This is a genomic window from Pyxidicoccus sp. M15, assembly GCF_056858435.1.
In genome coordinates this window covers 2,850,301-3,773,046 of sequence record NZ_CM166495.1, presented here as the reverse complement: position 1 = coordinate 3,773,046, position 922,746 = coordinate 2,850,301, and the positions used below count along the sequence as shown (strand labels likewise).

521 protein-coding genes and 4 pseudogenes (2 of these 525 cut by a window edge) are annotated in these 922,746 nt (G+C 70.6%); 264 read left to right on the top strand and 261 right to left on the bottom strand.

The window, feature by feature from the left end:
• The 3 genes from ACX9TP_RS14210 to ACX9TP_RS14200 form a co-directional block, all read left to right on the top strand.
• Positions 1-676: the end of a sigma 54-interacting transcriptional regulator gene (locus ACX9TP_RS14210; RefSeq protein WP_482980263.1), read on the top strand. Its footprint begins 965 nt before the window's first position; 676 of the gene's 1,641 nt are visible here — the last part of the coding sequence; its start codon lies off the left edge, out of view; its stop codon occupies positions 674-676.
• Positions 677-841: 165 nt separating this feature from the next.
• Positions 842-1,351 (top strand): RNA polymerase sigma factor, encoded by a 510-nt coding sequence (locus ACX9TP_RS14205; protein WP_482980262.1) that lies wholly within the window; start codon positions 842-844, stop codon positions 1,349-1,351.
• A gap of 135 nt (positions 1,352-1,486) precedes the next feature.
• Positions 1,487-2,269, top strand: coding sequence for a DUF6209 family protein (locus ACX9TP_RS14200; protein ID WP_482980261.1), 783 nt, complete (start codon positions 1,487-1,489; stop codon positions 2,267-2,269).
• Positions 2,270-2,320: 51 nt separating this feature from the next.
• Here the strand turns inward: ACX9TP_RS14200 and ACX9TP_RS14195 are convergent, their stop codons facing one another.
• Positions 2,321-2,980, bottom strand: coding sequence for a hypothetical protein (locus ACX9TP_RS14195; RefSeq protein ID WP_482980260.1), 660 nt, complete (start codon positions 2,978-2,980; stop codon positions 2,321-2,323).
• On the bottom strand, positions 2,980-5,157 hold the full coding sequence (locus tag ACX9TP_RS14190) for a S46 family peptidase (RefSeq protein ID WP_482980259.1): 2,178 nt from the start codon (positions 5,155-5,157) through the stop codon (positions 2,980-2,982). The genes ACX9TP_RS14195 and ACX9TP_RS14190 overlap by 1 nt, the downstream gene beginning before the upstream one ends.
• A 129-nt stretch (positions 5,158-5,286) precedes the next feature.
• Here ACX9TP_RS14190 and ACX9TP_RS14185 point away from each other — a divergent pair, with 129 nt between their 5' ends.
• The gene (locus ACX9TP_RS14185; RefSeq protein WP_482980258.1) at positions 5,287-6,024 is read left to right on the top strand and encodes a M50 family metallopeptidase; all 738 of its coding nucleotides are present in this window, start codon (positions 5,287-5,289) and stop codon (positions 6,022-6,024) included.
• An 86-nt stretch (positions 6,025-6,110) separates the two neighbouring features.
• On the opposite strand, the gene ACX9TP_RS14180 is transcribed toward ACX9TP_RS14185, so the two are convergent.
• Both ACX9TP_RS14180 and ACX9TP_RS14175 read right to left on the bottom strand, forming a co-directional pair.
• The gene (locus tag ACX9TP_RS14180) at positions 6,111-6,320 is read right to left on the bottom strand and encodes a hypothetical protein (protein ID WP_482980257.1); all 210 of its coding nucleotides are present in this window, start codon (positions 6,318-6,320) and stop codon (positions 6,111-6,113) included.
• A gap of 162 nt (positions 6,321-6,482) precedes the next feature.
• Positions 6,483-7,967, bottom strand: a complete 1,485-nt coding sequence (locus ACX9TP_RS14175; RefSeq protein WP_482980256.1) for a glycosyltransferase — start codon at positions 7,965-7,967, stop codon at positions 6,483-6,485.
• A gap of 451 nt (positions 7,968-8,418) precedes the next feature.
• On the opposite strand from ACX9TP_RS14175, the gene cysK reads away from it, so the two are divergent.
• Positions 8,419-9,333: a cysteine synthase A gene (gene cysK, locus ACX9TP_RS14170; RefSeq protein WP_482980255.1), complete on the top strand. Its 915-nt coding sequence runs from the start codon at positions 8,419-8,421 to the stop codon at positions 9,331-9,333.
• A 48-nt stretch (positions 9,334-9,381) separates the two neighbouring features.
• Here cysK and ACX9TP_RS14165 read toward each other — a convergent pair whose 3' ends face one another.
• Entirely contained in the window at positions 9,382-10,038 is a 657-nt protein-coding gene (locus ACX9TP_RS14165) for an MBL fold metallo-hydrolase (protein ID WP_482980254.1), read from the bottom strand.
• Positions 10,039-10,137: 99 nt separating this feature from the next.
• Here ACX9TP_RS14165 and ACX9TP_RS14160 point away from each other — a divergent pair, with 99 nt between their 5' ends.
• From ACX9TP_RS14160 to ACX9TP_RS14100, 13 genes are all read left to right on the top strand, one after another.
• Positions 10,138-10,848: a hypothetical protein gene (locus tag ACX9TP_RS14160; RefSeq protein WP_482980253.1), complete on the top strand. Its 711-nt coding sequence runs from the start codon at positions 10,138-10,140 to the stop codon at positions 10,846-10,848.
• A 334-nt stretch (positions 10,849-11,182) separates the two neighbouring features.
• On the top strand, positions 11,183-13,564 hold the full coding sequence (locus tag ACX9TP_RS14155; protein ID WP_482980252.1) for a DNA gyrase/topoisomerase IV subunit A: 2,382 nt from the start codon (positions 11,183-11,185) through the stop codon (positions 13,562-13,564).
• A 12-nt stretch (positions 13,565-13,576) separates the two neighbouring features.
• Positions 13,577-15,508 carry a DNA gyrase/topoisomerase IV subunit B gene (locus tag ACX9TP_RS14150; protein WP_482980251.1) on the top strand — a complete coding sequence of 644 codons (1,932 nt, stop codon included), beginning with the start codon at positions 13,577-13,579 and terminating at the stop codon, positions 15,506-15,508.
• Positions 15,509-15,633: 125 nt separating this feature from the next.
• Complete coding sequence (locus tag ACX9TP_RS14145) at positions 15,634-17,148, top strand: PEGA domain-containing protein (protein ID WP_482980250.1); 1,515 nt, start codon at positions 15,634-15,636, stop codon at positions 17,146-17,148.
• Positions 17,149-17,205: 57 nt separating this feature from the next.
• Positions 17,206-18,402 (top strand): PEGA domain-containing protein, encoded by a 1,197-nt coding sequence (locus ACX9TP_RS14140; RefSeq protein ID WP_482980249.1) that lies wholly within the window; start codon positions 17,206-17,208, stop codon positions 18,400-18,402.
• A gap of 48 nt (positions 18,403-18,450) precedes the next feature.
• Positions 18,451-20,928: a signal peptide peptidase SppA gene (gene sppA / locus ACX9TP_RS14135; protein WP_482980248.1), complete on the top strand. Its 2,478-nt coding sequence runs from the start codon at positions 18,451-18,453 to the stop codon at positions 20,926-20,928.
• Between the two features lie 244 nt (positions 20,929-21,172).
• Positions 21,173-22,747 carry a transcription termination factor Rho gene (rho, locus tag ACX9TP_RS14130; protein WP_482980247.1) on the top strand — a complete coding sequence of 525 codons (1,575 nt, stop codon included), beginning with the start codon at positions 21,173-21,175 and terminating at the stop codon, positions 22,745-22,747.
• 52 nt (positions 22,748-22,799) lie between these two features.
• Positions 22,800-23,069 carry a hypothetical protein gene (locus ACX9TP_RS14125; protein WP_482980246.1) on the top strand — a complete coding sequence of 90 codons (270 nt, stop codon included), beginning with the start codon at positions 22,800-22,802 and terminating at the stop codon, positions 23,067-23,069.
• A 3-nt stretch (positions 23,070-23,072) separates the two neighbouring features.
• Entirely contained in the window at positions 23,073-24,965 is a 1,893-nt protein-coding gene (locus tag ACX9TP_RS14120) for a DUF4129 domain-containing protein (protein ID WP_482980245.1), read from the top strand.
• Positions 24,958-26,238, top strand: a complete 1,281-nt coding sequence (locus tag ACX9TP_RS14115) for a DUF4350 domain-containing protein (RefSeq protein WP_482980244.1) — start codon at positions 24,958-24,960, stop codon at positions 26,236-26,238. Before ACX9TP_RS14120 ends, ACX9TP_RS14115 begins: the two co-directional genes overlap by 8 nt.
• The gene (locus tag ACX9TP_RS14110; protein ID WP_482980243.1) at positions 26,235-27,233 is read left to right on the top strand and encodes an AAA family ATPase; all 999 of its coding nucleotides are present in this window, start codon (positions 26,235-26,237) and stop codon (positions 27,231-27,233) included. Before ACX9TP_RS14115 ends, ACX9TP_RS14110 begins: the two co-directional genes overlap by 4 nt.
• A complete protein-coding gene (locus tag ACX9TP_RS14105; RefSeq protein WP_482980242.1) occupies positions 27,230-28,537 on the top strand; it encodes a DUF58 domain-containing protein in 1,308 nt (435 codons plus the stop codon). Before ACX9TP_RS14110 ends, ACX9TP_RS14105 begins: the two co-directional genes overlap by 4 nt.
• A 10-nt stretch (positions 28,538-28,547) precedes the next feature.
• A complete protein-coding gene (locus tag ACX9TP_RS14100) occupies positions 28,548-29,069 on the top strand; it encodes a GNAT family N-acetyltransferase (protein ID WP_482980241.1) in 522 nt (173 codons plus the stop codon).
• Between the two features lie 9 nt (positions 29,070-29,078).
• Here ACX9TP_RS14100 and ACX9TP_RS14095 read toward each other — a convergent pair whose 3' ends face one another.
• Entirely contained in the window at positions 29,079-29,540 is a 462-nt protein-coding gene (locus ACX9TP_RS14095; RefSeq protein WP_482980240.1) for an inorganic diphosphatase, read from the bottom strand.
• Positions 29,541-29,552: 12 nt separating this feature from the next.
• Complete coding sequence (locus ACX9TP_RS14090; RefSeq protein WP_482980239.1) at positions 29,553-30,575, bottom strand: stage II sporulation protein M; 1,023 nt, start codon at positions 30,573-30,575, stop codon at positions 29,553-29,555.
• Between the two features lie 85 nt (positions 30,576-30,660).
• Between ACX9TP_RS14090 and ACX9TP_RS14085 the strand changes: the two genes are divergently transcribed.
• Positions 30,661-32,193 (top strand): tetratricopeptide repeat protein, encoded by a 1,533-nt coding sequence (locus tag ACX9TP_RS14085; RefSeq protein WP_482980238.1) that lies wholly within the window; start codon positions 30,661-30,663, stop codon positions 32,191-32,193.
• A gap of 70 nt (positions 32,194-32,263) precedes the next feature.
• Here the strand turns inward: ACX9TP_RS14085 and ACX9TP_RS14080 are convergent, their stop codons facing one another.
• On the bottom strand, positions 32,264-33,862 hold the full coding sequence (locus tag ACX9TP_RS14080) for a bifunctional metallophosphatase/5'-nucleotidase (RefSeq protein WP_482980237.1): 1,599 nt from the start codon (positions 33,860-33,862) through the stop codon (positions 32,264-32,266).
• Between the two features lie 15 nt (positions 33,863-33,877).
• Here ACX9TP_RS14080 and ACX9TP_RS14075 point away from each other — a divergent pair, with 15 nt between their 5' ends.
• Entirely contained in the window at positions 33,878-35,905 is a 2,028-nt protein-coding gene (locus tag ACX9TP_RS14075; protein WP_482980236.1) for a hypothetical protein, read from the top strand.
• A 12-nt stretch (positions 35,906-35,917) separates the two neighbouring features.
• Here ACX9TP_RS14075 and ACX9TP_RS14070 read toward each other — a convergent pair whose 3' ends face one another.
• Positions 35,918-39,067: a cyclic nucleotide-binding domain-containing protein gene (locus ACX9TP_RS14070; protein ID WP_482980235.1), complete on the bottom strand. Its 3,150-nt coding sequence runs from the start codon at positions 39,065-39,067 to the stop codon at positions 35,918-35,920.
• 184 nt (positions 39,068-39,251) lie between these two features.
• On the opposite strand from ACX9TP_RS14070, the gene ACX9TP_RS14065 reads away from it, so the two are divergent.
• A complete protein-coding gene (locus tag ACX9TP_RS14065) occupies positions 39,252-40,079 on the top strand; it encodes an RDD family protein (protein ID WP_482980234.1) in 828 nt (275 codons plus the stop codon).
• Here ACX9TP_RS14065 and ACX9TP_RS14060 read toward each other — a convergent pair.
• A complete protein-coding gene (locus ACX9TP_RS14060; protein WP_482980233.1) occupies positions 40,021-40,539 on the bottom strand; it encodes an outer membrane beta-barrel protein in 519 nt (172 codons plus the stop codon). The two genes, ACX9TP_RS14065 and ACX9TP_RS14060, sit on opposite strands and share 59 nt — an antisense overlap.
• A gap of 100 nt (positions 40,540-40,639) precedes the next feature.
• Between ACX9TP_RS14060 and ACX9TP_RS14055 the strand changes: the two genes are divergently transcribed.
• Positions 40,640-41,701 (top strand): tetratricopeptide repeat protein, encoded by a 1,062-nt coding sequence (locus ACX9TP_RS14055; protein WP_482980232.1) that lies wholly within the window; start codon positions 40,640-40,642, stop codon positions 41,699-41,701.
• A gap of 34 nt (positions 41,702-41,735) precedes the next feature.
• The gene (locus ACX9TP_RS14050; RefSeq protein ID WP_482980231.1) at positions 41,736-42,827 is read left to right on the top strand and encodes an FHA domain-containing protein; all 1,092 of its coding nucleotides are present in this window, start codon (positions 41,736-41,738) and stop codon (positions 42,825-42,827) included.
• A 159-nt stretch (positions 42,828-42,986) separates the two neighbouring features.
• Here the strand turns inward: ACX9TP_RS14050 and sctV are convergent, their stop codons facing one another.
• The gene (gene sctV / locus ACX9TP_RS14045) at positions 42,987-45,110 is read right to left on the bottom strand and encodes a type III secretion system export apparatus subunit SctV (RefSeq protein ID WP_482980230.1); all 2,124 of its coding nucleotides are present in this window, start codon (positions 45,108-45,110) and stop codon (positions 42,987-42,989) included.
• A gap of 229 nt (positions 45,111-45,339) precedes the next feature.
• Between sctV and ACX9TP_RS14040 the strand changes: the two genes are divergently transcribed.
• Complete coding sequence (locus ACX9TP_RS14040; RefSeq protein WP_482980229.1) at positions 45,340-46,146, top strand: carboxypeptidase-like regulatory domain-containing protein; 807 nt, start codon at positions 45,340-45,342, stop codon at positions 46,144-46,146.
• A gap of 34 nt (positions 46,147-46,180) precedes the next feature.
• Here the strand turns inward: ACX9TP_RS14040 and ACX9TP_RS14035 are convergent, their stop codons facing one another.
• The gene (locus ACX9TP_RS14035; RefSeq protein ID WP_482980228.1) at positions 46,181-46,651 is read right to left on the bottom strand and encodes a tetratricopeptide repeat protein; all 471 of its coding nucleotides are present in this window, start codon (positions 46,649-46,651) and stop codon (positions 46,181-46,183) included.
• Between the two features lie 255 nt (positions 46,652-46,906).
• On the opposite strand from ACX9TP_RS14035, the gene ACX9TP_RS14030 reads away from it, so the two are divergent.
• Positions 46,907-47,137 carry a hypothetical protein gene (locus tag ACX9TP_RS14030; protein ID WP_206720255.1) on the top strand — a complete coding sequence of 77 codons (231 nt, stop codon included), beginning with the start codon at positions 46,907-46,909 and terminating at the stop codon, positions 47,135-47,137.
• A gap of 240 nt (positions 47,138-47,377) precedes the next feature.
• Here the strand turns inward: ACX9TP_RS14030 and ACX9TP_RS14025 are convergent, their stop codons facing one another.
• A complete protein-coding gene (locus ACX9TP_RS14025; RefSeq protein ID WP_482980227.1) occupies positions 47,378-47,884 on the bottom strand; it encodes a tetratricopeptide repeat protein in 507 nt (168 codons plus the stop codon).
• A gap of 59 nt (positions 47,885-47,943) precedes the next feature.
• Positions 47,944-49,026, bottom strand: coding sequence for a DUF1521 domain-containing protein (locus ACX9TP_RS14020; protein WP_482980226.1), 1,083 nt, complete (start codon positions 49,024-49,026; stop codon positions 47,944-47,946).
• A gap of 324 nt (positions 49,027-49,350) precedes the next feature.
• On the opposite strand from ACX9TP_RS14020, the gene ACX9TP_RS14015 reads away from it, so the two are divergent.
• Positions 49,351-49,581, top strand: a complete 231-nt coding sequence (locus tag ACX9TP_RS14015) for a hypothetical protein (protein WP_206720255.1) — start codon at positions 49,351-49,353, stop codon at positions 49,579-49,581.
• 258 nt (positions 49,582-49,839) lie between these two features.
• Here ACX9TP_RS14015 and ACX9TP_RS14010 read toward each other — a convergent pair whose 3' ends face one another.
• From ACX9TP_RS14010 to ACX9TP_RS13900, 23 genes are all read right to left on the bottom strand, one after another.
• Positions 49,840-50,226, bottom strand: a complete 387-nt coding sequence (locus tag ACX9TP_RS14010) for a hypothetical protein (RefSeq protein ID WP_482980225.1) — start codon at positions 50,224-50,226, stop codon at positions 49,840-49,842.
• Between the two features lie 94 nt (positions 50,227-50,320).
• Positions 50,321-50,899 carry a hypothetical protein gene (locus ACX9TP_RS14005; RefSeq protein WP_482980224.1) on the bottom strand — a complete coding sequence of 193 codons (579 nt, stop codon included), beginning with the start codon at positions 50,897-50,899 and terminating at the stop codon, positions 50,321-50,323.
• Between the two features lie 97 nt (positions 50,900-50,996).
• A complete protein-coding gene (locus ACX9TP_RS14000) occupies positions 50,997-51,473 on the bottom strand; it encodes a SycD/LcrH family type III secretion system chaperone (RefSeq protein ID WP_482980223.1) in 477 nt (158 codons plus the stop codon).
• Positions 51,474-51,477: 4 nt separating this feature from the next.
• Positions 51,478-51,957, bottom strand: coding sequence for a hypothetical protein (locus ACX9TP_RS13995; protein ID WP_482980222.1), 480 nt, complete (start codon positions 51,955-51,957; stop codon positions 51,478-51,480).
• A gap of 47 nt (positions 51,958-52,004) precedes the next feature.
• Positions 52,005-52,292 (bottom strand): EscU/YscU/HrcU family type III secretion system export apparatus switch protein, encoded by a 288-nt coding sequence (locus ACX9TP_RS13990; protein ID WP_482980221.1) that lies wholly within the window; start codon positions 52,290-52,292, stop codon positions 52,005-52,007.
• Positions 52,293-52,334: 42 nt separating this feature from the next.
• Positions 52,335-53,429 carry a type III secretion system export apparatus subunit SctU gene (gene sctU, locus ACX9TP_RS13985; protein ID WP_482980220.1) on the bottom strand — a complete coding sequence of 365 codons (1,095 nt, stop codon included), beginning with the start codon at positions 53,427-53,429 and terminating at the stop codon, positions 52,335-52,337.
• 24 nt (positions 53,430-53,453) lie between these two features.
• Positions 53,454-54,272, bottom strand: a complete 819-nt coding sequence (locus tag ACX9TP_RS13980) for a flagellar biosynthetic protein FliR (RefSeq protein ID WP_482980219.1) — start codon at positions 54,270-54,272, stop codon at positions 53,454-53,456.
• Entirely contained in the window at positions 54,269-54,532 is a 264-nt protein-coding gene (fliQ, locus tag ACX9TP_RS13975; RefSeq protein WP_206720262.1) for a flagellar biosynthesis protein FliQ, read from the bottom strand. Before fliQ ends, ACX9TP_RS13980 begins: the two co-directional genes overlap by 4 nt.
• A gap of 12 nt (positions 54,533-54,544) precedes the next feature.
• A complete protein-coding gene (gene sctR / locus ACX9TP_RS13970) occupies positions 54,545-55,372 on the bottom strand; it encodes a type III secretion system export apparatus subunit SctR (RefSeq protein ID WP_482980218.1) in 828 nt (275 codons plus the stop codon).
• A gap of 10 nt (positions 55,373-55,382) precedes the next feature.
• Positions 55,383-56,150, bottom strand: a complete 768-nt coding sequence (locus ACX9TP_RS13965) for a FliO/MopB family protein (RefSeq protein ID WP_482980217.1) — start codon at positions 56,148-56,150, stop codon at positions 55,383-55,385.
• An 87-nt stretch (positions 56,151-56,237) separates the two neighbouring features.
• Entirely contained in the window at positions 56,238-57,782 is a 1,545-nt protein-coding gene (sctQ, locus tag ACX9TP_RS13960) for a type III secretion system cytoplasmic ring protein SctQ (protein WP_482980216.1), read from the bottom strand.
• Positions 57,779-58,666 carry a flagellar hook-length control protein FliK gene (locus tag ACX9TP_RS13955; protein WP_482980215.1) on the bottom strand — a complete coding sequence of 296 codons (888 nt, stop codon included), beginning with the start codon at positions 58,664-58,666 and terminating at the stop codon, positions 57,779-57,781. Before ACX9TP_RS13955 ends, sctQ begins: the two co-directional genes overlap by 4 nt.
• A gap of 33 nt (positions 58,667-58,699) precedes the next feature.
• On the bottom strand, positions 58,700-59,188 hold the full coding sequence (locus ACX9TP_RS13950; RefSeq protein WP_267855247.1) for a flagellar assembly protein FliH: 489 nt from the start codon (positions 59,186-59,188) through the stop codon (positions 58,700-58,702).
• Between the two features lie 62 nt (positions 59,189-59,250).
• Positions 59,251-60,564, bottom strand: coding sequence for a type III secretion system ATPase SctN (gene sctN, locus ACX9TP_RS13945; RefSeq protein WP_482980214.1), 1,314 nt, complete (start codon positions 60,562-60,564; stop codon positions 59,251-59,253).
• A gap of 16 nt (positions 60,565-60,580) precedes the next feature.
• Entirely contained in the window at positions 60,581-61,255 is a 675-nt protein-coding gene (locus ACX9TP_RS13940) for a FliH/SctL family protein (RefSeq protein ID WP_482980213.1), read from the bottom strand.
• Between the two features lie 24 nt (positions 61,256-61,279).
• Entirely contained in the window at positions 61,280-63,109 is a 1,830-nt protein-coding gene (locus ACX9TP_RS13935; RefSeq protein WP_482980212.1) for a hypothetical protein, read from the bottom strand.
• A 70-nt stretch (positions 63,110-63,179) separates the two neighbouring features.
• A complete protein-coding gene (locus tag ACX9TP_RS13930; RefSeq protein ID WP_482980211.1) occupies positions 63,180-63,995 on the bottom strand; it encodes a type III secretion protein in 816 nt (271 codons plus the stop codon).
• Between the two features lie 103 nt (positions 63,996-64,098).
• On the bottom strand, positions 64,099-64,623 hold the full coding sequence (locus tag ACX9TP_RS13925) for an ATP-dependent helicase HrpB (RefSeq protein ID WP_482980210.1): 525 nt from the start codon (positions 64,621-64,623) through the stop codon (positions 64,099-64,101).
• Positions 64,541-65,377 (bottom strand): sigma-70 family RNA polymerase sigma factor, encoded by an 837-nt coding sequence (locus tag ACX9TP_RS13920; RefSeq protein WP_482980209.1) that lies wholly within the window; start codon positions 65,375-65,377, stop codon positions 64,541-64,543. The genes ACX9TP_RS13925 and ACX9TP_RS13920 overlap by 83 nt, the downstream gene beginning before the upstream one ends.
• 7 nt (positions 65,378-65,384) lie before the next feature.
• Positions 65,385-65,780: a hypothetical protein gene (locus tag ACX9TP_RS13915; protein ID WP_482980208.1), complete on the bottom strand. Its 396-nt coding sequence runs from the start codon at positions 65,778-65,780 to the stop codon at positions 65,385-65,387.
• Between the two features lie 19 nt (positions 65,781-65,799).
• Positions 65,800-66,231 carry a tetratricopeptide repeat protein gene (locus tag ACX9TP_RS13910; RefSeq protein WP_482980207.1) on the bottom strand — a complete coding sequence of 144 codons (432 nt, stop codon included), beginning with the start codon at positions 66,229-66,231 and terminating at the stop codon, positions 65,800-65,802.
• An 82-nt stretch (positions 66,232-66,313) separates the two neighbouring features.
• Positions 66,314-66,886 carry a hypothetical protein gene (locus ACX9TP_RS13905; RefSeq protein WP_482980206.1) on the bottom strand — a complete coding sequence of 191 codons (573 nt, stop codon included), beginning with the start codon at positions 66,884-66,886 and terminating at the stop codon, positions 66,314-66,316.
• A 151-nt stretch (positions 66,887-67,037) separates the two neighbouring features.
• The gene (locus ACX9TP_RS13900; protein WP_482980205.1) at positions 67,038-67,319 is read right to left on the bottom strand and encodes a hypothetical protein; all 282 of its coding nucleotides are present in this window, start codon (positions 67,317-67,319) and stop codon (positions 67,038-67,040) included.
• A 262-nt stretch (positions 67,320-67,581) separates the two neighbouring features.
• Here ACX9TP_RS13900 and ACX9TP_RS13895 point away from each other — a divergent pair, with 262 nt between their 5' ends.
• From ACX9TP_RS13895 to ACX9TP_RS13855, 9 genes are all read left to right on the top strand, one after another.
• Positions 67,582-68,238 carry a hypothetical protein gene (locus ACX9TP_RS13895; RefSeq protein WP_482980204.1) on the top strand — a complete coding sequence of 219 codons (657 nt, stop codon included), beginning with the start codon at positions 67,582-67,584 and terminating at the stop codon, positions 68,236-68,238.
• 267 nt (positions 68,239-68,505) lie between these two features.
• Positions 68,506-69,006, top strand: a complete 501-nt coding sequence (locus tag ACX9TP_RS13890; RefSeq protein WP_482980203.1) for a GbsR/MarR family transcriptional regulator — start codon at positions 68,506-68,508, stop codon at positions 69,004-69,006.
• Positions 69,003-69,743 (top strand): ABC transporter ATP-binding protein, encoded by a 741-nt coding sequence (locus ACX9TP_RS13885; RefSeq protein WP_482980202.1) that lies wholly within the window; start codon positions 69,003-69,005, stop codon positions 69,741-69,743. The genes ACX9TP_RS13890 and ACX9TP_RS13885 overlap by 4 nt, the downstream gene beginning before the upstream one ends.
• A 1-nt stretch (position 69,744) precedes the next feature.
• Positions 69,745-71,856, top strand: a complete 2,112-nt coding sequence (locus ACX9TP_RS13880; RefSeq protein ID WP_482980201.1) for an ABC transporter permease — start codon at positions 69,745-69,747, stop codon at positions 71,854-71,856.
• A gap of 4 nt (positions 71,857-71,860) precedes the next feature.
• The gene (locus ACX9TP_RS13875) at positions 71,861-73,162 is read left to right on the top strand and encodes an ABC transporter permease (protein WP_482980200.1); all 1,302 of its coding nucleotides are present in this window, start codon (positions 71,861-71,863) and stop codon (positions 73,160-73,162) included.
• 7 nt (positions 73,163-73,169) lie between these two features.
• Positions 73,170-73,952, top strand: a complete 783-nt coding sequence (locus tag ACX9TP_RS13870; protein WP_482980199.1) for an outer membrane lipoprotein-sorting protein — start codon at positions 73,170-73,172, stop codon at positions 73,950-73,952.
• The gene (locus ACX9TP_RS13865; RefSeq protein WP_482980198.1) at positions 73,949-75,589 is read left to right on the top strand and encodes a hypothetical protein; all 1,641 of its coding nucleotides are present in this window, start codon (positions 73,949-73,951) and stop codon (positions 75,587-75,589) included. The genes ACX9TP_RS13870 and ACX9TP_RS13865 overlap by 4 nt, the downstream gene beginning before the upstream one ends.
• A 145-nt stretch (positions 75,590-75,734) precedes the next feature.
• Complete coding sequence (locus ACX9TP_RS13860) at positions 75,735-77,060, top strand: flavin monoamine oxidase family protein (RefSeq protein WP_482980197.1); 1,326 nt, start codon at positions 75,735-75,737, stop codon at positions 77,058-77,060.
• 229 nt (positions 77,061-77,289) lie between these two features.
• Positions 77,290-79,437: an autotransporter outer membrane beta-barrel domain-containing protein gene (locus ACX9TP_RS13855; protein WP_482980196.1), complete on the top strand. Its 2,148-nt coding sequence runs from the start codon at positions 77,290-77,292 to the stop codon at positions 79,435-79,437.
• A gap of 160 nt (positions 79,438-79,597) precedes the next feature.
• On the opposite strand, the gene ACX9TP_RS13850 is transcribed toward ACX9TP_RS13855, so the two are convergent.
• Positions 79,598-81,043, bottom strand: coding sequence for an LVIVD repeat-containing protein (locus ACX9TP_RS13850; protein ID WP_482980195.1), 1,446 nt, complete (start codon positions 81,041-81,043; stop codon positions 79,598-79,600).
• Positions 81,044-81,238: 195 nt separating this feature from the next.
• Between ACX9TP_RS13850 and ACX9TP_RS13845 the strand changes: the two genes are divergently transcribed.
• Positions 81,239-84,775, top strand: a complete 3,537-nt coding sequence (locus ACX9TP_RS13845; protein WP_482980194.1) for a tolB protein precursor protein — start codon at positions 81,239-81,241, stop codon at positions 84,773-84,775.
• A 61-nt stretch (positions 84,776-84,836) separates the two neighbouring features.
• On the opposite strand, the gene ACX9TP_RS13840 is transcribed toward ACX9TP_RS13845, so the two are convergent.
• Entirely contained in the window at positions 84,837-85,307 is a 471-nt protein-coding gene (locus ACX9TP_RS13840) for a YgaP family membrane protein (RefSeq protein ID WP_482980193.1), read from the bottom strand.
• A gap of 307 nt (positions 85,308-85,614) precedes the next feature.
• Between ACX9TP_RS13840 and ACX9TP_RS13835 the strand changes: the two genes are divergently transcribed.
• From ACX9TP_RS13835 to ACX9TP_RS13820, 4 genes are read left to right on the top strand one after another with little or no spacing between them, the layout of a single operon-like run.
• Positions 85,615-87,435 (top strand): CotH kinase family protein, encoded by a 1,821-nt coding sequence (locus ACX9TP_RS13835; RefSeq protein ID WP_482980192.1) that lies wholly within the window; start codon positions 85,615-85,617, stop codon positions 87,433-87,435.
• 40 nt (positions 87,436-87,475) lie between these two features.
• Positions 87,476-88,030, top strand: a complete 555-nt coding sequence (locus ACX9TP_RS13830) for a GNAT family N-acetyltransferase (protein ID WP_482980191.1) — start codon at positions 87,476-87,478, stop codon at positions 88,028-88,030.
• A 40-nt stretch (positions 88,031-88,070) separates the two neighbouring features.
• A complete protein-coding gene (locus ACX9TP_RS13825; RefSeq protein WP_482980190.1) occupies positions 88,071-89,102 on the top strand; it encodes an NAD(P)/FAD-dependent oxidoreductase in 1,032 nt (343 codons plus the stop codon).
• Between the two features lie 51 nt (positions 89,103-89,153).
• On the top strand, positions 89,154-89,567 hold the full coding sequence (locus ACX9TP_RS13820) for a thiol-disulfide oxidoreductase DCC family protein (protein ID WP_482980189.1): 414 nt from the start codon (positions 89,154-89,156) through the stop codon (positions 89,565-89,567).
• 67 nt (positions 89,568-89,634) lie between these two features.
• Here ACX9TP_RS13820 and pbpC (ACX9TP_RS13815) read toward each other — a convergent pair whose 3' ends face one another.
• Positions 89,635-92,076, bottom strand: a complete 2,442-nt coding sequence (pbpC, locus tag ACX9TP_RS13815; protein WP_482980188.1) for a penicillin-binding protein 1C — start codon at positions 92,074-92,076, stop codon at positions 89,635-89,637.
• An 83-nt stretch (positions 92,077-92,159) separates the two neighbouring features.
• Between pbpC (ACX9TP_RS13815) and ACX9TP_RS13810 the strand changes: the two genes are divergently transcribed.
• Positions 92,160-92,843, top strand: coding sequence for a phospholipase D-like domain-containing protein (locus tag ACX9TP_RS13810; RefSeq protein WP_482980187.1), 684 nt, complete (start codon positions 92,160-92,162; stop codon positions 92,841-92,843).
• Here ACX9TP_RS13810 and ACX9TP_RS13805 read toward each other — a convergent pair.
• Complete coding sequence (locus ACX9TP_RS13805) at positions 92,840-98,584, bottom strand: alpha-2-macroglobulin family protein (protein WP_482980186.1); 5,745 nt, start codon at positions 98,582-98,584, stop codon at positions 92,840-92,842. The two genes, ACX9TP_RS13810 and ACX9TP_RS13805, sit on opposite strands and share 4 nt — an antisense overlap.
• 262 nt (positions 98,585-98,846) lie before the next feature.
• On the opposite strand from ACX9TP_RS13805, the gene ACX9TP_RS13800 reads away from it, so the two are divergent.
• Positions 98,847-99,572, top strand: a complete 726-nt coding sequence (locus ACX9TP_RS13800; RefSeq protein ID WP_482980185.1) for an RNA methyltransferase — start codon at positions 98,847-98,849, stop codon at positions 99,570-99,572.
• 89 nt (positions 99,573-99,661) lie between these two features.
• Here the strand turns inward: ACX9TP_RS13800 and ACX9TP_RS13795 are convergent, their stop codons facing one another.
• The 3 genes from ACX9TP_RS13795 to ACX9TP_RS13785 all read right to left on the bottom strand — a co-directional run bounded on the left by ACX9TP_RS13795 (position 99,662) and on the right by ACX9TP_RS13785 (position 102,650).
• A complete protein-coding gene (locus ACX9TP_RS13795) occupies positions 99,662-101,155 on the bottom strand; it encodes a P-loop ATPase, Sll1717 family (RefSeq protein WP_482980184.1) in 1,494 nt (497 codons plus the stop codon).
• Positions 101,156-101,280: 125 nt separating this feature from the next.
• Positions 101,281-101,532 (bottom strand): hypothetical protein, encoded by a 252-nt coding sequence (locus tag ACX9TP_RS13790; RefSeq protein ID WP_482980183.1) that lies wholly within the window; start codon positions 101,530-101,532, stop codon positions 101,281-101,283.
• Positions 101,533-101,657: 125 nt separating this feature from the next.
• Complete coding sequence (locus ACX9TP_RS13785) at positions 101,658-102,650, bottom strand: DUF1028 domain-containing protein (RefSeq protein WP_482980182.1); 993 nt, start codon at positions 102,648-102,650, stop codon at positions 101,658-101,660.
• A gap of 141 nt (positions 102,651-102,791) precedes the next feature.
• On the opposite strand from ACX9TP_RS13785, the gene ACX9TP_RS13780 reads away from it, so the two are divergent.
• The 4 genes from ACX9TP_RS13780 (at position 102,792) to sthA (ending at position 107,177) form a co-directional block, all read left to right on the top strand.
• Positions 102,792-103,007: a hypothetical protein gene (locus tag ACX9TP_RS13780; RefSeq protein ID WP_482980181.1), complete on the top strand. Its 216-nt coding sequence runs from the start codon at positions 102,792-102,794 to the stop codon at positions 103,005-103,007.
• Between the two features lie 40 nt (positions 103,008-103,047).
• Positions 103,048-103,851: a pseudouridine synthase gene (locus tag ACX9TP_RS13775; protein ID WP_482980180.1), complete on the top strand. Its 804-nt coding sequence runs from the start codon at positions 103,048-103,050 to the stop codon at positions 103,849-103,851.
• An 87-nt stretch (positions 103,852-103,938) separates the two neighbouring features.
• On the top strand, positions 103,939-105,732 hold the full coding sequence (locus ACX9TP_RS13770; protein WP_482980179.1) for an alpha/beta hydrolase family protein: 1,794 nt from the start codon (positions 103,939-103,941) through the stop codon (positions 105,730-105,732).
• Positions 105,733-105,770: 38 nt separating this feature from the next.
• Positions 105,771-107,177: a Si-specific NAD(P)(+) transhydrogenase gene (sthA, locus tag ACX9TP_RS13765; protein ID WP_482980178.1), complete on the top strand. Its 1,407-nt coding sequence runs from the start codon at positions 105,771-105,773 to the stop codon at positions 107,175-107,177.
• Between the two features lie 4 nt (positions 107,178-107,181).
• Here the strand turns inward: sthA and ACX9TP_RS13760 are convergent, their stop codons facing one another.
• Together ACX9TP_RS13760 and ACX9TP_RS13755 are read right to left on the bottom strand one after the other, a co-directional pair.
• Positions 107,182-107,451, bottom strand: coding sequence for a hypothetical protein (locus tag ACX9TP_RS13760; protein ID WP_482982166.1), 270 nt, complete (start codon positions 107,449-107,451; stop codon positions 107,182-107,184).
• Between the two features lie 133 nt (positions 107,452-107,584).
• Positions 107,585-107,947: a nuclear transport factor 2 family protein gene (locus ACX9TP_RS13755; protein ID WP_482980177.1), complete on the bottom strand. Its 363-nt coding sequence runs from the start codon at positions 107,945-107,947 to the stop codon at positions 107,585-107,587.
• A 213-nt stretch (positions 107,948-108,160) separates the two neighbouring features.
• On the opposite strand from ACX9TP_RS13755, the gene fusA reads away from it, so the two are divergent.
• Both fusA and ACX9TP_RS13745 read left to right on the top strand, forming a co-directional pair.
• Positions 108,161-110,275 (top strand): elongation factor G, encoded by a 2,115-nt coding sequence (gene fusA, locus ACX9TP_RS13750; RefSeq protein ID WP_482980176.1) that lies wholly within the window; start codon positions 108,161-108,163, stop codon positions 110,273-110,275.
• An 86-nt stretch (positions 110,276-110,361) separates the two neighbouring features.
• On the top strand, positions 110,362-112,284 hold the full coding sequence (locus ACX9TP_RS13745) for an ABC-F family ATP-binding cassette domain-containing protein (protein ID WP_482980175.1): 1,923 nt from the start codon (positions 110,362-110,364) through the stop codon (positions 112,282-112,284).
• Between the two features lie 45 nt (positions 112,285-112,329).
• On the opposite strand, the gene ACX9TP_RS13740 is transcribed toward ACX9TP_RS13745, so the two are convergent.
• Entirely contained in the window at positions 112,330-114,804 is a 2,475-nt protein-coding gene (locus ACX9TP_RS13740) for an ABC transporter permease (RefSeq protein WP_482980174.1), read from the bottom strand.
• A gap of 343 nt (positions 114,805-115,147) precedes the next feature.
• Between ACX9TP_RS13740 and ACX9TP_RS13735 the strand changes: the two genes are divergently transcribed.
• The gene (locus ACX9TP_RS13735) at positions 115,148-116,062 is read left to right on the top strand and encodes a flagellar motor protein MotB (protein WP_482980173.1); all 915 of its coding nucleotides are present in this window, start codon (positions 115,148-115,150) and stop codon (positions 116,060-116,062) included.
• Positions 116,063-116,064: 2 nt separating this feature from the next.
• Here the strand turns inward: ACX9TP_RS13735 and ACX9TP_RS13730 are convergent, their stop codons facing one another.
• The 3 genes from ACX9TP_RS13730 to ACX9TP_RS13720 form a co-directional block, all read right to left on the bottom strand.
• Positions 116,065-117,960, bottom strand: a complete 1,896-nt coding sequence (locus ACX9TP_RS13730; protein WP_482980172.1) for an OPT family oligopeptide transporter — start codon at positions 117,958-117,960, stop codon at positions 116,065-116,067.
• A 112-nt stretch (positions 117,961-118,072) separates the two neighbouring features.
• Positions 118,073-118,558: an FKBP-type peptidyl-prolyl cis-trans isomerase gene (locus ACX9TP_RS13725; protein WP_482980171.1), complete on the bottom strand. Its 486-nt coding sequence runs from the start codon at positions 118,556-118,558 to the stop codon at positions 118,073-118,075.
• A gap of 66 nt (positions 118,559-118,624) precedes the next feature.
• A complete protein-coding gene (locus ACX9TP_RS13720) occupies positions 118,625-119,965 on the bottom strand; it encodes a dicarboxylate/amino acid:cation symporter (protein WP_482980170.1) in 1,341 nt (446 codons plus the stop codon).
• Positions 119,966-120,069: 104 nt separating this feature from the next.
• On the opposite strand from ACX9TP_RS13720, the gene ACX9TP_RS13715 reads away from it, so the two are divergent.
• Positions 120,070-120,708 carry a hypothetical protein gene (locus ACX9TP_RS13715; RefSeq protein ID WP_482980169.1) on the top strand — a complete coding sequence of 213 codons (639 nt, stop codon included), beginning with the start codon at positions 120,070-120,072 and terminating at the stop codon, positions 120,706-120,708.
• A gap of 30 nt (positions 120,709-120,738) precedes the next feature.
• On the opposite strand, the gene ACX9TP_RS13710 is transcribed toward ACX9TP_RS13715, so the two are convergent.
• Positions 120,739-121,521: a DNA-methyltransferase gene (locus ACX9TP_RS13710; protein ID WP_482980168.1), complete on the bottom strand. Its 783-nt coding sequence runs from the start codon at positions 121,519-121,521 to the stop codon at positions 120,739-120,741.
• 37 nt (positions 121,522-121,558) lie between these two features.
• Positions 121,559-121,786 carry a hypothetical protein gene (locus ACX9TP_RS13705; protein ID WP_482980167.1) on the bottom strand — a complete coding sequence of 76 codons (228 nt, stop codon included), beginning with the start codon at positions 121,784-121,786 and terminating at the stop codon, positions 121,559-121,561.
• Positions 121,787-122,002: 216 nt separating this feature from the next.
• Here ACX9TP_RS13705 and ACX9TP_RS13700 point away from each other — a divergent pair, with 216 nt between their 5' ends.
• Both ACX9TP_RS13700 and ACX9TP_RS13695 read left to right on the top strand, forming a co-directional pair.
• Positions 122,003-122,695, top strand: coding sequence for a hypothetical protein (locus ACX9TP_RS13700; protein ID WP_482980166.1), 693 nt, complete (start codon positions 122,003-122,005; stop codon positions 122,693-122,695).
• Positions 122,692-123,606: a type VI immunity family protein gene (locus tag ACX9TP_RS13695; RefSeq protein ID WP_482980165.1), complete on the top strand. Its 915-nt coding sequence runs from the start codon at positions 122,692-122,694 to the stop codon at positions 123,604-123,606. The genes ACX9TP_RS13700 and ACX9TP_RS13695 overlap by 4 nt, the downstream gene beginning before the upstream one ends.
• 9 nt (positions 123,607-123,615) lie before the next feature.
• Here ACX9TP_RS13695 and ACX9TP_RS13690 read toward each other — a convergent pair whose 3' ends face one another.
• The 6 genes from ACX9TP_RS13690 to ACX9TP_RS13665 form a co-directional block, all read right to left on the bottom strand.
• Entirely contained in the window at positions 123,616-124,530 is a 915-nt protein-coding gene (locus ACX9TP_RS13690) for a DUF2381 family protein (RefSeq protein ID WP_482980164.1), read from the bottom strand.
• Between the two features lie 55 nt (positions 124,531-124,585).
• Positions 124,586-126,613 carry a serine/threonine protein kinase gene (locus ACX9TP_RS13685; RefSeq protein ID WP_482980163.1) on the bottom strand — a complete coding sequence of 676 codons (2,028 nt, stop codon included), beginning with the start codon at positions 126,611-126,613 and terminating at the stop codon, positions 124,586-124,588.
• A 222-nt stretch (positions 126,614-126,835) separates the two neighbouring features.
• The gene (locus ACX9TP_RS13680) at positions 126,836-128,017 is read right to left on the bottom strand and encodes a TfuA-like protein (protein WP_482980162.1); all 1,182 of its coding nucleotides are present in this window, start codon (positions 128,015-128,017) and stop codon (positions 126,836-126,838) included.
• The gene (locus ACX9TP_RS13675) at positions 128,014-129,123 is read right to left on the bottom strand and encodes a YcaO-like family protein (protein ID WP_482982165.1); all 1,110 of its coding nucleotides are present in this window, start codon (positions 129,121-129,123) and stop codon (positions 128,014-128,016) included. Before ACX9TP_RS13675 ends, ACX9TP_RS13680 begins: the two co-directional genes overlap by 4 nt.
• Before the next feature lie 104 nt (positions 129,124-129,227).
• Positions 129,228-130,481, bottom strand: coding sequence for an imm11 family protein (locus ACX9TP_RS13670; protein WP_482980161.1), 1,254 nt, complete (start codon positions 130,479-130,481; stop codon positions 129,228-129,230).
• A 14-nt stretch (positions 130,482-130,495) separates the two neighbouring features.
• A complete protein-coding gene (locus ACX9TP_RS13665) occupies positions 130,496-131,839 on the bottom strand; it encodes an AHH domain-containing protein (RefSeq protein WP_482980160.1) in 1,344 nt (447 codons plus the stop codon).
• 162 nt (positions 131,840-132,001) lie between these two features.
• Here ACX9TP_RS13665 and ACX9TP_RS13660 point away from each other — a divergent pair, with 162 nt between their 5' ends.
• Positions 132,002-132,466: a peroxiredoxin gene (locus tag ACX9TP_RS13660; protein WP_482980159.1), complete on the top strand. Its 465-nt coding sequence runs from the start codon at positions 132,002-132,004 to the stop codon at positions 132,464-132,466.
• Positions 132,467-132,484: 18 nt separating this feature from the next.
• Here the strand turns inward: ACX9TP_RS13660 and ACX9TP_RS13655 are convergent, their stop codons facing one another.
• The gene (locus ACX9TP_RS13655; RefSeq protein ID WP_482980158.1) at positions 132,485-133,063 is read right to left on the bottom strand and encodes a TIGR02265 family protein; all 579 of its coding nucleotides are present in this window, start codon (positions 133,061-133,063) and stop codon (positions 132,485-132,487) included.
• 172 nt (positions 133,064-133,235) lie between these two features.
• On the opposite strand from ACX9TP_RS13655, the gene ACX9TP_RS13650 reads away from it, so the two are divergent.
• From ACX9TP_RS13650 to ACX9TP_RS13640, 3 genes are read left to right on the top strand one after another with little or no spacing between them, the layout of a single operon-like run.
• Entirely contained in the window at positions 133,236-133,877 is a 642-nt protein-coding gene (locus ACX9TP_RS13650) for an RNA polymerase sigma factor (protein WP_482980157.1), read from the top strand.
• Complete coding sequence (locus ACX9TP_RS13645) at positions 133,877-134,407, top strand: zf-HC2 domain-containing protein (RefSeq protein ID WP_482980156.1); 531 nt, start codon at positions 133,877-133,879, stop codon at positions 134,405-134,407. The genes ACX9TP_RS13650 and ACX9TP_RS13645 overlap by 1 nt, the downstream gene beginning before the upstream one ends.
• Positions 134,404-134,934, top strand: coding sequence for a hypothetical protein (locus ACX9TP_RS13640; RefSeq protein ID WP_482980155.1), 531 nt, complete (start codon positions 134,404-134,406; stop codon positions 134,932-134,934). The genes ACX9TP_RS13645 and ACX9TP_RS13640 overlap by 4 nt, the downstream gene beginning before the upstream one ends.
• A gap of 8 nt (positions 134,935-134,942) precedes the next feature.
• On the opposite strand, the gene ACX9TP_RS13635 is transcribed toward ACX9TP_RS13640, so the two are convergent.
• The 3 genes from ACX9TP_RS13635 to uvrA form a co-directional block, all read right to left on the bottom strand.
• Positions 134,943-135,920, bottom strand: coding sequence for a DUF5996 family protein (locus ACX9TP_RS13635; RefSeq protein ID WP_482980154.1), 978 nt, complete (start codon positions 135,918-135,920; stop codon positions 134,943-134,945).
• Positions 135,921-136,105: 185 nt separating this feature from the next.
• The gene (locus ACX9TP_RS13630) at positions 136,106-136,711 is read right to left on the bottom strand and encodes a glutathione peroxidase (protein ID WP_482980153.1); all 606 of its coding nucleotides are present in this window, start codon (positions 136,709-136,711) and stop codon (positions 136,106-136,108) included.
• 34 nt (positions 136,712-136,745) lie between these two features.
• Entirely contained in the window at positions 136,746-142,046 is a 5,301-nt protein-coding gene (gene uvrA / locus ACX9TP_RS13625) for an excinuclease ABC subunit UvrA (protein ID WP_482980152.1), read from the bottom strand.
• A 136-nt stretch (positions 142,047-142,182) separates the two neighbouring features.
• Here uvrA and ACX9TP_RS13620 point away from each other — a divergent pair, with 136 nt between their 5' ends.
• Positions 142,183-143,181 carry a S1 family peptidase gene (locus tag ACX9TP_RS13620; protein WP_482980151.1) on the top strand — a complete coding sequence of 333 codons (999 nt, stop codon included), beginning with the start codon at positions 142,183-142,185 and terminating at the stop codon, positions 143,179-143,181.
• On the opposite strand, the gene ACX9TP_RS13615 is transcribed toward ACX9TP_RS13620, so the two are convergent.
• Positions 143,174-147,655: a Kelch repeat-containing protein gene (locus ACX9TP_RS13615; protein WP_482980150.1), complete on the bottom strand. Its 4,482-nt coding sequence runs from the start codon at positions 147,653-147,655 to the stop codon at positions 143,174-143,176. The genes ACX9TP_RS13620 and ACX9TP_RS13615 overlap by 8 nt on opposite strands.
• A 135-nt stretch (positions 147,656-147,790) precedes the next feature.
• Positions 147,791-148,378: a DUF2378 family protein gene (locus ACX9TP_RS13610; protein WP_482980149.1), complete on the bottom strand. Its 588-nt coding sequence runs from the start codon at positions 148,376-148,378 to the stop codon at positions 147,791-147,793.
• Positions 148,379-148,538: 160 nt separating this feature from the next.
• Here ACX9TP_RS13610 and ACX9TP_RS13605 point away from each other — a divergent pair, with 160 nt between their 5' ends.
• The 4 genes from ACX9TP_RS13605 to mdoH all read left to right on the top strand — a co-directional run bounded on the left by ACX9TP_RS13605 (position 148,539) and on the right by mdoH (position 155,249).
• Positions 148,539-150,833, top strand: a complete 2,295-nt coding sequence (locus ACX9TP_RS13605) for a PAS domain S-box protein (protein ID WP_482980148.1) — start codon at positions 148,539-148,541, stop codon at positions 150,831-150,833.
• Between the two features lie 392 nt (positions 150,834-151,225).
• A complete protein-coding gene (locus tag ACX9TP_RS13600; protein ID WP_482982164.1) occupies positions 151,226-152,716 on the top strand; it encodes an OpgD/OpgG family glucan biosynthesis protein in 1,491 nt (496 codons plus the stop codon).
• On the top strand, positions 152,713-153,204 hold the full coding sequence (locus ACX9TP_RS13595) for a hypothetical protein (RefSeq protein WP_482980147.1): 492 nt from the start codon (positions 152,713-152,715) through the stop codon (positions 153,202-153,204). The genes ACX9TP_RS13600 and ACX9TP_RS13595 overlap by 4 nt, the downstream gene beginning before the upstream one ends.
• 26 nt (positions 153,205-153,230) lie before the next feature.
• A complete protein-coding gene (gene mdoH / locus ACX9TP_RS13590; protein WP_482980146.1) occupies positions 153,231-155,249 on the top strand; it encodes a glucans biosynthesis glucosyltransferase MdoH in 2,019 nt (672 codons plus the stop codon).
• Here the strand turns inward: mdoH and ACX9TP_RS13585 are convergent, their stop codons facing one another.
• A complete protein-coding gene (locus tag ACX9TP_RS13585) occupies positions 155,250-155,729 on the bottom strand; it encodes a hypothetical protein (RefSeq protein WP_482980145.1) in 480 nt (159 codons plus the stop codon).
• 505 nt (positions 155,730-156,234) lie between these two features.
• On the opposite strand from ACX9TP_RS13585, the gene ACX9TP_RS13580 reads away from it, so the two are divergent.
• Positions 156,235-158,355: a phosphatase PAP2 family protein gene (locus tag ACX9TP_RS13580; protein WP_482980144.1), complete on the top strand. Its 2,121-nt coding sequence runs from the start codon at positions 156,235-156,237 to the stop codon at positions 158,353-158,355.
• Between the two features lie 59 nt (positions 158,356-158,414).
• Here the strand turns inward: ACX9TP_RS13580 and ACX9TP_RS13575 are convergent, their stop codons facing one another.
• A complete protein-coding gene (locus ACX9TP_RS13575) occupies positions 158,415-159,725 on the bottom strand; it encodes a M18 family aminopeptidase (RefSeq protein WP_482980143.1) in 1,311 nt (436 codons plus the stop codon).
• Between the two features lie 13 nt (positions 159,726-159,738).
• Positions 159,739-160,581: a hypothetical protein gene (locus tag ACX9TP_RS13570; RefSeq protein ID WP_482980142.1), complete on the bottom strand. Its 843-nt coding sequence runs from the start codon at positions 160,579-160,581 to the stop codon at positions 159,739-159,741.
• A 118-nt stretch (positions 160,582-160,699) separates the two neighbouring features.
• On the opposite strand from ACX9TP_RS13570, the gene ACX9TP_RS13565 reads away from it, so the two are divergent.
• Positions 160,700-161,410, top strand: coding sequence for a hypothetical protein (locus ACX9TP_RS13565; RefSeq protein ID WP_482980141.1), 711 nt, complete (start codon positions 160,700-160,702; stop codon positions 161,408-161,410).
• A gap of 163 nt (positions 161,411-161,573) precedes the next feature.
• Here the strand turns inward: ACX9TP_RS13565 and ACX9TP_RS13560 are convergent, their stop codons facing one another.
• The 3 genes from ACX9TP_RS13560 to ACX9TP_RS13550 all read right to left on the bottom strand — a co-directional run bounded on the left by ACX9TP_RS13560 (position 161,574) and on the right by ACX9TP_RS13550 (position 163,578).
• Positions 161,574-162,515 (bottom strand): acyl-CoA dehydrogenase family protein, encoded by a 942-nt coding sequence (locus ACX9TP_RS13560; RefSeq protein ID WP_482980140.1) that lies wholly within the window; start codon positions 162,513-162,515, stop codon positions 161,574-161,576.
• Positions 162,516-162,555: 40 nt separating this feature from the next.
• Positions 162,556-162,864: a hypothetical protein gene (locus ACX9TP_RS13555; RefSeq protein ID WP_482980139.1), complete on the bottom strand. Its 309-nt coding sequence runs from the start codon at positions 162,862-162,864 to the stop codon at positions 162,556-162,558.
• 69 nt (positions 162,865-162,933) lie between these two features.
• Entirely contained in the window at positions 162,934-163,578 is a 645-nt protein-coding gene (locus ACX9TP_RS13550; RefSeq protein WP_482980138.1) for an SET domain-containing protein, read from the bottom strand.
• A 96-nt stretch (positions 163,579-163,674) separates the two neighbouring features.
• Between ACX9TP_RS13550 and ACX9TP_RS13545 the strand changes: the two genes are divergently transcribed.
• Positions 163,675-164,049 carry a DUF423 domain-containing protein gene (locus ACX9TP_RS13545; RefSeq protein ID WP_482980137.1) on the top strand — a complete coding sequence of 125 codons (375 nt, stop codon included), beginning with the start codon at positions 163,675-163,677 and terminating at the stop codon, positions 164,047-164,049.
• 19 nt (positions 164,050-164,068) lie between these two features.
• Here the strand turns inward: ACX9TP_RS13545 and ACX9TP_RS13540 are convergent, their stop codons facing one another.
• Positions 164,069-164,377 (bottom strand): hypothetical protein, encoded by a 309-nt coding sequence (locus ACX9TP_RS13540; RefSeq protein WP_482980136.1) that lies wholly within the window; start codon positions 164,375-164,377, stop codon positions 164,069-164,071.
• 116 nt (positions 164,378-164,493) lie between these two features.
• Here ACX9TP_RS13540 and ACX9TP_RS13535 point away from each other — a divergent pair, with 116 nt between their 5' ends.
• Positions 164,494-165,780: a metal-dependent hydrolase family protein gene (locus ACX9TP_RS13535; RefSeq protein WP_482980135.1), complete on the top strand. Its 1,287-nt coding sequence runs from the start codon at positions 164,494-164,496 to the stop codon at positions 165,778-165,780.
• A gap of 151 nt (positions 165,781-165,931) precedes the next feature.
• Here the strand turns inward: ACX9TP_RS13535 and ACX9TP_RS13530 are convergent, their stop codons facing one another.
• On the bottom strand, positions 165,932-167,185 hold the full coding sequence (locus tag ACX9TP_RS13530) for a glycosyltransferase 87 family protein (protein ID WP_482980134.1): 1,254 nt from the start codon (positions 167,183-167,185) through the stop codon (positions 165,932-165,934).
• A gap of 22 nt (positions 167,186-167,207) precedes the next feature.
• On the bottom strand, positions 167,208-168,155 hold the full coding sequence (locus tag ACX9TP_RS13525; protein ID WP_482980133.1) for a 1-phosphofructokinase family hexose kinase: 948 nt from the start codon (positions 168,153-168,155) through the stop codon (positions 167,208-167,210).
• 254 nt (positions 168,156-168,409) lie between these two features.
• On the opposite strand from ACX9TP_RS13525, the gene mug reads away from it, so the two are divergent.
• Positions 168,410-168,910 carry a G/U mismatch-specific DNA glycosylase gene (gene mug / locus ACX9TP_RS13520; RefSeq protein WP_482982163.1) on the top strand — a complete coding sequence of 167 codons (501 nt, stop codon included), beginning with the start codon at positions 168,410-168,412 and terminating at the stop codon, positions 168,908-168,910.
• A gap of 80 nt (positions 168,911-168,990) precedes the next feature.
• Here the strand turns inward: mug and ACX9TP_RS13515 are convergent, their stop codons facing one another.
• Positions 168,991-169,821, bottom strand: a complete 831-nt coding sequence (locus ACX9TP_RS13515) for a 3'(2'),5'-bisphosphate nucleotidase CysQ family protein (protein WP_482980132.1) — start codon at positions 169,819-169,821, stop codon at positions 168,991-168,993.
• A 225-nt stretch (positions 169,822-170,046) separates the two neighbouring features.
• Between ACX9TP_RS13515 and ACX9TP_RS13510 the strand changes: the two genes are divergently transcribed.
• Entirely contained in the window at positions 170,047-170,544 is a 498-nt protein-coding gene (locus tag ACX9TP_RS13510; RefSeq protein ID WP_482980131.1) for a DUF3592 domain-containing protein, read from the top strand.
• Between the two features lie 54 nt (positions 170,545-170,598).
• On the opposite strand, the gene ACX9TP_RS13505 is transcribed toward ACX9TP_RS13510, so the two are convergent.
• From ACX9TP_RS13505 to ACX9TP_RS13490, 4 genes are all read right to left on the bottom strand, one after another.
• On the bottom strand, positions 170,599-171,003 hold the full coding sequence (locus ACX9TP_RS13505) for a DUF4275 family protein (RefSeq protein ID WP_482980130.1): 405 nt from the start codon (positions 171,001-171,003) through the stop codon (positions 170,599-170,601).
• 54 nt (positions 171,004-171,057) lie between these two features.
• The gene (locus ACX9TP_RS13500; protein ID WP_482980129.1) at positions 171,058-171,312 is read right to left on the bottom strand and encodes a hypothetical protein; all 255 of its coding nucleotides are present in this window, start codon (positions 171,310-171,312) and stop codon (positions 171,058-171,060) included.
• 76 nt (positions 171,313-171,388) lie between these two features.
• Positions 171,389-177,643: an RHS repeat-associated core domain-containing protein gene (locus tag ACX9TP_RS13495; protein WP_482980128.1), complete on the bottom strand. Its 6,255-nt coding sequence runs from the start codon at positions 177,641-177,643 to the stop codon at positions 171,389-171,391.
• Positions 177,644-177,840: 197 nt separating this feature from the next.
• The gene (locus ACX9TP_RS13490) at positions 177,841-178,407 is read right to left on the bottom strand and encodes a hypothetical protein (protein WP_482980127.1); all 567 of its coding nucleotides are present in this window, start codon (positions 178,405-178,407) and stop codon (positions 177,841-177,843) included.
• A gap of 725 nt (positions 178,408-179,132) precedes the next feature.
• On the opposite strand from ACX9TP_RS13490, the gene ACX9TP_RS13485 reads away from it, so the two are divergent.
• Entirely contained in the window at positions 179,133-179,630 is a 498-nt protein-coding gene (locus ACX9TP_RS13485; protein WP_482980126.1) for a GNAT family N-acetyltransferase, read from the top strand.
• Here ACX9TP_RS13485 and ACX9TP_RS13480 read toward each other — a convergent pair.
• Positions 179,625-180,794: a hypothetical protein gene (locus ACX9TP_RS13480; RefSeq protein ID WP_482980125.1), complete on the bottom strand. Its 1,170-nt coding sequence runs from the start codon at positions 180,792-180,794 to the stop codon at positions 179,625-179,627. The two genes, ACX9TP_RS13485 and ACX9TP_RS13480, sit on opposite strands and share 6 nt — an antisense overlap.
• A gap of 164 nt (positions 180,795-180,958) precedes the next feature.
• Here ACX9TP_RS13480 and ACX9TP_RS13475 point away from each other — a divergent pair, with 164 nt between their 5' ends.
• Both ACX9TP_RS13475 and ACX9TP_RS13470 read left to right on the top strand, forming a co-directional pair.
• A complete protein-coding gene (locus ACX9TP_RS13475; RefSeq protein WP_482980124.1) occupies positions 180,959-181,177 on the top strand; it encodes a hypothetical protein in 219 nt (72 codons plus the stop codon).
• 9 nt (positions 181,178-181,186) lie between these two features.
• Positions 181,187-181,348: a hypothetical protein gene (locus ACX9TP_RS13470; protein ID WP_482980123.1), complete on the top strand. Its 162-nt coding sequence runs from the start codon at positions 181,187-181,189 to the stop codon at positions 181,346-181,348.
• A gap of 10 nt (positions 181,349-181,358) precedes the next feature.
• Here the strand turns inward: ACX9TP_RS13470 and ACX9TP_RS13465 are convergent, their stop codons facing one another.
• Positions 181,359-183,047 (bottom strand): glutamine--tRNA ligase/YqeY domain fusion protein, encoded by a 1,689-nt coding sequence (locus ACX9TP_RS13465; RefSeq protein ID WP_482980122.1) that lies wholly within the window; start codon positions 183,045-183,047, stop codon positions 181,359-181,361.
• Positions 183,048-183,154: 107 nt separating this feature from the next.
• Positions 183,155-184,318, bottom strand: coding sequence for a glycosyltransferase (locus ACX9TP_RS13460; protein ID WP_482980121.1), 1,164 nt, complete (start codon positions 184,316-184,318; stop codon positions 183,155-183,157).
• A gap of 161 nt (positions 184,319-184,479) precedes the next feature.
• Here ACX9TP_RS13460 and ACX9TP_RS13455 point away from each other — a divergent pair, with 161 nt between their 5' ends.
• Positions 184,480-185,379, top strand: a complete 900-nt coding sequence (locus tag ACX9TP_RS13455; protein ID WP_482980120.1) for an alpha/beta hydrolase — start codon at positions 184,480-184,482, stop codon at positions 185,377-185,379.
• Positions 185,380-185,382: 3 nt separating this feature from the next.
• On the opposite strand, the gene ACX9TP_RS13450 is transcribed toward ACX9TP_RS13455, so the two are convergent.
• The gene (locus tag ACX9TP_RS13450; protein WP_482980119.1) at positions 185,383-186,141 is read right to left on the bottom strand and encodes an arginyltransferase; all 759 of its coding nucleotides are present in this window, start codon (positions 186,139-186,141) and stop codon (positions 185,383-185,385) included.
• A gap of 202 nt (positions 186,142-186,343) precedes the next feature.
• Between ACX9TP_RS13450 and ACX9TP_RS13445 the strand changes: the two genes are divergently transcribed.
• The 3 genes from ACX9TP_RS13445 to ACX9TP_RS13435 all read left to right on the top strand — a co-directional run bounded on the left by ACX9TP_RS13445 (position 186,344) and on the right by ACX9TP_RS13435 (position 189,115).
• Positions 186,344-186,595: a hypothetical protein gene (locus tag ACX9TP_RS13445; protein WP_482980118.1), complete on the top strand. Its 252-nt coding sequence runs from the start codon at positions 186,344-186,346 to the stop codon at positions 186,593-186,595.
• A 226-nt stretch (positions 186,596-186,821) separates the two neighbouring features.
• Complete coding sequence (locus ACX9TP_RS13440) at positions 186,822-187,673, top strand: glycosyltransferase family 2 protein (RefSeq protein WP_482980117.1); 852 nt, start codon at positions 186,822-186,824, stop codon at positions 187,671-187,673.
• Positions 187,670-189,115 (top strand): type III PLP-dependent enzyme domain-containing protein, encoded by a 1,446-nt coding sequence (locus ACX9TP_RS13435; RefSeq protein ID WP_482980116.1) that lies wholly within the window; start codon positions 187,670-187,672, stop codon positions 189,113-189,115. The genes ACX9TP_RS13440 and ACX9TP_RS13435 overlap by 4 nt, the downstream gene beginning before the upstream one ends.
• Here the strand turns inward: ACX9TP_RS13435 and ACX9TP_RS13430 are convergent.
• Entirely contained in the window at positions 189,105-190,595 is a 1,491-nt protein-coding gene (locus tag ACX9TP_RS13430; protein WP_482980115.1) for a carboxylate--amine ligase, read from the bottom strand. The two genes, ACX9TP_RS13435 and ACX9TP_RS13430, sit on opposite strands and share 11 nt — an antisense overlap.
• A gap of 175 nt (positions 190,596-190,770) precedes the next feature.
• Entirely contained in the window at positions 190,771-191,586 is an 816-nt protein-coding gene (locus tag ACX9TP_RS13425; protein WP_482980114.1) for a methylase, read from the bottom strand.
• Positions 191,587-191,839: 253 nt separating this feature from the next.
• On the opposite strand from ACX9TP_RS13425, the gene ACX9TP_RS13420 reads away from it, so the two are divergent.
• The gene (locus tag ACX9TP_RS13420) at positions 191,840-192,862 is read left to right on the top strand and encodes a hypothetical protein (protein WP_482980113.1); all 1,023 of its coding nucleotides are present in this window, start codon (positions 191,840-191,842) and stop codon (positions 192,860-192,862) included.
• Between the two features lie 109 nt (positions 192,863-192,971).
• Here ACX9TP_RS13420 and ACX9TP_RS13415 read toward each other — a convergent pair whose 3' ends face one another.
• Positions 192,972-194,510, bottom strand: coding sequence for an MBL fold metallo-hydrolase (locus ACX9TP_RS13415; protein ID WP_482980112.1), 1,539 nt, complete (start codon positions 194,508-194,510; stop codon positions 192,972-192,974).
• Positions 194,511-194,619: 109 nt separating this feature from the next.
• On the opposite strand from ACX9TP_RS13415, the gene ACX9TP_RS13410 reads away from it, so the two are divergent.
• Complete coding sequence (locus ACX9TP_RS13410) at positions 194,620-196,488, top strand: OPT/YSL family transporter (RefSeq protein WP_482980111.1); 1,869 nt, start codon at positions 194,620-194,622, stop codon at positions 196,486-196,488.
• Between the two features lie 3 nt (positions 196,489-196,491).
• Here ACX9TP_RS13410 and ACX9TP_RS13405 read toward each other — a convergent pair whose 3' ends face one another.
• The gene (locus ACX9TP_RS13405; RefSeq protein ID WP_482980110.1) at positions 196,492-197,349 is read right to left on the bottom strand and encodes an NmrA family NAD(P)-binding protein; all 858 of its coding nucleotides are present in this window, start codon (positions 197,347-197,349) and stop codon (positions 196,492-196,494) included.
• Positions 197,350-197,373: 24 nt separating this feature from the next.
• On the opposite strand from ACX9TP_RS13405, the gene ACX9TP_RS13400 reads away from it, so the two are divergent.
• Together ACX9TP_RS13400 and thrS are read left to right on the top strand one after the other, a co-directional pair.
• A complete protein-coding gene (locus tag ACX9TP_RS13400) occupies positions 197,374-197,610 on the top strand; it encodes a hypothetical protein (RefSeq protein WP_482980109.1) in 237 nt (78 codons plus the stop codon).
• Positions 197,611-197,721: 111 nt separating this feature from the next.
• A complete protein-coding gene (gene thrS / locus ACX9TP_RS13395) occupies positions 197,722-198,924 on the top strand; it encodes a threonine--tRNA ligase (RefSeq protein ID WP_482980108.1) in 1,203 nt (400 codons plus the stop codon).
• A gap of 51 nt (positions 198,925-198,975) precedes the next feature.
• On the opposite strand, the gene ACX9TP_RS13390 is transcribed toward thrS, so the two are convergent.
• Positions 198,976-199,275 carry a hypothetical protein gene (locus tag ACX9TP_RS13390; RefSeq protein ID WP_482980107.1) on the bottom strand — a complete coding sequence of 100 codons (300 nt, stop codon included), beginning with the start codon at positions 199,273-199,275 and terminating at the stop codon, positions 198,976-198,978.
• Positions 199,276-199,395: 120 nt separating this feature from the next.
• Entirely contained in the window at positions 199,396-200,766 is a 1,371-nt protein-coding gene (locus tag ACX9TP_RS13385; protein ID WP_482980106.1) for a DUF7151 family protein, read from the bottom strand.
• A gap of 546 nt (positions 200,767-201,312) precedes the next feature.
• Between ACX9TP_RS13385 and ACX9TP_RS13380 the strand changes: the two genes are divergently transcribed.
• The gene (locus tag ACX9TP_RS13380) at positions 201,313-202,626 is read left to right on the top strand and encodes a DUF763 domain-containing protein (RefSeq protein WP_482980105.1); all 1,314 of its coding nucleotides are present in this window, start codon (positions 201,313-201,315) and stop codon (positions 202,624-202,626) included.
• Between the two features lie 3 nt (positions 202,627-202,629).
• Here ACX9TP_RS13380 and ACX9TP_RS13375 read toward each other — a convergent pair whose 3' ends face one another.
• Entirely contained in the window at positions 202,630-203,046 is a 417-nt protein-coding gene (locus ACX9TP_RS13375) for a CBS domain-containing protein (RefSeq protein ID WP_482980104.1), read from the bottom strand.
• A gap of 210 nt (positions 203,047-203,256) precedes the next feature.
• On the opposite strand from ACX9TP_RS13375, the gene msrB reads away from it, so the two are divergent.
• On the top strand, positions 203,257-203,679 hold the full coding sequence (gene msrB / locus ACX9TP_RS13370) for a peptide-methionine (R)-S-oxide reductase MsrB (protein WP_482980103.1): 423 nt from the start codon (positions 203,257-203,259) through the stop codon (positions 203,677-203,679).
• 69 nt (positions 203,680-203,748) lie between these two features.
• Here the strand turns inward: msrB and purL are convergent, their stop codons facing one another.
• From purL to ACX9TP_RS13335, 7 genes are all read right to left on the bottom strand, one after another.
• Complete coding sequence (gene purL / locus ACX9TP_RS13365; RefSeq protein WP_482980102.1) at positions 203,749-207,654, bottom strand: phosphoribosylformylglycinamidine synthase; 3,906 nt, start codon at positions 207,652-207,654, stop codon at positions 203,749-203,751.
• A gap of 232 nt (positions 207,655-207,886) precedes the next feature.
• Positions 207,887-209,098: an NAD-dependent epimerase/dehydratase family protein gene (locus ACX9TP_RS13360; RefSeq protein WP_482980101.1), complete on the bottom strand. Its 1,212-nt coding sequence runs from the start codon at positions 209,096-209,098 to the stop codon at positions 207,887-207,889.
• Positions 209,099-209,193: 95 nt separating this feature from the next.
• Positions 209,194-210,492: a phospholipase C/P1 nuclease family protein gene (locus tag ACX9TP_RS13355; RefSeq protein WP_482980100.1), complete on the bottom strand. Its 1,299-nt coding sequence runs from the start codon at positions 210,490-210,492 to the stop codon at positions 209,194-209,196.
• 86 nt (positions 210,493-210,578) lie between these two features.
• Positions 210,579-211,418 (bottom strand): metal-dependent hydrolase, encoded by an 840-nt coding sequence (locus ACX9TP_RS13350; RefSeq protein WP_482980099.1) that lies wholly within the window; start codon positions 211,416-211,418, stop codon positions 210,579-210,581.
• Between the two features lie 32 nt (positions 211,419-211,450).
• Positions 211,451-212,965, bottom strand: coding sequence for a hypothetical protein (locus ACX9TP_RS13345; protein WP_482980098.1), 1,515 nt, complete (start codon positions 212,963-212,965; stop codon positions 211,451-211,453).
• 102 nt (positions 212,966-213,067) lie between these two features.
• Positions 213,068-214,444, bottom strand: a complete 1,377-nt coding sequence (locus ACX9TP_RS13340) for a DUF2079 domain-containing protein (RefSeq protein ID WP_482980097.1) — start codon at positions 214,442-214,444, stop codon at positions 213,068-213,070.
• Positions 214,445-214,589: 145 nt separating this feature from the next.
• Positions 214,590-215,162 (bottom strand): hypothetical protein, encoded by a 573-nt coding sequence (locus ACX9TP_RS13335; RefSeq protein WP_482980096.1) that lies wholly within the window; start codon positions 215,160-215,162, stop codon positions 214,590-214,592.
• A gap of 180 nt (positions 215,163-215,342) precedes the next feature.
• On the opposite strand from ACX9TP_RS13335, the gene ACX9TP_RS13330 reads away from it, so the two are divergent.
• The 4 genes from ACX9TP_RS13330 to ACX9TP_RS13315 all read left to right on the top strand — a co-directional run bounded on the left by ACX9TP_RS13330 (position 215,343) and on the right by ACX9TP_RS13315 (position 218,411).
• The gene (locus tag ACX9TP_RS13330) at positions 215,343-216,083 is read left to right on the top strand and encodes a hypothetical protein (protein WP_482980095.1); all 741 of its coding nucleotides are present in this window, start codon (positions 215,343-215,345) and stop codon (positions 216,081-216,083) included.
• Positions 216,084-216,121: 38 nt separating this feature from the next.
• Positions 216,122-216,637: a hypothetical protein gene (locus tag ACX9TP_RS13325; RefSeq protein WP_482980094.1), complete on the top strand. Its 516-nt coding sequence runs from the start codon at positions 216,122-216,124 to the stop codon at positions 216,635-216,637.
• Between the two features lie 89 nt (positions 216,638-216,726).
• Positions 216,727-217,287 carry a DUF2378 family protein gene (locus tag ACX9TP_RS13320; protein ID WP_482980093.1) on the top strand — a complete coding sequence of 187 codons (561 nt, stop codon included), beginning with the start codon at positions 216,727-216,729 and terminating at the stop codon, positions 217,285-217,287.
• A gap of 29 nt (positions 217,288-217,316) precedes the next feature.
• Positions 217,317-218,411, top strand: coding sequence for a hypothetical protein (locus tag ACX9TP_RS13315; RefSeq protein ID WP_482980092.1), 1,095 nt, complete (start codon positions 217,317-217,319; stop codon positions 218,409-218,411).
• A gap of 12 nt (positions 218,412-218,423) precedes the next feature.
• On the opposite strand, the gene ACX9TP_RS13310 is transcribed toward ACX9TP_RS13315, so the two are convergent.
• Together ACX9TP_RS13310 and ACX9TP_RS13305 are read right to left on the bottom strand one after the other, a co-directional pair.
• The gene (locus ACX9TP_RS13310; protein ID WP_482980091.1) at positions 218,424-219,254 is read right to left on the bottom strand and encodes a hypothetical protein; all 831 of its coding nucleotides are present in this window, start codon (positions 219,252-219,254) and stop codon (positions 218,424-218,426) included.
• A 260-nt stretch (positions 219,255-219,514) separates the two neighbouring features.
• The gene (locus ACX9TP_RS13305) at positions 219,515-219,952 is read right to left on the bottom strand and encodes a DUF2383 domain-containing protein (RefSeq protein ID WP_482980090.1); all 438 of its coding nucleotides are present in this window, start codon (positions 219,950-219,952) and stop codon (positions 219,515-219,517) included.
• A 489-nt stretch (positions 219,953-220,441) separates the two neighbouring features.
• Between ACX9TP_RS13305 and ACX9TP_RS13300 the strand changes: the two genes are divergently transcribed.
• The 17 genes from ACX9TP_RS13300 to ACX9TP_RS13220 all read left to right on the top strand — a co-directional run bounded on the left by ACX9TP_RS13300 (position 220,442) and on the right by ACX9TP_RS13220 (position 487,739).
• The gene (locus ACX9TP_RS13300) at positions 220,442-225,913 is read left to right on the top strand and encodes an amino acid adenylation domain-containing protein (protein WP_482980089.1); all 5,472 of its coding nucleotides are present in this window, start codon (positions 220,442-220,444) and stop codon (positions 225,911-225,913) included.
• A gap of 53 nt (positions 225,914-225,966) precedes the next feature.
• Complete coding sequence (locus tag ACX9TP_RS13295) at positions 225,967-230,667, top strand: type I polyketide synthase (RefSeq protein ID WP_482980088.1); 4,701 nt, start codon at positions 225,967-225,969, stop codon at positions 230,665-230,667.
• Positions 230,668-230,711: 44 nt separating this feature from the next.
• A complete protein-coding gene (locus ACX9TP_RS13290; protein ID WP_482980087.1) occupies positions 230,712-235,358 on the top strand; it encodes a type I polyketide synthase in 4,647 nt (1,548 codons plus the stop codon).
• A 45-nt stretch (positions 235,359-235,403) separates the two neighbouring features.
• A complete protein-coding gene (locus tag ACX9TP_RS13285; protein ID WP_482980086.1) occupies positions 235,404-241,334 on the top strand; it encodes an SDR family oxidoreductase in 5,931 nt (1,976 codons plus the stop codon).
• Positions 241,335-241,336: 2 nt separating this feature from the next.
• A complete protein-coding gene (locus tag ACX9TP_RS13280; protein ID WP_482980085.1) occupies positions 241,337-256,528 on the top strand; it encodes a non-ribosomal peptide synthetase in 15,192 nt (5,063 codons plus the stop codon).
• Positions 256,529-256,702: 174 nt separating this feature from the next.
• The gene (locus ACX9TP_RS13275) at positions 256,703-279,814 is read left to right on the top strand and encodes a non-ribosomal peptide synthetase (RefSeq protein ID WP_482980084.1); all 23,112 of its coding nucleotides are present in this window, start codon (positions 256,703-256,705) and stop codon (positions 279,812-279,814) included.
• Positions 279,815-280,086: 272 nt separating this feature from the next.
• A complete protein-coding gene (locus ACX9TP_RS13270) occupies positions 280,087-313,047 on the top strand; it encodes a non-ribosomal peptide synthase/polyketide synthase (RefSeq protein WP_482980083.1) in 32,961 nt (10,986 codons plus the stop codon).
• Positions 313,048-313,534: 487 nt separating this feature from the next.
• Positions 313,535-352,873, top strand: coding sequence for a non-ribosomal peptide synthase/polyketide synthase (locus tag ACX9TP_RS13265; RefSeq protein WP_482980082.1), 39,339 nt, complete (start codon positions 313,535-313,537; stop codon positions 352,871-352,873).
• 482 nt (positions 352,874-353,355) lie between these two features.
• Positions 353,356-386,283, top strand: coding sequence for a non-ribosomal peptide synthase/polyketide synthase (locus tag ACX9TP_RS13260; RefSeq protein WP_482980081.1), 32,928 nt, complete (start codon positions 353,356-353,358; stop codon positions 386,281-386,283).
• Positions 386,284-386,657: 374 nt separating this feature from the next.
• Positions 386,658-429,686, top strand: a complete 43,029-nt coding sequence (locus tag ACX9TP_RS13255) for a non-ribosomal peptide synthase/polyketide synthase (protein WP_482980080.1) — start codon at positions 386,658-386,660, stop codon at positions 429,684-429,686.
• Entirely contained in the window at positions 429,683-431,116 is a 1,434-nt protein-coding gene (locus ACX9TP_RS13250) for an MFS transporter (RefSeq protein ID WP_482980079.1), read from the top strand. The genes ACX9TP_RS13255 and ACX9TP_RS13250 overlap by 4 nt, the downstream gene beginning before the upstream one ends.
• Positions 431,113-433,548 (top strand): penicillin acylase family protein, encoded by a 2,436-nt coding sequence (locus ACX9TP_RS13245; protein WP_482980078.1) that lies wholly within the window; start codon positions 431,113-431,115, stop codon positions 433,546-433,548. Before ACX9TP_RS13250 ends, ACX9TP_RS13245 begins: the two co-directional genes overlap by 4 nt.
• A gap of 143 nt (positions 433,549-433,691) precedes the next feature.
• Positions 433,692-465,143, top strand: a complete 31,452-nt coding sequence (locus ACX9TP_RS13240; RefSeq protein ID WP_482980077.1) for a non-ribosomal peptide synthase/polyketide synthase — start codon at positions 433,692-433,694, stop codon at positions 465,141-465,143.
• Positions 465,144-465,304: 161 nt separating this feature from the next.
• On the top strand, positions 465,305-485,215 hold the full coding sequence (locus tag ACX9TP_RS13235) for a non-ribosomal peptide synthase/polyketide synthase (protein WP_482980076.1): 19,911 nt from the start codon (positions 465,305-465,307) through the stop codon (positions 485,213-485,215).
• A 112-nt stretch (positions 485,216-485,327) separates the two neighbouring features.
• Positions 485,328-486,551, top strand: a complete 1,224-nt coding sequence (locus tag ACX9TP_RS13230; protein WP_482980075.1) for an alpha-hydroxy acid oxidase — start codon at positions 485,328-485,330, stop codon at positions 486,549-486,551.
• A 132-nt stretch (positions 486,552-486,683) separates the two neighbouring features.
• Positions 486,684-487,238, top strand: a complete 555-nt coding sequence (locus tag ACX9TP_RS13225) for a Uma2 family endonuclease (RefSeq protein ID WP_482980074.1) — start codon at positions 486,684-486,686, stop codon at positions 487,236-487,238.
• Between the two features lie 36 nt (positions 487,239-487,274).
• On the top strand, positions 487,275-487,739 hold the full coding sequence (locus ACX9TP_RS13220) for an SRPBCC family protein (protein ID WP_482980073.1): 465 nt from the start codon (positions 487,275-487,277) through the stop codon (positions 487,737-487,739).
• Positions 487,740-487,765: 26 nt separating this feature from the next.
• On the opposite strand, the gene ACX9TP_RS13215 is transcribed toward ACX9TP_RS13220, so the two are convergent.
• Positions 487,766-488,527, bottom strand: a complete 762-nt coding sequence (locus ACX9TP_RS13215; RefSeq protein ID WP_482980072.1) for an SMI1/KNR4 family protein — start codon at positions 488,525-488,527, stop codon at positions 487,766-487,768.
• Between the two features lie 221 nt (positions 488,528-488,748).
• On the opposite strand from ACX9TP_RS13215, the gene ACX9TP_RS13210 reads away from it, so the two are divergent.
• The 8 genes from ACX9TP_RS13210 (at position 488,749) to cysI (ending at position 498,317) form a co-directional block, all read left to right on the top strand.
• Entirely contained in the window at positions 488,749-489,303 is a 555-nt protein-coding gene (locus ACX9TP_RS13210) for a Uma2 family endonuclease (RefSeq protein WP_482980071.1), read from the top strand.
• Positions 489,304-489,853: 550 nt separating this feature from the next.
• Positions 489,854-490,597 carry a phosphoadenylyl-sulfate reductase gene (locus tag ACX9TP_RS13205; protein WP_482980070.1) on the top strand — a complete coding sequence of 248 codons (744 nt, stop codon included), beginning with the start codon at positions 489,854-489,856 and terminating at the stop codon, positions 490,595-490,597.
• Between the two features lie 57 nt (positions 490,598-490,654).
• Positions 490,655-491,305: a precorrin-2 dehydrogenase/sirohydrochlorin ferrochelatase family protein gene (locus ACX9TP_RS13200; RefSeq protein ID WP_482980069.1), complete on the top strand. Its 651-nt coding sequence runs from the start codon at positions 490,655-490,657 to the stop codon at positions 491,303-491,305.
• Positions 491,302-492,102 (top strand): uroporphyrinogen-III C-methyltransferase, encoded by an 801-nt coding sequence (cobA, locus tag ACX9TP_RS13195; protein WP_482980068.1) that lies wholly within the window; start codon positions 491,302-491,304, stop codon positions 492,100-492,102. The genes ACX9TP_RS13200 and cobA overlap by 4 nt, the downstream gene beginning before the upstream one ends.
• On the top strand, positions 492,095-493,012 hold the full coding sequence (gene cysD, locus ACX9TP_RS13190) for a sulfate adenylyltransferase subunit CysD (RefSeq protein ID WP_482980067.1): 918 nt from the start codon (positions 492,095-492,097) through the stop codon (positions 493,010-493,012). Before cobA ends, cysD begins: the two co-directional genes overlap by 8 nt.
• Positions 493,012-494,748, top strand: coding sequence for a GTP-binding protein (locus ACX9TP_RS13185; RefSeq protein WP_482980066.1), 1,737 nt, complete (start codon positions 493,012-493,014; stop codon positions 494,746-494,748). Before cysD ends, ACX9TP_RS13185 begins: the two co-directional genes overlap by 1 nt.
• Entirely contained in the window at positions 494,745-496,595 is a 1,851-nt protein-coding gene (locus ACX9TP_RS13180; RefSeq protein ID WP_482980065.1) for an assimilatory sulfite reductase (NADPH) flavoprotein subunit, read from the top strand. Before ACX9TP_RS13185 ends, ACX9TP_RS13180 begins: the two co-directional genes overlap by 4 nt.
• A gap of 24 nt (positions 496,596-496,619) precedes the next feature.
• Positions 496,620-498,317 (top strand): assimilatory sulfite reductase (NADPH) hemoprotein subunit, encoded by a 1,698-nt coding sequence (gene cysI / locus ACX9TP_RS13175; RefSeq protein ID WP_482980064.1) that lies wholly within the window; start codon positions 496,620-496,622, stop codon positions 498,315-498,317.
• 123 nt (positions 498,318-498,440) lie between these two features.
• Here the strand turns inward: cysI and ACX9TP_RS13170 are convergent, their stop codons facing one another.
• Entirely contained in the window at positions 498,441-499,427 is a 987-nt protein-coding gene (locus ACX9TP_RS13170) for a class I SAM-dependent methyltransferase (protein ID WP_482980063.1), read from the bottom strand.
• Between the two features lie 220 nt (positions 499,428-499,647).
• On the opposite strand from ACX9TP_RS13170, the gene ACX9TP_RS13165 reads away from it, so the two are divergent.
• Both ACX9TP_RS13165 and ACX9TP_RS13160 read left to right on the top strand, forming a co-directional pair.
• Entirely contained in the window at positions 499,648-500,010 is a 363-nt protein-coding gene (locus ACX9TP_RS13165; protein ID WP_482980062.1) for an ArsR/SmtB family transcription factor, read from the top strand.
• Complete coding sequence (locus ACX9TP_RS13160) at positions 500,007-500,504, top strand: SRPBCC family protein (protein ID WP_482980061.1); 498 nt, start codon at positions 500,007-500,009, stop codon at positions 500,502-500,504. Before ACX9TP_RS13165 ends, ACX9TP_RS13160 begins: the two co-directional genes overlap by 4 nt.
• Positions 500,505-500,669: 165 nt before the next feature.
• Here ACX9TP_RS13160 and ACX9TP_RS13155 read toward each other — a convergent pair whose 3' ends face one another.
• Complete coding sequence (locus ACX9TP_RS13155; RefSeq protein ID WP_482980060.1) at positions 500,670-502,394, bottom strand: hypothetical protein; 1,725 nt, start codon at positions 502,392-502,394, stop codon at positions 500,670-500,672.
• 189 nt (positions 502,395-502,583) lie between these two features.
• Here ACX9TP_RS13155 and ACX9TP_RS13150 point away from each other — a divergent pair, with 189 nt between their 5' ends.
• Positions 502,584-503,969 (top strand): aldehyde dehydrogenase family protein, encoded by a 1,386-nt coding sequence (locus ACX9TP_RS13150; RefSeq protein ID WP_482980059.1) that lies wholly within the window; start codon positions 502,584-502,586, stop codon positions 503,967-503,969.
• A 63-nt stretch (positions 503,970-504,032) separates the two neighbouring features.
• Here the strand turns inward: ACX9TP_RS13150 and ACX9TP_RS13145 are convergent, their stop codons facing one another.
• Positions 504,033-504,896, bottom strand: coding sequence for an NAD-dependent protein deacetylase (locus tag ACX9TP_RS13145; RefSeq protein ID WP_482980058.1), 864 nt, complete (start codon positions 504,894-504,896; stop codon positions 504,033-504,035).
• A gap of 107 nt (positions 504,897-505,003) precedes the next feature.
• Between ACX9TP_RS13145 and ACX9TP_RS13140 the strand changes: the two genes are divergently transcribed.
• The 4 genes from ACX9TP_RS13140 (at position 505,004) to ACX9TP_RS13125 (ending at position 512,464) form a co-directional block, all read left to right on the top strand.
• Positions 505,004-505,471 carry a GNAT family N-acetyltransferase gene (locus ACX9TP_RS13140; protein ID WP_482980057.1) on the top strand — a complete coding sequence of 156 codons (468 nt, stop codon included), beginning with the start codon at positions 505,004-505,006 and terminating at the stop codon, positions 505,469-505,471.
• A gap of 155 nt (positions 505,472-505,626) precedes the next feature.
• Positions 505,627-507,219 (top strand): tetratricopeptide repeat protein, encoded by a 1,593-nt coding sequence (locus ACX9TP_RS13135; protein ID WP_482980056.1) that lies wholly within the window; start codon positions 505,627-505,629, stop codon positions 507,217-507,219.
• A gap of 136 nt (positions 507,220-507,355) precedes the next feature.
• Complete coding sequence (locus ACX9TP_RS13130) at positions 507,356-509,863, top strand: hypothetical protein (protein ID WP_482980055.1); 2,508 nt, start codon at positions 507,356-507,358, stop codon at positions 509,861-509,863.
• Between the two features lie 15 nt (positions 509,864-509,878).
• Positions 509,879-512,464, top strand: coding sequence for a hypothetical protein (locus ACX9TP_RS13125; protein WP_482980054.1), 2,586 nt, complete (start codon positions 509,879-509,881; stop codon positions 512,462-512,464).
• 11 nt (positions 512,465-512,475) lie between these two features.
• Here ACX9TP_RS13125 and coaA read toward each other — a convergent pair whose 3' ends face one another.
• Together coaA and ACX9TP_RS13115 are read right to left on the bottom strand one after the other, a co-directional pair.
• The gene (gene coaA, locus ACX9TP_RS13120; RefSeq protein WP_482982162.1) at positions 512,476-513,429 is read right to left on the bottom strand and encodes a type I pantothenate kinase; all 954 of its coding nucleotides are present in this window, start codon (positions 513,427-513,429) and stop codon (positions 512,476-512,478) included.
• Positions 513,430-513,506: 77 nt separating this feature from the next.
• On the bottom strand, positions 513,507-514,238 hold the full coding sequence (locus tag ACX9TP_RS13115) for a M90 family metallopeptidase (protein ID WP_482980053.1): 732 nt from the start codon (positions 514,236-514,238) through the stop codon (positions 513,507-513,509).
• Between the two features lie 17 nt (positions 514,239-514,255).
• Between ACX9TP_RS13115 and ACX9TP_RS13110 the strand changes: the two genes are divergently transcribed.
• From ACX9TP_RS13110 to ACX9TP_RS13100, 3 genes are all read left to right on the top strand, one after another.
• Positions 514,256-515,677: a BamA/TamA family outer membrane protein gene (locus ACX9TP_RS13110; protein WP_482980052.1), complete on the top strand. Its 1,422-nt coding sequence runs from the start codon at positions 514,256-514,258 to the stop codon at positions 515,675-515,677.
• A 49-nt stretch (positions 515,678-515,726) separates the two neighbouring features.
• Positions 515,727-517,037, top strand: coding sequence for a hypothetical protein (locus tag ACX9TP_RS13105; protein WP_482980051.1), 1,311 nt, complete (start codon positions 515,727-515,729; stop codon positions 517,035-517,037).
• Between the two features lie 122 nt (positions 517,038-517,159).
• Positions 517,160-520,306, top strand: a complete 3,147-nt coding sequence (locus ACX9TP_RS13100; RefSeq protein ID WP_482980050.1) for a poly(A) polymerase — start codon at positions 517,160-517,162, stop codon at positions 520,304-520,306.
• A gap of 18 nt (positions 520,307-520,324) precedes the next feature.
• Here ACX9TP_RS13100 and ACX9TP_RS13095 read toward each other — a convergent pair whose 3' ends face one another.
• Positions 520,325-521,509: a hypothetical protein gene (locus ACX9TP_RS13095; RefSeq protein WP_482980049.1), complete on the bottom strand. Its 1,185-nt coding sequence runs from the start codon at positions 521,507-521,509 to the stop codon at positions 520,325-520,327.
• 250 nt (positions 521,510-521,759) lie between these two features.
• Here ACX9TP_RS13095 and ACX9TP_RS13090 point away from each other — a divergent pair, with 250 nt between their 5' ends.
• Both ACX9TP_RS13090 and ACX9TP_RS13085 read left to right on the top strand, forming a co-directional pair.
• Entirely contained in the window at positions 521,760-522,680 is a 921-nt protein-coding gene (locus ACX9TP_RS13090) for a hypothetical protein (protein ID WP_482980048.1), read from the top strand.
• Positions 522,681-522,761: 81 nt separating this feature from the next.
• Positions 522,762-524,069 carry a chitosanase gene (locus ACX9TP_RS13085; RefSeq protein WP_482980047.1) on the top strand — a complete coding sequence of 436 codons (1,308 nt, stop codon included), beginning with the start codon at positions 522,762-522,764 and terminating at the stop codon, positions 524,067-524,069.
• A gap of 61 nt (positions 524,070-524,130) precedes the next feature.
• Here ACX9TP_RS13085 and ACX9TP_RS13080 read toward each other — a convergent pair whose 3' ends face one another.
• The 5 genes from ACX9TP_RS13080 to ACX9TP_RS13060 all read right to left on the bottom strand — a co-directional run bounded on the left by ACX9TP_RS13080 (position 524,131) and on the right by ACX9TP_RS13060 (position 530,962).
• A complete protein-coding gene (locus ACX9TP_RS13080; RefSeq protein ID WP_482980046.1) occupies positions 524,131-524,919 on the bottom strand; it encodes a nucleotidyltransferase domain-containing protein in 789 nt (262 codons plus the stop codon).
• Positions 524,916-526,211: a DNA polymerase beta superfamily protein gene (locus tag ACX9TP_RS13075; protein ID WP_482980045.1), complete on the bottom strand. Its 1,296-nt coding sequence runs from the start codon at positions 526,209-526,211 to the stop codon at positions 524,916-524,918. Before ACX9TP_RS13075 ends, ACX9TP_RS13080 begins: the two co-directional genes overlap by 4 nt.
• A 110-nt stretch (positions 526,212-526,321) precedes the next feature.
• On the bottom strand, positions 526,322-526,588 hold the full coding sequence (locus ACX9TP_RS13070; protein ID WP_482980044.1) for a Tsi2 family anti-toxin: 267 nt from the start codon (positions 526,586-526,588) through the stop codon (positions 526,322-526,324).
• Between the two features lie 40 nt (positions 526,589-526,628).
• Positions 526,629-528,047 (bottom strand): glutathione-disulfide reductase, encoded by a 1,419-nt coding sequence (gene gor / locus ACX9TP_RS13065; RefSeq protein WP_482980043.1) that lies wholly within the window; start codon positions 528,045-528,047, stop codon positions 526,629-526,631.
• A gap of 119 nt (positions 528,048-528,166) precedes the next feature.
• Complete coding sequence (locus tag ACX9TP_RS13060; RefSeq protein ID WP_482980042.1) at positions 528,167-530,962, bottom strand: response regulator; 2,796 nt, start codon at positions 530,960-530,962, stop codon at positions 528,167-528,169.
• A 263-nt stretch (positions 530,963-531,225) separates the two neighbouring features.
• On the opposite strand from ACX9TP_RS13060, the gene ACX9TP_RS13055 reads away from it, so the two are divergent.
• The gene (locus tag ACX9TP_RS13055; RefSeq protein ID WP_482980041.1) at positions 531,226-532,407 is read left to right on the top strand and encodes a hypothetical protein; all 1,182 of its coding nucleotides are present in this window, start codon (positions 531,226-531,228) and stop codon (positions 532,405-532,407) included.
• Here the strand turns inward: ACX9TP_RS13055 and ACX9TP_RS13050 are convergent.
• Positions 532,404-533,225 (bottom strand): EF-hand domain-containing protein, encoded by an 822-nt coding sequence (locus ACX9TP_RS13050; protein WP_482980040.1) that lies wholly within the window; start codon positions 533,223-533,225, stop codon positions 532,404-532,406. The two genes, ACX9TP_RS13055 and ACX9TP_RS13050, sit on opposite strands and share 4 nt — an antisense overlap.
• 338 nt (positions 533,226-533,563) lie before the next feature.
• Here ACX9TP_RS13050 and ACX9TP_RS13045 point away from each other — a divergent pair, with 338 nt between their 5' ends.
• Together ACX9TP_RS13045 and ACX9TP_RS13040 are read left to right on the top strand one after the other, a co-directional pair.
• The gene (locus ACX9TP_RS13045; protein WP_482980039.1) at positions 533,564-534,136 is read left to right on the top strand and encodes a DUF4833 domain-containing protein; all 573 of its coding nucleotides are present in this window, start codon (positions 533,564-533,566) and stop codon (positions 534,134-534,136) included.
• 278 nt (positions 534,137-534,414) lie between these two features.
• Positions 534,415-536,469: an RIO1 family regulatory kinase/ATPase domain-containing protein gene (locus ACX9TP_RS13040; RefSeq protein ID WP_482980038.1), complete on the top strand. Its 2,055-nt coding sequence runs from the start codon at positions 534,415-534,417 to the stop codon at positions 536,467-536,469.
• A gap of 27 nt (positions 536,470-536,496) precedes the next feature.
• On the opposite strand, the gene ACX9TP_RS13035 is transcribed toward ACX9TP_RS13040, so the two are convergent.
• The 3 genes and pseudogenes from ACX9TP_RS13035 to ACX9TP_RS13025 form a co-directional block, all read right to left on the bottom strand.
• On the bottom strand, positions 536,497-537,543 hold the full coding sequence (locus tag ACX9TP_RS13035) for a hypothetical protein (RefSeq protein ID WP_482982376.1): 1,047 nt from the start codon (positions 537,541-537,543) through the stop codon (positions 536,497-536,499).
• A gap of 27 nt (positions 537,544-537,570) precedes the next feature.
• Positions 537,571-538,002 (bottom strand): annotated as a pseudogene (locus ACX9TP_RS13030) (AAA family ATPase); the annotation flags it as partial.
• Between the two features lie 139 nt (positions 538,003-538,141).
• Positions 538,142-539,155, bottom strand: a complete 1,014-nt coding sequence (locus ACX9TP_RS13025; RefSeq protein ID WP_482980037.1) for a zinc-dependent alcohol dehydrogenase family protein — start codon at positions 539,153-539,155, stop codon at positions 538,142-538,144.
• A 76-nt stretch (positions 539,156-539,231) separates the two neighbouring features.
• On the opposite strand from ACX9TP_RS13025, the gene ACX9TP_RS13020 reads away from it, so the two are divergent.
• Positions 539,232-540,230, top strand: coding sequence for a multiheme c-type cytochrome (locus ACX9TP_RS13020; protein ID WP_482980036.1), 999 nt, complete (start codon positions 539,232-539,234; stop codon positions 540,228-540,230).
• A complete protein-coding gene (locus ACX9TP_RS13015; protein WP_482980035.1) occupies positions 540,227-541,762 on the top strand; it encodes an NADase-type glycan-binding domain-containing protein in 1,536 nt (511 codons plus the stop codon). Before ACX9TP_RS13020 ends, ACX9TP_RS13015 begins: the two co-directional genes overlap by 4 nt.
• Here ACX9TP_RS13015 and ACX9TP_RS13010 read toward each other — a convergent pair.
• Positions 541,738-542,196, bottom strand: coding sequence for a putative toxin-antitoxin system toxin component, PIN family (locus ACX9TP_RS13010; protein WP_482980034.1), 459 nt, complete (start codon positions 542,194-542,196; stop codon positions 541,738-541,740). The genes ACX9TP_RS13015 and ACX9TP_RS13010 overlap by 25 nt on opposite strands.
• A 53-nt stretch (positions 542,197-542,249) precedes the next feature.
• Here ACX9TP_RS13010 and ACX9TP_RS13005 point away from each other — a divergent pair, with 53 nt between their 5' ends.
• From ACX9TP_RS13005 to ACX9TP_RS12980, 6 genes are all read left to right on the top strand, one after another.
• On the top strand, positions 542,250-543,272 hold the full coding sequence (locus ACX9TP_RS13005) for a protein kinase family protein (protein ID WP_482980033.1): 1,023 nt from the start codon (positions 542,250-542,252) through the stop codon (positions 543,270-543,272).
• A complete protein-coding gene (locus tag ACX9TP_RS13000) occupies positions 543,272-544,249 on the top strand; it encodes a VWA domain-containing protein (RefSeq protein WP_482980032.1) in 978 nt (325 codons plus the stop codon). Before ACX9TP_RS13005 ends, ACX9TP_RS13000 begins: the two co-directional genes overlap by 1 nt.
• 271 nt (positions 544,250-544,520) lie before the next feature.
• Entirely contained in the window at positions 544,521-545,603 is a 1,083-nt protein-coding gene (locus tag ACX9TP_RS12995; RefSeq protein WP_482980031.1) for a hypothetical protein, read from the top strand.
• Between the two features lie 146 nt (positions 545,604-545,749).
• On the top strand, positions 545,750-547,150 hold the full coding sequence (locus tag ACX9TP_RS12990) for an adenylosuccinate synthetase (protein WP_482980030.1): 1,401 nt from the start codon (positions 545,750-545,752) through the stop codon (positions 547,148-547,150).
• Positions 547,151-547,180: 30 nt separating this feature from the next.
• Positions 547,181-548,083, top strand: a complete 903-nt coding sequence (locus ACX9TP_RS12985; protein WP_482980029.1) for a vWA domain-containing protein — start codon at positions 547,181-547,183, stop codon at positions 548,081-548,083.
• Between the two features lie 56 nt (positions 548,084-548,139).
• Positions 548,140-549,396 carry a DEAD/DEAH box helicase gene (locus ACX9TP_RS12980; RefSeq protein WP_482980028.1) on the top strand — a complete coding sequence of 419 codons (1,257 nt, stop codon included), beginning with the start codon at positions 548,140-548,142 and terminating at the stop codon, positions 549,394-549,396.
• Between the two features lie 107 nt (positions 549,397-549,503).
• On the opposite strand, the gene ACX9TP_RS12975 is transcribed toward ACX9TP_RS12980, so the two are convergent.
• The 4 genes from ACX9TP_RS12975 to ACX9TP_RS12960 form a co-directional block, all read right to left on the bottom strand.
• Positions 549,504-550,382 carry an alpha-ketoglutarate-dependent dioxygenase AlkB gene (locus tag ACX9TP_RS12975; protein ID WP_482980027.1) on the bottom strand — a complete coding sequence of 293 codons (879 nt, stop codon included), beginning with the start codon at positions 550,380-550,382 and terminating at the stop codon, positions 549,504-549,506.
• Between the two features lie 7 nt (positions 550,383-550,389).
• The gene (locus ACX9TP_RS12970) at positions 550,390-551,775 is read right to left on the bottom strand and encodes a LysM peptidoglycan-binding domain-containing protein (RefSeq protein ID WP_482980026.1); all 1,386 of its coding nucleotides are present in this window, start codon (positions 551,773-551,775) and stop codon (positions 550,390-550,392) included.
• A gap of 284 nt (positions 551,776-552,059) precedes the next feature.
• Positions 552,060-552,803 (bottom strand): purine-nucleoside phosphorylase, encoded by a 744-nt coding sequence (gene deoD / locus ACX9TP_RS12965; RefSeq protein WP_482980025.1) that lies wholly within the window; start codon positions 552,801-552,803, stop codon positions 552,060-552,062.
• 16 nt (positions 552,804-552,819) lie between these two features.
• Entirely contained in the window at positions 552,820-553,227 is a 408-nt protein-coding gene (locus ACX9TP_RS12960; RefSeq protein ID WP_482980024.1) for a TonB family protein, read from the bottom strand.
• Between the two features lie 108 nt (positions 553,228-553,335).
• On the opposite strand from ACX9TP_RS12960, the gene ACX9TP_RS12955 reads away from it, so the two are divergent.
• Positions 553,336-554,715: a cytochrome P450 gene (locus ACX9TP_RS12955; protein WP_482980023.1), complete on the top strand. Its 1,380-nt coding sequence runs from the start codon at positions 553,336-553,338 to the stop codon at positions 554,713-554,715.
• Positions 554,716-554,742: 27 nt separating this feature from the next.
• On the opposite strand, the gene ACX9TP_RS12950 is transcribed toward ACX9TP_RS12955, so the two are convergent.
• The gene (locus ACX9TP_RS12950; RefSeq protein WP_482980022.1) at positions 554,743-555,816 is read right to left on the bottom strand and encodes an alkene reductase; all 1,074 of its coding nucleotides are present in this window, start codon (positions 555,814-555,816) and stop codon (positions 554,743-554,745) included.
• 94 nt (positions 555,817-555,910) lie between these two features.
• Positions 555,911-556,207 carry an ArsR/SmtB family transcription factor gene (locus ACX9TP_RS12945; protein WP_482980021.1) on the bottom strand — a complete coding sequence of 99 codons (297 nt, stop codon included), beginning with the start codon at positions 556,205-556,207 and terminating at the stop codon, positions 555,911-555,913.
• Positions 556,208-556,411: 204 nt separating this feature from the next.
• Between ACX9TP_RS12945 and ACX9TP_RS12940 the strand changes: the two genes are divergently transcribed.
• Positions 556,412-557,119, top strand: a complete 708-nt coding sequence (locus ACX9TP_RS12940; RefSeq protein WP_482980020.1) for an abortive infection system antitoxin AbiGi family protein — start codon at positions 556,412-556,414, stop codon at positions 557,117-557,119.
• A gap of 5 nt (positions 557,120-557,124) precedes the next feature.
• Here the strand turns inward: ACX9TP_RS12940 and ACX9TP_RS12935 are convergent, their stop codons facing one another.
• A complete protein-coding gene (locus ACX9TP_RS12935) occupies positions 557,125-558,423 on the bottom strand; it encodes a hypothetical protein (RefSeq protein WP_482980019.1) in 1,299 nt (432 codons plus the stop codon).
• A 1-nt stretch (position 558,424) separates the two neighbouring features.
• Complete coding sequence (locus tag ACX9TP_RS12930; protein WP_482980018.1) at positions 558,425-561,181, bottom strand: TonB-dependent receptor domain-containing protein; 2,757 nt, start codon at positions 561,179-561,181, stop codon at positions 558,425-558,427.
• Positions 561,182-561,390: 209 nt separating this feature from the next.
• Between ACX9TP_RS12930 and ACX9TP_RS12925 the strand changes: the two genes are divergently transcribed.
• The 4 genes from ACX9TP_RS12925 (at position 561,391) to ACX9TP_RS12910 (ending at position 564,905) form a co-directional block, all read left to right on the top strand.
• On the top strand, positions 561,391-561,840 hold the full coding sequence (locus ACX9TP_RS12925) for a hypothetical protein (protein ID WP_482980017.1): 450 nt from the start codon (positions 561,391-561,393) through the stop codon (positions 561,838-561,840).
• Positions 561,809-562,267: a heavy metal-responsive transcriptional regulator gene (locus tag ACX9TP_RS12920; protein ID WP_482980016.1), complete on the top strand. Its 459-nt coding sequence runs from the start codon at positions 561,809-561,811 to the stop codon at positions 562,265-562,267. Before ACX9TP_RS12925 ends, ACX9TP_RS12920 begins: the two co-directional genes overlap by 32 nt.
• Before the next feature lie 104 nt (positions 562,268-562,371).
• Positions 562,372-562,998, top strand: coding sequence for a LysE family translocator (locus ACX9TP_RS12915; protein ID WP_482980015.1), 627 nt, complete (start codon positions 562,372-562,374; stop codon positions 562,996-562,998).
• A 179-nt stretch (positions 562,999-563,177) separates the two neighbouring features.
• Complete coding sequence (locus ACX9TP_RS12910; protein WP_482982161.1) at positions 563,178-564,905, top strand: CotH kinase family protein; 1,728 nt, start codon at positions 563,178-563,180, stop codon at positions 564,903-564,905.
• Positions 564,906-564,974: 69 nt separating this feature from the next.
• Here ACX9TP_RS12910 and ACX9TP_RS12905 read toward each other — a convergent pair whose 3' ends face one another.
• A complete protein-coding gene (locus ACX9TP_RS12905; RefSeq protein WP_482980014.1) occupies positions 564,975-565,877 on the bottom strand; it encodes a LysR family transcriptional regulator in 903 nt (300 codons plus the stop codon).
• 80 nt (positions 565,878-565,957) lie between these two features.
• Between ACX9TP_RS12905 and ACX9TP_RS12900 the strand changes: the two genes are divergently transcribed.
• Positions 565,958-566,269, top strand: a complete 312-nt coding sequence (locus ACX9TP_RS12900; protein WP_482980013.1) for a nuclear transport factor 2 family protein — start codon at positions 565,958-565,960, stop codon at positions 566,267-566,269.
• 81 nt (positions 566,270-566,350) lie between these two features.
• Here the strand turns inward: ACX9TP_RS12900 and ACX9TP_RS12895 are convergent, their stop codons facing one another.
• Entirely contained in the window at positions 566,351-567,391 is a 1,041-nt protein-coding gene (locus ACX9TP_RS12895; protein ID WP_482979987.1) for an IS630 family transposase, read from the bottom strand.
• Between the two features lie 264 nt (positions 567,392-567,655).
• Here ACX9TP_RS12895 and ACX9TP_RS12890 point away from each other — a divergent pair.
• From ACX9TP_RS12890 to ACX9TP_RS12870, 5 genes and pseudogenes are all read left to right on the top strand, one after another.
• Positions 567,656-567,772, top strand: a pseudogene (locus tag ACX9TP_RS12890) (hypothetical protein); the annotation flags it as partial.
• A 96-nt stretch (positions 567,773-567,868) separates the two neighbouring features.
• Positions 567,869-568,087 carry a winged helix-turn-helix domain-containing protein gene (locus tag ACX9TP_RS12885; protein WP_482982373.1) on the top strand — a complete coding sequence of 73 codons (219 nt, stop codon included), beginning with the start codon at positions 567,869-567,871 and terminating at the stop codon, positions 568,085-568,087.
• The gene (locus tag ACX9TP_RS12880) at positions 568,033-568,614 is read left to right on the top strand and encodes an IS630 family transposase (protein WP_482982160.1); all 582 of its coding nucleotides are present in this window, start codon (positions 568,033-568,035) and stop codon (positions 568,612-568,614) included. Before ACX9TP_RS12885 ends, ACX9TP_RS12880 begins: the two co-directional genes overlap by 55 nt.
• Positions 568,615-568,643: 29 nt before the next feature.
• On the top strand, positions 568,644-569,360 hold the full coding sequence (locus ACX9TP_RS12875; protein ID WP_482980012.1) for an SDR family oxidoreductase: 717 nt from the start codon (positions 568,644-568,646) through the stop codon (positions 569,358-569,360).
• Between the two features lie 495 nt (positions 569,361-569,855).
• A complete protein-coding gene (locus ACX9TP_RS12870) occupies positions 569,856-570,512 on the top strand; it encodes a transposase (RefSeq protein ID WP_482980011.1) in 657 nt (218 codons plus the stop codon).
• On the opposite strand, the gene asnS is transcribed toward ACX9TP_RS12870, so the two are convergent.
• The gene (asnS, locus tag ACX9TP_RS12865) at positions 570,509-571,909 is read right to left on the bottom strand and encodes an asparagine--tRNA ligase (RefSeq protein WP_482980010.1); all 1,401 of its coding nucleotides are present in this window, start codon (positions 571,907-571,909) and stop codon (positions 570,509-570,511) included. The genes ACX9TP_RS12870 and asnS overlap by 4 nt on opposite strands.
• Before the next feature lie 380 nt (positions 571,910-572,289).
• Here asnS and ACX9TP_RS12860 point away from each other — a divergent pair, with 380 nt between their 5' ends.
• Both ACX9TP_RS12860 and ACX9TP_RS12855 read left to right on the top strand, forming a co-directional pair.
• The gene (locus ACX9TP_RS12860; protein ID WP_482980009.1) at positions 572,290-573,318 is read left to right on the top strand and encodes a kinetoplast-associated protein; all 1,029 of its coding nucleotides are present in this window, start codon (positions 572,290-572,292) and stop codon (positions 573,316-573,318) included.
• 267 nt (positions 573,319-573,585) lie between these two features.
• Complete coding sequence (locus ACX9TP_RS12855; protein WP_482980008.1) at positions 573,586-575,703, top strand: S28 family serine protease; 2,118 nt, start codon at positions 573,586-573,588, stop codon at positions 575,701-575,703.
• A 55-nt stretch (positions 575,704-575,758) separates the two neighbouring features.
• Here the strand turns inward: ACX9TP_RS12855 and ACX9TP_RS12850 are convergent, their stop codons facing one another.
• From ACX9TP_RS12850 to ACX9TP_RS12815, 8 genes are all read right to left on the bottom strand, one after another.
• A complete protein-coding gene (locus ACX9TP_RS12850; RefSeq protein WP_482980007.1) occupies positions 575,759-577,369 on the bottom strand; it encodes a flavin monoamine oxidase family protein in 1,611 nt (536 codons plus the stop codon).
• A 97-nt stretch (positions 577,370-577,466) separates the two neighbouring features.
• The gene (locus ACX9TP_RS12845; RefSeq protein WP_482980006.1) at positions 577,467-578,138 is read right to left on the bottom strand and encodes a hypothetical protein; all 672 of its coding nucleotides are present in this window, start codon (positions 578,136-578,138) and stop codon (positions 577,467-577,469) included.
• A 189-nt stretch (positions 578,139-578,327) separates the two neighbouring features.
• A complete protein-coding gene (gabT, locus tag ACX9TP_RS12840) occupies positions 578,328-579,596 on the bottom strand; it encodes a 4-aminobutyrate--2-oxoglutarate transaminase (RefSeq protein ID WP_482980005.1) in 1,269 nt (422 codons plus the stop codon).
• A gap of 17 nt (positions 579,597-579,613) precedes the next feature.
• Positions 579,614-581,038, bottom strand: coding sequence for a gamma-aminobutyraldehyde dehydrogenase (locus ACX9TP_RS12835; RefSeq protein WP_482980004.1), 1,425 nt, complete (start codon positions 581,036-581,038; stop codon positions 579,614-579,616).
• A 44-nt stretch (positions 581,039-581,082) separates the two neighbouring features.
• On the bottom strand, positions 581,083-581,910 hold the full coding sequence (locus ACX9TP_RS12830; protein WP_482980003.1) for an ABC transporter permease: 828 nt from the start codon (positions 581,908-581,910) through the stop codon (positions 581,083-581,085).
• A complete protein-coding gene (locus ACX9TP_RS12825; RefSeq protein WP_482980002.1) occupies positions 581,900-582,859 on the bottom strand; it encodes an ABC transporter permease in 960 nt (319 codons plus the stop codon). Before ACX9TP_RS12825 ends, ACX9TP_RS12830 begins: the two co-directional genes overlap by 11 nt.
• A gap of 2 nt (positions 582,860-582,861) precedes the next feature.
• A complete protein-coding gene (locus ACX9TP_RS12820) occupies positions 582,862-583,887 on the bottom strand; it encodes an ABC transporter ATP-binding protein (RefSeq protein ID WP_482980001.1) in 1,026 nt (341 codons plus the stop codon).
• A 21-nt stretch (positions 583,888-583,908) separates the two neighbouring features.
• Positions 583,909-585,021 (bottom strand): ABC transporter substrate-binding protein, encoded by a 1,113-nt coding sequence (locus ACX9TP_RS12815; protein ID WP_482980000.1) that lies wholly within the window; start codon positions 585,019-585,021, stop codon positions 583,909-583,911.
• A 352-nt stretch (positions 585,022-585,373) separates the two neighbouring features.
• Here ACX9TP_RS12815 and ACX9TP_RS12810 point away from each other — a divergent pair, with 352 nt between their 5' ends.
• The 5 genes from ACX9TP_RS12810 to ACX9TP_RS12790 all read left to right on the top strand — a co-directional run bounded on the left by ACX9TP_RS12810 (position 585,374) and on the right by ACX9TP_RS12790 (position 596,264).
• Complete coding sequence (locus ACX9TP_RS12810; protein ID WP_482979999.1) at positions 585,374-591,112, top strand: alpha-2-macroglobulin family protein; 5,739 nt, start codon at positions 585,374-585,376, stop codon at positions 591,110-591,112.
• The gene (gene pbpC / locus ACX9TP_RS12805) at positions 591,109-593,745 is read left to right on the top strand and encodes a penicillin-binding protein 1C (protein ID WP_482979998.1); all 2,637 of its coding nucleotides are present in this window, start codon (positions 591,109-591,111) and stop codon (positions 593,743-593,745) included. Before ACX9TP_RS12810 ends, pbpC (ACX9TP_RS12805) begins: the two co-directional genes overlap by 4 nt.
• Positions 593,746-593,805: 60 nt before the next feature.
• Positions 593,806-594,615: an SAM-dependent methyltransferase gene (locus ACX9TP_RS12800; RefSeq protein WP_482979997.1), complete on the top strand. Its 810-nt coding sequence runs from the start codon at positions 593,806-593,808 to the stop codon at positions 594,613-594,615.
• 141 nt (positions 594,616-594,756) lie between these two features.
• Complete coding sequence (locus ACX9TP_RS12795) at positions 594,757-595,464, top strand: hypothetical protein (protein WP_482979996.1); 708 nt, start codon at positions 594,757-594,759, stop codon at positions 595,462-595,464.
• Positions 595,465-595,625: 161 nt separating this feature from the next.
• A complete protein-coding gene (locus ACX9TP_RS12790; protein ID WP_482979995.1) occupies positions 595,626-596,264 on the top strand; it encodes a carbonic anhydrase in 639 nt (212 codons plus the stop codon).
• A gap of 36 nt (positions 596,265-596,300) precedes the next feature.
• Here ACX9TP_RS12790 and ACX9TP_RS12785 read toward each other — a convergent pair whose 3' ends face one another.
• From ACX9TP_RS12785 to ACX9TP_RS12775, 3 genes are all read right to left on the bottom strand, one after another.
• The gene (locus ACX9TP_RS12785) at positions 596,301-597,755 is read right to left on the bottom strand and encodes a hypothetical protein (protein ID WP_482979994.1); all 1,455 of its coding nucleotides are present in this window, start codon (positions 597,753-597,755) and stop codon (positions 596,301-596,303) included.
• A 93-nt stretch (positions 597,756-597,848) separates the two neighbouring features.
• On the bottom strand, positions 597,849-599,594 hold the full coding sequence (locus tag ACX9TP_RS12780; RefSeq protein WP_482979993.1) for a DUF4215 domain-containing protein: 1,746 nt from the start codon (positions 599,592-599,594) through the stop codon (positions 597,849-597,851).
• 235 nt (positions 599,595-599,829) lie between these two features.
• Positions 599,830-601,290, bottom strand: a complete 1,461-nt coding sequence (locus ACX9TP_RS12775) for a M20 family peptidase (RefSeq protein WP_482979992.1) — start codon at positions 601,288-601,290, stop codon at positions 599,830-599,832.
• Positions 601,291-601,486: 196 nt separating this feature from the next.
• On the opposite strand from ACX9TP_RS12775, the gene ACX9TP_RS12770 reads away from it, so the two are divergent.
• Positions 601,487-603,271: a glycosyl hydrolase family 18 protein gene (locus ACX9TP_RS12770; RefSeq protein WP_482979991.1), complete on the top strand. Its 1,785-nt coding sequence runs from the start codon at positions 601,487-601,489 to the stop codon at positions 603,269-603,271.
• A 13-nt stretch (positions 603,272-603,284) separates the two neighbouring features.
• On the opposite strand, the gene ACX9TP_RS12765 is transcribed toward ACX9TP_RS12770, so the two are convergent.
• On the bottom strand, positions 603,285-603,773 hold the full coding sequence (locus ACX9TP_RS12765; protein ID WP_482979990.1) for a hypothetical protein: 489 nt from the start codon (positions 603,771-603,773) through the stop codon (positions 603,285-603,287).
• Positions 603,774-603,961: 188 nt separating this feature from the next.
• Here ACX9TP_RS12765 and thiD point away from each other — a divergent pair, with 188 nt between their 5' ends.
• Positions 603,962-604,768: a bifunctional hydroxymethylpyrimidine kinase/phosphomethylpyrimidine kinase gene (gene thiD, locus ACX9TP_RS12760; RefSeq protein WP_482979989.1), complete on the top strand. Its 807-nt coding sequence runs from the start codon at positions 603,962-603,964 to the stop codon at positions 604,766-604,768.
• Between the two features lie 61 nt (positions 604,769-604,829).
• Here thiD and ACX9TP_RS12755 read toward each other — a convergent pair whose 3' ends face one another.
• From ACX9TP_RS12755 to ACX9TP_RS12740, 4 genes and pseudogenes are all read right to left on the bottom strand, one after another.
• Entirely contained in the window at positions 604,830-607,058 is a 2,229-nt protein-coding gene (locus ACX9TP_RS12755; protein ID WP_482979988.1) for a M3 family metallopeptidase, read from the bottom strand.
• A 207-nt stretch (positions 607,059-607,265) separates the two neighbouring features.
• Positions 607,266-607,796 (bottom strand): IS630 family transposase, encoded by a 531-nt coding sequence (locus ACX9TP_RS12750; protein WP_482982159.1) that lies wholly within the window; start codon positions 607,794-607,796, stop codon positions 607,266-607,268.
• Positions 607,793-608,011, bottom strand: coding sequence for a winged helix-turn-helix domain-containing protein (locus ACX9TP_RS12745; RefSeq protein WP_482982373.1), 219 nt, complete (start codon positions 608,009-608,011; stop codon positions 607,793-607,795). Before ACX9TP_RS12745 ends, ACX9TP_RS12750 begins: the two co-directional genes overlap by 4 nt.
• Positions 608,012-608,107: 96 nt before the next feature.
• A pseudogene (locus ACX9TP_RS12740) lies at positions 608,108-608,206 on the bottom strand (hypothetical protein); the annotation flags it as partial.
• A gap of 282 nt (positions 608,207-608,488) precedes the next feature.
• Here ACX9TP_RS12740 and ACX9TP_RS12735 point away from each other — a divergent pair.
• From ACX9TP_RS12735 to ACX9TP_RS12725, 3 genes are all read left to right on the top strand, one after another.
• Positions 608,489-609,529, top strand: a complete 1,041-nt coding sequence (locus tag ACX9TP_RS12735; RefSeq protein ID WP_482979987.1) for an IS630 family transposase — start codon at positions 608,489-608,491, stop codon at positions 609,527-609,529.
• A 137-nt stretch (positions 609,530-609,666) separates the two neighbouring features.
• Positions 609,667-611,196 carry an acetyl-CoA hydrolase/transferase C-terminal domain-containing protein gene (locus ACX9TP_RS12730; protein WP_482979986.1) on the top strand — a complete coding sequence of 510 codons (1,530 nt, stop codon included), beginning with the start codon at positions 609,667-609,669 and terminating at the stop codon, positions 611,194-611,196.
• Entirely contained in the window at positions 611,169-611,921 is a 753-nt protein-coding gene (locus tag ACX9TP_RS12725) for a tetratricopeptide repeat protein (RefSeq protein WP_482979985.1), read from the top strand. Before ACX9TP_RS12730 ends, ACX9TP_RS12725 begins: the two co-directional genes overlap by 28 nt.
• Before the next feature lie 902 nt (positions 611,922-612,823).
• Here the strand turns inward: ACX9TP_RS12725 and ACX9TP_RS12720 are convergent.
• A pseudogene (locus tag ACX9TP_RS12720) lies at positions 612,824-612,901 on the bottom strand (hypothetical protein); the annotation flags it as partial.
• A 214-nt stretch (positions 612,902-613,115) separates the two neighbouring features.
• Between ACX9TP_RS12720 and ACX9TP_RS12715 the strand changes: the two are divergent.
• Positions 613,116-613,868, top strand: coding sequence for a CGNR zinc finger domain-containing protein (locus ACX9TP_RS12715; RefSeq protein ID WP_482982158.1), 753 nt, complete (start codon positions 613,116-613,118; stop codon positions 613,866-613,868).
• A gap of 31 nt (positions 613,869-613,899) precedes the next feature.
• Here ACX9TP_RS12715 and dusA read toward each other — a convergent pair whose 3' ends face one another.
• Complete coding sequence (gene dusA / locus ACX9TP_RS12710; RefSeq protein WP_482979984.1) at positions 613,900-614,898, bottom strand: tRNA dihydrouridine(20/20a) synthase DusA; 999 nt, start codon at positions 614,896-614,898, stop codon at positions 613,900-613,902.
• Between the two features lie 188 nt (positions 614,899-615,086).
• On the opposite strand from dusA, the gene ACX9TP_RS12705 reads away from it, so the two are divergent.
• From ACX9TP_RS12705 to ACX9TP_RS12695, 3 genes are all read left to right on the top strand, one after another.
• A complete protein-coding gene (locus ACX9TP_RS12705; RefSeq protein WP_482979983.1) occupies positions 615,087-615,971 on the top strand; it encodes a LysR family transcriptional regulator in 885 nt (294 codons plus the stop codon).
• A 129-nt stretch (positions 615,972-616,100) separates the two neighbouring features.
• Positions 616,101-616,454 carry a thioredoxin gene (gene trxA / locus ACX9TP_RS12700; RefSeq protein ID WP_482979982.1) on the top strand — a complete coding sequence of 118 codons (354 nt, stop codon included), beginning with the start codon at positions 616,101-616,103 and terminating at the stop codon, positions 616,452-616,454.
• A gap of 58 nt (positions 616,455-616,512) precedes the next feature.
• Positions 616,513-617,523 (top strand): zinc-dependent alcohol dehydrogenase family protein, encoded by a 1,011-nt coding sequence (locus ACX9TP_RS12695; RefSeq protein ID WP_482979981.1) that lies wholly within the window; start codon positions 616,513-616,515, stop codon positions 617,521-617,523.
• 56 nt (positions 617,524-617,579) lie between these two features.
• Here ACX9TP_RS12695 and ACX9TP_RS12690 read toward each other — a convergent pair whose 3' ends face one another.
• The 3 genes from ACX9TP_RS12690 to ACX9TP_RS12680 form a co-directional block, all read right to left on the bottom strand.
• Positions 617,580-618,494, bottom strand: coding sequence for a pyridoxamine 5'-phosphate oxidase family protein (locus tag ACX9TP_RS12690; RefSeq protein ID WP_482979980.1), 915 nt, complete (start codon positions 618,492-618,494; stop codon positions 617,580-617,582).
• 131 nt (positions 618,495-618,625) lie between these two features.
• Entirely contained in the window at positions 618,626-619,093 is a 468-nt protein-coding gene (locus ACX9TP_RS12685; RefSeq protein WP_482979979.1) for a VOC family protein, read from the bottom strand.
• A 194-nt stretch (positions 619,094-619,287) separates the two neighbouring features.
• Complete coding sequence (locus ACX9TP_RS12680; RefSeq protein ID WP_482979978.1) at positions 619,288-620,883, bottom strand: sigma-54-dependent Fis family transcriptional regulator; 1,596 nt, start codon at positions 620,881-620,883, stop codon at positions 619,288-619,290.
• Between the two features lie 141 nt (positions 620,884-621,024).
• Here ACX9TP_RS12680 and ACX9TP_RS12675 point away from each other — a divergent pair, with 141 nt between their 5' ends.
• From ACX9TP_RS12675 to ACX9TP_RS12665, 3 genes are all read left to right on the top strand, one after another.
• A complete protein-coding gene (locus tag ACX9TP_RS12675; RefSeq protein ID WP_482979977.1) occupies positions 621,025-621,435 on the top strand; it encodes a nuclear transport factor 2 family protein in 411 nt (136 codons plus the stop codon).
• 176 nt (positions 621,436-621,611) lie between these two features.
• Complete coding sequence (locus ACX9TP_RS12670; RefSeq protein ID WP_482979976.1) at positions 621,612-622,238, top strand: DUF47 domain-containing protein; 627 nt, start codon at positions 621,612-621,614, stop codon at positions 622,236-622,238.
• A 1-nt stretch (position 622,239) separates the two neighbouring features.
• Positions 622,240-623,265 carry an inorganic phosphate transporter gene (locus ACX9TP_RS12665; protein ID WP_482979975.1) on the top strand — a complete coding sequence of 342 codons (1,026 nt, stop codon included), beginning with the start codon at positions 622,240-622,242 and terminating at the stop codon, positions 623,263-623,265.
• Positions 623,266-623,344: 79 nt separating this feature from the next.
• Here ACX9TP_RS12665 and ACX9TP_RS12660 read toward each other — a convergent pair whose 3' ends face one another.
• On the bottom strand, positions 623,345-625,681 hold the full coding sequence (locus tag ACX9TP_RS12660) for a sensor histidine kinase (protein WP_482979974.1): 2,337 nt from the start codon (positions 625,679-625,681) through the stop codon (positions 623,345-623,347).
• A 285-nt stretch (positions 625,682-625,966) separates the two neighbouring features.
• Between ACX9TP_RS12660 and ACX9TP_RS12655 the strand changes: the two genes are divergently transcribed.
• Complete coding sequence (locus tag ACX9TP_RS12655) at positions 625,967-627,973, top strand: protein kinase domain-containing protein (protein ID WP_482979973.1); 2,007 nt, start codon at positions 625,967-625,969, stop codon at positions 627,971-627,973.
• A 387-nt stretch (positions 627,974-628,360) separates the two neighbouring features.
• Positions 628,361-630,808: a bifunctional aspartate kinase/homoserine dehydrogenase I gene (gene thrA / locus ACX9TP_RS12650; RefSeq protein WP_482982157.1), complete on the top strand. Its 2,448-nt coding sequence runs from the start codon at positions 628,361-628,363 to the stop codon at positions 630,806-630,808.
• A gap of 37 nt (positions 630,809-630,845) precedes the next feature.
• Here thrA and ACX9TP_RS12645 read toward each other — a convergent pair whose 3' ends face one another.
• The gene (locus ACX9TP_RS12645) at positions 630,846-632,249 is read right to left on the bottom strand and encodes a hypothetical protein (protein WP_482979972.1); all 1,404 of its coding nucleotides are present in this window, start codon (positions 632,247-632,249) and stop codon (positions 630,846-630,848) included.
• Positions 632,250-632,402: 153 nt separating this feature from the next.
• On the bottom strand, positions 632,403-634,760 hold the full coding sequence (locus tag ACX9TP_RS12640) for a PAS domain-containing sensor histidine kinase (RefSeq protein ID WP_482979971.1): 2,358 nt from the start codon (positions 634,758-634,760) through the stop codon (positions 632,403-632,405).
• A gap of 141 nt (positions 634,761-634,901) precedes the next feature.
• Between ACX9TP_RS12640 and ACX9TP_RS12635 the strand changes: the two genes are divergently transcribed.
• Together ACX9TP_RS12635 and ACX9TP_RS12630 are read left to right on the top strand one after the other, a co-directional pair.
• Complete coding sequence (locus ACX9TP_RS12635) at positions 634,902-636,527, top strand: hypothetical protein (protein ID WP_482979970.1); 1,626 nt, start codon at positions 634,902-634,904, stop codon at positions 636,525-636,527.
• Positions 636,528-636,540: 13 nt separating this feature from the next.
• Positions 636,541-637,035 carry a hypothetical protein gene (locus ACX9TP_RS12630; RefSeq protein ID WP_482979969.1) on the top strand — a complete coding sequence of 165 codons (495 nt, stop codon included), beginning with the start codon at positions 636,541-636,543 and terminating at the stop codon, positions 637,033-637,035.
• A gap of 539 nt (positions 637,036-637,574) precedes the next feature.
• Here ACX9TP_RS12630 and ACX9TP_RS12625 read toward each other — a convergent pair.
• Positions 637,575-638,936, bottom strand: coding sequence for a TAXI family TRAP transporter solute-binding subunit (locus ACX9TP_RS12625; protein WP_482979968.1), 1,362 nt, complete (start codon positions 638,934-638,936; stop codon positions 637,575-637,577).
• A 148-nt stretch (positions 638,937-639,084) separates the two neighbouring features.
• Entirely contained in the window at positions 639,085-640,176 is a 1,092-nt protein-coding gene (rsgA, locus tag ACX9TP_RS12620) for a ribosome small subunit-dependent GTPase A (protein WP_482979967.1), read from the bottom strand.
• Positions 640,177-640,592: 416 nt separating this feature from the next.
• Between rsgA and ACX9TP_RS12615 the strand changes: the two genes are divergently transcribed.
• Both ACX9TP_RS12615 and ACX9TP_RS12610 read left to right on the top strand, forming a co-directional pair.
• Entirely contained in the window at positions 640,593-642,767 is a 2,175-nt protein-coding gene (locus ACX9TP_RS12615; RefSeq protein ID WP_482979966.1) for a hybrid sensor histidine kinase/response regulator, read from the top strand.
• A gap of 88 nt (positions 642,768-642,855) precedes the next feature.
• Positions 642,856-644,130: an APC family permease gene (locus ACX9TP_RS12610; protein WP_482979965.1), complete on the top strand. Its 1,275-nt coding sequence runs from the start codon at positions 642,856-642,858 to the stop codon at positions 644,128-644,130.
• Between the two features lie 13 nt (positions 644,131-644,143).
• Here ACX9TP_RS12610 and ACX9TP_RS12605 read toward each other — a convergent pair whose 3' ends face one another.
• Genes ACX9TP_RS12605 through ACX9TP_RS12595 form a run of 3 tightly spaced genes read right to left on the bottom strand, consistent with a single transcriptional unit; the run spans position 644,144 to position 647,258 of the window.
• Positions 644,144-644,848 (bottom strand): QsdR family transcriptional regulator, encoded by a 705-nt coding sequence (locus ACX9TP_RS12605; RefSeq protein ID WP_482979964.1) that lies wholly within the window; start codon positions 644,846-644,848, stop codon positions 644,144-644,146.
• Positions 644,845-645,690, bottom strand: coding sequence for an SDR family NAD(P)-dependent oxidoreductase (locus tag ACX9TP_RS12600; protein ID WP_482979963.1), 846 nt, complete (start codon positions 645,688-645,690; stop codon positions 644,845-644,847). Before ACX9TP_RS12600 ends, ACX9TP_RS12605 begins: the two co-directional genes overlap by 4 nt.
• The gene (locus tag ACX9TP_RS12595) at positions 645,687-647,258 is read right to left on the bottom strand and encodes a flavin-containing monooxygenase (protein ID WP_482979962.1); all 1,572 of its coding nucleotides are present in this window, start codon (positions 647,256-647,258) and stop codon (positions 645,687-645,689) included. The genes ACX9TP_RS12600 and ACX9TP_RS12595 overlap by 4 nt, the downstream gene beginning before the upstream one ends.
• Before the next feature lie 195 nt (positions 647,259-647,453).
• On the opposite strand from ACX9TP_RS12595, the gene ACX9TP_RS12590 reads away from it, so the two are divergent.
• The 4 genes from ACX9TP_RS12590 to ACX9TP_RS12575 all read left to right on the top strand — a co-directional run bounded on the left by ACX9TP_RS12590 (position 647,454) and on the right by ACX9TP_RS12575 (position 649,783).
• Positions 647,454-647,930, top strand: a complete 477-nt coding sequence (locus ACX9TP_RS12590) for an FBP domain-containing protein (RefSeq protein ID WP_482979961.1) — start codon at positions 647,454-647,456, stop codon at positions 647,928-647,930.
• A gap of 346 nt (positions 647,931-648,276) precedes the next feature.
• Positions 648,277-649,170: a hypothetical protein gene (locus ACX9TP_RS12585; protein ID WP_482979960.1), complete on the top strand. Its 894-nt coding sequence runs from the start codon at positions 648,277-648,279 to the stop codon at positions 649,168-649,170.
• Positions 649,171-649,178: 8 nt separating this feature from the next.
• Positions 649,179-649,415 (top strand): hypothetical protein, encoded by a 237-nt coding sequence (locus ACX9TP_RS12580; RefSeq protein WP_482979959.1) that lies wholly within the window; start codon positions 649,179-649,181, stop codon positions 649,413-649,415.
• Positions 649,412-649,783, top strand: a complete 372-nt coding sequence (locus ACX9TP_RS12575; protein WP_482979958.1) for a hypothetical protein — start codon at positions 649,412-649,414, stop codon at positions 649,781-649,783. Before ACX9TP_RS12580 ends, ACX9TP_RS12575 begins: the two co-directional genes overlap by 4 nt.
• A gap of 732 nt (positions 649,784-650,515) precedes the next feature.
• Here the strand turns inward: ACX9TP_RS12575 and ACX9TP_RS12570 are convergent.
• From ACX9TP_RS12570 to ACX9TP_RS12545, 6 genes are all read right to left on the bottom strand, one after another.
• Complete coding sequence (locus ACX9TP_RS12570) at positions 650,516-651,106, bottom strand: DUF6714 family protein (RefSeq protein WP_482979957.1); 591 nt, start codon at positions 651,104-651,106, stop codon at positions 650,516-650,518.
• Positions 651,106-654,321, bottom strand: coding sequence for a transglutaminase domain-containing protein (locus tag ACX9TP_RS12565; protein WP_482979956.1), 3,216 nt, complete (start codon positions 654,319-654,321; stop codon positions 651,106-651,108). Before ACX9TP_RS12565 ends, ACX9TP_RS12570 begins: the two co-directional genes overlap by 1 nt.
• A gap of 88 nt (positions 654,322-654,409) precedes the next feature.
• A complete protein-coding gene (locus ACX9TP_RS12560) occupies positions 654,410-661,681 on the bottom strand; it encodes a carboxypeptidase regulatory-like domain-containing protein (protein ID WP_482979955.1) in 7,272 nt (2,423 codons plus the stop codon).
• A gap of 102 nt (positions 661,682-661,783) precedes the next feature.
• Positions 661,784-665,968 (bottom strand): hypothetical protein, encoded by a 4,185-nt coding sequence (locus tag ACX9TP_RS12555; protein ID WP_482979954.1) that lies wholly within the window; start codon positions 665,966-665,968, stop codon positions 661,784-661,786.
• A 92-nt stretch (positions 665,969-666,060) separates the two neighbouring features.
• Positions 666,061-671,067: a hypothetical protein gene (locus ACX9TP_RS12550; protein ID WP_482979953.1), complete on the bottom strand. Its 5,007-nt coding sequence runs from the start codon at positions 671,065-671,067 to the stop codon at positions 666,061-666,063.
• Positions 671,068-671,194: 127 nt separating this feature from the next.
• Positions 671,195-672,457 carry a saccharopine dehydrogenase family protein gene (locus tag ACX9TP_RS12545; RefSeq protein ID WP_482979952.1) on the bottom strand — a complete coding sequence of 421 codons (1,263 nt, stop codon included), beginning with the start codon at positions 672,455-672,457 and terminating at the stop codon, positions 671,195-671,197.
• Positions 672,458-672,726: 269 nt separating this feature from the next.
• Between ACX9TP_RS12545 and ACX9TP_RS12540 the strand changes: the two genes are divergently transcribed.
• Both ACX9TP_RS12540 and ACX9TP_RS12535 read left to right on the top strand, forming a co-directional pair.
• On the top strand, positions 672,727-673,323 hold the full coding sequence (locus ACX9TP_RS12540; protein WP_482979951.1) for a hypothetical protein: 597 nt from the start codon (positions 672,727-672,729) through the stop codon (positions 673,321-673,323).
• Positions 673,324-673,821, top strand: coding sequence for a hypothetical protein (locus ACX9TP_RS12535; protein ID WP_482979950.1), 498 nt, complete (start codon positions 673,324-673,326; stop codon positions 673,819-673,821).
• A gap of 156 nt (positions 673,822-673,977) precedes the next feature.
• Here ACX9TP_RS12535 and ACX9TP_RS12530 read toward each other — a convergent pair whose 3' ends face one another.
• The 3 genes from ACX9TP_RS12530 to ACX9TP_RS12520 are packed head-to-tail and all read right to left on the bottom strand — an operon-like array spanning position 673,978 to position 685,717.
• Positions 673,978-678,657, bottom strand: coding sequence for a MupA/Atu3671 family FMN-dependent luciferase-like monooxygenase (locus ACX9TP_RS12530; protein WP_482979949.1), 4,680 nt, complete (start codon positions 678,655-678,657; stop codon positions 673,978-673,980).
• Entirely contained in the window at positions 678,654-679,472 is an 819-nt protein-coding gene (locus tag ACX9TP_RS12525; protein WP_482979948.1) for an alpha/beta hydrolase, read from the bottom strand. Before ACX9TP_RS12525 ends, ACX9TP_RS12530 begins: the two co-directional genes overlap by 4 nt.
• Entirely contained in the window at positions 679,469-685,717 is a 6,249-nt protein-coding gene (locus ACX9TP_RS12520) for an SDR family oxidoreductase (protein WP_482979947.1), read from the bottom strand. The genes ACX9TP_RS12525 and ACX9TP_RS12520 overlap by 4 nt, the downstream gene beginning before the upstream one ends.
• A 315-nt stretch (positions 685,718-686,032) precedes the next feature.
• Here ACX9TP_RS12520 and ACX9TP_RS12515 point away from each other — a divergent pair, with 315 nt between their 5' ends.
• Positions 686,033-686,671: a LemA family protein gene (locus ACX9TP_RS12515; protein WP_482979946.1), complete on the top strand. Its 639-nt coding sequence runs from the start codon at positions 686,033-686,035 to the stop codon at positions 686,669-686,671.
• Positions 686,672-686,677: 6 nt separating this feature from the next.
• Here the strand turns inward: ACX9TP_RS12515 and ACX9TP_RS12510 are convergent, their stop codons facing one another.
• From ACX9TP_RS12510 to ACX9TP_RS12500, 3 genes are all read right to left on the bottom strand, one after another.
• A complete protein-coding gene (locus ACX9TP_RS12510; RefSeq protein WP_482979945.1) occupies positions 686,678-688,300 on the bottom strand; it encodes a hypothetical protein in 1,623 nt (540 codons plus the stop codon).
• A 127-nt stretch (positions 688,301-688,427) separates the two neighbouring features.
• The gene (locus ACX9TP_RS12505) at positions 688,428-689,330 is read right to left on the bottom strand and encodes a transporter (RefSeq protein ID WP_482979944.1); all 903 of its coding nucleotides are present in this window, start codon (positions 689,328-689,330) and stop codon (positions 688,428-688,430) included.
• Between the two features lie 160 nt (positions 689,331-689,490).
• Positions 689,491-690,492 carry an aldo/keto reductase gene (locus tag ACX9TP_RS12500; protein WP_482979943.1) on the bottom strand — a complete coding sequence of 334 codons (1,002 nt, stop codon included), beginning with the start codon at positions 690,490-690,492 and terminating at the stop codon, positions 689,491-689,493.
• 74 nt (positions 690,493-690,566) lie between these two features.
• Between ACX9TP_RS12500 and ACX9TP_RS12495 the strand changes: the two genes are divergently transcribed.
• A complete protein-coding gene (locus ACX9TP_RS12495) occupies positions 690,567-691,487 on the top strand; it encodes a LysR family transcriptional regulator (protein ID WP_482979942.1) in 921 nt (306 codons plus the stop codon).
• A 126-nt stretch (positions 691,488-691,613) separates the two neighbouring features.
• Entirely contained in the window at positions 691,614-692,906 is a 1,293-nt protein-coding gene (locus ACX9TP_RS12490; protein ID WP_482982156.1) for a sigma 54-interacting transcriptional regulator, read from the top strand.
• 1 nt (position 692,907) lies between these two features.
• Here ACX9TP_RS12490 and ACX9TP_RS12485 read toward each other — a convergent pair whose 3' ends face one another.
• A complete protein-coding gene (locus tag ACX9TP_RS12485) occupies positions 692,908-695,493 on the bottom strand; it encodes a serine/threonine-protein kinase (RefSeq protein WP_482979941.1) in 2,586 nt (861 codons plus the stop codon).
• Between the two features lie 368 nt (positions 695,494-695,861).
• On the opposite strand from ACX9TP_RS12485, the gene ACX9TP_RS12480 reads away from it, so the two are divergent.
• Entirely contained in the window at positions 695,862-696,752 is an 891-nt protein-coding gene (locus ACX9TP_RS12480) for a hypothetical protein (RefSeq protein ID WP_482979940.1), read from the top strand.
• Between the two features lie 37 nt (positions 696,753-696,789).
• Here the strand turns inward: ACX9TP_RS12480 and ACX9TP_RS12475 are convergent, their stop codons facing one another.
• Positions 696,790-697,713: a diiron oxygenase gene (locus ACX9TP_RS12475; protein ID WP_482979939.1), complete on the bottom strand. Its 924-nt coding sequence runs from the start codon at positions 697,711-697,713 to the stop codon at positions 696,790-696,792.
• 228 nt (positions 697,714-697,941) lie between these two features.
• Here ACX9TP_RS12475 and ACX9TP_RS12470 point away from each other — a divergent pair, with 228 nt between their 5' ends.
• The gene (locus tag ACX9TP_RS12470; protein WP_482979938.1) at positions 697,942-698,376 is read left to right on the top strand and encodes a DoxX family protein; all 435 of its coding nucleotides are present in this window, start codon (positions 697,942-697,944) and stop codon (positions 698,374-698,376) included.
• Positions 698,377-698,450: 74 nt separating this feature from the next.
• Here the strand turns inward: ACX9TP_RS12470 and ACX9TP_RS12465 are convergent, their stop codons facing one another.
• Entirely contained in the window at positions 698,451-699,332 is an 882-nt protein-coding gene (locus tag ACX9TP_RS12465; protein ID WP_482979937.1) for a hypothetical protein, read from the bottom strand.
• Positions 699,329-699,553, bottom strand: coding sequence for a hypothetical protein (locus tag ACX9TP_RS12460; RefSeq protein WP_163998960.1), 225 nt, complete (start codon positions 699,551-699,553; stop codon positions 699,329-699,331). Before ACX9TP_RS12460 ends, ACX9TP_RS12465 begins: the two co-directional genes overlap by 4 nt.
• Positions 699,554-699,894: 341 nt before the next feature.
• Between ACX9TP_RS12460 and ACX9TP_RS12455 the strand changes: the two genes are divergently transcribed.
• Entirely contained in the window at positions 699,895-701,334 is a 1,440-nt protein-coding gene (locus ACX9TP_RS12455; protein WP_482979936.1) for a golvesin C-terminal-like domain-containing protein, read from the top strand.
• A 66-nt stretch (positions 701,335-701,400) separates the two neighbouring features.
• Here the strand turns inward: ACX9TP_RS12455 and ACX9TP_RS12450 are convergent, their stop codons facing one another.
• The 5 genes from ACX9TP_RS12450 to ACX9TP_RS12430 form a co-directional block, all read right to left on the bottom strand.
• Positions 701,401-702,048 (bottom strand): VTT domain-containing protein, encoded by a 648-nt coding sequence (locus tag ACX9TP_RS12450; RefSeq protein WP_482979935.1) that lies wholly within the window; start codon positions 702,046-702,048, stop codon positions 701,401-701,403.
• Between the two features lie 259 nt (positions 702,049-702,307).
• Positions 702,308-702,511, bottom strand: coding sequence for a YbdD/YjiX family protein (locus tag ACX9TP_RS12445; RefSeq protein ID WP_482979934.1), 204 nt, complete (start codon positions 702,509-702,511; stop codon positions 702,308-702,310).
• A 1-nt stretch (position 702,512) separates the two neighbouring features.
• Positions 702,513-704,576 (bottom strand): carbon starvation CstA family protein, encoded by a 2,064-nt coding sequence (locus ACX9TP_RS12440; protein WP_482979933.1) that lies wholly within the window; start codon positions 704,574-704,576, stop codon positions 702,513-702,515.
• A 308-nt stretch (positions 704,577-704,884) separates the two neighbouring features.
• Positions 704,885-705,688, bottom strand: a complete 804-nt coding sequence (locus ACX9TP_RS12435; RefSeq protein ID WP_482979932.1) for a TPM domain-containing protein — start codon at positions 705,686-705,688, stop codon at positions 704,885-704,887.
• Positions 705,688-706,287: a LemA family protein gene (locus ACX9TP_RS12430; protein ID WP_482979931.1), complete on the bottom strand. Its 600-nt coding sequence runs from the start codon at positions 706,285-706,287 to the stop codon at positions 705,688-705,690. Before ACX9TP_RS12430 ends, ACX9TP_RS12435 begins: the two co-directional genes overlap by 1 nt.
• A 158-nt stretch (positions 706,288-706,445) precedes the next feature.
• On the opposite strand from ACX9TP_RS12430, the gene ACX9TP_RS12425 reads away from it, so the two are divergent.
• A complete protein-coding gene (locus ACX9TP_RS12425) occupies positions 706,446-706,736 on the top strand; it encodes a hypothetical protein (RefSeq protein ID WP_482979930.1) in 291 nt (96 codons plus the stop codon).
• Between the two features lie 7 nt (positions 706,737-706,743).
• On the opposite strand, the gene ACX9TP_RS12420 is transcribed toward ACX9TP_RS12425, so the two are convergent.
• The 3 genes from ACX9TP_RS12420 to ACX9TP_RS12410 all read right to left on the bottom strand — a co-directional run bounded on the left by ACX9TP_RS12420 (position 706,744) and on the right by ACX9TP_RS12410 (position 709,737).
• A complete protein-coding gene (locus ACX9TP_RS12420; protein WP_482979929.1) occupies positions 706,744-707,076 on the bottom strand; it encodes a MazG nucleotide pyrophosphohydrolase domain-containing protein in 333 nt (110 codons plus the stop codon).
• 54 nt (positions 707,077-707,130) lie between these two features.
• The gene (locus ACX9TP_RS12415) at positions 707,131-708,306 is read right to left on the bottom strand and encodes an SGNH/GDSL hydrolase family protein (RefSeq protein ID WP_482979928.1); all 1,176 of its coding nucleotides are present in this window, start codon (positions 708,304-708,306) and stop codon (positions 707,131-707,133) included.
• 189 nt (positions 708,307-708,495) lie between these two features.
• The gene (locus ACX9TP_RS12410) at positions 708,496-709,737 is read right to left on the bottom strand and encodes a hypothetical protein (protein WP_482979927.1); all 1,242 of its coding nucleotides are present in this window, start codon (positions 709,735-709,737) and stop codon (positions 708,496-708,498) included.
• A 516-nt stretch (positions 709,738-710,253) separates the two neighbouring features.
• Here ACX9TP_RS12410 and ACX9TP_RS12405 point away from each other — a divergent pair.
• Positions 710,254-711,489, top strand: a complete 1,236-nt coding sequence (locus ACX9TP_RS12405) for a hypothetical protein (RefSeq protein WP_482979926.1) — start codon at positions 710,254-710,256, stop codon at positions 711,487-711,489.
• Between the two features lie 225 nt (positions 711,490-711,714).
• Here the strand turns inward: ACX9TP_RS12405 and ACX9TP_RS12400 are convergent, their stop codons facing one another.
• A complete protein-coding gene (locus ACX9TP_RS12400; RefSeq protein WP_482979925.1) occupies positions 711,715-712,617 on the bottom strand; it encodes a CPBP family intramembrane glutamic endopeptidase in 903 nt (300 codons plus the stop codon).
• A 474-nt stretch (positions 712,618-713,091) separates the two neighbouring features.
• Between ACX9TP_RS12400 and ACX9TP_RS12395 the strand changes: the two genes are divergently transcribed.
• From ACX9TP_RS12395 to ACX9TP_RS12385, 3 genes are all read left to right on the top strand, one after another.
• Complete coding sequence (locus ACX9TP_RS12395; protein ID WP_482979924.1) at positions 713,092-714,384, top strand: porin; 1,293 nt, start codon at positions 713,092-713,094, stop codon at positions 714,382-714,384.
• A gap of 156 nt (positions 714,385-714,540) precedes the next feature.
• A complete protein-coding gene (locus ACX9TP_RS12390; protein WP_482979923.1) occupies positions 714,541-715,251 on the top strand; it encodes a hypothetical protein in 711 nt (236 codons plus the stop codon).
• Between the two features lie 98 nt (positions 715,252-715,349).
• A complete protein-coding gene (locus ACX9TP_RS12385) occupies positions 715,350-716,009 on the top strand; it encodes a hypothetical protein (RefSeq protein WP_482979922.1) in 660 nt (219 codons plus the stop codon).
• A 210-nt stretch (positions 716,010-716,219) separates the two neighbouring features.
• Here ACX9TP_RS12385 and ACX9TP_RS12380 read toward each other — a convergent pair whose 3' ends face one another.
• Positions 716,220-717,995, bottom strand: a complete 1,776-nt coding sequence (locus tag ACX9TP_RS12380) for a serine hydrolase domain-containing protein (RefSeq protein ID WP_482979921.1) — start codon at positions 717,993-717,995, stop codon at positions 716,220-716,222.
• A 142-nt stretch (positions 717,996-718,137) separates the two neighbouring features.
• A complete protein-coding gene (locus tag ACX9TP_RS12375; RefSeq protein ID WP_482979920.1) occupies positions 718,138-718,893 on the bottom strand; it encodes a hypothetical protein in 756 nt (251 codons plus the stop codon).
• A 97-nt stretch (positions 718,894-718,990) separates the two neighbouring features.
• On the opposite strand from ACX9TP_RS12375, the gene ACX9TP_RS12370 reads away from it, so the two are divergent.
• Together ACX9TP_RS12370 and ACX9TP_RS12365 are read left to right on the top strand one after the other, a co-directional pair.
• Entirely contained in the window at positions 718,991-719,581 is a 591-nt protein-coding gene (locus ACX9TP_RS12370; RefSeq protein WP_482979919.1) for a TetR/AcrR family transcriptional regulator, read from the top strand.
• Positions 719,578-720,855 carry a glycosyltransferase gene (locus ACX9TP_RS12365; RefSeq protein ID WP_482979918.1) on the top strand — a complete coding sequence of 426 codons (1,278 nt, stop codon included), beginning with the start codon at positions 719,578-719,580 and terminating at the stop codon, positions 720,853-720,855. Before ACX9TP_RS12370 ends, ACX9TP_RS12365 begins: the two co-directional genes overlap by 4 nt.
• A gap of 25 nt (positions 720,856-720,880) precedes the next feature.
• Here ACX9TP_RS12365 and ACX9TP_RS12360 read toward each other — a convergent pair whose 3' ends face one another.
• Positions 720,881-721,147: a hypothetical protein gene (locus tag ACX9TP_RS12360; RefSeq protein ID WP_482979917.1), complete on the bottom strand. Its 267-nt coding sequence runs from the start codon at positions 721,145-721,147 to the stop codon at positions 720,881-720,883.
• A 627-nt stretch (positions 721,148-721,774) separates the two neighbouring features.
• On the opposite strand from ACX9TP_RS12360, the gene ACX9TP_RS12355 reads away from it, so the two are divergent.
• Positions 721,775-722,560, top strand: a complete 786-nt coding sequence (locus ACX9TP_RS12355; protein ID WP_482979916.1) for an alpha/beta fold hydrolase — start codon at positions 721,775-721,777, stop codon at positions 722,558-722,560.
• A 54-nt stretch (positions 722,561-722,614) separates the two neighbouring features.
• Here ACX9TP_RS12355 and ACX9TP_RS12350 read toward each other — a convergent pair whose 3' ends face one another.
• Positions 722,615-723,151 carry a hypothetical protein gene (locus ACX9TP_RS12350; RefSeq protein WP_482979915.1) on the bottom strand — a complete coding sequence of 179 codons (537 nt, stop codon included), beginning with the start codon at positions 723,149-723,151 and terminating at the stop codon, positions 722,615-722,617.
• A gap of 413 nt (positions 723,152-723,564) precedes the next feature.
• Here ACX9TP_RS12350 and ACX9TP_RS12345 point away from each other — a divergent pair, with 413 nt between their 5' ends.
• Complete coding sequence (locus ACX9TP_RS12345) at positions 723,565-724,962, top strand: DUF2254 domain-containing protein (protein WP_482979914.1); 1,398 nt, start codon at positions 723,565-723,567, stop codon at positions 724,960-724,962.
• Positions 724,963-724,981: 19 nt separating this feature from the next.
• Here ACX9TP_RS12345 and ACX9TP_RS12340 read toward each other — a convergent pair whose 3' ends face one another.
• Positions 724,982-725,386 (bottom strand): DUF1622 domain-containing protein, encoded by a 405-nt coding sequence (locus ACX9TP_RS12340; protein WP_482979913.1) that lies wholly within the window; start codon positions 725,384-725,386, stop codon positions 724,982-724,984.
• A 220-nt stretch (positions 725,387-725,606) separates the two neighbouring features.
• Entirely contained in the window at positions 725,607-726,194 is a 588-nt protein-coding gene (locus ACX9TP_RS12335) for a Crp/Fnr family transcriptional regulator (RefSeq protein ID WP_482979912.1), read from the bottom strand.
• 66 nt (positions 726,195-726,260) lie between these two features.
• Between ACX9TP_RS12335 and ACX9TP_RS12330 the strand changes: the two genes are divergently transcribed.
• Complete coding sequence (locus tag ACX9TP_RS12330; RefSeq protein ID WP_482979911.1) at positions 726,261-727,508, top strand: sterol desaturase family protein; 1,248 nt, start codon at positions 726,261-726,263, stop codon at positions 727,506-727,508.
• 60 nt (positions 727,509-727,568) lie between these two features.
• Here ACX9TP_RS12330 and ACX9TP_RS12325 read toward each other — a convergent pair whose 3' ends face one another.
• Both ACX9TP_RS12325 and ACX9TP_RS12320 read right to left on the bottom strand, forming a co-directional pair.
• Positions 727,569-729,437, bottom strand: a complete 1,869-nt coding sequence (locus ACX9TP_RS12325) for a rhomboid family intramembrane serine protease (RefSeq protein WP_482979910.1) — start codon at positions 729,435-729,437, stop codon at positions 727,569-727,571.
• Positions 729,438-729,535: 98 nt separating this feature from the next.
• Positions 729,536-730,375 carry a tetratricopeptide repeat protein gene (locus ACX9TP_RS12320; protein WP_482979909.1) on the bottom strand — a complete coding sequence of 280 codons (840 nt, stop codon included), beginning with the start codon at positions 730,373-730,375 and terminating at the stop codon, positions 729,536-729,538.
• Positions 730,376-730,509: 134 nt separating this feature from the next.
• On the opposite strand from ACX9TP_RS12320, the gene ACX9TP_RS12315 reads away from it, so the two are divergent.
• From ACX9TP_RS12315 to ACX9TP_RS12300, 4 genes are all read left to right on the top strand, one after another.
• Positions 730,510-731,535 carry a hypothetical protein gene (locus ACX9TP_RS12315; protein ID WP_482979908.1) on the top strand — a complete coding sequence of 342 codons (1,026 nt, stop codon included), beginning with the start codon at positions 730,510-730,512 and terminating at the stop codon, positions 731,533-731,535.
• Between the two features lie 251 nt (positions 731,536-731,786).
• Positions 731,787-732,671, top strand: coding sequence for a hypothetical protein (locus tag ACX9TP_RS12310; protein WP_482979907.1), 885 nt, complete (start codon positions 731,787-731,789; stop codon positions 732,669-732,671).
• 39 nt (positions 732,672-732,710) lie between these two features.
• The gene (locus ACX9TP_RS12305; protein WP_482979906.1) at positions 732,711-733,574 is read left to right on the top strand and encodes a hypothetical protein; all 864 of its coding nucleotides are present in this window, start codon (positions 732,711-732,713) and stop codon (positions 733,572-733,574) included.
• 15 nt (positions 733,575-733,589) lie between these two features.
• Positions 733,590-734,819: a Kelch repeat-containing protein gene (locus ACX9TP_RS12300; RefSeq protein WP_482979905.1), complete on the top strand. Its 1,230-nt coding sequence runs from the start codon at positions 733,590-733,592 to the stop codon at positions 734,817-734,819.
• Between the two features lie 79 nt (positions 734,820-734,898).
• Here the strand turns inward: ACX9TP_RS12300 and ACX9TP_RS12295 are convergent, their stop codons facing one another.
• The 3 genes from ACX9TP_RS12295 to ACX9TP_RS12285 all read right to left on the bottom strand — a co-directional run bounded on the left by ACX9TP_RS12295 (position 734,899) and on the right by ACX9TP_RS12285 (position 738,239).
• Complete coding sequence (locus ACX9TP_RS12295; RefSeq protein WP_482979904.1) at positions 734,899-736,836, bottom strand: FG-GAP-like repeat-containing protein; 1,938 nt, start codon at positions 736,834-736,836, stop codon at positions 734,899-734,901.
• A 113-nt stretch (positions 736,837-736,949) separates the two neighbouring features.
• Positions 736,950-737,984, bottom strand: coding sequence for a hypothetical protein (locus ACX9TP_RS12290; RefSeq protein ID WP_482979903.1), 1,035 nt, complete (start codon positions 737,982-737,984; stop codon positions 736,950-736,952).
• A gap of 132 nt (positions 737,985-738,116) precedes the next feature.
• A complete protein-coding gene (locus ACX9TP_RS12285) occupies positions 738,117-738,239 on the bottom strand; it encodes a hypothetical protein (protein ID WP_482979902.1) in 123 nt (40 codons plus the stop codon).
• A gap of 357 nt (positions 738,240-738,596) precedes the next feature.
• On the opposite strand from ACX9TP_RS12285, the gene ACX9TP_RS12280 reads away from it, so the two are divergent.
• The 4 genes from ACX9TP_RS12280 (at position 738,597) to ACX9TP_RS12265 (ending at position 743,993) form a co-directional block, all read left to right on the top strand.
• Positions 738,597-740,582, top strand: coding sequence for a PAS domain-containing sensor histidine kinase (locus ACX9TP_RS12280; RefSeq protein ID WP_482979901.1), 1,986 nt, complete (start codon positions 738,597-738,599; stop codon positions 740,580-740,582).
• 173 nt (positions 740,583-740,755) lie between these two features.
• The gene (locus ACX9TP_RS12275; RefSeq protein ID WP_482979900.1) at positions 740,756-741,733 is read left to right on the top strand and encodes a right-handed parallel beta-helix repeat-containing protein; all 978 of its coding nucleotides are present in this window, start codon (positions 740,756-740,758) and stop codon (positions 741,731-741,733) included.
• A gap of 104 nt (positions 741,734-741,837) precedes the next feature.
• Positions 741,838-742,881, top strand: coding sequence for a hypothetical protein (locus ACX9TP_RS12270; RefSeq protein WP_482979899.1), 1,044 nt, complete (start codon positions 741,838-741,840; stop codon positions 742,879-742,881).
• Positions 742,882-742,964: 83 nt separating this feature from the next.
• Entirely contained in the window at positions 742,965-743,993 is a 1,029-nt protein-coding gene (locus ACX9TP_RS12265; RefSeq protein WP_482979898.1) for a hypothetical protein, read from the top strand.
• A gap of 87 nt (positions 743,994-744,080) precedes the next feature.
• Here the strand turns inward: ACX9TP_RS12265 and ACX9TP_RS12260 are convergent, their stop codons facing one another.
• The 5 genes from ACX9TP_RS12260 to ACX9TP_RS12240 all read right to left on the bottom strand — a co-directional run bounded on the left by ACX9TP_RS12260 (position 744,081) and on the right by ACX9TP_RS12240 (position 751,630).
• Positions 744,081-745,826 carry a bifunctional metallophosphatase/5'-nucleotidase gene (locus tag ACX9TP_RS12260; protein ID WP_482979897.1) on the bottom strand — a complete coding sequence of 582 codons (1,746 nt, stop codon included), beginning with the start codon at positions 745,824-745,826 and terminating at the stop codon, positions 744,081-744,083.
• A 152-nt stretch (positions 745,827-745,978) separates the two neighbouring features.
• Complete coding sequence (locus ACX9TP_RS12255) at positions 745,979-747,121, bottom strand: acyl-CoA dehydrogenase family protein (protein ID WP_482979896.1); 1,143 nt, start codon at positions 747,119-747,121, stop codon at positions 745,979-745,981.
• Between the two features lie 12 nt (positions 747,122-747,133).
• Positions 747,134-748,339 (bottom strand): acyl-CoA dehydrogenase family protein, encoded by a 1,206-nt coding sequence (locus tag ACX9TP_RS12250; RefSeq protein WP_482979895.1) that lies wholly within the window; start codon positions 748,337-748,339, stop codon positions 747,134-747,136.
• Between the two features lie 2 nt (positions 748,340-748,341).
• Positions 748,342-749,520 (bottom strand): acetyl-CoA C-acyltransferase, encoded by a 1,179-nt coding sequence (locus ACX9TP_RS12245; protein WP_482979894.1) that lies wholly within the window; start codon positions 749,518-749,520, stop codon positions 748,342-748,344.
• 19 nt (positions 749,521-749,539) lie between these two features.
• Positions 749,540-751,630, bottom strand: coding sequence for a 3-hydroxyacyl-CoA dehydrogenase NAD-binding domain-containing protein (locus tag ACX9TP_RS12240; protein WP_482979893.1), 2,091 nt, complete (start codon positions 751,628-751,630; stop codon positions 749,540-749,542).
• Positions 751,631-751,781: 151 nt separating this feature from the next.
• On the opposite strand from ACX9TP_RS12240, the gene ACX9TP_RS12235 reads away from it, so the two are divergent.
• The 7 genes from ACX9TP_RS12235 to ACX9TP_RS12205 all read left to right on the top strand — a co-directional run bounded on the left by ACX9TP_RS12235 (position 751,782) and on the right by ACX9TP_RS12205 (position 760,629).
• Positions 751,782-752,393 (top strand): QsdR family transcriptional regulator, encoded by a 612-nt coding sequence (locus ACX9TP_RS12235; protein WP_482979892.1) that lies wholly within the window; start codon positions 751,782-751,784, stop codon positions 752,391-752,393.
• 139 nt (positions 752,394-752,532) lie between these two features.
• Positions 752,533-754,140, top strand: coding sequence for a patatin-like phospholipase family protein (locus ACX9TP_RS12230; RefSeq protein ID WP_482979891.1), 1,608 nt, complete (start codon positions 752,533-752,535; stop codon positions 754,138-754,140).
• Between the two features lie 138 nt (positions 754,141-754,278).
• Complete coding sequence (locus tag ACX9TP_RS12225; protein WP_482979890.1) at positions 754,279-756,294, top strand: right-handed parallel beta-helix repeat-containing protein; 2,016 nt, start codon at positions 754,279-754,281, stop codon at positions 756,292-756,294.
• A gap of 94 nt (positions 756,295-756,388) precedes the next feature.
• Positions 756,389-756,895 carry an SgcJ/EcaC family oxidoreductase gene (locus ACX9TP_RS12220; protein WP_482979889.1) on the top strand — a complete coding sequence of 169 codons (507 nt, stop codon included), beginning with the start codon at positions 756,389-756,391 and terminating at the stop codon, positions 756,893-756,895.
• A 141-nt stretch (positions 756,896-757,036) separates the two neighbouring features.
• On the top strand, positions 757,037-758,461 hold the full coding sequence (locus ACX9TP_RS12215) for a lipase maturation factor family protein (protein ID WP_482979888.1): 1,425 nt from the start codon (positions 757,037-757,039) through the stop codon (positions 758,459-758,461).
• A 263-nt stretch (positions 758,462-758,724) separates the two neighbouring features.
• Positions 758,725-759,870 carry a hypothetical protein gene (locus ACX9TP_RS12210; protein WP_482979887.1) on the top strand — a complete coding sequence of 382 codons (1,146 nt, stop codon included), beginning with the start codon at positions 758,725-758,727 and terminating at the stop codon, positions 759,868-759,870.
• A gap of 363 nt (positions 759,871-760,233) precedes the next feature.
• Positions 760,234-760,629 (top strand): hypothetical protein, encoded by a 396-nt coding sequence (locus ACX9TP_RS12205; RefSeq protein WP_482979886.1) that lies wholly within the window; start codon positions 760,234-760,236, stop codon positions 760,627-760,629.
• 138 nt (positions 760,630-760,767) lie between these two features.
• Here ACX9TP_RS12205 and ACX9TP_RS12200 read toward each other — a convergent pair whose 3' ends face one another.
• The 5 genes from ACX9TP_RS12200 to ACX9TP_RS12180 form a co-directional block, all read right to left on the bottom strand.
• Entirely contained in the window at positions 760,768-762,348 is a 1,581-nt protein-coding gene (locus ACX9TP_RS12200) for a hypothetical protein (RefSeq protein ID WP_482979885.1), read from the bottom strand.
• A 366-nt stretch (positions 762,349-762,714) separates the two neighbouring features.
• Positions 762,715-763,188, bottom strand: a complete 474-nt coding sequence (locus tag ACX9TP_RS12195; RefSeq protein WP_482979884.1) for a TetR-type transcription factor C-terminal domain-containing protein — start codon at positions 763,186-763,188, stop codon at positions 762,715-762,717.
• Between the two features lie 284 nt (positions 763,189-763,472).
• Positions 763,473-764,132 (bottom strand): LysM peptidoglycan-binding domain-containing protein, encoded by a 660-nt coding sequence (locus ACX9TP_RS12190; protein ID WP_482979883.1) that lies wholly within the window; start codon positions 764,130-764,132, stop codon positions 763,473-763,475.
• A 169-nt stretch (positions 764,133-764,301) separates the two neighbouring features.
• Positions 764,302-764,559 (bottom strand): MoaD/ThiS family protein, encoded by a 258-nt coding sequence (locus ACX9TP_RS12185; RefSeq protein WP_482979882.1) that lies wholly within the window; start codon positions 764,557-764,559, stop codon positions 764,302-764,304.
• 18 nt (positions 764,560-764,577) lie between these two features.
• Positions 764,578-765,771, bottom strand: coding sequence for an exo-alpha-sialidase (locus ACX9TP_RS12180; protein WP_482979881.1), 1,194 nt, complete (start codon positions 765,769-765,771; stop codon positions 764,578-764,580).
• 144 nt (positions 765,772-765,915) lie between these two features.
• On the opposite strand from ACX9TP_RS12180, the gene ACX9TP_RS12175 reads away from it, so the two are divergent.
• Positions 765,916-766,407, top strand: coding sequence for a hypothetical protein (locus ACX9TP_RS12175; protein ID WP_482979880.1), 492 nt, complete (start codon positions 765,916-765,918; stop codon positions 766,405-766,407).
• Between the two features lie 4 nt (positions 766,408-766,411).
• Here ACX9TP_RS12175 and ACX9TP_RS12170 read toward each other — a convergent pair whose 3' ends face one another.
• Entirely contained in the window at positions 766,412-766,792 is a 381-nt protein-coding gene (locus ACX9TP_RS12170) for a GFA family protein (protein WP_482979879.1), read from the bottom strand.
• 39 nt (positions 766,793-766,831) lie between these two features.
• Positions 766,832-767,149, bottom strand: a complete 318-nt coding sequence (locus ACX9TP_RS12165) for a hypothetical protein (RefSeq protein WP_482979878.1) — start codon at positions 767,147-767,149, stop codon at positions 766,832-766,834.
• 205 nt (positions 767,150-767,354) lie between these two features.
• Here ACX9TP_RS12165 and ACX9TP_RS12160 point away from each other — a divergent pair, with 205 nt between their 5' ends.
• Entirely contained in the window at positions 767,355-767,624 is a 270-nt protein-coding gene (locus ACX9TP_RS12160; protein WP_482979877.1) for a GlsB/YeaQ/YmgE family stress response membrane protein, read from the top strand.
• Positions 767,625-767,712: 88 nt separating this feature from the next.
• Here ACX9TP_RS12160 and ACX9TP_RS12155 read toward each other — a convergent pair whose 3' ends face one another.
• Positions 767,713-768,795: a glycoside hydrolase family 43 protein gene (locus ACX9TP_RS12155; RefSeq protein WP_482979876.1), complete on the bottom strand. Its 1,083-nt coding sequence runs from the start codon at positions 768,793-768,795 to the stop codon at positions 767,713-767,715.
• Between the two features lie 202 nt (positions 768,796-768,997).
• On the opposite strand from ACX9TP_RS12155, the gene ACX9TP_RS12150 reads away from it, so the two are divergent.
• Entirely contained in the window at positions 768,998-769,891 is an 894-nt protein-coding gene (locus tag ACX9TP_RS12150) for an efflux RND transporter periplasmic adaptor subunit (protein ID WP_482979875.1), read from the top strand.
• A 19-nt stretch (positions 769,892-769,910) separates the two neighbouring features.
• Here the strand turns inward: ACX9TP_RS12150 and ACX9TP_RS12145 are convergent, their stop codons facing one another.
• The 9 genes from ACX9TP_RS12145 to ACX9TP_RS12105 all read right to left on the bottom strand — a co-directional run bounded on the left by ACX9TP_RS12145 (position 769,911) and on the right by ACX9TP_RS12105 (position 785,299).
• Positions 769,911-771,305 (bottom strand): MBL fold metallo-hydrolase, encoded by a 1,395-nt coding sequence (locus ACX9TP_RS12145; RefSeq protein ID WP_482979874.1) that lies wholly within the window; start codon positions 771,303-771,305, stop codon positions 769,911-769,913.
• Positions 771,306-771,309: 4 nt separating this feature from the next.
• Positions 771,310-773,529 carry a peptidase domain-containing ABC transporter gene (locus ACX9TP_RS12140; RefSeq protein WP_482979873.1) on the bottom strand — a complete coding sequence of 740 codons (2,220 nt, stop codon included), beginning with the start codon at positions 773,527-773,529 and terminating at the stop codon, positions 771,310-771,312.
• Positions 773,522-774,475 (bottom strand): efflux RND transporter periplasmic adaptor subunit, encoded by a 954-nt coding sequence (locus ACX9TP_RS12135; RefSeq protein ID WP_482979872.1) that lies wholly within the window; start codon positions 774,473-774,475, stop codon positions 773,522-773,524. Before ACX9TP_RS12135 ends, ACX9TP_RS12140 begins: the two co-directional genes overlap by 8 nt.
• Positions 774,472-777,720, bottom strand: coding sequence for a lantibiotic dehydratase (locus ACX9TP_RS12130; RefSeq protein ID WP_482979871.1), 3,249 nt, complete (start codon positions 777,718-777,720; stop codon positions 774,472-774,474). The genes ACX9TP_RS12135 and ACX9TP_RS12130 overlap by 4 nt, the downstream gene beginning before the upstream one ends.
• A gap of 335 nt (positions 777,721-778,055) precedes the next feature.
• Positions 778,056-778,241 (bottom strand): hypothetical protein, encoded by a 186-nt coding sequence (locus tag ACX9TP_RS12125; protein ID WP_482979870.1) that lies wholly within the window; start codon positions 778,239-778,241, stop codon positions 778,056-778,058.
• Between the two features lie 135 nt (positions 778,242-778,376).
• Positions 778,377-778,868, bottom strand: a complete 492-nt coding sequence (locus ACX9TP_RS12120) for a tetratricopeptide repeat protein (RefSeq protein WP_482979869.1) — start codon at positions 778,866-778,868, stop codon at positions 778,377-778,379.
• Between the two features lie 8 nt (positions 778,869-778,876).
• Positions 778,877-779,506 carry a hypothetical protein gene (locus tag ACX9TP_RS12115; protein WP_482979868.1) on the bottom strand — a complete coding sequence of 210 codons (630 nt, stop codon included), beginning with the start codon at positions 779,504-779,506 and terminating at the stop codon, positions 778,877-778,879.
• A gap of 1 nt (position 779,507) precedes the next feature.
• Positions 779,508-783,272, bottom strand: a complete 3,765-nt coding sequence (locus tag ACX9TP_RS12110) for a polymorphic toxin type 15 domain-containing protein (protein WP_482979867.1) — start codon at positions 783,270-783,272, stop codon at positions 779,508-779,510.
• A complete protein-coding gene (locus tag ACX9TP_RS12105) occupies positions 783,272-785,299 on the bottom strand; it encodes an ATP-binding protein (RefSeq protein WP_482979866.1) in 2,028 nt (675 codons plus the stop codon). Before ACX9TP_RS12105 ends, ACX9TP_RS12110 begins: the two co-directional genes overlap by 1 nt.
• A gap of 341 nt (positions 785,300-785,640) precedes the next feature.
• Between ACX9TP_RS12105 and ACX9TP_RS12100 the strand changes: the two genes are divergently transcribed.
• Entirely contained in the window at positions 785,641-787,893 is a 2,253-nt protein-coding gene (locus tag ACX9TP_RS12100; protein WP_482979865.1) for a hypothetical protein, read from the top strand.
• On the opposite strand, the gene ACX9TP_RS12095 is transcribed toward ACX9TP_RS12100, so the two are convergent.
• From ACX9TP_RS12095 to ACX9TP_RS12085, 3 genes are all read right to left on the bottom strand, one after another.
• Entirely contained in the window at positions 787,890-788,693 is an 804-nt protein-coding gene (locus tag ACX9TP_RS12095) for a L,D-transpeptidase family protein (protein WP_482979864.1), read from the bottom strand. The two genes, ACX9TP_RS12100 and ACX9TP_RS12095, sit on opposite strands and share 4 nt — an antisense overlap.
• A gap of 44 nt (positions 788,694-788,737) precedes the next feature.
• Positions 788,738-789,385, bottom strand: coding sequence for a polysaccharide deacetylase family protein (locus ACX9TP_RS12090; RefSeq protein WP_482979863.1), 648 nt, complete (start codon positions 789,383-789,385; stop codon positions 788,738-788,740).
• Between the two features lie 263 nt (positions 789,386-789,648).
• Complete coding sequence (locus ACX9TP_RS12085; RefSeq protein ID WP_482979862.1) at positions 789,649-790,248, bottom strand: M57 family metalloprotease; 600 nt, start codon at positions 790,246-790,248, stop codon at positions 789,649-789,651.
• A 413-nt stretch (positions 790,249-790,661) separates the two neighbouring features.
• On the opposite strand from ACX9TP_RS12085, the gene ACX9TP_RS12080 reads away from it, so the two are divergent.
• The 4 genes from ACX9TP_RS12080 to ACX9TP_RS12065 all read left to right on the top strand — a co-directional run bounded on the left by ACX9TP_RS12080 (position 790,662) and on the right by ACX9TP_RS12065 (position 795,922).
• Complete coding sequence (locus ACX9TP_RS12080) at positions 790,662-791,081, top strand: TonB family protein (RefSeq protein ID WP_482979861.1); 420 nt, start codon at positions 790,662-790,664, stop codon at positions 791,079-791,081.
• Positions 791,082-791,176: 95 nt separating this feature from the next.
• The gene (locus tag ACX9TP_RS12075; RefSeq protein WP_482979860.1) at positions 791,177-792,994 is read left to right on the top strand and encodes a DEAD/DEAH box helicase; all 1,818 of its coding nucleotides are present in this window, start codon (positions 791,177-791,179) and stop codon (positions 792,992-792,994) included.
• Between the two features lie 103 nt (positions 792,995-793,097).
• On the top strand, positions 793,098-794,639 hold the full coding sequence (locus ACX9TP_RS12070; protein WP_482979859.1) for a hypothetical protein: 1,542 nt from the start codon (positions 793,098-793,100) through the stop codon (positions 794,637-794,639).
• A gap of 86 nt (positions 794,640-794,725) precedes the next feature.
• Positions 794,726-795,922 (top strand): acyltransferase family protein, encoded by a 1,197-nt coding sequence (locus ACX9TP_RS12065; protein WP_482979858.1) that lies wholly within the window; start codon positions 794,726-794,728, stop codon positions 795,920-795,922.
• A 9-nt stretch (positions 795,923-795,931) separates the two neighbouring features.
• On the opposite strand, the gene ACX9TP_RS12060 is transcribed toward ACX9TP_RS12065, so the two are convergent.
• Positions 795,932-796,609: an RNA 2'-phosphotransferase gene (locus ACX9TP_RS12060; RefSeq protein ID WP_482979857.1), complete on the bottom strand. Its 678-nt coding sequence runs from the start codon at positions 796,607-796,609 to the stop codon at positions 795,932-795,934.
• A gap of 103 nt (positions 796,610-796,712) precedes the next feature.
• Here ACX9TP_RS12060 and ACX9TP_RS12055 point away from each other — a divergent pair, with 103 nt between their 5' ends.
• Positions 796,713-797,567, top strand: coding sequence for a LysR family transcriptional regulator (locus tag ACX9TP_RS12055; RefSeq protein ID WP_482979856.1), 855 nt, complete (start codon positions 796,713-796,715; stop codon positions 797,565-797,567).
• A gap of 72 nt (positions 797,568-797,639) precedes the next feature.
• On the opposite strand, the gene ACX9TP_RS12050 is transcribed toward ACX9TP_RS12055, so the two are convergent.
• The 5 genes from ACX9TP_RS12050 to ACX9TP_RS12030 all read right to left on the bottom strand — a co-directional run bounded on the left by ACX9TP_RS12050 (position 797,640) and on the right by ACX9TP_RS12030 (position 805,102).
• On the bottom strand, positions 797,640-798,383 hold the full coding sequence (locus ACX9TP_RS12050) for a hypothetical protein (protein ID WP_482979855.1): 744 nt from the start codon (positions 798,381-798,383) through the stop codon (positions 797,640-797,642).
• 142 nt (positions 798,384-798,525) lie between these two features.
• On the bottom strand, positions 798,526-799,650 hold the full coding sequence (locus ACX9TP_RS12045; RefSeq protein ID WP_482979854.1) for an ABC transporter permease: 1,125 nt from the start codon (positions 799,648-799,650) through the stop codon (positions 798,526-798,528).
• 2 nt (positions 799,651-799,652) lie between these two features.
• Complete coding sequence (rbbA, locus tag ACX9TP_RS12040; protein ID WP_482979853.1) at positions 799,653-802,463, bottom strand: ribosome-associated ATPase/putative transporter RbbA; 2,811 nt, start codon at positions 802,461-802,463, stop codon at positions 799,653-799,655.
• A gap of 25 nt (positions 802,464-802,488) precedes the next feature.
• Positions 802,489-803,499 (bottom strand): HlyD family secretion protein, encoded by a 1,011-nt coding sequence (locus ACX9TP_RS12035; RefSeq protein WP_482979852.1) that lies wholly within the window; start codon positions 803,497-803,499, stop codon positions 802,489-802,491.
• A gap of 10 nt (positions 803,500-803,509) precedes the next feature.
• Positions 803,510-805,102 (bottom strand): efflux transporter outer membrane subunit, encoded by a 1,593-nt coding sequence (locus ACX9TP_RS12030; RefSeq protein ID WP_482979851.1) that lies wholly within the window; start codon positions 805,100-805,102, stop codon positions 803,510-803,512.
• 250 nt (positions 805,103-805,352) lie between these two features.
• On the opposite strand from ACX9TP_RS12030, the gene ppk2 reads away from it, so the two are divergent.
• Positions 805,353-806,153 (top strand): polyphosphate kinase 2, encoded by an 801-nt coding sequence (ppk2, locus tag ACX9TP_RS12025; protein ID WP_482979850.1) that lies wholly within the window; start codon positions 805,353-805,355, stop codon positions 806,151-806,153.
• A gap of 31 nt (positions 806,154-806,184) precedes the next feature.
• Here ppk2 and ACX9TP_RS12020 read toward each other — a convergent pair whose 3' ends face one another.
• Positions 806,185-807,723 carry a Cof-type HAD-IIB family hydrolase gene (locus ACX9TP_RS12020; protein WP_482979849.1) on the bottom strand — a complete coding sequence of 513 codons (1,539 nt, stop codon included), beginning with the start codon at positions 807,721-807,723 and terminating at the stop codon, positions 806,185-806,187.
• 209 nt (positions 807,724-807,932) lie between these two features.
• Between ACX9TP_RS12020 and ACX9TP_RS12015 the strand changes: the two genes are divergently transcribed.
• Genes ACX9TP_RS12015 through ACX9TP_RS12005 form a run of 3 tightly spaced genes read left to right on the top strand, consistent with a single transcriptional unit; the run spans position 807,933 to position 812,774 of the window.
• A complete protein-coding gene (locus tag ACX9TP_RS12015) occupies positions 807,933-808,991 on the top strand; it encodes a class I fructose-bisphosphate aldolase (RefSeq protein WP_482979848.1) in 1,059 nt (352 codons plus the stop codon).
• 49 nt (positions 808,992-809,040) lie between these two features.
• A complete protein-coding gene (locus ACX9TP_RS12010) occupies positions 809,041-811,509 on the top strand; it encodes a phosphoketolase family protein (RefSeq protein ID WP_482979847.1) in 2,469 nt (822 codons plus the stop codon).
• Between the two features lie 17 nt (positions 811,510-811,526).
• Positions 811,527-812,774, top strand: a complete 1,248-nt coding sequence (locus ACX9TP_RS12005) for an acetate/propionate family kinase (protein WP_482979846.1) — start codon at positions 811,527-811,529, stop codon at positions 812,772-812,774.
• Positions 812,775-812,822: 48 nt separating this feature from the next.
• On the opposite strand, the gene ACX9TP_RS12000 is transcribed toward ACX9TP_RS12005, so the two are convergent.
• The 3 genes from ACX9TP_RS12000 to ACX9TP_RS11990 form a co-directional block, all read right to left on the bottom strand.
• Positions 812,823-813,167: a hypothetical protein gene (locus ACX9TP_RS12000; protein WP_482979845.1), complete on the bottom strand. Its 345-nt coding sequence runs from the start codon at positions 813,165-813,167 to the stop codon at positions 812,823-812,825.
• The gene (locus ACX9TP_RS11995; RefSeq protein WP_482979844.1) at positions 813,164-813,925 is read right to left on the bottom strand and encodes a DUF2092 domain-containing protein; all 762 of its coding nucleotides are present in this window, start codon (positions 813,923-813,925) and stop codon (positions 813,164-813,166) included. Before ACX9TP_RS11995 ends, ACX9TP_RS12000 begins: the two co-directional genes overlap by 4 nt.
• A gap of 244 nt (positions 813,926-814,169) precedes the next feature.
• Entirely contained in the window at positions 814,170-816,059 is a 1,890-nt protein-coding gene (locus tag ACX9TP_RS11990) for a glycoside hydrolase family 15 protein (RefSeq protein WP_482979843.1), read from the bottom strand.
• A 410-nt stretch (positions 816,060-816,469) separates the two neighbouring features.
• Here ACX9TP_RS11990 and ACX9TP_RS11985 point away from each other — a divergent pair, with 410 nt between their 5' ends.
• The 4 genes from ACX9TP_RS11985 to ACX9TP_RS11970 all read left to right on the top strand — a co-directional run bounded on the left by ACX9TP_RS11985 (position 816,470) and on the right by ACX9TP_RS11970 (position 819,445).
• Entirely contained in the window at positions 816,470-817,045 is a 576-nt protein-coding gene (locus ACX9TP_RS11985) for a DUF4136 domain-containing protein (protein WP_482979842.1), read from the top strand.
• 218 nt (positions 817,046-817,263) lie between these two features.
• Positions 817,264-817,986: an outer membrane beta-barrel protein gene (locus ACX9TP_RS11980; RefSeq protein WP_482979841.1), complete on the top strand. Its 723-nt coding sequence runs from the start codon at positions 817,264-817,266 to the stop codon at positions 817,984-817,986.
• A gap of 296 nt (positions 817,987-818,282) precedes the next feature.
• On the top strand, positions 818,283-819,236 hold the full coding sequence (locus ACX9TP_RS11975; RefSeq protein WP_482979840.1) for a VOC family protein: 954 nt from the start codon (positions 818,283-818,285) through the stop codon (positions 819,234-819,236).
• Between the two features lie 23 nt (positions 819,237-819,259).
• Positions 819,260-819,445 carry a hypothetical protein gene (locus ACX9TP_RS11970; RefSeq protein ID WP_482979839.1) on the top strand — a complete coding sequence of 62 codons (186 nt, stop codon included), beginning with the start codon at positions 819,260-819,262 and terminating at the stop codon, positions 819,443-819,445.
• Positions 819,446-819,459: 14 nt separating this feature from the next.
• On the opposite strand, the gene ACX9TP_RS11965 is transcribed toward ACX9TP_RS11970, so the two are convergent.
• Positions 819,460-821,349, bottom strand: a complete 1,890-nt coding sequence (locus ACX9TP_RS11965) for a pyruvate kinase (RefSeq protein WP_482979838.1) — start codon at positions 821,347-821,349, stop codon at positions 819,460-819,462.
• A 310-nt stretch (positions 821,350-821,659) separates the two neighbouring features.
• On the opposite strand from ACX9TP_RS11965, the gene ACX9TP_RS11960 reads away from it, so the two are divergent.
• From ACX9TP_RS11960 to ACX9TP_RS11950, 3 genes are all read left to right on the top strand, one after another.
• Positions 821,660-822,646, top strand: coding sequence for a M91 family zinc metallopeptidase (locus ACX9TP_RS11960; protein ID WP_482979837.1), 987 nt, complete (start codon positions 821,660-821,662; stop codon positions 822,644-822,646).
• A 64-nt stretch (positions 822,647-822,710) separates the two neighbouring features.
• Positions 822,711-823,649: a LysR family transcriptional regulator gene (locus ACX9TP_RS11955; protein WP_482979836.1), complete on the top strand. Its 939-nt coding sequence runs from the start codon at positions 822,711-822,713 to the stop codon at positions 823,647-823,649.
• Between the two features lie 179 nt (positions 823,650-823,828).
• The gene (locus ACX9TP_RS11950; protein WP_482979835.1) at positions 823,829-824,659 is read left to right on the top strand and encodes a pirin family protein; all 831 of its coding nucleotides are present in this window, start codon (positions 823,829-823,831) and stop codon (positions 824,657-824,659) included.
• A 12-nt stretch (positions 824,660-824,671) separates the two neighbouring features.
• On the opposite strand, the gene ACX9TP_RS11945 is transcribed toward ACX9TP_RS11950, so the two are convergent.
• Positions 824,672-825,919: an MFS transporter gene (locus ACX9TP_RS11945; protein ID WP_482979834.1), complete on the bottom strand. Its 1,248-nt coding sequence runs from the start codon at positions 825,917-825,919 to the stop codon at positions 824,672-824,674.
• Between the two features lie 53 nt (positions 825,920-825,972).
• On the bottom strand, positions 825,973-827,283 hold the full coding sequence (locus tag ACX9TP_RS11940) for a hypothetical protein (RefSeq protein WP_482979833.1): 1,311 nt from the start codon (positions 827,281-827,283) through the stop codon (positions 825,973-825,975).
• Between the two features lie 228 nt (positions 827,284-827,511).
• Between ACX9TP_RS11940 and ACX9TP_RS11935 the strand changes: the two genes are divergently transcribed.
• A complete protein-coding gene (locus ACX9TP_RS11935) occupies positions 827,512-827,850 on the top strand; it encodes a hypothetical protein (RefSeq protein WP_482979832.1) in 339 nt (112 codons plus the stop codon).
• Positions 827,851-827,862: 12 nt separating this feature from the next.
• Here ACX9TP_RS11935 and ACX9TP_RS11930 read toward each other — a convergent pair whose 3' ends face one another.
• Together ACX9TP_RS11930 and ACX9TP_RS11925 are read right to left on the bottom strand one after the other, a co-directional pair.
• Positions 827,863-828,948 (bottom strand): trigger factor, encoded by a 1,086-nt coding sequence (locus ACX9TP_RS11930; RefSeq protein ID WP_482979831.1) that lies wholly within the window; start codon positions 828,946-828,948, stop codon positions 827,863-827,865.
• A 125-nt stretch (positions 828,949-829,073) separates the two neighbouring features.
• The gene (locus ACX9TP_RS11925; RefSeq protein ID WP_482979830.1) at positions 829,074-830,120 is read right to left on the bottom strand and encodes a hypothetical protein; all 1,047 of its coding nucleotides are present in this window, start codon (positions 830,118-830,120) and stop codon (positions 829,074-829,076) included.
• A gap of 416 nt (positions 830,121-830,536) precedes the next feature.
• Here ACX9TP_RS11925 and ACX9TP_RS11920 point away from each other — a divergent pair, with 416 nt between their 5' ends.
• Together ACX9TP_RS11920 and ACX9TP_RS11915 are read left to right on the top strand one after the other, a co-directional pair.
• A complete protein-coding gene (locus tag ACX9TP_RS11920; protein ID WP_482979829.1) occupies positions 830,537-832,399 on the top strand; it encodes a hypothetical protein in 1,863 nt (620 codons plus the stop codon).
• A gap of 16 nt (positions 832,400-832,415) precedes the next feature.
• Positions 832,416-833,147 carry an alpha/beta hydrolase gene (locus tag ACX9TP_RS11915; RefSeq protein WP_482979828.1) on the top strand — a complete coding sequence of 244 codons (732 nt, stop codon included), beginning with the start codon at positions 832,416-832,418 and terminating at the stop codon, positions 833,145-833,147.
• 83 nt (positions 833,148-833,230) lie between these two features.
• Here ACX9TP_RS11915 and ACX9TP_RS11910 read toward each other — a convergent pair whose 3' ends face one another.
• Positions 833,231-835,381, bottom strand: a complete 2,151-nt coding sequence (locus ACX9TP_RS11910; RefSeq protein WP_482979827.1) for a Kelch repeat-containing protein — start codon at positions 835,379-835,381, stop codon at positions 833,231-833,233.
• A gap of 108 nt (positions 835,382-835,489) precedes the next feature.
• Between ACX9TP_RS11910 and ACX9TP_RS11905 the strand changes: the two genes are divergently transcribed.
• Positions 835,490-837,904 carry a GH25 family lysozyme gene (locus ACX9TP_RS11905; RefSeq protein WP_482979826.1) on the top strand — a complete coding sequence of 805 codons (2,415 nt, stop codon included), beginning with the start codon at positions 835,490-835,492 and terminating at the stop codon, positions 837,902-837,904.
• 169 nt (positions 837,905-838,073) lie between these two features.
• Here ACX9TP_RS11905 and ACX9TP_RS11900 read toward each other — a convergent pair whose 3' ends face one another.
• The 7 genes from ACX9TP_RS11900 to ACX9TP_RS11870 all read right to left on the bottom strand — a co-directional run bounded on the left by ACX9TP_RS11900 (position 838,074) and on the right by ACX9TP_RS11870 (position 844,831).
• Positions 838,074-838,613, bottom strand: a complete 540-nt coding sequence (locus ACX9TP_RS11900; protein WP_482979825.1) for a hypothetical protein — start codon at positions 838,611-838,613, stop codon at positions 838,074-838,076.
• Positions 838,614-838,672: 59 nt separating this feature from the next.
• On the bottom strand, positions 838,673-839,086 hold the full coding sequence (locus ACX9TP_RS11895; protein WP_482979824.1) for a hypothetical protein: 414 nt from the start codon (positions 839,084-839,086) through the stop codon (positions 838,673-838,675).
• Between the two features lie 96 nt (positions 839,087-839,182).
• Positions 839,183-840,814 (bottom strand): LVIVD repeat-containing protein, encoded by a 1,632-nt coding sequence (locus ACX9TP_RS11890; RefSeq protein WP_482982155.1) that lies wholly within the window; start codon positions 840,812-840,814, stop codon positions 839,183-839,185.
• A gap of 318 nt (positions 840,815-841,132) precedes the next feature.
• Entirely contained in the window at positions 841,133-841,891 is a 759-nt protein-coding gene (locus tag ACX9TP_RS11885) for an iron ABC transporter ATP-binding protein (protein ID WP_482979823.1), read from the bottom strand.
• The gene (locus ACX9TP_RS11880; protein ID WP_482979822.1) at positions 841,888-842,862 is read right to left on the bottom strand and encodes an iron chelate uptake ABC transporter family permease subunit; all 975 of its coding nucleotides are present in this window, start codon (positions 842,860-842,862) and stop codon (positions 841,888-841,890) included. Before ACX9TP_RS11880 ends, ACX9TP_RS11885 begins: the two co-directional genes overlap by 4 nt.
• Positions 842,852-843,811 (bottom strand): ABC transporter permease, encoded by a 960-nt coding sequence (locus ACX9TP_RS11875; RefSeq protein ID WP_482979821.1) that lies wholly within the window; start codon positions 843,809-843,811, stop codon positions 842,852-842,854. Before ACX9TP_RS11875 ends, ACX9TP_RS11880 begins: the two co-directional genes overlap by 11 nt.
• Before the next feature lie 15 nt (positions 843,812-843,826).
• Positions 843,827-844,831, bottom strand: a complete 1,005-nt coding sequence (locus ACX9TP_RS11870) for a siderophore ABC transporter substrate-binding protein (RefSeq protein ID WP_482979820.1) — start codon at positions 844,829-844,831, stop codon at positions 843,827-843,829.
• 698 nt (positions 844,832-845,529) lie between these two features.
• Here ACX9TP_RS11870 and ACX9TP_RS11865 point away from each other — a divergent pair.
• The 3 genes from ACX9TP_RS11865 to ACX9TP_RS11855 all read left to right on the top strand — a co-directional run bounded on the left by ACX9TP_RS11865 (position 845,530) and on the right by ACX9TP_RS11855 (position 848,406).
• The gene (locus ACX9TP_RS11865) at positions 845,530-845,811 is read left to right on the top strand and encodes a hypothetical protein (RefSeq protein WP_482979819.1); all 282 of its coding nucleotides are present in this window, start codon (positions 845,530-845,532) and stop codon (positions 845,809-845,811) included.
• Between the two features lie 328 nt (positions 845,812-846,139).
• On the top strand, positions 846,140-846,985 hold the full coding sequence (locus tag ACX9TP_RS11860) for a hypothetical protein (RefSeq protein ID WP_482979818.1): 846 nt from the start codon (positions 846,140-846,142) through the stop codon (positions 846,983-846,985).
• Positions 846,986-847,194: 209 nt separating this feature from the next.
• Positions 847,195-848,406, top strand: coding sequence for a hypothetical protein (locus tag ACX9TP_RS11855; RefSeq protein ID WP_482979817.1), 1,212 nt, complete (start codon positions 847,195-847,197; stop codon positions 848,404-848,406).
• Between the two features lie 101 nt (positions 848,407-848,507).
• Here ACX9TP_RS11855 and ACX9TP_RS11850 read toward each other — a convergent pair whose 3' ends face one another.
• Positions 848,508-849,497: an alpha/beta hydrolase gene (locus ACX9TP_RS11850; RefSeq protein ID WP_482979816.1), complete on the bottom strand. Its 990-nt coding sequence runs from the start codon at positions 849,495-849,497 to the stop codon at positions 848,508-848,510.
• Positions 849,498-849,836: 339 nt separating this feature from the next.
• On the opposite strand from ACX9TP_RS11850, the gene ACX9TP_RS11845 reads away from it, so the two are divergent.
• From ACX9TP_RS11845 to ACX9TP_RS11825, 5 genes are all read left to right on the top strand, one after another.
• Entirely contained in the window at positions 849,837-850,601 is a 765-nt protein-coding gene (locus ACX9TP_RS11845; RefSeq protein ID WP_482979815.1) for a ferritin-like domain-containing protein, read from the top strand.
• 247 nt (positions 850,602-850,848) lie between these two features.
• Positions 850,849-852,726, top strand: coding sequence for a RiPP maturation radical SAM C-methyltransferase (locus ACX9TP_RS11840; protein ID WP_482979814.1), 1,878 nt, complete (start codon positions 850,849-850,851; stop codon positions 852,724-852,726).
• On the top strand, positions 852,723-853,475 hold the full coding sequence (locus tag ACX9TP_RS11835; protein ID WP_482979813.1) for a DUF5825 family protein: 753 nt from the start codon (positions 852,723-852,725) through the stop codon (positions 853,473-853,475). The genes ACX9TP_RS11840 and ACX9TP_RS11835 overlap by 4 nt, the downstream gene beginning before the upstream one ends.
• Positions 853,476-853,484: 9 nt before the next feature.
• Positions 853,485-854,222: an SDR family oxidoreductase gene (locus ACX9TP_RS11830; RefSeq protein WP_482979812.1), complete on the top strand. Its 738-nt coding sequence runs from the start codon at positions 853,485-853,487 to the stop codon at positions 854,220-854,222.
• A complete protein-coding gene (locus ACX9TP_RS11825; protein ID WP_482979811.1) occupies positions 854,215-855,459 on the top strand; it encodes an MFS transporter in 1,245 nt (414 codons plus the stop codon). The genes ACX9TP_RS11830 and ACX9TP_RS11825 overlap by 8 nt, the downstream gene beginning before the upstream one ends.
• Positions 855,460-855,636: 177 nt before the next feature.
• Here the strand turns inward: ACX9TP_RS11825 and ACX9TP_RS11820 are convergent, their stop codons facing one another.
• Together ACX9TP_RS11820 and ACX9TP_RS11815 are read right to left on the bottom strand one after the other, a co-directional pair.
• Positions 855,637-857,769 carry a M36 family metallopeptidase gene (locus tag ACX9TP_RS11820; protein WP_482979810.1) on the bottom strand — a complete coding sequence of 711 codons (2,133 nt, stop codon included), beginning with the start codon at positions 857,767-857,769 and terminating at the stop codon, positions 855,637-855,639.
• Positions 857,770-858,058: 289 nt separating this feature from the next.
• Complete coding sequence (locus ACX9TP_RS11815; RefSeq protein WP_482979809.1) at positions 858,059-858,751, bottom strand: DUF2490 domain-containing protein; 693 nt, start codon at positions 858,749-858,751, stop codon at positions 858,059-858,061.
• A gap of 363 nt (positions 858,752-859,114) precedes the next feature.
• Between ACX9TP_RS11815 and ACX9TP_RS11810 the strand changes: the two genes are divergently transcribed.
• The 4 genes from ACX9TP_RS11810 (at position 859,115) to ACX9TP_RS11795 (ending at position 865,789) form a co-directional block, all read left to right on the top strand.
• A complete protein-coding gene (locus ACX9TP_RS11810) occupies positions 859,115-859,666 on the top strand; it encodes a hypothetical protein (protein WP_482979808.1) in 552 nt (183 codons plus the stop codon).
• Positions 859,667-859,792: 126 nt separating this feature from the next.
• On the top strand, positions 859,793-861,559 hold the full coding sequence (locus ACX9TP_RS11805) for an O-antigen ligase family protein (RefSeq protein WP_482979807.1): 1,767 nt from the start codon (positions 859,793-859,795) through the stop codon (positions 861,557-861,559).
• A 164-nt stretch (positions 861,560-861,723) separates the two neighbouring features.
• Positions 861,724-863,406 (top strand): prolyl oligopeptidase family serine peptidase, encoded by a 1,683-nt coding sequence (locus ACX9TP_RS11800; RefSeq protein ID WP_482979806.1) that lies wholly within the window; start codon positions 861,724-861,726, stop codon positions 863,404-863,406.
• A 217-nt stretch (positions 863,407-863,623) separates the two neighbouring features.
• Positions 863,624-865,789 carry an RCC1-like domain-containing protein gene (locus tag ACX9TP_RS11795; RefSeq protein ID WP_482982154.1) on the top strand — a complete coding sequence of 722 codons (2,166 nt, stop codon included), beginning with the start codon at positions 863,624-863,626 and terminating at the stop codon, positions 865,787-865,789.
• A gap of 380 nt (positions 865,790-866,169) precedes the next feature.
• Here the strand turns inward: ACX9TP_RS11795 and ACX9TP_RS11790 are convergent, their stop codons facing one another.
• Positions 866,170-867,057, bottom strand: coding sequence for an NAD(P)-dependent oxidoreductase (locus tag ACX9TP_RS11790; protein WP_482979805.1), 888 nt, complete (start codon positions 867,055-867,057; stop codon positions 866,170-866,172).
• A 328-nt stretch (positions 867,058-867,385) separates the two neighbouring features.
• Between ACX9TP_RS11790 and ACX9TP_RS11785 the strand changes: the two genes are divergently transcribed.
• A complete protein-coding gene (locus ACX9TP_RS11785; protein WP_482979804.1) occupies positions 867,386-868,756 on the top strand; it encodes a WGR domain-containing protein in 1,371 nt (456 codons plus the stop codon).
• Between the two features lie 172 nt (positions 868,757-868,928).
• On the opposite strand, the gene ACX9TP_RS11780 is transcribed toward ACX9TP_RS11785, so the two are convergent.
• Positions 868,929-872,045, bottom strand: coding sequence for an MSCRAMM family protein (locus ACX9TP_RS11780; RefSeq protein ID WP_482979803.1), 3,117 nt, complete (start codon positions 872,043-872,045; stop codon positions 868,929-868,931).
• Positions 872,046-872,854: 809 nt separating this feature from the next.
• Here ACX9TP_RS11780 and ACX9TP_RS11775 point away from each other — a divergent pair.
• The 3 genes from ACX9TP_RS11775 to ACX9TP_RS11765 all read left to right on the top strand — a co-directional run bounded on the left by ACX9TP_RS11775 (position 872,855) and on the right by ACX9TP_RS11765 (position 876,463).
• The gene (locus ACX9TP_RS11775; protein ID WP_482979802.1) at positions 872,855-874,078 is read left to right on the top strand and encodes a hypothetical protein; all 1,224 of its coding nucleotides are present in this window, start codon (positions 872,855-872,857) and stop codon (positions 874,076-874,078) included.
• 139 nt (positions 874,079-874,217) lie between these two features.
• Positions 874,218-875,843, top strand: coding sequence for a DUF4214 domain-containing protein (locus ACX9TP_RS11770; RefSeq protein WP_482979801.1), 1,626 nt, complete (start codon positions 874,218-874,220; stop codon positions 875,841-875,843).
• A 194-nt stretch (positions 875,844-876,037) separates the two neighbouring features.
• A complete protein-coding gene (locus ACX9TP_RS11765; protein WP_482979800.1) occupies positions 876,038-876,463 on the top strand; it encodes an ester cyclase in 426 nt (141 codons plus the stop codon).
• 243 nt (positions 876,464-876,706) lie between these two features.
• Here ACX9TP_RS11765 and ACX9TP_RS11760 read toward each other — a convergent pair whose 3' ends face one another.
• On the bottom strand, positions 876,707-877,699 hold the full coding sequence (locus ACX9TP_RS11760; protein WP_482979799.1) for a DUF642 domain-containing protein: 993 nt from the start codon (positions 877,697-877,699) through the stop codon (positions 876,707-876,709).
• Between the two features lie 369 nt (positions 877,700-878,068).
• Between ACX9TP_RS11760 and ACX9TP_RS11755 the strand changes: the two genes are divergently transcribed.
• Positions 878,069-878,905, top strand: a complete 837-nt coding sequence (locus tag ACX9TP_RS11755) for a hypothetical protein (protein WP_482979798.1) — start codon at positions 878,069-878,071, stop codon at positions 878,903-878,905.
• A 148-nt stretch (positions 878,906-879,053) separates the two neighbouring features.
• On the opposite strand, the gene ACX9TP_RS11750 is transcribed toward ACX9TP_RS11755, so the two are convergent.
• Positions 879,054-879,422, bottom strand: coding sequence for a hypothetical protein (locus ACX9TP_RS11750; protein WP_482979797.1), 369 nt, complete (start codon positions 879,420-879,422; stop codon positions 879,054-879,056).
• 185 nt (positions 879,423-879,607) lie between these two features.
• Between ACX9TP_RS11750 and ACX9TP_RS11745 the strand changes: the two genes are divergently transcribed.
• From ACX9TP_RS11745 to ACX9TP_RS11730, 4 genes are all read left to right on the top strand, one after another.
• Positions 879,608-880,864, top strand: coding sequence for a hypothetical protein (locus ACX9TP_RS11745; RefSeq protein WP_482979796.1), 1,257 nt, complete (start codon positions 879,608-879,610; stop codon positions 880,862-880,864).
• 232 nt (positions 880,865-881,096) lie between these two features.
• Positions 881,097-884,063, top strand: coding sequence for a CHAT domain-containing protein (locus tag ACX9TP_RS11740; protein ID WP_482979795.1), 2,967 nt, complete (start codon positions 881,097-881,099; stop codon positions 884,061-884,063).
• A 152-nt stretch (positions 884,064-884,215) separates the two neighbouring features.
• A complete protein-coding gene (locus ACX9TP_RS11735) occupies positions 884,216-885,811 on the top strand; it encodes a S8 family serine peptidase (RefSeq protein WP_482979794.1) in 1,596 nt (531 codons plus the stop codon).
• A 219-nt stretch (positions 885,812-886,030) separates the two neighbouring features.
• Positions 886,031-886,318: a hypothetical protein gene (locus ACX9TP_RS11730; RefSeq protein ID WP_482979793.1), complete on the top strand. Its 288-nt coding sequence runs from the start codon at positions 886,031-886,033 to the stop codon at positions 886,316-886,318.
• A gap of 56 nt (positions 886,319-886,374) precedes the next feature.
• Here ACX9TP_RS11730 and ACX9TP_RS11725 read toward each other — a convergent pair whose 3' ends face one another.
• From ACX9TP_RS11725 to ACX9TP_RS11700, 6 genes are all read right to left on the bottom strand, one after another.
• The gene (locus tag ACX9TP_RS11725) at positions 886,375-886,650 is read right to left on the bottom strand and encodes a hypothetical protein (protein WP_482979792.1); all 276 of its coding nucleotides are present in this window, start codon (positions 886,648-886,650) and stop codon (positions 886,375-886,377) included.
• A 121-nt stretch (positions 886,651-886,771) separates the two neighbouring features.
• Positions 886,772-887,146, bottom strand: a complete 375-nt coding sequence (locus tag ACX9TP_RS11720; protein ID WP_482979791.1) for an aldo/keto reductase — start codon at positions 887,144-887,146, stop codon at positions 886,772-886,774.
• Positions 887,147-887,261: 115 nt separating this feature from the next.
• The gene (locus tag ACX9TP_RS11715) at positions 887,262-887,492 is read right to left on the bottom strand and encodes a hypothetical protein (protein ID WP_482979790.1); all 231 of its coding nucleotides are present in this window, start codon (positions 887,490-887,492) and stop codon (positions 887,262-887,264) included.
• A 204-nt stretch (positions 887,493-887,696) separates the two neighbouring features.
• Positions 887,697-888,089 (bottom strand): hypothetical protein, encoded by a 393-nt coding sequence (locus ACX9TP_RS11710; RefSeq protein WP_482979789.1) that lies wholly within the window; start codon positions 888,087-888,089, stop codon positions 887,697-887,699.
• Positions 888,090-888,134: 45 nt separating this feature from the next.
• Entirely contained in the window at positions 888,135-889,403 is a 1,269-nt protein-coding gene (locus ACX9TP_RS11705; RefSeq protein WP_482979788.1) for a M48 family metalloprotease, read from the bottom strand.
• Between the two features lie 11 nt (positions 889,404-889,414).
• A complete protein-coding gene (locus ACX9TP_RS11700) occupies positions 889,415-890,416 on the bottom strand; it encodes a hypothetical protein (RefSeq protein WP_482979787.1) in 1,002 nt (333 codons plus the stop codon).
• A 65-nt stretch (positions 890,417-890,481) separates the two neighbouring features.
• On the opposite strand from ACX9TP_RS11700, the gene ACX9TP_RS11695 reads away from it, so the two are divergent.
• Positions 890,482-891,483, top strand: coding sequence for a GlxA family transcriptional regulator (locus ACX9TP_RS11695; RefSeq protein WP_482979786.1), 1,002 nt, complete (start codon positions 890,482-890,484; stop codon positions 891,481-891,483).
• On the opposite strand, the gene ACX9TP_RS11690 is transcribed toward ACX9TP_RS11695, so the two are convergent.
• Positions 891,417-892,052 carry an HD domain-containing protein gene (locus ACX9TP_RS11690; RefSeq protein WP_482979785.1) on the bottom strand — a complete coding sequence of 212 codons (636 nt, stop codon included), beginning with the start codon at positions 892,050-892,052 and terminating at the stop codon, positions 891,417-891,419. The genes ACX9TP_RS11695 and ACX9TP_RS11690 overlap by 67 nt on opposite strands.
• Before the next feature lie 439 nt (positions 892,053-892,491).
• Between ACX9TP_RS11690 and ACX9TP_RS11685 the strand changes: the two genes are divergently transcribed.
• The 3 genes from ACX9TP_RS11685 to ACX9TP_RS11675 all read left to right on the top strand — a co-directional run bounded on the left by ACX9TP_RS11685 (position 892,492) and on the right by ACX9TP_RS11675 (position 899,318).
• Entirely contained in the window at positions 892,492-895,911 is a 3,420-nt protein-coding gene (locus ACX9TP_RS11685) for a peptidoglycan-binding protein (RefSeq protein ID WP_482979784.1), read from the top strand.
• Between the two features lie 416 nt (positions 895,912-896,327).
• Complete coding sequence (locus tag ACX9TP_RS11680) at positions 896,328-897,167, top strand: hypothetical protein (RefSeq protein ID WP_482979783.1); 840 nt, start codon at positions 896,328-896,330, stop codon at positions 897,165-897,167.
• Positions 897,168-897,809: 642 nt separating this feature from the next.
• The gene (locus ACX9TP_RS11675) at positions 897,810-899,318 is read left to right on the top strand and encodes a DUF8189 domain-containing protein (protein ID WP_482979782.1); all 1,509 of its coding nucleotides are present in this window, start codon (positions 897,810-897,812) and stop codon (positions 899,316-899,318) included.
• 66 nt (positions 899,319-899,384) lie between these two features.
• Here ACX9TP_RS11675 and ACX9TP_RS11670 read toward each other — a convergent pair whose 3' ends face one another.
• The gene (locus ACX9TP_RS11670; protein ID WP_482979781.1) at positions 899,385-899,972 is read right to left on the bottom strand and encodes a TetR/AcrR family transcriptional regulator; all 588 of its coding nucleotides are present in this window, start codon (positions 899,970-899,972) and stop codon (positions 899,385-899,387) included.
• Between the two features lie 142 nt (positions 899,973-900,114).
• On the opposite strand from ACX9TP_RS11670, the gene ACX9TP_RS11665 reads away from it, so the two are divergent.
• Complete coding sequence (locus ACX9TP_RS11665) at positions 900,115-900,978, top strand: SDR family NAD(P)-dependent oxidoreductase (RefSeq protein WP_482979780.1); 864 nt, start codon at positions 900,115-900,117, stop codon at positions 900,976-900,978.
• Positions 900,979-901,332: 354 nt separating this feature from the next.
• Positions 901,333-902,070: a Crp/Fnr family transcriptional regulator gene (locus ACX9TP_RS11660; protein WP_482979779.1), complete on the top strand. Its 738-nt coding sequence runs from the start codon at positions 901,333-901,335 to the stop codon at positions 902,068-902,070.
• Positions 902,071-902,231: 161 nt separating this feature from the next.
• Here ACX9TP_RS11660 and ACX9TP_RS11655 read toward each other — a convergent pair whose 3' ends face one another.
• The 3 genes from ACX9TP_RS11655 to ACX9TP_RS11645 all read right to left on the bottom strand — a co-directional run bounded on the left by ACX9TP_RS11655 (position 902,232) and on the right by ACX9TP_RS11645 (position 904,464).
• Positions 902,232-902,777 (bottom strand): CHAP domain-containing protein, encoded by a 546-nt coding sequence (locus tag ACX9TP_RS11655; RefSeq protein ID WP_482979778.1) that lies wholly within the window; start codon positions 902,775-902,777, stop codon positions 902,232-902,234.
• A 74-nt stretch (positions 902,778-902,851) separates the two neighbouring features.
• Positions 902,852-903,631, bottom strand: a complete 780-nt coding sequence (locus tag ACX9TP_RS11650; RefSeq protein WP_482979777.1) for an endonuclease/exonuclease/phosphatase family protein — start codon at positions 903,629-903,631, stop codon at positions 902,852-902,854.
• A 302-nt stretch (positions 903,632-903,933) separates the two neighbouring features.
• Entirely contained in the window at positions 903,934-904,464 is a 531-nt protein-coding gene (locus ACX9TP_RS11645) for a dihydrofolate reductase family protein (RefSeq protein ID WP_482979776.1), read from the bottom strand.
• A 108-nt stretch (positions 904,465-904,572) separates the two neighbouring features.
• On the opposite strand from ACX9TP_RS11645, the gene ACX9TP_RS11640 reads away from it, so the two are divergent.
• Positions 904,573-904,761, top strand: coding sequence for a hypothetical protein (locus tag ACX9TP_RS11640; protein WP_482979775.1), 189 nt, complete (start codon positions 904,573-904,575; stop codon positions 904,759-904,761).
• A gap of 9 nt (positions 904,762-904,770) precedes the next feature.
• Here the strand turns inward: ACX9TP_RS11640 and ACX9TP_RS11635 are convergent, their stop codons facing one another.
• Positions 904,771-908,073 (bottom strand): hypothetical protein, encoded by a 3,303-nt coding sequence (locus tag ACX9TP_RS11635; protein ID WP_482979774.1) that lies wholly within the window; start codon positions 908,071-908,073, stop codon positions 904,771-904,773.
• A gap of 1,061 nt (positions 908,074-909,134) precedes the next feature.
• Here ACX9TP_RS11635 and ACX9TP_RS11630 point away from each other — a divergent pair.
• Both ACX9TP_RS11630 and ACX9TP_RS11625 read left to right on the top strand, forming a co-directional pair.
• A complete protein-coding gene (locus ACX9TP_RS11630; protein WP_482979773.1) occupies positions 909,135-909,830 on the top strand; it encodes a hypothetical protein in 696 nt (231 codons plus the stop codon).
• 24 nt (positions 909,831-909,854) lie between these two features.
• The gene (locus ACX9TP_RS11625; protein ID WP_482979772.1) at positions 909,855-913,166 is read left to right on the top strand and encodes a CHAT domain-containing protein; all 3,312 of its coding nucleotides are present in this window, start codon (positions 909,855-909,857) and stop codon (positions 913,164-913,166) included.
• A 145-nt stretch (positions 913,167-913,311) separates the two neighbouring features.
• Here the strand turns inward: ACX9TP_RS11625 and ACX9TP_RS11620 are convergent, their stop codons facing one another.
• The 3 genes from ACX9TP_RS11620 to ACX9TP_RS11610 form a co-directional block, all read right to left on the bottom strand.
• The gene (locus ACX9TP_RS11620; protein WP_482979771.1) at positions 913,312-914,601 is read right to left on the bottom strand and encodes a serine/threonine protein kinase; all 1,290 of its coding nucleotides are present in this window, start codon (positions 914,599-914,601) and stop codon (positions 913,312-913,314) included.
• Positions 914,602-914,779: 178 nt separating this feature from the next.
• Complete coding sequence (locus ACX9TP_RS11615) at positions 914,780-916,612, bottom strand: serine/threonine protein kinase (protein WP_482979770.1); 1,833 nt, start codon at positions 916,610-916,612, stop codon at positions 914,780-914,782.
• Between the two features lie 11 nt (positions 916,613-916,623).
• A complete protein-coding gene (locus ACX9TP_RS11610; RefSeq protein WP_482979769.1) occupies positions 916,624-917,478 on the bottom strand; it encodes a DUF2381 family protein in 855 nt (284 codons plus the stop codon).
• Positions 917,479-917,921: 443 nt separating this feature from the next.
• Between ACX9TP_RS11610 and ACX9TP_RS11605 the strand changes: the two genes are divergently transcribed.
• The 4 genes from ACX9TP_RS11605 to ACX9TP_RS11590 all read left to right on the top strand — a co-directional run.
• Complete coding sequence (locus ACX9TP_RS11605; RefSeq protein ID WP_482979768.1) at positions 917,922-918,149, top strand: hypothetical protein; 228 nt, start codon at positions 917,922-917,924, stop codon at positions 918,147-918,149.
• A gap of 461 nt (positions 918,150-918,610) precedes the next feature.
• Entirely contained in the window at positions 918,611-921,337 is a 2,727-nt protein-coding gene (locus ACX9TP_RS11600; protein ID WP_482979767.1) for a bifunctional DNA primase/polymerase, read from the top strand.
• Positions 921,334-921,585 carry a helix-turn-helix domain-containing protein gene (locus tag ACX9TP_RS11595; RefSeq protein WP_482979766.1) on the top strand — a complete coding sequence of 84 codons (252 nt, stop codon included), beginning with the start codon at positions 921,334-921,336 and terminating at the stop codon, positions 921,583-921,585. Before ACX9TP_RS11600 ends, ACX9TP_RS11595 begins: the two co-directional genes overlap by 4 nt.
• On the top strand, positions 921,582-922,746 hold the 5' portion of the coding sequence (locus tag ACX9TP_RS11590; RefSeq protein ID WP_482979765.1) for a tyrosine-type recombinase/integrase. It continues 47 nt past the right edge of the window; the window shows 1,165 of its 1,212 coding nt (coding positions 1-1,165); its start codon is at positions 921,582-921,584; its stop codon lies off the right edge, out of view. The genes ACX9TP_RS11595 and ACX9TP_RS11590 overlap by 4 nt, the downstream gene beginning before the upstream one ends.

The following is a 922,746-nucleotide window of genomic DNA, read 5'->3' as shown; positions in this document are numbered from 1 at the left end:
GGACGGGGGCACGCTCTTCCTCGACGAGATTGGCGAGCTGCCGCTGGACTTGCAGGCCAAGCTGCTGCGCGCGCTGGAGGGCGGGGAAATCAAGCGCGTGGGCGCCAGCCGCCCGCTGCAGGTGGACGTGCGGGTGGTGGCGGCCACCAACCGGGATTTGCTCGCGGCCGCGCGCGAGGGCCGCTTCCGTGAGGACTTGTACTACCGGCTCTGCGTCATTCCCCTGCACCTGCCGCCGCTGCGCAGCCGCAAGGGCGACCTGCCCATGCTGGCCGAGCACTTCCTGCGCACCTATGCGCCGCGCGGGCAGGCCCTGCGCTTCACCCCGGCGGCCCTGGAGCGGCTGCAGCAGCACGCGTGGCCGGGCAACATCCGCGAGCTGCGCAACGTGGTGCACCGCGCGCTGCTGCTGCGCAAGGGGCCCGTCATCGACGCGAGCGACGTGTCCTTCGACCAGGAGCTGAACCGCGACACGGGCATCTCCGTGCCGGAGATTCCGCCCGGCATGACGCTGGAGCAGATGCTGGAGAAGCTGGAGCGGCAGATTGTTGAAGCCGCGCTGAAGCGCTGCAACAACAACCGCGAGCGCGTGGCGCGCGAGCTGGGCGTGGCGCGCTCCACCCTCTTCAAGCGGCTGAAGGACTGGGGCCTGACGAAGCAGGACGAGCAGGAGTAGCCCTGCGGGGAGGCGCGTGTCGCGCCCCAGGGAGGTGTGCGTGTCGGCCTTCCGACACGCGGGGTGAAGAAGCCCTTTTCCGGCGGGGCGATAGACCTTTCTGGCGGCTGGTGCGTTCCCACTCCTGGCAGTCCCCACCCGGGGTGTTCCAGGAGACCACCCGTCATGCACGCCGCCTTCATCTCGCTCCCTCCTCTCTCGCAGCTCTACCTGGAGCACCGTCCCCGCGCGCTGGCCATTGCCCGGCGCATCGTCGGCGACACCGACGACGCCGAGGACGTGGTGCAGGACGTCTTCGCCCGGCTGGCCCGCAGGGCCCCGGGCTTCGGTGGCCGGGCCGCGTGGACCACGTGGCTGCACAGGGTCATGGTGAACAGCAGCATCAACTGGCTGCGCGCGCGCAAGCGCCGCGAGCGGCTGAGCCATGAGCCCCAGGAGCCGCTGTCCCCCGAGCTGCTCGCGGTGGGCGCGGAGATGGAGCGCCACTTCGGCGAGGCCCTGGACGACATCAACGAGCAGCAGCGCCAGGTGCTCTACCTGCGCGAGGTGCGCGGCCTGAGCTACCCGGAGATTGCGCGCCTCCTGCGCATCCCCGAGGGCACGGTGAAGAGCACCCTGCACCGCGCCCGGCAGCGCGCGCTGACGCTCATGGAGGCCCGGGGCCAGCAGCCCTGACGCCACGTGAAGTGGGCCCCTCCTGCTAAGCAAGGAGCCGGAGGGCCCGCAGTGGGAAGCCGGGCCTTCCCGCCCTCCCGGCCCGGGGGGCTCCCGGACGGGCCCGCACCCCTGCTTCCCCAGGAGTCTCGCTTCATGCGTCGCACCTCCCTGTACCTGCTCCCGCTGCTGCTCCTCGGCACGGCGGCGGTGGCCCAGACGTCCATCCCCACCCTCACCTTCAACGACGGCGCGCTCAACTGGAGCGTCGTCCAGTCCGCGCCGCTGGTGCCCGGCGGGCAGGTGAAGATTGTCTATGACACGGACCGGCTGCCGGACTGCCGCGGCAACGCCAACGACGGCGGCCCGGGCTGGGCCGTCACCGGCTACTACCAGCTCAACGACGGCACGGTGGGCAGCTTCTTCGCCGGCGGGCGGCCGTCGTTCCCCGGCCAGTCACCGGAGGCCGTGCTGGACCTGCCCGAGGACGGCAGCCTGGCGCTGTGGTTCCAGATTTCCAGCATGTGGGGCTGCAGTGCGTGGGACTCGAACTACGGCAACAACTTCCGCTTCGACGTGGGCAGCCCGCGCATCGTCTTCAGCGGCACCTGGACGACCACCGTCTACGGGACGCTGAAGAAGGGCGGCAACGTGGTGGTGGACTACGACATCACCCGGCTGCCCTCGTGCCGCCAGACGTACAACGGCGCCCAGACGTGGGGCGTGGAGGCGCAGTACCGCTTCGACGGGGGCAGCGTGCAGGCGGCGCCGCTGACGCAGGTGGTGGGCAGCTTCGGCCGCGAGCAGGTGCCGGCCGTCATCGCCGCGCCGGCCACCGCGAACCACCTGGAATTGTGGTTCCGCAACTGGGACCGCACCTCGTGCGTGACGTGGGACTCGGCGTACGGGCAGAACTACCACTTCAACCTGGTGCCCTGAGGCACCGGTCCGGGCCGCGGGAAGCGCCTTCCGCGGCCCGGCCGGGCGTGGCTACTCGTCGCCCTTGGCGCCGACGAACTGGTCCGACTTGTCCTTGAAGAGGACGTTGAAGCTGGTGAGCGAGCCGTAGACGCGGGTGATGTAGCTCTGCATCTCCACCTTCTCCGCGTCCGACAGCTTGGGGTGCGCGTTGAGCTTCTGCTCCAGCACCCGCAGCCTGTCTCGCACCATGACGACCTTGTGGAACAGGTTGTCGATGGGCAGGTCCCGGGCCTGGAGCTCCGGGTTGCCGGGGACGAGCCGCAGCGTGCCGCCCTCCCACTTGTTGGCCAGGGGCGGCGCCTCACCCATGCCGGACGCCTCCCGGAAGATTTCCATCAGCTCTTCACGCGTCATGCTCAGCCCTTCCAGGTCCACTTCTTCTTGAGGGTCCACGCGGCGCCGCACCACCACCGGCGCCACGCTGCGCACGGAGCGCTCGCGCGAGGAGACCGCCGTCGGCAGGGGCGCGGCGCTCCCCTTGGGCACGTACTTGTCGCAGATGGGAGCGGAGGGCGGAAACATGCCGCGCCACGAGTGCAGGCGGCACGTCCCCACCCAGCCCCGCCGCTCCTCGACGGAGTGCGGGCTGAACAGCTTGCAGTTGGCGCACACCCGCTCGTCCGGCTTGAAGACGGGCAGGGGCAGCGAGCCGCTCTCCGCGTCCGCCATCAGCGCGACTCCCGCACCACGGGCGGGCCCTTGCGCACGCCCAGCTCGCGCAGCAGCGCGTCCGCGTCCTCCACCTGGTCCAGCGTCCAGAGGATGTAGCGCACGTCCACGCTGACGTTGCGGGCCACGTCCGGGTTGTAGCCGAAGTCGTTGGCCACGTTCTCCCAGACGCGGTCGAAATTCACACCGACGAGCTGGCCCTTGCCATTCACGGTGGGGCTGCCCGAGTTGCCGCCCGTGGTGTCCGCGTCCGACAGGAAGTCCACCGGCACGTCCTTCAGGCGCGGGTCCATCCAGTTGCCGTAGCGCTTCGCCTCGGCCGTCTTGGAGAACTTCTCCGGCACGTCGAAGGGCTCCTCGCCGGTGTGCTTGGCCAGCATGCCCGACAGCGTCGTCTGCGGCGTGTACACGGCGCCGTCGCGCGGCGAGTAGCCCTGCACCTTCGCGAAGGACACGCGCAGGGTGCCGTTGGCGTCCGGGGCCACCGGCTTGCCCGCGTGGGCCAGCACGGCCTTGCGCCACTCCGGCCGCAGGCGCAGCGTGGCGCCCTCGCGGCGGTCCTCCACCTCGTCCAGCGCGGTCAGCTCCTTCGCCAGGTCCAGGCCGAAGGCGAGCAGCGGGTCCTTGCGGCCCTGGAGCTGCGCCACCGTCTCGCCCGCCATCTTCATGCGCTCCGCGAGCGTCAGCACCTTGGTGCCGGCGTACATGGCATCAATCTTCGCGGCGGCGTCCTTCTCGGAGAACGTCTTGCCGAAGTGCGCGTCCACGGCGGCGATGCGCTCGTCCGGGCCCAGCGCCTGCGCGCGCCGGACGAAGGCCAGCAGCAGGCGCTTGTCCGCGGTGGGGAAGAGGTTCTTCTGCTCGCGCTCCAGCCGGTCCTTGAGGCGCGGCAGCTCGCGGTCCATGTACTCCGGACGGCGCTCCAGGTCCGGCTTCGCGTGCTCCGCGGCGAGGCGGGACAGCGTGACCGCCAGCGCCGGGCCGCGCGCCAGGCGCATCATGGAGCCCAGGAGGAACTCGCGCTCGAACACCTTCGCGTTGGCGGCCTCCTCGGCCAGCAGCGCGTCGCGCGCCTTGAGCGCCTCCGCCCACTTCGCGCCGCCCTTCTTCGCCCAGGCGGCCACCGCGGCCTCCGCCGCGTGCTGCTTCTCCACGATGCGGCCGCGCTTGAGCCCCTCGAGCTGGCCGCCCGCGTTCTTGTAGACGTTGTGCAGGCTCTTGAGCTGCGAGGCGACGGCAATCTTCCCGGCGGCGTCCTTCGCGCCCTCCTCCTCGAGGATACGGATGGCCTCGCCGAACACGTCGCGCATGCGCGGGTAGACGCGCGACTGGCGCGACGCCATCTCCTCGGCGAGCAGCGCGCGGTAGGTGCGGCCCGGGTAGCCCAGCACCATGACGAAGTCGTTGGGCTTCACGCCCTCGGTGGCCAGGGGGAAGAAGAACTCCGCCTTGTAGGGGACGTTCTTGTCGCTGTAGGGGGCGGACGTCCCGTCCGGCGCGGTGTACGCGCGGAGGATGGCGAAGTCACCGGTGTGGCGCGGCCACATCCAGTTGTCCTCCTCGCCGCCGTACTCACCCACCGCGCGGGGCGGGGCGTAGACGAGCCGCACGTCGGACAGCTCCACCGCGTCCACCAGCGTGTAGTTGAGGCCGCCGTCGAACGTCGCCACCTGGCAGCGGGTGGCGGGGCGCTTCTCGCACTCGGCGACCAGCTCCTTCTGCTTGCGCTCGATGGCGTTGTAGCGCGCGAGGTCGTCCGCGCCGGCGGGCACCGCGGCGAGCACGTCCTTCGTGACGTCCTTGAAGCTGCGCGGCACCTGCACGCGAGAGCCCTTGCCGGGCAGCTCGTCCTCGCGCTTGGACGCGAGGAAGCCGTCGGTGATGAGGTCGCGCTTCGGGGTGCTGTGCTCCTGGATGACGCCGAAGGCACAGTGGTGGTTGGTGATGACGAGGCCGGAGGAGGCAATGAAGGCGCCGGTGCAGCCCCCGACGTTGACCGCGCCCGCGAGCAGGCCGGTACCACGCTGGGGGTCCCATAGCTTCTTGGGAGGCACCTGGAGACCCTGGGCGCGAAGCCACGCGGGGTCCAGCTCCAGGACCTGCTGGGGAGTCCACTTGCCTTCACCGGCCAGGGCCGGGGCAGCCACGAGCGACAGGAGGAGAAGCGTCTTCTTCATGGTGCCTCTTCCCTACCCCGTCCGGCGCCCGCACGCGACCCCCCTTTCTTCAACGCCTTGCGGCAGGGATTTTCCAGGAACAGGGACCGGGCTTATGTGTTGGGGTGTCCCACGGGAGGGGTGCGCGCAATGAGGACCGCCAGCGGAGCACAGCTTGATTTCGGCCGGTTGGCCCTCCTCGTCCTGATGCTGGGGGTGGGATGGTACTTCTGGTACTCGCCCGTCTTCTGGCCGCTGAAGGTGCTGGTGGTGATGATGCACGAGAGCGGGCATGCGCTGGCCACGCTGCTCGTGGGGGGCTCGGTGGACCGCATCCACCTGGCGGCCAACGAGTCCGGCTCCTGCCTGTCCCGCCTGCCTCCGGGCTTCCTGGCGAAGGTGGCCGTCTACTCGGGCGGCTACCTGGGCAGCGCGGTGGCGGGCGCGGGGCTGCTGCTGGCCACGTTCCGCTTCCAGCTGCGGCGCTGGGTGCTGGGCGCGGCGTGCGTCTGGCTCACTTTGATGGGCGTGTTCTACGCGGGGGACGGCTTCACGCTGGCGTTCTGCCTGGGCACGGCGCTGGCAATGGGACTGGGCGCGAAGTTCCTGCCCGACGGCGCGGTGGACGTGCTGAACCTGTTCATCGCGGCGTTCACCGCGCTCTACGCCGTGTTCGACCTGCGGGATGACCTGTGGAACAGCGCGGTGCGCTCGCAGAGCGATGCGGCGCTGCTGGCGGACCTGACGTGGGTGCCCGCGCTGGTGTGGGCCGTGCTGTGGACCTTGCTGGCCGTGGGACTGCTGGGCGTGGCCGCCTACTGGTCCATGCACGCGAAGCCCAGGGGCCTGCAGATGCCGTCCGTGGGCGCGCGGGCGCGGCGGGTGTAGCCGAAGTCGTCGAAGGGCGCGTCCGCGGCACGGACGACGCACCCACCCGCGGATATGAATCCGCGGGCGGGCGCGGCGACAGGGACTCAGAAATCCGCGCAGATGTTCCGCACGCAGCAATTCCAACACACGGTGTGGGAACCGCCAGCGGCCTCACAGTCAGAGACACACCGGGCCATTTCCTCCGTGATGCCAGGAGTGGCAGTTACCGAAGCAACGCTGGACGCAGCGGCCGCCGCGCCTCCGATTCCCAGACCGAACAGAAACACGCTCGCGGCGATCAGGTTCTTCTTCATCTCGGACTCCTCCGGGCAGTGCACCCCACCGTGGGGCACCTGAGAAGCATACCTCGCCAAACAAGCCCCCCGAGCAACCCACAACAGACGTGCACAATTACAGAACCGAGTGAGGCTTTTTCCAACAGCCCTGCGCAAATGCCAGCTCAGACGGCATGGACCTCAATGCGTCAGGGAGGCAACACCGGCGCTCTCGGGGTGCACGTCCAGCCGCTCCAGGAGGCGTGAGAGGTCGGTGAGGTGACGGGGGCCCGTGTACTGGGCGAGCACGTCCTGATGGGCCCGTGTTCCCAGGCGCGCCGCCAGCTCGCCGTCACACAGCAGCCTGCGCACCGCGCCGGCGAACCCCGACAAGTCACCCGCGTCCTGCACCAGCAGGCCATTCACCCCGTCGACGACCTGGTCCTGGATGCCGCCCACCGCGCTGGCCACCACGGGGCGCTCCTTCCACATCGCCTCGGTGACGGTGAGCCCGAAGCCCTCCTGCAGGCTCTTCTGCACCACCACCGCCGCGTGGCGCTGGAGCGCGTTGACGATGGCGGCGTTCTCCTCCAAATCCCGCATGGGCAGACACGCCAGGTGCACGCGCTGGCGGACCGAGTGCGGCTGCTGCCGCCACAGCGCGATGACGTCGTTGAGCGTGGACGCCGCCTCGGGGTCATCCGCGACGGACGTCACCGCGGGGCCGGCGAGGACCAGGTCCGCGCGCAGGCCCGGAGCGGCGCGCGCGAGCAGCGCGAAGCCCCGCAGCACGCCCGCGGGGTCCTTCAGCGGGTCCCACCGCCCCACCTGCACCACCAGCGGCGTGTCCCCCGCCGGCGCGCAGCCCAGCCGCACGATGTCCGCCCCGCGCGCCACCCGGGCCGGCAGCCCGTCGCCCCGGGTGAAGAGGGGCTCGGGCGCGCCGGGCTCCTCCCGCAGCAGCCCCGCATGGGCGAGGATGGCGCGCGCGACGTCCGGCGCCAGGGGCTGGTTCTTCACCGCGAAGATGTCGATGGAGGGCCGGACGATGAGCGCGCGGTCCGCGCACTGCGGCGGCACGTAGGACGCGCGGGAGAAGATGGCGAGCCGCGCGGCGGAGAGCCCCGGGGCGAGGAACTCCCAGGCGCGCGCCACCTCCTCGTTGGGCGTGTCGCAGCCCACGTGGCAGCGCCACACCACGTGGGCCCCCACCGCCGCGCACGCGGGCGCGAGGCCCGCGGTCTGCGGGTCGTGCAGCAGCACCACGTCCCCGGGCCGCACCAGCGCGAGCAACTCCTCCGCGTTGTCGCGCAGCACCTCGTCGTAGAGGGCGCGCTCGACGGCCCCCAGCGACGAGCCGTCCCCGCGAGAGCCGTGCAGCGCGTGGTGCAGCCGCTTCGTCACCCGGAAGAAGTCCGGCGTGCCCTCCAGCACCATCCACCGCGCGTCCACGCCCGCCCCGCGCGCGTAGGCGAGCAGCCGGGGGAGCATCTCCGCCACGCCCCCGCCCCGGGCGGTGGAGTTCACGTTCCAGAGGGTGCGGCCCGCCATGCGGGCCCGGGCCTGCTCGACGCGCGTTTGAAGCAACTGCCAGCCCACCTCGCCGAGCAGCGGCGCGAAGCACGTCAGGGGCTCGGCACGGATGTGCACCTCGGTGGGCGCCAACATGCCGGTCGGCGTCAACATGGCGGCGAATCCCTTCCTGGCGACCACGGTGCAGGTGGAACGGAGCTTCCATTCCGCCGCACCCGCGCGCCCGAGCACCGGGGCCTCCCCAGGGGGCCCCGTGAGGGGAAGGTGGGCGCGAGAGGCGGGGCGCGGCACTGCGCCCGGAATCAGGCACCGGGAGGGCGGATTGACTGGCCCCTTCCCGGCGGAACGGATTGACGGCCGGCAGCCCGGGCGCCCATAGTTCCAGGTGAATGTCGCTCCCGCTCCCCACGACTGGCGCTCAGTGCTGCTGCTGCTGCCGCGTGGCGTGTGCCTGCTGCTGTCTGGCGGGCCCCGAGCACTGGGAGAGCGCGTAGAGCGTTCCTGAAATCTCTCCCGTCGCTCGCGCGGCCCGCCCTCCAAAGAGGTGTCGGGCCGCTTCCATTTTCACGTCCCCGTTGTCCCTTCCCACCTGGAGGCAGACCCCATGAAGGCAGCCAACATCCTGCAGACCATCGGCAACACCCCGCACGTGCGGCTCAACCGCCTCTTCTCCCCGCGCGTGGAGGTGTGGGTGAAGCTGGAGCGCGCCAACCCGGGCGGCAGCATCAAGGACCGCATCGCCCTGTCGATGATTGAGGACGCCGAGTCCCGCGGCGTGCTCACGAAGGAGAGCGTCATCATCGAGCCGACCTCCGGCAACACGGGCATCGGCCTGGCCGTGGTCGCCGCGGTGAAGGGCTATCCGCTCACCCTCGTCATGCCCGAGTCGATGAGCATCGAGCGGCGCCGGCTCATGGCGGCCTACGGCGCCAAGCTGGAGCTCACCCCGCGCGCGCAGGGCATGAAGGGCGCGATTGCCAGGGCGCAGGAATTGGTGGCGCAGACGCCCCACGCGTGGATGCCGCAGCAGTTCGAGAACGCCGCCAACGTGGAGGTGCACAAGCGCACCACCGCGCGCGAAATCCTCCAGGACTTCCCCGAGGGCCTCGACTACCTGATTACGGGCGTGGGCACGGGCGGCCACATCACCGGCGTGGCCGAGGTGCTCAAGGACCGCTTCCCGAAGCTGAAGGTCTTCGCCGTGGAGCCGGTGAAGTCCCCGGTGCTCAGCGGCGGCCAGCCGGGCCCGCACCCCATCCAGGGCATCGGCGCGGGCTTCATCCCGAAAATCCTCCGCACCGAGGTGCTCGACGGCATCATCCAGATTCCCGAGGAGGAGGCCTTCGACTACGCGCGGCGGGCCGCGAAGGAGGAGGGCATCTTCCTCGGCATCTCCTCGGGCGCGTCGCTCGCGGCCGTGCAGCGCAAGCTGGCGGAGGTGCCGGACGGCAGCCGCGTGCTGACGTTCAACTACGACACCGGCGAGCGCTACCTCTCCATCGAGAACCTGTTCGCCTGACGTCGCGAAGGCCCCACGCGCCCGGGGAGTCCCCCCGGGCGCCGGGCGCTACTTCCTCGGCCGCATCCGGAACGCCACGAACGACGCCACGTCGTCGAAAGCGAAGTACGGGTTCTTCTTGCGCACCTCGGCCATGGACGTCACCGGCACGTCCGCGTAGTCGTGCCCCGGCCACAGCTTCGCGGTGTCCGGCACCTTCAGGAGCACCTGGGACAGCGAGCGGTACATCTCCTCCGGGTTGCCGCCGCTCATGTCGCACCGGCCGCAGCCGTTGATGAACACCGTGTCCCCGGACACCAGCGCGTCCCCCGCCAGCAGGCAGTGCGAGCCCGGCGTGTGCCCCGGCGTGTGCAGCGCCTGGAAGTCCTCCGGCCCCACCTTCACCACGTCCCCCGGCCCCACCGGACGCAGCGCGTCACCCAGCTCACGCAGCTCGGCGGAGAACTCCAGCTCCTCGCGCTGCGCGTACACGGGCACGTCATGCCGCGTCAGCAAATCTGGCAGCCCGTTGATGTGGTCGAAGTGACAGTGCGAGACGAAGGCGCCGACGAGCCGCTTCCCCTCCTCCTGCACCACCCGTTCAATCGCCTCCACGTCCCACGCCGGGTCCACCACCAGCACCTCGTTCGAGTGGGCCGGCCCCACCAGGTACACGAAGTTGTCCATGGGCCCGAGCTTGAGCTGCCGCACATACGGATTGCGCATCGCGTTCCTCCTCCACCCGCCCACTCTAACGTCGGGACTTGATGCCGCGGTCCCCTTCCCACTTGAATACGCCCCCCGGCTCCCGAGGAGGTCCCCCCCGTGAAGCGCCCGCTGCCGCTGCTCGTCTGCACCCTGCTCGCCAGCACCAGCGTCGCGGCGAAGGAGAAGCCGACCTTCCGCTACACCGCCCCGCCGGATGGCGAGCGGCCCGTCATCGTCGACGCCACCGTCGGCCCCCAGGGCAGCGACTTCGCCATGCGCCTGCGCTTCGACCGCGAGCCCTGGGGCGAGGCCTGCAAGAACCGCTGCGCCAACGCCACCCTCCTGCTGGACACGGACTCCAGCAAGCAGACGGGCCTGCAACTGACGCAACCCGGCCCCGCCAACGGCGCCGACGTGGCCATCGTCATCCAGGGCGTCCGCGAGGCCGCGGACGAGGACGGCACCCCGCCGGAGACCTGGCTGCGCGTGAAGGTCCGCCTGCTCGCCAACGACGCGCGCTCCGCGGATGACGGCGAATTGCTCGCCGAGCTCAACCACCGCCAGGACACCGAGCGGCTCCACGTGGACGACAAGACGGTCTACCTCCTCATGGACGCCACCAGCCCCGCGATTCCGTCCGCCCGCAAGGTGCGCGTCGTGTACCAGCCGCCGGGGGCCAAGGCCGTCCAGGCCACCATCCCCGGGATGATCGGCGGCGGGGGCAGCCGCGGCGTCCGCATCTTCAAGGACGGAAGCTGGGGCCGGGCCCGCGACGCGGACCCCCGCAAGCCCAAGCCGCCCGCCTCCCCTACCGGCGACAACGGCTAGCTCGCCGTCCGGACGCCCCCGGCCAGGTCGCCTTCGGGCGGCCACGCCGGGTCCGGTACTCCCCACACCCACCGTCCCGTCCCCACAGCGACCAGTCAGGCCCACAACCTCGGAATTTCGCGGGGTTGGCGGTGGGTTCTACTGGAGCGCAGGACTATACGGACGTATAGGTGGGCGTACCCTGAGCGTGCGCAACCCCCCGAATTCGTTCCCAATGTCAGGGGGCCATGGTAGTCCCGCCGCCCTGTTACATACCTTCCGGACCCGGAAGTGAGGAGTGCGCGGGCCGCGCGCCGCGTTCGGGTACGAGGCGTTCTCACCTGGATTGATGACCATGCTCGCAGAAGCCGAAACGAAGACGCGAAAGAAGCAGGGGGCCGGGGGTGGCGGCGGCGGTGGCGGTGGCTCCGCGGCCGGTGGCGGCGGTGGGGAGAACTCCGTCCCGGCCTCGCTGGCTGACGAGGCGCGTCGCCGGTACATCAACTACGCCCTCTCCGTCATCACCTCGCGCGCCCTGCCGGACGTGCGGGACGGCCTCAAGCCGGTGCAGCGCCGCATCCTCTTCGGCATGTACCACGACCACCACCTCACCCATGACGCGAAGTACCAGAAGTCCGCCAAGGTGGTGGGCAGCGTCATGGGCCAGTACCACCCGCACGGCGACGCCTCCATCTACGAGGCCCTCGTGCGCATGGCGCAGGACTTCTCCCTGCGCTACCCGCTGGTGGACGGCCACGGCAACTTCGGCTCCATGGACGGCGATGGCGCCGCGGCCATGCGCTACACCGAGTGCCGCCTGGCGACCCTGGCCAGCGAGCTGCTCAAGGAGCTGGGCCGCAAGACGGTGGCCTTCCGGCCCACCTATGACGGCTCGCTGCAGGAGCCCGTCGTCATCCCCGCCCGCGTGCCGCAGCTGCTCATGAACGGCACCACCGGCATCGCCGTGGGCATGGCCACCAACATCCCGCCCCACCACCTGGGCGAGCTGGTGGACGCGCTGGTGGCGCTGATCGAGGACCCGAAGCTCGTCACCAAGGACCTGATGAAGTGGGTCAAGGGGCCGGACTTCCCCACGGGCGCGCAGGTGCTCAACAGCAAGCCCGAGCTGCGGGAAATCTACGAGACGGGCCAGGGCAGCATCCGCATCCGCGGCGAGTACAAGCTGGAGGACCTGAAGCGCGGCGGCCAGCAGATCATCGTCACCTCCATCCCCTACACGGTGAACAAGTCCACCCTCGTGGCCAAGATTGGCGAGCTGGTGCGCGAGCGGAAGATGCCGCTCATCACCGACGTGCGCGACGAGTCCACCAAGGACGTGCGCATCGTCCTGGAGCTGAAGAAGGACGCCAACGCCGAGCTGGTGATGGCGTACCTCTACAAGCAGACGGCGCTGCAGACGAACTTCGGCGTCAACATGACGTGCCTCGTCCCCAACAAGGACAACCCCGAGGTCTGCACCCCGGAGCGGCTGGACCTCAAGTCCATCCTCCAGTACTTCCTCGACTTCCGCTTCGACGTCGTGACGAAGCGCTTCCAGCACGAGCTGGGGGAGCTGCAGCGGCGCGTCCACATCCTCGAGGGCTTCGAGAAGGTCTACGACGCGCTCGACGAGATGATTCGCATCATCCGCGCGTCCGAGGGCAAGCAGGACGCGGCGAAGAAGCTCATCGCCCGCTTCAAGCTGGACGAGCTCCAGGTGGACGCCATCCTGGAGATGAAGCTCTACAAGCTGGCCCGCCTGGAAATCCTCGTCGTGGAGAAGGAGCTCAAGGAGAAGCGCGCGGAGATCAAGCGCATCGAGGCCATCCTCCGGGACAAGAAGAAGGTCTGGGGCACCGTCAAGGACGAGCTGACGGAGCTCAAGACGCAGTACAACGACAAGCGCCGCACCCGCATCGGCGGCGCGGGCTCCGAGGAGATTGAGTTCAGCGAGGAGGCCCTCATCGCCGACGAGGACGCCCACGTGGTCCTCACCCGCGATGGCTGGGTCAAGCGCATGCGCGAGGTGAAGGACCCGTCCTCCACCCGCCTGCGCGAGGGCGACGCCGTCATGGCGGTGCTCGCCGGCAGCCTCAAGGCCAACCTGGTGCTGTTCAGCAACTTCGGCACCGCGTACGTCACCCGCTTCAACGACGTGCCCGCCTCCTCGGGCTACGGCGAGCCGGTGCAGAAGTTCTTCAAGTTCGACGACGGCGAGCGCGTCGTGGCCGCCCTGTCACTGGACGCGCGGCTGCCCCGCACGGAGAAGCTCATCGGCGTGACGAAGCACGGCCTGGGCATGCGCTTCCTGCTGGAGCCGCACCTGGAGGTGTCCACGCGCGCCGGCCGCCGCTACGCGAAGACGGGCGAGGGCGACGAAATCATCGGCGTGCAGCCGGTGGGTGAGAAGGACCTGCTGGCGGTGCTCACGCGCAAGACGAATGCGCTGGTGTGCAAGGTGGCCGAGGTGAACGAGCTGGCGGGGCCCGGCAAGGGCGTCACCGTCATCAAGGTGGACGATTCCGACGGCGTGGTGGACTTCCTCGTCGCCCCGCCGAGCCAGAAGGACGCGAAGCTCGAGTTCGAGACGCAGAAGGGCCGCCAGCTGCACCTGTCCCCGGCGAAGTACGAGGTGACGGGCCGCGGCGGCAAGGGCCACGAGATGTCGCGGAAGGACGCGGTGGAGAAGGTGGCGAAGCCCATCGCCTTCATCCAACTGCCCGAGAAGAAGGACTAGCCAGAGGAAGCCATGGCGACGAAGAAGGAAAGCTACACAGGCGCGGACATCCAGGTCCTCGAGGGCCTGGAGCCCGTGCGCAAGCGCCCCGCGATGTACATCGGCGGCACCGACAGCACCGGCTATCACCACCTGCTGTGGGAAATCCTCGACAACTCGGTGGACGAGGTCATCAACGGCTTCGCGACCACCGTGGAAGTGACGCTCCACAAGGACGGGCGCAGCATCACCGTGGTGGACAACGGGCGCGGCATCCCCGTGGACATCATGCCCAAGCACAAGAAGCCGGCCGTGGAGGTCATCCTCACGACGCTCCACGCGGGCGGCAAGTTCGAGCAGGGCAACTACATCCACTCGGGCGGTCTGCACGGCGTGGGCAGCTCGGTGGTGAACGCGCTCGCGCGCAAGCTCGTCGTGGAGATCAAGCGCGACGGCAAGAAGCACGTGCAGAACTACGCGCGCGGCCGGGCCACCACCCCGCTGAAGGTGGAGGGCCCCTGCCGCGGCACGGGCACGTCCGTCACCTTCGAGCCGGACCCGGAGATTTTCGGCGAGAAGCTGAAGTTCGACGCGGAGACGGTGCGCGAGCGGCTGGAGGCCAAGAGCTACCTGCACAAGGGCATGACCGTCATCTGGCGGGACGACACGGCCCACCCGCACACGCACGTGACGTACAAGCACGACGGCGGCATCGCCGAGTACCTCACGAAGGTGGTGGCGGAGCGGCAGAAGCCGCTGGTGCCTCCGGGCAGCGCGACGTTCTACCACTCGCGTGACAACGGGGTGCGGCTGGAGGCCTCGCTGGCGTGGACGGAGGCCACGGACGAGCACATCCGCTCGTACGTCAACGGCATCCCCACCAACCTGGGCGGCACGCACGAAGGCGGCCTGCGCGCCGCCGTCGTCAAGGCGGTGCGCAACTACATCGAGACGCACAACCTGACGCCCAAGGGCGTGACACTCACCGCGGAGGACATCCGCGAGGGCATGGTGGCCATTCTGTCCACCTACGTGGTGGAGCCCCAGTTCCAGGGCCAGACGAAGGGCCGCCTCAACAACCCCGAAGTCACCGCCCAGGTGGACGGCGTGCTGCGTCCGGCGCTGGAGAAGTGGCTCAACGACAACAAGTCCATCGCCGAGGCGGTGGTGGCCCGCATCATCCTCGCCGCCCGCGCGCGCGAGGCCAGCCGCGCCGCGTCCCAGGCCATCAGCCGCAAGACGGCCGTCAGCCACCGGCTCAACCTGCCGGGCAAGCTGGCGGACTGCTCCTCGACCGACCCGGGCCTGAGCGAGCTGTTCATCGTGGAAGGTGACTCCGCAGGCGGCTCCGCGAAGCAGGGCCGCGACAGGCGCACCCAGGCCATCCTCCCGCTGCGCGGAAAGGTGCTCAACGCGGAGCAGGCGTCCACGGACAAGGTGACGACGAACAAGGAGCTGCAGGACATCGTCTCCGCGCTGGGCTGCGGCATCGGCTCGGACTTCGACGTCACCAAGCTGCGCTACGGGCGCGTCTTCCTGCTCATGGACGCGGACAGCGACGGCCACCACATCGCCACGCTGCTGCTCACCTTCTTCTACCGGCACCTGCGCCCGCTGATTGAAGGCGGCACCATCCACATCGCCCAGCCGCCCCTGTACCGGGTGGACATCGGCAAGGAGACGTACTGGGCGCTGGACGAGGCCGACCGGGACCGCATCATCCGGGAGAAGACCAAGGGCAACGCGAAGCCGAACATCATGCGCTTCAAGGGCCTGGGTGAGATGACGCCGGACGAGCTGAAGGAGACGACGCTCGACCCCAAGAATCGGATGAGCCTGCGCGTCACCATCGACAACCCGCTCGACACGGACCGCCTCATCAACGACCTGATGGGTAAGGACGTGAGCGCCCGCTTCAAGTTCATCATGGAGCGCGCCAGCGAGGTCCAGGACCTGGACGTCTAGGCCCCTTCGGGCCCGGCAGGACGGCCCGCGCCCAAGGGGTGCGGGTCGTTCTCCACCCCGGGAGGGTCCCCAAGACGGGCCGGGACTTGTGAGGAAGCCCCCCTGCTCGGCTAGGCTCCGGCGCCGTGAACACGTTCCGCCGATTCGCCCTGCTCCTCGCGCTGCTCCTGGCCGTCCTCCCCGCGCATGCCCAGACCACCCGGAAGAAGGCCAGCAAGAAGAGGCCGGCCGTCACCAAGTCGGTGAAGAAGAAGGCACCGCCCAAGAAGAAGAAGGTGCCGGTCACCGAGGAGACCAACACGGCGGACACCGGGGACGTGACGCCGACGGAGCCCATGGTCTTCGGCGAGCCCGACGCGAAGCCCGCGGAGAACGAGACGCCGGTGACGCCGCTGGAGAAGCCGGCGACGCCCGCCGTGGCCACCCCGGTGGTGCCGGAGCCCGCGCCCGCCGTGGCGAAGCCCGTCCTGGAGAAGCCGGCCCTGCTGACGGCCTCCGGCACGGTGGCGCTGTTCGCCGTGGCGCGCACGCCCGCGGCGGAGGACGCGGCGGTGAAGCTGGAGGGTGAGCTGCTGCGCCACCTGGGCACCGGCGTGGAGCTGGTGGACCTGGGGGCGGCCTTCCCGCCGCCGTCGCCCGTGCCGCTGACGAAGGCGGACACCCTCTTCGAGGAGGGCCGCACCGCCTACGACAACCTGGACCCCGAGGCCGCGGAGGCGAAGTTCAAGGCGGCGGCGGAGGCCTACACCCAGGCCCCGGCGGAGCTGAGCACGGAGCGGCTGGCGCAGGCCTACATCTTCCTGGGCGCCTCGCGGCAGCTCAACGGGGACATGATGGGCGCCAAGGAGGCCTTCACCCACGCCGCGGTGGCCGAGCCCTCCGCCCGTCCGGACAGCGCCCTCTTCAGCCAGGAGGTGCAGAAGGCCTACGACGAGGCTCGCACCGCCGTGAGGGGACTGCCCGCGGGCACGCTGGCGGTGGAGTCGCAGCCGGCTGGCGCCGAGGTGCGGGTGCGCGGCCAGAAGCTGGGCGTCACGCCCCTGAGGGCGGTGGAGGTGCCCGCCGGCCAGCACCCGGTGATGGTGCAGCTGCCCGGCTATGCGCCGTACGCCACCTACGCGGAGGTGAAGTCCTCCGCCCCCACCCAGCTGAAGGCGAAGCTGGAGCCCGCGCCGGGCCTGTCCGCCGTGCGTGACGCCGCCGCCAAGGCGGCGACCGAGCGCGCCTTCGACCAGGACGTCGTCCCCGCCGAGGCGCGCGCGATTGGCGAGCGGCTGGGCGCCCGCTACGTGGTGCTGGCCGCGGTGTCCCGCGACAAGAAGGGCCGCGCCGAGGCGGAGCTGCAGGCGTGGGACCTGAAGTCCAAGGCGCGGCTGCGCGGCGTGGAAATCGAGCTGGCGTCGCGCGACGCGAAGCAAGGCACGGCCGCCGCGGCGGACCAGGTGCGCGACTTCGTCACCGGCTCCACGGCGCCCCGCGTCTCGGAGCGCGGCGGCAGCTCGGGCAACTCGCTGCTGAAGCGGCCCGCCTTCTGGGCCGTGGTGGGCGGCGTGGCCGCGGTGACGGCGGGCGCGGTGTTCGTGGCCACCCAGGACAAGGGCCGCGGCTGGCACCCCGTGAGTGGCGGCGTCGGCTTCTAGAGGCGCAGGGATTGAATGAATGGCGGGCGGCTCGCGTCGCCCGTGTCGAGGTACCCCATGAAAGCCCTTCTCCTCGCCCTCCTCCCGACGCTGGCCCTGGCCGCCCCGCCTTCCGCGCCGCGCATCTCCAGCCTCGTCGTGCCCATGGACCCGGCCTCCGAGTCCGCGAGCGTGCAGATGGAGGGCTACATGAATGACGCCCTCGGCAACTTCGCCGGCTTCACCGTGCGCAAGCCCGAGGCGCTGTTCGGCATGCCGGAGGACACGGCGGCCAAGGCGGCCCTGGACAAGGCGCGCAAGGGCCTGTCGGAGAGCGTCGCCGCCTTCGACAAGAAGGAGTACGAGGACGCGGAGAAGAAGGTCCGCGCCACCCTCAAGACGCTGGACGCCGCGGCGGGCGCCATGCGCGGCTGCTCGCCCTTGTGTGAGTCGCTGGCCCTCTACGGCGCGCTGCTGCAACTGCGCGGCGACGTGGAGGAGGCGAAGCTGGTGCTGATTGACCTGATTGCCCTCAACCCCAACTTCGAGCTGAACCCCAAGCGCTTCGGCCGCGACTACCTCGCCCTGCGCGTGCAGGTGGCCACCGGCCGCACCTCGCAGCTGCGCGGCGGCGCCACGGTGAAGTCGCGGCCCGCGGGCGCGCGGGTGTACCTGGACGGCGAGCTGGTGGGCCACACCCCGGTGACGCTGTCCACGCTGCCCATCGGCAAGCACCTCTTGCGGCTGGAGCGCCCCGGCTTCCGCCAGCACGGGCAGCTCCTGGAGGTGACGCCGGACGACGTGGAGGTGAGCGCGGACCTGGTGCCCACGCCCGAGTACAAGGCCTATGACGTGCAGCTGGACCGCGTGGCCGGCGAGGTGATTCGCGGCGCGGCGAAGGCCTCCGGGGTGACGGCCATGGGCCAGTCGCTGGGGCTGGAGCGCGCCATGGTGGGCACGCTGAAGGCGCTGGAGGACGGCTCGGAGCTGTCCCTGGGCTACTACGACGTCAAGAGCGGCAAGCGGATTGGCGGCCGGCGCGTGGTGCTCCAGGGTGATGAGTTCGGCCAGCTGAAGAACGAGCTGGAGCGCATGGTGAATCAGCTGGTGAACACGACCGGCGAGAAGGTGTCGCGCAGCTCGGACCCCCTGGACAACCGCGGCGGCACCGAGGACTGGAGCGCCGAGGACCGCGGCGGCAAGACGAAGGCCTCGGAGAAGAAGAAGAAAGGCGACGACCCGCTGGACGGGGTGTCCGGAACCGAGGATTGGTGACGCGCGGCGCTTGTCCCGGGGCGCTCGGCGCCTAGAGTCCCGGGGCGTATGCGCCTGCTCGCCCTCCTGCTGCTCCCCTCCCTCGCGGCCGCCCAGACGGGCGCCATCGACAGCGCCCCCCTCCCCTCCCGGGGCGTGACGCTGCCGCCCACCGGCGCGGCGCTGGTGGACGAGGCCACCGCCCTCTCCCTCAACCCGGCGGGCCTCGGCTTCGTCGGGGGCAGCCAGCTGTTCTACCTGCACGAGCGCAACCTCGTCCGGGACGGCGTGGGCGACGGCGTCTTCCTGGCCTCGCGCTTCCTGGGGCTGGGCGCGGGCCTCTCCATGGAGTGGGTGCGCGGCCGCGCGGAGCCGGACTACCGCAAGACGTCGCTGGGCCTGTCCGTGGGCACGCGCACGCTGCAGCTGGGCGGCTCGTGGCACACCTTCAGCTCGGACGACGGCGACCTCGATGATTTGTCCGGCTTCGACCTGGGCCTCACCGCGCGGCCGGCGCGCGCGCTGTCGCTGGCGGCGGTGGTGAAGGACCTCAACGCCCCCGAGGAGGGCCGCTTCGAGGTGAAGCGCCAGTACAACCTGGGCCTGGGGGTGCGGCCGCTGGACGAGCGCTACACCCTGGGCGTGGACTGGCTCTTCTCCGAGGGGGCCTTCCGGCAGGGGCAGGCCACGTACACGCTGAACGCGGAGGTGATTCCGGGCCTGCGCCTGGGCGCGGGCGTGTCCCACGGCTTCGTCAGCGGCGTGCCGCTGGCGCTCCAGGTGGCGGCCACGGTGGACACGTCCGGCATCGGTCTCACGTATGCGGCGGGCGGCACGGAGGACGGGACGGACCACGTGGTGGCGCTGCGCCTGTCCAGCGAGAGCTACCGCTCGCTGCGTCCGCCCGGCGGCGTGGTGGCCATGCTGGACCTCAACGACGAGCTGGCCGGCGGCACCAACCCGCTGCTCGCGATGCTGGGGGCGAGCGGCACGGACCCCTACCTGAAGCTGACGCGGTGGCTGGACCTGGCGGCGAAGGACGAGCGGCTGACGGGCGTGGTGCTGAAGATGGAGGGGCTGCCCGGCGTCAACTGGGGCAAGGCGGAGGAGCTGCGCCAGGCGGTGCTGCGGCTGCGCGCGTCGGGCAAGCGGGTGATGGCGGTGCTGCTGTCGGCGGACGACGAGGGGTACTTCGTGGCCTCGGCGGCGGACCGCGTCTACGCGGTGCCGGAGGCGATGCTGCCCATCAACGGGCTGGTGGCGCACCTGAACACCGTCGGCGGGACGTTCCAGAAGCTGGGCGTGCACTGGGACGTGGCGCGCGTGGGCAAGTACAAGTCGGCCACGGAGCAGATTGCCAACACGGAGCCCAGCGACGCGTGGCGCGAGACGGTGAACGCGTACCTGGACACGCAGACGGCCTGGTACGAGAAGGGCGTGGCGGAGTCGCGCAAGCAGCCGCCCGGGCGGCTCAAGGAGCTGTGGGCCACGGGGCTCGCCACGGCGAAGAAGGCCCACGAGCTGGGCTTCCTCGACGGCGTCATCCTCCCCACCGAGCTGGACGCGAAGGTGAAGGAGCTGGTGCCGGGCGGCCGCTTCAGCACCACCTACGCGCCCAGGGACGAGCGCGAGGGCCGCTGGGGCCAGCGGCGCCGCATCGCCGTGGTGCCGGTGCTGGGCACCATCTCCGGAGGCCGCAGCCGCGAGGACCCGCTGGGCTTCAGCCAGATTGCCGGCGCGGAGACCGTGATTCGCGCGCTGGAGCGCGCGCAGGCGGATGCGTCCGTGGCGGCCATCGTCGTGCGCGTGGACTCGGGCGGCGGGGACGTGCTGGCCTCGCACCTGATGTACCAGGCGGTGGTGGAGGCGGCGAAGCACAAGCCCGTCATCGCCTCCATGGGCGACGTCGCCGGCTCGGGCGGCTACTACGCGGCCATGGGCGCCCACGAGGTGCTCGCCCTCGCCCCCACCATCACCGGCAGCATCGGCGTCTACTACGTCAAGCCCGCCTTCCAGGGGCTGCTGGGCGGAGTGCTCGGCGTCAGCCAGGAGAGCATCACCCGCGCGCCGCTCGCGGACATGTTCGACACGTGGAGGCCGTGGACGCCGGAGGAGCAGACGGCGGCACAGGCGTGGGTGGATGCCTCGTACGACATCTTCATCACCGAGGTGGCCCTGCGGCGGAAGCTGGACAAGGCGAAGGTGGACGAGCTGGCGCGGGGCCGCGTGTGGAGCGGGCAGGACGCGCTGGCGCGCGGACTGGTGGACCGGCTGGGCGGCCTGCCCGAGGCGGTGGAGTCCGCGCGCAAGCGGGCCGGTGTGCCCGTGGACGAGGACCTGGACGTGGTCGTCATGGGCGAGGCGCGGGGCTTCTTCTCCGGGCTGGGCGGGGAGCCGGGCGTGCGCGCGGCGCTCGCCCTCCTGCCCGAGCCGCCTCCGGCCATTCCCGAGCCCCTCCGGATGCTGGCGCGCTCCGCGGGGCTCGACCTGGAGCTGCTCCAGCCGGGGATGAAGGCGATGATGCCCTTCACCCTCACGGTGGAGTGAGGTCGGCCGCAGAACACCGGAGTGGAATGGGGGTGAAAAAAGCGGCGGCGCCGCCCCCGGCCTCTGTTAGTGTTACCCATGCACCCCGGACGGCCTCGGGCCGCCAGGGTGCTTCAGGGACCGGCGGTTCGGCCTGCTCGTCTCAAGGCCCCGCGTCCGGCTCCCTGTCCCACAGCCTGAGTCACCCTGCGTCTCCGCCTCCTCCGGGATGGCCAGCATGGGACGCGCGCCGTCTGGAAACCCCATGAGCGAAAACCCCGATAACAGCGACCCCCGAGATGCCTCCCCGATGCCCGTGGCCGCCCGCCCGGCACCCCCGCCCGAAGCGGATGACGACGGCGGCGACGACGGGGACGACGAGGGTCCCGACGACGGCGATGCCGCGGGCGCGGGTGGCCCGTCCCAGGGAGGCGCCCCCGGGCAGCCCGGCCAGGCAGGCGGCCGCCGCCGCCGCCGTCGCCGCCGCCGTCGTGGCGCGCAGGTCCTCTTCACCCCGGACGGCCAGGCCTACCGGATGCAGCCCGGCGCGGACGGGCAGCAGGTCCAGGTCTTCCTGACGCCGCAGGAACTGGAGCAGTACCGCCAGCGCCAGGCGCAGCAGCAGCAACAGCAGCAGGGCCAGGGCGGCCCGCAGGCCCAGCAGCAGCAGCAACACCAGCACCACCACCCGCAGCGGCAGCAGCACGGCGGCGGTCAGCAGCGCGAGGCCGCGCAGCAGCCCAACCTGGCGCCGGTGGAAGGCGTGCTGGACACGGAGGCCAAGGGCCCCAACGCCTTCTTGCGGCAGCTCAAGCGCAACCTGCTGGCGGCGCCGGACGACCCGGAGCTGCCGAAGAACCTGGTGCAGAAGCTGAAGCTGCGCAACGGCCAGTACCTCACGGCCTTCGCGCAGATGCGCGGCAACAAGGGCATCATCCAGAAGGTGGACACCGTGGACGGCCGGCCGCTGGAAGGCGCGCCCAGGCTGCCGCACTTCGCGGACCTGACGTCGGTGGACCCCACCGAGCGGCTCAAGCTGGAGAACGGCCACAAGGAGCTGGTGACGCGGGTGCTGGACCTGATTGCCCCCATCGGCAAGGGCCAGCGCGCGCTCATCGTCGCCCCGCCGAAGACGGGTAAGACCATCATGCTCCAGCGCATCGCCCAGGCGGTGCTCTCCAACCACCCCGAGTGTCACGTGATGGTGGTGCTCATCGACGAGCGTCCCGAGGAAGTCACGGACATGCGTCGGAGCATCAAGGCCGAGGTGCTGGCGTCCAGCTCGGACCGGCCCACGGTGGACCACCTCAAGGTGGCGGAGCTGGCGCTGGAGCGCGCCCGCCGGCTGGTGGAGAACGGCAAGGACGTGGTCATCCTGCTCGACTCGATTACCCGCCTGGCGCGCGCCTTCAACAAGGAGATCGACAACTCCGGCCGCACCATGTCCGGCGGCGTGGACAGCCGCGCGCTGGAGCGCCCCAAGCGCATCTTCGGCGCCGCGCGTGCGACGGAGGAGGCCGGCTCGCTGACCATCATCGGCACCGCCCTCATCGACACCGGCAGCCGCATGGACGAGGTCATCTTCGAGGAGTTCAAGGGCACCGGTAACTCGGAAGTCACCCTGGACCGCCTGCTCGCGGAGAAGCGCGTCTTCCCGGCCGTCAACATCGCCCAGTCCGGCACGCGCAAGGAGGAGAAGCTCTTCACCCTGCGCGAGTACGAGAAGGTGAAGAAGCTGCGGCAGATGCTCCACTCGGTGAAGCCGGTGGAGGCCATGGAGGCGCTCGTCAAGCGGCTGTCGCGCTACACGTACAACGACGAGTTCCTCGACGAGCTCTAGTCGTCCTCTCAGGGGGTGGTGTGGCGGGCCCGGGTTTGCGTAAGGTGGCGGCATGATTCAGGGCTCGGGCCGCTGCCACTACCACCCGGAGCGCGCCGGCCTCGGCGTCTGCGTGGAGTGCCGGCGCGTCATCTGCCGGGAATGCACCACGCAGTTCGAGGGCATCAACCGCTGCGCGAGCTGCCTGGAGAAGCGCCTCAAGGCGCTGGAAGGCCCGGGCGAGCGGCGCGAGTGGACCGCGGGCAACGTGGTGCTGGGACTGGTGGGGGTGGCGCTCGTCTGGGGCGCCATCCTGCTGGTGGCCCAGGCGGTGGCGAGCTAACGCATGGCCGTTTCGGCACTCGAGCTGCGCCCCCGAGGCGCGGTGGCCTTGATGGACGCCGCGCTGCGGCTGTGCGCGCGCAACACGGGCGTCTGGGCCCTCACCCTGCCCGGCGGCGCGGCCGTCGTCGCCGCGGTGCTGTACCTGGCCGAGGCGGTGCGCATGGGCCGGCCGCTCGCCCTGCCCTCGCTGGCGCTCACCCTGGCGTGGTTCCTGCGCGGCCTGTGCCAGGGCGCGGCCTGCCACTACACGCAGGAGGTGCTGCTGGGCACGAAGGCCGAGCCCTCCGCGTGGGCCTCGATGCGCGCCGCGCTGGGCCGCGCGCCCGGCCTGTTCATCGCCGTGGCGTACCTCTTCGTCTTCAACACCCTGGTGATGACGCTGACTTTGGGCATCGGCTTCTTCGTGCTGGCCGCGCAGAGCGTGGGCTACGCGACGATGATGCAGGGCAGGGGCAGCCCGCTGAAGCTGTACGGCCTGTGCTCGCGGCTGCTCGGCCCGGCGCGCGGCACCGCCGTGGTGGTGCGCATCCTCATGGGCGTGCAGCTGCTCGCCTTCTTCAACCTGCACATCGCCGCCAACTTCGCGCTGTTCCTCGGCCGCAAGCTGGTGGGCATCGACCTGACGTTCGCCGAGCGCTTCGCCTCGCTGGACACGCCGCCGTGGCTGCTGTTCCTGGCGGCCACGACGTTCGCCCTCTTCGAGCCGGTGCGCGCCGCCGCGGCCACGCTGCTGCTGGTGGACGGGCGCGTGCGGCAGGAGGGGTTGGACCTGCTCGCCGCCGTGCAGCAACTCCCCGCGAGGAACACGGGCCGGGCCCTGGGCCCCCGGAGCGCGGCGGTGCTGGCGGCGGTGCTCGGCGCGGGGCTGTTGCTGACGGGAAGCCCGGCCTGGGCGGAGACGGCTCCCGAGCGCCCCGTCACCTCCGCCCGTGACGCCGTGACGCGGCTGGGCGCCGTGGCCGAGGCCTGCGAGGCCAGCGGCCCCGCGGAGGACGCGCGCTTCGAGTCGCTGGGCGCGCTGGGCCCCGCCGAGACGGGCAAGCTGGAGCGGCTGGTGCGCACCGTGGAGCGCCAGGCCTGGGACGAGGAGGACTGCGACACCGCCATGGCCTCGCTGGAGCGGGGGCTCGCGCAGGCCTCCGGGACGCTCGAAGCCCAGACGCGCGCGGATGCGCGGGTGGCCTCGGCGCGGGCGAAGGACATCCTCGCGCGGCCGGAGTTCGCGGTGGCGCCGCCGAAGGCGGAGAAGGACGCCGCCGAGGAAGCGGTGCCCCCGGAAGCGCCGGGCTGGTGGCGGCGGTTCATCGACTGGCTGGGGGAGTTCCTCAAGAAGCTCTTCGAGCGGGAGCCGGCGCCGCCGCCGAGGCAGGCCTCGCAGCTGGTCAGCGGCGCCACCGTGGCCAACGTGCTCGTCGTGGTGCTGGTGGCGGTGACGGTGGTGGTGCTGGCCGGGCTGCTCATCATGTTCCTGAACAAGGGGAAGAAGCACGCGGACGGGGCCGGGCTGGAGGTGTCCACGGTGGACGCCGCGGCGCTGGCGGGTGACCCGGCGCATGCGCTGTCCCGTCCGCCCGAGGGCTGGGCGCACCTGGCCGACGAACTGGCCGCCCGGGGCGAGTACCGCGAGGCGGTGCGCAGCCTCTACCTGGCGCTGCTGTCCCGGCTGCACCGCGACGGGGCCATCCTCTACGACGTGACGCTGAGCAACTGGGACTACCTGCGCCAGTTCCGGGGCCGCTCGGAGTGGAAGCCGCCCTTCCGCGAGCTGACGCGCCGCTTCGACTTCGCCTGGTACGGCAACGTGCCGGTGGGCGCGGAGGGCTACCGCGAGTTCCGCGCCCTCACCCAGCCGCTGCTGGCCGCGCCCGCGCCGACGGAGGCCGCCGGTGCGTGACCGCTTCCCGCTGATGGTGGTGGGTGGCCTCGTGCTCACCGTCGTGCTCGGCGCCTTCCTCGTGAAGAGCGCCCAGCGCGGCGAGTTCGCCGACACGCTGTCCACCTTCCGCGCCCAGGAGGACGGCGCGCGCGCCCTCTTCCTGCTCGCCCAGGAGAGCGGCCTGCCCGTGGTCCGCCGCATGTCGGACCTGCGCGTCGTCACCGGGCCGCTGACGCCCGTGCTGCTGGCGGTGGAGGTGGAGGGCGCCTACGAGGAGGACCCGGACCAGACGCGGCTCGCCGCCGAGCCCGACGCCGGCCTCGCCGACGAGGACGTCCCCCGCACCGGCTTCAACGCCTTCCGCGCCGCCGCGCTGGACGACACCGAGTACGAGAAGCTGCTGGAGCACGTGAAGGAGGGCGGCACGCTGGTGTACGTGCCCTGGGGCTCGCGGGAGAACCCGCTGCTGGACGCGCTGTCGGTGAAGCTCACCAAGGCGGACACGACGCTGCCCATGCGCACGCTGGTGCCGCCGCTGCCCACGCCGTACACGCTGGGCGTGGAGCGCGTGGAGGCGAAGGTGCAGGCCTACCTGACGCTGCCGGAGGGCGCGGTGCCGGTGCTGGAGGACGACCGGCTGGGCCAGGTGGTGGCCGCGGTGGTGCCGCACGGCCAGGGCCGGGTGCTGGTGGTGGGCGCGCCGGAACTGGCCATGAACCGGGCCCTGGCGCGCGCGGACAACGCGCAGTTCTGGCTGAGCGCGCTGGCGGGCCTGGGCCCCGGCCCCTACGAGTTCGACGAGTTCCACCACGGCTTCACCAACGAGCGCTCGGTGGTGGACTTCGCGCGGCGCTACGGCCTGCACTTCGCGGTGGTGCAATTGCTGCTCGGCGTGGCGCTGTGGTCCGTGTCCCTGCGCCGCTTCGGCCGGCCGCACCCGCCGCCCGAGGCCGCCCGCGTGGGCGCCACCGACGCCCTCTTCGCCATGGGCCGGCTGTACCGCGAGGGCCGACACCACGGCTTCGCTGCCGGCCTCATCGCCAGGGGACTCACCCAGGAATTGGCCCTGCATGCGGGCCTGCCCGCGCACTCGCCCGCCGCCTCGGTGGCGCAGGGGCTGCGCGAGCGCGGCCGTGATGATCTGGCCAAGGGACTCCAGGCCGTGGCCGCCGAGGCGGACACGGTGGGCAGCGACGCCGACCTCCAGCAGCTCGCGGCCCATGCGGCCAGGCTGCGTCAACGACTCCACACCGCCGGCACGGGCCGGCGCAGCACTCCCGGAACGACATGAACGTCACCGATACCGCCCCCACCCTCGCCTCCAACGGCGCCGCCGTGCAGGCCGCCCACGCCATCCGCGAGGGCGTGCTGTACGAGGTGCGCAAGGCCGTGGTCGGCCAGGACGAGGCGCTCGAGCTGATGCTGTGCGGCCTCATCGCCGGCGGCCACGTGCTGCTGGAGGGCGTGCCCGGCGTGGCGAAGACGCTGATGGCCAAGGCGCTGTCGCGCAGCATCGGCGCGGACTTCAAGCGCATCCAGTTCACCCCGGACCTGATGCCCGCGGACATCCTGGGCACCAGCGTCTTCGACCTGAAGTCCCAGTCCTTCGTGCTGGTGAAGGGCCCCATCTTCACGGACCTGCTGCTGGCGGACGAAATCAACCGCGCCCCCGCCAAGACGCAGTCCGCGCTGCTGGAGGCCATGCAGGAGCGCGGCGTGTCGCTGGAGGGCCGCAACCTGGTGCTCTCGCCCCTCTTCACGGTGTTCGCCACGCAGAACCCGGTGGAGTCCGAGGGCACGTACCCGCTGCCCGAGGCGCAGCTGGACCGCTTCCTGCTGAAGATTGAGGTGGGCTACCCGGCGCCGGAGGAGGAGGACGCGATTCTGGCCGCGGTGCACCGCGGCTTCGACTCGGGCGACCTCACGCGCGCGGGCGTCAACGCGGCGGTGGCGAAGGACGGCCTGCTGGCGGCGCGGGCGGCGCTCAACGAGGTGACGGTGGAGCCGCCGGTGCTCGCGTACGTCCGCAAGCTGGTGGCGGCCACGCGCACGTCCAGCCGCATCCGCCTGGGAGCGGGCCCGCGCGCGGGCGTGCACCTGCTGCTGGCGTCCAAGGCGCTGGCGGCGCTGCGGGGGCGCGGCTTCGTCACGCCGGACGACGTGCGCTTCCTGGCCGGCCCGGTGCTGAAGCACCGCCTGCTGCTGTCGCCGGACGCGGAGCTGGACGGGGCCACGCCCTCGGACGTGCTGCGCGAGGTGGTGCAGGGGGTGGAGGTCCCGCGTTGATTCCCACCCCGCGCCTCTGGGTGCTGCTGGCGCTGCTGGCGCTGCCGATGATGGCCGCGGGGTTCTTTCCCGGCCTCGGCGGCGCCGTGCTGGTGCTGGACGCGCTGGCGCTGGTGCTGGCCGGAGTGGACCTGCTCGCCGCGCGGCGGGTGCGGCTGGAGGTGCGCCGCGTGCTGCCGCAGCGGCTCAACGTCGGCGTGCCCAACAAGGTGGAGCTGCGGCTGGTGCACCGGGGCGCGGGCACGGTGGACGCGCGCGTGAAGGACGACGTGCCGGAGTCCTTCACCGCCACGCCCGACGAGGCACCGCTCGCCCTGCCGCCGGACAGCGAGGCGCGCTGGGTGTACCGGGTGACGCCCGCGAAGCGCGGCCGCTTCGAGTTCGGCGACGTGCACGTGCGGGTGCGAGGGCCGCTGGGGCTCGTCTTCCACGAGAGGGCGTATCCCTCCGCGACGTCCATCTCCGTGTATCCGGACCTGCGCGGGGCCAGCCGGCTGCTGCTGTCCGGCGCGGCGCTGGACCTGGTGAATCTGGGCCTGCGCAAGCTCCGGCGGGACGGGCGTGGCAGCGAGTTCGCCCGGCTGCGTGACTACGCGCAGGGCGACAGCGTGCGGGACGTGGACTGGAAGGCCACCGCGCGGCGCGGCCGGCCGGTGACGCGCGTGCTGGAGTCGGAGCGCTCGCAGTCCATCCTCATCTGCGTGGACGCGGGCCGCTCCATGGCGGCGCACGTGGATGGCCTCACCAAGCTGGACCATGCCGTCAATGCGGCCCTCTTCCTCGCCTTCGTGGCGGTGCGCAATGGGGACAGGGTGGGGCTGGCCGTCTTCGCGGACGGGGTGAAGGCGTACCTGCCGCCGGCGGCCGGGCGCGGGCAGTACCGGAAGATGGTGGACGCGCTCTACTCCACGACGCCGAGCCTCACGTACGTGGACTACCTGGCCCTCTTCAAGGAGCTGAACGTCCGCCTCACGCGCCGCAGCCTGCTGTGCGTCTTCACGGACTTCCTCGACGAGGAGCAGGCCTCCACCATGGTGGCTCCGCTGCACCGGCTGGCGCGGCGGCACGTGCCCCTCTGCCTGTCGGTGAAGGACACCGCGCTGCAGAAGCTCTTGCGCACGCCGCCGCCGGGGCCGGAGGAGGCGTTCCAGCAGGCGGTGGCCTCGGAGCTGCTCACGGACCGCGAGGTACTGAAGGCCCGGGTGAGCCAGGGCGGCGTGCAGATGATGGACGTACAGCCGGATGAATTGAGCCTCGCGGCCGTCAACCGCTACCTGGACATCAAGGCGCGCGGAGTGCTGTAGCGACCACGACATGGCCCCGCTCTTCCAGGCCGCCGACCTCACCGCCGAGCATGTGGCCGACGCGGACGTCGACGTGTTCCAGCCGCTGCTGGAGCGCTGCGAGGACTTCTACCAGCGCTGCTACGGAAGGCCCGCGCGGCCCGATGAGGCGAAGCAGATGCCCGGGGAGCGCCCTCCGGGGCTGGGCCCGGAGCGGGGGCACCTCGTGGCGCTGCGGGACGCGGGCGGCGCGCTGGTGGGCATCCTCGAGTCCGTGAGCGACTTCCCCTCACCGGGGGAGTGGTACCTGGGACTGATGCTGCTGGCGCCGGAGGTGCGCGGACACGGGCGCGGCGAGGCCGTCATCCGCGCGTATGAGGACTGGCTGCGAGGCCGGGGCGTCCAACTGCTGCGGCTCGGGGTGGCCGAGCCCAACCCCGCGGCCCTGCGCTTCTGGACGCGCATGGGCTTCCGCGAGGAGAAGTGGGTGGGGCCGCTGGAGCAGGGCCTGCTCACGTACCGCGTGCTGCGGATGTCGAAGCCGCTGACGTAACCCGCCCCTTCAGCGGGCCCCGGTGTCTCCGGCCCCGGCACCGAGCGTCGGCAGCCAGCCCACGAAGCGCGTGTCCGGCACGTTGCCGCGCACCCGGTGCAGGCCGCGCTTGAAGAAGGCGTAGATGCGGAAGAAGTGCTCCAGCCCGGCGCGCTCGAAGGCGCTCAAGGGGCGGGCGCTGCACACCACCTTCGGGTCGCCCTTCCCCTCGTCGATGAAGCCGAGCACCGCCACCACGGGCACGCGCACCCGCTGCCCGCGTGGAAGCCGCGCCCCCATCACCACCGCGTCGAGCGGGTCCCCATCATCGGACATCAGGCCGGGGATGCTGCCGTAGTTGTACGGGCACGGCAGCGGCGACACGAAGTCCACCGTCCCGTCCGCGCGCCGCTTCACGAAGGAGAAGCGCGGGCACTCGATGAGGACCTCCGGCTCGGGCGGCAGCGGAGGCAGGGCGAGGCGGTCAGTCACGCGGGCGGTGTATCACGGCGTCGCGACGGGCTCGCGGGCGCCGTCCTCGGTGCCCGCCTTCCCGCCCCGCAGCCAGTCCGACAGGAGGTACGCGTACACGCCCGCGCCCACGGTGAGCGCGAAGGACACCTTGAAGGCCACCGACAGCTTCGGCGGGTGGATTTGGGAAATCGTCCCCTCGATGAAGCCCGCCAGCACGAACAGCGCGAGCGTGCCGAACAGCAGCTTCACCGCCGTCACCGCCTCCTGGCGCAGCGCCTGTCCCCGGCGCAGGCCGCGCGGCGCCACCATCCCGCGCGCAATCACCAGGCCCGCCGCGCCCGCGATGCAGATGGCCGTTATCTCCGGGATGCCATGCGGAAGAATCCACGCCCAGAACCAGCCCGCCATGCCCTTCGCCGTGTACACCTGCGCCAGCGCGCCCAGGAACAGGCCGTTGCTGAAGAGCATCACCGCCGTGCCCAGCCCCATCGTGATTCCCAGCGCGAAGGCCAGGAAGGCCACCTGGATGTTGTGGGTGAAGAGGAAGGTGGTGAACTGGGCCTGCTGCCCCGCCGTCATCCCCTCCCCCGCCGCCTCGTCCGCGGCGCGCTTCACCGGGTCCAGGTCCAGGTGCTCGGCGGGCACCAGGTAGTGCGCGGCGTCCGGGTCCACCAGCATCCCCAGGTAGCCGAAGCCCGTGCCCGCCAGCAGCAGCAGCGCGGAGGCGACGTACATGCGCCACTCCCGGCGCATCAGCGCGGGGAAGCCCCGCGCCACGAAGCCCCACACGTCCGCGAAGCGCGGGCGGCGCCCCGGGTACGTCAGCGCGTAGGCCCGCCCCACCAGGTCGTTGAGATAGGCGCTCACGTCCGCCGAGCCGCTGCGCGCACGCACCCACAGCAAGTCACTGGAGACGGCCCGGTACAGCTTGCCCAGCGAGCGGGCCTCCTCCAGGCTCAGCCCGCGAAGGCCGTGGGACTCGGACCTGTCCAGCAGCGCCTCGAGCTGCTCCCAGCGCGGCCGGCGCGATTCGATGAACTCCGCCATCTCCATGGCTGGACACTCTAGCCCAGGCGTCGGGGCCCCTCCCTGCCCTCGCGGCGCGGGTTGTGGGAAAACTCGGGGCATGACGTGTCGGATGTCGGTCCCTGTCCTGGGCCTGGTGCTGACCCTGCTCTCGGGGTGCACCACCTTGCGTGCCGTGTGCCCCGCCGAGGGCGGGCGCCCCTGGGTCGAGGTGCGCAGCCCCCACTTCAGCGTCCGCACCCACCTGGACGCGGAGACCGCGCAGGAGGCCACGCGGGAGCTGGAATTGCTCCGGCAGGGCCTGCTCCAGGCCTGGGCCGGCACCTTCGACCCGCCGGGCACGGTGGAGGTCATCGTCCTCGCCAACCACACCACGCTGGAGGAGTTCACCAACGTCCGCATCGAGGGCTTCTCCGCCACCACCTCGGACGGCCCGGTGCTGGTGCTGGCCGGCAACGCGTACGCCCTCAGCGAAGCCCCCGCCGACGTGGGCACCCAGGCCCACGAGCTGACGCACTACCTCTCCGAGTTCGCCCTGGTGCGCCAGCCGCGCTGGCTGTCCGAGGGGCTCGCCGCCTACCTGGAGTCCATCATCCTGCGCCCGGAGCGAAACGAGGTCATCCTCGGGGGCCTGCACTCCGCCTTCCTCAACCACGTGCAGCGCAGCGGCTGGCGCACACTGGACGAGCTGTGGGAGTGGGACGGAAAGGGCCTGCTCGGCACCGCCGAGTCGCGCAACTACTACGCGTCCTCCTGGCTGTGGGTGCACTTCTTCATCAGCCGGCACCCCGCGCGCTTCGACGAATTCCAGACGCGGCTCATGAGCGGCGAGGAGCCCCGCCACGCCTGGGAGGAGTCCTTCCGCGGCGAGAAGGACCTCGCCGGGCAGCTGCACGCCTATGTCCACGGCGGCCGCCACGTCACCTACCCCACCGTCACCGCCCCGCTGCCGCCGGTGAAGAGTCCCCTCCAGATGCGCGCGCTGGAGCCCGCGGAGGTGCACGCCATCCGCGCCCAGCTCTTCCTCATGACGCCCGGCGCGGCGTCCCCGGAGGAGCGCCTCCATCGCGCGGAGCAGGAGATGGCGCAGGCCCTGAAGGAGGACCCGGGCAACGTCGCCGCCACCCTGCTGCGCATCCGCTCCACGGTGGACCCGTCCCGCCGGCTGGAGCTCGCGCGGCAACTGGTGGAGCGGCACCCGGACAGCGGGCAGGCCTGGGACGCGCTGGCCCAGGCGCTGGACGCGGCGGGCAACACCTCCGAGGAGCAGGAGGCCGCGCGGCTGCGCGCCGTGGAGCTGCTGCCCGACAGCGTGAGCGCGCAGAACGGACTGGCGGGCTTCTACGCGCGCACGTCGCAGCCGGAGAAGGGCCTGACGGCGGCCCGGCGCGCCGTGGCGCTGTCGCCCGGCAACGCGGCGGTGCTCGACACCTGGTCGACGATTCTCTTCCAGCTCGGCCGCTGCCCGGAGGCCCTCTCCGCGCAGCAGCTCGCGGCGGACATGCTCCACGAGAGCACCCCGGAGCGGCTGCGGCGCACGGTGCACGACACCCTGGCCCGCTACGAGGCCGTGTGCGGCGCGGCCTCGGCCACCCCGACGGCGGCGCCCGGCGTCCCGACGGCGCCGGGCCCCTCGGGGCTCTGAAACGGCGAAGCGCCGGGGGACTCATGCGAGTCCCTCCGGCGCCTCGGGTGAAGCGAAGGAAGCGGGCGGCCTACTTGACCAGCTTCTCCAGCGGCTTCTTCTCGCTGGACTCCTTGCCCTTCGTCCAGTCCACCACCGGCGTCTGCCAGGCCATGCCCGTCTCGGTGGGCTCGGGGGCGAACTTCTCGAACTCGAAGCCGTCACCGCCGAAGTAGAGGTACTCGATGGTGGCCACCGAGTACTCCTTCTTCGGGTCCAGCGCCTTGCCCTTGGCGTCCTTGAACTTGCCCTTCCCGGCGGAGGTGAAGCCGGCGATGAGCGCGTTGGGGTTGGCCAGCTGCTTCGCCAGGTCCTCGCCCTTGAGCTTCACCACCAGGAGGGTGTTCTCGAAGGGCATCACCGTGTAGATGCTGCCGCGGGTAATCGCGCCGGCCGGAAGGTCGCCGCGGATGCCGCCCTTGTTGAGGATGGCGCCGTCCGTGGTGAGCACCTCGCGCACCGCGCCCCCCACCCACTTCGCCATCTGCGGCGAGTTCTGGGGGATGCCCGCCTTGGTGAAGCCAATCTGCTGGCCCAGCACCTCGTCGAGCTGCGCCTTCCACTTGGTGATGAGCTGCGCCGTCTCGGTGTCCGGGGTGCCGCCCGCCACGTCGACGAGCTTCGTGTCCATGGCCGTCACCTTCTCGCCCGCCGGCTTCGACGGGTCGAACTTCAGGTGCGCGCGCAGGTACTTGTTGAAGCCGCGGTCCAGCGACACGAAGGTGGTGTTGCCCTCCTTGGTGTCCACCGGCTGCGGGCAGCGGCCACCGGCCACCAGCGCCAGCTTCCAGTCGGCGTGCTTGGCGACGACGGGCTGCAGCTCGGTGACGCAGGTGTCGGCGACCACCACCACCACGTCCGCGCCGGCCTTGCGGGCCTCGGGGACGGCGACGCTGAGCGCGTCCTCGTAGCCCGTCACCTCCAGGCCCTCCGCGCGGCCGGACATGGCCGTGCGCACCGTCTTCTCCGAGGCCAGGCCCACCACGCCAATCTTGAGGCCGCGGCGCTCGAACACCTGGAACGCGGGCAGGGACAGGTCGCCCGCGAGCGCGGGGTCTTTCACCTTGAGGTTGGCGGCGAGGAACGGGAAGCCACCCGCGGCGCGGTTCTTGAGGAAGGCCTCCTTGCCGAAGGCCAGCTCGTGGTTGCCCATGGCGGAGGCCGCGTAGCCCATGCGGCCCATGACCTCGGCGGTGGGCGTGCCCAGGAAGAAGGAGGAGATGGCCGGGCCGTTCCAGTGGTCACCGGTGGCGAGCGCCAGCGTGCCGGAGTCGGGGCAGGAGGCCTGGCCCTCCTTCACGGGGCCTGGGCAGTGCTTCTCCTCGGCCACCCAGCGGCCGAGCAGCTCCGCCGCGCCGCCCTTGCCCTCGACGGGCTGCAATTGGCCGAAGGCGCCGCCCGTAACCAGCAGCGTGACTTCATGGGGAACGGCGGGAGCCGCGGGGGCCTGGGCCGCCGCGGGCGGCTCCGCCGGCGCGGGCGGAGGCGTGGGGTTGCTCTTCTCGCAGCCGGCGAGGGCGCCAAGCGCGAGGACCAGCACGCCGGACAGCCGCGGCTGGCGGAGGAAACTCGGACGGAAGGCAGGAGGGGTCGGTCTCACAACCGGCGCCTTTAGCACAACTCGGCGCATGCTACGGTGGAACGCGTGTCGGACCACAAGGGTCAACAGGGCCCGCCTTCACCGGAAGACCCGGGGAATAACCCCGAGGCCCCGGAAATCAACGGCCAGGGTGAAGCGCTGAGCCGGAAGCTCTGGGAAGAGGTGCGAGGGGGTGTGGAGCACTTCCACCTCCAGGGGCGTCCGCGTCCCAAGGGGCCGCTGCGGCAGTTCTTCTACGGAATGAGCCTGCCGTTCCACCTGGCCCGGGCGCTGCTGAAGGACCCGCCTGCGCGGCGGACGTACCTGCGCGTGGGGCTGCTGCAGACGGTGGCGGCGCTGGCGCTGGCGGTGACCTGCATCGTCCCCGGCAAGCAGGCCGCGGAGAACGCGAGCCGGCAGGAGACCCGCGAGGAGGCCGAGGCCCAGGCGAAGGCCGTCCGGAAGGTGGCCGCGGAGCTGGCGGACCGGCATCTGCGGGAGGCCGACGCCAAGGCCGCCAGGCGCATCCTCGAAGGAGGCGGCCCGGCGTCGCGGCAGCGGAACAGGGATTCCCGCCGGGAGGACGCCGCTGCCCGCGAGCAGGTCCCGGAAGCGTCCGCTTCCGGACGAACCGATGCGCGGGCCGCACCCACGCTCCAGGACGCGGAGGGCGACGCGGGTTCATCCCCCTCTTCGAGCAGGACCGCCGCGGCCGCGGCCACCGAAGGCGCGGACGCGAACGAGAAGGCTTCCCAGGACGCCGAGGACGGCCTTGCCCGGCAGGCCACTGCCGGGGACGCGACTGGCGCCGGAAACCAGAAGGCAGAGGACGGCCCTGGCCGGCAAGCCGCTGCCGGGAACGCGCCCGGCACCGGAAACCAGAAGACAGAGGACGGCCCTGCCCGGCAGGCCACTGCCGGGGACGCGCCCGGCACCGGAAGCCAGAAGGCAGAGGACGGCCCTGCCCGGCAGGCCACTGCCGGGGATGCGCCCGATGCGGGCACCCAGCGGCCCCGCTCGCGCGAGGAGCGCCGGGCCGAGGCGCAGGAGCGCCTCCAGCAGCGGGTCCGGGACGTCGAAGCAGCGGCGCAGGGGCGCGATGCCGGCACCTCCCTCGTCGGGGCCATCACCGCCCTGGCGCTCGAGGCGGCGCGCACGTCGGAGACCGAAGCGGACGAAGCCTCCTCCGCCGGTGACGAGGACGAAGAAGAAGCCACCGACGAAGAAGCCACCGACGCGAGCCAGGCCGAGCCCGAATCCGGGGACGGCGACACGGTCGTGGCCGCCCAGGGAAGCCTGCCCCCGAAGGGCGAAGGGGCCCCACGGGGCCGCATCCGCGTGAAGGTCGACGGCGAGGACTCCTGGTGGTCGGTGCGAGGCCTCTCCCTCTGGGACCTGGCCTTCTGGGCGGCACTGTTCGCGGCGCTGAACCTGACCCAGTGGGTGGTCATCGCGCTGTCGCGGGACTACCACGACGTCATCTCCCGCGACGCCAGCCTCCTCACCGGCGTGAAGCCGGAGGACGACGAGATTACGCCGCGCGTGCGCCTCGACGTGCAGTGGCTCCGCAAGAAGGTGCGGCGGCGCTGGCGGGCGGCGCTGCTGTTCGCGGTGGGCGTGCCGGCCCTGTGGGTGCTCACGGTGCCCTTCCTGTGCTTCAGCACCACCGTCTTCACCGTGCTCAGCACGGCCTGGGGCGCGTGGTGGCTGGTGGTGTTCACCGCCGCCAAGAGCGAGCACGCCTGGGTGCCCAACGCGGAGGCTCGCGCCCCCTGGTTCCTGCGCGCCTGGACCTGGCTCACCACGCGGGTGCCCGGGCTGCGCTGGGGCATGCTCCAGCGCTACGGCGCGTTCTGGACGCGCAGGACACAGGAGGTGTTCGCCCCGGTGTCGACGGTGGAGCGCCACCCCTGGGCCTTCGCGGGGCTGGCGCTGGTGCGCTTCGTCTGCGCCCTCCCGCCGCTGAAGTTCTTCTGCCGGCCGCTCATCCCCGTCGCCTCGGCGCACCTGCTCGCGGAGGAAGCCGCCGCGCGCGCCGCGGCCGTCCCTCCCCCGCCCAGCCCCACGATTCCAGCGGGCGAGACGGGCGCCTGACGGGGACGGCCGTCACCGCTCGTCGCGCCTGCGCTCCTCCTCCTCCTCGCCGGAGGACATGATGACCTCGTTGCGCCCGGAGGGCTCCGGGGCCGGGCCGGTGGGCAGCGGCGGCACCTCCAGCGGCTGCGGGCCGGTCAGCTCCAGGCGCTGGCCCGCCTCGCGCGAGTCGGGCAGACCCATGAGCTTCTGGAGCTGCAGGCCCACCGCCCGGAAGAAGCCGGTGAGCAGCTCCGGACGGTCCGCGAGCAGGTCGAGGAAGTCGCGCCGGTCGATGATGAGCAAGCGCGTGTCCACCGCGGCCACCATGTCCGTGGGGCGGGGCGCGCCGTCCAGGAGGCTGATTTCGCCGAAGGCCTGCTTGCCCTGGAAGCGCAGCACGTGCTCGCCGTCGTGGAAGGCATCCACCGCGCCCTCGACGATGACGTAGAGCGCGTCGCCCGGGTCGCCCTGCGCGTAGATGCGCTCACCGGCCTTGAAGGAGGCCTCGCGGGCCACGGCGGCGATGGCCGCCAGGTCATCCACGTCACTCTGGGAGAAGACGCTCACGCCCTCCAGCGCGAACATCCGTTGGACAGTGCGGTCGCTCAAGTCACCCTCCTGCGGGAGCACGTTCAGCCCGTTCACCCGCGCCACGTGGCGGGCGCACGCGCGCAGCACCACGTCCTCGCTCTGCACCAGCGCGGCCAGCCGCCGCCACAGGCGGCCGGGCGCCCCCGGGGGCAGCTCGCGGTGGTGGGCCTCCACCTGCTCCGTCACCAGCTCCCGGTCCTCTTCTGAGACCAGGTTCTCCAGCAGCTCCAGCGCCAGCGCCCGGCGCCGCGCGTCCTGCCCCACCAGGTTGTAGTGGATGCCGCGCATCACCTGCGACGGGTGCAGGAGGCCCAGCAGGAAGAAGGACAGCTCCAGCGCCTGGTCCAGCCGGTCTCCCACCGCGCGGGTGAGCAGCGAGCCGTCCCCCAGCGCCGCGCGCACGTCGCGGAAGGCGCCCACCAGCGCGCGGTACACGTCCCGCCGCCGTCCCAGGGCCTCGCGCACGCGCTCCGCGTCCACCGGGTGCTCGGGGTGCTCGTCGCGCAGGCGCGTCAGCTGCGCGCCGATGCGGAAGTGCAGTGACGCGTCGTCCTTCACGTTGGAGAACAGCAGCGCGTCCAGCGCCGCGGGCGTGCCGATGCCGCGCAGCACGCGGGGCAGCTGCAGCCGCATGGCCAGGGGCGCGCCCTTGTTGTTGAGCTGCTCCTCCACCAGCGGCGTCACCGCGTCGCCGAGCGCCACCAGCGCCTCGCGCGCCGTCTTGCGCTCCTCGCGCCAGGTGAGGAAGGGCAACAGGCGCGGGGCCAATTCCACGTAGCCGCCCTCGCCCACCGCGGCCAGCGCCACGCGCCGCACCGTGGGGTCCGTGTCCTCCAGGTAGCGCGCCAGCGCCCCGGCGAAGCGCGTGTCCTGGAGCCGGCCCAACAGCCGCGCCACCTCGCGCCGCTCGGGCTCCTGCGCGGCGTCGCCCCGGGCCAGCAACTCCTGGAGCGAGGACAGCGCCACCGAGTTCCCCGTGGACTTGAGCAGCGCGCCAATGGCCGCGCAGCGCAGCCCGATGTCCGGGTGGTTGAGCAGCGCGGGCAGCAGCCGCTCCGCGCGCTCCGGCGACAGGCGCGCCAGCGCCCACACGGCCTGGTCCCTGGGACGCCGGGGCCCCTCTTCCACCAGTCGCTCCAGCACGGGCGCCAATTCGTGCGCCTCCAGCGTCAGCGCCAGGGACACGCCTCGCTCCAGCACGCGCTCGTTCGGGTGGCGCAGGAGCGCGGCCAGGTGCGGCCGCAGCGGCACCTCCGCCTGCTCCATCATGTCCACCGCGCGCAGCACCCGCTCCGGCGAGGGCGCCGCCAGCGCCTCGGCCAGCAGCCGCTGCTCCTCCTCCCCCTCCAGCTCCACCTCCTCCTCTTCGGGCGCGCCCACCTGCTCGCCCAGCGCCGCTACGTACGCGGGCTTGAGGCGCACCAGCAGCACGCCCAGCGCGGCGCACATGCCCACCACCGCCACCGCCATGGTGTCGCCCGTGGCGCCGCGTCCCGCGCCGATGAGCAGCAGGCCCGCCAGCACCACGCCGCCCTTGCGCAGCAGGCCCTCCACCATCGCGCGCAGTCCCTCGCGCTGGTCGTCCGGCACCGCCGCGTACAGGAGCTGGATGCCCACCGGGAGGATGGAGTAGCTCACCGCCGTCTCCACCAGCCGCAGCAGGTGCACCGGCCACATCACCGGCGTGACGAGCGCCGCGCCCGCCAGGGGCGCCAGCACCAGCGGCACCATCGCCACGTAGCGCAGCAGGCCCAGCCGCTTCAGCAGCCGCTGCGCCACGAGCAGCTGGAAGGCCACGCAGAACAGGCCAATCCACAGCTGCAGCGAGCCGAAGAGCTCCGCGAGGGCGTCCTCGCTCATGGTGCCTTCCAGCCGCAGCCGGAAGAAGTAGTCCACGAAGGAGGACAGCACCGCGAAGGCGATGCCCAGCGCCGCCAGCACCTGCGCGTAGGGGCTCTCCGCCAGGTAGCTCCACCCCATCCACGACGCGGCGGCGGGCCGGCTGCTCGGCGGAGGCGCCGGGGCGCCCTTGTAGAGGTGATGAAAAATCGCGCCCGCGGCCAGCAGGCTCAGCGCGCCGCTCACCACCATGGCCGGCGTGCCCAGCCGGACGGCGAAGCCCTGCACCAGCAGTCCGCCGGCGATGCCTCCGCCCATGGCGAAGCCGTTGAGGAAGGTGAAGGCCCGCCGCGCCTCGCGCGCGTCGAACGCCGACGCCATCCGCCCCCAGAAGCGGAAGGACACGAACGTGGAGAAGGTGTCCGCGAAGAGGTACAGCGCCAGCGCCGGCATCCGCTGCCCCGCCGACAGCGCGCCCGCCAGCCCCAGCGCCACCACGCCGCCCAGCCCCGTCAGCACGCTGGGCGACTCCAGCGGCGAGCCCCGGCGGCCCCGGGGCAGCACCGTCAGCGCCGCCGTCATCAGCGCGCCCAGCAGGTACAGGTACGGCAGCGCCTGCGACTCGAAGCGCGACAGCACGAGCGCGTTCGCCGTCGTCTTCAGCTGCGTCACCCCGGCGATGAGCGCGAACTGGAAGGCGGCCGCCGGCCACAGTCGGCGGTTCCAGGATGAGGAGTCGGAGGCGGCCACGGTGAAAGAGCGCCGGAGATTAACCCAGGCCCAGGACAACCACGAATAACCCCGCGAGCCCCCGGCCTCCCGCCTGCCAGGCGGCCGGCGCCGCCCACGCTCCGTCACACCCCTGCTCCACTTCCGCCACCGCCGGTGGAATCCACGGGCGCCCGCCCGCCTCCCGAGGGGCTAGACTGGCCACGTGACGACCGCCTCCGACACGCTGCTGGACGGCACCCACACGGTGCTCACCCCCGAGTACGTGGAGTTCCGCTTCACGCTCGCGGGCCTCTACTCACGCTTCCTGGCGTGGCTGGTGGATGGGCTCATCGTCGCCGCGCTCACCGTGAGCATCATGCTCGCGCTCAGCGTGGTGATGATGGCCTTCCCCGGCTTCGGAAGCGCGCTCCTGGCCGTCGTCTTCTTCCTCGTGGAGTGGGGCTACTCCATCTTCCTGGAGACGGTGTGGAGCGGCCGCACGGTGGGAAAGCGGGTGCTCTCCCTGCGCGTCATCCAGGAGAGCGGCGTGCGCATCGGCTTCTACCACGCGGCGCTGCGCAACCTGACGCGACCGGTGGACCGGCTCCCCCTCTTCTACCTGGTGGGTGGGGTGACGGCGCTCGTCTCCGGCTCCCACCAGCGGCTGGGGGATTTGCTGGCCGGCACCATCGTCGTGCGGGAGCGCCGCCTCAAGGTGCCGTCCGCCCTGGGCGCCAGCGGCGAGGAGGGCCTGCTGGCGGACCCGCTCTTCGTGTCGCGGGTGAAGCGGCTGTCCACCGAGGAGCGGGAGCTGGTGCTGTCCGCCGCCCTGCGCCGCGAGGAATTGCGGCTGGAGGCGCGGCTGCGGCTGTTCTCCGCCCTGGGGGCCCGGCTGCAGGACGCGCTGGCCATGGAGAAGCCGGCCCACCTCTCCGACGAGAAGTGGACCCTGCTGGTGGCCGCCGCCCTGCTGCCGTCCAACGAGGGCGCGTCTAGAAGTAGGCCGCCGCGCCGGCCGACAGCGTCAGCGACGTCTGCGTCTTCTCGTTGAGCGCGATGTAGAAGTTGTACTGGCCGCGCAGTCCCACGCTCACCGAGTCCGACACGAAGAAGTCGATGCCCACGTTGGGGCCGATGCCCACGAAGTTGCTGACGCTCTCCTTGAAGATGATGAGGTAGCTCACGTCCGTGCCGAGGTACGGGCGGATGGACTCCTCGGAGAACAGGTAGCGCAGGCCCAGCGAGGGGGCGAGCCCCACCACCCGCTTCTCGTCCGGGTCCGTGGTGTCCTTGGGGAAGGCAATCTTCGACAGGGAGACCACCTCGAAGCCGTTCTCGATGTAGAGGCTGGCGTCGACGCCCAGGAAGAACGCGTCGTCCAGGCCTTTGGTCTTGTTGAAGTCCATGTACCCCAGCGACAGGCCCAGGCTGCGGTTGGCGAACTGGGCATGCGCGGGAGCGGCCCCGAGGAGGGCCAGGGCGAATCCGAGGGAGCAGAGCAGGGTACGCATGGGCCGCCACTCTAACGGCGCAACCTGCGGAAAACAGCCCGGATTCGGCCCCTCCGGGGCGTTGATTCGGACGCGGCCGCTCTCCTACACTCGGCGGGCCATGCGTCTGAGCCGACTCGTTACCGCGTTGTCCCTGGTCTCCACCCTCCCCCTCGCCGCCTGCGTCAGCACCCCGGCGCCCCACGAGCGCGCCCTCATCAACAATGAGCTGTGCGTGCAGGAGATCAACAAGGGGGACCTGGTCCGCGCGGACGTCTACTGCGACCTCGGCCTGGAGTTCTCTCCCCAGTACGCCGACCTGTGGGCGAACAAGGGCATCATCGCCATGGGCAACGGCCGGAAGGACGAGGCCAAGAAGCACTTCATCAAGGCCCTGCGCTTCAACCAGGAGCACCTCCAGGCGTACCAGAACCTCGGCATCATCTACCTGGAGGAAGGCGCGTACGGGAAGGCGCACGACAACTTCCGCCGGGCCCTGAAGGTGAACCCGGACAACCTCGAGACGCGCTACAACCTCTCCCTCACCCTGATGAAGATGAAGAAGATGGAGGAGGCGAAGAAGGAGCTGCGCACGCTGCTCGCGGTGAACCCCGGCCTGTCGGACGCGCACCACACCCTGGGTGTCATCGCCTACGCGGAGAACGAGTTCGACGAGGCGGTGGACCACATCTCCCAGTCGGTCCAGCTCACCCCGGACGCCCCCCAGAAGTGGCATGACCTGGGCACCGCCCTGATGGAGGTCAGCCGCTTCCCCGAGGCGCGCGAGGCCTTCGCCAACTGCGCCCAGCTGGACCCGCAGAACAGCAGCTGCATCAACAACCTGTCGCTGGCCCAGCGCAAGGCGGCCCTCACCGACGCCGCCTTCAAGGAGCTGAAGGACACCCAGCAGGCGGAGAACTCCGCCCCCGCCCTCTACATGCTCGCCCGCCAGTACCGCGAGAAGGGCCTGCTCGCCGAGGAGGAGTCCACGTACCGCAAGTGCGTGAAGCTCGACGCGAAGTTCGCCCCCTGCCACTTCGGCCTCTTCCAGCTCTTCTCCGACGCGCGCAAGCAGGAGCATGCCCAGGTGGCATGCAAGAACTTCTTGAAGTATGGGACGTCCGAGGAATTCCCTACCGAGTACCAGACGTGCGAGAAGTTCATCAGCGACGCCACCTTCTGAACTCCTGCATCCCTCCGTACGTGCACCCTCCGCGATGAGCGTCCGTCTCACCGTCACGCAGCGCAGCGAGGCCGGCGCTGCCCCGAGCACCGAGGTCGTCCTCGACGACGCGGTCATCACCCTGGGTCGGGACAAGTCCTGTCAGGTGGTGCTCCCCCAGCAGGCCGTGTCGCGCAGCCACGCGCGCATCTGCCAGGAGGGCACCCTCTTCTTCCTGGAGGACCTGGGCAGTGCCTACGGCACCCAGGTCAACGGCAAGCCGCTGCCCAAGGGCGAGAAGCGGCTCATGCGCAACGGCGACGTCATCGCCATTGCCCAGTACGACGTGCGCTTCGAGCGGATGACGGAGCTCAACGCGGACGTCAACTCGGAGAAGACGTCCTTCATCGCCCGCGGCATGGTGAAGGACGCCATGCGCGGGCTCGCCTCCGGCGAGGAGCGCTACCTGCGCTTCATGAACGGCCCGCGCGAGGGCCAGCGCATCGAGATTGGCGACGCGCAGGAGGTCGTCTTCGGCCGTGACGAGAAGGAGGTGGACGTCGTCCTCAAGGATGACCTCGTCTCCCGCAAGCACGCCAAGATTCGCCGCGACTGGTCCGGCACCCACGTCGAGGACCTGGGAAGCCGCAATGGCATCAAGGTCAACAAGAAGCGGGTGAACCGCAAGGCGCTCAAGGACAGCGACGAGCTGGAGGTGGGCGCCACCCGCTTCCTCTACGTGGACCCCTCCGAGCCGGCCGAGGAGCCCGTCCAGCTCTCCACGGACGTGAAGGCTCCGCCGCCCTCGCCGCAGCGCCCGGGCCCCTCCCGCCAGATGAAGGCCGTGGAGGAGCCGGCCGAGGAGCCCGCGCCGCCAGTCGAGGAGCCCGCCGCCGAGCCCGCGGAAGCCGCCGCATCCCCGGACGCCGCGTCCTCGGAAGAGGCCGGCGCGAGCTCGGAGTCCGCGTCCGCCGAGGAGCCCGCCTCCCTGTCCTCGGAGATGCCCGTCCCGGACGAGTCCCGCGACGAGGCTGGCGCCTCCATGTCCTCCTTCAAGGACAAGCAGAAGCTCGTCCCGCTCGTGGTGATGGGCGTGGTGGGGCTGCTCATCCTAGTGTTGATGATTGCCATGCTCGCCGGCGCCTGAGCGGGCGTCACGGCCACGGCGCCCGCTCCAGCAGGACGCCGGCCTGGGGCGGCTCCGGGTGAAGGGTGAGGGCCCGGCCTGCTTCCGGCGCCACCGGGCACCGCCCGAAGGAGCTCCCGGGGCGACGGGCCCCGAGGGGAGCCCGCCCCGCCGCCGGCGCTACCGCGTGGAGATGCGGGCCACGGGCTGGATGTTCAGCTCGGGCGACAGCTCCTGGTAGCTGAGCACGGAGAACGAGGGGTTGAACTCGTACTCCAGCAGCTTGCGCACGTAGCGGCGGATGTCCATGGCGGTGAGGATGACGGGGCGCTGCGCGCTGGGCGGCAGGTGGCCGCACTCCGAGCGCACGGCCTGGACGATTTCCTGCGCCAGCTCCGGCTCCAGCGCCAGGTGCGCGCCCGCCGAGGTCCGCTTCACGGAGCCGCGGATGGCCTCCTCGATGTTCGGGTCCAGCAGGTACACCACGAGGGTGCCGGTGCCGCGCGCGTACTTGTGCGAGATGTAGCGGCGCTGGGCGGCGCGCACGTGCTCGGTGAGCATGACGTTGTCCGCCTCCACCTGCCCGTACTCGGCCAGGGCCTGGAGGATGCCGCGCAGGTCACGCACGGAGATTTCCTCCTCCACGAGGCGCTGCAGGATGTCCGTCAGCTTCAGCACGTTGACGACCTTCGGCACCACCTCCTTGACGATGGCGGGGAAGGCCTTCTCCAGCTGCTCCAGCATCGTCTGCGTCTCCTGCACGCCGACGAACTCACGGGCGTTGCGCCGCAGCACCGCGGCCGTGTGCAGGATGATGTAGCCGGGCACGTCCCAGGTGGTGAGGCCCGCGGCCTCCAGCGTGTCGCGGTGCTGCTCGGGCACCCACGCGGCCGGCTGGCGGGTGGCGGGGTTGATGGCCTCGAAGCCCTGGATGTTCATCAGCTTGAGGCGGTCCACCGTGTCGTTGACGAGGATGTGCCCCAGCGTGGCCTGGCCGGTGACGACGGGCACCTCGTTGATTTGAATCTGGTACGCGCCCGGCGGCAGGGACGCGTTGCCGCGGGCGCGCACGCCCGGGAAGCGCACGCCCAGCTCCACGAAGAGGCCGTCGCGCATGAAGGGGATGAGCTCGAAGAGGAACTTCCCGTTGTCCTGGCGCGAGTCCACGTAGGGCACCAGCGCGTCGGAGACCTCCAGGACGATGGGCGTGACGACGGGGATGAAGAGCTCGGAGTCCGGGTTCATCGGCTCCTTGGGCGCGGGCTCGGTCGCCATGGGCGTGCCGTTCTCCGTCTCCAGGGCCGGGCCCGACTCCTCCACCACCTCCGCCATCTTCTGCTTCTTGAGCATCGTATAGGCGCCGAAGCCGGCGCCCGCGCCCAGGAGGAAGAAGGGAATCTTCGGCAGGCCGGGGACCAGGCCGAGCACGATGAGCATGCCCGCGGCGATGGCGATGGCCTTCGGGTAGGCGGTGAGCTGGGTGCCCACGTCGATGCCGAGGTGGGCGCCCTCCTCCTCGCCGCCCACGCGCGTCACGATGATGCCGGCGCAGGTGGAGATGAGGATGGCGGGAATCATGCTCACCAGGCCGTCACCGATGGTGAGCAGCGTGTACTTCTGCGCCGCGTCGGCCGCGGACATCCCCTTCTGCGTCACGCCGATGATGAGGCCACCGACGATGTTCACCACGGTGATGATGATGCTGGCGATGGCGTCGCCCTTCACGAACTTCATGGCGCCGTCCATGGCGCCGAACAGCTGGCTCTCACGCTCCAAATCACGGCGCTTCTTCTTGCCCTGGTCCTGGTCGATAGAGCCCGCGCGCAGGTCCGCGTCGATGGACATCTGCTTGCCCGGCATCGCGTCCAGGGTGAAGCGCGCGGCCACTTCCGCGACGCGCTCCGAGCCCTTGGAGATGACGATGAAGTTCACGATGACGAGGATGACGAAGAGGATGGCGCCGACGACGAAGTTGCCCTGCACCACGAAGTTGCCGAACGCGATGACAACCTCACCCGGGTCACCCGTCAGCAGGATGAGTCGCGTGGTGGAGATGGTCAGCGACAGCCGGAACATCGTGGTGATGAGCAGCAGTGTCGGGAACACCGTGAGGTGCAGCGCCGCTGGCACGTAGAGCGACACCAGCAGCAACACCACCGAGATGCTGATGTTCAGCGTCAGCAGCACGTCCAGCAGCAGCGTGGGCAGCGGGACGATCATCATCCCGACGATGCACACGACCACCAACGCCAGGACGATGTCGGAGTACTTCGAGAGGAAGCTGTTCGGATTGGAGGCGGCCATCAGCGGTCAGGCATCCTAGGCCAACCTGGGTCGGTTCTGTCAGGGGGGCCCCCCCCGCCCTGCAACTTTCCCGTGCCACCGCGCCCTCCTCCAGAGGGAAGCAAGCAGCCAGCCGACCTTCGCGAGCAATACTGCTTGCGCGGCGTCGGGCCTCGCGGATTCATGACCCCTTGACGTGCCCTGTCACCCCCGGGCCGGGACAGGGTGTCTGGACGCGAGGAGAGACACGATGCGACTGAAGGGTGCCGTGAGCCGGAGTCTGCCGCTGTTGCTGCTGGGTTCGACCCTTGCCTGCTCAGCCTGCTCGAGCAACGGGGGCGACAAGGAGGACGCCGGACAGAACACGCCCCCGGGCCAGGTGGAGACCAACATCGTGAAGGGCAAGGTGGTGGACACCGCGGGCAAGCCGCTCGCCGGGGCCGAGGTCGTCGCCGACAACGAGTTCCTCTACGACTCCAACGTGGTGGGCACGACGGGCGCGGACGGCACCTACCGCCTGCCGCTGGGCAGTGCGGCCAGCACGTGGAATGCCACCGCCCAGGTCAAGCGGCAGTACAACGGCAAGTCGTACACGTTCAACCTGCACCCCGCCAACCCGGCCTCCTTCGCCACGAACACCGGCGCCATCCGCGACTTCTCGTGGAAGCTCACCGGCGAGAAGCCGGGAGGGGGCCAATACGGCGGCAACGTCCTCTTCAACATGGTTGCGTACGAGGACCCGCAGGACCCGGACGCGCCGCTCGACCACCTCAATGTCGAGCTGACGCTGACGCCGGACGGTCCGCTGGTGGATGGCAGCACGGGCGCTCCCGTGACGGCGCGCGCCACCCGCGACGGCAATGGCACCGGCCTGCATGACATCGCCGTGGGCCGCTACACCATCACCGCGCGCTATGCGCCGGCGGGAAGGACGGCCCAACCGCTGCTCGTCCGGGTGAACAACACGGGGAGCTACGCCAGCTCGGTGACCACGGACTTCCAGACTGTCACCGACACGGTGCACCGCATCGACCTGGACCTGGACTTCCCCAAGTGAAGCGGGCGTGAGCGCCCGGGCCCGGAGAGCGTGACTACACGGGGTTCTCGCTCCCCGGCCCGGAGTGCTGGGCGTCCTCCACGCTCTCCAGCGCCGCCGCGGCGAGCATCCGTGCCCGGGCGCTGAGCGGATCCTGCCCTTGCGGATCCAGGCTCACGGCGTGGTTGAAGTCGCGAGCGGCCTCCATGACCTTGCCCAGGCGCAGGTGCACCTCGCCCCGGTTGACGAACGGGGTGAGGTCCGTGGGGTCCAGCTCGATGGCGCGGTTGAAGTAGGACTCCGCGACGTCCAGGTCCTCGAGGGCCAGGTGGCAGGCGCCCAGGGCCGTCTGGAAGTACGGCTCCGAGGGGTCCCTGGCGGCCAGGGCCTCGAAGATGGCCAGCGACTCGCGGAAGCGCCCGTCCTGGAACAGGGTGAAGCCTTCGGTGGCCCGCTCGAGCATCTCCGGGCCGGAGAGCGGCTTCGCGTCGTTCTTGGACACCGTGGCCTTGGATTCGGTCGTCATCTGCACACATCCCTTATGAGGGCGGGAGGACGGCCCCGGGTACCGGCAAGGGCAGTCGGTACCGGGCGCCGGGAGCTTAGACTGTTATCGGGGCATCCAACAACGCGGTGCACTCCCAAGAGCACGCGCGCGCCGCCGGGCGGAGAAAAATGGATCAGAAAATCCCGAGGAAACTTTCGCCCCCCTCCGACCCATAATCCTTTTGTAAGCAGCGCCGCAGCAAACCACCTGCTCCCAACCTCACTGGAGAACGCCATGTCCATCAACGCCACCAACACTGCCGCCCAGGTCACCACCGCCCTCAACCAGAGCCAGGGCCTCAGCGACCTCGAGAACCAGTCCCTGGCCGGCCTGAAGGGCCCGGACCTGGAGCGCGCCAAGGCGCAGCTGATGCTCCAGAAGCAGCAGGAGGCCACCGCGTTCGCCTCCAACATCATCAAGAAGCTCAACGAGATCGCGATGTCCGTCATCGGCAACATGAAGTAATTCCGGACCGCTTTCGCAATCTCCAGGAGCCGGCTTCCCTTTCGGGAGGCCGGCTTTTTGCTTTTCTGGCGCCCGCGCGTCCCGACGCACGCCGCGGGCGGCCTTCCGGGGCCAGCGCGCCCCCTTCTCCGGCCAGGCCGCGAGCTCGCGGCCCGCCCCGCTCACGCCCAAAAGGAAGGGGCCCGGTGCCGCGCGTTGTCCGCGCCGCCCGGGCCCCGAGGAGACACCTGTGGAAAGCCGCTACTTGGCCTTGTTCGCCTGCTCCGCCTGCTGCTTCAGCGCGAGCAGCGTCCCGTGGGCGCGCTGCGTCGTCCGGCGCGAGAGGGACGGATCCTTCTGGATGGCGGCGCTGAGGTCGGCGAGCGCCTCGGGCACCAGCCCGCGGCGCAGGTAGATCTCTCCGCGCCCCGCGAGCGCATCCACGTGGCCCTTGTTGTACTTGAGGGCCTCGTTGAACTCGTCGAAGGCTTCGTCGAAGCGCTCCAGCGTCATGAACGTCGCCGCGAGCTGCGCATGGAACACCGCGTCCATGGGCGAAGCGGCCACCAGGCCCTGGAAGATGGTCAGTGCCTGCTGGGTGCTGCCCGCCTGCAGGAGCTGGTGCGCGGTGTTCGCCCAGCGGTAGAGGTCCTCGTTGGTGGCCCCCACGAACCGCGCGAGCGACATCTCACCACGAATCACCGCCTCGGCGACGGGCTCCGGGACGGTGGCCTTCTTCTTCTCTCCAGCAGGGGGCGTGTCACTCACGACGACCTCGAGGAGGGCCAGGCGGGTCCCCGCCTGGCCCGATGGGATGGTTCCAGCGCTCAGAACATCTGGGTGCCGCGGAAGCGCACCATATCATTGAGCTTGGAGACCTGCTCCAGGGCCCGGAACATGTCGCCCATCGCCTTGAAGGCCTGGGTCATCCCGCTGCGGTGCTGGTTCTTGTCGTAGCGGCCGAAGATGTCGTCCGTCTTGCGGAACGGGTTGAAGCCGTTCGAGCGGGTGTTCTTCAGCTGGTCGAACATCTTGGTGAGGGCGTCGAAGCGCTCACCCAGCTTGCCCAGGTCCGCCCAGGCCGGCTGCTTCTTCACGCTGGGGAGGTTCTGCGAGTTGCCCGTGGGGATGCTCGACTTGAACTTGTAGTCCTCGTCCTTCGTCTTGATCTTGTCGCCGCCGCCCTCGGAGCCGATGACCTCGCTGCCGTTGTAGACCCAGTCGTCCGACTCGTTGCCCATCTGGAAGTTGTCGATGTTGCCCTGCGCGGCGAACTTGACGGCCGCACCGAAGCCATCGTTCGTGGGCTGGCCGACCTTGCCCTTGCCCTTGTCGATGTCCGTCACCTTCACGTGGCTGTCGCCGGAGATGATGTCCAGCTCGCCCGTCACCGTCATGCCGTTGCCCCACGGCTTGGTGGTGACGTTGATCATCGTTCCGTCGCCCAGGGTGAAGGTCGAGTTCTTCTTGAAGTCGAACTTGCCACCGTCGCTCTCATCCACGTGCGGGTCGCCCCAGACGCGGGTGCTCTTGCCGTCCGGACCGGTCACCGTCCACTCGAACTGGCCCTTCTGCTCGATCTTGTAGCCGCCCGGGGTGGTGATCACGCCGTTGTTGTCCACCTTCAGGGCGTCCCGCTCACCCACGGCGTCCACGGGGTTCGGCTTCTCGGAGGGGAAGCACCCGCCCGGACCCGCCGCGATGCCCGGGCCCTTGGTGTCGATGGCCTTGGACATCTGGTCCACGACCTTGTTGGCCAGGTCCAGCGTCTTCTGCACCAGGCTCAGCGTGGACTCGATGAGCTGCGCGTTGCGCGCGATCGTCTTGGGGTTGACGCCCCCGAAGGACATGAGCGCCGCGGGGTTGTTGAGCTGCCGGTTGCCACCGATGCCACCGATGTTGTTCGACATGATTGGGTACCCCCAGAATTCGAAATAAATGGGTGAGCTGTGCCGCTACACATTTATTTTCGGAGATGACGGGCCGGAGTTTCGCGCCAATTCGCCATCTTTCCAAAGGGGCCGGACTTCCCCCCTTTCATAGGGGCCAGGCGGCCTCCCTCCATATAGGGGCCAGGCCTCCCCCTCTATATAGGGGCCGGGCTTCCCCCCCTTGCCAGGGCGGGAAAAAGAATCGGAAAATCCCGAGGAAACTTTCGCCCCCCTCCGACCCATAATCCTTTTGTAAGCAGCGCCGCAGCAAACCACCTGCTCCCAACCTCACTGGAGAACGCCATGTCCATCAACGCCACCAACACTGCCGCCCAGGTCACCACCGCCCTCAACCAGAGCCAGGGCCTCAGCGACCTCGAGAACCAGTCCCTGGCCGGCCTGAAGGGCCCGGACCTGGAGCGCGCCAAGGCGCAGCTGATGCTCCAGAAGCAGCAGGAGGCCACCGCGTTCGCCTCCAACATCATCAAGAAGCTCAACGAGATCGCGATGTCCGTCATCGGCAACATGAAGTAATTCCGGACCGCTTTCGCAATCTCCAGGAGCCGGCTTCCCTTTCGGGAGGCCGGCTTTTTGCTTTTCTGGCGCCCGCGCGTCCCGACGCACGCCGCGGGCGGCCTTCCGGGGCAGCGCGCCCCCTTCCCCGTCCGGGACGCGAGCTCCCGACGGCTGCGCCTGGCCCCAAAAAGGAAACCGCCCGGTTCCGTCCTCTTTCGAGGGGAGCCGGGCGGCGGGGTGCAGCCAGAAGAAGTGCGTGGGTTGCCGGAAGCCGGCTCAGCCCCACATGTCCTTGAGCAGCTCCTTGCGGCGGTCCATCAGCTTCTTGAAGAAGTTGTCGTCCCGCATCTTCTCGAGGACGCCGTTCGTCTGGTGCTTGGACGTGACCTCCTCCGCCTTCTCCTTGATCTCCTCGGGAGTGGCGTTCGGGTTGGCACGGATGAAGGCCTCCATCTCCTCCTTCACCTGATCCTTCATCTTGTCGATGCGGCCGTCGCCCAGGTGGCTCAGGGAGCCAACGAGGTCCGGAGCGTTCAGGCGGTTGACGGCGCCGTCCAGCACGCCCTGCCAGGCCTGGGTCTTCTCGGCGGCGGTGGCCTGGTTGTTGCTGGTGCGCGCGGCGCCAGTCGTCGCGGCGGGCTTGTTCGCAATGGTGTTGCCCATGAGGAATGCTCCTTGGGAAGTCAGTCTCGAAGGAGTTATCGCGGACAGGGCGCGGAAGTTGCGTTCCGCGCCCCCGCCCCGGGACGGAAAAAACCTAGCCCTTGAGCTTGCCCAGGCTGGGGTTCTTCATCCAGGCCTTGAAGGACTCCAGCTCCTTCTGCTCCTTCTGGACGTCGAGCGGCGCCGCGGGCGGCGGAGGCACGTCGCCGGTGAGGGCCGCGTGCTTCTTGCTGCTGGTCTCGAAGGCATCCTTCGGGCCCGACGCGGCGGGAGCCTTGCCGGCGGGAGCCTTCGCGGGAGCGGCGGCCGGCGTCGCCGTGGACGCGCTCTCGGGGGAGAAGCCGCGGGCGTTGAGGTACGCCTGCATCCACTCGACGGACTCCACCAGGATGGGAGGCATGGCCGCGAGGGCCGGGTTCTTCTCCGCCTCGGACAGGTGGCGCGAGAAGGCGTCCTTCACGTCCTGGTAGAGCCGGCCATCCAGCGCCGCGCCCGGCTTGGTGTTGCTGATCAGCGCGCCCATCTTCCGCATGACCTGCTGGAGCGTGCCCGTCGCGGACTTCGCCTGCTTCTCGAGCTCGGGGATGATGCGGTCGCGCTTGGCAACCAGGTCCGCCGGCGCATCCGGCGGCATCTCAGCGGGGGCTCGCGGATCAGGATTCGGGTTCGACATGTCGACGACCTCCATGACGACGAAAAAGGGAACGTCCGTCAGCCTAGCAGACTCCCGGTATTTCTCTTCATTCCGGAAGTATTCGTTGACTCTCCCGTCACCTGCGCCCGAGCGCCGTGAGCATGGCTCCGGCCTTGCGGACGACGGGGTCATCCTCGGGCGTCATCGCCGCGGCGCGGCGCAGGTCCTCCACCGCCTGGGGCTTCTGGCCGAGCGCGAGCTTCACCTCGGCGCGGCCGACATAGACGGACGGGTCCTGAGGGGACAGCTTGGCGGCCACGTCGAAGGCGGCGAGTGCGCCCTGCCCGTTGCCGGCGGCCATCTCCACCACGCCCAGCGCCTTGGCGAAGTACCCATCCGTGGGGTTCACCGCGTACAGCCCCTGGAAGAGGGTGCGCGCCTCGCTGATCCGGCCCTGGTAGAAGAAGAAGTAGGCCGTCTTGGCAATCGCGTACAGCTCGTCGTCCGAGTAGCCGCGCACGTCCTTCAGCGTGGCCTTGCCCTCCGCCCAGCGCTGCAGCGTGGCCGCGAGCTTCGCCTCGTCCTGCGGGTCCTCCGGGTCCAGCACGGCCATGGCGCTAGATGCCCTCGTCCTTCTGCGCCGCCCACATCTGGCGGATGATTTCCTTCGTCTCCTCGTTGACCTGGTCGACGAGCGTCAACATGGCGGACTCGCGCGAGAGCAACGCCTTGAGGCGCTCCAGCCGCTCCGGGGGCGCATTCACCCGGGCCAGGCCACGCTCCAGCATGCGGCGCTGATCCTCGTCCCCGCGGCCGGCGACACTGGCCAGGTGGGGCCTGTCACTGAAGCCCTCGAGGTCCGCGTCGTGCCCGCCGGGGTGCGGGGGCAGCGGCAGGCGCAGCTCCTCCGAGGAGTGCGCCGGACCGATGAAGTCCAGCAGCGCGGACGAGGCGAGCGCCGGGTTCTTCGGGTTGCCCGTCTTGCGGAGCTTCTTGCGGTCGACCTGGGACGGGTCGACGAGCCGCTCACGGACGCTTCGGGGTCCCCCCCAGGGCCATACGGGCGTCTTGGGGGGCTGGTTGTTGATTCTGGCCATCGTGATTCCGAACCTCACTCCAGGTGGGTGGGGGCCGTCCAGCCCCCCTAGCGCTTACCGTTGGCGGCTGCCTGCTCGCGCTGCAGCTCGTAGATGAAGTTGAGGACCTCGGCGACCGCGTCGTACAGCTCCTCTGGAACCTCCTGCCCCACCTCGACGCGGTACAGCGCGTTGGCCAGGTTGACGTTCCGCATGAAGGGGATGCCGTGCTCCTTCGCGATGGCGCGAATCTTCTCCGCCTTGAGCCGCATGCCCTTGGCCACCACGCGCGGCGCGCCGTCCTTCTCCTTGTCGTACTTCAGCGCGATGGCGATTTCGGCTTCGTCGTCACTCATGGCAGCTCCGCGATGTCCTCATCATAGCCGCTCCCCTGCCCCTCAGGCGCGCGCCCCCCGGCTTCCGGGCGCGGGGGCGGCCTGGGCGGCCTTCAGGCCGTAGACGAAGTTGAGGACCTCGGCGACGGCGTCGAAGAGCTCCTCGGGCACCTCGTTGCCCACCTCCACGCGCAGGAGCGCGTGGGCCAGGGGCACGTTGCGCAGCGTGGGCACGTCCGTTTCGCGGGCAATGGCCTTGATGCGCTCGGCCTTGTGGTCGATGCCGCGGGCCAGCACGCGGGGCGCGCCGTCCTTCTCGCGGTCGTACTTCAGCGCCACGGCCACGTGGTCCGGGTTGGTGACGATGACGTCCGCCTCGCGCACGGCCTCCATCTGCGCACCCTCCATGATTTCGTGGTGGAGTTCCTTGCGCTTGGCCTTGTGGTGGGGGTCGCCCTCGCTCTCCTTGTACTCCTTCTTCACCTCCTCCTTCGTCATCATCATGTCCTTCATGAAGGACTTGCGCTGCCACCACACGTCGAAGATGGCGAAGAGGACGAAGAGGAGCGCGACGCGGGTGGCCACGCGCGTCACCAGCTCGCCCATGATGATCATGATGCCGCGCGTGTCCTGGCGCACCGTCTCCGCGACCAGGGGCATGGCGTCGCGCACCACGCCGTAGACGACGTAGGCGGTGACGGAAATCTTGATGAGGTTCTTGAGCAGCTCGACGAACGCCTTCTTGGTGAACAGGTTCTTCAACCCGGCAATCGGGTTGAGCTTGTCGAGCTTGGGAATCAGCGGGTCGATGGTGAAGAGCGAGCCGACCTGGACGTACTCCAGCAGGGCGCCCATCAGCGCGCCGCCGGCCAGCACCGGCAGCGACACCAGCAGCATGGTCTTCAGGGCGATGTAGAGCGCCTGCCCGGTGACGACGTCCAGGTTGTCCGGGTGCGCCACGTGGTCGAAGGTGAACCGGAACAGCGTGGAGATTTCGTGCTCCAGCGAGTCCCAGGTGCCCTTCACGGCGCCCAGGCCCACCATCAGCACGCCCATGCCGCTCAGGTCCTTGCTCTTCCAGACCTGGCCCTTCTTGCGAGAGTCATCCAGCTTCTTCTGTGATGGCTCTTCTGTTTTTTCTCCGCTCTCGTCCGACATGGCGTGCGTCCGGGGGGAAGGAGGTCAGGTCAGGAACCGCAGGGCGCTGTTGATCATCACCAGCATCGCCCGCAGCTCGTCCTGCATGCGCGTCAGCAGCGCGCCGAGGACGAGGAAGGCCATCAGCACGCTCACCAGCGGCTTGATGGCCATGGAGATGAAGAAGACCTGGATCTGCGGGGCCACGCGGTTGATGGCGCCCATGGCCACGTCCGTGAGGAAGGTGGCCAGCATGGCGGGCGCGGCCAGCGCCAGGCTGATGCGCAGCATGTCCGCGAAGACGCGGATGAGCAGGTCGAAGAACGGCCACGGCCCCTGGCTGAAGCTGGGGAAGGCGTCCAGCGGGACGAAGACGAGGCTGTCGGCCAGGGCCTGGATGATGATGTGGTGCCCGTCCAGCGTGAGGAACAGCACCACCACGAGCTGCACCTTGAGGTTGGAGAAGAGGGACACCTGCTGTCCCAGCTGCGGCACGTAGAGCTGGGCGTTGTTGCTGCCCGCCATGGTGTCCACCAGCGTGCCGGCCACACGCGCCGCCTCGAAGACGGAGCTGACGATGAAGGCCAGCGAGAAGCCGATGAAGACCTCCTTGGCCATCAGCGCGATGTAGGGCAGCGCGCTCAGCGGAATCGTCTTCACGGAGCCTTCGATGACCGGGAACAGCACGATGGACAGCGTCAGGCCGACGCCCATCTTCAGCTCGGTGGGCACGACCTCGCCGCCGAGGAACGGGCTGAAGATGAGCACGGGCATCACCCGGCACATCAGCAGCGCCACCGTGAAGATGACGGCGGAGAAATTGGCCCGTGCGGCCAGCTCCGAGACGAGGTCCGCGACGTTCATCGAATCAGCGCGGGGAACCTGTCGAAGACGTGGAAGGTGAAGCGCAGCAGCTGGCTGCCAATCCACGGCCCTGTCAGGGCCAGCACGCCGAAGACGATGACGACCTTGGGCGCGAAGGTGAGCGTCTGCTCCTGGATCTGCGTGGTGGCCTGGAACAGGGAGATGAGGAAACCCACCAGGAGGCTCGTGAGGACCGGCGGCGCCGACACGACGAGCACCAGGAACAGGGCCTCCTGGGTGATGAACGTGAGCTGATTCATGGGGGCGCCTTCCTACAGGTAGCCGACGACCAGGCCCTTGGCGATGAGGTACCAGCCGTCCACGAGCACGAAGAGGAGCAGCTTGAAGGGCATGGAGATGGTGGTGGGCGACAGCATGTGCATGCCGAGCGCCAGCAGGATGTTGGCCACCACCATGTCGATGACGATGAACGGGACGAAGAGGAGGAAGCCTATTTGAAAGGCCTCCTTCAATTCGGACACCACGAACGCCGGGACGATGACCATGAAGTCATCGTTCTGCACCGCGTCGCGGTCCTCGCCCTTGCGCATCTTCTTGGCGAGGTTGAAGAAGAGCGAGCGGTCCTTGGTGGTGACCTTCTTCATCAGCCACGCGCGCAGGGGCTCCTTGGACTTGCCGGCCGCGCCGAGCATCGTCCCCACCGTCTCCGAGGAGAACACGCCGGGCCCCTTGGACCAGATGTCCACGCCCGCCGCCCGGTACATCTCCTGGCCCACGGGGGCCATGATGTAGACGGTGAGGATGACCGCCAGGCCCGTAATCACCTGGGTGGGCGGAATCTGCTGGGTGCCCAGCGCCGAGCGGACGATGGAGAGCACCACCGAAATCTTCACGAAGCTCGTCACCATCATCAGCGCGAAGGGCACCAGGCCCATGGCGGCGAGCGCGAGGATGAGGATGAGCGGGCGCGAGGTGAACGAGTCGCTGTTCACCGCCTCGTTGGCCACGGCGTCGGGAAGGGCGGCGCCGCCCTTCTTCGGCGCGGCGAGCGCGACGAGGGGATTGAGCGAGACCGCGGCCGCGAACAGCCAGGGCGGGATGCGCGGAAGGAGGGGGCGGGCGGAGAGCGGGGTGTGCACGGGAAGGTCTTCAGGCGCCGGGGGGCTGGGAGGGCGAACCGCCGGAGCGGCGGGAGAGGAGCTTCTGGAGGAAGGGGCTCATGGGGACCACGTTCGTCTGCGGGCGCTGCGCACGGATGCGCTCCACCGCTTCCGCATCCAGCTTCGACAGCAACTGCAGGCCGGCCTCGCCGCCACCCACCAGGAGATACTCGTCCGCGGCCTTCACCACGAAGAGGCTGCGGCGCTGGTCCAACGGCAGCCGCTCCACCACGGAGACCAGCGGCTGACGGCCCGCGGCCACCGCCTGCAGCCCCATCAACCGGCGCAGGCCCACGTTCAGCGTGAGGTAGATGGACGCCACCACCGCGCCCAGCACCAGCAACGTCCGGATGAGCGTCCAGCCCAGGCTCTCCGGCTCCTCCCCTGCCCCTTCCGGCGCGTCGATGGACGGGTCGTCCCACACGTCGGCGGGCTCGGCCTTCGCGGCCTGCGCCTCCGGGGTGGGCGCGCCCGTCACGGCGGCGGGCGCGGCCTTCACGGGCTCGGAGGTGGCAGGCACCGCCCCCGCGGAGGGAGCCGTCGCGGCAGCGGGCTGCGCGGACGGCGCCGTCGCGGCGGGCGTGGCCTTCTCGGCAGGGGACGCTACGACGGGCGCCGCCTTCGCGGACTCCGCGACGGGCGCGTTGCCACCGGGCGGCACGGGCGCGGACGGAGCCTGCGCCAGGACGGCGGGCGCCGTGAGAACCAGCGCGGCACCGAGCAGCAGGCGCATGAGAGGGGGGCGGAGGACTGCCATGGTTGGGAGCGAGGCTAGTTCATCGGCCGGAGGACCGCCACGGGCCCCGCCCGACTGCCTGCCTGCTCTCTCCGAGGAAGGGGCGCGTCACCCGGCCAGGGCGATGATGCGCACGCCGAGCTGGCCTTCCACTTCCACCAGCTCGCCCCGGGCCACCACCTTGCCGTTGACGGACAGCTCCACCGGCTCACCCGGGCCGCGGTTCAGCTCGAGCACCTGGCCCGTCCGCATCCCTACCACCTGCTGCGCCGTGACGGGCACGCGCGCCAGCTCCACGGCAATCTGCAGGGGCACGTCGCCGAGCAGGTCGCTTCCGTCCGGCTTGTTCAACTCGTCCAAGGCCGCCCCTTCCAGTTCCGGAGGCATGTCCAGCTCCGGGTTGGTGAAGTCCTCTGGTTCTTCCGCCGCACCCTCTTCCCCCGCCGAGCGCGGGTGGCCCGGCTCCCCGGCGACGAGCTCGGTGATGCGCGCCCGGTAGCGTCCATTCTCGATGAACACCTCCGCGTCCGCGCGGCCCGCCCGCCCCGAGCCCACCCGGAGCTGCGCCGTGCCAGGCTCGCCCCGGTCGGGCCGCGCCGACAGCGCGTCCACCAGCAGCACGTCCTTCACGCGCAGGCTCGACAGGTCCTGCGCTGAAATCTCCGCCGAGCCAATCTCCGCCCGCAGCCAGCTGCGCACCGCGGACAGTCGGCTGGCATTCGCCTCCAGGTCCGCCTGCAGCCGGGCGCGCCGCTGGGCGCTCTCCACCACCGGCTCGGCCGCCTCCAGCACCGCCGCGGGCACCACCAGCCGCACCATGCCGCCATGCGGACCCAGCGTGGCGTGCAGGTGCACCGCCAGCATGGGCCCGTCGTCGCCCAGGCGCGCGGACACCTCGTCCACGCCTCGCGCCACGCCGTCCAGCCGGGGCCGGGGCACCGCCTGCTGCAGCGTGGGCACCAGCACCTTGAGGGCCTCGAGGACGACGTAGCCCATCACGCCCTCCTCGATGTCCGTCAGCGGCCTCAGGCCCACCATCTCACCCGCGCCGCCCAGCAGCATGTCCACCGCCGCGTGCGCGAGCGCCAGCTCCACCTCCAGCACCGCCCGCCCCTGGAGCGCGCCCGGCGCCAGCACCGCCAGGAACGTGGGGTCGCCCAGGAAGCGCCGCAGCTCAGCCATGGGCCGCACCTGGACGGACTCCAGCCTCAGGCCGACCGGAGCGTCGAAGAGCTCCTTGAGCCGCGTGGCCACCCCGGAGAGCGCCCCCTGCTCCGGCGTCAGCCAGCGCAGCCGCTCCGCGAGCATGCCCTGGGCCCGGGAGACCTTCTCCAGGTTGCGGAACGTGAACGGACGCCAGGGCCGCTCCGGCTTCGGGGGCCGCTCCGGCAGCTGGCGCTCGTACCGCGACGGCTCGCGCTCGTACCGGGAAGGCTCCCGCTCGTACCGCGACGGCTCGCGCTCCTGACGCTCGGGCACGCGCTCGTACCGCGAGGGCTCGCGCTCCTGACGCTCGGGTGCGCGCTCCGGACGCTCCGGCGCGCGCTCCGGACGCTCGGGGGGACGCTCCGGGCGGATCCGCAGCTCGCGGACGTCCACCAGCATCGTCCGCTCGTGCGGTGCGGGCCCGTCGTCGTCGGGCTCCATGCTCATGTCTTCGCCTCGAACTTCAGGTCCTCCAACCGCAGGCCGCGGCCGCCCAGGGCGGTGCGCAGGCCGTCACTGTGCTCCTCCAGCTGCTTGAGCACCTCGCGGTTGGAGCCGCTGAAGGTGGCGGAAATCTTCCCGTTCCTCGCGCTGACCTTGATGGACATCCCGCCCATGACGTCGCCGCGCAGGTCGATCTGGAACTCCGCGTTGCCGGCGGCGTTGGTGCCCACCCGGATGCGGTCGACAATCTTCTGCGCAATCTCGCTGGCCAGGGCGCGCAGCCGCTCGGAGCCCGCCATGTCCTTGGGCTTGGCCACCGGCACCGGCGCCATCAGCGCGGGGTTGAAGCGGAAGCCGGGGCCCATCTCCGTCCCCCCGCCCTCCTTCTTGTCCTTCCCGCCCCCGCCGCCGCTGCCCTTGCCACCGCCCGCGTCGGCGTCCGCCCGGATGGCGGCGCCCCGCTCCGAGTTGACCTGCCCCAGGGCGGACTCCGCGCTGCTCAGGTCCTTGTCGCGAAGCTCCGAGGAGCGCTTGGTCTCCTTCGCGTCCGACGCGCGCGAGCCGGAGCGGGCCTCCGTCGCGCCCGCGTCCGCGCGCCGGCCCGCCTGGCCCGCCGCCTCACCGCCCGTGGACGGCTGCTGCAGCTTCTCGCCGAAGGTCTTCCCCTGCTGCATCGCCTTGGCCAGCACGGAGCGGCCCAGGTTGCCCTGGGGCTGCGCGGGCGTCTGGGGCCCCGCGGGCGTCTGCGCCTGCGGCTGCTGCATCAGCTTCTGGAAGGCGGTGGCACCCTCCTGACGCTTCTTCGCCTGGCCCTCGGCGAGCTTCTTCTCCTGCATGATGCGCTCGGCCAGGCGCGCTGCTTCGCGGTCGTCGTCGACTCGGCTCATGACGTCTTTCCCGAGGGGTGGGGTGGCGGCAGGTTACTTGCGCTGCCGAGCCAGGAACAAGGCGTTGCCAATCTCCTCCTGGTTCAGCTCCTCGCGCTGTTGGCGCTCGTACTTCACCTGCTTCTGCCAGTTCTCCTTGTGCTTCTCGATGGCCTTGAGCTCCATGGCCGCGTCCGCCATCTCCTGGCGCCGCTTCTCCACCAGCTTCTCGGCCACCTTCACCGACTCCTTCTGGCGCTCCACCTCCAGGGCCACCTGCGCCTCCTCGTCCTTCAGGCGCTCCTCGAAGCGGCTCATCATGTTCATGCCGTTGATGCCGGCGCCCTTGGCCATGACCTCCTTGAGGTAGGCGGCCACCTTCGCCTTGCGCTCGCGCTTGCGCCGCTCCAGCTCGTCGATGAGCCGCTGGAGCTCCGCCTTCTCCTTCTCCAGGGCCTTGATGGCGGCGGAGAAGGCCTGCTCCGCCTCCTCCTTGGCCCGGGCGCGAATGTCCTGCAGGGCTTGCAACCGATACGGGGGCATTGTGCCCCCATCCTAACCCGGAATTCCCGCCGCGCACCCCTGCCCCGGGGCCTGCCCCCGGCTCACTCCTCGAAGAGGGCGATGAGCTGCGCCACCGTGTCCTCGAATTCGGAGTTCGAGTGGGTGTCCTGCTTGAGGAAGTCGATGATGGCGTCGTACTTGTCGATGGCCCGGTCCGTGCGGGGGTCCGTCCCGTACTGGTAGGCGCCCAGGAGGATGAGGTCTCGCTGCTTCTCGTACGTGGAGAGCAGCTCGCGCAGCGTGCCGGCGGCCTTCTTGTGCTCCTTGCTGACGATGCCGCTCATCACGCGGCTGAGGCTGGCGAGCACGTCCATGGCGGGCCACTGGTTGCGCTCGCCGAGGGCGCGGTTGAGGATGAAGTGGCCGTCGAGAATACCGCGGACCTCGTCGGCGATGGGCTCTTCCATGTCACCGCCGGCCACGAGGCAGGTGTAGATGGCGGTGCACTTGCCCTTCTGCGAGTTGCCCGTGCGCTCCAGGATGCGCGGCAGCATGGAGAACACGCTGGGCGGGTAGCCCTGGCGGGCCGGGGGCTCACCGACGGCGAGGCCAATCTCACGCTGGGCACGGGCCAGACGCGTCACCGTGTCGAGCATGAAGAGCACGTTGCCGCCGCGCTCGCGGAAGTACTCGGCGATGGCCGTGGCCACGTAGGCGGCGCGCAGACGCACGAGGCTGGGCTGGTCCGAGGTGGCGCACACCAGCACGGAGCGCTTCATGCCCTCCTCGCCCATGGCGTCCTCGATGAACTCGCGCACCTCGCGGCCACGCTCGCCGATGAGGGCCACGACGCACAGGTCCGCCTTGGTGTTGCGCGCTATCTGCCCCATCAGCGTGGACTTGCCGACGCCGGAGCCTGCGAAGAGGCCCACGCGCTGGCCCTCGCCCACCGTGAGCAGCCCGTCGATGCAGCGCACGCCCAGGGGCAGCGGCCGCTCGATTCGCTGGCGGGTGAAGGGGTCCGGGCAGTCGCGGTCCACGGACCAGTCGATGAGCCCGTCGGTCGGCAACGGGCTGCCGTCCATGGGCTCACCGATGCCGTTGAGGACGCGGCCCAGCAGCGCCTCGCCGCACTTGATGCTCAGCGGCTTGCCGGTGGGCACCACCTCGCTGTCCGGACCGATGCCGTGCAGCTCACCCAGGGGCATGAGCATGACCTCGTCGCCCTGGAAGCCCACCACCTCCGCCTTCACCGCGGTGCGGTTGCGCGTCTTGATGAGCACCAGCTCGCCCACGCGGACGTTGGGCACGCTGGCCTTGATGATGAGGCCGGTCAGCTCGGTGACACGGCCCCGGACGCGCACCAGCTGCGCTTCCTTGATGAGGTCGAAGTAGCGCGAAAGGTCGATGGCCATGGTCGCCCCTGCCCTCTCAGGCCGGCCCTTCCTTCCGGCCGTTCGGGTCCGGAAGGAGGATGTTCTGGAGCATCTCGAGCTGGGTGGGCAGCTGCGCGTCCACCGTGCCGAACTCCGTCTGGACGATGCAGCCCACCGGCGCCACCTCGGGGTCCTCCTTGATGGCCAGGTCCACCGCGCGGCCGATGAGCTCCATCAGCACGGGCTTCTTGGCGCGCAGCACCGCCGCCGTCTTCGGGTGCACCCGCAGCACCATGGCCCGCGCGCTGCGCAGGTTCTCGATGGCGGACGCGCACAGCTCCACCATCAGGTCCGGGTCCTTCTCCAGGCTCCGGCCGATGATCTTCTCCGCCATCCGCAAGGACAGCGCGACGACGTCCTTCTCGTGGTCGCCGAGCATCTCGCCGGCCTGCATCTTCGCGCGGAGGATGATTTCGGTGGCCTGCGCCAGGCCCTCCTGGCGGCCCTGCTCGCGCGCCTTCGCCCGCTGGTCCTCGCAGTCGCGCTGGGCCTCGGCGAGGATGCGCTCCTTCTCGCGCTGGGCATCCTCGAGGATGGCCTGCGCGCCCTGCCGGGCCTCGAAGACCTCGGCGTTCATCACGCCGGCGCGCGGCGGCCTCAGCGCGGGCCGCTCCGACGCGAGGCCCGGCTCCGCCGTCCCGTCACCTTTGATCACCTTGCCGATCGCCATGGGCTGCTCCTTGGGGCCCGGATGCTAGCGCGTTCCGCCCTTGGGTCCACGCCCGCCCGCGCCCGGAGGCACCGGACGGTCGGTTCCGGACGGGGAGCGGGGCCGGCGCTGCACCGACGTCCCCTCACCCCGGGGGGCGGACGCGGCCCCCTGGCCGGGAGACGTGGTCGCCCGCCCGGCCAGCACCCGGGGAGGCCGCTCCGGCGCCGACTCCTCCGGGCCTCCCCCGCCCCGCGCCCGGGGCACGGAGCCCCGCGAGCGGAACACCCGCGAGACTTCCGGATCATCTCCCACGTCCCGGGAGCGGCGCGGCTCGGGCTCCGGCTCCGCACGGGGCCGCATCCGCGAGGCCCGGGACAGCTCTTCCTGGGGCTGGGGCCGCGCCTGCACCCGCGACTCGCCGCCCGCGACGCGGGAGCGCTCGCGCCCGGGCTCGGGGCTCGTCTCCGGGTCCTCGGAGCGCCGGGCGTCCCGCTGGCCCAGGCGCGAGGGCGGCGGGCCGATGCGGGCGCCCTCCGGGTCCGCCCGCGCGGCGCGCGACGGCCGGGGCTCCGGCGCGCCGGGCTCGCGACGGCCCGCGGGGGTGGCAATGGAGGACTCGCGGCGGGGCGGCACCCGGTGCACGGCCGAGCCGCCCGGCTCCCCGGGCTTCTTCGGCCCGGGCGCCACGCGCGACGCCTCGCGGTTGGAGAGCGCCCCCGCGTTCCGGGCGGCGCGCTCGGCCATGATGTCGCGGCGCACGGCGGGCCCCTGCCGGGACACGGCGGGGCTGGCCATGGAGGCACGCGGCGACGGGCGGGCCTCGGGCTCGGCGGCCGGGGCCGCCCGGGAGGGCGCCCCCGCGGCCTTGCGCGCACCGGGCGGCGGCGGAAGCATCGCGGACTGGCGCGGAGGAGGCTGGGACGCTAGGCGCACGGGCCGCTCGATGAGGCCGCGCGTGGCCAGCCGCTCCAGGTCCATGACGATGTCGGTGCGGCCGCCGTCACCCCGGGCCGTGGGGCGGATGCGCTCCTCGCGCACCCACTTGGCGATGAGGGCGCCGAACTCGCCGCGGTACTTCTCCAGCATGCGCGCGGCGAACTCCGGGGACTGCGCCACGCACGCGCGCGCCAGCCGCTGCACGCCCGCGCTGCGGATGGCCCCCGCGAGGCTCTTCAGCCCCTCGTGCACCTCCAGCTGCGCGCGGGCGTCCTCCTCCGGCAGCTTGCGCGGGGCGTTGGCCGCCACGGACTTGTTCGCCAGCAGCCGCAGGTCCGGCGGCAGCGGCTCGACCAGGGCCTCGCGCTCCGCGTCCGGCAGGCCCGCCATGGCCGGCCCCAGCACGCGCGCGCCCAGCCTGTCGCAGACGGTGAGCAGCTCACGCTGCTGGAGCTGGAGCACGTCGGAGAACTTGAAGCCCGCAGCCTGCTGCGCCGCCGCCTCGCGCGCCAGCACCTCCTCCAGCTTCCACCGGACGATGTCCAGCACCTGGGGCCGCACCTCGCGGGTGAGCTTCACGCGCGCGGGCGGCAGGTGCGTGCGCACCGCGTCCGCCAGCGTGCCCGGCAGCGCGCGCAGCACCACCTCCACCAGGGCCCCACGCTCGCGCTGCAGCAGCGCCGCCAGCCGCTCCGGCTCGGCGCTCCACAGCTGCCCGCGCCGGTCCTTCACCAGCCGCTTGATTTCCTGCACCAGCGCGGGGATGCGCTTCTCACGCGGAATCTGGAGGATTTCCTGCGCGCGGTGACGCAGCAGCGCGGACTCCTCTTCCGGGAGGTGCTCCAACGCGCCGAGGCTGTCCTGACCGCCGAACGTCACGGCCGTCAGGAGCAGCATGCTCTGGCGCTTGTTGAGCGAGGTGAAGAACGAGTCCAAACGTCACCTCGCGGGCTCACGGCCGCCCGCTGGGAGGGGGGAGGAAGCCTTCCGCCACGAGGGCCGGACTTCAGGCCTCCGGAGGCCGGCCGCGGCCGCGGGCCCCGGCGCGCGCCGCGGGGGCGCTGGAGCCGGAGCGCATGAAGGTCCACGCCGCCAGCCCCATCATCACCAGCACCAGGCCGAAGGCCCCGGCGAACATCACCTTGAACTGGCCCGCGCTGGACGCCGTCATCCGCAGCCCCAGCACGTCCTGCAGCCGGCTCTCCGAGTCCGTCTCCGCCGAGGGCGGCAGGGCCTGCGTCATCAGCACCGTCACCGCCTCCGGCTTCAGCTCCGGCACCGCGGTGGCCGCGAACTTCTGCACGACAGCCTCGGCGATGGGCGGCTTGCCGCCCTCCTGGGGCCGGTACTTGATGAACACCGACGCGGACGGCATCGGCTTGTTCTCCGGCTGCGTCAGGTCGTTGTTCTCCGGAATCATCACGATGGCGCGCGCCTCCAGCACGCCGTCGATCTGATTGAGCGCGTTGGACACCTCACCCGCCAGCGCCTTGAGCAGCATCGCGCGCTCCTCGGTGGCGGTGGGCACCATGCTGCCCTTGGCGAAGTGGGCCAGGCCCTTCTCCACCGGACGCGGCAGCGAGTTGAGCTTGAGCAGCTCCGCGGCCTGCGCGGCGTCCGCCTTGGGGACGGTGATCATGAACCGGACTTCGTTGCCACCCTCCTCCTTCTCCTTCTTGGCGTTGATGCCGTTCTTGCTGAGCAGGACGTAGATTTCATTGGCGTCCGACTCAGTCAGCTCGTGCTGGAGCTCGATGTGGCAGCCCGTCGTGAACACGAGGGCGAGGAGCAGGGCGGCAAACGCGTGCGGTCGGCGATTCATGGGCGCGGTGAGCTTACTAGGCCCCCGGAAAACGCGGAAGGGCGCCCCCTCCCGGGGGGAGGAGCCGCCCTTCACAGGCGCCGCCAGGCTGGCCGGTGGGTAACTAGACCTGCGTCTTGACGACGTCCTTGAGGCCGGTGGTGGCCTTCTCCACCACCTTGCTCGTCAGGTCCAGCTGCTGCGTGTACTGGTACATGGAGGCCTGGAGGGACAGCAGCTCCGCGTTGGAGAACTGCTTCCCGCTGGAGGCCTGGGAGATGATCTTCTCCAGGTTGCCCTGGCCCTTCTCCAGGTCGCCAATCACCTGCGTCATCATGTCGCCGGCCTTGGACGTCTTGGCCGTCTCGGGCTTGGCCGCCACGGCCTCGGCGCCCTTGGCCGTCATCGGCTCCTGGCCCGCGCCGCTCACCTTGTTCATGGCGGCCTTCTCCGTCTTGTTGACGGTCTCCACCTGGCGGACGGCGTCCGCCTTCTGGGTGGCCTGCGCCGCCTGGGCCTTGTTCACGCCCTGGGCCTGGTCCACCTGGCCCGCGCCCTGCGCCTTGTCAGCGAGAACTCCGTCGAACTTCGACGCGCCCTGCTTGTTCGTCTGCTGGGCGCCCTGGTCCTGCAGCTTTTGCTGCGCCACCTGTGCCGCGGAGACCCCGGTCATCGGACCCGCCATGTGAGACCCTCCTTGCATCCGTCGGGGAAGGAGGCAGTTCCTCCTCCTCGTTCAAAAGTTCCTTGAGCCGGTCGATGGCGCGCGCGTGCAGCCGCGACGCCCAGCTCTTCGACTGCCCTATTTCCGCCCCCGCCTCTTCCAGCGTCCTGCCCTGGAAGTAGTAGCCCTGGAGGAGCTTCTTCTCCTTCTCCGGGAGCTTCTCTATCGCCGCCCGCACCCTGTTCTTCGTCTGCTCCAGCTCCATCCGGACGTCCACCGGCAGGGATTCGTCGGTGTAGCCCGCCGTGTCCGCCCCTTCCATGCTCGACGCGAACACCATCGCGAGCCCGGCCACCGCATCCGAGATGTCATTGACATCATCGTCGAAGGAGCTGCCCCGGTTGCTTGTCCCCGACTCGCGGTCGGCGAGGTTGCCCAGGTATGCCGCCGCCCGCTCCCCCGCGAACGCCGTCCGCGCGTCCGAGCCCCGCAACACCCCCATCTTCCTCAGCCCGTCGAAGATGGCGCCCTTGATGCGGTAGTGCGCGAAGGTGAGGAAGTTGGCTCCCACCTTCGGGTCGAACCGCTCCGCGGCCTCCAGGAGCCCTATCTGCCCGTAGGCCACCAGCTCATCGAGCTCGAGCTGGGCGTTGAACTGCTTGCGGACGGTCGCCGCCAGCGAGCGCACGTAGGGCCCGTACTTCTCGAGGATGACCTTCCTGTCGTCGCCCAGAGCCAAGCGCAGCTCACTCGGCCTTGGACCACAGCCGCTCGAGAACCTGGTTCAGCCGCGGATCATCCTGCAGCGCGTCCGAAATCTTGCTCGTGAGAGAGGAGGACTTCATGCGGAGCTTCTCCTTCAGGATTTCGGCGACGAGGGCTTTCGTCGCCTCTTCCTTGCTCTTGAAGCCCCCCTGCTTCAGCTTCCGGGCGATGGCCACCGCCTGCGCGGCAACCGGGTCCGCCGCCTGGGGGCCCTGGACATTGCTGGAGCCTACCAGACCCGAGGGCCCGACAAGAGACTCGGCCTTGTCCACCTTGCCGCCAAAGCTGGAGCCCGCCGCCGGCGCGGCGCCAGCAGCGCCCTTCGCGCCACCGGCACGCCCCTTACCTCCCCCTCGTCCCACACCACCGACAGCCATCGCCTTCTCCTCCCGTCGTCTACTTCTTCGCAGGAGGCAGGACACCCGCCTCCTTCGCCTGGATGAGCGACTGGGCCAGCTTCGCGCCATCACCGTCCGGCTCCAGGTCCATGGCCGCCTTCAGCTCCTTGAGGGCCTCGGGCACCTTTCCCATGAACAGTAGCGCCTCGCCCGCGTGGGCGCGAGGCAGCGCGGACTGCGGCGCCAGCCGCTGCGCCGAGCGGTAGGCCTGCAGCGCCTTGTCGTGGCGGCCCTGCGCGAACTCCAGCGCGCCCAGCCCCAGCTGCGGCACCTCGCTCTTCGGCATCAGCGCCGCGGCCCCGGCGAAGACCTCCCGAGCCTTGTCGAAGTGGCCCATGTCGAGCCACAGGTAGCCGACCTCCAGCAGGACCATGGCCTGCTGACGCCCGACCGGGACGAGGCTGTTCGCAATCTCCGAGCTCTCCGCCATGGACTTCGCTCTTCCTTTCCGCGTCCGGCGGGAACGGGAGCGGCGCCGCTCCCGAAAGCCCGCCGGCTGGTGCCCGCCGTGATTAGCGGACGTTGCCGATGGAGTTCTTGATGCAATCGTGCCGCGACTTCATCACGTTGGAAATCGCGGTGAAGGTCTGCGACTCCTGCTGGATGGCGGCCTGCAGGTTGAGGAGCTTGCTGTTCTCCTCGGCCATCTTGTTCAGCGAGAAGTTGCCGTTCACGGTGTCCGTGGCGCTCGCGTTGGCGCCGGCGCCCGCGGCCGGGGAGCCAATGCCACCGCCCACGCCGCCCGCCACGCCACCGCCGACGCCGGCCACGCCGGACATCATCGACGCCGAGCCGCCGCCCATGGGCGACACCGCCGTGCCCATCACACCGGCGTACGGCGCGCCGGCCATGCCGGAGCCGCTGGTGCTGGAGAAGGTGTGCATGGACGAGACCGCGGCGGAGACGATCTGCCCGCCCGGAATCATGCCGGCCACCGCGCCCACGCCCGTGCCCACCGCGCTCGCCGCGCTGTTGAGCCCGTTCTGCAGCCGCGCTCCAAAGCCCGTCTGCGGCGTCTGCCGCGCCGTCGTCACGTTGGTCGAGAGACGCACGTTCGGGCCCATCATGTTGTCGATCTTCGCCATTGCTTCCTCCAGGCGCTGCTGCCAGCGGAAAGGTCAGAGATCCCCGATGTTCCGGATGCTCTCCTACGTATTATCGGCCCAGGGGCCCGGCGGTTTCCTGATCCACCCAAATAAAGCGGCGTGGCCTGGGAACCCCCGTCATTCCGGGTGCTTAGCGCCTGCCCTTGCCGGCCTTGGCCTCGGCGAGCATCCGCTCGCGGGTGTCCACCAGCAGCGCCAGCAATTCCTCCGCATGGCCGATGGCGGCCTGAACCTTCTTGCCCTGGTCCACCTTGGGGCCCTTGAGGTCGGCGAGGCCGGCCTTCACGGGGGCGAAGAAGGCGCGCACCTCCTCCGCCGGGGTCGCCTCGAGCAGGGACTCGACGGCGGGATAGGAGGGCGCGGGCAGCTCCTGGGCCGGCGCGGGCGTGGACGGCTTGGCGGACGGGGGCATTGCGGAGGAGGTCTCCTGTCGGGCCAGCGGCTGGACGGCCGTTGGGCACTTGGAACGTGACGGTAGGGGAAAAGCCCTGCCCCCTTCAAGCCGCCCCCCTTCTTCCCCTGGGGATAATACCCCACGTCCCACAGGCCGAGGAGGGAACGGGCACTCCACCGGACTGCCCCGCAAGCCCTGTGCACGTCCACCAGCGCACCTAGGTTTTCGGCAACGGAGTGGCGCCGCATGCCCTCCGCCGCACTCACACAGGAGAATCTCCATGAAGAAGCTGGTTGGGGTTATTGCAACCGTCGCCCTGTTCGGCTCGGGCGCCGCCTTCGCGCAGGACACCACGGCTCCGCAGCAGGGCACCGAGGCTCCGCAGCAGGACAGCAGCATGCAGCAGGACAGCGCCACGCAGAGCGACCCGGCCATTGGAGGTTCGGGCTCCATGCAGAGCGACCCGGCCATGGGTGGCTCGGGCAGCACCATGAGCGGCCAGAGCGCCATGGGCCAGAAGGAGCTGACGGGCAAGGTCGTCAAGGCCGACTCGAAGACCATCTACGTGGACATGCAGGGCGCGGTGGTGCCGCTGAAGGTGGACAAGAGCACCCAGTTCAATGATCCCAGCCTCAAGAAGGCCAAGGACCTGCAGGCGGGCCAGGAGATTCGCGCCAGCTACGAGGTGAAGGAGACGGACAACGTCGCCAAGAGCATCTCCATGTCCGGCACCGGCGGCTCCGGCTCCGGGGACATGATGTCGCCCGACTCGTCCATCAACGAGGGCACCGGCGGCTCCGGGATGGAGCAGGACAAGGACGTGGACATGAACACCGGTGGCTCCGGCCTGGAGACGCCGCCCCCGGGCGAGAACATGGACAACCACGAGGGCAGCAGCACGATGAACCCCGACAGCGCCGGCACCAATCCGCAGTAGCCGCCACGCCTCTGCCACGGACACCTGCCCGTGACATTGACAGCATTGCCAACCCCCACCAGCGGGGACCCCGAGGGCCCACGGCCACGCATGGCCGCGGGCCCCTTCCCTTTCCCACGCGGCCGGAGTACGCCCACATCCATGCCCCCAGGTTTCAGTTCATTCAGTATTGACTGAATGAACTGAACGAATTACATGCCGGCACGCCTTCCTGGGCCTGCTCGCGCGACTGGCGCGCGGCCCGGTTGGAAGGCACGGAGGCCGGGCATGACGGAGTTGGGCGCCGCGGAGCTTCGCTTCATCGAAGCGATGGCTCTGCACTTCGAACGGCAGGGCGGCACGCGCATCGGCGGGCGCATCCACGCGCTGCTGATGCTGGCGGACGAGCCGCTGTCGCTCAAGCGCATCGCCGAGCTGCTCAAGGTGAGCGCCGCCTCCGTGTCCACCAACATCCGCGCCTGCACGGCCATGGGCCTGGTGGAGCCGGTCAGCGTGCCGGGCGACCGGCAGCACTACTACGTCATCAGCCACGAGGGCTGGGAGAGCCGGTTGCACACCGCGGAGGAGGCGATGAAGGCCTTCGTGCGGGTGTGCCGCAGCGCCCTCGCCGCGCCGCAGCTCGCCGACAAGCCGCACCTGCGCGAGGCCGCGGACTTCTGCGACTTCTACCTCACCGAGATGGCCGGCATCGCCGAGCGCTGGCGCGTCATGCGCACCGCGCGCGCCACCGGCCGCACCCCCAAGGCTTCGAAAGGACGCACCGCATGAACCCCGCAGCGAAGTCCCCCATCGTTTCCATCACGAACGTGACCAAGGACTACAACCTGGGCAAGGTCGTCGTCCCGGCGCTCCGGGGCGTGGACCTGCAGGTCCACCCGGGTGAGTTCATCTCCATCGCCGGGCCGTCCGGCAGCGGCAAGACGACGCTGCTCAACCTCATCGGCTGCGTGGACACCGCCACCACCGGCGTGGTCAGCGTCGCCGGGCAGGACACCAAGCAGCTCAGTGAGCGCCAGCTCACCGACCTGCGCCTGCACACCATCGGCTTCATCTTCCAGAGCTTCAACCTGGTGTCGGTGCTCACCGTCTTCCAGAACGTGGAGTTCCCCCTGCTGCTCCAGCGCAAGCTGGACAAGGCCCAGCGCCGCGAGCGCGTCATGCAGCTGTTGGAGCAGGTGGGCCTGGCCAACCACGCCAAGCACCGCCCCAACGAGCTGTCCGGCGGCCAGCGCCAGCGCGTGGCCGTGGCGCGCGCGCTCGTCACCCGACCCCAGCTGGTGCTGGCGGACGAGCCCACCGCCAACCTGGACTCGGTGACGGGCCAGCACATCATCGACCTGATGAAGGAGCTCAACCAGAAGGAGGGCACCACCTTCATCTTCTCCACCCACGACGCCAAGGTGATGAACCACGCGAACGCCGTGTGGCGCCTGGCGGACGGCAAGATTCTCGACCGGCTCAGCGCCTCCGAGGCGCAGCGGGCCATGGCCGCGGGGAGTCACTGACATGGGAGGGTATTTCCGTCTGCTGATGCAGGTGGCGTTCCGCAACCTGTTCACCAGCAAGATCAACCTGCTCATCGGCGGCATCATCTTCTTCGGCACCCTGCTCGTCGTGGTGGGCGGGGCGCTCCTGGACAGCATGGACAGCGCCATGAGCCGCAGCATCGTCGGCAGCGTGGCGGGGCACCTCCAGGTGTACTCGGACGAGTCCAAGGACGAGCTGGCCCTCTACGGCGGCATGAGCGGCGAGCCGGACCTGGCGGCGCTCGACGACTTCAGCCGCATCAAGCCGGTGCTGGAGAAGCACCCCAACGTGAAGACGGTGGTGCCCATGGGCACCAGCGGCGCGCTCATCACCTCCGGCAACACGGTGGACCTGACGCTCGCCCGCATGCGCGACCTCTACAAGCAGCGCGCGGAGAAGGGCGAGACGCCCGAGCTCAAGGAGAACATCGACAGCGTCAAGGCCCACGTGCGGCAGATGCTGGTGCTCATCGAGGAGCAGAACACCAAGAGCCAGGCGCTGTTGAGCGCCGCCGCCAAGGACCCGGCCGAGGTGGAGTCGCTTGCCCGCGCCCGGACGGACGCGTTCTGGGACACCTTCGACCAGGACCCGTTCGGCTCGCTGGAGTTTCTGGAGAACCGCATCGCCCCGCAGATTCCGGACGGGGACATGCTCGACATGCGCTACGCGGGCACGGACCTGGACGCCTTCCAGCGCACCTTCGACCGCATGGAGCTGGTGGACGGGCAGATGGTGCCCCAGGGCAAGCGCGGCATGCTGCTGTCCAAGTTCTTCTACGAGAACTTCCTCAAGCTGAAGTCGGCGCTGCGGATGGACAACATCAAGCAGGAGCGGGACGTCAACCAGAAGCGCATCGCCACCGACCCGCAGATGCAGCGCTGGGTGAAGGAGAACCAGACGCAGACGCGCGAAATCCTCTTCCAGCTGGACCCCATCAAGACGCGCCTGGCCACCGAGCGGCTGCAGAAGGCCCTGGGCAGCCAGGAGCCAAAGCTGGAGAAGCTGCTGGTGGAGTTCTTCGACACGAACGACGACAACTTCGACACCCGCTACGCGCAGTTCTACTCGGAGCTGGCGCCCCTCCTGGAGCTGTACCGCCTGCGCATGGGGGACAGCCTCACCATCACCGCCTTCACGCGCAGCGGCTACGTGCAGAGCGTCAACGTGAAGATCTGGGGCACCTACCGCTTCAAGGGCCTGGAGAAGTCCGCCATGGCCGGCGCCATCAACCTGATGGACCTGATGTCCTTCCGGGACTTGTACGGCTACCTCACCGCGGACAAGAAGGAGGAGATCTCCGAGCTGCAGAAGCTGAACGCGGTGAAGGCGGTGGCCCGGGAGGATGCCGAGGAGGCCCTCTTCGGCGAGGACAGCGGCAACACGCTGGTGGCCAATGCCACGCCGGGGCTCATCGACGAGAAGGATGCCTTCGACGGCTCGCTGGGCTCGCTTCGCCGGGACGACCTGGCGGCGCGCGTCTACTCCCAGGAGGAAATCGAGAAGGGCGTGGCGCTCAGCGCGGCGGTGATGCTGAAGGACCCGGAGAAGCTCCAGCAGACGATGGCCGAACTGAAGCAGTCGGCCACGGACGCGGGGCTGAAGCTGCGGGTGGTGTCCTGGCAGCAGGCGGCGGGCATCATCGGCCAGTTCGTGCTGATGGCGAAGCTGGTGCTCTACTTCGTGGTCTTCATCATCTTCGTGGTGGCGCTGGTCATCATCAACAACGCGATGATGATGGCCACGCTGCAGCGGGTGCGCGAGGTGGGCACCATGCGCGCGATTGGAGCGCAGCGCTCCTTCGTGCTGGGCATGGTGCTGGTGGAGACCTTGCTCCTGGGGCTCGTCTTCGGCGCGGGCGGCGCGCTGGTGGGCAGCGGCATCATGGCCGCCCTGGGCAGCGCCGGCATCCCCGCGGCCAACGAGTGGGCGTACTTCTTCTTCTCCGGCCCGCGGCTCTACCCCACGCTGAGCGCGGGCAACCTGGTGGCGGCCTTCGTCATCGTCCTCGTCGTTTCGGCCATTTCCACCCTCTATCCCGCGTTCCTCGCGACGCGGGTCTCGCCCCTCCAGGCGATGCAGACGGACGAGTAACGACATGTTCCAGCTCTTCCTCATCGCATTCCGCAACCTCGGCACCCACCGCCGCCGCACGCTGCTCCTGGGCGGGGCCATCGCCGGCGTCACCGCGCTGCTCGTCATCCTGATGGGGCTGTCCACCGGGATGAAGGACACGATGTTGCGCTCGGCCACCACGCTGTCCACCGGCCACGTCAACGTGGCCGGCTTCTTCAAGGTGTCGGCCGGACAGGGCGTCCCCGTCGTGACGGGCTATCCGAAAATCCTCGAGCAGATCCGCAAGGACGTGCCGGAGGTGGACTACATCGTCCACCGCGGGCGCGGCTGGGCGAAGGTCGTGAGCGAGGCCAGCTCCATGCAGCTGGGCGTGGGCGGCATCGACATCGACGCCGAGCCCGGCTTCCGCCAGGTCATCCAGGTGCGCGAGGGCTCGCTGGACGGACTCTCCAAGCCCAACTCCGTGCTGCTCTTCGAGAAGCAGGCGAAGCGGCTGGAGGTCAAGGTGGGCGACACGCTGACCGTCGCCGCGCCCACCATGCGTGGCACCAGCAACACGGTGGACGTGCAGGTGGCGGCCATCGCGGCCAACGTGGGCATGATGAGCGACTTCAACGTCTACGTGCCCTCCGGCACGCTGCGCTCGCTCTACCAGCTGCGCGACGACACCACGGGCGCCATCCAGGTGTACCTCAAGGACGTGGCGCAGGTGCCCGAGGTCCAGGCCCGGCTGCGCAAGACGCTGGCCGAGGCGGGCCACGAAATCATGGACAACGACCCGCGGGCGTTCTTCTTCAAGTTCGAGGTGGTCAACCGCGAGCCGTGGACGGGCCAGAAGCTGGACATCACCAACTGGGAGGACGAAATCAACTTCATCAGCTGGACGCTCGCCGCGCTCAACTTCCTCACCGGCGCCCTCACCTTCGTCCTGCTGGTCATCATCTGCGTGGGCATCATGAACACGCTGTGGATTGCCATCCGGGAGCGCACGCGGGAGATTGGCACGCTGCGCGCCATTGGCATGCAGCGCCGGCGGGTGGTGCTGATGTTCGTCTGTGAGGCGCTGACGCTGGGCGCGCTGGGGACGCTGGCGGGCGCCGTGGTGGGGCTCGCGGTGTGCCTGGGCGTCAACGCGGCGGGCATGGCCGTCCCCGAAGTGGTGGCCATGTTCATCATGTCGGAGACGCTGAAGCTGGCGGTCAACCCCGGGGCCGTGGTGGGCGCCATGGTGTTCATCACCGCGTGCACCACGCTCATCTCACTCATTCCCTCCTTCCTCGCCGCGCGGATGAAGCCCGTCACGGCGATGCACCACATCGGGTGAACCCTCCATGAGCCTCAAAAGTGTGATGACCGCCGCGGTGCTCACCGCGGCCCTGCTGTCCGCCCCGGCGGCGCTGGCCCTGGAGCCGGCGGAGCTGGTGAAGCTGCTGGCCACCATCGACGACCGGCAGCGCAATGGCGGCGACTACAAGGCGCTCGTCTACCTGGAGCAGAAGGAGAAGGACAAGACGGACACCGTGCGCGAGGCGTTCGTCTACCGGCGCGACGCGGACGACAAGCTGATGATTCTCTTCAGCCGTCCCAAGACGGAGGCCGGCAAGGGCTACCTGCGCCTGGACAAGAACCTCTGGAGCTATGACCCCAACGTGGGCAAGTGGGAGCGGCGCACGGAGCGCGAGCGCATCGCCGGCACCGACAGCCGCCGCGCCGACTTCGACGAGTCCCGCCTGGCCGAGGAGTATGACCCGTCGTTCGAAGGCGAGGGGAAGCTGGGCAAGTACACGGCCAACATGCTGACGCTCAAGGGCAAGCAGGGCGTGGACGTGGCCTACCCCGTCATCAAGCTGTGGGTGGACAAGGACTCGACCAACGTCCTCAAGCGCGAGGAGTACGCGCTGTCCGGCCGGAAGATGCGCACCCTGCTCTACCCTCGCTGGAAGAAGCTGTTCAGCGAGTCCAAGGGCGCCGACGTCTGGTTCCCCGAGGAGATTCGCATCTACGACGAGGTGGAGAAGGCCAACTCCACCGTCATCCTCATCAAGTCCATCGACCTGCGCTCGCTGGAAGCCAACCTCTTCACCAAGGCGTGGCTCGAGAGCAAGAGCCGATGAGCCCTAAGACTCTCACCGTGGCCGCGGCGCTGTCCGCGGCCCTCGTCGGCGCCCCCGCGCTCGCCCAGTCGGCCGGCGCGGACGGCGCAGGCGACCGGCCCGACGAGAATGCCCTCTTCGGCGGAGAGTCCGAGCAGCCCGCCGAGGCCACGCCCTCCCCTTCCCAGGAGGAGGCCCCGGCGGACCGTCCCAGCGAGGACGCCATCTTCGGCGGGGACGACAGCGCGGCGGCGGACCCGACGTCGGCCGGCGAGGCGACGTCACGGCAGCCCTCGCTCACCGAGCCCTCCGCGGCCCCCGGTGACAGGGACTCGGACGCGCTGGACGGCCCGGCGACGCGCAGCGCCTTCGACTCCGAGGAGGCGGTGGATGACCCGCTGAAGATTGGCGGCCAGTTCTACCTGCGCGCCAACGTGGCGGCGAACGAGGGCGTGTCCTTCGGCAACACCTCGTTCACCGCGCCCACGCTGGTGGATGGCTACTTCGACGCGCGTCCCACGGACCGGCTGCGCGGCTTCGTGGTGGGGCGGTTGAGCTACGACCCCACCCTCTCCACCCAGACGGCGGAGGGCGCGCCGTCCAACCCTCGCGTCCTGCTGGACCAGGCGTGGCTGCGCTTCGACCTGGCGCGCACGGTGTTCTTCACCGTGGGCAAGCAGCACGTGAAGTGGGGCACGGGGCAGATCTGGAACCCCACCGACTTCCTGTCCCCCCAGCGGCGGAACCCGCTGGCCTTCGTGGACCTGCGCACCGGCGTGTCCATGGTGAAGCTGCACGTGCCGTGGGAGGCGCGGGGCTGGAACTTCTACGGCATCGCCGTGGTGGACGACCTGGGCACCGACGCGGGCGCCGTCACCGACGCCACCGGCGGCCCCACGCGGCCCGGCGGCGAGGACCCGGTCAACCGGCTCAGCCGCATCGGCGGCGCGCTGCGCGCCGAGGTGGTGCTGGGCCCCGCGGAGGTGGGCGTCAGCGCAGTGGCCCAGCGCGGCCGCAAGCCCCGCTTCGGCCTGGACCTGTCCTCCGCCCTGGGCCCCATCGACGTCTACGGCGAGCTGGGCATCAAGAAGGGCACGGACCGGCCCCTCTACCGGGTGCCCGAGGGCACCACGCTGGAAGACATCTTCCAGGATGGCATCCAGGTGGAGTCGTACGTCCCCGGGGGCCTCACGCCCCAGGTGACGGGCGGCGCCAACTACACCTTCCCCTACGGGGCGAACGACCTGGCCGTGGTGGGCGTGGAGTACTTCTACAACTCGACGGGCTACACCAGCTCCGTGGGGTACCCGTACCTCATTGCCCAGAGCGCCTTCCAGCCGCTGTACGTGGGCCGCCACTACGGCGCGGCGTACCTGTTCCTGAACCAGCCCTTCGACTGGGACCACACGGCCTTCAACTTCTTCACGCTGGGCAACCTGTCCGACCGCTCCTTCACGAGCCGGCTCAACATGACGTACCGCGCGCTCACCTACCTCACGGTGGAGGCGTTCGGCGCCGTGCACTACGGCCGCAAGGGCGGTGAGCTGCGGCTCGGCTTCACCGTGCCCGACGTCACCGTCAACGGCGAGGACATCCAGGGCTTCAGCGTGGCCGCGCCCACCTTCGAGCTGGGAGCCGGCCTGCGCATCAGCCTCTGACGCACGCGCAAGCCTTCCCTCCCCGGGCCGCGTCTCCGTCACTGGAGGCGCGGCCCTTCGCGTCTTCCGGGCCGTGAGTGTCTCGCGCGTGACGGCGGGCGCGAGGGGGGCTGCTGTCGCGCCCGGGCATGGCTACTGGTGCGACATGGAACTCCTCTCGGATGTCGTCATCCTGGGCGCGGGCGCCTCGGGGCTCGCCGCCGCCGCCTTGCTGCGTCGAGCGGGGCTGCGCGTCACGGTGCTGGAGGCTCGCGAGCGGTGGGGCGGACGCGTGGCCACCCTGCGGGACCCCGTCACGGAGGTTCCGCTGGAACTGGGGGCGGAGTTCGTCCATGGCGAGCCGGAGTCGCTGCGGAAGCTGGCGCGCGGGGCCCGGCTGTCCATCCGCGCGTGCAATGACACGCATGCGCTGTCGTGGAAGGGACGCTTCGGAGAGGGCGAGGAGTCCTTCCGCTTCCTGGACGCGCTCGCCTCCGCGAAGCCTCCGGACCGGCCCGTGGCGGAGCTGCTGCGGGAGCGGGCGAAGGCCGAGCGATGGCCCGCGCTCCAGGTGGCCATGGGCCGGGCCTACGTGGAGGGCTTCTACGCGGCGAACCCGGACACCGCGAGCACGCTGGCCATCACCCGGATGGAGACGGCCGCGGAGGAGCTGGGCGGCACCACGCCGTCGCGGGTGATGGAGGGGTATGACCGGGTGCTGGGCGCGCTGGCCCGGCCGCTGATGGAGCGTCCGGGGACGGTGTTCCTCAACGCGGTGGCGGAGGAGGTCCGCTGGGCGGCCGGTGAGGTGCGGGTGCGCGTGCGCACGCGGCAGGGGGTGGCGCTCGGACAGGTGCGGGCGAAGCAGGCCGTGGTGACGCTTCCGCTGGGCGTGCTGCGGGCGCGGCCTCCGGAGCCCGGCGCGGTGCGCTTCGTTCCTGCGCTGCCGGAGAAGGCGCGGGCCTGGGGCCGGCTGGAGATGGGCGCGCTGGTGAAGGTGCTGCTGCGCTTCCGCACCGCGTTCTGGAGCGAGCGCGAGGACACCCGGCGGTTCGGCTTCTTCCACGGTCCGTCGCTGCCGGTGCCCACGTGGTGGACGCTGTCGCCTCGCGAGTCCCGGCACCTGGTGGGCTGGGCCGGCGGCCCGGGGGCGGAGGCGCTGTCCGGGCTCCAGGAGGAGGAGGTGCTGGCGAGCGCGGTGGAGTCGCTCGCGCGCATCTTCCGGCTGCCCCGGCAGGCGCTGCACGAGCTGCTCGAGGCGTGGCACGTGCAGGACTGGCAGCGCGAGCCATTCACCCGGGGCGGCTATGCCGTCATTCCGGTGGGCGCGATGGACGCGATGGAGGCGCTCGCCGCTCCCGTGGACGGCACCCTGTTCTTCGCGGGCGAGGCCACGAATACCGACGGGGAGGAAGGCACCGTGCATGGCGCCATCGCGACCGGGGAGCGCGCGGCGCGCGAGGTGCTGGCACTGGCCCGGCGGAGGAAGTGAGCGCTGGTGACGGCGGCGTGGGTCCGGCGCTCGGTGGAACGCGTGCACGGCGGAGTCCTTCCGGAGGCGGTCGGAAGGCGTCCTGTTCGGAAATGTCGGGGGTTCTGCGGCGTGAAATGTCCCGACATTTCCGAACAGGGAGCTCGGTGGGGCGCCGCCCGGGCGGCCTGTCGGGCGCAGCTTCGCTGGCAGGGCTGAAGGGACATCCACTGGTGGACACCTTTCAGGCATGCGCCTGTGGATTGCCCTCGCCGCTGGATTGAGCCTTGGTCAGACGCCGGAGGTGACGCCGGTGCCGCCTCCGCAAGACCCGTTGGTCGATGACCCCGCCGCGGAAGCTCTGGAGGATGCCTACGAGGAGGCCGCCAGGCTGGCGGAGGGCGCTCGGCCTCCTGAAGGCTACGTGGTTCAGCAACCCGTCGACGTGGACTCCGCTCCCCCGCAGATCGTGCCGGTCCTTCCCAATGGCTACGGCCCCGTGTCGCCGGGCCAGATGGCCAACGAGGAGGCCGCACAGTCGTATCAGCCCCTGCCCTCGCCCTGGGCCCCCCCGGCACAGGATGAGTCGGGCACGGGCGGGAGTGGCGGCGCGACTTCGTCGGACACGGAGGCCGCGCCCGAGAGCACTTCCGGCGAGGGAGGTCAGACCTCCGCCGCGGGCGCGACGCCCCAGACGACGGGCACGCGGAGCGGAAGCACCGCGGGCGCCGCGACCCGGGAGGCCACGGGTGGCGCGGGCACCGCTGGAGGCTCGGCGGCAACGAGCCAGGGCGCAGCCGGAAGCGCGGGCACCGGCGGGAGCGGGAATCAGGGCGCGACCGGTGGCGCGGGCACCGCTGGAGGTTCAGCGGCGACGACCCAGGATGCGACTGGTGGCGCGGGCAGCAGTGCCGGAGCGACGGCACAGGACGCAACCGGTGGCTCGGGCACCGCTGGAGGCTCAGCGGCAACGGCCCAGGACGCGACCGGTGGCGCGGGCACCGTGGACGGTCCGGGTGTGACGACCCAGGACGCGACCGGCGGCGCAGGAGCGACGACCCAGGACGCCACCGGTGGCGCGGGCAGCAGCGCGGGAGCGACGACCCAGGACGCGACCGGCGGCGCGGGCACCGTGGACGGTCCGGGCGCGACGACCCAGGACGCGACCGGTGGCGCGGGAGCGACGGAGCAGGGCTCGACCGGCGGCGCATTCATCGGCGGGCGCTCAGTTGTCACGGGGCGGCCTCCCGAGGTCATCGGGGGGCGCTCGGTCGTCACCGGCCAGGGGGACACGAGCAGCGCCGAAACTCCGGAGGTCAGAGAACCGGATGCGGCCGGAGGTGCGGGCACGGGCGACAGCCCGGGCGTGACGAGTCAGGGCGCGACCGACCTCACGGGCACCGAGGGTGGCCCGGGAGCAACGACCGAGGACGCAACTGGAAGTGCGAGCACGGCCGGCAGCCTGGACTCGACGGGCCAGGACGGAACCGGTGGCTCGGGCACCATGGATGGCGCGGGAGCACCGGGTCCAAGCGGGATGGAAGGCTCGGGTACCAGCGGCAGCCTGGACACGATGGGGGTCCAGAGCGCGAACGGTACTGCGGGCACCGTGGACGACCCGGCTGCGTCCGGAGGCACCGGCGGCGCCGCCAGCACGGGGACACCCGGCCAGGACACGACGGGCTCGGAAGCGGCCATCCAGGATGGAACGGGCGGCTCGGGCGCCGCGCCGGCAGGCCAGCAAGCCGCTCCGTCCGCCGGAGCGCCCGCCGTTGGCTTCGGTGGCGGTGCCGCGCCCGCCGGCCAGGACGCGACGGGTGGCGCGGGCACGACGGGGACGGGCGCGGTGCCGGGAACTCCTGGCACCAACGCGGCCAGCCCCCTCACCCCGCAGCAGCAACTCATTCAGCTCCAGGCCCGACTCCAGCAACTCGAAGCCGAGCTGAAGACGCGCGACGAAGCGCTGGAGAAACGCGACGACGCGCTCGCCGCCGAAACCACCGTCGTGCAGGAGCACATCGACGGCACCGGTGAGCGCGCCGCCGACGTGGAGCAGTCGCGTCAGCAGCGCCTGACCGACATCCAGACCGCCGGCCAGTGGCTGCTCGCCGCGGACCAGGCACTGGAGGAGGGCGAGCTGGCCGTGGACAACGCCCTGAACCTCGCGGACCGCGCCTTCGAGAACGTGCGCATCACCGCGGAGGCCTCCGGCCAGGGCAACGTCGTCGTCCACGCGGAGCGGGCCCGCGCCCACATCAACCGCGCCCGGGATGCCGCCAGCAACCGCGACGTCTACGGCGCCCGCCTCGCCCTCTCGGATGCTGGCATCGAGCTTCACATCGCCCGAGAGGCCAGCCTGGAGCGCCAGTCCACCGGCAACCTCCTGCTCAGCCCGTGAAGAACGGCTTCGCCTCCACGGGCACGCCCCGCGGGCGGAGGGCGAAGCCGTGCCCCCGCGGGCCCCCCGGGAACAGACACCCCGCGCCCTCCAGCTACGCCGGTGGCTGCAGCCACCGGCCGCACGGCCGCGTCGGGGTGCCGCCTACGCGCGCCCTCGCCTACTCCGTCTCGCGGAAGATGAGCAGCCCGCGCGCCGTCTCCGTCGCGTAGATGAAGCCGTCACCCGGCACGCGCAGGGTATTCAACCCGTCGAAGAAGGTGACGCCGCGGCCCACGTCCGACTCGCGCCAGCTGTTGTAGTAGGCCACCTGGCGCGGCTCGCCCGGCACCGAGACGTCCAGCACGCGCAGGCCGTCCTGGTAGTAGGCCACGTACAGCTTCGTGCCGGCCAGCACCACCGAGCGGATGGACACCTCGTTGCGCAGGCGGAACTCGCCCATCTGCTCGGGCGCCTGCGGCACCGTCACGTTCAGCACGCTCAGGTGCGCGCCCCAGTCCTCGCCCGCGTCGAAGGCCACCGTCCGGCTGCCCACCACGCCCACCGCCGTGGTGCGCGAGGTGGCGCCCCCGAAGCGCCCCAGCAGCTTCGGCTTCGCAGGGGTGGTGACGTCCGACACCGTCATGCCGTAGGTCCAGTGGCTCACGTACAGCCTGCCATCCAGGGCCGTCACGTCCAGCGGGAGCTCGCCCACGGTGGGCTCGGCGCCCTCGACGAAGTAGCGCGTGAGCTGCTTGGGCGCGGTGGGCGTGGTGATGTCGTAGACGAGCACCTCGGCGTTGGGGGACGGCGACGCCGCGTAGAGGGTGTTCCCGTCCACCGCCAGCGCCGTCACCTCCACGGCCGTCTCCGGCACGGAGCGCACGCGGGCGGGCGCCGCCGGGTTCGTCAGGTCGAACACCGCGATGCCGCTGTTCTTGGTGGCCAGGTACAGCGTCGTGCCATTCACCAGGACGTCGTTGTAGACGTCGTCGGACGGCTTGGACTCGGCCGCCTTGCGCGGCGCGTCGGGCTTGCTTACGTCGTAGATGAAGAGCCCCTCCCGACCGGCGGTGACGTACGCATGGCCGTGGGCCACCGCCAGCTCCGTGGCGCTGCCGCGAGGCAGCGCGATTTCTCCGACGAGCTGCACCTTGTCGGAGTCCGCCTCGCCCGAGCGGCGCGCCACGCGCGCGGCCTCGAAGGTACCCTGCAGGTCGAGCTGACCGTTCTGGCAACGACGGAACACTCCCGCCAGCTGCCCCGGCCCCGTCGACGCACAGCCCGCGAGGGCGAAGCGCAGCTTGACGTCGTCCGTGCCCTCCACGTCGCTGGCCAGATAGAAGGTGTCACCGGAGACCTGCCGCTCCGTCACCGTGAACCCGAGCATCGTCGCGCCACTGGTCGCGCCCGACAGCCGCATGGCGCTGGCGGCACCCGTACCGTCATTCAGTTGGACGTTGAGATTCCATACGCCCTCGGGTTGGAGCCCCGCGAGGCTGGATCGCTGACAGGATGACAGGTCGATGGCTTCGAGATGACACTCGGCCTTGGCATTGGACGTACCGTCCTTGCCGCAACCGAGGGCGAGGACCAGCGTGGAGGACAGTGCAATAAGGCGTCTCATGCCCCCATCCATATCACCGGGCGCCAGCACCCGAATAAGGTCCCCTGTCCCACGCACGCCCGAGTGCAAGACGCTCACTGTCCGGCAAGTAAACGGAAAGAAATAATCCAGGCGCTTGTATACCCGGGCCCCTGGGAGGGAACCTCCCAGGTCTCTGCCCTCTCGCCTGTTCCCCATTCGAAGAGGTGGCCCCCTGTGAATCCCCGTCCTCTAGCAGCCGCCCTGCTGGCACTGCTCCTCCCCGGGCTGGCGCTCGCCCAGTTCTACGTGGTGCCCCGACGGCCGGGGAAATCGCCGGTGAACAGCTACGAGTTCGAGTGGCGGCACGTGGACATCCTCGTGGGGCCCAATGCCGCGGGCCTGGCCAAGCCCCCGGAGCACACCGCGCACGACCAGCCGCCCGGCACCCAGGGGGGGGCCAACCCGGACGCGCCCACCACGTCCCCCGAGACGAGTGACCCTCGGGAGATGCCGAGCGGCCCGGCGCCGGAGACCAGCCAGCAGACCTCCGAGCCTTCCTCCAGCTCGGGCGCGCCCGTCCCGCCCCCGGTGGCGGGGGCGGAGCCCTCCGACGGAGGGGTGCCACCTCCGGCCACCGCGGGGACTCCGGGCGCCGGTGATGGGGGAACCCTGGTGAGCGCCGCGGGCGCGGCGGACGGCGGCATGGCGGACGGCGGAGGCGTGGCGTCGCTGGGGCTGGGAAGCGCCGACGGCGGCTTCAACTACACCTACGCGAAGACGCTCGGGGACAAGACGGGCGGCGTGCGCTTCTACTTCTACGAGCGCGAGCGCGCCGTGGCCGAGCGGGCCGCGCCCGTCATCGAGGAGGCGTACCGCTACCTCGTGGACACGTTCCAGTACGTCCCCACCCAGACGTTCCCGTACATCCTCTACAGCAGCTACCAGGAGTTCCTGCAGACCAACCTCTTCCAGGTGTCCGAGGGCACGCTGGGCCTCACCAGCACCGGCGAGGACCTGAAGCTGACGCTGCCGTACCTCGGTGACCACCGCCTCTTCGACGAGATCTCCACCCACGAGCTGGCGCACCAGTTCACCATCCAGAAGGTGCGCACCGTGGCCGAGCAGGCGAAGGTGTTCGGCGACCCGCTGGCGGGCATCCCGCTGTGGTTCATCGAAGGCCTGGCCGAGTTCTACGCCAAGCGCGGCATGGACCCGGAAGCGGAGATGCTGGTGCGGGACCTGCTGGTGAACCCGGACCTGTACAAGGGCTACGCGTTCCTCGACTTCTTCTCGCCCGGGCCCTACGGCTACCTGTGGATCTACAAGGTGGGCCAGGTCCGCGTGGCCTTCCTGGAGGAGGAGTACGGCAAGGGCTTCATCCAGCGCGTGCTGGAGGAGTCGCCCAGGCTGGTGGGCGGCTCGCGCGACTCGCCGTCGCTCAAGTTCGAGGAGCTGCTGGAGCGGCTCACCGGGGATGACCCGAAGCGGCTGGCGGCGCGGTTCGAGAACTGGCTGAAGCGCCGGGCCTTCAAGACGTACCTGAGCTCGGAGCAGGCCGCGCCGGTGATGGACCTGCTGGACAAGTCGCCCGGCTACATCACCTCCATGACCAGCTCGCCGGACGGGAGCGTGCTGGCGCTGCGCACCATTGTCCCGGAGACGGGCGAGAGCCGACTGTACCTGGTGGACCCGCGGGCGCCGGAGAGGACGTTGAGGGTGACCAGCGACGGCGCGCCGGGCGTGGAGTCCCTGCACCCCATCTCCGGGCGCAGCTTCGCGCTGACCGGGAACAAGCTGGCCTTCATCGCGGAGATGATTGGCCGCGACGTCATCTACGTGCAGGACTACACGCACGTGGTGGAGAAGCGCGCCTCGGACGTGCTGGTGCGCCGCACGCCCATCCGCACCGGCATCGACCGGGAGGTGGGCACCACGGTGAGGCTGGACGTGGGCGGGCGCGTGGCGTACCGCATCGACAAGCATGGCCTGCTGGCGGCGTACTCGCCGGCCTTCTCTCCGGACGGGCGGTGGGTGGCCTTCATCGGCATCAACGACGGCGGCCTGCGTGACCTGTACGCCATCGACCTGCAGGCGGGCCCGGACGCGAAGCCGCTGCAGCTCACCGACGACGTGTTCTCCGAGCGGCAGCTCACGTGGGGCCCGTCCGGCATCGTCTTCACGTCCGACGCCACGTCCCACCGCAAGTACAACCTCTTCCGCGTGCGGGTGGACGCGCCCCGCCAGGTGGAGCGGCTCACCAGCGAGGACAGGGACCACGCGGACCCGACGGCGCTCGCGGACGGCCGGGTCTTCTTCACGGCCTTCAACAACAGCAGCTCGGACCTGCACGAGCTGATGGCGGATGGCCGCCTCGTGCGGCGCACGGACCTGACGACGGGCGTGTTCGAGCCCGGCCCCGGCCCGGACGGCAGCCTGTGGATGCTGTTCCACATGTCCGGCGAGCGCCGGCCCGCGCTGCTGCGGCCGCCGCGCATGCTGGCGGTGGACGTGCCGGCCGCGCCCGCGCCGGAGCCGCCCGCGCCAGTCGCGGTGCGCTCGCTGACGGACGCGCAGGCCTACCAGCCCTTCAACCGGCAGAACCTGGAGTTCGGCCCCATCTTCGGCTTCGCGGGCGCGGGCGGCGGCGGCTTCGTGGGCCAGCTGTTCGCCGCGGCCAGTGACCGCATGAAGGACCACCAGTTCCTGCTCACCCTGTCGGTGTACGGCAGCTTCGATTTGACGGACGGCTACCTGCTGTACATCAACGACGAGAGCCGCACGACGTGGGGCGGCGGCCTCTTCCAGTCCCTGCGCTTCCGCGTGGACCAGACCTTCGAGGACCTGCCCGTGTTCTTCACGTCGGGCGAGCGGTTCTTCGGCGTGCTCGGCAGCCTGCGCTACCCGCTGAGCACCTTCTTCTACCTGCAAGGTGACCTGAGCCTCGGCGGGACGAAGTACTTCCTGGACGACCCCACCGAGTTCTACCTGTTCTTCGCGGACCGCAACGAGGCGAACCAGGAGCTGCTGTCGCAGTGGAGGGCGCGCAACCAGGACATCCGCTTCCAGACGGAGGTCAGCGGGCAGGTGGGCTACGACACGCTGAAGTACCACTACGCCACCGGCCCGCTGTCGGGCAGCTCCGCGCTGCTGGAGACGACGGTGGGCGTGCAGCCCTTCGACAACGAGGCCTACAGCAACGTCCGCCTGGACGCGGAGCGGTACTTCCCCATCTACGGCCGCACCAACCTCTTCGTGCGCGGCGGTACGGGCACCACGCTGGGAGGCCGCTACGCCCGCTCCTACTTCCTGTCCTCCTTCGACACGCTGCGCGGCGTGAACTTCGGAGACGAGCAGTGGCTGCTGGGCCGCCACTTCTTCTACTCCACGATGGAGATGCAGCTTCCGCTGAACGACATCGTCCGGGTGGCCTTCCTCAGTGATTTGGAGGCCATCGCGGCCATGGACTTCGGCGGCGTGGGCGAGAACTGGGACGACTTCTGGGGCCACCGCGTGCTGAACGCCGTCGTCGGCGTCAACCTGGCGCTGGGGCCCCTGCTGATGCGCCTGCACTTCGCGAAGCCGTTCGACATCGGCGCGGCGGCCGGCAAGCCGGACGCGGGCTGGGTGACGAACTTCTCGCTGGGCATCGCCGGCCTCAACGGCTTCTTCGACCAGGGCAACACCGGGGCGAAGAACAACGGCCCGCCGATGCCCACGTCCCCGGCGCTGATGCCGTCGGTGGGCGGCGGCTACACCGGCCCCAGGCACTGACGAAAGCAACGGGGGCGGGCCAAGCCTGGCCCGCCTCCGGAAGAAGCGCGGGATGCTCCCGCTAGGACTGCGCGGCGACGAGGGCGGCGTTGGCCTTCGCGAGCGGCCCCCCGTCATTGGGGATGCGCTCGAAGTCGCCGCGCAGCGCCTTGATGGCGAACTTCTCCAGGTCGATTTCCCGGCGGGTGCGCACGCCCAGCATGCGCAGCAGCCCGGACATGGGCCCGAAGCCGAAGAGCCCGTGCTGGAGCAGCACCCCGGCGGCCACGGCACTGAGCACGCGCCAGCGGCCGCCATCCCTGCGACCCAGCAGCAGGCCGAGCGCCGACGCGGCGGAGGCACCGACGGACAGGGCCCGGCTGATGTCCCACTCGCGCTCCAGCCGCTCGAGGTAGCGGCTCATCTCCGCGCGGTCGCCCTTCTGCGCCATGTACCGCACGCAGGACTCCACGTGTTCGTCGATGCGCCGGTTCACCAGCAATGGCGTATGGCTGCGGACGGCATCGGACGAAGTCTGGTTCCAGGTCTCCATGCGGTCTCTCTCCCCTGACGCGGCGCACCCTGCTTCCTCGTGAAGCTAGGACTGGCACCACGAGGCGGGCACCACATACCCATCAGAGTTCCACCCCAAGCCGCCCGGCCGCCTGCCCCTCCGGGGAAGAACGGGCCCGCTCGGGTCCCCCCTCCCTTCCGGACGAGGCGAGCAGGCAGCCCCAGCGTGGGTAATCCGTTTCCTACCAGTGAGGCGTCCGGGGGCGTTGCCCACATCCGCACCGTCCATTCCCGGCCAGCCGCACCCCTTTCTGAGGAGGGCATGCCCCTTGCTCACGGGGGGCAGGATGAATCGCGTACGACTGCTGATCTGCCTTCCGTTGCTGTGCCTGTGGGCCTGCGGTCCTGACACGCCGTCCGTCGAGGTACCGGCGCATCCCGTGGGCGAGTCTCCGCAGACGACTCCTCCCGAGGACGAGACACCCACGCCCGTCCCGCGGCCCCAGCCCGAGCCCGAGCCACAACCCGAGCCCCAGCCCCAGCCACAGCCCGAGCCGCAGCCGCCGCCCGAGCCGCCGCCTCCGCCGCCGGTGCCGGAGACGCAGTTGCCGTTCAAGCTGCCAGCCCCGCAGGCCTCCGTGCAGGAGTACGAGCTGCTCATCCCCGCCGAGGCGATGGCGAAGTTCGCGGCGGACCCGTGGACGCCCGAGCAGGACGCCGTCTTCAAGGCGAACGGCACGACGTACGCGGTGCAGGTGCGCCTGCGCGGCGCCTCCGCGCGCTACTTCGAGAAGAAGAGCTGGAACGTGAGCTTCGCGGACAAGGTGAAGTTCGAGGGGCGCACCTCGCTCAACCTCGTGGCCGAGTACGCGGACGCGACGATGCTGGCGGAGAAGCTCGCCTACGACTTGCTGGAGGCGATGCGGGTGCCCGCGTCGAAGGCGAAGTTCGTTCGGCTGAAGGTGAATGGCGCGTACGAGGGCGTCTTCCTGGACATCGAGCAGGTGAACAAGGCCTTCCTCAAGGCGCATGACTTCGCCGACACCGACGGGGACATCTACCGGTGCGGCTGGAAGGACTGCGAGTTCAAGACGTGGAAGGTGCCCTACCAGGGCAAGTGGCTGAAGAAGACCAACGAGTCGCAGCCGGACGACAAGCTCTGGGCGATGATGGGCGTCATCAACCACACGCCCGAGCCGCAGCTGGTGACGGCGCTGGAGAAGAGCTTCCAGCTCGAGCACTACCTGCGCTCCATGGTGTTGGACGTGCTGATGTCCAACAACTACGTGGAGGACTCGGAGAGCTACTTCATCTACGACCGGGCGACGGCGAAGTGGTCCTACGTGCCGTGGGACTTGAACAACGTGGACGCACGCTGGTGGTACCCCATCAGCGTGGAGGACATGCGCACCAGCAGCAACAACATGCGCCACCCGCTGTTCAACTTCACCCTCACCGACGCATGGGTGGAGAAGATGTACCAGCAGCGCAAGCTGGAGACGCAGGCCTACCCGGGCTACCTGCCGGTGTTCTCCAACCTGGGCACGCGCGTGCTGATGAACCCCGAGCTGCGCGAGCGGCTGGAGGCGCGGCTGGACAAGGCGCTGGAGGAGCTGTTCTCCGACAAGGTGATGAACCCGTACATAGACGCGCTGCACGCGCTCATCACCCCCCACATGAAGGATGACCCGTACATGGACCAAGGCCGCTTCCAGGCGGGCCGGGACTACATGAAGCGCTTCGTCAAGGAGCGCCGGGCCTTCATCCTCGCGGAGCTGACGCGGTACTCGAAGCAGAAGCCGACGCTGGTGTTCGAGGCGTTCGACCCGCGCGAGGGCTGGGTGGAGGTGGGCAACCGGACGGCGGCGGCGGTGTCGCTGAAGGGCATGGTGCTGACCACCAACCTGCGCGTGAGCTTGGCGCAGAGCGACCACCCTCCCACGCAGGTGAGCAACCCCACGGGCGCGGTGCTGCCGGACGTGACGGTGGCCCCGGGCGAGCGCGTGCGGCTGGACATCTCGGACCTGGGCATCCAGCTGCCGTCCAAGGGCGAGATTGGCCTCTTCGACGGGAAGTCCGTGGTGGGGGTGAAGGACCTGCTCTTCTACGGCGAGCTGTCCGCGGGCAAGCGCTACGAGCGCGGGACGAAGGGGTGGGAGGTGAAGTGAGCGGGCGTCCCGGTGCGCGGGGCGGGCTATCCTGCGGGGCATGCTCCGCGTCTCCGCCTCGCAGCCCGCCCGCGCCACGCTCGACACCGAGCGGTTGAGACTCCACCGCGTCACCTCCGAGCACACCGACGGCTTCGCGGCACTGTACGCGAGGCCGGAGGTGATGCGGTTCCTGACGGGCAGGCCTCGCAGCCGCGAGGAAACGGTGGCCCATGTGGCGAAGATGATGGGCCACTGGGAGGTGCACGGCTTCGGGCTGTTCGCCGTGACGCTTCGAGAGGCCCCAGGTGTCATGGGCCGCGCGGGCCTGTGCTACCTGGAGGACACGGGCCTGGTGGAGATTGCCTACCTGTTCGACACGCCCTACTGGGGCCAGGGGCTCGCCACCGAGGTGGGCCGTGAGTTGCTGCGCTGGGGCTTCGAGGAGTTGGGACTGGAGCGCGTCGTTGGCGTGGCGGACCTGGAGAACGTCGCCTCGCAGGGCGTGCTGCGGAAGCTGGGCATGGCGCACGAGGGACGCGCCCACCACTACGGCAATGAGATGGAGCGCTTCCACCGCTCAGCGGGACCCTGGCGGGCGGGGCAGCACGGGTAGCGCCGTGCGGCGCGCCCGTGCGCGGATTAGGAGGTAGGGCATGACCACCCGGTTGAGCCCTCTCGAGGGCCTGCTCCCGAAGCGCACCGGCCCCAGGCCGTCCATGGCGGTGATTGGCGCGGGCTTGTCCGGAGTGACGGCGGCCCGCGCCCTGCACGCGGCTGGGTATCCAGTGGTGGTATTCGAGAAGAGCCGGGGGCCAGGGGGACGCATGGCCACGCGAAGGACTCCGGCGGGCGACACCTTCGACCACGGGGCGCAGTACTTCACCGCGCGAGACTCACTCTTTCAGGAGCAGGTCCGCTGGTGGATGGACGCGGGCGTGGTCGCCGAATGGCACGGCGTCATCGGCACGCTGGAGCACGGCCGGGTGACGCGGTCCGAGCGCGAGCAGGTGCGCTACGTGGGCGTGCCGGCGATGGGCTCGGGGGTGCGCGGGTACGCCGAGACACTTCACACGCGCTACGAAGTCCGCGTGGAGCGCGTGGAGCGCGCCGGTTCGGCGTGGAGGCTCACGACGGAGTCGGGTGAGCAGCTCGGGCCGTATGACGGGGTGATTGTGGCCGTGCCCGCCCCCCAGGCCGTGCCGCTGCTGGCCGGTGCGCCGGAGCTGGCGGCGCGCGCGGCGACGGTGCGGATGGAGCCGTGCCAGGCGGTGATGGCCCGCTTCGGGTCGCGCGTGCCGCTGGAGGTGGATGGAGCCTTCGTCCATGACTCGCCCCTGTCGTGGATTGCGCGGGACGCGAGCAAGCCAGGGCGGGAAAAGGGAGAGCGCTGGGTGCTGCATGGCTCGCCCGAGGCCAGCCGCGAATACCTGGAGTCCGCTCCGGACGTCGTGGCGGCGCGGTGGGTGGAGGCCTTCACCCAGGCAACGGGGCTGGAGATACGGCCGGTGGAGGTGGTGGCCCACCGGTGGCGCTACGCCCTGCCATCTCCGGCGCTGGAGGAGACGTCGCTGCTCGACGCGTCCCTGGGAATCGGGGCCTGCGGGGACTGGTGCGGAGGGCCCCGGGTAGAAGGGGCCTTCCTCAGCAGCGTGGCACTGGCGCGGCGGCTGGCGGCTGTGCTTTGAGGCGCATGCACGGACGCCAGCAGCGCGTTACTTAAAGGGGGGAGGTCCGGAATGAGCGAGGCGAAGCAGGACGCGGCGGTGGTGCTGTTCGACGGCGTCTGCAATCTCTGCAACGGGGCGGTGAACTTCATCATCGACCGGGACCCGTCCGCGCGCTTCCGCTTCGCGGCGCTCCAGTCCACGCAGGCAGCTTCGCTGCTCGCGCCCCTGGGCCGCGTGCCCGAGGCCGAGCCCCAGAGCTTCATCCTCGTGGAGAACGGGCGCGTGTACGAGCGCTCCAGCGCGGCGCTACGCGTGGCCCGCAAGCTGCCCGGCGCGTGGAAGCTGTTCTACGCCTTCGTCGTCATTCCCACGCCCATCCGCGACGTCGTCTACCGCCTCATCGCGCGCAACCGCTACCGCTGGTTCGGCAAGGCGGAGGCGTGCCGCATGCCCACGCCCGAGCTGCGCGCGCGGTTCCTCTGAGCCGCGGTCCGCCGGCCGACAAGGGGGCTCCGGACTCCCGAGAGGCGCGCTCGCCCGGGTGTCCGGGCTACCGCCGCTCCCGCACCACCAGCGTCCGCTTCGCGGTGAGCCCCCGGTCATCGGTGACGAGGATTTCGTGCGACCCCACCGAGGGCGTCCACCACACGCGCTCGTCCGCGCGTGCCGTGCCCAGCAGCGCTCCGTCCACGAACCACGTCAGCGCACGCTCGTGTGACGCCTCCGCCTCCAGCGGCATCTCCTGCTGCTCCGCGGGCACGCCTGGAATCAGCATCGCCACCTGACCGTCCGCTGGCGACACAATCATCGGCGCCGCGCGCGCGCCTCCGGGCTCGCAGCCGGGCGCGGCCGAGGGCGGCTCCGGCAACCTCCGGTGCTGCTCCTCCAGCCAGCGGCGAATCGTCGCGGGCCACGTGAGGAACACCCGCTCCTCCGTCATCCGCCCCGCCCTGCACGTGGGCCCCACCGCCAGCCCCGTGGCCACGTCCACCTCCACCTTCTGGTGGTACGGACAGCGCCCCGTGGGCACCGCCGAGCGCCGCGCCAGCACCGTCTTGCGCTGCGCGCACGCGTCCGTCGGCAGGTGCCCCGAGTACGCGCACACCTCCACGCGCATCAAGTCCGCGGGCGGCTCCACCTCCTCGTCCGGCACCGCCTTCCCGCGTGGCCCCACGCCCTCCAGGATGTCGAACAGCAGCGGCCCGGCCGCGTCCGCGCCCACCAGGTGCACACTGGGCGTGTGGTCGAAGTTCCCCAGCCACACCACCGCCGTGTGCCGTGGCCCCGAGCCCGCCGCCCACGCGTCCCGGTGCCCGAAGCTTGTCCCCGTCTTCCAGTGCACCCGCGCCGGCAGGCCCGTCAGCCGCCGCCGCTCGGGAAAGTCCGGCCTGTCCCGCAGCGCCAGCGCCCGCCGCGTCAGCCACGCCGCTCCCGGGGACATCACCTCCGTCGGCGCACCCAGGGGCCGCCCGTCCTCCAGCAGCCGCGGCGTCGGCGCACGCCCGTCCCCCGCCAGCGCCACGTACACGCCCGCCAATTCCAGCGGCGTCAGCTCGATGCCACCCACCGCCGCGGACAGGCCGTAGTACCCCGGCTCCGTCTCCAGGCTGTTGACGCCCGCCGCGCGCAGCGTGCCCAGGAAGCGCTCCACGCCCACGCGCTCCAACAGCCGCACGAAGGGCATGTTGAGCGACTGCGACAGCGCGTACTCCAGCCGCACGAGCCCCTGGAAGCGGCCATCGAAGTTGCGGGGCGCATACCCTCCGTAGGCTGTGGGGACGTCCGCCACGAGCTGCTCCGGGCCGACGAGCCCCAGGTCGATGCCCATCGCATACAGCAGCGGCTTGAGCGCCGAGCCCGGCGAGCGCGGCGTGGCGAAGCCGGCAATCTGCCCGCCATGCTCCGCGTCGAAGAAGTCGAAGTTGCCCACCAGCGCGAGCACCTCCGCGCGCTCGCGCTCCACCACCACCGCCGTCCCGTTGTGGATGCCGCGAGACGCCAGCCCGCCCGCCGCGTCCCGCATCAGCCGCTCCACCATCCGCTGCGTGCCCGCGTCCAGCGTGGTGCGCAGCCGCGCCGACTCCGGGTGCTGTGTCCGCAGCCACACCGCCACGTGCGGCGCCTCGCGGGGGAACGGCCTGAGGCTCGCGGGCACCGGTGTGGCGCGGACCTCGGCCAGCACCGCCTCGGGCGGCACCGTGGCGCCCTCCGGCCCCCTGGGGAGCGCCTCTTCGAACAGCAGGCGCTGCGCCACCCCGTTCCTCGCCGCCTCGAGCCGCGCCGCGTTCTCCGCCGAGGGGAAGCGGCGGTTGGGGTTCTGCGGCACCGCCAGCAGCGTGGAGATCTCCGCCGGGCTCAGGTGCGACGCCGTGTGGCCGAAGTACGCGAGCGCCGCAGCCTCCACGCCCTCCACGTTGCGCCCGTACGGGACGAACTGGAGGTAGGCCGCGAGCACCTCCTGCTTCGTCAGCCGCAGCTCCAGTTGCACCGCGCGGAAGGACTCGATGAGCTTCGAGGTGAAGGTGCGCGGCCGGGGCTCCAGCACGCGCACCAGCTGCATCGTGAGCGTGGACGCGCCCGATACCCGCCGGCCCCGTGTCACGTTGCGCACGGCGGCCCGCAGCACGGCCAGCGGGTCCACGCCCGGGTGGTGGAAGAAGCGCTTGTCCTCCAGCGCCACCAGCGCGCGGAGGTAGGCCGGGTCCACGCGCTCGGGGGACGTGGGGATGCGCCAGCGCTCATCCGGCGCGAGGAAGACGTGGGCCGGCGTGCCGTCCCGGTACTCCATCACCACCGAAGCCGGCGCGGAGAGCCGGGACGGCAGCGGCACCCACCATGCGGCCCACACGCCCACGCCGCCGAGGACGAGCAAGAGCCCGGCCGTCAGCGCGAGCCGCCGGACGATGCGGACGCGGCGCCGGGAGCCCCCACCGCCTCGGACGCGAGACACCCCGGCGGCGAGCACCCGGACGATGTGACGGATGCCGCTCATGGGACGCCGGCTCCCCGAGGCGCCTCACCGAGGGAGCAGCTTCCCTCTATGCTACGTGCGTCCCCACCAGGAGCCCCGCCCCCATGGACCCCGTCGACGTCGACGCCATCCTCGCCTCCATCATCGATGACCGGAGGCTGACACCCACCGAGAGAAAGGCGCTCCAGGCGGTGCTGGTGGAGCGGCGCGCGGGAGAGGCCCTGCTCGACGTCTTCCGCACGCGGGCCTTCGCCCTGGCACGCGCCTCCGTGAAGGAGCCGCGTTCGCGCGAGGTCATCTCCTGGCTGGAGGAGATGGTGGACGCCCTGCACGCCCCGAGGACCGTGGAGTCCTCCCGCATGGAGGCGCACTTCACGCCGGGAGACGGCCCACTCAACGCCATCATCCAGCAGATACAGCGCGCGCGCGGCTCCATCGACGTGTGCGTCTTCACCGTGACGGATGACCGCATCACCCGCGCGCTGCTGGAGACCCACCGCCGCGGCGTGCGGGTGCGCGTCGTCGGAGACGACGACAAGGCGCTCGACGCGGGCTCCGACATGGAGCGGCTGAGCGACGCGGGCGTGCCGGTGCGTCTGGACAGGAGCGTGGCCCATATGCATCACAAGTTCGCGGTGTTCGACCGGCTGCGCCTGGTTACGGGGAGCTACAACTGGACGCGCTCCGCGGCGGAGCACAACCATGAGAACGTGCTCGTCTGCGACGACGCGCGGCTGGTGCAGCCCTTCAGCCGCGCGTTCGACGCGCTCTGGGACACGCTGGCCTAGAGCAGGCTGTCCTTCCAGGGGCCGGACACCTGCACCGTGCCGGCCGACTCGCGCGCCCAGAGACGGGGGTCATACATGGCCTCCGCCTCCGCCGACGGCAGGGTGAAGGCACCCGCCGTCACCGCGCGCACCGCGTAGACCACCTTCTTCGACTCGCCCGCCGCCAGGCTGCCGAACACCTCCATGCGGTCATCGCGGATGTTCACGTAGTCCGCCGTCCACAGCGCGTCGGCGTCAATCCACGCCGCGCTGCCGCCGCGTCCCAGCCGCGCGTTCTCGATTTCCCAGCCCGCCGGCAGCCGGTCCACCAGGGCGATGTTCTGCACGCGCTCGGCGGTGGTGTTGCGCACCGTCAGCTCCACGTAGACCAGGTCCGCCAGCGACACCGGCCCCGAGCGAAGGTCCAGCTCCGTGCCGTCCAGCTTGCGCCACGTGCGGGTCAGCGTGAGCCCCTGCCCGCCCGTCTTCACCTGACCGTCCGAGCGCACGCCTTCGCTGCTGAGCACGAGGTACAGCTTCCCCTCGTCCTTGGTCTTCACCTCCAGCTGGAGCCCCTGCCGCTCGCTGGCGCGGGCCAGGGCCCACGTGCGGTCGGACGCGCGCGCGTTCTTGTCCTGCGTCGGCGCCACCACCTTGCCGTCCGCCATGAGCACCGGCGGAGTGAACTTCGTGGCCGTGCCCTGCAGCCGCTTGCCCAGGCCGGTGATGCCCCAGACCAGCTCCTGCGTCGTGTACCAGCCGCTGGGGTGCGACTGGAGCGACTCGGCCACCATGCGCGCGAGCGGCTCGCCCGCGGCGTCGTTGCCGAAGAGGTCCTGGAAGGTGCTCAGCATGAAGCCGCGGCGGCGCCGGTCCGAGTAGAAGGACCAGTTGTTCTTGCGCTCGTCGGTGACGGGCGACAGGTCCGGGCTGCGCAGCTCCTTCTCGTAGCGGCGGTCCCCCGCGAGCCACAGCGCGGCCTTGAGCATGTAGTCCTGCTCGCGGTCCTCGCCCGACAGCGCGCCCCTCTTCGCGCGCTCGGCCAGCGTCTCCACCATCTTCTGCATGCGCGCCTTGCGCCCCTTGCCGCCCAGCGCCAGCACGTAGTGCATGTACGCCTCGGAGCTCTCGCTGTAGCCGCCGTGCCGGTTCGTCCCGCCCTCGTTGTTGTTCAGCGCGTTGCCCATCCACGTGAGGGCGTCATCCAGCCGGTCCTGCGGCACGGGGTACTTCAGCTTCTGCGCGTCCAGCAGCATGTGCGTGGCGTAGGCGGTGCCCCACTCCACCGGCTGCGTCTGGCCCGGCCAGTACGCGAAGCCGCCCGACGGCGTCTGCATGGAGAGCACGCGGTTGACGCCCGCCAGCACCATGTCGCTCACGTCCCGGCCCTGCTTCAGCGTCGGGTCCACGTCGTCCAGCAGCTCCGACACGTACAGCAGCGGCCGCGTGGAGGACGTCGTCTGCTCCACGCACCCGTACGGGTACTGCACCAGGTACGAGAGGTGCTGGAGCGACTGCGCATACGGATTCGCCGTCACCCACAGCGTGGAGCGCTCCGTGGTGGGCACCCAGCCCTGGAGGAACTTCGAGACGTCCGTCGTCCCCTGCGCCAGCTCGATTCGCTGCACGCGCCGCTCACGCGGGCCCGCAGGCGACAGCGGCACGTCCAGCGACTCGCGCGAGGTGTAGCCGCCGCCCTCCACCGTCACCGTCATCCGCGCCGCGCCCACCGCCTGCACCGCCTTCGCCTGGAAGACGAAGGTGGAGGACTTGCCGTCCTCCAGTCGGGCACGCCCCTCGCTCTTGCCCAGCAGCTGGAGGGGCGAGGCCGCCGTCGTGGCAATCAACCCCGGCACCGGCAGGGCCTCCGTGAGCAGCGTCACCTTCACGTCCTGCGCCTTGCCGGACAGGTTGGTGACGAAGACGGGCACCTGGATTTCGTCGTTCTGCGTGAGGAAGCGCGGCAGCGTGGCCTGGAGCACCAGCGGGTCTCTCACCAGCACCTGCGCGCTCGCGTGGCCGATGCGCTTCGCGCCCGCCGTCACCGCCATCACCCGCACCGCGCCCCGGTACTGCGGCAGCTTGAAGGGCACGCGCAGCTTGCCGTTGGCCGGCACCTGCACCACACCGCTCCACAGCGCCACCGGCTTGACGGGCTGCACGCGGCCGGAGGCATCCCCCTCGCCGTCACCACCCGTGGAGCGCGAGTTGCCCCCCGGCGGCACCAGCAGCGTCCAGCCGATGGTTTCATACGTGTCCACGCCGAGCGCGCGCTTGGTGAAGAGCTGCTTCAGCGGGTCCGGGCTCTGGAAGCGCGTGAGGGAGAGGATGCCCTCGTCCACGACGGCCACCGTGGCGAAGGTGGGCCCCTCCACGGCGCCCAGGTCCAGGTCCACCGTGAGCGTGTCGTTGGAGCGGACCTCCGTGGGCACGTTCAGCTTCACGGCCTGGGTGAAGTCCACCGGCTCCAGCGGCACGCTGCCCACGCCGAAGGCGCGGTCCGGCATGAAGGCCTCGGCGGACTCCAGGTGCGGGTCCTTCACCAGGAAGGCGCTCACGTAGACGTTGGGCGCGAAGCCCTTCGGCGTGAAGGTCCACGTCACCTCGCCGGGCTCCACCGCCTTCCACTCGGTGGCCAGCACGCGGTCCGTCTCCGCGGTGAAGAGCACCCGGCCCTTGTACGGGGCCTTCAGCTTGACGTTGATGGGCTGCCCCACGCGAGCCAGCGCCGGCAGCGCCACGTCCAGCGACGTGGGCTTGAGCGGGCGCGGCGTCTGGTCCACGCGCGAGCCCTCGCCCCACCAGTAGTAGCGGCCCTCGCCCTCCAGCTCGAGGTCCGTCTGGGTGGCGCCGGAGCGCACGCGCACCAGGTAGCCGGCGGCGTCCTCGCCCGGCGTCACCTGCAGGGAGAAGCGGCCGTTCTGCACCTGCGCCGTGGTGCGGCCCTCGCGCAGCGGGCGCAGGTAGCGCTGGTAGCGCTCATAGCCCTCCGACTCGTCGTAGTGGAGGCCGTACTCCTCCTCCAGGCGCAGGTACTCCACCTCCACCGTCTTCGGCGCCTTGCCCGAGGTGAGCAGCTTCCCGTCCCAGTCCACCACCACGCCATTCACGGTGAAGGGCTTGCCGGCCTTCACCTTGCGCGTCGTGGCCTGGAGGCCCACGTAGTACGCCTCCGGGTGCACCGGCGTGGACGCGTCGCCCACGCTGGAGCGGCCGCTGCCGGACTCGAAGACGCTGGCCAGCGCCGTCAGCCGCGCCGCGCCCCGCAGCCCGCCCGTGGCCGCCTGCGCCGGGCAGCGCAGCAGCGCCTGGCCCTTCGCGTCGAGCGCGCCCTTCACCTGCCCCAGCGTGGCGGCGCGCAGCGGCCCACCGTCCTGGCGCCACACCCCGTAGGCGTACTGCGCGTTCTCCTTCGGCTTGAACTCGGCGGGCACCAGCCGGCACGTCACCTCCACCGGGCTGCCCTCCGCCGAGCCGCCGAAGAGGTACGCGGCCTCCACCGCCACCGGCACCTCCTCGCCCTGGACGTAGCCCTCCTTCTCCGTGCGCGCCGTCACCTTCATGCGCTCGGGGACGAACTCCTCCACGCTCAAGCCGTAGGTGGCCACGTCGCGGTCCGCCACCTTCAGCGTCACCCGGTAGCGGCCCGTGTCCTGGAAGGCCTCGAAGGGGATGTCCAGCGCCACCAGGCCCGCCTCGTTCGTCTTGAGCGACACCTTCTTCAATTCGCGCTCGCGCGGGTCCACCACCACCAGCTCCACGGGCATGCCCGCGGGAGGCGCCACGTCGTCCTGCCCGCGCAGCACCGCGGCCACGTGCGCCGTGTCGCCCGGGCGGTACACGCCCCGGTCCGACCAGAGCGAGCCCCGGTAGGCCTTCTCCGAGCGGTACGGCTCGCCCTGCACGTCCGAGTTGGCAATCTCCGTCTTCAGCTCGCTGTACTTGAGGTACGTCAGCTCCTCGCCGTCGCGGGCGATGAGGGCGAAGGGCTCCGACTCATCCACGCCGGGCGGGGGCACCTTGAGCTGGCAGCCATCCGTCGCCACCGTGGTGCAGCGGGCCACCGTCTGGCCGCTCTTCTTCACCAGCGACACCTCGACACCCGACAGCGGCTCGGTGTTCTCCATGCCGAGCGCCCACACCCAGACCTCGCCCTTGTCGGTGGAGTCGGGCGCCGGCCCGCCGCGCTTGGCCACGAGGCTCAGGTCCGTGAGGAGGATGCGGGTGGCGGCCTGCCAGTCGCCCTTGCGCGCGGAGACCTCCACCAGGCCCCGCGTGTTGGCGGGCACGAGGTTGGCCACGTCCACGTAGGTGGTGGTCAGCGTGTCCGGCTCCGACTTGAGGGCCAGCTTGCGCTTCGCCACCACGTTGGAGGTGCGCTCGTCCACCGTCTCCGTGTTGTCGTCGCTCATCCAGAAGACGAGGTTCTCCGGCGGCACATGGCGGACGGTCAGCTCCACCTCGTCCAGGTTGAGGTGCTGCAACGGGAGGTTGCGCCACGCGCTGCGCGGCAGGTAGCGGCCGGACGTTGCGAAGGAGACCTGCGGCTTGCGCGCGGGCACCGAGACGACATTCACGTACGGAGACAGCAGCACGCCGCCGCCCACCGAGGGCGTGCCCGCGTCGATGCGCAGCGAGTAGGGCCCGCGCTTGAAGTCACCGAAGATGCGGAAGCCGCGGCGGGACGGCGCAATCGAGAACTTCACCGCGGGCGTCAGGTGGATGGCATCCGCTGCCACGCCGTCGTCCAGCAGGCAGCCCTTGTTGTTGTTGTCCCAGTAGTACTCGTCGTACTCCTCGGACTCGCGTGGGCTGGCGGGGGCGTCGGCCGCCACGTCACGGCAGCTCACTTCAAGATAGTGGCCGGTGGAGCCCTCGCCCAGCGAGACACGGGTGAAGTCCAGGCGCTTTCCGGCGCGCAGCTCGGCGGTGCTCTGGGCGGCGGGGGCGGTGGCCTTCGCGCCGCCCACGGCGGCGAGCCCCGCCTTCAAGTCGAAGCGCAGCTTCGCGGCGGGCTTGAGGCGCGGGTGCCCGAGCTGCGCGCTGACGACGTTGCGCATCTCGGGGACGGTGCGCCACTTCACGTCGGAGATGGGCTCACCCTCCACCTGGAAGGTGCCCCGCGAGCGGACGGCATTGAGCTCCACCGGGCCGGAGAAGACGACGTCCACCTCCACGCGGCCCTTGAGCAGGTCCAGCTGCCGGGGCGCGAGGCGGACCAGCTGGAAGGCCGGGGTGGTGAAGCGGTGGGACCAGGCGCCCTCGGAGGGCGCCTTCACCACGCCGGTGCCCGTCTCCACGGACTCGAGGGTGACGGTGTACGCGGTGTCGAAGCGGAAGCCGTCGCCCGCCGACGGGGTGAAGGCGAGCGTGGACGGGGTGGGCCAGGAGAAGCTGCCGACCACGCGAGGCACCATCGCGACGACGGTGCCCGCCTTCACCTCGCGGTCCTCGGGCGCCACGGGGCGAGGGAACTCGATGACGATGCCCCGGGGGAGCGCGTCCTCGGTGGCCAGCTCGCGGATGACGGGCGTCAGGGACTCGGGCGTGGGCGGCGTGACGGCCGCGCTCGTGGCCGTGCCAGCGTCGGTACCGGCCGCGGGGACGGGCGTGGTCGCCGTGACGGGCGCCGAGCCAGGAGTGCCGGGCTGCTGCGGCGCCGGCTCCTGCTTGCAGCCCGCGAGCGTGGCGCCGACCAGCAGCGCGACGAGGGGCCAGCTCGTGCGAGGCGCTCTCTGCGTGACGACGGACCGCGAACCCATGGTTCCTCCGGAAGTGCCTGCGGTACTTCATGCGGCGTGCCGGGGATGCGCATACCGCACGAGGGAGGACTGTGGTCGGTCGCCCGCGGCCCGTGCGCGTCCCCCATGCGTCACCGGGCCCGCAGGGTGTCCGGTGGACCACAGTGCTGCCGTGGCCCCGGGCGCCCGCGAAGACGTCGATGGCCAGAGGCTATAGGGGGGCGGAGGGCTCACGGTCAACGGGCGAGGAGCCGAATCGCGAAGGCGGTAAGGTGCGCGCCCCATGGTGCTGCCCGTCCGTTTCGTCCTCATGCGCCCGCGCAACGCGGAGAACCTTGGTGCCGCCGCGCGCGCCTTGAAGAACTGCGGCCTGTCCGACTGGGTCTGGGTGACGCCGGAGGTGGAGGATTTCGGGCCCGCGCGCCGGCTCGCCGTCCATGCCGAGGACGTGCTGGATGCGGCGCGGCGCGAGGACACGCTGGAGGCCGCCGTGGCCGACTGCGTGTGGGTGGTGGGCACCAGCTCGCGAAAGGTGGAGGGAAAGCGCCGCCTGCCGCCGCGCGCCGTGGGCGAGGAGCTCGTCGCGCGCGCGCCGCAGGGGCCGGTGGCCATCGTCTTCGGAGACGAGCGCAGCGGGCTCACCAACGCGGAGGTGGAGCGCTGCCACGACCTCTCCGCCGTCCCCACCGCGCCCGAGCAGCCCTCCATCAACCTGGCGCAGGCGGTGCTGCTCTACGCCTATGAGGTACGCGTGGCGACGCTGGAGGCCAGCGCGCCGCCCCCGGGCCCGCTTCCCGCCGCGGCCACGGACGCGGAGCTGGCGCAGGTGGAGTCCGCGCTCGACACGATGCTCGGCGCGGGAGGCTTCCTCGTGGATGAGCAGCCGGGGCGCACCGCGGTGCGGGACTTGTTCGCGCCGCTGCGTCGCTCACGGCTGACACGAAAGGAGGCGCGACTCTGGCTCGCCGCGCTCCACACCGTGCGCAAGAAGCTGACGTCATCCAAGTGAAACGTCTGAACGCCCGACCAACAACGCAACTCGCTCAATCCCGTCCACACACACCGGCCCGCTCACCCAAATCGACCGCCGATCACCCATCAATCCGCAGTACCCTGAACCATCTTCAGCGAGTTTCGATATAGAAATGGAACTCTGAATTCCGGTGCGTCTTTTGTTCCCTTCCGCTCAAAAAAACCAATCTCCACCAATTCACTGGCAATGCGCTGCGCTTCCGGGCTTTCAACCCCCCATACTCTACTTAGCGTCTCTAACGTGTGGTGCGTCTTCTCCTCCGCAAGACGCTCAAGATATGGGCGCAGCCGCGGGTACTCAGCATATAGAGTCTGCTCCAAGCGTACCTGTGACACCTCGGGCAGCGCGTCTCGAATAGCGGAGCGCGAGAATAACAACACACCCTCCGGCTCAGCCTCACCCAGTTCAAACTTTCTCAACTGCTGATCGCGTGCCGAGTTGAGAAAATGAATCACCTCACGAGGCGCACTAAGCCCAAGACCGTCTTTCGTGCGCCCCAAAATCCAATCAAATGTCCCAGGCTTGTTCGGACCAACATCCACTTGGTCTGGGAAAAGCTTATAAAATAGTTCCTCCTGCTTGGCCCACGACTGAAGAACCTGCTCCGACTCGACACCATAGGCCTTCTTCAGATTGTCATTCTGAAGAATACGACGCACTACCAAGTTCAACAGTGAAGCCCTATCCCACTTAATTGTCGTGTGCCTAGTTATGTGGCTTGCTTCACGAAAGCCGCTATTCGTTATTCTCTTCCAAATATCAGTTCTCAGGAAAATCTTAAGCCTAATATTGCTTGTACTCAAAAGATCAAGATAAACCTTAAAAAGCGCTCGCAATGCATTCTCTTCCAACTCATTCGCATCGGCAAAGGCAACATCAAGCCGATCCAGCAAAATCCATGCGGAAAATCCCAAACTTCCAAGCGCATTGTCTGCCAAGTCAAACAACTTCTGAACCGAAACGAGCCCCTGCTTCTCACCGTCTAGGCCGGGTTCGCGGAACGTGATCTTACCTGTTACCCCAGCTGGAAGTCCGGAAACAGGATCTAGCTTGAGTCCACCCTCAAGCGACTCTGCACGACTAAATTGCCGAACATATTCCACTACTGACATCAGGAGACTTTTCAGTGTCCGATCCTGCCGCAGGAGCCCTGCCGACTGAAGGGCTTTTAGTACCACTTTAGCTGCATCATTATCGCTGGCGTGCCGCCCCAGCAGTTCACCAATTAAAGAAAGAAAATAAAGATACCAAAGCCTAGTCAGCTCGCGCTCGCTCGCAGGCGGATCGTTTACGACGTCCTTGAATGCTGGCGCCCCACGCGGGTTTTCTGCTGGGACGAGCAAAATTCCCCGACTACGCAGTGCTTCGGACCTCTCGATAAGTAACGCGTGAAGAGCACTCTTACCGGAGCCCTTAGGCCCATAAACAATGTCTACATCGCCAGCGAAAATTCGCTTCCACTGATCGGTTTCGACGAAGTAGCGCGCCAACTCATGACTTTCTTCCTCGGCGACACGCTTACCGAAATTTAGCCCGCTAAGAGTTTCTGCCTTGTTCACGTACACCCCCATCGCCTTCAATAGTCTTGCTACCAGGGTACCAGCCGACAGGCAGTCCGCCCGCCTGCTTGCCTCAATATAGTTGACCTACTTCCGGAGTAGCACTTGAAAGCCATAGTCCTCCTCTAGACGGTGCGGGTCCTGCGAGGACCGCGACCGGCGCCCGGGCCGGTGCCTGGCGGAGGCCCACGGCGTTTGCGGGAGATGAGCACCGCGCTCCAGGCGAAGGCGAGCACCGCCAGCGCGAGCAGCACCACCCAGAACCAGAACGTGGGGCTGCGGGAGGCTTCCCGCTCGATGGGACCCGGCAGGGGCGCCTGGGCGAGTGCCACAACGGGAGCGAGCGACGTGAGCAACGGGGCCAGGGTCGTGCGCATGGTCATCCTCTCCAGGGAACGTCTCCATTCCGGCGGATGTCCACAAGCGCACCACCCCGCCGTCCGGGCCGGCGACGGAGGCGGGCACGGACCGCCTGCCTCCCCGGTCGTCCTGCGTCTGCGTGTTACTTCGCGGGCTTCGCGCCCGTCAGCCGGTGGATGAGCTTCGGGTCATCCGGGAGCAGCCCCGCCCTGGGCAGCCGGGTGAGCAGCTCGCGCCAGCGCGGGTCGGCCTTGTACGTGCGCTGAAGCAGGGGAATGGCCTCGTCGACGCGGCCCACGCCCACCAGCGAGATGGCGTGCCAGAAGACCATCTCCGCGTTGTCCGGCACGAGCTTCTCCGCCGAGGCGTACGCCTTCAGCGCGCCGTCGGTGTCCTTGCGCTCAATCGCGAGGTCACCCTCGTTCATGAAGTTGTAGGCGCGCTGGAGGGTGACGAGCCGGCGCAACTCCTTGAGGGGCTCGGCGGCGTCGTCCACGCGCAGGTCGAACCTGCGGTCCATCCACGGCCGGCCGGAGGGCTTCGCGGACACGACGATGAGGGCGGCGGACTGCTTGCCGCGGATGTCCCCGCCCTGCGCCTGCGCGGCCTCGAGCGCGGCCAGCATGCGCTCCGCCAGGTCTCCCTTCGACTCGCGGTAGGCCTTCGCCATGGCGGGCCACACGGTGTCCTTCTCCATCATGTTCGCCTGGACGGCGAAGCCCTCGCCGACGATGTGGCCGGCGGCGGCGATGCAGCTGTCACCGGTGTGGGCGGTGACGCGTCCCTGGGCGTCAATCATCCCCACCTGCCGCACGTTGCTGGCGCTGTCGGCGGCGAGCAGGCCCTTGAGCGCGTCCGGGGCGGAGCGGCCCGCGCGCATCAACTCCAGGCCCAGCTTGCCGTAGGACGGGTCCACGAAGGACTGGGTGGCGATGGCGCCCACGCCGGCCTCGGCCCAGGGGACGGTGGAGCCCACGGAGAACCAGTGGGACTGCACGGCGACACCCAGCTCTCCCGTCGCCGCGTCTCGGGCGACGATGGAGTACGTGTGCACGGGACGGCGGGGAACCGCGGCCGGCTCCGCGGCCAGGGCAGGCAGCGCGAGCAGGACGAGGCAGGCGGCAAGACGCGACATGAGACCTCCGCAGCGAGGGGCCTGGAGGGTGAGCGAGCAGGCGTCCGGCCGCAAGGCCCAAGGCGCCACGAGTCGGAAGCGTCACTACCTTCCCCGGGTCGCCAGGCAATGGCGACACACTCTCACGAAGGGAACATCCGCATGGACCACATGCCCTACGAGTCGATGGAGGTGGGCGGCGAGGAGCCCGGCCGCGGCAACCGTCGCCAGGCCCCGTCCGAGGACGAGCCGAAGCGCACGCCGAGGACGGCGGAGGGTGGCGGGCTCGACGAGGAGCGCCGGATGCCCCAGGAAGAGCCCGGGAAGACGCCCGGCTCCGCCGAGGGTGAGGACCCGGACCGGCCGGCGCGCAAGTAGCGCTGTGCCGCCCGGCCCGGGCAGGTACAGTGCCGCGCCCATGCCCCGCAAGCCCGACAAGCCGAAGATACCGACGCACAAGCGCTGGGAGGGCAAGGAGAAGCCGGACTGGCTTTCGCGCGCGCTCTCCCGGGCCGGCGTGTTTCCCCAGGAAGAGGCGGAGCACGCCATCGCCGCCGGCCGCGTCAGCATCAACGGCCGCGTGGCGAAGATGGCGCTCACCCCCGTGCCTCCGGGCTCCGTGGTGAAGGTGGACGGCCTGGTGGTGCAGCTGGGCGCACCGGCCACGCGCGTGCTCGCCTTCCACAAGCCCGCGGGCGTGTTGTCCTCCACCGCGCGCCAGCACCGCACCGGCACCGTGTTCGAGGTGCTGCTGCCCCAGCTCCCGCCAGAGCTGGCCGGCTACACGTGGCACGCGGTGGGCCGGCTGGACGTGGAGTCCACCGGCCTCTTGCTCTTCACCAACGACGACAAGCTGGTGGCCCACGCGACGTCTCCGGACACGCGCCTGCCCAAGCGCTACGTGGCCACGGTGTTCAGCACCGCGAGCGACGAGAAGGTGGAGCCCCTGCGCAAGGGGATGACGCTCGACGACGGGCCCGCGCGGCCCGCGAAGGTGGTGGTCCGCGACGAGCACACCGTGGAGGTCACCATCACCGAGGGCCGCAACCACCAGGTGAAGCGGATGCTCGGCGCCGTGGGCCTGCCCGTGCGCGCGCTCCACCGCGAGGCCGTGGGCGACATCGTCCTGGACAACCTCCCCGAGGGCACCTTCCGCCTCCTCACGGACGAGGAGGTCCACGAGGGGCTGAAGTACGAGGGACGCGGCGCGGCGGAGCCCTGAGTCGTACGAAGCTTGCGGAATGGGCGGAATCGCACTGAGTTGAAGGCCGGGCCGCCCTGACGGCGCGCCCCCACCGAGGCGTTCCCCATGACCCGGCTTCGCCCCCTGCTGCTCGCGCTCGTCGTCGCCCTGCCCGCCCTCGCTGCGGAGCCCCCCGCGCCCGCGGCCCCCACGGACCCGAAGCTCACCGAATTGCGCCGGGTGACGGCCTATGACGCCAAGGCCCCGCTGGACGTGAAGACGGTGCGCACGCAGCAGCGCGGCGACGTCACCGTGACGGAGCTCACCTACGCCAGCCCCAAGGGCGGCCCGGTGCCCGCGTACCTCGTCATGCCTCCGGGCAAGGGCCCCTTCCCCGCCGTCCTCTTCCAGCACTGGGGCCAGAGCACCAAGACGGAGTTCCTCGACGAGGCGCTCTCCCTCGCGCGCTCGGGCGTGGTGTCCCTGCTGGTGGACGCGCCCCACGTGCGCCCGGAGCCGTGGCGCCGCGCCGTCTCCGGCCCCACCATCTACGACACCTTCGTGCAGATACAGGTGGACCTGCGGCGCGGCGTGGACCTGCTCGCCTCGCGCCCGGAGGTGGACGGGCAGCGCCTGGCCTACGTGGGCCACAGCCTCGGCGCCACGGTGGGCGGCGCGCTCGCGGGCGCCGAGCCGCGCCTGCGCGCCTTCGTGCTGATGACGGGCCTCGGCAACTTCTCCGAGGCCGTCCGGCAGATGGAGGGGCCCAACGAGAAGAAGCTCCACGACAGCGTCACCCAGGAGCGCTTCGAGACGCTGGTGCGCAACATGGAGTCCATCGACGGCGCGGTGGGCGTGCGCAACGCCGCGCCCGCGGCCTTCTTCTTCCAGTATGGCCGCTCCGACGAGTGGGTGACCTACGCCGAGGCCCGCGCCTACATCGACGCGGCCGGCGAGCCCAAGCTCTTCAAGTTCTACGAGGGCGGCCACGAGCTGAGCGAGGCCTCGCGAAGAGACCGCGCCCAGTGGCTGCGCGCGCACCTGGGCTTCGGTGAAGTCCCCGGCTACGGCATGCCCGTCATCGCCAACCCCGCCGCCCCGGAGCTGAAGGGCGCGCCCCTTCCCGAGTGGACGAAGCTGCGGCCCGTCCTCTCCATGCCCGGCATGGAGGAGGTGCAGGCGCGCCGCGGCCTCACGTACACGCGCGCGGGAGGACGCGAGTACAAGCTGGACCTCTACATCCCCGACGTCGCCTCCCGCGAGCCCGTGCCGGTGGTGGTGCTCGTCCACGGCCTGCTGCACCCGGCCCTCGCGCCCTACGTCCGGGAGCTGCCCGCCTTCTCCGGCCAGGCGCGCTGGCTCGCGGCGATGGGCTACGCGGTGGCGGTGCCCGAGCTGGGCTCGCCCGCTACCGGCCCCGCCCGGGAGCAGTGGCTGACGGACGTGCCGGCCCTGCAACAGCGCGTGGAGGCCACGCTCGCCTTCCTCCGCAAGGAGTCCAGGGCGAACCGCCTGGACACGAGCCGGATGTGCCTGCTGGTCATGTCCGGCGGCGGCCTGTGGGGTGTGACGCCCGCGCTGAAGAAGCAGCCGCCCGCGGGGCTCAAGTGCGTGGCGGCCTGGTACCCCATGCTCGACGGGCCGGGCCTGCCGAAGGGCAAGGGCGCCCGCGAGGCGCTGGGGACCGTGGACGCGAAGAAGCTGCCGCCGCTGCTGGTGCTGCGCGCCGGCCGGGACGCGCCGGAGCTCAACGCCGCGCTGGACGCCTTCGTCCAGGACGCGAAGGGCCGGGGCGCGCCCCTCACCCTGGTGGATTTGCCGGAGGCCCACCACGCCTTCGACCTGGTGGACGACGTGGAGCCCTCTCGCGCGGCCATGCGACAGACGGCGCTCTTCTTCGAGCAATACCTCACGCCGTGACTTCAAAGCCCTCCCGGGCTCGTTTAGGGTCGCCGCCCATGGCGGACTTCGACCTGGTAGTCATCGGCTCCGGACCGGCCGGAGAGTGGGGCGCGGTGCAGGCCGCGCTCGCGGGCAAGCGCGTGGTGGTGGTGGAGCGCGAGCCGGTGCTGGGTGGCACGGCGGCCAACACCGGCACCCTCCCCTCCAAGACGCTGCGCGAGACGGCGCTCCACCTCTCCGGCCTCAAGGCCCGCGGCCTCTACAGCGTGGAGACCACGCTGCGCCACGAGGCCACCGTCTCCGACTTCCTCTACCGCGAGCGCCGCGTGAAGGGCATGGAGCGCGAGCGCATCCTCCAGAACCTCACGCGCCACGGCGTGCAGGTGGTGCGGGGCACCGGCTCGCTCGCGGACCCGCACACCGTGCTGGTGCGGAGCCAGGACGGAGCGGAGCGCCGGCTCACCGGCGACTTCATCCTCGTGGCCACCGGCTCGTCCCCGTACCGGCCGCCGCAGTACCCCTTCGGCGACGCGCGGGTGCACGACTCGGATGAAATCCTCGACATCGGCCGGCTGCCGCGCTCGCTGGTGGTGGTGGGAGCGGGCGTCATCGGCTGCGAGTACGCGTGCATGTTCGCCGCGCTCGGCATCCCCGTGACGCTGGTGGACCTGAAGCACGAGGTGCTGCCCTTCCTCGACGCAGAAATCTCCGCGCTGCTCGGCCAGCGCCTGAGGGCGCTCGGCATCCACCTGTGCTTCGGGCAGAGCGTGAGCACGGTGGAGGTGCCCGTGGACCCGGAGCAGCCCATCCGCCTGACGCTCTCCACCGGAGAGGTGGTGGACACGGACCAGGTGCTGGTGGCCTCCGGCCGCACCGCCAACACGGCGGGCCTGGGACTGGAGGCGCTGGGCGTGAAGCTGAGCAAGCGCGGCCAGGTGGAGGTGGGCCCGGACTTCCAGACGGCCGTCCCGCACCTCTACGCGGTGGGCGACGTCATCGGCTTTCCCGCGCTGGCGTCCACCTCCATGGACCAGGCGCGCATCGCCGTGGAGCACGCCTTCGACCTGACCGGCGCGCGCACCCTGGCGCCGATACTCCCGTACGGCATCTACACCATCCCCGAGGTCTCCATGGCCGGGGAGACGGAGGAGTGCCTGCGCGAGAAGGGCATCCCCTACGTCGTCGGCCGCGCCACCTTCGCCAGCAACCCGCGCGGTCAAATCATCGGAGAGATGCACGGCCTCCTGAAGCTGCTCTTCCACCGCGAGAGCCTCAAGCTGCTGGGCGTGCACGTGCTGGGCGAGCAGGCCTCGGAGCTGGTGCACATCGGCCTCACGGCCCTGCTCACCGGCTCCAGCGCGCGCCTCTTCGTGGAGACGTGCTTCAACTACCCCACGCTGTCGGAGGCCTACAAGACGGCCACCTTCGACGCGCTGGACTACCTGAAGCGCGTCGGCGGCTGACGCTTCAGCGCGTGCCCTTGAGGCTGCCCACCGTGAGGCCCGCGGACGTGGGCGCCACGCGGTGCACGCCGTCCGCCGAGGCGCGCGCCAGGGACGGCGCCCCCGTGCGGCCCGAGGCCTGGGTGGACGTCGGCGCCGCCGCGCGTCCCCCGGCGCCGCCGAGCAGCTCCTTGATGCGCTGCCAGCGGACCTTCTCCTCGGCCATCAGCCGCGTGAGCTCCTCGCGGGCCGCGGCGTCCTGGAGCTCGGCGGCGGCAGAAGCCACCTTGTCCATGAAGGGCAACAGGTAGCCGAAGTCCCTATCGAAGGTGCTGGTGGGAGAGCTGGTGGAGCTGGGATTCTTCGCCACGGCCGTCCTCCTCGTCGTCACGTCACCCTAGCCCAACCCCACCCGCCCGTCCGTTCTCTCAGCCGTGGTAGACGCGCGAGGCGACAATCCGCCCCCCGCGCACGTCCAGCACCTCGGCCACCGGCATGGGGGCCTCCCCCGGGGCATGGCGCAGGTACTCCATGAAGACCCGGTCCTGATCCGCGGTGAGGGCCGTCTCCTCGTAGCGGATGCCCGGCAGCCGGGCGATGGCCTCGCGCCACCACTTCGCCAGCGCCGGGCGGCCCAGCAGGCGACCGCCCGTCTCCGGGTGGAGCACCCGAATCTTCGGGGAGGTGTGGGTGCAGTCCTCCGCGTAGAGCGCCACCAGGGCGTCCACGTCGTGGGAATTGAAAGCGTGCAGCCAGGCTTGGGCGAGGGAGAAGTTTTCGGATGCGCTCATGGTTAGGAGACCTCGGAAAGCATTGCCCGGGTCGCTTCCAGCAGCGACTCGGGCCTCATCTATATAGAGGTGGGATACACGCCTGGTAGGCGGAGGTGGGTGTAGGCAAGCCCACCGTCATGCGGATTTGGCTGGAAACTCAGTCCTGTGGGAAGTAAGGGCCCCGCCTGCTCTGTTCCCTCAGGCACTTTTCAAATCAAGAAGGACCGGATCGTGGCCGCCAACGTACCCATCGAGAAGATTCGCAACATCGGTATCTCCGCCCATATCGACTCGGGCAAGACGACGCTCTCCGAGCGCATCCTGTTCTATACGGGCCGGATCCATGAGATCCACGAAGTCCGCGGCAAGGACGGCGTGGGCGCGATCATGGACTCGATGGACCTGGAGCGTGAGAAGGGCATCACCATCCAGTCCGCCGCCACGTTCGCGATGTGGGGCGAGCACAACATCAACCTCATCGACACCCCGGGACACGTGGACTTCACCATCGAGGTGGAGCGCTCCCTGCGCGTCCTCGACGGCGCCATCCTCGTGCTCTGCTCGGTGTCCGGCGTGCAGTCCCAGTCCATCACCGTGGACCGGCAGATGAAGCGCTACCGCGTTCCGCGCATCGCGTTCGTCAACAAGATGGACCGCGCCGGCGCGAACTATGACCGCGTGGCCGCGCAGCTGAAGGAGAAGCTGAACCACCACCCGGTGAAGCTCCAGCTGCCCATCGGCGCCGAGGACCGCTTCAAGGGCCTCATCGACCTGGTCACCATGAAGGCGTTCTACTTCGATGGTGAGAACGGCGAGAACGTGCGCGAGGAGGAGATTCCCGCGGACATGCTCGAGGACGCCAAGACGCGCCGCCAGCAGATGATTGAAGGCGTGGCCGAGGTGGACGACCAGCTCGGCGAGCTGTTCCTGGCCGACTCCGCCATCACCAACGAGCAGATCACCGCCGCCATCCGCCGGGCCACCATCGCCCTGAAGATGACGCCGGTCATGTGCGGCTCCGCCTACAAGAACAAGGGCGTGCAGCTGCTGCTCAACGCCGTGTGTGGCTACCTCCCGAACCCCAAGGAGGCGACCAACGAGGCGCTGGACCAGAAGAACAACGAGGCGAAGGTCATCCTCGAGTCGGACCCGGAGAAGCCGTTCGTGGGTCTGGCGTTCAAGCTGGAGGATGGGCGCTACGGGCAGCTGACGTACATGCGCATCTACCAGGGCCGGGTGGCGAAGGGTGACTTCATCGTCAACCAGTCGAACCAGAAGAAGGTCAAGGTGCCGCGCATCGTGCGCATGCACTCCAGCCAGATGAACGACATCAACGATGCCACGGCGGGCGACATCGTCGCGCTGTTCGGCATCGAGTGCGCCTCCGGCGACACGTTCACCGACGGCACCGTGAGCTACACGATGACGTCCATGCACGTGCCGGACGCCGTCATCTCGCTGGCCGTGTCCCCCAAGGACCGCGGCGCGCTGGCCAACTTCTCCAAGGCGCTCAACCGGTTCACCAAGGAAGACCCCACCTTCCGCGTGCACCGCGACGAGGAGTCCGGGCAGACCATCATCCGCGGCATGGGTGAGCTGCACCTGGAGATCTACATCGAGCGCATGAAGCGCGAGTACAACTGCGAGGTCCAGGCCGGTAAGCCGCAGGTGGCGTACCGTGAGACCATCAGCCAGAAGGGCGAGTTCGCCTACACGCACAAGAAGCAGACCGGTGGTTCCGGTCAGTTCGCGCGCGTGTGCGGCTACCTCGAGCCGCTGCCGGCGGACGCGGTGCAGCAGTACGAGTTCGTGGATGACATCGTCGGTGGCTCCATCCCCCGCGAGTTCATCCCGGCCTGCGACAAGGGCTTCACCGAGGCCGTGAAGAAGGGCAGCCTCATCGGCTTCCCCGTGGTGGGTGTGCGCGTGGTCATCAACGACGGCGCCTTCCACGCGGTGGACTCGTCCGAAATGGCGTTCAAGACGGCCGCCATCATGGGCTTCCGCGAGGGCTACGCCGCCGCCAAGCCCATCATCCTCGAGCCGATGATGAAGGTGGAGGTCCAGGCTCCCGAGGACTTCCAGGGCTCGGTGGTGGGTCAGCTGAACCAGCGCCGTGGCACCATCCTCAACACGGAGACCGCCGAGGGCTACGTGACGGCGGTGGCCGAGGTGCCGCTGAACACCATGTTCGGCTACTCCACGGACCTGCGCTCCGCCACCCAGGGCAAGGGCGAGTTCACGATGGAGTTCGCTCGCTACACCCCGGTGCCGCGCAACGAGTCCGAGGCCCTGATGGCCGCGTACAAGGAGAAGCAGGCCGCGGAGCAGGCGGCCCGCAAGTAGTCCACGCATCCGCCGCACTCTGGCGGTAAGGAAGGCGCTCCTCTTCAGTGAGGGGCGCCTTTCGCCTTTTCAGGAGTCCACACACCGTGACGCTGCTTCGTGCCGCCAACGTCCAGCTCAGCTTCGGAAGCCGCACCGTCTTCCAGGGCCTCACCTTCACCATTGAAGAGGGCGAGCGCGTGGGCCTGGTGGGCGTCAACGGCTCCGGCAAGTCGTCGCTGATGAAGATTCTCGCCGGCGCGGCGAAGCCGGACACGGGCGAGTTGCAGCTGCGGCGCGGCGCCCGCGTCACCTACCTGCCCCAGGAGCCGGAGTTCCCCGAGGGCGCCACGGTGGCCTCGGAGCTGTCCGTGTCCGAGGCCCCGCTGAAGGAGGCCCTGGCCGCGCACGCCGAGCTGGCGAAGCGGCTGGAGGCCGCCCCGCCCGAGGAGCACGAGAAGCTGCTGGAGCAGTTCTCCGCGCTCAGCGACCGGATTGAGCAGATGGGCGGCTGGGGCACCGAGCACCACGCGAAGACGCTGCTGGACAGGCTGGGCGTGAAGGACTGGGACCGGCCGGTGGCGCAGCTGTCCGGCGGCCTGCGCAAGCGGGTGTCCATTGCCCGGGCGCTGCTGACACGGCCGGACTTGCTGCTGCTCGACGAGCCCACCAACCACCTGGACGCGGACACGACGGACTGGCTGGAGGAGGAGCTGGACAAGCTGCCCGGCGCGCTGCTGCTCGTCACGCACGACCGCTACTTCCTGGACGGGCTGGTGGACCGCATCGTCGAAATCCAGCCCGGCGAGGGCGTGACGTCCTACCCCGGCAACTACCAGGCCTACCTGGAGCAGAAGCTGGTGGCGCAGGAGAACGCCGAAGTGGCGCAGCACAAGCGCGAGCGCTGGATTGCGCAGGAAGTGGCGTGGCTGCGCCGGGGCCCGGAGGCGCGCCGCACCAAGAGCAAGGCGCGCATCGACCGGGCGCAGAAGCTGATGGCGGAGAAGGGCTTCCAGCGGCCCAAGGTGGCGGACCTGCGCGTGGCCGCGGCGCCCCGGCTGGGCCACACCGTCATCGAGGCGGAGGGGCTCCAGAAGTCCTTCGGCGACCGCAAGGTGCTCAGCAACGTGGACTTCCGGCTCCAGCGCGGCGAGCGCGTGGGCCTGGTGGGGCCCAACGGCGTGGGCAAGACGACCTTCCTGCGCGTGCTGCTCGGAGAGACGCCTCCGGACGGCGGCAAGCTCGTCATCGGGAAGAACACCAAGGTCGCGTACTACGACCAGCAGCGTGCGCAGCTGGACCTGGAGTCCACCGTGTACGAGTCCGCCTCGCAGGGCGAGGACTGGGTCATCCTGGGCGACCAGAAGGTGGCGCTGCGCGACTACCTGGACGACCTGCTCTTCCCGGTGCCCATGCAGCGCATGAAGGTAAAGGCCCTGTCGGGCGGCGAGCGCAACCGGCTGCTGCTGGCGCGGCTGTTCCTGGAGGGCGCCAACGTGCTGGTGCTGGACGAGCCCACCAACGACCTGGACATCGTCACGCTCAACATCCTGGAGCGGCTGCTCCTGGACTTCGGCGGCAGCACGCTGCTCGTCACGCACGACCGGTACTTCCTCGACAAGGTGGCCACCAGCATCCTCACCTTCGAGGGTGGCGGCCGCGTCACCCGCTACGAGGGCAACTACGCGATGTACCGGCGGCTGAAGGAGCAGTCGGAGGCGCAGGCGGCCACGAAGCCCGTGCCGAAGAAGGAGGAGCCGCCCGCCGCCGCCCCCGCCGCGAAGGCCGTGCGCAAGCCGGGGAAGCTCTCCTACAAGGACCAGCGCGAGCTGGACGGCATGGAGGCCACCATCGAAGCGGCCGAGACGAAGAAGGCGGCGCTGGAGGCGCAGCTCGCCGACCCGGCCGTGTACAGCAACGGCTCCAAGGTGGCGGAGGTGAACAAGGAACTGGAGGCCACCGCCGCCGAGGTGGACCGGCTCTACGCGCGCTGGCAGGAGCTGCAGGATCTGGCGGCTGGAGGGGCATAGCCCGGCACGGGCGCCTCACGAAGAGGCGCCCGCCCTGCCCCGTCGTCAGTCGTACTTCAGCGCGATGATGGGGTCCACGCGCGAGGCGCGCAGCGCGGGCACCCACGTGGCCACCAGCCCCACGCCCAGCAGCACCAGCGGCGCGGCGGAGAAGGCCAGCGGGTCCAGGGCGCTCACCCCGTGCACCATGCCCTCCACCACGCGCGTCAGCCCCCACGCGCCCGCCACCCCCAGCGCCACGCCCAGCCCCACCGAGCCCAGGCCCTGGAGGAGCACCAGCCGCACCACCTCGCCGCGCGGCGCGCCCAGCGCCAGCCGCACGCCCATCTCCCGCGTCCGCTGGCTCACCAGGTAGGACAGCACGCCGTAGATGCCGACGGCCGCGAGCACCAGCGCGAGCGCCGCCATCAACCCCAGCAGCACCATGTTGAAGCGCTCCGAGCCCAGGGAGCGCGCCACGTGCTCCTCCAGCTTCAGCGTCTCCGTCACCGGCTGCTGCGCGTCCACCGCCCACAGCTCGCGCTGCACGCTGGACACCAGCGCCGCGTGCCCGCCCGGGGCGCGGACCATCAGGTTCTGCGGCAGCATGCGCACCAGCATCCGGTTCATCTGCGGGCTCGTCTGGCCCAGGGCGGTGTAGAGAATCACCGGCGTGTCCTCGCCCAATCCGTTCTCACGCACGTCCCGCACCACGCCCACCACGGTGCGCGGCACCGTGTCGCCGATGGAGGGCACCGACGGGCCCACCCGGATGCGCTGGCCAAGGGGCTCCTCGCCCGGCCAGTACTTGCGCGCCGCCGCCTCGTTGATGACCACCACGGGCTCCGAGCCCGCCACGTCCGTCTCCGCCAGCAGCCGTCCACGCACCAGGCGGATGTCGAGGGCCCGGAAGTACGCCGGCCCCACCGGGCGGAACTGCCCGCCGCCCAGGCCGGGGCCGTCATGGCGGCCCTCGTACCTGCCTTCAATCGCGAACTCCATGCTGGGGCCCAGGCCCATGGGGAGCGACGACGCGAAGGCCGCCGCCTCCACGCCCGGCACCGCCGCCACGCGCTCCACCACCTGCTTCGCGAAGCGCTCCAGGGCCGCCGGCTCGCCGTAGCGCCCCTCCGGCAGCGACAGGCGCAGCACGTGGACGTCGTGCGGGTCGAACCCCGGGGCCGTGTTGCTCAGCGCCGCGAAGCCGCGGATGAGCAGCGCCGCGCCCACCAGCAGCACCACCGCCAGCGCCACCTGCCCCACCACCAGCAGCCGCCGCGTGCGCCCGCCGCCGGGGCCGGAGGTGGACCGCTGCGCGCCCTCTCGCAGCGCCGCCTGCAAGTCAGGGCTCGAGGCCTGCCACGCGGGGAGCAGCCCGAAGAGGAGCCCCGTCACCAGGGAAGCGCCCAGGGTGAAGAGCAGCACCACGCCGTTGACCTCCACCGGCGCGCCTCCCAGCCCGCCGCCCCCCAGAACCGGCGCTCCCTGGGGGGCCAGCGCCAGCAGCGCCGGCAGCGCCGCGGTCGCCAGCAGCAGCCCCAGCCCGCCGCCCGCGAGCGACAGCAGCAGGCTCTCCGTGAGGAGCTGGCGCACCAGCCGCCCCGGCGCCGCGCCCAGGGCGGCGCGCACCACCAGCTCCCGCTGCCGGGCCGCCGCCCGCGCGAGCTGGAGGTTGGCCAGGTTGACGCACGCGATGAGCAGCACCAGGGCTACCGCCCCCAGCAGCACCCAGAGCGCCAGCCGCAAATCACCGGCGAGGAACACGCGCAGGTCCTGCGCGTGGAACAGCTCGCCCTCGTCGATGAGGATGGGCTTCTCCGTGCGCATGCGCTTGCTGAGCGTGGCCAGCGTCGCGTCCACCGCCTCGGGGGACACGCCCGCCTTCAGCCGTCCCGTCATGAAGAGGAAGTTGGCGTTCTCCTCGTTGGTGAGGTCCAGCTGCAGCGGCGTCCACAGCTGCACGCCATTCGGATACTGGAAGCCCGCGGGCGCGACGCCCACCACCGTGTAGGGCTGGTCATTCAGGTTGAGGGACTGGCCGATGACATCGGCGGCCCCGCCGAAGCGCCGCAGCCAGAGCCCGTGGCTGATGACCACCGCGTGGCCGCCGCCCGGCACGTCCTCCTCCGGCAGGAAGCCACGCCCCAGCTCCGGCCGCACGCCGAACGTGTCGAAGAAAGACCCCGTCACGCGCATGCCGGACAGCCGCTCCGGCATCCCGTCCCCCACCAGGTTGAAGCCGCTGGGGAGCACCTCGTAGGCCGTGACGTGGGAGAAGACGGGGGACGCGCCCGACAGCCACGCGTAGTGCGCGATGCTCTGCGAAGAGCTCTCGCCATCCGACTCCTGGCGGACGAGCTGCACCAGCTGCTCCGGCTCCGGGTACGGCAGCGGGCGCAGCAACACCCCGTGCACCACACTGAAGATGGCCGTGTTCGCCCCGATGGCCAGGGCGAGCGTCAACACGGAGACGAGCGTGAAGCTCCGGTTCTTGAGCAACAACCGGAGCGAGAAGCGGAGGTCATCAACCAGGACGGACACGGGGACACCCCTTGCGGTGTCTGCCGTACGCCCCGCCCGCGCCGCCATTGCCCCCCGCCCTCCACGCGGATTCCGTGCATCATTTTTCGACTCGCCGACTCTCCGCCTGCGAGGAGGAGAACGACTCGCACCGGCTCCGTGCGGGCACGTCCAGAGAAGGTGACTTCACCGCAAGCCAGGGAGAATCCGGATGGAGCCGTCGTCAAGGGGACCTCCCCTTCGCCGCGGAATACTTGCCCCGTGTGGGGCAACCGGAGCTGCCCTTGCGCTCCCATTCCAAGCATGCGACTGCTCCCAGGTTTCGGGGCCGTCTTTCGCGCTGACATTCATCGAAGGAGTCGTCGTGCCTTCCCGGCCTTCGCTCGCCCTGCTCTCTGCTGTGTCGTCCCTCGCGCTGCTCCTCGGCCCCGCCTCCGCGCGGGCGCAGGACGCGCGGCTTCCCCACTTCAACCTCCAGCGGCTGGAGCTGGACCCGGCGGCGCTGGGTTCACTGGTGGTGGGCACCGGCCGCACGCTCCCGCAGGGCATGCTGCGAGTGGCGGTGCAGGGCCACTATGAGAATCTGCCCTTCCACTTCCAGACGCGCTGGGAGCCGGGTGGCGGCACGGGGCTGGTGGAGAACCGCTTCACCATGGACGTGACGGCCGCCTTCGGCGTGCTGTCGTGGCTCCAGGTGGCGGCGGAGGTGCCCTACATCGTCCAGCAGGGCGGCGAGCCCCACATGGGCGTGTCACCGCCCTCGGGCCAGGGCATGGGGACACCGTGGGTGGGCGCGCGCGCGGCGCTGCTGCGCCAGGACTTCGGCCTCCAGGTGGCGGCGGACGTCAGCGCCGCGGTGCCGGTGGGCAGCGTGGAGTTGCTGGCGCGCGACGACTACGCGGTCCACCCGAAGCTCCAGCTGGGCTTCCTCGCCGAGGGCTGGCAGGTGGGCGGCGAGGCCGGCGTGCTGCTGCGCGAGAAGCGGGAGCTGGGCGCGCTGTCGGGCGAGGCCAAGGACATCGTCGGCAGCGAGCTGCGGCTGGCGGGCACCGTGACGTCCCGCGCCGGCGAGTCCACGCGCGGCGAGGTGAGCGTGCTGCTGGGCGTGCCGCTGCAGGGCGGCCGCGTGGGCGCCGAGCTGCTGCTGGCCATCCGCAAGCACGCCCTGTCCTTCATGGACCTCTACGTCATGGGCGGGCCGGGCGTCGGCGCCGGCCTGGACACGCCCACCTTCCGCTTCATCGGGGGCGTGTCCTTCTCCACGTCCAAGGTGGACTGAGGCTACTTCGGCATCACCCCGAAGGCCTTGGCCATCGCGAGGCCGATGCCCAGCAGGCTCTCTCCGGCGATGAAGCCCGAGGACACCGGCAGCACCATGTCCTCGGCCAGCTTCGGCTTCGCGCGGCGCAGGCCCTCCGCCAGGGCCGAGCCGAGGAAGAAGGCGATGGAGCTGGAGCCGGGGATGACGATGGCCAGGCCGAAGCCCGCGGCGGACGGCACGTAGGCCTTCGCCTTCGCCGGGGCGAACTTCTCCAGCAGCACCAGGAGGATGCCCAGCGTCGCGCCGCACAGCGCGCCCATGCGGGCCGTCTGGGGCAGCGCGGCCACGCCCGAGGCCAGCAGCTTCGACACGCCGGCCCACACCATGGACGCGGGCGCAGGGAATTCCTCCGTGCCGAGCACGTCCGCGCTGGGCACGAGGATGCGGAACACCGGCACCACCACCGCCGCGCCCGCCACCACGCCGAACAGCTGCGCCACGAACTGCTGGCGCGGGTTGGCACCCAGGAGCCACCCGGACTTCAAGTCGGTCAGCAGGTCCGCCGAGTGCAACCCCACGCCGCCCGTGGCGTTGGCGCTCATCACGTTGGCGGGGATGTTGCCCGGCGCCAGGCCGCCGAAGATGAGCTGGGTGACGGGGCCCAGCGCCTTGGTGGGCGTGGTGTCCGTCTCACCCGTCACGCGGCTGGCGATGACGCCCATGACGACGGCCAGCGGCATGGCCAGCACGCCGGCCCACCACGGAATCTGGAAGAGGTACGCCATCAGGAAGACGGCGATGGGACCCAGCACCGCGAAGCCCAGGGGGAACCAGGCCGGCGGGCACTCGATGCCGGCCAGCGGGTCCTGCTCGTCCTGCGCGCTCTTGCCGCCGAACAGTCCGGACAGCGCCTTGAAGGAGCGCGCCACGCTGCGCCACTGGAAGGCGAAGGACAGCAGGCCCGAGGACACCAGCACCGCCGAGCCCGTCCACACCATCCAGCTGTTGATGGCCTTGTACGTCACCTCGGGGATGGCGCCCTGGCTCACCATGGCCGGCGCCAGGAAGCCGTAGGTGAGCACCGCGCCCAGCAGCATGGACCAGCCCGTCTTGAAGCTCACCAGCGCGCCCGCGCCCACCAGCAGCAGGCTGAAGTCGAACGACAGCGACCAGGCCGACGCCTTCTTCCCCAGCATGGTGAAGGGCAGGCTCATCTTCTCCGGGATGTTCGTCAGCCACGTGAAGCGCGCGTCCCGGATGAAGACGAGCGCCGCGCCCACCAGCCCCGACAGGCCCAGGAGCCGCGACTTGCGGCGGGCCACCTCGCCATGGCCGTGCAGCGCGCGGATGGTCTCCGCGGTGGCCGTGCCAGTGGGGAACGGCAGCGCCTCGATGTTGATGAGCTGGCGCTTGATGGGGATGGCCGCGAAGACGCCCAGCGCGGAGATGACGGCGAACCACACCATCAGCCAGCCGGCTGACGGCAGCGCGCCGGTGAGCATCAGCAGCGCGGGCACCGCCGCCATGTTGCCGCCGCCCGTCATGTAGCCGGCGGCCGAGGCCACCGAGCCCATGGCGTTGTTCTCCAGGTCGGTGAACTCCTTCTTCAACAGCCGCAGCGAGCGCAGCGTGCCGAACACCGCGAAGGCGAGGATGCAGGCGGTAATCGTGACGCCCAGGCTCCAGCCCGTCTTGAGGATGACGTACAGGTTGGACAGGCACATCACCGCGCCGATGAGCATGCCCGCGATGACGGCGCGCACGGTGAGCTGGCGGCTGCCGCCCTGGTAGACGTGCTCGAGCCAGTAGCGCTCCGGGTCCTTCGCCGCGGACGCCCCCGGGTCGCCGTGCGGCGGTGTGTCGGAGGGGTGGATGCGCAGCTCGCTCGGGGACGGAGACGGAGAGGAGGGACTCATTGGGGCGCCGACGATAGTGCACCGCCCCCGGCCCCGCGAAATGCTTGTTCCACCCGAAGGGTGGGGCCCGGACGCCCCCACCCCGCGAGTGGCCGCGATGCGTCAGCGCGTCTCAGCCGTGGTCATGGCCGCCCGCGCCATGGACGTGGCCGTGGGTGAGCTCTTCCTGGGTGGCGGCGCGCACCTCGCGCACGGTGACGTCGAAGTGGAGCGTCTTGCCGGCCAGCGGGTGGTTGAGGTCCACGACGACGGCGTCGTCGCGCACCTCCTGGATGCGCAGGGGGATGTCGCCCTGGTCCGTCTGCGCCATCAGCGTCTGCCCGGGCTGCGGGTTGAAGCCGGGCGGCAGCATGTTGCGCGGCACGGTGCGCACGCCTTCCGGGTCGTGCTCGCCGTAGCCCTGGCCGGCGGCCACCACCACCTGCTTGCTCTCGCCAGCGGACATGCCTTCGATGGCGCCCTCCAGGCCCGGGACAATCTGCCGGTGGCCGTGCAGGTAGGCGAGCGGCTGTCCGGGCGCGCTCTGGTCGATGACCTGCTCATCTCCCAGGTGCAGCCGGTACTCCAGCGAGACGACGGAATCCTTGGCGACCCTCATACGGGCTCCTTGGTGCTGCGGGATGACTGCTCTCGTGGTGAAGGATGGGCTGCGAAATGCCGGGTGTCAGGACGCGGAAGGGTCTGCCGCCCCCTCCTCGGCCGGGCGGTCGAGCGGCTCCCCCCGGGCCACGTACACCGCGGCCGCGAGGTCCCCGGTGACGTTGAGGGTGGTGCGGCACATGTCCAGGAAGCGGTCCACGCCGAGGATGAGGCCCAGCCCCTCCACCGGAATCTTGAACATGCCCAGAATCATCGCGATGACGGGGATGGAGCCCGCCGGCACCCCCGCGGTGCCGATGCCCGCCAGAATGCAGATGAACATGATGAGCCCCTGGTCCGGCAGGCTGAGCTGCACGCCGTAGACCTGGGCGAGGAAGAGCACGGTGACGCCCTCGAAGAGCGCGGTGCCGTTCTGGTTCATGGCCGAGCCCGCGGTGAGCACGAAGCGGGCCACGGTGCGCGGCAGCTTGAGGTTCTCCTCGGCCACCTTGAGCGCGGTGGGCAGCGTGGCGCTGGAGGAGGCCGTGGAGAAGGCGGTCGCCATCACCAGCCGGACGTCGCGGAAGAACGTGATGGGGTTGCGCCCGCCCAGGAAGCGCACGGACAGCGAGTAGACGATGAACATGTGGATGCCCAGCGCCAGCAGCACCGTGGCCACGTACGCGGCGAGCTGCGCGAGGATGCCCAGCCCCAGCCGGGCCGTCATCGCGTACAGCAGCGCGGCCACGCCGAAGGGCGCCAGCCGCAGCACGCCGTCGATGAGCTTCATCATCACGTCGTAGAGGCCCTGGATGATTTCGCGCAGCCGTCTGGCGGGCTCGCCCGGGGTGAGCGCCAGGCCCATGCCGAAGATGAGCGAGAAGACGATGAGGCCGATGAAGTCCCCGTCGGCGGCGGCCTTGAGGGGGTTGGTGGGCACCATGGAGACGAGCACGGCGCCGAACGACGTGGCCTCCGGCGGAGGCGCGGCCTTCACCGTGGCGGCGCCCCGGGCCAGGGCGCGCGCCTCCTCGCTCAGGCCCGTGCCCGGCTGGATGGCATTGACGAGCAGGAGGCCGATGAGCACGGAGATGGCGGAGAAGACGACGGTGTAGCCCAGCGTCCGCAGGCCCAGGCGGCCCACCTGCTTCAAGTCCAGCTCCGCCACGCCCACGACGAGGGCGGAGAAGAGCATGGGCACCACGAGCATGAGGAGCAGGCGGATGAATATCTGCCCCAGGGGCGAGGCCACGTTGTCCACGCTCCACGTCAGCCAGGGCGCGTGCTGGGCGATGACGTCGGCGGGGACCGGCCCCTCGGCGATGCCGGCCGCCTTCCGGGCGATGGCGGTGGCGATGGCGTTGACGGTGAGGCCCGTCACCGCGCCAGCGACAATGCCGATGAGCATCTTCTGGTGCGCCTTCATCCGGTGTCTCCGCGCCCTCCTGGCCGGAGGGGAATGGGCCGCGCAGCCTAGCGGCAAAGGAAGGTGGCGCCCACCCTCGCGGTAGGACAATGCTCGGTGGACCCGTGGAAACCCTCGTCCAGCTCACCGAAGGCGCCGTGTCCGCTCCCCTCTTCCGCCGCCTGCTGCGGTGCGTGGGAGCCCTGGGGACGGAGCGCCTGCGTCAGACGTACCAGACGACCTTCTGGTACGACTTCGGCCCTCCCGCCAACGTGGTGGAGGAGGTCATCCTCGCGCTGCGCCCGGAGGTGACGGGGCGGCGGCGCATCGCGGGGGTGGAGTGGTGGCTGTCGCGCATGTACCCCACGGACGTGCGCGTGGACTTCCACCAGGACCGGGACGAGAAGTTGGCGTTGCGCACGGGGGAACTGGTGCACCCGCGCATCTCCTCGGTGCTGTTCCTCAACCGCGTGCGCGGGGGGGCGCTGGTGGTGACGCGAGAGATGCCCGAGCCGGAGAACCCCTCGCTGGCCCCGGCGCGGCTGGACACCGCGGATTTGGTGGCGCCGCGTCCCAACCGGCTGGTTCGCTTCGACGGGACGCTGACGCACGGCGTGCTGGACGCGGAGAATCAAATTCCGGATGGGAAGCTGCCGGGGCGCTCGCGGCAGCGTCGCACGCTGGTGATGAACTGGTGGGGGCACCGGCCCACGGAGATTCCCACGTGGGCGGAGACGCGGCTCTATCGGGCGCTGGCGCGATAGGGCGCTACGGCGCGCTGGCCAGCCGGGCTGCTACGGCGTGCTGACGCGCTGAGCCGCTTCCGCCGCTGTCTCCCGGAGACGGCGGGTGACGCGCTCGGCCCACTCGGGTTCGACTTCGAGGCACGCGGGCCGGCGGCCGAGCCGCAGCGCCGCAGCGGGCATGGAGCCGCTGCCGGCGAACGGGTCCAGCACCGTGTCCCCGGGGCGACTGTAGGTACGGACCAGGGGCTCGAGGACGGAGAAGGGCTTGTGGTGCGGGTGGCCGCCCCAGCGCGCGGCCTCGCCTTCGTCGTCGTAGCCGCCGACGACGGCCCAGACGGTGGGCAGGTCTCCGGGCGCGAGCGGCGGCGCGGGCGTGCGGGCGATGACGAGGGCGACCTCGTAGACGCGCAGGGTCTGCTCGTTGGCGTTCTTGTCGGTGGTGCGCTTGCCCCAGACGTACTCACCGCGCAGGTGCGGGTAGCCCAGGCCGCGGGCGGCGGTGAGGATGGGCTCCTTGCCGAGCAGGTTGGTCCAGATGATGAGCGGCGCGTCCGGCGTGAGGTGCGCGACGGCGCGGGACAGCCAGGCTTCGGAGAAGGTGCGGTAGTCGCGCACCGTCTCGAAGCGGACAATGGGGTTCTGGTCGATCTTCTTGTGGGCCCGGGTGTCGCGCAGGTCCCCGCCCTTCCGGCGCCGCGTCAGGAGGCAGTAGGGCGGGTCCGTGTGGAGCAGGGCCGCGCGGGTATCGCCGAGGGCGGCGCGGTAGCCCTGCGGCTCGCGCGAGTCGGCGTTGATGCAGCGAAGGGAGTCTGCCGGAGGAAGGGAGGTCATCGTCCTGGGCGGCACCCTACACGGCGGCGCGCGAGGCTCAAGAGGGCTCGCGGGTGACGGAGAGGATGTCCCCGACGGGAACCCGGGCATGCGAGCGGAAGACGGCGAAGTCGTCCCCCTGCTCGGTGACGACGTCGGTGACGACGTCCGCGAAGGACTCCCCGGCGCGGAGCTCCACGGCCACGGGGCGGCGACGGAGGACAGCCTCTTCGAGCACGTCGATGAAGTCACAGCGGCCCACGTCGTCCTGGCACATCCGGGCCATGGCTTGCCTGCCTCCTCGCGCCCGCGCTGGGGCGTGTGCGGGGAATGTAATGGCGGGCGGGTTCGGCGGCTCGGGTAGCGTCAGGACGTAGGCGTGGGAGGGAGGCCCGATGAGACGGAGTCCGGCTGTTGTGGTTGCCATGGGAGTCCTGATGTTCACCGTGGGGTGTGGGCCGGGAGCCCTTCCCGGCGAGGGACGGGGAGCTATGCGCAGGCAGTGGACTCGGTGAGCGCGACGTGCCAGCGCGACCCGGCCTATTGCGCCGCGCTGGCCGGAAAGGAGCCCGGCGCTTCGCTGGCGGTGCGGGCCGCCCAGGTGGCAACCGCGGGCAAGGCGTGGGAAGCCGCCGATGAACTGGTCCGGAAAACCGTCGAGGACATGCTGGTGGAGTGCGCGAAACTGGCGGATGCGGAGGTGAACCGGAAGGAGTTTGGAGGGCGGCCTCCGACAGCAGAGGAATGCGAACAACAGGTGGGCGGCACGCGCGAGAATCCCGTGACCCGGGCCATGAGGTTGGGAGGTGCGAAGCACAAGCTCGCCGCCCAGTGTACGGAGCAGAGGCTGGGCCGAGCGCACCCCGGACGCTTCATCCTGGAGCAGCGCTACCGCATCAATCCCGAGACGCGACAACTGGAGATGATCAGCCCCGAAACAGAATTGGCGATGCTTCGCAACGGAGGAAGGGAACTGGCCGGCTCCGTGGTACCCGACGTCGTCATCCACACGGGCAACCCACTTCAGGCCCAGCTCGTCTACGACTTCAAGTTCCCCTGTCCCGAGACCAATGAAGGCGACTGGCGAACCTATCCGCCTGGGAATGCGCTCAGGGTCAGGAACCAGCGGGAAGCCTACTTGAAGGTTCTGGATGCAACTCCGGCTCGTGTCACCCCCAAAGGGGTCTTCAAATGAGCGAACGGTTTCCTGGAGTCCGTATCTCCACCGTGGACGGCGCTCAGTTCAGCGGGATTGGGCTCATCATTCGATTCTTCATGCACCGCTCCCACGCAGGCCTTGCCCCCTGCGTGATGCGCGCACTGGACACATACAGACAGACAGTGGGGCCAGACACCCTTGCCTGGTATCCGGATGCGGAGGGCGATTGGCGGCGTCTGGACGACTCGGCCTGGGAGCGGACACGGCAGGCACTGCTCGACACCAGCACGCACGCCTTCGCGACCTTGGTGGACCAGCCCACGCGCAACGTTGATTTTCGATTCGAGTACGAGGGGGTGTCGCTCGAAGACCCGGGCCTGTTTGACGATCCCAGGCGTGCCTGTGTGGCCAGCTTCTGGCTGCCCTCGACATTCCTGGAGAAGTCGGGGCCAGGGAACGCACGTGAGCTCGCGTTGCAACTGGCGGCTCACCTGCCCTTCAACTCTGGGTACGCCAGCCTCGTCTTCAACAGGTCCGAGCAACCTGTGGACGTCGTTCGTCAGCTCAGCAAGTTGTGCTTCCGCTACCCAGGCGTCGACATGCTCGAGCACCCGGCTTCCTGGGACATCGGCACGCGAATCCCTGGCGCCTACTGGCTGACGTTCCTTGGGCAGCCCGTGTTGGGCGAACTGGGCGGCGCCGACGGTCTACGTGCGCGTCTGACAGCTCCCGCTACCACCGTGCAGCAACTTCCGGGAGACCGCGCCGTCGTCACACTTGATCAATGGCCCGAGACGGGTGATGTGGAAGCAGGAGAAAACCTGCCCGCCTACCGGGAACTTTCGCGCGTGCTGGAGCCGTGGCTCTACCACGACGCAGGAACCCGCTTCGATCCGGACTTCACACCGGAAGACAAGCGCCGCTGGGAGCGCCGCTTCCTGGATTGAGCACCGCACTCAAGGCACCAGGAGCCCTTCGAGCGTTACAGACGTACCGCCGCCCTCGTCCCACAGCTTCAGGGTGTAACGCCCCGCTTGAAATGCAGCCGCGTCCTCGATTGCAATCACGACATCCTGATCCGTCCGACGATTCGCGGGGCCCTCCTGCCACGGACGCAGCACCTTCACTGCCTGCCCCTGAGCATCCCGGAGCGACGCCGTAGCCGCCGTCCATCCCCCATCCCCTCCATGCCACCGCAGCGTCACGCGTAGGGCCGTCCAGCGTTTCAACAGTCGGACAAGACGCGCCTCGTCGACGGCAATCGGAACAGAGCTCTCCTCCCGTCCGTAGGTCAGCGACTTTTGCTCGATGCGCGGCATCAGGGTGATGGTCGCGAGCAGGGAATCGTCGCCGACAGACGGAGCGTTCGACGGCTGAAGCCTCCCGACCTCCTGACGAAGCCGCGCCATTCCACTCTTCAGTTCCTCGACTTCCTGACGATAGGACTCCGCAGTGCGGGGCTGTCGGTAGAGCTCGACCTGCCGCTCGACCCGGGCGGCATCCACCACCAGTCTGAATGCGGCTCGCTCCGGAGCCGCACCGTCCCGGAATCGAACTTCCAGCCGCAGGTGCTCACCGCGTCGGAAGGTGCTCGAAGGAACGAGCACCAGGTGGTCCTCCGACATGCCCAGCCGCTGGAAGCGCTCGCGTCCTTCGAGCACCACCTCATCGGGACGGATCGGTGAATCGAAGAGCACCGTGGTGGACAGTCCCGGGCCGATATGGATTTCAGGAAGCGACGCCCCCGTTTCCTTGAGGTCGATGCGGCGGACGTCGGCGGGCATCTCCGCGGCTCCGAGGTCGGCGGCATCCGCGACAGGTGCCAGCAACAGCCCCCACGCGAGCACGATGAAGGAATACGAAGCGAACAAGGCCGGAAGACCTCCTGGTGGCAGCGCCCATATCCCATCGGGCTCGCGGCTCTCGCTACGGGTACTTGGTGAGCCTTCCGAGGTACGTCGACGTCGCCAGGTTCACGAACGGGGACACCATCGGCTTCTCGGGTGTACTCCGGCGCGAATAGAGATGTCCCAGCTCCCATCGAGACCTGTCGGTCACGAGGTTGGCGCACACGGCGTAGTGCTTGCCGTCCGGCGTTTCTACATCTGTTATCCACCCATAGACACGGTCCTTCCCGCGAAAGAGCTGTCCGTGCATACGGCTCCCATCCGGGATGGTGAACTTCCCGCCGGTTCCGTCAATATTATCATGCACGGTCATGGTGAAGGGACCGTCTGGCGGAACGGGAGCATCCACGGTTTTGTCCGGTTCCCCGTCGGTGAACCAGACTTGCTTGTCGTCTCCGAAATAGTAGCCCACCGGGAAGCCCATCTTCTCCATCCCCTCGATGACCTCCGGCGCGCACGGCTTCTCTGGAGATGCAGTACGCACCTGGGGACCGCTCGCGCAGGCAGCCCCGAGCCCCATGCAGGCCGCAGCCGCCGCCTTCGCGGCGCGACTCATGGCGGGCCGCTTTGGCGCTGACGGCGCGGGAGCTCCACTGTCGGGAGTTTCCGTCACCCGCGCGGAGGCCAGCATCCCCGCGTCCAGGGAAGCACCGGCATCGGCGGAGGGCGGCACCGCCGCCAGGGAGTTTGTATCGGGAAGACTCGGAGGACGGCTCGTCACAGCGGGATTTCCTTTCTCGGAAGAGGGCGGAGGAACAGGCGGCGCCGCCGTGCCTCCAGGGGATTGCGACAGGCGTGGCAGCGCGAAGGCCACGAAGCCAAGGACGAGGAGCACGCCCAACCCGAACCCAGCCACGGCCCGACTCCTCCTCCGCGGCGAGGACGGCGACGTCACCTCCTCGCCCTTCATCGGTTGCCGCGGAAGCTCGGGGCCGCGCACGGGCGCCGCCGCGAGCGGCTCCAGCGCGGCGGGCACGGGAGCAGGCTCGGGCTCCGTGGTCTCGGAGGACTCCGGCGGCTTCAACGCCTCCAGCGGCGCGCGCCCCAGCTCCGGCATCATCCGCACACGCGGCGTTTCCGAGCCCGCGCCCTGTGAATCCATCTCGGGAGGCCGGTCCAGCGACACCCGCCACGCGGGCTGCCGCTTCTCCTTGGCCACGTCCCAGAGCGCCTGCAGCAGCGCCTCCGTGCCCGGATAGCGGTCCTCGGGACGCTTCTCCAGCAAGCGCATCGCGACGTCGCCCAGGGCGCGTGGCACCTTCGGATTCACGACGTGCGGCGCGCGCGGCGTCACCGTTTCGATGGCGGGCAGCAGCCGGTCGTAGGGCAGCTTCGGGTCGAACGCGTAGCCGTCCGTGAGCGCCTCGTACAGCAGCGCTCCCAGCGCGTAGAGGTCTCCCGGCACGCCCGCGTCGAAGTGCGCGCCCTGCTGCCATGTGCCCTCGCGGAGGAAGGCCACGCACTCCGGCGGCAGCAGGTGCGGCGAGGCCGGAGCCACCCCCACCGTCAGCGTCGTCGCCCCCGGCATCCGCACGGTGCCCAGGTCGATGAGGAAGGGGCGCTCGTCCTCGCGGCGGATGAGCAGGTTGTCGCCCTTCAAGTCCCGGAGATGCATGCCGCGCCGGTGCAGGTCCGCCACCACGCGCACCACCTCCGTGAACACGGAGAGCAGGTGCGCCGCCGTGGGCTTCACCCGCCAGCGCCACTCGTGGAACGTCTCGCCGTCCACGTAGTCGGTGACGAAGTACAGGTAGCCGTCGGGCGGCTCGGGCCAGCGGTCCACCGCGTGGAGCCGGGGAAGGTTCGGGTGCGGCGCGCAGGCCAGCAGCGCGGCCACCTCGTGCGCCAGCCGCCCGTTGACGTCCTCCTCCTCCGCGGCATGCGACCCCGCCGGACGGAGCGCCATCTTCAGCGAGTAGAACCGTCCGCCCCGCTCCACCTTGAAGACCCGCCCGAAGCCTCCGGCCCCCAGCGACGCCACCACGCGCCACGGGCCGACCTCGCTGTCGGGGACGAGCTGGTCCGGGTGGAAGGGCGGCGACCTCACGGACACGCCTCCACCACCCGCCAGGTCGGCCCCTGCTCCGCTCCCGGCGCCCCCACGCGCACGGCACCACGTGACGGCGAGGCCATCACCGGCGCGTGTTGCACGAGAGGCTCGGGAACCACCCAGGAAGCGGGGCTGAACAAGGGCAACCTCCAGGGTTGACCTTACCCTCTCCCGTGGGTCTGTCACAGAATTTCCCACCCGCGAGGTGGGTGCCCCTCTTCACTCCGACCCGACGTCCCCCGTCGGGTCCTCGGAGTCCTCCCTCGCCACCTCCCTGGCCGTCCGGGCCCAGCGCCCGCGCAGGCGGGACTCGGAGGCCAGGGCTTCGTCCCAGGACGGCCCGTCGGGCAGCAGGCGCGGCGCGTGCGCCAGGACGAGCCGCTCCAGCGCCAGGTCCTCGCACAGCCTTCGCAGCCCCACCGTGTCCAGCCCGCACGCGGTGAGGTACGCCTCACGCCGTCCGGGCGCGACACCGCGCGCGTCCCACCACGCGGCCTCCTCCGCATCCACCTCGTCGGAGGTCGCCGTCAGCCCCAGCGTCCGCGCCTGGCCCGCGAGCAGCTCCCGGCGCAGGCCCGCCTCGGCCATCTCCACCGCGTCGGGAGCTTCACGCAGCGCCTCCAGCACGCGCCCCGACGGCACCGCGCCGCCGCGCACCTGCGTCACGTCGTCCACCAACCGGCGGCGACGCACGAGCGATGAGGGCGACTGCCACGCCCCCACCGGAGCCGGAGTCCCCGAGGCAGCCCACTCCGCCGCGGCCTGGACGCAGGCGATGGCGTCCAGCCGCTTCAGGTCCTCACCACCGTTCGGGAACCACGACTCCCAGGCGGCGCGGGTGGACTCCGTCCAGCTCGGACGCACGCGCTCCAACACGCGGGGCCAGGTGCGCTCCTGGTAGAAGAGGTCGTCGGCTGCCTGCACCAGCGCGCTCGCCGCGTCGCGTCCGAGCACCCGCGCCGCCCTCGCGCGCTCCGCCACGTGCCGCACGTTGACGAGCGGCACGGTGAGCGGCTTCCAGCCATGCTCCGCGTCGGCATGCAGCAGGGCGACCTCGGAGTCGTCCACCACCACGCCGTCCCGGTACCACGCGAAGATGCGCCCCACGCCCACCATGCCGTGCGGGGCCAACTCCGCCGCGCGCAGGGCGCCCATGCTCGCGCCTCCGAAGACGGCGACGCCCGCCTCCAGCGCCGCCAGGATTTCGTGGTGCCACACGGAAGGCTGCGCCTCGAAGACGCCGTCCACCAGGGCGATGGCCCGGGGCCGGAGGCTCAGCGCCCGCCACACGTCCCCCTGCCTCGCCGGAGGCAGCACCGTGCACGGCGCCAGCCGCCGCGCCTCGTCCGCCGACAGCGAGGGCCCCAGGAAGACCACCAGCGCGTCCGTCCGCCGCGTCATAGGAGCTCCGAGATGCGCATGCCCGGCACCACCACCCGCCGCACGTGCAGGCCCGTGACGGGCGAATCCAGCTCCACCGCGGCCGCTCGCGCGAAGCCGGCGCGCTTCAGCAATTCCAGCACGCGCCTCACCCTTCGCGCGGCCGGGGCCTTCGCGTGAGCGCCCAGGTCGGGCATGTCCTCGGCCCGTCTTCTCGGACGCACCTGCGCGCAGGCGTCCGCGAAGCCGCGCGCGGCCTCGCGGTCCGACGAGGCCACGTCCTCGCGCGCGCCGTGGATGTCCGTCAGCCGCGACTGGGCCGCCTCCAGCAGGGCCTTCAGCAGCGCCTCGTCCCGGCTCAGTGCACAGGCATAGCCCGCGGTGAGGGGGACGGGCCCTTCCTCCATGTCCACCAGCACCGCTGCCCCCACCGGCAGGCCCACCGCGCCGGGCGTGCGCTTGGAAGGCGTGACGTCGAAGAGGTACACGCCGAAGCCCCGCTCCCGCAGCGTGTCCGCCAGCTTCGACGTGCGGGGCGCTGCCTCCAGCAGCTCCGAGGGCCGCAGCAGGCGCTGCCGCACGCCCTCCTCCGTCCACCCCTCGGGCAGGGTCCGGGAGAGCTGGTCCCGCTCCGTCGCCTCCAGCAACGCGTGCAGCAGGGCCAGCCCCGCGTCCGGATGCGCCCCGGAGCCGTTGCTCGTCCAGGCCGCCGCCACCGGCCCCAGTGAGGGCCCTTCCGGAGGGGGTACGTGGATGCCCTGCGCGGGCACCCACACCGAGCGCCCCGAGTTCAGCTCGGTGGCCTCACGCCAGGCGCAGCGCACCTCGTCTCCCCATATGCGCGGGGCCACGAGCGCGCCCGCGGACCCGAGCGACTCCGCGTCCCACAGGGAGCCCAGCCGGCCGTCCAGCTCCGCCCGAGAGCCCCACATGAGCCGGCCCGGCATCACCGTCTCCGCCGCCCACAGCTCCGCCGTCTCCAGCAGCGCGCCCCACGAGGCGTCGGCGTACGTGAGGCCCTTGCCGTTGCACACCTGGAGCACGTGGCCGCCAGGCCGCACGGCGCACGCCACTTCGACGCCGGTCCGGTCCAGTCCTGTGACACGCGCCACTCGCGTCACGCCCATGGCCCGGGCCAGCCGTCGGGGAAATTCCTGCGAGGAAAAGACGTCCTGGGTCGACCGCACGGGCGCGGACCTTAACCTGAACCCTCCAGACGATGTCGACGCGCTCACACCACGGGCTTGCGCCATGAGCGGGACAGGTGCGGCGCGTCGCTCTCTCTGGCGAAGCGGTGTGCCAGCTCGGCCGGCCCCCTGCGCCCCTGCTCCAGCATGAACTCGAGCTCCGACGGCAGGAGGGCCTTGATGGTGACGAGCAGCACCTCGCCGGCGGGCGTGGGGAAGCGCCGGGGGAGCGTGCTCGACTCCATCCCCAGCAGCACGGCGACGCGGCCTTCGCTCGTGACGAGCGGCTCGGGCATCGCGTCCCCGGAGACCTCCATCGACATGAGCCCCCGGTGCAGCCAGGTGCGCACATTCTCGTGCTCCGCCACCTCGTCGGCCACCTCGCGCAGCAGGCGCAACTGCCAGCTCGCCCGAGGCTCGGGGAGCGGCTCGTTGGTTTCGATGGCGAGCTCGAGCCCGAATCCCGTCGTGAGCTCGTCACGGTCGATGAAGGGGTCCGACAGGCCGTCGGTGACCAGGAGCGTGCTTCCTGACTCGCGGTGGATGACCCGCCAGGCCTGTCGATGCCCCGGCCAGTCCGGGCCGCTCGGGATGATGGGGATGATGGCCGCTTCTTCCATCCGTCCCATCGAGCTCCATGCCGCATCGCGCGCCGTGTCCATCTGCCTCAGGCGGGCGCGATGTCTGCGCTCCCAGGTGTCCTTCTCGCTCGCGGCGGAGGAATCAGGGCCGGTGACGTCCTCGAACTTCAGACCCGTGACGCCTGCTCGCTCCAGTGCGTTCTTGATGTCCTCGGAGACGATGAGAGCCACCGGCCACCCCCAGGGCCGGAAGACCTTCGCATCTCCGACCTGCGTAGGGTCGATGCGCATGCCGTGCACCGCGCTGTACTCCCCCACCCGCTCGGGCTCATCGTCTTCCGGAGTCCAGTGTTGCACTTCCGCGGACGCCTTCTCATCGATGCACTTCACGACGCGAGTGGTATTGAGAATGAAGTGCGGCCCAGATTGGGCATCGATTTCAACCGGAACGAGCTGCAAATCATCCGGAGCCAACTCGCGCATGAGCACAGCAACCCGGGCATTGACGATAGGGATGTCGAATGCCGCGAAGGTAAAATCCAGCGACCTTCCCGCAGCCCGAACGTCAACATTGAGCCGTCCTGAGGACGTCGCGGGCCTACCGCTCAGAAACAGCCCAGGAACAACCGTCTTGCCGCCCTCATCGAGAACCTTTCCCAGCGACCAGCGTCCGGAGAGGTAGAGGTCATCGAGCACATCAAAGTATCGATTCGCCATGGAGGGGACCGGCATCATTCGCTTCGGGTGACCAGCTTGTTGAGCGTACTTCCAGGTGTAGTGATTTCCCTGGCCAGCTTCTGAAGTTCCTTGATGAGCGCACTCCGACATTGCTGCAGGGTGTCGCAGTGCAGCGTCTTGAGATTGAGACGTCTGAACACCTCGCGATGGTACTGCTCGGGATGAGGGCCCTGATGCCCGGGAACCTGGACCCGGTTCGCCACGTCATCCAGTGACATGCCGGCGCGGTCGAATATCTCCTGGAACCGGGGCGTCCATGGCCCGCCTCGGACATCCGACTCGGAGTTCTTGTTCGTGGCGATGTGATGCTCGGGCCCCAGCGCCACGACCCCCGAGGCCGCGACCCCACCCGCCTCCTGCGCGGCCATCGCTACCGCGCCCGGTGCCAGCGCGATGCTCACCGCGCCACTCGATGACACCGCCACCGCTTCCACCTGTGCAGCCGCCCCCAGCCGAACCCCCGTCTGCGCCGCGACCACCAGCGCCGCCTGCCCGGAGCCCGGCAGCGTGGTGATTCGTGTGGCCAGCGACTCCGCCGTGCCACCCATCGCCGCCATCGCCAGCATGACGAAAGCCCGCGCGGCATTCCTTCCCATCACCGCGCCGTACTTCTCACCCGCCTCCCGCACCTCATCGAACGTGGTGGCCATCGCCACCTCCGCCGCCAGCACCCTCCAGCCCTGGACCAGGCTCCACACCGTGTCCCAGCCCAGGTAGCCGATGAGCGCCACCGTCAGCGTCGCGGCGATGCCCTTGGACAGCAGCGGCTCCGGCACCAGCCACAGCCCGAAGTAGACAACTCCGGTGGTGACGAGCATCGTCACCATGGCCTCCCGGTCCGTCAGCTCCTCCAACGCTTCGGCCGTCTCGTCCCACACCACCTCGAGCCCGAGCCGGAAGGCCAACGTCCGCTTGCCCTCCTCGTCCAGCGTGACGCCCTCCTCCAGCAGGTGCAGGCAGTCACCGGGCAGCTTCTTGCGTTGGCACCACTGCCCATAGCCACGCTCCAATTCCGTGCCCTGCTCGGACAAACTCAGCCGGCCCCGCCCCGGCTCCTCCACCGAAACGAGCCCCAGCCGCCCTCGCACCCGGGCCTCCGGCCGCACGAACAGCCGCAGCGCCGCGTCACGCGGCCGAAAGGACACATGCTCCGTGTCTACCAGCCCTCGAACGGACGACTGGAACGCCCTCCCTTCGAGAGGCACGGGCGCGACGTCCGTGCGCGGCGTATGAACACGGACGCTTCCATCGCCCGTCTCCAGGCGCACGGCACGTCCAGTCGCGCAGCCCGTACCCAGCACCACCAGCAGCAGTACGGCCCATCGGTTCCGCGGCATGCACTCCTCCCGGAGCCCCTCTCGGGTCGGCGGCGCACTATCCGCCAGCACAGCGAGCACTGCCACACAGGCCCCCATGTGCAGCAACCGGGGCAGCAGCGTCCCCACCGAAACGTGGTAGGGGTGGACCAGGACTGGCCCCCAGGAAGAGGACCTACCGGAATGCTTGCCGTCGGAGACTCCGCGCCGGACTTCACCGCCACCGACTGTCACGGTGCGTCCCTGAGCCTGTCCTCGCTGCGCGGCCGGCGCGTGGTCCTCTTCTTCTTCCCCAAGGCCTTCACCGTCGGCTGCACCATCGAGAACCGGGCGTTCCGGGACAACCACCAGCTCGTCAAGTCACTCGGCGCGGAGCTCGTAGGCGTGTCCGTGGACACCCAGCGCACGCAGTGCGAGTTCGCCGCGAAGGAGGACATCCACTTCGCCCTGCTCGGTGACGAGAACCGCGACATCAGCCGCGCCTACGACGTGCTCTGGCCCGTGCTCAACATCGACCGGCGCGTCACCTTCATCATCGCCCCCGACGGCCGCGTCGAGCACATCATCCGTCACGAGGTGCGCGTTTACCGCCACCTCGACGACGTGCTCCGCTACCTGCGCGCCAACCCGCCCGTCCCTCCAGCCTGAGGGCCGCGACGCGGCGCCTCACTCCCAGGCGAAGTGGTACTCGCAGTGCGGCGCGCCCCGGGCCCGGCACAGCGGGTGGGTGGCGTTCACCGAGCGGCCGCCGGACAGCTCGATGGCCCGCTCGTGCCAGCCGATAATCGTGAGGCAGTCCGTCTCCGTGACGTTCTCCGCCCCGAAGGTACGCAGCACCGCGCCGTGGGCGCCCGCCTGCTCGTACGTGCGCGAGCCCACCGCGTAATAGAAGCGGTAGATCTGCGGCGCCTGGCTGAGCAAAAACTGCGGGTCCCCGGGCCGCACGAAGACGTGCTGCGCGCCGTGGAGCGCCTCCTCGGCGGACGCGCGCCCCATGTCGATGAAGGCCCTGCGCTTGTCCTCCGGCGACATCACCTCCGCGATGGCCGAGTCCAGCCGCAGGTTCAGCTCCAGCGGATACCAGGCGATGGGAAGAATCATCTTCCGCAACAGCGCCTGGTCCTCCGGCGGAAGCCGCCGCAGCACCTCGTCCACCCGAACCTGCCCGCCGTGGTGGCGCAGCATGTTCAGCCGGGAGATGAGCACTCCACCCTTGATGCGAGAGCTAGAGCCTTCCGTCACCATGCCCCGTCCGTGGTTACGAGCAGTCAGGCATTCTGGCAGCGGGCCAGCACCCCCAGCAACCCGACACGTCACGATAACCCACTCAACGTGCTGCAACTCCTGCACAATCAGTAAATCCTGACGGGCGACCGTATCGAAAATAACCTTCTGGCGGCCCGGGGGTTGGAGGGGTGTGAGTCCGGGAGACACAGGCGGGCGGGTGGTGGCGATGCCCTCGCGCGGGGCGCGGCCGGGGCTGGAGCGGGCCTCGGACGAGGCCTTGTGCCGCGCCTTCCTGGAGGGCGAGCCGGCGGCCTTCGAGGTGCTGGTGAAGCGGCACCGCTCGCTCGTCTTCTCGCTGGTGCGGCGCTACGTGTCGCGCCCCGAGGACGCGGCGGACCTGGTGCAGGCGGCCTTCCTGCGGGCGCTGGAGGCGTCGCGCCGCGTCTTCTCGCGCTTCACGCCGGCGGGCCCCGCGCCCTTCCGCGCGTGGCTGGTGCGCATCGCCCTCAACCTGGCGAAGAACCATGCGCGTCAGGGCCAGCGGTGGCGGCCGGTGCTGGTGGAGGCGGGGCCGGAAGCGGTGGCGGTGGACCCGACGGAGTCGGCGCAGGAGGGGCTGGAGCGCGGTGAGCGCGAGCGCCAGGTGCGCGCCGCGGTGCTGGCCCTGCCCCGCCGCCAGCGCGAGGTGCTGACGTTGCGAATCGATGGCGGGCTGTCCTTCAAGGACATCGCCCAGACACTGCGAATCACGGAGAACAACGCGAAGGTGCAGTTCCACCACGCGGTGAAGCGATTGAAGGCGCAGGTGGGCGCGCCCGGGGAGACGAACTGATGGCCGCGTGCCCTGAATACGAGGTACTGCTGGACGTGCACGCCACGGGAGGCCTGGAGACGGACGAGGCCGCCCGCGTCCACGCCCACGTGAAGACGTGCGACGGGTGCCGGGACGCGCTCGCGTCCACGGTGGGCGTGCTCATGCTGGCGGAGCTGCCGCCCCTCACCCCCGAGGAGAAGGCCGAGGTGCAGGAGCTGCCCCGGCGCACGCTGTCCGCGTGGCGGCGCGACGCACAGCACCGGGGCTTGAGGCGGCGGACGCTGGGCTCGGTGGCGGCCGCGGCGGCGGTGGTGGCCCTGATGCTGCTGGTGCCGGGCCGGCTCCAGGGCTCCCGGAACGGCTCCGGCACCGTGACGGCACCGAGCGCTCCCGCGGCGACCGTGGACGCCGAGGAAGTGGACGCGGAGACGATGGCCGCCATCGAGGCATGGGCCGGCCTGGAGCCGCTCGAAGAGGACCCGGACGCGCTGGAGGACGGCGACGCCGTGGACGAGGACTTCGACTTCGACCTGGGAGAGACACTTTGAAGACGATGAAGCGGACGCGGAGGGTGGCGCTGGCGCTGGTGCTGCTGCCCTGGGTGGCGCTGGCCCAGCCCGGCCGGGAGGACAAGGACAAGGACAGGGGCGCCCGCGACGCGGAGCGCATCGAGCGCGTGGAGAAGCGCCAGCGGCTGCGACAGGTGCTGGAGCTGTCCGACGCGCTGGAGCTGGACAACGCGCAGGCGCTGAAGCTGGAGGAGACGCTGCGCCGGTTCGACGAGCGGCGCCGTCCGCTGCGCGAGCAGGTGAGAGATGCCGTGCGCACCCTCCATATGGCCGCCCGGGGAGACGCCTCGGCCCAGCCGCAGGTGGACGCGGCCGCCCAGCGCGCCTTCGAGGCACGGGAGCGCATCGCCGCGCTCGACAAGGAGATGTACCAGGCGCTGGCGAAGGAGCTGCCGCCGGCCAAGCGCGCGATGCTCGCCCTCACCCTCGCGCGCAGCGAGGGGAAGATGAAGCTTGGTAAGTGGAAGCGCAACGGCGTCGTCCCGGAGCTGCCGCTCACCGAGTGAGCCGTCCCTCAGGGCGCGGGCTGCTCCGGGAGCGTGGCCGAGGCCGCCGGGGCACGGCTCACGCTCGGGCGCTCGGGGAGGTACAGGGGCCGCTCCAGGTTCCCCCGGTCCCACCCTCCGAGGTCCGCGCAGGCGTCGTAGGTGCTCTGGAGGAAGTCGAGCAGGAAGTCCCTCGGATTCCCCGCGCGCCGGACGTCGTCGTAGGCCAGCAGGTACTCCTTGAAGCCCGTGTCATAGCGGGCCGCGGCGGGACGGACGCTCGCGGTGGAGAAGCCCTCCGGCTCCGGTGCGGCGTAGCAGTAGAAGGCCGCGCCCTTCGTCTCCGGGGTGCCCGGCCAGAAGCCGGCGCTGCATACCTCCTCGCAGTACGCCTCGCGGGTGATGACGTCCGCGCCGGGGCGCTCCGGCGCGGGGCGGCCGGAGAAGCGCGTCACCGCCAGGTCGAAGCTCCCCCAGAAGAAGTGGACCGGGCTGCACTTGCCGGTGAAGCGCGCCCGGAACTCCTCGAGGACGAGCTGGGACTGGAGCAGCGCCCGCCACCAGCGCTGCACGTACTCGGGCTGGTAGGTGGCGTGGTGCCGGTCCTCGCTGAAGCGGGTGGTGTCGTCGGGAATCTCGACGGGCACGTCCCAGATGCGCACCTCGACGCCGAGCGAGCGCAGCGTCGCCATGACGTCCCGGTAGAACTCCGCGACGGGCCGGGCCTCCAGCCCGAGCACCCGCGTCTCGCCCCCGCTCGTCCGGAACAGCAGCTCGTGCTCGAGGAAGTCGAAGTCCACCTCGAAGCCGCCGTTTCCGTAGGGGATGAGCCCCGTCGTCAGCCCACGCGCCGTCACCCGGAACGTGATGTTCCACCAGTGGTTCTGCGGCGGCGTGAGCGCGAGCTTCACCTTCCCCAGGATTTGCGTGTACCGGTGCAGCGTGGCCTGGCTGTCCCGCCAGGCCTCCAGCGGCAGTTCCGGCCACGCTGCTTCGCGCGTGTCCATGAAGCCCCTCCACAGGCCAGGTTCGCCTTGAGGATGGGGGCCGGGCCCGCGCCAGTGCCACGCGGCCGGCGCAGGCCGCACGGCATGAGGACGGGAAGCGGAGCGGCAGGCCCCGCGAGCCCCCATGCGCGTGCGGCCGGGTGCAGCCAGCGGACGGCTCCTCGCCGCCCGTGTCCGGCAACCGGCTACTTCTGCGAGAGCGCGCCGTCGATGGCCGTCTTCAACTCGGCGCTGTCGGGCGTCACCGCGCTCGGGAAGGCGGCCTTCACCTGGCCGTCCTTGCCCACCACGTACTTGTGGAAGTTCCACTTGGGCGCGGGGTGGTTGCGCGAGAGGAACTCGTAGACGGGGGACTGGCCCTCGCCCTTCGTCTTCACCTTCTCGAACATGGGGAAGGTGATTTTGTAGCGCAGCTCGCAGAACTTCTTGATCTCCGCCGCGCTGCCCGGCTCCTGGCCGCCGAAGTCGTTGGAGGGGAAGCCCACCACCACGACGCCCTTGTCCTTGTACTCCTGGTACAGCTTCTCCAGGCCCGCGTACTGCGGCGTGTAGCCGCACTCGGAGGCGGTGTTCACCACCAGGACGACCTTGCCCTGGAAGCCGGACAGCTTCTCGGACGTGCCATCGAGGCGGTTGGCGGAGAGGTCATGGAAAGACATGGGCTTCTTCTCGCTCTGGGGCTCGGCCTTGGCGGCGGGGGCCGGGGGGGAGGACTTCGCGGGCTTGTTCGCGGCGAGCGCCGGGGTGACGGCGAGCGCGGCGACAAGGGACAGGGTGGGCAGGGTTCGCATGCGTCCAAGAGGATGCCGGAACCCCGCCCGGGTTTCACGCCCTCCGCGCGGCGGCCCTCGGCCGGGTGTCCTCACCGGAAAAGAGCGACTTGAGCACCCGTCCGGTCGGCGTCTTCAGCTTCGCCACGTCACGGGGCGTGCCAGTCGCCACGATGTGGCCGCCCTCCTCACCCCCCTCGGGCCCCAGCTCCACCACGTGTTCCGCCGCGCCGATGACGGACGGGTGGTGCTCGATGACCACCAGCGTGTCGCCGCGGTCCACCAGCCGGCCCATGAAGGTGATCAGCTTCTCCACGTCGCCCAGGTGCAGGCCGGTGGTGGGCTCGTCCAGCACGTACAGCGTGGGCTCGTGCCGCGCGGTGGCCGTCAGCTCCGCGGCCAGCTTCAGCCGCTGCGCCTCGCCGCCGGACAGGGTGTTGGAGCCCTGGCCCAGCTGCAGGTAGCCCACGCCCAGGTCCGCCAGGCACTCCAGCGGCGCGGCTACCCGGGGCAGCGCGCGGAAGACGTCCTTCGCCTCGTCGGCGGACAGCCGGAGCACGTCGCCGATGGACAGCCCGTTGTAGCGGACCTCCAGCGTGGCCGCGTCGAAGCGCGCGCCGTTGCACGCCTCGCACGGCGTCACCACGTCCGGGAGGAAGGACATCTCATGGGAGATGGCGCCCTGCCCTTCGCACGCGGTGCACCGGCCACCCTGGGCCGAGTTGAACGAGAAGCGCGTGGCCGTGAAGCCCCGAATCTTCGCCTCGGGCGTGGCCGCGAATACGCGGCGCAATTCGTCCCAGATGCCCAGGAACGTCGCCGGCACGGAGCGCGGCGTGCGGCCGATGGGCGACTGGTCCACCGACAGCACGCGCTTGATGGACTCCACCCCGCGCAGCGAGTCGAAGGCCCCCGGCTTCGTGGTGACGAGCTCCAGCTTCTCGCGCAGCGCCGGGTACAGCACCTGGCGAATCAGCGTGCTCTTCCCCGAGCCGGACACGCCGGAGACGACGTTGAGCCGTCCCACCGGCAGCTTCAGGTCCACGCGCTTGAGGTTGTTGGCGCGCGCGCCCTTCAGCTCCAGCCACTGCTTCGGCTCGCCGCGTCCGGAGGGAGGCCGCACCTGCGCCGCCTTCAGCGCGCGGGCCGTGGGCGAGTCCCCCTCCAGCACCACGTCCGGCGCACCCTCCGCGAGGATGTGCCCGCCGCCGCGCCCGCCCGTGGGCCCGAGGTCCAGCAGGTGGTCCGCCGCGCGGATGGTGTCCGAGTCGTGCTCCACCACCAGCACCGTGGAGCCCGTGGCCACCAGGGCGCGCAGGTTGTCCAGGAGCCGGTGCGTGTCGCGCGGGTGCAGGCCGATGGTGGGCTCGTCCAGCACGTACATGGCACCGGTGAGGCCCGCGCCCAATTGCGCGGACAGCCGCAGCCGCTGCATCTCCCCGCCCGAGAGGGACGCCGCGTTGCGGTCCAGCGAGAGGTAGCCCAGGCCCACGCGCTCCAGGAACTCCAGGCGCCGCAGCAGCTCCTGGCGGGACTGCTCGCCAATCAGCGCCCGGTCTCCCTTGAACTTCCACGTGCGCACGCGCGCCAGCGCCGAGGCGACGGACTGCTGCACCACCTCGTGGTAGCGCGCGGACTCCAGCCGCACGCCACGCGGCACCGGAGCCAGACGGCTGCCGTCGCACGTGCTGCACGGCGCCGTCTCCCCCTCGGCCATGGCCTCGGCGCCGCCCTCCACGCCGGTGCCCTCGCACGACTCGCAGCGGCCCTGCTTGGTGTTGAAGGAGAACCAGCGCGGGTCCAGCTCCGGCACGGCGGTGCCGCACTTCGGACAGGTGCGCTCGGTGGACAGCAGCGTCTCACCCTTCCCTCCGCCCACCTTCAGCGCGCCCTGGCCCCAGCCCAGCGCCTTGTCGAACACGTCGCGCGGCAGCTTCGCCAGCTTGCCCTCGTACATGACGAGGTCGATGTCGTGCTCGCGCGTCTTCGTCAGGCGCGGCGGGTCGTCCGTGGAGGACAGCTTCCCGTCGACAATTGCCTGCGTGATTCCCCCGCGCGCCGCGGCGGCGAAGACGTCCAGGTAGGTGCCCTTGCGCGCGCGCACCGCCGGCGCCAGCACCGTGCCCTCGCCCTTCATCGCCGTGAGCTGCGCGTAGAGCACGTCCGGCGTGGTGGAGGCGATGGGCGAGTCGTCGCGCGGGCAGTGCGGCTCGCCCAGCTTGGCGAAGAGGAGGCGCAGGTAGTGCGCCACCTCGGTGACGGTGGCCACGGTGCTGGTGGCACCCGCGCGCGAGGTGCGCTGCTCCAGCGCCACGGAGGGCGGCAGCGAGCCGATGCGCTCCACGTCCGGGCGCGGCATGGTGGGGAGGAACTGGCGCGCGTACGGGCTCAGCGTCTCCAGGAAGCGCCGCTGTCCCTCCGCGAACACCACGTCGAACACCAGCGAGCTCTTGCCCGAGCCGCTGGGCCCCGTCACCACCGTCATCTTCCCGAGCGGAATCCGGCAGGACACGTCCTGCAGGTTGTGCTCGCGCGCGTGCTCCACTTCAATCGCGGGCACCGCGTCCTTCCCCGGCCGGCGCAGCTTCACGGAGCGGCCCAGCGGGCGGTGCTCGCCGCGCAGCGCCTTCGCGGTGGCGCCGTTCGCGCGGGCCACATCGTCGGGGGTGCCCTCGGCCACCAGCCGGCCGCCGTCGCGACCGCCCACCGGCCCCAGGTCGATGACCCAGTCCGAGCCCTTCATCACCGACACGTCGTGGTCCACGACGATGACGCTCGCGCCCCGGTCCACCAATTCGTGCAGCGCGGCGATGACGTGGCGCACGTCCTCCGCGTGCAGGCCGGCGCTGGGCTCGTCGATGAGGAAGAGCGTGCCCTTCGCATTGCTGGCCAGCGCGCGCGCCAGCTTCAGCCGCTGCGCCTCGCCGCCGGACAGTGTGGACAGGGGCTGGCCCAGCGGCAGGTAGCCCAGGCCCAGCCGCGCCGCCGGCCCCAGCGTGCGCTGGAGGGCCGCGTCGTCACCGAAGTGCTGGAGCACCTCCGCCACCGTCATCTCCAGCACCTGCGCCACGCTGAAGCCCTGGTGGCGGACGGCGAGCACGTCCTCCTTGAAGCGGCGGCCCCGGCACGCCGCGCACAAGAGCGCCACGTCCGCGAGGAACTGCATCTCCACCGTTTCGTAGCCCTCGCCCGAGCACGCCTCGCACCGGCCCTTGTCCACGTTGAAGGAGAAGTGCGCCGCGGTGAGGCCGCGCACCTCCGCGTCCGGCTCCGCGGCGAAGCGCTCGCGCAGCCGGTCCCACGCCTTGGTGTACGTGGCCGCGTTGCCGCGCGACGTGCGCCCCAACGGGGACTGGTCCACGAAGGTGACGTCCTCCACCGCCTCCATCCCCTCCAGCGCGTCCACCGCGCCCGGGGCCTCCACGTCCTTCACGCCCAGCCGCCGCGCCAGGTGCCGGTACAGCACCTCGTCCATCAGCGTGCTCTTGCCCGAGCCGCTCGGCCCCGTAATCGCGCACAGCACGCCCAGCGGCACGCGCACGGAGAGGTCCTTCAGGTTGTGCTCGCGCGCGCCCTTCACCCCCAGCTCGCCCTTGCGCTGGCGCGGCGTGCGCTTCGTCTCACCGGTGCCCGCGAGCATCCGGCCGGTGGGCAACTCGGCCTTCTTCGCCAGCGCCTCGGGGGTGCCGTCGAAGCACAGCTTCCCGCCCTGCTTCCCCGCCCCGGGGCCCAGCTCCAGCACGCGGTGCGCGGAGCGGATGACCAGCGGGTCATGCTCGATGACCAGCGCGATGTTGCCCCGCTCCGCCAGCTCGGCGATGGCCTCCGTCAGGGGCGGCACGTCCCCCGGGTGCAGGCCCACGGTGGGCTCGTCCAGCACGAAGAGCGCGCCCGTCAGCGACGTGCCCAGCGCCGCGGTGAGGGACACGCGCTGCGCCTCGCCGCCCGACAGCGTGCGCGCCTGCCGGTCCAACGTCAGGTAGCCCAGGCCCACCCGCTGCAGGTAGCGCAGGCGTCCGGCCAGCTCGCGCCGGGCCAGGTCCCCCTGCCCGGTGGTGGTCTTCAGCGCCTCCAGCCGCGCCAGCGCGTCCGTCAGCTCCAGCCCGTGCCACGAGGGCAAATCCAGCCCGCCCACGCGGTACGCACGGGCCTGCTCGTTGAGCCGCGCGCCGCCACAGTCCTTGCACAGCGAGTAGGCGCGGTAGCGGGCCAGCAGCACGCGCACGTGCATCTTGTACGTGCGGCCCTCCATCCACCGGAACCACGCGCGCACGCCCGGGTAGGCGCGGCCATCGCGGTAGTCCCCCTCACCCTCCAGCACCAGCTCCTGCTGCTCCGGCGTCAGCTCCGCCCAGGGCTTGTCCATGGAGATGCCCCGCGCCTTGCACCAGCGCTGGAGCATGCTGCGCTCCCACGACGTGGACTGGCCGGACCACGGGCGGATGGCGCCCTTCGACAGGCTCAGCGCGGGGTTGGGAATCACCTTCCCCCAGTCGATGCCGATGGTGCGCCCGAAGCCGCGGCACGCCGCGCACGCGCCCACCGGGGACTGGTAGCTGAACAGGCCGGGCCGCGCGGGCTCGAACTCCTTCGCGCACTTCGGACACACCAGGCCGCGCCGCAGCCGGTGGGGCGCCTGGCCGGGGATGAAGGCCAGCGCCTCGCCATCCGCGCGCGCCCACGCGTCCTCCAGCGCCTGCGTCACGCGCGACAGCTGCGCGTCCGTCAGCTTCACCCGGTCCACCACCACGCGCGCCACGCCCGCCGGGTCCGTGGCCTCGGAGGGCTTCAGCGACTCCAGCTCCTTCACCTCACCCTGCACCATCAGCCGGTGGTAGCCGTCCTTCAGCAGCCGCGCCCGCGTGTCGAGGAACGCCGACGTGTCGGGGATGCGCACCGGGAAGGTGATGACGGCCTGCGCGTCCGGGTGCTCGCGGATGACGGCGGCCGCCGCCACGCGCGCGTCCGTGCGCACCGCCTCCACGCCGCACGTGGGGCACACCGGCACGGCCTCGCGCGTGAAGAGCGCGGAGAGGTACGGCTCCACGTCCGCCAGCGTCGCCACCGTCGAGCGCGAGCTCTTCACCGGGGCCCGCCGGTCCACCGCCACCCCGGCGGCCACGGGCTCGAGCGCGTCCATGGGCGGCCGCTCCAGCCGCTCGAGGAACTGCCGGGCGTACGGGCTGAAGCTCTCCACGAAGCGCCGCTGCCCCTCGGCATACAGGGTGTCCAGCGCCAGGCTGGACTTCCCCGCCCCGGACACGCCGGTGATGCAGACGAACTCCCCTTCCGCGAGGTCCACGGAGAGGTCCTTCAGGTTGTGCGTGCGCGCGCCTACGAGGTGGGTCTTATGCATGGAGGTCGCAGGTTTAACGACCGGACACTTCTTCGCCAATGCCAAGTAGGACCTTGGTGCAGTCGGCCTTCTCCCGGGTTGGGTGCCAGGCGAGCGGCTGCTAGAAGTAGGGCTTTCCGTGGCACCGGAGGTCCCCATGTCCGAAGGCCCCGATAGGACGCCTCCCCGGGACGCGCTGGTCCAGGCCTCCCCCTCCCTGGTGATGCTGGAGGTGGACGGCCGCACCGCGTCCGGCTTCGTGGCCACGGCCGAGGGGCACCTCGTCACCAGCCTCCATGCGGTGGCCGGAGCGCGCAGCATCGGCGCGGTGATGTCGGATGGCATGCGCACGGAGGTGGTGCAGGTGGTGGCCCTGGACGAGCGCAGGGACCTGGCCATCCTCCGCCTGCCCCTGCCGGACATGGTGCCCGCGCTCGCGCTGTCCCCGACTCCGCTGCCCGCGGAGGGAGAGAGCGTCTACGTCCTGCGCGCGGTGGGCGGCCCCGCCCCGGAGGTGCGGACGCTGGAGGTGCGCGCGGTGCAGGTGCTGGGCGACTGGCTCACCCTGCTGGAGCTGACGCGCACGCTCGCCGAGGAGTCCTCGGGTGGCCCGGTGCTGGACGCGCGCGGCGCCGTGGTGGGCGTGGCCACCGCGGCGCTGGCCAATGGCCGCTCGCTGGGGCTCGTCATCCCCACCCGCTATGTGACGCCCCTCTTGCGCGGCACCGCGTCGGCGCCGCTGGCCGCGCTGGAGGCCCCCCGGCGCAGGGCGAGCCGCGTGCGCCAGGTGCCCCAACACCCGGTGAGCATGCTGGAGGGCGCCACCAGCAGCGCGGTGGAGTCCATCGCCAGCACCCTGGGCCAGGCCATCAACGTGGGCGCCCCCGCCTACAACCGCGGCGACGTGGAGGGCTGCTACCGGCTCTACGCCCGCACCGCCGAGCAGCTCATCGACGAGCGCGGCGACTGCCCCGGCGCCCAGCGCGCCCTGCGCGACGGGCTCCTGCGCTGCGTGGACCTGAGCGACGCGGATGACCGGGCCTGGGCCCTGCGCGACACCTTCGACGGGCTCCTGGACGTCATCCAGCGCTGGCTCGCGGCCCGGCCCGCGGCGGCTCCCGGACGCAAGCCGCCGCCGAAGCGGTTCCTCAACTGAAGCGCCGGGCGCGCTGCCGCCGGGAGAGGAGCCCGGCCAGCAGCAGCCCCGCGAACAGCCACGCCGCATCTCCCGAGCCCGCCGCGCAGCCACACCCGCCTCCCGAGTCCGGACGCTCCGGAGGCTCCTGGCTCAGCTCCACGGTGAAGGTCACCGGGGCACTGGTGGGGCTGGTGCCGCCCACGTCGGCCGCCATGGCGCTGGCGGTGTGCCGCCCCACGCCGAGGGACGTCGGGAAGGACCAGCGCCCCGCATCGTCGGTGGAGGCGGTGCCCGCCGCCACGCCATCCAGGATGACGGTGATGGTGCTGCCGGGCTGGGCCGTCCCGGAGATGGGGGGTGAGACGTCCCGGGTGACGCTGCCCTCGGTGGGCGAGGTGATGACCGGCGCGGCCGGAGCCGTCCGGTCAATCCGCCACGTGCGACGGGCGGGAGTGGGGTCCACGTTGCCGACCGCGTCTCGCGCACGCACCTCGAAGATGTGCTCTCCCTCCGCGAGGCCCGACAAGGTCGTGGGCGAGGTGCAGATGACAGGTTCCCCGCCGTTCAGGAGGCACTCGAAGGTGGCGCCGCCACCCGTGGAGGAGAAGGCGAAGGTGGCCTCCTGCTGACCCGTGACGGCCTCCGGCGCGGAGGTGATGGCGGTGTCCGGAGGCATCAGGTCCACCACCCATTCGTGGGAGGCGGGCGTGGCGTCCACCTCGCCCTGTACGTTGCGCGCCCGGACCGCGAAGGTGTGGGGACCGTCCTGGAGCGAAGCGTAGGTGGCCGGCGAGACGCAGGGGCTGAAGGCCGCGCCATCCAGGCTGCACTCGAAGTCCGCCGCGAACCCGAGGGCGGTGAAGGCGAAGGTAGCCGTGGTCTCCCGCGTGACGCGGGCCGGAGCGGAGGTGAGCTCGGTGTCCGGCACCGCCGTGCCGTTCGCGATGCCGACCACCGTGCCGGCGCTCATCCCGTTGACGGTGGCCGTGAGGACGTAGTGGCCGGGGGGCGTGTTCGGCACGGTGGCGGTGAAGCGCGTGGAGGAGAAGTCCCGCACCGGCACCGTGAACAGCCGCTCCCGGTCGAGGTCCAGCAGCGTCACCCACGGGAAGTCGGACGGGCTGGAGCGCCCGTCGCCGCCGCTGGCCTCCGACACGCCTCGCAGGCGCGTGCCGCCGAAGGTGAAGGCCGCACCGGGGAACAGCGGGCCCGGGGGCGCCACGCGCTCGCCGAGCGTGGGGAGCCACTCGGGACGCGCGCCGGTGCTCTCGTAGACCTCCGGGGTAGCGTTTCGGAAAGGGGTGGCGAGCACGTCGCTGATGCCGCCCACCAGGAGCACCTCGCCCGAGGGCAGGAGCGTCGCCGTGTGGAGGAGGCGCATCTGGGGGGACGGCGTTTCGGCGCTCCAGGTGCCGGTCGCCGGGTCATACACCTCGGCGTCCGGGGAGAGGGTGTTCCCGACCCCGCCCGTCACCAGCACCCGGCCGGTGGGCAGCAGCGTCGCCCGGTGGTACACCCGAGGCGCGGTGAGCGAGCCGGTGGGGCTCCAGGTTCCCGTGTCCGGGTCATACAGCTCGGCGAGGGCGGTGACGATGCCGTCGGGCCTCACCCCACTCGCCACCAGCACCTTTCCTGAAGGAAGCAGCGTCGCCGTGAAGGAGGCACGGGACGTGGGGGCCGCGACGCGGGTCCAGGTGTTGGTGGTGGGGTCGTACACCTCCGCGCCAGAGGGGCCGCCATTCTCGGCGTACCCTCCCACCACGAGCACCTTCCCCGACGGCAGCAGCGTCGCCGTGTGGAAGTCGTGGGCCAGCAGGCGCGCTCCCGTGGGAGTCCACCGGCCGGTCTCCGGGTCATACACCTCGGCACTGGCGGGCGGAGCCCCCGTGCGCGTCCCGCCCACCACCAGCACCTTGCCCGAGGCCAGCAGCGTCGCCGTGTGGAAGCTGCTGGCCTGCGAGCGCGCGGTGACGCTGGTCCACGTCTCCGTCACCGGGTCGTACATCTCGGCGGTGGGGAGGAGCTCCTCGTCGGGGCCCTGTCCGCCCACGACGAGCACCCGTCCCGACGGCAACAGCGTCGCCGTGTGGGTGGCGCGGATCTGCAGCATGGGCTCGGTGGCGGACCAGGAGCGGGTGACCGGGTCATACAGCTCCGCGGTGGAGAGCAGCACCGTGTCGAGGGCGCCTCCCGCCACGAGCACCTTGCCCGAGGGCAGCACCGTCGCCGTGTGCCCGTAGCGAGGCTGGTGGATGAACGCGGTGGGGCGCCAGTCATTGGCCACCGCGTCATAGAGCTCGGCGTTGTCCAGTCCGCCATTCCTTCCCGTCCCTCCCACGATGAGCACCCGCCCCGACGGCAGCAGCGTCGCCGTATGGCGGATGCGGGCCTGGGCGGGCGGAAGCGTGAAGCTCCACGCGCCGGTGGCCGGGTCATACACCTGCGCGGCGGAGTGGCGGTCGGACAGGTCCTGAATGCCCACCACCAGCACCTTGCCCGACGGCAGCAGCGTCGCCGTATGGTCCCCGGCGGAGGCCCCGAGCGACTGGGCGAAACCCCAGGTGCCCGTGGCCACGTCGTACAGCTCGGCGGTGCCCGGGGCGTGGTCGCCGCTGAAGCCCGCCACCACGAGCACCTTGCCCGACGGCAGCAACGTCGCCGAGTGACGGGAGCGGCCCTGGGTGAGCGCACCGGTGGGGCTCCAGGTGCCAGTGGCCACGTCGTAGACCTCGGCGCTCGCCAGGGAGTCGGAGCCCGACTCGCCCCCCGCCACGAGCACCTTCCCCGAGGACAGCAGCGTCGCCGTATGGCCCTGGCGGGCCGCCTGGAGCGGCGCGGCCGCGCTCCACACCCCGGAGGCCGGGTCATACAGCTCCGCGCTGGCGAGGGGCTCGAAGCCGTCATCAGCCCCCACGAAGCCGAGCCCCCCCACCACGAGCACCCGGCCATCCGGCAACAGGGTCGCCGTGTGGCCCAGGCGGGCCCTGGCGAGCGGCGCGGCCGGGCTCCACATCCCGGAGGCCGGGTCATACAGCTCCACGCTGGCCAGCGGGATGGAGTAGACGACGCCCCCGTCCACCACCTGGCTCCGCGCCCCACCCACGACCAGGACGCGGCCATCCTTCAGCAGGGTCGCCGTGTGCTCCTGGCGCGCCTGCGCGAGCGGCTGCGTGGCGGACCAGGTGAGGGAGGCGGGGTCATACACCTCGGCGCTGGCCAGGGTGTCGCTGCTCTTCGCGCCGTAGCCTCCGGCCACGAGCACCCTGCCCGACGGCAGCAGCGTCGCCGTGTGCTTGCGGCGTGGATGGGGCCGGGTGGCGGGAGTCCCGAAGACCGCGGCCGGCGCGTACAGCTCGGCGCTGGCGAGCGCCCCGCTTGCGTCACTCCCTCCCACCACGAGCACCCGCCCCGTGGGCAGCAGCGTCGCCGTGTGGCCCCGCCGGGCCTCTGCGAACGCGCCGGGCACGTCCGTGAAACCGGTGGCCGCGCTCCAGAGCTCCGTGCTGTTCAGCGCACCGTCGGCGCCCTGGCCTCTGGTGACCATCACCTCGCCCGAGGGAAGCAGTGTCGCCGTGTGGCCGGAGCGCACGTCATCGAGGGCGCCCGCGGCGCTCCACGTACCGGAAGCCGGCGCGTACAGCTCGGCGCTGGCGAGGCTCGACCCACCGCCGGTGCCCCCCACCACGAGCACGTCACCCGAGGGCAGCAGCGTCGCCGTGTGGCGGGAGCGCGCCTGCGACAGCGCGCCGGTGGCCGCCCAGGTGCCGGTGGCCGCGTCGTAGACCTCCGCCTGCGCCAGCGCACCGTCGTCATCGGCGCCGCCCACCACCAGCACGCGCCCCGAGGACAGCAGCGTCGCCGTGTGCCCGGAGCGGGCCCGCGGGAGCGCGCCGGTGGAGGACCACGTGCCCGTCGCCGGGTCATACAGCTCCGCGCTGACCAGGGGCCCGCCGCTCCCCTGCCCCGCCACCACCAGCACGCGGCCCGAAGACAGCAGCGTCGCCGTGTGCCCGGAGCGCGCCTGCGACAGCGCGCCGGTGGCGGCCCACGTGCCCGTGAGCGGGTCATACAGCTCCGCGCTCGCAAGCGGCCCGCCGTCGCCAGTCCCACCCACCACGAGCACCCTGCCCGACGGCAGCAGCGTCGCCGTGTGGCCCTGGCGGGCCGAGGCCAGCGGCGCGGTGGCCGTCCAGGCGCCGGTGGCCGGGTCGAACGACTCGGCGCTGGCGAGCGCTCCGCCCGCGTCACTTCCGCCGGTCACCAGCACCCGGCCCGTGGGCAGCAATGTCGCCGTGTGGCCGCTCCGCGCCGCGCCTGGCGACGCCACGTTGCTCCACGCCGAAGCCGCGAGCGACGCCCGCGCCTCCGGGGTCTTCGCCCGCGCGGGAGCGGGCTCCGAGGTCTGCGTGCAGGCGGAGAGGAACCCCAACACCACGCATGCCAGCGCCACCGCGCCGCGCCCCAGCCGACCTGCCGAATCCCGTCGAGACATGAACCCCTCGTCACGAAGCGAAGCCGCTTCGAGGCGAAGACGAGCATCCCCCATCCGGTCCTGTCCAAGAAAAGCGCGCGCACGGGCCCGTGGGCCCGTGGGTTCCGGAAGACCTCCCGGCGGGACGCGGCGCGCTCAGCGCTCGTCCCACTCCACGCGCAGGACGTAGCCGGTGGGCTGGCGCTCCAGCACCTCCACCCGCGGCATCACCCGGGTGCGGCGCAGCACGCCCTCCACCACGCCGGCCACGAAGTCCGGCAGCGGGTCCGGGTCCACCACGCGCACGCGCCACTCGCGCGACTGCACGGGCTCCAGCAGCATCCGCATGTCCTCGCGCCCCGCCTTGAGGTACGTCGGCAGCCGCGTCAGGCACCGCTCCGTGCCCAACAGCGGCGCCGCCGTGGCGAAGATGCGCCCCACCAGCGTCTGCGCGAAGCCCTCCACGTACTTGTGCCCCAGCGCCCGGTTGGCGACGTCCGCCGGCTCCCCGGCGAAGGCGTAGCGCCGGGCCACCCCGAGCGCCGCCCGCCACACCGACAGCGGGTAGTACTCCTGCGCGGCCTCCCCGTCATAGCCGATGTCACGCAGCGACTGGGCGAAGCCCCCCGTGGGCTTCAGTGCATGGACGAACAGCCCCTCGAAATTGCGCCGCGGCACCTGCACGGGCATGGGAAGAGGCCTCCGCGGCTCCAGGGCCGGCTCGCTCAGTCCCCTCCGTTCCATCTGTGTCCCCCCTCCATCTGCACCGGGATGACCCGGTCCGTCCCACAGTGTACCAGCCCGGTGATTCCGTGCCCTCCGGTCTCCGGCTTTCGCTAAGGACACCACACTTTTACAACCCTAAGGCTCGTGCAACGATGAATGTTTGTTTGCGAGGAGTCCGATGCGGGTCCTGATCGTCACCCAGGCCGGGGTGGACCTGGCGCCACTGGAGTCCCGGCTGCGGGCACGAGGCCATATGGTGGTCACCGCCGCGCGTGACGCCGAGGTGCCGGCCGTCTGGCGCTCGGGTGCCTGTGCGCTCGTGGTGGTGGACGCCCATGGTCCGGCGTCGCCCGTGCCCCTCTTGCGCGCCCTGCGCAGCCTCCCCGGCGGAGTGGAGGCGGTGGTGCTGCTTCTGGGGCCGCGCTCGGCGCTGGGGATGCTGCACTCCGCCGTCGAGGCCGGCGCGGACGAGGTGCTGACGTGGCCCGTCGACGCGGCGGAGCTGGAGCTGCGGCTGGAGCTGGCCGAGCGCCGCTTCGCCCGGCGCCAGAGCCGCACGAGCGTGCCGTACGGGGACGAGCTGCGCGACAGCCTGCTGTCGGTGTCCCCCGTCCCCACGTCCATCACCACCCTGACGGACGGCCGCATCGTCGCGGCGAACGACGCGTACTTCCAGGCCTTCGGCTACACGCGCGACGAGGTCATCGGCCGCACCACGGTGGACTTGCGCCTGTGGGAGCGCCCCTTCGACCGGGCCCAGGTGGTGGAGCGGCTGCGGCGGCACGGGGCGGTGCGCGGGGTGGACGCGCAGTACCACACGCGCTCGGGCGAGCTGCGGCACACGCTCCTGTTCATGGGGCTGGTGCCCTACGCGGGCTCGCCGCACATCATCTCCTTCTTCCCGGACATCACCCCGCTGAAGCGGGCCGAGGAGGAGCTGCGCCGCTCCGAGGTGAGCTTCCGCACCCTCATCGAGAGCCTGCCGGACCTGATGGCCGTCTTCGACAAGCACGCGCGCGTGCGCTACGCCAACCTCAAGGTCGCCACGGCGCTGGGCTACACGGACGTGCGCGAGCTGATTGGCAAGCACATCTCCGACATCATCCCCGCGGAGGACTTCAAGTCGGCGGACGCGCGCATGCACGAGGCGCTGCGCACCGGCCGCGCCGCGCTCCAGGAGCGCCGGCTCCTGCGCAAGGACGGCACCATCCTCCACGTGGAGTCCACCACCTTCCCCCTGCCCTTCGACGGCGAGGACGCCATCGTCTCCGTGTCGCACGACCTCACCGAGCGCCACCAGATGCAGGCGCGGCTCCTGCTCGCGGAGCGGATGGCGTCGGTGGGCACGCTGGCGGCGGGCGTGGCGCATGAAATCAACAACCCGCTGGCCTACCTCACCGCCAACCTCGCCTTCGCGCGCGAGGAGTTGAGCAACCTCCTGGCGAACGGGGCGGGCGAGCTGGAGCCGAAGCTGGCGGGCTCGGTGGCGGACGCGCGGTCCGCGCTCGCCGAGGCGCAGCAGGGCGCGGAGCGGGTGCGCACCATCGTCCGTGACTTGAAGACGTTCAGCCGGGTGGACTCGGCGGACAACACGGATGTGGACGTGCGGCAGGTGCTGGAGTCCACGCTGAACCTGGCGACCACCGAAATCCGCCACCGCGCGCGGCTCTCGAAGCAGTTCGACGAGGTGCCCCGGGTGCGCGCCAACGAGTCGCGCCTGGGCCAGGTGTTCCTCAACCTGCTCGTCAACGCCGCGCAGGCCATTCCGGGCGGCACGCCGGACCTGCACGAAATCCGGGTGGCCACGCGCGTGGGCAGCGGCGGCCGGGTGGTGGTGGAGGTGGCGGACACCGGCATGGGCATCGCCTCCGAGCACCTGCCGCGCCTGTTCGACCCCTTCTTCACGACGAAGGAGCCGGGCGTGGGCACCGGGCTCGGGCTGTCCATCTGTCACAGCCTCGTCGCGTCGCTGGGCGGCGAAATCCACGTGGAGAGCGAGCCGGGCAAGGGCTCCACCTTCCGCGTCCTCCTGCCCGCCTCGAAGCCGGCGGAGGCCGCCCCGGAGGCCCCGGTGTCCCCACCGCCCTCCTCGGAGAAGCGGGGCCGGCTGCTGGTGGTGGACGACGAGCCCCTGGTGTGCACCGCGCTGGGGCGCACGCTGCGGCCCCACCACGACGTGACGCTGTCCACGCGCGCCCAGGAGGCCCTGGAGCGAATCGAGGGCGGCGAGCGCTTCGACGTCGTCTTCTGTGACTTGATGATGCCGGGCATGAGCGGCATGGAGTTCTACTCGGCCCTGAAGGAGCGCTACCCGGAGCAGGCCCGGTGCGTGGTGTTCCTCACCGGCGGCGCCGTGACGCAGCAGGCACGCGCCTTCCTGGAGTCCGTCCCCAGCCCCCACATCGAGAAGCCCTTCGCCGGGCGGGAGCTGCTCTCCCTCGTGCAGGAGCGCCTGGGCCGCGCGACGACGTAGCACCCGCAGTCACCCCGAGTCCGGGTCCTCATGTGGAAGATTTGGACAGCCCTGTTCCCGGGCTGTCCCTCTTCTCCCCAGGCCCCTCGCCGGGTGGCCGGGGAGCGCGCCCCTCATTCCTCTTCAATCCCGAGACTCCTTGGAGTTGCAACCGGACTGCGTTTGCAGATCCTGGAAATCCCTTGGGTTCTGCCCCGAGCGGATTGGGAGCTGACGCGCTGGTACGCGGGTTGCTCAGGCCCTGACGCGCTGCACCGCCAGTGTGGTGCGGCATGAGGTCGGGCGAAGTGTCCGAAGGACCGGGGGGTCGTTCGACGTACCGGTTCATTCGGAGGCACCAGGTCGTGAAGTCGTTGGGGCACAAGACATGGAGCGCGTGGCTGTGCGCGGCGATGGTGGCCTCCAGTGGAGCCGCCAGCGCGAAGGCGCCTTCCGCCCCCACGAAGTCCGGAGTGCGGATGCAGGCGTTCACCGCCGCCACCGTGGTGGAGCGGGCCCGCGCCCTGGCGACGCGCCCCTACCAGGAGCCCCGCCAGTCGCTGCCCGAGGCGTACGCGCAGCTCTCGTATGACGCGTACCGGGACATCCGCTACCGCAACGACAGGGCGCTGTGGCGCGAGGCCGGCCTGCCCTTCCAGGCGCAGTTCTTCCACCCCGGCTTCCTCTACCCCGTCCCCGTCGTGGTGAATGTGGTGGAGGGCGGCCGCGCGGAGCCGGTGCGCTTCTCGCCGGACCTCTACACGTACGGCTCGCTGGTGCCGGCGCCCCCGCTGGCGAAGGCGGACGGCTTCGCGGGCCTGCGGCTCACCCACCCGCTCAACCGGAAGGAGCACTTCGACGAGGTGGTGTCCTTCCTGGGCGCCAGCTACTTCCGCGCGCTGGGCCAGGGCAACGTGTACGGGCTGTCCGCGCGCGGCCTCGCCATCGACACCGCGCTGCCGCGCCCCGAGGAGTTCCCCTCGTTCCGCGAGCTGTGGCTGGAGCGCCCGGCCCCCGGCGCGGACCGCGTGGTGGTGCACGCGCTGCTGGACGGGCCGAGTGTCACCGGCGCGTATCGCTTCACGCTCGTCCCCGGCGCGCGCACGGTGATGGAGGTGGAAGTCACCCTCTTCGCGCGCAAGGCCGTGGAGCAGCTCGGCCTCGCCCCGCTGACGAGCATGTACATGTTCGGGGAGAACGACCGGGGCACCTTCGACGACTTCCGCCCCGAGGTGCACGACTCGGACGGCCTCTTCGTCTGGTCCCAGGACGGCGAGCAGCTCTTTCGCCCCCTGCAGAACCCCGCGCGGCTGAACGTCTCCGGCTTTCGCGTCCAGGGCCTGCGCGCCTTCGCGCTGCTTCAGCGGGACACCGCCTTCTCCTCCTACGAGGACCTGGAGGCCCGCTACGAGCGCCGCCCCAGCGCGTGGGTGGAGCCCGTGGGCAACTGGGGCCCGGGCACGGTGAAGCTGGTGGAGATTCCCACGGCGCAGGAGGTGCACGACAACATCGTCGCCCTCTGGGTGCCGGACGCGCCGCTGACGCCGGCCGCGCCGCTGCGCGTGGCGTACCGTCTGCACTGGGGCTCCGAGTCCCCGTGGGCCGCGACGGGCTCCGTCGTCACCGCCACGCGCGTGGCCGCGGGCGACACGGCGGGCGCGCGGCGCTTCGTGCTCGACTTCTCGCGCTCCCCCAGGGCGGGCGACGGGCCGGTGGAGGCCGTCATCACCGCCTCCTCGGGGCAGGTGCTGCGCCCCACGGTGCGCGGCCATGAGCCCTCCGGCGGCTGGCGCGCCACCTTCGAGCTGGTGCCCGACGGCACCGCTCCCATCGAACTTCGCGCGTACCTGAGACGCGGTTCAGAGACCCTCACCGAGACCTGGAGCTACCTGTGGACACCGTGACGCTGCCGACCTCCCGCCCCTCCGTCCCGCCCTCCAGCTGGGTGCGCCCCGAGACGTGCGCGGCGATGGACGCCTTCTTCCACGGCTTCGGCTTCACCGTCCGCGAGGACCTGGACGTGCTCGCCGCCTGGGTGCTGGAGGGCTCCACCGCGCACCGCGAGGAGCCCCGGGCCGCGCTGTCCCTGGCGCGCGCGCGGATGGAGCAGTGGTTCTCGAAGGTGCTCGGCCAGGAGCTGGAGGGCTCGCTGCTGGCCCGGGGCCGCGCGGCCTTCGTGCTGTGCGACGGGGCGCGGCTGGGAGCCCGCGCGCTGACGCGTGAGCCGCTGTCGCAGGACTTCGCGCGGATGCTGCGCGCGGCGGTGCCGGTGCCGGCCCCGGCGCAGGTGGCGGCGGTGATGCCCGAGCAGCAGCTGGTGCTCTGGCCCTTCGGTGAGGTGCTCCGCCGCTGGTGGCGCGGGGCGCAGGCCGACGTGTCCATCTCCGGCTGAGCGCACCGTCCCCTTCGGAGCCCTTCATGCACGCCCATTCGTTCTCACCCGAGAGCGCCGGGCCGAGGCGCGCTTGCGTCCTGGGCCTGGCCGCCGCGTCCACCCTGCTGGGGACGTGGGAGATGCACCGCCTCTTGAGCGTGCGCGGCACCACCGCGCCGGAGGTGGTGCTGGTGGCCCTCTTCGCCCTGTGCTTCGGGTGGATTGCCCTGTCCTTCTGGACGGCGGTGGCGGGCTTCCTCCAGCTCGCCCTGGGCGGACGGATGCCGGGCCTGCGCTGGCCCACGGCGGAGGAGGAGTCCACGCGGCTGACGTCGCGCACCTCGGTGGTGATGCCCATCCACAACGAGGACCCGGCCGCCGTGTTCGCCAACGTGCAGGCCACCTATGAGTCCGTGGTGGCCACGGGGCACCTGGAGTCCTTCGACTTCTACGTGCTGAGCGACTCCACGCGTCCCGAGGCCTGGGTGGCCGAGGAGCTGGCGTGGGCGGACCTGTGCCGCCGGGTGGGTGGGCAGGGGCGCATCTTCTACCGGCGCCGCACGGACAACACGGGGAAGAAGGCCGGCAACCTCCAGGACTTCTGCGAGCGCTGGGGCCGGCACTACGACAACACGGTGGTGCTGGACGCGGACAGCCTGATGGACGGCCGCACGCTGGTGAAGATGGCGCGGCTGATGGAGCTGAACCCGCGCACGGGCATCATCCAGGCGCCGCCCCTGTGCGTGGGGCGCAGCACGCTGTTCGCTCGGCTGCAGCAGTTCGCGGGCCGGGTGTACGGGCCGGTGGTGGCGGCGGGCGCGGCGGCGTGGCAGCTCGGCGAGTCCAACTACTGGGGCCACAACGCCATCATCCGCACCTCGGCGTTCATCGAGCACTGCGGGCTGCCGGTGCTGCCGGGACAGCAGCCCTTCGGCGGGCACATCCTCAGTCACGACTTCGTGGAGGCCGCGCTGATGCGGCGCGCGGGGTACACGGTGTGGCTGGTGCCGGAACTGGGCGGCAGCTACGAGCAGCCGCCGCCGAACCTGCTCGCGTACGCGCAGCGCGACAGGCGCTGGTGCCAGGGCAACCTCCAGCACCTGAGCCTCGTCATGGCGGGCGGGCTGCACCCCATCAGCCGGGGGCACTTCCTGATGGGCGTGATGTCCTACGTGGCGTCACCGCTGTGGCTGCTGTTCCTGGTGGCGGGGCTGGTGGCGGCGCTGCATGACGGGTGGGTTTCCCTCTCGCATCTGCCCGAGCACGCGGCCCTGGGTTTCGACTCCGACGGTGCGCTGCGGCTGTTCAGCGTGTCCATGGGGATGCTGTTCGCGCCGAAGGTGCTGGGGCTGACGCTGGCCCTGGCGCGGGGGGAGGATGCGGCGCGCATGGGCGGCCGGGCGCGGCTGGTGGCGAGCGTGCTGCTGGAGAGCGTGCTGGCCACGCTGCTGGCGCCGGTGATGATGCTGTTCCAGTCGCACTTCGTCTTCGGGACGCTCTTGGGCTACCGGGTGACGTGGTCCAGCCAGCAGCGCGAGGACGCGGACCTGCCCTGGTCCGAGGCCGCGCGCCGGCACGCGGTGCACACGGCCTTCGGCATGGCGCTGGCGGTGGGCGCGTTCCTGCTGTCCCCGGGACTGCTGGCGTGGATGGCGCCGGTGGTGGCGGGGCTGCTGCTGTCGATTCCGCTCTCCGTGCTCACCGCACGCGCGTCGCTGGGCACGTGGGCGGAGCGCATGGGCCTGTTCCTCATGCCCGAGGAGACAGAGCCTCCCGCGGTGCTGTCGCGGGCGCGGGAAGTCACGGAGGAGCACGCGGTGGCGCCGGTGGCGGACGCGGTGGACCACGTGCTCACGGATGCACGGGCGCACGCGCTGCACCTGGCGCTGCTGGAGTCGCAGCCGGGCCTGGAGACGGCGCCGGTGGCGCTGGCGTCCGCGCGGCAGAAGCTGCTGGGCGGTGCAATGGAGCCGCTGTCCGCGCCGGAGAAGACGGCCGTGCTGCTGGACGCGGGCACGCTGGCGGAGGCACGGGAGCGGCGGCTGTCCCGGCGGGCCTCGTAGTCACCGCCAGAAGTGCAGGACGAGCGGCAGCACGCCGAAGTGGCACCACGCCACGGTGAATATCCAGGGCGCGTGCTTCGCGAACACGGTGCCCTGCTTGAACCAGTCCCTCATCTCCGCGCCCATCTCCCGGTCCTCCGCCGTCGGAGACAGGGCCTTGCGGTACTCGTGCAGCTCCTCGGCCCGGGCGAGCAACTCGCGCTGCCGCAGGTGCCACTCCTGGATGACCGCGTGGGCCGCTCGGATGCCCGGTAGGGATTGCAGCGCGAGCACCAGCCCCAGCAGCGCCAGCGACGGCGGCAGCACGAGGATGAGCGGGTTGTGCCAGTCGCGCGCGAGCGCGCCCATGGAGCTCGCGTACGCGATGACCAGGAACGCCTGCGAAGCGATGAAGGCGTTGAGGCGGCTGGAGAGCATGTCGCTCTCGAACTTGATTTCACTCCTGTAGAACTGGAGGAGCTCCAGGTTCGGGCCGGGCACGGCCCCACCCTTACACCAGCCCGGCCCCGTGACTCATGGCGGGGGCCGGGCCAATGTCCTGCGGACTACTTGAACAACTGCCGCAGCAGGCCAAGGAGGGCTTCGCGTGGGACAGCGGACATACGTGACAGCTTGGACACCCAGGAGAACCATACACAGAAGCAAGAAAAGCAACTCACCAAGCGCGAAAACACGACCTGAAAGCACGATTCACGGATTATTCACAAACAACCAGAACGACCCACAGACATCGTCCTACAGAAGCGCTCAACCCCTCTCCGAACACGCATTTGCTTCCCGCAAGACATCTGATCGGTTCGTATAGAGGCGCTCTCGCGAGCATTCGTCTGCTTTCAAATCCCAGACTCAAATATAGGCAATCAACCTCCGCCCCCACGACACTGATGCACCAACGACGGCGTTATCAAAGGCAATGCCTGGGCTGACGCGCCTCTTCCATGTCCTCCCACCGTGTCCGGGCAGCTCCCACATCCCCGGAGTTTCCATGGAAGCGCCATCTCGCGTCCGTCTTCTGCTGTTTGCCTTGCTCCTCGCTCCACCGGCGCAGGCGCAGCTCACGGGTACCGCACAGGCAGACAGAAACCAGCAAGTCCGCATCGACGCAGCCACGTTCCAGCGCAGCCAGCCCCTGCCCACCCACACTAACAATGGAGACGAGGCGCTCTACCCCACCCGCTTCGCCAGCTACTCCAAGGGCCTGCCGCACAACCAGTTCGGAGAGCCTGACCTGGTGCAGTACGGCCAATTGCTCCAGGCCCTCATGACAGGCAACCCAGCGGACTTCGAGGCCATCGTCCTCGGTGGTACACGACAATTCGTCAATCCGCAGGGGGGGTACTCGCTCGTACTTGAAGGTGCCAGTCCGCAGGCCATCACCATGCGGCCCGCGCCCACCTTCACAAGTGCCGAGGTGGCAGGAGAGATGGATGAACTCTACTGGATGGCGCTCGTTCGAGATGTGACCTTCGACCAGTACGCCTATAACTCAACCATTTCCCAGGCCGCCACCCGCCTAAGCCAGCTTCGAGAATACAGAGGTGCACGAGCTAGCAATGGCTTGGTGACGCCCGCGACTCTTTTTCGTGCAGACCTCGCGGGCGCCATCCCTGGTCCTTTCCTCTCCCAGTTTCTGATAAAAGACATACCATACGGCGGCGGCCCTTCCACAAACACCTCGGAGGTCAATCCTCCCCCCGGATACGCCGAACCGTCCGCACACCAAGTCATCACCCAGCGCATCTTCATCAGGCCCAATGGAGATGATCGAATCACCACATACAATGAATGGCTGAGCATTCAGAACGGTGCGGCACCGGCCGACCCGACCGACACACGGGCAGATTTTCTCTCCTCACCGAGCTACATCCGGAAGGGAAGAGACCTCGCTGAGTACGTGCATTTTGACTACCCCATCCAGGCCAGCCTGAACGCAGCGCTGCTGGTGGCCAGACAGGGCGATTTCTTACCAAGTGGGCAGTACGACCCCGACCCAAAGTCTTCGCCGCGTGCGAATGATCCGAACAATCCCTACCGGAACTATACCAAGCAGGAGCCCTTCGTCACGTTTGGCAACAGCGAAGCACAGACAATCACTGCATTGGTGACGAACACCGTGTTGCGCGCTCAGTGGTTCCAAAAGTGGAGTGTGCACCGCAGGCTGCGTCCCGAAGAATACGGCGGACGTGTGCACAACACCCTAACGGGTGCACGCGTCTACCCCGTTCCAGCGGAACTGCTTGCATCTCCGGCACTGCCGCTGATCTTCGCGCGTAGCAGTGGCGACAATGATCTCCTTCCACTCGCGACGAACACATACCTGCTTCCTCAAGCATTCCCTGAAGGCGCCCCCTTACATCCAGCTTACGGCTCAGGTCACTCGACCTACATCGGCGCGGGCGTAACGGTCATCAAGGCGTTCTACGCGGATTTTCCCATCATCAACCCTGAAGTAGCGAGTTCGAACGCCTCACGCTCTCCGTATTCTGGCGGCACGCTGATGATGTTCGACGAACTCGACAAGCTGGCGTCGAACATTGGCGTCGGACGCCTCTTCGCGGGGGTCCACTACCGCAGCGACCACGACCACGCGGTACGCCTGGGCGAGTTGATGGCGCTGCGAACCCTGCAGGACTGGTCGCGCCTCTACAACGAGCCCTTCCAGGGCTTCCAGGTCCGTACCTTCGGCGGCAACACGTTGACGGTGACTCCGACGGGCCCGGCGCTGCCCAACTTCGTGAGCGCCACCAACAGCTTCACGCTCATCAACGCGGCCAACGACCAGCCCGTGCCCGGCTACGACCCGCTCTACAACAACGCGGTCATCGACCGGAGTGACCTCGCGGCACAGGGCATCACCCAGCTCACCATCCGCGCCAGCACCTTCCAGCCCACCGTCGGCAGCGTCCGCTTCGCCTACGACAGCACGACGCCCGTGAACGACAGCACCTTCCCCTACTCACTCGCCGGGGAAGCCACGCCCACCGACTACAACCCCTTCACCTTCACCACGGGTACGCACGTGCTGAGAGCCACGCCGTACAGCGCGGCCAATGGTGACGGCGTGGGCGGCGTGCCTCTGGTCATCCGCTTCACCGTGCAGAACTGACGCGCCACACCGGCCCGGCCCCGCGACTCATGGCGGGGGCCGGGCCCATGTCCTGCGGACTACTTGAACAACTGCCGCAGCACCGCGACCATCTGCCCCACGTCCGTCGCGCAGGCCATCTCGCGAATGGAGTGCATGGACAGCATGGGGTTGCCCACGTCCACCGTGCGAATCCCGAGCTGCCCTGCCGAAATCGGCCCAATCGTGCTGCCGCACCCCAGGTCCGTGCGGGTGACGAAGTGCTGCGGCGTCACCCCGGCCTCGCGGCACAGCGACGTGAAGAACGCCCACGACTCGCCGTCCGTCGCGTACGACTGGTTGACGTTGGACTTGATGACCGGCCCCGCGCCCATGTGCGGCTGGTGCTTCGGCTCGTGCAGGGACGCGTAGTTGGGGTGCACCGCGTGCGCCATGTCCGCGCTCACCAGGAACGAATGGGCAATCGCCCGGTGGAACGCGTCCGGCCGCCCGTCCGAGTGCGCCAGCGTGAAGCGCTCCAGCAGCGTGCGCAGGAACGGCGACGCCGCGCCCTGCGCGCTCCGGCTGCCCACCTCCTCGTGGTCGAACAGGATGACGCCGCTGGTGGCCTCGCCCGGCTCACTGCTCGACAGCAGCGCGGACAGCGCCGCGTGGCAGCTCGCCAGGTTGTCCAGGCGCGGCGCGTGGAGGAACTCCCCGTGCGCCCCCGAGCGGATGGACGGCTGCAAGTCGTAGAGGCACAGGTCATAGCCGAGGATGTCCCCCGCCTCCGCCTTCACCCCGCCCTTTGCCAGCTCCTGCAACAGCAGCGCGCGCAGCTCCACCGGGCCCGCGCTCTCCAGGCCCAGCACCGGCACCATGTGGTCCTGCGCGTTCAGCTTCAGCCCGTCCGAGTTGACGCTCCGGTTCAGGTGGATGGCCAGGTTGGGCACGCGCAGCAGCGGCCGGGCGAAGTCCACCAGGTACCCCTGCGGCTTGCCCCCCACCATCACCATGACGCGGCCGGCGAGCGACAAGTCCCGGTCCGTCCAGGTGTGCAGCAGCACGCCACCGTAGATTTCGACGCCGAGCTGCTGGTAGCCGTTCTTCGTCACCGCCGCGTTCGGCTTCAGCCGCAGGTTGGGCGAGTCCGTGTGGGAGCCGACCAGCCGGAAGCCCGCCCGGTCCACCGGCGCAGAGCCGAGCTGGAAGGCGGCGATGCTGGTGTCTCCACGGGTGACGAAGACGCGCTCGCCGGGCTTCAGCGTCCAGGACTCGCGCTCGTCCAGCTCGCGGTAGCCCGCCTGCGTCAGGCGGCGGGCCGTCTCGCGCACCGCATGGTACGGCGTCGGCGAGGCGTCGATGTACTCCAGGAGGTCTCGGGCCAGGGCGTCGGTGTCGATAGGGCTCATAGGGCGCCCCAAGCTAACGCCGTCCGGCCCCTCCGCCACTCCCGAAAGTCGCCTCCCTGGCGGGCGGGCGGCCCTCCGGAGCCCCCGCCGGGAGCACCGTGGAGCCGGCCCTCGCCCCCGGCGCCGCGTCCAGGAACGTGCCCAGCAGCACCCAGCGGCGGGACGAGTCCTCCGCGCCCTTCTTCGCCAGGAGCGGCGTCGTGTAGTGCCAGAAGGGCAGCCGGTACACGGTGATGCCGCCCACGGTGCTCACCCGCGTCATCTCGCTGAAGTGCCCGTCCTTCGCGTAGACGAGGTACTGGTGGTCCACCCCCGGCATCGTGAGGCTGACGTGCATGTCCACGTAGCCGTCGCGGGCCTCGGGCTCCTCGGGGTGGTGGTCGTTGTGGGGCCCCGAGTAGTCCCCCGGGCCGTAGCACAGCACCTGGATGCCCCAGCGGCGGCGCAGGGCGCGCCCCGTCACCGCGGCGGCGAAGGCGGCGAAGCTGTCCGAGCGCATCATGTCCGTCAGGCCCACCGCCTCGGCCGCGCGGTAGGAGCGGGAGCGGCGGTTCTCCAGCAGCGCCGTGCGGTTGCGCACCGTCTTGGGCAGCAGCTCCATGTAGTTCATGGTCATGCCGGAGATGGAGTCATGGGGGATGGGGTCCTCCATGGGCACCAGCGTGTCCCGCAGCGCGGCGTCGAGGGCATCCCGGCAGGCGGCGGCCCTGCGCGCGTCGATGACGCCCTGGAGCGCCACGAAGGGCCGCTCCGGGTCCAGCAGGGCCCCCGTCACCTCCCGGTCCTTCCCCTCCAGGATGCGGCGGCCCTTGGGGGTGAGCAGGTCGGCGAAGTCAGCGGGAAAGGTCTTCTTCATGAGCGGGAACATAGCGGTCCCGCCCGGGAGTGCACGGGCCTTGGGAGCGGCCGGACGCAACCTTCGCCGGGGCACCTGCGATAATCCTTTAATCAGCCGAATTGCCGGAGCCTCGTCCATGGACCCCATCCGCAGCCGCCCCCGAGCCCTCTCCACCCCGACGCCGGCGGCCCAGCCCCAGACGACGCAGCAGGCCGCGCGCACGGCGAAGACCAACGAGGTCGGGCACACGGGGCTGAGCACCTTCAAGGGCGCGGCGGCGGTCCGCGTGGCGGCCCAGCCGACGCCGGGCTCCTGGCGCGGCGGCCCGGACACCGAGGTGGGCAAGGCCGTCCAGGCCATGTGGGCGCGGATGCAGCAGATGCCGGGCAAGGACATCAGCATCAAGGGTGACACCCCGGCGAGCCTGTTCGGCCGCGCCATCCTCGACAGCAAGCACATCACCAATGACCAGCTCATCGCGATGTCCAAGGTGACGCTGGACCAGCTCGCCACGGACCCGAAGACGCGGCAGAAGGTGCTGGACAAGGTGCCCAACGCGCGCGAGCTGCCGGTGCACAAGTTCACGGTGGCCATGCTGGCGTCCGCCACGGGCATCGACCCGCAGAAGCTCTCCGAGGCCTGCCCGGACCTGGGCCTGACGGGCGCGCCCAACACGCCGCTGCTCTACGCGGCCAAGGGCGAGGGCATGCAGCGCTCCACCGCGCTGCACGACTTCACGGACTACCTGCGCGGCGCCGGCGTCAAGGGCGTGAACAAGGCCGTGTGGGGCGTGGAGAACCGCATCCTCTCCGCCCTCGTCTCCGCCGTGGGCGGCGGGCGCTACTGAGCGGCACTCCACCTCACGGTGGGCCTTGACGGGCCGTGACCTCGCAATGGGGTCACGGCCCTTCTCTTGTCGGGCGTGGCCCCGCCGAGAGCCTCTCCTCCCGCCTCGAGCCTCCCGGCCTCTTCGCGATGTGCATGCGGGTCCCGCGCTTCCGCACCCGTGCTCATTCGCCGCCAGCCGCCGCGCCTCCCACCACCCGCTGCCGCGCCGTTTCCAGCCGCTTCGCGCGCACCTTGCCGGCCACGTCCAGCAGCTTCCTGTCGCGAGCCCAGCGCTCACGGGTGGCCGCGTCCGTCCGCTCCCACAGCGGCTCGCACGCCTCCACGGTGCGCTTCGCCAGCGCCAGTGCGCCGCCGAGCGCCAGGTGCGTGGTGGCCTCCGACGGGTCCGCCTGGGCCAGCCCGCGCATCATCACCGCCAGGGAGAGCAGCTCCTCGCGCACGGGCTCCGGCCAGCCGCTCCGGCGCGCCACCTGGAGGAGCCACCCGAGCAGCGCCAGGTGGACATGGCAGTCCTCCACCGTGCGGAACGGCTTGAGATAACGCGCGTAGCCATCCCCGGGCAGCACCTCGTCCGGGGCCACGGCCACGTCCTCGAGTGCCAATTCCGCATGCGGAACCTCGGGGATGAAGTGCAATTCTGGCAGTGCCGTGACGCGGATACCCGGCCGCTTCGCATCGACGGCCACCATGCGCAGCCGGTTGCGGCCCTGGGCATCCTGGCCCTCGCTGGCCACCACCAGCAGCAGCTCCGCGCGAGTCCCCAGCGTGACGAACGTCTTCTCGCCACGGAGCGTCAGCCCGGAGCCCGTGTCCGTCAGCCGCGTCTGGATGGAGGAAGGGTGCGCGCCGCCCGGCTCGGTGGCGCACAGCGCGCACGGCCGGTCCGCGGGGAGCATGGGGAACAGGGAGCGGTGCGCGGCGTGGTAGCCGGAGGCAAACGCATACCCAAGCCTGTCCGCGAGGAAGCCACCGGCCAGCGCCAGGTCCGCGGGCGCCGGGAAGCGTGGCAGCAGCGCCTGGTGGCGCGTCCACCACGCGTCGACGGAGTCGAGGGGAAGCGGCTCGGGAGACTCGGAAAGGACGAAGCGGAGGACGTCGTTCACGTCCTCCACTCTATGTCAGGGGATGCGCCCTCCCACCGCCTCAAGAGGCGGGGACGGGCGCTGTCTCGGGGGAGGCCGGAGCGGCCACCCTGTCGGATGCGGAGCCCAGCGCCTCCGTGCATTCGGACCGCTCATCGACACGGCTGCAGAAGAACCGGTGCCCGTTGCACACCGCCTCCCAGCTCATGCCCTCCACCCCGGACCGTTCATTGAGGATCTGGATCTGCTCGGGCGCACAACCCACGAAGCCGGAGGAGACCGTCTGGTACCGCGCATGGAAGGGGAAACAACCCACGGCCATCGTGGACAGCGGGAAGAGCACGAGGAACGCAAGGACACGGGAGCGCATGGCAGGACTCCGGGGGCAGGGGTGAGAGCTGCCCTGAGCCCGATTGCAAAGCCCCTGCCGTGAGCCGACTCACCCCGCGCGCTTGCGGCCCGCCGTCTTCGTCCGCTTCGTGGACTTGCTGGACGAGGCGCCCTTCTTCCCCGCGCCCTTCTTGGCCCGCGTGTCCGAGCCCCGGGCCTTCGACTGGGACTTCGTCTTCGCCTTCGAGGTCGCCTTCTTCGGCGCGCGCTCCTTCTTCAGCGGCGCGAGGATGGTGCCCCGGCACTTCGGCGCGCCGCACCTGCAGACGTAGAGCGCCTCGGAGTCCGGGCCCATGCCCTCGGTGCGCTCGTAGGCGTAGTCGTAGACCAGCTCCTCGCCGGGCTCGATGTTGCGCAGGGCGTAGATGTAGATGTGGCCCTTGTCGATGAGGGCCTCGCAGTTCGGCTCACACGAGTGGTTGATGTAGCGCGACTCGTTGTGGACGGTGCCCGCGTCCAGCACGTGATGGCCCTTGTCGTCCAGGTTGAACAGGAACGTGTGGTGGCGCTCCATGGCCTCGTCGTCGTAGCGGCGGTCGGCCTCTTCCTGGGTGATGCGCTCGCCGATGTACTCGATGATGCGAGCCCCCTTGCGGATGCGGCGCGTGGCGAAGGCACCCGTGCCCTGGATGGAGGACGGGCGCAGCTCGAAGGGAATCGGCTTCGGGGAGGGAATCAGTGTGGGTGAGGTCATTCGAATGGGTGCGTCCCCGGGAGTTCACGTCGGCCAGGACGCTCCGTCAGCGGCGGTGTAGCGTGCCCCAGACGGAGTTGCGATGAAAGGCGATCGATGATGCGGATGTGGCTGGTCCTCGGTGCGGTGAACGCTTTCCTGTCCGTGGCGGCGGGAGCCTTCGGCGCGCATGCGCTCAAGGCCCGGCTTCCGCAGGACCTCCAGGTCATCTTCGAGACTGGAGCGCGCTACCACATGTACCACGCGCTCGGACTCGTGGCCGTGGGCCTGCTGGGGCACTTCCGCCCCTCCCCGCTGCTGTCAGGCGCGGGCTGGGCGATGCTCGCGGGCATCGTCCTCTTCTCCGGCAGCCTCTACGCGCTCGCCCTGTCCGGCGTCCGCGTGCTGGGCGCCATCACCCCGCTGGGCGGACTGGGCTTCCTCGCCGGGTGGCTGCTCTTCGCCATCGCCGCGTGGCGCACCACGGCCTGAGGACGGCGCGCCACCGCGGTCACTCCTTCAACGGCGGTGGCATCGGGTAGAGGATGTCGAGCTCCCTGTGGTTGCGCAGGCCACAGGCCTCGCGCTGCACCATGAAGTTCCACCGCTGCTTCTCGGCCTCCAGGCGCACCGCCCGGTAGCGGGTGAAGAGCGCCGCGCGGCCGGGGCCCGAGTGCGCGCGCACCTCGCGCTCGGCCCGGGCCAGCTCCGACAGCAACTCCTCCAGCTTTTCGCCCGTCCGGCGCAGGCCCGAGGCCTTCTCCTTCTGGAACTCGACCTCGACGGGCAGCAGGGCATTCACGCGGTCATCGCGAGCCATGGCGTCGAATTAACAACCGCTCCCGCGCCGTGCTCGCCTGGAGAGCGTGGCCTGCCTCCCTGCCCCCGAAACGACGGAGTGGCCGCCGCCCCGCCCGCGCGCCATCATCCGCCGCCATGCGCGTCCTGCCCCTCCTTGCCGCCCTGGCGTTCTCGTCCGCTTCCGCACAGACCACCACTCCGGCGCCCGCCGCGCCGAAGTCGTACCTGCTGCGGCCCGCGCGCGTCTTCGACGGCGTCACCGCGAAGCCCCAGGCGGGCTGGGTGGTGCTCGTCACGGGAGACCGCATCACCGCGGCCGGCCCGGAGGCGCAGGTGAAGGCGCCCGCGGACGCGGAGGTGGTGGACCTGTCCGGCACCACGCTGCTGCCGGGCCTCATCGAGGGCCACTCCCACCTGCTGCTGCACCCGTACAACGAAACGTCGTGGAACGACCAGGTGCTGAAGGAGTCGCTCGCGCTGCGGGTCGCCCGCGCGACGAACCACGCGCGCGCCACGTTGCTGGCGGGCTTCACCACCGCGAGGGATTTGGGCACCGAGGGCGCCGCGGACGCGGACGTGGGGCTCAAGCAGGCCATCGACCAGGGCATCATCCCCGGGCCCCGGCTGGTGGTGACGACGCGCGCCATCGTCGCCACCGGCAGCTACGGCCCCAAGGGCTTCGCCGCCGAGTGGCATGTGCCGCAGGGCGCCGAGGAGGCCGACGGCGTGGACTCGCTGGTGCGCGTGGTGCGCAGCCAGATTGGCCACGGCGCGGATTGGATCAAGGTCTACGGCGACTACCGCTGGGGCCCCCATGGCGAGGCGCGCCCCACCTTCTCCCAGGCGGAGCTGAAGCTCATCGTCGACACGGCGAAGGACAGCGGCCGGCCGGTGGTGGTCCACGCCAGCTCGGCAGAGGGCATGCGCCGCGCGGTGCTGGCGGGCGTGGAGAGCATCGAGCACGGCGACGACGGCACGCCCGAGGTCTTCAAGCTCATGGCCGAGCGGCGCGTCTTCTTCTGCCCCACCCTGGCGGCGGGGGACGCCGTCCTCCAGTACCGCGGCTGGAAGAAGGGCGTGGACCCGGAGCCCGCCTCCATCGCCGCCAAGCGCGCCAGCTTCCGCGCGGCGCTGGCCGCCGGAGTGCCCATGTGCGTGGGCGGTGACTCGGGCGTCTTCGCGCACGGAGAGAACGCGCGCGAGCTGGAGCTGATGGTGGAATACGGGATGAAGCCCGTGCAGGTGCTCCAGGCGGCGACGTCCGGCAACGCGCGCATGCTTCACCGCGAGGACCGGCTCGGACAGGTGAAGGCGGGGCTGCTCGCGGACCTCGTCGCCGTGGACGGGGACCCGACGCAGGACATCACCGCGCTGCGCAAGGTGCGGTTCGTGATGAAGGGCGGCACCGTCCACCGCCGCTGATACAGGGACTCGGCGCCAGGCGGCGGGAACACGGAGTGAACCCGCCGGGGCCGCCCCGCCCGGAGCCCGGCAGCCGCGGAAGGAACGCTCATTCCGCGAGTCCTCCGCCCGACGGGAGGGGCGGAGTGCGCGGGGCCTGCCGTGTCCCGCCTCAGCTCCGCGCTTCGGGGCGCACGGTGGCCTGCTCCGCTCCAGCCGCGCTCCGCCACGCCTCGCGCACCAGCGTGATGCCCGCGAACAGCAGCAGGCCGTTGCGCACGAGCAGCAGCACCTCGTGCGGAGCACCGATGCCCGTGTTGTACGTGCTGCCCGCGAAGATGCCCCGGGTCATGACCGCGGCGATGAAGACGGCGACGGGCGCCGCGCGCGGGCCGGACAGCAGCGCCAGCGCCGCCGCGCCCGTGAGCCAGACGAGGTACTGCGGGCTGAGCACCGGGTTGAGGACGACGAAGGCGATGAGCGGCCCCAAGGCCAGCCGTGCCAGGTCCTCCACCCGCTCGGGCGCACGGCGGCGCACGGCCCACAGCCCCACGGCCGCCGAGCCCAGCGAGCCCGCCACCCACAGCCACCGCGACACGCCCCGCACCCACTCCGCCGCCGCGCCGTGCAACTCATAAGCGGCCGGCGCATGCACCCACGCCACGTCCGGCACCCAGCCCAGCAGGTGCGCGCCCCACAGCAGTGAAGCCCCGAGCGACTCCACCTGGAGCCCCCGCGCGACATGGAAGGACGCGAAGCCCCACCAGGGCCAGAAGGCACTCAGCGGCAGCAGCGGCAGCGCGCCCAGCACCAGTCCCAGCACCAGCCGCCGTGCCGAAGGCCACGAGCCCCGCCGCCAGCACACGGCCAGCGCGAGCGGCACCAGCACCACGGGGTACAGCTTCGTGACGATGCCCACCGACAGCGCCAGCCCCGCGAGCACGTCCCGCCGCCGGGACAGCGCCACCAGCGCGGCGAGGGTGAAGGTGGCGGGGATGAGGTCATACCGCTTGAGGTAGTGGACGCTCATCACCCAGCTCGCCACCGAGTACACCGCGAAGGGCACCCAGGCCCGGCGCGAGTGCCCCCAGCGCCGCACGCCCTCGGACAAGAGCAGCCACTTGCTGGCGGCATCGAAGAGCGTGAGCTGCAGTCCGAAGAGGAGCACGAAGGACTTCAGCGTCCCGCCCAGCCATGCCGCGGGGACGAACCACAGCAGCGCATAGGGCGGGTACTCGAAGCGGAAGTCCTGATTGGGCGTGGCCCCGCCGAGGAAGGCCCGCGCCGTGTTGAAGTACAGCTCCAGGTCCTTCACCCGCGACGAGAAGGCATAGAGCGCCAGGGGCGCCACGCTCACCGCCAGCCCGAGCCAGTGCCAGGACGTGAAGCGAGACGGCGAGGACGGCGAAGGACTCGGAGGGGACACGCGCGGGGCTCTCGAAGGCGGGCTACGCCGGGACCACGGGCACCGTCTGGACCTGGGTGAACAGGCGCTCGACGTCGGCGCGGTGGCACAGGTCCGTGCCCTGCGAGAGGAGCGCTCCCGTGCCGGAGGCGATGCCCCAGCGCAGGGCCTCCTCGGGCGACCTGCCGCGGGCCAGGGCCAGCGTCAGGCCGGCCACGAAGCTGTCACCCGCGCCCACCGAGCTGTGCGTCTCCACCGGCGGCGGCGTCGCGCGGAACTGCGCCTCGCGCGTCGTCAGCAGCGCTCCGTCCGCGCCCATGGACACGGCGAGCAATTCCGCGCGCCCCCTGGCCACCAGCTCGCGGGCGGCGGCGGCCTGGGTGGCCAGGTCCTCCGTCTTCATGCCGGTGAGGTCCCTCAGCTCGCGGCGGTTGGGCTTCGCCAGGTACACGCCCTCCTCCAGGGCCGCGCGCAGGGGAGGCCCGTTGGTGTCCACCACCACGCGCACGCCCTGCGTCCGCCCCAGGCGCGCCACGCGGGCATAGAAGTCCTCGGGGGCGCCCGGCGGGAGGCTGCCGCTGGCCACGATGAAGGCGGCGCCGACGGCCACTTCGGACACCGCGTCCAGGCAGCGCTGCCACTCGCGCTCCGACAGCGAGGGGCCGGGGAGGATGAAGCGGTATTCGCGCGCGCTGCTGCCCTCGGCCACCGTGAAGCTCTCGCGGGTATAGCCCTCGATGGGGATGGAGCGGCGCAGCAGGCCCTTCTCCTCCAGCAGGTGCTCCAGCATGAGCCCGGTGGGGCCGCCGCGGGTATAGACGGCGATGGACTCTCCGCCCAGCTCGCGGACGACGCGGGCCACGTTGATGCCGCCGCCTCCCGGGTCTCGACGGGCGGGGCCGCAGCGCAGCTTGTGCTCGGGCGTCACCTCCGGTACCGACGTGGCCACGTCGATGGCCGGGTTGAGCGTCAGCGTCACGATGTGGGGCATCTCGAGCGTTCTCCTGGCGCTGTGCGCCGCCGGGGTTGAGAGATAGCGGGAGCGCGCGGAGCCTGCCCCACCCGGGGCCGCGCCGCCAGCCGGGCGAGCGTCCGTCAGACACGATGTCCGGCGGCCGCCCCACCCGGGACGTCGCGTCGCTTCTCGTTGCCTTCGGGGGTAGGACGGCGAATATCCCTCCTCGCATGATGACACCGCCACGCAAGCCCACGCGCGAGGAGCTGGACGCCGCCACCGGTCGGAAGATGCCGGACCTCATCCAGCGCGGACTGCGCGTCCTCTTCTGCGGCATCAACCCCAGCCTCTACTCGGTGGTGGTGGGCGTCCACTTCGCGCGGCCGGGCAACCGCTTCTGGCCCACGCTGCACGCGGCGGGCATCACCCCGCGCCGGCTTCAGCCCTTCGAGCAGGAGGAGCTGCTCCCTCTGGGCTACGGCATCACCAACGTGGTGGACCGGGCCACGGCCACCGCGGACCTGCTGGAGGACGCAGAGCTGCGCGAGGGCGCGAAGTCGCTGGAGGCCAAGGTGCGAAAGTACCGCCCGGGAATCCTCGCGGTGCTGGGCGTGAGCGCGTACCGCACCGCCTTCGGCCGCCCCAAGGCGCAGCCCGGTCTCCAGCCGGAGACGCTGGGCACGGCGCGCCTGTGGGTGCTTCCCAACCCGAGCGGGCTCAACGCGCACTATCAGCTCGCGGACCTGGCGCGCCTGTTCTCCGAGCTGCGCCGCGCGGCGGACGCGGGCTGAGTCGAGGCGCGAAAGCGCCCTGCACCGCACTCCGCCCTTCCGGTTGGAGGTCTGGGCGCGGAGCCCCGGTGCTCGCAGCGTCAGGGAATGATGCTGGCCTCGCGCGCGAAGCGGGCCACCACCGGCTGCACGTGCGGGAAGGCCGCGGCGTTGCACGCGAGCAGGCCGCGGTGGTTCTGCAGCTCCGAGCCGTCATATGAGTACGGCGTGCCGCCCAGGTCCGTGAGGATGCCCCCGGCCGAGCGCAGCACGGCCTCCGGCGCGCAGTTGTCCCAGCGGTAGCTCTTGCCGCTGGTGTGGATGTAGATGTCGGCGGTGGCCTCGGCGAGCAGACCGCACTTGAGGCCCACTGAGCCGGACTCCTTCTCGCGGGTGATGCCCAGCTGCTTCGCCACCGCGTCCGTCAGCTTCGAGCGGTGCGAGCGCGACACCACGAGCCGCAGCGACGCCGGCTCCGCCACGTCCGAGACGCGCAGCGCCCGGCGCCCGCCCTCGTCCTCCACGAAGCCGCCCTGCCCCACCACGCCGGAGAACAGCTTGTTGCCCACCGGGCGGAAGACGGCGCCCACCGTCGCCTGCCCGCCCACGGCGAGGCCGATGTGGATGGCGAACTCGCCGTTGCGGTTGACGAACTCCTGGGTGCCGTCGAGCGGGTCCACGTACCAGCAGCGCTCGCGCTTCCCTTCCGAGCCGTTATCGGACTCCTCGGCGACCACGCCGTCGCCGGGGAAGGCCTTGCGCAGCTCGGCGACGATGAAGGCGTTGGCCTGCTCGTCAGCCGCGGTGACGGGGCCCATGCCGCCGGCCTTGTCCTGGACGGAGAAGTCGGTGGCGTAGATGCGCAGGAGGATGTCGCCAGCCTGGCGGGCGATGCGGCGGGCGGTATCGAGCTCGGTGTCGAAGGAGGGCATGGTGAGGGAACAGTCTGCCCCGCTCCCGCCTGCCCCGGGAGGCCAAAGTGGGGTGACACCGAGGCGAAATGCCCCATCCGGGGCGGATTGCCCCACGGGGACGGCGCTCGAAGGGGTCCTCCCAGGGGCGGCCCCTGGCGTGTCCCATGCAGTGCACGACACGAACCACGCGTCGGCCGGGAAGGCTCGCGCGGCGGGCCACCAGGCAGACGAGGGCAGACCGAGATGATGAAGGTGATGATGGCGGGAGTGATGATGCTGCTGGGGGCGATGCTGGCCTTCGGAGGCGCGCGGACGGTGGTGCGGGCGTACCAGAGCGCGAACTGGCCCACGGCGGATGCCACCATCACCTCCTCGTCGGTGGAGACGATTCGCAGCCGTCGCGGAGGCACCCGCTTCCACCCGGAGGTGCGCTACCAGTACTCGGTGGCCGGCACGCCCTACTCGGCCAGCACGATTTCGTTCGGCGGCAATGATGCGGGCTCGCTGCCGGACGCGCAGCGCGTGACGCACCACTACGCCTCGGGCAGCCACGTGCCGGTGCACTACGAGCCGGCGGACCCGGCCGTGGCCACCCTCGAGGTGGGGAATGCCGGCGCCCCCAGCTACGTGCTGGCGCTCGGCGGGGTGGCGCTGGCGGTCATCAGCGGCTGGGGCATGTGGGACATGCTCCGCGCCGAGCGCCGTGCGCGGGCGCGCCGCCAGCGCCCTCAACCGGCGTAGGCGGCGCGCAAGGCCTTGGCCAGACTCAAGGGCCTTCACCCGCGAAGCGCCTGGTCAATCCATCCACTCCCTCCGGCTGAAGTACGGCCCATTCCCGCCGGGCAGCTCGTGGGTGAAGGCCATCGTCCACGCGAGGTCGGGTGGCCAGATGTAGAGGTCCTGCCGAAGCAGACTGAAGTCCGGCAGGCGCTCGGCTTCGAGCCTCACGGCGGGCAGGGCTTCGCTCTCCGGAACCACCAGCAGTGCCCCCGGTGGCTCGAGAGAATAGGCATGCTGCGCCTTGGAGCCGCGCAGTGCTCGCGCGTACCCAAAGCTGAACACGTGCCAGTCGAGCGCCCCATGCTTCCATGCCCCCGTTTCGGCATGGAGCGACGCCGCGTAGACGTCGCGCCAGGCCTGCATCCACTGCCAGCGCTCACGGCGCGACAGCTCGCGGAAGGTGCCACCGCAACGGGACAAGCCTTCAATGTAATCAGCCGTGGTCATTCTCCCGAGCCACCTACACCGAGGACATCACTCCCCTTCGCCGCGGGAGGGCGTCACGATGATGTCAGCGGACGGGTGCTCCTTGCTCCATCCTGGATTCATCGTCGTCAGGTGGCGATGCGCATTCGGGCCTCGCAGGGTGCCCCTTTCCATCTCGTCCGCCATCTCCAGCAGGAAACCGGCCACCTGCCTGAGTTGAGCGGGCGTCATGGCGAGCGTGACCTCTCGCAACTCCTGGAGCCCATACTCATTGATCGTCCTGTTTGCGTAACCATAGATCATGCGTCTCTCGCTCAACGGCTGAGTGTTCCGAGCGACCGGGCAGAAACGTCTTCCCGGCCGCTCTCGTGGGCACGCCCTAATACAGGACGTGTCCGCCTACCCGTTCGCCATTCGGTCCCAGGGGATGGTAGTGCGGCAATTGCTGGTCTCCATGTGGCGGATCCCAGACAGCCCTGCCGTTGCCGGCCTGTTCGGCGATCGATCTCGCGGTGCTCTTGTCCGGAGCAATGACGTCACCTCCATTCCGCACGTGGTCGACAGCCTCTTCGACGGACAGGCGCCCCTCTGTGGAGTGGTGCTTCCCGGGCTGGATTTCAGCGTCTCTTATCGGCTTCTGTGCATCCTGGTCGGTTCGTCCCGAGCTTCCACTCGCGGCCGTGCCGGACTGGTTGGCCATCTGCACGGCGTGCGCCGCGGCGACCACGTTGGCGATGCCCAGCACCGCATAGGCGGCCCCGACGGTGGCGATGCTGACGCCCAGCGCTGTCGCCGGAGCGCCGACCACCACACCGACCCCCGTGGCGTTGGCCGCCATGCCGCCAGCGCCAATGGTGCCGCCGCCTCCCAGCGCCACCGCCGCGAGCCCGAGTTCGATGCCTCCCGCGATGCCCAGGGCCGTGGCATAGCCCAGGTAGAAGTGCCGCGACTGCCCTTCCGGCGGCTTCACGAAGAGGCTGAACAGGGGAATGGGCGCGGCCAGGCCTCCCAGCAGGAAGCCCTTTCCGAACTCCAGCGTCTGGAGCTGCCAGTCCGACCAGCCGAGCCAGCTGCGCGACAACAGGTAGCTGAACTCCTGCGACGGCCGCCAGACGCCCTGGATGTTCATGCCCACATCACACGTCTTCGACGACTCCGTGATGTTGCAGCTGCCCCAGGTGTGGGTGACGGTGCTGTAGGAGCCTCCTGCGGGGGCATAGCCGCCGTACCAGCTGTCGTAGATGATGACGGGCAGCTCGTTCGTTTCGAAGCCCGTCGGGTCGGTGTAGCGCAGCGGGTTGTTGAGCACGTAGCTGTAGCGGTTCAGCGCCTGGCTCTTCCTCGGTCCAACCATCAACGGGTCCGCACTCAGGAACCGCCCCAGCGTCGGGTCGTAGATGCGACCCTTCATGTCGATGAGGCCCAGCTCCTCGTCGTGCGCGTGTCCGGTGAAGCCCTCGCGCACCCGGGGGTTGCTGCGCGAGCGGGGACTGTCCAGGTCATGCGCATACCGCCGCCCGCCGAAGGGCTCGTACCGCAGGCGCTCGAAGACGCCTCCGGCCGCGTCGGTAATCGTCTCCACCGAGCCCAGGTGGTCCGTGTGGACGTAGAGGACCTTCTGCGCCGTCACCGTGCCCGCCGTGTCCGCGGCCCAGGACACCTGCGCCACCGGCCGCTCCGCGCCATGCACGGTGAAGGCATGCACCGACGTCCCCGCCGCCGTCCGCCGCACCTCGTACAGCCCGCCGATGGAAACTGTCACGTCCCCGTTCGAGGAGCGCTTCACGGTGCGCCGGTTCATCGCGTCGTAGCGGAACGTCACGCTCTGCCCGCCCTGGACGACGCGGGAGGGCAGGTCGAACGTGGTGTAGTCCACCGCGCGGCCCGGAGCGGTGCGCTGGTTGCCCTTGCTGTCGTAGGTGTAGGCCCCCAGCGAGGAGCGGGTGACCGCGTGCGGCCCCGCACCTCCCGTCCCCTCGTAGAAGTACGAGAGGCTGTCGCCCGGACCCTGCAGCACCGAGCGGCCCAGCAGGTTGCCCAGGTCGTCATAGCTGTAGTCGACCACCGTCGAGCCGCAGTTCTGGAACGACGTCCACGTCTTCAGCCGGTCCAGCGTGTCGTAGCTGAAGTCCTCCGTGGTCTGTGACACCCGGTCATGCCGGCTGCGCATGTTGTTGTTGGCCTCGTACTCGTAGGCCAGGGCCTGACGGGGCTGGGTGCCCGCCTGGGTGTCGATGAAGGTGAGCCGGCCTCGCGTGTCGTACCGGCGCTGGCTCACCACGCCGTTGCCAAACCACTCGGAGGTGGACTGGCCCAGCCCGTTGCGGCCCTGGACTCGCCAGTAGACGGTCGGACTGAACGCGTCCTTGACCGACTCCAGCTCCCCCCAGTCCTTGTACTCGAGGTCCACGGCGAACGACTGCGTTCCCAGCCCCGGGTACGTCACCCGCCGGAGCAGGCCATAGACGTCATATGTCCAGCCCAGAGCGTAGTCCTGCCCCTCGACGTTCCACTTCTCACCCTGGGGCCTGCCCTTGCTGTCGTACGTGTAGTCGATGGCGATGTCGTCGAGCACGTTCGCGGGGTCGCCTTCCTGGACGCTGCGCAGCAGCTTCCCGGTGAACGCGTAGGGCGTCCCTCCCTGCGTCGCGGTGTCCCAGAAGAAGCGCGACACCCCGTCCCGGCTCGTCTCGGTGACGATGCGGCCCAGCGCGTCCCGCACGAGCTCCTTCACGTCGTTGTTCGCGTCCGTCACCCGGGTGACTTCACCGAACGGGTTGTACGCGGTGAGGGTGAGGCCGGAGTCCGGGTCGTCGCGCCGCGTCTGACGTCCGCGCCGGTCATACTGATAGTGGGGACCCTGGCCGTAGCCATTGGTCACCGACTCGAGCAGCCCGAAGGGGCCGTACGCATGGTGTGTCACCACGCGCCCCGTGCCCAGCTGGTCCTCCGTCGTCAGGGTGCGCCCATAGGCATCCAGCGTCGTCACCACGGCGTTGCCCTTCTCGTCCCAGGACGTCACCTTGCCGGTTTCGTACTTCCAGGCGCGGAACGCGCCGCCCGTGTACGTCGCGCGGAGCGGGCGACCGAGGTTGTCGTAGATGAAGGACGTATAGACCTGCGCCCCACCCGAGGGAGAGGGCAGGTATTGCACCGCCAGGCGGCCCAACCCGTCGTACTCGTTCGACGTGATGACCTGCCCCCCATTGAACCCGGGCGTCTGGTTGCTCTTGGGCCGCCCCAGCCGGTCCAACGTGGAGACCATGTCATAGGAGCCCTCCCCTGCCGGGGACGTGTACCGCGAGCTGGACACCTTCAGCGCGCAGGGCTCGCCTTGCGCGCATGCGGAGTAGCCGAGGTAGGACGCCCCCATGTCCGGAGGCGCCACGACGCGCGGCCGCCCGAAGCCGTCGTACTTCCAGAAGGTGGACAGCCCGGCCTCGTCCATCTTCGCCGCGGGCAGGCCCAGTCCGCCGTGGTACGCGAAGCTGACCACGTGGTCGGGCCCCCCCGCGACGTGCGTCGTCAGCACCGTCGGGTAGGTCCGGTCCACCGTGTCGTAGGTGATGTCGATGGGCCTGTCGGGGACACCCGCCCCCTTGCGCGTCACCGTCGTGGCCAGGCCGTTCGCGTCGCGCAGGTACGTCGTCACCGACTCCAGCACCGGGTCGCCCGGCTCCACCGTCTCGCTCGCCAGCAGCGCCGTTCCCGGCTCATAGGCAAACGTCCGGGTGCGCGTCACCGCGACGCCATTGACGGTGCTCGTCTCGCGCTCGGTCTTCGTCAGGCCCACCAGCCAGGTGACCGGGTCGTTCTGATACTCCGCCGTCCAGAGCAGGACGTCGGAGCCCGTCGTCTGCCGGCGGCGGGTGACACTCCCGTAGACCTCGTCGTAGTCCCAGTCGGTCTCCACGCGGCGCAGCAGCCCGGCTGTCTCGGGGTCGGTCTCCAGCCGGTCATACACCTCCTCCGTCGCCAGGTTGGGCAGGACGGACAGGATGTTGCCGCCGCTGGACGTGCTCCGGAGGCTGTAGCTGTAGGAGATGGTTCGCGTCTGCAGGTGCAGACGCCCCTCCGAGGTAATCCGGGCCACTTCCTTGCGGGGCCGCATCGCGTAGGGGTAGTGCGTTCCCACGCGCGTCTGGTTGTCGAACTCGGCGCGGACCTCCGTTCCGGCCTCCACCTCGCGCACCGTCATCGCGGCGAAGCCCAGCCACCCGCGCCCGCTCACGTCCGAGCGCCCATCTTCGTAGGTGAACTCGCGAGTCCGCATCGGGTGTATTGCACCGGCGTCCAGGCGCTGCTCCGAAACCAGCCACCGGCCCTTGCGCATGCAGACCTGGGGCTGGGTGCACGTGGTGCCCGGCGTGTAGACGGACGCGTCCGACATCGGCTTGTAGGAGAACTCCGCCCGGGAGCCGAACGAGTCCGTGACGCTCGTCAGCAGGCCCGGAGCCTGACCCTTGCGCACGTACAGCCGCAGCGTGCCGTTGACGACCTGGGCCAGGTCCGTCAGCCCGTCGCCATTGACGTCCAGCACCTGCGACATCTTGTAGCCGCGCAGCGTCTTCTGGCCCACGGGGATGGGCAGCACGCGAGGAACGAAGCCCGTGCCGTTCGACTGGAGCACCACCAGGTTCGCGCGGGTGAGGCCCGCGTCATCCATCAGCAGCAGGTCCTGCCGCCCGTCTCCGTTGAAGTCGAGCACCCGGATGCCGTTGTCCTTGCTGAAGGAGCCCGGCTTCGGCGCGTCCTGCGCCAGCCCGGAGCCGTGCGGCGGGGCGAACCCATCCCCGGTGTTGGTCTGGATTTCCAGGTCACCGCCGTCCTTGTGCGCGCGAACCGCCTCGGGCAGCCCGTCTCCGTTGACGTCGACGAAGAGGTACTGCATCTGCGACACATCCGTGCGCACGAGCGTCGTCTCCTTCTTCTCGAAGGCGCCGTTGCGCAGGGTCAACGCCCAGTAGCGCTGCCCCACCGTCTCGTAGTGTCCGGGAAGGCCCGGGTAGTTGCGCTTCTCGATGATGAGCAGGCTCGTCTTGCTGGTGCCCTCGAGGTTGACCACCATCCGCGCGTTGTCGTTGCGGTCCGACACGTTGATGGCCTGGAAGGGCTGCAGGCTTCCCGCGGCATTGAGGCGGTAGCCCAGCTGCGCCGAGCCGTTTGTCACGGCCACTCGCGCCAGGTCCTGCAGCCCGTCGCCGTTGAGGTCGGTGAACCAGAAGTCGCTGCCCTGGTTGCCGTCGTCCTCCACCTCCGAGAACACGTTGTAGGAGGGCGGCGGGTAGTTCGTCCGCAGGAAGTGCTTCAGCCGGTTGGAGGGGCCGGGGCCACACGATGTCCACTCCAGGAGGCTGACGTCCATGACGCCATCCAGGTTGACGTCCGCCCAGCGGCCGTCGTGCCCGGACCTCGCGTCCCAGCAGAGCACCGGCAGGTGGACGGCGTCATCCCCCGTAATCTGCCCGGAGGGAGACACGAACCGCATGGTCCACTTGTAGCGGAGGGTGGTGCTGCTGTCGTAGGGCTTGCGGTACACCAGGTCGTCGCGGCCATTGCCATCGACGTCCACGGGGTTGAGGGTCCAGAAGGTCGAGTTCCCCTGGGTCGCGTCGGTGATTCCGGTATCCACCTCCTCGAAGTCGTTGCTTCCGGGTGTCCACCCGAAGGAGACGGGACGCATGCAGGCCCCGGCCCCATCACACATCTGGAAGGTGTCCAGCAGGCTGACGCCACTGATGGCGTGCTCGACGTACTTCAGCTTGTAGGAACGCACGGGGCCCACGGTGATGGGATTGGGAGCCCTCACCCGGATTTCGTTCAGCCGCTGGCTCGTCACCGTGTGGAAGCCGTTCACGTAGGCATGGTGTGCGTCGCCCCGGGGCTCGTACCCGAACTCGACGAAGCGGGTGGCCGGCATTCCCGCGCCCACCGACGACACGGTGTATTCGATGCGGTCCAGCGTCTGCTCGTAGCTCAGCGTCGTCGGGTTGTGCTGCACCGAGTAGTGGTACTCGATGGAGTTGCCGCTGCGGTCCTCCACCTTCGCCAGGGCCCAGGACATCCGGTGCAGCTGGCCGTCCCCGGTGACGGTGATGCCGGTGTCTCCGTCGGGCCGGGCCCGCGTACGGACGCCTTCCAGCGTGGAGCCATGGAGCAGGCCGTACGTCAGCTTCCGTCCGTTCTTCGTGAAGACCTGGAACTGCTTCGGCCCCAGGCTGTCGGAGTCCTTGGAGATGATCTTCGTGTAGTTCTCCAGCTCGGTCCGGTACTCGGTATTCGCCGCGCCGTACACCCCCACCAGGCCCGCCAGGCGCGTCCCGTCGATGCAGAAGGCGTCCGCATCCGTGAAGGTGACGGGCTCCGTCCTTCCGTCCTGCGCCTGGCTCCTGCCGCAGCGGAAGATGCGTGACACCCCCGCCAGGCTCCAGCCGACCCCCAGCAGCCCGTTGCCCTTGTCGCTCCGGTACGCCAGCGCCAGCTCGGGCTGCATGCCCGCGCGGCCGGCCGGCAGCCAGAGCGGAAGCGAATAGGTTGCCGCACCATCCGGAGTGACTCCGGACTGGCCGGTGACCTGGCCCGCCACCAGGCCATCCGAGCCCTTCTGGCTGGGCACGAGGACTTCCGCGGGCATGGTCGCGAGCCGGGCCTCCGCGGAACGCGGCTCCAGCGCCCCGCTCCCACTCCAGGGGCCCTCGTCGGAAGGACCACACGAGACGGCGGCGAGGACCATCCCCCACAACACGAACAGGCTCCGCTTCACGCTGCGTCCCTCTCCCCGATGACTGATCTTGGAACCACTGCAACCCGATTGCGACCTTCGAGATGTCTTCATGGCGAGGACTCCAGGAGCTCCTCGGTGCTGGAGTCGCGCAGGGTTTCGACGTTGCCCGAGCAGACTCCGGCCTTGCAGCTCGTCCCCGTCGGACACGTGCCACAGCTCACCGACCCACCGCAGCCCGTCGAGGCGCTGCCACACTGCCGTTCCGCCGCCGCACAGGCCTGGGCCTTGGTCATTGGCGTGCAGCCGCACACGTTGGCCGTGCCGCCGCCGCCGCACGAGCTGTAGCCGCTGCACGAGCCGCAGTTGTAGGTGCCACCACAGCCGTTGGACACGGTGCCGCAGTCCTTGCCCGCACAGGCCTGGGCCTGGGTCAGCGGCGTGCAACCACAGACGTTGGCCGTGCCACCGCCGCCGCACGAGTCGTAGCCGCTGCAGGTGCCGCAGTTGTAGGTGCCACCACAGGCATTGGACACGGTGCCGCAGTTCTTGCCCGCACAGGCCTGGGTCTGGGTCAGCGCCGTGCAACCACAGACGTTGGCCGTGCCGCCGCCACCGCACGAGTTGTAGCCGCTGCAGGTGCCGCAGTTGTAGGTGTCACCACAGCCATTGGACACGGTGCCACAGTTTCTTCCCGTGCACGCGGCCTGGTTCGTCAGCGGGGAGCACCCACATTGATTGGGCACTCCACCGCCGCCACATGAATTGAAACCCGAGCAGGTGCCACAGCTGTACGTCCCAGCGCACCCATCTGGCACCGAACCACAGCTCTTCCCGGAGCACGCGGTGGCCTTCGGGAAGGGAATGCAGCCGTCCCCGTTGCCACAGACGTTGGGAGCGCCACTCGCGCCACACGACTGCCCGGCGGGACAGACGCCACAATCGAGCGTCCCGCCGCAGCCGTCAGGAGCGCTACCGCAGTCGAAGCCGACGCCCGCGCACGTCAACGGCTGGCATTGGCAGGTCAGCGAGTCCGAGCGACAGACGCCGTCCTCATCGAACAGGCCATCACAGTCGTCATCCAGGCCGTTGCATGTCTCGACAGAGCTGGGAGTCCCTGGAGCACACGAGGCCTCTGCCACATCGGCGCTCAGCACGCCGAGGAGGAACAGCCCCACCATCCCCAGATGGATGGAGCGAGAAATCTGACACCACATCTAGACGAGTCCCGTCGAAAGCGTCCGCGACGAAGGAGGCCCCTGAGACCCTCGCCGCCGAATGCTTGTCGAGCGCGCGCATACAAAGCATATCCCGTTGAACTTGTCAGGCCCTTGTGGGGTTTCTTTCACACCCCCCACCCGCCGCATCGCATTCCGAGGCGTCACGCCATAGAAGCCACGCCATGCCCGTCACCCTCCGCCCCGCGAAGCCTTCCGACGAATCCGCCCTGGGCCGCATGGGCGCGGCGCTCGCGCGCCTGCACCATGACTTCGACTCGCAGCGCTTCATGCTCCCGGAGGACGTGGAGTCCGGCTACCGCTGGTGGCTGGGCAAGGAGGCGAAGAACAAGAAGGCCGTCGTCATCGTCGCGGAGCTGGACGGTGAAGTCGTCGGCTACGCCTACGGCCGCGTGGAGGACGTGGACTGGAATGCCCTGCTGGACCGCTGCGGCGGCTTCCACGACATCTGGGTGGACGAGAAGGCCCGCCGCGCCGGCGTGGGCCCGCTGCTCGCCGAGGAGCTCATGAAGCGCCTCACCGCGCTCGGCGTGCCCCGTGTCGTCCTCCACGTCGCCGCGAAGAACGAGGCCGCCCAGCGCATGTTCGCCAGGCTCGGCTGGCGCCCCACCATGGTGGAGATGACGCGCGAGGCCCCCACCGGCACCGGTGAGCCCTCATAACCTTCCGTGCGGCACCCGCCCCGCCTGGAACGCGTCCACCTGGAGGAAGGTGAAGGGCTGGTCATACAGGAGCCGGTCCTGCTGCCGCGTGCGGAACAGGTCCACGATGAGGTTCATCCGGTCCCCCAGGCTCCCCCAGTCCCGCGCCGCGCTGCCCGCCGTGTCGTCCGGGGTGCGGTCCAGCTCGGCCATCAGCGCCACCAGGTCCGGGTGCTCCAGCCGCACCAGCAGCGGCGGGAAGTCCCGCTCGGAAGCAAGCGCGGGGATGTCCTCGCCCAGCCGCAGCGTCATGTCCGGCAGCTCCAGCCGCATCAGCGTGCGCGTCTCCAGCTCGCGCCAGATGCGCTCCAGCCGCGTGGCCAGCGGCGTGAAGGCCCCGCGCAAGCCCCACTCGGGCATGCCCCGCATGCGCCGGTTCGAGTCCGCCCGGGCGAACTCCACCAGGTTGTCCAGGAACACCTCGCGCAGCGGCGCGTTCAGCGCGGCCAGCACGGGCCCCTGCAGCCGCGTCTGCTCGTGGTACCCCACCAGCGCGTTGCCCAGGAACATCAGCTCCGCGCGGGCCTTCCTGTCCCGGGTGAACATGGCCTCGTAGTACGCCTTCACCGCGCGGATGAGCAGGTCCTGCCCGCCCTCCTCCACCGGCCCCGGCGACAGCCGCGACAGCACCTGCTCCAGCCGTGACGGGTCCGGCCCGTCCAGGCCGGCGAAGGTCTCCAGCAGGTCCACGTAGAGCGGGCCCAGCTCCTCGAAGACGATGAAGTTGCCGCGCGCCGCATGGCGGGCGACCTCGTCGGTGATGTCCTCCAGCGTCCGCGCCAGCACGAACTGGATGCCCACCGACGCGCCCCACGCACCGAGCAGCCGGTCCTGCAGCTCGGCGATGCTTCGCGTCACCGCGTCGGCGCGGTCCAGCAAGTCGGCCAGCAGCCCGGGCAGCACGTCCTTGCGGATGAAGGCGCCCGCCGTCTTGGACGCCCAGGTGGCGAAGCCGCACCAGTTGACGTCCTCTTCACCGAAGACGTCGGTGAGGGCCACCTTCAGCACGTGGTACGTCTGGGTGATGTGGAGGTTGCGGAGGACCGGGTCCTCCATGCGGATGATGGCGTCCACCTGGGCCTGCGTCGGCGGGGGCCACAAGCGTGGGAGCGTGCCACAGGCCATGACGCGCGAGCCTCCTCGATGGTCCGGGCGGAATGTCCAGAGCCTCATGGGAGGAGTGGCCTCCGGGCGGCTGTGATTCAACCACCCCTCGCGTGCCTGCCTCGTCCCCCGGTCCGGGGCGCCCGGTGGAGCAGACGCCCGGCCGCCCGCGCTATGCTGCCGGCATGGTGCCCCTGAAGGACTCCTCCGGACTGCCCGCCGAGCAGCGCGCCGCGCTGGAGCGGGAGCTCGCGCCGCTCACCCTGCTCCAGGACGTGGTGCGCTGGGGCTTCGCGCACACGCCGCCCCGCGACGTGGCGGAAGTCGTGGTCCAGGACGAGTTCACCCACGACGTGGTGATGCCCTGGGAGAACGGGCGCTACCTCGTCTTCGACACCACCTGACTGGGCGGTGTGACTGCGGTCTCCGTGTGGGACCACCAACCGAAGGCCGATGAGCTGCTCGACGCCCGGCTCGCCGCGGGGTGGACGCCCACGCCGACGAGCACCGTCGACGGGGACGTCATCCTCGGCCATGCCGCGTGCCGGGTGCCACCGAAGCCGGCGGCCCCCTGAGGCCCCGCGACTACTTCCCCTTCACCTGCTCCTTCACCCACGAGTCCTTCAGCGTCACCGTGCGGTTGAAAACGGGCTTGCCGGGCTTCGAGTCCTTCGGGTCCACGTAGAAGTAGCCCTGGCGCTCGAACTGGAAGCGGGACTCCGCGGCGGCGTCCGCCAGCATGGGCTCCACGCGCGCGTCCCGGAGCACCTGGAGGCTGCTCGGGTTGAGGAAGGTGGTGAAGTCCGTCTCGTCGTCCGCGCCCGGGTTCTCCACGGAGAAGAGCCTGTCGTACAGGCGCACCTCGGCGGTGGGCGCGTTGCCCGGCACCCAGTGCAGCGTGCCCTTCACCTTGCGGCCATCCGGCGCGTTGCCCCCGCGCGTCGCGGCGTCATACGTGCAGCGCAGCTCCACCACGTGGCCCGCGGCGTCCTTGATGACCTTCTCGCACTTGATGAAGTACGCCGAGCGCAGGCGCACCTCCTTGCCGGGCGCGAGCCGGAAGAAGCCCTTCGGCGGGTCCTCCATGAAGTCGTCCGCCTCGATGTACAGCTCGCGCATGAAGGGCACCTGGCGCGTCCCCATCTCCGGCTTCTGCGGATGGTTCTGCACCTCCAGGCTCTCCACCTGGCCCTCCGGGTAGTTCTCCAGCACCACCTTCAGCGGGCGCAGCACGCCCATGGCGCGGGGGGCCGTCTCGTTGAGGTCCTCGCGGATGCACAGCTCCAAGAGCCCCATGTCGATGAGCTGCTGCGTCTTGCTCACCCCCACGCGCGTCGCGAAGTCGCGGATGGACGCCGGGGTGAAGCCGCGCCGGCGCAGGCCGGAGATGGTCATCATGCGCGGGTCGTCCCAGCCGGACACCATCCCCTCGTTCACCAGCTTGAGCAGCTTGCGCTTGCTCATCACCGTGTAGTTGAGGTTCAGCCGGGAGAACTCGTACTGGTACGGCCGGTCCCCCTGGATGAGGGCGTCGACAATCCAGTCGTACAGCACGCGCCGGTTCTCGAACTCCAGCGTGCAGACGGAGTGCGTAATCCCCTCAATCGCATCCGACAGGCAGTGCGCGAAGTCGTAGAGCGGGTAGATGGGCCACGCGTCGCCGGTGCGGTGGTGGTGCGCGTGACGGATGCGGTAGATGGGCGGGTCTCTCAGCACCGGGTTGGGCGACGTCATGTCGATTTTCGCCCGCAGGGTGTGCTTGCCGTCGGAGAACTCGCCCGCGCGCATGCGGTGGAAGAGGTCCAGGTTCTCGTCCACGGAGCGGTTGCGGTACGGGCTGTCACGGCCCGGCGTGGTGAAGTCGCCGCGGTACTCGCGAATCTCGTCCGCCGACAGGCTGCACACGTACGCCTTGCCCTGCTTGATGAGCTCCACGGCGAAGTCATACAGCTTCGGGAAGTAGTCGGACGCGAAGTACTTGCGGTCCTCCCAGTCGAAGCCGAGCCACTTCACGTCCTTCTGGATGGACTCGACGTAGTCGGTGTCCTCGGTGACGGGGTTGGTGTCGTCGAAGCGCAGGTTGCACTTGCCCCCGTATTGGTTCGCCAGCCCGAAGTTGAGGCAGATGGACTTGGCGTGGCCGATGTGGAGGTAGCCGTTGGGCTCGGGCGGGAAGCGGGTGTGCACGCGTCCGCCGTGCTTCCCGGTGCGCCGGTCTTCCTCGATGATTTCCTGGAGGAAGTTCAGGCCCTGCGTCTCGTTCGTCGTCGTCATGATGGGGGCGAATCCTGTTGAAGCCGCCCGGGGCCGGCAAGGGTTTCCTTGCGCCTCGGAGCCGTTCAACAACGCCGGGGCCCCCATTCCATCCCCCAGCCAGGGGGTCAGACGGACGAGAGCAGGCTCTCCCAGGCGCCCAGGGCCCGCTCGGCGGAGAGCTCCTCCGCGCGCCTGCGGGCCCGGTCGGACAGGTCCTGCCGGAAGGCCGTGTCACCCACGACGCGCTCCAGCGCGGTCGCCAGGGCCTGGGGGTCCTCCATGGGCACCATCAAGCCGTGCTTGCCGTGCTCCAGCACCTCCGCCGGCCCGGAGGGGCAGTCCGTGCTGACGACGGGGCAGCCCAGGGCGAGCGCCTCCAGCAGCACCATGGGAAGCCCCTCGAAGCGCGAGGACATGGCGAAGACGGCCGCCCGGCGCATGAAGGCGTGGGGGTTGGAGACGAAGCCCGGAAAGAAGACGGACGACTCCACGCCCAGCGACTTCACCAGCGCCTTGAGCTCCTCCGTGAGCGAGCCATCTCCCACGAGGAGCAGGTGGTGGTCCGAGCCCGCCGCGCGCTGGAGCGCATGGGCGCGGATGAGCACGTCGAAGGCCTTCTGGGCCTCCATCCGCCCCACCCCGACGACCACGGGCTTCTGGTAGATGGGCTCGGCCCAGTCGGGCAGCGGCGCCTCGCCGGCCGCCCGCACCTTGTCGCCGTCCACGAAGTTGGGGATGACCTGGAGCTGCCCGGGCTTCATGGGCACCAGCGCCTGGAAGGCCTTCGCCGTGTCGTGGCCGCACGCGACGACGCGCTGCATGCGCGGGTAGAGCAGGCGCAGGCCCCAGAGCTGCCGCCGGGGCTGCTCGTGGCTGAAGGCGCCCCAGTCGAAGTGGATCATCCCCACCACGGGCTTGCGCAACAGCTTCCCGGCGAGCCAGGCAATCAGCGCGGCCCGGCCCTCCTGGCCGGCGACGATGACGTCCGCGTCGCGGGCCTCCTGCATGAGCCGCCAGAAGAAGCGCGGGAGCATCGTGCGCTGATAGGAGAAGGCCTCCGTGCCCCAGGCGACCTCGGTGTGTTCGGGGATGCGGTCCGTCGGGCTGTCCGGATGCGGCTGGTGGTGGAAGAACATCTTGGTGGCGAACCGCTTCGGGTTCAGCCCCGCCAGCACGTTGCACACCGCGCGCTCGATGCCGCCTCCCGCCAGGAACACCAGCGTGAAGAGCACACGCTTCCTCGTGGAGGTGGAGGCCTCGGTTGCTTCAACCTGTTGCTGCACGAGCATCAGCCTCACTCCCAGAAGGCAGGCGGCACCGTAGCCCAAGGATATTTGGGCGCCAAGGTAACCCCTAGCGTCCGGCCTCTCGTGAAGCAACCGAGCTTGATGGGAGGAATCACGGACCCGCTCGGCTAGTCTCCCTTTTCGGCTCCTACCTGACGCCCACCGTGCACACCCGTCTCCGCCCGCTCCTCCTCGTCCTGCTGGTGCCCCTGCTGGGGGCGCTCGCCGCCGGTGGCTACCTCGCCTTCAACGGGTACCGCATCGGCCAGGGTCTGCTGCACCCACCCCGCGTGCCGGCGGAGCGCCCGGCGGCCACGGGCGAGCTGGCGGGGCTGGAGGACGTGGCCTTCACCACGGTGGACGGCTTGACGCTGCGTGGCTGGTACGTGCCGTCGCGAAACCGGGCGGCGGTGGTGCTCGTGCACGGCTTCGCGGGCAACCGCGCGCAGCTGCTCTTCGAGGCGCGCGTGCTCACCCGGGCGGGCTTCGGCGTCCTCGTCTTCGATTCGCGCGCGCACGGCGAGAGCGACGGCGAGCGCGTGACGTGGGGTGACGGCGAGCGGCGCGACGTGACGGCGGCGCTGGACTTCGTCTCCGCGCGCCCGGACGTGGACCCGGCCCGGGTGGGGCTGTTCGGCTTCTCCATGGGCGGCACCACCGCGCTGCTGGTGGCCAGCACCGACGCGCGCGTGAAGGCGGTGGCCGCGGCGGGGGCCTTTCCCGCGCTCGAGGCGGACGTGTACTCGGGCTACGGCCGCTGGGGCGCGCTGAGCGCGGAGCCGGTGCTGTGGACGCTGCGCCAGGCGGGCGTGGACGTGCAGGCGGTGCGCCCCATCGACGGCATGTGCCGGCTCCAGGGGCGCCCCCTGCTGCTCATCAACGGGGACGTGGACCCGGACGCACCGGCCAAGCTCCAGGCCAGCCTCTTCCGCGCGGCCTGTGAGCCCAAGGCCCTGTGGGTGGTACAGGGTGCCGGCCACGGACAGTACGCAAAGGTGGCACCCACGGAGTATGAGCGCCGGCTGCGCCAGCACTTCACCCAGGCGCTGCTGGACGGGGGCTGAGCCTCACGGCTCGTCGGAAGGCACCGGCGCCGGCACCCACGGGGGCGGCGCATCCAGCGCGGGCCGCTCCCGCAGCAACTCGTGCGGACGGAACCCGCCCTTGTAGCGCAGCGACGCGCACGCCATCACCCGGTAGCCCAGGTACACGTGGGGGATGCCGCGCTCGCGGGCCAGGTCCACCTGGCGCACCACGTTGGCGGTGCCGAGCGACAGGTGCGCGTAGGCCGGGTCATAGAAGAAGTACACCGCGCTCCAGGCGCGGGGCGTCTCGTCGCACAGGCCCACGCCCACCAGCTTCGGGCCTCCTTCCGCGCCGTCGTCGTACCAGGCCAGCTCGCGCGCGGACGGGTGCGGGAAGGAGAACTGGAGCGAGTAGTCGCGCGCGGTGATGGGCGACGGGTTCCACTCGCGCGCGGCCTCGCGCTCCGCGTGCCACGCCCGGTACAGGGCCAGCCGGGACGGGTCCACCCGGGGCGTGCCCACCTCCACCCGCAGGTGGGCGCACGCGGCGCGCGCCCGGCGCTGGCTGCGGTTGGGGCGGAAGCCCTCCACGGGGATGCGCAGCGAGACGCACTCGTTGCAGGCCGAGCAGGCGGGCCGGAAGTACACCGGCCCGAAGCGGCGCCACCCGCGCACCAGCAGGTGCTCGTACTCCTCCGCCGTGACGTCCTGCATCAGGAGATTTTCCAGGGAGGCCTCCTGCTCCGGCAGGTAGCTGCAGGGGCGGGGAGCCTCGACGTCGTGAGCCAGGAGCAGGGCCATGTGCGTCCTCGTTCCTGTCCGGCGGACCTCCCGGCGTCAAGTCGCACACGCAGGCCCGGGTGCCGTGCGTCCGGAGGGCCTCGCGCGGCCCACCGGCCGCGACCTCCATGCCGCGACGGGGGCATCCCCTCCCTGGGGGACGGACTGGCATGCCAACTGCAGAACATCCACACGCCGCCCGTGGGGGGGCAGGAGGAAGCATATGGCCCGCGACAGCATGCAGCCCTGGCTGGACCGCGTTTCGTACGGGGAGCTCGAAGTCTCTGGCCTCTCGGCACGCTCGGCGCTGGGCTCTCGGGACTGGGATGGCACCGACGCCTCCATCGTGTCCCGCTCGTTCGTCCGCCCCGCAAACCCCGACATCTCTGCCCTACCTGTCACGGTTTCCCCAGAGGTCGGGGACGACACCGTAGGGGGTTACGACGACTTCGACTTCCCGGTCGCCAGCTACTGAGCGGCCCGGCGACGCGTCCGCCCGCGACGGCGGCGCGTCAGCAATGAACGCGTGCCCGCCTGCCCTGGACGCAGTTCCTGCGCGGGCCGCGGGTACGCGGTGATTCCCAGAACATCAGCATCCAGGCAGGCAGCCGGGAACGCGCGCGGAAGCAAACAGGCACGCGTGTCCCACAGGTGGGAAGGCGTCTTCCCGGCCGTGGGCGCCACCGCATATAAGTCCCGGCATGTCAGCGATTGATGTCTCGGTGGTGATGCCCACCCACAAGAGAGAGAAGGAAGTGGTGGAGGCCATCCGCTCCGTGCTCCGCCAGGAGGGGGTGAGCGTGGAGGTCATCGTCCTGGATGACACGCCCGAGGGCACCGCGCGCGCGACGGTGGAGGGGCTGGGGGACGCGCGGGTGCGCTACCTCGTGAATGACCCGCCCTCCAAGGGCCGCCCGGCGGTGGTGCGCAACCACGGGGCCACCCTGGCGAAGGGCCGCTACCTGCACTTCCTCGACGACGACGACATGCTCGCGGAGGGCTCGCTGCACGCCATGGTGAGCGCGCTGGACGCCCGGCCGGACGCCGGTGTCGCGGTGGGCTGGGTGGTGCCCTTCGGCGACGACGCGGACTGGCTGAAGGACAAGAGCGAGTACTTCGAGCGGGCGGCGAAGGTGGGCGCCAGCACGCCCAACAGCGCATGGACGGTGGCGCACATCCTCTTCCGCGGCACGCTGTATGTGAATTCCGCGTGCATGGTGCGCCGCGAGCACTTCGCGCCGCTGGGCGGCTTCGACGCCTCCATCCCCGTCTACGAGGACGTGGACTTCTACCTGCGCGGCATCCGCGCCTACGGCCACGTGTACGTCGACCGCCCCATCCTGCACTACCGCACGGGCCGGCCCTCGCTGATGCACAACCTGGGCAAGGACGGCACGCTGGTCATGCAGTCCAACGAGATGATTCACGGCAAGTACCGCAAGACGAACGGCATGCTGGAGTACCGCGCCCTGCAGCTGCTGATGCGTGCCCTGCCCTTCGACGTCGCCAAGAAGCTGCCGCTGCGGCTGCCGAAGCAGGGGCGGGCCTCGTGAGCCTCAAGAGCCGCATCCTCGGCACCGCGAAGCGCCAGGTGAAGGAGACGCTGCGCCCGGTGCTGCAGCGGGCCATGGCGCCCGCGCGCACCGCCATCCCCGCTTCGCACTGGGGGCTGGAGCACCGTCCCGGCCAGGGGCTGTGCCTGGAGGGCGTGCCCCTCAAGGAGCTGACGGCCCGCTGGGGCTCGCCGCTGCACGTGGTGCACCTGGCCGCGCTCGGCCGCAACGTGGAGCGCTTCCTCGCGGTGCCTCCCGGCCGCGCGGGCGGCGCCGAAGTCTATTACTCGTACAAGACGAACCCCATCCCGGGCGTGCTGTCCTTCATGCACGAGCGGGGCGTGGGCGCGGAGGTCATCTCCGCCTATGAGCTGTGGCTGGCGCTGAAGCTGGGCGTGGCCCCGGAGCGCATCGTCTACAACGGCCCGGCGAAGTCCGAGGCCTCCGTGCGCGAGGCCATCTCCCTCGGCATCCAGCTGCTCGCCGCCAACCACACCGAGGAGCTGGCCGTCTTCTCGCGCCTCGCCGCGGAAGCGGGCCGCCGCCCGCGCGTGGCGGTGCGGGTGAGCACGGACAGCGGCTGGTCCGCGCAGTTCGGCACGCCCATCGCCGGAGGCGCCGCGCTGCGCGCCTACCAGCAGGCGCGGGCCTCCAAGCACCTGGACGTGGTGGGGCTGCACGCCCACCGCGGCGCCACCATCCGCACCGAGGGCGAGCTCACCGGCTTCGTGGAGTCGGTGCTCGCCTTCACGGACACGCTGCACCAGGAGCTGGGGCTGGACTTGGAGGTGCTGGACCTCGGCGGCAGCCTGTGCACGCCGACGACGGAGCACATCGCCGAGCGCGACTGGCGCCTCAACCTCACCTTCTTCCGCGACGTGCCCGCGCCGGACCCGGCCGCGTCGCTCTCCATCGAGCGCTACGTGGCGCTGGTGGTGGAAATGGTGGAGTCGCACTACGCGCGCCGGGGCCGAGCGCGCCCGCGCATCTTCCTGGAGCCGGGCCGCGCCATGACGGGCGACACGCAGCTGCTGCTGGCCAACGTCCACGCCCTCAAGCAGGGCGAGGACCGCACCTGGGCCGTCCTGGACGCCGGCGTCAACCATGCCGAGTGCGTGCGCAACGAGTACCACCAGCTCTTCCACGTGGAGCGGCCGGACGCCGAGGCCTCGCGCGTGTACACGGTGGTGGGCCCCATCTGCACCCCGGGCGACACGCTCTACTACGCCAAGCGGCTGCCGGAGCTGTCCGTGGGGGACACGCTGGCCATCATGGACGCGGGGGCGTACTTCGTGCCCTTCGCCACGTCCTTCTCCTTCCCCCAGCCGGCCATCATCGCGCTGGACGGTGGCAAGGAGCGGCTGCTGCGCCGCGCCGAGACGTTCGATGACCTGGTGACGTTCGACGCGGCGCCCGCGGAGCCGGCCCGGCTCAGCGGTTGAGCACCATGGAGCGCACGAAGGCGCGGGGGTGGCGCGCGGAGACGTAGAGAATCTGCGCCACCTCCACCGCCGTGGGCACCAGGTCATCCGAGTCGATGAGGGGGTCCACCGCCAGCCCCCGGTGCGAGTCCAGCCAGTTGCGCCACTGGCGCGCCTCCTCCCCCGGGAGCGCGCCGGACAGCCGCTGGAGGTTGAGCAGCATCTCCAGTGCAATCCGGTTGCAGAACACCTCGCCCCGTCCCTGCCACTCGCGCGCGGCCTTCACCTCGCGCATGAGCGAGTCCCTGTCACCGAGCGCGGCGTGGTACGCCAGCAGCGGCAGCGGCAGGCCCCGGGCGATGTCGAAGCCCATCTGCCCGTAGTAGCGGGGGTTGAAGTCGATGAGGAGGAAGTCGTCCTTCGTCTGGATGAACTCCACCTCGAAGACGCCGTGGTAGCCCAGGCGCTTGCACAGCCGCTTCAGCCCGTCGGCCAGGTCCTCGCGCACCGGGGCGGACTCGAAGCACACGCCCACGCCCAGGCGGCGGGGACGCTGGAGCACCTTCATGGCGCCGCGCACCTCGAACAGCTCGCCCGTCTCGTCCACGAAGCCGGACAGGCTGTAGATGCCCTGCGCCGCCTCGGGGTGGAACTCCTGCACCATGGGACGGGCCACCGCCGGGTCGAACTTCACCAGCATGTCCGCGTACCCGTCGCGCGAGAAGGCGCGGTACTCCTCCGCCAGCTGCGCGGGCTCCGAGACGGGGTGGCCCTTGCGGTGGGTGGAGTAGAGAATCTGGGTGGTGGGCTTGATGAGGACGGGGAAGCGCGCCTCGCGGGAAATCGCGTCCAGGTCCGCCTCGGACTCGGGGAACCAGGTGCGCGGCAGCCGCAGGCCGACTTCCTGGCCCACCTCGAAGAGCTTGCGCTTGTTGAGCAGGCCGTAGACGGCGTCCACGCCCGGGTCATAGAGGTGGAAGTACCGCGAGAGCGCCTCGCTGTGGACGGACACCAGCCACGCCAGCTCGTCGCTCGTCGGGTAGAGCACGTGCCGCATCGGCTCGCGCCGGCCGAAGTCCAGCAGCCACGCGACGAAGTCCTCGGCGCGGGACTCGGGAGGACACTGGACGCGGCGCCCGACATAGCGGGACCAGCTCGCGGGCCCCAGCTTCGCGGGGTCCGCCACCGTGACGTCGATACCGTTGCGCCCGAAACAGCGCGCGGCCGCGAGCGTGCCGTAGAAGCTCGCGGAGAAGAGCAGCACGGACGGCCGGCCCTCCACACGCGCCTGGGGTGCCTGCTCCACCATTGCGTCCTCAATCTCCTGCTGCGATTCCGGCCCCCCCGACTCCCTACCCCGCCGCGAGCGCGACGTCCCCGCGCGGACCGAGGAGAGGACCTGCGAGGCCAGACCGGAGGTCGTGCCTCGCGGGGGCATGCTGGCGCCAGAGGTGGCCGCCGCGAGCCCCGCGGTGATGAGGGAAAGGAAGTGCCGTTTCATGAAGGTCTGGAGGGCTCGCGCCCCGGGAAATCAGGCGCGCAGAATAGCCGCCCGCGCCGCACTTTGCCCCTCCCCTCTGTCATTCAGCTTCTCTCAGCGAGGAAGAAACGTGCAGCCCGGCTGCCTGCCCGCCGTGAATGACGGGGGCGTCGCGTCATCGCTGGAGCTCCATGGTTCACAGGCTGACGCCGCCATCCGGCTTCCAGACGAGGAAGCCGCGCTCGAGAAGCCACGCGTCGGTCTGCACCCCACCGGTGCGGGCGGCGAGTCGCGGGGCCGTCTCACGGAAGGCGTCCGGGGGCGCGGAGTGGCCGGCGGCACGGGCCTCGCGCCAGGCGGCGTCCCACTCGGAGAAGAAGGCGTGGATGGGCTCGCCCGGTCGCACGCGGCGGCGCAAGTCCCGGGGCAGCCAGTCGCGGAACAGCAGCGGCGCGAAGCCATGGCGGAAGTCCGTGTGGAAGAGGAGGGCCTCGCGGAGGGGCGGCGCCCCGGCGTCGGGTCCGCGGCGCAGCAGGTGGGCGGTAAGAATCGCCCCCTCCGGGTCCGCGCTGCCCTCCACCAGCAGGCCGGCTGGCAGCAGGTAGCGGCCGAGCGTCCGGTGGACCTCGGGGACGCGCTCGGGCGGGCCCTGCCGCAGCAGGTTCATGGCGCGCACGAGGCGGGCGGGCTCGTCCTCGCCGAGCGGCAGCTCGAAGCCGCCCTCGCGAAAGTGTGTGCGGGCGTCCGCGTGGGCGCAGGCGGCGCGGGCGCGCTCCGCGTCCAGCTCCACGCCGATGACGGTCAGCTCCGGCTGGAGGGCCCGGAAGGCCTCGGCGCTCTCCAGCGTCGTCCACGGGTGCTCGCCGAAGCCCACGTCGACGAAGACGGCGCGCGCCCATGGGCCGTCGCGGCGGGAGAGCAGCTCGCGCTCGGCGTGGCACAGGTACGCGTCCAGCGCGCGCAGGCGGCCGCGCGAGGTCCGTCCGCGCGTCTGGGTGTCCAGCGACGACATGGCCCCGCTCATGCGCTGGGCGGTGCTCCGTCGTCAAGCGTCCCCGGTCCGGGGCGACCTGCACCCGGACGCCCTGAACGCGCGGGTACAGCGTGGGGTGCGCCGGCCGATTCAAGCGCCCCCCATGCAGGGAGACCTGCGTCCCGGGCGCACGGGCGCGACGAGCGGTGCGCGGTTGGACGCGTGTCCCCGCGATGCGACAGGCGGCCCGGGTTCCCTCCAGCCGACAGAGGCCGGTAGGCTGTCGGGCACCGTGGACCCATCCCCCACCTGTCCCCGCTGTCAGTCGCCGCGCGCCGCGGGGCCGGAGTGCCCCCGGTGCGGCGTCATCTACGCCCGGGCGGATGCTCGCGCCGCCCGCGAGGCCGCCGCGAAGCACGCCGCGCCCCCGCCGGCCGAAGCGGCGGCGCTGGCACCCGAGGAGCCACCCCTCATCGACCCGGCCTGGCTGGTGCGGCCCGGGGAGCTGCGCTCGGACGTCCTCCCCGAGCCGACGCCGGACCTGGACGCCGAGGCCGAGGACGCCGCCTGGGAGCTGAAGATTCACACCTGGGTCCTCCCGGTGGTGCTGCTGGTGTCCTACGGGGCCGCCGCGGGGCCGACCGCGTTCATCGTGCGGCTGTTCACCATGCCGCTCCACGAGCTGGGCCATGCCATCACCGGGTGGCTGTGTGGCTACGTCTCCATCCCCACGCTGTGGAAGACGCTCAACCTCGGGCGCTCGTACACCCTGGCGGCGCTGGCGGCCGCGGCGCTCGGGTACTGGACCTGGCGCGGGTGGAAGCAGCGCCGCACCTGGCAGGTGGCCACGGGCGGAGGACTCCTCTTCACCCAGCTCGTCGGGACACTGCTCCTGTCTGAGAAGACGACGCTGATGCTCATCACCTTCAACGGAGATGGGGGGATGATGGTGCTGGGCACCGCGCTGATGGCCACGATGTACGCGCGTGCGGGCAGCTACATCCACGAGCATGGCCTGCGCTGGGGCTTCGCCGTCATCGGCGGCACCAGCTTCATGGACGGCTTCATCACCTGGTGGAAGGCCCGGAAGGACTTCGCCGAAATCCCCTTCGGCCAGAACGAGGGCGTGGGCCTGAGCGATGCGAGCCGCCTCGTGGACGAGCACGGCTGGGCCGAGGCAGACCTCATCCGCCGCTTCGTGGCGCTGGGCGTGACGTGCCTCGTCTTCCTCGCCGTCCTCTACGCCGTGAAGCTCGTCCAGGGCCGGCGGCGCCTCGCCGCGCGGACGCGTGCGTCGCCCTCCAGTGTCGGGTGAGCCATTCCGGCAGTGACGACCCAGCTGACGGTGACGGAGGGCTCCGGCACCGGGGTGGGAACGCAGAGCGTCGCCGCCCACCTCGACTCCGAGCCCGGCTTCCGGCCCCTCACCCCGCCAGGCCGAACGGCCAGGTGAAGCCGGGGTAGCGCAACACCTCCGGCTTCTTCCGTCCCTTCCACGCCAGCGCCTCGCCGGGCCGCAGGAGCAGCGACTGCGGCCCGTGCCCCACCGCGCGGCGCACCTCCGCGAGCCGCTCCGGGTAGGGGTCCGCGTCCGGATTCTCGTCCAGCTGGCTCGCCCCGCTCACCGGCTGTCCCGGGTAGCCCTCGTAGCGGGGCCCCATGCCCTCGCGCCAGTACCAGGGCGCCCCGCCGTCCGCGCACGGCACCACGTAGCGCGCGCCCAGCAATTCGCCGTAGTGCAGGGCCTCCTCTGGCCCGGCCATGAGCTGCTGCGGCTTCGTCAGCGCGCCGCGCGGCACGTTGACGAGGAAGGCATCCAGCGTGCTGAAGCCGAAGAAGATGGGCGCCAGCCGGAAGCCGCGCACGCCGCAGAAGAGCACGTCCACCGGCCCCTCCTCGCGCAGCACCCGCCGGCACACCGCGCCCATGTCCCCGCGCACGTCGTGCCCGGAGTCCGCGAAGAAGGCGGAGGAGAAGCCCGGCGCGCGCACCAGCCACGCGTTGCCCTCGTTGAAGAGGTCCGGGTAGGGCCCCGCCTCGTCCGTGGGCTGCTCGCCGTGGAAGGGCAGCGCGCGCACGGTGACGTCGCCCACCTGCCGGGACTCGCCCCAGCGCAGCAGCTCCACGCGCGTGAAGCCGAGCTGCGAGAGCCTGAGCGCGCAGTCGGTGGAGAAGAGGCTCTCGCGCTCCACCGCGGGCACGAAGATGCGCGTGTCGCGGGGCAGGGGCAGCAGCGAGCCCAGGTGGAAGTGGTCCCCATGCGAGTGGGTGATGACCACCGCGTCCACGCGCCCCACGTCCCGGGGCTGCATGGGCGCGTAGCCGCGCGAGTCCACCAGGCCCGCGGGCCGGAAGTACGGGTCCACCAGCACGCGCGCCTCGCGGCCGGACACCAGCACCGTGTTGTGCCCCACGAAGAGGGCACCGGGCGCGGGCACCTCCACGGGCGCCTCGTGTTTCACCAGCCAGCCGGCCTGCCCCAGGTCCGCCAGCAGCCCCGCCACCACGGGGGCCACGGCGAGTGCGCGCAACTCCGCGCGGGTGGCGCCCCTGGCCAGCGAGGCGAAGAGGTCCGCCACCACGGGCCACTCGGACGCGCGCACGGGGACGTCCAGGCCCAGGGACTCCTGGCGCAGGTGCAGCACGCGCGGACGGTGTCGGTGGGCCTCCGGGAAGAGCACTTCGCGCCGCAGCACGCGCCGGCCCCGGCGCCTCCGGCCGTCCTCGCACAGGGCCGCATAGCGGGGCGTCTCCTCGAGCCAGCGCACCAGCGCGTCCGCCTCGCGCAGCGCGCCCTCGCGGCCGAGCATGGCGATGTGGCGCTTGAGCGGCAGGTGGGCCCGGCGCACGGGGCGCGCGGTGGGGCCCTGGATACTGCAGCCCAGGTCCTCGTGGTGGTCGGCCTCCGTCCGGGCCGAGGCGAGCACGGCCAGGCTGACGCCCCGGTGCAGGGTGAATCTCATGGCGGGGATGTTAATGCCGCGCCGCGTGAGCGGGGGGCCTGGATGACTCGGGGTGCGCGTGGGCCGTCCCCGCGACAGCCCTGGCGAACGCCGCTACCCTGTGGGCCGCATGGCACAACCCGCCCCCCAGCGTCCCCTGCCCCCTTCCGCTCCCGACGTGTCCTCCTCCTCGGAGCTCGTCCAGCCCCGCTTCGGCTGGCTGCCCGAGGTGGGCACGTGGAAGTACCACGCGCTGCTGAGCGCGGTGGCGCTCCTCGTCCTCGGCCCGCTGGGCGGCATCGCCGCCTCGTACATGAACTTCAGCGTGGGCTTCTTCGTCGGCGGCCAGGTGCTGGCGGGAATCCTCGGCAGCGCCGTCACCTACGGCTACGGCGCGGAGGGCAAGCACGGCGCCAACTACATGCAGACGATGGCCGCGTCGGTGGCCTCGCTGTGCGCCATGTCCGTGCTCATCCAGTCCATGGTGTGGCTGGGCATGGAGATGCCGCCCGCCTGGCACCTCATCCTCTTCGTCGGCTGCGTGGGCATGTTCGCCGTGGGCGTGGGCATGCTCTACACGCCGCTGCTCGTGGACAAGCTGCAGCTCGACTACCCGTCGGGGCTCGCCGTCGCGAACATCCTCCGCGCGCTCACCGACAAGCGGCTGCTCAAGGTGTCCATCTCCAAGCTGGGCGGCGGCACGCTGCTGGGCGCGGTGACGGCGTGGCTGACGGAGAAGGTGGCCGTCGTGGGCGCCATCGGCACCAGCGCCGCCACGGTGGGCGCCGGCATGATTGTCGGCAGCCGCATCACCGTGCCCGCCATCGTCATGGCCGTCATCGGCGCGGCGCTGCTGCCCACCTTCCGGGAGCTGGGCTGGCTCGGGCCCACGGAGCCGTTCCGCAAGATTGGCTTCCTGCTGGGGCTGGCCATGATTTGCGGCGCGGCGGCGGTGGACCTGTCGCTGCTGGCCGTCCAGGCGACGGCCCGCATCCGGGCCCGTACCTCGGCGGCGGCGGAAGAGGCGGGGGAAGAGGCCTGGAAGAAGGTCAACATGGGCCGGCTGATGGCCTGGGTCCTGGGCTGGGGCGCGGCGACGCTGCTGGTGGGGACGCTGGTGCTGGGTCAGCCGCTGGGCTGGCTCCTGCTGGGGCTCGGCCTGGCGCTGCTGTTCGTGCTCATCAACGGCATCTCCTACGGCATCACCGACCAGAACCCCATCTCCAGCGCGTTCGTCATCTCCGTCATGCTGATGTCGCTGATGGGGTTGAAGAACCCGCTGGTGGGGCTCATGGGCGCCACGATTCTCCTCGTCTCCACCTCGGTGGGCGTGGACATGCAGCAGGACCGCTCCACCGGCTGGCGCCTGGGCACCAACCGCGTCCTCCAGTTCCGCTACCAGGTGCTCGGCGTCATCATGGGCGCGCTGCTGTGCGTGGGCCTGGCGCGCGTGTTCATGGCGGCCTACCCCGCGCTCACCATCAACCAGTTGGACAACCCCAAGGCCGAGGTGGGCCAGTGGGGCTCGGCCATGACGTACAAGCTGGTGGGCGCCATCCGCGGGCTGGGCACGCTGTCGGACGCCACGGTGAAGCTGCTGCTCATCGGCCTGGCCATCGGCTTCGTCATCCAGGCGGTGCGCAAGGGCGTGCTGAGCCGCCCGGGCTACCAGCGCTTCATCAAGGGTTCGCGCCTGGGCTTCGCGGTGGGGTGGTCCATGGACTCGCTGCTGCTGGCCAGTCCCTATGCCTCGTCGTTCGGCGGCTTCGTGAACTTCCCGGTGGCGCTGTGGTTCGGCGCGGGTGGCATCTTCACCTCGCTGTGGAACACGCTGGCGCAGCGCGGCCAGAAGTCCCACGCCGCGGGCAGCCCCGGCGAGGGCGAGGCCCTCCCCGAGGACATGAGCAGCATGTCCCTGGTGGGCGGCGGGCTCATCGCCGGTGAGTCGCTCTTCTTCCTCATCGCCGGGATGATTGGCCTGGTGTCGCTGCTGGCGTGAGCGTCAGCGCGCGACCAGCGCCTGGATGTACTGCTCGAGCGTGGTAGCGCCGCGCTCGGGCGTGCCCGGCACTTCATACGCCTTTTCGAGTGTCACGCGCGTCATCGCGGCCATGGACTGCGCGGCGGGCTTCGAGAAGCCCAGCCCCACCAGCGCGTCCTCCCACTGCTCGGGAGGGATGGGCTCGGCGCGGACGGGCCGCCCCAGCGCGCGGGCGAAGGTGGCGGCGACGTCGCCCGCGGAGTAGCGCTCCGGCCCCTCGACGTGGAGCGTGGGGGTCTGCTCGGCGGGCCCGGTGAGCAGGCGCGCGGCAACCCGGGCGATGTCCTCCGGGGCCACCATGGGCAGCGTGAAGTCGACGGGGAAGAACGTGTGCACGCGGCCTTCGTTCCGGGCCGACTCCAGCGACATCTCCCAATTGCTCATGTAGTACGCGCCCCGGAGGATGGTCGCGGGGATGGGCTGGCGATGGAGTGCCTGCTCGAAGTCATGGAGCACGCCCAGGTCTCCGATGTTGCGGCCCGGCTGCGCCCCGTAGGTGGACTGCGCGACGACCTTCTCCAGGCCCGAGCCCTCGAGCGCGGCGACGATGCACTCCACCGTCTTGCGCTCCTCGGCGGCGGTGTCCGTGGAGGGGGCGGCGGGAGGGTTGAGCAGGAAGGCGCGCCGGCCCTGAGAGAGCACGCGGCGCAGCGCCTCGACGTCGTGCACGTCCACCACGGCCACCCGCGCGCCCCGGGCCTCCCAGGCGCGGCGCTTTTCTTCCGAGCGCATGACAACCGTCACGCGCTCGCCCCTGTCGAGCAGGAGCCGCGAGAGCGCGGAGCCGATGTGGCCCGTTCCTCCGAGGATGATGAACATGGGACACCGTAGTGACGCGATTGCATGGCGGCCACCGTGGGCGAGGCCGCACCGACCCGGATTTTCCACGGTGCCGGCCTGCCTGCCCGCGGGGCAGAGGTGCCACTCCCGCCCGGACCCGAAGACGGTGCCCGGGAGGGCGAGTTGACATTTTCCCGCGCAGCCCTCAGTTTTATCTTCGTGAGCTTCGTCATCTTCACCACCACGACCACCACCACGACTCGCTTCGGCGGGCGCGGAACGGTGTGCGTCGCGTGGTGAGCTGACGAACGCACGGTTCCCTGCCCCGCCTTCTCCGGCCGGGGCAACCGTGCGCTCACTTCAGCGCTCCGACCGGATGGGCTTTTCACCACTTCCGAAACGGAGTTGCACATGCTTGACGAACACGACCACCGCTCGCTGGGCCAGCGCCTGGACCTCTTCCACCTGCAGGAGGAGGCCCCGGGCATGGTGTTCTGGCACCCGCGCGGGTTGATGCTGTACCGGCTGCTGGAGGACCACGTCCGCCGGCGCATGCAGGCGGAGGGCTACAACGAAGTCCGTACGCCCCAGGTCTACGCGCAGCCCTTGTGGGAGCGCAGCGGCCACTGGGAGAACTTCCGCGAGAACATGTTCCTGGTGGAGGACGGCGAGCGGCACCTCGCCATGAAGCCGGTGAGCTGCCCGGGCCACATCGAGCTCGTGCAGCGCATGGCGCCCAGCTACCGGGATTTGCCGCTGCGGCTGGGTGAGTTCGGCCTCGTCCACCGCAGCGAGCCGGGCGGCGCGCTGCACGGCCTGTTCCGCCTGCGCCAGTTCACGCAGGACGACGGCCACATCTTCTGCGCCGAGGACCAGGTGCAGCAGGAGGTGGTGCGCTTCGCGCGCTCTCTGAAGGACTTCTACGCGGGCTTCGGCTTCGACGAGGTGCAGGTGGCCTTCTCCAGCCGTCCGGCCCAGCGCGCCGGCAGCGACGACAACTGGGACAAGGCCGAGGCCTGGCTCCTGTCCGCGGCGAAGGACGCCGGGCTGGAGTGCCTCATGCAGCCGGGCCAGGGCGCCTTCTACGGGCCGAAGCTGGAGTTCGTGCTGAAGGACAGGCTGGGGCGCGCATGGCAGTGCGGGACGATTCAGCTCGACCTGGTGCTGCCCGAGCGCTTCGACCTGCGCTACGTGGACGCGTCGGGAGCGCGAGTGCGCCCGGTGATGCTTCACCGTGCGCTACTGGGCAGCCTGGAGCGCTTCATCGGCGTGCTCCTGGAGCACCACGGCGGCGCGCTGCCGGCGTGGCTCGCCCCGGAGCAGGTGGTGGTGGCGTCCGTGGGTGAGGCGGCCCGTGACTACGCGGAGCGCTTCGCCGCCCGGCTGCGCGAGGCGGGCTGTCGCGCCCGCGCGGACGTCCGGGGTGAGTCGCTGTCGAGGAAGATTGTCGACGCGCACGGAGCCGGCGCGCCGTGGCTGGTGGTGGTGGGCGCTCGCGAGGTGGAGGCCGGCGGCGTCCGCCTGCGCCAGCGCGACGGCGCCCAGAAGGACCTGCGCTGGGACGACGCGGTCGCGGAGTTGGTGGCCGCGTGCCGTCCGGCGGCGGACGCCTGACGACGGTGACGGCCCGCCCCTTTCACATGGAAGGGGCGGGCTGTCCGGGTGTCAGCTCTCCGCGGACGGAGCGTCCTCCCGCGCGGGCTCGCGGCAGACGAGCTCCGAGTCATCCGCGGGCGCCTGGACGGACTCCGCCGACGCCTCGAATTCTCCGGGCGAGGCCTGGAGCCCGAACGGGCAGAACTCCCAGTACTCGCCACAGGTGATGACCGTGGATCCATCGACACAGACGCTGTCGCACCGCGCAGTGGAGGTGCACTTCTTGAAACAGTCAGGCGGCAGGGCCAGCGCGGACAGGGGTGCGAGAGCAAGGACTGCGACGAGCAGGGACTTCGAGAAGCGCTTCATGGCGACCTCACAGTTGCGGGGGAACTGCGCATGCCACGGTAGGACCGTGGCCAGTCACCGTGAATACGGGCCATCCACGATGGACAGCCCGCCCCACCGCTTCCGCGAGGCGCGCTCCGTTCAGTAGAAGAGCAACTCCGGCTGGGCCGCCTGGACTTTGATGATGTCTCCCGCGGTGCCCGGCTTGGAGGCGCCAGCGGCCACCGTCGAGCTCGTGCCCTCTCCGCCATTGCCCGCGGAGGCGCCGCCGCCGCCGCCGGCCTGCGACAGGACGCTGGCCGTACCCGCGACGGCCGCGTTGCCCGCCGTGCCACCGTTCACCTGGACGTTGGCGGCATTCACGATGACGGGCGCGTTCGCACTGAGGAACTGGATGATGCCGCCGCCGCCTCCTCCACCGCCGCCGTACATCTGCCCCGCTACCGGGCTGGAGCCATTCCAGCCAACAGCCCCGTTGCCGCCATTCGCGTAGATCTTGCCGGTGGTGTCCACGGTGATGGTGCCTCGGGAGATGAGGCTGACGACCCCGCCACCACCGCCTCCGCCGCCCGCCACGGGTGTCGGCGAGCCGGCGGGCCGGTTGATGGTGGGAATGCTGTTGTTGATGCCCTGGCGGCCGTTCGCGTCGATGTAGCCGCGGATGATGATGTTGCCCTTGGCGGCAAGGATGAGCCGCCCGCCACCGTCGCCGCCGAGGATGTCGGGGTTCGTCGTCGAGCGGTAGCCACTGCCGCCCCCCAGCAGGTCGGCGCGGGAGACCAATGCCGTGCGCCCCGCGTCCAGCCCCCTTCCCCCCAGGTGCTCGAAGGCGGCGGACATGGCGATGCCCTTCTGCGACGGGTTGAGGGTCTGAATATGGAAGTCGGGGCTGACGATGATGGCCCCCTGCGGGCCGATGGTGATGTCGCCCGTGGCGCGAATCATCGTCCCGCTCGACACGATGAGCGTGCCGTCGATGGTCACGTTGTGGAACATCAGGTTGGCGCCAGCGGGCTGGGGATAGTTCCCGGCCTGGAAGTAGCGTGGATTCGCGAAGGAGGAGAGGTTGAAGTCCCCCGCGGAGCCATCGCCGTAGGCGACCGCGAGCGCCCCGGACTCACCCTGGGCCCCTTGCGTGCCCGTGTCGCCCTTGGGGCCCTGCGGGCCCACCGGCCCCGTGTCACCGGTGTCGCCCTTGGGGCCCTGGGGCCCCACCGCCCCCACCGCACCGGTGTCGCCCATGGGGCCCTGCGGGCCTACCGGCCCCGTGTCGCCGGTGTCGCCCTTGGGACCCTGGAGCCCCATCGCCCCCACCGCGCCGGTGTCGCCCTTGGGACCCTGCGGCCCCATCGGCCCCACCTCGCCGGTGTCTCCCCGGGGACCCTGCGGGCCCACCAGGCCCATCTCACCCCTGAGACCCTGCGCGCCGTTGCAGAGGTACTTCGTGGCCGACGCGTTCACCTCGTCTTCAGCCAGCTCGCCGTCGCCGTTCCGGTCGATGCCGGTCTCCATCCGGACGCCGCCGAAACCGCAGTTGGCACCCACGGGCTCGGGCGTGGTGACCAGCAGGGCGCTCAGTCCCTGTGGACCTTGCGGTCCTCCCGCGGGGCCCGCGGGCCCCTGAGGCCCCTGCGGACCTTGAGGGCCCTGGGCACCCTGCGGGCCCTGGGGTCCGGCCGGGCCCTCAGAGCCATCGGCCCCCGTCGAACCCTTGCAGGCGGCGACGCCGAGAAGCCCCGCCGAGAACACGGCTCGCAACACATTTGATTGAAGAAGCACTGTCAGAAGAGGGACGCGCATGACAACCCCCAGGAGGAAGAGGCGTGCAGCCCGGGCGCGGTCCCTGGACGGCACGACGCAACAGGGTGCGGGGCCGCGCACACCGGAAGATGGCGAACGCGCATTCTGGCCCCATCGGCCTGCCGTTCGCCAGTGGTCGCGGGTCCGCTGTCGGGCCCGCCCCGCGACAGACGTCACGGGTGGCCTGTCCGGCTGCCCTCCCGGCAGGTCCCCTGCCCCTCGCGGCGAAGGGCCCGGAAGGGGGTTAGGAGTACGGGCATGGACCGCACGGGAAGCGCGCTGCTGCCACTGCACTCCGGCAGGGTGCCGGACTGGCTCCACACGCGCATGGCCCGGCTGAGCCGCGTCATCGTGGAGGCCATCGTCCTGCACTACGGCCGGGACGAGGTGCTCCGGCGGCTCTCCCACCCCTTCTGGTTCCAGGCGCTGGGCGCCGTCATGGGGATGGACTGGCACTCCTCCGGCATCACCACCTCGGTGCTCGGCGCGCTGAAGAAGGGCCTGGGCCCGGTGGAGGACGAGCTGGGCCTGTACGTGTGCGGGGGCAAGGGTGCGCAGTCGCGGCACACGCCGACGGAGCTGGAGGCGCTGGGCCTGCGGCGCGGCCTGGACGCCGGCACGCTGGTGCGCGCCAGCCGCCTCACCGCGAAGGTGGACAGCGCGGCGGTGCAGGACGGCTTCGAAATCTATCTCCACGGCTTCATCGCCGCGGCGGACGGCAAGTGGACGGTGGTGCAGCAGGGCATGAACGTGGAGTCCCAGCAGGCGCGCCGCTACCACTGGCTCTCCGAGGGACTCACCAGCTTCGTGGACGCCCCGCACACGGCCATCGACGGGCCGGCGCAGGGCATCATCGTCAACCTCACGGACCCCCGCGCCGCCCCCTCGCGCGAGGCGCAAGTCATGCTCGCGGCGGACGGGCCGGCGGTGGTGGTGGACACGCTGCGCAGGCTGCGCGAGGCGCCGCTCCCGCACCTGCAGATGCCCATGGGCCACGCGGTGAGCCCCAGCGACATCCTCCTGCGCCGCATCCACGGCACGCTGGCCGCCGCGGCCGAGCAGGGGCCGAAGGACTTCCCGGAGCTGCTGCTCACCCCGGGCGTGGGCGCGCGCACGGTGGCGGCGCTGGCGCACGTGGCGGAGGTCATCCACGGGGCGCCCTACCGCTTCAGCGACCCGGCGCGCTTCTCCTTCGCGCAGGGCGGCAAGGACCGGCACCCCTACCCCGTGAAGCTCGACGTGTACGAAGACACGCTGCGCGTACTGCGCGGCGCGGTGGACACGGCGAAGCTGGGCAACGACGAGAAGCTCTCCGCGATTCGCGAGCTGGACCGGCAGGCCCGCCGGCTGGAGGCCACCGCCACCGGCCCGGACTTCGCGCAGCTCATCCAGGAAGGCTGGGCGGCGGTGGAGGGCGAGGAGTTGCTCCCCACCTGTGCCCCCGGGAAGACGACGGCGAAGCGCCCTGCCCCCCGCAAGCTCCGAGCGCGTCTTGCGACTCAGCAGGAGCTGCCCGGGCTGGAGGTGGACGCGCCGCGCCCGCCCGCGCGGAAGGCAGGCGGGCGGAAGTGAGCGTCAGGCCTGGTGGAGGCGCTCCAGCACCTCACCGGCATGCAGCACCTCCTCGGGGACGGTGGCCAGGTCATCCAGGCTCAGGATGCCCACCGGCCTCCGCTCCGCGTCCACCACGACGAGGCGGCGCACCATCTTGTCCTCCATCAACTGCTCCGCCACGTCGAGCGTCGCGTCCGCGTCGCAGGTGATGACGATGGACGTCATCACCTCGCGCACGGGGGTGGTGTTCGGGTCCTGGCCGAGCGCGGAAGAGCGGACGGTGATGTCCCGGTCCGTCAGCATGCCCACGAGCTGCCCGCCCTCCACGACGGGGAGGGAGCCGATGTTGCAGGTCCGCATCCTCAGGGCCGCGGTGCGCACGGGCTCGCCCGCCTCGATGGTCTCCAGGTTCTTGGTCATCAACTCGCCAATCCGCATCGGTGGTGCCTCCTCCGCGAGATGTCCCTCGTCCCTAGGCTGGGTGCCCTCGGGAGTCCCCGCTGGACGGCGGCCGGGGCATGGACGCGGAGCGAGCCAGTGGACAACGCGCCGCACTCCTGGCTGCCCTCCAGGCGCGACGGCGGGGCAGGATGCGCATCTGAGTATTTCCCCGGCCCTTCCCCGGGCCCCGAAAAGGAGCATGACGGCATGGCGGACAAGCTCATCCTCAGCGACGACGAGTGGCGCAAGCGCCTCAACCCGGAGGAGTACGACGTCCTGCGCCGTCACGGCACGGAGCGCCCGGGCTCGGGCTGCTTCCTGGGGACGAAGACGCCTGGCACGTACGTGTGCGCCGGCTGCGGCAACCCGCTGTTCAAGGCGGGCACCAAGTTCGAGTCCGGCACCGGGTGGCCGTCCTTCACCCAGCCGCTGACCGCGGACTCGGTGACGGAGATACAGGACCGCTCGTACGGCATGGTGCGCACCGAGGTCCGCTGCGCGCGGTGCGACGGCCACCTGGGCCACGTCTTCCCGGACGGCCCGCCGCCCACGGGGCTGCGCTACTGCATGAACTCCGTGGCCATGAAGCACGTGCCGGAAGGCCAGCCGCTGGAGCTGGTGAAGGCGTAGCCGCGCGGACCCGCGACCACCGAGGTGCCCTGCTCCGCCATGGGCAGGGCCCCCGGGGCCTGACGAAGCTCAGCCCAGCCAGGCGCGGGCGTTGCGGAACATGCGCATCCACGGCCCGTCGTCGCCCCACTCGCGCGGCCGCCACGAGTGCTGCACGGAGCGGTGCACGCGCTCGGGGTGCGGCATGGTGATGGAGAAGCGCCCGTCGCGGGTGGTGAGCCCGGCGATGCCGTGGGGCGAGCCGTTGGGATTCGCCGGGTACGTCGCCGTCACCCTGCCGTGGTTGTCCACGTAGCGCGTGGTGACGAAGCCCAGCCCGTTGACGCGCGCGGCCTCCGCGTCGCTGGGGAACTCCGCGCGGCCCTCGCCGTGCGAGGAGACGATGAGCATCCGGCTGCCAACCATGCCCCGGTAGAAAAGGGACGGCGTGTCCGCCACCTCCACCATCACCAGGCGCGCCTCGAACTGCTCCGAGGCGTTGCGCACGAAGCGGGGGAAGTGCTCGGCGCCCGGAATCATGTCCTTGAGCTGGGACATCATCTGGCAGCCGTTGCACGCGCCCAGGCCGAAGCTGTCCGGCCGCGCGAAGAACTCCGCGAACGCGTCGCGCGCCCGCGGGTTGAACAGGATGGACTTGGCCCACCCGCCGCCCGCGCCCATGACGTCTCCGTAGGAGAAGCCGCCGCAGGCCATGATGCCCTGGAAGTCCTTCAGCGACACCCGCCCGGCGAGGATGTCGCTCATGTGGACGTCCACCGCCGAGAAGCCGGCGCGGGTGAAGGCCGCCGCCATCTCCTGCTGGCTGTTGACGCCCTGCTCGCGCAGCACCGCCACGCGAGGCCTCGCGCCCTTCGCGATGAACGGCGCCGCCACGTCCTGCGCCGGGTCGAAGCCCAGCTTCGGCGAGAGGCCCGGGTCCGCCGGGTCGCACTTCGCGGCGTACTCCTGCTCCGCGCAGACGGGGTTGTCTCGCAGCAGCTGCATCTCGTAGCTGACGCGGGACCACGTCCGGCGCAGGGCCATGGTGCCCTCCGCCAGCCGCGCGTCGCCGTGGCGCACCCGCACCTCCAGCGCCGCCGTGGGCCGGCCCACCTCATGGCAGTGCGCCGCCAGGCCGTGCTGCCCCAGCACCTCGCGCACGCGCGCCATGTCGGCGGTGCGGACCTGCACCACCGCGCCCAGCTCCTCGTTGAAGAGGGCCGCCACCGCGTCGCCGCCCAGCGCGGACAGGTCCACGTCCAGGCCGCAGTGGCCCGCGAAGGCCATCTCGCACAGCGTGGCCCACAGGCCGCCGTCGGAGCGGTCGTGGTAGGCCAGCAGCCGGCCTTCCGCGTTGAGCGCCTGCACCGCCGCGAAGAAGCCCTTCAGCAGCGCCGCGTCCTCCACGTCGGGGCACTCGGGGCCCACCTGGTTGTAGACGTGCGCCGCCACCGAGCCGCCCAGCCGCTGCCTGCCGCGCGCCAGGTCCAGGAACACCAGCCGCGTGTCCTGCTCCACGTCCACCAGCTGCGGCGTGAGCGACTGGCGCACGTCCAGCACCGGGGCGAAGGCGGAGATGATGAGCGACACCGGCGCCGTCACCGCCTTGCGCGCGCCGTCCTCCTCCCAGACGGTGCGCATGGACATGGAGTCCTTGCCCACGGGGATGGTGAGCCCCAGGGCCGGGCACAGCTCCATGCCCACGGCCTGCACGGCGGCGAAGAGGTTGGCGTCCTCGCCGGGGCTGCCCGCCGCCGCCATCCAGTTGGCGGAGAGCTTCACGTCGGACAGCTTGTCGATGCGCGCGGCGGCGATGTTGGTGATGGCCTCGCCCACGGCCATGCGCGCGGAGGCCGCCGCGTTGACGATGGCGAGCGGCGTGCGCTCGCCCATGGACATGGCCTCGCCCGTGGTGCTCGTCACGGTGGACAGCGTCACGGCGCAGTCCGCCACCGGCACCTGCCACGGGCCCACCATCTGGTCCCGGGCGACGTGGCCGGACACCGTGCGGTCGCCAATGGTGATGAGGAAGCTCTTGTCCGCCACCGTCGGGTGGCCCAGCACGCGCTCGGACAGGTCCTTCAGTGACACGTCCAGCTTCAGCGGCGGCAGCGCCAGTGGGCGGGACGTCACGTCGCGGTGCATGCGCGGCGGCTTGCCGAACAGCACGTCCATGGGCAGGTCGATGGGCGCGGCGCCCAGCTGCGAGTCCCCGAGCTTCAGCACCTGCTCACCGGTGGCGTCACCCAGCACCGCGAAGGGGGCGCGCTCGCGCTCGCACAGGGCGGCGAAGCGGGCCAGGTCCTCCGGGGCCACGCCGAGCACGTAGCGCTCCTGCGCCTCGTTGCACCAGATCTCCACCGGGGCCATGCCGGGCTCGGCGTTGGGCACGTTGCGCAGCTCCAGGCGGCCGCCCAGGTCGTTGTCGTGGGCCAGCTCCGGCACCGCGTTGGACAGGCCGCCCGCGCCCACGTCGTGGATGGAGCGGATGGGGTTGGTGTCGCCCATGGCCCAGCAGCGGTCGATGACCTCCTGGCAGCGCCGCTCCATCTCCGCGTTGTCCCGCTGCACGGAGGCGAAGTCGAGGTCCGCCGCGCTCGCGCCCTGCGCCATGGAGGACGCGGCGCCGCCGCCCAGGCCGATGAGCATGGCCGGCCCGCCCAGGACGATGAGCTTGTCCCCCGGCTGGAGGCGGCCCTTCTGCACGTGCGGCGCGCGGATGTTGCCCAGGCCGCCGGCAATCATGATGGGCTTGTGGTAGCCCTTCACCTCCACGCCCTGCGGCGTGGGCACCTGCGCCTCGAAGCTGCGGAAGTAGCCGGCGAGGTTGGGACGGCCGAACTCGTTGTTGAAGGCGGCGCCGCCGAGCGGGCCGTCAATCATGATGTCCAGCGCGGAGACGATGCGGTCCGGCTTGCCGTAGGGCTGCTCCCACGGGCGCTCGAAGCCGGGGATGCGCAGGTGGCTGACGGTGAAGCCGGTGAGGCCCGCCTTCGGCTTCGCGCCGCGGCCGGTGGCGCCCTCGTCGCGAATCTCCCCGCCCGCGCCGGTGGCGGCGCCCGGGTACGGAGAAATCGCCGTCGGGTGGTTGTGCGTCTCCACCTTGATCATGATGTGGGCCGGCTCGCGCACCGCGCCCCACTCCCCCGTCTCCGGGTGGGGGAAGAAGCGGTCCACCTCGAAGCCCTCGATGACGGCCGCGTTGTCCTTGTACGCGGAGAGCACGCCCTCCTTGTTGAGGGCGTAGGTGTTCTTGATGGCCTGGAAGAGCGAGCGCTCCTGCGGCTTCCCGTCGATGCTCCACGACGCGTTGAAGATCTTGTGCCGGCAGTGCTCGCTGTTGGCCTGCGCGAACATCATCAGCTCGACATCGGTGGGGTTGCGCTTCAGCTCGCCGAAGCGCGCCACCAGGTAGTCGATTTCGTCGTCGGCCAGCGCGAGGCCCAGCTCGCGATTGGCGTTTGCCAGCGCCGCGCGCCCACCGCCGAGCACGTCCACGGTGGTGAGGGGCCGGGGCGTGTGCGCCTCGAAGAGGACGGCGGCGTCCTCCAGGCGGCCCATCACCGCCTGCGTCATCCGGTCGTGCAGCACCGGCGACAGGCGGGACAGCTCCTCGGGCTGGAGCGCACGCCCGTCGGGGCCGGCGACGTAGAACGCGGTGCCGCGCTCCATGCGGCGGACCTTGTCGCCCAGGCCGCAGTTGTGGGCGATGTCGGTGGCCTTGGAGGACCAGGGGGAGATGGTGCCCGGGCGCGGCACCACCAGCAGCAGGCTGCCCTTGCGCTCGCCGGCGGCCACGCGGGGGCCGTACTCGAGGAGGCGGCCGAGGGTGGCCTGCTCTCCCTCGGAGAAGGCGGCCGGGGCGTCGATGAAGTGCACGAACTCCGCGTAGACGGACGACACGGAGGGCACCTGCTCGCGGCACCGGGCGAGGAGCTTGGCGAGCCGGAATTCAGAGAGGGCCGGAGCCCCACGCAGGATGTGCATGCTGGACATGGGAATGGGAGTGGCTCTGGGTAACAGCCGGGGCGTCCTTATCACCGTGCGTCGGGGTGGTGAGGGAAGAGTTGCCCCGGGGTCGCCCGCTGCACGGACGGACAGGCGTCACGGTGGGAGCCCCCCGCACGTCGGCGCCTGCACGGCGCACGCGACAGTCCGGGAAAGCGCCGTGAGCAGGCCCCCGCCATTCCCATGACCGGGGGCCCGCCCGTCCTGCTCGCGACGCGCCCTACCCGCCCTTGCCGCCGGAAGCCGCCGGAGCCGGCGGCGTGGCGGGCGTGGCCGGAGCCGCCTTCCCGTCCTTCGCCTTGGCCCACAGCGCGAGCAATTCCGCCTCACGCTCCGGAGGCAGCCCCGCGCGCATCTTGGCCCGGCGCTCCTCGGGCAGGCCCTTGAAGTACGCCAGCGTGTCGCGGACGGTGACGTCCACCGGGCGGAACTTGAGGCCCGTCTTCACGGCCTTCGCGTTGCTGCGCAGGTGCGTGCCCGCGCTGTTGCCCGTCGGCGGCATGTAGATGGGCAGGCGCATGTCGCCCGTCTCACCCTGCTTCTCCAGCCAGTCCGCGGGCACCCACGTCACCTTCGTGTCCTTGCCGGACACCTTGCGGCACGTGTCGAGCATGGCGCCCATCGTCCACGCATGTCCCGGGCCCACGGCGTTGAAGACGCCGTGGGTGTTGCCCTCGATGAGCAGCACCAGCCACTCGGCCAGGTCCCTCACGTCGATGATTTGCAGCGGGTCGTTCGGCGTGCCCGGCGCGAGCATCTCCCCGCCCTTGTCGAAGCGCACCGGCCAGTACGTGAAGCGGTCCGAGCGGTCCTCGGGGCCGACGATGTAGCCCGGCCGGACATTGGCGACGCGGCCCGGCAGCGCGGCCTCGGCGGCCTCCTCGCACAGTCGCTTGAGGGCGCCGTAGTACTCGTACTCCTTGCCCATCGTCTCCAGCGTGGGGTCGGCCATCGTCGCGGTGGGGCCGCTCTCGTCCTCGTGGGGCGTCTTGTCGCTGGCGTACGCGGAGACGCTGGAGATGAAGATGTATTGCTTCACGTTGGGCGCGAGCAGCTCCGCGGACGCCTTGACCATGCGCGGGTAGTAGCCGGACGTGTCCACCACCGCGTCGAACTTGCGGCCCTTGAGCGCCTTGAGTCCCTCGTCCTTGTTCGGGTCTCTGTCTCCGCGCAGCTTCTCCACGTTGGGGAAGAGCTCCGGGCGCGTCTTGCCGCGGTTGAACAGCGTCAGCGAGTGCCCGCGCGCCTGCGCCGCCTGCACCACGGCGGGGCCCAGGAAGCCGGTGCCTCCGAGGATGAGGATCTTCTTCTTCGCGCCCTTCTTCGGGGCAGCGCCCTTGCTACCGGGCGCGGCCAGGGCCTCGGGGCCGAGCGCGAGCAGGGACGCGCCCGCGAGGGAGTACTGCAGGAACTTCCTGCGAGACGAGGTCATGTGTGGCGGCTCCAGGGGGACTTGGAAGCGCTCGGGGGGAGCAGGCAGGGAACCGTGCGCCGGAAATTCCATTCCCGGCGCCGCGGGCCTTCCCCCTACCTGTCCCCCAGCGCCATCCCGAGGCCCACCGTCCAGGTGACGCCATGCCCCCAGGCCGCGCCGGGGGGACGCAGGCCCTGGTAGAGCACCTCGGTGCTGGCGACGAAGGGCCCGCCGAGGGACATGTGGGCCCGCAGCCCCACCGGCACGCCGAGCCGCGAGCCGCCCTCCCAGGAGAGCAGCCCCACGCCCACGGTGGCCCGCAGGTCCACGCCGAGCGAGTACCCCGGCCGCCACGCCCACAGCGGAGGCGACTGTACCGCCAGCGTCCAGCCGCCGGAGGGGCGGGGCCGCGCTCCGCCCGCAAGCCCGTGCATCCAGTCCACCGACAGCGTCAGCGCATGGGGCAGCGGGAGCGAGGCGCGAAGGCCCGCGACGGGCGCCGTGCCGCGAGCGTCGCGGGAGACGCCCCCCAGCGCCTGCAGCGACAGCTCGGGCGGGGGCCGGAAGCCGAGCAGCGACAGGCCCGGCGCGTCCGGGGCGGACGCCTCCTCGAACCGCGCCGCCGCCCACTCGAGGAAGGCCCGCGCGTACGCCACCGCCGCGGCGGCCCGGGCCTCCACGAAGGCCTCGGTGGTGGCGGCGTCCACCTGGCGCACGCGGCCCCGCCAGCGGACCTCCTTGCGGCCGAAGGCATTGCCCACCGCGCCATAGACGCCGAACGTCCCCGGGCTCCGCGAGTCCGGCTCGGACCAGAAGGCGCTCCACGGAATCACCGTGCCATCCCGGGCCGTCAGGGACTGCGAGCGCACGGCCTCCAGCGTCTCGCGCGCGAGGGCCACGTGCGCCTCGACGCCGGAGAGCGGCGCCACCTGGCGCGGGGCCATCCGCGCCAGCGCGGCGCCGAGCCCATGGTCCTCGAAGCCATCCCCGAGCCCGTGCATCACCGGCACCACGTGCGGCGGGGACGCCATGTCCTCGATGTGGTGCGCCAGGTGTCCCGCCCGGTCCCACGCACGCGCCATGTCTCCATGGCGCGCGGCCTCCAGCGCCTCGTCCCACAGGGCCCGCACGCGCGCGTCCGAGCCCTGGCGCAGCGCCGAGTGCAGCGGCCCCTCCGGCCGGTAGAAGTGGTGCCAGCCTGTCCACTTCACGTGGAGGTTGAGGTCCTCCGCGGTGGCCCCGTGCAGGACCCAGGTCCGGTGCTCCGCGAGCCCCGCGCCGCTGCCCTGCGCGACGGCCGCGTCGAGCGCGGCCTCGGTGAGCGCGCGGTGGTCCTCCACGGAGAAGGCCTCCGCGCGCGGCGAGAGGCCCACGGCCAGAAGCAGCACGGAGGCAAGGAGGGCCCGAGTCACACAGCGCATCGTAGGGCATCCCAACCCGCGCCAGCGTCCCGGCGTTCCCACGGGGCCCGCCTGCACGCCGTCCCGGCCGCCGGGCCCTACGCCGCCTCCGCCCCGGGCGCGTCGAAGCGCGACAGGTGGGCCCGCGCCAGGTGCAGGTTGTCGTCCTGCAGCGGGTGGAAGGACGGGCGCAGGTACTGCTTCAGCCCCTTCCACAACACGCGCACGAGCACCGGGTCCTTCTGGTGTCCCCGCCACAGCTCGCGCAGCACGCCGCCCCAGCCCAGCCCGGGCTCCTGCCGCAGCAACGTCACCGAGGCGGCGAACCACAGGCCGAAGAGGGCCATCGTGCCCATGAACAGCCCCGCCACGCGCAGCGCGTAGCCCGGGGCCACCTTCCGCAGCACGTCGAAGGCCACGGACTTGTGCTCGATTTCCTCCGCCGCATGCCACTCGATGAGCTGCCGCATCGCGGGGTGGCCGTCCGCGAACACGCCCAGCGTCAGCGTCTGCTCGCTCATGACGGCGGTGTAGTGCTCCAGCGCGGCCGTCATGGCCAGGCGCAGCGGGGGCGGGAAATGCGGGTCGATGAAGCCCCAGACGATGCGCTGGTACGCCGCCATGTAGCCGGAGAGCTTGTAGCCCTGTGACTCCAGCAGCTCGATGTACGCCTGGTGCTCGCGGGCGTGTTTGCCCTCCTGGGCGAAGAACGCCTTCACCTGGGCGCGCAGCTCCGGCGCGTCCTCCAGGCGGCCCAGGTAGTGGTTGACGCTGCGGACGAAGAAGCGCTCGCCCTGGGGGAAGAGCATGTTGAGCCCGTTCCACAGGTGCGTGGAGCCCAGGCCGTGGTGGTGCCACTGGCGGGGGAAGCTCGCGTCGAAGGGGAACTTGAGGTGGGTGCGCGGGCGGATGCGTCCGGCGTCGTACGGGGAGAGCATGGTGGACTCGTGCGTCGGGAGACCGGAAGGGTTCAAGGGAGGGCCGGGGCCGCGGGTCGTGCCCGACGGGCCGCCTCCAGCGCGAGCGCGGCCCGGAAGGCGGTGAGCCGCTCACGCGAGTTGAAGGGGCCGCTGCCCGCGAGCGTGGCGAAGAAGCGCTTGCGCACGCCCGAGGGCGTCGCGCACAGCACCTCCGTCACGCAGAGGGCCACGCCGCCCCCCACCGCGGGGAGCGGCCGCATGGTGTTGAAGTACAGCGGCAGGTGCCGCGCCAGCGCCGCCTCGTCGTCCACCGCGAGCGTCAGCTTGGACACGAGCGCGTTGCCGCACATCGCCGTGGCGACCTGCCGGAGCACGGGGGTGTACGCGAAGCCATGCGTGGTGAGCGACGGCATCCACCAGGGCAGCGACGGCGAGTAGAGCGTGGAGAAGACGTCCTCCAGCATGCCTCCCTCCCGCCGCGTCCGGGCCAGCAGCGCGGCCACGTGCTCCGGCGTCACCGGCCCCTCGCGCGTGCGCGCCGGCACCACGGCGATGCGGATGCGCCGCCACTCCCGCTCCACCGAGGCCGGCGCGTCCGGCAGCACGGGCACCAGCAGCGTGGGGTTGTCACCCGGCACCCGGCCCGGCCCGGCCTGGCGCAGCGCCTCCAGCGTGGCGCAGCAGAGGTTGCGGAAGTCGAGCCGCTCCGGCAACTCCACGCGCAGCAGCGGCGTGGGCTCATCCGGGCCGGTGAGCCAGTCTCCCGGGTCCGCACCCGGCCCCCGCCGGGGCAGCGCCGACGCGAGGGCGAGGGACACGTCGAACATGGCCGTGCCGTCCATCACCAGGTGGTCGAAGCTCAGCTCCAGCGAGCCCGTCGTCTCCTCCACCCGCGCCCCCAGCCACGCGCCCGAGGCCAGCAGGTGGGACGTCCAGGCACTGCCGCCTCGCGAGGCGCGGTCCACCAGCACCTGGGCACGCAGGCCCGCGCGCCGCGCCTCCGCCAGCGTACACAGGGGGGCCCGTGCCAGCCGCGCGGCCACCGCCTCCTGCGTCAGCTCCGCGTCGTCCAGGGGCAGCCGCAGCACCTGGAAGCCGCCTGCCTCGTGGGTGACGGCGGCGGTGAGCGTGCTCCGGTCGGACGCGGGCTGGCGCGCGTCGAAGCCCTCGCGGCCGAGCCCCGCCACCCAGACGTGCGTGGGCTGGTTGTGCCCCCGGCCCTGGCTGTCCCGGTGCCAGCGGGCCAGCCGGGCCAGCAGCGCCGCGGCCCAGGCGCCTCGAGTGGTGTCCACGCCCAGCGGCTGGAGCGTCACCATGGCGCGGCGCGAGCGGGGCTCGGTGGACAAAAACCGCTCCCACGTCGTCAGCGCCGGCACCACGTCGGACTCCCGCCGCGCGGGGAACAGCCGCTGCAAGCCGCCGCACAGCCGCACCAGGGCGGACAGCGCCTGGCGGGCCACCGGGTGGAAGTGCGGGAACTTGTACGCCATGGCCGCGTGCACCCGCGCGGTGACGTCCTCGTCACGAGGCACAGCCAGGAGGGGGTGGGGGCCGGAACCGTCCATGTCGCACGTCCGCGAGGGTCAGCGGGGGATGACCCAATGCATCGGTTCCGGACTCTACCGGACAGGAGACCTGTCCGGTCGCGTCAATTCACGATTTCTCTGTCAGGGCATGTCGGTGAAGCGGCCCCGTGCGAGGAAGACGTGGCCGTCGTCGATGACGATGTCGGCGCCCTCCGTGGCGCGCCACCGGGCGACGAGCGACGCGAGGTGCTCGGGAGTCACGGGCAGGACGTTGCCCCGCGGAGGCACCTCCACCAGCACCCAGTCGTAGACGAGCCCGCCCCTGGGCTGGGGCCCGCCCACGGCGTACACCTCGTCGCGCGAGGCCAGCGGCGTGACGAGGTTGCCCCCCAGCAGCGCCCGGCCCTCCGGGTGCCTGGAGAGGAAGTCCACCGCGTGCGCCACGCTGGCCAGCCGGGCCTCGTCTCCCGGGCACATGGGGGGATACGTCGACGGTGAGTCGAGCGTGCGCACCAGCTGGCGGAGGTTGGATTCGTTGGTGGTGACCAGCAGCAGGCCCGTCGCCCCCAGCACCCACGCGGGGAGGCGGCGAGAGAGCAACAGCGGCACCAGCGCCACCACCAGGGCGGCGATGACGGGCGCGCCGTACTGGTGGCGCCACGCCATGCCCAGGAAGCGGATGCCGAGCAGGGGCAGCAGCACCAGCAACCACTTCCAGTCGGGCTTCAGGCGCTCGCGCCAGGCCCAGATGCCGAAGGGGACGAACAGCAGCAGCAGCGTGCCCACGCGCGAGAACTGGCGCGGCGCGAAGCGCTCGGCGAGGAATGGGACGAGCCCCGCCTGAAGGCCCTTCTGGAGCCGCTCGCCATAGTCCATCACGGGGCCGAAGCGGGGCCGCACGCCGAAGACGAAGCCGAGCCACGCCACCGCCAGCAGCGCCACGCCCACCGCCAGCCGCCGCTCCCCGCGCAGCCACAGCGCCACCGCGAGCATGATGCCCACGTAGGGGAACTCCTCCTTGCAGGCGAACAGCAGCACCAGCGACGCCACCAGCAGCGCGTTCTTCCGGAAGTGGAAGGCGAGGCCCAGCAGGATGAACGGCAGCATGGACCACGTGGTGGGGTGGACGGGGAACATCACCGCGTCCACGCTGCTCGGGCTCAGGAGCAGCAGCATGCACAGCAGGGCCGTGGACAGGCGGTCCAACCGGCCGCGCGCGTGGAGCCACAGGAGCGGCGCCGTGGCGAGCAGCACGAACAGGACCTCCGCCACGAGCGCGGCCCACATGGGCGACAGCACCTCCACCAGCGGCCGGGCCAGCCACAGCACCGGGTCGAAGTGGTCATTGAAGATGCGAATCTGCCGCGCGCTGAGCCACGGGTTCGGGTCGTCGAGCGACAGCCGCGCCAGCGCCTGGGTGTAGATGCCCAGGTCGTAGTGGGAGAAGCAGCCGTGCACGGCCTGGAGCCAGATGGGCGCCACGACGAGCACGCCCCACACGATGAAGGGGAGGGACAACCCGAGCAGACCGGCGACGCGGCGCGCTCGCCCGGCTCCGGGTTCAGCTTCTGTCGGGGTCATGAGTCAACGGTCGACGGGTGGGCCACGGGCGGGGCCGCTCCTACCACGCGCGGGGAGCCCCACGCAGCCCCGGGGACGTGCGTCAGCCCGTCGCGCGGCGCGCGGCCAGTGCGCCCTGGACGCCCAGGCCCAGCAATTCGGAGTAGCGGGACAGGCGCGCCTGGAAGCGGCGCTCGCTGCGGCCCCAGTACAGGAGGACGGAGCGCGAGGCGTCCTCGGCGTGGCACAGGTGGATGCCGAACTCGTCCTTGGCGCCAATCCAGTCCGGGTGGTGGCGGCGCTCGACGCGCAGGGAGGTGTAGCGCGCCAGGGGCTCGTCCCACGTCTTGTCGCGCAGGACCCCGCCGCCGAGCTGGCGGACCTGCGAGGACGTCACCTCCACCTCCAGCCGCGTCACGATGCAGTTCAGGGTGCCGACCACGCTGAACAGGCCACCGAGGAGGAACACGATGGAGAACCACCAGTTCTCCAGCATGGCGGTGAATGACAACCCCTGGTCCAGCACGTACGCGGCGGGGATGACACAGAACCAGGTGCCGAGGAGGACCGCGTAGACCACCTCCCCGAGCAGCGGCCGCCAGATGAAACGCAGTGGCAGCTGGCCGCCCATGTCGACACTCGGAGGAACCTGGGTGTTCACCTCGAAGAATCGCATGGGGCGGCGCCTCCTCGGGACTTCAGGGGGTGAAGGGTCGGCCTCACCCGAAAGGGGAGCATGCGCGCGGGGGCGGTGTCCAGTCGGGGCCCGATGCCTCTCCGCATTCCTGTTAGCGTGGAGAACCTCGCCGTCACGGATACGGGGATGCCCTTACACGGAAGCAAGCTCGGGGAGTGCATGCGTCAGTCCCTCCTGGTGTCGAGCGCTCTGTGGTTCGGCTGCGCCAGCTCGCCGCACCCGAACACCACCCCACCGGACGCCAGGGTGGCGCGGGGGCCATGGGCGGAAGTACCCACCGTGGAAATGCCCACAGGAGACACCTCCATTCCCATCCACCTGCTGCGGGACGTGGCGGACGCGCTCCTCAATCGCCCGGGAGCCCGGGTGTGTGACCCGATGACGAAGCGCCCCATCGCGGGCCTGTCCACGGAGTATTGCGCAACGGTCTACGTCGCTGGAGATGCGAACGCGATGTCCTGGCGGGTGACCGAGCCCTCCCGGGGAAACCACGAGTCCTGCCGCCCATTCTTCGAGGTTCAGGACGACGACTACCCTGCCGCCCGCGTGTGGGTCGTCGGGTACATTCACAACCATCCGTGTGGAGCCGCGCCCTCGTCGCTGGACCTCAGGGCCTGGCCGACGGATACGTTCAAACCCCATGTCGCCATGGCCGAGGTCCGCCTCATTCCCGGCAATCCTGCCCCAGCCGTCTACAAGGGCGAGGGCATCGAGATGACCTCGGCCCTCGTGGCGGAACGACAAGACGGGGCGCGCGTCTTCCTGCGCTACTTTCCCACGGGCGAAGTACAGCAATGGAGTGTCATCAAGGATGACTGGGTGACGCTCAGCCATTGCGTCCCCCAAAGGACTGACCGCGCGCCACAATGCAACCCACCCCTGCGGCTGCTGAGCGAATAGGCACGGCGCTCCATCCAGGAACGGGCCAGGAGGAAGAGATGCTCAAGGTGTGTGTGTGCACGGCCCTCGCGGCAATGCTTGGAGGGTGTATCCCGCCCGCCACTGCATGGAAGGGCCGCGTCGAGTGGCCGGACGCCGGCACGCGCACGAACATCGTGCCGTTCGCGGAGGCGGGAGCTGCAATCGCAGCGGCCGCGGCCGTCAAGGCGATGGTGAAGGAGAATCCCCATCCGAACCTGTTCTCGGGATGTGCCAGCCCTGAGCAGGGACTGGACGTCGCCGTCTTCACGGGACCGACCGCGGGCATCTACTACGTACTCGTCGATCAGCGCTTCGACAGGTGCGGAGGCCCGAGCGTACGCGTCCTCGATGGCTGGTACGAGTACGCCGTCACGCCCCAGGGCGAGGTGGTCGGTCATGCCCCTCCGCCCCCCGCTGAAGATGCCCCGCCTCCCATCGAGCCTCCCGCTGAAGCACCTCCGCCGGCCGAGCCAACGCAGCCGCCCGCCTCCGACACCACCCCGACATCCCCCCCGTCCCCGGACAAGGGGTGAAGCAGCCGCCAGCGCCTGTCCAACCACCCGACAGGACACACGCGGGGGACTGGCCTCGGGAGGTGGGCTCTGGAAAGAATGCGCGCCCCATGAGCGACGAGCGCGTCATCTTCGGCAACACGGTGGACAGCCTCTACCGCAGGACGCTCGATGCGGACCTGCCTCCGGAGCTGCGGGCGCGGCTCAAGGCGCTGGGCATGGACCTGGACGCGCCGCTGCTCGCGGCCTACCCCCATGCCGTCTGGGTGCGCTGCCTCGACGAGGTGGGCAGCACCCTCCACCCGGACGCGCCACTCGACGAGGCCCGCCGCCGGCTCGCCCGGCGCATGATTGAGGGCTACGCCCAGACGCTCATGGGCGCCGCCGTGCTCGCCATGGCGCGGGTGCTCGGGCCCATGCGCTCGCTGGCGCGGATGACGCACAACTTCCGCAGCGGCAACAACTTCACCGAGACGCGCCTCACCGTCGTGGGCCCCGCCTCCGCCGAGCTCTGGTTCAACGAGCCCGAGGTCACCGAGGGCTTCGTCGAGGGCGTCCTCGAGGAGGGCCTCCACCGCATCGGCGTGCAGGGCCTCACCATCTCCAGGCAGCGCCATGACTCCGAGTCGTGCACCTACCGCGTCCGGTGGGACGAGCCCTCCGCGCGCTGACCCTTCCCCACCGAAAAAGCCCTCACGCCATGCCCCGCCTCCTCGACACCCTCCCCGCGCTCTACCGGGACCTCCTCCCCGCATTCTTCCGCCAGGACGTCCCCGACGAGACGAAGGCCACCTGCTCCCACTGCGCCATGTGCAAGGAGAACGCGCCGGGCGCCGTCGACGCCGTGGACGGGGTGAGCCGCTTCTTCCGGCCCGACACCAAGTGCTGCACCTACTCGCCGCGCCTGCCCAACTACCTCGTGGGCGCGCTGCTCTCCGACGAGCGCCCGGAACTGTCCGAGGGCCGGCGCCGCATGGAGGAGAAGCTCGCCAGCCGCATCGGCGTGACGCCGCAGTGGGTGCGGCCACCGGCGAAGTTCCACTTCCTCTACAAGAACGGACACCAGTTCTTCGGCCGGGCCGCGTCGCTGCGCTGCCCCTACTTCGCCGTGGACACCGGCGGCTGCACCATCTGGCCCTACCGCGAGGCCGTCTGCTCCACCTTCTTCTGCAAGTACGTGGCGGGCGCCGACGGCCGCAAGTTCTACATGTCCATGAAGACGTACCTCACGCTGGCGGAAATCCAGCTCTCGCGCTGGGCCGCGTTCCAGCTGCTGCCGGACTACGTCCTCACCGGGAAGGACCGCGCGGAAACCCAGGCCGTGCCCCTGAGCGTGGAGGACCTGGACGACACCGCGCCGCCCGCGAAGGCCTACGCGGAGCTGTGGAAGGGGTACGTCGGCCTCGAGGCGGACTACTACCGTGAATGCTACCGCCTGGTGCGCGAGCTGCCCGCGGACGGGCTGGAGCGGCTGCTCGGCCTGGACGGCACGATTGAGCTGAAGACGCTGGAGACGCTCCACGACACCGCCGTGTCTCCGAAGCTGCCGCGCACCCTCAAGTTCAACCCCGACGCCACCGTGCAGTGGATGCAGGACGGCAGCGTCGCCCTGGGCGCGTACAGCGACTTCGACGCCCTGGCCCTGCCCGGCGAGGCGTACGGCCTGCTGGTGGAGTTCACCGGCCGCGAGCCCGTGGACGCCGTGCGCCGCCACCTGCGCGAGCACAAGCAGGCGGACCTCTCCGAGGACGTGCTGCTGGAGCTGTACCGCCACCGCATCCTCGTGGAGGCGTGAGCCGACCCGGAGCTACGGCTGTCCGGCCAGCGCGCCCAGCTCGCGCAGCAGCCGGACGGACGCGTGCGTCTGGCGCCAGGCGAAGACGGTGTCGGAGAGGTGCTCGGCCAGCCACGTGCAGAAGCCCGGGTCGCCCGCGCCCAGCCACGCGGCCCACTCGGACAGCTCGGCCTCCGTGGACTCCCAGGCGCGGCGGTAGGCGCTGGCCGCGGCCATGACCTCCGACACCGCGTGGGTGAAGGCGTCCAGCACGGCCCGCAGCTCCAGCGGCGCGCCCGGCTCGCTGCCGCGCGACTCGCGCAGCCGCCCCACGTGGACCAGCAGGCCCTGCTCCAGCGCGGCGGCGGTGCCCAGCCGGGCCTGCGCGCCGCGCAGCAACAACTGGAGGTCCTCGCCCAGCTCGCGCAGCAACTCCTCGTTGGAGCGGGCCACGGGGCGGCCCAGCCGCGTGCAGACGGCCTGCCACAGGTTGCTGTAGCCCAAAAGCTCCGCCACGCTCCGGCGCACGTGCGGCGGGACGCGGTCGAGGAAGTCGAGCGCGCACGTGCGGGCCGCCCCCACCAGGGCTCCCGCCTCGGAGCCGCCCTTCGTCAGCTGGAGCAGCCGCCATGCCCACTGGAGCGCCTGCTCGGTGGAGCGGAACAGCGCCTCACAGCCCACGCCGAGCGCCCCCGCGTGGCTCGTGTCCACGAACGGAGAGGCGATGACGGCGGGGGTGGGGGTGGCCGGCGTGGGCGACGGCTCGCTCTCACCGGGAGTCGCGGTCTCGGCGCCGCGGTCGTCCGTGCGCCGGTCCGGCCCGGAGCCCGAATCGCGTCCCGACGAACCGCTGTCCAGCCACATACCGCGCCTCCCGAAGCTCAAATGGCGGACTCCTGGTATCTCATGTCGCACCCACAACCTCCAGACCCCCTCCCCGCGCGGACAGGTCCGGACGGGAGGGGGCCCCCGAGGCCGGGGACGGCGAGGGTACGGGCTCCCGACGCCGCCCGGCCCGGCGGATTCAATGCCGCCTGGCGCCGGAGAAGGCGTGCGGGCGCCAGCGCCCCCGGCGCGGGAGGCACCAGGGGGCCGCGTACCCGACGCGACAGGTCGTCCCCGCGTCAGTGCAGGGTGCGCTTCAGGCGGCTGAGCCGCTCGTGGGTCCGCTTCTGGGCGGGCAGCAGCTCCATGCGCACGAAGCGCCGGGCCTCGCCGTGCACCTGGTCCAGGTCCCGCTGGTAGTCGTTGAGGCCGTGATCCTCCCCTTCCTCCAGCGCCTGGATGGCGGCCTTCTCTCCGAGCAGGTCCGCGCCCCCCTGGACGAGCTTCGCGAAGCCGCCCCACACGCCCGAGCCCTCCGCGGGCTCGCCACCCATCTTCCGGATGCGGTCCTTCAGCTCCTCCACCCGGTGCTCGTGGTCATGCTGACAGTCCTCCAGCGCGCCCCGGAGCCGGTCATCCGACACGTGCCCCAGCGCCTGGCGGTACGTCTCCACCGCGGAGATTTCCCCTCGAAGGAAGGAATTGAGCGTGTCGACATCCTTGCCGATGTTCGCCATGGACGGCCTCCTCGTGTGAGCGTGGTACCGCGCCAAGGTGGTATCGCCCCTGCCCGACGACGAGGCCCGCTCCCTCGCACGCCCAACCCCATGGGGCGGGTGGCACGCACGGCCGGCTGTCCTATTTGCAAGAATGCGCTCGGACTGTGAATATGGCCGCTCGCGACGTCACGCGTGACCCACACCCCGGCCATGATTCGACAGCCAGAATCCCTTCCCTGCGCGGCCCGGTGCCGTGTGACCCCTCCCTCACTCCGCGTCGCAGCCCCATTCCGGAGTCCGCGCACCCGCGCTGGGATGGAGTGCTGTCAGGGGTGACATGCAGGCTTCACCCGTCGTTACTCCCCTTGAGCCTGTTTCATCTGTTCTAAACGCCCTGTCTCAATTATCGGGCCCTCACGAGAAGGCCCTTCACCGGGGCTTCTCGAACAGCCCGTGTCTCCCCGGGAAACACGGCGCTGCTACCGCGATACATCTCTAGGAGGCGTCGTGCCCACCGGTCTTCCTTCGGACCTGGATTCCCGCTGTGACACGCTCGTGGAGCTGCTGCGCTTCCGCGCGGAGCGACAGCCGAACCAGCGTGGCTTCACCTTCCTCGTCGACGGCGACGAGGAGGAAGCGCACCTCACGTACGCGGAGCTGGACCGGAAGGCGCGCGCCATCGCCGCCGCCCTGCAGGCGCGCGGCGCGCAGGGCCAGCGGGCCCTGCTGCTGTACCCGCCCGGGCTGGACTACATCGCCGGCTTCTTCGGCTGCCTCTACGCGGGCGTCATCGCCGTCCCCATCTACCCGCCGGACCCGATGCGCCTGGGCCGCACCCTGCCCCGCCTCCTGGCCATCAGCCAGGACGCGCAGGCCACCGTCGCGCTCACCACCGACTTCATCCTCGGCATGGGAGAGATGCTCTTCGAGCAGGCGCCGGAGCTGCGCGAGCTGCACTGGCTGGCCACGGACACGCTGGACGAGTCCACCGGCGAGGCGTGGAAGCACCCGGGCGCCACCGCCGGCACCACCGTCTTCCTCCAGTACACCTCCGGCTCCACGTCGTCGCCCAAGGGCGTGGTGCTCAGCCACGCCAACCTGATGCACAACCTGGGGCTCATCTACGGGTGCTTCGGGCACTCGAAGGACAGCCAGGGCGTCATCTGGCTGCCGCCGTACCACGACATGGGCCTCATCGGCGGCATCCTCCAGCCGCTCTACGGTGGCTTCCCGGTGGTGCTGATGTCGCCGGTGGACTTCCTCAAGCGTCCGCTGCGCTGGCTGAAGGCGGTGTCGCGCTACGGGGCCACCACCAGCGGCGGTCCGAACTTCGCCTACGACTTGTGCATCCGGAAGGTGACGCCGGAGGAGCGCGCCGCGCTCGACCTGAGCAAGTGGGACCTGGCCTTCAACGGCGCCGAGCCGCTCCAGCCGGAGACGCTGCGCCGCTTCGCGGAGGTGTTCGGTCCGAGCGGCTTCAAGATGGAAGCCTTCTACCCCTGCTACGGCCTGGCGGAGGGCACCCTCATCGCGTCGGGCGGCCTCAAGCCGGAGGCGCCGGTGCTGCGCACCGTGGACGCCGCCGCGCTGAAGGGCCACCGCGTCCAGCTGTCCCAGCCGGAGCGCCCGGGCGCGCAGACGCTGGTGGGCTCGGGGCGCAACCTGGACGGACAGAAGCTCCTCATCGCCCACCCGGAGACGGGGGCGCCGCTGGCGCCGGGGCAGGTGGGTGAGGTCTGGGTGTCCGGCCCCAGCGTGGCGCAGGGCTACTGGAACCGTCCGGAGCAGACGGCGGCGGCCTTCGGCGCGAAGGTGCCCGGGGACGACGCGCGCTACCTGCGCACGGGCGACCTGGGCTTCCTGGACGGCGGCGAGCTGTACGTCACCGGCCGCATGAAGGACCTCATCATCATCCGCGGCCGCAACCACTACCCGCACGACATCGAGCGCACGGTGGAGCCGGTGCACCCCGCGCTGCGGCCGGGCTGCGGCGCCACCTTCTCCATCGACAAGGACGGTGAGGAGCGGCTCGTGGTGGTGCAGGAGGTGGACCGCCGCGCCGTGGAGTCGGGCAGCGTGGACCTGGATGCCGTCTCCACGTCCATCCGCCAGGCCGTCGCGGAGGCGCACGAGCTCCAGGTGTACGCGGTGGTGCTCATCCAGGGCGGCAGCCTGCCCAAGACGTCCAGCGGCAAGATTCAGCGCTTCGCCACCCGCGCGGACTTCCTGTCCGGCGGCCTGGAGGTGCTGCACCAGAGCGTGCTGGACGCGCCGGCCGCGGCCCCTGTCGCGCCGGCCCGCACGGAGCAGGCCGCGCCCGCCCACGCGGCCCCGGCCGCCGCCGCCGCCCCCGCGAGCGAGCCCAGCTTCATCCAGAAGGCGCTGACGGCCGTGACGGACCCGGGGGCGCGCCGCGCGCTCCTGTCGGTGTTCCTCCAGGAGCAGGCCGCCGCGGTGCTGCGCCTGCCCGCGTCGCAGGTGGACGCGAAGAGCCCGCTCCACGTGTACGGCGTGGACTCGCTGATGGCCATCGACTTCAAGAGCGCGCTCGACGCGGGCCTCGGCATCGACGTCCCGCTGGGCGGCATCCTCCAGGGCGACTCGCTGGAGAAGCTGGCGGACACCGTGCTGGCGCTGCTCGCCGCGCCGAAGACGCAGGCCTCGGGCCCCGCCGTCGCCGCGCACGAGGCCACCGGTGACGCCCCGCTGTCCGGCGGCCAGCAGGCGCTCTGGTTCCTGAACCAGCTCGCGCCCGGCAGCGCCGCGTACCACGTGCCCGTCGCGGTGCGCGTGAAGGCCGCGCTGGACGTGGAGTCCCTGCGCCGCGCCTTCGACACGCTCGTCGCCCGCCACCCCGCGCTGCGCACCACCTTCGCCATGACGGCGTCCGGCCCGGTGCAGCGCATCCACGCCGAGCTGCCGCTGGACTTCGAGGCGGTGGACGCCAAGGGCTGGGACGACGCGGCCCTGCGCGAGCGCCTGTCCTCCGAGGCCCGCCGCCCGTTCGACCTGGAGGCCGGACCGCTGCTGCGCGTGCGCCTGTACTCGCGCGCGGCGGACGACCACGCGCTGCTCCTGGCGATGCACCACATCGTCACCGACTTCGGCTCGCTGGCCGTCATCGCGGAGGAGCTGGAGACGCTCTACCCCGCCCTGCGCGCCGGGAAGAACCTCGCGCTGCCGAAGCCCTCGCGCACCTACGCGGACTTCGCGCGCTGGCAGGCGGAGCTGCTGGCCAGCCCTCGCGGCACGACGCTGGAGCGCTACTGGCGCGAGCAGCTCGCCGGCCCGCCGCCGGTGCTGGATTTGCCCACCGACCACCCGCGTCCGCCCGTGCAGACGTACGCCGGCCGCGTCCACACCGAGAGCCTGGACGCGCAGCTCACCGCGTCCCTCAAGGCGCTGGCGCGCGAGCAGGGCGCCACGCTGAACATGCTCCTGCAGGCCGCCTTCCAGGTGCTGCTGCACCGCTACACCGGCCAGGACGACTTCACGGTGGGCGTGGTGAGCGCCGGCCGCCACCGCTCGGAGCTGGCCTCCGTGGCGGGCTACTTCGTCAACCCGCTGGTGGTGCGCACGCGGCCGTCCGCAGCGCTGCCCTTCACGGACTACCTGGCCAGCACGCGGCGCACGGTGCTGGAGGCGCTGGAGCACCAGGACCAGCCCTTCAACGTGCTGGTGGACAAGCTCCAGCCGGTGCGGGACCACAGCCGCTCGCCGCTGTTCCAGGTCATGTTCGTGTACCAGCGCGCCGCGCGCCTGGACGAGCGCGGCCTGACGGCCTTCGCGTTGGACTTGCCGGGCGCGCGCGCCGAGCTGGCCGGGCTGCCGCTGGAGTCGCTGCCGCTGGACCACGGCGGCGCGCAGTTCGACCTCACGCTCACCATGGGTGAGGCCGCCAACGCGCTGGTGGCGTCCTTCGAGTACAACACCGACCTCTTCGAGGCGGGCACCATCGCCCGCATGGCCGGCCACCTGCGCACGCTGCTCGCCGGCCTCGTGGCCGACCCGCGCCGCGCGCTGGCGGACCTGCCGCTGATGCCGGAGGCGGAGGCGCAGCAGCTCCTGAAGATGCAGGCCGGCCCGCGCGTGTCGCTGGACGGCTCTCTGCTCCCCGCCCTCTTCGCCTCGCAGGCGGCGCGCACGCCGGATGCGGCGGCGGTGATGTTCCGCGAGGAGCAGCTCAGCTACCGCGAGCTGCGCCAGCGCGCGGGCTTCCTCTCCGCGTGGCTGCGCGAGCAGGGCGTGGGCCCGGGCTCCATCGTGGGCCTGTGCCTGGAGCGCTCGGTGGAGATGGTGGCCGCGGTGCTGGGCGTGCTCTCCACGGGCGCGGCCTACGTGCCCATCGACCCGGCGTACCCGGTGGAGCGGCTGGCCTTCATCCTCTCCGACGCGGGCACCCCGCTCCTGCTCACCCAGTCCACGCTGCACGGCCAGCTCGCATCGCACGCGGGCAGCGGCGCGGTGCGCGTGGTGAGCCTGGACACCGAGCTGGACTGGAGCGCGGCGGCGTCCGCCACGGTGCCGGAGCCGGTGGCGGTGCGCGCGGAGGACCTGGCGTGCCTCGTGTACACGTCCGGCTCCACCGGCCAGCCCAAGGGCGTGATGCTGGAGCACGGCGGGCTCGCCAACCTCGTGCGCTCCTTCGTGGAGTCCTACGCGCCGGGTGAGAAGGACCGGATGCTGCCGCTCACCTCGGTGGCGTCGGCCAGCTTCGTGGGCGAGGTGCTGCCGCCCCTGTGCACGGGCGCGGCGCTGGTGCTGCCCACCGAGGAAGAGGTGCTGGACGCGGAGCTGCTGCTGGGCCTCATCGCCCGGCACCACATCAGCATCGTCAGCACGGTGCCCGCCGTCATCGCCGGCCTCAACGCGCGCAAGGACACGCTGCCGCCCGTGCGGCTGGTGCTCAGCGGCGGCGAGGCGCTGGTGGCTCGCGACGTGGAGGCGCTGCTGGACACCACCACGGTGGTCAACGGCTACGGCCTCACGGAGACGACGGTCTGCACCACGTACCACCACCTGCGCCCGGAGGACCTCGAGGGCCGCGCGTGGATGCCCATCGGCAAGCCCATCATCAACACGGACGTGTACGTGCTGGACGCGCGGCGCAAGCCCGTGCCGGTGGGCTGCGCGGGTGAGCTGTACGTGGGCGGCCTGGGCGTGGCGCGCGGCTACTGGCGCCGCCCGGAGCTGACGGCGGAGCGCTTCGTCGCCAACCCCTTCCGTCCCGGTGAGCGCATGTACCGCACCGGCGACGTGGCCCGGTGGCTGCCGGACGGCGTGCTGGAGTACCTGCACCGCGCCGACGACCAGGTGAAGATTCGCGGCTTCCGCATCGAGCTGGGCGAGGTGGAGGCCGCCGTGCGCCGCCACCCCGCCGTGCGCGACGCCTTCGTCATGGCGCGCGAGGACTCCCCGGGAGACCGGCGCCTCGTGGCCTACGTGGTGCTCACCGAGCCCGCGCCCACCAGCAGCGACCTCCACGGCTTCCTCTCGGAGTCGCTGCCGCCGTACATGGTGCCGTCCGCCTTCATGGTGCTGCCGGTGCTGCCGCTGTCGCCCAACGGCAAGGTGGACACGCGCGCCCTGCCGGTGCCGGAGGGCGAGCGTCCCGCGCTGGCCGCCGCCTACGCCCCGCCGGAGAGCGAGCTGGAGCGGCGCATCGCCACCATCTGGGCGCAGGTGCTCAAGGTGAGCGACGTGGGACTCCACGACAACTTCTTCGAGCTGGGTGGCAACTCCATGCTCATCGCCCAGGCGCACCGCCGCCTTCGCGAGGAGCTGGGGGCGAACCTGGCCCTCGTGGACCTCTTCAAGCTCACCACCGTCAACGCGCTGGCCCGCCACCTCGGCAACGCGGAAGGCGGCGCCGCGGACGCGAAGGAGCAGGCCCAGTCCATCAAGGACGAGGCCGAGCGGCGCAGGGCCGCCATGGGCCGCCGGCAGCAGGCCGCGCGGGGACGTGGGCCCCGTAAGTAAGAATTCAGGCACTGACTTCCACGCCGCGTCATGCGGCCAGCAGGGACGACTTCATGAGCACCGAGATTGAGACAGAGGGCGGGGGCTTGGAGGGCATTGCCGTCATCGGCATGGGGGCCCGGCTTCCAGGCGCGAAGACGGTGGCGGACTTCTGGAAGAACCTCTGTGGGGGCGTGGAGGGAATCTCCTTCTTCACGGAGGAGGAGCTCATCGCCGAGGGCATCGACCCGGCCATCGTGAGGGCGCCCAACTACGTGAAGGCGGGCGGCGTGCTCGGCGACGCGGAGATGTTCGACGCGGCCTTCTTCGGGCTCAACCCCCGCGAGGCCGCGCTGATGGACCCGCAGCACCGCGTCTTCCTGGAGTGCGCGTGGGAGGCCATGGAGGGCGCGGGCTACAGCCCGGAGCGCCAGCCCGGCCGCGTGGGCGTGTTCGGCGGCATGAGCATGAACACGTACCTGCTCAACAACATCTACGCGCACCTGGCCCATGTCGCGTCGCTGGAGAGCCTCCAGGCGTCCATCGGCAACGACAAGGACAGCCTCACCACCGAGGTCGCCTACCGGCTCAACCTCAAGGGCCCGGCCGTCACGGTGCAGTCGTCCTCGTCCACGTCCCTCACCTGCATCCACTTCGCCTGCCAGAGCCTGCTGTCGTACGAGTGTGACGCGGCGCTGGCCGGCGGCGTGTCCATCCACTTCCCGGAGAAGGCGGGCTACCTCTACTACGAGGGCGGAACCACGGCGCCGGACGGGCACTGCCACACCTTCGACGCCAAGGCCCAGGGCTTCGTCGCGGGCCACGGCGCGGCCGTCCTCATGCTCAAGCGCCTGGAAGACGCGGTGCGCGACGGCGACACCATCTACGCGGTGGTGAAGGGCTCGGCCTGCAACAACGACGGCTCCCACAAGGTCAGCTACATGGCCCCCAGCGTGGACGGCCACGCGGAGGCGATTGCCCTCGCGCAGGCGGTGGCGGGCGTGACGCCGGACACCATCAGCTACGTGGAGGCGCACGGCACCGCCACGCAGGTGGGTGACCCGATTGAAGTGGCGGCGCTGACGCAGGCCTTCCGCCAGGGCACGGACGCGAAGCAGTTCTGCGCGCTGGGCTCGGCGAAGACGAACGTCGGCCACCTGGACTCGGCGGCCGGCGCGGTGGGCTTCATGAAGGTGGCGCTGTCGCTGCACCACAAGAAGCTGGTGCCCCACCTCAACTACGACACGCCCAACCCCGCCATCGACTTCGCCAACAGCCCCTTCTTCGTGAACACGCAGCTGCGCGACTGGCCGGAGGGCGCCACGCCCCGCCGCGCGGGCGTCAGCTCGCTGGGCATGGGCGGCACCAACGCCCACGCCATCCTCGAAGAGGCCCCGCCGCTGCCGGCCACGGACGCGCCCCGCCGCCCCGCGCAGGTGCTGCTCCTGTCGGCCCGCACGGACACCGCGCTGGAGGCCGCCACGGACCGGCTGGTGTCTCATCTGAAGGCCAACCCCGACGTGTCCCTGGCGGACGTGGCCTTCACGCTCCAGGTGGGCCGCAAGCGCTTCGGCAAGCGCCGCGCGCTGGTGTGCCGCTCGGTGGCGGACGCGGTGGAGGCGCTGGGCTCCAGGGATCCGCAGCGCGTGCTCTCCGGCGTGCAGGACTCCGCGGGCCGGCCGGTGATGTTCCTCTTCTCCGGCCAGGGCGCGCAGTACGTGGACATGGGCCGGCAGCTCTACGAGACGGAAGCCGGCTTCCGCGCGGACGTGGACGCGTGCGCGGAGAAGCTCAAGCCGCACCTCGGGCTGGATTTGCGCACGGTGCTCTACCCGCCCGCGGGCCAGACGGAGGCCGCGGCCGAGCGCCTGAAGCAGACGGCGCTCACCCAGCCGGCCCTCTTCGTCATCGAGTACGCGCTGGCGCGCCGGTGGATGGCGTGGGGCGTGAAGCCGCGCGCCATGCTGGGGCACAGCATTGGCGAGTACGTGGCCGCCTGCCTCGCGGGCGTCTTCTCGCTGGACGACGCGCTGTCGCTGGTGGCGGCGCGCGGCCGGCTGATGCAGGGCATGCCGGCGGGCACCATGCTGGCCGTGTCCCTGCCGGAGTCCGAGGTGACGGGGATGCTGCCCGCGACGCTGTCGGTGGCGGCCGTGAACAGCCCCGGCACCTGCGTGGTGGCGGGGCCGGTGGACGCGGTGGAGGCCTTCGCCGCGCAGCTCGCGTCCCGGAGCGTGGCCACCTCGCGGCTGCACACCTCGCACGCGTTCCACTCGTCCATGATGGACCCCATCCTGGACGCCTTCCGCGAGGCCGTGCGCAAGGTGAAGCGCAACGCGCCCACGGTGCCCTACCTGTCCAACGTGACGGGCAAGTGGGTGACCACCGAGGAGGCCACGAGCCCTGACTACTGGGCGAAGCACCTGCGCGGCGCGGTGCGCTTCGCGGACGGCGTGGGCGAGCTGCTGAAGGACGCGGACGCCATCCTCCTCGAGGTGGGCCCCGGCAACACGCTGGCCACGCTGTCGCGCCAGCACCCGGCGAAGGGCGCGCAGCACGCCTTCGTCACCTCGCTGCGCCACCCGAAGGAGACCCACTCCGACGCGGAGTTCCTGCTCAACGCCCTGGGCCGGATGTGGCTGGCGGGCGTGGAGCCGGACTGGGACGCGTTCGTCGACGGCGAGCGCCGCCGCCGCATCCCCCTGCCCACCGCGCCCTTCGAGCGCCAGAAGTTCTGGGTGGAGCCGAAGAAGATTTCCCACGCCACGGCGGCCCAGGTGGACGACACGGCGGGCGCGGACCAGAAGCAGGACGTGTCGCGCTGGTTCTACCTGCCCACGTGGAAGCGCACGCTGCCGCTCGCCTCCGGTGAGTGGGCGAAGACGAAGGCCTGCTGGTGGCTCTTCACCCCGGGCCCGGACGGCCTGGGTGGGCAGCTGGCGAAGCGGCTGGCCGACGTGGGCCAGGACGTCATCACCCTCACGCCGGGCCCGCGCACCGCGCAGGTGGCCGCGCGTCAGTGGACGGTGGACCCGAAGGACGCCGCGGGCTACGCGTCGCTGCTGGAGGCCCTCACCGCGGACGGCTTCGCGCCGGACCGCATCCTCCACCTGTGGAGCGCGGAGCCGGAGCAGTCCTCCGGAGAGACGGCGCTCGACACGGCGCTGGAGCGGGGCTTCTCCAGCCTGCTCTTCCTGGCGCAGGCGCTGGGCCGTCAGGGCGGCGCGAAGCCGGTGTCGGTGGTGGCCGTCACCCACCGCATGCAGGCGCTCGCGGACGAGCAGCCCCGGCCGGAGTGGGCCACGGTGCTCGGCCCCTGCCGCGTGATTCCGCAGGAGTACCCGCACCTGTCCTGCCGCTCGGTGGACGTCGTCCTCCCGCTGGCGGGGAGCTGGCAGGAGGCCGCGCTGGCGGACGTGCTCCTCGCCGAGTGCGCCGCCGCCTCCCGCGCGGAGGCCGCCGTCGCGTACCGCGGCGGTCAGCGTCACGTGCAGGCCTTCGAGCCCGTGCCCCAGGGCGCCTCGAAGCCGGAGTCCCTGCCGCTGCGCGAGGGCGGCGTGTACCTGCTGCTCGGCGGCTTCGGCACGCTGGGCACCGCGCACGCGAAGGCCATTGCCCGCAAGGTGAAGGCGAAGCTGGTGCTGGCCAGCCGCACCGCGCTGCCGGAGCGCTCCGGCTGGGACGCGTGGCTCGCCTCGCACGGTGAGGCGGACGCGGTCAGCCGCCGCATCCAGAAGGTGCGGGCGCTGGAGGCCCAGGGCTCCGAGGTGCACGTGGTGGCCGCGGACGTGGCCGACCGGGCGCAGCTCAAGGCCGCGGTGGACGCGGCGGTGTCGCGCTTCGGCGCGCTGAATGGCGTGGTGTACGCGGCGGGCGACGTGGACCCGGCCCTCTTCCGCGCCATCCCGGACACGCGCCCGGAGGACGTGCGCAACCACTTCCGCAGCCGCATCCAGGGCCTGTACGCGCTGGAGGAGGCGCTGGCGGGCAGGACGCTGGACTTCTGCCACCTGGCCTCGTCGCTGGCGGCGGTGCTGGGCGGCCTGGGGCTCGCTTCGTACACGGCGGCCACGGGCTTCATGGACGCGTTCGCCGCGAAGCACACGCAGCAGTCCCCGGTGCCGTGGACGAGCGTGGGCTGGGACGCGTGGCGCTTCGAGGAGGGCTCGGCCTCGCCGCTGGCGGCGGCCACGCCGTTCGGCGCGCTGGCCATCTCCGCGGACGAGGGCGCGCTGGCCTTCGAGCACCTGCTCTCGCTGGGCCCGGTGGGCCACGTGGCGGTGTCCACCAGCTCCCTGTCCGCCCGCGCCGCGCGCTGGACGCGGCCGGAGCAGAAGGAGGAGAAGGCCCAGGGCGCGCTGGTGCAGCAGGACGCCGGAGCCGAGGACCGCACCCCGCGCCCCTCGCTGCAGAACCCGTACGTGGCGCCCCGCGACGAGCTGGAGGAGTCGATTGCGCGCCTGTGGGAGTCCACGCTGGGCATCTCCCAGGTGGGCGTCCACGACAGCTTCTTCGAGCTGGGCGGCAACTCGCTGGTGGGCGTGAAGCTCATCGCCCGCGTGCGTGAGCAGTTCAAGGTCTCCATCCCCGCCGTCAGCCTCTACGAGGGCCCGACGGTGCACGCACTGGCGAAGCTCATCAAGGCGGCCACCCTGCCGCCCGACGTGGCCACTGCCGAGGAGGACGAGTCCAGCATGGACCGGGGCGCGCGCCGCCGTGCCCGCCGCGCCCGCCGGGGTGAGTCCTCCGAGGATGCATCCGAAGACGAGACCTGAGCCGTAGCAACCCGACGGACCCCACACCCGAAGAGTCAGTGCCCATGCCCAACGACATCGCCGCCGACGAGCAGGACATCGCCATCATCGGCATGACCGGGCGCTTCCCTGGAGCGCCCGACCTCGAAGCCTTCTGGCGCAACCTGCGCGAGGGTGTGGAGTCCATCCACCCCGTACAGGACGCGGAGCTGGAGGCGCTGGGCGTGGACGCGTCCCTGCGCAAGGACGCGTCGTGGGTGAAGGCGTCCGCGGCGCTGGAGGGCATGGAGCTCTTCGACGCGGGATTCTTCGGCTACACGCCCCGCGAGGCGGAGCTGATGGACCCGCAGCACCGCGTCTTCCTGGAGAGCTGCTGGGAGGCGCTGGAGCGCGCGGGCTACGCGCCCGAGGGCTTCAAGGGCGCCATCGGCGTCTTCGGCGGCGCGCCGACGAACACGTACCTGCTGCACAACCTGGTGCCCAACGCCGACCAGCTCAGCATGCTGGACCAGGTGCAGATTGACGTCGCCAACGGCGGCGACTTCCTGGGCACCCGCGTCGCGTACAAGCTCAACCTGCGCGGGCCCAGCTACTCCATCTCCAGTGCGTGCTCCACGTCGCTGGTGGCCACGCACGTCGCCGTCCAGAGCCTCCTCAACGAGGAGTGTGACATCGCCCTGGCCGGCGGCGTGTCCGTGCACGTGAAGCACCCGGAGGGCTACCGCTACCTGCCCGGCGGCATCGTCTCGCCGGACGGGCACTGCCGCGCCTTCGACGCGAAGGCGGACGGCACGGTGTTCGGCAGCGGCGCGGGCGTGGTGGTGCTCAAGCGCCTGAAGGACGCGCTGGAGGACGGCGACTTCATCCACGCCGTCATCAAGGGCTCCGCCATCAACAACGACGGCTCGGCGAAGGTGGGCTACACCGCGCCGAGCGTCGAGGGCCAGGCCGCCGTCATCGCCGAGGCCCTGGGCGCCGCGGGCGTGGAGCCGGAGAGCATCGGCTACGTGGAGGCGCACGGCACCGGCACGAAGATGGGTGACCCCATCGAGGTGCGCGCGCTCACCAAGGCGTTCCGTCCGCGCAAGGCCAGCGCCGCGGCCCCGGCCACCACCGCGCGCAGGATTCCCATTGGCTCGGTGAAGACGAACATCGGCCACCTGGCGAACGCGGCCGGAGTGTCCAGCCTCATCAAGGCGGTGCTGTCGCTCCAGCACCGCGAGCTGGTGCCCAGCCTCCACTTCGAGCAGCCCAGCCCGGAGATTGATTTCGAGGCCAGCCCCTTCTACGTCAACGCGAAGCTGGAGCCCTGGCCGGCGCACCCGAAGCACCCGCGCCGCGCGGGCGTCAGCTCCTTCGGCGTGGGCGGCACCAACGCGCACATCGTCCTCCAGGAGGCCCCCGCCCTGCCCCCGTCCGGGCCGTCCCGGAAGGCGCAGGTGCTGGTGCTGTCGGCCCGCTCCGCCACCGCGCTGGACGCCGCCACGCAGCGGCTGACGAAGCACCTGCGCGAGCACCCCGAGCAGTCGCTCGCGGACGTGGCGTACACGCTCCAGGTGGGGCGCCAGCCCATGTCGCACCGCCGCGTGCTGGTGTGCACGGACCGGGACGACGCGCTCGCCGCGCTCGAAGCCGAGGGCACGCCGCGCTGCCTGACGGACGCGCCCCAGGTGCAGGACCGGCCGGTGGCCTTCCTCTTCCCGGGCCAGGGCTCGCAGTACGTGGGCATGGCGCGCGGGCTGTACGACGCCGAGCCCGTCTTCCGCGAGCACCTGGACGCCTGCGCCACGCACCTGCTCCCGCACCTGGGGCTGGATTTGCGCACGGTGCTGTACCCGGACGCCGCGGGCGCGGAGGAAGCGGCGAAGAAGCTGGGCCAGACGGCCCTGACGCAGCCGGCCCTCTTCGCGGTGGAGTACGCGCTGGCGCGGCTGTGGATGTCCTGGGGCGTGAAGCCGCAGGCCATGCTGGGGCACAGCGTGGGCGAGTATGTCGCCGCGTGCCTCGCGGGCGTCTTCGACTTGAAGGACGCGCTCGCGCTGGTGGCCAAGCGCGGGCAGCTCATGCAGTCGCTCCCCGCCGGCGCCATGGTGAGCGTGCAGCTCTCCGAGGATGCGCTGCGGCCGTACCTGACGCCGGAGCTGTCCCTGGCCGCCGTCAACGGGCCGCGCCTCACGGTGGTGGCCGGGCCGACGGAGGCGATTGCCGCGCTCCAGGCGAGGCTGGAGGCCCAGGCCATTGGCGTGGCGAAGCTGCACACGTCGCACGCGTTCCACTCGGCGATGATGGACCCCATCCTCCCGGCCTTCATGGACGCGGTGCGCGCGGTGAAGCGCAACGCGCCGAAGCTCCCGTTCCTCTCCAACGTGACGGGCACGTGGATTGACGCCGCGCAGGCCACGGACCCGGCGTACTGGGCGCAGCACCTGCGCCAGGCCGTGCGCTTCGACGCGGGCCTGCGCACGCTGGCGCAGAAGCCGCAGCTCGCGTTGCTGGAGGTGGGCCCGGGCACGACGCTCGCCTCGCTGGCGCGGCAGCAGCCCGGCGCCGAGACGCGCGTGGCCGTCTCCTGCACGCGGCACCCGCGCGAGACGACCGCCGACGACGTGACGGTGCTCGTGACGGCGCTGGGGAAGCTGTGGCTCAACGGCGTCCACCCGGACTGGGCGGGCTTCACGAAGAAGGAGCAGCGGCGCCGGCTGCCGCTGCCCACCTACCCCTTCGAGCGGCAGCGCTACTGGATTGATGCGCGTCCCGGCACCGGCCTGGGCACGGCGCGTCCGGCGGCGGCCGCCCCCACCGCGTCGCCGGAGAAGAACAGCAACCCGGCGGACTGGTTCTACGTGCCGTCGTGGAAGCGCGCGCCGCTGTCGCGTGCGGCCGTGGCCACCGGGCCCGCGGCCGGCGTGCGCAGCTGGCTGGTGTTCGCGGACGCCGTGGGCGTGGCGGACGCGCTCGTCGCGAAGCTGGTGGCGGCGGGCCATGCCGTGGCGCGCGTCGTCCCCGGCACGGGCTTCAGCCCGTTGAACGACGGCAGCTTCACGGTGGACCCGAATCGGCGCGAGGACTACGCCGCGCTGCTGGACGCGCTCCAGCAGCAGGGCCACACCGTCGGCGGCGTCGTGCACCTGTGGGGCGTGACGGCGGGCAACGTGCTGCGCGAGCTGGCGCTGGACACGGGCCTGCACAGCCTCCTGTCGCTCGCGCAGGCGCTGGGCGCGAAGGGACAGACGGAGAAGCAGCCCTGGTTCGTGGCGACCAGCGGGGCCGCGAAGGTGGAGCGCGCGGACGCCCTGGTGCCCGAGCTGGCCGCGCTGCTGGGCCCCTGCCGCGTGATTCCGCAGGAGTACCCGCACGTCACCTGCCGGCTGGTGGACGTGGCCCCGGCGGGCCGCATCGAGGACGCCGCCGTGCTGGCGGAGCAGCTGCTGTCGGAGCTCTTCACGGGCGCGGCGGAGCCGGTGGTCGCCTGGCGCGGGCGCCAGCGCTGGGTGCAGACCTTCGAGCCGCTGCCGCTGGCGCACGACGCCGCGTCCAGCCGCCCGCTGCGTGAGCAGGGCGTGTACCTCATCACCGACGGCCTGGAGGGCCCGGGCAACGTGCTGGCCTCCGACCTGGCGAGGACGCTCCAGGCGCGCCTCGCGCTGGTGGAGGCGCCGGGCTTCCCGGACCGCGACCAGTGGGAGCAGTGGCTGGCCACCCACGAGCCGACGGACGCCATGCGCCGCAAGGTGGAGGCCGCGCAGGCGCTGCAGTCCTTCGGAGCCGAGGTGCTGGTGCTCGGCGTGGACGCGACGGACGAGGCGCAACTCCAGGGCGCGGTGACGCGCACGCGGGAGCGCTTCGGCCGCCTCGACGGCGTCATCCACGCCGCGAGCGGGCTGCGGGGCGCCATGCTGGGGGCCATCCAGGACCTCGGCCCCGAGCAGCGCGCCGCGTGCTTCGACCCCGGCGTGAATGGCCTGCGGGCCCTGGCCACCGCGCTGCCGGCAGAGGGCCTGGACTTCGTGCTGCTCATGTCGTCGCTGTCCTCGGTGTTGGGCGGCCTGGGACAGGTGGCGCACGCGGCGTCCAGCGCATACCTGGACGCCTTCGCCGAGGCGCGCTCCGACGCGGGTACCGTGCCCTGGCACAGCGTGGGCTGGGACGCGTGGAAGCTGGATGACACCGCCGCGCTGGGGGCGCTCGCGAAGTTCGCGCTCAGTCCCTCCGAGGGAGTGGACGCCACGCGCCGCATCCTCTCGGGCGCCTCGGGCGGGCCCATCGCCGTGTGCACGGCGGACCTCGCCTCGCGGCGGCGCCAGTCGGCGCGCTCCACGTCGCAGGCCCAGGCGGGCACCGCGACGGGCGGCCGGAAGAACCACCCGCGCCCCACGCTCGCCACGGCCTACGTGGCGCCGCGCAATGAGCTGGAGCGCACGCTCGCCACGGTGCTGCAGGGGGTGCTGGGCATCGACCCGCTGGGCATCGACGACAACTTCTTCGAGCTGGGCGCGGACTCGCTCCTCGCGGTGCAAGCGTCCGCACAGCTCCGGCAGGCCCTCCAGGTGGAGGTGCCGGCCGCCACCCTGTACCAGCGCCCCACGGCGCGCTCGCTCGCGGAGTTGCTGGGCGAGGGCGACGCGGCGGCCCGCGAGCGCGCGGAGAAGCTGGCGAAGCGCAAGGAAGAACTGAGCCGCCGCAACCAGTGGCTCCACCGCAAGCAGCGGTAGCAGCGCGCGAGCGCGCACCGCCCACACCCCACGAGAAATACCCCCATGGCAGACATCAACGAGACCGACGAGTCCTCCTACGAGGGACTGGCCATTGCCGTCATCGGCATGGCCGGACGCTTCCCCGGTGCGAAGGACGTGGAGCAGTTCTGGAAGAACCTGTGCGCGGGCGTGGAGTCCATCGTCCCCCTCACCGACGACGAGCTCCGCGCCGCGGGTGTGCCCGCCGACGAAATGGGCAACGGCCGCTACGTGAAGGCGGCGCCGGTGCTGGACGGCGTGGAGAACTTCGACGCGGACTTCTTCGGCTACACGCCGCTGGAGGCGCGCGTCATGGACCCGCAGCAGCGCCTGCTGCTGGAGTGCGCGTGGGAGGCGCTGGAGCACGCGGGCTATGACCCGGACAAGCACCCGGGCGAGCGCGTCTCCGTCTTCGCTGGCACCCGCACCAGCACGTACCTCTTCCACGTGCTGGCCAACCGCGCCTCGCTCCAGCCGCAGGACCGCCTGCTGGTGGAGCTGGGCAACGACATGTCGTCGCTGGCCACTCGCGTCTCGTACAAGCTCAACCTCACCGGCCCCAGCACCATGGTGCAGACGGCGTGCTCCACGTCGCTCGTCGCCATCCACCTGGCCTGCCAGAGCCTGCTGATGGGCGAGTGCCGCATGGCCCTGGCCGCGGCCACCGCCGTCAACGTGCCGCACCGCGCGGGCTACACCTACGAGCCGGGCAGCATGCTGTCCCCGGACGGGCACGTGCGCCCCTTCGACGCGAAGGCGGAGGGCACCGTCTTCGGCAGCGGCGCGGGCGTGGTGGTGCTCAAGCGCCTGCAGGACGCGATTGCCGACGGCGACAACGTCCTGGCCGTGGTGCGCGGCTCGGCGGTGAACAACGACGGCTCGCACAAGGCGTCCTTCACCGCGCCCAGCGTGGAAGGCCAGACGGAGGTGCTGCTGGAGTCGCTGGCGTGCGCCGGGCTGGACGCGGACGCCATCAGCTACCTGGAGGCCCACGGCACCGGCACCTCGCTGGGAGACCCCATTGAAATCCTCGCGCTCAACAACGCGTGGCGCGCGAGCACGGACAAGAAGGGCTTCTGCAAGCTGGGCACGGCCAAGGGCAACGTGGGCCACCTGGACGTGGCCGCGGGCATGGCGGGCTTCATCAAGACGGTGATGCAGCTGCAGCACCGCAAGCTGCCGCCGATGCTGAACTTCACGGCGCCCAACCCGCAGATCGACTTCGGCAACAGCCCCTTCACCGTCAACACGAAGCTGACGGACTGGATGGGCACGGGCCCGCTGCGCGCGGGTGTCAGCTCGTTCGGCTTCGGCGGCACCAACGCCCACGTCATCCTCGAGGAGGCCCCGAAGGCCGAGGCCTCCGGCCCCTCCCGCCCCGCGCAGCTGCTGCTGGTGTCGGCCCGGAGCGAGGCCGCGCTGGACACGGCCACCGACAACCTGGCGGCGTGGCTGAAGGAGCACCCGGGCGCGTCGCTGGCGGACGTGGCCTTCACGCTCCAGGTGGGCCGCAAGGACTTCGACCACCGCCGCGTGCTGGTGGCCCGCACCACGCAGGACGCCGCGGAGGCGCTGGCCTCCCGCGCGCCCGCGCGCGTCCTCACGGGCCTGCGCGAGGTGGGTGACCGGCCGGTGGTCTTCATGTTCCCCGGCCAGGGCGCGCAGCACGTCAACATGGCGCGCGAGCTGTATGACAGCGAGCCCGCCTTCCGCGCCGAGGTGGACACCTGCGCGGAGAAGCTCAAGCCGCACCTCGGTCTGGACCTGCGCACCGTCCTCTACCCCGCCCCCGCCGGCGAGGCCGAGGCCACGAAGAAGCTGGAGGGCACCGCGCTCACCCAGCCGGCGCTGTTCGTCATCGAGTACGCGCTGGCGAAGCTGTGGATGGCCTGGGGCGTGGAGCCGCGCGCCATGGTGGGCCACAGCATCGGCGAGTACGTGGCCGCCTGCCTCGCGGGCGTCTTCACGCTGGACGACGCGCTGGCGTTGGTGGCCACGCGCGGCCGGCTGATGCAGTCGCTGCCCGCGGGCTCCATGCTCGCCGTGCCGCTGCCGGAGGCCGAAGTCACCGCGCTGCTGGAGGGGAAGCTGGACCTCGCGGCCGTCAACGGCCCGGCGATGTGCGTGGTGGCCGGCCCCACGGAGGCGGTGGATGCGCTGGAGGCGAAGCTCTCCGCGCGCGGCGTCCAGGCGCGGCGGCTGCACACGTCGCACGCCTTCCACTCCGCGATGATGGACTCCATCCTCGCGCCCTTCACGGACGCGGTCCGCCGCGTGCGCCTGCAGGCGCCGAAGCTGCCGTACGTGTCCAACGTGACGGGCACGTGGATTGACGCCGCGCAGGCCACGGACCCGGCGTACTGGGCCCGCCACCTGCGCTCGCCCGTGCGCTTCGCCCAGGGGCTGCGCGAGCTGCTGAAGGACGCCTCCGACGTGCTGCTGGAGGTGGGCCCCGGGCAGACGCTGGGCAGCCTCGCCAAGGCGCAGCCGGAGACGGCCGGGCGCACGGTGCTCTCGTCGTCCCGCCACCCGCAGAAGCCCGAGTCCGACGCCGCGAAGCTGATGGGCGTGCTCGGCGAGCTGTGGCTGGCCGGCGTGCCGGTGGACTGGAAGGGCCTCTACACCGCGCAGAAGCGCCACCGCGTGCCGCTGCCGGGCTACCCCTTCGAGCGCGAGCGTTACTGGGTGGACGCCGTGGAGGGCGCCGCCGCGCAGGCGCAGTCGCGCGCGCCCACGGGCAAGCACGCGGACGTGGCGGACTGGTTCCACGTCCCCGCGTGGAAGCCCGCGGCCCCGCCCGCGCTGGACGCCGAGGCGCTGGCGAAGTCGCGCTGCTGGGTGTTGCTGGAGGACGGGCTCGGCGTGGGCGAGGCGCTGGCCCGCCGCCTGAAGGCGGAAGGCCGTGACGTCGTCACCGTGAAGGCGGGCAAGGCGTACGCCCGCGAGGACGCGCGTCGCTACACCGCCGCGCCGGACAGCAAGACGGACCTGCAGGCGGTGTTCGAGGACCTGGAGAAGCAGGGCCTGCCCGCCGACGTCGTCGTCCACCTGTGGAGCCTCACCGCGCCGGACGTGACGGGCTCCGGCCCGGAGCTGTTCCGCAAGGTGCAGGACGGCGGCTACTACAGCCTGCTCGCGCTGGGTCAGGCGCTCGCGAAGGGCACCCGGCCGGTGCGCGTGGAGGTGGTCTCCAACCGCCTCCATGACTTGGAGGGCGAGCACCAGGCGCTGGCGGAGAAGTCCCCGCTGCTCACCGCCTGCAAGGTGATTCCGCAGGAGCTCCAGCACGTCACCGCCCGCTGCGTGGAGGTGGAGGTGCCGGTGCCGTCCAGCCCCCGCGCGGAGCGGCTGGCCGGGCTGCTGGTGTCGGAGTTCAGCGCCCGCGGCTCCGAGCTGCTGGTGGTGCTGCGCGGCACCCGCCGCTACGTCCAGGCCTACACCCCCGTGCGGCTGGAGGCGAAGGGCGCGCCCCTGGCGCCGATGCGCGAGGGCGGCGTGTACCTCATCACCGGCGGCATGGGCGCGGTGGGCCTCATGCTGGCGGACCACCTGGCGGAGACCTTCAAGGCGAAGCTGGCGCTGCTCGGCCGTACGCCGCTGCCGGAGCGGAGCACGTGGGACGCGTGGCTTTCCAGCCATGCCGAGGACGACACGACGAGCCGCCGCATCCGCCGCGTGAAGGAGCTGGAGGCGAAGGGCGCCGAGGTGCTGGTGCTCGACGCCGACGTGGCGGACGCCGCGAAGCTCAAGGCGGCGGTGGCCAAGGCGGAGGCCCGCTTCGGCGCGCTGCACGGCGTGCTGCACACGGCGGGCGTCACCCGCGGTGACTCGCCGTACATGGCGCTGACGGACGTGCGCCGCGACGCGGCCGAGACGCAGTTCGGCCCCAAGGTGTACGGCACCTACGCGCTGGAGGAGGCGCTGCGCGGGCACGCGGTGGACTTCGTGCTGCTCTTCTCGTCCAGCTCGTCGGTGCTGGGAGGCTTGGCGCACTTCACCTACGCGGCGGGCAACCAGTTCCTGGACGCCTTCGCGGAGAGCCGGCGGGGCCTCGAGTCGCCGCGCTGGGTGAGCGCCTCCTGGGACCCGTGGCCCGAGGAGACGAAGCACACCTCGCTGCGCACGGCGATGGACCAGTACACCATGTCGATTCCGGAGGGCACCCAGGCGCTGCGCCGCGTGGTGCAGGCCGGGCTCGACGGCCAGGTGGTGGTCATCACCGGCGACCTGGAGCAGCGCGTGCGCCTGTGGGTCAACCGCGAGGCGAAGGCGCCGGGCACGCCGCAGAAGAAGGCCGCCAACCGCGTGCGCCGGGGCAAGACGGCCTTCGTCGCGCCGGGCACCGACTTGGAGAAGGCCGTGGCCGCGCTGTGGAGCGAGCTGCTCGGCGTGGCCGAGGTGGGCCTGCACGACGACTTCTTCGACCTGGGCGGGCACTCGCTGCTGGCCACGCAGCTGCGCAACCAGCTCCAGGCCACCTTCAAGGTGGAGCCGCCGCTGCGCAGCCTCTTCGAGAACCCCACCGTGGCCGGCCTCTCCGGCCTCATCGCGAAGGAGCTGGCGGCGCGCGAGGCCGTGCCGTCCAAGCCCCTGGCCGAGGCCCTGCGCACGGCCTTCCCCACCGAGCGCCCGTCGCTCCTGGAGGACTGGCTGCGCCGCAAGGTGGCCAAGGTGACCAACCGCGCCGTGAAGGACCTGCCCGCCAACGGCAGCCTCGCGGGGTTGGATTTGGACGCCATCGGCTCCGAGCTGGAGTTCGACCTGAAGAAGGAGCTCAAGTTCCAGCTCTACCCGCATGAGCTGCGCGAGCACGCCACGCTGCCCGAGCTGTCGCGCTACCTGCTGGCGGAGATGGAGCGCCAGTCGGACCCGGGCCGCTTCGCCACGGACCTGCCGCTGTCGGCCCTGTCGCTGCGCCCCTACCGCCGGCAGGCCTCCGGCCCCAAGGTGCGCGCCGCGAAGAAGAACCCGAGCATGGTCTTCGTGCACTCCACGCCGCGCGCGGGCTCCACGCTCTTCCGCGTCATGCTCGCCGGCCACCCGCGCCTGTTCTGCCCGCCCGAGCTGAACCTCCTCTTCTTCGAGACGATGAAGGAGTGGAAGCAGAACGTGGGCTTCGGCCACGAGATGGAGTGGACCGAGCGCGGCCTCCTGTGGGCCTTCATGGAGATGCTCAAGGTCGACTCCACCGCGGGCCAGCAGTTCCTGGACAAGCTGGTGGCGGACGACGTCTCCGCGCAGGCCGTCTACGGGCGGCTGCAGGAGCTGTCCGGCCCGCGCCTGCTGGTGGACAAGACGCCGCCGTACGCCATGGACCCGGAGACGCTGCAACGGGGCGAGGAGCTGTTCGACAAGCCGAAGTACCTCTTCCTCATCCGCCACCCGCTGCCCGTCATGGAGTCGCTGGTGCGCATGCGCTTCGACCGGCTCTTCGGCCCCAGCCTCTTCGGCTCGGCGGACGTGGACCCCTACGCCGTCGCGGAGACGGTGTGGGCCATGCCCAACCAGAACCTGCTCGACTTCTACGCGCGCATCGGCTCCGAGCGCGTGCACTGGGTCCGCTACGAGGAGCTGGTGAGCGAGCCGGAGCGGGTGATGAAGGGCGTCAGCGACTTCCTCGAGCTGCCCTACGACGCCGGCATGGTGCAGCCGTACGACGGCAAGCGCGAGCGCATGCTGGGTGGCCTCGGCGACCCGAACATCCTCCAGCACACCCGCATCGAGGGTGAGCGCAGCGACTCCTGGAAGCGCATCCAGTGGCCCCGCGCGCTGGACGCGTCCACGCGCGCGCTGGCCACCCGCCTGGGCTACGAGCTGCCCGAGGCCGCGCCCCTGCCGAAGAAGGCCGCGGGTGGCGGGGCCGAGCAGCTGCTGGAGAACCTGGACAACCTCTCCGACGAGCAGGTCGCCGCGCTGCTGGCGGAGATGGAGGGTGACGCGGACAAGGTCGCCTGACCATGGCGCTCACGCCCGAGCAGAAGCGCGCGCGGCTCGCCGAGCTGCTGCGCGAGCGCGCACGTGCCCGCCGCGAGCCCGTGTCGTTCGCGCAGGAAGGCTTCTGGCTCCAGGAGCGGCTCAACGCCGGGGGGACGGTCTTCAACATCCCCACGGCCGTGCGCCTCTCGGGCACGCTGGACGCGGACGTCCTGCGCCGTGCGCTCGACGAGGTGATTCGCCGGCACGAGGCGCTGCGGACCACCTTCGTCGAGCAGGACGGCCAGCCGCGCCAGCTCATCTCCCCCGCCGCGGAGGCCGCCCTCCCGGTGGTGGAGCTGGGCGAGGTCCCCGAGGACGCCGTGTGGCGCGCGCTGCACGACGAGGCGCGCCGCCCCTTCGACGTGGAGCAGGGGCCGCTGCTGCGGGCGGTGCTCTACCGGATGAGCGCCACCGAGCACCTGTTGCTGCTCAACGTGCACCACCTCGTCTCGGACGCCTGGTCCCTGGGAGTGCTGGTGCGGGAGCTGGGCGTGCTCTACCCGGCGCTCGCCGAGGGTCGTGCGTCGCCCCTGCCTCCGCTGCCCATGCAGTACGCGGACTACGCGACGTGGCAGCGCGGCTGGCTCCAGGGAGAGGTGCTGGACTCGCGGCTCGCCTGGTGGCGAGAGCGGCTGGACGCGGATGCGGTGCTGGAGCTGCCCACGGACCGGCCCCGGACCCCGTTGGCCTCCACGCGTGGCGCGCGGCAGACGGTGGTGCTGCCCCTGGCGTTGCTCGACTCGCTCCGCACGCTGGCCCGCCACGAGGGCTGTACCCTCTTCTCGCTCCTGATGGCCGCGTACGGCGTGCTGCTGTCCCGCTACAGCGGGCAGCCGGACGTCGTCGTGGGCACGCCGGTGGCCGGGCGCTCCCGCGCGGAGCTGGAGGGACTGGTCGGGCTGTTCGTCAATGCCCTGCCCCTGCCGCTGGACCTGTCTGGGGACCCGTCCTTCCTGGAGCTGCTGGGCCGCGTGCACGAGGGCGTCCTCGGGGCCATGGCCCACCAGGACGTGCCCTTCGAGACGCTGGTGGAGGCACTCCGTCCCGAGCGGCGGCCGGGAATCACACCCCTGTTCCAGGTGTCGCTGACCCTCCAGAACGCGCCCCTGCCTCCGCTGGAGCTGCCGGGGTTGCGCATGGAGGCGCAGCCTGTCGACAGCGGCGCCAGCCAGCAGGACGTGTCCCTCCTGTTCACCGAGCTGGAGCAGGGGCTGCGCGTCGCGGTGGTGTACCGCACCGACCTCTTCGAGCCCGAGCGCATCTCCCGCATGCTGGGGCACCTGCACACGCTGCTGGAGGGCATCATCGCCGCCCCCGGCAGGCGCCTGAGCGAGCTGCCCCTGCTGTCCGCCGAGGAGCAGCGGCAGGTGCTCGTGGACTGGAGTGGCCGGACCGAGCCCTTCCCCGACGGAGCCTGCATCCACGAGTTGTTCGAGGCGCAGGCACGGCACACGCCCGACGCGGAGGCGGTGCGGTTCGAAGCCACGGTGCTCACGTACGCGCAGCTCGACGCTCGCGCCAACGCGCTGGCGCACCTGCTGCATGCCTATGGTGTGAGCGCGGAGACTCGCGTGGCGCTGTGCCTGCCGCGCTCGCCCGAGTGGCTGGTGGCGGTGCTCGCCGTGCTCAAAGCCGGTGGGGCCTTCGTCCCCATGGACCCCGCCTATCCCTCGGAACGGCTGGAGTTCATGCTGGAGGACTGCGGCGCGCCGCTGCTGCTGACGCACTCGTCGCTCGATGTGCCGACGCCTCCTGGCGTGTTGGCGCTGGCCATGGACGCGCTGGAGCCCCGCCTGGCCGGCCAGCCGACGACTCCGCTTGCATCGCAGACCCTGGCCGATGGGCTCGCGTACGTCATCTACACGTCCGGCAGCACCGGCCAGCCCAAGGGCGTCATGGTGCCCCACCGGGGCGTGCTCAACCTCGTGCGCAGCCAGGTGCGGCCGCAGGGGCTGGGGCCCGGCACGCGCGTGCTCCAGTTCGCCTCGCCCGGCTTCGACGCCTTCATCTGGGAGACCCTTCCCCCGCTGCTCTCAGGAGCCACGGTGTGCCTGGCCTCCGACGAGGCCGTGCAGCCCGGCCCCGCGCTGGCCCGCCTGCTCCAGCAACACGACGTCCACGTCCTGTCCCTGACGCCCTCCGCCCTCAACGCCCTGCCAGCCGACGGACTGCCCTCGCTGCGCACCGTCGTCTCCGCGGGCGAGGCCTGCTCCCCGGAGCTGGTGGCCCGGTGGGCCCCCGGCCGCACCTTCTTCAACGCCTACGGCCCCACCGAAGCCACCGTCTGTGCCTCCGTGGCCACGTGTGTGCCCGACGGCCAGAAGCCCTCCATCGGCGCGCCCCTGCCCAACGTGCGCGTCTTCGTCCTCGACGCCCACCTGCAGCCCGTCCCCGTCGGCGTCCCCGGTGAGCTCTTCATCGGCGGTGTCGGCGTGGCGCGCGGCTACCTGCACCGGCCCTCGCTCACCGCGGAGCGCTTCGTCCCGGACGCCTTCAGCGGCACTTCCGGCGCGCGCCTCTACCGCACGGGCGACCGCGTGCGCTGGAACTCCGACGGCACGCTGGACTACCTGGGCCGCACCGACTTCCAGGTGAAGCTGCGCGGCTTCCGCATCGAGCTGGGCGAAGTCGAAGCCGTCCTGCGCTCCCATCCGGACGTCTCCGAGGCCGTGGCCCTGGTGCGCGACGACGGCCCCACCGGGCCCCGCCTCGTCGCCTACGTCGTGCCCTCGCCCACGGCCTCCGCCCTGGACTCGCAGGCGCTGCGCGACTTCGCCTCCACGCTCCTTCCGGAGCACATGCTGCCCTCGGCGCTGGTGCCGCTGCCGACGCTGCCGCTGACAGCCAACGGCAAGGTGGACCGGAAGGCCCTGCCCGCTCCGGACCTGGGCGGCACCGGCGCGGCCTCCGCCGGCTACGCGCCCCCGAGCACGCCCACCGAGGAACTGCTCGCGGATATCTGGGCCCAGGTGCTGGGTGTCTCGCGCGTGGGCACGGGCGACAACTTCTTCGAGCTCGGCGGCCACTCGCTGCTGGCCACCCAGGTCGTCTCCCGCATCCGCGCCGTCTTCGGCACGGAGCTCCCCGTGCGGGAGCTCTTCTCCGCCCCGACGCTGGGCGCGCTGGCCCGGCAGGTGGACGTGGCTCGCGGGGCCACAGGAGGACTCACGCTTCCGCCGCTCGTCCCCATGCCTCGCACGGGCGAGCTGCCGCTGTCCTTCGCGCAGCAGCGGCTGTGGTTCATCGACCAGCTCGAGCCGGGCAACTCGACGTACAACATGCCCGCCGCCCTCCGCCTGGAGGGCACGCTGGACGCCGGAGCACTGGAGGCCGCGCTGGCCGAGGTGGTGCGCCGCCACGAGGCCCTGCGCACCACCTTCGTCTCGCGCGAGGGCCAGCCCGTCCAGTGCATCCAGCCGGACCCGACGTTCCACCTGCCCCAGGTGGACCTGACGTCAGGCTCCGACTCCGGACAGGAGGCCCGGCGCCTCGCGCGCGAAGAAGCCCTGCGTCCCTTCGACCTCGCCGCAGGCCCCCTGCTGCGCGCCGTGCTGCTGCGCCTCGGTGACACCGAGCACGTGCTGCTGCTCACGCTGCACCACATCGTCTTCGACGGCTGGTCCCTGGGCGTGCTGGTGCGCGAAGTCGCGGCGCTCTACGACGCCTTCCTGCGGGGCCAGCCTTCGCCGCTCCCGCCCCTCCCGGTCCAGTACGCGGACTACTCCGTCTGGCAGCGTGGCTGGCTCGAAGGCGAGGTGCTGGAAGGGCAGCTCTCCTGGTGGAGACAGCGGCTCGACGGCGTGCCGCACTCGCTGGAGCTGCCCACCGACAAGCCGCGTCCCGCCGTGCCGTCCTCGCGGGGCGCCTTCGTGCCCGTGCGAATCCCCACGGACCTCTCCGAGCACCTCAAGGCCCTCTCGCGGCGGCAGGGCGCGACGCCGTTCATGACGCTGCTGGCGGCCTTCCAGGTGCTGCTGCACCGCTACTCCGGACAGGACGACCTCGTCGTCGGCTCGCCCATCGCAGGCAGGAACGACGCGGGGACCGAAGGGCTCATCGGCTTCTTCGTCAACAACCTGGCCCTGCGCGCGCGCATCGCCCCGCGTGCTTCGTTCCTCGTGCTGCTGGAGCAGGTGCGGGAGACCACGCTCGCCGCCTACGAGCACCAGGACGTGCCCTTCGCGAAGCTCGTCGAGGAGCTCCGCCCGCAGCGAAGCCTCAACCAGGCGCCGCTGTACCAGACCAGCTTCAGCCTGCTGAACACGCCCATGCCCGCGCTGGAGCTCCCCGGGCTGCGGCTGCTCCCGCTCCTTCCGGACACCGTGCCGGCGCGGTTCGACCTGAACCTCGCGCTGGAGGAGACGGCGGAGGGCTTCAGCGGCAGCCTCCACTACGCCACCGACCTGTTCGACGCCTCCACCATCGAGCGCATGGCGGGGCACCTCCGGACTCTGCTCGCGGCCATCTGCCAGGACTCCACCCGGCCGGTGGCGATGCTGCCGCTGCTGTCCGCCGAGGAGCAGCGGCAGGTGCTCGTGGACTGGAGCGGCCGGACCGAGCCCTTCCCGGACGGAGCCTGCATCCACGAGTTGTTCGAGGCGCAGGCACGGCACACGCCCGACGCGGAGGCGGTGCGCTTCGAAGCCACGGTGCTCACGTACGCGCAGCTCGACGCTCGCGCCAACGCGCTGGCCCACGTGCTGCGCGCGCATGGCGTGCGCGCGGAGACGCGGGTCGCCCTGTGCCTGCCGCGCTCGCCCGAGTGGGTGGTGGCGGTGCTCGCCGTGCTCAAGGCCGGTGGCGCCTTCGTCCCCATGGACCCCGCCTATCCCTCGGGACGGCTGGCCTTCATGCTGGAGGACTGTGCCGCGCCGCTGCTGCTGACGCATTCGTCGCTCGATGTGCCAGCGCCGCACGGCGTGCTGGTGCTGGAGGTGGATGCACTCACGCAGCAGCTCTCCGGTCAGCCCTCCACGCCGCCTGATCCGCTGGCCACCGCCGACGGGCTCGCGTACGTCATCTACACCTCCGGCAGCACCGGACAGCCCAAGGGCGTCATGGTGCCCCACCGGGGCGTGCCCAACCTGGCGCGAAGCCAGGTGCAGCCGCAGGGGCTGGGGCCCGGCACGCGCGTGCTCCAGTTCGCCTCGCCCGGCTTCGACGCCTTCGTCTGGGAGGCTATTCCCGCGCTGCTCTCCGGCGCCACGGTGTGCCTGGCCTCCGACGAGGCCGTGCAGCCCGGCCCCGCGCTGGCCCGCCTGCTCCAGCAGCACGACGTCCACGTCCTCTCCCTGACGCCCTCCGCCCTCAACGCCCTGCCAGCCGATGGATTGCCCTCGCTGCGCACCATCGTCTCCGGCGGCGAGGCCTGCTTCCCGGAGCTGGTGGCCCGGTGGGCCCCCGGCCGCACCTTCCTCAACGTCTACGGCCCCACCGAAGCCACCGTCTGCGCCTCCATGGCCGCGTGCGTGGCGGACGGCTCCACACCTCCTCTCGGACGCCCGCTGCCCAACGTGCGCGTCTTCGTCCTCGACGCCCACCTGCAGCCCGTCCCCGTCGGCGTCCCCGGCGAGCTCTTCATCGGCGGCGTCGGCGTGGCGCGCGGATACCTGCACCGGCCCTCGCTCACCGCGGAGCGCTTCGTCCCGGACGCCTTCAGCGGAGTGCCCGGTGAGCGCCTCTACCGCACCGGAGACCGCGTGCGCTGGAGGCCCGACGGCCAACTCGAGTACCTGGGCCGCACCGACTTCCAGGTGAAGCTGCGCGGCTTCCGCATCGAGCTGGGCGAAGTCGAAGCCGTCCTGCGCTCCCATCCGGACGTCTCCGAGGCCGTCGCCCTGGTGCGCGACGACGGCCCCACCGGGCCCCGCCTCGTCGCCTACGTCGTGCCCGCGCCCACGGCCTCCGTCCTGGACACGCAGGGGCTGCGCACGCTCCTCGCCCAGCAGCTTCCCGAGCACATGGTGCCCTCGGCGCTCATGGCGCTCCCGGCGCTGCCTGTCAGTCCCAACGGCAAGGTGGACAGGGCAGCGCTTCCCTCACCCGACTCCGCCACGGTCACCGCGAAGCACCTCGCGCCGCGCACGCCCACGGAGGTGTTGCTCGCGGATATCTGGACCCAGGTGCTCGGCGTCTCGCGCGTCGGAGTCGATGACAACTTCTTCGAGCTCGGCGGCCACTCGCTGCTGGCCACCCAGGTCGTCTCCCGCATCCGCGCCGTCTTCGGTACCGACTTCGCCGTGCGCGAGGTCTTCTCCGCCCCGACGCTGGGCGAGCTGGCCCGGCAGGTGGACGCGGCCCGGAGCGAGACACGGGGCCTGACACTTCCGCCGCTCGTCCCCGTGCCGCGCACGGGCGAGCTGCCGCTGTCCTTCGCGCAGCAGCGGCTGTGGTTCATCGATCAGCTAGAGCCGGGCATGGCGACGTACAACATGCCCACCGCCCTCCGGCTGGACGGCACCCTGGTCCCGGAGGCCCTGGAGGCCACGCTGAAGGAAGTGGTGCGCCGCCATGAGGCCCTGCGCACCACCTTCGTCTCGCGCGAAGGCCAGCCCGTGCAGTGCATCCACCCCGAGGGCACCCTCCACCTGACCCAGGTGGACCTGACGCCGCTGCCCGACTCGCAGCGCGAGGACGAGGCCCGGCGCCTCGCGAGAGAAGAGGCCCTGCGCCCCTTCGACTTGGCCACCGGTCCGCTGCTGCGCGCCGTCCTGCTGCGCCTCGGCGAAGACGTGCACGTCCTGCTGCTCACCCTCCACCACATCGTCTCCGACGGCTGGTCCATGGGCGTGCTGGTGCGCGAAGTCGCCGCCCTCTACGAGGCCTTCTCCCAGCACCTGCCCTCGCCCCTTCCTCCTCTGCCCCTTCAGTACGCCGACTTCTCCGGCTGGCAGCGCCAGTGGCTGCAGGGCCCCGTCCTCGATGAGCACCTGGCCTGGTGGCGTCAGCACCTCGCTGACGTCCCCCACGCCCTCGAGCTGCCCACCGACAAGCCCCGCCCCGCCGTCCAGTCCTCTCGCGGTGCTTCCGTCCCCGTCCTCCTGCCTCCTCACCTCGCGGACGCTCTCGACTCCCTCTGCCGCCAGCACGCCGTCACCCCCTTCATGGCCCTGCTGGCCTCCTACTCCCTCCTTCTGCACCGCTACTCCGGCCAGTCCGAAGTCCTCGTCGCCTCCCCTCTCGCCGGCCGCGACGCCCCGGAGCTCGAAGCCCTCATCGGCTTCTTCGTCCGCACCCTCCCCCTCCGCTCCCGCCTCTACCCCTCCGACTCCTTCCTCGCTCTCCTCTCCCAGGTGCGCGACACCACCCTCGACGCCTTCGCTCACCAGTCCCTCCCCTTCGAGCGCATCGTCGACTCCCTCCACCTCCAGCGCGACCTCAGCCGTCCGCCCCTCGTCCAGGTCCTCTTCGCTCTCCAGAATGCGCCCCTGCCTCCACTCTCCCTCCCCGGCCTCGCCCTCCGGCCGCTGGAGGGCCCCGGCAGCGAGGTCATCAAGCTGGAGCTGGAGCTGTACCTGTGGCGGACGTCCGGGGGCTACGCGGGGCAGCTCGCCTACAACGTGGACCTCTTCGAGCGCTCCACGGCCGAGCGCCTCGCCGCGCACTTCCGCCAGTTGGTGGAGGCGCTGGTGGCCCGGCCCGAGGCGTCGCTCGCGTCGGCCTCCATCCTCACCGACTCCGAGCGCCAGCGGATGCTCGTGGACTGGAACGCGACGGCCACCGACTACCCTCGCGACGTCACCCTTCCCGAGGGCTTCGCCCGGGCCGCGGCCCGCTACCCCGACGCCATCGCCGTGCAGCTCGGCGGGACGCGCCTCACATACCGGCAGCTCGATGAGCGCTCAAGCCAGCTCGCGCACCACCTGCGCGCCCTGGGTGTGACCACCGATGACAGGGTGGCGCTCGGGCTGGAGCGCTCGCTGGAGCTCATCGTCTGCATCGTCGCGGTCGCCAAGGCGGGCGGCGCGTACGTCCCGCTGGACGTCAACTCTCCCGCCGCGCGGCTCGCTAACATGGTGGAGGACGCACGCCCTCGCGTCTTCATCACCCGGCGCGCGCTCGTGTCCCGGCTGCCCACCGAGGGCCTGTCCACCGTGGTGTTGGAGGACATGCCCCTGGACGGCCTGCCCACCACCGCGCCGCCGTCGACGGCCACGCCCGGCAGCCTCGCGTACATCATCTTCACCTCCGGCAGCACCGGCCGCCCCAAGGGCGTCGCCATCGAGCACCGGACCGTGCAGCGCACCGTCTTCGGAGTCGACTACCTCGACTACGGCCCCGAGGAGTCCATTCTCCAGACAGCCCCCGTCTCCTTCGACGTCTCGGTCGCCGAGGTCTGGGGAGCGCTGCTGCACGGGGCCCGGCTCGTACTGCTGCCACCTCACACGCCGTCGCTCGAGGAGCTGGCGACGCTGGTGCGCCGCGAGCGCATCTCCACGCTCTGGCTCGCCTCCGGCCTCTTCAGCCAGATGGTGGAGTTCGAGTTCGAGTCGCTGCGCACCGTGAAGCAGATCATCTCGGGCGGTGACGTGGTGAGCGCGCTCCACGCGCGGCAGGTGCTGGAGCAACTGCCGGGCTCGCTCACCAACGGCTACGGCCCCACCGAGACCACCGTCTACGCCGTCTGCAACCGCATGACGGAGCCCTCGCAGGTCAGCACGACGGTCCCCATCGGCCGGCCCATCGGCAACACGCGCGTGTACGCGCTGGACACGGGCGGGCAGCCGGTGCCCGTGGGAGTGGTGGGGGAGCTGTTCATCGGCGGAGAGTGCGTGGGCCGCGGCTACGTGGAGCAGCCGGCCCTCACCGCCGAGCGCTTCGTCCCGGACCCGTTCTCCACCGTGCCCGGCGCGCGCCTCTACCGCACGGGAGACCGCGTGCGCTGGCGCGAGGATGGAATCCTCGAGTACCTCGGCCGCGGCGACAGCCAGGTGAAGGTGCGCGGCTTCCGCATCGAGCTGGGAGAGGTCGAGGCCGCGCTGCTCGCCCACCCGCGAGTGCGCGAGGCCGTGGCGCTGGTGCGCGAGGACCTCCCCGGGGACAAGCGCCTCGCGGGCTACGTCGTGGCGGCGCCCGCGGAAGCCCAGGGCGACCTGCAGCCGTCCGAGCTGCGCGCCTTCCTCCAGCAGCGCCTGCCCGAGTACATGGTGCCCTCGGCACTCGTGGTGCTCCCGGCCCTGCCGCTGACGGCGAACGGCAAGGTGGACCGGAGAGCGCTCCCCGCGCCGGGCGCGCCGTCCTCGGCCGCCAGCGGCGCAGCGCCACGCACGCCCACGGAGACGCTGCTCGCGGACATCTGGGCCCGGCTGCTGGGCGTGTCGCGTGTCGGGTTCGACGACAACTTCTTCGATTTGGGAGGCCACTCGCTGCTGGCCACCCAGGTCGTCTCCCGCATCCGCTCCGCCCTGGGCGCCGAGCTCTCCCTGCGGGAGTTCTTCTCCACGCCGACGCTGGGCGCGCTGGCCCGGAAGGTGGACGCGGCCCGGCAGCCCGCCTCCGGCTTCGCGCGACCGCCGCTGGTGCCAGTGCCGCGCACGGGTGAGCTGTCGCTGTCCCTCGCGCAGCAGCGACTGTGGTTCATCGACCAGCTCGAACCCGGCAGCCCGCTCTACAACATCCCCATCTCCCTGCGCCTGGAAGGGGCGCTGGATGCGGACGTCCTGGAGGCCGCGCTGAAGGAAGTGGTGCGCCGCCACGAGGCCCTGCGCACCACCTTCGTCTCGCGCGAAGGCCAGCCCGTGCAGTGCATCCACGAGGACGGAGGCTTCGGCCTCACGCGAGAGTCGCTGGAGGAGTTGTCAGAGTCACGCCGTGCGGAAGAAGTGCGGCGCCTCGCGCGAGAAGAGGCCCTGCGCCCCTTCGAGCTGGCCACCGGCCCTCTGCTGCGCGCCGTCCTGCTGCGCCTCGGCGAAGACGTGCACGTGCTGCTGCTCACCCTCCACCACATCGTCTCCGACGGCTGGTCCATGGGCGTGCTGGTGCGTGAAGTCGCCGCCCTCTACGAGGCCTTCTCCCAGCACCGGCCCTCGCCCCTTCCTCCTCTGCCCCTGCAGTACGCCGACTTCTCCGGCTGGCAGCGCCAGTGGCTGCAGGGCCCCGTCCTCGACGAGCACCTGGCCTGGTGGCGCCAGCACCTCGCTGACGTCCCCCACGCCCTCGAGCTGCCCACCGACAAGCCCCGCCCCGCCGTCCAGTCCTCTCGCGGTGCTTCCGTCCCCGTCCTCCTCCCCCCTCACCTCGCGGACGCTCTCGACTCCCTCTGCCGCCAGCACGCCGTCACCCCCTTCATGGCCCTGCTGGCCTCCTACTCCTTCCTTCTCCACCGCTACTCCGGCCAGTCCGAAGTCCTCGTCGCCTCTCCTCTCGCGGGCCGCGACGCCCCGGAGCTCGAAGCCCTCATCGGCTTCTTCGTCCGCACCCTCCCCCTCCGCTCCCGCCTCTCCCCCTCCGACTCCTTCCTCGCTCTCCTCTCCCAGGTGCGCGACACCACCCTCGACGCCTTCGCTCACCAGTCCCTCCCCTTCGAGCGCATCGTCGACTCTCTCCACCTCCAGCGCGACCTCAGCCGCCCTCCCCTCGTCCAGGTCCTCTTCGCCCTCCAGAACGCGCCCCTGCCTCCGCTCTCCCTCCCCGGCCTCGCCCTCCGGCCGCTCAACGAGGCCGAGGGCACGGTGACGCGCTTCGAGCTGGAGCTGAGCATGGCGCGCATGTCCGCGGGCTACGTCGGCCAGCTCACCTTCAACACCGACCTGTTCGAGCACGCCACGGCCCTGCGGCTGGCGGAACACTTCCACACGCTGACGCAATCCCTCGTGAGTCAGCCCGAGGCGCCGCTGGCTTCGGCCTCCATGCTGCCGGAGGCGGAGCGGCGGAAGCTGCTGGTGGACTGGAACGCCACCGCCACCGAATACCCGCGCGGCCTCACCGTGCCCGAGGTGTTCTCTCAGGTGGTGGCCCGGTACGCGGACAAGGTCGCCGTCGAACTCGGTGAAGCGACACTCACCTACCGGCAGCTGGATGAGCGCGCGAATCAGCTCGCGCATCACCTGCGCGGCCTGGGCGTGTCCACCGACTCGCGCGTGGCGATTGCGCTGGAGCGCTCGCTGGAGCTGGTTGTCGCCCTCGTCGCCATCCTCAAGGCCGGTGGCGCCTACGTCCCGCTGGACCCGGCGTACCCGCGCGAGCGCCTCGAGGCCATGGTGGAGGACGCACGGCCTCGCGTGCTCCTCACCTCACGTGAGCTGCTGGCGAAGCTGCCCACGAAGCGACTCGTCACGCTGGTGCTGGAGGACCTGCCGGCGCAGGGCACGCCGCGACATGCGCCGCCCTGCACGGCCTGGCCTGACAGCCTCGCGTACATCGACTTCACCTCCGGCTCCACGGGCCGGCCCAAGGGTGTCGGCACTCCGCAATCCGCAGTGCTGCGCACCCTCTTCGGCAACGACTACGCGCAGCTCGGCCCGGAGGAGACCTTCCTCCTCATCGCCCCCATCTCCTTCGACGCGTCCACGCTGGAGCTGTGGGGCCCGCTGCTCCATGGCGCGAAGCTCGTCGTCTTCCCGCCGCACCCGCCCTCCGACGTGAAGGAACTGGAGGCCATCCTCACGAAGCACGGCGTGACGACGCTGCACCTCACCGCCGGCCTCTTCACCCAGGTGGTGGACCAGAACCTCGCCGCGCTGAAGAACGTGAAGCAACTGCTCACCGGGGGTGACGTGGTGAGCGCGCCGCACGTGCGCCGCGTGCTGGAGGAGCTGCGCATCCCGGTGACGGCCTGCTACGGCCCCACGGAGACGACACTCTTCGCCTCCACCCATCGCATGACGGGCGTCGAGCAGGTGGGCACCTCCGTCCCCATCGGCCGTCCCATCGGCAATACCCAGGTGTACGTGCTGGATGCCTCCCGCCAGCCCGTGCCCTCCGGCATCACCGGCGAGCTGTTCATCGGCGGTGACGGCGTGGCGCGTGGCTACCTGGAGCAGCCCGCCCTCACCGCGGAGCGCTTCGTCCCCGATGCCTTCTCCCGTGTCCCGGGCGCGCGCCTGTACCGCACGGGAGACCTCGCGCGCTGGCGCCATGACGGGGTGCTGGAGTTCCTCGGCCGCGCCGACGCACAGGTGAAGGTGCGCGGCTACCGCATCGAGCTCGCCGAAGTCGAAGCCGCGCTGCTGGCACACGGCGACGTGCGCGAGGCCGTCGCCCTGGCGAGAGAGGATGCACCCGGCGACAAGCGGCTGGTGGGCTACGTCGTCGCGCCACCGTCGCTGGACACCGCGGGCCTGCGCGACTTCCTCCTCCAGCGTCTGCCCGAGTACATGGTGCCCACGTCGCTGGTGGTGCTCGACGCGCTGCCGCTCACGGCCCGGGGCAAGGTGGACCGGGGGGCCCTGCCCGCGCCCGGCTCGGTGCGCTCCGGGACCGAGGCTTCGTACGTCGCTCCGAGAACCCCGACGGAACAGTCGCTCGCGGAGCTCATGGCCGCGCTGCTTCAGGTGCAGCGAGTGGGGCTGCACGACAGCTTCTTCGCCCTGGGCGGACACTCGCTGCTGGCGACGCAGCTCGTCTCCCGGCTCCGCACCGCCTTCGCGGTGGAGCTCCCTCTGCGCGCGCTCTTCGAGCACCCCACCGTGGAGGCCCTGGCCCGGCGCATCGAAGAGGCCCGGGCCACTTCCGAGCAGGGTGACGCGCCCGCCCTCGTCCCGGTCCCGCGCACGGGACCGCTGCCGGTGTCCTTCGCGCAGCAGCGCCTGTGGTTCATCGACCAGCTCGAGCCCGGCCTCGCCACGTACAACATGCCCGCCGCCCTGCGCCTGGAGGGGCCGCTGGACGACACCGCGCTCCAGCGCGCCCTGTCCGAGCTGGTCCACCGGCACGAGGCGCTGCGCACCGTCTTCACTCAAGAGGCGGGCCAGCCCCTCCAGGTCATCCTCCCTCACGCCGAGCTTCCGCTGCACCGCGTGGACCTGAGCGGCCTGACACCGGAAGCCGAGCAGGAAGCGCTGCGACAGCAGCTCCGGGCGGAGCTCCAGCGCCCGTTCGACCTCGCCACCGGTCCGCTCATCCGCGCGGGGCTGTGGAAGCTGGGCCCCACCGAGCACGTGTTCGCGCTCGACATGCACCACATCGTCTCCGACGGCTGGTCCATGGAGGTGCTGGTGCACGAGGTCGCCGCGCTCTACGACGCCTTCTCGCGGGGCCGCCCGTCTCCGCTGACGCCGCTGCCATTGCAGTACGCGGACCATGCCGTCTGGCAGCGCCAGTGGCTCCAGGGCGCGGTGCTGGACTCGCAGCTGTCCTGGTGGCGCGAGCAGCTCGCCGGCGTCTCCAAGCTGGCGCTGCCCACGGACCGGCCGTATCCGCCCATGCAGACCTTCCGCGGGGCGCAGGTGACCTTCGAGCTCTCACGTCCCGTCTCGGAGGCGCTCCAGGCGCTGTGCCAACGGGAGGGCCTCACGCCATTCATGGCGCTGCTCGCGGCCTGGCAGGCGCTCATGTCGCACGTCTGCCGGCAGCAGGACATCGCCGTGGGCACGCCCATCGCCGGCCGGCGGCATGCAGACCTGGAAGGCCTCATCGGCTTCTTCCTCAACACGCTGGTGTTCCGCGCGCGGGTGGACGGGCGCGACTCGTTCCTGGCCCTGCTGCGGCAGGTGCGCGAGACGACGCTGGGGGCCTACGCGCACCAGGACGTGCCCTTCGAGAAGCTGGTGGAGGCGCTGCGGCCACCGCGAGATTTGCGCCGCACGCCGCTGTTCCAGGTCATCTTCGCCTTCCAGAACGCGCCCACGCCGCCGCCTCAAGGCGGAGCGCTCACCTTGCAACCGCTGGAGCTGGACACGCCCGCCGTGCGCTTCGAGCTGGAGATGAGCCTCCGGGAGTCGGCGGAGGGCTACCAGGGCGCTCTCAGCTACAACACCGACCTGTTCGATGCGAGCACGGTGGCGCGGCTGGTGGAGCACTACCGCATGCTGGTGGAGGCCCTGCTCGCACGGCCCGAGGCCCCCCTGGCCCTCACCACCAGCGAGGTCCTCCCTCCGCCGCCTGTGCCCAGGAGGGAGGCGGAAGTCACGGCACCTCCCGCGCCGCCTCCCGCCGAGCCCGACCATGTCGCCCCCCGCACGCCGCTGGAGGCACGGCTCGCGGACGCCTTCGCCAGCGTGCTCCAGGCGCCTCAGGTGGGTGTCACCGACGACTTCTTCGCGCTGGGCGGCCACTCGCTGCTCGCGGTGCGCCTGGTGGCGCGCGTGCGAGAGAGCACCGGCCATTCCATTCCGGTGTCGGCCCTCTTCCAGTCCGCCACCGTGGAGCGGCTGGCGCAGTGGCTGGAGCAGCGGAGCGAAGCCACGGGCGCCACGCCCAACCTGACACGGCTGGACCCGGGCGGGACGTCCGGGCGTCCGCTCTTCCTCGTCCATGGCGGCGGCGGCGGAGTGCTGGGCTACGCGGAGCTGGTCCGCCATTGTGGCGCGGAGCTGCCCGTGTACGGACTGCAGGCCTCCGGCCTGGAGGGTGGAGAGCTACCTCCCGCGTCCGTGGAGACCCTCGCGTCCAGGTACCTGACCCAGGTGCGCGCCGTGCAACCGCACGGGCCCTACCTGCTGGGAGGCTGGTCCTTCGGCGGACTCGTGGCCTACGAGATGGCACGCCAGCTCCAGGACGTGGGGGAGCGGGTGGAGCTGCTCGCGCTGCTCGACACGCCCGCCCCCGCGCTCCAGCCGCCACCGGATGCCCTCACCGAGCTGGCCACCTTCGGCGCGGTGCTGGGCCTGCCGTGGCGGGAGCTGCCGCTGGACCTGGAGCAGCTCCTCCACCTGCAAGGTCCCGAGCAGCGGGCCTACCTGTTGGAACAGGTCCGGCGCTGGAGGCCGGGCGCGCTGGAGCTGGACGCCGAGGCCCTGGAGCGCCTCTTCGGCGTCTTCCAGCGCCTCTTCGAGGCACGCCGCACCTACCTGCCAGGTCCCTACGCGGGGCCCACGGTGCTCATCCGGGCCGCCACGTCCGTCCAGGGTGAGCCTCGCGCCGCAGACCTGGGCTGGGGCCCCTGGCTCACCGGTGAGTGCACTGTGGTTGAAACACCGGGCGACCACTTCTCGCTGCTCAATGCCTCTCACGCCCCCTACGTGGCGGAGTGGCTGATTCACCGCCTGAGGAGTCTGGACCACGGAGCCGCGTGACAGGCTCGTGCCGCACTCTCACGGGGAGTGCTGGCAGGCGTGCGTGGGGGGGATGGTGTAGAGGCCAGGGTGTCTACGTCATATGGCCGTTGGCGAACCGGACAGGGTACTTCCCACGTACTCACCACGATAATTTTTCCGGCTCGCGCTGACTTCTGGATTTGGAGTACCGCAATGGCGCTCACCCCTGAGCAGAAGCGCGCACGGCTCGCCGAGCTGCTGCGCGACAAGGCCCGTCACTCCCGGCGGGCGCCCGTGTCCTTCTCGCAGGAGCGGATGTGGCTCCAGGAGCGGCTGGACCCGGGGAGTGCCGCCCTCAACAGCCCCAGCGCGGTGCGGCTGTCCGGCGAGCTGGACGTGGAGGCCCTGCGCCTCGCGCTCCAGGAACTGGTGCAGCGCCACGAGGCGCTGCGCACCACCTTCCTCGAGCAGAACGGCCGGGTGCTCCAGCACATCGCCCCCGCGACGGACGTCGAGCTGCCGGTGGTGGACCTCCGCGACGGGCAGGAGGCGGAGGCGTGGCGCCGCCTGCACGCGGACGCGAAGCAGCCCTTCGAGCTGGAGCACGGCCCGCTGCTGCGCGCCGTGCTGTACCGCTGGGACGCGCGCGAGCACCTGCTGCTGCTCAACGTGCACCACATCGTCTCCGACGGCTGGACGATGGGCGTGCTGGTGCGGGAGCTGGGCGCGCTCTACCCCGCGCTCGCCGCGGGCCGGCCCGCGTCCCTGCCGCCGCTGCCGTTGCAGTATGCGGACTTCGCCGCCTGGCAGCGCGACTGGCTCCGGGGTGAGACGCTGGACACGCAGCTCGGCTACTGGCGCCGCGAGCTGGATGCGAACGCGGTGCTGGAGCTGCCCACGGACCGGCCCCGCACCGCGGACACCCGCTCACGGGGAGCGCGGCAGACGAGGCTGCTGCCGCCCGAGCTGCTCGAGTCGCTGCGCGCCCTGGCCCTGCGCGAGGGCCGCACCCTCTTCACGGTGCTGCTGTCCGCCTGGCAGGTGCTGCTGTCGCGCTACAGCGGCCAGGTGGACGTGGTGGTGGGCTCGCCCGTGGCGGGCCGCAACCGCGCGGAGCTGGAAGGGCTCGTCGGCCTGTTCGTCAACACGCTGGCGCTGCGCGCGGACCTGTCCGGAGACCCATCCTTCCGGGCGCTGCTGGGCCGCGTCCACGAGAAGGTGCTGGGCGCCTTCGCGCACCAGGACCTGCCCTTCGAGAAGGTGGTGGAGGCGCTGAAGCCGGAGCGGCAGGTCGGTGTCACGCCGCTGTACCAGGTGATGTTCGCGCTGCAGAACGCGCCCATGCCGCCGCTGGAGGCCCCCGGGCTGCGGATGGAAGCCCAGCCCGTGGACAGCGGCGCGGCCCAGGTGGACCTCATGCTGCTGGCCACCGAGCTGCCCCAGGGCCTGCGCACCGCCATCGTGTACCGCACGGACCTGTTCGACGGCGCGACGGTGACGCGGCTGCTCACGCACTTCGAGCGGCTGCTGGAGGGCATCGTCGCGCATCCGGAGCACCGCCTGTCCGAGCTGCCCCTGCTCTCCCGCGCCGAGCGCCAGCAGGTCCTCGTCGACTGGAACGCCACCTCCGCCGGGTACCCGCGCGGCTCCACGCTGCCGGAGGTCTTCGCGTCCGTGGTGGCGCGCTTCCCCGACGCGGTGGCCGTCGAGTCCGGCGACTCGAAGCTCACCTACCGCCAGCTCGATGAGCGCGCCAACCAGCTCGCGCACCACCTGCGCGAGCTGGGCGTGACGACGGACTCGCGCGTGGCCATCGCCGTGGAGCGCTCCGTGGAGCTGGTGGTGGCGCTGGTCGCCATCCTCAAGGCCGGCGGCGCCTACGTCCCGCTGGACCCGGCGTACCCGCGTGAGCGCCTCGCGGCCATGGTGGAGGACGCGCGCCCGGGCGTGCTCCTCACCTCGTGGGAGCTGCTGCAGAAGCTGCCCTCCGCGGGCCTGAGCACCCTGTTGCTGGAGGACGTGGAGTACGCCTCGCGGCCCGCCACCCCGCCCGCGCCGGCCGCGCTGCCCGACAGCCTGGCGTACATCGACTTCACCTCCGGCTCCACCGGCCGGCCCAAGGGCGTGGGCACGCCGCACGCGGCCGTACTGCGCACGGTGTTCGGCGTCGACTTCGCCCGCTTCGGACCGGAGGAAACGTTCCTCCTCCTCGCTCCCGTCGCCTTCGACGCGTCCACGCTGGAGCTGTGGGGTGCGCTGCTGCACGGCTCACGGCTGGTGGTGATGCCTCCGCAGGCGCCCTCGCTGGAGGAGCTGGGCGAGGTGCTCCAGCGCACCGGCGTGACGACGCTGTGGCTCACCGCGGGCCTCTTCACGCAGATGGTGGACGGGCACCTGGAGGGCCTGCGCACGGTGAAGCAGCTGCTCACCGGCGGCGACGTCGTCTCCGCGCCCCATGCCCGCCGCGTGCTGGAGACGCTGCGCATTCCCGTCACCAACGGCTACGGCCCCACGGAGAGCACCGTCTTCGCCACCACCTTCCGCATGACGGATGCGGCGCAGGTGGGCGCGGTGCTGCCCATCGGCCGGCCGCTGGCCAACACGCGCGTCTACGTGCTGGACGCGCACGGCCAGCCCGTGCCCGTGGGAGTCCCGGGCGAGCTGTTCATCGGCGGTGACGGCCTGGCCCGCGGCTACGTGGAGCAGCCGGCCCTCACCGCCGAGCGCTTCGTCCCCGACGCCTTCAGCGGCCTTCCCGGCGCGCGCCTCTACCGCACGGGAGACCGCGTCCGCTGGAGCGCGGAAGGCACGCTGGAGTTCCTCGGCCGCCTGGACGCGCAGGTGAAGCTGCGCGGCTTCCGCATCGAGCTGCCCGAAATCGAGGCGGCGCTCGCGAGCCACCCCGACGTGCGCGAGGCCGTGGCGCTGGTCCGCGAGGACGTGCCCGGCGACAAGCGCCTCGTCGGCTACGTCGTGGCCCCCGAGCCGCTCGACCTCGCCGAGCTGCGCGCGCACCTCAAGCAGCGGCTGCCCGAGTACATGGTGCCCTCCGCGCTGGTGCGGCTGGAGGCCTTCCCGCTCACGGCCAACGCCAAGGTGAACCGCAAGGCCCTTCCTCCGCCGGACGCGGTGTCGTCCGGCGCGGCCGCGGGCTACGTCGCGCCGCGCACGCCCACCGAGGAGCGGCTCGCCGCCCTCTGGGCGGAGGTGCTCCGGGTGCCCCGCGTGGGCGTGCACGACGACTTCTTCGAGCTGGGCGGCCACTCGCTGCTGGCCACCCAGGTGGCCTCGCGCATCCGCTCCACCTTCGGCGTGGAGCTGTCGCTGCGCGAGCTGTTCGCCGCGTCGACGCTCGAGGAGCTCTCCGCGAGCATCGATGCGGCCCGAGGCTCCGAAACGGACAGCCGCGTCCCCGCCCTCGTCCCCGTGCCGCGCACGGGCTCGCTGCCGCTGTCCTTCGCGCAGCAGCGCCTGTGGTTCATCGACCAGCTCGAGCCTGGCGGCGCCACCTACAGCATGCCCATCTTCGTGCGGCTGGCGGGGACGCTGGAGGTGTCCGCGCTCCAGCACGGCCTCACGGAGCTGGTGCGGCGCCATGAGGCCCTGCGCACCGTCTTCCGCGAGGAGGAAGGGCAGCCCCGCCAGCGCATCCTCCCCGACGTGGCGCTGCCGCTGAGCCTCGTGGACCTGAGCGGCCTGACGCCCGAGGCCGCCCGGAAGGCGCTGGAGCAGCAGATCCGCGAGCACACGCTGCGGCCCTTCGACCTCGTCAACGGCCCGCTCCTGCGCGCGAGCCTGTGGCGGCTGGCTCCGGACGAGCACGTGTTCGAGCTGAACATGCACCACATCGTCTCGGACGGCTGGTCCATGGGCGTGCTGGTGCGTGAAGTCGCCGCGCTCTATGAAGCGTGCCGCCAGGGCCAGCCCTCGCCGCTGTCGCCCCTGCCGTTGCAGTACGCGGACTACGCGGTGTGGCAGCGCGAGTGGCTCCAGGGCCCGGTGCTGGAGGAGCAGCTCGCGTGGTGGCGCCGGCAGCTCGCCGGCGCGCCGCTGGCGCTGGAGCTGCCCACGGACAAGCCGCGCCCCGCGGTGCCGGCCTACAGGGGCGCCCAGGTGCCCGTGCACGTCCCGGCGGACGTCGCCAGCCGCATCAAGGCCCTGTGCCAGCAGGAGGGCGCCACGCCCTTCATGGCGCTGCTGGCCACCTTCCAGGTGCTGCTGTCGCGCTACTCCGGCCAGGACGACATCGTCGTGGGCTCGCCCATCGCCGGCCGCCAGCGCGGCGAGCTGGAGGGCCTCATCGGCTTCTTCGTCAACACGCTGGTGATGCGCGCGAAGCTGGCGGAGTCCGCCTCCTTCCGCGGCCTGCTGCGCCAGGTGAAGGAGATGGCGCTGGGGGCGTACGCGCACCAGGACGTCCCCTTCGAGCGGCTGGTGGAGGAGCTGCAGCCCACGCGTGACTTGAGCCGCACGCCGCTGTTCCAGGCCCTCTTCGCCCTGCAGAACGCGCCCGCGACGTCGCCCCTCATGCAGGGGCTGACGATGCACATGTTCGAGGTGGAGCTCTCCACCGCCAAGTTCGAGCTGGAGCTCATCCTCTCCGAGTCCGCGGACGGCTATCGCGGCACCCTGCGCTACGACACCGACCTCTTCGAGGCCGTCACCATCCAGCGCATGCTGGGCAACTTCCGCGCGCTGGTGGACGGCCTCGCCTCCCTGCCCGACGCGCCGCTGAGCTCCGTCTCGCTGCTCTCCAGCGCCGAGCGCCGGCAGGTGCTCGTGGACTGGAACGCCACGTCCACCGCGTACCCGCGCGCCTCCACCCTGCCCGACGTCTTCGCGCAGGTGGTGGCCCGCTTCCCCGACAAGGTCGCCGTCGAGTTCGAGGGGACGCAGCTGACCTACCGCGAGCTCGACGCACGCGCCAACCCGCTCGCGCACCACCTGCGCGGCCTGGGTGTGTCCACCGACTCGCGCGTGGCCACGTGTGTCGAGCGCTCGCTGGAGCTGGTGGTGACGCTGGTCGCCGTCCTCAAGGCCGGTGGCGCCTACGTGCCGCTGGACGCGTCGTACCCGCGCGAGCGCCTGACGGGCATGGTGCAGGACGCCCGCCCGCGCGTGCTCGTCACCACGCGAGCGCTGCTGCAGAAGCTGCCGCTGGAGGGCCTGACGCCGGTGGTGTTGGAGGACGCGCCGCTCTCCACGCAGCCCACCACCGCGCCCGCGCTGGCCGCCATGCCGGACAGCCTCGCGTACATCGACTTCACCTCCGGCAGCACGGGCCGTCCCAAGGGCGTCGCCATTACGCACAGCGCGGTGCTGCGCACCGTGTTCGGCGTGGACTACGCCCACCTCGGCCCGGACGAGACGCTGCTCCAGCTCGCGCCCATCTCCTTCGACGCCTCCACCTTCGAAATCTGGGGCGCGCTGCTGCACGGCGCCCGCCTCGTCGTCTTCCCGCCGCACCCGCCCTCGGTGGAGGAGTTGGGCCAGGTGGTGCGCGACGCGGGCGTTTCCACGCTGTGGCTGACGGCCGGCCTGTTCACCCAGGTGGTGGAGTCCGGCCTGGAGGCGCTGCGCCCCCTGAAGCAGCTCTTGACGGGTGGCGACGTGGTGCCCGCGCCGCAGGCGCGCCGCGTCCTGGAGGAGCTGGGCATCTCCGTCACCAACGCCTACGGCCCCACGGAGAGCACCGTCTTCGCCACCACCTTCCGGATGACGGAGCCCTCGCAGCCGGGCACGGCGGTGCCCATTGGCCGGCCGATGGGCAACACGCGCGTCTACGTGCTGGACGCGCACGGTCAGCCGGTGCCGGTGGGCGTCACCGGAGAGCTGTACATCGGCGGTGAGGGCCTCGCCCGGGGCTACGTGGAGCAGCCCGCGCTCACCGCCGAGCGCTTCGTCCCCGACGCCTTCAGCGGCGTGCCCGGAGAGCGGCTCTACCGCACCGGAGACCTGGTGCGCTGGCGCAAGGACGGCCTGCTCGACTTCGTGGGCCGCGCGGATGCGCAGGTGAAGGTGCGCGGCTACCGCATCGAGCTGGCCGAAATCGAGACCGCCCTGCTGGCTTGGCCCGGCGTGGGCAAGGCGGTGGCCCTCGCGCGCGAGGACCGGCCCGGCGACAAGCGGCTGGTGGGCTACGTGGTGCCCGCTCCCGCGGCCGGGGATGCGCCCCGGGCGCTGGACACCGCGGCGCTGCGCGCCTTCGTGGCGGAGCGGCTGCCGGACTACATGGTGCCGTCGGCGCTGGTGGTGCTGGACGCGCTGCCGCTGACGTCCAACGGCAAGGTGGACCGCAAGGCCCTGCCCGCGCCGGACGCCCTGACGCTCTCGCCGGAGCACGTCCACGTCGCCCCGCGCACGCCCACCGAGGAGCTGCTCGCCAACCTCTGGGCGCAGGTGCTGGGCGTCCCGCGCGTGGGCGCCGAGGACGACTTCTTCGCCCTGGGCGGACACTCGCTGCTGGCCACGCAGGTGGCCTCGCGCATCCGCTCCACCTTCGGCGTGGCGCTGCCGCTGCGCGAGCTGTTCAAGGCGCCGGTCCTCTCCGCGCTGGCCCGGACGGTGGACGCGGCGCGCCTGGCGAGCCAGGGCCTGGAGGCGCCGGAGCTCGTCCCCACGCCGCGCACGGGGGCACTGCCGCTGTCCTTCGCGCAGCAGCGCCTGTGGTTCATCGACCAGCTCGAGCCGGGCACGGCGTCCTACAACATGCCCTTCGCGCTGCGCCTGGAGGGAGTGCCGGACGTGGCCGGACTCCAGCAGTCCCTCTCCGAGGTGGTGCGGCGCCACGAGTCGCTGCGCACCACCTTCGCCTCGCGCGACGGCGAGCCCGTGCAGTTCATCCACCCGCCCACGCCCCTGCCGCTCCCGGTGGTGGACCTGCGGGCCCTGCCCGAGTCCGAGCGCCGGGAAGAAGCCCGGAGGCTGGCCGCCGAAGAGGCCCTGCGCCCCTTCGACCTGTCCACGGGCCCGCTGCTGCGCACGGTGCTGCTAAGCCTGGGAGAGCAGGAGCATCTGCTGCTCCTGACGATGCACCACATCGTCTCGGATGGCTGGTCCATGGGCGTGCTGGTGCGCGAGATGGGTCTGCTGTACGCGGCGCACGTCAACGGCACGGAGGCCGGCGTGCCGCCGCTGCCCGTGCAGTACGCCGACTTCGCCGTGTGGCAGCGGGGCTGGCTGCAGGGGGAGGCGCTGGCGACGCGGCTGGACTACTGGAAGCGCCAGCTCGCCGGAGCGCCCGCGCTGCTGGAGCTGCCCACGGACAGGCCCCGTCCTTCCGTCCCGAAGTACCACGGCGCCCGGAAGCCCTTCGCCCTGGGCGCGGCGCTCTCCGACGGCATCAAGGCCCTCTCACGTCGCGAGGGCGTCACGCCCTTCATGACGCTGCTGGCGGCGTTCCAGGTGCTGCTGTCGCGCTACTCGGGACAGGACGACCTCGTGGTGGGCTCGCCCATCGCCGGCCGCAATAGCGCGGAAACGGAAGGCCTCATCGGCTTCTTCGCCAACACGCTGGTCCTGCGCTCGCGCATCGACCGGCACGCCTCCTTCGCCACCCTGCTGCAGGGCGTGAAGGAGACCACGCTGGCGGCGTACGAGCACCAGGATGTCCCCTTCGAGAAGCTGGTGGAGGAGCTCAAGCCCGAGCGCAGCCTCAGCTATTCGCCCATCTTCCAGGTGATGTTCGCCCTGCGGAACATGCCCATGGGCCGGCTGGAGCTGCCGGGGTTGCACCTACAGTCCGTTCCCGAGGAGAACATCCACGCGCGGTTCGACCTGGACCTCTTCATGACGGACGGGCCCACAGGCCTCGTGGGAGCGCTCGACTACGACACCGGCCTGTTCGACGCCGCCACTGCCGCGCGCCTGCTGGAGCACTACCAGGTGCTGCTGGAGGGAATCGTGGCCCGGCCGGAGCAGTCCGTGGCCTCGCTCCCGCTGCTCAGCGCCGAGGAGCGCCGCCAGCTGCTCGTCGACTTCCAGGGCAAGCCCGAGGCCTACCCGCGCGACGTCTGCCTGCACTCCCTCATCGAGGCCCAGGTGCGCCGCACCCCCGACGCAGAGGCCGTGCGCTTCGAGGACCAGGCCCTCACCTACGCTCAGCTCGATGCCCGCGCCAACCAGCTCGCCTCCTACCTGCGCCTCCTCGGCGTCGGCCCGGAGATTCTCGTCGGCGTCTGCCTGGAGCGCTCGCTCGACATGATGGTGGCGCTGCTGGCCATCCTGAAGTCCGGCGCCGCCTACGTCCCGCTCGACCCGGCCTACCCTCGTGAGCGCCTGGCCGGAATGCTGGAGGACGCCGCCGCTCCGGTGCTCCTCACCCACCGGCGCTTCGTCGACGTGCTGCCTCCGCACTCCTCGCGCACCGTCTGCCTCGATGAGGACTGGGCTTCTTCCGTGCCCGCCGCTTCCGAGCTGCCCGCGCTCCAGGCCAGCCCCGACGCGCTCGCCTACGTCATCTTCACCTCCGGCTCCACCGGCCGCCCCAAGGGCGCCACCAATGCCCACACCGGCATCGTCAACCGCCTCCTCTGGATGCAGCAGGAGTACGGCCTCACCCCGGCCGACACCGTGCTGCAGAAGACGCCCTTCTCCTTCGACGTCTCCGTCTGGGAGTTCTTCTGGCCCCTCATGACGGGCGCCCGCCTCGTCTTCGCCAGGCCCGGCGGCCACCAGGACCCCGCCTACCTCGCGAAGCTCATGGCCGACGAGCGCGTCACCACCGTGCACTTCGTCCCCTCCATGCTCCAGGCCTTCGTCGAGGAGCCCGGCCTGGAGGGCCTCACCCACCTGCGCCGCCTCATCTGCAGCGGCGAAGCCCTGCCCGCCGAGCTGGTGCGCCGCGCCCACCAGCGCCTGCCCGCCACCGAGGTGCACAACCTCTACGGCCCCACCGAGGCCGCCGTCGACGTCACCTACTTCGCCTGCCCCCGCGACGAGCTGGCCCGAGGCGTGCCCATCGGCCGCCCCGTCGCCAACACGCAAATCCTCATCCTCGACGCCTCAGGCCAGCCGGTCCCCGTGGGCGTCGCCGGAGAGCTCTTCATCGCCGGCATCCAGGTGGGCCGCGGCTACTGGCGCAGGCCGGAGCTGACGGCCGAGCGCTTCACCCCCAACCCTTTCAGCACCACCCCGGGCGCGCGCATGTACCGCACCGGCGACGTGGCCCGCTGGAGGCTGGACGGCACGGTGGAGTACCTGGGCCGCGCCGACTTCCAGGTGAAGGTGCGCGGCCTGCGCATCGAGCTGGGCGAAATCGAGTCCGCCCTGCGCCAGCAGCCGCAGGTGCACGACACGGTGGTGGTGGCACGCGAGGACCGACCCGGCGACAAGCGCCTGGTGGCCTACGTCGTAGCCCGCGAGGGCACCAAGGTGGACACGGCCGCGCTGCGCACCGCGCTGCTCGAGACGCTGCCCGAGTTCATGGTGCCCACCGCCATGGTGGTGCTGCCCGCCCTGCCCCTGAACCCCAGCGGCAAGGTGGACCGCAAGGCCCTGCCCGCTCCGACCCTGGATACCGTGGGGAAGGAGTACGTCGCTCCGAGGTCGCCCATCGAGGAGCGGCTGGCCGAGCTCTTCCAACAGGTCCTGGGCCTGGACCGCGTGGGAGTCACCGAAAGCTTCTTCGAGCTGGGAGGCCACTCACTGCTGGCCACGCAGCTCGCGTCCCGCGTGCGCACCGCGTTCAACGTAGAACTGCCCCTGCGCACCCTCTTCGAGGCGCCCACCGTGGCCATGCTGGCCGCGCGCGTCGGGTCCGCCGCGAACGAGCAGGGCTCCGAGACTCCGTCGCTGGTGCCGGTGCCACGCACCGGGGGGATGCCGCTGTCCTTCGCACAGCAGCGGCTGTGGTTCATCGACCAGCTCGAACCCGACAGCGCCACCTACAACATGCCCACCTTCGTGCGGTTGGAGGGGGTACTGGACGTGGCCGCGCTCCAGCGGAGTCTCGTGGAGCTGGTCCAGCGTCATGAGGCGCTGCGCACCGTCTTCACCCAGCGGGAGGGCCAGCCGCTCCAGGTTGTCCTTCCGCCCACCACGCTGCCGCTGAACGCGGTGGACCTGGGGGACCTGACGCCGGAAGCCGCGCGGGAAGCGCTGGAGCAACAGCTGCGCGAGGACGCACTGCGTCCCTTCAATCTCGCCACCGGCCCGCTCATCCGCGCGGGGCTGTGGAAGCTGGGCGACGCCGAGCACGTGCTGTCGCTCAACATGCACCACATCGTCTCCGACGGCTGGTCCCTGGGCGTGCTGATTCAGGAAGTCGCCACGCTGTACGAGGCCTTCTCCCAGGGCAGGCCCTCGCCGCTGCCGGCGCTGCCGCTCCAGTACGCGGACTACGCCGTCTGGCAGCGCAAGTGGCTGCAGGGCGCGGTCCTCGAGGAGCAGCTCACGTGGTGGCGCCAGCACCTGTCAGGCCTCTCCACGCTGGAGCTGCCCACGGACAGGCCGCGCCCGCCCGTGCAGACCTACCGCGGCGCCGAGATTCCCGTTGCCCTCTCCAGCTCGGTCGCCGACTCGGTGAAGGCCTTGTGCAAGCAGGAAGGCGTCACGCCCTTCATGGTGCTGCTGGCCGCCTTCCAGGTGCTGCTGTCGCGCTACTCCGGGCAGGACGACATCACCGTCGGCTCTCCCATCGCCGGCCGCCAGCGTGGTGAGCTCGAAGGCCTCATCGGCTTCTTCGTCAACACCCTGGCCCTGCGCGCCAGGGTGGAGGGCCGTGCCTCGTTCCTCCAGTTGCTGCGGCAGGTGAAGGAGACGGCCCTGGGCGCCTATGCCCACCAGGACGTGCCCTTCGAGCGGCTGGTGGAAGAGCTGCAGCCCACGCGGGACCTGAGCCGCAGTCCCCTCTTCCAGGTGCTCTTCGCCCTGCAGAATGCGCCCGTGGCCGAGGTACGGCTTTCGGGACTGGCGCTGCGCCCGCAGGAAGTGGCGAGCGCCACGGCGAAGTTCGAGCTGTCGCTGACGCTGGGAGAGTCGCCGGACGGCTTCCGGGGCACCCTGCTCTACAACTCGGACCTCTTCGAGCAGGGCACGGCCGCACGCATCGCGGAGCATTACCGGGTGCTTCTGGAGGGACTGCTGGCGCGGGCCGACCAGCCCGTCGAGTCCATTGCGCTGCTCATGCCCGAGGAGCGCCACCGGCTGCTGGTGGAGTTCAACGACACGCGCACCGTCCTGCAGCGCGCTGTCATCCCGCAGCTCCTCTCCGCCCAGGTGGCCCGCACCCCCGACGCCACCGCCCTCGTCGTGGGCACCGAGCGCCTCACCTACTCGCAGCTCGACGCGCGCGCCAACCGCCTCGCCTGGCACCTCCAATCCCTCGGCGTCGCGCCCGAGGTGCGCGTCGCCGTCTGCATGGAGCGCACCGCGGACCTCGTCGTCTCCCTGCTCGCCGTCCTCAAGGCCGGCGGCGCCTACGTCCCGCTCGACCCCGCCTACCCCCGCGGCCGCCTCGACTACACCCTCTCCGACTCCGGCGCCCAGCTGCTGCTGTCCCACCAGCGCCTGCTCGCCTCGCTCCAGCTCGACACCCAGGGCCTGCGCACCGTCTGCCTGGACGCGCTGCCGGAGGCGTTCTCCCAGGCGCCCGCGTCCACCCCGCCCTGCCTTGCCGTGCCCGACAACCTCTCGCACGTCATCTACACCTCGGGCTCGACGGGCAAGCCCAAGGGCGTGGCCATCTCCCACGCCAGCGCCACCGCCTTCCTCGACTGGTCGCTGCGCACGTTCTCGCGCGAGCAGCTCGCCGGCACCCTGGCCGCCACCTCCATCTGCTTCGACCTGTCCGTCTTCGAGCTCTTCGCGCCCCTGTCCTGCGGCGGCACCGTGCTGCTCGCCGCCAACGCGCTGGAGCTCGCTTCGCTGCCCGCCGCCGCCGAGGTGACGCTCGTCAACACCGTGCCCTCCGCCGTCGCGGAGCTGCTGCGGATGGACGCCATTCCTCCTTCCGTCACCACCGTCAACCTCGCCGGCGAAGCCCTGCCCGGCACGCTGGTGCGCGGCCTGTACGCCACCGGCACCGTCCAGCACGTCTTCAACCTCTACGGCCCCACCGAGGACACCACCTACTCCACCTTCACCCGCGTCCCCGAAGGCCCCGGCGAGCCCACCATCGGCGTCCCCCTGCCCGAGACGTCCGGCTACATCCTCTCCCCCAGCTTCCAGCTGCAGCCCATCGGGGTGCCGGGTGAGCTGTACCTGGCCGGTGCCGGACTGGCTCGCGGCTACCTCGGCAGGCCCGACCTCTCCGCCGAGCGCTTCATGGCGGACCCCTTCAGCTCGACGCCCGGCGCGCGCATGTACCGCACCGGAGACCTGGTGCGCTGGCGCGCCGACGGGCAGCTCGACTACCTGGGCCGCATCGACCACCAGGTGAAGGTGCGCGGCTTCCGCATCGAGCTGGGCGAAATCGAGTCCGCCCTGCGCCAGCATTCCACCGTGAATGGCGCGGTCGTCATGGCGCGCCAGGACTCTCCCGGCGGCGACAAGCGCCTGGTGGCGTACGTCGTCCCCGCGGCGGGCGAGAAGATTGAAGTGCAGGCACTGCGCCGCCACCTGCGCCAGCACGTGCCCGAGTTCATGGTGCCCTCGGCCTTCGTGCCGATGGACGCCTTCCCGCTCAATCCCAACGGCAAGGTGGACCGCCAGCGCCTGCCCGCTCCGGAGTCGTCGTCGTCCACCTCCGACGAGGCCTACGTCGCGCCGCGCACGCCCACCGAGGAGCAGCTGGCCGGGCTCTTCGCCCAGGTGCTTCGGGTGCAGCGCGTGGGCGCCACCGACAACTTCTTCTCACTGGGTGGGCACTCGCTGCTCGCCACCCAGCTCATCTCCCGCATCCGCTCCACCCTCGGCGTGGAGCTGCCCCTGAGGGCGCTCTTCGATGCGCCCACGGTGGCCACGCTCGCGGAGCGCGTCCTGACCGCCCAGAGCGCGCACGGCTCGACGGCGCCCACTCTCGCCGCCGTGGGCCGCGACGGCGAGTGGCCGCTGTCGTTCGCACAGCAGCGGCTCTGGCTCATCACGCAGCTGGACCCCGACAGCCCCGCCTATGCGCTCCCCGCCGTCCTGCGCATCCGCGGCGCGCTGACGGTCCCCGCCCTGTCCCGGGCCTTCGTCACCCTCGTCGAGCGCCACGAGTCACTGCGCACCGTCTTCACCTCGCGCGACGGCGAGCCGATGCAGCGCATCCTCATGTCCGCGGACTTCCCGCTGCCCGTGGTGGACATGGGCGGAGTGCCGGCGGGAGAGCGGGAGGCCCGGGCCCGGAAGCTCATCTCCGAGGAGACGCTGCGCCCGTTCGACCTGGCACGCGGGCCGCTGCTGCGCGCCCTGCTGTTCCAGCTGGACGCGCGGGAACACCTGCTGCTGGTGACGATGCACCACATCGTCTCGGACCGCTGGTCTCTCGGCGTGCTGGTCCGGGAAGTCGCCACGCTGTACGGCGCCTTCGTCGCCGGGCTCGAGCCCCAGCTGCCCCCGCTGCCCCTGCAGTACGCGGACTTCGCCCTCTGGCAGCGCAAGTCGCTGCAGGGCGAGGTGCTGGAGAAGCAGCTCGGGTACTGGCGCGAGCAGCTCTCCGGCGCGCCTCCCGTGCTGGAGCTGCCCACGGACAAGCCCCGCCCCCCGCGCCAGACGTTCCGGGGCGCGTATGTGCCGGTCCGCGTGCCGAAGCCGCGGTTCGAAGCGCTCCTGGAGCTGAGCCAGCGCGAGGGGGGAACCCCCTTCATGGCGCTGCTCGCCGCGTGGCAGGTGCTGCTCTCGCGCTACTCCGGCCAGGACGACATCGTGGTGGGCTCGCCGATTGCCGGCCGCACCCGCGCGGAGACGGAGGGCCTCATCGGCTTCTTCGTCAACACGCTGGTGCTGCGCACGCGCATCCGGCCCCAGGCCACCTTCCGCGAGCTGCTCGCCCAGGTGCGCGCCACCACCCTGGGCGCCTACGAGTACCAGGACATCCCCTTCGAGAAGCTGGTGGAGGAGCTGCAGCCGCAGCGGAACATGAGTCACTCGCCGCTGTTCCAGGTGATGTTCGGCCTGCAGAACACGCCGGACGCACCCGTGGAGATTCCCGCGGGACCGGGAGGCTCCGAGCCGCTGGAGCTGCGCGCGGTGAACATGGACTTCGACTCGGCGAAGTTCGACCTGAGCCTGGACCTGGCCCAGACTTCCGAGGGGCTGTCCGGCGTACTCGTCTACAACACGGACCTGTTCGAGCCATCCACCGTCACGCGCATGGTGGAGCACTTCCTGGTGCTGCTGGAGGGCCTGCTGTCCCGGCCCGAGCAGCCCGTCGCCTCACTCTCCCTGCTCAGTGCCGAGGAGCGCCGCCAGCTGCTCGTCGACTTCCAGGGCAGGCCCGAGGCCTACCCGCGCGACGTCTGCCTGCACTCCCTCATCGAAGCCCAGGTGCGCCGCACGCCCGACGCAGAGGCCGTGCGCTTCGAGGACCGGGCCCTCTCCTACGCTCAGCTCGATGCCCGCGCCGACACCCTCGCCTCCTACCTGCGCCTCCTCGGCGTCGGCCCGGAGATGCTCGTCGGCGTCTGCCTGGAGCGCTCGCTCGACATGATGGTGGCGCTGCTGGCCATCCTGAAGTCCGGCGCCGCCTACATCCCGCTCGACCCGGCCTACCCTCGTGAGCGCCTTGCCGGAATGCTGGAGGACGCCGCCGCTCCGGTGCTCCTCACCCACCGGCGCTTCGTCGACGTGCTGCCTCCGCACTCCTCGCGCACCGTCTGCCTCGATGAGGACTGGGCCTCCTCGCTGCCCCCGGCTTCGGAGATTCCGGCAGCTACCTCCAGCCCCGACGCGCTCGCCTACGTCATCTTCACCTCCGGCTCCACCGGCCGCCCCAAGGGCGCCACCAATGCCCACACCGGCATCGTCAACCGCCTCCTCTGGATGCAGCAGGAGTACGGCCTCACCTCCGCCGACACGGTGCTGCAGAAGACGCCCTTCTCCTTCGACGTTTCCGTCTGGGAGTTCTTCTGGCCTCTCATGACGGGCGCCCGCCTCGTCTTCGCCAGGCCCGGCGGCCACCAGGACCCCGCCTACCTCGCGAAGCTCATGGCCGACGAGCGCGTCACCACCGTGCACTTCGTCCCCTCCATGCTCCAGGCCTTCGTCGAGGAGCCCGGCCTGGAGGGCCTCACCCACCTGCGCCGCCTCATCTGCAGCGGCGAAGCCCTGCCCGCCGAGCTGGTGCGCCGCGCCCACCAGCGCCTGCCCGCCACCGAGGTGCACAACCTCTACGGCCCCACCGAGGCCGCCGTCGACGTCACCTACTTCGCCTGCCCCCGCGACGAGCTGGCCCGAGGCGTGCCCATCGGCCGCCCCGTCGCCAACACGCAAATCCTCATCCTCGACGCCTCAGGCCAGCCGGTCCCCGTGGGCGTCGCCGGAGAGCTCTTCATCGCCGGCATCCAGGTGGGCCGCGGCTACTGGCGCAGGCCGGAGCTGACGGCCGAGCGCTTCACCCCCAACCCTTTCAGCACCACCCCGGGCGCGCGCATGTACCGCACCGGCGACGTGGCCCGCTGGAGGCTGGACGGCACGGTGGAGTACCTGGGCCGCGCCGACTTCCAGGTGAAGGTGCGCGGCCTGCGCATCGAGCTGGGCGAAATCGAGTCCGCCCTGCGCCAGCAGCCTCAGGTGCACGACACGGTGGTGGTGGCACGCGAGGACCGACCCGGTGACAAGCGCCTGGTGGCCTACGTCGTGGCCCGTGAGGGCACCAGGGTGGACACGGCCGCGCTGCGCACCGCGCTGCTCGAGACGCTGCCCGAGTTCATGGTGCCCACCGCCATGGTGGTGCTGCCCGCCCTGCCGCTGAATCCCAGCGGCAAGGTGGACCGCAAGGCCCTGCCTGCTCCGGACGCCCGCGTCGGCGTGGTCACGCCCTGGGTCGCTCCGCGCACTCCGGCCGAGCAGCTGATTGCGGGGCTCATGAGCCAGTTCCTGCGCGTCGAGCGCGTGGGCGCGGACGACAGCTTCTTCGCCCTCGGGGGGCACTCGCTGCTCGCCACCCAGCTTGCCTCCCGCATCCGCGCCACCTTCTCCGTGGAGCTGCCCCTGCGTGCCCTCTTCGAGGAGCCCACGCCCGCGGGGCTGGCACGGCGCATCGAGGCCATCCAGCAGGCAAAGCGGTCCGAGGTTCCCGACCTCGTCCCCGTGCCGCGCACGGGCCCGATGCCCCTGTCCTTCTCACAGCAGCGGCTGTGGTTCATCGACCAGCTGGAGCCCGGCAGCGCCAACTACAACATGCCCGCCTTCGTGCGGCTGGAAGGGACGCTGGACGTGGCCGCGCTCCAGCGGGTGCTCACCGAGCTGGTGCAGCGCCATGAAGCGCTGCGCACCCTCTTCATCCAGCAGGAAGGCCAGCCGCTCCAGTTCATCCTCCCATATGCCGAGCTGCCGCTGAACGTGGTGGACCTGAGCGGCCTGACGCCCGAAGCCGCCCGCGAAGCGCTGGACACGCAACTGCTCGAGGACGCGCTGCGCCCCTTCAACCTCGCCACCGGCCCGCTCATCCGCGCCGGACTGTGGAAACTGGGCCCCACCGAGCATGTGCTGTCGCTCATCCTCCACCACATCGTCTCGGACGGCTGGTCCAACGGGGTGCTGGTGCGCGAGGTCGCCGCCCTCTACGAGGCGTTCCTGCACGGCCGTCCCTCGCCATTGCCGCCCCTGCCGCTCCAGTACGCGGACTACGCCGTCTGGCAGCGCAAGTGGATGCAGGGTGACGTCCTGAAGGAGAACCTCGCGTGGTGGCGTCAGAAGCTCGTGGGTGCGCCCCGTGCGCTGGAGCTGCCCACGGACAAGCCGCGCCCGGCGGTGCAGACCGTCCGCGGCGCACAGGTGCCGGTCTTCATCCCGGCGGCCATCTCCAACCGGCTCAAGGCGTTGAGCCAGCAGGAAGGCGTCACGCCCTTCATGGTGCTGCTGGCCGCCTTCCAGGTGCTGCTGTCGCGCTACTCCGGGCAGGACGACATCACCGTCGGCTCGCCCATCGCCGGCCGCCAGCGCGGTGAGCTCGAAGGCCTCATCGGCTTCTTCGTCAACACCCTGGCCCTGCGAGCCCGAATCGACGCACGCGCGCCGTTCCTCCAGCTGCTGCGGCAGGTGAAGGAGACGGCCCTGGGCGCCTATGAGCACCAGGACGTGCCCTTCGAGCGGCTGGTGGAAGAGCTGCAGCCCACGCGGGACATGAGCCGCAGCCCCCTGTTCCAGGTGCTCTTCGTCCTGCAGAACGCGCCCACGTCCACGGCGCGCGTCTCGGGCTTGGTGCTGCGCCCACAGGAGGTGGACGGCGTCACGGCGAAGTTCGAGCTCGAGCTGGGGCTGGGAGAGGCGCCGGACGGTTTCCAGGGCACACTGCTCTACAACTCGGACCTCTTCGAGGAGGGCACCGCCCTGCGCATGGCGGAGCACCTGCGCACCCTGCTCCGCGCGGTCGTGGACCATCCGGAGCTGCCCGTCTCGTCGCTGCCACTGATGGACGAGGCCGAGCAGCGCCGGGTGCTGGTGGAGTGGAATGCCACCGCCGCGGACTTCCCGTCCGACGCCTGCGTCCACCACCTCTTCTCCGCCCAGGCCGCGCGCATGCCGGACGCGCTCGCCGTCCTCTCCGACGCGGGCTCGCTCACGTATGCGGAGCTCGACGCGCGCTCCGGCGTGCTGGCCGCGCACCTGCGCCAGCTCGGCGTGCGCCCGAACACCCTCGTGGCGCTGTGCATGGAGCGCTCGCTGGACGTGCTGGTCGCGGTGCTCGGGGTGCTCAAGGCCGGCGGCGCCTACGTGCCGCTGGACCCGCTCTACCCGCGCGAGCGACTGGCCTTCATGCTCCAGGACACCGCGGCCCCGGTGCTGCTCACCCAGCAGCACCTGCGCGGCCTGCTGCCCCAGGGGCCCGCCGTGGTGTGCCTCGACGAGGACTGGGACGCCATCTCGCGCGCCGGAGCCACCCCGGTGAGCGTCCCGGTGCCGCCGGAGAGCGCCGCCTACGTCATCTACACGTCGGGCAGCACCGGCACGCCCAAGGGCGTCGTCATCTCCCACCGCTCGCTCGCCAACCACGCCCGGTGGATGCACACCACGTTCGACCTGGGCCCGGCCGACCGGGCCCTCCAGCTCGCGTCCCTGAGCTTCGACACCTCCGTCGCGGAGCTCTTCTCCTCCATTCTCACCGGAACCCCGCTCGTGCTGGCGCCGCCGGACGCGCAGCGCGACCCGGGCATCCTGCTCGACTGCCTCGTGCGTCATGGCATCACCGTGCTCCAGCTGGTGCCTTCGCTCCTGCGCGTGCTGCTGGACGAGCCCGGCCTGCGCGCCGCCACCCGGCTGCGCCACATCCTCGTCGGAGGAGAGGCGCTTCCGCCGGAGCTGCCGCCACGCGTGCGCGAGGCCCTGCCCCAGGTGCACCTGACCAACAGCTACGGCCCCACCGAGTCCACCATCGACGCCGCCGTCTGGCGGTTGGATGGCGAGCCTTCCGGGCTGGTGGTCCCCATCGGCCGGCCCATCGCGAACACCCGGGCCTACGTGCTGGACGAGCACCTGCGGCCCGTCCCCACGGGCGTGCCCGGTGAGCTGTACGTGGGCGGAGAAGGCCTGGCGCGCGGCTACCTGAACCGCCCGCACCTCACCGCCGAGCGCTTCATCCCCGACGCCTTCGGTACCGAGCCCGGTGCGCGCCTGTACCGCACCGGAGACAAGGTGCGGTGGAGGGGGGATGGCACGCTCGACTACCTGGGCCGCATCGACTTCCAGGTGAAGCTGCGCGGCCAGCGCATCGAGCTGGGCGAAATCGAGGCAGCCCTCAAGCAGCACCCCGGGGTGCGCGACGCCACCGTGCTGGTGCGCGAGGACGTGCCCGGCAACCAGCGCCTCGTCGGCTACGTCGTCCCCGCCGCTTCGGGCCAGGTGCTGGACGCGGGCGCATTGCGCGCCGCCCTCCAGAAGCACCTGCCCGAGTACATGGTGCCCTCCGCCTTCGTCACCCTGGAGACACTACCCCTCACGCCCAACGGCAAGCTGGACCGCAAGGCCCTGCCCGTCCCGGAGTCGGGCGCCACCGCGGAGGCCTTCCTGCCTCCGCGCACGCCCACCGAGAAGGCGTTGGCGGACCTCATGGCCGCGCTGCTGAAGGTGGAGCGCGTGGGAGTGAACGACAGCTTCTTCTCCCTGGGAGGCCACTCGCTGCTGGCCACGCAGCTCGTCTCGCGCATCCGCGCCACCTTCCGCATCGAGCTGCCGCTGCGCACCGTGTTCGAGGCCCCCACCCTCTCCGGCCTCGCGCAGCGGATTGCCTCGCTCCAGCAGGCCAGCACGCCGGAGCACCAGGCGCCGCCCCTGCGGCCCGCGCCGCGCACCCAGGCCCTCCCGCTCTCCTTCGCCCAGCAGCGCCTGTGGTTCATCGACCAGCTGGAGCCCGGCAGCGCCGCCTACAACCTGCCCACCGCCGTGCGTTTGTCCGGCAAGCTGGACGTGCCCGCCCTGGAGCAGGCCCTGAATGCGCTCATCGAGCGCCACGAGTCGCTGCGCACCACCTTCGCCTCGCGCGACGGCGAGGCCGAGCAGCGCATCCACCCCGCCTCGGCGACGGCGCTGCCGGTGGTGGACCTGAGCACCCTGCCCACCGAGGCCCGTGAGGCCGGCGCCCGGCGACTGGCCATCTCCGAGGCGGGAGAGCCGTTCGACCTCGTCCGGGGGCCCCTCTTCCGCTTCACCCTGGCGCGGCTGGCGTCCGACGAGCACGTGCTGCTCCTGACGATGCACCACATCATCTCGGACGGCTGGTCCATGAACGTGCTCATCCGCGAGCTGGCCGCGCTGTACCAGGCGTCCGCGTCCGGAGAGCCGCCCCGCCTCGCGCCCCTCCCCGTCCAGTACGCCGACTACACGGTGTGGCAGCGCGACTGGCTGCGGGGAGACGTGCTCGAGGCGTGGCTCGGCTACTGGAAGCAGCAGCTCGGCGGGGCGCCGCATGCCCTCGAGCTGCCCACCGACCGGCCGCATCCCGCCGTGCAGACGTTCCACGGCGCGGCGCACGCCTTCACCCTGTCGCCCGAGCTGTCGGGGCAGCTCGAAGCGCTCGGCCGCCAAAACAACGCCACCCTCTTCATGGTGCTGCTCGCCGCCTGGCAGACGCTGCTCTCCCGCTACTCGGGACAGGACGACATCGTCGTGGGCTCGCCCATCGCCGGTCGCAACCGCGCGGAGACGGAAGGGCTCATCGGCTTCTTCGTCAACACGCTCGCCCTGCGCACCCGGTTCTCCGGAGAGGACACCTTCCTGTCCCTGCTGGAGCGCGTGCGCGAGACGACACTGGGCGCCTATGCCCACCAGGAGGTGCCGTTCGAGAAGCTGGTGGAGGTGCTCCAGCCGGAGCGGAACCTGAGCCGCCCGCCGCTCTTCCAGGTGATGTTCGTCCTGCAGAACCTGCCCGACTCCGAGCTGCGCCTGCCCGGCCTGAGGCTCGCCACGCTGGAAGCGGAGAACAGCACCGCCAAGTTCGAGCTGACGCTGGCGCTGACGAACACCGCCCAGGGGCTGGCCGGAGTGCTGGAGTACAACACCGACCTGTTCAACGCCGCCACCGCGGCGCGCCTCGTCGAGCACTTCCGCACGCTGCTGGGAGCCATCACCACCCGCCCGCGGCAGAACCTCGCGGCGCTGCCACTGATGAGCGGGACGGAACAGCGCAAGCTGCTGCGGGAGTGGAGCACCACCGCCTCCGACTACCCGCGTGAGTCCACACTGCCTGACGTCTTCGCCGGGGTGGTGGCCCGCTTCCCGGACCACATCGCCGTGGAGTTCGGCGACTCTCGCCTCACCTACCGGCAACTCGACGAGCGTTCCAACCCGCTCGCACATCACCTGCGCCGCCTCGGCGTGGGGGCCGACTCCCGCGTCGCCCTCGCCGTCGAGCGCTCGCTGGAGCTCATCGTTTCGCTGGTAGCCATCCTCAAGGCCGGCGGCGCCTACGTCCCCCTGGACCCGTCCTACCCGCGCGAGCGACTGGCCGGCATGCTCGAGGACACCCGTCCCCAGGCCCTCGTCACCACCCGAGCGCTGTCGCCCCGCCTCCCGGTGGAGGGCCTCTCCACCGTCGTGCTGGAGGACGCCGCCCTCGCTTCCGAGCCGACTCAGGCGCTGTCACCCGCCGCCCTGCCCGACTCGCTGGCCTACGTGGACTTCACCTCCGGCTCCACCGGCAGGCCCAAGGGCGTGGGCACCACCCACCGAAACGTCCTGCGCACCCTGCTGGGCGTCGACTTCGCCCACTTCGGACCCGACGAAACGCTGCTGCAACTGGCCCCCATCTCCTTCGATGCCTCCACGCTCGAAATCTGGGGCGCGCTGCTGCACGGCGCCCGCCTCGTCGTCATGCCGCCCCAGACTCCTTCTCTGGAAGAGCTGGGCCAGGTGCTCCGTGAGGCGCGTGTCACCACGCTGTGGTTGACGGCCGGCCTCTTCGCGCAGGTGGTGGAAGGCAACCTGGACGTGCTGCGCCCGGTGAAGCAGCTGCTCGCCGGTGGCGACGTCGTGCCCGCGCCTCACGCGCGCCGCGTGCTCGAGGAGCTGGGCATCCCCGTCACCAACGGCTACGGCCCCACGGAGACCACCGTCTTCGCCGCCTGCTTCCGCATGACGGACCCGGCCCAGGCGGACGCTTCCGTCCCCATCGGCCGGCCCATCGGCGGCACGCGGCTGTACGTGCTCGACGCCCAGGGTCGGCCCGTGCCCGAGGGCATCGTCGGGGAGCTGTTCGTGGGCGGAGACGGACTGGCCCGCGGCTACATCGGCCAGCCCGCGCTCACCGCGGAGCGCTTCATTCCCGACGCCTTCAGCAGCGTCCCGGGCGCGCGGCTCTACCGCACCGGAGACCTGGTGCGCTGGCTGGAGGACGGCACGCTCGACTTCATCGGCCGCGCGGATGCGCAGGTGAAGCTGCGCGGCTTCCGCATCGAGCTGGGTGAGGTGCGCGCCGTCCTCGCCAGCCACCCCGAAGTCCACGAGGCCGTCGTCCTCGCCCGCGAGGACCGGCCCGGAGACAAGCGCCTCGTCGGCTACGTCGCCGCCGCCGACTCCCTCGACCTCGCCGCCCTGCGCGACTTCCTCAAGCAGCGGCTGCCCGAGTACATGGTGCCCTCCGCGCTGGTGCGGCTGGACGCCCTGCCCCTCACGCCCAACGGCAAGGTGGACCGCAAGGCCCTGCCCGCGCCGGACGCGTCCTCCACCGGCGCTGGCCAGTACGTCGCCCCGCGCACGCCCGCCGAGGAACAGCTCGCCGCGCTCTGGGCGGACGTGCTCGGCCTGCCGCGCGTGGGCGCCGAGGACAACTTCTTCGACCTCGGTGGCCACTCCCTCCTGGCGGCGCGCATGGTGTCCCGCCTCCAGAAGACGGTGCGGACACGCGTGTCGCTGGCCACCCTCTTCCAGCACCCCACCGTCGCGGCCCTGGCCGCCGTCCTGGACGCGCAGCGGGAGGAGGCGACACCCGCCTCCAACCTGGTGCGCCTCAAGCAAGGACAGGACGGGCGCCGCCCGCTGTTCCTCGTGCACGGCGGTGGCGGCGGCGTGGATGCCTACGCCGACCTCGCGCGGCTCCTCCCCACGGACCGGCCCCTCTACGCCTTCCGTGCGCCCGGACTGGACGGCGGGGCGCTGCCTCCCTCCTCCGTCGAGGCCCTGGCCGCGCATTACCTCCCCCAGCTCCGCGCGGTGCAGCCTCGCGGCCCCTACCTGCTGGGGGGCTGGTCCTTCGGCGGGCTCGTCGCCCACGAACTGGCCCGCCAGCTCCAGTCGCAGGGCGAGGTGGTGGAGCTGCTGGTGATGCTCGACACGCCCGCCCCCAGCGCCCGGCCCGCGACCGAGCCGGACGTCCTCGAAGAGCTCGCCACCTTCGGCCAGCTCCTCAACCTGCCCTGGCGCGCCCTCACGCTGGACGTGGAGAAGCTGCGGCAGCTGGAGGGCCGGGAGCGCCTGGCGTGGCTGCTGGAGCAGGTCCGGCGACTGCCCACGGGTGCGCCCGACCTGGACCTGGATGAGACGGAGCGCCTCTTCCACGTCTTCCAGCGGCTCTACGCGGCCCAGCGGCACCACGTCCCGGGGCGGCTCACCGGCTCCGCCGTGCTCCTCCTGGCCACCGAGGGACTCACACCCCCGGTCACCACGGGGTGGACAGCGTGGCTGACCCAGGAGCCCCGGACGCTGCCCGTGCCGGGAGACCACTTCACGATGCTCCAGCCGCCCCACCTTTCCGCCTCGGCGGAACGGCTCGCGGAGCTGCTGCGGGCCCTGGAACGCGATGCCGCCTGATCGCTTGCTGGGCTAGCAACAGGACCAACGTGAATTGCCTGGAAAAGGGCGCGAGTGCGTCAGCTCCGCCCTTCTGAACCCGGCCAACGGGATTGGAGAATGGCTCGCCTCCGGGGCTATTCTCGCTCTCGCGGACTTGTTTCATCCCACTGTCCTCCCGCTGGAGATTCTCGTGGTTTCGCGTTCAACCCGGCCTGGCTGGTGTCGCTTGCAGTGGAGCAGACGCCCCGAGGCCGGCAGCACGCGCGACTCACTGGAATACGCATAACCCTATGTCGCTGACCCCTGAACAGAAGCGCGCGCGGCTCGCGGAGCTGCTGCGCGAGAAGAACCGTCAGTCCCGTCGTGCGCCCGTGTCCTTCGCGCAAGAGCGGATGTGGTTCCAGGAGCGGCTCAACCCGGGCAGCGCCGCCTTCAACGTCCCCATCGCCGTGCGCCTGTCCGGCGAGCTGAACGTCGACGCCCTCCGCCGCGCACTCCAGGAGTTGGTGCAGCGCCACGAGGCGCTTCGCACCACCTTCGTCGAGCAGGACGGTCGCGTGTTGCAGCACATCGCCCCCTCGCTCGACGTCGCCCTGCCCGTCATCGACGTGAGGGACGGCGCTCCCTCCGAGCGTGAGGCCGAGGCGTGGCGCCGCCTGCACCTCCAGGCGCAGCAGCCCTTCGACGTGGAGAAGGGCCCGCTGCTGCGCACGGTGCTCTACCACTGGGACGCCAGCGAGCACCTGCTGCTCGTCGACGTGCACCACATCGTCTCCGACGGCTGGTCCCTGGGTGTGCTGGTGCGTGAGCTGGGCGCGCTCTACCCCGCGCTCGCCTCGGGTCAGCCGTCCCCGCTGCCACCGCTGCGCATGCAGTACGCAGAGTTCGCGACGTGGCAGCGCGACTGGCTCAAGGGCGAGACGCTGGACACGCAGCTCGCGTACTGGCGCAAGCAGCTGAATCCGAATGCCGTGCTGGAGCTGCCCACCGACAAGCCGCGGCCCTCCATCGCGAGCACGCGTGGAGCCCGTCTCACGGTGATGCTGCCTCCCGCGCTGCTCCAGTCCCTCAAGGACCTGGCCCGGCGCGAGGGCCGTACCCTCTTCCCGCTGTTGCTCGCCGCGTACCAGGTGCTCCTGTCGCGCTACAGCGGCCAGGACGACGTCGTCGTCGGCACGCCCGTGGCCGGCCGCAACCGCTCCGAGCTGGAAGGCCTCATCGGCCTGTTCGTCAACACGCTCGCCCTGCGCACGGACCTCTCAGGAGACCCGACCTTCCTGGAGCTGATGACGCGGGTGCATGAGATGTCGCTGGGCGCCTTCGCGCACCAGGATGTGCCCTTCGAGAAGCTGGTGGAGGCGCTCCAGCCCGAGCGCAGCCTGAGCACCGCGCCGCTGTTCCAGGTCAGCTTCACGCTGCAGAACGCGCCCCTGCCGCCGCTGCACGTGCCCGGCATGGTGCTGGACGCGCAGCCGGTGGACAGCGGCACCAGCCAGGCGGACCTGTCGTTCTTCGCCGCCGAGCTGCCGCAAGGCCTGCGCCTCGTCATGCTGTACCGCACCGACCTCTTCGTGGAGGCGACGGTGCGGCGGGTGCTGGCGCACTTCCAGACGCTGCTGGAGGGCATCGCCGCGCGTCCAGAAGCGCGCCTGTCCGAGCTGCCCTTGATGGACGCCGCCGAGCGCCAGCGCGTGCTGGTGGAGTGGAACGCCACCGCGACGGACGCCCCTAGTGACGTGTGCATCCACCAGCTCTTCGAACGGCAGGCCACGCTCACCCCCGACGCCACGGCGCTGGAGTTCGAGAACCAGCGCCTCACCTACGCGCAGCTCGACGCGAGGGCGAACCAGCTCGCCTGGCACCTGCGCTCGCTGGGCGTGGGCCTGGACACCCTCGTCGCGCTCCACCTGGAGCGCTCCGTCGACCTCGTCGTCTCCATGCTCGGCGTCCTCAAGGCTGGCGGCGCCTTCGTCCCGCTGGACCCCAGCTACCCCGCCGACCGCCTGGGCTACATGCTCACCGACTCGGCGGTTCCGGTCATCATCACCCTGGAGCAGTTCGCGGACGCGCTGCGCTCCCGCGGCGGGCAGTTCGTCCTGCTGGACGCGGACGCGCACCAGCTCGAGCGGCAGCCCCGCACGCCTCCCGTGTCAGGCGTGCTGGCCGAGCACCTCGCCTACGTCATCTACACCTCCGGCTCCACCGGCCGGCCCAAGGGCGTCACGGTGACCCACCGGGGCGTGCCCAACCTGGTGCGGAGCCAGGTGGCGCCCCAGGGCCTGGGACCGGGCACGCGCGTGCTCCAGTTCGCCTCGCCCAGCTTTGATGCCACCGTCTGGGAGGTCTTCACCGCGCTGCTGTCGGGCTCCACGCTGTGCCTGCCGACGAGCGAGGAGCGCATGCCCGGCCCCGCGCTGGCGGAGATGCTGCGCACCCGTCGAATCAACGTCGCCACGCTGCCTCCCACCGCGCTCTCCGTCATGGAGCCCGAGGGACTGGAGAGCCTGCGCACCCTCGTCTCCGCGGGCGAGGCCTGCTCCGCCGAGCTGGTGGCGAAGTGGGCCCCGGGCCGCCGCTTCATCAATGCCTACGGCCCCACCGAGGCCACCGTCTGCGCCTCCATGGACGTCTGCGCGCCCGACGGCCAGAAGCCCTCCATCGGCGGGCCCCTGGCCAACATGCGCCTCTACGTCCTCGACGCGCACCTGCGCCCGGTGCCCACCGGCGTGCCAGGAGAGTTGTTCATCGGCGGCGTGGGCCTGGCGCGCGGCTACTTGCGCCGCCCGGAGCTCACCGCCGAGCGCTTCATCCCCGACGCCTTCAGTGGCGTGCCCGGGGAGCGGCTGTACCGCACGGGCGACCTCGTGCGCTGGATGCCCGACGGTACGCTGGACTACCTGGGCCGCACCGACTTCCAGGTGAAGCTGCGCGGCTTCCGCATCGAGCTGGGTGAAATCGAAGCCGCCCTGCGTGCCCACCCGTCCGTCGAGGACGCGGTGGCCGTGGTGCGAGACGACGGAGCCGTCGGCCCCAGGCTCGTTGCCTACGTCGTGTCTGCGGACGCGGAGGACGAGAGCCCCGCGCCGGACGCCCAGGTCCTCCGGAGCTTCCTCGCCGGACGGCTGCCCGAGTTCATGGTGCCCTCGGCCTTCATGGTGCTGAAGGCCCTGCCCCTGACGCCCAACGGCAAGGTGGACCGCAAGGCCCTGCCCGCGCCGGACGCGTCGGACCTGCAGCGCCAGGAGTACGTGGCGCCGAGGACGCCGCTGGAGGAGCGCATCGCCGCGCTCTTCTCCGAGCTGCTGGGCACGCCGCGCGTGGGCGCCACCGACAGCTTCTTCAACCTGGGGGGACACTCGCTGCTGGCCACGCAGCTCGCCTCCCGGCTGAACGCCGCGTTCCACGTGAACCTGGCCCTGCGAGAGGTGTTCGAAGGCCCCACGGTGGAAGCGCTTGCCCGCCGTGTCGACACGGCCACCCGGGCCGGAGCGGTTGCCGCGGCACCACCGCTGGTGCGCGTGTCCCGCGAGCAGAAGCTGCCCCTGTCGTACTCGCAGCAGCGCGTGTGGTTCCTGTACCAGCTGGAGCCCGATAGCGCCGCCTTCAACATCCCCGTCGCGCTGGAGCTGTCCGGCACGCTGGACGTGGAGGCACTGCGCCGCAGCCTGGAAGCCCTGTTGCACCGGCACGAAGCCCTGCGCACCACCTTCCGAGCCGAGGCCGACGGCGCCGTGCAGGTCATCCAGCCGCCCGCCCCGCTGACGCTGCCCGTCGTCGACCTGGGCGGCCTGCCGACCGAGCAGCGCAAGGAGGAAGCGCGGCGCCGCGCCTCCGACGAGGCCCTGTTCCCGTTCGACCTGAAGAATGGCCCGCTGCTGCGCGCTTCCCTGTTGAGGCTGGACGAGCGCGAGCACCTCCTGCTGCTGACGATGCACCACATCGTCGCCGATGGTTGGTCCGCCAGCGTCCTCATGCGCGAGCTGACCGCGCTCTACCCGGCCTTCACCGCCGGGCGCCCCTCGCCCCTGCCCGAGCTGCCGTTGCAGTACGCGGACTACGCGGCGTGGCAGCGCCAGTGGCTGGACGGCGAAGCACTGGAGGAGCAGCTCTCCTGGTGGCGGAAGCAGCTCGACGGCGCGCCGCAGGACCTGGAGCTGCCCACCGACAGGCCGCGCAACTCCAACACCGAGCCTCAGTGCATCCGCACGCCCGTGGTGCTGTCGCCCGAGCTGGCCCGCGCGGTGGAGACGTTCTGCAACCGTGAAGGTGTCACGCCCTTCATGTTCCTGCTCTCCGCCTTCCAGCTGCTGCTGTCGCGCTACTCGGGGCAGGACGACATCTCCGTCGGCTCGCCCGTGGCCGGACGCAACCAGCCCGAGCTGGAAGGCCTCGTCGGCTTCTTCCTCAACACCCTGGTGATGCGCACCCGCCTGGACGGCGACCCCACCGTGCGCGAGCTGCTGGGACGCGTGCGCGACATGGCCCTGGGCGCGTATGCGCACCAGAACCTGCCCTTCGAGCAGCTGCGGCCCATGCGCGACCTGCACCAGGCGCCGCTGTTCCGGGTGATGTTCATCCTGCAGAACATGCCGCCCGCGAAGCTGGCCCTGCCAGGGCTCGCGATGCGCAGCCTGCCGGTGGAGGACGTCGCCGCCAAGTTCGACCTGACCCTGGCGCTGACGCGCACGAGCGAGGGTTTCGTCGGCGACCTGGACTACCGGGCCGACCTCTTCGACGCCTCCACGGCGGAGCGCATGGTGCGCCACCTGCACACGCTGGTGGAGGCCCTGATGGCCGATGCAGGCCGCCGTCTGTCCGCGGTGTCCATGCTCTCCAGCGAGGAGCGCCAGCGCATCCTCGGGCACTGGAGCGCCAATCCCGCGCCCTTCCCGGACGTGTGTCTGCACTCGCTCTTCGAGGAGCAGGTGCGCCGCGCGCCCGACGCGCTCGCCGCCTCCTTCGAGGGACAGCAGCTCACCTACGCGCAGCTCGACGCCAAGGCCAACCAGCTCGCGCACGCGCTGCGCCGCCGGGGCGTCGGGCCCGAGGTGCGTGTCGCGCTCAGCGTGGAGCGCTCGCTGGACATCGTCGTCGGCCTGTTCGGCATCCTCAAGGCAGGCGGCGCGTGGGTGCCCGTGGATCCGCTGCTGCCGCGCGAGCGCCTGGCCTTCATGCTGGAGGACAGCGGCGCGGTGGTGCTGGTGACACAGGCTCCGCTGCTGGAGCGCTTCCCCGAAGCGCACCGTGCCCACGCCCTCTGCCTGGACTCCGAGAAGGACGCCCTCTCGCGTGAGAGCACCGAGGCGCCGGTGACGGGCGTGGCCCCGTACCACCTGGCCTACCTGCTCTACACCTCCGGCAGCACCGGCACGCCCAAGGGCACCGCCGTCGAGCACCGCGGCGTCACCAACCTCGTCACCCAGGAGAAGGGCGTCTACGAGATTGGCCCGGGCAGCCGCGTGTTGCAGTTCGCCAGCCTCTCCTTCGACCTGTCGGTGGAGGAAGTCTTCACCACGCTGTGCTCCGGAGGCGCGCTGGTGCTGGCGCCCATGGAGAAGTTGATGCCGGGCGCGCCGCTGCAGAAGCTGATGCGCGACGAGGCCCTCACGGTCATCAGCGTCACCCCGGCCACGCTGGCGGCCACGCCCGCCGAGGACTACCCCGCCCTGCGCACCGTCATCTCTGGCGGTGAGGCCGTCTCCGCCGAGGTGGTGGGCCGTTGGGCACCGGGCCGCACGTTCCACAACGGCTACGGTCCCACGGAGGCCACGGTGGTGGTCACGCTGACCGTCTGCGAGCCGGACGGGCGCGTGCCCTCCATCGGCCGTCCCATCGGCAACATGCGCACGTACGTGCTGGACGCGCGCGGTGAGCCGGTCGCCGTGGGCGTGAAGGGCGAGCTGTACGTAGGCGGCGTGGGCGTGGCGCGCGGCTACGCGGGCCGCCCCGCCCTCACCGCCGAGCGTTTCCTCCCGGACCCGTTCTCCGGAGTCCCCGGCGCCCGGCTGTACCGCACGGGGGACGTGGTGCGCTGGCGTGAGGACGGCTCGCTTGAGTTCGTCGGCCGCGCGGACGCACAGGTCAAGGTGCGTGGCTTCCGCATCGAGCTGGGCGAGGTGGAGTCCGCGCTGGCGAAGCTGCCTGCGGTGCGAGAGGCCGTCGTACTGGCGCGTGAGGACGGCCCCGGGGGCAAGCGCCTCGTGGGCTACGCCGTGGCGCACGAGGGCGCCCAGGTGGACGGTGCCACGCTGCGCGCGGCCCTGAAGGAGACGCTGCCCGAGTACATGGTGCCGTCGGCCATCGTGGTGCTGCCGGCGATGCCGCTCACGTCCAACGGCAAGGTGGACCGCAAGGCCCTGCCCGCGCCGGACTTCGCGAGCGACGCCCGCGACTACGTCGCACCGCGCACGCCTACCGAGCAGCGCCTCGCGGAGCAGTGGTGCCAGCTCCTCGGCGTCGAGCGCGTGGGCGCCACCGACAGCTTCTTCGAGCTGGGTGGCCACTCGCTGCTGGCCACCCAGGCCATCAGCCGCATCCGCGCTGACTTCAGCGTGGAACTGCCCCTGCGTGAGCTGTTCGTCGGCCCCACCCTCGAAGGGGTGGCCCTGCTGATTGACGCCGCGCTCGCGGGAGGGAGCACGCCCACCGCGCCCCGGCAGCGCGACGCCCTCGCGCTGTCACTGCCCGTCCTTCCCCTGGAAGAAGTCGCCGCGCGTGCTCAGGCGCGTCCGCGTTCCGAGACGCAGGTCAGCGACGCCACCGGGAGCCCTGTACTGTCCGCCGAGGAGCGGCAGCGGGTGCTGGTGGAGTGGAACGCGACTTCCACCGAGTACCCGCGCGGTTCCACCCTGCCCGAGGTCTTCGCGCAGGTGGTCGCCCGCTTCCCCGAAAAGGTCGCCGTCGAGTTCGGGGATTCGAAGCTCACCTACCGGCAGTTGGATGAGCGCGCCAACTCCCTCGCGTGGCACCTGCGCGGCCTGGGCGTGTCCACCGACTCGCGCGTGGCCCTTGCCGTGGACCGCTCGCTGGAGCTGGTGGTGGCTCTGGTCGCCATCCTCAAGGCCGGTGGTGCCTACGTGCCGCTGGACTCCTCGTACCCGCGCGAGCGCCTCGCGGCCATGCTGGAGGACTCCGCCCCCAGCGTGCTCGTCACCACGCGCGCCCTGCTGCCCAAGCTGCCTTCCCACGGGCTCGCCACCGTCGTGTTGGAGGACGTGGCGCTCTCAGGCCTGCCCACGCACGCACCGCCTTCCTCCGCCCTGCCCGACAGCCTCGCGTACATCGACTTCACCTCCGGCTCCACAGGCCGCCCCAAGGGCGTCGGCACCCTCCAGTCCGCCGTGCTGCGCACCGTCTTCGGCGTCGACTACGCCCACCTGGGCCCGGACGAAACCTTCCTCCTGCTCGCCCCCATCTCCTTCGACGCCTCCACCCTGGAGCTGTGGGGCCCGCTGCTTCATGGCGCACGGCTGGCCGTCTTCCCGCCCCACTCTCCCTCGGACCTGCTCGAGCTGGAGTCGGTGCTGCAGAAGCACGGCGTCACCACCCTTCACCTCACCGCCGGCCTCTTCACCCAGGTGGTGGACCACAACTTCTCCGCCCTTCGTGGCGTGAAGCAGCTGCTCACCGGTGGCGACGTGGTGAGCGCGCCCCACGTGCGCCGGGTGCTGGAAGGAATGTCCATTCCGGTGACGGCCTGCTACGGCCCCACCGAAGGCACCCTCTTCACCTCCTGCCACCGCATGACGGACGTCGCCCACGTCGGCACCTCCGTCCCCATCGGCCGGCCCATCGGCAACACCCAGGTGTACGTCCTCGACGCCTCCGGTCAGCCCGTGGCTCCGGGCGTCATCGGTGAGCTTCTCATCGGCGGCGACGGCCTCGCCCGTGGCTATGTCGGCCAGCCTGCTCTCACCGCCGAGCGCTTCGTCCCCAACCCCTTCTCCTCCTCTCCCGGCGCCCGCCTCTACCGCACCGGAGATTTGGCCCGCTGGCGGCAGGACGGCGTGTTGGAGTTCCTCGGCCGCGCCGACGCGCAGGTGAAGGTGCGTGGCTACCGCATCGAGCTGGCCGAAGTCGAAGCCGCCCTGCTCGCCTTCCCCGACGTGCGCGAGGCCGTCGTCGTGGCCCGCGAGGACTCGCCCGGCGACAAGCGCCTCGTCGGCTACGTCGTCGCGCCCGCGTCCCTGGACATGGGCGGCCTGCGCTCGGCCCTCAAGGAAGCACTGCCCGAGTACATGGTGCCCTCCGTCCTCACCCGGCTGGAGGCACTCCCCCTCACCGCCAACGGCAAGGTGGACCGCAAGGCACTGCCAGCCCCCTCGGCCTTCCAGGACCGCGTCCCCACCCGCGCGCCCCGCACCGACTGCGAGCGCGAACTGGCCACGCTCTGGGCCCGCGTCCTCCACCTGGACACCGTGGGCGCGGAGGACAACTTCTTCGAGCTGGGCGGCCACTCGCTGACGGCCACCCAGGTGCTCTCGCGCATCCGTCAGCACTTCGGCGTGGAGCTGTCCTTCCGCGACTTCTTCGCCGCACCCACCATCGCGGCTCTGGCCGAACGCATTGAGGCGCAGGCCGGCACGCGGGCCTCCACCTCCCAGCCCCTGCTCCGTCCTCGGAAGGACGGCGGGCCCCTGCCGCTCTCCTTCGCGCAGCAGCGCCTGTGGTTCTTCGCGAAGCTCGACCCCGAGAGCGCCGCCTACAACCTCCCCTTCGCCGTGCGCCTGGAAGGCGCGCTCGACGTGCCCGCGCTCGCCACCAGCCTGCGGGAGCTCCTCCAGCGTCACGAGTCCCTGCGCACCACCTTCCACGAGCACGAGCACCAGCCCGTGCAGGTCATCGACGCCGGGGCCGTGCTGCCCGCGGGCTTCGTGGACCTGGAGGCCCTGCCCGAGGACGAGCGCGAAGCCTCGCTCCAGCGCGCCCTCGAATACGAGGCCGGCCAGCCCTTCAACCTGGAGACGGGCCCGCTCTGGCGCGTGCTCCTGGTGCGTCTGTCGGCGGAGCAGCACGTCCTGCTGCTCACCCTGCACCATGTCATCGCGGACGGCTGGTCCATGGGCGTGCTCGTCCAGGAGCTGGCCACGCTGTACACGGCCCACTCCGAGGGCCGGCCCGCGCGCCTGGAGCCACTGCCGGTGCAGTACGCCGACTTCGCGCTCTGGCAGCGCGACTGGCTGCGTGACGAGGCACTGGATGCCCAGCTCGGCTGGTGGCGCCAGCAACTCCAGGGCGCCCCCAGGGCCCTGGCCCTGCCCACCGACAAGCCACGTCCCACGACGCAGTCGACTCGCGGTGCCGGGCACCCGTTCCATTTCCCCCGTGAGCTGTCGGATGCGCTCGACGCGCTCTGCCGCCAGGAGGGCGCCACGCCCTCCATGGTGGTGCTCGCCGCCTTCCAGGCGTTGCTGGCCCGCTACTCCGGCCAGGACGACGTCAGCGTCGGCATGCCCATCGCCGGCCGCACGCACGCGGAGCTGGAGGGGCTCATCGGCTTCTTCGTCAACACGCTGGTGCTGCGCACGAAGCTGGACGGAGACCCCAGCTTCCGCACGCTGCTCGGCCGCGTGCGCGACATGATGCTCGGCGCGTATGCCCACCAGGACGTCCCCTTCGAGAAGCTGGTGGAAGCCCTGCGCCCCGAGCGCGAGGCCGGACGCCCCCCGCTCTTCCAGGTCATGCTCGCGTTCCAGAACGCGCCCATGCCGGAGATGATGGGCGCGGGGCTGAAGCTGAGCCCGCTCACGGCCGAGCACCGCACCGCGAAGTTCGACCTCACCCTGGCCCTCACCGACCGGGGCGAGGGGCTGAAGGGGCAGCTCGAGTACAGCACCGACCTGTTCAACGCCGCGACGGCGGCGCGGATGGTGGGGCACCTGAGAGCGCTGCTGGAGTCGGCGCTGGCGAATCCGGACCGCCCACTCTCCACGGTGTCCTTCCTCACCGAAGACGAGCGACAGTTGCTGTTCCACGCCTGGAAGCAGCCGGACGCCGCTGCGGACGCCAGCCTGCACCGGCTCGTCCAGGCGCAGGCGAGTCTCACGCCCGACGCGGTGGCCGCGGAGCATGATGGCCAGACGCTCACCTGGCGCGAGCTTCACCAGCGCGCCCGCGAGGTCCACCGGGGCCTGCGCGCGCGCGGACTCGCGGAGCTGCCCGAGCCGCCTCCGCTCGTACCCGTGCCGCGCATGGGGCCACTGCCTCTCTCCTTCGCGCAGCAGCGGCTGTGGTTCATCGACCAGCTCGAACCCGGCACGCCCGCGTACAACATTCCCATCGGCGTGCGCCTGGAGGGCGCGCTCCACGTGGACGCACTCCAGCGCGCCCTCACCGAGCTGGTGCGCCGCCACGAGTCGCTTCGCACCACGTTCCGCGAGCACGAGGGCCAGCCCGTCCAGCACATCGCCCCGGCGTTCGAGCTGCCGCTGCCCATGGTGGACCTGAGTGCCCACGGTGCGTCCGCATCCGATGAGGCGAAGCGACTGCTGGCACGTGAAAGCGCCCACCGCTTCGACCTGACCACCGGCCCGCTGCTGCACACCCTGCTGCTGCGGCTGGCCCCGACCGAGCACGTGTTGGTGCTCAACCTGCACCACATCGTCTCGGACGGCTGGTCCATGGGCGTGCTGGTGCGCGAGGTGGCCGCGCTCTACGTCGCCTTCCGCCACGGCCGGCCCTCACCGCTGCCCGAGCTGCCCGTGCAGTACGCCGACTACGCCGTCTGGCAGCGCCAGTGGCTCCAGGTGGAGGTGCTCGAAGCGCAGCTCGGCTACTGGCGCCGCCACCTCTCGGGCGCCGCGACGCTGCAACTGTCCACCGACAAGCCCCGCCCACCGGTGCAGTCCTTCCGTGGCGACCAGCTTCCCGTCCACCTGCCGCGAGCCCTGGCCCAGACGCTCAAGGCACTCTGTCAGCGCGAGGGCGTCACCCCGTTCATGCTGCTGCTGGCCGCATGGCAGGCCCTGCTCGCGCGCTACTCGGGACAGGAGGACATCAGCGTCGGCTCGCCCATCGCCGGCCGTCAGCGTGGGGAGACGGAGGGCCTCATCGGCTTCTTCGTCAACACGCTGGTGCTGCGTACCCAGGTGCGCGGCGACGCTTCCTTCCGCCACCTGCTCCAGCAGGTGAGGGAGACAGCCCTGGGTGCCTACGCCCACCAGGACGTGCCCTTCGAGCGACTGGTGGAGGAGCTGCGCCCCGAGCGCGACAGGAGTCGCGCCCCGCTCTTCCAGGTCCTCTTCGCCCTGCAGAACGCGCAGGCCAGCGGCACCGCGCAGCCGGGCGCCTCCGAGCTCAACCTGCATCCGCTGGAGGTGGAAGGCCGCGCCGTCAAGTTCGACCTGGAGCTGGGCCTGACGGACTCCCCGGAGGGCTATCAGGGCTCGCTGGGCTACAACATCGACCTGTTCGAGCCGACGACCATCGGCCGGATGGCGGAGCACTTCCGCACGCTCGTGGAAGCGCTCGTGGCCCGGCCCGAGGCCCCCCTCGCCTCCGTGTCCATGCTGTCCGAGGCCGAGCGGCGGCAGGTGCTGGTGGAGTGGAACGACACCACCACTGAGTACCCGCGCGCCTCCACCCTGCCCGAGGTCTTCTCGCAGGTGGTCGCCCGTCATGCCGACAAGGTCGCCGTCGAGTTCGGTGAGGAGAAGCTCACCTACCGGCAGCTCGATGCGCGTGCCAACCAGCTCGCGCACCATCTGCGCGGCCTGGGTGTGTCCACCGACTCGCGCGTGGCCATTGCCCTGGACCGTTCGCTGGAGCTGATTGTCTCCCTCCTCGCCATCCTCAAGGCCGGTGGCGCCTACGTCCCGCTGGACCCGAGCTACCCGCGTGAGCGCCTCGCCGCCATGGTGGAGGACGCTCGCCCCACCGTGCTCATCACCTCGCGGGAGCTGCTCGCGAAGCTGCCGGTGGAAGGCCTGTCCACCGTCGTGCTGGGAGAAGTGTCTCTGGAGTCCCAGCCCACGTCGGCACCGCCCTCGGCCGCGCTGCCCCAGAGCCTGGCGTACATCGACTTCACCTCCGGCTCCACCGGCCGCCCCAAGGGCGTCGGCACTCCGCAGGCCGCCGTGCTGCGCACCGTCTTCGGCAACGACTACGCGCACCTGGGCCCGGACGAAACCTTCCTCCTGCTCGCCCCCATCTCCTTCGATGCCTCCACCCTGGAGCTGTGGGGGCCGCTGCTCCATGGCGCGCGGCTCGTCGTCTTCCCGCCCCACTCGCCTTCTGACTTGAAGGAGCTGGAGTCGGTGCTGGTGAAGCACGGCGTGACGACGCTCCACCTCACCGCCGGCCTCTTCACCCAGGTGGTGGACCACAACCTCGCCGCGCTGAGGAACGTGAAGCAGCTCCTCACGGGTGGTGACGTGGTGAGTGCCCCCCACGTCCGGCGAGTGGTGGAAGGAATGTTCATTCCGGTGACGGCCTGCTACGGCCCCACCGAGAGCACCCTCTTCGCGTCCACCCATCGGATGACCTCGGCGGAGCAGGTGGGCACCTCCGTGCCCATTGGCCGGCCCATCGGGAACACGCGCGTGTATCTGCTGGATGCCTCCAGCCAGCCGGTGCCCGTGGGCGTCGTGGGTGAGCTGTTCATCGGCGGCGACGGCGTGGCCCGCGGCTATGTCGGCCAGCCCGCGCTCACCGCCGAGCGCTTCGTCCCCGACGCCTTCTCCGGCATCCCCGGCACCCGCCTCTACCGCACGGGCGACCTGGCTCGCTGGCGCAATGACGGCGTGCTGGAGTTCCTCGGCCGCGCCGATGCCCAGGTGAAGGTGCGCGGCTACCGCATCGAGCTGGCCGAAGTCGAAGCCGCACTGATTGCTTTCCCCGAGGTGGTCCAGGCCGTGGCCCTGGTGCGTGAAGACGTGCCCGGCGACAAACGCCTCGTCGGCTACATCGCCGCGCCCGAGTCCCTCGACCTCGCCGCGCTGCGCACCGCCCTCAAGCAGCGGCTGCCCGAGTACATGGTGCCCTCCGCCCTCGTGCGCCTGGATGCCCTGCCCCTCACCGCCAACGCCAAGGTGGACCGCAGGGCACTTCCCCCGCCGGACGCCGCGCTGACCTCCACCGAGGACTTCGTCGCCCCGCGCACGCCCACCGAGGAGAAGCTGGCGGAGTTGTTCGCCGCCGTCCTCCGGCTGCCCAGGGTCAGCGCCACCGGCAACTTCTTCGAGCTGGGCGGCCACTCCCTGCTGGCCACGCAGCTCATCTCCCGCATCCGCTCCACTCTGGGCATCGAGCTCCCCCTTCGGGCCCTCTTCGAGGCGTCCTCCGTCGCCGCCCTCGCCCAGCGCATCAGCGCATCGGAGGCCTCTACCCAGGGAGCGGCACCTCCGCTCGTCCCGGTGCCGCGCGCGGACCAGCTGCCGCTGTCCTTCGCCCAGCAGCGCCTGTGGTTCATCGACCAGCTCGAGCCGGGCAGCGCCTCCTACAACATGCCCACCTTCGTGCGCCTGGAGGGCACACTCGACACGGACGCCCTGCGCCGCGCCCTGGCGGAGCTGGCTCACCGCCACGAGGCCCTGCGCACCACCTTCACCCAGCAGGAAGGGCAGCCCTTCCAGCGCATCTCCCCTCACGGTGAGCTGCCGCTGGAGCTCATGGACCTCAGCGGCCTGGAGCCCCAGGCCGCCCGTGCCGAGCTGAAGCGACGGCTGCGCGAGGAGGCACTGCGCCCCTTCAACCTCGCCACCGGTCCGCTGATCCGTGCGGGGTTGCTGAAGCTGGGCGACGCCGAGCACGTGCTCGCCCTCAACATGCACCACATCGTCTCGGACGGCTGGTCCATGGGCGTGCTGGTGCGCGAAGTCGCCGCCCTCTACGACGCCTTCTCGCAAGGTCGACCTTCGCCGCTCCCGCCGCTGCCCATCCAGTACGCCGACTACGCTGCCTGGCAGCGCCAGTGGCTCCAGGGCACGGTGCTGGAGGCGCAGCTCGGCTACTGGAAGCAGCACCTCTCGGGCGCCTCGACCCTGGAGTTGCCCACCGACAAGCCTCGCCCGCCCGTCCAGACGTTCAACGGTGCGCACCTGCCGGTGGTCCTGTCGCGCTCCGCGTCCGAGGCGCTCAAGGCGCTCTGTCAGAGAGAGGGCGCCACGCCGTTCATGGTCCTGCTGGGCGCCGTCCAGGTGCTCCTCTCCCGCTACTCCGGCCAGCGGGACATCTCCGTCGGCTCGCCCATCGCGGGCCGTCAGCGCGGCGAACTGGAAGGCCTCATCGGCTTCTTCGTCAACACGCTGGTGCTGCGCTCCCAGGTGGAGGACGCCGCCTCCTTCGTCCACCAGCTGCGACAGGTGAAGGAGTCCTCGCTGGGCGCCTTCGCTCATCAGGACGTGCCTTTCGAGCGACTGGTGGAGGAACTGCAGCCCACGCGCGACATGAGCCGCAGTCCGCTCTTCCAGGTCATCTTCGCCCTGCAGAACGCACCCTTGCCCACGCTGAGCAAGCAGGGCCTGGCGCTGAGCGCAGTGGAGGTGGATGACCCCACCGCCAAGTTCGAGCTGCAGCTCAACCTCTCGGAGTCCCCAGAGGGCTACCGGGGCACGCTGAGCTACAACACCGACCTCTTCGAGCCCACCACCGCGCTGCGCATGGTGAGCCACTTCCAGGTGCTGGTGGAGTCCCTGGTCGTCCGGCCCGAAGAACCCATCTCCTCCGTCTCCATGCTGTCGCAGATGGAGCGCCAGCAGGTGCTGCGAGACTGGAGCGCCAGGTCCTCCGACTTCCCACGAGAGGCCACGCTGCCCGAGGTCTTCGCGCAGGCCGTGGCCCGCTACCCGGACCATGTCGCCGTGGAGTTCGGCGACTCACGCCTCACCTACCGCCAGCTCGACGAGCGCTCCAATCAGCTCGCGCACCACCTGCGCCGCCTGGGAGTCGGCGTGGATACCTGCGTCGCGCTCGCCGTGGAGCGCTCGCTGGAGCTCATCGTCTCCCTCGTCGCCATCCTCAAGGCCGGCGGCGCCTACGTCCCCCTGGACCCGTCCTACCCGCGTGAGCGTCTGGCCGGCATGGTGGAGGACACCGCTCCCCAGGCCCTCATCACCACGCGCGCCTTCCTCTCCAAGCTGCCTGCTGACGGACTCTCCACCGTCGTGTTGGACGACGCCGCCCTCGCTTCCGAGCCGACGCATGCGCCGTCGCCGGTAGCCCTGCCCGACTCGCTCGCCTATGTGGACTTCACCTCCGGCTCCACCGGCCGCCCCAAGGGCGTGGGCTCCACCCACCGCGGCGTGCTGCGCACCCTCCTCGGCGTCGACTACGCACGCTTCGGGCCCGAGGAAGTCCTCCTCCAGTTCGCTCCCATCCACTTCGACGCCTCCACCTTCGAAATCTGGGGCGCGCTGCTGCACGGTGCGCGACTCGTCGTCATGCCTCCCCAGGCCGCGTCCCTGGAGGAACTGGGCCGTGTCATCCAGTCCTCGGGCGTCACCACGCTGTGGGCCACCATCGGCCTGTTCACCCAGCTGGTGGACAACCCTCCTCCAGGGCTGAGCACGGTGAAGCACGTCATGACAGGCGGCGACGTGGTGTCGCCCGCCCACGTGCGCCGCGCCGTGGATGACCTGCGCATCCCCGTCACCGCCTTCTACGGCCCCACCGAGACCACCGTCTTCGCCACCTCCTACCCGGTGACTCGCGCCGAGCAGGTGGGCACCTCCGTGCCCATCGGCCGCCCCATCAGTGGCACCCGGCTGTACGTGCTGGACGCTCACGGCCAGCCCGTTCCCGTCGGCGTCACCGGCGAGCTGTTCATCGGCGGCGACGGCGTGGCCCGAGGCTATGTCGGCCAGCCCGCGCTCACTGCCGAGCGCTTCATCCCTGACGCCTTCGGCAGCGAGCCCGGCTCCCGCCTCTACCGCACCGGCGACCTGGTCCGCTGGCGGGGTGACGGCACGCTGGACTTCGTCGGCCGCGCCGATGCCCAGGTGAAGCTGCGTGGCTTCCGCATCGAGCTGGGCGAAGTCGAAACCGCCCTCCGGGCACTCCCCCTGGTGCGCGAGGCCGTGGCCCTGGTGCGCGAGGACGTGCCCGGCGACAAACGCCTCGTCGGCTACATCGCCGCGCCCGAGTCCCTCGACCTCGCCGCGCTGCGCACCGCCCTCAAGCAGCGGCTGCCCGAGTACATGGTGCCCTCCGCCCTCGTGCGCCTGGACGCCCTGCCCCTCACCGCCAACGCCAAGGTCGACCGCAGGGCACTTCCCCCGCCGGACGCCGCGCTGACCTCCGCCGAGGACTTCGTCGCCCCGCGCACGCCCACCGAGGAGAAGCTGGCGGAACTCTTCGCGGCCGTCCTGCGCGTGCCCCAGGTGAGCGTCACCGGCAACTTCTTCGAGCTGGGCGGCCACTCCCTGCTCGCCACGCAGCTCATCTCCCGCATCCGCTCCACTCTGGGCATCGAGCTCCCTCTACGGGCCCTCTTCGAGGCGCCTACCGTCGCCGCCCTCGCCCAGCGCATCAGCACCGCGGGAGCCCGTCACCACAGGACAGCGCCGCCGCTCATCCCCGTGCCGCGCACTGGTGAGCTCCCGCTGTCCTTCGCCCAGCAGCGCCTGTGGTTCATCGACCAGCTCGAGCCAGGCAGCGCCACCTACAGCATTCCTTCCGTCGTCCGCATGAAGGGGACGCTCGACGCGGACGCCCTGCGCCGTGCCCTGGCGGAGCTGGCTCACCGCCACGAGGCCCTGCGCACCACCTTCACCCAGCAGGAAGGGCAGCCCTTCCAGCTCATCGCTCCTCACGGGGAGTTGCCGCTGGAGATCGTGGACCTCAGCGGCCTGGAGCCCCAGGCCGCACACGCCGAGCTGGAGCGACGGCTGCGCGCCGAGCTCCTCCGCCCCTTCAACCTCGCCACCGGTCCGCTGGTGCGCGCGCAGTTGCTGAAGCTGGGCTCCACCGAGCACGTGTTCGCGCTGAACATGCACCACATCGTCTCGGACGGCTGGTCCATGGGCGTGCTGGTGCGCGAAGTCGCCGCCCTCTACGGGGCGTTCTCCCAGGGCAGGCCTTCGCCGCTCCCGCCGCTGCCCATCCAATACGCCGACTACGCCGCCTGGCAGCGCCAGTGGCTGCAAGGCGCCGTGCTGGAAGAGCAGCTCGGCTACTGGAAGCAGCACCTCGCCGGCGTCGCAACCCTGGAGCTGCCCACCGACAGACCCCGCCCGCCAGTCCAGACCTTCAACGGCGCCTACGTGCCGGTGACCCTGTCGCGCTCCACCTCCGAGGGACTCAAGGCGCTCTGTCAGCGCGAGGAGGCCACGCCCTTCATGGCCCTGCTCGCCCTCTGGCAGGTGCTGCTGGCCCGCTACTCCGGCCAGGACGACATCTCCGTCGGCTCACCCATCGCCGGCCGCACTCGCGGGGAGACGGAAGGCCTCATCGGCTTCTTCGTCAACACGCTGGTGCTGCGCTCCCAGGTGGACGCACGCGTTACCTTCCGAGAGCTGCTCGCGAAGGTGCGCGCCACCACGCTCGGCGCTTACGAGCACCAGGACGTCCCCTTCGAGAAGCTCGTCGAGGAGCTGCGCCCCGAGCGCAGCCTCAGTCACTCGCCCCTCTTCCAGGTGATGCTCGTCCTGCAGAACGCTCCGACGACCACCCTGGAGGTGCAGGGTAGTGCGGAGAACGGACGCACGCCTCTGCGCCTGGAGCCTTTCGAGTCCGGCGCGCAGGCCACCAAGTTCGACCTGACGCTGTCCCTCGGAGAAACGCCGGAAGGACTGTCCGGCACGCTCAGGTACCGCACGGACCTCTTCGACCAGGGCACCATCGCCCGCATGGTGGAGCACTTCTCCACCCTGGTGCAGGCCGCCGTGTCCGCACCGGAAACGCGCGTGGGCGAGCTGCCGCTGCTGTCCGCGGCCGAGCGCACCCTGCTGCTCGAGTCCTTCAACGCCACCGCGACGGGGCCCGCGCCTCACCTGTCCGTGCCCGCCCTCTTCGAGGCCCAGGCCGCGCTTCACCCCTCTCGGCCCGCCGTGGCTTGCGAGGGCGACGTCCTCACCTACGCGCAGCTCAATGCCCGCGCCAACCAACTCGCCTGGCACCTGCGCTCACTCGGCGTCGGCGCCGACTCCTGCGTCGCACTCTGCCTCGAGCGCGGCGTGGACATGGTGGTTGCACTGCTCGCCGTCTGGAAGGCCGGCGGCGCCTACGTCCCGCTGGACTCGGCCCAGCCCGCGCTGCGCCTCCAGTCGCTGGTGCAGGAAGTGGCCGCCCCCGTGGTGGTGACGCATGCGCGGCATGCCGCCTCCTTCTCCGCCCTGCCCGTCGCCGTGGTGCGCCTGGACGAGGACGCCTCCCTGCTGGAGCGGCTGAGCACCGAAGCGCCCTCCTGCGCGCCGCACCCGGAACACCTCGCCTACGTCCTCTTCACCTCCGGCAGCACTGGCAGGCCCAAGGGTGTCGCCGTCGCCCATGGCCACCTGCTCACCTACGTCCACTCCGTCACCGAGAGACTCGGCCTCGCTGACTGCTCCAGCTTCGCCCTCGTCTCCACCTTCGCTGCGGACCTGGGCAACACCGTCCTCTTCCCCGCCCTGTGCACTGGTGGCCTCCTCCACGTCCTCACCCAGGAGCGTGTCGGCAGTCCCTCCGCAGTCGTCGAGTACTTCGCGCGTCACCCCATCGACTGCGTCAAAATCGTCCCCTCCCACCTGGCCGCGCTGCTGACGGCGGCGGAGCCCCACCTCGTGCTGCCTCGCAAGCGCCTGGTGCTCGGCGGCGAGTCCTCCACACCCGCTCTGCTCCAGACGGTGCGCTCGCTGGCGCCCGAGTGCGAAATCCACAACCACTACGGCCCCACCGAGACGACCGTCGGCGTCCTCGCCGGTCGGCTGGAAGCGCCCGCGGCTGGCGTGACTCCGGCCTCGGCGCCGCTGGGCCGGCCCCTGGCCCACACGCGCCTGTACGTCCTGGACGAGGCCCTGCAGCCCGTACCCCTCGGCGTGCCTGGAGAGCTCTACGTCGGCGGCGCCCAGGTGACTCGCGGCTACCTGCACCGGCCCGAGTTGACTGCCGAGCGCTACCTCCCCGACGCCTTCTCCCCCCTCCCCGGCGCCCGCATGTACCGCACCGGAGACCGCGTGCGCTGGCTCGCCGACGGCCGCGTCGACTTCCTCGGCCGCGCCGACTTCCAGGTGAAGGTGCGTGGCTTCCGCGTCGAGCCCGCCGAAGTCGCCTCCGTCCTGCGCGAGCACCCCTCCGTCCACGAAGCCCTCGTCGTCGCTCGCGAGGACGTGCCCGGTGACAAGCGCCTGGTCGCCTACGTCACTCCCGCTTCCGGCCCTCGCCCCGAGGCAGAGCTCCTGCGCTCCTTCCTCCAGCAGCGCCTGCCCGCGTACATGGTGCCCTCCGCCTTCGTCGTCCTGGAGGCCCTCCCTCTCACTCCCAACGGCAAGGTGGACCGCAAGGCCCTCCCCGCTCCGGATGCCTCCGCGCCGCGGGACAGCTACCTCGCCCCTCGCTCCCCAGTCGAAGAGCAGCTCGCCTCCCTCTGGGCCGACGTCCTCCGCCTGCCTCGCGTGGGTGCCACCGACAACTTCTTCGAGCTGGGCGGCCACTCCCTGCTGGCCACGCAGCTCGTCTCCCGCATCCGCGCCTCCTTCGGCGTGGAGCTGCCCCTGCGCGCCCTCTTCGAAGCCCCGACTCTGGAGGCACTCGCCACGCGCATCGAGTCCGCCCGGATGGCGGGACTTCCCAGCCAGGCCCCCGGCCTCGTCGCCCTGGCGCGCGAGGGCGCTCTGCCCGTCTCCTTCGCCCAGCAGCGGCTGTGGCTCATCGACCAGCTCCAGCCCGGCAGCCCCGCCTACAACATGCCCGTCTTCGTGCGCATGGACGGCCTGCTCGACCTGGCGGCTCTCCAGCGTAGCTTCGACGAGCTGGTGCACCGCCACGAAGCCCTGCGCACCTCCTTCACCCAGCAGGAGGGCCAGCCCTTCCAGCTCATCGCTCCTCGCGGTGAGCTGCCGCTGCAGTTCGTGGACCTCAGTGCCCTGGAGCCCCAGGCCGCTCGCGCCGAGCTGGAGCGACGCCTGCGCGAGGAGGCCCTGCGCCCCTTCAACCTCGCCACCGGTCCGCTGGTGCGCGCGGGGTTGCTGAAGCTGGGCCCCACCGAGCACGTGCTCGCCCTCAACATGCACCACGTCGTCTCGGACGGCTGGTCCATGGGCGTGCTGGTACGTGAAGTCGCCGCCCTCTACGAGGCCTTCTCGCAAGGCAGGCCCTCGCCGCTGCCGCCGCTGCCCATCCAGTACGTCGACTACGCCGCCTGGCAGCGCCAGTGGCTTCAGGGCGCGGTGCTGGAGGAGCAACTCAACTACTGGAAGCAGCACCTCTCGGGCGCCTCCACCCTGGAGCTGCCCACCGACAAGCCTCGCCCGCCCGTCCAGACGTTCAACGGCGCGGACGTGCCCGTTTCGCTCTCGCTCGCCGCCTCCGAGCAGCTCAAGGCCCTCTGCCAGCAGGAGGGCGCCACGCCCTTCATGGCCCTGCTCGCCGCCTTCCAGGTGCTCCTCTCCCGCTACTCCGGCCAGCGGGACATCTCCGTCGGCTCGCCCATCGCGGGACGCAACCGGGGTGAGCTGGAAGGCCTTATCGGCTTCTTCGTCAACACGCTGGTACTGCGCTCCCAGGTGGAGGACGCCGCTTCCTTCGTCCATCTGCTGCGGCAGGTGAAGGAGTCCTCACTGGGCGCCTACGCCCATCAGGACGTCCCCTTCGAGCGACTGGTGGAGGAGCTCCAGTCCACGCGTGACCTGAGCCGCAGCCCGCTCTTCCAGGTCATCTTCTCCTTGCGGAACACGCCCACGGCGTCGGCCCAGGGCAGGGGGCTGGCGCTGCGCCCGCTGGAAGTCGACAACCCCTCCATCAAGTTCGAGCTCCAGCTCACCCTGGCGGAGTCCGCGAGCGGCTACCAGGGGGTGCTGGGCTACAACACCGACCTGTTCGAGCACGCCACCGCGCTGCGCATGGCGAGCCACTTCCAGAGCCTGGTGGAAGCGCTCGTGGCCCGGCCCGAGGCATCTCTCGGCTCGTTCTCCCTGCTGTCCACCATGGAGCGTCAACAGGTGCTGGTGGAGTGGAACGCCACCGCCACCGAGTACCCGCGCGAATCCACCCTGCCCGAGGTCTTCTCGCAGGTGGTCGCCCGTCATGCCGACAAGGTCGCCGTCGAGTTCGGTGACTCCAAGCTCACCTACCGGCAGCTCGACGTGCGCGCCAACCAGCTTGCGCACCATCTGCGCGGCCTGGGCGTGTCCACCGACTCGCGCGTGGCCATTGCCCTGGAGCGCTCGCTGGAGCTGATTGTCTCCCTCCTCGCCATCCTCAAGGCCGGCGGCGCCTACGTCCCGCTGGACCCGAGCTACCCGCGTGAGCGCCTCGCCGCCATGGTGGAGGACGCGCGTCCCGGCGTCCTTGTGACTTCGCGCGAGCTGCTGGCGAAGCTGCCGGTGGAAGGCCTGTCCGCCGTCGTGCTGGGAGAGGTGTCCCTGGAGTCCCAGCCCACTTCGGCACCGCCTTCGGCCGCGCTGCCCCAGAGCCTGGCGTACATCGACTTCACCTCCGGCTCCACCGGCCGCCCCAAGGGCGTCGGCACGCCCCAGGCCGCCGTGCTGCGCACCGTCTTCGGCAACGACTACGCGCACCTCGGCCCGGATGAGACCTTCCTCCTCATCGCGCCCGTCTCCTTCGACGCCTCCACCCTGGAGCTGTGGGGGCCGCTGCTCCATGGTGCCCGCCTCGTCGTCTTCCCGCCCCACTCTCCTTCCGACTTGAAGGAGCTGGAGTCGGTGCTGGTGAAGCACGGCGTCACGACGCTCCATCTCACCGCCGGCCTCTTCACCCAGGTGGTGGACCACAACTTCCCCGCCCTTCGTGGCGTGAAGCAGTTGCTCACCGGTGGTGACGTCGTCAGCGCACCGCACGTGCGCCGTGTCTTGGAGGAGCTGCACATCCCGGTGACGGCCTGCTACGGCCCCACCGAAACCACTCTCTTCGCCTCCACCCACCGCATGACTTCGGTGGAGCACGTCGGCTCCTCCGTCCCCATCGGCCGTCCCATCGGCAATACGCAGGTGTACCTGCTGGATACCTCCGGGCAGCCGGTGCCCGCTGGCGTCGTGGGGGAGTTGTTCATCGGCGGCGACGGCGTGGCCCGCGGCTACGTCGGCCAGCCCGCCCTCACCGCAGAGCGCTTCGTCCCAGACTCCTTCTCCGGCACGCCCGGCGCCCGCCTCTACCGCACCGGCGACCTCGCCCGCTGGCGGGGTGACGGCGTGCTGGAGTTCCTCGGTCGCGCAGACGCGCAGGTGAAGGTGCGCGGCTACCGCATCGAGTTGGCCGAAGTCGAAGCCGCGCTGCTCGCCTTCCCGGACGTGGCCCAGGCCGTGGCCCTGGTGCGTGAGGACGTCCCCGGCGACAAGCGCCTCGTCGGCTACGTCGCCGCTCCCGAGTCCCTCGACACGGCTGAGTTGCGTGCCGCCCTCAAGCAGCGGCTGCCCGAGTACATGGTGCCCTCCGCCCTCGTGCGCCTGGACGCCCTGCCCCTCACCTCCAACGCCAAGGTCGACCGCAAGGCACTACCCCCTCCCGACTCGGCGCTGATGTCTTCCGCCGAGGCGTACGTGGCGCCGCGCAACGCCACCGAGGAGAAGCTGGCGGAGCTCTTCGCGGCCGTCCTGCGCGTGCCCCAGGTGAGCGTCACCGGCAACTTCTTCGAGCTGGGCGGCCACTCCCTGCTGGCCACTCAGGTCATCTCCCGCATCCGCTCCCAGCTCAGCGTGGAGCTGCCCCTGCGCGCCCTCTTCGAGGCGCCCACTGTCGCCGCCCTCGCCCAGCGCATCGAGGCCGCCCGGCAGTCCATCGCTGGCCCCCAGGCGCCCGCCATCGTCGCCGTGCCGCGTAACGGGCCGCTGCCGCTCTCCTTCGCCCAGCAGCGCCTGTGGTTCATCGACCAGCTCCAGCCCGGCAGCGCCTCCTACAACATGCCCACCTTCGTGCGCATGGAGGGGACGCTCGACGTCGAAGCCCTGCGCCGCGGCTTCGACGCGCTGGCGCACCGGCATGAAGCCCTGCGCACCACCTTCACCCAACAGGAGGGACAGCCCCTCCAGCTCATCTCCCCCGTGGGCCAGCTGCCTCTGGAGGTGACGGACCTCAGCGGTCTGGAGCCCTCCGCCGCCCGCGCCGAGCTGGAACGCCGCCTGCGCGAGGAGCTGCTGACGCCCTTCAACCTCTCCACCGGTCCGTTGATGCGCGCCCGACTGCTGAAGCTGGGGCCCACGGACCACGTGCTCGCACTGAACATGCACCACATCGTCTCGGACGGCTGGTCCATGGGCGTGCTGGTGCGTGAAGTCGCGGCCCTCTACGACGCCTTCTCACAGGGCCGGCCCTCTCCCCTGCCGCCGCTGCCGCTCCAGTACGCGGATTACGCCGTCTGGCAGCGCCAGTGGCTGCAGGGCGCGGTGCTGGACGAGCAGCTCGGCTGGTGGCGCAAGCAGCTCTCCGGCCTCTCGACGCTGGAGCTGCCCACCGACAAGCCCCGTCCTCCCGTGCAGACCTTCCGGGGAGCGGACGTGCCCGTGGTGCTGTCGCGAGCCGCTTCGGAGAAGCTCAAGGCGCTATGTCAGCAGGAGGGCCTCACGCCCTTCATGGCACTGCTCGCCGCCTTCCAGGTGCTGCTGTCCCGTTACACTGGCCAGCCGGACGTCTCGGTGGGCTCGCCCATCGCGGGCCGCCAGCGTGGCGAGCTGGAGGGCCTCATCGGCATCTTCATCAACACGCTGGTGATGCGAGCCCGGGTGGACGACCAGTCCTCGTACCTGCACCTGCTGCGCGGGGTGAAGGAGACGGCGCTGGGTGCGTACGCCCACCAGGACGTGCCCTTCGAGCGGCTGGTGGAAGAGCTCCAGCCCGCTCGCGACATGAGCCGCAGCCCGCTGTTCCAGGTCCTCTTCGCCCTGCAGAACGCGCACACGGCCGCGTCAATGCAGGGCCCGGAGCAGGCTCGGAAGCCGGCACTGGCGCTGCGCCCGCTGGACGAGGTGAACAACCCCAACGTCCGGTTCGAGCTGGAGCTGAGCCTTTCTGAAACGTCCGAAGGCTTCCAGGGCCCCCTGCGGTACAACGCCGACCTGTTCGAGCCCGCCACCGCCGCGCGGATGGCCGAGCACTTCCAGGTGCTGGTGGAAGCCCTCGTCGCCCGGCCGAACGCGCCCCTGGCCACCCTCTCCATGCTCACCGAGGCGGAGCGCCGGCAGGTGCTGGTGGAGTGGAACGCCACCGCCACCGAGTACCCGCGCGCCTCCACCCTGCCCGAGGTCTTCTCGCAGGTGGTGGCCCGTCATGCCGACAAGGTCGCCGTCGAGTTCGGTGAGCAGAAGCTCACCTACCCGCAGCTCGACGCGCGCGCCAACCAGCTCGCGCACCATCTGCGCGGCCTGGGCGTGTCCACCGACTCGCGCGTGGCCATTGCCCTGGACCGCTCACTGGAGCTGATTGTCTCCCTCCTCGCCATCCTCAAGGCCGGCGGCGCCTACGTCCCGCTGGACCCGAGCTACCCGCGTGAGCGCCTCGCCGCCATGGTGGAGGACGCGCGTCCCACCGTGCTCATCACCTCGCGCGAGCTGCTCGCGAAGCTGCCTTCCGAAGGCCTGTCCACCGTCGTGCTGGGAGAAGTGTCTCTGGAGTCCCAGCCCACTTCGGCACCGCCCTCGGCCGCGCTGCCCCAGAGCCTGGCGTACATCGACTTCACCTCCGGCTCCACCGGCCGCCCCAAGGGCGTCGGCACTCCGCAGGCCGCCGTGCTGCGCACCGTCTTCGGCAACGACTACGCGCACCTGGGCCCGGACGAAACCTTCCTCCTGCTCGCCCCCATCTCCTTCGATGCCTCCACCCTGGAGCTGTGGGGGCCGCTGCTCCATGGCGCGCGGCTCGTCGTCTTCCCGCCCCACTCGCCTTCCGACTTGAAGGAGCTGGAGTCGGTGCTGGTGAAGCACGGCGTCACGACGCTCCATCTCACCGCCGGCCTCTTCACCCAGGTGGTGGACCACAACTTCCCCGCCCTTCGTGGCGTGAAGCAGTTGCTCACCGGTGGTGACGTCGTCAGCGCACCGCACGTGCGCCGTGTCTTGGAGGAGCTGCACATCCCGGTGACGGCCTGCTACGGCCCCACCGAAACCACTCTCTTCGCCTCCACCCACCGCATGACTTCGGTGGAGCACGTCGGCTCCTCCGTCCCCATCGGCCGTCCCATCGGCAATACGCAGGTGTACCTGCTGGATACCTCCGGGCAGCCCGTGCCCGCGGGCGTCGTGGGCGAGTTGTTCATCGGCGGCGACGGCGTGGCCCGCGGCTACGTCGGCCAGCCCGCCCTCACCGCAGAGCGCTTCGTCCCAGACTCCTTCTCCGGCACGCCCGGCGCCCGCCTCTACCGCACCGGCGACCTCGCCCGCTGGCGGGGTGACGGCGTGCTGGAGTTCCTCGGTCGCGCAGACGCGCAGGTGAAGGTGCGCGGCTACCGCATCGAGTTGGCCGAAGTCGAAGCCGCGCTGCTCGCCTTCCCGGACGTGGCCCAGGCCGTGGCCCTGGTGCGTGAGGACGTCCCCGGCGACAAGCGCCTCGTCGGCTACGTCGCCGCTCCCGAGTCCCTCGACACGGCTGAGTTGCGTGCCGCCCTCAAGCAGCGGTTGCCCGAGTACATGGTGCCCTCCGCCCTCGTGCGCCTGGACGCCCTGCCCCTCACCTCCAACGCCAAGGTCGACCGCAAGGCACTACCCCCTCCCGACTCGGCGCTGATGTCTTCCGCCGAGGCGTACGTCGCCCCGCGCAACGCCACCGAGGAGAAGCTGGCGGAGCTCTTCGCGGCCGTCCTGCGCGTGCCCCAGGTGAGCGTCACCGGCAACTTCTTCGAGCTGGGCGGCCACTCCCTGCTCGCCACTCAGGTCATCTCCCGCATCCGCTCCCAGCTCGGCGTGGAGCTGCCCCTACGCGCCCTCTTCGAGGCGCCCACTGTCGCCGCCCTCGCCGAGCGCATCGAGGCCACGCGCCTGATGGGTGGCTCGCTCCAGGCGCCTGCCCTCGTGCGCCGTGCCTCCTCCTCCGACGCGCTGCCCCTGTCCTTCGCGCAGCAGCGCCTGTGGTTCATCGACCAGCTCCAGCCCGGCAGCTCCGCCTACAACATGCCCTCGCCGGTGCGCCTCACCGGAGCCCTGGACCTCGCGGCCCTGGAGCGCAGCCTTGGCGCACTCGTCGAGCGTCACGAGTCGCTGCGCACCACCTTCGCCTCCAGCAATGGCGAGCCCGTGCAGGTCATCCACCCCGTCTCGGACTTCCAGCTTCCCGTCGTCGACCTGGGCGCACTGCCCACCGACGAGCGTGAGGCCGAGTCCCGCCGGCTGGCCACCGAGGAGGGTGTCCGCCCGTTCGACCTCTCCCAGGGGCCGCTGTTCCGCGCTTCGCTGCTGAGGCTGGCGCCCGACGAGCATGTGCTGCTCCTCAACCTGCACCACATCATCTCCGACGGTTGGTCTCTCAGCGTGCTCGTGCGCGAGCTGGCCGCCCTCTACAAGGACCACGCCTCGGGCCAGCAGCCCCTCCTCGCGCCGCTGCCGATTCAGTACGCCGACTACTCGGTGTGGCAGCGCAACTGGCTGAAGGGTGAAGTGCTGGAAGCGCAGCTCGGCTACTGGAAGCAGCAGCTCGGAGGCGCCCCGCAGGCACTGGAGCTGCCCACCGACAGGCCGCGCCCGCCCGTGCAGACGTTCCACGGCGCGGCGCACCCCTTCGCGCTTCCCGCGGAGCTGGGGCAGCAACTGGAGGCGCTCGCCCGCCAGCACCACGCCACCCTCTTCATGGTGCTGCTCGCCGGCTGGCAGACGCTGCTCTCCCGCTACTCGGGGCAGGACGACATCGTCGTCGGCTCACCCATCGCCGGTCGCAACCGCACGGAAACGGAGGGCCTCATCGGCTTCTTCGTCAACTCACTCGCCCTGCGCGCCCGCGTCTCCGACGAGGACACCTTCGCCTCCCTGCTTGGGCGGGTGCGTGAGTCCACGCTGGGCGCCTATGCCCACCAGGAAGTGCCCTTCGAGAAGTTGGTGGAGGTGCTCCAGCACGAGCGCGACCTGAGCCGCTCGCCGCTCTTCCAGGTCATGTTCTCGCTGCAGAACCTGCCTGACTCCTCCATCTCCCTGCCGGGCCTGAAGCTGTCCACGGTGGAGGCTCCCACCCACGTCGCCAAGTTCGAGCTGACGCTGACGATGACGGCGGGCCCGCGGGGGCTGTATGGCTCGCTGAACTACAACACCGACCTGTTCGACGCCCCCACCGTCGCACGCATGGCAGGCCACCTGCACACCCTGCTGGAGGCCATCGCCGCCAACCCCCGCCAGCGCCTGTCCGAGCTGCCACTGATGCGCGAGGACGAGCGCCGTCAGGTCGTCGAGCAGTGGAACGACACGGCCGCCCCCTTCGCGGACGGCGCACTCTTCCACGAGATGTTCGAGGCGCAGGTGCAGCGCACGCCCGACGCCGCGGCCCTCCGCTTCGGCGAGCGCACGATGAGCTACCGGGAGCTGGACGCACGGGCCAATCAGCTCGCCCATGAGCTGCGCGCCCGGGGAGTGCGCCCCGACACGCGGGTGGCGCTGTGCCTGGAGCGCTCGTTCGACGTGGTGGTGGGGCTGCTCGGCGTACTCAAGGCCGGCGGTGCCTACGTCCCCATGGACCCCGCCTACCCCCGCGAGCGCCTGGACTTCATGCTCCAGGACTGCGGCGCGTCGGTGCTCCTCACCCACTCGCACTTGTCTGTCTTCTCCGGTGACGTGCTTGCGCTCGACACCGCTGAGGCCGTCCTCTCGCGCCACCCGGTCACCGCGCCGGTACGCGTCTGCACCGCCGACGACCTGGCGTACGTCATCTACACCTCGGGCAGCACCGGCCGCCCCAAGGGCGTCATGGTGAGCCACCGCGGCGTGCCCAACCTCGCGGCGGACATCGCACGCGTCACCGGCCTGCGTGCTGGCCAGCGCGTGCTCCAGTTCGCCTCCTCCAGCTTCGACGCCGCCGTGTACGAGGTGACGCTGGCCCTGTTCCACGGCGCCACCCTGGTGATGGCGCCGCGCGAGGACCTGATGCCGGGCCAGCCACTGATGGACGTGCTGCGCGGTCAGGCCATCGACCAGGTGCTGCTGCCGCCCTCCGTCCTGGCGCTGCTGCCCACGGAGGGATTGGAGACGCTGGGCACCATTCTCTCTGGCGGCGAGGCCTGCTCGTCCGAGCTGGTGGAGAAGTGGGCTCCTGGCCGTCGGTTCTTCAATGCGTACGGCCCCACCGAGGGCACCGTCATCGCCAACATGTACCTCTGTGCCCCGGACGGGCAGCGTCCGCCCCTGGGCCGGAGCCTCGCCAACACGCGGCAATACGTCTTGGACCGCCACCTGCGCCCGGTACCCGTGGGCGTTGCTGGCGAGCTGTGCATCGGCGGCGTGGGACTGGCTCGCGGCTACCTCAACCGGCCCGAGCTGACGGCCGAGAAGTTCATTCCGGACCCGTTCGCCACCGAGCCCGGTACGCGCCTCTACCGCACGGGAGACCTCGTGCGCGCCAGGGCGGACGGCACGCTGGACTACGTCGGCCGCATCGACTTCCAGGTGAAGCTGCGCGGCTTCCGGATTGAATTGGGCGAAATCGAAGCCGTGCTGGCCTCGCACACTGGAGTGCGGCAGGCCCTGGTACTGGTGCGAGAGGACCGCCCCGGCGACAAGCGACTGGCCGCATACGTGGTGCCCGCCCAGGGCATGTCCGTCGACGTCGAGTCGCTCCGGAATGCCGCGAAGCAGCGGCTGCCCGAGCACATGGTGCCCTCCGCCTTCGCCGTGCTGGAGGCCCTGCCGCTGACGCCCAACGGCAAGGTGGACCGCAAGGCCCTGCCCGTGCCCGAAGCCCCGGCTTCCACGGTGGAGCACGTCGCCCCGCGCACGCCCACCGAGGAGCTGCTCGCGGGCCTGTGGGCCCAGGTGCTGGGTCTGGAGCGCGTGGGCGCGGAAGCGCAGTTCTTCGAGCTGGGTGGCCACTCACTGCTGGCCACGCAGGTCATCTCCCGCATCCGCTCCACCTTCGGCGTGGAACTGCCCCTGCGTGCCCTCTTCGAGGCGCCCACCGTCGCCGCGCTCGCGAGGCGGGTGGACGCAGCGGTGCACTCGCGCTCAACCCAGGCTCCGCCCCTGCTGCCCGTGCCGCGCACCGGGGAGCTGCCGCTGTCCTTCGCCCAGCAGCGGCTGTGGTTCATCGACCAGCTCCAGCCCGGCGGCTCCGCGTACAACATCCCCACCGCGCTTCGCATGCGCGGGCCGCTGGACGTGGGCGCGCTGGAGAAGGCCTTCGTTTCGCTCGCCGAGCGCCACGAGGCACTGCGCACCACCTTCGGCGTCCATGACGGCGAGCCCGTCCAGGTCATCCACCCGCTGGCGCACTTCCCGCTGCCCGTGGTGGACCTGAGCGAATTGCCCGCAGCGGAGTGCGAGGCTGAGGCCCGCCGCCTGGCAGCCCAGGAGGCCCAGCGTCCCTTCGACCTGGCGCGAGGGCCCGTCTTCCGCGCGCTGCTGCTGCGCCTGGGCGCGCAGGACCACGTCCTCATCGGGACGATGCACCACATCGTCTCCGACGGCTGGTCCATGGGCGTGCTGGTGCGCGAGCTGACCCAGCTCTACTCGGCGCACTCCAGCGGCCTTGAGGCGCGTCTGCTCGCCCTGCCGGTGCAGTACGCGGACTTCGCCGCGTGGCAGCGCTCGTGGCTGCGGGGCGAGGCACTGGAGAAGCAGCTGGAGTACTGGCGCGCGCAGCTCTCCGGTGCGGCGCCCGTACTGGAGCTGCCCACCGACAAGCCCCGTCCCGCCGTCCAGTCCCATCGCGGCGCATTGCAGCCCGTGCAGCTCCCCGCGCACGTGAGCGAGGCACTCCTGGCCCTGTGCCAGCGCGAGGGCACCACGCCCTTCATGGCGCTGCTGGCGCTCTGGCAGGTGCTGCTGGCCCGCTACTCCGGCCAGGACGACATCTCCGTCGGCTCACCCATCGCCGGCCGCACTCGCGCGGAAACGGAGGGACTCATCGGCTTCTTCGTCAACACGCTGGTGCTGCGCACCCTGGTGGACCCGCGCGCCACCTTCCGCGAGCTGCTCGCCCGCGTGCGCTCCACCACGCTTGGCGCCTACGAGCACCAGGACGTGCCCTTCGAGAAGCTCGTCGAGGAACTGCGGCCTCAGCGCAGCTTGAGCCACTCGCCTCTCTTCCAGGTGATGCTCGTCCTGCAGAACGCTCCGACGGCCACCCTGGAGGTGAAGGGCGGCACGAGGGACAGCGCCCCACTGAGCGTGGAGGCCTTCGAGTCCGGCACGCAGGCCACCAAGTTCGACCTGACGCTCTCGCTGACCCAGCGGCCCGATGGCTTCGGAGGAGTGCTGAGCTACCGCACGGACCTGTTCGAGCCGGGCACCATCGTCCGCATGGTGGAACACTTCACCACGTTGGTGCAGGCCGCCGTGTCCGCACCACAGACGCGCGTGGGTGAGTTGCCCCTGCTGCCCGCTTCCGAGCGCCAGCAGGTGCTCACGAGCTGGAACGACACGCACCAGGAACTGGGCTGGGACGGCGCGCTGCACGAGCGGTTCGAGGTGCAGGCGGCTCGTACGCCCGACGCCGTCGCGGTGCTCGATGACTCCGCTTCGCTGTCCTTCGCTCAGGTCAACCGCCGCGCCAATCAACTGGCGCATGTCCTGCGCCAGCGCGGTGTCGGCCCCGAGGTGCGCGTCGCCCTCTGCATGGAGCGCGGCGTGGACATGGTGGTCGCAGTCCTCGCCATCCTCAAGGCTGGCGGCGCCTACGTCCCCATGGACCCCGCCTATCCCCGCGAGCGCCTGGCCTTCATGCTCCAGGACTGCGGTGCTCGGCTCGCCCTCACCCAGCACCACTTGAAGCCGCGGCTCGAAGGCGCGTCCGCGGAAGCGGTGTACCTGGACGACGCTTCCTTTGCACAGACGCTCTCTCGCGAGTCCGAGGCCAACCCGCCTCGCCTCTCCTCTCCCGAGCACCTCGCCTACGTCATCTACACCTCCGGCTCCACCGGCCGCCCCAAGGGCGTCATGGTTCAGCACGCTTCCGTGATGAACCTGCGCTCAGCCCTGGCTTCGGCTGTGTATGCCGGAGCCGAGGGCGCGCTGCGCGTCAGCCTCAACGCGCCTCTCGCCTTCGACGCCTCGGTGAAGCAACTCATCCAGGTGGCCGACGGCCATGCCCTCTGCATCGTTCCCCAGGCCGCTCGCGAGGACGTCGCCCTGCTCAAGGCGTGGGTGGAGAAGCACCAGCTCGACGTCCTCGACTGCTCTCCTTCTCACCTGCGCCTGCTGCTGGAAGAGGGACTGGCCTCCTCACGCCCCTTGCGCGTGCTGGTGGGCGGAGAGGCCGTGGATGAAGCCCTCTGGGCAAAGCTGGCGGCCCACCCCTTCATCCACTGCTTCAACGTCTACGGCCCCACCGAGTGCACCGTCGACACCACCGCCCGTGCCATTCGCGGCGCCTCACGGCCCACCCTCGGCGGCCCCCTGGCCAACGTGCAGGTGTACGTCCTCGACGAGCGCATGCAGCCAGTGCCCACCGGCGCCCCTGGTGAGCTCTTCATCGGCGGCGCGGGCGTCGCTCGCGGCTACCTCGGCAGGCCCGAGCTCTCCGCCGAGAAGTTCATCCCGGACCCGTTCGGCACCACGCCCGGCGGCCGCCTCTACCGCACCGGAGACAAGGTGCGCTGGCTGGCCAATGGCGAGCTGGACTACCTGGGCCGCATCGACTTCCAGGTGAAGCTGCGCGGCTTCCGCATTGAGCTGGGCGAAATCGAAGCCGCCCTGGAGCAGGAGGCCGCCGTCAGCCGCGCCGTGGTGCTCGCGCGTGAGGACGTCCCTGGCAACGCGCGCCTCGTCGCGTACGTGGTACCCATCTCCATGGACAACACGCCGTCCACCACGGAGCTGCGCGCCGCCATCGGCAAGCACCTGCCCGATTACATGGTGCCTTCCGCCTTCGTCTTCCTACCGGCACTGCCCCTCAACACCCACGGAAAGGTCGACCGCAAGGCCCTGCCCGCTCCCGACGCTTCCGCCACGGGCGCCGCCTACGTCGCCCCGCGCACGCCCACCGAGGAGGCCGTCGCCGCCGTCTGGGCCGAGGTGCTCCACCTGGAGAAGGTCGGCGCCACCGACGACTTCTTCGCCCTCGGCGGCCACTCCCTCCTCGCCGTGCGCCTCATGGCGCGACTCCGCGAGCGCACTGGAGTTGCACTCCCCGTGTCGGCCCTCTTCCAGGGCTCCACCGTCGAGCGCCTCGCCCTTCGCCTGGAGCACCGCGACGACGCCACTCGCTCCACCTCCAACCTCTCCCGTCTGGATGGGGGCACCGCCACCGGCCGGCCGCTCTTCCTCGTCCACGGCGGCGGCGGCAGCGTGCTGGGCTACACCGAGCTCGTCCGCCACCTGGGCACCGACAGGCCCCTCTACGGCCTGTCCGCCTCTGGCCTCGATGGGGGCGAGCTGCCCCCTGCCTCCGTTGAAGCCCTCGCCCGCGACTACCTCACCCAGCTGCGCGCCGTGCAGCCCCAGGGGCCCTACCTCCTGGGAGGCTGGTCCTTCGGCGGACTCGTCGCCTACGAGATGGCCCGGCTCCTCCAGTCCTCGGGAGAGAAGGTGGAGCTGCTGGCCCTCCTGGACAGCCACGCCCCAGAGGCCCAACCCCGGCCCGAGCCGGACGCCCTCATGCAGCTGGCCGGCTTCGGCCGGGTGCTCGGGCTGCCGTGGCAGTCGCTGCCGCTGGACGTGGAGCACCTGCGGCGGCTGGACGTGCGCGGCGCGCTGGCCTACGTGCTGGAGCTGGCCCGGCGCTCTCCCTCGGGCGGGCTCGACCTGGACGTCGACGCCGCCGAGCGCCTGTTCCGTGTGTATCAGCGGCTCAGCCACGCCCAGCGAAACTACGTGCCCGCGGGGGCCTACATGGGCCCGGCCGTCCTCCTCCGGGCCGCCACGCCCCCGAGCGGGGCGCCTCGCGCACAGGACCTGGGCTGGAGCGCGTGGCTCCCAGACGCACTCACCGTGCACGAGGTTCCCGGTGACCACTTCACCTTGCTGACCGCACCCCACGTCACTTCCGTGGTGGAGCGGCTGGCCCACCACCTGCGACTGCTCGCGCAAGGCGCCGCATGAGCGCCAAGAGCAGCGCACGCTGACGCTTGAACGCCGGAAGAAGTTCCCGCCGTGGGCGGGCCGCGCCACACCGGGCGCGGCTCGCCCGTGGACTCGGCCCTGGCGGCAACTCAGTGAGCGGCACCTGGCTGTTGCACCACGACGGCATGCGCGTCAGCCCCTCTTGGCGGCGCGGCTCGTGGGGTTTCCGATGGGCCCGAAACGCGACGACGCCTGATCGCTCGCACGGGGGGCGACTGGACCTTCTTGATTTGCTTGCTTGGGACGAGAGCGCGTCAGCTTCGCCCTTCTGACTCCCCCCGACGGCGATTGGAGAATGGCTCGCCTCCGGGTCTATTCTCGCTTTCGCGGACTTGTTTCATCCCACTGTCCCCCTCGCTGGAGATTCTCGTGTTTTCGCGTTCAACCCGGCCTGGCTGGTGTCGCTTGCAGTGGAGCAGACGCCCCGAGGCCGGCACGCGCGACTCACTGGAATACGCATAACCCTATGGCGTTGACCCCAGATCAGAAGCGCGCGCGGCTCGCGGAGCTGCTGCGCGAGAAGAACCGTCAGTCCCGTCGTGCGCCGGTGTCCTTCGCGCAAGAGCGGATGTGGTTCCAGGAGCGGCTCAACCCGGGCAGCGCCGCCTTCAACATCCCCACCGCCGTGCGCCTGTCCGGCGAGCTCAACGTCGACGCACTCCGCCGCTCACTTCAGGAACTGGTGCAGCGTCACGAGGCGCTTCGCACCACCTTCGTCGAGCAGGACGGGCGCGTGTTGCAGCACATCGCCCCCTCGCTCGACGTCGCCCTGCCCGTGGTGGAGGTGCAGGACGGCGCTCCCTCCGAGCGTGAGGCCGAGGCCTGGAGCCTCCTGCACGCCGACGCACGGAAGCCCTTCGACGTGGAGAAAGGTCCGCTGCTTCGCACGCTGCTCTACCGCTGGGGCCCAGGCGAATACCTGCTGCTTCTCAACGTGCACCACATCGTCTCCGACGGGTGGACGATGGGCGTGCTGGTACGGGAGTTGGGGGCGCTCTACCCCTCTCTCGCCGCGGGTCAACCCTCCCCGCTGCCACCGCTGCCCATGCAGTACGCGGACTTCGCGACGTGGCAGCGCGACTGGCTCAAGGGCGAGACGCTGGACTCGCAGCTCGCGTACTGGCGCGACCAGCTGGACGCCGACGCCATGCTGGAGCTGCCCACGGACAAGCCCCGTCCTCCCGTGGCCAGCACCGACGGTGCTCGTCTCACGGTGGTGCTGCCTCCCGCGCTGCTCCAGTCGCTCAAGGAGCTGGCCGGACGCGAGGGCCGCACCCTCTTCACCCTCCTGCTGTCCGCCTACCAGGCGCTGCTGTCTCGCTACTGCTGCCAGGACGACGTCGTCGTCGGCACTCCCATCGCCGGCCGCAACCGCTCCGAGCTCGAAGGCCTCATCGGCCTTTTCGTCAACACCCTCGCCCTTCGCGCCGACCTCTCCGCGGACCCGTCCTTCCTCGCCTTGATGGCCCGGGTGCATGAGGTGTCGCTGGGCGCCTTCGCCCACCAGGAAGTCCCCTTCGAGAAGCTGGTGGAGGCGCTCCAGCCCGAGCGCAAGCTGAGCAGTACGCCGCTTTTCCAGGTGATGTTCGCCCTGCAGAACGCGCCCCTGCCTCCGCTGCGGGTGCCGGGGCTGACGTTGGAAATGCAGCCGGTGGACAGCGGCACCAGCCAGGTGGACCTGACGCTGCTGGCCACCGAGCTGCCCCAGGGCCTGCGCCTCGCCGCGGTGTACCGCACGGACCTCTTCGAGGAGCCGACGGTGCGAAGGCTGCTGGCGCACTTCCAGACGCTGCTGGAGGGCATCGCCGCGCACCCAGAAGCGCGCCTGTCCGAGCTGCCGCTGATGGACGCCGCCGAGCAGCGGCAGCTACTGCGCGACTGGAGCACCACCGCCTCCGACTACCCGCGCGAGGCCACGCTGCCTGACGTCTTCGCCGGGGTGGTGGCCCGCTACCCGGACCATGTCGCCGTGGAGTTCGGCGACTCTCGCCTCACCTATCGCCAGCTCGACGAGCGCTCCAACCAACTCGCACACCACCTGCGCGGATTGGGCGTGGGTGCCGACTCCCGCGTCGCGCTCGCCGTCGAGCGCTCGGTGGAGCTCATCGTCTCCCTCGTCGCCATCCTTAAGGCCGGCGGCGCCTACGTCCCCCTGGACCCGTCCTACCCGCGTCAGCGACTGGCCGGCATGGTGGAGGACGCGGCACCCCAGACGCTCGTCACCACGCGCGCCTTCCTCTCCAAGCTGCCCGTGGAAGGCCTCTCCACCGTCGTGCTGGAGGATGCCGCCTTCGCCTCCGAGCCGACGCATGCGCCGCCCCCCGTCGCCCTGCCCGACTCGCTGGCGTACGTGGACTTCACCTCCGGCTCCACCGGCAGGCCCAAGGGCGTGGGCTCCACCCACCGCGGCGTGCTGCGCACCCTCCTCGGCGTCGACTACGCACGCTTCGGGCCTGACGAAGTCCTCCTCCAGTTCGCCCCCATCTCCTTCGACGCCTCCACCTTCGAAATCTGGGGCGCGCTGCTGCACGGCGCTCGGCTCGTCGTCATGCCTCCCCAGGCCGCGTCCCTGGAGGAGCTGGGCCACGCCATCCAGTCCTCGGGCGTCACCACGCTGTGGGCCACCATTGGCCTGTTCACCCAATTGGTGGACAACCCTCCGCCAGGGCTGAGCACGGTGAAGCACCTCATGACGGGCGGTGACGTCGTGTCGCCCGCCCACGTGCGCCGCGCCGTGGAAGGGCTGCGCATCCCCGTCACCGCCTTCTACGGCCCCACCGAGACCACCGTCTTCGCCACGTCCTACCCGGTGACTCGCGCAGAGCAGGTGGGCACCACCGTCCCCATCGGCCGGCCCATCGGCAGCACGCGCCTGTACGTGCTGGACACGCACGGCCAGCCCGTTCCCGTCGGCGTCGCCGGCGAGCTGTTCATCGGCGGCGACGGCGTGGCCCGCGGCTACGTCGGCCAGCCCGCCCTCACCGCCGAGCGATTCATCCCCGACGCCTTCTCCAGCATCCCAGGCGCCCGCCTCTATCGCACGGGAGACCGGGCTCGCTGGCTTGCCGGCGGCGTGCTGGACTTCGTCGGACGCGCGGACACGCAGGTGAAGCTGCGTGGCTTCCGCATTGAGCCGGGCGAAATCGAGTCCGCGCTCTCCGCGCACCCCGGCGTGCTGCAAGCCCTGGTGCTCGTGCGCGAGGACCAGCCCGGTGACAAGCGGCTGGTGGCCTATGTGGTGCCCTCTCCGGGTCAGTCGGTGGACACCGAAGCGCTCCGGGAGGCCCTCAAGCAGCGGCTGCCCGACTACATGGTGCCCTCCGCCCTGGTGCGACTGGACGCCTTCCCGCTGACAGCCAACGGAAAGGTGGACCGCAAGGCCTTGCCGGCTCCCGAGCTGGGCTCCGCTCCTGACCGGTACGTCGCCCCGCGCACGCCCACTGAAGAGACTCTCGCGGCGCTCTGGGTCGAGGTGCTCCGCGTGCCGCGCGTGGGCGCCGAGGACCACTTCTTCGAGCTGGGTGGCCACTCCCTGCTGGCCACCCAGGTGGTCTCCCGCATCCGCGTCAGCCTGGGCGTGGAGCTGCCCCTGCGCGAGCTGTTCCGGCTCCCGGTCCTCTCCGCGCTGGCCCGCCACATGGACTCGGTGCTCCAGGCCCGGCAGCAGGCGCGGGCCACCCCGGAAGTCCTCGTCGCACCGTCCCAGGACTCGCTGCCCCTGTCCTTCGCGCAGCAGCGGTTGTGGTTCATCGACCAGCTCCAGCCCGGCGGCGCCGTCTACAACATGCCCTTCGCGCTGCGGTTGGAGGGCTCGCTGGACGTGGTCGCGCTGGAGGCGTCGCTCACCCAGGTGGTGGAACGCCACGAGTCGCTGCGCACCACCTTCGCCGCGCGCGAAGGCCAGCCCGTGCAGCACATCCACCCGCCCGCGCCCTTCTGCCTCTCCATGAGGGACCTGCGTGGAGTGCCCGCCTCCGAGCGTCAAACCGAGGCCCGCCGCCAGGCTGTCGCCGAGGCCACCCGTCCCTTCGACCTGGGGAAGGGGCCACTGCTGCGTGCAGTCCTGCTGCGGCTCGACGACTCCGAGCACCTGCTGCTGCTGACCCTGCACCACATCGTCTCCGACGGCTGGTCCATGGGTGTCCTCGTACGGGAGCTTGGAGCCCTGTACGCGGCGCGCATCTCCGGCGTGCCCGCGGCCCTGCCGCCCCTGCCCATGCAATACGCCGGCTTCGCGAGCTGGCAGCGCAGCTGGCTGCAGGGCGAGGTGCTCTCGCGGCAGCTCGACTACTGGAGGCAGCAGCTCTCCGGGGCCCCCGCCCTGCTGGAGCTGCCCACCGACAGGCCTCGTCCCTCCGTGCCGACCTACCGCGGCGCGAAGCAGTCCCTTCTCCTCCCGGCGGACCTGAGCGCCTTCATCCAGGCGCTATCGAAGCGCCACGGCGTGACGCCGTTCATGACGCTGCTGGCGGCCTTCCAGACGCTGCTGCACCGATACTCCGGGCAGGATGACCTCGTCGTCGGCTCGCCCATCGCCGGCCGTAACCGCGCGGAGACCGAAGGGCTCATCGGCTTCTTCGTCAACACCCTGGTGCTGCGCGCGCGGGTGACTGCGAGCACCACCTTCGCCCAGCTGCTGGAGCAGGTGAAGGAGACCACCCTGGGCGGCTACGAGCACCAGGACGTCCCCTTCGAGAAGCTCGTCGAGGAGCTGCGTCCTCCGCGCGACGCGAGCTACTCGCCGCTCTTCCAGGTCATCTTCGCCCTGCAGAACATGCCCATGGGGGCGCTGGAGCTGCCGGGGCTTCGTCTGGAGCCGCTCGAAGCGGGCGAGGCCGGCTCCAAGTTCGACCTGGAGCTCACCTTCACGGAGACACCCCTGGGCTACCAGGGTGCGCTCCGCTACAGCACAGACCTGTTCGACGACGCGACGGCGACGCGACTGCTGGCGCACTTCCGGACGCTGCTGGAGGGCATCGCCGCGCATCCGCAAGCGCGGCTGTCCGAGCTGCCGCTGATGGACGAAGCCGAGCAGCGGCAGCTACTGCGCGACTGGAGCACCACCGCCTCCGACTACCCGCGCGAGTCCACACTGCCTGACGTCTTCGCCGGGGTGGTGGCCCGCTTCCCGGACCATGTCGCCGTGGAGTTCGGCGACTCTCGCCTCACCTATCGCCAGCTCGATGAGCGCTCCAACCGGCTCGCGCACCACCTGCGCGGATTGGGCGTGGGTGCCGACTCTCGCGTCGCGCTCGCCGTCGAGCGCTCGCTGGAGCTCGTCGTTTCGCTGGTGGCCATCCTCAAGGCTGGTGGCGCCTACGTCCCCTTGGACCCGTCCTATCCGCGTCAGCGACTGACCGGCATGGTGGAGGATGCGGCACCCCAGACGCTCGTCACCACGCGCGCCTTCCTCTCCAAGCTGCCCGTGGAAGGCCTCTCCACCGTCGTGTTGGAGGATGCCGCCTTCGCTTCCGAGCCGACGCATGCGCCGACCCCCGTCGCCCTGCCCGACTCGCTGGCGTACGTGGACTTCACCTCCGGCTCCACCGGCCGCCCCAAGGGCGTGGGTACCACCCACCGCGGCGTGCTGCGCACCCTCCTTGGCGTCGACTACGCACGCTTCGGACCCGACGAAGTCCTCCTCCAGTTCGCCCCCATCTCCTTCGACGCCTCCACCTTTGAAATCTGGGGCGCGCTGCTGCACGGCGCTCGGCTCGTCGTCATGCCTCCGCAGGCCGCGTCCCTGGAGGAGCTGGGCCGCGCCATCCAGTCCTCGGGCGTCACCACGCTGTGGGCCACCATTGGCCTGTTCACCCAATTGGTGGACAACCCTCCGCCAGGGCTGAGCACGGTGAAGCACCTCATGACGGGCGGTGACGTCGTGTCGCCCGCTCACGTGCGCCGCGCCGTGGAAGGGCTGCGCATCCCCGTCACCGCCTTCTACGGCCCCACCGAGACCACCGTCTTCGCCACGTCCTACCCGGTGACTCGCGCAGAGCAGGTGGGCACCTCCGTGCCCATCGGCCGGCCCATCGGCAGCACGCGCCTGTACGTGCTGGACACGCACGGCCAGCCGGTGCCCGTGGGTGTCGTCGGTGAGCTCTACATCGGCGGCGACGGCCTCGCGCGCGGCTACCTGGGCCAGCCCGCCCTCACCGCCGAGCGCTTCATCCCCGACACCTTCTCTGGCAGCCCCGGCGCCCGCCTCTACCGCACCGGAGACCTGGTGCGCTGGCTTGCCGGCGGCGTGCTGGACTTCGTCGGACGCGCGGACACGCAGGTCAAGGTGCGCGGCTTCCGCATCGAGCTGGGCGAAGTACAGGCCGTCATCTCCACCTTCCCGAGCGTCCGCGAAGCCGTGGTGGTGCCCCGCTCGGATGTGCACGGCGGCAAGCGCCTCGTCGGCTACATCGCGGCCCCCGAGTCCCTCGATGTCGCCGCGCTGCGCGCCTTCCTGGTCGAGCGACTGCCCGACTACATGGTGCCGTCCGCACTGGTGCGGCTGGACGCTCTCCCTCTCACCGCCAACGGGAAGGTCGACCGCAAGGCCCTGCCCGCTCCGGAGTCGACGGCCTCGACCGCCACCGCCGCCTACGTCGCTCCGCGCACCCCCACCGAGGAGCTGCTCGCCGGCCTCTGGGCCGAGGTGCTCGGCCTGCCGCGTGTCGGTGCCGAGGACGACTTCTTCGAGGTGGGCGGCCACTCCCTGCTCGCCACCCGTGTCGTCTCCCGCATTCGCGCCTCCTTCGGCGTGGAGCTCCCGCTGCGCGAGCTCTTCCGGGCGCCCACCGTCGCCGCGCTCGCCGCGCTCATTGATGCCGCCGTGCGTGCCGGTGACACCGGAGCACTTCCTCCCATTGAGCGTGTGCCGCGCGAGCAGAAGCTGCCCCTCTCGTACTCGCAGCAGCGCGTGTGGTTCCTGGACCAGCTCGAGCCCGGCAGCGCGGCCTTCAACATGCCGTTCACCCTGGAGCTGGCCGGCACCCTCGACGCCGAGGCACTGCGGCGGTCCCTGGAAGCCCTGCTGCACCGCCACGAGTCCCTGCGCACCACCTTCCACGGTGACGCCGAGGGCCCCGTGCAGCGCATCCACGCTCCCGCTCCGCTGGAGATGGCCCTCATCGACCTGAGCGGCCTTCCTCCTGAACAGCGCCAGGCGGAAGCCCGGCGGCGCATCAACGCGGACTCCCTGCGCCCCTTCGACCTCGCCACCGGTCCGCTGCTGCGCGCCATGCTCCTGAAGCTCGGGGCGCAGTCGCACGTGCTGCTGCTCAACGTCCACCACATCGCGGCGGACGGCTGGTCCATGAGCGTCCTGGTGCGGGAGCTCGGCGTCATCTACCCCGCCCTCACCGCGAGTCTTCCCTTCGTCCTGCCAGCGCTCCCACTCCAATACGCGGACTACGCCGCCTGGCAGCGCAAGTGGCTGGAGGGGGCGGAGCTGGAGAAGCAGCTCACCTGGTGGCGCCGCCAGCTCGACGGAGCGGCGCAGGACTTGGAGCTGCCCACCGACAGGCCGCGCAACCACGACGCCTCCCCTCCGGGGGCCCTGGCGCCCGTCCTACTCCCCCGCGAGCTGGCCACGGCGGTGGAGGCCTTCTGCAACCGCGAGGGCCTCACGCCCTTCATGCTCTTCCTGGCCGCCTTCCAGCTGCTGCTGTCGCGCTACTCCGGCCAGGACGACATCTCCGTCGGCTCGCCCGTCGCAGGACGCAACCGCATCGAACTGGAGGGCCTCGTCGGCTTCTTCCTCAACACCCTGGTGATGCGCACCCGCCTGGACGGCGACCCCACCGTGCGCGAGCTGCTGGGCCGCGCGCGGGAGATGGCGCTGGGCGCCTACGCCCATCAGCACGTCCCCTTCGAGCGCCTCCAGCCGATGCGCGACTTGCGTCAGGCGCCGCTGTTCCGGGTGATGTTCATCCTGCAGAACATGCCGACCACGGAACTGGCCCTGCCAGGGCTGGTGATGCGCAGCGCGCCCCTGGGAGACCACACCGCCAAGTTCGACCTGACGCTGACGCTGACGCGCAGCCAGGAGGGCTTCGAGGGCGCGCTGGACTACCGCGCCGACCTGTTCGAGGCGTCCACCATGGAGCGGATGGCTCGCCACCTGCGCACGCTCGTGGAGGCCCTGGTGGCCTCCCCGGGGAAGCGCCTGTCCGAGCTGTCGCTGCTCTCCAGCGAGGAACGGCAGCGGCTGCTGGTCGACTGGAACGCCACCCGGGCGGACTTCCCGGAGGCGTGCGTCCACTCGCTCTTCGAGGCCCAGGTGCGCCGCGCGCCGGATGCGCGGGCTGCCTCCTTCGAGGGACAGCACCTCACCTACGCGCAGCTTGATGCCAAGGCCAACCAGCTCGCGCACGCGCTGCGCCGCCGGGGCGTCGGGCCCGAGGTCCGCGTCGCGCTCAGCGTGGAGCGTTCGCTGGACATCGTCGTGGGCCTGCTCGGCATCCTCAAGGCCGGTGGCGCCTGGGTGCCTGTGGATCCACTGCTGCCGCGTGAGCGCCTGGCCTTCATGCTGGAGGACAGCGGCGCGGTGGTGCTGGTGACTCAGTCCGTACTGGTGGAGCGCTTCCCCGAGGCACACCGTGCCCGCGCCCTCTGCCTGGACTCCGAGAAGGACGCGCTCTCGCGTGAGAGCACCGAAGCGCCGGTGACGGGCGTGGCCCCGTACCACCTGGCCTACCTGCTCTACACCTCCGGCAGCACCGGCACGCCCAAGGGCACCGCCGTCGAGCACCGCAGTGTCGCCAACCTCGTCACCCATGAGGCGGTGGCGTACGGCATCGGCCCCGGCAGCCGCGTGTTGCAGTTCGCCAGCCTCTCCTTCGACCTGTCGGTGGAAGAAGTCTTCACCACGCTGTGCTCCGGGGCCTCGCTGGTGCTGGCGCCCCTGGAGAAGCTGATGCCGGGCGCGCCGCTGCAGAAGCTGCTGCGCGAAGAAGCCCTCTCCGTCATCAGCCTCACGCCCGCGGCGCTGGCGGCCACGTCGGCGGAAGGACTGCCCGAGCTGCGCACCGTCATCTCCGGTGGCGAAGCCCTGCCCGCGGACGTGGTGGCGCGCTGGGCTCCGGGCCGGCGCCTGCTCAACACCTATGGCCCCACAGAGGCCACGGTGATTGCCACGCTCGCCGAGTGCCTCGCGGACGGGCGCGTCCCGTCCATCGGCCGGCCCCTGGCCAACGTGCGCGCGTACGTGCTGGACGTGCGTGGAGAGCCAGTGCCCGTGGGCGTGAAGGGCGAGCTGTACGTGGGCGGAGTCGGCGTGGCGCGCGGCTACGCGGGCCGCCCCGCCCTCACCGCCGAGCGCTTCCTCCCGGACCCGTTCTCCGGCGAGGCCGGTGCCCGGCTGTACCGCACGGGCGACGTGGTGCGTTGGCGCCAGGACGGCACGCTCGACTTCGTCGGCCGCGCGGATGCACAGGTCAAGGTGCGTGGCTTCCGCATCGAGCTGGGCGAGGTGGAGTCCGCCCTGGCGAAGCTGCCGGGGGTGCGAGAGGCCGTCGTCGTCGCACGTGAGGACGGCCCCGCTGGCAAGCGGCTGGTGGGCTACGTCGTGGCACACGAGGGCACGCAGACGGACGGCGCCGCACTGCGCACCGCGCTAAAGGACGTCCTGCCCGAGTACATGGTGCCGTCGGCCATGGTGGTGCTGCCGGCGATGCCGCTGACGTCCAACGGCAAGGTGGACCGCAAGGCCCTGCCTGCGCCGGACTTCGCGAGCGACGCCCGGGACTACGTCGCGCCCCGCACGCCCACCGAGCAGCGCCTCGCGGAGCAGTGGTGCCAGCTCCTCGGTCTCGAGCGCGTGGGCGTCAGCGACAACTTCTTCGACCTCGGCGGACACTCGCTGCTGGCCACCCAGGCCGTCAGTCGTATCCGCCAGGGCTTCGGCGTGGAGCTGCCGCTTCGCGAGCTGTTCGTGGGACCCACCCTCGAAGGGGTGGCTCGCCTGATTGACGCCGCGGTCGCGGGAGGCGGTGCGCCCACGGCGCCACGGCAGCGTGAGGCCCTCGCGCTGTCACTGCCTGTCCTCCCCCTGGAGGAAGTCGCCGCACGAGAGAAGGCGAAGCCCCTTGCCGAGCCGCAGGCCGTGCTGTCCGCCGAGGAGCGGCAGCGGGTACTGGTGGAGTGGAACGCGACTTCTACCGAGTACCCCCGCGGCTCCACCCTGCCCGAGGTCTTCGCGCAGGTGGTGGCCCGCTTCCCCGAAAAGGTCGCCGTCGAGTTCGGGGATTCGAAGCTCACCTACCGGCAGTTGGATGAGCGAGCCAACGCGCTCGCCTGGCACCTGCGCGGCCTGGGCGTGTCCACCGACTCGCGCGTGGCCCTCGCCGTGGACCGCTCGCTGGAGCTGGTGGTGGCCCTGGTCGCCATCCTCAAGGCTGGCGGCGCCTACGTGCCGCTGGACTCCTCGTACCCGCGCGAGCGCCTCGCGGCCATGCTGGAGGACTCCGCCCCCAGCGTGCTCGTCACCACGCGCGCCCTGCTGCCCAAGCTGCCTTCCCACGGGCTCGCCACCGTCGTGCTGGAGGACGTGGCGCTCTCAGGCCTGCCCACGCACGCGCCGCCTTCCTCCGCCCTGTCCGACAGCCTCGCGTACATCGACTTCACCTCCGGCTCCACCGGCCGCCCCAAGGGCGTCGGCACCCTCCAGTCCGCCGTGCTGCGCACCGTCTTCGGCGTCGACTACGCCCACCTCGGACCGGACGAGACGTTCCTCCTGCTCGCCCCCATCTCCTTCGACGCCTCCACCCTGGAGCTGTGGGGCCCGCTGCTTCATGGCGCACGGCTGGCCATCTTCCCGCCCCACTCTCCCTCGGACCTGCTCGAGCTGGAGTCCGTGCTGCAGAAGCACGCCGTCACCACCCTGCACCTCACCGCCGGCCTCTTCACCCAGGTGGTGGACCACAACTTCCCCGCCCTTCGTGGCGTGAAGCAGTTGCTCACCGGTGGCGACGTCGTCAGTGCACCCCATGTCCGCCGGGTGCTGGAAGGAATGTCCATTCCGGTGACGGCCTGCTACGGCCCCACCGAGGGCACCCTCTTCACCTCCTGCCACCGCATGACGGACGTCGCCCACGTCGGCACCTCCGTCCCCATCGGCCGGCCCATCGGCAACACCCAGGTATACGTCCTGGACGCCTCCGGTCAGCCCGTGGCTCCGGGCGTCATCGGTGAGCTTCTCATCGGCGGCGACGGCCTCGCCCGTGGCTACGTCGGCCAGCCCTCCCTCACCGCAGAGCGCTTCGTCCCCAACCCCTTCTCCTCCTCTCCCGGCGCCCGCCTCTACCGCACCGGGGACCTCGCCCGCTGGCGCACCGACGGCGTGCTGGAGTTCCTCGGCCGAGCGGACGCGCAGGTGAAGGTGCGCGGCTACCGCATCGAGCTGGCCGAAGTCGAAGCCGCCCTGCTCGCCTTCCCCGAGGTGCGCGAGGCCGTCGTCGTGGCCCGCGAGGACTCGCCCGGCGACAAGCGCCTCGTCGGCTACGTCGTCGCGCCCGCGTCCCTGGACATGGGCGGCCTGCGCTCGGCCCTCAAGGAAGCACTGCCCGAGTACATGGTGCCCTCCGTCCTCACCCGGCTGGAGGCACTGCCCCTCACCGCCAACGGCAAGGTGGACCGCAAGGCACTGCCAGCCCCTTCGGCCTTCCAGGACCGCGTCCCCACCCGTGCACCTCGCACCGACTGCGAGCGCGAACTGGCCACGCTCTGGGCTCGCGTCCTCCACCTGGACACCGTGGGCGCGGAGGACAACTTCTTCGAACTGGGCGGCCACTCGCTGACGGCCACCCAGGTGCTCTCGCGCATCCGCCAGCACTTCGGCGTGGAGCTGTCCTTCCGCGACTTCTTCGCCGCACCCACCATCGCGGCGCTGGCGGAACACATCGAGACCCTGGCCGGCTCGCGTACCGTTTCGTCCCAGCCGCTGCTCCGACCCCGGACGCAGAGCGGCCCGCAGCCGCTCTCCTTCGCGCAGCAGAGGCTCTGGTTCTTCGCGAAGCTCGACCCGGACAGCCCCGCCTACAACCTTCCCTTCGCCGTGCGCCTGGAGGGCGTGCTCGACGTGCCCGCGCTCGCCAGCGGCCTGCGTGCGCTTCTCCAGCGTCACGAGTCCCTGCGCACCACCTTCCACGAGCACGAGCACCAGCCCGTGCAGGTCATCGACGCCGGGGCCGTGCTACCCGCGGGCTTTGTGGACCTGGAAGCCCTGCCTGAGGACGAGCGCGAGGACTCGCTCCAGCGCGCCCTCGAGTACGAGACCGGCCAGCCCTTCAACCTGGAGACGGGCCCGCTCTGGCGCGTGCTCCTGGTGCGCCTGTCCGCGGAGCAGCACGTCCTGCTGCTCACCCTGCACCACGTCATCGCGGACGGCTGGTCCATGGGTGTATTCGTCCAGGAGTTGGCCACGCTCTACACGGCCCATGCCGAGGGCCTGCCCGCGCGCCTGGAGCCACTGCCGGTGCAGTACGCCGACTTCGCGCTCTGGCAGCGAGACTGGCTGCGCGATGAAGCACTGGACGCCCAGCTCGGCTGGTGGCGCCAGCAACTCCAGGGCGCGCCCCGTGCCCTTGCCCTGCCTACCGACAAGCCGCGTCCCACGACGCAGTCGACTCGCGGCGCCGGGCACCCGTTCCACCTCCCTCGCGAGCTCTCCGACGCCCTCGACGCGCTCTGCCGCCAGGAAGGGGCGACTCCCACCATGGTGGTGCTCGCCGCCTTCCAGGCGCTGCTGGCCCGCTACTCCGGCCAGGACGACGTCGCCGTCGGCATGCCCATCGCCGGCCGCACGCACGCGGAGCTGGAAGGGCTCATCGGCTTCTTCGTCAACACGCTGGTGCTGCGCACGAAGCTGGACGGAGACCCCAGCTTCCGCACGCTGCTCGGCCGCGTGCGCGACATGACGCTCGGCGCCTACGCCCACCAGGACGTCCCCTTCGAGAAGCTGGTGGAAGCCCTGCGCCCCGAGCGCGAGGCCGGACGTACCCCGCTCTTCCAGGTCATGCTCGCGTTCCAGAACGCGCCCATGCCGAAGATGATGGGCGCGGGACTGAGGCTGAGCCCGCTCACGGCCGAACACCGCTCGGCGAAGTTCGACCTCACCCTGGCCCTCACCGACCGTAGCGAGGGCATCAAGGGCCAGCTCGAGTACAGCACCGACCTGTTCAACGCCGCGACGGCAGCGCGGATGGTGGGGCACCTGCGCGTGCTGCTGGAAGGCGCGCTGGCGAATCCGGACCGCCCACTCTCCACGGTGTCCTTCCTCACCGAAGAGGAGCGGCACCTGCTGTTCCACGCCTGGAAGGAGCCCGGCGCCACCACGGCCGCGGACGCCAGCCTGCACCGTCTCCTCCAGGCGCAGGCGCGACTCACGCCCGACGCGGTGGCCGCGGAGCATGACGGCCAGACGCTCACCTGGCGCGAGCTTCACCAGCGCGCCCGCGAGGTCCACCGGGTGCTGTTCAAGCACGGGCTGGCCGAGCTGCCCGAGCCGCCTCCGCTCACGCCTGTTTCGCGCACGGACGCACTGCCGCTGTCCTTCGCGCAGCACCGACTGTGGTTCATCGACCAGCTCGAACCCGGCACGCCCGCGTACAACATCCCCCTCGGCGTGCGCATGGAGGGCCTGCTCCATGTGAATGCGCTCCAGCACGCGCTCACCGAGCTGGTGCGCCGCCACGAGTCGCTGCGCACCACCTTCCACGAGCACGAGGGCCATCCCGTCCAGCACATCGCTCCGGCGTATGAGCTGTCGCTGCCCGTGGTCGACCTGACCACTCACGGCCCGGCCGCCCTCGACGAGGCGAAGCGCCTCGTGTCCCAGGAAGGCGCCCACCGCTTCAACCTGGCCAAGGGGCCGCTGCTGCGCGCCCTGCTGCTACGGCTGGCCCCGGCCGAGCACGTGCTGGTGCTCAACCTGCACCACATCGTCTCGGACGGCTGGTCCATGGGCGTGCTGGTGCGTGAAGTCGCCGCCAACTACGAAGCCTTCCGCCATGGCCGGCCCTCACCGCTGCCCGAGCTTCCCGTGCAGTACGCCGACTACGCCGTCTGGCAGCGCGAGTGGCTCCAGGCGGAGGTGCTCGATACGCAGCTCGGCTACTGGCGCCGCCACCTCTCGGGCGCCGCGACGCTGCAACTGCCCACCGACAAGCCCCGCCCGCCGGTGCAGACCTTCCATGGCGGCCAGCTCCCCGTCCACCTGCCGCGGGCCCTGACCCAGACGCTCAAGGCGCTCTGTCAGCGCGAGGGCGTCACCCCGTTCATGCTCCTGCTGGCCTCCTGGCAGGCCCTGCTCGCGCGCTACTCGGGACAGGAGGACATCAGCGTCGGCTCGCCCATCGCCGGCCGTCAGCGCGGCGAGCTGGAAGGCCTCATCGGTTTCTTCGTCAACACGCTGGTGCTCCGTACCCAGGTGCGCGGCGGCGAGTCCTTCCGCCACCTGCTTCAGCAGGTGAGGGAGACGGCCCTGGGCGCCTACGCCCACCAGGACGTGCCCTTCGAGCGACTGGTGGAAGAGCTGCGCCCCGAGCGCGACAGGAGCCGCGCTCCGCTCTTCCAGGTCAGCTTCGCGTTGCAGAACGTCTTGACCGCCAGCTCCCAGCCGCATTCCGAGCTCGCCTTGCGCCCGTTGGAGGTGGAGGGGCGTGCCGTCAAGTTCGACCTGGAGCTGAGCCTGGCGGAATTCCCGGACGGCTACCGGGGAGAGCTCGGCTACAACACCGACCTGTTCGACGGTGCCACCGTCGAACGGCTGGCCGGGCACTTCCGCGTGCTGGTGGAAGCACTGGCCGCCCGTCCCGAGGCCCCGCTGGATTCCGTCTCCCTGCTGACGGAGGCCGAGCGGCACCAGGTCCTGGTGGAGTGGAATGCCACCGCCACCCGATTCTCCGGCGACGCGAGCATCCACCAGCGCGTCGAGGCACAGGCACGGCGCACCCCGGATGCGCTGGCCGTGGAGTCCGACGACGCGCGACTCACCTACCGTGAGCTGGATTCGCGCGCCAACCACCTCGCCCATGCGCTGCTCGCCCGGGGCGTTCGCACCGGCGACCGCGTCGCGCTGTGCGTGCAGCGCTCCCCCGACATGGTGGTGGGCCTGCTGGGCATCCTCAAGGCCGGCGCCGCCTACGTGCCGCTGGCGCCGGACTACCCACGCGAGCGCCTGGCCTTCATGCTCCAGGACTGCGGCGCCCGCGTGCTGCTCACCCAGTCCTCGCTGCTCGGCCTGCTGCCCGAGGGCACCGACGTCGTGTGCCTCGACTCCGACGCCTTCTCCTCTCACGAGCACAAGGGCGCACCGGCCGTCTCCGTCTCCGCGGACGACGTCGCCTACGTCATCTACACCTCGGGCAGCACCGGACAGCCCAAGGGCGTGCTCATCCCGCATGGCGCCCTCGTCAACCACATGGCGTGGTTCCTCTCCTCCTTCGGCCTCTCCTCCGAAGACAGGGTGCTTCAGAAGACGCCGCTGAGCTTCGACGCCTCCGTCTGGGAGTGCTGGGCCTCGCTCCTGGTGGGCGCGCCCCTCGTGCTCGCACCACCCGAAGCCCATCGCGACCCGGCCGCCCTGGTCGCCTGCGTGGTGCGCCAGCGCGTCACCGTCCTCCAGGTGGTCCCCTCCATGCTCCGCTTCATGCTGGAGGAGGAAGCGCTGCGCGGCGCCACGCACCTGCGCTGGCTGTTCTGCGGCGGCGAGGCCCTGGCCTCCGAGCTGGCCCCGCGCCTGCGGGCGCTCCTCCCGGAGACACGGCTCGTCAACCTGTACGGCCCCACTGAAACCACCATCGACGCCACGTCCGCGCTGGCCACGGGCCAGGAGCGCGGCACCACCGTGCCCATCGGCCGGCCGGTGGCCAACACCCGCCTCTACGTGCTCGACGGGCAGCTGCGCCCCGTGCCGCCGGGCGTCCCGGGGGAGTTGTTCATCGGCGGGGCACAGCTCGCCCTGGGCTACCTGGACCGGCCCGCCCTCACCGCCGAGCGCTTCGTCCCCGACGCATTCGCCTCCTCGCCGGGCGCGCGCCTGTACCGCACCGGGGACCAGGTGCGCTGGCTGCGCGACGGCTCGCTGGAGTACCTCGGCCGCGCCGATGCGCAGGTGAAGCTGCGTGGCTTCCGCATCGAGCCGGGCGAAGTCGAAGCCGCGCTGCTCGCCTTCCCCCAGGTGACCCAGGCCGTGGCCCTGGTGCGCGAGGACGTCGCTGGCAACCAGCGCCTCGTCGGCTACGTCGCCGCGCCCGCGTCGCTCGACATGGCCGCGCTGCGTACCTTCCTCGTGCAGCGGCTGCCCGAGTACATGGTGCCCTCCGCCTTCATGGTGCTGGAGGCGCTGCCGCTGACGCCCAATGGCAAGGTGGACAGGAAGGCCCTGCCCGTCCCCGAAGCGGCCTCGTCCGCCGGGTCCTTCGTCGCCCCGCGCACCCCCACCGAGGAGAAGCTGGCGTCGGTCTTCGCGGCCATCCTCCGGCTGCCCCAGGTGAGCGTCACCGGGAACTTCTTCGAGCTGGGCGGCCACTCCCTGCTGGCCACACAGGTCATCTCCCGCATCCGTTCCCAGCTCGGCGTGGACCTGCCCCTGCGCGCTCTCTTCGAGGCGCCCACCGTCGCCGCGCTCGCCGAGCGCATCGACTCCACGGGAGCCTCCCACCCGGAAACGGCGCCCGCGCTCATCCCCGTACCGCGCACGGGCCCGCTGCCGCTGTCCTTCGCCCAGCAGCGCCTGTGGTTCCTGGACCAGTTCCAGCCCGGCAGCTCCACGTACAGCATGCCGGCCTTCGTGCGCATGGAGGGACAGCTCGACACGGACGCCCTGCGCCGTGCGCTTTCCGAGCTGGCCCACCGCCACGAAGCCCTGCGCACCACCTTCGCCCAGCAGGAGGGCCAGCCCTTCCAGCGCATCGCTCCTCACGGCGAGCTGTCGCTGGAGACGGTGGACCTCAGCGCCGTTCAGCCCGAAGCCGCCCGCGCCGAGCTGGAGCGACGCCTGCGGGACGAAGCCCTCCGTCCCTTCGACCTCGGCACCGGCCCGCTGGTCCGTGCGCAGTTGCTGAAGCTGGGGGCCACCGAGCACGTGTTCGCGCTGAACATGCACCACATCGTCTCGGACGGCTGGTCCATGGGCGTGCTGGTGCGCGAAGTCGCCGCCCTCTACGAGGCCTTCTCCCAGGGCAGGCCTTCACCGCTGCCGCCGCTGCCCATCCAGTACGCCGACTACGCCGTCTGGCAGCGTCAGTGGCTCCAGGGCGCGGTGCTCGATGAGCAGCTCGCCTGGTGGAAGCAGCACCTCTCCGGCGTCTCCACCCTGGAGCTGCCCACCGACAAGCCCCGCCCGCCCGTGCAGACCTTCCATGGCGCACACGTGCCCGTGGTCCTGTCGCGGTCCACATCCGAGCAGCTCAAGGCGCTCTGCCAGCAACAGGGCGCCACGCCCTTCATGGCCCTGCTCGCCGCCTTCCAGGTGCTCCTCTCCCGCTACTCCGGGCAGCAGGACATCACCGTGGGCTCGCCCATCGCGGGCCGTCAGCGAGGCGAGCTGGAAGGCCTCATCGGCTTCTTCGTCAACACCCTGGTGCTGCGCTCCCGCGTGGAGGCCCCGTCCTCCTTCGTCCACCTGCTGCGACAGGTGAAGGAGTCGGCGCTCGGTGCCTACGCCCACCAGGACGTGCCCTTCGAGCGGCTGGTGGAGGAATTGAAGCTCGTGCGGGACACGAGCCGCAGTCCGCTCTTCCAGGTGTTCTTCGCACTGCAGAACACGCCCACCGCCTCGGCTCAGGGCAAGGGGCTGACGCTGCGCCCGGTCGAGGTGGACAACCCGACCATCAAGTTCGAGCTGCAGCTCGACCTGCTGGAGTCCCCGGAGGGCTACCAGGGAGCGCTGAGCTACAACACCGACCTGTTCGAGCCGGCGACCATCGCCCGCATGGCGGGACACTTCCGCGTGCTCTTGGAGGCGCTCGTCGCCCGGCCTGCGGCCCCCCTCGCCTCCGTGTCCATGCTGTCCGAGACCGAGCGCCGGCAGGTGCTGGTGGAGTGGAACGCGACTTCCACCGACTACCCGCGCGCCTCCACCCTTCCCGAGGTCTTCTCGCAGGTGGTCGCCCGCCATGCCGACAAGGTCGCCGTCGAGTTCGGTGAGCAGAAGCTCACCTACCGGCAGTTGGACGAGCGCGCCAACCCGCTCGCCTGGCACCTGCGCAGCCTGGGTGTGTCCACCGACTCGCGCGTGGCCATTGCCCTGGACCGCTCGCTGGAGCTGATTGTCTCTCTCGTCGCCATCCTCAAGGCCGGCGGCGCCTACGTACCGCTCGACTCGTCGTATCCCCGTGAGCGCCTCGCCGCCATGGTGGAGGATGCCCGTCCGCGCGTGCTCATCACCTCGCGTGAGTTGCTCGCGAAGCTGCCCACCGAGGGGCTGGCCACCGTGGTGTTGGGGGACGTGTCCCTGGAAGCCTGGCCGACGTCGGCGCCTCCGATGGCGGCACTGCCCCAGAGCCTCGCGTACATCGACTTCACCTCCGGCTCCACGGGCCGGCCCAAAGGTGTCGGCACTCCACAGGCCGCCGTGCTGCGCACCGTCTTCGGCAACGACTACGCGCACCTCGGCCCGGATGAGACCTTCCTCCTCATCGCGCCCGTCTCCTTCGATGCTTCTACCCTGGAGCTGTGGGGCCCGCTGCTCCATGGCGCACGGCTCGTCGTCTTCCCGCCCCACTCGCCTTCCGACTTGAAGGAACTGGAGTCGGTGTTGGTGAAGCACGGCGTGACGACGCTGCACCTCACCGCCGGCCTCTTCACCCAGGTCGTCGACCACAACTTCCTCAGCCTGCGCTCCCTTCGCCAGGTGCTGACGGGGGGTGACGTGGTGAGCGCGCCGCACGTGCACCGCGTCCTTGAAGAGCTGAACATTCCCGTCACGGCCTGCTACGGCCCCACCGAAACCACACTCTTCGCCTCCACCCACCGCATGACGGACGTGGCCCAGGTGGGCACGTCCGTGCCCATCGGCAAGCCCATCGGGAACACGCGCGTGTACCTGCTGGATGCCTCCGGCCAGCCCGTACCCGTGGGCGTCGTGGGTGAGCTGTTCATCGGCGGCGACGGCGTGGCCCGCAGCTACGTCGGCCAGCCCGCCCTCACCGCAGAGCGCTTCATCCCCGACTCCTTCTCCGATGTGCCCGGAGCCCGCCTCTACCGCACGGGAGACCTGGCCCGTTGGCGCAACGACGGCGTGTTGGAGTTCCTCGGCCGTGCGGATGCGCAGGTGAAGGTGCGTGGCTTCCGCGTCGAGTTGGCCGAGGTGGAAGCCGCCCTCCACGCCTTCACTGGCGTGGGGGAGGCCCTGGCGCTGGTGCGCGAGGACGTGCCCGGCGACAAGCGCATCATCGGCTACGTCGCCGCGCCCGAGTCACTCGACGTCACCGCGCTGCGCGCCTGGCTGAAGCAACGGCTGCCCGAGTACATGGTGCCCTCCGCCCTTGTGCGCCTGGACGCCTTCCCGCTGACGGCCAACGCCAAGGTGGACCGCAAGGCGCTGCCCGCGCCGGAGGCGGTGTCGTCCGCTCCGGACGGGGCCCACGTCGCCCCGAGGACGCCCACCGAGGAGCTGCTGGCCGGACTCTTCGCCCAGGTGCTGCGCGTGCCCCGCGTGGGCGTGTCCGACAACTTCTTCGAGATGGGTGGACACTCGCTGCTCGCGACGCAGCTCATCTCTCGCGTGCGCGCCACCTTCGGCGTGGAGCTGCCCCTGCGCGTGCTCTTCGAGGCTCCGACGCTCGAAGCGCTCGCCGCGCGTGTCGATTCCTCACGGGAGTCCTCTTCGGGGAGCCTGGCGCCCGCCATCGTCCCCGTGCCCCGCACGGGCGCACTGACCCTGTCCTTCGCGCAGCAGCGGCTGTGGCTCATCGACCAGCTCGAGCCCGGCAGCCCCGCCTACAACATGCCCGCCTTCGTGCGCATGGACGGCCTGCTCGACCTGGCGGCCCTCCAGCGCAGCTTCGATGAGCTGGTGCACCGCCACGAAGCCCTGCGCACCTCCTTCACCCAGCAGGAGGGCCAGCCCTTTCAGCTCATCGCTCCTCGCGGTGAGCTGCCTCTGAAGCTCGTGGACCTCAGTGCCCTGGAGCCCCAGGCCGCCCGCGCCGAGCTGGAGCGCCGGCTTCGCGAGGAGGCCCTGCGCCCCTTCAACCTCGCCACCGGTCCGCTGGTCCGCGCGGGGGTGCTGAAGCTGGGCCCCACCGAGCACGTGCTCGCCCTCAACATGCACCACGTCGTTTCGGACGGCTGGTCCATGGGCGTGCTGGTGCGCGAAGTCGCCGCTCTCTACGAGGCCTTCTCCCAGGGCAGGCCCTCGCCGCTGCCGCTGCTGCCCATCCAGTACGCCGACTACGCCGCCTGGCAGCGCCAGTGGCTTCAGGGCGCGGTGCTGGAGGAGCAGCTCGGCTACTGGAAGCAGCAGCTCTCCGGCCTCACCACCCTGGAGCTGCCCACCGACAAACCCCGCCCGCCCGTCCAGACCTTCAACGGCGCGGACGTGCCCATTGCGCTCTCGCTCGCCGCCTCCGAGCAGCTCAAGGCCCTCTGCCAGCAGGAGGGCGCCACGCCCTTCATGGCCCTGCTCGCCGCCTTCCAGGTGCTCCTCTCCCGCTACTCCGGCCAGCGGGACATCACCGTCGGCTCGCCCATCGCAGGACGGCAGCGTGGCGAACTGGAAGGCCTCATCGGCTTCTTCGTCAACACGCTGGTGCTGCGCACCCAGGTGGAGGACGCCACTTCCTTCACCCACCTGCTGCGGCAGGTGAAGGAGTCGGCGCTCGGTGCCTACGCCCACCAGGACGTGCCCTTCGAGCGACTGGTGGAGGAGCTCCAGTCGACGCGTGACCTGAGCCGTAGCCCACTCTTCCAGGTCATCTTCGCCCTGCATAACGCGCCCACCGCCTCGGCTCAGGGCAAGGGGCTGACGCTGCGTCCGATAGAGGTGGGCAACCCGGCCATCAAGTTCGACCTGGAGCTGGGCCTTATGGACTCCCCAGAGGGCTACCAGGGCTCGCTGGGCTACAACACCGACCTGTTCAAGCCGGCGACCATCGGCCGGATGGCGGAGCACTTCCGCACGCTCGTGGAAGCGCTCGTCGCCCGGCCCGCGGCCCCCCTCGCCTCCGTGTCCATGCTGTCCGAGGCCGAGCGCCGACAGGTGCTGGTGGAGTGGAACGCGACTTCCACCGACTACCCGCGCGCCTCTACCCTGCCCGAGGTCTTCGCGCAGGTGGTCGCTCGTCATGCCGACAAGGTCGCGGTCGAGTTCGGTGAAGAGAAGCTCACCTACCGGCAGCTCGACGCGCGCGCCAACCAGCTTGCGCACCATCTGCGCGGCCTGGGCGTGTCCACCGACTCGCGCGTGGCCATTGCCCTGGACCGCTCGCTGGAGCTGATTGTCTCCCTCCTCGCCATCCTCAAGGCCGGCGGTGCCTACGTCCCGCTGGACCCGTCCTACCCGCGTGAGCGCCTCGCCGCCATGGTGGAGGATGCCCGTCCGCGCGTGCTCATCACCTCGCGCGAGCTGCTCACGAAGCTGTCCACCGAGGGCCTGTCTCCCGTGGTGCTGGAAGACGTGTCACTGGAGGCGCAGCCGACTTCGGCGCCTCCGATGGCCGCGCTGCCCCAGAGCCTCGCGTACATCGACTTCACCTCCGGCTCCACCGGCCGCCCCAAGGGCGTTGGCACTCCGCAGGCCGCGGTGCTGCGCACCGTCTTTGGCAACGACTACGCGCACCTCGGGCCGGATGAGACCTTCCTCCTCATCGCGCCCGTCTCCTTCGACGCCTCCACCTTGGAGCTGTGGGGCCCGCTGCTCCACGGCGCACGACTCGTCGTCTTCCCACCGCACTCGCCTTCCGACTTGAAGGAACTGGAGTCGGTGCTGGTGAAGCACGGCGTCACCACGCTGCACCTCACCGCCGGCCTCTTCACCCAGGTGGTGGACCACAACTTCCCCGCCCTCCGCGGCGTGAGGCAGCTGCTCACCGGTGGTGACGTCGTCAGCGCCCCGCACGTGCGCCGTGTCCTCGAAGAGCTGAACATCCCCGTCACTGCCTGCTACGGCCCCACGGAGACCACGCTCTTCGCCTCCACCCATCGCATGACTTCCGTGGAGCACGTCGGTACGTCCGTGCCCATCGGCAGGCCCATTGGGAACACGCGCGTGTACCTGCTGGATGCCTCCGGGCAGCCCGTGCCTGTGGGCGTCGTGGGAGAGCTGGTCATCGGCGGTGACGGCGTGGCCCGGGGCTACGTCGAGCAGCCCGCCCTCACCGCCGAGCGCTTCGTCCCCGACGCCTTCTCCAGCATCCCTGGCGCCCGCCTCTACCGCACGGGAGACCTCGCCCGCTGGCGCAACGACGGCGTTCTGGACTTCCTCGGCCGCGCCGATGCCCAGGTGAAGGTGCGCGGCTACCGCATCGAGCTCGCAGAGGTTGAAGCCGCGCTGCTCGCCTTCGACAACGTCGGTCAGGCCGTGGCCCTGGTGCGTGAGGACGTGCCCGGCGACAAGCGCCTCGTCGGCTACGTCGCCGCGCCCGAGTCGCTCGACATTGCAGGGCTGCGTGCCTCTCTCAAGCAACGGCTGCCCGAGTACATGGTGCCCTCCGCCCTCGTGCGTCTGGACACCCTGCCTCTCACCGCCAACGCCAAGGTCGACCGCAAGGCCCTGCCTGCGCCCGACTCCGCGGGGATGTCACCCGCCGAGACGTACGTCGCCCCACGCACTCCCACCGAGGAGAAGCTGGCAGAGCTGTTCGCGGCCGTCCTGCGCCTGCCCCAGGTGAGCGTTACCGGGAACTTCTTCGAGCTGGGCGGCCACTCCCTGCTGGCCACGCAGGTCATCTCCCGCATCCGCTCCACTCTTGGCATCGAGTTCCCCCTGCGCGCCCTCTTCGAGGCGCCTACCGTCGCCGCCCTCGCCCAGCGCCTCAGCGCCGCGGGAGCTCTCCACCACAGGACGGCGCCGCCGCTCATCCCCGTGCCGCGCACAGGCCCGCTGCCGCTGTCCTTCGCCCAGCAGCGCCTGTGGGTCATCGACCAGCTCGAGCCGGGTGGCGCCACCTACAGCATGCCCACCTTCGTGCGCATGGAGGGCACGCTCGACGAGGACGCCCTGCGCCTCGCGCTTTCCGCGTTGGCCCACCGCCACGAAGCCCTGCGCACCACCTTCACCCAGCATGAGGGCCAGCCCTTCCAGCGCATCGCCCCTCACGGTGAGCTACCGCTGCAGCTCGTGGACCTCAGCAGCCTGGAGCCCCAGGCCGCCCGCGCCGAGCTGGAGCGACGGCTACGAGACGAAGCCCTGCGCCCCTTCAACCTCGCCACCGGCCCGCTGGTGCGCGCGCAATTGCTGAAGCTGGGCCCCACCGAGCACGTGTTCGCGCTCAACATGCACCACATCGTCTCGGACGGCTGGTCCATGGGCGTGCTGGTGCGTGAGGTCGCCGCGCTCTACGGAGCCTTCTCGCAGGGCCGGCCCTCGCCCCTGCCGCCGCTGCCCGTCCAGTACGCCGACTACGCCGTCTGGCAGCGCCAGTGGCTGCAAGGCGCCGTGCTGGAAGAGCAGCTCGGCTATTGGAAGCAGCACCTCGCCGGCGTCGCCACCCTGGAGCTGCCCACCGACAGACCCCGTCCGCCCATCCAGACCTTCAACGGCGCCTATGTACCGGTGGCCCTCTCCCGGACGGTGTCCGAGCAACTCCAGGCCCTGTGCCAGCGCGAGGGCATCACGCCCTTCATGGCACTGCTCGCACTCTGGCAGGTGCTGCTGGCCCGCTACTCCGGCCAGGACGACATCTCTGTCGGCTCCCCCATCGCCGGCCGTACTCGCGCGGAGACTGAAGGCCTCATTGGCTTCTTCCTCAACACGCTGGTGCTGCGCTCCCAGGTGGACGCGCGCGTTACCTTCCGAGAGTTGCTCGCGAAGGTGCGCGCCACCACGCTCGGCGCCTACGAGCACCAGGACGTCCCCTTCGAGAAGCTCGTCGAGGAACTGCGCCCCGAGCGCAGCCTCAGCCACTCGCCCCTCTTCCAGGTGATGCTCGTCCTGCAGAACGCTCCGACGGCCCCCCTGGAGGTGCAGCAGGGTTCCGAAGGCAGCACCCCGTTGAAGCTGGCGCCGTTCGACTCAGGCGCGCAGGCCACCAAGTTCGACCTGACGCTGTCCCTCGGAGAAACGCCGGAAGGACTGTCCGGCACGCTCAGGTACCGCACGGACCTCTTCGACCAGGGCACCATCGCCCGCATGGTGGAGCACTTCTCCACCCTGGTGCAGGCCGCCGTGTCCGCGCCGGAAACCCGCGTGGGCGAGCTGCCGCTGCTGTCCGCGGCCGAGCGCACCCTGCTGCTCGAGTCCTTCAACGCCACCGCGACGGGGCCCGCGCCCCACGTCTCCGTGCCCGCTCTCTTCGAGGCCCAGGCCGCGCTTCACCCCTCTCGGCCCGCCGTGGCGTGCGAGGGCGACGTCCTCACCTACGCGCAGCTCAATGCCCGCGCCAACCAACTCGCCTGGCACCTGCGCTCACTCGGCGTCGGCGCCGACTCCTGCGTCGCACTCTGCCTCGAGCGCGGCGTGGACATGGTGGTTGCACTGCTCGCCGTCTGGAAGGCCGGCGGCGCCTACGTCCCGCTGGACTCGGCCCAGCCCGCGCTGCGCCTCCAGTCGCTGGTGCAGGAAGTGGCCGCCCCCGTGGTGGTGACGCATGCGCGGCATGCCGCCTCCTTCTCCGCCCTGCCCGTCGCCGTGGTGCGCCTGGACGAGGACGCCTCCCTGCTGGAGCGGCTGAGCACCGAAGCGCCCTCCTGCGCGCCCCACCCGGAGCACCTCGCCTACGTCCTCTTCACCTCCGGCAGCACTGGCAGGCCCAAGGGTGTCGCCGTCGCCCATGGCCACCTGCTCACCTACGTCCACTCCGTCACCGAAAGACTCGGCCTCGCTGACTGCTCCAGCTTCGCCCTCGTCTCCACCTTCGCCGCGGACCTGGGCAACACCGTCCTCTTCCCCGCCCTGTGCACCGGCGGCCTCCTGCACGTCCTCACCCAGGAGCGTGTCGGCAGTCCCTCCGCCGTCGCCGAGTACTTCGCGCGTCACCCCATCGACTGCGTCAAAATCGTTCCCTCCCACCTGGCCGCGCTGCTGACGGCGGCGGAGCCCCACCTCGTGCTGCCTCGCAAGCGCCTGGTGCTGGGCGGTGAGTCCTCCACACCCGCTCTGCTCCAGACCGTGCGCACGCTGGCCCCCGGGTGCGAAATCCACAACCACTACGGCCCCACCGAGACGACCGTCGGCGTCCTCGCCGGCCGGCTGCATGGGCCCGGCGCCGCGCCGGCTCCAGGTGCCTTGCAGGCCGAAGGAGCGGCTCCGCTCTCCGGCAATGTCTCTGCGTCGACCTCGAGCGACGCAGCCACCTCGGCGCCGCTGGGCCGGCCCCTGGCCCACACGCGCCTGTATGTCCTGGACGAGGCCCTTCAACCCGTACCCCTCGGCGTGCCCGGAGAGCTGTACGTCGGCGGCGCCCAGGTGACTCGCGGCTACCTGCACCGGCCTGAGTTGACTGCCGAGCGCTACCTCCCCGACGCCTTCTCTCCCCTCCCCGGCGCTCGCATGTACCGCACCGGAGACCGCGTGCGCTGGCTGGCTGACGGCCGCGTCGACTTCCTCGGTCGCGCCGACTTCCAGGTGAAGGTGCGTGGCTTCCGCGTCGAGCCCGCCGAAGTCGCCTCCGTCCTGCGCGAGCACCCCTCCGTCCACGAAGCCCTCGTCGTCGCTCGCGAGGACGTGCCCGGTGACAAGCGCCTGGTCGCCTACGTCACTCCCGCTTCCGGCCCTCGCCCCGAGGCAGAGCTCCTGCGCTCCTTCCTCCAGCAGCGCCTGCCCGCGTACATGGTGCCCTCCGCCTTCGTCGTCCTGGAGGCCCTCCCTCTCACTCCCAACGGCAAGGTGGACCGCAAGGCCCTCCCCGCTCCGGATGCCTCCGCGCCGCGGGACAGCTACCTCGCCCCTCGCTCCCCAGTCGAAGAGCAGCTCGCCTCCCTCTGGGCCGAAGTCCTCCGCCTGCCTCGCGTGGGTGCCACCGACAACTTCTTCGAGCTGGGCGGCCACTCCCTGCTGGCCACGCAGCTCGTCTCCCGCATCCGCGCCTCCTTCGGCGTGGAGCTGCCCCTGCGCGCCCTCTTCGAAGCCCCGACTCTGGAGGCACTCGCCACGCGCATCGAGTCCGTCCGCCTCACGGGTCTTCCCAGCCAGGCCCCCGGCCTCGTCGCCCTGTCGCGCGAGGGCGCACTGCCCGTCTCCTTCGCACAGCAGCGGCTGTGGCTCATCGACCAACTGGAGCCCGGCAGCCCCGCCTACAACATGCCCACCTTCGTGCGCATGGACGGCCTGCTCGACCTGGCGGCCCTCCAGCGCAGCTTCGACGAGTTGGTGCATCGCCACGAGGCCCTGCGCACCACGTTCACCCAGCAGGAGGGCCAGCCCTTCCAGCTCATCGCCCCTCGCGGTGAGTTGCCTCTGCAGCTCGTGGACCTCAGTGCCCTGGAGCCCCAGGCCGCCCGCGCCGAGCTGGAGCGCCGGCTGCGCGAGGAGGCCCTGCGCCCCTTCAACCTCGCCACCGGTCCGCTGGTGCGCGCGGGGGTGCTGAAGCTGGGCCCCACCGAGCACGTGCTCGCCCTCAACATGCACCACGTCGTCTCGGACGGCTGGTCCATGGGCGTGCTGGTGCGCGAAGTCGCCGCCCTCTACGAGGCCTTCTCGCAAGGCAGGCCCTCGCCCCTGCCGCCGCTGCCCATCCAGTACGCCGACTACGCCGCCTGGCAGCGTCAGTGGCTTCAGGGCGAGGTGCTGGAGGCGCAACTCAACTACTGGAAGCAGCAGCTCTCCGGCCTCACCACGCTGGAGCTGCCCACCGACAAACCCCGCCCTCCCGTCCAGACGTTCAACGGCGCGGATGTGCCCATTGCGCTCTCGCTCGCCGCCTCCGAGCAGCTCAAGGCCCTCTGTCAGCAGGAGGGCGCCACGCCCTTCATGGCCCTGCTCGCCGCCTTCCAGGTGCTCCTCTCCCGCTACTCCGGCCAGCGGGACATCACCGTCGGCTCGCCCATCGCAGGACGTCAGCGTGGCGAGCTGGAAGGCCTCATCGGCTTCTTCGTCAACACGCTGGTCCTGCGCACCCAGGTGGAGGACGCCACTTCCTTCACCCACCTGCTGCGGCAGGTGAAGGAGTCGGCGCTCGGTGCCTATGCCCACCAGGACGTCCCCTTCGAGCGACTGGTGGAGGAGCTTCAGGCCACGCGTGACCTGAGCCGCAGCCCGCTCTTCCAGGTCATCTTCTCCTTGCGGAACACGCCCACGGCATCCGCCCAGGGCAAGGGGCTGGCGCTGCGCCCGCTGGAAGTCGACAACCCCTCCATCAAGTTCGAGCTGCAGCTCCACCTGTCGGAGACCCCGGGCGGCTACCAGGGGGCTCTGGGCTACAACACCGATCTCTTCGAGCCGGCAACCATCGGTCGGATGGCGGAGCACTTCCGCACGCTCGTGGAAGCGCTCGTCGCCCGGCCCGAGGCACCTCTGGCCTCCGTCTCCATGCTGTCCCCGGTGGAGCGCCAGCAGGTGCTTCGAGACTGGAGCACCACCACTTCCGACTACCCGCGTGAAGCCACGCTGCCCGAGGTCTTCGCGCAGGCCGTGGCTCGCTACCCGGACCATGTCGCCGTGGAGTTCGAAGACTCGCGTCTCACCTACCGCCAGCTCGATGAGCGCTCCAACCAGCTCGCGCACCACCTGCGCGGATTGGGCGTGGGTGCCGACTCTCGCGTCGCGCTCGCCGTCGAGCGCTCGCTGGAGCTCGTCGTTTCGCTGGTGGCCATCCTCAAGGCCGGCGGCGCCTACGTGCCGCTGGACCCGTCCTACCCGCGTGAGCGCCTGGCCGGCATGGTGGAGGACGCGGCACCTCAGACACTCGTCACCACGCGCGCCTTCCTCTCCAAGCTGCCCGTGGAAGGCCTCTCCACCGTCGTGCTGGACGACGCCGCCCTCTCTTCCGAGCCAACGCATGCGCCGACTTCCGTCGCCCTGCCCGACTCGCTCGCCTACGTCGACTTCACCTCCGGCTCCACCGGCCGCCCCAAGGGCGTGGGCTCCACCCACCGCGGCGTGCTGCGCACCCTCCTCGGCGTCGACTACACCCGCTTCGGGCCCGACGAAGTCCTCCTCCAGTTCGCCCCCATCTCCTTCGACGCCTCCACCTTCGAAATCTGGGGCGCGCTGCTGCACGGCTCGCGCCTGGTGGTGATGCCTCCACAGGCCGCGTCCCTGGAGGAATTGGGCCGCGTCATCCAGTCCTCGGGCGTCACCACGCTGTGGGCCACCATTGGCCTGTTCACCCAAATGGTGGACAACCCTCCGCCAGGGCTGAGCACGGTGAAGCACGTCATGACGGGCGGCGACGTCGTGTCGCCCACCCATGTGCGCCGCGCAGTGGAAGGGCTGCGCATCCCCGTCACTGCCCTGTACGGCCCCACCGAGACGACGGTGTTCGCCACGTCCTACCCGGTGACTCGCGCCGAGCAGGTGGGCACCACCGTGCCCATCGGCCGGCCCATCGGCAGCACGCGCCTGTACGTCCTGGATGCTCACGGCCAGCCGGTGCCCGTGGGTGTCGTCGGTGAGCTCTACATCGGTGGCGACGGCCTCGCGCGAGGCTACCTGGGCCAGCCCGCCCTCACCGCCGAGCGCTTCGTCCCTGACACCTTCTCCGGCGTCCCCGGCGCCCGCCTCTACCGCACCGGAGACCTGGTGCGCTGGCTTGCCGGCGGCGTGCTGGACTTCGTCGGACGTGCCGACGCGCAGGTGAAGCTGCGCGGCTTCCGCATCGAGCTGGGGGAAGTCGAAGCGGCCCTGCTTGCCTTCGCCGACGTGGCCCAGGCCGTGGCCCTGGTGCGTGAGGACGTCCCCGGCGATAAGCGCCTCGTCGGCTATGTCGCCGCTCCCGAGTCCCTCGACATGGCCGCGCTGCGCGCCTCACTCAAGCAGCGGCTGCCCGAATACATGGTGCCCTCCGCCCTCGTGCGCCTGGACGCCCTGCCCCTCACCGCCAACGCCAAGGTCGACCGCAAGGCCCTTCCTCCTCCGGACGCCTCGCTGACCACTTCAGAGGACTTCGTCGCCCCGCGCACACCTACCGAGGAGACGCTGGCGGAGATGTTCGCGGATGTCCTGCGACTCCCGCAGGTGAGCATCACCGGCAACTTCTTCGAGCTGGGCGGCCACTCCCTGCTGGCCACGCAGGTCATCTCGCGCATCCGCTCCGGGCTCGCCGTGGAGTTGCCCCTGCGCGCCCTCTTCGAGGCGCCCACCGTCGCCGCCCTCGCCGAGCGCATCGAGTCCAGCCGACTGAAGGGGCAGCAGAGCCAGGCGCCCGAGCTCGTCGCCCTGTCGATGTCGCGCGAGGGCGCGCTGCCCGTGTCCTTCGCACAGCAGCGCCTGTGGTTCATCGACCAGCTCCAGCCCGGCAGCCCCGCCTACAACATGCCCACCTTCGTGCGCATGGACGGCCTGCTCGACCTGGCAGCCCTCCAGCGTAGCTTCGACGAGCTGGTGCACCGCCACGAAGCCCTGCGCACCTCCTTCACCCAGCAGGAGGGCCAACCCTTCCAGCTCATCGCTCCTCGCGGTGAGCTACCGCTGCAGTTCGTGGACCTCAGTGCCCTGGAGCCCCAGGCCGCTCGCGCCGAGCTGGAGCGACGCCTGCGCGAGGAGGCCCTGCGCCCCTTCAACCTCGCCACCGGTCCGCTGGTCCGCGCGGGGTTGCTGAAGCTGGGCCCCTCCGAGCATGTGCTCGCCCTCAACATGCACCACGTCGTCTCGGACGGCTGGTCCATGGGCGTGCTGGTGCGCGAAGTCGCCGCCCTCTACGAGGCCTTCTCGCAAGGCAGGCCCTCGCCCCTGCCGCCGCTGCCCATCCAGTACGCCGACTACGCCGCCTGGCAGCGTCAGTGGCTTCAGGGCGAGGTGCTGGAGGCGCAACTCAACTACTGGAAGCAGCAGCTCTCCGGCCTCACCACGCTGGAGCTGCCCACCGACAAACCCCGCCCTCCCGTCCAGACGTTCAACGGCGCGGATGTGCCCATTGCGCTCTCGCTCGCCGCCTCCGAGCAGCTCAAGGCCCTCTGTCAGCAGGAGGGCGCCACGCCCTTCATGGCCCTGCTCGCCGCCTTCCAGGTGCTCCTCTCCCGCTACTCCGGCCAGCGGGACATCACCGTCGGCTCGCCCATCGCAGGACGTCAGCGTGGCGAGCTGGAAGGCCTCATCGGCTTCTTCGTCAACACGCTGGTGCTGCGCACCCAGGTCGAGGACGCCACTTCCTTTACCCACCTGCTGCGGCAGGTGAAGGAGTCGGCGCTCGGTGCCTATGCCCACCAGGACGTGCCCTTCGAGCGACTGGTGGAGGAGCTTCAGGCCACGCGTGACGTGAGTCGCAGCCCGCTCTTCCAGGTTCTCTTCTCCCTACAGAACACGCCCGCGGCGGCAGCGCAGGGCAAGGGGCTGGTGCTGAGCGCTGTGGAGCGGAACAACCCCACCATCAAGTACGAGCTCCAGGTCACCCTGTCGGAGTCCCCGAGCGGCTACCAGGGGGTGCTGGGCTACAACACCGACCTCTTCCAGCACGCCACCGCGCTGCGCATGGCCAGCCACTTCCAGGTGCTGGTGGAGGCCCTCGCGGCCCGACCCGAGGCGCCCCTCGCGTCTGCCTCCCTCCTATCCTCGGCGGAGCGCCAGCAGGTGCTGGTGGAGTGGAACGACACCGCTTCCGCCTACCCGCGCGAGGCCACGCTCCCTGACGTCTTCGCCCAGGTGGTGGACCGCTTCCCGGACCACGTGGCGGTGGAGTTCGACTCCGCGCACCTCACATACCAGCAGCTCGATGAGCGCTCCAACCAGCTCGCGCACCACCTGCGCCGCCTCGGCGTGGGGGCCGACTCCCGCGTCGCGCTCGCCATCGAGCGCTCGCTGGAGCTGATTGTCTCCCTCGTCGCCATCCTCAAGGCCGGTGGCGCCTACGTGCCGCTGGACCCGTCCTACCCACGCGAGCGGTTGGCCGGCATGGTGGAGGACACCGCTCCCCAGGCACTCGTCACCACGCGCGCATTCCTCTCCAAGCTGCCCGTGGAAGGCCTCTCCACTGTCGTGCTGGAGGACGCCGCCCTCGCTTCCGAGCCGACGCATGCGCCGACGTCAGCGGCCCTGCCCGACTCGCTCGCCTACGTCGACTTCACCTCCGGCTCCACCGGCCGCCCCAAGGGCGTCGGCACCACCCACCGCAACGTGCTGCGCACGCTGCTGGGCGCAAACTTCGCCCATTTCGGCCCCAAAGAGACGCTGCTGCAACTGGCTCCCATCTCCTTCGATGCCTCCACCCTCGAAATCTGGGGTGCGTTGCTGCACGGCGCCCGCCTCGTGGTCATGCCTCCCCAGCCGCCTTCCCTGGAGGAGCTGGGCCAGGTGCTCCGGGACTCCAAGGTGACGACGCTCTGGTTGACGGCCGGCCTCTTCACCCAGGTGGTGGAGTCCCACCTCCAAGCGCTGAGCCCGGTGAACCAACTCCTCTCCGGTGGCGACGTGGTGCCTCCCGCGCACGCGCGCCGCGTGCTCGAGGAGCTGGGCATCTCCCTCACCAACGGCTACGGCCCCACCGAGACCACCGTCTTCGCCGCCTGCTTCCGCATGACGGAGCCAGCACAGGTGGGGACTTCCGTGCCCATCGGTCGGCCCATCGGCAGCACGCAGCTGTACGTGCTCGATGCTCACGGCCAGCCCGTTCCCCCGGGAATCACCGGGGAGCTGTTCATCGGCGGAGACGGACTGGCCCGTGGCTACATCGGCCAGCCCGCCCTCACCGCCGAGCGCTTCATCCCCGACGCCTTCACCGGCGTGCCGGGTGCCCGCCTCTACCGCACCGGAGACCTGGTGCGCTGGCGCGGTGACGGCGTGCTGGACTTCGTCGGCCGCGCGGACGCCCAGGTGAAGCTGCGCGGCTACCGCATCGAGCTGGCCGAAGTCGAAGCGGCCCTGCTCGCCTTCCCGGACGTGGCCCAGGCCGTGGCGCTGGTGCGCCAGGACGTGCCGGGCGACAAGCGCCTCGTCGGCTACGTCGCCGCGCCCGAGTCCCTCGACATGGCCGCGCTGCGCGCCTCACTCAAGCAGCGGCTGCCCGAATACATGGTGCCCTCCGCGCTGGTGCGCCTGTACACCCTGCCGCTCACCTCCAACGCCAAGGTCGACCGCAAGGCCCTCCCCCCTCCGGATGCAACGCTGACCACCACCGAGGATTTCGTCGCGCCGCGCAACGACCTCGAGGAGACGCTGGCGAAGGCGTTCGCGACCGTCCTGGGCCTCCCGCAGGTGAGCATCACCGGCAACTTCTTCGAGCTGGGCGGCCACTCCCTGCTGGCCACGCAGGTCATCTCGCGCATCCGCTCCGAGCTCGCCGTGGAGTTGCCCCTGCGTGCCCTCTTCGAGGCGTCCACCGTCGCCGCCCTCGCCGAGCACATCGAGACCACACGCTCGACGGGTGGCGCGCCCCAGGCGCCCGCACTCCTGCGCAGGGCTGCCTCTTCCAACGCGCTGCCGCTCTCCTTCGCTCAGCAGCGCCTGTGGTTCATCGACCAGCTCCAGCCTGGCAGCCCCGCCTACAACATGCCCTCGCCGGTGCGCCTCACCGGCACGCTGGACACCACGGCCCTGGAGCGCAGCCTTGGCGCACTCGTCGAGCGTCACGAGTCACTGCGCACCACCTTCGCCTCCAGCAATGGCGAGCCCGTGCAGGTCATCCACCCCGTCTCGGACTTCCGACTCCCCCTGGTGGACCTGGGCGCACTGCCCACCGACGAGCGCGAGGCCGAGGCCCGGCGACTGGCCACCGAGGACGGCGTCCGCCCGTTCGACCTCTCCCAGGGGCCGCTGTTCCGCGCTTCGCTACTGAGACTCGCGCCCGATGAGCACGTGCTGCTCCTCAACCTGCACCACATCATCTCCGACGGCTGGTCTCTCAGCGTGCTCGTGCGCGAGCTGGGCGCCCTGTACGAGGCCTACGCCTCGGGCCGGACGCCGTGCCTCGCGCCACTGCCGACGCAGTACGCCGACTACGCGCTGTGGCAGCGGAGCTGGCTGAGCGGCGAGGTGCTTGAGACGCAGCTCGGCTACTGGAAGAAGCAGCTCGGAGGCGCACCGCGGGCACTGGAGCTGCCCACCGACAGGCCCCGCCCTCCCGTCCAGACGTTCCACGGCGCGACGCACCCCTTCGCGCTTCCCGCGGAGCTGGGGCAGCAACTGGAGGCGCTCGCCCTCCAGCGCCACTCCACCCTCTTCATGGTGCTGCTCGCCGGCTGGCAGACGCTGCTCTCCCGCTACTCGGGACAGGATGTCGTCGTCGTGGGCTCGCCCATCGCCGGTCGCAACCGCACGGAGACGGAGGGCCTCATCGGCTTCTTCGTCAACTCGCTCGCCCTGCGCGCCCGAGTGCTCGACGAGGACACCTTCGCGTCCCTGCTGGGACGGGTGCGTGAGTCCACGCTGGGCGCGTACGCCCACCAGGAAGTGCCCTTCGAGAAGCTGGTGGAGGTGCTCCAGCCCGAGCGCGACCTGAGCCGCTCGCCGCTCTTCCAGGTCATGTTCTCGCTGCAGAACCTGCCCGACTCCTCCATCTCCCTGCCGGGCCTGAAGCTCTCCACCGTGGAGACTCCCGCCAACATCTCCAAGTTCGAGCTGACGCTGACGATGACGCCGAGCCCTCAGGGGCTGTACGGCTCGCTGAGCTACAACACCGACCTGTTCGACGCCTCCACCATCGCGCGCATGGCGGGCCACCTGCACACCCTGCTGGAGGCCATCGCCGCCAACCCGCGCCAGCGCCTGTCCGACGTGCAGCTGATGCGCGAGGACGAGCGCCGTCAGGTCATCGAGCAGTGGAACGACACGGCCGCCCCCTTCGCGGACGGCGCACTCTTCCACGAGATGTTCGAAGCCCAGGTGCAGCGCACACCCGACGCCACGGCCCTCCGCTTCGGCGAGCGCACGATGAGCTACCGGGAGCTGGACGCACGGGCCAATCAGCTCGCCCATGAGCTGCGCGCCCGGGGCGTGCGCTCCGATACTCGGGTGGCGCTGTGCCTGGAGCGTTCGTTCGACGTGGTGGTGGGGCTGCTCGGCGTGCTCAAGGCCGGCGGCGCCTACGTGCCCATGGACCCCGCCTACCCCCGCGAGCGCCTGGACTTCATGCTCCAGGACTGCGGCGCGTCAGTGCTCCTCACCCACTCGCACCTGCGCGAAACGCTGCCCTCCTTCTCCGGCGAAGTGCTCGCGCTCGATGCCGTCGAGTCCATCCTCTCGCGGCACCCCGTCACCGCGCCGGCGCGCGTCGGCACGACGGACAACCTCGCGTACGTCATCTACACCTCGGGCAGCACCGGCCGCCCCAAGGGCGTCATGGTGAGCCACCGCGGCGTGCCCAACCTCGCGGCGCACATGGCGCGCGCCACGGGCCTGTGTGCTGGCCAGCGCGTGCTCCAGTTCGCCTCCTCCAGCTTCGACGCCGCCGTGTACGAAGTGACGCTGGCCCTGTTCCACGGCGCCACCCTGGTAATCGCCTCGCGCGAGGACCTGATGCCCGGCCAGCCGCTGATGGACCTGCTGCGCGGTCAGTCCATCGACCAGGTGCTGCTGCCGCCCTCCGTCCTGGCGCTGCTGCCCACCGAGGGATTGGAAACGCTGGGCACCATCATCTCGGGCGGTGAGGCCTGCACGGCCGAGCTGGTGGAGAAGTGGGCGCCTGGCCGGCAGTTCTTCAATGCGTACGGCCCCACCGAGGGCACCGTCATCGCCAACCTGCACCTCTGCGTCCCGGACGGACAGCGTCCGCCCCTGGGGCGGAGCCTCGCCAACACGCGGCAATACGTCCTGGACCGGCGCCTGCGCCCGGTGCCCATCGGCGTTGCCGGCGAGCTGTGCATCGGCGGCGTGGGCCTGGCTCGCGGCTACCTCAACCGGCCGGAGCTGACGGCCGAGAAGTTCATTCCGGACCCGTTCGCCACCGAGCCCGGTGCGCGCCTCTACCGCACGGGAGACCTCGTGCGTTGGCGGGCGGACGGCACGCTGGACTACGTCGGCCGCATCGACTTCCAGGTGAAGCTGCGCGGCTTCCGGATTGAATTGGGCGAAATCGAAGCCGTGCTGGCCTCGCACACTGGAGTGCGGCAGGCGCTGGTGCTGGTGCGCGAGGACCGCCCCGGCGACAAGCGCCTGGTGGCGTATGCAGTCCCTGCTCCCGGCGTTTCGCTGGACGCGGAGTCGCTGCGGGCCACCGCGAAGCAGCGGCTGCCCGAGCACATGGTGCCCTCCGCCTTCGTCGTGCTGGAAGCGCTGCCACTGACGCCCAACGGCAAGGTGGACCGCAAGGCCCTGCCCGTGCCCGAGGCTCAGGCCTCCACGGTGGAGCACGTCGCCCCGCGCACGCCCACCGAGGAGCTGCTCGCGGGCCTGTGGGCCCAGGTGCTGGGCCTGGAGCGTGTGGGCGCGGAGGCGCAGTTCTTCGAGCTGGGTGGCCACTCGCTGCTGGCCACGCAGGTCATCTCTCGCATCCGCTCCACCTTCGGCGTGGAGCTGCCCTTGCGTGCCCTCTTCGAGGCGCCCACCGTCGCCGCGCTCGCGAGGCGGGTGGACGCGGCGGTGCACTCGCGCTCAACCCAAGCTCCGCCCCTGCTGCCCGTGCCGCGCACCGGGGAGCTGCCGCTGTCCTTCGCCCAGCAGCGGCTGTGGTTCATCGACCAGCTCCAGCCCGGCGGCTCCGCGTACAACATCCCCACCGCGCTGCGCATGCGCGGGCCGCTGGACGTGGGCGCGCTGGAGAAGGCCTTCGTTTCGCTCGCCGAGCGCCACGAGGCGCTGCGCACCACCTTCGGCGTCCATGACGGCGAGCCCGTCCAGGTCATCCACCCCGTGCCGCACTTCCCTCTGCCCGTGGTGGACCTGAGCGAATTGCCCGCAGCGGAGTGCGAGGCCGAGGCCCGCCGCCTGGCAGCCCAGGAGGCCCAGCGTCCCTTCGACCTGGCGCGAGGGCCCGTCTTCCGCGCCCTGCTGCTGCGCCTGGGCGCGCGGGACCACGTCCTCATCGGAACGATGCACCACATCGTCTCCGACGGCTGGTCCATGGGAGTGCTGGTGCGCGAGCTGACCCAGCTCTACTCGGCGCACTCCAGCGGCCGTGAGGCGCGTCTGCCCGCCCTGCCGGTGCAGTACGCGGACTTCGCCGCGTGGCAGCGCTCGTGGCTGCGGGGCGAGGCACTGGAGAAGCAGCTGGGGTACTGGCGCGCGCAGCTCTCCGGTGCGGCGCCCGTGCTGGAGCTGCCCACCGACAAGCCTCGGCCCGCCGTCCAGTCCCACCGTGGCGCATTGCAGCCCGTGCAGCTCCCCGCGCACGTGAGTGAGGCGCTCCTGGCCCTGTGCCAGCGCGAGGGCACCACGCCCTTCATGGCGCTGCTCGCACTCTGGCAGGTGCTGCTGGCGCGCTACTCCGGCCAGGACGACATCTCCGTCGGCTCTCCCATCGCCGGCCGTACCCGCGCGGAGACGGAAGGGCTCATCGGCTTCTTCGTCAACACGCTGGTGCTGCGCACCCTGGTGGACCCGCGCGCCACCTTCCGCGAGCTGCTCGCCCTCGTGCGCGCCACCACGCTTGGCGCCTACGAGCACCAGGACGTGCCCTTCGAGAAGCTCGTCGAGGAACTGCGGCCTCAGCGCAGCTTGAGCCACTCGCCTCTCTTCCAGGTGATGCTCGTCCTGCAGAACGCTCCGACGGCCACCCTGGAGGTGAAGGGCGGCGCGCGGGACAGCGCCCCACTGAGCGTGGAGTCCTTCGAGTCCGGCACGCAGGCGACCAAGTTCGACCTGACGCTCTCGCTGACCCAGCGGCGCGAGGGCTTCGGGGGCGCGCTGAGCTACCGCACGGACCTGTTCGAGCAGAGCACCATCTCCCGCCTGGTGGAGTACTTCTCCACGATGGTGGAAGCCGCCGTGTCCGCGCCTGAGACGCGCGTGGGGGAGCTGCCCCTGCTGCCCGCGTCCGAGCGTCAGCAGGTGTTGGTGCGCTGGAACGACACGCGCCAGGAGGCCAGCTGGGACGGCGCGCTGCACGAGCGCTTCGAGGTGCAGGCGGCTCGTACGCCTGACGCCGTCGCGGTGCTCGATGACTCCGCTTCGCTGTCCTTCGCGCAGGTCAACCGCCGCGCCAATCAGCTGGCGCATGTCCTGCGCCAGCGCGGTGTCGGCCCCGAGGTGCGCGTCGCCCTCTGCATGGAGCGCGGCGTCGACATGGTGGTCGCCGTCCTCGCCATCCTCAAGGCTGGCGGCGCCTACGTCCCCATGGACCCCGCCTATCCCCGCGAGCGCTTGGCCTTCATGCTCCAGGACTGCGGTGCACGGCTCGCCCTCACCCAGCGCCACCTGTCCGAGCGCATGGAGGGCTCCGGCGTGGAGCCCCTCTACATGGACGACTCGGCCACCACGCAGGCGCTCGCTCGCGAGTCCGAGGCCAACCCGCCTCGCCTCACCTCGCCCGAGCATCTCGCCTACGTCATCTACACCTCCGGCTCCACCGGCCGCCCCAAGGGCGTCATGGTTCAGCACGCTTCCGTGATGAACCTGCGCTCAGCCCTGGCTTCGGCTGTGTATGCCGGAGCCGAAGGCGCGCTGCGCGTCAGCCTCAACGCGCCTCTCGCCTTCGACGCCTCGGTGAAGCAACTCATCCAGGTGGCCGACGGCCATGCCCTCTGCGTCGTTCCCCAGGCCGCTCGCGAGGACGTCGCCCTGCTCAAGGCGTGGGTGGAGAAGCACCAGCTCGACGTCCTCGACTGCTCTCCTTCTCACCTGCGCCTGCTGCTGGAAGAGGGACTGGCCTCTTCGCGCCCCTTGCGCGTGCTGGTGGGCGGCGAAGCCGTGGACGAAGCCCTCTGGGCGAAGCTGGCGGCCCACCCCTTCATCCACTGCTTCAACGTCTACGGCCCCACCGAGTGCACCGTCGACACCACCGCCCGCTCCATTCGCGGCGCCTCCCGTCCCACCCTCGGCGGCCCCCTCGCCAACGTGCAGGTCTACGTCCTCGACGAGCGCATGCAGCCGGTGCCCACCGGCGTCCCCGGTGAGCTCTTCATCGGCGGTGCGGGCGTCGCTCGCGGCTACCTCGGCAGGCCCGAGCTCTCCGCCGAGAAGTTCATCCCGGACCCGTTCGGCACCACTGCCGGCGGCCGCCTCTACCGCACCGGAGACAAGGTGCGCTGGCTGGCCAATGGCGAGCTGGACTACCTGGGCCGCATCGACTTCCAGGTGAAGCTGCGCGGCTTCCGCATTGAGCTGGGCGAAATCGAAGCCGCCCTGGAGCAGGAGGCCGCCGTCAGCCGCGCCGTGGTGCTCGCGCGTGAGGACATCCCTGGCAACGCACGCCTCGTCGCCTACCTCGTCACGCCCGAAGGCCGCACCCTCGACACGGCCGCGCTGCGCTCCTCTCTGCTGCGCTCGCTGCCCGAGTACATGGTGCCTTCCGCCTTCGTCTTCCTGGAGGCACTGCCCCTCAACACCCACGGAAAGGTCGACCGCAAGGCGCTGCCCGCTCCGGACGCTTCCGCCACGGGCGCCGCCTACGTCGCCCCGCGCACCCCCACCGAGGAGGCCGTCGCCGCCGTCTGGGCCGAAGTGCTCCACCTGGAGAAGGTCGGCGCCACCGACGACTTCTTCGCCCTCGGCGGCCACTCCCTCCTCGCCGTGCGCCTCATGGCACGACTCCGCGAGCGCACCGGAGTCGCACTCCCTGTCTCGGCCCTCTTCCAGGGCTCCACCGTCGAGCGCCTCGCCCTGCGGCTGGCGCAGCGCGACGACGCCCCCCGCTCCACCTCCAACCTCTCCCGTCTGGATGGGGGCACCGCCACCGGTAGGCCCCTCTTCTTCGTCCACGGCGGCGGCGGCAGCGTGCTGGGCTACACCGAGCTCGTCCGCCACCTGGGCACCGACAGGCCCCTCTATGGCCTGTCCGCCTCTGGCCTCGACGGGGGCGAGCTGCCCCCTGCCTCCGTTGAAGCCCTCGCCCGCGACTACCTCACCCAAGTCCGCGCCGTGCAGCCTCAGGGGCCCTACCTCCTCGGAGGCTGGTCCTTCGGTGGACTCGTCGCCTACGAGATGGCCCGGCTCCTCCAGGCCGCGGGGGAGAGCGTGGAGCTGCTAGCCCTGCTCGACAGCCACGCTCCCGAGACGCAGCCCCGGCCCGAGCCGGACGCCCTCATGCAGCTGGCCGGCTTCGGCCGGGTGCTCGGGCTGCCCTGGCAGTCACTGCCTCTGGACGTGGAGCACCTGCGGCGGCTGGACGTGCGCGGCGCGCTGGCCTACGTGCTGGAGCTGGCCCGACGCTCTCCCTCGGGCGGACTCGACCTGGACGTCGACGCGGCCGAGCGTCTGTTCCGCGTGTATCAGCGGCTCAGCCACGCCCAGCGAAACTACGTGCCCGCGGGGGCCTACATGGGCCCGGCCCTCCTCCTCCGGGCCGCCACGCCCCCGAGTGGGTCGCCTCGCGCCGAGGACCTGGGCTGGGGCGCGTGGCTCCCAGACGCACTCACCGTGCACGAGGTCCCCGGTGACCACTTCACCTTGCTGACCGCACCCCACGTCACTTCCGTGGTGGAGCGGCTGGCCCACCACCTGCGACTGCTCGCGCAAGGCGCCGCATGAGCGCCAAGAGCAGCGCACGCTGACGCTTGAACGCCGGAAGAAGTCCCCACCGCGGGCGGGCCGCGCCACACCGGGCGCGGCTCGCCCGTGGACTCGGCCCTGGCGGAAACCCGGTGAGCAGCACCTGGCTGTTGCACCACGCATGCATGTGCGTTGGCCCGACCTGGCGGCGCGGCGCACTGCGCTTCCGTGAAGCCTGGAAAGCAGCTCCGCCTGCTCGCCCGCATGGGGGCCGACTTGACCTTCCTGAATTGCTTGCTTGGGAAGAAAGAGCGTCGGCTCAGCCTCCGGGACTCCAGTGAACGGGAGATTGGAGAAAGGCTCGCTTCCGGGTCTATTCTCGCTCTCGCGGACTTGTTTCATCCCACTGTCCGCTGGAGATTCTCGTGTTTTCGCGTTCAAGCCGGACGGGCTGGTGTCGCTTGCTGTGGAGCAGACGCCCCGACGCCGGCACACGCGACTCACTGGAATACGCATAGCCCATGTCGCTGACCCCTGAACAGAAGCGCGCGCGGCTCGCGGAGCTGCTGCGCGAGAAGAGCCGTCAATCCCGCCGTGCGCCCGTGTCCTTCGCGCAAGAGCGGATGTGGTTCCAGGAGCGGCTCAATCCGGGCAGCGCCGCCTTCAACGTCCCCATCGCCGTGCGCCTGTCCGGCGAGCTGAACGTCGACGCCCTCCGCCGCGCGCTCCAGGAGTTGGTGCAGCGCCACGAAGCACTGCGTACCACCTTCGTGGAGCAGGACGGGCGCGCGGCCCAGCACATCGCTCCCTCGCTCGACGTCGCTCTGCCCGTGGTGGACGTGGCGGACGGCACGCCTTCCGAGCGCGAGACCGAAGCGTGGCGCCGCCTGCACCTCCAGGCGCAGCAGCCCTTCGACGTGGAGAAGGGCCCACTGCTGCGCACGGTCCTCTACCGCTGGGACGCCAGCGAGCACCTGCTGCTCGTCGACGTGCACCACATCGTCTCCGACGGCTGGTCCCTGGGTGTGCTGGTGCGCGAGCTGAGCGCGCTCTACCCCGCGCTCGCCGCGGGTCGGCCCTCCCCGCTGCCACCGCTGCCCATGCAGTACGCCGAGTTCGCGACGTGGCAGCGCAACTGGCTCAAGGGTGAGACGCTGGACGCGCAGCTCGCGTACTGGCGCAACCAGCTCGACCCCAATGCCGTGCTGGAGCTGCCCACCGACAAGCCGCGCCCCTCCGTCGCCAGCACGCGCGGCGCCCGCCTGACGGTGATGCTGCCCCCCGCGCTGCTCCAGTCCCTCAAGGACCTGGCCCGGCGCGAGGGCCGCACCCTCTTCCCGCTGTTGCTCGCCGCGTTCCAGGTGCTCCTGTCGCGCTACAGCGGCCAGGACGACGTCGTCGTCGGCACCCCCGTGGCTGGCCGCAACCGCTCCGAGCTGGAAGGCCTCATCGGCCTGTTCGTCAACACGCTCGCCCTGCGCACGGACCTCTCAGGAGACCCGACCTTCCTGGAGCTGATGACGCGGGTGCATGAGATGTCGCTGGGCGCCTTCGCGCACCAGGACATGCCCTTCGAGAAGCTGGTGGAGGCGCTCCAGCCGGAGCGCAGCCTGAGCACCGCGCCGCTCTACCAGGTCAGCTTCACGCTGCAGAACGCGCCCCTGCCGCCGCTGCACGTGCCCGGCATGGTGCTGGACGCGCAGCCGGTGGACAGCGGCACCAGCCAGGCGGACCTGTCGTTCTTCGCCGCCGAGCTGCCGCAAGGCCTGCGCCTCGTCATGCTGTACCGCACGGACCTCTTCGTGGAGGCCACGGTGCGGCGGATACTGGCGCACTTCCAGACGCTGCTGGAGGGCATCGCCGCGCGTCCAGAAGCGCGCCTGTCCGAGCTGCCGTTGATGGACGCCGCCGAGCGCCAGCGCGTGCTGGTGGAGTGGAACGGCAAGCCCATGCCGTTCCCGGACGGCGTCACCGTCCACGCGTGCATCGAGGCCCAGGTCCGAAGCACTCCCGATGCCACCGCCCTCCTCTACGGCGACACGTCGCTCACGTTTGCCGAGCTGGACGCGCGCGCGAACCAGCTCGCCTGGCACCTGCGCTCACTGGGCATCGGCCCGGAGATCCTCGTCGGCATCCACCTGGAGCGCTCCGTCGACCTCGTCGTCGCCATGCTCGGCGTGCTCAAGGCCGGCGGCGCCTTCGTCCCGCTGGACCCCGGCTATCCCGCGGACCGGCTGGGCTACATGCTCGAAGACTCGGCCGCCCGGGTGGTCATCACCCTGAAGCCCCTGGCGGACAAGCTGTCCTCGCGCGGCGAGCAGTTCGTGCTCATGGACACGGACGCGGCACTGCTCGCGCGGCAGCCCACCACTCCGCCCGCTTCTTCTGGCGTGTCGGCCGAGCACCTCGCCTACGTCATCTACACGTCTGGCAGCACCGGGCGTCCCAAGGGCGTGGCGGTGACCCACCGGGGCATGCCCAACCTCGCCCTGGCCGAGTCGCGCACCATGGACATCGGGCCCGGCACGCGCGTCCTCCAGTTCGCCTCCCCCAGCTTCGACGCCGCCATCGCCGAGGTCTTCGACACCCTCCTCGTCGGCGGCACGCTGTACCTCCCGTCGAGCGAGGAGCGGATGCCCGGCCCCGCGCTGGCGGAGATGCTGCGCACCCGTCGAATCAACGTCGCCACGCTGCCGCCCACCGCGCTCGCCATCCTGGAACCCGAGGGCCTGGAATGCCTGCACACCATCGTCTCCGCGGGCGAGGCGTGCTCCGCGGAGATGGTGGCGAAGTGGGCTCCCGGGCGCCGCTTCGTCAACGCCTATGGCCCCACCGAGGCCACCGTGTGCGCCTCGATGGCCACCTGCGCGCCCGACGGCCAGAAGCCCTCTATCGGCGAGCCCGTGGCCAACTTTCGCCTCTACGTCCTCGACGCGCACCTGCGCCCGGTGCCCACCGGCGTGCCCGGGGAGCTGTTCATCGGCGGCGTGGGCCTGGCGCGCGGCTACCTCGGCCGCCCGGAGCTCACCGCCGAGCGCTTCATTCCGGACGCCTTCAGCGGCGTGCCCGGTGAGCGCCTCTACCGCACCGGAGACAAGGTGCGGTGGCTGGCCAATGGCGAGCTGGACTACCTGGGCCGCATCGACTTCCAGGTGAAGCTGCGCGGCTTCCGGATTGAATTGGGCGAGGTCGAGTCCGCCCTGCGCGCCCACCCGTCCGTCGAGGACGCCGTGGCCGTGGTGCGCTCGGACGGCCCCGCGGGTTCGCGCCTCGTCGCCTACGTCGTCTCTTCCCAGGCGGAGGAGGAGAAGCCCGCGCCGGAGCTGCGCGCCTTCCTCACCGAGCGGCTGCCCGAGTTCATGGTGCCCTCGGCCTTCGTCATGCTGAAGAGCCTGCCGCTGACGCCCAACGGGAAGGTGAACCGCAAGGCCCTGCCCGCACCGGACGCGTCGGACCTGCAGCGCCAGGAGTACGTGGCGCCGAGGACGCCCCTGGAGGAGCGGGTCGCGGCGATCTTCTCCGAGGTCCTGGGCGTGCCGCGCGTGGGCGCCACCGACAACTTCTTCGAGCTGGGAGGGCACTCGCTGCTGGCCACGCAGGTCATCTCGCGGCTGAACGCCGCGTTCCGCGTGAACCTGGCCCTGCGTGAGCTGTTCCAGGCCCCCACGGTGGAGGCCCTCGCCGGGCGAGTCGACACCGCGACCCGGGCGGGAGCGGTTGCCGTCGCACCGCCGCTGGTGCGCGTGTCCCGCGAGCAGAAGCTGCCCCTGTCGTACTCGCAGCAGCGCGTGTGGTTCCTGTACCAACTGGAGCCCGACAGCACGGCCTTCAACATCCCCGTCGTGCTGGAGCTGTCCGGCACGTTGGACGTCGAGGCCCTGCGCCGCAGCCTGGAAGCCCAGGTTCACCGCCACGAGGCCCTGCGCACCACCTTCCGGGGAGAGACCGACGGCCCGGTGCAGATCATCCACCCGCCCGCCCCGCTGGCGTTGCCCGTCATCGACCTGGGCGGCCTCCCAACCGAGCAGCGCAAGGAGGAAGCGCGGCGCCGCGCCTCCGACGAGGCCCTGTGCCCGTTCGACCTGAAGAATGGCCCGCTGCTGCGCGCCTCACTGCTGAGGATGGGCGAGCGCGAGCACCTCCTGCTGCTGACGATGCACCACATCATCTCCGATGGTTGGTCCGCCAGCGTCCTGGTGCGCGAGCTGACCGCGCTCTACCCGGCCTTCATCGCCGGGCGCCCCTCGCCCCTGCCCGAGCTGCCGTTCCAGTACGCGGACTACGCGGCGTGGCAGCGCCAGTGGCTGGATGGCGCGGAGCTGGAGCAGCAGCTCACCTGGTGGAGGAAGCAGCTCGACGGCGCGCCGCAGGACCTGGAGCTGCCCACCGACAGGCCCCGCAACTCCGACCCGAAGCCCCTGGGCATCCGCGCACCCGTGGTGCTGCCGCCCGAGCTGGCCCGCGCGGTGGAGACGTTCTGCAACCGTGAAGGTGTCACGCCCTTCATGCTCCTGCTCTCCGCCTTCCAGCTGCTGCTGTCGCGCTACTCGGGGCAGGACGACATCTCCGTCGGCTCGCCCGTGGCCGGACGCAACCAGCCCGAGCTGGAAGGCCTCGTCGGCTTCTTCCTCAACACCCTGGTGATGCGCACCCGCCTGGATGGCGACCCCACCGTGCGCGAGCTGCTGGGCCGCGTGCGCGACATGGCCCTGGGCGCGTATGCGCACCAGAACCTGCCCTTCGAGCAGCTGCGGCCCATGCGCGACCTGAACCAGGCGCCGCTGTTCCGGGTGATGTTCATCCTCCAGAACACGCCGCGCCTGGACCTGTCGCTGCCCGGGCTGACGATGCGCAGCCTCCCGCTGGAGGACCTCACCGCCAAGTTCGACCTGACGCTGACGCTGACGCGCACGAGCGAGGGATTCGTAGGCGACCTGGACTACCGGGCCGACCTCTTCGACACCTCCACGGCGGAGCGCATGGTGCGCCACCTGCACACGCTGGTGGAGGCCCTGGTGGCCGATGCAGGCCGCCGTCTGTCCGCGGTGTCCATGCTCTCCGGCGAGGAGCGCCAGCGCATCCTCGGGGACTGGAGCGCCAACCCGGCGCCCTTCCCGGACGTGTGCGTGCACTCCCTCTTCGAGGAGCAGGTGCGCCGAGCGCCCGACGCGCTCGCCGCCTCCTTCGAGGGACAGCAGCTCACCTACGCGCAGCTCGACGCCAAGGCCAACCAGCTCGCGCACGCGCTGCGCCGCCAGGGCGTCGGGCCCGAGGTGCGCGTGGCGCTCAGCGTGGAGCGCTCGCTGGACATCGTCGTCGGCCTGTTCGGCATCCTCAAGGCCGGCGGCGCCTGGGTGCCCGTGGATCCACTGCTGCCGCGCGAACGCCTGGCCTTCATGCTGGAGGACAGCGGCGCGGTGATGCTGGTGACCCAGGCACCGCTGCTGGAGCGCTTCCCCGCGTCCTTCCACGCACGAGCGCTCTGCCTGGACACCGGGCGGGAGACGCTGTCGCGCGAGAGCACTGAAGCGCCGGTGACGGGCGTGGCCCCGTACCACCTGGCCTACCTGCTCTACACCTCCGGCAGCACCGGCACGCCCAAGGGCACCGCCGTCGAGCACCGCGGTGTCACCAACCTCGTCACCCAGGAGAAGGGCGTCTACGAGATTGGCCCGGGCAGCCGCGTGTTGCAGTTCGCCAGCCTCTCCTTCGACCTGTCGGTGGAGGAGATCTTCACCACGCTGTGCTCCGGAGGCGCGCTGGTGCTGGCGCCGATGGAGAAGCTGATGCCGGGCGCGCCGCTGCAGAAGCTGATGCGCGACGAGGCCCTCACGGTCATCAGCGTCACCCCGGCCACGCTGGCGGCCACGCCCGCCGAGGACTACCCCGCCCTGCGCACCGTCATCTCCGGCGGCGAAGCCGTCTCCGCCGAGGTGGTGGGCCGCTGGGCGCCGGGCCGCACGTTCCACAACGGCTATGGACCCACCGAGACGACGGTGGTGGCCACGCTGGCCATCTGCAAGCCGGACGGGAGCGCGCCTTCCATCGGCCGCCCCATGGGCAACATGCTCACCTACGTGCTGGACGCACGCGGCGAGCCGGTCGCCGTGGGCGTGAAGGGCGAGCTGTATGTGGGCGGCGTGGGCGTGGCGCGCGGCTACGCGGGCCGGCCGGGCCTCACCGCCGAGCGCTTCCTGCCGGACCCGTTCTCCGGAGTGCCCGGCGCCCGCCTGTACCGCACGGGAGACGTGGTGCGCTGGCGCGAGGACGGGACGCTGGACTACCTCGGCCGTGCGGATGCACAGGTCAAGGTGCGTGGCTTCCGCATCGAGCTGGGTGAAGTGGAATCCGCGCTGGCGAAGCTGCCTGCGGTGCGAGAGGCCGTCGTACTGGTGCGTGAGGACGGCCCCGGCGGCAAGCGCCTCGTGGGCTACGTGGTGGCAAACGAGGGTGTCCTGGTTGACGGCGCCTCCCTGCGCGCAACCCTGAAGGACACGCTGCCCGAGTACATGGTGCCCTCCGCCGTGGTGGTGCTGCCGGCGATGCCGCTCACGCCCAACGGCAAGGTGGACCGCAAGGCCCTGCCTGCCCCGGACTTCGCGAGCGACGCCCGGGATTACGTCGCGCCCCGCACATCCACCGAGCAGCGCCTCGCGGAGCAGTGGTGCCAGCTCCTCGGCGTCGAGCGCGCGGGCGCTACCGACAACTTCTTCGACCTGGGCGGCCACTCGCTGCTGGCCACCCAGGCCATCAGCCGCATCCGCGCTGCCTTCGGCGTGGAACTGCCCCTGCGCGACCTGTTCGTGGCCCCCACCCTCGAAGGGGTGGCCCGCCTGATTGACGCCGCCGTCGCGGGAGGCAGCACTCCCACCGCGCCCCGGCAGCGTGAGGCCCTCGCGCTGTCACTGCCGGTCCTCCCCTTGGAGGAAGTCGCCGCGCGCGAGCAGGCGAAGCCCCGGTCCGTGGAGCCGCAAGGCGATACCTCCGTGGTCTCACTGACGCCCGAGGTGCGCCAACGGGTGCTGGTGGAGTGGAACGCCACCTCCGCCGAGTACCCGCGCGGTTCCACCCTGCCCGAGGTCTTCGCGCAGGTGGTGGCGCGATACGGCGACAAAGTCGCCGTCGAGTTCGGGGACTCGAAGCTCACGTATCGCGAGCTCGACGCTCGTGCCAACGCGCTCGCGTGGCACCTGCGTGGGTTGGGCGTGTCCACCGACTCGCGCGTGGCCCTCGCCGTGGACCGCTCGCTGGAGCTGGTGGTGGCTCTGGTCGCCATCCTCAAGGCCGGTGGTGCCTACGTGCCGCTGGACTCCTCGTACCCGCGCGAGCGCCTCGCGGCCATGCTGGAGGACTCCGCCCCCAGCGTGCTCGTCACCACACGCGCCCTGCTGCCCAAGCTGCCTTCCCACGGGCTCGCCACGGTGGTGCTGGAGGACGTGGCGCTCTCAGGCCTGCCCACGCACGCACCGCCTTCCTCCGCCCTGCCCGACAGCCTCGCGTACATCGACTTCACCTCCGGCTCCACCGGCCGCCCCAAGGGCGTCGGCACCCTCCAGTCCGCCGTGCTGCGCACCGTCTTCGGCGTCGACTACGCCCACCTGGGCCCGGACGAAACCTTCCTCCTGCTCGCCCCCATCTCCTTCGACGCCTCCACCCTGGAGCTGTGGGGCCCGCTGCTTCATGGCGCACGGCTGGCCGTCTTCCCGCCCCACTCTCCCTCGGACCTGCTCGAGCTGGAGTCGGTGCTGCAGAAGCACGGCGTCACCACCCTTCACCTCACCGCCGGCCTCTTCACCCAGGTGGTGGACCACAACTTCTCCGCCCTTCGTGGCGTGAAGCAGCTGCTCACCGGTGGCGACGTGGTGAGCGCGCCCCACGTGCGCCGGGTGCTGGAAGGAATGTCCATTCCGGTGACGGCCTGCTACGGCCCCACCGAGGGCACCCTCTTCACCTCCTGCCACCGCATGACGGACGTCGCCCACGTGGGCACCTCCGTCCCCATCGGCCGGCCCATCGGCAACACCCAGGTGTACGTCCTCGACGCCTCCGGCCAGCCCGTGGCTCCGGGCGTCATCGGTGAGCTTCTCATCGGCGGCGACGGCCTCGCCCGTGGCTACGTCGGCCAGCCCTCACTCACCGCAGAGCGCTTCGTCCCCAACCCCTTCTCCTCCTCTCCCGGCGCCCGCCTCTACCGCACCGGAGATTTGGCCCGCTGGCGGCAGGACGGCGTGTTGGAGTTCCTCGGCCGCGCCGACGCGCAGGTGAAGGTGCGCGGCTACCGCATCGAGCTGGCCGAAGTCGAAGCCGCACTGCTCGCCTTCCCCGAGGTGCGCGAGGCCGTCGTCGTGGCCCGCGAGGACTCGCCCGGCGACAAGCGTCTCGTCGGCTACGTCGTCGCGCCCTCGTCCCTGGACTTGGGCGGCCTGCGCGCGGCCCTCAAGGAAGCACTGCCCGAGTACATGGTGCCCTCCGTCCTCACCCGGCTGGAGGCGCTGCCCCTCACCTCCAACGGCAAGGTGGACCGCAAGGCACTGCCAGCCCCTTCGGCCTTCCAGGACCGCGTCCCCACCCGTGCACCTCACACCGACTGCGAGCGCGAACTGGCGGCGCTCTGGGCTCGCGTCCTCCACCTGGACACCGTCGGCGCGGAGGACAACTTCTTCGAGCTGGGCGGCCACTCGCTGACGGCCACCCAGGTGCTCTCGCGCATCCGTCAGCACTTCGGCGTGGAGCTGTCCTTCCGCGACTTCTTCGCCGCACCCACCATCGCGGCTCTGGCCGAACGCATCGAGGCGCAGGCCGGCACGCGGGCCTCCACCTCCCAGCCCCTGCTCCGTCCCCGCAAGGACGGCGGGCCCCTGCCGCTCTCCTTCGCGCAGCAGCGCCTGTGGTTCTTCGCGAAGCTCGACCCCGAGAGCGCCGCCTACAACCTCCCCTTTGCCGTGCGCCTGGAGGGCGCGCTCGACGTGCCCGCGCTCGCCACCAGCCTGCGGGAGCTCCTCCAGCGTCACGAGTCCCTGCGCACCACCTTCCACGAGCACGAGCACCAGCCCGTGCAGGTCATCGACACCGGGGCCGTGCTGCCCGCGGGCTGGGTGGACCTCGGGGCCCTGCCCGAGGACGAGCGCGAAGCCTCGCTCCAGCGCGCCCTCGAATACGAGGCCGGCCAGCCCTTCAACCTGGAGACGGGCCCGCTCTGGCGCGTGCTCCTGGCGCGGCTGACGGAGCAGCACCACGTGCTGCTGCTCACCCTGCACCATGTCATCGCGGACGGCTGGTCCATGGGAGTCCTCGTCCAGGAGTTGGCCACGCTCTACACGGCCCACGCCGAGGGACGGACCGCGCGACTGGAGCCACTGCCGGTGCAGTACGCCGACTTCGCGCTCTGGCAACGCGACTGGCTGCGAGATGAAGCACTGGACGCTCAGCTCAGCTGGTGGCGCGAGCAACTCCAAGGCGCCCCCAGGGCACTGGCCCTGCCCACCGACAAGCCGCGTCCCACGACGCAGTCGACTCGCGGAGCCGGACATCCGTTCCATTTCCCCCGTGAGCTGTCGGATTCACTCGAAGCACTGTGCCACCAGGAAGGGGCGACTCCCTCCATGGTGGTTCTCGCCACCTTCCAGGCGCTGCTGGCCCGCTACTCCGGCCAGGACGACGTCAGCGTCGGCATGCCCATCGCCGGCCGCACGCACGCGGAGCTGGAGGGGCTCATCGGCTTCTTCGTCAACACGCTGGTGCTGCGCACGAAGCTGGACGGAGACCCCAGCTTCCGCACGCTGCTCGGCCGCGTGCGCGACATGACGCTCGGCGCGTACGCCCACCAGGACGTCCCCTTCGAGAAGCTGGTGGAAGCCCTGCGCCCCGAGCGCGAGGCCGGACGCACCCCGCTCTTCCAGGTCATGCTCGCGTTCCAGAACGCGCCCATGCCGGAGATGATGGGCGCGGGGCTGAAGCTGAGCCCCCTCACGGCCGAGCACCGCACCGCGAAGTTCGACCTCACCCTGGCCCTCACCGACCGGGGCGAGGGGCTCAGGGGGCAGCTCGAGTACAGCACCGACCTGTTCAACGCCGCCACCGCGGCGCGGATGGTGGGGCACCTGAGAGCACTGCTGGAGTCGGCGCTGGCGAATCCCGACCGCCCGCTCTCCCACATTTCCTTCCTCACGCCTGAGGAGCGGAACCTGCTGTTCCACGCCTGGAAGCAGCCGGACGCCGCCACGGCCGCGGACGCCAGCCTGCACCGCCTCGTCCAGGAGCAGGCGCGTCTCACGCCCGACGCGGTGGCCGCGGAGCATGACGGCCAGACGCTCACCTGGCGCGAGCTTCACCAGCGCGCCCGCCAGGTCTACCGAGGCCTGCTCGCGCGAGGGCTGGCGGAGCTGCCCGAGCCGCCTCCGCTCGTACCCGTGCCGCGCATGGGGCCACTGCCGCTGTCCTTCGCGCAGCAGCGGCTGTGGTTCATCGACCAGCTCGAGCCCGGCAGCTCCGCGTACAGCATCCCCATCGCACTGCGCGCCCAGGGGGCGCTGGATACCGAGGCCCTGCGCCGGAGCATCGAAGCCCTCGTGCACCGTCACGAGTCCCTGCGCACCACCTTCCGGGAGGACTCGGGGAGCGTGGTCCAGTTCATCGCTCCGCCCGCAGCCCTGGGACTGGAGGTCGTCGACCTGCGCTCCGTTGCCGCCGAGCAACGTGAGTCGGAAACGCAGCGGCTCGTGTCCGCCGAGGCGATGAAGCCCTTCGACCTCGCCTCGGGCCCGCTGCTGCGCGCCTCGCTGCTGGTGACGGGAGAGCGGGAGCACGTGCTGCTGCTGACGGTGCACCACATCGTCTCGGATGGTTGGTCCACCGGGGTGCTGATTCGGGAGCTGGTCTCCTTCTACGCCGCCTTCGCCTCGGGCAAGCCGCCCCACCTGGCGTCCCTGCCCATCCAGTACGCGGACTTCGCCGCGTGGCAGCGTGCGTGGTTGCAGGACGAGGTCCTCCAGAGCCAGGTCGACTACTGGAAGCAGCAGCTCTCGGGCGCGCCCGCGCTGCTGGAGCTGCCCACCGACAGGCCTCGCCCCGCCGTTCAGTCCCAACGGGGTGCCCTGCTTCCCGTCCAGCTGTCGCCTTCGCTGGACGCTCCGCTCGCCGCCTTCTGCCAGCGCGAGGGCGTGACGCCCTTCATGGTCCTGCTGGCTGCGTGGCAGGTGTTGCTTGCGCGCTACGCCGGGCAGGAGGACGTCAGCGTCGGCTCGCCCATCGCGGGACGAACCCGCGAGGAGACCGAGGGCCTCATCGGCCTCTTCGTCAACACGCTGGTGCTGCGCTCGCGCGTGCAGCCTCGGGCCACCTTCCGCGAGCTTGTCGGCCAGGTGCGCACCACCACGCTTGCCGCGTACGAGCACCAGCATGTTCCCTTCGAGAAGCTCGTGGAAGAGCTGCAGCCGCAGCGGAGCCTCAGCCACTCGCCCCTCTTCCAGGTCATGCTGGTAATCAACAACGCTCCCACGGCCGCGCTGTCGCTGCCTGGACTGTCCTTCATCGGGATGGAGCGTGAGACTGAGGCGACGAAGTTCGACCTGAGCCTGTCGCTGGGCCAGACGCGAGAGGGACTGTCCGGCACGCTGAGCTACCGCACGGACCTGTTCGAGCGGTCCACCATCTCCCGGATGGTGGAGCACCTGAGCACGCTCCTGGAGGCCGCGATCTCCACGCCGGATACGCGCGTGGGCGAGCTACCCCTACTGCCCGCCTCCGAGCGTCAGCAGGTGATCGCGAGCTGGAACGACACGCGCCGGGAGCTGGGCTGGGACGGCGCGCTGCATGAGCGCTTCGAGGTGCAGGCGGCACGCACGCCGGATGCACTGGCCGTCCTTGATGACTCCGCTTCGCTGTCCTTCGCGCAGGTCAACCGCCGTGCCAACCAGCTTTCCCGCTGGCTGCGCTCCCGCGGTGTCGGCCCCGAGGTGCGCGTCGCGCTCTGCATGGAGCGCGGCGTGGACATGGTGGTCGCAGTCCTCGCCATCCTCAAGGCCGGCGGCGCCTACGTCCCCATGGACCCCGCCTACCCCCGCGAGCGCCTGGCCTTCATGCTCCAGGACTGCGGTGCCCGGCTCGCCCTCACCCAGCGTCACCTGTCCGAACGCATGGACGGCTCCGGCGTGGAGCCCCTCTACCTCGACGATTCGGCGGTGCGCGAGCAGCTCTCTCACGAGTCCGACGTCAACCCGCCTCGCCTCACTTCACCCGAGCATCTCGCCTACGTCATCTACACCTCCGGCTCCACCGGCCGCCCCAAGGGCGTCATGGTTCAGCACGCTTCCGTGATGAACCTGCGTGCCGCGCTCGCTTCCGCCGTCTACGCGGGGGCCGAGGGTGCACTGCGCGTCAGCCTCAACGCGCCTCTCGCCTTCGACGCCTCGGTGAAGCAACTCATCCAGGTGGCCGACGGCCATGCCCTCTGCGTCGTGCCCCAGACTGCTCGCGAGGACGTCGCCCTGCTCAAGGCGTGGGTGGAGAAGCACCAGTTCGACGTGCTCGACTGCTCTCCTTCTCACCTGCGCCTGCTGCTGGAGGAAGGTCTGGCTGCCTCCAGGCCGCTTCGCGTGCTGGTGGGCGGCGAGGCCGTGGACGAAGTCCTCTGGGCGAAGCTGGCGGCCCACCCCTTCATCCACTGCTTCAACGTCTACGGCCCCACCGAGTGCACCGTCGACACCACCGCTCGCTCCATTCGCGGCGCCTCACGGCCCACGCTGGGCGGGCCGCTCGCCAACGTGCAGGTCTACGTCCTCGACGAGCGCATGCAGCCGGTGCCCACTGGCGTCCCCGGTGAGCTCTTCATCGGCGGCGCAGGCGTCGCTCGCGGCTACCTCGGCAGGCCCGAGCTCTCCGCCGAGAAGTTCATCCCGGACCCGTTCGGCACCACTGCCGGCGGCCGCCTCTACCGCACCGGCGACAAGGTGCGCTGGCTGGCCTCCGGCGAGCTGGACTACCTGGGCCGCATCGACTTCCAGGTGAAGCTGCGCGGCTTCCGCATTGAGCTGGGCGAAATCGAAACCGCCCTGGAGCAGGAGGCCAGCGTCAGTCGCGCCGTGGTGCTCGCTCGCGAGGACGTCCCCGGCAACGCGCGCCTCGTCGCCTACCTCGTCACGCCTGAAGGCCACCCCCTCGACTCGGCCGCGCTGCGCTCCTCGCTGCTGCGCTCGCTGCCCGAGTACATGGTGCCTTCCGCCTTCGTCTTCCTGCCGGCGCTGCCCCTCAACACCCACGGCAAGGTCGACCGCAAGGCCCTGCCCGCTCCGGACGCTTCCGCCACCAGCGCCGCCTACGTCGCCCCGCGCACTCCCACCGAGACGCAGCTCGCCGCCATCTGGGCCGACGTGCTTCACCTGGAGAAGGTCGGCGTCACCGACGACTTCTTCTCCCTCGGCGGACACTCGCTGCTGGCCACCCAGGTCATCTCCCGAGTGCGCCGGGCCTTCGAGGTGGAGCTGCCCATCCGCGCCCTCTTCGAAGCGCCCACCGTCGCAGCCCTCGCCGCGCGCATCAGTTCCGCAGGAGCCTCCGTCCAGGTATCGGCGCCCGCGATTGTCCCGGCCCCTCGCACCGAGCCGCTGCCGCTGTCCTTCGCCCAGCAGCGCCTCTGGTTCCTCGACCAGCTCCAGCCCGGCAGCGCCTTCTACAGCATGCCGGCCTTCGTGCGCATGGAGGGGACGCTCGAAGCGGACGCCCTGCGCCGTGCCCTCTCGGAGCTGGCGAACCGCCACGAAGCCCTGCGCACCACCTTCACCCAGCAGGGAGACCAGCCCCTCCAGCTCATCGCTCCTCGCGGTGAGCTGCCGCTGCAGCTCGTAGACCTCAGTGGACTGAAGCCCGAAGCCGCCCACGCGGAGCTGGTGCGACGGCTGCGCGAGGAGGCTCTCCGGCCCTTCAACCTCGCCACCGGTCCGCTGGTCCGTGCCCAGTTGCTGAAGATGGGCCCCACCGAGCACGTGCTTGCCCTCAACATGCACCACATCGTCTCGGACGGCTGGTCCATGGGCGTGCTGGTGCGTGAAGTCGCCGCCCTCTACGAGGCCTTCGTCCAGGGCCGGCCCTCGCCACTGCCGCCCCTGCCCATCCAGTACGCCGACTACGCCGTCTGGCAGCGCCAGTGGCTCCAGGGCGCCGTGCTCGACGCGCAGCTCGGCTTCTGGAAGCAGCGCCTCTCCGGCCTCACCACGATGGAGCTGCCCACCGACAAGCCCCGCCCTCCCGTCCAGACCTTCAACGGCGCCCACCTCCCAGTGGTCCTGTCCCGCTCGGCCTCCGAGGCGCTCAAGGCGCTCTGCCAGAGAGAGGGCGCCACGCCCTTCATGGCCCTGCTGGGCGCCTTCCAGGTGCTCCTCTCCCGCTACTCCGGCCAGCAGGACATCTCTGTCGGCTCGCCCATCGCGGGCCGTCAGCGCGGCGAGCTGGAAGGCCTCATCGGCTTCTTCGTCAACACGCTGGTGCTGCGCTCCCACGTGGAGGACTCCGCGTCCTTCATCCACCTGCTGCGTCAGGTGAAGGAAGCCTCGCTGGGCGCCTTCGCCCACCAGGACGTGCCTTTCGAGCGGCTGGTGGAGGAGCTGCAGCCCACGCGCGACATGAGCCGCAGCCCGCTCTTCCAGGTCATCTTCTCCTTGCAGAACACGCCTACGGCCTCGGCCCAGGGCAAGGGGCTGGTGCTGAGCGCGGTGGAGGTGGACAACCCCATCTCCAAGTTCGAGCTGCAGCTCACCCTGTCGGAGACCCCGGACGGCTACCAGGGCGCGCTGAGCTACAACACCGACCTCTTCGAGCCCGCCACCGCGCTGCGCATGGCGAGCCACTTCCAGGCCCTGGTGGAAGCCCTCGTGGCCCGGCCCGAAGTGCCCCTCACGACGGTCTCCCTGTTGTCCGCAGTGGAGCGCCGGCAGGTGCTGGTGGAGTGGAACGCCACCTCCACCGAATACCCGCGCGCCTCCACCCTGCCCGAGGTCTTCTCGCAGGTCGTCGCTCGGCATGCCGACAAGGTCGCCGTCGAGTTCGGCAACTCGAAGCTCACCTACCGGCAGTTGGACGCGCGCGCCAACCAGCTTGCGCATCATCTGCGCGACCTGGGCGTCTCCACCGACTCGCGCGTGGCCATTGCCCTGGACCGCTCGCTGGAGCTCATCGTCTCCCTCGTCGCCATCCTCAAGGCAGGCGGCGCCTACGTCCCGCTCGACCCGTCGTATCCGCGTGAGCGCCTCGCCGCCATGGTGGAGGACGCGAGTCCCACCGTGCTCATCACCTCGCGTGAGCTGCTCGCGAAGCTGCCGGTGGAAGGCCTGCCCACCGTCGTGCTGGGAGAAGTGTCTCTGGAGTCCCAGCCCACTTCAGCACCTCCCTCGGCTGCGCTGCCCCAGAGCCTCGCGTACATCGACTTCACCTCCGGCTCCACCGGCCGACCCAAGGGCGTCGGCACGCCGCAGGCCGCTGTGCTGCGCACCATCTTCGGCAATGACTACGCGCACCTGGGCCCGGACGAAACCTTCCTCCTCATCGCGCCGGTGTCCTTCGACGCCTCCACCCTGGAGCTGTGGGGCCCGCTACTCCATGGCGCGCGGCTCGTCGTCTTCCCGCCCCACTCTCCTTCCGACTTGAAGGAACTGGAGGCCGTCCTCACGAAGCATGGCGTGACGACGCTGCACCTCACCGCCGGCCTCTTCACCCAGGTGGTGGACCACAACTTCCCTGCCCTTCGTGGCGTGAAGCAGCTGCTCACAGGTGGTGACGTCGTCAGCGCCTCGCACGTGCGCCGCGTCCTGGAAGAGCTGCGCATCCCGGTGACAGCCTGCTACGGCCCCACGGAAACCACGCTCTTCGCCTCCACCTACCGAATGACGAACGCGGCCCAGGTGGGCACCTCCGTGCCCATTGGCCGTCCCATCGGCAACACGCGCGTGTATCTGCTGGACGCCTCCGGTCAGCCGGTGCCCGTCGGCGTCGTGGGAGAGCTGTTCATCGGCGGCGACGGCGTGGCCCGCGGCTACGTCGAGCAGCCGGCCCTCACCGCCGAGCGCTTCGTCCCTGACTCTTTCTCCGGCACGCCCGGCGCCCGCCTCTACCGCACGGGCGACCTCGCCCGCTGGCGCAAGGACGGCGTGCTGGAGTTCCTCGGCCGTGCGGACGCCCAGGTGAAGGTGCGTGGCTACCGCATCGAGCTGGCCGAAGTCGAAGCCGCCCTGCTCGCCTTCCCCGACGTGGCCCAGGCCGTGGCCCTCGTGCGTGAAGACGTGCCCGGCGACAAGCGCCTCGTCGGCTACGTCGCCGCTCCCGAGTCCCTCGACACCGCCGCCCTGCGCGCAGCACTCAAGCAGCGGCTGCCCGAGTACATGGTGCCCTCCGCCCTCGTGCGCCTGGACGCCCTGCCTCTCACTTCCAACGCCAAGGTCGACCGCAAGGCCCTGCCCGCTCCCGACTCCGAGATGTTGTCGTCCGCCGAGGCGTACGTCGCACCACGCAACGCCGCCGAGGAGAAGCTGGCCGCGCTGTTCGCGGGAGTCCTGCACCTGCAGAAGGTGAGCGTTACGGATGACTTCTTCGAGCTGGGCGGCCACTCACTGCTGGCCACGCAGCTCGTCTCCCGCATCCGCACCGCGCTGGGCGTGGAGCTGCCTCTGCGCGCCTTCTTCGAGGCGCCCACCGTCGCCGCCCTCGCCGCGCGCATCAGCTCCGAGGGTGCCTCCTTCCAGGGGACGGCGCCCGCGCTCGTTCCGGTATCGCGCGCCGAGCCGCTGCCGCTGTCCTTCGCCCAGCAGCGCCTCTGGTTCCTCGACCAGCTCGAGCCCGACAGTGCCTCCTACAGCATGCCCACCTTCGTGCGCATGGCAGGGGCGCTCGACGCGGACGCCTTGCGCCGTGCCCTCTCGGAGCTGGCGAGCCGCCACGAAGCCCTGCGCACCACCTTCACCCAGCAGGGTGACCAGCCCCTCCAGCTCATCGCCCCTCACGGCGAGTTGCCACTGGAGCTCGTGGACCTCAGCGGCCTGGAGCCCCAGGCCGCTCGCGCCGAGCTCGACCGACGGCTGCGTGAGGAAGTCCTCCGCCCCTTCAACCTCGCCACCGGTCCGCTGGTCCGTGCCCGGTTGCTGAAGTTGGGCGCCTCCGAGCATGTGCTGGCGCTCAACCTCCACCACATCGTTTCGGATGGCTGGTCCATGGGCGTGCTGGTGCGTGAAGTCACCGCCCTCTACGAGGCCTTCGTCCAGGGCCGGCCGTCGCCCCTGCCGCCACTGCCCATCCAGTACGCTGACTACGCCGTCTGGCAGCGCCAGTGGCTCCAGGGCGCGGTGCTCGACGCGCAGCTCGGCTACTGGAAGCAGCAGCTCTCCGGCGCCTCCACCCTGGAGCTGCCCACCGACAAGCCCCGCCCGCCCGTGCAGACCTTCAATGGCTCACACGTGCCCGTTTCGCTGTCGCTCGCCACTTCGGAGCAGCTCAAGGCGCTGGGCCAGAAAGAGGGCGCGACGCCCTTCATGGCCCTGCTCGCCGCCTTCCAGGTGCTGCTCTCCCGCTACTCCAGGCAGCAGGACATCTCCGTCGGCTCGCCCATCGCCGGCCGCCAGCGCGGCGAGCTGGAGGGCCTCATCGGCTTCTTCGTCAACACGCTGGTGCTGCGTACCCACGTGGAGGACCACGCCTCCTTCATCCACCTGCTGCGACAGGTGAAGGAAGCTTCGCTGGGCGCCTATGCCCACCAGGACGTGCCTTTCGAGCGGCTGGTGGAGGCAGTGCAGTCCACCCGCGACCTGAGCCGCAGCCCCCTCTTCCAGGTCCTCTTCGCCCTGCAGAACACGCCCATGCCCGCGGTGCGGCAGCAGGGACTGGCGCTGAGCGCGGTGGAGGTGGACAACCCCATCTCCAAGTTCGAGCTCCAGCTCAACCTCGCGGAAACGCCGGACGGCTACCAGGGCACGCTGGGCTTCAACACCGACCTGTTCGAGCACGCCACCGCGCTGCGTATGGCGAGCCACTTCCAGGTCCTGGTGGAAGCCATCGTGGCCCGACCCGAGGCATCTCTCGGTTCGTTCTCCCTGCTGTCCACCCTGGAGCGCCAGCAGGTGCTGGTGGAGTGGAATGCCACCACCACCGAATACCCGCGCGCCTCTACCCTGCCCGAGGTCTTCGCGCAGGTGGTGGCACGTCATGCCGACAAGGTCGCCGTCGAGTTCGGCAACTCGAAGCTCACCTACCGGCAGTTGGACGAGCGCGCCAACCAGCTCGCATGGCATCTGCGCGGCCTGGGCGTGTCCACCGACTCGCACGTGGCCATTGCTCTGGACCGCTCGCTGGAGCTGATTGTCTCCCTCGTCGCCATCCTCAAGGCCGGCGGCGCCTACGTCCCGCTGGACCCCTCGTATCCGCGTGAGCGCCTCGCAGCCATGGTGGAGGATGCGCGTCCCGGCGTCCTCGTCACCTCGCGCGAGCTGCGGGCGAAGCTGCCCGTGGAAGGACTGTCCACGGTTGTGCTGGAAGAAGTGTCCCTGGAGAGCCAGCCCACGTCGGCGCCTCCGATTGCCGCTCTGCCCCAGAGCCTCGCGTACATCGACTTCACCTCCGGCTCCACCGGCCGTCCCAAGGGTGTCGGCACGCCGCAGGCCGCCGTGCTGCGCACCGTCTTCGGCAACGACTACGCGCACCTCGGGCCGGATGAGACGTTCCTCCTCATCGCGCCGGTGTCCTTCGACGCCTCCACCCTGGAGCTGTGGGGCCCGCTGCTCCATGGCGCGCGGCTCGTCGTCTTCCCGCCACACTCGCCTTCTGACTTGATGGAGCTGGAGTCGGTGCTGGTGAAGCACGGCGTCACCACGCTGCACCTCACCGCCGGCCTCTTCACCCAGGTGGTGGACAACAACTTCCCGGCACTGCGAAACGTGAAGCAGTTGCTCACCGGTGGTGACGTCGTCAGCGCGCCTCACGTCCGCCGTGTCATCGAAGAGCTGAACATCCCCGTCACGGCCTGCTACGGCCCCACGGAGACCACGCTCTTCGCCTCCACCCACCGCATGACTTCGGTGGAGCACATCGGCACGTCCGTGCCTATCGGCAAGCCCCTCGGCAATACGCAGGTGTACCTGCTGGGCGCCTCCGGTCAGCCCGTGCCCGTCGGCGTCGTGGGAGAGCTGTTCATCGGCGGCGACGGCGTGGCCCGGGGCTACGTCGAGCAGCCCGCCCTCACCGCCGAGCGATTCATCCCCGACTCCTTCTCCAGCGTCGCGGGTGCTCGCCTCTACCGCACGGGCGACCTCGCCCGCTGGCGCAAGGACGGCGTGCTGGAGTTCCTCGGCCGTGCGGACGCCCAGGTGAAGGTGCGTGGCTTCCGCATCGAGCTGGCCGAAGTCGAAGCCGCCCTGCTCGCCTTCCCCGAGGTGGTGCAGGCCGTGGCCCTGGTGCGAGAGGACGTGCCCGGCGACAAGCGCCTCGTCGGCTACGTCGCCGCTCCCGAGTCCCTCGACACCGCCGCCCTGCGCGCCGCACTCAAGCAGCGGCTGCCCGAGTACATGGTGCCCTCCGCCCTCGTGCGCCTGGACACCCTGCCTCTCACTTCCAACGCCAAGGTCGACCGCAAGGCCCTGCCCGCTCCCGATGCGGGCCAGGCTTCCCCGCTCGAGGCCTTCGTGGCCCCGCGCAACCCCTCCGAGGAGAAGCTGGCGGAGCTGTTCGCGGCTGTCCTGCGCGTGCCCCAGGTGAGCGTCACCGGCAACTTCTTCGAGCTGGGCGGCCACTCGCTGCTGGCCACGCAGCTCGTCTCCCGCATCCGCTCCGCGTTGGGCGTGGAACTGCCCCTGCGGACCCTCTTCGAAGCGCCCACCGTCGCCGCCCTCGCCGAGCGCATCCTGTCCGCGAGTGGCGCCACCCCGGGAACGGCTCCCCCGATCGTCCCGGTACCGCGCACCGAACCGCTGCCGCTGTCCTTCGCGCAGCAGCGACTGTGGTTCATCGACCAGCTCGAGCCCGGCAGCGCTTCCTACAGCATGCCCACCTTCGTGCGCATGGAGGGGTCGCTCGACGTGGACGCCCTGCGCCGCGCCCTCACGGAGCTGGCCAGCCGCCACGAAGCCCTGCGCACCACCTTCACCCAGCGGGAGGACCAACCGCTCCAGCTCATCGCCCCTCACGGCGAGCTGCCGCTGGACTTCGTGGACCTCAGCGGCCTGGAGCCCCAGGTCGCTCGCGCCGAGCTGGACCGACAGCTGCGCGCCGAGCTGCTCCGGCCCTTCAACCTTGCCACCGGTCCGCTGGTCCGTGCCCAGTTGCTGAAGATGGGCCCCACCGAGCACGTGCTCGCCCTCAACCTCCACCACATCGTCTCGGACGGCTGGTCCATGGGCGTGCTGGTGCGCGAAGTCGCCGCTCTCTACGAGGCCTTCGTCCAGGGACAGTCCTCGCCCCTGCCGCCCCTGCCCGTCCAGTACGCCGACTACGCCGTCTGGCAGCGCCGGTGGCTCCAGGGCGCGGTGCTCGACGCGCAGCTTGGCTACTGGAAGCAGCGCCTCTCCGGCCTCGCCACGCTGGAGCTGCCCACCGACAAGCCCCGCCCGCCCGTCCAGACCTTCAACGGCGCCCACCTCCCAGTGGCCCTGTCCCGCTCGGCATCCGAGGCGCTCAAGGCGTTCAGCCAGAAGGAGGGCGCCACGCCCTTCATGGCCCTGCTCGCCGCCTTCCAGGTGCTCCTCTCGCGCTACTCCGGCCAGCAGGACATCTCCGTCGGCTCGCCCATTGCGGGCCGCCAGCGCGGCGAGCTGGAGGGCCTCATCGGCTTCTTCGTCAACACGCTGGTGCTGCGCACCCACGTGGAGGACAGCGCCTCCTTCGTCCACCTGCTGCGTCAGGTGAAGGAAGCCTCACTGAGCGCCTTCGCCCACCAGGACGTGCCTTTCGAGCGTCTGGTGGAGGAGCTGCAGCCCACGCGCGACATGAGCCGCAGCCCGCTCTTCCAGGTCATCTTCTCCTTGCAGAACACGCCCACGGCCTCGGCCCAGGGCAAGGGGCTCGTGCTGAGCGCGGTGGAGGTGGACAACCCCACCACCAAGTTCGAGCTCCAGCTCAACCTCGCGGAGACGCCGGACGGCTACCAGGGCGCGCTGAGCTACAACACCGACCTCTTCGAGCCCGCCACCGCACTGCGCATGGCGAGCCACTTCCAGGTCCTCGTGGAGGCGCTCGCCGCACGGCCCGAGGCGCCGCTCGCCTCCGTCTCCATGCTGTCTCCGGTGGAGCGCCGGCAGGTGCTGCGCGACTGGAGCGCCAGGGCATCCCACTGCCCACGCGAGTCCACACTGCCCGAGGTCTTCTCCCAGGTGGTGGCCCGCTATCCGGACCACGTCGCCGTGGAGTTCGGCTCTTCGCGCCTCACCTATCGCCAGCTCGATGAGCGCGCCAACCAGCTCGCGCACCACCTGCGCCGCCTCGGCGTGGGGGCCGACTCCCGCGTCGCGCTCGCCGTCGAGCGCTCGCTGGAGCTGATTGTCTCCCTCGTCGCCATCCTCAAGGCCGGCGGTGCCTACGTCCCGCTCGACCCGTCCTACCCGCGTGAGCGTCTGGCCGGCATGGTGGAAGACACCGCTCCCCAGGCCCTCATCACCACGCGCGTCAATCGCTCCAAGCTGCCTGCTGACGGACTCTCCACCCTCGTGCTGGAGGACGTCGCGCTCGACTCCGAGCCGACGCATGCGCCGTCGCCGGCCGCCCTGCCCGACTCACTGGCGTACGTGGACTTCACCTCCGGCTCCACCGGCCGCCCCAAGGGCGTGGGCTCCACCCACCGCGGCGTGCTGCGCACCCTCCTCGGTGTCGACTACGCACGCTTCGGACCCGATGAAGTCCTCCTCCAGTTCGCCCCCATCTCCTTCGACGCCTCCACCTTCGAAATCTGGGGTGCGCTGCTGCACGGCGCTCGGCTCGTCGTCATGCCTCCGCAGGCCGCGTCCCTGGAGGAACTGGGCCGCGTCATCCAGTCCTCGGGCGTCACCACGCTGTGGGCCACCATTGGTCTGTTCACCCAATTGGTGGACAACCCTCCGCCCGGGCTGAGCACGGTGAAGCACGTCATGACGGGCGGTGACGTCGTGTCGCCCGCTCACGTGCGCCGTGCCGTGGAAGGGCTGCGCATCCCCGTCACCGCCTTCTACGGCCCCACCGAGACCACCGTCTTCGCCACGTCCTACCCGGTGACTCGCGCCGACCAGGTGGGCACCACCGTACCCATCGGCCGGCCCATCAGTGGCACCCGGCTGTACGTGCTGGACGCTCACGGCCAGCCCGTTCCCGTCGGCATCACCGGCGAGCTGTTCATCGGCGGCGACGGTGTGGCCCGCGGATACGTCGGCCAGCCCGCCCTCACCGCTGAGCGCTTCATCCCTGACGCCTTCGGCAGCGAGCCCGGCGCCCGCCTCTACCGCACCGGCGACCTGGTCCGCTGGCGCAGTGACGGCGCGCTGGACTTCGTCGGCCGTGTCGACGCGCAGGTGAAGCTGCGCGGCTTCCGCATCGAGCTGGGCGAAGTCGAAACCGCCCTCCGCGCGCTCCCCCAGGTGCGCGAGGCCGTGGCCCTGGTGCGTGAGGACGCGCCCGGCGACAAGCGGCTCGTCGGCTACGTCGTCGGGCCAGAGTCCCTCGACCTCGCCGCGCTGCGCACCGCCCTCAAGCAGCGGCTGCCCGAGTACATGGTGCCCTCCGCCCTCGTGCGCCTGGACGCCGTGCCCCTCACGTCCAACGGCAAGTTGGACCGCAAGGCCCTGCCCGTTCCCGATGCGGCGCAGCTCGCCTCTGCCAGGGACTACGTCGCGCCTTCCAATCCCACCGAGGAGCGGCTCGCCGCGCTCTGGGTCGACGTCCTGCGCGTCTCGCGCGTCGGCGCATACGACAACTTCTTCGAGCTGGGCGGCCACTCGCTGCTGGCCACGCAGCTCATCTCGCGCATCCGTTCCACCTTCAGCGTGGAGCTGCCCCTGCGCGCCCTCTTCGAGGCGCCCACCGTCGCCGCCCTTGCCTCTCGCATGGAGGCCAGTCGGCTCGAGGGGCAATCGCGACAGGCGCCCGAGCTCGTCGCGTTGTCGCGCGAAGGGGCGCTGCCCGTGTCCTTCGCTCAGCAGCGCCTGTGGTTCATCGACCAGCTCGAGCCCGGCAGTCCCGCCTACAACATGCCCATCTTCGTGCGCATGGAAGGCGTGCTCGACGTGGCGGCGCTCCAGCGCGGCTTCGATGAGCTGGTGCGCCGCCATGAAGCCCTGCGCACCACCTTCACCCAGCAGGAGGGCCAACCCCTCCAGCTCATCGCGCCCGCGGGCCACCTGCCCCTGGAGATGACGGACCTCAGCGACCTGGAGCCGCGGGCCGCTCGCACGGAGCTGGAGCGCCGGCTGCGCGAGGACACCCTTCATCCCTTCAACCTCGCCACCGGTCCGCTGGTGCGCGCGCAGTTGCTGAAGCTGGGGTCCGCCGAGCACGTGCTCGCCCTCAACATGCACCACATCGTCTCGGACGGCTGGTCCCTGGGTGTGCTGGTGCGCGAGGTCGCCGCCCTCTACGAGGCCTTCTCACAAGGCCGGCCGTCGCCCCTGCCTTCGCTGCCACTCCAGTACCCCGACTACGCCGTCTGGCAGCGCCAGTGGTTGCAGGGCGCGGTGCTGGAGGAGCAGCTCGGCTTCTGGAAGCAGCAGCTCTCGGGTGCTTCCGCCCTGGAGCTGCCCACCGACAGGCCCCGTCCGGCCGTGCAGAGCTTCAACGGTTCGCACGTGCCCGTCTCGCTGTCGCTCGCCACCTCGGAGCAGCTCAGGGCACTCTGCCAGCAGGAGGGCGCCACGCCCTTCATGGCCCTGCTCGCCGCCTTCCAGGTCCTCCTCTCCCGCTACTCCAGGCAGCAGGACATCTCCGTCGGCTCGCCCATTGCCGGCCGCCAGCGCGGCGAGCTGGAGGGCCTCATCGGCTTCTTCGTCAACACGCTGGTGCTGCGTACCCAGGTGGAGGACTCCGCGTCCTTCATCCACCTGCTCCGTCAGGTGAAGGAAGCAGCGCTGGGCGCATTCGCACACCAGGACGTGCCCTTCGAGCGTCTGGTGGAGGAGCTCCAGCCCACGCGGGACATGAGCCGCAGCCCGCTCTTCCAGGTCGTCTTCTCCCTGCAGAACACGCCCACGGCCTCGGCCCAGGGCAGGGGGCTGGCGCTGCGTCCACTGGAGGTGGACAACCCCACCATCAAGTTCGAGCTCCAGCTCACCCTGTCGGAGACACCGGAGGGCTACCAGGGCTCGCTGGGCTACATGACCGACCTGTTCGAGCACGCCACCGTGCTGCGCATGGCGAGCCACTTCCAGGTCCTCGTGGAGGCGCTCGCCTCACGGCCGGAGCTGCCCCTGGCTTCCGCTTCCTTGCTATCGGCGGCGGAGCGCCAGCAGGTGCTGGGAGACTGGAGCGCCAGGGCTTCCGACTTCCCGCGAGAGGCCACGCTGCCCGAGGTCTTCTCCCAGGTGGTGGCCCGCTTCCCGAACCACGTCGCCGTGGAGTTCGGGTCCTCGCGCCTCACCTATCGCCAGCTCGACGAGCGCTCCAATCAGCTCGCGCACCACCTGCGCCGCCTGGGAGTCGGCGCGGATACATGCGTCGCCCTCGCCGTCGAGCGCTCGCTGGAGCTCATCGTTTCCCTCGTCGCCATCCTCAAGGCCGGCGGTGCCTACGTCCCGCTCGACCCGTCCTACCCGCGCGAGCGTCTGGCCGGCATGGTGGAGGACACCGCTCCCCAGGCCCTCATCACCCTGCGTGCCTTCCTGTCCAAGCTGCCTTCCGGCGACTTCGCCACCGTCGTGCTGGAGGACGCCGCGCTCGACTCCGAGCCAACGCACGCGCCGTCCCCGGCCGCCCTGCCCGACTCGCTGGCGTACGTGGATTTCACCTCCGGCTCCACTGGCCGCCCCAAGGGCGTGGGCACCACCCACCGCGGCGTGCTGCGCACCCTCCTCGGCGTCGACTACGCACGCTTCGGACCCGACGAAGTCCTCCTCCAGTTCGCCCCCATCTCCTTCGACGCCTCCACCTTCGAAATCTGGGGCGCGCTGCTGCACGGCGCTCGGCTCGTCGTCATGCCTCCCCAGGCCGCGTCCCTGGAGGAATTGGGCCACGCCATCCAGTCCTCGGGCGTCACCACGCTGTGGGCCACCATTGGCCTGTTCACCCAGCTGGTGGACAACCCTCCGCCCGGGCTGAGCACGGTGAAGCACCTCATGACGGGCGGCGACGTGGTGTCGCCCGCCCACGTGCGCCGCGCCGTGGACGGGCTGCGCATCCCCGTCACCGCCTTCTACGGCCCCACCGAAACGACGGTGTTCGCCACGTCCTACCCGGTGACTCGCGCAGAGCAGGTGGGTACCACCGTCCCCATCGGCCGCCCCATCAGTGGCACCCGGCTGTACGTGCTGGACGCTCACGGCCAGCCCGTTCCCGTCGGCATCACCGGCGAGCTGTTCATCGGCGGCGACGGCGTGGCGCGAGGCTACGTCGGCCAGCCCGCGCTCACCGCTGAGCGCTTCATCCCTGACGCCTTCGGCAACGAGCCCGGCGCCCGCCTCTACCGCACCGGGGACCTGGTCCGCTGGCGCGGTGACGGCACGCTGGACTTCGTCGGCCGCGCCGATTCCCAGGTGAAGCTGCGCGGCTTCCGCGTGGAGCTGGGCGAAGTCGAAGCCGCCCTGCTCACGCATGCCGAGGTGGCCCAGGCCGTGGCGCTGGTGAGAGAAGATGCTCCCGGCGACAAGCGCCTCGTCGGCTACGTCGTCGCGCCCGAGTCGCTGGACGCGGCCGCCTTGCGCGCCTGGCTCAAGCAGCGGCTGCCCGAGCACATGCTGCCCTCCGCCCTGGTACGACTGGAGGCCCTGCCGCTCACCGCCAACGGCAAGCTGGACCGCAAGGCACTGCCCGCCCCGGATGCGGTGGCCTCGGCCCGGAGCGAGACCTACGTCGCGCCTCGAACCTCCACCGAGGAGAAGCTGACGGAGCTGTTCGCCACCATCCTGCGAGTGCCGCAGGTGAGCATCACCGGCAACTTCTTCGAGCTGGGCGGCCACTCGCTGCTGGCCACACAGGTCATCTCCCGCATCCGCTCCAACCTGCACGTGGAGCTGCCCCTGCGCGCCCTCTTCGAGGCGCCCACCGTCGCGGCCCTCGCCGAGCGCATCAGCGCCATGGGAGCCTCCGGCCAGGGGACGGCCCCCGCGCTCGTCCCGGTGCCGCGCACGGGGCCGCTGCCGGTGTCCTTCGCGCAGCAGCGCCTCTGGTTCATCGACCAGTTCGAGCCCGGCAGCCCCGCGTACAACATCCCCACCGCGCTGCGCATGCGCGGGCCGCTGGACGCAGGCGCGCTGGAGCAGGCCTTCGTTTCGCTCGCCGAGCGCCACGAGGCGCTGCGCACCACCTTCGGCGTCCATGACGGCGAGCCCGTCCAGGTCATCCACCCCGTGCCGCACTTCCCGCTGCCCGTGGTGGACCTGAGCACACTGCCCGCCGCCGAGCGCGAGGCCGAGTCCCACCGGCTGGCCGCGCAGGAAGCCCATCGCCCCTTCGACCTGGCGCGCGGGCCCGTCTTCCGCGCCCTGCTGCTGCGCCTGGGCGCGCAGGACCATGTCCTCATCGGGACGATGCACCACATCGTCTCCGACGGCTGGTCCATGGGCGTACTGGTGCGCGAGCTGGCGGAGCTCTACGCGGCGCATTCCAACGGCCGTGAGGCGCGTCTGCCCGTCCTGCCGGTGCAGTACGCGGACTTCGCCGCCTGGCAGCGCTCGTGGCTGCGGGGTGAAGCGCTGGAGAAGCAGCTGGAGTACTGGCGCGCGCAGCTCTCCGGCGCGGCGCCCGTGCTGGAGCTGCCCACCGACAAGCCTCGTCCCGCCGTCCAGTCCCATCGCGGCGCGTGGCTGCCGGTGCAGCTGTCTGGGTCCGTCACCGACGCGCTCCTGGCCCTGTGCCAGCGCGAGGGCACCACGCCCTTCATGGCGCTGCTCGCCCTCTGGCAGGTGCTGCTGGCCCGCTACTCCGGCCAGGACGACATCTCCGTCGGCTCCCCCATCGCCGGCCGCACCCGCGCGGAAACGGAGGGCCTCATCGGCTTCTTCGTCAACACGCTGGTGCTGCGCACCCTGGTGGACCCGCGCGCCACCTTCCGCGAGCTGCTCGCCCGCGTGCGCTCCACCACGCTTGGCGCCTACGAGCACCAGGATGTGCCCTTCGAGAAGCTCGTCGAGGAGCTGCGGCCCCAGCGCAGCCTGAGCCACTCGCCTCTCTTCCAGGTGATGCTCGTCCTGCAGAACGCTCCGACGGCCGCCCTGGAGGTGAGGGGCGGTGCGCAGGACAGCACTCCGCTGACCCTGGAGTCCTTCGAGTCCGGCGCGCAGTCCACCAAGTTCGACCTGAACCTCTCGCTGACCCAACGGCCCGAGGGTCTCGGTGGCGCACTGAGCTACCGCACGGACCTGTTCGAGCAGGGCACCATCGCTCGTATGGTGGAGCACTTCACCACGCTGGTAGAGGCGGCCGTGTCCGCCCCGGAGACGCGCGTGGGTGAGTTGCCCCTGCTGCCCGCCTCCGAACGCCAGCAGGTGCTGGCGCGCTGGAATGACACGCGCCAGGAGGCCAGCTGGGACGGCGCGCTGCATGAGCGCTTCGAGGTGCAGGCGGCTCGCACGCCGGATGCGCTGGCCGTCCTTGATGACTCCGCTTCGCTGTCCTTCGCACAGGTCAACTGCCGCGCCAACCAGCTCTCCCGCTGGCTGCGCTCCCGCGGTGTCGGCCCCGAGGTGCGCGTCGCGCTCTGCATGGAGCGCGGCGTGGACATGGTGGTCGCCGTCCTCGCCATCCTCAAGGCTGGCGGCGCCTACGTCCCCATGGACCCCGCCTACCCCCGCGAGCGCCTGGCCTTCATGCTCCAGGACTGCGGTGCCCGCCTCGCCCTCACCCAGCGTCACCTGTCCGAGCGCATGGAGGGCTCCGGCGTGGAGCCCCTCTACCTCGACGATTCGGCGGTGCGCGAGCAGCTCTCTCGCGAGTCCGAGGCCAACCCGCCTCGCCTCACCTCTCCCGAGCACCTCGCCTACGTCATCTACACCTCCGGCTCCACCGGCCGCCCTAAGGGCGTCATGGTTCAGCACGCTTCCGTGATGAACCTGCGCTCAGCCCTGGCTTCGGCTGTGTATGCCGGAGCCGAGGGCGCGCTGCGCGTCAGCCTCAACGCGCCTCTCGCCTTCGACGCCTCGGTGAAGCAACTCATCCAGGTCGCCGACGGCCATGCCCTCTGCGTCGTTCCCCAGGCTGCTCGCGAGGACGTCGCCCTGCTCAAGGCGTGGGTGGAGAAGCACCAGCTCGACGTCCTCGACTGCTCTCCTTCTCACCTGCGCCTGCTGCTGGAGGAAGGACTGGCTGCCTCCAGGCCGCTTCGCGTGCTGGTAGGCGGCGAGGCCGTGGACGAAGTCCTCTGGGCGAAGCTGGCGGCCCACCCCTTCATCCTCTGCTTCAACGTCTACGGCCCCACCGAGTGCACCGTCGACACCACCGCTCGCTCCATTCGTGGCGCCTCACGCCCCACCCTGGGCGGCCCCCTGGCCAACGTGCAGGTGTACGTCCTCGACGAGCGCATGCAGCCAGTGCCCACCGGCGTCCCAGGCGAGCTCTTCATCGGCGGCGCAGGCGTCGCTCGCGGCTACCTCGGCAGGCCCGAGCTCTCCGCCGAGAAGTTCATCCCGGACCCGTTCGGCACCACGCCCGGCGGCCGCCTCTACCGCACCGGCGACAAGGTGCGCTGGCTTGCCACCGGAGAGCTGGACTACCTGGGCCGCATCGACTTCCAGGTGAAGCTGCGCGGCTTCCGGATTGAGCTGGGCGAAATCGAAACCGCCCTGGAGCAGGAGGCCAGCGTCAGCCGCGCCGTGGTGCTCGCTCGTGAGGACGTCCCTGGCAACGCACGCCTCGTCGCGTACGTGGTGCCCATCTCCATGGACAACACGCCGTCCACCACGGAGCTGCGCGCCTCCATCGGCAAGCACCTGCCCGAGTACATGGTGCCTTCCGCCTTCGTCTTCCTGCCGGCTCTGCCCCTCAACACCCACGGCAAGGTCGACCGCAAGGCCCTGCCCGCTCCCGAGGCGGACACCAGCGCCACCTTCGTCGCCCCGCGCACTCCCACCGAGACGCAGCTCGCCGCCATCTGGGCCGAGGTGCTGCATCTGGAAACCGTCGGCGTCACCGACGACTTCTTCTCTCTCGGCGGCCACTCGCTGCTGGCCACGCAGGTCATCTCCCGCGTGCGCAAGGCCTTCGACGTGGAGCTGCCCATCCGCGCCCTCTTCGAGGCGCCCACCGTGGCGAGCCTTGCGACCCGCCTGGACTCCGCCCGCCGCGTCCGCGAAGGCGTGCAGCTTCCGCCGCTGGTGCCCGTGTCCCACGCTGGCCCGCTGCCGCTGTCCTTCGCCCAGCAGCGGCTGTGGTTCCTCGACCAGCTCCAGCCCGGCAGCGCCTTCTACAACATCCCCACCGCGCTCCAGCTCACGGGGTCGCTCGATGTCACCGTCCTGGAGCGCTCAATCCAGGAGCTCGTCCGCCGGCACGGTGCCCTGCGCACCTGCTTCAGCACCAGCGCTGACGGCGAGCCCGTGCAGCACGTCCAGGAGGATGCAGAGCTGTCCCTGCGGGTGGTGGACCTGAGCCACCTGCCAGAGGCAGAGAGAGAAGAAGAGGCCCTGCGGCGGGCGGCGGCGGAAGGCCAGACGCCCTTCGACCTGACCCGCGCGCCCCTGCTGCGCGCCGCCCTGCTGCGCCTGTCCGAGCAGCGGCACGTGTTGTTCGTGACGGTGCATCACATCGTCTCGGACGGCTGGTCCAACGGCATCCTCATGAACGAGGTGAGCGCCCTCTACGGCGCCTTCTCGCGCAAGCTGCCCTCGCCACTCGCGCCCCTGCGGTTCCAGTACGCCGACTACGCCGTGTGGCAGCGTGGCTGGCTCAAGGACGAAGTGCTGGCCCGGCAGGTGGGCTGGTGGAAGCAGCACCTCGCCGGCGCCCCGCATGCGCTGGAGCTGCCCACCGACAGGCCTCGCCCCCCGGTGCAGACCTTCCGGGGCGCCAGCCTCCCGGTGCACCTGGACTCGCGGCTCACTTCCGCCCTCATCGCGCTGTGCCGCAAGGAAGGTGTCACGCCGTTCATGGTGCTGCTGTCCGCCTACGACGTGTTGCTGTCCCGCTACTCGGGCCAGGACGACATCGTGGTGGGCTCACCCATCGCCAACCGCCAGCAGACGGAGCTGGAGGGCATCGTCGGCTTCTTCGTCAACACCCTGGCGTTCCGCACCCGGCTGACGCCCGGCCTCACCTTCCGCGAGCTGCTCGCCCAGGTGCGGGAGACCACCCTCGGGGCCTACTCCCACCAGGACGTCCCCTTCGAGCGGTTGGTGGACGAGCTCCAGCCCGAGCGCGACCTGAGCCGCTCGCCGTTGTTCCAGGTGATGCTCGCCCTGCAGAACACCCCGCGGCAGCAGGCCCGAGAAGAAGGCGCCACCGACGGAGCCCTCTCGTTGAGCGGGCTGAAGGTGGACAGCGCCACCGCCAAGTTCGACCTCTCACTGCTGCTCAACGACCATGGCGGAGAGATCTCCGGCCAGTTCGAGTACAACACCGACCTCTTCGACGCGCGGACGGCCCGGCGCATGGCGGACCACCTGACGCGGCTGCTGGAAGCCGCCGTGGCGGACCCGGGCCAGCGGCTCTCCGAGTTGCCGCTGATGGGCGCGGCCGAGCAGCGCCGGGTGCTCGTGGAGTGGAACGACACCGCCTCGCCCTTCCCCGCCGACGCCGGCCTCCATTCCCTCTTCGAAGCACAGGCACGGCGCACGCCGGAGGCCGTGGCCCTGCGCTTCGGACAGGACACCCTGAGCTACCGCGAGCTGGACGCACGAGCCAACCAACTCGCGCACCACCTACGCGCGCTGGACGTGCGTCCGGACGCGTGCGTCGGCCTGTGCGTGGAGCGCTCGCTGGAGTGGGTCATCGGCATGCTCGGCATCCTCAAGGCCGGCGCGGCCTACGTGCCGGTGGAGGCGAACCAGCCCGCGGAGCGTCTCGCCTGGATGCTGCGCGAGTCGGGCGCCCGCGTGCTCCTCACGCAGCAGTCCCTGCCGAGCACGGCATTCGAAGGACGCCGCGTCCTGCTGGACGCCGAGTGGAGCGCCATCGCCTCGCACCCCGCCTCGCCCCTCGCCGTGGAGACCGGCGCGGACGCGCTGGCGTACGTCATGTTCACCTCGGGCAGCACCGGCCGGCCCAAGGGCGTCTGCGTGCCGCACCGGGGCGTGACGCGACTGGTGCTCGGCAGCGACTTCATGCGCTTCGGCTCCGATGAAGTCGTGCTCCAGCTCGCCCCGGCGGCCTTCGATGCCTCCACGCTGGAAGTCTGGGGCGCGCTGCTCCACGGCGCGAAGCTGGTGCTCGCGCCTCCGGGGGCGCTCTCCCTCGACGACATCGGCGGGTTGCTGTCGCGCGAGGGCATCACCACCCTGTGGCTGACGGCAGCCCTCTTCGAGCAGATGGTGCTGCACCAGGGCGAGGCGCTGGCCAGGGTCCGCCAGGTGCTGGCGGGCGGCGACGTGCTGCCCGTGCAGCGCGTGCGCGAGCACCTCGCCCGGCTGCCTTCGGGCGCCGTGCTCATCAACGGCTACGGCCCCACGGAGAACACCACCTTCTCCGCCACGCACACGATGCGGGCCGGGGGGGAGGCGGGCCGCTCGGTGCCCATCGGCCGGCCGCTGTCCAACTCCACCACCTACGTGCTGGACGCATCGCTCCAGCCGGTGCCTCCGGGCGTGCCCGGCGAGCTGTACGTGGGCGGAGCCGGGTTGGCCTGGGGCTACCTCCACCGCGCGGACCTCACGGCCGAGCGCTTCGTGCCCCACCCCTTCGCCACCACCCCCGGCGCGCGGCTGTACCGCACCGGCGACAAGGTGCGCTGGAGCGAGGACGGCACCCTCGAGTTCCTGGGCCGCATCGACTTCCAGGTGAAGCTGCGCGGCTTCCGCATCGAGCCGGGCGAGGTGGAGGCGGTGCTGCGCCAGGCCCCGGACGTCGACGAGGCCGTGGTGGTGGTGCGCGAGGACGTGCCCGGCGACAAGCGCCTGGTGGCGTACGTGGCGGCCACCCCTGGCAGCCTGGACGCCGCGTCCCTGCGCCCCTTCGCCCAGCGGATGCTGCCGGACTACATGGTGCCCTCCGCCTTCGTGGTGCTGGACGCCCTGCCCCTCAACGCCAACGGCAAGGTGGACCGCAAGGCACTGCCCGCGCCGGACGCGCCCATGTCCACCTCCGAGTACGTGGCCCCGCGCACCCCGCTGGAGGCGCAGCTCGCGGAGTGCTTCGCCAGCGTCCTGCGCGTGCCGCGCGTGGGCGTCACCGATGACTTCTTCGCGCTGGGGGGCCACTCCCTGCTGGCGGTGCGGTTGATGGTCCGCATCCGTGAAGTCACGGGGCGCTCCCTCCCGGTGTCGGCCCTCTTCCAGGCGTCCACCGTGGAGCGGCTCGCGGAGCTGGCCCTGCGCGCTCAGGACCCGGCCCGCGCGACGCCCAACCTGGTGCGGCTGGACGCGGGCACCGCCACCGGACGTCCCCTGTTCCTGGTCCATGGCGGCGGCGGCAGCGTGCTGGGCTACACCGAGCTGGTCCGCCAGCTCGGACACGACAGGCCCCTCTACGGACTGCATGCCTCCGGCCTGGAGGGCGGCGAGCTGCCTCCCGCGTCCGTCGAAGCGCTCGCGCGCGACTACCTCGCGCAGGTGCGCGCGGTGCAACCCCAGGGGCCCTACCTGTTGGGTGGCTGGTCCTTCGGTGGACTCGTGGCCTATGAGATGGCCCGCCAGCTCCAGGCCGCGGGTGAGACGGTGGACCTGCTCGCGATGCTGGACACCACCGCCCCCACGGACACGCCGCCTCCCGAGCCCGACGCGCTCGGTCTGCTGGCCACCTTCGGACGGGTGCTCGGCCTGCCCTGGCACACCCTGCCGATGGACCTGGACACGCTGCGGGCACTGAGTGGCCGCGAGCAACTGGCCCACGTGCTGGAGGCGGCGCGGCGCGCTGCTCCTGGCACCCTGGAGCTGGACCTCGACAGCGCGGAGCGGCTGTTCTCGCTCTTCCGCCGGCTCTACGAGGCCCAGCGTGGCTACCGGCCCGGTGGCACCTGGGCAGGGCCCACCCTCCTCTTCCGCGCGGCCATCTCCGCCAGTGGGCGGACCCGCGCCGAGGACCTGGGCTGGGGCGCGTGGCTGCCCGGCGCACTCACGGTGTACGAGGCGCCCGGCGACCACTACAGCCTGCTCAACGCCCCCCATGCCGCCTCGGTGGCGGAGCGGCTCGCCCACCACCTGCGGCTGCTTGAGCGGGACGCAGCGTGAACGCGGCAGGAAGCACCCGCTGATTCTTGGAATCCCCGGGCGAAACCCCGCCCGGGAATTCAAGGCTTCATGGCAATTCGGCAGGCGATCCACTGTCACTGGATTGAGCCTGCCTGCCCGTTGCCCCGCCGTGGCGACGGACGAGTGCGCCAAGTTCGAGCCGGTCGGCCCGTAGAGGTAGGCTCTCTCCCCACGAGGGCCTCTCTGCTTATTCGACCTTTGACGAAAAACCTCGCGAGGCCATGGCCTGGCCAGCAGTCCGGCGTCCTCTCTCTGGAGCGCTCCTCTGTGTCCCCGGTGCGAACCGGCGGTGACCAGAAGCCCCGGAGCGGAGACCGGTCCGTCTCTCCAGGCTCCCAGGAGCACGCATAACCATGTCGCTGACCCCTGAACAGAAGCGCGCGCGGCTCGCCGAGCTGCTGCGCGAGAAGAACCGTCAGTCCCGTCGTGCGCCGGTGTCCTTCGCGCAGGAGCGGATGTGGTTCCAGGAGCGGCTCAACCCGGGCAGCGCCGCCTTCAACATCCCCACCGCCGTGCGCCTGTCCGGCGAGCTCAACGTCGACGCCCTCCGTCGCTCACTTCAGGAACTGGTGCAGCGCCACGAGGCGCTTCGCACCACCTTCGTCGAGCAGGACGGGCGCGTGTTGCAGCACATCGCCCCCTCGCTCGACGTCACCCTGCCCGTGGTGGAGGTGCAGGACGGCGCTCCCTCCGAGCGTGAGGCCGAGGCCTGGAGCCTCCTGCACGCCGACGCGCGGAAGCCCTTCGACGTGGAAAAGGGCCCGCTGCTTCGCACGGTGCTCTACCGCTGGGGCCCAGGCGAATACCTGCTGCTTCTCAACGTTCACCACATCGTCTCCGACGGGTGGACGATGGGCGTGCTGGTACGGGAGTTGGGGGCGCTCTACCCCTCTCTCGCCGCGGGTCAACCCTCCCCGCTGCCACCGCTGCCCATGCAGTACGCGGACTTCGCGACATGGCAGCGCGACTGGCTCAAGGGCGAGACGCTGGACTCACAGCTCGCGTACTGGCGCAACCAGCTGGACGCCGACGCCATGCTGGAGCTGCCCACGGACAAACCCCGTCCTCCCGTGGCCAGCACCGACGGGGCTCGCCTCACGGTGGTGCTGCCTCCCGCGCTGCTCCAGTCGCTCAAGCAACTGGCCGGACGCGAGGGCCGCACCCTCTTCACCCTCCTGCTGTCCGCCTACCAGGCGCTGCTGTCTCGCTACTGCGGCCAGGACGACGTCGTCGTCGGCACTCCCATCGCCGGCCGCAACCGCTCCGAGCTCGAAGGCCTCATCGGCCTTTTCGTCAACACCCTCGCCCTTCGCGCCGACCTCTCCGCGGACCCGTCCTTCCTCGCCTTGATGGCCCGGGTGCATGAGGTGTCGCTGGGCGCCTTCGCCCACCAGGAAGTCCCCTTCGAGAAGCTGGTGGAGGCGCTCCAGCCCGAGCGCAAGCTGAGCAGCACGCCGCTTTTCCAGGTGATGTTCGCCCTGCAGAACGCGCCCCTGCCTCCGCTGCGGGTGCCGGGGCTGACGTTGGAAATGCAGCCGGTGGACAGCGGCACCAGCCAGGTGGACCTGACGCTGCTGGCCACCGAGCTGCCCCAGGGCCTGCGCCTCGCCGCGGTGTACCGCACGGACCTCTTCGAGGAGCCGACGGTGCGGCGGCTGCTCGCGCATTTCCAGACGCTGCTGGAGGGCATCGCCGCGCACCCAGAAGCGCGGCTGTCCGAGCTGCCGCTGATGGACGCCGCCGAGCAGCGGCAGGTGCTGCGGGAGTGGAGCACCACCGCGTCCAGCTACGCGCGAGAGTCCTCGCTGCCCGAGGTTTTCTCTCAGGTAGTGGCCCGCTTCCCGGACCATGTCGCCGTGGAATTCGGCGACGCGCGCCTCACCTACCGCCAGCTCGACGAACGCTCCAATCAGCTCGCGCACCACCTGCGCCGCCTCGGCGTGGGTGCCGACTCCCGCGTCGCGCTCGCCGTCGAGCGGTCGCTGGAGCTCATCATTTCCCTCGTCGCCATCCTCAAGGCTGGCGGCGCCTACGTCCCCCTGGACCCGTCCTATCCACGTGAGCGTCTGGCCGGCATGGTGGAGGACACCCGTCCCCAGGCGCTCGTCACCACGCGAGCGCTGTTGTCCCGCATCCCGGTGGAGGGCCTCTCCACCGTCGTGCTGGAGGACGCCGCGCTCGCTTCTGAGCCGACGCATGCGCTGTCGCCGACGGCCCTGCCCGACTCGCTGGCGTACGTCGACTTCACCTCCGGCTCCACCGGCCGCCCCAAGGGCGTGGGCACCACCCACCGCAACGTCCTGCGCACCCTGCTCGACGTCGACTTCGCCCACTTCGGCCCCGAAGAAACGCTGCTGCAACTGGCTCCCATCTCCTTCGACGCCTCCACGCTCGAAATCTGGGGCGCGCTGCTGCACGGCGCTCGCCTCGTCGTCATGTCTCCCCAGACTCCTTCTCTGGAAGAGCTGGGCCAGGTGCTTCGTGATTCGAAGGTGACGACGCTCTGGCTGACCGCTGGCCTCTTCACCCAGGTGGTGGAGTCCCACCTCCAAGCGCTGAGCCCGGTGAAGCAACTGCTCGCCGGTGGCGACGTGGTGCCTGCCGCGCACGCACGCCGCGTGCTCGAAGAACTCGGCATCTCCCTCACCAACGGCTACGGCCCCACTGAGACCACCGTCTTCGCCGCCTGCTTCCGCATGACGGACGCAGCGCAGGTGGGCGCCTCCGTTCCCATTGGCCGGCCCATTGGAAGCACCCAGCTGTACGTGCTGGATGCTCACGGCCAGCCGGTACCCCTGGGCGTCGTGGGGGAGCTGTTCATCGGCGGCGACGGATTGGCCCGTGGATACATCGGCCAACCCGCCCTCACCGCCGAGCGCTTCATCCCTGACGCCTTCTCCGGCATCCCGGGTGCCCGCCTCTATCGCACGGGAGACCGGGCTCGCTGGCGGGCGGACGGGCTGATGGACTTCCTCGGCCGCGCCGACTCGCAGGTGAAGCTGCGTGGCTTCCGCATCGAGCCAGGCGAAATCGAGTCCGCGCTCTCCGCGCACCCCGGTGTGCTACAGGCCCTGGTGCTCGTGCGCGAGGACCAGCCCGGTGACAAGCGGCTGGTGGCCTACGTGGTGCCCTCCCCGGGTCAGTCGCTGGACACCGAGGCGCTCCGGGATGCGCTCAAGCAGCGGCTGCCCGACTACATGGTGCCCTCGGCGTTCGTCTCGCTAGAGGTGCTGCCCCTCACTGCCAACGGCAAGGTGGACCGCAAGGCCCTGCCGGCTCCCGAGCTGGGCTCCGCTCCTGACCGGTACGTCGCCCCGCGCACGCCCACAGAAGAGACTCTCGCGGCGCTCTGGGTCGAGGTGCTCCGCGTGCCGCGCGTGGGCGCCGAGGACCACTTCTTCGACCTGGGCGGCCACTCCCTGCTGGCCACTCAGGTGGTCTCCCGAATCCGCGTCAGCCTGGGCGTGGAGCTGCCCCTGCGCGAGTTGTTCCGGCTCCCGGTCCTCTCCGCGCTGGCCCGCCACGTGGACTCGGTGCTCCAGGCCCGGCAGCAGGCGCGGGCCACCCCGGAAGTCCTCGTCGCAGCGCCCCAGGACTTGCAGCCCCTGTCCTTCGCGCAGCAGCGGCTGTGGTTCATCGACCAGCTCCAGCCCGGTAGCGCCGTCTACAACATGCCCTTCGCGCTGCGGCTGGAGGGCTCGCTGGACGTGGGCGCGCTGGAGGCGTCGCTCACCCAGGTGGTGGAACGCCACGAGTCGCTGCGCACCACCTTCGCCGCACGCGAAGGCCAGCCCGTGCAGCGCATCCATCCGCCCGCGCCCTTCAGCCTCTCCATGATGGACCTGCGTGGCGTGCCTGCCTCCGAGCGTCAAACCGAGGCCCGCCGCCACGCTGTCGTCGAGGCCACCCGTCCCTTCGACCTGGGCAAGGGGCCACTGCTGCGTGCAGTCCTGCTGCGGCTCGACGACTCCGAGCACCTGCTGCTGCTGACCCTGCACCACATCGTCTCCGATGGCTGGTCCATGGGTGTCCTCGTACGGGAGCTTGGAGCCCTGTACGCGGCGCGCATCTCCGGAGTGCCCGCGGCCCTGCGGCCCCTGCCCATGCAGTACGCCGGCTTCGCGAGCTGGCAGCGCAACTGGCTCCAGGGCGAGGTGCTCTCGCGGCAGCTCGACTACTGGAAGCAGCAGCTCTCCGGGGCACCCGCCCTGCTGGAGCTGCCCACCGACAGGCCTCGTCCCTCCGTGCCGACCTACCGCGGCGCGAAGCAGTCCCTTCTCCTCCCGGCGGACCTGAGTGCGTCCATCCAGGCGCTCTCGAAGCGCCACGGCGTGACGCCGTTCATGACGTTGCTGGCGGCCTTCCAGACGCTGCTGCACCGATACTCGGGGCAGGATGACCTCGTCGTCGGCTCGCCCATCGCCGGCCGCAACCGCGCGGAGACCGAAGGGCTCATCGGCTTCTTCGTCAACACCCTGGTGCTGCGCGCGCGGGTGACTGCGAGCACCACCTTCACCCAGATGCTGGAGCAGGTGAGGGAGACCACCCTGGGCGGCTACGAGCACCAGGACGTCCCCTTCGAGAAGCTCGTCGAGGAGCTGCGTCCTCCGCGCGACGCGAGCTACTCGCCGCTCTTCCAGGTCATCTTCGCCCTGCAGAACATGCCCATGGGGGCGTTGGAGTTGCCGGGGCTCCGTCTGGAGCCGCTCGAAGCGGGCGAGGCCGGCTCCAAGTTCGACCTGGAGCTCACCTTCACGGAGACACCGCTGGGCTACCAGGGTGCGCTCCGCTACAGCACGGACCTGTTCGACGACGCGACGGCGACGCGACTGCTGACGCACTTCCGAACGCTCGTGGAAGCACTCGTCGCCCGGCCCGAGGCACCTCTCGCCTCCGTCTCCCTGCTGTCCCCGGTGGAGCGCGAGCAGGTGCTTCGAGACTGGAGCACCACCACTTCCGACTACCCGCGTGAAGCCACGTTGCCCGAGGTCTTCTCGCAGGCCGTGGCTCGCTACCCGGACCATGTCGCCGTGGAGTTCGGCGTCTCTCGCCTCACCTACCGCCAGCTCGACGAACGCTCCAATCAGCTCGCGCACCACCTGCGCCGTCTGGGAGTCGGCGCAGATACGTGCGTCGCTCTCGCCGTCGAGCGCTCGCTGGAGCTCATCGTCTCCCTCGTCGCCATCCTCAAGGCCGGCGGCGCCTACGTCCCCCTGGACCCGTCCTACCCGCGGGAGCGCCTGGCCGGCATGGTGGAGGACGTGGCACCCCAGACACTCGTCACCACGCGTGCCTTCCTCTCCAAGCTGCCCGTGGAAGGCCTCTCCACCGTCGTGTTGGAGGATGCCGCCTTCGCTTCCGAGCCGATGCATGCGCCGACCACCGTCGCCCTGCCCGACTCACTGGCGTACGTGGACTTCACCTCCGGCTCCACCGGCCGCCCCAAGGGCGTGGGTACCACCCACCGCGGCGTGCTGCGCACCCTCCTCGGCGCCGACTACAACCGCTTCGGACCCGACGAAGTCCTCCTCCAGTTCGCCCCCATCTCCTTCGACGCCTCCACCTTCGAAATCTGGGGCGCGCTGCTGCACGGCTCGCGCCTGGTGGTCATGCCTCCACAGGCCGCGTCCCTGGAGGAGCTGGGCCGCGTCATCCAGTCCTCGGGCGTCACCACGCTGTGGGCCACCATTGGCCTGTTCACCCAAATGGTGGACAACCCTCCGCCAGGGCTGAGCACGGTGAAGCACCTCATGACGGGCGGCGACGTGGTGTCGCCCGCTCACGTGCGCCGCGCCGTGGAAGGGCTGCACATCCCCGTCACCGCCTTCTACGGCCCCACCGAGACCACCGTCTTCGCCACCTCCTACCCGGTGACTCGCGCCGAGCAGGTGGGCACCTCCGTGCCCATCGGCCGGCCCATCGGTAGCACGCGCATGTATGTCCTGGATGCTCACGGCCAGCCGGTGCCCGTGGGTGTCGTCGGTGAGCTCTACATCGGTGGCGACGGCCTCGCGCGCGGCTACCTCGGCCAGCCCGCCCTCACCGCCGAGCGCTTCGTCCCTGACACCTTCTCCGGCATCCCCGGCGCCCGCCTCTACCGCACCGGAGACCTGGTGCGCTGGCTTGCCGGCGGCGTGCTGGACTTCGTCGGCCGTGCCGACGCGCAGGTGAAGCTGCGCGGCTTCCGCATCGAGCTGGGGGAAGTCGAAGCGGCCCTGCTTGCCTTCGCAGACGTGGCCCAGGCCGTGGCCCTGGTGCGCGAGGACGTGCCCGGCGACAAGCGCCTCGTCGGCTATGTCGCCGCTCCTGAGTCCCTCGACATGGCCGCGCTGCGTGTCTCACTCAAGCAGAGGCTGCCCGAATACATGGTGCCGTCCGCGCTGGTGCGGCTGGACACCCTCCCCCTCACCGCCAACGGGAAGGTCGACCGCAAGGCCCTGCCCGCTCCGGATTCGACGAACTCGACCGCCACCGCCGCCTACGTCGCTCCGCGCACTCCTACCGAAGAAAAGCTCGCGGCGCTCTGGGCCGAGGTGCTCGGCCTGCCGCGCGTCGGTGCCGAGGACGACTTCTTCGAGGTGGGCGGCCACTCCCTGCTCGCCACCCGTGTCGTCTCCCGCATCCGCGCCTCCTTCGGCGTGGAGCTTCCGCTGCGCGAGTTCTTCCGGGCGCCCACCGTCGCCGCGCTCGCCGTGCTCATCGATGCCGCCGTGCGTGCCGGTGACACCGGAACACTTCCGCCGATTGAGCGTGTGCCGCGCGAGCAGAAGTTGCCCCTCTCGTACTCGCAGCAGCGCGTGTGGTTCCTGGACCAGCTCGAGCCCGGCAGCGCGGCCTTCAACATGCCGTTCACCCTGGAGCTGGCCGGCACCCTCGACGCCGAGGCACTGCGGCGGTCCCTGGAAGCCCTGCTGCACCGCCACGAGTCCCTGCGCACCACCTTCCACGGTGAGGCCCAGGGCCCCGTGCAGCGCATCCACGCTCCCGCTCCGTTGGAGATGGCCCTCATCGACCTGAGCGGCCTTCCTCCTGAACAGCGCCAGGCGGAGGCCCGGCGGCGCATCAACGCGGACTCCCTGCGCCCCTTCGACCTCGCCACCGGTCCACTGCTGCGCGCCATGCTCCTGAAGCTCGGGGAGCAGTCGCACGTGCTGCTGCTCAACGTCCACCACATCGCGGCGGACGGCTGGTCCATGAGCGTCCTGGTGCGGGAGCTCGGCGTCATCTACCCCGCCCTCACCGCGAGTCTTCCCTTCGTCCTGCCAGCGCTCCCACTCCAGTACGCGGACTACGCCGCCTGGCAGCGCAAGTGGCTGGAGGGGGCGGAGCTGCAAAAGCAGCTCACCTGGTGGCGCCGCCAGCTCGACGGAGCGGCGCAGGACTTGGAGCTGCCCACCGACAGGCCGCGCAACCACGTCGCTTCCCCTCCGGGGGCCCTGGCGCCCGTCCACCTCCCCCGCGAGCTGGCCACGGCGGTGGAGGCCTTCTGCAACCGCGAGGGCCTCACGCCCTTCATGCTCTTCCTGGCGGCCTTCCAGCTGCTGCTGTCGCGCTACTCCGGCCAGGACGACATCTCCGTCGGCTCGCCCGTCGCGGGACGCAACCGCATCGAGCTGGAGGGCCTCGTCGGCTTTTTCCTCAATACCCTGGTGATGCGCACCCGCCTGGACGGAGACCCCACCGTGCGCGAGCTGCTGGGCCGCGCGCGGGAGATGGCGCTGGGCGCCTACGCCCATCAGCACGTCCCCTTCGAGCGCCTCCAGCCGATGCGCGACTTGCGTCAGGCGCCGCTGTTCCGGGTGATGTTCATCCTGCAGAACATGCCGACCATGGAGCTGGCCCTGCCAGGGCTGGTGATGCGCAGCGCGCCCCTGGGAGACCACACCGCCAAGTTCGACCTGACGCTGACGCTGACGCGCAGCCAGGAGGGCTTCGAGGGCGCGCTGGACTACCGCGCCGACCTGTTCGAGGCGTCCACCATGGAGCGGATGGCACGCCACCTGCGCACGCTCGTGGAGTCCCTGGTGGCCGCCCCGGGAAAGCGCCTGTCCGAGCTGTCGCTGATCTCCAGCGAGGAGCGGCAGCGGCTGCTGGTGGACTGGAACGCCACCCGGGCGGACTTCCCGGAGGCGTGCGTCCACTCGCTCTTCGAGGCCCAGGCGCGCCGCGCTCCCGACGCGCTCGCCGCCTCCTTTGAGGGACAGCAGCTCACCTACGCGCAGCTCGACGCCAAGGCCAACCAGCTCGCGCATGCGCTGCGCCGCCGGGGCGTCGGGCCCGAGGTCCGCGTGGCGCTCAGCGTGGAGCGCTCGCTGGACATCGTCGTGGGCCTGCTCGGCATCCTCAAGGCCGGCGGCGCCTGGGTACCCGTGGATCCACTGCTGCCGCGTGAGCGCCTCGCCTTCATGCTGGAGGACAGCGGCGCGGCGGTGCTGGTGACTCAGTCCCCGCTGCTGGAGCGCTTCTCCGAGGCACACCACTCGCGCGCGTTCTGCCTGGACTCCGAGAAGGACGCGCTCTCGCGTGAGAGCACCGAAGCGCCGGTGACGGGCGTGGCCCCGTACCACCTGGCCTACCTGCTCTACACGTCCGGCAGCACCGGCACGCCCAAGGGCACCGCCGTGGAACACCGCAGTGTCGCCAACCTGGTGACGCATGAAGCGGTGGCGTACGGCATCGGCCCCGGCAGCCGCGTGTTGCAGTTCGCCAGCCTCTCCTTCGACCTGTCGGTGGAAGAAGTCTTCACCACGCTGTGCTCCGGGGCCTCGCTGGTGCTGGCGCCCCTGGAGAAGCTGATGCCGGGCGCGCCGCTGCAGAAGCTGCTGCGCGAAGAAGCCCTCTCCGTCATCAGCCTCACGCCCGCGGCGCTGGCGGCCACGTCGGCGGAAGGACTGCCCGAGCTGCGCACCGTCATCTCCGGTGGCGAAGCCCTGCCCGCGGACGTGGTGGCGCGCTGGGCTCCGGGCCGGCGCCTGCTCAATACCTATGGCCCCACAGAGGCCACGGTGATTGCCACGCTCGCCGAGTGCCTCGCGGACGGGCGCGTCCCGTCCATCGGCCGGCCCCTGGCCAACGTGCGCGCGTACGTGCTGGACGTGCGTGGAGAGCCAGTGCCCGTGGGCGTGAAGGGCGAGCTGTACGTGGGCGGAGTCGGCGTGGCGCGCGGCTACGCGGGCCGCCCCGCCCTCACCGCCGAGCGCTTCCTCCCGGACCGTTTCTCGGGCGAGGCCGGTGCCCGGCTGTACCGCACGGGCGACGTGGTGCGTTGGCGCGAAGACGGAACGCTCGACTTCGTCGGCCGCGCGGATGCACAGGTCAAGGTGCGTGGCTTCCGCATCGAGCTGGGCGAGGTGGAGTCCGCCCTGGCGAAGCTGCCGGGGGTGCGCGAGGCCGTCGTCGTCGCACGTGAGGACGGCCCCGCTGGCAAGCGGCTGGTGGGCTACGTCGTGGCGCACGAGGGCACGCAGACGGACAGCGCCGCGCTGCGCGCCGCCCTGAAGGAGACGCTGCCCGAGTACATGGTGCCGTTGGCCGTGGTGGTGCTGCCGGCGATGCCGCTGACGTCCAACGGCAAGGTGGACCGCAAGGCCCTGCCGGCGCCGGACCTCGCCGCCGCCGGCGGGCGTCCGCACTTCGTCGCCCCGCGTACGGAGACGCAGACCCTGCTGGCCGGAATCTGGAGCACGGTGCTCGGCGTGGAGCCGGTGGGCCTGTCCGACAACTTCTTCGAGCTGGGTGGACACTCCCTGCTGGCCACCCAGGCCATCAGTCGCATGCGCGCCGCCTTCGGCGTGGAGTTGCCGCTACGAGAGTTGTTCGACGCCACGACGCTCGCCGAGCTGGCGATGCGGGTAGACCGGGCGGTGCAGGCCGGCCACGGTCAGCAGGTGCCGCCGCTGGTGCCGGTGCCGCGCACGGGCGACCTGCCGGCGTCCATGGCGCAGCAGCGCCTGTGGTTCCTGGACCAGCTCGACCCGGACAGCCCGCTCTACAACCTGCCGTTCGCCCTCGTCCTCGAGGGTACGGTGGACGTGGACGCCCTGGAGCGCAGCCTGACGGAGCTGGTGCGCCGCCAGGAGGCGCTGCGCACCACCTTCCGTGAGACCCCGAAGGGGCCCGTGCAGGTCGTCCATCCGGCCGCGCCCGTTCCTGTGCCGGTGGTGGACCTGACCTCCGTGCCCGCGGACCAGCGCCGGCAGGAGGCGCGGCGGCGTGTGCGGGAGGAGGCGCTGCGCCCCTTCAGCGTGTCGCGTGGACCGCTACTGCGCTCGGCGATTCTGAAGCTGTCCGAGCGCGAGCACGTGCTGGTCTTCAACGTGCACCACATCGTCTCCGACGGCTGGTCGATGGGCGTCATGGTGCGGGAGCTGGCCGCGCTCTACGTGGCCTTCTCCGGTGGCCAGCCCTCGCCGCTGCCGGAGCTGCCGGTGCAGTACGCGGACTTCGCGGCGTGGCAGCGCGGCTGGCTGCGGGACGAGGTGCTGGAGGAGCAGCTCGGCTGGTGGCGCAAGCAGCTCGAGGGCGTGCCTCGGACGCTGGAGCTGCCCACGGACCGGCCCCGGCCGGCCGTGCAGACCTCGCGCGGCTCCTCGACGATGGTGCGGCTGCCGGTGCAACTGGCCGAGGCGCTGGAGGCGCTCTGCCGCCGCGAGGGCGTGACGCCGTTCATGGCGTTGCTCGGCGCGTTCCAGTTCCTGATGGCCCGCTACTCCGGCCAGTCGGAGGTCCTGGTCGGCTCCGTGGTGGCCGGAAGAGACCGGGGTGAGCTGGAAGCGCTCGTCGGCTTCTTCGTCAACACGCTGCCGCTGTATGCGCGCCTGAGTCCCTCGGAAAGCTACCGCTCACTGCTGGCGCAGGTGCGGGACACGACGCTCGGTGCCTTCGCGCACCAGTCCGTGCCCTTCGAGCGCATGGTGGAGGCGCTCCGGATGGAGCGGAACCTGAGCCGCCCGCCGCTGGTGCAGGTGATGTTCGTGCTCCAGAACGCGCCCATGCCGACGCTGCGGCTGCCGGGCCTGTCCCTGAGCGCGATGCCGGTGGAGGACAAGCCGGTCAAGTTCGAGCTGGAGCTGAACCTGTTCCGCACGGCCGACGGCTACACGGGACCGCTCGAATACAACGCGGACCTCTTCGACCCGGCCACCGCCGAGCGCATGGCGGAGCACTTCCGCGCCCTCGTGCAGGCGCTGGTGTCGCGCCCCGAGGCGGCCCTGGGCTCCCTGTCCATGCTGTCCGAGGCCGAGCAGCGTCAGGTGCTGGTGGAGTGGAACGCCACCGCCACCGAGTACCCGCGCAGCTCCACCCTGCCCGAGGTCTTCTCGCAAGTGGTGGCACGGTACGCGGACAAGGTCGCCGTCGAGTTCGGTGAGGCGAAGCTGACGTACCGGCAGCTGGATGAGCGGGCCAACCAGCTCGCGCATCACCTGCGCGGCCTGGGCGTGTCCACCGACTCTCGCGTGGCCATCGCGCTCGACCGCTCGCTGGAGCTGATTGTCTCCCTCGTCGCCATCCTCAAGGCCGGCGGCGCCTACGTCCCGCTGGACCCGTCGTACCCGCGCGAGCGGCTCGCCGCCATGGTGGAGGACGCGCGTCCCGGCGTCCTCGTGACTTCACGCGAGCTGCTGGCGAAGCTGCCCACCGAGGGCCTGTCCACCGTGGTGCTGGAGGAGACTCCACTCTCCGCTCAGCCCTCGTCCACGCCAGCACGGGTCTCTCAGCCCAACAGCCTCGCGTACATCGACTTCACGTCCGGCTCGACGGGCCGCCCCAAGGGCGTCGGCACTCCGCAGGCCGCCGTGCTGCGCACCGTCTTCGGCAACGACTACGCGCACCTGGGCGCGGATGAGACGTTCCTCCTCATCGCGCCGGTGTCCTTCGACGCCTCCTCCCTGGAGCTGTGGGCACCGCTGCTCCATGGCGCCCGTCTCGTCGTCTTCCCGCCCCACTCACCCTCCGACCTGAAGGAGTTGGAATCGGTGCTGGTGAAGCACGGTGTCACCACCCTGCACCTCACCGCCGGCCTCTTCACCCAGGTCGTAGACAACAACCTCGCGGCGCTTCGCGGGGTGAAGCAGTTGCTCACCGGTGGTGACGTGGTGAGCCCGCCTCACGTGCGCCGTGTCCTCGAAGAGCTGCGCATCCCCGTCACGGCCTGCTACGGCCCGACGGAGACCACGCTCTTCGCCTCCACCCACCGCATGACTTCGGTGGAGCACGTCGGCACGTCCGTGCCCATCGGCAAGCCCCTCGGGAATACGCGTGTGTACCTGCTGGACGCCTCCGGGCAGCCGGTGCCCGTGGGCGTCGTGGGCGAGCTGTTCATCGGTGGCGACGGCGTGGCCCGCGGCTATGTCGGCCAGCCTTCGCTCACCGCCGAGCGCTTCGTTCCCGACTCCTTCTCTGGCATTCCCGGCGTCCGCCTCTACCGCACGGGCGACCTGGCCCGCTGGCGGGGTGACGGCGTGCTGGAGTTCTTCGGCCGCGCCGACGCCCAGGTGAAGGTGCGTGGCTTCCGCATCGAGCTGTCCGAGGTCGAAGAGGCGCTGCTGGCCCATTCCGGCGTGGCCCAGGCCGCGGTGCTGGCACGTGAGGACGTACCCGGCGACAAGCGCCTGGTGGCCTACGTCGTGGCTGCGCCCAAGGCGGAGGAGGGCTCCACGAGCGCCTCGGAGCTGCGCGCCTTCCTGGCGAAGCGCCTGCCCGAGTACATGGTGCCCTCCGCCGTGGTGCGGCTGGACGCCCTGCCCCTCACGGCCAACGGCAAGGTGGACCGCAAGGCCCTGCCCGCGCCGGATGCGGACAGCCTGCGCGGCGAGGCACCGTTCATCGCGCCTCGCACGCCACTGGAGCAGACGCTGGCGGAGCACTTCGCCCAGGTGCTCGGCGTTCAGCACGTGAGCGTCACCGACGACTTCTTCGCCATGGGCGGCCATTCGCTGCTGGCCACCCGGCTCGCAACCAGCCTCCGCGAGACACTTGGCATCGACCTTCCCCTGCGAATCTTCTTCGAGTCCCCCACCGTGGAATCACTCGCCGCACGTCTCGAGAAAGCCCGGCAGGCCGCACAGCCCGCCGCTGCCGTCGCCCCCAAGGCGGAGCCGAAGCCGTGGTCTCCGCTCGTGCCGATGCGCGCGGGAGAAGGCGCGCGCCGCCCGCTCTACCTCGTCCACCCGATGGACGGCCGCCTGCACTGCTACGCGGGGCTGGTGGAGCACGCCCCCAAGGGGCAGCCCATCCTGGGCTTCCAGGCGCGAGGCCTCGACGACGGCCGCGCGCCCCTGGAGTCCGTGGACGCCATGGCCGCGTTCTATGTGGAGGCCCTCCGCGCGGCCCAGCCCGAAGGCCCGTACCTGCTCGCCGGCTGGGCCCTGGGCGGCGTCGTGGCCTGGGAGATGGCGCAGCAACTCCAGCGCGAGGGACTGGAGGCGAAGGTGGTGCTCCTCGAGCCCGCCCCCACCACTCCGGATGCCGCCACCAAGGCCAACGCCGCGGCGGCCCAGGCCGCCCTCTTCGCCCGTGAGCTGGCTCGGCAGGCCGGCGGGGACGAGCTCCCGCTGCCCGCCAGCCTCACCACGGGCAAGGACCCCGAGCCGCTGCTCCAGCACCTGCACGCCGAGGGCGTGAAGGCCGGACTGCTGCCCGAAGACCTCTCGCTGGACGAGCTGCGCGCGCGGTTCAAGATGTTCACCAGCCACCTGCGCGCGGCGCGGCGCTACGTCCCGGAGCCGTACTCCGGCCCGGTGCGCATGGTGCGAGCCAGCGAGGCTCCGGACCTGGAGGACGGCGAGGCGGACCGCGGCTGGGGCGAACTGGCCGAGGCCGGCGTCGAGGTGGAGCAGACGCCGGGTGACGGCTACTCGCTGCTGCGCGAGCCGCACGTGAAGGCCCTGGCGGAGCTGCTTTTCGGCACCCCGGGCTCGGAGCCAACGACTCCGGGCGGTGACGGCGACGACAAGCCGCTGTCCTTCGCCCAGCAGCGCCTGTGGTTCATCGACCAGTTCCAGCCCGGCAGCCCCGCCTACAACATCTTCTACGGGCTGCGCTTCACCGGCCCCATGAACGCCACCGTGCTGGAGCGCGCCTTCGCGGAGCTGGTGCGCCGCCACCACGCACTGCGCACGCACTTCCGTGACACCGAGCACGGCCCGGTGCAGGTCGTCACCGAGCCCGGACCGTTCTCCATTCCCCACGAGGACCTGCGTGCCCTCCCCGCCGAGCAGCGGGAGGCCGAGGCCCGACGGCGGGCGGAGGCGGATGCGCGACAGCCCTTCGAGCTCGCGAAGGGTCCGATGATGCGCGCCCGGCTGCTGACGCTGGATGCGCAGGACCATGTGCTGGTGCTGGTCATCCACCACATCGTCTCCGACGGCTGGTCCATGGGCATCCTGGTCCGGGAGATGACGGCGCTGTACCTGTCGTTCCTGATGGGCCAGCCCTCGCCGCTGCCCGAGCTTCCGGTGCAGTACCCGGACTATGCGGTGTGGCAGCGCGAGTGGCTCCAGGGCGAGGTGCTGGAGAAGCAGCTCGCGTACTGGCGCCAGCAGCTCGCGGGGGCGCCCGAGGTGCTGGAGCTGCCCACGGACAAGCCACGTCCGGCGGTGCAGACGAACAACGGCGCCCTGCGCGCCATCAAGCTGTCCCGGACGCTGTCCGACGCCGTCAACGCGCTCTGCCGCCGCGAGGGCACCACGCCCTTCATGGCGCTGCTGGCCGCGTTCCAGGTGCTCCTGTCCCGCTACTCGCGGCAGGACGACGTGGTGGTGGGCTCCCCCATCGCCGGCCGCTCGAAGCGCGAGCACGAGGACCTCATCGGCTTCTTCGTCAACACGCTGGTGATGCGCGCGCGGCTGGAGGGACAGCGCTCCTTCCGAGACCTGCTGGAGCAGGTGAAGGAGTCGGCGCTCGGCGCCTTCGCCCACCAGGACGTGCCGTTCGAGAAGCTGGTGGACGAGCTGAAGCTCGCGCGCGACACGAGCCGCAGCCCGCTGTTCCAGGTCCTCTTCGCCCTGCAGAACGCGCCCACGGCGGGCCTGAAGCTGCCGGGGCTGGCGCTGCGCCCGCTGGAGGTGACCAACGCCACGGTGAAGCTCGAGCTGGAGCTGAACCTCTCGGACTCGCCGGAGGGCTACCAGGGCTCGCTGGGCTACAACACCGACCTCTTCGAGCCGGCGACCATCGACCGGATGGCCGAACACTTCCGTTGCCTCGTGGAAGCGCTCGTGGCCTGGCCCGACGCGCCCCTCGCGTCCGTGTCCATGATGACGCAGGCGGAGCGCCGGCAGGTGCTGGTGAAGTGGAATGACACCGCCACCGAGTACCCGCGCGGCTCCACCCTGCCCGAGGTGTTCTCGCAGGTGGTCGCCCGTCATGCCGACAAGGTCGCCGTCGAGTTCGGTGAGGCGAAGCTGACGTACCGGCAGTTGGATGAGCGGGCCAACCAGCTCGCGCATCACCTGCGCGGCCTGGGCGTGTCCACCGACTCGCGCGTGGCCATTGCCCTGGACCGCTCGCTGGAGCTCGTCGTCTCCCTCGTCGCCATCCTCAAGGCTGGCGGCGCTTACGTCCCGCTGGACCCGTCGTACCCGCGCGAGCGACTCGCGGCCATGGTGGAAGACGCGCGTCCCGGCGTCCTCGTGACTTCGCGCGAGCTGCTGGCGAAGCTTCCAGTGGAAGGGCTGTCCACCGTGGTGCTGGGCGAAGTGTCTCTGGAAGCCCAGCCGAACTCCGCTCCTGTCGTGGCGGCCCTGCCCCAGAGCCTGGCGTACATCGACTTCACGTCCGGCTCCACGGGCCGCCCCAAGGGCGTCGGCACGCCGCAGGCCGCCGTGCTGCGCACCCTCTTCGGCAACGACTACGCGCACCTCGGGCCGGATGAGACGTTCCTCCTCATCGCGCCTGTCTCCTTCGATGCGTCCACCCTGGAGCTGTGGGGCCCCCTGCTCCACGGCGCACGGCTCGTCGTCTTCCCGCCCCACTCGCCTTCCGACTTGAAGGAGCTGGAGTCGGTGCTGGTGAAGCACGGCGTCACCACCCTGCACCTCACCGCCGGCCTCTTCACCCAGGTGGTGGACCACAACTTCCCCGCCCTTCGTGGCGTGAAGCAGTTGCTTACCGGTGGTGACGTCGTCAGCGCGCCTCACGTGCGCCGTGTCCTCGAAGAGCTGAACATCCCCGTCACCGCCTGCTACGGCCCCACGGAAACGACGCTCTTCGCCTCCACCCACCGCATGACTTCGGTGGAGCACGTCGGCACGTCCGTGCCCATCGGCAAGCCCCTCGGAAATACGCGTGTGTACGTGCTGGATGCCTCCAGCCGGCCGGTGCCCGTGGGCGTCGTGGGAGAGCTGTTCATCGGCGGCGACGGCGTGGCGCGGGGCTACGTCGGCCAGCCTTCCCTGACCGCCGAGCGCTTCGTCCCCGACGCATTCTCGGCTGCTCCGGGCGCCCGCCTCTACCGCACCGGCGACCTCGCCCGTTGGCGGGGTGACGGCGTGCTGGAGTTCCTCGGCCGCGCCGATGCCCAGGTGAAGGTGCGCGGCTACCGCATCGAGCTGGCCGAAGTCGAAGCGGCCCTGCTCGCCTTCCCCGACGTGGCCCAGGCCGTGGCCCTGGTGCGTGAGGATGTCCCCGGCGACAAGCGCCTCGTCGGCTACGTCGCCGCTCCCGAGTCCCTCGACACCGCCGCCCTGCGCGCGGCCCTCAAGCAGCGGCTGCCCGAGTACATGGTGCCTTCGGCCCTCGTGCGCCTGGACGCCCTGCCCCTCACCGCCAACGCCAAGGTCGACCGCAAGGCACTGCCCGCGCCCGACTCGGCACTGATGTCTTCCGCCGAGGCATACGTCGCCCCGCGCAACGCCACCGAGGAGAAGCTGGCGGAGCTGTTCTCGGCCGTCCTGCGCGTGCCCCAGGTGAGCATCACCGGCAACTTCTTCGAGCTGGGCGGCCACTCCCTGCTGGCCACGCAGGTCATCTCCCGCGTGCGCAGGACTTTCGAGGTGGAGCTGCCCCTGCGCGCTCTCTTCGAGGCCCCCACCGTCGCGGCTCTCGCCGAGCGCATTCTCTCCACGAGTGGCGCAAGCCAGGCCGCAGCGCCCGCGCTCGTCCCCGTGCCGCGCTCCGAGCCGCTGCCGCTCTCCTTTGCTCAGCAGCGCCTGTGGTTCATCGACCAGCTCGAGCCCGGCAGCGCTTCCTACAGCATGCCCTCCTTCGTGCGCATGGAGGGGTCGCTCGACGCGGACGCCCTGCGCCGCGCCCTCGCGGAGCTGGCCAGCCGCCACGAAGCCCTGCGCACCACCTTCACCCAGCAGGGAGACCAGCCCCTTCAGCTCATCGCTCCCCACGGCGAGCTGCCGCTGGACTTCGTGGACCTCAGCGGCCTGGAGCCCCAGGCCGCTCGCGCCGAGCTGGACCGACAGCTGCGCGCCGAGCTGCTCCGGCCCTTCAACCTCGCCACCGGTCCGCTGGTGCGCGCCCTGTTGCTCAAGCTGGGTGCCGCCGAGCACGTGCTGGCGCTCAACCTCCACCACATCGTCTCGGACGGCTGGTCCATGGGCGTGCTGGTGCGGGAAGTCGCCGCTCTCTACGACGCCTTCGTCCAGGGCCGGCCCTCGCCCCTGCCGCCCCTGCCCGTCCAGTACGCCGACTACGCCGTCTGGCAGCGCCAGTGGTTGCAGGGCGCGGTGCTGGAGGAGCAGCTCGGCTTCTGGAAGCAGCGCCTCTCCGGCCTCACCACGCTGGAGCTGCCCACCGACAAGCCCCGCCCTCCCGTCCAGACCTTCAACGGCGCCCACCTCCCAGTGGCCCTGTCCCGCTCGGCCTCCGAGGCGCTCAAGGCGCTCTGCCAGAGGGAAGGCGCGACGCCGTTCATGGCCCTGCTGGGCGCCTTCCAGGTGCTCCTCTCCCGCTACTCCGGCCAGCAGGACATCTCCGTGGGCTCGCCCATCGCCGGCCGCCAGCGCGGCGAGCTGGAGGGCCTCATCGGCTTCTTCGTCAACACGCTGGTGCTGCGCTCCCACGTGGAGGACTCCGCGTCCTTCATCCACCTGCTCCGTCAGGTGAAGGAGGCCTCGCTGGGCGCCTTCGCCCACCAGGACGTGCCCTTCGAGCGGCTGGTGGAGGAGCTGCAGCCCACGCGTGACATGAGCCGCAGCCCGCTCTTCCAGGTCATCTTCTCCCTGCAGAACGCGCCCATGCCCGCGCTTCGAAAGCAGGACCTGGCGCTGAGCATGGTGGAGGTGGACAACCCCACCATCAAGTTCGAGCTCCAGCTCACCCTGTCGGAAACGCCGGACGGCTACCGGGGCGCGCTGAGCTACAACACCGACCTGTTCGAGCACGCCACCGCGCTGCGCATGGCGGGCCACTTCCAGGTGCTGGTGGAAGCCCTCGCGGCCCGGCCCGAGGCGCCGCTTGCCTCCGTGTCCATGTTGTCCCCGGTGGAGCGCCGACAGGTGCTGGGAGACTGGAGCGCCAGGGCTTCCAACTACCCGCGCGAGTCCACGCTGCCCGAGGTCTTCTCCCAGGTGGTGGCCCGCTTCCCGGACCACGTCGCCGTCGAGTTCGGCTCTTCGCGCCTCACCTATCGCCAGCTCGATGAGCGCGCCAACCAGCTCGCGCACCACCTGCGCCGCTTCGGCGTGGGAGCCGACTCCCGCGTCGCGCTCGCCGTCGAGCGCTCGCTGGAGCTGATTGTCTCCCTCGTCGCCATCCTCAAGGCCGGCGGTGCCTACGTCCCCCTGGACCCGTCCTACCCGCGGGAGCGCCTGGCCGGCATGGTGGAGGACACCGCGCCCCAGGCCCTCATCACCACGCGCGTCAATCGCGCCAAGCTGCCTGCTGACGGGCTCTCCACCCTCGTGCTGGAGGACGTCGCGCTCGACTCCGAGCCGACGCATGCGCCGACTCCCGTCGCCCTGCCCGACTCGCTGGCGTACGTGGACTTCACCTCCGGCTCCACCGGCCGCCCCAAGGGCGTGGGCACCACCCACAGCGGCGTGCTGCGCACCCTCCTCGGCGTCGACTACGCACGCTTCGGGCCCGACGAAGTCCTCCTCCAGTTCGCCCCCATCTCCTTCGACGCCTCCACCTTCGAAATCTGGGGCGCGCTGCTGCACGGCGCTCGGCTCGTCGTCATGCCTCCCCAGGCCGCGTCCCTGGAGGAGTTGGGCCACGCCATCCAGTCCTCGGGCGTCACCACGCTGTGGGCCACCATTGGCCTGTTCACCCAGCTGGTGGACAACCCTCCGCCCGGGCTGAGCACGGTGAAGCACGTCATGACGGGCGGCGACGTGGTGTCGCCCGCCCACGTGCGCCGCGCCGTGGAAGGGCTGCGCATCCCCGTCACCGCCTTCTACGGCCCCACCGAGACGACGGTGTTCGCCACCTCCTACCCGGTGACTCGCGCCGACCAGGTGAGCACCACCGTCCCCATCGGCCGTCCCATCAGTGGCACCCGGCTGTACGTATTGGACGCGCACGGCCAGCCCGTGCCCGCCGGTGTGGTGGGTGAGCTGTTCATCGGCGGCGATGGCGTGGCCCGGGGTTATATCGGCCAGCCCGCGCTCACCGCCGAGCGCTTCATCCCTGACGCCTTCGGCGGCGAGCCCGGCGCCCGCCTCTACCGCACCGGAGACCTCGTCCGCTGGCGCAGTGAAGGCGCGCTGGACTTCGTTGGCCGCGCCGACGCCCAGGTGAAGCTGCGCGGCTTCCGTATCGAGCTGGGTGAGGTCGAATCCGCCCTGCGCGCGCACCCGGACGTCACCCAGGCCGTGGCCCTGGTGCGCGAGGACGTGCCCGGCGACAAGCGCCTCGTCGGCTACGTCGCGGCGCCGGAGTCCCTCGACCTGGCCGCCCTGCGCACCACCCTCAAGCAGCGGCTGCCGGAGTACATGGTGCCCTCCGCACTCGTGCGCCTGGACGCCGTGCCCCTCACGTCCAACGGCAAGTTGGACCGCAAGGCCCTGCCCGTCCCCGATGCGGCGCAGCTCGCCTCCGCCAGGGACTACGTCGCGCCCGCCAATCCCACCGAGGAAGCGCTCGCCGCGCTCTGGGCCGACGTCCTGCGTGTCTCGCGCGTGGGTGCGTACGACAACTTCTTCGAGCTGGGTGGCCACTCCCTGCTGGCCACGCAGGTCATCTCCCGAATCCGCTCCACCTTCGGCGTGGAGCTGCCCCTGCGCGCGCTCTTCGAGGCGCCCACCGTCGCCGCCCTCGCCGCACGCATCGCGTCCGGCCGGATGACGGGACAGCCGCGACAGGCGCCCGAGCTCGTCGCCACGTCGCGCGAGGGCGCACTGCCCGTGTCCTTCGCGCAGCAGCGCCTGTGGTTCATCGACCAGCTCGAGCCCGGCAGCCCCGCCTACAACATGCCCGCCTTCGTGAGCATGGAAGGCGCGCTCGACGTGGCCGCCCTGCAGCGGGGCTTCGATGAGCTGGTGCGCCGCCACGAGGCCCTGCGCACCACCTTCACCCAGCAGGAGGGCCAGCCCTTCCAGCGCATCGCCCCCGGCGGCGAGCTGCCGCTGGAGCTCGTGGACCTCAGTGCCATGGAGCCCCAGGCCGCTCGCGCGGAGCTGGAGCGACGCATGCACGAGGACATCCTCCGCCCGTTCGACCTCGCCGCCGGCCCGCTGGTGCGCGCACAGTTGCTGAAGCTGGGCGCCACCCGGCACGTGCTCGCGCTGAACATGCACCACATCGTCTCGGACGGCTGGTCCATGGGCGTGCTGGTGCGTGAGGTCGCCGCCCTCTACGAGGCCTTCTCCCAGGGCCGGCCGTCGCCCCTGCCGCCGCTGCCGCTCCAGTACCCCGACTACGCCGTCTGGCAGCGCCAGTGGTTGCAGGGCGCGGTGCTCGACGAGCAGCTCGGCTACTGGAAACAGCAGCTCTCCGGTGTCTCCGCCCTGGAGCTGCCCACCGACAAGCCCCGCCCGCCCGCGCAGACGTTCCGCGGCGCGCATGTGCCCGTCACGTTGTCGCTCGCCACCTCCGAGCAGCTCAAGGCGCTCTGCCAGCAGGAGGGCGCCACGCCCTTCATGGCCCTGCTCGCCGCGTTCCAGGTGCTGCTGTCGCGGTACTCCGGGCAGCAGGACATCTCCGTGGGCTCGCCCATCGCCGGCCGCCCGCGTGGGGAGCTGGAAGGCCTCATCGGCTTCTTCGTCAACACCCTGGTGCTGCGCGCACAGGTGGAGGACGGCGCATCCTTCCTCCAGCTGCTCCGTCAGGTGAAGGAGTCCTCGCTGGGCGCCTATGCCCACCAGGACGTGCCCTTCGAGCGACTGGTGGAGGAGGTGCAGTCCACCCGGGACATGAGCCGCAGTCCGCTCTTCCAGGTGACGTTCTCGCTGCAGAACACGCCCGCGGCCTCGGCCCAGGGCAGAGGGCTGGCGCTACGCCCGCTGGAAATCGAGAACCCCACCATCAAGTTCGAGCTGGAGCTCATCCTCGAGGAGAAGCCGGAGGGCATACTCGGCACGCTGCGGTACAACACCGACCTGTTCGACAGCGCCACCGCCGCGCGGATGGCCGAGCACTACCGCGTGCTGGTGGAGGCCCTGGTCTCCCGGCCCGAGGCCCCGCTGGGCTCCGTCTCCCTGCTGACGAAGGCCGAGCGGCACCAGGTCCTGGTGGACTGGAACGCCACCACGGCGGACTTCGCGGGTGAAGCCTGCGTCCACCAGCGCGTCGAGGCCCAGGCACGGCGCACCCCGGATGCGCTGGCCGTGGAGTCCGACGACGCGCGACTCACCTACCGCGAGCTGGACTCGCGCGCCAACCACCTCGCGCATGCGCTGCTCGCCCGGGGCGTTCGCACCGGCGACCGCGTCGCGCTGTGCGTGCAGCGCTCCCCCGACATGGTGGTAGGCCTGCTGGGCATCCTCAAGGCCGGCGCCGCCTACGTGCCGCTGGCCCCGGACTACCCACGCGAGCGCCTGGCCTTCATGCTCCAGGACTGCGGCGCCCGCGTGCTGCTCACCCAGTCCTCGCTGCTCGGCCTGCTGCCCGAGGGCACCGACGTCGTGTGCCTCGACTCCGACGCCTTCTCCTCTCACGAGCACAAGGGCGCACCGGCCGTCTCCGTCTCCGCGGACGACGTCGCCTACGTCATCTACACCTCGGGCAGCACCGGACAGCCCAAGGGCGTGCTCATCCCGCATGGCGCCCTCGTCAACCACATGGCGTGGTTCCTCTCCTCCTTCGGCCTCTCCTCCGAAGACAGGGTGCTTCAGAAGACGCCGCTGAGCTTCGACGCCTCCGTCTGGGAGTGCTGGGCCTCGCTCCTGGTGGGCGCGCCCCTCGTGCTCGCACCACCCGAAGCCCATCGCGACCCGGCCGCCCTGGTCGCCTGCGTGGTGCGCCAGCGCGTCACCGTCCTCCAGGTGGTCCCCTCCATGCTCCGCTTCATGCTGGAGGAGGAAGCGCTGCGCGGCGCCACGCACCTGCGCTGGCTGTTCTGCGGCGGCGAGGCCCTGGCCTCCGAGCTGGCCCCGCGCCTGCGGGCGCTCCTCCCGGAGACACGGCTCGTCAACCTGTACGGCCCCACTGAAACCACCATCGACGCCACGTCCGCGCTGGCCACGGGCCAGGAGCGCGGCACCACCGTGCCCATCGGCCGGCCGGTGGCCAACACCCGCCTCTACGTGCTCGACGGGCAGCTGCGCCCCGTGCCGCCGGGAGTCCCGGGGGAGTTGTTCATCGGCGGCGCGCAGCTCGCCCTCGGCTACCTGGACAGGCCCGCCCTCACCGCCGAGCGCTTCGTCCCCGACGCGTTCGCCTCCTCGCCGGGAGCGCGCCTGTACCGCACCGGGGACCAGGTGCGTTGGCTGCGCGACGGCTCGCTGGAGTACCTGGGGCGCCAGGACTCGCAGGTGAAGGTGCGCGGCTTCCGTATCGAGCCGGGCGAAGTCGAGGCCGCTGTGCGTGCACACGCAGGCGTCCACGACGCGGTGGTGATGGCTCGCGAGGATGTGCCGGGCCAGAAGCGACTGGTGGCCTATGTCGTCCCCGCCACGGTGGAGGTTGCCGGCCTGCGGGCTTCGCTGCGCGAGGCCATGCCCGAGTACATGGTGCCCTCCGCCTTCGTGCCGCTGGACTCGCTGCCGCTGACGCCCAACGGCAAGGTGGACCGCAAGGCGCTGCCCGTACCGGAGGCGGCCCTCTCGAACGAGGACACCTCGGTGGCGCCGAGGGACCCGACGGAGGAGGTGCTGGCCGGCTTCTTCGCCGGACTGCTGAGACAGGAGCGCGTGGGCATCCACGACAACTTCTTCGAGCTGGGTGGCCACTCCCTGCTCGTCACGCAGCTGGCCTCCCGCGTGCGCAACGCCTTTGGCGTGGAGCTGCCGCTGCGCGCCTACTTCGAGGCGCCTACCGTGGCCTCGCTCGCCCTGCGCATCGCGACCGCCCGGAGCGAGCACAAGCCGGGCGTTCCGCCCCTCACGCCGATGCCGCGCACCGGTGAGCTGCCGCTGTCCTTCGCGCAGCAGCGACTGTGGGTCATCGACCAGATCGAGCCCGGCAACACGGCCTACAACCTGCCCACCGTCATCCGCCTCCGGGGGAGCCTGGACGTGGGCGCGCTGGAGAAGTCCTTCACCGCGCTCGTCGCGCGGCATGAATCGCTGCGCACCCTGTTCACCGCGCAGGAAGACGAGCCCACACAGCGCATCCTCGCGCCGTCGACATTCCCGCTGACGGTGGTGGACCTGAGCACCGTGCCGGCGGGCGAGCGTGAGGCACAGGCGGAGCGGCTGGCCGCCGAGGAGACGCAGCGCCCGTTCGACCTGGCACGAGGGCCGTTGCTGCGCGCCCTGCTGCTCCGGATGGATGCGGGAGACCATGTGCTCGCGGCGACGATGCACCACATCGTTTCCGACGGCTGGTCCATGGGTGTACTCATGCGCGAGGTGGCCGTGTTCTACGGCGCCTTCGCGTCCGGGCATGAGCCGAGGCTCCCGCCGCTGCCCATCCAATACGCGGACTACGCCGCGTGGCAGCGGGGGTGGCTGCGGGGCGAGGCACTGGAGAAGCAGCTCGGCTACTGGCGGCAGCAGCTCTCCGGTGCGCCCCCCGTGCTGGAGCTGCCCACGGACAAGCCGCGTCCCGCCGTGCAGTCCATCCGCGGCGTCCACCTGCCGGTCCAGGTGCCAGCCGCGCTGATGCGGCGCCTGGAGGCGCTCTGCCAGCGCGAGGGTGTCACGCCCTTCATGGGGCTGCTCGCCGTATGGCAGGTGCTGCTCGCGCGCTACTCGGGACAGGACGACATCAGCGTCGGCTCGCCCATCGCGGGCCGCACCCGCTCGGAGACCGAAGGCCTCATCGGGTTCTTCGTCAACACGCTGGTGCTGCGCACCCAGGTGGACCCGCGTGCCACCTTCCGTGAGCTGCTCGCCAGGGTGCGGTCCACCACCCTGGGGGCCTATGAGCACCAGGACGTCCCCTTCGAGAAGCTCGTCGAGGAGCTGCGGCCCCAGCGCAGCCTGAGTCACTCGCCGCTGTTCCAGGTGATGCTCGTCCTGCAGAACACCCCGACAGCCGCCCTGGAGGTGCCGGGCGGCGCGGGCGGCGCGGCTCCGCTGGAGCTGCGCCCGGTGAACTCGGAGATCCAGACAGCCAAGTTCGACCTGACGCTGTCCCTGAGCCAGACGCCGGAGGGGCTGGCCGGAACGCTGAGCTACCGCACGGACCTGTTCGAGCGGCCCACCATCTCCCGGATGGTGGAGCACCTGAGCACGCTCCTGGAGGCCGCGGTCTCCACGCCGGATTCACGCGTGGGGGAGCTGCCCCTGCTGCCCGCCTCCGAGCGTCAGCAGGTGATCGCGAGCTGGAATGACACGCGCCAGGAGCTGGGATGGGACGGTGCGCTGCACGAGCGGTTCGAAGTGCAGGCGGCTCGTACGCCTGACGCGCTGGCCGTCCTCGATGACTCCGCTTCGCTGTCCTTCGCGCAGGTCAACCGCCGCGCCAACCAGCTGGCGCATGTCCTGCGCCAGCGCGGCGTGGGGCCCGAGGTGCGCGTCGCCCTCTGCATGGAGCGCGGCGTGGACATGGTGGTCGCCGTCCTCGCCATCCTCAAGGCTGGCGGCGCCTACGTCCCCATGGACCCCGCCTACCCCCGCGAGCGCCTGGCCTTCATGCTCCAGGACTGCGGTGCCCGCCTCACCCTCACCCAGCGTCACCTGTCCGAGCGCATGGAGGGCTCCGGCGTGGAGCCCCTCTACCTCGATGATGCGGCGGTGCGCGAGCAGCTCGCTCGCGAGTCCGAGGCCAACCCGCCTCGCCTCACCTCTCCCGAGCATCTCGCCTATGTCATCTACACCTCCGGCTCCACCGGTCGCCCCAAGGGCGTCATGGTTCAGCACGCTTCCGTGATGAACCTGCGCGCTGCCCTGGCTTCGGCTGTGTATGCCGGAGCCGAAGGCGCGCTGCGCGTCAGCCTCAACGCGCCTCTCGCCTTCGACGCCTCGGTGAAGCAACTCATCCAGGTGGCCGATGGCCATGCCCTGTGCGTCGTGCCCCAGGCGGCGCGCGAGGACGTCGCCCTGCTCAAGGCGTGGGTGGAGAAGCACCAGCTCGACGTCCTCGACTGCTCGCCCTCGCACCTGCGCCTGCTGCTGGAAGAGGGACTGGCCTCCTCACGCCCCTTGCGCGTGCTGGTGGGCGGCGAGGCCGTGGACGAAGCACTCTGGGCGAAGCTGGCGGCCCACCCCTTCATCCACTGCTTCAACGTCTACGGCCCCACCGAGTGCACCGTCGACACCACCGCTCGCTCCATTCGCGGCGCCTCACGGCCCACCCTCGGCGGCCCCCTGGCCAACGTGCAGGTCTACGTCCTCGACGAGCGCATGCAGCCGGTGCCCACTGGCGTCCCCGGTGAGCTCTTCATCGGCGGCGCAGGCGTCGCTCGCGGCTACCTCGGCAGGCCCGAGCTCTCCGCCGAGAAGTTCATCCCGGACCCGTTCGGCACCACACCCGGCGGCCGCCTCTACCGCACCGGCGACAAGGTGCGCTGGCTCGCCGACGGTGAGCTGGACTACCTGGGCCGCATCGACTTCCAGGTGAAGCTGCGCGGCTTCCGCATCGAGCTGGGCGAAATCGAAGCTGCCCTGGAGCAGGAGTCCGCCGTCAGCCGCGCCGTGGTGCTCGCTCGCGAGGACGTCCCTGGCAACGCGCGCCTCGTCGCATACCTCGTCACGCCTGAAGGCCACCCCCTCGACACGGCCGCGCTGCGTTCCTCGCTGCTGCGCTCGCTGCCCGAGTACATGGTGCCTTCCGCCTTCGTCTTCCTGGAGGCACTGCCCCTCAACACCCACGGCAAGGTCGACCGCAAGGCCCTGCCCGCTCCCGAGGCGGAAGCCAGCGCCACCTTCGTCGCCCCGCGCACGCCCACCGAGACGCAGCTCGCCGCCATCTGGGCCGACGTGCTTCACCTGGAGAAGGTCGGAGTCACCGACGACTTCTTCTCCCTCGGCGGCCACTCGCTGCTGGCCACCCAGGTCATCTCCCGCATGCGCCGGGCCTTCGAGGTGGAGCTGCCCGTGCGCGCCCTCTTCGAAGCGCCCACCATCGCCGCGCTCGCTCCGCGAGTGGAGTCCGCCCGCCAGTTCCAGGCCGGCGAGAAGCTCCCTCCGCTGGTGCCCGTGTCGCGCACCAACGCGCTGCCGCTGTCCTTCGCTCAGCAGCGCCTCTGGTTCCTCGACAGGCTCCAGCCCGGCAGCGCCTTCTACAACATCCCCTTCGCCGCCCGGATTGATGGCCCGCTGCACCGCGAGGCGCTTACCCGCACCCTCCAGGAACTGGTCCGCCGCCACGAGGCGCTCCGCACCACCTTCCACACCCAGGACGAGGGCGAGCCCGTCCAGCAGGTCCACCCGGACGCGGAGCTCACGCTGTCCTTCGTGGACCTTGGCGGCATCCCCGAGGCCCGGCGTGACGATGCTGCCCGGCGCCAGGCGTTCGAGGAGGCGCAGAAGCCCTTCGACCTGACGCTCGCGCCACTGCTCCGCGCCACGCTGGTGCGGCTGTCGGACGAGTCCCATGTGCTGCTCGTCACCGTCCATCACATCGTGACGGACGGCTGGTCCAACGGCATCCTCATGCGCGAGGTGGGGGCGCTCTACCCGGCCTTCTCGCGCGGCCTGCCGTCTCCGCTGCCGCCGCTGCCGCTCCAGTACGCGGACTACGCGGCCTGGCAGCGCGGCTGGCTCCGCGACGAGGCGCTGGAGCGGCAGGTGGCCTGGTGGCGCAACAACCTCCACGGCGTGCCGCAGGCGCTGGAGCTGCCCACCGACAGACCCCGCCCGCCCGTGCAGACGGACCGTGGCGGCGTCGTCCACGTGAATCTGGGGCAGACGCTCTCGGCCGCGCTCCAGCAACTGTGCGAGCGCGAGGGCGTCACGCCCTTCATGGCCCTGCTGGCAACCTTCCAGGTGCTGCTGTCGCGCTACTCGGGCCAGGACGACATCGTGGTGGGCTCGCCCATCGCCAACCGCCAGCGCACCGAGCTGGAGGGCATCGTCGGCTTCTTCGTCAACACGCTCGCCCTGCGCGGACGGCTGTCGCCCGAGATGCGCTTCCGGGAGCTGCTCGCCCAGGTGAAGGAGACGACGCTCGGCGCGTACTCGCACCAGGACGTCCCCTTCGAGAAGCTGGTGGACGAGCTGAAGCTGGAGCGGGACCTGAGCCGCTCCCCGCTGTTCCAGGTGATGCTCGCGCTGCAGAACACCCCGCGCCAGCAGGCGCGCGAAGGTGGAGGCGGCGTGGGCACCGTGCGCCCGCTGGAGGTGGACAGCGGCACGGCCAAGTTCGACCTGGCGCTGCTGCTCGCGAGCTCGGATGGCGAGATTTCCGGAGGGCTCGAGTACAACTCCGACCTCTTCGACGAGGCGACGGCGCGGCGCATGGGCAGCCACCTGGTGCGGCTGCTGGAGTCGGCCGTGGCCGATGCGGGCCAGCCCATCTCCCGCCTGCGGCTGCTCGGCGAGGACGAGCGGCGCCAGCTCCTGTTGGACTTCAACGACACCTCACGCGGGCCCCACACGCCCGTGCTGGTGCACCGTCCGGTGGAGGCCCAGGCCCGGCGTACGCCGCATGCCATCGCCATCAGTGACGGCACGCACTCGCTCACCTACGCGGAGCTGGATGCGCGGGCCAACCAGATGGCCCACCACCTGGTACACCTGGGCGTACCCGCCGGAGGCACGGTCGGCATCTGCGTGGACAAGAGCCTGGACATGGCCGTCGCCGTCCTGGCCACTCACAAGGCCGGCGCGGCGTACCTGCCGCTGGACCCCACCTACCCCGCCGACCGGCTCGCCTTCATGCTGGACGACGCGAAGGCTCCGGTCGTCCTTACCCAGTCACACCTGCTCTCCGCGGTGCCCGCCAACTCGGGCGCGCTTCGCGTGTGCGTGGACACCGAGGCCGAGCTGCTCTCTCGCCTGCCGACGCACGCGCCAGACCGCGACGTGTCGCCGGAGTCCAACTGCTACTTCATCTACACGTCCGGCAGCACCGGCCGGCCCAAGGGCATCGTCATGCCCCACCGGGCCATCAGCTACATGCTGGAGTGGCAGAACGCGCAGTCCGTCCACCCGGCGGGAGTCACACTGCAGTTCGCCTCGCTCAACTTCGACGTGTCCGTCCAGGAGCTGTTCAGCACCTGGTGGATGGGCGGCACGGTGCTGCTACCCACGGGTGGCCTGCGCCAGGACATCCCCGCGCTGCTCGAGTACATGGACCGGCACGCGGTGGAACGACTGTTCCTTCCGTTCGTCGCGCTCCAGGCCATGGCGGATGCCGTCTCGCACGGGGCCAGGCCGCCGCGCGCGCTCATCGAGGTGGTGACGGCGGGCGAGCAGCTCCAGGTGACGCCGGCCCTGGTGGCCTTCTTCGAGAAGCTGCCCGGGTGCGTGCTGGAGAACCAGTACGGCCCCTCCGAGGCGCACGTCGTTTCCGCGTACCGGCTGCAGGGGCCTCCGTCCACATGGCCCCGGCTGCCGTGCATCGGCTCGACCATCGCGGACACGCAGCTCTACGTGCTGGATACCCACGGGCAGCCCTGCCCGGTGGGCGTGCCCGGTGAGGTGTTCGTCGGGGGCACGCACCTGGCGCATGGCTACCTGGCGAGGCCGGACCTGACGGCGAAGGCCTTCGTGCCCAACCCGTTCAGCGCCGAGCCGGGAGCGCGGATGTACCGCACCGGCGACGCGGCGAGGTGGAAGCCGGACGGCAACCTGGACTTCCTCGGCCGCCTGGATGGCCAGGTGAAGCTGCGCGGCTACCGCGTGGAGCTGGGCGAGGTGGAGTCCGTCCTGCGCGAGGCGTCCGGCGTGCGCGACGCGGCCGTCGTGGTTCGCGAGGTCGCGGGCGACAAGCGGCTGGTGGCCTACGTGGTCCCCACGGGCCCGATGGAAGCCGAGAGCCTGCGCGGCTTCCTCCAGCAGCGGCTGCCCGAATACATGGTGCCCTCCGCCTTCGTCATGATGGAGGTGCTGCCACTGACGCCCAGCGGGAAGCTGGCGCGCAACCTGCTCCCCGCGCCCGATGTGGAGAGCCTGCGCGGCAGCGCGCCCTTCACGGCCCCGCGCACCCCGATGGAGGAGAAGCTCGCGGAGCTGTTCTCCGCCATCCTGCGCCTGCCCCAGGTGAGCGTCACCGACAGCTTCTTCGAGCTGGGCGGCCACTCGCTGCTGGCCACGCAGGTCATCTCGCGCATCCGCTCCCAGCTCGGCGTGGAGCTGCCCCTGCGCGCCCTCTTCGAGGCGCCCACCGTGGCCGCCCTCGCCTCGCGCATCGAGTCCGCCCGGCAGTCCGCCACCGGCCCCCAGGCGCCCGCCATCGTCCCCGTGCCTCGCACCGGGCCGCTGCCGCTCTCCTTCGCCCAGCAGCGCCTGTGGTTCATCGACCAGCTCCAGCCCGGCAGCGCCTCCTACAACATGCCCACCTTCGTGCGCATGGACGGGCCGCTCGACGTCGAAGCCCTGCGCCGCGGCTTCGAGGCGCTGGTGCACCGGCATGAGGCCCTGCGCACCACCTTCACCCAGCAGGAGGGACAGCCCCTCCAGCTCATCTCCTCCGTGGGCGAGCTGCCCCTTCAGATGGTGGACCTGAGCAATCTGGAGCCGCAGGCCGCCCACGCCAAGCTGGAGCGCCGCCTGCGCGAGGAGCTGCTGACGCCCTTCAACCTCTCCACCGGTCCGCTGCTGCGCGCCCAACTGCTGAAGCTGGGACCCACGGACCACGTGCTCGCGCTGAACATGCACCACATCGTCTCGGACGGTTGGTCCATGGGCGTGCTGGTGCGCGAGGTGGCAGCCCTCTACGACGCCTTCTCGCAAGGCAGGCCCTCGCCGCTGCCTCCGCTGCCGCTCCAGTACGCGGACTACTCCGTCTGGCAGCGCAACTGGCTGCAGGGCGTGGTGCTCGACGAGCAGCTCGGCTGGTGGAAGCAGCACCTCTCCGGCGCCGCCACCCTGGAGCTGCCCACCGACAAGCCCCGTCCTCCCGTGCAGACCTTCCGTGGGGCACACGTGCCCCTGGCACTGTCCCGGGCCGCTTCGGACAAGCTCAATGCGCTGTGCCAGCAGGAGGGCGCCACGCCCTTCATGGCCCTGACGGCTGCGTTCCAGGTGCTGCTGTCCCGGTACACCGGTCAGCAGGACATCTCCGTCGGCTCGCCCATCGCCGGGCGCAACCGGGGTGAGCTGGAAGGCCTCATCGGCTTCTTCGTCAACACGCTGGTGATGCGGACGCAGCTGGACGCTCGCCGCTCCTTCCGCGAGGTGCTGCGGCAGGTGAAGGACGCGGCCCTGGGCGCCTATGCGCACCAGGACGTGCCCTTCGAGCGGCTGGTGGAGGAGCTGCAGCGGACTCGCGACATGAGCCGCAGCCCGCTGTTCCAGGTGTTCATCGCCCTGCAGAACACGCCCATGCCCCAGGGGCCCGCCCAGAAGATGGCCGTGGCGCTGCGCCCGCTGGAGATGGTGGAGAATCCCACCATCAAGTTCGAGCTCCAGCTCAACGTGTCGGAGACCTCCGACGGCTACCAGGGCTCGCTGGGCTACAACACCGACCTGTTCGAGAGCACGACGGCCCAGCGGATGGCGGAGCACTTCCGCGTCCTCGTGGAGGCCCTCGTCACCCGGACCGATGCGCCCCTCGCGTCCCTCTCCATGCTCACCGAGGCGGAGCGCCGGCAGGTGCTGGTGGAGTGGAACGCCACCGCCACCGACTACCCGCGCGGCTCCACCCTGCCCGAGGTCTTCTCGCAGGTGGTGGCGAGGTACGCGGACAAGGTCGCCGTCGAGTTCGGTGACTCCAAGCTCACCTATCGGCAGCTGGACGCGCGCGCCAACCAGCTCGCGCACCATCTGCGCGACCTGGGTGTATCCACCGACTCGCGCGTGGCCATTGCGCTCGACCGCTCGCTGGAGCTGATTGTCTCTCTCGTCGCCATCCTCAAGGCTGGCGGCGCCTACGTCCCGCTGGACCCGTCCTATCCGCTTGAGCGCCTCGCCGCCATGGTGGAGGACGCGCGTCCCGGCGTCCTCCTCACCTCGCGTGAGTTGCTGGCGAAGCTGCCGGTGGAAGGCCTGTCCACCGTCGTGCTGGGCGAAGTGTCTCTGGAAGCCCAGCCGACTTCGGCGCCTCCCATGGCCGCTCTGCCCCAGAGCCTCGCGTACATCGACTTCACCTCCGGCTCCACCGGCCGTCCCAAGGGCGTCGGGACTCCCCAGGCCGCCGTGCTGCGCACCGTCTTCGGCAACGACTACGCGCACCTGGGCCCGGACGAGACGTTCCTCCTCATCGCGCCCGTCTCCTTCGATGCGTCCACCCTGGAGCTGTGGGGGCCGCTGCTCCACGGTGCCCGCCTCGTCGTCTTCCCGCCCCACTCGCCTTCCGACCTGAAGGAGCTGGAGTCGGTGTTGGTGAAGCACGGCGTGACGACGCTGCACCTCACCGCCGGCCTCTTCACCCAGGTGGTGGACAACAACTTCTTCAGCCTGCGCTCCATCCGTCAGGTGCTGACGGGCGGTGACGTGGTGAGCGCGCCGCACGTGCGCCGCGTGCTGGAGGAGCTGCGCATCCCGGTGACGGCCTGCTACGGCCCCACGGAGACGACGCTCTTCGCATCCACCCACCGCATGACGGGCGTCGAGCAGGTGGGCACTTCCGTCCCCATCGGCAAGCCCATGGGGAACACGTGCGTGTACCTGGTGGACGCCTCCGGTCAGCCGGTGCCCGTCGGCGTGGTGGGTGAGCTGCTCATCGGCGGTGACGGCGTGGCCCGGGGCTACGTCGAGCAGCCTTCCCTGACCGCCGAGCGCTTCATCCCTGACGCTTTCTCCGGTGTGCCCGGTGCGCGGCTCTATCGCACGGGCGACCTGGCCCGCTGGCGGGGTGACGGCGTGCTGGAGTTCCTCGGCCGCGCCGACGCGCAGGTGAAGGTGCGCGGCTACCGCATCGAACTGGCCGAAGTCGAAGCCGCCCTGCTCGCCTTCCCCGAGGTGGGTCAGGCCGTGGCCCTGGTGCGCGAGGACGTGCCCGGCGACAAGCGCCTCGTCGGCTACGTCGCTGCTCCCGAGTCCCTCGACACCGCTGCCCTGCGCGCCGCGCTCAAGCAGCGGCTGCCCGAGTACATGGTGCCCTCCGCCCTCGTGCGGCTGGACATCCTGCCCCTCACCTCCAACGCCAAGGTCGACCGCAAGGCCCTGCCCGCTCCCGACTCGGCGCTGATCTCCAAGGCGGAGTCCTTCGTCGCGCCTCGTACCATCACCGAGGAGCAACTCGCCGCTCTCTGGACCCAGGTGCTCCGCGTGCAGCGCATCGGCGTCCACGACAACTTCTTCGAGCTGGGCGGACACTCGCTGGTGGCCACGCAGGTCATCTCGCGCATCCGCTCGACGTTCGAAGTGGAGCTACCGCTGCGTGCCCTCTTCGAGGCACCCACCGTGGCCGCCCTCGCCTTGCGCATCGAGTCCGCCCGGCAGTCCGCCGCTGGCCCCCAGGCGCCCGCCATCGTCCCCGTGCTGCGTAACGGGCCGCTGCCGCTCTCCTTCGCACAGCAGCGCCTGTGGTTCATCGACCAGCTCCAGCCCGGCAGCGCCTCCTACAACATGCCCACCTTCGTGCGCATGGACGGGCCGCTCGACGTCGAAGCCCTGCGCCGCGGCTTCGAGGCGCTGGTGCACCGGCATGAGGCCCTGCGCACCACCTTCACCCAGCAGGAGGGACAGCCCCTCCAGCTCATCTCCTCCGTGGGCGAGCTGCCCCTTCAGATGGTGGACCTGAGCACTCTGGAGCCGCAGGCCGCTCGCGCCGAGCTGGAGCGCCGCCTGCGCGAGGAGCTGCTGACGCCCTTCAACCTCTCCGCCGGTCCGCTGCTGCGCGCCCAACTGCTGAAGCTGGGCCCCACGGACCACGTGCTCGCGCTGAACATGCACCACATCGTCTCGGACGGTTGGTCCATGGGCGTGCTGGTGCGCGAGGTGGCGGCCCTCTACGACGCCTTCGCGCAGGGCCGGCCCTCACCGCTGCCGCCACTGCCGCTCCAGTACGCGGACTACGCCGTCTGGCAGCGCAACTGGCTGCAGGGCGCGGTGCTCGACGAGCAGCTCGGTTGGTGGCGCAAGCAGCTCTCCGGCCTCTCGACGCTGGAGCTGCCCACCGACAAGCCCCGTCCTCCCGTGCAGACCTTCCGTGGTGCGCATGTGCCGGTGGTCTTGTCTCGGGCGGCGTCGGAGAAGCTCAAGGCGCTGTGTCAGCAGGAGGGCCTCACGCCCTTCATGGCACTGCTCGCCGCGTTCCAGGTGCTGCTGTCGCGCTACACCGGCCAGCCGGACGTCGCGGTGGGCTCGCCCATCGCGGGCCGCCAGCGTGGCGAGCTGGAGGGCCTCATCGGCTTCTTCATCAACACGCTGGTGATGCGGGCCTGGGTGGATGACCAGTCCTCGTACTTGCACCTGCTGCGCCGGGTGAAGGAAACGGCGTTGGGCGCATACGCCCATCAGGACGTGCCCTTCGAGCGGCTGGTGGAAGAACTCCAGCCCGCTCGCGACATGAGCCGCAGCCCGCTATTCCAGGTCATCTTCGCCCTGCAGAACGCACCCACGGCCGCTTCGATGCAGGGCCCGGAGCAGGCTCGGAAGCCGGCACTGGCACTGCGCCCGCTGGACGAAGTGAACAACCCCACGGTCCGGTTCGAGCTGGAGCTGAGCCTCTCCGAAACGGCTGAAGGCTTCCAGGGCCCCCTGCGGTACAACACCGACCTGTTCGCGCCCGCCACCGCCGCGCGGATGGCCGAGCACTTCCAGGTGCTGGTGGAAGCCCTCGTCGCCCGGCCGAACGCGCCCCTGGCCACCCGCTCCATGCTCACCGAGGCGGAGCGCCGGCAGGTGCTGGTGGAGTGGAACGCCACCGCCACCGAGTACCCGCGCGGCTCCACCCTGCCCGAGGTCTTCTCGCAGGTGGTGGCGAGGTACGCGGACAAGGTCGCCGTCGAGTTCGGTGACTCCAAGCTCACCTATCGGCAGCTGGACGCGCGCGCCAACCAGCTCGCGCACCATCTGCGCAACCTGGGTGTGTCCACCGACTCGCGCGTGGCCATTGCGCTCGACCGCTCGCTGGAGCTGATTGTCTCTCTCGTCGCCATCCTCAAGGCTGGCGGCGCCTACGTCCCGCTGGACCCGTCCTATCCGCGTGAGCGCCTCGCCGCCATGGTGGAGGACGCGCGTCCCGGCGTCCTCCTCACCTCGCGTGAGTTGCTGGCGAAGCTGCCAGTGGAAGGATTGTCCACCGTCGTGCTGGGAGAGGTGTCCCTGGAGGCACAGGCAACTTCGGCGCCTCCCATGGCCGCTCTGCCCCAGAGTCTCGCGTACATCGACTTCACCTCCGGCTCCACGGGTCGCCCCAAGGGTGTCGGGACTCCCCAGGCCGCCGTGCTGCGCACCGTCTTCGGCAACGATTACGCGCACCTGGGCCCGGACGAGACCTTCCTCCTCATCGCGCCTGTGTCCTTCGATGCCTCCACCCTGGAGCTGTGGGGGCCGCTGCTCCATGGCGCAAGGCTCGTCGTCTTCCCGCCCCACTCGCCTTCCGACTTGAAGGAATTGGAGGCCGTCCTCACGAAGCACGGAGTGACGACGCTGCACCTCACCGCCGGCCTCTTCACCCAGGTGGTGGACCACAACTTCCCCGCCCTTCGCGGCGTGAAGCAGTTGCTCACCGGGGGTGACGTGGTGAGCGCGCCTCACGTCCGCCGCGTGTTGGAGGAGCTGCGCATCCCGGTGACGGCCTGCTACGGCCCCACGGAGACGACGCTCTTCGCCTCCACCCACCGCATGACCTCGGTGGAGCACGTGGGCTCATCCGTGCCCATCGGCCGGCCCATCGGTAATACGCAGGTGTACCTGCTGGATGCCGCCGGGCAGCCCGTGCCCGTCGGCGTCGTTGGGGAGCTGTTCATCGGCGGCGACGGTGTGGCCCGAGGCTACGTCGAGCAGCCCGCCCTCACCGCCGAGCGATTCGTCCCAGACTCCTTCTCGGGTGTTCCGGGTGCTCGCCTCTACCGCACGGGCGACCTCGCTCGTCGGCGCAATGATGGCGTACTGGAGTTCCTCGGCCGTGCGGACGCGCAGGTCAAGGTCCGCGGCTACCGCATCGAGCTGGCCGAAGTCGAAGCCGCGCTGCTCGCCTTCCCGGACGTGGCCCAGGCCTTGGCCCTGGTGCGAGAGGACGTGCCCGGCGACAAGCGCCTCGTTGGCTACGTCGCCGCGCCCGAGTCCCTCGACACGGCTGAGTTGCGCGCCGCCCTCAAGCAGCAACTGCCCGAGTACATGGTGCCCTCTGCCCTCGTGCGCCTGGACACCCTGCCCCTCACCTCCAACGCCAAGGTCGACCGCAAGGCCCTCCCTCCTCCAGACGCCGTCCAGGCCTCGCCCACCGAGGCCTTCGTCGTCCCGCGGACTCCCACCGAAGAGAAGCTGGCGGAGGTGTTCGCGACCGTCCTGCGCGTGCCCCAGGTGAGCATCACCGGCAACTTCTTCGAGCTGGGCGGTCACTCGTTGCTCGCCACGCAGGTCATCTCCCGCATCCGCTCCGAGCTCGGCGTGGAGCTGCCCCTGCGCGCCCTCTTCGAGGCGCCCACCGTCGCCGCCCTCGCCGAGCGCATCGAGTCCACGCGTCAGACGGGTGATTCGCTCCAGGCACCTGCCCTCGTGCGACGTGCAGCCTCCTCCGACGCGCTGCCGCTCTCCTTCGCTCAGCAGCGCCTGTGGTTCATCGACCAGCTCCAGCCCGGCAGCTCCGCCTACAACATGCCCTCGCCGGTGCGCCTCACCGGAGCCCTGGACCTCGCGGCCCTGGAGCGCAGCCTTGGCGCACTCGTCGAGCGTCACGAGTCACTGCGCACCACCTTTGCCTCCAGCAATGGCGAGCCCGTGCAGGTCATCCACCCCGTCTCGGACTTCCAGCTTCCCGTCGTCGACCTGGGCGCACTGCCCACCGACGAACGCGAATCCGAGGCCCGGCGTCTGGCCACCGAGGAGGGCGTCCGCCCGTTCGACCTCTCCAGGGGGCCGCTCTTCCGCGCGTCGCTGCTGAAACTGGCGCCCGATGAGCACGTGCTGCTCCTCAACCTGCACCACATCGTCTCCGACGGCTGGTCTCTCAGCGTGCTCGTGCGCGAACTGGCCGCCCTCTACGAGGCCCATGCCTCGGGACGGACGCCTCGCCTCGCGCCACTGCCGACGCAGTACGCCGACTACGCGGTGTGGCAGCGCAACTGGCTGAGCGGAGCGGTGCTGGAGGCACAGCTCGGATACTGGAAGCAGCAGCTCGGCAGCGCCCCGCAGGCACTGGAGCTGCCCACCGACAGGCCCCGTCCGCCCGTGCAGACGTTCCACGGCGCGACGCACCCCTTCGCGCTTCCCGCGGAGCTGGGGCAGCAGCTGGAGGCGCTCGCCCGCCAGCACAATGCCACCCTCTTCATGGTGCTGCTCGCCGGCTGGCAGACGCTGCTCTCCCGCTACTCGGGGCAGGACGACATCGTCGTCGGCTCGCCCATCGCCGGCCGCAACCGCACGGAGACGGAGGGCCTCATCGGCTTCTTCGTCAACTCGCTCGCCCTGCGCGCCCGCGTCTCCGACGAGGACACCTTCGCGTCCCTGCTGGGCAGGGTGCGTGAGGCCACGCTGGGCGCCTATGCCCACCAGGAAGTGCCCTTCGAGAAGCTGGTGGAGGTGCTCCAGCACGAGCGCGACCTGAGCCGCTCGCCGCTCTTCCAGGTCATGTTCTCGCTGCAGAACCTGCCGGCTTCCTCCATCTCCCTGCCGGGCTTGAAGCTCTCCACCGTGGAGGCTCCCACCCACGTCGCCAAGTTCGAGCTGACGCTGACGGTGACGCCGGGCCCGCGGGGGCTATATGGCTCGCTGAACTACAACACCGACCTGTTCGACGCCCCCACCGTCGCGCGCATGGCGGGCCACCTGCACACCCTGCTGGAGGCCATCGCCGCCAACCCCCGCCAGCGCCTGTCCGAGCTGCCACTGATGCGCGAGGACGAGCGCCGGCAGGTCGTCGAGCAGTGGAACGACACGGCAGCCCCCTTCGCGGACGGCGCACTCTTCCACGAGCAGTTCGAGGCCCAGGTGCAGCGCACGCCCGACGCCGCGGCACTCCGCTTCGGCGAGCGCACGATGAGCTACCGCGAGCTGGATGCGCGGGCCAACCAGCTCGCCCATGAGCTGCGCGCCCGGGGCGTGCGCCCCGATACTCGGGTGGCGCTGTGCGTGGAGCGCTCGTTCGACGTGGTGGTGGGGCTGCTCGGCGTGCTCAAGGCCGGCGGCGCCTACGTGCCCATGGACCCCGCCTACCCCCGCGAGCGCCTGGACTTCATGCTCCAGGACTGCGGCGCGTCGGTGCTCCTCACCCACTCACACCTGAGCGACACGCTTCCCTCCTTCTCGGGTGACGTGCTTGCACTCGATGCCCTCGCGCCCGTTCTCTCGCGCCACCCAGCCACAACACCGGCGCGAGTGGGCACGACGGACAACCTCGCGTACGTCATCTACACCTCGGGCAGCACTGGCCGTCCCAAGGGCGTCATGGTGAGCCACCGCGGCGTGCCCAACCTAGCGGCGGACATCGCCCGCGTCACCGGCCTGCGTGCTGGACAGCGCGTGCTCCAGTTCGCGTCCCCCAGCTTCGACGCCTCCGTGTACGAGGTGACGCTGGCCCTGTTCCACGGCGCCACCCTGGTGATGGCGCCGCGCGAGGACCTGATGCCGGGCCAGCCGCTGATGGACGTGCTGCGCGGTCAGGCCATCGACCAGGTGCTGCTGCCGCCCTCCGTGCTGGCCATCCTGCCGACCCAGGGGCTGGAGACGCTGGGCACGATTCTCTCCGGCGGCGAGGCCTGCACGGCCGAGCTGGTGGAGAAGTGGGCGACTGGCCGGCAGTTCTTCAATGCGTATGGCCCTACCGAAACCACCGTCATCGCCAACCTGTACCTCTGTGCCCCGAACGGACAGCGTCCGCCCCTGGGCCGGGGCCTGGCCAACACGCGGCAATACGTGCTGGACCGCCACCTGCGCCCGGTACCCGTGGGCGTTGCTGGCGAGCTGTGCATCGGCGGCGTGGGCGTGACGCGCGGCTACCTCAATCGGCCCGAGCTGACGGCCGAGAAGTTCATTCCGGACCCGTTCGCCACCGAGCCCGGTGCACGCCTCTACCGCACGGGAGACCTCGTGCGCGCCAGGGCGGACGGCACACTGGACTACGTCGGCCGCACCGACTTCCAGGTGAAGCTGCGCGGCTTCCGCATCGAGCTCGGTGAAATCGAGGCCGTGCTGGCCTCGCACGTCAACGTGCGGCAGGCGCTGGTGCTGGTGCGCGAGGACCGCCCCGGCGACAAGCGACTGGCCGCGTACGTGGTGCCCGCCCAGGGCATGTCCGTCGACGTCGAGTCGCTGCGGGCCACCGCGAAGCAGCGGCTGCCCGAGCACATGGTGCCCTCCGCCTTCGTCGTGCTGGAGGCGCTGCCGCTGACGGCCAACGGCAAGGTGGACCGCAAGGCCCTGCCCGTGCCCGAAGCCCCGGCCTCCACGGCGGAGCACGTCGCCCCGCGCACGCCCACCGAGGAGCTGCTCGCGGGCCTGTGGGCCCAGGTGCTGGGCCTGGAGCGCGTAGGCGCGGAGGCGCAGTTCTTCGAGCTGGGCGGCCACTCACTGCTGGCCACGCAGGTCATCTCCCGCATCCGCTCCACCTTCGGCGTGGAACTGCCCCTGCGTGCCCTCTTCGAGGCCCCCGTCCTCTCCGCGCTCGCGCAGCGGGTGGATGCGGCGGTGCACTCGCGCACCGTCCAGGCTCCGCCCCTGCTGCCCGTGCCGCGCACCGGTGAGCTGCCGCTGTCCTTCGCCCAGCAGCGACTGTGGGTCATCGACCAGCTCGAGCCTGGCAGCTCCGCGTACAACATCCCCACCGCGCTGCGCATGCGCGGGCCGCTGGACGTGGGTGCGATGGAGAAGGCCTTCCTCTCGCTCATCGAGCGCCACGAGGCGCTCCGCACCACCTTCGGCGCCCATGACGGCGAGCCCGTCCAGGTCATCCACCCCGTGCCGCATTTCCCGCTGCCCGTGGTGGACCTGAGCGCGCTGTCCGCCGCGAAGTGCGAGGCCGAGGCCCGCAGGCTGACAGCACAGGAGGCCCAGCGCCCCTTCGACCTGGCGCGAGGGCCCGTCTTCCGCGCCCTGCTGCTGCGCCTGGGTGAGCAGGACCACGTCCTCATCGGGACAATGCACCACATCGTCTCCGACGGCTGGTCCATGGGCGTGCTGGTGCGCGAGCTGACCCAGCTCTACTCGGCGCACTCCAGCGGCCGTGAGGCGCGACTGCCCGCCCTGCCGGTGCAGTACGCGGACTTCGCAGCGTGGCAGCGCGCATGGCTGCGGGGCGAGGCGCTGGAGAAGCAGCTGGGGTACTGGCGTGCGCAGCTCTCCGGCGCGGCGCCCGTGCTGGAGCTGCCCACCGACAAGCCTCGGCCCGCCGTCCAGTCCCACCGGGGTGCATGGCAGCCCGTGCAGCTGTCCGCCCCCGTCACCGACGCGCTCCTGGCCTTGTGCCAGCGCGAGGGCACCACGCCCTTCATGGCCCTGCTGGCGCTCTGGCAGGTGCTGCTGGCCCGCTACTCCGGCCAGGACGACATCTCCGTCGGCTCACCCATCGCCGGCCGCACCCGCGCGGAAACGGAGGGCCTCATCGGCTTCTTCGTCAACACGCTGGTGCTGCGCACCCTGGTGGACCCGCGCGCCACCTTCCGCGAGCTGCTCGCCCGCGTGCGCTCCACCACGCTTGGCGCCTACGAGCACCAGGACGTGCCCTTCGAGAAGCTCGTCGAGGAGCTGCGGCCTCAGCGCAGCCTGAGCCACTCGCCTCTCTTCCAGGTGATGCTCGTCCTGCAGAACGCTCCGACGGCCACCCTGGAGGTGAAGGGTGGCGCGCAGGACAGCACTCCGCTGACCCTGGAGTCCTTCGAGTCCGGCGCTCAGGCCACCAAGTTCGACCTGACGCTCTCGCTGACCCAGGGCTCCGACGGTCTCGGCGGCGCACTGAGCTACCGCACGGACCTGTTCGAGAAGGACACCATCTCCCGCATGGTGGAGCACTTCACCACGTTGGTGCAGGCCGCCGTGTCCGCGCCGCAGACGCGCGTGGGGGAGCTGCCCCTGCTGCCCGCCTCCGAACGCCAGCAGGTGCTGGCGCGATGGAATGACACGCGCCAGGAGCTGGGCTGGGACGGCGCGCTGCATGAGCGCTTCGAGGTGCAGGCGGCACGCACGCCGGATTCACTGGCCGTCCTCGATGACTCCGCTTCGCTGTCCTTCGCGCAGGTCAACCGCCGCGCCAACCAGCTCTCCCGCTGGCTGCGCTTCCGCGGTGTCGGCCCCGAGGTGCGCGTCGCGCTCTGCATGGAGCGCGGCGTGGACATGGTGGTCGCCGTCCTCGCCATCCTCAAGGCCGGCGGCGCCTACGTCCCCATGGACCCCGCCTACCCCCGCGAGCGCCTGGCCTTCATGCTCCAGGACTGCGGTGCACGGCTCGCCCTCACCCAGCGTCACCTGTCCGAGCGCATGGAGGGCTCCGGCGTGGAGCCCCTCTACCTCGACGATTCGGCGGTGCGCGAGCAGCTCTCTCGCGAGTCCGAGGCCAACCCGCCTCGCCTCACCTCGCCCGAGCACCTCGCCTACGTCATCTACACCTCCGGCTCCACCGGCCGCCCCAAGGGCGTCATGGTTCAGCACGCTTCCGTGATGAACCTGCGCTCAGCCCTGGCTTCGGCTGTGTATGCCGGAGCCGAAGGCGCGCTGCGTGTCAGCCTCAACGCGCCTCTCGCCTTCGACGCCTCGGTGAAGCAACTCATCCAGGTGGCCGACGGCCATGCCCTCTGCGTCGTGCCCCAGACTGCTCGCGAGGACGTCGCCCTGCTCAAGGCGTGGGTGGAGAAGCACCAGCTCGACGTCCTCGACTGCTCTCCTTCTCACCTGCGCCTGCTGCTGGAGGAAGGTCTGGCTGCCTCCAGGCCGCTTCGCGTGCTGGTGGGCGGCGAGGCCGTGGACGAAGTCCTCTGGGCGAAGCTGGCGGCCCACCCCTTCATCCACTGCTTCAACGTCTACGGCCCCACCGAGTGCACCGTCGACACCACCGCTCGCTCCATTCGCGGCGCCTCACGGCCCACCCTCGGCGGGCCGCTCGCCAACGTGCAGGTATACGTCCTCGACGAGCGCATGCAGCCGGTGCCCACCGGCGTCCCCGGCGAGCTCTTCATCGGCGGCGCGGGCGTCGCTCGCGGCTACCATGGCAGGCCCGAGCTCTCCGCCGAGAAGTTCATCCCGGACCCGTTCGGCACCACACCCGGCGGCCGCCTCTACCGCACCGGCGACAAGGTGCGCTGGCTGGCCGACGGTGAGCTGGACTACCTGGGCCGCATCGACTTCCAGGTGAAGCTGCGCGGCTTCCGGATTGAACTGGGCGAAATCGAAGCCGCCCTGGAGCAGGAGGCCAGTATCAGCCGCGCCGTGGTACTCGCTCGCGAGGACATCCCCGGCAACGCGCGCCTTGTCGCCTACCTCGTCACGCCTGAGGGCAACCCCCTCGACACGGCCGCGCTGCGCTCCTCGCTGCTGCGCTCGCTGCCCGAGTACATGGTGCCTTCCGCCTTCGTCTTCCTGCCGTCGCTGCCCCTCAACACCCACGGCAAGGTCGACCGCAAGGCGCTGCCCGCTCCGGACGCTTCCGCCACCAGCGCCGCCTACGTCGCCCCGCGCACTCCCACCGAGGAGGCCGTCGCCGCCGTCTGGGCCGAGGTGCTCCACCTGGAGAAGGTCGGCGCCACCGACGACTTCTTCGCCCTCGGCGGCCACTCCCTCCTCGCCGTGCGCCTCATGGCACGACTCCGCGAGCGCACCGGAGTCGCACTCCCTGTCTCGGCCCTCTTCCAGGGCTCCACCGTCGAGCGCCTCGCCCTTCGCCTGGAGCACCGCGACGACGCCCCCCGCTCCACCTCCAACCTCTCCCGTCTGGATGGGGGCACCGCCACCGGCAGGCCTCTCTTCCTCGTCCACGGCGGCGGTGGCAGCGTGCTGGGCTACACCGAGCTCGTCCGCCTGCTCGGCAGTGACAGGCCTCTCTACGGCCTGTCCGCCTCTGGCCTCGACGGGGGCGAGCTGCCCCCTGCCTCCGTTGAAGCCCTCGCCCGCGACTACCTCACCCAAGTCCGCGCCGTGCAGCCCCAGGGGCCCTACCTCCTGGGAGGCTGGTCCTTCGGCGGACTCGTCGCCTACGAGATGGCCCGGCTCCTCCAGGGAGCAGGCGAGCAGGTGGAGCTGCTGGCCCTCCTGGACAGCCACGCTCCCGAGGCCCAGCCCCGGCCCGAGCCGGACGCCCTCATGCAGCTGGCCGGCTTCGGCCGGGTGCTCGGGCTGCCGTGGCAGTCGCTGCCCCTGGACGTGGAGCACCTGCGGCGGCTGGACGTGCGCGGCGCGCTGGCCTACGTGCTGGAGCTGGCCCGGCGCTCTCCCTCGGGCGGGCTCGACCTGGACGTCGACGCGGCCGAGCGCCTGTTCCGTGTGTATCAGCGGCTCAGCCACGCCCAGAGAAACTACGTGCCCGCGGGGGCCTACATGGGCCCGGCCGTCCTCCTCCGGGCCGCCACACCCCCGAGCGGGGCGCCTCGCGCTCAGGACCTGGGCTGGAGTGCGTGGCTCGGCGGCACGCTCACGGTGTATGAAGTGCCGGGCGACCACTTCACCCTGCTAACCGCACCCAACGCCCCCCATGTGGCGGAGCGGCTCGTCAATCACCTGGACTCTCTGGAGCGCGACGCCTCATGACACCCCAAGCCCCTCCTTCACCGGGCTACTCGATGCGGACCTTCGTGACGGTCTGGTTCGGGCAGTTCCTCTCCATGCTGGGCTCGTCGCTGACGACGTTCGCGCTCGGGGCGTACGTCTACGAGACGTCCGGGTCTGTCACGGGCTTCGCCCTCGTCGGCTTCTTCGGCACGCTGCCCATGGTGCTGCTGTCGCCCCTGGCGGGCGTGCTCGCGGACCGGTGGGACCGGCGCAAGCTCATGCTCGTGGGCGACCTGGGCGCGGCGCTGGGCATCTTCCTCATCTGGGGCCTGTTCGCTGGCCAGGACGCGGGGTGGTGGACCATCAAGGTCTGGTACTTCTACGGCCCGCTCCTGATTGGCTCGGCCTTCGTCACGATGTGCTTCCCGGCCTGGACCTCCACCGTGCCGCTGCTCGTCCCCCGCCAGCACCTGGGCCGCGCCAGCGGGATGACGGAGTTGAGCGCCGCCATCGCCCAGATTGCCGGCCCGCTCATCGCCAGCGCGCTGCTGGGCGCCATCGGCCTGCGCGGCATCCTCCTCGTCGATGCCATCTCCTACATCTTCGCCATCGGGGCGCTCATCCTCGTGCGCTTCCCCATGCCGCCCCGCGACGCCACGAAGAAGGCCGGTCAGCGCTCCCTGAAGGCGGACCTGGTGGAGGGTTGGCAGTTCATCCGTGAGCGGCGGGGCCTCTTCGGACTGATGATCTTCATCACCACCGGCGGCTTCATCACCGGCATGGTGCTGCTGCTCATCAATCCGCTGGTGCTGGCCTTCACGGACATCAACCACCTGAAGTGGATTGCCTCCATTGCCGGCATGGGTGGACTGGCGGGCGGCATCATCACCAGCATCTGGGGCGGCCCCCAGCGCCGCATCCTCGGCATCGTGGGCTTCTCCATCGTGTCCGCGCTCATCCTCCCGCTGGCGGCCCTGCCGCCCAACGTGCCGCTCATCGCCGTGTCGGCCGCCATCTTCGTCTCCACGTTCCCGCTCACCTCGGCCTGCAACCAGTTCATCTGGCAGACGAAGGTGCCTCCCGAGCTGCAGGGGCGCGTCGCCTCCCTGCGCCGGGTGGTGTTCCAGAGCATGGGGCTGCTGGTGACCCTGCTGGGCGGCGTCATGGCGGACAACGTCTTCGAGCCCCTGATGGCCAAGGACGGTGCGCTCGCCTCCAGCGTCGGCCGGGTGATTGGCACCGGCCAGGGCCGCGGCGTCGCACTCATGTTCGTCATGCTCAGCCTGCTGATGCTGGCGAACGTCCTCGTGCTGTGGATGTCGCCCCGCACACGCAACGTGGAGTCCGAGCTGCCGGACGCCCTGCCCACCCCTCCTCGCAATCCCCCAGTGCCCACACCCATGCCCGCGGACATCGCGGCGGACGTCGGAGCCGCACCGCGCCTCGCGACCGGGAGCACCGAGACATGAGCACCTTCAACCGCTGGCTCCAGTTGCTTCGCAAGCTGCCCCCCGCGCTGGCCATTGCCACGCCCGGCCTGGGCCCCTGGCTCGCTCGCCGCCGCTGGCCCCGCGCGCAGGGCACGTTCCAGGTGGACGGGCTGCACGGTCCGGTGGAAATCATCCGCGACACCTGGGGCACCCCGCACATCTACGCGCAGGACGAGCACGACCTGTTCTTCGCCCAGGGCTACGTGCACGCGCAGGACCGGATGTGGCAGCTCGAGTTCGGCCGCCTCACCGGCAACGGCCTGCTGGGCTCCGTGCTCGGCCCCCAGGTCGTCCCGATGGACCACATCATGCGCACGCTGGGACTGCGCCGCATGGCGGAGAAGACGCTGCCCCAGGTGACGGCGGAGTCGCGCGTCATCCTGGACGCGTACGCCGCGGGCGTGAATGCGCGCATCGCCAACGAGCCGCTGCCGCTGGAGTTCACCGTGCTGGGGACCAGACCGGCCCCCTGGACGCCGCTGGACACGCTGGTGCGCGGCAACCTGCTGGCGATGATGCTGGGCGGCAACCACCGGCTGGAAATCCTGCGGGCCCGGCTGGTGGCCGAGGCGGGCGAGGAGGTCGCCGCGCTGCTGTTGCCCCTGCACGCGCCGCAGACGCCGCTCATCGTCCCCCCGGAGGCGATGTACAAGGACCTGCGTGGCGTGAAGACGATGGAGGGGCTGGACGCCACGGACGCGGTGCTCGGCGACCCGAACATCGTCACCGGCAGCAACAACTGGGTGGTGCACGGCAAGCGCACCGCCAGCGGCAAGCCGCTGCTCGCCAACGACATTCACATGGGCCTGGGCATGCCGTCGCCCTGGTACGAGAACGGCCTGCACGGCGGCCGCTTCAACCACGTGGGCTTCTCGCTACCGGGCGTGCCGCTGGTGGTCATCGGCCACAACGGCAAGGCCGCCTGGGGCATGTCCAACCTGGGGCCGGACACCCAGGACTTCTACATCGAGAAGCTGGACGACCCGAAGGCGCCCAAGCGCTACGAGTACCAGGGCACCTGGCATGACCTGGAGGTCATCCGCGAGGAGTTCCCCGTGCGCGGCGGCCCGAACGCGGCGGTGGTCATCCGCAGCACCCGGCACGGGCCGCTGCTCAACAGGGCGCTGAGCCGCTCGCTCGGGGACGCCGAGCCGATGGCGCTCTGCTGGGCCCACGCGCAGTGCCGGCCGCTCATCGACGCGCTGGTGAGCATGAACCTGGCGAAGAGCTGGGACGAGTTCCGCGCGGCCTGCAAGCTGTGGGAGAGCCCGGGGCAGAACTTCGTGTATGCGGACTCGGACGGCAACGTGGGCTACCAGTCCACCGGCCGCATCCCCATCCGCGCGCCGGGGCACCAGGGCACGGTGCCTGTGCCGGGCTGGACGGGCGAGTACGAGTGGCAGGGCTTCATCCCCTTCGAAGACCTGCCCTCCTCCCTCAACCCTCCCGCGGGCTTCGCCGCCACGGCCAACAACAAGATCACGTCCGACGAGTACCCGTACGCCATCGCCAGCAACTGGTTCCCGGGCTACCGCGCCCGGCGGATTACCGACCTGCTGGCCGAGGGCACGAAGCACACGGTGGAGGACATGCGCCGCATCCAGGCGGAGACGTACTCCATTCCCGCCGAGCTGCTGCGCCCGCACCTGCTGTCGATGAAGCCCGCGGACGACGCGCAGGCGAAGGCGCTGGCGGAGCTGGCCGCGTGGGACTTGCGCTTCGAGGTGGACCGCGTGGGCGCCACCGTCTTCCACGCCTGGTACATCCAGGTGCTGCGCGCCCTCTTGCGCCACAAGCTGGGGCCGAAGCTGGTGGAGCGCTACCTGGACAGCGACTACGAGCGGCACGGCAGCATGCACATGCCCCTCGTCGTCGACATGATGGGGAAGCCCGACGATGCGTGGTGGGACGACCCGACGACGCCGGAGCGCGAGACGCGCGACGACATCCTCCGGCGCGCGCTCACGGCGGCGATGCAGTGGCTGTCCGAGCGCTTCGGCCCCGAGCTGAAGGGCTGGACGTGGGGCCGCGTCCACACGGTGATGTACCAGCACGCGGTGCTGGGCGGGCCGGGCAGCCCGAAGCCGCTGCGCAAGGCCTTCAACACCCGGACGCTGGCGGCGCGCGGGGACACCTACTCGGTGGACGGCGCCTCCTTCATCTGGAGCCGGCCCTTCGACGTGGTCCATGGCACCGCGCTGCGCGTGGTCATCGACCTGGGAGATGTGACGAAGTCGGTGGCCATTCACGCACCCGGGCAGACTGAGCACCTACACCACCCGCACCGGGATGACCTGATGGACATGAGCCAGAAGGTCGAGTGCCATCCGCTGCTGTACACGCGGGAGGCAGTCGAGTCCCAGGCGAAGAGCACGCTGACACTCCAGCCCGCCACGAAGCGCCTGGGATGAGCGTGCAGCCCTGAGCCGTTGCGTCGTTGTTGCCACGGCTCCAACTTCGAGCAGTCGTTCTTCTTGAGCGCGCGCAGCGGACCGCCGGCCGGCGACGGCCGTGCCGTGGCCGCATGCGCGCGCTCAGGGAAAGGTAGTCGGTCATGGCCCTGACCCCCGAACAGAAGCGCGCGCGGCTCGCCGAGCTGCTGCGCGAGAAGAACCGTCAGTCCCGTCGTGCGCCGGTGTCCTTCGCGCAGGAGCGGATGTGGTTCCAGGAGCGGCTCAACCCGGGCAGCGCCGCCTTCAACATCCCCACCGCCGTGCGCCTGTCCGGCGAGCTCAACGTCGACGCCCTCCGCCGCGCGCTCCAGGAGTTGGTGCAGCGCCACGAGGCGCTGCGCACCACCTTCGTCGAGCAGGACGGGCGCGTGTTGCAGCACATCGCCCCCTCGCTCGACGTCGCCCTGCCCGTGGTGGAGGTGCAGGACGGCGCTCCCTCCGAGCGTGAGGCCGAGGCCTGGAGCCTCCTGCACGCCGACGCACGGAAGCCCTTCGACGTGGAAAAGGGCCCGCTGCTTCGCACGGTGCTCTACCGCTGGGGCCCAGGCGAATACCTGCTGCTTCTCAACGTGCACCACATCGTCTCCGACGGATGGACGATGGGCGTGCTGGTACGGGAGTTGGGGGCGCTCTATCCCTCTCTCGCCGCGGGTCAACCCTCCCCGCTGCCACCGCTGCCCATGCAGTACGCGGACTTCGCGACATGGCAGCGCGACTGGCTCAAGGGCGAGACGCTGGACTCACAGCTCGCGTACTGGCGCAACCAGCTGGACGCCGACGCCATGCTGGAGCTGCCCACGGACAAACCCCGTCCTCCCGTGGCCAGCACCGACGGGGCTCGCCTCACGGTGGTGCTGCCTCCCGCGCTGCTCCAGTCGCTCAAGCAACTGGCCGGACGCGAGGGCCGCACCCTCTTCACCCTCCTGCTCTCCGCCTACCAGGCGCTGCTGTCTCGCTACTGCGGCCAGGACGACGTCGTCGTCGGCACTCCCATCGCCGGCCGCAACCGCTCCGAGCTCGAAGGCCTCATCGGCCTTTTCGTCAACACCCTCGCCCTTCGCGCCGACCTCTCCGCGGACCCGTCCTTCCTCGCCTTGATGGCCCGGGTGCATGAGGTGTCGCTGGGCGCCTTCGCCCACCAGGAAGTCCCCTTCGAGAAGCTGGTGGAGGCGCTCCAGCCCGAGCGCAAGCTGAGCAGCACGCCGCTTTTCCAGGTGATGTTCGCCCTGCAGAACGCGCCCCTGCCTCCGCTGCGGGTGCCGGGGCTGACGTTGGAAATGCAGCCGGTGGACAGCGGCACCAGCCAGGTGGACCTGACGCTGCTGGCCACCGAGCTGCCCCAGGGCCTGCGCCTCGCCGCGGTGTACCGCACGGACCTCTTCGAGGAGCCGACGGTGCGGAGGCTGCTGGCGCACTTCCAGACGCTGCTGGAGGGCATCGCCGCGCGTCCGCAAGCGCGGCTGTCCGAGCTGCCGCTGATGGACGCCGCCGAGCAGCGGCAGGTGCTGCGGGACTGGAGCACCACCGCCTCCGACTACCCGCGCGAGGCCACGCTGCCTGACGTCTTCGCCGGGGTGGTGGCCCGCTTCCCGGACCATGTCGCCGTGGAGTTCGGCGACTCTCGCCTCACCTATCGCCAGCTCGACGAGCGCTCCAACCCACTCGCACACCACCTGCGCCGCCTCGGTGTGGGTGCCGACTCCCGCGTCGCGCTCGCCGTCGAGCGCTCGCTGGAGCTCATCGTCTCCCTCGTCGCCATCCTCAAGGCCGGCGGCGCCTACGTCCCCCTGGACCCGTCCTACCCGCGTGAGCGACTGGCTGGCATGGTGGAGGACACCCGCCCCCAGGCCCTCGTCACCACACGAGCGCTGTTGTCCCGCCTCCCGGTAGAGGGCCTCTCCACCGTCGTGCTGGAGGACGCAGCGCTCGCTTCTGGGCCGACGCATGCGCTGTCGCCGGCGGCCCTGCCCGATTCGCTGGCCTACGTGGACTTCACCTCCGGCTCCACCGGCAGGCCCAAGGGCGTGGGCACCACCCACCGAAACGTCCTGCGCACCCTGCTGGGCGTCGACTTCGCCCACTTCGGCCCCGACGAGACGCTGCTGCAACTGGCTCCCATCTCTTTCGACGCCTCCACGCTCGAAATCTGGGGCGCGCTGCTGCACGGCGCCCGTCTCGTCGTCATGCCTCCCCAGCCTCCTTCCCTGGAGGAGTTGGGCCAGGTGCTCCGTGAGGCGCGCGTCACCACCTTGTGGTTGACGGCCGGCCTCTTCACCCAGGTGGTGGAAGGCAACCTGGACGTGCTGCGCCCGGTGAAGCAACTCCTCGCGGGAGGCGACGTGGTGCCTCCCACGCATGCGCGCCGCGTGCTCGAAGAGTTGGGCATCCCCGTCACCAACGGCTACGGCCCCACCGAGACCACCGTCTTCGCCGCCTGCTTCCGCATGACGGACGCAGCCCAGGTGGGCGCCTCCGTCCCCATCGGCCGGCCCATCGGCAGCACCCGGCTGTACGTGCTCGACGCTCACGGCCAGCCGGTGCCCGTGGGTGTCGTCGGAGAGCTCTACATCGGCGGCGACGGCCTCGCGCGCGGCTACCTCGGCCAGCCCGCGCTCACCGCCGAGCGCTTCATCCCCGACACCTTCTCTGGCATCCCCGGCGCCCGCCTCTACCGCACCGGAGACCTGGTGCGCTGGCTTGCCGGCGGCGCGCTGGACTTCGTCGGACGCGCGGACACGCAGGTCAAGGTGCGCGGCTTCCGCATCGAGCCAGGCGAAGTACAGGCCGTCATCTCCACCTTCCCGAGCGTCCGCGAAGCCGTGGTGGTGTCCCGCACGGACGTACACGGCGGCAAGCGCCTCGTCGGCTACATCGCAGCCCCCGAGTCGCTCGATGTCGCCGCGCTGCGCGCCTCCCTGGCGGAGCGACTGCCCGACTACATGGTGCCGTCCGCCCTGGTGCGGCTGGACGCCCTTCCCCTCACCGCCAATGGGAAGGTCGACCGCAAGGCCCTGCCCGCTCCGGAGCCGACGGCCTCGGCCGCCTACGTCGCGCCGCGCACTCCTACCGAAGAAAAGCTCGCTGCGCTGTGGACCGAGGTGCTCGGCCTGCCCCGCGTGGGTGCCGAGGACCACTTCTTCGAGCTGGGCGGCCACTCCCTGCTGGCCACCCGCGTCGTCTCCCGCATCCGCGCCTCCTTCGGCGTGGAGCTTCCGCTGCGCGAGCTCTTCCGGGCGCCCACCGTCGCCGCGCTCGCCGCGCTCGTCGATGCCGCCGTGAGTGCAGGTGAGGTGCAAAGGCTTCCGCCCATCGAGCGTGTACCGCGAACGGAGCGGCTTCCGGTCTCGTACTCGCAGCAGCGCGTGTGGTTCCTGGACCAGCTCGAGCCCGGCAGTGCGGCCTTCAACATGCCGTTCACCCTGGAGCTGACAGGCGCCCTCGACGCCGAGGCACTGCGGCGGGCCCTGGAGGCCCTGCTGCACCGCCACGAGTCCCTGCGCACCACGTTCCACGGTGAGGCCGAGGGCCCCGTGCAACGCATCGCCGAGCCCGCTCCGCTGGAGATGGCCCTCGTCGACCTGAGCGGCCTTCCTCCTGAACAGCGCCAGGCGGAGGCGCGGCGGCGCATCAACGCGGACTCCCTGCGCCCTTTTGACCTCGCTACCCGCCCGCTGCTGCGCGCCATGCTCCTGAAGCTCGGGGAGCAGTCGCACGTGCTGCTGCTCAACGTCCACCACATCGTGGCGGACGGCTGGTCCATGAGCGTCCTGGTGCGAGAGCTCGGCGTCGTCTACTCCGCGCTCGCCTCGGGCCAGTCCTTCGTCCTGCCGGCGCTTCCGCTGCAGTACGCGGACTACGCGGCGTGGCAGCGGAAGTGGTTGGAGGGGGCGGAGCTGGAGAAGCAGCTCACCTGGTGGCGCCGCCAGCTCGACGGAGCGGCGCAGGATTTGGAGCTGCCCACCGACAGGCCGCGCACCCTCCACCCTTCGCCGCCGGGGGCCCTTGCACCGGTGTTGCTCCCGCGCGAGCTGGCGGCGGCGGTGGAAGCCTTCTGCAATCGCGAGGGCCTCACGCCCTTCATGCTCTTCCTGGCGGCCTTCCAGCTCTTGCTGTCGCGCTACTCCGGCCAGGACGACATCTCCGTCGGCTCGCCCGTGGCCGGCCGAAATCGCGCCGAGCTGGAGGGTATCGTCGGCTTCTTCCTCAACACGCTGGTCATGCGCACCCGCCTGGATGGCGACCCCACCGTGCGCGAGCTGCTCGGCCGCGTGCGTGAGATGGCGCTGGGCGCCTATGCCCATCAGCACGTTCCGTTCGAGCGCCTCCAGCCGATGCGGGATTTGCGGCAGGCCCCCCTGTTCAGGGTGATGTTCATCCTGCAGAACACGCCGCCCGCGGAGCTGGCCCTGCCGGGGCTGGCGATGCGCAGCGCTCCCGTGGGTGACCACGTCGCGAAGTTCGACCTGACGCTGACGCTGACACGCACCCAGGAGGGCTTCGAGGGCGCGCTGGACTACCGCGCCGACCTGTTCGACGCGTCCACCGCAGGGCAGTGGGTGCGGCACCTGCGCACGCTCGTGGAGGCCCTGGTGGCCGCCCCGGGGAAGCGCCTGTCCGAGCTGTCACTGCTCTCCAGCGAGGACCGGCAACGGCTGCTGGTCGACTGGAACGCCACCCGGGCGGACTTCCCGGAGGCGTGCGTCCATTCGCTCTTCGAGGCCCAGGCGCGCCGCGCGCCGGATGCGCGGGCGGCCTCCTTCGAGGGACAGCACCTCACCTACGCGCAGCTCGATGCGAAGGCCAACCAGCTCGCGCACGCGCTGCGCCGCCAGGGCGTCGGGCCCGAGGTCCGCGTCGCGCTCAGCGTGGAGCGCTCGCTGGACATCGTCGTGGGCCTGCTCGGCATCCTCAAGGCAGGCGGTGCCTGGGTGCCTGTGGATCCACTGCTGCCGCGTGAGCGCCTGGCCTTCATGATGGAGGACAGCGGCGCCACGGTGCTGGTGACTCAGTCCGTACTGGTGGAGCGATTCCCCGAGGCACACCGTGCCCGCGCCCTCTCCCTGGACTCCGAGAAGGACGCGCTCTCGCGTGAGAGCACCGAAGCGCCGGTGACGGGCGTGGCCCCGTACCACCTGGCCTACCTGCTCTACACGTCCGGCAGCACCGGCACGCCCAAGGGCACCGCCGTGGAGCACCGCAGTGTCGCCAACCTGGTGACTCATGAAGCGGTGGCGTACGGCATCGGCCCCGGCAGCCGCGTGTTGCAGTTCGCCAGCCTCTCCTTCGACCTGTCGGTGGAAGAAGTCTTCACCACGCTGTGCTCCGGGGCCTCGCTGGTACTGGCGCCCCTGGAGAAGCTGATGCCGGGCGCGCCGCTGCAGAAGCTGCTGCGCGAAGAAGCCCTCACCGTCATCAGCCTCACGCCCGCGGCGCTGGCGGCCACCTCGGCGGAAGGCCTGCCCGAACTGCGCACCGTCATCTCCGGTGGCGAAGCCCTGCCTTCCGAAGTCGTTGCGCGCTGGGCTCCAGGCCGGCGCCTGCTCAATACCTATGGCCCCACAGAGGCCACGGTGATTGCCACGCTCACCGAGTGCGTCGCGGACGGGCGCGTCCCGTCCATCGGCCGCCCGCTGGCAAACGTGCGGGTCTACGTCCTGGACGTGCGTGGAGAGCCGGTGCCCGTGGGCGTGAAGGGCGAGCTGTGCGTGGGCGGAGTCGGCGTGGCGCGCGGCTACGCGGGCCGCCCCGCGCTCACCGCCGAGCGCTTCGTGCCGGACCGTTTCTCGGGCGAGGCCGGAGCCCGGCTGTACCGCACGGGCGACGTGGTGCGTTGGCGCGAGGACGGAACGCTCGACTTCGTCGGCCGCGCGGATGCACAGGTCAAGGTGCGTGGCTTCCGCATCGAGCTGGGTGAGGTGGAGTCCGCCCTGGCGAAGTTGCCGGGGGTGCGCGAGGCCGTCGTCGTCGCACGTGAGGACGGCCCCGCTGGCAAGCGGCTGGTGGGCTACGTCGTGGCGCACGAGGGCACGCAGACGGACAGCGCCGCGCTGCGCGCCGCCCTGAAGGAAACGTTGCCCGAATACATGGTGCCGTCGGCCGTGGTGGTGCTGCCGGCGATGCCGCTCACGTCCAACGGCAAGGTGGACCGCAAGGCCCTGCCCGCCCCGGCTCTCGCGGCAGCCAGCGGACGTCCGGAATACATCGCGCCGCGCACTCCGACGGAAACGCTGCTGGCTGGCGTCTGGAGCGCGGTGCTCGGCGTGGAGCCGGTGGGCCTGTCCGACAACTTCTTCGAGCTGGGTGGACACTCCCTGCTGGCCACCCAGGCCATCAGCCGCATGCGTGCCGCCTTCGGCGTGGAGTTGCCGCTGCGAGAACTGTTCGACGCCATCACGCTCGCGGGCCTCGCGCTGCGGGTGGAGCGGGCAGTGCTGGCGGGCCAGGGCCCGCAGCTTCCTCCGCTGGTGGCGGTGCCGCGCACGGGCGAGCTACCGGTGTCGCTGGCGCAGCAACGCCTGTGGTTCCTGGACCGCCTCGAGCCGGGCAGTGCCTTCTACAACCTGCCCGGCACACTCCACCTGGAGGGCGCGCTGGACGTCAGCGCCCTGCAGCACGGCCTGACGGAGTTGGTGCGCCGGCACGAGGCGCTGCGCACCACCTTCCGTGAGGGCCAGCACGGGCCCGTGCAGGTCATCCACTCCGCCGCGCCCGTTCCGCTGCCGGTGACCGACCTGTCCGAGCATCCCGATGCGCGCGGTAGCATCGCGGGTTGGGTGCGGGACGAGGCACTGCGTCCCTTCGACCTGACACGGGGCCCGCTGCTGCGGGCCGCCCTGCTCCGGCTCGGGGCCCAGGAGCACGTGCTGGTGCTCACTCAGCACCACATCGTGTCGGACGGCTGGTCCATGGGCGTGGTGGTACGGGAACTGGCCGCGCTCTATCTCGCCTTCTCCGAGGGCCGGCCCTCGCCGCTGCCGGAGCTGTCGGTACAGTACGCGGACTTCGCGGCCTGGCAGCGGAGTTGGCTGCGGGACGAGGTGATGGGGGAGCAGCTCCGCTGGTGGCGCGAGCGGCTCGACGGTGCGCCCCTGGCGCTGGAGCTTCCCACGGACAAGCCGCGTCCGGCGGTGCAGTCGTCCCACGGCGCCGCGCACCCGGTGCTCCTGCCCGTGCCACTGGCCGAGGCACTGGAAACGTTCTGCCGCCGCGAGGGTGTCACACCCTTCATGGCGCTGCTCGGCACCTTCCACCTCCTGCTCAGCCGCTACACCGGCCAGGAAGACCTGCTCGTCGGCTCCGTGCTAGCGGGCCGGGACCGCAGTGAGCTGGAGTCGCTCGTCGGCTTCTTCGTCAACACGCTGCCCCTGCGGGCCCGCGTGTCCGGCTCGGACTCCGTCCGCGCGCTGCTGGCGCAAGAGCGGGAGAGCGTGCTCGGAGCATTCCCCTACCAGTCCGTGCCCTTCGAGCGACTGGTGGAGACGCTCAAGGTGGAGCGCGACTCGAGCCGTCCGCCCCTGGTGCAGGCGACGTTCGTCCTCCAGAACGCCCCCGTGCCCGAGCTGTCGCTGCCGGGGCTGACGCTGCGTGCGCAGCCGGTGGAGGACAATCCGGTCCGCTTCGAGCTGGAGCTCGGCCTGTGGCGCACCGTCGATGGCTTCTCCGGTCAACTCTCCTACAACGCGGACCTCTTCGCGCCGGAGACCATCTCCCGGATGGCGACGCACTTCCGCGTCCTCGTAGAGGGGCTCATCGCAAACCCCGAGGCGCCGCTGTCGTCCCTGTCCATGCTGACGGAGGCCGAGCGTCGTCAGGTCCTGGTGGACTGGAACGCCACCACCACGGACTACCCGCGTGACACGCCCATCCACGCGCTGTTCGCCCGGCAGGCAGCCCTCACGCCGGATGCGGTGGCCGTCGTCTTCGGAGACACGCAGCTGACCTATGGGGAGCTGGACCGGCGCGCCAACCAGCTCGCGCACCATTTGCGTGCCAGCGGAGTCTCGCCGGGCGCGCGCGTGGGCGTGTGCCTGGAGCGCTCGCTGGAATTGGTGGTGGCGCTCGTGGGCGTGCTCAAGGCGGGCGGCGCCTACGTACCGGTGGACCGGAGCCAACCCACCGAGCGCCTCACCTTCCTGCTCCAGCAGTCGGGCGTCGGCGTGCTGCTGACTCAGGAGCACGTCGCGGATGAGTTGCCCGCGCTCGGCCAGCTCCTCGTGTGCCTGGACACCGAGTGGGCCCAGGTGGCCCGCTGGCCGGAGTCGGCGCCCGCGGTGGACGTCGCCTCCGAGGCACTGGCCTACGTCATGTTCACCTCGGGCAGCACCGGCCAGCCCAAGGGCGTCTGCGTGCCTCACCGGGCCGTGGTGCGCCTGGTGTGTGGCTCCACGTTCATCGACTTCGGCCCGCAGCACACCTTCGCGCAGCTGGCCCCGGTGGCCTTTGACGCCTCCACGCTGGAGGTGTGGGGTGCGCTGCTCAACGGCGGTCGGCTCGTGGTGGCTCCGCCGCACAAGCTGTCCCTGGAGGAGATGGGCGCACTGCTCGTCACCCAGGGCGTCACCACGCTGTGGCTGACGGCGGCCCTCTTCGAGCAGGTGGTGCTGCACCAGGGTGAGGCCCTGACCCGCGTGCGGCAGGTGCTCGCCGGTGGTGACGTGCTTCCCGCCGAGCGTGTGCGCCAGCACCTCGCGCGTCTCCCCGAAGGCTCCGTCCTCGTCAACGGCTATGGCCCCACGGAGAACACCACCTTCTCCGCCACGCACTCGATGCGGCCCGGAGACGCCGTAGGGATTTCGGTGCCCATCGGCCGCCCGCTGTCCAACTCCACCACCTACGTACTGGACGCCGCCCTGCAGCTGGTACCCGTGGGAGTCCCCGGCGAGCTGTACGTCGGCGGTGACGGCCTGGCGTGGGGCTACCTCGGGCGTCCGGAGCTGACCGCGGAGCGCTTCGTCCCCCACCCCTTCAGTGCCGAGCCCGGCGCGCGGCTGTACCGCACCGGAGACCGGGTGCGGTGGCTCGAGGATGGGACCCTCCAGTTCCTCGGCCGCACCGACTTCCAGGTGAAGGTGCGCGGCTTCCGCATCGAGCCGGGCGAGGTGGAGGCCGGGGTACGCCGCTTCGCTGGCGTGCGCGAGGCCGTGGTGGTGGTGCGCGAGGACGTCCCGGGCGACAAGCGACTCGTCGCCTACGTCGTGGCTGCAGACGAGGCGGTGCTGGAGCCGCACGCCGTGCGCGCCTTCCTCCAGCTGAAGCTTCCCGAGTACATGGTGCCCTCCGCCGTGGTGGTGCTGCCGGCGCTGCCGCTGTCTCCCAACGGCAAGGTGGACCGCAAGGCGCTGCCCGCCCCCGAGGCCCCGGCCGGCGGCGACGGCGTGGAGTACCTCGAGCCCCGCACCGACACAGAGCGCCAGCTCGCGCGCTTCTTCTCGGAATTGCTGCACGCCGAGCGCGTGGGCGCTCATGACAACTTCTTCGACATGGGCGGCCACTCGCTGCTGGCCACGCAGCTGGTGTCGCGCGTTCGCGCCACGTTCGGCTTCGACATGCCCCTGCGGGACCTCTTCGAGGCCCCCACCGTGGCCGAGCTGGCCACCCGCATCGACGCCGCGCGGAGCACCCACGCAGGCCCGGCGCGTCCGCCCCTGGTCCCCGTGCCTCGCACCGGCCCGCTGCCGCTGTCCTTCGCGCAGCAGCGCCTGTGGTTCCTCGACCAGCTGGAGCCCGGCAGCGCCTTCTACAACATCCCCGCCGCCGTCCGGCTCGAAGGCCCGCTGGACGCGGGCGCGTTGGAGCGGGCGCTCCAGGAGCTCGTCCGCCGGCATGAATCGCTGCGCACCACCTTCCGTCAGGAGGCAGGTGGCACCGTGCAGGTCATCGCTCCCAGCGCGGAGCTGCCGCTGCGCGTGGTGGAACTGGGCGGGCTCGACGGCGACGCCGCCGAGGCGGAGACCCGGCGTCTGTTGGAGGAAGACGCTCAGCGTCCGTTCTCCCTGGGCACGGGCCCGCTGATTCGCGCGCTGCTGGTGAAGCGCGGCGCCGCGGACCATGTGCTGCTGCTCAACCTGCACCACATCGTCACGGACGGCTGGTCCTCCGGCGTGCTCGTCCGCGAGGTGGCCGCGCTCTACGAGGCTTTTTCCGAGGGCCAGCCCTCGCCCCTGCCCGAGCTGCCGGTGCAGTACGCCGACTACGCCGTCTGGCAGCGCGGGTGGCTGCAGGGCGAGACGCTGGATGCGCAGCTCGCCTACTGGCGCAAGCAGCTCGCGGGTGCCCCCAGCGCCCTGGAGCTTCCCACCGACAAGCCGCGTCCGCCCGCGCAGTTGTTCCGCGGCGGCGTCCAGCAGCACGCGTGGGCGAAGTCCCTCTGGGACGGCGCGAAGGCCCTGGCGCAGCGTGAGGGCGCCACGCCCTTCATGGTGGTGCTGGCGGCATACCAGGCGGTGCTGGCCCGCCATGCGGGCCAGGAGGACATCTGCGTCGGCTCGCCCATCGCCGGACGCACGCACGCGGAGACGGAGGGGCTCATCGGCTTCTTCGTCAACACGCTGGTGTTCAGGGCGCACGTCTCGCCCATGGCCACCTTCCGGGAGCTGCTGGCGCAGGTGCGCGAGGTGACGCTCGGGGCGTATGCGCACCAGGACGTCCCCTTCGAGAAGCTGGTGGAGGAGTTGCAGCCCCGGCGGGACTTGAGCCGCAATCCCCTCTTCCAGGTGGCGCTGACGCTGCAGAACACCCCGATGACGGAGGTGAAGCTGCGACGGGGGATGACGCTCAAGGGCCAGGAGGCCGGCAACCTCACCTCGAAGTTCGACCTGTCCCTCCTCATCTGGGAGACGGCCGAGGGCGCCTCGGTGGTGCTCAATTACGACAGTGACTTGTTCGAACCGGGCTCGGCAAGGCGGCTGCTGGAGCACGTGACGGTGCTGCTGGAGGCCGCTGTCGCCGAGCCGGAGAAGCGGCTGCGCGAGCTGCCGCTGATGGGCGAGGAGGAGCGACGCCGGCTGGTGGAGCAGTGGAGCGGGACGGCCGCGAAGTACCCGCGCAACGCCTCGCTGCCGGAGCTGTTCGAGGCCCAGGTGCTGAAGTCGCCGCACTCGGTGGCCGTCGAGTACGAAGGCCAGAGACTGACGTACGAGCAGCTGAACCGCCGCGCCAACCAACTGGCGCATCACCTGAGGACCCTGGGCGTAGGCCCGGAGGTGCGGGTCGCCCTGTGCGTGGAGCGCTCCCTGGAGCTGGTGGTCAGCATCCTGGGCATCCTCAAGGCTGGTGGCGCCTACGTCCCCCTGGACGCCAACTACCCGCTGGAACGGCTGCGGTGGATGAAGCGCGAGGCCAGCGTCTCGTTGCTCGTCGCGCAGGAGAAGCTGGCCGGGGCGGTGTCCGAGGCCGGCGAACCGGTGGTGCTGCTGGACACCGGGCGGAGCGAGCTCGCTCGCCAACCGGAGAGCAATCCGCCCGCCCAGGCCAGCGGCGGCCACCTGGCGTATGTGATGTTCACCTCGGGCAGCACGGGCAAGCCGAAGGGCGTGGGCGTGCCACACCGGGCGGTGTCGCGCCTCGTGCTGGAGACGGACTTCGCGCGCTTCGGGCCGGAGCAGGTGTGGCTGCAGCTCGCGCCCATCTCCTTCGATGCCTCCACGCTGGAGCTGTGGGGTGCGCTGCTGCACGGCTCCAAGCTCGTCGTATTCCCGGCGGGCACGCCCTCGCTGGAGGAGCTGGGTCGCTCGTTGGAGTCCTACGGCATCACCTCGCTGTGGATAACCACGGCTTTCTTCGACCAGATGCAGGCACGGCAGCCGGAAGCGCTGGCCCGGGTGCCTCAGGTGATGACCGGTGGTGAGGTCCTCCCCATGGAGCGTGCCCGCGAGCGGCTCGCCTCGGGGCGCAAGTTGGTCAACGCCTACGGCCCGACGGAGAACACCACCTTCTCCACCTGCCACCAGCTGGAGCGGTTGGAGCAGGTGAATGCCCGCTCGGTGCCCATCGGCCGGCCCATCCGCAACACGACCACCTATGTGCTGGATGAGGCGATGCAGCTCGTCCCCGTGGGCGTGCCGGGCGAGCTGTACGTGGGCGGCGACGGACTGGCGGTGGGCTACCTCGGCCGGCCGGACCTGACGGCGGAGCGCTTCGTGCCCCATCCCTTCGCGGACGGGGAGCGCCTGTACCGCACGGGCGACGGGGTGAGATGGCTGGCGGACGGGACGCTCGAGTTCCTCGGCCGCAAGGACGGCCAGGTGAAGCTGCGTGGCTTCCGCATCGAGCTGGGCGAGGTGGAAGCGGCCCTGACGCAACACCCCCGGGTGAAGGAGGCCGTGGCGCTGGTGCGCGAGGACACGGCTGGCGACAGGCGACTGGTGGCCTACGTCGTGGCGCAGGGCGTGGAGGCCCAGGCGCTCAAGGAGCACCTGCGCACGAAGCTGCCCGAGTACATGGTGCCCTCGGTGGTGGTGCCACTGGACACGTTGCCGCTGACGCCCGCCGGCAAGGTCGACCGACGCGCCCTGCCCGCTCCGATCGCGCTCAGCTCCGAGCAGCGCGAGTACGTCGCCCCCCGCACGGAGACGGAGCAGCGCCTGGCGGTCCTCTGGAGCGACGTGCTGGGCCGCACGCAGGTCGGTGCTGGCGACGACTTCTTCGAGCTAGGCGGCCACTCGCTGCTCGCCACGCAGCTCGTGTCCCACGTCCGGGCGTCCTTCGGCGTGGAGCTGCCGCTTCGCGCGCTCTTCGAGGCATCCACGCTCGAAGCGCTCGCGCTCCGTGTCGAGGCCGCACGGCGTGACGGCGCGGCACCCGAGGCCCCGCCTCCCGTGCCCGTACCGCGTGACGGCGCGCTGCCGCTGTCCTTCGCCCAGCAGCGCCTGTGGTTCATCGACCAGCTCGAGCCCGGCAGCGCCGCCTACAACATCCCTGTCGTCCTGCGCATGGAGGGTGCCCTCCACGTGGACGCGCTCCAGCGGGCCTTCTCCGCTCTCGTCGAGCGCCACGAGGCACTGCGCACCACCTTCGCCTCTCACGAGGGCCAGCCCACCCAGGTCATCCACCCACCCTCGGAGTTCTCACTCACGGTGGAGGACGTGTCAGCGCTGCCGGAGTCCGAGCGCTGGGAGAAAGCCCGCCGCCGCGCCATGCGAGAGGCGGCGATTCCCTTCTCGCTCGGCGCCGGTCCCCTGCTGCGCGCCACGCTGCTGCGGCTGGCGCCCGAGGAGCACGTGCTGGTGCTGGTGATGCACCACATCGTCTCCGATGGCTGGTCCATGGGAGTGCTCGTGCGCGACATGGAAGCGCTGTACTCGGCATTCTCCCAGGGCCGACCGCCCGCGCTGCCAGCGCTCCCGGTGCAGTACGCGGATTACGCCGTCTGGCAGCGCCAGTGGCTGAGCGGCGAGACGCTGGAGGCGCAGCTGGGCTGGTGGAAGCGACAGCTGGCCGGAGCGCCCTCGCAGCTGGAGCTGCCCACGGACAAGCCCCGGCCCGCGGTGATGTCGAACCAGGGCGGCACGGTGCCGGTGCTGCTGTCACGGGAGAGCAGCGAGTCCCTGGAAGCCCTCGCCAAGCGGGAAGGGGCCACGCCCTTCATGGTCCTGCTCGCGGCCTTCCAGGTGCTGCTGTCTCGCTACTCCGGCCAGGAGGACGTGCTGGTGGGCTCGCCCATCGCGGGCCGCCGGTATGCGGAGACAGAGGGGCTCATCGGCTTCTTCGTCAACACGCTGGTACTGCGCAGCCGGGTGAATGCGCGGACCTCCTTCCGGACGCTGCTGGCCCAGGTGCGCGAGACGACGCTGGGCGGCTATGCCCACCAGGACGTGCCCTTCGAGAAGCTGGTGGAGGAGCTGCGGCTGGAGCGGGACCTCAGCCGCCCCGCGCTCTTCCAGGTCCTCTTCGCCCTGCAGAACGCGACCCGGGTGACGCCGCGAAGCTCCTCCCTGGTCCTGCGGCAGGTGGAGGTGGACAACCCCACCAACCGGTTCGAGCTGGAGCTCAACCTCGCGCAGTCGGAGCAGGGCTACGAGGGCGTGCTGAGCTACAACACGGGCCTCTTCGAGGCCGGCACGGCACAGCGGATGGCGGAGCACTTCCGCCTGCTCGTGGAAGCACTCGTAGCTCGGCCCGAGGCGCCCCTCTCCTCCGTGTCCATGCTCTCCGAAGCGGAGCGCCGGCAGGTGCTCGTGGAGTGGAATGCCACCACGCAGGCGGAGACCCGGTACGGGGACACCGTCGCCGTCGAGATGGGCAACACACGCGTGTACCTGCTGGATGCCTTCGGCCAGCCCGTGCCCGTGAATGTCACCGGTGAGCTGTTCATCGGCGGCGTGGCGCGTGGCGACGTGGAGCATCCCGCGCGCACCGCGGAGCGCTTCGTCCCCGACGCGTTCTCCGGTGTCCCCAGTGCTCGCCTCTACCGCACGGGTGACGTTGCCCGTTGGCGCCATGACGGCGTGCTGGAGTTCCTTGGCCGTGCCGATGTCCAGAAGGTGCGCGGCTACCGCATCGCGCTCGCCGAAGCGGACGGTGCGCCGGCCTCCACGGCGGACTTCGTCGCCCCACGCACGCCCACCGAAGAGAAGCTGACGGAGCTGTTCACCGAGCTCCTGCGCCTGCGAAGGGTGAGCGTCACCGGCAGCTTCTTCGAGCTGGGCGGACACTCGCTGCTGGCCACCCAGCTCATCTCGCGCATCCGCTCCACGTTCGAAGTGGAGTTGCCACTGCGCGCGCTCTTCGAGGCCCCCACCGTGGCCGCGCTCGCCGCGCGCATCGAGGCCGCCCGGCAGTCCTCTTCCGGCCCTCGTGCACCCGCCATCGTCCCCGTGCCTCGCACGGGCGCTCTTCCGCTGTCCTTCGCCCAGCAGCGCCTGTGGTTCACCGACCAGCTCGACCCCGGCAATGCCTCCTACAACATGCCCACCTTCGTGCGCATGGAGGGGCGGCTCGACGTAGGCGCCTTGCGACAGGCCTTCGACGAGCTGGTCCGCCGGCATGAAGCCCTGCGCACCACCTTCGTCCAGCACGAGGGCCAACCCGTCCAGCATGTCTCTCCCACGGGCCGGCTACCGCTGGAGACCATCGACCTTGGCGCGCTGACTCCCCAGGCCGCGCGCGAGGAACTGGAGCGACACCTCCGCGCGGACATGCTTCGTCCGTTCGACCTCACCACGAGTCCACTGCTGCGCGCACAGCTGCTGAAGCTGGGAACCACCGAGCACGTGCTGTCGCTCACCATGCACCACATCGTCTCGGACGGCTGGTCCCTGGGCGTGCTGGTGCGGGAAGTAGCGGACCTCTACGAGGCCTTCTCGCAAGGCAGGCCCTCGCCCCTGCCGCCCCTGTCCATCCAGTACCCCGACTACGCCGTCTGGCAGCGCCAGTGGCTCCAGGGCGCAGTGCTGGACGAGCAGCTCGACTGGTGGCGCCGGCAGCTCTCGGGCAGCGCCCCGCTGGGGCTGCCCACAGACAAGATCCGCCCGCCGGTGCAGACCTTCCGCGGCGCGCAGGTGCCGGTGGTCCTGTCGCCCGCGACGTCCGAGCCCCTCAAGGCGCTGTGCCAACAGGAGGGCGCTACACCCTTCATGGTGCTGCTCGCCGCCTTCCAGGTGCTCCTGTCCCGCTACTCCGGGCAGCAAGACGTCTCCGTCGGCTCGCCCATCGCGGGTCGCCAGCGTGGGGAGACGGAGGGCCTCATCGGCTTCTTCGTCAACACGTTGGTACTGCGCTCCCAGGTAGACCCGAGCACTTCCTTCCGCCTCCTGCTGCGCCAGGTGCGCGAGACGGCGCTGGGAGCGTACGCGCATCAGGACGTGCCCTTCGAGCGACTGGTGGAAGAGCTCCAGTCCACGCGCGACCTGAGCCGCAGCCCGCTGTTCCAGGTGCTCTTCGCCTTGCAGAACACGTTCATGCCCTCGCTCGACATGAACGGGATGAAGCTGCGCCCGCTGGAGGTGGACAACCCCTCGGCCCGCTTCGAGCTGGAGCTGAACCTGGGCGAGACGGCGAAGGGCATCCAGGGCTCGCTGACCTACAACACCGACCTGTTCGAGCCCGCCACGGCCAACCGCATCGCGGAGCACTTCCGGGTGCTGGTGGAGGCGCTCGTGGCTCGGCCCGAGGTCCCCCTCGCATTCGTGTCCATGATGTCCGAGGAGGAACGCCGGCAGGTGCTCGTGGAATGGAATGCCACCACCACCGAGTACCCGCTCGCTTCCACCCTGCCCGAGGTCTTCTCGCAGGTGGTCGCCCGCCATGCCGACAAGGTCGCCGTCGAGTTCGGTGAGGAGATGCTCACCTACCGGCAGCTCGACGCGCGCGCCAACCCGCTCGCCTGGCATCTGCGCGGCCTGGGCGTGTCCACCGACTCGCGCGTGGCCATTGCCCTGGACCGCTCGCTGGAGCTGATTGTCGCCCTCGTCGCCATCCTCAAGGCCGGCGGCGCCTACGTCCCGCTCGACCCGTCCTACCCGCGTGAGCGCCTCGCAGCCATGGTGGAGGATGCGCGTCCCGGCGTCCTCGTCACCTCGCGCGAGCTGCGGGCGAAGCTGCCCGTGGAAGGACTGTCCACGGTTGTGCTGGAAGAAGTGTCCCTGGAGAGCCAGCCCACGTCGGCGCCTCCGATGGCGGCACTGCCTCAGAGCCTCGCGTACATCGACTTCACCTCCGGCTCCACCGGCCGTCCCAAGGGTGTCGGCACGCCGCAGGCCGCTGTGCTGCGCACCGTCTTCGGCAACGACTACGCGCACCTCGGGCCGGATGAGACGTTCCTCCTCATCGCGCCCGTTTCCTTCGACGCCTCCACCCTGGAGCTGTGGGGCCCGCTGCTCCATGGCGCCCGTCTCGTCGTCTTCCCGCCCCATTCGCCCTCCGACTTGAAGGAGCTGGAGTCGGTGCTGGTGAAGCACGGCGTCACCACGCTGCACCTCACCGCCGGCCTCTTCACCCAGGTGGTGGACCACAACTTCCCGGCACTGCGGAACGTGAAGCAACTGCTCACCGGGGGTGATGTCGTCAGTGCCCCTCACGTCCGCCGCGTATTGGAGGAACTGCGCATCCCGGTGACGGCCTGCTACGGCCCCACCGAAACCACGCTCTTCGCCTCCACCCACCGCATGACTTCGGTGGAGCACGTCGGCGCGTCCGTGCCCATTGGCAGGCCCCTCGGAAACACACGCGTGTACCTGCTGGACGCCTCCGGGCAGCCCGTACCCGTCGGCGTGATGGGGGAGCTGTTCATCGGCGGCGACGGCGTGGCTCGCGGCTACGTCGGTCAGCCTTCCCTCACCGCAGAGCGCTTCGTCCCAGACTCCTTCTCCGCCAGTCCCGGCGCCCGCATCTACCGCACGGGCGACCTCGCCCGCTGGCGCGGTGACGGCGTGCTGGAGTTCCTCGGCCGCGCCGACGCCCAGGTGAAGGTCCGTGGCTATCGCATCGAGCTCGCGGAAGTCGAAGCGGCCCTGCTCGCCTTCCCTGATGTGGCGCAGGCCGTGGCCCTGGTGCGCGAGGACGTGCCCGGCGACAAGCGCCTCGTCGGCTACGTTGCCGCTCCCGAGTCGCTCGACCTGGCTGCACTGCGCTCCGCCCTCAAGCAGCGGCTGCCCGAGTACATGGTGCCCTCCGCGCTGGTGCGCCTGGACTCCCTGCCCCTCACCGCCAACGCCAAGGTCGACCGCAAGGCCCTGCCTGCGCCCGACTCCAGCGCTGCCTCGCGAGGTGAGACGTACGTCGCCCCGCGCACTCTCACCGAGCAGCGACTGGCCGAGGTCTTCTCCCAGGTGCTGCGCGTGCAACGCGTGGGCGTCCAGGACGACTTCTTCGAGCTGGGCGGCCACTCGCTGCTGGCCACGCAGGTCATCTCCCGCGTCCGCGCCACTCTCGGGGTGGAGTTGCCCCTGCGCGCCCTCTTCGAGGCGTCCACTGTCGCCGCGCTCGCCGCGCGAGTGGAGACGCCTGTGTCTTCGCGTGCCCTCCAGGCGCCACCCCTGCTGCCCGTGTCCCGCACGGGCCCGTTGCCGCTCTCCTTCGCCCAGCAGCGCCTGTGGTTCATCGACCAGCTCGAGCCGGGTGGCACCGCGTACAACATGCCCACCGTGCTGCGGCTGCAAGGGCCCCTGCACGTGGCCGCGCTGGAGAAGTCCTTCACCGCGCTCGTCGAGCGGCACGAGTCGCTCCGCACCACCTTCGGTGTTCTCGACGGCGAGCCCGTCCAGGTCATCGACGCCCAGGCACGCTTCACGCTGTCGGTGGTGGACCTGGGCGCGCTGCCCGCCGACGAGCGCGCGGCAGAAGCCCTGCGACAGACACAGCTCGAAACGCAGCGCCCCTTCGACCTTGCGCGAGGGCCCGTGTTCCGCGCCCTCCTGCTGCGCCTGGGCGAACAGGACCACCTGCTCATCGGGACGATGCACCACATCGTCTCCGACGGTTGGTCCATGGGCGTCATGGTGCGCGAACTGGAAGAGCTCTACACCGCGCATGCCCTCGGCCGTGAGACCCGCCTACCTGCCCTGCCGGTGCAGTACGCGGACTTCGCCGCCTGGCAGCGCTCGTGGCTGCGGGGCGAGGCGCTGGAGCGGCAGCTGGGCTACTGGCGCGCGCAGCTCTCCGGCGCGGCCCCCGTGCTGGAGCTGCCCACCGACAGGCCGCGTCCTTCGGTCCAGTCCTCGCGCGGAGCCTGGCTCCCCGTCCACCTGTCGCGTGAGCTGACCGAACGGTTGATGACGCTGTGCCAGCAGGAAGGCACCACGCCCTTCATGGCCCTGCTCGCCGTGTGGCAGGTGCTGCTGTCGCGCTACTCCGGCCAGGACGACATCGTCGTGGGTTCGCCCATCGCCGGCCGCACCCGCGCGGAGACGGAAGGGCTCATCGGCTTCTTCGTCAACACGCTCGTACTCCGCACCCGGGTGGAGGCAGGTGCCACCTTCCGCGAGCTGCTCGCGAAGGTGCGCGCCACCACGCTCGGCGCCTACGAGCACCAGGACGTCCCCTTCGAGAAGCTCGTCGAGGAGCTTCAGCCCCAGCGCAGCATCAGCCACTCTCCCCTGTTCCAGGTGATGCTCGTCCTGCTGAACACGCCCACGGCGTCCCTCGAAGTGGCCGGCGTCCCTGGAGGCGCCGAGCCACTACGGATGCAGCCGGTGGACGTCGAGCTCCAGGCCGTGAAGTTCGACCTCACGCTGTCACTGGCACAGACGCAGGACGGACTGTCCGGCACGCTGGCCTACCGCACGGACCTGTTCGAGCGGTCGACCATCTCCCGCATGGCGGAGCATCTCGCCATCCTGCTGGAGGCCGCGGTGTCCTCGCCCGAAAGTCGCGCCGGGGAGCTGTCCCTGCTGCGCGACACCGAGCGCCACCAGGTGCTGGAGGCCTTCAATGCCTCACCGGCTTCTTTCGCCGCAGAAGGCCCCCTGCACGCGCTCATCGAGGCACAGGCCGCGCGCCACCCGTCGAGGCCCGCGGTGGCCTGCGAGGGACAGGTGCTCACCTACGGGGAGCTGGACCGGCGGGCCAACCAGCTTGCCTGGCACCTACGCTCGCTGGGCGTGGGGCCCGAGACGTGTGTAGCACTGTGTTTGGAGCGCTCCGTGGACACCGTGGTGGCGCTGCTGGGCGTCTGGAAGGCGGGCGGCGCCTACGTCCCGTTGGACCCGGCGCAGCCCGCCCTGCGCCTCCTCGCGCTGGTGCAAGAAGTCGCCGCCCCGGTGGTGGTGACGCAGTCGCGCCATGCGGACGCCTTCACGGGGGCTTCCGTCCGGCCGGTGTTGCTGGACACGCAGGCCGAGCTGCTCGCGGCCGGGCGGGGGGATGCGCCGCCTCGCGAGGTGTCCTCGGACCACCTGGCCTACGTCCTCTTCACCTCGGGCAGCACCGGACGCCCCAAGGGCGTGGCCGTGGCCCACGGGCAGCTCGTCCACTACGTGCGCGCCGCCACCGAGCGGCTGGGCCTCACCGACTGCGCGAGCTTCGCCCTGGTGTCCACCTTCGTGGCGGACCTGGGCAACACCGTGCTCTTCCCGGCGCTTTGCACCGGCGGCCTGCTGCACGTGCTCACCCAGGAGCGCGCCAGCAGCCCGGAGGGCGTGGCCGAGTACTTCCAGCGCCACGCGGTGGAGTGCGTGAAGCTCGTCCCCTCTCACCTGTCCGCGCTGCTCACGGCGGCCGAGCCCCGGCTCGTGCTGCCTCGCAAGAAGCTGGTGCTCGGCGGCGAGTCCTCCACCTGGGCCCTCATGGAGCAGGTGCGCGCGCTGGCTCCCGAGTGCGAGGTGTTCAACCACTACGGCCCCACGGAGACCACCGTGGGCGTGCTCGCGGGACGGGTGGAAGCGCCCGCTCCGGACTCGGCACCGGCCACGGTGCCGCTGGGCCGGCCCCTGGCCGGGGCGCGGCTGTACGTCCTGGACGAGGCCCTCCGTCCGGTGCCCGTGGGCGTGCCCGGCGAGCTGTACATCGGCGGCGCCCAGGTGACGCGCGGCTACCTGCACCGGCCGGAGCTGACGGCGGAGCGCTACCTGCCAGACCCCTACTCGCCCGTGCCGGGCGCGCGCATGTATCGCAGCGGGGACAAGGTGCGCTGGCGCGAGGACGGACGCGTGGAGTTCATCGGCCGCGCCGACTTTCAGGTGAAGGTGCGCGGCTTCCGCGTGGAGCCGGGTGAAATCGCCACCGTGCTGCGCGAGCACCCCGAGGTGCGCGACGCGGTGGTGCTGGCTCGCGAGGACGTCCCCGGCGACAAGCGCCTGGTGGCCTACGTCGTCCCCTCCCTGGACGTCACCGGCCTGCGCTCCTGGCTGCGCGAGCGCCTGCCCGAGCACATGGTGCCCTCCGCCTTCGTGCCACTGGAGGCGCTGCCGCTGACGCCCAACGGCAAGGTGGACCGCAAGGCCCTGCCCGCCCCCGCGATGAACACGGACGCGAGTGCCACCTTCGTGGCCCCGCGCACTCCCACGGAGACGCAGCTCGCCGCCATCTGGGCCGAGGTGCTGCATCTGGAGACAGTCAGCGTCACCGACGACTTCTTCAACCTCGGCGGTCACTCACTGCTGGCGACGCAGGTCGTTTCCCGCGTGCGCCGCGCCTTTGGCGTGGAGCTGCCCCTGCGCGCACTCTTCGAGGCGCCCACCCTCGCCGCGCTCGCCTCGCGCGTGGAGTCCGCGCGGCGGTCTCACGCCGGCGAGCAGCTCCCGCCGTTGGTATCCGTGCCGCGCACCGGCCCGCTGCCCCTGTCCTTCTCGCAGCAGCGCGTCTGGTTCCTCGACCAGCTCCAGCCCGGCAGCGCCTTCTACAACATCCCCTTCGCCGTGAGCATCGACGGCCCCCTGCACCGCGAGGCCCTCACCCGCACCCTCCAGGAACTGGTCCGCCGGCATGAGGTGCTCCGCACCAGCTTCCACACCCTGGAGGATGGCGAGCCCTTCCAGCGCGTCCACCCGGATGCGGAGCTCACGCTGTCCTTCGTGGACCTGGGCGAGCTTCCCGCGTCCCAGCTCGACGAGGCGGCCCGGCGCGAGGCGCTCGCGGAGGCACAGAAGCCCTTCGACCTGACGCAGGCGCCGCTGCTGCGCGCCACGCTGGTGCGACTGTCAGACGAGCGCCACGTGCTGCTCGTCACCGTCCACCACATCGTCTCGGACGGCTGGACCAGCGGCATCCTCTTGCGAGAGGTGGGGCTGCTCTACCCGGTCTTCGTTCGCGGGCGACCGTCGCCGCTGCCGCCGCTGCCGTTCCAGTACGCGGACTACGCGGCCTGGCAACGCGGCTGGCTGCGCGGCGAAACGCTGGAGCGGCAGGTGGCCTGGTGGCGCCACCAGCTCCATGGCGTTCCGCATGCGCTGGAGCTGCCCACCGACAGGCCCCGCCCCCCCGTGCAGACGGACCGCGGCGGCACCATCCCGGTGCGCCTGGGGGTGACCCTCACGGCCACCTTCAAGCAGTGGTGCGAGCGCGAGGGCGTCACGCCCTTCATGGGCCTGCTCGCCACCTTCCAGGTGCTGCTGTCGCGCTACTCGGGTCAGGACGACATCGTGGTGGGCTCGCCCATCGCCAACCGCCAGCACGCCGAGCTGGAGGGAATCGTCGGCTTCTTCGTCAACACGCTCGCCCTGCGCGGGCGGCTGGCGCCCGGAATGAGCCTGCGCGAGCTGCTCGCCCAGGTGAAGGAGACCACGCTGGGCGCATACGCCCACCAGGATGTCCCCTTCGAGAAGCTGGTGGACGCGCTGAAGCTGGAGCGGGATTTGAGCCGCACTCCGCTGTTCCAGGTGATGCTCGGGCTGACGAACACCCCGCACCAGCGGGCGCCAGAGGCCCAAGGCGCTGGCGGCGACGGTGCCAGCGTCGTGCGACCGATGGAGGTGGACAGCGGCACGTCCAAGTTCGACCTGGCGCTGTTGCTCGCGGACCTCGAAGACGGCATCTCCGGATGGCTCGAATACAGCACCGACCTCTTCGACGAGGCGACGGCGCGGCGCATGGGCCGCCACATGGTGCGGCTGCTGGAGTCGGCCGTGGCCGATGCGGGTCAGCCCATCTCCCGCCTGACGCTGCTGGATGAGGACGAGAAGCGCCAGCTGCTGGTGGACTTCAACGACACCTCGCACACGCCCCACACGCCCGTGCTGTTGCACCGGCCGGTGGAGGAACAGGCCCGGCGTACGCCGCATGCGGTCGCCGTCAGCGACGGCACGCGCTCGCTCACCTACGCGGAGCTGGACATGCGCGCCAACCAGGTGGCGCACCACCTGGTACAGCTGGGCGTGCCCGCCGGAGGCACGGTGGGCCTGTGCCTGGACAAGAGCCTGGACATGGCGGTCGCCGTGCTGGCCACGCTCAAGGCCGGCGCCGCGTACCTGCCGCTGGACCCTACCTACCCCGCGGACCGGCTCGCCTTCATGCTGGAGGACGCGCAGGCCCCGGTCCTCCTCACGCAGTCCCACCTGCGCTCCTCGCTGCCCGCCCACTCGGGCGCGCTCCGCGTGAGCCTGGACACCGAGGCCGAGCTGCTCGCGCGCCTGCCGACGCACGCGCCGGCCCGCGACGTGTCGCCGGAGTCCAACTGCTACTTCATCTACACGTCCGGCAGCACGGGCCGGCCCAAGGGCATCGTCATGCCCCACCGGGCCATCAGCCATCTGCTGGCGTGGCAGAACCCGCGCTCCGTGGCGCGCCCGGAGGGCGTCACGCTGCAGTTCGCCTCGCTCAACTTCGACGTGTCTCTCCAGGAGCTGTTCGGCACCTGGTGGTGCGGCGGTACGGTGCTGCTGCCCACCGGTGGCCTGCGCCAGGACATCCCCGCGCTGCTCGAGTTCATGGACCGGCACGCGGTGGAACGACTGTTCCTTCCGTTCGTCGCGCTCCAGGCCATGGCGGACGCCGTGTCCCATGGCTCTCCGGTGCCGCACGCGCTCGTCGAGGTGGTGACGGCGGGTGAGCAACTCCAGGTGACGCCGGCCCTGGTGGCCTTCTTCGAGAAGCTGCCCGGGTGCGTGCTGGAGAACCAGTACGGCCCTTCGGAGGCGCACGTTGTCTCCGCGTACCGGCTGGAGGGCCCTCCGTCCACGTGGCCGAAGCTGCCGTGCATTGGCGCGCCGGTGGGCCATACGCAGCTCTACGTCCTGGATGCGCACGGGCAGCCCTGCCCGGTAGGCGTGCCCGGCGAGGTGTTCGTCGGAGGCACGCACCTGGCGCACGGCTACCTGGCGCGCCCTGACCTGACGGCGAAGTCCTTCGTGCCGGACCCGTTCAGCCCCGAGCCGGGAGCACGGCTGTACCGCACCGGCGACGCGGCGAAGTGGAGGGCGGACGGCACCCTGGACTTCCTCGGCCGCCTGGATGGACAGGTGAAGCTGCGCGGCTACCGCGTGGAGCTGGGCGAGGTGGAGTCCGTCCTGCGCGCCGCGCCCGGAGTCCGCGACGCGGCCGCCGTGGTGCGCGAAGTCGTAGCGGGAGACAAGCGGCTGGTGGCCTACGTCGTCGCGGAGGGCGCGGCGGATGCGGAGGGCCTGCGCGGTTACCTCCAGCAGCGGCTGCCCGAATACATGGTGCCCTCCGCCTTCGTCATGTTGGAGGCCCTGCCGCTGACGCCCAGCGGGAAGCTGGCGCGCAACCTGCTGCCCGCGCCCGACGCGGAGAGCCTGCGTGGCGACGCGCCCTTCACCCCTCCGCGAACCCCGATGGAGGCGAAGCTCGCGGAGCTGTTCTCCACCATCCTGCGCCTGCCCCAGGTGAGCGTCACCGACAGCTTCTTCGAGCTGGGCGGTCACTCGCTGCTGGCCACGCAGGTCATCTCGCGCATCCGCTCCCAGCTTGGCGTGGAGTTGCCGCTGCGTGTCCTCTTCGAGGCGCCCACCGTCGAAGGGCTTGCCGCACGTATCGGGTCGGCGCTCCCGTCCGCGACCGGCGCTCGAGCTCCGGCCATCGTCCCCGCGCCGCGCACCGGGCCACTGCCACTCTCCTTCGCCCAGCAGCGCCTATGGTTCATCGACCAGCTCCAGCCCGGCAGCGCCTCCTACAACATGCCCACCTTCGTGCGCATGGACGGGCCGCTCGACACGGACGCACTGCGGCGTGCGTTCGCGGAACTGGTGCACCGGCACGAGGCCCTGCGCACCTCCTTCACCCAGCAGGAAGGCCAGCCCCTTCAGCTCATCGCTCCCCAGGGCCAGTTGCCCCTGGAGGTGACGGACCTCAGTGGCCTGGAGCCCCAAGCGGCCCGCACCGAGCTGGAGCGGCGCCTGCGCGAGGAGCTGCTGACTCCGTTCAACCTCTCCACCGGCCCCCTGCTGCGCGCGCAGTTGCTGAAGCTGGGGCCCACGGACCACGTGCTCGCGCTGAACATGCACCACATCGTCTCGGACGGTTGGTCCATGGGCGTGCTGGTGCGCGAAGTGGCCGCGCTCTACACGGCCTTTGCCGAAGGCCGGTCGTCACCGCTGCGTCCGATGCCGCTCCAATACGCGGACTACGCGGTGTGGCAGCGCAGCTGGCTGCAGGGCGCGGTACTCGATGCGCAGCTCGCGTATTGGAAGCAGCACCTCTCCGGCGCCGCCACCCTGGAGCTGCCCACCGACAAGCCGCGTCCGCCCGTGCAGACCTTCCGTGGCGCGCATGCGCCCCTGGCGTTGTCCCGGGCCGCTTCAGAGAAGCTCAATGCGCTGTGCCAGCAGGAGGGCGTCACTCCCTTCATGGCGCTGCTCGCTGCGTTCCAGGTGCTGCTGTCGCGCTACTCCGGACAGCAGGACATCTCTGTCGGCTCTCCCATCGCCGGCCGGAATCGGGGCGAGCTGGAAGGCCTCATCGGCTTCTTCGTCAACACGCTCGTGCTGCGCACGCAGCTCGATGCACGCCACTCCTTCCGCGACGTACTACAGCAAGTGAGGGAAGCAGCCCTGGGCGCCTATGCGCACCAGGACGTGCCCTTCGAGCGGCTGGTGGAAGAGCTCCAGTCCACCCGTGACCTGAGCCGCAGTCCGCTGTTCCAGGTGTTCTTCGCCCTGCAGAACACGCCCGTGCCCGAGGGACAGGGGCAGAAGACGGCCCTGACGCTGCGCCCGGTGGAGATGGTGGACAACCCCACCATCAAGTTCGAGCTCCAGCTCAACCTCACGGAGAGCCCGAACGGCTACCAGGGCTCGCTGGGCTACAACACCGACCTGTTCGAGAGCACGACGGCACAGCGGATGGTGGAGCACTTCCGTGTCCTCGTGGAGGCCCTTGTCACCCAGCCTCTGGCGCCGCTCGCATCTCTGTCCATGTTGACGCAGGCAGAGCGCCGGCAGGTGCTCGTGGAGTGGAACGCCACCACCTCCGAGTACCCGCGAGACTCCACCCTGCCCGAAGTGTTCGCACAGGTCGTTGCGCGGTACGGAGACAAGGTCGCCGTGGAGTCTGGCGAGGAGAAGCTCACCTACCGGCAGCTCGATGCACGTGCCAATCAGCTCGCCTGGCACCTGCGTGGCCTGGGCGTGTCCACCGACTCGCGCGTGGCCATTGCCCTGGACCGCTCGCTGGAGCTGATTGTCTCGCTGGTCGCCATCCTCAAGGCTGGCGGCGCCTACGTCCCGCTGGACCCGTCGTATCCCCGTGAGCGCCTCGCGGCCATGGTGGAGGACGCGCGTCCCGGAGTGCTCATCACCTCACGCGCGCTACTGGAGAAGCTGCCTGGCGAAGGCCTGTCCACCGTGGTGCTGGAGGAGGTGTCCCTGGAGAGCCAGCCCACGTCGGCGCCTCCGCTGGCAGCACTGCCCCAGAGCCTCGCCTATATCGACTTCACCTCCGGCTCCACCGGCCGGCCCAAGGGTGTTGGGACGCCCCAGGCCGCCGTACTGCGCACCGTCTTCGGCAACGACTACGCGCACCTGGGCCCGGAGGAAACGTTCCTTCTCATCGCTCCGGTCTCCTTCGACGCCTCCACCCTGGAGCTATGGGGCTCGATTCTCCATGGCGCCCGTCTCGTCGTCTTCCCGCCCCACTCGCCCTCCGACTTGAAGGAACTGGAGTCGGTGCTGGCGAAGCACGGCGTGACGACGCTGCACCTCACCTCGGGACTCTTCACCCAGGTCGTGGACAACAACCTCCCGGCCCTGCGCGGGGTGAAGCAACTGCTCACCGGGGGTGACGTGGTGAGCGCGCCTCACGTCCGCCGCGTGTTGGAGGAGCTGCGCATTCCGGTGACGGCCTGCTACGGCCCCACGGAAACCACGCTCTTCGCCTCCACCCACCGCATGACTTCGGTGGAACACGTCGGCACGTCAGTGCCCATTGGCAGGCCTCTCGGCAATACGCAGGTGTACGTGCTGGACGCGCACAGCCAGCCGGTGCCCGTGGGCGTCGTGGGGGAGCTGTTCATCGGCGGCGACGGCGTGGCTCGCGGCTACGTCGGCCAGCCCGCCCTCACCGCCGAGCGCTTCATCCCCGACTCCTTCTCCGGCGTCGCGGGTGCTCGCCTCTACCGCACGGGCGACTTGGCCCGCTGGAGGTGCAACGGCGTGCTGGAGTTCCTCGGCCGTGCGGACGCGCAGGTGAAGGTGCGCGGCTACCGCATCGAGCTGGCCGAAGTCGAAGCCGCCTTGCTCGCCTTCCCCGAGGTGGCGCAGGCCGTGGCCCTGGTGCGTGAGGACATGCCCGGCGACAAGCGCCTCGTCGGCTACGTTGCCGCTCCCGAGTCGCTCGATGTGACCCATCTGCGCACCTCCCTCAAGCAGCGGTTGCCCGACTACATGGTGCCCTCCGCGCTGGTGCGCCTGGGCACCCTGCCCCTCACCTCCAATGCCAAGGTGGACCGCAAGGCGCTCCCTTCTCCGGACGCGAGCGTTTCCGCCGAAGCCTTCGTCGCTCCGCGTACTGCCACCGAGGAGAAGCTCGCGGAGCTGTTCGCGGCCGTGCTGCGCGTGCAGAAGGTGAGCGTCACCGGCAACTTCTTCGAGTTGGGTGGCCACTCGCTGCTCGCCACGCAACTCGTCTCACGCATCCGCGCCACCTTCGGCGTGGAGCTCCCCCTGCGTGCCCTCTTCGAAGCGGCCACCGTGGCAGCCCTCGCCACGCGCATCGGCTCCGCGTCCGGGACCCAGGCGTCCGCCATCGTCCCCGCGCCGCGCACGGGGCCGCTGCCGCTCTCCTTCGCTCAGCAGCGCCTGTGGTTCATCGACCAGCTCCAGCCCGGCAGTGCCTCCTACAACATGCCCACCTTCGTGCGCATGGACGGGCCGCTCGACACGGACGCACTGCGGCGTGCATTCGCGGAACTGGTGCACCGGCACGAGGCCCTGCGCACCTCCTTCACCCAACAGGAGGGACAGCCCCTCCAGCTCATCGCTCCCCAGGGCCAGTTGCCCCTGGAGGTGACGGACCTCAGTGGCATGGAGCCCGCCGCCGCCCGCACCGAGCTGGAGCGGCGCCTGCGCGAGGAGCTGCTGACTCCGTTCAACCTCTCCACCGGCCCGCTCATTCGTGCCCGGCTCCTGAAGCTGGGGCCCACGGACCACGTGCTCGCGCTGAACATGCACCACATCGTCTCGGACGGTTGGTCCATGGGCGTGCTGGTGCGTGAAGTCGCCGCCCTCTACGAGGCCTTCTCCCAGGGGCACCCTTCGCCTCTGCCGCCCCTTCCCATCCAATACGCCGACTACGCCGCCTGGCAGCGTCAGTCGCTCCAGGGAGAGGCGCTGGAGGCGCAGCTCGGCTGGTGGCGCAAGCAGCTCTCCGGCCTCACGACGCTGGAGCTGCCCACCGACAAGCCCCGTCCTTCTGTACAGACCTTCCGGGGCGCGGACGTGCCCGTGGCACTTTCGCGCGCCGCGTCGGAGAAGCTCAAGGCGCTCTGTCAGCAGGAGCGCCTCACGCCCTTCATGGCGCTGCTCGCCGCGTTCCAGGTGCTGCTGTCACGCTACTCCGGGCAGCCGGACGTCTCGGTGGGCTCGCCCATCGCCGGCCGACAGCGCGGCGAGCTGGAGGGCCTCATCGGCTTCTTCGTCAACACGCTGGTGCTGCGCACCCAGGTGGAGGACTCCGCTTCCTTCGTCCACCTGCTGCGTCAGGTGAAGGAGTCCTCGCTGGGCGCCTACGCCCACCAGGATGTGCCCTTCGAGCGGCTGGTCGAGGAGCTCCAGCCCACACGCGACCTGAGCCGCAGCCCGCTGTTCCAAGTGCTCTTCGCTCTGCAGAACGCGCCCACCGCCTCGGCGGTGCAGGCTCGGAAGCCGGCGCTCGCGCTGCGCCAATTGGAGGGGGTGGAAAACCCCACGGTCCGGTTCGAGCTGGAGCTGAGCCTGTCCGAAACGCCGGAAGGCTTCCAGGGTCCCCTTCGCTACAACACCGACCTGTTCGAGCCCGCCACAGCCGCACGCATGGCGGAGCACTTCCAGGTGCTGGTGGAGGCGCTCGTGGCTCGGCCCGAGGTGCCCCTCGCCTCCATCTCCATGCTCACCGAGGCGGAGCGGAAGCAGGTGCTGCTGGAGTGGAATGCCACCACCGCTGAGTACCCGCGTGCTTCCACCCTGCCTGAGGTCTTCTCGCAGGTCGTGGCACGGTACGCGGACAAGGTCGCCGTCGAGTTCGGTGACTCCAAGCTCACCTACCGGCAGCTCGATGCACGTGCCAATCAGCTCGCGCATCATCTGCGCGGCCTGGGTGTGTCCACCGACTCACGCGTGGCCATTGCCCTGGACCGCTCGCTGGAGCTGATTGTCTCGCTGGTCGCCATCCTCAAGGCTGGCGGCGCCTACGTCCCGCTGGACCCGTCGTATCCCCGTGAGCGCCTCGCGGCCATGGTGGAGGACGCGCGTCCCGGAGTGCTCATCACCTCACGCGTGCTACTGGAGAAGCTGCCCGGCGAAGGCCTGTCCACCGTGGTGCTGGAGGAGGTGTCCCTGGAGGCGCAGCCGACTTCGGCACCTGCGCTGGCCGCCATGCCGCAAAGCCTTGCGTATATCGACTTCACCTCCGGCTCCACCGGCCGGCCCAAGGGTGTTGGGACTCCCCAGGCCGCCGTGCTGCGCACCCTCTTCGGGAACGACTATGCGCACCTGGGTCCGGATGAGACGTTCCTCCTCATCGCGCCCGTGTCCTTCGACGCTTCCACCCTGGAGCTATGGGGCCCGTTGCTCCATGGCGCACGGCTCGTCGTCTTCCCGCCCCATTCGCCCTCCGACTTGAAGGAACTGGAGTCGGTGCTGACGAAGCACGGCGTGACGACACTCCACCTCACCGCAGGCCTCTTCACCCAGGTCGTGGACTACAACTTCCCGGCCCTTCGCGGCGTGAAGCAGTTGCTCACCGGTGGTGACGTGGTGAGCGCGCCTCACGTCCGCCGCGTGTTGGAGGAACTGCGCATCCCCGTCACCGCCTGCTACGGCCCCACGGAAACCACGCTCTTCGCCTCCACCCACCGCATGACTTCGGTGGAGCACGTCGGCACGTCCGTGCCCATTGGCAGGCCCCTCGGCAATACGCAGGTGTACGTGCTGGACGCGCACGGCCAGCCGGTACCCGTGGGCGTCGTGGGAGAGCTGCTCGTCGGCGGCGACGGCGTGGCTCGCGGCTACGTCGGCCAGCCCGCCCTCACCGCGGAGCGCTTCGTCCCGGATGCGTTCTCCGGCACGCTCGGCGCCCGCCTCTACCGCACGGGCGACCTCGCCCGCTGGCGCAAGGACGGCGTGCTGGAGTTCCTCGGCCGTGCGGACGCCCAGGTGAAGGTGCGCGGCTACCGCATCGAGCTGGCCGAAGTCGAAGCCGCGCTGCTCGCCTTCCCCGACGTGGAGCAGGCCGTGGCCCTGGTGCGCGAGGACGTGCCCGGTGACAAGCGCCTCGTCGGCTACGTCGCCGCTCCCGAGTCGCTCGACCTGGCTGCACTCCGCGCTTCGCTCAAGCAGCGGCTGCCCGAATACATGGTGCCCTCTGCCCTCGTGCGCCTGGACACCCTGCCCCTCACCGCCAACGCCAAGCTGGACCGCAAGGCCCTGCCCGCTCCGGACGCATCCGCCACCAGCGCGGCCTATGTCGCCCCGCGCACCCCCACCGAGGAGGCCGTCGCCGCCGTCTGGGCCGAGGTGCTCCATGTCGAAAAGGTCGGCGCTACCGACGACTTCTTCGCCCTCGGCGGCCACTCTCTCCTCGCCGTGCGCCTCATGGCGCGACTCCGCGAGCGCACTGGAGTTGCACTCCCTGTCTCGGCTCTCTTCCAGGGCTCCACCGTCGAGCGCCTCGCCCTTCGCCTGGAACAGCGCGACGACGCCTCCCGCTCCAACCTCTCCCGTCTGGATGGGGGCACCTCCACCGACAGGCCCCTCTTCCTCGTCCATGGCGGCGGCGGCAGCGTGCTGGGCTACACCGAGCTCGTCCGCCTGCTCGGCAGTGAAAGGCCCCTCTACGGCCTGTCCGCCTCCGGCCTCGACGGGGGCGAGCTTCCCCCAGCCTCCGTTGAAGTCCTCGCTCGCGACTACCTTGCCCAGGTCCGCGCCGTGCAGCCTCGAGGACCCTACCTCCTGGGAGGCTGGTCCTTCGGTGGACTCGTCGCCTTCGAGATGGCCCGGCTCCTTCAAGGAGCAGGCGAGCAGGTGGAGTTGCTGGCCCTCCTCGACAGCCCCGCCCCTGAGACGCAGCCCCGGCCCGAGCCGGACGTCCTCATGCAGCTGGCCGGCTTCGGCCGGGTGCTCGGGCTGCCGTGGCAGTCGCTGCCCCTGGACGTGGAGCACCTGCGGCGGCTGGACGTGCGCGGCGCGCTGGCCTACGTGCTGGAGCAGGCTCGGCGCTCTTCCTCGGACGGGCTCAACCTGGAGCTCGACGCGGCCGAGCGCCTGTTCGGCGTGTATCAGCGGCTCAGTCACGCCCAGCGAAATTACGTGCCCGCGGGCGCCTACATGGGCCCGGCCCTCCTGCTTCGGGCGGCCACATCTCCGAGCGGGGCGCCTCGTGCCGAGGACCTGGGTTGGAGTGCGTGGCTCGGTGACAGGCTCACGGTGTATGAAGTGCCGGGCGACCACTTCACCCTGCTAACCGCGCCCAACGCCTTCCGTGTGGCGGAGCGGCTCGTCAATCACCTGGATTCTCTGGAGCGCGACGCCTCATGACCCTCCCTTCACCGGGCTCCACGATGCGGACCTTCGGGTTTCGTCGTTGTGCTCGCGATTCCAACTTCGAGTAGTCGTTCTTTGTGAGCGTGCGCAGCGGACCGCCGGCCAATGACGGCCGTGCCGTGGCCGCGTGCGCGCGCAGGGAAAGGTAGTCGGTCATGGCCCTGACCTCCGAACAGAAGCGCACGCGGCTCGCCGAGCTGCTGCGCGACAAGGCCCGCCAGTCCCGGCGCGCCCCGCTGTCCTTCGCGCAAGAGCGCCTGTGGTTCCTCGACCAGCTCGAGCTTGGCAGCACGGCCTTCAACATGCCGTTCACGCTGGAGCTGACCGGCGACATCGACGCCGAAGCCTTGCGGCGCGGCCTGGAGGCGCTCGTGCACCGACACGAGTCGCTCCGCACCACGTTCCACGGCGAGCCCGAGGGCCCGGTGCAGCGCGTCTCCGCGCCCGCCCCGATGGAGCTTCCCGTCGTCGACCTGAGCGACGTCGCGTCCGCGCAGCGACAGTCCGAGGCGCGCCGCCGGCTGCAGGCGGAGGCCCTGCGCCCGTTCAACCTCGCCACCGGTCCGCTGCTACGCGCCCTGCTGCTGAAGCTCGACGCCCGGGAGCACGTGCTGCTCCTCAACGTGCACCACATCGTTTCGGACGGCTGGTCCATGACGGTGCTGGTGCGTGAGCTGACCGCGCTCTACCAGGCCTTCGCCACGGGTCAGGCTGCTGCGCTGCCACCACTGCCGCTCCAGTACGCGGATTATGCGGAGTGGCAGCGCCGGTGGCTGAATGGCGAGGAGCTGGAGAAGCAGCTCACCTGGTGGCGGCGGCAGCTCGACGGCGCGCCGCAGTACCTGGAGCTGCCCACCGACAGGCCCCGCGGTCCCCAGGCTTCGCCCCCGGGAGACCTGGCGCACGTCCTGCTCCCCCAGGAGCTGGCGGAGGCCGTGGAGACCTTCTGCCTCCGTGAAGGTGTCACGCCCTTCATGCTCTTCCTGGCGGCATTCCAGGTGCTGCTGTCCCGCTATTCGGGGCAGGACGACATCTCCGTCGGCTCGCCCGTGGCGGGACGCAACCGCGCCGACCTGGAGGGGCTCGTCGGCTTCTTCCTCAACACCCTGGTGATGCGCACCCGCCTGGACGGCGACCCCACCGTGCGCGAGCTGCTCGGCCGGGTACGCGACATGGCCCTGGGCGCCTATGCCCATGAGCACGTCCCCTTCGAGCGGCTCCAGCCCATGCGCGACTTGCGCCAGGCGCCGCTGTTCCGGGTGATGTTCATCCTGCAGAACATGCCGCCCCCCGAGCTGTCTCTGCCGGGGCTGACCATGCGCGGCGCGCCCCTGGCGGACTCGGTCGCGAAGTTCGACCTGACGCTGACGCTGAGGCGTACGGAGGACGGCTACAAGGGCCGGCTCGATTACCGCGCGGACCTGTTCGAAGCGTCCACGGCCGAGCGTATGGTGCGGCACCTGCGCACGCTGGTGGAGGCCCTGGTGGCCTCGCCCGACATGCGCCTGTCCGCGCTCCCGCTGCTCTCCAGCGAGGAGCGGCGCCGCGTCCTCACGGACTGGAATGCGACCCGGGCGGACTTCCCGGAGGCCTGTGTCCACTCGCTCTTCGAGGAGCAGGTACGACGCGCGCCGGATGCGCGGGCGGCCTCCTTCGAGGGACAGCACCTCACCTACGCGCAGCTCGATGCCAAGGCCAACCAGCTCGCACACGCGCTGCGCCGCCGGGGCGTCGGGCCTGAGGTCCGCGTCGCGCTCAGCGTGGAGCGCTCGCTGGATGTCGTCGTGGGCCTGCTCGGCATCCTCAAGGCCGGCGGCGCCTGGGTGCCCGTGGATCCACTGCTGCCGCGTGAGCGATTGGCCTTCATGCTGGAGGACAGCGGCGCGGCGGTGCTGGTGACCCAGTCCGCGCTGGTGGGCCGCTTCTCCGAGGCACACCACTCGCGCGCGTTCTGTCTGGACTCCGAGAAGGACGCGCTCGCGCGTGAGAGCACGGAGGCGCCGGTGACGGGCGTGGCCCCGTCGCACCTGGCCTACCTGCTCTACACTTCCGGCAGCACCGGCACGCCCAAGGGCACCGCCGTCGAGCACCGCAGCGTCGCCAACCTGGTGACGCATGAAGCGGTGGCGTACGGCATCGGCCCGGGCAGCCGCGTGTTGCAGTTCGCCAGCCTTTCCTTCGACCTGTCGGTGGAAGAAGTCTTCACCACGCTGTGCTCCGGGGCTTCGCTGGTGCTCTCGCCCCTGGAGAAGTTGATGCCGGGTGCGCCGCTGCAGAAGCTGCTGCGCGAGGAGTCCCTTACTGTCATCAGCCTCACGCCCGCGGCGCTGGCGGCCACGTCGGCGGAAGGCCTGCCCGAGCTGCGCACCGTCATCTCCGGTGGCGAAGCCCTGCCTTCCGAAGTCGTTGCGCGCTGGGCTCCGGGCCGGCGCCTGCTCAATACCTATGGCCCTACAGAGGCCACGGTGATTGCCACGCTCACCGAGTGCGTCGCGGACGGGCGCGTCCCTTCCATCGGGCGCCCCCTGGCCAACGTGCGCGCGTACGTGCTGGACGTACGCGGCGAGCCGGTGCCCGTGGGCGTGAAGGGCGAGCTGTACGTGGGCGGCGTCGGCGTGGCGCGCGGCTACGCGGGCCGCCCCGTGCTCACCGCCGAGCGCTTCGTGCCGGACCCGTTCTCCGGCGAGGCCGGTGCCCGGCTGTACCGCACGGGCGATGTGGTGCGCTGGCGCGAGGACGGCACGCTCGACTTCGTCGGCCGCGCGGACGCGCAAGTGAAGGTGCGTGGCTTCCGCATCGAGCTGGGTGAGGTGGAGTCCGCCCTGGCGAAGCTGCCGGGGGTGCGCGAGGCCGTCGTCGTCGCACGTGAGGGCGGCCCCGCTGGCAAGCGCCTTGTGGGCTACGTCGTGGCGCACGAGGGCACGCAGATGGACGGCGCCGCACTGCGCGCCACGCTGAAGGGGACCCTGCCCGAGTACATGGTGCCCTCGGCCGTGGTGGTGCTACCGGCGATGCCGCTCACGTCCAATGGCAAGGTGGACCGCAAGGCCCTGCCTGCACCGGACCTCGCCGCCTCCACCGGCCGCCCGGACTTCGTGGCGCCCCGGACGCCGACGGAAACTCAGCTCGCCGGAATCTGGAGCGCGGTGCTCGGTGTGGAGCCGGTGGGCCTGTCCGACAACTTCTTCGAGCTGGGTGGACACTCCCTGCTGGCCACCCAGGCCATCAGCCGCATGCGCGCCGCCTTTGGCGTGGAGTTGCCGCTGCGAGAGTTGTTCGACTCCACCACGCTCGCGGACCTCGCGATGCGGGTGGACCGGGCGGTGCTCGCCGGTCAGGGCCCCCAGGCGCCCGCGCTGGTGCCGGTGCCGCGCACGGGCGAGCTGCCGGTGTCGCTGTCGCAGCAGCGCATGTGGTTCCTCGACCAGCTCGAGCCGGGCAGCGCGTTCTACAACCTGCCCGTGGCCCTGAGCATGACGGGCGCGCTCGACGTGAGCGCCCTGCAGCGCGGCCTGACGGAGCTGGTGCGCCGACACGAAATCCTGCGCACCACCTTCCGGGAGGGAGTGAATGGGGCCGTGCAGGTCATCCACCCCGCCGCGCCCGTTCCGCTGCCGGTGACCGACCTGTCCGGACATCCCGAAGCGCACCAGGGCATCGGACGCTGGGTGCGCGAAGAGGGGCTGCGTCCCTTCGACCTGACGCGCGGCCCGCTGCTGCGCGCCGCCCTGCTCCGGCTCGGGGCCCAGGAGCACGTGCTGGTGCTCACCCAGCACCACATCGTGTCGGACGGCTGGTCCATGGGTGTCGTCGTACGCGAGCTGGCCGCGCTCTACCGGGCCTTCATCGAGGACCGCCCCGCGCTGCTCCCGGAGCTTCCGTTGCAGTACGCGGACTTCGCGTCCTGGCAGCGAAACTGGCTGCGCGGCGACGTGCTCGACGGCCAGCTGCGCTGGTGGCGCGAACGGCTCGACGGTGCGCCCCTGGCGCTGGAGCTGCCCACGGACAAGCCGCGTCCGGCGGTGCAGACGTCGCGCGGCGCCGCGCGCCCGGTGCTCCTGCCCGTGCCCCTCGCCGAAGCGCTGGAGTCCTTCTGCCGCCGCGAGGGAATCACTCCCTTCATGGCGCTGCTCGGCACCTTCCACCTCCTGCTCAGCCGCTACACCGGCCAGGAGGACCTGCTCGTCGGCTCCGTGCTGGCGGGCCGGGAGCGTGGAGAGCTGGAGGGCCTTGTCGGCTTCTTCGTCAACACGCTGCCCCTGCGGGCCCGCGTGTCCGGCTCGGACTCCGTCCGTGCGCTGCTGGCCCAGGAGCGGGAGAGCGTGCTCGGTGCGTTCACCTACCAGTCCGTGCCCTTCGAGCGACTGGTGGAGACGCTCAAGGTGGAGCGCGACTCGAGCCGCCCTCCCCTGGTGCAGACGACGTTCGTCCTCCAGAACGCCCCCGTGCCCGAGCTGTCACTACCGGGGCTGACGCTGCGCCCGCGGCCAGTGGAGGAGAGCCCGGTCCGCTTCGAGCTGGAGCTCGGCCTGTGGCGCACCACCGACGGCTACTCGGGGTATCTCTCCTACAACGCGGACCTCTTCGCGCCGGAGACCATCTCCCGGATGGGGGCGCACTTCCGCGTGCTCGTAGCGGGGCTCATCGCAAACCCCGAAGCGCCGCTGTCGTCCCTGTCCATGCTGACGGAGGCCGAGCGTCGCCAGGTCCTGGTCGACTGGAACGCCACCACCACGGACTACCCGCGTGACACGCCCATCCACGCGCTGTTCGCCCGGCAGGCAGCCCTCACTCCGGATGCGGTGGCCGTCGCCTTCGGAGACACGCAGCTCACCTATGGGGAGCTGGACCGGCGCGCCAATCAGCTCGCGCACCATTTGCGTGCCAGCGGAGTCTCGCCGGGCGCGCGCGTGGGCGTGTGCCTGGAGCGCTCGCTGGAATTGGTGGTGGCACTCGTGGGCGTGCTCAAGGCGGGCGGCGCCTACGTACCGGTAGACCGGAGCCAACCCACCGAGCGCATCTCCTTCCTGCTCCAGCAGGCGGGCGTCGGCGTGCTGCTGACTCAGGAGCACGTCGCGGATGAGTTGCCCGCGCTCGGCCAGCTCCTCGTGTGCCTGGACACCGAGTGGGCCCAGGTGGCCCGCTGGCCGGAGACGGCGCCGCAGGTGGACGTCTCCTCCGAGGCACTGGCCTACGTCATGTTCACCTCGGGCAGCACGGGCCTGCCCAAGGGCGTCTGCGTGCCTCACCGGGCCGTGGTGCGCCTGGTGCGCGGCTCGACGTTCATCGACTTCGGCCCGCGGCACACCTTCGCGCAGCTGGCCCCGGTAGCCTTTGACGCCTCCACGCTGGAGGTGTGGGGTGCGCTGCTCAACGGCGGTCGGCTCGTGGTGGCTCCGCCTCACAAGCTGTCCCTGGAGGAGATGGGCGCACTGCTCGTCACCCAGGACGTCACCACGCTGTGGCTGACGGCGGCCCTCTTCGAGCAGGTGGTGCTTCACCAGGGTGAGGCCCTGACCCGCGTGCGGCAGGTGCTCGCCGGTGGTGACGTGCTTCCCGCCGAGCGTGTGCGCCAGCATCTCGCGCGTCTCCCCGCGGGCTCCGCCCTCGTCAACGGCTATGGGCCCACGGAGAACACCACCTTCTCCGCCACGCACTCGATGCGGCCCGGCGACACGGTGGGCGCGTCGGTGCCCATCGGCCGCCCGCTGTCCAACTCCACCGCGTACGTGTTGGATGTTTCGCTCCAGCCGGTGCCGGTGGGCGTGCCCGGGGAGCTGTACGTCGGCGGTGACGGCCTGGCGTGGGGCTACCTGGGCCGCCCGGAGCTGACCGCGGAGCGCTTCGTCCCCCACCCCTTCAGTGCCGAGCCCGGCGCGCGGCTGTACCGCACCGGAGACCGGGTGCGGTGGCTCGAGGATGGGACGCTCCAGTTCCTCGGCCGCACCGACTTCCAGGTGAAGGTGCGCGGCTTCCGCATCGAGCCGGGCGAGGTGGAGGCCGGGGTACGCCGCTTCGCTGGCGTGCGCGAGGCCGTGGTGGTGGTGCGCGAGGACGTCCCAGGTGACAAGCGACTCGTCGCCTACGTCGTGGCTGAAGAGGAGGCGGTGCTGGAGCCGCACGCCGTGCGCGCCTTCCTCCAGCTGAAGCTTCCCGAGTACATGGTGCCCTCCGCCGTGGTGGTGCTGCCGGCGCTGCCGCTGTCTCCCAACGGCAAGGTGGACCGCAAGGCGCTGCCCGCCCCCGAGGCCCCGGCCGGCGGCGACGGCGTGGAGTACCTCGAGCCCCGCACCGACACGGAGCGCCAGCTCGCGCGCTTCTTCTCGGAATTGCTGCACGCAGAGCGCGTGGGCGCTCATGACAACTTCTTCGACCTGGGCGGCCACTCGCTGCTGGCCACGCAGCTGGTGTCGCGCGTGCGCGCCACGTTCGGCTTCGACATGCCCCTTCGGGACCTCTTCGAGGCCCCCACAGTGGCCGAGCTGGCCGCCCGCATCGACGCCGCGCGGGGCACCCACGCAGGCCCGACGCGTCCGCCCCTGGTGCCCGTGCCTCGCACCGGCCCGCTGCCGCTGTCCTTCGCGCAGCAGCGCCTGTGGTTCCTCGACCAGCTGGAGCCCGGCAGCGCCTTCTACAACATCCCCGCCGCCGTGCGGCTCGAAGGCCCGCTGGACGCGGGCGCGTTGGAGCGAGCACTCCAGGAGCTCGTCCGCCGGCATGAGGCGCTGCGCACCACCTTCCGTCAGGAGGCACGTGGCACCGTGCAGGTCATCGCTCCCAGCGCGGAGCTGCCGCTGCGCGTGGTGGACCTGGGCGGGCTCGACGGCGACGCCGCCGAGGCGGAGACCCGGCGCCTGTTAGAGGAAGACGCTCAGCGTCCGTTCTCCCTGGGCACGGGCCCGCTGATTCGCGCGCTGCTGGTGAAGCGCGGCGCGGACGACCACGTTCTGCTGCTCAACCTGCACCACATCGTCACGGACGGCTGGTCCTCCGGCGTGCTCGTCCGCGAGGTGGCCGCGCTCTACGAGGCTTTCTCGGAGGGCCGTCCCTCGCCCCTGGCCGAGCTGCCGGTGCAGTACGCCGACTACGCCGTCTGGCAGCGCGGGTGGCTGCAGGGCGAGACGCTGGACGCACAGCTCGCCTATTGGCGCCAGCAGCTCGCGGGTGCTCCCAGCGCGCTGGAGCTTCCCACCGACAGGCCACGTCCGCCCGCACAGCTGTTCCGCGGTGGTGTGCGGCAACAGACATGGTCGAAGGCGCTGTGGGAGGGCGTGAAGGCCGCGGCGCAGCGTGAGGGAGTCACGCCCTTCATGGTGCTGCTGGCGGCGTACCAGGCGGTGCTGGCGCGCCATGCGGGCCAGGAGGACATCTCGGTCGGCTCGCCCATCGCCGGACGCACGCACGCGGAGACGGAGGGCCTCATCGGCTTCTTCGTCAACACGCTGGTGCTGCGAGCGCGCGTTTCTCAGCGCGCCACCTTCCGCGAGCTGCTGGCGCAGGTGCGCGAGGTGACACTCGGGGCGTACGCGCACCAGGACGTCCCCTTCGAGAAGCTGGTGGAGGAGCTGCAGCCCCGGCGGGACTTGAGCCGCAATCCCCTCTTCCAGGTGGCGCTGACGCTGCAGAACACCCCGATGACGGAGGTGAAGCTGCGGCGGGGGATGACGCTCAAGGGCCAAGAGGCCGGCAACCTCACTTCGAAGTTCGACCTGTCGCTCCTCGTCTGGGAGATGGCCGAGGGCGCCACGGTGTCGCTCAACTACGACAGTGACCTGTTCGAGCCGGACTCGGCCGGGCGGCTGTTGGAGCACGTGAGGGTCCTGCTGGAGGCCGCTGTCGCCGAGCCCGGGAAGCAACTGCGCGAGCTGCCGCTCATGGGCGAGGAGGAGCGGCGGCGGCTGGTGGAGCGGTGGAGCGGGACGGCCGCGAAGTACCCGCGCGAGGCGTCGCTGCAGGAGGTGTTCGAGGCCCAGGCGCTGAAGACGCCGCACGCGGTGGCGGTGGAGTACGCGGGTCAGCCGTTGACGTATGACGCGCTGAACCGCCGCGCCAACCAACTGGCGCACCACCTGGGCGCCATGGGAGTCGGCCCCGAGGCGCGGGTGGGCTTGTGCATGGAGCGCTCGCTGGAGCTGGTGGTCAGCATCCTGGGCATCCTCAAGGCCGGTGGCGCCTACGTCCCCCTGGACGCCAGCTACCCGCGAGAGCGCTTGCAGTGGATGAAGCGCGAGGCCGGCGTCACGGTGCTCGTAGCCCAGGAGAAGCTGGCCGGAGCCGTAGCGGAGGACGGAGAGCCGGTGGTGCTCGTCGACGCCGGGCGGAGCGAGCTCGCGCGCCAGCCGGAGAGCAATCCGCCGGCCCGGGTCGGCGGCGGCCACCTTGCGTACGTGATGTTCACCTCGGGCAGCACGGGCAGGCCGAAGGGCGTGGGCGTACCGCACCGGGCGGTGTCGCGCCTCGTGCTGGAGACAGACTTCGCGCGCTTCGGACCGGAGGAGGTGTGGCTGCAGCTCGCGCCCAGCTCCTTCGATGCCTCTACGTTGGAGTTGTGGGGCGCGCTGCTGCACGGCGCGAAGCTGGTGGTGTACCCGGCGGGCGCACCGTCGCTGGAGGAGCTGGGCCGCACGCTGGTGGCCTCCGGCATCACCTCTCTGTGGCTCACGGCGGCCCTCTTCGAGCAGATGCAAGCCCGGCAGCCGGAGTCGCTGGCCCAGGTGACGCAAGTGCTGGCCGGAGGTGATGTCCTTCCCGTGGGGCGCGTTCGCGAGCGGCTCGCCGCAGGTGGGACGCTGGTCAACGGCTACGGCCCGACGGAGAACACCACGTTCTCCACCTGCCACCGGATGGAGCGGGTGGAGCAGGTGGGCGCCCGCTCGGTGTCCATTGGCCGCCCCATCCGCAATACGACGGCGTATGTGCTGGATGAAGCGATGCAGCCCGTCCCCGTGGGCGTGCCCGGCGAGCTGTACGTAGGCGGAGACGGCCTGGCCCTCGGCTACGTCGGCCGGCCGGAGCTGACGGCCGAGCGCTTCGTCCCCCATCCCTTCGCGGATGGGGAGCGCCTGTACCGCACGGGCGACGGAGTGCGCTGGCTCGCGGAGGGGACGCTCGAATTCCTCGGCCGAAAGGACGGCCAGGTGAAGCTGCGCGGCTTCCGCATCGAGCCGGGCGAGGTGGAAGCCGCCCTGACGCAGCACCCGCGGGTGAGGGAAGCCGTGGCAGTGGTGCGGGAGGACACGGCCGGTGACAAGCGGCTGGTGGCCTACGTCGTGGCGCCGGGCGTGGAGGTCCAGACGCTCAAGGAGCACCTGCGCACGAAGCTCCCCGAGTACATGGTGCCCTCGGTGCTGGTGCCGATGGACGCACTGCCGCTGACGCCCAACGGCAAGGTGGACCGGCGCGCCCTGCCGGCTCCGGAGTCTCTCGTGTCCGAGCAGCGCGAGTACGTCGCGCCCCGCACGGAGACGGAGCAGCACCTGGCCACGCTCTGGGCAGAGGTCCTGGGCCGCGCCCAGGTCGGCGCCACCGACGACTTCTTCGAGCTGGGCGGCCACTCGCTGCTCGCCACAAAGCTCGTGTCCCAGCTGCGTGCGTCCATGGGCGTGGAGCTGCCCCTGCGCGCGCTGTTCGAGGCCCCCACGCTCGAAGCGCTCGCGCTGCGCGTCGAGGCCGCGCGGCGCGACGGCGCGGCACCCGAGGCCCCGCCTCCCGTGCCCGTGCCGCGTGATGGTGCGCTGCCGCTGTCCTTCGCCCAGCAGCGCCTGTGGTTCATCGACCAGCTCGAGCCCGGCAGCGCCGCCTACAACATCCCCGTCCTCCTGCGCATCGAGGGCGCCCTCCACGTGGACGCGCTCCAGCGGGCCTTCTCCGCCCTCGTCGAGCGCCATGAGGCCCTGCGCACCACCTTCGCCTCTCACGAGGGCCAGCCCACCCAGGTCATCCACCCGCCCTCGGAGTTCTCGCTCACGGTGGAGAGTCTGTCCGACCTGCCCGAGGGCGAGCGCTGGGAAGAGGCCCGCCGCCGCGCCATGCTGGAGGCTGCGATTCCCTTCTCGCTCGGCGCCGGCCCGCTGCTGCGCGCCACGCTGCTGCGGCTGGCGCCCGAGCAGCACGTGCTGGTGCTGGTGATGCACCACATCGTCTCCGATGGCTGGTCCATGGGCGTGCTCGTGCGCGACATGGAAGCGCTGTACTCGGCATTCTCCCAGGGCCGACCGCCCTCGTTGCCAGCGCTACCGGTGCAGTACGCGGATTACGCCGTCTGGCAGCGCCAGTGGCTGAGCGGCGAGACGTTGGAGGCGCAGCTGGGCTGGTGGAAGCAGCACCTGTCCGGAGCGCCCTCGCACCTGGAGCTGCCCACGGACAAGCCCCGGCCCGCGGTGCTATCGAACCAGGGCGGCACGGTGCCGGTGCGGCTGTCGCGGGAGCTCGGCACGTCGCTGGCGGCCCTGGCGCAGCGGGAGGGGGCCACGCCCTTCATGGTCCTGCTCGCGGCCTTCCAGGTGTTGCTGTCTCGCTACTCCGGCCAGGAGGACGTGTTGGTGGGCTCGCCCATCGCGGGCCGCCGGTACGCGGAGACCGAGGGGCTCATCGGCTTCTTCGTCAACACGTTGGTGCTGCGCAGCCGCGTGAATGCGCGCACCTCCTTCCGGACGCTGCTGGCCCAGGTGAGGGAGACGACGCTGGGCAGCTATGCCCACCAGGACGTGCCCTTCGAGAAGCTGGTGGAGGAGCTGCGGCTGGAGCGGGACCTCAGCCGCCCCGCGCTCTTCCAGGTCCTCTTCGCCCTGCAGAACGCGAACCGGCCGGCGCCGCGGAAGTCCTCGCTGGGCCTGCGGCCGGTGGAGCTGGACAACCCCACCCAGCGGTTCGAGCTGGAGCTCAACCTCGCACAGTCGGAGCAGGGCTACGAAGGCGTGCTGAGCTACAACACGGGCCTGTTCGAGGCCGGCACGGCACAGCGAATGGCGGAGCACTTCCGCCTGCTCGTGGAAGCGCTCGTTGCCCGGCCCGAGGCGCCCCTCGCGTCCGTGTCCATGATGTCCGAGGCGGAGCAGCGACAGGTGCTGGTGGAGTGGAATGCCACCGCCTCCGAGTACCCGCGCGGCTCCACCCTGCCCGAGGTCTTTTCGCAGGTGGTGGCTCGCTTCCCGGACAAGGTCGCCGTCGAGTTCGGTGACTCGCGCCTCACGTATCGGCAATTGGATGAACGGGCGAACCCGCTCGCCTGGCACCTGCGCGGGCTGGGTGTGTCCACCGACGCGCGCGTGGCCATTGCCCTGGACCGCTCGCTGGAGCTGATTGTCTCCCTCGTCGCCATCCTCAAGGCCGGCGGCGCCTACGTCCCGCTGGACCCGAGCTACCCGCGTGAGCGCCTCGCCGCCATGGTGGAGGACGCGCGTCCCACCGTGCTCATCACTTCGCGAGAGGTGCTCGCGAAGCTGCCCACGGAAGGCCTGTCCACCGTGGTGCTGGAGGACGTGTCACTGGAGGCGCAGCCGACTTCGGCGCCGCCAATGGCCGCGCTGCCCCAGAGCCTCGCGTATATCGACTTCACCTCCGGCTCCACCGGCCGGCCCAAGGGCGTCGGTACTCCTCAGGCCGCCGTGCTCCGCACCGTCTTCGGCAACGACTACGCGCACCTGGGTCCGGATGAGACGTTCCTCCTCATCGCGCCCGTTTCCTTCGACGCCTCCACCCTGGAGCTGTGGGGTTCGCTGCTTCATGGCGCGCGGCTCGTCGTCTTCCCGCCGCGCTCGCCCTCCGACTTGAAGGAGCTGGAGTCGGTGCTGGTGAAGCACGGCGTCACGACGCTGCACCTCACCGCCGGCCTCTTCACCCAGGTGGTGGACAACCAGCCCTCCGCCCTTCGCCACGTGAAGCAATTGCTCACCGGAGGTGACGTGGTGAGCGCGTCTCACGTCCGGCGCGTGCTGGAAGGAATGTTCATTCCGGTGACGGCCTGCTACGGCCCCACCGAGTCCACGCTCTTCGCCTCGTGCCACCGCATGACGGATGTGGCCCAGGTGGGCACCTCCGTGCCCATTGGCCGTCCCATCGGCAATACGCAGGTGTACCTGCTCGACGCGTCCGGACAGCCCGTGCCCGTCGGCGCCGTCGGTGAGCTGTTCATCGGCGGCGACGGCGTGGCCCGGGGTTATGTTGGCCAGCCCGCGCTCACCGCCGAGCGCTTCGTCCCAGACTCCTTCTCCGGCATCCCTGGCGCCCGCCTCTACCGCACGGGCGACCTCGCCCGTTGGCGGGGTGACGGCGTGCTGGAGTTCCTCGGTCGCGCCGATGCCCAGGTGAAGGTGCGCGGCTACCGCATCGAGCTGGCCGAAGTCGAAGCCGCCCTGCGCGCCTTCCCCGACGTCGGTCAGGCCGTGGCCCTGGTGAGCGACGACGTGCCCGGCGACAAGCGCCTCGTTGGCTACGTCGCCGCTCCCGCGTCCCTCGACATGGCCGCCCTGCGCGCCGCCCTCAAGCAGCGGCTGCCCGAGTACATGGTGCCTTCCGTCCTCGTGCGGCTGGACACCCTGCCCCTCACCTCCAACGCCAAGGTCGACCGCAAGGCCCTTCCCCCTCCGGATGCCGCGCTGACTTCCACCCAGGACTTCGTCGCCCCATGCACTCCCACCGAGGAGAAGCTGGCGGAGCTGTTCGCGGGCGTCCTTCGGCTGTCGAGGGTGAGCGTCACCGGCAACTTCTTCGAGCTGGGCGGCCACTCCCTGATGGCCACGCAGGTCATCTCGCGCATCCGCTCGGCGTTCGAAGTGGAACTGCCGCTGCGTGCCCTCTTCGAGGCGCCCACCGTGGCCGCCCTCGCCTCGCGCATCGAGTCCGCCCGGCAATCCACGCCCGGCAGCCTGGCGCCCGCCATCGTCCCCGTGCCCCGCACGGGGCCGATGCCTCTCTCCTTCGCCCAGCAACGCCTGTGGTTCATCGACCAGCTCCAGCCCGGCAGCGCCTCCTACAACATGCCCACCTTCGTGCGCATGGACGGGCCGCTGGACGTGGAGTCCCTGCGCCGAGGCTTCGAGGCCCTGGTGCACCGGCATGAGGCCCTGCGCACCACCTTCACCCAGCAGGAGGGCCAGCCCCGTCAGCTCATCTCGCCCCAGGGTCAACTGTCCCTGGAAGTGACGGACCTCAGTGGACTGGAGCCTTCCGCCGCGCGCGCCGAGCTGGAGCGCCGCCTGCGCGAGGAGCTGCTGACGCCCTTCAACCTCTCCACCGGCCCGCTGCTGCGCGCCCGACTGCTGAAGCTGGGGCCCACGGACCACGTGCTCGCGCTGAACATGCACCACATCGTCTCGGACGGTTGGTCCATGGGCGTGCTGGTGCGTGAAGTCGCCGCACTCTACGACGCCTTCTCGCAAGGCCGGCCCTCACCGCTGCCGCCGCTGCTGCTCCAGTACGCGGACTACGCCGTCTGGCAGCGCAACTGGCTTCAGGGCGCGGTGCTCGACGAGCAGCTCGGCTGGTGGCGCAAGCAGCTCTCCGGCCTCTCGACGCTGGAGCTGCCCACCGACAAGCCCCGTCCTCCCGTGCAGACTTTTCGCGGCGCGCACGTACCCGTGGCGCTGTCGAAAGCCGCGTCCGAGGCCCTGGAGGCGCTGTGCCTCCAGGAGGGCGCCACACCCTTCATGGCGTTGCTCGCCGCCTTCCAGGTGTTGCTGTCGCGCTACTCGGGCCAGCAGGACATCACCGTCGGCTCGCCCATCGCCGGGCGCCAGCAAGGGACGACGGAGGGCCTCATCGGCTTCTTCGTCAACACCTTGGTGCTGCGCGCCCAGGTGGACCCGAGCGCCTCGTTCCTCCACCTGCTGCGTCAGATACGGGAGACGGCACTGGGCGCGTACGCCCGCCAGGACGTGCCCTTCGAACGACTCGTCGCGGAGCTGCAGCCCACGCGAGACCTGAGCCGCAGTCCGCTCTTCCAGGTGTTCTTCGCCTTGCAGAACGCGTCCATGCCCTCGGTCGGCGCGAACGGGCTGACGCTGCGCCCGGTGGAGCTGGACAACCCCTCGATCCGGTTCGAGCTGGAGCTGAACCTGGGCGAGACCTCCGACGGCTTCCGGGGCTCCCTTGGCTACAACGCCGACCTGTTCGAGGCTGGCACGGTACAGCGCATGGCGGAGCACTTCCGCCTGCTGGTCGAGGCCCTCGTCTCGAAGCCGAAGTCGTCCCTGGCGTCCCTGACCATGCTGTCCGAGGCCGAGCGCCGGCAGGTGCTGGTGGAGTGGAATGCCACCGCCACCGAGTACCCGCGCGCCTCCACCCTGCCCGAGGTCTTCTCGCAGGTCGTGGCCCGGTACGCGGACAAGGTCGCCGTCGAGTTCGGTGAGGAGAAGCTCACCTACCGGCAGCTCGACGTGCGTGCGAATCAGCTCGCCTGGCATCTGCGCGGGCTGGGCGTGTCGACCGATTCGCGCGTGGCCATTGCCCTGGAGCGCTCGCTGGAGCTGATTGTCTCCCTCCTCGCCATCCTCAAGGCCGGCGGCGCCTACGTCCCGCTCGACCCGGCGTATCCGCGCGAGCGCCTCGTAGCCATGGTGGAGGACGCATGCCCGCGGGTGCTCATCACCACGCCTGCGCTGCTGGCGAAGCTCCCGACGGATGGCCTGTCCACCGTGGTGCTGGAAGACGTGTCACTGGAGGCGCAGCCAACTTCGGCGCCTCCGATGGCCGCGCTGCCCCAGAGCCTCGCGTACATCGACTTCACCTCTGGCTCCACAGGCCGGCCCAAAGGCGTCGGCACTCCGCAGTCCGCCGTGCTTCGCACCATCTTCGGCAATGACTACGCGCACCTGGGCCCGGAGGAGACGTTCCTCCTCATCGCGCCCGTGTCCTTCGATGCGTCCACCCTGGAGCTGTGGGGGCCGCTGCTTCATGGCGCGCGGCTCGTCGTCTTCCCGCCCCACTCGCCCTCCGACCTGAAAGAATTGGAGTCGGTGCTGGTGAAGCACGGCGTCACCACGCTGCACCTCACCGCCGGCCTCTTCACCCAGGTGGTGGACAACAACTTCCCGGCACTGCGAAACGTGAAGCAGTTGCTCACCGGGGGGGACGTGGTCAGCGCGCCGCATGTCCGCCGCGTGTTGGAAGAGCTGCGCATCCCCGTCACGGCCTGCTACGGCCCCACGGAAACCACACTCTTCGCCTCCACCCACCGCATGACGGATGTCGAGCACGTGGGTGCCTCCGTGCCCATTGGCCGTCCCATCGGCAATACGCAGGTGTACGTGCTGGATGCGCACGGCCAGCCGGTGCCCACTGGAGTCGTGGGTGAGCTGTTCATCGGCGGCGACGGCGTGGCCCGGGGCTACGTCGAGCAGCCCGCCCTCACCGCCGAGCGCTTCGTCCCCGACGCCTTCTCGGGTGTTCCGGGTGCCCGCCTCTACCGCACGGGCGACCTGGCTCGTCGGCGGAGGGATGGCGTGCTGGAGTTCCTCGGCCGCGCCGATGCGCAGGTGAAGGTGCGCGGCTACCGCATCGAGCTCGCCGAAGTCGAAGCGGCCCTGCTCGCCTTCCCCGACGTGGCGCAGGCCGTGGCCCTGGTGCGTGAGGACGTGCCCGGTGACAAGCGCCTCGTCGGCTACGTCGCCGCTCCCGAGTCCCTCGACGTGGCCGCCCTGCGCGCCGCCCTCAAGCAGCGGCTGCCCGAGTACATGGTGCCCTCCGCCCTCGTGCGGCTGGACTCCCTGCCCCTCACCTCCAACGCCAAGGTGGACCGCAAGGCCCTTCCTGCTCCGGACTCGGTCAGCAGCTCGGCGGACGAGACCTACCTGGCGCCAAGGGCGCCTATCGAGCAGCGACTGGCCGAGGTCTTCGCCCAGGTCCTGCGCGTGCAGCGCGTGGGAATCCACGACAACTTCTTCGAGCGTGGTGGCCACTCCCTGCTGGCCACGCAGGTCATCTCCCGCATCCGCGCCGTCTTCGACGTGGAGCTGCCCCTGCGCGCCCTCTTCGAGGCGCCCACCGTCGCCGCGCTCGCCGCGCGCATCGACGCGGCCGTCCACTCGCACGCCGTCCAGGCGCCCCCCCTGGTGGCCATGCCCCGCACGGGCCTGCTGCCGCTGTCCTTCGCGCAGCAGCGCCTGTGGGTCATCGACCAGCTCGAGCCCGGCAACGCCGCCTACAACATGCCCACCGTGCTGCGGCTGCGCGGTCCGCTGGACGTGGCCGCGCTGGGGAAGTCCTTCACCTCGCTCGTCGAGCGGCACGAATCACTGCGCACCATCTTCAGCCTGCACGACGGCCAGCCCATCCAGGTCATCCACCCCCACCCGCGATTCCCGCTGCCCGTGGTGGACCTGAGCGCGCTGCCCGCCGACGAGCGCGAGGCCGAAGCCCGGCGACAGACGCGGCTCGAGACGCAGCGGCCCTTCGACCTGGCGCGCGGTCCCCTCCTGCGCGCCCTGCTCCTGCGCCTGGACACACAGGACCACCTGCTCATCGGGACGATGCACCACATCGTCTCCGACGGCTGGTCCATGGGCGTCATGGTGCGCGAGCTGACGGAGCTCTACGCGGCGAACGCCACGGGCCAGAAGGCCCGCCTGCCTGCCATGCCGGTGCAGTACGCGGACTTCGCCGCCTGGCAGCGCTCGTGGCTGCGAGGCGAGGCGCTGGAGCGTCAGCTGGGCTACTGGCGCGCGCAGCTCTCCGGCGCGGCCCCCGTGCTGGAGCTGCCCACCGACAGGCCGCGTCCTCCAGTCCAGTCCTCGCGCGGAGCCTGGCTCCCCGTCCACCTGTCGCGTGAGCTGACCGAACGGCTAGTGGCGCTGTGCCAGCAGGAAGGCACCACGCCCTTCATGGCCCTGCTCGCCGTGTGGCAGGTGCTGCTGTCGCGCTACTCCGGCCAGGACGACATCTCCGTCGGCTCCCCCATCGCCGGCCGCACCCGCGCGGAGACGGAAGGGCTCATCGGCTTCTTCGTCAACACGCTCGTGCTCCGTACCCGGGTGGAGGCAGGTGCCACCTTCCGCGAGCTGCTCGCGAAGGTGCGCGCCACCACGCTCGGCGCCTACGAGCACCAGGACGTCCCCTTCGAGAAGCTCGTCGAGGAGCTGCAACCCCAGCGCAGCCTCAGCCACTCCCCCCTGTTCCAGGTGATGCTCGTCCTGCTGAACACGCCCACGGCGTCCCCCGAGGTGGCCGGCGGTCCGGGAAGCACGTCACCCCTGAGAGTGGACGCGGTGGACCTCGATTTGCCGGGCACCAAGTTCGACCTGACGCTGTCACTGGCACAGACGCAGGACGGACTGTCCGGCACGCTGGCCTACCGCACGGACCTGTTCGAGCGGTCGACCATCTCCCGCATGGCGGAGCATCTCGCCACCCTGCTGGAGGCCGCGGTGTCCTCGCCCGAAAGTCGCGTCGGGGAGCTGTCCCTGCTGCGCGACACCGAGCGCCACCAGGTGCTGGAGGCCTTCAATGCCTCACCGGCCCCCTCTGTCGCAGAAGGCCCGCTCCACGCGCTCATCGAGGCACAGGCCACGCGCCACCCGTCGAAGCCCGCGGTGGCCTGCGAGGGACAGGTGCTCACCTACGGGGAGCTGGACCGGCGGGCCAACCAGCTCGCCTGGCACCTGCGCTCGCTGGGTGTGGGGTCCGACACGTGTGTAGCACTGTGCCTGGAGCGCTCCGTGGACACCGTGGTGGCGCTGCTGGGCGTCTGGAAGGCGGGCGGCGCCTACGTCCCGCTGGACCCGGCGCAGCCCCCCCTGCGCCTGCGGACGCTGGTGGAAGAAGTCGCCGCCCCGGTGGTGGTGACGGAGTCGCGCCATGCGGACGCCTTCACGGGGGCTTCCGTCCGGCCGGTGTTGCTGGACACGCAGGCCGAGCTGCTCGCGGCCGGGCGGGGGGATGCGCCGCCTCGCGAGGTGTCCGTGGACCACCTGGCCTACGTCCTCTTCACCTCGGGCAGCACCGGCCGGCCCAAGGGCGTGGCCGTGGCCCACGGGCAGCTCGTCCACTACGTGCGCGCCGCCACCGAGCGGCTGGGCCTCACCGACTGCGCGAGCTTCGCCCTGGTGTCCACCTTCGTGGCGGACCTGGGCAACACCGTGCTCTTCCCGGCGCTTTGCACCGGCGGCCTGCTGCACGTGCTCACCCAGGAGCGCGCCAGCAGCCCGGAGGGCGTGGCCGAGTACTTCCAGCGCCACGCGGTGGACTGCGTGAAGCTCGTCCCCTCTCACCTGTCCGCGCTGCTCACGGCGACCGAGCCCCGGCTCGTGCTGCCTCGCAAGAAGCTGGTGCTCGGCGGCGAGTCCTCCACCTGGGCCCTCATGGAGCAGGTGCGCGCGCTGGCTCCCGAGTGCGAGGTGTTCAACCACTACGGCCCCACGGAGACCACCGTGGGCGTGCTCGCCGGCCCGGTGGACACGCCCGCCCCGGGCTCCGCTCCGGCCACGGTGCCGCTGGGCCGTCCCCTGGACTGCTCGCGAGTGTACGTGCTCGACGCGGCCTTCCAGCCCGTGCCCGTGGGCGTACCCGGCGAGCTGTTCATCGGCGGCGCGCAGGTGACGCGCGGCTACCTGCACCGGCCGGAGCTGACGGCGGAGCGCTACCTGCCGGACCCCTACTCGCCCGTGCCGGGCGCACGCATGTACCGCAGCGGGGACAAGGTGCGCTGGCGCGAGGACGGGCGCGTGGAGTTCATCGGCCGCGCGGACTTCCAGGTGAAGGTGCGCGGCTTCCGCGTGGAGCCGGGTGAAATCGCCACCGTGCTGCGCGAGCACCCCGAGGTGCGCGACGCGCTGGTGCTGGCTCGCGAGGACGTCCCCGGCGACAAGCGCCTAGTGGCCTACGTCGTCCCCACCCTGGACGTCACCGGCCTGCGCGCCTGGTTGCGCGAGCGGCTGCCCGAGCACATGGTGCCCTCCGCCTTCGTGCCACTGGAGGCGCTGCCGCTGACGCCCAACGGCAAGGTGGACCGCAAGGCCCTGCCCGCCCCGGAGGCCCCCACCAGTGGGGCCGGCTACGTCGCTCCGCGTACACCCATGGAGCAGACCCTGGCGGCGCTGTGGGCCGAGGTGCTCCGCGTGGAGAAGGTGGGCGTCACGGACAACTTCTTCGCCCTCGGTGGCCACTCGCTGCTCGCCGTGCGACTCATGGCCCGGCTGCGCGAGCGCACGGGGATGACGCCGCCACTGTCGGCCCTGTTCCAGGCGCCCACGGTGGAGGGGCTGGCGAAGTGGGCGGAGCCGCGCAAGGCTCTCGCCGTCCCCACGCCCAACCTCATGCCGCTCGCCGCGGGCATGCCCACGCGCCGGCCCCTCTTCCTCGTCCACGGCGGCGGTGGCAGCGCGATGGCCTACACAGAGCTCGCTTGCCAGCTCGGCGGTGGCAGGCCCATCCATGGCCTGTTCGCCTCCGGCCTCGACGGGGGCGAGCCTCCCGCCGCCTCCGTCGAGGCACTGGCCCGCGACTACCTCGCACAGGTCCGTGCCGTGCAGCCTCAGGGGCCCTACCTCCTGGGAGGCTGGTCCTTCGGTGGACTCGTGGCCTACGAGATGGCCCGCCTGCTCCAGGCCCTGGGCGAGCGCGTGGAGGCGCTCGCCATCATCGACAGCCCCGCGCCCACGGGCCAGCCGCGCCCCGAGCCAGACACCCTCGCGCGCCTGGTGGGCTTTGGCCGGGTGCTCGGGCTGCCGTGGCAGGCCCTGCCGCTGGACGTGGAGCACCTGCGGCGCCTGGACATCCGGAGCGCGCTGGCCTACGTGCTGAAGCAGGCCCGACACTCCCCCACGAGCGCGCCTGTGCTGGAACCCGACGCGGCCGAGCGCCTCCTGGACGTCCACCTGCGGCTCAACGAGGCGCAACGGACCTACGTCCCGAGCGGCACCTACACGGGCCCCACCTGGCTCTTCAAGGCCGCCACGGCCCTGGAGGGACACGCACTCCCCGCGGACCTGGGCTGGGGGCCCTGGCTCACCGAGCCGCCCACGGTCCACGAAGTGCCGGGCGACCACTACGCCCTGATGCGCGCACCCTACGTCCGCGCGCTGGCACAGACGCTGGCCGGACTCCTGGCCGACCTGGAGCGCGACGGCGTATGAGCCCAACTTCTGGAGGGGCCCGGCGCCACGCCCGGCGGGACTGCTATCCTCGCGCGGGCCAGGGGCCGGGCCGCCGCACTCCGGGACTTCCCTCCCTGCTGGAGCACGCATCGTGATCGTCAACATCGAGGACCTCCGTCAGCGCGCGCGCAAGCGGCTCCCCAAGGCCGTGTTCGACTACGTGGAGGGCGCTGCCGAGGACGGCTTCACGGTGGGCGCCAACCGGCGCGGCTTCGACCGCTACCTCTTCCGGGCACGCTCTCTGGTGGACGTGAGCGTGGTGGACCGCTCCACCACGGTGCTCGGCGAGAAGCTGGCGACGCCGCTCATCCTGGGCCCGACGGGACTGGCGGGACTGCTCGCACCCCGGGGCGAGGAGCTGGCCGCGAAGGGCGCGGCGAGCCGTGGGGCCCTGTTCACGCTGAGCACCATGTCCATCGGCACCATTGAAGAGGTGGCCGCCGCGGCGCCCTCGCCGCTGTGGTTCCAGCTCTACGTGTGGAGGGACCGCGGCGTCACGCGCTCGCTGGTGGAGCGGGCGAAGGCGGCGGGCTACCGCGCGCTGTGCCTCACGGTGGACGTGCCGGCCATGGGCAACCGGGAGAATGACAAGCGCAACGGCTTCACCATTCCTCCGCGCATCACCTTCACCAACCTGCTGGACGTTTTCCGGCACCTGGGGTGGGTGCTCCGGATGTCCTCGAGCCCTCGCGCGACGTTCGGCAACTTCGTGGACGTGCCGGAGCTCAAGCGCACGGACGCGGTCTCCGTGGCGCAGTTCACCAACAGCCAGTTCGACGCGTCCGTGACGTGGAAGGACGTGGAGTGGCTGCGCTCGGTCTGGAAGGGGCCGCTGGTGCTCAAGGGCATCTCCTGCGCCGAGGACGCGCGGCGCGCGGTGGAACTGGGCGTGGAGGCGCTCATCGTCTCCAACCATGGAGGCAGACAGCTCGACTTCCTCCCCGGCGCCGTGGACGTGCTGCCGGAGGTGGTGGACGCGGTGGAGGGACGCAGCGAGGTCATCCTCGATGGCGGCATCCGCCGGGGCTCGGACGTGGTGAAGGCGATTGCCATGGGGGCGCGGGCCTGCATGATTGGCCGGCCGTTCCTGTATGGACTGGCCGCCAATGGACAGGCCGGCGTGGAGCTGGCGCTGGACATCCTGTCGAAGGAAATCGACAAGACACTGGCGCTGCTGGGCCGGCCGCGGCTGGCGGACCTGGACCGCTCGGCGCTCCGTGTGGATGCGCCCGCGCTGCTGGATGCTCCGGGCTCGGCGCTGCGGCTGGTGGAAGGGGCCCGCCGGCTACCGGCGGATGGCACCCAGGCGGGCTGAGGGGTTGCTTCCCGCCGCGACCGGGGACAACCTTCCAGGGTGGTAACAACCGTGCCACCCTGGCACGTCAGACCCGGTTGATATGCCGTCCCCATGGAACTGGAAGTGGGCGGCGGGGAACATGGGGCGGTCATGGAACGGAAACAGGCCACGTACGCGGACCTGGTGGCACTTCCCGACAACGTGGTCGGGGAGCTGATTGGCGGAGTGCTGCACGCCAGCCCCAGGCCAGCAGGGGCGCACGGGATCGCGGCCTTCAATCTGGGGTCCGAGCTGGGGCCGCCATTCGTCAAGGGCAATGGCGGTCCCGGTGGCTGGGTCATCATGGGCGAACCCGAGCTGCACCTGGGCGAGGACGTGCTGGTCCCCGATGTGGCAGGGTGGCACCGCGAGCGGATGCCGAACGCGCGAGAGGTGGTCGCATTCACGGTGGTGCCGGACTGGGTCTGCGAGGTGCTCTCCCCCTCCACGAAGGCGCTGGACCGTCAGGAGAAGCTGCCCATCTACGCGCGCGAGGGTGTGCGGCACGTCTGGCTGGTGGACCCGCGTGCCCGCGTGCTGGAGGTGTTCAGGCTGGAGGGAGCGGACTACTCGCTGCTCGCCACGCACTCCGGCGGGGTCCACGTTCGCGCCGAGCCCTTCGAGGTAATCGAGTTGGAACTGGCTTTTGTCTGGGGCGAAACGTAGTCGGTGGCGGTCATTTCGCCCTGGTAGGGTTCAGGCATGAGCACGACCCGCATCAGCCGCCATGTGAATGCGCCTCGCGCGAGTGTCTATCGCGCGCTTCTTGATGCACGCGCGGTGCAGACGTGGATGGTGCCGGACGGCATGACCAGCCACGTGCATGCGTTCGACCCCCGTGAGGGCGGCACGTTCCGAATCTCGCTCTCGTATGACGCGCCGACAGGGACCGGCAAGACGACCGCGCACACCGACACGCACCATGGCCGCTTCGTGAGGCTCGTGCCGGATGAGCAGGTGGTCCAGGTGGTCGAGTTCGAGACGGACGACCCGTCGATGCGCGGCGAGATGACGATTACCTACTCACTCACCGATGCGGACGGCGGCACCGATATCCACGCCGTGCACGAGGGGCTCCCGAGCGGCGTGCCCCCCGCCGACAACGAGCTTGGCTGGCAGATGTCTCTCGCGAAGCTCGCGGCGCTGGTCGAGGCGGGCTCGCCGTAGGTGGAGTTCTGACAGCGCGCTCCGGTTCAGCGTGGTGCGCCCCGGGCGAGCCACTGCTGGAGCTCGTCCTGGAGACGCGCGAGGCGCGCGCCGAACCACTGCCGGAAGTCGACGGACGCGTCGTACAGCGCGTCCGGCTCATCGTGGAAGCGCATGAACACGGGGGCTTCACCGGAAGCGGAACGCTGCGAGCAGAGGATGAAGACCGCTTCCCCGTTTCTGTCGTCGCACACGTGCAGCAGCCGCCGGGGTGCGTTCGGGTCCAGCGTCACGCCTTCACACTTCGCGGCCTGGACGAAGCGCTCGGCGGTCAAGGCGACATCGGCGTCGAGCGAGGCGCTCGCGGCCACCAACCGCTCCACGGGGGTCGTACCGTCACGCCATGGGCCGAGAAAGGAGACCGAGCCCACCTCGAGAAGAAAGGCCTCGAAGGATGGAGGGAGCGTGAAGCCCAGGGCCTGTTCAGCGGCGCTCACCTGCGCCCGTGTCGCCGGTGAACCTTCGAGGGCCACGGCCTGGGTCCGCTCGCCCGTCATCCGCGCGGAGAGGGCCGGCTCACGCTGGAGCTGCTCGGCGAACCACGCGTTGACCGAGGCCAGCTGCTCCCGGTAGCTGCCTGTGACTCCGGCGGAGGTTTCGCCAAGGACTGGTGAAGCGCGGTAGGCCGCCAGGGCACCCGCCCGCTTCTCGGCTTCGATGCGCTCAGTCTGTTCCTTCGTGGCGAGGCCCGCCTTCTGGAGGGCCGCGGCGAGTCCTCCGAGCGCTGGCTTCTTGTCCTTTCCACCCATGACTCGCTCCCGCGACGCCTGTCTTCGGTTCAACGACGTTGTAGCCGGATGACGTCACCTCAACCGGGTTCTTGCACATCACGCCCCACGGGCTTGCATGACGTCGGCGCTGGGGACAACCTCTTGGGGAGGACGAAGGCGCGCCACCCTGGCACGTCAGACCCGGCTGTTATGCCCGCCCCATGGAATTGGAGACGGGCGGCGGGGAATATGGGGCAGCGATGGAACGGAAACCGGCCACGTATGCGGACCTGGAGGCGCTCCCCGACAACGTGGTCGGAGAGCTCATCGGTGGAGTGCTGCACGCCAGCCCCCGTCCGTCCGGGCCACATTCGGTTGCGGCGTCACGGCTGGAAATCGAGCTGGGAGGCCCGTTCGACCGGGGAAGGAATGGGCCGGGAGGATGGATTCTCCTCGTCGAGCAGGAGTTGCATCTGGGAGAGGACGTGCTCGTCCCCGACCTGGTTGGCTGGCGCCGCGAACGGATGCCCAGGCCTCCGAGAACCGCGGCCTATACGCTCGCGCCGGACTGGGTCTGTGAGGTGCTCTCTCCTTCCACGAAGGCCCTGGACCGCAAGGTGAAGCTGCCCGTGTACGCGCGCGAGGGCGTGCGGCACGTCTGGCTGATGGACCCCGAGGCGCGCACGCTGGAGGTGTTCCGGCTGGAGGGCGCGGATTACTCCCTGCTCGGCACGTACTCCGGCGCGGCACTCGTTCGCGCAGAGCCCTTCGAGGCCGCCGAGCTGGAGCTCGCCTACCTCTGGGGCGACGTGTAGTGCGTGACACGCCCACCCCGGGATTCCAGGACAGGTTGACGCCGGCCCCTGTCCGCCGTTACTTTGGAAACTCCTCCGCTACGTTGGATGCCCCGGTTGACGCCCTTCACCCCGACTGCCGCGCTGTTCCGCTGCCGCTGCTGTCGGTCGTGTGCCTGTTGTGCCCTGTCGGGCCTGGGCTGTTGACGCGCGCACCGGACCTCTTCTGAGTCCACGCGTTTCCTCCCGGCCCGGCCTCCTCTCGAAGGAGCCGGGCCGCTCGCTTTCCAGACTCCTGCTCTCCCACCGCCGCACCCGCGCCACATGTCCTCCTCCTCCGCTTCCCGCACCGCTCCGAAGTCCCTCGCGCTGACCGGCGCGAGCGGAGCGTCGTGCGCCGGGAGCGAGTGCGGCGCGTGCTGTCTGGCGTGTGCGTGTCCCGTGTGTCCGCCTCCCGGCGGGTGCCGAGCAGCGAGGAGTGGCTAGCAGTCCCTTCTCGTCCTTCCCTGCTCGCGCGGCCCGCCCTCGAAAGAGGCGCGGGCCGTTTTCGTTTCCACCCTCGGAGTCCTCCATGCCGCCCCCGCTGTCCGCCACCGCCCTCGCTGTCTCCACCCCTGCACCGCTCGATGAGGCGCGCGCCCTGAAGGACGCGCCCGTGGAGGAGGTGCTCGCCTGGGTGGAGCGGCGGTTCGGCGCGCGCGCGGCCCTCGCCTCCAGCTTCGGCGTGGAGGACATGGTCCTCATCGACCTGGCCCGCCAGCACGCACCGAGCCTCCGCGTCTTCACGCTCGACACCGGTCGCCTGCCCCCGGAGACGTACGAGCTCATCGAGGTGACGCGCAACCGCTACGGCGTCACGGTGGAGACCTTCTTCCCCGAGCGCACGCGCGTGGAGGCGCTGGAGTCCACGCTGGGCTACTTCTCCTTCCGCAAGAACCTGGAGGCGCGCAAGGAGTGCTGCGCCATCCGCAAGGTGGAGCCGCTGCGCCGCGCCCTCGCCGGCCGCGAGGCGTGGCTGACGGGCCTGCGCCGCGAGCAGTCCATCACCCGCACCGCCGTGGAAATCGCCGAGGTCGACGCCGAGCACGGCGGCCTCCTCAAGCTCAACCCGCTGGCCTCCTGGACCCGCCAGGAGGTGTGGGCCTACGTGAAGGCGAACGCCGTCCCCTACAACGCGCTCCATGACCGCGGCTACCCGTCCATCGGCTGCGCGCCCTGCACCCGCGCGGTGAAGCCGTACGAGGACGAGCGCGCCGGCCGCTGGTGGTGGGAAGCGCGCGAGCACAGCGAGTGCGGCCTGCACCCGGTCCGCTGAGCACGCCATGAGCCCCTTTCCGACCAGCCCATCTGCCTCCGCCTGGAGGGACGCCGCATGAGCCACCCCGTCGACTACCCCGTCTGCCTCCGCCTGGAGGGACGCCGCGTCCTCCTCGTGGGAGGCGGCACCATCGCCGAGGGCCGTGCCCTCGCCGCGCTCGAGGCCGGTGCCCGGCTGCGCGTCGTCGCCCCCGAGGCCACCGCCACCCTGCGCACCCTGGCCACCGAGGGCCGCATCGAATGGCTCGCCCGCCCCTATGCCTCCGGCGACGTGCGCGGGCATGACCTCGTCCTCGCCGCCGCGGACGACGCGAGCGTGGGCCCTCGCGTGGCACAGGAGGCGCGTGCGCTCGGCATCTGGGTGAACACGGCGGACGTGCCGGAGCTGTGCGACTTCACGCTGCCCTCCGTCGGACGCCGAGGCCCCATCACCGTGGCCATCTCCACCGCCGGCCAGGCGCCCGCCGTGGCCCGGGTGCTGCGCCGTGAGCTGACGGCGCGGGTGGCACCGCACCACGTGTGGCTGGCGCGGCTCAGCGGATGGCTGCGCCGCCGCCTGCCCGCGGGCGTGGAGCGCCAGCGGCTCTTGAAGGGGCTGGTGGAGGGAGACGTCGGCGCGCTGCTGGCACGAGGCGAGCGAAAGGCCGCGGGAGTCCAGCTCCGCGCGGCGCTGAAGACCTTGAAGTCATCGGGAGAAGCGACATGAGAGAGCAGGTTCAGGGACGCGTGTACCTGGTGGGAGCAGGCCCGGGAGACCCGGAGCTGCTCACGCTGCGCGCGGCACGGTTGCTGAGAGAAGCGGACACCGTGGTGCACGACAGGCTCGTGCACCCCGCCGTGCTGGAGCACGCGCGCCCCCACGCCCGCCTCATCTACGTGGGCAAGGAGGGCGGCGGCGAGTCCGTGCGGCAGGAGGACATCCACTCCGTGCTCATCGCCCAGGCCCGGCTGGGCCGTCAGGTGGTGCGCCTCAAGGGCGGAGACCCGTTCGTCTTCGGGCGCGGCGCGGAAGAAGCGCTCGCGCTGGAGGAGGCCGGCATTCCCTACGAGGTGGTGCCCGGCCTGTCCGCGGGCATCGCCGCGACGGCCTCGGCGGCCATCCCCGTCACCCACCGGGGCGTGTCCGGCGAGGTGACGTTCGCCACCGCGCACCGCGCGGGCGGCGCGCCGGACTGGGACTTCCTCGCGCGGGCCCAGACGTTGGTGCTCTTCATGGCCGGAGACCGACTGGAGGAGACGGTGCGCGCACTGGTGACAGCGGGCCGCGCCGCTGCGACGCCCGCCGCCATCGTGGAGGCGGGCACGTGGGAGCACCAGCGGGTGGTGGAGGCCACGCTGGGCAACATCGCACTCGAGGCGCGACGGGCGGCCATCGGCTCCCCGGCGCTGCTCGTGGTGGGCGAGGTGGTGGCGCTGCGCTCCCAACTGCCGTCGCTGGTGGCACGCGGTTCAACGATGAATGGGCACGCCGTGCCCCTGAAGGCGGAGGGTGGCCATGAGTGAGAACACGCTGGCGAGGACCACGCACCTGGCGGAGCTGGAAGCCGAGAGCATCCACATCCTGCGAGAAACGGTGGCCGAGTTCGCCAACCCGGTGATGCTCTACAGCATCGGCAAGGACTCGCAGGTGCTGCTGCACCTGGCGCGCAAGGCCTTCCACCCCGCGCCCCTGCCCTTCCCGCTCCTCCACGTGGACACCACCTGGAAGTTCCGGGACATGTACACCTTCCGCGACGCCTTCGTGGCGCGGCACGGGCTGAAGCTGCTGGTGCACCAGAACCGCCGCGCGCTCGCCGAGGGCATCAACCCCTTCGACCACGGCAGCCAGAAGTACACCCACGCCATGAAGACGCAGGCGCTGCTGGAGGCGCTGGCGCAGCACGGCTTCGACGCGGCCTTCGGCGGCGCGCGCCGCGACGAGGAGAAGTCCCGCGCGAAGGAGCGCGTGTTCTCCTTCCGCGACAGGCACGGCCAGTGGGACCCGCGCCGGCAGCGGCCGGAGTTGTGGAACCTCTACAACGGCCGCGTGGACGCCGGGGAGAGCATGCGCGTCTTCCCCCTCTCCAACTGGACCGAGCTGGACGTGTGGCACTACGTGCTGCGCGAGCGGATTCCCGTGGTGCCGCTCTACTTCGCCGCCGAGCGCCCCGTCATCGACCGCAACGGCACGCTGCTGATGGTGGACGACGAGCGCATGCGCCTGCGTCCAGGCGAGAAGCCCACGCTGCGGCGGGTTCGCTTCCGCACGCTCGGCTGCTACCCGCTGAGCGGCGCCATCGAATCCTCCGCCACCACGGTGGAGGCCGTCATCCACGAGATGGTCAACGCCCGCCAGTCCGAGCGCCAGGGCCGTCTCATCGACCACGACGAAGAGGGCTCCATGGAGCTCAAGAAGCGCGAGGGCTACTTCTAATGGATACCGCACTGCAGACACCTCCCCAGCCCGACGTGCAGCGGCTCCTCGACGAGCACTCCAGCCGCGAGCTGCTGCGGCTCGTCGTCGTGGGCTCCGTGGACGACGGGAAGTCCACGCTCATCGGCCGGCTCCTCTACGAGTGCGACGGCCTCTTCGAGGACCAGATTTCCGCCGTGAAGAAGGCCAGCGCGAAGCGCGCCGCCGCCCGCACCGAGGTACCGACGGAGGTGCTCGCCCAGGGCCTCAAGGTCGCGGCCGGCGCCGAGGAGGAGGAGCTCGACTTCTCCCTCTTCACCGACGGCCTGAAGGCCGAGCGCGAGCAGGGCATCACCATCGACGTGGCCTACCGCTACCTGTCCACGGGGAAGCGCAAGGTCATCATCGCGGACACGCCGGGGCACATCCAGTACACGCGCAACATGGCCACCGGCGCCTCCACGGCGGACGCGGCGGTCATCCTGGTGGACGCGCGCCTGGGCGTGCTGCCGCAGACGCGCCGGCACGCGTACATCGCCTCGCTGCTGGGCATCCCCTACCTGGCCGTCGCGGTGAACAAGATGGACCTGGTGGGCTTCGACCGCGCCACCTTCGAGCGCATCGGCCAGGAGCTGGCGGACTTCGCGTACACGCTCGGCTTCGAGGGCGTGCGCCTCTTCCCCGTCAGCGCGAGTCGTGGCGACAACATCACCCGCGCCAGCGCGCGCACGCCGTGGCACGAGGGCGGCACGCTGCTCGGGTGGCTGGAGTCGCTGCCCCACCAGCGCCGGCTCGACAACGCCGCATTCCGCTTCCCCGTCCAGTACGTGCTCCGTCCGCACCAGGACTACCGCGGGCTTGCGGGCCAGGTGGCCTCCGGCACCGTGCGCGTGGGTGACGAGGTGCAGGTGCTCCCCTCCGGGCGCCGCACGCGCGTGGCCGGCATCGACACCTTCGACGGGCCGCTGGAGGAGGCGTCCGCGCCCGCCTCCGTGACGCTGCGGCTGGCGGACGAGGTGGACGCCAGCCGGGGTGACATGTTGTCCCACGTGGACGAGCCGCCGCTCGCGCTCCACCAGCTCGACGCGATGCTGGTGTGGTTCGGGGAGCAGCCGCTGGACCTCTCGCGCCGCTACCTGGTGAAGCAGGCCACCCGCACCGCGCCCGCGCAGGTGGAGCGCATCCTGTGGCGCAAGGAACTGGAGGACCTGTCCGAGGTGCCCGCGGAGTCGCTGTCCCTCAACGACATCGGCAAGGTGCGGCTGGTGTGCCGCCGGCCGCTGCTGGCCGACCCCTACCGCGACAACCGGCGCACCGGCGCCTTCATCATCATCGATGCCCTCACGCACGACACGGTGGGCGCGGGCATGGTGCTGGGGGCGGCGGACTCGGGGGCTCGCGGCGCGGTGGAGGCGTCCCTCGTCTCCGCGGCCGAGCGTCGCGCGCGGCTGGGGCAGCCCGGGGCCATCGTGCTGCTGCCGTCCTCGCCGGAGGCCGCGTCGCGCGCCTTCGAGCTGGAGCGGAGCCTGTTCGACCAGGGCCGTCACGTGGTCACCGTCGCGGGGGACGTGGAGGTGGCCCTCGCGCTGGCCGGCGCGGGGCTGGTGGCGCTGGTGCACACCGAGGCACCCCAGACGCGGCGCGTCCTCCGCGCGGAGGCTCGCGACTCGGGCGTGGCGTGGCTGGAGCTGGATGCGGCCGAGGACTCGAAGCAGCAGGTGGAGCGCGTCCTCGCGCTCGGGGAGAACGTGAAGTGAGTCCGTCGACAGGAGGGGCCTCGCGCCCCGTGGCGCCGCCCTTCGTCACCACGCTGCTGGGTGACGAGAAGGGCGCGCTGCTGCTCAAGCTGGTTGAGGGGCTGGATGCGGCGTCCCTGCACTGGCTGAGCGGCTATGCGGCGGGACTGGCCTCGCGGCCCGGCTCCGCTCCGGTCTCCGTGGCGGCGCCCGTGTCCGCCACGCCCGCGGTTGCTCCGGCGGTGCCGCTCACCATCGTCTACGGGACGCAGACGGGAAACAGCCGGCTGCTGGCGGAGCGACTCAAGCACCAGGTGGAGTCCTCCGGACTGCCTGCGCGCCTCTTCCGCGCCAGCGACTACCCCGTGCGGGAGCTGGCGAAGGAGAAGCTGCTCTGCGTGGTCATCAGCACGCAGGGGGATGGAGACCCGCCGGACGACTCGCGCGGCTTCTGCGAGCACGTGCTGGGCAAGCGGGCCCCCAGGCTGGAGGGGCTTCGCTTCGCGGTGCTGGGGCTGGGTGACTCCAGCTACCCGAAGTTCTGCGAGGTGGGCCGCGCGCTCGACGCGCGCTTCACGGAGCTGGGCGCCACCCGGCTGCTGGAGCGCGCCGACTGCGACGTGGACTTCGAGCCCGTGGCCACGGGCTGGCTCGACCAGGCCTTTGCCCGGGCACGCGAGGCGCTGGAGCCCCAGGCGCCCTCCATCGCGGCCGTCGTCCTTCTGCGAGGGGCGACGGCTCCCGCGCCGACGTTCAGCAAGGAGGCGCCCTTCGCCGCCGAGGTGCTGGTCAACCAGCGCATCACCGGACGGGGCGCGCTCAAGGACGTGCGGCACGTGGAGGTGTCGCTCGAAGGCTCCGGCCTGGAGTACGCGCCGGGCGACGCGCTCGGCGTGTGGCCGCACAACCCTCCCGAGCTGGTGGACGCCTTCCTGTCCGAGCTGAAGCTGGACGGGGGCACGGAGGTGAAGCGGGACGGGCGCACGCTGCCGCTGGTGAAGTGGCTGGGCGAGGAGCTGGAGCTGACGAAGCTCAACCGGCCCTTCCTGGAGCGCCACGCCGCGCTGGCGGGCAGCGCGGAGCTGAAGCGGCTGCTGGAGCCATCAGGCGCGGAGGCCTTCCGCGCGCTGCTGGCGAGCCACCAGGTCATCGACCTGCTGCGCACGCACCGGGCGCCGTGGGGCGCGGCGGAGCTCGTCGCGGCGCTGCGCAAGCTGGCGCCCCGGCTGTACTCGATTGCATCCAGCCCGAAGCGCGTGGGCGCCGAGGCGCACCTGACGGTGTCGGTGGTGGACTACACGGCCTTCGGCACGCGGCACCTCGGCGCCGCGTCGTCCTACCTCGCCGCGCGGTCGGCAGGGGTGGATGGGGTCCGCGTCTTCATCGAGCCCAACGAGCGCTTCCGCCTGCCGGAGGATGGGGACAAGGACGTGCTGATGATTGGCCCCGGCACGGGTGTGGCGCCCTTCCGCGCCTTCGTGCAGGAGCGCGCGGAGGTGGGGGCCCGGGGCCGCAACTGGCTCTTCTTCGGCGAGCAGCACTTCCGCACGCAGTTCCTCTACCAGGTGGAGTGGCAGGAGGCCCTGAAGAAGAAGACGCTGCACCGGCTGTCCCTCGCCTTCTCCAGAGACCGCGCGGAGAAGGTCTACGTGCAGCACCGCCTGCGCGAGGCCGGACGCGATGTCTATGAGTGGCTGGACGGCGGCGCGCACCTCTACGTCTGCGGTGACGCCCAGCGCATGGCCCCGGACGTCCACGCCGCGCTGCTGGACATCGTCTCCACCCACGGCGGGAAGAGCCGTGAGGACGCGGAGGCCTGGCTCCAGGGCCTGCGCGAGCAGCGGCGCTACCTGCGCGACGTCTACTGACCTTCTACCCATGAGCACGATGACATGAGTCACCCGTCCAAGCCTCTGTCCGAGGTGGAGCACATCAAGACGCAGAGCCGCCTGCTTCGCGGCACGCTGGCGGAGAGCCTGGTGGACCCGGTGACGGGCAGCATCGCCACGCCGGACACCAGCCTCATCAAGTTCCACGGCAGCTACCAGCAGGACGACAGGGATATCCGTGAGGAGCGCCGGCAGCAGAAGCTGGAGCCGGCCTACAGCTTGATGCTCCGCACGCGCCTGCCCGGCGGCGTGTGCACGCCGGCCCAGTGGCTGGCCATGGACGCACTGGCCCGGGAGTTCGCCAACCACACGCTGCGCATCACCACGCGGCAGGCGTTCCAGCTCCACGGCGTCATCAAGGACGACCTCAAGCCCACCATCGCCCGCATCAACCAGGCGTTGATGGACACGCTGGCCGCCTGCGGCGACGTGAATCGCAACGTGCTGTGCAACCCGAACCCGGTGGACTCGCGCGTCCACGAGACGGTGTACCAGTGGGCGGTGCGCATCTCCGAGCACCTGCTGCCGAAGACGCGCGCCTACTACGAGGTCTGGCTGGACGCGGAGAAGGTGGCCGGCGGAGAGGACGAGCCCATCTACGGCGCCACCTACCTGCCCCGGAAGTTCAAGACCGCCGTCGCGGTGCCGCCCCTCAACGACGTGGACGTCTTCGCTCAGGACCTGGGCTTCATCGCCATCCTCGAAGGCGGCGAGCTGGCCGGCTTCAACGTCTCCGTGGGCGGCGGAATGGGCGCCACCCACGGTGACGCGGCCACGTATCCGCGGCTGGCGGACGTGGTCGGCTTCATCCCTCCAGAGAAGACGCTCGCCGTCGCGGAGGAGGTGGTGAAGATTCACCGCGACTTCGGGGACCGCGGCAACCGCAAGCACGCGCGGCTCAAGTACGTCCTGGAGGAGCGCGGGGTGGCGTGGTTCACGTCAGAACTGGAGCGGCGGCTTGGCTTCGCGCTGCAGCCCGCTCGCCCGTTCGCCTTCGAGCACAACGGGGACCGCTTCGGCTGGGTGGAGGGACATGACGGGAAGTGGCACCTGACGCTGCACCTGGACAGCGGCCGCGTGGCGGACCGCCCCGGAGCGGAGCACCTCACCGGCCTGCGGGAGCTTGCCCGCTTCCACCAGGGCGACTTCCGGCTCACCGCGAACCAGAACCTCGTCATCGCGAACGTGAGCGCCGAGGCGAAGGAGGCCGTCGACGCGCTGGTGGCCCGGTATGGGTTGGACGGCTTCCGGAGCGCCAGCCCCCTGCGCAGGAATGCGCTGGCGTGCGTGGCGCTGCCCACCTGCGGCCTGGCCATGGCCGAGGCGGAGCGCTACCTGCCCGCGTTCGTGGAGAGATTGGAGGCGCGGCTGGTGGCGCATGGCCTGCGGGACGCCAACCTCCTGCTGCGCATCACCGGCTGCCCGAATGGCTGCGCGCGGCCCTACCTCGCGGAGGTGGGACTCGTGGGCAAGGCGCCGGGCCGCTACAACCTCCACCTCGGGGGCGACGCTCGCGGCCAGCGGCTGAACCGGCTGTACAGGGAGAACATCGACGAGGACGGCATCCTCGGTGCGCTGGAGCCGCTGTTCGCGGAGTACGCGCGCGAGCGGAAGCCGGGCGAGGGCTTCGGTGACTTCGTGGTGCGTGCGGGCCATGTGTCGGCGGCACCCTCAAAGGTGACGCCCGGCGCCGCGGCCTGAGCCTCACCTCCGTGACGGTGGGAGGCAGGCCTGCGGCAGGGCCGACAGCGCCTCCCCCGTCACGGTGTCGTCCAACACCTCCGCGAGGACACTCCGGGCACGACGCGTGCCCGCCTCCGACCTTCAATCCAGGGCCTCGCCGTCCGCCCGGCCTTGACTGGCGCCGCCTCGCACCGCCGTGAGCAGCAGGTCGTACTTCCCGCCGAGGAAGGTGCGGAAGCCGTGCTGGTGCAGGTAGCGCCGGTAGAAGGAGAGGTCCTTCACCAGCAGCGACAGGTCCGGCTCGCGCAGGTTGCGCACGCGCGCGCCGTAGACCACCTCTCCGTCCCGGAAGCGTGAGTTGGGGAAGCCGAGCAGGAGCGTGGCCCTCGGCTCCAGGTGCTGCTGCACCAGCCGGCGCAGCAGCGCGTGGTCGTCCACACCGGGGCTCTGCAACGTGCCCACCGACACCACGAGGCTGAAGCGGCCCAGGTCCTCGGGCAGCGCGTTGAGGTCCGCGAGGACGAAGCGGTGGCGTGGGTCGGGGAAGCGGGCGCGCGCCTCTTCGAGCGCGCTGGCGCCGTGGTCCACGCCGACGAAGCTGACGTCCGGTGCGCCTTCGAGCCACGCGAAGGCCGCGAGCTCGTCGCCCCGATTCACCCCGAGGTCGAGCACCCTCGCGCCCGGGGGCAGGTGGATGCGCCCGAGCGCCTCCAGCCACGGCAGGAGGAAGCCCGCGTCCTCCAGCTTGCGCACCCGTGCGAACTCGGACCCCGTCCCGTACCGCTCCCGGGGCTCGAGCGATTCTTCGGCCTCCTCACCTCCCGCGTGCCACGACGCTTCGGAGCCGAGCCGCTCGAAGGTGAGCGCCACGTGCGTGCCGTCCACCGGGCGAGGCGTGAGCAGCCGGCACGAGAGCCCGTCGGCCAGGTCGCACCAGCTTCGCAGCGGCCGGTGGATGAGCCCCTCCCCCGGCCCCACGCGCTCCCCCGGATAGCACCCACGGCCCAGGTCCGGGTCGGGGACCTCGATGCGGACGCTCCCCGCCCCGAGAGCCCCTCGCAGATGACGGACGATGACGATGAGCGGCTCGTCGTGGAAGCGGCGGGGGAACTCGGCGGGGCTCGACATGGCGCCCCCAGCCTACCGCCCGGACTTCACGCCAGACGCGGGAAGACGCGACTCCTTCCGGGCGGCCAGCGGGCGGAATGAACGTTCCTTCCGGTCAGTGGGCGGCCGGGCGGCCGGGGCTCGGCGCTCACGGCTCGGGCCGAGGCCAGGGGGGGTTGACGCCGAACCCGTCAGGGCCATAAATAACCTTCAGGTTATGAAACCAAAAAGTCATGGACAGTTGACGTCCGCGCGTCTCGACGCGACCTTCGCCGCGCTCGCGGACCCCACGCGGCGGGCCATCCTCGCCCGGCTGTCTTCGGGTGAGGCGTCGGTGGCGGAGCTGGCCGAGCCGTTCGCGATGAGCCAGCCCGCCATCTCCAAGCACCTCAAGGTGCTCGAGCGCGCGGGGTTGATTTCCAGCGGCATCGACGCGCAGCGACGGCCCCGCCGGCTGGAGGCCGCACCGCTCGCGGAGGCCAACGCCTGGCTGGAGAACTACCGCCGGTACTGGGAGGCGAACTTCGAGCGCCTCGATGCCGTGCTGGAGGAACTGAAGACCCTGGAAGCAACAGAGCCCCACAAACGGAGGAAGAAGAAATGACCCCCAGAAACGTAGGGAAGCTGAGTCTCGCGACCGAAGGCGACCGCGACCTGGTGATGACCCGTGTCTTCAACGCACCTCGCAGGCTGGTCTTCGACGCCTGGACCCGGCCCGAGCTGCTCAAGCGCTGGCTCGGAATCCAGAACGGCTGGTCGATGACCGTCTGCGAGGTCGACCTGAAGGTGGGCGGAGACTACCGCTTCGTCTGGAGCCGTCAGGGCGTGAGCGACATGGGAATGCGCGGCGTCTACCGCGAAATCGTCCCCGGCGAGCGCATCGTGAGCACCGAGGTGTTCGACGATGCCTGGTACCCGGGTGAAGCGGTGGGCACCCTCACCTTCGTCGAGCAGGACGGGAAGACCACCGTCACCAGCAAGACGCGCTACGCCTCGAAGGAGGCGCTCGAAGCGGTCCTCAAGACGCCGATGGAGCGCGGCGTGGCGGCGAGCTACGACAAGCTCGAGGAACTGCTGGTCTCACAGGCAGCCGCATAGTGGAGGATGACGGAACGACAACGGCCCGGCCACGTGAGGTGACCGGGCCGCAAGTGCATCGTCCGCCCACCTTGGCACCCAGCGTCTCGAAGGCCGCGCGGGTCAGCGGGCCGTAGTAGCCGGTGCTCTTCACGCCATTCGCCTTCTGGAAATCCTTTGCGGAAGTCAGCGCAAGGACGCCGGGTACTTCGCGGCCCACCACTGGTGGACCGCGCTCAAGTCGTGGAACGCAGCGCTGCGGTGTTCGGGGTGCGCGTCCTTCGCCAGGGCTTCGAGGAGCGGGCCCGCTCGCGCCTGGAGGTGCACCGCGGCCAGCCGCGCGAGTACGGCGAGCAGCCTGGGCGCCGCGCGCGCATGCGAGGGGTGGAGGCGGGGCACCCGCTCGGCCAGCTCGGAGATGGACAGGGGGGCCTGCCGCCACCGCTCCACCTGCTGCATGAGGCTGACGGGCGACGGCGAGGCGAGCCCGGTGATGAACACCTGGAGCAACATCCGCGCGGCGTCATCCGTGAGGGGCGGCCTGGCGCCTTCCACGCTCCACCGGGACATGAGGCCGCGCTCGTAGAGGTCGTTGATGACGGTGGTGAGGCTGGGGAGGCGGAACCCGTGGTGGTCCATGCGCCCGAGGACGGACGCCACCTCGTCCGCGCTGGTGGTGGGGCAGAGCTGCTCCGGAATGTACGGGAAGCTCATAGCCCCCCGCTGCCACGCCCCGAACTGCTGCTGGTCGGACAGGTCCGAGAACAGGCCCAGGAGCGCACCCGTCACCGTGCGTGCCCAGAGGCTTCCGTCTCCCCCGTGCGCGGACAGGCTCACGGCGAAGCGGTGGTGCTTCGGTGTCAGCTCCAGCGCCTTCAGCTCGAAGCAGGTGCCCGTGGAGCGAGCGACGTCGTTCGCCAGGCGCACCCGCTCCAGGAAGCACCTGCGCAGCTCGCGCGAGTCGTCGGGGAGCAGGCGTGACACCTCGGACGGCGCGTCCGTCTCCGCGTCGAAGAAGAAGAGGCTCTCGGCATGCCAGGGGAGGAAGGCGGTGACGTCGCCGCTGGCGATGGGCGTCCCCGGGCCGTGGGGCACCAGCCCCGTCTCGCGCCCCGTGGCGGGGAGCCGGAGCGTGCGGGACGTGCCGTCGCGAAGCTCCAGCCGCTGGAGCGCATCGGCGGCCACCTGGGTGAGCAGCACGTCCTGGGTGGCGAAGGCCGGCATCGTGAGGGCGGGCAGCCCCTTGCGCTCGAAGACGTCGCGGCCGGACACGCGCCACACGGTGGCCGTCCCGTGCACGACGTCGTGGGCGGCGATGCCGAGCGCATCCTCGAAGGGCGTGAGCCGCACGTCCCACGTGGGAGGCACCCACAGCCGGGCCGAGGCCACCACCCGGGGCGCGTCGAAGTCGCGGAAGTCCGCCAGCAGCGCGCGCCCGTCCGCGCCGACGGTGGCCACGAGCCCGGCCCGGCCAGCGCACCGGGGACGGGACCAGAGAGGCGCGTTCCACTCCGCGGACAGCGGCACCGGCTCTTCCTCCGGAAATGGGAGCGGCCGCGAGCCCTCGGGCTCTCCCTTCAGGGTGAGGCGCTCCAGCATCGAGGGAGCGCCGAGGTCCATCACCCGCAGCAGCGTCTCGCCCGAGGCGTCGAGCAACGAGGGCTTGAGCTGGAAGCGGGCGTAGCGACGCTCGCGCTTCAGCGTGTCCACCGCGACGAGGTGGCTGCGGTCGTGGCTGTCGTCCCAGGCGAGCACGAGCCTGCCCGCTCCATCGGTGCTCAGCAGGCCCGCGCTCGACGCGTGGATGTCCAGGTCCGAGACCACCTCGTCGGGCAGGCACCACGACGACAGCGCGAGCCCGTCCAGCACCACCACGTAGTCCAGCCCGTCGACCTTCGAGACGAAGTGCATGACGCTCCCCCATCCACACCGCGAGCGGGTCTGCCCGGCTGCCCTCCAGGCAGAACGGCGGCAGGGCGCATCATGCCCGGCCCCGGGGGCGATGGGCCGATAACAATTGCCGTCACGCTCTGTCTTAAAGCGCGCTCTCCCCCCTTCCGGGCCGTGACGCTCCCGCGTCCGTCGGCTTTCCTGGTCCCCATGAGCACACACATCGTCGACAACCCGTACACCGGCGACGTCGCCGCCTCGGTGGAGCCCACCTCTCCCACCCAGCTGGACGCCGTGCTGGAGCGCGCCCGGAGCGCGTCACGCGCGCTGCGTGCCATGAGCGTGGAGGAGCGCGTGAAGCTGGTGCTGCGCGCCTGCGAGGCGATGGAGAAGCGCGCCGACGCCATCGCCCGCGACATCACCCGACAGATGGGCAAGCCGCTCTCGCAGGCCCGGGGCGAGGTGGGAGGCATGGCGGGACGGCTGCGCCACATGGCGTCGATTGCCGCCGAGTCGCTCGCGGACATCGTCCTGCCGCCCAAGGATGGCTTCGAGCGGAGGATTGCCAAGGAGCCGCTCGGCGTGGTGCTGGATCTACCCGCGTGGAACTACCCGCTGCTCACCGCGGTGAATGCCGTGGCGCCGGCCGTGCTGGCGGGCAACGCCGTGGTGGTGAAGCACTCGCCGCGCACGCCCCTGTGCGGCGAGCACTTCGCCCGCGCCTTCGCCGAGGCGGGCGCGCCCGAGGGCACGGTGCAGGCCATCTTCCTGGACTACGCCGCGACGGAGAAGCTCGTCGGGGACGCTCGGGTGGACCACGTGCTGTTCACCGGCTCGGTGCTCGGCGGGCACAAGATGCAGGCGGCGGCGAAGGACCGGTTCCTGCACATCGGCCTGGAGCTGGGCGGCAATGACCCGGCCTACGTCGCGCCGGACTGCGACTTCGACAAGACGGTGGAGAACATCGTCGACGGCGCCATGTACAACGCCGGCCAGAGCTGCTGCGCGGTGGAGCGCGTGTACGTGCACCAGTCGCTGTACGCGCGCTTCGTGGACGCGGTGGAGCCGCTGGTGCGCGCGTACGTGCTGGGCGACCCGGAGTCCGACACGACGACGCTCGGCCCCATTGCCCAGCCGTGGCACCCGGCGGAGCTGGAGGCGTTCGTCCAGGACGCCACCCGCCGGGGCGCGAAGCTCGTCCGCGGCGGCCGCCCCACGCAGGTGAACGGCAAGGGCCGCTTCTTCGAGCCGACGCTGCTCAAGGACGTGAGCGCCGACGCGAAGGTGATGCGCGAGGAGTCCTTCGGGCCGCTGCTGCCCATCGCCTCCGTCAGCTCCGACGAGGAGGCCCTGGCCCGGATGAACGCGTCCAGCCTGGGGCTCACCGCGAGCGTGTGGACGTCCGACCGCGAGCGCGCGGACCGGATGGCGCGCCAGCTGGAGGCGGGCACCGTCTACATGAACCGCTGCGACTCGCTGGACCCCGCGCTGCCGTGGAGCGGCGTGAAGGACTCCGGGCGCGGGGTGACGCTGAGTGCGCTCGGCTTCGACTCGCTGACACGGCCGAAGTCCCTGCACTACCGGCTGCGGTTCTGACCCGCGGCGCCGGGCCCGCCATCCACGCGGGCCCCTCCGGCGCTTCCGAGCCGCCCGGGTGAGTCACCCCCGCGCCAGCGCCTCCGCGAGCCGGGGCAGCACGTCTCCGGCTCGCGCCTCCACGCGCACGTCCGCCAGCTCCACGCCCCGGCACTCGCCGATGTTGAGGATGGCGATGGGCATGCGGCGCTCGGAGGCGCGCACGAGGAAGCGGTAGCCGGAGAAGATGGCCAGCGACGAGCCCACCACCAGCAGCGCGTCGCCCTCCTCCACCAGCGAGAAAGCCGCCTCCACCGTGGGCGCCGGCACGTTGTCCCCGAAGAACACCACGTCCGGCTTCAGCGTCCCGCCACATTGCAGGCACGCGGGGACGTGGAAGGACTGGAGCAGCTCCGAGGACAGCTCCGCGTCACCGTCCGGCCGCAGCTCCAGCACGTGGTGGGCGAAGTCGGGATTGAGCGCCAGCAGCCGCTCCTGCAGGTCCACCCGCGCCTCCTGCGCGCCACAGTCCAGGCAGCGCACCCGCGCCAGCGCCCCGTGCAGCTCGATGACGCGCGAGCTGCCGGCCGCGTGGTGCAGCCGGTCCACGTTCTGGGTGATGAGCCCCGGCACCAGGCCGTCGAGCTCCATCCGTGCCAGCGCGTGGTGCGCGGCGTTCGGCTGCGCGGAGGAGAAGCGCGGCCAGCCGAGCAGGCTGCGCGCCCAGTAGCGCGCGCGAATCTCCGGCCGGGTGAGGTACTCGCGGTGCTGGATGGGGTTGCGCGCGCGGGCGCGCGTCCCCGGCCCCCGGTAGTCCGGGATGCCGGACTCGGTGCTGCACCCGGCGCCGGTGAGCACCACCGTGCGACGGCCTCGCAGCAGCCGCGCCAGGGTTTCCACGCCTTCGGTCGCTTCGGGGGCAGGCAGGGCATCGAGCGAAGAGGTCATCGCGCGACACATATAATGATGCGGGCCTTCCGGCGCTGGACGCTCGCCTCCCCCCACGTCGTGAGAGGAGGGCCGCCGGAGCCCTGGCCGTGCTACACGCGGGCCCCATGCTGCGCTGGCAATGGAAGACCTTCTCGGAGCTGACGCTCGACGAGCTGTATGCGCTGCTCGCCCTGCGCCAGGAAGTGTTCGTGGTGGAGCAGCGCTCCATCTACCAGGACGTGGACGGGCTGGACGGCGCGTCGCTCCACCTGCTCGCGCACGAGGACGTGGCGGGGACGCCCTTCCTCGCCGCCTACCTGCGCATCCTGCCCCCCGGGGTGAAGTTCCCTGGCGCGAGCAGCCTCGGCCGCGTGGTGACGTCGCCCCGGGCGCGCGGGCGCGGGCTGGGGCGTGAGGGGGTGGCGCGCGGCCTCGCCCGGCTGGACTCGGACTTCCCGGCGGCGGACGTCCGCATCTCCGCCCAGCACTACCTCCAGCGCTTCTACGAGGGCTTCGGCTTCCACGCGGAAGGCGACGTGTACGACGAGGACGGCATCCCCCACATCGAGATGCTCCGCGCCGCCCGTCGCTGAAGGTCCTCGACCGATAACGCATGGACGGAGGGCGCATATCGTCTGCACGCATGCCCCGTGTCGTGCTTGTGGGAGAACGGCAGTCGCGTCAGGCTCTCGCTCCCAACCCGACGGACCGGGGCCCTCATGCCCTGGCGGAGAAGAGAGAGCCCGACGTGCGTCACGGCCTCGCGATGGGAGCGCTGCTCGCCGTCCTCGCCTCGTCCCAGCTCGCCTGCGTGGTGGGCCCCCGCTTCACGCGCTGCCCCGCCGAGGGAGGCCGCGCGTGGGTGCGGCTGGACAGCGACCACTACACGCTGGAGACGGACCTGCCACCCGAGGAGGCGCGCAAGGCGATGGGCGCGCTGGAGCGCACGCGCGTCGCCATCCTCGCAGCGATGTGGCCCGACGCGCTGAGCCGGCCGATGCCGAAGGTGCGTGTCTACGTCCTCGCGGACCCCGACGAGTTCGAAGGCCTCTACCCCCGGCGCGTGCGCGCCTTCTTCTTCCGCTCGGAGACCGAGGCCCTCATCGTCCTGCCGGGCCCGCCGGACTCGTGGCAGCAGCGCTTCACGGGGCTGTCGAAGGCCTCGTCCTCGCGGCTCAACCACGAGCTGGCCCACTTCCTGAGCACCTACGCCCTGCTGCGCCAGCCCCGGTGGCTCTCCGAGGGCATGGCCGAGTTCCTGGAGACGCTGCGCCTGTCGGAGGACGGGAAGACGGCGGTGGTGGGCGCGCCGCACATCGAGGCCATCCAGGACATGGCGGTGCTGCTCAACCGGGTGGTGCGCACGCGCCCGGAGAAGCGCAACTGGACCATGCAGCGCGTCTTCTCGTGGGAGCCGTCGCTGGAGTCGAGCGAGGACGACCGGCAGGTGGGCGCCATGTACGCGGCGAGCTGGCTGCTCGTGCACTGGCTCTACAACGAGCGCCCCCGCGAGCTCGCCGCGTACCAGGCCCTGCTCGCCAGGGGCGTCGCGCCCGACGAGGCCGAGCGGCAGGCGCTGCCCGAGCTGCGCTCCGCCACGCTCGACGCCGTGCTGCTCGACTACCTGAGGAACCGCCGCTACCGCGAGCACACGGTGCCGGTGCCCACCGTGGGCACGGCCTTCCTGGAGGAGGTCGTCGAGCACGCGGACGTGCACGCCATCCGCGCGAAGCTGGCGGCGCTGGGGGCCCACATGGCCCACCGGGAGCCCTTCATCCACAACCGGCGCAAGCTGTCGCAGGACGAGCTGGACGAGGCGCTCCGGTTGGACCCGAAGGGGCTGCCCGCCCTCTCCACCCAGCTGCGCGCGGCCCCCGAGGCCGAGCGGCCCGCCATCGCCCGCGAGGCGGTGGCCGCCCACCCGGACGAGGGCGAGGCCTGGCTGCTCCTGGCCTCCGCGCTGAAGGCGGACGCGGCGGCGAAGGCGGAGCAGGAGGCGGCCTACAAGAAGGCGCTGGAGCTGGAGCCGCGCAGCGCCCCGGCGGCGACGGGGCTGGCCTGGCTCTACGTCAACCAGGGCCGTCTGGCGGAGGCGCTCCCGCTGGTGCAGTGGGCCGTCACGCTCGCCCCGTGGAGCACGCAGGCCCTGGACACCTTCGCCATGGTGCTGGCGGGCGGCGGCGCCTGCGACGAGGCCATCCAGACGGAAGAGCGCGCCCTGGAGCTGATTCAGGACGAGGGCAATCCCGAAGTGGAGAAGGTGCTGAGGGAGCGGCTGGCGGGCCTCACCAACGGCACGCTCTGCACGCCGGCCGCGCCGCGCCCCGACGCGCCCCGCTGACCCGCCAGCGGCCCGCTGCCTCGCGAGGCGGGGGCCCATGCGGCCAGGGCAGCCACCCTCCAGGACAGCTCGCCAATGCTCCGCATCACCGCCAGCGTGCCAATGCGGGCGCAGGTGCTTGCGACTGGGGGGCCCGATGGCAGAGCAGGACAGGACGGTCCTTCCGACGGCGCGCGCCGAGGCGCAGCCCTTCCGCTGGAGCGAGCTGGACCAGGAGCAGCGGAGGGTGGCCAGCCTCATCCACCAATGGGTGGTCCGGTTCGTCGATAAGACCCCCATCGGCCTCCCCTCGCAGGGCCCCTTCACCTGGCAGGCGGCGGACCTCCAGCGCCCCTCCAACGTCCTGCTCATCCACGGCGGGCGCGGCAGCGGGAAGACGAGCGTGATGCTCACGGTGCTCGAAATCTGGCGCCGCTCCCTCATGGAGGGACTCGAATGCCCAAGTGCCGACAGGCCCGCTTGCAGGGACGGCCCGAGCGAAGCGGCCGAAAAGGAGAAGGAGCGCTCGCTCAAGTACCTCCTCGCGGGGACGCCCTTCGACGAGGCGCTGGGCGTGGGCGCGCACCCCGGGTGGATCATCCCCCTCAAGCCCCTGGACCTGCAGCCGCTCCCGCAGAGCGCGTCCCTGCTGACCTGGATTGCCAGCCGCATCTTCGAGTTCGCGAGCCTGCTCGAACAGCTCGCGACGGGGACGCTGGAGGGGGCGGCGCCCCAGCCCATCGCGAGCTGGCATCCCGAGTCCCGGAACGAGGCGCCGTGGCGCAAGCCGTGGCGCGAGCTCGCCACGGCGGCGGCCTATGGGTGGGAGAGCAACCTCGACCAGCGCCGGGGGGGCCTGGACCCGGAGTCCTTCGCGGAGGAGCTCACCCAGGCCGAGCGCTCCCGGCACGACGTGGTCGTCAAGTGGCGGGCCTTCGTGAGCGCGGTCGTCAAGTACGCCTGCCAGCAGTTCCCCCGCACCATCCATGGCAAGGCGCGGCTGGTGCTGCCCATCGACGACGTGGACATGAACCCCAACCGCTGCGTGGAGGTGCTGGAGCTGGTGCGCTTCCTCTGGCACCCGCAGCTCGTGTTCATGCTGACGGGCCAGTCCCGCCTGTTCGTCAAGATGCTCCGGGTCTCCTGCCACGGGCAGATGCGCGGAGGGCTCGGCAGCGGCGGCGTCAACCGGAGCGAGTTCCAGTCGCTGGACGCGCGCCCCTCCGCGCACGAGCTCGCCGTGCAGGCGTATGACCGGGTCATCCCTCCCGGCCAGCGCTTCTCGCTCCAGCCCCTGGAGCCGGACGTGCGCCTGCATCACCTCCTCCGCCTCCTCCACGCGACGCTGCTCGAAGCGGAGCCGACCTCCATCGAGAAGCCCGGCGAGAAGCCGCTCGTGGAGCAATGGCTGGAAAAGCTGGGGGGCAAGGACCCGCACCTCGGCGCCTTCCTGGGCCGCTTCCACGCCCATCCCCACCTGCAGGTGGCGCTTCCCCAGTACTTCCGGCGCCTGCGCAACCTCGAGCAGGCCCTGGTGCGGGAGACCGCCAGGAGCGAGAAGCCAACGCAGCCGGGGCTGGCCTATGTCCTCTGGCACGACGCCATCGAGAACCAGGCCTTCTCCCGCATGTCCGACCGGGGCCTGCGGCATGCCGTCCAGTTCCCGCTCGTCAGCGACGATGGCCGCACCTGGAAGCACAAGCTGCGGGTGGCGTTGAACGCTCCCATCCGGCAGCGAGGCCACCTCCACTCCCGTCACCTCCGCCCGCTGCGGGACATCAACCTGCGCTACGAGCTCAGCACCGCCACCGACTTCGCCTGGAAGGTCCGCGGAGACTTCCCACGCGAAGTCCCGGACCACCTGACGGCGTTGCTCCTCCTGGCCATCGACGTCGCGGCCGATGCGGAGGACACGGTGGAGTGCCGGCCCGAGCTGGAAGGGCGGTTCCAGCTGGATGGGCTCGTCGCCCCGCACGTGCGGGTCCTCGTTCCGGTGGAGTTCGCCTTCGGAGTGCTGCACGTGCCGTTCAGCTGGCCCATGCCGGACTGGGTGGGCGCCAGACATGCCGCGTACTTCAACGCGTACTGGAACCAGGGGCTGGGCGCCGCGCTGGCCCGGGGAAAGGAGCAGCGGAAGAAGCAGAGGAAGGAGCAGGGGCAGGAGCTGGAGGAGCTGCTCGCCCTCTTCCTGCGCGGCATCCTGTGGGCACACCAGGACCTCCGCGAGCCGGATGCGACGCCCGGCTCCTGGCGGACGCGGCTGAAGGACTGCGTCAGCACGCACGAGCGCCTCGAGTCGAACGCGTCGCGGACCCTGCATGAGCAGGCGTTCCTGGAGTGGTTCGACGAGCGGCTGCCCCTCCTGGCGGAGCCTGAATCGGGGCTTCCCCCTCACATCGTCGCCGAGCTCCGGCGCACGGTGCTCAAGACGCGGAAGCAGCAGGCCCCGGCGCTCAAGCTGAAGGCCGCCCGGCTGACGCGCGCCGAGCGGGCCCTGGAGGAAGTCAAGCCGCCAGACGTTAAGCTCAGCGCGAAGCGGCTCCTGCGGAGGGTCGACGCGCAGCTGCGGCGAGCGGAAACGCCGCGGAGCACGGGAGCGCGAAAGCACGCAGCAGCGCGGCAGCCCTCCCGTCGCCAGCCACCGTCCACCCACGCCCCCCACTAGCGACGGGCCCGGGGCATGACCACCGTCGCGAATACGCCCCACCTCGAAGCGGAGGTCCTGTCCTGGCCCTTCGCGTCCGCGCTGTCCTTCGAGCTGTCGCTGTCCGTGCTGGAGCGCAACGCGCACGGGCTCTATGTCGGTGACTCGAAGCGAATCGCGGACACCCTCATCGACCGGCTGCGGCCCATCTCGCGGGGGCTGTCCCTGGAGGTGCTCCGGCAGATTCGCGAGCACGCCTGGTTCGAGCTGTCGGTGCGGGTCTCCGCGGACGGGGCCCGGAAGATTCCCCTGGAGGCCATCCTGATCCACATCGCGCGCAAGCACCTGCTCGCGCTCGGGCACCAGGTGACGCTGATTCACGGCGACGAGAAGTCCGTCGAGCGGCTGGCGGAGCGCTGGCGCTGGATTTCCCTCGTGCTCCCGCCGGACCTGTTCATCGCCGCCATCGCCGCGGCGGGCCGGACCGAGCCCACGACGGACTTCATCAGCCTGGGCACGGCCCACCTGGGGCACTTCTTCCAGGAAGAGGGAATCGCCCAGGCCCACCTGCACCTGGGCGCGGCCGTGCCCTTCGAATGGCTGTGGACCCACCTCATGGCCCGCATCGGCCCTCGCGCGCCCCCGGCCTCGAAGCTCGGCTCCCGGGGCGGCGTCCCCTTCGGCTCTCCGCGGAGCTTCCTGGACTGGCTCGTCACCGCGGCGCTGGCGCGGCTCACCCTGGCCTCCTTCCTCTGGCACCTGGACCTGGGGCTGGTGGAGCAGGACGGAGTGCCCGCCTTCATCCCCTTCGTGAGGAAGCTCGCCGCGAGGGGCCAGGATGCCACGCTGCACCTGAAGGCGCTGGCCGCGCTGGCGGAGGGACGGGGCCCCGTGGGCAGCACGCAATTGCGCCCCGTGCTCCGCCGGCTGCAGCAGCCGCTGGCGCCTGGCCCGCATGCCAGCGCACGGCGCCCCCAGAGCCTGGAGGACATCCGGAGCGCGGACCCGCTCCACGCCTGGTTCAGCATGGGACAGGGGGCGCTGCCGGAGACGCGGCTGGCGGCCCGGGCGCTGGGCTTCATCCTGGACCACCCGGGCGAGGAACACTTCGCGCGGCTCTTCTGGCAGTACGAGCGCATCCGCAACCTCACCTACCGCCACCTCGTCCAGGAGCCGGGGACGGCCGGGCTGGACTGGTTCACCATCCACTACGCGCGCATCTCCGCGCTGCGCCTGGACATGGACACGCGGGTGTTGATGAGCTCGGCGCTCGCCCTGGAGTCGCGCGGGCTGCCGCTCAAGTCGCTCGAGGTGCGCACCGCGCCGGAGCGGCTCTGGCACCTGAACCGCCAGCTCATCCGGGACATCGCCACCGCCCCGGGCCCGGTCCACGGCGCGCCCGAGCGGGGCATGATGCTGCACTTCGTGAAGCTGGAGGACCGGGAAGCACGGGGCAGCGGAAGGATGCGCCACGCGGACCCGACCGACATGGTCTACGGCTGCCGCTTCGGCAGCTACTACCGGCGGCGCCACCACGAGATGGTGGCCATCGAGCGCGCCCTGCGCCGCCATCCGGAGCTGCTCATCTACCTGCGCGGCATGGACACCTGCAACCTGGAGCTGGCCATCCCCACCTGGGTCTTCCTGCCGCTCTTCGAGCGCCTGCGCGAGGCCTCTCGCGAGACGGCCCGGCTGCTGGCTCCCCATGCGCGCATCCCGCCCTTCCGGCTGACGCTGCACGCGGGCGAGGACTTCCGGCGGCTGGCGGAGGGGCTGCGCCGCATGCACGAGCCGCTCGAGTTCGGCGCGCTCCAGCCGGGAGACCGGATGGGCCATGCCTTCGCGCTCGCGCTGGACCCCGAGCAGTGGGCCCTGACGGCGCCCTCCATCTGGCAGCCCCGCGAGGAGCTCCTGGACGACCTGCTCTGGGAGCTGTCCCGCTACCGCGCCGGGGACATGCAGGGCGAGGCGGGGCGGGTGGACTGGCTGCACGGCCGCATCGACCGGCTGGCCCGCGCCATCTACGGCGACGCGTACCGGAACGTGGAGGAGCTCATCATCTCCCGCCAGCTGCGCCACAGCCCCGGGTTCCTCCTGGACACGATGCGCTTCCCGTTCATGCTCGACGCCTCGCGCCCACGTGCCACGGGGAGCGCGAGGGAGCTGCTCTTCCTCTACCTCACGGACCCGGGCATCTACGTCCGGGGACAGTTCCCCGAGGAGGTGGCGGTGGACGCCGCCGAGCGCCGGATGCTGCACGAGGCGCAGCGCTTCCTGCGGCGGCTCTTCTCACGGCTGGGCATCACCGTGGAGGCCAACCCCTCCAGCAACATGCTCATCGGAGACGTCTCCCTCGAGGAGCACCCCCTCTTCCGCCTGCAGCCGCTGCCGGGCCAGCCCATGCCGGAGGGCGGCCCCGTGCTGGTGGCGATTGGCGACGACGACCCGGTGACGTTCGCCAACAGCCTGCCGGACGAGTTCTGCCACCTCTTCTTCACCCTCCTGCGCCGGGGCCTGGGCGTGCAGGAGGCCCGTGCGTGGCTGGACCAGATTCGGATGAACGGCCTGCGCGCGCGCTTCACCGTGCCGGAGTCGGTGCTGGGCCCCCCGTCCACGCGGTAGCGCTGCAGGTGCTACTGCTTGCGCAGCCGCACGCGCTTCACCTTGTGGTCCGGCCCCTTGGTGAGGATGAGCCGCGCGCGCGAGCGGGTGGGGGCGATGTTCTGCGCCAGGTTGGGCCCGTTGATTTCCGACCACACGGACTCGGCGAGCGCCACGGCCTGCTCCTTCGTGAGCTCGGAGAAGCGGCGGAAGTAGCTGCGCTCGTCGCGGAACGCCGTCTGCTGGAGCTGGAGGAAGCGATTCACGTACCAGTGACGGATGTCCTGCTCGTGTGCGTCCACGTAAATGGAGAAGTCGAAGAAGTCGGAGAGGAACGTGCCCGGCATCCGGTTGCCCTCGACGCGGCCGGACTGCAGGACGTTGAGCCCCTCCAGGATGAGGATGTCCGGCTGGCGGATGATTTTGGCCTCGTCGGGGACCACGTCGTAGACGAGGTGCGAGTACACCGGCGCCGTCACCTCCGCGCGCCCCGCCTTCAGCTCCGCGAGGAAGCGCACCAGCCCGCGCCGGTCATAGCTCTCCGGGAAGCCCTTGCGCTTCATCAGCCCGCGCTCGGTGAGGACGCGGTTGGGGAACAGGAACCCGTCCGTCGTCACCAGCTCCACGCGCGGGTGGTCCGGCCAGCGCCCCAGGAGCGCCTGGAGGATGCGGGCCGTCGTGCTCTTGCCCACCGCCACGCTCCCGGCGATGGCGATGATGAACGGCACCTTCCGCGCCGAGCCTCCGAGGAACGCCTGCTGGTCCGCCCACAGGCGCTGGGCCGCGGCCACCTGGAGGTTGAGCAGCCGGGAGAGCGGCAGGTAGACGTCCACCACCTCCTCCAGGTCCAGCTGCTCGCCCAGGCCGCGCAGGCCCTCGAGGTCGGCCGACGCGAGCGGCAGCGGTGTCGAGGCGCGCAGCGCCCGCCACGCCTCGCGCTCCAGGTCGATGAACATGGAAGCAGCCGTGCTGCCGGGTGCGGACATGTTGAGGTGCTCCTCCAGGAGAATGTTCACACCGCTGTCCGCCGCCTACCACAGGCCGGCGAGCCGCGCGCGGGGCTTCAGGTGCCCGTGGCCGGGTCCCAACCGTAGAAGCGCTTCAGCTCCTCGTACAACTCCGGCGTCTTGTCCCGCATCTGCCGGGGCTTCTCGAAGAAGGACTCGGTGGCCACGGCGAAGAACTCCGCCTCGTTGAGGCCGCCGTAGTCGTCCAGCACCTGCCGCTGCTGGCGGCTTCCGTCCTGGAGCTTGCGGAAGTGCTCGCTCATCACCACGGCCCACGCCTGGTAGTGCGAGTACGCCCGCAGCTTCGGCGTCCCGTCGAAGGCGCCGTCCGCGCGGTCCAGCACGTGGGCGAACTCGTGCGCGGCGGTGTCGTGGCCGTCGTCCGGGTTGCGCAGGCCGGCCAGCACCGCCTGCCACGAGAGGATGACGGAGCCCCAGTGCTTCGCCTCGCCCAGGACGATGCCGGTGCGGTCCGGCAGCTTGAAGGCGTCCGGATAGACGATGACCTCGCGGAGCCCGTCGTAATACGACAGGTCCAGGTGCACCACGAGCTGCACCGCCGTGGCGGAGACCACCACGCGAATCTCGTCGGTGATGGTGAGCCCCCCGGCCCCGATGAACTCCTTCTCCCAGGCGAAGAGCTTGAGCTTGTCCAGGAACGTCTCGCGCAGCGCGGGCGACAGCGTGCGGAAGAAGGGCACCCGGGCGTCGAGCCAGGCCAGCCACTGTGCCGGGAAGGGCCGGCGCAGCAGGCTCCGGCGCCGGAGGTGGCGTAGGAGTGAAATCATGACGGAGGGCATAGCAGATGTCCGGCGGAACGGCGTCTGGAGGTAGGGTGGAGGCCGTGGCGAGAGACCTGAGCGGAAGAGTGGTGGCGTGGTGCGTGGCCCTGGTGCTGGGGCTCGTGGCACCACGCGCGGGAGCGCAGGACACGGGGCCGGTGCAGGTGGTGGACGAGGTGGTGGTGCGCGGCCCGGAGAAGACGAAGCCGGAGACCGTGCAGGCGTACTCGCGCATCGACGCGGGCGACACCCTCACCCCCGAGGAGCTGACGCGGGTGGAGCGGCGCCTGGTGGCGACGGGCCTGTTCCAGGAGGTGCGCGTGAGCACCGAGCCCACAGGGCCGGACCGCGTACGCCTCATCCTGGAGGTGGAGGACAAGGCGTCCTGGGTGGTGGCGCCCACCTTCGCGCTGTCCGCGGCCAACGTCGGCGGCGGGGTGCTGTACGCGGAGAACAACCTGTGGGGCCGCAGCAAGAAGTTCGCGGCGGCGGCGCAGGTGAGCACCGCGGAGAGCGGGCTGTTCGCCGGCTACCTGGACCCGAACCTCTTCGGCCTGCCGCAGCTGAAGCTGAGCCTGGAGGGGCAGCTGCGCAGTGACCGCGTGGACGAGTACGAGCCCGGCGCGGGCCAGGAGGACCCGGAGGTGGTGCGCAGCACGCGCCTCAACTCGGCGTCCATCGCCGGCGAGCTGGGGGTGATGCTCTTCGAGCGCGTGCGCGCGACCGCGAAGTACCGGCTGATGAGCATCGACGCGAAGTCTCCGAGCGAAGACGAGGAAGTCACGGAGGAGGCCTTCTCCACGGGCCCGTCCCAGCGGGACACGTCGCTGCGGCTGATGGTGGGCGTGGACACGCGGCAGAACCTGCACGCGGTGATGGAGGGCCTCAACATCGAGGCCTCGTACGAGGTCTCCAGCCCCGGCGTGTGGAGCGAGTTCACCTACCGGCGCTTCGGTCTCCTCTACCGGCAGGGCCTGCGGCTGATGGGCGAGCACAACCTGGTGCTGCGGGGCGAGGCCGTCGCCGGCATGGACCTGCCCTTCCACCAGGAGCTGACGATGGGCGGCAACTCGCTGCGCGGCTTCTTGCACCGCCAGTTCCGCGGCGACACGCGGGTCTCCTTCACCGCCGAGTACCACTTCCCCCTCTTCACGGTGCGCTCGCTGTCCTTCCGGGGCGTCGGGTTCACCGACACGGGGCTGATGCTGTGGCGGGACATCCCCGAGGACCGCCAGCTCCGGGACGTCAACGGGCGCGTGGTGCGCGGCTTCCTGCCGGGCGCACAGGAGGGGCTCGAGGGCGCCACGCTGGCCCAGGGCGTGGGCGCCGGGCTGCGCCTGTACCTGCGCAACGTCATCCTGCCGCTGGTGGGCGTGGACGCGGCGTACGGGGTGAACTCGGGCGAGTTCCGCTTCTACCTCGTGGCGGGCGTGAATCCGTCCTGAGCCTCGCGGGCGGGTTGTCGCGCGTTGACGCCATGGCCATGTGTTGGACATGGCGGTCACCGACGCCTCGCCTCCGGAGAACCCGCTGCCCGCTCTCCTGAGTCTCGTCGGCCTGCGAAGGCGGCGGAGCAGGCACGGCTCGGCCACCCAGCTGCTCTGGAACAAGCTGGAGAGCAACGCCTCGCTCTACAAGCTGTGTCAGGCGCGCGCAGATTTGACGCCCGAGGACCGGGCCACCCTGGAGCAGTGCCGCCAGAAGCTGGAGGTGGCGCGGCGCTGCATCGACAAGTCCCTCTGGCGCTGGTCCTTCTCCTTCTGGGAGGTCATCCACGAGGTGGACGGCCTGCTGCTGCTCGTCATGCCCCCGGCCATGCTGCTGCCGCAGGCGCTGGAGATTCAGCACCAGTTCGAGCGGAGGGTGACGGACGCCGGAAGCCGCACGCTCTGGCTGGGCGCGGATGGCACGAGCGGCCCCCTGCCCCAGAGCACCCGCCTGCTCTCCCGCCCGGCCCGTCCGAGGGAAGACGGTGGCGTCTTCCCGGCCCCTGAGCCGGAGCAACTGACGCGCTGCCGCCACGTCCTGCGGGGTGCGCTGGGCGTGGTCAACGGGAAGGTGGACAAGACGTTCTGGCAGCTCTCCATCAACGTCGCCATCCAGGTCCTCAGCACGGTACTGCTGCTCGTGTTCTTCATCCTCGCGTTCCAGGGCTTCCGCTCGGACGTGGTGGAAACGTGGCCCGCGCAGGTCATCCCCACGGGGATGCTCCTGCTCAGCCTCGCCGGGGCCGCGGGAGCCGTCCTCTCCAACATGCTCTCGAAGGAGCGCTTCGTCGTCGCGACGGGGGCGACGAGCCGGTACTTCGCCTACCACCTGCTGGTGAAGCCCGTCATCGGTGGCTTCGCGGCGCTGATGCTCCTCTTCCTCGAGCAGTCCAACCTGCTGCTCGCGGTGATTCCGCGCGAGGCCTCAGCCCCCGCGAGCGTCGAGGCTCCCGCGGCGCAGCCCGATGAGGCCCGCCCCCCGGCACCTTCCGGTGCTCGCGGGTCCGCCAAGGCCGAGCGCTCCGCCAGCGACTCCGCTCCCGCCGATACCGGACCTCCCGCCAGCGGCACGGGGGAGGAAGCCACCGACACGAACAACCCCGCCATCCTCCACCTCCTGGTGAGCACCCGGAAGGCCGCGTTCTTCACCATGGTGGCGCTGGCGATTGCCGCCGGGTTCTCCGCGGACCGGCTGCTGAGCTCGGTGATGGACAACGTGCTCGGCAGGCTCCTCCGGCAGTCCGAGAAGGTGCTGCCTCCCGCCACCCCGCCAGTGGCCGGCACGCCGCCGGGACCGGGCCAGGCGGAGCAGCGCTGACAGGCGGGCGGCGCCTGTCAGCCCGGGTGGGGGACCGGCGTCAGGTGCCACCACGCGAGGGGCTCGGATTCCGTGCGGCCCGTGCGTGTACGCTTCCCTGACTCCTCACTCCGGTGGCCGCCATGTCCCAGGAACGCTTCACGACCAGCCGAGAGGTGTACCACCGCGTCCGCTGGGACCCGCGGCTCGACGCGCGCGAGTTCTCCATCGGCTACGACGCGCACCTCGAACAACTGGAGGAGATGCCCTTCGAGGCCTTCGTCCCCGACGGGGAGATTCCCTGGCACCGCGTCTGGTACTTCAAGCGCGGCCGCCAGGTGGTGTGGGACCGCAGGCAGCGCATCGACCTGCTCGACTCCCTCACCCCGCCCGCGCCGGTGACGCCTCCGGCGCGGGAGGCCGTGGCGCCCGCTCCGGCGGCCCCGCCGGCCAACGCGGGGGCCGCGCCCGAGGCAGCACACCGCTTCACGCCCCTCACCGCCTACCGCTTCGATGCCGAGACTCGCGCGTGGGTGGCCTCCCCGCCCGTGACGACCGTCCCCCCTCCCACCCCCGAGCGGCTCACCGTCACCACGCTCAACGTCCTCTTCGATGTGTACGACGGGGAGATGCTCGCCACGGAGCGGAGGACGCCCGCGGCGCTCACCCTGCTGCGCGACACCGACGCGGACGTCATCGCGCTGCAGGAGGTCACCCCGCCCTTCCTCCGCGCGCTGCTCGAGGCCCCCTGGGTGCGCGAGCGCTACTGGCTCTCGGAAGGCCCGGGCGCGGCGACGGTGACGCCCTCCGGGCAGCTGCTCCTGTCGCGGCGGCCCTTCGCCTCGCTGAGCCAGCGCGTCTTCTCGCGCGACAAGCGGGTCATCGCGGGCGAGCTGTCCCTGAGCGGCGGCTCGCTGTGGGTGGCCACGCAGCACCTGACGAGCAACCGCACGGCCGCGGGAAGCGCGGCACGGGCAGCCCAGGTCCGGGCGCTCACCGAGTGGACCCGCTCGCTCGCCACCCCGGGCCAGGACGTGGTGCTCGCGGGCGACTTCAACTTCGGCGACGGAGACCCCGAGTTCGACGCCTTCGCACAGGCGGGCTTCGTGGATGCGTGGCCGGCGCTGCGGCCCGCGGAGGGCGGAGAGACCTATGCGCCTTCCCGGAACGCGCTCGCCCGGTTCACGACCACGTCGGGCCGGAACCAGCGGCTGGACCGGGTGCTGGTGTGCTCTCCCTCGGGGCGGCTCGTTCCGGAAGCCGTGGGCCTCTTCGGCGAGGCTCCGCTGGAAGGGCCTCCGGGACCGACCGGGGACGCGCTCCATCCCTCGGACCACTTCGGCGTGCGCTGTGTCCTGCGCCGGGGCGCCCTGCCACGGGCTCCCACCCCTCCGGCACCTGCCCGCGCGCACAAGGCGCCGCTCGTGCACCACACGGCGGTGGTGCTCATCCCACCCGACGCGGTGTGGGAGCCCATCCAGGCGCTGCGCCGGAAACATGACTCCAAGTTCAACCGGTGGATGCCACACGTCACCCTGCTCTACCCCTTCCTGCCGGAGGAGTACTTCGACGAGGCGGAGGCCCTGCTCGCGGAGGCGCTGCGGGGCGTGAAGCCCTTCGAGGTGACGCTCACCGGGTTCCACCACTTCGAGCACCGCGCCAACGTCACGGCCTGGCTCCGCCCGGAGGACCGGCCCCACGGAGCGCTGAAGGCCCTGCACACGGCGCTGGAGCAGGCGATGCCCGAGTGCGACGAGCAGGGCCGCAAGTCGGCGCGTGGCTTCACGCCACACCTGTCCGTCGGACAGCTTCCGCGCTCCGGCGCGGCGGACATCGCTCGCACGCTCGCCGGGTGGGAGAAGCACTGGCGCCCGCTCACCTTCGAGGCCCGCGACGTCTGCATCATCCGCAGAAAGGGCGACACCCCCTTCGAAGTCGTGCGGAGGCTTCCGCTCGGAGGCCCCCTGGCCGCGAGCAGGGGCGGTGCGGCCGCACCGACCCAGGCTGCCAGCAGCCCCGCAAGGGAGTCCGGCCATGCGCGGCCCGCGCCCCAGCCCCGGGACGACGAAGCCCTCCATGCCGTGCTGTCCACCCACGCGGCCACAGGCTCCCCAGAGGACCGGCAGGCACGCACCGCCGCGGTCGACCGGCTCCAGGCGCTCTGCGCACGCGTGGGGACGGAGCTGCACCCCTACGGCTCGTACCTGCTCGGAACGGACGGCGCGGGCAGCGACGTGGACGCGGTGGCCATCGGGCCCTCGCAGCTGTCACGCGAGGACTTCGCGAAGGCGCTCCTCGGGGAGCTGGCCCATGCGCCCTCCATCTCCGGACGCTTCGTGGCGGATGCCGCCATTCCCCTGGTGAAGCTGTCGGTGGACAGCGTGAGCTTCGACCTCTCCTACGCGAGCCGCCCGGACGGCGTGGCGCCCTGCCCCCCCGACACGCTGGTCTCCCAGCATGGCGACGCCCTGGACATCTCGGGACTGCGCTCCGTGCTCGGCCTGCTGGACACGCAGCGCCTGCTCGACGAGGTGACGCGAGCGGACGCCGGCCCCGAGCGCTTCCGCACGCTGCTGCGCACCGTGAAGGCGTGGGCCCGGGCCCGTGGCATCTACTCACACGCCCTGGGCTACCTGGGTGGGCTGTCCTGGTCGGTGCTCGCGGCCTGGGCCTGCATGCGGGCTCCCCGGGAGGACGCGGCCACGGACGTGTCGCTGCTCTCTTGGTTCTTCGAGACGTTCTCCCATTGGCCCTGGCCGCAGCCGGTGTCGCTCACCTCCGAGACGGCGCGCTACCGGCCCGATGGCAAGCGGGACCTGCTGCCCGTCATCGCGCCCGCGCCGCCGGTGCGCAACACCGCGCGGAACGTGTCGCGCTCGACGTCCCGCGTGGTGCGCGACGAGCTGGCACGGGCCGCGCGGCTCGTGGAGAGGGCCCGCGCCGAAGGGACGCGGAGCGCCTGGGAGGCGCTCTTCGAGCCCCTGTCCGAGAAGCTGCCCATGCAGCTGGAGCTGCGCGTCGGCACCGTCCACGGGGAAGGCCATGAGGTCGCGGCGGGCTGGGTGCTCGGGCATCTCACCGCGCTGGTGTACCGGCTGGAGAGCGACCGCCGCGTCTTCGCCCGCCCCCTGCCTCCGGCCTCGCCCGACGGCCCTTTCGTCATCGGCCTGGACGCCAGGTCCACCCCGCGCGGAGCCCTCCTGGAGACGGTCGAGGAGTTCCGCCAGGCCTTCCACGCCTGGGAACACCGTCCCGAGCGGGCCGCGCTCATCGTGGAGTTGACGCCCTGACCCACGCGGGAGCCCGGGTCATCGCAGGTCCGACGGCAGCCGGGGCGAGGCGAGCAGGTCGCGGAACACCTCCCAGCGACGCGCCGGCGTGGCGCCCGGGCCTGCCCGGCGCTCTACGTACTCCTTCACCAGGTCGCGACCCAGGTTGTAGTTGATGACATACGAGCGGGAGCCCTCGATGCTCTTCATGACGAGTTCGGCGCGCTCGGGGGTCATCATCGCGTAGCGCGTCAGCCAGTCACGGGCCGCCTCCCGGCTGAGCCTGCCGTCGAGGTAGCCGCGCGCGGCCTCGTTGTTCGCATAGGAGAGCTTCTGAAGCAGCGCCTCCACCCGCATGTAGCCGGCGGCGTGCTTCGGGTCGAGCCCCGCGAGAGGGAAGAGCTCGTCACGCAGGTACGCTTCCGCGTCGGGGAAGACCAGCTCGACGCCATGGTCGGCGCTGCCCTCGGCGATGAGCGACATGGGGGAGTAGAGCGGGTACACCGTGAACTCCACCCACCCGCGCTCTCGCACCAGGTGCTGCTCCAGCAGCGTGTTGTAGACGTGATGGCCGGGGTAGCCCTCGTGCGCGGCAATCACGACGGCGCGCCAGATGTAGTCGGGCAGGTCGGTGTTGAGCTGGATGACGCTGGTCGCCTGACCCTTGAACCAGTTGTAGCCACCCCAGGGCTTGTCCGTGACGTACTCCAGCGTGAAGCCCTCATGGGCCGGCAGCGTCACATGCTGGAGCGTGCGACGGCGGGCCTCGTCGATGGCGGCACGGTAGACGGCATCGCGCCTGTCGTCGGGGATGAGGAAGCGCTTGCGGAAGCGCTCGACCCGCTCGCCCAGGGAGCCCGGACCGGGGACTTGCCGGTCGAGCTGGGCGAGCACGGCCTCGAGCTCCGCTTCCGTGTGGCTCGGTGCCCGGGCGTTGTAGAGGGCCTGGCTCTCCTCGTCGAACGGCAGCTGCTCACCCGACAGCATCCGCACCCGCGTGGACACGGCGAAGAGCTGGGCGAGCAGGAAGCGGCGGCGCAGCGCCACGAGCGCATCGGAGGGCACGGGCACGGCCTCCACGCTCTTCGCCACCGCGGCGGCCCGCCGCCCTATCTCCGGCAGGGGCAGCGGTGTCGCTCGGGCCTCCTGCGCCCAGGCCTCCGGCCCGTAATAGGCGTCCACGTCGTTCTCGCCATGCTGGCCCAGCGCGAGGACGAGTTTCACATACTGCTCGGCTGCGACGTCTAATGGAGACAGGGGCTTCAGGGGCTCATCTCCTGGGCGCGGAGACGTGGGCGCCGCGCCTCGGGTGGTACAGGCGAGCAGCACGGAGGTCAGTGCGATGACCTGCAGCAAGGGAAAGCGCATGGGCACGGTGAGCTCCGAGGTTGTGAGCGACCCACATACGGGTGGACAGTCATCGGATTGCGACACCGTGCAATGATGCCCGGTGCACGTCTACACGGGGGAATTCATGGCGGACACCTATCGCGTCGCACGGCTGCCCATCCGCTTGCGCGGCTTCGTCCGCCCGGACACGGCATCGCAGTTCGAGGGCTACGTCGAGCCGGGCAGCTACCATGTGCTCGAGGAGCGGCGGGGCTTCCCGACGCCTGACTCCGACTACGCGCGGCTGGAGGTGCCCACCCTGGGCGCGCTCGACACGTGGGTCTGCACGCGCTGGCGCACCCAGCAGTACGCCCAGCTCCTGGACCTGGACAAGCCTCCGCCCGTGGCGCGGCTGTCATTCAGCGTCGAGCCCCTCGCCGTGGACGAGGCGCGGCTGACGACGCTGCTCAAGTCGTTCACCGACTTCCGCTACGAGCTGGACCAGGCGCGCTACCCATGGGTGCTGCCGGGCGTCGTCCTCCCCCTGGCGCCGCCCGCGGTGAACAACTGCTGCACCTTCGTGGAGGCCCTGACGGTGAAGGCCTTCTCCGACGCGCACGGCAGCGCCTTCGAGTGGGACTCGCGCCGCCACCGGCAGATGATGATTGCCTCCTCGGAGGACTACTTCTCGCCCGTGACGGCCGCCGTGGAGAGCGGCATGGGGATTCCCGCGCCGTCCCCGGACGTGCCGCCCCATCCGTGGACGCTGGTGCAGGGCTGGCGCAACCAGTGGCGTTCGGGGCACACCTTCCTCGTCGTGGACCACCACGCCTCCACAGACAAGGTCCTCATGCTGGAGTCCAACAGCGCCTACGGGCTGGATGGTGTGGGCTACCGCGGCATTGGAAACCTCCGCGACAAGGGGCTCAAGCCGCCCGCCCGGTGGTGGGAGCTGCCCGACGTGTGGACCTGGCGCCGCGTCACCTCCACCTACCTCTTCCGGCAGCAGGCGTGGCTGAAGGTGCGCAAGCGCACGCTGTCCGGGCTCGAGAACGCTTCCTCCTGAAGCGCTCAAGCCTTTCTGGTATTCCAGCTCTAGCGCGAGTGCATCTGCCTTTCATCCTCGCGCCAGGAAAGGGAGCCGGACATGCGAGAGCGTCGGCAGGACTGGAGCTGGGGAGCGGTGTTCCTGGGACTGGCTACGGCCCTGGCGGGCTGTGCGCCGGACCTGGGAGAAGCCGAGGCGCTTCCGCACACGGAGCAGCAGGCGCTGGCCGCCTGCTCATACGTCATCACCACGAACACGTACGTGGGCGCGGACTGGTGGGGCACCATCGTCTTCAAGAACACCGGCACGGCGGCCATGACGAGCCCCACCATTTCCTTCGGTGTCCCCAGCGGCATCGTCTGTGATTACGACGAGCCGGGCTGGACGCACACGCAGAGCGGCACGACGTGTACGTACTCGAGGACCTCGGCGCTGACCGTCGGCGTGAATGCGTCCTACACGTTCTATTACTCCACGACGTCGAACACCTCGTTCACCGCGTCCAACGTGAGCATCAGCGACCCGAGCTGCGGCAGCACTCCGCCTCCCACGGGCACGGGGCTGAGCGCCAACCAGAAGAAGGTGTCGGAGGACCTGACGAGCATCTGGGAGAACGACACGCCCACCATCGACTACGCGTACTCGGAGAACATCCAGGACGGGCGCGGGTACACCAATGGGCGCGCGGGCTTCTGCACGGGGACGGGCGACGCCATCCAGGTCATCCAGTGCTACGTCAACCTGCGCAGCGCGGCCAACGGCAACCTGATGGCGAAGTACATGTCGGGGCTCACCACCATCAACAACCGTTTCCTGTCCACGGGACAGTCGCAGGCCTCCACGTCCGAGCTCGACTCGGTGGGCAACTGGCGGGCCGACTGGGCGACCAGCTACAACAACACCACCACCCGCGCCGACTTCAAGAGCTGCCAGGACCAGGTGAACGACAAGCTCTATTACACGCCGGCGATGAACGAGGCCGCGAAGTGGGGCCTCACCCAGGCGCTCTCGAAGGCGGCGCTGTACGACGCCTTCATCAACCACGGCGAGTCCGGCGCGCGGAGCATGATTCGCTCCGCCAACACGGCGCTGGGCAACTCGGGGCAGGTGGCGCCGGTCATCGGGTACAACGGCATCACCGAGAATGCGTGGCTGCAGAAGTTCCTGGAGAAGCGCCGCGACGTGCTCGCCGCGGACTCGACGTGGATTGAGGCCGTGGACCGCGTGGCCGCGTACGAGAAGCTGCGCCGCAGGAGCAACTGGGACCTGGGCACGGCCTTCCGGAACGACGTGCGCGCCCGCGACTGCTGGGGGACGAGCTACCCCGCCAGCGGCTACACGGTGCGCGCCATCAACCCGGATGGCACGTGGAGCACGCCGTCCTCGTACACGTACTCCTGCCAGTGACGGGCTGACGCGTCACCGCCGGAGCGCCCCAGTCTCGGGTGCGCTCTGGCGAGCGGACGACTCACGCGGTGAATCGCCGCCGACGCAGGTCCAGCATCCACGCCTCCAGGGCGTCGACGGCGGCCTCGGGCGGGTCCTCCGGCAGCACCGACTCCGCCAGGGCCGCGTCGAGCACCTCGAAGGAGCGCGACACCTCGGCGCGCCACTTCTGGCTCAGCTCGTCCGGCAGCTCGCTCTTCTCCCCGCGCGTCTTCTGCTCCACCAGCGCGTGCGCCTCCGAGAAGCCATACAGGTCGAGCAGCTCGGTGACGTCCGTCTCCACCACGCCGGTGCGCAGCGCATGCGTGCCCGTCAGCGTGGTGCGCAGGACGTAGAGCAGCTTCTTGGCGGACTTGAAGCCGGTCTTCTCCCACTCGCGCAGCTGGCCGTAGGCGAAGCCCCGGTAGTGCCGGTGCACCCGGCGCGACAGCACGGCGCGCACGTGGGGCTTGAGCCCCTCCAGCTCGGGCGAGGCGCGCACACAAATGGCGCCCAGCACGCGCTCGATGTAGTTGCCGTTGCCTTGCAGGATGCCCTGGAGCACCGGCTGCAGCTCGTTGGACGAGTAGTCCACCTCGACGCCGTCCACCACCTGGAGCCGCTCGGCGGTGATGTGCTTCGGCTGGAGGCCGAGCAGCGTCGCGGTGGGCACCACGTGGATGGACTTCAGGTCCAGGTCACTGTCCGGCGAGGGGAAGCCATACGCATGCGCCCCGGACAGGGCGATGACGAGGTGCTCGCGCTTCGCCGACTCCTCGTCGAGCACCCGGTCCGCCACCACCCGCTCATGTTCCTTCAGCGTGCCCTTCATTCCGGCTCCCTCCACTCCATGGCCGGGGCCTCCGGCGCCTCACGTCCCAGCGGGCCGGGCTCCTTCAGCACCCAGCGCCGCGCCACTTCGTCTCCCACGCGCCGCAAGAGCCGGTCCGCCCGCTCGTAGTCCGGGTGCTCCGGCAGCTTGCTCTCGCGGTGCGCCGCCTCCAGGTCCGGCGCCATGGCCTCCGCGTCCCGCAGCACGTCCTCCAGCGGCACGCGGCCGGCCTTGATGTCCAGCAGCCGCGTCTTCAGCGCGCCCGACGCCTCGAACGTGGGCGTGCCCTCCCGCAGCCACCCGGCGGCGGTGGCCACCAGTCGAAGCAGATTGTAGGCGTTCTTCGGCCGCAGCTCACGCGCGGACGGAGGCCGCTGCCCGCCGCCCCGCGCGTACGTGGTGAGCGCCGCGAAGTCGTTGGCCGTCAGCAGGCCCTGGTCCCACAGCGAGCGGTAGAGCTGCTTCACGTACGTCTTCGCCGCCAGCAGCGCGTCCTGCTGCGTCGGCGCGCTGCGCGGAGACACCGCGGCCAGCCGCTTCGCCACCTCGTCCAGGTCCGGGGCGGGCTCCTCGCACAGCCACTCCAGGAGCAAATCGCGGTGCTCGGCCAGCCGCTGGCTGCGGGTGAGCTTGTCGAGCTGGCTCATGGCGTACCGGCCGAAGCTGCCGAAGATGGCTTTGGACACGAAGGCCTCGCGCTCCGCCAGCAGCCACTCACCGAGCACGTCCGTGGCCTTCGCGCCGGGGACGAAGAGCGTCTCCAGCGTGTTCGGGTCCGCGCGCAGGGCCTGCTCCACCGCCTTGCGCACCTCCCAGTAGGTGGTGCTGCCGTCGGCGCTGACCAGGTCCATCGGCGCCTCCACCAGGCCGAAGGTCCACGCCAGCGGCAGGGCGAACACGCCGCGCACGTCCACGTCCGAGTTCTCGTTGGCCAGGCCCCACGCATGGCTGCCCACACGCGTCTCCAGCACCACGCAGGGCGTCAGCGCGCTCCACGCGGCCTCGCGGCGCCGGGCGAAGTTCACCTGGCCCGCGCGCCGGGGCACCAATTCCTCGCGGGCGAACCAGACCTCGCCGACGCCGACAATCTGCACGTCGAAGCCGCCGTCATGGGCGCGGACCACGCGGCCCACCACGCCCTGGGGGATGCGGCGCCCGCCCGAGGCCACGCGCTCCACGCGCGTCGTCACCTCGGTGCCGTGCGGCAGGGGCACCGACAGCCGGTCCACCTGCTCCAGGCCCCGGATGCGACCGGCGCCCGTGCGTGGAGAATCCGTCGGAGAATCACTCATGGCTCACCTCCCGATGCGATACGGGGTCATCGTAGACGGAGGAGCCCGCGCGGACCTGACCGGCCGGACGCCGCCAGCCCGATACGCATGGCCTCTTCCCACACGGCTGCTCAGGGCGTCTCCGGCTCCTTCGCGGGCCGCTTCGACCTGAACGGTGCAACGAGCTCTTCATAGGTCGGCAGGTTGGCGATCTTCTCGAGGGCCTCGCGATAGGCGTCCTCGAGCTCGCAGGCTGCCTTCCAGTAGCTCAGGCTGAGCAACTGGAGGTCCGGGGCCGCATCATCGCCCGCCGCCGTGATTTCAGCCTCCAGCCGCTCGATTTCCGCTTCCACCGCCTGGATGGCCATCATCAGCGCGCGTCCACTCACCTCGGGCATGTCCGACCTCGCTCGTACAGCGCGGCCCCATCCTCCCGCCTCAGTGCGTCCCCGTCACCCCGGCGTCGTGCCCACGCTCGGCGGCCAGCGTCACCTCGGGGTCCGGCCGCTTGTCGCGCAGGGTGACGAACTCCTCGGCCGCGGTGGGGTGGATGCCCACGGTGGCGTCGAACTGCGCCTTGGTGGCCCCGCACTTCACCGCCACCGCCAGGCCCTGGATGATTTCGGGCGCGTCCGCCCCCACCATGTGGCAGCCCAGCACCTTGTTGGAGGTGCGCTCCACCACGAGCTTCATCATCGTCCGCTCGTTGCGCCCGCTGAGCGTGTGCTTCATCGGTTTGAAGTTGGCGACGTACACGTCCACCTGCCCGTGGCGCTCGCGCGCCTCCAGCTCCGACAGCCCCACGCACGCCACCGGCGGCTGGCTGAAGACGGCGGACGGCACGTTGGTGTGGTCCATCTTCATCGGGTTGTCGTGGAACAGCGTCTCCGCCAGCGCGCGCCCCTCCGCAATCGCCACCGGGGTGAGGTTGATGCGGTCCGTCACATCCCCCACCGCGTAGATGTTCTCCACCGACGTGCGGGACCACTCGTCCACCATGATGGCGCCGCGCGGGTCCAGCTTCACGCCCACCTCCTCCAGCCCCACCCCACCCGTGTTGGGCACCCGGCCGGTGGCGTACAGCACCGCGTCCGCCTCCACCGTCTCGCCCGCCTTCGTCAGCAGGCTCACCCCGCCGTCCGCACGCTTCTCGATGTCCCGGATGAAGGTGTCCACCAGCAGCTCGATGCCCTTCTTGCGCATCTCCTCCGTGAGGACCGCGCGCACGTCCCCGTCGAACCCGCCGAGCACCGTGGGGCCGCGGATGATGACCGTCACCTTGGCGCCCAGCCCGTGGAACACCCCCGCCAGCTCCACGCCGATGTACCCGCCCCCGACAATCACCAGCCGCTTCGGCAGCGAGGGGAAGGACAGCGCGTCATCCGAGGTGAGCGCGTGCTCGATGCCCGTCACGTCCGGAGGCAGGTACGGCCGCGAGCCCGTGGCCACCAGGATGCGCTCGGCCGTGTACCGCTTGCCGGCCACCTCCACCGTGTGCGGGTCCACCAGCCGCCCGCGCCCCTCCACCGCCGTCACGCCCGAGTCGCGCAACAGCCGCGCGTACACCCCGCCCAGCCGCGCCAGCTCCTTGTCCTTGGCGTCGCGCAGCCGCGCCCAGTCGAACGTGGGCTCCTGCACCGTCCACCCGTACCCGGCCGCGTCTTGGAAGTCCTCGTGGAAGTGCGAGCCGTACACCAGCAGCTTCTTGGGCACGCAGCCCCGGTGCACGCAGGTGCCGCCCAAGTCCCTGTCCTCGCACAGCCCCACGCGCGCCCCGTAGGAGCCCGCCCGGCGGCTGGCCGCCACGCCTCCGGAGCCTCCGCCAATGGTGAACAGGTCGAAGTCGTAACGGGCCATGGTCCTCTCTCCTCCAGGTGCGCCGCGCGTGTCCCCCACAGATAGCCCCTGGAGGGTGCACGCCGCACCCGAAGTGTGGGGCCGGAGTGCCCGAAACCCGCGACAGCGGACACTGGACGTCAGGCCCCGAGCGCGGCGAACGCCATGATGCGCTCGCGCAGCTGTGCCAGCAGCCGCCGCGTCCCCTCCAGCTCCGCCTTGCAGCGCTCCAGCCGCTCCGCCATGCCCTCCATGCTGCCCGAGTCGGCGCGCAGCTCGATGTCGCGGCAGTGCGCCTCCAGGGCCGTGGCCCCGAACCAGGCGGCGTTGGACTTGAGCGTGTGGGCCGCGCGGCCCAGGTCGTCCATCCGTCCCCGCCCCATGGCGGTGTACGCGTCGTCCAGCAGGGCCGGCATGCTGTGCAGGGCGGTCTCGATGAGCTCGGGCAGAATCTGCCCCGACTGCGCGCCCAGCTCCCGCCACAGCCGCGCGAGCGCGGAGGGCTCCAGGCCGGGGATGCGCACCATCTCGGGCAGCTCGCCCACGGGCGAGGGCGGTGGCGCATCCGGGGGCGCGGCCGGCCGGCGGATGGAGACGGCCTCGGAGCGGCGCGGCTGGCAGCGCAGCAGCGACGCGGCCAGCGCATCCACGCGGATGGGCTTGCCCAGGAAGTCGTCCATGCCCGCCGCGAAGCACTGGTCCCGGTCGGAGTCCATGGCGTTGGCCGTCATGGCGATGATCCACGGCTGCGCGTGGGGCGGCACCTCCGCGCGGATGCGGCGGGTGGCCTCCAGCCCGTCCATCTCCGGCATCTGCAGGTCCATGAAGACGACGTCGAAGCGCTGCTGGGAGACGGACTTCAGCGCCTCCACGCCGTTGAAGGCCACCTGTGCGCGGTAGCCCAGCTTCTCCAGCACGAGCAGCGCCAGCTTCTGGTTGGTGGGGTTGTCCTCCACCAGGAGGATGTCCAGCGGCAGCCGGTCTCCCGGGCGCTCTCCGGGCGAGGGCGCCCGGCGCGGCGGGGCGCGGTCCACGCGGGCCGCGTGCGCCTGCTTCGCCACGTCATGGGAGAAGCACGCCATCAGCGCGTCGTGGAGCTGCGAGGCCTTCACCGGGCGGGACAGCACCCCGGAGAACAGCCCCTCGGGCGTGATGCCCCGGCGGCCGGGCGAGGTGAGCAGCAGCAGCGGCAGCGTCCGCATGTCGCCCCACTGGCGGATGCGCGCCGCCAGCGCGGGCCCGTCCAGCCCCGGCATCTGGTGGTCGATGAGGGCCACGTCGAAGCGCGCGCCGGCCTGCAGGCTCGCCAGCGCCTCCGCCCCCGAGGCCGTCTCCACGAAGTCCAGCCCCCAGGACTGGAGCTGCCGGCCCAGCAGCCGCCGGTTGATGGCGTTGTCGTCGACGATGAGCACGCGCCGCCCCTGCAGCAGGGGCTGCTCCGGCAGCAGGTGCACCGCGGGCTGCTGCGCCGCGGCCCGCGCGCTCAGGGAGAAGCGGAAGGTGGTGCCGCTGCCGCGCTCGCCCTCGGTCTCCACCCAGATGCGGCCACCCATGGCCTCCACCAGCCGCTTGGAGATGGCCAGCCCCAGTCCCGTGCCCCCGAAGCGGCGGGCCACGGACGCATCCAGCTGGTTGAAGGGCTGGAAGAGCCCCGCCCGCATCTGCTCGGGGATGCCCGGCCCGGTGTCCTGCACGGCGAACGTCAGCTCCCACGGACTGTCCGCCGACTCGGTGGCCCGCACGGCGTCCACCGCCACCACCGCGCCGCCCCGCTCGGTGAACTTGAGCGCGTTGCCCACCAGGTTGAGCAGCACCTGACGCAGGCGCGTCGCGTCGCCCACCAGCATCTGCGGCACATGCGGGGCGATGTCGCAGCCCAGGTCCAGCCCCTTCTCGCTGGCGCGCACGGCCAGCAGGTCCAGCACCGACTCCACGCACTGGCGCAAGTCGAACGGGTGCAGCTCTGTCTCGAAGCGCCCGGCTTCAATCTTGGAGAAGTCCAGCACGTCGTTGAGCAGCGTGAGCAGCGCCTCGCTGCTCTGGCGGATGACGGAGACGAAGTCCCGCTGCTCGTCGGACAGCGAGGTGTCGAGCAACAGCCCCGTCATGCCGATGATGGCGTTCATCGGCGTGCGGATTTCGTGGCTCATCGTCGCCAGGAAGAGGCTCTTGGCCTGGTTGGCGGCCTCGGACGCCTGGCGCGCTTTCTGGAGGTCGGTGATGTCGTGGTAGATGGCGATGTAGCCCAGCTGCCGCCCGCCCACCGACACCGGCAGCGCCAGCAGCTCCACGTCCACCACGCTGCCATTCTTCCGCACGCGCCGGGTGACGGAGTGGACGCGGCCCCGCGCCACCACCTCGCGGCTGGCCCGCTCCGCATCCGGGAGCACGGTCTGCTCGGTGGCGACGAGCTCGAAGATGTGCCGCCCCAGCGCCTCCTGCGGCGTGTACCCGAAGAGCCGCTCCGCCTCCGGGTTCCACGACAGCACGCGGAACTGGCGGGTGATGGTGACGATGGCCACGGGGCTGTTGCGCACCACCGCCTCGAAGAACTCCTTCTGCTGGCGGATGGACGCCTCCACCTCCAGGCTCCCCGTCATGTCCTGGAGCTGCAGCACCCAGCCCCCGCCGGCGCCGTCGGCGACGGGCAGGGGCAGCGTCAGCACGCGCAGGTAGTACACGGTGCCCCCGCTCCCCGGACGATGGCCGGCGAGCTCCGTCTCCTGCGGGGCCTCGGTGGAGGCGCGGGAGTCGGGCGGACGCCACCCGGGGAGGACCTGCGACACCGGGCTGCCCACGAGCCCGGCGCGCGGCCCGAAGAACCGCTCCGCGGCGCGGTTGAGCTCCAGGATGCGCTGCCCGGAGTCGAGCACGAGCACTGCGTCACGCGAGTGCTCGAACACGGCGGAATGTGCGCTGGACGCCAGGTCGGACACCCTTCCCCCTACCTCCTAGAGTAGGTCGGCCCATCCGTCCGCCACCACTCGGCGGACGACATTCTTCGGAGCCCGCATCATGCCAGACAGGCGAGCGGTGCAGCAGTGGACGACGCCTTCCGGCAAGGAAACCGGAAAGCCCGGAGGCGCACCGAGCAGGGAAGAGACGTCGCCCCGCGTCAGGGGGCGGGCCCCTCCCACGCCAGGGGAGTGTTCCCTGCCGCTCGGGAGTCAACGAAGATGGGCGGACAGGAGCCTCCCCCATGCGCCCCATCGCCCTTCTGCTGGGCCTCGCCGCCACGCTCGCGAGCGCCCAACAGCCGGCAGCCGCCGACTCTCCCCAGGACCCGCTCCCCCCGCCTCCCCTCACGTCCTCGCCCGCGTCTCCGGACGAGCCCGAGTGGGCCACGCCCCCGGCCTTCACGCCCTCCGCCGCGTCCGGAACGGAACACCCGGAGGCGCCTGGCGCCACCGCGAGCCCGGCCGCGGAGCCCCTGCGTGAGCCGCGCCCGCCGGCCCCCGTCGCGGAGCCCGGCCGGGAGCCGGCCCCGTCGGCGCCGCTGCGGGCCCTGGAGCCGCCGCCGAAGCGCGCCGTGCGCTACAGCCGCCTCTCCGCCGAGTCGGGCGGCCCCACGCTGGTCCTCTCGGAGGCGCTGGGCGGCATGGTCCTCGGCGCCATGCTGGGCGACAGCTACGACACCCCGGGGGGGCGCAGCGACAACGCGTACATGGGAGCGATGGTGGGCGCGCTCACCCTGGGCACGGCGAGCACCCTCTACCAGTACTTCATCCCCGTGAAGCGCAACGAGTCGATGCTCGCCGCGGGCGCCGCGACGCTGGGCTTCACGGCCGGGGTGAGCGCCGCCAACGGGTGGGACTTGAACAGCCGGCAGCGGGCGCTGCTCGCCCTGGGCACCTCCCAGGTCGGCGTCGCCAGCGTGCTGCTGCTCACCGCGGGCGGCGAGGACGTGAGCGACGGCGACGCGGGGCTGGTGGGCATGACGTCCTTCTATGCCCTCGTCACCACCGGGCTCGTCGAGTACATCGGCTCGCGCCAGTCCGGGGACTCCTTCCGCTACACGCCGCTGCTGATTGCCCCCGCGGCGGGGATGCTCGTGGGCGGGCTGCTGGCCATTCCGCTGGAAATCGAGCCCTCCTCCGTCCGCGACGTCACCCTGTTCCCCATGGGCATGGGGCTGACGGCGTTGCTGGTCGGCTCGCGGCTGGACGTCAGCAACGTCACGGTGGCGAAGACGGTGCTGGGCACGGTGGCGGGGACGTTCGCCATCACCGTGCTGCTCTCCGCGCTGGCACCGGACGGGCCCACGCAGCGGGAGCGCCGGGCGGATGGCTCGTTCCAGCCCGTGCCCGTGCCGGTGGTGGTGCCGGCGGGCCGGGGCAACGACGCGGTCGCTGCCGGCCCCGGGCTGTTCATGCGCTTCTAACGACTGGTCCACCAGGCCTTGAAGGCCTTCCAGGAAATCTTCCCGGTGCGCTCGGTGTCGACGCTGTCGACGGCGATGTCCAGCTCCTCGTCGTTGACGGGCTGCCCGAGCGCCTCCAGCAACCGAGCGAAGCCGGCGCGGTCGATGGAGCCGGTGCGGTGGCGGTCATAGCGCTGGAAGATGTCGAGCAGCTCGTTGCCGGAGCTGGTCAGCTCGTCCACCGCCGCGTGCTCGGGCGCGAGCGGCTGGATGCCGGCGGACGAGGTCTCCACCTGCTCCACGAAGGGAGAGCCCGTGGCCGGCCGCTCGCTCGGGGCCGGAGGCGCGGTGCGCTCCTCGCTCGGGGACACGGGCGGTGCCGCCGTCGTCGGCTCGCTCGGGGCGGAGGGCGCCGCGGGCCTGCGCGTGCGCGCCGCCGGAGTGGCGGGCGTCCGGGCACCGGCCGACTTCGTGGCGGGCTTCCCGGCACCGGCCGGCTTCGCGGCGGGCTTCCCGGCAGCGGCCGGCTTCGCGGCGGGCTTCCGGGCACCGGCCGACTTCGTGGCGGTCTTCCGGGCACCCGCGGGCTTGCGCGCAGCGGCCGGCTTCGCGGCGGGCTTCCGGGCACCCGCGGCCTTCGTGGCGGCCTTCCGGGCACCGGCGCTCTTCGCCGCCGACTTCCGCGCGCCCCCCGCCTTCTTCGCCGCGCCTCGCTTCGGGGCGGACTTCCTCGCGCCGGCCTTCTTCGCGGGGGCCTTCTTCGTGGCCGCCTTCTTCGTTGTGGGGGCACGCCGGGATGACTTCTTCGCAGCACTCGTCTTGCGTGACTTCGTTGCCATGATGAGCCCCTCCCTGGGCGACACTCATCGTAACGCTGTTGCGGTGCGGGTCAGCAGCCTTGTGTCGCGCGGCCCCGCCCCTGGCCCCGCCATGTCACCTGGGAAGCGCTGCGTTGGAGTCCATGCCCGGGGCGCCACGAGGCCGTGACGGCGGCGGGGGCCCGGGCCCGGTGTCCGGAAACGCGTTGGGTCCTCCCCCAGGCCGAACGACGACAACCGCACGGGGCGGCGTCCCGTTGCTGCTACGTTTCATGCACTCCGCGCCCGAATCGCACGCGGCCCCTGGCGCCCTGCCACGTGCCACTCCAAATCTGCGGAATCGGAGAATGAGAGGACGCGTGCGACCGAAGGACTGGACGTTGTCTGGCATCTGCCTGGTGGTGCTGCTCGGCCAGGCGCCGGTGGACGCGGGGCCTCCGGCCCAGGGCGCCCCGGCGGGAAAGAAGATGTTGCCGGCCCGGACCGCGGACTCCGCCTTCTTCATCGCCCGGAGCACCAACCGGAACCAGGTCCACTACGGCGTCCGTGTCGACTCGGACTGCCGCCCCCAGGGGGCGCAGCCGGTGCATGCCTACTGGCGGATGCTGGAGAAGGGCGAGAAGAGCACCGAGCCGCTGCTCGGCCGTGAAGGGCCCGCCTATGGGCTGGGAGACGTGCAGCAGGTGGAGGCCACCTCCACCGGCTGGCGGGTCCACGTCCGGCTGCGGGCCTGGCCGGACCGCGCCATCGACCTGGACGTCTTCCGGGAGAACGGCCACTGCGCCGCCCGGGCGTACACCGTCATGGAAGGCAGGGTGGCGCAGATTGAGCGCATCTTCGTGAAGACGGCCTGGCCCACGGGGGTCGACTATGTCCTGCTCAGCGGGACTGGGGTGGATGGCCGCTCGGCCCGGGAGGTCATCAAGAAGTAGGCGCCCTGGGGCCTCAGGAGCGAGCCGCCGGGCAGGCGCCTGCCTGCCGGGTGCGGTCCCGAAAGACCCCCCCACCGGCAGCAAGCCCTGGCTATCCTGGAACCCCGGCGTGCAAACTGGTAGCAGGCCGTGCGCTGGTCCTCATGGCAGCTTGGCGTCGGATGGCGGTAGCAAGAGGGACCTGCGAGATGTTCACATGCCGCCACGCGCAGCGAACAGGGCCGCCCGCGCTCCCATGCGAGACACCCGCCCGGACCCCACTGGACTTCCGCGTCTGAATGAATGACTCACTAGAGACTCTCCTCGCCGACGGCATCATCGAAGCCGTCATCGGACAGCTGAAGACCGGCAAGGAGGCGGAGGTGTGGCTGGTCCAGCACGCCGGGCAGGTGGTCGCGGCCAAGCTGTACAAGGAGCGCCACGAGCGCAACTTCCGCAACAACGTGGGCTACCGCGAGGGGCGCGAGGTGCGCAACTCGCGTACCCGCCGCGCCATGGAGAAGGGCAGCCGCTTCGGTCAGGCCGCCGCCGAGGAGGCGTGGAAGAGCGCCGAGTCGGACTCGCTCTACAAGCTGCACGCCCAGGGCGTGCGCGTGCCCCAGCCGGTGCTGTTCTACGAAGGCATCCTGCTCATGGAGGTGGTGCTCGACGCCCAGGGCCACCCCGCCCCGCGGCTGGTGGAGGCCCCGCCGGCCACGCCCGAGGAGGCCCAGGCCCTGTACGTGGACCTGCGCTCCCAGGTCGTGAACATGCTGTGCGCCGACCTCATCCACGGGGACCTGTCCCCGTTCAACATCCTGATGAGCTGGCAGGGCGCCATCATCATCGACTTCCCGCAGACGGTGGCGGCGGCGCGCAACAACCGCGCGGAGTTCTACTTCCGGCGGGATTTGGACAACGTCCGCAACTTCCTCGCGGGCATCGCCCCCCGGCTGTACGACGCCGCGGGCGACACGGGTGAAATCTGGAATGCCTACGTGCGCCGGGAGCTGACCCCGGACTTCACGCCCCGGGGCAACTTCCGCGAGGCGCCCCGCCGCAACGGCGCGCCGGGCCGGGGAGGCTTCAAGGGTCCGCGTGACGGGGGCCAGGGGTTCAATCCGGAGCGCGCCGGAGGCAATGGCTTCCGCGCGGAGCCGGCTCCGGTGGAGCTGGTGCCGGTGGCGGCCCAGTCCACGATGACGCCCGAGGAAGCGGCCGAGGCCGAGCTGCGCGAGCTGGAGGCCCTGGTGTTGAAGCAGGGGGGCGGCGAGCGCGGCAAGCCCGCGGCGGCGCCTCCTCCGCGTGGGGGACGCAATCGCTCGGGGGGCGGCCGGCCGCCGCCGCGCTCGGGTGGCAATGGTGCGCGTCCGCCCATGGGTGGAAACGGCGCCCGTCCGCAGAACGGGCAGCGCGTGGCGAACGCGGCGCAGCCCGCCGCCGGTGGACCTCGCGGGGGTGGCAACGGTCGTCCCGCGGCGAACGAGCAGCGCGGTGGAGGCACCCCGGGCGCGCGCTTCAGCGAACCGCGCGGCGGGCCTCCGGGTACGCAAGTCGAGCAGCGTGCGGGCGGCAACCCGGGTACGCGCTTCAGCGAACCGCGCGGCGGGCCTCCGGGTACGCAAGTCGGGGAGCGTGCGGGCGGCAACCCGGGTGCGCGCGTCAACGAGCCGCGCGGACGTGGCACCCCGGGCACGCGAACCAACGAGCGTTCCGGAAACAACCGGGGCGCTCGCTTCTCCGAGCCGCAGGCGGGCGGAAGCCCTGGCGCGCAGCCCCAGGAGCAGCGCGGCAACGGACGTCCGGGTGCGCGCCTCAGCGAGCAACGCGCGGACATGCCCGTGTGGAACGAGCCGCGTGGCGCCGCCGCGCCGGTCGGGTCCTCGCCTTCGAGCGAGCCACGCTCGGCGGATGGCCGCCCCGCCCGGAACGAGCAGCAGCCCGGCAACAACGGGCGTCCGCCTCGGAACGAGCAGCGGCCCGGCCGCAATGGCCGCCCGCCGAGGAACGACTCGCAGACCGGTGCCAATGGCTTCGCCTCGGCGAGCGAGCCGCGCAACGAGCAGCGTGGCAACGGCGCTCCTCCGAGGGGCGAGCGGCGCGGAGGTCCTGGCCGCTCGCAGCCCGTGGTGGAGACGCGGCCCGCGAGCAGCGGGGCCGCTACCGGCCCGGGGACCAACAACCTCCGCGAGGCGCGTCCGTCGGGTCCGGGTAACGGCCCGGGTCCCAGGCAGCAGCGGCAGGGACCGAACCGTGGGGGCCCCCGGCCCGCGCGGGCCTCGGCGCCCCAGGTCTCGTTCGTCGGCCGTCCGGCCCCGTCTTCAGACCCGGGGCCTCACGAGACGGGCTCCTGAGCGAAGCGGGCCTCTCTCAGGAGAGGCTCAGGCGCGTACGACGGAGATATCGCGGCCCGCGGGCGTTCGCGCGCGGGTCGCAACGGTGCGCTCGGCAATGGGGGGCTGCCCGCTGCGCCGGTCGAAGATGACCAGCCAGCCGGTGTCGAGCCCCAGTCCCGCCAGATACCTGTCGAGCTGGGCGAGCCCGTCGTCCAGCGGATCCTTCTCCTCGTCGCGCCACACCTTCAGCTCCATGGCGAGCGTGTCGGAGCCGTAGCGCAGGCACAGGTCCATGCGTCCCGTGCCGATGGCGTATTCGCGCTCCAGCGTGCCTCCGCCATTGGCGACCCGGTGCAGGAAGGCCATCAGCACCAGGTGCGGTGCAATCTCATGGTAGGGCGCGGTCCCCAGCAGGGGTTGGCCGTGCTGTCGCCAGAAGGCGAGGAAGGCCTCCATGAGGCGCTCCATGTCGAGCCGCCCGTCCGCGCGCAACCACGGAGGCGCGGACTGCATCGGCGGCAGGGACGCGAAGGCCGTGTTCGCGAGGACCCGGAGGATGACCTCCCGGTAGAGCGGATTGGCCATCTCCACGCCGCCCGTGGAGCCCATGCGCACCAGCCCCAGGTCCTGGACGAAGCGCAGGTCGTCCTGGGGAATGTCACCCAACGCGAGGCCCGCGAGCATGGGCTCGAGGATGCGCCGCACCCGTGTTTCACGCAGGCGCTCGGCGAGACTGTCCAGGTGCGTGTCCTGCCGCTTGAGGAGGATTTCCTTCGCGGCATCCACATGGGCTGCCGTCAGGGACTGGCTCCGGTCCGCCACGAGCTCCTGCACCATCTGCCGGGCCAGCGCATTGACCAGCCAGGGCTGCCCCTGGGTCCAATAGAAGGCGCGGTCCACGGCCTCAGGCAGGAAGCGCTGTCCCGTGTCATCGGTGTGCTGTTGATAGAGCTCCGCCACCTCGTCCTGGGTGAAGTTGCGCAGGGTGAGCGACTCCACCTTGATGTTGAAGGGGCTGGAGGTCCCCAGGTGGCCCTGGCCGCCAGAGGCAATCTTGTAGTCGCGGACGTCCCGCAGGCCGCACAGGACCACGGAGGAAGGAAAGCCCTCGGGCCTGTCGTGGAAGCCGCCACGCAGTTGACGCAGTACACTCAGCAGGCTCTGGCCTCGAAGCGCGTCGATCTCATCGAAGAAGAGCACCAATGGGCGGGGGCATTCCCGCGCCCAGCGACCGAGGGCCGCGCCCAGGAGCTGCAGGCCGGGGGCGTCGGGAAAGGAAGGGGGTTGCAGCTCCGTGGGCAGATAGAGCTCGGCACTCCTGCGGATACGCGACAGCAGCGTCCGCTGTGCCTCCGCGAAGTCGTCACCCGCGACCTCACCTTCTTCACAGGAAAAGTGAAGCGCGGCGTAACGCCCGGATGCGGTGAGTTGCCCAGCCAGGGACCGGAGCGCCGTCGTCTTGCCCACCTGCCGGGGCGCGTGAAGGACGAAATAGCTCCTCTGGTCGAAGAGCTGCTGGACCTGGGGCAGGCGCCGTAACGCCGGCAGCATGTAGTGGTCCGTCGGATTGCACGGACCCGCAGTGTTGAACCAGCGAGGCATGCAGCGAAGGTAACACCTTCCCGCGCCGTGTCCCCCGAGACCTGACTGCCCGCCCGCCTCGCCGCTCGGAGCCGGCCCGGCGCCGCCTTCACCCCACCCGGATGACCACCTTCCCGAAGTGCGCCCCGCTCTTGAGGTACTCGAAGGCGGCGCGCGCCTCGGCGAAGGGGAACACGCGGTCCACCACGGGCCGCACCCCGTGCAGCGTCAGCGCGCGATTCATCGCCTCGAAGCCCTGACGGTGGCCCACGAGGATGCCCTGCACGCGCAGGTTCTGCATCAGGATGGGCGTGAGCGGCACCGTGCCCGCGCCGCCGCTGAGCACGCCGATGACGGACACCGTGCCGCCGACGCGCACCGCGCGCAGTGACTTCTCGAACGTGCCCGCCCCGCCCACCTCCACGACGTGGTCCACGCCCACGCCACCCGTCAGCGCCCGCGCCGCCTTGTCCCAGTCCGCCGTCGTCGCGTAGTTGATGCCCTCGTGCGCGCCCAGCGCGCGGGCCTTCTCCAGCTTCTCGTCCTTGCTGGAGGTCAGGATGACGCGCGCCCCCAGCATCCGCGCAATCTGGAGCGCGAAGATGGAGACGCCGCCGGTGCCCTGCACCAGCACCGAGTCCCCCGCCTTCAGCCCGCCGTACGTGACGAGCGCGCTCCACGCCGTGAGGGCCGCGCAAGGCAGCGTCGCGGCCTCCTCGTCGGACAGGTGCGCGGGCGTGAGCACCACGCCGTCCTCGTGCAGCAGCATCGTGTCCGCGAGCGCGCCATCCAGCGGCCCGCCCAGCGTGCTCGTCTGCGCCGCACGGCTCGGCTCCCCGGCGAGCCAGGCCTGCGAGAAGATGCCCATCACCCTGTCACCGGGCTTCACCCGCGTGACACCCGGGCCCACCGCGTCCACCACGCCCGCGCCATCCGAGTTCGGAATCAGCGGCAGCTTCTGACGCGGGTTGTAGCGGCCCTCCACCATCATCAGGTCGCGCTGGTTGAGGCTCGTGGCCTTCACCCGCACGCGCACCTGGAACGGCCCGGGCGTCGGGTCCGGCCGCTCGCACGCCACCAGCTTGTCCAATCCGAAACCGTCTCGAATCTCGTAGGCCTTCATGGGGGCCGTTCTAGCCCGCCGCCCCGGGGAGGGGTCGCCCTTTCACCACCCGCGCGCCTACACTGTGTCGCCAACAGTGCACGCCCTCCTCCTCACCCTCTCGCTGCTCGCCGCCGCGCCCACGCCGCGCTTCCCGCAGGGCACGGCGCGGATGGAGCCGGGGCCCGCGCCGCACGGCCTGCCCGACTGGGACGTGAAGCGCTGCGAGGAGTGCCACCCGGCCCAGGTGGAGTCGTGGCGGAACAGCGGCCACGCCAACGCGCGCATCGACGACGTCTTCCAGGTCGCCATCACCGAGGACCGTCCCGCCTGGTGCGTGCAGTGCCACGCCCCGCTCGCGCGCAACCTGGAGCGCGGCGCCCTTCCCCCCGGCAGCTCCACCGAGGAGCACGGAGTCACCTGCGCCGGCTGTCACGCCGCGCTCGGCGAGGCCCGCGCCACGCCGGGCATGCCCTGCGCGGGCTGCCACCAGTTCGGCTTCCCGGTGCTGGACGGAGGAGGCCGGCGGGTGCACCTCTCCTCCACCCAGTGGCAGCAGGACACGGTGGGCGAGTGGACCCGCTGGCGCGAGCAGTCCCGCGACACACGCCACTGCACGGCCTGCCACATGCCACGCGGAGACCACGGCCTCGGCGGCACGCGGCGCACGGAGTCCCTCAAGGCCGCGCTCGTGGTGGCGCAGGACCGCGGCGCGCTCCGAATCTCCACGCGCGAGGTGGGCCACGCCTTCCCCACCGGCGACGTCATGCGATGGGTGAGCGTGGAGGTGGCGGACGAGCCCCTCTTCGAGTCCCCCCGCACGGTGGCCACCTTCGGCCGTCGGCTCGAAGTCCGCGCCTGGCCGGGAGAGCCGCTGCCGCACCTGGGCGCGGTGGAGGACACCCGCCTGCTGCCCGGCGAGACACGCCGCGTGCCCCTGCCCGTGGGCGCCCGCTACGCCCGCATCGTCTATCACCTCGTGTCCCGGGAGCAGGAAGACTCGGGGCTGTACCCCGCGGGACTGTCGCGGCTGGTGCTATGGGCCGCGCCAGTGCAGACCCGCCCGCCGTCCAAGGACAAGGAGCACGAACCATGATTCTCCTCTCGCTCATCCTCGCCGCCGCGCCGCCGGTGATGCTCGAACCCGACGCGGGTGGAGCGCACCGGCTGCACCCGCGCCGGGTGACGGCGTCCTCCTTCCTGGAGAACGGCTGGAACAAGCACGCGCAGAACTACCTGCCCCTCTACGTGGCGGACGACGACCCGACCACCGCGTGGGTGGAGGGCGCCAAGGGGCGCGGCGAGGGCGAGGCCATCGAGTGGTGGGGCCCCGCGCTGACGAAGGCGAAGTCCTTCCGCGTCTTCGTACGCAACGGCTTCCAGAAGTCCGACAAGCTCTTCCGCGCCAACGCGCGCCCGCGCAAGGTGAAGCTGGAGCCGCTCGTCCAGGCCGAGACGGGCGCGCAGGTGACGGGCACCGCGCTGGAGACGGAGCTCAAGGACGTGCAGGGCTGGCAGGAGGTGCGCCTGCCCGTGCCGGCGCAGGTGGCGGGCGTGCGGCTCACGCTCGTGTCCACGTACCCGGGCACCGCGTACGACGACACCTGCCTCAGTGACTTGCGCGTCTACGTGGACGGCGAGGACCCCTACAAGCCGGAAGCGGAGGCCGCCGCCTACGAGCAGGTGCGCGCCTTCGCCTACGAGCGGAAGCAGGCCGCCGAGCGCAACGACACCCAGGCGAAGCTGGAGTGGGCGCCGCGCTACAAGGCGGAGAAGCTGCTGTCGCTCAAGCGCACCTGGGAGCAGGGCGCCATTCCCGAGGGCCAGTCCGGAGCGGTCGGCATCCTCGCCACCGTCCCCGAGAAGGAGGCCTACCGCGAGGCGCTCGCCCGCGCGCGCGAGGTGGCCGCACTGTTCGACCGCGCGGACCTGGAGCGCGGGGGCCAGGCCTCGGAGGCCCGGGCGAAGTGGACGCGCGTGAAGCCCGCCCAGCTCCGGCCCCAGCGAGCCGCCGCGCGCTCCGCGCTCTCCGTCATGGATGACGACGGCCTCGTGCGCGTCGCGGGGTTGCTGCACCAGGGGGACGCCTCCTTCTTCGAGGCCGATGCCACCCAGGCGCAGATGCGGGCCACCATCGCGAAGACGAAGAAGAAGGAAGCCCAGGCACAGAAGGTCTGCACGGCGCAATGCGTGGAGCGCCGCAAGACGGAAGCCCAGCCCGAGGACAGCTACGACTGCAGCTGCGAAGAGGAGTGCATGGGCTGCTTCGACGGCCCGCTGAGCAGCAAGGAGGAGCAACTCAAGCACCAGCTCACCGGCGGCGAGTTCATCGTCGGCCCCCTCGCGCGTCCCACCGCCTTCCTGCGCGGGCTGACCGAGGAGTCCGGAAGCCGCGAGTCCTGGCTCACCTTCCGCCAGACGCTCGTCAGCTACGCGGGGGACAAGGCCAGCGTGGTGCTCGTGCGCGCGCACGCGGAGGAGAACCTGGAGGTCGGCGAGCCCCTGCGCATCCACGTGCTCGAGTGGACCGATGCGGGCGGCAAGTCGCGCGTGTCCTCCATCACCTCGTTCATCGTCAATGACCTCTCCGTGCGCGTGGTGCGCTACCGCCCCGCCACCAATGCCTGAAGGCGCTCCACGGCCTGGCGGACGGTGAGGATGGTGAAGGGCAGTCCGCTCCGGCCGGCCATGGACAGCACGCGCTTGTCCTTGCTCACCAGCCACGCGGCCCCGGCGCGGGCGGCCAGGAGGAGGAACTTCTGGTCGTCCCGGTCGCGGCAGCGGGGCAGCTCCGGCGCGGGCGTCCCCTCCCCCGCCGGCACCACGCGTGCCAGGGCGCGGTAGCGCTCCTGCGTCACCTGCCGCGCCGCCGCGTCCCACCCCGGACGGAAGTTGCGCGACGCGAGCACGTAGCCCAGTTCCGCCAGCGTGTCCGCGTCCGCCCAGGCCGTGAGCGTCCCCGCGTCGAGGGCCTCGGCCAGGGGGCGGGCGTGCACGTCGTCGAAGGCGAAGAGGTCCAGCACGACATTGGTGTCGAGGACGACGGGGAGTGTGGAGGGCATGCGGGATTCCGGGGAGGGTGCGCTATGTTCGCCCCGGAGAACACGAGGGCGGGATGGAATTACAGCTCCTGAAGTGTCCTGGCTGCGGCGCGAAGCTGCCACCGCCTTCTTCACCCAACGGCATCCTCGACTGCGAGTACTGCGGCGCCATGGTGTCCGCGTCCGGCGCGGCGGTGTGGCCCAGGCCCGCGCGCCCCGCGGACGACCCGCCCTTCGCGCCGGACCGCCCCCGCGTCACCGTCGCGGGCACGCGCTACGTGCTGCTCGGCAGGCTGGGACGCGGGGACAGCAGCGATGTCTTCCTCGCGCGGCGCGACGCGCGCATCACCGAGATGGTGGTGCTCAAGGTGGTCCGGGCCCTCTCGGACGCGGACCTCGTCGCGCGCGAGTACGAGATTCTCGAAGAGCTCCACGGCAGCAGGGCCCAGGGCGCCGAGCACTTCACCCGGCTCCTCCCGCAGCCAGTGGCGCGGGGCCCCGTGAAGGACCCGGAGGGCACGCCTCGCGCGGCGGCGGTGTACCGGTGGAACAGCGGTTTCCAGCACTCGCTCACCGACGTGCGCGACGAGTACTCCAGCGGCGTGGACCCGCGCGCGGCGGTGTGGATGTGGAAGCGCCTGCTGGAGGCGCTCGGCTTCGTGCACCGCAACGGCTACGTGCATGGCGCCGTGCTGCCACCGCACCTGCTCATCCACCCGAGGGACCACGGCCTCATGCTGGTGGGCTGGTCCAGCGCCGTGCGCTTCGCCTCGCGCCAGTCACTTCCCTGCACCAGCGCGCGTCACCGGGACTTCTACCCGGAGGCCCTCTGGAAGGGCGATGCGCCCACGCCCACCACCGACCTGGTGATGGCCGCGCGGAGCATCGCCTGGGTGCTGGGAGGAGATGCCGCCACGGGCTCGACGCCGGGAGCGGTGCCGCCTCCGCTGGCGGACCTCTTGAAGCAGCAGTGTGACGTGGACCACCGAGAGGTGGCCCACGACGCGTGGCAGCTCAAGGAGCGCGTGTCCCAGGCGGCGCGCGAGTCCTTCGGGGAGCCGAAGTTCATCCCCTTCTCGATGCCGGGGTGGCGCTGATGGGACACGGAAGCTACAGCTACGAGGCCCACGAGACGATGACCCGGGCGCGGGCGGAACTCCCACGCCAGGAGGTCTTCCGGCAGGAGCGCTGCCATCCGCTGATGGAGCCGCACGGCGTGAAGTGGCGCGAGAGCCGCGACAGCGAGGCCCATCCACAGTCGCTCGGCATCATCTTCTCGCTCGACGTCACCGGCTCCATGGGGGAAATCCCCGACCTGCTGGCGCGGCACCGGCTGCCGGCCTTCATGAAAGCACTGCTGGACGCGGGCATCCCCGACCCGCAGGTGCTCTTCATGGCGGTGGGTGACGCGGACGGTGACCGGGCGCCGCTCCAGGTGGGCCAGTTCGAGTCCTCCGAGCGGCAGATGGACCAGTGGCTCACGTGGAGCTACCTGGAAGGCGGAGGCGGCGCGGCGGGAACGGAGTCCTACGAGCTGGGCATGTACTTCGCGGCCCGTCACACGGACCTGGACTGCTGGCGCAAGCGCAAGCGCCGGGGCTACTTCTTCATGACGGGCGACGAGCGGCCCTACGGCTATGTCTCGCGCAAGCAGGTGAAGCAGCTCATCGGCGACACGCTGGAGCAGGACCTGCCGGTGAAGCAGGTGGTGGACGAGCTGCAGCACACCTACGAGCCGTTCTTCCTCATCCCGGACCTCGCGCGGCGGCGCAACTGCGAGCGCGACTGGCGGGAGCTGCTCGGCGACCGCGTCATCTGCATGGAGGACCCCACCGACACCGTGGAGGTGGCGGCGGGGCTGGTGGGACTGTGCGAGGGCGCGTTCTCCGACCTGGATGCGCTCGCCCGGCACTTGAAGCAGCAGGACCTGACGCGGCAGCGGCTGGGCGCCGTCATCCGTGCGCTGACGCCCTTCGCGGCGACGCTGGGACGGGATGGCATCCCCCGGCCCGAGCTGGAGGACGAGCACCTGCCCACGAACGACGACAACTCGGGGCACCGGCGCCTTCGCTGATTCGCACGTCGTGGAGCAGGGTCAGCGCCCGGGCACGACCAGACTCGTGCCCCCATTGCGAATACGTCGTCAGGACGTCCGACCTCTCCGCGACTGGTGCCGCATGCCTCTCCCCAGACTGACCCTGCTTTCCGCCGTTCTGCTCACTGGCTGTGCGACCAGCCCCGCCGCGAGCCGCACTGAATCCACGCCCACGCCCGCTCCCGCGGCGTCAGCGCCCGCCGCGCCTCGCACCGTCCGTGAAGCGCTCGCCCGGGAAATCACCGCGCCGTTGCCGAGCAAGCCCGTGGAGGCCGAGGGAGTCCTCTTCCGGGGCAAGGTGCTGGCCGCGGGTACGCCGGAGCTGATGAAGCGCCCCAATGGGGTGACCCTCCTCACCCTCCCGATTGGGACCTCCGAGCCGGTCATCTGTCTCTTCTATACAAGCCCCATCGACGCCGGAGCCGCGACGCGGGGCCTGCTCGAGGCCATCCTCGATGACGTCACCGTGGAGCGGGTGCGAGCCACGGAGGTCAAGAGCTTCACGGGCAGCCCCGCCATGTACCTCGAGGGTGACTACTCGCGAGGCACCGCTCCGGCCGTGCAGGTGGGCCGCATCAAGGTGATGGTGCACGCGGACCCCGTGCTCCCCAAGACGTGCTTCCACAACGAGCTGGGCTACACGCGCACCTTCCTCGACGTCACCGAGTCCATCGCCACGGGCCTCACCTCCACGGCGCCGGAGCAGCCGGTGTTGCCCTACTACAGCGACGTGCAGGTGATGCGGCTGGGCGAATTGACGCTGGGCTTCCAGTACACCGCGCTCTTCGGCTCCAAGGCGGGCGGGAGCATCCTCGAGGTCAGCACCACGATGGTGCGTCCCGGAGCCCCGGCCCAGCTCCAGTTCCAGGACACCAACGTCACGGAGCAGGCGGACACCTCGGGAGTGCTCGTCGCCAAGAGCTATACCAAGCGGGTCAACGACACGGTCGCCGCGAATGTGCGCCTGCGCCGGGAGCAGGACGGGAGCTACGGCGTCTCGGGCCAGCTGGGGTCCAAGGAGCTGCAGGCGAAGCTGGGGGGCGAGCTCATCGGTGAGGTGGGGCTCGCCGCGCGGCTCCGCGAAGGCCTGCTGAAGGGCCAGGGCGGGGCGCTGGAGGCCATGCTGTGGGTGCCGCCCGCCGACGCGTCCGCGCCGACGAAGGTGGTGGTGCGCCCCCGCGCGGAGGCGGGAGCTGGCGCCGCCACGATGGAGCTGGGACCGACGTCCGTGAAGCTGGAGCTCGACGCCCACGGCTTCCCCCAGCGGATGGAGATTCCCTCGGGAAGCGCCACCGTCGTCCAGGAGCGGCTGTCCCAGAAGGGCGAGCCGTAGCGGCAGGCGGGCGTCGAACACGAAAGGGGCCGCGTCCGGGCTCGACGCGGCCCCGGGCGCGAGCGGTTGTCCGAGGCCAGGAGGGAGTCCGCCGCCAGAGCACACCGTGCGATGCTGTGGGCCGGCCCTCGTGTCACGCCCTGCCCATGAGTCCCTCCCGCACAGCCCACCTCGTCGTCGACCTCGGCTTCGGAGACGCCGGGAAGGGCACGCTCACCGACTGGCTGGTGCGCCGCCACGGTGCGCGGCTCGTGGTGCGCTTCAACGGCGGAGCCCAGGCGGGCCACAACGTCGTCACCGATGACGGGCGGCACCACACCTTCTCTCAGTTCGGCGCGGGCACCTTCGTCCCGGGCGTGCGCACGCACCTGGCCCGGACCACGGTGCTCCATCCCCTGGCCATGCGGGTGGAGGCCCGCTACCTCTCGGAACGCGGCGTGCCGGACGCGCTGGAGCGGACCACCGTGAGCGAGGGCGCGCGGGTCATCACGCCCTTCCACCAGGCCGCAGGCAGGTTGCGCGAGCTGGCGCGAGGCACGGGACGCCACGGCACCTGCGGTGTCGGCGTGGGAGAGACGGTGCGGGATGCGCTCGCGCACCCGAAGGACGCGCTCCATGCTGGAGACCTGAGCCAACCCGTGTCGCTCGCGCGCAAGGCCCGCGCCGCCCAGGAGCGGCTGCGCTCGGAGCTGGCGGACGTGCTACGCGCCGCGAGGAAGCATCCCCAGGCCGAGCCCGAGCTGGCGCTCATGGATGACGTGGACGTCGCCGAGCGCTGGGCGGAAGCCGTGCAGGCCCTGCGTCCCCGTGAGCGCGTGGTGGGCGACGACTGGCTGGGCACACAGCTCCGCGAGGGCCCCACCGTCTTCGAGGGCGCGCAGGGCGTGCTGCTGGACGAGTGGCGTGGCTTCCACCCGCACACCACCTGGAGCACCTGCACCTTCGACCTCGCCCTGGAGCTGCTTCGAGAGCAGGACTTCGACGGCGAGGTCCACCGGCTCGGCGTGCTGCGCGCCTATGCCACCCGCCACGGCGAAGGCCCCTTTCCCACCGAGGAGCCCGCCCTCGCCCCCGCCCTGCCCGAGCCGCACAACGGCGCCGCGGGCTGGCAGGGAGGTTTCCGCGTGGGCGCCTTCGATGCCGTGCTCGCGCGTTACGCCCTGGCCGCCTGTGGTGGCGTGGATTCCCTGGCCCTCACCCACCTGGACCGGCTCGCGGCCCGCTGGCCCGTGTGCGCGGCCTGGCGTGCGCCGCCGATGGCTGACGACGTGCTCGTCCGGGACGCGGAGGACGCAACCCGGGTGACGGCGCCGCGCCTGGGCCCGCACCAGGACCTCGCCCACCAGGAGCGCCTCACCCAGGCGCTGACCACGTGCACGCCCCTCCGAGAGGAGCTGGACCTGGGAGCGCCTCCCATCGGCCGAGCAGACCGCTTCGTCGCATGGGTCGAGTCCACGCTGGGCGCCCGGGTGTCGGTGACGTCCCACGGCCCCGCCGCGCGCGACAAGCGGGAGCGGGGGCTGACGGCGCGCACGGCTCCGGGCTAGCCTCGGGCCCACACACGAGGGGGTCGTGACATGGGGTACGGCAGCTACAGCTACGAAGCGCACGAGGCGATGACGAAGGCGCGCAAGGAACTTCCGCAGCAGGAGGTCTTCCGGCAGCGCGAGTGTCATCCAAGGATGGACCCCTACGGCGTGAAGTTCCGCGAGAGCCGGGACAGTGAGGCGCACCCCAACTCGCTGTCCGTCGTCATGGCGCTCGACGTGACGGGCTCCATGGGCAACATCCCCGAAATCCTCGCGCGTCAGACGCTGCCGTCCTTCATGAAGGACCTGATGGAAGCGGGCATCCCCGACCCACAGGTGATGTTCATGGCGGTGGGCGATGCGTACATGGACCGCGCGCCGCTCCAGGTGGGCCAGTTCGAGTCCTCCGAGCAGCAGATGGACCAGTGGCTCACGTGGATGTTCCTGGAGCGCGGCGGCGGCAACAACCCGGGTGAGACGTACGAGCTGGGCATGTACTTCGCCGCCGAGCACACCTTGATGGACTGCTACGAGAAGCGCGGGAAGAAGGGCTACTTCTTCATGACGGGCGACGAGCCCGCCTTCCCTCACGTGGCGAAGGAGCACATCACCCGGCACATCGGGCCCGCCCCTCGGGACGTGCCCATGGAAGAGGTCATCAGCCGGCTGGACAAGACCTTCCACCCGTTCTTCCTCATCCCCGACCAGAACCGCCGGGGCCGCTGCGAGAAGTTCTGGCGCGGGTACATGGGCGACAGGGTCATCTGCATGGATGACCCGGCGGACACCTGCGACGTGGCCGCCGCGCTGGTGGCCCTCACCGAGCGCGCCGTCCCCAGCGTCGACGCCGTCGCCGAGCGGCTGCTCGCCTCGGGCACGCCGAAGGAGCGCGTGAAGGGCATCGTCCGGGCCATCGAGCCCTGGGCCCACGTCCTCCGGCGCGCGGCGTAGGACAGAGACACGCAAGGGCTCTCCCACGGGGCCTCGCGCCGTGGTAGCCCAAGGGCGTGAGCGACTCCTTCGAAACACTCGGCCTCTCGCGGGAGACGCTCGGCGCCCTGCGCCGGGCGCGCTTCACCCGGCCCACTCCCATCCAGGAGCAGGCCATTCCTCCCGCCCTCGAAGGGCGGGACATCATCGGCTGCGCCGCCACCGGCACCGGCAAGACGGCCGCGTACGTGGTGCCCCTGGTGGAGCGCTTCGCCAGGAGGAAGGGCACGCTCGCCCTGGTGCTCGCCCCCACGCGCGAGCTCGTGCTGCAAATCGCGGAGCCGGTGCGCTTCTTCGCCGAGCCGCTCGGCCTCACCCACGCGGTGGTCATCGGCGGGGAGGACATGGGGGCCCAGGTCAATGCGCTGAAGGAGCGCCCCACCTTCGTGCTCGCCACGCCGGGGCGGCTGGTGGACCTGCTGGAGAACGATGCCGCCGCCTTCCCGCACCTGGAGGCGCTCGTGCTCGACGAGGCGGACCGGATGCTGGACATGGGCTTCCTGCCGCAGCTCGAGCGCATCTTCGCCGCCCTCCCCCACCGCCGGCAGACGCTCCTGTTCTCCGCGACGCTGGGCCCGGACGTGAGCCGCTTCGCGCGCCAGCGCCTCTACAACCCCGTGCGCGTGGAGGTGACCCGCAGCGGCACCCCCGCCGAGCGCGCGGAGCAGCGGCTGTACTTCGTGAGGGCGGAGGAGAAGACGCCGCTCCTGCTCACGCTGCTCGCCAGCGAGGAGAAGACGACGCTCGTGTTCGCCCGGGCGAAGGAGCGCGTGGAGAAGGTGCACAAGGCGCTCCAGAAGGCCGGCTACCGCGCCGCCCTGCTGCACGCGGACCGCACGCAGAACCAGCGGCGGCAGGCGATGGACGGCTTCCGCGACGGCACGTACCGCGTCCTCGTGGCCACGGACATCGCCGCGCGCGGCCTGGACGTGGAGGACGTGGGGCACGTCATCAACTACGACCTGCCGCACGCGCCCGAGGACTACGTCCACCGCATCGGCCGCACCGCGCGCGCCGCGGCGAGTGGCGTGGCGTCCACCTTCGCGATGACCCGGGAGGGACAGGTCGTCACGAGGATTGAGAGCATCATGCGCGCGGAGATTCCCCGCGTGCCCGTGCCGCGCGAGGACCCCGTGTTCAAGGAGCACTGGGAGAACTTCCTCGCCGCGCAGAGGGACCCGGGGCCGCCACAGCAGGGAGCGAGCCAGCCGAAGCGCTCACCCGAGCAGGGCCCCGGACGGCACGCGCGGACGCACAAGAAGCGCGGACGCTGAGCGCTCGCAGCGTCGGCCCCCGGACACCTCGGGCCGCCCGGGAGCATTGACCTGGAGGCGCGGCTCGGGAGAGCCGGCCACGCGCACCTGCGCACGGCGCGGCGCCGTCAGGGCGACGCCTGCCGCTCCTTCTCCAGCTCCGCCCGGAAGAACGCACTGCCCTTCGCGAGCTCCGCCATGTACGGCCGCACGTCCTCGCGGGCCTCGGGAGACAGCTTCGCGAAGGGAATCACGTGCTCGTCGGGCACGTAGCGGAACGTGAGGTTGATGCGGCGGGTGCGGAAGTCCGGCAGCTCCGGCGGCATCTCGTGGCCGGCGCGCGTGTCCACCCGCTGCACCCGGTGGAACGTCTGTTCCTTCCACCTCGCACCGCCGAAGAGCTGGAGCGAGCCGTCATCCAGCCACTGCTCCAGCACCACCTCGTCGCGCTCACCCGGGCGGGTGGAGGTGACGAACTGGATGAGGGCCCGCTCACCGAAGGACAGCGAGGCCACCGGCCCCGGCTCGAAGTCCTTGTGCTCGCCCACCCGCGCGGTGTCCACCCAGCGCCCGTCCTCCAGACGGCTGCCGTAGAAGTTCACCAGGCACGTGTTGAGGTGCCAGCCCTTCGGCATGTCTGGCCCGCGGAACATCCGCCTCGCCAGCTCCTCGATCTTCGTCACCTGGCGCTGGAGCACCGCCGGGAAGGGCTCCGCCTTCACGCACCGGTTCAGCAGGCCCTTCGGCGGGCGGTAGTAGTCGAGGCACGCGAACTGCCAGTTGCCCAGCCAGTACACCGGCCGCAAGAGCCGCCGCTGCGACTGCCCGGGCGGTGGCGGGAAGTGCTTCGAGTAGCGCTCCTCCCACAGCGGGTGGAGCGTGCCGAGCCACGCGACGGCCTCCGCCTTGTCAGCGGCGGACAGGAAGCTCGCGTTGTAATGGTGGCCCGGGGTGCGCTGCCGGACCTTGTGGGCCAGCGGGCGCCCCCGGTGGGGAGGAAAGGCCATGGGCGCCTCAGCGCCCGTGCGAGATGCCGGCGGAAGCCCCTTCAGCGGCGGCCCCCGTACCCACGGCGGGCACGGCCACCGCGGCATTCCCCTCGGACGAGGAGGACGCGGCGGGCACCACGGCGTTGCCCTCGGAAGAAGCCGCCACGGCCGGCACGGCGGCGGCCGGAGCCGGCTTCGCGCAGTCCGAAGCGGCCGGGGCCTTCTCGGCGACGAGCGCGGGCGCCAGGGCCTCGGGCGGCAGGCGGCGCGGAGGCAGCAGGAACGGCGGCGGCACGGGGCAATGCGTGCAGGGCCCGCGCAGCGGCACGGACAGCCGCTGCCCGGCGCGCAGGAAGTTGCTGCGCATCCGGTTGGCCTTCTTGATCATCGACACCGTCGACCCGTACCTCAGCGCGATGCCACCCAGCGTGTCACCGTTGCGAATCCGGTGCGTGGTGACGTTGTACTCGGGCTGGAGCGCCAGGAGCGGCTGCACCCGACGGCCCAGCTCCTGCGCGCGCGGGTTGTGGAAGCGCACGTGGAAGTGGTCGCGGTGCCGGCGCGCGTGGCGCACGACGCCCGTGGGGCCGTCGTTGAAGAGCGAGTCGAGCCACGCCTTGTCCTCACCGATGGACAGCGCGTAGTTGTAGATGACCTGCCGCACGCGCCGGTCCACGAGGACCATCTGCACGTCCGTCTTCGTGATGAGCGCGCGAACGAAGGCCCAGTTGAGCGGCACGTTGATGTACTTCTCGCGCTCGCGCTCACGGATGGGGTCCACCGTCGGGTAGTAGAAGCCGACGTCCACGTCCCGGCCGTTCTGGTGGCTCTTGTGGGGGCGCAGGTAGCCGCCCTCCTTGTTGCTGATGCCGTTGACCCGCAGCGGCGGCGCTTCCGGGAACTTCGCGCGCACCTCGCGGATGGCCTCGGTGAGGTAGTTGACCGTCTCCTCGGTGGCATAGGCCACCTCGGGGGAGACGACAATCCACTCCGGCCCCTGCGGGAAGCGCTTCGCGTTCACCAGCCGGCCGCTGTGCACGAAGCCCACCGCCATGGACCCGAGCGAGGCAATCTCGTCCTTCCACTTCTTCGCCAGGTCCTCGTCGGAGATGTCCGCCGAGTACAGCGGCCCCGTCGGCACGTCGCCCGTGGCCACGGCCTCCGGGGACTCGCCGTCGTCACCCGCCTCGCCGTCGGCGACCTCCGCCTCGTCGTCCTCGCCCTCCTGGTCCTCGGCGGACAGCGCGCAGTCCCCCTCGGGGGCAGCGGGAGCCGCGGCCACCGCTTCAGCGGCAATCACGGCGGGCGCCGGTGTCGGGGCGGCAGCCGGCGGCGCCTCGGAGCGCGGCGCGTCCGAGACCTCCGGACGCACGGCGGCGAGGGCCGGCGCAGTGCCAGCGGTGGGAGCCACGCGCGCGGCACAGCCGGCGCAAACGAGCAGGAGCCAGATTGGGTAACGCACCGGGGCGAAGGATGACCCGGAATCCGTCCGGGCTCCAAGTACCTGCCTCGGATTTGTGAACGCCTCCCTGCCCCCGGGGGCAGGCCGGGCCCGCCCACCCCACAGTTTCAGAGGGAAGCGCTCCACCCCACCACCCTGCCCGGCTGCTGTCCGGCGAGGCGCGGCGCGGCCGGTTGACGCCCGCATCCCGCTCCGCGTGGGACTCGCGCGGAGGCAGGACGCGGCAGGGGACTTCAGCCCGCCTTCGGGGCGGGGGCCGCGGGCGGGGGCTCGGCGATGGCGACGTCCAGCGCCAGCTCGATCATCTCGTCGAACGAGGTCTGCCGCTCGTGCGGGCTGAGCGCCTCGTGCGTCAGGAGGTGGTCGGACACGGTGAGCAGCGCGAGCGCACGGGTCCCCGTCTCGGCGGCAATGCCGTAGAGCCCGGCGACCTCCATCTCCACGGCGAGGATGCCCATGCGCCCCAGCGTGGCGTTGAGCTGCTCCTGCGGGTGGTAGAAGAGGTCCGAGGAGAAGACGGGGCCGGCGCGCACCGGCCGGCCGCGCTTCTCGGCCGCCTCCACCGCGCGCCTCGCCAGGGTGAAGTCCGGCACCGCGGGGAAGTCGTGGTCCAGCAGCCGCATCCGGTTCACCTTGGAGTCGGTGCCGGCGCCGGTGGCGACGATGACGTCGCGCAGCTTCACGTCCGGGCGCAGGGCGCCGCAGCTGCCCACGCGGATGAGGACGCGCGCGCCATACGTCTTGATGAGCTCGGTGGCGTAGATGGAGACGGAGGGGATGCCCATGCCGTGCCCCATCACCGAAATCCGGCGGCCCCGGAACGTCCCGGTGAAGCCGTACATGTTGCGCACGGAGGTGACCCCACGGGCCTCCTCCAGGAAGCGCTCGGAGATATGACGGGCCCGCAGGGGGTCGCCGGGCATCAGCACCACGTCGGCGAAGTCACCGGGTGCGGCGGAGATATGAGGAGTTGCCATGGCCGCGCACCATACCCTACGGGCCGGCCACCCAGGACACGTGGAAGTGAGCGTCCAGCGTGGACTGCGTGTAGCTGGCCGGGAGCGCCGGGAAGGGCGCGGCCTGCTTCACGGCCGCCAGCGCGGCGGCATCCCACGCCTTGGAGCCCGACGGCGTCGTCACGGTAGCGGACACGAGCTTCCCGTCCCGGCCAATCACCGCCTGCACCACCGCCTTCTTCCCCAGGGCCGGTGTGCCCTTCGGCTGCCGCCACTTCCCGGCCACGCGGGAGTAGACCTTCTGCTGGTAGTCAGCACTCTTCAGCTCGTTCTGGAAGAAGGCCTCCAGGCGCGGGCTGCCGGCGGCGGCCAGGGCTACGGGGGCCACGGCCAGTGCGAGCAGCGTCACGAGGGTCAGGCGGCGGGTGCGGAACAGGGTGTCCATGGTGCGCGCGAGGCTACCTCCGCGCCCGCCAGGGAGCACGAACCCCTATCGTCCGCGCCAGCGCGGGTCGACAATGGGACACCCGCCCGCCAGGGGATTGCACCCGCCATGTCCTCCACCGTCGTCGCCCCGCCGTCCATCGCCCCGCTCCCGCCTCCCGGACCTCGCGGTGAGCCGCTGCTGGGCAACCTGCGCGCCCTGCGGAAGGACCCGCTCACCTACTTCCCCGCGCAGGTGCGCGAGTACGGGGACGTGGTGCGCATCCGCGTCGGCCCGGTGTACGTGACGCTGCTGGCCCACGCGGACTCCGTGCGCCACGTGCTCCAGGACAACGCGCGCAACTACAACAAGCAGACGCGCGGCTTCGCGGTGATTCGCGAGCTGCTCGGGCAGGGGCTGCTCACCAGCGAGGGAGACTTCTGGTTGCGCCAGCGCCGGCTGGCCCAGCCCGCCTTCCACCGCCAGCGGCTCGCCGGCTTCGCCAGCACCATGGTGGACGCGACGGCGGACCTGGCCCGAGCGCTCGAAGCGCGCATCGCCAGCGGCGAGCCCTTCGACGTGGCCGAGGACCTCACCCACCTGACGCTGCGCATCGCCGGCCTCACCCTCTTCGGCACCGAGGTGGGCGACGAGTCGCGCGCCGTGGGCGACGCCCTGGGCCGCGTGCAGACGTTCGCCAACGCGCGCCTCACCCAGCTCATCCCGCTGCCGCGCGCCCTGCCCCTCCCCTCGCACCGGCGCTTCGCGAAGGACGCGGGCACGCTGGACCGCGTGGTGCGCACCATCGTCGAGCGCCGCCGCCGCGAGGGCGGTGAGCACCACGACCTCTTGCAGATGCTGATGGACGCGCGCGACGAGGACACCGGCGAGCGCATGAGCGACACGCAGCTGCGCGACGAGGTGATGACGCTGCTGCTGGCCGGGCACGAGACGACGGCCAGCGCGCTCGCGTGGACGGTGATGCTGCTGTCCCAGCACCCCGACGTGCGCGGCAAGCTGGAGGCCGAGCTGGCGCGAGAGCTGTCGGGCCGCACGCCCACGGTGGAGGACCTGCCGAAGCTCGCGCTCACCCGCCGCGTGGTGGACGAGTCGCTGCGCCTCTACCCGCCCGCGTGGATTTTCTCGCGCGCCGCTATCCAGGACGACGTCGTGGGAGGCTTCCGCGTCCCCAAGGGCTCGTATGTGCTCATCGTCCCGTGGGTGCTGCACCGTCACCCGAAGCTCTGGGACAACCCCGACGCCTTCGACCCGGACCGCTTCCTCCCCGAGCGCGAGCGGGAGCGTCCGCGCTTCACCTTCTTCCCCTTCGGCGGCGGGCCGCGCCAGTGCATCGGCAACCAGTTCGCACTGATGGAGTTGGTGCTCGTGCTGGCCACGCTGCTCCAGCGCGTGCGGCTGGACCTGGCGCCGGGGCACCCCATCGCTCCGGCGCCCGCCATCACCCTGCGCCCCAGGCCCGGTGTCTGGGTGACGGCCCGCCGGCCCTGAAATCTGGGCCGGGGCGCGCAGGCCGAATCAGGCCGTCAGGGCCGGGTAGTCCGTGTAGCCGCGCGCGTCGCCGCCGTAGAAGGTGGACGGGTCCGGCGTGTTGAGCGGCGCGCCCTTCCGCAGCCGCTCCGGCAGGTCCGGGTTGGCCAGGTACGGCGAGCCGAAGGACACCAGGTCCGCCAGCCCGTCCCCCAGCACGGCATTGGCGCTCTGGAGCGAGTGGCCGCCATTCACCATCAGCGGGCCGCGGAAGCGCTCGCGGATGAGCGGCAGCAGGCGGGGCGTCTCCGGAGCCGCGACGGGCGCCATGACGTGCAGGTACGCCAGCCCGAGCTTGTCGAGCGCGCCCGCCGCGTAGCCGAACGTCCCCGCCGGGTCCGAGTCCGACATGCTGTTGAACGCGTTCATCGGCGACAGCCGCACGCCCGTCCTGTCCGCGCCGATGGCGCCCGCCACCGCCTCCGTCGCCTCCACCAAGAGGCGCGCACGGTTCTCCACACTGCCGCCGTACGCGTCCGTGCGGCGGTTGCTGCCGTCACGCAGGAACTGGTCCAGGAGGTAGCCGTTGGCGCCGTGCACCTCCACGCCGTCGAAGCCCGCCTCCTTCGCCCGGCGCGCGCCCTCGGCGAAGCCCTGGACGATGCCCGGCAGCTCATTCAACTCCAGCGCACGCGGCGTGACGAACGCCTTGGGGCCCTGGATGGTGTAGAGCGTGCCCTCGGCGGCGATGGCGGACGGCGCCACCGGCAGCGCCCCGTCCTGCTGCATCACCGGATGGGAGATGCGCCCCACGTGCCATATCTGCAGGTAGATGCGCCCACCGCGCGCGTGCACGGCGTCCGTGACGCGGCGCCAGCCCTCCACCTGCGCGTCGGTGTGGATGCCCGGCGTGTTCGGATAGCCGTAGCCCTGGAGCGAGAACTGGGTGGCCTCGGTGATGAGCAGGCCCGCCGACGCGCGCTGCGCGTAGTACTCCGCCATCAGCGGCGTGGGCACCTGCCCCTCCCCGGCGCGGTTGCGCGTCATCGGCGCCATGGCGATGCGGTTGGGGAGCTTCAGGGAACCGAGGGTGACGGGCGTGAACAGGGGCTGCTGCGACATGGTGCGCCTCCGCGAGGAACTCGATGGCGCATCGAAGTAATGGGCACCCCTCAAACAATCAAATGAATGTTTGATTGCCCCTTGGCGGCGGTGCTCAGTCCAGCAGGTCCTTGAAGGCCTTGGCGAGCAGCTCGCGGTTGAGGACGCAGTAGGCGTGGGGGCCGTCCTTGCGCTTCGTGATGATGCCCGCGCCCTCCAGCACCTTGCCGTGGTGGGACAGCAGGGCCCCGCTCACCCCGAGCGCTGCCGCCAGCTCGATGCCGCACATGTCCCCCCGCCGCGCCAGCATCTCGACGATGCGGACGCGGCACGGGTCGGCGAGCGCCTTGAAGACCTTCGCCCGCTGCGCGGTGCAGGCCTGGTCGGAGAGCTGGGGAGCGGGAGATGCCACGAGGCAACCCTAACCAGCGCGGCCCGTGTGTCGCAACGCGATGGGCTCCGGCCACGGCGTGTGAGTCCCGCCTCCACGCCTGGGGGTGGGACGGAGAACAGGGCCCGGCCCGGCCGCACGCACGGCGAGCGGGCACGGAGCGCCACCGACCCTTCGGGTTGCATCCCCTCCCCCCGTCCAGGACATTACCGGGGAGGTAGGGTCATGCTCGGCTATCAGGCCAACTCACAGTGGCGGGACATGTCCGACTTCGTGGTGCACTTCACGAAGCCGGGAGCGCCCTACCATGACTCCTACCAGAACATGATGAGCATCCTGGGTTCGCGGACGCTCATCCCCGGCGCGGAGGGCTTCGGCATGGCCCGGAAGGAGCCCACCGTCGCCGACCGCCACCGCTCGGTGTGCTTCAGCGAGATTCCGCTGGACCAGCTCTCGCGGCTCGTCCAGCGCCGCAGCCTGTACGGCATCGCCTTCAGCAAGAGCTACATCCTGTCCCAGGGCGGCGGCCCCGTCTGGTACGTCCAGTACGGCTCGCCCGCGCACCTCGCGCTGAAGCACCAGGTGCAGCAGGCGCTGGCGGCGAGAAAGCCGCAGCGCGAGCCCATCTGGTCCATGACGCCCTTCGTGGACATCCAGGGCGACACCCACAACGCGCCCTACAGCTACCGCTTCGACTGGGAGCGCGAGTGGCGCGCGCCAGGGCTCCTGCGCTTCACCGAGTACGACGTCGCCGCCCTCCTCCTCCCCGAGGAATTGCACGCCACCGCGCGCGGCTTCTTCGAGTGGGCCGTGAAGGAGAAGGCGGGCCCGGGCTACTTCTGCCCGTGCCTGGACCCGCTGTGGACGTCCGCTCAGATTGCGGAGGCCCTGGCGAAGCACGCCGAGCAGTCCGCGCGCCTCAAGACGGGGTAGCGCGCCTACTCGAACAGGGACACCTCGGCGAGGATGGGGATGCTCCTGCCGACGCCGTTGTTCCCGTTGGCGTACGACGTCCCGGTGAGCCGAACGTAGCGGACCGGCCCCACGTCCTCCAGCGGCGTCTCCCCGAAGAGGCCGGCTTCATCGAGCCGGCGGAGCCCCTCATCGAACGGGCTGTCCCACTCGGTCTGGTCCGCGAGCATCCGGCGGCTCGGGTCCGTGAGGTCCTCGGACAGCAGGAGGGGGGTGAGGGCCAGACGCGTCCACTGCTCGCCGTCCACGCTGCCTTCGAGGATGAAGAAGCTGCCGTTCGTACCGGGCATGCCCCTCACCACGGCGTGCCTCAAGCGGGTGGGCCCGGGCAGCGTGAGGGTGAGCCACTGGCCCCCCTGCGTGGGAATGCCGACCGCCGGCACCTTCACCTGCTCCAGGCGCCCATCCGTCCACGGACAGGGGCCCTCGGGCGCGGGCGTGCACGACACGCCCCGGCTGACGGGCTTGAGGGTGCCGGCGGGCATCGGCATGGGCGCCGTGCGCCACTCCTGGCGGAACGTCAGCGGAGAGTGCTTCGCCCCCAGCGGGTAGAACCACCACTCGCCAAGGCTCATGGCCCGCAGCTGCACCTCGGGGCTGGCGAAGTCCTCCAGCACATAGGGGCTCGCCGTCCATGGCGAGGGAGCGCCCCACCAGCGGAACACCGGCTGCCCGCCGCTCGTGACGAGGAGCACCGGCTCGGGCACCGACGGCGGGCCGCGCACCACCTCGTTCTCTAGCGTGACGGTATAGGCCACCTCGCCGGTGACGGGCACCTCTGATGGGGGGGGCGCCGGCGCGTAGGACACGACGGTACCCTCGGGCCCCGGCGTCAGCGTCAGGCGCGCGTTCCAGGTCTTCAGCAGCGGCAATTCCACGTCGTCCCTGAACTCGAAGGACACGAAGGTGCCCGCACCATCCTCCTCCAGCCGGGAGACGCGGTAGCGATAGGAGGTGGGGGCCTCGGGCTGGAGGGGGTTCTCCGCCTGCACGTCGCCGAAGCGCATCTCCAGGAAGTAGTCCCCGGTGGCCTCGGTGGTGGCCGTCCCGTAGGGGGTGAATTTCGGCTTGGGCCAGGGCTCCGGCACACCCGAGTTGGTGGGGTACTCCACCCTCGCCCGCTCGTAGGAAAGCGTCGCGCCCACCAGCGGCGAGCCGTCCCGCTGCTCGGCGCGGCCATAGGCGAAGATGGGGTCGTCCTGTAGCCGGTCGCACCCGGTGGAGGCGAGGACGAGCAGTCCCAGCAGCTGGAATGGATGGCGCATCTCAGTAGCTCCCCTTCAGTCCGAGCAGTGGAACGATGACGGGAATCCCCAGGGACTCGCGCTGCAGCTTGCCGCCCTTGCGCGTGTACTCGTAGGCGAACACCTCCTTCTGGAGGGACAGGTTGAGGACATCCAGCGAGGCCTCCAGGTTGAAGTCCTCCAGCGCCCAGGACTTCGCCACGCGGAAGTCCACGCGGAAGAAGGGCGCCAGCCGGTCCACCTGGTCCGCGTCCTCGCGCACCCACGCGAAGAAGTTGTCCGCGGTGCGCACCTCGCGCTGGGTGACGGAGGAAATCTCCCCGGACTCCGGACGGCCGGTGTTGAAGTGCACCACCGTGCCCAGCGTCCAGTTGTTGCGCAGCTTGTAGCTGAGCGCCGCGTTGAAGACGTGCGCCTGCTCGAAGGCGAAGGGCACGTCCGCCTCGGCCATCTCCCGGACGCTGGTGTCGTCGTTGTACCGGGCGAAGCGCTTGTGCCGCTTGCTCTGGAGGAAGCTGTACGACACCCAGCCGAACCAGTTGCGGCCCAGCGGGTGGCGCGCCATCAGGTCGAGGCCGTACGCGTAGCCGCTCGCGGCCGGGTCCCCGCGCAGGAGGCCCCGGCGCTGCCGGTTCTCCAGCACCTGCTTCACGTCGAACTCCACCGTGCGCCACAGCGGGTTGAAGTAGGCGTCCGCGCTCAGCTCCAACCCTTGCGCCGCCTTCCACTCGGCGCCCACGTCGAACTGGGCCCCCTGCTGCAGGCCGTAGCGCAGGCCGGAGATGTCCATGGCGGGCAGGTGGAGCAGGATGGTGGGCGGCTGGTGGAAGAGGCCCGCGCCGCCCTTGAGGGTGAGCGTGTCGCTGAAGGCGTGGCGCACGCTGAGGCGCGGCTCCACGGCGACGTGGTTGATGCCGGGCACCAGGTGGTACGAGTCCACGCGCGCGCCGGGCACCACCAGCCACTTCTCCGCGGGCCGCCACGTCGCCGTGGCGTACGCGCCAGCGAGGGTGCCCAGCGACGAGGGCTGCTTGAGCGGGTGCGCGTCGTCCGTGGGCCGCCAGCCCGGGGGCCGCGCGGCGCCGGTGATGGTGGTGGCCACGCGCCGGTGCTCCACATCCCCACCGAGCTGCACCTCCAGCGCGTCCGAGAACCGCCGCTTCCAGCCCGCACGGGCCGAGAAGGACAGCTGGTCCAGTCCGTACTCGCCCGAGTTGAGCTGCCTGAGGCCCTCCCCCGGACGCAGCTCCAGCGTCCGCTGCCCCTGAATCCCCACCTTGTCGAGGCCCACCGTGAGGCCCACTTCGCCCTCGCCGCCCGCCAGCGGGTGCGTGCCGCGCAGGTCCACGCGGTGGAAGCGGGAGATGATGGTGCCGCCCAGGCCGCCCTCGTAGTTGCCCGAGTCCTCACCGACGGCATCCGAGCTGCCCAGCGCGAACAGCCGCAGCCGGCCCTCGCCGACCTTCTGCTCCACGCGGAGCTGGTAGTCCCAGAAGCCGGCATGGATGGGGTTCTCCTCCTCGTCGTTGAAGATGGCGTAGACCACGGGGATGAGCAGCCCGGTGTAGCTGTAGCGGCCGGCCACGGTGACGGAGGTGCCCGTCTTCTCGAAGGGCACCTCGACGAAGCCTCCCGCGTTGATGAGGTCCGCGTAGGCGGTGGCGTGCAGCCGGTCCTCATGGGGCCGCGACAGCCGCCCCTCCACCGCGCCGCCCAGCACGCGCCCGTACTGCACCGGCGGCGAGCCCGGATAGAAGTCGATGGTGTCGATGAAGTCCGGGTGGATGACCGCGGGCCCCAGCAGCAGGTGGTACAGCATGGGGACGCGCACGCCGTCGAGGAAGTAGCCGGTGGCGGCGGGCTGGCCCCCGCGCACCACCGGGTAGCCCAGGCCGGAGGCGACGCTGGCCACGCCGGGCATCAGCATGATGACGCGGAACGGGTCCCCCTGCGTGCCGGGCACCTCGCGAATCTCCTGCTCGTGCAGGCTGATGCGGGTGACTTCCGTGCGCGGCCGCTCGTCTCTCACCACCGTCTCGTAGGGGTTCACCACGGTGGGCTGGAGCCGGTACACCACCGCGAGCGTCTGTCCCTCCACCACCGTCTCCTCGAAGGTGATGGGCTGGTGGCCCGGCGCGCGGACCTCCAGGCGGTGCGCGCCCGGGGGCACCTCCACCTCGAAGCGGCCCTGCTCGTCCACCTGCGCGGCCGGCTCCGGGCTCCCGTCGACGAAGAGCGCGGCCTCCACCAGCGGGCGCCGTGTGCCCCGGGCGCGCACCTCGCCCTGGATGCGGGCCTGGGTGAAGACAAGGTCGGCGGGAGGCTCGAAGCGGTAGCTGTAGTTGATGCGCACCCCCACGGGCTTGCCGGCCATGAGCGCGGGGGTGAAGCGCAGGCCGGAGGCGGCCTTCACCGCGGCCTCGGTGAGCGCCTCGTTGGGGGCGGGCTGCGCCACCTTCACCTCCGTGACGGCGCCGTGCTCGTCCACGAGCAGCACCAGCTTCACCTCCGACGCGGCGCCCTTCACCCCCTCGGGCCACGCGGCGGGGGAGTCGGCGACGAGCGCGGGCGGCTGCAGCCACACCGCGCCGCCGTCGGCGGCCAGTCCCAGGCGGGACGCGTCGTCGGAGGAGACGGCCGTGCCGGCGTCCGTGGCCTGGACGTCCACCTCCACCGCGCGGGGCTCGCCGGTGGCGGTGGGCGGGGCCTGGGCCCCCACGACACCTGGGAGGGTGGTCAGCGCGAACAGGAACACTGCGAGTCGTTGGGGGATATTCATCACCTGATCGGGATACGCGGCCAAGTCTGCCCGCTGGCTCCCCATGGCCTCCGTGCCCCCGGACCTGCATGCGCGAGCGAAACTGTCTACCCCTCGCGGCGGGTCGGATGCCCCATCCGGGACACCGGGCGCCAGGCCCGCAACCATCCGGGAACCGGAGCGAAAGGCGCTTGACCCTGCACCTTGGTGCAGACCGTAGCCTCCTTCGCATGAACCGACCCGAAGCCCTCCGAGCCACGTCCCGCGTCGTCCGCGCCAGCGCCCTCTACGACCTGGTCGTCACCCTTCCCTTCGCCACGCCCTTCACGGGGGGCTGGCTCCTCGAGCAGCTGCACGGGCTGCACGTGGGGCTCGGCCTGTCCGGCGCCACCCCGCCCGACTTCGGGCCGATGCACCTGCTGTTCGTGAGCCTCATGGGCACCATCGTCACGCTGTGGGCGGTGCTGCGCCTCTGGCGCCCCGAGCCCCTCTTCGGCGCGGTGGACACGGCGGGGCGCGCCTTCTTCTCCCTGTGGATGGCCTGGGCGCTGTGGAGGGGCCAGTCGTCCCTGCTCGCCGTCATGCTCACCCTGGAGCTGGCATGGTTCTTCGTGCAGGGCGGTGCCATCCTGTGGTGGAGGAACCTCCATGAGCCCGCGCGCCTCTCCCCAGCGCTCTGACGTCCCCACCACCCTGCGCATCAGCGAGCTGGCCACCGCCGCGGGCGTCGGCATCCCCACGCTGCGCTTCTACGAGCGCAAGAAGCTCCTGCCCGCCCCCCGCCGCACGGCGAGCGGCTACCGCGTCTACGAGCCCCGGCACGTCACCCGCGTGCGCTTCATCCGCCGGGCGCAGGAGCTGGGCTTCTCGCTGCGCGAGGTGGGCGCGCTGCTGGCCGTGTCCGATAGGAAGGTGCCCTCCTCCACCGAGGTGGAGCGCTTCGCGGCGGCGAAGCTGGAGGCCATCGACGCGCGGGTGAAGGACCTCCAGCGCATGAAGCGCGCCATCCTCAAGCTGCTCGCGGAGGGCGTCTGCGACGAGGAGGCCGAGTGCCCCGTCCTCGCGTCCCTGGGGAGTCTGCCTCCGGCCCGGCGCGCGAGGGGCTGAGTCCCGCCCGGGCGCTGGCCGTGGGAACGCTCGTCATTTGATGCGGGCCAGCTCCGTCCGTAGGGTAACGCCTCGCAACACCCACCCGGCGGCACGCATCCACCATGGACCTTCCCCTCTGGGCCACCTTCGCGCTGACGATGTTCGTCCTCTCCATCACCCCGGGACCGGCGGTTCTCCTCGTCATCTCCCAGGCGATGTCGCGCGGCTTCCGCGCGGGAATGGGCGCGGCGCTCGGTGTGCAAGCGGGGAACGCGGTCTACTTCTTCATCTCCGCCGCCGGGCTGGGCGCGGCGCTGGCCACCTCCCCCATCGCGTTCAACGTCATCCGCTACGCGGGCGCGACGTACCTCGTCTACCTCGGGGTCCGCACCCTCCTGAACGCCCGGTCGAGCCTGTCCCTGGAGCAGCGGCCCCGACCCGCGCTGTGGGACAGCGGCTTCGCCCAGGGCTTCATCAAGCAGCTGGCCAACCCCAAGTCCATCCTGTCCTTCGGCGCGCTGCTCCCCCAGTTCATCCACCCCGGCAGGAGCGCCGTCACGCAGTTCGCCGTGTACGGCCTCACCTGCGTCGTGGTGGAGGTGCCGGTGCTGGCCGTCTACGCGTGGCTCGGCGTCGCCGGGGGACGGCTGTCCAGCTCCGCGCGGGGCATCATCTGGCGCGAGCGGCTGGCCGGCGTCGCCCTGGTCTCCGTGGGCGCGGTGCTGGCCACGATGCACGGCGCCGTCTGACACGCCTGCCCGGCTGCTCCTTCCCGTCCGCGGGCTGACAGTGACACGTCCGGGCTGACTCCCCGCGCCGTCACCGGATGGTTACTCCTCTGGCCCTGAAGGCGGAACGGGCGAGGGGGAGGACTCAGGTGGCGGGGAAACGCTTTGCGGGCGTCTTGCTGGCATGTGTCACGGGCCTGATGGTGGCCTGTGGAGGCTCCAGCGCGGACAACGGTGGACCGGACGCACCCGGGCCGGGGGACGAAGCCCCGGGTCCCAGCCCCTCTCCCACTCCAGACGGCGGGCAGACCGACGCGGGCCTGCCGCCCCCGGGAGACACCGACGGCGGGACGCCGGACGCGGGCCCGCCTCCCGTCGAGACGGACGCCGGCACTCCGGACGCGGGGACTCCGCCGCCGAAGCCCACCGTGTGCGCGCCCACCGCGGGTGAAGCGCGCTGGGTGCAGGAAGGCGAGCCGGTGACGGCCACCGTGACGTGCGGCACGGGCCACAAGGCCACGGACGTGCGCTTCACCGTGGACGACCTGCCGCAGGGCGCGAGCTTCGACGAGCCCACCGCCACGCTGCGCTGGACGCCCACGCGGGCCCAGTCGGCGGTGTGGAACCTCGTCCTGCGCGAGCGGAGCACCGGCGAGACGGGCACGCTCAAGGTGGGCGTGGCGCCGAACATCGTGGCCTCGGACAAGGTCGAGTTCGCGGACCCGGCGAAGTACACGGAGGAGTACGGGCTGCCCGTGTTCCACCTGTCCTTCGAGGGCACCCTCACCTCGGGCGGCTACCGGCCCGCGCAGCTCGTCTACCGGGGGCGCCGCTTCGAGATGGAAGCGCAGTACCGCGGGGCCACCTCCAGCGTGTTCCCCAAGCGCAGCCTCACCTTCAAGTTCAAGGACGAGGACCTCTTCAGCGAGCCCGTCTTCGGCGGGGACTTCAAGGACAAGAAGCGCGTGGTGCTCATCACCACGTTCAATGACAACTCCTACGTCCGCGCGCGCCTGGCCTTCGACCTGTGGAACCGGATGGCGCCGGACCACGTGAAGGTTCGCACCTACAGCGCGGTGCTCTACATGAACAACCGCTTCATGGGCGTCTACACGGTGGCGGACCACGTGGACAAACGCCTCATGGCCGCGCACGGCATCTCCAAGGACGCGGACCTCTTCAAGGCCGTGGACAACAACGCCAACTTCTCGCGCCTGGCGAACGACGGCACGCCCAAGTCGCGGCTCAGCCTGGGCTTCGAGAAGAAGGAGGGCACGCCCGAGGAGGGCAAGCCCCACGACTTCGACACGCTGAACGACTTCGTCGCCTTCGTGGCCGACTCGGACGCGGCGGCCTTCCGCACGGGCTTCCCGCAGCGGGCGAAGGCGAGCGACTACGAGGACTGGTGGATCTTCAACACGCTCATCCTCGGTACGGACTCGCAGGGGAAGAACTCCTACCACGCCTATGACCCGGCCACTGGTGGGCCGTGGCGCTTCATCCCGTGGGACCTGGACGCGAGCCTGGGCCAGAACTTCGACACCACCCGCTCGTCCCCCACCGCGCGCCCCACCTTCGAGGGCGACAACCTGCTCTTCAAGCGGATGCTGGACGAGCCGACCATCGCCGGGCCGATGCGCGAGCGCTACCGCAAGCTGCTGCGCGAGGAACTGAAGCTGGAGACGGCGCTCTCCCTCATCGACGGCTACGTGAAGGAGACGGCGCCCGCCGCGAAGCGCGACTGGGCGAAGTGGGGGCCGAAGTACAAGAGCTTCGCCCCGCCGCCGCCAGCGCCGCCGGAGCACGGCTACGGCAACTTCCCCGCCTGGCATGCCCGCCAGGACTTCAACGAGTACGAGGGGGAAGTCGAGTACGTGCGCCAGTGGGTGAAGGCGCGCTGGCCCGCGCTGCAGGAGCGGCTGCCGTAGAGGGGCGCAGCCGCTCAACGATTACTGCCGCCGCTGGCTCTCGAGGTTCTCCGTTTCATTCTGCGAGCCTCATTTGCGAGCTACCGCGACTTCGCGGGCCAGTGCGACGAACGCCGTGTGAGCGGCCGAGGAATTGCGCCGGCCAGGGTAGTAGAGGCAGAGCCGAGCGAGCTCCGGTGTCCAGTCCTCGAGCACGCGAACGAGGCGTCCCGCTTCGATGTCGCCTCGCACGTCCGGCTCCATGAAGAAGCCGAGTCCGATGCCCTCCAGGACTGCGATCCGCGAGAGGCTGGCCTCGTCCAGCGTGATGGGCCCCGTCACATCGATCAGGGCCGTCTGCCCCCGCTTACGGAACTCCCACCGGAAGAGGCTGCCGTTCGGCAATCGCACCCGGATACACCGATGACGGAAGAGGTCCGATGGGACGCGCGGCCGACCGTGCTTCTTCAGGTACGCCGGCGAAGCGACGATGGCATGGCGTTGGGGCTCTCCAAGCGGAATTGCAATCATGTCGGTGGGCACGAGGTTCGCCATCCGCACGCCGAAGTCGAACCCCTCGGCGACGACGTCGACCAGCCGGCCTTCGGTCACGACGTCGACATGCACGTCCGGATGGCGGCGGAGGTACTCCAGCACCAGCGGCGCGAGGATCTCGCGCGCCGCTGTCGCAAATGTGTTGATGCGCAGCATGCCGGACGGCTTTGCCTGCTGGGAGCGAGCCGCGTCCATCGCGCCGCGGATGTCCGCGAGTCCCGGAGCCACTTGTTCGACGAACGCTCTGCCGGCGTCGGTCAGCGAGACGCTGCGCGTCGTGCGGTTGAAGAGGCGGACGCCAAGATGTGCTTCGAGCTTCGCGATCGCGCTGCTCATCGCCGTCGTCGACATCCCGAGATCGAGGGCCGCGCCGCGAAACGAGCTCCTGCGAGCGACGGCGAGGACGGCATCGAGATCATTCAGTCCGGGTTGATACATCGATAGTCCTGTAAGTCGGGATGTCACATCCTACTTTGTCCCTATTGAGCGGGCAATCGCGCGGGCTTACGTCTTGGGTCATGACAATGCCCCCATCAATACGAGCCTATTTCGACGCGGACAGTGCCACGCCGCTCCACGCCTTCGCGCCTGATGCCGTTGTCGAGGATGAGGGACATCGGCATGTCGGGCATGCGGCCATCGACGAATGGTGGCGTGACTCCCAGGTGAAGTATCAGGCCGTCGCGCAGCCGCTCGAGGTGAACGCGAAGGACGATGCCTGCGAGGTTCGCGCGAAGGTGACGGGCCAGTTTCCCGGCAGCCCCATCACGCTCACCTTTGCGTTCCGGATGAAGGGCGATCGGATTTCGGCTTTGAGCATCGGCGCGTGAGCCGCGCTGTCCATTTCAACCCTGCGGAAGGAGATGACGTGATGAGAGAGCTAAACGGCCGATCGCGATGTTCGCACGACCTCAGGCGGTGCGCCTGAGGTCCCCTCGGCGCAGGCTTGGACTGGCAGAGCGCTGGGCGTTGCGTCCGGAGAGGTAGGCCTGCACCCGCTCCATGAGGCGGGCCAGGGTGCGGCAGCGGTGATTGCGGGTGACGTTGGCGTGCAGGTCCAGCCACACCCTCTCGATGCGGTTGCCCTCCGGGCAGTACGGCGGCAGGAAGTGGAGCACGATGCGCCCGCCCAGCTGCGCGAGCGCCTTGAGCGTCTTCTTGCTGCTGTGGACCGAGGCGTTGTCGAGGATGAGGTGGATGCGACGAGCCCGTCGGTACTCGCCCGCCAGGCGCCAGAGCAGCTGGATGAAGAGGTCACTGGCCTTGGACTTGCCCTCGACCCACGTCAGCTTCCCCGTCCTCGCATTCAGAGCTCCGGCCAGATAGCGCTTCTGGTTGTTGCCGGGCGTCACCACCACCCGGCGCTGACCGGGCAGGCACCAGTCGCGTCCCACCTTGGGATTGAGGTGGATGTCCACCTCGTCCACGTAGAGCACCGGCTCCTCGGGCGGGGTGTACCTCTCCAGGCACTTCAACTCGTAGAGCCGGCGGCGGCGCTTCCACCCCGGCCAGGGGCACTGGACGATGGGTTTGGCTGCCTTGAGCCGCGCGCCGAGTGAGGCCAGAGCCCGGCCCATGGTCGCCACGGACACGCGCGGCATGCCTCGGCGCTCCAGCTCCAGGCACAGCAACTCCCGCGTCCAGGTGGGCCGGCACCAACCCCAGTCCTCGGGCGTGCCCACCAGCACGCGCGAGAGCTTCTCGCGGAATCGGTCATCGACCTTGGGCTGGCCGTTGCCCTTTCGCCTGTCCCGGAGGGCTTCGCGCCCGCCTTCCCGGTAGCGACGCACGGCGCACACGACGGTGGAGGTGGCGCACCCCAGGAAGTGAGCCGCAGCGCTGCACGACTCGCCGCGCGCCACGGCGGCCACCGCCATGCACCGCCGCAGGGTGAGCGGGCAGCCGCTCAGCTCGCCCCAGCGTAGCAGCGCCTGGCGCTGCCGACGCTTCAACCAGAACCTACCCTTGCCCTTGGGCAGGGCCTTCTCGCTCTCAGGTTTTCTGCGCACACAGAGCCGAACGGGAAGTGCCCCTGCCGCCTCTTCCCGTCTGCTCCGCGCCTGCTCGCTCTCCAACCGCGATCGACGATCGCGAACGTTGGTTTACAACGGTGCTCGTGGAGGCTGATCGTGCGAAGCAAGTAGCGCAGCCCTGAATCGGTCCGTCCCGTGGCACAGGAGCAAGGCAGTGCGCTGCGGAGCCCACAAATTGGGACTATGGGCACTCCACTGTCGATGGACTTGAGACAACGCATTCTCGAGGCGTACCTGGCGCACGAAGAAACGTGGGAAGAACTTGCCAAGCGGTTTCGGGTAGGGGTCGCGACGGTTGATCGGCTCGTCGGCCGCTGGAAGCGCACCCACTCCATCGCTCCGCTGCGTCCTGGCCCGCGGCCCCACTATCGAATCCCGGATTCGCAACTCGCCAAGGTGAAGCGGCTGCTGGATGCCAGCCCCGACAGCACCACCCAGGAGATTGCGGATGCCTACGCCAAGGCGACAGGCGTACGGGTGAGCCGCCCTACCATGGGACGTGCCTTCCGGCGCCTGGGCTACACGCGTAAAAAAAGTCGCTCCTCGCCTCCGAGCGGCGGCTGGCGAAGAGTCGCCAGGCGCGACGGCGGTACCTGGATAAAGCCTCCGAGCTGAAGCCTTCGCAGCTCCACTTCATCGATGAGACCGCCGCCACCCTCACCATGACTCGCCGCTATGGGCGTGCTCAACGAGGGCAGCGAACACGCGGCTACGTACCGATGGGCCGTCGGCAGGTCCTCACGATGATTGGGGACCTGACGCTCCAGGGGATGGGGCCCGTGCTGACCTTCGAGGGCGCCACCAATAGCGAACGCTTCGAGACCTACGTCCGAGAGGGGCTACTTCCCGTCCTCAAGCCCGGCGACGTCGTTGTCTTGGACAACCTCAGCGCCCATCACCGTCCCGCAGTCGAGTCGCTCGTTCGCAGCCGCAAGGCCCATCTCCTCTTCCTGCCGCCTTACAGCCCCGACCTCAACCCCATCGAGTCGTGCTGGCTGAAGGTGAAGACGCGCCTGCGGGCCATCGGCGCGCGAACCCACGCCGCCCTCATCGAGGCCATGCGCGAGGCGCTCTCCACCGTGCGGCCGCAGGACGCGGCCGCCTGGTTCGCCTACTGCGGCTACCCGCCTCAACCGCCGTGATCACCGTGCTAGAGGGTAAGCGCGCGCTCGTGACGGGCGGAACGAAGGGCATCGGCAAGGCGGTGGTCGCATGGCTGCGCGCGGCCGGCGCGACGGTGCTGACGACCGCGCGGGAGGGAACGGGCGAGGGCTTCATCGCCGCCGATGTCGCCACGGCCGAGGGCTGCGCGCGCGTCGTGAAGGCCGCCGGAGCAATAGACATCCTGGTCCACGTCGTGGGTGGAACGTCGGCGCCGGCGGGCGGTTTCTCCGTCCTCGACGACGACGCGTGGCAGAAGACGATCGACCTGAACCTGATGGCGGCGGTGCGTCTCGACCGGGCACTGGTCCCCGGAATGCTCGAGCGCCGGAACGGTGCGGTCGTGCACGTGACGTCGATCCAGCGGCAGATGCCGCTTCATGATGCGACGACCGCGTACGCCTCGGCCAAGGCCGCACTCTCGAACTACAGCAAGGCCCTCTCGAAGGAGGTCGCGCCGCAGGGCGTGCGCGTGAATCGCGTGTCACCGGGCTGGGTCGAGACCGAGGCCTCCGTCGGATTCATGAGCGAGATCGCGGCGAAGCACGGCACCGACGAGGCGGGCGCGAAGGAGCTCGTGATGCGCTCGCTCGGCGGAATTCCTCTCGGGCGCCCCGCGCGTCCGGCCGAGGTCGCCGAGCTGATCGGGTTTCTCGTCTCGGACCGAGCGAGCGCGATCACCGGGGCGGAGTACGTGATCGACGGCGGGACGGTGCCCGTGAGCTAAGTAGGTCGCCAGAAGTTCCGAGACAAATTCCGGCCGCATGCACAGCTTCCGGGGCATGCGACCGGCAAGGAGCCCTGCCGAACTGGGGCTGACAGCATACGACAGGCGGAAGCTGGAGCGGGCGCTGCGGCAGGCACGCGATGCCCGCCACTTCCGTCGCCTTCTGGCCATCAAGCTCATCGCCGAGGGCAAAAGCCCTGGCGAAGCTGCCGCACTTGGCGGCCTTGAGTCGGCCAGCTGTCTACTTCTGGTTGGAGCGCTACCTGAAAGGGCGCACTCCCTCAGCACTGGTGGATGCCCCGCGCTCAGGTCGGCCCAGAGCAGCCCCGCGTCTGTCCTCCAAGCGTCTGCGCAGGGTAGTACGCGCCAGTCCAGAGAAGGCAGGCTGGGCGAGCCATGGTTGGACGGTGCCGTTGCTATGCACTCACCTCCAGCGCAAGGGTTCGAGGTGTCGCCCCGCACGCTGCGCCGACGGTTGCATGCGGCAGGCCTGGCGTGGAAGCGGCCGCGGTACGTGTACGCGACAGCGGCGCCTCACCCGGGGCAGAAAAAGGGGGTCTTGTTCGCCGTCTGAAGCGGCTCAAGCGCCAGTGGCCCCGCGCGGTGCTGCTCGTCACGGACAGCACCGTGCTGCGCTGGTTTCCGCCGCTGCGCGCGGTGTGGGCTCCGATGGGCGAGCAGCCGCTGGTGAAGATTACCGGCGAAAATGCCAAGCGCACTCTGTGGGGCGCCATCAATCCGCGTACCGGCAGGCGTGTCGTCATGGCGACCCGGCGCGGCAGACAGGAGGACTTCATGGTCTTCCTGCGTGCACTGCGCGCTGCCTATCCCGGTCGCCCCCTGCTGCAGGTGCTCGACAGAGCCAGCTGTCACACCGCCCAGAAGTCTCAGCGGCTCGCCGCTCGTCTTGGTATCCACCTCGTGCTGCTGCCCAAGCAGCGCTCGGACCTCAACTGCATGGACCACCTTTGGCGTCCGCTCAAGCAGCGCGTGTCGGCCAACCGGCAGTACCCGACGGTGGAGCAGCACGTCGACGCCGCCATCCAGTGGGTGCTGGGCCTCTCGCCCCAGGACGCCCTCCGCAAGGCAGGTTGCCTCGCCGAGGGCTTCTGGCTGCGCGATTTGTTAGAGAACTTCTGGCGACCTACTTAGAACTGCGCCCAGCCCGGCACGCGCGGGTAGGGAATGGCGTCGCGGATGTTCTGCAGGCCGCACATGTAGACGATGAGCCGCTCGAACCCGAGCCCGAAGCCCGCGTGCGGCACCGAGCCGTAGCGGCGCAGGTCGCGGTACCACTGGTAGTGCTCGGGCTGCAGGCCGAACTTCTTCATGCGCGCGTCGAGCACGTCCAGCCGCTCCTCGCGCTGGCTACCGCCGATGATTTCGCCGATGCCGGGGGCGAGCACGTCCATCGCGGCCACCGTCTTCCCGTCCTCGTTGATGCGCATGTAGAAGGCCTTGATGGCTTCCGGGTAGTTCATCACCACCACCGGCCGGCCCACGTGCTCCTCGGTGAGGTAGCGCTCGTGCTCCGTCTGCAAGTCCTTGCCCCACTCGGGCGTGTACTCGAACTTCTTCTTGGCCTTCTTCAGGATTTCGATGGCCTCGGTGTAGTCGATGCGCTCGAAGCTGGAGTTGATGAACTTCTCCATGCGCTCGATGACGCCCTTCTGCACGCGCTCCTCGAAGAACTTGAAGTCCGGCGCACACTCGGTGAGCACGGACTTGAAGACGGACTTGAGGAAGCGCTCCGCCAGGTTCGCGTCCTCGTTGAGGTCCGCGAAGGCGATCTCCGGCTCGATCATCCAGAACTCGGCCAGGTGGCGCGTGGTGTTGGAGTTCTCCGCGCGGAAGGTGGGGCCGAAGGTGTAGACCTTCGACATCGCCATGGCGTAGGCCTCCACGTTGAGCTGGCCGGAGACGGTGAGGTACGCCTCCTTGCCGAAGAAGTCCTTGTGCCAGTCAATCTTGCCTTCCGGCGTGCGGGGCGGATTCACTGCGTCCAGCGTGGAGACGCGGAACATCTGCCCGGCGCCCTCCGCGTCGCTGGCGGTGATGATGGGCGTGTTGACCCAGAAGAAGCCCTCTTCGTCGAAGAAGCGGTGGACGGCCTGGGCCGCCTTGTGGCGCACGCGCGTAATCGCGCCGAAGGTGTTGGTGCGCACGCGCAGGTGGGCCACGTCGCGCAGGAACTCCAGCGTGTGCTGCTTGGGCTGGATGGGGTAGGTGTCCGGGTCGTCCACGAAGCCCAGCACCTGGACCTCGTCGGCCTGCACCTCGAAGGCCTGCCCCTTGCCCTGGGACTTCACCAGCGTGCCCCGGGCGACGACGGAGCAGCCCGCGGTGAGGTGGAGGATCTCCTTCTCGTAATTGGATAGCGTGGCCGGGGCGACGACCTGGATGGGGTCGAAGGTGGAACCGTCGCTGACGTTGACGAAGCTGATGCCCGCCTTCGAGTCGCGCCGGGTGCGCACCCAGCCGCGGACCTCGACCTTCGCCCCCTCCTCCACCGCGCCCGCGAGGACCTTCTTCACACTGACGACCTGCATTGACGCTCTCCCTTGAGCCGATTCAGGGAGGCGAGTTAGCCGTGGGCCGGGCCAGAGGACAAGGGCGGAGAGGACCCGAAGCGCCCGGAAACCCCGTCCGGCAGGCTGTCCCCCGGCCTGGAACCGGCGGCGCCAGGGGCCTCACCACGGGCCGGAAACCGGGGGGCCCTGGACTCCCCCCTTCCCCACCCCACCCGGAGGCCCTCCCGGGGGCTTCCAGGGGCCCTGGCGGGTGCCTGGACGGCCACCGAGCATGTCAGACCCCACGGGTATCTTCTTCCCATGGCCGCCAGAAAGGGGCCTCGCACTTCCCGCAGAACTTCCACGCCATTCGCGGGCCCCCTGGGCCTGCCCTGGCCTTGCCATACCTGGAGAGTCACATGACCACTCGCACCAAGTCCAAGCGCAACGTCGTCGCCCGCAACCGCTCCGCCGAGGCCACCAAGGCCGCCTTCGACGACCTCGCCCGCAAGGCCCGCAACAAGCCCGTCGTCGTTTCCAAGGAGCAGGAGGCGCGCGACACCCACGCCAAGAATGTCCTCGCCGACGTTTCCGGCCTCACCGCCGAGACGGCCGTGAAGAAGGTGACCGAGGCGGGCCTCACCATCAACAAGACGCTGGCCGGCATCAACGAGCAGGTCATCTCGCTGGTGGAGGAGCTGAAGCAGCTCGACGAGGCCATCCAGCTCAAGACGGAGGAGCTCAACGGCCTGCACGGCAAGGACGTGGCCGCGAGCGCCATCGACGTGCTGGTGGCCGAGTACGACAAGAAGAAGGCGGAGCTCGAGGCGGAGATGGAGCGCCTCCAGAAGGACATCGAGGACACCCGCGCGAAGGCCGCCGCGGAGCTGGCCACCGAGCGCGAGGCCGCGGAGCTGGCCCGCAAGCGCGCCGAGGAGGCGTATTCCTACGACACCCAGCAGCTGCGCAAGAAGGAGCAGGACGCCTTCGCCGAGGGGCTGCGCCAGCAGGCCGCCACCGAGCGCGACCGCAAGGAGAAGCTGGAGAAGGAGTGGGCCACGCGTGAGGAGGCCCTGAAGCTGCGCGAGAACGAGCTGGAGACCCTGCGCAAGCAGGTGTCCGAGTTCCCGCTGGTGCTGAAGAAGGAGACGGACACGGCGTCCGCGATCGTGGGCAACCGCGTGAAGTCGGAGTGGGAGCTGAAGCTGACGCTCGCCACGAAGGACGCGGAGACGGCGCAGCGCGTGGCCAGCATGGAGATTGCCTCGCTGAAGGACACCACCGCGAAGCAGGCGCAGGCCATCCAGACGCTCCAGGCGGAGCTGAACGAGGCGAAGCGCCAGGTGCAGGCGATTGCCGAGAAGGCCCTCGAGTCCGCCTCCGGCGCCCGCGCGCTGGCCGAGGTGCAGGGCGTCATCCAGAGCCGCGAGTACAACAAGGGCAAGTAGTCACGGACAGCCGTCCTGGGTGCACCGGACCCCGCGCTCTCCTCCCACGTGGGAGGAGAACGCGGGGCGCCGTGCTTGCACGTGGCGGATGCTCCACCCGGGTGACTGAGGCAATCCGATGACGCACTCGGAGGGCCCTGGGTTTCACCCGTGGAAGGTGGAGGTCTGCTCGTCGCTCGCGTCGGCAGGCGCGGGGCGACTGCGCGAGCGGCGCGTCACGGGATGTCCGGGTTGTGACATAGGATGCGCGGCTCATCCGGAGACTTCATGGCTCGCGCTGAACGCCGTTCGCGTCTGTTGTTGCTCGTACCCATCCTCGCATTGCTCTCGCCGGTGGCCTGCGGCGACGACCCATCGAACAACACGCCGGACAGCGGGACGCAGGTGACGGACTCCGGCACGCGTCCCGGCGACAACGACGCCGGCACGACGGACTCGGGCACCGGGGGTACGGACAGCGGCACGGGAGAGACGGACTCGGGCACGGGGACGGACGACGCAGGCACGGGCGCGGACGACGCGGGCACGGATGACGCAGGCTCCGGCCCGGTCGACAGCGGCACGGGTAATACGGACGCGGGCTCCGGCTCGGTCGACAGCGGCACCGGCAACACGGACGCAGGCTCCGGCCCGGTCGACAGCGGCACGGGTGATACGGACGCGGGCTCCGGCCCGGTCGACAGCGGCACGGGTGATACGGACGCGGGCTCCGGCCCGGTCGACAGCGGTACGGGTGACACGGACGCGGGCTCCGGCCCGGTCGACAGCGGTACGGGCGACACGGACGCAGGCTCCGGCCCGGTCGACAGCGGCACGGGCGACACGGACGCAGGCTCCGGCCCGGTCGACAGTGGCACGGGTGACGTGGACAGTGGCACCGGCGACATCGACGCGGGCCCTGGCGACACGGACGCCGGCACCGACCTCGACGCTGGCACCGGCGACACGGACGCAGGCACGGGCAACACGGACGCCGGCACCGACGGCGGCGTGGCCTGCATCCCCAGCGGCTATGACCCGGGCCCGGGCAACCCGGACGTGGTCGCCGACCCGACGGTGGACATCCTCGTCCGCCTGCGCGCCATCCCCGGACTCACCGTCCAGGAGAACCCCAACGGCAACAATCTCCCCTCGGGCTACCGCTTCTTCATCATGCGGTACAACCAGCCCGCGGACCACGCCCACCCGGAGTGCCAGCGCTTCGAGCAGCGTCTGACGCTGCTGCACACCTCGGCCACGAGGCCCATGGTGCTCTCGACGGGCGGCTACTACGTCTCCCAGTCTCCCGGCCGCTCGGAGCCCACGCAGCTGCTCGGCGCCAACCAGGTCTCGGTGGAGCACCGCTTCTTCCCGCCCAGCATCCCGGAACCCGCGGACTGGAGCCAGCTCACCATCCGCCAGTCCGCGGATGACTTCCACCGCATCGTCCAGGCGCTCAAGCCCATCTACACCGGCAAGTGGGTCTCCACCGGCGGCAGCAAGGGCGGCGAGACGGTGGTGTTCTTCCGCCGCTTCTACCCGGACGACGTGGACGCCACCGTGGCGTACGTGGCGCCCATTGCCCGCCGCGACGACGAGCGCTTCCCGGCCTTCCAGGCCGGAGTCGGTGGGGATGCCCAGGTGGTCTGCCGTGAGCGGATCTGGGCCTTCCAGCGCGAGGTGCTCTCGCGCCGGGAGCGGATGCTCGCCCTGCTGCAGGCCTATGCCCAGGACACGGGCCTGACCTACACGCACCTCGGCTTCGAGCGGGCGCTGGAGCACGCCGTCATCGAGACCTACTTCGCCTTCTGGCAGTACGACGCCCCGTCGCGCTGCAGCCAGAACATCGCCGGAACCACCGCCTCGGACGAGGCGCTGCTGGCGACGATGGACAGCGAGGTCGGCCTGAGCAGCTTCTCCGACCAGGGCATCAGCGGCTACTGGGCCTACTACTACCAGGCGGCGCTGGAGCTGGGCTGGCCCCAGCCCTACGAGGCGCACCTCGGCTCGCTCATCCACTACCCCGGCACGGACACCGGCGACGTGTACTCGCCGCCCGGCATCCCCTTCGTCCACCGGCCCCAGGCCATGGTGGACATCCAGGACTGGGTGTCCTTCCACGGCCAGCGCCTGATGTTCATCTACGGCGGCCTGGACCCGTGGACGGCCGCGGCCTACTCGCTGGGCAACGCGCAGGACTCGTACTTCTACCTCGTCCCCGGCGGCAACCACGGGGCGCGCATCGTCCAGCTCCCGTCGGACCAGCAGCAGGCCGCGAGGGCCACCCTCAACCGCTGGATGGGGCTGTCCACCCTGAAGTACGCCCCGCCGGTGACGCTCGAGGAGGAGCCGCCCCTCTACGGGCCACGCCTGCCGCCGCGGCTGCGCGTGGACGAGCTCCCCTGAGCGGAGCCTGATGCAGGTGAGGGCCGTCCCGGGGCTTCCGGGACGGCCCGGGCCGCTAGAGCTGGCCCACCTTCACGGCCTGGAGGATGGCGGCCGCGGCGTCCTTGCCGGACAGCGCGGCGCCCTCCATGAAGCCCTGCCACCAGTAGAACGAGTTGGCGTGCTCGCCGGCGAAGTAGAGGTTGCCCACGGGCTTGCCCTCGTTGCCGCAGATGCTGGTGAACTGGCCGGGCTTGTAGGCGGTGTAGCTGCCCTTCGTGTTGGGGTTGCTCGGCCAGTGCTCCAGGTGCGCGAGGATGCGGCCGCCCGCGCCGCGCTTCACCGACGCGGCCGTGCCCGGAACCACCCGGTCCAGCGCCGCCACGAAGCGCTCCGCCTCGCGCGGCACGTTGTTCGGGTCCAGCGAGGCCCCGCGCGCGCCGCTGGAGTAGTCCGTAATGACCGCGTCCTGCGCCGTCGCCCGGCCCGGGTTCGTCTCCCACGTGCACTGGTGGTCCGCCAGGTCCGAGTACGTCGCGCCGTCGCAGCCCTGCCCGCTCCAGGCGGGCCCCTGGAAGCCCACCATCATCTTCGCGTTGGTGCCGTAGCCGAGCTGCTGAATCGCCAGCGTCTTCCACGCCGGCAGCGCCAGCGACGTGCTCAGCGAGACGCCGCGCAGCACGGTGAAGGGCACCGCGAACACCACCGCGTCGTACGTGGCGGTGACGGCCGTGCTCCCGCGCTGGAAGGTCAGCTCCACCGCGCCGGCCGCCGTCTTGCGCGCCGCTTCCAGCCGCTCACCGTAGCGAAGCTGCCCGGGCAGCCGCGCCGCCAGCTCGCGCGGCACCTGCTGGTTGCCGCCCACCAGGTGGTAGCGCTCGTCGCTGACGCCGAAGGGCTCGAAGCGCGAGCGCCGGTTGGCGCGGATGAAGAAGAGGAAGTTGAGGCAGCTCTGCTGGTGCGCCGCCAGCCCGTACTCGCTCTCGTACGCGGCGATGATGGCCGCCTTCACCACCGGGCCCGCGCCGCGCGTCTCCAGGTAGGTGACCAGGTCCATCAAGTCGTATTGCCGGTCCACGGGCGTGTGCACGTCCGCCGTCGGCGCACCCGAGAGCGCCTGGAGGTCCGGGCGCATGGCGGCGACAAAGGCGCGGTACTCGTCCACGACGGCGGACTCGGGGTGGCGCTGGCCGCCGAAGTAATAGAAGACCTCGCCGGGGCCCTTCGTGACGTCCTCCTTCGCGAGGTTGAACTCCTGCGCGTAGGCCAGCATCGTCTTGTGCCCGGTGTCGATGAACTCGGCGCCGCGCTCCACCACCTGCCCGGGGAAGCTCACCGGCCCGCTGAAGGTCCCTCCCAGCGAGAAGACGCGCCCGCCCGGCCTGTCATTCGCCTCGTGCACGGTGGCGAGGATGCCCGCGCGCTTCAAGTCGTACGCGCACGCCAGTCCCGCCAGGCCCGCGCCGACGATGCCCACGCGCAGCGAGGGGGGCGGCGGCTTCGCGGTCTGCGCTTCGGCCCGGGCCCCCGCCAGCCCCACGCCCACCGCCGTCAGGCCCTTGAGCACCTGGCGGCGGTCCATCCGCATCCACTGCGTCGCCTCACGACTGGGAGCGCCCCGCTGCTCGGAGGCCAGCGCGACACGGGTGGTCTGACGGAACAGCTCGAACAGGGGGGAACGAGCCACAGGGGCCTCCAGGAAGAGTGGAGGCCCCTATTTCTCATATTCCTCGAATAAACCACAGATGCACTTTTGAAGTATGTCTTGAATCCCAAGCTGGCATTCAAGGGTTCCCCAGGCCGTACCCCAGCAGCTCGAGCGGGGTGGCGAAGTAGATCCACCCGAAGAAGCCGCCCACCGCCGACACGGCCGGCGGCTCGAACCACGCCTTGTTCCGCACCCCCGCCAGGGCCAGCCACCAGCCGAACAGCAGCGTCCAGACAACCTGGATGGTGCCGGTGACGATGTACGAGGCCACGACGAAGGGCATGTAGAAGGGCCCGAGGATGCGCGCCTGCAACAGGTGCTGCCGCTCATGCTGGCCCGCGCCGCCGAGGTTCACCGTCCCCAGCGTCTGGAGCACATTGCTGCCGAAGCCACTCGAGCCCCTCGGGGAGAAGCTGATCCACGCCTGCCCCTCGGAGTCGGTTCGCGAGGGTGTGCCGAAGAAGATGTAGATGATGTTGCCGACCACGAAGCCGAACATCGTGTTGGGCAGGCTCCAGGTCAGGTCGACAATCATCTCGAACCACCCGAGCGGCGACTCCAAGTCGTAGATGTTCAGGATGGCCGCCTCCAGGCCATACAGCAGGCCGAAGCCTCCGCCGATGGCGAGGGCAATCAGTGGCGGGATGCCCCCCTTCGTCACGTCCAGCTGGCTGATGACCAGCATCACGACGGAAGGGAACACGAGACAGAAGACGAAGGTGATGATGCCTTGAACGAACTTGGACATGAGACCTCCCTGAAGAGGTCCCCCTGAGCACACCCACGGGGCGGGGGACGGACGCCCGCGGCGGTCAGGCCCTGGGGGGCGCCCCGGGCCTTTCCCTCGCGAGAGAGTCCGCCGCCGCAGTCCGTGACGCGCCGGCCGGTGTGCCGGCGGTCCGCCCGTCCACCGGGCGCACCGCCGAGCCCCAGAGCCTCAGGCCGTCAGTGCACCGTCGAGGATGCCGAGGGCCTCGGCGAAGACGGCGTCCGGAATCGTGAGCGGGAAGAGGAAGCGGATGACGTTGGCGTGGACGCCGCAGGTGAGGAGCATGAGCCCGCGCTCCAGCGCCCGCGCGCGCACCTGCTGTGTGAAGTCCGGGTCCGGGGTGTTGCCTCCCGGCTGGCAGAACTCCACCGCGAGCATGGCGCCCAGGCCGCGCACCTCGGCCATCCGCGGCTGGCGGGCCTTGAGCGACACGAGCCGCTCGCGAAGCCGCGCGCCGAGGGCATCACCCCGCTCCACCAGCTTCTCCTCCTGCATGACGTCCAGCACCGCGTGCGCGGCGGCGATGGCCATGGGGCTGCCGGCGTAGGTGCCGCCCAGCGCTCCCGGTGCCGGCGCGTCCATGACGTCCGCCCGCCCCGTCACCGCGGACAGCGGGAAACCTCCAGCCAGCGACTTCGCCAGCGTCATCAAGTCGGGCGCCACGTCGTGGTGGTTCATCGCGAACCAGCGGCCGGTGCGGCCGAAGCCCGTCTGGATTTCGTCGGCGATGAGGAGGATGCCGTGCTCGTCGCACACCTTGCGCAGCGCGCGCATCAGCTCCGGCGGCGCCACGTAGAAGCCACCCTCGCCCTGCACGGGCTCGATGATGATGGCGGCCACGCGCTTCGGCTCGATGTCGGCCTTGAAGAGATACTGCAGTGCCTTCAGCGAGTCCTCCACGGCCACCCCGTGCAGCGGCATGGGGAAGGGCACGTGGAAGACTTCACCCGGGAAGGGGCCGAAGCCCGTCTTGTAGGGCACCACCTTGCCGGTGAGCGCCATGCCCATCATCGTCCGCCCGTGGAAGGCGCCGGTGAAGGCGATGACGCCGCTGCGGCCCGTGGCGGCGCGGGCAATCTTCACCGCGTTCTCCACCGCCTCCGCGCCCGTGGAGAAGAACGTCGTCTTCTTCGGGTGCGCGCCGGGCACGAGCTGGTTCAGCCGCTCGGCGAGCGCGACGTAGCTCTCGTAGGGAACGATTTGATAGGCGGTGTGGGTGAAGGAGTCGAGCTGCGCGCGCACCGCCTCCACCACGCGCGGGTGGCGGTGGCCGGTGTTGAGCACGGCGATGCCGCCGGCGAAGTCGATGTACCGGCGGCCCTCCACGTCCCACAGCTCGCTGTTCTCCGCGCGGGCCACGAAGAAGGGGGCCATGACGCCCACGCCTCGCGGGGTGGCGGCGTCCTTGCGGCGCAACAGGTTGGCGTTGTCCTTCATGTCCATTCCCTCCCGGCTCAGAACTTCACCATGACGTGGCGGACGGCGGTGTAGTCCTCCAGGGCATACATGGACAAATCCTTGCCGTAGCCGGAGCGCTTCACCCCGCCGTGGGGCATCTCGCTCACCAGCATGAAGTGCGAGTTCACCCACGTGCAGCCGTACTGGAGCTGCGACGCCACGCGCATCGCCTTGGAGAGGTCCTTCGTCCACACCGACGACGCGAGGCCGTAGTCCGAGTCATTGGCCCACGCAATCGCCTGCTCCTCGTCCTCGAAGCGCGTCACCGACACCACCGGGCCGAACACCTCGCGCCGGACGATTTCGTCCTCCTGGCGGGCGCCGGCCACCACGGTGGGCTCGAAGAAGAAGCCCTTCGTCCCGCGCGCCTTGCCGCCCACGGTGACTTCCACGTGCTTCAGGTCCGCGGCGCGCTCCACGAAGCCCGCCACGCGCTGGCGCTGCTTCTCGGTGATGAGGGGGCCCATCTCCACGCCCGGCGCCTCCTGCTCGCCCACCTTGAGGGACGCCACGGCGCTGGACAGGTCCGCCACCAGCCTGTCGTAGACCTTCCGGCCCGCGTAGATGCGGCACGCCGCCGTGCAGTCCTGCCCCGCGTTGTAGAAGCCGAAGGTGCGGATGCCGGACACCACCGACTCCAGGTCCACGTCGTCGAAGACGATGACGGGCGCCTTGCCGCCCAGCTCCAGGTGCGTGCGCTTGACGCCCTGGGACGCCGCCTCCAGCACCTTCTGGCCGGTGGCCACGTCACCCGTCAGCGACACCATGCGCACCTGGGGCTGGCGGATGAGCGGCGCGCCCACGGACTCGCCGCGCCCCGTCACGACGTTGACGACACCGGGCGGGAAGAGGCCGGCCATGAGCGTCGCCAGCTTCAGCGTGGTCAGCGGCGTCTGCTCGGACGGCTTGAGCACCACGGTGTTGCCCGCGGCCAGCGCGGGGCCCAGCTTCCACGCCGCCATCATCAGCGGGTAGTTCCACGGGGCGATGGAGGCCACCACCCCCAGCGCGTCGCGGCGAATCATGCTCGTGTAGCCGGCGGCGTACTCGCCGGCCACCGCGCCCTGCATGGTGCGCACCGCGCCCGCGAAGAAGCGGAACACGTCCGCCACCGCGGGAATCTCGTCCGCCAGCGCCAGCGCGTAGGGCTTGCCGCAGTTGAGCGACTCCAGCCGGGCCAGCTCCGCGCCCTGCGCCTCGATGGCATCCGCCAGCTTCAGCAGCACCGCGGCGCGGTCCTTCGGCGGCGTGCGGGACCAGGCGGGGAAGGCCTGCTCCGCCGCGCGCACCGCCGCCTGGATTTGCGGGAGGGACGCCTCGGGGACGCGGGCCAGCACCTCGCCCGTCGCCGGGTTGAGGACGTCCTCCGCCGGGCCCTCGCCTGCCACCAGCTCGCCACCAATCAACAGCTTGCCGTCCATGCGGTCCTCCCTGGGCGCGGTCTTCGTGGCCGCCCCGATTCACGTCACTTGCTGCTGCCGGCCACGTCCTCCGTGCCGCGCGTCAGGCGCCAGGCCACGAGGATGGGGACGGCGGTGATGAGCATCACCCACAGCGCCACCACGTTCGTCACCGGCACGTCGCGCGGCCGGCCCAGCTGGTCCAACAGCCAGATGGGCAGCGTCTTCTCCTGCCCGGCGGTGAAGGTGGTGACGATGAGCTCGTCGAAGCTGAGGGCGAAGGCGAGGATGCCGCCGGCCAACAGCGAGGTGGCCATCTGCGGCAGCGCCACGTGGCGGAACGTCTGGAAGCCGTCGGCGCCCAGGTCCGCGGAGGCCTCCAGCAGGCTGTGCGGCATGCGCCGCAGCCGGGCCACCACGTTGTTGTAGACCATGACCACGCAGAACGTGGCGTGGCCCACGGCGATGGTCCAGAAGTTGGGGGACACGTCGGCCAGACGGAAGGCGGACAGCAGGGCGATGCCGGTGATGATGCCGGGGAGCGCAATCGGCAGGATGACCATCAGGTTGATGGCCTCCTTGCCGAAGAAGCGGCGGCGGTAGAGCGCCCCCGCCAGCAGCGTGCCCAGCACCAGCGCCACCGCCGTGGACGCCAGCGCCACGCGCAGGGACAGGGCGATGGCGGCCAGCACGTCCTCGCGCTCGGCGGCGGCCTGGAACCAGCGCAGGGTGAGGCCCTTCAGCGGGAAGCTGAACGCGCTCTCCTCGGTGTTGAAGGCGTAGAGCGCCACCATGAGGATGGGGAAGTGCAGGAACACGAGGCCCCCATAGGCCAGCACGCGCAGCCACACCGGGGCCCTGGGGCCGTCATCCCCGCGCGCCTCAGAGCGCATCGAAGGCTCCCAGCCGGCGGGCCACCGCGAGGTACAGCCCGACGATGACGATGGGCACCACCGTGAAGGACGCCGCCATGGGCATGTTCCCGATGGAGCCCTGCATCGTGTAGACCATGTTGCCGATGAAGAGGCCGGGCGGGCCCACCAGCTGGGGAATGATGTAGTCCCCCAGCGTGAGCGAGAAGGTGAAGATGGAGCCCGCCACCACGCCCGGGAAGGCCAGCGGCAGGAGCACCGTGCGGAACGACTGCGCGGGCCGAGCCCCCAGGTCCGCCGCCGCCTGGAGCAGGTTGCCCGGCACGCGCTCAATCGCCGCCTGGATGGGCAGAATCATGAACGGCAGCCACACGTAGGTGAAGACGAGGAAGCGGCCCAGGTTCGACGTGGACAGCGACGAGCCGCCCACGCCCGGCAGCGCCAGCGCCCACTCCAGCGCGGGCATCAGGTGCAGCCGCTCCACCAGCCAGTAGACGATGCCGCCCCTGGAGAGGAGCACCGTCCACGAGTAGGCCTTGACGATGTAGCTGGCCCACATGGGGAGCATGACGGCGATGTAGAAGAAGCCCTTGCGCCAGCCGGTGGCGTAGCGGGCCATGTAGTAGGCCACGGGGAAGCCCAGCAGCGCGGAGGCCACCGTCACCGCGGCCGCCATGCCCAGCGTGCGCAGGACGATGTCGTGGTTGGCCGCGTCCAGCAGCGCGGCGTAGTTGGCCCACGTGAAGTCGGGCGTCACGCCCATGGTGAAGTCGTCGAAGGTGTAGAAGCTCTGCACCAGCAGCGACAGCAGCGAGCCCAGGTACACCACGCCGAACCAGAGCAGCGGCGGCGTCAGCAGCAGCAGCAGGTACAGCGTGCCGTGGCGGTAGAGCACGTTGGCCACCAGCCGCGACAGCCGGTTGCGGGGCCGGTCGGGCGCGGGCAGGGCCATGGGAGACGAGGTGCCCATCCCTATCCTCCCCCCGGCTCCAGCCGCACCATCGCCTCGCGGGCCCAGGCCACGCGCACCGTGTCACCCCGGCGCGGCAGGGCCGCCTCGTCCGCCTCGCCGTTGAGCAGGCTGAGCGTGAGCACCTGGTGGCCCTCCACCTGCACCTCATAGCGGCTGGTGGCGCCGTGGTACTGCACCTCCACCAGCCGGCCCTCCACGCTCACCCGGTGGCCTTCCGCCGCCTGGGTGAAGCGCACGTGCTCGGGGCGCACGGAGAAGGGCTGCTCGCTGCCGGTGAGCCGGCGCGCCAGCTCGCCCGTCACCACGTTGGCCGTGCCCACGAAGCCCGCGACGAAGACGGTGCGCGGCCGCGCGTAGAGGTTGCGCGGCGTCTCCACCTGCTCAATCCGCCCCTGGTTGAAGACGGCCACCCGGTCCGACATGGACAGGGCCTCGCCCTGGTCGTGGGTGACGTAGACGAAGGTGATGCCCAACCGGCGCTGGAGCGACTTCAATTCCGCCTGCATCTGCTCGCGCAGCTTGAGGTCCAGCGCGCCCAGCGGCTCGTCCAGCAGCAGCACGCGAGGCTTGTTGATGAGGGCGCGCGCCAGCGCCACGCGCTGGCGCTGGCCTCCGGAGAGCTGTCCCGGCCGGCGCGCGCCGAAGCCGCCGAGCGCCACCAGGTCCAGCGCTTCTTCCGCCTCGCGGTGGCGCACCGCCTTCGCCACGCCCTTCACCATCCGCCCGTAGGCCACGTTGTCCAGCACGCTCATGTGCGGGAACAGCGCGTAGTCCTGGAAGACGGTGTTGACGTCGCGCTCGTAGGGCGGAAGGCCGGCGGCCTCCTGGCCGTGCAGGAGGATGCTGCCCGAGGTGGGCTGCTCGAAGCCGGCGATGAGGCGCAGGCAGGTGGTCTTCCCCGAGCCGGAGGGGCCCAACATGGAGAAGAACTCACCGTCCTGGATGGACAGGGACACGCCATCCACGGCGCGGACTCCACCGTAGTGACGACAGACATTGCGAAGCTCGACGGCGGTGCTGCTCATGGCGTGTCCCTCGCCCCTCGACTACCGGCCGCCCATGATGGCGATGTAGTCCTGCGTCCAGCGGCTGTAGGGCACGCAGGTGCCCTGGCTGGCGCACTTGGCCACCGGCGTCTTCCAGAAGTGCACCTGCGAGAAGCGCTCGAAGCCGTTCGTCTTGCAGAAGTCCGTGCCGCCCGGCGCCTTCGTCTTGCACGCCTCGGGCACCACCGGGTTGGAGCCGAACCACTCGGCGAGCGAGGCCTGCAGGTCCTTGTTGAGCGAGTGCTCCATCCACTTGTACGCGCACACCGGGTTCTTCGCGTTGGCGTGCAGCATGGTGGTGTCCGCCCAGCCGGTGGAGCCCTCCCGCGGAATCACCGAGTCGATGGGCTGCTTCTCGCCCTTGAGCGCGTTGACCTGGTAGCCCCAGGCGCTGGAGGCGACGACGCCCTCGTTCTTGAAGTCGCTCATCTGCACCGTGGTGTCGTGCCAGTAGCGGTGCGCCAGCGCCTTCTGGTTCCGCAGCAGCGCCACCGCGGCGGCGTACTGCTTGTCATTGAGCTCGAACGGGTCCTTGATGCCCAATTCCGGCTGCTTCTTCATCAGGTACAGCGCGGCGTCCGCGACGTAGATGGGGCCGTCGTACGCCTGCACGCGCCCCTTGTTGGACTTGCCGTCCGGCAGCTTCTGCTCCTCGAACACCACGGCCCACGACGTGGGCGGCGTCTTGAAGACAGAGGTGTTGTACATCAGCACGTTGGGGCCCCACTGGTAGGGCACGCCGTAGTGCTTGCCCTCCACCGTGTGCCAGGGCGCGTCCTTCAGCCGCGAGTCCACGGTGTTCCACGAGGGAATCAGCGCGGTGTTGATTTCCTGCACCTTCTTGCCGTGCACCAGTCGCAGGCTCGCGTCACCGGAGGCGGTGACGAGGTCATAGCCCCCCTGGTTCATCAGGGAGACCATCTCGTCCGAGGTGGCGGCCGTCTTGACGTTGACCTTGCACCCGGTGTCCTTCTCGAACTTCGTCACCCAGTCGTACTTCTTGTCCGTCGCACCGCGCTCGATGTAACCGGGCCACGCGATGATGTTGAGCTGCCCCTCGGGCTTGCCGAGCTTCTGCGGAGGCGCCGCCAGCGTCTGGGTCGCCAAGACCATCACTGCACCCACTGCGAAGTGCTTCAGCATGCGGATTTCCCTCCCCGTTGGTGATGGTGCTGCGGGTCGACTCTAGAGGAGCGCCCCGGAGCGGCAAAGGGGCGCGCTGCCATTCCAGCAACGCAGCGGGTCGTTCGTCCACGGTGTGACTTCCGGCGTCCCCGCCCGGAACGCCCTGCCGGCAGCCTGCACGCGGTCCAGGTGACACGGCCAGCGTGGCCGGCAGGACGCACGAGCGCCCGTTTCGGGTGCCGGGGCCACCCCGTGGCCGCGTTTTCCCACTGGTACGGCGGTTGCTCTGCGGCAGCCGGCAAGGTCCTCGCCGCCCGCTGTCTCCCCCACGGAGCCCTTCATGTCTTCTCCCTGCCGATTCCCGCTCATCGGGTGGGTGCTCGTCACCGCCCTGCTCGTCGCCGCGTGTCAGCGCGGCGCCGAACCCGCCCCCGCCTCGCCCGAGACGGGCCCCGGTGGAGCTCCGGTGGTCAGCGCCCCCGAGGGCGCCCGCACGGAGCCATCGGTCAGCCTGCCTCCCCCCGTGGAGCCTCCGCCGCTCCCACCGCCCGACCCACCCCGGGACACCGCCGAGGCCGCCACCGGAGAGGGCGTGGAGGGGCTCTCCATCCAACGAAGCGCCTGCGAGAAGGCCGGCTGTGAGCTGGTGCTCACCTTCGGCGCGCCCGTGGAGGCGAAGTCGGTGTCCGTCCACCTGACGCCGCCGCAGAAGGGCACCTGGGCGTGGCGCTCGCCCACGGAGCACGTCTTCACGCCCGCGCCCGGAGCGCTGGGCTGGGGCCACACGGTGACGGTGCGCGTGGACCGGGCCGTGCCCGTCGCGGACGCGGGGCCGGTGCTCGCCTCGGCGTGGGAGGACACCTTCCAGGTGCCCTTCTTCCAGGCGGCGGGAAAGGTGGCCGCGTGGCCCGTCATCCCGGGCCGGCCGCGCTTCATCGCCTTCCTCAATGACTTCACGGACCAGGTGGGCAACGGGCCGCTGCTCGCGCTCTACGACCAGCCCGTCTCCGTCAAGGCGCTGGGCCGGCGCATCCAGGCCGAGGACGGCGACGGCAAGGCCGTGCCCGTGAAGGTGTCCGCGCTGGCCGACGGCGAGGGCCCCACCAGCGTGACGGTGGACCCGAAGCACGTGCTCGTGCTGCGACTCCCTCGACTGCCGGAGCATGGGAGCACGCTGCGCGTCGTCATGCCTGGCTACGGCGAGGAGGACTCGAAAGAGCCCGCCGCCGTCGCCCTGCCGCTCACCGTCAACCGCAGCCTGACGGTGGTGGAGGGGCCCTACCTCGCCTACGACGCGCCCGACCCGCAGCGCGTGCCGCACACCGCCCGATGGGAGCTGAGCTTCAACAACCCCGTGGACGCGGAGGCGCTGAGGGCGCACGTGTCCGTGAAGCCCGCACCCGAGTCCCTGGACGTGTCCGGCTGGGGCCGCGGCGCGGCGCTGACGATGACGCTGTCCCCCGGCCAGCAGTATCGCGCGTCAATCACCCGCGGGCTGGTGGACGTGCTGGGCAACCCGCTGGAGGGCGGCCTGAAGTGGACGTTCCGCGCTCAGGACCTGCCGCCCCAGCTCCAGCTTCCGACGCAGCAATTGACGCTGGAGCGCACCAGCGCGCGCCTGCCCTTCCAGGCGCGCAACGTGGGAGCCCTCCAGGCGAACGTGTACCGCATCAACGCACCGGACGCGTTCGTGCGCGCCTCGTCCCACGAGCGGCAGACCCACTGCGCGGGCTACGGCGAGCCGCTGGGCCCGGCGAAGACGTTCGGCGCGCCCCGGCCGAAGGTGCTCAACACGCTCGAGCCGCTGGAGGTGTCGCTCGAGGGCAGCAAGGCCAGCCTGTACTGCGTGGAGCTCAGCGGGAAGGGCCGGGGCAGCGAGGCGGTCGAGGACGCAGTCCAGGACGCGGTGCTGGTGCAGCTCTCCGACCTGGGCCTCACCGCGAAGCTGTACGGCGGCGGCGTCCTCGTGTGGCTCACCCGCCTGACCGACGCGACGCCCGTGGCACAGGGCCAGGTGGCGCTGCTGGACGCGGCGGGCGCGCGCCTCGCCTCCGCGGAGACGGGCCCGGACGGGGTGGCGCTGCTGCGCGCGCCGGGCCTCACCTCCGCCAGCAGCCTGGAGGGGCGCTTCTTCCTCTCCGCGCGCAAGGACGATGACCGGCTGGTGGCGGAGGTGAGCGAGGAGCGGCTGTCCTCGGCGTGGCAATTCGCCCTGCCCGGCGAGGTGAAGGGTGCCGAGCGGCTGCCCTCGCTCGTCTTCACCGACCGGGGCGTGTACCGGCCGGAGGAGACGGTCCACATCAAGGCGCTGGTGAAGGACGCGGGGCGGCTGCCTCGGGGCAAGCGCGCGGTGCAGGTGCAGGTGCAGGACCCGCGCGGCCAGGGCGTGCTGGACACGCAGCTGACGCTGGACGCCTTCGGCACGGCGGACGTCGACCTGAAGCTGAAGGCGGGGGCGGCGGTGGGCGAGTACTCGCTGCGCCTCACGCATGGAGAACGCGCGGTGGCGCATACCTTCCGCGTAGAGGAGTACCGCGTGCCCACCTTCGAGGTGAAGGTGTCCAGCGCGCAGAAGGAGTGGCCCCCGGGCACGGACGTGGAGGCGGTGGTGGAGGCGCGCTACCTGCACGGCGGCGAGCTGTCCGGCCGCGAGGTGCGCTACCAGGTGTGGCGGGCCCGCGAGCCCTTCGCGCCCGCCGGCTTCACGCAGTACGCCTTCGGGCTGCCGGAGGACGGCTCGGGGGGCGCGGGGCTCCTCTCCAGCGCGGACGAGCGCCTGGACGGCCAGGGCCGCGCCCACGTCCGCTTCAAGGCGGACCACCCGTCCCATGCCGGCCCCCAGCGCTACACCGTGGAGGCGAGCGTCACCGACGTGGACCGCCAGGCCTATGCCGGGCGGCTGTCGCGCGTGGTGCACCCCGCCGCCTTCTACGTGGGCGTGCTGCCCCCCGCGCGCGCCGTGGTGCGCGCCGGCGAGGTGCTGGAGGTGCCCGTCATCGCCGTGCGGCCGGACGGCGTGGTGCAGGAGGGCGTGCGGGTGCGCGCGCAGTTGGAGCGCGTGGACACCCACACCTATGCGCGGCTGAGCGGAACCCACGCGCAGCTCGTCAACCGCGAGGAGAAGGTGGAGGCGGGCCAGTGCCTCGTCACCACGGAGAAGACGGCCGTCACGTGCCGGCTCACCGTCCCCGAGGCGGGCGCGTACCAGCTGCGGGCCTGGGCGCAGGACACGGCGCAGCGGGTGGTGCAGACGGGCTTCCGCGTGTCGGCGACGGGAGACACCCAGGTGGCCTGGCCCCGCTTCGACCAGGACCGCATCCAGGTGGTGGCGGACAAGCCGCGCTACCTGCCGGGCGACACGGCGCGGCTGGTGGTGCAGACGCCCTTCGCCCAGGCGCGCGGGCTGCTCACCGTGGAGCGCGGCGGGGTGCTGGAGCACCGCCTCTTCGAAATCCACGGCGACACGCCGACGCTGGAGATTCCGCTCACCGACGCGCACGTGCCCAACGTGTATGCCTCGGTGGTGCTGCTGCGCGGGCGCATCCACGCGGAGAAGGACGCCACGGGCTTCGAGACGGGCGCGCCCGCCTTCAAGCTGGGCTACGTGCAGCTCCAGGTCGAGCCGCGAAACCAGCGCCTCGCGGTGGACGTCACGCCGGAGAAGCCGGTGGCACGTCCGGGCGGCACGGTGCGCGTGGACGTCACGGTGCGGGACGGCGCGGGACACCCCGCCGCGGGGCAGGCCACGGTGATGGTGGTGGACGAGGCCGTGCTGGGGCTCACCGGCTACCGGACGCCGGACCCGGTGCCGGCGCTCTACGCGGCGCAGGCGCTGGGCGTGCGCACCGCGGAGAGCCGGCTGGAGCTGCCGCACTCCCGGCGGGTGCGGCACGAGGTGCTCTTCCCGGGCGGTGACGGCGGCGAGGGCTTCGCGCTGGGAGACTTCCCGGCCGACCTGCGCACCCTCTTCCAGAGCACCGCGTACTGGAACCCGCGCGTCGCGGTGGGGCCGGACGGGCGGGCCAGCGTGAGCGTGAAGCTGCCGGACAACCTCACCCGCTACCGCATCATGGCGGTGGTGGTGGACGAGGCGGGCCGCGCCGGCTCCGGGGAGCGGGCGCTGGTGGTGAAGAAGCCGCTGATGTTGCAGCCCGTGCTCCCGCGCTTCGCCTATCCCGGCGACGCGCTGCGCGTGGAGGTGCTCGCCTTCAACGGCCAGGCGGAGGCGGGCCCGGTGCAGGTCACCGCGTCGTTCGACGGGCTGGAGCTGAAGCAGGGGGCGGACCTCACGCCGCCCGCCCGGACGGTGAAGCCGGGCGAGTCCGCGGCCTTCGGCTTCCCGGTGAAGGTGGCCGGCCGAGGCGCCGCGAAGGTGCGCTTCGCCGCGCGCCTGGGCGAGGAGACGGACTCGGTGGAGGTGACGCTGCCCGTGCGCAACCCCGGCTCGCGCCGCGTCCGGGTGACGAGCGCGCAAGTCTCGGGCGAGCAGGGCCTGGAGCTGGCGCTGCCCGCGGACCGGCAGCCCGGCAGCGTGGAGCTGGAGGTGACGGTGTCCGGCACCGCGCTCAGTGAGCTGAAGGACGCGGTGGGATACCTCATGGACTATCCCAACGGCTGCATCGAGCAGACCACCAGCACGGCCTACCCGCTGGTGGTGCTGAAGGAGCTGTTGCCGGAGATGGGCGTGACGGTGAACGAGGCGGACCTGCAGAAGTTCTCCGAGGCCGGAATCAAACGCATCCTCTCCTTCCAGACGACGGAGGGCGGGCTGTCCTACTGGCCCGGCGGCACGGAGCCGCACGCCTTCGCCACGGCCTTCGGCCTCACCGCGCTCATCGAGGGCAAGAAGCGTGGCTACGACGTGCCGGACGAGTCCCTCGCGCGGATGGGGGATTACCTGGAGACGCGGCTGCGCGACGGCAACATCACCGAGTCCATTCCCCACGGCGGCATGGCGGACGCGGACACGCGGGCCTTCTTCGTGATGACGCTGGGGCGCCTGGGCCGGCCGCAGCCCGCGTACGTGTCCACGCTGTGGCGCGAGAAGGCGAAGCTGACGCCCTTCGGCCTGTCCTTCCTCGCCGTGGCGGTGAGTGAAATGAAGGGCCAGGACACGTCGCTGCTCCAGCCCATCCTCGCGGAGGTGGAGAAGGCGGCGAGCCAGTCCACGCAGGAGGCCTGGTTCGACGGGAAGCCGCAGGGGGGCTGGTCCATGGACTCTCCGCTGCGCACGCACGCCACCGCGCTGCTGGCCTCCGCTTCCGCGGGTGGGGCCTCCGCGCAGCTCGGGGGCAAGCTGCTGACGGGCCTGCTCAAGCGGCAGCGGTACGGGCTGTGGGGCAACACGCAGGAGAACGTCTTCGGCATCATGGGCGTGGCCCGCCTGGCGCAGTCGGCGCAGACGGGAACCGCGCCGCGCATGTCGCTCACCCTCGATGGCAGGCCGGTGAAGGACGGGGACCTGGAGGTGGTCAGCCAGCGCGTGCGCCGGCTGCGGCTGTCGGAGGCGGACCTGGGGCTGAAGGCGGGACAGGCCCACACGCACCGGGTGCTGCTCACCAACCGGGGCCCGGGCCCCGCCATCCTCCGCGTCCGCGCGCAGTACGAGGCGGAGCTGAACGCGCAGAATCGCGCCCCGCGCGAGGAGGGCTTCCGGGTGGAGCGCGCGTACGAGACGGTGTCCGGCGAGCCGCTGAGCGGCGCCATTCCCCTGGGCTCGCTGGTGCGCGTGCGGCTGAAGGTGCGGGCGGACAGCCACCAGAACTACGTGGCCATCGACGACAAGCTGCCCGCCGGCCTGGAGCCGATGAACACGAGCCTCGCCACCACGGAGAAGGTGTCCCAGGGCCCGCTCACCGCGGCGCTCCAGCGGGGACTGGCCTCGCTGTCCTACAGTGAGATGAGGGACCACCGCGTGGCCTTCTACGTGGATGACATGAACGCGGGCGACTACGAGTTCAGCTACCTCGCCCGCGCCACCACGCCCGGCACCTTCCTGCGTCCCGCCGCCGGCGCCGAGGCGATGTACGCGCCCGAGGTGACGGGCACCACCGCCATCGACGAGGTCACGGTGCAATGAGCGGCCCCTCCTCCAAGTCCTGCGGGGAGGACGCGGCAGGGCCCGGAGGGCACGCCCCGTCCCCGGATGGGGCGACGCCCGATGCGGCCTCCGACACCGCGGCCTCCACCGACGCCTCGGGGCGGCCCACCTCGTTCCCGGATGGAGCGACGCCCGAAGCCACTGCGAAGCCCGAGGTGGCCTCCGACGCCGCGGGACGGCCTCCCCTCGCGGCCAGGCTTCGCACGCCCGTCCGCCACACGAAGCCGCGAGGCCGGGCCCGCCGCTTCTTCGTGATGCTCGCGGGAGCCCTGGCCCTTGGCGCCTCCGCCAGCGCCGTGGCCCTGTGGGCGGCGGTGGTCCTCCGTCCCTTCCCGGTGGAAGACCTCCACGTGCGCAGCGGGGACTCCCTGCGCATCCACGACTCGCGGGGCCGGCTGCTGCGCGAGGTGGTGAACGCGGACGGAGAGCGCGTGCGGTGGCGCGCCCTGGAGGACCTCTCCCCGCTGGTGGTGCAGGCGACGCTCGCCGTGGAGGACGCGCGCTTCCATGAGCATGCGGGCGTGGATGCGCTCTCCGTGGCGCGTGCGGTGGCGCAGGCGGTGCGCTACCGGCGCGTGGTGTCCGGGGCCTCCACCCTGACGATGCAGCTCTCCCGGCGCATCCACCCGCACCCGCGCACGCTGCGGGGGAAGCTCGGGGAGATGGTGGACGCGCTGCGCCTGGAGCGCGCGGTGGACAAGCACACCGTGCTGGAGCAGTACCTCAACCGCGCGCCGTACGGCGCCGGCGCCGTGGGCGTGGAGGCCGCCAGCCAGCGCTACTTCGGCAAGCCCGGCCTGCACCTCAGCCTGGCGGAGGCGGCGCTGCTCGCCGGGCTTCCCCAGGCCCCCACCACCCTCAACCCGCTGAAGGACTTGGAGCGGGCCCGCGCCCGCCAGCGCACGGTGCTCGCGCGCATGCGGGCCACCGGCGCCATCTCCGACGAGGAGCACGCGCGCGCCCTCGCCGAGCCCCTGCGCCTCGCCGGCCGGGACGCGCCGCCCGCCGCCCGCCCGGACACGGCGCTCCACTTCACCGACTACGTCGTGTCCCTGCACCCCGCGCCGGGCGAGGTGCGCACCACGCTGGACGGAGACCTCCAGCAGGAGCTGGAGTCCCTGGTGCGCGGCCACGTGGCCTCGCTCGCCGCGGGGGGCGTGACGAACGCGGCGGTGGTGGTGCTGGACAACGAGGCGTGCCACCTCCTGGCCATGGTGGGCTCCGCCCGCTACGGGGACGCGGCGGCCTCGGGCGCGGTGAACGGCGCGCTGGCGCGGCGTCAGCCGGGCTCCGCGCTCAAGCCCTTCACCTACGCGCTCGCCTTCGAGCACGGCGACACGCCCGCCTCCGTGGTGGCGGACGTGGAGACGCGCTACGGCGAGGCGGACGGCGACCTCTTCGTCCCGAAGAACTACTCGGGCGACTACTCCGGCCCGGTGCTGATGGGCGAGGCGCTGGGCCGCAGCCTCAACGTGCCCGCCATCCGCGTGGCCCGGCGCGTGGGCCTGGAGCCCCTGCTCACCCGGCTGCGCGAGGTGGGCTTCACCTCGCTGGACGCGCCCGCCTCGCACTACGGCCTGGGCCTCACCCTGGGCAATGGCGAGGTGACACTGCTGGAGCTGGCCCAGGCCTACGCGATGTTCGCCCGCGGCGGCCTCACCTGCCGAGCCACGCCCTTCTCCGGCCCGCCCCGGGAGGGGGACACGCCGCGTCGCTCCTTCTCCGAGGAGGTGGCGTGGCAAATCACCGACGTGCTCGGCGACGAGTCCCTCCGCATGCGTGCCTTCGGCGCGGGCAACGCGCTGATGCTGGGCTTCCCCGTCGCGGTGAAGACGGGCACCAGCACCAACTGGCGTGACAACTGGGCCGTGGGCTACACGCCGCGCTTCACCGTCGCGGTGTGGACGGGAGACTTCTCCAACCGCCCACTGCACGGGATGACCGGGGCCACGGGCGCCGGCCCCCTCTTCCACAAGGTGATGAAGCGCGTGGTGCAGCGCGCGGGGCCCTCCGCCCTGCCCGCTCGCGCCTCGATTCCGGACGGCCTGGTGGAGGGCACGGTGTGCGCGCACTCGGGCCAGGTGCCCACGCCCCTGTGCCCCGTGCGGCGGCGCGTGCGCCTGTCGGCGGTGCGTGCGCCGGGCCAGCCCTGCCCCTGGCACCGCGAGGTGCGCCTGGACGCACGCAACGGCCTGCTCGCCGGGGACACGTGCCCGTCCGAGCACGTCGTCAAGCGCGTCTTCACCTTCCTCCCGCCCGCGTATGCCGCCTGGCAGGCCACGCACGGCGAGGCGGCGCCCGCCGCCCCCACGCGCTACTCCCCGCTGTGTCCCCAGAAGGGGCCCGTCCCGGGAGCGGTGGTCATCACCTGGCCGCGCCAGGGCGAGGTGTTCCTCATCGAGCCCGGTTATGCGCGGCGGACGCAGACGCTGCGGCTGAGCGCGGAGGTGGAGCCCCGGCTGGAGGGGGTGACGTGGCTCGTGGACGGCCGGCCGGTGGGCCGGGCGGCGTGGCCCTATGACGCCTCGTGGGCCCTCCAGCCCGGCCGGCACCGGCTGGAGGTGCTCGCCCAGGGGTTGAGAAGCGAGCCAGTGGAAATCGAGGTGCGGTGAGCGCCGGGAGACGTACGATGGAGGTCCCCCCTTCCGCCCCCCGGAGACCCCACCACCACCATGGATTCCAACGAACTGGCCCGCGTGCCGGGCATCAACCCGAACGTCCCGGACGCGTCCCGCGTCTATGACTACGCCCTGGGCGGCACGACCAACTTCGAGGCGGACCGCCAGGCGGCGGAGTACATGTTCTCGATGGTGCCCTCCACCCAGAAGTGGCTGCGGATGCTGCGCGCCTGCCTCCAGACGGCCGCCCGGCGCATGGCCACGGACGGCTTCAAGCACTGGGTGGACTTCGCCTCCGGCCTGCCTACCGCCGACCACGTCCACTCGGTGATGCCGGACGCCCGCGTGCTCTACAGCGACATCAACCCGCTGACCATCGACTCGGCCCGGCACCTGCTCGGGGACAACCCGCGCGTGAAGTACATGGAGTGCGACATCCGCGGCGCGGGCGAGTTCCTCCGCCGGCCCGACGTGGAGACGTTCCTGGAGGGACAGCGCAAGGTCGCCCTGGGCGCCAACGCCATCACCGTGTTCCTCTCCGCCGAGGAGAACCGGAAGTTCTTCCGGGACCTCTACGACTGGGCCGCGCCGGGCTCCAAGCTCTTCACCACCTTCGAGACGAAGGAAGCGGGCCTCACCACGCCCAAGTGGGAGCAGTTCGTCGGCATGTTCCAGAAGATGGGCGAGGCCTTCCACCTCTACTCGCTCCCCGAGTACCTGGACCTGTGCGGCCCCTGGGCCCAGGACCGCATGGGCGTGCTGCCCGTCAGCGAGTTCCTCGGCCTGCCCCCCGGGCACATCACCGAGGAGGACCGCGAGGGCATCGGCATCGAGTTCTACGCCGTCATCCTCGAGAAGCGTTAGGCAGGAGCCAGGCCGCCTGCCCTCCTGGCGGCCCTTCGCTCCTGGCCGTGGGGCAGCCGTGCGGGCATCCCACCGCACGGCCCCCGTCGCGTGACTACCGTGTCCTTCAGGTAACGCGCGCAACGGCAAGGAGAGACAAGCATGTTCCAGGCGAGAAGGCGTCGGGTCCTCATGGGCGTGGTGATGGGAGCGGCCCTGAGCGTGTTGAGCACCGGCTGCGGGTCCACCCGCTCGGCGAAGGTGGACGAGTCATGGCTGGCCCGCGTCCCCGAGGACCAGCTCGGAGACGTGCGGGGCGCCCAGTCCGAGCGCCGCAAGGCCCAGGACGAGGTCACCCGGGCGGACGTGGCGCTGAAGGACGCGGAGCGGGCGATGCAGGTGGCCCGCCGCAACGCGGACGCGTCCAAGCTGCGCCGGGACGCCAACAAGGCCGCGCTGGAGGCGGCCGAGGCCACCGGCCAGCGCGCGGACATCGAGCGGGCCAGGGCCGAGCTGATGAACTCGGAGACGGGCGTCACCGCGTCCGAGGCCCAGGTGAACTGGCGCCAGCAGTCCATTGAGGCGCTGGAGGCCCGCAAGCAGCTGCGCGAGCGGGAGCTGGAGGTGGCCGAGGCGCGGCTCAACCAGGCCGAGTACCAGGCCCTGAAGGCGAATGGCGACGTGCGCGCCGAGAAGCTCTCCGAGGCGGACTTCGCCTCCGCCCTGGCGGACGCCCAGCGCCGGGTGGAGGACGCCCGCAAGCGCGTGGACTCGCAGTCGCAGGAGGAGCAGCAGGCCCGCGTCCAGTGGGAGCGGCTGCGCAGCCAGGCCCAGGGCTACGGCGGCAGCGGCGCCCCCGTGGAGGAGTGACGCGGCGGTCGTTCGAAAGCGGCTCGGGGCCGGGCCGTCCCCTTTGGACGGCCTTCCCCGCCGCGCCCGCGCATGCGAGGGTGCCGCCGCCACGCGCGCCTCCGGGCGCGCAAACGGCCGGTGCGGAATGGGCCGCACCCGAGACAGGCGGGCCCCAGACCGTGACGCCCTACGAGCAGATTTTCGAGAACAACCGTCGCTGGGCAGAAGAGCAGCTGCGGACGGACCCGGAGTACTTCGCCCGGCTCTCCGTCGAGCAGCGCCCGGACTTCCTCTACATCGGCTGCTCGGACAGCCGCGTGCCGGCGAATCAAATCATGGGCCTGTCGCCCGGGGACGTCTTCGTCCACCGCAACGTCGCCAACCTCGTCAACAACGTCGACCTCAACGTGATGTCCGTCATCAACTACGGCGTCCGGCACCTCGAGGTGAAGCACATCATCCTGTGCGGCCACTACGGGTGCGGCGGCGTGAAGGCCGCCATGATTCCCAGGGATTTGGGCATCCTCAACCCCTGGCTGCGCAACATCCGCGACGTGTACCGCATGCACAAGGCGGAGCTGGACGGCATCAAGGACGAGGCGCTCCGCTACGACAGGCTGGTGGAGCTCAACGTCCTGGAGCAGAGCATCAACGTCATCAAGACGGCCGCCGTGCAGCAGGCCTATCTCAAGCGCGGCTTCCCCACCGTCCACGCCTGGGTGTTCGACCTGCGCAACGGCCGCATCAAGGATTTGCAGCTCGACTTCCAGAAGACGCTGCGCGACATCCAGCAAATCTACGACCTGACGGGCGTCTGAGCGGGCCGTCGCCGTGAGGCCGGCCCCGGCCGGCCCTCACTTCGGCGGGCGGAAGACGTACTGGAAGACGGGCGCGTCCTCACCGGGCGGGTACTGCGCGTCCAGGAAGGCGAAGTGCGCGTGGCCGGCGATGAACGCGTCCTTGAGGCTGTCGTAGAGGACGGCCACCTGCGTGGCACGCCCGGACGCGTCCACCTGGACGCGCACCTTGAGGTTGCCCTTGAGCTCCGGCACCTCCTTGAGCCGCTCCATGTAGAGCGCCACCAGCCCCAGTGACACGCGGTTGTATATCTGGTCCGCCGTCCCCTTCGCCGGGGTGGCGGGCAGGCGGAAGCGCTTCACGAGCGCGGCGGCCTCGGCTTCCGCCTCGGGCACCCGCCGCTCCGGAGCCGCGAGCGCCGCGCGGTACGCCCCCAGCGCGTCCTGGAACCGCTCCTGCTTCAGCACCAGCCGGGCCCGGCGCACGTGGACGTCGGAGCGCGCCGGCGCCCGCTCGGACGCCTTCGCCAGGAAGCCCTCTGACGCCGCCATGTCCCCCCGGGCCTCGGCCAGCTCCGCCAGTCGGAGCGCCGCTTCCGCGTCCTTGACGTCCGCCTCCATGAGGCGTCCCAGGGCCTTCTCCTCGTCGGCGGCCCGGCCGGCGTCCGCGTACAGCCGCGCCAGCTGCCAGAGCGACGCGGGCTCCGCGCCGCCCAGCGCCACGTAACGCTCCAGCGACGCCGCGGCCTTGTCCTTCTCCGCCGCCGCCAGCCACAGCCCGGCCTGGAGCCGGTGGGCCTCCTTGTCGCGCGGCTTGAGTGCGACGAGCTTGTCCCCGGCCACGGCGGCGGCGCGCACGTCGTTGCCCGCCTGGGCCAGCCGCGCCAGCGTCTTGAGGGCCTCGGGCTGCTCGGGCCAGGCCTCCACGGCGCGCGTCAGCTCCGCGCGCGCGTCGGCCTCGCGGCCCGGCTGCTGGGCGAGCAGCAGCCCCAGCGCCGTGCGAATCTGCGGCGCGTCCAGCTTCGCGAGCGCCTCGCGGAAGCGGGCCTCGGCCTGAGCCGGCTTGCGCTCCGCCTGCAGCAGCACCGCCTCGCCCCACAGCGCGGGCGCGAAGCCGGGCGCCTCGCGCAGCGCGGTGGTGAACGCCCCGCGGGCCTCCGCCAGCATCCCCCAGCGCACGTAGATGAGCCCCATGCCCACGAAGGGCCAGGGGTTCTCCGGGTAGAGGGTGGAGAGCGCCTTCAGCTCGTTCCAGCACGCGTCCGTGGGGAACAGCAGCCACGCCCGGTACACGCGGGGCATGGCGTCGCGCGGCCGCGCCCGGGCCTGCTCGTCGAAGTCGTCCTCCAGCGCGCGGGCCCTGCCCTGCACGCGGGCCGTCTCGAGCTGGCGCAGCACCCCCATCACCTCCGCCTCCGGAGGCAGCGCCCGCCGCGAGGCCGCACCCCAGGCGGGGGCGGCCAGCACGAGCCACACGAGGGCCGATAGACGCAGGTACGGACGGGAGGCCATCAAAGCGCGGGGACCATACCAGACGGTCCCCGCGCCACGACTGCTCCCTTGCTCGCCGGTCCTACATGACCCGGCCGTCAGCCCCTCCGGCCGTCAGCCAATCTCGATTTTGCAGGTCGAGCTGCAGCCATCGCGGCTGTTGGTGTTGCCGTCATCGCACTCCTCGCCGCCCTCGGCCTGGGTGGCACCGTCGCCGCAGCGCGGGCCCCACACGCAGCCGCGGGCGCACTGGCCGTAGCCGCCGTCGTTCACCCCGTCATCGCACTCCTCGCCCTTCGTCTTGTCGACGATGCTGTCGCCACAGGTGGCGGTGCACACGGTGCGGCGGGTGACGAAGTTGTTGAGGGTGAGCTTGTAGGACGAGGCGGTGGTGTGGCGCTCGGCCTGGAACACCACCACTTCGTAGATGCCGCCCACGCGCAGCTTCAGGTCGGTGGCCATCTCCGACAGGGTGATGCTCTCCTCCAGCGCGCCGTGCACGCCGCCCAGGTCCAGCGCCAGCTTCCCGTTGACGAACACCCACACGTCGTCGTCGCCGCGGAAGGTGAGCACCTCGGTGCCCTTGTACTCGAACCAGTAGCGGGCCTCGCTGGTGAAGCTGAAGTTGTGGCCGTTGTTGCGGGTGGGCTCGTTGCCGGACGCCACCCAGCCCTTGTCGTCGAGCGGGAAGAAGTTCGGGTTGTCGTACACGTACGAGCCGTTGGCCTGGCGGTTCAGCTCCAGCGTCCCGACGAGGGGCTTGTTGACGTTCTCCACGTCCTTGTACCACTGGGCGAACGTCTCCTTGCCCGCGGTGGAGGCGGAGCCGCCCGTCGTCCGCGCGTACTGGGGCTTGCCGTCGGCGCCCAGGTCCACGGCGACGATGCCCTTCTCCGAGACGTTCTTGTTCTCGAAGTCGATGTGGCCGCGCGGCAGGGCCCCCGCCGCCGGCAGGTCATAGCCGCGGAAGTCGCGGTAGACGGTGGGGATGGTGACCTTCGCCGGCGGGTCCTGCGTCACGACGGTGCAGGCGAAGCCCTCCTCCAGGCGGCACGTCGGCGAGCAGCCGTCATTGGCGCGGGTGTTGCCGTCATCGCACTGCTCGGCCGTGCTGTTGGGCAGCATCACGCCATCGCCGCACACGGACGTGCAGTTGCCTTCGGCGTTGCAGTCCGGCTCCTTCTTGCACTGGGGCGAGCAGCCGTCGCCCATGTCGTGGACCTTGGTGGGGCCGTCGTCGCACTGCTCGGTGCCCTCGGTTTTGCCGTCGCCGCAGACGGTGGTCTGGCAGACCTGGCCCAGGTTGGGGCACTTGTAGCCCTCCTCCAGGCGGCACAGCGTGCTGCAGCCGTCGCCCGCGGCGGCGTTGCCGTCCTCGCACTCCTCGTCACCGGCGATGATGCCGTCGCCGCACCTCGCCGCGCGGCAGCGGCCGCCGGACTGCGGGCAGTTGTAGCCGGGCTCCACGGTGCAGGTGGCGCTGCAGCCGTCGCCCGAGGAGATGTTGCGGTCGTCGCACGCCTCGGGCGTCTCGACCTTGCCGTTGCCACAGCCCTCGGTGCGCACACAGGGCTGGCCGGCCGTGTCGCAGGACCAGCCGGGCTCCACCTCGCTGCACGCCGCGCTGCAGCCGTCGCCGCTCACCGTGTTGCCGTCGTCACAGGCCTCGGTGGACTGGCGCTCGTAATCACCACACGTGAGGGGGATGTCACCCCCGTCCACGCCGGAGTCCACGTCCGGATTGGAGCCGCCATCCGGCTTGCCGGAGCCACCATCACCGCCACAGGCGGCGAGCGCGAAGAGGAAAGAGGCGAGCACGAGTCTCGCGAGTCGGGGAGTAGGCCTGAGGGGGGTCAGCATGACCACAGATGCTGAAAGTGCTTGAAGCATGTGTCAATCCATCCATGAGGCCCGGCCTTCCGGTGCCCCGGAGCCGTGCAGGATTCACACACATGTGCAGGACGAGCGGACTTTCGCTCGGAACACGGGACTCGCGCCCACATGCACATCCATGCCGGGAGAGCAGCCATTCACGGCTTCCTCGCCGGGCTCCCAGGCATGGCGGTAACTCCGGAACATCTGTATTCGCGTGTTTTCAGTCCGCCGCGTTGCGCAGGTACTGCGCGTAGAAGCGCACGGCGCCCGCGTAGCCCTGCACGGACACGCGCTCGTCGCGGCCGTGGAGGCGCGCCAGGTCGGCGCGCTCCAGGCGCAGGGGCATGAAGCGGTAGACGCTGTCGCTCAGGCCCGTGAAGTAGCGCGCGTCCGCGGCGCCCACCATGAGGTACGGCGCCACCAGGGACTCGGGGAACACCTGGCGGATGCTCCGCTGCAGCACGCGCCAGCCCTCCGAGTCCGTCCGCGACACCGGCGAGGGCTCGCTCTGGAAGGCCAGCGTGCCCGCCTTCACCCGCGAGTCGTCCACCACGCGGCGCACGTGCTCGAGCACGCCCTCCACGGAGTCCCCGGGGAGGATGCGGAAGTTCACCACCGCGCGGGCGCGGGCCGGCAGCACGTTGTCCTTCACGCTGCCCTCGAACATGGTGGCCGCGGTGGTGGTGCGCACCGCCGCGTTGGTGGAGGGCTGGGCGCTCAACTGGCGCACCACGAGCGGCTCGAAGAGCCACAGGTTGGCGAACACCAGCCGCATGCCGAAGGGCATCTCCGGCCCCATGAAGTCGAAGAGGGCGCGGCTGCCGCCCCGCAGCCGCGCCGGCATCGGCTGCTCCTCCAGGCGCGTGACGGCGCGGCTGAGCACGCCCACCGCCGTCTGCTTCGGAGGCATGGACGAGTGGCCCCCCTCCCCCTCCACCACCAACTCCACGCTGACGAAGCCCTTCTCCGCCACGCCCACCAGGGCCACCGGCGCCGTCACGCCCGGCACGGTGCCCGTGAGCATCATCCCCCCCTCGTCCAGCACGGACTCCAGCGTCACGCCGCGCTCGCCGAGCAGCCGCGCCACGGCTTCCGCGCCCTCGTGGCCGCCCACCTCCTCGTCCCCACCGAAGGCGAGCAGCACCGTGCGCTTCGGCGCGTGCCCCGCCTCGAGCAGCGCCTCCACCGCCTCCAGGATGGCCAGCACGCTGCCCTTGTCGTCCAGCGCGCCCCGGCCCCAGACGTAGCCGTCCGCCACGTCGCCGCTGAACGGCGGGCGCGTCCAGGCGCCCTCCGTGCCGGGCTCCACCGGCACCACGTCCAGGTGCCCCACCAGCAACACCGGGCGCAGCGAGGCGTCCGTCCCCGGCCACGTGTAGAGGGCGGAGTGGCGCCCCACGGCCTCGCGCTTCAGCGACGCGTGGACGCGGGGGAAGTGCTCCCGCAGGTAGTCGTGGAGCGCGGTGAAGGCGGCGTCATTGGCGGGCGCCCCGTCCGTCGCGGCCACCGTCTTCAGCCGCAGCGCCCCCGCGAGCCGCGCCGCCGCCGCGTCCACGTCCACGGAGAACGGCGCCGCGGCCTCCGGGGCCACCTGTCGGGAGGAGACGGACAGCGTCCTCGTCACCAAGACGCCGGCCAGCAGGCAGAGGCCGAGGAGCAGCAGCAGCAGGAGGCGTTTCATCGGAAGGGCTCGCGAAGGGGGCGCCCCACGCTAACAGACCGGGAATTCCCCCCTTCGCGCCCTCCGACGCCTCACACTCCGCGAGGAATGCGGCGGGCTCAGCCCGGGAAGCCCGGAGAGAGCCTGATATTGAATTTTCCGCTGGGAGTGTCAGGGAGTCCTCATATATACGGGCCTTCTCCGAGGGGGTGGGTCCATGAAGAATCAGTCCATGACGAACCGGTGGGTCGTCCTCGCGCTCATGGCGGGGACGCTGCTGGTGGGGTGTGGTGGGAAGGCCGACGACACCGGGCTTCCCGGTGCGCCGTCCGACGTGGAGGCCGACGCGGCGGACACCCAGGCCCTGGTGAAGTGGATGCCGCCGACGACGGACGGCGGCAACCCGCTCATGTACTACGTGGTCCGCTGCGAGCCGGCGTGCGGCGGCGCCATCGTCGCCGCGGACGAGATGCAGGCCACGGTGCGCGGCCTCAACAACGGCTTCCCCTACCTCTTCAAGGTGTCGGCGGTGAATGCGAAGGGCGAGGGCCCGGCCTCCATCCCCTCGGAGTCCGTGACACCCCTGGCCGGCGTCGAGGTGGCCACTCCCACCGTCCCGGGCCAGCCCCGCTCGGTGCGCGCGACGGCGGGCAACGGCGAGGCGTACGTGAGCTGGCTGGCGCCGGCCAGCTTCGGCGGGCGGCCCCTGCGCACCTACCGCGTCACCGCGGAGCCCGGGGGCGCCACGGTGACGGTGGACGCGCCGGCCGCGAGCGTCACCCTTCCCGGCCTCCTCAACGGCGTGCCCTACCGCTTCACGGTGGTGGCCACCAACGCGGTGGGGGACGGCCCGGTGGCCACCACCTCCCGGGTGCAGCCGCGCTCGGGGGGCGCGCCGGCCAGCTGGGTGACGGGCTACTACGTCGGCTACCAGCGCTCGTTGCTTCCGGTGGAGTCCGTGGACCTGTCGGGCATCACCCACCTCGTCGTCGGCCGCTTCAAGCCGGGCCACTTCGGCACGGTGAGCGCGGACCTGGACATCACCGACTACGAGGGCCCGGCCCTGGCGAAGGCGCTCGCGGAGCGCGCCCACGCGCACGGGCGCAAGGCGCTGATGATGCTGGGCGGCTTCGGGGAGCATGAGCGCTTCCAGACGGCCACGTCCGACGAGTCGCGCCCCATCCTCGTGAAGAACCTCATCAAGCTCATGGACGAGCTGGGCTACGACGGCATCGACGTGGACTGGGAGCCCATCATCCTGGCCGCGGAGACTCCGCCGGGGGTGCCGCCCCCGCCGGATGACGGCGAGAAGCTCCTGGCGCTGCTGGACGACCTGCGCGCCGCGCGGCCGGACATCCTCCTCACCATCCCGGTGGACTGGCTGAACACCAACTTCGGGATGAGCCGGGCCCGGGCGGAGTTCATGGGGCGGCTGGCGGCGCGCGTCGACCAGATGAACATCATGTCCTACAAGATGAGCGGCCACTGGGGCAGCTGGGAGAGCTGGCACTCCAGCCCGCTCTCGGATGACGCCCCCAACCGGCCCACCTCCGTGGCCAGCTCCATCCAGGGCTACCTGGCGGCGGGCGTCCCCGCGGGGCGCCTGGGCATGGGCATCGGCTTCTTCGGCACGTGCTGGCAGGGCGTGACGGAGCCGCGCACGCCGCTCGACGGCCGCAGGGACGTCGTCGAGGGACAGAGCGACAACGCCATGAGCTACACCAACATCATGACGGAGTACTACGAGCCCGAGGCGTACCGCTGGGACGGGCAGGCGAAGGCTCCGTACCTGTCCTTCCCGTCCGTATACGGCCCCGGGCACTGCAACTACATCTCCTACGAGGACGTGCAGTCCATTGCCGCCAAGGGGCGCTACGCGCGCGAGCAGGGACTGGGGGGCACCATCCTGTGGACCATCAACCAGGGCCACCTGCCCCGGGCCGCGCCAGGGGAGAAGGACCCGCTCCTTCAGGCCGTGAAGCGCGCGTTCCTGGACCCGTGAGCCCGAGGGCGCCTCAGCGCTCGAGGCAGATTTCCCCGCTCGCCTCGTTGGTGAAGGTGGACGTTCCGGTGCCCTGGAAGAGGATGTAGCCGGTGGCCCCGGCGAAGATGCCGGTGCCGCTCACGATGACGTCCCTCGCACCGATGAGCCCGTTCGCCGTGTCCAGGATGCCCGTGTCGCGCGTCGTCAGCGTGCCGGCCTTCGTCTGGATGGTCAGCAGCCCGGAGTAGACCAGCGTCGAGGGCGCCTCGGTGGCCGCCGCCGGCTGGAGCGAGTCGGCCACGAAGCGGGTGCGCCCCTTGAGCAGCCCGTCCCCCCTGAACTCCCCCGTGGTGCAGATGCCCACCGGGCTCTCACAGGCCCCGGTGCTGAGGGTGCTCGTCAAGGTGCCGGAGATTTTCACGCACCTGGGCCGGGGACGCTCCCGGGCGGACGCGGACAGCCCCACCACCGCGCCTACCAACAGGACCGACACCGCGAACCTGCGAGCACGCTTCAGCATATCGCCTCCTCCTGTGAGGCCGAAAAGCTACAGCATGTCTGGCTTAATGGGAGTGCCTTGGAGGCCGATGTCTGTGTGGCCCCCTCCTGGGAGCCTTTGCACCCACCTCCTGAAATGATGCCGCCCGGACACCCGGCGCCGGGCGCGAAGTGCTGGCTCCAACGGGGACGCTGCCCCACCATGCCCCCATGGAAACCCACAGGCCCGTCACAGCGCTCACCATCGCCGGCTCGGACAGCGGGGGTGGCGCTGGCATCCAGGCCGACCTGAGCACCTTCGCGTTCCACCGCGTCCACGGCACCAGCGCCCTGACGGCCGTCACCGCGCAGAACACGCGCGGCGTCACCCGTGTGGACGTGCTGCCCGCGGCGTCCGTCATCGCGCAAATCGACGCGGTGGCGACGGACATCGGCGCGGGCGCGGTGAAGACGGGCATGCTCGTCAACCCGGACATCATCACCGCGGTGGCCGGGAGGCTGCGCGAGCTGAAGCTGGGGCCGCTGGTGGTGGACCCCGTCATGGTGTCCCGGGCCGGCGCGCGGCTCATCGACGACGCGGCGGTGGGGGCGCTCAAGGCCCTGCTGCTGCCGCTGGCCGCGGTGGCCACGCCCAACCGCCACGAGGCGGAGCTGCTCGCGGGCCTGGAGCTGCACACGCTGGAGGACATGCGCGAGGCCGCGCGCCGCATCCACCGGCTCGGCCCCCGGGCGGTGCTCGTCAAGGGCGGCGGCATGACGGGCGCGCTGCGCGGCACGGACGTCTGGTTCGACGGGGAGCGCCTGGAGACGCTGCACCTGCGCTCGGTGGAGACGCGCAACACCCACGGCACCGGGTGCACGCTGTCGGCGGCCATCGCCGCGCACCTGGCGCTGGGGCGCGACGCGCTGGACGCCACCCGGCGCGCCAAGGCGTATGTCACCGCCGCGCTCGAGCACCCGCTGGCGCTGGGCAGCGGTCCCGGGCCCTTCAGCCACTTCTTCCCGCTGGACGGGTAGGGCCCTCCCCTGGCCCTTCCGGGGAGGTGCTCCCCGGAAGGGCCGGTAGGCGCGGGCCGAGCTACTTCGCGTCCTTCGCCTGCGCCGCCGCGCCCGGGACGGGGAAGCCGCGCTTGCGCATCAGCGCGTCGATGCCCGCGTCACGGCCGCGGAAGCCCCGGTAGCCCTCGGCCGGGTCCAGCGTGTTGCCCACGGAGAAGACATTCTTGCGCAGCCGCTCGGCCACGGCCCTGTCGTAGGCGCCCTTGCCCGCGGTGAAGGCCTCGAAGGCGTCCGCCGTCAGCGTGTCGGACCACAGGTAGCTGTAGTAGCCCGCCGAGTACCCGTCACCTGCGAAGACGTGGCCGAACTGCGGCGTGCGGTGCCGCATCACGATTTGCTTCGGCATGCCCAGCGACGTCAGCGTGTCGCGCTCGAAGGCATCCGGGTCGATGGGCTTGTCCCCCGCCAGGTGCAGCTTCATGTCGATGAGCGCGCTGGACAGGTACTCCACCGTGCCGAAGCCCTGGTTGAACGTCGCGGCCTTCTCGATGCGGGCCACCAGCGCCTTCGGAATGGGCTTCCCCGTCTGGTAGTGCAGCGCGTAGGTGTTGAGCACCTCGGGCGTGGACAACCAGTGCTCCAACAGCTGCGAGGGGAACTCCACGTAGTCGCGCGCCACGGAGGTGCCCGCCAGCGACGGGTACGTCACGTTGGAGCTGAGCCCGTGCAGCGCGTGGCCGAACTCGTGGAACAGCGTGGACGCGTCCTCCCAGCTGATGAGCACCGCCTCCCCGGGCGCGCCCTTCACGAAGTTGGAGTTGTTGGAAACGATGGTCGTGACTTCGCCGCGGAACCGCTCCTGGTTGCGGTACGCGTTCATCCACGCGCCGGAGCGCTTGCCGGGCCGCGCGTACGGGTCGAAGTACCAGAGCCCCACGTGGCGGCCGCTGGCCTTGTCCTTCACCTCCCAGACGCGCACGTCGGGGTGGTGGACGGGCACGTCGTTGACCTGCGTGAAGGCGAAGCCGAGCAGCTCGCCCGCCACCCAGAACATGCCCTCGCGCAGCTTCTCCAGCTGCAGGTACGGCTTCACCTCGTTCTGGTCCAAATCATACTTCGCCTTGCGGACCTTCTCCGCGTAGTAGCGGTAGTCCCAGGGCTCAATCTTGAGCTTCGCGCCCTCCTTGTCCGCCACGGCCTGCATGTCCCGGACTTCCTCGTGGACGCGGGCCACCGCGGGCTTCCAGACGGCCTCCATCAGCTCCATGGCGCGCTCGGGCGTCTTCGCCATGGTGTTCTCCAGCCGCCAGTGCGCGTGCGTCGCGTAGCCCAGCAGCTTCGCGCGCTCGGCGCGCAGCTTCAGCACCTCGGCGATGATGGCGTTGTTGTCGCGCGCGTCGCCGTTGTCGCCGCGGTTGACGTAGTTGCGCCAGACCTTCTCGCGCAAGTCTCGCCGGGCCGAGTACGTGAGGAACGGCTCCATGGACGAGCGCGTGTTGGTGATGACCCACTTGCCCTTCAAGCCCCGCGACTCGGCGGCGGCCGCCGCGCCGGCGCGCACGGAGTCGGGCAGCCCCGCGAGGTCGGCCTCGGACTCGAGGACGACGGTGTAGCCCTCCTCCTCGGCGAGCACATTCTGGCTGAAGGACGTGTAGAGCGACGCGAGCCGCTGGTTGATGGCGGCCAGCTTCTGCTTCGCCGCCGCGTCCAGCTTCGCGCCCGAGCGGGCGAAGCGCGTGTAGTACAGCCACGTGAGCCGCTGCTGCTCGGGCGTCAGCTTCGCCTTGTCGGGCGAGTTGTAGACGGCCTCGATGCGCTTGAAGAGCCCTGCGTTCTGGTAGATTTCATCGTCGAAGGCCGCGAGCTTCGGCGCCATCTCCCGCTGGAGCGCCTGGAAGTCCGGGGTGGCCATCGTCGAGCTCCACACGCCGTAGAGCGTCTCCACGTCGGAGAACGTCTTGCCGGCCGCCTCCAGCGCGACGATGGTGTTCTCGAAGGTCGGCGGGGCGGCCGTGTCGACGATGGCGGCGATTTCCCGGCGGTTCTCCTCCATGGCCGCCTCGAGCGCCGGCTTGAACTGCGCCACCTGGACCTGGGCGAAGGGCGGCAACCCACCGTACGGCCCGGCCCACTTCGCGAGCAGCGGGTTCGACGGCGTGGCGGCGGGCGCCGCGGGGGCGGCTGGAGCGTCGGAGGCAGACGGGGCGGAAGCCATGTTCTGGGACTCCTGGGCGGGCGGGGTCGTCGTGGCGCAACCGGCGGATGCGAGCACGGCCATGCCCGCGCCGGCGAAGAGGAGCTTACGCATGAGAAGGGGGTCTCCCAACGAAAGGGTGGCTGTCTGGTAGGGCCGGAGCCTGGCGGCGGCCCGCCGCGAACCGTAGGACGGAATCGCGGCGCCCCCAACACGCCCGCCTGCCCGCCTCTTCCCGAGCCCCCACGCCTCGTCGCGCCAAGTCCCATCCACGCCGGCCCCGCCTCGAGTCCCCCACGCCTCGCGGGGCTAGCACGGTGATCACGGCGGTTGAGGCGGGTAGCCGCAGTAGGCGAACCAGGCGGCCGCGTCCTGCGGCCGCACGGTGGAGAGCGCCTCGCGCATGGCCTCGATGAGGGCGGCGTGGGTTCGCGCGCCGATGGCCCGCAGGCGCGTCTTCACCTTCAGCCAGCACGACTCGATGGGGTTGAGGTCGGGGCTGTAAGGCGGCAGGAAGAGGAGATGGGCCTTGCGGCTGCGAACGAGCGACTCGACTGCGGGACGGTGATGGGCGCTGAGGTTGTCCAAGACAACGACGTCGCCGGGCTTGAGGACGGGAAGTAGCCCCTCTCGGACGTAGGTCTCGAAGCGTTCGCTATTGGTGGCGCCCTCGAAGGTCAGCACGGGCCCCATCCCCTGGAGCGTCAGGTCCCCAATCATCGTGAGGACCTGCCGACGGCCCATCGGTACGTAGCCGCGTGTTCGCTGCCCTCGTTGAGCACGCCCATAGCGGCGAGTCATGGTGAGGGTGGCGGCGGTCTCATCGATGAAGTGGAGCTGCGAAGGCTTCAGCTCGGAGGCTTTATCCAGGTACCGCCGTCGCGCCTGGCGACTCTTCGCCAGCCGCCGCTCGGAGGCGAGGAGCGACTTTTTTTACGCGTGTAGCCCAGGCGCCGGAAGGCACGTCCCATGGTAGGGCGGCTCACCCGTACGCCTGTCGCCTTGGCGTAGGCATCCGCAATCTCCTGGGTGGTGCTGTCGGGGCTGGCATCCAGCAGCCGCTTCACCTTGGCGAGTTGCGAATCCGGGATTCGATAGTGGGGCCGCGGGCCAGGACGCAGCGGAGCGATGGAGTGGGTGCGCTTCCAGCGGCCGACGAGCCGATCAACCGTCGCGACCCCTACCCGAAACCGCTTGGCAAGTTCTTCCCACGTTTCTTCGTGCGCCAGGTACGCCTCGAGAATGCGTTGTCTCAAGTCCATCGACAGTGGAGTGCCCATAGTCCCAATTTGTGGGCTCCGCAGCGCACTGCCTTGCTCCTGTGCCACGGGACGGACCGATTCAGGGCTGCGCTACTTGCTTCGCACGATCAGCCTCCACGAGCACCGTTGTAAACCAACGTTCGCGATCGTCGATCGCGGTTGGAGAGCGAGCAGGCGCGGAGCAGACGGGAAGAGGCGGCAGGGGCACTTCCCGTTCGGCTCTGTGTGCGCAGAAAACCTGAGAGCGAGAAGGCCCTGCCCAAGGGCAAGGGTAGGTTCTGGTTGAAGCGTCGGCAGCGCCAGGCGCTGCTACGCTGGGGCGAGCTGAGCGGCTGCCCGCTCACCCTGCGGCGGTGCATGGCGGTGGCCGCCGTGGCGCGCGGCGAGTCGTGCAGCGCTGCGGCTCACTTCCTGGGGTGCGCCACCTCCACCGTCGTGTGCGCCGTGCGTCGCTACCGGGAAGGCGGGCGCGAAGCCCTCCGGGACAGGCGAAAGGGCAACGGCCAGCCCAAGGTCGATGACCGATTCCGCGAGAAGCTCTCGCGCGTGCTGGTGGGCACGCCCGAGGACTGGGGTTGGTGCCGGCCCACCTGGACGCGGGAGTTGCTGTGCCTGGAGCTGGAGCGCCGAGGCATGCCGCGCGTGTCCGTGGCGACCATGGGCCGGGCTCTGGCCTCACTCGGCGCGCGGCTCAAGGCAGCCAAACCCATCGTCCAGTGCCCCTGGCCGGGGTGGAAGCGCCGCCGCCGGCTCTACGAGTTGAAGTGCCTGGAGAGGTACACCCCGCCCGAGGAGCCGGTGCTCTACGTGGACGAGGTGGACATCCACCTCAATCCCAAGGTGGGACGCGACTGGTGCCTGCCCGGTCAGCGCCGGGTGGTGGTGACGCCCGGCAACAACCAGAAGCGCTATCTGGCCGGAGCTCTGAATGCGAGGACGGGGAAGCTGACGTGGGTCGAGGGCAAGTCCAAGGCCAGTGACCTCTTCATCCAGCTGCTCTGGCGCCTGGCGGGCGAGTACCGACGGGCTCGTCGCATCCACCTCATCCTCGACAACGCCTCGGTCCACAGCAGCAAGAAGACGCTCAAGGCGCTCGCGCAGCTGGGCGGGCGCATCGTGCTCCACTTCCTGCCGCCGTACTGCCCGGAGGGCAACCGCATCGAGAGGGTGTGGCTGGACCTGCACGCCAACGTCACCCGCAATCACCGCTGCCGCACCCTGGCCCGCCTCATGGAGCGGGTGCAGGCCTACCTCTCCGGACGCAACGCCCAGCGCTCTGCCAGTCCAAGCCTGCGCCGAGGGGACCTCAGGCGCACCGCCTGAGGTCGTGCGAACATCGCGATCGGCCGTTTAGAATGGCGGGGGCTCGCCCTCCACCTCGCCCCCCGGAGGAGCACGCGGTGTGTCATCTTTCCGGAGGCGCGAACGACCCTCCCCTCCCGGCCGTTCTCCCCACAGCCATGACCGTGACGAGCTCCCTGAAGGACCGCATCGAGAACCCGGAGTTGCTGGCCCGGGTCGTCCCCGTCGAGGAGGCCGTGAAGCACGTGGCCGACGGCAGCACGGTGGCCATCAGCGGCTTCACCAAGTCGGGCGAGCCGAAGACCTTCCTCCCGGCGCTGGCCTGGTACTTCTCGCAGCAGCTGCCGCAGGCGGGCATCACCCTGCTTTCAGGCGCCTCGCTGTCGGAGAACGTGGAGGGCCCCCTGGCGCCCTTCATCCGCAAGCGCGGTCCGTACATGTCGTCGACCGCGTCGCGCCAGCGCATCCACGCCGGGGAGATGGACTTCACGGACGTCCACCTCTCCGCCTTCGCGCGCAACCTGATGTACGGCTTCTATGGCGACATCGACGTGGCCGTGGTGGAGGTGTCGCGCATCCGGCCCAACGGGAGCGTCATCCTCACCTCCTCGGTGGGCATCAGCGTGGAGGCGCTCGCCCGCGCGAAGAAGATTGTCCTCGAGGTGAACACGGCGGTGCCGGACTACACGGGCTTCCACGACATCGTCCCGCCCGCGGTGCACCCGCACGTGGGCTGGCCGCTGCCGGTGGTGAACGTGAGGGACCGCATCGGCACGCCGTACGTGGAGTTCGACTTGAGCAAGGTGGTGGCGGTGGTGGAGTCCCGCACGCCCGACCACCCGGTGCCCTTCAAGGCGGCGGACGACACGGACAAGCGCATCGCCCGCAACGTGGTCGACTTCCTGCTCCAGTGCCGCGAGCAGTTCCACTGGGGCAAGCGCCTGCCGCCCATCCAGTCCGGCGTGGGCAACGTGGCCAACGCCATCATCGGCGAGCTCTACGACTCACCCTTCCAGAAGATTCGATTCTGGACCGAGGTGTTCCAGGACGGGATGCTGCGCTACGTGGAGGATGACGCGAAGTTCGAGTACGCGTCGTCCACCGCGGTGTCCTTCTCCACCGAGGGGCGCCAGCGCTTCATGCAGCTGTTCGAGCGGTGCCGCGACAGGCTGGTGCTGCGGCCCATGTGGCTGTCCAACAGCCCGGAAATCATCTCCCGGCTGTTCGTCATCGCGATGAACACGCCCATCGAGGTGGACATCTACGGGCACGTCAACTCCACGCACATCGACGGCTCGCGCATCGTCAACGGACTGGGCGGCTCGGGAGACTTCTTCCGCAACGCATACCTCAGCATCGTCCACACGCCGTCCACGCGCCGGCTGAAGGACGGGCGGACGGTGAGCTGTGTAATGCCGTACGTGCGGCACATCGACCACACCGAGCACGACATCAAGTGCGTCGTCACCGAGCAGGGCTACGCGCTCAACATGGACATCCGCTCTCCGAAGCGGCGGGCGCAGGACATCATCGAGCGCTGTGCCCACCCGCACTTCCGGCCGCTGCTGCACGCGTACCTGGACATGGCGGGGGCAGGCGACGAGCCCCGCGCCACGGACATGAAGGCGCTGAACGGCTGGTGGCAGGACTACGACGCCGCGTGCCGCGCCTTTCCGGCGGGCCGGTGATGGTGGAGCGCAACGGACGCGAGGCCTGGCCTCCCGAGGTGTCCGAGCAGATGCGTGAAGTGGACCGGCTGCGGAGGAGCGGCCGGTACGCGTCGGCGCTCGCGCTCATCCGCCAGCTCGCGGAGGCGCACCCGAAACAAGTGCGCATCCTGAGCGAGCTGGGGCAGACGCTCGGCATCTGGGGTGGAGCGCCGGCGGAGGCGCTCGTCTGGTACGAGCGCGTGCTGGAGCTGGCGCCCGGGCACAACACCACGCGGATGCACCGCGCGCTCTCGCTGGCCCGGCTGGGGCGACATGCGGAGGCGGTGGCGGACTTCGATGCGCTGGTGGCCGGCGGGTACCGCAAGGCGCTCGTCATCCACATGAAGCGCGCGGAGTCGCTGGAGGCGCTGGGCCGGGACGTGGAGGCGGAGGGCGACTGGACGCTGGCGCTCGAGGAGGACCCCGCCAATCCGTGGCTGCTCCAGCAGCGCGCCAACGTGAGGGCACGCCTGGGGCGGTTGACGGAGGCGGTGGGGGACCTCACGGCGGCACTTGCCACGCAGGAGGGTGAGGACGTGGACCCGGAGCTGCTGCGGGAGCGGGGTGTCCTCCGTGCACAGCTGGGAGACGTGGAGGGTGCGCGAGCCGACTTCGAGGCCGGGCTCACCGCGTTTCGGGAGGGTGACCCGCCGGGCCTGGTGGATGCGCTGCGATGGGGACTCGTGGACTCCACGCGTCGCTGACGCGAGCTGGCTCCATTCGAGAGGGCAGCTCCAGCGGCGTCCGGAGGCGCGTCCAGCGGCTCGGGCGAAGAAGCCGCGGCGAGGCTGCCAGGAATCATGGATGGAGGATGGGTCGCGCCTGAGGGAGGTGTGTCCATCCCATGGGGCCCCGAGTCCTTGACGAGCGCCAGGGCGCGCCAGAGCACCTCGGCCGAGGCGAGGACTGCGTCTTCAGTCATCAGCGCACCCTCCTCGGCCGGCGCGCGGACCAGTTCCACCAACGCACCCCATACCAGCCCCTCGCCCACGCAGGCGCTCCCCGGTGCCAGCGCCCCTTCACGCTCGCCTTGCTCCAGAACCTCGCGCACCAACGCCCGCGCCGCCCTGCCGTGCGACTGCTGTCCCAGGGCTCGCGGCGCACGCGGCCCGGAGGACTGGAGCTCATGCGGCCCCAGGTCATCTGCCCAGGATGCGTCCGACTCGTGCGGCCCCAGGTCATCCGCCCCGGCCGCCTGGAGCTCATGCGGCCCCGGGTCGTCTGCCCCGGCAGCGTCCGTTTCGCGTAGCCCCGGCGCACCGTCTCTGGTGGCGACTGACGCAGATGGCTCGAGCGCGTGCGCCGGGAGCGGCCCGAGGCCACGTGGCATGTACGGCTTCAACGCGTAGCGCGCATGGGGTCCAGGCGAATACGGATGCCAGTGCAAGAAGGTGAAGGCGAAGAGGCCGGGCTCCTCCAGGGCCGTACTGGCCAACTCCCACCAGAAGGAGAAGAAGGCCTGGCGGAAGTCGACGCCCTCCCTGCCGTGCTCACATTCGAAACCGCTGCGCGCCCGGATGCACAGGGTGTTCTCGGCGAAGTCCCGCACCGCCAGCGCGAAGCCGTGCTTGCTGCCGTAGCGCCGGTAGAGCGTGCCCACCGACATGCGCAGCGCCCGGGCCAGCTCCGAGGCCTGCACGTTGTCGTACCCCCGAAGCGCCAACAACCCCGCCGCCTCGCACATGGCGTCGACGCGCATCTGCTCCAGAATTCCCATGCCCCGTCCCCGTCCCCTGCCCCGCCCCTCCGGGCGACTCACGCCTGGAAGGAACGTTCCTTCCACCGGAACCTGTCTACCGGGTGGGTCTGACATGGGGTGAGCAACCGGTGGCGGAGGTCCGGGTGGGACGGCCCGCGGCGCTCGCCAAGGCTTGGCGCGTTCCGCTCCCGCCGCCCAGGTGGAATGGACCTGTAGCCCTGCGAACTCCGGTCCTCGCGAGGTCCGGGGATCCCTCGGGAGTGCCTTCGCGGCGGTGGCCACCGCACAGCGGGACGGCCGCTGGGAGCGGCTCAAGGTCTGCACCGCCGGGAACCGCCTGCGCGCATTCCATGACACGTCGAAGAACCGCTTCGGGCGCTGGTACAGCATGCGCATGTGCGGCAACCGGATGAAGGTCCAGCGCTACTGCACTGGCGACAAGCGCCGGGCACGGAGAGGAGACGCCCCTTCAGCCCGGGCCCGCCGTCCCGGAAGGAACGCCACCGTCCCGGAAGGAACGCCACCGTCCCGGTGGACACGCCGCCGTCCCGGGTGGACGCGCCGCCGTCTCGGGGGACGACGCCACCGTTTTGGTGGACGCGCCGCCATCCCGGGGGACATCCCGGGGGACACGCCGCCGTCCCGGTGGACGGCGCCACCGTTTCGGTGGACACGCCGCCGTGCCGATGGACAGCGACACCATCGAGGCGGACGGCGCCACCGTTTCGGTGGACACGCCGCCGTGCCAATGGACGGCGACACCATCACGGCGGACGACGCCTCCGTTCCCGTGGACACGCCGCCGTGCCGATGGGCGGCGACACCATCGCGGCGGACGACGCCTCCGTTCCAGCGGACACGCCGCCGTGCCAATGGACGGCGACACCATCGCGGCGGACGACGCCTCCGTCGCGGTGGGCGGCGGTCAACGCGCCCAGGCGGCTACGACTGACGTGCGACACCTCGGACGAAGGGTCCGAGCGCTACGCCGCGACGTCCGCCTCGGGCGAGCGGCGCACCTTCGCGAGCGCGGCGATGAGCACCTCCGGACCGGCACCCGACTTGTGCGCGTTCTCACTCAGGTGCCTGCGCCACGCGCGCGCACCGGGCAGCCCCTGGAAGAGCCCGAGCATGTGCCGGGTGATGGCGCCCAGCGGAGCCCCCTGCCCCATGCGCCGCTCGACATACGGGAGCATCGCCTCCACGACGGCATGCCGCTCGGGCGGGGCCTCCTCGGCGCCGAAGAAGCGGCGGTCGGCCTCGGCCAGCAGATAGGGGTTCTCATAGACGGCGCGGCCCAGCATCACCCCGTCCACGTGCTTCAGGTGGTCGGCGGCGGCGTCCATCGTCTTGATGCCACCGTTGATGCTGATGTCCAGGTGGGGGAACTCGGACTTGAGCCGGTAGACGAGCTCGTAGCGCAGCGGTGGCACGTCCCGGTTCTCCTTCGGGCTCAGCCCCTGCAGCCACGCCTTGCGCGCGTGCACGATGAAGCGCGTGCACCCCGCGGCGGAGACCTTGCGAACGAAGTCCACCAGCGTCGGCCACTCGTCCAGGTCGTCAATGGCGATGCGCGACTTCACCGTCACCGGGATGCTGACGGCCTCACGCATGGCGCCCACGAGGCGCGCGACGAGGTCCGGCTCCGCCATCAGGCACGCGCCGAAACGGCCGGACTGGACGCGGTCGCTCGGGCAGCCGCAGTTGAGGTTGATTTCGTCGTAGCCCCACTCCTGGCCGATGCGCGCCGATTCGGCGAGCGCGGCGGGCTCGGAGCCTCCCAACTGGAGCGCCACGGGGTGCTCCGCGGGCTCGTAGCCCAGCAGTCGCTCCCGGTCGCCGTGGATGACGGCGCCGGTGGTCACCATCTCCGTGTAGAGGAGCGTGTGTCGGCTGAGCAGCCGGTGGAAGTACCGGCAGTTCCGGTCCGTCCAGTCCATCATCGGCGCAACACACAGCGGCATGGGGCGAGGCGGCATCATGGAAGAACCCGGGGAAGCACCTGGAGCGTCCCTCGAAGCAGGCCGCTCCCCTGGCGGGTGCATCTACCCGGCTTTAACGCCCCTGCCCACCCCTCTTTGCCGCCTGGACGCATGGAGAGCGAGGAGGCGGACACCCGTCCCCTGTAGGCTAGGTGCCTGTGTCCCCGAGCCCACCCCTCCTGGATGACATGCTGCTCTTCGTCGAGGTCGTGGCGACGGGTGGCATCACCGCCGCCGCCGAGCGGCTCGGCCTGCGCAAGTCCACGGTGAGCCGCCGCCTCGCCGCGCTGGAGGAGCGACTGGGCATCCGCCTGCTCGAGCGCAACACGCGCCGGCTGCGGCTCACCGAGGCGGGCCGCGACTATCACGCGCACTGCGCGCGGCTCGTCTCAGAAGCCCGCGAGGTCAACCGCGCGGTGAGCGAGTCGCGCGGCACACCCCAGGGCACGCTGCGCATCGCCACGCTGTCCCTGCTCGGCGAGCTGCTCACGCCCCTCATCTCCGAGTTCCTCCTGCGCCAGCCGCGAATGCGCGTGGAGGTGTCGCTCGCCGAGGCCCATGTGGACCTCATCGCCGAGGAGTATGACCTGGCGCTGCGCACCGGGCCGCTCGCGGACTCCTCGCTGGTGGCCCGCCGGCTGGGGCGCCTGCGCACGGGCTACTACGCCAGTCCCTCGTACCTGAGCCGCCACGGCACCCCGCACACGGCCGACGAGCTGCTGGGCCACGAGTGTGTCCTCCTCGCCGAGCCGGGCACGGACGAGGTCTGGTACTTCGGCGAGGGCCGGCGCGCGAAGACGGTGCCCGTGGCGGGCCGGCTGCGCGTGCCGAGCGTGCGCGCCGGACAGGCCGCCGCGCGAGCGGGGCTGGGCGTGGTGCGGCTCCCGGCGTCGCTCGTCGTGGACGACGTGCGCGGGGGGTTGCTCGTCCCCGTGCTGGAAGACGTGACGCCTCCGGGCATCCCCGTGTTCGCCGTCTACCCCAGCAGCCGCCAGCTCCCGCCCAAGGTGCGTGCCTTCCTCACGCTGCTGTCCGAGCGCAGCGCCACTCTGCCCTGGGAGCCAGAAGGTTAGGGCGCGGGGCGCTTCGCGGAACAATGCGTTGCGCCAGGGGCTCTCGTCCCCGCCCTCCTCCGCCATTACACCTTCCTCCACACCCGAGGCGCGCACCGTGCGGGCCGCGCCTCCCGAGGAGGAAACGTCATGGCGGGGAATGTCATCGAGCTGGCGGATGCGGACTTCCGGCGCGAGGTGCTCGAAGCGGAGGAGCCGGTGGTGGTGGACTTCACGGCCGCCTGGTGCCCGCCGTGCCGCATCATCGCGCCCATGCTGGACGCGCTGTCCACGGAGTGGCGGGGACGGATGAAGTTCACGAAAATCTCCACCGACTCGCACATGGAGACGGCGCAGCAGTACGGCATCCGCGCCATGCCCACCCTGCTCGTCTTCAAGAACGGCAAGGTGTTGAAGCAGCTCGTCGGGGCCATGCCGCGCAAGCGCCTGGAGGAGGAGCTGCGCCCGTTCCTCGGGGAAGTCACGCTCACGGAGGCGTTCTGAAGCGCCCGGGGCCGGGTTCGCGTGGCATTCCCACGCACTCATGACTAGTCATGCGCGCATGCGCGCAATCGAACTCCAGAAGACGGGCAGCATCGAGGGCTGGGTGCAGGTGGAGCGGCCGGAGCCGAAGCCGGGCCCGGGGCAGGCCCTGGTGCGAATCCGGGCGGTGTCGCTCAACTACCGGGACCTGTTCATCGCGCTGGGCAGGTATCCGGGCAACCGCCCGCCCCGGCTCATCCCCGCCTCGGACGGCGCTGGCGAGGTGGTGGCCGTGGGGGCCGGCGTCACGCGGGTGAAGCCCGGAGACCGCGTGGCCCCGACGTTCTTCCAGACGTGGACGGACGGCCCGAGGACGCCGGAGAAGGTGGCCCACGCGCTGGGCGGCAGCGTGGACGGCGTGCTCGCGGAGTACGTCGCCGTGGACGCCGAGGGCCTGGTGCACCTGCCGGAGCACCTCTCCTTCGAGGACGGCGCCACGCTGCCGTGCGCGGCCGTGACGGCGTGGAACTCACTGGTGTCCGAGGGCGGGCTCAAGCCGGGACAGACGGTGCTGGCGCAGGGCACCGGCGGCGTCTCCATCTTCGCCCTCCAGCTCGCCCGGGCGCTGGGCGCGCGCGTGCTCATCACCTCCAGCCAGGACGCGAAGCTGGAGCGTGCGAAGGGGCTGGGGGCGGACGGCACCGTCAACTACAAGCAGCACCCGAACTGGGAGGAGCCGGTGCTGGCGCTGACGGGTGGGCAGGGCGTGGACCACGTCCTGGAGGTGGGCGGCGCCGGGACGCTGCCCCACTCCCTGCGCGCCACGCGCCCTGGCGGGCACATCTCCCTCATCGGCATGCTCAGCGGTGACTTCGCGAAGCCGGACCCCGCCGCCGTCGAGGCGAAGAAGCTGAACGTGCAGAACACCTACGTGGGCAGCCGCGCCATGTTCGAGGACATGAACCGCGTCCTCTCCCAGCACCGGCTGAAGCCCGTCATCGACCGGGTCTTCCCCTTCGAGCAGGCGCGCGAGGCGCTGCGGCACATGGAGGCGGGCGCCCACTTCGGGAAGATTGTCATCACGCTCTGAGCTGGCGCGGCGGAGGAAGGCCGGGCCCCCGCAGCGCGCCGGGCGCCGCGCGAGGCTCACCTCGGGTTGAAGCGGGAGAAGTCGAGGAAGCGCCAGCGCAGCGGGGTGACGCCTCGCAGCTCGCGGACCTCCTCCACGTGGAAGTCCACCACCCGCTTCGCCCCGGCGTGCCGCGCCAGCCGCTCCGGCGCCCAGGTGGCCTGGGCCGTCCCGGTGAGCTGGAGCGTACCGCCGCCCTCGAAGTCGATGAAGAGCAGCCCCGCGCGCGCGTCGAGCGCGAGGTTGCCCAGCGTGTTGAACATGTTGTTGCCCGCGTAGTCCGGAAACTCCAACGCCTGCGCGCCGTGCACGAGCACGAAGCCCGGGTTGCCGCCCCGGTGCGAGGCGTCCGCGCCCCCTTCCGCCGTGTGCGTGGCGATGAAGAAGGTGTCCGCCCGCTCGAGCCACCGCCGCTGTGCCTCCGTCAGCGCCGGACCGGCATGCACCACCTCCGCCCGCGGAGCGGGCGGTGTGCCCGGCGGCGGCTCCACCTCCCGCGCCTGGATGTACTTGGGGCACAGCGCGTAGACGCTGCGCGGCCACAGGAGGAAGCCCCCCTCGGACAGGGGCTCGGAGCGGCCCCTCGCCTTCATGCGCCGCCGCGTGGCCAGCTCGATTCCCAGCAGCCCGACGTCGGTCTCCTCGCGCAGCACGGGCCGGAGCGGGTCTCCCGGCACCGGCTCCGCGCGCACGACGAGCGAGTACGCGTCCCGCACCGATGCGAAGCCGGGCTCCCCCGTGAGCAGCGAGGCCCACACCTGCCCCGTGTCCGGCACCCGGGAGGCCACCACCACCATCCGCTGCGCGCGCAGGAAGTCGCGCGCGGGCGGCGGAAATTCCGAGCCGATGGAGCGGCCCACGCGCTCCGCCTCGCGGACGGTGCCCTCGCGCGCCTGGACGGCCAGCTCGCCTCGATGAAAGGGAGAACCCATGACGTGCCTCGTAAAGTGTGTGCGCCCAAGCCACCTGGCTTTCCGGCCCTGCCAGGGGGCATCACTGGCCGGGCCGGAAGGCCGGGATTCTGCGCTGCCTTCCCTGAACGGACCTGGTGCCGATGGCCTGACTAGAAGAAGCCGCAGGAGGGAGCTCCGGGCGTCGGGGCGGCGTGCCCCTCCGCGCCGGTGGGCGCGTAGATTTCAAGCCGCGTGCCGTCCGGGTCCTCGAAGAAGATGCCGCCGGAGCGCGTGCCCTCGCCATGCGGCACGACGCCGTCGTGAAGGCAGGGCACACCGAGCGCCTTGAGCCTCCGCTCCGCCTCCTTCACCTCGAACATGCCCTCCACCTGGAAGGACAGGTGGTGCAGCCCAGCGCGCGCCCGGTCGAAGCGCGCGGTGCCCTGCTGCCACAGGGTGAGCACCAGCCGCGAGCCCTGGCCGAGGAAGGCGAACTCGCGCCCCGGCTCCTTCGACTCCGCGGTGACGTCGAAGCCGAAGACGTCGCGGTAGAAGCGGGTGGAGCGCTCAAGGTCGGTGACGTTGATGCCGATGTGGCCCGGCTGGAAGCCGGGGCCGTGGGATGCCGCGCTGCTCATGAAGGACTCCTGGAAGGTGCTCGGGTTGCCCCGCCCTCCATTGCAGCCCGCCGGCCAACGCCGCGCCGCGCACGAAGCCCAGGGACTTCAGGCGCTTCCACCCGCCCCCCCTCCTTCGGCACCACCACGAGGTCTCGTGGTCCACGACTTCTCGTGGCCGGGGCGGCGCGGGATTCCGGTGCGCCCGCGCCCGTTCAGCGGACCTTGATGCCCAGCGCCTTGAGGCGAGAGGCCAGCGTGGTGGGCGCGAGGCCCAGCAGCTCGGCGGCACCTCCGGGGCCGTACACCTTGCCTCCCGCCGCGGCGAGCGCCGCCTCCAGGTTCTTCCGCTCCCGCTGGCGCCACTGCCTCTCGGTGATGAAGGGCGCGGCGGGCGCGGGCTCCCGGCGCTCCCGCGGCGGCGGCGTGACAGGCGCTCCGGGCAGGGCCCCATCCAGCCGCAGCCGTCCGCCTCGCGAGAGGATGACCGCGCGCTCCAGGACGTTCTCCAGCTCACGCACGTTGCCGGGCCAGTCGTAGCGCTGGAGCGCCTGCACGTGGGCCTGGGACAGGCGCGGCGGTGGAAGCTTGAGCTTCGCGGAGACGCGCCGGAGGAGGTGCTCGGCGAGCAGGGGGATGTCCTCCCGGCGCTCGCGCAGCGGGGGCACCTCGATGGGAAAGACGCTGAGCCGGTAGTAGAGGTCCTCGCGAAAGCGCCCCGCGGCGACTTCGGCCTTCAAGTCGCGGTTGGTGGCGGCGAGGATTCGCACGTCCACCTTGCGCGTGACGTCCTCTCCCACCCGCTCGAAGGTGCCCTCCTGCAGCACGCGGAGCAGCTTGCCCTGCAGCTCCAGGGGAATCTCCCCCACCTCGTCGAGGAAGAGCGTGCCCCCTTCCGCCGCCTGGAAGCGCCCGGCCCTGTCCCGGAGCGCGCCGGTGAAGGCGCCCTTCACGTGGCCGAAGAACTCGCTCTCGAACAGCTCGCGGGGAATGGAGGCACAGTTGACGCGGATGAGGGGCCGCTCGCGGCGCGGGCTCTCGTCGTGGATGGCGCGGGCGATGAGCTCCTTGCCCACGCCGGACTCGCCGAGGATGAGCACGCTGGCGGTGGTGGCGGCCACCGGCCGGAGCTGCTGGAGCACCCGCTGCAGCGCGGCGCCGTGGCCCACCAGCTCGCCGAAGGCCCCCGCATCCTTCACCTCCTCGCGCAGGTAGTCGCGCTCCAGCTCCAGCTGCCCGCGCAGCCGCGCCACCTCCTCGAAGGCGCGCGCGTTGGCCAGCGCCACCGCCGCATGGTCCGCGAAGGTGCGCAGCCAGGAGAACTCCTGGGCCCCGAGCACGCGCCGGCTGAACACCGCGAGCACGCCCAGCACGTCTCCCCGGAAGACGAGCGGCTGCCCCGCGAAGCTCTGGATGCCCTCGCGCCGCGCCCACTCGCCATGCACCAGCCAGTCCGCCTGTCCGCCCACGCTTTGCAGGAGCACGGGCTCCCCCGTCGCGCCGACGTGGCCCACCTTGCGCACGCCCAGCGGGAAGCGGCGGAACGCCCCATCCAGCCGCGCCCATTCCTCCTCCGGCTCCTCCCGCGAGCCTCCCGCGCTCGCCGCCAGGTGCAGGCAGCGCGAGCGGTCCGGGCACTCGCCGCGCATGGGGCACTCGCCGCAGATGTCGCCCGGAGCGATGAGCCACAGCCGTGCCAGCGCCACGTCCGGCTGCGCGGCGAGGCCATGGACGATGCGCGCCAGCACCAGGTCCACCGAGCGGACCTGGGCCACGGCCAGGGCGATGGACTGGAGCGCGTCCGCGTACATGGCCCTTCCCTAACCCGGGAGACATCCGGCGCTCCACGAATTCTCGTGGTGCCGGCCGCGAGGGCTCTCCCAGGGAGCGCGGGGCATGCGCGGTGCAACGGGCCGGGGCGTCCCTCTCACGCAGCCACAGGATCCACCCCGATGACGTCTCCCCTTCGCCCTCCCTTCACCCCCGACACCGCGCGCGCCAAGGTCCAGGCGGCCGAGGACGCCTGGAACAGCCGCGACGCGGAGCGCGTGGCGCTCGCGTACACGGAGGACTGCGAGTGGCGCAACCGCACCGAGTTCTTCCGGGGCCGCGAGGCCATCAAGGCCTTCCTCCGCCGCAAGTGGGAGAAGGAGCTGGACTACCGGCTCATGAAGGAACTGTGGTGCTTCACGGATGACCGCATCTCCGTCCGCTTCGAGTACGAGTGGCACGACGCCACCGGCCAGTGGTTCCGCACCCATGGCAACGAGCACTGGGAGTTCGACGCCACCGGGCTCATGCGCCGCCGGGACATGAGCGCCAACGACGTCCCCATCACCGGGAGTGAGCGTCGCTACCGCTGACGGCTGCTGGCCCGCCTGCCCTGCGGGCCCGCCGTCCGGCACCCGCAGTGAAATAAAACGAAGTGTGGAGATTCTCTCCAGGTAGGGTAGTCACGGGCGCGCCACGGGAACGTCACGAACAGATGACGGCTCCCGGGCAAGCCTCGCCCGGACCTCCGGGCGACCTGGAGGGACGGATGCTCGAGAAGCTGATGCCCAAGTCGGACGAGTTCTTCGACGACTTCGACGCGCAGTGTGCCGTCACCGTGCAGGGCGCGAAGATGCTGCACGAGCTGCTGGTGGACTACCGGGACGTGTCGGAGCGTGTTCGAGCGCTGAAGGAGGTGGAGCACCGGGGTGACGAAGTCACGCACACCGCCTTCAACCGCCTGCACCAGCAGTTCATCACCCCGTTCGACCGCGGGCAGATTCACACGCTGCTGTCGCGCATCGACGACGTGCTGGACCTGACGAACGCGGCGGCGGCGCGGCTGCACTACTACGAAATCCAGACCAGCCTGCCGGACGCCACGGAGCTGGCGCGGCTGCTGGTGCTGAGCACGCAGAAGGTGCAGGAGGTGGTGGCGGCGCTGCGGCTCATCAAGAAGCCGGAGCAGATTCTCGCCGGCTGCAAGGAAATCAAGCGGCTGGAGTCCCAGGCGGACGAGGCGCTGCGCTCGGGCGTCGGCCGGCTCTTCAAGAGCGGCGTGGACACGTTGACGGTCATCAAGTGGAAGGAAATCTACGACCTCATCGAGACGGCGACGGACAAGTGCCAGGGCGTGGCCAACATCATCGAAGGCGTGGTGCTGGAGCACTCCTGAGATGCTACTCACCGCCGTCATCCTCATCGTCGCCGTTGCCCTGATTTTCGACTTCATCAACGGCTTCCACGACGCGGCGAACTCCATCGCCACCGTGGTGTCCACGCGCGTGCTGTCGCCCAATCTGGCCGTGGCCTGGGCCGCGTTCTTCAACTTCATCGCGGCGTTCGCCGGTGGCGTCCACGTGGCGAACACCATGGGCAAGGGCATCATCAACTTCGACATGCTCCGCGCCGAGGGCTCGTCCGCGGTGCTCGCGGTCATCTTCTCCGCGCTGATGGGCGCCATCGCCTGGAACCTGCTGACGTGGTGGTGGGGGCTGCCGTCCTCGTCCTCGCACGCGCTGGCGGGAGGCATGATTGGCGCCACGCTGCCGGTGCTCGGCGTCAAGGGGCTGGTGGGCTCGGGCATCGCGAAGATTGCGTCCTTCATCGTGCTCTCGCCGCTCATCGGCATGTTCCTGGGAATCACGCTGATGCTGGCGAGCACGTGGTCGGTGCACAAGCAGACACCGCTGCGGGTGGATGCCTGGTTCCGCCGGCTGCAGCTGGTGTCGTCCGCCATCTTCTCCTTCAGCCACGGCACCAACGACGCGCAGAAGGTGATGGGCATCATCGCGGTGGTGCTCTTCGGCACCATCTGGAAGGACCGGCCGTTCCACATCGACTGGTGGATGATCATCTCCTGCCACGCGGCCATCGCCCTGGGGACCTTCTTCGGCGGCTGGCGAATCGTCCGCACCATGGGGCACAGCCTCACCAAGCTGGCGCCCATCGGCGGCTTCAGCGCGGAGACGGGCGGCGGCGTCACCATCATCGCGCTGGCGCACTGGGGCATCCCCGTGTCCACCACGCACACGATTACGGGCGCCATCGTCGGCGTGGGCTCCACCAAGGGCTGGCGCGCCGTGAAGTGGGGCGTGGCAGGTCGCATCCTCTGGGCGTGGGTGTTCACCATCCCCGCCGCCGCGCTCATGGCGGTGCTGGTCTACGGGCTGACCCAGGTGGTCGTGCGCCTGGTGGGCTGAGTTTCCCCGGAGGGGCCTCGTGCGGCGTCGCGAGGCCCCTGTCCTGTCCGTGTCTACGAACCTGGAGGGCCCACCTTCACTACCCGGTAGCGACACGGGCGGAGGGCTGGCGGCGAGCTGGGAGTCGCACGGTGAAGCAGGCGAACTGCCCCGGCTCGCTCTCCACCGTCAGACTTCCGCCGTGCATCGTCACGATGATGTCGTAACTCAGAGAAAGCCCCAGTCCCGTGTTGCCCGCGCCAGGGGGCTTGGTGGTGAAGAAGGGCTCGAAGATACGTCCCTGAAGCTCCGCCGGGATGCCCAGCCCGTTGTCCCTCACCTGGACCACGACATTGTCACCGTCCTGGAGCGTTCGGACAATGATGGTAGGGACATAGCCACTCGTGGATTTCCGCTGCTTCGCGGCCACGGAGTAGAGAGAGTTCTGGAGCAGGTTCTGCAACACGCGCCCCAGTTCCTCGACGGCAGCGGAGATGGAGGCCAGCCCCGGCTCAAGCTCCTGCACGAACGTCACCTGCAGCTCCGGGTCCCGGGCCCGCTCGCCGTGGTAGGTCAGCCGGACATACTCTGACACGAGCAGGTTGACGTCCAGGGGATGGAACTCCCCGGACCTGCCCCGGGCATGGTCCATCATGCTGCGGATGATGCGGTCCGCACGTTCACCATGCTGCTGGACGACGAGTGCGTTCTGCTTCAGGTCCTCGATGACATCTTCCACCTCGCGCAGGAGGGCTCGAGGCCGCTCCCGCAGGGTAGCGGCCAGCTCGGTGGAGAGCTCGACATTCACCTCGGACAGGTTGTTGATGAGGTTGAGCGGGTTCTTGATTTCGTGTGCGATGCCGGCGGTGAGCTGCCCCATGGAGGCCAGCTTCTCTGACTCGATGAGCTGCCGCTGCGTGCGCTGCAATTGCTGGATGAGCGCCTGTCTGGCCACGTTCTCTTCTTGGAGCGAGCGATTGGCCTGCTCCAGCTCGCTCGTGCGCTCGTGGATGCGCAACTCCAAATCCTGATTGAGCTCTTCCAGGCTCTTCCGGGTCTCCTGCAGGGCCGCGTTGCTCTGCCCCAGGACCATTCCCATGTGCACCAGTCCCTCGCCGGTACGCTGCAGCTCAAGGACGGGATAGTCGGGCTTCGGCTGTTCGTAGTTGCCTTGAGCAATCCGACGCATCATCCCTTCCAGCGACACCAGGGGCGTTGCCAGCAGGGCGCTCACCTTACGCACCCTGTTGTACAGCCAGACGGAGAACAGCGCGTAGAAGAGGCCGAGCCCGACGAGCATCCCCAACCCCACCCGGTTGATACGCGCGCTCAGCGTCTGCGCCTCCGCGAAGATGTCGGCCTCATCCACGATGACCAGCAGCTTCCAGCCCGTCCCCGCGACGGTGGACCAGGCCACCTGTTTGTGGTGCCCCTCGAGCGTCACCGTGGCCACCCCCTCCTGTCTGGACATCATCGTCCTGCCCAGTCCTCGGCTGTCCTCGCGCTTGAGCAGGTTGAAGGAGTCCGGCTTGAAGGTGTCCTGCTGGATGGACTCAGCATAGGAGTACTGGGTGAGCTCCTTCAGCTTCCAGTCGCGCTCCCCCAGCGAAGGTAACGCGAGGATGGTGCCGTCCTTGCCCACCAGCATTCCATAGCCATTCCAGGGCAGGCGCAGCTTGAGGACCTGCTGGACGAAGGTATCCACCGTGATGTCCAGCCCCACCACCGCTTCCAGGCGCGAGCCGTCGCCGGGATAGACCGGAGCAATGGCCGACGCTATCCAGCCACGACCCGCCGGGTCGATGTACACGTCGGTCCACACCACCTTGCGGTCGGGGTTATGGGCGGCATCCGCCTCGTAATAGAAGTTGAAGGCCGTGGCATCGAAGTCCGCGCTGACCAGTTCGAGCAAATCCACGTAGGGGTAGATTCGGCAAGAGGTCCTCCCGCTGTTGATATAGGCCTGCACCACGAGCGGCTGGGTCTTGACGAGACTCTCCAGCAGGGGGTCCAACTGGCTGAGCCGCAACCCCATCTCCCGGGCAGCCTCGGCGGTGCAGGACGTCCTGAAGCAGATGAAGGCCGCCCGGCCCGGGAGGTCCCGGACCGTGCGAAAGACGCCGTCCTCACGGAGCGAGTAGCGAGAGCGCTCCTCTGCGTCTGGGACGAACGGAGTGACGAAGGCGCGCGCGGTGTGCCTTCGGAGCATCTCGGTGTTCTGGGCCACGGCTGACAGTTGCGAGCCAATTCCATCCGCCTGGCGCTGGGCGGTGTCCTGGAGCTGCTCGGTGGCCAGCCGCTGCATGGTGGAGATGTTCTGTTCCCGGATGATGCCGTTGGTCCCCAGATAGACTGCAATCAGGGCCAGTTCGATGAAGAAGACCGGGACCAGCGCGCTCCGGAAATACGAACTCCAGATGAGCTGCAGCAGGGACACCGGACCAGCGGCTCCGTGTCTTGGCAATCCACGCAAGGCGCACTGCTCCCTTTGTGCTGAGAGGGACACGCGCGGTTGAGAGTCGTGTCCCCTGGCGCTTCGAGCGCGCTCCCATCATGAGTAAATCACCGCCACCCATGCCAGTGCAGCCAGCCAGACGAGCGATAGGGCCCCGCTGACCCATGTGAAACCCGCGAAATGGTATGCGAGCCTGGACCCGCGCCAACACAGGACACGGGGTTCAACCACGGCCGGGGCGGGGCCGTGCATTCCAAGTGTGTAATCATGTCCGGACACGCGATTGCTGGCAGGTATGTGCTGGAGCGCAGGATTGGCAGCGGTGGCATGGGCGCCATCTGGCTGGCACGGGACTCCCAGCTTCAGCGGTGCGTGGCCCTCAAGCTGATGGCGTCAACCACCGCGCCGCTGTCCTCTTCAGCCCTCCTGCGCTTCGAGCAGGAAGCCAAGGCCATCGCCCAGCTCCGCCACCCGAACGTGGTGCAGATTCATGACTACGGCGTGGATGGGGATACGCCATACATCGTCATGGAGCTGTTGGAGGGAGAGGACCTGGAGAAGCGCCTGGAGCGGACCGGCCGACTGTGTCCGACGGCCGTGGCGGCGCTTCTCAAGCCCGTGGCGAGAGCGCTGACTGCCGCGCACGCGGCGGGAATCGTCCACCGGGACCTCAAGCCCGCCAACCTCTTCCTCGCTCGCGTCGACGGTGAGGAGGTGGTGAAGGTGTTGGACTTCGGGTTGGCGCGCAGGATGCTCCAATCCCGGGAGACCTCGGAGAACCTCCCCGGCGAGCAGGTGGTGGGGACGCTGCGCTACATGAGCCCGGAGCAGCTCCGGAGCGACCCGGCCCTGGACCATCGCAGCGATTTGTGGTCGCTGGCGGTCGTGTTGTACCGGGCGCTCACCGGCCAGTTTACCTACTCCGTGGACTCGATTCACGCGCTGCTCCAAGGGCAATTCCAACCGCCTTCGGAGCCAGCCTCCAGCCTGGTGGCCGAGCTGGGCGCGGAGGTGGACGCATTCTTCGACCGCGCCCTGAACCTGGCCCCCGCGCGACGCTTCGCCTCGTCGCGGGAGCTGTCCGCGGCCTTCGCCTCGCTGGTGGAAGAAAAGCAGCCAGCCCGGGCGGCCAAGATCCTGGTGGTAGACGATGAGCCCGACGTGCAAATCCTGATGCGGCAGCGCCTGCGCCGGCAGATTCGCGACTCGGTCTATCAGCTGGTCTTCGCAACGGATGGTGAGGACGCGCTCGAGAAGCTGCGGCAGCACCCTGATACGGATGTCGTCCTGTGTGACATCAACATGCCGCGCATGGACGGGCTCACGTTCCTCACCCGGGTGGGAGAGGTCAACCCGCTCGTCAAGGTGGTCATCGTCTCCGCGTACAGCGACATGAGCAACATCCGCACGGCGATGAACCGTGGCGCCTTCGACTTCCTGGTCAAACCCATCAACATCCAGGATTTGCAGTCCACCCTGAGCAAATCGGTGAGACACGTGTCGGAGCTGCGGCGAGCAGTGCGTTCCACCGAGGAGAATCAGGTGCTTCGCATGTTCGTCCACGGCGGCATCCTGGAGCGCGTCCTGCCGCTGGTGCGCGGCTCGGAGGCAGTGGCTGGCGAGCGGATGGATGCCACGGTCGCCTTCATCGACGTGGACGGCTTCACGCCCGTGACACGTCGGGAGTCGCCCGAGGCCGTGGTAGGCCTCTTGAACTCCATCTTCGAGATCATCGTTCCAGAAGTGACGGCACGCGCAGGCGTCGTCGAAAAGTTCGTGGGAGACGCCGTCATGGCGGTCTTCCGTGGCGCGGGGCATGCCATCCGCGCGCTCGAGGCGTGCCTGGCACTCCGTCAGCAACTCCAAGCCGTGGCCCTCCGTGGCGGCGACGGCTCTCCCTATGCACATGGCGTCTGCATCGGGCTCGACTCGGGTGAACTGGTGTCCGGGAGCGTGGGCGCACCTGGAATGGGCCGCCTGGATTACACGGTGCTGGGCGACGTGGTGAACACCGCCGCACGGCTCGCCATGGTTGCCTCGGGCGAGCAGGTCCTCATCGGCGAGGGCCTGTACCGCCGGATGCAGGACGAGTTCGAGTGCCAACGTGTGCAGGACTCGCATCTGCCGGGAATGACCGCTCCGCTTGCCGTCTACAACGTGGTGGCCCGCCGCAGCAGGCAAGCGTCCCCTTCAGAGGAGACCGACTCCGTCGTCCTGCACGGAGTGCCGGACGCCCGGGAGCCGGGCCCTCTCGCAACCAACTCCGCGCGATAGACACACACCACACGAGCAGCCGACGCTCAGGGTGGCTGGCTTGACTTGCATCCGCGAGTTCAGCCAGCCTTCCACTTCATGAGCGGCCTCCACGGGAGCACTGCGCCGGGCCAGGGACACCAGTCCCCCGCCTGCGTGCGCCCGGAGACCGCCACCTCGACGACGACCACCACTACCACCACGACTCCCCGCGGAGCGCGGGCGGTCTAGCGCGGGACACCTTCCGGTCTCCCAGCTCGGCCCCGCGCTCCCCGGCGCGGGGCTTTTTTCGTTTTCACACCCTTCACACCCCAGGAGTCCCGTCCCCATGCAGCCCACCCCGCAGACGCCCTCCCCGCTGGCCCGCCCCTCCTCGTCGCTGAAGCCCGGGGTGCCGCCGTGCGCGTGATGAAATTCGGTGGCACCAGCGTGGGCGGCGCGCCGCAGCTGCGCCGCGTGGTGGACCTGGTGGCGGCGGCACGCCAGGAGACGCGCGTCATGCTGGTGGCCTCGGCCGTGTCCGGCATCACCAACCTCCTCGTGGAGGCCGCGCGGGTGGCCCAGGAGCGCGGCGCGGTGGACGGGCTGAGCGCCCGCTTCGAGGACACCCACGCCGCCATCACCCGCGAGCTGGAGGGCGAGCTGGGAGCGGCCCGCCAGCGCCCGCTGGAAGAAGGACTCGCCGCCCTCGGCGCGGAGCTGCGCGGCCTGCTCCAGGGCGTGGGGCTGCTGCGCGAGTGCTCGCCCTCCGTGCTCGCGCACCTGTCGGGCCTGGGCGAGCGCGCCGCGTGCCTCATCCTGGAGGCGCTGCTGGAGGCACGGGGCCTGGCGCCGCGGGCGGTGGACCCGCGCGAGGTGCTCATCTGCTCGGGGGACCCGCTCCAGGCCACGCCGAGGACGGATGAGATTCGCGCGCGCTTCGCCCCGCTGCGCGAGGGCGGCCCGGGGCTGCTGCTGATGCCGGGCTTCTTCGGCGGCGACGGCCGGGGCAAGACGCTGTCGCTCGGACGCGGCGGCTCGGACTACTCGGCGGCGCTGGCGGCTGCGGCGCTGGACGCCGAGCTGCTGGAAATCTGGACGGACGTGGACGGCATCTTCAGCGCGGACCCGCGCCTGGTGCCCGAGGCCTTCCCGCTGCCGGAGGTGAGCTTCGAGGAGGCGATGGAGCTGGCGTACTTCGGCGCGAAGGTGCTCCACCCGAAGACGATTGCCCCGGCCCGCGAGCGCGGCATCCCCGTGCGCGTCTGCAACAGCTTCCGCCCCGAGCAGCCCGGCACCCGCGTGACGGCCGCCGCCGCGCCGCCCCAGCACCCGGTGCGCGGCCTGTCCTTCCTGCGGGACATCGCCCTCGTCAACATCGCCGGCGCGGGCCTCAAGGGCGTGCCGGGCACCGCCGCCCGCGTCTTCGAAGCCATGGCCCACGCCAGCATCTCCGTGGTGCTCATCACCCAGGGCTCCAGCGAGTGCTCCATCAGCTTCTGCGTCCAGCAGGCCGAGGCCCGGGGCGCCGTGGAGGCGCTCGAAGTGGCCTTCGAGGTGGAGCGCGAGGCCGGCAAGGTGGACACGATTGAGTGCCAGGACGGGCTCGCGGTGCTCAGCATCGTCGGCGACGGCATGCGCCACCGCGTGGGCGTGGCGGGGACGTTCTTCAGCGCCCTGGCCGACGTGGGGTGCAGCATCGCCGCGATTGCGCAGGGCTCCAGCGAGCGCAGCATCTCCGCCGTCATCTCCGAGACGGACGGCCCGCGCGCCATGGCCCACGTCCACGGCCGGTGCTTCGGCACCATCGAGGTGGTGGAATTGCTCGTGGCGGGCGTGGGCAGCGTGGGCGGCGAGCTGCTCCGGCAGGTGCGCCAGCAGGCCCCCAAGCTGCGCGCGCACGGCGTGGACCTGCGGGTGTGCGCCATCGCCAACAGCCGGCACTGCGTGGCCTCTGGCGAGGGCATCGCCCTGGAGGGCTGGGAGGCGCGGCTCGCCGCGGGCGGGGACGGCCCCGCGCTGGACACCTTCCGCGACTGGGCCCGCGCCAAGCGCCCCGGCCGTCCCATCTTCGTGGACTGCACCAGCAGCGAGGACGTCGCGCTCGCCTACCCGTCACTCATGGAGGCCGGGCTCCATGTCGTCACCGCCAACAAGAAGGCCAACGCCGGCCGGTGGAGCCACTGGCGCGCGCTGCGCGAGACGGCGTCCCGGCACCAGCGCCGCTTCCTCTACGAGACGAACGTCGGCGCGGCCCTGCCCGTCATCGACACGCTGAAGAACATGGTGCGCACGGGCGACCAGGTGCTGCGAATCGAGGGCATCCTCTCCGGCTCGCTCTCCTTCATCCTCGGGCTCGTCGAGGAGGGCGTGCCGCTCTCCCAGGCGGTGAGCACCGCGATGGAGCGGCGCTTCACGGAGCCGGACCCGCGCGACGACCTGCAGGGCACGGACGTGGCGCGCAAGGTGCTCATCCTCGCCCGCGAATTGGGGCGCACGGTGGAGCTGGAGGGCGTGAAGCTGGAGTCCCTCCTCCCCGAGGACTTCGATGCGTCCGGTCCGCTCGACGCCTTCCTCGCCCGGCTGCCGAAGGTGGATGCCCACTTCCAGCGCCGCGCGGAGGCACTCCGCAAGGAGGGCAAGGTGCTGCGCTACGTGGGCAGCGTCACGCCGGAGGGAATCTCCGTGGGGCTGGTGCCCGTCCCCCTGGAGCACCCGCTGGCGGCCGTGAAGGGCGGCGAGAATGCGCTCAGCTTCCTGTCCGAGCGCTACAGCCCCACCCCGCTGGTGATTCGCGGCTACGGCGCGGGCGCGGCGGTGACGGCGGCCGGCGTGCTCGCGGACGTGCTGCGCCTGGTGGAGGGGCCGCTGCCCTGACGCAGTCCCCGGAGCGCGGCACGGGTGCGCCCAGCAGCTACCGCCGGAAGAGCGCCTTCCGGCGGCGGCGCTCCAGCGCCAGCATCGGCAGCCCCACGAGCACGGCCAGGGCCTGCCCGCCGCCACAGCCCGTCGCGGCGTCCCCGGCGGAGGGCTTCGGGACGGACGCGAGCGGCGCCACCACGCCAGCGGGCCCGTCCAGGTCCACCATCACCGTGCCCTCGTCGCCGGGGGCCTCGGCGGTGGCGACGGCGCCTTCCGCAGACGTCTTGCTGTTGCCACTGGAGGGCGCGAAGACGACGGCCAGCCGGTCCGAGCCGCCCTTCGGCTCCACCCCGAAGAGGCAGGGGATGCGCGCGCCGGAGGGCAGCACGGCGACGCTGGCGGGGTAGCCCGCGAAGCCGGAGATGGAGGCCACCTCGCGCGCCGGGCCCAGGCTGCGGCCATTCAGCCTGCGCACGACCAAATCGTATCCCCGGCCGTCACGGTGGGGCCGGTTGTAGAAGATGTGCACCGTGCCGCCCACGCGGGTGATGGCGGGCTGGAGCGCCCAGTCCCCGTCGTCGTGCACCACGAGTGACGCGCCGAAGCGCTGGCCATTGAAGTGCCGGTACCGCAGCCGCTCCGCGTTGTCCTTGTAGACCAGGTGCATGCCGCCCTTGCCGTCCGCCACCGCGCTCAGCGCGGCGCCGTGGTAGATGCCCTCGGAGAAGGCGGTGCGCACGGAGGACCACGAGGACAGCGGTGCGCCGTCGTCCCGCACCCGGTAGCGCGCGGCCATGCCCCCCGAGTGCGAGCCGTAGACGACGACGAGCTTCCCTCCGAGGTGCAGCAGCCGCCCGCCCCCGCGCTTCGAGAGGTGGCGGTCCAGCGCCGGCATCTCGCGGAACGTGGAGCCGTTGTCCGTGCTCACGGCGATGACGAGGGTGGAGCTTCCGTCCGACTCGCGCTTGAAGGCCTGCACCCAGATGCGGCCCCGCGAGTCGCGCGCCAATTCCGCCCGGTAGTACGCCGTGCTGGAGCTGCGCGAGTCGAAGACCTTGAGCGTCCGCCCGGCCACCCACCGGTCCGTGGAGGACTGGTAGCGCCACCATTGGAAGACGACGTCGCGCGACGTCGAGCCGCCGATGCCCTGGCTGTCCGGCGTCTCCACCGAGTACACGAGCGCCACGTCGCGGCCCACCGCGAGCAGGTCCGCGCGGTCCTGGCGGGAGCCGTCATGGACGGGCCCCTCGTACTTCCAGGAGCGGCCGCTGTCGTGGCTCCGGTACAGGCCCAGCCCGCGTCCCCCGCTCCCCCCGCGCTGCACCGCCAGCAGCAGCACCGCGCCCCGGCCGCCGCCCCGGTCCACGCGCACCAGGTGCCGGTGCGCCGGAAGCGTCAGGGCATTGCCCCCCTCCACCGGCAGCGCTGTTGGTGGTGTCGCGGCTGCGAGGCTCATGAACACGCCCGCCCACAAGGCCAACCCCATCCCTGGCTCCCTCCCGTGTCGGGAAATTCCCAACCATCCCTCACACCAGGGTGGGGCGGACGAGTGCTCGCTGGAAGACGGAAAAGCCTTGGCATGCCCGGCTGCATGCCCTCCAGGCCGGCGTCAGGACGGGGGCTTCTGGGGCGCGCCCGTGAAGCGCCGCGGCAGGGACACCGTGAAGGTGGAGCCCTCTCCGGGCCGGCTCTTCACGCCGATGGTGCCGCCATGGGCCTCGACAATCTGCCGGGTGATGAAGAGGCCCAGCCCCAGCCCGCCATAGTGGCGCGGGGACACGGCGCGCTCGAAGCGGCCGAAGATGCGCGAGACGTCCTTCTCCGGGATGCCGATGCCCCCATCCTGGACGATGAGCCGGGCCTCGTCGCCCCCGTCCTCCACGGCCACCACCACGGGCCGGCCCGAGGCGTACTTGATGGCATTGGAGAGCAGGTTGGCCAGCACCTGCTCCAACCGGAGCCTGTCGTACCGCCCCGTCACCGGCCCCTCCACGCGCAGCACCAGCTCGCAGTGCGCGCGCGCGGCCTCCGCCTGGAACTGCTCCACCCCCTCGGCGGCGAGCTGGCTCAGGTCCAGCTCCTCCAGGTTGAAGCGCAGCTGGCCCGTGCTGATGCGCGACACGTCGAGCAGCCCGTCGATGAGCTTGTCGAGCCGGTGAATCTGCTTCGTGGAGACCTCGAGCTTCTGGCACAGCGTCCGCTCCTGCGTCTTCGAGCACAGGCGCTGCAGGTGCTGGAGCTGCAGGTGCAGCGTGGTGATGGGCGTGCGCAGCTCGTGCGAGGCGATGGAGAGGAACTCGTCCCGCAGGCTGATGGCCTTCTGCGCCTCCTGGTAGAGCCGCGAGTTGTCCACCGCGTAGGCGGTGCGGCGGGCGAGCTCCTCGGCCAGGGCCTGGTCCTCGCGGGTGTAGGGGTTGCCGGGCTCGTCGCGCAGGAGGGTGAGCGCGCCCAGCGTCCTGCCCCGGGCGATGAGGGGCACCATCAACGCCGACGTGGGGCGCAGCTGCTGGAGCAGCCGGAAGCGGCCGGCGTCCGCCGCGCCGAGCCGGCGCAGCAGCTTCGCGGTGTCCGGGAGGAAGCGCGAGCGGCCCGTGCGCAGCACCCGGTCCAGCTCCGGCGGCGGACGCGTGCTCTCCACGGGGCCGAGCGCGTCCGCGCACAGCGGCTCCAGCTGGCTGCCGGGCGCATGCTCACAGGCCACCCGCCGCAGGACGCCGTCCTCCAGGAGGTGGATGAGGCTGGTGTCCCCCAGCAGGGGGACGACCCGGTGGGCCACGGCCGTCAGCGCCGCCTCCGCGTCCAACGAGGACACCAGCGCCGCGCTCGCCTCGGCCAGCAGGCGCTGCCGCTGCACCGCGGCGCCCGCCTCGGCCAGCAGGCGCTGCTGCTGCTCGGCCCGCCGGCGCTCCGTCATGTCGCGGCTGACCTCGGCGAAGCCGCGCAGCCGGCCCTCCCCGTCGTGCAGCGCGGTGAGCACCACGCCGGCCCAGAAGCGCGAGCCGTCCCTGCGCAGCCGCCACCCCTCCACCTCCACCCGCCCCCGCTCCGCCGCGCCCCGCAGCTGCGCTTCCGGGCGTCCCCGCTCCACGCTGTCCGGAGGATGGAACTCCGAGAAGTGCCTGCCGAGGGCCTCCGCATTCTCATAGCCGAGGATGCGCTGCGCGCCCGCGTTCCAGCTCACGACGTACCCGCCCGGGTCCAGCATGATGAGGGCCTGGTCCTTCACCCCGTCCACCAGCAGCCGGAAGCGCTCCTCGCTCTGCCGCAGCGACTCCTCCGCGCGGCGCCGCTCCGCCGTCTCCAGCGCCATGGACACCACGTGGCCGATGGAGCGGGCGAAGGCCTGCTCCTCCGCCTTCCAGGGCCTGGGCGGGCCCACGTGCTCGTGGCACACCACGCCGCCCAGCCTGCCGCGGACCCAGACGGGGACGTCCAGCATCGAGGTGATGCCCCGGGGCTTCAGGTAGGACTCGGTGAACTCGCACGTGCGCGCATCCCGGTGCGCGTCGGCCGCGTCGATGTACAGCTCGTCCACCAGGGCCTGGAAGTAGCGGGGGAAGTCGCTCCTGCGCAGCTCGACGCCGTGCTCGAAGGTGTCCGTGTCGCGCAGGTACAGGACGTCGCAGTGGAGGGCTTCTGCTTCCGCCTGGAGCGACCAGTAGCTCACCCGCGCCACGCCCAGCTGCTCGGCGTCGCTCTTGAGAATCTGCCGCAGGCTCGCCTGGAAGTCGGGCGCCTGGGCCGCCGCCAGCTCGAGCAGCACGGACTGCTCCAGGAGCACGGACTGGCGATGGAGCATCCGCTCCCTCTCCGCCCGGGCCGTCGCCCCCTCCTGGCCCATGTCCTCTCCCGTGCCCTCGCGCGCAGTCACCCGGGAAAGGTGCTGCCGGAAGGTGGACACACCAAGCAGCCCGTCCCCCCCACCGTCACGCCGCTCGCCCGCTCGGGACACACAACGGATGCTCACGCGGGACGGCGTTCCAGAATCTCCTCCTCTGAGAACATTCCGGAGAACGTCCCGCCCGGGCCCGGCGCATTTGAAGTTGCCAGGAGAACTGCCCAGAATGCCCCGCTGCCCTCGACTCGCGAGCGGCAGGGGGAGAACGGAATGTTCGTGTCTCGCAGGTCAGACTGGGGCTTCACCGGAAAGGTGCTGGCGCTCACGCTCACGCTCGCGCTGGTGGGGTGCGGCGACGATGATGATGACGATGATGACGAGGACTGCACGGGCGGCGCCGGCAGCCCGGTGACACTGAGCGGCAAGGTGACCTACGACTTCATCCCGGCCACCTACTCGACGAGCACGAAGACTGGCACGCTGGGCTTCGCGCAGGCGGCCGAGCGGCCGGTGCGCAGCGCGGTCGTCCAGGTGCGCCAGGGGACGAACACCCTCACCACCGGGACGACGGACGACCAGGGCAACTACCAGCTCAACTTCACCCCGAGCACCTGCGGCACGCTGACGCTCGTCGCGCTCGCGAAGTCCACGAACCCGGAAATCCAGGTCGAGGACAACACGGACGACAACGCCATCTGGGCGGTGGGTGACACCATCACCGCCACCACCACGACGAAGAACCTGCGTGCGACGCACGGCTGGAATGGGACGGCCTACACCGCCAACGCGCGCACCGCGGCGCCCTTCGCCATCCTGGACAGCATGTACACCGCGTCCAAGGCCTTCATGGCGGTGCGCCCCGCCACCTTCCCCGCGCTCAAGGTGAACTGGAGCCCGGACAACGTGCCCCAGAACGGGAACAAGGCGAACGGCGAAATCAGCACGTCGCACTTCTCCTTCACGGAGAACGAAATCTACATCCTCGGCAAGGCGGGCGTGGACACGGACGAGTACGACTCGCACGTCATCGTCCACGAGTGGGGGCACTACTTCGAGGCCAACCTGTCGCGCTCGGACAGCCCCGGCGGCCCGCACAGCTCGGGCGACGTGCTGGACCCGCGCCTGTCCTTCGGCGAGGGCTACGGCAATGCGCTCGCCGCCATGCTCCTGCCGGAGTCCATGTACGTCGACACCCTGTGGGCGAGCTCGCCCAGCGGCCCGCCGACGGCCTTCGGCTTCGACGCGGAGACGGCGCCCACCAGCCCCACGGATGACCCGACGCCGAGCGTGTTCTCCGAGTCCAGCGTGATGCGCGCGCTCTATGACCTCTACGACTCCGGCTCCAACGAGGGGTACGACGGCGTGGCGCTGGGCCTGGGGCCCATCTACGACGTGCTGGTGGGGCCGCAGCGGTCGACGGACGCGCTGACCACCATCGGCTCCTTCATCACCGGCCTCAAGGCGCAGCCGGGGGTGAACGAGGCGGCGGTGAACACGCTGATGGCCCACTACGGAATCGGCGCGGTGACGTCGCCGTTCGGCGAGGGGGACTCGAAGCTGCGGGCCATGTACACGTTCGTGCCCAACTCGTACCCGTACAGCGCCACTGCCACCCTGCACGGCAAGGTCGACTACAACAAGCAGCAGCAGAACCGCTACTTCGTGTTCTCGGGCACCGGCCGGACGATGAACATCTCCGCGGCGAATGCGTCGGAAGACGTGGGTATCGAAATCTACAAGCGCGGCGAGCTGGTGGGCTCCGCGGACGAGTCGTACCAGGGCACCGAGTCGGTCAGCATCCCCAGCACGAGCGGCACGCAGTACGTGCTGGTGGTGACGGGCTTCAGTGCCAGGGACCAGGACTACTCCGCCAACGTCTCCATCACCAGCCCCTGAACGAGGAGCACACATGAATCGCAAGGCACTCGCAGTCCTCTCGGGCCTCCTCGCGCTGACGGCGCCGGTGGCCTGCAGCTCCCAGGCGAAGTCCACGACGCCCCCGGCCAGCACGGACACCGCCAAGGTGGCCGCCCCCGTGGCGGTGGAGGCGAAGGTGGACGACACGCAGGCGCACGTCACCCTCCGCTTCGACTCCGCGGCCAGCGACGTCCAGGTGAATGTCTCGGGCGTGGACGGCCTGGCGGTGAAGAGCGCCGGCTCGCCCGTGAAGGGCGGCAGCTTCGCGCGCGCGGACGAGACGTCCTTCGACGTGGACTTCACGCCCGGCCCCGGCCGCTCGCTGCTGGTGGTGGCCGTCACCGGCACCTTCCAGGGCGCCCCCATGTCGAAGGTGGTGAGCTTCTCGGTGGGCACGCCCACCAAGGAGCAGCAGAAGTCGTCCGGCACCACCGTCACCGGCAGCGACGGTGAGCGCATCAAGGTCATGCCCTCGGGCGGCCAGTAGGCCTCACGTCGGGCAGTCCACGAGACACACGGCGGGGCGAGCGGGGATTCCTGCTCGCCCCGTTGCTCGTTTCGGGCCCGCGGAAGGCGTCCGGGTGCGGCGGCGGAACGCGCGGAGCCCTGAAAAAACACAGCGGGAAGCGCGCCCCCCGACGCACTTCCCGCCGTATGAGCCACCTTGACGGGGCTCCAGGACTTCAGACTCCAGAAAAAAAGCATTGGGAGCACGCCCCCTCGACGTGCTCCCAATGACCACGCGCCCCCACTCTGGGGCGCCCCCTACACCGTTTGAAGCCAGCCCCCCCGGGCCAGCCTCCCCCCACCCTCAGACGCAAAGCGTCCGAAACCTTGAGTGCCGTCAACCGCCCGGGCACCCTCCCCGCCCACCTTTCGGAACGCTCTGCGTCCGAAGCCCTTGGGCTCCGAGGCTCTGCCCCGGCGCCCCCACCTTTCGAAAATAAATACGCACGGGGCCCGAATTCTTGAGCGTGGCCCTATTTATTTTTTCAGGCCCACAGGGAACCACACCCCACCGACGCGTCAGCCCACCGCCTTCGCCTCGTGCGCCAGGGGCGCCGGGGCGTCCGCGAGCCGGCGCAGCAGCCGCCGGCGGACGACTTCGATGTGCTCGCGGAAGTAGTAGAGGTTCTCCGAGTAGGAGAGCGGCATGGGGATGCGGTTGACCTCGCGCTCGGCCTCGTCGAGCCGGCGCAGCATGTCCCCCAGCGTCTCCCGGTCCGGATTCTCGTCGAGCTGGAGCTCGACTTCCTTCAGGCGCGCGTACCAGCGGACGATGCGCGAGCGCACCCGCCAGAGGAAGAGCGCCGGCACGGCGCGCCCGAGGGGGACCACCACGGCGATGATGGGCACGAGCATGACCCAGAGCCTGTCCACCAGGTTGGCGGCCCAGAACGGCAGGTAGCGCTGGAGCAGCGGCACGCCGGACTCGTAGTAGCGGCGGGCCTCGCTGCTCAAGGGGAAGCCCGTCTCCAGTGGCGCGGGGAACTCGCCCGTCCTGTCCAGCATGCCGGCGCTGCCGTGGACCTCGCTGGCGGCGCGCAGGAGCAGGTACGCGAGCGCGGGGTGCAGGGAGTCCTTCGCCACGAGGTTGGCGGTGGGCGTCAGCACCGTCACGTCCTGCGCGGGGACGTCCGCCGCGAGGTCGAACACGCCGCGCGGCAGCACGTGCCGGGTGAGGTAGGTGAAGCGGCGGGTATAGGCGTCCGCGCGGGCGAAGCTGAGCATGTGGATGCCCGGTACCGCCGCCAGCTTCTGGATGGCCGGGGACTCCGCGGGAGCGACGAGGAACACCGCGTCGAGCTTCTCCTGCTTGAGCTGTTCGATGGACTCCTCGCGGCCGAGGGCGACCAGCTGCGTCGGCGCCTCGTCCGCCTTGTTGGCCTTGAGCAGGGTGAGGGCGAGCGAGCGCGTGCCGCTCTCCTCCGGCCCCACGGAGATGCGCCGGCCGCGCAGCGCGCGGACGTCCTCGATGGGCTCGCCCCGGTAGAAGACCCAGAGCGGCACGTAGGAGAGGCTGCCCAGCGAGACGACGCTCGCGGCCTTCTCCGCGCTGACGGTGCCGCTCTGCACGAAGGCGACGTCCACGCCCGAGCTCTCGTCGGCGAGCATCTCGATGCTGGTGACGGAGCCCTTCGTGGGGCGCACGTCCAGCTTGATGCCGTCTCGCGCGAGGATGGCCTCGTACTTGCGCGCGTAGTACCGGAAGCCGCCCTCGTCCTGCGGTGTCGCGATGACGAGCGTCTTCGGGGGGGCGGGCTTGACGAAGTAGAACGTCACGGCGAACGCGACGCTGATGAGGACGAGCGCGGGGCCGAGGGTCAGCCACAGGTCGCGGCGCAGCGTGCGCCGGAGCTGGGCCTTGATGAGGTCCGTCTTCTTCATGGTGGGGGCGGAGTATAGACGCCGCCCGCCCTTCCCCGCCGGACAAGGCCGGACGGAGCCCGGGCAGGCATGCGCCCCGGGACGGCGGTGGCGCCGCCCTGGCGGCGGTGGGGGCGCCACCGCCGCCAGTCAGGCGCCGGGCTTCAGGTCAGCTGTCGCCGCGCCGCTTGGCCTTCCCCCGCTCCCAGCCGGCCTGGGTGAGGCTGCTCACGTGGCGCCGGTGCTCGCGCCGCGCGACGGCGTCCGTCTGGCGCGCCTGGTGGGCCTGCTCGCGCCGCAGCTTCTCGAAGCTGGCGAGCCGCGCGGCCTCGAGCCCGCCCTTCGCCACGGCTTCCCGCACCGCGCAGCCCGGCTCGCTCCGGTGCTGGCAGTCGGTGAAGCGGCACCCTTCGGCGAGCGCGAGGATGTCCGCGAAGGCCTGGTCCACGCCCTCCTCGTCACCCCACACGCCCAGCTCGCGCATGCCCGGGCCGTCGATGAGGAGCCCGCCGCCGGGGAGCGCGAACAGCTCGCGGTGGGTGGTGGTGTGGCGGCCGCGGCTGTCGTCCTCGCGGACCGGCTGCGTGGCCAGGCGCTCCTCGCCCAGCAGCCGGTTGACGAGCGTGGACTTGCCCACGCCCGAGGAGCCGAGCAGCGCGCCCGTCTTCCCGGCGGGCAGCCACGCGCACAGCGCCTCCACGCCTTCTCCGGTGTGCGCGCTCAGGGCCAGCACGGGCACGCCGGGGGCGAGCGCCTCCACGTCCTGGACGCGCGCCTCCACGTCGCCCAGGAGGTCCGCCTTGCTGAGCACCACCACGGGCGCCGCGCCGCTGTTCCACGCCAGGGCGAGCGCCCGCTCGAGGCGGCGGGGGTTGAAGTCGTCATCCTGCCCGGCCACCAGGAACACCACGTCCAGGTTGGCCGCGAGCAACTGGCCCTCGCGCTCGCGGCCCGCCTCGCGGCGCATGAGGACCCCGCGGCGCGGGAGCACGGCGTGCAGCAGCGCCTCGCCGTCCCCGCTGGCGGGGAGCTGGAGCGCCACCCAGTCGCCGATGGTGGGCAGCGCCTCGGCGTCGGGCGCGTCGTGGAGGAGCCGTCCGGCGGTGCGCGCGAGGAGGACGCGCTCGGAGGTCTGGACGGAGAGCAGCCCTCGCGCCTGGCGCACCACGCGGCCGGGGACGAGGGGAAGGGAGGACTGCGAGAGGACGTCGGAGAAGGCGAGAGCGAAAGCGGGATTCCAGCCGAGAGACTCGAGGGACACGGGAAGCAACTCCGGACACGGCGGTGCCGACAGGCGCACCTGGTTCGTCAGGGCACCCGGAGGGGAGCGGACCGCGCGTTGCGCCGGACCTTCGTGGCCGCCTAGGCGGCCCGCACCCTCGGGGCGGACAGGGCATTCACCGTCAGGACAAGGTCCGCGTTCATGGTGCCTCCCAGGTACGTGGGGCGGAACGTCCATCGCCGCCCTTCGCGTCCCTTCATAACAACTCCTCCGCCCGCGTCCAACGTCCAGAACCGGGCACTCCACCCCGCCGGGCCATTGGCACCCGCACGAGGAACGTCAGGTGGGACTGGCATGAGCGGGGACATGCGCCCATGTTGCCGCCGGAACGAGCGCCCCCCTCCGATGTCCCACATCAGGTCGCTCGCCTGTACCCATCTTCCTGGAGGGCCCCCTTGAGTGCCGCAATCGACGTGCGCGGCGTGACAGCTTCCGAGACCCGCCCCGCGGTCCTCCTGGTGGAGGACTCGGCGGCGGACGCCGTCGCGCTCCAGCGGGCGCTGCAGCCGCTCGGCGTCGCGCTCGTGTGCGTGGCGTCGGGCGAGGAGGCCGTCCAGGCCCTGGAGCGGCAGGACTTCGTGGCGGTGCTGCTGGACGTCTACCTGGCGGGGGCGTGGGACGGCTTCGAGACGGCCCGGCGCATTCGCGAGCTGCCGGGCCACCAGGCCGTGCCGCTGCTCTTCATGACGGGCGCGGCGCAGGACGCGCTGCTGTCCGCGCGCGCCTACCGCGCGGGCGCGGTGGACTTCCTCCACAAGCCCCTCTTCGCGGAGCAGCTCACCGCCAAGGTCGCCGTGTTCCTGGAGCTATGGCACGCGCGGGAGCGGGAGCGCAGCGACCTGCGCGCCCGCGAGGCGCGGGCGCTGCGGCTCGCGGAGGCGGACCGCCAGCGGGTGGATGCCCTCAACGCGACGCTGGGGGCCCACCAGGAGTGGCTCCAGTCCGTCCTGCAGTGGCTGCCCGTGCCCCTCATCCTGGTGGAGCGCGACACGGCCCGCATCCTCTTCGCCAACACGAGGGCCGACGAATACTGGGGCGCCACCTTCCCCCGGGCGATGTCGGAGGACGACTACGCGCGGGCCTTCCGCCTGGTGGACATGACGGGCCGCGAGCTCGCCTCGTCGGAGTACCCCGCCATGCGCGCCGCGCGCGGGGAGAGCATCTCCGGGCTCCAGCTCCTCGCGCGCACGCCCCGGGGACAGCGGGCCGTGATGGTGGACACCGCGCAGGTGCCCGCCCTGGGCGAGCGTCCCGCCTGCGCGGTGGTGACCTTCCAGGACATCACCCTCCTGAAGGAAGCCGAGCACGCGCTGCGCCGGCGCGAAGAGGCGCAGCGCTTCCTCGCCGAGGCGAGCGCCCTGCTGGGCAACTCGCTGGACAGCCACGCCACCCTCCAGCAACTGGCGCGGCTCACCGTGCCCACGCTCGCGGACTGGTGCGCGGTGGACGTGCTCGATGAGCGCGGCCGCGTCGAGCACCTCGTCGTCATCCATGAGCACCCGGAGAAGGCGCGGCACCTCGAGGAGTACCTCCGTCGCCATCCGCGTCCCCCGGACGCCCTCCGGGGCGTTGACCAGGTGCTGCGCACGGGCGAGCCCGACTGGATGGCCCACATCCCGGAGGACGCGCTCCGGGGAGCGGCGTGGGGAGGCGGGGAGCGGCTGGACCTGCTGGGGCGGCTGGGCATCCGCTCCTACGTCATCGTTCCGCTCATCGCGGGCGGCCGGGTGCTGGGCACCCTCTCGCTGATGCAGGCCGAGTCGGGCCGCCACTACACGGAGGCGGACGTGCGCCTCGCCGAGGACCTCGCGCGGCGCGCGGCGCTCGCGGTGGACAACGCCCGTCTGTACCAGGCCTCGCAGCAGGCCGTGCGCCTGCGCGACGAGTTCCTGTCGGTGGCCAGCCACGAACTGCGCACGCCCCTGACGCCCATCCGCATCAAGGTCCAGGCACTGCAGCGCCAGACACAGCTCGCGCCCGGAGGCATGCTCCCCGTGGACAAGGTCGCCTCCGTGCTGGACACGGTGAGCACCCAGACACGGCGGCTCGGCCGGCTCGTGGACGGCCTGCTGGACGTGTCGCAGTTCAGCGCCGGACGGCTGGAGCTGCACCGCGAGCCGGTGGACCTCGCCGGCCTGCTGCACGAGGTGGGCACGGCCTTCGAGGTGGACTGCGCGAAGGCGGGCTGCCGCCTGGACCTGCACGCGCCGGAGGCGGTGGTGGGCGCGTTCGACCGGCAGCGGATGGAGCAGGTCGTCTCCCACCTGCTGTCCAACGCCGTGAAGTACGGCGCGGGCCGGCCCGTCCAGCTGCGCCTGGCGGCGGACGGCGGGCGCGCGCGAATCACCGTGAGGGACGAGGGCATCGGCATCTCCCCCGAGGCGCTGCCGCGCCTGTTCGGCAAGTTCGAGCGCGCGGTGTCCGAGCGCCACTACGGGGGCCTGGGCCTGGGCCTCTACCTCGCCCGGCAAATCGTCGAGGCCCACGGCGGCACCATCCACCTGGAGAGCCAGCCCGGTCAGGGGGCCTGCTTCGAGGTGAGCCTGCCGCTCGGCTTGAATCCGGCCTGACGGGAATTCCGGGTACAGCGGGAGGCGGCTCCGACTATCGTCCCCCGGCATGACGACCCCTCCTTCCGCGCCCCCCGCGGACCTCGGCATGAAGCGCGCGGTCTCCCGCTGGGAAATCGTGGGCTTCTCCATCAATGACGTCATCGGCAGCGGCGTGTACCTGCTGCCCGCGGCGGCGGCGGCGAACCTCGGCTCGGCGAGCGTGGGCGCCATCGTCCTCGCGGGGCTGGGCGTCTTCCTGCTGGTGCTGTGCTTCGCGGAGGCGGCGAGCTACTTCGACCGGCCCGGCAGCGCCTACGTCTACACGCGCGAGGCCTTCGGCGACCTGGTGGGGTTCGAGGTGGGGTGGATGACGTGGCTTGCCCGCGTGTCCTCGGTGGCGTCGCTCTCCGCGGGCTTCGCGCGGGCGCTGGGCTACCTGTGGCCGCAGGCCAATGACGGCGTGGGGCGGGCGCTCGCCATCGCCCTGCCCCTGCTGCTGCTCACCGCCATCAACGTCGTGGGCGTGAAGTCCGGGGCGCGCACGGCCGTCTTCCTGGCGATTACGAAGACGGTGCCGCTCCTGCTCTTCATCGGCGCGGGGCTGTTCGCCATGTCCTGGGAGCAGGCGGCGTCGGTGGTGCCGAAGACGGAGGGCAGCCTGGGCGCGGCGGTGCTGCTGCTCCTCTTCGCCTACGCGGGCTTCGAGAACACGGCCGCGCCGGCGGGTGAGTTCAAGAATCCGAAGCGCGACGTGCCCTTCGCGCTGGTGGTGCAGATTGGCGTCGTCACCTTCATCTACACCGCGGTGCAGTGGGTGGCGCTGGGCACGCTGCCGGGCGTGGTGGACGCGAAGACGCCGCTGGCGGACGCGGCCGCGCGCTTCCTCGGAGGCTGGGGCGGGCTGCTGATGACGGTGGGGGCGGTGCTCTCCATCCTGGGCACCAACAGCAACACGGTGCTCGCGGGGCCGCGCTACCTCTACGCACTGGCGCGCGACGGCTTCGGCCCCGCGCCGCTCGCGTCCCTGCACCCGCGCTTCCGTACGCCCATGGTGGCCATCCTCACCCAGACGGCCATCGCCCTGCCGCTGGCCTTCTCGGGCTCGTTCGAGGTGCTCGCCACCCTGTCGGTGGTGGCGCGGCTGGCCACCTACTTCGGCACCGCCATGGCCATCCCCGTGCTGCGGCGCAAGCTGCCCCAGCAGCCGGGCGCCTTCCGCATTCCCGGCGGGCCGGTGGTGCCCATCGCCGCCGCCGGGCTGTGCGTCGTCTTCGCCCTCAGCGCGCAGCCGCGCAACCTCATCGCCGGGGCCATTGCCCTCGCGGTGGGCGGCGCGCTGTACGCGCTGCGCAGCCCGGCGCGAACGGCGGCGCCGGAGTAGCCGCGGGCGCCGCTCAGCGCCCCTTCCACCGCACGTCCTGCTTCTCCACGGTGAGGAGGATGCGGATGGCGGTGATGGCGGACTCCACGTCCACCGGGTCTCCCGTAATCGCGTCCCGGTAGAGGAAGGACTCGCCGATGCGGATGATGACGTAGGCCAGCGCGTCCAGGTCCATCACCGGCCTCAGGTGGCCCTGCTTCACGGCTTCCTCCAGGGACGCGCGGATACAGGCGGCGCAGCGCTGCTCCACCGTGCTGCTGCGCGACATCAGGATGCGCATGGCGTACTCGGCGTCCTGCTGGACGAAGCGGCGCAGCGGCGCGTCCGTCACCAGCAGCTCGAACAGCCGCCGGGTGACGTCCGCGACCAGCTCCGGCCCCTCGCCGCGCGCGCCTTCCCGGGCGGTGGCGAGGGCCGCCTCGAACAGCGAGGAGATGACCTCGCCGTAGAGCAGCTCGCGGCTGCCCACCCACCGGAACACCGTGGCGCGGCTGACGCCCAGCGCCTGCGCCATGCGGCCGATGTCGAAGCGCTCGCCCTGCCTCCACCAGGCCAGCGCCAGCGCGAAGAGGTCCTGGGGCGTGGCCTTCGAGGGCGCCTCCAGCCGCCGCGCCAGCGGGGTGGGCCGGACGGGCGCTCGCGCGCGGCGGGACGGCGGGGCCGGGTGCTCCGGGGCCTCGGGCGCGGCGCGGCGCTTGAGGGCACGGGGGGGCTTCACGTGGCGCTCTCCAGCAGCTTGCGCCGCCGGCGCCGGGCCCCCGCGACCACCAGGCGCTGGTACAGCGTGGGCAGCATCCGCTGCATGAGGTCGATGAAGACGGCGTCCCCGCCGATGAGCTGGCGCCGCCGGTTCTTCAGGATGGCGGAGAGGATGTCCGAGGCGGCCTTCTCCGGCGTGGTGGAGAAGGACTTCTCGAAGTCACGGGTGGAGCGCTCGTCCGTCCAGCCCTTGCGGTGCGTCACCCGCGCGCTGCGGGCGATGTTCGTCTTGATGCCGCCGGGGTGCACGCAGGTGACGCCGATGGGGACGGCCTCCACCTCCAGCTCCTGGCGCAGCGCCTCCGTGAAGCCCTTCACCGCGAACTTGGCGGCGTTGTACGCGCCCTGCGTGGGCACGCCGATGAGGCCGAACACGCTGGAGACGTTGACGATGTGGCCCTCGCCCGCCGCGCGCAGGTGCGGGAGGAAGGCCTTGGTGCCGTGCACCACGCCCCAGAAGTTGATGTTCATCAGCCACTCGAAGTCCTCGTACCGGGTGTCCTCGATGGTGGCGCCCAGGGCGACGCCCGCGTTGTTGACGACGACGTGGACGGCGCCCAGCGTCTGCGCCACCGCGTCCGCCCAGGCATGCACGGCCTCGCGCTGCGCCACGTCCACCCGCGCCGCGTCCACCCGCACCCCGTGCGCGCGGCACTGGTCCGCCGTCTCCCGCAGGCCCTGCTCATTCACGTCGGACAGCGCGACATCACAGCCGCTGCGCGCCAGCAGCACCGCCGTCGCCCGGCCAATGCCCGAGCCCGCGCCGGTAATCGCGGCGACTCTGTTCTTCACCGTCTTCATGGGGTGCCTCCCGTGACTGGCGTGGGGATTCGCATGGACACCGGGGACGCTCGCTCGGGCAGGGGCCCCGGCGCGGGGAGCGCGGCGGGCTTGCGGCGATGCGGGAAGATGGCGACGTACTCGGAGGGCTCGAAGCGCTCCACGCGGCGTCGGAAGGTGAAGGTGAAGCCCGGCCAGAGGGTGGAGTTGCGCCCCGTGGCGTCGAGGTACCAGCTCACGCAGCCGCCCCGCATCCACACCGTCCCGGCCATGCGCGTGTCGAGCTGCTGGATGAAGTCGGCCTGGGCCTCGGGCGTGGGCTCCACCGCGGCCAGCCCCCGGCCCTCCAGGTAGCGCAGCGCGCCGAGGACATGGTCAATCTGGCTCTCGATCATCAGGATGACGGAGGTGTGGCCCAGCCCCGTGTTGGGCCCCAGCAGCATGAAGAGGTTGGGGAAGCCGCTGACGGTGGTGCCCAGGTGCGCCTTCATGGTGCCGCCCCACGCCTCCACCAGCGAGCGCCCGTCGCGCCCGTGGATGTGGCGGGCAATGGGCATGTCCGTCACCTGGAAGCCGGTGCCGAGGATGATGGCGTCCACGGCGTGCTCGGTGCCGTCCGCGGTGACGATGGCGTGCTCGCGCACCTCGCGGATGCCGTCGGTGATGACGTCGACATTCGGTTGCGCCAGCGCGGGCAGGTAGTCATCCGAGACGAGCACGCGCTTGCAGCCCAGCGTGTACTTCGGCGTCACCTTCGCGCGCAGCACCGGGTCGGGGATGGAGCGCTCCAGGTGCTTGAGCGCGCGCCGCTGGGCGAGCCCGAGAATCCACGGGTGCATGAAGCCGAGCGCCAGCACCTCGCGCAGCGCGTAGATGGCCCCGCGCGACAGGCGCTGCATGCCCGGCAGACGCTGGTACAGCCGCCGCATCCGCTCGCTGATGGAGCGGTCCTTCCTGGGCACCACCCAGGGCGGCGTGCGCTGGAAGAGGAGCAGCCGCCCCACCTGGGGCTGGATGGCCGGGACGAACTGGATGGCGGAGGCACCGGTGCCGATGACGGCCACCCGCCGGCCCGCGAGCGCATAGCCGGAGTCCCACCGCGCCGAGTGCATCACCTTGCCCTGGAAGCGCTCCAGGCCGGGCAGTCGGGGGATGGCGGGCTCGCTCAGGCCACCCACCGCGGAGATGAAGACGTCCGCGGTGTAGAGGCCCTCGGAGGTCTGGAGATGCCAGCGCTGCCGCGCGTCATCCCACCAGGCCTCCTGGACGGCATGCTGGAAGCGCACGTGCGGCCGGACGCCGAAGCGGTCCGCGCAGTCTCGCAGGTAGGCGTGGATTTCCCCCTGCGGGGAGAAGGAGCGGGACCAGGCCGGGTTGGGCGCGAAGGAGAACGAGTAGAGGTGCGACTCCACGTCGCACGCGCAGCCCGGATACGCGTTGTCACGCCAGACGCCGCCCACGTCGTGGGAGCGCTCGAAGATGACGAAGTCCTGGAGCCCTGACTGCTTGAGGCGGATGGCCATGCCGAGGCCGCCGAAGCCACTTCCCGCGATGGCGATGTGGAAGTGGGGGGGATGTCGTGAGGGCACTGGAACCTCCCGGGGAGACAGGCGGCACCCATGCTACAGGATGGCGTCTTGAAGCGGGATGCGTCGAATCCAGGATATGACGCATGGGCGACGGAGGGCCGGGGGCTCGGGCGGGAAGCGGCCCGGCTGCTCCCCTGGTTCGAGTGGATATGGACCGATTCGCCTGTTAGTGCAGGCGTTCGCCAAGGAGTCTGCGTGTTTCGATTCGAGAACGACCGGGCGCTCATCGAGTCCTTCCGCTCGCGAGACCGCCGGGTCATCGAGATGCCCGAGGGCATCACCTTCCCGCTCTTCGTCCGGGACTACCTCGCGTGGACGGAGACGTCCGGCGCGCGCGTGTACCTCATCTTCTCCGCGCCCGGCAGCCGCAAGCCCATTGGCATCATCTTCCGCCGCGAGCCGCCGGGCGGGGAGCCGACCTACCGCATGTGCGAGTGGTGCCACAGCTACGGCTCGTCCAGCGAGGTGGGCATGCTCACCACCGACGTGGACAACAAGCGCCGCGTCGGGGTGACGCTCTGCAATGACCTGCGCTGCAAGGAGAAGCTGGAGGACGCGGCGGACCGCTCCGGACGCCACCCGCTCCAGTTCCTCGAGCAGCTCAACGCGCGCATGTTCCGCTTCGCGCACGAGGCGCTCGGCATCGAGTCCCAGCCACAGCCCGTGGTGTAGTCGCACCGCACGCGGCGGGACGCGCGTGCGGCGTCTCCCGCTGTCGTGCCGCGAAGCCGTCTTGCTGTACCGGTCCATTCCCCAGTCACGCCTGTGGGTGGTTCCCGGCGGGGAACATGGCCCCATCGTCCTGGAGCATCGGGATGCCTTTGCGCGCACGGCGCTCGCGTTCCCCGGCGAGGACACCGCCCTACCCGCTTGATGGGACTGTCACCCCGAGCACCGGGCTACACGTGGCGCAACGTGGTGCGTCACGCCACCTTGACGCACCCCTACCTTGACGCCCTCTCGTTGCATGACACAGGATTGCGACAGCAACGTGGGAATATTCCCATGAGGGGGAAACATGTCGAACTGGTTTGACGATGTGATGCCGCAGGGCGAGGGCGAGGCGTCGGTCGAGACGGTCCCTGCCGGGGCCCGCAATCCCAGCCGAGCCGATGATCCACGGTCCGCGGTGAATGGGCGCCGCCAGGCCCCCACCCGGCACACACGGCCGCCGCCCGAGGACCGAGGCGACTTCTTCTCCGGCAACGACGTGACGGCGGACCCCTTCAGCGCCGTCCAGCCCGCCCAGGAGCCCATGGACACGCGCGAGCCTCGCGGCCGGCGACCCGGGCAGAGGCTTCCGCCCCGGCATCCGCCGGAGCCGTCTCCGGACGAACTGCGCTCGCTGCTGAGCGAGGACGGCCCGTCACTTCCGGCCCTCCGGGAGCGGATGGGCCTGCCGCCGCTCCCCGAGCAGCATGAGTTCGCGGATGGCGGCGAGGCGGCCGCGGAGGCCTTCACCGAGGAGGCGCCGCAGGAGGCCTTCACCGAGGAGGCGCCGCAGGAGGACTTCGCTGCTGGGGACGCCGGGGATGGCGGCTTCTTCTCCGCCGAGAACGACCCGTTCGACGTGCCAGTCATGGCGGGCATCGAGCGGGCCCCCCACCAGCAGCGCCGGGACGAGATGTACGACAAGTCCGACAAGATCGCGGGTGACATCTCCGCCGTCGGAGGCCTGGTGGGCACCGTCAATCCCGCGGTTGGGAAGGGCATTGCCGCCGCCGGCGCGGGCCTCCGGGTCGCGAACGAAATCGGTCGCGGCCTGGGCACCCTCATGGATGCCGAGGCCGACTACCGGGACAAGGAGATGGCCGACCGGGCGCAGCAGGGCATCGACCGCATGAAGAACCAGAAGGCGCGGGAGAAGATCGACAGGACGACGCCGCGCGGCCACAACAAGATCACGGAGTAGTGAGCGCCATGCCCATTCGTCCGGATCCGGCGAAGAACAACGAGAAGACCGCCTTCTGCATCAACTGCCCTGGCGTGGTGCTCAACCTGGCCAACTGCCGGTTCACCATCGAGGCCGATGAAGGCTACCCGGAGGACCAGCCGCTCCCGCTGTTCGCGGCGTCCTGCCTGAAGTGCGGCTACACGGAATTGTATCGGGACGGCTACCTCTTCCAGAGCAACCGTCCGGCGGAGCAGACCCGATGACACAGGTGATTCTGGGACCCGGCGAAGCCGTGAAGAAGCAGGCCATCGCCAAGACGCGCAAGCCCAATGAGACGCTCTATTGGGACTACCTGGCGACGATGACGAACAAGCGCATCTTCGCCGAGGACCAGCTTGGAACGCTGATCTTCAACTTCTACATCAAGGACATCGACCGCGCGGAAATCCACAAGAGCTTCTGGAAGGGAAACAGCGTCCACCTCGTCCTGCGCAATGGCAATGACTTCATGTTCAAGCTCATGAAGGACGCCATCTACGTGGATGAAGTCGCGACGCAGGTCTGGGTGAACACCATCAACCAGGTCCTGCTCGTGATGCGGAACCAGATGCCGCAGTCGCCCTTGCGGTAGCAATTGCTGTCAGTGGACGTTTGAGAGGCGAACCGGTCCTCGCGAAAGCACTCCTCCGCTGAGGACCGGCTCCCCCAACCCCATCCCCCACACCCGAGCCGACCAATTGGAGCTGAGCCCATGGCTCCGCTCGCACTGCCGTACTGCCCCGCCCTACCCGCCGCCCGTACTGCCCCGTACTGCCGTGCTGCCCCGCCCTACCCGCCGCCCGTGCTGCCCCGTACCGCCGTGCTGCATTGCTGCCCCGTCCTGCCCGCCGCCCGTACTGCCCCGTACCACCGTGCCGCTTTGCTGCCCCGTCCTACCCGCCGCCCGTACCGCCCCGTACTGCGCTGCTGCCTTGCTGCCCCGTCCTGCCCGCCGCCCGTACTGCTTTGCTGCCCCGTCCTACCCGCCGCCCGTACTGCCCCGTACCGCGCTGCTGCCTTGCTGCCCCGTCCTACCCGCCGCCCGTACCGCCCCGCCCTGCCCGCCGCCCGTGCTGCCCCGTACCGCCGTGCCGCTTTGCTGCCCCACCCTGCCCGCCGCCCGTACTGCCCCGTCCTACCCGCCGCCCGTGCTGCCCCGCCCCGCCCTGCCCCGTACCGCCCCGTCCTGCTTGCACCACCCCATAGCAGGGCGCGTGCCGAAGGCTTCGCATGACAGAAGCCCAGCATTTCCAGGGACTTGGAGGCATGTCGTACCTCCGTACGATTCCCGGCCCGGTAAGAACTCCGGTGCGGCCCGTTCAGGTCAGCTCGCCCAGTACCGGTCCAGCGCGGTCCGCACCGGGTTGTCCATGCCCGGCTCCTCGAACACCGACTCGACGGCCTCCAAGAAGGCCCTCACCGCCGAGCGCTGTGCGGCATCCAGTGCACGGGTGAAGGCCTGGAACGCCTCCGCGCGCTCCGCCTCCATCGCCTGCCACTGCGCGGCGCTCCGTCCTCCCGGCGGTGGCCCGCTTGAGGACTCCGGAGCGGTGAGCACGGACACCGCCGACTCCAGCACCGCGAAGGACACCGGGTCCAAGGTCTCGGTGAGGAACGCGGTGAGGTACGCGGGCAGGTAGTACGCGAGCGCCTCCGGCGTGAGGTGCCGCAGCGCCACCCCCGCCATGCCCCACCCGAGCAGGGCCGGACCGGAGAGGCGCTTCCATGGAGCTCCCGCGAAGAAGCGGGACACGCCCGCGGCCTCCGGGTCCTCGTGTCGGTGCGCCTTGCCCGCCGGGTCATGCCACTGGCCCCCCCGGACCACGGCCGCTCCCTTCGGGAAGGGCCGGTCCGGGAAGGCGCGTTGGAGCTCCGCCAGCGCCACCTGCACCTTCGCGGAGTCCAGTGTCACCATCAGAGGGGGCACCCGTTGGTCGCCAGACGGCACTCGCAGACAGTCACGCGCTCGTAGGCGATGACCTCCTCATTGTAGTGGGTCGTGTTGCCGCCCCGGAAGCACGTGTTGTTCACCGCGCTGCGTGCCAGCGCGCACCGCAGGTTCCGGTCCTTGGCCGCCTGCAACGCCACGCAGTTGGCGCCGCGCACGGGGTATGGCCGGCAGCTCGGCGCGCCATGGCACTCCGTGTCCACCACCGCCTGCAGCGCCAGGTGCTGCGCGTAGGTGCAGTCGCCCGGAGGCGTCATCCCGTTGCCAGGGAAGCTCGGCGACGGCCCGGCAAAGGCGGGAGTCGCCCCCAGCCCCAGGAGCATGAGCAGTGCCGCCAGCGCGGGCTTCGCCGCCGCTCCCGCCGCGGGGGCCAGGGCCGGCAGCGACGCAAGCAGCAGGACGATGGCGATGATGATGATGGCGATGAGGATGATTTCGAGGATGGGGACGCGCACCGGCTCGCGCCTCCGGTCCGGGTCGCACGGGTCATCCGAGCCGCCATTCAGGCCGCCGTTGATGAGGTAGGCCGCCGCCCCCGAGTCCGGGTCCTCGATGATGTAGCCCACGCCCTTCCAGTTGCCGTGCACCGGCGCGCGCTCGGACACCATGACGTGCTTGCCCGCCAGCACCGCGTCGTAGATTTCCCCCTCGATGTCCGCCGGGAGGTTCAGCCTCGGGGCGATGTCCTCGTAGTTCTCCGAGGTGATGCGGTAGATGGGAATCTGCTGCTGGTTGGCGTCCTTCAGCAGCTGCACCGCCGACACGCCTGAGCCCTGCTCCCGCTTGAAGAGCGAGTCGAACGTCCTGCCCTCCAGCAGTGAGCCGAACGTGCCCGTCAGCCGGAAGACCTCCGCCGTGCTCCCGTTCGCCCGGTCCACCGCCGCGATGAGCGAGCGCGCCACGTCCATCTGCCGCGACACGTACGAGCCGGTGCGGGGGATGCCGAAGAAGTAGCCCACCTGCAGCGGCACGGAGAACAGGCCGATGGACGGCATGCGCATCACCAGCGCGTTGCGCGTGGACGCCACCACCTCGTTCAGCGCGTCGTACTGGGCCCAGTAATACAGCGCCACCGTGTGCAGGTTCTCCGCCGCCGTGTTCGACGGCCCCTGGGAGAAGCGCCGGTGAATCATCTCCTGCGTGACGCCCTGGCCGTTGATGCCGAACACCATCTCCTCGCCCGCCGTCACCTCGAACTCCTCCGGCCCGCTGCCCGGGTCTCCCGGCGAGAGGAACCGCGCCTCCCACGTCTGCTCCGTGCCCATGGGGCTCGCGGGGCCCTGCGCCTGGTCCACGCCGTCCACCTGCACCACCGGGCGCACGTGAATCTGGTACAGCGGCAGGCTGTCCCCGGGGCTGCTCCGATAGCTCGCCAGCACCGCGGCGTCCGCCGCCGTGGCGGGCGCGTACGTCACGCCCAGGCGCTTGCCCGCCAGCGAGGGCAGGTCCACCGTCCAGGTGAGCGAGGACTCCCCCACGGCCCGGTCGAACGCGGACGCGTACAGCGTGAGCTCCACGCGGTGGCGCAGGCTGTCCGGCAGCCGGGTGAAGCTGTTCGTGCGGGCCACCACCCTGTTGGGGAGCGCCCCCGCCAGCACGCTGCCCGTCTCGGGGATGATGGCGCGCGCGCCGGTGAACTCGGACACGCTGCGCTGGGTGCCGAACTGGAACTCGATGTCCGCGCGCATCTTCAGCGTCCACGCGTCATACGCGGCCTGGTCCAGGCCGGTGAAGGAGCCCGTCTGCAGGTCCTCCGTCGCCGTCGCCATGATTTGCGCCGCCGCCGCGTCCACTCCCACGGGGACCGCCGCCTTCAGGTCCACCGGCGCGGTGAACGTGTACTGCTTGAAGGACGCATCCATCGCCACCCAGGAGTCCGGCTCCTTGTTGATGGCGCCGCGCGAGGGCTCGAAGTCCACCAGCGCCTCCACCCACACGTGCTCCATCCGGATGCTCCGGATGGCGCCGCCCTGGGCCAGCGCGACGCTGGGGATGCCACCCTGCCCCATGAGCTGCTGCGCCGCCTCCAGCCGCGTGACGCCGCCCACCCAGTTCATCACCTGGCTGGCCGGCACCTCGACGGTGCCGTAGACGTAGCGCGCGGGGATGCCGGCGGCTCGGTACAGGGCAATCAGCAGGCTCGACGTGTCGAAGGCATTGCCCCGCCGGTTCAGCAGCGTCAGGTCGCTGCCCTGGAGCGAGCCGTAGCTGGGCACCCACTGGATGTTGTTGCGGACCCAGTTGTAGATCTCCACCGGGTTGTTGTTCAGGCTGGCCGCGAGGTCGCGGATGGGCTGGGTGAGCTGCACGTCCTCCGTCGCCGCCAGCGCCTCCGGGGGCACCGGCACCGCCAGCGAGGCCTGGGCGTCGGCACCCGCCGACCTGCCGCGAGCGCCCGCCGCGCGGCGCCCCGCGTCCTCCGTCCCGACCAGCGACGCGGGGAAGGCCTCGGGGGTGGTGGCCGGCTCGCGCACCGTCGCGTCGGGCGCACGGAAGGGCAGCTTGTCCAGCCGGGCCCGCTGATGCGTGCGGCCCTGCGGGTTCTTCTCGAAGAAGGCGGCCACCTGCTCCACCGCCGCGGCGCGCTCCGCCGGTTGGTTCGCGTCATCCGCGCGGGCCAGCCGCGCCGACAACTGCTGGAGCTGCGCCTGCCGGGCCCGCGCCTGCTTCAGCGCCGCCCGGTGCCGCTCCAGCACCACGGGCGGCAGCTTCTGCGCCTTCAGCTCCCGCTCGGCGGCCTGGAACGAGGACTCCACCGCCGCCCCCGACGCGGCCGCCTCCGCCAGCTGCGTGCGCAGTGCCTTCACGTCCTGCGCTCCCGGCCGCGCGCCGCGAGCCACGGGCCGCGCCTGCTTCGCGCGCTCCGCCACCGCGACGAGCCGCTGGCCGTATTGCTCTTCCGCCGTGGGCGCGGGCCGCTTCAGCGCGTCGACCTCGCACCGGTTGGCCCCCGCGCCCGGGGACGCGAGGGGCGACAGGAAGGGCACCGGAACGGCCGGGCCCGACGGCACGGCGCCGTGGGCCAGGCGCTGCGCCCGCGCCGCCGCCAGTCGCATGGCCGGCTGTGCCGCCGCGGCCATGGGCTGCAGCGAGAGGACGACCATCGCCACCGTTACCGCTGCCGAGATGCCCTGCATCCACCCGTTGGGACGGTGGGGCGCTGCTTCAAGAGGTGCCTGCATGACGGATTCCTGCCCCCGCATGTCCCCCGAAGGGGACATCAATCCATGAAGAACTTGGCCTGTGGTTCGAAGTGGCGACGAAACCGGCTCAGAAAGGCGGCGGCAGGTCCTGCGTCGCCTGCCGCAGCCAGACGCCGAGCGCCACGCGCAGCTCGGTGACCGACGGGTCCGTGATGCCCAGCAGCGCGTCCGACGCCTTGAGCGCGGACTCGCAGGCGAGGGCCGGCCACTCCGCCGCGTCCGCGGCGGCCTGTCCGACGTAGTTGGCGGCGGACTTCAGCGCGGTGGCCTTCGGATGGCCCGCCTTCGCCAGCGCCAGCAGCTTCGCCTGGATGCTCGTGAGCGTGTCCGGGGCCGTGACGTGCACGCGGAGCGTGGCGTTCATCGACACCGAGCCCGTGGGCCCGCCCTTCACCACCGCGGTGAAGTCCACCGGCTCCGGCGCCCTCGGCAGCCGCACCCAGAACCGCACCTGCTTCGTCCCCCCCACCTCCAGCGGGAAGGAGAAGGTGAGCTGTCCGTCCACGACCTGTCCCGTCCCCGCGTCCACCAACTCCACGCCGGGAGGCATCGCCACCGTGGCGGTGATGGGGACCGCCATGCCGAGGTTCTCCACGTCCAGCTGCACCGGCACCACCGCACGCCCACCCGTGGGCGGCGGCATCGGGTGCACGCGCTCCAGCAGTGCGCGGAGGACGTCCGCGGCCAGGCCCGTCTGCCCGTCGCGGGTGGCGATGGCCAACAGGTCCATGCCCGCGAAGCCGGACTCGCCCAGGCCGTACGCATTCAGCGTCACCGCGTCCAGCGGCGTGGCCGGCTCGGGTAGGTTGCTCGCCAGGCGGAAGGTGCCCAGGCTCTGCGCGCCGCGCCGCTCGATGAGCAGCGGCTTCTCGCCCGCGAGCACCGCCAGCTCGCCGCTCAGCAGCGGGAAGCCGGGGGCGTCCAGCACCACGTGCGAGGCTCCGCTGACCTTGCTCACGTAGCGGACGCCCAGGGCGTCGTGCACCGTCTTGTGACGCGAGTCGTAGTCACCCGCCACCAGGAGGCCCTCTCCGCGGAACACCGCCTCGCGCAGCTCCTTCTGGATGAGCGGGTCCAGCGTGAAGAACTCCGTGAGCAGCACGTAGGCGCCGTAGCCACCGGTGCGCAGCTGCACGGCGAAGGTCTTCTGCCACTCGACGATGTCGTAGGACCAGCCGGCGCCGTCCAACAGCGCCCTCAGGAACGCCTTCTGGGCAACGAGCCCCGGCGCGCTGGTGGGCCCGTTCGGGTCATTGTCATGACCACTGGCCTCGACGGGTGCATCCAGCAGCACGAGCAGCCGGCCCCGGCCGCCCTGGCTCAGCTGCGCGCTGAACCGGATGGGAGGCGTCTCCACCTGGAAGCTCGCGAAGCCCAGGGCACGCGACTCACCGGGCAGCTCCGCACGGAGGACGCAGGCATAGTCGCCCGTCGACAGGCCTTGCGTGGAGATGCCGCGCGAGCGCACGTGGGGCGCACCGGCCGACAGGTCCACCGTCTCCCGCACCTCGCTCAGCACCGTACCCGCGACCACGTCCACCAGCTGGCGCACCAGCACGACGCCGGGCACCGCTTCGCCGGAGGCGCTCCGAGCCGTGTCCGTGCAGGTGTTGGAGTCGCCCACGTACACCTTGGGCAGCGCCACGCTCACGGAGCCCGACACGCCCGCCAGCACGCGGCGCTCCACCTGGAAGGTGGTGGTGCTCGTGCTCAGGATGGCCCGCGACAGCGCGTCACGGAGCACCAGGGTGACGGGGTACGTGCCGCTGGCCGCGTCGGCCAGGGAGAGCGGGAATGGCAAATCCAACAGCGCGCCGGGCATGAGCTGGCGCACGTCGCGCGTGGCGGTGAGCAGCGTGGCGCCGCCCGGCGCGCGCACCGTCAGCTCCGCCTTCGAGGGCGCGAGCAGCGCGTTGGACGCGGCGTTGCCCACGCGTCCGGTGATGCGAACCGCGTCCCAGGCGCCATACACCGCCTTGTCCGTGGTGACGGCCGTGGTGGCGGTGGCCGAGGGCGCGCTGATGCGCAGCGGCGCCACGCCCCGGGCGAGCACCCGGCCGAAGGCATCCAGCAGCCGGGCCCGCACCTCGTACTCCCCGGCCAGGGTGGAGCCGGTGTTCCAGCCCGCGGGCAGCGTGCGCGAAGCGCCCGGTGACAGCGGGTCCACCGGCAGCGGCGGCAGCTCCACCAGTGGCTCCGGGCTCCCCACCGCGTGGATGGCCAGCACCACCTGGCCCGTGGCGGGCGTGGGCCCGGTGTTCGTCACCGTGCTCTGGATGGCGACCGGCGCGGCCGCGGGATACGTCAGCGCATCCGTCGCCACCGCCAGCGTCATGCCACTGGCGGCCCGCACCACGGGCACCTCCAGCGGCACCTGGACCTTCTCCTCCAGGAACGAGTTGTCGAACTCCAGGAAGGCACGCGTCGCCACCGAGCGCTGCTCGTCCAGCGCCATGTCGTGCAGCGCCAGGTCGAACTCCACCTCGCGACCCGCGCCCGTCACGCCCAGCAGCCGCCAGGTGTACGCCGTCCCGCCACCCGGGCCCGGCTGCGCCGTGGTGGGCGCGAGCGTCGGGTTGGACAGCGTCACGTTGCCCGGCAGCTCCACGCTCAGGTCCACGTCGATGCCGCCCAGCCGCTCCAGCGCCTTGGGCATGAAGACCATGACGAAGCTGGTGGACGCCAGCCGGGTGGTCAGGCCGTTGTTGTAGTTGTCCCAGGAGCCGTCCGCGCGCTGCGTGGCCAGCAGGTACTGGATGGCCTTGCGAATCTGCGGGTCCGTGGGCGACGGCTCCGTGTACTCCAGCGCGATGCCCACCATGGCGGTAATCAGCGGGTCACTGCCATAGCCCACGTAGCGGCCCCAGCCGCCGTCGGCGAGCTGGCGGGCGCGCAGGACGCCCGCCACGTAGGTGAGGGCCGTGTCGATGCGGGCCTTGAGCACGCTGTCGTCCACGTAGGGCCGGGCCTCGGCCAGCCCCAGCAGCCGCATCGCCTGCACGGTGTTGTCCCAGTTGTTGTCCTGGTGGCTCGCGAGCAGGTAGCGCACCGCGCGGGGAAGCTCCGCGCGCAGGCCCGCCAGCGCGGAGGTGTCCAGCGGCACGCGCTTCACCTCCTTCAGCGTGTTGTCCCACGCGGAGGTGGCGAACACCTGGTCCCCCGCCGCCGCGACGGCGCGCAGGTAGCCGACCTCGAAGATGCGCTCGGCGCTGCCATCCGGGCGCACCCGGAGCATGCCCTCCGAGTAGGACTGCGACACCAGCACGTACAGGCTGCCGTCCGCCGCGCGCGTCATCCGGTGCGGCGGGTACGCGAGGCCGTCCGCGAACATGGACACGGTGCGGTCCGGCGCCACCTTGACGATGTTGTAGCCCCACTGGTTGGACACCAGCAGGTTGCCGTCCGCGTCGAACTCCACGCCGTACGGGTAGTAGAGCAGCCCCCCGCTGACGAACGTCTCCACCTGCCCCGAGGGGGACACGCGCAGCACGCGGTGGCTGTAGTAGTCCGCCGAGTAGAACCAGCCGTCAGGCCCCAGGGCGCCGTCGATGAGGTAGCCCCCGGCATTCACGTCCTGCCGCGTCCCGTCCGGCCGGATGATGACGACGGTGGGGTTGGAGGGCCGGGCGACGAAGAAGGTGCCATCCGCGGCGACGGCCAGGCCGTACGTCGGCTGTGGCAGGTTCGACACGACGCGAGTCGCCGCGGCCGTGGCGCGGTCCAGCCGGTCGATGGCGCCGAAGTTGCGCAGCACGTAGAGGGTGCCGTCCGGCGCGGCCGCCAGGTCCTCCGAGCTGTTCATGCTGCCCGCCGCGCCCACCGTGGCGAGCGAGTAGTCCTTCACGTCGGCGATTTCGGGCCGCGTCGCGTCCTTGAGGACGTTGGCGAAGCCCTTCACCGTCAGCGCGGTGTGGCTCACGTCCGTGTTCCACCAGGCCGTGGCGTAGTCCGGGGACCACCACGTCTGGTCACCGCTGGTGTAGCGCCGCGCCTGGAGGTACTTCGCCGCGTTCAGCTTGGTGCGGAAGGTGCCGGCGATGTCCGGCCAGGCGGAGAGCGACCACAGGCCCAGGGTGGTCTGCGTGCGCTGGAACTCCGGGTGGGAGATGCGCAGCGCGCCGTCCGACCACTGGCTGCTGGAGAGGGTGTTGTAGAGGTACGTCGTGGCCTTGCGGTCCACCGGCGCCTTGTCGAAGGAGTTGGAGAGGCCGAGCAGGCTCTGCGTCTGGATGTGGCAGCCCAGGCACCGGTTCACCTGGTGCCAGCTCACCGCCTCCGGCGCCGTGAAGGCGCCACCGCGGCGGACGGACTCCTTCACGAAGGCGAACAGCGGGTCCGTGCTGCCGCCCTGGGCGGTGTCCACGCCCTGCATGGCGACCTTGCCGCGCACCGTCTGCGTGCCCTCGGGCACCACCGTGCGGCTCACCGTGAAGCTGCCCGTCGCCTTGTCGCCCACGTACAGACGGTCCGTCACCTCACCGGCCACGCCCGCCGCCACCGGCCGCACGCGCACCTGGAGGTTGCCGGCCTGCAGCGGCGTCCACGTGCCCAGGAACACCGTGGCCAGCTCCCCCACCTCGAGGGCACCCGCGTTCGCCTGCGCGGTGAACAGCGTCTCGCCCGAGTCCGGGTGCACGACGGTGAGCACATACGCCCCCGCCGCCAGCGGCACGTTGCCCGCGTTGCGCACCAGCACCGTGAAGGACACCGGCGTGGGCAGGCCCGCCTGGGTGAGCGGGGGGTTGATGTTCATCGCGCCGCTGATGGCCTGCGTGGCCTTCACGCGCGCGGCGGCGCTGTTCTCCGCGAGGACCTCGCCCGTGGGCAGGGCGCGGCTGACGGTGCCGGGCTCCACCACGCGCAGCACCAGCCGGTACACGCCCGGCGAGAACTGCGCCGTGCTCCAGGGGATGGTGAGCGTCTTCACCTCGTCCGCGGCGAACGAGAACTCGCTGCCCGGCGTGGTGGTGCCCTCGATGAAGGGACGGACCACCGCCACGCCCGTGCCAGACGCGTCCTGGATTTCGCCCAGCACCAGCGCGGACTTCGGCGCGTCCAGCAGGCTGGCGATGCGGGCGGTGAAGGACACCGTTCCATCCGCGCCCGCCTCCGGCTGCGTGGCGTCCAGGGCGACAATCTGGAAGCTGTCCCCCGCCACCGGCACCAGCGCCGGGCTGAAGACATAGCTGCCATGCGACGACAGCTTGATGCCGTGCGCCTGCGCGCCGTACCCCACCGCGGACACCTTCACGGTGGGCTCCAGCGACTCGATGCCCGCCAGGGTGTAGCTGCCGTCCGCGCCGGTGGTGACGGACAACTCCGTGCCCTCGACGGAGACCTGGGCGCCGGCCAGGGGCGCCCCCGTGTCGGCGTCCGCCACCAGGCCGGAGAGGTTGCTCGTGGTGCCGCTGCTGCCGGGCGGGGAGAGCTTGAGCTCCACCACGGCCTCGCCGAACGCGCCCACCTTCATCGTGTAGCTGGCCGGCGCGTAGCCCGCGGCGCTCACCGCGAGGCTGAAGTCCTTGAGGGTGATGCCGGACAGCACGAAGCGCCCGTCCGTGGCCGTGGTGCTGCTCGCCCCCGTCTCCACCAACTGGACGGTGGCGTTGCTCACGGGCGCGCCATTGACGCCGTCGGACACCGTGCCGCGCAGCGTGAGGTGGGTGGGCGACGGCGTGGCGGCCTCGGGGAACAGCGTCAGCGTGCCCATGTCGCCAATGCAGCCCGGCCCGAACATCAGGCTGAAGTTCAGCCCCTGGTAGCCGGCGGCGCCCACCGTGCCCGAGTAGCTGCCGCGCGGCACGGAGGCGATGCTGAAGGTGCCGTCCGCGGCGGTGGTGGCGCTCAGGCCGGAGCCCAGCGCGATGACGGCGCCTGCGAGCGGCTGGCCCGTCTTCCCATCCACCACGCGGCCCGACACGAGGCCGTCCGAGTCATCGACGGGCGTGCTCTCCGGCGTCATGCCCAGCTGCGTGGACACCGTCTCCCCCGCCGTCACCGTCAGGGTGCCGGAGAGGGTGCGGTACCCCGCCTTCTGGAAGCGGATGGCGTAGAGGCCCGGCGCCAGCGCGCCGAAGTCGAAGTCACCCGCGTTGTTGGTCAGCACCGAGCGCTGCGCCGTGCCTTCCAAGCTCACCTGGACGGAGGCGAGCGCCTGCGCCGTGGTGGAGTCCAGCACCCGGCCCCGCACGAGGCCCGTCTGCGCGGACACGTCCAGCACCAGCCGGCCCGCGAGGGTGACCTGGTTCGCCTGGACGCCCACGGCCACGCTGGCCGACGTGAAGCCGGCCCGGCTGGCGGTGAGCGTGTAGCCACCGGCGGGCAGGCCGGGGATGACGAAGTACCCTTCCGAGTTGGTGAGCACCGCGTGCTCGGACGACTCATTCACGCTGACGGTGGCGCCGGCGATGGGCTCGGTGCTGTTCGCGCGCACCACGTAGCCGGAGACCGAGCCGGTGGGCGCGGGCGTCCCGCCGCTGCTCCGCGCCTCGTACGCGCGCAGCGCCTGGAGCACCAGGGCGGTGGTGTACGTGTCACGAGCCCAGCTGTCGTCGGGGAGCTGGCGGGCCTGGAGCGCGGTGGCGCTGGCCGTCAGCCCGGACAAATCCGTGGCCGCGGGCACCAGGGCCAGCAGCACCTGCGCGCTCACGAAGTCCTCGCCCCAGAGCGCATCCGCCTCGGTGCGGGAGGCCAGGAAGCCCTGCGCGCGCGTGAGCGCCGCCGCCACGCCCTGCCACGTCGAGCGGTACGGCCACAGGGCGCGCAGGCCCACCGCGCTCAGCGACACCGAGGCGTCGTTCGCCCCCTCCGCCCAGCCGCCGTTGCCCTGCTGACGCGCCAGGAGGAATGCCACCGCCCGGCCCACCTGCGGCATGGAGCCGTAGTTGGCCGCCCCCAGCGCCTCCACCGCGAGCACGGTGTCCGTGATGCTGGAGTCGAACCCCGGCCGGTGGCCGAAGCCGCCGTCCGCGTTCTGGTGCGTGAGCAGCCGCGTGGCGAACACCGTCGCCATGCGCCCCGCCAGGGCGTTGACGGTGACCTTGCGCGCGAGGAACTCGGTATTGATTTCAGGGTGCGCGTTGAGCCAGGTGAGCGCCGGCTCGAAGCTCAGCGACAACTCCTGGTCCAGGGCGAGCTGCGCGCGCAGCACCTCGGCCGTGGCCTGCGGGCGCGTGGCGAGCGAGTCCGCGCTCGAGCCATAGCTGCCGTCCACATCCTGCTGCGCAACCAGCCAGTCCAGCCCGGGCCCCGCGTGGGCCACCGACGAGCACAACAGCGCCAGCACCGCGAAACGGAAACGGCTCGCGCGCAGCGCGGCCCTCACGACCCCAACGTGCATGGACAGGCCTCCCCCTGATGAAGACGGAATAAAACAAGCCGTCCCCAAGGCGCGCCCTATGTCTCACATCTGCAATTGCATGGTCAATGCACCTTGCTGTTCTCACCGCACGAGAATGTCAGGGTGGTCCGCGATACTCCCGCTGCCGCGGGGCGTCGGCTCCGTCGCAAGCACGGCGCCGCACGCGGACGCCCCCAGCGCGGCCTCCAGCCATTTGCGCCTCGGCTCGAGGTCGTCCTCGGGACGGGCGCTGACGGCCAGCTCCTCCTGGAGGGCCTTCCTCGGGAGTGCGGCGAGCATGCGGTCCAGGAATCTCGACGCCAGCCCATGCGAGGGGAGCTCATTGAAGAGCCGCAGGGAGCTGAACGGCCCCTGGGCGAGGGCCGCCCGCTCCAGCCCGTCAACCAATCCGGCGGGAATCCAGTGCGGCAAGAAGAGGATCTCCGTGCCCCGGAAACGCCGGACCCAGCCCGCGCAGACCTCGTCCAGGAATGCGCCAGCGTCCCATCCGCGTGCCCGGGCCTCCAGCTGGAGGCGCGCGTGACAGCCCGGCCAGGCACTGGGGTCGAGCTGGGACAGGAGTGCCACGACGGCGCGGCGCGTCTGGGGCAGCCCGGCGAGCCTGAGCATGAGCACCTCCGTCTCATCCGGCGGAAATGACCTCGCGTCGGGGAAGGCGGCCTTCGTGGCCCGTGAGACCAGCGCGTCCGGGGCCCCCCGTTCCAGGAGCTGCTCCAGCACCGCCACCCAGCACTCCAGGGGCGTCTTCTCCCGGGCCAGCACGTCGATGCACGACTCCAGCGCCTCCCCGTCCACCGGGACTCCGGGGCGGGTGCCCTCATCGAGCCCGTGGAGTGCATCACGCAACGGCGTGGAGTCCACTGCCGGCGCGACGGCGGGCACCGGAAGCGCACCGGGAGAAAGCGGCGCGCCCGGCCCGGACTGCCTCAACAGCGCGGCGCGCATGTCCGGATGGGCGGCGAGCTCACGACTCCTCGCACCGCGCTTCCGCAACACTCGAAGGGCCGGTGGACAGCCGATGGGCGCGCCTTCGAGCCAGGTGAGCCCCCGGGGTGCCGGGGCGGGGAGCCCCAGGCCCCGGGGAAACGGGAAGCGCGCGGCCAGATGCAGTGCCACCCGGTGCGCGGCGGCATGCCGGCGAGGGTCCGCGAGGCAGCGAACCACCACGGCGGGTTCCGGCCGCCGCGCATAGGCACGGACGCAGGACGCGAGCACGCGGTTCCAGGTCCGGTCGCGACAGTCCTCGCAGTAGGGAGCCCCGGCCCTGGCGACCTGTTCCCAGAGTGGGGCGACCCGCTCGCACAGCTCGAGCCCCGTGGCCACGTCCAGCTTCGCCAGCAAGGGCGGCAGCACGTACATCGTCCCATGCCCGATGCCGTGGTCGCTGAAGCGCTCCGAGCGCTCCGACTCGCGCCGCGCCACGTCCACGAGCATCCGCGCCGCCGCCCCTGAGGGGCTCGCGAGGTCGAGGAGCGCCTTCGCCGCTTCCCAGAGCGAGTCGCTCACCCGCGGGAAGCGGCCCAGCACCGCGAGCATTCCCTCGGCGTCCGGCGTGAAGGCGCGGCGGAGGAGCGCGAACCCCAGGGTCGGATGGAACTTCGAGAGCTGGAGACACTCCGCCTCACCCAGGCGCTCGACGAGCCAGTGCGCGGCCTCCAGTTCCACCTCTCCGCCGAGGTTGCGGCCCAGGGCGGCCAGCGTCGCCCCGACGTCCTCGCGATGGCGGGCAAACCACGCCTCGGCCTCGTACCTGAGCAGGTCGGACGCAACGACGGGCCTCTCCAGGTGCCGACAGTACGCCGCCACGGCCTCCTCGGCCGGGCCGGCCGCGTCCGAGACCTGGAAGGGAACGGTGCCGTCGTCGTACCAGTAGCCGGAATGGAGGGTCTCCGGCTCACCGGAGGTCGCCAGGGCCAGCCGCGCGCAGGCGGCCAGCTCCACGCAGAAGGCGTGGAAGGCGCGCTCGACGTCCGGCCGGAGCTCGCGCTCCAGCGCGACATAGAGCCGGTAGCCAAGCAGCTCCCAGTCCCGGGAGACGGCGACGAGCTTGCGCGCGACGATGTGCCCGGCCTCGTCGCGCAGGTAGAGGACGTGCTTGTTCGCGTCCAGGGCGTTGACCACGGTGGCGGCGCTCCCCGCCCCACTCTTCTCGATGGACAGGCACGTGTTGAACGGAACGCCCATCCGCAACACCTGGAGCGGATCCTGCTCCACGGCGAGCACGTACCGGCGGCCCTGCAAGCGCACCACGGTGGTGCGGGGAGCGAGCCAGGCCTCCACGTCCATCCGCTTCGCCGCGCGTTTGAGCCACGCGGTGTTGGCGGGCATGGCGCGCGCGAGGGGCTGTCCCGGATGGGCCGCCGCGTGGCGCAGCAGCCTGCCAAGCAGCTCCTCGTTGACCTCCGTCGAAAGACGGAGGCGCACCGCGTCGCGCCACTCGGGCGTCAGCGCGGGCAGGCAGATGCCCCAGCCGGCGCGCAGCACGGCGTCGAGCGCGGCGTCGAGGCGGACCTCGAAAGCGCGGGCCAGTACCACCTCCATCCGCTCCCGCAGGCGCCGCAGCGTCCACTCCGGCGAGGGCGGCGCGCCCTCCCCCTGGGGCCGCTGCTCCAGGCGCTCCAGCCGGCGCAACTGGGCCTCCGTGAGGCCCTCTCTCGCCGACAGGTGCTTGCGCTCGCGCTGGCGCTTCGTGGCATGGGCGAAGTCGCGAAGCAGCGCCCGCGGCAAGCCCGGCGGTTCGCCCGCGAGCCGACGCAGGTAGCAGTAGCGGTCCAGCAGGGCGTCATCTCCGAGCCAGGCGGCGAACTCCGGGAAGAGGCTGCGCCCGAGGCCGGGCGCGGTGCCCTGCAGGTCCGCATGGAGGGTGCGCGCCTGCTCCGGCGCGGAGCGCACCAGGCCGAGCGTCGCGTCGAGCCACGTGAGGAGGGTCTGGGGATTCGTCGTGGACTGCTGGGTGAGCAGGCACCGCCCGAGGAGCGAGAGCCCCACCTTGCGGCTCCGGGCGATACCTTGGAAGGCGGACGCCATCTGGGCCAGCTCCTGCCCCGGCTTCTTCAGCACGGGTGCGAGTCGCAGCGCCCACCGCCCCCAGATGCGCGCCGCCTCCACGTCGTCCACCAGCTCGGTGAGACCGCTCGTGAGCTTGCTCCGGACCAGCTCGGAGACGAGGGGGAGCTCGAGTCCCCGCGCCACGAGCGCTCCGAGCGGGGCCAGGAGGTCGCGCGAGCTGTCGCCCCGGCTCCTTTCGAGACGCAGCAACGTCAGCACCTGCGCTACACCGAGCCGCTGCCCCGCGAGGCCCTCACGGAGCTTCTCCGTGCTCCGCAGGACGAGCGCGACGTCGGAGGGAGTGAGGAGGACGTCCGCCTCTGGCCGGAACATCAGCCCGAGGACTCCCAGCGCGCGTCCCAGCCGCTCCAGCGACTTTGCGTCCGTGGAGGAGCGCTGCGCCTCGAGGGCTTCCTCCCCCGCCGCCCGCACCGCATCCCCGAGGGACTGGGGGAGCGGCTCCGAAGACGTGTCCTGCTCCGTGTCGGGAGGCGGCGCGGGCCACGCCATCATCGCCTGCACGGTGCGCCTCAGGCGCCGCTCGAAGGGACGGCCTCTCGCGCGGTCGGCATGCAGCACCTCCCTGGCAAAGCCGTCGAGGACCTCGTCGGGAATCTCGCACGCGTCGCGCCGCTCGAAGCGAGGGTCCGGGGAGAGGCGCGCTACGAGCGCGGCGATGCGCCGTCGCCCCTCGGCCCTGCGGAAGCGGCCATGCTGGCGGCTCCGGGTCTCGCTTCGCTCCAGGGCCCTTGCGGCACCGGGCCCGTGGACGGCTTCGACCAGGGCATGCAGGCTCGCCGTCCCCTCCGTGGGCGCGGCCGCGAGCTGCCGTGAGAGCGCGTCCAACGCGTGCTGCCGTGCATCGACCCACGCCGCGTCCACGGTGCCATGGCGCCGGAAGACGCGGGGCGCCTCGGCGATGAGCCTGAGCGCGGAGGGATGCTGGCGGAGCGCCTTGAGGTCCCGCTGCGCGGCGCCGAGCCAACGGACGTCGACCGCATACGGTGGGCGGACCATCCGCGCGGCGCGCTGGAGCCCCGCCACCGTGGGGCGCCCGTGCCGTTCGATTTCGTCGAGCAGCACGAGCGGGTCGTGCACGTGCTGGAGCCACGTGAGCCGCGGCCCGTCCACGCACCACACCAGCTGCCCGTCGAGCAGACCCAGCCGCAGCAGGATGCGCTTGAGGTCGGAGATGTGCTCTTCGGACGGGCGTCGCATGGGCACCGACAGGCAGGACCCACGCGAAAGGCGGGGTCTTGGCCGGCATGGACGCCGGGCCCGTCGATGCCTGACGACCTCGGACTGTCAGCTCAATCCCAGCCCCGGAGCTGCACGCGCACACGCCGCACCATGAGCTCCCACTCCTGGCGCTTCAGGGTGGCCAGCACCCGCGCGCTGACGATGGTGAGCCCGGTGAGCGTCATCACCAGGAAGCCGATGCGGTGGTCCCGCAAGCCCGCGTCGAGCAGGTTGGCCGCCACGTCCAGCGTAAGGAAGAGCGTGCCCAGCGCGAGGTAGGCGCGAATCTGCAGCACCATCCCCACCGCCACGCCCAGCAGGCAGACGCCGCCGAAGACGAGCGCATACGTCCCGTCCGCCGACTCACCCACCCGCATCGCCAGCTTCGCCGCCGCGGGCACGTACAGCAGCAGTCCGCCCACGATGCGCACCGCGTTGCGGGCCGCCTGCGGCAGGCTCGACGTGAACAACTGGCTCAGCATCAACAGCATCAACCCGAGCGGCGCCAGGTACACCTCCAACCCCTCCAGGCCGTACGCGAGCGCCGCGATGAGCAGCGCCAGGTTGCAGGCTGCCGCCGCGAAGGCGCCGAACATCCGGCTGCGCTCCACCGCGCCCAGCGCCGCGTAGAGCGCACCCGAGCCGCCCGCGAGCAGCGCCGCCTCCTGCGTCGCATCCCCGGGCAGCACCAGCGCCACACCGATGGGCAGCAGCGCCGCGAAGCGCCGCGTCGCCGCCTCCACCGGGCGCACGCCCGCCCGCCGCGCGAGCACCGTCACTCCCACCAGCACGAAGCCCAGCGCCAGCGCGAAGAGCGCGTCGTGCTCGGGCCGCAGGCCGTCCGCGTACAGGCTCCGCACCAGCGCGTAGACCCCCACCACCGCCACCTGCACGAAGTACACGTGTCGGCCCGTGTGCTCGCGCCACGCGGCATGCAGCGACACGAGGACCGACAGGCCGATGGCGGCGACGGCCAGCGGCAGCACCTCCTCGGAGGCGCGGCCATTCGCGGCGACGAGGGCGAGCAGCCCGCCGCCCGCCACCAGCCACCCGTCACGTCCCCACCCCAGGCCGTCGGACACGTCCTCCCGGCTCCGCTGCGTCACCCACCGGGCCAGGTGCAGCGCCAGGGCACTCCCCGCGATGGCCAGCGCGAGCGCCGCGCCGTAGTTCGTGAAGAGCGTCCCGTACCCCAGCACCCCCATTCCACCGAAGCGCGCGAGGATGACGAAGGTGGCCATGAGCCCGGTGACGACGGCGCTGCCCCCCACGGAGGACGCCACCCAGGCGACGAACCCGGCGAAGGCCCCCTTCCACTGGAACGCCGCCACGAGCAGCGCGGTGGCGAAGAGGACCAGCGTCACGGGCACCGCGAAGGAGTCCATCCACGAGCCGCCCAGCCCCAGCAACATCCTCCACAGCAGGGTGGGCACCGCCAGCACAGGTGACGTCTCGCCCCTCACCGCCAGCGCGTACACCATCCCGAACACGAGGTAGCCCAGCGCCGCCTGGTGCGAGCGCACGCGCGTCACGCTCGGGTCCACGCCCCGCCGCCTCGACACCCAGGGGGCGAGCACCACTATCGCCAGTCCCACCAGCGCGAGCACGGGTCCCGGCCACGCCTCCATGATGGGCACGAGGTGCGCGGTTGCGTGCACGAGCAGGAAGATGCCGACCCCGAGGACGCTCCGCCCCTGCCCGCGAGCCCCACCGGCGAAGAGGACCGCGCCCGTGGCGAAGGCGAGCCCGGCCGCCGTCAGCCCCGGCTGGAAGAACGCGGCGGCGCAGACGAGCCCCACGGCAACGACGGACCAACTGCGCAGGGCCCTGCGCAGGGGCTCATGGCGCACCCCGAACACCGCCGCGGCGTACACGAGCCCGGCTGCGGCGATGCCCGCGAACGCGCGCTGCCAGAGCAGGAAGAGGGTGTCCCCCGGCGCGAGCCATGCCTCGGGCTGGAGCCAGTCCAGCGCCGTGGCGGACGCGAGCGCCGCCGCGGCGTGCACCCACTGCCCGTCGGGAGGAAGCAGCGCCACCAGCGACGGCCCGAGCAGGTCCTGCCGCGCGGCCAGCAGCGCGGCGCCGGGCACCCCGAGCAGGAAACCCAGGTGCGCGATGGGCACCGCGCGGAAGGAGAAGGCCAGCAGCAGCGAAAGCAGCGCCGCTCCCAGCAGCAGCAGCGGCGGCACCACGCCGAGCGCGCGCGAGGGGTCCGGCAGGCCGACGGCCACGGCGCTCTTGATGAGGACCAGCACCAGCGCGGCCACGCCCAGATGGGGCACGGCGTGGTACTCGCGGCCGTGCGACGGGTTCTCCAGCAGCCGCCCGAGCGCGGGCCCGAAGCGCCGCGTCGCCAGCGCGAGCCCCCACAGCGCGATGCCGATGAGCGGCAGGCGCCACGCGGACACGTCGGGAGGAAGCGGCCGGCCCGCCCGGTTGATGACAGCCGTGAGCGCGATGAAGCCTCCGACCGCCGCCAGCGTGAAGACCGAGCCGCGCAGGCGCCACGTCACGAAGCCGCGCGAGACGAAGGCCACCAGCGCGGTGAGCGTGAGCAACCCACCCGCGAGCAGCACCTGGGGTCGATCCACGTCGCCCGGCGTGGAGAGCCAGTTGACGAGCGCGAGCGTGGTGACCGCGCCCTGCACGAACACGGCGGCGGCGAACCCATCCGTGAAGAGGCTCAGCCCCCGCGCGCCGAACGGCAGGGAGAGGAAGCCCAGCAGCTTGCGGCCCTGGATTCGGGGCACTGGCGTCCCATCCAGGGGAGCGGCCGGAACGGGACGCCGCAGCGCCGCGAAGGTCGCGAAGCCGAGCCCCACGGACGCGGAGACGAGGGCGGCCCACGCGGTGCCGGGAACGGTGCCCAGGAACTGCGCCACGGTGAGCGACAGCCCCGACGCCGCGAGGAAGGAGACCAGCCGGCTGCCGTCCCTCCGCGCGCGCAGCAGCAGCAACGCGGACGTCAGCGCCGTGGGCACGCAGGTCAGCCGTCCATCCCAGACGCCCAGGAACGGAGTCAGCACCTCGGGCAGCACCGGCGAGACGCCGCTGGCCAGCCCCAGGCCGAGCGAGGCCATCGCCAGCGACACATCATCCAGGGGCCGCAGCGCATTGGCATGACCGTCGGGGTGCGCCCACGCGCCGTGCACGAGCCCCGCGAGGCCGTAGAGCGCTCCCGCCAGTGAGAGGACGGCCAGGTTCGTCGCGCTCGCGGCGAGCCAGGGCGTGCCCGAGACATACGTGAGCGCGCCGAACAGCGCGGCCACGCCGCCCAGGTAGTGCAGCCCCCGCCAGCGCCAGCCTCCCGCGCCATGGGCCGCCACCGCGATGAACACTCCCGTCAGGACCTGCGGCCACAGGCTCCCCAGGCTCCAGCCCCACGCCGCGCCCATGACGACGGGCATCGACAGCAGCGAGCCGACAACGCCCCACGCCAGCAGGCGGATGCGCGTCCCCTGGGCCGCCGTCACCCGCGCCAGGGGCAGCAGCCCCGCGGACACCGCCGCGACACCGAAGGCCCACCAGGCCGAATCTCCGGGCGCCTGCGTGCGCGCGAGCAGCGCGCCCGTCAGCATCGCGGCCATGACGAACGGATGCACCAGCGCCCGGCGCCGGGGCTCCAGCAGGAAGAAGACACCGGCGGCCAGCGCGGGCGCGAGCGCCGAGCCCAGGTCCACCTGGAAGTCCCCCACCGACGACACGGAGAATGCACCGAGCGCCCCCGCGAGCGCGCCGCTGGCCACCACCGCGTGCGCCAGCGTTTCCACCACCGGGCCCGCGCGGGGAAACGCGTCCCGCACGGCGTCGGAGGTCGCCGCCACCGCCACCACCGTGGCGAGCGCCACCGCCCACAGCGTCATGCCCGCGAACAGCGCGCCGCCCGGCTCCAGCGCGTCGAAGCCGCCGGGCGCGCTGGCCACGCAGAAGACGGCCAGGCAGAGCGCCCCGTAGAGCGCCGCACCCGCGCTGGCGAGCGACTCACTTCCAAGCCTCGCCGCCCGCGCCCGCCACGCCGTCGCCCCCAGGGCCACCACTCCGGCCGACGCACAGAGCGCGCGCAGCCAGGGCTCCTCCTCGAAGCCCATCAGCGGCAACCCGGCCAGCAGCGAGGGCCACAGCGCCACCGCGAGCGAGGCGGCCGACACCCCATGCAGCAGCCGCCCCGCCGCCCTCAATGGAACGAGCCCGACGCCCGCGACAGCGAGCGCGACGGGCACGCCGATGAGCGGCGACAGCGCGACCAGCGCGGACAGCGCGACGAACACCACCGGCAGCAACGCCAGGCCGATGCCCGCCAGCACCCGCCCCGCCGACAGCGAGCGCCGCGAGAGGAACACGCCCAGGCCGATGAAGGCCGCGTGGTAGCCGAAGAGCGCGCCCGTGACGAGGAGCTGCCGGGGCACCCCGCCCAGCGCCCGCCACGCCTCGCGCACGCCCATGAGGGAGCCGCCGAGCACCAGCACCGCGCCGAGGAACCACCAGATGTACTCGTGGAGGCGCGGCGTGCTCGAAGGCCCGCCGTCGTCCAGCGCCACCACCGCCTCCAGCCCGCCGCCCAGCCCGCCGGTGTGTCCGTGCGCGAAGAGCGCCTGCCCCGAGCCCAGCGCCGAGCCGAGCTCGTCCTCGCTGGAGTCACCGTGCGAGCCGTGGCCCCCCCGGGCCGCCGCGCGCTGCCGGGCCTTCAGCTCGCGCTCCGCCTTCGCGGCCTCCTCCAGGTTGTGCGCCAGCGCCGCGCCCCAGCCCGGGCGCCATTCCGCCGCCTGACGCAGCGAGTCCGCGACGTCATCCGCCCAGGCCTCCACGCGGGTGGCGGAGGGCACCGGCTCGGGCGGGACGTGCTCCGGCGGCTTCGGCACTTCCACGGCCTTCGGGGCGGCGAGCGACGCCTCCAGCCGGCCAGCCGTCACGCCATCCAGGAGCCCGTCGTAGCGCCAGCGCTCGATGTGGCGCCGCACCGTCGTCTCCACGAGCGCTTCGAGGTGGGGCTCCGTGGCCGGGACGAGCGCGGTGCCGCACTCCTGGCACGCGTCGCCGGCTTCATCGGCGCGGAGCCGCGCACAGGCTGGGCAGATCATGATGGCCCCAGCATAGCCCCTGAGCACCCCGGTTCTGCCAGGGCCCCCCGTAAGCCGGGGCTACCGGGGCGGGCCCGGCGAGCGAGCTACCGGCCTCGCCGGACCGGGAGCACGCGGCCCGGCCCTCTCACGCGGCCAGCTCCTGCACCTCGAACGTCATGCCCGCCTTGCGCAGCCGCTCCACCAGCCGCATGCCCATGCACGAGGCCGGGGTGAGCACGCCACCCTGCGTCGGGTTCGCATCGAAGGCGAGGCTGAGCGCGGACTCGGAGAGCATGCGCGCGGTGGCCGCGTAGCCCGGGTCTCCCTTCGCCGCCACCTTGCCCTTCAGCTTCACCTCGCGCCCGGTGCGCGGCGACTTCCCCTCGCCCAGCAGCTGCGCCACGAAGAAGCCCCGCTCGCGCGCCTCCACGGAGGGCCCCTGCCCCGGCGCGGGCAGCACCTTCGACTCCAGCAGCTTGCGCAGCGGCTTGACCTGGAGCGCGACGAAGAAGCCGCCCAGGCCCGCCGTCATGCTCGTGGCCCGCGTCAGGCCCTTCACACCGGCGCCGTAGCCAGCCACCTCGGTGTAGAGGAAGTCGCGCCCCCACGGATAGCCGAGCAGCGCATGGCTGCGCCGAACCACGCGCGTGTTCACCGAGGCCATGACGAAGGGCCCCGTCCACTGCCCCGCCTCCTCGCTGTAGCGAACCGCCGCCACGTCTCGCTCGGCCGGGTTGCGGGGCTGGCGCGGGTCCGGATCCAACGCGTGGGGGTTGACGAGCACGCGCCGCACCGAGCGGTCCACCGCCACCTCCTCCATCGCCTGCATCACGCTGGCCACCGTGCCGCCACTGGCGCCCCCGCGCATCGGCCCCATGTAGAGGCGCACCGAGCCCAGGTGCCCGCCGTGCTTCTCGCGCATGTGCTCCTGCATCATCAGCGTGCCCAGGTCCGACGGAATCGAGTCGAAGCCGCACGTGTGGACGATGCGCGCGCCGCTCGCCCGGGCCTGCTCGTGGTGCTCGTCAATCATCCGCCGCATCCACTGCACCTCGCCCGTCAGGTCGCAGTAGTCCGTGCCCGCGCGGGTGCAGGCCGCCACCAGCTCATTGCCGTATTTCGCGTACGGCCCCACGGTGGTGCACATCACGCGCGTGCGCGTCACCAGCGCATCCAGCGACGCCGCGTCCTTCGCGTCCGCCACCAGCAGCGGCAACTCCGAGCACGAGGGCACCAGCGAGGCCAGGCCCCGGCGCACCTCCTCCAGCCGCTTGAGGTCGCGTCCCGCCAGGGCCCACCGCGCGCGGTGGGAGTCCTGCGTCTTGGCGAGGTACTCGGCGACGAGGCGTCCGGTGAAGCCGGTGGCGCCCCACACGATGACGTCGAATTCGGCGGAGGACTTGCTCATGGGGCCGGCACTCTGGCCTTGCGTCCCCCTCCTCGCAACCTCGGTGTGGGTCCCATGCCCGCGGGGAAACGCACGGCCAGATGCCGTGCGCGGAGGACCGCTTCCGGCCCGACGTCACCTTCTTGCGCGTCGCGGCCTGACAGCGGTGTCGCGGTTCCACGCGGGTCCCCGTACGCCTTCCTCTGGGCATCGGTGGCACACGGGTTGCTCAGGCCGTGGCCGCACTCCGGACGGGGCCATGGACGTCCGGACGAAGACCCTCGCGAGTCATGTCCCCATCCCTTCATGCGTCTTCCCGGGTGCCCGCGCCCCCGTCCCGGTTGCGCCGTCTGACGGCCACCCTCGTCCTGGCCGTGGCCTGCATCGGCACGGTGGCCACGTCCGGGCCGACCTCTCCCGAAATCTCCACGGAGCACACCGGCCCCGCCATCGTCCTCACGGCGGAGACGCCCAGGAGCCAACGCCGCTTCCTCGTCCAGGTCTCCGCGAAGGATGCGTCCAACCTCGTCAATGCGAGCATGGCTGCGGACCTGAACGCGACCTGGAAGCCGACCGACCCCTCCGCCACGAAGGGCCCCACGGTCCGTGCGCGGGTGGCCCTGGCTGACAAGATCTTCGCCGCCCCGGGCTATCACGTCGTCCTCGAGACGCCAGACCTCGCGATGAACGTCCACTCGGACTCGCTCGGTTTCCCGGTATGCAACCTCGATGAGAAGTGCGAGTGGGACGTGGTCGTGGACGTCGAGATGACGGGCGACGTCGGGACGGGGAGCGTCGAGGTCGACTGGAAGCTCATGGCAAGCGCGTTCGCCGAAGACACGGAGGACCTGCCAGAGGGCTTCACGATACGAATCGTGGAGCGCTGAGTGCCCACCGCCGAGCCACGTCCCCTCGCGCCGTTCCCCGGCAGCGCGCTGCTGCATCCGCTCGTGCTCGGCGCGGTGGCGCTGCTCATCCTCAATGACCACGTGCTGAAGGCGCGCTGGCCATCGTGGTGGACGGGAAAGCTGTCGGACCTCGCCGGCCTGGCGATGTTCCCCCTGCTGCTCCAGGCACTCTGGGAGCAGGCCCATGCGCGAAGGGGCCAGGGCTTCCGCCCGTCCCGCGCGGTGCTGGGGGCGTGTGTCCTGCTGACAGGGCTGTGCTTCTCCGCGACGAAGGTCTCCGTGCTCGCGGGGGACGGCTGGCGGTGGGCGCTGGGCTACCTCCAGTGGCCCGTGCGCCTGGCCGGCGCGCTCCTGCAGGCCCGTCCCCTCCCCGGCGTCTCGCCCGTCGCCCACGTGGTGGACGTCACCGACCTGCTCACCCTGCCGGGACTGCTCGTCGCCCTCGCCGTGGGGTGGCGAAGGGCCGGCGAGCCGTAGCTCACGCGAGCGTCGCGAGCTCAGCAGGGCGCTGTGCCCCTGGGCGGCATACAGGCGCGGGTGGGTCCGGGCGAGGTGTCGGTCCATCCCTCCACCTTGCTTGCCCGCGCCGGGCGCCCGGATGCAACGGGCGCCGGGCGTGGCTCCCGGTGAGCGCTACCTCCGGCGTCGCTGCTGCATGGTACGGCGAGCCGCCGCCCGGGCCTCACCGCGTGCGGCCACTTCCTTGAGCGCCTCGCCCTCCCCGCTGTCGCCGGAGAGGAAGGTGGAGAGCGCGCGAATCGTGGGGTAGCGGAACAGGTCCACCAGCGTCAGCGGCCGCTCCACCCGCGACTTGAGCTTCTCCAGCACCTGCACCATCAGCAGCGAGTGCCCTCCCAGGTCGGCGAACTTGTCCTCCACGCCCACCTTGTCCAGCTTGAGCACCTCCTGCCAGATGTCGGCGAGCATCGTCTCCGTCTCGCTCTCCGGCCGGGTGAAGACGCCGCGCGCCTGCGCCTGCTCCGGAGGAGGCAGGGCCTTGCGGTCCACCTTCTTGTTCGGCGTCTGCGGGAAGGCGCTCAGCGTGACGAAGGCCTGCGGCACCATGTAGTCCGGCAGCCGCGCGCGCAGGAAGTCGCGCAGCGCGTCCGCGGCCGTCGGCTCGCCCGGCTTCGCGATGAGGTAGGCCACGAGCCGCTTGTCGCCCGGCGTGTCCTCGCGCACCACCACCACCGTCTCTCGCACCGCCGGGTGCTCGCCGAGCCGGGCCTCGATTTCGCCCAGCTCGATGCGGAAGCCGCGCACCTTCACCTGGTGGTCCAGGCGGCCGATGAACTCCACCACCCCGTCCTGCCGCCAGCGCGCCGCGTCCCCCGTGCGGTACATCCGCGCGCCCGGCCGCGAGGAGAACGGGTCCGGCACGAAGCGCTCACGGTCCAGCTCCGGCCGCTGGTGGTAGCCGCGCACCACGCCCGCGCCGCCGATGTACAGCTCCCCCACCGCGCCGATGGGCAGCGGGCGCTGCCGCACGTCCAGCACGTAGAGCTGCGTGTTGGCGATGGGCGTGCCGATGGGCACCCCGTCCCCCCCGGGCTTCACCGCGTACGTCGAGGACCAGATGGTCGTCTCCGTGGGCCCGTACATGTTGAGCACGTCGCCGGACACGGCCTCCGAGAGCTGCCGCGCGAGCGGGACGGGGAAGGCCTCTCCGCCCACCATCATCTTCTTCAGCCGCTTCAGCCCCGCGCGGCCACGCTCCTCCGCCAGCAGCATGCCCGCCTGCGAAGGCGTGCACTGCAGGTGCGTCACCGGGTGGCGCTCCAGCAGCTCGGGCACGGAAGCAGCCGCCTCCTCGCCCTCCACCGGCTGCACGCCCACGCTGGCGTTGGCGCGCTGGAGCACCTGGGCCAGCAGCGGCAGGTGCTTCATCACCAGCTCCGTCGGCACGCCGAAGTCCACGAGGCAGGCCACCTCGTCCACGTCCATGCCCTTCAGCCTGTCGACGAAGGCGACGCAGGTGTCCACGCTGCCGAAGAGGCCCGACGTCTGGAAGTAGCGCTCGAAGGAGAAGTCGAGCAGCGCGTCCATCTCCTCGGGGGAGAGGTTGTCCGTGCCGAAGTTGCCGTTGGACAGCGTGGTCTGCGCCTTGAACGCCGGGAAGCTCCAGGCCGCCTCCTTGATGAGGCTCACCGAGGACTTGAGGTAGCCCTTCATCGGGCCGCGCACCACTTCCTTCACCGCGGCTTCGGACTCGCCTACGAAGGTGTGCAGCATCAGCGTCACGGTGCCCTGGCCCGGGTGGCCGGCCTTGCGCCACGTCTCGCGGTAGAGGGCAATCTTCTGCGCCACCTCCTCCGGAGTCTGGCCGAGCAGGTGCGTCAGCACGTGGCAGCCCGCGCGCGCGGCCTCCTCGAACGTCTCCGGGTTGCCCGCGGTGGTGACCCAGGTGGGCAGCTCCTTCTGCACGGGGCGCGGCAACGTGCGCAGCTTCACCGCTCCGCCCGTGCCGCTCTTCGCCTCCAGCGTCTCGCCGCGCCACAGCCTGCGCACGTCTTCAATCTGCTGGAACATGATGCGCTTGCGGTCCGCGAAGCTCTCCGGCCGCAGCGCGAAGTCATTGGGCTGCCAGCCCGCCGCGAACGAGATGCCCACGCGGCCGTGGGAGATGTTGTCCACCACCGCCCAGTCCTCGGCGATGCGCAGCGTGGGGTGCAGCGGCGACACGAGGCTGCCCGCGCGCAGCTGCACGTTGCGCGTCACCGCCGCCAGCGCCGCCGACGTCACGGCCGGGTTGGGGAACAGGCCTCCGAAGGCGTGGAAGTGCCGCTCCGGCGTCCACACCGCGCGGAAGCCATTCGCATCCGCGAAGCGCGCGCTCTCCAGCAGCAGGTCGTAGCGCCCCTCGGGCCGCTCGCCCTCGTCGCTGGAGAAGTAGAAGAGGCTGAAGTCCATGGCGCGCGAGGCATGTTTCCCCTCCTGCGCGCCCCCGTGCCGCTCGGCGTGGATGACCACCGTGAAGCCCCGGGTGAGCGTCCAGAGCAGCTCCAGCACGGAGATGTCGAAGTTGAGGCTGGTGACGGCGAGCCACGTGCCGCGCTCCGTGCCCAGGCGCTCGTCCATGCCGAGGCCGAAGTTCACGAAGTTGCGGTGTTCAATCATCACCCCCTTGGGCCGGCCCGTGCTGCCGGAGGTGTAGATGACGTAGGCGAGGCTGTCGGACCCGGCCGGGGGCGTCTGGACGTCCCCGGAGGCGGCGATGCGCTCCCACGCGGCGTCCACCGCGAGCACCTGCCGCGCGGACCGGGGCACCCGCGCGAGCAGCCGCTCCTGCGTCAGCACCAGGTGGCAGCCCGAGTCCTCCACCATGAAGGCGAGCCGCTCCGCCGGATAGGCCGGGTCCAGCGGGACGTAGCAGCCGCCCGCCTTGTGCGTGGCCAGCACGCCCACCATCATCTCCAGCGAGCGCTCCATGAAGATGCCGACGCGCACGTCCCGGCCCACGCCCTCGGCGCGCAGGTGCCGCGCGAGCACGTCGCTGCGCTCATCCAGCTCGCGATAGGTCAGCGTGGCGCCACGGCAGACGAGGGCCGTGGCCTCCGGCGTGCGCCGTGCCTGCGCCTGGAAGAGGCCGTGGAGGGTGGCGTCCTCGGGCAGCTCGCGCCGGGTGTCATTCCACTTCGCGAGCAGCGCGCGCTCCTCCGCGCCCAGCAGGTCGTGCTCCTCCAGGGGCCGGGCCGGAGACTCCCGGAGCGAGGCGAGGAACGCGGAGAGCTGGCGCGACAGCTCGGAGACGCGGCTCGCGTCCACCCGGGCGGCGTCGAAGAGGAGGTGTGCCCGCTCCCCATTCGCGTCCACCGAGACGGTCAGCGCCGCGCCGGGGACGGCATGGCTCAATTCCCCCGGCTCGCGGAGGCACAGGGCGACGGGGTACGCCACCTCGCCCAGGTGGCGCGGCAGGCCGGACAGCTGCGGCGAGCGGCCGAGCAAATCCCGCGACATGACGCCCTTCTCGCGAAGCTGCGTCAGCGCCTTGCGGAAGGCCGCGACGGCGGTGGCCGGCGCGTCCTTCATGGGCAGCTCGAGCCGGAGGGGGAGCTGTGAGGCGAAGAAGCCCTCCACGTCGCGCACGCGGGCGCGCGTGCTGGCGTCGCTGAAGCCCACGTCGAAGCGTGGCTCCGGTGACAGGCGCGACAGGAAGGCCGCGACGGTGAAGAGCAGCCGCTCCTCGGGCGGCAGGTCCATGGCCTGGCCGGCGGCGACGTCGCTGGCGGCCAGCGTCAGCGAGTGCGTGCCCTCCTCCTTCGAGCTTCCACCCAGGAAGGGCAGGTCCGGAGGCGCGAGCGTCTCCAGCCGTCCGAGGAAGAACGCCTCCGCCCTGCCGGCCAGCGCGCCCACCTCGGACAGGCGGGCGCGCAGCGCCTCCGAGACCGGGGGCAGCGCGTCGCCCACCGCGAGGTTGCGGGAGCCCAGCAGCTCCGCCCACGACAGCGGCGCGCCGCACAGCCCCTTCGGCCCCTTCAGTGTGAGGTCCCCGCCGCCGAACGCCAGCGTCAGCGCGTCGCCTTCAATCGCGACGATGGTGCCTGGGCTCGCGTCGGAGCCCTCCTCCACCGCGCGCGCCTCGGAGAGGGCCACCGTCGCGCTGCCCAGCCACAGCTTCGCGAAGGCGAGCGGGTTGGGATAGCCGCCGTAGTCGAGCGCCGCCACCAGCGCGCGCGCGTCCTCCACGTCGCCGTGCGGGTCCAGGAGGGCCGCCGCTTCCGGGCGCTGCGCGAGGCCGAAGTAGCTGCGCTGGGAGAAGTCCTGGTCGAAGAGCTCCACGCGGTCGTCGACGAGCTCCGCGGCCAGCTCCGCGAACGTCTCCATGCCCAGCGTGTAGCAGCGCGCGTTGAGGCTGAAGGCCGTCTCGTTGGGGGCGACGTCGAAGAGGCGCTGCTTGAGGATGCGCCCCCTGTCCGCGCCCGAGGTCATCTCGTGCCACGTGACGCCGTGCTGGGGCTCGCGGTGCAGCAGCGCCCACGAGGTGACGTTGAGGCCCGCGTAGCGCGGCAACGGCCCGTCGTGGAAGTTGATGGCCATGCGGCGGGGCAGCCGCAGCACCTCGTCCTTCACCAGGCTCAGGTTGACGATGCTGAAGAGCCAGTCGAAGGGCGTGGCGGAGAGGAAGGGCAGCACCCCGTCCCCCGGGGGCACGTGCTGGAGGCCCTGCGCCTCCGCCCACTTCTGGAGCGCGGGCTCGCGGGTGACGAGCCCGAGAATCCGGACGCCCCGCGCCTGGAGCGCCTCGGCACAGGGAACGACGAGGGTGCCCTCGCCGATGATGAAGCAGGAGGGCGACTCGACAGTCGTGGTCATAGGGATTTGGAGACCTCGGCCAGGGCGACGGAGTGCTTCAGCAGCTCCGCGTGCCCCACCCCGGGAAACGCGTGAAAGGAAGCTCCCAGCCTGCGAGCGAGCTCCTCGCCGTGGGAGGGAGGCAGGGCCGCGTCCTCCAGTCCGTGCAGCACCCGGACTGGCGGCAGGCCCGCGGTGGCGAGCGACAGGTTGTCATAGCGGTCCGGCGTCCGCAGCCGGCCGCGCAGCCCCTTGTCCGTCACGTCCATCAACGTGAAGGGCGCGAGGAGGACAACGCCGCGCGCCGGCACCCCATCCTTCGCCAGCGCGTGCGCCGCCGCGAGCGCCGCGTTGCTCCCCATGGAGAAACCCACGAGGTGGATGGCGCCGGGGCCCGGCCGGTGCGTGGCGACGAGCCAGCGCACCGCCGCCTCGGCCCCGGCACGGAGGGACTTGGGTGACGGGCGTCCGGGAGAGCCATCGAAGCCCGGCGGCGCCACCGCGGCCAGCCCGAGCCCGCGTCCGGCGTCCAGCGCCTCCAGCACGGAGCGCGCCTCCTCGAGGTAGCCCGGGCCGTTGCCGCCGAAGAACACCACCCAGCGCGTCTCGCCAGGCGCGGGAGCCCGCGTCAGCGCTCGCTGCCGGGGCGGCCCCTCGACGTCGCTCAGCTTCCACCCGCTGGTGGTGAGCCGCGCCTCCGCGCCGGAGGCCAGGGGCGCTCCGTCATAGGGGAAGGGCCCGGGCGCGTCCGCCTTCCTGTCTACCCAGCCGAGCTTCAACATGGCTGCCCCCAGGGCGGCCGCCAGCGCCACCACCGTCAGCTCGCGGCGCTTCACTTCCGGCCCGCCTGCTGGGCCTCGTCCAGCGCCGCGCTCAACAGACGTCCCAGGATGTGGACGTTCGGCTCGCGCACCAGGCTGTCGTGGTCTCCCGGCACCACGCGGATGCGCAGCTCCGGCACCAGCGGCTCCCAGCCCAGCGTCGAGCCCATGTGCGAGTAGATGGGGTTCACCTGCTGCGCGCGGAACAGCGTCACCGGCCCGCTGTAGGGACGCGGGACGTAGCGGCTCGACAGGAGCTGGAAGCGCTCGGTGAGCTGGAGGTCTCTCAGCTCGATGGGCAGCGCCTCTCCGCGCTGCGCGTACCAGCGCAGCTTCAGCGTGCTGATGAGCCGGTTGCCGTCGCGCTCCACCTTCTTGCGCAGCCGGTTCTTGAGGTAGGTCGTCGGGCCTTCCTCGCGCAGCGCATTCAGCCGCTCATCGAAGGTCAGCCGCCGCTCCTGGGTGCCGGGATGGAAGGTGTCCAGGAACGCGAGCAGGGACACCTCCTCGCCCATCTCGCGCAGCCGCTGCGCCATCTCGTAGGCGACCACGCCGCCGCCGGAGTAGCCGCCGAGGAGGTAGGGCCCGTGCGGGCGCACCTGGCGGATGCCCTCCAGGTAGATGCTCGCCATCTCCTCGATGCTGTCCGCGGGCGGCAGCTTGCCGTCCACGCCGCGCGCCTGGAGGCCGTAGAACGGCTGCTCCCGACCGAGCGCCCCGGCGAGGTCGCGGAAGTTGAGGACGTTGCCGCCCGCGCCGTGCACGCAGAAGAAGGGAAGGCCGGAGCCGCCCTTCTGGATGGCGACGAGCGGCGTCCAACCCTTCGCCGCGGACGTCGGGGCCGCGGGAGCCGCGCTGCCCGGAGCGGTGTCCGGCGTGAAGGGAATCCCCGCGGCCTCGCGCACCAGCGCCGCGCACTGCTCCAGCGTGGGCGCCTCGAAGAGGGTGGCCAGCGTCAGGTCCGCGCCCAGCGTCTTCTTGATGCGCGCGAACAGGCGCACCGCGATGAGCGAGTGCCCGCCGAGGTCGAAGAAGTTGTCCTTGAGCCCCACGCTCGGCACGCCGAGCAGCTGCTGCCACAGCTCCGCCAGCTTGCGCTCCACGTCGTCGCGAGGAGCGTCCGCCGCCGCGGGGGCCGGGGCCGCGCCCGGCTGGGGCGCGGCGGAGGCCGCGGGCTTCTCCGCCTCCTGCTTCGGGCGCAGGCGCGTGGCCAGGCCGTGCAGGTCCATGGAGCTGACGAACAACGCCTGGGTGCCGGAGAGGGACAGCGCGCGCAGGAAGGCCTCCTGCCCTTCCCCGGGCTTGATGCCCAGCGGCAGCCACGTCTCCAGCAGCGAGTCCTGCTTGCGCGGCGAGCGGCCGAAGCGCTTCGCCTCGACGGCGGCGACGAGATAGCCCTCGATGGCGCAGAAGACGCGGCCGTCCGAGTCACAGAGCGTGACGTCGAGCAGCGCCCCGCGCCCCTCCTCCTGGCGCACGCGCACGTGGCTCAGCGCCACCTCGGGCCACGGCCCCCACACGCGCAGGTGCCGGTAGGAGACGGGCACGTGCAGCTTGCCGGGCTGGCCCGCATCCGGCAGCAGCGAGAATGCGAAGCCGGAGGCGATGTCCAGCAGCCCGGGCGGCAGCCTGTACGTCGCCAGGTCTCCGAGGAGCGCGCGCGGCAGCTCCAATCGCGCCAGCGCCTCGGACGCGCCGAAGCCCGCGCTGCGCAGCACCTTCCAGCGCGGCCCGAAGGCGATGAGCGCGTCCTGGGGCAGCGCCTGCTCGCCCTCGCCAAACGAGAGCGGCCGCGCCGCGCAGCGCGAGCGCACCGCCCCCACGTCCAGCGGCGCGGGAGGTTCGCCCGGCGCCGGGCCCAGGCGCGCGGTGGCGTGCTCCACCCACGCGTTGCCGGCCGCGCGGCTCGACACGCGGAAGGTGAAGCCGTCGCCCTCGGGAGCCAGCGCCACCTCCACCTCGCGCACCTCGCCGTCGGGCACGTCGAGCGGCGCGACGAAGGCGAGGTGGTCCACGTCCAGCGGCGTGCCCGGACGCACCGTCTCCCAGGCCGCGCGCGCCAGCTCCACGTAGCCCGTGCCCGGAAGCACCGGCCCGCCGCCGCGCATGCGGTGCTCGTCCAGCACCCAGAGCGCCTTCGCGTCGTAGATGGCGCGGAAGACGTGCTGGCCCGCGGGCGCGTCCACGCGCCGCTGCAACAACGGGTGGGGCACCGACTCGCCAGGAGGAAGCCGCGGCGCCACCTGGGCCGCCGCCATGCCCACCTCCTGCCAGACACCCCACCCCAGCGAGAGCGCGCGCTTCGCGGTGCCGGACGCCTCCAGCCGGCTCGCCTGGGCGAGCAGGAAGGCGTTGGCCGCGACGTAGTCCACCTGCCCCGGAGGACCGAGGTGCGCGCTCGTCGAGGAGAAGCTGACGAAGAAGTCGAGCCGCGAGCCCCGCAGCGCCTCCTCCAGCGCGAGCGCGCCGAGCGCCTTGGGCGCCAGCACCCGCAGCGCCGAGTCCCGCGTCTTCGACTCCAGCGGCCCATCCTCCAGCCCGCCCGCCGCGTGCACCACGCCGTGCAGCGCCCCGAAGCGCGCCTTCACCTCCGCGAGCGCGGCCTGGAGCTGGCCCGCGTCCGAGATGTCCGCCTTGAGCAGCAGCACCTCGGCGCCCAGCGCTTCCAGCGCGCGCTTCACGTCCGCATGGGAGGCGCTGGCCGCGGAGCGGGACACGAGCGCCAGCCGGGCCTTCGCCTTGCGCGCGAACAGCTCCGCCAGCGTCCGCCCGATGCCGCCCAGTCCACCGGTGATGAGGTAGACCCCCTGCTCACGAAGGGGCGTCGGCGCTTCCTGCAGGGCGACCCGCTCCAGCACCTGCACCAGCCGGCGGCCGCCGCGCAGCGCCACGGGCACGTCCACGTCCGGACGCAGCAGCTCGTCGGCCAGCTCACGGGCCTGCGTCGCCGGGGCGGCGGCGGGCTCGACGTCCACCGCGCGCGCGGACAGCTCGGGCAGCTCCTTCGGCGCCACGAGGACGGGACCGAAGGCGAGCGCCTGCTCCGGCGCGCGCGCGGGCCCGTCCACCGCCATGCCGCCGCGCATCACCCGGACGTAGCGCAGCCCCGCGGGCAGCGACTCCGCGGTGAGGGACTGCATCAGCGCGAGCGGCGCGAAGAGGTGACGGGACACCGCGCGCGTCCACCCGCCCGCGCTCGCGTCCGTCGTGCCTCCTGCGCCCACGTCCACGCCCGGCAGGTCCACCAGCCTCGGAGGGACACGGCCCTCGGAGCCCAGCGCATCCCAGAGTGCCTCCCAGTCCTCGCGCACGTCGGGCCGCAGCGTGAAGGCACCATCCGGCCTCCGAGCGAAGGCCTCACCCGGGAGCACGCGCTGGACGCGCGCACCCCGGGCGCCCAGCTCGCGGGACAGCTCCTCCGCGAGGGGCTCCTCGTCCGCCAGCAGCAGCCAGCGCTCCTGCTCGGCCGGGGCCTCCGGCTTCGGGCCCGGCTGCTCGCGGAAGCGCGGCGCGTAGCCCCACCGCGACACGTCCTCCTCGCGCACCAGCGGGCGCTCACCCTCGCGCCGGGCCATGAAGGAGCCCGCGCCCGGCTCCACCCAGTGGCGCTCGCGCTCGAACGCATAGGTGGGCAGGCCCACGCGGCGCCGCTTCTGTCCCGCGAACAGCGCCGCCGCGTCCAGGTCCACTCCCGCCGCCCACAGGCGTCCGAGCGCGAGCTGGAAGAAGGCCAGGTCCGGAACGGAGTCATTCGGATGCCGCAGCGACGGCACCAGCCCCTCCGCCTGGGGCTTCTCCCCCTGCGCCCGCAGCAGCGACAGCAGCGTCTGGCCGGGGCCGACCTCCAGGTACACGCGCGCCTTGTCCGCCAGGAGCACGCCGGCCCCTTCCGCGAAGCGCACCGGCTGGCGCAGGTGGCGCACCCAGTATTCGGGCGACGTGGCCTCCTCGGGCGCAATCCACGTCCCGGTGACGTTGGAGACCCACGGAACCGTCGGCGCGGAGAAGCGCACCTTGGAGAGGTACTCGCGGAAGGGCGCGAGGATGGGCTCCAGCATGCGCGAGTGCGCGGCGACACGGATGTGCAGGCGCCGGGCCTCCACCTCGCGCGCCTTCAGCCGCGCCTCCAGCGCGTCGATGGCCGCCACCTCCCCGGAGACGAGGCACAGGCCCGGCGCGTTGTGCGCGCCCAGGTCCAGCCCGGGCCCGAGCAGCGGCTTCAGCTCCGCCTCGGGCAGCTCCACGCTGAGCATGGCGCCCGCGGGGAGCTGGTCGAAGAGCCGCCCCCGGCACGCCACGATGCCGAGCGCGTCCTTCACCGAGAGCACCCCGGCGAGCTGCGCGCAGGCGTACTCGCCCATGCTGTGGCCCAGGCACGCCGAGGGTGTCAGGCCGCGCGACTTCCACAGCGCCGCGAGCGCCAGCTCCACGGACAAGAGCGCGGGCAGCGCGTACGTCGCCTGCTCCAGCTGCTCGCGCGCCTCGGCCTCCCTGCCGGCCTCGGGGAACAGCAGGGGGCGCAGCTTCAGCGACTCGTGTTGCTCCAGCAGCGCGAGGCACTCGTCCAGCGCGCGGCGGAACACGGGCTCCTGCTCGTGGAGCCCCTTCGCCATGCCGGGGTACTGCGCGCCGCCGCCGGGGAAGAGGAATACCACCGAGCGCCCCGCGGCCTCGGTGTGGGCCTGCGCCGTGCGGGCCGGCTCGGGCTGCTCCAGCAGGCGGACGGCCTCCTCGCGCGAGGACGCCACCACCGCGCGCCGGTGCGCGAAGCGGCGGCGGCCGGCCAGCAGCGTGAAGGACGTGTCCCCCAGGTTCGGTGCGTTCTGCTCCCCCAGCCGCTGCGCGAGCCGGCGGCAGGCGCGCTCGAGCGCGGCGGGCGTGCGGGCGGACAGCCAGAGCGTCTCGAAGGGCCGCGCCGCGGACGTCAGCGCCTGCGCCGGAGCCTCCTCCAGGATGACGTGCGCGTTGGTGCCCCCCACGCCCAGCGAGTTCACCGCGGCGCGGCGCGGACGGCCTCCCTTCGCCGTCCACTCCCGCAGCGTGGCATTCACCGCGAACGGCGTGCGCGCGAAGTCGATTTGCGGGTTGGGCTTCTCGAAGTGGAGGCTGGGCGCGAGCTGCCGGTGCCGCAGCATCTGGACGACCTTGATGAAGCTCGCCACGCCGGCCGCGGTGTCCAGGTGGCCGATGTTGGTCTTCACCGAGCCGATGCGGCAGTACCCGCTCTTCTGCGTCTGCGTGCGGAAGGCCTGGGTGAGCGCGGTGATTTCAATCGGGTCGCCCACCGGCGTGCCGGTGCCGTGGCATTCGATGTAGTCGATGCTGTCCGCGCTGACGCCGGAGACGTTGAGCGCCTCCACGACGGCGTCCGCCTGCCCATCCACGGACGGCGCGAGGTAGCCCACCTTGCGCGCGCCGTCGTTGTTCACCGCGCTGCCCTTCACCACCGCGTAGATGGTGTCCCCATCCGCCAGCGCGTCCTCCAGCCGGCGCAGCGCCACCACGCCCACGCCGCTGCCGAAGAGCGTCCCCTGCGAGCGGTGGTCGAACGCGCGGCAGTGCCCGTCCGGCGAGAGGATTTCCCCCTCCTGGTACAGGTAGCCCCGGTGGTGCGGCAACTCCAGCGTGACGCCGCCCGCGAGCGCCAGGTCGCACTCGCGCGCCAGCAGGCTCTGCACCGCCGAGTGGATGGCCACCAGCGACGTGGAGCACGCCGTCTGCACGTTGACGCTGGGGCCGCGCAAATCCAGGCAGTACGAGACGCGGGTGGTGAGGAAGTCCTTGTCGTTGCCCGTGTGCCGCACCAGGAACAGGCCCACCTGCTCCATCAACTGCGGGTTGGTGAAGAGGTTGTACGGCATGTACGCGTTCATGCCGGAGCCGCCGAACACACCGATGGGGCCCTTGAAGGACTCGGGCGGGTGCCCGCAGTGCTCCAGCGCCTCCCAGCACACCTCCAGGAAGTGCCGGTGCTGCGGGTCCATGATGGACGCCTCGCGCGGGCTGAAGCCGAAGAAGCCCGCGTCGAAGTCCTCCAGCCCCTCGAAGACCATGCCGGCCTTCACGTAATTCGGGTCCTTCAGCAGCGACGGCTCCACCCCCGCGGCCAGCAGCTGGGCATCCGTGAACCAGGTGACAGATGGCACCCCGTCGCGCACGCGTCGCCAGAAGGTGTCGACGTCCCGCGCCCCTGGAAGCCGGGCGGACATTCCGACAACAGCGATATCGGGTGAGTCTGAAACATCAACGTCGTCCGTCATGCGCTCACTCGTCACTCGGCGTTGCCTGCCCCCCAGGTGACGGCCTGCCCCGGACCTCCGGTTCAGGCGTCTCCCCTTGGAGGTGACCTGGCACCTCCCGCGAGAATGGTAACATGGTTGCGGACCCAGACATTCGAAGTGACTCGGGCCGATACAGGGCACGCAGGCCCTGGGCGCCCGGGGGCACGAAGCGGAGGCGCTGAAAACCCGCCCGACGCACGCTCGGCCCGAAGCCTGGCAGGCCGGACGGAGGTCCCCTGAAGCGAGCAGGGCCCTGTTTCCGGCTCCGTGCGCTCCCGGCGTATCGTCGCGGCCATGAGCGAGTCCATCCGAAACCGCCCGCCCGAGGGGCAGGTCGCCTACGACGACGTGGACGACCTCATCCGCACCGCCACGCGGATGATGCAGAAGGACGCCGCGCCGGAGACGCTCACCGCCGACGACCTCAAGCGCATCGGCGAGGAACTGGACATTCCCGGCCGGTACATCGACCAGGCGATGGCGGCCCTCGCGCAGCGCCGCCAGGAGCAGGAGCAGGCCCGGCGCGAGGCGGAGGCCGCGGCGAAGGCACGGCGGGAGCGGCTCGGCCGGCGCCTGCGGCTGGGCGCCATCGTCGCCGCGAGCCTCGCGGGCGTGGCCGGGCTGAGCGGGCTGTCCGTACGCAATGGACTGAACACCACCCTCCAGGAGGTGACGCGCCAGCGCGCGCAGGTGCGCAACGTGCTGGAGCGCCGCGTGGAGGTGGAGCGGCGGTACACCACCGCCACCCCCGGCCCGGAGCGCGACGCGCAGCTCTCCGGGGCGGACAACCGGGTGGCGGTGGAGAAGCGCCGCTACGACGGGCTGGCCACGCAATACAACGCCGCCGCGTCCGCCTTCCCCCAGTCCTGGGTGGTGGGCCTCACCGGGCTGCCCTCCTCCGTGCCGCTGTCCACGGACGTGGGCACGTGGTGAGCCCCGTCACGGCGTGGTGAACAGGGCGCTGAGGGCGTCCGCTTCGGCGTAGGGCAGCCGCTCGGCGGTGGCGAACGGCTCGCGCTCGACGTCGTAGTTGGGCGCGTCCACCGCCGACAGGCGCAGGTGGTGGATGGAGGCCGGAGCCAGCGTCCCGGCCGGCAGCCGCACCTGGGTGACCGAGCCGGGCAGGTAGAAGCGCGCGTACGGGACCGACTGGGTCTGCCCCGTTGGAATCCGGTAGAGGGTCAACCGGTACGCCGAGGGCGAGCCCACGGACGGAGGCAGCCAGGAGATGACGGGACTGACGGCGCCCACCTCGCGCTGCACGCTCGCCGAAATCCCGTCGATGCTCAGCGACCGGGGCGGCGTCACGCGCGGCAGCAGCGGACCGGCCACGAGGTTCTCCACCCGGTCGGACGTGCTGATGCTCCCGCTGTAGGTGTACGGGGTGGCGCTGCCGGCGACGGTGCCCACCACCCGGAACCCGTAGCGCGTGGAGGCCACCACGCCCCAGTTGGAGGGGAACGGGTTGCCATACGTCAGCCGGCGCGTGAAGTTGAACGAGGCGCCCGACGGCAGGTTGAGGTTGAGCAGCTCGCCCGAGTAGCCAATCCACCCGTTCGTCAGGCCATGCAGGGTGGGGTAGATGCTGAACGTGGGCGTGCTGAGCGTGGCCGCCGGATGCACCTCGGAGGCCCGGATGGTGTACTCGGGCAGGCGCCACTCGATGGGGAGCTCCGTCATGCTCACCGGCTGCAGCACCCCGGTGATGGGCAGGGCGGTGGTGCCGTTCGGCGTGAAGCTGAAGGGGGCCGTCTCCATGCCGCGCACCATCGTCTCGTACGCCAGCGCGCCCCCGTCCGGCAGCGTGCCCGCGTCCATCTGCCCGAGCTGACTCACGTACAGCTTGTCCCCGGCGCTCGCGCTGAAGACGGGCAGGTTGCCCATGAGATTGGCCAGCGAGGCCTGGTTGGTCACGATGCCCGTCTGGCCCGTGGCAACCCCTCCAGGAAGCTCCACCTCGCCGAACACCTCCAGCTGACCGGACGTCACCGCCACGCTGGAGCCCTGCAACAAGGAGCTCCTGTACGGCATCCACGGCGCCAGCCCCGACAGGTTCAGCTGCAGCGGCGTCATGTACTGCGAGGTGAAGACGGCATCCGCCCGTCCCATCCGGTTGGTGTCCAGCGCCACCTGCCGCTCGTCCGTGACGACGTAGCTGGAACCCGTCTTCAGGTAGTACGCGCCGGAAGGCACGCCGGTGAACTGGTAGCCGCCCGTCACCGCCGTGCCGGTGATGCGGGTGAACGTCAGCCCGTTGGGGACGAGCACCTCGGGAGGGCTCGCCGACAGGTCATTGGGCCGGGTCACCACGCCCGCCGCCGTGTGGTAGCGCGTGGAGCTCGTCACCAGCACCGTGTTGCTAGGAGTGCCGGCATCGGGCTCACAGCCGGCGGCCAGCTCCACGCCCATCCACGTCCCATCTCCCGCCTGCTCGGGGTCCACCACCACCACCGGGGGAAGACCTTCGTCCGGCTCAGGCGCGGTGCCGGGCTCACCGCCAGCGCAGCCGAGCCAGGTGGTCACAGCGGGTACGACGAGGAACGAGAAGCGACGCAAGGACATGGGGCCTCCAGGGCTCCGTAAGGGGGGCGTGCACCCTAGCGAAATCCCAGACAGCCCAGAAATGCGGGGCCCGCTGCCGCCGTAGGGCCGGCCCCGGGCACGGAGTGCCACGGGACACCGGCCCCGCTCAGCGGCGGCGGCGCGAGGGCACCTTGGGGCGGCGGAGGTCCTCCTGCTTCGTCGGAAGCTTCGGCCCCGAGGCGAGGTCGAACTCGTAGGTGGCGCCGAGCAGGACGCGGAACTGGTAGATTTCGCTCAGCTCCGGCGTCACCGCCACGCCCGCGACGGCCTCCAGCACCAGGCCGGGGAAGGCCTCGTGGCGCAGCACGGGGATGATTTCCACCTGCGTGGCGTTGTCGAGCCACACCGGCGTAATCGCATCCTCGAAGTAGATGCGGCTGACCACCTCCAGCCCCAGCAGGGTGAACTTGTCGAGGTTGTACGTGCCGGCCAGCGACACCTGCACCGCGTCCGGGACGTCGAAGTCCGGCAGCGGGTCCCTGTCCCGCGTGCCCTGGTGGAAGTAGCCGCCGTTGAGCATGAAGCGCAGGTCCTTCGTCGCGCGGAACTCACCAATCAGGGTGCCCTCCCAGTCCCAGGTGCCGTCGGACAGGCTGGGGATGATGCCGTCCTCGTCGCTGGGGCCCGTGGGCAGCGTGACGCGCCCGTAGACGCCCAGCGCCACCTTCGGCGTCTTCAGGAAGGACCACTGCAACCCCACGGGGATGTCACCGAAGGCGAGCTCGAACTCGTCCTCTCCCGGCAGCCCCAGTGCGAGCACCTCCAGGTAGAGGTTGACCTCCAGGTTGTCGAGGAGGCCGAAGCGCACGCTCGGCGAGAGCTGCTGGTAGGGCTGCGACTCGTCGAAGTCGAGCGCGAAGAAGCCCTGGTACCGCAGGCCCAGCTCCAGGTTGCCGCTCTTGGTGGTCTCCGCGGTGCGGGTCACCATGGCGCGGTAGGGCCGGGCCTGGGCACGAGGGGTGACAAGACACACGGCGGCGAGGACGAAGACGAGCAGTCGGGTGCGCATGCCGGCGGACGCTAGCGCGCGTCACCGTGCCGGAGCACCGTGCTCCGGCGCCCAACCGACCGGGCCCTGCACTTCTGAAACACTGGCGGAACGCGCCACTTCCGTTGCGCGTCGCGCGCGGGTCGCACGGCCTTTCGAGCTTCAAACCGCGCGCGCCGTGCTACCGACGCTCGCTGTCGAGGTGGCGCATCTGCTCCTCCCCGTAGCGGTCGCCGGAAATCTTCACCAGCGACTCCAGCGCCGCGGCGTCCTCCTTCGACAGCGGCCGGGACAGCGCACCCAGCGCGTCGTCGAGCTGTGCCACCGTCTTCGAGCCCACCACGGGCACGAAGGCCGGCTGGCGCGCGAGCACCCAGGCAATCGCCAGCTGGCCGGGCGTCATCTTCCGCTCCTGGGCGAAGCGCTGGAGGGCGGCCACCGAATCCTCGTTCTTCTCGCCGTTGGCGCCGGTGAAGCGCGGCAGGTAGGCGCGGTAGTCGCCCTTGCCCTTCGGCTTGCTCCCGGACAGCAGCCCTCGCGAGAGGACGCCGTAGAGCGTCGCGCTGATGCCCAGCTCCTCGAGCACGGGAAAGATGTCCGCCTCGGGACCGCGGGTCGACACCGCGTACTCAATCTGCAGGTCCGCGATGGGATGCACGCGGTGCGCGCGGCGGATGGTCTCCACGCCCACCTCGGACAGGCCGATGTGGCGCACGTAGCCCGCCTTCACCAGGTCCGAGATGGCGCCGATGGTGTCCTCGATGGGGACGGCCGGGTCCAGCCGTGCGGGGCGGTAGATGTCGATGACGTCCACGCCCAGCCGCTTCAGGCTGTAGGCCACGAAGTTCTTCACCGCGGCGGGGCGCGTGTCCATGCCGCCCCAGCTGTTGTCCGGCCCGCGCAGCGCCCCGAACTTCACCGAGAGCTGGACCTTCTCCCGCCGGCCCGAGATTGCGCGTCCCACGAGCATCTCGTTGTGGCCCATCCCGTAGAAGTCCCCGGTGTCGATGAGCGTGACACCCCGGTCGATGGCAGCCTGGATGGTGCGGATGCTCTCCGCGTCGTCCGTCGCCCCGTACATGCCCGACATGCCCATGCAGCCCAGCCCGAGCGGGAATACCTCGGGGCCCGTGGAACCCAGCTTCACCGTGCGCTGCGCCTGCTTCGACTCGCTCGTACCCATGGCTCTCGCCTCCGTGTGAGAGGAGATTCATCATTCGCCATCCTGAAATCCATTGAATAGGATGTATCTCAATCATGAATGACATCTATGGGAGGAACCTGGACCTCAACCTCCTCCGGGTCTTCGTCGTCGTGGCGGAGGTGGGCAGCGTCACGGCGGCGGCGAACCGCCTGTACCTCACCCAGCCCGCCGTGAGCGCGGCGCTGCGGCGGCTCGCCTCCACCGTGGGCGCGCCGCTCTTCGTCCGCGCGGGACGGGGACTGGCCCTCACCACGCGCGGCGAGCGCCTGCTCGCTTCGGCGCGGCCGCACCTGGGGGCGCTCGTGGAGGCCGCGCTGTCACCGGCGACATTCGACCCGAAGACGAGCGAGCGGACGGTGCGGCTCGGGCTGTCGGATGTCAACGAGACCTGGATTCTTCCGCCGCTCCTCCGCGTCCTCGCCACGGAGGCGCCGCGCATGAGGCTCGTGGTGCTCCCGGTCCAGTTCCGCACCGTCTCCGACGCGCTGGCCACCTCGGCGGTGGACCTCGCGGTGACGGTGGCCGACGAATTGCCGGCGGGCACCCGGCGCCTGGCGCTCTTCAAGGGGGGCTTCGTGTGCGTCTTCGACCCGCGCCATGCCCGCGTCGGCAAGCGCCTCACCCTGGAGCGCTACCTCGAGCACGAGCACATCATCGTCTCCTACAACGGAGACCTGCGCGGCGTCGTCGAGGACCACTTCGACGTCCAGCGCCGGGTGCGGGTGTCGGTGCCGACGTTCCAGAGCATCGGGGCCCTGCTGGACGGCAGCGCCCTGCTCGCCACGGTGCCGTTCATGGTCGCGCGAGACATCCTCTCCCTGCGCCCGCACCTGAAGACGACGGCGGTGCCGCTCCCCCTGGGGGGCACGGCCATGGAATTGCTCTGGCGGGGCGCCGTCGAGGACGACGAGGCCATCCGCTTCATCCGGGAGCGCGTGGTGGAGGTGACGAAGCGCATCCGGCTCGACACCTGAGCGCCTCGGCCGCGCGAGGTCCGGAACGCCTCGGGTGGCGCCTCGCCCGGGAATGGTAGCCTGCGCTCCGTGGCGCACGCACCCGACGACGACGAGCAGGAGGGCGGAGACCCCACGGTCTCCCTCATGAAGGCCCGGTCCGGCCCGACACGGCTGAAGCTGCTGGTGCTCTCCGGGCCCCAGGTGGGCCGGAGCCACCCGTTGCCCCCCGGCGAGTACCGCCTGGGCAAGTCCCCCGAGTGCGACATCGTCCTCAACGACAAGGCCATCTCGCGCCAGCACCTGCGCCTGGACGTGTCCGAGGGCGGCGTGAAGGCCACCGACCTGGACTCGCACAACGGCTCCTTCTGCGAGGGCATGCGCTTCTCCGAACTGGAGGTGCGCCCCGGCGCGGTGCTCCGGCTGGGCTCCACCGAGCTGAAGCTGGTGCCCGAGGGCTCGCGCGAGCGCGTCATCCCCCCGTCCGACAGCACCCGCTTCGGAGGGCTCGTGGGCGAGAGCCGGCGGATGCGCGAGGTCTTCACCCTGCTGGAGCGCCTCGCCCCGGGCGGCGCGGACGTGCTCATCCAGGGTGAGACGGGCACCGGCAAGGAGCTGTGCGCGGAGGCCATCCATGCGCAGGGGCCGCGCGCCAAAGGCCCCTTCGTCATCGTGGACCTCGCCGGCATCGCCCCCACCCTCATCGAGTCCGAGCTCTTCGGCCACGTGAAGGGCGCCTTCACCGGCGCGCAGGCGGACCGCGCGGGCGCCTTCGAGCGCGCCGCCGGTGGCACCGTCTTCCTCGACGAGGTGGGCGAGCTGCCACCCGAAGTGCAACCCCGCCTGCTGCGCGTGCTGGAGCGGCGGCAGGTGAAGCGCGTGGGCGCCAATGACTACCGGGCCCTGGACGTGCGGGTGCTGGCCGCCACGCACGTGGACCTGGAGAAGGCGGTGCAGGAGGGCCGCTTCCGCGCGGACCTGTTCCACCGGCTCGCGGTGCTGCGCGTGACGCTGCCCCCGCTGCGCGAGCGGCCGGAGGACGTGCCGCTGCTCATCGACACCGTGCTGGAGCGGGTTGGCCGTCCCACCAGCGCCCTGTCGGACGCGACGCGCGCGCTGCTCCTCCAGTACCCGTGGCCGGGCAACGTGCGCGAGCTGCGCAACGTGGTGGAGCAGGTGGTGAACCTCGGCGAGGAGGCCCTGCCGGACATGGAGCGTGCCCTCTCCCCCGTCATGGAGCGCACCGCCTCGCTGGACCTGCCCTTCAAGGAAGCCAAGGAGCGGCTCATCGAGGGCTTCGAGCGCGACTACCTGCGCGGCCTCATCGAGCGCTGCGGCGGCAACATCTCCCGCGCCGCGCGCGAGGCCGGCATCGCCCGGCTCTACCTGCGCAAGCTGCTCCACAAGCACGGGCTCTCCGCCCGCGACACGGACGAGTGACTCACCGCCGCGGCTGCTTCGGCGCCCGCGCGTCGAGCCAGGCCTGGACCTCCCCGGCCTGCGCGGCACGGCCGGCCGCGGTGAAGTGCGCCTGCGCGCGGGTGGCCTCGGCCCGGGCCTCCTCGGGCTGCCCCTCCTTCCAGAGCGCGTGCGCGAGCGCGAAGCCGGACTCGCCCAGCGAGTCCTCCTGGGCCTCCGTGAAGGACACGGCCCGCCGCAGCGGCTCCAGCGCCTCGCGCGTGCGCCCCAGCCCCAGCAGCGCCTGACCGACGCCGTCGTACGAATACTGGAGGTCCGCGTCCCCGTCCTCCAGTTGCTGCCGCTTCACGGCCAGCGCCTCCTCGTACACCTTCAGCGCCTCGTCGTAGCGCTTCAGCGCGAGCAGGCTCATGCCCTCCTCGTCCAGCGCCTCGGCGACGGCCAGGTGCTCGTTGCCGAGCAGCTTCCGCTGGAGGCCCACGAGCACCCGGGCATGCTCCAGCGCCTGGGGGAACTGCTTCAGCTCACGCAGCGCCATGGAGAGCGCCAGGTGCCGGCGCGCCACGTCCGCGTGCAGGGGCCCCACCGCGGCCTGCGTCTGGCGCAGCGCCTCCTCCAGCACGGGCTTCGCCTCCGCGGCGGCGCCCAGCTCCAGCAGCGTGCGCCCCAGCGTGAAGGCCACGCGGGCCCGCTTGGGGTGCCCCTCCGGCAGGGCCCGTGAGAGCTTCTCGGACGCCTTCTCCAGGAAGGCTCGCGCCGCCTGGGGCTCCTCGCGCATGAGGGCGAGGTTGGCCTGGTTCACGAGCAGGTCGCCCTCCAGCACCGCGTCCCCGCCGAGCCGCTGGAGCGTCGCCTCGCCCAGCTGCGCCCAGCGCGCGGCATTCTCGAAGCGCTTCCGCTCGCCCTCGACGTAGAGGAGCTTGTTGAGCGCGGAGACCTTCAGCTGGTCGGCCCGCCCCGCCTCCGCGTCGAACACGGCGCGCTCCAGCAACCCCGCGCCCTGCACCTTCTCGCCCAGCACCGCCTGGAGCCAGCCCAGGTGGAAGCGCAGCTCCGCCACCAGCGGCAGGTAGCCCGTGGCCAGCACCTGCGCCTCCAGCGCTCCCGCCTGCTCCCGCGCGGGCTTGAAGCGGCTCAAGTCCAGCAGCGCCTTCACCTCGGAGACCTGGCCCTCCAGCCGCTCCACCTCCGCGCGCCGCTCCGGGTCCGCCGGCCGGGGCTGCAGGCCGGACAGCGCCTCCAGGTCCGCGCAGTCCCGGGGCGAGGGCAGCGCGTACACGGCATCCAGCGACTTCTCCACGCCCGCGCGGTCCGCGCCCGCCAGCGCGTCCACCAGCGCCCGCAAGTCCTTGCGCCGCCGCTCCAGGCACACCACCCGCTGCGACAGCAGGGCCTCCGTCTGCACCTGCCGCACCCGCGTGTCCTCGCACGCCTCGGTGTGCTGCCGCGCCCACGCCCCCGCATAGGCGTCCAGCGCGTCGCCCACGCGCCGGGCCAGCTCACCGGCCACCGGGCTGCCCGTGGCCGCGAAGGCCGCCGACACCCGCTGCCGCGCCGGGGGGCCCCACGTGTCCGCGACCAGCCCCTCCGCCCCCGCGCACACCCGCGAGCCCCACCACGTGCCCGCGCCCACGACGCCCAGCACGCCCGCCAGCGTCACACCGAGCCCCATCCGCCTGCGCCGCCGCGACAGCACCTGCTCCTGCGACAGCGCCTCCAGCAGCGCTTCCATGGAGGCGAAACGGCCCTCGGGCTCCAGGGACAGCCCACGCATCACCGCGCGCCGCACCCAGGCGGGCACCTTCGCGTCGCGAGGCGGCTCCTGGATGGGGGACACGGGCTGCACCGTCCCGGGCCGCTCCAGCGACACCGTCGCCCCCGGGGCCCTCGGCGCCTTCGGCTTCAGCGCCGAGGCGGCCCGCGACAACTGCTCCGGGTCGAAGGGGCGCTGCCCGTAGAGGGCGCGGTACAGCGCCGCGCAGAAGCTGAACTGGTCCGAGCGCGCGTCCACCGCGCTGCCCCGGAACTGCTCCGGAGACATATAGGCCGGCGTGCCCATCACCACGCCGGACTGCGTGAGCGGCTCGTGCAGCGACGGGGAGAGTCTCGCGAGGGCCCCGGGCACGGCCTCCTCCGGAGTGGCGTCACCCACCGCCCGGGCCAGGCCGAAGTCGGTGACGAAGACGCGCTCGTCGCGCCCCACCAGCACGTTGGCGGGCTTGAAGTCGCGGTGCACCAGCCCCGCCGCGTGCGCGGCCACCAACCCCCGGCCCGCGGCGAGGTACTTCTCCAGCACCTCCCGCCAGGAGCGCGGCTTCGCCTGCATCCAGTCGCGCAGCGTGCCCCCGTCCACCAACTCCATGGCCACGTAGACCTGGCCGTCCCAGGGGGCCGCCTCGAAGACGGGGATGACGTTGGGGTGGGAGATGCGGGCCATGGCCTGCGCCTCGCGCAAGAGCCGCGCGCGCCCCTCCTCCAGGTCCGCGCCCTCGCCCTTCACGCGCAGCAGCTTGAGCGCCACCTTGCGGTCCAGGTCCGCGTCATAGGCCGCGTACACCACGCCCATGCCGCCCTGCCCCAGCACCTTCAGTGGAATGAAGCGCCCCACCCGCCCGGCCCCCGGCTGAGGGAGTCCGGAAGGACTTCCCGGCGAAGGCGTCGGCGCCGTGTTCGGGCCCGTGCGTGGCGGAGGGGGCGCGACGGCGGCCGACTGCGACTGCGTTTCCGTATGCTCCGGCGCTACAGCTGGCGCGGAGCTCCAGTCATCCCTGTCCTGCATCGCCCCAGTCTACCCGCATGTGTCGGGTGCACCCCACACCCAGCCTCCCAGGGCTATCGACTTTCTTCGGGAAACGATAAAAGTCCTGGAAGAATGATTCCCAGGCGCTTCCCTCAGCGCCCCTGCCAGAGGCGGCCATCAGCGTGAAGCTCTCTCCCCACCTGAGTCCCCTGACGACTTCCTTGCGAGTCCGCTCTTTGGAGAGGACCGCCCCCGCCCCGACCCCCGCGAAGCCCTCCGAGGCGCCGTCGGCGTACCACCGGGACACCTTCGAGCGGGCCTCCGCCACCCGGAGGGACCTGCCCGCATTGAGCGTGCCCCCGGCGCGGCTGGCGAACCCCACCACCCCCCAGCCCGTGGACGAGGCCGCCGGGGCGAAGGCCCTGCAGCAGTGGCGCGGCGACGACGCGGCCGTCGCGCAGACCACGGAGACCGACTGCGGCGAGGCGAGCCTCACGGAGCTGAACAAGGCGAAGGGCACGGGGCCCGCCTCCGTCGAGCAGCAGCGCGACGAGGTCCGCGCCGCGGCGGCGTCGGCCCGCCGGGCCGTGCAGGACCGCTTCGAGGTGAACCTGGCGGACGGCGCCCGCCCCGAGGAGATGGGCGCCACGCTGGGCTCCATGGGCGTCGCGGTGACCCGGGGGATGGCGAACTACGACCCCACGGCCATCAGCGACGCGCTGAAGGCGGGCCAGTTCGGCATGGCCATGGTGGACTCCACCACGCTCGCCAACTCCGCGCTTCCGCCCGAGCAGCGCAAGCAGGAGCCGGGCGCCCTGCACTGGGTGACCATCGACGGGTACAACCAGGGGGAGCTCGGCCATGACCCCATGGACGACAAGCTCCGGGTGAAGGACCCCGTCAACGGCACGTACTGGGTGGGCGCGAAGGACCTCCTCAAGGCCATGGACGTGGCCCGCATCGAGCACAAGAACAACGGCGGCATGCTGCTGCTCCAGAACCGGCCGGACGTGACGACGGACGCGCAGCGCGAGGCCCTCGCCCGCGACAACGCGGAGCAGACGCAGAGCCTCGGCAAGGGCAGTGGCATCGGCAGCAAGCGCCTCAGCGCGAGCGAGTCCAGCTAGGCCTGAAGGACGAAGAACGCCGTCCGCGGGCCGCGCCTCAGTTGCAGTAGTACTCCGGCGCCAGCTCCAGGACGCGCTTCTCCGCGTGGGGCGAGAGCGCGCGCAGGCGGGAGAGGAAGAGCGGGGCCTTCATCCCCATGCCGATGAAGCCCCAGACGTACGAGCGCTCCTGGGCCTCGAAGATTTCCTTCCGCTCCGCCTCGGTGAAGGTCCGCTCCGCCGCCTTCTCGAATGTCTGGAGGTCCAGCTGGAGCTGCGCGTTCAGCGTTCCGCGCAGCGCCTGGAGCAGCTCGGCGTACTCATTCATCGCCGCCTCCACCGTGTCGGGCGCCTGGTCGATGATTTTCTGCGCCTCCAGGAAGTCGAGCCGGGTGTGCTGCGCCTCCTCGAGCCAGTGGTGCTTGAGGATGTTGCGGAACAGCGGGTCCAGCGACTCGCGCTCGTTGTCGCGCATCGTCTCCACGTAGTGCTGCTGCGTCATCAGCTCCATGTGGAGGTTGAAGAAGAGCACCCCCAGGTTCGACTTCGCCATGATGGCCTTGGCCACCGCGACCTGGTTGTCGAGCAGGGCGGGGACTACCTTGAACCCGCGGGCGAAGGTCTCGGTGTAACGCGAGAACAGCTGCTGGTGCTTGATTTCCTCTTCGCTGAAGCGCAGCAGCGCGCGCATGTGCGTCGGATTCCCGTGCAGCTCGAGCCCGGCGCGCTGCGCCGCCAGCGCCACGGCGTATTCCTCCAGGAACAGGAACAGGTGCGCATAGCTGTTGGAGCGAATCTGGTTGAGCAGCAGCTTCTCGCCCGCGCTCAGGCAGCGGATGCCCTCCGTCCCCGTCAGCGCATCCGAGAGGAAGCGCCGCGTGAAGTTCAGCGCGGTGTCCTTCGGCAGCAGGTCGTCGATCTTCCACGCGACGCGCTCACTGCTCTGGATGCAGGACTGATACTCGTGGGTTTGATTGAGCATCCTGAAAGCAGACGTCCGCCATCCATTCCACGTCAAGGGGCACAGGAGAACAGGTCCGGATACAAGCCACTCCGAAACGACTCTCCAGGTGGGATTGAAATTTCCAACCCCGCGTGGCCCTACCGTGTCTGGGATGACCGTTTGGAAGGATTCCAACGAAGCGGTCTTCGATGAGGGCCGGGGGGACGTCCTGGGTTACGCTGCGCCTCACACCCTCAAGGGAGGCCCATGAAGCTCGCATCGCTATTCCCACCCCCTCCGCCGAAGCTGGGGAGCCTCGGGCTGCTGGCGCTTCGCCTCGTCAGCGGCGTCGGTTTCATGATGCACGGGTGGTCCAAGATACTGAGCCCGTTCAGCTGGATGGGACCGGAGGCACCGACACCCGGCATCCTCCAGGCGCTGGCGGCGCTCTCGGAGTTCGGCGGAGGGCTGGCGTTGATTCTGGGCGCGCTGGTGCCGCTGGCCGCGCTGGGCATCTTCTTCACGATGGCCGTCGCGGTGTTCTTCCACGCCGTGGTACGGGGAGACCCGTTCGTCGCCAAGGGCGGCGGCAGCTATGAGCCCGCCCTCGTGTACCTCGTCATCGCCGTGGTGATGCTCACCGTCGGACCGGGCCTGTACTCGGTGGACGCGTGGCTGCGGCAGCGGCTCGCACGGAGCTGATGCGGAAATGAAGGGGCCGGCCACCGCCTCCTCGGAGATGACCGGCCCGTGTCACTGCCTCTTCCCGTTCCGGCTCAGGCCCCGTGCGGGAAGGCCGCCGTGGACGTGGATGGCTGCGGGGCCAGGGCGGAGCGCTGCAGCCAGCCCGCGAGTCCCATGAGCACGAGCCCCGAGGTGCGCAGCGTGCGCAGCAGCTCCACGCTGTGCGCCGGCTCTCCGGGCAGCAGCGGCGCGAGCCAGGTGCGCGCGTCATAGAAGAGCCACATCGCGCCGGACACGCCCATGGCCCACCACACCCAGGCCAGCCGCCCGCCGCGCAGCATGTACGCGACGCCGAGGATGGGGGCGATGAGGCCAATCGTCAGCATGTCCGAGAGCGTCGACACGAGGCTGATGACGGCGGACATGGCGGCGCTGGAGCCCATCTCCAAACCCTTCACGCCGGTGAACAGCGAGGGAACGCCCACCGCCAGCGCCGCGAGGACGGTCACCGCCCACAGCGCATTCGAGCGGGCGCTGGACGGCGGCTGCAGGCCGGACTGCCGGTACGTCATCGCCAGCAGGATGAGGCCATACGCGTTGCAGTTGTTCGCCAGCACCACCACGACCATCCGGTACGGCAGCAGCGGCGAGTCGGTGAAGGGGACGTCCGGCACCGCGTGCAGCCAGTAGCTGCGCAGCGCGGTGCTGACCAGCGACAGCGCGGCCCCGGCGGCGATGCCGCCCCAGACCTTGCGCAGGTAGTCCCCCGACGCGAAGGAGCCCGCCGCCATCAGCGTCCCGCAGACGGCCAGCAGGCCGCTGGCCCAGCCCGCGACGTCATGCACCAGCAGGAGCTGGCGGGGCGCGTCCAGCGAGCTGGCCGCCGCGGCGAGGTGGGCGAGTTGGAGGACGGCGGCCCCCACGAACCACGGCGCCACGCTCCCGGTGGCACGGCTTGATGAAGGCGCGCTCATCGCGGCTTCCCCAGCGCCAGGGAGGTGGAGACCTCGGTCAGGATGACCTTCGTGTGCAGGGCGCCGATGAAGGTGTTGAGCATCGGCTTGAGACCTTCGAGCAGCTGCGGAAGGTCTTCGAGGGTGACCTGCTCGGGGGGACGCTTGAGGGTACGCAGGGATGCCGTCTGGATGGCCATCTTGGCGGTGAAGGCTCCGAGGAGCGGTTCGAGGTGACGCACGAGGATGTCGTGCCAGCCCGGGGGAGAGGTCTGGGATGACAGGGGAGGAATACGCAACCTCCGTCGAGGGGGACCTCCAGCGTAGGGACATCTCCACCCGCAGACGAGGGCTGGAGCGCCATCGAAATACAAAAATCACCCGGTTGCGCTGAGTATCCGGAGAGAGCAGTTCTCCTCCACGCTTGCATGCCTGCTCCTCGCATTCCCCCCGCGCCTCCGCGGGGTCCTGGCCCGCGCGCCCGCTGGTGTCCGGTTTCTCATTTTAGGAGACAAAGAGAGACCTGAACGGCAATCCTTGGAATGTAGCTTTCTCAGGAATCCCCATTCCAAGGAGCCCGTGCATGCGCTCGAGGTTGAAGTCGACGCTGATGACGTTGCTGGTGGGAGTCACGCTGGGAGGAGGCGCCGCCTTCGCCGAGCCTGCTCCGGAATCCCTCCGCGCGTCCGAGCCCGGGCGCGCTGGCACCGTGAGCTGGACGGAGGACCTGGCGTCGGGTGAAGGCTCCAGCGACCTGGTGCGCACGCGGGACGGGCTCTTGTACGAGCCCAACGCCGTCATGCGCCGGCGCGAGGGCCTGCTGCGGCTCACCGGCCTCTACACCTTCCCGGCCCGCGGGCTGGAGCAGCCGGTGGACACCGTCCGCCCGCTCGTCCAGGCGAAGTCCTTCCTGGGCACGAGCGTCGAGGTGGACGTCCGCGTGCGCCTGGCCCACGGCGCCTGGAGTGAGTGGAGCACCTCCAGCGCGGGCGAGGCCGTGCGCCTGCCCCGCGCCGGCACGGAGGTGCAGGTGCGGCTCGCGCTCGTGGCGGACGAGCACGGCCGGGGCCCCGTGGTGCGGGACGTGGCGCTGGAGGGGACGCTGGAGGGCGGCACCTCCGAGGCGGACCTCCAGACGCTCGCGCCGCTGACCTACCGCATCTACGCCACGCGCGAGGGCCTGGTGGGCGGCACCACCGCCAACGGCCACGTCATCAAGAGCTATGACCGCTTCGTCGCGCTGCCCTCGCGCCGGGCGCTCGCGTCCAAGGGCGGCTCCGAGTACCAGGTGCGCGTCTGCTACTCGAAGACGGCGAAGTGCACGACGACGTCCGTCTGGGACGTGGGGCCGTGGAACACGAAGGACGACTACTGGAACCCCTCCAGCATCCGGGAGATGTGGAAGACGCTGCCGCAGGGCAAGCCCGAGGCCCAGGCCGCGTACCAGGACGGCTTCAACGGCGGGCTGGACCAGTTCGGACGCCGGCCCTCCAACCCCGCGGGCATCGACATCGCGGACGGCTCGTTCTGGACGGACCTGGGGATGAGCAACAACGACTGGGTGGACGTGACGTACCTGTGGACGACGGGCGGAGGCACCACGACGGGCCTGGTCATCGACAGCCACAACGCCAACAACGACACCACCAAGGGCTACGTCCAGGTGTCCGCCAACTGGGCCCAGGGCACCAGCGCCGGCTACTACGGCAGCGGCTACTACTACGCCTCCACGCAGGCCCTCTCCGACCCGGTGGTGTTCTTCTTCTACCTGCCCGCGGCGGCCACGAAGACCATCGACGCGTGGTGGGTGGCGGGCACCAACCGCTCTCCGACGGCGCCCTTCATCATCACCAACGCCTCGGGCACCACCCTGGCCACCGTGGCCGTCAACCAGCAGGTCAACGGCGGCCAGTGGAACACGCTCGGCACGTGGAGCTTCCCCGCGGGCTGGAACAAGGTGCAACTGAGCCGCTGGACGACGACGGGCTACGTCGTCATGGCCGACGCCGTCCGCGTGCGGTAGCCGCGAAAAGGAACGGGGGCACCGGAGCCGCTCGGGCTCCCGTGCCCCCGGTGCCGGCTTCCCTGCTCAGGCGCTGGGCGCGCGGCCAGCGCGGCGGGCCGCCAGCTTCGCCTTCGCGAACTCCCAGATGCCGGGCGACAGCGACACGAGCACCACGAGGATGATGACCTTCTCGATGTGCTTGTCGATGTTGGGGACGATGTTGCCGAGCACGTAGCCCGTGAAGGACATGGACAGAATCCACGCCGCGCCGCCCACGACGTTGTACGTGGCGAAGCGGCGGTAGGGCATGTTCGCGGCGCCGGCCACCACGGGCACGAAGGTGCGCACCAGCGGCATGAAGCGCGCGATGATGATGGCCTTGCCACCGTGCTTCTCGTAGAACTCGTGCGCGCGCTGGAGGTACTCGGGCTTGAACAGGCGCGACTCCGGCTTGTTGAAGAGCGCCGCCCCGCCCCGCTTGCCAATCTGGTAGCTCACCGCGTCGCCGATGATGGCCGCGGGGATGAGCAGCGCATTGAGCAACCAGATGTTCAGGTCCCCCTTCGCCGCGTACAGGCCCGCGGTGACGAGGAGCGAGTCTCCCGGCAGGAAGAAGACGAGCGCGCCTGTCTCCAGGAAGATGATGAGGAACAGGCCCGGATAGCCGGCCCACTCGATGAGGGGTCCGGGGTCGCGGATGAGGTGGAGGAGCTTCTGGAGCAATTCCATCATGGGCTGACTGCCTATCAGCAACAGGCCCCCTTCCACGAGAGTGTTGCGTGCGCCTGTCAGCCCGACCCCTTTCCCGGGGGGCCGGGTGGCCCCGGATGTCGGACGCCTGGCGGCCCCCCTCCCTGGTAGACGCCGTCCGCCTGGCGCATGTAGGGCCAGGGCCCGCCGCGCTGTCCGGCGCACATCATCGCCCAGCCCGAAGAGCCCCCCTCCACTTCTTCGAACCCGCACCTCGTCTCCCCCACTCCAGGAGGCGCGTTCAGCAGCAGCGACCGCCGCCTCCGCGGTAGCGGGCCTGGAGCCGCTCGTCGAAGAAGCGGGCGTAGCTCATCACCTCCCGCTCCGGATGGTGCTGGCGCATGTGCGCGACGTAGGTGTCGTAGTCGGGCACGCCAATCATCAGCCGGGCGGTCTGCACCGCGCGGCGCCAGCCCTGCTCCAGCCACGTCCATGCGGCGGCCATGTCAGCGGGCCTCCACGGCGAGGGGCACCGGCGGCGTCTCCCGGTCCGTGGGCACCGGCGAGCGGCGGGCCGCCAGCGCGGCGCGCAGGCCGAAGAGGAGGGTGGCCACCACCAGCAGCATGAACAGCCCGGTGAGGGTGGCGTCCAGGTAGTCGTTGTGGATGATGCGCTCCATCTCCTCCACGGACTTCGCGGGCGCCAGCACCCTGCCCTCCTCCATCGCCGCGGAGAACGCGCGCGCATGGGCGACGAAGGACACCCGCACGTCCCCGCCGAAGACCTTCTGCCAGCCCGCCGTCAGCGTGCAGATGACCAGCCACACGGCGGGAATCGCGGGGACCCAGGCGTAGCGCTCGCGCTTCATCTTCACCAGCACCACGGACGCCAGGGTGAGGGCAATCGCCGCCAGCATCTGGTTGGCGATGCCGAACAGCGGCCACAGCGTGTTGATGCCGCCCAGCGGGTCCACCACGCCCTGGTAGAGGAAGTAGCCCCACGCCCCCACGCACACGGCCGTGGCAATCATGTTCGCCGCCCAGGACTCCGTCCGCTTCAGGGGCGCGTACACCAGGCCGGCCAGCTCCTGGATCATGAAGCGGCCCACGCGCGTGCCCGCATCCACGGTGGTGAGGATGAACAGGGCCTCGAAGAGGATGGCGTAGTGGTACCAGAAGGCCATCATCCCCTCGCCGGAGACGAGGCCATGGAGGATTTGCGCCATGCCCACCGCCAGCGTCGGAGCGCCGCCCGCGCGGGAGAGGATGGAGGACTCGCCGATGTCGCGGGCCGTCTGGGTCAGCACCTCCGGGGTGACGACGAAGCCCCACTGGCTGATGGTCCGCGAGGCCTCCTCCACGGTGGTGCCAATCACCGACGGCGGCGAGTTCATGGAGAAGTACACGCCCGGGTCCAGCACCGACGCGGCGATGAGCGCCATGATGGCGACGAAGGACTCCATCAACATGCCCCCGTAGCCCACCACGCGCGCGTCCGCCTCGGTGGCCAGCATCTTCGGCGTGGTGCCCGAGGAGATGAGCGAGTGCCAGCCGGACACCGCGCCGCAGGCGATGGTGATGAACAGGAACGGGAACAGGCCCCCGGAGAACACCGGGCCGCTGCCGTCCACGAAGCGGGTGATGGCGGGCATCCGCAACTCCGGCGCGGCCAGGATGATGCCCACCGCCAGCAGCAGCACGGTGCCAATCTTGAGGAAGGTGGACAGGTAGTCGCGCGGGGCGAGCAGCAGCCACACCGGCAGCACCGAGGCGCAGAAGCCGTAGGCGATGAGCATCCACGCCAGCGCCTTGCTGTCGAAGTTGAACAGCGGGCCCCAGTACGCGTGCTCGGCGACGTGGCCGCCCAGCCAGATGGACAGCATCAGCAGCACGAAGCCGGCGACGGACACTTCCAGCACGCGGCCGGGGCGGAGGTAGCGCAGGTACACGCCCATCAGCACGGCGATGGGAATGGTCATCGCGACGGTGAAGGTGCCCCAGGGGCTGTGCGTCAGCGCCTTCACCACCACCAGCGCGAGCACGGCGAGGATGATCATCATGATCATCAACACGCCAATCATCGCCGTCACGCCCGCGGCCGGCCCCAGCTCCATGCGGACCATGTCGCCCAGCGACTTGCCGTCGCGGCGGACGGACAGGAAGAGGATGACGAAGTCCTGCACCGCGCCGGCCAGCACCCCGCCAACGAGAATCCACAGCGTGCCGGGCAGGTAGCCCATCTGCGCGGCCAGCACGGGGCCCACCAGCGGGCCCGCTCCGGCAATGGCGGCGAAGTGGTGGCCGAAGAGCACCCACCGGTCCGTGGGCACGTAGTCCAGGCCGTCGTTGCGGCGGTGGGCCGGGGTGGCGCGGGTGGGGTCCAGGGCCAGGGCCTTCTCCGCCACGAAGCGCCCATAGAAGCGGTAGCCGATGAGGAAGACGGAGACGGCCGCCACCACCAGCCAGATGGCGTTGATGCTCTCCCCCCGGTGAAGGGCCACCATGCCCAGGCTGACGGCGCCAGCGATGGCCAGCAGCACCCACGCCAGCTTTCGAGCCACTCCACCCATGATGCCTCCATGCGGCCAGAGCCCCGACGCAGGCGCGGCCCGAGCGAGTCCTTCCGGGACAGGCTAGCGCGCGGGCCGCCTGCCCAGAGGCCGAAATGGAGGGGGGATGTCACCTGTGAGGCGCCGCCGCTCACGCCAGGTCCGCGGGCAACGCCGGCACTGTCTGGATGTCCTCGGGCACGTGCCGCACGACGCACCGCGCAGGTGTTGCGCATCAACCGGTGGACGCGGCCGATGAATGCGCGCGTCTCCGAGAAGGCCACGCGCCTCCGACCAGGAGGCGCCTCCGGCCGGGAGAGCCGGGTGCCCTAGTAGTTGCCGCCCGCGCCGCCACCGCCCGAGCTGCCACCACCGCCGCTGAAGCCGCCGCCACCGCCTCCTCTGCCGCCCCCACCACCCCAACCCCCGCCGCGACCCCAGCCACCACCACCGCCCCAGCCCCAACCGCCGAGGATGATGCCGCGCCGCCTGCCGCGCCCCCGTCCCCCGCCCCGCATGGCGAAGATGAAGAAGATGAAGAAGGCCACCATGAGACAGCCGAAGCCCCCCACGCCCCCGGTCCCCTGGGGCTCGCGCCTCACGGGCGTCTGGCGAGGCAGGGCCGCGGCGCCCGGCAGGGGCTGCCCGGTGAGCGTCTGGGCAATGGCATTGCTGCCATCCTCCGCCGCCGCGTCGTACTCCCCCGCCTTCAGTCGCGGAGCGATGTATTGCTTGATGATGTCGTAGGCCTGCACGTCCGTGAGCTCGCCGCCCACGCCCTTGCCGGTCTCCATCCACACCTGGCGCTCATTGGGCGCGACCAGCAGCAGCACACCGTTGTCCGCGCCCTTCTGCCCCAGCTTCCAGGTGTTGAAGGTGGTGTACGCCGCGTCCTGCACCGTCTCTCCGTCGAGCGAGCTGGTGAAGAAGACGGCGACCTCGTAGCCGGACTGCGTGCGCAATTGCTCCAGGCGCTGCTCCAGCACGCGGCGCCGCTGGGCATCCAGCACGCCCGCGGTGTCGGTGATGTGCCCCTGGATGGGCGGCGGGGTGAAGGCCGCCTGCGCCACGCTCGCGCACAGCAGCAGCGCGAGCGCGCCGACGGCCGCGCGCGATGCCGCCACCGGGCGCATCAGAAGTTCACCTGCGGCGCCGCCTGCGAGGCGGGCGAGGCGCGGAAGTACTCACGCGGCTTGAACGTGCCACCGGTGGCGCGCCGCACCACCGAGCCGCCCACCTTGCCCAGCTCCGTGTTGTAGTCGCGCACCGCCGCGTTGTACTGCTCGCGCGAGCGCAGGATGCGGTTCTCCGTGCCTTCCAGCTGCACCTGCAGGGCGCGGAAGTTCTCGTTGCTCTTCAGGTCCGGGTACTTCTCCTGCACCACCAGCAATCGCGAGAGCGCGCCGGACAGCTGCTCCTGGGCCTGCTGGAACGCGGCCACCTTCGCCGGGTCCTGCAGGTCCTCGCCGCTCAGCTGGATGCTGGTGGCCTTGGCGCGTGCCTCCAGCACGCTGCTGAGAATTTCCTTCTCAGAGGCGGCCGCGGCCTTCACCGTGTTCACCAGGTTGGGGATGAGGTCGGCGCGCCGCTGCAGCGCGGCCTCCAGGTCCGCCCAGCGCTGCTCGGCCACCTGGTCCTTCTCGATGAGCACGTCGTACTTCTGACAGCCGGTGAGCATTGCAACCGCGAGCAACACCAGCAGCGTGCTGCCTCTGAAGGGGCGTGCGTTCATATGGCGTCAAAAGTAGGAACCGCGCTCCGCGCCGACAAGAAGTGCCGGCCCGCCCGGCTGGGCTGGGCGAGCAGCCATCCGGGCGCCCCGTCCCCTGGTACACGCAAAGGAACACGAATACCGTCGCACCCTGGAAATCACTCTTTCCAGGAGCAGACATGCGAACGAGCTTCATCGGGGGGTTCTTGCTGGCCGCGGGCGTGTGGCTGGCGGGCTGCGGCGGGACGGAGGCCCAGGAGGAGCCGCCGCTTGGCGCGACGGAGCAGTCGGCACTCCAGGCCTGTGGCACCTACCTGCCCCCGTGTCCGGAGGGCTACTACTGCACGGGAGAGCTCCGGGGCGCCTGTGAGCCCACGAATCCTCCGCTCTGCGGGCCCGCGCTGCCCCCGTGCCCGGACGGCTTCTATTGCCACGCCTACCCGCGCGGCTGGTGCCGGCCCAGTCCGTAGCGAGCGGTCAGCTCCAGGTCCGTTGCTGGTTGCGGGCATTCTTCTCGCGGAACGCCTGCTCCAGGTCCACGCCCACCCGGTTGGCGATGGCGAGCAGGTAGTTGAAGACGTCCACCAGCTCCTCGCCGAGCTGGGCGCGGGCCTGCTCCGGAGGCGTGGCGCCGCCCTCGTCGAAGAGCTTGTTGTAGCGGCGCACCGCCTTGAACACCTCGCCCACCTCCTCGCCCATGAGGAAGCAGTTGTGGACGAGGTCCACCTTCAGCCAGCCATGCAGCGCCTCCAGGTCGTGGATGTAGCGCTGGTAGTCCTTCATCGACGCGCCTTCAGGGAGGGAGATCATGGCCCTTCTCCTAGGCGAGACGCGCCGGGCTGTCGATGCCCCCGTGGTGAGGCGTCAGCGAAGCACCGTTTCCTGGAGGAACCGCGTCAGCGCCTCCGCCATCTTCCGGTGCGTGGCGGCCGACGGATGCCAGTCCTCCCCGACGCCGTCGACTCCGGGATTCTGCACGGCCATCAGGTGGCGGTAGACGCGGTCATCGCCCGCGCGGTTGCGCTCCGCCACCAGGTCGGTGACCCAGTCGCCGACGTGCGCCGAGGACACGGTGCCGTCCACTTCCTGCTGCTTGTACCCGTCCGTCATGCTGCCGAGCGTGCACACGATGCGGGCCTTCGGGTGCAGCTCGCGCAGGCGCACGAGGAACTTCCGGTACGCCGTCTTGAACGCTGTCTCGTCGGGAAGAAACTGAGCCGTACCGAAGCCGGCGAAGGCGTCGTTGGTGCCGGCGTTGATGACAATCACGTCGGGTGAATAGCCCCTGGAGTCCCAGGCCGCGGGCTGCCCCGGCACCGCGAGCTCGTAGATGGCCGGCAGCAGGTCCGACGTCGACATGTCCAGGTTGCGGTACACGCCGTGGCCCGAATAACAGACATTCACCAGCTCCGCGCCCAGGTTCCGGGCCGTGAGCCAGCCATAGCTCCGCGTGGGGCTCTCGTTCTTCGACGTGAAGGTCGGCGCCCTCCACGACGGCGAGTCGGGAACGAGCGCGACTTCGGTGCCATAACCGCAGGTGATGGAGTCGCCGACGAACTCCATCCGCAACCCGGGGCGGGCCGGCGGCTCCCTCAGCTCACCGTGGACCTCGAGCGCGACGAGCGCGCTGTGGCCCACGGAAGACTCGGTCCGCTTGAGGACTTCCACCGTGTGGAGCCCGGGCTCCAGCCCGCTGGCGAGCTCGTAGGTGGAATCCCCCCGCTGGACGGCGAGCAGCTTCGGCGGCCCTCCATCGAGGCTCACATCGAAGTAGTTCGTCCCCACGTCGCCGCCGAGGCCGAAGTCGTCGAGGCGCATCCGCACCGCGTCTCCCCAGAAGCGCGCGCGAATCGTCATGCCGGGGTGGGAGAAGACGACGCCCGCGCCGGAGCCATACCACCGCCCGGTGTATTGAAGGCGTGCGTCGAAAGGAGACACCTTCACCCATGTCAGGGCCCCGGGAGAGGGGTTCGACACCGGGGACGTCGTACACGCCGCCAGCCATGCGCAGAGTCCGAGCGCCACGTTCCGCCGCTTCATGGCCCCTGCTCTACCACGGGCGACCCTGCCCGGCGGAGGGACGGGAAGCAGGGAGCCTGGATGGCCGCCGGCCCAGCAGTCCCTGCGCCCCAGGTGGCTGCGTGGCCTGCCCTGGAGACACGACCGCCGGGCCCTCCATGAAGGAGGGCCCGGCGGCCGAGTGCGACGCTTCAGCCGGGACGGCGGGGACTACCGGGCGTCGCGCTCGTCCACGGTAAGGCAGGGGTCCATCTTCTCGGGGGCGACGAGGTACTGTTCCTCGCGACCCAGGTCCTGGGTGATGCCCGGCGTGGCGAAGCCAATCTGCCCACCACCGTCATACGCGAGGGCCAGCCAGTCGTTCTGCGACGCGGGGAACGCGCTGGCGCCGGAGCCGTCGAGGTCCCGGGCGTAGGACGTGGCCTGGATGTTCCCATTGGCATTGAAGTCCAGGTTGGCGCTCGCGTTGCCAACGACCTGGACGTTGTTGAAGCGAAGCGCGCTGATCCGCGCGAGGTCCGCTTCGGTGGTCGGGGCGACGGGCGTGAACGCGGAGACCTCGTTGATGCTCTGTTCGTTGAAGGCGGCCACCTGCACGCGCGAATAGTCGAGCACGTTGTTCAAGCCGCCAATGCCGAAGCCATAGAACTGGTACGAGTAGTTCATGATGCTCAGGTAGTTGGGCTTGTAGTTGGCATTGTCGGTGCCGCCGTGGCGCAGGCCGATGTTGTGCCCCAGCTCGTGCATGAGGGTGCCGGCCTGCTGCAGCTCCGTGCCCCCCCCGATGAAGCCCAGCGTCACCACGAAGTCATGCGCGGGAATGCCGCGCGAGATGCCGCTGGAGTTCCCGCCGCTGTACCGGTTCGCGAACAGCATGTAGTGGAAGTAGGGCGCGCGAATCGCGGCGAAGTACTTCGCCTTGATGACGTCGAAGTCCGTCCAGACGGGGTTCAGGTCCACGTCCGCGTCCGCCGCGGCGATCTGCTGGTCCACCACCATGTGCAGCGTGATGCCCGTGGAGCCATCCGGGTTCGGGACCGGTGCGTTGGCGAAGGCCGTGATGACCCGGTTCAGCATCGCCTGCGTCGGCTGGAGACCCGGGTAGTAGTCCGCCTCGATGAAGATGTCCTTCCTGCGAGGGTTCGCGCCCAGGGTCGTCAGGTCCAGGCCGGTGAAGCCGAACGACTCCGCGTAGTCATTGAGCCGGTCTCCGTCCGTGTCGGGGTTGTTGGGGTTGGTGCCCAGCAACGTTTCCACGATGTCGCAGACAGTGTCGCCATCCGTGTCCAGGGCGCCCACGCACGCGGGGATGGGGAGGGGAATGGCCGTTGCCACGTCCACGCCCTGGCGGGTGCTGGCCGTCTCCGCTTGCGCGACGTCGGCGCCGCCACACCCGCTCAACCCCAGGAGTACGACGGAAGCCGTCAGCAGGGACTTCTGAAGCTTGGACATGGGATTCCTTTTGTTCGCAAAGGATTGGCATCACGCCAATCGCCCCTTCTCTAAATTCAACGCGATTTCTTGGCTATTCTATTTTTCCTTGTTTCGCCTGACTTTGGCAGACATTGAATGTGGCCGGCTGAGAAACCGCCGTTCGCCGTGAAGGAGGATGGCAAAGTTACATCCGCAGGCTCTTGCGCCACCGCGCTCGCGCCACGGTTGCGTCACCTGACTTCTGGGCTCGAGGGCTGTGTGCTACGCGTTCCTGGGCGCGCGCCTGAAGACGCGGCGAAGGCCCCGCGAGCATGGGGCAGGCCCCTGACATCTCAAGCCTCCCGCGCACGTCGCGAGCCCCAGCGCTGCGAGGCCCCAGGCGCCTGCCGGACGCCGCTCGGACGGTGCGCCAGACGCTCCGAACCTCGATTTAATTCGGCTTAATTCCACGGCTCCCGCGAGAGCCCCGACACTCCCCGCAGGTCGATGCTCGACCGTATCGAGGGGGGCGAGTCCCACTCGCGAGGAGACCACATGAAAGCCAAACATTCCGTCTGTCGATGGGCCCTGCTCACCCTGGCCCTCGGGCTGGGCGCCTGCCAGCCCACGGAGGATGAACCCGGGGCGAACGATGCACTGGCGGAGCAATCACAAGCACAGGTGTCCGCCACCGTCATGCGCCAGCGCTCGGACCTCATCAAGTCCGTGCTGGCCGCGGACCCCAACGTCGACAACCCGCTCCTGTGGGCCGGAATCGCCAACACGGAGACCGGCATGGCGTTCTGTTACGGCGAGCACCCCACCGATGAGTGCCCCGGACCCTACTCCGCGGACTGCAACGGCCCCATCCTGGCGGGCTACTGGGATGGTCTCTGCAGCGCCCAGGCGGGTGGACTCGGGATGTTCCAGTTCGACGCCCCCGGCACCTATAGCGACACGCTGTCGCTGTACGGCAATGGCATCCTGACGGTCCAGGGGAGCATCACGCGCGCCGTCCAGTACGTCCTCGATATGTCCTGGTACTCCACCCACACGCCCTACTTCGCGACGCGGCAGGACATGTACAACTGGCTCAACAACATCCGGGTGGGCGGGCCTTCGTGGGACCTCTGGCTCGGGGTCCTCGCCCGCCACTACAACGGCACGACCTGGGGCTCGAGCGACTGGTACACCGTCAAGGCGAAGTACGACGTAGGGACGCGCGCCATGCTCAACCTGTATGGCGAGAGCTACTGGTACGGCACCACGCCGCCTCCTCCTCCGCCGCCTCCTCCTCCCGGGAACTGCAGCCCCGAGGGCGGCCTGTTCTGCGGGAACAACGGCGTGCCGGGGGACCCGAACTTCCTCTACGTGTGCAAGGGGGGCGTCCCTGTCGTGAAGCAGGTGTGCGCCAATGGCTGCAACCGCGCGCCCGCGGGTCAGCCGGACTCGTGTCTTTCCGGCAGCGCCGCGCCGAAGACGTGCTCGTGCGCCAACGGCGCCTACAAGAATGGCACCCCCATTCCCCAGTCCCTCACCTACTGCGGCTTCCGCACCTGCGGCTCGGACAACAACCTCTATGAGTGCGGCACCGGCAACCAGTGGCTGAACACGGGCGTGGCGTGTGGAGGCACGTGCTCCTGCGCCAACGGAGCGCACCTCAACGGCACCCCCATCAGTGCGGCCAACACCTCGTGCCACATGGAGGTGTGCGGAGGCGGCAACACCTTCTACGAGTGCATGGGCACGTCCTGGTCCGCGGTCTCCGGCTCCTACTGCCGGATGAACTGAGAGAGCGCCCCGACACGAACAGCCATCCCTTCCGTCAGACGGCCTGTGCCCCGCTGGTGCTGGGGCTGGCCGCGTGCAGCGAGCCTGGGTCGGACGAGGCCACCGGCGCGGAGGAGCTCCATCTGGCCGAACGCGATGAAGCACCGGTGGGCCCGCTCCAGCAGCCGTGGAGCGGGCCCACGGTTCAGTTGAAGTACGGCGAGGTGGCCAGGCGCATGAGCAAGGCTACGAGCGCGCGCTGAAGCTCGCGTAGGGCACGGTCTCCGGGGCCCGCCTCGCGCTCCAGCTTCCGCGCAGCAGTGGCACGAGGAGCAGCAGGCTCACGGGCACCAGGATGAGACCGGACTCGCCCAGCCAGATGCTGTCGGCGGGGTTCGTCGCCGCCCCGAACGCGGAGAGCGCTTCATTCCACACCCCATGGAGCACGATGGGCGGCCAGATGCTTCCCGTCTCCATTCGCAGGCGTGCCAGGGCCACGCCCAGCGGCACCAACAGGATGACGAAGAGCAGCGCCGCCAGGAGCCGGCTCGGACCGAAGTGGCCGCCCGGGCGGAGAATGAGCGGCAGGTGCCATAGGGCCCATACGAGCCCGCTCAGCGCCAATCCCCCCGGCACACGCGCGTCGAGCAGGCGCGGCGCAAGGTAGCCCCGCCAGCCGATTTCCTCTCCCGCCGCCCAGATGCACCCCACCACCGTGCCCAGCGTCAGGTGCAACGCGAGCTGCTTCGCGAACCGGACCGCGGGCTCGCCGGTGCTCTCCACCGTCCACACCCATTGCGGCAGCACGAGGTAGTCCTGCATTGGCGGGTCGAAGCTGGCGAGCCCCGTGGCCCAGGCGAGACCGTACGACAGTGCTCCCACGCCAAGCGGGAAGCCAAAGGCATACAGCAGGGCGCGCCGGCCCGCTGCTCCGCCGATGCGGAACGACAGGTCGCCCCACCCTTCACGCGTCGCGATTCTCGCGGCGAAGGACGCGACGGCGGGCGACCACATCAGCAGGACGACCTTCCATATCCTGTCCAGGAACGGCACCCGGCGGATGATCATCCACTCGAAGACCGCCGAGAGGACGATGAGCACCCCAAAGAAGACCCACAGTCCCCGCCGTGCGCGTCTGGCTTCGTCCATGCGCCGGGATGCTACCCCACGTCCCGGGCCCAGGCGCCGGGGGCGCGCACCATGCGCCCCTGCCGCGAGCCCCACAGGTTCTGCCGCAGGCACGCGAGCACCTCGCTCGTGGAGGCCCTCCCGCCGCTGCGTCTTTCCTCCACAAGGGTCCGGCGGTCGTGCTCCGCCGCATCGGGTGTCTTGCGTGTTGCGTCAATGACGGTTAACAATGTTTGCGACGTCCTGGCGTGTCAGCACCCCATGTCCAACACTCCCGTCTACACGCCAGGTTGCTCCCGCCCCTCCGGCCTCGAAGGGCCTGCTCGGCACGTCAGTGCCAGCGCCATCGGCCGGTCCGGGCAGTGTTGTTGTTGTCGCGCGTGCTGAGCGCCCCGCGGTCCCCTTCCCTCAGCGGCCCTTTGTCGTTCTCCTGTGCTGACCGGCCCCCCCGGTAGCACGTGCAGTGTCCCTTCACGTCTGTGCTGGCGTCCCTCCATGCCCAATCCCGCTCCTCGTGTATCCACGAAGGCCGTCCTCTTCGCTTCCCTGTGGCTCTCCCTGGGAGCGTGGGCTCGAGCCGCGCCCCCGGAGCCTGCTCCAGCCCCCCAGGCTCCGCGGGAGCCGGACGTCCCGGCCGAGTCCCAGCCCACGCCGCCCCCGTCGCCGGGGGTCACCATCACCGCCTCACCCGGCAAGGGCTTCACCGTGGCGACGGATGACGGGAAGTACTCCGCGACGGTGCGGGCCCGTTTCCAGATGCGGGAGACGGTGACGGGCCAGGACGTGGAGGGGGCGCCCCGGCGCTGGACGCAGGAGCAGAACGTGCGCACGGTGCGGCTCTTCCTCCAGGGCCACGTCTTCGACCCGGACCTCAAGTACACGCTGCAGCTCGCCTTCGGAGGCAGCGACTTCGAGCCCGGCTCCTCCAGCCCGCTGTTCGATGCCTGGGTCGAGTACACGGCGGTGCGCGATTTGAACATCCGCGTGGGCCAGTTCTTCGTTCCCTTCGACCGCGCGCGCACCATCCGCGAGTCGAGCCTTCAGTTCGTGGACCGGCCCATCATCATCGGCGAGCTGACGTTGGACCGGGACATGGGGGTGATGCTGTCCTCGAACGACTTCCTCGGGGTGGACGGGCTGCTGAGCTACAACCTGGGGTTCTTCGGAGGCGAGGGCCGCAACCGCTTCGGGCCCTCGACTCCGGGCCTGCTCTACGTCGCCCGCTTCGCGGTGCGGCCCTTCGGCGCCTTCGACGACGACGTGGAGGGGGACCTGCAGCGGCTGCCCAGGCCCCGGCTGATGGTGGGCGTGGCCGGCGCGTACAACCAGAAGACGAACCGGCAGCGCAGCACCACGGGCGCCACCTTCACGCTCGGCACCTTCGACTACGTGCACGCGGACGTGGACGCGGTGTTCAAGTACCGCGGCCTCTCCGTGCTCGCGGAGCTCCTCTACCGTCACGCGTCCCCCTCGTACCGGGACGGCACCATCAACGGGCAGCCGGCCCGCGAGTGGTCCCGCTCGGGCTGGGGCTACGTCGTGCAGGCGGGCTACATGCTCACCTCGAAGCTGGAGGCCACCGGGCGCTTCGACCTGCAGCGGGTGGACCCGGACAGCGACCCCGCGCTCATCGCCCAGGTGGACCAGCAGGGACGGGAGGTGGGCGCGGGCCTGAACCTCTACCTGAACGGGCATGCCTTCAAGTTCCAGGGGGACTACGCCTATCAGTTCGGCCGGACGGGACCGGCACGGCACCTCGTCCGGCTCCAGCTCGACGCGTCCTTCTGAGGCCTCATCGGCAGACAGGCCACACGGCGGGTGCGAAGACAGACCTGGCGAGCTCTTCGTCATCGGAGTCACCCCGGGTGCGCCTGACCTCGAGCCCGCGCTGTACTATGTCTTGAAACCCACACCCTGCTCAGACGTCGAGGCGTACCCGTACCCATGTCTTCCTCCCGCCGCTCCCTTCCCATGGTCGTCAGTGCCCTCACGCTGCTCGCCGGCTGTGACGACGCCAGGCCCTCTTCCCAGGACGACTCGGTGCGCGTGGAGGGCCCCGTCCGGGTGGAAGGCCCGGTGGAGGTGAACGGCGGCGTCGACGTACTCAACCCGGTGCATGTCGAGGGCCCCGTGTCCGTCACCGGCACGCTCCAGGGCATCCAGGACGCCATCCGGATCGCGGGCCCGGTGGAGACCACGGGCCGGGTTCAGGGAATCGACCAGACGGTGTCGGTGCAGGGCACGGTGGGCCTCAGCGGTCCCGTGGAGGTGAAGCCTGGCGCCGAGCCCCTCCGCGTGGTGACAGCGGACACGGATGCGTCTCGCATCGTGTCCAAGATGTACGGCGGGGGTTGGGGGAGCAGCTTCAGGGCCATCGAGAAGGGGCCGTTGGTCCTCACCTCCGCCGCGCTCGTCGCCTTCGAGGGCTCTCCGCTCACCGCCTCGGACAACACGCGCCTGTTCCACGTGTCGACCGACGTCGCCCTGGGCGGGGACTGCTCCGCCGTTCCCGAATGGGAGCGGAGCCACCTCGTCTACCTGCAGGGGGACCTGATTCCCATGGTCAGTGGGGTGCGACTCCTCGTCCCGGCGAACACCACCCTCTGCGTGAGCGGCGCGAGGCGGGTCGCCTACTCGGGGTTCCGTCCGTACTGACGGAGCAGGTCAGGTCCGACGGCCGCTTCCTGCTCGCGGAAGTCTGACCTGACCCGGGCCGCGGAGGGGCCATTTCCAGACGTGATAGACTTCAGCGCATGGACAGGGTCGCGCTCTTCTTCTGGCTGGGCATGCTGTTCGTCGCGGTCAACATCATGTGGGCGCTGGCCCAGGCTGTGGTCGCGAGTGCGCTCGGCGCCCGGCCGCTGACGGTGCAGGTGGGCTACGGGCCGAAGCTGCTGGCGTGGCGCATGGCCGGAATCGGCTGGAGCCTCCACCCCATCATCCTGGGCAGCTCCGCGTCATTCACTCCAGAGGCCGAGGACGGCGCGCAGGCGACGAGCCTCAAGAGCCGGCTCAACAAGCTGCCCCCGCCCCTGCATGCCCTGTCCCTGGCCATCCCCTGGTATGTGCAGATTGGCGTCGCCATGGCGTGCCTGGGCCCCGCGGAGGGCTTCCACCAGTTCACCGAGGGTTTCCCCGCGGTGTTCAACCTCGCCGCGCTGCCGGGCCGCGTGGAGCGCTTCGTCGGACTGCTGCGTGACGGAGAGCTGCTGCGCGCGTGGGGCATCATGAGCGCCCGGATGGCCGCCCTGAACCTGCTGCCCATCCCCACGCTGGCGGGCGGCTACCTGATGCTCCTTCCCTGGCGCGACAAGTCTCCGACGTGGGTGCGCCCCGTCGCCATCGCGCTGCTCGCCGTCGTGCTGCCCTGGGCCGCGTACGTGACGTACCTCTTCGTCCGGGCCATCCTCTAGGACGGACGCCGGGACGCGCCGGGCCGCCATGCGTGCGAGCCGTGCGCCAGGCCGGCGCTGAGCGAACGCCCTCCATGACTGGCCGCGGAGGGCGGTCGCTCGTCCCGAGGTGGGTCACGCAGTTCGGGGCTCGCCCTCGCGCTCACGCGCGCATGCGGCGGCGGAATTAGACGTCGGTGCCGCGCGGGATTGCAACCCGCGCCCCCTCCCCTACTTCCGGACGGCGGCGAGGATGTATTTCGGCAGCAGTTCCTCGCGGAACTTCTTCCACACCGGAAACTGGCTGTAGTTGCCGCCGGTGAACATCACGGTGAGGTCGAGCTCGGGGATGACCATGATGAACTGCCCGCCGTTTCCTCCAGCCTCGTACTCCGCATAGACGCGCTCGCCCACCTTCAGCTCATGCCGCCACCAGGCGTAGCCGTAGGTCCGGTCCTCGCTCATGACGGAGTGACGCGCGACGGAGCGCTCCACCCAGCGCTTGCTGACGACGCGGCGCCCGTTCCACACGCCGCCCGACAGATAGAGCTGCCCGAGCTTCAGCGCGTCCCGGGGACGCAGATGGAAGCCACCGCCCAGGTACGCTTCGCCAGCGGGCGTGAGGTTGAGGTGGTAACCGCGCATCTGGAGCGGCGTCGCCAGCGAGCGGGCGAAGAAGTCCGGCAGCCACGTGCCCGTCGTGCTGCGCAGCACGCCGCCCAGCAGGTTCATCCCCGCGGAGCAGTACACCGCCTGCTCCGCGCCCGGCTCCCGCTCCATCGGCAGGTTCAGCGTGTACGTGTACCAGTCGGTCTCCTGTTCCTGGAGCGTGTTCTCGTTGCCGGGGGAGTCGCCGTTGTCGTCGTCACACGCAAGCCCCGACGTCATCGTCATCAGGTGCTCCACCGTCAGCCGGGCCTTCCTCGGGTCGGGCGCACCGGCCTCCTTGTAGTCGGGGAACAGCGAGTACACGGGCGTCTCCGGCGCCAGGCGCGCGCCCTGGTCGATGGCGATGCCCACGAGCGCGGGCGCGAAGGTCTTCGCGGCGGAGCGGAGGTCATGCGGCCGCGCCTTGTCGTAGCCGTGGAAGTACTCCTCGACGACGAGCTTCCCGTGGCGCGCGATGAGCAGCCCGTGGATGAGGGGCGCGGACGTGTCAGCGGGCTGGGTGTCGAGGATGCGCTGCACCAACTCCCGCACGGGCCCTGTGTCCATGCCCACGTCCGCGAGCGACGCGGTGGCCCAGCCGTCCTCCTCCGCGATGGGCTTGCGGTACGTGTACGGGCCCGGGGAAGGCGTGCGCGGGTAGAGGCTCACGGCCTGCTCCCTGTCCCGCCGGGTGAGGTCGAGCGTGCCCAGGAACATGAAGGGCAGCGACAACTTGCCGGCATGCGCGTCGTAGGTACCCTCGAAGCGCGGGCCGCCCTCCCGCGCGCTGACGAGCCGGACGGTGTTCCCCGTCATCGAGACGCGGAACACGGGCCGCGGCGGGAAGTTCTTCTCCGGGTTGCGCATGATGGCCTGGACGGTGCCATCGGGCGCTTCCTGGACGACGAGGTAGAGGGTGAAGCGGTCCTCCATCGGCTTCACGGCACCGCGCCAGACATCCTTCTGCACGGCGCGCAGCTCGACGGGCGTCGCATAGCGGACGCCGCCCACGACGACGGCCCGCTGAATCCAATGCCCCACGAAGCGCCTGCCGTCCGGTGTCAGCGCCCCCCGCAGCTCGCCCTGGCCTCCGGGTAGCACGACGGAGAGCGCCCTCTTCTCCTCCCGGCCCGGGGCCTCGAATCCACCGATACGCGCCAGCCACACGCCGTTGTCCCGCAGGAGCGTCAGCTCGCCCTGGACCTCGGGACCGAAGACGCGCTCACCCCCCCAGATGCCGACGAGCTGCTTCGCCGGGTCCGGACTCACGGGAGCCGCGGGCTGCGCCATCCCCGTCCCGGACGCGAGTGAAACCACCAACAGCGGAACCGCCAGACGGCGGTGGGGGTGAAGGCGCATGGCGGACGTCCTCGTGGGTGCAGGGCTCGGTGCTTGCCGCTCCGGGCCCTACGCACGGCACGAAAAGCGATTGCTCTTGCAACCCGCCTGAAGCTTGTCGATGGCGCTCCGCCAGTGGCCTGGAAGTGCCCAACGAAGCGGGTCAGAACCGGAAGCTCTGGGCCACCGCGAGCAACTGCTCATCGCTGGCCCCGGCGTTCGCGAGGCATGACTGCGTGGAGACGATGTAGCCCCGCTGGTCCTTCACGGTGATGTACATGTGGCCCAGGTGCGTGTCGTTCCGCACCACGAGCACACGGCCGGGCTGCCCGCCCACCGTGGCGGGCTTGTCGTCGAGCAGCACCCAGTACTTGCTCTTTCCGAAGACTTCGCGCTGCAACTGCAGGTACGCCTCGAGCGTGTAGTCGTCCTTGCGCGAGCGCATCACGCCCGCGTTGTCGAGGCACTTGGAGTTCCCCGTCCCCGACGGGCGGATGCCGGCCACCTCGAAGCCGTCGATGTCGCGCTGGCGCCAGCCCTGGGGGTACTCGATGGAGAAGCCGTCGCCCTCGTAGCGCCCGCTCAGCTCCGGGTCCTCGCCGATCTTCGACACGTAGCCGCGCAAGGCCTCCGCGTTGCGCGCGGTGAGCCAGCCCACGCCGCCGAGCAGCAGCAGCACCGCGATGCTCGGCACCGGCCGCGTCAGCAGGCTGTAGGCCGCGAAGAAGAGCCCCTGCACAGCGCCCAGGACGAACGCGAGCGCTCCGATGATGGCCAGCACGTAGAAGAAGCGGCCCGTCACGTCCGCGAGCCACAGGGTGAAGAAGAAGAGAAGAGGCCCGCCGATGAGGGCGACAAGGAAGCCCAGAGGGTGCGCGGGCTGCTTCTCGGGTGCGGCGTCAGGTGTCGAGTCGGACATGCCCCCGAAACGCTAGAGGGCCGGAGCGGTGGAAGCAACGCGGGTCCGCGGGCACTCCCGGTTGACGCGCCTCCAATTTGGCGTTAGTAACAATCACATGAAATCGACGCGCGACTACCGGATGACCGCGCGGGCCGACGCCACTGCGGAGACGGGCCGACGCATCGTCGCCGCCGCCTCCGAGCTGTTCCTCACCCTCGACTACGAGGACGTGACGCTGCAGGAGGTCGCCGACCGGGCGGGAGTGACGCTCCAGACGGTGCTGCGCCGCTTCGCCTCCAAGGAGGGCCTGGTCAACAGCGTCGCGGAGGTGATGGCGCCGGACATCGTGCGCTCACGCGCGGTGACGAAGCCAGGCGACATCAACGAGGCGGTGCGGCTGCTCGTCGGCAGCTATGAGGAAATGGGCCCGATGAACTGGCGGATGCTTCGCCAGGAGCACCGGCTTCCCATCATGCGCGAGCTGCTCGTCAGTGCGCGCGCCCTCCACCGCGCCTGGGTCGAGGAGACCTTCGCTCCGCTGCTGCCGCGACGGGGGCCGGAGCGCGAGCAGCGCGTGCTCCAGCTCTTCGCGGCGACCGACTTCTACACGTGGAAGCTGTTCCGCATCGACCTCGCGCTGCCTCGCGCCGAGGCGGAACGGCTCATCCGCGAACAGGTGTCTGCACTCGTCAGGGAGGGGACATGAAGCGTTTCCTGTTCGTGATGGTGGAAGCCGGCGGCAATGTGCCACCGCAGCTCGGCATCGCCCGCCGCCTCGTTGCGCGTGGCCATGCGGTGCGGGTGCTCACGGACCGGGTGCTGCAACCGGCCGTTGAACAGGCGGGCGCGGAATACGCTCCCTTCCGGCACGCGCCCCACCTGCACTGCAGCAGCCGCACCGAGGACCGGGTGCGCGATTGGGAGCCGAAGAACCCGCTCGACCGGCTGAGGCGCTTCGCCGGTCACGTCATGTTCGGCCCGGCTGAGCAGTACGCGCGCGACGTGCTCGAAGAGGTGGAGCGCTTCCGGCCCGAGGGGCTCGCCATCGACTGCGTGCTCCTGGGCGCGCTGATTGGCGCGGAGCGCTCCGGCCTGCCCACGGCGAGCCTGATGCACATGGTGTGTCAGCTGCCGCTGCGGGGAATTCCCCCGTTCGGGCTGGGCCTGCGCCGCGCGCGGGGGCCGCTCGGTCACCTGCGAGACCGCCTGCTGTGGCGCGTCCTCACCCGCACGCTCGACGGGATGGGCCTCGCGTCGCTGAACGGCGCCCGCGCCCGGCTCGGCCTGCCGCCTGTCGCGCATGCGGCGGACGTGATGCAGCGGGCCCAGCGGGTGCTCGTGCTCACGAGCGCGGCCTTCGACTTCGTCCCCGACCCGCTGCCGCCCCACGTGCGCTACGTCGGCGCTCCCGTCGACGACCCCTTCTGGGTGGAGCCGTGGACCTCACCGTTCCCGGACGAGCGCGCGCCGCTCGTGCTCGTCGGCCTCGGCTCGACCTTCCAGAACCAGGGAGCGCTCTTGCAGCAGGCCATCGACGCGCTCGGGAGCCTGCCGGTGCGGGGCCTCGTCACACTCGGGAAGGTGTTCGAGCCGTCGGAGTTCCGGGCGCCGCCGAACGTGCAGGTGGTGGCCTCGGCTCCGCACGCGGCGCTCCTGCCGGCGGCGCACGCGGTGATTACCCACGGCGGGCACGGCACGGTCATCAAGTCACTCGCCGCCGGGGTGCCGGTGCTGTGCCTCCCGCTCGGCAGGGACCAGAAGGACAACGCGGCCCGCGCCGTCGAGGCGGGCGCGGGGCTCACCCTCGCGCCGACTGCATCGGCCAGGGCCATCGCCCGCGCCGTGCGCCGCCTCCTCGATGAGCCCCGCTTCCGCGACTCCGCGCGCCAGCTGTCCGAGCGGATTCGTCAGGAGCGCGCGAGCGATGGCGCCGTCACGGAGCTGGAGTCGCTCGTGACGGCACGGGCGGCCGCGGCCTGAGACACCGGGCCCCAGCGCGTCCCGGTCAGTCGGTGAACGTGTTGGGCTCCTTGCTGAAGCCCGCCTTCGCATGATGCGTCAGCCGCTCGAGCTGGGCGACCACCGGCGGACGCGCTTCGGCTTCGACCGTGAGGTGGCCGCCGTGAAGCGCCAGCTCCCCAGGCCACGCGCCCTCCCCCTCCACGGCAAGGCAGTCGAGCAGCGCGAGCAGTCGCTCCTCGACGGGGATGGCCCCGTCGCCGACCGGAAGCTCGCCGCGGGCCCGCAGCCGACCGCGATGCGCTCCTGGCATCCTCGTCCTGCGGAACCGCCCGTGAGCGCGCATCATCCGCCCGGGCCCCAGCCTCCGTCGCAAGCGGAGGCGTGCCGCACGGGGCGTCACGGCGCGACCACCGGCGGCTTCCAGATGAACCCGTTCCTCCGGGTGCTGTTCACGACGGTGAACACGTTGCGCGCGGGGCTGTGGCGGAATCGGCCAGGATGCATCGGGTTGCGCGGGTTCATTCAACCCGACAGAGCAACGCGCATGCCGCGCACGCACGGCACGGGCGACAGGCGCGGCTCGCTCGGAGACAACACGCGCGGTGCGAGTGAAGGAAGCGGCGTCGACGGGGAATGCCCCCCACACGTTGAGGCCCCCTCCCCCCAATCTCACACCGTCAGAAGGTGAAACCGAAACGCGGGATGTCACGGCCCTCTTCGAAGGAGGCTCCGGGGTCCAGGAGCTCGAGCCGGCGCAATCCCTCCCCTGCTGATACATCCGCTGGAGGTGCTCACCCGATGACGCTCCCCGCCGTGGTGGGGCCCGCCCGTAGGGCGTCGCGACGGGAAGTAGGGCAGACTGGGGAAAGGCCCTGGCGCCACGAACGGCGCGGTGGGAGGACGGGCAGCGCCCGTACCGGGGGCCGGGAGCCGAACCATGAAGCACGTGGAAGCCAGGATGACGGCCGTCACCGGACCCGCGGGACGGCTGATGGCGACAGTGGAAGGCGATGGCGGAATTCCCACCCTCTTCGTGCACGACGTCGCCGCCGACCGGACGCACTGGGCCCAGGTACAGCACGGACTCGCGACGCGCAGCGTGGCCTTCGACCTGCGAGGGCTGGGTGAGAGCGGCGGCTCCCACGGGCCCTTTGGCGTGGAGGCGGCGGTCGAGGACGTCGCCGCGGTGGCCGACGCGCTGACGCCCGAGAAGTTCGTCCTGGTGGGCCATGGCTTCGGGGCCGCGGTGGCCGGCGCCTTCGCCGCGTACTACCCCGAGCGGCTGGCCGGGCTCCTCTACGTCGAGGCCCCCGGAGACCTGCGCCGCATGCCCAGGGCGGAGGCGGAGGCGTGGCTCGACAACTTCAGCCCCGCGAAGTACGGGGCCTTCCACGAGCACTGGCTCGCCCCGCAGTTGCTCGCCGCCAGGGAAGCGACGCGCGTCCTCGTGATGAAGACGATGCGCACCTCGCGGCGGGAGGCCATTGCAGGGAACCTGGAGTCGCTGCTCGGCCATGACCCGGACGCGGCCTTCGAGCAGTTCAAGGGACCCACGCATGCGCTGGTGGCGGCCGCGGGGCCGGAGACGCTGGCGGGCCAGCACCCCACGTTGTCCCGCGCCGTGGCGCCGCACGCCAGTCACTGGCTGATGCTGGACGCGGACAAGTGGTTCCACACGGAGCTGGTCCACTTCCTCGGCCAGTGCCGGCACCACCATTCTTGAAACGCCGCGCCGGGCGCCCGGCGTCCCGCCATTCCCATGGCGGCGGCGTCCGTCTCAGAAGGTGACGCCCAGGTTGAGCGTGGCGTTGTAGCTGTTGCCATCCGCGAAGTTGACGTCGAGGTCGTCCTCGTCGACCACCGATTCAGGAGCGAACTCCTCGTCGAAGAGGAAGTTGTAGTTGGCGCGCAGGTCGGCGGAGAAATTGCCGGTGTAGAAGCGCAGGCCCGCGCCCACCGGGAGGGAGCCCACGGTGTCGTCGCTGAAGCCCAGCGTCTCGCCGCCGCTGCGCACGTTGAAGTCGCTCAGCCCGATGCCCCCCAGGATGTAGGGCTGCATGGGACTGGCGGTGAGCCCGAGGGTGGCCACGGCCTGTCCGCCGTTGCGGACGATGTCCGGATTGCCCACCAGGTCTTCGGCCCCATCCAGGTCGATGGAGTTCACCGCGCCGCTGTAGCCGAGCTCCAGCCCGATGACCCGCGACGGCTTGAGGCCCACCGTCACACCGTAGGCCGCGCCCGGGTCCAACCGCGGCGCCAGCCCCCCGCTGTAGCCCTCCACACCGCCACCCGCGGAGAACGTGAGGCCCCGCATGTCGGCCTGCCCCTCCTGAGCCAGGGCGCCAGTCCCCCATAGCGCGCACGCCACGACCCATATCCGGATGCTCTTCATGTCCGCATCTCCAGTTCGACCCGGGTTCAGCGATAGGCTGGGGACGCGGGCGGCGATGCTCAACCCGGCACGCGCATCCGTCGGAGGCAGGGCCCCCTCTCCCGGCCCCGTCACGCGCCGGGTGGGTGGCAGCGGTGCGCTCCAGCACGCCCGCCCCTCCCTTCGGGCCGGCTCGTGCTCCGGCACCTGCGCTCGGCCCCCGGGCCCCTCTGGGTTGTGCTCGCCGTGGCCCGCCCGCAGCTTCGACGAAGGCGCTCTTCATCCGCGCGGCGCGGGCGTGGCCCCTGGCGCTTGCGGAGATACCGGCGCGCGGAGCGCGGAGTGGAGGTGTGCGCATGGCGGGAGCCCGGGCACTCACGCGCGGGGGCGAGGGCCTCGGTGCGCGCCGGCGCTCGCGGCCGCACGACGTCCACCCCGTCGTCTGGCGGGTCCACCGCACGCTGTGGCTCGTGCCCGTGCTGGGCGCGGTGCTGGGGGCCGTCCTGGGCGTGCTGATGGTGCTCCCACCGGAGCCCCTGACCCCGATGCTTCGCGGCATCGCGTGGCGGGCCTCGGTACAGGAAGCGCGGGGGATGCTCTCCACCGTGCTGGGCGTCGCCATCTCCTCGCTGAGCATCGTGCTGTCGCTGTCCATGCTCGTGGTGCAGAACGTCGCCGGGCAGTACTCGCCGCGCCTGTTGCGGATGTACGTGCACAGCTCGGTCATCCGCGTGGTCATCCCCATGTTCGTCACCACGAGCGTCTTCTGTCTGGTGGCCGCACAGGCGCTCGGGTTCGTTCCCGGGGAGGAGCGGCTGCCGCGTCCGGCGATGAGCCTGGCCATGCTCCTGCTGGTCCTCTGCGAGGCGGCGCTCGTCTTCCAGGTGCTGCAGACGCTTCAGTTGATGCGCGTGGAGAACCTCGTGCGGCGGGTGGGGCACCACACGCTGCGTGTCGCACGGAGGCTGGAGGTGCGCCGCCACAAGGATTGCGCGGGCGCTCCGGCCCCGCCGCCCGCGTCGAGCACGTCGTGGCCGCTCCGGGCCCGGGCGAATGGCTTCGTCGCGGATGTGGACGGGGCCAGGCTCCTGGACGTGGCCGGGACGCACGGGCTCGTGGTCCACGTGGACGTCGCCATCGGAGAGCCGGTGACGCGAGGCGCGGTGGTGGGCCGCGTGGAGCCCGGCACCCTCGGCCCGGCGGAGTCGCGCGAGGTGGAGGAGGCCCTCCTGCCCGCGCTGCTGCTGGACCGCTGGAGGGATTTGGACTCGGACGTGGCGCTGGGCGTGCGGCAGCTCGTGGACGTGGCCATCAAGGCGCTCTCGCCGGGCATCAACGACCCGTACACGGCCGTGGAGGTGGTGGACCAGCTCACCTTCCTGCTGTGCGCCATGAGCCGGCAGCACCTGGGCCCCCGCGTGCTGCCGGATGCGTCGGGCCAGCCCCGCGTCTTTCTTCACGCCGCCACGCTGCGCGACTACCTGTCGCTCGCCACGGACCAGATTCTCCGCTACGGCGCGGGCGAGCCCGCCGTGGTGCTCCGGCTGCTGCGGTTGGTGGGGGAGGTCGGGCAGCGCGCGAGAGACCCGGAGGACCGGCACGCCGCCCGGGAGACCCTGCGCCAGATACAAGCGGCGGCGGAGCGCACCCTGACGGACGCCCCCTCGCGGGAGCAGCTCCGTGGCCACGTGGAAGAGGCGGAGCGCGCGCTGGATGGCGAGCCGCTGCCGGCCCTCCCCGCCACCGGCTTCTGACCCACTCCACGCCGCGGCCTCAGTGCGGAGGGTGCTCCGACTCGCCCTCCTCTTCCTCCTCCCGGAGCGCTCCACGCCGGGAGCGCGGCCCCTGCTGCCAGGGCCAGCGCCCCTCCAGTTCCACCTCCAGCGTGACGCTGAGGAAGGTCCGGATGAGGACGATGAGCCCCAGCACCTGCACCTGGCGCAGCGTGGGAGCCTCGGTGACGGTGCGGATGATGTCCGCCGCCACGAGCAGCTCGAGCCCCAGGAGGATGGCGGAGCCGACGAAGTGCCTCAGCGCGCGGTACCGCTCACGGCCCGGACGGCCCCTGTCACGCACGAGGCAGACGGCCACGGCGACCACCACGCCCAGCACCATCACCGCCACGCCCAGGGCCTCGAAGAGCCCGGCGGCCAGGGCCACGAAGTAGGTCAAGTCCATCGAGCACTCCTCGGCTCGCGGCGGGCGGCCTCCGGCCAGGGGACGGCCCGATGACGTTGAGGACGGCGCATCCCGCGCGCCAGCCCTCGCGGCGGTCGCCATGCACGCGCCCGCGGGCCCGCCTCCGCCTCCCTCCCGTCGGGGGGCGCCCGGGAGTGGACCGCCCGCTTCCGCTACCCTGCTGGACGAGGAAGCCCTGGGCGCGCGCCCGGGCGCCCGCTCACTCCGGCCGCTTGCGCCGGCGCGACATGATGCGGCTCAGGGCCACCTCGGTGATGCCGAGGTAGGCCGCGACGTCGCGCTGGGGAACGCGCCCGTGCAGGTGCGGATGCTCCTCCCAGAACTTCACCAGGCGCTCCTCCGCGGACAGGTCGAGGAACTCCTGCTCGCGGCGCTCCTTGAGGATGAAGTGGTGCTCCGCCACCCGGCGCGCCAGCCGCTCCCAGCACACATGGCCCTGCTCCAGCGCCTGGAAGTCGCGGGTCTGGAACACCAGCACGCGGCTGGGCTCGAGCGCCTCAATCGACGTCATCGACGGCAGGCCCCGCAGCATCTCCGCGTAGGCGCCAATCAGCTCGCCCTCGGCACGGAACGCCTTGATGGACTCGCCTCCGCGTGCCGACACGCGCACGGCCCGGAAGACGCCCTGGAGCACCACCGCGAACCGGTCCGCCGCGTCTCCGGGCCGGAGGAACAGCTCCCGCTTCGCGAGCGCCTGCTCCTTCGCCACCGCCTCCGCCTTCTCCCACTCCTCGGGAGGCAGGGGGGCCAGCGTGGCGAGCCGCTCGAAGAGCTTCGGAAATCTCACGGGGGAAAGACCTCGGCTTGACCCAGGTTAAGGCGGCGACCGCGCCGGGCGCCATACACCTGGGGCATGTCCATCAACGTCTACGCCGTGGCCACCCCCTTCGTCATCGCCCTGGCCCTGGCGGAGTTCGCGTACTGCGGGGTGCGGCGCAACGGCTACTACAGCTTCCAGGACTCCATCGCGAGCATGGGCACGGCGGTGATGAACCAGTGCGTCAACGTGGCGGTGGCCCTGCTGGTGCTGCCTCTCTTCACGCAGCTGGGCCGGTTCGCGCCGTGGACGCTGGATGTCTCCTCGCCGCTGTCGGTGGTGGCCCTCTTCCTGGGCGTCGACTTCCTCTTCTACTGGTTCCACCGCTTCGGACACCGCACCAACATCGGCTGGGCGGCCCACTCGCCGCACCACTCCACCGAGGAGCTCAACTACGCCGTGGCCCTGCGCGCGAGCGTGACGCAGCGCCTCTTCTCGTTCCTCTTCTACTGGCCGCTGGTGCTGGTCGGCTTCCCGCCGGAGGCGGTGCTGGCGATGGTGGCCTTCCACCTCGTGCTGCAGTTCATCCCGCACACGCGCGTCATCCCCAAGCTGCCCCGGTGGGTGGAGTCGTGGCTGAACACGCCGTCGCACCACCGCGTGCACCACGCGCGCAACGACGCCTACATCGACAAGAACTACGCGGGCTTCCTCATCATCTGGGACCGGATGTTCGGCACCTACGCCGAGGAGACCGAGCCGTGCTCCTACGGCCTCACCACCCCGGCGAACACCTGGGACCCGACGGTCATCAACTTCCAGGCCTGGGCCCGGCTCGTCGGTGACGCCGTCGCCACGAAGAGCGCGTGGGACCGGCTGCGCATCTGGGTGATGCCCACCGGCTGGCGGCCCGCGGACCTTCCGCCGCGCTCGCTCGGGTACTGGAAGCAGGACGGCGTGGAGGTGAAGTTCAGCTCGTCGGAGCTGCCCGGCATCCGCGGCTACCTCGTCTTCCAGCTGTTCGCGTCGATGCCGTTCATGCTCCTGGTGAGCCACCATGCCTCGCCGCTGTCGGGCTGGCAGAAAGTCTCTCTGAGCCTGCTGCTCTGGGCGATGGCCACCGCCTGGAGCGGGATGCTGGAGTCGAAGCGCTGGAGCCTGCCGCTGGAGCTCGCGCGGGTGCTCGCCATGGGCGCGGCGGTGACGCTGTGGCTGGTGCGGGCCGGGGCACCCCAGGCGTGGAGCGCGCTCACCGCGGCGTGGCTGCTCGTCTCGCTCACGTGGCTGCTGGTGGCGCGCGGTGGCGCCACCCGGCGGGCGCCGGCGAATCCCTTCCCGGGCTGACCGGAGCTCCCGGTCAGGGAACGGCGCCTCCGCTCAGCGACAGTCGCCCGGAGGCGGGAATCAAGGCCGCGTCGCGGCCTGGCGCTTCGTCGCCCCTGGCGCCTGCTGCGTGCGCACGCGCGCCAGGGTCCGCTCGAAGAGCGGGCGGTCCCCCGGGGCGCGCTCGGCCTCCGCGGTCCACGCCGCCTCCACCTTCGCCAGCGGAGCTCCCTCCAGCAGTGCGAGCATGCCCGCGTCAGCGGTCAGCGCGGCAGGGTCGCCCACCGCCGCGCGGCAGTCCTCGAGCGCGCCCACCCGGTCGCCCAGGGCCTCGCGCACCCAGCAGCGCGTGCCGCGCGCGTACGTCAGCCCGGGTGCCAGGGCGACGGCGCGGTCGGCCGCGAGGAGCGCGTCCGCGGCACGGCCGGCGGCCAGCAGGTACCAGGCGCGGTTGTTGTGGGTGGGCGCCCAGTCGGGCGCGAGCACCACGGCCCGGTCGAGGTCCGCAATGGAGGAGTCGTACTCCTGGAGACCGTAGAGCAATTGGGCGCGGGTGATGAGCACGCCGACATCTCCCGGCGCGTCGCGCACGAGCCCGTCGAGGAGCGCCCGCGCACGCTGGGAGTCTCCCGCCCGGGCCGCCACCGCCGCCTGCCCCCGGCGCGCCTCGCGCTCATGGGCTCCCGAGGCCCCGCGGGCGGCCTCCGTGAACGCGGCGGCGGAAGGCTCCAGTCGCCCCTGCGCGAGCAGGGCCCAGCCTCGCTGGGTGAGTGCCTCGGAATTGCCCGGAGCCAGCAGCAGCGCGCGCTCCGCGGCTCCGAGCGCCTCCTCGGTGCGCTGCACTTGCAGGAGGACCCGGGCGAGGCCGATGTGGACCATGGGGTCCGCCTGTCCCGCCGGAGTCCTCGCTGCCGCCTCGCACTCCGGGAGGACCTCGGCCGGGAGCTCCTCGTAGCTGCGCAGGTAGCAGCGCCGGCTTCGCGCGATGGCCGCGTCACCGCCGGCCGACAGCATGGCCCCGTAGTCGGCAATCGCCTCGCGCGTCTGGCCAAGGGCCCCGTGGACATGGGCCCGCATCCAGTACGCATTCCCGAGGTCGACACCGACGGCCACCCCCTCGTTCGCGAACGCGAGCGCCTGGGCGAGCTGCCCCGCCTGGAGTGCGCTGTGGGCCGCGGCGCGCGCCCGCTGGGCGCGAACCCACGGGTCCGCCCGCACGCTCGCGGACACCCCCACGCCCACGAGCGCCATGAGCCCCGCCAGCACGCCGAGCGCCGCGAGCCGGGCGCCCACGACACGCGGCGGCGCCTCCGCTCCCCGCAGCACCCAGAGCCCGAACAGTCCTCCCACGACGAGCCCTCCGAAGTGGGCGGCGTTGCTGCCGGGGCTGATGGCGGCGAGGACGAGCCCGCCTCCCACGAGGTAGCTGGCGAGCCGCCAGAGCCGCTTGCGCCGCTCCTCGGCGGAGAGCGGGTCCGCCCGTCGCAGGAGGGCGGCGAGCTCCACGCCTGTGAGCCCGAAGAGCGCACCCGACGCGCCCGCGCCCGCTCCCTCCGGGGAGGCCGCCACCGCGACGAGCGCGCCGCCCACCGCGGCGATTCCATAGAGCGGAATGAAGGTCGCCGTCCCGAGCCGGCGCTCACACACAGGCCCCAGCTCCCACAGTGCCACCAGGTTCAGGGCCAGGTGCCAGACGGCCACGTGGACGAAGGCGCTGGTGAGCAGCCGCCACACCTCGCCGTCGACGAAGATGGCGGGCCCGTACGCGGCGCCCCAGCGCAGCAGGTCCTCCCCCGAGGCCGTGGCCGTTCGGGCGAACAGGCCCGCATGGGCCTGGAGCGCGAAGACCGCGAGGTTGGCGAGGGCGATGGCCCAGGACGCCGGGGTGAACCGGGATGCACGGGGCGGCGGAGCTCCCGGCGTGGACGGCACTGTTTCCGAGGTCTGCATGGGGGGCGCGGAGCTTCGAGCACCCGGACCGCCGCGCACAAGCCACCCGCCCTCCCCTTCACGGAGGCCCGGGGCCACCCCACCGCCGGGCGCGTCCTTCAGCGGAGGTTGGCGAGAATCATCAGGGCAAGGACCCAGTCGAGGCCCACCTCCACCGACGTGTACATGGCGCCCGCGACGGAAGTCCCCATGCCGACGCCCAGATGTCCAATCGGTCCGGCGAAGAGCTTCAGCCCCGCCTCCGCACCGACGTTGAACCGCGCGCCCCGGGAGCGCAGCTGGACGCCCGTGAGCACCCGCGCGTAGGGCGCCGCCCAGTCCGTCATGAAGTGCTGGTAGCCGGCGTACCCGTTCAGCTCCACGCCTGACGCGCGCGAGGTCGACGCCGTCATGTTGACACCCACGTTGAGACGCCGCGCGAGAAACGCCATGGGCTGCACGTTGATGTCCATCGCCACGCCACTGTCACCCGCCATCGCGAAGCGGTAGCCCAGGACGAGCTCCACCACGGACTTGTCGATGGAGAGCGCATCCTCGCGCAGGCGTGCCGCGCCCACCTCGTCCCCCCGCGCCGCGTGGAGGTCCGCCAGGGCCCGTGCACCCTCCTGCAGGTTGGCGTCGTAGGTCTTCCACAGCGGCGGCTCCGCGCCGTCCAGGTCGCCCTGCTCCATCCGCAGCCGGCCCTCGGTCAGACAGGCGTCCGTGTACTCCTGCTGGCAGGCCCGCCCGTAGGCCGCCGCCGCTTCCTCCCGCCGGCCCTCGTCGAGCAGCTGCCTCCCCCAGGTCAGGCACGCGCCCGCGTCCCCCGCGTCGCAGCGGGACGCGAAGTCGACGGGCACCTCCACGCCCGAAGCGGCGGTGGTGGCACACGCCGACAGCCCGCAGGGCACCAGCGCCAACCACCAGCGCACGGCCCGGAGCGAGGCGCGACGAGTCACAGGCGTATCCATGCGGGCCATTAAATCACGGAGCTGTGACATGGCCGGCACGGCATGTGGAACGCTCCGGGCGATACGGGAAAAACTGGTGTATTGAGACAACTCCCCCGAAGTCTCCCAACCAGGAGTCCCTGATGCGTCGTCTTGGCTCAGCCCTTCTCGCCGCGAGCATGTTCGCCGGCTGCGGCGGTGTTGAATCCGCCCCCGCCTCCGAGCCCTCTGAGTCCTCGTCCCTCGAGCGCCAGCAGGCGCCGCTCACCACCACGGACGTGGATGTCGCCCCGGAGTGCCAGGGCATCCTCGGCTTCGTGAATGGCGCGTCCTACCAGACGCTGGACGCGTACCTGCCGAGCGACGTCGCCAGCAACCTCGTCGCCCGGCGCACGCTGGCGCCCTTCACCTCGCTGGCGGACGTCACCTCGGTCAGCGGCGTCGGTCCGGCCCGCCTCGAGCAGATTGAGGGCGGCGCCCGCGCCCAGAGCTACATCGGCCCCAGCTGTGTCGGCATCATGGACACGCTCGCTGTCTCCGCCGACGACGATGCCGCCATCGTGTCCCTGGTGAACACCATCAGCGACTCGGAGCTGCACGACGTGCTGCCGGATGCGTGGAACGGCGCCGCCAACCTGCTCAACCTGCGCCCCTTCACCTCGACCCAGGCCATCTCGGACGTGTACGGCATTGGCGACGTGAGCCTGCGCAACATCCGGAACGCGGCCACGCTGAGCCGGCCCCTGGAGGCGCTCATCAACACGGTGAACGCGCTGCCGCAGTGGGACTACGGCGCGAGGCTGGCCCGCCACTTCGACTGGTGGGAGACGGTCATCCCCCAGCACCGCTACGGCTATCAGCTGGAGTGCTTCGGGCTCGAGCCGACCAGCACCCCGTACGCGGCCACCGTCCGGCCGTACCTGGCCAACGCCGCCGAGGTGCGCGCCGAGGTCGTGAGCACGGTGAACCTCGCCAACCGCAACAACCAGATTCCCAGCAGCGTCGTCGACGCCGGCCTGGCGAACCTCGACGCGCTGAGCGCGGGGCGCACCTTCAAGGGCTGCTACCTCAGCTACGCGGATGACCCGTGGAGCGGCCACAACATCGCCATCTTCGTCGACACGGTGAATGGCTTCAGCGTGATGACGCACACCTACTGGAGCGAGTGAGCCCGTAGGCCTCGAGGCGCCTGTCCTCCAAAGACAGGCGCCTTTTCACAAGCAGTTGTCGCGCACACGGAAACACCCTGGACGTGGATGAGTAGAGTCCGCCTGCCCGCTGCTTGCCCGGCGGAGAGCGCGCGTTCATCCCGTCCACCATCCTCCTCCACGAGCAGCCGGCCCACCGTCCACGCTGGGCGTTGGCCAGTGCCTCGCTCGCGCCCGAAGCGCGCGGCCAGGCCTCGATGAGGGGGAAAGACATGAAGGGAAGCAACAGGCGTACTCCACGCCTGGGAGCGCTCGTCGCGCTCCTGGGGATGGTGGGCTCCGTGCCCGCGTTCGCGGCCGGCCCGTCCGGCAATGCCTCTGAACCACCCACGGCGCGGCAGCCACCCGCGGGCGCACCGGGCGCGGCCTTCCGCGCGCGGGAGCTGCACCGTCCGCCCGCGCTGGTGGGCAGCGGCGCGCTGGCGAGGCAGAACACGCGGGCCTTCATCGACTGGGCCGGCATGTCCGTCGCGGACGAGCGTGAGACGGCGCGCCGGGAAATCGCCGCGGCCGCGAGCAACCCGGACATCGTCCGCGCCGTCATCGACGAGGCGCGCACCGCGAAGGAGTCGGACCACAGCCGCGCGCTCGTCTCGCTCGCCATCCTGGGCGAGATGCGCAGCGCGGAGGGCGAGAAGTTCCTCAGAGAGCTCATCCAGCAGCCGCTGCCCACCACGGGCACCGTCGTCGAGGGGGACCTCCTCGAGGCGACGGCCCTGGCGCAGCTCCAGGCCAAGGCCGTGGCCGGGCTGGCGTACCGGCGCACGCGTGACGCGGATGCGGAGGTGATGCGCGTGGCGGGCCGGCACCCGTCGAAAATCGTCCGGGCCGAGGCCATCAGCGCCTACCTGTGGAACCACGGCGACACGGACGAGGCCCGCCGCGCGCTGGCGCCGCACGTGCGCAAGGACGAACAGCTCCTCCTCGAGCGCGTGCGCCGGGTCAGCGGCGAGAGCGCGGAGTCCTTCAACCGCAAGCTGGCCGCGTACCTGGAGGCCCACCCCGAGCTCCTTCCGCCCGCCCCCGAGAAGCTCCCCCGGCCCCGCCCGGCGGAGCAGAACCCGAACCGGTTCAACGAGCCGCCTCCCGCCCACTAGGCCCCTCGGTCTCCCAGGGACGACGAAAGGATTACCGTCATGAACTTCAAGCAAGGCATTGCCCTCGTATCCACCCTCTGCACGCTGGGCGCGGCCCCCGAGGCGCTGGCCGTGTGTGACCAGTCCGGCGCCAGCCAGGCGGACCGGGACCTCTGGAACATGCATGGCTGCTGGCAGGACTTCTACATCTGGCAGTACCAGGCCTACGACTTGCGCTCCGGAGACTGGAGCAACCGCGGCTGGAACGACGCCTGCAACGTGGCGCTCGAGTTCCCCAAGCACTGGAACGCCGCGTACCTGGTGACGTACGGGCTGGCGGACAACGGCTCCCAGTCCTTCCACGGCACCGTGGACTACCGGGCGACGGCGGAGGCGGCCAGCAGCAACTTCCACGACAGCCTGTACCACGGCGTCACCGACGACAGCGGCATCTTCGGCCGCTTCACCCCGCGCTTCTGGCCGTGGGACACGGACCGCGTGGACACGGCCTGCCCGCTCTACAACCGCACCCACCCCAACGCGAACCCCGGCTCGCGCGGCGGTGACTTCATGCACGAGGGCTGGCACGCGTACTTCGACAAGTACGGCATCAACAACGGCGACCAGGGCGGCCACCGTCCGGGGCCGCAGGGCGGCTGCACCATCAACGGCTGCGACTACTTCTACTTCCACGGCATCGGCGCCTATGCGTTCGGCGCGATGTGGGAGAACAACGGCACGGCCAGCCGCTTCCACTCGCCCAACCAGGTGCAGGTAGAGTTCCTGTGCGACGTGGCGGACCAGCCGCAGTGGTGGGTTCCCGCCACCGTGCGGCAGACGGCGGCGGCGGATGCGAACACGCGCGCCGTGACACGCTTCATCAACGGCCCGGGCTACACCTGCGGTAGCCCGCGTCCCTGGTAGCGGAGGGGTCCACCCATGGCGCACCTGAAACGCAATCGCTCCTTCTTTCAGGTGCGCCTCGTGCCGGCGTGCCTCTTCGGCCTGCTGGCCTGCTGCGCGGATGAGGGCCTCCCGGAGGATTCCGAGGGGCTCGGCGCGTGGGCCCCCGTCACGCTCACGGACAGCCCCGCCGCGGGGCTGCACCACACCCTGGTCGCCGGTGGAGACGACGTCTTCGTCTGGGGCGGGCTGGGCTTCTGTACCAGCCAGGGGCTGTGCGGCACCGGGGCGCGCTTCAGCACCACCGCCAATGCCTGGACTCCTCTGTCGGGCGTCCAGGCTCCCGCCGCGCGCTACCTGCACTCGGCGGTGTGGACGGGCCAGCGCATGCTCGTCTGGGGCGGCGTGGGCTGCGGCGCGAGCCTCCTCACGCCCTGTGGTGACGGCGCGGCCTACGCGCCCGCCACCGACACGTGGACTCCGCTGGCGTCCGCGGGCGCGCCCTCTGCCCGGGGCTGGCACGGCGCGGCGTGGACGGGCTCGCGGATGGTGGTGTGGGGTGGCGAGGAGCCCGCGGGCAACCGGGTCCTGGGCGATGGTGCCCTGTATTCGCCGGAGGCCAATGCCTGGGCCCCCATGGCCGCGGCGGGTGCGCCGTCGCCCCGCCGCTATCACTCGGTGGTGTGGAGCGGGCGCGAGCTGCTCGTGTGGGGTGGCAGCGGCGATGCCAGACAGGACGTGGCGCTGGGAGATGGCGCGGCCTGGTCGCCGGACTCGGACACGTGGCGCCCGCTCGGGAAGACGGGCGCGCCCGCGGCGCGGTGGGCGCATACGGCGGTGTGGACGGGCCGCGAGCTCATCGTCTGGGGCGGGCTGGGCTGCTCGCGCGACGCAGCGGGAGAGCCGAGGCTGTGTGGCGACGGCGCCCGCTATGACCCCGAGACGGATTCATGGGCCCCGCTGCCGAAGGAGGATGCGCCGACTCCACGCGCCGGGCACTCGGCCGTCTGGACGGGCGAGGCGCTGCTCATCTGGGGCGGCGCGGCGGAGCAGTGCGCGGATGACTCGTCCGGCGCCTGTCAGGATGGCGCGGCCTACAATCCCGCCACCGACACCTGGACGCCGCTGAGCCGCCGGAGCGCCCCCGCGGCCCGCTCGAGTCACACCGCCGCCTGGCTGGGGTCGCGGATGTTCATCTGGGGAGGCGTCGGCCGTGGAAGCGAGTCCACCCTGCTGGATGGCGCCCTGTTCTCTCCCAGCCCCTGAGCGGGCGCACGGGCCCCCCTGCGCCAGACACCACCGGCCGGGACGACACACGCGCCCGGCCGGGCCCACGCTCCGGCACCTACGGCAGCACCGTCACCGAGTCACCGCTCAGGCGGACCTTGAGCATCACCTGGTTGGGGAGGACGTCCTCCTCCTCGATGACATCCTGCTCGTCCACGCCCACCTGGAGCGAGTACTCGCCATCCGCCATGTCGGTGATGTCCAGCCACTGGCACGGCGTCGCCGCGGTGTAGACATCCGACCAGCCCGGGGAGATTCCCGTCCGCGGGTAGTAGTCAGCGTAGGGCGGTGCGTCGGTGCAGTAGCGCACGCTGTCAGCGAGATAGAAGCCCTGCTTGCGGCCCACCGCGGTGGCGTCCCCCCGCGCGTCGCGCAGCGTGTAGCCAGCGAAGCCGACGAGGTGGTCATGCAGGTGGCACTCGTCATAGACGAACAGCTCCGGGCGCTCCTCCGGCGACGGGACGGTGGCCGGCGCCGTGCCCCGGTTGACGATGGACGTGCTGAAGCGCAGCAGGCGCCGCTCGCCGCCGGCGGGCACGCACCCCTCGAGCACCTCGCAGGCATCCGCCGCGAAGGTGCGCCGCTCCACGAACAGCGTCCGCGCGAGCGCGTCCGCGTCCACCGTGAGGTCCGCCTTCCCGTTCACCGGGTCCACCGCCAGGCCGCACGCCTTCGCCTCGGGCAGGTGGGGCGGGGCCTCCGGTGAGGCCGGCACGCGGCCACCGCCGAGAACCCACACCCGCCCCGTTGCACCCGCCATCGCCGAAGGGAGGCCCCCCGCCACCAGGTCGTTGTACCCATCTCCATCCAGGTCCGCCGCAGCCGCGGGCGACAGTCCGTAGAAGGTGGCGAAGCTGGCCGGCAGGTGGCGGTCCTCCCGGGGCCAGGCCCACACCGGCTTCAGGGGGCCGGAGACGTCCTCCGACGGAGCGAAGAGGTAGAAGCGCCCGTCGGCCCCCATCACGAAGTCGCGGGACTGGCCATCCCCGTTCATGTCCCCCGCCGCGAGGATGGGGTAGCCAATGCCGATGAAGGCGGGGTCGTCCACCAACTGCCACACCGGCGTGGACGCGAAGCCCCCTTCCGGACGGGACAGGTGCAGCTGGAACGCGCCGTCCAGGCCGCTCAGGAACAGGTCCGGACGGCCATCGCCGCTCAGGTCCGGAAGGGCATACAGGCCCTCGGCCTGGAGGGAGCCCACCGGCTCCACGGTGAGCGGGCCTTCACAGACGAGCGCGCTGCCCGGCTTGCAGCCGAGATAGAGGAGGAAGGAGCCCTCCCCATCCGATACCAGCAGGTCCTCGGCGCCATCCAGGTTGGTGTCGCCCACCAGGCGGCTGGAGGCGCCCGGGAGCGTCCGCACGATGGAGAATGCTCCCTCTGGAGAGCGGCGGTAGACCCAGAGCTGCCCCGTGCTGAGGTCCGCGCCCACGAGCTCATGCAGCCCGTCACCATCCAGGTCCACGAACCTCGAGGGCTGGAACAGGCCATTGCCCGGCACCCGGAAGATGGGCGCGGAGAAGACCCGCGTCAGGTCCTCCTGCCCCGCGTAGATGGAGATGCCATACCTGCCGTTGACGAGCACATCCGCGAAGGCGTCTCCGTTGATGTTGCCCAGACTCACGGAGAGGTTGCTGCCGTTGGTGCGCGGATGGGTGTTCTGCCACGACACCTCCGTGGTGATGGGCTGCTTGGAGAAGTAGACGTCCTCTCCCGCGAACAACGAGATGCGGCCCGGGTCCTGCGCGGTGGGCTGACACGGCGGCGCGGTGACGATGAGGTCCTTGCGGCCATCGCCGTTGAGGTCGCCCAGCGCCACGGACCTCCCGAAGCACCCACCGGCATGCGCGGGGTCTCCGTTCACCGCCCACACGGGCGTGTCGGAGAGCGTGGGCTTCGGGTCTTCCTCCTCCGGAGGAGGAGGCTCCAGCTCACTCGAACAGGCCCAGAGTGACACCGGCAGGACCGCCATCATCCACGTTCGCAGCATTCCCATGTGTGTCCCCGGGGTGTGAGAGCTGTAACGGTAGCCCCCGGCGAATCCCCTCATGGGAAATGCCTGTCACCGCGAAACCATGGCTTCCAGGTGGCGCGTTGCGCTTGACCCGCTCAGTAGTGGATGCGCGCGCTCATGGCGCGGTGGTCCGAGTAGTTGAGGTCTCCCCGGTCGCTCCCGGTGAAGAGCATGTCGGCGTCATCCCCCTCGTTGAACGTCACCGTGTGCCCCTGCGACGAGGTCGCCGCCGCGCTGAAGAAGAGGAAGTCGATGCGGCCGCCCGAGCCAATCGTCCAGTTGTCGTCGAGGCAGCCGCGGTTCCCGGAGCAGACCTCGTAGATGGGGTCGTTCCAGTTGTATTCGAGGGTGCTCGCAATCTGGGAGTTCGCCTGGTTGTACCAGTCCTTGTAGGAGCTTCCGTTGTGGTCGCTCTCGTTGGAGTCGACACCCCAGACAAGCAGGTTGGCGCCGGTGACGCCGCGCATCTTCGCGTCCGTCAGCTGGATGTTCTTCTCCGCGCAGCCGGGGTCGGAGCCCGGGCCCTCTTGATTGGTGGGCCAGTGCGATGAGCCGAGGACGACCTTCTTGTTGGCGATGATGTCCGTGAAGGCCATGCGCAGGCCAATCGAGCGGGCCTGGGTGTTCATCACGCACGAGCCATTGGCGCCCTTGTAGACCTGCCACGTCGCCTTCGTCCCCGAGATGGGCTGCAGGCGTCCGGTGCGATAGATGATGGCGTTGGTCTGATGGGCCTTCGCCGGGCCGCAGGGGCTGTTCATGGCGTCCGGATTGGCCTCGGACACGATGGAGTCATACAGCCCGGGCAGGTTGTCCTCCATGAATTGGGCGAGCTCGGCGGCCTGGGCGGCGCCGCTCATCTGGTGGACGATGAGGACGTCCGGCGAGTACGCCTGGGTCTTCATGTAATAGATGAGGTCCTGCCAGTCCCCGGCGCAGGTGTCGCTCGCGGTCGGCAGGTTCTCGTAGTTCACGTTGTAGACCATCAGGAAGCCGGGGTTGGTGTTCACCGCGACTTCCTGGGAGGCCGTGCCCAGCGCATCGTGCTCGGCCGGAGCTTCCGCCTCGGCGCCTCCGCAGCCGAACAGGGCGAGGGAGACCACTACCGGAACGGCGACCTTGAGATTCATGGGGGCCTTCGCAACAGGACGAGCTGAGGAATTCAGCCTCGCCCTCCATGAGGGTCCGTCCCCGGCCGCCATCTCACGGATTCGTACCGGCCCGGTGGCCTGGGCGGAGGCCACCGGGAAATCCGCAATCCATCAAGGGCTGTAGAGATAGGCCCAGTTCAGCTGCGTCGCATGGGAGATGGTGTCGCGCCGCTGATAGGCATTGAAGGTCTGGTAGATGGTGGCGCTGCGGGAGGTCGCGGTGCAGGACTGCAAGGCGCCGGGATGGACGCCCGAATAGAGACTTCGGACGGCGTTCGCCCTCATGCGCCTGGGTGACAGCGACGGCTTGAATCACGAGTTCGCACCGCTGCACGAGCCGTGAAGAGCCCCGGCTCCTCCGCTCGGTGGACCCGGCGCTGGCTGGACGCCCTTCGCGGCATCTCCCACCGTGGCGGCGGGCGGGGATGCCTGCGACCGTCCAGCAGGCCCGGGCTCCGTGCTCCGCTCGCGGACAGGGGCTGGAACCCTCGCGCGCGAAGACCCTTTCACACGGCTCCGGCACTCCGCATGTTTCCTCTCGGGCGGGCCGCCCCATGGCTCCGGAGGGAGGTGGCCGTGACGAATGGGGACATGAGCGCCGAGCCACCGGATTGGGAGGGCCTCGCTTGCTCGCGGACCGCTCCCGCCTCCAGTGCCGCCCCGTACGAGCTGCTGCTCCAGGTGGGGGCGAGCCTCCATGCCACGCTGGTTGTGGACGGCCGCGGGCGGATTGTCTGGATGGACCCGGTCCTGGCCGGCGCCGCGGGCTGGCGGGGAGACGCGCCCGTCGGACACCGCATGGAAGAAGTGCTCGGCAGCCTGCCCTGGCTCGAGCAGGCGCTCGACGCGGCCCTCACCGGCAGGGAGGGGCTGTGTGAAGGCGGCGGGCCGGAGCAGCGCCTGAGCGCCATCGTGGTGCCCGTCTTCGGAGAGGACGGCACGCAGGTGGGAGTCTGCGCCCGCCTCCGGACCGTCGCGCATCCCAGGCCGGAGCCCGTGGAGGAGCAGCACCCCTGCCAGGCGGAAATCGCCGAGGAGCGCAAGGCGCGGGAGCACCTCGAGCAGAAGACGTCGCTGCTGCACGCCACGTTCGACTCCATCACCGACGGCGTCGTCGTGGTGGACCTGGCCCGGAACATCACCGCCTTCAACAAGCGGTTCCAGGAGATATGGGGCATCACGGACGCGATGATGACGGAGCCGAGCGCCGAGAAGGCAGTCGCGAGCGCGGCCCACCTGGTCAAGGACCCGGAGCAGTTCATCGCACTCATCCAGCGCAGGTTCATCCCCTCCCAAGAGGAGGACTCCGACATCGTCGAGCTGCGGGATGGCCGGGTGCTCGAGCGCAAGTCGATTCCGCAGCGCGTTGGAGACACCATCGTCGGCCGCATCTGGAGCTACCGGGACGTGACGGCCGAGCGCCACGCCCAGGCGGAGCAGGCGCGGCTGCTCGCCGCCGAGCACCGCGCACGCGAGCGGCTGGAAGAGTCGTTCGCCGTGCTCGACACCTTCCTCAACCATGCGCCCATCGGGCTGGGCTTCATCGGGCGGGATTTGCGCTACCTGCGCATCAACGACGCGCTGGCCGCGCTCCATGGCCGGCGCCGGGAGGAGGAAATCGGGAGGACCATCCGTGAGATGACCCCGCAGATGGCGCCCCTCATCGAGCCGCTCATGCGGAAGGTCCTGGAGACGGGCACGCCCACCATCGGCATCGACATGACGGGAGAGGTGCCCGCCACGCCGGGCGAGCCGCGACACTGGCAGGTCAGCTACTACCCCGTGCGGACGGAGAGCGGTGCCATCCTGGGCGTGGGAGCGGTGGTGGTCGAGGTGACGAAGGAGCGCCGCACCCAGACCGACCGCGAGCGCCTGCTGCGTGAGGCCCAGGAGGCCATCCGCGTCCGGGACGACTTCCTGTCCATCGCCGCCCACGAGCTGAAGACGCCGCTGACCCCGCTCAAGCTCCACCTGCAGATGATGAAGGGCCAGGCCGGCGCCGGCCGTCCCGTGGCCCCACACCACGTGGACAAGGCGCTCTCGCAGGTGGCCCGGCTGTCGGTGCTGGTCAATGACCTGCTGGACACCTCTCGCATCCAGGCCGGAAGGCTGGAGCTGTCGAGCGAGCCCATCCCCCTGCGGGAGTTCATCCGGGAGGTCCTCTCGGACTTCCGCGTCGTCAGCCCCCTGCACTCCCTCGAGTTCGAGGAGCCCGGGGAGCCCCTCGTCATCGAGGGAGACCGCGGCCGGCTCGAGCAGGTGCTGACCAACCTGGTGGAGAACGCCTTCAAGTACAGCCCCACCGGCGGCACGGTCCACGTCACGGCGCGGCGCGAGGGAGCGCATGCCCACGTCTCCGTGCGGGACGAGGGCATTGGAATCCCCGAGGACCAGCAGGGGCACCTCTTCGAGCGCTTCTTCCGCGCGCGCAACGCACCCATCTCCGGCTTCGGAGGGCTGGGCCTGGGGCTCTTCATCTGCCGCGACATCATCATGCGGCACGGCGGACGCATCTGGGTGGAGAGCGCGGTGGAGCGCGGCTCCACGTTCCATTTCTCCCTGCCCCTCGTGGAGTAGGCCGCGGCCCGCGGGCCGTTGTACCCGAGCGCCTGCGGCCGAGTGCGCTGCACGTGCACCTGCGGACTGTCCACGCTCGGGCATCGGACTGACACCGACGGCGAGGTGAGACGGAGGAGGCTCCATGCCTAGCCTCCACGACACGGACAGGGCCCGTGTCGAGGGGAAGGCACATGCGTCGTGCAGCTGATGTCGCCGCCGTTGCCCTCGGCCTGGCGGTGCTTCTGGCGGTGTCACCCGCCGCGCGGGCGGGCGGTGGAGCGTCGGACGCGAGCCGCCGCGTCCGGTGCGGCGACACCCTCACCCGCAACACCCGACTCACCCACGACCTCGAGTGTCCGGGCACGAACGGACCCGCGCTCCGTATCGCCCGCGCGGGCATCGTCCTCGACCTGGGAGGGCACACCGTGCGCCGCTCCGGCCCGGAGACGGGACTGTCGGAGGGCATCCGGGTCGAGGCCGACAGCACGGTGCGCAACGGCACCATCCAGGGCTTCACCTGGGGATACCTCGTCGACGCCGGGCGGGACGTGCACCTGTCCCGGCTCACCTTCAGCGACAACGGCAACGCCATCTACAACCGCAGCGGCAGCGCCACGACGCTCACCGTCACGGACTGCCGCCTGCTCCTCAACGGCACGGGGCTGGGAAGCGAGCAGGACGCGGGCAGCGGCACGTTCCGGGTGCGCTCGTCGCTCTTCAGCGGGAATCGGCTGGCCTTCGCCGCGAACTTCCATTCCGTCGAGGTGGACCGCTCGACCTTCCACGCCAACGCGCTCGTGTTCTGGTGCCCCTCCGGCAGCGTCACCTTCCGGTCGAGCCTGCTCTTCCGAAATGAAGTCGTGGGCTGGATTCCACTCGGGGAGTTCGGCTACGGCACCTGCGCCAGGGCGACCTTCGTCAGCACCGTCTTCTCCAGCAACGGCGCCTTCGGCCCCGCCGAGGCGCCGGCCTGGAAGCCGTTGGCGCTGGTGCTGCACGACTCGTGGCTCACCGACAACGCCAGGAGCCTGGAGGTCCGCGCACGGGCGCTCGACGTCCAGGGCAATGCCTGCCGGGGCGACGGCGGCCTCGCCTGCGCCTCCGCGGGCGGCCCGGACCTCGCCGTGGAGCTCGACACCTGGGACACTCCCACTGCGGCAACCCCCTGAAATCAGGCGGGAATCGCTCTCCATCTCACGTGCCAGGAAACAATTGACCCGTGGGTCCGATAACCACCATGTAGGCGTCTGCCCGAACTCCCCCGAGGGCCAACATGGGTTTCCGTATCCCCAGCTTCAACGACGTGAAGAAGACGGTGACCAGCACCGTGAGCGGTGCGAAGGACGCGGTCGTCGGCACGGCGAAGGACGTGAAGAACACGGTCGTCGACACTGCGAAGGACGTGAAGAACACCGTCGTCGACACCACGAAGGACACCTTCGAGGTCGTGAAGCACAACCCGGTGACGGACGCGCTGAAGAAGGCGGTCACCGACCCGAAGGACCTGGCCCGCGACACGTTCCAGACGGGCCTGCGGCTCGCGTACGACGGCGCCACGAAGCTCCTGCCGGACAACGCGGCGAATCAGCTGGTGAAGGCCGCCGAGGGCGGCGTGGACGCGCTGGCCAAGACGTCCGAGCTGCTCACCGGCAAGAACTCCTCGCTCACCGAGAGCCTGAAGACGCTGGGCAAGGTGGACCTCGAGGGCATCACCCGCACCACGGACCCGGTGACGGGCCAGAAGCTGCAGGGTGACTGGCCCAAGCTCTGGGGCACGTGGCTCCTCGAGGAGAAGCCGAAGGACCTGGGCACGTGGGACAAGACGGCGGACGGCACCGACCGCGTCACCGTCCGCGACAACGCGTACACGGAGGACCTGGCCGGCCGGCCGCACCAGCAGCAGGTGACGGAAGAGTTCTTCAAGATGTACCCGAACCCGAAGCCGGGCGACGTGTTCCCCCCCAAGGACGCCACCGCCGAGCAGAAGGACAAGGCCCTGTATCGCTTCACGGGCCCGGGCACCGCCGAGGCCAGCAAGGAGAAGTACACCTCGCTGGAGTGGTTCATCGGCTCGTACCGCACGGAGGTGAAGTGCACCGGCATCGACGAGAAGACCGGCAAGCCGAACCTCACGTACGAGGTGGTCAACAACTCGCACTTCGAGTCGGGCACCCGCGTGCCGGCGACCTTCCAGGACAAGGGCCTGCCTCCGTCCCTCGTCGGGGACCGCAAGCGTGAGACGGGCCTGGGTGTCGGCGGCGACTGGATTCAGCGCTACACCTGGACCAGCAACGGCGTGGACAACCCCAACAACTGAGCGCGTCCTGAAGTGCCGAGGAAGGCCCGGTGGTCGCGCATGGCGGCCCCGGGCCTTCGTCCTTGCCAGGACGGAGACTTGCCATGGAGCCAATCCCTGCTGCGCAGTCCTCGTCCGGCAATGCGAACGACCTGGTCCGGAAGATTCAGGAGACGGAGGGGACGGTGAACGCCATCCTCGCGAATCCCTGGAAGGTGCCGTGGCTCAAGAAGAAGGACCCGGAGCTCGTGAAGGCGTTCTCCAGGATTTCTTCGCGCCTCGTCGAGCTCCGGGTCTATCTGGAGCTCGGCGCCGCCGGGGTCAGGCCGGCACCGCCCGTCCACGCGGTCATCTCCGTCCTCCAGCGCATCACCGACAAGCTGGGCCGCGACGCGGCCTGGGATGCCGCCGAGGACTTGAAAATCGCCCTGCTCTACTTCGCGCCGGACGCGCACCTGTCCTCGCTGCTCGAAGGCGAAGCGGAGCTGGCGGCACTCCAGGCGCAGCGCGCGGAGGCCGAGAAGGCGTGCGAAGCGCCCTCCTCGGGATGGAGAGCGGAGGTCGTCGACCGGCTCGCCTCGCTCTACCAGCAGCGGATGGACGCCTGGCGACATGACCGCGCGAACGAACAGCTCCGCGCGAACTACTACTTCGCGGTGACGGCCGTGCTCGGCGTGGTGCTCGGCCTGGCGAGCGTGATGACCCTCTGGGAGGGAAAGCCCTTTTCCGGCTCCGTGAACACCCTCCTCCTGACGGCGATGGCGGCCGGAGCCCTGGGGTCGGTCCTCGGTGGCGTCTACACGCTGCGGGACGAAATCATGGGCATCCGGCAGCTTCGCGCCTTCTGGCCCGTGCTGACCGCGCAGCCGTTCGTTGGCGCGACCGCCGCGATGCTGCTCTTCACCGTGCTGACGAGCGGTCTCATCCAGGTGGCGAACCTCGACGTGAAATCCCTCACCTGGCAGCACCTCACCGTCTTCGGCTTCCTCGCGGGCTTCTCCGAGCCGTTCTTCCTCGGAGTCGTGAAGCGGGTCGCGGGGCTGGCGGACGAGAAGAAGGCGCCGCCCAAAGCCCCCCCTCCCCCGAAGGAGCCCCTCGCGACCGGGAGCCCCGTGGCCGGGCCCGGCCGGTAGGAGTCACCGCCTCCCCTGCACGGCGCGCTCGGTCGGCCTGCGGGGAGGAGGGACCTCTACCGGGCGAGGTCCCTCTCCCGCCTCGCGTCAGGGAAGAAGGGTGATGCGGCCCAGCTGCGGCGTGGGTATCGGGTTGTTGGCGCGCGTGTAGGCCTCGAGCACGTCGGTATCGATGGGGCCCGTGCGCGGGTCCTTCCCCTCGGTGAGCACCGCGAGGCCGTCACCGCCGCCGGCCATGAAGTTGTTCACGGTGACGCGGTAGTTGGCCGCCGGGTCCACGGTGACGCCGTTGAGGGTGATGGACGCCGGGTCCACCTTGCTTCCCCTCGGCGCCGACGCGCTCCAGCTGAAGGCGAAGCCCTGCGACACCTGGAGGATGGAGGTGCCGGTCGGCTGGAACTGCTGCTCCAGCAGCGTGTCGAGCTGCGCGCCGGTGAGCGTCAGCGTCACCATGTTGTTGGAGAAGGGCTGGACGGCGAAGACCTCGCCGAAGGTGATGTCCCCCGCGTTGATGTCCGCGCGCACGCCGCCCGGGTTCTGCATGGCGATGACGGCCCCGCCAGTCGTCTCGCTGCGCGTGGCCGCGAGCATCCCGTCCGCCACGACATTGCCAAGCGTGGACTCCCCCGAGGACCCGGCCGGGAGGGGCCGCACGGGGGCCGCCAGCCCGCCCTCGGTCTGGCCGATGACCCTGTCCCGGAGGGGCGCGACCTTGCCGATGACTTCCTTCACGTAGGCGTCCACCGGCGCATGCGCGGTGTCCCGCGTGACGATGACGTTGCGAGCGGCCGTCTCCACCACGTCATGCGTGGTGGGGTCCAGCACCAGGTCGATGTCGGTGACGAGGCGCCCGTTGCTGGCCGCGCTGGTGACGCGCTTGCCGTCGATGATGCAGTTGTACGCCTGGTGGGTGTGGCCGGAGGCGACCACGTCCACCTCGTCGTCGAACCGCTCGACGAGGTCCTTGATGGGACCGGAGATGCCAGGGCACTCATCGAAGGAGCCCGTCGGCAGGCCGCCCTCGTGGATGACCACCACGATGGCCTCCACGCCCTGCTGCTTCAGCTCGGGGACGAGGGCATTGACCGTGTCCGCCTCGTCCTGGAAGGTGAGCCCCGCCACACCCGTGGGGTTGACGATGAGCGGGGTGCCCTTCAGCGTCATCCCGATGAAGGCGACCTTCGTCCCCTGGAACTCGCGGATGTTGTAGGCCGGGAACAGCGTCTTCCGGGTGGCCACGTCGGTGAACACGTTGGCCGAGAGGAACTTGAAGCTCGCGCCGGGGAACGTCGGACCCACCTGGCACCCGTCCACCGGGTGGCAGCCGCCGCTCTGCATGCGCAGCAGCTCGGTGAAGCCTTCATCGAACTCGTGGTTTCCCACGGAGTTGATGTCCAGCCCCATCATGTTCATCACTCCGATGGTGGGCTCGTCGTGGAAGATGCCGGAAATCAGCGGCGAGGCGCCGATGAGGTCTCCCGCCGAGACGACCACCGTGTTCTGGGCGTTCTCCTGCCGCAGCGCCTGGATGTGGTGGGCCAGGTATGCCGCGCCACCGGCGTTCACATCCACGGCGGTGCCGCCATCACTGGCGGGCACGCGGATGCGGCCGTTGCTGCCCGACGGTGCCTCCAGGTTGCCGTGAAAGTCGTTGAAGGCCAGGACCTGGACGCGGATCGGCTCTTGAGGCTCGGGCTGGGGCTGCGGCTTGGGCTCTTCCTCGCCGCAGCCGGGCTGGATGATGAGCATGGAGCTGGCGAAGAGGGCTCCAAGGACAGTGAAGGCGCGGCGGCGGCTCCGTGGGCTCGAAATGGCGGCGGTGAGGTTTTTCATGGGTATGTGGGTAGAAAAGCACTCCAACTGAGTTTCGGGAAATGACGGCGCGAGAGTCCACTCGGGGCCCGGCCCTTGGATTAATGAGCCTACGCGGTCGGAGATGATGCAGAAAATCCGTGGGCGGTGCCGGAGCACGGCTCGCGGGTGGCTCACCCCGCCAGCAGCGAGTCGCTCACCTGCGCGAGGTGATGGTCCGCGTCACCGAAGGTGGCGTTGATGACCGTCAGTCGCTTGAACAGGTGGGCCGCCCCCAGCTCGTCCGTGACACCCATGCCGCCATGGAGCTGCACGGCCTGCTGCCCCACGTAGCGCGCGGACTGCCCCACGAGCGTCTTGGCCGCGGACACCATCCGCCGCCGCTCGGCGGCGTCCCCGGACTGCACCTTCACCGCCGCGACCATGGCCATGGACCGGGCCTGCTCGGTGGCAATCAGCATGTCCGCCATCCGATGCTGGAGCACCTGGAACCTGCCGATGGGCACGCCGAACTGCTTGCGCGTCTTCAGGTACTCGCGCGTGGTTTCGAGCAGCGCGTCCATGGCCCCCACCGCCTCGGCGCACAGCGCGGCGATGCCCAGGTCCACCGCGCGCTCGATGACCGGCAGCGCGCCGCCTTCCTGCCCGAGCAGCGCGTCCGCGCCCACGCGCACGTCCGCCAGCTTCACCTCCGCCGCGCGGCCTCCGTCCTGCGTCACGTAGCCCTGGACGCCCACCCCCGGGGCTTCACGGTCCACGAGGAAGAGCGAGACGCCCGCCCTGTCGCGCGCGCCCCCGGCCGTGCGCGCCGAGACCAGGAGCTTGCCGGCCTGCGCCCCGGAGAGCACCAGGGACTTCGCCCCGCTCAGGACGTACCCGCCCCCCTCCCGCTTCGCCCCGGTGGCGACGTGCTCGAGCGCGTACCGGCTCCCCTGCTCGTAGTGGGCGAAGGCCATCAGCAGCTCGCCCATGGCGATGGCGGGCAGCAACGCTGCCTGCTGCGCCTCCGTGCCCGCGTCGCGCACCAGCCCGCCGCACAGCACCACGGTGGCCAGGTACGGCTCCAGCACCAGCACGCGGCCGAAGCCCTCCATGACGAGCATCGTGTCCACGGGGCTGCCATTCATCCCGCCGTGGGCCTCGGGGACGCCGAGCCCGAGCACGCCCATCTCCGCGAGCGTCCTCCAGTGTTCCCTGCTGTAGCCCGTGGCCGAGCGGGCAATCTGGCGCCGCTTCTCGAAGTCGTACTCCTTCGTCAGGAAGCGGCGCAGCGAGTCCTGGAGGGCCTGCTGTTCCTCGGTATAGCTGAAGTCCATGTCCGCCTCGCCTCACAGGCCCAGGAGCATCTGGGAGATGATATTGCGCTGAATCTCGTTGGAGCCGCCGAAGATGCTCAGCTTGCGCATGTTGAAGTAGTCACCCGCCGCCGCCGCCGCGTGCTCGCCTCCGACGCGCGGCCCGGAGTAGCCCGGCTCCAGCGCCTCGGGCAGGTACGCCAGGGCGTCATGCCCGCAGGCCTGCATCGTGAGCTCGAAGAGGGCCTGGCCGATTTCCGTGCCCTTGATTTTGAGCACCGAGGCGACGGGCCCCAGCCCCTTCTTCGCGTCCTTCGCCTCCGCCGACAGCACGCGCAGGAGCGTCACCTCCAGCGCGAGCAACTCCACCTTCACCTGGGCCACCTTGTCGCGGAAGCGCGCGTCCTCGATGAGCGGGCGGCCGTTGGAGCCCGTCTCGCGGCGGGCCACCGTCTCCAGCCGCTTGAGCAGCCGCTTCCACTGGCCCACGTTGGCCAGTCCCGTGCGCTCGTGGCCCAGGAGGAACTTGGCGTACGTCCAGCCCCGGTTCTCCTCGCCCACGAGGTTCTCCACGGGCACCTCGACGTCGTCGAAGTACGTCTCGTTCACCTCGTGCTCACCGTCCAGCATGATGGTGGGACGCACGGTGATGCCCTTGCTCTTCATGTCGATGAGCAGGAAGGAGATGCCCTCCTGGGGCCTTCCCTCCGTGCTGGTGCGAACGAGGCAGAAAATCCAGTCCGCGTGCTGCCCGAGCGTCGTCCAGGCCTTCTGGCCGTTGACGACGTAGTGCTGCCCCTTGCGCTCGGCGCGCGTGCGCAGCGAGGCCAGGTCCGAGCCCGCCCCCGGCTCCGAGTAGCCCTGGCACCACCAGTCCTCCCCGCTGAGAATCCGGGGCAGGAAGCGCTCCTGCTGCGCCTTGTTGCCGAAGGCCATGATGACGGGCGCCACCATGCGCAGCCCGAAGTCGAGCTGCCGGGGCGCGCCCGCGTCCGCGGCCTCCTCCTCGAAGATGTGCTGCTCGATCGCGCTCCAGCCCGTGCCGCCGAAGGCCTTCGGCCACCCGGGCGCGCCCCACCCGCGCTGGTGGAGGATGCGCTGCCAGAGGACCGTGTCCTCCTTGCCGAGCCGCAGGCGGTTCTGCACCTTGTGGCTCAGCGCCGGAGGAAGCTGGGCGGAGAGGAAGGCGCGAACCTCGCGCCGGAAGGCTGACTGCTCGGGAGTGTCGTTCAGGTCCATGTTCAGGCCACCTCGAAGAGACCGGCAGCGCCCATGCCGGTGCCGACGCACATGGTGACGACCACGTGCTTCACGCCTCGGCGCCTGCCTTCGATGAGCGCATGCCCCACCAGGCGCGCGCCCGACATTCCGTAGGGGTGCCCCACGGCGATGGCGCCGCCATTCACGTTGAGCCGCTCGTCGGGGATGCCCAGCCTGTCCCGGCAGTAGAGCACCTGCACCGCGAACGCCTCGTTCAATTCCCACAGCCCGATGTCGTCCACCTTCAGCCCGGCCCGCTTCAGCAGCTTCGGCACGGCGAACACGGGGCCGATGCCCATCTCGTCCGGCTCGCAGCCGGCCACCGCGAAGCCGCGGAAGTAGCCCAGCGGCTTCAGGTTGCGCTGGGCGGCCTGCTTCGCGTCCATCAGCACGCAGGCGGAGGCGCCGTCGGAGAACTGGCTCGCGTTGCCCGCCGTCACCACGCCGCCGGGCACGGCCGAGCGGATGCCCTTCACCCCTTCGAGCATCGTGTCCGGACGGATGCCCTCGTCGGCGGCCACCGTCACCTCGCGGGTGCCCAGCGCGCCCGTCGCCTTGTCGGCGGTGCCCATGAGGGTGGTGAGCGGGACGATTTCGTCGTTGAACCTCCCTGCCACCTGGGCCGCCGCGGCGCGCTGCTGGCTGCGCACGCCGTACTCATCCTGGGCGTCCTTCGAAATCCCATAGCGGGCCGCCACCGTCTCCGCGGTCTGCAGCATGGTCCAGTAGAGCTCGGGCTTGTTCCGGGCCAGCCACTCCTCCTTGAGGTACTGGGTGTTGACGTTCGCCTGCACGGTGGAGATGGACTCCACGCCGCCGGCCACCATCACGCCTGCCCCGTCCACGAGGATGTGCTGGGCGGCCATGGCGATGGCCTGCAGGCCCGAGGAGCAGAAGCGGTTGACGGTGACGCCAGCGACGCTCACCGGCAGGCCGGCGCGGATGGCGGCCATGCGCGCCACGTCGTTGCCGGTGGAGCCCTCGGGCAGGGCGCAGCCGAAGATGACGTCCTCCACCTCGGCCGGGTCCACGCCCGCGCGCTGCACGGCGTGCTGGATGACGTGGCCGGACAGCGTGGCGCCGTGGGTCATGTTGAAGCCGCCGCGCCAGGACTTCGCCAGCGCGGTGCGTGCGGTCGATACGATTGCGACGTCGTTCATGAGTGTCTCCCGCGGGAAGTCAGTTGAAGGTCTTGCCCTCGGCGGCGAGCCGGGCGAGCAGGGGCGCGGGCTGCCAGAACGCGCGGTGGCCGCGAGGGTTGGCCGCGAAGCCCTCCATCGTGCGCACCACGTTCATCAGCCCCACGGAGTCGGCGTAGAGCATCGGGCCGCCACGGAAGACCGGGAAGCCGTAGCCCGTCAGGTAGACGAGGTCGATGTCCGACGCGCGCTGGGCAATGCCCTCCTCGAGGATGCGCGCGCCCTCGTTCACCAGCGCGAAGACGCAGCGCTGGACGATTTCCTCGTCGCCCAGCTGGCGCGGTGCGACTCCCAGCTCCTGGCGGCACGCGTCGATGACCGCGTCCACCGCCGCGTCATGCAGGGCGTCGCGGCGGCCGGGCTCGTAGCGGTAGAAGCCGGAGCCCGTCTTCTGGCCGAAGCGGCCCATTTCACACAGCCGGTCGGCGATGAGCACGCGCCGCATCTCCGGGCGCTCCGCGTACTGGCGCTTGCGGATGGCCCAGCCGATGTCGCCGCCCGCCAGGTCCGCCATCTTCAGCGGCCCCATGGCGAAGCCGAAGGCCTCGATGGCGGCGTCCACCTGCTGGGGGGACGCCCCCTCCTCCAGCATCACCAGCGCCTCGCGCTGGTACATGGCAATCATGCGGTTGCCGATGAAGCCGTCGCAGACGCCCGACACCACGGCGGTCTTCTTGATGCCCTTGGCCAGCTGCATGAGGGTGGCGAGCACGTCGCTGCCCGTCTTCTCGCCGCGGATGACCTCGAGCAGCTTCATCACGTTGGCGGGGCTGAAGAAGTGCGCGCCCACCACGTCCTGGGGCCGCCGCGTGAAGCCGGCAATCCGGTTCAGGTCGAGCGTGGAGGTGTTGCTCGCGAGGATTGCCCCCGGCTTGCAGACCTCGTCCAGCTTGCGGAACACCGCCTCCTTGACGGACAGCTCCTCGAACACCGCCTCGATGACGAGGTCGGCCTGGCGCAGGTCGTCGTAGGACAGCGTCGGCTTGAGCAGCGCGAGCCGCTGCTCCGCCTTGTCGGCCTTGAGCTTCCCCTTGGCGACCTGGCCCTCGTAGCTCTTGCGGATGGAGCCGAGCCCACGCTCCAGCGCCTCCTGCTTCATCTCCAGGAGCACCACCGGGATGCCGGCGTTGAGGAAGTTGATGGCGATGCCGCTGCCCATGGTGCCGGCGCCGATGATGCCCACCGTCTGGATGGAGCGGACCGGCGTGTCCTCCCCCACCCCGGCCACCTTGGAGGCCGCGCGCTCGGCGAAGAATGCGTGGCGCAGGGCGCGCGACTCGGAGGTCTGCATGAGGTTGACGAAGGCCTCGCGCTCCACCCGCAGGCCCTCCTCGAAGCCCTTCGTGACGGCGGCCTCCACCGCGTCCACGCACTTGAGCGGCGCGGGGAAGTTCTTCGACGCCGCTCCGACGGCCGTGCGGGCGTACAGGAAGAATGCCTCCGGCCTGGGGTGCGTCACGGTGACGTCGCGCACCCGCTTGAGCGGCCGGCCCTCCTCGATGACGACCCGGGCGAAGGCGAGCGCCCCCTCGAGCAGGTCCCCCTCGACGAAGTGGTCGAAGAGGGCGGTGCCCTCGAGCTGCTCGGAGGGGACGGTGGCGCCGGACACAATCATGTTGAGCGCCGCCTCCACACCGATGAGGCGCGGCAGTCGCTGCGTGCCGCCCGCGCCGGGCAGCAGGCCCAGCTTCACCTCGGGCAGGGCAATCTGCGCCCCGGGCTGCGTCACGCGGTAGTGGCACCCGAGCGCGAGCTCCAGGCCGCCGCCCATGCACGCGCCGCCGATGGCCGCGATGACGGGCTTGGCGGACGACTCCACGTAGTGGATGACGGTGCCCAGGTGGGGCTCGGCGAGCGACTTCGGCGTGTTGAACTCGCGGATGTCCGCGCCGCCCGAGAAGGCCCGCTCCGAGCCGATGAGGATGACGGCCTTCACCGCGGGGTCCGCCTCCGCCTTGCGCAAGCCCTCCACGATGCCGGCGCGCACCGCGTGGCCGAGGCCGTTCACCGGCGGGTTGTCCAGGCGGATGACGGCCACACTGCCGTGCTGCGCGTAGTGGGTGCTGCTCATGTCAGCTCCTCTCTCGCAGCCGCGCGCCGCGAGCCGGGTGAGTCACTTCCGCAAAGTGACTCGCATTGAGTTTTACTGTCAAGCCGGCTATTACCGATTCATGACCTCATCTCGACCCAAGCCTGCCGGCAGGAAGCGGCATTCGCCTCCGGTGGCGACGCGGCTGGCGCGGGAGCTGGCGGGGAAAGGGACGAAGGCGAAGGCCACGCCCCTGGACGCGTTCCAGCTGGCTCGGAAGAAGTGGCTGGCCGGGGAGCGCATCGACGTCGGGGCGCTGGCGAAGGAGCTGGGCGTGGGCCGGGCGACGCTGTTTCGCTGGGTAGGCAGCCGCGAGCTGCTCATCGGGGAAATCATCTGGTCGTTCCAGGTGCCCTTCATGGAGAAGGCCCGGGCCGAGGTGAAGGGGCGTGGCGCGAAGGGCGCGGCCTACGTGGCGGGCGTCAGCGAGCGGCTGATGGAGGGCATCCGCTCCTTCGCCCCGCTGCGCCGCTTCATCGAGAGCGACCCCGAGTTCGCACTCCGGGTGCTCACCTCGAAGAGCAGCACGGTGCAGAGCCGCAACGTCGACCTGGTGCGCGTCTCGATAGAGGACCAGGTGGCGCGCGGGCACCTCACGCCTCCCCTGCCGGTGGACACCCTCGCCTACGTCATCGTCCGCATCGGCGAGGCGTTCGTGTACGCGGATGTCATCAGCGGCCGCGAGCCCGCCATCGACCAGGCCGCCGCCGCCATCCTCGTCCTGCTTGGCGGCAAGCCGAGGTAGCAACCTGCCGCGTACGGGCGGGACGCACCGCGTTCCCACCGCACGCAGTCTCCCGGGGCCTCACCGCCCCTACCCGGCGGCTCCAGGCGAAAGGGGCCCACCTTCCCAGGCGGCATGGACGTTGCTGAAATGCCGCCGCATGAGCTCCGAATCCACGCTGTCCACCTCGAAGCCCCACGGTCCGCTCGGACCCCTCGCGGTGTCATTGTCCGGCGGCGGCTATCGCGCGGCGGCATTCCACCTGGGGACGCTGCGGTTCCTGGACACCGTGGGACTGCTCCCCGACGTGGTGGGGCTGTCCACCGTGTCCGGCGGCACGCTCACCGGGCTCGCGTGGGTGGTGAGCCAGATTGACGGCAAGCCCTTCACGGAGTTCTACGACGGCTGGTCGGCCTACCTGAAGCGGACCAACGTGATTGGCGAGGCGCTGGGCGAGCTCACCTCGAACCGCGACCACGACAGCCACAACTGGGCCAGCCTCATCCGGTCCGCCGCGGACGTGTACGCCCGGCCGGACTTCCTCGGGGAACGGAACCTGGGCGAAGTCCTCGGCGCGAGCGGGCTGCAGCTCCAGGAGGCCATCTTCAACTCCACCGAGTTCCACACCGGCCTGGACTTCCGCTTCCGGCGGAGCAACAACCCGGCCGCGCTCCTGGGCAACAACAACTACAGGCTGCCGCGATCGGTGGCCCAGCACGTCCGGCTGGCGGACATCGCGGCCGCGTCGTCCTGCTTCCCGGGCGGCTTCGAGCCGCTGGTCTTCCCGCAGCAGTTCCACTGGCCCCGGGACTTCCCGCTCAGCGCCGCGCTCGGTGAGCTGGCACCGGGCTTCAATGGCGGGCTGCCGCTGATGGATGGCGGCATCTACGACAACCAGGGCGTCGACAGCCTGCTGCTGGCCTTCGAGGGGACTGCGAACCCGCCCACGCTGCTCATCTCGGACGTCAGCACGCAGAACGACGAGATGTACAACATCCCCGAGAACCCGACGAAGCGGGGCTGGGTGACGCTGAATGGCGTCTCGCGGATGGGCTGGGGGCTGTTCTTCCTGACGCTGGCCTGCGCGGCCATCCTGGCGTGGCATGGCTTCGAGAATGCGCGCGCGGGCACCTGGAGTCCCGAGGACTATTTCCTGTACCTGGTGCCCGGCGCGATGACCGCGTCCGTGGCGACGGCGCTGGTCTGGGCCCACCGCCGCCTGCGCGACGTCAACGCGATGCTTCAGAAGACGCTGAACCTGGACACCTGGCCGTCGTTCCAGAAGCTCACGGTGGCGGAGCTCGCGCAGATGCTGGTGCTGCGAGGCGGCTCGCTGCTGGCGCTGACGTCCAGCGTGTTCATGAAGCGGGTGCGGGGACTGGTGTTCAATCGCGTGTACGAAGCCGCGGACTTCAAGGACCGGCGGATGTCGAATCTCATCTACGCGCTCACGGTGAACCGCCCCCGCCTGTTCGCCGAGCACCCGTGGCTGCAGCCCGGGCCGCACCTGGTGGCACTGTCCCAGCAGGCCTGCCAGATGCCCACCACGCTCTGGTTCAGTGAGGCCAGCCAGTTCACCACGCTGGAGTCCGCCGGAGAGGCCACCGTCTGCTTCGTGTTGCTGCGCCACATCATCGAGCACCGCAAGGGACAGTACGAGTCCGAGGGACAGCCGCTGTACGGCCTCTTCCAGCGGCTGCGCAAGGAGTGGGCAGGGTTCAACCAGGGCGGGCGCGTGCCCGAGACCCAGCGCTCCGTGGCGGCCTAGGCTCGGTCGGCCCTTTTCCATGCGCAACCGGATTGCAGGTGATGCGACTCCCATGCTGAGTTGATGCCCGGACTCCCGGTCAGCGGCGAGCTTCCATTCGCCGCATCGCGAGAGGGTATGAACCATCAGGCGCATCGAATGCTGGGGTGGACGCTCCTTCTGCTGGTGTGGGCCGGATGCAGCGGAAGCGGAGACGGAGGGCCGCCAGAGGTCCTCGACACCCAGGCCCCCTCCGTCCCCGGCGTGCTGCGCGCCGACCCCGTCTCCAGCTCGATGATTGCCCTGGCCTGGACGGCGAGCGCGGACGACGTCGGCGTGACGGGCTACCGCGTCGAGCGGTGCATGGGCGAGGGCTGCACCGACTTCACGGAGGTGGGAATCCAGACAGGGCTCGCCCACCAGGATTCGAGCCTCGCCGCCAGGACGCTCTACCGCTACCGGCTCTCCGCCTTCGACGCCGCGGGGAACGTCAGCGAGGCCTCCACCACCGCCCAGGCCACCACCCTGGAGTTGGAGGCCACCCCGGATGGCGGTACCGGCAATGACGCCAATGCCACCGTGCCCGGCGAGGTCCGCATTCCGTACCCGACGCTGAACCACCTGACGGTGGAGTGGGCCTTCGGCGGGGACGACAACGCCAATGGCCTGGTGACGGTGCGCTACCGCCCCTCGGGCACCACGCCCTGGCGCGAGTCGCTGCCGCTGCGCCGCGTGCCGGGCGGCGGTAACGAGGGCTTCACCTGGGCCAGTCGCCACTCGGGCAGCGTGTTCGGCCTGCAGCCGGGGACGACCTACGAGCTGGAGTTGAGGCTCACGGACCCCGACGGTGGAGAGACCACGCGCACGGTGAGCGGCACCACCCGGGCGGTGCCGGCAGCCATGGCGGGAGCCCCGGTCAAGGCGGTGACGCCCGGCACCTTCGCCACCGTCGCCGCGAGCGCCCAGCCGGGTGACATCCTGGAGCTCGGCGCGGGGACCTACAGCGGGTTCGACTGGTCCCGGAGTGGTGCCGCCGGCAGGCCCATCGTCCTCCGTGGCACCGCGGGCACCGTCATCAATGGGCAGCTCAACCTCTTCAACCAGAGCTACGTGCACCTCGTGGGGCTCACGGTCAACGGGCGCATCCGCTTCAATGGCTCGAAACACCTGGCCATCACCCGCTGCACCGTCAACGCCAGCAGCAGCTTCGGGGGCGACGGCATCGTGACGTACCTCCGGGCGGAGAACGCCTATATCGCCGACAACGTGGTGACGGGACTCACCCCCTGGGCCGAGTCGTCGCTGGGCGTCGACGGCGACAACCTGGGTGAGGGCATCGCCGTCACAGGCCCCGGGCACGTCATCCAGCACAACCGGGTCACCGGCTTCCGCGATGGCATCTCCCTGCTCGAGGACGACGAGGCGGCGGACCAGCTCAGCATCGACATCCTGGACAATGACCTCCGAGAGAACGCGGACGACGGCATCGAGGCGGACTTCTGCTTCCACAACTGCCGCATCCTGCGCAATCGCCTGACCAACAACTTCATCGCGCTGTCATCGCAGCCGGGGCTCGGCGGGCCCACCTGGTTCGTGCGCAACGTCGTCTACAACCCGGTCCACCTCGCCTTCAAGCTCTACCGCGGCAGCACCGGTGACGTGCTCCTCCACAACACGGTGGTGAAGAACGGGGATGCGCTGGGCATCTACGCGGGCCGTCCGGTGACTCGCCTCTACTCGCGCAACAACCTGTTCCTCGGCGGGCCGGGCGGCAGCTTCAATGGCTACAGCAGCGGTTCCGGGCGCGCGCTGCACATCCCCGACCTGGTGACCGCCAGCTCCAGCATGGACCATGACGGCTTCGGCTCCACCACGGGCGAGCTCACCGGCAGTTGGGGAAGCATCCGCTTCTCCAACCTCGGCTCGCTGCGTGCCAACACCAGCGAGAAGAACGCGGTGCAGGTGGACCTCGGTGTCTTCGCGGCGAGCGTCGCATACCCGGCCGCGCCGATGACGCAGTACGCGCCACCCGACCTGCGCCTCCGCGCCGGCTCCACCGCGGAGAACGTGGGCCAGGTCCTCCCAGGCATCACGGATGGCTTCAGCGGCACGGGGCCGGACCTCGGCGCCCATGAGGCGGGCGTCGCGCCGCCGGTGTACGGTCCACGCCCCTGAGATTCCCAGCGCGCAACCCCGCATGCTGTTGGCACCCCCTGGAGGCCTTGTGATTCGAGCCCGTTCCCCCCTCGTAGCCATCGCTGCCGTGTTCATGAGCTTCGCCCTCTCCCCGCTGGCCAATGCGGCCCCGGCCGGAGCACGCGCGCAGGACGAAGCGGCCCTCCGCAAGCTCGTGGCCGAGCAGACCGAGGCCTGGAACCGTCAGGACGCGGCGGCATGGAGCAAGGACTTCACCGAAGACGCCGAGTTCATCAACATCGTCGGCACCATCTTCAGCGGCCGTGCCGAAATCGAGAAGCGACACGCCTTCGTCTTCAACACCCTCTTCAAGGGCAGCCGGAGCGAGGTGACGGTGCGGAGGGTCCTCTTCCTCGACGGAGGCGTGGCGGTGGTCGACACGGAGCACCTGGTGACCGGCTACGCGGGGCTTCCCCCGGGTGTCCAGGCCACCACGCCGGGCGTGCTGCGAACCCAGATGCGGTACGTGCTGAAGAAGACCCGCGGCCGGTGGCTCATCGCCGCGGGCCAGAACACCGACGTGAAGCCCGCGCCCGCGCCCGTCCCGGCCGGGAGCTCGCCGGCGCCTGGCGGGCACTGACAGCAGCCGGCCGTGAAGGCGGAGCATGGGAGCACGGCCCGGGCAGGCGCGTGCCTCCCTTGCTGCCCTCACGCCAGGGCGTCACCGGGTCGGCGCTCCGTCACTCCCGAAGGTGCACGGGCGCGGCCATAGCGTTGAGCGATGCCTGAGTGGCTCCATGCGCCGGACTCCTGGCTGGCTCGACTGGTGCTCCAGCGGGGCCTGGGACTCGGCTACCTCCTGGGCTTCCTCGTCGCGCTGGAGCAATTCCGGCCGCTGCTCGGGGAGAGGGGCCTGCTCCCCGTCCCGCGCTATCTCGCCAGGGTGCGCTTTCGCGACGCGCCGAGCGTGTTCCACTTCCGCTACTCCGACCGCCTGCTGGTCGCCGTCGCGCTCGCCGGCATCCTCCTGTCGCTCACCGTCGTGCTCGGGCTCCCCGACACGTGGCCGGTGCCCTTCACGGTGGCCCTCTGGCTCGTGCTCTGGGCGCTCTACCTCTCCATCGTCAACGTCGGGCAGACGTTCTATTCCTTCGGCTGGGAGTCGCTCCTCCTGGAGGCCGGCTTCCTCGCCGCGTTCCTCGGCCCGGCCTGGAGCGCGGTGCCCGCCCCGCTCATCTGGCTCTTCCGCTGGCTGCTGTTCCGCGTCGAGTTCGGAGCGGGGCTCATCAAGCTGCGCGGAGACCCCTGCTGGCGAGACCTCTCCTGCCTCGACTACCACCATGAGACGCAGCCGATGCCCAACCCCCTCTCGTGGTACTTCCACCGCCTGCCAGCGCCGCTGCACCGGGCCGAGGTACTCGGCAGCCACCTCGCCCAGCTCGTCGCGCCCGTCCTCCTCTTCTTCCCGCAGCCCATCGCCACCTTCGCGGGCCTCTTCATCGCGCTCACGCAGGCGTGGCTCGTCCTGAGCGGCAACTACTCCTGGCTCAACTTCGTCACCATCATCCTCGCCTTCTCCGCCTGCGACGACTCCGTGCTCGCGCGAGTCCTGCCGCTCGAGCGTGTCGGGACGGCCGTCGTCCCCTGGCACGATGCGCTCGTCCTCGCGGTCTCCGCGCTCATCGTCGCGCTCTCCTACCAGCCCGTGCGCAACCTCTTCTCACGGGAGCAGGTGATGAATGCCAGCTTCGAGCCGCTGCGCCTCGTGAACACGTATGGCGCCTTCGGCAGCATCACCCGCGAGCGCTACGAGGTCGTCATCGAGGGCACCAGCGACGAGCGAATCACCCCGGACACGCAGTGGCGCGAATACGAGTTCCGGGGCAAGCCGACCGACCCGAAGCGACGCCCGCCACAATGGGCGCCGTACCACCTGCGGCTCGACTGGCTCATGTGGTTCGCCGCGCTCTCGCCGACGTATGCGCCCAGGTGGTTCCGGCCGTTCATGGTGAAGCTCCTGCAGAACGACCCGGCCACACTCCGCCTCTTGCGGCTCAACCCCTTTCCACGACAGCCGCCGCGCGCGGTCCGGGCGACCCTGTACCGCTACCGCTTCACGACCTGGCGGGAGCGGCGCGACACGGGCGCGTGGTGGGAGCGCACGCGCCTGGGTGAGTACCTCCCACCCATGAGGCTCCTCGGCTGACGACGGGACGCGCTCCGCGAGGAATCCACAGACGTACGGCCGAGGCAGAAGTCGCATCACTCGCGCGATTGGCCTTCACGCGGAAAGCATCCGCGACGCACCGACCCCGGTCCGTTGAAACCGACACATCGACTCGCGTAACCGTGCCCCTCCCCGAATCCCTGGGGAGACACCAACCAACACGCGTGTATCGACAACTGGGAGACGACATCGTGACTTCTCAAGACCTGGGAGTTGCATCTGTAAATCAGTGGCGATGGAGTGTGGTCCTGCTGGCGGCGGTGGTGGGCTGTGGTCAGGAAACGAAGGCGCCGGCCGCTCCGCCGGAGCAGGAGGCCCTCCAGGTGGCGCAGCAGCAGGCCGCGATGCTGTCGCCGCCCGCCGGGTGTACGGAAATCACCCTGGGAGAGCTCCGGAACGGCATCGAGCTGACGCCCGTGCTGTACGGCTCTCAGCCGACGTACCGCGGTGAGTTCTCGAACCTGGGGGACCCGGCGGTCGCGGACCTCGCTCGCATCCGGCTGGATGTGAATACGGGGCCGGGGCTCCATGACCTGGCCGCGGGCGGCACCAACCTCTTCACCTGTGAGCAGTGCGTGTGGGGCATCCAGGATTCCGGGACGACGGGGCAGAAGATGTTCGTCGCCGAGTCGGGCGCGCTCCTGCTCGCGCTCCAGGTCTCCCCGCAGCAGACGATTGGCGCGCTCTCCAACGTCGTCCTGCGCGAGTCCGTTGCGGCGGCGCCGTTCGGCGCGCCGTATACCGGAAGCGCGCCGGTGGCGGGAGGCGAGTGCCGGTGGATTCGCTTCGCGACGTGGAACACGGTCCGCGCCGGAGGGTGTGACCCGCGTGAGGGCTCGCTGACGGCGAACCTGCCGGGCCACACCTGCGTCGCCAACGACTACGCGGCCGACGACGGCACGCTGGAGAAGTCGCTCGGTACGAAGACGCAGGGCGAGGCGTGCACGTACACGCCGGCGACGGGTGAGAATGCGCTCGCGTCCACGGACTGTGCCCGGGGCTACGCCTGCACCGACGCCTATACCTCCGCGCCGCAGTGCCTGGCCACGTGCGACTACATGGCGGCGGACCCCGGCTGCCCGAGCGGCACGGTGTGCGGCGTCTACGGCCTGTGCAACGCGCAGTCGGTCATGGAGCCCATCGGCTTCGCCTTCGACCCCGCGCTCATCGGTGAGACGTGCAGCGTCGGCTTCGCCGAGTTCTGCGGCGTCGAGGGCGCGCGAGGCGTCTGCATGGACCTGACGGGCTCGGGGCGGGGCGTGTGCCGTCGCTATGCGCGCGCCCGCTCGGAGTGTGGCCCGGGGGAGGAGCTGGGCTACGTCATCTACGGGCGTCCCGGTGGCGGGAGCGACCGGACCTACGGGTTCTGCTACCCGGACGGCCTGTAGGCCCCGCCGGACCTGCCCGGGTGCTGACGGGCCCGGGCAGGCACGAGGCCGGGCGCTCCCCTCCGCGTGGGCTCGACGACACGAGCCCATCCCCTGGGGAGGGAGAGCCTGGCATGCGGTGCCACGTTGCGAGGCCCGTGCATCGCGCCCCACCTTCTCCGCACAGGACTCACGGCAGAGGAGGCCATCATGTTCTCGTCCAGACTTCCGTCGGTGCTCGCGGTCTCCGCGGCGCTGTGCTTCACGGTCGCTTGCTCCAAGAGTGCGACAACCTCTCAGCAGACTCCGCCAGAGGCGACCGCCGCGAACCAGGCTCCACCCCAGGAGCCACTCGGCCCGGCCCAGCTCGAGGAGGACTGCCCCATGGTGGTTCCCGGAGCCCAGGCACGTGCGGAGGACACACCTGACGGCGTGGCGCTCACCATCGTCACCACCGAGGCGGACCAGGTGGCGGAGCTGCGCGAGCGCGGCCGCCGGATGATGCAGCGGCAGCAGGAGCACGGAGTGACGGGCCGCCGGGGATTGGATCAGCCTCCTGGCATCGAATACCAGGGCATGGGCGGCAGTGGCATCCAGGGCTCGGCGGGCGCGCCGAGTGTTCCGTCCGGCGCTCGTATCGAGGACGTCCCGAATGGCCTCAGCATTACGTACAAGGCCTCCGACCCCAAGGAGCAGGACCGGCTGAGCACGGAGATCCACGAGACCGCGATGAAGCTGACGCCGGGCCTGTGCCCGGGAATGGCTGCTCCGGTGAAGTGAGGACGTGGGCCGCCGCGGGCACGGAGCCAGCTCACTCCGCTCTCCCGCGGCGTGTGCCCGCCACGGCTCGAAGTCGCCGGGCGGGCACGTTACGCGTGGCGTCCAGCGCCAACGCGTGTCAGTGGCGAAGACACCCCATCAGACGGGCTGGCGGTAGTCGATGACGACCTGCCCGTTGCCACCGCCGACGTCGGGCTGGTTGGACTGATTGCTGCCCGCGTTGTACGAGCCGCCGCCGCCACCACCGCCGCAGTTGCTCGCGGCACCGCCCGCACCACCGCCGCTGTAGCCACCCGCTCCGCCGGCCGCGCCAGCCGCGCCACCACCGCCGCCGAAGCCACCGTTGCCGTTGAGGGTGCCCCCTCCACCGCCGCCGCCCGCGCTGATGGCCGCGCCACCGCCACCGCCACCCGAGCCAGCACCGCTGGCACCCGTGCCTCCCGCCTGCACCAGGCCCGCGCCGCCACCGCCTCCACCGTGGAAGCCCGCCGCGCCTCCGGAGCCACCGCCCGCGTTGCTGCCACCGCTCGCGCCGGGGCTACCATTCCCCCAGTTGCCCGAGGGGTTCAGCGCCGCACCCGAGCCGTTGAAGCCATTGCAGCCGGCTCCGCCGCCGCCGCCCGCCGCCACCAGCAGCGACGAGACGGACGCGGCCCCCGTGCCACGCCACACGAAGGTGCCACCGCCGCCACCACCGTTGGTGCCGTCGGCGCCACGGCCTCCCACCAGCAGCGTCAGCTGCTCACCCGCCGTCACGCTGAAGGTGCCCTGCAGCGAGGCGCCGCCTCCCGCTCCCGAGTTGTTGAAGGCATTGCCACCGCGCGCACCCACCGCCCTCACGGTCACCGCGCTCACGTTCGCCGGCACCGTGAAGGTCTGCAGCCCTCCCGTGTAGTTGTACGTCACTGTGACGGGAACGGTCGGAAGCCAGGTGAGGACGACCTGTCCGTTGCCACCGCCGACGTCGGGCTGGTTGGACTGATTGCTGCCCGCGTTGTACGAGCCGCCGCCGCCACCACCACCGCAGTTGCTAGCGGCACCGCCCGCGCCACCGCCGCTGTAGCCACCCGCTCCGCCGGCCGCGCCGGCCGCGCCACCACCGCCGCCGAAGCCACCGTTGCCGTTGAGGGTGCCCCCTCCACCGCCGCCGCCCGCGCTGATGGCCGCGCCACCACCACCGCCACCCGAGCCAGCACCGTTGGCACCCGCGCCTCCCGCCTGCACCAGGCCCGCGCCGCCACCGCCTCCACCGTGGAAGCCCGCCGCACCTCCGGAGCCACCGCCCGCGTTGCTGCCACCGCTCGCGCCGGGGCTACCATTCCCCCAGTTGCCCGAGGGGTTCAGCGCCGCACCCGAGCCGTTGAAGCCGTTGCAGCCGGCTCCGCCGCCGCCACCCGCCGCCACCAGCAGCGACGAGACGGACGCGGCCCCCGTGCCACGCCACACGAAGGTGCCACCGCCGCCACCGCCGTTGGTGCCGTCGGCGCCACGGCCTCCCACCAGCAGCGTCAGCTGCTCGCCCGCCGTCACGCTGAAGGTGCCCTGCAGCGAGGCGCCACCTCCCGCTCCCGAGTTGTTGAAGGCATTGCCGCCTCGCGCACCCACCGCCCTCACGGTCACCGCGCTCACGTTCGCCGGCACCGTGAAGGTCTGCAGCCCTCCCGTGTAGTTGTACGTCTGGGTCTGCGGCGTCTGCCCGTACGCGGGCCCCCACAACAAGCCTGTTACAAGTGCAGTTGATACAGCGAGAAATCTCGATACACCGATGCCATCAGGACGAGCGATCCTCATCGCGACCTTTCTTGTGGTGCGCTGCTGCGTGGCCAGGGTTGGCCACCGCGCAGCCGCCTGAGCAAGCAACGCGCCACTTCGAGTCAACCCCGCACACACCCCGGGTATGAGTCACCACGGGCCCCTGGGTCCCGGATGGCTGCGTCTGAACGGGACACACGTGCGTTTCGACAGGAAGCAACCAGGAGGGCTCCGTGAAACCACCGGAGCGCTGTGGGTGGCGAGCCGGCGAGGTGCGCACGGCGACCGCCCCACTCCCCTCCCTCACCGCATCCTCGATGGGGCTCGTACGGCTCAGCGCCTCCTGGAGGAAGCACCCAGCATGCGCAGCGCGAGCTCGGCGTGAGCGTCCGCGAGGGTGTCGATGTCGAGTGTGCCACCGGGCTCGTACCAGTACGGAAGGCGCACGCCCATCGCGGCAATCGCGCGCGCGGCGACGAGGGGATGGGGAGGAGCGAAGCGCCCCTTCGACACGCCGCGCTCGATGACCTCCATCAGCAGCGCGGCGGACTGCTCCCGGAGGGCCAGCGCCGGAGCCGCCAGCTCCGGCGTCAGGGCGTAGAGCTCCTCGTTCACCACCGGGGCGAGCTGCGGGTGCTCGGCGTGAGCGCGGGTGTGGGCGCGGACAGGAGACCGGGCATGCCGATGCTTCCGCTCGACGGGGTCTCCCTCCACTGCGACACGGCGGGCGAAGGGCCGCGCGGGGGCGATGTACAAGGCGGCCACGACGATTTCAGGCACGGCCTGGGCCATGACGTTCGGCAGCATCTACCACCCGGATGACCGGGGCCGCGACGCGTGGGCGTGCTTGGAGCGTCCGCGCCGCACGGTGCCGGTGCTCGTCATGCACGGCACCGAGGACGACGTCGTCAACCCCGTCAATGGCGAGCAGGCGGTGCGTCAGTTCCTGCAAACCAGTGACTACGGTGACGACGGGACGGCACGGGCCCTGGACTCGAGGAGAGCGGTTGGCCGGGTGCGGACACGACGACGCCCCCGGTCGACAGCCCCGGGGGCGACGGTTGCGACGGTGCTCCGCCGTACGGCGGGAGCTACATCGTCGGCATGAAGATCTTCAGCCCGCTGCGGCCACCGGCGCCCAGCGTGTTGCGCTCGATGAAGTCGCTCACGGACGAGCGGCCGTCGCCGGTGGTGATAGCGGTGTGGCCGTACTTCTGGCCCGCGGCCGACGAGGTCCGCTCCCAGGTGAGGACCATGCCCGGAATCTTCAGCGCCTCCTCGAGCGACATGTTGACCTGCTTGAACTTGTCGCGCGGCAGGTTGTTGTCAATCTGGTTGCCGTTGCCCCAGACCTTGAAGCCGAAGGCGTTCTGGATGGCCTTGCTCACGCCCGTGGCGCACAGGCCCTGGCTGTTGTAGCCGCCCATGCTCAGCGCGGCCGCGCGGCCCGCCTCCGCGAGCTTGCGCATCGCGGGGGTCGCCTTGCCAGAAGCCACGCCGTTGCTGCCCTCGGTCTTCCCGCCGCCCTTCGTGCCGCCAGTGCCCTTCGTACCGCCGGAGCCCTTCGTGCCGCCCTTGGTGCCCTCGAAGCTGTCCTTCCCGCTGTGGCCGGGAATGCGCAGGGTCTTCCCCGCGATGATGAGGTTCGGGTTGGCAATGTTGTTGGCCTTCGCCAGGGCCGAGACGCTGGTCTTGAAGCGGCTGGCGAGAGCCGAGAGGGTGTCGCCAGGACGGATGCGGTAGGTGGACATTGAGAATCTCCTGGAGCGATTGTCGCGATGTCCCTCCCGGAGTTGCGCCTAATTTCCCAGGCTCTTGGAATTCACCCGAATTCATGAGGCTCCGAGCCTGAGAATCCCGAGCAAAATCAGGTGAATGGGCGACGGGTGGAAATGACCCCGCCGCACTGGGAAAGGTCCCTCACCCGCCGCTGAGGGCCTGGACGAGCTGCACGGCATCCGTCGGGCGCAGCGCACGCTTCAGGTCGAACACCTGCTCGCCGTTCACGAAGAAGCGCATGTGCGGGCGCATCTGGTCCTGCTCGTTGACGACGCGGAAGCGCAGGCCCGGGTAGCGACGGTCAAGGTCGGCGAGCACCTCCGAGAGCGTGCCGCCTTCAGCCTCGACCTCGCTCTTGCGCGTGTACGACAGGAGCGGACTGGGAATCAGCACCTTCATGACGCCCTCCCCTTCAGCTCAGGCCACTTCAATGGCCTCCACCGCGTAGATTTCAGGAAGATTCCGCGCAAGGCACCTCCACTGCTCGCCTTCGTCGCGGCTCCCCCACAGCTCACCGCTCGTGGTGCCGAAGTACAGGCCGACCGGGTCCAGCGTGTCCACGCACATCGCCTGGCGCTTCACCGTCCACCAGGCCTGGCTCTCTGGGAACCCCGAGGCCAGGCGCTGCCAGCGCCTGCCGCCGTTGCGCGTGACGTACACGGAGGGCATGCCGCCCGGGCTGGTGCGCGGCCACACCGTCGTGCCGTCCATGGGGAACACCCATGCCGTGCCCGCGTCGCGCGGGTGCACCACCATCGGGAAGCCGATGTCCCCCACGCGCCGGGGCATGTTCCGCCCGATGCGCATCCACTCGTTCGACGGCCGGTCGAGCCGGTAGATGCCGCAGTGGTTCTGCTGGTACAGCCGGTCGGGGTTGCTCGGACACAGGCGCACGCAGTGCGGGTCGTGGAAGCCGACGTTCTCCGGGTCGAAGCCCTCGACGACCTCGAGGCCACGCACGAGCGGCGCCCAGGTCCTGCCCGCGTCCATCGATTCGTGCACGCCGCCACTCGACATGGCCATGTAGAGGTGCGCGGCGTCGCGCGGGTCGACGATGACCGAGTGCAGCTTCGGCCCGTCCGGCGTGCCGTCCTGCTCGCCGCCCATCCAGGCCCGGTACCGCGGGTCGTCGTTGAGGCCGGACACGGGCTCCCAGCTGACGCCGCCGTCCTCGGAGCGGAAGAGCCCCTGCGGAGAGGTCCCCGCGTACCAGGCATCCGGCTCGCTCGCGTGGCCGGGCGTCAGCCAGAAGGTGTGGTCGACGACGCGGCCCTTCTCGCCCTCCGGCGCCTTCGCGAAGGCCGGCGGACGCGCCGCCTCCTTCCACGTACGCCCGAAGTCCGTGGAGCGGAAGACGGTGGGCCCGAGGTGCCCCGTCTTCGCCGCGGCCAGGAGCGTGCGGCCATCGCGCGGGTCGAGGATGACGTGGCTGATGATGTGGCCGAGGAAGTGGGGGCCGTCCACGCGCCACGTCCGCCGCCTGGCGTCACCGTGGTACAGCCACGCGCCCTTGCGCGTCGCGACGAGCACCAGCACACGGCCCCGGGCAGCGCGCCTGGGTGCCACCTTCCGCTTCTTCAAGCCCGCTGCGAGCTTCCGGGTGACTTCCATGAAGTGCTGCTCCTCCGTGTGGGCGGCGAAGGCGCCGTGCGCATCGACGGCACGCACTGTAGAGGAACAGCATGGCCTCCAGAAGCGCGAGGCCGGGTGCAACCGCCGTGGGAGCAATGCGAGGATGCGGGCCGGAGGCAGTCCATGACCCGATGCGCCGTGCTCGTCATGCTGCTCTGCAGCTGCGCGACATCCAAGGGAGGCCCCGAGATGGGAGACGACGCAACGGACAGGGAACTTCGCCCGATGCGCAAGGGTGACCCGGAGCCCGTCTACGAGTTCGAGCCGGGGCCGCCCGTTACCGACACGGCGGGCCTCACGGCCTGGCTCGAAGCCCACCGGGGGAAGCGTCTTCGGCTGCCCATCATCATCGAGCTCGGAGAGCCGGGCCATCGCTTCGAGCGAGCACGCGTCGGAGACCTCGAGCTGCGGGTGACGGACCTGGCGCTGGGCGTTCCGCTGAGCGAGCGAATCGCCCAGAAGTGCGGCCGGGAGGCGAGGCGCTGCGCGCTCTGGCTCGAAGGGCGGTACGGCGAGACGCCGCCGCTCCCCGACCCCCTCCCTCAATACGAGGTGGTCAAGGTCGGTGACGTCGTTGATGAGACGGCGGAGCTGAAGGCCGCGAGCGCGAAGTAACGGCCTAGTGTGGGTGCTGCGGCAGGCCGTCGGCAATCTCGTAGTAGTCGCCCTTGTCGGCCACGTGGATGTGCATCGCAATCCGGGTGCCCGTGGGCAGCTCGAACGCGCCCATGGAGATGGAAATCTTGTCCTTCTGAATCGGGTCCCAGAACAGTGACGAGCCGCAGGTGGAACAGAAGCCGCGTCGCACCTTTTCGGAAGAGCGGAACCAGGTGACCTTGTCGGCGCCGTGGACCGTCAGGGCGGCGCGGGCAACGTCGGTGGACACCCAGAAATGACCCGACTGCTTGCGGCACTGCGAGCAATGGCAGGCATCGGGCGGATGCAGGTCACCGGCGACTTCGAAAGTGACGGCCCCGCAGAGGCAGGCTCCCTTGTGCATGGCATACTCCTGGGCTTCGAATGAGAACAGGCGCGGGCGTCACCACTCCCGCGGCCACGGATAGGCCTCGAGCTTCTCGGCGAGCGCGTCGCGCGTTGGCGCCTCGATGAACACGCGTCCCGTCGGCTTGCCGAGCGCGTAGTACTGCTCCGGCATCCAACCCCTCCCTTCGGCCATGGAGGCCCTGGAGGCCACTTCGGCTTCGGCGGAATCGACGACCAACTCCCGCACCCGGAAGACGCCGTCCTGCTCGAGGACGGCGACGAACGGATGCGGTGAGCCGAAGGAGAACGGCAGCTTTCCCGCGCGCAGCAGCGCGAGCACGTGGTTCTTGCCAAGCGGGGCGACGGGGGCCATGCGCCACTGCATAGCACCCCCGCGCTCCAGGGAAGGGATGTCGTGTGAGAGCCGATATCCGCGCTCCGTTGCGCCTGCACTTGCGAACCCCGAATCCCGAAGGCGAGGGCTCGCCTGCCCCCTCGCCTGCCCGTCGGGGGAGCACATGTGCCCAGGCGACGGACCGTGCCCATGTTCCCACCAACGGACCTCCAGGAGGGATGAGATGTCTTTGGAGACGATTCTGTTGTGGGCAGTCATCGGCCTCATCGCGGGATGGCTCGCGTCGGCCGTGGTGGGCGGGGGCTACGGCGTCATTGGCGACATCGTGGTGGGCGTGGTGGGCGCGTTCCTCGGAGGCTTCATCTTCCGGGCGCTCGGCACGGGGGCGCCCTTCGGCGGGCTCGCCGGAACCATCTTCGTGGCCTTCGTCGGAGCCGTGGTCTTGCTCCTGGTGCTCAGACTCATCCGCTCCTCCACGGTCCGCAGAGCCTGACGCGCACCGGCCTCGTCAGGACGCGGTGCCTGTCTGAACGAATGGAGCCTGCTCGCCCCGCGCGAGCAGGCTCTCTTCATTGAATCCGTCAGTCCCCCGGGTTGAGGAACAGGTTGACGACGGGGTCATTGCTGGAGTTCCAGCCCAGCACGCCGACGTACATTCCACGGCGGCCCCCGGTGTCGGACTGCGCGTCGAAGCCAGACGGACAGGGGTTGCTGCCGCACAGCCAGCCGTGGAAGAAGATGCGCTGTCCGCCGTCGAGTGCCGCCGCGATGTCCGCGCCTCCGGGGCCGCACACCCCATCCGTGCTTCCGGGCGTGAGCAGCGTGTGCTGGGTGACGGTGTTGAAGGCGTTGGCGCCCAGGCCGGAGGCCCGCATCCAGATGGTCTCGTAGCTGCACTTGTTATAGGGGCCGCGCGAGGCGAACAGGATGTAGGCCCCCCCGCGCTTCACGACGACGGGGTTCTCCACGATGCGGTCCGAGCGGAGCAACTGGCGGCTGGTGGCGCCGCTGAACACGTGGGTGCCGGCCGCGTTGAGCCGGACGATGCGCAGCGACGACGGCAGCTGCTGCGTCTTGTAGAGCAGGTAGCGCGTGCCATCGCTGTCCTTGAAGCCGGACGGGTCGATGACACCGGCGGTGGAGATGGGGCGGCCCGGGACGGTGTCGTCCGCGGTGGGGGTGTTGGCCAGCCCCGGGCAGACCAGCGGCCCGCCAGAAACCGGAGTGAAGGGCCCCAGGGGCGAGCTGGCCGTGGCCGCCCCGATGCAGCGCTGGCCGCTGTCCAGCCCGTCGACGGGGGCGGCGAAGTAGAGCACCCACTCGTTCGCGCCGATGCGCTCGAGGTCCGGGGCCCACATGCCGCTGCCGGTGGCCCAGGACGGCTTCACACTGAGGGCCGGCCCCTGGGACGTCCAGGGTCCGGAGGCGATGTCGCCCAGGGCCGAGGGGACATTGCTGCCGGTCGCCATGCCGTAGAACTGGCCGCTCTCGCTGGTGACCGAAGGGTCGGGGAACCCGTTGGTGGGTGCGTAGACCGGCTTCGGGAGCGCGGCCCACGCGGGGACGGCGATTCCCAGACAGGCGGCGAGGACGACGGCCGAGGTGGGGGTGCCGGCCGTCGCAAGCCGGCAGAGGAAACGGACAGCGGTGGAGCATCGCTTCATGGAGAGCCTCCAGAGGGAACGTCACCCTCCTGGAGGGAAGTTCCTCCCGGGAATCTCACTCAAAATGGAGAATCCGATTTTTTGGAACGCCTCGTGGGTCCGCGCCGAAGCGCGGCCTCCAGTCCGCCACCTCCGCCGTGGCCGTGTGGAGAACCACCGCCTGGGCTACAGTCCCGTGGACAGCATGGCTTCGACACAAGCGATGAGGCGTGGGCGCGGAGGGCCGCGGGCGTGGGCCCTCGCGGGACTGCTGGCGGCAGCCGGACCTGCCCTGGCCGCCGAGCCGGAGCCGAGCCCCGCGGAGCAGGCGCTGTCGGCGTCGCGTCCCCTGCTGGGTGTGGTGGTGGCCAGCCAGGTTCTGGACCTGGTGTCCGAGGTGGAAGGACGGCTGAGCGAGGTGACGACCCATCTCGGGCAGCGCGTCGAGGCAGGCAGGCTGCTGGCGTCGCTGGACCCGGAGCCGCTGCGGTTGGAACTGGGAGCGCGGCAGGCCAACGTGCGCGCGTCGGAGGCCGCCGTGCAGCGGGCGACCATCGTCCTGGCCCAGGCGCGACAGCGGCTGGAGCGGGAGCAGCGCATTCGTGACTTCTCCGCCGCCGAGGCGGAGGAAACGGCGCGCGGCGAGGTGGCGCTGGCGGAGGCGGACGTGCAGCTCGCCCAGGCGCAGCTGGCCGAGTCTCGGACGCGGCTTGCGCTAGCGGAGCGGAACGTGAGCCTGTCGCGTCTGCGGGCGCCCTTCACCGGCATCGTCACCGAGCAGTACCTCACCCCGGGTATGCGCGTGGGCAGGGACACGCCGGTGCTACGGCTGGTGAGCGAGGAATTGCGGCTGCGCTTCGCGGTGCCCGAGCGGCTGGCGCCCAGCCTGCGCCCCGGTGACACGGTGCAGGTGCGGCTGGCCACGGGCGGTGTGACGCTGACGGCCACCGTGGACCGGCTGTCACCCGAGGTGGAGCCCGCCTCGCGCCATCAGAAAGCGGAGGCACTGCTGCACGTGCCGGCGTCACTGCGCGGCCGGCTTGCCAGCGGGCTGGTAGCGGAGGTGTATCTCCAGCCCGACGCCCGCGCGCCGGACCGCGCCTCCACCACGCCCTGAGACGCCGGCCCTACCAGACCTACCTGAAGTGGGTGAGCCTGAGCTCCCCGCGCTCGAAGCGCGCCACATCCCCGGGGCACCAATCCACCACCCTGGTGGTGGCACCGAGCGCCTCCAGGTGCCCGCGCACCGCCGCGCCGCAGGACGCCTCCGAGGGCTCACCCAGCCCCCAGCCCACATCGCTGATGGCACGCCCCACACCCTCGAAGCCGTTGGCGTAGGGAAGAAACCAGCGCGCGCCCGCGGCGGAGCACAGCGCGGCCACCCCGTCCGGCCCCGCGGTGGCGCTGCGCAGCCTCCCGGCCAGGTGCTCCTCATGCAGGGCGCGCAGCCGCTCCCAGGGAAGCGCGGCCCAGTAGTGGCTCAGCCCGCCGAAGAAGGGTGAGAAGAACTCGCGCTGACACGACAACACCGCGTCCACCGGCCCCAGTTCATGCCGCGAGCGCGCCATCACCTCTTCCATGCGCCCGTCCGGGTCCGTGCCGCTGTCCACCAGCAGCACGCAACTGAAGTCCTCGGTGGTGAAGCGGTAGCAGTTGCCCCAGCTGCGCAGGCCGTCCGGCAGCGGCGGGCCGTCCGGCGAGGGCTGCTCCCCATAGAAGGGCAGCACGTCCACCCGGATGTCGCCCACGTGGACCGTCTCGCCCCAGGCGGGCGTCAGGGCCGGCTGCCCGCAGGCGTGCAGCACCTGGGAGAAGTCCTGCATCGTCAGCAGGTTCGTGCGGGGCACGCGTGGCACCAGCACCGGCGCCTCGCCGTCGGGCAGGTGGGACAGGATGGAGGGCACGTGCCAGTGGTCCACGTGCCCATGGGTGATGGCCACGGCGCCCAGTGCCCCGGGCGCCACGTTGCCCGGCGCCAGTCCGATGTGGCCCATCCTCCGCTGCAACGGAATCGGGTCCACCAGCACCGACGTCGTCCGCGAGCAGACGAGCACGCTGGCATGCTCGCGCCGGTAGATGCCGGGTCCGGAAGGCTCCCGCCATGGCGATGGCGGCGGCCCGGCGGCGAAGAGCGAGTCCCGCCAGCCCTCGTCGTCGAAGGGCCATGCGCGGCGCACCGCGTCCAGCGTGGTGGCCCGGGCCAGGGCGCGCAGGAAGTCCGCCACCTCCGGCACGGCCTGCGCCTCCAGCCGCGAGTGCCAGCGCTCCTCGCCCTGCTGGAGCACCCACCACCACGCGTCCTCGTCGGGGAACAGCACCGGCGCTTCCACCAGGAAGCCGCCGTCGTCCACGCCCCGGGGACGCAGGAGGGGCTCCCCCATCCGCGCGTTGGTTTCCTCCAGCAGACGCCGCGAGGCCTCGGGCGCGAAGCCCGCTTGCAGCAGGCCGTGCAGCAGCGCGGCGAAGGGCACGCGACCGGCGCCTCCCGGCAGGGGCGTGAGGTCCACGACGACGTCCGGCGCGAAGCGCATGGCCCTACCCCACCACCTTCCGCGGGCGGTCCTGGGCGGACACCAGCTCGAAGTAGTCTCCGCCCCGCTCCATCAGCTGCGTGTGCGTGCCCTGCTCCACCAGCTGGCCCGCCTTCATCACCAGGATGAGGTCCGCGTCGCGCACGGTGCTCAGCCGGTGCGCGATGACCACCCGCGTGCAGCGCAGCTCCGCCAGCGCGTCCTGCACCGCCCGCTCCGTGCGGGCATCCAGGGAGTTGGTGGCCTCGTCCAGCAGGAGGATGGCGGGGCTGGCGGCCAGGGCGCGCGCCAGCGCCAGCCGCTGCCGCTGGCCTCCGGAGAGCGAGGCGCCCATCTCGCTCAGCACCGTCTCGTAGCCCATGGGCATGGCGGCGATGTCCTCATGCACCTGGGCGCGCCGCGCCGCCGCCTGCACCGCTTCCAGCGGCATCTGCGGGTCCGAATAGGCGATGTTGCGGCGGATGTCGCCCCTGAACAGCGAGGGGCTCTGCAGCACCACGCCCATCTGCCGCCGCAGCTCCTTCAGCTCCAGCTCTGGCAGCGGAACCCCGTCATAGCGGATGGTGCCCGAGGTGGGCAGGTACAGCCCCAGCAGCAGGTGCGCCAGGCTGGACTTGCCCGCGCCGGACGCGCCGACGATGGCCACGAACTGTCCGGGCTGGATGGTGACGGACACGTCCCGCACCACCAGCGGCGAGTGGGGGCCGTAGCGGAACGACACGCCCTCCACCTGGATGCGCCCCTCCAGCCGGTGGCTGCGGCGCGGGGTGCCGGACACCTGCTCGGCGGACGCCTCCAGCACGTCGTCCACGCGGGCCAGGTAGCTGCCCACCAACTGGAGCTGGAAGGCCGTCGTCACCAGGTTGGAGACGGGCAGCAGGAAGCCCGCCGCCAGCGCGTTGAGGGCCAGCATCTCCCCCAATGTGAGCCGCCCTTCCATGACGAGCATCGCCCCCAGGGCCAGCACCACCAGCGGCGAGGCCATGCGCAGGGTGGCGGTGAGCGAGTCGGTGAGCGCCGTCATCCGCCCGCGCTCCAACGACACGTTGAGCACGTCCACATACAGGTTGGACCAGTGCTGCACCGCCCGGTCTTCCAGCCCCATGGCCTTCAGCGTCTGGACTCCGGTGAACAGCTCCACCTCGTAGTTCTGCGCGGAGGCGCTCACTTCCAGGTTCTGCGCCATGAGCTCGCGCTGGCGGCGGCTGGCGACGAAGAAGACCGCGCCCTGCAGCAGCGCCAGCACCGTCACCAGCGCGCCCATCCTCGCGCTGCCGGTGTACAGCAGCCCCAGGTAGAGCATCACCAGGCCGCCATCCAACAGCCCGGACAGCGTGCCGGCCGTCAGCAACTCCCGCACCGTCGCGTTGCTGCTGAGGCGGTTCATCAGGTCGCCCGCCGAGCGCAGCTGGAAGAAGGAGAACGGCAAGTGCACCAGGTGGTCCAGGAAGCCCAGCGTCAGCCGCGCGTCCAGGTGCGTGCGCAGCTGCAGCAGCAGGTGCGCGCGCACCAGGGTGGACAGGAACTGGAAGCCCACCAGCGCGGCCATTCCCGCCGCCAGCGTCGCCAGCAGCGGCACGTCACCGCTGGGCACGACCCGGTCCACCACCGCGCCGGTGAGCGACGGCAGCGCCAGGGCGAACAGCTGCAGCAGCAGTGACATGACGGCCACGCGCAGCAAGGCGGGCCGCTCTTCCAGCAGCAGGCGCAGGTACCGGCTGGGCCCGCGGCGAGGGGCCGCCGTCTCGAAGGTCTCCGAGGGCTCGAAAAGCAGCGCCACGCCGGTGAAGGACTTGCGGAACTGCTCCAACGAAATACGGCGCCGGCCGAAGGCGGGGTCCACCACTTCCACGCCCGCGCGCGACAGCCGCTCGAAGACGACGAAGTGCCGGAACTCCCAGTGCAGCACCGCGCCCGGGTCCAGCAGGTGCAGCTGGTCCATGTCCACCTGCGCCGCGCGGCCCACCAGGCCGAAGCGCCGGCCCGCATCCAGGATGGCGCGGGCGGAGATGCCACGGATGGTGAGGCCCGCGGCCGAGTGGACCTCGTCCAGCTTCACATGGCGGCCCCAGTACCCCAGCACCATGGCCAGGCACGCGGCGCCGCAGTCGGTGGAGGCCATCTGCGCCACGTAGGGCACCCGGCGCTGGCGCAGCCGGGCCCCCAATCTCTGGAGCGCGGGGAAGCGCTCGAACCACGAGGGCGGAGGGGTGGGCTCAGTCACGGCGCTTCCCGAAAAGCTCCAGCACCGGCAGCAGCGTCAACCAGCCATTGCGCGCTCGCACCTTCACCCAGGCCTGCCCGGGCATGCCGGGGTGATACGCGTACGTCTCTCCATCGGACTCGAACGTCTCCCGGGGCAGGCGGGCCTCCACCAGCACCACCGGGCCGTCACCCACGGCGATGGCGTCCCCCAGGCCGGGGCCCAGGTAGCGACGCACCTCGGCGGGGCCCACCAGCTCGTCGCTGACGGAGTCCACCTGGAGCGACTGCCAGGCATACGGGAAGCCCGTGAGCTCCAGGCGCAGGGGCTGGCCCGGGCGCAACAGCGGACGGTACTGGCCGGGCAGCAGCGCGACGGCCCAGGCCTCGGCGCCTCCGCGCGCCAGCGACACGACGATTTCCCCTGGCTCCAGGAACTGCTGCTCGCGCACACGGACCTCGCCCACCTGGCCGTCGCACGGAGCCTTCAACACGCGCTCGCCCATCCGCGACTCGCTCAGCTCCAGCTGCGTCCGGAGTCCCGCCAGTGACTGCTTCGCGCCCGCGTTGAGCGGTTCCAGCAACCACGCGGCGAGCTGAGAGCGGAACTCCTCCTCCACCCGGGCCCGGTCCGCCGTCTCGCCACCGGAGTACAGCTCCACCAGGGGCTGGCCCGCCCGCACCTGCTCGCCCCTGCGCACCAGCACCCGGCTGACGCGGCCTCCGGCGGTGGCGGTGACCTCCTCCATGCCCTTGATGCGTACGAGCACCGGGCCGCGCGCGTAGTCGTTGATGTCCACCAGCGCCAGGCCCAAGCCGCCCACCAGCACGAGCGCCACCACCAGCCACCAGACGGCGTGCGTCCAGCCCGGCATGACGCGCAGGAGCGAGCCCCGGGCCTCCGGGCGGGCATGGTGCTCCAGCGCCTCCTGGCGGAAGAGCTTCTGCGGTTGCTGCGCCTCACTCATGCCTTCTTCATCCGGGCCCGGCGCGAACGATACAGGCGGGTCAGGAAGTCATAAAGGATGAGCTCCTGGGCGCGCTGGTCGGCTGGCAGCAGCCGGTTGACGTGCATGTGCAGCAGGCTGTCAGCCAGCGTCTCCACGGACCCGGTCAGACGTCCCTCCCCTTCCGCCCGCCGCAGTCCGTCCACCACGGGCCGCGCCCTGTCGCTGCGGCGCCGCAGCACCTCCAGCCCCTCGCGCCAGGGCGCTGGCGCTTCGACGGAGGCCTGGAGCAACGCTTCCAGCGCACGGCCCTCCTTCCTGTAGCGGGCGTCCAGCTGGTCCTCGAAGCGCCGCTCCACGGCGAACTCCGCCGCGAAGCCGCGGCGCATCCGCTCCATCACCTCCAGCTTCGCGTCCAGCCCCAGCCCCAGGTCCTCGAGCAGCGCATCCAGGCCCTTCACGCCCAGGCGCCACCGGGCGTCCGCGCCCTCGTCCCCCGGGTAGGCCTCCAGCAGGGCGAGCACCGCCTCGCTGTCGGCTTGAAAGAGCGCCTCACAGCCCTCCATGCCCTCGGGGCCGCCGTACCGCTCCACCTCGCGCTCGTACGTGTCGAGCTGCAGCCTCCACGCCTCGCCGGAGGCCAGCGCCCCGGCGCAGGCCTCGCGCACCAGCGGCCACACCTCCGCCTCCAGCCGCTTCGGCTCGCCGTGGAAGCGCAGGCGCACGTGCGACTCCGGGTCGTGATAGCGGATGAAGAACCAGCGCCGCACCGCGCCCGAGTCCACCGCCGCGCGTACCGCCGCGCCCAGCGTGGTGCGCAGCAGCCGGTCCAGCGTGCTCGTGCCGCCGTACAGCTTCACGTACAGCCACTCCGAGCCCGGCGGGAAGCACCTGCGGAGGGGTGGCTGGGAGGCCGCGGGCACCTCCCGGCGGGAAGCCTCGGCGGCCGGCGCCTCGGGCGGGTGGCGGAGGAAGGGAATGACGACCTCGTGCACGTACCGCCCCGTCTCGCCCTCCACGCACGCTTCGTCCGGGCCGGGCAGCAGCTCCTCCAACACCGCGCGCGGGCGTGCCTTCACCACCTGCACCAGCGACTCCACGCACAGCACGTTGTCCAGGTCCACCGGGAGCTGGTTGTCCGAGTCCCGCAGGCACACCCACCGCGGCAGGCGCGCCTCCTCGCGGAAGCGCTGCACCGCCTCGAAGCGCGCCACGCCCTTCGCCGAGCCCCATTCCTTCAGCATGCCGGCCCGCACGTTCCAGGTGGCGGGAGACAGCACCAGCCGTCCGTGCACCACGCGCGGCAGGAAGGGGGCCTCCGCCAGCGGGCCCCAGTGGAACCGGAAGTTGCCCGCCTCCTGCGTCTGGAGGGCGCCCAGGAAGCGGTAGGCCCCGAGGCCCCGGGCGCTGAAGTTGTGCGCATTCGTCAGCCGGGGAATCACCTCTCGCCCCAGACGGCGCGAGCGCAGCACCACGCGCCCCTCCTCCACGGACACCCACAAGTCCGACAGGGGGAGCTGCGCGTCCTCCGGCAGGCCCGAGCGCCCCAGGAAGACCAGGTCGTGCCCGCGCAGCGCGGGCCGGCAGATGATGTTGCCCACCCTTCCCTCGGGCAGGTGCACCACCTCCGCGAAGAGGGCGTCCGGACGCAGCGCCTCCTCGGCGCGCAGGTAGCGCCGCACCGCCTTCTCCAGCGCCGCGTCCCCATGGCAGAAGCGCCCCAGGTAGAAGGCACCGGAAGGGCCGTGCACGTTCTCCAGCAGGAAGCGGAAGTGCCCCGCGTCCACGGCTTCCGCCGAGGCCGCCAGCACCGTGCCCACCACGCCGAAGGCATCCGGCAGCGGCCTGGGCCGTGGCGCCTCCAGCGCCTTCAGGTCCGCGTCCTCCAGCACCAACTCCCGCGCACCCGCGGCGCGCGCGGCCTCTACCCGATGCAACAGGTGCGTCCAGCGCGGCTCCCACCGGGCTCCGTCCTGTCCACCCTTCGCCGGGAAGCGGAAGCCGGCCAGCAGCGGCCCCGTGCCGGCGCCAGGGGCCTGCGGCGGCATGAAGCCCACGCCGCTCTCCTCGTCCAGCGCCTCCAGCAGCGGCACCGGGCGGCCCTCGTAGCGCTCCACCAGTCGCTGTCGGAAGCGGGCCACGGGCGAGGAATCTCCCGGCCCGGGAGTGATTCGCTGGAGCGTGGACACCCCGCGCATCACCTCGTCCAGCACCCGGCGTGGCAGGCGTACCTCGTGCGCGGGGCGGAACATGTCCACCTGGAACAGGCGCGACAGCTCCACCGGCACCGGCAGTGACTCCAGCGACCGCGCCACCTCGCGGTACGTCTCGAGTGCCAGGCCCGGCGCCCGCGCGTCCATGCCCGCCAGCACGCCTCCCACCGAGGCCAGCCGCTCGCACACGGGCGTCAGCGCCGGAGTGCCCGACGCCGCCTCCAGCAGTGCCGGCAGCGGCTCGGGCCCGGTGACGACGGGCACCCAGGTGCTCACCAGCAGCTGCGCCTCCACGAGGCTCTCCAGGTACTCCCACGCCTCCTGGTGGGACACGCCCTCGGCCTCCACGAGCGCGCCAGCCAGCGTCTCCAGCGTGGCCCCGCCACGGGCCGCGTCCAGCGTGGCCTCCAGGTGGGACTCCGGCTCCACCGCCACCAGGTGGTACGAGCGCTCACGGCCCTGGAGCCTCGACTCCAGGTATCGAAGCTGCCCGCCGGCCCGGTACAGGCTGGAGTTGGGCACGTAGCGCAGCGCGCGCACCACCTCCGGTACGCGGGACACGTGCGCCACCAGGGCGCCCAGGTAGTCCATGTCCAGCCGGGTGTGCCGCCGCACGCCGGTGCGTCCATGGATGCGCAGCGCCGCCGTCTCCCCCATCCCTCCCACCGCGTGCCCCGCGAACAGCCCGAAGGGCGTTGCCCGCCCGGCCATGCGCGCCAGGTAGCGCACCAGCACGTGCTCCACCTTCTGTCCCGCCTCGGAGTCGGGCCGCTCCAGCCACGCGGGCAGGCTGTCCATCAACGAGGGCGAGGCGATGAACAGCGCCTCGCGCACCAGTGGGTCCTCCACGTGCTCGCGCAGCCGCTGGCGCAGCAGCGCGCGGTCGTGTGCCAGCGCAGCCTCTCGCTCTTGCGCGCCAGCTCCCACCGCCTCGAGGCCCCGCCCCCACTCCACCAGCACGTCCAGGGGTAGCAGCGGGGTCCGGATGGCGATGAAGCCGTCGTGGCGGAAGGGAGCCCTCCGCGAGGTGGAGGGCCGGGCATCGTCGGTCAAGGCGTCTCTCTCGGAGGGGACGAGCTGCTGCGTGTACTCCGGGATAGTGGATGCGCTCGCGCCGCGTCAATGCATCCGCCGGAAAGGCCTGACCTCCGCTCGGAGAACGTCCCCCAGGCTCGCGGGACGAGGCACTGCGGTTCACGCCGCGTCGATGACGCACGCAGGCAACTCCTGCACGACACGCCTTCGCTCCGGCTCGCGGCCTTCCACCCAGCAGACCGCATGCGTGAGCAGCGGTTGAAAGCGCCCAGCCTGTGCTTTCGAGACAGAGGCTGGGCGCGAACAAGCCCTTCCGGGACTCGCCGTCCCATCAGGTCCGTCCGACGATCAGCTCAGCCGTCCCGCTCGACCTCGGCCTGGCACTGGGAGCTGGGGAAGTAGGTGCCGATGGAGACCGGACCGGTGCCACCCACCACGCCATCGAGCAGCTGCGTCTCACCCTCGCTCAGCTTGCGCAGCGTCTCCTTCTTCAGGGTGAGCTTGCTCGTAGAGGAGGACTTCTGCGTCTTCGCGTTCATGACGACTCCTCGGCGTTGGGGAAACAGGGGCTGCACGCGCCGTACGTGCAAGAGTAATCCTGTCTCATTAAGGCCCTGAAATCCAGAGCAGCACGATATTTCCACATAAGCGGAAATAGCCTCGCTGCGAGCCTGTCAGGTCAACGGACCCGAGGAGTCATGGCCGCCGACGGGAGGAAGCCGCTCCAGCTCGGCCCGCGCCTCCGCCACTCCGGAGTCGGCGGCCTGCGCCAGGAAGCGGCGCGCCAGCTCTACGTCACGCGGGAGTCCCCGTCCGCGCGCGCACGCCATGCCCAGGACGTAGAGGGCCTCGGCGGCGCCGTGGGCAGCGGCCTCCTGCAGCCACCGCACCCCCTCGCGCTCGTGCCCGTCGATGCTCCACAACATGCCCCCCAGCATCAGCAGGGCCTCCACCGAGCCACGCTCCGCGGCGCCGCTCAGGAGCTCACTCGCGAGCGGGACATCCACCGGCCCGCCCCGGCCTTCGAACAGCATGGACGCGGCCTCCAGCGCGGCCTGGGCGTCACCCGTGCGCGCCGCCTCCACCCGCTTCGCACGCTCGTCCGCGCCCGGCACGCGCGGCACCAGGTGGAACGGCAGCCCGCTCAGGTAGGAAGGAAACCGCACCCTGCCCTTCATCGCTTGCGCCCCCGGGGCTTCTTCGGCGGCTCCGCGGCCACCTTCGCGTACTTGCGGCCGGTGCGCTCGTAGTACTCGAAGAGGTTCTCCACCTGGAAGTTGTCCGGCGTCCAGGTGCCGCCCAGGTCCTCCGGCAGCTTCGGCGCCAGAATCATGTCCTCGGCCAGGTGCTGCCCGGTGGACTGGCGCCAGTGCTCGTAGACACTCGTGTCGAGGAAGTAGGGAAGCTCCCGGTCCGGCAGCCACCGCCCGAAGAGGTTCTCGAAGCCGAGGTGCTCGTGCGTCCAGTACGCCACGCGGAACGGCTCCAGGACGCGCACCTGCGGCAGGTCGGAGTCGCCATTCTCGAGCACGAGGATGGCGCCGTGGATGTTGTACCCGAGCACCCTCCGGTCCGGGTGGCCAGGGGGCACGAGGAAGGCCCACGCCTGGAGGCAGCGCTGCAGCCGCTCCAGCCCGGGACCGAAGAGGTAGACGAAGCGGTCCAGGAACCAGCCCGCGCCCAGCTCGGGGCCCACCGTCTCCCAGAACAGGCTGACGCCCGGCTCGTTGAAGTGGATGGCATTCTCCGTCGCGGGAGCGGGGCGCCCCATGCCCCGGACGAAGTGCTTCGCCAGGGGTGTCATCTCACGGAGTCCCCGCTGGCGGGTTCATGAGGAACCGGAAGTTGTTCCTCCAGATGGGGTGCGCGCTCGGTGGGATGCGGGCCATGACGGCCCTCCCCTCCTGGTTCATCTGGTCCCCCCACTGCTCGCCGATGCGGCTGTTCACCATGGAGTTGCCCACGTAGCGCCGCATCTGGTTGTAGAAGCGCGTCCAGGACGCGTCGTTGTAGTCCTCGCCCGCGGGGAAGACGATTTCCGGGAAGGCGTCCTCGCCGCCCGCGACCTGGTCGGGGTTGTGGAGGACGGCGAAGCTCTGGAACCCATCCCTCAGGCTCCCGAACTGCTCCCAGATGGGCAGCCGCCGGCGCAGCCGCTCGTAATGGGGGTTGAGCCTGTCCCGGAAGCGAATCTCGTTGTTCTGACGCCCGACGATGCGCAGGTCGTAATAGATGGGGACCTCCTCGCCTCGCCTGTCGCGGCGGATTTCGCGAATGGGCCGCAGGTCCTCGCGCAGGGGGCGCGGCAGGGCCACCCCGTTGTCGTCCACTTCGATGGCCGCCAGGTCTCTCGAGCCCTGCGTCCGGAGGATGGCGTCCGCCGCGACCTGGGCCCGGCGCAGCGTCTCGTTGGCCACCGTGATGAGCCGTCCCACCTCCGCCATGTTGGCCGTGTTCCGGGCGAGCGCGGTCCGGGTGGCCGCCAGCGCGGCATTCTGCGCCTGGATGTTGGCGAGCTCCGCCTGCAGCCGGGCCCGCCGCTGCTGCAGCCGCGCGAGGTACCCGGCCACCCGCACCTGGGCGGCGGCCGCGCGCTCCTGCAGGCGCCGAAGGACGACGGTGCGCGCACCGCGGTCCATCTGCCGGTACAGCGTGGCATTCATCCGGAACAGCGCCAGGTTCACCAGCCACCGGTCCACGGTGTACTGGTTGATGCCCCGCTGCTGGAGCAACAGCTGGCGCGCCATCTCCTGGCGGAAGATGCCGCGATACACCGCGCGGGGCATGCCCTGGCCGTCGGGGTACCGCCGGGGGTTGCTCACGAAGGTCAGCGTGCGGGGCGGGGTGACGGGGTTGATGCGCAGCGCGCGGGCGAGCTGCGCGATGCGCATCACCCGCCCGACGCTGGCGACGACGTCGGTCAGCTCGTTCATCGGCGCGCGCAGGGCCACGAAGGCCCGCCGGTTGATGCGGTTGCGGATGATGCGCGTCAGCCGGAGCCTCACCGCGCGCCGCTGCACGTCATTCAAGGTGGTGCGGATGAGGTTCGGCCCCGTCTGGTTGTGCGCCCGTGACATCGGCGCGCCCGCGGAGATGCGCACGAACACGCCCGCGTCGTCGGCGTTCGACACGCGCAGCTTCGCCCGCTCGTCCTGCGCCACCAACTGGAGGGGCTCTCGTCCCCCCTCGGGCATCGACGCCGTGCGAAGGACGGGGGTGAAGGGCTGGTCGGCCACCAACGTGCTCAGCTCGCGCAGCATCTCCCGCAGCCCGGTCTGCGCCTCGCGCACCTGCCGGCGGACCTCCGAGGGGCGCTTGCGCTGGTTCTGTCCGGGGCGCCTGCGGCGCTGCCCCCGGTTCCGCTCGTACACCGGCCGGGCGTTGCGCTCGGCCTCCTTCAGCGACTTCTGCTCGTCGGCGCGCTCGTCCAGCTCCCGGGCGCGGTCTCGCGTCAGCTGGATGAGCGTCTCCGCCCGCGAGCGGTCCGCCGTGGTCAGCAGGTCCAGGTTGCGCCGCCAGCGGGTGAGCTTCGTCTCGATGCGCTCCACCTCGCTCGCCATCATGGGCGTGGTGCCGCGCGCGTCCTCCTGGATGAACAGGCGGTGCGTCTCGTGCCCGTCGGAGAACGTCATGTTCTCTCCGATGGGCCCGTCGAAGCTCTCGGTGCCCTGGCCACGGCCAGCGCCGCCGCGCCCGCCCCGTGCGCCTCCCGGCGCGCCGCCACCCGTGCCCTCGCGCCAGTTGCCCGGCCGCCGCCGCTCGCCGCCGCGCCCGCGGTCCACGTTGTCGTTGAGCAGGTCCGTCATGAACTTGCTGGAGTCGAAGTCCACCTCGCCGAACTGGACGGTGGGCCAGCTGCGGGAGCCGAGCACGTAGTCCACGTCCGCGCCGATGCCGAACTCTCCCGGCAGCGGGTACTCCAGGTTGAACAGCGGCCACGTCCACCGCTTGTCCGGCGCGGGCGACCACCAGGGCGAGTCCAGCTCCACGAACAGGTCGCCGCTGAAGCCCAGAAATGGCTGCGCGGCGATTTCCATGTGGCCGGCGATGAACCACTCGGGACGCCCGCCCGGGCCCTGGCGCCGGCCGATGCGGGGCGTGGCGTCCACGTAGCCGCGGATGCCGGCCAGCGCGTTGAGCCCCACGCCGGCCTTGATGTCGTGGCCGAGGACGGTGAGCCCCACGCCGCCCTCGGCGCGCAGGCGCAGGCCGGCGAAGGCGGAGATGTTGAGCGTGCCCTGGATGGTGAAGAGGTTCTCCACCCGTGGGTCCGTGGAGAACTGCCCCGTCACGCTCATGTTGTGCAGGCGGCCCGGGCCCACGCGCGCCAGGGCCTCCAGCCCGATGTTGGCGAAGACGAATACCTGGCCCACCACGGGGATGCCGTAGCCGGCGCGAATCTCCACGCGGAACAGGCGCCGGTTCCACTCCCGCTCCGGGAAGAGGATGAGCTCGCGCTGGGGGCGGACCTCTCCGATGATGGTCGCCTGCGCCTGGTTGTTGACGAGCACGCGCGCACGCCCGGACAGCCAGGGCGTGAGGGTGATGGACAGCTCGCCCCAGCCGCAGAAGGCGCGCCGACCCGGCCGTGCCGGGTTGTCCGGCCCCGGCTGGGCCACCGGGAGCGTCGACGGGTCCAGGTCGGTCCGCGTGGTGAGGTCCCTCGCGGTGCGCTCGTCGGTGGCGATGAGGGTGATGCTGCCGCTCATGCGCTCGGTGCGGTAGGCCACCGTGCCCTGGACGTGGACGAAGCCCCGGTCGAGCATCGCCACCACGGTGCCCGTCGCCGGGCCGATGGCGACCGTCATGCGCAAGTCGCCGCCCAGCACGCCGTTGGAGCCGCGGCGCACGCGCAGCTCGCCGCCCGAGCCGCCGGGAATCTCGACGCGCGCGCCGCCCTCCACCTGCAGCGCCTGGTTGTCGAGCCGCAGGGTGCCGGTGCCCTCGAGGTAGCCCCCCAGGCGGAAGCCCAGGTTCTCGACGGCGAGGTTGATGCGGCCGGCGGTGAACTCGTTGACCACGGAGGGGATGGTGATGTTCGTCATCCCCAGCAGGCCGAGCGCGGTGCTGCCTCCGCGCAGCATGCCTTCCACCAGCGCGCGCCGGGTGCCGCGCGCCGGGCCCGGCTGGCCCACGCCCACCCAGCCGGTGACGACGTTCTCCCGCACCGTCACCACCAGCACGGTGGGGACCTGGTCCGCGAGGGGCGCGAGCGCGGGGTGGCTCAGGCGGATGGCGGTGCCGGCGCCGGTGGTGCTGAAGGTGTCACCGCGCTTGCGCACGCGGATGGTGCCCTCCGCCAAGCCGGGCAGCCGCACGCGCAGGTCCAGGTCCCTGCCGGGCCGCGCCTCCGCGGCGGTCGTCTCGGGCACCGTGAGCTGTCCCGAGGAGATGTCGACTTCATCGGGCGTGACGGTGCTTCCCACGGGCTGGGGGGTGAGGCGCACCGCCGGGGCGCCGCTCACGGTGCCGGTGGGCCTTCCCGGGGCGGCCGCCCGTGCGGGCGCGGGGCGCGCCGCGGGCGCGGGAGTGGGGGCGCTCTGGCGCGAGGTCCGGGTTCCGCCTGGCATCAGCGCACGCTCCGGACGGTGCCCGCGCTTCGCTTCAGCGGGCAGATGCCCCCGGCCGTCCGGTACTCGCGCTGGATGGCCGCGTCGAGATGCTCGGTCCCCATGGCTCCTCCTTCACCGAGTGCGAGCGTGGCCGCGTGCAGCACCACGTTGCGTATCTGCCCACCCGAGAGCATGCAGCGCGCCGCCACCTCGTGCAGGAACTGGACTTCCACGGCGTGTCCCACGGGCAGGTGCAGCTGCCAGATGCTCCAGCGCTCGGAGACCTCGGGCGGACGAAAGTCGATGGTGACGTCCATGCGCCGCGCGAAGGCGGTGTCCATCTGGTCCCCCGCGTTGGTGGTGAGGAGCATGATTCCCTCGAAGGACTCGATGCGCTGCAAAAGGTAGTTCGTCTCCAGATTGGCGTAGCGGTCGTTCGCCGTCTGGACTGCGGTGCGCCTGGCGAGCAGGGCGTCGCCCTCGTCGAACAGGAGCATCACGTCGAGCTCCTCGGCGAGCGAGAAGATGCGGGAGAGGTTCTTCTCCGTCTCACCGATGTACTTGTTCACGACGGTGGACAGGTCCACCTTGTAGAGCTCCATGCCCAGCTCCGCGGCGAGCAGTCGGGCCGCCAGCGTCTTGCCGGTGCCGCTCGGCCCGCGGAACAGCGCGCGCACGCCGGGACGCAGCTGCCGCCCCACGGACGGGCCCACGGCCTCCTGGAGCCGCTCGCGCTGGCTGCACCGCCGCTCCAGGTGGACGAGCTCCCGCTGCACGTCGGGGGCGACGGCGAGCTCGCTCCAGTCCCCGCCCGTCTCCAGGCGCGTGGCGAGCGCGTCCAGCGCCTGCCGGTCGAGGGAGCCGACGGCGCGGCGCACGTCCTCGGCGGTGATGGCGCGGCGCCCCGCAAGCGCCGCGTACGAGCGGGCCAGCTCCGCCGCCGTGTGGATGTGGCCGCTGGTGAGCCGGAAGCGCGAGGCGATGGTGTCCAGCTCGGCCTCGTCCACGGCGTGCGCGCGGAGCCAGTGCGCGCGGCGTGCCTCCGGGCCCGGCGTCTCGAGCGTCAGCGTGACGGGGCGCTCGACGGTGCCGCTCACGCCTCCATGCCGGCCGAGCACGACGGCGACGGGTGCGTCACAGGCGCCCAGCCGGGGCAGCTCCGTGACTTCACCGGGCGAGGGCTCGAGGATGACGGCGGGCACGGCGTGGAGCAGCGTGGCCAGCGTGCCCGCCACGCGGGCGTGCTCGTCGTTGCGCGGCGTGGGCAGCTCCACCTCGAGCAGGCCGCGGCCCAGCGCGCGTGCGACGGCCCCCACCAGCGTGCGGCGTCCGCCATGGCGCGGCCCGCGGACAATCAGCGTGCGGACCTCGCGCTGCTTCAGCAGCGGAGGCAGGCGGGCGACGGTGTCCCGCACCGCGTCGGGGAGGATGAGCCGGGGAAGCTCCAGCAGCTCCGCCGCCGGGCGGTAGCGCAGCCACGGCAGGGGGCGGAGGCGCACGTCACCGCGCAGCGCGTCCCACAGGGCACCCGGAACCTCGAAGGCCCACTCGACGCGTGGCGCGTCGGGGTTCGTCACCCGCAGGAGGCCGGCCTCGCGGAGCGGCTCCAGGGCGGCGCGCGCCTCGCTTCCCTCGGCGTTCCACCACGCGTGGAGCAGCCCCAGTGTGGGGCGATGAACGCCCGGCGCCGCCTGCAACGCTTCGAAGAGGAGGCCGAAGCGCGCGTCCTCCTCCGTGAGGCCCACGCAGAACAGGAGCGTGAGCGCCCGGTGGTCCAGCCCCGCCGCCTCACGCAGGGCGCGCGCCGGCAGGTGGCCCGGGAAGCGCTGCTCCCACGCGGTGAGGGCCTCCTTCCACCAGGCCTCGTCGCGCCCGGCGGCGCCCAGGGCCGCCAGCTCGTCGTGGTAGCCGGCGAGGAACGGAAACTCCTCGAAGGAGTCGCGGGTGCGCGCGAGCACCCGCGCGACGGCCGCGAAGTAGTACAGGCGGAAGTGGTGTGCTGGCGTGGAGGGGACCGCCTCGAACGCCTCCGCAGGCTGCTTCATCACTCCCCCACTCCGAAGCATTCTCAGCGAGAGGCAGCATAGGAGCGGGCATACACCGCGTTCAACCTGACGGCACTGGGAGGAAAGCTCCACCACACATTGCCTGGGGCCCGGGCGCGCTCGTCGTAAATCCGAGCACTTAGCCGAGCCAGGAGTCTCCCCAGGTGCGTTCCTCCGGGGGCGCGAGAATTCAATGCAAAAGAAATCCGGGGGACGCGTCCTCCTGTCACAGCACGACAGGAGAATCCATGCCTCCCCAGGTGACAGGTCAGCGTCCTACATCCCCGACGACGACGAAGCCGACCACGAGCAGGGTTCCTCCGGCTCCGACGAAGCCGGCCGTGCCGACCCGGACCGCGCCATCGCAGCCGAACATGCTGCAGCGTGACTCGTTCACGACCTCGACGCAGAACAAGACGCCGCTGACGCAGCGGCTGCTGGGCGACAACCCGCTGCTCAAGCCGCTGGTCACCGACGACTTCATGTCGGGTGTGATGCTGCGCGCGACCTCGCGTCGGGACAGCGACCTCAAGCTGCCGAAGGACGCGAAAGAGAGCGTGAAGGTCTCCGACGTCCCGCTGCCGACCGACGCCTCCACGCCCACGCCGTCGCAGGCCTTCGTCATCGACGCGGCGATGAAGCTGGGCTTCTCCAAGGAGGTCGCGACGATTGCCGTCGCGGAGATGGCGCGCCGCGACGGCGACCAGCTCACCGTCGACCTCGACACGAAGAAGCCGGTCCTGACCGCCGAGGACTTCAAGAAGGCGTCCAACGGCGGCACGACGGACGCGTACACCTTCAAGCCCCACCAGCTTGCCATCCTGAAGGACGCCAACATGGCGGCGGCGTACGGGATGGACTCGCTCGACAAGCTCTACGCCGCGCAGGCCGAGGTGCTGCCGGCGCTCCGCCAGGCGGCCATCAACGGCACCGATGTCGACTTCGACCAGATGCTGAAGCTCGTGAATGACCCGGCGACGCGGGATGGAATGACCGCGTACTACGAGGCGATGCGGGTGACGCGAGACATCGGCCACGGCGATGAGGGGGGCTTCGAGGCGCTCCCCGCCGCGAAGATGAAGCTTGCGGAGGCACTCAAGAACCTTCCGGATGGCAGCCCGCTGAAGGCCTCGCTGCAAGCGATGACCACGCAGATGGAGGGCGCGCAGAAGACGCTCCTCGCGGGTACGGAGTCGGGCGGCAAGACGCCGCGCGCGGCCATCGCGCTGATGAACAACATCGCCAATGCCCCGCTCGGCCAGCTGCCAGACGAGGACATGGTGACGGGCTCCATCGACAACGTCGTGTCGAACGCCATCGACAAGGGCGCCAACCCCAAGCAGGCCGAGGCGCTGAAGGGCGCGCTCGAGCTCGCCTACGGCCTGCGCGCGAACGGCGGCAGCTCCAGCGAAGTCCTGGAGGCGAACAAGAAGAAGCTCGCCGACCTCTCGAAGGAGGCGGGCCCGCTGGGTCAGGGCCTGAGGCCCCTGTTCGACAAGATCTCGAAGGAGGCGACGCTCAAGCCGTACATCGCGCCGCAGATCAACTCCCAGGCCGATGCCGTCAACAACGCGGAGACCGTCTCCACCATCGCCGGGAATCTGAAGATCGCGGCGAGCATGGCCGGCATCGACGGCCTGCCGGACGCGCTCGACGCGCTGAAGAACTCGGCGGACGCCATCGCGAAGGGCAACACCGTGGAGGGCACGGTCGCCGGCATCACCGCCGCGCCCGCCATCATCAGCGGCCTGCTCCAGCTCGTCGCGAAGCAGCCGCATCTCGAAGAGCAGGTGCTGAAGCTGCTCGGACGCGTGGGCGGTCTCGCGAAGGGCCCCACAGACCTGCTCGGCATGTACGGCAATGCCAAGAAGGTCCTGTATGGCACGGACCTCGACGGCAAGAAGGTCTCCGCGGATGACCGCATCAAGGCCGGCGCGGACCTGGCGCTCGACAACGTGCCTTCCGTCATCTCCACCATCGGCGCCATCTCCGGCAGCACCGCCACCATCTTCGAGATTGCCGCGGCGCCTCCGCTCTTCATCGGGCTCGCCCAGGCGAAGGTGATGATGTACGTCATGGAAGAGGCCGGGAAGATGAAGGGCAACATCGCGACCCACGAGATGCGCAAGCGCTTCGCGCTCGGTGACGGTGATGACGCGCAGTTCCAGCGGGCGCTCGCGGAGCAGGTGCAGACCGTGGAGCAGAAGCCCGTTGCCCGGACGGACCAGGCCCTCTCGACCTCGCAGTACCTGCTGCAGTCGCACTTCAAGGACATCGACACGGCGGCGCGGTTCCAGGCGTTCGCGGCATCACGCCTGAGCGGAGGCCGGGCCACGGTGAACGCGCTGATGCGCGGGCAGGTCCCCGCGCAGTACCGCAACCCGTATGGACCGAACGTCGCCACCAAGGACGGCGCCGCGCTCATCCAGGTCGCGAAGGAGCTGAAGGCGCTCACCGCGGAGTTCTACAAGAACGAAGTGGAGGAGGTCCGCAAGACGCTCAACAACCAGGGCGGCCCCAACAGGGGTGATACCTATATGCGGACCGACGAGCAGAAGAAGCAGCTGCGCATCTCGTTCCCGAACCGCTACTAGGCCACCCGGGGGGAGGGAGCCGGGGCGCCCAGGCGAGCATCTCTCACGCTGTCGACGACCGCCACCCAGTCCCCCACCTTGACGGCCTCGTAGAGGACGAGGATGGCGGCGTTGTCGTGGCGGATGCACCCGTGCGAGACATCCTCGCCCAGCCGGGTCGGTGCGTTGGTGCCGTGGAGCTCCTCGCCCGAGCGGGAGCCATCCGCCCAGGACAGGTCGATGATGCACGGGCCGTAGACGAGGCCGCCCCACAGCTTCAGGCCCAGGGCCCGTGCGGCCGCCGCGCCCAGCTTCGCGCTGACCTTCTTCAGGCCCCTGTCCGTCGGGGTGGCCCGCGCCCCCACGGCGTTGCCGAAGATGCCCTGCAGCCCGCCCTGCGCGTCGAAGAGGAACGTCCGGTGCTCGTTCTTCACCACCAGCACGCGCAGCGGGGTGCCGTCGTAGCGCGGCACCGGGAGGTGGTGCGGCTGGCCGCGCTGCTTCGGGCGCGGGGCGAGCGTGTCGAGGGCACGCAGGGTGGCGGCATCCACCACGCCGGTGGGCTGGACGTCGGCGAAGGCCGAGCCGGCGTGCACCTGGAAGTTGCGGACCGCCTTGAGCGACTGCGGACCGAAGGCGCCATCCGCGCCTCCGTGCAGGCTGAAGCCCATGTCGAGCAGGGCCTGCTGTACTGCCTGCGCGCCCGTGCCCCGGGCGTTGCGTCCGAGCGTCGCCTGGCCAGCGAGCACGTGCGCCAGCTCGGGCTCGCTGGCGAAGCGGTCATTGCGAAGGGAGGTGGAGTCAACAGCAGTCGTGGACATGGGATTCCTCGTGCGAGGTGAAGCGCGGAACAAACCCGGGGGCCTCATGCGACTGCCACGGACGGCCGCTGCGGCGGATCCCCGTAGGACCGGAACTCCCACCCCTCGGCATGGAGACCGTGGATGAAGCCCTTCAGGTCCCTGGCCGTGGCCTGGTTGACGTGCATGAGCATGTCCAGCGGCTGGCCCCGCTTGTCATGGAGCCCCTTCCAGCGCTTGCGGGACGGATAACACTTCAGCGTGTCGGCCAGGCCGCGGGGGGCCTTCCAGTCGTTGGTGTCCACGTCCCACCCGGTGAGCTGCAGGCCCAGCCCGGTCGCCACCTTCTGCAGTATCGGGCTCTTGTCACCCACCCACCCGGCGCCGTACGGCGGCCGCAGCCGGTTGGGTCGCACTCCCGCGGTCTGGAAGATGAGGTCCTGCGTCCGCTGGAGTGTCTGCCACAGCTGCGCCTCGGACAGCTTGGGAAGCGCCACGTGGCTCCACGCGTGGCTCTGGAGGATGTGGCCGCGCTCGGCGATGAGCCTGACCAACGCCGGCTGCTTCTGCACCTCCTCGCCCAGCACGTAGAAGACGCCCTGGATGCGATGGGCGTCCAGGATGTCCAGCGTGGTCTTCAGGGCCCAGTCCCTGCCCTTGTCGTCGAGCGGGCCGTCATCGAAGGTAAGGATGGCGCCAGGTGTGGGGTTCATTCGTCAGACCTCTCTTCGGGAGTCCGGAATCACCGGAGCGTCCAGAGGTCAGACGGACAGAGGCACGAGCAAGGTCTGGCTCCCCTACTCCCGGGTCATCTTTGTTCACGCGCCCAACACAAGCGTGGACCTGGGCAGAAGGCCGCCAGGGCCATGCGGCGGCTCCTCCGAGGGTGCGTGCCCCAGAGGAGTCCTGCCCATCGCAGGCCACCCGCCGAGCGATGCTCGATGTCGGGTGGCCCCCTGAACCCTTCAGACGCTTCTCAGAAGAGGTAGTTCAGCGCGACGATGTCGTACTGGGAGAACTCGCCGGTCGCGGTCGACCTGAAGCAGGAGTTCATGAGCGACAGCGGGTCCGTGGTCGGCGTCCCGGGGATGAGGATGGCCCCCACGCCCGCGGTGCCTTCATTGCCACCGCACGTGGTGACGTGGAAGAAGTCCGTGTGGCGGAGACCGAGCGCGTGGCCCAGCTCATGGGTGATGATGTGCTCGTTCACGTCGATGCTGTAGCTCTGCAGGCCGGTGCCGATGTTGATGGTCCCGTAGGGACGGCCGCCCGAGGGGAATCCCGCGGAGCCGCCAGCGCCGGACGTGGTCTGCGCGGTGATGTTCGCGTTGCAGCCGGTGGTCGGGCCTCGTGCCATGGTGATGACGAGTCCCAGGCTGTTGTAGTTGGCGATGGCCAGGTCCAGCCCCTGGCTGAGCCGGCTGTAGCTGTTGAACTGGGAGGTGGGGTTGATGCAGATCTTCTTCACGACGGAGGTGTCGACCCGGTTGGTCGTCATGTATTGCTCCGCGCTCCCGTCACCGCGCTGAAGCATCTCCTGGGACGCCTCGAGCGTCACGTGAGCGTCGCGCCCCACGTATACAGCCCCCTCGGAAACCATGATGCTGTCGGCCGGATACCCGGCCTCGATGAGGTTGGAGATGATCTCCTCGTTCTCGAGCCGCGGGTCGACTTCAGTACCGCAGGCGGTCAGCAACGCGCCACAGCTCACCACGAGGACTGCCGTTCTCTTGAACATGCTCGTTTCCCTCCAGCTCTGAAGCCGCTCTTCCCACGCTCCCGGCATGGGAGCGTCGGGGCGGACAAAGAGAGTTTATTCAAATCCTCTACCTGCAAAGCCATTTAGTTCAGACTAAACGGTAATAAATGAAATGCCTGCTGCACTGCGGCAGTGGCTCCTTCCGCGGGAGGATGGAGCAGGTTGACGCCGAGGCCTTCTCACCGCGGGCATTTACGCGGCCCGGCCTCTCACGGGAGACTCGGGAGCGAATGCGCCTCCCGAGCTTGCTCCTCCCGCTTGCCCTCTGCCTGAGCGCCTGCGTCAAGCGCGTCGACATCGAGGTCCTCGAGCCCCCCGCGCCCACTCCCGCCGCCAGTGCCCGGCCCCGGGGCCCTCTCGACAAGGACCAGATTCGCGCGGTCATCCAGGCGAACCGGGCGCAGGTCCGCAACTGCTACGAGACGCGCCTCGAGTCCGCCCCGAACCTGCACGGCAAGGTGGCCATCCGGTTCGTCATCGGAGGCGATGGCCAGGTCCTGGAGTCCAGGGTCCGCGAGTCCACGGTCGGAGACCCGGAGCTGGAGGGCTGCGTCGCCGCCCGAGTGCGCACCTTCCGGTTCCCGCCCACGGGTGGCGGCGTGGTCGTCGTCACCTACCCCTTCATCTTCAAGACCTCCCAGGAGGGCTGAAGCCCGGCAAGCGCCCCTGCCCCGGACTCCGGGATGGGGGCCCGGCTTCGGGTATCCTTCCCAGACACGTCCGTGAGCAGGAGGGGATTGAGGCCATGGCCACGTTGATTCCAGCCCTCAACCAGTGCCTCGGCCGCATGCAGGCGGGGGAGAAGCGCTTTGCGCGCCGCCTCGAGGAGAAGCTCGAGGACGACTACCTCCTCTGGTACGACGTCCCGGTCGGAGCGACGGGCCATCACCCCGACTTCATCGTGCTCCACCCGCGGCGAGGCATCCTCGTCCTCGAAGTGAAGGACTGGCGACGGGAAGCCATCCAGTCCATCGACAAGGCCAGTGCCACGCTCCTGTCCGGCAGCGGGCCCAAGCGCGTGGTCAATCCCTTCGAGCAGGCGCGCACCTATGCGCAGGACATCAAGGACCTGCTGGAGCGGGACCCGGCGCTCACGCACGAGGGCGGCGGCTTCCAGGGCAAGCTGAGCCTTCCCTGGAGCTACGGGGTCGTCCTCTCCAACATCACCCGTCGCCAGTTCGACGAAGGGAAGCTGGGCGAGGTCCTTCCCGCCCACCGCGTCCTCTGCAAGGACGAGATGACGGAGGACGTTGCTCCCGAGGCCTTCCAGCAGCGGCTCTGGGACATGTTTCCCTGGCAGCGGGAGAGGCCACTCACCCTGCCTCAAATCGACCGCATCCGCTGGCACATCTTCCCCGAGCTGCGGCTGGGAGGCTCACAGCTGGACCTCTTCGCGGAGCCGGATGCCGAGGCGGCCCTGCCGGACCTCCTCCACATCATGGACCTGCAGCAGGAGCAGCTCGCGCGCAGCCTGGGCGAGGGACACCGGGTGATTCACGGCGTCGCGGGCTCGGGCAAGACGATGATTCTGGGGTTCCGCTGTCTCCAGCTGGCCAGGGTGCTGCGGCGTCCGGTGCTCGTGCTCTGCTTCAACCGGGCCCTGGCGGCCTGGCTCGAGCAGACGATGGCCACGCGCGGGCTCGCGCATCAGGTGAGGGTGCGGAACTTCCATGCCTGGTGCCGGGAGCAGTTGGTGCACTTCCACGCGGGCCTTCCTCCCGACGGACTCACTGCCGGGGACTACGCCGAGCAGCTCACCCAGCGGGTCATCCGCGCCACCGACCAGGGACTCATTCCGCGTGGACAGTACGGCGCGGTGCTGGTGGACGAAGGACACGACTTCAAGCCGGAGTGGCTGAGGCTGGTGGCGCAGATGGTCAGCCCGGAGACCAACTCCCTCCTCGTGCTGTACGACGACGCCCAGTCCATCTACCGCCGCGAGCGGTTCAGCTTCCGGAGCGTCGGCATCCAGGCCCAGGGACGCACCACCATCCTGCGGCTCAACTATCGCAACACGGCCGAGATTCTTCGCTTCGCCGCGGCGTTCGCCAAGGACGTCCTCAAGCCGGAGGACGCGGACGAGGATGGTGTTCCCCTCGTCCTCCCTCAAACAGCCGGGCGGCACGGCCCCCCACCTCGGCTGGTGACGCTTCCGAGCCTGCGGGAGGAGGCCGACTACGTGGCCGGACACCTCCGACAACTGCACGCGGAGGGCTTTCGCTGGAGCGACATGGCGCTGCTGTACCGGAGCTTCGAGGTGGGCGAGGCCGCAACCCAGCGCCTCGCGCACGCGGGCGTCCCCTTCCAATCGGTGGGAAAGCGCACGCGTCAGTCCGCCTTCGACTCCGAGGAAGACTCCGTGAAGGTGCTCACCTTCCACGCCAGCAAGGGACTGGAGTTCCCCGTCGTCGCCATTCCGGGCCTTGGACGTCCGCCTTCCCGGGCGGAGAGCCCCAAGGAGGAAGCCCGGCTGCTCTACGTGGCCATGACGCGGGCCATGGAGCGACTCGTCGTCACCGGGGCGGAGGGCGCCGTGCCCCAGCTCCTCGCCACGGCGGGGTGAAGGCGACTCAGCGACACCCGGAGTCCGGCCTGGACACGAGCCCGGAGTGGAACAACCAGACAGCTTGGACGGGACAGCGCCCGGATTGGTTAGAGTGCGCGCCATGTCAACACGCAATGGGTTGTTCATGGCGGCACTGCTCGCGGGGGTGTCTGTCATTGGCTGCAGCTCCGCACCCGAGGAAAAGGCCGACGCGGGAACACCGCCCCCCGCCGACAGCGGGACGGCGGACGTCGACAGCGGGACCGTCCAGGAAGGCGAGGGCATCCGCTTCAACCCCACCGCCCACATCATCGACGAGAGCGGGCAGGTCACGGTGATGCAGACAGGCGCATGGTTGGAGGCGCCGGCGCCCGCGGCCCTCGTCCCGGGCGGCCTGCCGGATGGGGGCGTCAAGGTGTACCTCGCGCAGCATTCGGGCATCGACGGGTACGTCGTGCCGGGCGTGCCGGAGGGGAACTACTTCCTGCGCTTCAATGACACGTACCTGTGGACGGATGCGCGCCAGGTGGAGCTGCGCTCGACGCAGGTGCAACGGCCCAGCCTCGAGTGGAACGTCCCCGCCGGGACGGCGCTGGACCTTCACGTCTCCGGGCTCGCGCCCTGGAGGGCTTCGGACACCCTCCGGCTGAGCTCGCCCAATGGCGGCACACCCATGGAGGACCTGCGTCTGAGCACCGCCGAGGACTTCGGAGGCACCCTGCCCCCCGACGAGGCCACCCAGCTCGACACGCGGGTGTCCCGCATCTTCACCCTGCTCGACGGCTCCAAGGGAGACTCGCTGTGGGTGCAGCAGCTCTCGGTGCGCGAGGGCCTCGACGGAGGCCATCCCTTCACCGGGGTGGTGCGCAGCTTCCACCAGCCCGCCGTCCCGCTCACGCCGGGAAGCGCGACTTCGCTCGACGTCGCGCTCACGGAGGGCAGCGAGCGCACGGTGTCCTTCTCCGTGAATGTCGCGGCGTTCGACACGCAGCACCAGGCGGCGCACCCGGAAGTGCGCGGCGTGCGCTCACTCGACTGGGCCATCGGGGCACGTCCGGGGACCGAGCCCTTCGCGCGGCTCGGCAGCAGCCCCGAGCTCGCATTCGGCACCCCGTCCATCGACGTCGCGCTCGCGCCCTATACCGTGCGCTTCGTGGACGCCTTTCCGGAGCACTGGCGGCGCGTGGCGCACGTGTCCTCCTCCGCGCAGGTGCGGCTCACCTCGGGCAACCTGAGCTACGTCGGCACGCTGCGGCTCCATCGCGCCGATACGCTGGAGGGTCTGGTCGAGGCGGGCACGCTGGCCCCCCGGCTCGGCCCGGTGCGCAACCTGCGCATCAACGGCCAGGGCGCCGCCGCGGAGCTCACCGGCGTGGGGACCTCCCCCGTGGTGAGCTGGGATGCGCCCGGGCTGGGGACCGCGACGCGCTACTTCGTCCAGGTCATCCCCTTCACCGCCCAGGGCGGTGGACTCGTCGCGGGCACGAGCCCCTCCCGGCTCGTCACCACGAAAACGGAGGTCCGGCTGCCCCCCGGCCTGGTGTCCGGCACGCACTTCCTGGTGAGGGTGACCGCGACGCGTGGGGCCGGTACCAACAGCCCCTACGAAGGGGAGCTCCCGCTCGACCTGGCGGAGGCCACGACAGGCATCCTGCGTCCCTGAGCACGCCCGGCCGCTCCCCCGGCGGCCAGGGCCCCCGCGCTCGGATGGGGCACGCTCGCGCATCCCAGGTATGGTCCGCCCCTGAGATGAAGACCGTGCCCTTGGAGCCCCTGCGCCTGCCCGCGCACCTTCCCGCGCTGGACGGCCTGCGCGGGGTGGCGGTGCTGCTGGTGATTGCCTACCACTCGCTGACGGTGCTCACCACCGCGCAGGTGGGCAGGCTCTTCCAGGTGGGCTGGGCGGGCGTGGACCTCTTCTTCGTCCTCTCCGGCTTCCTGATTACGCGCATCCTCGTGCAGACGCGCGAGCGCGGGGCCTACTTCCGCACCTTCTACGCGCGGCGCGCGCTGCGCATCTGGCCGCTGTACTTCCTGGTGCTGGCCTTCGCCTTCACCGTCATGGGGCGGCTGCTGCCGATTCTGGCCTTCGACACCCAGCAGTACCCGTGGGCGCTCTACGCGCTGTACCTCCAGAACCTCTGGCTGACGGACTTCGGACCCTCGCCGCTCAGCGTGACGTGGTCCCTGGCCATCGAAGAGCAGTTCTACCTGGTGTGGCCGCTGCTCGTGTTCTTCCTGCGCAACGGACAGCTGCGCGCGCTGCTGTGGGCGTGCGTGCTGCTCTCCCCCGTGGCGCGCTTCGCCGCGCTGTGGGAGGGCGCTTCTCCCTTCCAGGTCTACACCTTCACCCTGCTCCGCCTGGACGGGCTGGCGCTCGGGGGATTGCTGGCGCTGGGCGTGGTGGACGGCCGATTCACGGCGGAGCGGCTGGAGCGGTGGGGCCGGCGGCTCGCGGTGCCCGCGATGCTCGTGGCCTTCGGGCTCTCCTTCGTCTTCTTCAGCCATGGGCATGCCATCCACATGGCCACGGCGCTCGTGGGGCCGGGCGGCCCGACGGTCCGCGCGTTGCTGGTGGCGGGCCTGTACACGCTCTGGGCGGTGGGCTTCGCCTGCCTGCTGGGGTGGGTGCTCACCGGGCGCGCGCGGGTGCTCCAGGCCGTGCTGCAGTGGGCTCCGCTGCGCTTCGTGGGACAGGTGAGCTACGGGCTCTACCTCTTCCACACGCTCGTCTTCCCAGTGGGCGCCTACTACACGCGGCCGCTGTTCTATCGCTACATCCCCTGGAGCGTCGCCGCCACCGCGCTCGGCCTGCTGTTCGAGTACGCGGTGCTGCTGGCGCTCACCGTCGTCTCGTGGCGCTGCTTCGAGCAGCCCCTGCTGCGCCTCAAGGACCGGTTCACCCACACGGACGCCCCCGGGAAGGCCGTGGCTCCCACGGCCTGACAGCGAGCGTCAGCCCACCTCGACCGGCCCCCGCTCCTGCCCTGGGGGCGGAGCGGCCCCCTTCCCCACCCGTCCCTTCAGCTCCGCGAGCACGGAGCGTCCCGGGCCATTGCACGCGAGCACGTCCACGATGACGGCGGCGGGGATGGCGCGCGCGAGCAATACCCCGTTGGGTGCACGGAAGATGCGCAGCCCCGCGGCCCGGAGCCGCACGGGGGAGATGACCAGCAGCACATCCACGCCAGCGCGCTTGCCCACCTTCGAGTCCACCGTGGCGGCCAGGTGGACGTGGGTGCGCGCCGCGGAATGAACGCCCTCCCCGGAGAGGATGGCGCGCGCGGCGGCCACGGACGTGCCGTGGTAGAGGAGCGCGTCCGAGGTCACCTCGTCCCAGCTGCGCTCCAGCCCGTCGAGCGTCACGGGGGTGCCCTCCAGGGAGTGGCCCTGCACGGCGCGCACCTGCTCGCCCCGCACCTCGAAGCGGGACTTGTTGTTCTCCGCGACCACCTCGTCGAACGCCCTGTGCGACAGCCCCGTCATCCGCAGCACGTCGACGATGGGGGCAAAGCCCGCGGAGTCCATGGCAAGGCCCGTCTCCCGGGCACCATGACGCAACAACCACGACAGCTTCTTCGACTTCTGGGTGAGTGCCTGGAGCTGCTTCTCCGGGCGGTGTGCGGTGGCCATGAGCGCTCTTCCTTTCTTTCGATGGAGGAACAGTAGCCGGCACCGTCCCCGAGCACGAATCGGGACTTCTCTCCAGCTATCGAAAAGGCGGATAGTTCCACTCATGGACACGGATGGACTTCGCGCCCTGGTGGCGTTCGCGGAGGCTGGCTGCAATCTGACGCTCGCGGGGCGCGCCATCGGGCTGTCCCAGCCGGCGGTGCATGCACGGCTGCAAGGGGTGGCGCGGGCGCTGGAGACCGACCTCTATGAGCGCCGGGGCCGGCGCCTCCAGCTCACGCCGGAGGGAGCGCGCGTGCTCGCCTGGGCGCGTGACGTGCTCGAGCGGGAGCGCACCCTGCGCGTGGAGCTGCGTCAGGGACACGCGGAGGAGCGGGTGGTGCTCGCCTGTGGAGAAGGAGCGCTGGTGCACGTGGTGGCCGAGCGCATCGCCCCGCTCCTGCGCGAGCGGACCGGCGTGCTCTCCTTCCTCGTGGTGGATGGTCCCGCCGCGGTCGCCGCGGTGGAGCGTGGCTCGGCGCACCTGGCGGTGGTGGCCGGGCCTGCTTCCAGTCCTCCGGGCCTGCGCTCGCAGCCACTCGTCACCGCCGCGCTGCTGGCCGTGGCCGCCCGGCAACACCCGCTGGCGCGGGCGGGGCGAGAGGTGGAGGTGGGGGCACTGCTCGAGCACCGGCTCCTGGTGCCCCCGCTCGGCCGCGCCCTGCGCGCCACCCTGGAGGATGCCGCCGCGGCGCGTGGACGCGCCCTCGAGGTCGCCGCGGAGGTGACCGGCTGGGAGGCGGTCTGCCGGCTCGCGGCCCTGGGCGTGGGGGTGGGCGTCATCAACGACGTGGTGGCCACCCCGGACCTCGCACGCCTTGCCGTGCGCGGCCTGCCGCCGGTGACCTACCGGCTGCTGATGCGCCGTGGACGTGGCACGCGGCTCGCGGAAGAGGTGGTGCGGACCTTGCTCGGCTGACGCGTCGATGACACCGCGGACCCAGGGGGTACGTACCGAAGCGCGGAACTCGACGAGCCTTCCACGCCGACGTCAGTCCAGGCTCTGCTGGTCATCTTCCGAGCCTGTGATGCGCTTCCAGTTCTTCTTCTGGTTCGCGTCCCACTTCAGCTTGAGCAGGAGGTAGGCGAAGGTCGTGCCGTACGAGAGCCTGAGCGTCAGGTCACCCGTGGAGCCCTGGCTTCCTTGCGCGGTGACCATCACCTCGCCGTTGGTCGCCGACAGCGCCAGCGAAGCGCTGGAGCTGAAGGCCTTGGCCGTCTTCGCCTTCAGGATCATGAAGATTTGATGCACCAGACGGCCGCTGTCGCCGCACTCCTTGAGGTGGGCGAGCACGGCTGGCGAGTCGTTGGCCGCCTTGATGATGTCGCTCGGGTAGACGTCCAGCTTCACGAGGCAGAGCTGGTCGTGGCGCAGTTGCTCGTAGGCCACGGACGGCGAGAGCGTGACCGTGCCTGTGTCCGTCCCCGTCCCCGTCCCCGTCCCCATTCCCGGGTCCGTGCCCATTCCCGTGTCCGCGCCCGAGACGGGCACCGCCACGTCCACGGCGAGGTCGACCGAGCTGGTGCCGGTGAAGTCAATCCTCGCCGTGGTGGCCCGGCGCACCTTCAGCCGGGCCGCCGGGATGCGGCCGAGCACCTCGATGTAGTTCTGCTTCGTCAGCGGCGCCTTCTTGTCGCCGAACGAGCCAATCAGCACGCTCGGCGAATTCGCACGGAAGTAGCTGAGACCCGCGAACTTCAGACTCGTATTGGTGATTCTGGCGTCGCCAGCCATCTTGGACTCCCCCGAGCACTTCTCTGAGTGTGGCCCCGCGATACGACGCGGGACCTGTCACCCAGGAGAGAGGGAGGCGCTGACGGATGTGACGGTCCGGCCCCAGCCATCCGCACGGAGGCGCTCGGGCTTCGAGCAGGCCCTACTTGCTCGCCGCGATGGACTTCCGGAAGAGCGCCAGGCTGTAGACGAAGAACCCCACGCCCACCGCGCTCACCATCAGGAACTGGCGCCAGACGGCTGACAGTCCACCGCCGCGGTAGATGATGATCTGCGAGAAGCTGACGAAGTGCCGGGAAGGCAGGAGGTACGTGACGTACTGCAGCCACTTCGGCTGGCTCTCGACGGGTGTGCTCCCGCCCGAAAGCAGCATCAGCACGAGAATCACGAGGATGATCAGCAGCGCGAACTGCGCCATCGAGCGTGAAATCGTCCCCAGGAAGATGCCGAGCGCCGTGGCGAAGAACAGGTAGAGCACGACGCCGACGAACCACAGCACCACCGAGCCGGCGAACGGCACCTCCAGCACCATGTCCACGACCAGGAAGAGCGAAGCCCCGGTCGCGACGAGAATCACGAGGCTGTTGGCCCAGACCTTCGCCATCGCGATTTCGAACGAGGTCAGCGGCATCACGAGCAGGTGCTCCAGCGTCCCGTGTTCGCGCTCGCGGATGACCGCGGCGCCCGTCAGGACGACCGTGAGCAGGGTTATCTGATTGATGATGGCCACCACGCTCTTGAACCAGGACGACACCCCGTTGGGGTTGAAGAGCTTGCGAATGACCAGGTTGACGGGCTTCGGCCCCGTCTCCTCCGTGCGCTCCAGAAAGGACGCAATCCGGTCGTGGACGATGTTCTTGATGTAGCCGGAGCCAATGCCCGCCTGCTGCATGGCGGTCGCGTCGATGTTCACCTGGATGTCCGGGTTGCGTCCCGCGCGAAGGTCGTGCTCGAAGCGGGGCGGAATCACGACGACGAACATGAACCGGCCCCTGTCCATGTCCTCCTGGACCGCATCGGGGGAGATGATCTCAGGCAGCATGAACCGGGGCGGATAGAAGGCGTTGAGCAATTCCTTGGACAACGCGGACCCGTCCTCGTCGACGAAGGCAATCGAGGCGTTGTTCACCTCGCTCGAGGTCCCCGTGGCCTGGACATAGATTGCCAGGGTGAACGCATAGATGACGAATACGACCATCACCACGTCGCTCAGCAGGCTGCGAAGCTCCTTGAGCCCGAGCCACAGAATGTTCAGCAGCGAGTTCACCCCTATTTCTCCTGCTTCTTCAGGCCAATGACACTGACCGCCAGGAGGAAGGGGATGCACACGGCGAGGAAGGCGACATCCCGCATGATGAGGCTCGCATCCAGTCCCTTCGTGAACGCGCCCAGACTGGCGTGCATGTAATAGGTGGCCGGCCAGATGCTGCCGATGACACCGGCGCCCCCTTGCAGCGTGGAGACAGGCTGCAACAAGCCGGAGAACTGGATGGTCGGGGTGATGGTCAGGATGGCCGTGACGAAGACGGCCGCGACCTGGCTGCCGGTAAAGGTCGAGGTCACCATCCCGAGGCCCGTCGTCGCCACGACGTAGAACAGCGTGCAGAGAATCAACGTCAGGAAGCTGCCCTTGATGGGAACTCCGAAGACCACCAGCGACAGGGCGGTCAGGATGAAGAAGTTGATCATGCCGATGGCGACGTACGGCAGCTGCTTTCCGAGCAGGTACTCCAGCCGCCCGGTGGGCGTGACGTAGAAGTTGATGATCGACCCCAGCTCCTTCTCGCGCACGATGCTGACCGTCATGAGAATCGCGGGTATCAGCAGCAGCAGCAGCGCCGGGACGCTCGGCACGATGGAATAGACGCTCTCGAACGTCGGATTGTACAGGTAGCGCTCTTCGATGTTGGCCGTGTACTTCATGGCGCTCGCCGACTCGAAGCCGCTCGCGGGGTCCTGCAGCAACCGGTTGTGGACGCCCTGGACATATTGCGCGACGGTGTCGCCACGGAAGGTCATGGCGCCATCCACCTGCGCCAGCACCTCGGGTCCGGAGCCCCGGCGGAAATCCAGGCCGAAGCGGGGCGGAATCTCCAGCACCACCGAGACATCGTCTGATTGGAGCCGGCCAAGCGCGTCGTCCGCGGATTGGGCCGGCGGAGTCGGGGCGAAATAGCGGCTCGCCGCGCTGAACTGCTCGAGGTACGCGCGGCTCTCGGGCGACTGGTCGAGGTCCAGCGTGGCATAGCGGATGTGTTCGACGTCGGTCGTGATTCCGAAGCCGAAGACGAGCATCAGCATCGCCGAGCCGACGAAGGCAAAGGCCAGACGGACCTTGTCGCGGAGGATCTGGATGGTCTCATTGTGGGTGTATGCCAGCATCCGGCCGACCCGCAGCCGGAGGCCCGCCCGCTCCGGTCGCTCGGCCTTGGAGGGGGGCGGAACGACGGGCGCTGCGACCGCGGGCGCCGGGGCGGTAGGGGGGGCCTGCTTGCCCTCGGCGCGAGCCGCCTCGGCAATGGCGTCTTCCATGTAGGCGATGAAGGCGGTCTCCAGGCTGTCGGCGTTCCGTGCCTCGATCAGCTTCTGGGGAGCATCCGCCGCCAGCACCCTTCCCGCGTTCATGAGGGAGATGCGGTCGCAGCGCATCCCCTCGTTCATGAAGTGCGTCGTCACGAAGATGGTGACGCCCTGATTGCGCGACAGGTCGATGAGCAGCTCCCAGAAGCTGTCCCGGGCGACCGGGTCGACTCCCGACGTGGGCTCGTCGAGGATGAGGATCTGCGGCCCATGCAGCACGGCGACGGCCAGCGAGAGCCGCTGGCGCAACCCCATCGGCAGCGACTCGGCCAGCGCATCCAGATGCGCGCCCAGTCCGAAGCGCTCGACCAGCTCGTCGATGCGCACCTTCGCCTGGTCTGGCGGCAGATGGTAGAGCCGGGCATGCAGGACCAGGTTCTGATGGACGCTCAGCTCGCCGTAGAGCGAGAACGCCTGCGTCATGTAACCCAGGTTCTTGCGCACCTCCATGCTGCCAGCCTCGACGGAGCTGCCGAAGAGCTTCGCTGTCCCTTCCGAGGGGGGCAGCAGGCCGGTCAGCATCTTCATGGTCGTGGACTTGCCGCAGCCGTTGGAGCCCAGGAAGCCGAATATCTCTCCGCGCTCAATCGACAAGGTGACGTGGTCGACGGCGGTGAAGGTGCCGAAGCGGGCGGTCAGTCCGTGGGCCTCGATGGCCAGCTCCGCCTTGCCCGGTGCACGGGGGGGAATGGTGATTTCCTTGTGGCCGCTGCGCTTCTCCTCGGGGAGCAGCGCGATGAAGCACCGCTCCAGGTCCTGCGTCCCCGTGCGCGCCATCAGCTCCGCGGGAGACCCCGTCGCCAGCACGCGCCCCGCGTCCATGGCGACAATCCAGTCCCACTGCTGGGCTTCGTCCATGTAGGCCGTGGAGATCATGACGCTCATCCCCGGACGCCCCGCGCGAATGTCGTCGATGAGCGTCCAGAACTGCCGCCGGGAGAGCGGGTCGACGCCGGTGGTGGGCTCGTCGAGGATGAGCAGGTCCGGGTCGTGCACCAGCGCGCCGCAGAGCCCCACCTTCTGCTTCATTCCGCCCGACAGCTTGCCGGCGGGGCGCTCCGCGAACTTGCCGAGCCCCGTGGCCGCGAGCAGCTCCGGGACGCGGGTCTTGCGCTCCTGGGGTGACAGCCCGAAGAGCCGGGCCATGAAGTCGACGTTGTCGTAGACGCTGAGCTCCAGGTAGAGGTTCTTGCCCAGCCCCTGCGGCATGTATGCGACGCGTGGGCCCACCGCACGCCGGTGCCGCGCGTCTGCGATATCCCCGTCCAGGACGGTCACCCGCCCTTCCTGCATCTTCTTGGAGCCGGCGACCAGGGCCATCAGCGTCGACTTGCCGACGCCGTCAGGCCCCACGATGCCCACCATGATGCCGCTGGGAATGTCGAGCGAGAAGCCGTCGAGCGCGACGACGCTGCCGTAGCGGTGGGTCACATTCTGGATGGAGACCACGGGCCTGATGACGGAGCCGCCCGTCGATGCTGGAGACGCGGATGAGACCATGGCTGAGCCCTCCCGGGGCACCGGGCTACAGAGGTCCGGCTTCAGCCGTGATGATGTTCTGCAGCCGGACGGGCCAGGCGGCGTTGGGGTCCACCTTGACGTAGCCGACGCCGCGGATGCCTGTCTTGATGCGCTCGACGTAGCGGCTGGCCAGCTCCTTGGGGACCTGGAGCTTCACCCGGAACATCAGCTTCTCCCGCTCGCTCTTCGTCTCCACCTGCTTGGGAGTGAACTGCGCCTCCGGGGACACGAAGGAGACATACCCGGGGATGGAGCGCTCAGGCTCGAAGTCGACGGTGAGGCGCGCTTCGGAGCCAATCTTCAGGCGGGCGGCCTCGCTGGCCGGAAGGAATATCTCCATGTAGACGTCTTCCAGGTTCACCAGCGTCAGCGCCGGCCCGCCGGGCGAGAGCACCTCGCCGGGCTCCGCGAGACGGTAGAGGACCCTTCCCGTCACGGGAGACTTGAGCGTCGCGTCGGCGATGCGCGTTTGAATCGTCGCCGCATTGGCTCGCGCGACCTCGACCTGCCCCTTGGAGGTCTCCAGCATGGCTTCCGCCTCCGCCAGGCTGGCCCTCGTGGTCGCGAGCTGGCTCGTTCGAACGTCCAGGTCCCGCTGCGAGCCGGCGCCCTGCGCCACCAGCTTCCTGGCGCGCTCGACCTCGATGTTGGCGAGCGAGATTTCACTCTTCTGCTTGACGATGGAGGCCTCGGCCGCCGCCAGCCGCTCCTGCGTGGCCGCGACGTTCGCGTTGGCTTCCGCCAGGCTCGCCTCCAGCGTGGTGGTGTCCAGCTGCACCATCACCTGGCCTGGTTTGACGAGGTCGCCTTCGTTGACAAGGATTTTTCTCACCCGCAGGGGTTCCTTGGCGGCGACATCCACCAGCTTCGCCTCGATGCGACCGTTGCCCGAGATGATTCCCTCTGGCAACGCGGATTGCTTCCCCTTCCAGTACCGGAAGCCAATGAACACGGCGACCGCGACAGCGATCAACCCAATGACCCACTTGATCTTCCCTTTCGGGCTCTTGGGCATGACGAATCCTCTATTCCTTTCCCGAGGGCGAGCTCTGCTTGGTTTCCTGCGACCGGGGCTCGGACACCATGTCGCCCCAGTCGGTCCGCTTCTCCATCTCGCGTTGCATGGGCTCCGGCACGACGGGCTGGCCCTGACGGACCTCCCAGCCCCCGCCCAGCGCCTTGTACAGGGCGACCAGACTCGTCGCGATGGAAGAGCTCGTCCGGGCCAGGTTGTTCTGCTGCTCCAGGAGCGAGCGTTGCGCTTCCAGTACGCGCTGAAAATCCACGGCGCCTTCGCGGTACTGCACCACGGCGAGCTCCACCGACCGCTGCGCGGACTTCACGGCGGCCTGCTCGAACGCCATGGCCTTCTGGGCATTGACGAAGCCCACCACCGCGTCCGACACCTCCTGGGCGGCCTTGAGCACCGTGTTGCGATAGTTGACGAGCAATTGCTGGAACCGCGCGTCTTCGACACGCACCCCGTTCTTCAGACGGCCGTAGTTCAGGAAGGGCCAGACAATCCGGGGGCCAAAGGAATAGACCAGGCTGCCGATGGAGAAGAGATTGCCGGAGGCGGCGCCGGCGGTGCTCGCCTCGAGCCCGATGGACCCGAAGAGGGAGAAGCTCGGGTAGAGCTCCGACTCGGCGATACCGATACGGGCACACTGCGCGGCGGCAATCAGCTCGGCGCTGCGGACGTCCGGGCGCCGCCGCAGTATCTCAGCCGGCATGCCGACCGCCACCGCCGCGGGCGCCATCGGAATCTGCTTGGGTCCCGCCAGCAGCGCCTCCACGTCCCCCACGGGCTGGCCCAGGAGCGTGCTCAGGGCGTTGCGAGCCTGCTCCAGCCCGCTCTCCAGCTGGGGAATGGTGGCCCGGGTGCTCTCCAGCAGGGTCGCCGCCTGCGTCACGTCGAGCTCCGAGGTGGCACCATTGCGGAAGCGAGCGTCGGCGATGCGGTAACCCTCCTCCTGAATCCTGACGTTCTCCCGGGCCTGCTCGATGAGCACCTCGAACGTCCGCACCACGACGTAGGTGCGCGCCACCTCCGCGTTGAGCGAAACGAGCGCGGACTGGTAGTCCGCCACGGTCGCGAGCAGGCCGGCGGTTCCCGCCTCCACTCCCCGCCGGTACTTGCCCCAGAAATCCAATTCCCAGACCGCGTCGAAGCCCAGCTGGTAATCCAGATAGTCGCGGTCGATTGCACCGAAGTTGGCCAGATTCGCCGTGTTCTCACTGAGTCCCACCGCGGCCGCGCTGCCGGTGGCCACCTGGACCTGCGGATACTGCTGGCCGGTGACGATGCCCAACTGGGCGCGCGCCTCCACGATTCTCAGGCCTGCTATCTGCAGCGGCAGGTTCTGTCGGTAGGAGAGCTCCACGAGACGGTCAAGCGTTGGGTCTCCGAACGACTTCCACCATTGGGTGTCGACCGCGGCCTGTGTCGACAGTCGCGGGTCGCCCTGGGTGCGCCACTCCTGGGGAAGTGCGGCCTCCGGCTTCGTGAAGTTGGGACCGACCGTGCACCCGGAGAGCGCCGAGAGCATGCCGAGCAACGGTAGTGCGCCGACAAAGGGTGCAAGCCCTGGATGCCTCCCCTGCATGGTGCTGTCCATCCCCCGCATTCGCGACACCTCGGTAGGTGGGGATGATTTGCACGTCGCGGAACGCGCGGAAGTACGAGTTGTCCGACGGCCCCGTAGGGCAGGATTCGATGTCCGTTCCCAAGGACTCACACCGACCGGGGGGCGACGTCGCTGTCTGCGTTCGGACAGGGTGGGCGTTTCGCGTCAGGTACACCGATGACCTGGCGCGGTCTCGAAGGCACGCATTGCACGCGTCACGGGGCCGCATCACCATCAGGTCATGGCACACGTCACTCACGCGGCGCCCCTGACGCGCAAGACTTATGAAAAGGAGCTTCGCAAGCTCCAGGCCCGGCTCTGCGTGCTCCAGGATTGGGTCAAGCAGGAGGGAATGCGCGTCGTCGTGGTCTTCGAAGGTCGCGACGCCGCGGGAAAAGGCGGCACGATTCGCGCCATCACCGAGCGGGTGAGCCCGCGGGTGTTTCGCGTGGTGGCACTCCCGGCGCCCTCGAGCCGGGAGAAGTCCCAGATGTACCTGCAGCGCTACGTGCCGCATTTTCCCGCAGCGGGCGAAATCGTGATTTTCGACCGCAGTTGGTACAACCGGGCCGGGGTCGAACCAGTGATGGGGTTCTGTACTCCCGAAGAGCACGAGCGCTTCCTGATTGGCTGTCCCGTCTTCGAGAAGTACATGGTCGACAGCGGAATCATCCTGCTGAAGCTCTGGCTCGAGGTTGGCAAGAAGGAGCAGCAGCGGAGGTTCGAAGCGCGGATTGGCGACCCCCTCCGGCAGTGGAAGCTGAGCCCCATGGACATCAAGTCCTGGACGCGCTGGTACGACTACTCCCAAGCGCGGGACCAGATGCTGGCCGCGACGGACACGCCGGATGCGCCCTGGTACATCCTGCGGTCTGACGACAAGAAGAAGGCGCGGCTCAACTGCATCCAATTCCTGCTGGACAAGATTCCCCACCAGCGGGTGAAGCGTCCCAAGGTGAAGCTGCCCCGCCGTTCCATGCGTGGCGCCTACGACGACGACGCCTCGCTCGAGGGGAAGAACTTCGTCCCCGACAGGTTCTGAGCGTCCGCCCGCGCCGGGACGCGGTGCGTCCTCAGTGCGCTTCCTCCAGCGCGACGTACGGGGTGGCGTCCTGCTCGAGGAAGGCGGCCGGGTCGGCCACCACGACATCCGCGCCGTAGCGGCGCAGCTCGGCGGGCCGGCCCAGGCGGTCGATGCCGATGACATAGGCGAAGTGGGCCGCCCGTGCAGCCGCGACGCCGGCAGGCGTGTCCTCGAAGACGACCGCTTCCTCGGAAGCGACGCCGAGGGCCCGGGCGGCCGCGAGGTAGAGCTCGGGGGGCGGCGTGGCGTCGAGCCGCGCGTCGAAGAGGTCCTCGATGCCGGCCGACCGGAGCATCTCGTCGCAATGCCTGCTCGGGGAGACGACCGCGGTCCGGAGGCCGGCCGCGCGCGCCGCCTGGACGTAGCGGACCGCTCCCTCATACGTCTCTACCCGCTCCTGCCGGAGCAGTTCCACCAGGACCGCGGCCTTGCGGTCGTTCAGCGCGCGAACCGTGCTCTCCGGCAGCTCGATGTCACGCGAGTCGAGAAACGCGCGGAGGTCCTCCAGGGGCGGCTTGCCGTCGAAGTAGCGGCTGTAGTCGCGCACCAGGTCGAAGGGGATGAAGGGCTGCCCCGAGGCTCGCGCACGCCGCCGCAGGTAGTAGTCACACAGCTGCTTCCAGGCCCGGGCGTGGAAGCTGGAGGTCTGGGTGAGGACGCCATCGAGACCGAAGAGGCAGGCGCGCGTGCGGGGCGGAAGCCCCAACCGCGTCCGTACGAGGGGCGGCTGGCCCAGGATGAAGGAGTCGACCGCGTAGGCGAATCCGTCCTCGTCGTTGGTGCGCGTGACGTGGCGCGCGAACCGTTGGACCTCGGGACTGGCATTGCCCATGGCGATGCCCAGGCCGGCGGTGGTCAGCATGGGCAGGTCGTTGGACATGTCCCCGATGGCGGCAATCTGCTCGAGCGGAAGCCGGAGCAGGCGTGAGGCCTCCCGCACGACCATTCCCTTGTTCGCTTCGGGATGCGTGACGTCGAGATAGTAGGGCGTCGAACGTGCCGCCGACGCTTCGGTGCCCAATCGCATGGAGAGCTCGGCCTCGCAGCGCGCGACCAGCGCCGTGTCCTCGCTCACGCCGACGAGCTTGATGGGAGCGTCGAGCACGCGGTGCAGGTCCGCGATGACGACCGGGTCGAACCCGACGTTGTTCCGCTCGCGCGGCGCGCGGAACGCCTCGGGGTCGCGGAGGAACCAGTCGGCCCCCTGGTATACCCAGACATCGAGCCCCGCCTGGAGCATGTAGTCGACGGCCTGCCTGGCAATGTCGGGAGGAATCGTCCGCTGCTCCAGCACCGTCGTGAGGTCGGGTTTGACGTATACGCCGCCGTTGAAGGCAGCCAGGGGGGCGGTGAGCTTCAGTGCCGCCACCAGCCCTGCCATCCCCCGCGGCGGCCGCCCGCTGGTGACGGTGAACATGACGCCGCTGGCACGCAACCGGTCGACTGCCTCGCAGGTCCGCGCGGTGAGGACCTTGTCCCGTGTCACCATGGTCCCGTCGATGTCCGCAATGAGCAACTTGATGGTCATGGCTGTCTCCAGCACCCGCCCGTTCGCTGCTGCCACCGCACGCCGGGCGTTGCCAGTCAAGACTGGGTCCAGAGCCAAGATGGCATCGCAACCTGGGCAACACCATCCTGCCCATTCCTCCGGAGCAGGCTCGTTGCCAACCGCCCTCCCGCTGGTTGCCGGTGTTTCAGCAGGCTCCCAGGTTCTCTTCCGGTGAATGGGAGGTACACATGCCGACGAGGCCAGGGCTTGGTGAAACCGCGCGAGCAATCGTTACTGACGGAAAGGGCATCCTGGCGGCGGACGAAACGGTCTCCACAATCACGAAGCGCCTGACCGCGCGTGAAATCGAGTCGACATCGGACAGCCGCCGCAACTACCGCGAGATGCTCTTCAGCACGCCCGACATCGCCTCGTTCATCGGTGGTGTCATCCTGCAGGACGAGACCATCCGGCAGGACAGCTCGACGGGCATCCCGCTGGTGGACCTGCTGGCCGGCCGCGGCATCATCCCCGGCATCAAGGTGGACGCCGGCGTCCGCCCCCTGGCCGGCGCGCCTGGAGAGTTCGTCACGGAAGGACTCGACGGGCTCCGCGAGCGGTTCGAGGAGTACCGCGAGCTGGGGGCGCGCTTCGCCAAGTGGCGCGCGGTCTTCATCATCCGCGACGGGCTGCCCACCCTGAAGTGCATCCACGCGAATGCGCACGCACTCGCGCGCTACGCCGCCCTCTGCCAGGAGCAGGGCCTGGTGCCCATCGTGGAGCCTGAGGTCCTGATGGAGGGGGCGCACGGGCTCGAGCGATGCGAGGACGTGACGGGGCGCGTGCTGCACGCCGTCTTCGACGAGCTCTTCGACGCGCAGGTGTCCCTGGAAGGGATGTTGCTCAAGCCGAACATGATCACCGCGGGCCAGGGCTTCGCCCGGCAGGCCACGGTGAAGCAGGTGGCGGAGGCGACGTTGCGCACGCTGACGCGCCATGTGCCGCCCGCGGTTCCCGGCATCGTCTTCCTGTCCGGTGGACAGGATTCCGTCCTGGCCACCGAGCACCTCAACGCCATCAATGGGCTGGACGGTCCGAAGCCCTGGAAGCTGACCTTCTCCTACGGACGCGCGCTGCAGGACGAGGCGCTCGCGGCCTGGCAGGGCCGGCGGGAGAACGTGCCTGCCGGCCAGCAGGCGTTCCAGCACCGCGCCCGGTGCGACAGCGCGGCGGCCCAGGGCAGGTACAGCAGCGACATGGAAGGCGAAGCGGGCTTCGCCGGGGCAGAGGCGCCCCCCTCCATCTAGCGCCAACCCGACTCAACGCACCAAACGCAACACGGATGGGAGGCATGTCATGGCACACCCGATAGGGACGGGAGAATCGGAGTACGCGCCGCCGCTGACGGCGAGAGAGCAGGGCCAGGGACCCTCCGCGCCCGGCAGGGAGCGGACCCGGGGTGGTGGACCGCTGACCGCACGGGAAGTGGAGTTGATGAACGCGTACTGGCGGGCGTGCAACTACCTGTCGGTGGGGATGATCTACCTCCAGGACAACCCGCTCCTGCAGCGGCCCCTGGTGCCGGAGGACGTGAAGCACCGGCTGCTCGGCCACTGGGGCGCGAGCCCGGCGCTCTCGTTCACCTGGGTCCACCTGAACCGGCTCATCGTCGAGCAGGACCTCGACGTCATCTTCGTGGCCGGGCCGGGCCACGGCGCCCCGGGCGTGCTCGGGCCGGCGTACCTCGAGGGCACCTACTCGGAGGTCTATCCGGACAAGAGCATGGACGCGGAGGGGATGCGGAAGTTCTTCAAGCAGTTCTCCTTCCCCGGTCACATCGGCAGCCACGTCACCCCGGAGACGCCGGGCTCCATCCATGAAGGCGGCGAGCTCGGCTACAGCCTCTCCCACGCGTACGGCATGGCCTTCGACAACCCCGACGTCATCGTCGCCTGCGTCGTGGGTGACGGCGAGGCGGAGACCGGGCCGCTCGCGACGGCCTGGCACTCGAACAAGTTCCTCAACCCCGTGCGGGACGGCGCAGTGCTGCCCATCCTGAACCTCAACGGGTACAAGATTGCCAACCCGACCATCCTCTCCCGCATCAGCCAGGAGGAGCTGGAGGCCCTGTTCGTGGGCTACGGCTACAAGCCCTACTTCGTCGAGGGCAGCGACCCGGCCCAGATGCACCAGAAGATGGCGGAGACGCTGGAGCGAGCCGTCGAGGAGATTCGCGCCCTGCAGAAGAAGGCACGGCAGACGGACACGCCGACCCGGCCGCGCTGGCCCATGATCGTCCTGCGCTCGCCCAAGGGGTGGACCGGGCCGAAGGAGCTGGAGGGACACAAGCTGGAAGGCTTCTGGCGCTCGCACCAGGTCCCCTTCGGCGACGTGCGGTCCAACCCGTCGCACCTGAAGGCGCTCGAGGACTGGATGCGCAGCTACAAGCCCGAGGAGCTGTTCGACGAGCAGGGACGGCTGATGCCGGAGCTGCGGTCGCTTGCGCCCAAGGGCATCCGGCGGATGAGCGCGAACCCGCACGCCAACGGCGGCCTGCTTCGCAAGGCGCTCAAGCTGCCCGACTTCCGCGACTATGCGGTCAAGGTTGGCTCGCGCGGCACCACGCTGCATGAGAACACGAAGCCGCTCGGCGAGTTCCTGCGGGACGTCATGCGCAACAACATGACGAGCTTCCGCGTCTTCGGCCCGGATGAGACCGCCTCGAACCGGCTCCAGTCCATCTACGAGGTGAGCAAGAAGACCTGGATGGCCGACCTGTTGCCGGAGGACGCCGACGGGGGCGAGCTCGCGCGCGACGGCCGTGTCATGGAGATGCTGTCCGAGCACACGCTGCTCGGCTGGCTGGAGGGGTATCTGCTCACGGGGCGCCACGGCTTCTTCCACACGTACGAGGCGTTCGCCCACGTCATCGACTCCATGTTCAACCAGCACGCCAAGTGGTTGGACATCAGCAAGAACCACGTGAAATGGCGGGCGCCCGTCGCCTCGGAGAACATCCTGCTGTCCTCGACGGTGTGGCGGCAGGACCACAACGGGTTCTCCCATCAGGACCCGGGGTTCATCGACCTGGTGACCAACAAGTCCGGCTCCGTCACGCGCATCTACCTGCCTCCGGACGCCAACACGCTGCTGGTGGTGGCGGACCAGTGCCTGCGCAGCACCGACTGCGTCAACGTCATCGTCGCGGACAAGCAGAAGCACCTGCAGTTCACCAGCATCGACGAGGCCGTTGCCCACTGCGCCAAGGGGATGGGCATCTGGGCGAGGGCCAGCACGGACCAGGACGCGGAGCCAGATGTCATCATGGCCAGCTGCGGCGACGTCGCGACGCAGGAGGCCCTGGCCGCCGCCTCCATCCTGCGCGCGCGCGCGCCAGGCCTGAAGCTGCGCTTCGTCAACATCGTCGACCTGTTCAAGCTGCAGTCGGATGCGGACCACCCGCACGGGTCCAGCCGGCGGGAGATAGAGAGCCTGTTCCCGCCGGGCAAGCCCATCATCTTCAGCTTCCACGGCTATGCCTCGCTCATCCACAAGCTGGCCTATCGCTTCATCGACCACGAAGACCTGCACGTGCATGGCTACAAGGAGAAAGGCAATATCAACACGCCTTTCGAGCTGGCCATCCTGAACGAGACGTCCCGCTTCCACCTGGTCATCGACGTCATCGACCGCGTGCCGGGGATGCATGCGAAGGCAGGGCACCTCAAGGAAGAGATGAAGAACGCCATCATCTCCAACCTGGCCTACGCGCACGAGCACGGCAGGGACCGGCCTGAAATCGCGGACTGGACCTGGCCGGACTGAGAGAGAGGGGCTCACACATGGGGCAGCGAACGTTCGAAACGGGGGACGTGCCGGACGCGCTGCTCGTGCTCAACGCCGGTTCCTCGAGCCTGAAGTTCTCCGTCTTCCTCGAGGAGGAGCCCCTGCGGCTCCTCCTCCGAGGGGAGTTCGAGGAGCTGTCGACCCATCCGCGGTTCGTCGCGCACGCGGATGGTGCCGTCATCGGTGAGAGGGACTGGGCCGCAGGAACGCGGCTCGGGTACGAGGGTGCCACCGACTTCCTGTTCACCTGGGGTCGAGGCGGCGTGCTCGGAGGGCACCGGATCGCAGCCGTCGGACATCGCGTGGTCCATGGCGGCATGCATTTCTCCGGGCCCGCCCTCGTCGACGCGGCGACCCTCGCGGAGCTGGAAGCGCTCATTCCGCTGGCGCCGCTGCACCAACCCCACTGCGTGGAAGCGATTCGCGCCGTCATGCGGACGGCGCCATCGGTGCCGCAGGTCGCCTGCTTCGATACGGCATTCCACCGCACCCAGCCGCCCGTGGCCCAGGCCTTCGCCCTGCCCCGCCGTTATGCCGAGGAGGGCATCCGCCGCTACGGGTTCCATGGGCTTTCCTACGAGTACATCGCCTCCACGCTGCCGCGCGTGGCGCCCGCGGCCGCCGGGGGCCGCACCGTGGTCGCGCACCTCGGGAACGGCGCGAGCATGTGCGCCCTACTCCAGGGACGCAGCGTGGCGACCACCATGGGTCTCACCGCCCTGGATGGGCTCATGATGGGCACCCGGTGCGGGGCCATCGACCCTGGCGTCCTGCTGTACCTGATGGACCGGCACGGCATGGACGCGCGCGCGCTGGAGCGGCTCCTCTACCAGCAATCCGGCCTGCTGGGCGTCTCCGGCGAGTCCAGCGACATGCGGGAGCTGCTCGGCGGCACCAGCGCCGCCGCCGCCGAGGCGCTGGAGTTGTTCGTCTACCGCATCCATCGCGAGCTCGGCTCGCTCGCGGCGGCGCTGCACGGCCTGGACGCCGTCGTCTTCACGGGCGGCATTGGCGAGCACGCCGCGCCGATTCGCGAGCGCGTCTGTCGTGCCGCGAGCTGGCTCGGGCTGGAGCTGGATGAAGCGGCCAATGCTCGCGGCGGGCCCTGCATCACCCGGCCTGGCAGCCGCGTCTCCGCATGGGTGATTCCCACGGATGAAGAGACGATGATTGCCCACCACACCCGGCGCGTGCTGAGCGCAACAAGCCTGGAGCCCGGTCCGCGGGCTCCAGGCAGCAGGTGAGCGGGGCATGAGCCGGGGCCCGGGCGCCTCGCGCCGCGGGCCCGGACCTCACATGGACGTCGGGACGTACACGAGGTTGGTGCCCTGGTAGGAAGGCCTGTAATACGTGCCGCCGCACTGGTGGTAGGTGACGCCGGCCTGGACGACGTTGACGCAGCCGGTGGGCAGCGTGGACAGCACCGCGGCGGTTCCCACCGCGGCGGTTCCCACCACGGCGGCGGTCCCCACGGCCGCCGCGCCGACGGCGGCCGTCCCATAGACAGCCCGACGCGTGGTGCGGCGGGCCACACCCGCGACACTCACGGGCGTCAGCGGCCTGCCCACCACGGCCAGGACCTCACCCGCGACGAGCACGAGGGTCAGTGTGAGAGCAGAGAAGTGGGCGCGTTTCATTTCGTGTCTCCTTGCGGCCCCTTGCGGGACGACACCTCGAGGAAGTCGATGCGCTCGGCGTCGCCGGGCGGCGAGAAGCGGAACACGTCGTTGCCGAAGCGAGGCGAGAAGTCCCACTCCGAGAGCTCGACGACGAACTCGGGCAGGCCCTCGACCTTCTTCGAGACAATCACGAGCTTGCGCGGCACGGGCACGGGCCCGTCTTCAATCCACAGCTGCCAGTCCGTCTCGTTTCCGCGAAACGCCAGGTGTTGGCAGGGCACGCCGCGGACGATGCTCGGTCCCAGGTTGCTCCCCGAGACGACGTCCTCCATCAGAATCTTCGCCGGGTTGCTGTAGAGCAGGTCCGCCCCGGGCGCCTCGATGTCCAGCTTCTCGCGCGCCGCATCGATGGCCTCGTCGATGTTCGGCGGGGCGTCGGCGGTCGCGTAGTAATGGGTCTTCTTGCCGAACAGGGTGAAGGTGCGCCCGTCGTAGAAGAACGCGACGTCCGCCACCTCTCCGCGCCGGTCGCTCCGGAGCTTGTCGGGCCGCTGGAGCCGGACGGTGCTCGAGAAGTCGTACTCCAGCTTCTCTCCCGTCTTGAGCACGACCTCCATCGAGCCATCCGTCTGGACGCTGAACCGCTGCTGGCCGGCGAGGAAGTCACTCATCTTCTCCACCAGCGCGCGGGCCTTGGGGTCGACGACGGGCTTCTGGGCCTTGTCGGCCTCGGGAGGCGCGGCCCCGGCGACTCCGCCGGCAAGTGTGGCGAGCACCGCAATGGAACACACCCACCGCCGCGAGCGTGTGGCGGTTGAACGGCTTCGTCCGCATGGCATTGGTTTCCCCATCTCTGCCTCCGGCCACGGTCCACGAAGCCCTGGGAGGCAGGGCTCCGGACTCGCGGGCTGTGTGAAACCTGAGGTGCGGTCCGTCCAGAATCAACCACCCGGAGGGAGCCGCACCCGACGCCCGCTGCCCTCGGCGCGCCCGGGCGCCGGAGGCAGCAGGCGAGTCCCCTCAGGATGGAGACGACGGCTCCGTGGCCGGGACGGTGGCGCGCTCGTTCGCCTCGCGGGGCGCGGGGCCCGCGATGACCGCGGGGGCGCGGCCCTCTCTCCGGGCCGCGCGGGCGTTCTCGATGTTGATGATGGCCTGGATGAGCCCCGCATGGCTGAAGGCCTGGGGCACGTTTCCCAGGGCCTCGTGCTTCACGGGGTCTATCTCCTCGGCGAGCAGCCCCAGGTCATTCACGTACTCCAGCACCTGGCCGAGCCGCTCCTCGGCCCGCTCCACGTCGCCGCGGACGGCGAAGCACGTGGTCAGCCAGAGCGTGCAGAAGGCGAACGTGCCCTCCTCGCCGGGCAGCCCGTCCTTGCGTTCGATGTAGCGGTAGACGTGACCGTTGCGCGTCAGCTCCTTGTCGATGCGCTCCACCGTCGCCGTCACGCGCGGGTCGTCCGGGGGCAGGAAGCCGCTGAGCAGCACCTGGAGCCCGGTGGCGTCCAGCGCCTTCTGTCCGAAGGTCTGCACGAAGGCGCCGGTGTCCGGGTCCACGCCCTGAGTCTCGATGGCCTGCCGCAGCTCGTCCCGCGCGCGTCGCCAGCCGTCGAGGTCCGGGTTCAGCTCGGGCAGGGGCTCGAAGAGGGTGATGGAGCGGTCCAGCGCCACCCACGCCATCAGCTTGGAGAACACGAAGTGCTGCCGGCCGCCGCGCGTCTCCCAGATGCCGTCATCGGGCTCCTTCCACCGGCGTGCCGCGGTGTCCGCCACCTGCCGGATGAAGTCCATCCAGAAGCGGCTGCGGGGGTCCGCCTTCAGCGCCTCGTAGTTGATGCCCAGGTTGCGGACGAGGCCGTACATCACCCCGATGAGCTCACCGTAGGTGTCCATCTGGAGCTGGTCGAACGCGCCGTTGCCGGTGCGCACCGGCCGGCTGCCCCGGTACCCGTCCAGGAAGTCCAGGTCCGTCTCCTGGAGGAAGCGCTCTCCGCCGATGCCATAGAGGATTTGCAATTCGTCCGTGCGGCCCGCCGTGGTGCTGAGGAGGAAGCGGGCGAACTGGCGCGCCTCCTGGCGGTAGCCGAACATGCCCAGTGCCGCGATGAGCACCGAGGAGTCCCGCAGCCAGCTGAACCGGTAGTCCCAGTTGCGCACGCCACCCACCTCCTCGGGCAGGGACGTGGTGGCCGCGGCGATGATGGCGCCCGTGTCCGCGTAGGTGAGCCCCTTGAGGACGAGCAGGCTGCGCACCACCAGGTCGCGGTGGGGCCCCGCATACGTGCACCGGCCGGCCCAGGAGCGCCACCAGGACTCCGTGCGCTCCACGCGCGTGCGCAGGTCCGCCGGCTCCAGCCGCTCCGGCTTCATGCGGTGCGGGCGCTCCCACTGGAGGGCAATCTCGCGCGTGTCACCGGCCCGCAGCACCTCGCGGGCGTCGCAGCCGCCCTTCGCGTCGGAGGTGATGCGGCCGAGGTTGCACTGCAGGAGCAGCGAGTCCGCGCCGCCGAACACGACGGCGAGGTCATCCGCGACGGGATGGAGGTAGGGCGTGGTGCGGCCGAAGTCGAAGCGCGGGGAGAAGGTGACGGCCACCTCCACCTCACCCTTCTCACACCGGACCAGGCGGATGAGGAGGTGCCGGGGCTGGGTGACGGCGAGCTTCCCGGACTCGCGCTCGTCCTCCCAGCAGGGCAGGCAGTCGGTGACGGTGATGACGCCCGTGTCGGTGGTGAAGCGCGTCTCCAGGACATTCGTATCCGGCAGGTAGCGCCGGGTGATGGTGGAAGGGGCCACGGGAGCAATGCGGAAGAAGCCGCCCTTCTCGCGGTCCAGCATGCAGGCGAAGACGGGGTTGCTGTCGAAGCGGTGGAAACACATCCATTCCAGCGTCCCGTCGCGTGCAACCATGCCTATCGAGTGGCAGTCGCTCAGGAAGGCGTAATCGGAGATGGGGGGATAGGGGGTCCCTGCGGGGCGTACCGATGTCTTGGAGGTCATGTGCCAAACGCTGTGCATGTGGGTGAAGGGATTGAATAGCCCTGGGGACGGTGGCGTGGCCGTGCGCCTGCCCGCGACGGAGCGGTCCCGCGCCCGCACGCGCTGCCGGCGCCGCGAGAGCCCTGCGCCCCTGGCCTGAGGCACGCCTCGCCCACGGGAGCGGGGGCCAGGGTGCGCGAAGCAGAGGCCCGGAGGCTGCCTTCCCCCGGACTTCCGTCGGGGGCCGACGGGCGGGCGGGACTCGGCACCCTTGCCGTGCCGCGCGCAATGTCAGGAGGCCGACGGCGCGCGCCTCGGCGCAAACCCCATAGGAGACGCCCATGCGGCTGCCGCTTCGTATCGCTCCGTTCCTGCTGGGCCTGATGCTCGCCGCCTGCGCGGGCATCGAGGTCAACACCCACTATGACCCCAAGGCCGTGCCGCAGCTCGAGAGCTTCCGCACCTATGCATGGCTGCCGCAGCCCGAGGGCAAGGACCCACGCGTCTACAACGACATCATCGATTCCTACATCCGGCAGGCGGTGGACCAGCGGCTGCAGGGACGCGGCTACAAGCTGGTGGAGGCGAACGCCAATCCAGACTTCCGCATCGGGTGGCAGGGCGCCATCGACTCGAAGGTGGACGTCTCGACGGTGAATTCCTACTACGGCTACGGCTGGGACCCGTATTGGAACCCCTACTACGGGGGCGTCGGGATGCCGTACACCCACGTCTACGAGTACGAGCAGGGCACCATCATCCTCGACATGGTGGACGCGAAGGCGAACAAGCTCGTCTGGCGCGGCACGGCCCAGGCGGAGGTGGACGAGAACCCGTCCGCTTCACGCACCCAGCAGCGCCTCGGCGAGGCCGTGGACGAGATGCTGTCGCGCTTCCCGCCCAAGGAGGAGAAGTGAGCGCGCGCCCGCCCGCCCCTCCCCGGTGGCCGGCGGGCGCGTTGCACGCCTGACGCCTTCGCCACGGGAATCCAGATGCAATGACATGACAACAGACGCCGGGCCGGGGTTGGACTCACGCCCCCCTGCCCGGCCCTCCCTGGAGGGGCGGTGTGCGGACAGGCGGCCCGTCCCCACGCTCCCAGCACCACGCAGTCCGGTGTCACAAGGAGGTTTTCATGCGGTTGCATACCTTGCTTCCCCTCGCCCTGCTGGCACTCACCGTGCCTCGGGGCGCGTCGGCCCAGACGACGTCCGGCTCGGACGCGGCCATGGTGGGCTTCGAAACACAGGCGAGTGAAGGCCCCGTGCGGCACTTCATGTTCAACGCGGGCGGCGGCGCCTCCTTCCCCATCTCCGACGCGGGGGACCGCTTCAAGACGGGTGGCGGCTTCCAGCTGGGCGCCGGCTTCCAGTTCACGAGGAACCTGGGCGTCATGGGCGAGTACTACTACAGCGCCCATGACATCCAGGCCGACGTGCTCACGGGGACTGGCGTCGACGGCAATCACTACATGCAGTACGGCAACCTCAACGCCGTCTGGAATGTGATTCCCCGCAGCGCCATCGGCTTCTACTTCATCGGCGGGCCGGGCCTGTACTACCGCAAGGTGGAGCTGACGCAGCTGGCCGGCGTCGCGGCCGTCCCGTACTGCGACCCATGGCTGTACTACTGCAGCACGAGCGTGGTGCCGGTGTCGGAGATTCTCGGCTCTCGCAGCAGCACGGACTTCGGTCTCAGCGCCGGCGTCGGTGTCACCCTGAAAATCTACGGGGACCTCCGCCTCTACCTGGAGGGCCGCTACCACTACATCTTCGGCCCGAGCTTCGACCTGCCGGACGGCACCTCGCGCAATGCCGACGGCCAGTACCTCCCGGTCAACTTCGGCATCCGCTACTGAAGGTGCGCGCGACGGGAGGTGGACGCCCGGCGGCCATGGGCGTCCCCTTCCAGCCCACCAGGCATGTCGGTGCCCGGCTCGCGCGTGTTCCGCGAGGCCTCCGGGCCCGGCGCCCGACCCTGGAGGCGCAGGGCGCTGTCCAGGGCGGACATGGCGCTCGTACCGGAGGCTGCGCGACTTGCTCCGCGTGCTCCCTCGCCCCATACCTTGGGGACTGCCCGGCCGCATCCCGCTTCCCACCTCGTGAGCCCCGCCGGCTGCCCGCCCCGAGTGACTCGGACCGCGGAGGAGGAGCAATGATGGAATCGCCTGGCAAGGCCCGGCTTCGCGGTGGAGTGCTGCTGGTGCTGGGACTGTGCGCGCTGGGCGGCGTCCTCTCCGCCGCGGCCGGCTGTGTCGCCACCGCCACCACCACCACCGCACCCGCCAGCGCGTCCCGGGAGGGCGGCCTCGTGCTCTCCCCGAAGCCGCTCTACGGGAAGTTCGTCTGGCATGACCTCGTGACGGACAACCCCGCCGCCGTCAAACGCTTCTACAGCCAGCTGCTCGGCTGGGAGTTCCAGGACGTGGCGGGCAGCAAGCGTCCCTACTCGCTCATCAAGGCGGAGGGGCGCTTCATCGGCGGCATCGTCCAGCCCACCGGCGTGGGCAAGGACGAGTACTCGCAGTGGCTGGGCTACCTCTCCGTGCCCGACGTGGACCGCGCGGTGAGCCAGGTCCGCGCGAGCGGCGGCAAGGCCCTGGTGGGGCCGGAGGACGTGCAGAACATCGGCAGGGCCGCGGTGGTGACGGACCCGCAGGGGGCACCGGTGGGCTTCGTGCGCTCGGAGCCCGGGGACCCGGCGGACATGGGCCTGCCCACGGCGGGGCAGATTCTGTGGATGGAGTACCTGGCCGATGACGCCGTCGCGGCCGTGGACTTCTACAAGGGACTGCTCGGCTACGCGGTGGAGGAGCGCAACCAGCGCGGCGGCCTCTACTACGTCCTCAAGGGAGGTGAGCAACCCCGCGCCGGCATCCTGCGCAAGCCCGTGGAGCGCGTGAAGCCCAACTGGCTCACGTACGTCCGGGTGGATGACCCGGCGGCGGTCGCCGCGCGGGTGGAGGAGCTCGGCGGCCGCGTGGTGATGGCGCCGCGGCCCGAGGTGCGGGGCGGCACGCTCGCGCTCATCGCCGACCCGAGCGGGGCGGTGCTCGCCCTGCAGAAGTTCCCGTTCGAGGACACCGGAGCGCCGGCGGCCTCCAAGTGATTGCCTTTCGAGGAGAACGCCCCATGTCGCTGCGCAAGTCCTTCCGTCTCGCCGCGTGGCTCATGCTGCTCGGCGGCGCCCTGATGACCTCCGGCTGTGCGAATGCCCAGGTCGGCGTGGGCTTCGGCGTCGCGGTGCCCGCGCCCTGGGGCGGAGTCTCCGTGGGCACCTCCACCGGCTGGTATGGCGGCCCGCGCTGGTATCCCTGAGCGGCCCCCGTCACTCAGGGGCTCGGGGGTGGGCCCATCAGGAGTGAAATCCTCAGGGGGCGGAAGAGGTTCCGCTTCTTGAGCTGGTGTTGCTCCATCTTCCGCAGAATCGCATCCAGCGTCCGACAGGCGTCCACCACGTACGCGCCCTTGTTGAGCATGACGCACTCCGCCTGGACCGACATGGAGGCGTCCGTAATCTCCGCGCGGGAAGGAATGCCGGTCCGTGCCAGGGTATCGAGGACCTGCGTGGCCCAGACGACGGGCAGGTGCGCGGCCTCGGCGAACCACATGATTTCCTGCTGGAGCTCCGCCAGGCGCTCGAAGCCGATTTCGACGGCTAGGTCGCCCCGCGCAATCATGAGGCCGACGGGGGTGTGCCGCATGGCATCCAGCAGCAGCCCGGGAAGCGCTTGCAGCGCGCGCGCCGTCTCCAGCTTGACCATGATTCCCGGCACGCGCGGCCCCGCGGCCGCGCGAATGGCGGCGATGGCTTCTCGCAGGTCGCTCGGGGTGCGGATGAATGACACGCCCAGGACGTCCGCGAACTCCAGCACGCCCGGGAGCACCTCCAGGTCCTTGCGCGAGACGATGCGCGCGCGCAGGTCGCTGTCCGGGAAGTTGACGCCCTTCTCCGCCCGGAGCTTGACGCGCTCCTTGAGCGTTCTCACCACCCGTGCGGTCGCATGGCGCGCCTCGACCTCCTCGACCACCGCCTCCAGCTTGCCGTCGTCCAGGAGCACGCGCTGTCCTGGCTTGAGCCGCAGCGTGACGTCCGGCATGTCCAGGCCGAGCCTGGGCGGGACGTGCCACCCGGTTGCGTCGGGAGGCTCGCGCACCCCGGGCCGACCTTCCACGGCCTCCAGCCACAGCTGGAAGCGGTCTCCGACGGACAGCTCGACGTAGCCGGGGCGCTGGGGGATGGCGCTGGGGAAGGCCCGGCCCTGCTCCTCGGCCCCCCGCATCCAGACGAGCTCGGTCCGGGGCGTCAGGTAGCACGTCCGGTCGAGCTCGGCGAAGGCCATGTGGGGGCCCACCTCGGTGATGCGCAAGGACCGCTCCCGCTGGCGGCTGTCCCGGGTCTGCACGGTGTCTCCGACACGCAAGCCGTCCAGCCAGCCGTCGGGCACGCGGAGCGCAACGGGCTCCGTCTCCGGAGCGGGCGGGCCGGAGGCGGTGGCGCCGAGCACGGGGATGCGCAGCGCGCCGACCACGCGCCCCAGCGCGTCCTTGCGCGGGCGATACCGGAGGACGGCCGGGCCCGGGGAGACGTGCGTGGTGCGAATCTTCGGCCCCTCGAGGTCCACGAGGACGCGCACCGGGCGCTCCATGCGGCGGGCGACCCGGCGCACCACCTCGGCCGTGCGGCGCCACACGCCGGGACTTCCGTGGGCGCTGTTGATGCGCAGGACGTTCATCCCCGCCCCGAGCAGGGCGGCGCACTCCTCCTCCGAGGGCGGCTCCGCGTCCCGGGCCGTCACCATGATGTACACGTGGCGCTCCCGGGGCCGGGGGCCCAGGAGCGCTTCCGTGTGCTGGTGCAGGAGCCGCTCGGCTTCGGCGCGGCGCAGCCCCGCGGGTGAGGGGATGAGCGGGGGGCCGGCGGGCCGCGGAGCGCCGCGCGCGAGGGAGTCCTCGATGCGCTGGAGGAGCTCGTGGAGGCTGGAGAGGACGGAGCCCTCGCTGCGTCCCAGGGAGGAGAGCCCCACCTCGCTCAGCTCCAGCTGGAGCCGGCGCAGCTCGAGCTGCCTCAGTGCCACGTAGGCGAGCAGGTTCTCCGCGCTCGCGCGGTAGCCGGGCTGCACGGCCGCGAGCGCACCGAGGTTCGCCTCGACGAAGCCCGTGACATACCGCTGGACCTCGAGCACTTCCGCATGGATGTCTTCGAGCTGCTGGCCTGACATGGGGCCCTCGCGCGGAGGTTCTCGGCTTGAATTTGCAGCCGAAGCACCGGGAAGGCACCGCCGGGGCGGACCCCGTGCGGCGGGCGTGGCAGCACACCTGCGACGAAGCGCGCGCTGGCCCGGCGGCTGGTAACTCCAGTGACCAGCCGGTAGGCGCAGTTACCAGTCGCCCGGCCTGGAGCCCTCCCGGGCACCCGTGGAACCTCCTGGAATCATGGGGAGTCCGCGCGGGAGGCCCGGCGCGCTCCAGCCGGCACGGGAGATGCTCTGGTGTCGGAGCGTCGCTCACCTCCGACCCCAGAGGCTCCCCATGAAGCTCCGCTCGAAGCCGTCCCTCTCCCTCCCCAAGTCCTCTCCGTCCACGCCGTCCGCCTCGCGCTCCCCGAGCCCTGGCGCCTCCGCGAAGCCGGACGCGGCCAGCGCCCCGAAGAAGCCCAGCGCCCCGCGGCCCACGCCCGGCGAGCTCCAGGCGGGAAAGAGCCAGCTCAAGCCGGCGGACCATGGCGTGGCGCACCCGGACCTGCCGGGCATCCGGACGCGCCGCGACAGCGGCCAGTCGGGCGCGGGCTTCGCTGACTTCACGTCGGACGTGCGCAACTCCACGCACACGCTGATGAGCAAGCCCGAGGGACGCCGGCTGATGACGGAGCTCAACGGCCGCACGCAGGCGGTGAACCCCGGCGCGACGGGCACGCCCTACAAGCCGGTGACGGTGGCCGACATCTCCTCGGGCCGCAACGACGCGCGCATGCCCATGTCCCATGCGCCCCGCCACGAGGGCACCTACGACTCGCTGCGCCCGGCGTACCGCAACGACGGCCAGCCCGGCGCGGGCCGGCCCAGCAACATCAAGTACAACGAGCAGGATGCGGGGCCGCGCTTCAACAGCCTGGGCCATGAGTCCGTCCACGCCTGGCGCGCGGCCAACGGCCTCCAGGTGAGCCCCCTGGCCGTCAGCAAGCACGACAACGCGGACGTGTTCCAGCGCTTCCCGTCGCACTCGGCCGACATGAAGAACACGCTCGAGACGCGCCTGCGGCTGACGGAGGAGTTCGAGACGGTGGGCTTGCGCCCCACGCCGCATACGCCCGCGGGCTGGGCGCCCAGCGAGAACAAGCTTCGCGCGGAGCATGGGCTGCCGCAGCGCCAGGACTACTCGGGCATGCGCCCCACCGGGAACCAGAACGACGTCAACCTGGGCAACTACGACGCGGGCTCGGACAACCGCAACTTCTTCCAGAAGCTGCGCGGCGAGCCCACGCCCATCGGCCGCATCCTGAATGACCTGGAGAAGTGAGCCGCCCGGCGCGCTTGCATGGAGCGAGCGTGCGCCCGCGTCCCCGATGTGATGCACTTCGTGGGTGCTCGAAAGCGTCACCATCGAACAGCTCCGGACGCTCCGTGCGGTCGCCGAGGAGGGAAGCTTCACCGCCGCGGCCCGCCGGCTCGGCCAGGGGCAGCCCGCGGTCAGCCAGGCGATGAAGCGGCTCGAGAAGCAGCTCGGCCTGCGCCTCTTCGACAGGAGCGGCCGGGTCCCCCGGCTGACCGCGAAGGGCGAAGCCGTCGTCGCCGCGGCGGAGCGGCTTCACGAGGACCTCGCCGTCTTCCAGACGTTGATTGGCCGCATCAAGAGCGGAGCGGAGACGAAGCTCTCGCTCGCCGTCGACGCCATGTTTCCGACGAGCGCGCTGCTGACCTTCATCCGCGAGCTCGCCGAGGAACACCCCGGCGTGGAGCTGGCGCTCGAAATCGAGTTCCTCGCGGCGGTGACCGCGCTCGTGCGGGAGCGGCGGGCCACGCTCGGCATCGCGGGGGCGGACCTGGACCTCTCGGGGCTGGAGCAGCGCCCCATGGCCCACCTGCGGATGATTCCCGTCGCCGCGCCGTCACATCCCCTGGCGGCGGGAAAGGACGTCATCATCACGGAGGAGCGACTCGCCTCCGCCGTGCAGGTCGTCCTCACCGAGCGCACTCCGGCGGGCCAGCCCGGCTCCTCGGACCGGGGGGTCTTCTCGACGCGGACGTGGCGGGTCGCCGACCTGATGACCAAGCATGCGCTCATCGTGGGCGGGCTGGGCTGGGGCCACGAGCCCGAGCACCTCGTGCGTGAGGACCTCGCGGCGGGGCGGCTCGTGGAGCTGCGGCTCGCGGCCTGGGAGGGCGGGCCACCCCCGCGACATTCGCTCGCCCTCGTTCGTCGCAAGGGCTCGCCGCTCGGGCCCGTGGCGGCGTGGGCCTCCCAGCGACTCACCAGCCTCTGCCTGGAGGCGCTGGGCGCCACCCACCCTCACACGAGGTGATGACAACCATCACGCCCCCGGTGGATTGGCGACGGGGCTCGCGCTCTTAGCTTGTTGTCATGACGACCGCGACGCATGCCACTTCCCCTTCCACTTCTTCCCGCCCGCTTCCCCGCGCCCGTCCGCTCGAGAGCGTCCATGGCGGAGGTCCGCTCCACTGGGTCGGTGACGGCTTCCGGGTGAGTACCCTCGTCCCGAGCAGGAGCCTCTCGCAGGAGCGGGTCAGTCCCTTCCTGTTGCTCGACTACCATCCTCGCAATGACTACCCGGCGCTGGCCGAAGGTCAGCGCGGCGTCGGCTGGCACCCACACCGGGGCTTCGAGACAGTCACCCTGGCGTTCGAGGGGTTCGTCGCGCACCGGGACACCGCGGGCCATGCGGGCGTCATCGGGCCTGGCGACGTGCAGTGGATGACGGCCGCGTCCGGCATCCTCCACGAGGAGTTCCAAGAGCAGGGCTTCTCGCGTCGCGGAGGCGCGTTCCACATGCTGCAGCTCTGGGTCAACCTTCCCCGCGCGAGGAAGATGGACCCGCCGGGCTACCAGCCCATCACCAAGGACCAGATTCCCGTCGTCCCGGTCGGAGGAGAGAACAACCCCAGCACGGTGCGAGTCATCGCCGGGGAATATGGAAACGCCCGGGGGCCCGCGCGGACCTTCACGCCCATGACCTTGCTCGACGTGAAGCTCACCGCGGGCACGTCGCTCGAGGTACCCGTGCCCTCACATCACAATGCCCTGGTGCTCGTCGCCGGTGGCCGGGTCTCGACCGACGGTGACTCGCTCGCCCCAGGGGCTCTCGCCGTCTTCGCCAACGAGGGTGAGCAGCTCTCCCTGCGCGCCGAGGAGGACGCGCACCTCATCGTCCTCGCGGGGGAGCCCATCCGTGAGCCCATCGTCCATGTGGGGCCCTTCGTCATGAACACCGAGCGCGAAATCCTCCAGGCCATCCACGACTTCGAGGCGGGACGCTTCGGTGAGGCGCCCACGGACGAGGCGCCGCGGAGCTGAAGCCCTCCGCGACTATGCGGCCTTCCGGGGTTGGCGGAGCAGCAGCACGCCCGCCACCCCCACGAAGGCCAGGGCGGACAGGGCGAGCGAGACGTGGATGTTCGTCACGCTTCCCAGGAGCCCCACCGTCACGCCGCTGAAGGCCCGCAGGCCCAGGGCCGACATGCTGAAGAGGCCCAGGACGCGGCCCCGGATGGTGTCCGGCGCATTCAGCTGCACGATGGCCTGGGTCATGCTGCTGAAGGAGAGCTCGAGGAACCCGGCCACGAACAGCACGCAGATGGCCGCCGGATACCAGCTCATGAACGAGAACGCGAAGAGCGAGCATCCCCACAGGAACGCCATCTTCAACGCGGAAGCAGCCGTCGTCGGCAGCCAGGTCCCGCGCGTCTCGAGCAGGACGCCGGCGAGCAGCGCACCGGCCGCATCCGCGCCCAGCAGGAGCGTATAGGCCAGGCCGGGGTCTCCATGGCCCAGCTCCGTGGCGAAGCCCGGCATCTGCGCCTGGTAGCTGTTGCCAATGAAGAACGAGGCGGCCCCCGCCAGCAACACCATGGGCGCGACCACGGGCATCCCTCGCACGTCACGGAGGGTGTGGACGATGTCGGCGAAGCCCCGGACGGCACGCTTGGGGCCTGTCGTCGTTGCGCGGAAGTGCCGGCCGTAGGGTGCGCTCACCAACCAGAGCAGGAGGGGCAGATAGAACAGCGTGTTGACGAAGATGGCCCGGGTCGGCCCGAGCGTCCGCATGATGATGCTGCCCACACCGGGGCCCACCAGGACGCCGAGGTAGCGGGCCGTCGCGTTCAGGCGCACCGCGCTGGCCAGGGAGCCGGGGCCCACGATGTCGTAGAGCAACATCTGACTGGAGGTACTCCAGAGCACCCCCGCGCAGCCGTGGAGCGTGAGGAGCACCATCGCGTGCCACATCTGCAGGGAGTCCGTAACGAAGAAGTATCCCCACCCCAGGGAGGCGGCGATGAAGAGCACCATGCCGGCCTGGATGAGGCGCCTGGAGTCGAACCGGTCATTGAGCGCGCCCACCGGCACCGAGAACATCAGGAAGGGCAGCCAGTGGGACACCACCGCGAACCCACCCAGCGCCGGCGAGTGGAACTTCTGGAACGCGACCCAGTAGCTGATCACGTGCTCGATGTTGTCGGCCATCATCGCCAACATGAACGTGATGAGGAACGTCCGGTAACCCGGGAGGCGGAGCGCGCTCGTTGCGGCAGGCGGGGCGGCCACGGTGGAGGTCATGGAGGCGCCCCTTATCTCAGGCCTTCCCGTGGACGGCCAGCGTCCCCTCTGCCTCACCCCGGAGGCTTGCGCACGGTGACATCGCCCGTGCGTGCTCCAGGCACCTGCTCCCACCCGGGGGCCAGCTCCAGCTCCCAGCCGTCCCCGGAGAGCGTGTGGCCGCGGGTCTCCAGGGGGAGTGGCACCGTGGCGCTCTTCCACTGCTCATCCACCAGCACGCCCGCACTCACCGTCAGGCTTCCCCACGCGTCCACGATGCGCCCGCTCGGGTACACCGTGCCCACACCGTCGATGGGCACCAGCTCCCCGGGCTTGAACTGGATGCGCATGCGCTCGAATGGCAGCCGCAACACCGGCCCTTCCACGAAGCGCTGGCGCAACGTCGCGAGCCGGGCCTGGGCCGCGCGCTCGCGCTCGGCCTCGCGCAGCTCCAGCTCCGGCGCACCGTAGGCCTTGCCGCGACTCGCGAGCAGCTCCTCCGACGGAGGCTTCGTGTCCAGGGACAGCGCGCGGGCCAGGAGCTCGCCCAGGTCGGCCCGCTCCAGGGCCTCGCGTCGCCAGCGCGCGCCGGCCGCGTCGTCGAGGAGCAGCCCGTACGCGGGGCCGGAGGCCTGCACGAAGGAGCGCACCAGGGTGGGCTGCCCGGAGGTCTCCGCGAGCGCCTTCTTCACGAGCGCCAGGCGCGCGGCGGCCTTCGGGGCCCCCAGTCGCACACCGGTGTACTCGGCGAGGCCCTCGTTCTGCTCGAGCGCGCGCTCCTCTTCCGTGGCCTTCGGGAAGAGGGCGCGGCGGGCCGAGCGGAAGCCGAGTGCATCCTGCACGGCGGCGCGGCGTGTGGCGCCGCGCGACTCCAGCGCCCGCGCGAGCGCCCGCCATTCGAGCTGCAGGAGGGTCCGGCCCCGGGCGGACTCGAGGTGCGCATTGGGCTTGTCTCCCGTGGTGAGCCCCTTGCGGCGCTGCAGGTGGTGGAAGGCCTCGTGCGCGAGCATCACTCGCAGGGCCGTCGGGTCCTCCGGCAGGGGCCAGAGCAGCTGCACCCAGAGCGTGCCCGCCCAATCCGTGGCGGTGTTGGCGACCGTCACGTCTGACGGCAGCTCTCCGGTGAAGGGGGGACCCGGGTACCTTCCCTCTTTCGGCGCCTCGCTCACGATGAAGCGCCGGCTCTGCGCGTCCACCACCATCAAGGGCGCGCAGAGGGAGTCGCCCCACAGGGCGCCCTTGTCAGCGCGGCACATGCGCTCGAGTTCCTTGAAGGCGCGGGTGACCGCTCCGGCCTCGGGCCCGGGTGCCGCCGCGTGGGCCGGGGCCGTGGACACCAGTGCCAGCGACAGCACGAGAGCTTGGAAATGAGGGCGGGCCACCATGCACACTCCTTGGCGAGGACCCCTTCAGCCTCGCATGGTACGCGCACCCGGCAACAGGCGGACCAGCAAGGCCGCCAGCGCCGAGGTGCTCGCGGACCTTCCCGCGCCGACCCACCCCGACGAGCGCACGCGGGATGAGCCTCGGACGACGTCGGCTTCCCGTCGCCCGATACGCGCATCGTCGGCGCCTGCTTCAAATGGGCACCGGGCTGCACTAGAAGACGTTCCATGGCGCCCCGCTCCTGGTGGCAGCAGTTCCTGGACTTCATGGAGCTGTCCAACCCCGAGACGTTGAAGGGCCTCGGGCTCGTGCTCGTCCTGCTCGTCATCGGCTTCGGGCCGTTGCTGCTGCTGGCCGTCCTGGACGTGAGCGGGACGGCCCGCAGGGCGCTGGTCGCCCTGGGGCCCGTGTCCATCTGCCTGGGGCTCGCCGGCCTCGTGCTGGTGTGTGGCTACCGGTACGGCGAGCTGCTCAAGTGGTCGCGCCGCCAGACGTGGACGCTGGCGGCGCTATTCCTGGGCATGGGCCTTCTGGGCGGCCTGGGGCTGTGGTTCAGCGAGAGCTGACGGCGAAGCGCCTCAGCCCTGCTCCGCGCCCTCGAAGGTGACCTTCGCCTTGTTCATGACGTGCTCCACGGCGAGCAGGTACCAGGCCAGCTCGGTCAGGCGCCGGGTCGTCTCCGGCGACTCGCGCAGGGCGGCGTGGACCTCCTCCGCGCTGAACCCGAAGGGCTCCATGTGGTCGCGAATCAGCTTCTCGAGCTTCTCCGGGGTGAGCTGAAGCTTCTCGGACTCGGTGATGGCCTTCAGCACGATGCCGATGTGCAGCCGGCGCTCGGCGTCCGCGCGCGTGGTGGGGTCCGTGAGCCAGCCCTGGAGCGCCTCCTGCTGCTCCTCGACGTCGAACTGGTACTCGACCATGGCCTTGCCCTCGGCCTGGACCCAGCGGCGGCGGAGCTCCTCGTCCACCAGCGCCCGCGGCAGCTCCACCGGAGCGCGCCGGGCCACCTCGTCCAGCACCATGTCCTGGGCCTGCACCCAGAGCTGCCCCGAGAGCTCGTCCTCCAGCTCCTCGCGGAGGTTGTCCATGACCTCTTCCAGGGTGCTGCCCATCCCGAGCTTCTCCAGGAACTCGGGGGAGTTGTCTGGCAGCATCGTCACCTGGCGGGCGGCCACGATGTCCACCAGGAAGCGCGCCGGCTTCCCCTGGAGGGGCTCCACCGGGTAGGTCTCCGGCAGCTCGAGGGCAATCTGCATGGACTCGCCCACCTTGCCACCCTCCGCCACGGCCTCGCAGAACCCGGGCAGCGCCTCGATGGGCGCCAGCTCCGTCGTCATGCCGAAGCGCGAGGAGAAGGGAATGAGCTTCCCATCGCAGTAGCCCACGATGTTCAGCTGGACGTCGTCCCCCAGCTCCAGCGACTCGCCCGGCTGACGCTCGCGCGATGTGGCCACGGCCCGGCGCTTCTCGTGGAAGGCGCGCAGCAGGTCTTCCTCGGTGAGGTCGTCCGGGGTGGGAACGCGCACGGCGATTCCCTCCAGGGAGGGAGCCTGCACGCTGGGAAGCTTGAGGGCCTCGGCGGAGGCGGTGCTCACCACCGGGCTCATCTTCAGCAGGCGCTCGACACCGCGACCTGGTCCTTGAGTCCCTTGATTGCTGCTCACGAATGCTCCCGGGAGATAGGCCTGCCAGCGTCCGCGCCAATGGGGAGAAAAGCGACGGCTCGGCATGGACCTAGGCATAGTCCAGCCGAGCCGCTCTGACAAACCACGAAAGGTTGGCCGCTTCTCTAGAAGAAGGCGCCCACGATGCTGGACACCGTGGAGACCGCGGCGCCCACCTGGCTGACGATGGGGATGTTGGTGGCCGCGGCGATGGAGCCCACGGCGGTGATGACCGACGTCACCTTCTTGCCCGTGCTCGCGTTCTTGTCCATCAGCGTCGCGCCCGCGTTGGCCACGTCGACGGCCGCGATGGCCACGTTGACGCCCGGAGCGAACCGGCCCAGCGTCTTGGCGGCGGTGCCCGCGGCGGCCTTCGCGCCCGCCTTGACGGCGGCCTCACCGGCCTCGCGGCCGACCGTGGCCAGTGCGGCCTTGGCGGCCGAGCGCGTGCCGCTGCCCAGGATGCCCTTGGCCAGGGTGCTGCCCGCCTTCGCGGCGTCGCCCGCGGCGGCGCTGACGGCGCGGCCCACGGTCTTCGCCGTGCCGGCCTCGAAGATGCCCTTGGTGGCGGCGCCCTTGACGGCCTTGAGCACGTCGTCGCTGGCGTTCGGGAGCGCCTTCTTGAAGGCGTCGACGGCCGTCTTCGCGGCGTCCAGCTTGCCCTTGAAGATGGAGCCGCCGAGCACGCCGCCCATCACCTTGCCGCCGACGATGCCGCCCGTCGCGGCGTTGATGCCGGCCCTGGTCGCGTCCAGGGTGGAGCGCGTGGCCGAGATGATGTCGTCCTTGCTGCCCGTGCGGATGGCCTGGCGGATGTCCTTGACGGCCGTGGCGCCCGCCATCACCGCACCGGGGATGCCCGCGTAGCGCATGGCGGCGCCCATGTTCGCGCCGAGCTTGGAGAGGCCCTTGAACCCCTGGGCGTAGGTGGGGTTGCGGATGAACTCCAGGTTCGTCTTCCCGAGCAGACCCTCGGCGCCCTGCTTGATGTTCTTGATCTGCTGGAAGGCGTCCTTGCTGAAGCCGATGGCCTTCGAGGCCTTGGTGGCGACCGCGGTGGCGCCCGAGATGAGGCTCTTGTTGTCCTGGACCGTCTTCTGCACGTCCTGGACGGTCTTCTGGACGTTGGTGCGGACGGTGTTGAAGGTCTTCTTGATGTCGGGGAAACCCATGGGGGGGCCTCACGAAAAAGATGGGATGAAACCTGCCTGGATTATCGCACCCCGCGAGCGGGAGTTGCGTCAGCCGGGCCCCTTTCTGCGATCAGCGCGGGCAAGGCGTGACCGGAGTTCCAAGAGTCTGGAATCATTACACTTTCTGGGACGACCTGCCGCTACCACTCCAGCCGTGAGGCGGAGTGCGCCGGGCGGTGCGACCTGGCCGGCCCTGTCCCCGCGCCCCTGGACGCCCCCCCGCGGGCCATGCGCCGACACGCCTGCGTCCCGGGACTCCTCCAGAAACCTGGGACGCGATTCCGCAAGCCACCTCCCCTTTTCAGGAACCACGCTTTCGCGGAGGAGATGCCATGGGTGCAGGACGCATTGGAGATGGAGGCGCAGCAGAGGCGGCACGTCGAGCAGCGGCGGAGATGGCCCGGCGTGCGGCGGAAGCGGCACGGCAGGCAGCGGAGGCCGCCGCGCGACAGGCCGCCGCGAGCCAGCGCGGCGCGGCCCCCCGAGGACAGTCCTCCTTCGAGCCGGCGGCCCCGAAGAACGCGGTGCGGCTGGAGGGCCAGGCCGCGCCCGCGTCGTCGCTGCTCACCGAGGACACGCGAGATGGGAGCGTCAACTGCCTCGACAAGGCCGCGGACTGGGTGAGCAAGAGCTCTCCCGCGCTGCGGGGCCGCTCGGAGCTGGTGTTCCTCGCGGACTCACGGGGAGGCGCCGAGGGCCAGGCGGGCCACGTCGTGGTGCGCCAGGGCGAGCGCGTGCTCGACCCGAGCAGCGGCAGGAGCTACGACACCATGCAGGCGTACCTCAAGGAGCAGCCGCACTACCGCGAGGCCGGCTCGATGTCGGGAACGGCCGCTGCGAAGGTGTTCGCCACCGAGCCGGGCTCCCCCGAGCGCGCCCGGGCCCTGGCCGACGCGAAGCTGTCCCCCGAGCTCCAACGGATGATGGTCGCGGACCCGGCCGTTCCCGAGCAGGCCCCCAACGCCGCCACCACCGAGCCCTTCTCGGTGGCAGTCCCGGGGCAGAACACCCCGGTCTCCGTGGAGCTCAGCGCCTCGCTCGAGAAGGAAGTGGTGAAGAAGGACGGCTTCACGACGGTGAAGCTCACCGCCGAGACGGAGGCCTCTGCCTCCGGCTCGGTCGACCTGAAGAAGGTGAGCGTCGGGGCGGGCGTCTCGACGGGCACGTCCCAGACGTACGAGGTGAAGATGACGGACGCGGACTTCGAGCGGCTCAAGCGGGGCGAGATTCCGCCGCCCCACCCGCTCAAGCCGGAGACGGTGCCGGACCAGTGCTCGGTGACGATGGAGTCCTCCCAGTTCAAGGGCCGGTCCTCCGAGGCCAGCATCGAGCTGCTCAAGGCGGAGCTGGGCCTGGGGGATGAGCAGAAGAGCGGCAAGGGCATGTCCATCCAGACCGAGCGCGACGGGGACACGGTCCAGGTCACCGCGGGGCCCTCGGAGCTGTTCGAGAGCAGCGTGTCGTTCAGCGTCGGCGTCGAGAACGCGTCCGTCACCCTCACCGGGACGGAGTCGATGAGCCACTACAAGCTCCGCACCGCCGAGTTCGACCTCGGCACGGACGAGGGACGCGCCGCCTACTCGAAGTTCGTCTCCTCGGGTGAGCTGCCCTTCCAGGACGGCGCGGGCGTCTCGGGCGCGGCGAAGATAGAGAAGATAGACCTCAGCGCGAAATCCGAGCTGGAGGCGGCCCTGGGGCCCTTCAAGAAGTCCCTGACGGTGACGCCCGAGAGCAATGCCTCCGTCATCGAGACGACCTTCCCCGATGGCTCGAAGGAGAACCTCATCGAGTTCAACAAGAGCGACGGCACCGAGCTCCAGTTCGAGCGGCACACCGACGCCCAGGGGAACGAGGACTACTCGAAGCAGAAGTTCTCGATGTTCCTGAAGGGCATGGAGGGCGGCGCCGAAGAGGTGTACGCCAATGCCTTCAAGGTCGACCAGCATCGGTTCGACAAGAACAACGACGTGTACCTGTCATTCACCCCGGAGCAGCTGACCCAGCTCTCCGAGCGCGCCCGCTTCTTCGTGGACAAGCAGATGGAGCGGACGGGCGGGAGCTGGAGCCCCAACGGCAAGGAGGACGCGCTCATCCTCGAGCTGTCCAAGGCCACGAACCCCGCGGACGTCGCCAACGCGCTGACGCAGCGCTCCGGCGAGAGGACGGTGATGGGTGAAGCCCTCTCGAGGCTGACGCTGACCCCGAACGGCGCCGTCGCCATCCCCGGGAGCATCGAGGCACGAGACAGGAACGCCTGACCTGTAGACTCCCTCCATGCCCGACGAGTACCGCTTCTTCGTGGATGGACGCATCCCCGTACTCAAGATGCACGACGAGCCCAGGCCCGGGCCGGCGGTCATCGTCCTGCACGGGCTCGGGGCGAGCGCGGACGCGCAGCGCTGGGAGCTGAACGCGCTCGCAACCGGGGGCTTGAGCGCCGTCGGGGTGGACGCTCCGCACCATGGAGCCCGCCGCGACGCGTGGCTGGATGAGCTGGCGCGGCTCGGTCCTTCCGAGTCCCATGCCCGCGTGCTCCACGCCGTCCGTGAGGCGACCCACGACGTCTCGCGGGTCATCGACCACGTGGTCTCCGAGGGCCACGGGCCCATCGGCCTCGCGGGAATCTCCTTCGGGGCATACACGGCGCTGGCCGTGGCGGCCGCGGACTCGCGGGTGCGGGCCACCGTGTCCATCCTCGGCTCGCCAGACTGGACTCCCCGGGAGGGCCCCATCACCGAGGAGATTCGCGAGCTGATGCGCCATGCGCCGGTCCACCGTCCATGGGACTGCGCGCGCAACCCGCTGCTCCTGCTCAACGCGGGCCGCGACAGCGTCGTCCCGCCGCATCGGGCTCGCGACTTCGCACGGACGCTCTGGGAGTGGCATCCCGGGGTGGGCTCACACGTCGAGCACTTCGAGCACCCGGAGTCGGACCACATGATGCGCCAGCAGGATTGGGACGATGTCTGGCACAGGGCGCTCGGCTTCCTCCGGCGGCATCTCTGACGGGCGCGGGGAGGCAGGGCCCGGGGCCGTCGCTTCGCAGGCCATGCGAAGCGACGGCCTCATCGATGCGGCGGTGTCTCACCTCACGGCGAGTACACCTCCACGAAGCGGCTCGGCGCGCCATTCACGCACCCCACCGCCAGCGCCGCGTCGCCGGGCATCGCGGTGAGCGTGTGGCCGGAGCGCGCGGCCATCATGCTCGCCGTGGGCCTCCAGACCTGGAAGTCCCAGTCGTACAGCTCGGCGCTGGCCAGGAAGCTGGAGGCGTTGGCGCTCCCAATCTTCCAGGTGCCTCCGGTGGTCAGGATGCCCGCGAACGACAGGACGTCGGTCGCGTGGTCATGCCGGGGGGTGGCGAGAGCGCTCGCGGAGACCCAGACATTGGCGCCCGGCACGAACTGCTGCACGGTGGCCAGCGAGCCCTGCCCCACGTACGAGCTGGTTCCCATGAGCCCGCCGATGGCGAGCGGACCACCCGAGCGACTCCACTGCAGGGTGAAGTTGCTGCGCGCCTGGGCCAGGCTCGTGGTGGTCTGCCAGCCCCCGGTGTTCGGGTCGTACAGCTCCGCGCTCGCGAGCCGGTTGAGCGTCGTGAAGACCTGGTTGTACCCGCCCGCGACGAGCACCCGGCCGTCGCTCAAGCGGAAGGCGGAGTGCTGGATGCGGCCCGTGGCGAGGTGGCCCGTGGCGGACCACGTGCCCGTGGCCGGGTCATACAGCTCGGTGCTCGTCACGTAGACGCCGCCATTGGAGCGTCCGCCGGTGACGAGCACCTTTCCCGACGAGAGGACGGTCGCCTTGAAGGAGGTCCGCGCGGTGAGCAGGCTTCCGGTGGCCGTCCAGGTGTTGGGGCCCGGGGTGAACACCTCCGCGGTGGTGACGCTGCTGTTGGCGTTGCCGCCAATCACGAGCACCTTCCCGTAGTCCAGCGCGACGGCGACCGCGTTCGTGCGGGGCTCGGTCATGTCCCCGACTGGCAGCCACGACCGGATGGAGGGCTCGTACACCTCGGCGCTGGCGAGGGGACCGGAGGCGTCACTCCCACCCGCCACGAGCACGTTGAAGGACATGTGCGTGGCGGTGTGGCCGCACCGGGCCGTGTTGAGCGAGCCGGTGGCGTTCCACACGAAGGTGCCCGGGTCATACAGCTCCGCGGCGGTCGTGGAGCCGCCGGCGACGAGCACCTGCCCGGAGCGCAGCAGTGCGACGGCCGCGCCACCGTGGCCCGTCGTGGACATGGTGGGGGCGGCGCTCCACGTCCCGCTGGACGGGTCATAGACTTCCGCCGCGCCCGCGCTGTCGACGAGGAACACCTTGCCTGACGGCAGCACGACGGTGCGGGGGCTCAGGTGGTACTGCCCCATGTTGCCGGTATGGGACCAGGTGTTGGTCGCCGGGTCATAGAGCTCGGTGGTGGTGCCCCCCATGCCGCCCACCACCAGGACCTTGCCCGAGGGCAGCAGCGTCACCGAGTGGGAGGCGCGTGCCGAATTCATCGAAGGGCCCGCGGTCCACGTGTTCGTCGCCGGGTCATACAGCTCCGTGGTCGCCAGGTTGACGCCACTCCAGTTGGTGCCGCCCGCCACGAGGACCTTGCCCGACAGCAGCCGCGTCGCCGTGTGCCGGTGGCGGGCGGTGAGCATGCCCGCGGCCGCCGACCACGCGTTGCTGGCCGGGTCATATGCGTACACGGCGCCGGTGGGGCCGATGGGCGTGCCGGGGACGACACCGCCGATGATGAGCACCTTGCCCGAGGCGAGCAGGACATCCCGGGCATCGCTGCGTGCAAGCGGGCTGGCGGGAGTCGCCGTCCAGGTATTCGTGGCCGGGTCATACAGCTCCGCCGTGGCCAGGTAGCCATTGGCTACGCAGCACGTATAGCCATTGGCCACCAGCACCTTCCCGGAGTTGAGCAGGGTGGCGGTGTGCGACGAGCGGGACGCCATCATCGCGCCAGTGGCCGTCCAGGTGCCCGTCACCGCGTCGTACAGCTCCGCGTTCGCCGTCGGCGAGCTGCTGCTGCCGCCCGCGACGAGCACCCGTCCGGAGGGCAGCACTGTCGCCGTGTCGCCGGAGCGGGCGGTCAGCAGGCTGCCGGTGACGCGCCACGCGGCGGTCGCCAGCGCCGCGCTTCGGGTGTCGAGGGTGTCGGTCTGCGTCTCGGGCGCCTCCACGCCACAGGCCGAGCAGGCCAGGAGCAGGAGCATGGAGGGAATCACTGCGAGTCGTTTCATGATGTATCGCCTTGGATGGAACCGCGTCAGCCCTGCTCGCGCGTCTGGGAGTGCGATTTCCGCATCAATCCGAGCGCAAACGGGATTTCCAGAAGGTATCGTAACTCGATGACCCATTTCCAAGTGAAGCTGCTGGTGGGGCTCGTGGTCCTGAGCGCCTGTGGAGGAATGGACACGGAGGGCGCCGGGAGCCCTGCGCCTGTCACCCGGGAGGAGCAGGCCCTCGCTCCGGCCAACGTGCAGGCCTTCTACGCGGAGTCACGGTGGGGGACGCGCTTCGGAGTCACGGGCCCCTACTACGGCCCCCTGGGCCACCGCGGGCTCGACATCCCCGCGAGCGCCGGCCAGGCGATTCCCGCGCTCCGCTCGGGCATCGTCCGCCGCGTCCAGTACTCCTCCATCGTGGGACACACCATCGCGGTGGAGTCCGCGCCCGGTGACTTCTCCGCGTACGACCACGTCATCCGCACGCGCTTCTCGGTGGGAGAGTACGTCCAGCAGGGAGACATCATCGCCTACGTGGCGGGCTACGGAGATGACCATGGCTCGGCGTGGACCGGGCCCCACCTCCACATGACCCGAGGCACCACCGACCGCTGCGCGTTCGGTGAGAATGTCAGCGACCCCGCGCCGCTCATCCGCCACGTGCTCGGCACCGGCGACGGCGGCACCGGGGGAATCCAGATCAGCATCGAGGAAGGGAAGATCCTCCAGCGCGTGGCCCAGCGCGGCGGCTACACGGGAGTGGTGGACGGCGTGCCCGGGGTCAACACGTGGAAGGGCGTCCAGACGGTCATCTCGGGCAAGGGCTTCTACTCCGGCCCCATCGACGGCGTCCCGGGTGAGAACACCTGGAAGGGAGTCCAGCGGCTCGCCCAGCTCGGTGGGTACACGGGCCCCGTGGATGGCTTCCCGGGGCAGTACACGTATGCGGGCCTCAACAACTGGCTGGCCCAGGACCCCGGGACGCCTCCTCCGTCGGGAATGACCGGCGTGTATGGGATTGATGTCGGTACGACGCAGCGAGACCTGGACTTCAGCGCCATCCGAAGCGCCGGCTACCAGTTCGCGATTGTCAAAGCCGGCGGCTCCAATGTCTCTCCCCTCTACGTCGCGCCGTACTACACCCGGCAGGTGGCCCGGGCTCGAGCGGCCGGGCTCATCGTGGGGCACTACTGGATGGCGGGCTCGTACAACCCCGCCGGTGACGCGCAGTACTTCATGGACCACCTGTATGACCATCGGCCGGGCGACCTGCTGGTGCTCGACAACGAGGCCATCGACGACGGCATCTTCTGGAACGACTCCATGACCGCCAGCTTCATGCAGGCGGTCAAGACGCGCCTGGGGAAGGCACCGTTCCTGTACACCTACTCGAGTCTGCTCCGGGCCAACACCTGGCCGCAGACGCAGGCCGTGGGCTCGAAGCTGTGGATTGCCCACTACACGGGCACCCCGGGCAACCCGACCATTGGTACGGCGTATCCGACGTGGGAAATCCACCAGTACACGTCGTCCGGCAACCAGAACGGCATTCCCCTGGACCTGAACGTCGCGAAGCTGTCCGCGTTCGCCGGACTCTCCCAGCCCCCCGCGGGCGCGACGCCTCCGCCGCCGACGGCCATCCCCGGAGGGAGCGCTGGCGGAGGGGACCCCGTCATCACCGTCCAGCAGGGAATCATCCTGCAGAACCTGGCGCGCCGGGGCGGCTATACAGGCCCCATCGACGGCGTCCCGGGCGCCAACACCTGGATTGGCGTCCAGAAGGTCCTGCGCACGCTGGGGTACTACGACGGGCCCGCCGACGGCGTCCCCGGCATCAACACCTACAAGGGATTGCAGCTCCTGGCCCAGGACGGTGGCTACACGGGCCCCATCGACGGCATCCCCGGCCCCAACACCTACAACGGCATCCAGGCCTACCTGGACGGCTCTTCCGGCCCCGTGCCGCCCATCAGCAACGCCCAGGGGGTGACGCTGCAACGGATTGCCCGCGCGGGCGGATACACCGGCGCGGTGGACGGCGTCCCCGGCACGAACACCTGGAAGGGCGTCCAGCAGGTCCTCGGCGGCTACGGCTACTCGGGGCCCGTGGATGGCGTCATGGGCACCAACTCGTACGCCGCGCTCCAGCGCTTCGCCGCGAAGGGCGGCTACACGGGCCCCATCGACGGCGCCTTGGGCATCAACTCCTGGAAGGGCGTGCAGACCGTGCTGCGGGGGTTTGGATATACGGGCCCCATCGATGGCGTCATGGGCACGAACTCGTACGCCGCGCTCCAGCGGGTGGCCCGCCTGGGCGGGTACATGGGCCCCACCGATGGCGCCCTGGGCGTGAACTCGTGGCGGGGGCTCCAGACCTTCCTGAGCGGCGCCGGGTACACGGGCCCCATCGACGGAGTCCCCGGAACGAACACGTACAAGGTGCTCCAGTCCCTGGCGAGCCGGGGCGGCTACACGGGGCCCATTGACGGCATCCCCGGCCCCAACACGTACGCGGGACTGGCGAACCTCCTGGACTGAGACGCCCGCTCGGCGCCTGACCACGGCCCGGAGCGCACACCTCCGGGCCGTGTCGGTCGTGGCCACCGCCAGGCACCGGCGGAAGAAGCCGCGCCCGATGGGCGACCTTCCCAACATGCGCGCGCTGCCGGGTGCGCTGGCGTTCTGGGCCGGTGCGAGCGCCCCAGCGCTAGAACGGAGCGCCCTGGGTCTGGAAGTCGATGGTCTTCCCGTTGAGGCTGGTGGTCAGCCGTCGCATGACCTCCGCGCGCTGGTCGGGCGTCATCTCGCCAAGCGCACGCCGCAGGGACTGCCGGTCCTCGTTCGTCCAGCGCCGGGTGCGGGCGGCGTTGTCGATGACCTGCTGGCTCTCCTGGACCGCGGCGAGACTCTGGGCGGAGGGCTCCGGCGTCGGGGCTCGCGAGCCGGCGTCGGGGGCCTTCTCTTCCGGCCGGAGGGCCAGCTCGTCGCGAATCGCCTGGGCCAGCTCGGTCTTCAGTCGGGCCGTGTCCTCGGAGGAAAGCGCGGACGCGGCAACGGCATGGCGCACCTCGGAGGGCGCACGGGCGTCTCGGGCGAGGTGTGCTTCGAGCAGCGCGCGCTGGTGGGCGAGCTCGCGCAGCACGGGGCCATCTCCCGGAGCGGGCGCCGTCCACCGTCCCAGGAGGAATCCGGCGAGAGGCCCGAGGACGAGCAGCGCTGCCAGCAGCAGCTTCAACGGGGTGGACATGGCGGTGGACTCTTCCACACCGCTGGGAGGCGCGATACGGCGCCTCCCAGCGTCGGGAATCAGGGGACCTTGGACTCGTCGGCCGAGTTGTCAGTCACACGGATGAGCATGCAATCCCCCGCGGCGTTCCACTGGAACTCGAGCTCCGAGTCGCCATTGAGGCCCCGCACCGCGTTCACGAGGGTCGGGTCTCTGGAATAGCAATTGACGAAGGTGCCGCTCATGTCCGTCGCGGAGCAGTGGACGAGCTCCCCGCCCCCGATGTTGGCGCCATACGAGAACAGCGAACAGCCAATGCGTTCCACCGTGCTGGAGCTGTTTCTCACAGTCCCCAGCGAACCCGACGCGGCACCCGAGCCGTTCGAGCCGAAGCTGAGACCGACATGGTAGCTGACCTTCGCGCCCGCCCAGGCGGTCATCCCGACCAGTACCGAGACCACCACTCCCGCCCACTTCATACTGCGCTTCGTCATGCGTCCTCCTTTCAGGACCGCGCAACGAAGTACACGACGGGACTGACACGGGCCGGGCCATGGGGTGGCTCCCAGTCCACCGCGGAAAGGAAGGCGTCAGGGCTCGTTGAGGATGACGAGGCCCCGGGGAACGGTCGCCGTGTACACGTACCCGTCTCCGGGAACGCGGATGCCGTAGGTGCCCTGGAAGATGATGTCCGTGGTTTCGGGGTGGCTCTCCTGGAACGTGTTGAAGTGGGCCACCTGGCGTGGGCGCGTGGGATTGGAGACGTCCAGCACGCGCACCCCGTCCATGTACCAGGCGACGTACAACCGCTTGCCCACCAGCAGCATGTTGTGGACGGAGGTGACGGGGCGCATGCGGAACTCGCCAATCTTCACGATGCGCTCGGGGTTGGAGACGTCCAGCACGCGGACATGGGAGGAGTTGAACTCAGTCCCCTCGAAGGCGATGGTGCGGCCGGCGAAGGTGCCCACCGCGCTGTGGTGCGCATAGCCGCCGTGCACGTAGGTGCCCAGGGTGCGCACGTTGTCCAGGTCGGTGACGTCCAGCACCGCGTAGCCGCCATAGGAGTTGCTGATGTAGAGGCGCCCGCCGTAGGCGAAGGCGTCATGCGCGCCGCTGCCGCCGATGTCGGCCGGCGGCGTGATGCTCTGGCGCAGCACGGGCTCCAGGGGCCGCGAGACGTCGAAGACGAGCAGCATGTCGCCGCCGGACATGGCGTAGAGCCGGTCCCCGTCGACGAGCACGGTGTGCGCGCCGAAGTCACCGGTGCCCGGCAGGCTGCGCACGAACCGGGGAGACGCGGGGTCGGTGATGTCGAAGAGGACGACGCCCGTGGCGGCGCTGGCGACGTAGAGGGCATCGCCCTTCGCCCAGACGCCGTTCCAGGAGTTGTCGCCGGGCAGGCTGATGGTCGTCTTGAGCACGGGGCGCGCCCGGTCCTTCACGTCGAAGACGGTGAGCCCGCCGAGCCGCCCGAACTTCGGCAGGGAGACAACGTAGGCGTGCTCCTTGGCCACGTAGACGTCCACGGACTCGCCCAGGGGCACGGGCGCCTCGGAGATGAGCCGCATGCCGCCCGAGGACTCCGCTTCGCCCGCGGGCCACGTCATCCGGTGCGCCTCGAAGGTGCCCGTCTGGGAGAAGCGGCCATCGCGGCAGCGGGCGTAGCAGCCGGTGACGATGCCCGGCGAGGACACCTTGCAGCCCATCAGCGCGGTGAGGGTGGTGACGTTGAGGAAGGTGCGCTCGGCGGAGAGGAAGAAGGTGCCGCCGTCGGTGTCGCGCACCCGGAAGGGCGAGTCGTTGAGGGTGCCGCCGCCGTCCGCCTCCAGCTTGAAGCCGGCGGACAGGCCGCTGACGCGCGTGCCGCCGTCCGACAGGCGCGTCTCCGCGCGCAGCTCGGCCAGGTAGACGCCAGAGGCCCCCACGCTGGCGAGCGCGTCCGGGTCGCACTGGGACACGTCGAAGCGGGTCAGGTCCTCGCACGAGAGGGGCGCGGGCGCGCTCCGCGAGTCGAAGGTGCACGGCGCGAAGCGGCCCCGGTCCAGCCAGTCGCCCCGCTCCTCGAGCTCCGTGTAGGTGCCGTCCCAGTCCGGAAGGGGACCGGCGTCGGTGCCGGCGTCGGGAACGGGCTCGGACTCCTTGTCACAGCCGGAGAGGACGGACAATGCCAGGACACACGCGGACAGCAGTGGCCGGAGGGAGGACGGGGCAAGTCTCATCATGGCGCCTCGTGAGCAGGAGCCCCCTGGCGAGTGGGGGCCTGCTCCTCCTACGGAGTGAGGCGCGGGCGTTTCCCGCCCGGCGTCCCGATGGTTGCCGCGTGAAGGGGAATTTCCACCCCGGGGCGGAAAAGGCGCCACGGGAGCCGCCGCTGGCGCCATCGTTGCAAGGTGCCGCCCCCTTCCCGAGGGGGCCCCCTGGCTCAGGCCGAGGGCCAGCTCACGAAGCTCGAGCGCCGGCTGCAGGGCCGTGCCAGCTTCGACTTGCCGAGCCGTCGGGCGCTGCCCGCGACCTGAGCTCCCGTGGGCCGCGCGACGTCAGCGATAGTGCGTGGCAATCCAGTCGCCGTCGATGCGCTGGATGGAGATGTCCAGGTCATACACGGCCCGCAGGACCTCCGGCCGCATGATGTCCTCGGGGCGTCCCTGGAAGGCGACCCTGCCATCGCGCATCGCGATGAGGTGGTCCGAGTAGCAGGACGCGAAGTTCAGGTCGTGCAGCACCATGACGATGCTCTTCTCGAGCGTGTCGACCGCGGTGCGCAGCTGCTTCATCATCGCCACCGAGTGCTTCAGGTCCAGGCCATTGAGCGGCTCGTCCAGGAGGACGTAGTCCGTGTCCTGGCAGAGCACCATGGCCACGAAGGCGCGCTGGCGCTGGCCGCCGGACAGCTCGTCCAGGAAGCGCTCGGCGAGCGCGTCCAGGCCCATGTGGTGGATGGCCCGCTCCACGTGCTCCCGGTCCTGCACCGTGGGACGCCCCTTGGAGTGCGGGTAGCGGCCGAACGTCACCAACTCCCGCACGGTGAGCCGCGACGTCAGGTGGTTGTCCTGCCGCAAAATGGCCAGCCTGCGTGCGAGCACGTCCCCCGGCGTGGTGCGCACATCCAGCCCATCCACCAGCACGGTGCCCGACGACATCGGCATCACCCGGCTGACCATCGACAACAGCGTCGACTTGCCCGCGCCGTTCGGCCCGATGATGGAGGTGATTCCCCCGACGGGCAGCCGCAGGGTGACGTCGTCGACGACGAGCGTATCGCCGTAGCGCTTGGTGACGTTCCTCGTCTCGATCATACCGGCGCCTTCCTCATGAGCATCGAGATGAACACCAGCCCGCCCACGAATTCGATGATGACGCGGGGGTTGGTGTTGAAAGCGAAGACCTGCTCCAGGATGAACTGCCCGGCCACCAGGCACACCCCGGCGACGAGCGCGGCGGCGGGCAGGACGAACGCGTGCCGGTACGTGCGCACCAGCGCGTGCGCCAGGTTGGAGACCAGGAGGCCGAAGAAGGTCACCGGCCCCACCAGCGCGCTGGACACCGAGACGAGGATGGCCACCAGCACCAGGATGATGGCCGCCGTGCGCTGGTGGTCCACGCCCAGGTTGATGGACATCTCCCGGCCCAGCACCAGGACATCGAAGGTCTTGAGCATCCGCAGCCCCACGACGGACACGCCCAGCGTCAGCAGGAACGAGACGAGCAACAGCTCCTGGTCCGGGTTGTTGAAGCTCGCGAAGAACCGGTCCTGGAGGAAGATGAACTCGTTGGGGTCGATGAGGCGCTGGAGGAAGGACGCGAGGCTGCGGAAGAGCACGCCCAGCACCACGCCCGTCAGCAGCACCAGGTGCAGGCTGCGCCCTCCCCCACCGAAGAGCCCCCAGTACAGGACGGCCGAGAAGGCCACCATGATGAGGATTTCGACGCCGAACAGCAGCCGGGGGTCCAGGCTCGCCGCCTTCCCGGAGCCCAGGAAGTAGAGCAGGCACGTCTGGATGAAGACGTAGAGGTTGTCGAACCCCAGGATGGCGGGCGTCAGCACGCGGTTGCCCGACACCGTCTGGAACAGCACCGTGGAGACGGCGATGGCGTAGCCCACCAACAGCGCCGTCGCCAGCTTCCGCCCCCGGAAGGGCAGGACGAAGTCCCACTGGCCGCTCGCGTTGAACAGCAGGAACAGCAGGGCGCAGGCCACCGTCGCGCAGCCGAGGATGAGCAGCGTGCGCTCGGGGCGCCGCGCCACCGCGACGCTCTCAGCCGACACGGGCGTCCCTCCGCAAGAGGAAATAGAGGAAGAGCGCACTGCCGACGACGCCGGCGATGGTGGCCCCCGGGATTTCGTAGGGGAAGCGCACCACGCGGCCGAGGATGTCACACAGCAGCACGAAGCCCGCGCCGCCGACGGCCACCCACGGAATGGCCCGGCGCGCGTTGTCGCCCGTGAACAGGCTGACGAGGTTGGGGACCAGCAGCCCGAGGAAGGGAACCATTCCCACGGTGACGACCACCATGGCGGTGACCAGGGAGACGATGACCAGCCCGAGCGCCATGATGCGCGAGTAGCGCATGCCCAGGTTGGTGGTGAAGTCCTCCCCCATGCCCGCCACCGTGAAGCGGTCCGCCGCGACATAGGCGCAGCACGTCAGCCCCAGCGTCACCCAGAGCAGCTCGTAGCGCCCTCGCAGGACGTTGGAGAAGTCGCCCGTCTTCCAGGCGTTGACGGACTGAAGCAGGTCCATCCGGTAGGCGTAGAAGGTCGTGATGGAGTCGAAGACGCTGCCCAGCACCAGGCCCACCAGCGGGACGATGAGGACCGAGCGCAGGGGGATGCGGCGCAGGATGAGCAGGAACAGGCCGGTGCCCGCCAGGGCGAAGACCGCCGCCACGAGCATCTTCCCGAGCACGGGAAGCTGAGGGGCCAGGAGGGTGGCGGCCATGAGGCCCAGGCTCGCGGACTCCGCGGACCCCGCCGTCGCCGGGTCCACGAAGCGGTTGCGCACGAGCATCTGCAGGATGAGCCCCGCCACGCCCAGGGACGTGCCCACCAGCAGGACGGCCAGCATCCGGGGAATCCGGCTGATGACCAGGACCTGGAGGGCCTGCTCGTCAGCGCTGGGAGAGACGAGCGAGTGCCACGACACGTTGCTCACGCCGATGAGCAGACTGCCCAGCGCCAGCAGGACGATGACGATGACGGCGACGAGGAGGCGCATCGAAGCCAGGGCCGGTCAGGGGTCCCGTGCGGAATAGGCTTCCGCCACCTGGTCTCGCAGGCGGCTCACCGCCTGGATGCCGCCGCCGATGAGGTAGGCGTTGAGCGGGTCCAGGTAGACGACCTGCCCCTTCGTCCAGGCCGTCGTCTGGCGCACCAGCTCGTTGTCGAGCACCTGCTTCGCCCCGCCCTGCTGGCCCATGCTCGCGTCGCGGTCAATCACGAACAACCAGTCCGGGTTCTTCTCCCGGATGAACTCCGAGCCGATGGCCTCGCCGTGCAGCGACGCGCCGAGCCCCTCGGCGGCCACGGGCACGCCGAAGTCCTCGTGGAGGATGCCGAAGCGGGAGCCCGGGCCATAGGCGCTGACGCGGCCGCCCGTGACGAGCACCACCAGGCCCTTGCCGCGGCCGGCCGTCGTCTCCTTCAGCTTCGCGAGGGACTGGCGCAGCCCGTCCACGAGCTCGCGAGCCCTCTCTTCCCTGCCGAAGATGTGCGCCAGCATCTGCGTGTTGGCGACCACGGTGTCGATGTAGTGCGCCCCGCCCATGGGCACGTCCACCGTGGGGGCGATGCGCGCGAGGCTCGCGTACTTCGCGCTGGAGCGGCCGCCGGTGATGATGAGGTCCGGGCGCGCGGCGTGGATGGCCTCGTAGTTGGGCTCGAAGAGCGTTCCCATGCGCGGGTACTTCGCGTCGGCGAAGGGCGCCAGGTGCAGGGGGAACTGGTCCCCCGCGACGCCGACCACCTCCACGCCCAGCGCCTGGAGGATGTCCAGGGCCGCCAGGTCGAAGACGATGACGCGCTGGGGATTGAGTGGAACGACGGAGGTCCCCTGCGCGTGCGTGACGGTGACGGTCGCCTGCTTCGCCGCGCCTTCGGGCGAGTGGGCCTCCGCCACCGGCGCGGACGCCTTCGCAGAGGGCTGCTGAAGCTTCACGGCCACGCCGATGACGGCCACGACGGCGATGCCACCGAGAATCGCGAAGAGGGGAAACGGACGCCTGCCTGATGTGCTCACGGTTTCATCCAGCCTGTGCTCGCGCAACGGACGCGGGCGGTTGCTCGACAGCGCGGCCCCACATAGCAGCCCGTGGGAACTCGCACTATTTGATTCTGCAAATCAATATCGAAAGATAGCGGAGGAGGTGCGGCGCGTCAAAGGGCCCCGGCGTCAGGCGGCGCCGTGGCGAAGCCCCAGGTCGAGCCCCGCGGGTCCGCCTGCCGTGTGCGCAGCCGCCTGCGCCCTGGACGAATCCCCTCCCGAAGCCCCCGTCCCACGGGTGAGCGCGTCCAGGGACGTTGCCTCCATGGCACCTTGCCCAACCTGGACGTGTTCGACGGGCTGGCGGCCAACCAGGACACCACCGACAACAAGGGGCGCTGGATTTCCGCCCCTGACGGTGGACCAGGACTCCTTCCCCATCGCCTCGTGGTCGGGGCTGGCGACGGCCTCCGAGCGCAGCTACGTGTTCCCGAACCTCAAGGGCTGCGGCACCTCCGCGCGGAATGACAGCGGCTCCCGGTGGACGCGGGGTCCTACAAAATCCCGTTCATGCAGTGGGGATGCAAGGAGGGCGACGGCGCAGTGGTCGAGGCATGAGAGTTGGCTGCCTCTGGAGCCAGTCATGACTGATGATTGAGAATGTTGCTCTCTGTTCATTTGAGTGACGTCTCGTCAGGCTGTCTCCAGGATGCATGACAGGATGCGAGCATGAGATGGATCGGCGGCACAACTGCGCCGCTGCAGTCTATGTGAATGTGCTCGCTCCGGGCGCCGCCGTGGGCCTTCAAATCTGGAACCCGAACGGCTGGAAGATCATCGCCGAGACCTATCCATGGATCGTCGGCAATGGCACCGGCTATCACCAGATCGTGCTCACCCATCTCAATCTCACCGGTTTTGTCGGGACGATCTACCTGCAGGTCATCTACGGAAATAACGACAACATCAAAAAGTTCGTTCGCTTCGATGACATGGTGCTGGAGTGCTACTGGTAGCGGTTGCCGGCTCCAGCTCTCCATACGTCCGCGCATCAAGAATCCGCGACAGGCGCCCATTGAAGATTTTGGCCTCGGCTGGATTCTAATAATCCAAGCCTGCATGGCACTCGCGTACGCCAGCGGAGCTGCTGTGACTGAGCAGGCCACAATCCCTGTATGTCTGTGACATGGCCTGTCACGCATTCCGTTCCCCGTGGCCGCCTGCCATCGAGAATGACAGATGAGTCCTGGAGCTTCTTTCTGGCGTGCGCAATGCACTGCCACCGCGCGGTCGCTCCCGGAGCTCGTTCATGCCTGGAACGGAAGACATGTGCGCCCAGCTGGGATGAGCAAGGCCATTCATAACGACAACGAGGTTACTTTTACAATGAAGATGAAAATGATGGGCCACGTGTTGGCGGCGGCAATCCTGAGTGGCGTGTCGGGCTGTGCGGGCGGAGACACCACGGCACCCGCGAACAGCGACAAGGCGCAGCAGGAAGTCGTCGCGGCGTCGGGGTGCGTGGACCGGTTCGAAGGCATCACGCACTGCGCCGTGGGCGAAGCGAGCCTGACCTCCACCGATGAGGGAGTCACGGTTTCAGGGATGCAGGGCGAGGGAGATGGCGTCAACAGTCACTTCGGGCGGGCCAGCCGCTGGCATCGAACCACCCTGCACCGGGGAGAGGTGGGAGCGCTCCACTTCGCGGCGCGAAGCGGGGAGCAGGTCGTCAGCACGCTGGAGCTCGTTCCGGGTCCTTCGCCCCGGGAGCTGCAGCTGCGTCCGTTCTTCACTGGTTCTCCGGGAGGCTCCGCCTACAAGGCGGTCTACTACCTTGGCGACACGGTCCAGGGCTCCGTGGTCCGCCCCTCCGATGGGGGGTTCGAGCAGTGGTTGTTGGACAGGGAGATCCAGGCGTGGATCGAAAGGAGCATCCAGGAGTTCATCAATGATGAGGGCAACTCCGCGCGCGGCGTGAGCGTGGGAGCCTGCTCCTGGGGCTTCACCGCGAACGGGAACACCTTCCAGGTGGAGCTCGCTGACAATGAAGTCGTGACGGCCGACAGGGTCGAGTTCATCGAGGTGATTGGGGACGGTGCCTATCCGTACCTGGACTTCTCGGGCATCGACACGACCGGGACCTCGGGCGGACTCTCCATCCTGGAGGAGTCCATCATTCAAGCGAACTGACCCGGCGGTGCATCGAGCCGCACAGGTCAGCCACCTGGCGCCTCGGAGGAAGTCAGGGAGGGAGCCCGGCACCCTTCAAGGGGCCGGGCTCCCTCCTGTCAGGGGCCGAAGCCCAAGAGGAAGAGGTCCGAGCGCCCTTGCGCAATCCAGGGCGTGGGCGCGACCGTGCAACCCGCGCGACTGGCCGGAGTTGAGCGACAATGGCGGGCATGGTGGTCCGCCTCGCTTCCTTCGTCTGTCTGCTCGCGGCCTTGCCCGCCGCCGCCAATGTGGCCGCATCCACGCGCACACCGGCGGCCTTCACCCTGTCCTCGGGCACTGCGCGCACGCGCACGGAGGTGCTCGGCGAGAAGCTGGACTTCGACTGCGCGGAGGCGGAGCGCGAGGCGGCCTGCCGCTTCGAGGCGCGCTACCGGCTGCGCAACGGAACCTCCGAGGCGGAGGTCATCGACGCCGCCTTCCTGGGGCTCCGTACGCACGAGGTGAGCGTGCACTTCGAAGGGGAGCCTCTCCCCGTGGCGGAGCAACAAGCGGACCCACCCGGCTCCACGTCAGGCTCCGGGGAGGAGGCCGCACCGGCGCCGTCGCCACCGGAGGAAGCGCTCGGGCGACTCGCGCATACCCCGGTGGAGCGCTTCGGCTTCACCCTCACGCTTCCCCCCGGACGGGAGGGGGAACTGGTGGTGCGCGGCGTGGTGCTGCTCGAGCGGCGCTTCCTGCCCTCGGGGTACGTGTGGCCCGCGGTGCAGGCACGCCACGTGCTGCTGTCCCCTGGACCGCCACGGGCCACGTACTGGGACATCGACTACCTGCTGTGGCCCGTCCGGACCTGGGCGGGCAACCCCGAGCTCCACATCACGGTGCGTGTCCCTTCCGCATGGGAGGTGGGCACCAGCCCGAACGACTCCGCGCGCACGCTGCCGGTGGCCACGGACTGGCAGGTCCGACACGAGGGCGCGCATGCGGTGGCGGAGCGGCGCCTCGCGGCGGCGAGCGCGCCCGAGCGGCTCAACATCACGCTGACGAGGCGAAAGCCGTGGTGGACTCCGGGCGGTGTGCAGCTGGGCCTCGGCGCGCGGCTCGGGGCCGGTTCCCGCTTCATGGCACGGCTCGGCTACCAGCTCGCCGCGCCCGAGTCACTCCTGCACTCGCTCTCGGTGGAGACGGACTTCCGCGAGCAGCTCGTCCTCACGCCACTCACGCAGTATGCGACGCCCCAGCTCGCCATCATCCCGAGTCTCGGGCTCGGGCTGGGCGTGCCGGTGCAGGTGCGTCCCGACGCCAGGCCGGGCCTGCGGCTCCTCGCGGACCTGCACTTCGGTCCGCTGGGGGCCGCACTCAGCTGGGACCACTACCCGGCGCTGCGGGAGGGCACGGACTCCTTCTCGCGGCTCATCCTCCTGTTCCAGGCGGGGCTGTAGGCTCCCAAGAGGGCTGCACGCATTCTCCACCGCCCCGCCCGCAGCACGGGCTGCCCCCGTCCGCGCCCCTCCTCGCTCCGTCGTCGCCGAAACGCGCGACGTCAGGCCGCCCTGCGGAGCCGGCCCAGCATTCCGTTGAGGTCCCGGACGAACAGCTCGTGGCGGAAGTAGTGCCCCCCCGGAACCTCATGCCATTCATGTGGAATCCCGGCCTGACCGAGCGCACCGCGGAACTCGCGTTGCCCGGCGAGCACCTGGGTCTCGTTGACATAGTCGAACCAGTTCACGGGGTCGGGTGACGTGCCGGCCGCGAGGAAGATGCGCTTGTTGTAATAGCTCGGGACGCGCTGGATGGGATTGTCCGCGCTCACCCGCGCCTCGTCCCAGAAGGGGGCGCCATAAACAGTCCCTCCGGCCAGGTCCAGCGCAGCCGAGGTGGTGTTCGCCCAGTGGACGACCAGGCCGCCGTCGCGCCGGAGGCTGGCCGGGCCCGAATGGGAGCTGACCGAGCAGAAGTGACCGTAGTACTTGGCGGCATACTTCAAGGCGCCGAACCCGCCCATGGAGAACCCGGCAACGGCCCGACCGTTGTACTCGGCGTAGGTGCGGAAGTTCGCTTCGACCCAGGGCAACAGCTGGCCGATATGGAATGTCTCCCAGTTGCGGGGGCCGGAGTTGGTGCTCACGGGATTGGAGTACCAGCCCGTCGAGGCGTCCGGCATGACAACGATGATTTCGCGCCCGGCCGTGAGGTTGATGATGTTGTCCTGCAGGTGGAAGGTGCGGAAGTCAGCGTTGCCACCATGGAGCAGGTACAGGACCGGATACCTCTTGCCACTGTAGTGGTAGCCGTCGGGGAGCAGGATGTTGACCGCCGGGTCCCACTCGATTTCGTTGGTGGCGAAGCGGTAGTACTGCAGGCGACCGCCGTTCTCGTTTCTATCGACGATGCGCAGCCCGAAGCCGTCACCGGCGGCATGGGCCGTGCCCGGAGAGCCGAGACCGCCAGCAAGAGCGCCCGCTGTGGCACCGAGACCGGCCAGAAAATGCCGACGGGAGACGGTCAAGCGAGGCTTTGGGAGCGTGTCCATGTGTTCCTCCTCCAGATGGGAATCGATGCTCTCGAAAGAATAGGACGAATTACACATACGGTGAGCATCAACCCGGATGACGCGTGAAAAAATGGAGGAGCGCTGGAAGCTTCCGCACCGCGCTTCGTCAGGACTCGCGAAACCCCGCAGGTGAACTGACGTGAGCGGAAGCGGCCCGCGCCGCGCCGCGCTTCACTCGGGCGAGACATCCCCGCTGTCGACAATTCCTCCTCGGCTCGCATGCCAGGGATTGCTGAACCCGCGGGGTGCTTCATCGCATCCGGATGGATGTCTACTCTCCTCGACGTCAGCTTGATTCCTCTTCCGAGCCCCCCAGTGATGACCTTCACGTCCGCGCACCTCAAGGAAGGGCTGTTCCGTATCTACGAGCGGGCCCGGAGGGCGGACTGGCGTCCGGAGACGGACTTCGACTGGGAGCGTCCGACAGCCCTCTCCACCGACATGCAACGAATTGCGTGGGCCGTGGCCAGCCAGGGCTCCTACGCGGAGCAGCTCGGACTGCTCGCCGCCGCCCGGCTGCTGGGACAGACGGAGGATGTGCCCGCGCGCCTGTGCCTGGCCACCGCGGTCAGCGACGAGGCCCGCCACAGCGAGGCCTTCGCGCGCTATGCCCTGCGGCGCGGCGGGAAGGTGCTGCCCCCGGACGCGTCCATCCAGGCGCTGCGGCAGGGCCTGGAGTCCGTGGACGACTTCCTCGGCCTCTTCTTCGTCCACACCGCGCTGGAGTGGCTCGCCGCGGACGAGTTCACCCTGCTCGCGCGCCTCTTCAAGGGCGACGTGCTGGGGGACATGTACCTGCGGGTGCGCGCGGATGAGCTGCGCCACGTCGGCATGGGGATGCTCTACCTGCGCTGGCGGCTGAAAGATTCGGGCCGCGCCGGCTGGGACGCCACACCCTACGAGCAGCTCGCGCTGCGGCTGTCCGGCTTCGACGAGCGCTTCTTCGCCCAGCTGGGCGGGCTGCTGCACCAGCCCGCCGAAGCCGTGCGCCACTGGTTCATGTCGCGCCATCAGGCCCGGGTGCGCCACCTGCTCGGCGTCAGGCCGACACAGGCGGAGCGCTCCCCTTCCGGCGCCACATGAGAGGGATCGCCGACAGGCGATGACGCAGCAACCTGAATCACGAGGAGCCAGCCATGAAGAAGAAGCAGATCCAGACCACCGGGGCGGCGGAGGCCAGCCTGGTCTACGCCACGCAGATCGAAGTCATCTCGATTCCCCCCTTCGTTCCCGAGCAGAAGTAACCCCGTCACACGGGCCTGAGCCACGAGGCCGGGGACCCGCTGACGCCCAGGCGTCCGGCGGGCCCCGGCCCTTTCGAGGAATCGCGATGCGCATCGTCCTGGTATGCATGCCCTGGCAGGCCCTGGAGTTCCCCTCCCTGGCCATTGGCATCCTCCACGAGCGGGCCCGGCGCTGCCGGCAGCCGCACGAGGTGAAGGGCCTCTACGCCCATGTCCGCTGGGCCGAGTACCTGCTGGAGCGCTCCGGCGGGCGCGTCACCTCGGCGGAGTACACCGCCATCGCCAACAACGGCATCTTCCATGGCATCGGGGATTGGATCTTCACCCCGCCCCTCTACGGCGTGCCCGAGTGGAACGTGGAGGGGTACACGCAGTACCTGCGGGGGGCCGGCTTCGACCCGTCGCTCGCCACCGAGCTGCACCGCTGGACGCCGGACTTCATCGACACGCTGGCTGACGAGGTCCTGGCGATGGAGCCGGACCTGGTGGGCTTCACCAGCACCTTCATGCAGAACGTGCCGTCGCTCGCCCTGGCCCGGGTCCTCAAGCAGCGGCGGCCCCAGGTGCTGACAGCGATGGGCGGCGCCAACTGCGACGGTCCCCAGGGCCCCGCGCTGCACCGCAACCACCCCTTCCTCGACTTCGTCGTCCGCGGCGAGGGCGAGCAGACCTTCGTGGAGTTGCTGGACGCGCTGACGGAACAGGGCCCCATGGAGGCCATCCCCGGCCTGTGCTGGCGCGATGGCAAGGGCGTCAGCCGCGTGAATGTGGAGCGGCAGGGGGCCTTCCCCATGCACGACGTGCCCGCGCCCAACTACGACGACTACTTCGAGCAGGTGGCGCGCTCGACGGTGAATGGCTTCATCCACCCGCTGCTGGTGCTGGAGGGCGCCCGCGGGTGCTGGTGGGGCGAGAAACACCACTGCACCTTCTGCGGGCTGAACGGCTCGCTGATGAAGTTCCGCGCCAAGCCCCCGGAGCTGCTCTGGGAGGAGATGCGCCGCGCCATCGAGCGCTACCAGACGCTCGACATCGTCATGGTCGACAACATCATCGACATGAAATACTTCAAGGGCCTGCTGCCCCACGTCGCCGCGGCGGGCTGGGACTTGCGCATCCACTACGAGGTGAAGTCCAACCTCACGCGTGAGCAGATCCAGACGCTGAAGGCCGCCGGCGTCGTCCACGTCCAGCCCGGCATCGAGAACCTGAGCAGCCGGGTGCTCAAGCTGATGCGCAAGGGCGTCAGCGGGAGCCAGAACGTCCAGGTGCTGCGGGACTGCGAGGAGCACGGGCTCACGGTGGCCTGGAACTTCCTGTATGGCTTTCCCGGCGAGGAGCCGCGGGACTACGCCGGCATCATCGAGCAGATGCCCGCCATGGTGCACCTGCAGCCGCCCACCGGAGCGCTGCGCATCGCGCTCGAGCGCTTCAGCCCCAACTTCTCGGACCCGTCGCTCGGCTTCGGAGACCACCGGCCGGCGGCCTTCTACCCCTTCGTGTACGACCTGCCCGAGCACGAGCTGATGGACCTGGCGTACCTGTTCGACACGGTGTCGCTCGGCGTCACGGGCGAAGCGGCGGCCCAGCTGGAGCGCGCGGCGGCGAACTGGAAGAAGGCCCACGCACAAAGCGAGCTGAGCTACCGCGAGAGCCGTGGGCGCATCCACCTGCGGGACAGGCGCGAGGGCTGGCCCGAGCAGGACTTCGTCCTCGCATCGCCCGTGGAGGTGACGCTCTTCCACGCGCTCCAGCGCCCCATGTCCGTCTCCGGGCTGACCGAGCGACTCCAGCAGGCCAGCCTGGCGGTGACGGCGGAGGAGGTCTCCGCGCGGCTCTCCGACTGGAAGGCGCGCGGGTGGGTGTTCGAGGAGGGCGAGCGCTTCGTCGCCCTGCCCACGCGCGCCAACCCGCAGAACGTCCGCATTCCGATTTCGCAGCTCAAGGAGGCCCGGTCCCAATGAGCCCGCTGCCCATGCCCGCGTCCACGCTGGCCCTGCAACAGTTCGCCTCGGGGGAGGCCCTGCCCGAAGAGGCGGGCCACCTCTCGGTATCCGTGTCGCCCGGCCAGTGGGCGGAGCTGGTGGAGGCGCTGGAGTCCCGGGACCTCGGGCAGGCCGTGTCCATCGAAGTGCGGGGCGAGGCGCCCGGGGACTGGCCGACGGACGCGCAGCTGGCGCGGCTGGTGGCGCTGGGGTGCGTGGAGCTGCGGGTGCCCTGGGTGATGGAGCTGGGCGAGCAGCGCGCGGAGCCGTCCGCGCACTTCATCCGCCTCCTGCGCGACTGCACCTCCCACCGCCTGCGCGTGCACTGGCGTGGCGCGGCGCTGCCTACCATCGCTCCCGGGACGCTGTACCACCTGGAGCCTCCCGAGAGTGGAGGCACACCCGAGCTGGACGAGGCGGCACGCCGGTGGCGGCAGGCGCATGCGTACGGCCGGTGCTACTGGCGCGCGGGGCCGGGCTTCATGCTCGTCAAGGACCGGCGCGAGGGACGCGGCGCCGCGCAGTTCCTGCTGGATGACGCGGCGACGCGGAGCGTGTTCGAGGCCCTGAGCGTCCCCAGGCTGGCGGAGTCGCTCGGCACGGAGCCCGAGGTGCGCAAGGCGCTGGCGGACCTGGAGGAGGAGGCACTCGTGCTGGGGCTCGGGCCGTGGCGCGTGGCGCTGCCCTTCCGCATGCGCTGCTGGCCCGTTCCCTTCATCGGCGTCTAGAGGACCACCATGGAGCGGGTCGCCATCATCACCGGCGCGAGCAGCGGCATTGGCAGGGCGGTGGCCCGGTGGCTGGCGGCTCGAGGCCGTAGCCTCCTGCTGGTGGCACGCAGGACGGAGCGGCTGGAGGCGCTCGCCAGCGAGCTGCGCGCGCCGGGGCGCACCGTCGCGGTGCGGCCCTGCGACGTGACGGACGCCGGGGCCGTGAGGGCGCTGGCGGCGGACGTGGCCACGTGGGCCCACGCCGAGGTGCTGGTGAACGCGGCCGGGCACGGCAAGGGCTGGGGTCCTCCGGAGCCCGCGCGGGTGGAGCAGTGGCCGGGCGTGGTGGCGGTGAACCTGGTGGGCGCGATGAACATGGTGGGCGCCTTCCTTCCCGGGATGCGCGAGCGCGACGCGGGCCACATCGTCAATGTCGGCTCCATCTTCGCGCTGGGCACCGTCGCGGACGGCGCGGCCTACGCGGCCAGCAAGCACGGCCTGCGCGCCTTCACGCTGTCGCTGCGGCAGGCGCTGGCGGGCAGCCGGGTGCGGCTGTCCCTGGTGCATCCCGGCTCGGTGAGCACGGAGTTCGGCTCCGTGGCGGGGGGCCGTGAGCCTCGCGACGTGCCGGTGGAGAAGTGGCCCTACCGGCCGCTGCTCGCAGAGGAGGTGGCGGAGACCATCGGCTGGGTCCTGGAGCGGCCTCCGTCGGTGGAAATCACCGAACTGGTCATCCGCCCCACGGCGGAGCGGCAGTTTGCGTAGCGCCTTCCCGGGCTTCTGGGCGGGGCAGACGCTCTCCGCGCTGGGCTCCCAGGTGACGGCCTTCGCCCTGCCCCTGCTGGCCACCAGTACGGCGGGCGTGGGGGCCCTGGACCTGGGCCTGCTGGGCGCCGCGCAACTGGTGCCACCGCTGCTGTTCGGGCTGCCGGCGGGCTCGTGGGTGGACCGGCTGCCCCTGCGCGCCACGCTCATCTGCGCGGACCTGGGCCGCGCGCTGCTGCTGGTGCCGCTCATGGTGCTCGGGTGGCGCGGAGAGCTGCGCCTGGGGCACCTGTACGCCGTGGCGTTCCTGTCGGGCAGCCTGACCGTCGCCGCCACCACCGCGTGTCAGGCCTTCCTGCCGGCCCTGGTGGAGCCGCGACGGCTGGTGGAGGCCAATGCCCGGCTCGGCGCGAGCCAGTCCCTGGCGCGGCTGCTGGGGCCCGCGATGGCGGGAGTGCTGGTCTCATGGATGACGGCGCCACTGGCGCTCGGCGTGGACGTGCTCTCGTTCCTCGTCTCCGCGGCGCTGCTGGCGTGGCTGCGGGTGGAAGCGCCCGGCTCCCGCGCGGCGCGGCCTTCGCGCGGGCTGTGGCGGGACACGGCGGAGGGCCTCGGCTTTCTCTGGCGCCAGCCGCTGCTGGGGCCGCTGGCGACGTGCGCGGGGCTCTTCAACCTGTTCGGCGGGATGATTCTCGGGGTGTACTTCCTCTACGTGACGCGGGAGCTCGGCCTGGCGCCGCGCCAGGTGGGAAGCCTGGGAGCAGTGTTCGGACTGGGAGCGCTGGTGGGAGCGCTGCTGGCGGGCCGCCTCACCGCACGCATGGGCGTGGGCCCCGCGCTGGTGGGCGCCCTGTCGCTGGGGGCGCTGGCGGACCTGCTGATTCCCGCCGCGGGACTCCACGAGGCCGCGGCCCTCCCGCTGCTGGTGGCGGCGCAGGCGCTCATCGGACTGACCAATCCCCTCTTCCAGTCCAACGTCCTGGCGCTGTACCAGGCGCTCACGCCCGAGCACCTGCGCGGGCGCGTGGGAGCCGCACTGCGGTTCCTCGTGAGCGCCCTGCTCCCGGTGGGCTCGCTGCTGGGGGGCGTGCTGGGAGAAGCCCTGGGGCTGCGGCAGTCCATCCTCCTGGCGGCGCTCGGCACCGGGCTGTGCGCGCTCGGGCTGCTGCCGACACCCCTGCGCGGACTGCGGAGCCTTCCCGGGTCAGCGGGTGCGCCCCTGGCCACTCCGCGGTAGGGGTGGGAACGCTGCTCAACGCGTCGTTCGCCGCCGCGCTCTTCGCGCCGGAGGTCGTCACAGGGCCGGGCGGCCGGAGGCCCCTTCGGATGAGGCTCACCGTCGCCAGGGCGATGAAGAAGGCGGGTGCCCGTCTTCCGGGCACCCGCCAGGGACTTCAACGAGGGACGCCGGGCGTTACGGGCAGTCCGACGGCTTGGTGAAGGACGCGGTGATGCTCGGCGTCATCACGCCCTTCACGCGCTTGAGGGTCGCCGACGCGCCGACGCCCACGCCGTACTTCGCGAACGCGCTCCACACGAGGCAGCGGTGCGCGTTGCCGGCGTTGGCCACCGACTGGAGGATGCCGTCGCGCATGTGCTCGTAGTACGGGCCGGCCGGCGTGTAGTTCATGCCGTCGACCAGGTAGGTCAGCAGCGTGTCCTTGGAGACGCCCGCCGCCTGGAAGTTGAGCCACAGCTGCCAACCGATGGCTCCGTACACCTCGCCGTCGAAGTGGACGCCGGTGCCCGCCACGTCGGCGTAGGTGCGCGGGTAGTTGGTGTACGGCGCGCTGCGGATGCCCAGGTCGCTCGACGCCGAGTACTCGGCGACGCGGTCGTGGTCATTGAGGATGATGGCCAGCACGTCGCTCATGCCCTCGCCAATGGCGCCGGAGATGGGGCCGCTCATCGAGCCAATCATGCGCCAGGTCAGGCCGTGCCCGTACTCGTGGTAGACGATGTCGGAGTCCACCGACGAGTCACGCTGCAGCGGCCCCGAGGCCGACTGGCGGATGGCGCCGGACACGCCGGTGACCGAGCGGAGCGTCGCGCCGGTGGTCTGACCGACGAAGACGGAGGGGATGGTGATGGTGGCGTCCGTGCCCCCCATCGTCATCACCCCGTCGCCCTGGTTGTTGGCGACGATGGCCCCGATGGCCCCCGCAAGCTGCGCGTTCTTCACCTTGACGGTGAACCCGCAGATGCCACGGTCGACGAGGGCAATCTTCCCGGTGAGCGAGCCCGCCGGAATGGACTCGCAGCCGTCGGAGGTGGTGCCCACCCCATCGTTGACGAGCACGATGTCGCCGGAGATGCCGGTGGTGGTGAGCGCGGGGCCGAACTCGGCTCCGCCCTGCGCCACGTAGTTGCCGGCGATGGACGCCGGCGTCACCACGTTGACCTGGTGGGTGCCCACGCCCGTCCACAGGTACATCTGCATGCGCGGGTTGGAGCCGTCGGCCGGCGTCGAGAAGTTCGCGTTGTCGGTGCCGCTGCCGTCCTGCGCCTCGGCGTCCACCGAGTCGCTCCCGGCGCCGCCCTTGCCAAAGTTGTTCTCCTGGAAGTTCAGCGCGGCCTCATTGAAGCCGTGACGGTAGAGCCTGTCGTGGATGACGTTGTTCAGGTAGGCCAGGTTCTGCACGGCCACGTTGCGGTTGGCGTCGGTGGTCGCGGCCGCGGACAGGTTCGCGACGGTGAGGAAGTCACCGTTGGTCACCGCGGTGCCGCCCGAGTCCGGGGCATTGTTGGCGTCCACGTCCAGGTAGGCGCGGACGTTGTTGCCGGCAATCAGCCGCGTGGTGAGCCCCGAGCTGTTGAGCCAGCCGATGGGCGACTCGACGTTGCCCGTGCCCGGACCGGACACGATGGCCTGCGCGGTCTTCATCGGGTCGTTCGTGAAGACGTTGTACCGGTCATTGGCGGTGCGGGACTCGGTCGACAGGACCCGGCCCTCGCCGCTGACCAGCGTGTGCGTCAGCTGGTTCGTCTTGGCGGTCCACGTCTCCACCAGGAAGCCCGTCCGGAGCGCTCCGTTGGCCGCCGTATAGGCGACGCGCTCGACCGTGGGGCCGCGGTGGAAGAAGGCGCCCCCCGCGAAGGAGAGCGTGTTGCCGTCGCGAGACTGCTCGGCCGGCTGCGTGTCTCGCAGCTCGGGGTAGAGGTTGCGCAGCGCGACGCCGACCGCGTCCGACTCGGACACGCGCGCCGAGGCCACGGCGCCCACCCGAGACGTGCCGTCGATGAGGTGGATCAGCTCACCCTGCTCGTTCACCGCCGCCTTCGCATAGGCGCCGTGGACGCGCAGGCCTCCCACGTACTGCTCGTAGCGCACGTGGGTGATGCGGCCCTGACGCGCCTCCGTCGCACGCAGGGAGCCGATGGTGGCGTCGGAGCCCCCGCGCGCACGCAGGAACCCGGCCACCACCGCGCTCGCGCTGGAGCGCGAGGGTGCCGTGAGGGCGCGATCCGACTGGTACAGCCGCGCCCGGACCTCCGCGAGCTCATCGCTCGGCGCAGGGGCCGCGAACGCCGCACTCGAAAACGCCACGAGTCCGAAAACCGCTCTCCGAAGATACATCCGTTCTCCCGGTGTGTATGACGTGGATTGCCAGTGGCCGTGCGACGCGCCCGCAGGGTGCGTCATGCGGCGGCTTTTTGGATGACTCCGGCCGGGGCAGAGCGATCACATCTGGCGCGATTTATTCAAAACCATTGCGTGCTGGTGTCCAGGCTCACCCACCTGCTCCGGAACAAGCGGGGGGCCCCTCCTGCTCCAGGCCCATCACCCAGGTTCGTCTCGGAGGCGCTGCCGCCCAGGCGGCGTCTCAGGAGAGGCGTCAGAGGTAGTTGAAGATGGTGAACACGTAGAGCGCGTGCACCATCTGGTCCGCCTCCGCGGCGGGCCGGCGGGTGAAGACGTTGAGGTAGCCCGCCTCGAGCGTCGTGTGCGGGGACAGCTTCCAACCCGCCCCGAGAAACGCGCGGTTCTGGTCGAAGCCCGTGCGAGGGCCGCCCTCCACCGAGTTGAGGTGGAAGAACGCCTCGTCCCAGAGAATCAACGAGGGAAGCCCTTCTCCCAGCGGCCGCGCGCCGCGCAGGAACAGGCGGGCGCGGTGGGCAACCTCCGTCGTTCCGGGCAGGAAGCGCTGCTCCAGCCGGGCGCGCACCGCGAAGCGCAGCGAGCCTGACGCCGGGGTGTAGAGGAACTGCTGGAAGAGGCGGCTCTCTCCGCCCCGCACCGCCGGGTCTTCGTCATAGGTCCAGACGGGTATCCACGCCTGACCGAGCCACAGGGAGACGTCCGGCGTCAGCGCCAGACCCAGCGCCGAGCGGAGGATGAGCCGGGTGTCGTTCTCACTGAACCGCGGCTGGGCCTCCAGGTAGTAGAGGAAGGGACGCGCGATGGGGCCCTGGGCGAAGACGGAGTACCAGAGCTGCGCTTCGGAGTTGACCGGCCGCGCCTCCGCCCCGAGGACGGGAGCGACCAGGAGCAACCCCACGAGGGGAAGGATTCTTTCCGGACGCATCATGATGTGCGGACCTATGAGCACACCCCGCGGGTCCGCTCAACCACCATGCGGAGCGAATCGTCGCGGATGGCGAGGAGACAACGGCGCCGGCCCCCTCGTCTTCATCTCCATGGGCAGTCCCCCCTGCGCCTGGTCGCGTCCGGCGTCCATGACGCGCGGCACCGGTAGCACGCACCCAAGAATGAGAAGAAAGGATTCCTGCATCAATCCGCACCTCGCGGGCTCTTGGGTTTCGAGGCGGTAGCAGCTCGGCTTCAGAAGCGAGCCCCGCGCCTTGCCTCGAGGCGTGGAAGCAAGTCCCCACAGGAGCGAAAAATGTCTGAAACCTCGAAGCGTCCGACCCTTTCATTGTTCGCAAGCGTCATGCTGGTCCTCCTGCCCGTGGCGGGGCTGCCGGGGTGTGCCAACGACGTCCCGGTCGACAGTCCGGCCGTGGAAGAGGTGCGCGAGCAGCGCATCACCGCGGAGACGATTGCCAGCCTGAAGCCCGGTGAGCAGCTCGTGCTGGATCAGCGGACCCCGGGAAAGACCTACACCTTCGACTTCTCCCAGGCGCCCATCGACTTCAGCCGCATCACGGTCATCAATGCCAATGGCGATGCCCAGCCGATGGACACGTGGCTGCGCGCGGCCAAGGAGCAGGGTCACGACCTGCTGGCCTCGCCGGAGCACACCTTCCGTCTGTCCTCTTCTCCCCAGGGCCTTGGAAACCTTTCCGAGACGGAGCTCGCCAGGCTCCACTCCACCGGCAAGGTCGTGAGGGAGGCCGCCCCCGGCGCGTTCTCCACGGGGGACACGTCCGCGCAGGACCTGTACTGCGAATACCGGTTCTTCTACATGATGATGTGCACCGCGGACGGGTGGTGCTACGAGTACCTGTACGAGGAGTGGTACTGCGAGGACCGGGAGTGGTGAGCAGGCATTGAGCCGCGGTGAGCGGCCCCGCCGCTCTCCCCCGCTTGCGAGATAGGCGCTGTGCAGGTGCCCTCCCGCTGTTCGCGAGGGCACCTGCGCACGTCGGAGCGTTGAAGGAACCGTCCCATGACAATCCAGCTGCTCAACCGGCTCGGGCTTCCGCCAACGGCATCGCACGCCTGGAAGGTCGCCGCCGCCTCCTCCTCCACCACGCTCTGGGCCCTGCTTGCCGCCGTCGTGGGAACCGCGCTGGCGGTCTCACCGGAAGCGGCGAGCTCACCGCTCCGCAGCGGCGGGCTCCTGCTTCCGAAGCACCTCGTCTTCGCCCTCGGTGCCCTGGTGTGTGCCTTTGCGTGTGCCGCCACCTGGTGGCGCCAGCACCGTGTGGGTGTCACGACCTTTGACCTGGCGGCGCTCGGCTACCTGGCGGTGGCGGTTCTCGCCATGGCGGTGAACGGCTTCAGTGCGCCGTTCAGCCTTCCCTGGATTGCACTTCACCTGGCTGCGTTCGTCCTGGTGGCAACGGCCTGCGAGGCCGCGAGCCAGCGCCGCGAAGCGCTCGTGGACGGGCTCATCGGTGCGGGAGTCCTCATCGCGCTCATCGCGCTCCATGAGTCCGCCGGTGGCCAGCTGCCGTGGGACCTCGCGCGACGTCCGGGCGCGACCTTCGCCAACCGCAACGCCGTGGGTGGCTATTGCGCGATTCTGATGCCCCTGGCCCTGGCACGCGCGACGATGAGGCCACATCCCCTGCGGACGTTCGCCGCTTCGGCGCTCCTGCTGACAGTCGCGCTCTGCCGCGCACGGAGCAGCTGGCTGGGGCTGCTCGTCGCGGGCCTGCTCTCGGCGGCTGCGTGTCTCGAGCTGAAGCGTCGAGGCCTGCTGCCCGCGCTTCCAAGACGTGGGCTCATCGGCGCGTGCGTCGCGGGGCTCGCCGTGGTGGTGGCATTGAACGCGGGCTCGTGGGCCGGACTCAACTGGAGGGAGCCCGCGCCGCTCAAGTCGTCGTTCTCCCGCCTGTTCGAGCATGACGCCGGGACGGGACTCAGCCGCGTCGAGCAGCACCAGGTCGGGCTGGCCATGCTCTGGGAGAAGCCGCTCACCGGCTTCGGACCCGGGCTCTGGCGCCGCGAGGCCCCGCGGTTCGCGCATGCGGCCACGGGGCAACACGCCCGATTCATTGCTCCGCTCTGGAGCCCGGCCTCTGACCTGCTACGCCACGCGGTCGAGACCGGGCTGCTCGGCCTGGCCGCAGCCGGGGCCATGGCCTTCTCCCTGCTGGCGGGTGCACGTCGCCGCGTCACGCAGGCGCGAGACATGCTGACCCTGGCGGCCATGGGCAGCCTGGTCGTCGCCCTGGTCATCAGTGGCTTCGATGCGCTGCTGAGCCGGCCCGCCTCCGTCGCGCTGGTGGCGGCGCTCGCGGGCCTGCTGCGGAGCGACTGCGAGCGCCGCGCGGAGCTCGCTCCCGCCTGGGCAGGCGGCGCCGCCCTCTCGCTGGCGGCGCTCCTGTCCCTGGGCATCTCCGCCCCGCGCTACCTTGCCGTGAAGTCGCTCACCGAGGACTTCTCGACCACGCCCGTGCTGCGTCTGAGCCCGTTCCAGTTCCACCCCTTCGAGGCCCTGCTCGCGGTACTCACGGGCGAGCGCAGGGAACGCTGTTCGAGCCTGGCCCCGGCCGCGGCGCTCGTGGACACATACCTGCCGAATGAACCCGAGCTCCTGCGGTTGCTCGCCCGGTGTGCCGAGCAGCAGGGAGACTGGAGCGCCGCGGCGGACCATCTCCGCAGGGCGCGGGTCATCGAGCCGCATGACACGAGCACGGAGCTCGCGCTCCAGGCCTTGCTGTCGCGGCAGTCAACGGGGCTCGAGGACGGCGAGGCCCGTCCATGACGCGCCCTCCGCTCCGTCCCCCCGCGGGCGCCGAGGTGGCGTCCATTGACCGTCGCCGGCTCATGGGCGGTGCGCTCGCGGGCCTCGCGGTCCTGGGCGGCGCCCTGCTGGTTCGTCGTGCGGGGCTGCATGGGCCCTCGGGGAGCGGGACGGACGAAGGGGGTGTGCGGGAGGTGCTCTCGTTCCTGGAGGAGCATGGGAAGCTGCCGGTGACCGCGTCCGGGGACGGCCGCTGGCTGCTCGAGAAGCGCTTCCTGGCGGAGGCCTTCGAGCTTCGGGTCGTCAACCGCGCGACCGGCGCACTCGCGGCTTGCGCGCTGTCCGCCGACTCGCAGCTCGCACTCGCCTTCTGCCCGAAGGGACGGACGGTGGCGTTCCTGGCCTGCTCGGGCGGCGACCGGCGCTTCGCGCTGCAGCTCCTGGACATCGACACGGGAAGGGTCACCGCCGCCCCTACCCCGCCCACGCGCTCCGCCGCCGCCCCCATCCTCTGGGCCCCCGATGGCCAGCGCCTGCTCTACACCCTGGCCGAGGGCCCCTCACAGCATGCCGTCGTCTTCGACCGCGGAAGCGGGCAATGGCAGCGCATGGAGCCTCCCCTGGCCGCGCGCTGCGAGCCGGCGTGGAGCCCGGATGGCCGACGGATTGCCCTGGCTTCCGCACAGCAGCCAGGAACGTTGGCACTCGTGTCGCTGGACGACTCGCCGGGCGTTCGGACCCTGGTCATCGCCGAGCGGAGCGAGCTGCGCCAGCTGTCCTGGCGGCCCGATGGCGGCGCGCTGGCGGTGACCCTTCGGAGGGAGACCGATGAATACTTCTCCCTGCTCGAAGTGGACTGCCTCACCGGACGTCAGAGCGTGGTGGCCCAGCCGCCGGGGGACGTGAGCGAGCCAAGATACCTCGGCGCCTCGGAGCTCCTGTTTCGCGTGGGCTCCGGGGGAGATGCGGGGCTGATGCGCGCGCGGACGGACCGGGGAGTAACGCGCCCCGTGGGGCCGGCGAGCGGCGTGGTGAACATGAGGAGTGGGGCCTCCGAGGGAGGACGTGTCTTCGCGCTGCATGTGGGCCGGACGAGCCCTCCGGCGCTGCTCGAGGTGTCGTCCGGTGAGGAGCCCGCGGTGGTGGGGCGCGCGACGTCCGCGTGGACTTCCGGCTGCACGGACGTCGAGCTTCGTGCGAGGGATGGCTCGAGTCTGCCAGGCTTCCTGTGGCGCCCGGGTACGCAGTCCACGCGGGGGCCCGCCGCGGTGGTCCTGGTCCATGGCGGTCCCGCGCTGCAGGAGCTGCCGGTCTGGGACGCGAGGGTGCAGGTGTTGCTCCGCGCGGGCTGCCATGTGCTGAGCTTCAACTACAGAGGCTCGACAGGGTATGGGGCGCGCTTCGAGCGGGCCGGGAACGACGCGGAGCGCGCCCTCGACGTCCTGTCCGCGGTGGACCACTGCGTCGACCGTGTCGGCGTGCCGCGCGAGCGCGTGGTGCTGCTGGGCTCCAGCTATGGGACGTCGCTGGTGGCCGGAGCGATGGTCGCCGAACCGGGCTGCTGCGGCGCGGCCGTCCTGGTTTCAACGGTGAGACTGTCCCGCATCGCCCGGCGCCAGCTCCCGACGCCGCCGCGCGTGGTGGCGTTTCACGGCGCGAATGACAACGTGCTCGCCCCCGCTCAGGCCCGAAGGGAAATCGAAGGATGCCTGGGCCCCGCCGCCCTCGCACACGAAGGGGCGTGGAGCGTCCTCGAGCACGAGGGGCATCATTTTCACCGCCTCCGCTCCTGGGCTCGGGTCTATGCGTCCGTCATCGCGCTCGCGAGCCAGGGCGCGCCTCAGGCCGAAGCACGCTTCGAGGGGTGAGATGACGGTCGAACCCAGCAGCGCGAGCCGGACCCCGGCTGACAGCAGGAGGCGTGGCGGTTCACCTCTATCGCTGGAAGCCCCATCAGGTCCTTGCTTTGCTGACGTCACACCACGAGTCGTTGCCAGAACAGACACAGGCAGGGGTTGTCACATGCACAGTGGACGGCAGGATGGAGTCAAGCGGCTGAGCGCAGTGTTGGGGACGGTGCTCGCAATGTGGCTGCTGGCGGGCTGCGAGAAGCCCACCGGCTCGGACCTTCCCGCCACCGGCACGCAGGCGCGCGCCTCGGTGTCCCAGGCCCAGGTCCTGGTGGCGGCGGGAGCGGCGCACTCGCTGGCGGTGCGGCCGGATGGCACCGTCTGGGCCGCGGGGCGCAACGTCTACGGCCAGCTGGGGGATGGGAGCTTCATCGACCGCGTGTCCCCGGTGCAGGTGCAGGGGCTGAGCGAGGTGGTGGCCGTGGAGGGAGGGGCCTCCCACTCGCTGGCGTTGCGCTCGGATGGCACCGTCTGGGCCTGGGGACACAATGGCTCCGGCCAGCTGGGGAGTGAGACCCTCGACGTTCAGCCAGGCCCGATGCAGGTGCAGGGGTTGAGCGGGGTGGTGGCTGTCGCGGCGGGCGGCTACCACTCGGTGGCGCTGCGCTCGGATGGCACCGTCTGGGCCTGGGGCGACAACTCCGCTGGCCAGCTGGGCGATGGGTATTCCACCACCTCGAGCCACACGCCCGTGCAGGTGCAGGGGCTGACCGGGGTTGTGGCCGTGGCCGGTGCGGACTTCCACTCGCTGGCGGTGCGCTCGGACGGCACCGTCTGGGTCTTCGGCTACACGACGAACACCCAGAGCGGGAGCCCGGTGCAGGTGCCTGGACTGAGCGGGGTGGTGGCGGTGGCGGGGGGCTTCTTCCACTCGCTGGCGGTGCGCTCGGACGGCACCGTCTGGGCCTGGGGCGACAATGAGTTCGGCCAACTGGGAGATGGGACCACCACGTCGCGCGCCTCGCCGGTGCAGGTGCAGGGACTGAGCGGGGTGGTAGCGGTGGCCGGTGGCTTCGCCCACTCCCTGGCGGTGAGCTCGGATGGCACCGTCTGGGCCTGGGGCGACAACTCCTATGGCACCCTGGGAGATGGAACCCTCGCCCATCGCGCGTCCCCGGTGCGCTTGAATGGGGTGAGCGGAGGGCTGGCCGTGGCCGCTGGCGACTTCCACTCCCTGGCGCTGCGCTCGGACGGCACCGTCTGGGCGTGGGGTGACAACTCTTCCGGCCAGCGCACGGATGGGAGCATCGGCAAGCGGAATTCCCCCGTGCAGGTGCCTGGGATGGGCGCGGTGGCGGCCATGGCGGCAGGGTCCTTCCATTCGCTGGTGTTGCGCTCGGATGGCACCGTCTGGGCCTCGGGCAACAACGACTCCGGCCAGCAGGGAGATGGCACCTTCGACCCCCACCCGTCCCTGGAGCAGGTCCCCGGATTGAGTGGGGTGGTGGCGGTGGCGGCAGGGGCCAACCACTCGCTGGCGTTGCGCTCGGATGGCACCGTCTGGGCCTGGGGAAACAATGAGTACGGCCAGCTGGGGAATGGGACCTCGAGCCGTCACGCATCCCCGGTGCAGGTGCAGGGGTTGAGCGGGGTGGTGGCCGTGGCGGGTGGATATGCCCACTCCCTCGCGGTGCGCTCGGATGGCACCGTCTGGGCCTGGGGAGGCAACTTCTCCGGGCAGCTCGGGGATGGGACGGCCACGCGGAGAGCCGTGCCGGTGCAGGTGCCAGGGTTGAGCGGGGTGGTGGCCGTGGCGGGTGGATATGCCTACTCCCTCGCGGTGCGCTCGGACGGTACCGTCCGGGCCTGGGGAGACAATGAGTTCGGCCAGCTGGGAGATGGGACCCTCACGGCGCGTGCCTCGCCGGTGCAGGTGCAGGGGCTGAGCGGCGTGGTGAGCGTGGCGAGTGGCGCGTCCCACGCGCTGGCGTTGCGCTCGGACGGCACGGTCTGGGCATGGGGCGCCAACGTCTTCGGCCAGCTGGGGGCGGAGACGTTCGACTGGTGGAGCGCGTCCCCGGTGCAGGTGCAGGGGCTGAGCGGAGCCGTGGCGGTGGCGGGCGGCAACTCCCACTCGCTGGCGGTGCTCTCGGATGGCTCCGCCTGGACCTGGGGATACGATTTCTCCAACCCGCAGGAGGACGGGTCCACCGCCTCGCTCCTCGCCCCGGTGCAGGTCGCCGGACTGGAAGGCGGGGTGGCCGTCGGAAGTGGCGGCGGTCACGCGTTGGTGAGGCACGGTGACGGCAGCCTGTGGGCCTGGGGCGTCAACTCCTACGGTGAGCTCGGGGATGGACTGCCCCGCTTCGGCGTCACGCCCATTCTCTCGCAGCTGCGCTGAGCCCCATCCTCGGTGAGGCGGTGCGTCTGGTGGCGCGGGTGCGGTGGGTATGGAGGCACTCGGCCGGGCGCAAAAGAAAGCCCCGTGGCACCTTGCTGGTGCCACCGGGTTCTTTGCAGATTGGAGGCGGCGGGAATCGAAGCCGCATCAAGGCGGAAGCAAGACCTCAAGCGGGTCGCGCTGTTAGCGGCTGATGCCTTGCTCTCTCATCGGTTCGTTCTGCCGTCCCAATAAGACAGACGCTTGACCTGGAGCGCGATAGCTCCACCCCGGTCGCGCTCCAATCAGCCACAACGACACCATTGCAACCACACGCCACGCCTCAATTCCAGTGAAGAACCGCGGGGCGGTGCGCGGGCCGTGGGCGGGTGGCGCGCGCGTCACGACGACTCGCGTTGCGTCCGTGCCTCGAGGGCATGCACGACGGCCACCATGTCCTCCTGGCCATGTCCCAGGGCCTGGGTCTCCCCAAAGAGGCCGAGGCACACGTCGAGCAGCGGCGAGGCCACTCGGGCGTCTCGCGCGGCCTGGGCGATGAGCCGGTTGTTCTTCAGCACGTCCGTGATGGAGGCCTGGACGGCGAAGTCACGGACCGCCAGCTTGTTGGCCTTGACCCGGGACACGCTGCTGGCCATGGGACCGGCGTCGAGCACGGCCAGCAGCCGCCGCAGGTCCAGGTCGTGGCGCTCCGCGAAGTGCACGGCTTCCACGAGCCCGGTGACCATGGTGATGAGGAACAGGTTCACGGACAGCTTCATGAGCAGTGCGCTGGGGACGGCCCCACACGGCACCGTCTCGTGGCACATCGGCCGGAGGATGGGACGGAGCTGCTCGACGTCCTCGGGCTCACCCGCGAGCATCGCCACGAGCTGACCGGCCTCGGCGGGCTTGCGCGAGCCGGAGACAGGCGCCTCGACGTAGCGGCCGCCCGCGGCACGGATGTCCGCGTCCAAGGCCTGCGAGTACTCGGGTGAGGTCGTCCCCATGTGGACGATGAGGTGCCGCGCGACGCGGGCCTCGAACTCCGGTGTGCCCCGCCCCAGCACGGCGTCCATGGCCGCGCCATCCGCCAACATCAGGAAGACGAGGCGCGCATGCCGGAAGACCTCGGGGGCACTCTCCGCGACGCGCGCGCCCGCGGAGCGCAGCGCCTCACTGCGCTCCGGAGAGCGATTCCATACGACGAGTGACACCCCGGAGCGCGCCAGATTCAGTGCCATGGGTTGTCCCATGACGCCCAGACCGATGAAGCCGATGTCCGCATGCATGCTGCTTTCCCTTCATCCACAGCCAGACGGGAACGCCACGCTAACGGCATGCATGAAGCGGTGACAGAGCCAGTTCCCCCGCGGTTTCGTGGATACAGTCCCCCCTGGAGGATGAGCGCGTTGAGCAGCCTGGCTCGCGGCCGCGCCACGCAGGCATGCGCACGCGACAGCGAGGGTTCGGGCTCGTGGACGTGGACGAAGGGCGCTCTGAAGCAGGTGTTCCCCTGCCCCCCTTGGGAGACCTGGGCGCCTCTGACGGTTGAACACGGCGGAGGGCTTTTCTAGCGTCGCGGCCGGGCGCGCCACCTCGGCGCGCGAAGGACGCTTGATGCCTCGGTTCGAGTTCAAGGAAGGCAGCACGGGCAAGTTCTGGGAAATCACCCTCTCCGGAAGCAGCTGCACCGCGCGCTGGGGCATCATCGGCACGGAGGGACAGTCGAAGACGCAGACCTTTGCCTCGCCCATGGCGGCCTGGAATGCCTACGAGAAGCTCATCATCGAGAAGGAGAAGCGGGGTTACGTGATGGCCGGCAAGGAGGGCGCCGCCAAAGCCTCCCGTGACGACGCGCGCGGAAAGAGCGCGTCCAACCCGGAGTTGGAGGCCGCCATCCTCGCGGCCCCTGACAACCACGAGGCCTACCTCGTCTATGCGGACTGGCTCCAGGGCAAGGAGGACCCACGCGGCGAGCTCATCACCCTCCAGCACGTGATGATGCAGGCTCGCGGTGACGAGGCCACGAAGCTCAAGAACCAGGTCAATGACTTCCTCGATCAACACAGGGCCACGTTGCTTGGAAAGCGGCTGGCCGAGGTGCAGGAGGAGGACGGCCTCCAGGTGGAGTGGCACCTGGGCTTCATCCGCTCGGCGCGTGTGGGCCAGAAGGAAGACGGCTTCATGGCCGACGTGGCGGAGGTGGTGAAGGCCTTGCTCGTCCACCCAGCGGCGCGCCTCCTCCGCGAGCTCACCATCGGCCTGGCCGGCTTCGGCGGGGACAACGACTACAGCGACGTCATCGAGTCCCTCACCAAGACCCTCACCCGGCCAGGCGGCGCGAAGACACTCCAGCGCCTGTTCATCGGCGACTTCAGCCGGGACGACGCCGAGATTTCCTGGTCGCCCCTCAATGACGTCTCAGCCCTCCTGAAGCAACTCAAGAACCTGCGCTCGCTGCGGCTGCGTGGGGCCGCGCTGGCGCTGGGCGACATCGACCTGCCGGAGCTGCGTGAGTTCACCGTCGAAACGGGCGGCCTGCCCCTGTCGGCGGTGAAGTCCATCGCCAATGCCAGGTGGCCGAAGCTGGAACGGCTGGAGGTCTGGTTTGGCGACGCCAACTACGGGGCCGCGGGCGGCGTGGAGGACATCCAATCCATCCTCCACGGCAATGGGCTGCCCCACCTCAAGCACCTGGGCCTGCGCAACTCCGAGTTCACCGACGCGCTCTGCCATGCGCTGCCCCAGGCGGAGGTGCTCCCGCAGCTCGAGACGCTGGACCTGTCCATGGGGACGATGTCCGACGAGGGCGCGCGCGCCCTGGCGAAGAACGCCTCGGCCTTCGCACACCTCAAGCGCCTGGACGTCAGCCAGAACACGCTCAGCGCCGAAGGGCAGCAGCAGCTGGCGACGCTGGGCCCGCATGTGAGCGCGGGCCACCAGCGCGACTTCGACGAGGACTACCGCTACGTGTCGGTGGGCGAGTAGGCCCACCGGCAGGGTGCCATCCCGGCGGACTGTCTTCACGCCGGACGACGCCCGCGCCTCCGCACCCGATGCCCCCAGCTGAAGGCTGACGGGAGGGCGGGTCCGTCGGCGGGCGCCAAAAGCCCCACGGCCCGGTGGGTCTCTTTGAGCACCGGGCCGTGGGCTCCCTACCTCATTGCCACCGGTACACGGCGACGTCGTCGTCGTTGAAGTAGCGCGTCAGGCATGCCGACTGCGGCGAGCACGGCACCTCACCCGTGCCGGTGTTCAGGTAGAGCTGCGCGGGTGTGAATGGCAGCGTCACCGTGCGCATGCCCGCGGTCTTCACGTGAACCATGAGCGTGTTGCCGCGTGCTTCGACGATGTCACCGGGAGTGGTGAACAGCGTCACGCCCGCCTCACTCGCGAACTGGCGATAGAGCGCGCTGGTGAGCCCCGGCGAGGCGGAGTGGATGACCGTGTAGCTGCCGCCGGTGACGGTGAAGACCTTCTTCGCGAGCGCGGGCTTCGCCATGTCGTAGACGTACGACCCGAGGGGCGTCGACGTCCCATCGAAATAGAACCACGGGGTCATCGGGTACTCGAGGCCGTAGTTGGAGCTGGCGGTCATCGCCGGGGCGGTCTGCAGCGTCAGGAGCGTGCCCGTCCCGAGCAACGTCGTGATGCCCGTGAGGCTCGTGATGTTGTTCACCGAGGGGGCGGAATCGCCGTTGAGGTAACCCGCCCCCTGGATGAAGAGCAGCGTCTTGCCCGCGACCTTCAGCTTGTTCGTGATGGCCGTGCGGTTCGCCGCCGTCACATTGAAGGTGTTGAGGAAGATGGCCAGCTTGATGCTCGATGCCGGGAAGTTGCCGCTCTGCAGGTCATCGAGGCGGTAGACGCGGAACGGTGCACCGATGCGCGCAATCGTGTCGAGGGCACCGCCATACACCCTGTTCCCGTAGTCGTAGGTCGACTCACCCGCCGGGTTGATGGCGGGCATGTACGCGGGAGACAGGTCGTCGACGAAGACCGCAATCTGCGAGGTGACCGGGTTCGTCACGTTCGTCGAGACGCGGTTCGCCTGCGCGACGACGTCGGCGAGCGCGTCCCATATCTGGTTGGTCTCACCCGTGCGGTCCGTATCGCCAAACCAACCGCCATTGAGGTCGAACCAGTAGAGGCCGTTGCCGTGAATGGCGGTCGCGATTGCATTGCGGCGGAGAAGCGCCTGGGTCTTCTCGACCGTCACCGCGAACCTGTGGTCGGCGCCCACGGGCGTCAGGACCGTGCGGGTGTCGTCCTCGTGAATCCACAGCTTGCCGTGGATGTTCGCCGAGTCCATCGGTCCCTGCGGGATGAACGGCTCGCCCGTATCGCGTCCCCACGGGTAGCTGAGCGGCGCCGCAATCGCGTCGACCGAATTGCTGGCGAGCAGCGTCTTCAGCCCGAGGTGACCGCTGGCCGGAAGGTTCCACTCACGACCGAACAGATAGCCATAGAACGCGACGGTCAGGATGCGGTTTCCGGAGAGCGTCTTGGCCGTGCCGCACAGGTCGCGGATCGCGCTCGCGATGCGAATGGACTGGTGCTGGTTGAAGTACGCCGCGCGCTTGGAGTTGAGGTGGGTCGGGTCCAACACGAAGCTCGGAAGCGTTGAGCCGTTGGAGACCCCGCCGTTGCGCTCGGCGAGGGTCGGGACGCGACAGCCCGTCACGAGGTCGCTTGGGAGCCCGCTCCACGCGCAGAACTCCGAGCTCGCCGTGTTGCTGACCGTTGGGTAATAGAAGCTCGCCATGCTCGCGGGCCACCACGGTGCGGGCGAACCCGCGCCGCCGCCATCGGCGGTCTGCGGCTCGAGGAACCACTCACCGCTCGTGAGGAAGGTCGGCATGAAGCCGGCGACCTTGCCCGGGTAGTTCCGATCGAGGTGCCCAAGCACGCTCTGGACCTCGGCTTTCGCCGCGGCAAGCCATGCCGCGTTGACATCGAAATACGTCTGGTTGTCGTACTCACCCGCCATGTTCACACCGCGGAGGTATTCGCTGCCTGGCGCCTCGATGAACCACCGGACCAGGAGGTACGGTGGATTCGCCATCTCGTTGAGGTGCGAGATGAGCTCGTTCAGGGAGGACGTCTGTGTGTTGAGGAGGGACACCTCGACGATGGGAAGCGCACCGGCAACGCCGGAGAGATGCGAATCCATCGCCGCGAGCTGCGTGTCGAAGTCGCCCCAAATGCCTTTGCTGATGTCGTCCGTCTGCTCGTTGAGCGCAAGGAAGAGCGGAACGCCCTCGGCGCAGGTGCCGCCGTCCTGCGGGCAGATGCGAACTTCCTTGCGCTCGGCGTCGGAGGTGACGGTGACGGCCGGACCGCTCCAGCACGAGGCCGTGAAGCCCTGCGCGCTCGCGTTCGGGCCGACGCTCACAGTGCGCGAGGCCGGTGAGAACGTGCAGCCCGGCTTCGACGGCGACACCGTATACGTGCCCGCCGGGAGTGAACTGAGCGTGTAGTTGCCGCTCGAATCCGCGGACGTCGAGTAGCCGCCGGTGGCGGTGAGGGTCGCCGACGCGGTGCCCGCGTTGCCCGAGATGGAATAGGTGCTGGAGCCAGCGCAATTGATGGTGAAGTTCTTGTTCAGTCCGTCAGGCGCAACGGTGACCGCCATCGACGACGGCGAGAACGTGCAGCCCGCCTTGGACGGTGTGAGCGTCCACGTGTTCGGAACGAGGCTATAGATGGTGTAGTTGCCGCTGGCGTCGGACACGGCCGAACGCGGGCCGACCGACACGGTGACGCCGGCCGCCCCCACGTTGCCACTGATCTTGTAGTAGGTGAATGACGGCGAACCGAGCATCGGGTTCGGACCGGCGTCGTTGTCGTTGTACGCGTAGCCGTAGAGCGAGTGCGTACCGTGCTGCCAGCGCGGGTCATCCGGAATGTCCCAATGCCAGCCGTGCATCGTCGTGCCGCCGCAGACATTGACGACGTCGGGCCGTGAGCGATTGGCCGAGACACCTCCCGCGAAGGTTCCCGTCGCGTAGGTGCCGTCCATGTAGAAGTGCATCACAACCGGCGACGCCCATCCGTCGGGGTCGCACGTCCAGCCCTCGCTGTAGTAGCGGCTCGTGGAGACGTTCGCCCAGATGCCCTCATGATTGCCGAGCGGCGCCGTGGCCCCGACCGACTGGCCCACGACACCGGTGACACCCTCGTTCTGTTGCACGCCGTCACGCGGTTCGACGTCAACCTGGCAAGCTGTCGCCACCAGGACGGTGAACGCGGCCACCACCTTCCACACGGTTCGCATGTTGCTGTCCTCCCATCGGTGGCAGCCCGTCTATTGCGCGTCACTCTGCGATGTCAACGGACGGCGTTTGACATGGACAAACAATTGCAGCAGGACCACAAGACCCGCCGCGTCCCGTGGAGGACGTGGATGGCGAGCTCGGGGCCCTGCCTGTAACCCCTCACCTCACGCAACAGGCGCCTTTGTAGCGGCTCGTGTCACAGGCCCCACCCCTGCGCGGACACTTGAGAGGAGCGATTCCTGTGGCATGAGCATCGCCCCCAAACGTGGGCAGGGCCGAAGCCACGAGAGGCGAGCCCACCGCCTGAGGTGGCGGCGAAGGTGGAGGCGAAGAAGGAGCGGACGCGGCGAGTGGCTGGGGCCGGGCTGCTGCGCCGCACGTAAAGCGCTGGACGTCTTCGCCGGCTCTCGGTGTGCAGGGCGTCGGCGGGTGCTGGCATCCCTGAAGGCCCCCGCTGGGGTGCACGCCCACACCCCTGCGGCCTGCTGCCTGGCTGGGCCGCTTGGGCGGGCACGAGCCCCCTGGAGCTGCAGACGGCCCTGGTGGAAGCGCTCGCCGCGTTCACCGTGTGCCGCGGCGGCACGCGCGGGCCCGCGCGTCGCTGGGTTCGCCCGGGCCGTGTCCTCAAGGCCGACTGCGGCACGCTCAAGCCCGCTGCGACGACGGTGCAAGGCAGGCCGGAGCGGACGCTCAGCTCAAGGGCTCCGGGCCGTGCCTTTCCGGGCCAGCTTCGCCATCTCGTTGAGGAATCCGACGGCGGTGTCCACCACGGCCTTCGTCTCGCCCTCCCCATGAATACCGGACCGACGTGCCCGTCATCATCGCCATGCTCCGCACCTCACGAACCGCACTCCTGCTCACCGCGCTGACTGCCACGTTCGCGACCGCGGCGGGGGCCGAATCTCCCGTCTCCCCGGTGCCGATGATTGTCATGGACAAGGGGAGCATCTCGCTCGTGGACAGGGACGGCTCGCGACTCCTCGCGGACTGTCACATGGACACGGAGATCCGGATGCTCATGGGCCCCAAGCAGGGCTCGATGCTGCGCGAGCGGGAACCGTGTTCCATGTGGGGACTCGCCGTGCACCCTCGGACAGGGCGCTGGGCGGTGTCGGTCTCCATCATGAAACACAAGGTCCGCATGGAGGTGGGCGGTCGCGAGTACATCCCGCCCACCGACAAGGCAGGACGCATCAAGGAGGGCAACTTCCTCATCCTGGGTGACCGCCAGGGCGTCGTGGCCGTGACTCCCGGCAGCGCCGAGACGTGGACGACCAACGGGCGCTTCATCGGTCAGCAGCCCATGGCGTTCACGGAGGACGGTGCGCGTCTGCTCGTCATGACGTCCGACTCCTCCTCCTGCCAGTGGTGGAGCTGGAGCTTCGGGCCCCAGCCTGGCGGCCTTCGCCTGCTCCCACCCGGAATGACCGACAGCTCCTGCAACCAGCTGGTCCCCGGCGAGAACCGCACCGCCCTGAAGCACGAGCGCGCTGGCGTCCGCCTCGCCACCCTGGACCCGACGGGCACCAAGCCGTGGAAGGTCGCACGCCCGCTGCGCCTGGAGCGCAGCAAGATGGGGACGGCCCTGGTGCTCGGGGAGACGCTGGTCTTCTTCCGCGCAGGGTCGGAGCATCCCGAATACGGCGTCTGCGATGAATCAAAGCCCGGCACGTACCGGCGCGTCGAGCTGAACACCGGCGAGGAGCAGGCCTTTCACGCCCTCGACGGTGACTGCTACACGGGCGAATTCCTCATGGCGAACGCGCGTCGGCGGACAGTGTACTTCCACAAGGGCCGCGACCGCGTGGATGGCGGCGAGCGGCTGTTCGAATACGACCTCGATTCCGACACGACGCGCGAGCTGGAGATCCACAGTCTGTACAAGATGCATGACATCAGCGCGGATGGGCGGACGCTCCTCCTGTACACCTACTCCGCAGGGCTCGTGGTGTATGACATCGACTCGGCAGGCGTAGCCGAGGTGGGAGCCATGTCCAAGGACGGCCAGGCGAAGCTGCTCGAGCCGCGTTGAGTCCGGGCGGCACCCCGGAGCTCGAGCGCGCGCCGTGCTCCATGCCGCCTGGCAGCGCTTCGAGGCCGCCATGATACCTTGCGCGCGCAACCTCACACGCAAGGGGTATTGAGTGATTCAGGCTCGGCAGACCCGGTACATGCGGCTATCCACACTCGCTGTCCTCATCCTCGGCGCGCTTCCCACGCAGGCCATCGCAGGCCCGGAGAACGTTCCGGCCCAGTACATCGCCAAGATCTACACGGAGGCCCTGGGCCGAGCTCCGGACCAAGAATCATGGAACGCGGTGACGAATCCGTTCCTGAGCGGCTGCACGGCGGCGCAGATGAAGAGCCTGGGCAAGTCCATCTACACCTCCAGCGAATACGCGGGGCTCAACTACAGCCACGCCGCGAAGCTCATCACCCTCTATCGCGGCGCCTTGAATCGCGAGCCGGACAGCGCGGGCTTCAACCTCTACCACCAGCAGCTCACCGCCGGGACGCCCTGGGCCACCGTGGTCGACACGCTCTTCGAGAGCTCCGAGTTCGCGGGGAAGGTCAGCAGCTACTGCGCGACCCGCTCTGGGTGGAGCTCCAATCCCGTGCTCGCCGTGCCGACCGAGGGGGTGGCGGACTTCGCGGGAGGCACCGGCGCCCAACTCCAGCTCCTCCTGGACAGCAAGGCGCAGAGTGGTGGAGGCATCGTCACCTTGAGCCGCCGCGCGGTCGTCCGCGTCTATGAAACGCTGAGGGTTCCGAGCAACGTGGTCCTGATGACGGCGGAAGCCCCCCCAGCTCGTCGCTATGCGGAGATGGGCCGCATCGTGCGGGCCGCTGGCTTCAACGCGCCTCTCGTGACTGTCGCGGCCCGAGCCGTGCTCAAGAACGTCTGGGTGGATGGCCGGCGGACGGAATTCGGCTACATCCTCCCTCCGAGCGGCATCCGGGACGCCAACGCACCGAACATCGTGGCCTTCTGTGATTCGACCATCAGCTCCAACCGCTTCGGAGATTCGTCGGGCGGACTGAACCTGTATGTCGCAGGGGCCTCGCAAGTCGGCACCTACCCCTCCTGCGCGGGGGATTACACCGCCGACATCACGCAGAACCTCGTCACGGCGTATGCCAGCCCGGACAACAGCTACACGCAGGATGGCATCAGCGTCGCCTACCACAACGCGCAGATCACCCAGAACACCCTGGTGGACCTGACGGACGTGGCCATCGTGCTCTATCGGCCCGAGGGAACCCTGGCGCAGCACTCGCGGATCGCGAACAACACCGTCTTCAGTGCGGGCAACGCCGCCGGAGGCGGAATCGTCCTGGATCCGCTCCCGGCCCCCACCCCCGGCCAGCGCGTCTTCTACTCGTTCGTGGGCACGCGGGTCGAACACAACACCATCTGGACCAGTGCGCGGGGCTACATCAAGATCGCGCTCTCGGTTGGCACGCGCCCATGGTTTGGGGATTACGCGAACTACGGCAGCGGCGCGGTGGTCCGGTACAACGGCACGGGCAATTCATCGCTGTTCACCAACTCCAACATCCTCATCGCCGCGAGCGGCATGAGCGACCCGACCACCATCGAAGGCAATGCCTTCTATGGCACTCCCTTCGCGCGGCCAACGAGCGTCGATCCCCGCTCCTGCCCCGTGGCGGGCGCGGCGAAGGACATCACCCCCGCGTACTCCCCCAGCACCCTGCAAGGGGGCGCGTATACGGTGGTCACCTTTCCTCCTGACGGTTGCGTGCCGCCGTTCCCGTGGCCGCCGCCCTGGCTCTGAGAGAACCGCGAGCTGTTGATGACACGGCCACGGGCGAAGGGGGACCGGCTACGGCTCCCCCAAGCTGTGCCGCCCTCAACAGGGCGCCTACGGCCCTGACCAGGACGTGGTCGTCTACCGGCACTGTGTCTGGAATGTGAATACCGCCTTCACCTTCCAGGCGTGCGCGGATGTGGCCGGGCGAGAGTGCGCCCATGGTTACCGACTCCAAGGCCCACGCGCGCCGGTTCTACGCGGTGCTCGAGGAAGCGATTCGCACCGGCGACGTCGCGCTCCTCGACGAGGTCCTCCAGCCCGACGCCGTCGACCACAACCCGGACCCGGACATGAAGCCGGGGCGCGAGGGAATCAAGGAAGCCTTCGCGGGCCTCCGGACCGCGCTGCCGGATGCAAGCTTCGTCATCGAGGACATCCTCGCCGAGGGTGACAAGGTCGCCTGCCGCGTGACGACGCGCGCCACCCATCGCGGTCCGTTCATGGGCTTCGCGCCGACGGGCCGCGCGATTTCGTACACGGTGCTCGACCTCCTGCGCTTCTCGGCGGATGGCAGGCTCATGGAGCGCTGGGGGCTCGTCGACGAGGCGACCCTGAGGAAGCAGCTCGCCGCGCCGGGGGAGTAGCAGCGGTGCTGCTCAGTGCTTCTCGCGCAGCAGTCGCACCGCCGTGTCCAGCACGGTGTCGCGTCCCGCGCGGAAGTCGCTCACGCGCGGGGTGACCTTCACGTGCGGAGTCACCCCGACGCCCACGAGCTCCCTGCCGTCCGCACGGTCTGCCTGCGGCTCCGCTGGAGGCAGTGCCGGCTCGCTGAGAAAGCCCCCGACCTGCGGCGCGTTCGAAGTGCCGCGGGCTTCCTCCCTCCGCTCTCATGCGCCGGGCAGCAAGAAGATCTGCAAGCGCCCGAAGTTGTCGGCGAGAGGTTTGTCGTTGATGCGAACCTGCAGCGTGTTGCCGTCCCCCATCAGCTCATAGGTGTACTTGTGCTCCGTCGCGCTGAAGGAGTCCGGGGTGGCCGGGTGCTTCCAGGTCTTCCCCCCGTCCAGGCTGACCTGGATGATGATATTTCTCACGGGTGCAGGCTGCGGGCTCTTCTCCAGGGTATGGTCCTTGGACCATGCGAAGATGAACTCGGGGTCGGCGCCGACGTTCCGGGTCATTCCCTTGGGGCTCGGAAACATGGGCGCAGCTTCCGGCTGGAGTGACTTCGAGCCAGCGTCGATGTTGTTTCCCCACACAGTAAACGTGCCCTGCATCGTGACGCGATAGGTCTTGCCCTTTTCGAGCACCGTCTGGCTGGAGACAGGGGCTGCGCTCTGGGCGTCGAGCCACAGCTCCTCGGCCGGGATGACCTTGACGTCATCGATGAGCCCGCCCAGCGCGTCCGCGACGCTGAGGTCCGCGAAGCGCAGCTCGGTGGAGGTGCCGGTGGCGGTCACGCGGTAGGTGAAGCGCTGCCAGTTCGTGTTGCTGGAGCCCACGCCGCTCGCGTCCAGCACGGCGACCTGCTGGCCGTTCCAGTAGACGCCGATGCGGTTGTCGGCCACGGTGGGCCGGGGCGAAAAGGAGACGCTGAGCTCATAGACGCCGCCGGCGCGGGTGGTCAGAGCCTGCGCTATCGAGGAGGGAGCGGTCGAGTCGAGCTCCACCATCTGGGTGCCAACCCGCGCGCTCCAGCCCACGCTGTTCGACTGGACCTCGATCCCGGGACCCGAGACGGTCCGCCACTGAGGGAGGGTGGGGAGGATGCCAAAGGCGGCCCCGACCTGGGGCTCCTCAAAGCTGCCATTGACGACGATGGACGGCTGGGCGTGGGCGGCGGTGGTGGTGAGCAGCAGCGCGGTGAGAAGAGCAATCCTCATGTGTTCCTCACAGATTCGGGGAGCGCTCGCGAGCGATAGCGTCACGAGCGCCCCGCGGCCATGAGCAAGATGGGGGCCAGTGGGAAGCGTGCTCGCTTCCGGCCGCGCCGCGAACCCGTGGGGCGCTGGAAGTCGAACGCCCAGAGCGCTGACACGTCAGCCCGCTTCGCGGACACGTCAGCGAAGCGTGTCCATGGCCTCGAGCCCCGTCTCCGTCACCCTGCCTCTCCTCTGACACATGGCTCCAAGGGTCTGGCCTGCCGCTTGCTGTAAGACAACCGCAGAGCACGCCGACGAGACAGTCCTCGCAGGCGCGAGTCCCAGGTTCAAACCCTTTCAGATACCAGCCCTTGATGTGAGGAATTGATTATGATGCTCGCTTCCATTGCTACCGTCCTGCTGGCCAATGCGCTCGGCCAGGCCCCCACCAGCACCATGGCCGCTCCGGCGCCCTTCCCCTATTGTGGTATGGAGCTCCAGCTCAAGTCGTGGAAGGGGGACTACCTGAACCGTTCCGACGCGGCCATTCCCATCACCGCGACGGCCACCGGCGCTGCCGGCAACACGTGGACCGCCGAGTGCACCACGGACGGCAAGGTGAAGCTGAAGTCGACGAAGGGGGACTACCTGAACCGTACCAACCTGGCCCAGGGCGCCACCGTCGCCACGGCGGCCACTGGCACCGGCACCGTGTGGGCGCATGCATTCACGACCGCCGGCAAGCTCGTGCTGCGGTCGTCGAAGGGGGACAGCCTGCACCGGCCGGACAGCCCCCCGGCCGTCACCAGCTGGAGCACCGGCATTGGCAATGAGTGGACCGTCGAACTCGCCGCGTGCGGCAAGAAGGTGGTGCTGCGGTCGTCGAAGATGGACGGCCTGCACCGGCCGGACAGTGCCCCGGCCGTCACCACCTGGGGCACCGGCATCGGCAATGAGTGGACCCTGGAGTGCGCCGCGGACGGCAAGTACCTGTTCAAGTCGTGGAAGGGGGACTACCTGAACCGTACCGACGCGGCCCAGGCCATCACCGCGGCGGCCACCGGCGCCACCGGCAACGCGTGGACTCCTGAGTTCGCCAGCGGCAAGGTGAAGCTCAAGTCGGTGAAGGGGGACTACCTGAACCGTACCGACGCGGCCCAGGGCGTCAACGCGGCGGCCACCGGCACCGGCACCGTGTGGAGCCTGGAAAGGTTGCCGACCCCGTAAGTCCCACGGGCTGCTCCAGAATCGCCCGCCCGCCGGGGCCCGTGCAGCAACCTCGTGAGCTGGGACTCGCTGCGAAAGCGGCGGGTCCATCATGGGCTCCGGGCAGCCGGGGTGACACGCATCCCCGGCGCCCGGATGGCCAGGCCTGCTAGCAGGTCTGCAGGCACGACGCGGTGGGCGGAACCGAGCTGCTGCTACCACAGACCCGCTTCTGCGTCGGGAGGCAGTCCTTGCTGTAGTAGTAGGTGCTGGAGCCCGAGACCGCCTTGTACTGGTTGCAATCCGAATAGACCCACACGTACGGAGCCGGAATGGCGCAGTTGGGGTCCGTGGTGCCGCTGCCCGTGTACTTGCGACAGGTGCTGATGGGGCTGCCCAAGGGGCAGATGTTCTGCTCCGCGGCCCCGAGGTCCTCCGAGGCGGCGGCGGACGGCTCCTCCTGCACGTCCACGCCACAGGCGGAGGCGCAGGTCACCAGCACACCCAGGAACAGCGGACGCAAGACCTTCTTCGACATGGTTCGACTCCTCGGGTTGTCAGCGCCGCCACCCTACGCGCGCCAGCGATTAACGAGGATTAAGCCGAATTAAATATCGCCACCCGACGGCACCCGCGGCGCCGCTTCGTGCGACATTCCTGTTCACAGACACGCTGTCTCACTTCGCGCACGAACCCGCTTCCGCCGCATGGAGGTCCGCCGCCATGACCATCTCGAAGCTGCCATTCTTCCAGCCTGCTCCAACTCCCGCCGCGCCCAAGGCCGTCCAGGCGCCCCCGGCGCCTCAGCCTCCTCCCCCGCCGCCCGCGCCACCGGCCGCGAAGCGCACGGACAGCTATTCGGACGCTGCGCGGTCCAGGGGCGTGGACATGGGAGGCGCGCGCCAGCACGTCGCGCGCTCCGACACCTCGGTGGGCTCGGACAAGGGCGTGCCCGCGTCCCGGCTGCTCCTCTCGGGGCAGCATGCGTTCAAGCTCGGCGGCGGAGCGGGAGGTGTCTACCAGGCGGACGGCTCAACCCCGGTTGCTCCGACGAAGACGCCCTCGGTGGACCCGCGCACCGCGCCGCTCGAGCTGAACGAGCTCTTCCTCGACCCCGCCCGGGCCGACGAGGTCCTCGGACAGATGCGCGCCGACCCGGAGCTGCGCCCGTACGTGGAGCTCGCCGAGAGGGCCCTCGCCAATCCGGTCTATCGGGAGTGGGCGGGCCGCGCCGAGCCGCCGCGCATCGTCCTCACGACGAGCGAGGGCAATGGGGGTCAGCCGGTGATGGTGCTCGTCCCGCCGGACTACGACCCGAGCGTCGCCCGCCCCGTGCACACCCACTACCACGGGATTGGTTCTCCCGTGGGAGCCGAGCCGGACACCGCGGAGACCACGAGGACGATTGACTCCATCTGGGCCTCGACGGACCCGGACCCCATCTTCGTCCTCCCGGAGACCGTCTCCCTCGAGAGGGACGCCGCGAGCCACGGTGGCTGGCGGCTGAACGGTGGCATCAACGTGAATCAGACCGTCGAGGACGCCCTGAGCGCGGCGGCCGGCGATGGCGAGGCACCCCTCATCAGTGAGCGGGTCGTGTCGGCCCACTCGAGAGGAGGCGCGGCCCTGGCCCTCTCCGTCCTGGCGGACCCCGCCTCGCTGACGGCGGACCGCCTGCTGCTGCTGGACTCCACCCTGGAGGCCAACACGGCTCCCGAGGAGGGCGGTCTGGACGTCGTGGACGTCGACCGGGTGCTGGCCGACTGGCTGGCGGTGCAGCCGCAGGACGCGCGGCCCGACGTCGTCGTCTTCACGCAGAGCTACACGGCCCCGTTCATCGGCGAGGTCATGGCGGGAGCGGAGGGCTATGAGACCCACGTGAGCAGCACGCACGAGGAGGCCAACTTCAACGGCATGGGGGTTGGCTACCCGGACAACGAGCCCGCGGAGGGAACGGCGACCCCGACGCCTGGAGGGTGATGAGGGCACTGCCGCTTTTCCCTGCATCGTTTTCCACTTCGTTGGCTCATCCCGTTCAAGGAGACCTGCTCGCCCCGCGAAGTGAGCGCGGACGCGCCAGGGCCTGCTCGGAGCGTCGAAACGTATGATCTGCTGCCTCGACCGTTTGAATCTCCTCGCCCTGATGGGGCTGCCGCGTACGTGGCCGCGGCGAAGATAGAGCGGCGCCCCAGGACATGAGCCCGGTGGGGATATGAAGCGCATGCTCGGGTGGATGACGGCCGTCATGCTCTGCTGCTCGGCAGGCTCCGCGACAGCGGGGACGTCAGCAGATGCGAGGCTGCTGGAGGCACAGGCAGCCCTCGACGAGGCGAAGAAGCTCAGGAGCGCGGGTCGTCATCCAGGGGCCCTTGCACGCGCCCGGCATGGGCTCGCGCTGAGAGAGGCCGTGCTCGGCGGCGACCACCCAGACGTCGCCACCTCGCTCCTCGTCATTGCCAGCATCCAAGCCGAACAAGGGCTGTACGGACAGATCGAGCCGCTGCTTCAACGCGCGCTCGCCATCCGGGAAGCGGCCCTCGGCAGGGAGCACCCCGACTTCGCCACCTCGCTCCACGCGCTCGCCAGCCTCTACCTGGAACAGAGCCTGTACCATCAGGCGGAGCCGCTCTTCCAACGAGCGCTCGCCATCCGGGAGGCGGCCCTCGGCAAGGACCACCCCCTCGTTGGCCAGTCGCTCAACGCTCTCGGCAGCGTCTACAGAGAGCAGCACCTTTTCAGCCAGGCGGAGCCACTCTTCCAGCGCGCGCTCACCATCTGGGAGGCGGCTTTTGTCAAGAACGACATCCGCATCAGCGCCCCGCTCCACAATCTCGCCACCATCTACGAAGCCCAGGGGAGGTACGACCAGGCCGAGCGACTCATCCAGCGCGCCCTCGCCATCAATGAGGCTTCCCCTCAAAAGCCCTCTTTCGGAGCGAGCATGAGCCTCCTTCAACTCGCCGGCCTCTTCACGGCCCAGGAGAGGTACGGCCAGGCCGAGCCACTTCTCCAGCGCGCGCTCGCCGTCCAGGAGGCGGCCTTTGGCAAGGACAACCCCGACGTTGCCTATCCGCTCAACGCGCTCGCCACCCTCTATGTGGCCCAGGGGCTGTACGGCCAGGCCGAGCCACTTCTCCAGCGCGCGCTCGCCCTCCGGGAGGCGGCCTTTGGCAGGAACAATTCCGACGTTGCCACCTCGCTCAACGCCCTGGCCAGCCTCTACACGGACCAGGGGCGGTACGGTCAGGCCGAGCCCCTCTACCAGCGCGCGCTGGCCATCCGGGAGGCGGCCCTCGGCGACCACCACCCCGATGTCGCCCGCACGCTCAACAGCCTCGCGCGGCTCCACCTGGCCCAGCGCCGCCTCGCCGACGCCCTGCCCCTCTACACCCGTGCCTTCGCCATCTCCGAGCAGCACCTTCGCCAGGAAACGCTCGACTTCTCCGAGTCGCGCCTGGCCAGCTACCTCCAGTACCTGCGCGAGGACGAGCAGGTGCTCTACGCACTGTCGCGTGCCCATTCCGGGGACGCCGGCGTGCGGCGCCTGGCCATGGCCACGGCGCTCCTGCGCAAGGGCCGCTCCATCGAGGAGACAGCCGACATCTCCCGCACCCTCTACCGGAGCCTGGGGGCCGAGGCGCGCGACGCCTTCGAAGCGCTGCGCGGACTGCGCACCCGACAGGCCACCCTCTCGCTGGCGGGCCCCGGCGCGCTCTCTCCGGCGGACTACCAGCAGCGCATCGAGGCGCTCGCGGACGAAGGCGATGCCCTCGAAGCCGGCCTCGCGCAGCGCTCCGCGCCCCTGCGCGCGCTGACCCGACTTCCAGGCCCCGCTGAAATCGTCGGCCGCGTCGCCGCCGCCCTGCCCCGGGACGGCGCCCTCGTCGAGTTCATCAACTACGTGGACAGTCCTCTCGTCCCCAGGCCCGGCACGCCACACACGAACAGGCCTCGCCAGCTGCGCTACCTGGCACTGGTGCTCTTCCCGGATGCCTCCACCGGAGTCGTGGACCTCGGCCCGGCGGCTTCCATCGACCTGGAGGCCTCGCGCCTGCGAGATGCGCTGGGCACCCGGGACGCGGACTTCCTCGCTCCCGCCCAGGCGCTCCATCAACTGGCGTTCCAGCCCCTGCTGCCGCTGCTGGGCAATACCCGCCGCCTCTTCCTCGCTCCTGACGGACAGCTGGCCCTGGTGCCCTTCGCCGCCCTTCACGATGGCCACCAGTTCCTCGTGGACGCCTTCGACTTCACCTACGTGGCTTCCGGCAAGAGCCTGCTGCCGCGCCCCCAGGAGAGCGCCCCTCCGGACTCGGTCGTCGTCCTCGCCGACCCAGACTTCAGCACGGGCCTCCCTGCGCCCCCGCTCTCCCAGGAAGACGCTTCCGTGCTGGCCACACGCTCCGCGTCCGAGGCGCACCGCGTCTCCATGCGGAGCGCGGACCCGGCGTTTCGGGCATGGGCTCCAGCCCCCCTGCCCGGCACCCGCAAGGAGGCCGAGAGCATCAAACGCCTGCTGCCCCAGGCCGAGCTCTTCCTGGGCGCAGCGGCCACCAAGCAGCGGCTGCTGCACCTGCCGCCCCCGGGCATCCTCCACCTGGCCACCCATGGCTTCTTCCTGGAGGACGCGCCTGCGCAACCTGCCTCTCGCGCCGTCGTCCACTTCGGGGAGCTGGGCGAGGACACGCAGGCGCCGAGCCCTCTGGACCCACTCCTGCGCTCCGGCCTCATGCTGGCAGGGGCGCGCGCCCCGCTGGCCTCCAGCGCCAGCCCCACGTCCGATGGCACGCTGGTGACGGCGCTGGAGCTGGCGGGCCTCGACCTGTGGGGCACCCAGCTGGTGGTGCTGTCCGCCTGCGACACCGGGCGCGGCGACGTGAAGCCAGGCCAGGGCGTGTATGGGCTGTACCGCGCCTTCCTCGTCGCGGGTGCGGAGACGGTGGTGATGAGTCTCTGGAAGGTGAACGACGCGCAGACCGGAGCCCTCATGGAGGCCTATTACCGGAACCTGCTCGCGGGTCAGGGCCGGGCCACCGCGCTGCGCGAGGCCATGCGCGAGCTGCGGCGTGCCCAACCCCACCCCCACTACTGGGCCCCCTTCATCGCCATGGGCAGCGATGCCCCCCTGCGCGCGCTGAGGCCCCTGCCCCGTGCCCGGCCGCGCCTCGCCGCCGGAGGCTGAGCAGGTCATTCCCACTGCAACTCTCCACCCTCAACATCCGGATTTCCACGTCAGACTGGTTTTATATGAAACTCCGGTGGCGCGACTTCATGGGGACCGGGTGTCCCCGTGGGCCGCGTCACGTCCCTCTTCATTGGAACCGGAGCCAGTCCATGTCGAAGACCTCTTCTCCCTCCCTCCGCCCGCTGCGGGGCGCACTCGCGGCCATGGCCGTGGTGGCCCTGGCGCCCGCCGCCGAAGCGGCCCCGAAGGACCTGGCGCCGCGCGCCGCCGTGGCGAAGCACACCGGACGCGAGCTGGCCGCGGGCACGCCCGTGGAGCGCCTGGTGGTGAAGTTCCACGAGGGCAGCCGGGTGCGCCTGCGCGACGGCGCCCTGGTGGCCCTCATCTCCGAGCGCTCCCTCTCCGAGCGCAGCCTGTTCTTCGGCCGCGGCATGTCCGAGGCGCGGCTCACCGAGGACCTGCGCTCGGTGGAGGCGCTGCTGGACCGCGCGCCTCGGACTCGCGGCCTCCAGCGGCTGCTCCAGGAGGACGAGGCCACGCTGGACTCGCGCAAGGCCTCCGGTGAGGCGCTGAGCGGCGAGCAGCTGGCGGACCTCAACCTGTACTTCCAGGTCCCGCTGCTGCCGGGCACCACCTCCGAGCGCGTGGCCGACGTGGTGGCCGCCCTCAACGCGCTGGGTACCGTGGAGGTGGCCTACGCCGAGCCGCCCGTCGAGGACGCCTCGGTGAACGCGGGCCTCGGCGCGGCGGTGCAGAGCCTGCTGGCCGCGGCCGACCTCCCGCCCACCACGCCGCTGTACACGACGAACCAGGGCTACCTCAACGCGGCCCCGGGCGGCATCGACGCGAGGTACGGCTGGACGGTGACGGGCGGCACCGGCACGGGCGTGAAGATCGTGGACGTGGAGACCGGCTGGAACCGCTCGCACGAGGACATGCCCACCCTCTTCTACGTGGGCAACCCGGGAGACGTACGCGACCACGGCACCGCGGTGCTCGGGGAGCTGGTGGCGGCGAACAACGCCTACGGCAACACGGGCATCGTCTACGCGGCGCAGATGGGCGTCGAGTCGCACATGACGCAGGGCCTGACGAGCGCCCTCTCCAAGGCCGTCACCGCGGCGGGCCGGGGCGGCATCGTCCTCGTCGAGGTCCACCGCCAGGGCCCCGCTGACGGCACGGCGTGCACGTGCAACACCAGCCAGTGCAACTACATCGCCGTGGAGTACTGGCAGGCCGACTACGACGTCATCCGCAACGCCACCGCCAACGGCGTCATCGTCGTGGAGGCGGCCGGCAACGGCAGCGCCAACCTCGACGCCGCCGCCTATGGCGGCCTGTTCAACCGCACCACGCGCGACTCGGGCGCCATCATCGTCGGCGCGAGCACGTACTCCACGCGCGCTCCCATGTGCTGGACCAACTACGGCAGCCGCGTGGACGTCCATGGCTGGGGCGAGCGCGTGGCGTCCATGGGCTACGGCGACCTGTTCGGCTCCGCCTACGGCGTGAACCAGTACTACACGGCCACCTTCAGCGGCACCTCCAGCGCCTCGCCCATCGTCACGGGTGCGGCCGCCAGCGCGCAGGGCGTGGCCATCGCCAACGGCCGGCTCCTGACGTCCGTGCAGATGCGCGGCCTGCTGCGCAACAACGGCACCGCGCAGGCCTCCGACACCCGGCAGATCGGCCCCCTGCCCGACCTGCGCAAGGCGCTGCCCAAGGTCATCTCCGGGAACTACTGACAGCGTCAGCGGGATGAAGTGATTCGACGGAGCGCGTGGGCCTCGACGCGGGCCCACGCGCTTCGCCAGCTCCCGGGGCGGGTCCGCGGCTCGTCAGGCGCCTCTGACTGTGGCTGTCAATACAGCCGCCGTGGACGGCCAAGCCACGGCCCCGCCTGCCCGTCGGTGCGTCCGTCCCCTCCCGGGATGCCGCTCGCTCCATGGCTTTGGCATTGGGGCTTGAACAACGTGTTCGACGACTCTCGCGTGCAGGTGGCCGCCTTCGACGAGCTCACCGTCAATGAGGTCTCCGGCTTCGCGCCCTTCGCCCCTACCACGCAAGCGGACCTCGCCCGCATCAGTGGGCTGCGCTTCAACAACGTCCTATTCCTGGGAGAAGCGCGAGGGAGGCTGCTGCTGGGTGTCCGCCATGAGCCGGGAACGCTCGCGCGACGCCAAGGCCCGCGCCGACGCTGGCGTCATCGGCGAGGCGCCGGACCTGCTGACACGTCACTGGCGTGCCACTGACGTGTCAGCCAGCACAGCAACCCTGGCGACAGGGCACCAGGGTTCGACGTACGGAACTACTCCGCTGCTTCGTCCCCGCCCTTGCCCTTTCCCTTGCCCTTTCCCTTTCCCTTCCCCTTGCCTTTGCCCTTGCCCGCCTCGTCTCCCTTCCCCTTTCCACTGGAGTCTCCCTTCTCCGCTCCCGTGCTCCGCGCCGCGTCCTCGGCCTTCATCATCTGGGAGCCGGCGCTGACCTCCGCGGGAGCGGGCTTGGACTCGGCGGCAGCGGGGCTGGCCTGACCCGCGAAGGCAGGGGTGACAGCAAGGGTCAGCGCCACGACGAACATCTTCATCACGAACCTCCAGGTTCAGGGGCCGCGGCGCGAGAGGCGACCGCCGGCCACGATGCCCCTGGAGCAGTCTTCATGCCAACAGTCGCGGGGGCCGGCGGGATGGCTGGCCCGCCCTCGTGGCTCACCTGGCCGCGCCACCGTCGACCGGCCGCTCGCTGTCGAGATGCCGCATCTGTTCCGCGCCGTAGCGCTCTCCGGAGACGCTCACGAGCTTTTCGAGCGCGGAGACGTCGTCCTCCGACAGCGGTCGCGCCAGGGCGCCGAGCGCGTCCTCGAGCTGGGCCACGGTCTTCGCGCCGACCACGGGCACGAAGCCGGGCTGGCGCGCGAGCACCCAGGCGATGGCGAGCTGCCCTGGCGTCATCTGGCGCTCCCGCGCGAAGCGCTGGAGGGCGCTCACGGCGTCCTCGTTCTTCTGGAGGTTCTCCCCCGTGAAGCGCGGCAGGTGCGCGCGGAAGTCACCGGGCCCCTGCGGCCTGCTGCCTGGCTGGGCCACTTGCGTCGGCGTGTCCCACACCGGGGCTGCACCGCCTCTCCTCTGGCCCGCCGCTGCCCGCGCGTCACCCTCCAACGGCCCTTCTTCGCCATCCCCCCCACCCTCAACACGGCTCCTATCCGTCCCATACTTCCTGGAGCGTATGGGCCAGCTCCCGCCAGGTGGTCAGCGTGGCCGGGTCCGAGCCGGGCACGAGCGCGCGGCTGCGCAGCGTGAGGACGCGGTAGCGCGTCTTCAGCACGTCGATGAGCTTGCGGTAGCTGCCCGGAGGGAAGCCATTGGCGTGGGTCAGGTGCAGGTCGGGGCCGGTACCGCCCCAGTCGTCCAGTGGCAGGGCTTCGCGCATCCCCCTTCCGAATCCTCCAGGGGCCCCGGGTGTCTCCACCCTCTCCAGCAAGGCCGCCGCGGCCACAACGCAGCCAAACGCAGGCCGAGGTGTGTGCGCCCGCCATCGCCTTCACCAACGAGAGGGCTCTTGAGTTGCGGCTCCGCGTTTCCAGCACGGAGTGATGCGTGGCGCTCCGCATGTCGACCCGGAAGCCCGAGCCGGCTACTGACAGATCAACTGGCCAAGCACATCGGGCGCCCTCATCGTGACCCTGCTGGCATCGTAGATCATCATTTCGTTGCCCATCCCTCCCGTTGCATCCAGGACGGAGATCATCCACTGGCCCTGAGGGCTGTCGAGCAGTCCTTGAAAGGGTGCGAGCTGGGTGTAGCCCCCGTACAGCATGCGCGCCGTCCCTGCCGGTGTCCGCAAGACACCGGTGAAACCCACCTTCCCGTTACCGTAGGGGTCAATCTGAACGAAGGTGCGCTGCCCCTTCACCTCCGCCTGATAGCCCATGAACGAGCCCTGACAATGGAGGGGCTGGGTCTGCTGGGCCCGAGCCGGGAGTGCGATGAGTCCGGCGAGCAATGCCATCCACGAGTACCGCGTCATGTCTCCTCCTTGCCGCGCTCCTCGCGGCATGCCGTCGAGCTCGCCTCAGGGGTTCGTCACACGCCGCCCGATCCAGGTGCCAGCCCCCGCGCTGTGGTCCTCGTAGCCCCAGGTTCCGGAGAACGCGTCCGCGCCCTCACTCCGCAGGGCCCCCTGGCCGTGGTTGCTGGCCCACCGCCACTCGAAGTCCAGGCGGTCGTCCTCGACCACGCCCTCCAGGCGACCCACGCCGAGGCCAAAGGTGTAGGTGCCGTGGACGCGCTGGCCGCTGCGCTCCAGATGCAGTTCCACCGGGAGGGGGATGCCCGCCGTGAACTGGACGAGCTCACCACGATAGACTCCGTTGAAGGCGACACCGCCGCCAGCGTGCGTGGCTTCCGAGGTACGTGGAGGCAGGGCTCCGGGGCGGCGGGGCGCCAGGGCCTTGAGGTCGCCTGCCTTGCCCGTAGCAACGAACCCCATGCGGATGTCGGGGTCGTCCAGCATCACTCCGAGTCCCCGGAACAGCTGCTGCACCTCGGGATCGTCCACCGCGTCCGCGAGGGACTGGACGCGCGCACCGTCCAGGGGGTGGGTGTCATTTCCGCTCGGCGGATAAGCCGCCCAGTGCGCGCTGGCCATGAAGAAGATCACCATGCCAATCGGCTCCATGCTGGTGTTCGGCATGGCGTCCAGGGCGAACCGATCCGCCTGCTGCTCATTGCGGCGCGACTGCTCGAAACTGTGAGGGGAATGCCCATGCGCGATGTGACCCAGCTCATGGAACAAGATGAAGGTCCGGGCCGTCACGGAGTGGCTCAATGCCAGCTCATCCACCACGGGGTCATCCCGCGCATCGGGCGGGATGCCCAAGGCCTCCAGGGGCGGCGGGAACCCGCCCGCAGGCGGTTCGCCGTGACGGAGGATGGCGGTGTACTCGGATATCGTCTCCACGCCGTACCCATTGACCTGCAACCAAGCATAGGCGGTGCACAGCTCGTCCAGGAACTTCAGGGACAGCATGGGGATCACGATGCTGCGCCGACCTGAGGGGACATAGAAGGACAGGGGGTGGCCCGGGGTGGCCTCCTTCCCCCGGAGGGGGAATTCCAGCGTTGGCTTCTCTCCCCCGAGCAGGCGGAGCTGCTCACTCGTCAGCGAGGGCCAGACCGCCATGTCGAAGATCTTCTGGGTGGTGCGCTGGAGGGGCTCGCGTGACTGCTCCAGGACTGCGGGCTCGTACAGCCCCGACAGGTCGATGGCCTCCCCCGACAGATCGGCGGCACTCGCCACCTGGAGTCCCAACAAGGCAGCGAGGACCAGGAGGGCAGGCATGGCGAGGGGTTTCATCGCGAGCCCACCGCCTGGGGGTGGTGGAATATCGTGAGCGCCCCCTTCATCCGTGGGGGAGGCTCCTTCCGCTCACCGTCCAGGACCCAGCGTTCGAAGTCCTCGAAGTTGCCGAACCCTTCCTCCTCCGTTCCCCAGACGGGCTCTATCAGGGCCAGCTTCGCGCGGGCGAGTGCACGCTCGATCTTGAAGCGCTCATGCTCGGAGACGTCTTCACGAAGGAGTCGTGGGATGGTGTTCAGCTCGGCGATGTCCGGGCGGAGTGCGCGGCGGGCATCTTGGCGGGCGCTGGGATCCTCGACGAGGGGACTGTTGGCATAGGACGACGGCATGACGGCGGACGGAGTTCCCGAGAACTCCATGGGACGGAGCAATGAGAGCCCGACGGTGATGACACCGAACAGGGCGAAGAACACGCCTGGCCCCACCCGCGTCAAGACAATGGAGATTCCCCAGGGCAGCTTCGTCTCGCCAGAGCTGGTCCGGCTCTCTGGAACGCGGAGGAAGAGGTAGTATCCCAGGTAGATGGCCATGCCGCCGATGAGCACGGCCGTAATCCTTTCGATGAAGCGCAAGACAATGGGTTCCATGGGAAGACTGTCCTTGCTGGAGACGGGCTGATAACGGAGTTCGTCCCTCAAATAGAGGCGATGGCGTTCGTCATGTGACGGCCCGCAAGAGCGCGCAGGATGCGGGCCCGGCGCGACGCTGGCCTTCCTGACGCCCCGCTGTTGGAGACGGCGGGAATCGAAGCCGTGCAGGCGGATTTGTTCCCGATGCTGACCACACGCCGCCCGCCCGGCGTTCCCTCTGGTCTGCTCGAGCCACGCCGCCAGGGTCCGATTGAAGCAGAGCACGAGCAGCGGACACCGAAGCACCTTGGCGAGCTGAAGGCAGCGGAATCCCAGAAACATCGTCTTGCCCGAGCCCGCGACGCCGTGAATCACCCGGTGCCCCTCGCCCAGGCTGCGCGCCAGTTGCTCCTGCTGCCGGTCCATGAGGTGGGAGGCAAGACATCTTCCCGCTGCGCCCCGGCGAGCACGGGGGCTAGAATCACCTCCGTTTGGCCCCGCGCATCGCCATCCTCATCCACCCCGGCATCATCGCCCTCGATGCTGTCGGCCCCGCCGATGTCTTCGCCGCGGCTGCCGGGCTCACCCGGGGCGGCTACGAGCTCGTGCTCGTGGGCACCGTGCCGGGTCCCATCCCGACGATGTCGGGCACCGCGCTCCACGCCTCACGACTCCTGACGGAGGAGGAGGGGCCCGTCGATACCCTGCTCGTCGCGGGCAGCCCCGGAGTGCCTTCGATTGCCGGCGACAGGGTCGTGCTCGACTGGGTCCGCCGCATGGCGCCGCGCTGTCGGCGCGTGGGCTCCGTCTGCACGGGGGCCTTCGTGCTCGGCGCGGCCGGCCTGCTCGACGGCAAGCGGGCCACGACGCACTGGCGCTTCACCCGCATGCTCGCCCGCGCGCATCCGCGAGTCACCGTCGAACCCGACAGCATCTACGTCAAGGACGGTGCGACGTACACCTCGGCCGGAGTCACCGCAGGCATCGACCTGGCCCTGGCGATGGTCGAAGAGGACTTCGGGCGCACGGTCTCGCTCCGAATTGCCCGCGAGTTCGTCGTCTACTGCAAGCGTCCCGGCGGGCAGACGCAGTTCAGCCGTCAGCTGGAAGCCCAGTTCGCCGACCTGCCGGCCATCCACACGCTCCAGCAGTGGGTGTTGGACCACCTGCGTGAGGACCACGCGGTGGAGCGGCTCGCCCGGCGGGTGCACATGAGCCCGCGAAACTTCACTCGGGTGTTCCGGCGCGAGACGGGCGTGACGCCAGCGGAGTTCGTCGAGGACGCCCGCGTCGAAGCCGCGCGGCTGTTGCTCGAGGACACGGCGCTGCCCATCCAGACGGTGGCCGCCCGGGTGGGCTTCGGAAGCACGAATGCCCTGCGCCGTGCCTTCCTCCGGGTGCGAGGCCTCGGCCCCGCCGAATACCGTCACTCGCTGAACGGCGCCGCTTCCAGCAGGTCGCAGAAGTTCTCGGTGCGGAAGCCGGGGATGTGACGGCAGCCCACCTCCGTCAGGAAGTTGCCCAGGGCCGTGTGGGGCTTCTTGTGCAGCACCCCGCACAGCTCCCGGGTGAGCCCCTTCTTGAAGTCCAGCCGGGGGAACGCCGCGACGACCGCGTCGAGCCGCTCACGTCCGAGGTGCTCGGCGCCCATCCCGATGACGTCGACGCTGATGCCGAAGTGCGCCAGCGCCACCTCGGGCTCCTTGTGTCCGGCGATGCCGGCCGATGTATGCAGGGCAATGGCATCCCAGACCCGGGAAACCTGCTCCCGGGGGACCTGGCGCTTCACGAGGAAGTCGCGCGCCGCATTGGCGCCGTCGACCTCGAAGCGCTCTGCGCCCGCGTACCGTTCGGTGAGGCCGAGGTCGTGCATCACCGCTGCCAGGTAGAGCAGCTCGGAATCATACGTGAGCCCACGCACCCGCCCGAGCAGCTCGGCGAAGACGTAGGAGCGGAGCGCGTGGTGGTAGACGACCGGCTTCGAGACGTCACGGACCCACTCGTTCGCCTCGCGAGCGAGCTTGCTGTCGGGGAGACGGATACCGGCGACTTCCTGGCTCATGGCGGCTTTCCCTTTCGTGAAGAGGACGTCCGACATCCTGTCGCCAGCCCGAACCCCGGACCGGACGAACGGGCGTCAATTCCGGCCATGCTGAACCCGATACCGACACCAGGAGCGGTGCTCAAAGCCAGCATGGGCTTCGGGCAGAAGCTCCAGAAGTGGACCGGTGCGACGAGAGCCTGAAGTCATCCGCGCACATGGCGGTGGCGTTGCTGGTGGGCTGCGCGCTGGACCCGGCGGGCGATTCGCAGTCTGAGAATTCACGAAGGACTGGGCAGCCCCCGAGAGAACGCGCGAAAAACACATCCATACCGAAGTTGTTTCCGGGCGAGCGCGTATAGCAGGTGCACACCTGTTGACGGCGCTGCTGGGACACCGCGCTCGAGTCACGCCCGACAATGGGAGTGCCTAGAGCTGCTGTCACAGGAGCCCACACCCCATGCGCGTCGACGGTCCTTCACCTTCCATTCAGAGCCACTCCACCCAGGACGCGGGCAGCGTCCAGCGCAGCGAGACCCCGGAGCCCAACATCGTCCGCGAGGAGGAGGGGGCCCAGGCCACGGGGCATGACTCCGCCTCCTCCTTCGAAGCGGAGTCGTCGTCCTCGGCCCCCGAGCTGCGGCCGCCGCCCCCGCCGCCTCCTCCCGAGCCGCCTCCCGAGGAGCCACGGCCCGTTCCGGGGAAGGACCTGAAGCGCGGCGACACGGGCGAGGAGGTGGAGGCGCTCCAGGAGTCGCTGGTGGAGCTGGGCTACCTCACGCAGGAGCAGGTGGCCACGGGCCCCGGCACGTTCGGTCCCCAGACGGAGGCCGCGCTGGTGAAGTTCCAGCGGGACAGCGGCGTGGCCGCCAACGGCCAGTACGCGGCCAGCACCCGCGAGGCCCTGTCCCAGGCCCTCACCCGCTCGTCGCAGGCGGGCGGGAAGCCGGGCCCGGCCATGACGGCGGAGCAGGCGTTCATCACCCAGTTCACCTCCGAGTACAACCCGTACGGTCCTCGCGGCAGCACCAACTGCGGCCCCGCCAGCCTCGCCATGTCCCTGGCGTACACCGGGCACATGCCGCCGGGGCTGACGAAGGAGCAGCAGGTGGACCATGCCCGCGCGCTGATGAGCCCGCGCCGCGAGTCGGAGTTCACCTATGTGAAGGCGGAGGATGGCTCGCGCGTGCCGCTGCTGAACCGCGACCGCGAGCTGACCGGCGGCACCATGGTGGCCGACGGCATCAAGAGCGCGGGCCTCGAGTCACGCTATGGCCAGGGCTGGGAGGCGCTGGACAAGCAGCTCGCCGCGGGCAACCCCGTCATCGCCAATGGCTACACCAACGCGGCCTGGCGCTCGCATTTCCCCGAGCGCATGGGCAGCGGCGACGTCGGCCACCTCAACGCCATCCTCGGCAAGACGGCGGACGGCAAGTACCTGGTGGCGGACCCGCTGCACACCGGCGGCCCGGTGGCGATGACGCGCCAGCAGCTCAGCACCTTCTTCTCGCCCACCGGGGGCCAGCCCTCCTTCAATGCCCTGCAGGGTGCGTCGCGTGGAAGCGGCGCCGCCGCGGCGGGCGCGGCCGCGGGTGCGGCAGCCGGCGCCGGGCTTGCTCCGATGAAGGACACGGACGTACTGGCGCGGCTGAAGCAGGCCGCCAGCAAGCTTCCCGTGCCCGAGCTGGGCACCACCACCGCCAGCGCCAGCGCCGGGGCGAAGGCGCCCGCCACCACGCAGGCCGCGAGCGCGACTCCCGCCGAGCGGGCCGCGCAGGACGCCAAGGCGCTGGAGAAGACGCTCCAGCGCAGTCTGCAGGACGGCGCGAAGCAGTTCGAGCAGCTCGTCGCCGGCAACCCGGACCCGGCCTATCAGGAGGCGCTCGTCGCCGCCGCGCAGCCGTCGCTGGAGAAGATGGGCGAGTACTTCCACGGCGTGTCGCCGGAGTCGAACCGCAAGCTCCATCCGCCAAAGGGCCAGAAGCCGGTCGACGTCAACAACCCCAAGGCGCTCGACGAGCTGTCGAAGCAGGAGAACGCGCTCAAGTACGAGACGTACTACAGCCTGGCGCGCGCGACGGAGGCACTGAAGGACCCCGCCGCCAGCAAGGTGGGCGAGTTCTTCACCGAGAAGATGCCGCGCGGCTTCACCCAGGGCATCAACGGAACGGTGCTGCTCGGCGCGGTGAAGAAGTGCATCGAGGCCGGCGTGGGCTCGCGGCTCGCGTTCGCCATGGAGAGCGCCAAGACGGTGGACTACGCGTCCCATCGCGGCATCCCCTCGCCGAACGCCCAGGACCTCAAGGCCCTGCATGAGACGACGTGGAAGGCCATCGACACGATTCGCAGCGACTTCACCGCCGCCGCGGAGAAGGCAGAGCGGCACCAGCGGCGGCTCACCGAGCTGCTCAGCGGCCCCGCCGCGGTGCTCACGCCCGAGCAGCAGCAGGCCGCCGTCAAGAGCTTCATGACGCCCGAGCGGAAGAAGGACCTGGCGGAGTTCGAGCGGCTCAGCAAGCTGCTCGCCCCGGCCGCGCCGGATGGGGTTCCGCCCGACGAGACGGACCCGCGCGTGAAGGAGCTCGCCCTCGCGCTGCCGCGACTGGCCGAGACGCAGTCGGGCGCCGAGTACCTCGCCGCACAGCTCGAGGCCAGCGGAGAGGGCAAGTCCGCCTTCATCACCGTGGTGGGCGGGTTCAAGGACCTCAAGGACCTTAATGAGAAGCTCGCCGTCGGGCTCGCCCGGGCCGCGGGCATGGGCGCCATCATCGCGGCCAACAACCGGAACCTGGAGCTGGCCGGGAAGATCTACGAGGGTCTGGCGAAGCACGCCGAGCTGTTCGGGATGACCCCGGACGACATGCGCTCGTACACCTCGGTGCTGCAGACGCTGAAGCCCAACATGCCGTACGAGCAGTACAAGACGCGCGCGGAGTCGCTGCGCACGCTGCTGAAGAAGGACCAGTCCGGCGGGCTGCTGGGCGACCCGGAGACAGGCACGGGGCAGGCACTCCGTGGCCTGGGCGTCGCCGTCTCGGCCGCCGCCTTCTTCAATGACGCGGGCGAATGGCCCCAGGCGGACATGGCCGCGCGGCTGAAGATTGTCGGCGACGGCCTCAGCGCGGGCGCGGACGGCTCGAGCCTCCTCATGGACGCGGTCGTCAAGGGCGCCTCGAGCGGCAAGTTCCTGGGGAGGCTGTCCGCCGTGGGAGCCATCATCGGCGCGGTGGGCGACGCCATCCAGGGCTTCCAGGCCCTCGAGGACAAGCGCTTCGCCAAGGCCGGAAGCTCCTTCGCCCAGGCAGCCGGCGGCACCATCCTGGCGTTGTCGGCCTTCACGGGCGTGATTCCCGGTGGCCAGGTCGTGGGCGCCCTGCTCTTCGTGGGCGGCATTGGCCTGAAGTACCTGGACGAGGCGCTCGAGCGCGGCAACCGGGTGGACCTGCTCGCCAACAGCGGCATGGACCGCCAGCTCGCCGAGAGCCTCGTCCACTCCGGGCCCGAGTTCCTCGCCGAGAAGCTGGGCAAGGGCCTGGGCATGTCGCCCCAGGACATCCAGAAGTTCATCGGCGAGCACCGGGAGCTCGCGGGCCACAAGGGCTACATCGACACGCTGGCCCAGGCCGCCTCCGAGTTCGGGATGACGGGGCCCAACTTCCAGGAGTTCGTCGAGCGGCTGTCGCGGGCCAACAACAACGGCTCAGAGGACATGTACGCGCTGGGCGACCGCCTCAACGGGCTGTTCTTCGGCCAGCTCCCGTCGATGGACAACGACGGCAGCTTCCCCACCCAGTCGCAGCGCTTCCGCAAGTGGGTGGAGACCAGCTACCCGGACCTCGCCGCGTGGGTGGACGAGCGGCACCGGAAGGCAGCGGCCTGACGCGGGGCCGGTGGCGGGAGCGAGTTCCTTCCCGCCACCCGGCTGCGGCACACCGTCCCGGCGCGCTGCATCAGGCCGCGCTGCCCCGGTTCTACCTCCAGTCGGACCAGCCACTCGCCTTCGCATCAGAAGCCCACTCGCTACTGGCGCATCCGGCGCAAGAGAAAGCGCGCGGGCTCGCGAGGAGAGGGACCTTGTTGAGGGCAGGGGCTCGAGCCTGCTCGTCGTCCTCCACCTTCATCCCGCGTCTGGCCATTCCCAGCAGCGTGCCCATGGACCGGGCCGCGAGCGCGCCGCAAGGGTCCGCCGGGCCCCTTCAATGTTCACCGATGGGAGGAAGCCTCGATTCTTCACGGCCGGGTCCGCGTGGGTTCATTAGCGTGGCCCGCATGGCATCTGTCACGAGGAGCGCCGCCATGGCTTTGACCGAAGTCTTCCAAGACCTTTCCATCGGCCGGGTGCGCGGCGCCCTGCTGCTGGGCTGTCTGCTGGCGCCGCCGGCGGCGCGGGCCGACGACAGCGTCCTGGAGGCACTCTTCGTCGAGGTGGAGGCGGGGCCGCTGAAGGTATTCCGCAACGAGCTGGGCTTCGGCGCCGGGGGCACGCGCTACTCGGCGGAGGACATCAACCAGGACGAGCCGCTCTTCAACACGAAGCGCGCCGCCGTCGAGGCGCGGCTGGGAGAGCGCCATGGCGTGGTGCTTCTCTACGCGCCGCTGCCCGTCACCACGCGGGCGACGTTGACGAAGGACATCCTCTTCAAGGACACGCTCTTCCCCGCGGGCACGGCGGTGGAGCACACGTATGCCTTCAGCGGCTACCGGGCCAGCTACGTGTACCGACTCATCAACCGCGAGCACCTCCAGTGGGACGTGGGCGTCAGCCTGCAGATTCGCACGGCGCTGGTGGAGCTGCGCTCCCAGGACGGCCGGCTCTACGCGCGGGATGCGGACATCGGCCCGGTGCCGGCGCTGAAGACGCGCCTGACCTGGTGGCCCTCACGACGGCTGTGGGCCGCCCTGGAGGTGGATGGGCTCGTCAACCCCACGGGCCCGAGCGGCGGAGCGCTCTACGACGCGGCCCTCACGCTGGGCGTGCCGGTGGACGACGATGCAGCCGTGTCCCCCTACCTCCGCCTGCGCTTCTACGGCGGCGGCGTGGACAACACGGACTCGGATGCACCCATCTACAACTTCGCCAACCTCGGCTTCGCCCTCCTGGGCGTCCGGGCGGACGTCGTGGAGCTGCTGGACTGAGGGAGAAGCGAGCGTCGCCCAAGGAGTGCCGCGAGAAAGGCGTCGGAACGCAGCTTCTTCGCTCCGCCCCAGGGCCGCGAAATGCAAATCTGCTCCAGGAGCACGCCCGCGAAAAGTGGGCACGCTCCCGGGGCGAGTCGGCGCCGTTCCGGCTCGAGGTCTCTTCCGGTGACGGGCTCGAGCGCTGCTCGAGCTTCCGCGGCACCGCGAAGCTGTCACTGCGTGGCTGGGCCGCTTGCGTCGGCGTGTGCCCACAGGTGCCGCACCGCCTCTCCTCTGGCCCGCCGCAGCCCGCGCGTCACCCTCCAGCGGCCCTTCCTGGCACCTCTTCACCCTCCCCTTCCCTCCACAGGGCTCCCATCCATCCCATACTTTTTCGCATGTCATTGATGCCCCGTGGAAACCACTTAGCCTGACGCCGTGACAAACAGAGACACGCCTCGGCCGAAATCTCCAATGTGCATTGAAATCCTGGATTGGACGTCAATTCTTCCAATCCAAGCCAGCCCAACAGAACGACACCGACACTCAGTATTCACTATGAGTGCGTCATGATATCTGTCAAAAGCCCCAACCACTTCCTTGCCAGGACGAGGGGGCCAATCCGGTCCCGTCCTGCGATGAAGGATGGAGACAGACACCATGTTGATTGGAATTGTATCCCGCCGCCGGACGGCGCTGGTCGCGGCGTTGGGATTGGGGACACTGCTCGGCTGTGGCGGCGACGCGGAGCTGGCCGAGTCCGAGGGGCCCGACACGTCGCCCGCCGGGAGCATGCGCAACAGCGAGGCGGACCTCTATGTGGCCTCCGCGCGGCTGTGGCGGCCGATGACCGTGGCCGTGTGCTGGGAGAACCCGGGGCTGTTGGATGGCACTCAGCGGCAGTGGGTGCGCAACGCGGTGGCACGTACGTGGGAGACCCGCTCCGGTGTTCGCTTCACCGGCTGGGGCACCTGCGCGGCGGCCTCCCAGGGCATCCGCATCAACATCAGCGACGCCGGCCCCCATGTGAAGGCGCTGGGCAACGGGCTCAATGGCCGGGCCCAGGGCATGGTGCTGAACTTCACGTTCAACAACTGGGGCCAGTCGTGCAGGAACACGCTTCAGTACTGCATCGAAGCCATCGCGGTGCACGAGTTCGGCCACGCCATGGGCTACGCCCACGAGCAGAACCGTCCGGACACGCCGTCCTCCTGTACCGAGCCTCCTCAGGGCTCCTCGGGTGACCTGACCATCGGCCCGTGGGACCTGAGCTCGGTGATGAACTACTGCAATCCGCAATGGAATGGGGATGGCAACCTCAGCGCCACGGACCAACAGGGAGCGCAGCAGACGTATGGCGTTCCCTGGGATGTGCTGGGCGGCAATCACACCTCCGGACCCGCGGTGGCCGCGCGAGGCGCGAACCGGCTGGACGTGTTCGCCCGGGGCACGGACAACCAGCTGTGGCAGGCGTACTGGACCGGAACCACGTGGAACTTGTGGTTCCCGCTCGGCGGCACCCTGACGTCGGACCCGGCGGCGGTGAGCCGGGATTCCACCCGCATCGACGTTTTCGCGCGGGGCGCGGACAACGCCATCTATCAAAAGTCCTGGAACGGGCTCCTGTGGAATGACTGGTCGTCGTTGGGAGGTAGCTTTGCCTCGGGGCCCGCGGTGGCGTCGTGGGGCGCGAGCCGGATGGACGTGTTCGTCCGGGGCACGGACAACCAGCTGTACCAGGCGTACTGGACCGGAACCACGTGGAACGCGTGGTTCCCGCTCGGCGGCACCCTGACGTCGGACCCGGCGGCGGTGAGCTGGGGCTCCAACCGCATCGACGTTTTCGTGCGGGGCACGGACAACGCCATCCATCAAAAGTCCTGGAACGGACTCTCGTGGAGTGGCTGGTCGTCGCTGGGCGGTAACTTCACCTCGTCTCCCGCGGTGGCTTCGCGGGGCGCGAACCAGCTGGACGTGTTCGCCCGGGGCACGGACAACAACCTGTGGATGAACAGCTGGAATGGAGCGAGCTGGAGCGGGTGGCAGTGGCGCGGCGGTGAGCTGGCCACCGCGCCAGAGGCCGTGAGCAAGGCGGCGGGCCAGCTGGATGTCTTCTACGTCAGCCCGGATGGCTCGATGCGGCACTCCGGGTACAACAACGGGTGGTGAGCGGTTGAGTTGACACCGAAGGCCCGGGGTTCGCGGAGGTGGCTGGGACTGCGCCTCCGCGAGCCGTCACTTCGGCGTGGGCCGCAGGCCATCCAGCAGGATGGTCAGGTAGCGCTCGGCGGAGCCCCGCGAGTCGCCTCCGATATCCACCGCGTGCGCGACGCCACACATCAGCCGCCGGAGGTCGTCGGCGCCCACCTCCGGCCGCACGACACCCGAGCGGTGGGCCCGGGTCAGCACGCGCCGGGTCGCCGCGCCGAGCTCCACCTTCAGCTGCGACGTCAGCGGGCTGGCGTCCTCGGGCGCGTTGAGGACCTCCGCGAGTCCCACGTCCGCCAGCATCAGGTCCAGGAGTGCGTGCAGGAAGCGCTGGAGGCCCTGGCGCACGTTGTCGGCGGCTTCCGCCTCGCGGGCCTCGTCGAGCAGGGACTGGAGGTGCTCGCGCACCAGCGCCTCCAGCAGGTCCTGGCGCGTGGGGAAGTGGCGGTACACCGTGCCCACGCCCACGCCCGCCGCGCGCGCAAGCTGGTTCATCTGCAAGGACGCGTCGCCCCCCGCGAGCTGCTCCCGGGCCACGGCCAGCACGCGCTCCCGGTTGCGCGCGGCATCGGCGCGCAGCGGACCTTCCTCGGGCGGTTGCTCCCTCTTCTTCATGGCCACAGTCTAACAAGCGGATTCGCCATCCGATTGGATTGCGCATCCATTTCGCCGCCTTTATCCACCGCCCAAGCGGATAGGTCATCCACTTCAACTCATCGACCGGGGCGCCAGGCGGGCGTCCACGGAGGGCATTGCCATGGAAACGAAGGGGCAGGAGCGGACCGCGCTCATCACAGGCGCCAGCTCCGGCATCGGGCTCGAGCTCGCCCGGAGGCTGCTCTCCGAGGGCTTGCAGGTCGTCGCACTGAATCGCTCGGGCTTCCCGGAGGACGACCCGCTCCTCCAGGACAGCCTGGGCACGGGCAGGCTGCGCGTCTACCGGGCGGACCTCTCCGACTTCGACAGCCTGAGGGCCGCGCTGGGACAGATGAAGGCCCGGGAGGAGAAGCTCGACCTGCTGTTCAACAACGCGGGCGGCAGCTTCCCGGAGCTCCTCTTCTCCAAGCAGGGGCGTGAGCTGCACTACGAGGTGCAGACGGTGGTGCCCTACATCCTCTTCATGGAGCTGAAGGCGCTGCTGCGAAAGGGAGGCCTGAAGACCGTCATCAACACCTCCACCAACGCCTTCGACTTCGTGAGGCGGTTCGACCCTGACACGTTGGAGCGTCCCCCCACCTTCAAGAAGCTCCTGGGCCCCTATGCGACGTCCAAGCTGGCGCTCTCGCTGTGGACCCGGGAGCTCGGTCCCCTGGCCGCCGCCGAGGGCTTCAAGCTCCACAGCGTGGACCCGGGGAGCAACAACACCCTGCGGAACGGAAGGAACCCCGGGCTCCCCCTCCTCGCGTTGCTCATCATGAGATGGGTCGCCCCTCCCCCGAGCCGGGGGGCTTCGCTGCTCTACGACGCAGCCATGGACGGGAACGGGAAGGTGTCAGGCACCTACATCCGTAACGGCGTGGCGAAAGAGCTGAGGTTCGTCGAGCAGGGCCAGAAAGTCCTGGAGAAGGTGAGCGCCATCTACGAGCGGGAGTTCCTGGCGCCGAAACCCAACCCTGTGTGAGCACCAAGGCCTCACGGAGCATCCACCCAGGCAGGAATGGTTCGCGCCCCCGGAGGACGACGTCAGCTTCAACTTCCAATGCAACGGGGGCTGCGCGGAGTGAGCGGCTCGGCGGTCCACGAAGTGTGCAGGCCGTCGCAGGTGCGGCGCGGCGACGACGGGTGCCCGCGAGCCTGTGATGTGAGCCCATCGCCCGCCGGGTGGGCGCGCCACTCCTGACATCCGACCTCGGCGCCTCCTCACTGGCCGCTTCACATTTTCCAAGACGCCGGCCGCGCGTGGGCCTCTTCCTAGAGACCTGGTCGCGCCCCCTTCGTGCGAGGGGTTCCTGGAACCGGGCGAAGGGACACATTCATGAGCTGGCGCTCCCTGGAGACCTGCCACCCGCTGACGCGTGCCCGCCTGGAGCGGGCAGCCCTCCCGCTCTGCCTTCCAGCCGGAGACGTGCTGCTCACCGCTGGCGGTGCGGGCGAGCACGTCTTCTTCCTCTCCCACGGTGTGGTGCGAGTGTTCCACGCGCTGTCCGAGGACAGCCAGTTCACCGTGCAGTTGCTCCGGGCACCGAGCGCCTTCGGGGTGCTGGAGGTACTCCACGGCCTGCCCTGGGCCGTCTCGGTGGAGGCGCTCACGCCCCTGAAGGGCCTCCAGGTGCCCGCGGACACCTTCCGGGCCGAGCTCTCCGGGGACCATGGCCTCACCCGCGGCGTGCTGGACGAGGTGGCGTCCCAGCTGGAGGGCACCCTGCGCGCCAGCCGGGCCCTGGGCTTCGAGGGCTGTGAGCACCGGCTGTTCCGCGTGCTGCTGGAGTACGCGGAGCACTTCGGCCGCCCGTGCGCCGAGGGGCTCGTCATCCGCTACCCGCTGTCCCGCCACCGGCTGGCCCTGGAGATTGGCGCCGCCCGGCGCAGCGTGGACCGGGCCCTGGCGGGCCTGGCGGCCGACAAGCTGCTGTCGCTGTCGCCCAAGGGCTGGCAGGTGCTGCATGACCCCGAGCGCCTGCGAGACAGGCTGCGCTCGGAGACCTCGGGACGCGCGGCCGGGCGCCGCCGGACGGGGAGCTGCCCGGCGGCGGCTTCGTCCCCCGCGCCTTGAGTGCGACAGACACATGTCGCACCGCGGGCCGCCCTTCATCGAGGCGCCCAGACTCCACCTGAGCCTGCTGAGCCCACGAGAGCGTCCGAGTCCTCGCCGTCAAGGACGACGGCGTGACGGCCGGGAGGAGCTGCCCTCCCCGGCCGCCCGCCATGATGGGATTAGATCGGGCCCGCGCAGCCGGCGGTGTGGGCGCCGCGGGGGCACCAGAAGCCGCGGATGTTCAGGCCGTCCTTGCTGCCATCCCGCGCGGTGCAGTAGCTGCCGCCCCAGTTGGACTCGTGGATGTAGATGCGGTTGGGGCTCGGGGCGAAGTCCACCCGGTCGACGTAGGCGACGTGCCCGGCGGGGTTCGAGCTCGCGATGACGGCCACGCAGCTCGCGTGGGCGTGGTTGCTGTTGATGATGTTGAGCTTGTCCTGCCAGGTCCACAGCCCGGTCGGCAGGCCGGGCGCCCGGCACCGCGCGTAGGTCGTGCACTGGTCATCGCAGTAGGGTGCGCACGGACCGTCGAACGCCGCGGCGCTCACGTTGTTCTCCTCATCCTCGTGCGCATGGCCGTCATGCTCCGAAGGCGTGGAGACCTCCGGCTGAGCGGGGACCTCGGTGGCGGTCTCCTGGGAGGCCTCGGTGCCGCCACAGCCGGCGGCGACCAGGGCCAGGGTGAGAAGGGACAGCGGGAACAGCTTCGTGGGGAAACGCAGCATGGGTACGACCTCCTTGGGGGGTGAGGGGCTCTGCAGGAGCGGCGCGGCCGTGTGGGCGCACGTCGCGGTGAGGGCTATGGCGCGGGGACGGTGATGGTCATCTTCACCGGCCGGTGGTCACTGCCGGTCTGCGGCAGGTGGTGCAGGTCGCGAGTGGCGATGGCCTGGGACACGTAGAAGCCGTCGATACGCTGGCCCGCGTCGGGGCCGCGCGGCTTCAGGCCGGTACGTCCGCCAATGTTGTTCGGGTCCTCATCGACCACCTTGTTCCAGTCAGCGCCCAGGATCAGCAGCTTCTCGCTGCGGTTCGCGAAGGCCACGACGCTGTCCGCCATGGTGTCGTAGGGGCCGCCAGGACCGGTCTGGCAGCGCGCCGGGGGCATGTGCAGCGACGCGAGGCGGACCCAGCGGCCGTTGAGCAACTGGACGTCCACGCGGGCAATCCACCGGGTCATGATGCCGCAGGGGTCGCCGTCGGTCCCCTTCACCAGCGCCAGCTCGGCAGCGGCTTGCACCGCCGACCTGCGGATGACCACGGCGCTGCCCTGCCGGTCCTCGGACGAGGTGTCCTGACGCACGATCCACTCGTCACCCAGGATGTTGCGCAGGTTGACGTTCTTCGCCTCCTGGACGAACACGATGTCGGCCTCGGGGCCGATGGTGTTCCAGTCGCTGCGGACCCCGGCATCACCGCGGAAGGCGAGGTTGGCCGTCACCACCCGCAGCTCCGCGGAGGCCAGCAGTGACGTTTCCCGCGAGGGCGACGGCTGGACGCTGGCGGTCGCGGCGCCGGAGGCCACCAGCATCGCGAATGCCGCACCCGCGAGGGTGGCGAGGCTCTTCATCATCTTCATGGCTTCTCCTGGTCCGTGAGAAAGGCGCCCGAGCGCGTCAGGCACCCACTCCATGGAGGCCAGGAATACGAGCGTGTCTCAACACCCCCAAGGGCCCCCCGCACCGGTTGCGACATTTGGCGCGGGGAAGCTCTGACAGGCTCGAATTGCAATTGACTTCTGGCCCCGTCCTGAATCAGCCGGGCCGCATTCTCCACGCCGACGACGGGCGGCAAGCCGTGCTCCCGTCAGAATACCGACCCACCTGCCCTGCGTTCCGGAGGGGTTGGTGGGACAGCTGCCCTTCACAGCCAGTCGCGAGCTCAAGCAGGAACGTAGACCAGCCTGATCACATCCTCGCCAATCCGATCATGAGACATAAGGCGGAGCGGCGGCCGGGGTCCGGCGAAATATGGCGCGCCATGGCCAAGCACGACGGGGTGCAGGTAGATTCGATACTCATCGATCAGGCCAAGTTCGGTGAGGCTTTTCGCCAGGTTCGGGCCAGCAACTTCGATCTCCCCGTCGCGCTCGGCCTTCAGCTTGCGGATTGCGCCCTCGAGATCAGCTTCAACAAGCCTGGCGTTGGGGCCGACCGACTTCAACGAGCGCGAGACGACCCATTTCGGCTGGTTCCGCCACGCCGCCGCGAAGGCGCGTTCATCTGCATCCCATTCAGGATGCTCTTCGTCCCAGTAACGCATGATCTCATACATGTTGCGACCGTACACACTGCCCGCCTGCCCCTTCGCCTCCTCGATGAAGTGGCGGAAGAGCGTGGGGCCTGGCGCAAACCTCATATGGTCGACGTAGCCGTCCAGGGACTGGTTCATTCCGAACACGAGCTTGGCCATACCCACTTCCTTTCCTACCCGGCACATCCGCGCAGCTCTGATTGCGTGATGCAATCGTTTTCAAGCTAGAGCGACTGATTTCATATCGCAATCGGTTTTGGAGTGTGCATGAACGCCCCCCCGCTCGGGCTGCCCAATCAATCTGACTCTCGAGGCGCTGGGGGATTGGTATCCCGTCGCGACGACCCCAGCCACAAGCAGAAGGTCATCTACAGCCTGACCGAAGCATCCATCGCGCTGGTGCCCTTGCTGGCCTACCTCGGCGACCTGACTGGAGACTCGCAACCGCAGGCGTGAATCGCGCGTTCACTCGTCGGCTTCGTAGTTCTCGTTCGCCTCTTCGAGCTGCTCGATGAATTCCTCCGGGACGTTCTCCCAGCCGCGAAGGATGTCGAGCAACGCTTCGCGGAGCTCCTCACCCTCGAGGCCCACATTTCTCAGCCCCCCCAGCTCGCCGATGAGCTGGTGCGTGACTGGGTTGTTGTCATCATCGAGGCCCGCCGCTTCGAGCAGCTCAACGAAGTCATCACCGCGGATTCCAAACTCGTTGGCGACATTGATGATGGCGAACAGCCCGGACTGGCCGGAGACGCGGTCGCCCTCGACGTCAATCTGCTCGGAGACGACCTGTCGGACCTGCTCGGGCGTGAGGCCGAAGAACCCGAGCTCCGCCAGCCCCCCGACAGACGACAGGCCGACGAGGTTCTCCGCCTCGGCTTCGGAGAACCCGAGCTCTTCGAGGATCGCCTGCGTCTCCTCGAATGGATCCACGCCTTCGCCTTCGATAAGGATACCGACCCCGCGGACGACCGCGCCGAGCGTCCCGACGAGCGCGCCCACGACGGTGCCGGCGCCTGGGACAAGTTCCGCGAGATCGCCCAGTGACGAGATGGCGCTTCCTACGACCTTGACAATCTCTCCGGCGGTCGCGCCGTCGCCCAGCGCACCGACGTCCTCGGCGAGCTGGATGCCGCCGACAATCAAGCTGACACCTGGGAGCGCGCGCGACGCGAAGTCCGCGGCCGTGCCGGCGGCCTGCGCTGCGACACGGCCCGCCCGTGAGTAGCTCCCGAGGACGCCCGCCGCGAGCTCGAGGCCTGCTTCGGACGTCGACAGCAGCTCCTTCACCGCGGTGCCGAACTCACCGTCGAGCGCGGACTGCGCAACACCGTACAGGCCCGCGCCGACCGCGCCGACGGCGAGCGCCTTCCCCAGCGGGCTCTTGCCCTCCCAGTCATCGATGTGCCCCTGCAGCACGTCGAGGTCGCCGTTGCGAAGCGCCTGGATGTCCTCGAGGAATCCGGTGACCGCTCCGGGGATGTCCTTGAACGTACCCGCGGCCTTGAGGTCGCCGACGAGCTCCTCGAACTGCGCATCGAACTGCGCGGGGTCGAGCCCCTTCGCGAGAAGCTCGGCCTGCGCATTGGGGATTCCGTGCGCGAGAATCTGGTCCGAGACGAACGCCTCGATGTCACCGCCTTCGACGTGTTCATCGAGCGCATCCGTCAGGGCCTGGTTCTGGTTCAGCTCGCCCGCCCAGCGTACCGCTTCGTCGGCGTGGTCCGGGCTTCGGGCCAGCTGCGCGTAGCCTTTCGTCAGGGCCGTGACTGCTTCTTCCGACCCTTGGACCGCCGCCTGCTCGAGTGCGCCGCCGCTGCTCGCGAGCGTCCGAGACAGTTCGTTGGCGAGCCGCTCTTCGCTGGCCTTGATGTCGTCGTTGGGGTCTCGCGACCAGAACGCATCGACATATGCGGCTCGCTCGGCATCGGTGAGGGCCACTCCGACCTGCGCGAGCTCGCCGTCGAGCCGTGCCTGCGCCTCGGCGCGGGCGCTCGCCGCCGTGTCGTATTGCCCCTGAAGTTCGGTGACCTTCCCGGTGATTGCCTCAGACGTCTTCGACAGGGCGCCGACGTTGTTGGCGCGTCCCGCGGCCTCGACGAACGCCGATGCGAGGTTCAACCCGATGTCGTTGACGAACCCCTTCAGACTGCCGTCGAGCTCCTCGAGCGTGTGCTCCGGGACCTGCGCGAAGACCGCGTCCGCAACGCCAGCCAGCGCCTCCGCGGAAGCCTTCTCGCCCACACGCGCCAGCGGACCGAGGAACGACTCGAGCTGCTCCGGCGTGCTGATGTCATGCGCCGCGGACTCGAGCGTCGGCGTGAGCTTCGTGAGATACGCGTCGACCGCCGCATCGCTGAGGTTGGCCGCGTTCGCCTCGACGGCTTCGGCAAGCTCGCGCGGATTCGCTCCGCTCGCGGCGAGCGCCTCGACCTCCGCGGCAGCATCGCCCGCCTTCGACGGAATGTTGGCTGCGACGAGGACATCGTTTACCACCGCCGGGAGCGCGTCTTCGGGCACGCCTCCAGCCGCGGCGACCTGGGCCTGCGCGGCGCGATATGCCTCAGCACGTTGCTCGGGAGTCGCCGTGGGTGACAGCTCACGGTCCACCGCTGTAGCGACCTGCGGCTCCACCGCCGCCGGGATGCCGTTCTCCTGAAGAACGCGGGCGGCTGCCGCGGGTAGCGCCTCCGGGTTGATGCCCGTATCTCCCAGCCCGCCTACCTCGTCGACGTAGGCTTGGACGGCGGCCTCGGCCGCGGACCGTTGTTCAGGCGTTGCATCCGGGGAGATTGTCGCATCGACAGCGGCGCGGACCGCCGCCTGCTCCTCCTCTTCGGCCGTGAATTGGTTGAAGCCACCGTCGCCTGGGCGCTGCAGCCCGCCCAGCTTCGCGAAGAGCAACCTGGCGCCCATCCCCTCGAGCGCCCCGAGGCCGTCCTTCGGCCCGGCCTCGTCCGCGAGCGCCACGAGGACCCCCTTGCCCGCGAGCGCCGTCAGGGCACCCACGTCCGTCTTGACCCGCTTCGCCTCGAGGGCGGCCATGGTGGTGACCTCGCCGGCGGTGGGGGTGCCCTGGCTCCGCAGTTTCTGCTCGAGCGCGCGGGTGGCCCCGGACAGCCGCAGCGCGTCCGCGGTGGAGTCCTTCGGCGTGGCGAGCCCGGCGAGGACCTCCCCCGTGCGCGTCGGCACGATGCCCGTGGGGATGCGGCCCTCGGGGACGAAGCCGGTGGGCGTGGTGCCTGCGCGCTCCGCCAGGCGCGCGGCGAGCGGCGAGCCCTCCGGCACGATGCCCGTGGAGAGGCGGCCGTCACCGCGCCTGCTGTCGAGTTGCTGGGCGAGCGGCGAGCCCTCCGGCACGATGCCCGTGGGTAGGCGGCGCTCGGGCAGTCCGTGGGGGCGCACAGCGAACGTGTCCGACGTCGGGCGGCGGTCCGGGACGATGCCGCCCGGCACGCGGTAGGTGGGCGCGTCCTCGGCCACCTTCACCTGGGGCAGTTGCACCTTGAGCGTGGGGCGGTTGCCCGTGGGGGGCGTGGGGTTGAAGCCGCTCCTCGCCGCGGTGACAATGCGGCTCGACACGCTCTCCGGCCGCGCAGCGCTCGCCAGCTTCTGCGCGGCAGTGGCCGTGGACTTCACCGCCGCCTTCGCGGGAGTTGCCGCCGTGCTGGCCGTCCTCAGTGCACCCGCGGGCCTGGGCGCCAGCGGCGCGGAGGGGACCGGCTTGGGCCTGGTGAGGGTGAGATTGGGCAGCAGGGGCTTCTTGACCATGTGGCGCTCCGGCAGGAGAGACGTCGCGCGGTGCTACGGGGGAGCGGGGAAAATGGTTACACCCGACGGGTCGGGAGGAACGCCCGCCTTCAAGACGCCGGGACTTCCTGAACGACTGCCGCTCCTTCGGCCGGGACGCGTGGTGGAGTCCTCCCGGGGCCCTCGACTGCCAGGGCACGGTGGCGTGGTGGCTGGAAGAGGTGCAGGTGCTGGAGCCGCTGTGCAGGCGCCAAGGACGAGACCTGCCACGCCATGCGCCCCTTGCACTTCGATGATGAACTCAGCGGCCCGCGGCGCCCCGACACCTGAAGACCTCGTGGTGCCCATGCCCCGGCCGACCCACCGAGGCCCGCGCGTGGAGTTCGGCGGGATGCGGACGGCCCCCACGCCTACAAGCGGCGGGTGAAGGACATGGAGGCGCTTGGCCGAAAAACAAAACCCCGTGGCACCTTGCGGTGCCACGGGGTTCCTTGCTGCTTGGAGGCGGCGGGAATCGAACCCGCAGACAAGGCGATGGAAAACCCCAGGCAGGACGCGCTGTTACCCGCTATCGCCTTGATCTCACGTCGGTTCGTTGTGCCGCCCTATCCCGTCTTGCCCCATCTTGTCCCGTTCTAATCCACGCTGGAGGGTCACACTGGGGGCACATGCGATTCCGTCCCAGCCCACCGATTGCTCGGACATGTCCAGTTCGGCTGGGTGGGGTGCACCCGCGTCGGTCGGCGCCCGCTTGGGTCCAGAGGAGCACTCGCGTCGGCCTCCGCCAGTTCGGCTCGGTGGAGTGTGCCGTGACAGCAGCCACCCAGGCGAGGTTCCAAAAGCTAGCGAGAGTGCGTCCTTCATCACCTCCGAGCGCAGGCGCGTAGACGATGAAGACCCAGCGAAGCGCCGTCGCCTTGGACATGAGCGAATCCCCCCCGTCTCGACACCAGCCAGACATTCGCCGCCAAGCCGCCATGCAAGGGCAGCCTACTCGCTCCAAGGGCGGCGTAGGAAGCGTTGAGCCCAGGCCGTCACAAAGCTTTACGTTGATTTCTATCCAAGAAACCCCTGGGGGTCTCATGCTCGAAATCAGCTTTCCGGTCCCACGGCTGCAGTCTGTCGAGTTGCGCCTCGACAAGACGAAAGGAATCTCCGCTGGAACGGGGGCGCCGTACGCGTTGAAGGACTTGCTCTCGGTCGGGGCGCCTCAGGTATTCCCCTTGGATGCCGAGCGGACGCGGGCCGACGACGAGGTGCGCAACTTCATCGAAACGCAGGGCGGACGCAACGCATACCACCTGATTTGCCTCGCGTGCAGCTTCAACCCCTCCACTGAGGAGCGCGTTGTCGAGGCTTGGCTGCAGGTGGATTTGACCGGTGCGGAGGAGGCGGATCAGCCGGAACCGATCGCATGGTCGCTGGAGCCCTTGAGGTCGGGAGCCCATCCGTCCGAGGTTGAGAACTCGATGAAGATCGGCGGCAGTCTCAAATTCCTGAGCGCGGAGTTCTCGCGGAAGACCCGGTTGCAGTCGACCGAGGTGGTCGTCGAGGCTCACAACGAGTTGTGCATCAATCCGTACTGGCAGTTCCGCGAGCCCAGTGGACAGCTCTTGAGCGGAATCTTCCGATTGGGGCTCATTACGCAGAGCCTGTGTGGCGTCCGAGTCACCGGTGGATTGAGTATTCGCGCGAACGTCCTCCGGATGGCCATGCGCCTGGTCCCTTACAAGGCCGTGCTGGAAAAGACGCCGGTGCGATCGTTCGTCCTCGCCTAAACGCACTAGGAGCAGGAGCACTTCATGGAAACGCCGCATCCCGATCTCGCGCTCTTCGAACAGCTTGCGTCGATCGCCGGCCGGGAGCGAAGGCACGAGTTTCTCTTCGCCCACCCGCAGCTCTTGTCCCGCGCTTTTCAGCAGGGCGCGGAGGCGAATCTCCGGTCGCTGCCGCCCGCTGCGGCCCGCTCCCTTCACGAAGCGATCAGCTATGCGCGCAGGATGCTGGATGCCCTGAAGGAGGGCCGCGAACGTTTCCCCCTCGGAACCGGGCCGGTAGAACAGCTCTGGAATCGCGTCCGCGCCAGCGAGGTGACGATGGCGCACGCCATGAATCTGGCGGCGGCGCCCGAATTCCGTGTCCTGCTCTCGCCGGCCTATGCCGCGTGGGTGAAGTCGCGGGCGGACGATCTGATGATGTCTGGTGCGGCACGAGATGCGGTGATCATGATGCGGCTCCTGGGGGCCGCGCTCCACGGAGGCCCTCCGGCGGTGGAGGCACCGCAGGAACTGCTCCAGATGCGTCGCGGCCATGACCTCGATTGGCTCGACCTGGCGAGCGTATTCTTGGTCGAGCACGCGGACGGGCGCATCTACCGAGACGCACTGCGCGCGGGCGGACGCCTGCTCAGCGAGTTGACAGAGCCGGAGCTGGCTGAGATGCGGGGGACAACCCTCTACCGCCTGGGGACCTTGCACCTGCTCCCATATACGGCCTTTACGGCCGAAAGTGGATTACACACCTTTCGCGCGGATCATGCGCGGTGGATGTCGCGGTTCCAGGAGGAGCATCGGGACGAGCTCATCGGGTTGTCCCAAGATCGATGGCTGATGCCTGAACCCGCCGACGCGCTGGCGGCAGCGGAGCGCTACCTGCGCGAAGCGGTATCATTACTCGAGGGTCCAGCCCTGGGGTACTGCCTGAAGGACTTGGCTCAGGCACTCGAGTGGCAACAGCTGATTGGGACGAAGATTGCCAAGGCCGAGGTAATCCGGGGGCTGTGCCATCAGGCCATCACATTGACCGAGTCGGAGGGCCTGCCCGCCCGCTTGACGGTGCTGCCGATCTTGCGCCGGTGGGGAGAGTCACTCTCCCCCAGCCAAGTCGGTACCCTTTGCCACCAACTCGTGGATTACGCCGGCGGTGTGTCCAGAGGTCAGTTTTTGGGGGCGCTCTCTGTTCTGGGGGATAGCCACCCCGTCCAAACCCTCGCGCTCATGGACGCGGTGCGCGAGCAGTATGCCGATGAATCAGAACTGGGTCGAGTCGCGTTCTGGCAACTGGAACTCAGGCTGATCTTCGACATCTGGCGCGACTGGATCCCGCGGGAGCTATCCGTGGGCGGCCTCCTCAAGAAGGCCCGACGCTTTATTGATAGCAAAGACCGCGAGGGTGTCCCTCACCGTTCACCGGCGGAGGGTCTCATCGCGCTGGCGGTGGCTGGATTGCGCGGGGACCTGCAATCCGAGGCCATCACGATTGTGGAGGACGTGGTCAAGGTGGTTCCCAATTTCGTGGCGGCTCACGAGCACGCCATCGAGCTGCTGCGCGCCGAGTTGCGCTACAATGGGACCGGACACGCGTTCCAGGCCAAAGACTACGCGACAGCCATCAGGTTGAATGCGGAGGCGGCGCGACATTACCTGAGCTTGGGGCTGACCAATCGGGCGATGTTCTGCTGGAAGCGCATCTTCGACTTGGCAGGTCGCCATGGCGAGCCGGCAGGGGTGGTGGGCGAGTCGCTGCGTGCCTTGGAGGCCTTGGCCGTTCCGCTCCAGGCCGCACTCGGGGACCGAGCCGTCACGGCGGTCAACGATCTGTGCACGCGACTGCTCGCCAACTACGAAAGGAAGATAAGCACCGAAGCGAAATTCGTACTCTGCCAATTCGCCAAGGGGTTGCGCTTCGGTGCTGTGCTGCAGGAGGGGGCGCGCTACCGCTGGCAGGAGGATGAGGCCGGGTGCCAGCTGCTCGAACAAATCCGTTCTGCCGAGATAGCACTAATGCCGGAGTCCTCGGCGGCCGATGAGGCGAACCAGGGACCTCTCCTGGATGAAGAGCTCGTGCTCGGGGCGTACGTCGGTGCAGTCGAGCAACAACCTGGCGCGACCGCCCGCCAGCGGCTTGCCAATCTCCAGCGCAGCTTTGACCGCCGGGTTTCCCAGGCGATCCTCGCGCCCGCCCGTGGCCCCCCCCCTGTTTGCCTCTTCAAAAGGTACCAAGCTTGCTTGGACGAGCGGACCGTCCTGGCTTTTCTGTACATAGGGCCTCACGACAGGTTCACGGCCATCTACAGCTTCCTGGTGACCCGCGACCAGCAGTTGTTCCACTGCATTCCCTATGGCCTGCCTGGGACGTGGAAGGTGTCGACCCGCACCCGCGACCAACATGCCGAGTTCGAGTGCACCGCTCTAATTGTCGGACACCTGCGCAAGCACCTCCTCCAGACTCCCGAGGGACAGCGCGTCTCGCCCGAGGCCGCCGAGATCCTCGCCCAAGGGTTCGACCACTTCTTCGGCGGCGCGGAGGTGCTGGAACAGCTCCGGGCCCAGGGCAAAAATCACATCTGCATCGTTCCGCATGGAGCGCTGCACTACTATCCGTTCCACTTGATCGGAGCATCCAACCGGCCGTTGGCGACACAGTGGATCGTCACGTACCTGCCGCATCCGCTCCTCCTGTTCCCGAACCGCCGCAGCACCCTTCCGGTGGAGGATGAGCAGCGCAAGTCCTCTGGTGGAACTAGGGTCATTGGGCTTGAGTATCGAGATGTCAACCCGTACGGCTTGCCTGATCTGCCCCAATCGCGCGATGAGGTGGAGGAGGTTGCGGCCGTGCTAGGTGTTGAGCCTGTTTTCGAGCGCGACGCGAAGGAATCAGCGGTCCTCGACGCCTTGACGACGGTCCGGTCCGTGCATCTCTCGATGCACGGGCGGCATAACGTCGCTGCGCCTGCGTTCCAGTGCCTGTACACGGCGCGGGATGAAGGGGGGGACGGTCGGGTGAACGCCTACGAGCTACTCTCGGCTGACTTCTCGCAGTTGCACCTAGTGACACTCAGCGCCTGCGAAACCACGCTGGGACGGTTCGACGCCGGTGACAACCTGCGTGGGCTGCCCGCGAGCTTGCTCCTGGGCGGCGCACATTGCCTGATTGGCACTCTCTGGCCGGTGGATGCCGACGCCTCCAAGCTATTCTTCGTGACGCTCTACACAGCCCTGAACGCCGGTTCCAATCGGCTGGAGGCGTTCGCCGCCGCGCAACGAGCCACTCGGCGCGAATTTCCCAGATATCAGGACTGGGGTCCCTTCTACTTCGTTGGCCAGTGGACCTGAACCTGGGCCTGCCCGACTCTGTGGCTCTCCCGCACTTTGTGTGGTCCCTGGCCGCAGGGACACCTGAAACCTGTGCATTCTCGGTGCGCGACGAGGACACCCTTCCTGCGTGTTGGCCTGCCCTCGGTGTGGAAGTAGGCGCCCTTCAGATTGGCGGCTGCTTGAGCGAGCGGTGCGGCCCTCCACCGGGCACGGTCGTCACATCGTCCGGGTGGCGCGTTGAAGCAGCAGTCGTTCGCGAACCATTAGAGGGCTCGGTCTCTGCCGAAAGCTCGTCCGCGCTGGCGGCTTCAGTCACGGGCGGTGTGATGCCACCCTCGTCTTCTGGCACTTCCAAGTCCCAGAGCCTGTCACCCGCATCCACCAGCGCCCACTGAACCTCCCGCACCGCGTCTTCGCCCGAGTATGGCCCTATCTGCGCCAGCCGCGCACGCATGACGGTTTCCAACTCGGCGGCCGTGGCGAAGCGCTCGGCGGGGGTGCGCCGCAGCAGCGTGTGGAGGATGTCCCGAAGGGGTACGGGCAACCCTTCCGCCGCGTGCTCTATGTCCTCGGAGCGGTAGGCCATCGCGCACCAGATGGCGTCCTCGGCGAATGGCGGCAGCTCCGTTACCATGGACGCCACCGAGGCCGCGAGCGCCTGTTCCCTCTCCTCTTTCGACAGCCGCGCCTCCACGTCCTCAATGCGCAGGTGGCCTGGGTCATAAAGGTGCCGCCCAGTGGCGAACTCCAGCAGGGTGAGCCCCAGGGAGAATAGGTCAGCCCGAGCGTCGACCACCTCTCCCAGCAACATCTCCGGGGCGGCATAGAGAACTTCGCCCTGGGGACGCGGGAGCGAGGTCGCCAGCCGGCCCGCCAAATGCGAGAGGGCCACCCCGAAGTCCGTCAGCCGCACCTCGCCGTGCGGGCCCATGCGAATACGGGCTGGGTTCACGTCGCGGTTGACGATGCCCAGCGGCAGGCCCGCGCCATCCGTGCGCGTGTGCGCGTAGCCCAGGGCCGCCGCGACTTCGGCACCCACGTAGAGGGTGAACGCCTCGGAGAAGTAGCGCCCGCACGCCTGGGCCACGCTCAGCAGCGTGTTGAGCGTCAGCCCCTCGATGTTCTCCATCGCCACACACAGTCCACAAGGAATCTCGAAGAGGCCGTAGACGCGGGCGATGCGTGGATGCTGGAGGTACTGCGCCAGCCTGACCTCTTCCTCCAGCCGAGCACGGGTGCGCCGGTACTTCTCGGTCAGGTTCGCCGCTTGCGGCCGGGGCACGCACTTGAGCACCACACAGGAGCCCAGCCGCTGTCCCGTGCGGGTCTGGGCGAGGAGGATTCGCTCGCCGACACGCCCTTGCCCCAGGTCCCGGAAGAACTCGTAGGAGGTGTCGCCATTCGTGAATAGGACAACGCTCTCGGCACGCCGAAAGTCAGACGGATTGGACATGGGCGGGAAGCTCCGGTGCCGAGGCGAAAGGGATTGCGCAAAGGCAGACGCAAGCTACTGCCAGCCCACTCCGAGAGGAACGACGTGACAGGTCAAAAAACTTCGAAATCTTATTCACCAGAAGTGAAAAGAGGGAGCCCTGAATTGCAAAGAAGCTTTACGCCCCCCCCCCGGGGAACTACGGCCAGCGCTCAACGGCATAGGCCGGGAACGTCCGAGGGAGCTGCACCGCTCCTGGTCTTGAATCGGGGCCTTTCACGGAGGCAGGCACATACCCATCAGGGCCCAGCACAATGCAGACCGGCACGGTGCGGCCATCGGGAAGCTGCGCCTCGGTGTAGCGGCCCACGGCCACCTCGCCACTCGTCCACAGATAGCCCGAAAGCAGCGTCCCTACCGGCAGTCCCTTCAAATCGCTTCTGCGCACCACTCCAGTCACGGGACCATCAGCGTAGACCCCCAACTCGCCCTGGGCACCGAGTTGTCGCCTGTCCAAGGTGAGCTGCACGCTCGCACGCTTGGGCAAGCGTAGCCCGTCCTTGCGCTCCCAATTGAACATGGCATCGCGCGCCTCGGCAGGGCAGTCAGCGGGTTCGGGACGAACCTGGGCACCCGGGCAGCCCAACTGGAAAGCTGCGGCAATCGTCGCACCCGTGCACGTCTTGAGAAAGGTCGCCCAGGGCGACGGGGGCCAGCTCGGACGCGAGGCGGAATCCTTCGGCTTTCTGGCGGTGGGCTCGGCTGGGAGGGGCATGGGAGCGGGAGCGCGCTTCACGGGAGGGCTTTCCTTCTGGACAGGTGCGGGAGGGGGTAAAGCTACCCCAGGGGAGGACGTGGCGGGCGCTGGAGGCGAGGTGGCGGCCACCGCGCCGGAACCTGCGTCCCGAGTGACGGAAGGCGGGGCGGGTGCTCGGACCTCCGGAGCCTGCGTCATTGGAGGCGTGGAGTGGCGCAGCAGCGCGTAAGCAGCCAGCACCACCACGCCGAGCGCCACGGCGGTCACCGCGCCCGCTACGCGCCGCCGTGGGGGCCGGTGCGCCACCTGCGGTTCCTCCTCCTGCGGCGTGTCGGGAGCGAGCAGGAGGTGCGGCGCAGGAACATGCAGGGGCACTACCCACTCACCACCCTGTTGCGACAGCAAAGCTTCCAGCTCCCGGCGCATGACTTCGGCCGTGGGCGCTCGCTTCTCCGGCTGGCGGGCTATGAAGTGCAGGACCGCAGTGCTCAGCGGCTCGGGCACTCGCGGGTTGAGGGTGTGGGGCGCGGGTGCCGGCCACTGGCCCCCCACCAGCACACGCGGCGGCTCGCTGGCTGGCTGCGCATTCGTCAGCACGTCATAAAGGCAGATGCCCAGCGCGTACACGTCATCGGTCGCATTGAACTCGTAGCGCGCGCCGTGCTCGTCCCCGTGCTCGCGCAGGAAACGCGACGCCTCGGGAGAGCGATAGCGCCGGGTGCCGGGCGGCAGCGGCGTGTCCGTCAACTCCGGGGCCAGCGTGTAGTCCCCCGCGCTGAAATCCAGAATGAAGGGCTCACCGTCCGAGGCACGCACGAGGATATTGCCCAGCTTCAAGTCCCGGTGAAAGACGCCCCGCGCGTGCAGGTGGGCCAGCGCCGCTGCGAGCCTGACGAACACGCGCACCACCTCGCGCGCCGTCGGGTGCGTCTTCTCCACCCACTCGCCCAGCGTGTAGCCCTCCACGTAGTCGAGGACGACGTAGAGCCAGCCCTTGGTCACATCAGGCCAGCGCCCGTGGGCGTGGACGCGCACGATGTTGGGATGGCCGCTGACCTGGACAAGGCACACCATCTCCCGCATCAGTCGTGCATCCGCCTGCTCCGCGTCCCCGCTGCTGGCGCGGTGCATGGCGATCTTCATCGCGCAGCGCTGGCCGTCCTTCTCCACGAGGTAGACGGCGCCGTAGGTGCCCGAGCCCAGCAGCCGCAGCACACGCCAGCCGTCTACCATCTGCCCGGGTTGCAGGTGCGCCGGGCTTATCGCGGTCAACATGCGAAGCGGTTCTAGAACGCGAAGCGCGGGATGAGAAGGCGCCGGGCGCCAGCGCTGTCGCGCAGCTCCAACCGGAGGGCTGCGCCTTCCGGCCAGCTCGGAGCCCCTGTTTCCACTACTACAAGGGTCGTCCCTCCCGGCTCAATCCGCGGCTCCCGCATTCGCACCGCAAGCACATTGATGCGCTCGCCGCTCGCGACGGTGGCAAGCCGCGCCTCGGTAGGTATCCAAGGCTCCGAGCCAGTGTTGCGCACCCACAGGGCCACGGCGGCCCAGCCGCTCGCCCGAAAGGAGACCACCTCTTCGGGCATGAGTCGCCCACCCTCTTGCAGTCCCACCTCTAGGACCTTGCTGGCCTGGACTCCCGGCCAATTCAATAGGCCCGTGAAGATCATCCCAGCCGGGCCGCTCGCAGCGCTGCGCACTCGGAGCGCTTCCAGCTCAGCATCCTTGGCCGCGCACGCGGCGCGCAACTCGTCCAGTTCGGCCTGCACTGCCTCTGCCGTGCGCGGCAGCCGCGACACCATCACTTGGCCGTCCACTTCGGAGGCGTGCGTGACGAGCGAGAACACGGCGCGGGGTGGGGCCAAGCCGTCCGTAAAAGGCACGGTCAGCGCCACACTCTGCCCGGACGCTACTTCCATTGCCGGCCGTAGCACGACGGCGCGATTGGTGACCTCGAACAGCGAGAAGCGCCCCCCCGAGTCGCCGAGCGTTACCGCGTCGCGGTCCACGGGTGAGTCGAACTCCAGGGTGGTGAGGTAGTCGGGAGCGACGCGCAGTTCTACTGGCTTGTCGGCCGTGGCCACGGAGAGCGCCACACGACGCCGCTTCAGCTCTCGCCCGTGTGGGGCGTCCTGGGCCATGGCCTTCGCGCCCAGCAGGGGGACAGACAGCAGAACGAGCCGACGTGGGACAGAAGGCACCGGCAGACAACCTCCTAAGAACTTCGCCCAACCTAGCAGGTGAGGCGCCAGTTCCGGTCGCCGTTGCACTCCCCGCACCTGTGGGCGCCGTTTCGGCAAGATTTCAGGGGGTACGAACGGCGAAACCAGCGGGGCCCCCAGTTTTTCTGGAAATTTTCTGAGCGTGTACGACCGCCGAGCACGGTCCCAAGTGCCTGCGCTTTGGAAATCGGAGCCGGGGGGATGCCTCCAGGTCCGTCCACCGCGAGGGCAGGCTGCGGAATGCCAGGCCCCCCGCGTTGCAAGCAAGCCGGGCACGACCGCCCATCACTGCCGGAGCCCGTGAGCCACCCGCATTTACCGCACGCATTTACCGGCTGGGAGGGAGACAAAGAAAATCAAACATGATTGAGACTATCGAATCCTACCGTCCCCACGTCATCGCGGCGCTCACTCAAGCGGGGCCCGATGGCCTCTCCGTGAAGGAGCTGCGCGCGAGCCTCGGAGCCGGAGAGCAGGTCATCCGCCGAACCCTCACCGTTCTTCTCGCGACCGGCGTGGTGCGCGCGTCCCTGCGCTACAGGCCCGGCGTGCGCGGTGCGGTGCCGCGCGTCTACCAGCTCGCGGGGTGACAATGCGGGAGGCGTGGGCGCGAAGCCTTCAGCCGTGCTTCCCCAGTCACAGGCCCTTGGCCCCGCTGCCCCTCCACACCGGGGCACGAAGCGGGGCAGCCCCCGCCACGCCAAGTATCCGAGACCACAACTCTTTTGCGCGCCCTTCGTTTCTCTGCCCCGCCTGCCCCGCCTGTTTCAGAGAAGAGAGAGAGATAGGAAGAGGAACACAACCCCCAAGACGACAATTGCCAGTCATTCAATTCCTCTCATTCCTCTTGCTTAGACTCGTGTGTATTCCGCCGGGGTGCCGGGGCAGCGGGGCAGGTCGCCAAATTCCAGAGTGAGTCTCACGGGTTAGCCCTGCCCCGCTTTTGACCCCGCTCCCTGTTCCGCCCCGCTTCGTTGCTGAACGTCAACGCGCCAGCCCTCCGGCTGACCGCGAATCCCCCCTCTCATTTCCTCTTGTCTCTGGAGCTGTCGTGGAAGCCATTCACCCGGACTCGACTCACTCACTGGAATCAGCAGCCCTGGAGTACGCCGGGCGCGGCTGGCGCGTCTTCCCCTGCTACGAGCCCGTTCGCTCCCCCTCCGGAGCCCTCATCTGCGCCTGTCCGAAGGGCGAGCGGTGCGGCAACGCTGGCAAGCACCCGCGCACTGCCAACGGCATGAAGGACGCCACCACGGACGCGGCGCTCATTCGCGCGTGGTGGCGGCAGTGGCCTACGGCCAACGTCGCCATTGCCACGGGCGCGACCTCCGGCATCGACGTTGTAGACGCTGACGCCAAAGCCGACGGGGTGGTGGTGCTTTTGAAACTGGCGGACGAGCGGGGCGAGCTTCCCGAGACCGTCACGGCGCGCACCAGCGGCGGCGGCTGTCACGTCTACTTCCGCCACTCGGGCATGGTGTCGAAGGCTGGAAGCATCGCGCCCGGCATCGACACGCGAGGCGACGGTGGGTACGTCATCGCGCCGCTCAGCCTCCACCGCACCGGGGAGAGGTACGCATGGGAGAAGGGGCTCGCACCCTCGGAGATTCCGCTCGCGGAAGCACCGGAGTGGATCCGCAACGCCGCCCAGCCGAAGCGTGCCCGTCCCGCCCCGGTGCTGCCCGTCAACACGGTCAACGCGTGGCAGCCGCCCAGCCATGATGGGCTCACCGAGGTGCAGCTCCGGAAGCGGTTGCGCGAGGCGACCGACCCGAAGCACGCAGCGGCAGTGGAGCGGATGCTGGCGGCAAGGGAGCTGTTCCCGAAGGGACACCATGAAGACAACCTCTGGGCCTTCATTTCGTACCTGCGTTTCAAGTGCCCCGAGGCGTCCGACGCAACGCTCTTGCGACTCCTCGGGCCGACCGTGGATGCCATGGCGTGTGATGACCATGACGCGCGCGAAGCGGCCGAGGTGCTCCAGCGAGTGAATGCGGAGTACGCCGCGTCGCTGGCGGATTCCGTACAGCTCGCCGCAGTTGCGCGTGCCGTTGGTGGGCACCGCCCGTCAACCGAGGCCAGCCCCGCCCCTGGACAGCACCCCGAGGTTGGGACCTGGATAGCCGCACCGGGTTACGCCGTCCACGACGGTCTCTCGCTCGGCATCTTCAAGTACACCGACAAGGGCAACCTTTCCGCCATTGCTGCCGCTCCGATCAACATCACGGAGACGGGCGAGGATGAGCACGGCACCTGCTACGTGACGGTGCGCTGGCTGCACGGCGACCGGGAGCGCTCGGAGACGATGCCGCGCGCCAAGGTGTCGGGGAACGACATCCTGGAGCTGGCCGGAAGAGGCGCCCCCCTCACCAGCAGCAACAGCAAGCGGGTGCAGGACTTCCTCCAGGCCCAAGAGCAGCACTGCCACGCGAGCCTGCCCAGGGTTCGCATCTTCACCCAGAGCGGTTGGTCGAAGGACATGCGCAGCTTCGTCGTGGGCCGGCAGGTCATTGGCGAGCCCGGCCGGGTCATCATGCCCGGTGAGGCGGCCTTCGTTGATGCCCTGGTGCCGGGCGGCTCGGTGGACGAGCACCTGCGGCTGATGCTGGCCGTGCGCGACAGGAGCCCCATCGCGGAGATGGCGTGGGCTGCCGGCTTCGCGGCGCCCCTGTTGCGGCTGCTGGGCCTGCGCAGCATGTGCCTGTCCGTCTGGGGGCCCTCCGGCGCGGGGAAGTCCGCAGTGCAGGCCACCACCACCTCGGTGTGGGGCCGCCCTTCGGGCCTCAAGGTCAGCGGCGATGTGTCGTCCGCCGCGTTGCAGGGCGAACTGGCCCGGCACCGCGACCTGCCCACCTGGATTGACGACACGCAAGTGACGCGCGAGGGGATGACCCACCTGATGGCCTACATCGTCGGAACGGAAACGAGCGGCGCTCGCGCGACGCAGACGGGAGAGTTGCGTACGCGGAAGACCTGGCGCTCGCTGGCCTTCATCTCCGGAGAGAAGCCGCTGTTGCAGGTCGGCGGCGCGGCGGGAGCGAAGAACCGCACGCTGGAGGTATGCGCCCAGCCGCTCGGTGACGCGAACCTCGCCACGCTCACGCATCAGGGCTTGGAGAAGCACCACGGACACGCGGGGCCTGCCTTCATCCTCGTGCTGATGGAGCAATTCATCCGTGCGGAGCGTCTGGACGAACTTCGCGAGCAACATCGGCAGCTCACCTCGAAGATGGCCACCGAAACGACGGAGCAGGCACGCTACGCGGCGCTGCTGGTACTGGCCGACGTGCTCGCGCGCACGCTCGTCTGCGGCGAAGACGAATCCAGCGCCCGAGTCGCCGCACTCGACGCGGGGCAAGCCTTCTGTGCCGCCGTGCGGAAGGAGTCTCGCGAAACGCAGACGACAGCCGATGCGGCCTACGACCTCATCATGAACCACGTCACCGCGAACTGGACCGGGTTCTCCCAGCCCGTCGCCCTCAAGCGCCCAGGCATGGTGCTAGAGGAGAAGGACGCCAACGGACGGAGCATCGTCGCCATCTTCCAGACGACCATGCAGGAAATCGCGCGGGAGGGGCGCTTCGATACCCGGCAGGTGCTGACGGAGTTGGTGACGAAGGGGCTGGCGCTCAAGGACGAAGGGCACCTGACGCGGAAGGTGTCCGTCGAAGGGAAGCGCGTCCGCGCCTACTGCATGGTGCTGGACGACGCGCGAATGGAGGCGGGGCGTACGCAAGGCCCTGCGCGCGGTGCCCACATGGTGGGGGACGAGCCATGAGCGCGTGTGCTGGCAACGAGCAGAGGCCGCAGGACACCCGCGAGGCCGGTGCAAGCGCCCCCGAGTTCCTGACCGTCGAAGAGGCCGCAGCACTCCTGCGCGTGAACCGGAAGACGCTCTACGAGTCGATCCGGCTCGGACAGGTGCCCGGAGTCCTCCACCTCGGACGATCCATCCGCATCCGCCGCGTCGTCTTGCTACGTTGGATGCCGGGTCACAGCGGTCCTGCGCTCGGAGAGAAGCGATGAGCGTCAGGCTGCGGAAGTGGAAGACGAAGGAGGGCAAGGTGCAGGAGGCGTGGTGGGTGGACGTGAAGTACCAGCACCCCAACGGGAGGGTGGAGCGAATCCGCAAGGCATCGCCCATCAACACCCGCCGGGGCGCCGAGGAGTACGAGCGTCAGGTCCGCCATGCCCTCCTGACCGGCACCTTCGGGAAGGAGAAGCAGAACGAGACGGGCCGGGTCCTCACCCTCGGGGAGTTCGTCCCGCGCTTCATCACGTACAGCGAGAACAACAACAAGCACTCCAGCGTCGTCACCAAGCGGCAGATTCTTGATGGCCACCTCGTGCCCGCGTTCGGGAGCATGGCCCTGGACGCCATCGGCCCTGCGGAAATCGAGGACTTCAAGGCCGCCATGCGCAAGAAGCCGTCAGGAGCACGCGCCCGGAAGGACGCCCCCACGCGGGCAGCCCTCCGCAAGCGCAAGGGCACCGGCCCGAAGCTCCTGAGCCTCAAGTCCATCAACAACGTGCTCACGGTGCTGCACAAGCTGCTCGCACTGGCGCAGGAACAGGGCGTCATCGCCCACGTCCCGCGCGTGAAGCTCTTCAGGACGGAGAAGCCTGCCTTCGACTTCCTCACCTTCGAGGAGGCCGAGCGGCTTACTGCCGACGCCGAGCCGGAGTGGCGGCCGGTGCTGCTGGTGGCCCTCAAGACGGGCCTGCGGCAGGGAGAGCTGATCGGGCTCCAGTGGAGCGACGTGGACTTGCAGCGCGGCAAGCTGCACGTCCGGCGCACCATCTGGCGCGGGGTGACGGGCTCACCGAAGGGCGGACGCGAGCGGACGGTGGACCTGCCGGCCTCGGCGGTGGACTCACTCAAGGGGCACCGGCACCTACGCGGGCCCTACGTGTTCTGCCAGCAGGACGGCCAGCCGCTCACCGATGGCCTGATGAAGGTGCCGCTCCAGCGTGCGGTACAGCGGGCGGGCATCTGCCGCGAGCAGGGGCGCATCGGCTGGCACGACCTGCGCCACACCTACGGCAGTCACCTCGCCATGCGGGGCGTCCCGCTCAAGGTCATCCAGGAGCTGATGGGCCACGCGACCATCGAGATGACCATGCGGTACGCCCACCTTGCGCCGGAGGCGCGGGAGAGCACTGTGCAGCAGCTCGACCGGCCCGTGC

Coding starts and splice junctions, on each gene's coding strand:
- ACX9TP_RS12420 (WP_482979929.1), bottom strand. CDS start 707,076: ATGATCTCCCTCCCTGAAGGCGCGTCGATGAAGGACTACCAGCGCTAC.
- ACX9TP_RS13655 (WP_482980158.1), bottom strand. CDS start 133,063: ATGGTGACGGAAGGCTCTAGCTCTCGCATCAAGGGTGGAGTGCTCATC.
- ACX9TP_RS13285 (WP_482980086.1), top strand. CDS start 235,404: ATGGCAGACATCAACGAGACCGACGAGTCCTCCTACGAGGGACTGGCC.
- ACX9TP_RS12545 (WP_482979952.1), bottom strand. CDS start 672,457: ATGAGCAAGTCCTCCGCCGAATTCGACGTCATCGTGTGGGGCGCCACC.
- ACX9TP_RS13130 (WP_482980055.1), top strand. CDS start 507,356: ATGGCAGAGCAGGACAGGACGGTCCTTCCGACGGCGCGCGCCGAGGCG.
- ACX9TP_RS13550 (WP_482980138.1), bottom strand. CDS start 163,578: ATGACCTCACCCACACTGATTCCCTCCCCGAAGCCGATTCCCTTCGAG.
- ACX9TP_RS12295 (WP_482979904.1), bottom strand. CDS start 736,836: ATGGGAATGCTGCGAACGTGGATGATGGCGGTCCTGCCGGTGTCACTC.
- ACX9TP_RS11760 (WP_482979799.1), bottom strand. CDS start 877,699: ATGAGGATTGCTCTTCTCACCGCGCTGCTGCTCACCACCACCGCCGCC.
- ACX9TP_RS13615 (WP_482980150.1), bottom strand. CDS start 147,655: ATGTCTCGACGGGATTCGGCAGGTCGGCTGGGGCGCGGCGCGGTGGCG.
- ACX9TP_RS13170 (WP_482980063.1), bottom strand. CDS start 499,427: ATGTCGAGCCCCGCCGAGTTCCCCCGCCGCTTCCACGACGAGCCGCTC.
- ACX9TP_RS13305 (WP_482980090.1), bottom strand. CDS start 219,952: ATGGCGAACATCGGCAAGGATGTCGACACGCTCAATTCCTTCCTTCGA.
- ACX9TP_RS12655 (WP_482979973.1), top strand. CDS start 625,967: ATGTCCGGACACGCGATTGCTGGCAGGTATGTGCTGGAGCGCAGGATT.
- fliQ (WP_206720262.1), bottom strand. CDS start 54,532: ATGAATCAGCTCACGTTCATCACCCAGGAGGCCCTGTTCCTGGTGCTC.
- ACX9TP_RS13295 (WP_482980088.1), top strand. CDS start 225,967: ATGAGCACCGAGATTGAGACAGAGGGCGGGGGCTTGGAGGGCATTGCC.
- ACX9TP_RS12400 (WP_482979925.1), bottom strand. CDS start 712,617: ATGGACGAAGCCAGACGCGCACGGCGGGGACTGTGGGTCTTCTTTGGG.
- ACX9TP_RS12815 (WP_482980000.1), bottom strand. CDS start 585,021: ATGGTCTTGGCGACCCAGACGCTGGCGGCGCCTCCGCAGAAGCTCGGC.
- ACX9TP_RS12125 (WP_482979870.1), bottom strand. CDS start 778,241: ATGAACGCGAAGACGCAGAAGTCCTCCTCTACGAGCAAGCTCACCCTG.
- ACX9TP_RS13545 (WP_482980137.1), top strand. CDS start 163,675: ATGATGCGGATGTGGCTGGTCCTCGGTGCGGTGAACGCTTTCCTGTCC.
- ACX9TP_RS11670 (WP_482979781.1), bottom strand. CDS start 899,972: ATGAAGAAGAGGGAGCAACCGCCCGAGGAAGGTCCGCTGCGCGCCGAT.
- ACX9TP_RS11625 (WP_482979772.1), top strand. CDS start 909,855: ATGGAAACGCCGCATCCCGATCTCGCGCTCTTCGAACAGCTTGCGTCG.
- ACX9TP_RS13440 (WP_482980117.1), top strand. CDS start 186,822: ATGTCAGCGATTGATGTCTCGGTGGTGATGCCCACCCACAAGAGAGAG.
- ACX9TP_RS12225 (WP_482979890.1), top strand. CDS start 754,279: ATGCTGGGGTGGACGCTCCTTCTGCTGGTGTGGGCCGGATGCAGCGGA.
- ACX9TP_RS11705 (WP_482979788.1), bottom strand. CDS start 889,403: ATGCCTGCCCTCCTGGTCCTCGCTGCCTTGTTGGGACTCCAGGTGGCG.
- ACX9TP_RS13205 (WP_482980070.1), top strand. CDS start 489,854: ATGCCGCCCCCGCTGTCCGCCACCGCCCTCGCTGTCTCCACCCCTGCA.
- ACX9TP_RS12785 (WP_482979994.1), bottom strand. CDS start 597,755: ATGGCCTCCCGTCCGTACCTGCGTCTATCGGCCCTCGTGTGGCTCGTG.
- ACX9TP_RS13940 (WP_482980213.1), bottom strand. CDS start 61,255: ATGGCGATCGGCAAGGTGATCAAAGGTGACGGGACGGCGGAGCCGGGC.
- ACX9TP_RS14020 (WP_482980226.1), bottom strand. CDS start 49,026: ATGTCGAACAACATCGGTGGCATCGGTGGCAACCGGCAGCTCAACAAC.
- ACX9TP_RS14000 (WP_482980223.1), bottom strand. CDS start 51,473: ATGGCCGTGCTGGACCCGGAGGACCCGCAGGACGAGGCGAAGCTCGCG.
- ACX9TP_RS13465 (WP_482980122.1), bottom strand. CDS start 183,047: ATGACGACGACGAACGAGACGCAGGGCCTGAACTTCCTCCAGGAAATC.
- ACX9TP_RS12500 (WP_482979943.1), bottom strand. CDS start 690,492: ATGGGTACGAGCGAGTCGAAGCAGGCGCAGCGCACGGTGAAGCTGGGT.
- ACX9TP_RS13755 (WP_482980177.1), bottom strand. CDS start 107,947: ATGAGCGCATCCGAAAACTTCTCCCTCGCCCAAGCCTGGCTGCACGCT.
- ACX9TP_RS13950 (WP_267855247.1), bottom strand. CDS start 59,188: ATGCCCCCGTATCGGTTGCAAGCCCTGCAGGACATTCGCGCCCGGGCC.
- ACX9TP_RS13330 (WP_482980095.1), top strand. CDS start 215,343: ATGCGTCAGTCCCTCCTGGTGTCGAGCGCTCTGTGGTTCGGCTGCGCC.
- ACX9TP_RS12370 (WP_482979919.1), top strand. CDS start 718,991: ATGAAATCGACGCGCGACTACCGGATGACCGCGCGGGCCGACGCCACT.
- ACX9TP_RS12305 (WP_482979906.1), top strand. CDS start 732,711: ATGAACTTCAAGCAAGGCATTGCCCTCGTATCCACCCTCTGCACGCTG.
- ACX9TP_RS13850 (WP_482980195.1), bottom strand. CDS start 81,043: ATGAGACGCCTTATTGCACTGTCCTCCACGCTGGTCCTCGCCCTCGGT.
- ACX9TP_RS13325 (WP_482980094.1), top strand. CDS start 216,122: ATGCTCAAGGTGTGTGTGTGCACGGCCCTCGCGGCAATGCTTGGAGGG.
- ACX9TP_RS14030 (WP_206720255.1), top strand. CDS start 46,907: ATGTCCATCAACGCCACCAACACTGCCGCCCAGGTCACCACCGCCCTC.
- ACX9TP_RS13995 (WP_482980222.1), bottom strand. CDS start 51,957: ATGGCCAGAATCAACAACCAGCCCCCCAAGACGCCCGTATGGCCCTGG.
- ACX9TP_RS13235 (WP_482980076.1), top strand. CDS start 465,305: ATGGCCCTGACCTCCGAACAGAAGCGCACGCGGCTCGCCGAGCTGCTG.
- ACX9TP_RS12830 (WP_482980003.1), bottom strand. CDS start 581,910: ATGCGCTCTGAGGCGCGCGGGGATGACGGCCCCAGGGCCCCGGTGTGG.
- ACX9TP_RS12455 (WP_482979936.1), top strand. CDS start 699,895: ATGCGCTCGAGGTTGAAGTCGACGCTGATGACGTTGCTGGTGGGAGTC.
- ACX9TP_RS12540 (WP_482979951.1), top strand. CDS start 672,727: ATGTCCCCATCCCTTCATGCGTCTTCCCGGGTGCCCGCGCCCCCGTCC.
- ACX9TP_RS13565 (WP_482980141.1), top strand. CDS start 160,700: ATGGACCCCATCCGCAGCCGCCCCCGAGCCCTCTCCACCCCGACGCCG.
- ACX9TP_RS13860 (WP_482980197.1), top strand. CDS start 75,735: ATGGAACTCCTCTCGGATGTCGTCATCCTGGGCGCGGGCGCCTCGGGG.
- ACX9TP_RS13555 (WP_482980139.1), bottom strand. CDS start 162,864: ATGCGCTCCCGTGTCCTTGCGTTCCTCGTGCTCTTCCCGCTGTCCACG.
- ACX9TP_RS13315 (WP_482980092.1), top strand. CDS start 217,317: ATGCCCCGCCTCCTCGACACCCTCCCCGCGCTCTACCGGGACCTCCTC.
- ACX9TP_RS13480 (WP_482980125.1), bottom strand. CDS start 180,794: ATGGCCTGTGGCACGCTCCCACGCTTGTGGCCCCCGCCGACGCAGGCC.
- ACX9TP_RS12845 (WP_482980006.1), bottom strand. CDS start 578,138: ATGTCCAAGTTCGTTCAAGGCATCATCACCTTCGTCTTCTGTCTCGTG.
- rbbA (WP_482979853.1), bottom strand. CDS start 802,463: ATGGTCTCATCCGCGTCTCCAGCATCGACGGGCGGCTCCGTCATCAGG.
- ACX9TP_RS12070 (WP_482979859.1), top strand. CDS start 793,098: ATGTCAACACGCAATGGGTTGTTCATGGCGGCACTGCTCGCGGGGGTG.
- trxA (WP_482979982.1), top strand. CDS start 616,101: ATGGCGGGGAATGTCATCGAGCTGGCGGATGCGGACTTCCGGCGCGAG.
- ACX9TP_RS11980 (WP_482979841.1), top strand. CDS start 817,264: ATGCGGTTGCATACCTTGCTTCCCCTCGCCCTGCTGGCACTCACCGTG.
- ACX9TP_RS12325 (WP_482979910.1), bottom strand. CDS start 729,437: ATGCAGACCTCGGAAACAGTGCCGTCCACGCCGGGAGCTCCGCCGCCC.
- ACX9TP_RS12250 (WP_482979895.1), bottom strand. CDS start 748,339: ATGGACCTGAACGACACTCCCGAGCAGTCAGCCTTCCGGCGCGAGGTT.
- ACX9TP_RS11830 (WP_482979812.1), top strand. CDS start 853,485: ATGGAGCGGGTCGCCATCATCACCGGCGCGAGCAGCGGCATTGGCAGG.
- ACX9TP_RS12600 (WP_482979963.1), bottom strand. CDS start 645,690: ATGAAGACGGTGAAGAACAGAGTCGCCGCGATTACCGGCGCGGGCTCG.
- ACX9TP_RS13660 (WP_482980159.1), top strand. CDS start 132,002: ATGCTTGCCGTCGGAGACTCCGCGCCGGACTTCACCGCCACCGACTGT.
- ACX9TP_RS13380 (WP_482980105.1), top strand. CDS start 201,313: ATGGACCGCACGGGAAGCGCGCTGCTGCCACTGCACTCCGGCAGGGTG.
- ACX9TP_RS12475 (WP_482979939.1), bottom strand. CDS start 697,713: ATGCTCAATCAAACCCACGAGTATCAGTCCTGCATCCAGAGCAGTGAG.
- ACX9TP_RS13835 (WP_482980192.1), top strand. CDS start 85,615: ATGAATCGCGTACGACTGCTGATCTGCCTTCCGTTGCTGTGCCTGTGG.
- ACX9TP_RS11975 (WP_482979840.1), top strand. CDS start 818,283: ATGATGGAATCGCCTGGCAAGGCCCGGCTTCGCGGTGGAGTGCTGCTG.
- ACX9TP_RS12435 (WP_482979932.1), bottom strand. CDS start 705,688: ATGCGCCCGGTGGCGGCATCGCGCGCGGCCGTCGGCGCGCTCGCGCTG.
- ACX9TP_RS12000 (WP_482979845.1), bottom strand. CDS start 813,167: ATGAAACGCGCCCACTTCTCTGCTCTCACACTGACCCTCGTGCTCGTC.
- ACX9TP_RS12170 (WP_482979879.1), bottom strand. CDS start 766,792: ATGCACAAGGGAGCCTGCCTCTGCGGGGCCGTCACTTTCGAAGTCGCC.
- ACX9TP_RS12925 (WP_482980017.1), top strand. CDS start 561,391: ATGAACCGACCCGAAGCCCTCCGAGCCACGTCCCGCGTCGTCCGCGCC.
- ACX9TP_RS13255 (WP_482980080.1), top strand. CDS start 386,658: ATGTCGCTGACCCCTGAACAGAAGCGCGCGCGGCTCGCCGAGCTGCTG.
- ACX9TP_RS14005 (WP_482980224.1), bottom strand. CDS start 50,899: ATGTCGAACCCGAATCCTGATCCGCGAGCCCCCGCTGAGATGCCGCCG.
- ACX9TP_RS13570 (WP_482980142.1), bottom strand. CDS start 160,581: ATGAAGAAGACCTTTCCCGCTGACTTCGCCGACCTGCTCACCCCCAAG.
- sctU (WP_482980220.1), bottom strand. CDS start 53,429: ATGTCGGACGAGAGCGGAGAAAAAACAGAAGAGCCATCACAGAAGAAG.
- ACX9TP_RS13610 (WP_482980149.1), bottom strand. CDS start 148,378: ATGGAACGGAGGGGACTGAGCGAGCCGGCCCTGGAGCCGCGGAGGCCT.
- ACX9TP_RS12310 (WP_482979907.1), top strand. CDS start 731,787: ATGAAGGGAAGCAACAGGCGTACTCCACGCCTGGGAGCGCTCGTCGCG.
- ACX9TP_RS12050 (WP_482979855.1), bottom strand. CDS start 798,383: ATGGCTGGCGACGCCAGAATCACCAATACGAGTCTGAAGTTCGCGGGT.
- ACX9TP_RS12265 (WP_482979898.1), top strand. CDS start 742,965: ATGGAGCCAATCCCTGCTGCGCAGTCCTCGTCCGGCAATGCGAACGAC.
- ACX9TP_RS11985 (WP_482979842.1), top strand. CDS start 816,470: ATGCGGCTGCCGCTTCGTATCGCTCCGTTCCTGCTGGGCCTGATGCTC.
- ACX9TP_RS12510 (WP_482979945.1), bottom strand. CDS start 688,300: ATGTCCTTGCGTCGCTTCTCGTTCCTCGTCGTACCCGCTGTGACCACC.
- ACX9TP_RS11755 (WP_482979798.1), top strand. CDS start 878,069: ATGATGCTCGCTTCCATTGCTACCGTCCTGCTGGCCAATGCGCTCGGC.
- ACX9TP_RS11630 (WP_482979773.1), top strand. CDS start 909,135: ATGCTCGAAATCAGCTTTCCGGTCCCACGGCTGCAGTCTGTCGAGTTG.
- ACX9TP_RS11660 (WP_482979779.1), top strand. CDS start 901,333: ATGAGCTGGCGCTCCCTGGAGACCTGCCACCCGCTGACGCGTGCCCGC.
- ACX9TP_RS12135 (WP_482979872.1), bottom strand. CDS start 774,475: ATGAGTGAGGCGCAGCAACCGCAGAAGCTCTTCCGCCAGGAGGCGCTG.
- ACX9TP_RS12915 (WP_482980015.1), top strand. CDS start 562,372: ATGGACCTTCCCCTCTGGGCCACCTTCGCGCTGACGATGTTCGTCCTC.
- ACX9TP_RS12825 (WP_482980002.1), bottom strand. CDS start 582,859: ATGGGCACCTCGTCTCCCATGGCCCTGCCCGCGCCCGACCGGCCCCGC.
- ACX9TP_RS13725 (WP_482980171.1), bottom strand. CDS start 118,558: ATGAGGGTCGCCAAGGATTCCGTCGTCTCGCTGGAGTACCGGCTGCAC.
- ACX9TP_RS12185 (WP_482979882.1), bottom strand. CDS start 764,559: ATGAAGGTGCTGATTCCCAGTCCGCTCCTGTCGTACACGCGCAAGAGC.
- ACX9TP_RS13185 (WP_482980066.1), top strand. CDS start 493,012: ATGGATACCGCACTGCAGACACCTCCCCAGCCCGACGTGCAGCGGCTC.
- ACX9TP_RS12795 (WP_482979996.1), top strand. CDS start 594,757: ATGTTCCAGGCGAGAAGGCGTCGGGTCCTCATGGGCGTGGTGATGGGA.
- ACX9TP_RS13865 (WP_482980198.1), top strand. CDS start 73,949: ATGAGCCCTAAGACTCTCACCGTGGCCGCGGCGCTGTCCGCGGCCCTC.
- ACX9TP_RS13145 (WP_482980058.1), bottom strand. CDS start 504,896: ATGACCTCTTCGCTCGATGCCCTGCCTGCCCCCGAAGCGACCGAAGGC.
- ACX9TP_RS13225 (WP_482980074.1), top strand. CDS start 486,684: ATGGAACGGAAACAGGCCACGTACGCGGACCTGGTGGCACTTCCCGAC.
- ACX9TP_RS13450 (WP_482980119.1), bottom strand. CDS start 186,141: ATGGCCCTGCTCCTGGCTCACGACGTCGAGGCTCCCCGCCCCTGCAGC.
- ACX9TP_RS13905 (WP_482980206.1), bottom strand. CDS start 66,886: ATGGCGAAGATCGACAACATGATGGGCCCGAACGTGCGTCTCTCGACC.
- ACX9TP_RS13895 (WP_482980204.1), top strand. CDS start 67,582: ATGAAGAAGCTGGTTGGGGTTATTGCAACCGTCGCCCTGTTCGGCTCG.
- deoD (WP_482980025.1), bottom strand. CDS start 552,803: ATGGCAACTCCTCATATCTCCGCCGCACCCGGTGACTTCGCCGACGTG.
- ACX9TP_RS12450 (WP_482979935.1), bottom strand. CDS start 702,048: ATGATGGAATTGCTCCAGAAGCTCCTCCACCTCATCCGCGACCCCGGA.
- ACX9TP_RS13375 (WP_482980104.1), bottom strand. CDS start 203,046: ATGCGGATTGGCGAGTTGATGACCAAGAACCTGGAGACCATCGAGGCG.
- ACX9TP_RS13460 (WP_482980121.1), bottom strand. CDS start 184,318: ATGCTCGTGCAGCAACAGGTTGAAGCAACCGAGGCCTCCACCTCCACG.
- ACX9TP_RS11685 (WP_482979784.1), top strand. CDS start 892,492: ATGCGCGTCGACGGTCCTTCACCTTCCATTCAGAGCCACTCCACCCAG.
- ACX9TP_RS11885 (WP_482979823.1), bottom strand. CDS start 841,891: ATGATCGAGACGAGGAACGTCACCAAGCGCTACGGCGATACGCTCGTC.
- gor (WP_482980043.1), bottom strand. CDS start 528,047: ATGGCCCGTTACGACTTCGACCTGTTCACCATTGGCGGAGGCTCCGGA.
- ACX9TP_RS12505 (WP_482979944.1), bottom strand. CDS start 689,330: ATGCGCACCCGACTGCTCGTCTTCGTCCTCGCCGCCGTGTGTCTTGTC.
- ACX9TP_RS12345 (WP_482979914.1), top strand. CDS start 723,565: ATGGCGGGAGCCCGGGCACTCACGCGCGGGGGCGAGGGCCTCGGTGCG.
- ACX9TP_RS13070 (WP_482980044.1), bottom strand. CDS start 526,588: ATGCCCGAGGTGAGTGGACGCGCGCTGATGATGGCCATCCAGGCGGTG.
- ACX9TP_RS12430 (WP_482979931.1), bottom strand. CDS start 706,287: ATGAACGCACGCCCCTTCAGAGGCAGCACGCTGCTGGTGTTGCTCGCG.
- ACX9TP_RS13580 (WP_482980144.1), top strand. CDS start 156,235: ATGGAAGCGCCATCTCGCGTCCGTCTTCTGCTGTTTGCCTTGCTCCTC.
- ACX9TP_RS12090 (WP_482979863.1), bottom strand. CDS start 789,385: ATGAACCCCACACCTGGCGCCATCCTTACCTTCGATGACGGCCCGCTC.
- ACX9TP_RS13210 (WP_482980071.1), top strand. CDS start 488,749: ATGGAACGGAAACCGGCCACGTATGCGGACCTGGAGGCGCTCCCCGAC.
- ACX9TP_RS13780 (WP_482980181.1), top strand. CDS start 102,792: ATGGACCACATGCCCTACGAGTCGATGGAGGTGGGCGGCGAGGAGCCC.
- ACX9TP_RS11915 (WP_482979828.1), top strand. CDS start 832,416: ATGCCCGACGAGTACCGCTTCTTCGTGGATGGACGCATCCCCGTACTC.
- ACX9TP_RS11770 (WP_482979801.1), top strand. CDS start 874,218: ATGCGGCTATCCACACTCGCTGTCCTCATCCTCGGCGCGCTTCCCACG.
- thrS (WP_482980108.1), top strand. CDS start 197,722: ATGCTTGACGAACACGACCACCGCTCGCTGGGCCAGCGCCTGGACCTC.
- ACX9TP_RS14040 (WP_482980229.1), top strand. CDS start 45,340: ATGCGACTGAAGGGTGCCGTGAGCCGGAGTCTGCCGCTGTTGCTGCTG.
- ACX9TP_RS11680 (WP_482979783.1), top strand. CDS start 896,328: ATGGCTTTGACCGAAGTCTTCCAAGACCTTTCCATCGGCCGGGTGCGC.
- ACX9TP_RS12270 (WP_482979899.1), top strand. CDS start 741,838: ATGGGTTTCCGTATCCCCAGCTTCAACGACGTGAAGAAGACGGTGACC.
- ACX9TP_RS13290 (WP_482980087.1), top strand. CDS start 230,712: ATGCCCAACGACATCGCCGCCGACGAGCAGGACATCGCCATCATCGGC.
- ACX9TP_RS11620 (WP_482979771.1), bottom strand. CDS start 914,601: ATGTCCAATCCGTCTGACTTTCGGCGTGCCGAGAGCGTTGTCCTATTC.
- ACX9TP_RS13525 (WP_482980133.1), bottom strand. CDS start 168,155: ATGCCCCACATCGTGACGCTGACGCTCAACCCGGCCATCGACGTGGCC.
- ACX9TP_RS11795 (WP_482982154.1), top strand. CDS start 863,624: ATGTGGCTGCTGGCGGGCTGCGAGAAGCCCACCGGCTCGGACCTTCCC.
- ACX9TP_RS13830 (WP_482980191.1), top strand. CDS start 87,476: ATGCTCCGCGTCTCCGCCTCGCAGCCCGCCCGCGCCACGCTCGACACC.
- sthA (WP_482980178.1), top strand. CDS start 105,771: ATGGCGGACTTCGACCTGGTAGTCATCGGCTCCGGACCGGCCGGAGAG.
- ACX9TP_RS11890 (WP_482982155.1), bottom strand. CDS start 840,814: ATGAGACTTGCCCCGTCCTCCCTCCGGCCACTGCTGTCCGCGTGTGTC.
- ACX9TP_RS13695 (WP_482980165.1), top strand. CDS start 122,692: ATGAGCGAACGGTTTCCTGGAGTCCGTATCTCCACCGTGGACGGCGCT.
- ACX9TP_RS12820 (WP_482980001.1), bottom strand. CDS start 583,887: ATGAGCAGCACCGCCGTCGAGCTTCGCAATGTCTGTCGTCACTACGGT.
- ACX9TP_RS12030 (WP_482979851.1), bottom strand. CDS start 805,102: ATGGACAGCACCATGCAGGGGAGGCATCCAGGGCTTGCACCCTTTGTC.
- ACX9TP_RS13620 (WP_482980151.1), top strand. CDS start 142,183: ATGTCCGAAGGCCCCGATAGGACGCCTCCCCGGGACGCGCTGGTCCAG.
- ACX9TP_RS11945 (WP_482979834.1), bottom strand. CDS start 825,919: ATGACCTCCACCGTGGCCGCCCCGCCTGCCGCAACGAGCGCGCTCCGC.
- ACX9TP_RS14120 (WP_482980245.1), top strand. CDS start 23,073: ATGGCCGTTTCGGCACTCGAGCTGCGCCCCCGAGGCGCGGTGGCCTTG.
- asnS (WP_482980010.1), bottom strand. CDS start 571,909: ATGCAGGTCGTCAGTGTGAAGAAGGTCCTCGCGGGCGCGGTGGAGGAG.
- ACX9TP_RS12005 (WP_482979846.1), top strand. CDS start 811,527: ATGGGGCAGCGAACGTTCGAAACGGGGGACGTGCCGGACGCGCTGCTC.
- ACX9TP_RS12990 (WP_482980030.1), top strand. CDS start 545,750: ATGAGTCCCTCCCGCACAGCCCACCTCGTCGTCGACCTCGGCTTCGGA.
- ACX9TP_RS13770 (WP_482980179.1), top strand. CDS start 103,939: ATGACCCGGCTTCGCCCCCTGCTGCTCGCGCTCGTCGTCGCCCTGCCC.
- ACX9TP_RS11710 (WP_482979789.1), bottom strand. CDS start 888,089: ATGACGCGGTACTCGTGGATGGCATTGCTCGCCGGACTCATCGCACTC.
- ACX9TP_RS12290 (WP_482979903.1), bottom strand. CDS start 737,984: ATGAATCTCAAGGTCGCCGTTCCGGTAGTGGTCTCCCTCGCCCTGTTC.
- ACX9TP_RS13345 (WP_482980098.1), bottom strand. CDS start 212,965: ATGGACGGTTCCGGCCCCCACCCCCTCCTGGCTGTGCCTCGTGACGAG.
- ACX9TP_RS12395 (WP_482979924.1), top strand. CDS start 713,092: ATGCCCAATCCCGCTCCTCGTGTATCCACGAAGGCCGTCCTCTTCGCT.
- ACX9TP_RS12365 (WP_482979918.1), top strand. CDS start 719,578: ATGAAGCGTTTCCTGTTCGTGATGGTGGAAGCCGGCGGCAATGTGCCA.
- ACX9TP_RS12730 (WP_482979986.1), top strand. CDS start 609,667: ATGACCGTGACGAGCTCCCTGAAGGACCGCATCGAGAACCCGGAGTTG.
- ACX9TP_RS12630 (WP_482979969.1), top strand. CDS start 636,541: ATGAATCGCAAGGCACTCGCAGTCCTCTCGGGCCTCCTCGCGCTGACG.
- ACX9TP_RS12670 (WP_482979976.1), top strand. CDS start 621,612: ATGCTCGAGAAGCTGATGCCCAAGTCGGACGAGTTCTTCGACGACTTC.
- ACX9TP_RS11905 (WP_482979826.1), top strand. CDS start 835,490: ATGACCCATTTCCAAGTGAAGCTGCTGGTGGGGCTCGTGGTCCTGAGC.
- ACX9TP_RS12690 (WP_482979980.1), bottom strand. CDS start 618,494: ATGGGTTCTCCCTTTCATCGAGGCGAGCTGGCCGTCCAGGCGCGCGAG.
- ACX9TP_RS12115 (WP_482979868.1), bottom strand. CDS start 779,506: ATGACACCCCTGGCGAAGCACTTCGTCCGGGGCATGGGGCGCCCCGCT.
- ACX9TP_RS12350 (WP_482979915.1), bottom strand. CDS start 723,151: ATGCGGGGCCTCACGTTCTCCGCGGGTGGCGGTGTGGAGGGCTACAGC.
- ACX9TP_RS12685 (WP_482979979.1), bottom strand. CDS start 619,093: ATGAGCAGCGCGGCATCCCACGGCCCCGGCTTCCAGCCGGGCCACATC.
- ACX9TP_RS12055 (WP_482979856.1), top strand. CDS start 796,713: ATGGACACGGATGGACTTCGCGCCCTGGTGGCGTTCGCGGAGGCTGGC.
- ACX9TP_RS13075 (WP_482980045.1), bottom strand. CDS start 526,211: ATGAGTGATTCTCCGACGGATTCTCCACGCACGGGCGCCGGTCGCATC.
- ACX9TP_RS11785 (WP_482979804.1), top strand. CDS start 867,386: ATGCCTCGGTTCGAGTTCAAGGAAGGCAGCACGGGCAAGTTCTGGGAA.
- ACX9TP_RS12150 (WP_482979875.1), top strand. CDS start 768,998: ATGAGGCGTGGGCGCGGAGGGCCGCGGGCGTGGGCCCTCGCGGGACTG.
- ACX9TP_RS12575 (WP_482979958.1), top strand. CDS start 649,412: ATGACACAGGTGATTCTGGGACCCGGCGAAGCCGTGAAGAAGCAGGCC.
- ACX9TP_RS12860 (WP_482980009.1), top strand. CDS start 572,290: ATGACCACTCGCACCAAGTCCAAGCGCAACGTCGTCGCCCGCAACCGC.
- ACX9TP_RS14060 (WP_482980233.1), bottom strand. CDS start 40,539: ATGCGTACCCTGCTCTGCTCCCTCGGATTCGCCCTGGCCCTCCTCGGG.
- ppk2 (WP_482979850.1), top strand. CDS start 805,353: ATGGCACACGTCACTCACGCGGCGCCCCTGACGCGCAAGACTTATGAA.
- ACX9TP_RS13875 (WP_482980200.1), top strand. CDS start 71,861: ATGTTCCAGCTCTTCCTCATCGCATTCCGCAACCTCGGCACCCACCGC.
- ACX9TP_RS14165 (WP_482980254.1), bottom strand. CDS start 10,038: ATGCGCAATCCGTATGTGCGGCAGCTCAAGCTCGGGCCCATGGACAAC.
- ACX9TP_RS12800 (WP_482979997.1), top strand. CDS start 593,806: ATGGATTCCAACGAACTGGCCCGCGTGCCGGGCATCAACCCGAACGTC.
- ACX9TP_RS13250 (WP_482980079.1), top strand. CDS start 429,683: ATGACACCCCAAGCCCCTCCTTCACCGGGCTACTCGATGCGGACCTTC.
- ACX9TP_RS14100 (WP_482980241.1), top strand. CDS start 28,548: ATGGCCCCGCTCTTCCAGGCCGCCGACCTCACCGCCGAGCATGTGGCC.
- ACX9TP_RS12960 (WP_482980024.1), bottom strand. CDS start 553,227: ATGGACACCCTGTTCCGCACCCGCCGCCTGACCCTCGTGACGCTGCTC.
- ACX9TP_RS11655 (WP_482979778.1), bottom strand. CDS start 902,777: ATGCTGCGTTTCCCCACGAAGCTGTTCCCGCTGTCCCTTCTCACCCTG.
- ACX9TP_RS14190 (WP_482980259.1), bottom strand. CDS start 5,157: ATGAAGAAGACGCTTCTCCTCCTGTCGCTCGTGGCTGCCCCGGCCCTG.
- ACX9TP_RS14155 (WP_482980252.1), top strand. CDS start 11,183: ATGCTCGCAGAAGCCGAAACGAAGACGCGAAAGAAGCAGGGGGCCGGG.
- ACX9TP_RS12530 (WP_482979949.1), bottom strand. CDS start 678,657: ATGACCACGACTGTCGAGTCGCCCTCCTGCTTCATCATCGGCGAGGGC.
- ACX9TP_RS13400 (WP_482980109.1), top strand. CDS start 197,374: ATGGCGGCCACCGTGGGCGAGGCCGCACCGACCCGGATTTTCCACGGT.
- mdoH (WP_482980146.1), top strand. CDS start 153,231: ATGCACGCCCATTCGTTCTCACCCGAGAGCGCCGGGCCGAGGCGCGCT.
- ACX9TP_RS12855 (WP_482980008.1), top strand. CDS start 573,586: ATGGCTCGCGCTGAACGCCGTTCGCGTCTGTTGTTGCTCGTACCCATC.
- ACX9TP_RS12330 (WP_482979911.1), top strand. CDS start 726,261: ATGTCCATCAACGTCTACGCCGTGGCCACCCCCTTCGTCATCGCCCTG.
- ACX9TP_RS13005 (WP_482980033.1), top strand. CDS start 542,250: ATGGAATTACAGCTCCTGAAGTGTCCTGGCTGCGGCGCGAAGCTGCCA.
- ACX9TP_RS12035 (WP_482979852.1), bottom strand. CDS start 803,499: ATGCCCAAGAGCCCGAAAGGGAAGATCAAGTGGGTCATTGGGTTGATC.
- ACX9TP_RS12075 (WP_482979860.1), top strand. CDS start 791,177: ATGGCCACGTTGATTCCAGCCCTCAACCAGTGCCTCGGCCGCATGCAG.
- ACX9TP_RS12920 (WP_482980016.1), top strand. CDS start 561,809: ATGAGCCCGCGCGCCTCTCCCCAGCGCTCTGACGTCCCCACCACCCTG.
- ACX9TP_RS14085 (WP_482980238.1), top strand. CDS start 30,661: ATGTCGGTCCCTGTCCTGGGCCTGGTGCTGACCCTGCTCTCGGGGTGC.
- ACX9TP_RS12205 (WP_482979886.1), top strand. CDS start 760,234: ATGGTGGTTCCCGGAGCCCAGGCACGTGCGGAGGACACACCTGACGGC.
- ACX9TP_RS13825 (WP_482980190.1), top strand. CDS start 88,071: ATGACCACCCGGTTGAGCCCTCTCGAGGGCCTGCTCCCGAAGCGCACC.
- ACX9TP_RS12230 (WP_482979891.1), top strand. CDS start 752,533: ATGAGCTCCGAATCCACGCTGTCCACCTCGAAGCCCCACGGTCCGCTC.
- ACX9TP_RS13775 (WP_482980180.1), top strand. CDS start 103,048: ATGCCCCGCAAGCCCGACAAGCCGAAGATACCGACGCACAAGCGCTGG.
- ACX9TP_RS14050 (WP_482980231.1), top strand. CDS start 41,736: ATGAGCGTCCGTCTCACCGTCACGCAGCGCAGCGAGGCCGGCGCTGCC.
- ACX9TP_RS14035 (WP_482980228.1), bottom strand. CDS start 46,651: ATGACGACCGAATCCAAGGCCACGGTGTCCAAGAACGACGCGAAGCCG.
- ACX9TP_RS11735 (WP_482979794.1), top strand. CDS start 884,216: ATGTCGAAGACCTCTTCTCCCTCCCTCCGCCCGCTGCGGGGCGCACTC.
- ACX9TP_RS12410 (WP_482979927.1), bottom strand. CDS start 709,737: ATGTCCAAGCTTCAGAAGTCCCTGCTGACGGCTTCCGTCGTACTCCTG.
- ACX9TP_RS11595 (WP_482979766.1), top strand. CDS start 921,334: ATGAGCGCGTGTGCTGGCAACGAGCAGAGGCCGCAGGACACCCGCGAG.
- ACX9TP_RS11665 (WP_482979780.1), top strand. CDS start 900,115: ATGGAAACGAAGGGGCAGGAGCGGACCGCGCTCATCACAGGCGCCAGC.
- ACX9TP_RS13140 (WP_482980057.1), top strand. CDS start 505,004: ATGCTGCGCTGGCAATGGAAGACCTTCTCGGAGCTGACGCTCGACGAG.
- ACX9TP_RS12145 (WP_482979874.1), bottom strand. CDS start 771,305: ATGCGCTTCGCGCCGGACGTCGTCGTGGACCTCACGCCCCTGCCGGGA.
- ACX9TP_RS12940 (WP_482980020.1), top strand. CDS start 556,412: ATGCTCGGCTATCAGGCCAACTCACAGTGGCGGGACATGTCCGACTTC.
- ACX9TP_RS13915 (WP_482980208.1), bottom strand. CDS start 65,780: ATGGCTGTCGGTGGTGTGGGACGAGGGGGAGGTAAGGGGCGTGCCGGT.
- gabT (WP_482980005.1), bottom strand. CDS start 579,596: ATGAAGGACAACGCCAACCTGTTGCGCCGCAAGGACGCCGCCACCCCG.
- ACX9TP_RS12175 (WP_482979880.1), top strand. CDS start 765,916: ATGACCCGATGCGCCGTGCTCGTCATGCTGCTCTGCAGCTGCGCGACA.
- ACX9TP_RS13245 (WP_482980078.1), top strand. CDS start 431,113: ATGAGCACCTTCAACCGCTGGCTCCAGTTGCTTCGCAAGCTGCCCCCC.
- ACX9TP_RS12520 (WP_482979947.1), bottom strand. CDS start 685,717: ATGACGGACGACGTTGATGTTTCAGACTCACCCGATATCGCTGTTGTC.
- ACX9TP_RS11740 (WP_482979795.1), top strand. CDS start 881,097: ATGAAGCGCATGCTCGGGTGGATGACGGCCGTCATGCTCTGCTGCTCG.
- ACX9TP_RS12415 (WP_482979928.1), bottom strand. CDS start 708,306: ATGAAGCGGCGGAACGTGGCGCTCGGACTCTGCGCATGGCTGGCGGCG.
- pbpC (WP_482980188.1), bottom strand. CDS start 92,076: ATGAGCGGCATCCGTCACATCGTCCGGGTGCTCGCCGCCGGGGTGTCT.
- ACX9TP_RS12495 (WP_482979942.1), top strand. CDS start 690,567: ATGAATGACATCTATGGGAGGAACCTGGACCTCAACCTCCTCCGGGTC.
- ACX9TP_RS13785 (WP_482980182.1), bottom strand. CDS start 102,650: ATGTCGCGTCTTGCCGCCTGCCTCGTCCTGCTCGCGCTGCCTGCCCTG.
- ACX9TP_RS11675 (WP_482979782.1), top strand. CDS start 897,810: ATGTTGATTGGAATTGTATCCCGCCGCCGGACGGCGCTGGTCGCGGCG.
- ACX9TP_RS11650 (WP_482979777.1), bottom strand. CDS start 903,631: ATGAAGATGATGAAGAGCCTCGCCACCCTCGCGGGTGCGGCATTCGCG.
- ACX9TP_RS12765 (WP_482979990.1), bottom strand. CDS start 603,773: ATGCTGAAGCGTGCTCGCAGGTTCGCGGTGTCGGTCCTGTTGGTAGGC.
- ACX9TP_RS13475 (WP_482980124.1), top strand. CDS start 180,959: ATGGTGCCCCTGAAGGACTCCTCCGGACTGCCCGCCGAGCAGCGCGCC.
- ACX9TP_RS14185 (WP_482980258.1), top strand. CDS start 5,287: ATGAGGACCGCCAGCGGAGCACAGCTTGATTTCGGCCGGTTGGCCCTC.
- ACX9TP_RS11865 (WP_482979819.1), top strand. CDS start 845,530: ATGGATCGGCGGCACAACTGCGCCGCTGCAGTCTATGTGAATGTGCTC.
- ACX9TP_RS14125 (WP_482980246.1), top strand. CDS start 22,800: ATGATTCAGGGCTCGGGCCGCTGCCACTACCACCCGGAGCGCGCCGGC.
- ACX9TP_RS13575 (WP_482980143.1), bottom strand. CDS start 159,725: ATGAGCCCTATCGACACCGACGCCCTGGCCCGAGACCTCCTGGAGTAC.
- ACX9TP_RS12380 (WP_482979921.1), bottom strand. CDS start 717,995: ATGCGCCTTCACCCCCACCGCCGTCTGGCGGTTCCGCTGTTGGTGGTT.
- ACX9TP_RS12835 (WP_482980004.1), bottom strand. CDS start 581,038: ATGGACGGCAAGCTGTTGATTGGTGGCGAGCTGGTGGCAGGCGAGGGC.
- ACX9TP_RS11855 (WP_482979817.1), top strand. CDS start 847,195: ATGGTGGTCCGCCTCGCTTCCTTCGTCTGTCTGCTCGCGGCCTTGCCC.
- ACX9TP_RS13000 (WP_482980032.1), top strand. CDS start 543,272: ATGGGACACGGAAGCTACAGCTACGAGGCCCACGAGACGATGACCCGG.
- ACX9TP_RS12180 (WP_482979881.1), bottom strand. CDS start 765,771: ATGGAAGTCACCCGGAAGCTCGCAGCGGGCTTGAAGAAGCGGAAGGTG.
- ACX9TP_RS12340 (WP_482979913.1), bottom strand. CDS start 725,386: ATGGACTTGACCTACTTCGTGGCCCTGGCCGCCGGGCTCTTCGAGGCC.
- ACX9TP_RS13025 (WP_482980037.1), bottom strand. CDS start 539,155: ATGAAGGCCTACGAGATTCGAGACGGTTTCGGATTGGACAAGCTGGTG.
- ACX9TP_RS12555 (WP_482979954.1), bottom strand. CDS start 665,968: ATGCGACGCCCGTCCGAAGAGCACATCTCCGACCTCAAGCGCATCCTG.
- ACX9TP_RS13015 (WP_482980035.1), top strand. CDS start 540,227: ATGATTCTCCTCTCGCTCATCCTCGCCGCCGCGCCGCCGGTGATGCTC.
- ACX9TP_RS13675 (WP_482982165.1), bottom strand. CDS start 129,123: ATGGGCGTGACGCGAGTGGCGCGTGTCACAGGACTGGACCGGACCGGC.
- ACX9TP_RS11860 (WP_482979818.1), top strand. CDS start 846,140: ATGAGCAAGGCCATTCATAACGACAACGAGGTTACTTTTACAATGAAG.
- ACX9TP_RS12755 (WP_482979988.1), bottom strand. CDS start 607,058: ATGCGTAAGCTCCTCTTCGCCGGCGCGGGCATGGCCGTGCTCGCATCC.
- ACX9TP_RS11960 (WP_482979837.1), top strand. CDS start 821,660: ATGAAGCTCCGCTCGAAGCCGTCCCTCTCCCTCCCCAAGTCCTCTCCG.
- cysD (WP_482980067.1), top strand. CDS start 492,095: ATGAGTGAGAACACGCTGGCGAGGACCACGCACCTGGCGGAGCTGGAA.
- ACX9TP_RS13485 (WP_482980126.1), top strand. CDS start 179,133: ATGCCCGTCACCCTCCGCCCCGCGAAGCCTTCCGACGAATCCGCCCTG.
- ACX9TP_RS14015 (WP_206720255.1), top strand. CDS start 49,351: ATGTCCATCAACGCCACCAACACTGCCGCCCAGGTCACCACCGCCCTC.
- ACX9TP_RS12775 (WP_482979992.1), bottom strand. CDS start 601,290: ATGAAACGCCTCCTGCTGCTGCTGCTCCTCGGCCTCTGCCTGCTGGCC.
- ACX9TP_RS11780 (WP_482979803.1), bottom strand. CDS start 872,045: ATGCGAACCGTGTGGAAGGTGGTGGCCGCGTTCACCGTCCTGGTGGCG.
- ACX9TP_RS13600 (WP_482982164.1), top strand. CDS start 151,226: ATGGTGGCCTCCAGTGGAGCCGCCAGCGCGAAGGCGCCTTCCGCCCCC.
- ACX9TP_RS11920 (WP_482979829.1), top strand. CDS start 830,537: ATGGCCCGGCGTGCGGCGGAAGCGGCACGGCAGGCAGCGGAGGCCGCC.
- ACX9TP_RS13760 (WP_482982166.1), bottom strand. CDS start 107,451: ATGGACAAGGTGGCTTCTGCCGCCGCCGAGCTCCAGGACGCCGCGGCC.
- ACX9TP_RS11615 (WP_482979770.1), bottom strand. CDS start 916,612: ATGTTGACCGCGATAAGCCCGGCGCACCTGCAACCCGGGCAGATGGTA.
- dusA (WP_482979984.1), bottom strand. CDS start 614,898: ATGATGCCGCCTCGCCCCATGCCGCTGTGTGTTGCGCCGATGATGGAC.
- ACX9TP_RS14080 (WP_482980237.1), bottom strand. CDS start 33,862: ATGCGCCGAGTTGTGCTAAAGGCGCCGGTTGTGAGACCGACCCCTCCT.
- msrB (WP_482980103.1), top strand. CDS start 203,257: ATGGCGGACAAGCTCATCCTCAGCGACGACGAGTGGCGCAAGCGCCTC.
- ACX9TP_RS12695 (WP_482979981.1), top strand. CDS start 616,513: ATGCGCGCAATCGAACTCCAGAAGACGGGCAGCATCGAGGGCTGGGTG.
- sctN (WP_482980214.1), bottom strand. CDS start 60,564: ATGGCCATCGACCTTTCGCGCTACTTCGACCTCATCAAGGAAGCGCAG.
- ACX9TP_RS11845 (WP_482979815.1), top strand. CDS start 849,837: ATGACCTTCACGTCCGCGCACCTCAAGGAAGGGCTGTTCCGTATCTAC.
- ACX9TP_RS12275 (WP_482979900.1), top strand. CDS start 740,756: ATGCGTCGTGCAGCTGATGTCGCCGCCGTTGCCCTCGGCCTGGCGGTG.
- ACX9TP_RS11900 (WP_482979825.1), bottom strand. CDS start 838,613: ATGTCCACCCCGTTGAAGCTGCTGCTGGCAGCGCTGCTCGTCCTCGGG.
- ACX9TP_RS13090 (WP_482980048.1), top strand. CDS start 521,760: ATGGCGGACACCTATCGCGTCGCACGGCTGCCCATCCGCTTGCGCGGC.
- ACX9TP_RS12080 (WP_482979861.1), top strand. CDS start 790,662: ATGCGCCTCCCGAGCTTGCTCCTCCCGCTTGCCCTCTGCCTGAGCGCC.
- ACX9TP_RS12515 (WP_482979946.1), top strand. CDS start 686,033: ATGAGCGAGTCCATCCGAAACCGCCCGCCCGAGGGGCAGGTCGCCTAC.
- ACX9TP_RS13430 (WP_482980115.1), bottom strand. CDS start 190,595: ATGAAACGGCACTTCCTTTCCCTCATCACCGCGGGGCTCGCGGCGGCC.
- ACX9TP_RS11805 (WP_482979807.1), top strand. CDS start 859,793: ATGACAATCCAGCTGCTCAACCGGCTCGGGCTTCCGCCAACGGCATCG.
- ACX9TP_RS11910 (WP_482979827.1), bottom strand. CDS start 835,381: ATGAAACGACTCGCAGTGATTCCCTCCATGCTCCTGCTCCTGGCCTGC.
- ACX9TP_RS11850 (WP_482979816.1), bottom strand. CDS start 849,497: ATGGACACGCTCCCAAAGCCTCGCTTGACCGTCTCCCGTCGGCATTTT.
- ACX9TP_RS13125 (WP_482980054.1), top strand. CDS start 509,879: ATGACCACCGTCGCGAATACGCCCCACCTCGAAGCGGAGGTCCTGTCC.
- ACX9TP_RS13220 (WP_482980073.1), top strand. CDS start 487,275: ATGAGCACGACCCGCATCAGCCGCCATGTGAATGCGCCTCGCGCGAGT.
- ACX9TP_RS11750 (WP_482979797.1), bottom strand. CDS start 879,422: ATGTCGAAGAAGGTCTTGCGTCCGCTGTTCCTGGGTGTGCTGGTGACC.
- ACX9TP_RS13040 (WP_482980038.1), top strand. CDS start 534,415: ATGAATGACTCACTAGAGACTCTCCTCGCCGACGGCATCATCGAAGCC.
- ACX9TP_RS11970 (WP_482979839.1), top strand. CDS start 819,260: ATGTCGCTGCGCAAGTCCTTCCGTCTCGCCGCGTGGCTCATGCTGCTC.
- ACX9TP_RS12245 (WP_482979894.1), bottom strand. CDS start 749,520: ATGAACGACGTCGCAATCGTATCGACCGCACGCACCGCGCTGGCGAAG.
- ACX9TP_RS14200 (WP_482980261.1), top strand. CDS start 1,487: ATGCGTCGCACCTCCCTGTACCTGCTCCCGCTGCTGCTCCTCGGCACG.
- ACX9TP_RS11690 (WP_482979785.1), bottom strand. CDS start 892,052: ATGAGCCAGGAAGTCGCCGGTATCCGTCTCCCCGACAGCAAGCTCGCT.
- ACX9TP_RS12470 (WP_482979938.1), top strand. CDS start 697,942: ATGAAGCTCGCATCGCTATTCCCACCCCCTCCGCCGAAGCTGGGGAGC.
- ACX9TP_RS11645 (WP_482979776.1), bottom strand. CDS start 904,464: ATGGCCAAGCTCGTGTTCGGAATGAACCAGTCCCTGGACGGCTACGTC.
- ACX9TP_RS12705 (WP_482979983.1), top strand. CDS start 615,087: ATGCTGCTCTTCGTCGAGGTCGTGGCGACGGGTGGCATCACCGCCGCC.
- ACX9TP_RS12900 (WP_482980013.1), top strand. CDS start 565,958: ATGACAATGCCCCCATCAATACGAGCCTATTTCGACGCGGACAGTGCC.
- cobA (WP_482980068.1), top strand. CDS start 491,302: ATGAGAGAGCAGGTTCAGGGACGCGTGTACCTGGTGGGAGCAGGCCCG.
- ACX9TP_RS12010 (WP_482979847.1), top strand. CDS start 809,041: ATGGCACACCCGATAGGGACGGGAGAATCGGAGTACGCGCCGCCGCTG.
- ACX9TP_RS13800 (WP_482980185.1), top strand. CDS start 98,847: ATGGTGCTGCCCGTCCGTTTCGTCCTCATGCGCCCGCGCAACGCGGAG.
- ACX9TP_RS13115 (WP_482980053.1), bottom strand. CDS start 514,238: ATGATTTCACTCCTACGCCACCTCCGGCGCCGGAGCCTGCTGCGCCGG.
- ACX9TP_RS12425 (WP_482979930.1), top strand. CDS start 706,446: ATGCGAACGAGCTTCATCGGGGGGTTCTTGCTGGCCGCGGGCGTGTGG.
- mug (WP_482982163.1), top strand. CDS start 168,410: ATGCCGGACCTCATCCAGCGCGGACTGCGCGTCCTCTTCTGCGGCATC.
- ACX9TP_RS11815 (WP_482979809.1), bottom strand. CDS start 858,751: ATGATGCGTCCGGAAAGAATCCTTCCCCTCGTGGGGTTGCTCCTGGTC.
- ACX9TP_RS13930 (WP_482980211.1), bottom strand. CDS start 63,995: ATGAATCGCCGACCGCACGCGTTTGCCGCCCTGCTCCTCGCCCTCGTG.
- ACX9TP_RS12930 (WP_482980018.1), bottom strand. CDS start 561,181: ATGAATATCCCCCAACGACTCGCAGTGTTCCTGTTCGCGCTGACCACC.
- ACX9TP_RS12015 (WP_482979848.1), top strand. CDS start 807,933: ATGCCGACGAGGCCAGGGCTTGGTGAAACCGCGCGAGCAATCGTTACT.
- ACX9TP_RS12565 (WP_482979956.1), bottom strand. CDS start 654,321: ATGCAGGCACCTCTTGAAGCAGCGCCCCACCGTCCCAACGGGTGGATG.
- ACX9TP_RS12095 (WP_482979864.1), bottom strand. CDS start 788,693: ATGTCCACGACTGCTGTTGACTCCACCTCCCTTCGCAATGACCGCTTC.
- ACX9TP_RS13150 (WP_482980059.1), top strand. CDS start 502,584: ATGAGCACACACATCGTCGACAACCCGTACACCGGCGACGTCGCCGCC.
- ACX9TP_RS13500 (WP_482980129.1), bottom strand. CDS start 171,312: ATGATCTATGGTTACGCAAACAGGACGATCAATGAGTATGGGCTCCAG.
- ACX9TP_RS13080 (WP_482980046.1), bottom strand. CDS start 524,919: ATGAAGGGCACGCTGAAGGAACATGAGCGGGTGGTGGCGGACCGGGTG.
- ACX9TP_RS13495 (WP_482980128.1), bottom strand. CDS start 177,643: ATGCCCGCGGAAGTCCTCGTGCCCAGCCAGAAGGGCTCGGATGGCCTG.
- ACX9TP_RS14150 (WP_482980251.1), top strand. CDS start 13,577: ATGGCGACGAAGAAGGAAAGCTACACAGGCGCGGACATCCAGGTCCTC.
- ACX9TP_RS12355 (WP_482979916.1), top strand. CDS start 721,775: ATGAAGCACGTGGAAGCCAGGATGACGGCCGTCACCGGACCCGCGGGA.
- ACX9TP_RS12375 (WP_482979920.1), bottom strand. CDS start 718,893: ATGTCCGACTCGACACCTGACGCCGCACCCGAGAAGCAGCCCGCGCAC.
- ACX9TP_RS12665 (WP_482979975.1), top strand. CDS start 622,240: ATGCTACTCACCGCCGTCATCCTCATCGTCGCCGTTGCCCTGATTTTC.
- ACX9TP_RS12680 (WP_482979978.1), bottom strand. CDS start 620,883: ATGTACGCGGACGCGCTCCAGTCCATCGCCCTGGCCGTGGCCCAGGTC.
- ACX9TP_RS12440 (WP_482979933.1), bottom strand. CDS start 704,576: ATGGGTGGAGTGGCTCGAAAGCTGGCGTGGGTGCTGCTGGCCATCGCT.
- ACX9TP_RS13385 (WP_482980106.1), bottom strand. CDS start 200,766: ATGGAGACCGGCATCGACCGGAACGGCGACGGCGAGCTGGCTGAAGAC.
- ACX9TP_RS11640 (WP_482979775.1), top strand. CDS start 904,573: ATGAACGCCCCCCCGCTCGGGCTGCCCAATCAATCTGACTCTCGAGGC.
- ACX9TP_RS13980 (WP_482980219.1), bottom strand. CDS start 54,272: ATGAACGTCGCGGACCTCGTCTCGGAGCTGGCCGCACGGGCCAATTTC.
- ACX9TP_RS12215 (WP_482979888.1), top strand. CDS start 757,037: ATGCCTGAGTGGCTCCATGCGCCGGACTCCTGGCTGGCTCGACTGGTG.
- ACX9TP_RS13870 (WP_482980199.1), top strand. CDS start 73,170: ATGAGCCTCAAAAGTGTGATGACCGCCGCGGTGCTCACCGCGGCCCTG.
- ACX9TP_RS12260 (WP_482979897.1), bottom strand. CDS start 745,826: ATGAAAAACCTCACCGCCGCCATTTCGAGCCCACGGAGCCGCCGCCGC.
- ACX9TP_RS13670 (WP_482980161.1), bottom strand. CDS start 130,481: ATGGCGAATCGATACTTTGATGTGCTCGATGACCTCTACCTCTCCGGA.
- ACX9TP_RS11605 (WP_482979768.1), top strand. CDS start 917,922: ATGATTGAGACTATCGAATCCTACCGTCCCCACGTCATCGCGGCGCTC.
- ACX9TP_RS12190 (WP_482979883.1), bottom strand. CDS start 764,132: ATGTCCACCTACCGCATCCGTCCTGGCGACACCCTCTCGGCTCTCGCC.
- ACX9TP_RS12550 (WP_482979953.1), bottom strand. CDS start 671,067: ATGATCTGCCCAGCCTGTGCGCGGCTCCGCGCCGATGAAGCCGGCGAC.
- ACX9TP_RS13335 (WP_482980096.1), bottom strand. CDS start 215,162: ATGCGATTCTTCGAGGTGAACACCCAGGTTCCTCCGAGTGTCGACATG.
- ACX9TP_RS11610 (WP_482979769.1), bottom strand. CDS start 917,478: ATGGCCCAGGACGCCCCACACGGGCGAGAGCTGAAGCGGCGTCGTGTG.
- ACX9TP_RS12165 (WP_482979878.1), bottom strand. CDS start 767,149: ATGGCCCCCGTCGCCCCGCTTGGCAAGAACCACGTGCTCGCGCTGCTG.
- ACX9TP_RS13275 (WP_482980084.1), top strand. CDS start 256,703: ATGGCGCTCACCCCTGAGCAGAAGCGCGCACGGCTCGCCGAGCTGCTG.
- ACX9TP_RS13350 (WP_482980099.1), bottom strand. CDS start 211,418: ATGCTCTCCCCGTACGACGCCGGACGCATCCGCCCGCGCACCCACCTC.
- ACX9TP_RS13310 (WP_482980091.1), bottom strand. CDS start 219,254: ATGTGGCTGGACAGCGGTTCGTCGGGACGCGATTCGGGCTCCGGGCCG.
- ACX9TP_RS13965 (WP_482980217.1), bottom strand. CDS start 56,150: ATGGCAGTCCTCCGCCCCCCTCTCATGCGCCTGCTGCTCGGTGCCGCG.
- ACX9TP_RS14175 (WP_482980256.1), bottom strand. CDS start 7,967: ATGTTGACGCCGACCGGCATGTTGGCGCCCACCGAGGTGCACATCCGT.
- ACX9TP_RS12905 (WP_482980014.1), bottom strand. CDS start 565,877: ATGTATCAACCCGGACTGAATGATCTCGATGCCGTCCTCGCCGTCGCT.
- ACX9TP_RS13990 (WP_482980221.1), bottom strand. CDS start 52,292: ATGAGTGACGACGAAGCCGAAATCGCCATCGCGCTGAAGTACGACAAG.
- ACX9TP_RS13280 (WP_482980085.1), top strand. CDS start 241,337: ATGGCGCTCACGCCCGAGCAGAAGCGCGCGCGGCTCGCCGAGCTGCTG.
- ACX9TP_RS13445 (WP_482980118.1), top strand. CDS start 186,344: ATGGCCCGCGACAGCATGCAGCCCTGGCTGGACCGCGTTTCGTACGGG.
- ACX9TP_RS12935 (WP_482980019.1), bottom strand. CDS start 558,423: ATGCGCCATCCATTCCAGCTGCTGGGACTGCTCGTCCTCGCCTCCACC.
- ACX9TP_RS13390 (WP_482980107.1), bottom strand. CDS start 199,275: ATGAAGCGCTTCTCGAAGTCCCTGCTCGTCGCAGTCCTTGCTCTCGCA.
- ACX9TP_RS13510 (WP_482980131.1), top strand. CDS start 170,047: ATGATGAAGGTGATGATGGCGGGAGTGATGATGCTGCTGGGGGCGATG.
- ACX9TP_RS11965 (WP_482979838.1), bottom strand. CDS start 821,349: ATGTCAGGCCAGCAGCTCGAAGACATCCATGCGGAAGTGCTCGAGGTC.
- ACX9TP_RS12315 (WP_482979908.1), top strand. CDS start 730,510: ATGCGTCGTCTTGGCTCAGCCCTTCTCGCCGCGAGCATGTTCGCCGGC.
- ACX9TP_RS12160 (WP_482979877.1), top strand. CDS start 767,355: ATGTCTTTGGAGACGATTCTGTTGTGGGCAGTCATCGGCCTCATCGCG.
- ACX9TP_RS13265 (WP_482980082.1), top strand. CDS start 313,535: ATGGCGTTGACCCCAGATCAGAAGCGCGCGCGGCTCGCGGAGCTGCTG.
- ACX9TP_RS13665 (WP_482980160.1), bottom strand. CDS start 131,839: ATGCCGCGGAACCGATGGGCCGTACTGCTGCTGGTGGTGCTGGGTACG.
- ACX9TP_RS13605 (WP_482980148.1), top strand. CDS start 148,539: ATGCGGGTCCTGATCGTCACCCAGGCCGGGGTGGACCTGGCGCCACTG.
- ACX9TP_RS11895 (WP_482979824.1), bottom strand. CDS start 839,086: ATGACGAAGCGCAGTATGAAGTGGGCGGGAGTGGTGGTCTCGGTACTG.
- ACX9TP_RS13240 (WP_482980077.1), top strand. CDS start 433,692: ATGGCCCTGACCCCCGAACAGAAGCGCGCGCGGCTCGCCGAGCTGCTG.
- uvrA (WP_482980152.1), bottom strand. CDS start 142,046: ATGCATAAGACCCACCTCGTAGGCGCGCGCACGCACAACCTGAAGGAC.
- ACX9TP_RS12955 (WP_482980023.1), top strand. CDS start 553,336: ATGTCCTCCACCGTCGTCGCCCCGCCGTCCATCGCCCCGCTCCCGCCT.
- ACX9TP_RS11935 (WP_482979832.1), top strand. CDS start 827,512: ATGGCGCCCCGCTCCTGGTGGCAGCAGTTCCTGGACTTCATGGAGCTG.
- ACX9TP_RS13270 (WP_482980083.1), top strand. CDS start 280,087: ATGTCGCTGACCCCTGAACAGAAGCGCGCGCGGCTCGCGGAGCTGCTG.
- ACX9TP_RS13360 (WP_482980101.1), bottom strand. CDS start 209,098: ATGACCTCGTCTCGCAGGAAGTTCCTGCAGTACTCCCTCGCGGGCGCG.
- ACX9TP_RS12360 (WP_482979917.1), bottom strand. CDS start 721,147: ATGCCAGGAGCGCATCGCGGTCGGCTGCGGGCCCGCGGCGAGCTTCCG.
- ACX9TP_RS11925 (WP_482979830.1), bottom strand. CDS start 830,120: ATGGGTTTCCCCGACATCAAGAAGACCTTCAACACCGTCCGCACCAAC.
- ACX9TP_RS12465 (WP_482979937.1), bottom strand. CDS start 699,332: ATGAGCGCGCCTTCATCAAGCCGTGCCACCGGGAGCGTGGCGCCGTGG.
- ACX9TP_RS13410 (WP_482980111.1), top strand. CDS start 194,620: ATGGCACAACCCGCCCCCCAGCGTCCCCTGCCCCCTTCCGCTCCCGAC.
- ACX9TP_RS13085 (WP_482980047.1), top strand. CDS start 522,762: ATGCGAGAGCGTCGGCAGGACTGGAGCTGGGGAGCGGTGTTCCTGGGA.
- ACX9TP_RS13840 (WP_482980193.1), bottom strand. CDS start 85,307: ATGGAGACCTGGAACCAGACTTCGTCCGATGCCGTCCGCAGCCATACG.
- ACX9TP_RS12950 (WP_482980022.1), bottom strand. CDS start 555,816: ATGTCGCAGCAGCCCCTGTTCACGCCCGTCACCCTCGGTTCCCTGAAG.
- ACX9TP_RS11790 (WP_482979805.1), bottom strand. CDS start 867,057: ATGCATGCGGACATCGGCTTCATCGGTCTGGGCGTCATGGGACAACCC.
- ACX9TP_RS14140 (WP_482980249.1), top strand. CDS start 17,206: ATGAAAGCCCTTCTCCTCGCCCTCCTCCCGACGCTGGCCCTGGCCGCC.
- ACX9TP_RS12490 (WP_482982156.1), top strand. CDS start 691,614: ATGAAGGCCCGGTCCGGCCCGACACGGCTGAAGCTGCTGGTGCTCTCC.
- cysK (WP_482980255.1), top strand. CDS start 8,419: ATGAAGGCAGCCAACATCCTGCAGACCATCGGCAACACCCCGCACGTG.
- ACX9TP_RS13820 (WP_482980189.1), top strand. CDS start 89,154: ATGAGCGAGGCGAAGCAGGACGCGGCGGTGGTGCTGTTCGACGGCGTC.
- ACX9TP_RS12300 (WP_482979905.1), top strand. CDS start 733,590: ATGGCGCACCTGAAACGCAATCGCTCCTTCTTTCAGGTGCGCCTCGTG.
- ACX9TP_RS13260 (WP_482980081.1), top strand. CDS start 353,356: ATGTCGCTGACCCCTGAACAGAAGCGCGCGCGGCTCGCGGAGCTGCTG.
- ACX9TP_RS11810 (WP_482979808.1), top strand. CDS start 859,115: ATGCTGGTCCTCCTGCCCGTGGCGGGGCTGCCGGGGTGTGCCAACGAC.
- ACX9TP_RS13050 (WP_482980040.1), bottom strand. CDS start 533,225: ATGGCAACGAAGTCACGCAAGACGAGTGCTGCGAAGAAGTCATCCCGG.
- coaA (WP_482982162.1), bottom strand. CDS start 513,429: ATGTCCGCACCCGGCAGCACGGCTGCTTCCATGTTCATCGACCTGGAG.
- ACX9TP_RS13425 (WP_482980114.1), bottom strand. CDS start 191,586: ATGTCGTCGCTGGACACCCAGACGCGCGGACGGACCTCGCGCGGCCGC.
- ACX9TP_RS13535 (WP_482980135.1), top strand. CDS start 164,494: ATGCGCGTCCTGCCCCTCCTTGCCGCCCTGGCGTTCTCGTCCGCTTCC.
- ACX9TP_RS13890 (WP_482980203.1), top strand. CDS start 68,506: ATGACGGAGTTGGGCGCCGCGGAGCTTCGCTTCATCGAAGCGATGGCT.
- ACX9TP_RS11725 (WP_482979792.1), bottom strand. CDS start 886,650: ATGAAGATGTTCGTCGTGGCGCTGACCCTTGCTGTCACCCCTGCCTTC.
- pbpC (WP_482979998.1), top strand. CDS start 591,109: ATGAGCGGCCCCTCCTCCAAGTCCTGCGGGGAGGACGCGGCAGGGCCC.
- ACX9TP_RS13105 (WP_482980051.1), top strand. CDS start 515,727: ATGGCGGTCACCGACGCCTCGCCTCCGGAGAACCCGCTGCCCGCTCTC.
- ACX9TP_RS13720 (WP_482980170.1), bottom strand. CDS start 119,965: ATGAAGGCGCACCAGAAGATGCTCATCGGCATTGTCGCTGGCGCGGTG.
- sctV (WP_482980230.1), bottom strand. CDS start 45,110: ATGGCCGCCTCCAATCCGAACAGCTTCCTCTCGAAGTACTCCGACATC.
- ACX9TP_RS13705 (WP_482980167.1), bottom strand. CDS start 121,786: ATGGCCCGGATGTGCCAGGACGACGTGGGCCGCTGTGACTTCATCGAC.
- ACX9TP_RS13910 (WP_482980207.1), bottom strand. CDS start 66,231: ATGGCGGAGAGCTCGGAGATTGCGAACAGCCTCGTCCCGGTCGGGCGT.
- thiD (WP_482979989.1), top strand. CDS start 603,962: ATGGAAACCCACAGGCCCGTCACAGCGCTCACCATCGCCGGCTCGGAC.
- ACX9TP_RS14055 (WP_482980232.1), top strand. CDS start 40,640: ATGCGTCTGAGCCGACTCGTTACCGCGTTGTCCCTGGTCTCCACCCTC.
- ACX9TP_RS14195 (WP_482980260.1), bottom strand. CDS start 2,980: ATGGCGGACGCGGAGAGCGGCTCGCTGCCCCTGCCCGTCTTCAAGCCG.
- ACX9TP_RS14090 (WP_482980239.1), bottom strand. CDS start 30,575: ATGGAGATGGCGGAGTTCATCGAATCGCGCCGGCCGCGCTGGGAGCAG.
- ACX9TP_RS11635 (WP_482979774.1), bottom strand. CDS start 908,073: ATGGTCAAGAAGCCCCTGCTGCCCAATCTCACCCTCACCAGGCCCAAG.
- ACX9TP_RS13680 (WP_482980162.1), bottom strand. CDS start 128,017: ATGACGCGGCGGACGGACGCGCTGGTGGTCTTCCTGGGGCCCTCGCTG.
- ACX9TP_RS11835 (WP_482979813.1), top strand. CDS start 852,723: ATGAGCCCGCTGCCCATGCCCGCGTCCACGCTGGCCCTGCAACAGTTC.
- rho (WP_482980247.1), top strand. CDS start 21,173: ATGAGCGAAAACCCCGATAACAGCGACCCCCGAGATGCCTCCCCGATG.
- sctQ (WP_482980216.1), bottom strand. CDS start 57,782: ATGAGCATGGAGCCCGACGACGACGGGCCCGCACCGCACGAGCGGACG.
- ACX9TP_RS12635 (WP_482979970.1), top strand. CDS start 634,902: ATGTTCGTGTCTCGCAGGTCAGACTGGGGCTTCACCGGAAAGGTGCTG.
- ACX9TP_RS13855 (WP_482980196.1), top strand. CDS start 77,290: ATGCGCCTGTGGATTGCCCTCGCCGCTGGATTGAGCCTTGGTCAGACG.
- ACX9TP_RS13805 (WP_482980186.1), bottom strand. CDS start 98,584: ATGGGTTCGCGGTCCGTCGTCACGCAGAGAGCGCCTCGCACGAGCTGG.
- ACX9TP_RS13540 (WP_482980136.1), bottom strand. CDS start 164,377: ATGGCTCGCGATGACCGCGTGAATGCCCTGCTGCCCGTCGAGGTCGAG.
- ACX9TP_RS12105 (WP_482979866.1), bottom strand. CDS start 785,299: ATGAAGCAGCCTGCGGAGGCGTTCGAGGCGGTCCCCTCCACGCCAGCA.
- ACX9TP_RS12625 (WP_482979968.1), bottom strand. CDS start 638,936: ATGAAGAAGACGGACCTCATCAAGGCCCAGCTCCGGCGCACGCTGCGC.
- ACX9TP_RS12110 (WP_482979867.1), bottom strand. CDS start 783,272: ATGCCAGGCGGAACCCGGACCTCGCGCCAGAGCGCCCCCACTCCCGCG.
- ACX9TP_RS11840 (WP_482979814.1), top strand. CDS start 850,849: ATGCGCATCGTCCTGGTATGCATGCCCTGGCAGGCCCTGGAGTTCCCC.
- ACX9TP_RS13880 (WP_482980201.1), top strand. CDS start 69,745: ATGGGAGGGTATTTCCGTCTGCTGATGCAGGTGGCGTTCCGCAACCTG.
- ACX9TP_RS13100 (WP_482980050.1), top strand. CDS start 517,160: ATGTCCCAGGAACGCTTCACGACCAGCCGAGAGGTGTACCACCGCGTC.
- ACX9TP_RS13200 (WP_482980069.1), top strand. CDS start 490,655: ATGAGCCACCCCGTCGACTACCCCGTCTGCCTCCGCCTGGAGGGACGC.
- ACX9TP_RS14010 (WP_482980225.1), bottom strand. CDS start 50,226: ATGGGCAACACCATTGCGAACAAGCCCGCCGCGACGACTGGCGCCGCG.
- purL (WP_482980102.1), bottom strand. CDS start 207,654: ATGTCCAGCATGCACATCCTGCGTGGGGCTCCGGCCCTCTCTGAATTC.
- ACX9TP_RS12645 (WP_482979972.1), bottom strand. CDS start 632,249: ATGAGCCTCGCAGCCGCGACACCACCAACAGCGCTGCCGGTGGAGGGG.
- ACX9TP_RS13405 (WP_482980110.1), bottom strand. CDS start 197,349: ATGTTCATCATCCTCGGAGGAACGGGCCACATCGGCTCCGCGCTCTCG.
- ACX9TP_RS12675 (WP_482979977.1), top strand. CDS start 621,025: ATGACGTCTCCCCTTCGCCCTCCCTTCACCCCCGACACCGCGCGCGCC.
- ACX9TP_RS12810 (WP_482979999.1), top strand. CDS start 585,374: ATGTCTTCTCCCTGCCGATTCCCGCTCATCGGGTGGGTGCTCGTCACC.
- cysI (WP_482980064.1), top strand. CDS start 496,620: ATGAGTCACCCGTCCAAGCCTCTGTCCGAGGTGGAGCACATCAAGACG.
- ACX9TP_RS13955 (WP_482980215.1), bottom strand. CDS start 58,666: ATGAGCCGAGTCGACGACGACCGCGAAGCAGCGCGCCTGGCCGAGCGC.
- ACX9TP_RS13710 (WP_482980168.1), bottom strand. CDS start 121,521: ATGACCTCCCTTCCTCCGGCAGACTCCCTTCGCTGCATCAACGCCGAC.
- ACX9TP_RS12910 (WP_482982161.1), top strand. CDS start 563,178: ATGGTGGCCTGTGGAGGCTCCAGCGCGGACAACGGTGGACCGGACGCA.
- ACX9TP_RS11745 (WP_482979796.1), top strand. CDS start 879,608: ATGACCATCTCGAAGCTGCCATTCTTCCAGCCTGCTCCAACTCCCGCC.
- ACX9TP_RS11700 (WP_482979787.1), bottom strand. CDS start 890,416: ATGGACCGGCAGCAGGAGCAACTGGCGCGCAGCCTGGGCGAGGGGCAC.
- ACX9TP_RS13790 (WP_482980183.1), bottom strand. CDS start 101,532: ATGCGCACGACCCTGGCCCCGTTGCTCACGTCGCTCGCTCCCGTTGTG.
- ACX9TP_RS13110 (WP_482980052.1), top strand. CDS start 514,256: ATGTCCGGCGGAACGGCGTCTGGAGGTAGGGTGGAGGCCGTGGCGAGA.
- ACX9TP_RS12155 (WP_482979876.1), bottom strand. CDS start 768,795: ATGAAGCGATGCTCCACCGCTGTCCGTTTCCTCTGCCGGCTTGCGACG.
- ACX9TP_RS14180 (WP_482980257.1), bottom strand. CDS start 6,320: ATGAAGAAGAACCTGATCGCCGCGAGCGTGTTTCTGTTCGGTCTGGGA.
- ACX9TP_RS13155 (WP_482980060.1), bottom strand. CDS start 502,394: ATGCACTTCGTCTCGAAGGTCGACGGGCTGGACTACGTGGTGGTGCTG.
- ACX9TP_RS13900 (WP_482980205.1), bottom strand. CDS start 67,319: ATGCCCCCGTCCGCCAAGCCGTCCACGCCCGCGCCGGCCCAGGAGCTG.
- sppA (WP_482980248.1), top strand. CDS start 18,451: ATGCGCCTGCTCGCCCTCCTGCTGCTCCCCTCCCTCGCGGCCGCCCAG.
- ACX9TP_RS14205 (WP_482980262.1), top strand. CDS start 842: ATGCACGCCGCCTTCATCTCGCTCCCTCCTCTCTCGCAGCTCTACCTG.
- ACX9TP_RS13320 (WP_482980093.1), top strand. CDS start 216,727: ATGAGCGACGAGCGCGTCATCTTCGGCAACACGGTGGACAGCCTCTAC.
- ACX9TP_RS13885 (WP_482980202.1), top strand. CDS start 69,003: ATGAACCCCGCAGCGAAGTCCCCCATCGTTTCCATCACGAACGTGACC.
- ACX9TP_RS13810 (WP_482980187.1), top strand. CDS start 92,160: ATGGACCCCGTCGACGTCGACGCCATCCTCGCCTCCATCATCGATGAC.
- ACX9TP_RS11765 (WP_482979800.1), top strand. CDS start 876,038: ATGGTTACCGACTCCAAGGCCCACGCGCGCCGGTTCTACGCGGTGCTC.
- ACX9TP_RS12220 (WP_482979889.1), top strand. CDS start 756,389: ATGAGCTTCGCCCTCTCCCCGCTGGCCAATGCGGCCCCGGCCGGAGCA.
- ACX9TP_RS11990 (WP_482979843.1), bottom strand. CDS start 816,059: ATGGTTGCACGCGACGGGACGCTGGAATGGATGTGTTTCCACCGCTTC.
- ACX9TP_RS12390 (WP_482979923.1), top strand. CDS start 714,541: ATGTCTTCCTCCCGCCGCTCCCTTCCCATGGTCGTCAGTGCCCTCACG.
- ACX9TP_RS11875 (WP_482979821.1), bottom strand. CDS start 843,811: ATGCGCCTCCTCGTCGCCGTCATCGTCATCGTCCTGCTGGCGCTGGGC.
- ACX9TP_RS13415 (WP_482980112.1), bottom strand. CDS start 194,510: ATGAGATTCACCCTGCACCGGGGCGTCAGCCTGGCCGTGCTCGCCTCG.
- ACX9TP_RS12580 (WP_482979959.1), top strand. CDS start 649,179: ATGCCCATTCGTCCGGATCCGGCGAAGAACAACGAGAAGACCGCCTTC.
- ACX9TP_RS14110 (WP_482980243.1), top strand. CDS start 26,235: ATGAACGTCACCGATACCGCCCCCACCCTCGCCTCCAACGGCGCCGCC.
- ACX9TP_RS13635 (WP_482980154.1), bottom strand. CDS start 135,920: ATGGACACGCGCGAAGCAGCGTGGCCGGAACTGCCGCTGGAGGCCTGG.
- ACX9TP_RS12770 (WP_482979991.1), top strand. CDS start 601,487: ATGAAGAATCAGTCCATGACGAACCGGTGGGTCGTCCTCGCGCTCATG.
- ACX9TP_RS12445 (WP_482979934.1), bottom strand. CDS start 702,511: ATGGCCGCCGCATGGACGTGGCTGGAGCAGGGCTGGCGCCGCGCGGTG.
- ACX9TP_RS12195 (WP_482979884.1), bottom strand. CDS start 763,188: ATGCTGCCGAACGTCATGGCCCAGGCCGTGCCTGAAATCGTCGTGGCC.
- ACX9TP_RS12255 (WP_482979896.1), bottom strand. CDS start 747,121: ATGGACTTCAGCTATACCGAGGAACAGCAGGCCCTCCAGGACTCGCTG.
- ACX9TP_RS12020 (WP_482979849.1), bottom strand. CDS start 807,723: ATGACCATCAAGTTGCTCATTGCGGACATCGACGGGACCATGGTGACA.
- ACX9TP_RS13215 (WP_482980072.1), bottom strand. CDS start 488,527: ATGGGTGGAAAGGACAAGAAGCCAGCGCTCGGAGGACTCGCCGCGGCC.
- ACX9TP_RS11715 (WP_482979790.1), bottom strand. CDS start 887,492: ATGCGCGAAGCCCTGCCACTGGACGACTGGGGCGGTACCGGCCCCGAC.
- ACX9TP_RS11940 (WP_482979833.1), bottom strand. CDS start 827,283: ATGGTGGCCCGCCCTCATTTCCAAGCTCTCGTGCTGTCGCTGGCACTG.
- ACX9TP_RS12060 (WP_482979857.1), bottom strand. CDS start 796,609: ATGGCCACCGCACACCGCCCGGAGAAGCAGCTCCAGGCACTCACCCAG.
- ACX9TP_RS12585 (WP_482979960.1), top strand. CDS start 648,277: ATGTCGAACTGGTTTGACGATGTGATGCCGCAGGGCGAGGGCGAGGCG.
- thrA (WP_482982157.1), top strand. CDS start 628,361: ATGAAATTCGGTGGCACCAGCGTGGGCGGCGCGCCGCAGCTGCGCCGC.
- ACX9TP_RS13010 (WP_482980034.1), bottom strand. CDS start 542,196: ATGCCCTCCACACTCCCCGTCGTCCTCGACACCAATGTCGTGCTGGAC.
- ACX9TP_RS12570 (WP_482979957.1), bottom strand. CDS start 651,106: ATGGTGACACTGGACTCCGCGAAGGTGCAGGTGGCGCTGGCGGAGCTC.
- ACX9TP_RS12780 (WP_482979993.1), bottom strand. CDS start 599,594: ATGCTGACCCCCCTCAGGCCTACTCCCCGACTCGCGAGACTCGTGCTC.
- ACX9TP_RS12975 (WP_482980027.1), bottom strand. CDS start 550,382: ATGGCCTTTCCTCCCCACCGGGGGCGCCCGCTGGCCCACAAGGTCCGG.
- ACX9TP_RS12240 (WP_482979893.1), bottom strand. CDS start 751,630: ATGAGCAGCACCCACTACGCGCAGCACGGCAGTGTGGCCGTCATCCGC.
- ACX9TP_RS13515 (WP_482980132.1), bottom strand. CDS start 169,821: ATGCCCTCCTTCGACACCGAGCTCGATACCGCCCGCCGCATCGCCCGC.
- ACX9TP_RS13630 (WP_482980153.1), bottom strand. CDS start 136,711: ATGCGAACCCTGCCCACCCTGTCCCTTGTCGCCGCGCTCGCCGTCACC.
- ACX9TP_RS13645 (WP_482980156.1), top strand. CDS start 133,877: ATGGCCGCGTGCCCTGAATACGAGGTACTGCTGGACGTGCACGCCACG.
- ACX9TP_RS12560 (WP_482979955.1), bottom strand. CDS start 661,681: ATGCACGTTGGGGTCGTGAGGGCCGCGCTGCGCGCGAGCCGTTTCCGT.
- ACX9TP_RS12985 (WP_482980029.1), top strand. CDS start 547,181: ATGGGGTACGGCAGCTACAGCTACGAAGCGCACGAGGCGATGACGAAG.
- ACX9TP_RS12065 (WP_482979858.1), top strand. CDS start 794,726: ATGAAGACCGTGCCCTTGGAGCCCCTGCGCCTGCCCGCGCACCTTCCC.
- ACX9TP_RS13160 (WP_482980061.1), top strand. CDS start 500,007: ATGACCCCCAGAAACGTAGGGAAGCTGAGTCTCGCGACCGAAGGCGAC.
- ACX9TP_RS13730 (WP_482980172.1), bottom strand. CDS start 117,960: ATGAGTCCCTCCTCTCCGTCTCCGTCCCCGAGCGAGCTGCGCATCCAC.
- ACX9TP_RS12405 (WP_482979926.1), top strand. CDS start 710,254: ATGAAAGCCAAACATTCCGTCTGTCGATGGGCCCTGCTCACCCTGGCC.
- ACX9TP_RS12610 (WP_482979965.1), top strand. CDS start 642,856: ATGAAGCGCGCGGTCTCCCGCTGGGAAATCGTGGGCTTCTCCATCAAT.
- ACX9TP_RS13055 (WP_482980041.1), top strand. CDS start 531,226: ATGCGCCCCATCGCCCTTCTGCTGGGCCTCGCCGCCACGCTCGCGAGC.
- ACX9TP_RS12385 (WP_482979922.1), top strand. CDS start 715,350: ATGGACAGGGTCGCGCTCTTCTTCTGGCTGGGCATGCTGTTCGTCGCG.
- ACX9TP_RS12280 (WP_482979901.1), top strand. CDS start 738,597: ATGAGCGCCGAGCCACCGGATTGGGAGGGCCTCGCTTGCTCGCGGACC.